The organism is Pseudarthrobacter sp. MM222 (assembly GCF_947090775.1).
Taxonomy (GTDB): Bacteria; Actinomycetota; Actinomycetes; order Actinomycetales; family Micrococcaceae; genus Arthrobacter.
This window is the reverse complement of record NZ_OX352321.1, coordinates 112009-1034754: the sequence shown is the minus strand read 5'-3', so window position 1 is coordinate 1034754 and position 922746 is coordinate 112009. Positions and strand designations below refer to the sequence as shown.

The 922746-nt window shown below is 66.4% G+C and carries 807 protein-coding genes, 14 tRNA genes, 3 rRNA genes, 1 other RNA gene, 8 pseudogenes and 7 riboswitches (1 of these 840 only partly in view); of the genes and pseudogenes, 391 read left to right on the top strand and 442 right to left on the bottom strand.

Translation table 11 applies throughout. The features are described from left to right. The first annotated feature begins 206 nt into the window (after positions 1-206). The 5 genes from OM977_RS04705 to drmB all read left to right on the top strand — a co-directional run bounded on the left by OM977_RS04705 (position 207) and on the right by drmB (position 13215). The gene (locus OM977_RS04705; RefSeq protein WP_264356382.1) at positions 207-1322 is read left to right on the top strand and encodes a DNA cytosine methyltransferase; all 1116 of its coding nucleotides are present in this window, start codon (positions 207-209) and stop codon (positions 1320-1322) included. Positions 1323-1562: 240 nt separating this feature from the next. Next, a complete protein-coding gene (locus OM977_RS04700; protein ID WP_264356381.1) occupies positions 1563-6113 on the top strand; it encodes a DEAD/DEAH box helicase in 4551 nt (1516 codons plus the stop codon). Continuing rightward, complete coding sequence (locus OM977_RS04695; RefSeq protein ID WP_264356380.1) at positions 6103-7926, top strand: ATP-dependent helicase; 1824 nt, start codon at positions 6103-6105, stop codon at positions 7924-7926. Before OM977_RS04700 ends, OM977_RS04695 begins: the two co-directional genes overlap by 11 nt. Before the next feature lie 8 nt (positions 7927-7934). Further along, positions 7935-11153, top strand: coding sequence for a helicase-related protein (locus tag OM977_RS04690; RefSeq protein ID WP_264356379.1), 3219 nt, complete (start codon positions 7935-7937; stop codon positions 11151-11153). After that, complete coding sequence (gene drmB / locus OM977_RS04685) at positions 11146-13215, top strand: DUF1998 domain-containing protein (protein WP_264356378.1); 2070 nt, start codon at positions 11146-11148, stop codon at positions 13213-13215. Before OM977_RS04690 ends, drmB begins: the two co-directional genes overlap by 8 nt. A gap of 67 nt (positions 13216-13282) precedes the next feature. Here the strand turns inward: drmB and OM977_RS04680 are convergent, their stop codons facing one another. Genes OM977_RS04680 through OM977_RS04660 form a run of 5 tightly spaced genes read right to left on the bottom strand, consistent with a single transcriptional unit; the run spans position 13283 to position 30506 of the window. After that, complete coding sequence (locus tag OM977_RS04680) at positions 13283-14278, bottom strand: DUF3883 domain-containing protein (RefSeq protein WP_264356377.1); 996 nt, start codon at positions 14276-14278, stop codon at positions 13283-13285. Between the two features lie 40 nt (positions 14279-14318). Continuing rightward, complete coding sequence (locus OM977_RS04675) at positions 14319-16541, bottom strand: 3'-5' exonuclease (protein WP_264356376.1); 2223 nt, start codon at positions 16539-16541, stop codon at positions 14319-14321. Next, a complete protein-coding gene (locus OM977_RS04670; RefSeq protein WP_264356375.1) occupies positions 16541-22957 on the bottom strand; it encodes a DEAD/DEAH box helicase in 6417 nt (2138 codons plus the stop codon). Before OM977_RS04670 ends, OM977_RS04675 begins: the two co-directional genes overlap by 1 nt. Then, entirely contained in the window at positions 22957-27606 is a 4650-nt protein-coding gene (locus tag OM977_RS04665; RefSeq protein WP_264356374.1) for a DNA methyltransferase, read from the bottom strand. Before OM977_RS04665 ends, OM977_RS04670 begins: the two co-directional genes overlap by 1 nt. A 2-nt stretch (positions 27607-27608) precedes the next feature. Further along, complete coding sequence (locus OM977_RS04660) at positions 27609-30506, bottom strand: DEAD/DEAH box helicase (RefSeq protein ID WP_264356373.1); 2898 nt, start codon at positions 30504-30506, stop codon at positions 27609-27611. Positions 30507-30701: 195 nt separating this feature from the next. Here OM977_RS04660 and OM977_RS04655 point away from each other — a divergent pair, with 195 nt between their 5' ends. From OM977_RS04655 to OM977_RS04635, 5 genes are all read left to right on the top strand, one after another. Then, on the top strand, positions 30702-32042 hold the full coding sequence (locus OM977_RS04655; RefSeq protein ID WP_264356372.1) for a hypothetical protein: 1341 nt from the start codon (positions 30702-30704) through the stop codon (positions 32040-32042). Between the two features lie 213 nt (positions 32043-32255). Beyond that, positions 32256-34058 carry a DUF262 domain-containing protein gene (locus OM977_RS04650; RefSeq protein ID WP_264356371.1) on the top strand — a complete coding sequence of 601 codons (1803 nt, stop codon included), beginning with the start codon at positions 32256-32258 and terminating at the stop codon, positions 34056-34058. Between the two features lie 126 nt (positions 34059-34184). Beyond that, positions 34185-35489 carry a hypothetical protein gene (locus tag OM977_RS04645; RefSeq protein WP_264356370.1) on the top strand — a complete coding sequence of 435 codons (1305 nt, stop codon included), beginning with the start codon at positions 34185-34187 and terminating at the stop codon, positions 35487-35489. A 320-nt stretch (positions 35490-35809) separates the two neighbouring features. Further along, a complete protein-coding gene (locus OM977_RS04640; protein WP_264356369.1) occupies positions 35810-37390 on the top strand; it encodes an SIR2 family NAD-dependent protein deacylase in 1581 nt (526 codons plus the stop codon). 85 nt (positions 37391-37475) lie between these two features. Further along, positions 37476-37661 carry a hypothetical protein gene (locus OM977_RS04635; protein ID WP_264356368.1) on the top strand — a complete coding sequence of 62 codons (186 nt, stop codon included), beginning with the start codon at positions 37476-37478 and terminating at the stop codon, positions 37659-37661. Positions 37662-37786: 125 nt separating this feature from the next. Here the strand turns inward: OM977_RS04635 and OM977_RS04630 are convergent, their stop codons facing one another. Beyond that, on the bottom strand, positions 37787-38455 hold the full coding sequence (locus tag OM977_RS04630) for an NUDIX hydrolase (protein WP_264356367.1): 669 nt from the start codon (positions 38453-38455) through the stop codon (positions 37787-37789). A 91-nt stretch (positions 38456-38546) separates the two neighbouring features. Here OM977_RS04630 and OM977_RS04625 point away from each other — a divergent pair, with 91 nt between their 5' ends. From OM977_RS04625 to OM977_RS04585, 9 genes are all read left to right on the top strand, one after another. After that, positions 38547-39506 carry an ARPP-1 family domain-containing protein gene (locus OM977_RS04625; RefSeq protein ID WP_264356366.1) on the top strand — a complete coding sequence of 320 codons (960 nt, stop codon included), beginning with the start codon at positions 38547-38549 and terminating at the stop codon, positions 39504-39506. Beyond that, positions 39503-41020, top strand: coding sequence for an ADP-ribosylglycohydrolase family protein (locus OM977_RS04620; protein WP_264356365.1), 1518 nt, complete (start codon positions 39503-39505; stop codon positions 41018-41020). Before OM977_RS04625 ends, OM977_RS04620 begins: the two co-directional genes overlap by 4 nt. A gap of 40 nt (positions 41021-41060) precedes the next feature. Then, the gene (locus tag OM977_RS04615) at positions 41061-43592 is read left to right on the top strand and encodes a sigma-70 family RNA polymerase sigma factor (protein WP_264356364.1); all 2532 of its coding nucleotides are present in this window, start codon (positions 41061-41063) and stop codon (positions 43590-43592) included. A 90-nt stretch (positions 43593-43682) separates the two neighbouring features. Continuing rightward, positions 43683-44792 (top strand): hypothetical protein, encoded by a 1110-nt coding sequence (locus tag OM977_RS04610; protein WP_264356363.1) that lies wholly within the window; start codon positions 43683-43685, stop codon positions 44790-44792. A 2-nt stretch (positions 44793-44794) separates the two neighbouring features. After that, on the top strand, positions 44795-46309 hold the full coding sequence (locus OM977_RS04605) for a TY-Chap domain-containing protein (RefSeq protein WP_264356361.1): 1515 nt from the start codon (positions 44795-44797) through the stop codon (positions 46307-46309). 148 nt (positions 46310-46457) lie between these two features. Next, positions 46458-48143, top strand: coding sequence for an NERD domain-containing protein (locus OM977_RS04600; RefSeq protein ID WP_264356359.1), 1686 nt, complete (start codon positions 46458-46460; stop codon positions 48141-48143). A 107-nt stretch (positions 48144-48250) separates the two neighbouring features. Then, positions 48251-49009, top strand: a complete 759-nt coding sequence (locus OM977_RS04595; RefSeq protein ID WP_264356357.1) for a DUF6308 family protein — start codon at positions 48251-48253, stop codon at positions 49007-49009. A 146-nt stretch (positions 49010-49155) separates the two neighbouring features. Continuing rightward, positions 49156-51795, top strand: a complete 2640-nt coding sequence (locus tag OM977_RS04590; RefSeq protein WP_264356356.1) for a PD-(D/E)XK nuclease family protein — start codon at positions 49156-49158, stop codon at positions 51793-51795. Beyond that, entirely contained in the window at positions 51792-54968 is a 3177-nt protein-coding gene (locus OM977_RS04585) for a UvrD-helicase domain-containing protein (protein WP_264356355.1), read from the top strand. Before OM977_RS04590 ends, OM977_RS04585 begins: the two co-directional genes overlap by 4 nt. Positions 54969-55651: 683 nt before the next feature. Here OM977_RS04585 and OM977_RS04580 read toward each other — a convergent pair. Both OM977_RS04580 and OM977_RS04575 read right to left on the bottom strand, forming a co-directional pair. Beyond that, positions 55652-57481 (bottom strand): lipase family protein, encoded by a 1830-nt coding sequence (locus OM977_RS04580; RefSeq protein ID WP_264356354.1) that lies wholly within the window; start codon positions 57479-57481, stop codon positions 55652-55654. Between the two features lie 689 nt (positions 57482-58170). Continuing rightward, the gene (locus tag OM977_RS04575; RefSeq protein ID WP_264356353.1) at positions 58171-58458 is read right to left on the bottom strand and encodes a hypothetical protein; all 288 of its coding nucleotides are present in this window, start codon (positions 58456-58458) and stop codon (positions 58171-58173) included. A gap of 277 nt (positions 58459-58735) precedes the next feature. Here OM977_RS04575 and OM977_RS04570 point away from each other — a divergent pair, with 277 nt between their 5' ends. The 6 genes from OM977_RS04570 to OM977_RS04545 all read left to right on the top strand — a co-directional run bounded on the left by OM977_RS04570 (position 58736) and on the right by OM977_RS04545 (position 66042). After that, positions 58736-59689, top strand: a complete 954-nt coding sequence (locus tag OM977_RS04570) for a lipid kinase (protein WP_264356352.1) — start codon at positions 58736-58738, stop codon at positions 59687-59689. A gap of 126 nt (positions 59690-59815) precedes the next feature. Further along, positions 59816-60853: a LacI family DNA-binding transcriptional regulator gene (locus OM977_RS04565; RefSeq protein WP_264356351.1), complete on the top strand. Its 1038-nt coding sequence runs from the start codon at positions 59816-59818 to the stop codon at positions 60851-60853. A 134-nt stretch (positions 60854-60987) separates the two neighbouring features. Continuing rightward, positions 60988-62307, top strand: a complete 1320-nt coding sequence (locus OM977_RS04560) for an ABC transporter substrate-binding protein (protein WP_264356350.1) — start codon at positions 60988-60990, stop codon at positions 62305-62307. A gap of 110 nt (positions 62308-62417) precedes the next feature. Continuing rightward, the gene (locus OM977_RS04555) at positions 62418-63467 is read left to right on the top strand and encodes a carbohydrate ABC transporter permease (protein ID WP_264356349.1); all 1050 of its coding nucleotides are present in this window, start codon (positions 62418-62420) and stop codon (positions 63465-63467) included. After that, the gene (locus tag OM977_RS04550; RefSeq protein WP_264356348.1) at positions 63464-64381 is read left to right on the top strand and encodes a carbohydrate ABC transporter permease; all 918 of its coding nucleotides are present in this window, start codon (positions 63464-63466) and stop codon (positions 64379-64381) included. The genes OM977_RS04555 and OM977_RS04550 overlap by 4 nt, the downstream gene beginning before the upstream one ends. Next, positions 64378-66042 carry an alpha-amylase family glycosyl hydrolase gene (locus OM977_RS04545; RefSeq protein ID WP_264356346.1) on the top strand — a complete coding sequence of 555 codons (1665 nt, stop codon included), beginning with the start codon at positions 64378-64380 and terminating at the stop codon, positions 66040-66042. Before OM977_RS04550 ends, OM977_RS04545 begins: the two co-directional genes overlap by 4 nt. 72 nt (positions 66043-66114) lie before the next feature. On the opposite strand, the gene OM977_RS04540 is transcribed toward OM977_RS04545, so the two are convergent. The 3 genes from OM977_RS04540 to hisC all read right to left on the bottom strand — a co-directional run bounded on the left by OM977_RS04540 (position 66115) and on the right by hisC (position 69017). Beyond that, complete coding sequence (locus tag OM977_RS04540; protein WP_264356345.1) at positions 66115-66303, bottom strand: hypothetical protein; 189 nt, start codon at positions 66301-66303, stop codon at positions 66115-66117. Between the two features lie 149 nt (positions 66304-66452). After that, positions 66453-67865 (bottom strand): amino acid permease, encoded by a 1413-nt coding sequence (locus OM977_RS04535; RefSeq protein ID WP_264356344.1) that lies wholly within the window; start codon positions 67863-67865, stop codon positions 66453-66455. 54 nt (positions 67866-67919) lie between these two features. Further along, a complete protein-coding gene (gene hisC, locus OM977_RS04530; RefSeq protein ID WP_264356343.1) occupies positions 67920-69017 on the bottom strand; it encodes a histidinol-phosphate transaminase in 1098 nt (365 codons plus the stop codon). A gap of 93 nt (positions 69018-69110) precedes the next feature. Here hisC and OM977_RS04525 point away from each other — a divergent pair, with 93 nt between their 5' ends. Both OM977_RS04525 and OM977_RS04520 read left to right on the top strand, forming a co-directional pair. Beyond that, positions 69111-69623, top strand: coding sequence for an Lrp/AsnC family transcriptional regulator (locus OM977_RS04525; RefSeq protein WP_264356342.1), 513 nt, complete (start codon positions 69111-69113; stop codon positions 69621-69623). Between the two features lie 110 nt (positions 69624-69733). After that, complete coding sequence (locus OM977_RS04520) at positions 69734-71407, top strand: thiamine pyrophosphate-binding protein (protein ID WP_264356341.1); 1674 nt, start codon at positions 69734-69736, stop codon at positions 71405-71407. 26 nt (positions 71408-71433) lie between these two features. Here the strand turns inward: OM977_RS04520 and OM977_RS04515 are convergent, their stop codons facing one another. After that, a complete protein-coding gene (locus OM977_RS04515) occupies positions 71434-72507 on the bottom strand; it encodes a class I SAM-dependent methyltransferase (RefSeq protein ID WP_264356340.1) in 1074 nt (357 codons plus the stop codon). A 633-nt stretch (positions 72508-73140) separates the two neighbouring features. Here OM977_RS04515 and OM977_RS19650 point away from each other — a divergent pair. Beyond that, positions 73141-73293 carry an excalibur calcium-binding domain-containing protein gene (locus OM977_RS19650; protein WP_333473999.1) on the top strand — a complete coding sequence of 51 codons (153 nt, stop codon included), beginning with the start codon at positions 73141-73143 and terminating at the stop codon, positions 73291-73293. 140 nt (positions 73294-73433) lie between these two features. Here the strand turns inward: OM977_RS19650 and OM977_RS04505 are convergent, their stop codons facing one another. Both OM977_RS04505 and OM977_RS04500 read right to left on the bottom strand, forming a co-directional pair. After that, positions 73434-73682, bottom strand: a complete 249-nt coding sequence (locus OM977_RS04505) for a hypothetical protein (RefSeq protein WP_264356339.1) — start codon at positions 73680-73682, stop codon at positions 73434-73436. A 42-nt stretch (positions 73683-73724) separates the two neighbouring features. Next, complete coding sequence (locus OM977_RS04500; RefSeq protein WP_264356338.1) at positions 73725-74462, bottom strand: aminotransferase class I/II-fold pyridoxal phosphate-dependent enzyme; 738 nt, start codon at positions 74460-74462, stop codon at positions 73725-73727. Between the two features lie 2 nt (positions 74463-74464). On the opposite strand from OM977_RS04500, the pseudogene OM977_RS04495 reads away from it, so the two are divergent. From OM977_RS04495 to OM977_RS04485, 3 genes and pseudogenes are all read left to right on the top strand, one after another. After that, positions 74465-74608 (top strand): annotated as a pseudogene (locus OM977_RS04495) (amino acid ABC transporter ATP-binding protein); the annotation flags it as partial. Between the two features lie 37 nt (positions 74609-74645). Then, entirely contained in the window at positions 74646-75896 is a 1251-nt protein-coding gene (locus OM977_RS04490) for a M20 metallopeptidase family protein (protein ID WP_264356337.1), read from the top strand. 127 nt (positions 75897-76023) lie between these two features. Next, positions 76024-77187, top strand: a complete 1164-nt coding sequence (locus tag OM977_RS04485; RefSeq protein WP_264356336.1) for an MFS transporter — start codon at positions 76024-76026, stop codon at positions 77185-77187. An 82-nt stretch (positions 77188-77269) separates the two neighbouring features. Here the strand turns inward: OM977_RS04485 and OM977_RS04480 are convergent, their stop codons facing one another. Continuing rightward, on the bottom strand, positions 77270-77962 hold the full coding sequence (locus OM977_RS04480) for an LmeA family phospholipid-binding protein (RefSeq protein ID WP_264356335.1): 693 nt from the start codon (positions 77960-77962) through the stop codon (positions 77270-77272). A 275-nt stretch (positions 77963-78237) separates the two neighbouring features. Here OM977_RS04480 and OM977_RS04475 point away from each other — a divergent pair, with 275 nt between their 5' ends. Both OM977_RS04475 and OM977_RS04470 read left to right on the top strand, forming a co-directional pair. Continuing rightward, on the top strand, positions 78238-78963 hold the full coding sequence (locus OM977_RS04475; protein WP_264356334.1) for a potassium channel family protein: 726 nt from the start codon (positions 78238-78240) through the stop codon (positions 78961-78963). A 65-nt stretch (positions 78964-79028) separates the two neighbouring features. Beyond that, positions 79029-79778 carry an ArsR/SmtB family transcription factor gene (locus OM977_RS04470; protein ID WP_264356333.1) on the top strand — a complete coding sequence of 250 codons (750 nt, stop codon included), beginning with the start codon at positions 79029-79031 and terminating at the stop codon, positions 79776-79778. 51 nt (positions 79779-79829) lie between these two features. On the opposite strand, the gene OM977_RS04465 is transcribed toward OM977_RS04470, so the two are convergent. Then, entirely contained in the window at positions 79830-80195 is a 366-nt protein-coding gene (locus OM977_RS04465) for a hypothetical protein (protein WP_264356332.1), read from the bottom strand. Positions 80196-80400: 205 nt separating this feature from the next. Here OM977_RS04465 and OM977_RS04460 point away from each other — a divergent pair, with 205 nt between their 5' ends. The 8 genes from OM977_RS04460 to OM977_RS04425 all read left to right on the top strand — a co-directional run bounded on the left by OM977_RS04460 (position 80401) and on the right by OM977_RS04425 (position 90859). After that, positions 80401-81258 (top strand): PhzF family phenazine biosynthesis protein, encoded by an 858-nt coding sequence (locus tag OM977_RS04460; protein WP_264356331.1) that lies wholly within the window; start codon positions 80401-80403, stop codon positions 81256-81258. 103 nt (positions 81259-81361) lie between these two features. Next, positions 81362-81829: an SRPBCC family protein gene (locus tag OM977_RS04455; RefSeq protein ID WP_264356330.1), complete on the top strand. Its 468-nt coding sequence runs from the start codon at positions 81362-81364 to the stop codon at positions 81827-81829. A 281-nt stretch (positions 81830-82110) separates the two neighbouring features. Continuing rightward, positions 82111-83160: a sigma-70 family RNA polymerase sigma factor gene (locus tag OM977_RS04450; protein WP_264356329.1), complete on the top strand. Its 1050-nt coding sequence runs from the start codon at positions 82111-82113 to the stop codon at positions 83158-83160. A gap of 157 nt (positions 83161-83317) precedes the next feature. Next, positions 83318-85213 carry a helix-turn-helix domain-containing protein gene (locus OM977_RS04445; protein ID WP_264356328.1) on the top strand — a complete coding sequence of 632 codons (1896 nt, stop codon included), beginning with the start codon at positions 83318-83320 and terminating at the stop codon, positions 85211-85213. Positions 85214-85377: 164 nt separating this feature from the next. Further along, positions 85378-86628 carry an iron-containing alcohol dehydrogenase gene (locus OM977_RS04440; RefSeq protein ID WP_264356327.1) on the top strand — a complete coding sequence of 417 codons (1251 nt, stop codon included), beginning with the start codon at positions 85378-85380 and terminating at the stop codon, positions 86626-86628. Between the two features lie 19 nt (positions 86629-86647). Then, a complete protein-coding gene (locus OM977_RS04435; protein WP_264356326.1) occupies positions 86648-88123 on the top strand; it encodes an NAD-dependent succinate-semialdehyde dehydrogenase in 1476 nt (491 codons plus the stop codon). A 38-nt stretch (positions 88124-88161) separates the two neighbouring features. Next, complete coding sequence (locus OM977_RS04430) at positions 88162-89535, top strand: MFS transporter (protein ID WP_264356325.1); 1374 nt, start codon at positions 88162-88164, stop codon at positions 89533-89535. 241 nt (positions 89536-89776) lie between these two features. Beyond that, positions 89777-90859 (top strand): glycerophosphodiester phosphodiesterase family protein, encoded by a 1083-nt coding sequence (locus OM977_RS04425; protein ID WP_264356324.1) that lies wholly within the window; start codon positions 89777-89779, stop codon positions 90857-90859. A 271-nt stretch (positions 90860-91130) separates the two neighbouring features. Here the strand turns inward: OM977_RS04425 and pdxA are convergent, their stop codons facing one another. After that, positions 91131-93533 (bottom strand): 4-hydroxythreonine-4-phosphate dehydrogenase PdxA, encoded by a 2403-nt coding sequence (gene pdxA / locus OM977_RS04420; RefSeq protein WP_264356323.1) that lies wholly within the window; start codon positions 93531-93533, stop codon positions 91131-91133. A 224-nt stretch (positions 93534-93757) separates the two neighbouring features. Between pdxA and OM977_RS04415 the strand changes: the two genes are divergently transcribed. The 11 genes from OM977_RS04415 (at position 93758) to OM977_RS04365 (ending at position 104574) form a co-directional block, all read left to right on the top strand. Continuing rightward, positions 93758-95332, top strand: a complete 1575-nt coding sequence (locus OM977_RS04415) for an ABC transporter substrate-binding protein (protein ID WP_264356322.1) — start codon at positions 93758-93760, stop codon at positions 95330-95332. Positions 95333-95335: 3 nt separating this feature from the next. Next, positions 95336-96271, top strand: coding sequence for an ABC transporter permease (locus OM977_RS04410; RefSeq protein ID WP_264356321.1), 936 nt, complete (start codon positions 95336-95338; stop codon positions 96269-96271). Further along, positions 96268-97206 (top strand): ABC transporter permease, encoded by a 939-nt coding sequence (locus OM977_RS04405; protein ID WP_264356320.1) that lies wholly within the window; start codon positions 96268-96270, stop codon positions 97204-97206. The genes OM977_RS04410 and OM977_RS04405 overlap by 4 nt, the downstream gene beginning before the upstream one ends. Before the next feature lies 1 nt (position 97207). Beyond that, positions 97208-98080, top strand: coding sequence for an ABC transporter ATP-binding protein (locus OM977_RS04400; protein WP_264356319.1), 873 nt, complete (start codon positions 97208-97210; stop codon positions 98078-98080). After that, on the top strand, positions 98073-98897 hold the full coding sequence (locus tag OM977_RS04395; protein WP_264356318.1) for an ATP-binding cassette domain-containing protein: 825 nt from the start codon (positions 98073-98075) through the stop codon (positions 98895-98897). The genes OM977_RS04400 and OM977_RS04395 overlap by 8 nt, the downstream gene beginning before the upstream one ends. 52 nt (positions 98898-98949) lie before the next feature. Then, a complete protein-coding gene (locus OM977_RS04390) occupies positions 98950-99939 on the top strand; it encodes an aldo/keto reductase (protein WP_264356317.1) in 990 nt (329 codons plus the stop codon). A 71-nt stretch (positions 99940-100010) separates the two neighbouring features. Further along, the gene (locus OM977_RS04385) at positions 100011-100787 is read left to right on the top strand and encodes an HpcH/HpaI aldolase family protein (RefSeq protein ID WP_264356316.1); all 777 of its coding nucleotides are present in this window, start codon (positions 100011-100013) and stop codon (positions 100785-100787) included. Positions 100788-100886: 99 nt separating this feature from the next. Beyond that, on the top strand, positions 100887-102218 hold the full coding sequence (locus tag OM977_RS04380; RefSeq protein WP_264357291.1) for a sialidase family protein: 1332 nt from the start codon (positions 100887-100889) through the stop codon (positions 102216-102218). Next, on the top strand, positions 102208-102888 hold the full coding sequence (locus tag OM977_RS04375) for an SDR family NAD(P)-dependent oxidoreductase (protein WP_264356315.1): 681 nt from the start codon (positions 102208-102210) through the stop codon (positions 102886-102888). Before OM977_RS04380 ends, OM977_RS04375 begins: the two co-directional genes overlap by 11 nt. 118 nt (positions 102889-103006) lie before the next feature. Further along, on the top strand, positions 103007-103798 hold the full coding sequence (locus tag OM977_RS04370) for a DeoR/GlpR family DNA-binding transcription regulator (protein ID WP_264356314.1): 792 nt from the start codon (positions 103007-103009) through the stop codon (positions 103796-103798). Between the two features lie 86 nt (positions 103799-103884). Continuing rightward, a complete protein-coding gene (locus tag OM977_RS04365; protein WP_264357290.1) occupies positions 103885-104574 on the top strand; it encodes a DNA alkylation repair protein in 690 nt (229 codons plus the stop codon). 32 nt (positions 104575-104606) lie between these two features. On the opposite strand, the gene OM977_RS04360 is transcribed toward OM977_RS04365, so the two are convergent. Further along, a complete protein-coding gene (locus OM977_RS04360; protein WP_264356313.1) occupies positions 104607-105020 on the bottom strand; it encodes an ester cyclase in 414 nt (137 codons plus the stop codon). Between the two features lie 161 nt (positions 105021-105181). On the opposite strand from OM977_RS04360, the gene OM977_RS04355 reads away from it, so the two are divergent. From OM977_RS04355 to OM977_RS19645, 5 genes are all read left to right on the top strand, one after another. Next, positions 105182-106159 carry a helix-turn-helix transcriptional regulator gene (locus tag OM977_RS04355; protein WP_264357289.1) on the top strand — a complete coding sequence of 326 codons (978 nt, stop codon included), beginning with the start codon at positions 105182-105184 and terminating at the stop codon, positions 106157-106159. Continuing rightward, positions 106152-107033: an SDR family oxidoreductase gene (locus OM977_RS04350; protein WP_264356312.1), complete on the top strand. Its 882-nt coding sequence runs from the start codon at positions 106152-106154 to the stop codon at positions 107031-107033. Before OM977_RS04355 ends, OM977_RS04350 begins: the two co-directional genes overlap by 8 nt. Positions 107034-107198: 165 nt before the next feature. Next, complete coding sequence (locus OM977_RS04345; protein ID WP_264356311.1) at positions 107199-108179, top strand: aldo/keto reductase; 981 nt, start codon at positions 107199-107201, stop codon at positions 108177-108179. Positions 108180-108286: 107 nt separating this feature from the next. After that, positions 108287-108814, top strand: coding sequence for a cyclophilin-like fold protein (locus tag OM977_RS04340; RefSeq protein ID WP_264356310.1), 528 nt, complete (start codon positions 108287-108289; stop codon positions 108812-108814). Positions 108815-109275: 461 nt separating this feature from the next. Further along, positions 109276-111156: a GmrSD restriction endonuclease domain-containing protein gene (locus tag OM977_RS19645; RefSeq protein ID WP_333473998.1), complete on the top strand. Its 1881-nt coding sequence runs from the start codon at positions 109276-109278 to the stop codon at positions 111154-111156. 21 nt (positions 111157-111177) lie between these two features. On the opposite strand, the gene OM977_RS04330 is transcribed toward OM977_RS19645, so the two are convergent. The 5 genes from OM977_RS04330 to OM977_RS04310 form a co-directional block, all read right to left on the bottom strand. Continuing rightward, on the bottom strand, positions 111178-112539 hold the full coding sequence (locus tag OM977_RS04330; RefSeq protein WP_264356309.1) for an MFS transporter: 1362 nt from the start codon (positions 112537-112539) through the stop codon (positions 111178-111180). Positions 112540-112864: 325 nt separating this feature from the next. After that, positions 112865-113632, bottom strand: coding sequence for an amino acid ABC transporter ATP-binding protein (locus OM977_RS04325; protein ID WP_270103157.1), 768 nt, complete (start codon positions 113630-113632; stop codon positions 112865-112867). Further along, a complete protein-coding gene (locus OM977_RS04320; protein ID WP_264356308.1) occupies positions 113629-114642 on the bottom strand; it encodes an amino acid ABC transporter permease in 1014 nt (337 codons plus the stop codon). Before OM977_RS04320 ends, OM977_RS04325 begins: the two co-directional genes overlap by 4 nt. Before the next feature lie 6 nt (positions 114643-114648). After that, positions 114649-115551 carry an ABC transporter substrate-binding protein gene (locus tag OM977_RS04315; RefSeq protein ID WP_264356307.1) on the bottom strand — a complete coding sequence of 301 codons (903 nt, stop codon included), beginning with the start codon at positions 115549-115551 and terminating at the stop codon, positions 114649-114651. A 79-nt stretch (positions 115552-115630) separates the two neighbouring features. Next, positions 115631-116896, bottom strand: coding sequence for an alpha-hydroxy acid oxidase (locus tag OM977_RS04310; RefSeq protein ID WP_264356306.1), 1266 nt, complete (start codon positions 116894-116896; stop codon positions 115631-115633). A 133-nt stretch (positions 116897-117029) separates the two neighbouring features. Here OM977_RS04310 and OM977_RS04305 point away from each other — a divergent pair, with 133 nt between their 5' ends. Next, on the top strand, positions 117030-118658 hold the full coding sequence (locus OM977_RS04305; protein ID WP_264356305.1) for a PucR family transcriptional regulator: 1629 nt from the start codon (positions 117030-117032) through the stop codon (positions 118656-118658). Between the two features lie 54 nt (positions 118659-118712). Here OM977_RS04305 and OM977_RS04300 read toward each other — a convergent pair whose 3' ends face one another. Continuing rightward, positions 118713-119048 (bottom strand): cupin domain-containing protein, encoded by a 336-nt coding sequence (locus OM977_RS04300; RefSeq protein WP_264356304.1) that lies wholly within the window; start codon positions 119046-119048, stop codon positions 118713-118715. Between the two features lie 151 nt (positions 119049-119199). Between OM977_RS04300 and OM977_RS04295 the strand changes: the two genes are divergently transcribed. Further along, positions 119200-120987: a RecQ family ATP-dependent DNA helicase gene (locus OM977_RS04295; protein WP_264356303.1), complete on the top strand. Its 1788-nt coding sequence runs from the start codon at positions 119200-119202 to the stop codon at positions 120985-120987. Positions 120988-121003: 16 nt separating this feature from the next. Here OM977_RS04295 and OM977_RS04290 read toward each other — a convergent pair whose 3' ends face one another. Further along, the gene (locus OM977_RS04290; RefSeq protein WP_264356302.1) at positions 121004-121309 is read right to left on the bottom strand and encodes an acylphosphatase; all 306 of its coding nucleotides are present in this window, start codon (positions 121307-121309) and stop codon (positions 121004-121006) included. 169 nt (positions 121310-121478) lie between these two features. Between OM977_RS04290 and OM977_RS04285 the strand changes: the two genes are divergently transcribed. From OM977_RS04285 to OM977_RS04275, 3 genes are all read left to right on the top strand, one after another. Further along, positions 121479-121742 carry a YegP family protein gene (locus tag OM977_RS04285; protein WP_264356301.1) on the top strand — a complete coding sequence of 88 codons (264 nt, stop codon included), beginning with the start codon at positions 121479-121481 and terminating at the stop codon, positions 121740-121742. Positions 121743-121833: 91 nt separating this feature from the next. Continuing rightward, complete coding sequence (locus OM977_RS04280) at positions 121834-122793, top strand: ABC transporter ATP-binding protein (protein ID WP_264356300.1); 960 nt, start codon at positions 121834-121836, stop codon at positions 122791-122793. Between the two features lie 4 nt (positions 122794-122797). Then, positions 122798-124060, top strand: a complete 1263-nt coding sequence (locus OM977_RS04275) for an ABC transporter permease (RefSeq protein WP_264356299.1) — start codon at positions 122798-122800, stop codon at positions 124058-124060. A gap of 64 nt (positions 124061-124124) precedes the next feature. On the opposite strand, the gene OM977_RS04270 is transcribed toward OM977_RS04275, so the two are convergent. Both OM977_RS04270 and OM977_RS04265 read right to left on the bottom strand, forming a co-directional pair. Next, positions 124125-125174 (bottom strand): alpha/beta fold hydrolase, encoded by a 1050-nt coding sequence (locus OM977_RS04270; protein ID WP_264356298.1) that lies wholly within the window; start codon positions 125172-125174, stop codon positions 124125-124127. Positions 125175-125191: 17 nt separating this feature from the next. Continuing rightward, the gene (locus OM977_RS04265; RefSeq protein WP_264356297.1) at positions 125192-125665 is read right to left on the bottom strand and encodes a hypothetical protein; all 474 of its coding nucleotides are present in this window, start codon (positions 125663-125665) and stop codon (positions 125192-125194) included. 123 nt (positions 125666-125788) lie between these two features. On the opposite strand from OM977_RS04265, the gene OM977_RS04260 reads away from it, so the two are divergent. After that, positions 125789-126370 (top strand): PadR family transcriptional regulator, encoded by a 582-nt coding sequence (locus OM977_RS04260; RefSeq protein ID WP_264356296.1) that lies wholly within the window; start codon positions 125789-125791, stop codon positions 126368-126370. On the opposite strand, the gene OM977_RS04255 is transcribed toward OM977_RS04260, so the two are convergent. After that, the gene (locus OM977_RS04255) at positions 126342-127064 is read right to left on the bottom strand and encodes a hypothetical protein (RefSeq protein ID WP_264356295.1); all 723 of its coding nucleotides are present in this window, start codon (positions 127062-127064) and stop codon (positions 126342-126344) included. The two genes, OM977_RS04260 and OM977_RS04255, sit on opposite strands and share 29 nt — an antisense overlap. Before the next feature lie 63 nt (positions 127065-127127). Continuing rightward, positions 127128-127634: a hypothetical protein gene (locus OM977_RS04250; RefSeq protein ID WP_264356294.1), complete on the bottom strand. Its 507-nt coding sequence runs from the start codon at positions 127632-127634 to the stop codon at positions 127128-127130. Between the two features lie 419 nt (positions 127635-128053). On the opposite strand from OM977_RS04250, the gene OM977_RS04245 reads away from it, so the two are divergent. Both OM977_RS04245 and OM977_RS04240 read left to right on the top strand, forming a co-directional pair. Then, on the top strand, positions 128054-129307 hold the full coding sequence (locus OM977_RS04245) for a mechanosensitive ion channel family protein (protein ID WP_264356293.1): 1254 nt from the start codon (positions 128054-128056) through the stop codon (positions 129305-129307). Between the two features lie 112 nt (positions 129308-129419). Beyond that, entirely contained in the window at positions 129420-131228 is a 1809-nt protein-coding gene (locus OM977_RS04240) for a glycoside hydrolase family 13 protein (RefSeq protein ID WP_264356292.1), read from the top strand. A gap of 393 nt (positions 131229-131621) precedes the next feature. On the opposite strand, the gene OM977_RS04235 is transcribed toward OM977_RS04240, so the two are convergent. After that, complete coding sequence (locus OM977_RS04235; RefSeq protein ID WP_264356291.1) at positions 131622-132545, bottom strand: pullulanase X25 domain-containing protein; 924 nt, start codon at positions 132543-132545, stop codon at positions 131622-131624. Between the two features lie 401 nt (positions 132546-132946). Here OM977_RS04235 and OM977_RS04230 point away from each other — a divergent pair, with 401 nt between their 5' ends. Beyond that, complete coding sequence (locus OM977_RS04230) at positions 132947-133921, top strand: aldo/keto reductase (RefSeq protein WP_264357286.1); 975 nt, start codon at positions 132947-132949, stop codon at positions 133919-133921. Positions 133922-134017: 96 nt separating this feature from the next. Here the strand turns inward: OM977_RS04230 and OM977_RS04225 are convergent, their stop codons facing one another. After that, complete coding sequence (locus OM977_RS04225) at positions 134018-135109, bottom strand: adenosine deaminase (protein ID WP_264356290.1); 1092 nt, start codon at positions 135107-135109, stop codon at positions 134018-134020. 48 nt (positions 135110-135157) lie between these two features. On the opposite strand from OM977_RS04225, the gene uvrA reads away from it, so the two are divergent. After that, positions 135158-137719: an excinuclease ABC subunit UvrA gene (gene uvrA / locus OM977_RS04220; RefSeq protein ID WP_264356289.1), complete on the top strand. Its 2562-nt coding sequence runs from the start codon at positions 135158-135160 to the stop codon at positions 137717-137719. Positions 137720-137964: 245 nt separating this feature from the next. After that, positions 137965-138669 carry a LysM peptidoglycan-binding domain-containing protein gene (locus OM977_RS04215; RefSeq protein WP_264356288.1) on the top strand — a complete coding sequence of 235 codons (705 nt, stop codon included), beginning with the start codon at positions 137965-137967 and terminating at the stop codon, positions 138667-138669. A 111-nt stretch (positions 138670-138780) separates the two neighbouring features. Here OM977_RS04215 and OM977_RS04210 read toward each other — a convergent pair whose 3' ends face one another. After that, positions 138781-139353, bottom strand: coding sequence for a hypothetical protein (locus OM977_RS04210; RefSeq protein WP_264356287.1), 573 nt, complete (start codon positions 139351-139353; stop codon positions 138781-138783). Between the two features lie 145 nt (positions 139354-139498). Between OM977_RS04210 and OM977_RS04205 the strand changes: the two genes are divergently transcribed. Continuing rightward, positions 139499-140398 (top strand): MSMEG_6728 family protein, encoded by a 900-nt coding sequence (locus tag OM977_RS04205; protein WP_264356286.1) that lies wholly within the window; start codon positions 139499-139501, stop codon positions 140396-140398. A 100-nt stretch (positions 140399-140498) separates the two neighbouring features. Here OM977_RS04205 and OM977_RS04200 read toward each other — a convergent pair whose 3' ends face one another. After that, complete coding sequence (locus tag OM977_RS04200; RefSeq protein ID WP_264356285.1) at positions 140499-141005, bottom strand: hypothetical protein; 507 nt, start codon at positions 141003-141005, stop codon at positions 140499-140501. 172 nt (positions 141006-141177) lie between these two features. Between OM977_RS04200 and OM977_RS04195 the strand changes: the two genes are divergently transcribed. Beyond that, a complete protein-coding gene (locus OM977_RS04195) occupies positions 141178-142134 on the top strand; it encodes a response regulator transcription factor (protein WP_264356284.1) in 957 nt (318 codons plus the stop codon). A 48-nt stretch (positions 142135-142182) separates the two neighbouring features. Beyond that, entirely contained in the window at positions 142183-143406 is a 1224-nt protein-coding gene (locus tag OM977_RS04190) for a GAF domain-containing sensor histidine kinase (protein WP_264356283.1), read from the top strand. On the opposite strand, the gene OM977_RS04185 is transcribed toward OM977_RS04190, so the two are convergent. From OM977_RS04185 to OM977_RS04175, 3 genes are all read right to left on the bottom strand, one after another. After that, positions 143354-143755 (bottom strand): Hpt domain-containing protein, encoded by a 402-nt coding sequence (locus tag OM977_RS04185; protein WP_264356282.1) that lies wholly within the window; start codon positions 143753-143755, stop codon positions 143354-143356. The genes OM977_RS04190 and OM977_RS04185 overlap by 53 nt on opposite strands. Next, a complete protein-coding gene (locus tag OM977_RS04180) occupies positions 143752-144423 on the bottom strand; it encodes a signal peptidase I (protein WP_264356281.1) in 672 nt (223 codons plus the stop codon). Before OM977_RS04180 ends, OM977_RS04185 begins: the two co-directional genes overlap by 4 nt. A 91-nt stretch (positions 144424-144514) precedes the next feature. Continuing rightward, a complete protein-coding gene (locus OM977_RS04175; RefSeq protein ID WP_264356280.1) occupies positions 144515-145126 on the bottom strand; it encodes a CalY family protein in 612 nt (203 codons plus the stop codon). A gap of 184 nt (positions 145127-145310) precedes the next feature. On the opposite strand from OM977_RS04175, the gene OM977_RS04170 reads away from it, so the two are divergent. The 4 genes from OM977_RS04170 (at position 145311) to OM977_RS04155 (ending at position 149532) form a co-directional block, all read left to right on the top strand. Beyond that, positions 145311-146192 carry an SDR family oxidoreductase gene (locus OM977_RS04170; RefSeq protein WP_264356279.1) on the top strand — a complete coding sequence of 294 codons (882 nt, stop codon included), beginning with the start codon at positions 145311-145313 and terminating at the stop codon, positions 146190-146192. A gap of 38 nt (positions 146193-146230) precedes the next feature. Further along, on the top strand, positions 146231-146620 hold the full coding sequence (locus OM977_RS04165) for a DUF1622 domain-containing protein (protein ID WP_264356278.1): 390 nt from the start codon (positions 146231-146233) through the stop codon (positions 146618-146620). A 5-nt stretch (positions 146621-146625) separates the two neighbouring features. After that, a complete protein-coding gene (locus tag OM977_RS04160) occupies positions 146626-147453 on the top strand; it encodes a YqjF family protein (RefSeq protein WP_264356277.1) in 828 nt (275 codons plus the stop codon). Positions 147454-147642: 189 nt separating this feature from the next. Next, the gene (locus OM977_RS04155) at positions 147643-149532 is read left to right on the top strand and encodes an HNH endonuclease signature motif containing protein (RefSeq protein ID WP_264356276.1); all 1890 of its coding nucleotides are present in this window, start codon (positions 147643-147645) and stop codon (positions 149530-149532) included. Between the two features lie 85 nt (positions 149533-149617). On the opposite strand, the gene OM977_RS04150 is transcribed toward OM977_RS04155, so the two are convergent. The 4 genes from OM977_RS04150 to OM977_RS04135 form a co-directional block, all read right to left on the bottom strand. Next, a complete protein-coding gene (locus tag OM977_RS04150) occupies positions 149618-151594 on the bottom strand; it encodes a serine/threonine-protein kinase (protein WP_264356275.1) in 1977 nt (658 codons plus the stop codon). A gap of 82 nt (positions 151595-151676) precedes the next feature. Next, the gene (locus OM977_RS04145) at positions 151677-155996 is read right to left on the bottom strand and encodes an FtsK/SpoIIIE domain-containing protein (RefSeq protein ID WP_264356274.1); all 4320 of its coding nucleotides are present in this window, start codon (positions 155994-155996) and stop codon (positions 151677-151679) included. Positions 155997-156060: 64 nt separating this feature from the next. Next, a complete protein-coding gene (locus OM977_RS04140) occupies positions 156061-157389 on the bottom strand; it encodes a hypothetical protein (RefSeq protein ID WP_264356273.1) in 1329 nt (442 codons plus the stop codon). A gap of 17 nt (positions 157390-157406) precedes the next feature. Further along, a complete protein-coding gene (locus tag OM977_RS04135; protein ID WP_264356272.1) occupies positions 157407-160250 on the bottom strand; it encodes a hypothetical protein in 2844 nt (947 codons plus the stop codon). 229 nt (positions 160251-160479) lie between these two features. Here OM977_RS04135 and OM977_RS04130 point away from each other — a divergent pair, with 229 nt between their 5' ends. The 6 genes from OM977_RS04130 to OM977_RS04105 all read left to right on the top strand — a co-directional run bounded on the left by OM977_RS04130 (position 160480) and on the right by OM977_RS04105 (position 170109). After that, complete coding sequence (locus OM977_RS04130; protein WP_028275663.1) at positions 160480-160761, top strand: hypothetical protein; 282 nt, start codon at positions 160480-160482, stop codon at positions 160759-160761. A 497-nt stretch (positions 160762-161258) separates the two neighbouring features. Continuing rightward, positions 161259-165782, top strand: coding sequence for a DUF6531 domain-containing protein (locus tag OM977_RS04125; protein ID WP_264356271.1), 4524 nt, complete (start codon positions 161259-161261; stop codon positions 165780-165782). 64 nt (positions 165783-165846) lie between these two features. Beyond that, positions 165847-166638 (top strand): hypothetical protein, encoded by a 792-nt coding sequence (locus tag OM977_RS04120; RefSeq protein ID WP_264356270.1) that lies wholly within the window; start codon positions 165847-165849, stop codon positions 166636-166638. Positions 166639-166668: 30 nt separating this feature from the next. After that, positions 166669-167436 (top strand): hypothetical protein, encoded by a 768-nt coding sequence (locus OM977_RS04115; RefSeq protein ID WP_264356269.1) that lies wholly within the window; start codon positions 166669-166671, stop codon positions 167434-167436. 425 nt (positions 167437-167861) lie between these two features. Beyond that, a complete protein-coding gene (locus tag OM977_RS04110) occupies positions 167862-168392 on the top strand; it encodes a PadR family transcriptional regulator (RefSeq protein WP_264356268.1) in 531 nt (176 codons plus the stop codon). A gap of 4 nt (positions 168393-168396) precedes the next feature. Next, positions 168397-170109 carry an ABC1 kinase family protein gene (locus OM977_RS04105; protein ID WP_264356267.1) on the top strand — a complete coding sequence of 571 codons (1713 nt, stop codon included), beginning with the start codon at positions 168397-168399 and terminating at the stop codon, positions 170107-170109. A 74-nt stretch (positions 170110-170183) separates the two neighbouring features. Here OM977_RS04105 and OM977_RS04100 read toward each other — a convergent pair whose 3' ends face one another. From OM977_RS04100 to OM977_RS04090, 3 genes are all read right to left on the bottom strand, one after another. Further along, positions 170184-170315 carry an MFS transporter small subunit gene (locus tag OM977_RS04100; protein ID WP_264356266.1) on the bottom strand — a complete coding sequence of 44 codons (132 nt, stop codon included), beginning with the start codon at positions 170313-170315 and terminating at the stop codon, positions 170184-170186. A gap of 1 nt (position 170316) precedes the next feature. After that, entirely contained in the window at positions 170317-171708 is a 1392-nt protein-coding gene (locus OM977_RS04095) for an OFA family MFS transporter (protein ID WP_264356265.1), read from the bottom strand. 177 nt (positions 171709-171885) lie between these two features. Next, on the bottom strand, positions 171886-174339 hold the full coding sequence (locus OM977_RS04090; protein ID WP_270103146.1) for a Tex family protein: 2454 nt from the start codon (positions 174337-174339) through the stop codon (positions 171886-171888). Between the two features lie 177 nt (positions 174340-174516). Here OM977_RS04090 and OM977_RS04085 point away from each other — a divergent pair, with 177 nt between their 5' ends. After that, the gene (locus tag OM977_RS04085) at positions 174517-178137 is read left to right on the top strand and encodes a TM0106 family RecB-like putative nuclease (protein WP_264356264.1); all 3621 of its coding nucleotides are present in this window, start codon (positions 174517-174519) and stop codon (positions 178135-178137) included. 365 nt (positions 178138-178502) lie between these two features. Here OM977_RS04085 and OM977_RS04080 read toward each other — a convergent pair whose 3' ends face one another. The 14 genes from OM977_RS04080 to OM977_RS19725 all read right to left on the bottom strand — a co-directional run bounded on the left by OM977_RS04080 (position 178503) and on the right by OM977_RS19725 (position 192461). Then, positions 178503-179366, bottom strand: a complete 864-nt coding sequence (locus tag OM977_RS04080; protein ID WP_264356263.1) for a triose-phosphate isomerase family protein — start codon at positions 179364-179366, stop codon at positions 178503-178505. 46 nt (positions 179367-179412) lie between these two features. Then, positions 179413-180762, bottom strand: coding sequence for an MFS transporter (locus OM977_RS04075; RefSeq protein ID WP_264356262.1), 1350 nt, complete (start codon positions 180760-180762; stop codon positions 179413-179415). A 66-nt stretch (positions 180763-180828) separates the two neighbouring features. Further along, positions 180829-180957 carry a hypothetical protein gene (locus OM977_RS04070; RefSeq protein WP_264356261.1) on the bottom strand — a complete coding sequence of 43 codons (129 nt, stop codon included), beginning with the start codon at positions 180955-180957 and terminating at the stop codon, positions 180829-180831. Between the two features lie 12 nt (positions 180958-180969). Next, positions 180970-181737, bottom strand: coding sequence for an SDR family NAD(P)-dependent oxidoreductase (locus tag OM977_RS04065; RefSeq protein WP_264356260.1), 768 nt, complete (start codon positions 181735-181737; stop codon positions 180970-180972). A gap of 40 nt (positions 181738-181777) precedes the next feature. Next, the gene (locus tag OM977_RS04060) at positions 181778-182764 is read right to left on the bottom strand and encodes a 3-hydroxyacyl-CoA dehydrogenase family protein (protein WP_264356259.1); all 987 of its coding nucleotides are present in this window, start codon (positions 182762-182764) and stop codon (positions 181778-181780) included. Positions 182765-182766: 2 nt separating this feature from the next. Further along, positions 182767-183249, bottom strand: coding sequence for a ribose-5-phosphate isomerase (locus OM977_RS04055; protein WP_264356258.1), 483 nt, complete (start codon positions 183247-183249; stop codon positions 182767-182769). Further along, on the bottom strand, positions 183246-184982 hold the full coding sequence (gene dhaL, locus OM977_RS04050) for a dihydroxyacetone kinase subunit DhaL (protein WP_264356257.1): 1737 nt from the start codon (positions 184980-184982) through the stop codon (positions 183246-183248). The genes OM977_RS04055 and dhaL (OM977_RS04050) overlap by 4 nt, the downstream gene beginning before the upstream one ends. Positions 184983-185094: 112 nt before the next feature. Further along, complete coding sequence (locus tag OM977_RS04045) at positions 185095-186099, bottom strand: sugar phosphate isomerase/epimerase family protein (protein WP_264356256.1); 1005 nt, start codon at positions 186097-186099, stop codon at positions 185095-185097. A gap of 77 nt (positions 186100-186176) precedes the next feature. Next, a complete protein-coding gene (locus OM977_RS04040) occupies positions 186177-187283 on the bottom strand; it encodes a 2-hydroxyacid dehydrogenase (protein ID WP_264356255.1) in 1107 nt (368 codons plus the stop codon). 8 nt (positions 187284-187291) lie between these two features. Continuing rightward, complete coding sequence (locus tag OM977_RS04035; protein ID WP_264356254.1) at positions 187292-188620, bottom strand: MFS transporter; 1329 nt, start codon at positions 188618-188620, stop codon at positions 187292-187294. A 141-nt stretch (positions 188621-188761) separates the two neighbouring features. Further along, complete coding sequence (locus OM977_RS04030) at positions 188762-189472, bottom strand: GntR family transcriptional regulator (RefSeq protein WP_264356253.1); 711 nt, start codon at positions 189470-189472, stop codon at positions 188762-188764. A 293-nt stretch (positions 189473-189765) separates the two neighbouring features. After that, positions 189766-190836 (bottom strand): alkene reductase, encoded by a 1071-nt coding sequence (locus OM977_RS04025; protein WP_264356252.1) that lies wholly within the window; start codon positions 190834-190836, stop codon positions 189766-189768. A 96-nt stretch (positions 190837-190932) separates the two neighbouring features. After that, entirely contained in the window at positions 190933-191910 is a 978-nt protein-coding gene (locus OM977_RS04020; protein ID WP_264356251.1) for a hypothetical protein, read from the bottom strand. After that, positions 191877-192461 carry a DUF6318 family protein gene (locus OM977_RS19725; protein WP_442960717.1) on the bottom strand — a complete coding sequence of 195 codons (585 nt, stop codon included), beginning with the start codon at positions 192459-192461 and terminating at the stop codon, positions 191877-191879. Before OM977_RS19725 ends, OM977_RS04020 begins: the two co-directional genes overlap by 34 nt. Positions 192462-192749: 288 nt before the next feature. Here OM977_RS19725 and OM977_RS04015 point away from each other — a divergent pair, with 288 nt between their 5' ends. Next, entirely contained in the window at positions 192750-193190 is a 441-nt protein-coding gene (locus tag OM977_RS04015) for a very short patch repair endonuclease (protein ID WP_264356250.1), read from the top strand. Positions 193191-193291: 101 nt separating this feature from the next. Here the strand turns inward: OM977_RS04015 and OM977_RS04010 are convergent, their stop codons facing one another. Further along, positions 193292-193921, bottom strand: a complete 630-nt coding sequence (locus tag OM977_RS04010; RefSeq protein WP_264356249.1) for a TetR/AcrR family transcriptional regulator — start codon at positions 193919-193921, stop codon at positions 193292-193294. A gap of 117 nt (positions 193922-194038) precedes the next feature. Here OM977_RS04010 and OM977_RS04005 point away from each other — a divergent pair, with 117 nt between their 5' ends. Beyond that, complete coding sequence (locus tag OM977_RS04005; RefSeq protein ID WP_264356248.1) at positions 194039-194338, top strand: hypothetical protein; 300 nt, start codon at positions 194039-194041, stop codon at positions 194336-194338. A gap of 31 nt (positions 194339-194369) precedes the next feature. Here OM977_RS04005 and OM977_RS04000 read toward each other — a convergent pair whose 3' ends face one another. The 12 genes from OM977_RS04000 to OM977_RS03945 form a co-directional block, all read right to left on the bottom strand. Beyond that, entirely contained in the window at positions 194370-195566 is a 1197-nt protein-coding gene (locus OM977_RS04000; RefSeq protein ID WP_442960716.1) for a 5-methylcytosine restriction system specificity protein McrC, read from the bottom strand. Between the two features lie 46 nt (positions 195567-195612). After that, positions 195613-197841 (bottom strand): McrB family protein, encoded by a 2229-nt coding sequence (locus OM977_RS03995; RefSeq protein WP_264356246.1) that lies wholly within the window; start codon positions 197839-197841, stop codon positions 195613-195615. A 109-nt stretch (positions 197842-197950) separates the two neighbouring features. After that, a complete protein-coding gene (locus OM977_RS03990) occupies positions 197951-198202 on the bottom strand; it encodes a hypothetical protein (RefSeq protein WP_264356245.1) in 252 nt (83 codons plus the stop codon). Positions 198203-198358: 156 nt separating this feature from the next. Next, the gene (locus OM977_RS03985) at positions 198359-198805 is read right to left on the bottom strand and encodes an acyl-CoA thioesterase (RefSeq protein WP_264356244.1); all 447 of its coding nucleotides are present in this window, start codon (positions 198803-198805) and stop codon (positions 198359-198361) included. Between the two features lie 65 nt (positions 198806-198870). Beyond that, a complete protein-coding gene (locus OM977_RS03980) occupies positions 198871-200913 on the bottom strand; it encodes an ABC transporter ATP-binding protein (protein ID WP_264356243.1) in 2043 nt (680 codons plus the stop codon). Further along, positions 200910-202643 carry an ABC transporter ATP-binding protein gene (locus OM977_RS03975; RefSeq protein ID WP_264356242.1) on the bottom strand — a complete coding sequence of 578 codons (1734 nt, stop codon included), beginning with the start codon at positions 202641-202643 and terminating at the stop codon, positions 200910-200912. The genes OM977_RS03980 and OM977_RS03975 overlap by 4 nt, the downstream gene beginning before the upstream one ends. A 259-nt stretch (positions 202644-202902) precedes the next feature. Continuing rightward, complete coding sequence (locus OM977_RS03970; protein WP_442960695.1) at positions 202903-205047, bottom strand: MFS transporter; 2145 nt, start codon at positions 205045-205047, stop codon at positions 202903-202905. A 4-nt stretch (positions 205048-205051) separates the two neighbouring features. Beyond that, positions 205052-205537, bottom strand: a complete 486-nt coding sequence (locus OM977_RS03965) for a MarR family winged helix-turn-helix transcriptional regulator (protein WP_264356241.1) — start codon at positions 205535-205537, stop codon at positions 205052-205054. A 156-nt stretch (positions 205538-205693) separates the two neighbouring features. After that, positions 205694-207358, bottom strand: coding sequence for a thiamine pyrophosphate-binding protein (locus OM977_RS03960; protein ID WP_264356240.1), 1665 nt, complete (start codon positions 207356-207358; stop codon positions 205694-205696). Continuing rightward, entirely contained in the window at positions 207355-208443 is a 1089-nt protein-coding gene (gene speB, locus OM977_RS03955; RefSeq protein WP_264356239.1) for an agmatinase, read from the bottom strand. Before speB ends, OM977_RS03960 begins: the two co-directional genes overlap by 4 nt. A gap of 146 nt (positions 208444-208589) precedes the next feature. Further along, positions 208590-209378 (bottom strand): hypothetical protein, encoded by a 789-nt coding sequence (locus tag OM977_RS03950; RefSeq protein ID WP_264356238.1) that lies wholly within the window; start codon positions 209376-209378, stop codon positions 208590-208592. A 38-nt stretch (positions 209379-209416) separates the two neighbouring features. Continuing rightward, positions 209417-209992, bottom strand: coding sequence for a helix-turn-helix domain-containing protein (locus OM977_RS03945; protein ID WP_264356237.1), 576 nt, complete (start codon positions 209990-209992; stop codon positions 209417-209419). Between the two features lie 302 nt (positions 209993-210294). Here OM977_RS03945 and OM977_RS03940 point away from each other — a divergent pair, with 302 nt between their 5' ends. Beyond that, complete coding sequence (locus OM977_RS03940; RefSeq protein ID WP_264356236.1) at positions 210295-211818, top strand: sodium:solute symporter; 1524 nt, start codon at positions 210295-210297, stop codon at positions 211816-211818. A 97-nt stretch (positions 211819-211915) separates the two neighbouring features. Here OM977_RS03940 and OM977_RS03935 read toward each other — a convergent pair whose 3' ends face one another. Further along, positions 211916-212149, bottom strand: coding sequence for a hypothetical protein (locus tag OM977_RS03935; protein WP_264356235.1), 234 nt, complete (start codon positions 212147-212149; stop codon positions 211916-211918). 260 nt (positions 212150-212409) lie between these two features. Between OM977_RS03935 and OM977_RS03930 the strand changes: the two genes are divergently transcribed. After that, positions 212410-213585, top strand: a complete 1176-nt coding sequence (locus tag OM977_RS03930) for a VIT1/CCC1 transporter family protein (protein WP_442960694.1) — start codon at positions 212410-212412, stop codon at positions 213583-213585. Further along, positions 213585-214523: a matrixin family metalloprotease gene (locus tag OM977_RS03925; RefSeq protein WP_264356234.1), complete on the top strand. Its 939-nt coding sequence runs from the start codon at positions 213585-213587 to the stop codon at positions 214521-214523. The genes OM977_RS03930 and OM977_RS03925 overlap by 1 nt, the downstream gene beginning before the upstream one ends. A 19-nt stretch (positions 214524-214542) precedes the next feature. On the opposite strand, the gene OM977_RS03920 is transcribed toward OM977_RS03925, so the two are convergent. From OM977_RS03920 to OM977_RS03900, 5 genes are all read right to left on the bottom strand, one after another. Beyond that, a complete protein-coding gene (locus OM977_RS03920) occupies positions 214543-215676 on the bottom strand; it encodes an LOG family protein (protein ID WP_264356233.1) in 1134 nt (377 codons plus the stop codon). Between the two features lie 144 nt (positions 215677-215820). Beyond that, positions 215821-216594, bottom strand: a complete 774-nt coding sequence (locus OM977_RS03915) for an SDR family NAD(P)-dependent oxidoreductase (RefSeq protein WP_264356232.1) — start codon at positions 216592-216594, stop codon at positions 215821-215823. A gap of 30 nt (positions 216595-216624) precedes the next feature. Next, positions 216625-218010: an MFS transporter gene (locus OM977_RS03910; RefSeq protein ID WP_264356231.1), complete on the bottom strand. Its 1386-nt coding sequence runs from the start codon at positions 218008-218010 to the stop codon at positions 216625-216627. A 197-nt stretch (positions 218011-218207) separates the two neighbouring features. Further along, positions 218208-218915: a FadR/GntR family transcriptional regulator gene (locus tag OM977_RS03905; protein WP_264356230.1), complete on the bottom strand. Its 708-nt coding sequence runs from the start codon at positions 218913-218915 to the stop codon at positions 218208-218210. A 163-nt stretch (positions 218916-219078) separates the two neighbouring features. Further along, positions 219079-219564, bottom strand: coding sequence for an SRPBCC family protein (locus tag OM977_RS03900; RefSeq protein ID WP_264356229.1), 486 nt, complete (start codon positions 219562-219564; stop codon positions 219079-219081). A gap of 53 nt (positions 219565-219617) precedes the next feature. Here OM977_RS03900 and OM977_RS03895 point away from each other — a divergent pair, with 53 nt between their 5' ends. The 3 genes from OM977_RS03895 to iolB all read left to right on the top strand — a co-directional run bounded on the left by OM977_RS03895 (position 219618) and on the right by iolB (position 222303). Further along, on the top strand, positions 219618-220397 hold the full coding sequence (locus tag OM977_RS03895; protein WP_264356228.1) for a gamma-glutamyl-gamma-aminobutyrate hydrolase family protein: 780 nt from the start codon (positions 219618-219620) through the stop codon (positions 220395-220397). A 139-nt stretch (positions 220398-220536) separates the two neighbouring features. Beyond that, on the top strand, positions 220537-221277 hold the full coding sequence (locus tag OM977_RS03890; RefSeq protein ID WP_264356227.1) for a GntR family transcriptional regulator: 741 nt from the start codon (positions 220537-220539) through the stop codon (positions 221275-221277). A 129-nt stretch (positions 221278-221406) separates the two neighbouring features. Next, positions 221407-222303, top strand: coding sequence for a 5-deoxy-glucuronate isomerase (gene iolB / locus OM977_RS03885; protein WP_264356226.1), 897 nt, complete (start codon positions 221407-221409; stop codon positions 222301-222303). 87 nt (positions 222304-222390) lie between these two features. Here iolB and OM977_RS03880 read toward each other — a convergent pair whose 3' ends face one another. The 7 genes from OM977_RS03880 to OM977_RS03850 form a co-directional block, all read right to left on the bottom strand. Beyond that, on the bottom strand, positions 222391-223425 hold the full coding sequence (locus tag OM977_RS03880; RefSeq protein ID WP_264356225.1) for a Gfo/Idh/MocA family oxidoreductase: 1035 nt from the start codon (positions 223423-223425) through the stop codon (positions 222391-222393). Further along, positions 223422-224216: a TIM barrel protein gene (locus tag OM977_RS03875; protein ID WP_264356224.1), complete on the bottom strand. Its 795-nt coding sequence runs from the start codon at positions 224214-224216 to the stop codon at positions 223422-223424. The genes OM977_RS03880 and OM977_RS03875 overlap by 4 nt, the downstream gene beginning before the upstream one ends. Further along, complete coding sequence (locus OM977_RS03870; protein WP_264356223.1) at positions 224216-225319, bottom strand: Gfo/Idh/MocA family oxidoreductase; 1104 nt, start codon at positions 225317-225319, stop codon at positions 224216-224218. Before OM977_RS03870 ends, OM977_RS03875 begins: the two co-directional genes overlap by 1 nt. Positions 225320-225350: 31 nt before the next feature. Beyond that, positions 225351-226268: an ATP-binding cassette domain-containing protein gene (locus tag OM977_RS03865; protein WP_264356222.1), complete on the bottom strand. Its 918-nt coding sequence runs from the start codon at positions 226266-226268 to the stop codon at positions 225351-225353. 13 nt (positions 226269-226281) lie between these two features. Continuing rightward, positions 226282-227340 carry an ABC transporter permease gene (locus OM977_RS03860; protein WP_264356221.1) on the bottom strand — a complete coding sequence of 353 codons (1059 nt, stop codon included), beginning with the start codon at positions 227338-227340 and terminating at the stop codon, positions 226282-226284. 52 nt (positions 227341-227392) lie between these two features. Beyond that, complete coding sequence (locus OM977_RS03855; protein WP_264356220.1) at positions 227393-228388, bottom strand: substrate-binding domain-containing protein; 996 nt, start codon at positions 228386-228388, stop codon at positions 227393-227395. Between the two features lie 267 nt (positions 228389-228655). Continuing rightward, positions 228656-229894 carry an MFS transporter gene (locus tag OM977_RS03850; RefSeq protein WP_264356219.1) on the bottom strand — a complete coding sequence of 413 codons (1239 nt, stop codon included), beginning with the start codon at positions 229892-229894 and terminating at the stop codon, positions 228656-228658. Between the two features lie 171 nt (positions 229895-230065). Between OM977_RS03850 and OM977_RS03845 the strand changes: the two genes are divergently transcribed. Continuing rightward, positions 230066-230515, top strand: a complete 450-nt coding sequence (locus tag OM977_RS03845) for a MarR family winged helix-turn-helix transcriptional regulator (RefSeq protein ID WP_264356218.1) — start codon at positions 230066-230068, stop codon at positions 230513-230515. Positions 230516-230577: 62 nt separating this feature from the next. On the opposite strand, the gene OM977_RS03840 is transcribed toward OM977_RS03845, so the two are convergent. The 9 genes from OM977_RS03840 to OM977_RS03800 all read right to left on the bottom strand — a co-directional run bounded on the left by OM977_RS03840 (position 230578) and on the right by OM977_RS03800 (position 241209). After that, on the bottom strand, positions 230578-232029 hold the full coding sequence (locus OM977_RS03840; protein ID WP_270103144.1) for a sugar porter family MFS transporter: 1452 nt from the start codon (positions 232027-232029) through the stop codon (positions 230578-230580). A 10-nt stretch (positions 232030-232039) separates the two neighbouring features. Next, positions 232040-232912: a sugar phosphate isomerase/epimerase family protein gene (locus OM977_RS03835; RefSeq protein ID WP_264356217.1), complete on the bottom strand. Its 873-nt coding sequence runs from the start codon at positions 232910-232912 to the stop codon at positions 232040-232042. A gap of 85 nt (positions 232913-232997) precedes the next feature. Further along, positions 232998-234011 (bottom strand): Gfo/Idh/MocA family protein, encoded by a 1014-nt coding sequence (locus tag OM977_RS03830; RefSeq protein ID WP_264356216.1) that lies wholly within the window; start codon positions 234009-234011, stop codon positions 232998-233000. A gap of 20 nt (positions 234012-234031) precedes the next feature. Then, the gene (locus OM977_RS03825) at positions 234032-234943 is read right to left on the bottom strand and encodes a sugar phosphate isomerase/epimerase family protein (protein ID WP_264356215.1); all 912 of its coding nucleotides are present in this window, start codon (positions 234941-234943) and stop codon (positions 234032-234034) included. A 94-nt stretch (positions 234944-235037) separates the two neighbouring features. Beyond that, on the bottom strand, positions 235038-236549 hold the full coding sequence (locus tag OM977_RS03820; protein ID WP_264356214.1) for a CoA-acylating methylmalonate-semialdehyde dehydrogenase: 1512 nt from the start codon (positions 236547-236549) through the stop codon (positions 235038-235040). 48 nt (positions 236550-236597) lie between these two features. Continuing rightward, positions 236598-238526: a 3D-(3,5/4)-trihydroxycyclohexane-1,2-dione acylhydrolase (decyclizing) gene (gene iolD, locus OM977_RS03815; RefSeq protein ID WP_264356213.1), complete on the bottom strand. Its 1929-nt coding sequence runs from the start codon at positions 238524-238526 to the stop codon at positions 236598-236600. Between the two features lie 39 nt (positions 238527-238565). Next, complete coding sequence (locus OM977_RS03810) at positions 238566-239528, bottom strand: Cgl0159 family (beta/alpha)8-fold protein (RefSeq protein ID WP_264356212.1); 963 nt, start codon at positions 239526-239528, stop codon at positions 238566-238568. Beyond that, on the bottom strand, positions 239525-240526 hold the full coding sequence (gene iolC, locus OM977_RS03805; protein WP_264357281.1) for a 5-dehydro-2-deoxygluconokinase: 1002 nt from the start codon (positions 240524-240526) through the stop codon (positions 239525-239527). Before iolC ends, OM977_RS03810 begins: the two co-directional genes overlap by 4 nt. A 278-nt stretch (positions 240527-240804) precedes the next feature. Next, the gene (locus OM977_RS03800) at positions 240805-241209 is read right to left on the bottom strand and encodes a tautomerase family protein (RefSeq protein WP_264356211.1); all 405 of its coding nucleotides are present in this window, start codon (positions 241207-241209) and stop codon (positions 240805-240807) included. 226 nt (positions 241210-241435) lie between these two features. Between OM977_RS03800 and OM977_RS03795 the strand changes: the two genes are divergently transcribed. From OM977_RS03795 to OM977_RS03785, 3 genes are read left to right on the top strand one after another with little or no spacing between them, the layout of a single operon-like run. Further along, complete coding sequence (locus OM977_RS03795; RefSeq protein ID WP_264357280.1) at positions 241436-241771, top strand: ArsR/SmtB family transcription factor; 336 nt, start codon at positions 241436-241438, stop codon at positions 241769-241771. A gap of 5 nt (positions 241772-241776) precedes the next feature. After that, the gene (locus tag OM977_RS03790; RefSeq protein ID WP_264356210.1) at positions 241777-242289 is read left to right on the top strand and encodes an SRPBCC family protein; all 513 of its coding nucleotides are present in this window, start codon (positions 241777-241779) and stop codon (positions 242287-242289) included. After that, positions 242286-242771, top strand: a complete 486-nt coding sequence (locus OM977_RS03785; RefSeq protein WP_264356209.1) for an SRPBCC family protein — start codon at positions 242286-242288, stop codon at positions 242769-242771. Before OM977_RS03790 ends, OM977_RS03785 begins: the two co-directional genes overlap by 4 nt. 102 nt (positions 242772-242873) lie before the next feature. Here OM977_RS03785 and sucD read toward each other — a convergent pair whose 3' ends face one another. From sucD to OM977_RS03765, 4 genes are all read right to left on the bottom strand, one after another. Next, positions 242874-243776: a succinate--CoA ligase subunit alpha gene (sucD, locus tag OM977_RS03780; protein ID WP_028275595.1), complete on the bottom strand. Its 903-nt coding sequence runs from the start codon at positions 243774-243776 to the stop codon at positions 242874-242876. A 12-nt stretch (positions 243777-243788) separates the two neighbouring features. Further along, entirely contained in the window at positions 243789-244958 is a 1170-nt protein-coding gene (gene sucC, locus OM977_RS03775) for an ADP-forming succinate--CoA ligase subunit beta (RefSeq protein WP_264356208.1), read from the bottom strand. A 387-nt stretch (positions 244959-245345) separates the two neighbouring features. Beyond that, entirely contained in the window at positions 245346-247859 is a 2514-nt protein-coding gene (gene pcrA / locus OM977_RS03770) for a DNA helicase PcrA (RefSeq protein WP_442960715.1), read from the bottom strand. A 412-nt stretch (positions 247860-248271) separates the two neighbouring features. Continuing rightward, positions 248272-249129, bottom strand: a complete 858-nt coding sequence (locus tag OM977_RS03765) for an inositol monophosphatase family protein (protein WP_264356206.1) — start codon at positions 249127-249129, stop codon at positions 248272-248274. Between the two features lie 79 nt (positions 249130-249208). Between OM977_RS03765 and OM977_RS03760 the strand changes: the two genes are divergently transcribed. Further along, positions 249209-249862 carry a hypothetical protein gene (locus OM977_RS03760; RefSeq protein WP_264356205.1) on the top strand — a complete coding sequence of 218 codons (654 nt, stop codon included), beginning with the start codon at positions 249209-249211 and terminating at the stop codon, positions 249860-249862. Between the two features lie 176 nt (positions 249863-250038). Here the strand turns inward: OM977_RS03760 and OM977_RS03755 are convergent, their stop codons facing one another. Then, positions 250039-251061, bottom strand: a complete 1023-nt coding sequence (locus tag OM977_RS03755) for a hypothetical protein (RefSeq protein WP_264356204.1) — start codon at positions 251059-251061, stop codon at positions 250039-250041. A 211-nt stretch (positions 251062-251272) separates the two neighbouring features. Here OM977_RS03755 and OM977_RS03750 point away from each other — a divergent pair, with 211 nt between their 5' ends. Beyond that, complete coding sequence (locus OM977_RS03750) at positions 251273-251533, top strand: hypothetical protein (protein ID WP_264356203.1); 261 nt, start codon at positions 251273-251275, stop codon at positions 251531-251533. Between the two features lie 69 nt (positions 251534-251602). On the opposite strand, the gene OM977_RS03745 is transcribed toward OM977_RS03750, so the two are convergent. The 3 genes from OM977_RS03745 to OM977_RS03735 all read right to left on the bottom strand — a co-directional run bounded on the left by OM977_RS03745 (position 251603) and on the right by OM977_RS03735 (position 254750). Next, positions 251603-253126, bottom strand: a complete 1524-nt coding sequence (locus tag OM977_RS03745; protein ID WP_264356202.1) for a putative bifunctional diguanylate cyclase/phosphodiesterase — start codon at positions 253124-253126, stop codon at positions 251603-251605. Beyond that, complete coding sequence (locus OM977_RS03740; protein WP_264356201.1) at positions 253116-253706, bottom strand: DUF7793 family protein; 591 nt, start codon at positions 253704-253706, stop codon at positions 253116-253118. Before OM977_RS03740 ends, OM977_RS03745 begins: the two co-directional genes overlap by 11 nt. Before the next feature lie 267 nt (positions 253707-253973). After that, entirely contained in the window at positions 253974-254750 is a 777-nt protein-coding gene (locus OM977_RS03735; protein WP_264356200.1) for a DUF998 domain-containing protein, read from the bottom strand. Between the two features lie 86 nt (positions 254751-254836). Here OM977_RS03735 and OM977_RS03730 point away from each other — a divergent pair. The 3 genes from OM977_RS03730 (at position 254837) to OM977_RS03720 (ending at position 255806) form a co-directional block, all read left to right on the top strand. After that, positions 254837-254909 (top strand) — tRNA-Arg (locus OM977_RS03730). A 1-nt stretch (position 254910) separates the two neighbouring features. Further along, positions 254911-255405, top strand: a complete 495-nt coding sequence (locus tag OM977_RS03725; RefSeq protein ID WP_264356199.1) for a DUF6314 family protein — start codon at positions 254911-254913, stop codon at positions 255403-255405. Further along, positions 255402-255806, top strand: a complete 405-nt coding sequence (locus OM977_RS03720) for an NUDIX hydrolase (RefSeq protein WP_264356198.1) — start codon at positions 255402-255404, stop codon at positions 255804-255806. The genes OM977_RS03725 and OM977_RS03720 overlap by 4 nt, the downstream gene beginning before the upstream one ends. A gap of 26 nt (positions 255807-255832) precedes the next feature. On the opposite strand, the gene OM977_RS03715 is transcribed toward OM977_RS03720, so the two are convergent. Continuing rightward, positions 255833-257746 carry an ABC transporter ATP-binding protein gene (locus OM977_RS03715; RefSeq protein WP_264356197.1) on the bottom strand — a complete coding sequence of 638 codons (1914 nt, stop codon included), beginning with the start codon at positions 257744-257746 and terminating at the stop codon, positions 255833-255835. Then, positions 257743-259443, bottom strand: a complete 1701-nt coding sequence (locus OM977_RS03710; RefSeq protein WP_264356196.1) for an ABC-F family ATP-binding cassette domain-containing protein — start codon at positions 259441-259443, stop codon at positions 257743-257745. The genes OM977_RS03715 and OM977_RS03710 overlap by 4 nt, the downstream gene beginning before the upstream one ends. 258 nt (positions 259444-259701) lie before the next feature. On the opposite strand from OM977_RS03710, the gene OM977_RS03705 reads away from it, so the two are divergent. From OM977_RS03705 to OM977_RS03695, 3 genes are read left to right on the top strand one after another with little or no spacing between them, the layout of a single operon-like run. Further along, on the top strand, positions 259702-260460 hold the full coding sequence (locus OM977_RS03705; RefSeq protein ID WP_264356195.1) for a hypothetical protein: 759 nt from the start codon (positions 259702-259704) through the stop codon (positions 260458-260460). Beyond that, entirely contained in the window at positions 260457-261188 is a 732-nt protein-coding gene (locus OM977_RS03700; RefSeq protein WP_264356194.1) for a hypothetical protein, read from the top strand. The genes OM977_RS03705 and OM977_RS03700 overlap by 4 nt, the downstream gene beginning before the upstream one ends. Positions 261189-261233: 45 nt before the next feature. Further along, positions 261234-261977, top strand: coding sequence for a hypothetical protein (locus OM977_RS03695; protein ID WP_264356193.1), 744 nt, complete (start codon positions 261234-261236; stop codon positions 261975-261977). A 251-nt stretch (positions 261978-262228) separates the two neighbouring features. On the opposite strand, the gene OM977_RS03690 is transcribed toward OM977_RS03695, so the two are convergent. The 9 genes from OM977_RS03690 to OM977_RS03650 all read right to left on the bottom strand — a co-directional run bounded on the left by OM977_RS03690 (position 262229) and on the right by OM977_RS03650 (position 272804). Further along, entirely contained in the window at positions 262229-265252 is a 3024-nt protein-coding gene (locus OM977_RS03690; RefSeq protein ID WP_264356192.1) for an alpha-mannosidase, read from the bottom strand. Positions 265253-265346: 94 nt separating this feature from the next. Further along, positions 265347-266216, bottom strand: coding sequence for a formate dehydrogenase accessory sulfurtransferase FdhD (gene fdhD / locus OM977_RS03685; RefSeq protein ID WP_264356191.1), 870 nt, complete (start codon positions 266214-266216; stop codon positions 265347-265349). Between the two features lie 90 nt (positions 266217-266306). Then, the gene (locus OM977_RS03680) at positions 266307-267764 is read right to left on the bottom strand and encodes a molybdopterin molybdotransferase MoeA (protein WP_264356190.1); all 1458 of its coding nucleotides are present in this window, start codon (positions 267762-267764) and stop codon (positions 266307-266309) included. Then, entirely contained in the window at positions 267761-268048 is a 288-nt protein-coding gene (locus OM977_RS03675) for a DUF6457 domain-containing protein (RefSeq protein ID WP_264356189.1), read from the bottom strand. The genes OM977_RS03680 and OM977_RS03675 overlap by 4 nt, the downstream gene beginning before the upstream one ends. Further along, positions 268032-268727, bottom strand: coding sequence for a molybdenum cofactor guanylyltransferase (gene mobA, locus OM977_RS03670; protein WP_264356188.1), 696 nt, complete (start codon positions 268725-268727; stop codon positions 268032-268034). Before mobA ends, OM977_RS03675 begins: the two co-directional genes overlap by 17 nt. A 73-nt stretch (positions 268728-268800) precedes the next feature. After that, a complete protein-coding gene (locus OM977_RS03665) occupies positions 268801-269301 on the bottom strand; it encodes an HNH endonuclease (RefSeq protein ID WP_264356187.1) in 501 nt (166 codons plus the stop codon). A gap of 247 nt (positions 269302-269548) precedes the next feature. Further along, a complete protein-coding gene (locus tag OM977_RS03660) occupies positions 269549-270301 on the bottom strand; it encodes an NlpC/P60 family protein (protein ID WP_264356186.1) in 753 nt (250 codons plus the stop codon). A 308-nt stretch (positions 270302-270609) separates the two neighbouring features. Continuing rightward, a riboswitch (cyclic di-AMP (ydaO/yuaA leader) is annotated at positions 270610-270778 on the bottom strand. 135 nt (positions 270779-270913) lie between these two features. Continuing rightward, positions 270914-271732, bottom strand: a complete 819-nt coding sequence (locus OM977_RS03655; RefSeq protein ID WP_264356185.1) for a M23 family metallopeptidase — start codon at positions 271730-271732, stop codon at positions 270914-270916. A 4-nt stretch (positions 271733-271736) separates the two neighbouring features. After that, positions 271737-271952, bottom strand: a riboswitch (cyclic di-AMP (ydaO/yuaA leader). A gap of 150 nt (positions 271953-272102) precedes the next feature. Then, positions 272103-272804, bottom strand: coding sequence for a metal-dependent transcriptional regulator (locus OM977_RS03650; protein ID WP_264356184.1), 702 nt, complete (start codon positions 272802-272804; stop codon positions 272103-272105). 312 nt (positions 272805-273116) lie between these two features. On the opposite strand from OM977_RS03650, the gene serC reads away from it, so the two are divergent. Continuing rightward, positions 273117-274247, top strand: a complete 1131-nt coding sequence (gene serC / locus OM977_RS03645) for a phosphoserine transaminase (protein WP_264356183.1) — start codon at positions 273117-273119, stop codon at positions 274245-274247. 27 nt (positions 274248-274274) lie between these two features. Here the strand turns inward: serC and OM977_RS03640 are convergent, their stop codons facing one another. The 3 genes from OM977_RS03640 to OM977_RS03630 are packed head-to-tail and all read right to left on the bottom strand — an operon-like array spanning position 274275 to position 276732. Next, positions 274275-275606, bottom strand: a complete 1332-nt coding sequence (locus OM977_RS03640) for an MFS transporter (protein ID WP_264356182.1) — start codon at positions 275604-275606, stop codon at positions 274275-274277. A gap of 41 nt (positions 275607-275647) precedes the next feature. After that, positions 275648-276340 carry a DUF3027 domain-containing protein gene (locus OM977_RS03635; RefSeq protein ID WP_264356181.1) on the bottom strand — a complete coding sequence of 231 codons (693 nt, stop codon included), beginning with the start codon at positions 276338-276340 and terminating at the stop codon, positions 275648-275650. 8 nt (positions 276341-276348) lie between these two features. Continuing rightward, complete coding sequence (locus OM977_RS03630) at positions 276349-276732, bottom strand: cold-shock protein (RefSeq protein WP_264356180.1); 384 nt, start codon at positions 276730-276732, stop codon at positions 276349-276351. A 174-nt stretch (positions 276733-276906) separates the two neighbouring features. Here OM977_RS03630 and OM977_RS03625 point away from each other — a divergent pair, with 174 nt between their 5' ends. From OM977_RS03625 to OM977_RS03600, 6 genes are all read left to right on the top strand, one after another. Beyond that, positions 276907-277137: a hypothetical protein gene (locus OM977_RS03625; protein ID WP_264356179.1), complete on the top strand. Its 231-nt coding sequence runs from the start codon at positions 276907-276909 to the stop codon at positions 277135-277137. A 10-nt stretch (positions 277138-277147) separates the two neighbouring features. After that, positions 277148-279637 carry a helicase-associated domain-containing protein gene (locus tag OM977_RS03620; protein ID WP_264356178.1) on the top strand — a complete coding sequence of 830 codons (2490 nt, stop codon included), beginning with the start codon at positions 277148-277150 and terminating at the stop codon, positions 279635-279637. After that, a complete protein-coding gene (locus OM977_RS03615) occupies positions 279634-281280 on the top strand; it encodes a DNA repair helicase XPB (protein ID WP_264356177.1) in 1647 nt (548 codons plus the stop codon). The genes OM977_RS03620 and OM977_RS03615 overlap by 4 nt, the downstream gene beginning before the upstream one ends. A gap of 66 nt (positions 281281-281346) precedes the next feature. Beyond that, positions 281347-282057, top strand: coding sequence for a response regulator transcription factor (locus OM977_RS03610; protein WP_264357279.1), 711 nt, complete (start codon positions 281347-281349; stop codon positions 282055-282057). Between the two features lie 2 nt (positions 282058-282059). Beyond that, positions 282060-283586 (top strand): sensor histidine kinase, encoded by a 1527-nt coding sequence (locus tag OM977_RS03605; RefSeq protein WP_264356176.1) that lies wholly within the window; start codon positions 282060-282062, stop codon positions 283584-283586. A gap of 225 nt (positions 283587-283811) precedes the next feature. Further along, positions 283812-284099, top strand: coding sequence for a WXG100 family type VII secretion target (locus OM977_RS03600; protein ID WP_264356175.1), 288 nt, complete (start codon positions 283812-283814; stop codon positions 284097-284099). A 28-nt stretch (positions 284100-284127) separates the two neighbouring features. On the opposite strand, the gene OM977_RS03595 is transcribed toward OM977_RS03600, so the two are convergent. The 6 genes from OM977_RS03595 to OM977_RS03570 all read right to left on the bottom strand — a co-directional run bounded on the left by OM977_RS03595 (position 284128) and on the right by OM977_RS03570 (position 290079). After that, positions 284128-285132 carry a ribonuclease HI family protein gene (locus tag OM977_RS03595; protein ID WP_264356174.1) on the bottom strand — a complete coding sequence of 335 codons (1005 nt, stop codon included), beginning with the start codon at positions 285130-285132 and terminating at the stop codon, positions 284128-284130. Between the two features lie 223 nt (positions 285133-285355). Then, entirely contained in the window at positions 285356-286993 is a 1638-nt protein-coding gene (groL, locus tag OM977_RS03590; protein ID WP_264356173.1) for a chaperonin GroEL, read from the bottom strand. Between the two features lie 319 nt (positions 286994-287312). Beyond that, positions 287313-288632: an ABC transporter substrate-binding protein gene (locus tag OM977_RS03585; RefSeq protein WP_442960693.1), complete on the bottom strand. Its 1320-nt coding sequence runs from the start codon at positions 288630-288632 to the stop codon at positions 287313-287315. Beyond that, complete coding sequence (locus tag OM977_RS03580) at positions 288632-288835, bottom strand: cold-shock protein (protein ID WP_264356172.1); 204 nt, start codon at positions 288833-288835, stop codon at positions 288632-288634. The genes OM977_RS03585 and OM977_RS03580 overlap by 1 nt, the downstream gene beginning before the upstream one ends. A gap of 208 nt (positions 288836-289043) precedes the next feature. Then, positions 289044-289679 carry a LytR C-terminal domain-containing protein gene (locus OM977_RS03575; protein ID WP_264356171.1) on the bottom strand — a complete coding sequence of 212 codons (636 nt, stop codon included), beginning with the start codon at positions 289677-289679 and terminating at the stop codon, positions 289044-289046. Positions 289680-289761: 82 nt separating this feature from the next. Then, positions 289762-290079 (bottom strand): DUF3263 domain-containing protein, encoded by a 318-nt coding sequence (locus tag OM977_RS03570; protein ID WP_264356170.1) that lies wholly within the window; start codon positions 290077-290079, stop codon positions 289762-289764. A 152-nt stretch (positions 290080-290231) separates the two neighbouring features. Here OM977_RS03570 and OM977_RS03565 point away from each other — a divergent pair, with 152 nt between their 5' ends. After that, entirely contained in the window at positions 290232-291002 is a 771-nt protein-coding gene (locus tag OM977_RS03565) for a uracil-DNA glycosylase (protein ID WP_264357277.1), read from the top strand. Between the two features lie 53 nt (positions 291003-291055). Beyond that, the gene (locus OM977_RS03560) at positions 291056-291895 is read left to right on the top strand and encodes a siderophore-interacting protein (RefSeq protein ID WP_264356169.1); all 840 of its coding nucleotides are present in this window, start codon (positions 291056-291058) and stop codon (positions 291893-291895) included. Positions 291896-291954: 59 nt separating this feature from the next. Here the strand turns inward: OM977_RS03560 and OM977_RS03555 are convergent, their stop codons facing one another. Continuing rightward, complete coding sequence (locus tag OM977_RS03555) at positions 291955-293451, bottom strand: threonine/serine ThrE exporter family protein (RefSeq protein ID WP_264356168.1); 1497 nt, start codon at positions 293449-293451, stop codon at positions 291955-291957. Between the two features lie 32 nt (positions 293452-293483). Then, positions 293484-294557, bottom strand: a complete 1074-nt coding sequence (locus OM977_RS03550) for a lipid II:glycine glycyltransferase FemX (protein WP_264356167.1) — start codon at positions 294555-294557, stop codon at positions 293484-293486. A gap of 207 nt (positions 294558-294764) precedes the next feature. Here OM977_RS03550 and OM977_RS03545 point away from each other — a divergent pair, with 207 nt between their 5' ends. Next, entirely contained in the window at positions 294765-295250 is a 486-nt protein-coding gene (locus OM977_RS03545) for a TspO/MBR family protein (protein WP_264356166.1), read from the top strand. A 4-nt stretch (positions 295251-295254) separates the two neighbouring features. Here OM977_RS03545 and OM977_RS03540 read toward each other — a convergent pair whose 3' ends face one another. The 6 genes from OM977_RS03540 to OM977_RS03515 all read right to left on the bottom strand — a co-directional run bounded on the left by OM977_RS03540 (position 295255) and on the right by OM977_RS03515 (position 304104). After that, the gene (locus OM977_RS03540; RefSeq protein ID WP_264356165.1) at positions 295255-296667 is read right to left on the bottom strand and encodes an L-serine ammonia-lyase; all 1413 of its coding nucleotides are present in this window, start codon (positions 296665-296667) and stop codon (positions 295255-295257) included. Between the two features lie 204 nt (positions 296668-296871). Next, positions 296872-298209, bottom strand: a complete 1338-nt coding sequence (gene glyA / locus OM977_RS03535) for a serine hydroxymethyltransferase (protein ID WP_270103142.1) — start codon at positions 298207-298209, stop codon at positions 296872-296874. Next, positions 298206-298589 carry a glycine cleavage system protein GcvH gene (gene gcvH / locus OM977_RS03530; RefSeq protein WP_264356164.1) on the bottom strand — a complete coding sequence of 128 codons (384 nt, stop codon included), beginning with the start codon at positions 298587-298589 and terminating at the stop codon, positions 298206-298208. Before gcvH ends, glyA begins: the two co-directional genes overlap by 4 nt. Before the next feature lie 477 nt (positions 298590-299066). Next, positions 299067-300215 (bottom strand): glycine cleavage system aminomethyltransferase GcvT, encoded by a 1149-nt coding sequence (gcvT, locus tag OM977_RS03525; protein ID WP_264356163.1) that lies wholly within the window; start codon positions 300213-300215, stop codon positions 299067-299069. 10 nt (positions 300216-300225) lie between these two features. Next, positions 300226-303093, bottom strand: coding sequence for an aminomethyl-transferring glycine dehydrogenase (gene gcvP, locus OM977_RS03520; RefSeq protein ID WP_442960692.1), 2868 nt, complete (start codon positions 303091-303093; stop codon positions 300226-300228). 39 nt (positions 303094-303132) lie between these two features. After that, positions 303133-303250: riboswitch (glycine riboswitch) on the bottom strand. Position 303251: 1 nt separating this feature from the next. After that, a riboswitch (glycine riboswitch) is annotated at positions 303252-303350 on the bottom strand. Between the two features lie 214 nt (positions 303351-303564). Continuing rightward, entirely contained in the window at positions 303565-304104 is a 540-nt protein-coding gene (locus OM977_RS03515) for a TetR/AcrR family transcriptional regulator (RefSeq protein WP_264356161.1), read from the bottom strand. 68 nt (positions 304105-304172) lie between these two features. Here OM977_RS03515 and OM977_RS03510 point away from each other — a divergent pair, with 68 nt between their 5' ends. Further along, positions 304173-305798 carry an MFS transporter gene (locus OM977_RS03510; protein ID WP_264356160.1) on the top strand — a complete coding sequence of 542 codons (1626 nt, stop codon included), beginning with the start codon at positions 304173-304175 and terminating at the stop codon, positions 305796-305798. Between the two features lie 96 nt (positions 305799-305894). Here OM977_RS03510 and OM977_RS03505 read toward each other — a convergent pair whose 3' ends face one another. Further along, positions 305895-306377, bottom strand: coding sequence for a Dps family protein (locus OM977_RS03505; protein ID WP_264356159.1), 483 nt, complete (start codon positions 306375-306377; stop codon positions 305895-305897). Between the two features lie 139 nt (positions 306378-306516). Continuing rightward, positions 306517-307335: a sigma-70 family RNA polymerase sigma factor gene (locus OM977_RS03500; RefSeq protein ID WP_264356158.1), complete on the bottom strand. Its 819-nt coding sequence runs from the start codon at positions 307333-307335 to the stop codon at positions 306517-306519. 224 nt (positions 307336-307559) lie between these two features. Here OM977_RS03500 and flgN point away from each other — a divergent pair, with 224 nt between their 5' ends. Then, a complete protein-coding gene (gene flgN / locus OM977_RS03495) occupies positions 307560-308111 on the top strand; it encodes a flagellar export chaperone FlgN (protein ID WP_264356157.1) in 552 nt (183 codons plus the stop codon). Positions 308112-308121: 10 nt separating this feature from the next. On the opposite strand, the gene OM977_RS03490 is transcribed toward flgN, so the two are convergent. From OM977_RS03490 to OM977_RS03415, 16 genes are all read right to left on the bottom strand, one after another. Further along, a complete protein-coding gene (locus tag OM977_RS03490; RefSeq protein ID WP_264356156.1) occupies positions 308122-308382 on the bottom strand; it encodes a carbon storage regulator in 261 nt (86 codons plus the stop codon). Between the two features lie 74 nt (positions 308383-308456). Next, positions 308457-309602 (bottom strand): hypothetical protein, encoded by a 1146-nt coding sequence (locus OM977_RS03485; RefSeq protein WP_264356155.1) that lies wholly within the window; start codon positions 309600-309602, stop codon positions 308457-308459. Then, entirely contained in the window at positions 309580-311628 is a 2049-nt protein-coding gene (locus OM977_RS03480; RefSeq protein WP_264356154.1) for a flagellar biosynthesis protein FlhA, read from the bottom strand. Before OM977_RS03480 ends, OM977_RS03485 begins: the two co-directional genes overlap by 23 nt. Before the next feature lie 49 nt (positions 311629-311677). After that, on the bottom strand, positions 311678-312775 hold the full coding sequence (locus OM977_RS03475) for an EscU/YscU/HrcU family type III secretion system export apparatus switch protein (protein WP_264356153.1): 1098 nt from the start codon (positions 312773-312775) through the stop codon (positions 311678-311680). Next, a complete protein-coding gene (locus OM977_RS03470) occupies positions 312775-313533 on the bottom strand; it encodes a flagellar biosynthetic protein FliR (protein ID WP_264356152.1) in 759 nt (252 codons plus the stop codon). Before OM977_RS03470 ends, OM977_RS03475 begins: the two co-directional genes overlap by 1 nt. A gap of 1 nt (position 313534) precedes the next feature. Then, positions 313535-313810: a flagellar biosynthesis protein FliQ gene (gene fliQ, locus OM977_RS03465; protein WP_264356151.1), complete on the bottom strand. Its 276-nt coding sequence runs from the start codon at positions 313808-313810 to the stop codon at positions 313535-313537. Continuing rightward, the gene (gene fliP / locus OM977_RS03460; RefSeq protein WP_442960714.1) at positions 313807-314604 is read right to left on the bottom strand and encodes a flagellar type III secretion system pore protein FliP; all 798 of its coding nucleotides are present in this window, start codon (positions 314602-314604) and stop codon (positions 313807-313809) included. Before fliP ends, fliQ begins: the two co-directional genes overlap by 4 nt. An 80-nt stretch (positions 314605-314684) precedes the next feature. Further along, the gene (gene fliO, locus OM977_RS03455; protein WP_264356150.1) at positions 314685-315233 is read right to left on the bottom strand and encodes a flagellar biosynthetic protein FliO; all 549 of its coding nucleotides are present in this window, start codon (positions 315231-315233) and stop codon (positions 314685-314687) included. After that, positions 315234-315953 carry a flagellar motor switch protein FliN gene (gene fliN, locus OM977_RS03450; RefSeq protein ID WP_264356149.1) on the bottom strand — a complete coding sequence of 240 codons (720 nt, stop codon included), beginning with the start codon at positions 315951-315953 and terminating at the stop codon, positions 315234-315236. Then, positions 315950-316846: a flagellar motor switch protein FliM gene (locus tag OM977_RS03445; protein ID WP_264356148.1), complete on the bottom strand. Its 897-nt coding sequence runs from the start codon at positions 316844-316846 to the stop codon at positions 315950-315952. The genes fliN and OM977_RS03445 overlap by 4 nt, the downstream gene beginning before the upstream one ends. A gap of 74 nt (positions 316847-316920) precedes the next feature. Next, positions 316921-317769 (bottom strand): OmpA/MotB family protein, encoded by an 849-nt coding sequence (locus OM977_RS03440; protein WP_264356147.1) that lies wholly within the window; start codon positions 317767-317769, stop codon positions 316921-316923. Beyond that, positions 317766-318581 carry a motility protein A gene (locus OM977_RS03435; RefSeq protein ID WP_264356146.1) on the bottom strand — a complete coding sequence of 272 codons (816 nt, stop codon included), beginning with the start codon at positions 318579-318581 and terminating at the stop codon, positions 317766-317768. The genes OM977_RS03440 and OM977_RS03435 overlap by 4 nt, the downstream gene beginning before the upstream one ends. Before the next feature lie 3 nt (positions 318582-318584). After that, positions 318585-318872 (bottom strand): flagellar FlbD family protein, encoded by a 288-nt coding sequence (locus tag OM977_RS03430; protein ID WP_264356145.1) that lies wholly within the window; start codon positions 318870-318872, stop codon positions 318585-318587. A 119-nt stretch (positions 318873-318991) separates the two neighbouring features. Beyond that, positions 318992-320158, bottom strand: a complete 1167-nt coding sequence (locus OM977_RS03425; protein WP_264356144.1) for a flagellar hook protein FlgE — start codon at positions 320156-320158, stop codon at positions 318992-318994. Between the two features lie 31 nt (positions 320159-320189). Further along, complete coding sequence (locus tag OM977_RS03420) at positions 320190-320624, bottom strand: flagellar hook assembly protein FlgD (RefSeq protein ID WP_264356143.1); 435 nt, start codon at positions 320622-320624, stop codon at positions 320190-320192. Between the two features lie 18 nt (positions 320625-320642). Further along, on the bottom strand, positions 320643-321749 hold the full coding sequence (locus OM977_RS03415; RefSeq protein WP_264356142.1) for a flagellar hook-length control protein FliK: 1107 nt from the start codon (positions 321747-321749) through the stop codon (positions 320643-320645). 415 nt (positions 321750-322164) lie between these two features. Here OM977_RS03415 and OM977_RS03410 point away from each other — a divergent pair, with 415 nt between their 5' ends. After that, complete coding sequence (locus tag OM977_RS03410) at positions 322165-322422, top strand: hypothetical protein (protein ID WP_264356141.1); 258 nt, start codon at positions 322165-322167, stop codon at positions 322420-322422. A gap of 712 nt (positions 322423-323134) precedes the next feature. Here the strand turns inward: OM977_RS03410 and OM977_RS03405 are convergent. The 13 genes from OM977_RS03405 to OM977_RS03345 form a co-directional block, all read right to left on the bottom strand. After that, positions 323135-323806: a C40 family peptidase gene (locus OM977_RS03405; protein ID WP_264356140.1), complete on the bottom strand. Its 672-nt coding sequence runs from the start codon at positions 323804-323806 to the stop codon at positions 323135-323137. Further along, the gene (locus OM977_RS03400; protein WP_264356139.1) at positions 323803-324237 is read right to left on the bottom strand and encodes a flagellar FliJ family protein; all 435 of its coding nucleotides are present in this window, start codon (positions 324235-324237) and stop codon (positions 323803-323805) included. The genes OM977_RS03405 and OM977_RS03400 overlap by 4 nt, the downstream gene beginning before the upstream one ends. Next, a complete protein-coding gene (locus OM977_RS03395) occupies positions 324234-325562 on the bottom strand; it encodes a FliI/YscN family ATPase (protein WP_264356138.1) in 1329 nt (442 codons plus the stop codon). Before OM977_RS03395 ends, OM977_RS03400 begins: the two co-directional genes overlap by 4 nt. Then, positions 325559-326197, bottom strand: coding sequence for a FliH/SctL family protein (locus tag OM977_RS03390; protein ID WP_264356137.1), 639 nt, complete (start codon positions 326195-326197; stop codon positions 325559-325561). Before OM977_RS03390 ends, OM977_RS03395 begins: the two co-directional genes overlap by 4 nt. After that, positions 326187-327203: a flagellar motor switch protein FliG gene (gene fliG, locus OM977_RS03385; RefSeq protein WP_264356136.1), complete on the bottom strand. Its 1017-nt coding sequence runs from the start codon at positions 327201-327203 to the stop codon at positions 326187-326189. Before fliG ends, OM977_RS03390 begins: the two co-directional genes overlap by 11 nt. Beyond that, entirely contained in the window at positions 327200-328810 is a 1611-nt protein-coding gene (fliF, locus tag OM977_RS03380) for a flagellar basal-body MS-ring/collar protein FliF (protein ID WP_264356135.1), read from the bottom strand. The genes fliG and fliF overlap by 4 nt, the downstream gene beginning before the upstream one ends. Further along, on the bottom strand, positions 328810-329115 hold the full coding sequence (gene fliE / locus OM977_RS03375; protein ID WP_264356134.1) for a flagellar hook-basal body complex protein FliE: 306 nt from the start codon (positions 329113-329115) through the stop codon (positions 328810-328812). The genes fliF and fliE overlap by 1 nt, the downstream gene beginning before the upstream one ends. Beyond that, positions 329115-329507: a flagellar basal body rod protein FlgC gene (locus tag OM977_RS03370; protein WP_264356133.1), complete on the bottom strand. Its 393-nt coding sequence runs from the start codon at positions 329505-329507 to the stop codon at positions 329115-329117. Before OM977_RS03370 ends, fliE begins: the two co-directional genes overlap by 1 nt. Next, positions 329507-329848 carry a flagellar basal body rod protein FlgB gene (locus tag OM977_RS03365; RefSeq protein WP_264356132.1) on the bottom strand — a complete coding sequence of 114 codons (342 nt, stop codon included), beginning with the start codon at positions 329846-329848 and terminating at the stop codon, positions 329507-329509. The genes OM977_RS03370 and OM977_RS03365 overlap by 1 nt, the downstream gene beginning before the upstream one ends. Positions 329849-329995: 147 nt before the next feature. Next, positions 329996-330421 (bottom strand): hypothetical protein, encoded by a 426-nt coding sequence (locus tag OM977_RS03360; protein ID WP_264356131.1) that lies wholly within the window; start codon positions 330419-330421, stop codon positions 329996-329998. After that, complete coding sequence (fliS, locus tag OM977_RS03355; RefSeq protein WP_264356130.1) at positions 330414-330917, bottom strand: flagellar export chaperone FliS; 504 nt, start codon at positions 330915-330917, stop codon at positions 330414-330416. The genes OM977_RS03360 and fliS overlap by 8 nt, the downstream gene beginning before the upstream one ends. After that, positions 330914-332224 carry a flagellar filament capping protein FliD gene (gene fliD, locus OM977_RS03350; protein WP_264356129.1) on the bottom strand — a complete coding sequence of 437 codons (1311 nt, stop codon included), beginning with the start codon at positions 332222-332224 and terminating at the stop codon, positions 330914-330916. The genes fliS and fliD overlap by 4 nt, the downstream gene beginning before the upstream one ends. Positions 332225-332365: 141 nt before the next feature. Next, positions 332366-333214 carry a flagellin N-terminal helical domain-containing protein gene (locus OM977_RS03345; protein ID WP_264356128.1) on the bottom strand — a complete coding sequence of 283 codons (849 nt, stop codon included), beginning with the start codon at positions 333212-333214 and terminating at the stop codon, positions 332366-332368. A 278-nt stretch (positions 333215-333492) separates the two neighbouring features. On the opposite strand from OM977_RS03345, the gene OM977_RS03340 reads away from it, so the two are divergent. From OM977_RS03340 to fliW, 4 genes are read left to right on the top strand one after another with little or no spacing between them, the layout of a single operon-like run. Further along, complete coding sequence (locus tag OM977_RS03340) at positions 333493-333981, top strand: flagellar protein FlgN (protein WP_264356127.1); 489 nt, start codon at positions 333493-333495, stop codon at positions 333979-333981. Between the two features lie 10 nt (positions 333982-333991). Next, positions 333992-335410 (top strand): flagellar hook-associated protein FlgK, encoded by a 1419-nt coding sequence (gene flgK, locus OM977_RS03335; RefSeq protein WP_264356126.1) that lies wholly within the window; start codon positions 333992-333994, stop codon positions 335408-335410. A gap of 29 nt (positions 335411-335439) precedes the next feature. Further along, on the top strand, positions 335440-336336 hold the full coding sequence (flgL, locus tag OM977_RS03330; RefSeq protein ID WP_264356125.1) for a flagellar hook-associated protein FlgL: 897 nt from the start codon (positions 335440-335442) through the stop codon (positions 336334-336336). After that, complete coding sequence (gene fliW / locus OM977_RS03325) at positions 336333-336722, top strand: flagellar assembly protein FliW (protein ID WP_264356124.1); 390 nt, start codon at positions 336333-336335, stop codon at positions 336720-336722. Before flgL ends, fliW begins: the two co-directional genes overlap by 4 nt. A gap of 45 nt (positions 336723-336767) precedes the next feature. Here fliW and OM977_RS03320 read toward each other — a convergent pair whose 3' ends face one another. Beyond that, positions 336768-337313: an AMIN-like domain-containing (lipo)protein gene (locus OM977_RS03320; RefSeq protein ID WP_264356123.1), complete on the bottom strand. Its 546-nt coding sequence runs from the start codon at positions 337311-337313 to the stop codon at positions 336768-336770. Between the two features lie 99 nt (positions 337314-337412). Next, positions 337413-337718: a DUF4193 domain-containing protein gene (locus OM977_RS03315; RefSeq protein ID WP_264356122.1), complete on the bottom strand. Its 306-nt coding sequence runs from the start codon at positions 337716-337718 to the stop codon at positions 337413-337415. A 231-nt stretch (positions 337719-337949) separates the two neighbouring features. Here OM977_RS03315 and OM977_RS03310 point away from each other — a divergent pair, with 231 nt between their 5' ends. Continuing rightward, positions 337950-338297 carry a hypothetical protein gene (locus tag OM977_RS03310; RefSeq protein WP_264356121.1) on the top strand — a complete coding sequence of 116 codons (348 nt, stop codon included), beginning with the start codon at positions 337950-337952 and terminating at the stop codon, positions 338295-338297. A 62-nt stretch (positions 338298-338359) separates the two neighbouring features. Here the strand turns inward: OM977_RS03310 and OM977_RS03305 are convergent, their stop codons facing one another. After that, the gene (locus OM977_RS03305; protein WP_264356120.1) at positions 338360-338848 is read right to left on the bottom strand and encodes a GyrI-like domain-containing protein; all 489 of its coding nucleotides are present in this window, start codon (positions 338846-338848) and stop codon (positions 338360-338362) included. A gap of 213 nt (positions 338849-339061) precedes the next feature. On the opposite strand from OM977_RS03305, the gene OM977_RS03300 reads away from it, so the two are divergent. From OM977_RS03300 to OM977_RS03285, 4 genes and pseudogenes are all read left to right on the top strand, one after another. Next, complete coding sequence (locus OM977_RS03300) at positions 339062-340096, top strand: nitrilase-related carbon-nitrogen hydrolase (RefSeq protein ID WP_264356119.1); 1035 nt, start codon at positions 339062-339064, stop codon at positions 340094-340096. Next, a pseudogene (locus tag OM977_RS03295) lies at positions 340093-341117 on the top strand (agmatine deiminase family protein). The gene OM977_RS03300 and the pseudogene OM977_RS03295 overlap by 4 nt, the downstream one beginning before the upstream one ends. A gap of 12 nt (positions 341118-341129) precedes the next feature. Beyond that, positions 341130-342692, top strand: coding sequence for an APC family permease (locus OM977_RS03290; RefSeq protein ID WP_264356118.1), 1563 nt, complete (start codon positions 341130-341132; stop codon positions 342690-342692). 207 nt (positions 342693-342899) lie between these two features. Beyond that, positions 342900-343931, top strand: a complete 1032-nt coding sequence (locus tag OM977_RS03285) for an NAD-dependent epimerase/dehydratase family protein (RefSeq protein ID WP_264356117.1) — start codon at positions 342900-342902, stop codon at positions 343929-343931. A 56-nt stretch (positions 343932-343987) separates the two neighbouring features. Here OM977_RS03285 and OM977_RS03280 read toward each other — a convergent pair whose 3' ends face one another. After that, positions 343988-345310: a hypothetical protein gene (locus tag OM977_RS03280; protein ID WP_264356116.1), complete on the bottom strand. Its 1323-nt coding sequence runs from the start codon at positions 345308-345310 to the stop codon at positions 343988-343990. A gap of 579 nt (positions 345311-345889) precedes the next feature. Here OM977_RS03280 and OM977_RS19640 point away from each other — a divergent pair. After that, positions 345890-347230, top strand: coding sequence for a hypothetical protein (locus OM977_RS19640; RefSeq protein WP_333473997.1), 1341 nt, complete (start codon positions 345890-345892; stop codon positions 347228-347230). 116 nt (positions 347231-347346) lie between these two features. Here the strand turns inward: OM977_RS19640 and OM977_RS03270 are convergent. Continuing rightward, positions 347347-347432 (bottom strand) — tRNA-Ser (locus OM977_RS03270). A gap of 724 nt (positions 347433-348156) precedes the next feature. Between OM977_RS03270 and OM977_RS03265 the strand changes: the two genes are divergently transcribed. After that, positions 348157-349494 carry a hypothetical protein gene (locus OM977_RS03265; protein ID WP_264356115.1) on the top strand — a complete coding sequence of 446 codons (1338 nt, stop codon included), beginning with the start codon at positions 348157-348159 and terminating at the stop codon, positions 349492-349494. 109 nt (positions 349495-349603) lie between these two features. Next, the gene (locus OM977_RS03260; RefSeq protein WP_264356114.1) at positions 349604-350359 is read left to right on the top strand and encodes an aminoglycoside phosphotransferase family protein; all 756 of its coding nucleotides are present in this window, start codon (positions 349604-349606) and stop codon (positions 350357-350359) included. 373 nt (positions 350360-350732) lie between these two features. Here OM977_RS03260 and OM977_RS03255 read toward each other — a convergent pair. The 3 genes and pseudogenes from OM977_RS03255 to OM977_RS03245 all read right to left on the bottom strand — a co-directional run. Further along, positions 350733-350960 (bottom strand): annotated as a pseudogene (locus tag OM977_RS03255) (transposase); the annotation flags it as partial. 136 nt (positions 350961-351096) lie between these two features. After that, a tRNA-Thr gene (locus OM977_RS03250) sits at positions 351097-351170 on the bottom strand. 218 nt (positions 351171-351388) lie between these two features. Further along, a complete protein-coding gene (locus OM977_RS03245) occupies positions 351389-352279 on the bottom strand; it encodes a DsbA family protein (RefSeq protein WP_264356113.1) in 891 nt (296 codons plus the stop codon). Between the two features lie 239 nt (positions 352280-352518). On the opposite strand from OM977_RS03245, the gene OM977_RS03240 reads away from it, so the two are divergent. The 4 genes from OM977_RS03240 (at position 352519) to OM977_RS03225 (ending at position 357686) form a co-directional block, all read left to right on the top strand. Beyond that, on the top strand, positions 352519-353985 hold the full coding sequence (locus OM977_RS03240) for an alpha,alpha-trehalose-phosphate synthase (UDP-forming) (RefSeq protein ID WP_264357274.1): 1467 nt from the start codon (positions 352519-352521) through the stop codon (positions 353983-353985). Further along, a complete protein-coding gene (otsB, locus tag OM977_RS03235; RefSeq protein ID WP_264356112.1) occupies positions 353975-354775 on the top strand; it encodes a trehalose-phosphatase in 801 nt (266 codons plus the stop codon). Before OM977_RS03240 ends, otsB begins: the two co-directional genes overlap by 11 nt. A gap of 239 nt (positions 354776-355014) precedes the next feature. Further along, positions 355015-356097, top strand: coding sequence for an ABC transporter ATP-binding protein (locus OM977_RS03230; RefSeq protein ID WP_264356111.1), 1083 nt, complete (start codon positions 355015-355017; stop codon positions 356095-356097). Positions 356098-356267: 170 nt separating this feature from the next. Continuing rightward, the gene (locus OM977_RS03225) at positions 356268-357686 is read left to right on the top strand and encodes a DUF4032 domain-containing protein (protein ID WP_264356110.1); all 1419 of its coding nucleotides are present in this window, start codon (positions 356268-356270) and stop codon (positions 357684-357686) included. 26 nt (positions 357687-357712) lie between these two features. Here OM977_RS03225 and OM977_RS03220 read toward each other — a convergent pair whose 3' ends face one another. Next, positions 357713-359080, bottom strand: coding sequence for an FAD-binding oxidoreductase (locus OM977_RS03220; RefSeq protein ID WP_264356109.1), 1368 nt, complete (start codon positions 359078-359080; stop codon positions 357713-357715). A gap of 232 nt (positions 359081-359312) precedes the next feature. Here OM977_RS03220 and OM977_RS03215 point away from each other — a divergent pair, with 232 nt between their 5' ends. Both OM977_RS03215 and OM977_RS03210 read left to right on the top strand, forming a co-directional pair. Continuing rightward, entirely contained in the window at positions 359313-361112 is a 1800-nt protein-coding gene (locus tag OM977_RS03215; protein ID WP_264356108.1) for a glycoside hydrolase family 13 protein, read from the top strand. 2 nt (positions 361113-361114) lie between these two features. After that, positions 361115-362149 (top strand): LacI family DNA-binding transcriptional regulator, encoded by a 1035-nt coding sequence (locus OM977_RS03210; RefSeq protein ID WP_264356107.1) that lies wholly within the window; start codon positions 361115-361117, stop codon positions 362147-362149. Positions 362150-362211: 62 nt separating this feature from the next. Here OM977_RS03210 and OM977_RS03205 read toward each other — a convergent pair whose 3' ends face one another. From OM977_RS03205 to OM977_RS03175, 7 genes are all read right to left on the bottom strand, one after another. Continuing rightward, positions 362212-362712 (bottom strand): SRPBCC domain-containing protein, encoded by a 501-nt coding sequence (locus OM977_RS03205; RefSeq protein ID WP_264356106.1) that lies wholly within the window; start codon positions 362710-362712, stop codon positions 362212-362214. Between the two features lie 101 nt (positions 362713-362813). Further along, positions 362814-362930: ribosomal RNA gene (gene rrf, locus OM977_RS03200) — 5S ribosomal RNA — on the bottom strand. A gap of 252 nt (positions 362931-363182) precedes the next feature. Beyond that, positions 363183-366308 (bottom strand): 23S ribosomal RNA (locus OM977_RS03195). A 538-nt stretch (positions 366309-366846) separates the two neighbouring features. After that, positions 366847-368370 (bottom strand): 16S ribosomal RNA (locus OM977_RS03190). The 16S, 23S and 5S rRNA genes sit together here, the layout of an rRNA operon. Before the next feature lie 460 nt (positions 368371-368830). Then, positions 368831-372565, bottom strand: coding sequence for a 1,4-alpha-glucan branching enzyme (locus tag OM977_RS03185; RefSeq protein WP_264356105.1), 3735 nt, complete (start codon positions 372563-372565; stop codon positions 368831-368833). Between the two features lies 1 nt (position 372566). After that, positions 372567-374363, bottom strand: coding sequence for a maltose alpha-D-glucosyltransferase (gene treS / locus OM977_RS03180; RefSeq protein WP_264356104.1), 1797 nt, complete (start codon positions 374361-374363; stop codon positions 372567-372569). Between the two features lie 5 nt (positions 374364-374368). Beyond that, complete coding sequence (locus OM977_RS03175) at positions 374369-376441, bottom strand: alpha-1,4-glucan--maltose-1-phosphate maltosyltransferase (RefSeq protein WP_270103101.1); 2073 nt, start codon at positions 376439-376441, stop codon at positions 374369-374371. 150 nt (positions 376442-376591) lie between these two features. On the opposite strand from OM977_RS03175, the gene glgP reads away from it, so the two are divergent. Beyond that, on the top strand, positions 376592-379210 hold the full coding sequence (gene glgP / locus OM977_RS03170; protein ID WP_264356103.1) for an alpha-glucan family phosphorylase: 2619 nt from the start codon (positions 376592-376594) through the stop codon (positions 379208-379210). Between the two features lie 37 nt (positions 379211-379247). Here the strand turns inward: glgP and OM977_RS03165 are convergent, their stop codons facing one another. Together OM977_RS03165 and glgX are read right to left on the bottom strand one after the other, a co-directional pair. After that, positions 379248-379604: a barstar family protein gene (locus OM977_RS03165; RefSeq protein ID WP_264356102.1), complete on the bottom strand. Its 357-nt coding sequence runs from the start codon at positions 379602-379604 to the stop codon at positions 379248-379250. Positions 379605-379658: 54 nt separating this feature from the next. Beyond that, positions 379659-381773, bottom strand: a complete 2115-nt coding sequence (glgX, locus tag OM977_RS03160; RefSeq protein WP_264356101.1) for a glycogen debranching protein GlgX — start codon at positions 381771-381773, stop codon at positions 379659-379661. Positions 381774-381889: 116 nt separating this feature from the next. Between glgX and OM977_RS03155 the strand changes: the two genes are divergently transcribed. Then, complete coding sequence (locus OM977_RS03155; RefSeq protein ID WP_264356100.1) at positions 381890-382699, top strand: carbon-nitrogen hydrolase family protein; 810 nt, start codon at positions 381890-381892, stop codon at positions 382697-382699. A gap of 362 nt (positions 382700-383061) precedes the next feature. Here OM977_RS03155 and rlmB read toward each other — a convergent pair whose 3' ends face one another. From rlmB to OM977_RS03125, 6 genes are all read right to left on the bottom strand, one after another. Beyond that, positions 383062-384048, bottom strand: coding sequence for a 23S rRNA (guanosine(2251)-2'-O)-methyltransferase RlmB (gene rlmB / locus OM977_RS03150; RefSeq protein ID WP_264356099.1), 987 nt, complete (start codon positions 384046-384048; stop codon positions 383062-383064). Positions 384049-384182: 134 nt separating this feature from the next. Then, positions 384183-385643 carry a cysteine--tRNA ligase gene (cysS, locus tag OM977_RS03145; protein ID WP_264356098.1) on the bottom strand — a complete coding sequence of 487 codons (1461 nt, stop codon included), beginning with the start codon at positions 385641-385643 and terminating at the stop codon, positions 384183-384185. Positions 385644-385722: 79 nt separating this feature from the next. Next, the gene (locus OM977_RS03140) at positions 385723-386070 is read right to left on the bottom strand and encodes a hypothetical protein (protein ID WP_264356097.1); all 348 of its coding nucleotides are present in this window, start codon (positions 386068-386070) and stop codon (positions 385723-385725) included. 40 nt (positions 386071-386110) lie between these two features. Beyond that, the gene (gene ispF, locus OM977_RS03135; protein WP_264356096.1) at positions 386111-386662 is read right to left on the bottom strand and encodes a 2-C-methyl-D-erythritol 2,4-cyclodiphosphate synthase; all 552 of its coding nucleotides are present in this window, start codon (positions 386660-386662) and stop codon (positions 386111-386113) included. A gap of 2 nt (positions 386663-386664) precedes the next feature. Beyond that, positions 386665-387447 carry a 2-C-methyl-D-erythritol 4-phosphate cytidylyltransferase gene (ispD, locus tag OM977_RS03130; RefSeq protein ID WP_264356095.1) on the bottom strand — a complete coding sequence of 261 codons (783 nt, stop codon included), beginning with the start codon at positions 387445-387447 and terminating at the stop codon, positions 386665-386667. A 172-nt stretch (positions 387448-387619) separates the two neighbouring features. Further along, on the bottom strand, positions 387620-388102 hold the full coding sequence (locus tag OM977_RS03125; RefSeq protein WP_026266570.1) for a CarD family transcriptional regulator: 483 nt from the start codon (positions 388100-388102) through the stop codon (positions 387620-387622). A gap of 361 nt (positions 388103-388463) precedes the next feature. Here OM977_RS03125 and OM977_RS03120 point away from each other — a divergent pair, with 361 nt between their 5' ends. Then, complete coding sequence (locus OM977_RS03120; protein WP_264357272.1) at positions 388464-389015, top strand: hypothetical protein; 552 nt, start codon at positions 388464-388466, stop codon at positions 389013-389015. Positions 389016-389116: 101 nt separating this feature from the next. Here the strand turns inward: OM977_RS03120 and OM977_RS03115 are convergent, their stop codons facing one another. Continuing rightward, entirely contained in the window at positions 389117-389797 is a 681-nt protein-coding gene (locus tag OM977_RS03115; RefSeq protein ID WP_264356094.1) for a response regulator transcription factor, read from the bottom strand. Then, positions 389794-391068, bottom strand: a complete 1275-nt coding sequence (locus OM977_RS03110; protein WP_264357271.1) for a sensor histidine kinase — start codon at positions 391066-391068, stop codon at positions 389794-389796. Before OM977_RS03110 ends, OM977_RS03115 begins: the two co-directional genes overlap by 4 nt. A gap of 207 nt (positions 391069-391275) precedes the next feature. Here OM977_RS03110 and phoU point away from each other — a divergent pair, with 207 nt between their 5' ends. Next, the gene (phoU, locus tag OM977_RS03105) at positions 391276-391938 is read left to right on the top strand and encodes a phosphate signaling complex protein PhoU (RefSeq protein WP_264356093.1); all 663 of its coding nucleotides are present in this window, start codon (positions 391276-391278) and stop codon (positions 391936-391938) included. Positions 391939-392044: 106 nt separating this feature from the next. On the opposite strand, the gene OM977_RS03100 is transcribed toward phoU, so the two are convergent. Beyond that, positions 392045-392791, bottom strand: coding sequence for a phosphoglyceromutase (locus OM977_RS03100; RefSeq protein ID WP_264356092.1), 747 nt, complete (start codon positions 392789-392791; stop codon positions 392045-392047). Positions 392792-392883: 92 nt separating this feature from the next. Here OM977_RS03100 and OM977_RS03095 point away from each other — a divergent pair, with 92 nt between their 5' ends. Next, entirely contained in the window at positions 392884-393756 is an 873-nt protein-coding gene (locus tag OM977_RS03095; RefSeq protein WP_264356091.1) for a class I SAM-dependent methyltransferase, read from the top strand. Here OM977_RS03095 and OM977_RS03090 read toward each other — a convergent pair. Together OM977_RS03090 and OM977_RS03085 are read right to left on the bottom strand one after the other, a co-directional pair. Continuing rightward, the gene (locus OM977_RS03090; protein WP_264356090.1) at positions 393741-394097 is read right to left on the bottom strand and encodes a DUF2516 family protein; all 357 of its coding nucleotides are present in this window, start codon (positions 394095-394097) and stop codon (positions 393741-393743) included. The genes OM977_RS03095 and OM977_RS03090 overlap by 16 nt on opposite strands. Before the next feature lie 10 nt (positions 394098-394107). Then, complete coding sequence (locus tag OM977_RS03085; RefSeq protein ID WP_264356089.1) at positions 394108-395301, bottom strand: trans-sulfuration enzyme family protein; 1194 nt, start codon at positions 395299-395301, stop codon at positions 394108-394110. Positions 395302-395390: 89 nt separating this feature from the next. On the opposite strand from OM977_RS03085, the gene tmk reads away from it, so the two are divergent. From tmk to OM977_RS03065, 4 genes are all read left to right on the top strand, one after another. Then, on the top strand, positions 395391-396047 hold the full coding sequence (gene tmk / locus OM977_RS03080; protein ID WP_264356088.1) for a dTMP kinase: 657 nt from the start codon (positions 395391-395393) through the stop codon (positions 396045-396047). Next, a complete protein-coding gene (locus OM977_RS03075; protein ID WP_264356087.1) occupies positions 396044-397186 on the top strand; it encodes a DNA polymerase III subunit delta' in 1143 nt (380 codons plus the stop codon). Before tmk ends, OM977_RS03075 begins: the two co-directional genes overlap by 4 nt. Positions 397187-397266: 80 nt before the next feature. Continuing rightward, positions 397267-398835: an alpha/beta hydrolase gene (locus tag OM977_RS03070; protein WP_264356086.1), complete on the top strand. Its 1569-nt coding sequence runs from the start codon at positions 397267-397269 to the stop codon at positions 398833-398835. Between the two features lie 136 nt (positions 398836-398971). Next, positions 398972-399044 (top strand) — tRNA-Thr (locus OM977_RS03065). 228 nt (positions 399045-399272) lie between these two features. Here OM977_RS03065 and OM977_RS03060 read toward each other — a convergent pair. The 4 genes from OM977_RS03060 to OM977_RS03045 form a co-directional block, all read right to left on the bottom strand. After that, on the bottom strand, positions 399273-400151 hold the full coding sequence (locus OM977_RS03060; RefSeq protein ID WP_264356085.1) for a hypothetical protein: 879 nt from the start codon (positions 400149-400151) through the stop codon (positions 399273-399275). Between the two features lie 87 nt (positions 400152-400238). Beyond that, a complete protein-coding gene (locus OM977_RS03055; RefSeq protein WP_264356084.1) occupies positions 400239-400895 on the bottom strand; it encodes a response regulator in 657 nt (218 codons plus the stop codon). Continuing rightward, a complete protein-coding gene (locus OM977_RS03050) occupies positions 400892-402151 on the bottom strand; it encodes a sensor histidine kinase (RefSeq protein ID WP_264356083.1) in 1260 nt (419 codons plus the stop codon). The genes OM977_RS03055 and OM977_RS03050 overlap by 4 nt, the downstream gene beginning before the upstream one ends. Before the next feature lie 131 nt (positions 402152-402282). Next, positions 402283-402906, bottom strand: a complete 624-nt coding sequence (locus tag OM977_RS03045) for a dihydrofolate reductase family protein (protein ID WP_264356082.1) — start codon at positions 402904-402906, stop codon at positions 402283-402285. Positions 402907-403219: 313 nt separating this feature from the next. On the opposite strand from OM977_RS03045, the gene OM977_RS03040 reads away from it, so the two are divergent. Then, positions 403220-404446 (top strand): LysM peptidoglycan-binding domain-containing protein, encoded by a 1227-nt coding sequence (locus OM977_RS03040; protein WP_264356081.1) that lies wholly within the window; start codon positions 403220-403222, stop codon positions 404444-404446. Between the two features lie 167 nt (positions 404447-404613). Beyond that, on the top strand, positions 404614-405801 hold the full coding sequence (locus OM977_RS03035) for a cytochrome P450 (RefSeq protein WP_264356080.1): 1188 nt from the start codon (positions 404614-404616) through the stop codon (positions 405799-405801). A 91-nt stretch (positions 405802-405892) separates the two neighbouring features. Here OM977_RS03035 and OM977_RS03030 read toward each other — a convergent pair whose 3' ends face one another. Beyond that, complete coding sequence (locus OM977_RS03030; protein WP_264356079.1) at positions 405893-406630, bottom strand: hypothetical protein; 738 nt, start codon at positions 406628-406630, stop codon at positions 405893-405895. Between the two features lie 245 nt (positions 406631-406875). Here OM977_RS03030 and OM977_RS03025 point away from each other — a divergent pair, with 245 nt between their 5' ends. Next, positions 406876-408138: an MFS transporter gene (locus OM977_RS03025; protein WP_264356078.1), complete on the top strand. Its 1263-nt coding sequence runs from the start codon at positions 406876-406878 to the stop codon at positions 408136-408138. A gap of 25 nt (positions 408139-408163) precedes the next feature. Here the strand turns inward: OM977_RS03025 and OM977_RS03020 are convergent, their stop codons facing one another. Then, entirely contained in the window at positions 408164-408877 is a 714-nt protein-coding gene (locus tag OM977_RS03020) for a TetR/AcrR family transcriptional regulator C-terminal domain-containing protein (RefSeq protein ID WP_264356077.1), read from the bottom strand. A gap of 233 nt (positions 408878-409110) precedes the next feature. On the opposite strand from OM977_RS03020, the gene OM977_RS03015 reads away from it, so the two are divergent. Continuing rightward, positions 409111-409368, top strand: a complete 258-nt coding sequence (locus tag OM977_RS03015; protein ID WP_264356076.1) for a hypothetical protein — start codon at positions 409111-409113, stop codon at positions 409366-409368. Positions 409369-409374: 6 nt separating this feature from the next. Further along, positions 409375-409653 (top strand): hypothetical protein, encoded by a 279-nt coding sequence (locus OM977_RS03010; protein ID WP_264356075.1) that lies wholly within the window; start codon positions 409375-409377, stop codon positions 409651-409653. A gap of 94 nt (positions 409654-409747) precedes the next feature. On the opposite strand, the gene OM977_RS03005 is transcribed toward OM977_RS03010, so the two are convergent. Continuing rightward, positions 409748-409903, bottom strand: a complete 156-nt coding sequence (locus tag OM977_RS03005; RefSeq protein ID WP_264356074.1) for a hypothetical protein — start codon at positions 409901-409903, stop codon at positions 409748-409750. A 2-nt stretch (positions 409904-409905) separates the two neighbouring features. Here OM977_RS03005 and OM977_RS03000 point away from each other — a divergent pair, with 2 nt between their 5' ends. Together OM977_RS03000 and OM977_RS02995 are read left to right on the top strand one after the other, a co-directional pair. After that, positions 409906-410961: a hypothetical protein gene (locus OM977_RS03000; protein WP_264356073.1), complete on the top strand. Its 1056-nt coding sequence runs from the start codon at positions 409906-409908 to the stop codon at positions 410959-410961. A gap of 39 nt (positions 410962-411000) precedes the next feature. Next, positions 411001-411180 carry a hypothetical protein gene (locus OM977_RS02995; RefSeq protein WP_264356072.1) on the top strand — a complete coding sequence of 60 codons (180 nt, stop codon included), beginning with the start codon at positions 411001-411003 and terminating at the stop codon, positions 411178-411180. Positions 411181-411298: 118 nt separating this feature from the next. Here the strand turns inward: OM977_RS02995 and OM977_RS02990 are convergent, their stop codons facing one another. From OM977_RS02990 to OM977_RS02960, 7 genes are all read right to left on the bottom strand, one after another. Then, positions 411299-412144, bottom strand: a complete 846-nt coding sequence (locus tag OM977_RS02990; RefSeq protein WP_264356071.1) for an aldo/keto reductase — start codon at positions 412142-412144, stop codon at positions 411299-411301. 103 nt (positions 412145-412247) lie between these two features. Further along, on the bottom strand, positions 412248-412703 hold the full coding sequence (locus OM977_RS02985; protein WP_264356070.1) for a hypothetical protein: 456 nt from the start codon (positions 412701-412703) through the stop codon (positions 412248-412250). 7 nt (positions 412704-412710) lie between these two features. Then, positions 412711-413412 carry a bacterial proteasome activator family protein gene (locus tag OM977_RS02980; protein ID WP_264356069.1) on the bottom strand — a complete coding sequence of 234 codons (702 nt, stop codon included), beginning with the start codon at positions 413410-413412 and terminating at the stop codon, positions 412711-412713. Positions 413413-413597: 185 nt separating this feature from the next. Continuing rightward, entirely contained in the window at positions 413598-413789 is a 192-nt protein-coding gene (locus OM977_RS02975; RefSeq protein ID WP_264356068.1) for a YbdD/YjiX family protein, read from the bottom strand. Positions 413790-413802: 13 nt separating this feature from the next. Next, on the bottom strand, positions 413803-416103 hold the full coding sequence (locus tag OM977_RS02970; protein ID WP_264356067.1) for a carbon starvation CstA family protein: 2301 nt from the start codon (positions 416101-416103) through the stop codon (positions 413803-413805). A 166-nt stretch (positions 416104-416269) separates the two neighbouring features. Further along, positions 416270-416806 carry a PadR family transcriptional regulator gene (locus OM977_RS02965; protein WP_264356066.1) on the bottom strand — a complete coding sequence of 179 codons (537 nt, stop codon included), beginning with the start codon at positions 416804-416806 and terminating at the stop codon, positions 416270-416272. Positions 416807-416947: 141 nt separating this feature from the next. Then, positions 416948-417931 (bottom strand): NAD(P)H-quinone oxidoreductase, encoded by a 984-nt coding sequence (locus OM977_RS02960; protein ID WP_264356065.1) that lies wholly within the window; start codon positions 417929-417931, stop codon positions 416948-416950. A 160-nt stretch (positions 417932-418091) separates the two neighbouring features. Here OM977_RS02960 and OM977_RS02955 point away from each other — a divergent pair. The 5 genes from OM977_RS02955 (at position 418092) to OM977_RS02935 (ending at position 426019) form a co-directional block, all read left to right on the top strand. Next, a tRNA-Ser gene (locus OM977_RS02955) sits at positions 418092-418179 on the top strand. Between the two features lie 224 nt (positions 418180-418403). Beyond that, entirely contained in the window at positions 418404-419207 is an 804-nt protein-coding gene (locus OM977_RS02950) for a VOC family protein (protein ID WP_264356064.1), read from the top strand. 370 nt (positions 419208-419577) lie between these two features. Beyond that, the gene (locus OM977_RS02945) at positions 419578-424146 is read left to right on the top strand and encodes an ExeM/NucH family extracellular endonuclease (protein WP_264356063.1); all 4569 of its coding nucleotides are present in this window, start codon (positions 419578-419580) and stop codon (positions 424144-424146) included. A gap of 236 nt (positions 424147-424382) precedes the next feature. Beyond that, complete coding sequence (locus OM977_RS02940) at positions 424383-425795, top strand: glycosyltransferase family 2 protein (protein WP_264356062.1); 1413 nt, start codon at positions 424383-424385, stop codon at positions 425793-425795. Further along, entirely contained in the window at positions 425792-426019 is a 228-nt protein-coding gene (locus OM977_RS02935; protein WP_264356061.1) for a hypothetical protein, read from the top strand. The genes OM977_RS02940 and OM977_RS02935 overlap by 4 nt, the downstream gene beginning before the upstream one ends. A gap of 218 nt (positions 426020-426237) precedes the next feature. Here OM977_RS02935 and OM977_RS02930 read toward each other — a convergent pair whose 3' ends face one another. Further along, a complete protein-coding gene (locus OM977_RS02930) occupies positions 426238-428379 on the bottom strand; it encodes an FAD/NAD(P)-binding protein (RefSeq protein WP_442960691.1) in 2142 nt (713 codons plus the stop codon). A 71-nt stretch (positions 428380-428450) separates the two neighbouring features. Between OM977_RS02930 and OM977_RS02925 the strand changes: the two genes are divergently transcribed. The 4 genes from OM977_RS02925 to OM977_RS02910 all read left to right on the top strand — a co-directional run bounded on the left by OM977_RS02925 (position 428451) and on the right by OM977_RS02910 (position 434287). Continuing rightward, on the top strand, positions 428451-430754 hold the full coding sequence (locus tag OM977_RS02925; RefSeq protein ID WP_264356060.1) for a prolyl oligopeptidase family serine peptidase: 2304 nt from the start codon (positions 428451-428453) through the stop codon (positions 430752-430754). 85 nt (positions 430755-430839) lie between these two features. Beyond that, a tRNA-Ser gene (locus OM977_RS02920) sits at positions 430840-430927 on the top strand. Between the two features lie 135 nt (positions 430928-431062). Further along, positions 431063-432757 (top strand): phytoene desaturase family protein, encoded by a 1695-nt coding sequence (locus OM977_RS02915; RefSeq protein ID WP_264356059.1) that lies wholly within the window; start codon positions 431063-431065, stop codon positions 432755-432757. Between the two features lie 30 nt (positions 432758-432787). Next, on the top strand, positions 432788-434287 hold the full coding sequence (locus OM977_RS02910) for an MFS transporter (RefSeq protein ID WP_264356058.1): 1500 nt from the start codon (positions 432788-432790) through the stop codon (positions 434285-434287). Here the strand turns inward: OM977_RS02910 and OM977_RS02905 are convergent. Beyond that, a complete protein-coding gene (locus OM977_RS02905) occupies positions 434232-436445 on the bottom strand; it encodes a RecQ family ATP-dependent DNA helicase (RefSeq protein ID WP_264356057.1) in 2214 nt (737 codons plus the stop codon). The genes OM977_RS02910 and OM977_RS02905 overlap by 56 nt on opposite strands. 127 nt (positions 436446-436572) lie before the next feature. Here OM977_RS02905 and OM977_RS02900 point away from each other — a divergent pair, with 127 nt between their 5' ends. From OM977_RS02900 to OM977_RS02885, 4 genes are all read left to right on the top strand, one after another. Beyond that, positions 436573-437991, top strand: a complete 1419-nt coding sequence (locus OM977_RS02900) for a phosphomannomutase/phosphoglucomutase (RefSeq protein ID WP_264356056.1) — start codon at positions 436573-436575, stop codon at positions 437989-437991. A gap of 6 nt (positions 437992-437997) precedes the next feature. Next, complete coding sequence (locus OM977_RS02895) at positions 437998-438525, top strand: hypothetical protein (RefSeq protein ID WP_264356055.1); 528 nt, start codon at positions 437998-438000, stop codon at positions 438523-438525. Positions 438526-438545: 20 nt separating this feature from the next. After that, a complete protein-coding gene (locus tag OM977_RS02890; protein WP_264356054.1) occupies positions 438546-438995 on the top strand; it encodes an RrF2 family transcriptional regulator in 450 nt (149 codons plus the stop codon). 155 nt (positions 438996-439150) lie between these two features. Beyond that, positions 439151-440311, top strand: coding sequence for a globin domain-containing protein (locus OM977_RS02885; protein WP_264356053.1), 1161 nt, complete (start codon positions 439151-439153; stop codon positions 440309-440311). An 81-nt stretch (positions 440312-440392) separates the two neighbouring features. Here the strand turns inward: OM977_RS02885 and OM977_RS02880 are convergent, their stop codons facing one another. Beyond that, entirely contained in the window at positions 440393-441778 is a 1386-nt protein-coding gene (locus OM977_RS02880; protein ID WP_264356052.1) for an FAD-binding oxidoreductase, read from the bottom strand. Positions 441779-442268: 490 nt separating this feature from the next. Beyond that, positions 442269-444101, bottom strand: a complete 1833-nt coding sequence (locus tag OM977_RS02875) for a phosphoenolpyruvate carboxykinase (GTP) (RefSeq protein WP_264356051.1) — start codon at positions 444099-444101, stop codon at positions 442269-442271. 277 nt (positions 444102-444378) lie between these two features. On the opposite strand from OM977_RS02875, the gene OM977_RS02870 reads away from it, so the two are divergent. Continuing rightward, a tRNA-Arg gene (locus tag OM977_RS02870) sits at positions 444379-444452 on the top strand. A gap of 61 nt (positions 444453-444513) precedes the next feature. Here the strand turns inward: OM977_RS02870 and OM977_RS02865 are convergent. Beyond that, a complete protein-coding gene (locus tag OM977_RS02865; protein WP_264357515.1) occupies positions 444514-444669 on the bottom strand; it encodes a hypothetical protein in 156 nt (51 codons plus the stop codon). Between the two features lie 296 nt (positions 444670-444965). Here OM977_RS02865 and OM977_RS02860 point away from each other — a divergent pair, with 296 nt between their 5' ends. The 4 genes from OM977_RS02860 (at position 444966) to OM977_RS02845 (ending at position 449934) form a co-directional block, all read left to right on the top strand. Further along, positions 444966-446420 (top strand): dihydrolipoyl dehydrogenase family protein, encoded by a 1455-nt coding sequence (locus tag OM977_RS02860; RefSeq protein WP_264356050.1) that lies wholly within the window; start codon positions 444966-444968, stop codon positions 446418-446420. A 111-nt stretch (positions 446421-446531) separates the two neighbouring features. Next, positions 446532-447173, top strand: a complete 642-nt coding sequence (locus OM977_RS02855) for an ABC transporter ATP-binding protein (protein WP_264356049.1) — start codon at positions 446532-446534, stop codon at positions 447171-447173. Then, positions 447170-449215 (top strand): YhgE/Pip family protein, encoded by a 2046-nt coding sequence (locus OM977_RS02850; protein WP_264356048.1) that lies wholly within the window; start codon positions 447170-447172, stop codon positions 449213-449215. Before OM977_RS02855 ends, OM977_RS02850 begins: the two co-directional genes overlap by 4 nt. Next, complete coding sequence (locus tag OM977_RS02845) at positions 449212-449934, top strand: TetR/AcrR family transcriptional regulator (RefSeq protein ID WP_264356047.1); 723 nt, start codon at positions 449212-449214, stop codon at positions 449932-449934. The genes OM977_RS02850 and OM977_RS02845 overlap by 4 nt, the downstream gene beginning before the upstream one ends. A 573-nt stretch (positions 449935-450507) precedes the next feature. On the opposite strand, the pseudogene OM977_RS02840 reads toward OM977_RS02845, so the two are convergent. The 3 genes and pseudogenes from OM977_RS02840 to OM977_RS02830 form a co-directional block, all read right to left on the bottom strand. Then, positions 450508-451485, bottom strand: a pseudogene (locus OM977_RS02840) (EamA family transporter); the annotation flags it as partial. Between the two features lie 98 nt (positions 451486-451583). After that, positions 451584-452081, bottom strand: coding sequence for a hypothetical protein (locus tag OM977_RS02835; RefSeq protein WP_264356046.1), 498 nt, complete (start codon positions 452079-452081; stop codon positions 451584-451586). 114 nt (positions 452082-452195) lie between these two features. Next, positions 452196-452723, bottom strand: coding sequence for a SixA phosphatase family protein (locus tag OM977_RS02830; protein ID WP_264356045.1), 528 nt, complete (start codon positions 452721-452723; stop codon positions 452196-452198). A gap of 171 nt (positions 452724-452894) precedes the next feature. On the opposite strand from OM977_RS02830, the gene OM977_RS02825 reads away from it, so the two are divergent. After that, a complete protein-coding gene (locus tag OM977_RS02825) occupies positions 452895-453425 on the top strand; it encodes a cupin domain-containing protein (RefSeq protein WP_264356044.1) in 531 nt (176 codons plus the stop codon). A 74-nt stretch (positions 453426-453499) separates the two neighbouring features. On the opposite strand, the gene OM977_RS02820 is transcribed toward OM977_RS02825, so the two are convergent. After that, the gene (locus OM977_RS02820; protein WP_264356043.1) at positions 453500-454366 is read right to left on the bottom strand and encodes a winged helix-turn-helix domain-containing protein; all 867 of its coding nucleotides are present in this window, start codon (positions 454364-454366) and stop codon (positions 453500-453502) included. Between the two features lie 715 nt (positions 454367-455081). Between OM977_RS02820 and OM977_RS02815 the strand changes: the two genes are divergently transcribed. The 4 genes from OM977_RS02815 (at position 455082) to OM977_RS02800 (ending at position 459623) form a co-directional block, all read left to right on the top strand. Next, positions 455082-455822 carry a response regulator transcription factor gene (locus tag OM977_RS02815; RefSeq protein ID WP_264356042.1) on the top strand — a complete coding sequence of 247 codons (741 nt, stop codon included), beginning with the start codon at positions 455082-455084 and terminating at the stop codon, positions 455820-455822. A 3-nt stretch (positions 455823-455825) separates the two neighbouring features. Beyond that, the gene (locus tag OM977_RS02810) at positions 455826-457397 is read left to right on the top strand and encodes a HAMP domain-containing sensor histidine kinase (protein ID WP_264356041.1); all 1572 of its coding nucleotides are present in this window, start codon (positions 455826-455828) and stop codon (positions 457395-457397) included. 173 nt (positions 457398-457570) lie between these two features. Then, positions 457571-457729: riboswitch (cyclic di-AMP (ydaO/yuaA leader) on the top strand. Next, positions 457728-458540, top strand: a complete 813-nt coding sequence (locus tag OM977_RS02805; RefSeq protein ID WP_264356040.1) for a hypothetical protein — start codon at positions 457728-457730, stop codon at positions 458538-458540. Its footprint overlaps the riboswitch before it by 2 nt. Positions 458541-458696: 156 nt before the next feature. Beyond that, positions 458697-459623: a glycosyltransferase gene (locus OM977_RS02800; RefSeq protein WP_264356039.1), complete on the top strand. Its 927-nt coding sequence runs from the start codon at positions 458697-458699 to the stop codon at positions 459621-459623. A gap of 11 nt (positions 459624-459634) precedes the next feature. Here the strand turns inward: OM977_RS02800 and OM977_RS02795 are convergent, their stop codons facing one another. From OM977_RS02795 to OM977_RS02785, 3 genes are all read right to left on the bottom strand, one after another. Further along, positions 459635-460012 carry a glyoxalase superfamily protein gene (locus tag OM977_RS02795; protein ID WP_264356038.1) on the bottom strand — a complete coding sequence of 126 codons (378 nt, stop codon included), beginning with the start codon at positions 460010-460012 and terminating at the stop codon, positions 459635-459637. Between the two features lie 82 nt (positions 460013-460094). Continuing rightward, a complete protein-coding gene (gene upp, locus OM977_RS02790; RefSeq protein WP_264356037.1) occupies positions 460095-460730 on the bottom strand; it encodes a uracil phosphoribosyltransferase in 636 nt (211 codons plus the stop codon). A gap of 12 nt (positions 460731-460742) precedes the next feature. After that, positions 460743-461603 carry a phosphatase PAP2 family protein gene (locus tag OM977_RS02785; protein ID WP_442960690.1) on the bottom strand — a complete coding sequence of 287 codons (861 nt, stop codon included), beginning with the start codon at positions 461601-461603 and terminating at the stop codon, positions 460743-460745. 61 nt (positions 461604-461664) lie between these two features. Here OM977_RS02785 and OM977_RS02780 point away from each other — a divergent pair, with 61 nt between their 5' ends. Next, positions 461665-462168: a nucleoside deaminase gene (locus tag OM977_RS02780; RefSeq protein WP_264356036.1), complete on the top strand. Its 504-nt coding sequence runs from the start codon at positions 461665-461667 to the stop codon at positions 462166-462168. A 37-nt stretch (positions 462169-462205) separates the two neighbouring features. Here the strand turns inward: OM977_RS02780 and OM977_RS02775 are convergent, their stop codons facing one another. The 4 genes from OM977_RS02775 to OM977_RS02760 are packed head-to-tail and all read right to left on the bottom strand — an operon-like array spanning position 462206 to position 466196. Beyond that, the gene (locus tag OM977_RS02775; protein ID WP_333473996.1) at positions 462206-463531 is read right to left on the bottom strand and encodes a DNA glycosylase AlkZ-like family protein; all 1326 of its coding nucleotides are present in this window, start codon (positions 463529-463531) and stop codon (positions 462206-462208) included. 41 nt (positions 463532-463572) lie between these two features. Then, positions 463573-464733, bottom strand: a complete 1161-nt coding sequence (locus OM977_RS02770) for a glycosyltransferase family 4 protein (protein WP_264356035.1) — start codon at positions 464731-464733, stop codon at positions 463573-463575. 8 nt (positions 464734-464741) lie between these two features. Then, positions 464742-465140, bottom strand: coding sequence for a 6-pyruvoyl trahydropterin synthase family protein (locus OM977_RS02765; protein ID WP_264356034.1), 399 nt, complete (start codon positions 465138-465140; stop codon positions 464742-464744). Positions 465141-465143: 3 nt separating this feature from the next. Beyond that, positions 465144-466196 (bottom strand): zinc-dependent alcohol dehydrogenase, encoded by a 1053-nt coding sequence (locus OM977_RS02760; RefSeq protein WP_264356033.1) that lies wholly within the window; start codon positions 466194-466196, stop codon positions 465144-465146. 138 nt (positions 466197-466334) lie between these two features. Between OM977_RS02760 and OM977_RS02755 the strand changes: the two genes are divergently transcribed. Continuing rightward, positions 466335-466424: transfer RNA gene (locus tag OM977_RS02755), tRNA-Ser, on the top strand. A 1240-nt stretch (positions 466425-467664) separates the two neighbouring features. On the opposite strand, the gene OM977_RS02750 is transcribed toward OM977_RS02755, so the two are convergent. The 3 genes from OM977_RS02750 to OM977_RS02740 form a co-directional block, all read right to left on the bottom strand. Beyond that, positions 467665-469245, bottom strand: a complete 1581-nt coding sequence (locus OM977_RS02750; RefSeq protein WP_264356032.1) for a hypothetical protein — start codon at positions 469243-469245, stop codon at positions 467665-467667. 1207 nt (positions 469246-470452) lie between these two features. After that, complete coding sequence (locus OM977_RS02745) at positions 470453-471412, bottom strand: endonuclease/exonuclease/phosphatase family protein (RefSeq protein ID WP_264356031.1); 960 nt, start codon at positions 471410-471412, stop codon at positions 470453-470455. A 200-nt stretch (positions 471413-471612) separates the two neighbouring features. Further along, positions 471613-471951, bottom strand: a complete 339-nt coding sequence (locus tag OM977_RS02740; protein ID WP_264356030.1) for a hypothetical protein — start codon at positions 471949-471951, stop codon at positions 471613-471615. 191 nt (positions 471952-472142) lie between these two features. Here OM977_RS02740 and OM977_RS02735 point away from each other — a divergent pair, with 191 nt between their 5' ends. The 9 genes from OM977_RS02735 (at position 472143) to OM977_RS02695 (ending at position 482591) form a co-directional block, all read left to right on the top strand. Then, positions 472143-472715: an SRPBCC family protein gene (locus tag OM977_RS02735; protein WP_264356029.1), complete on the top strand. Its 573-nt coding sequence runs from the start codon at positions 472143-472145 to the stop codon at positions 472713-472715. A gap of 95 nt (positions 472716-472810) precedes the next feature. Further along, entirely contained in the window at positions 472811-473056 is a 246-nt protein-coding gene (locus tag OM977_RS02730) for a hypothetical protein (RefSeq protein ID WP_264356028.1), read from the top strand. After that, positions 473043-473189: a hypothetical protein gene (locus OM977_RS02725; protein WP_264356027.1), complete on the top strand. Its 147-nt coding sequence runs from the start codon at positions 473043-473045 to the stop codon at positions 473187-473189. The genes OM977_RS02730 and OM977_RS02725 overlap by 14 nt, the downstream gene beginning before the upstream one ends. A 75-nt stretch (positions 473190-473264) precedes the next feature. Beyond that, a complete protein-coding gene (locus OM977_RS02720; protein ID WP_264356026.1) occupies positions 473265-473891 on the top strand; it encodes a hypothetical protein in 627 nt (208 codons plus the stop codon). 173 nt (positions 473892-474064) lie between these two features. After that, on the top strand, positions 474065-474856 hold the full coding sequence (locus OM977_RS02715) for a YcnI family copper-binding membrane protein (protein WP_442960689.1): 792 nt from the start codon (positions 474065-474067) through the stop codon (positions 474854-474856). Between the two features lie 98 nt (positions 474857-474954). Next, the gene (locus OM977_RS02710; protein WP_264356025.1) at positions 474955-475593 is read left to right on the top strand and encodes a DUF4232 domain-containing protein; all 639 of its coding nucleotides are present in this window, start codon (positions 474955-474957) and stop codon (positions 475591-475593) included. Between the two features lie 146 nt (positions 475594-475739). Continuing rightward, entirely contained in the window at positions 475740-476387 is a 648-nt protein-coding gene (locus OM977_RS02705; RefSeq protein WP_264356024.1) for a DUF4232 domain-containing protein, read from the top strand. 128 nt (positions 476388-476515) lie between these two features. Further along, positions 476516-481630, top strand: a complete 5115-nt coding sequence (locus OM977_RS02700; protein WP_264356023.1) for an Lhr family ATP-dependent helicase — start codon at positions 476516-476518, stop codon at positions 481628-481630. Further along, on the top strand, positions 481623-482591 hold the full coding sequence (locus OM977_RS02695; protein ID WP_264356022.1) for an Fpg/Nei family DNA glycosylase: 969 nt from the start codon (positions 481623-481625) through the stop codon (positions 482589-482591). The genes OM977_RS02700 and OM977_RS02695 overlap by 8 nt, the downstream gene beginning before the upstream one ends. Before the next feature lie 87 nt (positions 482592-482678). Here OM977_RS02695 and yczE read toward each other — a convergent pair whose 3' ends face one another. Then, on the bottom strand, positions 482679-483311 hold the full coding sequence (gene yczE / locus OM977_RS02690) for a membrane protein YczE (RefSeq protein ID WP_264356021.1): 633 nt from the start codon (positions 483309-483311) through the stop codon (positions 482679-482681). A gap of 60 nt (positions 483312-483371) precedes the next feature. Here yczE and yczR point away from each other — a divergent pair, with 60 nt between their 5' ends. Continuing rightward, complete coding sequence (yczR, locus tag OM977_RS02685; protein WP_264356020.1) at positions 483372-484856, top strand: MocR-like transcription factor YczR; 1485 nt, start codon at positions 483372-483374, stop codon at positions 484854-484856. A 154-nt stretch (positions 484857-485010) separates the two neighbouring features. Here yczR and OM977_RS02680 read toward each other — a convergent pair whose 3' ends face one another. Both OM977_RS02680 and OM977_RS02675 read right to left on the bottom strand, forming a co-directional pair. Beyond that, complete coding sequence (locus OM977_RS02680; protein ID WP_264356019.1) at positions 485011-485703, bottom strand: SRPBCC domain-containing protein; 693 nt, start codon at positions 485701-485703, stop codon at positions 485011-485013. Further along, complete coding sequence (locus OM977_RS02675; protein WP_264356018.1) at positions 485696-486364, bottom strand: winged helix-turn-helix domain-containing protein; 669 nt, start codon at positions 486362-486364, stop codon at positions 485696-485698. Before OM977_RS02675 ends, OM977_RS02680 begins: the two co-directional genes overlap by 8 nt. A gap of 205 nt (positions 486365-486569) precedes the next feature. Between OM977_RS02675 and OM977_RS02670 the strand changes: the two genes are divergently transcribed. Together OM977_RS02670 and OM977_RS02665 are read left to right on the top strand one after the other, a co-directional pair. Continuing rightward, the gene (locus tag OM977_RS02670; protein ID WP_264357267.1) at positions 486570-487532 is read left to right on the top strand and encodes an RluA family pseudouridine synthase; all 963 of its coding nucleotides are present in this window, start codon (positions 486570-486572) and stop codon (positions 487530-487532) included. Between the two features lie 91 nt (positions 487533-487623). Then, entirely contained in the window at positions 487624-488250 is a 627-nt protein-coding gene (locus tag OM977_RS02665) for a DedA family protein (RefSeq protein ID WP_264356017.1), read from the top strand. A gap of 15 nt (positions 488251-488265) precedes the next feature. Here the strand turns inward: OM977_RS02665 and OM977_RS02660 are convergent, their stop codons facing one another. Both OM977_RS02660 and OM977_RS02655 read right to left on the bottom strand, forming a co-directional pair. Continuing rightward, positions 488266-488571 (bottom strand): hypothetical protein, encoded by a 306-nt coding sequence (locus tag OM977_RS02660; RefSeq protein WP_264356016.1) that lies wholly within the window; start codon positions 488569-488571, stop codon positions 488266-488268. A gap of 42 nt (positions 488572-488613) precedes the next feature. Further along, positions 488614-489741 (bottom strand): HoxN/HupN/NixA family nickel/cobalt transporter, encoded by a 1128-nt coding sequence (locus tag OM977_RS02655; RefSeq protein WP_264356015.1) that lies wholly within the window; start codon positions 489739-489741, stop codon positions 488614-488616. A 136-nt stretch (positions 489742-489877) separates the two neighbouring features. On the opposite strand from OM977_RS02655, the gene OM977_RS02650 reads away from it, so the two are divergent. From OM977_RS02650 to OM977_RS02600, 12 genes are all read left to right on the top strand, one after another. Continuing rightward, a complete protein-coding gene (locus tag OM977_RS02650) occupies positions 489878-490207 on the top strand; it encodes a hydrogenase maturation nickel metallochaperone HypA/HybF (protein ID WP_264356014.1) in 330 nt (109 codons plus the stop codon). A 3-nt stretch (positions 490208-490210) separates the two neighbouring features. Continuing rightward, complete coding sequence (gene hypB / locus OM977_RS02645) at positions 490211-491137, top strand: hydrogenase nickel incorporation protein HypB (protein WP_264356013.1); 927 nt, start codon at positions 490211-490213, stop codon at positions 491135-491137. Between the two features lie 21 nt (positions 491138-491158). Beyond that, a complete protein-coding gene (locus OM977_RS02640) occupies positions 491159-492217 on the top strand; it encodes a hydrogenase expression protein HypE (RefSeq protein WP_264356012.1) in 1059 nt (352 codons plus the stop codon). 27 nt (positions 492218-492244) lie between these two features. Then, positions 492245-494038, top strand: a complete 1794-nt coding sequence (locus OM977_RS02635) for a nickel-dependent hydrogenase large subunit (RefSeq protein WP_264356011.1) — start codon at positions 492245-492247, stop codon at positions 494036-494038. Between the two features lie 5 nt (positions 494039-494043). Then, entirely contained in the window at positions 494044-495009 is a 966-nt protein-coding gene (locus OM977_RS02630; RefSeq protein WP_264356010.1) for a NifU family protein, read from the top strand. Between the two features lies 1 nt (position 495010). Then, positions 495011-495706 (top strand): DUF5947 family protein, encoded by a 696-nt coding sequence (locus OM977_RS02625; RefSeq protein WP_264356009.1) that lies wholly within the window; start codon positions 495011-495013, stop codon positions 495704-495706. Further along, positions 495703-496359 carry a DUF6084 family protein gene (locus OM977_RS02620; protein WP_264356008.1) on the top strand — a complete coding sequence of 219 codons (657 nt, stop codon included), beginning with the start codon at positions 495703-495705 and terminating at the stop codon, positions 496357-496359. The genes OM977_RS02625 and OM977_RS02620 overlap by 4 nt, the downstream gene beginning before the upstream one ends. Then, complete coding sequence (locus OM977_RS02615) at positions 496356-497717, top strand: hypothetical protein (RefSeq protein ID WP_264356007.1); 1362 nt, start codon at positions 496356-496358, stop codon at positions 497715-497717. The genes OM977_RS02620 and OM977_RS02615 overlap by 4 nt, the downstream gene beginning before the upstream one ends. Further along, on the top strand, positions 497714-497833 hold the full coding sequence (locus tag OM977_RS19720) for a DUF6893 family small protein (RefSeq protein ID WP_442960688.1): 120 nt from the start codon (positions 497714-497716) through the stop codon (positions 497831-497833). Before OM977_RS02615 ends, OM977_RS19720 begins: the two co-directional genes overlap by 4 nt. Next, positions 497830-498384: a hydrogenase maturation protease gene (locus tag OM977_RS02610; protein ID WP_264356006.1), complete on the top strand. Its 555-nt coding sequence runs from the start codon at positions 497830-497832 to the stop codon at positions 498382-498384. The genes OM977_RS19720 and OM977_RS02610 overlap by 4 nt, the downstream gene beginning before the upstream one ends. A gap of 77 nt (positions 498385-498461) precedes the next feature. Continuing rightward, on the top strand, positions 498462-498719 hold the full coding sequence (locus OM977_RS02605) for a HypC/HybG/HupF family hydrogenase formation chaperone (RefSeq protein ID WP_264356005.1): 258 nt from the start codon (positions 498462-498464) through the stop codon (positions 498717-498719). A 60-nt stretch (positions 498720-498779) separates the two neighbouring features. Next, positions 498780-499118 carry a hypothetical protein gene (locus tag OM977_RS02600; protein WP_264356004.1) on the top strand — a complete coding sequence of 113 codons (339 nt, stop codon included), beginning with the start codon at positions 498780-498782 and terminating at the stop codon, positions 499116-499118. A 13-nt stretch (positions 499119-499131) separates the two neighbouring features. Here the strand turns inward: OM977_RS02600 and OM977_RS02595 are convergent, their stop codons facing one another. Further along, positions 499132-499905, bottom strand: coding sequence for a DUF6390 family protein (locus OM977_RS02595; protein WP_264356003.1), 774 nt, complete (start codon positions 499903-499905; stop codon positions 499132-499134). 140 nt (positions 499906-500045) lie between these two features. On the opposite strand from OM977_RS02595, the gene OM977_RS02590 reads away from it, so the two are divergent. From OM977_RS02590 to OM977_RS02580, 3 genes are read left to right on the top strand one after another with little or no spacing between them, the layout of a single operon-like run. Beyond that, entirely contained in the window at positions 500046-501200 is a 1155-nt protein-coding gene (locus tag OM977_RS02590; protein ID WP_264356002.1) for an ABC transporter substrate-binding protein, read from the top strand. After that, a complete protein-coding gene (locus OM977_RS02585; RefSeq protein ID WP_264356001.1) occupies positions 501190-502299 on the top strand; it encodes a FecCD family ABC transporter permease in 1110 nt (369 codons plus the stop codon). Before OM977_RS02590 ends, OM977_RS02585 begins: the two co-directional genes overlap by 11 nt. Further along, positions 502292-503089: an ABC transporter ATP-binding protein gene (locus OM977_RS02580; RefSeq protein WP_264356000.1), complete on the top strand. Its 798-nt coding sequence runs from the start codon at positions 502292-502294 to the stop codon at positions 503087-503089. Before OM977_RS02585 ends, OM977_RS02580 begins: the two co-directional genes overlap by 8 nt. A gap of 23 nt (positions 503090-503112) precedes the next feature. Here the strand turns inward: OM977_RS02580 and ppc are convergent, their stop codons facing one another. Beyond that, complete coding sequence (gene ppc / locus OM977_RS02575) at positions 503113-505932, bottom strand: phosphoenolpyruvate carboxylase (RefSeq protein WP_264355999.1); 2820 nt, start codon at positions 505930-505932, stop codon at positions 503113-503115. A 233-nt stretch (positions 505933-506165) separates the two neighbouring features. Here ppc and OM977_RS02570 point away from each other — a divergent pair, with 233 nt between their 5' ends. Continuing rightward, positions 506166-506996 carry a DUF1684 domain-containing protein gene (locus OM977_RS02570; protein ID WP_264355998.1) on the top strand — a complete coding sequence of 277 codons (831 nt, stop codon included), beginning with the start codon at positions 506166-506168 and terminating at the stop codon, positions 506994-506996. Here OM977_RS02570 and OM977_RS02565 read toward each other — a convergent pair. Beyond that, the gene (locus tag OM977_RS02565) at positions 506993-508219 is read right to left on the bottom strand and encodes an acyl-CoA dehydrogenase family protein (RefSeq protein WP_264355997.1); all 1227 of its coding nucleotides are present in this window, start codon (positions 508217-508219) and stop codon (positions 506993-506995) included. The genes OM977_RS02570 and OM977_RS02565 overlap by 4 nt on opposite strands. After that, complete coding sequence (locus tag OM977_RS02560; protein WP_264355996.1) at positions 508219-509052, bottom strand: SDR family NAD(P)-dependent oxidoreductase; 834 nt, start codon at positions 509050-509052, stop codon at positions 508219-508221. The genes OM977_RS02565 and OM977_RS02560 overlap by 1 nt, the downstream gene beginning before the upstream one ends. Before the next feature lie 204 nt (positions 509053-509256). On the opposite strand from OM977_RS02560, the gene OM977_RS02555 reads away from it, so the two are divergent. The 5 genes from OM977_RS02555 (at position 509257) to OM977_RS02535 (ending at position 516448) form a co-directional block, all read left to right on the top strand. Then, a complete protein-coding gene (locus OM977_RS02555; protein WP_264355995.1) occupies positions 509257-510471 on the top strand; it encodes a glycoside hydrolase family 76 protein in 1215 nt (404 codons plus the stop codon). A gap of 144 nt (positions 510472-510615) precedes the next feature. Beyond that, complete coding sequence (locus OM977_RS02550) at positions 510616-511674, top strand: iron ABC transporter substrate-binding protein (RefSeq protein WP_264355994.1); 1059 nt, start codon at positions 510616-510618, stop codon at positions 511672-511674. A gap of 161 nt (positions 511675-511835) precedes the next feature. Further along, positions 511836-513272 carry an ABC transporter permease gene (locus OM977_RS02545; protein ID WP_442960687.1) on the top strand — a complete coding sequence of 479 codons (1437 nt, stop codon included), beginning with the start codon at positions 511836-511838 and terminating at the stop codon, positions 513270-513272. 50 nt (positions 513273-513322) lie between these two features. Beyond that, positions 513323-514459: an ABC transporter ATP-binding protein gene (locus OM977_RS02540; RefSeq protein ID WP_442960713.1), complete on the top strand. Its 1137-nt coding sequence runs from the start codon at positions 513323-513325 to the stop codon at positions 514457-514459. Between the two features lie 60 nt (positions 514460-514519). Next, the gene (locus OM977_RS02535) at positions 514520-516448 is read left to right on the top strand and encodes a glycogen debranching N-terminal domain-containing protein (RefSeq protein ID WP_264355991.1); all 1929 of its coding nucleotides are present in this window, start codon (positions 514520-514522) and stop codon (positions 516446-516448) included. A gap of 48 nt (positions 516449-516496) precedes the next feature. Here OM977_RS02535 and OM977_RS02530 read toward each other — a convergent pair whose 3' ends face one another. After that, positions 516497-517096, bottom strand: coding sequence for a YdeI/OmpD-associated family protein (locus tag OM977_RS02530; protein WP_264355990.1), 600 nt, complete (start codon positions 517094-517096; stop codon positions 516497-516499). Between the two features lie 89 nt (positions 517097-517185). Here OM977_RS02530 and OM977_RS02525 point away from each other — a divergent pair, with 89 nt between their 5' ends. Further along, a complete protein-coding gene (locus tag OM977_RS02525; RefSeq protein ID WP_264355989.1) occupies positions 517186-517944 on the top strand; it encodes a VOC family protein in 759 nt (252 codons plus the stop codon). Between the two features lie 19 nt (positions 517945-517963). Here the strand turns inward: OM977_RS02525 and OM977_RS02520 are convergent, their stop codons facing one another. The 5 genes from OM977_RS02520 to OM977_RS02500 all read right to left on the bottom strand — a co-directional run bounded on the left by OM977_RS02520 (position 517964) and on the right by OM977_RS02500 (position 525406). Then, positions 517964-519166: a M20 family metallo-hydrolase gene (locus tag OM977_RS02520; protein WP_442960712.1), complete on the bottom strand. Its 1203-nt coding sequence runs from the start codon at positions 519164-519166 to the stop codon at positions 517964-517966. Between the two features lie 69 nt (positions 519167-519235). Continuing rightward, the gene (locus OM977_RS02515) at positions 519236-520987 is read right to left on the bottom strand and encodes an amidohydrolase (protein WP_264355987.1); all 1752 of its coding nucleotides are present in this window, start codon (positions 520985-520987) and stop codon (positions 519236-519238) included. Between the two features lie 19 nt (positions 520988-521006). Then, positions 521007-522434 carry a gamma-aminobutyraldehyde dehydrogenase gene (locus tag OM977_RS02510; RefSeq protein ID WP_264355986.1) on the bottom strand — a complete coding sequence of 476 codons (1428 nt, stop codon included), beginning with the start codon at positions 522432-522434 and terminating at the stop codon, positions 521007-521009. A 12-nt stretch (positions 522435-522446) separates the two neighbouring features. Further along, positions 522447-524072 (bottom strand): thiamine pyrophosphate-dependent enzyme, encoded by a 1626-nt coding sequence (locus OM977_RS02505; RefSeq protein WP_264355985.1) that lies wholly within the window; start codon positions 524070-524072, stop codon positions 522447-522449. After that, positions 524069-525406, bottom strand: a complete 1338-nt coding sequence (locus tag OM977_RS02500) for an MFS transporter (RefSeq protein WP_264355984.1) — start codon at positions 525404-525406, stop codon at positions 524069-524071. The genes OM977_RS02505 and OM977_RS02500 overlap by 4 nt, the downstream gene beginning before the upstream one ends. A gap of 204 nt (positions 525407-525610) precedes the next feature. Between OM977_RS02500 and OM977_RS02495 the strand changes: the two genes are divergently transcribed. From OM977_RS02495 to tgt, 8 genes are all read left to right on the top strand, one after another. Beyond that, the gene (locus tag OM977_RS02495; RefSeq protein WP_264355983.1) at positions 525611-526792 is read left to right on the top strand and encodes a PucR family transcriptional regulator; all 1182 of its coding nucleotides are present in this window, start codon (positions 525611-525613) and stop codon (positions 526790-526792) included. A gap of 131 nt (positions 526793-526923) precedes the next feature. After that, complete coding sequence (locus OM977_RS02490; protein WP_264355982.1) at positions 526924-528288, top strand: MFS transporter; 1365 nt, start codon at positions 526924-526926, stop codon at positions 528286-528288. After that, positions 528285-528755: a RidA family protein gene (locus OM977_RS02485; RefSeq protein WP_264355981.1), complete on the top strand. Its 471-nt coding sequence runs from the start codon at positions 528285-528287 to the stop codon at positions 528753-528755. Before OM977_RS02490 ends, OM977_RS02485 begins: the two co-directional genes overlap by 4 nt. Beyond that, positions 528752-529384 (top strand): RraA family protein, encoded by a 633-nt coding sequence (locus OM977_RS02480; RefSeq protein ID WP_264355980.1) that lies wholly within the window; start codon positions 528752-528754, stop codon positions 529382-529384. Before OM977_RS02485 ends, OM977_RS02480 begins: the two co-directional genes overlap by 4 nt. A gap of 44 nt (positions 529385-529428) precedes the next feature. Then, a complete protein-coding gene (locus OM977_RS02475; RefSeq protein ID WP_264355979.1) occupies positions 529429-529968 on the top strand; it encodes an NUDIX hydrolase family protein in 540 nt (179 codons plus the stop codon). Between the two features lie 128 nt (positions 529969-530096). Continuing rightward, positions 530097-531266, top strand: a complete 1170-nt coding sequence (locus OM977_RS02470) for a DUF6707 family protein (RefSeq protein WP_264355978.1) — start codon at positions 530097-530099, stop codon at positions 531264-531266. Positions 531267-531315: 49 nt separating this feature from the next. Beyond that, positions 531316-532041, top strand: a complete 726-nt coding sequence (locus OM977_RS02465; RefSeq protein WP_264355977.1) for an SRPBCC domain-containing protein — start codon at positions 531316-531318, stop codon at positions 532039-532041. 33 nt (positions 532042-532074) lie between these two features. Next, positions 532075-533382 (top strand): tRNA guanosine(34) transglycosylase Tgt, encoded by a 1308-nt coding sequence (gene tgt / locus OM977_RS02460; RefSeq protein WP_264355976.1) that lies wholly within the window; start codon positions 532075-532077, stop codon positions 533380-533382. 207 nt (positions 533383-533589) lie between these two features. Here tgt and OM977_RS02455 read toward each other — a convergent pair whose 3' ends face one another. The 3 genes from OM977_RS02455 to OM977_RS02445 all read right to left on the bottom strand — a co-directional run bounded on the left by OM977_RS02455 (position 533590) and on the right by OM977_RS02445 (position 536985). Further along, complete coding sequence (locus OM977_RS02455) at positions 533590-534630, bottom strand: Gfo/Idh/MocA family protein (RefSeq protein ID WP_264355975.1); 1041 nt, start codon at positions 534628-534630, stop codon at positions 533590-533592. 160 nt (positions 534631-534790) lie between these two features. After that, entirely contained in the window at positions 534791-535810 is a 1020-nt protein-coding gene (locus OM977_RS02450) for a sugar phosphate isomerase/epimerase family protein (RefSeq protein WP_264355974.1), read from the bottom strand. Continuing rightward, complete coding sequence (locus tag OM977_RS02445; protein ID WP_264355973.1) at positions 535807-536985, bottom strand: Gfo/Idh/MocA family protein; 1179 nt, start codon at positions 536983-536985, stop codon at positions 535807-535809. Before OM977_RS02445 ends, OM977_RS02450 begins: the two co-directional genes overlap by 4 nt. A 154-nt stretch (positions 536986-537139) precedes the next feature. Between OM977_RS02445 and OM977_RS02440 the strand changes: the two genes are divergently transcribed. Then, positions 537140-538153, top strand: a complete 1014-nt coding sequence (locus OM977_RS02440) for a LacI family DNA-binding transcriptional regulator (RefSeq protein ID WP_264355972.1) — start codon at positions 537140-537142, stop codon at positions 538151-538153. A 140-nt stretch (positions 538154-538293) separates the two neighbouring features. Continuing rightward, the gene (locus OM977_RS02435) at positions 538294-539235 is read left to right on the top strand and encodes a type IV toxin-antitoxin system AbiEi family antitoxin domain-containing protein (RefSeq protein WP_264355971.1); all 942 of its coding nucleotides are present in this window, start codon (positions 538294-538296) and stop codon (positions 539233-539235) included. A 145-nt stretch (positions 539236-539380) separates the two neighbouring features. On the opposite strand, the gene OM977_RS02430 is transcribed toward OM977_RS02435, so the two are convergent. Both OM977_RS02430 and OM977_RS02425 read right to left on the bottom strand, forming a co-directional pair. Further along, positions 539381-540076, bottom strand: a complete 696-nt coding sequence (locus OM977_RS02430; RefSeq protein ID WP_264355970.1) for a queuosine precursor transporter — start codon at positions 540074-540076, stop codon at positions 539381-539383. 235 nt (positions 540077-540311) lie between these two features. Further along, positions 540312-541718 carry an MFS transporter gene (locus OM977_RS02425; RefSeq protein ID WP_264355969.1) on the bottom strand — a complete coding sequence of 469 codons (1407 nt, stop codon included), beginning with the start codon at positions 541716-541718 and terminating at the stop codon, positions 540312-540314. A 201-nt stretch (positions 541719-541919) separates the two neighbouring features. On the opposite strand from OM977_RS02425, the gene OM977_RS02420 reads away from it, so the two are divergent. Then, positions 541920-542723 (top strand): hydroxymethylpyrimidine/phosphomethylpyrimidine kinase, encoded by an 804-nt coding sequence (locus OM977_RS02420; protein WP_264357266.1) that lies wholly within the window; start codon positions 541920-541922, stop codon positions 542721-542723. A gap of 205 nt (positions 542724-542928) precedes the next feature. Here OM977_RS02420 and OM977_RS02415 read toward each other — a convergent pair whose 3' ends face one another. Continuing rightward, complete coding sequence (locus OM977_RS02415; RefSeq protein ID WP_264355968.1) at positions 542929-544440, bottom strand: helix-turn-helix transcriptional regulator; 1512 nt, start codon at positions 544438-544440, stop codon at positions 542929-542931. 142 nt (positions 544441-544582) lie between these two features. Between OM977_RS02415 and aceA the strand changes: the two genes are divergently transcribed. Further along, positions 544583-545914, top strand: a complete 1332-nt coding sequence (aceA, locus tag OM977_RS02410; protein WP_264355967.1) for an isocitrate lyase — start codon at positions 544583-544585, stop codon at positions 545912-545914. 206 nt (positions 545915-546120) lie between these two features. Beyond that, complete coding sequence (gene aceB / locus OM977_RS02405; RefSeq protein ID WP_264355966.1) at positions 546121-547785, top strand: malate synthase A; 1665 nt, start codon at positions 546121-546123, stop codon at positions 547783-547785. Between the two features lie 245 nt (positions 547786-548030). On the opposite strand, the gene OM977_RS02400 is transcribed toward aceB, so the two are convergent. Together OM977_RS02400 and OM977_RS02395 are read right to left on the bottom strand one after the other, a co-directional pair. Next, on the bottom strand, positions 548031-549218 hold the full coding sequence (locus OM977_RS02400) for an MFS transporter (RefSeq protein ID WP_264355965.1): 1188 nt from the start codon (positions 549216-549218) through the stop codon (positions 548031-548033). 104 nt (positions 549219-549322) lie between these two features. Next, positions 549323-550534: an ROK family transcriptional regulator gene (locus OM977_RS02395; RefSeq protein ID WP_264355964.1), complete on the bottom strand. Its 1212-nt coding sequence runs from the start codon at positions 550532-550534 to the stop codon at positions 549323-549325. A 178-nt stretch (positions 550535-550712) separates the two neighbouring features. Between OM977_RS02395 and OM977_RS02390 the strand changes: the two genes are divergently transcribed. The 17 genes from OM977_RS02390 (at position 550713) to OM977_RS02310 (ending at position 570265) form a co-directional block, all read left to right on the top strand. Continuing rightward, positions 550713-551453: a sugar phosphate isomerase/epimerase family protein gene (locus OM977_RS02390; RefSeq protein ID WP_264355963.1), complete on the top strand. Its 741-nt coding sequence runs from the start codon at positions 550713-550715 to the stop codon at positions 551451-551453. Beyond that, complete coding sequence (locus OM977_RS02385) at positions 551450-552586, top strand: Gfo/Idh/MocA family protein (protein ID WP_264355962.1); 1137 nt, start codon at positions 551450-551452, stop codon at positions 552584-552586. Before OM977_RS02390 ends, OM977_RS02385 begins: the two co-directional genes overlap by 4 nt. A gap of 10 nt (positions 552587-552596) precedes the next feature. Then, positions 552597-553811 (top strand): Gfo/Idh/MocA family protein, encoded by a 1215-nt coding sequence (locus tag OM977_RS02380; protein WP_264355961.1) that lies wholly within the window; start codon positions 552597-552599, stop codon positions 553809-553811. A 1-nt stretch (position 553812) separates the two neighbouring features. Beyond that, entirely contained in the window at positions 553813-554832 is a 1020-nt protein-coding gene (locus OM977_RS02375; protein ID WP_264355960.1) for a sugar phosphate isomerase/epimerase family protein, read from the top strand. Positions 554833-554901: 69 nt separating this feature from the next. Next, positions 554902-556521, top strand: a complete 1620-nt coding sequence (locus tag OM977_RS02370; protein WP_264355959.1) for a sugar ABC transporter ATP-binding protein — start codon at positions 554902-554904, stop codon at positions 556519-556521. Then, the gene (locus tag OM977_RS02365; protein WP_264355958.1) at positions 556518-557555 is read left to right on the top strand and encodes an ABC transporter permease; all 1038 of its coding nucleotides are present in this window, start codon (positions 556518-556520) and stop codon (positions 557553-557555) included. The genes OM977_RS02370 and OM977_RS02365 overlap by 4 nt, the downstream gene beginning before the upstream one ends. Beyond that, positions 557552-558664 (top strand): ABC transporter permease, encoded by a 1113-nt coding sequence (locus OM977_RS02360; RefSeq protein ID WP_264355957.1) that lies wholly within the window; start codon positions 557552-557554, stop codon positions 558662-558664. The genes OM977_RS02365 and OM977_RS02360 overlap by 4 nt, the downstream gene beginning before the upstream one ends. Beyond that, positions 558664-559887 (top strand): substrate-binding domain-containing protein, encoded by a 1224-nt coding sequence (locus OM977_RS02355; protein ID WP_264355956.1) that lies wholly within the window; start codon positions 558664-558666, stop codon positions 559885-559887. Before OM977_RS02360 ends, OM977_RS02355 begins: the two co-directional genes overlap by 1 nt. A gap of 21 nt (positions 559888-559908) precedes the next feature. Next, entirely contained in the window at positions 559909-560757 is an 849-nt protein-coding gene (locus tag OM977_RS02350) for a sugar phosphate isomerase/epimerase family protein (protein ID WP_264355955.1), read from the top strand. A gap of 110 nt (positions 560758-560867) precedes the next feature. Beyond that, the gene (locus OM977_RS02345; RefSeq protein ID WP_264355954.1) at positions 560868-561404 is read left to right on the top strand and encodes a GNAT family N-acetyltransferase; all 537 of its coding nucleotides are present in this window, start codon (positions 560868-560870) and stop codon (positions 561402-561404) included. An 89-nt stretch (positions 561405-561493) separates the two neighbouring features. Beyond that, positions 561494-562201 (top strand): DsbA family oxidoreductase, encoded by a 708-nt coding sequence (locus OM977_RS02340; RefSeq protein WP_264355953.1) that lies wholly within the window; start codon positions 561494-561496, stop codon positions 562199-562201. Positions 562202-562416: 215 nt separating this feature from the next. After that, complete coding sequence (locus tag OM977_RS02335; RefSeq protein ID WP_264355952.1) at positions 562417-563505, top strand: metallophosphoesterase; 1089 nt, start codon at positions 562417-562419, stop codon at positions 563503-563505. A 233-nt stretch (positions 563506-563738) separates the two neighbouring features. After that, complete coding sequence (locus tag OM977_RS02330; RefSeq protein ID WP_264355951.1) at positions 563739-564353, top strand: TetR/AcrR family transcriptional regulator; 615 nt, start codon at positions 563739-563741, stop codon at positions 564351-564353. Between the two features lie 105 nt (positions 564354-564458). Continuing rightward, the gene (locus tag OM977_RS02325) at positions 564459-565676 is read left to right on the top strand and encodes an MFS transporter (protein WP_264355950.1); all 1218 of its coding nucleotides are present in this window, start codon (positions 564459-564461) and stop codon (positions 565674-565676) included. Positions 565677-565708: 32 nt separating this feature from the next. Beyond that, positions 565709-567382, top strand: coding sequence for an amidohydrolase (locus OM977_RS02320; protein WP_264355949.1), 1674 nt, complete (start codon positions 565709-565711; stop codon positions 567380-567382). Between the two features lie 40 nt (positions 567383-567422). After that, a complete protein-coding gene (locus OM977_RS02315; protein WP_264355948.1) occupies positions 567423-568514 on the top strand; it encodes an agmatine deiminase family protein in 1092 nt (363 codons plus the stop codon). Then, complete coding sequence (locus OM977_RS02310; RefSeq protein WP_264355947.1) at positions 568511-570265, top strand: amidase; 1755 nt, start codon at positions 568511-568513, stop codon at positions 570263-570265. The genes OM977_RS02315 and OM977_RS02310 overlap by 4 nt, the downstream gene beginning before the upstream one ends. Before the next feature lie 83 nt (positions 570266-570348). On the opposite strand, the gene OM977_RS02305 is transcribed toward OM977_RS02310, so the two are convergent. The 5 genes from OM977_RS02305 to OM977_RS02285 form a co-directional block, all read right to left on the bottom strand. Next, positions 570349-571260, bottom strand: coding sequence for an NAD(P)-dependent oxidoreductase (locus OM977_RS02305; protein ID WP_264355946.1), 912 nt, complete (start codon positions 571258-571260; stop codon positions 570349-570351). Between the two features lie 124 nt (positions 571261-571384). Beyond that, entirely contained in the window at positions 571385-572662 is a 1278-nt protein-coding gene (locus OM977_RS02300) for a TRAP transporter large permease (RefSeq protein WP_264355945.1), read from the bottom strand. Beyond that, positions 572659-573123: a TRAP transporter small permease gene (locus OM977_RS02295; protein ID WP_264355944.1), complete on the bottom strand. Its 465-nt coding sequence runs from the start codon at positions 573121-573123 to the stop codon at positions 572659-572661. The genes OM977_RS02300 and OM977_RS02295 overlap by 4 nt, the downstream gene beginning before the upstream one ends. Positions 573124-573271: 148 nt before the next feature. Then, on the bottom strand, positions 573272-574300 hold the full coding sequence (locus tag OM977_RS02290) for a DctP family TRAP transporter solute-binding subunit (RefSeq protein WP_264355943.1): 1029 nt from the start codon (positions 574298-574300) through the stop codon (positions 573272-573274). A gap of 274 nt (positions 574301-574574) precedes the next feature. Continuing rightward, positions 574575-575603: a LacI family DNA-binding transcriptional regulator gene (locus OM977_RS02285; RefSeq protein WP_264355942.1), complete on the bottom strand. Its 1029-nt coding sequence runs from the start codon at positions 575601-575603 to the stop codon at positions 574575-574577. A 256-nt stretch (positions 575604-575859) separates the two neighbouring features. Here OM977_RS02285 and OM977_RS02280 point away from each other — a divergent pair, with 256 nt between their 5' ends. The 3 genes from OM977_RS02280 to OM977_RS02270 all read left to right on the top strand — a co-directional run bounded on the left by OM977_RS02280 (position 575860) and on the right by OM977_RS02270 (position 578262). Next, positions 575860-577212 (top strand): NAD(P)H-dependent oxidoreductase, encoded by a 1353-nt coding sequence (locus OM977_RS02280; RefSeq protein WP_264355941.1) that lies wholly within the window; start codon positions 575860-575862, stop codon positions 577210-577212. Between the two features lie 202 nt (positions 577213-577414). Then, the gene (locus OM977_RS02275; RefSeq protein WP_079598191.1) at positions 577415-577726 is read left to right on the top strand and encodes a putative quinol monooxygenase; all 312 of its coding nucleotides are present in this window, start codon (positions 577415-577417) and stop codon (positions 577724-577726) included. Continuing rightward, positions 577726-578262, top strand: a complete 537-nt coding sequence (locus tag OM977_RS02270; RefSeq protein WP_264355940.1) for a gluconokinase — start codon at positions 577726-577728, stop codon at positions 578260-578262. Before OM977_RS02275 ends, OM977_RS02270 begins: the two co-directional genes overlap by 1 nt. Here OM977_RS02270 and OM977_RS02265 read toward each other — a convergent pair. Then, complete coding sequence (locus OM977_RS02265) at positions 578247-578456, bottom strand: hypothetical protein (protein WP_264355939.1); 210 nt, start codon at positions 578454-578456, stop codon at positions 578247-578249. The genes OM977_RS02270 and OM977_RS02265 overlap by 16 nt on opposite strands. Before the next feature lie 75 nt (positions 578457-578531). Beyond that, on the bottom strand, positions 578532-579632 hold the full coding sequence (locus tag OM977_RS02260; protein ID WP_264355938.1) for an EAL domain-containing protein: 1101 nt from the start codon (positions 579630-579632) through the stop codon (positions 578532-578534). Between the two features lie 1365 nt (positions 579633-580997). Between OM977_RS02260 and OM977_RS02255 the strand changes: the two genes are divergently transcribed. The 7 genes from OM977_RS02255 to OM977_RS19715 all read left to right on the top strand — a co-directional run bounded on the left by OM977_RS02255 (position 580998) and on the right by OM977_RS19715 (position 588010). Further along, positions 580998-581999 (top strand): SIS domain-containing protein, encoded by a 1002-nt coding sequence (locus OM977_RS02255; RefSeq protein WP_264355937.1) that lies wholly within the window; start codon positions 580998-581000, stop codon positions 581997-581999. Between the two features lie 93 nt (positions 582000-582092). Next, complete coding sequence (locus tag OM977_RS02250; protein ID WP_264355936.1) at positions 582093-582971, top strand: PfkB family carbohydrate kinase; 879 nt, start codon at positions 582093-582095, stop codon at positions 582969-582971. A gap of 62 nt (positions 582972-583033) precedes the next feature. Next, a complete protein-coding gene (locus OM977_RS02245) occupies positions 583034-584140 on the top strand; it encodes a LacI family DNA-binding transcriptional regulator (RefSeq protein ID WP_264355935.1) in 1107 nt (368 codons plus the stop codon). A 206-nt stretch (positions 584141-584346) separates the two neighbouring features. Next, complete coding sequence (locus OM977_RS02240) at positions 584347-585648, top strand: ABC transporter substrate-binding protein (RefSeq protein WP_264355934.1); 1302 nt, start codon at positions 584347-584349, stop codon at positions 585646-585648. Between the two features lie 11 nt (positions 585649-585659). Beyond that, positions 585660-586631 (top strand): carbohydrate ABC transporter permease, encoded by a 972-nt coding sequence (locus OM977_RS02235; protein ID WP_264355933.1) that lies wholly within the window; start codon positions 585660-585662, stop codon positions 586629-586631. Further along, positions 586625-587461: a carbohydrate ABC transporter permease gene (locus tag OM977_RS02230; RefSeq protein ID WP_264355932.1), complete on the top strand. Its 837-nt coding sequence runs from the start codon at positions 586625-586627 to the stop codon at positions 587459-587461. The genes OM977_RS02235 and OM977_RS02230 overlap by 7 nt, the downstream gene beginning before the upstream one ends. 237 nt (positions 587462-587698) lie before the next feature. Next, on the top strand, positions 587699-588010 hold the full coding sequence (locus tag OM977_RS19715; RefSeq protein WP_442960686.1) for an ATP-dependent DNA ligase: 312 nt from the start codon (positions 587699-587701) through the stop codon (positions 588008-588010). A gap of 260 nt (positions 588011-588270) precedes the next feature. On the opposite strand, the gene OM977_RS02225 is transcribed toward OM977_RS19715, so the two are convergent. The 3 genes from OM977_RS02225 to OM977_RS02215 form a co-directional block, all read right to left on the bottom strand. Further along, positions 588271-589818: a glycoside hydrolase family 32 protein gene (locus OM977_RS02225; protein ID WP_264355931.1), complete on the bottom strand. Its 1548-nt coding sequence runs from the start codon at positions 589816-589818 to the stop codon at positions 588271-588273. 221 nt (positions 589819-590039) lie between these two features. Then, positions 590040-591107: a LacI family DNA-binding transcriptional regulator gene (locus tag OM977_RS02220; RefSeq protein WP_264355930.1), complete on the bottom strand. Its 1068-nt coding sequence runs from the start codon at positions 591105-591107 to the stop codon at positions 590040-590042. A gap of 11 nt (positions 591108-591118) precedes the next feature. Then, the gene (locus OM977_RS02215) at positions 591119-592351 is read right to left on the bottom strand and encodes a Gfo/Idh/MocA family protein (RefSeq protein ID WP_264355929.1); all 1233 of its coding nucleotides are present in this window, start codon (positions 592349-592351) and stop codon (positions 591119-591121) included. Between the two features lie 152 nt (positions 592352-592503). Here OM977_RS02215 and OM977_RS02210 point away from each other — a divergent pair, with 152 nt between their 5' ends. The 10 genes and pseudogenes from OM977_RS02210 (at position 592504) to OM977_RS02165 (ending at position 603391) form a co-directional block, all read left to right on the top strand. Continuing rightward, entirely contained in the window at positions 592504-593463 is a 960-nt protein-coding gene (locus OM977_RS02210; protein ID WP_264355928.1) for a carbohydrate ABC transporter permease, read from the top strand. A gap of 11 nt (positions 593464-593474) precedes the next feature. Then, on the top strand, positions 593475-594398 hold the full coding sequence (locus OM977_RS02205; protein ID WP_264355927.1) for a carbohydrate ABC transporter permease: 924 nt from the start codon (positions 593475-593477) through the stop codon (positions 594396-594398). 82 nt (positions 594399-594480) lie between these two features. Further along, a complete protein-coding gene (locus OM977_RS02200; protein ID WP_264355926.1) occupies positions 594481-595827 on the top strand; it encodes an ABC transporter substrate-binding protein in 1347 nt (448 codons plus the stop codon). Between the two features lie 82 nt (positions 595828-595909). Next, positions 595910-596131, top strand: coding sequence for a hypothetical protein (locus tag OM977_RS02195; protein WP_264355925.1), 222 nt, complete (start codon positions 595910-595912; stop codon positions 596129-596131). A 97-nt stretch (positions 596132-596228) separates the two neighbouring features. Beyond that, positions 596229-598019, top strand: coding sequence for a hypothetical protein (locus OM977_RS02190; protein ID WP_264355924.1), 1791 nt, complete (start codon positions 596229-596231; stop codon positions 598017-598019). 257 nt (positions 598020-598276) lie between these two features. Next, complete coding sequence (gene mgrA / locus OM977_RS02185) at positions 598277-599332, top strand: L-glyceraldehyde 3-phosphate reductase (protein ID WP_264355923.1); 1056 nt, start codon at positions 598277-598279, stop codon at positions 599330-599332. A 90-nt stretch (positions 599333-599422) separates the two neighbouring features. Then, the gene (locus OM977_RS02180; protein ID WP_264355922.1) at positions 599423-601633 is read left to right on the top strand and encodes an alpha-galactosidase; all 2211 of its coding nucleotides are present in this window, start codon (positions 599423-599425) and stop codon (positions 601631-601633) included. A 34-nt stretch (positions 601634-601667) separates the two neighbouring features. Then, a pseudogene (locus tag OM977_RS02175) lies at positions 601668-602204 on the top strand (galactose-1-phosphate uridylyltransferase); the annotation flags it as partial. 72 nt (positions 602205-602276) lie between these two features. Continuing rightward, a complete protein-coding gene (locus OM977_RS02170) occupies positions 602277-602474 on the top strand; it encodes a hypothetical protein (protein WP_264355921.1) in 198 nt (65 codons plus the stop codon). A gap of 266 nt (positions 602475-602740) precedes the next feature. Continuing rightward, positions 602741-603391 carry a TetR/AcrR family transcriptional regulator gene (locus tag OM977_RS02165; RefSeq protein ID WP_264355920.1) on the top strand — a complete coding sequence of 217 codons (651 nt, stop codon included), beginning with the start codon at positions 602741-602743 and terminating at the stop codon, positions 603389-603391. Here OM977_RS02165 and OM977_RS02160 read toward each other — a convergent pair. Further along, positions 603388-604065: a LytR C-terminal domain-containing protein gene (locus tag OM977_RS02160; protein WP_264355919.1), complete on the bottom strand. Its 678-nt coding sequence runs from the start codon at positions 604063-604065 to the stop codon at positions 603388-603390. The genes OM977_RS02165 and OM977_RS02160 overlap by 4 nt on opposite strands. Then, the gene (locus OM977_RS02155) at positions 604058-604357 is read right to left on the bottom strand and encodes a type II toxin-antitoxin system VapB family antitoxin (RefSeq protein WP_264355918.1); all 300 of its coding nucleotides are present in this window, start codon (positions 604355-604357) and stop codon (positions 604058-604060) included. Before OM977_RS02155 ends, OM977_RS02160 begins: the two co-directional genes overlap by 8 nt. Positions 604358-604537: 180 nt before the next feature. On the opposite strand from OM977_RS02155, the gene OM977_RS02150 reads away from it, so the two are divergent. Together OM977_RS02150 and OM977_RS02145 are read left to right on the top strand one after the other, a co-directional pair. Further along, on the top strand, positions 604538-605452 hold the full coding sequence (locus OM977_RS02150; RefSeq protein ID WP_264355917.1) for a hypothetical protein: 915 nt from the start codon (positions 604538-604540) through the stop codon (positions 605450-605452). Between the two features lie 127 nt (positions 605453-605579). Then, positions 605580-607214 (top strand): stealth family protein, encoded by a 1635-nt coding sequence (locus OM977_RS02145; protein ID WP_264355916.1) that lies wholly within the window; start codon positions 605580-605582, stop codon positions 607212-607214. 21 nt (positions 607215-607235) lie between these two features. Here OM977_RS02145 and OM977_RS02140 read toward each other — a convergent pair whose 3' ends face one another. From OM977_RS02140 to OM977_RS02125, 4 genes are all read right to left on the bottom strand, one after another. Next, positions 607236-608177, bottom strand: coding sequence for a phosphodiesterase (locus OM977_RS02140; RefSeq protein WP_264355915.1), 942 nt, complete (start codon positions 608175-608177; stop codon positions 607236-607238). A 258-nt stretch (positions 608178-608435) separates the two neighbouring features. Beyond that, the gene (gene fdhA, locus OM977_RS02135) at positions 608436-609647 is read right to left on the bottom strand and encodes a formaldehyde dehydrogenase, glutathione-independent (protein ID WP_264355914.1); all 1212 of its coding nucleotides are present in this window, start codon (positions 609645-609647) and stop codon (positions 608436-608438) included. Between the two features lie 256 nt (positions 609648-609903). After that, positions 609904-610389: a glutathione peroxidase gene (locus OM977_RS02130; RefSeq protein WP_264355913.1), complete on the bottom strand. Its 486-nt coding sequence runs from the start codon at positions 610387-610389 to the stop codon at positions 609904-609906. Between the two features lie 184 nt (positions 610390-610573). Beyond that, positions 610574-612253, bottom strand: coding sequence for a M23 family metallopeptidase (locus OM977_RS02125; RefSeq protein WP_264355912.1), 1680 nt, complete (start codon positions 612251-612253; stop codon positions 610574-610576). Positions 612254-612641: 388 nt separating this feature from the next. Here OM977_RS02125 and OM977_RS02120 point away from each other — a divergent pair, with 388 nt between their 5' ends. Beyond that, the gene (locus tag OM977_RS02120) at positions 612642-613553 is read left to right on the top strand and encodes an oxygenase MpaB family protein (RefSeq protein WP_264355911.1); all 912 of its coding nucleotides are present in this window, start codon (positions 612642-612644) and stop codon (positions 613551-613553) included. 102 nt (positions 613554-613655) lie between these two features. Here OM977_RS02120 and OM977_RS02115 read toward each other — a convergent pair. After that, positions 613656-613740 (bottom strand) — tRNA-Ser (locus tag OM977_RS02115). A 377-nt stretch (positions 613741-614117) separates the two neighbouring features. On the opposite strand from OM977_RS02115, the gene ffs reads away from it, so the two are divergent. From ffs to OM977_RS02095, 4 genes are all read left to right on the top strand, one after another. Continuing rightward, an RNA gene (gene ffs / locus OM977_RS02110) (signal recognition particle sRNA small type) lies at positions 614118-614214 on the top strand. A 27-nt stretch (positions 614215-614241) separates the two neighbouring features. Then, positions 614242-617373 (top strand): DNA polymerase III subunit gamma and tau, encoded by a 3132-nt coding sequence (locus OM977_RS02105; RefSeq protein ID WP_264355910.1) that lies wholly within the window; start codon positions 614242-614244, stop codon positions 617371-617373. 54 nt (positions 617374-617427) lie between these two features. Beyond that, positions 617428-618027, top strand: coding sequence for a recombination mediator RecR (gene recR, locus OM977_RS02100; protein ID WP_264355909.1), 600 nt, complete (start codon positions 617428-617430; stop codon positions 618025-618027). 467 nt (positions 618028-618494) lie between these two features. Then, on the top strand, positions 618495-619853 hold the full coding sequence (locus OM977_RS02095; protein WP_264355908.1) for an aspartate kinase: 1359 nt from the start codon (positions 618495-618497) through the stop codon (positions 619851-619853). Positions 619854-620015: 162 nt separating this feature from the next. On the opposite strand, the gene OM977_RS02090 is transcribed toward OM977_RS02095, so the two are convergent. After that, positions 620016-620225: a hypothetical protein gene (locus tag OM977_RS02090; RefSeq protein WP_264357265.1), complete on the bottom strand. Its 210-nt coding sequence runs from the start codon at positions 620223-620225 to the stop codon at positions 620016-620018. A 165-nt stretch (positions 620226-620390) separates the two neighbouring features. Beyond that, positions 620391-620615 carry a hypothetical protein gene (locus tag OM977_RS02085; RefSeq protein WP_264355907.1) on the bottom strand — a complete coding sequence of 75 codons (225 nt, stop codon included), beginning with the start codon at positions 620613-620615 and terminating at the stop codon, positions 620391-620393. An 88-nt stretch (positions 620616-620703) separates the two neighbouring features. On the opposite strand from OM977_RS02085, the gene OM977_RS02080 reads away from it, so the two are divergent. From OM977_RS02080 to OM977_RS02065, 4 genes are read left to right on the top strand one after another with little or no spacing between them, the layout of a single operon-like run. Then, positions 620704-621198 (top strand): MarR family winged helix-turn-helix transcriptional regulator, encoded by a 495-nt coding sequence (locus OM977_RS02080; protein WP_442960711.1) that lies wholly within the window; start codon positions 620704-620706, stop codon positions 621196-621198. A 27-nt stretch (positions 621199-621225) separates the two neighbouring features. Continuing rightward, positions 621226-621777, top strand: coding sequence for a subtilase-type protease inhibitor (locus tag OM977_RS02075; RefSeq protein WP_264355905.1), 552 nt, complete (start codon positions 621226-621228; stop codon positions 621775-621777). Then, positions 621674-622729, top strand: coding sequence for a 3-methyladenine DNA glycosylase (locus tag OM977_RS02070; RefSeq protein WP_264355904.1), 1056 nt, complete (start codon positions 621674-621676; stop codon positions 622727-622729). Before OM977_RS02075 ends, OM977_RS02070 begins: the two co-directional genes overlap by 104 nt. Further along, positions 622726-623106: a serine protease inhibitor gene (locus tag OM977_RS02065; protein WP_264355903.1), complete on the top strand. Its 381-nt coding sequence runs from the start codon at positions 622726-622728 to the stop codon at positions 623104-623106. The genes OM977_RS02070 and OM977_RS02065 overlap by 4 nt, the downstream gene beginning before the upstream one ends. Before the next feature lie 165 nt (positions 623107-623271). Here OM977_RS02065 and OM977_RS02060 read toward each other — a convergent pair whose 3' ends face one another. Together OM977_RS02060 and OM977_RS02055 are read right to left on the bottom strand one after the other, a co-directional pair. Next, the gene (locus tag OM977_RS02060; RefSeq protein WP_264355902.1) at positions 623272-626445 is read right to left on the bottom strand and encodes a S8 family serine peptidase; all 3174 of its coding nucleotides are present in this window, start codon (positions 626443-626445) and stop codon (positions 623272-623274) included. A gap of 537 nt (positions 626446-626982) precedes the next feature. Next, positions 626983-627168 carry a hypothetical protein gene (locus tag OM977_RS02055; RefSeq protein WP_264355901.1) on the bottom strand — a complete coding sequence of 62 codons (186 nt, stop codon included), beginning with the start codon at positions 627166-627168 and terminating at the stop codon, positions 626983-626985. Between the two features lie 314 nt (positions 627169-627482). Between OM977_RS02055 and purS the strand changes: the two genes are divergently transcribed. From purS to purL, 3 genes are read left to right on the top strand one after another with little or no spacing between them, the layout of a single operon-like run. Further along, the gene (gene purS, locus OM977_RS02050) at positions 627483-627734 is read left to right on the top strand and encodes a phosphoribosylformylglycinamidine synthase subunit PurS (protein WP_018776110.1); all 252 of its coding nucleotides are present in this window, start codon (positions 627483-627485) and stop codon (positions 627732-627734) included. A gap of 1 nt (position 627735) precedes the next feature. Then, positions 627736-628521 carry a phosphoribosylformylglycinamidine synthase subunit PurQ gene (gene purQ, locus OM977_RS02045; protein ID WP_264355900.1) on the top strand — a complete coding sequence of 262 codons (786 nt, stop codon included), beginning with the start codon at positions 627736-627738 and terminating at the stop codon, positions 628519-628521. Continuing rightward, complete coding sequence (gene purL, locus OM977_RS02040) at positions 628518-630827, top strand: phosphoribosylformylglycinamidine synthase subunit PurL (RefSeq protein WP_264355899.1); 2310 nt, start codon at positions 628518-628520, stop codon at positions 630825-630827. Before purQ ends, purL begins: the two co-directional genes overlap by 4 nt. A gap of 122 nt (positions 630828-630949) precedes the next feature. Here the strand turns inward: purL and OM977_RS02035 are convergent, their stop codons facing one another. The 7 genes from OM977_RS02035 to OM977_RS02005 all read right to left on the bottom strand — a co-directional run bounded on the left by OM977_RS02035 (position 630950) and on the right by OM977_RS02005 (position 634746). Next, positions 630950-631618 (bottom strand): endonuclease domain-containing protein, encoded by a 669-nt coding sequence (locus OM977_RS02035; RefSeq protein WP_264355898.1) that lies wholly within the window; start codon positions 631616-631618, stop codon positions 630950-630952. 390 nt (positions 631619-632008) lie between these two features. Next, positions 632009-632302: a DUF503 domain-containing protein gene (locus OM977_RS02030; RefSeq protein ID WP_264355897.1), complete on the bottom strand. Its 294-nt coding sequence runs from the start codon at positions 632300-632302 to the stop codon at positions 632009-632011. Between the two features lie 16 nt (positions 632303-632318). Beyond that, positions 632319-632639: a putative quinol monooxygenase gene (locus OM977_RS02025; protein WP_264355896.1), complete on the bottom strand. Its 321-nt coding sequence runs from the start codon at positions 632637-632639 to the stop codon at positions 632319-632321. A 47-nt stretch (positions 632640-632686) separates the two neighbouring features. Next, on the bottom strand, positions 632687-633289 hold the full coding sequence (locus OM977_RS02020) for a hypothetical protein (RefSeq protein ID WP_264355895.1): 603 nt from the start codon (positions 633287-633289) through the stop codon (positions 632687-632689). Positions 633290-633302: 13 nt separating this feature from the next. Then, complete coding sequence (locus OM977_RS02015) at positions 633303-633851, bottom strand: DUF1990 family protein (RefSeq protein ID WP_264355894.1); 549 nt, start codon at positions 633849-633851, stop codon at positions 633303-633305. Next, on the bottom strand, positions 633848-634270 hold the full coding sequence (locus OM977_RS02010) for an MmcQ/YjbR family DNA-binding protein (RefSeq protein WP_264355893.1): 423 nt from the start codon (positions 634268-634270) through the stop codon (positions 633848-633850). The genes OM977_RS02015 and OM977_RS02010 overlap by 4 nt, the downstream gene beginning before the upstream one ends. Positions 634271-634320: 50 nt before the next feature. Continuing rightward, positions 634321-634746, bottom strand: coding sequence for a CoA-binding protein (locus tag OM977_RS02005; protein ID WP_264355892.1), 426 nt, complete (start codon positions 634744-634746; stop codon positions 634321-634323). Between the two features lie 167 nt (positions 634747-634913). Next, a riboswitch (SAM riboswitch) is annotated at positions 634914-635023 on the top strand. Between the two features lie 161 nt (positions 635024-635184). Here OM977_RS02005 and acs point away from each other — a divergent pair. From acs to OM977_RS01985, 4 genes are read left to right on the top strand one after another with little or no spacing between them, the layout of a single operon-like run. Continuing rightward, positions 635185-637311, top strand: coding sequence for an acetate--CoA ligase (gene acs / locus OM977_RS02000; protein ID WP_442960685.1), 2127 nt, complete (start codon positions 635185-635187; stop codon positions 637309-637311). A 9-nt stretch (positions 637312-637320) separates the two neighbouring features. After that, on the top strand, positions 637321-638514 hold the full coding sequence (sfnG, locus tag OM977_RS01995; protein WP_264355890.1) for a dimethylsulfone monooxygenase SfnG: 1194 nt from the start codon (positions 637321-637323) through the stop codon (positions 638512-638514). Continuing rightward, the gene (locus tag OM977_RS01990) at positions 638514-639866 is read left to right on the top strand and encodes an O-acetylhomoserine aminocarboxypropyltransferase/cysteine synthase family protein (RefSeq protein ID WP_264355889.1); all 1353 of its coding nucleotides are present in this window, start codon (positions 638514-638516) and stop codon (positions 639864-639866) included. Before sfnG ends, OM977_RS01990 begins: the two co-directional genes overlap by 1 nt. Beyond that, positions 639863-640357 (top strand): CoA-binding protein, encoded by a 495-nt coding sequence (locus OM977_RS01985; RefSeq protein ID WP_264355888.1) that lies wholly within the window; start codon positions 639863-639865, stop codon positions 640355-640357. The genes OM977_RS01990 and OM977_RS01985 overlap by 4 nt, the downstream gene beginning before the upstream one ends. On the opposite strand, the gene OM977_RS01980 is transcribed toward OM977_RS01985, so the two are convergent. The 3 genes from OM977_RS01980 to OM977_RS01970 form a co-directional block, all read right to left on the bottom strand. Next, entirely contained in the window at positions 640354-641241 is an 888-nt protein-coding gene (locus OM977_RS01980) for a glycosyltransferase family 2 protein (RefSeq protein ID WP_264355887.1), read from the bottom strand. The two genes, OM977_RS01985 and OM977_RS01980, sit on opposite strands and share 4 nt — an antisense overlap. An 84-nt stretch (positions 641242-641325) precedes the next feature. Next, positions 641326-641511 carry a hypothetical protein gene (locus OM977_RS01975; protein ID WP_264355886.1) on the bottom strand — a complete coding sequence of 62 codons (186 nt, stop codon included), beginning with the start codon at positions 641509-641511 and terminating at the stop codon, positions 641326-641328. A 198-nt stretch (positions 641512-641709) separates the two neighbouring features. After that, positions 641710-642999 carry an adenylosuccinate synthase gene (locus tag OM977_RS01970; protein WP_264355885.1) on the bottom strand — a complete coding sequence of 430 codons (1290 nt, stop codon included), beginning with the start codon at positions 642997-642999 and terminating at the stop codon, positions 641710-641712. 263 nt (positions 643000-643262) lie between these two features. Here OM977_RS01970 and arfB point away from each other — a divergent pair, with 263 nt between their 5' ends. Next, a complete protein-coding gene (gene arfB / locus OM977_RS01965) occupies positions 643263-643685 on the top strand; it encodes an alternative ribosome rescue aminoacyl-tRNA hydrolase ArfB (protein WP_264355884.1) in 423 nt (140 codons plus the stop codon). A 216-nt stretch (positions 643686-643901) separates the two neighbouring features. Further along, positions 643902-644534 (top strand): uracil-DNA glycosylase, encoded by a 633-nt coding sequence (locus tag OM977_RS01960; RefSeq protein WP_264355883.1) that lies wholly within the window; start codon positions 643902-643904, stop codon positions 644532-644534. Between the two features lie 120 nt (positions 644535-644654). On the opposite strand, the gene OM977_RS01955 is transcribed toward OM977_RS01960, so the two are convergent. The 4 genes from OM977_RS01955 to OM977_RS01940 form a co-directional block, all read right to left on the bottom strand. Further along, positions 644655-645077 (bottom strand): DUF3151 domain-containing protein, encoded by a 423-nt coding sequence (locus OM977_RS01955; protein WP_264355882.1) that lies wholly within the window; start codon positions 645075-645077, stop codon positions 644655-644657. Then, positions 645077-646099: a class II fructose-bisphosphate aldolase gene (gene fbaA, locus OM977_RS01950; RefSeq protein WP_264355881.1), complete on the bottom strand. Its 1023-nt coding sequence runs from the start codon at positions 646097-646099 to the stop codon at positions 645077-645079. The genes OM977_RS01955 and fbaA overlap by 1 nt, the downstream gene beginning before the upstream one ends. A gap of 216 nt (positions 646100-646315) precedes the next feature. Next, positions 646316-647248: a hypothetical protein gene (locus OM977_RS01945; RefSeq protein WP_264355880.1), complete on the bottom strand. Its 933-nt coding sequence runs from the start codon at positions 647246-647248 to the stop codon at positions 646316-646318. Between the two features lie 185 nt (positions 647249-647433). Then, complete coding sequence (locus OM977_RS01940; RefSeq protein ID WP_442960684.1) at positions 647434-648114, bottom strand: TrmH family RNA methyltransferase; 681 nt, start codon at positions 648112-648114, stop codon at positions 647434-647436. Positions 648115-648168: 54 nt separating this feature from the next. On the opposite strand from OM977_RS01940, the gene OM977_RS01935 reads away from it, so the two are divergent. Then, on the top strand, positions 648169-649023 hold the full coding sequence (locus OM977_RS01935; protein ID WP_264355878.1) for an HAD-IIA family hydrolase: 855 nt from the start codon (positions 648169-648171) through the stop codon (positions 649021-649023). Between the two features lie 30 nt (positions 649024-649053). On the opposite strand, the gene OM977_RS01930 is transcribed toward OM977_RS01935, so the two are convergent. The 5 genes from OM977_RS01930 to OM977_RS01910 form a co-directional block, all read right to left on the bottom strand. Then, positions 649054-650094, bottom strand: a complete 1041-nt coding sequence (locus tag OM977_RS01930; protein WP_264355877.1) for a thioesterase domain-containing protein — start codon at positions 650092-650094, stop codon at positions 649054-649056. Between the two features lie 84 nt (positions 650095-650178). Continuing rightward, entirely contained in the window at positions 650179-650733 is a 555-nt protein-coding gene (locus tag OM977_RS01925; protein WP_264355876.1) for a hypothetical protein, read from the bottom strand. Between the two features lie 108 nt (positions 650734-650841). Continuing rightward, complete coding sequence (locus OM977_RS01920) at positions 650842-651639, bottom strand: GAF and ANTAR domain-containing protein (protein ID WP_264355875.1); 798 nt, start codon at positions 651637-651639, stop codon at positions 650842-650844. Between the two features lie 100 nt (positions 651640-651739). After that, entirely contained in the window at positions 651740-652324 is a 585-nt protein-coding gene (pyrE, locus tag OM977_RS01915; protein WP_264355874.1) for an orotate phosphoribosyltransferase, read from the bottom strand. 161 nt (positions 652325-652485) lie between these two features. Further along, a complete protein-coding gene (locus OM977_RS01910) occupies positions 652486-653727 on the bottom strand; it encodes an FAD-dependent oxidoreductase (RefSeq protein WP_264355873.1) in 1242 nt (413 codons plus the stop codon). A gap of 217 nt (positions 653728-653944) precedes the next feature. Between OM977_RS01910 and nadE the strand changes: the two genes are divergently transcribed. Continuing rightward, complete coding sequence (gene nadE / locus OM977_RS01905; protein ID WP_264355872.1) at positions 653945-654799, top strand: ammonia-dependent NAD(+) synthetase; 855 nt, start codon at positions 653945-653947, stop codon at positions 654797-654799. A gap of 132 nt (positions 654800-654931) precedes the next feature. Here the strand turns inward: nadE and OM977_RS01900 are convergent. Beyond that, a pseudogene (locus OM977_RS01900) lies at positions 654932-655707 on the bottom strand (IclR family transcriptional regulator). A 217-nt stretch (positions 655708-655924) separates the two neighbouring features. Here OM977_RS01900 and OM977_RS01895 point away from each other — a divergent pair. The 4 genes and pseudogenes from OM977_RS01895 to OM977_RS01880 all read left to right on the top strand — a co-directional run bounded on the left by OM977_RS01895 (position 655925) and on the right by OM977_RS01880 (position 658633). Then, positions 655925-656662, top strand: coding sequence for a CoA transferase subunit A (locus OM977_RS01895; protein ID WP_264355871.1), 738 nt, complete (start codon positions 655925-655927; stop codon positions 656660-656662). 63 nt (positions 656663-656725) lie between these two features. Then, positions 656726-657394 (top strand): annotated as a pseudogene (locus OM977_RS01890) (CoA transferase subunit B); the annotation flags it as partial. 24 nt (positions 657395-657418) lie between these two features. Next, entirely contained in the window at positions 657419-658129 is a 711-nt protein-coding gene (locus OM977_RS01885) for a beta-ketoacyl synthase N-terminal-like domain-containing protein (protein ID WP_264357514.1), read from the top strand. A 234-nt stretch (positions 658130-658363) separates the two neighbouring features. After that, the gene (locus tag OM977_RS01880; protein ID WP_264355870.1) at positions 658364-658633 is read left to right on the top strand and encodes a thiolase C-terminal domain-containing protein; all 270 of its coding nucleotides are present in this window, start codon (positions 658364-658366) and stop codon (positions 658631-658633) included. An 87-nt stretch (positions 658634-658720) separates the two neighbouring features. Here OM977_RS01880 and OM977_RS01875 read toward each other — a convergent pair whose 3' ends face one another. Further along, positions 658721-659401 carry an ankyrin repeat domain-containing protein gene (locus OM977_RS01875; protein ID WP_264355869.1) on the bottom strand — a complete coding sequence of 227 codons (681 nt, stop codon included), beginning with the start codon at positions 659399-659401 and terminating at the stop codon, positions 658721-658723. A gap of 164 nt (positions 659402-659565) precedes the next feature. Here OM977_RS01875 and OM977_RS01870 point away from each other — a divergent pair, with 164 nt between their 5' ends. The 5 genes from OM977_RS01870 to OM977_RS01850 all read left to right on the top strand — a co-directional run bounded on the left by OM977_RS01870 (position 659566) and on the right by OM977_RS01850 (position 664595). Next, entirely contained in the window at positions 659566-660621 is a 1056-nt protein-coding gene (locus OM977_RS01870) for a zinc-dependent alcohol dehydrogenase family protein (protein ID WP_264355868.1), read from the top strand. Positions 660622-660763: 142 nt separating this feature from the next. After that, on the top strand, positions 660764-660949 hold the full coding sequence (locus OM977_RS01865) for a hypothetical protein (RefSeq protein ID WP_264355867.1): 186 nt from the start codon (positions 660764-660766) through the stop codon (positions 660947-660949). A 174-nt stretch (positions 660950-661123) separates the two neighbouring features. Continuing rightward, positions 661124-661441, top strand: a complete 318-nt coding sequence (locus OM977_RS01860; RefSeq protein WP_264355866.1) for a hypothetical protein — start codon at positions 661124-661126, stop codon at positions 661439-661441. A 9-nt stretch (positions 661442-661450) separates the two neighbouring features. Further along, complete coding sequence (locus OM977_RS01855) at positions 661451-664210, top strand: PEP/pyruvate-binding domain-containing protein (RefSeq protein WP_264355865.1); 2760 nt, start codon at positions 661451-661453, stop codon at positions 664208-664210. 181 nt (positions 664211-664391) lie between these two features. Further along, on the top strand, positions 664392-664595 hold the full coding sequence (locus OM977_RS01850; protein ID WP_013599688.1) for a cold-shock protein: 204 nt from the start codon (positions 664392-664394) through the stop codon (positions 664593-664595). Between the two features lie 123 nt (positions 664596-664718). On the opposite strand, the gene OM977_RS01845 is transcribed toward OM977_RS01850, so the two are convergent. Beyond that, positions 664719-665852: an acyl-CoA dehydrogenase family protein gene (locus tag OM977_RS01845; protein ID WP_264357513.1), complete on the bottom strand. Its 1134-nt coding sequence runs from the start codon at positions 665850-665852 to the stop codon at positions 664719-664721. A gap of 293 nt (positions 665853-666145) precedes the next feature. Here OM977_RS01845 and OM977_RS01840 point away from each other — a divergent pair, with 293 nt between their 5' ends. The 3 genes from OM977_RS01840 to OM977_RS01830 are packed head-to-tail and all read left to right on the top strand — an operon-like array spanning position 666146 to position 668874. After that, positions 666146-667888, top strand: coding sequence for an AMP-binding protein (locus OM977_RS01840; protein ID WP_264355864.1), 1743 nt, complete (start codon positions 666146-666148; stop codon positions 667886-667888). A 41-nt stretch (positions 667889-667929) separates the two neighbouring features. Next, the gene (locus tag OM977_RS01835; protein WP_264355863.1) at positions 667930-668436 is read left to right on the top strand and encodes a MarR family winged helix-turn-helix transcriptional regulator; all 507 of its coding nucleotides are present in this window, start codon (positions 667930-667932) and stop codon (positions 668434-668436) included. 9 nt (positions 668437-668445) lie between these two features. Then, positions 668446-668874, top strand: coding sequence for a DUF1761 domain-containing protein (locus OM977_RS01830; protein ID WP_264355862.1), 429 nt, complete (start codon positions 668446-668448; stop codon positions 668872-668874). A gap of 12 nt (positions 668875-668886) precedes the next feature. On the opposite strand, the gene OM977_RS01825 is transcribed toward OM977_RS01830, so the two are convergent. The 4 genes from OM977_RS01825 to OM977_RS01810 form a co-directional block, all read right to left on the bottom strand. After that, positions 668887-669666 carry an enoyl-CoA hydratase gene (locus tag OM977_RS01825; RefSeq protein ID WP_264355861.1) on the bottom strand — a complete coding sequence of 260 codons (780 nt, stop codon included), beginning with the start codon at positions 669664-669666 and terminating at the stop codon, positions 668887-668889. Positions 669667-669714: 48 nt separating this feature from the next. Then, positions 669715-670587, bottom strand: coding sequence for a 3-hydroxyisobutyrate dehydrogenase (gene mmsB, locus OM977_RS01820; protein WP_264357512.1), 873 nt, complete (start codon positions 670585-670587; stop codon positions 669715-669717). 105 nt (positions 670588-670692) lie between these two features. Then, positions 670693-671787, bottom strand: coding sequence for an enoyl-CoA hydratase/isomerase family protein (locus tag OM977_RS01815; RefSeq protein ID WP_264355860.1), 1095 nt, complete (start codon positions 671785-671787; stop codon positions 670693-670695). Continuing rightward, positions 671787-673286: a CoA-acylating methylmalonate-semialdehyde dehydrogenase gene (locus OM977_RS01810; RefSeq protein WP_264355859.1), complete on the bottom strand. Its 1500-nt coding sequence runs from the start codon at positions 673284-673286 to the stop codon at positions 671787-671789. The genes OM977_RS01815 and OM977_RS01810 overlap by 1 nt, the downstream gene beginning before the upstream one ends. Positions 673287-673418: 132 nt before the next feature. On the opposite strand from OM977_RS01810, the gene OM977_RS01805 reads away from it, so the two are divergent. Together OM977_RS01805 and OM977_RS01800 are read left to right on the top strand one after the other, a co-directional pair. Then, complete coding sequence (locus OM977_RS01805) at positions 673419-674225, top strand: exodeoxyribonuclease III (protein ID WP_264355858.1); 807 nt, start codon at positions 673419-673421, stop codon at positions 674223-674225. A 31-nt stretch (positions 674226-674256) separates the two neighbouring features. Beyond that, positions 674257-675201: a hypothetical protein gene (locus OM977_RS01800; protein WP_264355857.1), complete on the top strand. Its 945-nt coding sequence runs from the start codon at positions 674257-674259 to the stop codon at positions 675199-675201. A gap of 59 nt (positions 675202-675260) precedes the next feature. Here OM977_RS01800 and OM977_RS01795 read toward each other — a convergent pair whose 3' ends face one another. The 15 genes from OM977_RS01795 to OM977_RS01725 all read right to left on the bottom strand — a co-directional run bounded on the left by OM977_RS01795 (position 675261) and on the right by OM977_RS01725 (position 684482). After that, a complete protein-coding gene (locus tag OM977_RS01795; RefSeq protein WP_264355856.1) occupies positions 675261-676319 on the bottom strand; it encodes a LacI family DNA-binding transcriptional regulator in 1059 nt (352 codons plus the stop codon). 93 nt (positions 676320-676412) lie between these two features. Continuing rightward, a complete protein-coding gene (locus OM977_RS01790; protein WP_264355855.1) occupies positions 676413-676667 on the bottom strand; it encodes a hypothetical protein in 255 nt (84 codons plus the stop codon). A 10-nt stretch (positions 676668-676677) separates the two neighbouring features. Then, positions 676678-677565: a carbohydrate ABC transporter permease gene (locus OM977_RS01785; protein ID WP_264355854.1), complete on the bottom strand. Its 888-nt coding sequence runs from the start codon at positions 677563-677565 to the stop codon at positions 676678-676680. Next, positions 677562-678599 (bottom strand): carbohydrate ABC transporter permease, encoded by a 1038-nt coding sequence (locus tag OM977_RS01780; protein WP_264355853.1) that lies wholly within the window; start codon positions 678597-678599, stop codon positions 677562-677564. Before OM977_RS01780 ends, OM977_RS01785 begins: the two co-directional genes overlap by 4 nt. A gap of 7 nt (positions 678600-678606) precedes the next feature. Further along, the gene (locus tag OM977_RS01775; protein WP_264355852.1) at positions 678607-679896 is read right to left on the bottom strand and encodes an ABC transporter substrate-binding protein; all 1290 of its coding nucleotides are present in this window, start codon (positions 679894-679896) and stop codon (positions 678607-678609) included. A 220-nt stretch (positions 679897-680116) separates the two neighbouring features. Further along, the gene (locus OM977_RS01770; protein ID WP_264355851.1) at positions 680117-680728 is read right to left on the bottom strand and encodes a hypothetical protein; all 612 of its coding nucleotides are present in this window, start codon (positions 680726-680728) and stop codon (positions 680117-680119) included. Beyond that, positions 680725-681363 carry a DUF6286 domain-containing protein gene (locus OM977_RS01765; RefSeq protein ID WP_442960683.1) on the bottom strand — a complete coding sequence of 213 codons (639 nt, stop codon included), beginning with the start codon at positions 681361-681363 and terminating at the stop codon, positions 680725-680727. Before OM977_RS01765 ends, OM977_RS01770 begins: the two co-directional genes overlap by 4 nt. Further along, complete coding sequence (locus OM977_RS01760) at positions 681360-681743, bottom strand: hypothetical protein (RefSeq protein WP_264355850.1); 384 nt, start codon at positions 681741-681743, stop codon at positions 681360-681362. The genes OM977_RS01765 and OM977_RS01760 overlap by 4 nt, the downstream gene beginning before the upstream one ends. Next, complete coding sequence (locus tag OM977_RS01755; RefSeq protein ID WP_264355849.1) at positions 681740-681931, bottom strand: hypothetical protein; 192 nt, start codon at positions 681929-681931, stop codon at positions 681740-681742. Before OM977_RS01755 ends, OM977_RS01760 begins: the two co-directional genes overlap by 4 nt. Beyond that, positions 681928-682389, bottom strand: coding sequence for an Asp23/Gls24 family envelope stress response protein (locus OM977_RS01750; protein ID WP_264355848.1), 462 nt, complete (start codon positions 682387-682389; stop codon positions 681928-681930). The genes OM977_RS01755 and OM977_RS01750 overlap by 4 nt, the downstream gene beginning before the upstream one ends. Positions 682390-682807: 418 nt before the next feature. Beyond that, positions 682808-683155 carry a hypothetical protein gene (locus OM977_RS01745; protein ID WP_264355847.1) on the bottom strand — a complete coding sequence of 116 codons (348 nt, stop codon included), beginning with the start codon at positions 683153-683155 and terminating at the stop codon, positions 682808-682810. Between the two features lie 174 nt (positions 683156-683329). Beyond that, positions 683330-683405, bottom strand: a tRNA-Phe gene (locus OM977_RS01740). 48 nt (positions 683406-683453) lie between these two features. After that, positions 683454-683527 (bottom strand) — tRNA-Asp (locus tag OM977_RS01735). A gap of 96 nt (positions 683528-683623) precedes the next feature. Beyond that, positions 683624-683696 (bottom strand) — tRNA-Glu (locus tag OM977_RS01730). 183 nt (positions 683697-683879) lie between these two features. Next, the gene (locus OM977_RS01725; protein WP_264355846.1) at positions 683880-684482 is read right to left on the bottom strand and encodes a LysE/ArgO family amino acid transporter; all 603 of its coding nucleotides are present in this window, start codon (positions 684480-684482) and stop codon (positions 683880-683882) included. 68 nt (positions 684483-684550) lie between these two features. Here OM977_RS01725 and OM977_RS01720 point away from each other — a divergent pair, with 68 nt between their 5' ends. From OM977_RS01720 to OM977_RS01700, 5 genes are all read left to right on the top strand, one after another. Next, positions 684551-685432 (top strand): ArgP/LysG family DNA-binding transcriptional regulator, encoded by an 882-nt coding sequence (locus tag OM977_RS01720; protein ID WP_264355845.1) that lies wholly within the window; start codon positions 684551-684553, stop codon positions 685430-685432. An 89-nt stretch (positions 685433-685521) separates the two neighbouring features. After that, entirely contained in the window at positions 685522-686538 is a 1017-nt protein-coding gene (locus OM977_RS01715; RefSeq protein WP_264355844.1) for a DMT family transporter, read from the top strand. Between the two features lie 35 nt (positions 686539-686573). Continuing rightward, a complete protein-coding gene (locus tag OM977_RS01710; RefSeq protein WP_264355843.1) occupies positions 686574-687047 on the top strand; it encodes a metallopeptidase family protein in 474 nt (157 codons plus the stop codon). A gap of 10 nt (positions 687048-687057) precedes the next feature. Then, positions 687058-687990: a cation diffusion facilitator family transporter gene (locus OM977_RS01705; RefSeq protein WP_264355842.1), complete on the top strand. Its 933-nt coding sequence runs from the start codon at positions 687058-687060 to the stop codon at positions 687988-687990. A gap of 34 nt (positions 687991-688024) precedes the next feature. Further along, positions 688025-688723, top strand: coding sequence for a haloacid dehalogenase type II (locus OM977_RS01700; protein ID WP_264355841.1), 699 nt, complete (start codon positions 688025-688027; stop codon positions 688721-688723). 83 nt (positions 688724-688806) lie between these two features. On the opposite strand, the gene OM977_RS01695 is transcribed toward OM977_RS01700, so the two are convergent. The 4 genes from OM977_RS01695 to OM977_RS01680 are packed head-to-tail and all read right to left on the bottom strand — an operon-like array spanning position 688807 to position 691047. Then, positions 688807-689568 (bottom strand): ABC transporter permease, encoded by a 762-nt coding sequence (locus OM977_RS01695; RefSeq protein ID WP_264355840.1) that lies wholly within the window; start codon positions 689566-689568, stop codon positions 688807-688809. Further along, positions 689565-690317: an ABC transporter ATP-binding protein gene (locus OM977_RS01690; RefSeq protein WP_264357510.1), complete on the bottom strand. Its 753-nt coding sequence runs from the start codon at positions 690315-690317 to the stop codon at positions 689565-689567. The genes OM977_RS01695 and OM977_RS01690 overlap by 4 nt, the downstream gene beginning before the upstream one ends. Positions 690318-690352: 35 nt before the next feature. Beyond that, on the bottom strand, positions 690353-690715 hold the full coding sequence (locus OM977_RS01685; RefSeq protein ID WP_442960682.1) for a DUF1048 domain-containing protein: 363 nt from the start codon (positions 690713-690715) through the stop codon (positions 690353-690355). Positions 690716-690717: 2 nt separating this feature from the next. After that, positions 690718-691047, bottom strand: a complete 330-nt coding sequence (locus tag OM977_RS01680; RefSeq protein WP_264355838.1) for a PadR family transcriptional regulator — start codon at positions 691045-691047, stop codon at positions 690718-690720. A gap of 237 nt (positions 691048-691284) precedes the next feature. Between OM977_RS01680 and OM977_RS01675 the strand changes: the two genes are divergently transcribed. Further along, the gene (locus OM977_RS01675; protein ID WP_264355837.1) at positions 691285-692778 is read left to right on the top strand and encodes a C40 family peptidase; all 1494 of its coding nucleotides are present in this window, start codon (positions 691285-691287) and stop codon (positions 692776-692778) included. A gap of 22 nt (positions 692779-692800) precedes the next feature. Here OM977_RS01675 and OM977_RS01670 read toward each other — a convergent pair whose 3' ends face one another. The 6 genes from OM977_RS01670 to OM977_RS01645 all read right to left on the bottom strand — a co-directional run bounded on the left by OM977_RS01670 (position 692801) and on the right by OM977_RS01645 (position 700597). Continuing rightward, positions 692801-693577 (bottom strand): ABC transporter permease, encoded by a 777-nt coding sequence (locus tag OM977_RS01670; RefSeq protein WP_264357509.1) that lies wholly within the window; start codon positions 693575-693577, stop codon positions 692801-692803. 103 nt (positions 693578-693680) lie between these two features. Beyond that, positions 693681-694706 carry an ABC transporter ATP-binding protein gene (locus OM977_RS01665; RefSeq protein ID WP_264355836.1) on the bottom strand — a complete coding sequence of 342 codons (1026 nt, stop codon included), beginning with the start codon at positions 694704-694706 and terminating at the stop codon, positions 693681-693683. A 42-nt stretch (positions 694707-694748) separates the two neighbouring features. Continuing rightward, positions 694749-695882, bottom strand: a complete 1134-nt coding sequence (locus OM977_RS01660) for a LolA family protein (RefSeq protein WP_264355835.1) — start codon at positions 695880-695882, stop codon at positions 694749-694751. A 107-nt stretch (positions 695883-695989) separates the two neighbouring features. Further along, a complete protein-coding gene (locus OM977_RS01655; protein ID WP_264355834.1) occupies positions 695990-696700 on the bottom strand; it encodes a hypothetical protein in 711 nt (236 codons plus the stop codon). Positions 696701-696764: 64 nt separating this feature from the next. Continuing rightward, entirely contained in the window at positions 696765-699425 is a 2661-nt protein-coding gene (locus tag OM977_RS01650; protein WP_264357508.1) for a PEP/pyruvate-binding domain-containing protein, read from the bottom strand. Between the two features lie 140 nt (positions 699426-699565). Beyond that, a complete protein-coding gene (locus OM977_RS01645; RefSeq protein WP_264355833.1) occupies positions 699566-700597 on the bottom strand; it encodes a universal stress protein in 1032 nt (343 codons plus the stop codon). 480 nt (positions 700598-701077) lie between these two features. Between OM977_RS01645 and OM977_RS01640 the strand changes: the two genes are divergently transcribed. Then, positions 701078-701707: an FAD-dependent monooxygenase gene (locus OM977_RS01640; RefSeq protein ID WP_264357507.1), complete on the top strand. Its 630-nt coding sequence runs from the start codon at positions 701078-701080 to the stop codon at positions 701705-701707. Between the two features lie 21 nt (positions 701708-701728). Here OM977_RS01640 and OM977_RS01635 read toward each other — a convergent pair whose 3' ends face one another. Then, a complete protein-coding gene (locus OM977_RS01635; RefSeq protein WP_264355832.1) occupies positions 701729-702325 on the bottom strand; it encodes a copper resistance CopC family protein in 597 nt (198 codons plus the stop codon). A 110-nt stretch (positions 702326-702435) separates the two neighbouring features. Here OM977_RS01635 and OM977_RS01630 point away from each other — a divergent pair, with 110 nt between their 5' ends. Both OM977_RS01630 and hutG read left to right on the top strand, forming a co-directional pair. Further along, complete coding sequence (locus OM977_RS01630) at positions 702436-703878, top strand: NCS2 family permease (RefSeq protein ID WP_264355831.1); 1443 nt, start codon at positions 702436-702438, stop codon at positions 703876-703878. Between the two features lie 229 nt (positions 703879-704107). Further along, positions 704108-705076: a formimidoylglutamase gene (gene hutG / locus OM977_RS01625; RefSeq protein WP_264355830.1), complete on the top strand. Its 969-nt coding sequence runs from the start codon at positions 704108-704110 to the stop codon at positions 705074-705076. A 90-nt stretch (positions 705077-705166) separates the two neighbouring features. On the opposite strand, the gene OM977_RS01620 is transcribed toward hutG, so the two are convergent. The 6 genes from OM977_RS01620 to OM977_RS01595 form a co-directional block, all read right to left on the bottom strand. Further along, on the bottom strand, positions 705167-706474 hold the full coding sequence (locus OM977_RS01620) for a cation:proton antiporter (protein ID WP_264355829.1): 1308 nt from the start codon (positions 706472-706474) through the stop codon (positions 705167-705169). Between the two features lie 114 nt (positions 706475-706588). Further along, the gene (locus OM977_RS01615; protein ID WP_264355828.1) at positions 706589-706825 is read right to left on the bottom strand and encodes a hypothetical protein; all 237 of its coding nucleotides are present in this window, start codon (positions 706823-706825) and stop codon (positions 706589-706591) included. A 150-nt stretch (positions 706826-706975) separates the two neighbouring features. Next, positions 706976-708568 (bottom strand): histidine ammonia-lyase, encoded by a 1593-nt coding sequence (gene hutH, locus OM977_RS01610; RefSeq protein WP_264355827.1) that lies wholly within the window; start codon positions 708566-708568, stop codon positions 706976-706978. A gap of 153 nt (positions 708569-708721) precedes the next feature. Then, positions 708722-710431, bottom strand: a complete 1710-nt coding sequence (locus OM977_RS01605; RefSeq protein ID WP_264355826.1) for a urocanate hydratase — start codon at positions 710429-710431, stop codon at positions 708722-708724. Positions 710432-710669: 238 nt separating this feature from the next. Beyond that, entirely contained in the window at positions 710670-711860 is a 1191-nt protein-coding gene (locus tag OM977_RS01600; RefSeq protein ID WP_442960681.1) for an IS30 family transposase, read from the bottom strand. A 102-nt stretch (positions 711861-711962) separates the two neighbouring features. After that, positions 711963-712874, bottom strand: coding sequence for an IclR family transcriptional regulator (locus tag OM977_RS01595; protein ID WP_264355824.1), 912 nt, complete (start codon positions 712872-712874; stop codon positions 711963-711965). Positions 712875-713095: 221 nt separating this feature from the next. Here OM977_RS01595 and OM977_RS01590 point away from each other — a divergent pair, with 221 nt between their 5' ends. After that, positions 713096-714013: an SDR family oxidoreductase gene (locus tag OM977_RS01590; RefSeq protein WP_264355823.1), complete on the top strand. Its 918-nt coding sequence runs from the start codon at positions 713096-713098 to the stop codon at positions 714011-714013. Positions 714014-714052: 39 nt separating this feature from the next. On the opposite strand, the gene OM977_RS01585 is transcribed toward OM977_RS01590, so the two are convergent. From OM977_RS01585 to OM977_RS01575, 3 genes are read right to left on the bottom strand one after another with little or no spacing between them, the layout of a single operon-like run. Further along, positions 714053-715024, bottom strand: coding sequence for an NAD(P)-dependent alcohol dehydrogenase (locus OM977_RS01585; RefSeq protein ID WP_264355822.1), 972 nt, complete (start codon positions 715022-715024; stop codon positions 714053-714055). Continuing rightward, positions 715021-715254 (bottom strand): helix-turn-helix transcriptional regulator, encoded by a 234-nt coding sequence (locus OM977_RS01580; RefSeq protein ID WP_264355821.1) that lies wholly within the window; start codon positions 715252-715254, stop codon positions 715021-715023. The genes OM977_RS01585 and OM977_RS01580 overlap by 4 nt, the downstream gene beginning before the upstream one ends. Next, positions 715248-715706: a hypothetical protein gene (locus OM977_RS01575; RefSeq protein WP_264355820.1), complete on the bottom strand. Its 459-nt coding sequence runs from the start codon at positions 715704-715706 to the stop codon at positions 715248-715250. The genes OM977_RS01580 and OM977_RS01575 overlap by 7 nt, the downstream gene beginning before the upstream one ends. A 176-nt stretch (positions 715707-715882) precedes the next feature. Between OM977_RS01575 and OM977_RS01570 the strand changes: the two genes are divergently transcribed. Then, positions 715883-717370, top strand: a complete 1488-nt coding sequence (locus OM977_RS01570) for an amino acid permease (protein WP_264355819.1) — start codon at positions 715883-715885, stop codon at positions 717368-717370. 8 nt (positions 717371-717378) lie between these two features. Continuing rightward, the gene (locus OM977_RS01565) at positions 717379-718032 is read left to right on the top strand and encodes a LysE family translocator (protein ID WP_264355818.1); all 654 of its coding nucleotides are present in this window, start codon (positions 717379-717381) and stop codon (positions 718030-718032) included. 73 nt (positions 718033-718105) lie between these two features. Here the strand turns inward: OM977_RS01565 and OM977_RS01560 are convergent, their stop codons facing one another. Then, positions 718106-718855, bottom strand: a complete 750-nt coding sequence (locus OM977_RS01560) for a 3-hydroxybutyrate dehydrogenase (protein WP_264355817.1) — start codon at positions 718853-718855, stop codon at positions 718106-718108. 141 nt (positions 718856-718996) lie between these two features. On the opposite strand from OM977_RS01560, the gene OM977_RS01555 reads away from it, so the two are divergent. After that, positions 718997-719914 (top strand): LysR family transcriptional regulator, encoded by a 918-nt coding sequence (locus OM977_RS01555; RefSeq protein ID WP_264355816.1) that lies wholly within the window; start codon positions 718997-718999, stop codon positions 719912-719914. A gap of 28 nt (positions 719915-719942) precedes the next feature. On the opposite strand, the gene OM977_RS01550 is transcribed toward OM977_RS01555, so the two are convergent. After that, positions 719943-720860 (bottom strand): spermidine synthase, encoded by a 918-nt coding sequence (locus OM977_RS01550; RefSeq protein WP_264355815.1) that lies wholly within the window; start codon positions 720858-720860, stop codon positions 719943-719945. Positions 720861-721107: 247 nt separating this feature from the next. Here OM977_RS01550 and OM977_RS01545 point away from each other — a divergent pair, with 247 nt between their 5' ends. The 6 genes from OM977_RS01545 to OM977_RS01520 all read left to right on the top strand — a co-directional run bounded on the left by OM977_RS01545 (position 721108) and on the right by OM977_RS01520 (position 726365). Beyond that, positions 721108-721953, top strand: a complete 846-nt coding sequence (locus OM977_RS01545; RefSeq protein WP_264355814.1) for a hypothetical protein — start codon at positions 721108-721110, stop codon at positions 721951-721953. Continuing rightward, positions 721950-722363 (top strand): phage holin family protein, encoded by a 414-nt coding sequence (locus OM977_RS01540; RefSeq protein WP_264355813.1) that lies wholly within the window; start codon positions 721950-721952, stop codon positions 722361-722363. Before OM977_RS01545 ends, OM977_RS01540 begins: the two co-directional genes overlap by 4 nt. Before the next feature lie 18 nt (positions 722364-722381). Further along, positions 722382-723011, top strand: coding sequence for a DUF3618 domain-containing protein (locus tag OM977_RS01535; protein ID WP_264355812.1), 630 nt, complete (start codon positions 722382-722384; stop codon positions 723009-723011). An 83-nt stretch (positions 723012-723094) separates the two neighbouring features. After that, positions 723095-724249 (top strand): YihY/virulence factor BrkB family protein, encoded by a 1155-nt coding sequence (locus tag OM977_RS01530; RefSeq protein WP_264355811.1) that lies wholly within the window; start codon positions 723095-723097, stop codon positions 724247-724249. A gap of 73 nt (positions 724250-724322) precedes the next feature. Next, positions 724323-725237, top strand: coding sequence for a universal stress protein (locus OM977_RS01525; protein ID WP_264355810.1), 915 nt, complete (start codon positions 724323-724325; stop codon positions 725235-725237). Positions 725238-725339: 102 nt separating this feature from the next. Further along, complete coding sequence (locus tag OM977_RS01520; RefSeq protein ID WP_264355809.1) at positions 725340-726365, top strand: zinc-dependent alcohol dehydrogenase family protein; 1026 nt, start codon at positions 725340-725342, stop codon at positions 726363-726365. Here OM977_RS01520 and OM977_RS01515 read toward each other — a convergent pair. The 7 genes from OM977_RS01515 to OM977_RS01485 all read right to left on the bottom strand — a co-directional run bounded on the left by OM977_RS01515 (position 726337) and on the right by OM977_RS01485 (position 733271). Next, positions 726337-727368, bottom strand: coding sequence for a polysaccharide deacetylase family protein (locus tag OM977_RS01515; protein WP_264355808.1), 1032 nt, complete (start codon positions 727366-727368; stop codon positions 726337-726339). The genes OM977_RS01520 and OM977_RS01515 overlap by 29 nt on opposite strands. A gap of 85 nt (positions 727369-727453) precedes the next feature. Further along, positions 727454-728563, bottom strand: coding sequence for an SDR family oxidoreductase (locus OM977_RS01510; RefSeq protein WP_333473994.1), 1110 nt, complete (start codon positions 728561-728563; stop codon positions 727454-727456). A 62-nt stretch (positions 728564-728625) separates the two neighbouring features. Continuing rightward, positions 728626-729435 carry a glycosyltransferase gene (locus OM977_RS01505; protein ID WP_264355806.1) on the bottom strand — a complete coding sequence of 270 codons (810 nt, stop codon included), beginning with the start codon at positions 729433-729435 and terminating at the stop codon, positions 728626-728628. A gap of 3 nt (positions 729436-729438) precedes the next feature. Then, positions 729439-730887, bottom strand: coding sequence for a bifunctional PIG-L family deacetylase/class I SAM-dependent methyltransferase (locus tag OM977_RS01500; protein WP_264355805.1), 1449 nt, complete (start codon positions 730885-730887; stop codon positions 729439-729441). Beyond that, on the bottom strand, positions 730881-731999 hold the full coding sequence (locus OM977_RS01495; protein WP_264355804.1) for a hypothetical protein: 1119 nt from the start codon (positions 731997-731999) through the stop codon (positions 730881-730883). The genes OM977_RS01500 and OM977_RS01495 overlap by 7 nt, the downstream gene beginning before the upstream one ends. 141 nt (positions 732000-732140) lie before the next feature. Then, positions 732141-732818, bottom strand: coding sequence for an O-methyltransferase (locus OM977_RS01490; RefSeq protein ID WP_264355803.1), 678 nt, complete (start codon positions 732816-732818; stop codon positions 732141-732143). An 81-nt stretch (positions 732819-732899) separates the two neighbouring features. Then, complete coding sequence (locus tag OM977_RS01485; protein WP_264355802.1) at positions 732900-733271, bottom strand: thiamine-binding protein; 372 nt, start codon at positions 733269-733271, stop codon at positions 732900-732902. A gap of 142 nt (positions 733272-733413) precedes the next feature. Here OM977_RS01485 and OM977_RS01480 point away from each other — a divergent pair, with 142 nt between their 5' ends. Together OM977_RS01480 and OM977_RS01475 are read left to right on the top strand one after the other, a co-directional pair. Beyond that, on the top strand, positions 733414-734046 hold the full coding sequence (locus tag OM977_RS01480; RefSeq protein WP_264355801.1) for a TetR/AcrR family transcriptional regulator: 633 nt from the start codon (positions 733414-733416) through the stop codon (positions 734044-734046). 5 nt (positions 734047-734051) lie between these two features. After that, positions 734052-734468: a YkvA family protein gene (locus tag OM977_RS01475; RefSeq protein WP_264355800.1), complete on the top strand. Its 417-nt coding sequence runs from the start codon at positions 734052-734054 to the stop codon at positions 734466-734468. Positions 734469-734477: 9 nt separating this feature from the next. Here the strand turns inward: OM977_RS01475 and OM977_RS01470 are convergent, their stop codons facing one another. The 6 genes from OM977_RS01470 to OM977_RS01445 all read right to left on the bottom strand — a co-directional run bounded on the left by OM977_RS01470 (position 734478) and on the right by OM977_RS01445 (position 738325). After that, positions 734478-734789, bottom strand: a complete 312-nt coding sequence (locus OM977_RS01470) for an AzlD domain-containing protein (protein ID WP_264355799.1) — start codon at positions 734787-734789, stop codon at positions 734478-734480. Further along, complete coding sequence (locus OM977_RS01465; protein ID WP_264355798.1) at positions 734786-735538, bottom strand: AzlC family ABC transporter permease; 753 nt, start codon at positions 735536-735538, stop codon at positions 734786-734788. Before OM977_RS01465 ends, OM977_RS01470 begins: the two co-directional genes overlap by 4 nt. Further along, the gene (locus tag OM977_RS01460) at positions 735535-735939 is read right to left on the bottom strand and encodes a hypothetical protein (protein WP_264355797.1); all 405 of its coding nucleotides are present in this window, start codon (positions 735937-735939) and stop codon (positions 735535-735537) included. Before OM977_RS01460 ends, OM977_RS01465 begins: the two co-directional genes overlap by 4 nt. 178 nt (positions 735940-736117) lie before the next feature. After that, positions 736118-736190 (bottom strand) — tRNA-Pro (locus OM977_RS01455). A gap of 99 nt (positions 736191-736289) precedes the next feature. Next, complete coding sequence (locus tag OM977_RS01450; RefSeq protein ID WP_264355796.1) at positions 736290-737489, bottom strand: MFS transporter; 1200 nt, start codon at positions 737487-737489, stop codon at positions 736290-736292. Then, positions 737486-738325 (bottom strand): MurR/RpiR family transcriptional regulator, encoded by an 840-nt coding sequence (locus tag OM977_RS01445; protein ID WP_264355795.1) that lies wholly within the window; start codon positions 738323-738325, stop codon positions 737486-737488. Before OM977_RS01445 ends, OM977_RS01450 begins: the two co-directional genes overlap by 4 nt. Positions 738326-738477: 152 nt before the next feature. Here OM977_RS01445 and OM977_RS01440 point away from each other — a divergent pair, with 152 nt between their 5' ends. Genes OM977_RS01440 through OM977_RS01425 form a run of 4 tightly spaced genes read left to right on the top strand, consistent with a single transcriptional unit; the run spans position 738478 to position 742260 of the window. After that, entirely contained in the window at positions 738478-739077 is a 600-nt protein-coding gene (locus OM977_RS01440) for a tripartite tricarboxylate transporter TctB family protein (protein WP_264355794.1), read from the top strand. A 3-nt stretch (positions 739078-739080) separates the two neighbouring features. Beyond that, entirely contained in the window at positions 739081-740604 is a 1524-nt protein-coding gene (locus OM977_RS01435; RefSeq protein WP_264355793.1) for a tripartite tricarboxylate transporter permease, read from the top strand. After that, positions 740601-741614, top strand: coding sequence for a tripartite tricarboxylate transporter substrate binding protein (locus OM977_RS01430; protein WP_264355792.1), 1014 nt, complete (start codon positions 740601-740603; stop codon positions 741612-741614). The genes OM977_RS01435 and OM977_RS01430 overlap by 4 nt, the downstream gene beginning before the upstream one ends. A gap of 28 nt (positions 741615-741642) precedes the next feature. Further along, complete coding sequence (locus tag OM977_RS01425; RefSeq protein WP_264355791.1) at positions 741643-742260, top strand: methyltransferase; 618 nt, start codon at positions 741643-741645, stop codon at positions 742258-742260. Positions 742261-742433: 173 nt separating this feature from the next. Here the strand turns inward: OM977_RS01425 and OM977_RS19710 are convergent, their stop codons facing one another. From OM977_RS19710 to OM977_RS01395, 7 genes are all read right to left on the bottom strand, one after another. Then, complete coding sequence (locus OM977_RS19710; protein ID WP_442960680.1) at positions 742434-742550, bottom strand: hypothetical protein; 117 nt, start codon at positions 742548-742550, stop codon at positions 742434-742436. Between the two features lie 236 nt (positions 742551-742786). Beyond that, positions 742787-743416, bottom strand: coding sequence for a bifunctional 4-hydroxy-2-oxoglutarate aldolase/2-dehydro-3-deoxy-phosphogluconate aldolase (gene eda / locus OM977_RS01420; RefSeq protein ID WP_264355790.1), 630 nt, complete (start codon positions 743414-743416; stop codon positions 742787-742789). Next, positions 743409-744794 (bottom strand): mannitol dehydrogenase family protein, encoded by a 1386-nt coding sequence (locus OM977_RS01415; protein ID WP_264355789.1) that lies wholly within the window; start codon positions 744792-744794, stop codon positions 743409-743411. The genes eda and OM977_RS01415 overlap by 8 nt, the downstream gene beginning before the upstream one ends. 71 nt (positions 744795-744865) lie before the next feature. Then, entirely contained in the window at positions 744866-745855 is a 990-nt protein-coding gene (locus OM977_RS01410; protein WP_264355788.1) for a PfkB family carbohydrate kinase, read from the bottom strand. A gap of 23 nt (positions 745856-745878) precedes the next feature. Next, entirely contained in the window at positions 745879-747090 is a 1212-nt protein-coding gene (gene manD / locus OM977_RS01405) for a D-mannonate dehydratase ManD (protein ID WP_264355787.1), read from the bottom strand. Positions 747091-747174: 84 nt separating this feature from the next. After that, positions 747175-748209 (bottom strand): L-idonate 5-dehydrogenase, encoded by a 1035-nt coding sequence (locus tag OM977_RS01400; RefSeq protein ID WP_264355786.1) that lies wholly within the window; start codon positions 748207-748209, stop codon positions 747175-747177. Then, a complete protein-coding gene (locus tag OM977_RS01395; protein WP_264355785.1) occupies positions 748206-749588 on the bottom strand; it encodes an MFS transporter in 1383 nt (460 codons plus the stop codon). The genes OM977_RS01400 and OM977_RS01395 overlap by 4 nt, the downstream gene beginning before the upstream one ends. Positions 749589-749737: 149 nt before the next feature. Here OM977_RS01395 and OM977_RS01390 point away from each other — a divergent pair, with 149 nt between their 5' ends. Then, positions 749738-750469 (top strand): GntR family transcriptional regulator, encoded by a 732-nt coding sequence (locus OM977_RS01390; protein WP_264355784.1) that lies wholly within the window; start codon positions 749738-749740, stop codon positions 750467-750469. A 57-nt stretch (positions 750470-750526) separates the two neighbouring features. Here the strand turns inward: OM977_RS01390 and OM977_RS01385 are convergent, their stop codons facing one another. Next, a complete protein-coding gene (locus OM977_RS01385; protein WP_264355783.1) occupies positions 750527-754714 on the bottom strand; it encodes an nSTAND1 domain-containing NTPase in 4188 nt (1395 codons plus the stop codon). A gap of 111 nt (positions 754715-754825) precedes the next feature. On the opposite strand from OM977_RS01385, the gene OM977_RS01380 reads away from it, so the two are divergent. Beyond that, positions 754826-756223 carry a LamG domain-containing protein gene (locus tag OM977_RS01380; protein ID WP_264355782.1) on the top strand — a complete coding sequence of 466 codons (1398 nt, stop codon included), beginning with the start codon at positions 754826-754828 and terminating at the stop codon, positions 756221-756223. A 286-nt stretch (positions 756224-756509) separates the two neighbouring features. Here the strand turns inward: OM977_RS01380 and OM977_RS01370 are convergent, their stop codons facing one another. Continuing rightward, a complete protein-coding gene (locus OM977_RS01370; protein ID WP_264355781.1) occupies positions 756510-757262 on the bottom strand; it encodes a lytic transglycosylase domain-containing protein in 753 nt (250 codons plus the stop codon). 275 nt (positions 757263-757537) lie between these two features. Continuing rightward, positions 757538-757626: riboswitch (SAM riboswitch) on the top strand. Between the two features lie 97 nt (positions 757627-757723). On the opposite strand from OM977_RS01370, the gene OM977_RS01365 reads away from it, so the two are divergent. The 6 genes from OM977_RS01365 (at position 757724) to OM977_RS01340 (ending at position 765676) form a co-directional block, all read left to right on the top strand. After that, on the top strand, positions 757724-759385 hold the full coding sequence (locus tag OM977_RS01365) for an ABC transporter substrate-binding protein (RefSeq protein ID WP_264355780.1): 1662 nt from the start codon (positions 757724-757726) through the stop codon (positions 759383-759385). A gap of 6 nt (positions 759386-759391) precedes the next feature. After that, positions 759392-760351, top strand: coding sequence for an ABC transporter permease (locus tag OM977_RS01360; RefSeq protein WP_264355779.1), 960 nt, complete (start codon positions 759392-759394; stop codon positions 760349-760351). Positions 760352-760465: 114 nt separating this feature from the next. Continuing rightward, on the top strand, positions 760466-761263 hold the full coding sequence (locus OM977_RS01355; RefSeq protein WP_442960740.1) for an ABC transporter permease: 798 nt from the start codon (positions 760466-760468) through the stop codon (positions 761261-761263). A gap of 13 nt (positions 761264-761276) precedes the next feature. Then, positions 761277-762944, top strand: a complete 1668-nt coding sequence (locus OM977_RS01350; protein ID WP_264355777.1) for a dipeptide ABC transporter ATP-binding protein — start codon at positions 761277-761279, stop codon at positions 762942-762944. A 45-nt stretch (positions 762945-762989) separates the two neighbouring features. After that, positions 762990-764249 carry an acyl-CoA dehydrogenase family protein gene (locus OM977_RS01345; protein WP_264355776.1) on the top strand — a complete coding sequence of 420 codons (1260 nt, stop codon included), beginning with the start codon at positions 762990-762992 and terminating at the stop codon, positions 764247-764249. Beyond that, positions 764249-765676 carry an LLM class flavin-dependent oxidoreductase gene (locus tag OM977_RS01340; protein WP_264355775.1) on the top strand — a complete coding sequence of 476 codons (1428 nt, stop codon included), beginning with the start codon at positions 764249-764251 and terminating at the stop codon, positions 765674-765676. Before OM977_RS01345 ends, OM977_RS01340 begins: the two co-directional genes overlap by 1 nt. A 62-nt stretch (positions 765677-765738) precedes the next feature. Here OM977_RS01340 and OM977_RS01335 read toward each other — a convergent pair whose 3' ends face one another. The 4 genes from OM977_RS01335 to OM977_RS01320 all read right to left on the bottom strand — a co-directional run bounded on the left by OM977_RS01335 (position 765739) and on the right by OM977_RS01320 (position 768482). Next, on the bottom strand, positions 765739-766059 hold the full coding sequence (locus OM977_RS01335; protein ID WP_264355774.1) for a hypothetical protein: 321 nt from the start codon (positions 766057-766059) through the stop codon (positions 765739-765741). Between the two features lie 94 nt (positions 766060-766153). Further along, complete coding sequence (locus OM977_RS01330) at positions 766154-766999, bottom strand: phosphatase PAP2 family protein (RefSeq protein ID WP_264355773.1); 846 nt, start codon at positions 766997-766999, stop codon at positions 766154-766156. After that, complete coding sequence (locus tag OM977_RS01325) at positions 766989-767546, bottom strand: MarR family winged helix-turn-helix transcriptional regulator (protein WP_264355772.1); 558 nt, start codon at positions 767544-767546, stop codon at positions 766989-766991. Before OM977_RS01325 ends, OM977_RS01330 begins: the two co-directional genes overlap by 11 nt. A gap of 96 nt (positions 767547-767642) precedes the next feature. Beyond that, the gene (locus OM977_RS01320; RefSeq protein ID WP_264355771.1) at positions 767643-768482 is read right to left on the bottom strand and encodes a PRC and DUF2382 domain-containing protein; all 840 of its coding nucleotides are present in this window, start codon (positions 768480-768482) and stop codon (positions 767643-767645) included. A 270-nt stretch (positions 768483-768752) separates the two neighbouring features. Between OM977_RS01320 and OM977_RS01315 the strand changes: the two genes are divergently transcribed. Genes OM977_RS01315 through OM977_RS01305 form a run of 3 tightly spaced genes read left to right on the top strand, consistent with a single transcriptional unit; the run spans position 768753 to position 770622 of the window. Then, positions 768753-769589, top strand: coding sequence for a hypothetical protein (locus OM977_RS01315; protein ID WP_264355770.1), 837 nt, complete (start codon positions 768753-768755; stop codon positions 769587-769589). Beyond that, positions 769586-770017: a phage holin family protein gene (locus OM977_RS01310; RefSeq protein ID WP_264355769.1), complete on the top strand. Its 432-nt coding sequence runs from the start codon at positions 769586-769588 to the stop codon at positions 770015-770017. The genes OM977_RS01315 and OM977_RS01310 overlap by 4 nt, the downstream gene beginning before the upstream one ends. Next, on the top strand, positions 770014-770622 hold the full coding sequence (locus OM977_RS01305) for a DUF3618 domain-containing protein (protein WP_264355768.1): 609 nt from the start codon (positions 770014-770016) through the stop codon (positions 770620-770622). Before OM977_RS01310 ends, OM977_RS01305 begins: the two co-directional genes overlap by 4 nt. A gap of 102 nt (positions 770623-770724) precedes the next feature. On the opposite strand, the gene OM977_RS01300 is transcribed toward OM977_RS01305, so the two are convergent. Next, a complete protein-coding gene (locus tag OM977_RS01300) occupies positions 770725-771624 on the bottom strand; it encodes a glycerophosphodiester phosphodiesterase (protein ID WP_264355767.1) in 900 nt (299 codons plus the stop codon). 51 nt (positions 771625-771675) lie between these two features. Between OM977_RS01300 and OM977_RS01295 the strand changes: the two genes are divergently transcribed. Further along, entirely contained in the window at positions 771676-772986 is a 1311-nt protein-coding gene (locus OM977_RS01295; RefSeq protein WP_264355766.1) for a DUF445 domain-containing protein, read from the top strand. A gap of 6 nt (positions 772987-772992) precedes the next feature. On the opposite strand, the gene OM977_RS01290 is transcribed toward OM977_RS01295, so the two are convergent. The 3 genes from OM977_RS01290 to OM977_RS01280 form a co-directional block, all read right to left on the bottom strand. Further along, positions 772993-773742 carry a LamB/YcsF family protein gene (locus OM977_RS01290; RefSeq protein WP_264355765.1) on the bottom strand — a complete coding sequence of 250 codons (750 nt, stop codon included), beginning with the start codon at positions 773740-773742 and terminating at the stop codon, positions 772993-772995. Then, the gene (locus OM977_RS01285; protein ID WP_264355764.1) at positions 773733-774608 is read right to left on the bottom strand and encodes a hypothetical protein; all 876 of its coding nucleotides are present in this window, start codon (positions 774606-774608) and stop codon (positions 773733-773735) included. The genes OM977_RS01290 and OM977_RS01285 overlap by 10 nt, the downstream gene beginning before the upstream one ends. Positions 774609-774699: 91 nt before the next feature. Continuing rightward, on the bottom strand, positions 774700-775290 hold the full coding sequence (locus OM977_RS01280; RefSeq protein ID WP_264355763.1) for a hypothetical protein: 591 nt from the start codon (positions 775288-775290) through the stop codon (positions 774700-774702). 181 nt (positions 775291-775471) lie between these two features. Here OM977_RS01280 and OM977_RS01275 point away from each other — a divergent pair, with 181 nt between their 5' ends. After that, the gene (locus OM977_RS01275; RefSeq protein WP_264355762.1) at positions 775472-776860 is read left to right on the top strand and encodes an MFS transporter; all 1389 of its coding nucleotides are present in this window, start codon (positions 775472-775474) and stop codon (positions 776858-776860) included. A gap of 75 nt (positions 776861-776935) precedes the next feature. Here OM977_RS01275 and OM977_RS01270 read toward each other — a convergent pair whose 3' ends face one another. The 5 genes from OM977_RS01270 to OM977_RS01250 form a co-directional block, all read right to left on the bottom strand. Beyond that, positions 776936-779266, bottom strand: coding sequence for a glycoside hydrolase family 65 protein (locus OM977_RS01270; protein ID WP_264355761.1), 2331 nt, complete (start codon positions 779264-779266; stop codon positions 776936-776938). Between the two features lie 198 nt (positions 779267-779464). Then, positions 779465-780208 carry an HAD family hydrolase gene (locus OM977_RS01265; protein ID WP_264355760.1) on the bottom strand — a complete coding sequence of 248 codons (744 nt, stop codon included), beginning with the start codon at positions 780206-780208 and terminating at the stop codon, positions 779465-779467. Positions 780209-780317: 109 nt separating this feature from the next. After that, positions 780318-781352 (bottom strand): LacI family DNA-binding transcriptional regulator, encoded by a 1035-nt coding sequence (locus tag OM977_RS01260; protein ID WP_264355759.1) that lies wholly within the window; start codon positions 781350-781352, stop codon positions 780318-780320. A 197-nt stretch (positions 781353-781549) separates the two neighbouring features. Beyond that, the gene (locus OM977_RS01255; RefSeq protein ID WP_264355758.1) at positions 781550-782188 is read right to left on the bottom strand and encodes an alpha/beta hydrolase; all 639 of its coding nucleotides are present in this window, start codon (positions 782186-782188) and stop codon (positions 781550-781552) included. Between the two features lie 9 nt (positions 782189-782197). Further along, positions 782198-783418, bottom strand: coding sequence for a beta-ketoacyl-[acyl-carrier-protein] synthase family protein (locus OM977_RS01250; RefSeq protein WP_264355757.1), 1221 nt, complete (start codon positions 783416-783418; stop codon positions 782198-782200). A 241-nt stretch (positions 783419-783659) separates the two neighbouring features. Here OM977_RS01250 and OM977_RS01245 point away from each other — a divergent pair, with 241 nt between their 5' ends. From OM977_RS01245 to OM977_RS01225, 5 genes are all read left to right on the top strand, one after another. Further along, complete coding sequence (locus tag OM977_RS01245) at positions 783660-783923, top strand: DUF6458 family protein (protein ID WP_264355756.1); 264 nt, start codon at positions 783660-783662, stop codon at positions 783921-783923. Between the two features lie 823 nt (positions 783924-784746). Beyond that, entirely contained in the window at positions 784747-785547 is an 801-nt protein-coding gene (locus OM977_RS01240; protein WP_264355755.1) for a DeoR/GlpR family DNA-binding transcription regulator, read from the top strand. After that, the gene (locus OM977_RS01235) at positions 785544-786530 is read left to right on the top strand and encodes a 1-phosphofructokinase family hexose kinase (protein ID WP_264355754.1); all 987 of its coding nucleotides are present in this window, start codon (positions 785544-785546) and stop codon (positions 786528-786530) included. Before OM977_RS01240 ends, OM977_RS01235 begins: the two co-directional genes overlap by 4 nt. A 2-nt stretch (positions 786531-786532) precedes the next feature. Continuing rightward, positions 786533-788569, top strand: a complete 2037-nt coding sequence (locus OM977_RS01230) for a PTS fructose transporter subunit IIABC (protein ID WP_264355753.1) — start codon at positions 786533-786535, stop codon at positions 788567-788569. Positions 788570-788643: 74 nt separating this feature from the next. Further along, a complete protein-coding gene (locus OM977_RS01225) occupies positions 788644-788922 on the top strand; it encodes an HPr family phosphocarrier protein (RefSeq protein ID WP_264355752.1) in 279 nt (92 codons plus the stop codon). Between the two features lie 123 nt (positions 788923-789045). On the opposite strand, the gene OM977_RS01220 is transcribed toward OM977_RS01225, so the two are convergent. Continuing rightward, entirely contained in the window at positions 789046-789492 is a 447-nt protein-coding gene (locus tag OM977_RS01220; protein WP_264355751.1) for an SRPBCC domain-containing protein, read from the bottom strand. Positions 789493-789718: 226 nt separating this feature from the next. Here OM977_RS01220 and OM977_RS01215 point away from each other — a divergent pair, with 226 nt between their 5' ends. Together OM977_RS01215 and OM977_RS01210 are read left to right on the top strand one after the other, a co-directional pair. Then, the gene (locus OM977_RS01215; protein ID WP_264355750.1) at positions 789719-790222 is read left to right on the top strand and encodes an SRPBCC family protein; all 504 of its coding nucleotides are present in this window, start codon (positions 789719-789721) and stop codon (positions 790220-790222) included. Positions 790223-790227: 5 nt separating this feature from the next. Further along, on the top strand, positions 790228-790515 hold the full coding sequence (locus OM977_RS01210; RefSeq protein WP_264355749.1) for a DUF7218 family protein: 288 nt from the start codon (positions 790228-790230) through the stop codon (positions 790513-790515). Positions 790516-790544: 29 nt separating this feature from the next. Here OM977_RS01210 and ku read toward each other — a convergent pair whose 3' ends face one another. Continuing rightward, complete coding sequence (gene ku, locus OM977_RS01205) at positions 790545-791573, bottom strand: non-homologous end joining protein Ku (protein WP_264355748.1); 1029 nt, start codon at positions 791571-791573, stop codon at positions 790545-790547. A 40-nt stretch (positions 791574-791613) separates the two neighbouring features. On the opposite strand from ku, the gene OM977_RS01200 reads away from it, so the two are divergent. Beyond that, positions 791614-794142: an ATP-dependent DNA ligase gene (locus OM977_RS01200; protein ID WP_264355747.1), complete on the top strand. Its 2529-nt coding sequence runs from the start codon at positions 791614-791616 to the stop codon at positions 794140-794142. A 101-nt stretch (positions 794143-794243) separates the two neighbouring features. Here OM977_RS01200 and OM977_RS01195 read toward each other — a convergent pair whose 3' ends face one another. Together OM977_RS01195 and OM977_RS01190 are read right to left on the bottom strand one after the other, a co-directional pair. Next, positions 794244-794501 (bottom strand): hypothetical protein, encoded by a 258-nt coding sequence (locus OM977_RS01195; protein ID WP_264355746.1) that lies wholly within the window; start codon positions 794499-794501, stop codon positions 794244-794246. An 89-nt stretch (positions 794502-794590) separates the two neighbouring features. Further along, a complete protein-coding gene (locus tag OM977_RS01190) occupies positions 794591-794830 on the bottom strand; it encodes a hypothetical protein (protein WP_264355745.1) in 240 nt (79 codons plus the stop codon). 410 nt (positions 794831-795240) lie between these two features. On the opposite strand from OM977_RS01190, the gene OM977_RS01185 reads away from it, so the two are divergent. Then, on the top strand, positions 795241-796839 hold the full coding sequence (locus OM977_RS01185; RefSeq protein WP_264355744.1) for an MFS transporter: 1599 nt from the start codon (positions 795241-795243) through the stop codon (positions 796837-796839). A gap of 211 nt (positions 796840-797050) precedes the next feature. Further along, positions 797051-798121 (top strand): FUSC family protein, encoded by a 1071-nt coding sequence (locus tag OM977_RS01180; protein ID WP_264355743.1) that lies wholly within the window; start codon positions 797051-797053, stop codon positions 798119-798121. 217 nt (positions 798122-798338) lie between these two features. On the opposite strand, the gene OM977_RS01175 is transcribed toward OM977_RS01180, so the two are convergent. The 8 genes from OM977_RS01175 to OM977_RS01140 all read right to left on the bottom strand — a co-directional run bounded on the left by OM977_RS01175 (position 798339) and on the right by OM977_RS01140 (position 806732). Beyond that, entirely contained in the window at positions 798339-799118 is a 780-nt protein-coding gene (locus tag OM977_RS01175; RefSeq protein ID WP_264355742.1) for an SDR family NAD(P)-dependent oxidoreductase, read from the bottom strand. Between the two features lie 30 nt (positions 799119-799148). Next, a complete protein-coding gene (locus tag OM977_RS01170) occupies positions 799149-799856 on the bottom strand; it encodes a hypothetical protein (protein WP_264355741.1) in 708 nt (235 codons plus the stop codon). 124 nt (positions 799857-799980) lie between these two features. Continuing rightward, on the bottom strand, positions 799981-800325 hold the full coding sequence (locus OM977_RS01165; RefSeq protein WP_264355740.1) for a GNAT family N-acetyltransferase: 345 nt from the start codon (positions 800323-800325) through the stop codon (positions 799981-799983). Further along, positions 800322-801566 carry an acyltransferase family protein gene (locus OM977_RS01160; RefSeq protein ID WP_264355739.1) on the bottom strand — a complete coding sequence of 415 codons (1245 nt, stop codon included), beginning with the start codon at positions 801564-801566 and terminating at the stop codon, positions 800322-800324. Before OM977_RS01160 ends, OM977_RS01165 begins: the two co-directional genes overlap by 4 nt. 250 nt (positions 801567-801816) lie before the next feature. Next, positions 801817-802683: a class II fructose-bisphosphate aldolase gene (locus OM977_RS01155; RefSeq protein WP_264355738.1), complete on the bottom strand. Its 867-nt coding sequence runs from the start codon at positions 802681-802683 to the stop codon at positions 801817-801819. Continuing rightward, on the bottom strand, positions 802683-804149 hold the full coding sequence (locus OM977_RS01150; protein WP_264355737.1) for a GntP family transporter: 1467 nt from the start codon (positions 804147-804149) through the stop codon (positions 802683-802685). Before OM977_RS01150 ends, OM977_RS01155 begins: the two co-directional genes overlap by 1 nt. Positions 804150-804264: 115 nt before the next feature. Next, positions 804265-805167, bottom strand: coding sequence for an NAD(P)-dependent oxidoreductase (locus tag OM977_RS01145; protein WP_264355736.1), 903 nt, complete (start codon positions 805165-805167; stop codon positions 804265-804267). Between the two features lie 44 nt (positions 805168-805211). Continuing rightward, positions 805212-806732: a four-carbon acid sugar kinase family protein gene (locus OM977_RS01140; RefSeq protein WP_264355735.1), complete on the bottom strand. Its 1521-nt coding sequence runs from the start codon at positions 806730-806732 to the stop codon at positions 805212-805214. A 171-nt stretch (positions 806733-806903) separates the two neighbouring features. Here OM977_RS01140 and OM977_RS01135 point away from each other — a divergent pair, with 171 nt between their 5' ends. The 6 genes and pseudogenes from OM977_RS01135 to OM977_RS01110 all read left to right on the top strand — a co-directional run bounded on the left by OM977_RS01135 (position 806904) and on the right by OM977_RS01110 (position 810274). Next, on the top strand, positions 806904-807614 hold the full coding sequence (locus OM977_RS01135; RefSeq protein ID WP_264355734.1) for a FadR/GntR family transcriptional regulator: 711 nt from the start codon (positions 806904-806906) through the stop codon (positions 807612-807614). 194 nt (positions 807615-807808) lie between these two features. Beyond that, on the top strand, positions 807809-808597 hold the full coding sequence (locus OM977_RS01130; protein ID WP_264355733.1) for an SGNH/GDSL hydrolase family protein: 789 nt from the start codon (positions 807809-807811) through the stop codon (positions 808595-808597). Positions 808598-808649: 52 nt separating this feature from the next. Then, the gene (locus OM977_RS01125) at positions 808650-808859 is read left to right on the top strand and encodes a dodecin (RefSeq protein WP_264355732.1); all 210 of its coding nucleotides are present in this window, start codon (positions 808650-808652) and stop codon (positions 808857-808859) included. An 80-nt stretch (positions 808860-808939) separates the two neighbouring features. Next, a pseudogene (locus OM977_RS19635) lies at positions 808940-809116 on the top strand (aldo/keto reductase); the annotation flags it as partial. Positions 809117-809407: 291 nt separating this feature from the next. Beyond that, positions 809408-809671 carry a GlsB/YeaQ/YmgE family stress response membrane protein gene (locus OM977_RS01115; RefSeq protein WP_264355730.1) on the top strand — a complete coding sequence of 88 codons (264 nt, stop codon included), beginning with the start codon at positions 809408-809410 and terminating at the stop codon, positions 809669-809671. Positions 809672-809779: 108 nt separating this feature from the next. Continuing rightward, the gene (locus OM977_RS01110; RefSeq protein WP_264355729.1) at positions 809780-810274 is read left to right on the top strand and encodes a hypothetical protein; all 495 of its coding nucleotides are present in this window, start codon (positions 809780-809782) and stop codon (positions 810272-810274) included. Here OM977_RS01110 and OM977_RS01105 read toward each other — a convergent pair. Further along, a complete protein-coding gene (locus OM977_RS01105; RefSeq protein WP_264355728.1) occupies positions 810271-811119 on the bottom strand; it encodes a putative protein N(5)-glutamine methyltransferase in 849 nt (282 codons plus the stop codon). The two genes, OM977_RS01110 and OM977_RS01105, sit on opposite strands and share 4 nt — an antisense overlap. A gap of 64 nt (positions 811120-811183) precedes the next feature. Between OM977_RS01105 and OM977_RS01100 the strand changes: the two genes are divergently transcribed. Beyond that, positions 811184-812266 (top strand): lactonase family protein, encoded by a 1083-nt coding sequence (locus OM977_RS01100; protein WP_264355727.1) that lies wholly within the window; start codon positions 811184-811186, stop codon positions 812264-812266. Positions 812267-812368: 102 nt separating this feature from the next. Here the strand turns inward: OM977_RS01100 and OM977_RS01095 are convergent, their stop codons facing one another. The 3 genes from OM977_RS01095 to OM977_RS01085 all read right to left on the bottom strand — a co-directional run bounded on the left by OM977_RS01095 (position 812369) and on the right by OM977_RS01085 (position 814859). Further along, a complete protein-coding gene (locus OM977_RS01095) occupies positions 812369-813175 on the bottom strand; it encodes an IS3 family transposase (protein ID WP_442960739.1) in 807 nt (268 codons plus the stop codon). 44 nt (positions 813176-813219) lie between these two features. Further along, positions 813220-813546, bottom strand: coding sequence for a helix-turn-helix domain-containing protein (locus OM977_RS01090; RefSeq protein WP_264355500.1), 327 nt, complete (start codon positions 813544-813546; stop codon positions 813220-813222). 290 nt (positions 813547-813836) lie between these two features. Further along, positions 813837-814859 (bottom strand): PHP domain-containing protein, encoded by a 1023-nt coding sequence (locus OM977_RS01085; protein WP_264355726.1) that lies wholly within the window; start codon positions 814857-814859, stop codon positions 813837-813839. A gap of 160 nt (positions 814860-815019) precedes the next feature. On the opposite strand from OM977_RS01085, the gene OM977_RS01080 reads away from it, so the two are divergent. Then, a complete protein-coding gene (locus OM977_RS01080) occupies positions 815020-816192 on the top strand; it encodes a GGDEF domain-containing protein (protein ID WP_264355725.1) in 1173 nt (390 codons plus the stop codon). Positions 816193-816216: 24 nt separating this feature from the next. On the opposite strand, the gene OM977_RS01075 is transcribed toward OM977_RS01080, so the two are convergent. From OM977_RS01075 to OM977_RS01060, 4 genes are all read right to left on the bottom strand, one after another. Then, positions 816217-816996 (bottom strand): serine/threonine-protein kinase, encoded by a 780-nt coding sequence (locus OM977_RS01075; RefSeq protein ID WP_264355724.1) that lies wholly within the window; start codon positions 816994-816996, stop codon positions 816217-816219. A 113-nt stretch (positions 816997-817109) separates the two neighbouring features. Continuing rightward, complete coding sequence (locus OM977_RS01070) at positions 817110-817262, bottom strand: hypothetical protein (protein WP_264355723.1); 153 nt, start codon at positions 817260-817262, stop codon at positions 817110-817112. Positions 817263-817418: 156 nt separating this feature from the next. After that, positions 817419-817922 (bottom strand): MarR family winged helix-turn-helix transcriptional regulator, encoded by a 504-nt coding sequence (locus OM977_RS01065; RefSeq protein WP_264355722.1) that lies wholly within the window; start codon positions 817920-817922, stop codon positions 817419-817421. A 123-nt stretch (positions 817923-818045) separates the two neighbouring features. Beyond that, positions 818046-818118, bottom strand: a tRNA-Lys gene (locus OM977_RS01060). A gap of 224 nt (positions 818119-818342) precedes the next feature. On the opposite strand from OM977_RS01060, the gene OM977_RS01055 reads away from it, so the two are divergent. The 3 genes from OM977_RS01055 (at position 818343) to OM977_RS01045 (ending at position 820965) form a co-directional block, all read left to right on the top strand. Further along, positions 818343-818999 carry a hypothetical protein gene (locus OM977_RS01055; RefSeq protein ID WP_264355721.1) on the top strand — a complete coding sequence of 219 codons (657 nt, stop codon included), beginning with the start codon at positions 818343-818345 and terminating at the stop codon, positions 818997-818999. Positions 819000-819329: 330 nt separating this feature from the next. Beyond that, the gene (locus OM977_RS01050) at positions 819330-819947 is read left to right on the top strand and encodes a DUF47 domain-containing protein (RefSeq protein WP_264355720.1); all 618 of its coding nucleotides are present in this window, start codon (positions 819330-819332) and stop codon (positions 819945-819947) included. A 1-nt stretch (position 819948) separates the two neighbouring features. Continuing rightward, entirely contained in the window at positions 819949-820965 is a 1017-nt protein-coding gene (locus OM977_RS01045; protein ID WP_264355719.1) for an inorganic phosphate transporter, read from the top strand. A gap of 82 nt (positions 820966-821047) precedes the next feature. Here the strand turns inward: OM977_RS01045 and pstB are convergent, their stop codons facing one another. The 4 genes from pstB to pstS all read right to left on the bottom strand — a co-directional run bounded on the left by pstB (position 821048) and on the right by pstS (position 825169). Next, a complete protein-coding gene (pstB, locus tag OM977_RS01040; RefSeq protein ID WP_264355718.1) occupies positions 821048-821827 on the bottom strand; it encodes a phosphate ABC transporter ATP-binding protein PstB in 780 nt (259 codons plus the stop codon). A gap of 39 nt (positions 821828-821866) precedes the next feature. After that, entirely contained in the window at positions 821867-822976 is a 1110-nt protein-coding gene (gene pstA, locus OM977_RS01035; protein WP_264355717.1) for a phosphate ABC transporter permease PstA, read from the bottom strand. Next, positions 822977-823909: a phosphate ABC transporter permease subunit PstC gene (gene pstC, locus OM977_RS01030; protein WP_264355716.1), complete on the bottom strand. Its 933-nt coding sequence runs from the start codon at positions 823907-823909 to the stop codon at positions 822977-822979. It lies immediately after the preceding gene. A gap of 141 nt (positions 823910-824050) precedes the next feature. Beyond that, the gene (pstS, locus tag OM977_RS01025) at positions 824051-825169 is read right to left on the bottom strand and encodes a phosphate ABC transporter substrate-binding protein PstS (RefSeq protein ID WP_264355715.1); all 1119 of its coding nucleotides are present in this window, start codon (positions 825167-825169) and stop codon (positions 824051-824053) included. Between the two features lie 252 nt (positions 825170-825421). Here pstS and OM977_RS01020 point away from each other — a divergent pair, with 252 nt between their 5' ends. Genes OM977_RS01020 through OM977_RS01010 form a run of 3 tightly spaced genes read left to right on the top strand, consistent with a single transcriptional unit; the run spans position 825422 to position 828654 of the window. Then, positions 825422-826549 (top strand): FUSC family protein, encoded by a 1128-nt coding sequence (locus OM977_RS01020; RefSeq protein WP_264355714.1) that lies wholly within the window; start codon positions 825422-825424, stop codon positions 826547-826549. 55 nt (positions 826550-826604) lie between these two features. Beyond that, positions 826605-827978 carry a DNA repair protein RadA gene (gene radA, locus OM977_RS01015; protein WP_264355713.1) on the top strand — a complete coding sequence of 458 codons (1374 nt, stop codon included), beginning with the start codon at positions 826605-826607 and terminating at the stop codon, positions 827976-827978. Positions 827979-828012: 34 nt separating this feature from the next. Continuing rightward, positions 828013-828654, top strand: a complete 642-nt coding sequence (locus OM977_RS01010) for a class I SAM-dependent methyltransferase (RefSeq protein WP_264355712.1) — start codon at positions 828013-828015, stop codon at positions 828652-828654. Positions 828655-828896: 242 nt separating this feature from the next. On the opposite strand, the gene OM977_RS01005 is transcribed toward OM977_RS01010, so the two are convergent. Together OM977_RS01005 and OM977_RS01000 are read right to left on the bottom strand one after the other, a co-directional pair. Next, the gene (locus OM977_RS01005; protein ID WP_264355711.1) at positions 828897-830099 is read right to left on the bottom strand and encodes a fatty acid desaturase family protein; all 1203 of its coding nucleotides are present in this window, start codon (positions 830097-830099) and stop codon (positions 828897-828899) included. Between the two features lie 13 nt (positions 830100-830112). Further along, positions 830113-831192, bottom strand: coding sequence for a ferredoxin reductase (locus OM977_RS01000; protein ID WP_264355710.1), 1080 nt, complete (start codon positions 831190-831192; stop codon positions 830113-830115). A gap of 99 nt (positions 831193-831291) precedes the next feature. Between OM977_RS01000 and OM977_RS00995 the strand changes: the two genes are divergently transcribed. Further along, a complete protein-coding gene (locus OM977_RS00995) occupies positions 831292-832491 on the top strand; it encodes a PucR family transcriptional regulator (protein ID WP_264355709.1) in 1200 nt (399 codons plus the stop codon). A 25-nt stretch (positions 832492-832516) separates the two neighbouring features. Here the strand turns inward: OM977_RS00995 and OM977_RS00990 are convergent, their stop codons facing one another. Both OM977_RS00990 and OM977_RS00985 read right to left on the bottom strand, forming a co-directional pair. Continuing rightward, positions 832517-833875, bottom strand: coding sequence for a GAF domain-containing serine/threonine-protein kinase (locus tag OM977_RS00990; RefSeq protein WP_264355708.1), 1359 nt, complete (start codon positions 833873-833875; stop codon positions 832517-832519). A gap of 238 nt (positions 833876-834113) precedes the next feature. Beyond that, positions 834114-835727: a peptide chain release factor 3 gene (locus tag OM977_RS00985; protein ID WP_264355707.1), complete on the bottom strand. Its 1614-nt coding sequence runs from the start codon at positions 835725-835727 to the stop codon at positions 834114-834116. 331 nt (positions 835728-836058) lie between these two features. Here OM977_RS00985 and disA point away from each other — a divergent pair, with 331 nt between their 5' ends. Next, positions 836059-837135 carry a DNA integrity scanning diadenylate cyclase DisA gene (disA, locus tag OM977_RS00980; RefSeq protein ID WP_264355706.1) on the top strand — a complete coding sequence of 359 codons (1077 nt, stop codon included), beginning with the start codon at positions 836059-836061 and terminating at the stop codon, positions 837133-837135. Positions 837136-837204: 69 nt separating this feature from the next. Here the strand turns inward: disA and OM977_RS00975 are convergent, their stop codons facing one another. Continuing rightward, positions 837205-837786, bottom strand: a complete 582-nt coding sequence (locus OM977_RS00975; RefSeq protein WP_333473993.1) for a hypothetical protein — start codon at positions 837784-837786, stop codon at positions 837205-837207. Between the two features lie 265 nt (positions 837787-838051). Here OM977_RS00975 and OM977_RS00970 point away from each other — a divergent pair, with 265 nt between their 5' ends. Together OM977_RS00970 and OM977_RS00965 are read left to right on the top strand one after the other, a co-directional pair. After that, positions 838052-839047: an A/G-specific adenine glycosylase gene (locus OM977_RS00970; RefSeq protein WP_442960738.1), complete on the top strand. Its 996-nt coding sequence runs from the start codon at positions 838052-838054 to the stop codon at positions 839045-839047. Between the two features lie 182 nt (positions 839048-839229). Continuing rightward, a complete protein-coding gene (locus OM977_RS00965) occupies positions 839230-839724 on the top strand; it encodes a hypothetical protein (protein WP_264355703.1) in 495 nt (164 codons plus the stop codon). Positions 839725-839795: 71 nt separating this feature from the next. Here the strand turns inward: OM977_RS00965 and mmuM are convergent, their stop codons facing one another. Further along, positions 839796-840815 (bottom strand): homocysteine S-methyltransferase, encoded by a 1020-nt coding sequence (mmuM, locus tag OM977_RS00960; protein WP_442960679.1) that lies wholly within the window; start codon positions 840813-840815, stop codon positions 839796-839798. An 81-nt stretch (positions 840816-840896) separates the two neighbouring features. Here mmuM and OM977_RS00955 point away from each other — a divergent pair, with 81 nt between their 5' ends. Genes OM977_RS00955 through OM977_RS00945 form a run of 3 tightly spaced genes read left to right on the top strand, consistent with a single transcriptional unit; the run spans position 840897 to position 842902 of the window. Further along, on the top strand, positions 840897-841346 hold the full coding sequence (locus OM977_RS00955; protein WP_264355702.1) for a hypothetical protein: 450 nt from the start codon (positions 840897-840899) through the stop codon (positions 841344-841346). Continuing rightward, a complete protein-coding gene (locus OM977_RS00950) occupies positions 841343-842095 on the top strand; it encodes a cyclase family protein (protein ID WP_264355701.1) in 753 nt (250 codons plus the stop codon). The genes OM977_RS00955 and OM977_RS00950 overlap by 4 nt, the downstream gene beginning before the upstream one ends. Positions 842096-842125: 30 nt before the next feature. Next, a complete protein-coding gene (locus tag OM977_RS00945; protein WP_264355700.1) occupies positions 842126-842902 on the top strand; it encodes an IclR family transcriptional regulator in 777 nt (258 codons plus the stop codon). Here the strand turns inward: OM977_RS00945 and OM977_RS00940 are convergent. Together OM977_RS00940 and OM977_RS00935 are read right to left on the bottom strand one after the other, a co-directional pair. Next, positions 842899-843699, bottom strand: a complete 801-nt coding sequence (locus OM977_RS00940; protein ID WP_264355699.1) for an IclR family transcriptional regulator — start codon at positions 843697-843699, stop codon at positions 842899-842901. The two genes, OM977_RS00945 and OM977_RS00940, sit on opposite strands and share 4 nt — an antisense overlap. Before the next feature lie 391 nt (positions 843700-844090). After that, on the bottom strand, positions 844091-845530 hold the full coding sequence (locus tag OM977_RS00935) for an amino acid permease (protein WP_264355698.1): 1440 nt from the start codon (positions 845528-845530) through the stop codon (positions 844091-844093). Positions 845531-845832: 302 nt separating this feature from the next. Between OM977_RS00935 and OM977_RS00930 the strand changes: the two genes are divergently transcribed. The 3 genes from OM977_RS00930 to OM977_RS00920 all read left to right on the top strand — a co-directional run bounded on the left by OM977_RS00930 (position 845833) and on the right by OM977_RS00920 (position 849796). Next, on the top strand, positions 845833-846885 hold the full coding sequence (locus tag OM977_RS00930) for a homoserine dehydrogenase (RefSeq protein WP_264355697.1): 1053 nt from the start codon (positions 845833-845835) through the stop codon (positions 846883-846885). Further along, on the top strand, positions 846878-848290 hold the full coding sequence (locus OM977_RS00925; protein ID WP_264355696.1) for an aldehyde dehydrogenase family protein: 1413 nt from the start codon (positions 846878-846880) through the stop codon (positions 848288-848290). The genes OM977_RS00930 and OM977_RS00925 overlap by 8 nt, the downstream gene beginning before the upstream one ends. A 102-nt stretch (positions 848291-848392) precedes the next feature. Further along, complete coding sequence (locus OM977_RS00920; RefSeq protein ID WP_264355695.1) at positions 848393-849796, top strand: aspartate ammonia-lyase; 1404 nt, start codon at positions 848393-848395, stop codon at positions 849794-849796. A gap of 5 nt (positions 849797-849801) precedes the next feature. Here OM977_RS00920 and OM977_RS00915 read toward each other — a convergent pair whose 3' ends face one another. Beyond that, positions 849802-850275: an Lrp/AsnC family transcriptional regulator gene (locus tag OM977_RS00915; protein WP_264355694.1), complete on the bottom strand. Its 474-nt coding sequence runs from the start codon at positions 850273-850275 to the stop codon at positions 849802-849804. Positions 850276-850349: 74 nt separating this feature from the next. Between OM977_RS00915 and OM977_RS00910 the strand changes: the two genes are divergently transcribed. Then, on the top strand, positions 850350-851090 hold the full coding sequence (locus tag OM977_RS00910) for an HAD hydrolase-like protein (RefSeq protein ID WP_264355693.1): 741 nt from the start codon (positions 850350-850352) through the stop codon (positions 851088-851090). On the opposite strand, the gene dhaM is transcribed toward OM977_RS00910, so the two are convergent. The 9 genes from dhaM to lysS form a co-directional block, all read right to left on the bottom strand. After that, the gene (dhaM, locus tag OM977_RS00905; RefSeq protein ID WP_264355692.1) at positions 851065-851736 is read right to left on the bottom strand and encodes a dihydroxyacetone kinase phosphoryl donor subunit DhaM; all 672 of its coding nucleotides are present in this window, start codon (positions 851734-851736) and stop codon (positions 851065-851067) included. The two genes, OM977_RS00910 and dhaM, sit on opposite strands and share 26 nt — an antisense overlap. Continuing rightward, positions 851733-852365 carry a dihydroxyacetone kinase subunit DhaL gene (gene dhaL / locus OM977_RS00900; protein WP_264355691.1) on the bottom strand — a complete coding sequence of 211 codons (633 nt, stop codon included), beginning with the start codon at positions 852363-852365 and terminating at the stop codon, positions 851733-851735. The genes dhaM and dhaL (OM977_RS00900) overlap by 4 nt, the downstream gene beginning before the upstream one ends. A gap of 2 nt (positions 852366-852367) precedes the next feature. Next, entirely contained in the window at positions 852368-853369 is a 1002-nt protein-coding gene (gene dhaK, locus OM977_RS00895) for a dihydroxyacetone kinase subunit DhaK (RefSeq protein WP_264355690.1), read from the bottom strand. Positions 853370-853806: 437 nt separating this feature from the next. Further along, positions 853807-854316: an amino-acid N-acetyltransferase gene (locus OM977_RS00890; protein WP_264355689.1), complete on the bottom strand. Its 510-nt coding sequence runs from the start codon at positions 854314-854316 to the stop codon at positions 853807-853809. 56 nt (positions 854317-854372) lie between these two features. Beyond that, entirely contained in the window at positions 854373-856529 is a 2157-nt protein-coding gene (locus OM977_RS00885; RefSeq protein WP_264355688.1) for a S9 family peptidase, read from the bottom strand. 587 nt (positions 856530-857116) lie between these two features. After that, positions 857117-859609, bottom strand: a complete 2493-nt coding sequence (locus tag OM977_RS00880) for an ATP-dependent Clp protease ATP-binding subunit (protein ID WP_264355687.1) — start codon at positions 859607-859609, stop codon at positions 857117-857119. Positions 859610-860179: 570 nt separating this feature from the next. After that, positions 860180-860506, bottom strand: a complete 327-nt coding sequence (locus tag OM977_RS00875) for a histone-like nucleoid-structuring protein Lsr2 (protein WP_264355686.1) — start codon at positions 860504-860506, stop codon at positions 860180-860182. Positions 860507-860636: 130 nt separating this feature from the next. Then, the gene (locus OM977_RS00870; RefSeq protein WP_264355685.1) at positions 860637-860828 is read right to left on the bottom strand and encodes a hypothetical protein; all 192 of its coding nucleotides are present in this window, start codon (positions 860826-860828) and stop codon (positions 860637-860639) included. Positions 860829-860830: 2 nt separating this feature from the next. Beyond that, positions 860831-862363, bottom strand: coding sequence for a lysine--tRNA ligase (gene lysS / locus OM977_RS00865; protein ID WP_264355684.1), 1533 nt, complete (start codon positions 862361-862363; stop codon positions 860831-860833). 135 nt (positions 862364-862498) lie between these two features. Between lysS and OM977_RS00860 the strand changes: the two genes are divergently transcribed. Together OM977_RS00860 and OM977_RS00855 are read left to right on the top strand one after the other, a co-directional pair. Beyond that, on the top strand, positions 862499-863125 hold the full coding sequence (locus OM977_RS00860; protein ID WP_264355683.1) for a thymidine kinase: 627 nt from the start codon (positions 862499-862501) through the stop codon (positions 863123-863125). Positions 863126-863185: 60 nt separating this feature from the next. Beyond that, positions 863186-864019, top strand: a complete 834-nt coding sequence (locus OM977_RS00855; protein ID WP_264355682.1) for an alpha/beta fold hydrolase — start codon at positions 863186-863188, stop codon at positions 864017-864019. A gap of 3 nt (positions 864020-864022) precedes the next feature. Here OM977_RS00855 and OM977_RS00850 read toward each other — a convergent pair whose 3' ends face one another. The 15 genes from OM977_RS00850 to dacB all read right to left on the bottom strand — a co-directional run bounded on the left by OM977_RS00850 (position 864023) and on the right by dacB (position 879318). Continuing rightward, complete coding sequence (locus OM977_RS00850; RefSeq protein ID WP_264355681.1) at positions 864023-865498, bottom strand: DHA2 family efflux MFS transporter permease subunit; 1476 nt, start codon at positions 865496-865498, stop codon at positions 864023-864025. 116 nt (positions 865499-865614) lie between these two features. Beyond that, positions 865615-866514, bottom strand: coding sequence for a pantoate--beta-alanine ligase (gene panC / locus OM977_RS00845; protein WP_264355680.1), 900 nt, complete (start codon positions 866512-866514; stop codon positions 865615-865617). Positions 866515-866528: 14 nt separating this feature from the next. Next, entirely contained in the window at positions 866529-867437 is a 909-nt protein-coding gene (locus OM977_RS00840) for a Rossmann-like and DUF2520 domain-containing protein (RefSeq protein WP_264355679.1), read from the bottom strand. Continuing rightward, the gene (locus OM977_RS00835; RefSeq protein WP_442960678.1) at positions 867430-869022 is read right to left on the bottom strand and encodes a PH domain-containing protein; all 1593 of its coding nucleotides are present in this window, start codon (positions 869020-869022) and stop codon (positions 867430-867432) included. The genes OM977_RS00840 and OM977_RS00835 overlap by 8 nt, the downstream gene beginning before the upstream one ends. A 10-nt stretch (positions 869023-869032) precedes the next feature. Further along, positions 869033-869545 (bottom strand): PH domain-containing protein, encoded by a 513-nt coding sequence (locus tag OM977_RS00830; RefSeq protein WP_264355678.1) that lies wholly within the window; start codon positions 869543-869545, stop codon positions 869033-869035. Next, entirely contained in the window at positions 869526-870050 is a 525-nt protein-coding gene (locus OM977_RS00825; RefSeq protein WP_264355677.1) for a DUF3180 domain-containing protein, read from the bottom strand. The genes OM977_RS00830 and OM977_RS00825 overlap by 20 nt, the downstream gene beginning before the upstream one ends. After that, on the bottom strand, positions 870047-870586 hold the full coding sequence (gene folK / locus OM977_RS00820; protein WP_264355676.1) for a 2-amino-4-hydroxy-6-hydroxymethyldihydropteridine diphosphokinase: 540 nt from the start codon (positions 870584-870586) through the stop codon (positions 870047-870049). Before folK ends, OM977_RS00825 begins: the two co-directional genes overlap by 4 nt. Then, complete coding sequence (gene folB, locus OM977_RS00815) at positions 870583-870942, bottom strand: dihydroneopterin aldolase (protein WP_264355675.1); 360 nt, start codon at positions 870940-870942, stop codon at positions 870583-870585. Before folB ends, folK begins: the two co-directional genes overlap by 4 nt. Before the next feature lie 14 nt (positions 870943-870956). Next, positions 870957-871880, bottom strand: a complete 924-nt coding sequence (gene folP, locus OM977_RS00810) for a dihydropteroate synthase (RefSeq protein WP_264355674.1) — start codon at positions 871878-871880, stop codon at positions 870957-870959. 9 nt (positions 871881-871889) lie between these two features. Next, on the bottom strand, positions 871890-872537 hold the full coding sequence (gene folE / locus OM977_RS00805) for a GTP cyclohydrolase I FolE (RefSeq protein WP_264355673.1): 648 nt from the start codon (positions 872535-872537) through the stop codon (positions 871890-871892). A gap of 9 nt (positions 872538-872546) precedes the next feature. Further along, the gene (gene ftsH, locus OM977_RS00800) at positions 872547-874616 is read right to left on the bottom strand and encodes an ATP-dependent zinc metalloprotease FtsH (RefSeq protein ID WP_264355672.1); all 2070 of its coding nucleotides are present in this window, start codon (positions 874614-874616) and stop codon (positions 872547-872549) included. 234 nt (positions 874617-874850) lie between these two features. Then, on the bottom strand, positions 874851-875402 hold the full coding sequence (gene hpt / locus OM977_RS00795) for a hypoxanthine phosphoribosyltransferase (protein ID WP_264355671.1): 552 nt from the start codon (positions 875400-875402) through the stop codon (positions 874851-874853). 29 nt (positions 875403-875431) lie between these two features. Further along, entirely contained in the window at positions 875432-876469 is a 1038-nt protein-coding gene (tilS, locus tag OM977_RS00790; protein WP_264357504.1) for a tRNA lysidine(34) synthetase TilS, read from the bottom strand. A gap of 128 nt (positions 876470-876597) precedes the next feature. Next, complete coding sequence (locus OM977_RS00785; protein ID WP_264357503.1) at positions 876598-877710, bottom strand: zinc-dependent metalloprotease; 1113 nt, start codon at positions 877708-877710, stop codon at positions 876598-876600. 117 nt (positions 877711-877827) lie between these two features. Continuing rightward, entirely contained in the window at positions 877828-879318 is a 1491-nt protein-coding gene (dacB, locus tag OM977_RS00780; protein ID WP_264355670.1) for a D-alanyl-D-alanine carboxypeptidase/D-alanyl-D-alanine endopeptidase, read from the bottom strand. A 142-nt stretch (positions 879319-879460) separates the two neighbouring features. On the opposite strand from dacB, the gene OM977_RS00775 reads away from it, so the two are divergent. From OM977_RS00775 to OM977_RS00765, 3 genes are all read left to right on the top strand, one after another. Beyond that, a complete protein-coding gene (locus tag OM977_RS00775) occupies positions 879461-879952 on the top strand; it encodes an inorganic diphosphatase (protein WP_264355669.1) in 492 nt (163 codons plus the stop codon). A 145-nt stretch (positions 879953-880097) separates the two neighbouring features. Continuing rightward, complete coding sequence (locus OM977_RS00770) at positions 880098-881423, top strand: carboxylesterase family protein (RefSeq protein WP_264355668.1); 1326 nt, start codon at positions 880098-880100, stop codon at positions 881421-881423. A 57-nt stretch (positions 881424-881480) separates the two neighbouring features. Beyond that, positions 881481-882236: a DUF429 domain-containing protein gene (locus OM977_RS00765; protein ID WP_264355667.1), complete on the top strand. Its 756-nt coding sequence runs from the start codon at positions 881481-881483 to the stop codon at positions 882234-882236. 12 nt (positions 882237-882248) lie between these two features. Here OM977_RS00765 and OM977_RS00760 read toward each other — a convergent pair whose 3' ends face one another. After that, complete coding sequence (locus tag OM977_RS00760) at positions 882249-884669, bottom strand: phosphoketolase family protein (RefSeq protein WP_264357502.1); 2421 nt, start codon at positions 884667-884669, stop codon at positions 882249-882251. A 230-nt stretch (positions 884670-884899) separates the two neighbouring features. On the opposite strand from OM977_RS00760, the gene OM977_RS00755 reads away from it, so the two are divergent. After that, the gene (locus tag OM977_RS00755; RefSeq protein ID WP_264355666.1) at positions 884900-885499 is read left to right on the top strand and encodes a hypothetical protein; all 600 of its coding nucleotides are present in this window, start codon (positions 884900-884902) and stop codon (positions 885497-885499) included. Positions 885500-885586: 87 nt separating this feature from the next. Here the strand turns inward: OM977_RS00755 and OM977_RS00750 are convergent, their stop codons facing one another. Together OM977_RS00750 and serS are read right to left on the bottom strand one after the other, a co-directional pair. Continuing rightward, positions 885587-886459, bottom strand: coding sequence for an HAD family hydrolase (locus OM977_RS00750; protein ID WP_264355665.1), 873 nt, complete (start codon positions 886457-886459; stop codon positions 885587-885589). Positions 886460-886562: 103 nt separating this feature from the next. Next, positions 886563-887843, bottom strand: a complete 1281-nt coding sequence (serS, locus tag OM977_RS00745) for a serine--tRNA ligase (protein ID WP_264355664.1) — start codon at positions 887841-887843, stop codon at positions 886563-886565. 77 nt (positions 887844-887920) lie between these two features. Between serS and OM977_RS00740 the strand changes: the two genes are divergently transcribed. Further along, complete coding sequence (locus OM977_RS00740; RefSeq protein WP_264355663.1) at positions 887921-888985, top strand: diacylglycerol/lipid kinase family protein; 1065 nt, start codon at positions 887921-887923, stop codon at positions 888983-888985. Here the strand turns inward: OM977_RS00740 and OM977_RS00735 are convergent. From OM977_RS00735 to OM977_RS00725, 3 genes are all read right to left on the bottom strand, one after another. Continuing rightward, positions 888982-889218: a hypothetical protein gene (locus OM977_RS00735; protein WP_264355662.1), complete on the bottom strand. Its 237-nt coding sequence runs from the start codon at positions 889216-889218 to the stop codon at positions 888982-888984. The two genes, OM977_RS00740 and OM977_RS00735, sit on opposite strands and share 4 nt — an antisense overlap. A gap of 95 nt (positions 889219-889313) precedes the next feature. Further along, a complete protein-coding gene (pheA, locus tag OM977_RS00730; protein ID WP_264355661.1) occupies positions 889314-890294 on the bottom strand; it encodes a prephenate dehydratase in 981 nt (326 codons plus the stop codon). Positions 890295-890312: 18 nt separating this feature from the next. Then, a complete protein-coding gene (locus tag OM977_RS00725) occupies positions 890313-890639 on the bottom strand; it encodes a rhodanese-like domain-containing protein (RefSeq protein ID WP_264355660.1) in 327 nt (108 codons plus the stop codon). 370 nt (positions 890640-891009) lie between these two features. On the opposite strand from OM977_RS00725, the gene OM977_RS00720 reads away from it, so the two are divergent. The 3 genes from OM977_RS00720 to OM977_RS00710 all read left to right on the top strand — a co-directional run bounded on the left by OM977_RS00720 (position 891010) and on the right by OM977_RS00710 (position 895373). After that, positions 891010-892449, top strand: coding sequence for an amidase (locus OM977_RS00720; RefSeq protein ID WP_264355659.1), 1440 nt, complete (start codon positions 891010-891012; stop codon positions 892447-892449). Between the two features lie 132 nt (positions 892450-892581). Continuing rightward, positions 892582-893694 (top strand): alcohol dehydrogenase catalytic domain-containing protein, encoded by a 1113-nt coding sequence (locus OM977_RS00715; RefSeq protein ID WP_264355658.1) that lies wholly within the window; start codon positions 892582-892584, stop codon positions 893692-893694. Positions 893695-893903: 209 nt separating this feature from the next. Beyond that, positions 893904-895373 carry a peptide MFS transporter gene (locus OM977_RS00710; RefSeq protein ID WP_264355657.1) on the top strand — a complete coding sequence of 490 codons (1470 nt, stop codon included), beginning with the start codon at positions 893904-893906 and terminating at the stop codon, positions 895371-895373. Positions 895374-895495: 122 nt separating this feature from the next. Here the strand turns inward: OM977_RS00710 and OM977_RS00705 are convergent, their stop codons facing one another. Continuing rightward, a complete protein-coding gene (locus tag OM977_RS00705) occupies positions 895496-896092 on the bottom strand; it encodes a DUF4190 domain-containing protein (RefSeq protein ID WP_264355656.1) in 597 nt (198 codons plus the stop codon). A 132-nt stretch (positions 896093-896224) separates the two neighbouring features. Here OM977_RS00705 and pgm point away from each other — a divergent pair, with 132 nt between their 5' ends. Next, on the top strand, positions 896225-897886 hold the full coding sequence (pgm, locus tag OM977_RS00700; RefSeq protein ID WP_264355655.1) for a phosphoglucomutase (alpha-D-glucose-1,6-bisphosphate-dependent): 1662 nt from the start codon (positions 896225-896227) through the stop codon (positions 897884-897886). 3 nt (positions 897887-897889) lie between these two features. On the opposite strand, the gene OM977_RS00695 is transcribed toward pgm, so the two are convergent. Both OM977_RS00695 and OM977_RS00690 read right to left on the bottom strand, forming a co-directional pair. Further along, a complete protein-coding gene (locus tag OM977_RS00695) occupies positions 897890-899056 on the bottom strand; it encodes a GGDEF domain-containing protein (protein WP_264355654.1) in 1167 nt (388 codons plus the stop codon). Positions 899057-899393: 337 nt separating this feature from the next. Next, positions 899394-899999 carry a malonic semialdehyde reductase gene (locus tag OM977_RS00690; RefSeq protein ID WP_264355653.1) on the bottom strand — a complete coding sequence of 202 codons (606 nt, stop codon included), beginning with the start codon at positions 899997-899999 and terminating at the stop codon, positions 899394-899396. A 212-nt stretch (positions 900000-900211) separates the two neighbouring features. Here OM977_RS00690 and OM977_RS00685 point away from each other — a divergent pair, with 212 nt between their 5' ends. Further along, a complete protein-coding gene (locus OM977_RS00685; RefSeq protein WP_264355652.1) occupies positions 900212-901567 on the top strand; it encodes a uracil-xanthine permease family protein in 1356 nt (451 codons plus the stop codon). Between the two features lie 92 nt (positions 901568-901659). Here OM977_RS00685 and OM977_RS00680 read toward each other — a convergent pair whose 3' ends face one another. Together OM977_RS00680 and OM977_RS00675 are read right to left on the bottom strand one after the other, a co-directional pair. Further along, complete coding sequence (locus tag OM977_RS00680) at positions 901660-902175, bottom strand: hypothetical protein (RefSeq protein WP_264355651.1); 516 nt, start codon at positions 902173-902175, stop codon at positions 901660-901662. Positions 902176-902256: 81 nt separating this feature from the next. Then, the gene (locus OM977_RS00675) at positions 902257-903156 is read right to left on the bottom strand and encodes an SDR family oxidoreductase (RefSeq protein ID WP_264355650.1); all 900 of its coding nucleotides are present in this window, start codon (positions 903154-903156) and stop codon (positions 902257-902259) included. Positions 903157-903371: 215 nt separating this feature from the next. Between OM977_RS00675 and OM977_RS00670 the strand changes: the two genes are divergently transcribed. Next, positions 903372-903866, top strand: coding sequence for a DUF6328 family protein (locus OM977_RS00670; RefSeq protein WP_442960677.1), 495 nt, complete (start codon positions 903372-903374; stop codon positions 903864-903866). Between the two features lies 1 nt (position 903867). Next, on the top strand, positions 903868-904578 hold the full coding sequence (locus OM977_RS00665; protein ID WP_333473991.1) for a DUF6766 family protein: 711 nt from the start codon (positions 903868-903870) through the stop codon (positions 904576-904578). Positions 904579-904582: 4 nt separating this feature from the next. On the opposite strand, the gene OM977_RS00660 is transcribed toward OM977_RS00665, so the two are convergent. Next, positions 904583-905707, bottom strand: a complete 1125-nt coding sequence (locus OM977_RS00660; RefSeq protein ID WP_264355649.1) for a glycerate kinase — start codon at positions 905705-905707, stop codon at positions 904583-904585. A gap of 186 nt (positions 905708-905893) precedes the next feature. Here OM977_RS00660 and OM977_RS00655 point away from each other — a divergent pair, with 186 nt between their 5' ends. From OM977_RS00655 to OM977_RS00645, 3 genes are all read left to right on the top strand, one after another. Beyond that, positions 905894-906673 carry a histidine phosphatase family protein gene (locus tag OM977_RS00655; protein ID WP_264355648.1) on the top strand — a complete coding sequence of 260 codons (780 nt, stop codon included), beginning with the start codon at positions 905894-905896 and terminating at the stop codon, positions 906671-906673. Beyond that, positions 906651-907568, top strand: coding sequence for an ADP-dependent NAD(P)H-hydrate dehydratase (locus tag OM977_RS00650; protein WP_442960676.1), 918 nt, complete (start codon positions 906651-906653; stop codon positions 907566-907568). The genes OM977_RS00655 and OM977_RS00650 overlap by 23 nt, the downstream gene beginning before the upstream one ends. 111 nt (positions 907569-907679) lie before the next feature. Further along, complete coding sequence (locus OM977_RS00645; protein WP_264355646.1) at positions 907680-908162, top strand: hypothetical protein; 483 nt, start codon at positions 907680-907682, stop codon at positions 908160-908162. 22 nt (positions 908163-908184) lie between these two features. On the opposite strand, the gene OM977_RS00640 is transcribed toward OM977_RS00645, so the two are convergent. From OM977_RS00640 to nhaA, 7 genes are all read right to left on the bottom strand, one after another. Then, complete coding sequence (locus tag OM977_RS00640) at positions 908185-908988, bottom strand: glycerophosphodiester phosphodiesterase (RefSeq protein ID WP_264355645.1); 804 nt, start codon at positions 908986-908988, stop codon at positions 908185-908187. A gap of 43 nt (positions 908989-909031) precedes the next feature. Continuing rightward, positions 909032-909280 (bottom strand): hypothetical protein, encoded by a 249-nt coding sequence (locus OM977_RS00635; RefSeq protein WP_264355644.1) that lies wholly within the window; start codon positions 909278-909280, stop codon positions 909032-909034. A 123-nt stretch (positions 909281-909403) separates the two neighbouring features. Further along, positions 909404-910222 (bottom strand): HAD family hydrolase, encoded by an 819-nt coding sequence (locus tag OM977_RS00630; protein WP_264355643.1) that lies wholly within the window; start codon positions 910220-910222, stop codon positions 909404-909406. A gap of 594 nt (positions 910223-910816) precedes the next feature. Beyond that, positions 910817-911329: a YbhB/YbcL family Raf kinase inhibitor-like protein gene (locus OM977_RS00625; protein ID WP_264355642.1), complete on the bottom strand. Its 513-nt coding sequence runs from the start codon at positions 911327-911329 to the stop codon at positions 910817-910819. 9 nt (positions 911330-911338) lie between these two features. Further along, entirely contained in the window at positions 911339-912343 is a 1005-nt protein-coding gene (locus tag OM977_RS00620; protein ID WP_264355641.1) for a carbohydrate kinase family protein, read from the bottom strand. 59 nt (positions 912344-912402) lie between these two features. Next, the gene (locus OM977_RS00615) at positions 912403-913767 is read right to left on the bottom strand and encodes an MBL fold metallo-hydrolase (RefSeq protein WP_264355640.1); all 1365 of its coding nucleotides are present in this window, start codon (positions 913765-913767) and stop codon (positions 912403-912405) included. A 114-nt stretch (positions 913768-913881) separates the two neighbouring features. Continuing rightward, entirely contained in the window at positions 913882-915243 is a 1362-nt protein-coding gene (gene nhaA / locus OM977_RS00610; protein ID WP_264355639.1) for a Na+/H+ antiporter NhaA, read from the bottom strand. Positions 915244-915506: 263 nt separating this feature from the next. Here nhaA and OM977_RS00605 point away from each other — a divergent pair, with 263 nt between their 5' ends. Both OM977_RS00605 and OM977_RS00600 read left to right on the top strand, forming a co-directional pair. Next, entirely contained in the window at positions 915507-915710 is a 204-nt protein-coding gene (locus OM977_RS00605) for a DUF2795 domain-containing protein (RefSeq protein WP_264355638.1), read from the top strand. Positions 915711-915732: 22 nt separating this feature from the next. After that, positions 915733-916149 (top strand): CBS domain-containing protein, encoded by a 417-nt coding sequence (locus tag OM977_RS00600; protein WP_264355637.1) that lies wholly within the window; start codon positions 915733-915735, stop codon positions 916147-916149. Between the two features lie 13 nt (positions 916150-916162). Here OM977_RS00600 and OM977_RS00595 read toward each other — a convergent pair whose 3' ends face one another. Continuing rightward, the gene (locus tag OM977_RS00595; protein ID WP_264355636.1) at positions 916163-916954 is read right to left on the bottom strand and encodes an alpha/beta hydrolase; all 792 of its coding nucleotides are present in this window, start codon (positions 916952-916954) and stop codon (positions 916163-916165) included. A 261-nt stretch (positions 916955-917215) separates the two neighbouring features. Here OM977_RS00595 and OM977_RS00590 point away from each other — a divergent pair, with 261 nt between their 5' ends. The 3 genes from OM977_RS00590 to OM977_RS00580 all read left to right on the top strand — a co-directional run bounded on the left by OM977_RS00590 (position 917216) and on the right by OM977_RS00580 (position 919135). Beyond that, positions 917216-918322 (top strand): GTP pyrophosphokinase, encoded by a 1107-nt coding sequence (locus OM977_RS00590; protein WP_264355635.1) that lies wholly within the window; start codon positions 917216-917218, stop codon positions 918320-918322. Positions 918323-918389: 67 nt separating this feature from the next. Then, positions 918390-918755 carry a hypothetical protein gene (locus OM977_RS00585; protein ID WP_264355634.1) on the top strand — a complete coding sequence of 122 codons (366 nt, stop codon included), beginning with the start codon at positions 918390-918392 and terminating at the stop codon, positions 918753-918755. 95 nt (positions 918756-918850) lie between these two features. Next, the gene (locus tag OM977_RS00580; protein ID WP_264355633.1) at positions 918851-919135 is read left to right on the top strand and encodes a DUF1540 domain-containing protein; all 285 of its coding nucleotides are present in this window, start codon (positions 918851-918853) and stop codon (positions 919133-919135) included. A 94-nt stretch (positions 919136-919229) separates the two neighbouring features. Here OM977_RS00580 and OM977_RS00575 read toward each other — a convergent pair whose 3' ends face one another. Then, positions 919230-919679 (bottom strand): protein-tyrosine phosphatase family protein, encoded by a 450-nt coding sequence (locus tag OM977_RS00575; RefSeq protein ID WP_264355632.1) that lies wholly within the window; start codon positions 919677-919679, stop codon positions 919230-919232. Between the two features lie 158 nt (positions 919680-919837). Here OM977_RS00575 and OM977_RS00570 point away from each other — a divergent pair, with 158 nt between their 5' ends. Further along, positions 919838-920131, top strand: coding sequence for a DUF4287 domain-containing protein (locus tag OM977_RS00570; protein ID WP_264355631.1), 294 nt, complete (start codon positions 919838-919840; stop codon positions 920129-920131). A gap of 15 nt (positions 920132-920146) precedes the next feature. On the opposite strand, the gene OM977_RS00565 is transcribed toward OM977_RS00570, so the two are convergent. After that, positions 920147-921661 (bottom strand): SulP family inorganic anion transporter, encoded by a 1515-nt coding sequence (locus OM977_RS00565; RefSeq protein WP_264355630.1) that lies wholly within the window; start codon positions 921659-921661, stop codon positions 920147-920149. Positions 921662-921903: 242 nt separating this feature from the next. Between OM977_RS00565 and OM977_RS00560 the strand changes: the two genes are divergently transcribed. Continuing rightward, positions 921904-922746, top strand: the 5' portion of a protein-coding gene (locus OM977_RS00560) for a bile acid:sodium symporter family protein (protein WP_264355629.1). It continues 165 nt past the right edge of the window; the window shows 843 of its 1008 coding nt (coding positions 1-843); its start codon is at positions 921904-921906; its stop codon lies off the right edge, out of view.

Genomic DNA, 922746 nt, shown 5'->3' with positions numbered 1-922746 from the left:
CGCTCCTGCGGCTAGTCGACTGCTTTTGGCGAGAGCTAGATAGTCAAGTCTCAACAGGACCTTGGCGGCTTAAGATTGTTATTCGAACAGCCAATCAGCCAGGTAACGCCACTTGAAGCCCGGCGACTTCCACTGGCGGGCTAACCTCGAACGCTGAGAAGCCGTTGGAGTTGCAGCTGAGGCAGAGCCGATATTCTTAGTCCACCATGAGTAAAGTTCTCGCCGCGCAGGCCGCTCCCTACAGTCGCATGAAGACCTCCAATTCCATCACGGTACTCGACCTGTTCGCGGGGGCCGGCGGGCTGACCCAGGGTTTCTACGCCGCTTCACCCCGATTCGTCACGGAGCGTGCTGTGGAGTTCGAACCAGCGGCTGCAGCGTCGTTCGCCGCAACATTTGGCGACAAGGTTTACCCCGGGCCGATTCAGGACTGGCTTGTCAAGGAGAATGTTCCCGAAGTGGACGTCGTCATTGGCGGCCCGCCGTGCCAGGGATTCTCGCAGCTGGGCAAGCAGGACCCGGAGGACATCCGGAATAGCCTGTGGCAGCCCTACGCGGAAGCGCTGGCGAGGGCCAAGCCGAAGTACTTCATCGTGGAAAACGTGCCTGCCTTCAGCAAGTCGCAACAGCTTCAAGATTTCAGGGACGCTACCGGCCCCGAGGGTCTCATTAGGGACTATGACTTTCAATGGCATGTCCTGAATTCGGCCGACTACGGTGCCCCCCAGGCTCGAAAGCGTGCCATCCTAATCGGCCATCACAGGGATCTTCCCTTCCCGGGCTTTCCCCTACCGACCCACATTGGCCGCCACCGTACCGTGCGGCAAGCTTTGCGGGGAATCGCTACTCGTGTGACCCAGACGACGCTTCCCGAGCGCTCAACAGACTACGCCGGCCGCACCTTCGCGGGGGCCTTCCGAACATCTGAACTGCACCTCGGACGCGATTACGCCAAGCAGTCGCTAGAGCGGTTTGCTGAGATCCCACTGGGTGGAAATCGTTTCGACCTACCCGAGAAGCTGCAGGCTCCGTGCTGGATAAAGCACAAAACTGGATCTGCTGACGTGATGGGACGAATGCACTGGGACAAGCCGTCCGTGACCGTGAGAACTGAATTCTTCAAGCCGGAAAAGGGCCGCTACCTCCATCCAATCGAGCCTCGAGCCATCACGCATCTTGAGGCCGCCAAGTTACAGGGCTTTCCCGATGATCGGTTGTGGATCGGTTCCAAGACCGCCATTGCCAAGCAGATCGGGAACGCCGTTCCGACTGCGCTGGGGCGGGCTATCGCCTCACGACTAGTGGCAAGCTTTCCGCGCTAGCCGACGCGCCACCGAATATGTGTAATGCCTGCCTCGGGCGTTCGCAGTTTTGTCCGTACAACCTGATACAAATGAGTCAGATGAAGCTCAATGATGAGCGGGTTCAGCGGGAACCCTACAAAATAGGTAAGGAAGATGGCCTTGGGGGAAGTTTGGGCGGGTCCGGAAGAAGCGCTTGGCGAGTTCGTCGCCAGTGAGTCGGCAGCATGTCTACGGTCGTACAAGGAGCGACCTGAGCTCGTGGGGCAGGACTCCAACATCGAGAAGACCACCGTGGAGGGCGGATATGGCCGAAAGCAGCTCAACGAGCTGGTACAAAACGCTGCTGACGCAATGGATGGCCTTGAAGGCCGGATATCGATAGTCCTCACGGAGGACTATCTGTACTGCGCCAATGAAGGTATGCCGCTCGGCGAGGAAGCCGTACGCACGCTGCTATTGTCACACTCGTCTGCTAAGCGGGATGACAAGATTGGCCGATTCGGTCTGGGTTTCAAGTCAGTCCTTCAAATTTCTGATACTCCCGAAATATTCAGCCGGACGGTCTCCCTCCGCTGGGATAAGGACTGGGCGAGGGAATCTATCTCTGCGGTTGTTCCTGACGCCGGAGACTACCCTGTCCTACGCATCGCAAGGCCCTTCGATCCTTCGCCGATTGCCCGAGTCGACGAAACGCTGTCTGCCCTCATGGAGTGGGCAACCACGGTTGTAAGACTGCCCCTCAAGTCAAACGTCAATTGGCTGGAGGAGGAGATGCAGGCGTTCCCGCCAGAGTTCCTGCTCTTCTCCGACCAAATCGGACGTCTAGATCTTGATAACCGGAGAGGGGCCGTCAATACGCAGTGGACTGCTTCCCGAGAAGGCAGCAGTGTTGTGCTCAGCGACGGCACTGCGAGCGACGAATGGCGCGTCTTCTCCGCAACACACTTGGTTAGCCCGCAGGCCGCCGCCGATGCCGGCTCGATCGTCGCGCGCCAACGGGTGGAAATAGTCTGGGCCGTCCCCATGACAGGCACGGCTCGCCGCAACCTCGGTAGCTTCTGGAATTACTTTCCCACCGACGCTCAGACCTCCCTTCGAGGAATAATCAATGCCGCGTTCAAGATGAACGAAGACCGGCACAACATGCTCACGAGCCTGTACAACAAAGAAATCCTCACGACTACCTTTCCTCGCATGGTTGCGGCGGCTCTCCCGGACCTCGTCGATCCAGAGGACCCGGGCAGCTTCTTGGATCTACTGCCTTCACGAGGCCGTGAGCCGCGCTCCTGGGCAGACGAAATTGTAAACCTGCCGGTAATGAAAGCAGTTGCGGCCACGGCGTGCATCCCAGATCGTTCCGGCATACTGCGTCGCGTTGACCAGATAAAGGTCCAGCCGCAGCTACTAGACGCCACTAGGATTGAAGAGTTGTGGGATCAATCCGTCGGACGCGACAGTCGCTGGGTGCACAAGTCGGCATTCCCCAGAGAACGCAACTCCCAGTTAAATCGCCTCCTCGAACTGAATCAGAAGAAGCGCGCAACACTCACTGAATGGCTTGAGGAAGTGGCAGCGCCGCGTACACTAGACGCCTACGAAATGGCTCTCCAGATAGCCACGGCCATCAATAAGAGCCACCCGGACCTTCAAGCGGACATGCGCCGAAGTCGCATTCTCCTCGCAGCCGACGGAACGGCTCAGGCCCCCGTGACGACGAAGCTCTTCATCCCACAGTCCGCAGAGGACGCAGAGGACGCCGATGCGAGGTTCATATCCCTCGATCTGGTGAAACACGGCCGAGTTTGGGAGTATCTTCGCGCCCTCGATTTTCAGGCGTTGGACGCGAGTGGTCAGGTTCTCCGTGTTGCCAAAGCTGTCGCCGAGGATTATGACGACCTCGACGCTACTGAGTCCTTGTGGCGCTTGTCTCGGTCGGTCCCGACGGCCGAGATGATCGCCTTGCTGTCCCAGCGCACCGAACCGTTTCGCATCAAGATCAAGTGCAAGGACGGCAAATGGCGAGCCATCAAGGTCGTTTGGCTGCCCGGCGCCATCATCTCGGCGGACTCAGTTGGCGATGAGTCAATCCTCATCGACGAGATGTTCCACCGGATGGACATCTCTCTCCTGCGCGCCCTGGGTGCGCGGTCCGCTCTCGGCGAGCGGAAGATGAAACGATCGGGCGCACTCTACGATGCGTGGAAAGAGACTGAAGCCAGCCGCCTAGCTCGAGAATCAGCGTCTGGGCCTGTCCCGGTCTCACCTCAGAACTTACAGTTCCCTCAGGCGCTGTGTACGGATGGTCTCGAATATCTAACAGAAGCTTCCATAAAGTCTCGCTCAAAAGTTACGACTGCTTTACTTCAGCAACAGCATTTTCGGGTGACGATCGAGTACTCGAATACTTACAAAAAACCGGAAAGCATCGACGGACCGGAACTATGGTGGATCAAGAATTTTGGCGTTCTCCCCACTCCGCTTGGCCTGGTTGACGCCAAGTATTGCGTGGGGGATATCAAGTCCATTCCTTCAGATTATTTGCCTTTTCCTGGCACAGCTGCTGCTGATGCCCTTTCTCTTCCGACCGACGTCATTTCGATTCAGTGGCCCTATGCTATTCACCTTGCCGAGCAGAATCTGCCATTGGTGCAGACGCATGAACTGTACGGGCTTCTTGCGCAGCTCGGAGTCAGACCCCCGAAAGACCTACTGGTTCTCACGAGGTCCGGACTGACCAGGTGCGAGCGCGAGTTTGTGAGACTGGCCGGGGATAGGCCCACATCCGACTTCCTCAGCCGATCAACCGACATCGCAGGCCTCCGCACTGAACATACAGAACTCGATGAGGCGCTTACCGAGAGCTGGAAACTGGAGAGACTGACGGTATCTTTCCGCAGAGAATTCATTCCCGAGCCGGTCGGCGATCAGCAAAATGTTGGCAAGCTTTATGTCGGAATCGCACGAGTGGCATCGGGTTTGGCTTCAATGCCTGCCCAGGCTTGCTCTTCTATCCGTTTGTTGCGGAGTAATGATTACGACACTTCCGAGTCTGTACAGGAACTTCCTGCTGCCATCGAAGACGGCGTTTTTTACTATCTAGAAGGCCTGACACCTAGGGAACGCCTGCAAGAGCTGTTCAGCGCCAAGGGCATGAATAAGAAGGCGGCAGATGTCCTATCCGAGCTGAAGGCAATCCAGAAAGCCAAAGAACTCGAAGACAGGAAGAAGAGGGCTCGCTCGAAACTCACCGAGGCCGGGAGGATCGCAGAACTCGTCGGTGTGGAGACGATTCGAGGCCTTATACCGGACCATATTTTCCGGATGATTGAAAGCCGCAGCGATGGCGAACTCGACATTGAAAGACTGTTTAGCATCGCAAGCAAACTCCATGGGGCCGATCTCATAAAAAAGCTTCAGCCAGCCTTGGAGGAACTAGGGATCGAAACACCCGCACAATTCCGTGGCAATAAAGAAGCTCTGGAATTCGTCAGAAGCCTGGGACTCTCCGAGGACTTCGCGGGGCAGTCGTTCAAGAAAAAACCAGAGCGGGAAGAAGTCATGGGACCAGTCCTGCTGTCGCCCATGCATGAATATCAGCACAATGTCAGCGTCAAAGTGAAGAATCTTCTGGCCGCGGACGCCTCAAAAAGGGGAATCCTCCAGCTTCCTACGGGCGCGGGTAAGACTCGCGTCGCCGTGGAATCTGTCGTCGACCATGTGGCCGGAACTCCCGGGCAGCATCTAGTCATTTGGATCGCTCAGACGGACGAACTCTGTGAACAAGCGGTTGACACATGGACTTACGTCTGGCAGGCAGCTGGCCCTAGCGGCGAACGCATGGCTCTCAGCCGGCTGTGGGGTGGGAACTCCGCCGAGCCAGAAGAAACAAAGCTGCACCTTGTCGTCGCGTCCATCCAGACACTTGCCAGCATTTTTGACACGCGCAGAGATTCCTACAAATGGCTACCCGCCACGGACCTTGTAATCATCGATGAAGCTCACGGAGCGACGAGCCCCTCATACACGAAGGTTCTTTCGTGGTTTCATCGCTCGCATACGGACCGGTCAAACCCCCTGCTGGGTCTGTCCGCGACGCCATACCGAGGAAACAACGAAGCGGAGACCAAGAGGCTCGTCAACCGTTTCGGGGCAAATCTACTAGTGCCAGACCAGTTTGATTCCGAAACAGCCCACGAATATCTTCAAAATCTGGGCGTTTTGGCTCGCGTCCGTCACGAGGTCCTCGAGGGCATGGAACTCACGCTGAAGGATCTCCGAAGTGCCTCGAATGCGGACGAGCAATCGTCCATGCTCGAAGCTCGCCTGGATCTTGACGAAGTAGCCAGGGACCAACGTCGCAACGACACAATTCTGAACCACATCCAGAGCCAGGACGTTGGAACTGCAATTGTGTTTGCGGCTTCGGTTGCGCATGCTGAGGCGTTGGCCGCCACTTTGACGGTTGAAGGCATCCCTGCGGCCGCGATCTCGTCAAAGACGGATCCCGCACACCGACGCCGTCTCATCGAGGAATTCCGGCGGGAGGAGATCAAAGTACTAACGAATTTTGACGTTTTGTCCCAGGGGTTTGATGCCCCCAAAGTTGGCGCGGTTTATGTCTGCCGCCCCACGTTCTCTCCCAACAAATACATCCAGATGGTGGGACGCGGTCTGCGCGGCCCGCTGAATGGAGGCAGCGAAGAAGTCCTCATCGTCAATGTCAAGGACAACCTCGACAAGTACGGACACCACCTTGCCTTCACTGAGTTTGACCACCTTTGGAAGGAGGAAAAGGTTAGTGCCGGCTGAGTTCAAGTTGGATGAAAGCCAGGAGGCAGTGACCTTCGCTCCGCTTGATTCTCGCCAATTCGTGCTCGCGGCCGCTGGTCAGGGCAAGACCGAAGTCCTGCTTTCGCGAATCCAGTACCTTATCGACGAGGGTTTGAACCCTGCAGACGAAATCCTTGTCCTGAGCTTCTCCCGTGCGGCCGTTGAGGCAGTGAGGAAGCGCGCCCGCAAGTTCGAAATCGAGAGCGTTCCTATTCGGACGTTCGACTCTCTGGCAGCGCAAATCCTCCTCGATAACGACGACGGTGACGGCGAGGCCCTTACCGGTTCGTTCGAGGGTCGAATCCGCCGGGCTACTCAGCTCATTTCAGGCGACCTGCCAGATCGTTTAGCTTCAGTCCGCCATCTTCTGATCGATGAAGCGCAGGACTTGGTCGGCGACCGTGCAGAAATGGTCAAAGCGATCATCTCGGAGGCGCCTGAGGATCTCGGCTTCACGGTGCTCGGCGACCCGCTGCAGGGTATCTACGACTTCCAGCTGCAGGATTCGGTTTCGCAGTTTTCGTCGCAAGAGTTCATTTCAGACCTTCAAGAACGCTACGGTGCAATCCAGCGACAGCTAAAGGGGAACTACCGAGCTTTGTCCGATCAGGCACTCGAACTGATAGAGATCGGCAAGACCATACGCACGATGGATCTTCTGGACGATGCGGAGGTGGCTGCCGCGCACCAGATGCTCGACGACTTCAGGACCAACGGGGGGACCACTCCATCGCTTCTTGACGAGTCCGGGGCTCTCGACCCCGCCGAGGGCGAAACCACCGCTCTTCTGTGTTCAACCAACTATGAAGTCCTTCTTGCCAGCGAGCTCTTATGGGAGCACGACAGGCCTCACGTTGTGCGTCGACGCGCCCAAGACATGAGCGTCGCCCCGTGGGTCTTCGCTGTCTTCAAGGACTTAGAAGGTCGCTCCTACCCAGAGGACGTGATCCTCGCGCGGATGGAGAGTGAGGGGCTAGATTCGCCGCAGGAGCGCTGGCTGGATCTCAAGACGGCAGAGGGCGACTACAGATCTTTCAGATCTCTTGACGTGGCACGGCTCGGGCAACGTCTGCGAAACCGGTCAGTCCCACTCGCGCTGACTGTATCCGACGCCAGCCCGGTGACCGTCTCAACGGTCCATCGGGCGAAGGGTCTGGAGTTCAACAATGTGCTTTACGTGCCCCCGATTACAGGGTGGCCGTCCGCAGAGCGTACGGCGGCGACGCTGCGAGACAAGTATGTTGCAGTCTCGCGCGCACGCGAGTTGGTAGTAACGACGCACATACCGAAGGACCGAGTCAAACCATCCAAGTCCGTCGGATCTGTCACGAGATGGACCGAGATTGGCTTTGGAAGATTCAAGAAGACCTACACAATTCGTATGGAGTTCCTCAACGGTGACATCGACGATGTTTTGCCGGCAGAGACTTCAGGGTGCTCACCCCAGGATGTCCAAGACCGGCTTCTCGCCGGAGACATAGTGGGGCAGTCTGTGCAGGGGACCCTTGAGGATTCGTCAGACGTATACGAAATGCCACGCTACGTCTTGAGGCTTGCCTCCGGTGAAGTCATCGGACGAACAAGCAACGGATTTGGCTATGCGCTGAAGGGCGCCTTCCAGACATATGGAAGACCATGGAACTGGCCGGAAGCCTTCACCGGTGCGCGGCTCGTTTCAGTCGAGTGTGCGACCGGAAATCCCTTAGATACGCAGTACGCCGGAATTGGCTACTCCGGAATGTGGCTAGTCCCGCGCGCAGCCGGCCTCATCAGACTCCAGTGGAAGAAATAGGTGTGCCCTTGTCATCGCTAGACTCAAAATACGCATTCCGGTCGGAAATGGTCGACAGGCTCGTGGAAGACCTGTTCGGCCCCACGTCTGACGAGGAATTGCTGACGGAACGGCCTCTTGAACGCTACGTCACAGGGGTTCTGTGGCCCGCCAGCGACGAGACACTGGACGCAGCACCAGATGAACCCGACTCAGCCGCTGCTGAGGCAGGAGACAGCGCCGTCGACAGCCCTGTGGCGAATTCCCGGCTGACATACCCAACGAGCCTCGGTGTGACGGTGTCCGTGGATACTGCCGTCACACATGCCATTCGAATCATCCCGTCGGGCGCGCAATACACACCCGTGGCCGCAACGGATACAGATTCACGACGGCGGCAGGGCGCCTACGACTGGCGTCGCTCCGCCATAGACTCCACGCCCATCGCCGTAGACGTCACCGCCGTCGGCCGGCACGCGCCCAAGCTCCTCGAAGACGGGGGTCTGGAACTGTACGTGTTGGTTCGCGAACCAGAGGGCGGGATAACGACAGTCACCGTCGCCCTCAGAAACAGGCGTACTAAGTCGACCGGCGAAGACCGGGATCGTGCGTGCTGGTTCCAAGTAGGCCTGGTTGTCGAGGCAGATGCCATGGCTCTCACTGACCGGTCAAAGCTCCGCTCAGACGTCTCTGCCGATCCCGACCTGGCATCGTCTGAACTCCTATACCGGAAATCCATGGTCTTCGGAGCCGGGCATGGTTGTGCTGTCGAATGGGCTGAAACTGATGTTGACGGTCCTGTTTGCCGAAAAGTCTCAACGACGTTCGTCCCGCGCCAAGACGTCCATCGATCAGTGGCGGGCGGCACTGACGCCGATTTGTCTCTTGATCTCCTGTCTACCGGGAACAGGGAAAGAGTTCTGTCCGAGCTGGAAACGCTTCATAGCGACTACTTGGGCTGGATATCCCGGACCGGCGAGATTGCGGCTGGCCGTGGACCCGACAGCGTGCCATCTCACCTTGAACGCGTTTCTCAGCGGCACTTAAAGTCGGCTAGTGAAGCGGCCGAACGCATACGGGCGGGTATTCAGGTACTCAGGGATGACAAGCAGGCATTCGAAGCTTTCCAACTCGCAAATCACGCTATGCACATGCAACGCTCGCGCCAAGACTGGATCCGTGCTGGCGGCACTGGTGACTTCATGCTTGGCAACCAGCAAAGCTGGCGCCCCTTTCAGATCGCGTTCATTCTGCTAAATCTTCCGTCAGTGACGGACCACAATCACCCTGAACGCGACTTCGCCGATTTGCTCTGGTTCCCGACCGGCGGCGGCAAGACTGAAGCTTATCTAGGTCTTATCGCATATCTAATTCTCCTGCGCCGGCTTCGTGATCCCGGGGCAAAGGGCGTAGCGGTGATCATGCGTTACACGCTTCGGCTCCTTACTATCCAGCAGTTCGAACGTGCGGCGATGCTAATCTGCTCACTCGAGTCTGTAAGAAAGAAAGATCCGGAGCGCCTCGGGCTGGATGCATTCAGCATCGGGCTTTGGGTCGGAAGCGCCGCAACACCTAATGACATTAAGGATGCACGCACCAATTTGGGGAAACTCCGGCGAGGCGACGAGGTCGTGGAAGGGAACCCCTGCCAGATCGAAGCCTGCCCATGGTGCGGCCGGAGGCTCAAGGCGGACGACTATCGCATAGACAAGATTCCCACTGAGCGTATGAGCGTCAGGTGTTCTAACGGCAGTTGCGACTACAAGGACGGTCTGCCAGTCCACATAGTTGATACAGACGTCTACAGGGAACGCCCGGAACTGGTAATTGGAACAGTCGACAAGTTTGCCAGAATGGCGTGGAAAGGCGAGGTAGCAAGCCTCTTTGGCCGCTGGTCTCCCGGCGACCATGGCCCAGATCTGATTATTCAGGACGAGCTCCACCTGATTTCAGGCCCTTTGGGCTCAACGGTGGGAATCTTCGAAACGGCAGTCGATCTAGCTTCGGGTGGGCTAGCGCGCGGCGCCGACAATCATTCCGAAGACGTACGCCGGCCGAAGATCATCGCGTCGACTGCGACTATCCGGCGGGCGGAAACTCAAATAAAGTCTGTCTTCAACCGCGAATCACGGCTCTTCCCGCCGCCCGGGATCGACCCCGACGACTCCTTCTTCGCGAAGAAAGCACCGGCGAATCAGCTCGGAACTCGTCAGTACGTCGGACTCATGGCTGCTGGGACGAGCCACGCGACTCTGATGGTTCGAACATATGCATCCCTGTTAAATTCAGCGGCAGTAGTCGATGCTAGTTCTCAAGACGACAGGGATCCTTACTGGACTCTGATTGGCTACTTCAACAGTCTCCGTGTGTTGGGCTCCGCGTATCTACAGGTGTACGACGACGTTCGTGCGCGCCTTAAGTTACTTTCCGCCAGAGAGGGAATTTCCGACGCCCGTCAAGTGGAGCTGTCTGAACTCACTAGTCGAGTGTCCAGTGACAAGATCCCTTACGCCCTAAAATCCCTGGAAAACGGACTCGGCGGGCAGCTAACGCCAAACGACGTAGTTCTAGCTACGAACATGATCTCCGTGGGACTGGACGTGGACCGACTCGGTCTCATGGCCGTGATGGGACAGCCTCAGTCCAGTGCCGAGTACATTCAGGCAACGAGCCGGGTTGGCCGACAACACCCCGGCTTGGTGGTCACGATCTTCAACGCAGCAAAATCAAGGGATCGCTCCCACTTCGAAGGATTCGTTCCGTTTCATCAAGCGCTATACAGGGCTGTCGAAGCCACAAGCGCCACGCCTTTCGCGGCCAGATCAAGAGACCGGGCCCTTCACGCTGTCATGATCTCTGCGCTTCGCATGATCGAGTCAACCGTCAGGTACGACGACCAGGCCAGAAATGTGACTGATGCTGGCGCATCCATCGAGCTGGTCCTTAGACACATCCGTGAACGCGTTGCAGCCATCGATGGGACCGAAGTCAAAGCCACCATCAACGAGCTCGAAATACTTCTTAAAGCCTGGCGACTGGAGGCACAAACTAACTCCAAGTTGCAATACTGGAAGATGCGTGACCCAGTTAATTCGCTGCTTATCGATTTCGCCAAGGCGCTCGAAGACCCAAACTTTGTGTACACAACCACAGCCACGCCGTGGCCAACACCATCGAGCATGCGCGACGTGGACGCTGAGACAACACTGCGTCCAATTCGGGTCAGGGAGGACGCCAACAATGGTTAGGAAAGTGTTCAAGGCGCGGCGGAGCCAGCTACTGTCGACTTTTGGAGTCGGGAGCTTATTCCCGGCTGAAAATAACAGCTTCATGATCACAAGCATTGATCAGTGGGACGAAAAACTCCTGACGGCGGCACCTGAGCCTCGCCTGGCCCGAAGCCTCGGAGTTGGACGACTTCTCCTCCCGCCAACCGGTTGGTCAAAGGTCCCCGTCATCCGCTTCCCTCAGGTCCTCAGCTGCCCCAAGTGCCATCGTCTCGGATCTATGTCCCAGCTCCAGGCAGGGTACGAGGACGTGCTTTGCGGACTCTGCAAGTCCAATGTGCCCTTAACTCCGTCCAGGTTCGTCGTCGCCTGCGAAGATGGCCACTTAGATGACTTTCCTTATACTTTTTGGGTTCATGGGCTCTATCCGGACAACTCCGCGCAGCACGAATTGAGCCTTGCGTCTGAGGGTCGAACGTCCTCGCTCGCCGACATGATCATTCGATGCAGCTGCGGAAGGTCGCGGTCCATGGCGGACGCTTTTTCCCCTGCCGCGTTGAGGGAGATGAAATGCACCGGGCGCCGTTTGTGGCTTGGCAAAGCATACCGGGATCGTACGTGCGGAAAGCCTCCACGCACAGTGCAGCGTGGCGCCTCAAACGTCTGGTTCCCAGCCGTTCGCTCCGCAATTTCGATACCCCCGTACTCGGAATTTTTGGCCAAAGTAGTGGGCCAGCGTGCGTCAGTTCTTAGCAAACCCGAGGCACTCACCCAGGGGGATTGGGTTCTCGAAGGGATCGTAGAAGAGTTCGGAAACCGCTTCACCATAGCTGAGCTTAAGAACGAGGTGAACCGGCAGTTCCACGGTGAACAAGGTGAAGACCTGACGGACGAGGTTCTCAGGCAGCAAGAGTTTCAAGCCCTCATCGCTGGCCGGGCGGATCAACCGGACACAGATTTTGTGGCTGAACGCATGGAGGTTCCGGAGAGATACCTGCATTGGATAAGAAGCATCCGAAAGGTGACTCGGCTGCGTGAAGTAAGGGCCCTCTACGGGTTCAGCAGGCTCACCCCGAAGACCGAGGACAACCCGGCTGTGAAACTTGCGGCGATTTTTCCCGAGGACAACCGACAAAGCTGGCTGCCGGCCATCGAGACGCTGGGAGAAGGACTGTTCATAGCGCTCGATCGAACGCAGCTCGAGGAATGGGCAGCCTCGGACTTCGCTACCGCGCGCAGGAACATTCTGCAGAGGAACGTCAATGCAGCGGCGAAGCAACGGAAGATCGACGCAATACAGGTAGATATTATTCGCGTTCTCCTACACACACTTGCCCACGTGCTCATTGATCAGTTATCCCTCGACGCGGGCTACCCGGCGTCGTCCATCAGAGAACGTCTTTATGCCGGCGAGGACAACGCAGGGATTCTTCTCTACACAGCTTCATCGGATTCAGCAGGCAGCCTGGGCGGCGTGGCTGCCCTTGCGCACCCCGAACGCCTGGCACCAGCCTTGGATGAAGGGCTCGTTCGGCTTTCATGGTGCTCGGCGGACCCCGTGTGCATCGAGTCGACAGGGGCAGGTGCTGACGCACGCAATCTCGCTGCTTGTCACTGCTGCGTTCTGATTCCTGAAACAAGCTGCGAGCTATTTAACTCGTTCCTTGACCGGGGCCTACTGTTCGGGACGCCAGCTTCCCAGGACGCAGGTTTTCTGCAATGGATAGAGTCCAACGCGGCGACATCTGCCGGTTCGAAATCCGACGTACCGGATGCTAACGCGGCACCACGCAAAGTACGCCAAAGCATGTGGTATGAAATCTATGAGGACTCCCTTGAGCTCCGGAGCCTCATCGAGGAACTAATCGAATCCGAAGTAACCCCAGACCAATGGGGTGCGGACATCGGGCCATCGAATGAATGGATCTTAGATCTTTCCTGGCCAAGCCATACCTTAGCCGTTGTTGCGCAAGGGGATGAGACCCGGGACGAGTGGCTTGCCGATCGCGGATGGACAGTGCTGAGCCTGGAGAATCTCGAATCACGGGACATAGCAGAGAAAGTTTCCGCCCAAGTCCTCTAGATGAACCAACACCGTGGGGTGGTGCCCAGCGATGTGGGGCACCATCCCTACTCCGCGGAAGCGCCGTCTAGTCCAGGAAGTACTCGTAACTCAGCGGCTTCAGGTTTTCTGGGGACGGCCGCCAGTCCGGATACACGCTCATGGCCCCCTTGCCGGTATTGATAGAACCGTCGAGATGACGCTCCCAATCTATATCGGCTACGACAACTAAATCTGTCCTGTCGAATTCGTTTGCGTGAGTTACCTCATTGCGTGTCAGGATGACCTTCCGCACGTACCCCTGCGAGCCCTTGACTTCTACGTGCCGAACTTCGCCACCGCGCACAACCTCGAGGTCGTACGACTCGAATGCGCCGACGTCCTTGACGCTGTATCCGGCTGCTTCGTAGTGGGCTATGGCCTGACGCACGGCCTGCATCTCGATGGCCTTCTTCAGTACAGGATCAGCGCAGTAGCCCGCGTAGCTCTGCTTCACGCCGTTCTGTCCTGCCACCGGGGGCGCCATTAGAGGGCGGTCAAACCCTCCCCAATCGCTGTCAGGCAGGAGGTCGGGGACCGCAGTGACCACCTCAGTGGGCAGCTTGAAGAGATAACCTTGGTTCGGTTTTAGGCCGGTCGTGGGGTGCTTCTGAAACGGGAAATACATCGTGTATCCCGCAGTTTCTGCATAATCTCGTTCAAGCGCGCCTTTGACCCCCAGAATGTCTTCCTGGTGGTCCGCCCGAAGATCTGTCAGCAGATAGGGGCGAGGAAGCGGCGCATACTTCGTCAGCGGAATCGTGTTCGCTGGTTTACCGAACCAGTCCCCTGCCCGGGGCTGCAGCCCTCCGGCCACGATCGAGGCGCCGTACATTCCCGATTTGAATCCCATCCGATTGTTCTTTCCCACCCAGTGGAGAACAACATCGCCGACCCGGACGTCGTGCATGAGATCGTAGCGAGGCGTGTCAGGGGCTATCAGTTCACTCCCCCAGGTGTCGACATTAACCAATTCCATCCAGTACCGCTGCGTGGAATCGCCGTCCCACCATCGGGACTTTCTTGTCGTCGCCGTAAGCGTCATTTCTCCCCCAAATGTTTGTGAATTGCCCTGAAGTATTGAACTACTTTGTACCAAGCAGCTCCGACGGTTTTCCGTTCCACGTCACCACAAGCTCGTCGCGGGCTCGGGTCGCTGCGACGTACAGCAGTGACCTCTCCCGAAGCAAAGCATCATCACGCTCGGCATCAGCTAGGCCCTGAATGGCATGCTTCTGCGGCAGGCTGGACTCGCTGACACCGAAGAGAATGACCTTAGCGAATTCCATACCTTTCGCCCGGTGCATTGTCATGACCACAGGCTCCTCGCCGTCGGCGGCAGCTGCGTCAATCGATCGAACTTCGATTCCACGCTCGTTCAGGCTGCTAACCACCTGGGACTGCTGGTGCTTGGCCCTCACGAGGATGCCGATGGATGCACCGTCGGTTCCCTCTTCCTGCCACCGCCGGATGTGGTCGGCTGCGAGGTCGAGCTCGCTGTTGAGCGACTCAAGGCCCTGGCGGATTGGCTCCGGACCGCTTCGCGCTGAGCGATAGTCGCTGGACTTCTCTTCGCCATCCTCGATGTCGTGGAACTCCGCCCCGGAGAGGAGTTTCACAGCGAAGGCGAGGTTCTGCGCCGTCGTGCGGTAGTTCAGCGTTAGTCGCCGGGAACGGCCAACAATGTGTATGCCAAAGCGGGACAGCGGCACCTTTTGGCCATACAGCCGCTGGTGGGAATCCTCTGCGATGAACAGGTCGTTGGTTCCTTCGACGACCAAGGCCCGCAGCAATAGCCAGTGCCCTGCGTGGAAATCCTGCGCCTCGTCCACAATGACGTGATCCGCCGGCCGCGGTCCCCCGACGGAGGCGCGGTGGTTCAGGGCAGCGGCAGCGAGGGCGGCGATCTCCGCGTAACTGGCCTTGTCCTCCATACGGTTGGAGCGTCGATAGGCCTCGATGATCCGCCACACGGCAATCCGCTTTGGCCGGTTCAGGGCGGTCCCGCGGCCGGCGCGCGAAACCTTCAGATACTCGTCCTTGGTGGTCACCCCGTTGGCTAGAACCACCGAGAGGTATTCCTGCTCCAGGAAAGTGCTGTTGGCCAGCGTGGGGTCCAGGCCGTGGTCTACAGATCCGGCGGCGTAGTCCCAGGCGTCCTTGTCAGTCCGCTTGGTCGTCTGCTGGTCTCCGTTGCCAAACACCAAGTTCAGCGCAGCGGATCGTTCGACGACAGATGCCGCCGACCAGATCTGAAAGGCCAACGAATCGATACCGGCTACACAAACCCCCGGCTTGCCAAGCTTCGTGGACATCGCCAAGGCAGGGTCAAGCTTGGCCATATTAGTGGCCAGCGATTCTGCCAAAGTGGTTGTGTACGTCGTCAGAATGACTCGCACTGGCGGCTTTGCGTCGGCGAGGACTTTGGCGCGGTGCAGAGCGACCACAGTCTTGCCCGTACCCGCTCCACCGGACAGGCGAAACGAGCCGTTGCGGCTCTTCTCTGCATACTGCCGCTGCTCCGGGTGCAGGAACGTGCGCCAGGCTTCGAAGTCACCAAACTCGATGATGTTCTTCAGTTCCTGCGGGTTCTCGCCGATAAACGCAAACTGGATCTTCGATGCCGGGTGTTCCAACGCCTCCCGGATCTTCTCATCGTCGGACTTCGTTTCATCGTCTTCGTACTTGCCGAGCCCGAGCTCTTCTTTGACGTCAGCCAGCGACTTTCCGGCTTCGAGATCGATCAGCGCAATTCCCTGCCACTCGGGCGCGTTGTCCACGACTGCCGAGAATTCCTTCAGTGAACGGGCAGCGATTGCGCGCCGAGCGACCTCCGCATCGATGCCCAGGTCCTCCACCAGATATTCCGGCGTGTAGCCGGCAGAAATCAGACCGTTTACGAACCCCGGCTCAGGATCTGGACTAACAGGCGGCGGAACCACGGTGGTGCCGCCGGGCTCACCGTCGCCGGTGCCCGGCTCCGAGCCCTTAATCAGTTCCACAACACCGTTCACCGGGTTGACCTGGAGCACGCTGGATCGGGCAATCTCTATAGCCTGGTCATGAGGCCACGCTCCGATATAGATGTAATGCGGTTCGCCCGCGGGGTTCAGTCGATAGAGGACGGCCCTGTAGTTCAGATCAACGCGCCCAGTCCGGACCCGTGGGTCCTTCGGCTTGTGCATCGGTTCGATGTGCAGGCCCGGTGCCGTGTCGTCTTCCTGCAGCTTCTCCAAGAAGTTGTAGATTTTCGATTTCAGAGATCCATCAAGCTTGGACTTGCTCTTCATCCACGTTACTAACGGCATTACTTACCTTCCATCACGCTAAGCGAATTGGCCACGTCTGCGGCATCTGGTCCTACGGCGGTCCATCCCGCGTCGATTAGACCCTGAAGGTCCTCGCCGTCCAGCAGGATCCCCATTTTCTGGTCTGGCCAAGCTATCGAGATGACGCTGCCATCCGGCAGTTCGAATCCGAGCTCCGGAACGGGTAGACCGTCGATTGCGGCCAGTTCAATCAGCAACGGCCTCTCATCGTCAGTTGCCATGTCCAGAAGTTCCTGCCATTCCGGGCTGACAGCCGCGGACGACTCTTCCGGCGGCAGCACAACGTCAACGGGGACGGACAGCATGTCGACGGAGCCGATCGTCAGCCCATACCTCTTGAAGGCCATGAGGTTAGACAGCCGGAGCCATTCGCGCCAGTAGAGGTGGTGGTCGTCATCCGCCACGGCTTCCGCGCGGTCGTCGAGGTATAGCCCGACGACAAAGCCTTTGGCGTCCAGAGACTTTGCACCAGCCGACATCACCATGGCCCCGAACCTGTACTGCCAACAATTGTCCTGACCAGCCTCATGAGTGGCGTTCTGACTGACCAGTGCCTCCAAGGCACGCTCTGCAGCGCTGTCGGCGGTGGACTTGAAGGGCTTCTCCATCAGCATGAGCGGAACGACCTCGGCGAAGCGCTCCCAATCCGGCTGTGCGGGATCCTGGATCCACGCCCAGAGCTGGCTCATGGCATCTACGCCAATGAGGTCCAGCAGCCCGGGCTTGAGGCTGAACTGGGCTTGGATCTTCTGAACGCGGTCTAGCTTATGCCAGGCCGGGAACGATGTGGCTCCCTTGCCGAAGGCGTCCACGTCTTCCCATGTGATACCCCACGGAATGATGCCGGCCTCGCGCAGTTTGGCTCGCTTGCCGGCGTCGTCGCCAATGCGGTTGTGGGTGCTGGACGCATGGAAATAGTGACCATCCGTGTAGATGGCGATCTTCGGAATGTTGGGGTCCTGGGCCATGAGGACGAAGTCCGGCCGGGTTCCCAAGATGTCTTCCTGGGGTTCCAGCCACCACTTGTGTTTGCCGCCGGGGAGGCGGAACTCCAGCCGGTCCCCGCGCAGCGCCGGTGTCACCTTGATATGGGCGCCCAGCGTCTGAAGGCGCTCCACGAGAGCCCTCCGGAATTTCAGTTCCAGATGGGACTCCGGGTTCAGGCCGGCTGCCGGCGGGACGGTGGTGGTCTTCCAGTCAGCGAACGACGGCGACTGCTCACCTTCCGCAGGTACCTTGCCGCTGAAGAGGATGTCAGCCAGCAGCCGTTGCGCCGTGATCCGCGAGACCTTGTCTACCAGCCAAGGAGGTGCGAATGGCAGGAGGCAGTTGTGGCAGGCAAGCCGTTCTTCGTTCTTGCAACTGCAGTTGCGCACCACATCCCACGCAGCGTAAAGCAGTTTCCAGACCTTCTCCGGTTCGGCGAACTCAGCCAGGTAACCCGTTCCACCGGGCACTTTGTCATGGAGCAGAAGCGAAATAGCGCTCTCGCCGCCGTCGAGCGGTTCATTGATCTTGACCACGTCGATATGGTCAGGGGCGCCGCCGAGCACGGTACGCAGGCCCAGCAGTAGGCCTGCCGTGAGGCTGGGCACCGCGAAGTCGTCGCCCATAACTGCCGCGGTGGGCAGGCGCAGCGAGACGCCCTGGGTCGTAAGCGTACGGGCGAGCGCCACGTCCTTGACGTTCTCCTCAGACGCTTTGCGGTACTTACACCAGAACCTGTGCTCATCGAAGCTGTTCGCCTTGGCGGACTGGTCCTGCTTACCGCAGTACGAGCACACCCGGAACAGCGGCGCCTTCACGTCTTCGCCGGCAAGAACCCGGGTGGCCGCATTGGAGGCCGTCCGGCCGAGATTCAGCCAGCGAAGCTCCGTGCGGTGAAGGTATTTTGCCCCGAAGTCGATGCCGTCCAGGAACCACTGGCTCGTTACATGCTCGGGGTCAATGTCCGCGGCCACGACCACGTTGAAGCTTTCCTTGACGCGGTTGTCGCTGCGGTCGCCGATGCCGGCCTCGTCCCTTCTGACCTCGGCGGAGACCTTCTTCATCACGACGACGTCGAACGTCTGGCTGACGTCCGCGATGGCGCCGGTTCCGCAACGGGCACAGGCGGTGACCGGCCCCTTGGCGTCTACCTCGGTGTTAGCCCAGCCGCAGGATGGACACATTTGCCATTTCTGGATGTGACTTTGTTGCGGACCTAGGTCCACGGCGTCGATCTTGACCTGAAGACCCTGGGCGTAGAAGGTCGCCCCGGGGGCCAGCTCCGTCAGGGCAATCGACGCGCCGCGCTGGTAGCTGATGCTGTCCGTCCGGAACTCGTTCGTATCCACATCGCGCCAGGTCAGTCCCACATCCAGGCTGACGGAGTCGTCCAGCAGGGTGTAATTGGGCAGCACGCCGTACTCTTCCAAGACCGAAATCCAGTAGTCACCGCGAAGCTCGTGCAGTTGGAACGAAATGAGCTTGAGCGTGGCATAGGCAGTCTTCGGCGCCTGCAAATCGTCGGCCGTTGCAGCATTTGACTTGGCACGTTCTTCAAGCTCGGGTAGCTGGCTGTCGATCTCTTTGCGCCGGGCCTCGAGCTCGGCCACGTCCTGTTCCCACAGGCGTGCGGCGCGGACCAGATGGCGGGCCATGGGGCTGGACTCCCCATCGCTCTGGGGTGTCGCCCAAGTCTTCAGGGACTCCACGGTCGAGTCGGCCAGAAGCTCCCCGTATTGTGCCAAGAACTCCGCCAGGTACTCCCCCGCACATTCGGACGCCTCATCAATGAGATCACCCAGGAAGGTGCCTTTATCGGCGCTGCCGAGCGCCGCCGTCGCCTTCTGCGGGTGTGGGCGGCCGGCATCGCGGGCAAAACGGTCGACGATGTGTGCGGTGTACTGACGCTGCAGGATTTCCTCGGCGTCCAGGAATGTGGCAGGCGGACGCACCTCGCCGTTGATGACGGACAGCGGGTCGTGAAGCTTGGGCAGGTGCTCTCCCCTGCCCCGGACATAGGCCAGCACCAGCGAGTTGCCGGTGAGGCGGCCCGCACGCCCGACACGCTGCAGGTAGGACGCCACGGACGACGGCAGTGAGGCCAGCATCACGCAGGAAAGGTCGCCGATGTCGATGCCCATTTCCAGGGTGGGCGTCGCCACCAGAACGTTTGGGGCCTGCGGGTCATCGGTAGCCGACTTGAATTTGGATTCGTAGTCCAGCCGGGTCTTGTCGTCCAGAAGTGAGGTGTGTTCGCGGGCCACCACGCGCTTCATGTCGCTTGAGCGGTAGAGCGAACGGTAGTAGTTGTCCTCGCCGGAAGCACGCTGGAGAGTACCCGGGCAGCGGATGAACATACACGGTGCACCGTCCAGCTGGCTGATGACTGTTTCCGTGCCGGGCGTTTGGACCTTGCAGGTATCGCAGCTGAGGAAATGCCGCTTGGCGGCCAGGTCCTCGCTGGAAGGGGCCTTCAAGACCAGGCGTTCCGGGGAAATCCAGAAAATCTCTGCCCCGCTCTCCGACTTGGTGGAACCCAGTACGCCGGCATCCAGCAGTTCTTTGAAGAGAGCCTTGGCCAAAAACGCCCCGTCCGCAGCGGCTGTCGAAAGGCAGCGGGAAGCCCACCGGGCATACCAGGAGGCGGTGGATGTGACCGGATCCAGGTTGTCCGAGTTCTTGACTGGCGGACCAATCCGGGGGAATGCAGGGGCCGCGCGGCCCGGCGGGAAGGCGGGCATGCCTTCAGACTTGCGGCGGCCGCCCCAGACCTGCCACCTGTGGCCGTCCTTCTTCAGGTACGGGTCTAGCCACTTGTGGTGGACGCCGCCGCGAATGCGCATGCGCTCGAGTACGCCACGAACCCAGAAGGTTAAATCCTCGGACGACGGGCTGTGTCCGTCAAACGCCGTCTGCTGTTGCACGGAGTCGATAGCTTTTTGGGCGAGGGCGACGATGCGCGCCTGCGAACCAGCGTCCGTCTCCGCCACGACGCTGCCGGTGAGTTCGAGGGTCCTACCGACGCGGGACTGCAGACCGAATTCCAACGATGCATCGAAAAGGAGTCGGGACTTAGCGTTGCTGGTGGCCTTGCGGCGCTCCGTGGCACTGGCGCCGGGCTTCCAGAAAGCGCGGAACTGCTCCCGGTCAACGTAGTCCGGCGCGATCAACTGGTATTTCGCCACAGGGGTCTCTGCATTGGATATTGCGGCATTGACCAAGTCGTCCAGGGTGGTCTCCCCGTCCAAAGCGTTGCGGAGTGCAGAGCGCAGAGACAAGGTGTGGGACCGTGCCTGGACAAAACCGGCCCGGTGCGCCGCGTCTTGAACACTGTCTGTGAAGACGAGTGCCTTCTTCTCATTGGAATTGAGACCCTGCGATCCGAACAGATTGGAGATCGTGACGGAAAGCATGGTGGCAATGGCGCTTCCTAGGAAACGTATGCCGTCCACGGTTTGGCAGGCCGGGCAGGTGTCCCGTTTGGAGTCGTCATCTGCCTCGAGCCCGGTGAGCATCAGCACCGGGAGGATGCGGCCCTCCAGCAGATCGATGTCCTCTCCGTTAGGGGCATCAGACAGGATTTGCCGGTTCTTCGAGTCAAACCATCGGAGGCCTTCGACCTTGGCCTCATCGGCTCCCTTGAAGAGAACTTTGTCCGCCTCGCCCGGTGCGTAAAGCAGAGCCCTAAACCGCCCGCTGCCGGTCATCTTGCCGACGCGGATCTTGGTGTCATCCAGGTCCAGGTCATTGCCGGTGGGGCCCAGCATGACACCCCAGCCGGAGCGTCCGCAGTGCCGGCAGTAGACAGCCGGCTGATACAGCTCGCCATCCTGCTGGACGCCGTCGTCGGACCATCGGAAGCTGCTGGTGGCGTCGACCGCCTTGTCGATCCGGGAGAGCTCCCGGATCCACATGTGGACCTCCACCGACAGCGCCGGACGGCCATAGTCTGCACGGATCTGACTCAGGAAGGAGATGAAGTGGCTAAGGAACTCCATTTGTTCCTCCAGGCGGGCGGCCTGCTCACGCGGACCACCGCTGGTGCTGAAGCCGCCGAAAACGTTCTCCGCTAGCTCGCGCAGCGAGACGGCGTCAGTGGCGTGCTGCAGGACGGCCACAGTAAGGGGCTGCGTCCTTACGGCGTCTAGCAGGTCGTCGGGTCGGTTCCCGAACAGTGCGTCGCCAATGACACGCACGACGGCGGCGTTCGGCTCACCGTCTGCTGCTGTCCGCAGGGCCTCGACTTTGTCGTTCAGTGCGTGCAGCTGGTTCGCGATTTCGTTGATGGACCTGGGTGAATGGTTGGCTGACCCCAATCCGGTCCATTCATCGGAGCTGAGCCGCGCTTCGGTGATCACGCTGTCTTGCGGGAAGGGTTCGCCAAAGACTGTCTGCGCGAACCGCAGCATTGCTTCAGGATCGCCCTTGCCGCCAAGCGTCGCTGAGGTGGCCACCGGCGTGGCACGGCCCAGTGGGCGCTGTCGGTCCTGTTCGGTGAGACCCGAAGGCGAATCAGCGAGATCCGCCGGCCAGTAGCTCTTTAGTGTTAGGCCCAACCGGCGGAGCAGCATTGCCACGTCCGTGCCCTGGGCGCCGTCGTAGGTGTGGAATTCATCGAGCACCACGTACTGCAGCGATGTTGCCGACTGCTCCCAGATGCTTGCATCCTGGTGGCGGAGCAGGAGCATATCCAGCATCTTGTAGTTGGTCAGCAGGATGTCTGGTGCTTCACTTCGGAAGACGTCGCGCTGGTTGATCAGGCCGGCGGCCGAGACTTTGGTCCGCGGCTCGTCGTTCTGGCCGGTGTAGATACCTGCGGTGATCCCGCTGAGTTCAGGGTGGCTGGAGAGCACCTCGGCCAGGCGCTTCGCTTGGTCGTTGGCCAGGGCGTTCATCGGGTAGAGGATCAGGGCCTTCATGCCCTTCACGCCGTTGCCCTTCGCCCGGAGGACGTGGTCAATGATGGGAATCAGGAAGGACTCTGTCTTTCCGGAGCCGGTTCCGGTCGTGACCATGGTCGGCAGCGGCCGTCGGGCCTCGGTGCCGCCAGTTGCGACGTCAGCCTCGGCCGTCGAGCCAAGTGGCACACCGGTGGTTGAGGCTGTCGAAACGGGGTCCGTCGAGGCCCGTTTAGACGACAATCTCTGGAAAGCAGCGGCCTGGTGCCCATACGGCTCGAACCCTTCCAAGTGCCAGTCCAGCGATTCCTCCCAGCTGTCCGCCGCGGGCTTGAAGGGAAGCCGTAACCGAACGTACGGACCCTTAAACAACCCGCTGTCTGCGTCAGAGAGGAACTGCTGGATGGCGCCCCGTGCCTCGTTATCCGTCAGGGCGAACGTGGTGGTGAGGTAGTCGGAAAGACCTTGGCGTAGGTCATCAGCCTGGAAAGCGGGCAGCAGTTCCGCCATTAGTTCATCTCTTCCATTAGCTTCGTGAAGTGGGCATGTGCTTGCCGCATATCGGCCTCACGGTCAAAACCCACAAACGGGAGCTCGTATACGTACGTATTCCCTGCTGAGTTAGTTGCCGTGCGCTCCTCCGAGCTCAACTTGCCGTCCTGCAGGCGGAACAGCCTGTTGATATCGTTCGGCACCTTGCGACCATGGGGATCGTATAGGTCGCTTCGCTCATATCCTTGCAAGACGGGAAACTGCGTACGGTAAATCGTGCACAATTCATCCGCCGTGACGCCTAACATCAGACTCGTCAAGGCATCGATGTCCACAAGAGCTTGGCGTCGTTCTTGCGCCCGCCGGAACGCAATATCTCTGGACCATGGCTTCCCCGTAAGGGTCTGCCAGATTTCAGCAAAATCACGTGTTAAACACGTCAGGCGCAATACGCGGTCGGAGACTAGATGACTCAGCGCGTGCCCCTGAATAAATGGCAGCTTGTCAATCAGATCAGGGTTAATTTTGGAGGCGCCGGCAACCTTTACAGCGAAGTCGGCAACCAAAGAGGCCATGAATCCCGAAAGGAGAACCACCTCAGAAATTCTTTCGACATCTGCCAGTCCGCCAGTGTGTACGTTATCGACGTGCATTGCATGCGGGAGCGTCAGCGCTGAATGCAGCGTTCTCGAGCCGGTAACGGCTGCCATTCGACGCCATGCCACTCGCACACACGACCGCGATGCCACTCGGGCGCCGTCCGCCCGAGTCCATGTAGAATCTCCCGAATCATAGACCGATTTCTCTACGGCCCGCTGGTAGCTTGTGCGAGGAATATATCGCTCCGGGAGTGACTCCAGGTCAATTTCAGACCAGTCAAGATTGTTCTTCATCGTGGGGTTTGGTTCTTTAGCAAATGGCGTTGCGACGGTAAAATGGGGTCCTTGCAGAATCACGTCGTTCCAGCTCTTCGGGACGGCGGAGCCGACATCAAAAAAACCCTTCTTACGGTCAGCGGTTTCGTGCCATCCCGAGGCGTACTCCAGTCCAAGTTGGCGGACTCTTGGTGCACGAGAAAGCTTCTCCAAAACGCGGGCGCTATCAACGTTAACCGGGTAGAGCATGCGGGCCTGCAGCGCTGGCGTTCCGGGTTCATCCAGCATGTCGGCCCATATTTTCAGCACCTCGCCATCAACATGGATGATCCGCTCTTTGTGTGGCCGCAGGTCCCAGTTCCCGTTAGGATCCTTGAGCCCAGGCACTGCGCCGAAGCCCTTGTGAACCAGTGAACGCTCTACAGTATCCGGATGGTAGAGGGATGACGCCATTTGAAACGCTGGGGTTTCATGCCGTTTGCCATATATGTGAACGCCGTAACTAACCAGATGATGGATCTCAAAGAGCGATAGCTCGTTGATGAACTGCCAATGTCGACGAAGTCTTCTGTAAGTCTCGGATCTTAAGCAAGCAGCTTTCTTCTCCGTGAAGTGAGATTCCGGATGAACTAGCCCAACCACTCCTGAGCTCTTGCTCGATTTCCAGGTGCGGTGCATAAAACATCTGTATAAGTCGGGCTGAAGTCCCATCAGTACTGGATAATCAATGGACCCAAAATACTCCTTCGAGGAGCACACTGCCGCGGCCCCATCTACCAGCAGGTCGGCTACGCCGGGTAACGCAAGTGTGGATTCTCGTCTACGATGCACTTCCATTTGAGATGGCTTGGAAGTGAGCTGCCACCACGGATCGCCTTCGGCCAGAAGCGGTGCCTCATCAAAGACCGGCCGAACCCAGGGCGGGTTTCCAACTTGCAGATCGAATCCCCCCCGGGCGAATACTGAAGCGAAATCGAGTTCCCAATGATGGAAGCCTTGGTCGGCCGCAACCGCCTCGCAAACGGACAGCCAAAGATTGGCCTCCTTGACGGAGGTTATGTCACCGGCTTTGGCGAAGGAAAGGTCCAGGTCTTCGGCCGTGTTCAGGTCATCCCAAGCGCCCGCGTCCAAGATACTCGTCTGATTTTTCCACAATTTCTTCTTTGTGGCTGCATTCGATTCCGGTGCTGGCGTTCCCAAAATAGCTTCAAGTCCACAGATCCATTCCTCTAAGGTCGGAGGCAACGCGCCGGAAGTCATCCTGTCGGTTAGAGGCCAGAACCAGAGCGCGTTCCAGGCATCCATGACACGTCGCAGGCGTTGGTACGCGCCATTCGGGTCGCTGAGCTTCTGCTCAATTTCGTGCCGAGAAACGGGCAGCTCGGAAGTATTGGTGTCGGAATTCTTGCCGAAGTAGTTGATATCGCGACGGGCTTCCGACTCCGCGACTTCAAGTCGTCGCAAGGTAAATTGCCAGAGCGTCTCCACACGGCGTCCCAGGTTCGCCAAACGGTCGACTTGGGTTTTAGACGGTTTCGTCTTGATCCGGTTGCGCCAAGCTTTAAGGTCCTTCTGCGCATCACCCGCGATTTCTTTCACTTCTTTAGCTTCGGCCGCCGCACCCCAGCCTGCCGCTGGCAGCAAGAAATGGTGAATTCTTCCGACAACGTTAGGATCGTCAGACTCGCTCGCTATGGCTTCGGCGAGACCTGAGAGGGGAGCATCCGCCGGGACGCTCGTCAACCATGACTTGTCGTTGACTGAGGCTCGCGAATAGGTGGCGCGGCGCGCGCCGATCAGTGAGTTTCCTCGACGAAGGTGCAGTCCAAACCACGGGGCCTGCAGCCCGGCGACCATCGTGTCCAACCAGAGAGACACTTCGGCCAGTTCCACGGCTGTTGAGTTAAGATCCACGCCATAGACTTGGTGCAGGGCAATCTGAGCCTTAACCTTCTGCAATTCGACCGCGTAGTTCTCGGCAGGAATTGTGCGTCCAAGCTCGGTCTGCTTCAGCTTCAGGTACGCATCTGCTAGCTGACGGACAGCCTCGATGGCGAATGCGCCTGAACCCAGTGCAGGTTCACAAACGGTCAGTTTCAGAATCTCGTCCGCTGGAGTTTCATCGAGTTTTTTACCAAGGAGCTCCTCCAACGCCTGAGACACAACAAACCTGGTTAGAACTTCCGGCGTGTAGTACGAGGCTGACTGCTGACGTTCACGGCCGGCGAGCCGGAAGACAAAGGTGCCCTTTTCGTGGAGAACAGGCTCCAGCTCCCCCGTGACCTCATTCGTGGTAGTCACGAAATGTTTGCGCTCTATCGATTCAGAACGCTCCACAGGTACGACCCAAGAACCTTTGGAGGAGTCTCCGTCCTTTGCGACCTCGTGTAGATCCGTCTCGGCAATAAATCCCGTGTACGACATGAGGCCCTCGTACACGGCACCTAGCTGGTTGACCCCCAGTTCGGCGTAGGAAATGAAGCCGCGGTCTTTTCCTTTGACTTCCTTGCTCAGGAGAAGGTGTCCCAAGACCTTTTGTAAGGCTGCATTACTCAGCCCTACAAGGTCGATATCCGCCATCGCATTGGGGTCGAAAAGGTCGGCCTTGAGGCTGTCGAAGTGCAGGCCCTGATCCCCTTCAGCCGGCGTTGAGGAGTCGGCCAACGGGTTCAACTCCGTACCTGGGTCAATCGACGGCTGATGGCCTTGATCGACTAGGCGGAAAAGGGTGCCGAGGGACTGGTAGATATGGGTTCCAGACCTCGCGCGCTGCGACTCGGGCACATTGAGAGCGAGCCCGCGCAGCCGATCCAACCCGTAGCCCTCGTTGTACTCACCGACGCCGACGGGCAGGACACCCATCTCCGGAGAGGCTTCGGCATACAGCAGGAACAGGATTCGATATAGGTAGCGCAGTGACTGGCGGGCAAGGATCTGACCGTCGATTTCGTCCAAGGGAAGGCCCACAGCCTGGCGTCGTTGCAGGACGTCATTGGCGATGATTTCTATGGAGAGACGAATGCCCTCCCGAAGATCCTTGGACACACCGATGGTGTGTTTGACGGAGCTTTCCAAGATCTGGTTCCACCAGATGGATTCACTGGCGTCCGGAAGCAACGATTCGCGCCCGAAGATGGCGAGGATGCGGTCGATTTCGCCGCCGCGCTTTGTGTCATTGCGTTCGCAGGCCAGCAACAGGTCTGCAGCCAGATAACGACCCTCCGCCCAACGTTCCCGCTCCGTCAGCAGCAGCCATCGACCCCCGAAAACCACAATGAACTGAGGCGGCTCGTCGGTCCGGTAGAGCTCGGAGACAAGTTTCGGCGCCGGCAGTTCTGTTTCCTTGTCATCGATGAAGGCAGGAGCCAGCATCCTAGAGCTGCCCTTGGCCGAATCCAGGAGGTTTTCTACGGACTCGACAGGGCGACTCTCAAGAAAGAGTACGTCGCCGTTCTCAGACTTCCACACGTTGGAAACCCGCACTGAGGTGCCGGCCCGGTCGGAAGTGAGCTCCGCCGTCGTTCCCTTAAACCCAAGCGCCTCACGCACCTTGTGATATACAAACGATGCCTTGCTTGGCTCTTCGAGAAGCTCCGCAAGTTCAACCTGGAATGTGCCGCGTTCGCCGAGAAAGCGCTTCAGCACGGACTCCTGGCCTTCCTTGGCCTGCTCGTCCCATTGCTTGCGGAGTTTGAGCACCTCAGATTGGAAGGACTCCTTCGTGGAGTCTGTGGTGAAGTAGTGCTCGCTGATCCAGTCTTCGCCAACGACGATGGAATCAAATGAGGGCATGGTTAGTGGGCCCCTTCAACTGCGGTAATTTCGGGCACGATGACCAGAAGCGGGCGGACGAGGCGCTGCGACGGCGCGAGGGAGGCAGCAATCCGCTGCTCCTCCTGGATGCGTTCGCGCTGTTTTTTGAGAGCGGACTTGCTCATGCCGGGGAGGTGCTGTTCCAGCGAGGATTCCTGCCAGTGATCCGCACGGTCCTGCCAGCCGGCAAGACGCTGTTCCGCTGCCTGCTGTGCCGCTGCGAAGGTGGCCTCGAGGGTTTCTGACGTGTTCTCAACCGCGACCGGGACGAGCTGCTGAAGCTGACCGACGTTGGCTATAGCGCCGGGATTGATCGCATTGGCCGTGAGTGCCGCGGCTTTCAGGTAGGCGCCCAGATCGTCGAGTGTGTCGACCAGACAAAATGACGGATTGTCCGGGTTAGGGAAGTCCGCGGTGAAGAACGCTTTGGAGACGACCTGGCCGCGCTCGTTCATGAGCGTGCCCATCAGGAGGACGGTGGCATTCTCGACATTTCCCCGGACCGCGAGGACTTCGCTCCGGGACAGGGAGGCCAGGGCCTTGTCGCTGGCCCATTCGAGCACCGGATGAAGCGGACCCAGGAAGTGGGCTTCCGGCCAAGTCGTGGTCTTCTCCCCTGCAGTGGGCTGCGCAGCACGGGCGCGTTCCAGTTCCAGCTTGCCGGAGATTGCAGTGGTGGCGAGCTTCATCTTCTTGGTCACGGCCCGGTCCGAGAGGTAGGACTGCGGGAGGTATGCGAGCCGGTGCTGAAGGTCGCGCGGGGGTTCCAGTTCGGCAACGGAGTGCTCTTTGTGAATGGTCCAGGCGACGCCGTTGTTGCTCAAGCTGGCTTCCGGTGTCACGAATGCTTCCCGGAGGGCCTCATCCAAGTAGTCGAGGTCCGTGGCGTAGAGACCGATCTGGGTTTCGGTCGGGACGTCATTCTTGGCGGGTACATCGGAGGCAAGGCTTTCGAAAAAGGCATCAAAATCGTCACCACTTGTGACGTCTTCAGGGCTGCGGAGGACTTCGTGGACCGATTTCTTCTTCATAAGCACATCTCGGATGGCTTCCTCTTCGCGGGCAACGCTGTGGGCGCCCATCAGTGAGGCCACATCCTGTAGCACCGTGTGTGCCTCGTGTTCACGTTCCATTACCCGGGTCAGGACCTTGAGGTCGCCGCGGAACTGGCTGTTGTCCGGCTCGAGAAGTAGCGTGGTGATTTGGGGAGGGAACTTCTGCCCGTAGCGGTCGATGCGGCCGTTGCGCTGTTCGACGCGGATCAGGCTCCACGGGATGTCGAAGTGGATCAGGTGGTGGCACTGGGCATGCAAATTGACACCTTCGGAGGCGACGTCGCCGGTGACGAGGACGCGGATGTCCGAGGACTCCCGTTTGAAGCCGTCAATGATCTCTAGTTGATCGACGTCACTCAGCCCCCCGTGGAGGATGGCGACGTTTGTTGCCTTGAGACCGAGGTCTGCCGGGAGCTTTTCCTGGAGCCACTTGAGGGTTGGAACCCGCTCAGCGAAGATCACCGCCCGCATGGGTGATTTTTTGCCGACGCCGATTTCTTGAAGGTAGTTCACCAAGGCTTCGTATTTGGCGGACTTTCCCGCAAGCGAGGCCTCCGTCAGTTCTTTCAGGCGCTTTAGCGCCTCGGCTTCCTTTGCCTCGCCAGCCAGGGCACCGCCGTCGAGCTTCTTCAGACGTTCCTGTACCGTCTCCAGCAGCGCCGCCGGGCTCGATAGGAAGGCTTTTGCCAAGGTCCACGGGAACAAGCCGCCGTTCTGTCCCGAATATGGAGAGGTGCCCGCTTGGGGGTACAGCCAGGTGTCAGCCAGCTCGTCTGCAACGTCGTTCTCTTCCGGTGACGCTGGGATCAGTTTGTTGTCTGGTTCGAGCCGCTCCGCCCAGTCAGCGCCGACTTCGCTGGCGACCTCGGGGCTGTGGCGGTGCCGGCGGATGATCAGATGCTCGATGTCCTTCTGCTCGAAGGTGCCATCCGGCCGGACGACGGTGGGGTCCAACAGCCGGAGCAGCTCAGCGAACGAATCGTTCTTGCCGTTATGCGGGGTGGCGGAGGCGAGAATCAGGGCCTCCGTATTGGGGGCCAGGACGCGCGCGAGCTCATTATTCTGGGTGCCCGAGTTGGTGAGGTTGTGGGACTCATCGATGACGACCGCGTCCCAGCGCAGCTTCTCCAGATGGGCGCGGTAGCGGGCGCTCTTCAGCGTGTCGATGGAGATGATAGCGCGCTTGAAATACGTGAACGGGTTCCGAGTGCCAGGGAGGATCTGGCGGACCTTCTGGATGCCGGCCGAGTCCAAGCGGACAAAGGGAAGCGCGAAGCGGCACCAAAGCTCGTGCTGCATCTGCTCCAGGACGTGCCTTGGTGTCACGATGAGGATGCGTTCCCCGCGGCCACGCTTGACCAGCTCGCTGAGAATCATCCCGATCTCGAGCGTCTTGCCCAGGCCAACGGCGTCTGCGATCAGGATGCGCGGGCGGACATTGCGACTGTCCAATGCTTTGGCTACCGCGATCCGTTGGTAGTTGAGGCTGTCGGCGAGCATGCGAGTGGAGACACCGAGCTTGGGGTCATTGAGGGGTGCCGGCGTCTTGCGCAGAGTGGATTCGAGCCAGAGGCGAGCCCGGCGGTAGTTCGGGCTGCTGTCTGCGACGACCTTGGAGTTCCGTGGGTCCACTACTTCGATCGTGTCCAGCGCGGAGTAGAACGCTGCCGTGGTATCACGGACGAGTTCACTCAGGCCTTGAACTCTTACGAGCGTCCCGTCGACGGATTTCTCGGCGCTGGTTACAAGCCACTCCTCGTCACGGATGTGCACCACCGAACCGGGCGCGACATTGAGTTCCCGGTTTACGGCTGTATGTGTCAAGTCCTGCTCCTGTGCTTAGTTCATCCCCATACCATCAGCTGCGCTCGCGTATGCCGCTCATAGGCTGGTGGTCAACCAAACATACTAGACCGGAGGCCGTAACTTCGGGGACGCCGCCTCAGACACGTGGCAGCCGCCGCGGCACGTCATTTCGTGCCAAACTTTGTTCAAATTTGACGATTGAGAGCAGGCAGCATGCACCCCGGAAACACTGGCTCGTGGCCCCATTCAACCGATTTCGAGGGCGAACTGCCCGAAGTGGTGTTGCGGTTTATTGAAACTCGTCACCTAGGAGCTGAACAAGGGTTGCTACTAGCCCGGTGTTCCCCTTTGGAAGGAGAGCCACAGCGCAGCACCGTCTCCTACCGGAGAAATGGTGCCTGGATCGAGCCCTCCCCCGACGAAGATAAGGACAAGTGGTTCTTCGAGGGCCCCGAATCTGCGAGTGCAACAGAGTATCCGCAGTTCTTTGATCTCCTCCCGCGTTTCGAGGGAACGGTGGCCGCGCACCTCCATGAAGCAGCCATCGAATGGTTTGACAGCCATGCTCGCGAAGTGAGTTGGGACATTCGGCCAGAGGTCTTCTGCTCGGAATCTCCCCGCCTTGAAGTTTGCTTCCTGCCGCAGTCGCGCTGCCGAATTGAGTTAGTGACGGAGCAAGCTATCTGGCACCGCACCCCGGATGCAGGCTGGAAGCTTGAGAAAAGTTTGACAATTCAGGACTTTCTCCAGAGGTCCGCCGTTAATGGCGTCGCAGACAGGCATCTTCAGGCAGCTTGGGATTTTCGGCCTGAAATCGAGGATGAACATGAGGGGCGTGGGCCAAGGCATGACGAGGCCCTCGGTGTCGCGATGGCGATTGGCGCATCATTCCCGATCATTCCAACTTTTGATTCCCACCTCCTGTTCTTGGAGGAAGAGTCTGCGCTCGACTGGCAGTCCGCACAGCACCTACTAGCAGCTTCCGCCAAGGCCGGATTCTTGTGCAATGAGGATGGCCAAGCAACAGAACTCGTCGTCCGACGAGGCACGAACGAATGGGTTCGCAAGCATTGCAGCTGGATGCGGACCCAGAATCAGGTGAGTTCTCAACGGCGCCTCGAGGAAATGGACTTGTCTCGTCTGCCAGATGCCGTCCGTTGGTGGGATACGGTTCCAGGGCCAGTTCCTCTATACGAGACACGTTGGTATTCGACTTCAGATTCCGTCTCATTCGTCACAGATGTGGACCCCTATGAATCACGAGACTTTCCCCTGATAGATCTCGTCCTCGGCGCGATTGACGATGGATCCGGCTTGCGGCGTCGCTCTGGTCATTGGGAAGAGGACCACATAGGCGCACTGGACATAGAAAACCACATGCCTGCAGATGAGGGCGACCTGCGTCCCTGGGGCGGTCAGTACCTGTACGTCCTCAGCCACTACGCAGCCGCTTTGGCACTCGAGTTCTGGGACTTCGGGCGTCGCGACTGCTCCAAATACGACTTCATGTGGTCCGATTTCGCGCAGTGGATGGCATGTCGTAGGAAAAACTGAGCTCGAGGTGGCCATGCGTTCTCGCTCCTGAGGCGCAGCTGATATCCGGCCAGTACCTATTCGTGCTAGCTACGCGGGCCCCAGCACGCCCCTCACCGGCTCTTGGACTACAGTCATCCTAGGATTCCCATCCACTAAGAATTTCAACCAGGGGGAACTTTGCAGGCCGATACCTACGCATTGAGATCAGTTCTTGGCTTTGAGCGGAGGTACGTGATCCCCACTTTTCAGCGGGACTACGAGTGGACACTTGAAGGACAATGGAAGCTGCTCCATGAGGATCTCTTGTCCGCTGCCGAACGGCTGCAGAAAGCCCGGAGTCAAGCCGATGCCCTGGGTGAGCCGAGGGCTCGTGCCGACAAGACCGTGACGCCCCATTTTTTGGGAGCGATAGTTTGTGAGCAACTGCCGTCGTCGACGGGCGGCGTGGACCAGCGCGCCGTTATCGATGGGCAGCAGCGCTTGACGACACTACAGCTTTTAGCCCGGGGCATTCTCGACGTCCTGCAGGAAAAGGCGTCCCCGCGAGCGTCGCAAATGCGGCGGTTGATCAAGAACCCAGCGGATGTGGCCACAGAACATCTAGACCAGTACAAGCTGTGGCCCAGGCGTAAAGACCGTGAGGTTTGGCCCGACGCCGTTTCAGATGAAATTCCTTCCAGCAACGGGCACCCCTATCTTTCCGCACGAAAGTTTTTTGCTGATCAGACACGCCTCGCGGTCGATGCGGATCCCGATGGTGAACTGCTGGATGCCGTCGTCGATACGTTATTGGGTCTGTTCAAACTTGTAGTCATAGACCTCGAAGACAATGACGACGCTCAGGTCATTTTCGAAGTGCTCAATGGACGTCAAACCCCGCTGTCGGCAGCTGACTTGGTAAAGAACCTGCTGTTTCTTCGCGGCGATCTGCGTGGCGAAGTGGAGCTCGACACACTGTACGACCGGTATTGGGCTCCCCTGGACGAAGCATGGTGGAAGACCACAGTTGGTACCGGCCACGCCGCCCGTGGACGTCGTGATGTTCTACTATCCGCTTGGCTGACTGCTGTCTCGGGGCAGGAAGCGGCCGTTGGTCACCTGTACGGGCAGGTTCGTGCGTACTTGGCTGCCAATAACAGAGCTACTGAGACTGTACTCAAGGAACTCAGCGAGTATGCGGAGGCGTACGTCACTGTCTACCATCCAGAACGAGCAGAGTCCGCTACCTTGGCACAGGCCTACGCCCGGCTCGACCGGATTCGTGTTTTGACCGCCGTGCCACTTCTCCTATGGCTTCGTACTCTTCCGGTCGACGTATTTCCGATCTCTGACCACGAGATCGCTGTGGGCGCGATCGAGTCCTGGGTGATGCGTCGTATGGTCACAGGGGCAAACACTAGGGGATATGGCACGTTCTTTGTGGATGTGCTGAAATCGGCCCAAGCTGCGCACGTTGAGGGGCGCAGTATTTCTGATGCCGTCACGGCTTACATGAGCTCTGCGTCCCAAGGGTTGGCTTGGCCAACCGATGATGAAATTACATCCTCCTTTGCCAATAACAAGTTCTATAACTCCTTCACACAGGAGAGGATCCGGCTCGTTCTGGGTGCAATCGACAAGCAGCTTCAGTTAGAGAACCCGCGCACAGAGCCAGCGAAGTTTGACTATGAGCAACTGCAGATTGAGCACATCCTGCCCTCGTCATGGCAATCTCACTGGCCCCTAAACATAGACGATCCGGCGCAACTCGAGCTAGCGTCGCAGCAGCGACATTCTGCCGCCCACCGCATCGGAAACCTCACCCTCGTAACGTCCAGGTTCAACCAAGGAGTTTCAAACTTCGGGTGGGACATCAAACGCCCCGAGTTCGCTTTGCAGTCCGGCCTCCAACTCAACAAGCCACTCGCTTCCTCAGCGTCTTGGGACGAAGCCTCGATCCAAACCCGGGCGCGTCAGCTCGCAGAAGTCGCTTGCCGGGTGTGGCCCCGGGTCACGCCCGTCGGAACCCCAGTCGAAACTGCGCCGCTCGACTGACGAGCGACGGGTATGCCTCTTGCACAACAGGACGGCTAGTAAAGACATGGAGGTAAAGGTAAAGGTCTGTGCTCTGGGTCATGATTGTGCAGCAATACTAAGCAGCACATGGGTTAGGGGACCGAAGTGACTTTTGAATGGGCTGTCGTATTGGGGGCGATTTCCGTCGTCTGTCTCTTTATCGTCTGGGTAATGCGCCGAAGCAAGGCCTTAGAAAAAAGCCACGTCACCTCGGACGCTCGCATGGCTGCACTTGCTCACCATCCAAGAACTGACGGTCCGTTCCAGGAAGGCCCAAGGCCCGCGCATCCCACGCAGCTCAAAGTTGCACCCGCCGTTCTGGTCGGACTGGCCGTGGACGGGGAGGGGCTCGCCGCAGTGGCGACTCCGGAAACGCAAGACCTTTTCACGGTGACTGCGAACAGGCCGACCGCAAAACAACCGACTGGTGGAGTGGGCACCTTGCCAACTCCTTCTGTCCCCGTGCCGCGGGCTCCGGCAGACCCCGATCAAACACGACCGTGGAGTGTCGAGGAAGGGCAGCGATTGTTGGCCGGCTACAGAAAAGGTGATTCAATCGCGGTTCTATCCCGGACGTGCGGTGTCACCGGCCGTGCGGTGGTCTACGAGCTCAGCCGCCAACTTCTAGAACCTATCGGTCGGATGGTCGATTCGACCGCTCCGAAGTTCCAGACCGCGTGGAGTACCGGAGAGCTAAAGATCCTAGATTACTACTACTCGAGCGCCGTGAGTTTGCCCAACATCGCTCGCAATATGCAGCGCGACCAGTTCGAGGTTGCGTTCCAGCTTTTCGCAAATCAAATCCCCCGGGTGCCCACGGGCCTCGTCCTGTCCCCGGAGACGAATGGTTTCCCCGGGGGCCATGCACCCGAATTGTCCATGACAACCTATAACGAATCACCCATCGAGAAAACACTCCAGACCGGCGGCAGCCCAGAGAGTTTCCGGTCTTACGAAGCGGACCCGCCGGTCTCAAGCCTATTTCGCCACGACGCGGACAGTACACCTGCTATGAGCGCTGTCATCGGCCGTGCCGATCCAAGCAATGACTCAGACGACAACCGAAACTGGTCGTCAACTGAGCTGACTCGATTGCTTCACCTCTACGCCGACAACGAAGACATGGAGATTGCGGACCTCGCTCGTCATTTTGGTACAACAAGTCGTTCAGTCGTAATCGCACTGACCAACCTCATCTTGGAGCCGCGGGGTCCACTTGAAGATGAAAACGTTCCAAAATGGCGGCGAGCTTGGACCCATCAGGACGTCGACGACGTACACGATTTGTTCCGGACGGGCGCCGCGCTTCAAACAATTGCCCAGGCGGTAGGTCGTGATCAGCTTTCTGTAGCCTTTCGGCTCCTAAGGGACCGACTCCCGGAGGTCCATTGCATTTCTGAGGACTTCTAGCCTGTGTCGCCTCGGCCTTCGGCCGAGCAGCAGTAGTGATTTCGGGGGCTCCAAGGAAGGCCGCCGCCGAAAACGCCATGGCCAGCGCGCGGATCAGACCTTCGAGATGCCGGTATCGATAGAGTTCAGGACCAAGTGGGTTCTCTCCCTGTAGGAAGGCGCTCTAGAGAGACCAACGACTTGGAGTCCACTGCGTGCCCATTGAACCACTGCCGCAGATCCACAACGTCAATTCAAGGACTGACGCAATGACGCGATAGCCCAGCACCTCGGCTGAAGAAGCCTGCTTAGGTGCTGCTGAAATCTGATAGACAGATCCAATGACGCAACCGCATGTCTTCGTAGCCATGGCCGACATCTTGAACCTCCGGTGCGACGCGTGGCTGCTCCCAACTGACTCCAAGGTCACAATTGAACAGCATTGGCTGAAGGCGCATCCAAACCTGCGAACCATGGCAGCGGCTTCAGTCTCGACGGGCTTCCGTGACGGTAGCGCCCTGGCTGAGCCGGTCCGCCCTTGGGATCCGGTTTTACCCTTCCCGATCATGACTGCGGTTCCCGACGACGGTGGTTGGAGCCCCGCCGTCGTCGCCGAACGTCTCGAGTCGTTCGTTCGCAGCGCATTATCAGCCATACCTGCGCCGCTGGATCACCGCCCCTACCGGCTTTTGGCCCTACCGTTCTTCGGCACCGCCGGGGGCGGCGCCGGAAACCACCTTGGTGCCGCGCTGCGTGCAATTCTTGGGGCATCCGCCGACCTTGCCGCCCGATACGACGTCGACATTGTGCTGGTCTTGAGGGACAAAGCAGCGTTCTCACTGGCCCAGAAGCTGAGGCGCGAGGCCGCTAGCGGCTTTTCCTGGCCCTCTCTCGGCGACCACCTGCGGGAGAAAGCAAGGTGCCTAGGCCAGATTGCACAAGCGGGACACCTAGTGCCTTTCCTCGGCGCCGGCGTGAGCGTCAGCGCCGGCGCCCCAAGCTGGAGTCAGCTGCTCGATACGTTGAGCGCCGGCATCGATCTCAAGGAAGCACAGGCAGGCGCGTTCCAAGGACTGAACCTGTTGGACCAGGCCGGAGTTCTCGAACAACTCTATGCCGACCAGAATGGGTCCCGGGCGGCTTTCGGCAAGGCAGTGGCTAAAGCAGTCGACCTGCCTCGGTACGGGTTGGCGCCGGCGCTTCTCGCCACCGTGCCGTCAACCGGGGCGATCACTCTCAACTATGACCGGCTTTTCGAATCGGCCTGTAGAGACGCCCAACGGCCGCGGACCGTAATGCCGGAGAACATTCCTGCAGTCGGTACTGACTGGCTCTTGAAACTCCATGGATCCGTTAGCCAGCCCGACAGTATCGTGCTGACCCGTGACGACTACCTTGGTTACAACAGCAATCGGGATGCGCTGTCCGCACTGGTCAAGGCGCACCTGCTGACCCATCACTTGCTGTTCGTTGGGTTCGGGCTAGCCGATGACCATTTCCATGAGATCGTCCACGACGTCAGGCGAGCGCTCCCGAATGATGCCTCGATGGACCACCAGATGGGCACGGTGTTGTCGCTCTTTGACGAACCGCTTCAGACGCTCGTGTGGACAGGCAAGCTGGAGATCCATTCCATGTCCAGTGCCCCGGTGCCAGACGCCGACCCAGCTGACGTCCGCATCGCACTAGCGACTGCCGGGCGGGAGCTCGAGATCTTCCTGGACATGATGGCCGCCTACGCGACCGACAACCACTCCTATTTGCTCGCTCCCGCCTACAACCAAGGGCTCGCCGACGACGAACTCGACCTGCGGCGGCAGCTCCTTGCCCTGGCGGGCCTGGAACGGTCAGCTGGTACAGCCGAAGTGTGGGGCGTGCTCGACAAGGCTCTCCGAGAACTGGGTTTGAAGGACCTGTCTTAGAAACGCCCCCGGGCTTTCGCCCACGGGCCCCTCCCGAGACCGAGTCCTTCGCCTAAATCGTCGGAGCCAGTCTAGGCTGCCGTCCATGGAGATCATGCCCCTCTTCACGAGCTTCCTCAGCGCGATCCAGACGCCCCTCGGCATCGCCATCGTCGCTACACTCGTGGTCTCTTCGTTCATTGCTTCCTTCGTTGCGTTGAGGCGCTACGTGAGGTCTATCCCCCATCGCTTTGAGCGTTGGCTGGACCGAAAGCAGGGGTGGTTGTTGTGACCGGCCAGCGCCGCTTGCACGGCCCGGTCCTAACTACTCCTTACCTGGAGCATGCTGGGGCTCGTCCCTGCCAGTAGTGCACCGATTGGGTGCCATGACAACGGAAACTACTTCCGCACGCGATCTCATGCCCCCCGCACCCACAACCGTGAAGGCCTCCCCCGAGTCCCGTCGGACATCCGCCCGGTCCCCACCAGCTTTGGCTCCATAAAGCGCCGGAACGTGTCGCGCATCAAAGGAGCGCCGGCCACCGCCTCGTGCAGGTCCCGCAGGTCCTTCAGCGTGAACGGCTCATCCAGCAACTCGCCAGGATCCGGGGCCTCCCCGTAGGCAGCCCGTAGCCACTCCACGGCCTTCGCCACAATGGCCTCGTGGCCATACGGCAGCGCCGCAATCAGTCCCGGCTCCCCGGTCACCGAAGCCAGCCGGACGGCGTCGGAATTCAACGCGTCTTCAAGAGCCGCCAGGGGCACCACGTCCACGTGGGCCACTGACAGCACCCAGCCTCGGTCGTCACGGCCCGGCTCGTCAAACACCCGCAGCTGGCGAGGCACTCGGCCGGAGATTCCCGCCTTCTCCCGCAGACAGCGAAGCGCCGCGTCCGCGAGGGTTTCGCGTTCACGGAGGAACGTGCCGGGCAGCGCCCACTTTCCGTGCTGGTGATCCTCTTCGCGCCGCACGAGCAGCACGCACACATCCCCACCAGCCACCGTCAGCACCGCCGTATCCACCGCCACCGAGGGGCGCGGATAGTCGAGCAGGGACACAGCAGGGCTGTTCTTGGAATCCTTCACAAGAATATTTATCGCAGTGTTGCGCTAAAGATGCAAGCCGTGCATACTGGAGTCAATTAGCGCAGATTTGATATAAATCACGGAGGTTCCCATGAAAGTCCCCCAGCTTCACGTCGGCGCCGGCAGCAGGCTCGGCCCGCTGAGCATCTTCCCCGTCTGGACCTCCGGCTCCGGCAACCTGGGCATTAGCACCGGCACCCACGCCGACGTCGCCGTGACCGAGCTCGCCAGCGGCCCCCAGGTCGCCCGGCTCACCGTCACCAACAACGGCCCGCACCCGGCCCTGCTGCTGGAAGGCGAGCTGCTCGAAGGCGGACAGCAGCACCGGACCTGCGCCCGCGACGTCGTCCTGGGCCCCGGCGAAACCCGCGACATCGACACCTTCTGCGTCGAGGCCGGCCGCTGGGAAGCCGGGGAGACCAGCCACCGCCGGCAGGCACGGCGAGCCCCGCTCAACGTCTGGTCCGAGCTCGCCAACGGCATCGACGGCCAGCGCGGGGGCAACCGGCAGGGCCGCATCTGGGAGCGGGTCAGCCGCTTCGATGCAGTCCGCGGCCGCTCGGTGACCAGCTCCCTGCTCGACCATATGGACCTGTTCAAGGACGACGCACACAACCGGTTCGATGCCGCGGATGCTCCCGATGCGCTGGAAGGACAGCGCGGCGTCGTCATCGGCCTGGGCCAGCAGCCGCTGCTCCTGGAGGTTTTCGGCACCAGCACGCTCTTCCGCCGCCACTACCGCCAGCTGATCGATTCCGCGCTGCTGGACCTGGAGCTCCTCTCACCCCAGGCGCTGGCGTCCGGTCCCATGCCGGGCCAGCGGGCGCGCGACTTCGCCGCCCAGGTCCAGGCGATGGACTTCGGCACGTTCGACGGCGGCGCGGAGGCTGGCGAGGTCCGGAGCCAAGGCTCCCTGCGGAGCCGCAATGTCACCCGCGCCGCCGGCACGGTGTCCGCCGCCGGCATCGCCGTCGAGCTTCCCACGCGCCGCCCCCAGCTGGCCCACCTGACCGGCTGGAACACCAAGCACCCCCTGATGGAGATGGCATGAAACTGACCCCCTTGCAGAATGACCGCGCGGCCGGAGTCCTCGTCGCCCTGGCCGCCGGCGACGCCCTCGGAGCAGGCTACGAATTCGGCGCGCCGTTGCCGGACGGCGCCGAAGTCACCATGAAGGGCGGCGGGCCGTTCGGGTTCGCGCCGGCCGAGTGGACCGACGATACCTCCATGGCCATCCCGATCGCCCAGGCCTTGCTGGAGGCAGGGTCCGACGCCGGATCCTCTTCCCCCGCGGCGTTCACCATGATCGTCCGCGCCTGGACGGCATGGGCCGCCGAGGCCAAGGACGTGGGCGCCCAGACCAGCTCCGTCATCGCGGCCGCCCGCCGGCTTGCCGCCGCTGCCGGCCGGAGCAAGGTCCACGCCGCCGACTTCAGCGCCGCGGCCGCGGACTTCCACGCCCGCACCGGACGCAGCGCCGGGAACGGGTCGCTGATGCGCGCCGCCCCGCTAGCGCTTGCCTACCTGGACCGGGATCCGGCCGAGCTCATGGCCCAGGCAAGGGTGCTCAGCGCCCTGACCCACGCCGACCCCGACGCGCAGGAAGCCTGCGGCCTCTGGTGCGTCGCCATCCGCGGCGCCGTTTTGACGGGGCGGCTCGATGTCCGGGCCGGGCTGACTCTCCTGCCGGCCGCCCGGGTTGCGGTGTGGCTCGACCGGATCGAGGTTGCCGAGCGCTCCCGGCCGCGGGACTTCACCCGCAACGGCTGGGTGGTCGAGGCCTTCCAGGGCGCCTGGAGCGCCATCCACTTTGCGGGCTTGTCCACGTCCGGCCCGGCGCACCTCCGGGTCGCACTAGAGGAAGCCGTGCGCGGTGGCCGGGACACGGACACCGTCGCCGCCATTGCGGGCGGCCTGCTGGGTGCGGCCTACGGCTACACCGCGGTGCCCTTCGAGTGGAGGCGCCGCCTGCACGGCTGGCCCGGGTTGCGGGCCCACGACCTGATGATTCTCGGCATGGAACTCGGCCGCGGCGAGGGCCGCCGGTTCACGTCCTGGCCCCGTGCTCAGCGCCACGACTACAGCATGTGGAGCCGCACCGACGCGCTGGTCCGGCACCCGCATGACGACGGCGTCTGGCTGGGCGGCGTCGGTTCGGTCGGGCGGGTGGCCGAGCTGGGCATCGACGCCGTGGTGTCACTGTGCCGGCTGGGGACCGAGGATGCACCCTCGGTCTTGCCGGAAGACCACGCCACTTTCTGGATCGTCGACTCCCCCGTCGACGACGACAACGCCCACGCCGCGTTCGTGCTGCAAGACGCGGCAGGCGCCGTCGAACACTTCCGCTCGGAGGGCAGGACGGTGCTGTTGCACTGCGTGCGGGCCGAGTCACGGACGCCGACAGTGGCTGCGCTGTATGGAGCGCAGGTTGCCGGGATTACGCCGCTGGAAGCACTGGAGGACGTGAAGCGCGTACTGCCCGGAGCGAACCCAAACCCGCTGTTTCTTCGGTCGCTCGGCGCGGTGCCGGCGAACGGAGTGAATAGTGTCACACCGGCCAAGTAGTCTGCGTTCAAGAGCTTGAACAGTCCAAATGGGGGATGAAATGACTGACCTGATCCAGGAGGTAATGAATGGGACGGACTCCGAGCCTGCCTCGGCCGCCTCTGTTCCAACTTCTTACGACTACGCATTCTTGTACTCGTGGCAACAGGAAGCGCTGAAGGCCTGGCACTCGAATGCTCGGCGTGGGGTGGTGGAGGCCGTCACCGGATCGGGCAAAACCCGCGTCGGGATCGCTGCTGCATTTGAAGCCGTCCGCCAGGGAATCAAGGTATTGATTCTCGTCCCCACCGCCGAGCTCCAGCGTCAATGGCTGTCCTCTATCCAGCGCGACCTCCCCCAGGCCCGCCGGGGCGCGCTCGGCGATGGTCGCACAGATTCACTTGACCAGGTGGACATCCTGGTGGCCATAGTCCACTCGGCGTCCAACCGCGAGACACTGCGGAGCCACAAGGCCGGGCTAATCATCGCGGACGAATGCCACCGCTACGCCGCTCCCATGTTCACAGGGGCTCTTCAAGAGGGATTCGCATGGCGGCTCGGACTGACCGCCACCTACGAGCGGTCGGACGGAGAGCACGAGACTGTCTTGTCGCCATATTTCGGCGGAGTCGTCTACAAGCTTTGGTACGACCGCGCGCTGAAAGACAATGTCATCGCACCGTTCGACATCGCCCTCGTCGGTGTTGAACTCACGCCGACGGAGAGAATCAACTACGACGATCTCTCGAACACAATGCTGGAAGCGGCGCGCAACCTGGAGACCTACGCCGGAATCCCCCGGCGTCCGTTCCACCGGTTCATTGCGGCAGTCGCCTCCCTCGCCGGGTCAGACTCCACCACTCGGGAATCGACGATTGCGCGAAAGTACATGCGGGCGATGGCGTCCAGGCTCACCTTGCTGGCAGAAGCCCGGACCAAATACCACGCTTTGGCAGCCCTCAAGGAGACAGTCGACCAGTCTCGCGGCACGCTGGTGTTCACCCAAACTCAAGAATCTGCGAGGCGTGCCCAGGAGCTGTACACGGCGATGGGTTCCAAGGCTTCTGCGATCTTCAGCGGGATGGCCAAGGATGAACGCCGGCAGGGCATGGAGGAATTCCGCAACGGTACTTCGCAGATCCTGGCCGCGCCGAGACTGCTCGATGAAGGCATCGACGTGCCGGAAGCTGACCTCGGCATCATCGTCGCGGCCAATCGCAGCCAGCGACAGATGGTCCAGCGTCTGGGACGCGTCATCCGCAAGAAGGCCGACGGTCGCGTCGGGCGTCTCGTTGTCCTGTACTCGAAAGACACGGTCGAGGACCCCAATGTCCAGGGCGAAGAGTTTCTGGGCCGGGTGCTTCCGTTCGCCCGCAAGGTCGAGTTCTTCGACATCAGGACCGACTTGGACCGGTTGCGGAGCTTTCTCCACCACGTCGTGGCCGAGCCCAAACCCGAGCTTCAGCCAATCGCTGAGGCAGATCCGATCGCTGTTGTGGAGCAAACCCAGGCGTTGCCCGAGCCGCCACTTGAAGAACCCGAAGATGATGCCAAGCCTGTAGGTTTCGACTTGGAAGACGATGAGTGGCCTGAACAGCTTGCCGGCAGCGAGAGTGTCACCGACGACGCCGTCGCGGACTACCTCCGGCGGCTTGGCCGCTACGAATTGCTGACGGCAGAGCAGGAAGTGGAGCTGGCGCAGGAGATCGAGGCCGGGGTTTTTGCGGAGCATCTCCTCGCCGATAAGGGTTCGACGCGCCCGCGACGGGAAATCCGTGAACTTGAGTTTCTCGTTCTGCTGGGAAAACGAGCGGCTGACACTCTGCTGAACTCAAACCTGCGACTGGTGGTTTCGATCGCCAAACACTACTCCAACAGGGGCCTTGCCTTCCTGGACTTGATCCAGGAAGGCAACTTGGGACTGCACAGGGCTGTCTGCAAATTCGATTTCACCAAAGGCTTCAAGTTCTCCACCTATGCGACGTGGTGGATCCGCCAAGCCATCACGAGGGCCTTGGCTGATCAGGCACGTCTTATCCGCTTGCCCGTCCACATGGTCGAGCAGCTCCAAAAGCTGCAGTCGGCGCAACGAACTGCTGCAATGAATGGGTCCTCGTGCACGAATGAAGATCTTGCCCAGCTCACGGACAGTTCAACCGAAAAGGTCGAATATCTTCTGACGTTGGACAAAGCGATCTACTCGCTGGATATGCAAGTGCCCGATGGCAGGGGAGGCTCCGAAGCGCTGGCCGAACAGCTGGCCGATCCGTTTGACCTGGATGTGACGGACTCGCTCTTTCAGCAACTTATGAAAGAGCAGGTGCATGCTGTTCTGGACACACTGGAGGAACGGGAGGCCGGCATCATCGCGATGCGCTTCGGAATGACCGATGGCCAGGAAAAGACCTTGGACGCAATCGGCCAGGTGTATGGCGTCACCCGGGAGCGCATCCGGCAGATCGAAGCAAAGACGATGAAGAAGCTCTGCCATCCATCTCGATCCGAGGTGTTGCGACAATTCATGTTTGACGGCTACGACTCGGTGCACTCGAAAACACCCGAGACGGCAGTGGCCACTGCAGAGAGCGACTAAGCGGTGTCTTCGGCTGTAATGCGCCGTGGCCGCGCGGCCAAACATCATCACTGCCGGGCAATGTCGGCTACTACTGGTAGGAATGTGACCATGACTACAGCTCCTGAACTCAGTCGGGAACAGCGTGACGCCGTCATGCGCAGTGAACCAGCGGACGACGCATATGCGGCCGGTGAACCTCTCCGCGCCATCGCCGCCGATTTGGGTTGCACGGTCGACGAACTCTGCAATTTCTTGGCCACGCAACCAGCCAGCCACCACGAGCTACAGCGCGCGAGATCCGTCAGACGCCGGAGCCTGGCCACGGACGAGGTTCTCTACAAGAACCGCGTCCTGTTGTACCGGCTGGCCGGCGCCGGGATTGCCTGGTCTGATACGCCGAAGGTCTTGAAAGCGCTGCAGACGGCCATCGACGTGGAGGTCGGCGTCGAGCTCGTGAACATTCCCGGAGTCGCTTCCGAGCGGACGGAGAGGGCCCTGCCTCCAAGAACCTTGGGCGACAAGCTCAGTCTCTTGTACGTGGCGGGCAAACACCACGGAATCGAACCGGACTATCAGCTGGCGCTCGGCACCATGCCGATCGAGGAATTGGCCGCGCTTCGGTCACTCATGCAGCCCAGCTTTCCGCCGCGGCGCCTGGCGGAGTTCGCCGCCGTGGCGGAAACTACGAAGCTCGCCATCCGCGCCAGGGCATTGCGGGCCATCTCCTATGCGGACTATACGAAGACGGCGGCGGCGGTTTCTTCGCGCCTGGGAAACACCAGAGTTGCCGCGGATGGCCAGTGGCCGGTGCCGGGATCCGTACTGCTACGCCGTTACGGTTATGGCTTCTGGGACGCCGCACTGCGGGCGGCCGGGCTGAGCCTGCCAGGTTCCGAGTCCAGATTTACCGACAACGACTTCTTTGATGCGCTCGACGGTTTCACGGAGGAATGCATGGGTTTTGAACATCCCATGAGCATTGCCACCTACGACCGGTGGGTCTTCTCCGAAGCGTCCATGAGGAACGACCGGCCTTCCGCGGTGGAAATCATCCGTCACTACGGCAGCTGGGCTTCCGCCATGCAGGTCATCCTTCCGGAGGAGGAGGACGAGGACGACGTGCTCGAAGAGGATACCGGACAAAGCGCGCTGGTGCTCGGCTTGCCACCCGCCGTCCGGCGCGCGATCCACCCGCCACAACAATCACTGGGGTTTTGAGCGTGAGCACACCATCCTCCGAGGCTGACGTTCCCCAGCGCGACGTGACTGGGCAGGTGACCAGATCCTTCCTGGCCGGGGATCCACTGCGGTGCATCGCGGACGCCGCGAAAATGAGCAGCTGGGAGATTCTGCGCATCCTCGGTAGTCGGGTCGCGGACCGGGGTGAGGAGCAGCGGTCCAGGGCACTCCGGGATCGATGCAATGCCACGTTGGCAGCCCTTTACCAGGAGCGCGAACGCTTCGAGCAGCTCGACCGAGCCGGAATCGATTTCGTGGATATACCCAGGGTCCTCGCCGCGCTCGGAGCACCGGTCGACGTCGACATTGCCGAGGAAATGCTCCGGACTACGCACATGTTCAAGGAACTCGTGCACCGCGCCGACCAACAACAAAGGGGTGAGGTGGAGTTTGCTCCACCCATCGATATGCTCAGCTTGCTCTATGTGGTAGGCCGCCACCGGGGATTTCAACCTGATTATGAAATGGCTCTGGGGATGACGCCGCTCTCATCGGTCGAAGAGATCCGGAGCTTCCTGGGTCCGAGCCGCCCCTACGGCCAGTTAGCCGAAATCCTGGCGGTCATTGAGACAACAGCGCAGGCCATCCGCGCCGGCGATGACGCCGGAATCTCGTACTCAGACTACGAGGAGATAGCGGAGGCAATTTCGGCGGACCTTGGAGACGAACGGCCCGGTCGCGGAGACCTTTGGCCGGTACCCGCAGGCACGGTGCGACGCCACTTGGGCCTAGGGTTCTGGGACACCGCGTTGGCTTCCGCCGGGCTCCAGCCGACGTTAGACCCAGTTAGCTTCAGCGCCTCTGAATTTGCTGAGGCGGCCCGCAGATTTAGAGATGAGTACCGCTACTTCGGCTCCCCAAAAGACGTGGCGAGCTACGACAGTTGGGTGACTGTCGAAATGGCCGCCGGACGCCATCGCCCGTCCGTGGTCGCCATTAGAAGGCACTTCGGCGCCTGGGAGTCGGTGATCGGCGCCGTAATGCCGTCGGAAATCGAGGATGAGTACGACGGCCTTGTCAACCACATCAGAGCCCAGAACGACGTCCAGGAAGGTTGGGCGAAAGCGGGCGAACTGATCAGCGAGGTTCTGGCAAACATGCCGTGGAACTCATTCCTGAGCATTCAGTACGATAACGACACTGAAGGACTGACGCCGTACGCCCAGGCCGTGCCCAGCGCCGATGGGGTCTGGTTCGAAATCGTGTCCGAGAAGTACCTACCCGCCGACACGTGGCCCCTAGATGCCGGCTACCTGACCGGGAATGGCTGGTCTGCTCCCAACAACGATTTTCCGAACTGGTACAAGGACGGAGTCCCGCACATCGAAGCGGGGCACCAGATACTCGACGGCTTGCGCTTTGGACGGGGCTGCGAGGACGCCAGCAAGCTTCAATGGCATACCGGCGAATTTCCAACCGGGCCCGGTCCGGATGGGGGCGTCACACTTGACGATGTGGTGAGCGGAGCAGTCCAAACGCTGCGGAATGCGAGCTGATCGTCAACAGGGCCTATGCGCTGACGGTCAACTGCGAAGAACACGACCGACGGACGAGCAGTCGTGTCGGATCGGCGAAGAAGTCGCCGGCTGACTAACGTTGGAGCAGCGAAAACCGGAGAGCCGGTTCTTCAGTATGGGGGCAACAATGAGGTGCATTCCGGCAGAACCGGAGTTCGGTGAGGGACAGCTGGCGGAAAAGGCCGTCTGGACGGCACTGAAGAGCAGCCTTCCCGATGACTGCGTCCTCGCCCACTCCGTCCATGTCCGCGACGGCCGGAACGAATACGAGATCGACCTGCTGGTCCTCTGGCCCGGCGTTGGCATGGCCGCGATCGAGGTCAAGGGTGGCCAGGTCAGCATCGCCGACGGGCAGTGGTACCAGTCGGACCGGAGCCAGAGGCGCAAGATCCAAAGCCCCGTGGCGCAGTCCCAAAGCTCACTTCATGCGCTCAAGAACTGGCTTGAAAACCAGCTCGGTTCCCGCCTGAGCAGCCGCTGCGTCTACATGGTCAGCTTGCCGTATACCGACGTGCCGGGTGACTGGACCATGGCCGGCTGCCCTCGGTCACTCATCCTTGACCAAACGGAAAGCAAGGCACCCGCCGAGCTCGTGCGCCAAGCGATCGAAAACGAAGGCGGCGGCGCCGCCCCTCTGGCCCCGGTTTTCCTGGAACGTATCGTCCGCAGGCTGAGCGGAGACCTGGACACCGCCGTCGTACCCTCCACCACAGCACAGGAGGATGAGGCCGCACAGGACCATCTCACCGAACGGCAGTCCGTGCTGCTTCAGGCAACCCGGTCGCTCCCCCGTATCCGCTTCACCGGCGGCGCCGGCAGCGGAAAGACCTGGCTCGCGGTCGAAAAGGCCAAACTGCTCAGCAAACAGGGCAAACGGGTCGGGCTCTTCTGCTACAACAAAGGCCTGGGACAGTACCTTCAGGACCAGGTTGCAACGTGGCGCCAAGCCAAGCCCGTATTCACCGGCGAGTTCCACGAGTACGTGCGCGGGCTCGGGGTCCCGGACGGTTCGGGTCAGGACTACTTCGACGTCGAGATGCCCCGCCTCTTGAGGGAACTAGCTGCCGGGATGGAGCCCCACGAACGCTTGGACGCCGTCATCGTCGACGAAGCGCAGGACTTCGCGCCACTGTGGTGGGAGGCGCTTCTCGCCTGCACTACTGATCCCGCCGCGGGCGAGGTGTACGCCTTCATGGATGACCGCCAGGACGTCTACCAACGTTGGGGAGGTGCGACGGCGGACCTCACCAATGGTCCGACGGCCACGTTCGTGCCCATCCACATCGACGAGAACCTCCGCAACACCCGCAAGATCGCTGAGACATTCAAGCCTTTCGCCGGCGAACATTTCACGCCCAGGGGCAGCACCGGCCTGCCTGTACGGTTCGTCGACTGCCCTGCGGAGGAGTCGCTCGACGTCGCTGAAGACTGTTTGAACGCCTTGATCGACGAGGGCTGGGCGAACAATCAAATCGCGCTCCTCACCACCAAGGACCGACACCCCATCCATCTGGACTACTTCGAGCGCGGCGCCACGGAGGAGTACTGGCGGGACTTCCATGCCAACGAGAGTGAGTTCTACGGCCACGTGCTGGGCTTCAAAGGCCTGGAACGGTCCGTCGTTGTTCTTTGCGTCAACGGGTTCAAGGACATGGGCCGGGCACCCGAACAGCTGTACGTCGGGTTGTCCCGTGCCCGGAGCCTGCTAGTGGTAGTTGGTGATTCCGAGTTACTGGAGGAAGCGGGCGGGCGGGAACTAAAGGCAGCATTGTCACGGTCCCAGGCATGGACGCCGATACTAACTGAAGATTAGCGAGCCCTGACCGAGCTCGGAAGCCATCCAGCCAGCCGTCAGTTGGATGCGACTTCGAAAGGAGGGTCCGTCAATTGACATTGAATCTAACCCTAGGAAAGAAGACGATGAGCACGCCCTTTCAGATGGATCTCTCCCCCGGCATGTCCGGAGGGATAGGTGTCCGACCAATCCAAGACATTGCGGCAAGAGTCGTCGGCTACTGCACCCATCCTCGGAGCGGCTGGCATACCTACGACTTGCTTGGATCGGTAGCTAGGCAAGGTGGCCACTTCAAGGAGATCGCTCCGTGGTCACTGTTGTGGGCAACCACGTTGGCTGGGCGATTGTCCGCGGCAGACATCGCACGCTTCACGCACGATGTTCGGTCGGAACTGGCGCAACGGCTCAACGCCCTGTCCGCTAAGGACCTCGCCCAAATGGACGATGAAGACGTGAAAGGCCTAACTCTTCTTTGCCGGTCCGGCTTCCACGGGGTGTGGGCACCCAAGGTCACCAAAATGCTTGCCCTTTACAGGCCGGACGCCGTACCTGTTCTCGACGGCCACGTGGCGATGGCCATGGGCTTCAAGAGAGACGGCTTCCGTTTCGGGGCGGAACCGCGGTGGGAGCGTATCGAGAAAACGCTTTTGACACTTCGGAGCATCCTCCGTCACCAACAATGCGAGCTTACCCGGATCGGTGACCAAGTGGCCCGTGAGGTACCCGATATTGGCAAAGCCACGGATCTCCGGCTGCTGGACATCATCATCTGGACTTCGCAAGATGACCGAATGTCTCGTGCCGGGAGCCCAGCCAACTATTGGCTAAATCGGCAACCGCGTGAGTATCAGCCAAGGCGCCTTGATCCCTTGTCTTTGCAGTGATCCGCGAGATCGAAGGGCATTCGATGGAATCGTACCAACACAACCGTCATTCCGCGCTCACGACCTTGTCCCAGACGACGGGACCGATTGTTTGACCCTGCCGTTAGCGTGATAGAAACGACCACCACTCAAAGCATGGGGGACAAATGAGAATTGAGTTCGGATGGCATCTGGACCGGGCACCTTGGAGCTACACGCGGCCTGGCCTCAATCAGATCCGGGTGGGCCGGAAAAACTTCACCGCCCTGCTGCAGACGCGCCTGGGCATCACCCGGCCGGAGACGGGGCATGCCGAACGCGTCAGCCAGTACTTGGGCCGTCTTCAGTCCATTTACTCCCCCGGCGCCTGGTTCCACGAGTCGTTCCAGGTTGACCCTTGGTCCACGGCCGAGGAGCTGCTTGCCGCCCGCGACGACGCCGTCGCAAATGGCTGGAACGGCGTGCTCCCCGTCCAGCGGTTGGATGCTGCTGCTCCGTCCCCTTTGCTTCAGACACTTGCCGCCGCGGAGATAGCGCCCGGACAGCTCGCGCCATCCTTGGCCGATGACATCGCGGAGCTTGCGGTAGCGCTTGACTCGCCGCTGCCGCTTGGCATCGACGAGCTCATACTCCAGCACCCGGAGCGCAGTTTTCCGCAGGTCTGGCAGGTTGTCATTGGAAAGCTCCGCAACCGGGGCGTCGACATCAGCGAAGCAATCCCAGCCGCAGCGCCTCCCAAGCTGACAATCCTGACAGCCGAAACCGAATGGGACGCCGCAGAAGTAACCGCCAGGTGGCTAGCGGCGGGCGACAACACCAGGACCGCCGTCGTCTGCTCCGACAGCAGCGGCCTCCTGGACAGCTACCTCTCCGACCATGGGCTGCCGGCAGTCGGCGTCGGAGCCCCATCCGTGTGGCGGCCGCAGGAGCAGTTAATTCCGTTGTTTTTCGAAGTGATCTGGTCACCGGTGAACGTGCAGCTCCTCGCCGAACTGCTCAGCCTCCCCGGTTCACCGGTCCGCCGGGGCGCCGCGCGATACTTGCTGGGCGCGCTCAGGGCGGAGCCGGGAATCGGAGGTGACGCCTGGAATGCGGCTATTGCAGAGATCGAAGGCGACGAGCACCTGGGTCCGGACATTGCCGGGGTTCTGGACGACGTTTTCAACGCCGGTCTGGTTGTGGAAGAACGGAATGTTAGCGGCCTCCAACTGGCTGAGCGGGCGGAATGGCTGGCGGCCCGGCTGCATGCCCGCGTAGCCATCGACGAGACCGCCAAGGGCACGGCGGCGCTGCTGCAACGGATTCTTGCACTCATCAATCCGCTCCCCCGAGTGTCTCGCCGGGACCTGCGCCGAATCATCGACTCAGTGATCACTCCCTCCTCCGGGTCCTTGGTCCCAGCGGAAGCCTCACCTTGGCTGCGCCTCAGCCACTTGGCGGAGCTCACCGACGACGTCGATCAGGTGCTGTGGTGGGGTTTCCAGGGCGCGGGCATGCAGCGCATCCGCCGGTGGGACGCCCATGACGTCGATGCCCTCGCACAAGTGGGTGCGCATCTTCCGACCCCCGAACAATTGAGCGCTCTCGAGGTAACCCAGACGCTTGCCGGGTCAACCCGGACTAGAAATCTGGTTCTCATCCAGATCCAACAGCGCGACGGCGAACGACAGGCAGGAAACCCGCTCTTGGAGGCGCTCGTGGCCGCCCAGCCGAGCGCGCTGGCAGAATCGGAGTCCCTGGCGAATCGCCTCGCCGCGTTGACTGTCACTCCCGCCGAACTGACCAAGACCAGCGGCCGCTGGTCTCTTGCGAGCCGGCAAGCACAGCTAATTCCCGTTCCTCAACACCGCCCCACGGCGCCACCTCCCGTCCACGAGGTAGCTCCGAACCCCGCGCTCATCCCCAAGCGCCTCTCCTACACCCAGCTGTCAACGTTGCTCGGCTGTTCCCTCGCCTGGGTGCTCAAACATAAGTCGCACCTTCGTGTACCCGCTGCCGCCGATGTGCCCGCCGGCAACCAGATGCTCGGAATCTTCGCCCATAAAATCGTCGAAGTGCTTCACGACCAACTGCGGCAGCAACATCGGGCGGTACCGGAACTCAGCGAGGTGAGTGCCGTCATTGACTCGCTCTTACCCCAGATGGCTTCCGAGCTGCTCCTGCCCGGCCAGCTGCACCGGCTTGCGGGTGTCCGGGCCACCATCGAGACCACCGTCATGACATTCTTCACACAGCTGCAGCACGGCGGCGTGGTTCTGCAGGACATGGAGAAGGGTTTCAGTAAAGACTTGACGTTCACCGTGGGCGGGTCTGAACTCACTGTTGCGGTCGAGGGCCGTGCCGACGCGGTGGGCATCGATGCTGACGGCCGGACGGCCGTCATAGACCTCAAATGGAGCAACACCGAGAAGTATCTCCGCGCGGACGTGCAGCGGGGGGAAGCTCTCCAGCTGGCGCTGTACCAGTGGGCTCTCAACAGTGGCGACGTGCCTCCCGATTCTCCGGCAGCGTATTTCCTGCTCAAACAGGGGACCTTCGCGTCCTCACACCCCGAATTTGGCGGTGCCTTGCAGTCCGCACAGGACACGCCAGAGCTCTGGCGCCGCGCCGTACGCTCGGTGGAATTCACGGTCGAGGAAGTACTGGCCGGACGGATCACTGCAGCGCAACCGGCCGAAGCCGCGTTGGCCGGAGGTGAGCCCGATGCCGCCGCGCTCGCCGCTGCGAATGAGCGGCTGCACCGGCAGCCTAATTGCCGTTACTGCCATTTTGGAACTCTATGCGGACTCAAAGGGGACTACTCGTGAACCTGCTGGACAATGTCACAATGGTCTCGGCGAGCGCCGGTACCGGGAAAACCTACACGCTGACGGGCAAGATCGTGGAGCAGATCGCAGCCGGCCTACCTTCCGGCGCCATCATGGCCACCACTTTCACCAAGAAGGCGGCAGATGAGCTCCGCGAGCGAATTGCCGCCAGGCTCCTGGAACAGGCGGAAACTGAGGACGGCGCCGATGCTGCCGCCGCGCTTCGGCTCGCCTCCCAGCAGCTTCCGGCCAGCCTTATCGGAACAGTGAACAGTGTCTGCGGTCAGTTGCTTCAGGAACACGCCATCGACGCAGGCCTGTCGCCTGCGTTGGAAGTCATCGGGGAGGAACAGCTCGCCAGTATCTTTAACCTCGCCGCCGACGAGGTTCTGGCTGAGCACGCCTCCGTTATCCTCCCCATCGCTCAGCGCATGGGCACCGACGGCAATGGTGCACGGGATGCCAAAACTTGGCAGGAGATGGTCAGGGCCATCGTGGATGCTGCCCGAACGAACCTGCTCGGAGCCGAAGAACTGGCAGCCTGCGCAGAGCGTTCCTGGACAGGTTTCCGCGAGCTCCTCGATAACCCAGGCACGGACGAGAGGGAGCTATGGCTGCGGGACCTTCGCGCCAGCGTGCCCGACCTTGAGGCAACGGCGAGGGACGGCAAAACGCCTGCCGGCAAAACTGTAACCGTCACTACGGCATCCTTTACGGAGCACGTGCCAAAAATCTTGCACAAGGTTGCCTCCATGGGGGAGATCGAAAACATTTCTTGGGAGGACTGGCGCGGAGTGGTGGGGTCCGCGGCTCCGGCCGCCGTCAAGAGTCTCTTCTCACCCGCGACTGACGCGATCAAGGCGGGGCTGCTCTCAAACCCCGCTTTCCACCACGACCTTGAGCAATACATCCGGTCTATCTTTACGTGCGCTGCCGAGTGCCTCACGGCCTACTCCGAATTCAAACGGCTCCATGGCCTCATGGATTTCGTGGACCAAGAGACCCTTGTCCTGGAACTGGCACGCAACAACGCTGCCTTCCGCCGCTCGTTTCCAGGTCGAGTGAGGTTTCTCGTCGTGGACGAGTTCCAAGACACCAGCCCACTGCAGCTTGAACTCTTCCTGCAGCTCACCCAGCTCGTGGACAAGGCCGTATGGGTGGGCGACCCCAAGCAGGCCATCTACGAGTTCCGCGGCACCGACCCCGAGCTCATGGAGGCCGTGGTTGCAAAGGTCAGCCACCGGGAACAGCTGTCCGAAACCTGGCGGTCCCACCAGGCCGTGGTGAACCTGAGCAACGCCGTATTTGAGCCGGTGTTCGAAGAACACGGCATGGCGCCCGAGACCGTCCATTTGACGCTTCCGGCTGCACACGCGGATTGGTCCGCAGGCACGCTCGAAGGCTGGATCCGGCCCCAGTCCAACGACGGCGACCGGCTTAAAGCCACTGCAGCAGGCATTGCGACCCTGCTGGGCCGTCGTCCTGACCTGCGAGCCGGCGACGTCGCCATCCTTGCCCGGTCAAACGCGGACGTGGAATCTCTCGCCGCCGCACTCGATGCACTGGGTATCCGGGCAAGCCGCAACCCTCGTAAGCTAGCCGCTGCCAGGGAGGTGCAGCTGGCACGGGCAGGCATGGCGTTCGTCGCTGACGGCTATGACACTGTTGCCCTCGCCGAGCTGGTGGCACTCCATCCCGGCCACTCCGCTCACTCCACCTGGCAACAGCAGCTGCTTGCTGCTCCAGATGCCGCCGCCGTGCTGGAGTCGTGGAATGCCGACCCGTTGGTCACTGCGCTTGACGGCCTTCGCAAACGTGCGGTCGGGGCTACTCCCACCGAAGTCTTCGACGCGGTGACCGGTGTCCTTGGCCTACCCCGACTGATCAGCAGCTGGTCTTCTCCTGCCACTCGGCTCAGGAACCTAGACGCCGTCCGCGGTGGAATCAACACATATTACGAGCGCTGCTTGGCGCTCCGCTCCCCGGCCACGTTGCGCGGCTTCCTGGCCTTTTTCGGCAGTGAGGAGCAACAATCAGCTGAAAATTCCGGGGACGACGTGGTCAACGTCCTCACCTACCACAAGGCCAAGGGGCTTGAATGGCCCGTGGTGGTGATGGAGGGGCTGGACAAGGACCTGCGGCTCGCAGCGTTCGGTGCCGCCGTTGAGCAGCAGGGCAGCTTCGATCTGTCACAGCCGCTTGCGGGCCGATGGATCCGGTTCTGGCCAAGCCCATTCCCGTACGGCGGATCCCCCCTGGATGCAAAGGGTAGGAATAGCGACGTGGCGGAACGGGCGCGGGAACGCGACCGCCGCAACATGTCACGCCTTATGTACGTCGGCATGACCCGGGCGGTCGAGACCACTGTCCTGACCGCCAAAAGCAGCAAACCGGATCTACTGAACAATCTGGGCATTCCATCCTTGGTGTCTTGGACAAAACAGGACGATCACAGCCCGGTGGGCGTTATCCAAGTAGCAGACAACGAGGGCTTTCCCGCATTCGTTGAGGAGCTAGCGCCTGTAGACGCCCTTCCCCCAGCGGCGACCTGGCAGCTGCGCTTTGCGGACACGCTTTCTGATCCCTTACCGACTGACACATTGCCAGCCCGCTTCGCCGCCTCATCCATGGACTCTTCAGGACTCGACGCCGATGTCACCGCTGTGGCCGAGCTGGGTTCACGGCTTGCCGATCATGGTTCCGATGACTGGGGCGCGGTCGGCAGCGCGGTGCATGCCTACTTGGGGACGCAGTTTTCCGCGCTCAACCCGCCCGAGCGGCGCGATCTGGCGGAGCGGATCGTAGGACGGTGGCAAGTCGGGGCCACGGTTGATGCTTCGCTGTTGATCACTTCCGGGGAACGTTTCGAGTCTTATCTTGAGTCAGAGTTTCCGCAGTGGATACGCCACCGGGAAGCTGCAATCGGTTGGCGACCGGACCACCAGGTGATGGAGGGCTGGATCGACCTGCTTTTGGAAGGCCCGGATGGCTTCGTCCTGGTAGACCACAAAACCTACCCGGGAAGCGATCCAGAAACCCACGTTCGCGAGAAGTATCTGGGCCAGATGGCGGCGTACCGCAATGCGGTTCTCGCCGCGACCGGAAAGCCGGTCCTGCGGACGCTAATTCATTTTCCGGCTCTAGGCCGGGTCTACGAGATCAGCGAGGTCTAGATCAGCCGGGTATTGCTACCACCAGCGGTGCCGGCACTCCGGGTTCTGGCACGCCCATCGAGGCACGCCGTTTCAACTTTGCCAATAGTGGCGTAGAGCCTGAGTTTCCCTCATAAATGACGCAGCCGGCGAATCCCGCTTTCGGATACCCTCCCGCGTGTGCCGAAGCGATTGAGTCCATCACCGGGCGGCCCGTCGTCGAGACGCTAATCCAGATGCTGGCGCTGGGGAAGATATACCGCATCAGCTGATACTCACCACCAACGGTGGCGGCACTCCGGGTTCTGGCATGCCCATTTGGGCGTGCCTCGCTCAATCTTGCCTGTGGCGGGGTAAACGCGCTCCGAGGACACGATCATGCAGCCTGCGAACTCGGTTTTCGGCATTGTCTGGCCGTCTGAGGGCATAATCTCACCGTACGCAATCCGCCACCCCTCGTGGCCACATATCGGGCAGCGCCGCGTGACAACGCGTTTCGTCGTCGGTTCGGGAAGCGCCTCATCGGGTGTCATGGAAGCACTCTAGGCCGGCACTCTGACAGTTAGAGGCATCTGAGGAGTTACCCAAACCCGTCGGGCTTGGCCTTTCGTGGCCTAGCCCAACGAGAGACAATCTTGGGTCTACGCCGGCGGCTGCTTGGCCTGACCCTTCATTACTGAGGGTCAGCGCCGTAGTCGGGACTCTCACCGAGGGGCGAGCGCTTTCCGGAAGGCGGATCGTGGAGCGGGACCGGTCTCGTCGGGATGGCTAGGCGGGACGCCTGGCTCGAGGCCATTCTCTCTCAGATACTTCAGCGCACGCTCGATGGCTTCGATCTTCCGCTTCAGCTCTTTGAGTGCCGGCGCAGATTCATCGGAGAACTCGTCCAGCCGCTCATGTTCACGCCGCACGACGATCTCGGTCTCAACCAAAATTCTCCAGACGGCCCCATCCTGCTCGAGATGTTGCAGTTGCCGCAGAATTGCCGCCGCCAGCGGGCGCGCAACAACCGCTTCCAGCGTTTCAGCTGTGGTTCCGGAGTTGGCAAGACCGATTGCGATGCCGTCGCCACGCGCAGTGACGAGGTTTCCCGCGGCCAGCAACCCACCTATCATACCGCCAGGGCCAAAACCCGCGAGAGCGCTTGTGATCACTGCGGCTCCGGCAAGACCGGCCAGGCCGCCGGTCGCCACCGCAATGGCCGCCGCGCCTGCACCTAGTGCGCCCCCCTTGATCCAGTTCACTCCGCGGCCGCCGCTCAATGCCTCCTGTGCTCGTTTGGCAGCGGCGAACACGTCGGCACCGTACTGGCTTCCCAGTCCCATTTCAGCGGTGAGCTCCTTCATGGCGTCCTGCCGCGCGTCCTTCGGGACGGAGATCTCAAATGGACGAATGACGTTTTCGGCTGCAAGGATCGTCAACAGGACCACGGCATCGTCCTTCGCGAGATGGCTGCTTGGGAGCGGCTCTGGCGCAGTGGCGTGTGGATCGGAGAGGTCAAATGCGAGGCGGCCGACCTCTGATGGCATCGCTCGGCCCTCGCGGTCATTCCGCCACCTGATACTGTCGACGGCTGTCGCTTGCACCTGTCTGAGCGCGCCACTGTAGCGATCTCGAAGGTCCCCCTCCAGCTTCATCTTGATCAGGTACCCGTACCTTAGCGCCAGAAGAGCGAGTCGTTCCGAGGAATCCAGGGGAATGTCGAGACCTTGGTCAATGACCGCGAGCTCCTTCGATCTGGACCCGAACAACGCGAAGCCGATGGCCTCGGCGACGGTCTCGTCCGTGAGATATTCCACCGCGTCGTGGACGCGGGGACTCATTTTCGTCTGAATACGGAAATCGATCATCCAAGGGAAGACGGATGACACGCCACGGTGGGCTGCCACAGGGTCATGGCCGTTCCAGAAATTTACCCACCATGCCAGGTTCGTCGGCGGCTCCGCCAGCGTCTCCCGGAGTTTGTCAACGTCGAACTGACCATTCGCCAGGGGGCTCCCAATAGTCACCATGCCGGCAACGTCGAGGCCGGGTGGCAGCCGGCGCACGAGGTCGGCGGCGATCACGGAGCCGAGGCTATGGCCGACGATCACGAGCCGTCCAGACTCGGGAAGCATTTTGAGGATTCGATTTAGAACTTGAGCGCGAATCTGAGGATTTTTCAGGTAGTTGCGCGCTTGTAGGAAGGGAGGCAGTCCGACGGCAAGATTGATGACGGCGTCACCACCCGGCCGACCGTTGCCCCGATCATGACGTCCCAGTCTGAACTCGACGGCTCCGATGCGACGCTCGAAGTCTCGGCGGTTCTTCTTGGAGGCCTCGCGGGGAGGCAGTTTGATCGTCAAGCTTGGCAGCGGATCCTTGTCGTCCGAGCCGACTAGTGAGTGTGCGTACTTGGGCGCGATCAAACGATTCTTGTCCAATTCCGGGTAGCCAACGCGGACCAGAGTCTCCGTTAGCCTGACCCGCCAGTTGTCATCTTGGTCGCCGTCACCAACGCCGTGCAAGAACAGCAAGATCGGTTCGCTCGCCAAGAAAACTCCATTCGTCGCCGCCCGTTGGGCCGCCAGGGCTGAATGCCCAAGGCTTCTCGGTAAGGATAGCTATTCAACTCCTAATTACTTGCCGCGGACGTCCGGCGTGCCGTCGAGTCGGCGCCGGCAACGAGGTTCCGCGTCCCGGGGCCGAAGACCTGTTCTATCGGGTCTTTAAAGATTCAGCTGCGAGACATAACAGGCCCCTCGCCGCCGCACCCCCTAACTTGGGCACTGATGCAAATATTCTGTTCCCCACTGATTTTCCCGGGAGGATTGTCCCGAAAACGTCCAGGTAGAACGAGAGGGATCACCAATACTCACGAGACACATCGGGTGGCCCACGACGAAACTGATCGGCTGCGCACGCGTTACTACGCGGCAGCAATCCAGAGACCGGCAACTTGCCGACCTTTTAGAGGTCGTGAGCGCTCACCGGCTACCTCCGGACCCTGCGCACCTACCGGGCCGCCGGCGTCATCCTCATCTCCGCGGTGATCACGCCGGAGACGAGGCAACTGCTCGGACCGAACGTCCCCATCATCTCCGTCGCCAGCAGCGACAAGTCGGGCTCCCCTAGCGTGCTGCCCGGCTGGCGCGAAAAAGGAGGCCGACGACGACACCCAGTGTCGCCGTCGGCCTCCTTTTATGCCCCCCGCGTTGGTGCTATCGCCGCAGGGCGCTGGACACTAGGCCGCCGTCGGAAGCGTTACGTAGCTGCCCTCGATGACGCCGGCGGCAACAACGGGAGTGCCGTCTACTGTGACAAAGCTGCCACGGGTGACGGGTGGCAGGTTTCGAGCGCCAGCGACCGTGACATAGCTGCCCTCGACGCCGGCGGGGACGCTGCCGGCGGGGAGGGTCACGTAGCTGCCGCCGCGCACTGCGGTGTCAGCGACACGGGCCCCGGTAGCGGCCTTGAGGGTGGCTTCGGTGGTGGATGAGGAGGTTGCGGGGCGTTCGGTCAGCAAAGTCATGGGTTCTCCGTGGGTGTCGGGATGAGGGACGTACAGGTTCTTGTGCCGCTAAAGCAGGAGAGCGGTTGCGCGTTGTGTCGCTTGCCCCGCTGGCCCGGGTGTCTTCGCCGGTGCGGTACTCAAGGGCTACGTCGGCCTGCATCTAACTTTATCGGCTTATCGTGAGCTACTCATAATAAGGTGGGAAGGCTCACGTCTTATGCAAGGCACCTACGGACTGCTCCGAATGGCGCCGGCGCCATAGGAACGCACAGGTCCGTCACCTAACATGGCCCAAATGAAGGCAGCCCGAGACGCCCGCTCTGCCGCCGTTGTGATCAACGCCGGATCACGCCGAGGGGCGGCAGACGAACTTGCGGTGGACATGATGCGAAAGGCAGGCGTGCCGATCTCCTCCGTGCACCCCGGGCTGTCCGGGGGCGAGCTGGCCGGGACGCTTGACCGGGTGCTTGCCGAGGGGCACGACCTGGTGGTTGTCGGCGGCGGCGACGGGACGGTGTCTTATGCCGCCGGCCGGGTTGCCGGCACCCACGTGGTGCTCGGCGTTCTTCCGCTGGGCACCGCCAACGACTTCGCCCGCACGCTGGAGATACCCAACAATCTTGCCGAGGCCTGCGCCACCATCGCCGAAGGGAAGGTGGTGGACATCGACCTCGGCCGGGCCAACGCTGAGCCATTCCTCAACGTCGCATCCGTGGGCCTCTCGGTGGCGGTTACCGAAGCGCTCAGCCCCCGCCTGAAGCGGTACATCGGGCCATTGGCGTACAGCATCGCCACGCTTCTGGCTTATACCCGGCACAAGCCGTTCCGGGCCCGCCTCGAGTTCCCGGACGGGGACCACGAGCCGCTGGAGCTCCAGGACCTGCTTCAGGTGGCGGTCGGCAACGGCCGGCACTACGGCGGCGGCAACACGGTCTCCCCTAATGCCGGGATCGACGACCACATCCTTGACATCTACGCCATCCTGGCCGGCCCGCTCCGGGAGCACGTGAGCATCGCACGGTTGCTCAAGGACGGAAGCTTCATCGAACACGACCGGGTGTACCACCTGACCAGCCGGCATGTGCGGCTGGTCACCGAGCCACCGCTGCCGGTGAACCTCGACGGCGAGATCGCGACCACCACGCCCACCGACTTCACCGTCCAGCGCAACGCCGTCCACGTGGTGGCACCCCAGAGCAGCACGAGCGCATCGTTCGACGGACCGGGCGCCGCGACCTCGCCGTCCTGAGGGCGTTGTTTCCTAAACAGTCACGCCTCCGGCACGCCTGCCCTTAGTGTTGGTGCAGCAGATCACGAAACCGATTACGTAAACCGTTTACGTAACACGGCCCGCCAGCACCAGGGAGGAGGAACAGTGGTCACCATCCGCGATGTCGCCAAGCACGCCGGCGTCTCCCCCGCCACCGTCTCCCGGGTTGTCAACGGGCTCGTCGGCTATTCCGACGAAACAAGAGAACGCGTCGAAACCGCGGTCAAGAGCCTCAGCTACGAAACGGACTACCTCGCCCGGGGCCTCAAGACCCGGCAGACGTCCGTGATCGGCCTGCTCGCCCCGATGGTCTCCGATGCCCTGGCCTCCCAGGTCATGCAGGGCGTGGAGGAGGAAGCCCAGGAACGCGGCTACGCCGTGATGCTCGGCCGCACCGGGGCCAAGTCCGCCTACATCGGCGGCTACCTCCGCACCCTGCGCACCTACCGGGCCGCCGGCGTCATCCTCATCTCCGCGGTGATCACACCGGAGACCAGGCAGCTGCTGGGGCCCAACGTCCCCATCATCTCCGTCGCCATCAGCGACAAGTCGGGATCCCCCAGCGTGGCCATCGACGACGAGCAGGCAGCCTACGACGCGACCCGTCACCTGCTGCGGCTCGGCCACCGGCGCATCGGCCTGCTGGCCGGTGATCCGGCGTCGGTCCACGTCGCCCAGCCCCGAAAACGTGGTTACCTCCGCGCCATGAGCGAAGCCAACTGCACTCCTGTGACGGCGACCGGCAGCTTCTTCTACGAAAGCGGCGCCGCCGGCGTCGACGATCTGCTGCAGCAGGAACCCGGCCTCACCGCGATCTTCGCGATGAGCGACGAGATGGGCGCCGCCGTCGTCAATGAACTGCAGCGGCGGGGCCTCCGGGTGCCGGAGGACGTCTCGGTCCTGGGGTTCGACAACACCTCCACCTCACTGCACGTGAACCCGCCGCTGAGCACCATGGCCCAGCCGCTCGAGGAAATGGGACGGATGGCCGTGAAAAAGCTGCTCCGTTCCCGCGACCTGGGCCCGAAGATCATGCCGCACCGGCTGATCGAGCGCGGCTCCACCGCCACGCCCAAGCCAGCAATGTCCAGTGCGGCACCGGCGACATCAGCTCAACCCCGAGACCACGTCCTAGTCAGCTAGCCCCACCAAAACCACCCACCAACGGCGACAGCCGGCACTCCCCCGTGCCACAAACCGGCCAGCCGCCGCAGTTCCGCATGCACCAAACCACTCGCACCACCGTATTCAAAAACACAGATAACAAGGAGCAACACATGAGGCAGCGCCGCCACACCTGGCAGACTCTTCTCACCACTACCGCAACCCTGACCGTCGCCGCCGTCGCCCTCACCGGCTGCGGCGGAAGCGCCACGGAAGCCAAGAGCACCCCGAAGGCCACCACCGCGTCCTTCGAGGGCAAGGGCCCCATCAACTACGTCTCCAACCGCGATGCCTCCGGCGCCGCGAACAAGAGCATCGAGGAATGGAACGCCGCGCACCCGGAGGAGAAGGTCACGTTCATTGAACTGCCGGACTCCGCGGACCAGCAGCGCCAGCAGCTCATCCAGAACGCGCAGATCAAGTCGGACACCTTCAACGTGCTGAACCTGGATGTCGTCTGGACCTCTGAGTTCGCCGCCAACAAGTGGATCCTGCCGCTGCCGGCAGACGCCGTCCCCACGGACAAGATGATCCCCGCCACGGTCAACGCCGCGACATACCGGGATTCCCTGGTGGGCGCCCCGTACTACACCGACGGTGCCCTGTTCTACTTCCGCTCGGACCTGCTCAAGGCCGCCGGCATCGCCGCCCCGCCGAAGACCTGGGACGAAATGAAGACCGCCTGCAAGTCCATCCTGGCCCTCCCGGAAGCCGTGGGCATGTCCTGCTACACCGGCCAGTTCGACAAGAACGAGGCCCTCACGGTCAACTTCTCCGAGGCCGTGGCCTCCGCGGGCGGCACCGTGGTGGACGCCGACGGCAAGCCCACCGTCAACACCGCCGAAGCCAAGAAGGGCCTGAACCTGCTGGTGGACGGCTTCAAGGAAGGGCTCTTCCCCTCCGACGCCATCACCTACCTCGAGGAGCAGGGCCGCCGCGCATTCCAGGACGGCAAGCTCGTCTTCATGCGCAACTGGCCCTTCCTGCACGCCTCCCTGAGCGCCACGGACGGCTCCAGCCAGGTGGCCGGCAAGTTCGACATCACCTCCATCCCCGGCACCGACGGCCCCGGCGTCTCCACCCTCGGCGGCCGCAGCCTCGCCATCTCCCCGTTCACCCCGAACAAGGCCACCGCGCTGGAGTTCGTCAAGTTCTTCACCAGCGAGGAGCAGGCCCAGAAGCGCCTCGCGCTCAGCTCCCGCGCCCCGGTGTACGCGTCGCTGTTCGCGGATCCCGCCGTCGTCGCCAAGCGCCCGTTCTTCCCCACGCTGCTGACCTCGCTGAACAACGCCCAGCCGCGCCCCAAGGTGGTTCAGTACGGCGCCACCACCAAGGCGATCCAGGAAGAGGCCTACGCGGCCATCACCGGCGCCAAGGACACGGACACCGCCCTGAACGACATGCAGGCCAAGCTCACCGAGCTGGCCAAGTAGTTCAGCAGACACAGTAATCCAGCAGTAACCCCAGCAGTTCAGACCACACGCCTGGCCGGCCGGTCCACCCGGCCGGCCAGGCACGCTGCAACTCCAGTTAGGTACCCAGCATGACGACGACGACCGCCTCGCCCGCCGGCGCGCAGACCGGCACGCCCCAAGCAGGCAGCCCGCGCAGACGCGGCAACCGCTCCCCCGGCGAAGGCCGCATGGCCGCGATGTTGCTCTCCCCCACCCTCCTGGTGCTGGCCCTGGTGATCGTGTACCCGCTGCTCTCCGCGGTGCACCAGTCGCTGTTCCGCGCGGAATCCGGTCTGGACGCGGACGGCTTCGTCTCGGATGTGGAATCCTTCGTGGGCCTGGCCAACTACGCCGACCTCTTCGTTGGCGAATCCGGCCGGCGCTTCCTGAACGCCTTCGCCAACACCACCTTCTTCACCATCACCACGGTGTTCCTCGAAACCGTCCTGGGCCTCTGCCTGGCCCTCGCCATGAACCGCGCCTTCCGCGGCCGGTCCTTCCTGCGCGCCAGCATTCTGGTCCCGTGGGCCGTGCCCACCGCCGTCTCCGGCCTGCTCTGGCGCTGGATCTTCCAGTCCGACGGCATCGCCAACACCCTGCTCGGTAGCGAAATCCTCTGGACTGCCGAGGGCAACGCCTCCAAGGTGGCCGTCATCATCGCCGAGGTCTGGAAGACCGCCCCGTTTATCGGCCTGCTGGTCCTCGCCGGCATGCAGATCATTCCCGGCGAAGTCTACGAAGCGGCCAAGATCGACGGCGCCGGCTGGTGGCGCCAGCTTGGCTCCATCACGCTTCCGCTGGTCAAGCCCACCCTGCTGGTGGCCGTGCTGTTCCGCATGCTCGACGCGCTGCGCATGTTCGACCTGCCGTTCGTGCTGGTGGGCCCCGGCAAGGAATCCGTGGAGACCCTCTCCATGCTGGCCTGGGACGAATCCAACCAGCTCCGCTACGGCTCCGCCTCCGCGTTTGCCGTGATGCTCTTCCTGTACGTCGCCGTCGTCGCGATCGTGTTCGTGAAGGTCCTCGGCGCCGACGTCACCGGCGCCAAGGAACTGAAGCTGCTCTCGAAGAAGTCCCGCACCAAGGCAACCCGCACCCAGGCGAACCCTGAACAGAAGAAGGCCGAGGCCACCCGATGACCATCTCCGACCTCCGCAACGCCGCAACCGATTCCGGCGCCCCCGGGGCGAGTGCCGCCGTCGTACCCGGCTCGTCAAAGACCAAACCCAAGCGCACCTGGCGCTCCTACTCCGTCTACGCCGGCCTGGCCCTGATCTTCGCCTACTGCCTGGCCCCCTTCTACTGGATGATCGTCTCCAGCCTCCGCCGCACCGCCGACATCTTCGACAACACCCTGCTGCCGGCGCCGTTCTCGCTGGAGAACTACGCCAAGGTGTTCGACGGCTCCACCATGTTCGGCCAGGCCCTGCTGAACTCCCTGATCGTCGCCGGCACCACCACGCTGTTCGCGCTGGTCCTCGGCGTCTTCGCCGCCTACGCCATCTCCCGGCTGAACTTCCGCTTCAAGTCCGTGATCCTGGGCGTCATCATCGCAACGTCGATGTTCCCGGGCATCTCCGTGGTGGTGCCGCTGCTGCGCCTCTTCACCGACATCGGCTGGATCAACACCTACCAGGCCATGATCGTGCCCAACCTGTCCTTCGCGATCCCGCTGGCGGTCTGGAACCTCACCACCTTCATGAAGGCCCTGCCGTTCGACCTCGAGGAAGCCGCCATGATCGACGGCTGCACCAAGTGGCAGGCCTTCCGCAAGGTCCTGCTCCCGCTCGCCGCGCCGGGCGTCTTCACCACCGCGATCCTGACCTTCATCCACAGCTGGAACGAATTCATCATCGCGCTGTCCATGATCAACGACCCCAAGATCCAGACCGCCACGGTCGCGATCTCCAAGTTCACCGGCGCCACCGAATTCCAGGCGCCCTTCGGCGAGCAGATGGCCGCCGGCGTGATCGTCACCGTACCGTTGGTCATTATGGTGCTCATCTTCCAGCGGCGGATCGTCGAAGGCCTCACCGCAGGCGCCAGCAAATGAGCGAACACCCGCCGGTCAGTCTGGTCGAGGAAACCCTTCTCACCTCCGCCGCGCAGTGGTGGCAGTCCGCTGTCATCTACGAGGTGTACCCGCGCTCCTTCGCCGACGGCGACGGCGACGGCGTGGGCGACCTCGCCGGGCTGATCGCGCGGCTGCCGTACATCGCCGCCCTCGGCGTCGACGGCATCTGGATGACCCCCTTCCAGCCCTCCCCGCAGCTGGACCAGGGCTACGACGTCACCGACTACTGCGGTGTGGACCCGCTGTTCGGCACGATGGAGCAGTTCGACACGTTGCTGGAGCTGGCCCACTCGCTGGGTCTTAAAATCCTGCTCGACGTCGTCCCCAACCACTGCTCCTCGGAACACCCACTGTTCCAGGCGGCCCTCGCGGCCAGCCCGGGGTCGCCCGAACGGGACATGTTCCACTTTGTCCCGGGTCGGGTTCTGGAGTCTGACGACGGCGGCAGCGGTTCCGCTATCGATGACGTCCCGCCGAACAACTGGCAGAGCGTGTTCGGCGGCCGCGCCTGGAGCCGCGCCAACCCGGAGTCCGAGAGGGACACGGCCTGGTACCTGCACCTCTTCTCCGCCGGGCAGCCGGACTGGAACTGGCGCAACCCCGCCGTCGGGGACTACTTCGACGGCGTGCTGCGCTTCTGGTTCGACAAGGGCGTGGACGGGCTCCGCATCGACGTCGCGCATGCCCTGTTCAAGGCCGAGGGCCTGCCCGACTCGCCTTCTACCGGCGGGGTGGTGGACGGGCTGCGGTCCAACCCGCAGGTCTCGGACCAGGAGGAAGTCCACGAGGTCTACCGCCGCTGGCGCAACCTCGCCGAGAAGTACCAGCCGCACCGCCTGCTGGTGGGCGAGGTCAACCTGGAGCCGGCCCGTGCCGCGCGCTACACCCGCGCGGACGAGATGCAGCAGGCCTTCGCGTTCGCGTTCGTGAAGCTCGGCTGGGATCCCGCAGCCTGGGCCGCCGTCGGGAACGACCTGGAAACCGCCCGTCAGCTGCACGGGGCCACGCCCACCTGGGCGCTGGAAAACCACGACATCGTCCGCTCCGCCACGCGCTTCGGCGGCGGCGAGCTTGGGAGCGCCCGGTCGCGGGCCGCACTTGTGGCGTTGCTCGGCCTGCCCGGTCCGGCGTACCTCTACCAGGGCCAGGAGCTCGGGCTGCCCGAGGTCGACGTCCCGGTCCAGGCACGGGTCGATCCCATGTGGGCCCGCGGCGGAGTCTGCCGCGACGGCGCCCGCGTCCCGCTACCTTGGACCGAGGATGCCGCGCTGAACCACGGCTTCTCTCTGTCCGAGCCCGCCGCCGAGCCGTGGCTTCCGCAGCCCGCGGGCTGGGGCGCGCACGCAATCGAACTGCAGCAGCGGGACCCGGAGTCCACGCTGGCGCTGGTGACCAAGGCGCTGGAGATGCGCCGGCTGCTGTGGAAGAACGAGGTCTTCGCCCCGAACGACGGCGGCACCTGGCGGGTTGAGCCGGGAAACCTGCTGATCTGCGCACGCAGTGCGGACTTCTTCGTCGCCGTGGCGATGGGCACCGAACCGGTCCAGCTGCCGGCCGGAACGGTGCTGCTCAGCGCAGAACCCCTGGCGGAGGCCGGCTGGCTGCAGCCAAACAACGCCGTGTGGGTGCTACGCGACTAGAGCTATCGATTTCGGGTGCCGTCCACCTTCCAGACGAACCACGTTGCGCAGCTGAACCCTTGCTGGACCGGGTTACTTCTCGACCGCTTCCACAGTGCCGGTCTCAGGCCCCTCCGCCGTCTGTTCGCCGCGCTTTTTCCGTTTGAACAGCCCGGCGACGTTTCCGACCGAGCCCGCCGTACCGGCAATGGCGCCACCGACGCCTTTGACCGCGGTAAGGGCCTGGGGCTCATCGGGGATCCCGTCCCCGTCGAGGTCCACGCTCCGGAACGCACGCTTTACCGTGTCGGCTGCGGTTGCAACCCCGGCGCCCAGCCCCCTTTGCGCAGTAGCGCGCAGGGGCGCGCCCGGACAAACCGGACGCGCCCTCCGCATGCACCGAACCCCCGAAGTGGCTTCAGGCACCTGGTTTAGTCGATGAGCACCGGCTGCTTGGCACCATCCGAAGATTCGACAACAGTCGGAACCTTGCCGTTCCGGTGGTGCAGCCAGTTCGCCACCGCCAGAAGCGCCACGAGTGCGAAAGTGCTCAGGAGCTGGGGACGGGAGTCCTCGCCGATGAAGCCCACCGTGAAGATCGCCGCGAGGATGAGCAGGCCAAAGCACGTGAGCCACGGGAAGCCGGGCATCCGCAGGGGAAGTTCCGTTCCCTCGCGGTCGGCACGGAGGCGCAGCGCGAGCTGGGCGAGGAGCGCGGACGTCCACACCAGCAGGCATGTCGAGCCCACAATGTTGAGCAGGACCGGAAGCACCATCTCGGGGAAAGCCAACTCCAGCACAACTGTGACAACACCGAAGGCAACGCTGGCCAGGACCGCGACAACCGGAACCCGGGCCTTGGACACGGAAGCGAGCAGACGTGGCGCTTCGCCGCGCTCGGCAAGGGAGAACGCCATCCGGGAGGCACCGTAAAGGTTGGCGTTGAGGGCGGAGAGCAGTGCCGCTACGGCCACCAGGGTGATGGCGGTGGCCGCGCCGGGCATGCCGGCGGCGTCCAGCACAGCTGCGAACGGGCTCTTCAGCCCCGCCGAGCCCACAGGAACCACCGCCGCGATCACGAAGATCGCACCGATGTAGAAGACCAGGATGCGCCACAGCACCGTCCGGACTGCCTTCTTCACACTGCGGGCCGGTTCCGCGGTTTCAGCTGCCGCCACGGAGACGATCTCGGTGCCGCCGAACGCGAATGCCACCACGAACAGGGCCGTGGCAATCCCGGCAAAACCGCTGGGTGCGAAGCCGGCTCCGGTGAAGTTGGACAGGCCCGGCGACTGGACGCCCGGCAGCCAGCCGAAGAGCAGGGCAGCGCCCACCAGGAGGAACCCGACGATTGCCGCCACCTTGAGCAGGGCGAACCAGAACTCGAATTCGCCGAAGTTCTTCACACTGGTGAGGTTCACGGCGGTGAGCACCACGATGAACACGAAGGCCATCAGCCACACCGGCAGGGCCGGGAAGATGGTGGCTAGCAGGCCTGCCGCACCCAGCGCTTCGGCCGCGATGACCACCACGAGCTGCAGCCACCACAGCCAGCCCACCGTGGCACCGGCCACCGGCCCGTAGGCCTTGGCGGTATAGACGGAGAAGGCGCCGCTGTCCGGATTGGCGGCGGCCATCTCGCCGAGGGCCCACATCACCAGGATGATGAGGGTGCCGGCCACGAGGTAGGAGATCAGCACGGCCGGGCCGGCAGCCTGGATGCCGGCGCCGGAGCCGATGAAGAGGCCCGCGCCGATGGCGCTTCCGAGCCCCATCATGGTGAGCTGGCGGGGTTTGAGTGCGGCGCCCAGTGCGCGGCCAGACGTCTTTGTCTGTTGTTCCATGGGGATTCCTCTGTTTGTGGGCGGAACGGGTTGGTAAATGGGGTCAGTGAGTGTTCAGGCCGTGTGGGCTGCCAGGAGCCCGAGCACGCGGTCGTTGGAGGCGGGATCGGCAACGGTGATCCGCACGCCGTCGCCCTGGTACGCGCGAACCAGGATGCCCGCGCGGTCAAACGCGTCCACCAGCCTCGCCTGGAGGCGCTCATCCGCGCGGATCCATAGGAAGTTGCCTTGGCTCGCCTGCACATTCCAGCCCTGGGCTTCCAGCTGCGCGGCCATCCGGGCGCGTTCCTTCCTGACGGCGGCGACGCGCGTTTCCATCTCCGCCCCGGCGTCCAGTGAGGCGATGGCCGCCTTCTGGGCCAGCGTGCTCACGGCGAAGGGAAGGGCGGTCCGGCGCAGTCCCTCGGCAATATCGGGCGCCGCCACGGCGTATCCCACGCGCAGCCCGGCGAGCCCGTAGGCCTTCGAGAAGGTGCGCAGGATGCAGACGTTCGGGTACTGGCGGTAGAGCGCCAGGGAATCGGGGCCGCTGCCCGCTTCGGCGTATTCCACGTAGGCCTCGTCGATCACCACAAGGATGTCGGAGCGAACGGCTTGCAGGAAGTCCTCGATGCGTTCGTGGCTGATAGGCACGCCGGTCGGATTGTTGGGGGTGCAGAGCAGGATCACCTTGGTGCGGGCAGTGACGGCCGCGGCCATGGCCTCCAGGTCGTGGCCCTCGGCGTCGTCCAGCGGGATGCGGACCGGCCGGGCGCCTGCCAGCTCAACCAGGATGGGGTAGGCCTCGAACGAGCGCCACGCGAAGATCACTTCATCCCCGGCGTCGCAGAGTCCGGTGATGATCTGCTGGAGGACGCCGACGCTACCGGGTCCCACCGCGACCTCTCCGGCCGTGACGCCGAGGTGGCGGGCAAGCCGTTCACGGAGTTCGACGGCGGCACTGTCCGGATAGCGGTTCATGGTGCCGGCCGCCGCGACCACCGCAGCGGCGGCAGCTGGAAGAGGTTCGTAGTGGCTTTCGTTGCTGGCGAGGGCTGCAATGTCCAGGCCGGCGCTGCGGCGGCCCGGGACGTAGGGCGGAAGTCCGGCCACTGCGCCACGAAGGGTGGGAAGCGCGGTGTCCAGTGCGGTCAGGAGCTGATCACGGGTCATGAGGAACGATCATGATTGTGACCCGCCCCACAATGCAAGATACCCTCTACCCATTGGGACTTCTGCTCAACTTCAATCGACTCTGGTGAAAATATGACCATCCCGATCCCCCGCACCCTGGATTCCCTCGACGGCAGGATCATCCTGGCCCTCGACAAGGATCCCGAAGCCAGCGCCCTGGCACTCTCGCGGACGCTCGGCGTCGCCCGGAACACAGTCCACGCCCGACTGGCACGGCTCGAGCGCAGCGGCGCGCTCCGCTCCTTCAGCCGGAGGCTGGATCCCGCCGCGCTGGGCTATGACCTGATGGCCTTCCTCTCACTGTCAATCAGCCAGACCCGGACAGGCGCGGTGGAAGACGGGCTCGCCGCGATCCCGGAGGTCATCGAAGTGCACGCCACCACCGGAGATGCGGACCTCATGGCCAAGGTGGTGGCACGCAGTACGGCCGACCTCTACCGCATCACCAACGAGATCCTGGAAATCGAGGGGATCCAACGGACCAGCACCGCCATTTCCGTACTCGAACTCATGCCGCCCCGCTACGACGGACTCCTGAGCCGGCTCTCCGAGCAGGAATCCGCCCCTCCGCCTAACTTGGGGTGATGCAGGCCACAAGTGGGCATATTTTCAGTCTGCACTCCCACTTTCTGCCAAGAATCCCAATCAAATCCGCCTCCCTTGCCTATCTGTGAGCCAACCCACAAGATTCCTGCATGACTACTCTTACCGTCTCAGGCCGCGTGGCACAGGTTCTCAGCAGCTATGTCAGCGATGTCTTCGGCGTCATGGGCAACGGCAACGTGTACTTCCTGGACGCCTCGGAAAAGCTGGGCCTCCGCTTCTCCCCCGTCCGCCATGAAGGCGCCGCCATCGCCGCGGCAGACGCCTACTACCGGACGTCAGGACGCCTCGCCGCGGGCACCACCACCTACGGCCCCGGCTACACCAACGCACTCACCGCCCTCGCCGAAGCAGTCCAGGCGCAAATCCCCGTGGTGCTGGTCACCGGCGACGCCCCGAGCAGCGGCGCCCGGCCCCAGGATGTGGACCAGGTGGCGATCGCCGCAGGCCTCGGCGCAGCCACCTTTACCGTCACCCGGGACGCCGCGGGCTCCATCACGCAGCAGGCGGTGGAGTACGCACTCACCAAGCGCACCGCCGTCGTAATTGCCATTCCCTACGACCTCGCGGCACTCGAGGCGGCGGACGAAGAGCTTCCCGCGCCGCTGGCACCCGCGGTGAGTGACGACGTCGACGGCGGCCTCGGGCAGGTAGCCCGCCTGCTCGCCGGGGCGAAGCGGCCGCTGATCCTCGCCGGCCGCGGTGCGCATCTCGCCGGCGCCGGCCAGGAGCTTCGGAAGCTCGCTGACCGTCTGGGCGCACTGACCGCCGGAACCGCCCTGGCGCTCAACCTCCTCGAAGGCGACGGATACCTCGGCGTCGCGGGCGGCTTCGGCACGGACACCGCGGCCGGACTCATGGGTGAAGCCGATGTGGTCCTCGTGGCAGGGGCAAGCCTGAGCCCCTTCACCATGCGGTTCGGGCACCTGCTCGGCCCGGACAGCACCGTCATCCAGATCGACGCCGCCCTGCAGCCGACGCACCCCCGGGTGGAAACGTTCGTCAGCGCGGACGTGAAGACTGCCGCGGCACGCATCCTGCGGATTCTGGACGACGACGCTTCAGCGGACGCCGGCCGCGCAGAAGCCTGGCGCGCGGAAGCCCGCAAGCGCCTGGCCGACGGACCGGCCCACCACCCAGGCTCCGACGAAACACCGGACGGCCGGCTGGACCCGCGCTCCCTTGCCACGGCACTGGATGCAGTGCTGCCGGAGCGCCGCACGGTGGTCCAGGACGGAGGGCACTTCGTCGGCTGGGCACCCATGTACTGGCACATCCCGCGGCCCCAGGACCTGGTCATGGTGGGGACCGCGTACCAGGCCATCGGGCTGGGCCTTGCCAGCGCCGTCGGGGCAGCCCGCGCGGTGGAGGACGGCCGCACCCTGGTGCTGGCGTCCGGCGACGGCGGTTTCCTGATGGGCCTGTCCGACCTCGAATCGCTCATTGGTGCGGCCAACAGCGCCGTCGTCGTGATCTACAACGATGCCGCCTACGGAGCCGAGATCCACCAGTACGGCTCCCAGGGCCTGACCAAAAAGCCCATGCTGATCCCCGAGGTGGACTTCAGCGGCATCGCCGGCGCGCTCGGTGCCGAGTCGGCGATCATCCGCTCACTGGCGGACCTTGAGGCGCTCAAGGACTGGATCGACGCCGGCGCGAAGGGAACCTTCGTGGCCGACTGCCGCATCACGTCGAGCGTCCGGGCCCCGTGGCTGGGCGAGTGGATGGCGGCCAAGCAGGAGGCGAAGGCGGCGGTGGCGGGCTAGGTCGGGCTACGCCCTATCGCACCGGACTATCGGCGAACAAGCCGCCACAGGGACGTAACCTCGGCCGCGCGCGCCTCGAACAGGGGATCGTCGCGGTCCGATGCCTTCGGATGCGTTGGCCTGGTGTCCAGGCGTTCCACCACCTTGAGCCCAGCCGCGGTGATGGCGTCCAGCAGGTCGTCTCGCGTCCGCAGGCCAAGGTGCTCGGCCAGGTCAGAGAGGACAAGCCAGCCCTCACCGCCCGGTTCCAGATGGTCAGGAAGTTCGTTCAGGAAGCGGAACAGCATCCTGCTTCCGGGGTCGTATACGGCGTTGTCCAGGCTGGAATGCGGCGTGGCCGGAATCCAGGGCGGGTTGCACACGATGAGGGGTGCCCGCCCGGGCGGGAACATGTCGGTCAGGACGGCCTCAGCACGGTCCTTGACACCGAGGTTCCGGAAATTCTCAGCGGCGCAGGCGATCGCACGCGGCTCATTGTCCGTCGCCACCACCCGGTGGACGCCACGGTGCGCGAGGACGGCAGCGAGCACACCGGTGCCGGTTCCGACGTCGAACGCCAGCGTGTCGGAGGGCAGCGCAGCGGCGGCCACGAGATCCACATACTCACTTCGGGTGGGGAAGAACGTGCCATAGTGCGGGTGGATGCGGCCCTGCAGGGCATCGACGTAGACGCCATTCCGCCGCCACTCGTGGGCGCCAATTGCCCCGACAAGCTCATGCAGGGACACAACGGAAGATTCGCCGATCTCACCGTATGCTTCGGCGGCGGCCTCTTGGATATCCGGTGCGCGGCGCAGCGGCACCACCGGGCCCGGCTCAAGAGATATCAGCAGCAGGCCGAGAATGCGTGCACGTTGCGAGCGCGACTGGCGGTGCCGGTAGAACTGATCGGCCGGAGTTCCTGCGATCTTCTTTCCGGCGCCTATCCGCCGGTCCAGGGCGTTGAGGATCTGCCGTGCGTTGTGGAAGTCACCGCGCCAGAGCATCGCGATCCCCTGTGACGCCATCCGGTTCGCATCATCGGCCGTGAGGGAGTCGTCGACCACTTCGACGCGCGTCGGCGCTGGTCTGCCGTTCGCCGAACGCCATCGCGCGGTCATACTGACACCAGCCTCGACCCAGGTCACAACGGCGGGGTTATTCACCGCAGCGGTGCGCGCTGGCTTGAGGACCGGCGTCGGGAGTCCCACGGGAGCTGGCGTGTCCGTAGTGATAGAGATCCATTCCAAGCGTCAGAGTAGCCGATCGGCGACTGACGATTGCGGCGGTGATTCCACGACGCGGAAGGCGACGGCCCAAGATTCCGGACCGTCATCCGGCCGCGAACCGAGCTTGGTTGATGGCCGCTGTAGCCATTCAACCTGCATTGTCAGGATACAGGTGTGCTCAGTCCTGGTTAGAGCCGCCGCTGCCGGAACATTGGGGACGCATCCCGCACCCCGGGTGTCAGGCCAAGGTCAGCTTCAACGACCCCCATCGGACGTCGCACGGCAGATATCCGTCGAGGCGACCTATCAGCGCTGGGTGACGCAGGCTGAGCATGATGCGATGGCCGGCGTCCTGGCGGACTGCGCCGACCAGCTGGTTCCAACGAGCAAGAAGGAAGTTGCTGTCGTCGCGTCAGTAGACGCTGAACAGGAGAGCGGCGCCGAAGCGGCTGTCGTTGTCCCGGTGCCCGTGGCACCTGCACCCAAGGCGAACGCTCCGGCGCCCCGCTATGTCGCTCCCGCACCGTGCATGTGGCGCCCGCGCCCGCGCCGCCGGCGGCGGCGTATTACGCCAACTGCTCAGCGGTGAGGGCGGCCGGGGCGGCCCCCATCCGGGCAGGACAGCCGGGCTACAGCCGCTCGCTCGACCGTGACGGGGACGGCGTGGCCTGCGAGTAGTCTCTCCGGCCCTGTCGATCTGGCTGAAACCGGCGAAGAGCCCGCCACATCCGGCTCAGTCATGTACACCTGAGGCCACCGTCGGCGCCCCACCCGGGCGCCGACGTCGTACTCCCCCGCTGGACCCGCGCGGGCGGGACTTACAGTGCCCGGGACGCCATGGCATACAGGTCGGCAACTTCGTCCGGCCGCTCGAGCTGCCTGCCTATGGCCAGGCGGATGCTGTGCGGATGGCTGCGGATCGCTCCGCCGGACGCGCCACCTGCCGCGACGCCATGCGATGCCAGCACCAGCAGCGCCTGCTGCTCATTCAGCACCGGAACCCAGAGCCCCAGCCCGTCGTCGTGGCTTTCCACTTTGACGCCGCGCTCGGCGAGAAGCGTCGCCATTTGAGTCCGGCGTTTGGCGTACTCCGTGCGCGCATGCTGCACCTACGCCTTCACGGCATCGCTGGTGAGCATCCAGGCCAGAGCATTCTGCAGCGTCCGGCTGGTCCACCCCGCCCCGAACTGCCTGTAGAGCCTGGCGCGTTCCAACGGCTCGGCGGGACCGCCGACAACAGCCAGCCGCAGGTCCGGCCCGTGGGATTTGGAGTAACTGCGGACCAGCACGGTCTGGGACGGAAGAAGCGCGCCCAGGCCCGCATACGGGCCGAGCGCGAGGTCCCCCAGGCCGTCGTCCTCGATGATGAGTACCCGTGTGTCCCGCAGTACTTCAGCAATCAGATCCCGACGCGCGGGCGTCATGTTCGTGCCCGACCGGGAGTTTGCGCACGGCTCGTAGATGAACGCGACGGGCTGCTTGGTCAGGGCCTGTTTCAGGGATTCCGGGACGGGCCCGTCCGCGTCCGTCGCCACAGGAACAACCACGACGCCGGCCAACTCCAGGATATCCAGGAGGCGGGGGGTGGACGGGTCCGCCACCGCGACGTGCTGCCCAGGCAGGATACTCGACTGCACGAGCAGCAGGATGCCTTCGTACCCACCGTTCACTGCGAGCCAGCTCGCGGGGTCCCAGCCCCAGGTGGGTTTCACGGCGTTCACCAGGGCCGGGGTGATGCCGGGCCGGCGGTAGGAATTCAGCTCCGGATCAGGGGCTGCGTTGGCAATCGCCGCGGATAGATCGGGCAGCAGCAGCGGATCGGGGGCGGCAAGCGTAAGGTCCAGCACGGCACGAGATCAGCTTTGCCCGCGAGGCAGCCGATCGCGTGGTGTTCATGGACGGCGGCGTGGTGGTTGAGCAAGGTACGCCCGAGCAGGTCATCGGCAACCCGCAGCACGAACGGACGCGCAACTTTCTGGCGCGCTTCCTCTAGATCGATGAGCGTCAACATCAGACCGGAGAAATTTCCCATGACCAGCACCATTGCTACACCCACGCCCACGGATGTCATCGGAGAAGCGCTGGGGAGACAGACATCGCTGGCCGGCGACCTGGTTGCGTTCCGGCGGGAGATGCACGCCGATCCCGAACTGGGACTGGACCTGCCACGCACCCAGGGCCGCGTGCTCGAGGCCCTGCGGGGCTTGGACCTGGAGATCACCCTCGGCAAGAACTCCACATCGGTGGTGGCCGTGCTGCGCGGCGGACTTCCGGCCGTGTCCGGCACCACCACGCCGTCAGTTCTCCTGCGGGGCGACATGGACGGACTTCCCATCACGGAGAAAACCGGAGTGTCCTTCGCCTCCGCCAACGGGGCCATGCACGCCTGCGGCCACGACCTCCACACCGCGGGACTCGTCGGGGCCGCAAGACTCCTGCACGCCGTCAGGGACGAACTCCCCGGCGATGTCATCTTCATGTTCCAGCCGGGCGAGGAAGGCCACGGCGGCGCCGAGGTCATGATCGCCGAAGGGGTCCTCGACGCGGCGGGGCCCCGTCCCAGCGCGGCCTACGGGGTCCACATGGCCTCCGACGCCCCGGCAGGGCTGTTCACCACGCGTCCGGGTTCATACATGGCGGCCATGGGCGAACTGCAGGTGGAAGTCCTGGGACGGGGAGGACACGGATCGCGTCCCTTCCAGACGCTCGACCCCGTGCAGGTTGCCGCCGAAATGGTGGGGGCACTGCAGACGTTCGTGACGCGCAGGTTCAACGTTTTCGACCCCGTAATCCTGACGGTAGGGAAGTTCCAGGGCGGAACGGCGGCCAACATCATTCCCGACACCGCGTCGTTCACCGCTGCAGTGCGCTCCTTCAGCCCCGCCGTCGGGAAGCGCCTACAGACGGAACTCCCGGATATGCTGCGCCGGCTTGCCGAGGCACACCAGCTCACCGCGGATGTTTCGTTCACGCCCAAGCTGCCGGCCACCATCAATAACGACGACGAAGCCGTGTTCTGGGAGCGAACGGTTACCTCGCTCTATGGTCAGGACCGTTTTGAACTCCTCGCCAACCCGAAGGCAGGCTCCGAGGACTTCTCCTGCGTCCTCTTGCAGGTCCCGGGGGCTTTCGGGCACTTGGGCGCAGGTTCACCCGACATGGACCCGAAAGACTGGGCACCGATCCATTCAGCGCGGGCCATTTTTGACGACAGTGTGCTGCCGGATCAGGCACGGTTCCTGGCAACCTTGGCCTTCAACAGGCTACGCGCCGCAGTGTGAGTGTGCACCGCAGTCGGAATGGGACGGAGGAGGGACTACCGGCCCGGACTCCTGAGGGCAGCGGACCTCCTTCGTCGGCTGTGTCCCGGTGACTCGCCTGCGAGGGTTGGCCCTGAATTCGCAGATCATGCTGACCCAGGCCTCGTCCGTGGGGGTCAGGCTCATGGTTAGTTACCGAGCCTTGGATGAGGGCACAGATCCGCTGTTCCTCGGAATGCTGGCTGCATCGTTTGCCGTTCCTGCTCTCTGCACTGCATTGCCGGCCGGGCGGCTTGCCGACCGCGTTGGCGGCTCGGCCGTTACCCTCGCTGGCCTCCTGACTGCCGCCCTGGGAATTGCTGCCATGCTGCTTCTACCCGGGAAGGGTCCGCTGCTTGCCTGCAGTGCGGCTGTGGGCCTCGGTCACTTGCTGGCGATGGTAGGGCAGCAGGCGTCAGTGGCCCACGCCAACGCGACAAAGGGCAGCGACAATGCCTTCGGCACTCTGGCTGCGGCGGCGTCGTTGGGCCAGCTCGTGGGGCCGCTCGTAGCAACGTGGGTCGCGTCGCTGACGCAGGCTGGCCGAGGCCCCAATCCCGACACGTCGGCGGGTTTGTTCCTGTGCTTCGGCTTATCCGTCCTGGCCATGCCGGTTTACCTCTGGATGCATCGCTCAGACCGGGTGCTGGCCAAGAACCGACTGCCCAACGGTCAGGTGTCGGCCGACATGCGCGTGTTGATGTCGAGCCGTGGCCTGTGGCGGCTGTTGACTGTAAGCGGTGCCGTTTTGGTGACCGTCGACCTGATGTACGCGTTTGTGCCGATGTGGGCGATCGAAGAAAATATCAGCGCTGCTACAGTCGGTGCCCTGCTGGCGTTGCGGGCCTTTGTGTCGGTGGTCAGCCGTGTAGGACTCGGACGATTGACCCGACGGTTCGGCAGGAAGCCCCTGCTTATTGTCTCCATCGCCGCAGCAGCCATCTCGCTGCTCGCGCTCCCCATACTGGGAATCTACGGCGCAGCGGTGGCGATGATAGGACTGGGGCTCGGGCTGGGCATCCCGCAGCCGCTCACCATGTCTTGGGTGGTCTCCCTAACCAAGCCATCCCTGCACGGTGCCGCCCTGGGATTGCGAATGACCGTCAATCAGCTGGCGCAGATCGGCCTGCCCCTCGGGGTCGGCGCCGTGGCTGCTCCGCTGGGTGTGGTCGGCATTTTCTGGGCCAACGCCGCGCTGCTGGCTGGGGCAATCGCGATTGTGGTTGGGTCGGAAACTGGGCAGGAACCTGAGGCTAGCGAATCGGGGCCATAAGGCCCTCCACCCCGTCGTCGTCGGAACGACACGGTGCACCCAACCCGCTGAAAGCGACGATAGGTGACAGCGCAACCGGACGCTACGGGTCAAGCTTGACGTCTTCACCCCGAAGGTTGGCGCGGAAGCCGTCGCCCTGAACGGCGACGTCCTGAAGCACGAGGCCATCGGGCAAGCCCTCGATGCTGTGCTCGATGGTCACGAACCGGCGCACGACGGCGGCGGTGGCGTCGGAGAGGAAGTCCGGCCCGCCTACGTCGATCGAGCGTGGTTCGACAACGAGCTTGCCGGCCTTGACCTCGACCGTGCCGGTGGCGGTGACGCGCACTTCTCGGCCCAAGATCGTGACAGTTCGAACCACCATGGCCTGGCCGCCGTCGGCAGAGCTGACCACCGTCCCGTCGCCGAGCTTGCTGGCGACCGCCTCGAACGGCACGGTCGCGTCCACGGTCAGCCGTCCCGCGACCAGCCCGTCCGGGCTGGTGATTACGTCCTGCCCGACGGCCCGGACGTCGCGGAGTGTCGAGGTCCCGGACACCAAGGTCCCAGCGTCCAGCGCAACGTCGGCGAGCCATACCTCGTCCTCCCGCAGGTCTGCGGGAGGCTGTGCCGACGGCGGGCTGCCGGCCCCCGCCGTCGGCGACGGCACAGGCCCTGCCTCTCCCCCGCCTGCCGGGGCGCTCACCGACCACCAGAGGATCACGGCCATCACCCCCAGGACGAGGAGCATCCCCGCAGCACCGATCAGCCAGTCCTTCACACGCGTCCGCTTCATTAGGACAGTCTGATGGCTTGCCCCCTGGGGCGCGAAACCCCGACTGCTCCTTCCCGTCCCGTAATGCCCATCGCCGCTGCGAAGCAGTGCCGCCCATAAGATGAGGCATGGACATCGAGGGTATGCTCTGGACGGTTTTGGGGGCCGGCCTGGTTCTGCTGATGTTCGTTGACGTCTTTCGTACGCTCCTTTACCAGCACGGTTCTGGTCCTGTAGGGCGGGCGATTATGCGCGGATTCTGGCTGGTATCCAGAAAACTGCGAGGCCGGGGCACCTTGATCGCAGCACCTTTGGCCATGGCCGCTGTCATTGGCGCCTGGGCAGGGCTGGCGGCCATAGGCTGGGCCCTGCTCTATCTGCCCCATCTGCCGGCGGGTTTTGTTCACGGAGCCGGGATTCCACAGCGGGGCGACTTTGCCGAAGCGCTCTACATCTCCCTTGTGACTCTTTCCACCGTGGGGTTCGGCGAAATCGTGCCCGCGCATCCGGTGCTCAGGCTAGTTGTAGCCCTCCAGGCCGTCACCGGTTTCGGGTTGCTGACGGCAACGGTCACTTGGATCCTTCAGACGTACCCGGCCCTGAACCGCCGCCGGGCCCTTGCCCACCAGCTGAACCTGTTCAGGGAAGCTGCCGGTCCCGCGGGTGTATTGTCGCTGGATCCCCGGCATGCTGCCGGACTGTTGGAATCAATGGCCGGGAACGTGGCTTTGGTGAGCATAGATCTCCTTGCGTTCCATGAAACTTATTACTTCCGTGAGGTCGAGCAGCGCGGCTCCTTGCCGGCCACGGTGGCCTACGCCCAGGAGTTGGCATCCCAGGCCCTGCGCAGTGAGAGCCCTGAACTCCAGTTCGCCGGACGGATGCTCCACGCGGCGCTGGACGCACTTGCGGACGTTCTTCGCGGCAAATTCGGCCACTCAGGAACCACGTCTTCCGATGTGTTCGACAGCTACGAGCTACACCACCGGCATCTGCGGCGCCGTAATCCGGCCACGGACTAGGGCGACTGCGCACCGGTGCCGTGAAGTCCTAGACATGTGACCAATCAGTCACCTATGCTGGATTTGTGGACGCCGTATTTAAGGCCTTGGCCGACGCCACCCGCCGCGATCTCCTGGATGAACTCTTCAGGAACGACGGGCAGACCCTCCACGCTCTGGAAGCCCGCTTCGAGATGACCCGCTACGGCGTGATGAAGCACCTCAGGGTCCTGGAGGAAGCCGGCCTGGTGGTGACCCGCCGTCGGGGACGGGAGAAACTCCACTTCCTGAATCCGGTGCCCATCCGGCTGGTCCACGACCGCTGGGTGAGCAAATATGCCGAACCATGGGCCGCTGGCCTCAGCGACCTCAAAACCAGATTGGAAAGTCCCATGGAAAAGATCTTCGAAATCTATATCAAGACCACCCCGGAGCGGCTTTGGGAGGCCATCACGGACGGCGAGATACGCAGCAAGTACCAGTTCGGGTCCGTGGTCACCTCGGACTGGACGCCGGGATCACGGTTCGGGATGGCAACCAAGGGCGGGGAACCCCTGGGCGAGGGCGAGAATCTGGAGGTGGACCCGCCCCGCCGGCTCGTCCAGAGCATGCGCGCACTCTGGGGCGAGGACGTCAAGGCCGAAGGCACGTCCCGGGTTACCTGGGAGATCGAACCGGTGGGCGATTCCTGCCGCCTGACCGTCACCCACGACCAGCTCCGCGAAGGCGCCAACGAACAGCTCTACGGCGGCTGGCCGATGATCCTCTCCGGCCTGAAGACCTGGCTGGAAACCGGCGAGCTCCTCACCACTCCCGGCTCGCTCATGTACACCTGAGGCGACGTCGGCGCCCAACCCGGGTGCCGCCGTCGTGGTGAATACTGTGACTTAGCGCCGCTTGTCCGTTTCGGTGACCGTGACGTTGAACGAGGCGTCCAGTTTCACGGTCGCAAAAGTCCCGTCGGCCTTCCGGATGTGTGCCTCGTAGGCTGCCCCCTCCGCATCGGTTTCGACGCGGACGACGGTCGCCCCGGGGTTGGCGGCTTTCGCTGCCGCTTCCACCCGGGCGGCGGTGTCGCCTGTCAGCAGCTGCTCGGTGATGCCGTTGGCTTGGTGGCTGCCCTTTTGATGTGAAACGGACTGAGTTGTGGAGGTCGCTGCGCCGTCTGGAGCGGCCATCGCGAGATACATGCCGCCGACGGCGAGAGCGCCAGTTAGCGCTGCGCCCGCCGCGACGTTTTGCACTGTCTTCATCACGTGCTCCTGATTTCTGCGATCAGGCCCATCGGTGCTTTTCTGACCGCTGCGTTGTTCCGGCCGTCGCGTCCCAGCAACGCCCAGCGCGGTTGGATCCAGTAGGAACATTGTGAATTCTACGCATTCGCGAGGGCGACAACTAGGACAAATTCAGACCTGGTTCATTCCGCCGCCATATGGGCCACTGTGCGACGATGTCGGAATGGAACAACCCACGGAAGTACTGCGCTACGCCGCCTTTACCACCACCCCGGATGGGGGAAATCCGGCGGGAGTAATCCTGGACGCAACCCGACTCGACGACGCCGGTATGCAGGCTATCGCGGCCGACATCGGATATGCGGAATCTGTCTTTGTCACTGAGGCGGCAGTTGACGGAGACTCCCGCCGAAACCGTGTGCGGTACTTTTCCCCAATTGCCGAGGTGCCGTTTTGCGGCCATGCCACGATTGCTTTGGCCGTCGTGCTGTCAGGGCGTGATGGTGCGGGGACTTTTGTTTTCGACACGGCGGTGGGGCCTGTCGTGATCGAGACTCAGGGCCGGGGCGCAGCGGCCACGGCATCCTTCACGAGCGTGGAGCCGCGAGTGGCCGAGTTCCCCGACGGTGTTCTGAGCACCCTGCTCGGGTTGCTCGGCGTGGGACGCGGCGAGCTGCACCCGGCGTACCCTCCGATGATCGCTTTCGCCGGGAACTGGCACCCCATTCTTGTATTCGCAGAACAAAGGACCTTTGACTCATTCGTTTTCGACCCGGATCCCATGCGCACGCTGATGGATGCCCAGAACTGGGCTGGCACCGTAACGACTCTTTGCGAGATGGGACCGGGCGAGTTCGACGCGCGCAACCTTTTCCCGGTGGGCACCATCACCGAAGATCCGGCGACCGGTTCGGCTGCCGCTGCTTTCGGCGGCTACCTCCGCTTGCTTTCTCTCGTGAACCTGCCAAGCCGTGTGGTGGTGCACCAGGGCAGCCATGTGGGCCGCCCGAGCGTGCTCACCGTCGACATTCCTACCTCCGGTGGGATTGTCGTGAGCGGTGGAGCCATCGAGATCACCTGAGCATGCAGCCCGGCCCGAGCCACTTCCGTCAGCGTCCAGCTTGCCGGCCGCTGCCCGGCAAGAGCCACTTCCGTCAGCGTCTGCAGGGTGCCAGAGTTGAACGATGAATGAGGCAAGCGGGAATGAGGAAACTGGCGGATTGGTCCTGAACCTCGACTGCACGCTCGATGCTCCGCCGGAAGAAGTCTTCAGGATGCTGACGGAATCGACCCAGCTGGTGAAGTGGTGGGGTCCGCACGGCTTCACCATCCCTGCAGCCGAGGTGAACCTCACGGAAGGCGGCCGCTACGGATTCCGCATGACGCCACCGGACGGCGAACCGTTCCACCTCTCGGGCGAGTTCCTGGAGATCGATCCCCCATGGCGCCTGGTGTACACCTTCCGCTGGGAGGAACCGACGCCGGACGACCGGGAAACCGTCGTCGACCTCGCACTCGGGAGCACCGGCGAAGCCACGCGCCTGGTGCTCTCGCACGGACCGTTCCTGACGGAAGAGCGGCTGGAACTGCACCGCAACGGATGGACCGAGTCGTTCGAGAAATTGCAGGCGGTTTTGGGTAGTCGCACCTGAACCGCGCGGCCTGCGCGCCGAGGCAGTTCGCGAGCCTACGCGGGCGAGCAAGTCTTCAGTGTCGGAAGTTGCCCTGTGCCCGCATGGGTTCCTAGAAATCGAGATGCCGGCCTCAGTACCCAGTCGCCCGGTATGACGGCATAGGGCGTCCAGGCAGGCGATGCCGGCCGGACAAATTGACCGCTATTGGTGCGTCTACCACCGCGGAGTATCGCCCGATAATTGTCGCACCCGCCACGTAGTCTGCCTTCACGAGCTTGAACAGTTCAACGGGGGATGAAATGGCCGACCCGATCCGCGAGGCAATCGACAGTAAGGCTTCCCTGCCTGCAGCAGCCGCCCCGATCCCTGAATCATCTGAGCCGGATGACGCCGAGTGGCGGGAGCAGCGCGCCGGCACCGAAGGCTTCACGGACAACGCCCTCGCGGACTACCTGCGCCTGCTGCGTCAATTCGACTTGCTCACTGCCGAGCAGGAAGTTGAGCTGGCGCAGGAGATCGAGGCAGGGCTCTTCGCGGAACAACTCCTGGGCAAGGAAATTTCGCGGCCTGAACGGGACAGAGGAGAACTCCGGACCATCGTCCTTCTGGGGCAGCGTGCCGCGGACGTGCTGCTCACCGCTAACCTCCGGCTAGTGGTGTCGATCGCCAAGCACTACACCCACGGGGGCCTGGAGCTCCTGGACTTGATTCAGGAAGGAAACTTGGGACTGCACGAGGCCGTCTACAAGTTTGATTTCGCCAAGGGTTTCAGATTCTCCACCTACGCTACGTTTTGCATCCGGCGAGCCATCACCCGGGCGCTGGCTAACCAAGCCCGTCTTATCCGGCTGCCGGTTAACGTCATCGAGCAGTTGCAGAAGGTCCGGTCAGCACAGCGGACAGCCGAGATCGCGGGGCCCGTCTGCAGCATAGAGGATCTTAGCCAGCTGACGGGTTATTCCGTCGACAAGATCAACTACCTGCTGACCTTGGACAAGCCGACATATTCGCTGAGCTTCCTAGTGCCCGACGGTAGGGGCGGCTCCGAAGCGCTGGCCGAACAGTTGTTGGATCCCTTTGAGTTCGACGCCACGGATCCACTCTTCCATCGACAGTTGAAGGAGCGGGTACATGCCGTACTCGACTCACTCGAAGAGCTGGAAGCAGGCGTTATAGCGATGCGTTTCGGCATGACGGGCGGTAAAGAGAACACCTTGGAGGCTGTCGGGAAGGCGTGCGGCATGCCGCGCGAACGCGTACGCCAGATCGAGGCCGCGGCGCTGAAGAAGCTCAGACACCCTTCCTGCTCGCATGTCCTGCGGCAGTATTACTTGCTCCTGCTCCGCTAGGAACGGCCCTCGCCTGGTCGCGGTGCCCGCCGTACGCCAGCCCGGCCCCCGGACTAGCATTAGGTTCATGCGTGCCAACGACAGTTCTGCCGTTCACAGCGGCGGTGTCCCGACAGCCGGAGGCCCGTCACGCCGTACGGGTGGTGCCGGCCGAATCATGGCAATGCTCGACCATGGTGTTTCCGCGGCTGATCTGGAAACGACACTGTCCGCCTGGCTGGAAGCCGGGGACATTGACCAGTCCACTGCGGCGGCGGCACGGCGGCTGAACGCCCAATTGTGGGAGGCGAGCCGCCGGGAGGGCCTGCTGCGGGTCCTCTACGATACGGCCACCGACCTGACCGGCATCCGCGACGTGGAGGCCGTGCTCAAGGCCATCGTCCGGCGCACCCGGTCATTGATCGGCAGCGACATCGCCTACCTGAGCCTGAACGACTACGACAGCGGTGAGTCCTACGTCCGGGTGACTGACGGCGCAACCACCGCTCTCTTCCGCAACATCCGCATGCCCCTCGGCGAAGGCGTGCTCGGCGCCGTAGCGACCGGCGAGGCGCCCGCCCAAAGCGCGGACTATTTGATGGACGAGTCCAAATCCCATCTGGAGTCCAGCGACACGGCTGTTGCGGCCGAAGGCGTCCGAGCCATCATGGGTGTCCCCCTTCGCGCAGAAGGGAAAGTCATCGGCGCGCTCCTGGTCGCCGACAGGCATGCGCACCTGTTCAGCAGTGATGACATTGCCTTGATGGAATCCATTGGCACGCACGCAGCCGTCGCACTGGAGAACGCCCGTTACTTCAGCGAAATGGCCAGCGCCCTTACCCGGCTAGACCAAGCACAGCAGCAGAACCTAGCCCACGTACGGGCCCTGGAGGAGCTCTCCACACTGGACCGGCGGCTCATGGAAACCCTGGCCGCAACCGGCAGCCTTCCCTATCTGCTCGACCTGCTGGCCGAGTCCCTTGGCACTCCCGTCTTCCTGGTCTCTCCCATGGGCGAGCCGCTGGCGGGGCTTGCCTCGGACGGAGACTTCGGTAGCTTCCCGGCCCTGAGCGCCGCCGAGGAGTCAGCGGCCAGGAGGGCGGCCGTACACTTCGAAATTAAGGACAAGAAGTACACCGTGATGTCCGCCGTAGCGGGCGACCAGCACCTCGCCTCCCTCATCGTCGCGGAGCAACTCAGCACGGCCCGGCTGGCGGTCCTGGAACGCAGCGCCCTGGTGCTCAGTGTGTCCCTGCTTTTGGAGCGCACCTTCCAGGACGCCCAGTACCGGTTGCAGCTGGAACTCATCGATGACCTGCTGAGTCCCCGCGCCGAACACTCGGCGGCGCTGGCCCGCCGGGCCGGGCAGTTCGGTCTGGCAAACCACCTCCAGCTTGTGGTGCGCGTGGTGGGGGTCGGCGACGACCAGCGCCAACGGGCACTCTCCGTACTGAGGCATCGATTCGAGGGGGCCCCGGGAATCATCGCCCTGCACGAATCACACTTGTGCATCATTGAACCCGTGGAGCGACAAGACAGCCGCCCGAATGAAGCCGGCGGTGCCGGGCGCACCGGCCAGTCCATCATTGACGAGCTGAAACGGCGCCGCATCACTGCCGCCGTCGGGTCATCAGAACCAATCACCGGCTTCGCCCGGCTGTCCGCGGCGCACACCGAAGCCCACGCCGTCCTCCGCGCACTGCAGGCCCTCTCACGCAACGGCGAGGCAGCGGACCGTGCGGCCCTCGGTACCGCAGGAATGCTGCTCGGAGCGATGGACAGCCCCTTCGCCGGACAGCTGCTGGCTGCCCAGCTTGGGCCGCTTCTGGCATACGACGAGCGGAGGGGAACGCAGCTGGTCCTCACCGCGTGGACATTCCACGAATACGGCGGTGCCACCCAGGAAACGGCCGACTCCCTCCACATCCACGCCAACACCTTGAGGCAGCGGCTGGACCGGATCGACGCCCTGATCGGTGCCTCGTGGCGCCGGGGAAGCCGTTCCCTCGACATCCAAGTGGCGCTGCGCTTATGGCGGATGAAGACAGCCGGCGTCAGCTCCAGCGGATCCTGACCTTCGGCCAAGCCCCGCCAATCCAGCGCACATGGTGCCCGTACACATGCGCAAGGTCTATATATGGCACGAAACCACATGGTGAGGGTCACTCCATTCTGGAATGCTGAGATCTGCGGCACCTTTCGGGCAGCCGCCCATCCCATCTCTAGGAGTTATTCACAATGTCGTGTGCGCATGCAGCGGGCATCCGTCCCGCAACTTTCGGCGTCCTCCGCCTGCCGCGGAGCGTCGTCGTCGGCGCCCAGCAGCGCTTCGCCGTCGCCAATATCGCAGCCGAATTCGGGACAAACGTCCTCGTCTGCACCGATCCGCGACTGGCCGCCTCAGAGGACCTTTCGGCCCTGGTCCGCAGCCTCGAGGACAAGAACCTGACCGTACGGGTCTACGGCGACACCCAGGCAGAGCTGCCGGTGTCCGGGATCGTGGCCTGCGTCGAGGAGCTCCAGGGCCAGGAAATCGATGTCATCATCGGCTTCGGCGGCGGCAGCTGCATGGACATGGCAAAGGTCGTCTCCGTGCTGCTCACCCACGGCGGCAAACCCAGCGACTACTACGGCGAATTCGCCGTTCCCGGCCCCACCAAGCCGGTCATCGCCCTGCCCACCACAGCGGGCACAGGTTCCGAAGCCACTGCAATCGCCGTCGTCTCCGACCCTGACCTCGGCATGAAGATGGGCATCTCGAGCCCGCACATCATTCCGTTCGCCGCGGTGTGCGATCCCGAGCTGACCTACTCCTGCCCGCCGTCCCTGACGGCGGCCACCGGTGCGGACACTTTCGTGCACCTGGTGGAGTCCTTTACCGCCATCACCCGGGAACCCACGTCCACCCTGGCAAGCGAACGGGTCTTCGTCGGCAAGAACATCCTGACCGACTCGATCGCCTTGAACGGCATCGGGCTCGTGGGCCGCAGCCTCGTCACGGCCTACAAGGACCCCGAAAACACTGAGGCCCGTGCCGGGATGATGCTCGCGGCACTCTACGGCGGCGTGGTCCTCAGCAACGCCGGAACCGCCGCGGCCCATGCCGTCCAGTACCCGGTGGGCGCCCTCACCCACACTCCTCACGGCGTGGGCGTCGGCCTCCTGCTGCCCTACGTCGTCCGCCACAACTTCCAGGCCATCCAGCCGCAGCTCGCGCAGATCGCCGAAGCCCTGGGACGGGATATCCGCGGGCTGGACACGCGCGCTGCCGCCGTCGCAGGCGTCGAGGCAATCGATGAGGTCATCGCCGCCATCGAGCTGCCCCCGACGCTGAAGGACCTTGGCGTGCAGGAAAGCGACCTCGCCCAGATCGCCAAGCTCTCACTGAATTCCAAGCGGCTCATCGACAACAACCCCGTGCCGCTTGACCTCGACGCCGTCACCTCCATCGTGAACGCCGCCTACGCCGGCGACCGCACCATCCGCTGACCAGCAATAAGGACCAAAGATGACCCTCCTTTCAACCACTGAACCGCTCGACGTCGACGGCCTGGCGGTGCCCCGCCAGCTGCTGATTGCCGGGACCTGGCAGGACGCCAGCAACGGTGACACCGTCGAGGTGATCAACCCTTCCGATGCTTCCGTCATCACGGACATCGCCGACGCCGACGTCGAGGACGGCCTTGCCGCCGTCGACGCCGCGGCAGCAGCCCTCCCGGAGTGGGCCGCGACGCCCCCGCGCCGCCGCGCCGAAATCCTGCGCCGCTGCTTCGACCTGATGACCGAGCGCAGCGAGCAGATCGCCCACCTCATCTCCCTCGAAAACGGCAAAGCCCTGGCCGACGCCCGCGGTGAAGTGGCCTACGCCGCCGAATTCTTCCGCTGGTATGCAGAAGAAGCAGTCCGGATCATCGGCGATGTATCCGTTTCGCCGTCGGGCTCCAACCGGATCCTGGTCCAGCACATGCCGATCGGCGTCTGCGTGCTGATCACCCCCTGGAACTTCCCGGCAGCCATGGCCACCCGGAAGCTGGCACCGGCGCTGGCAGCCGGCTGCACCGCGGTGCTAAAGCCCGCCACACTCACGCCGCTGACCACGTTGGCGATCGCCCAGCTGATGGTCGACGCCGGTGTCCCGGCCGGCGTGGTCAACATCATCACCACGAGCAAGACCAGCGACGTCATGACGCCCATCCTCGCTGACCCCCGGGTCCGCAAGCTGTCCTTCACCGGTTCCACCAGCGTCGGACGCCACCTGCTGCGCCAGGCGGCCGACAACGTGCTCAAGTGCTCCATGGAACTCGGCGGCAACGCCCCGTTCCTGGTCTTCGATGACGCGGACCTCGAGCTGGCACTCGACGGCGCAATGATCGCCAAGATGCGCAATGGCGGCCAGGCCTGCACCGCGGCGAACCGGATCTACGTCCAGCGCGGCATCCACGATGAGTTCGCCCGCCGGCTGGCCGAGCGGATGGGCGCCATGCGCGTAGGCCCGGGCACCGACCCCGGCACCGAGGTCGGTCCGCTCGTGGATGAGCCCAGCGTCCGCAAGGTCGACTCGCTGGTCCGCGACGCGGTCAGCCAGGGCGCCCGGCTCCTCGCCGGCGGCAAGGCCATCGACGGCGCCGGGTACTACTACCCGCCCACTGTTGTCACCAACGTGCCGCTGCAGGCCCGCATGGTCAGCGAGGAAATCTTCGGCCCGGTGGCCTCGGTCATCCCCTTCGACACCGAAGAGGAAGTCATCGCCGCCGCCAACGACTCCGAGTACGGCCTCGCGGCGTACGTGTTCACCGAGGACCTCCGCCGAGGGCTCAGGGTCTCCGAGCGCGTCGAAAGCGGCATGGTGGCCCTCAACCGGGGACTCGTTTCCGATCCCGCAGCACCTTTCGGCGGCGTCAAGCAGAGCGGCCTCGGCCGCGAAGGTGCCCACCAGGGCCTGCTGGACTTCACCGAAACCAAATACATTGCCCTCGACTGGTAGCTCCGGCTCCCTTCGTTTCCATCCGAAAGAAAAGACCAATGACGATCTCTAATTCCCACGCCAAGCCGAAGGCAGCGTGGCGGGTACCGCTCGCCAGCTTCGCGGGCACCACCATCGAGTGGTACGACTACTACATCTTCGGTCTGCTGGCCGCGACAGGCGTCTTCAGCCGGCTGTATTTCCCCGAACAGGACCCGGCGACCGGGCTCCTTCTGGCCTTCGTCACCTATGCCGTCGGCTTCGTCGCACGTCCGTTCGGCGGCATGTTCGCCGGCCACTTCGGCGACAAAATCGGCCGCAAGCCCATGCTGGTGCTCTCGCTGCTCATCATGGGTTTCGCCACGCTGGCCATGGGGCTGCTTCCCACCTACGCCCAGATTGGCGTCTGGGCTCCCATCCTCCTGACGGTGCTGCGCCTGCTGCAGGGCTTCGGCGCCGGAGCCGAATGGGCCGGCGCGGCCGTCATCTCCATCGAACATGCCCCTCCCGGCCGCAGCGGATTCTTCGGAAGCTTCACGCAGATGGGCGTCCCGGCAGGCATGCTGCTCGCCAACTCGAGCGTCCTGATCGTCAAGTCCTCCGTGCCCGCCGAAGTCTTCGACGCCTGGGCGTGGCGCGTGCCGTTCCTGCTCAGCGTGGTCCTGATCGTCATCGGCCTGGTTGTTCGCGCCAAGCTCGAGGACTCAGACGACTTCAAGGAACTTCTTGAAACGAAGCAGACCTCGAAGAAGCCGCTGGGCGAAGCCATGAAAAAGGAATCCAAGGGCATCTGGCTGGTGGTCGGCATGCGCCTGGCAGAGAACTCCGCGTTCTACCTGTACACCACGTTCTCGGTGGTCTACATCATGCGGACGTTTGGAGCCGAGCGCGCCAACCAGGGAACGTTGTCGGTCCTGATCGCCTCCGGCATCGGCGTCTTCGCCGTGCCGCTCTGGGCCATCCTCTCGGACAAGATCGGGCGCAAGCCGCTGTACCTGTTCGGCTCGATCGGCGGACTCCTGTTCTTCCCGCTCTACTTCGTCATGACGGATAGCGGCAGCGCGCTGCTGGCAACGCTCGCCATCATCATCGGGCTCGCCGTATTCCACAACTCGATGTACGGCCCCCAGGCCGCCTTCTTCTCCGAGCTGTTCTCCACCAAGCTGCGCTACAGCGGAGCGTCCATGGGCTACCAGTTCGGTTCGGTGCTCGCTGGCGGCATCGCACCGCTGGTCGCCGTGGCGCTCCTGAACGCCGGAAACGGCGAGCCCGGCTGGGTCATCCTCTACTTCAGCATCATCGGCGTCATCACGGTGGTGGCGACCATCCTCGCCCCGGAAACGCTGGAGAAGTTGGACCGGCGCGTCACCGCCGCCCAGGCGCTGGATGAGAAAAACGCAGGGATCGCACAGGATCGCGTCAGCGCGAACTGATAATTCCTGAACTGAGGCGGGCGTCGTCCGGGTCGAAGCTAGACCTGGACGGCGCCCTTCTTTCTGCGCCTGGGATGATCCGCCCGCACTTATTACCAGCGCCAGCGTTGCGCACCTCCGCAGCAATCTATGAGTTCACCCCGACGCCACCTCCCCGAACTCGTCAGGCCATCTGGCCTCCCTAGGTTGGTCGAGTCGCCGGTGCAGTGCCGGTCACCGTCATCCAGGAGGAACCATTCCCATGCGCACACCCCTGACTGCCGCGGCCACCGCCGCGCTCATCGCGTCGCTGGCGAGCCCCGCCGTCGCCGCGATGAGCCCGGAAGCTGGCTCCGCACCGTCGTCGAACGCTTCCGCCACGGCTTCCGCCTCAGCAACAGCCGGCATCAAAATCAACGAGAGCAACGGCTCCTTTGATCTACAGTCCCACCGCGGGGGCCGAGGAGAGTGGACCGAGGAGTCCCTGGCCGCGTTCGCCAACTCGCTGAAGCTGGGGGTGACCACCCTGGAGTTGGACACCCACCTGACCTCGGACGGCAAGGTCATCGTCTGGCACGACGACACCATCCAGGCAGACAAGTGCCGCGACACCGCGCCGGCTACGCCCGGGGACCCGCAATTCCCGTATGTCGGCGACCGGGTCGCGGAGCTGTCACTTGCCCAGATCAAGACCCTGGACTGCGGCTTCTCCCAGTTGAAGGGGTACCCGGAGCAGGACGTTATCGAGGGCAACCGGATCGCGGAGCTCAAGGACGTGTTCCAGCTGGTGCGCGACGCCGACGCCAAGAAGGTCCGCTTCAACATCGAGACCAAGGTGGAGGACGGCCGGTCCGGCGGCGAGGGCATGGTGGCGCTGACAAAGGCCGTGGTTACGGAGATTTATGCCGCCGGCATGGCCGAGCGCAGCACCGTGCAGTCGTTCGACTGGTCCTCGCTCAACCTGACCAAGACGCTCGCCCCGGAGCTCCCGCTCGCAGCCCTGTCCAGCGGCGAAGCCTGGCTCGAGGTCGGCAAGCCCGGCGCCAGCGCCAACCTCGGCGGCATCGACATCGACACCTACGGCGGGTCGCTCGCCAAGGCTGCGGCTGCCCAGGGCTACGACGTCATCTCCCCCACCTTCCGGTCCGTCACGCCCGGCATGATCACCGAAGCCCACGAGCTCGGCCTGCCGGTCATCCCGTGGACGGTCAACACGACGGCGGACATGGCGCGGCTGATGGACCTCGGCGTGGACGGCATCATCAGCGACTACCCCACCCGACTGCGCACGGTAATGGAAGAGCGCGGCCTGAAGCTCCCCAAGGCCTACTCGCCTCAGGCCTAGCAACACGACCACGGGGGCGGCCACTCAATGGCCGCCCCCGTGATCCGGACTAGCCCAGTTTTAGCCGGTGTCATCAGCATCCCGGTCTGCGCCGCCGTCCCGAGGGCGTCAAAGCTGGGCTACTCCGGCCAGCGCCGGTTCGTAGGCCTCCTGCGAGGCGGGTGACTTGGTCTGCGCGGTCGCGCTGGTCCTTTGGGCCAACTACGGAGGCGGCACCGAGTGGCCGCACCCGCGTTGGCATGGCCCTAGGGCCCGACGCGGTCTGGCAGTGTTACTTCAGCGCCGCCGGGCTAGGTGACATCTCGGCGGCTTGGCGCAGGGCCTCGATCATGCTGCGCACGTCCACGATGCCCTTGCCCGCGATGTCGAAAGCGGTGCCGTGGTCCACGGAGGTGCGGATCACCGGCAGGCCCACGGTGATGTTGACGCCGGCTTCGATGCCGAGGACCTTGACGGGGCCGTGGCCTTGGTCGTGGTACATCGCGACGATCAGGTCGTAGTCGCCGCGGCCAGCCAGGAAGAAGGCGGTGTCGGCCGGGAGCGGGCCTATGGCGTTGATCCCGTCGGCCTGCAGCTTCTCGATGGCCGGGGTGATCTTCTCCGCTTCCTCGCCGTAGCCGAAGAGGCCGTTCTCCCCCGCGTGGGGGTTGATGGCGCAGACGCCGATCTTCGGGTTGGCAATACCCGCGCGCTGCATGGCGCTGTGGCCGCGGCGGACGGTGCGCTCCACCAGGCCGGGCTCGATCTTGTTGACCGCATCGATCAGGCCAATGTGCGTGGTGACATGGATGACCTTGACCTTGGGCGTGGACAGCATCATGGACACTTCCTCGATCCCCATGAAGTGCGCCAGCAACTCGGTGTGGCCCGGGAAAATGTGCCCGGCCTTGTGCAGCGCGGCCTTGTTCAGCGGCGCGGTGCAGATCCCCTGCACCTTGCCCTTCATGCCGAGCTCGCAGGCGATCCGGATGTAGTGGTACGCGGCGTTGCCCGCCACCGCAGACTCCACACCCCAGGGCAGATCGTGCGGCAGCAGCTTCGGATCAATCACGTTGATGCGGCCCGGCTCGAACACGGCCTCGGCGATGTCCTGGATCTCCACGATGTTTGCCTCGATGCCGAGAGCCTTGGCACCGAGTTCCAGCCGGTACACGTCCCCGATGACCACCGGGCGGCAGTCCCGGTAGGCGTTCTCGGCCACCAGCGCGCCCACTGTCACTTCGGGGCCGACGCCGGCGCCGTCGCCCATGGTGACCGCAATGAAGGGTCGGGTGTCCTGTTCGGTCGCATTCAACGCTGAATTCATTGCTTCTCCAGAGGGATCGGAAGGGTCGAGTGGTTTTGATTTGCTCAGGCCGGCCGCGTTGGTTGTCCGGCGGCCGTGGATTGCGGAAAAGAGTTGCAGCAGGGCCAGGTCATCGCCGAAGCTCCCGGGTTTGGTGCCGACCAGCCTGCCGTCGTCTGCCAGGCTGACCACGGCCCCGTGTTGGACGGCTTCCAGCGGCTCCAAGGTGCGGATGCCGAGGATGTCTAATACCTCGCGGGCGGTCTCGCCGCCGGTGAGGATGAGGTGGGGAAGCGGGGCGCCGGCCACCCCGGTGTCGATGGCGGCGGACACAAAGCGTGCCAGGTTCCGGACGATCCCGCCGGCCTCCCGGGGATCCACGTGTTCGGCCATGACCGTCAGGACCACGGGTTCGCCGGACGCCAGTGCCTCGCGGACGGCGTTGAGTTTCGGGTCCGCTGTCCCCTGACGCAGCTCCTCCGGGGTCAGCCCGACAAGCCGAAGACCGCCGGCCTGGAGCTCCCGCAGTTGCCTCCGTGCAGCATCCGAGGCGGAGCCGACGACGGCGAGCACCGGCCTTGCGGCCCCGCTCAGAGTTTGCACCGGGGTGCTCGAGTCCGGCGCAACAACCTGCGCATCTTGCGCATTGTGCGCAGACCCAGCCCCCAACGCCCGTGCAAGGACGTCGGCGATGCCGCCCGTTCCCACCAGAACGATCCGCCGACCACCGGCTTCAAAGCCCAAGCGTTTGAGGGCCTCGACTACGGATTCCAGGTCTGCCTCAGTTTCGCCGTCCGCTATCACGGTCGTGGGGACGCCTTGGGAGAACACGCGACCAAGGCTGGCGGCCAGATCCGAGGAGCGGACCGCGGCGAGATCCAGCTTGCCCAACTCGCCAGCCGACGTGCCCAGGACCTCCGCCACGTGCGCCGGCGGCGTCGAAGCCTCCGCCTGCCAGAGTGTGGTTTCGGCCAGCGGAACTGCGTCAGCATAAGGACGTCCGTCCACCACGGTCCGGCGCAACTGGGGCAGGGCGCCCGCAACGAGCACGTGGAAGCCGAGGCCAGTCAAGGCGCCGACTTCGGCGCCAACGTTGCCGCGCCAGAGCGAGTCGATCTTCTTGAAGAGCACCCGTTCTCCAGCCACATCTTGCCCGGCGAACGCCCGGGCCACTGCGGCTGCGGCGTCCTCCGGGGAGGATGCCCGCGAGTGGGTATCAACGACCACCACGTCGGAAATCTCGGAATCCCCGGAAGTGTCGGAGGAGGTGCCGGCATCCGCGAAGGAAGGTTCCAGCAGGATCCGCGTTCCGAACCCGTACTGGGCAAAGCACTGTGCAACCTCGGCGGCGCCGGAGAAGTCGTCGGCCTGTATAAGGACTGCCGCCATGTTCCCTCCTCCCTGAAGTGCGTAGCTGAAAGCGCTGATGAATGAAAGAAATCCCGTACCCACCGAGCAAAGTATCTAGCGGGGCTGTGTTCCCATGATGGCACAATTGCGCGGATCGCGCTAGATGTATTGCGCAAATCGCGCAGTCGTGGCAAAGTGATGCATGTAACACGGCGCAAGGCCATCCGGCCGCCAGCCGTCCCTTTCTACCCGAGAGGTCAACGATGACCGTTCTTCCTCAAGGAAGTGAGATCTCCCGCCGCCGCCTCCTGCAGTTCGGCGCGCTGGGCGGGCTTCTCCTGGGCACAGGCACCATGGCCGGATGTGCCGGCCCCACCGGCCTGCCGGGCCCCAGCACCCTGACCCTGGCACTGAACCGATCCCTGGTCAGCCTGGACAACAAACTCAACCAGTTCGACGCCGCCGTCACCGTGCAGCGCGCCGTCCGCCAGGGCCTCACCGCGATCGGCCCCGAGACCAAGCCCATCCTGGTCCTGGCCGAGAGCTTCGAGATGACCACCCCCACGCAGTGGACCGTCAAGCTCCGCGAAGGCGTCAAGTACTCCGACGGCACGCCGCTTCAGATCGAGGACGTCGCCACCGCGCTCAAGATGTACCAGCAGGTCCAAGGCTCCTTCGTGGCCGGCTTCTTCCCCGAATTCCCCACCGTGGTCCCGGTTGATGACCGGACCTTCCGGATGGAATCCAAGAAACCCATCCCCATCCTGGACTCGCTCATGAGCATGATCCTGATCAGCCCGGCGGCCAAGAACAAGCCCGAGGAGCTGCAGGAAGGCGTGGGCACCGGCCCGTATGTCGTCACCAAGTTCAACCGCGGCGCCGGCACCTACAGCCTGCAGCGCAATGAGAACTACTGGGGCGAGGCTCCCAAGGTGGACAAGGTGGAGGTCCGGTTCCTCCCCGAGGAATCCAGCCGCGTCATCGCGCTGCGCAGCGGCGAGGTGGATGTCATTGACTCCATCACGCCCGACTCGCGCGAACAGCTGGCAGGACTTCCCGGCGTCGTACTTAAAGAAGCCTCCAGCCTCCGGCTGAACCAGATCTTCTACAACTTCCGCAAGCCGGCCGGGCACCCGCTGGCCGACCCTCGGGTCCGCGAGGCCCTCAGCTGGGCCGTCAACGGCGAGGCGCTGGTCCGGGACGTGCTGGTGGACTCGGTCAGCGCGGCCGAGGGCGTGGTGCCCTCCAGCTTGACCGGCTTCGCCAAGACCGGCACCTACAACTACGATCCCGAGAAGGCCAAGGCCACCCTGCAGAGCCTCGGCGCCGCCAACCTGAACCTCAAGATCATCTGGGAAACCGGCGAATTCGCGTCCGATACGTCCGTCATGGAGGCCCTCGCGGAGATGTTCGGCAACATCGGCGTCACCACCCAGCTTCAGCAGTTCGAACCCGGCGGCAACATCCTCGCCTGGCGCCAGGGCAAGGAAGGCGACTGGGACCTGCTGGGCAACGGCTTCAGCAGCCCCACCGGTCTGGCCATCACCATGATGCAGGGCATGTACGCCGGCACCGCGGAGAAGGAAAAGACCCGCGACACCTACCAGGGCTACGTGATTCCCGACGTGCAGGCGAAGGTCCAGGCGGCCTCCTCCGAAGTGGACCCCGTGCGCCGGCAGGAACTTCTCGCCGTGGCGCAGAAGGCCATCTGGGACACCTGGCCCTGCGCCTGGGCGTTCGTCCCCAAGTCCGTGCTGGCGCAGCGTGACCGGGTGGGCGGCCTGGAACTGGCACCCACCAACTCCTACCCGCTTGCCGACGTCCGGCTGGAGGCCTGAGTCATGACCAACTACATCCTCAAACGGCTGGGCCAAGGCCTGCTGACCGTGTTCCTCACCGTGTCCACCGTGTTCATCCTGATCCGGCTGGCCCCGGGCGACCCCGCCGTTTCCTACGCCGGGCCGCTGGCCACCACCGAACAGCTCGCCAAGGTCCGGGAGCAGTTCGGCCTGGACCGCCCCGTGCTGGAGCAGTACTGGATCTTCCTGCAACAACTGTTCAGCGGCAACCTCGGAACCTCGTACTCCTTCCAGGCACCCGCACTGCAGGTTGTCAGCGAACGCATGCCGTACACGCTCACCCTGGCCGCGGCGTCGATCCTCCTCACCGCCATCGTGGCCATCCCGCTGGGCGTGTGGATGTCCCGGCGCGCGGACACCCGGCGCGAATTCGGCGTCAACGTCCTGACCATCGCCGGGCAGTCCATGCCGGACTTCTGGACCGGCATCATGCTGCTCACCGGTTTCGCCGTGCTGATTCCGATCTTCCCGGCCTCCGGCTTCGCCACCTGGGGCGGCCTGGTCCTACCCACGCTCACCATCGCCATCCTGCAGATCGCCCTGATCTCCCGGATGGTGCGGCGCGAAATGACCACCAACTTCGCCGCACCCTACCTCACCGTGGCCCGCTCCCGGGGCGTCAAGAACTCAGTCCTGACCTGGCGCTACGCCATGGGCAACTCCGCCATCCCGGTGTTCACCGCCCTCGGCACCCGCTTCGCCGCCATGCTCAACGGCGTGGTGGTGGTGGAAGTGGTGTTCGCCTGGCCCGGCGTCGGCTCGCTGATTGTCCGCGCATTGGAAACCCGCGACTACCCCCTCATCCAGGCCACGGTCCTCCTCACGGCGCTGCTCGCCGTTGGGGTCCAGCTGCTGATCGACCTCGCCTACCCGCTGCTTGATCCCCGCGTTCGTCTTGGAAAGGCGGCAACATCATGAGCCTCGACACCGCAACCCCCACCGCCGACCTGCCCGAAGGCGGGGCGCCGCAGCGGACGCCCTCCCCCAGCGCCGTCACCAAGGCGCTGATCGCCAAAGCCGGGGCCACCCGGCGTCGTAATTCCGCCAAATGGAAGATGCGCATCGGCGCGCTCTGCACCCTGTTGGTCATCATCCCCATCCTGCTCGCGCAGCTGCTGCCGCTGCCGGACGCCAACTCCCAGGACCTCTCCGCCCGCCGGCTTCCGCCGCTGACGGACGGGCACCTGTTCGGCACCGACCAGCTGGGCCGCGACCTGCTCTCCCGGGTGCTGCACGGCGGCCAGGTCTCGCTGACCATCGGCGTCCTGGCCGTGGTGGTTTCCGGCGCCATCGGGATCATCCTCGGCGCGGCCGCCGGTTACTTCGGCGGCTGGGTGGACACCGTGGTCTCCCGCGTCCTCGAAGCCCAGATGTCCCTGCCGCTGCTGATGATGCTGCTGCTGGTGGTGGCCCTCTTCGGCCCCTCCATCCCCGTCATCACCTTCGTGATCGCCATCGCCCAATGGCCCGAAGTGGCCAGACTCACCCGGTCCATGGTGCTGGTGGAACGCGAAAAGCCGTACGTGGCCGCGGCCCGGATCCTGGGCCTGCACCGCATCCAGATCCTCATCCAGCACATCATCCCCAACGTCATCAAGCAGGCCACCCTGGTCGTCCTGCTCCTCCTGGCCCAGGCCGTGCTGCTGGAAAGCGCGCTCAGCTTCCTCGGCGCCGGCCCGCAGCGGCCGTTCGCCACCTGGGGCCGCATCATCTCCGACGGGCAGGACTACATCACCACCTCCTGGTGGATGGTAACGCTGCCCGGCCTGGTGATCGTCCTCATGGTGGTGGGCGTCAACCTGCTGGGCGACGGCCTCCGCGACCGTCCCCGCCGCAAGAAGAAGGGTGCCTGACATGAACGCAGCACATGCCGAACAGCCGCTCCTGGACGTCCGCGACTTCCAGGTGGAGCTGATCACCGACGGCGGCATCATCCGCGCCGTGGATTCGGTCAGCTTCAGCATCCACCGGGGGGAAACGGTCACCATCATCGGTGAGTCCGGTTCCGGCAAATCGACGACGGCGATGGGCCTCCTCCGGCTCCTGCCGGACGACCTCGCCGTGATCTCCGGAACCGTCCTGATCGACGGCGTCGACGTCACCAAGGACGCCAAGGCCATCGAAAAGGTCCGCGGCAGGACTGTGGCGCTGATTCCGCAGGACCCGATGACCGCGCTCAGCCCGGTCCACTCGATCGGCAACCAGCTGTCCGAGGCCATCCGCATCGCTGGGGCTGCCTCCTCCAAGGACAAGGACGCCGTACGCAAACGCGCCATCCGGCTGCTGGAACAGGTCCACATCCCCACCCCGGACGCCCAGCTCAAGAAGTACCCGCACCAGCTCTCCGGCGGCATGCTCCAGCGCGTCCTGATCGCCATCGCCCTCGCCAGCGAGCCGCAGCTGCTGGTCGCGGACGAGCCCACCTCCGCCCTGGACGTCACCGTGCAGGCCGGCATCCTGGACCTGCTGCTTGAACTGCAGGAACAACGCGGCATCGGCATCCTGATGATCACGCACGACCTCGGCGTGGCCCGGCTCATCTCGGACCGGATCCACGTCATGAAGGACGGCGCGTTCGTCGAATCCGGCGCGGTCCAGCAGATTGTGGAACACCCCGCCACCGAGTACACCCGCAGCCTGCTGGCCGCCGTGCCGGTCTTGGGCCCGTGGGACGAGACCCCGGCGGCAGACACCGCCCTGACCAGCACCGGAGCCAACCATGACTAAGCCGTTCCTGTCCGTCGAGAACCTCGTGGTGGACTACCACGTCCCCGGCGGGACCTTCCGGGCCGTGGACGACGTGTCCTTCTCGGTGGAGAAGGGCAAGACCGTCGCCGTCGTCGGGGAATCCGGCTGCGGCAAGTCCACCATCGCCAAGGCGCTGATGCGCCTGGTCAAGCCGACCAGCGGCCGGATCGATCTCGACGGCACCGACCTCGCGCCGATGAGCGAGGCCAAGCTGCGGCCGCTGCGCTCCAAGTTCCAGATGGTCTTCCAGGACCCGTACGGCTCGCTGGACCCGCACCTGACGGCCCAGGAAATCGTGGCCGAGCCGCTGAAGCTGCAGGGCGTCCGGTCCCGGGCCGAGCGGGAGAAGGCCGCGGCGAAGCTGATGGACCAGGTAGGACTGCCGCTCAATTCCCTGGACAAGCACCCGGCAGAGTTCTCCGGCGGCCAGCGGCAGCGCATCGGGATTGCCCGGGCGCTGGCGTCCAAGCCGGAACTGCTGGTCTGCGACGAGGCCACCAGCGCGCTGGACGTCTCGGTGCAGGCCCAGGTGCTCCGCCTGCTGAAGTCCATCCAGGACGAAACCGGCATCACCTACGTGTTCATCTCGCACAACCTTGGCGTGGTGCAGGAGATCAGCGATACCGTCATGGTGATGCGCAGCGGCAAGCTGGTGGAGGCCGGAACCACGGCCTCGGTCCTGACCACACCCAAGGAGGACTACACCCGCAAACTCCGCCGGGCAGCCCTGGATCCGGCCTCGATGCGCGGCCTAAAGCCGCGGCACCTGGTCTCGTCCCTGGCGCTGAAGTCCTGAACCTTCCTACTTTCAACTTGTATCCGAACCCCCAACCTCGAGGAATCAACGCATGAGCAAGCAGCCCGAAGGCACGCCAGTGGACGGCCTGAAGCTTCCCATCTCCCGGCTCGTCCTGGGCACCATGACGTTCGGCGACACCGCCGATGAGGCCACCGCCGGACGCATGGTGGACGAGGCGCTGGACGCCGGCATCACCACCATCGACACCGCCAACGCCTACGTCGGCGGCGCCACCGAGGAGATGCTGTCCCGCGTCCTCAAGGACCGCCGGGCCGACGTCGTCCTCGCTTCCAAGGCGGGCATGCCGCATCCGGACCACGGCCAGCACGCGCCGCTGTCCAAAGAGGGGCTGCGCAACAGCGTGGAGGGCAGCCTCCGCCGGCTGGGCACGGACAGCATCGACCTGTTCTACCTGCACCAGCCGGACCGGGCCACTCCCCTGCAGGAAACCCTCGGCACCGTGGCCGAACTCGCCGCCGAAGGGAAGATCGGCGCGCTGGGCGTGTCCAACTTCGCGGCCTGGCAGATCGCCGACGTGATCCATGTGGCCCGCGAGGTCGGCGCGCCGCGGCCGGTGGTGGCGCAGCAGCTCTACAACCTGGTGGCGCGACGGGTGGAGGAGGAATACCTCGAATTCGCCGCCACGCACCAGGTCCACACCATGGTCTACAACCCACTCGGCGGCGGCCTGCTGACCGGCAAGCACAGCTTCGAGGACAAGCCCTCCGAGGGCCGCTTCGGCGATTCCAAACTCGCCGCCATGTACACCCAGCGGTACTGGGACAAGCAGCTCTTCGAGGCCGTCACCGCCCTCGCCGAGATCGCCTCCGACGCCGGAATCACCCTCGCCGAGCTCTCGCTGCGCTGGCTCGCCTACCGCGACGGCGTCGGCTCCATGCTCCTCGGCGGCTCCAAGGTGGAGCAGCTGCAGGCCAACATCGCCGCCGTGGCCAAGGGACCGCTGCCCGCCGACGTCACCGCTGCGTGCGACGCCGTCGGCGCCGGACTCCGCGGCCCGATGCCCGCCTACAACCGCTGATCCCGCGCACCGCTCCCCCGAAGCTCTCCCCGAACCGAACTGAACCTCCCCGAACTGAAGGCAGACACGACATGACTTCCGAACTCGCTACCGAATTTGCCCGCAAGATCCGCGCCCGCGAACAGGCCGTCGGCTACTGGGCCGTCCTGGACGCCCCAGTCGCCACCGAGCGCATCAGCCGGCTGGGCTACGACTACGTGGCCCTGGACGCGCAGCACGGACTGCTCGGCTACTCGGGCGTGCTGAACGGTCTGATGGCCATCGACGCCGGGCACACCGCCGTCGGCATGGTCCGGGTGGAGGACAACAACCTCACCGCCATCGGCAAGGCGCTCGACGCCGGCGCCGTCGGCGTGATCGTGCCGCTGGTCAACACCGCCGCGGACGCCGCGGCCGCGGTTGCCGCCGCAAAGTACCCGCCGATGGGCGGCCGGTCCTACGGGCCGATGCGCTCGGCCCTGCGGATCGGCCCCGTACCGGCTGACGCCAACGCCGCCACCCTGGTGTTCGCCATGATCGAGACCTCGGACGGGCTGGCCAACGTCAAGGAAATCTGCGCGACGCCGGGACTGGACGGCATCTACGTGGGACCCTCCGACCTCGCCCTGGCCGTCGGCGCCGCCTTCCCCGGCGACCCCGCAATCGAGACCGAATTCAACGCCGCGTTGGAAGCCGTCGCGGAAGCGGCCGCCTCCGCCGGCATCGCCGCCGGCATCCACACCCCCGCCGGCGAGGTCGCGGCCCTCCGGCTGCGCCAGGGCTACACCTTCACCACCATCGCGTCCGACCTGACCCACCTGGAGCTGGTCGCCAAAGCCCACCTGGCCGCCGCAACCAAGAAGGACTGAACCGTGCCCGGAACCAACAGCACCGACTCCCTCAGCACCGCCTCCACTGCAGGTTCGGGCGCGGCGAGCGCCACGAGCGCAAGCTCGGGCGCCGCAAGTGTGGCGGGCGCCGGGTCGAGCGCCGGCTACAGCACCATCACGCCCGACGGTGCGGTCAAGGAAGCGGGCGGCGCCCTCTTCGCCTACCTGCCGGCGCCCACCGTGCAGAGCCACGCCGCCAACCTCCTGACCCTGCCGGACGGCCGGCTCGGCTGCGTCTGGTTCGGCGGCACCCAGGAAGGCGTGCCGGACATCTCCATCTGGTTCTCCACCCTGGAGCCCGGCAGCCGCCAGTGGTCGGCCCCCGATCAGCTCACCGACGACTCCACCCGCTCGGAACAGAACCCGATCCTCTTCACCACCCCCGGCAACGAGCTCTGGCTGCTGTACACCGCCCAGAGGGCAGGCAACCAGGACACCGCCGAGGTCCGCCGCCGCATCTCCCGGGACAGCGGCAAAACCTGGGGCCCGGTGGAAACCCTCTTCCCCGCGAACGAGACCGGCGGAGTGTTCGTCCGGCAGCTCCCCGTCGTGCTGCCGTCCGGCCGCTGGATCATCCCGATTTTCCGCTGCATCACCACACCCGGCGAGAAGTGGGTGGGCAGCAGCGACGACAGCGCCGTGATGATCTCGGACGACGCCGGCGCCAGCTGGACTGAGCATGTCCTCCCGGGCAGCGTGGGCTGCGTGCACATGAACATCCAGCCGGTGGCCGACGGCTCGCTGCTGGCCCTGTTCCGGAGCCGCTGGGCCGACTCCATCTACGAATCGCGGTCGTCCGACGGCGGCAGCACCTGGAGCGAACCCGTTCCCACCGAGCTGCCGAACAACAACTCCTCCATCCAGTTCACCGCGCTGGCCGACGGCCGGCTGGCCCTGGTCTACAACCACAGCCGCGCCGAAGCCACCACCGAGCGGCGGCTCTCCCTCTACGACGAGATCGACGACGACGGCCTCGCCGCCGAACAGGGCCAGCTTCCCGAGCCTGCGGCTGAGCCGGCGTCGGGCGGGTCCGCTGAGTCGGCGTCGAACGCGGCGTCTGCCAGCGCGACTGCCGGAGCGGGCGGGAACCGGAGCGCTTTCTGGGGCACACCGCGGTCCCCGATGACGCTGGCGATCTCCGAGGATTCGGGGCGCAGCTGGCCGATCCGGCGGAACCTCGACGTGGGAGACGGCTACTGCCTGTCCAACAACTCCCGCGACGGCCTGAACCGTGAGTACTCCTACCCGTCAATCCACCAGGGCCCGGACGGTGCGCTGAACATCGCGTACACCTACTTCCGCCAGGCCATCAAGTACGTCCGCGTGGATCCGCAGTGGGCGTACGAGGGCACCAGCACGCCAGGTGAGGCAACCGAGGCGGGAACGGACAGGGTGGACAGTGACCGCTGAACCGCATGCGCTTGTGACCGGCTGCAGCTCGGGAATCGGGCAGGCCATCACGGCGCGGCTGCTGGCCGACGGCTGGCGGGTGACCGGCCTCAGCCGCAGCGAGCCCTCCTTCGGGCCGGGCTTCCGGTGGCGGCACGCGGATCTCTCCGACCCCGCATCGCTGGCGTCCGGCGTCGAGGACCTGGCGCCGGTGAACGCCTTCGTCCACGCGGCCGGGTTCCAGCGGACCGCCGCGCTGGGCGAGCTGGATGCTGAGGCGCTGGACGGGATGTTCACCGTGCACGTGGCCGCGGCCAGCAGCCTGGCGAACGCTTTGGTTCCCCGGATGCCCGACGGCGGCCGGCTACTCCTGGTCGGCAGCCGTACGTCCACCGGCTCCCCCGGCAAGAGCCAGTACGCGGCGACCAAGGCGGCGTTGCTCGGGATGGGCCGCAGCTGGGCCCAGGAACTGGCACCGCGCGGCATTACCGTGAACGTGCTCTCGCCCGGGCCGACGGACACGCCGATGCTGGCCGATCCCGGCCGGGCCGCCACACCGCCGAAGCTGCCCGCCTTGGGCAAGCTGGTGGACCCGGAGGACGTCGCCGCTCTCGCCGGGTTCCTGCTGGGACCCCACGGGAAGTCCATCACCGGGCAGAACTACGTGATCTGCGGCGGCGCGTCGCTATGAGCCTGTGGAGCGGAGCCGCGCCTGTGAACCGGATCAGCCGCGGGCCGAATAGCATGAGGACAGCGACCAACCGATGGGCAGCGCCACGGATGCAGCAGCCGCCGAAGGAGAACCACCGATGACCACCGCCAAAGCCCGGCGCGAAGAGATCTACCACCTCGCCGTGACCACCGGTCTGGCGTCCGTGGAGGAACTCTCGCGGCACTTCCGGGTGACGGCGTCCACCATCCGCCGGGACCTCGCGCAGCTCAACGAACAGGGCAAGCTCGCCCGGACCTACGGCGGCGCGGTGGCCCTCGGCGCGCACCCGGAGCCGTCGCTGCGCCAGCGCACCGGCGAGGCCTTCGAACAGAAACAAGCCATCGCCGCCTGGGCGGCCTCCGAGGTCAAGGAAGGTGAGAACATCCTGCTCGACGGCGGATCGACGGTCGGTGCCATGGCGCACGCCCTGCGCGGCCGGGAGAACCTCTCCGTCACCACACCGGGCATCAACACGCTCCAGGAACTCGCAGACTCGCCCGGCATCCAGGTGGACTGCCTGGGCGGACGGCTCCGCGGCGTCAGCCAGACCTTCGTGGGTCCCCTCGCCGAGGCGGCCCTGGAGCGGATGAGTTTCGACCGGGTGTTTCTTGGCGCCGACGCGGTCACCGTGGAGGACGGTCTGTGCGAGGCGGACCAGGCCCAGACCCGGCTCAAAGAGCTGATGGCGCGGCGCGGCAACACGGTGTACGTCCTCGCGGATTCCACCAAACTCGGCAAGCGGCCGTTCCACGCCTGGGTGCAGCTTCCCGCCCCCTGGATCCTGGTCACCGATGACCAGGCCGATCCTGGCCAGGTGGAGCTGTTCCGGAACGCCGGCGTCACGGTGCAGCTCGTCGACGTCTCGTCCGCGCAGGCGGCTGCTTCCTGACTCTGCTGATTAGCCGGTTTGACGGGGCCTTCCCAGTAGGCTGAATCCCACAAGGAATGGACAGGGGGCCGACAGTGGCCGGAACGATGGTGGCCGGAACGACGGTAGCTGGAACGACAGTGGCCGAGGTGATGGCCGAGCTGGCCGCGCTCGAGGACCCCAAGGCCCGCGCGGTGAACGAGCGGCACGGTGACGATCACGGTGTGAACCTCGGCAAACTGCGCGCGCTCGCGAAGCGGCTGAAGACGCAGCAGGACCTCGCGCGCCAGCTCTGGGAGACGGAAGACACCGCGGCGAGGCTGCTGGCGCTGCTGATCTGCCGCCCGAAGGCGTTCGAGCGTTCCGAGTTGGACGTGATGCTGCGCGAGGCGCGCATCCCCAAGGTGCACGACTGGCTCGTGAACTACGTGGTGAAGAAGAACCCGCACGCCGAAGAGCTGCGCCTGGCGTGGTTCGCCGATCCGGATCCCGTGGTCGCGAGTGCCGGCTGGGCGCTGACCACCGAGCGCGTGGCGAAGAAGCCGGAGGGCCTCGACCTCGCAGGACTGCTCGACGTCGTCGAAACGGAGATGAAAGACGCCCCGGATCGCCTGCAGTGGGCGATGAACCACTGCCTGGCCCAAATCGGGATCGAGCACGCCGAGCACCGCGCCCGTGCACTCGACATCGGTGAGCGCCTGGAAGTGCTCAAGGACTACCCGACTCCGCCGGGCTGCACCTCTCCTTTTGCGCCCAGCTGGATCAACGAAATGGTGCGCCGACAGGGCGATAAGTAGGCGGGCTTTCCGGGTTACTCCGGTATGGCGCGTTACTCCGGAACGGCGCCAATCTGCTGCATAAGAGCCATGATGTCCGTGGCACCCCAGTGCTCGACCACTTTTCCGTCCTCGATGCGGATGATGTCGATACCGCTGAATTTAACACTGCGACCTGTGGCCGCGACTCCCATCAGTTCGCCCTGATGGGTTCCGGCCAACACCACGTACAGCGCCTCAAAATTTCTGTCCACGAGCGCCGGTTCCATGACGGTGGCTTTGAGATCCGGAAAGGCCGCCCGCATGGTGGTGACGAAGAAACCGACCCCATCCTTGCTGGGCGATTGTCCGGGCATGGGATCGTGATCGACAAAGTCATCACTCACCAGTTCATCGATGAGGGCCAGGTTTCCGCCCCCGACCACCTCCGTGTAAAACCGCTTGATCATTCCAGTCCCGTCAGGCATTTCCGACTCCTTATGAGGGTGAGACCGCAGCACAAGTTTCCCACCGCGGTCCTGGCACATCAACGGCTCACGCGTCCGCCGCCATAACAACTGGCCCGTGCTGGATGGGGGTGTCTGATAGACACTGCCACTGCACCCCCGGCCTGCGTAGCGTGGTGGACGTGGACAGAAAAGAAGAAATCCGTGACTTCCTGATCTCGCGACGAGCGAAGATCAGTCCGGAGCAGGCCGGCATCCCCAGCTATGGCGAGCTGCGCCGTGTACCGGGCCTGCGCCGGGAAGAAGTGGCACAGCTCGCCGGCGTGAGCACGGACTACTACACGCGGCTCGAACGGGGCAGCCTGCGCGGCGTTTCGGACGCGGTTCTTGAGGCTGTTGTCTCCGCCCTTCAACTTGACGAGGCCGAGCGGGCACACCTGATGGACCTGGCGAGGACGGCCAACGCGCCGTCGCGCCGGGCTCCCCGCCGGCCACCGCAGCAGCGGGTCCGTCCCGGGGTGCTGCGACTTTTGGACGGCATGACCGGCGTTGTCGCTCTGGTCCAGAACGGGCGTTCGGACGTGTTGGCCACCAACCTGTTGGGTCGCGCCCTGTATGCCGAGGTGTTCAAATCCGCCGTTCAGCCGGGGCCGGCCGCTCCGGGGCGGTTGCCGAATCAGGCCCGCTATCTCTTCCTGGATCCGGGGGCCGCCGACCTCTACCCCGATTGGCGCGCGATTGCGGCCACCACGGTGGCGATGCTTCGCTCGGAAGCGGGGCGGAACCCCCACGACCGGGCGCTGAACGAGCTGGTCGGGGAGTTGACCACGCGCAGCGGGCTGTTCGCCGCTTTGTGGGCGGGGCACGACGTGCGGATCCACACCACGGGGACCAAGCGCTTCCATCACCCGGTCGCGGGAGATTTGTCCCTGCAGTTCGAGACGCTGGCTCTTCCCGGTGACGAGGGCCAGACCCTGTTTACCTTCACCGCGGAGCGCGGCTCTGCTTCCGAAAATGCGCTGGCGTTCCTCGCCAGCTGGGCGGCGTCGCCGCCCGAAACTACCACCGCCGGCGGTCCTGCCGGTGGATCCACCGTCCCTGCGTTGCGCTCCCAACCTCGGCCGGGACAATCCCGAAAGACAGAACCAACACATGACTGAACAGAACACCACAACCGACCGGAACGAAAGCACCACCGGCAAGAAGGTCTGGTTCATCACCGGTGCCGGCCGCGGCATGGGAACCGACATTGCGAAGGCAGCCCTGGCCGCCGGCCACGCGGTAGTCGCCACCGGCCGCAACCCGGAGAAGGTCACCCAGGCGCTCGGCGGAAACGAGAACCTGCTGGCCGTGAAGCTCGACGTCACCGACCCCGCCGACGCGACCGCTGCCATCCAGGCCGCCGTGGACCGGTTCGGCCGGATCGACGTCGTGGTGAACAACGCCGGCAACTTCTACGCCGGGTTCTTCGAGGAAATTACCCCGGCGGACTTCCGGAACCAGATCGAAACCACCATGTTCGGGCCCATGAACGTCACCCGCGCGGCCCTGCCGGTGCTGCGGGCCCAGCGCTCGGGCCTGGTGGTCATCATCTCCTCGACCGCCGGCCTCGCGGGCGGAGAGTTCCTTACCGCTTACGCCGCCTCGAAGTTCGGCATTGAGGGCTGGGCGGAGTCCCTGGCCCCCGAAGTGGCCCCGTTTGGCATCCGCACCATGATCGTGGAACCGGGCTTCTTCCGCACTGAGCTGCTCACCCCGGAATCCACCAGCTACGCCGAATCCACTATCGAGGACTATGCCGAGCGCAACCGGCAGACGGTCACGGCTTGGCAGGGCATGGACGGACAGCAGGGCGGAGACCCGGCCAAGCTTGCCAAGGCCCTGATCGACCTGGCCGACATGGAGGAGCCGCCGCTGCGCTTCGCTGCCGGAGCCGACGCCGTCGGAGTGTTCGAGACCAAGGCCAAGCAACTCCAGGACCAGGCCGACGCCCACCGGAAACTCTCCAGCAATCTGGCACACGACGACGCCTAACGCCACTCATCGGCCCGGCCCGGGCCCCTGAACCAAAGGTGCGGCCGGCAGACCGGGCCCACCTCACTTCCACAACAGACCCGCGGGACGCTTATGGCTTTCGGCTGCCCAAATTCGGCCCCAGCCCACGTCCCGGGCCTGAAACCACACCGAAAGGAACACACCATGAAAAATGCACGCCTCGGAGGCCTGGAAGTCTCCCGCATCGGACTCGGCGCCATGACCATGGCCGGCACCTACACCAGCGAGGGCGGCCTGGATAACGCGGAATCGATCCGCACAATCCACCGTGCGCTTGAGCTCGGAGTCACCCATATCGACACCGCGGAGATTTACGGGCCGTTCCTCAGCGAGGAGATCGTCGGCCAGGCGATCAAGGGACGCCGCGACCAGGTCAAGATCGCCACCAAATTCGGCCTGGTCTCCCATTCCGGCGGCGGACCCGGCGTGATCGACAGCAGCCCGGCGAACGTGAAGGCCGCCGTCGAGGGCTCACTCAAACGCCTCGGCACCGACCACATCGACCTGTACTACCAGCACAGGATTGACCGGAACACCCCGATCGAGGAGACCGCCGGCGCGGTCGCGGACCTGATCGCCGAGGGCAAGGTGCTGCACTTCGGGCTGTCCGAGGCCTCCCCGGAGACCATCCGGCGGGCACACGCTGTGCAACCTGTCTCGGCACTGCAGACGGAGTACTCGCTGTGGACCCGCGACGTGGAGGCAGAGATCCTGCCGCTGCTGCGCGAACTCGGCATCGGCTTCGTCCCGTACTCACCGCTCGGTCACGGCCTGCTGACCGGCCAGATCCGCTCCGTCGACGACTTCGCCGACGACGACTGGCGCAAGACCAACCCGCGGTTCACAGGCGAGAACTTCCGCCGCAACCTTGCGATCGTCGACGAGGTGACGGCCATCGGCGCCGAGGTCGGCGCAACCCCTGCACAGACCGCCCTTGCGTGGCTGCTGACCCGAGGGAACGACATCGCCCCGATCCCCGGCACCCGCAGGGTCTCCCGGGTCGAGGAGAACACCGCGGCCGACGGCATCGAACTCACCGGCGACCAGCTGGACCGGCTGAACGCCCTCCGACCCGCCGTCGGGGAACGCCACGACGAGACCAACATGGCATCAATAGACCGCTAACCCTGAATGTGCTGAACCTAGGGCGCGGATGCCCGACCCGCGCCCCATCGCACAAGCCCCTGGCGCAGGAATCGTCCTGCCCCAGACACCCCCGAAAAGGACTGACCATGAAAAAAGCAATCACACTGATAATCGGAACTGCCACGGCTCTCGCCCTTGCCTCCTGCTCCTCCGAGTCGACGTCGACGCCGACCGCATCGCCGACGTCGACAGTCACGGCCACGACGCCCGCGGCGGCTGCATCCTCGCCGGCCCCCACCGAGGACGCAGCGCAGGTGGCCGCTGCCACGCCGATCACGATCACGATCGGGGGCACCACCATCGCCGCGACGCTCAACGACTCCGACGCCGCCCGCGACTTCATCGAATCGATGCCCGTCACGGTGCCCTCTATCCGGAACGCCGGCATCGAGTACTTCGGGGCAGTCGCCTCCCCGCTCACCGAAACCGGCCCCTTCTATGACGATGTCCGCCCCGGCGACATCGTGTACTACGCGCCCAAAGACGAGGTCGCGCTGATCTTCAAGCCCACCAGCTCTCCGGGACAGCTCACCAAGATCGGCGACATCACTTCCGACCTCAATATCTTCGACGGACTGCCCGAGGACGCAGACATCGTCTACGACCTCGGCTAGACAAGCACCGCGCGCAGAGGCTGGCACAGAACCGTGTGAACCCGCCAACCTCTGCGCGCGGACCCCGATCCTCAATCGCTGCTATTCGCACCCTATTCCAAGAGTTGAGGGCTCTCCTGACCGCTTAATTACGGGTCAAAATCCGAGTATTTCGACGTCGCTTCGCGCAATACCCGTAAACCCCAAATGGTCAGGTACTCTTACGGAAATCTTGCATACTGGGGGAAAGAACCAATTTGAAAAGCAACGCGCCGCGACGGCACCTGACTATTCTGGCGGCCGTGCTCGCCACCGCGGCGCAACTGCTTACGGCGCTACCGGCCACAGCGGCCGCGGCTAACGCTCTCCAAGTTTCTCCGCTGACGGTGGCAACCTCCGAGGTGGAAGGTGAGTCGCCCGCCGCCGGGTCACAGGTGCCGGTTAATCCATTCCGGGCGCTTGATACACGGCGCCGTGGTGCGGTGCCCAGTAACGGGACTACGTCTTTCCGCGTAAGCGATGTTCCGGGTATTCCCGAGAAAGTCTCCGCCGTCGTTTTCAACCTGACGGTCACCGAGGCGAAGTCCTTTGGGTTCGTCACCGCCTACGCGTCCGGTTCCGACCTGCCGGATGCCTCCAACCTGAACTTCGCCAAGGGCCAGACGGTCGCGAACCAGGTAACCGTCCGGGTCGGGGACGACGGCATGGTCAAGCTGCACAACCACTCCTCCGGCACCGCCCAGCTCATCGCCGACGTCTCCGGCTACTTCGTGGCCGGCAACGCCACCGCGCCGGGCACCTTCCAGCCCCTTGAGCCGTCCCGTTTCCTCGACACCCGCCGCACCGGGACCGTCCGCGGAGACTCGACGGTGTCATTCAAGGTCGGCGGCGAGAAAGGGATCCCCGCGGACGTCTCCGCTGTTGTCTTCAACCTGACAGTGACCGAGGCGAAATCCTTCGGCTTCATCACCGCGTACGCGTCGGGTTCCCAGCTCCCCGACGCGTCCAACCTCAATTTCGCCAAGGGGCAGACCGTGCCCAACCTGGTCACCGTCCCGGTCGGAGCAGACGGTCAAGTCACGCTTTACAACCGCTCCTCCGACACAACCCAGCTCATTGCCGACGTCTCGGGCTACTATCTCACCGGGTCGCCGTCCACCCCTGGCGCCTTCCAGTCCCTGGAACCGTCCCGCTTCCTCGATACTCGAGACACCGGAGTTGCGCGCGCCGATTCTTCGGTGTCATTCAAAGTGGGCGGCAGCGGCATCATCCCCGCCAACGTCGCCGCCGTCGTCTTCAATCTCACGGTCACCGAGGCGAAATCGTTCGGATTCATCACCGCCTATGCGTCCGGCTCCCAGCTCCCCACCGCCTCAAACCTCAACTTCGCCACCAGCCAGACCGTGCCCAACCTCGTCACCGTTCCGGTTGGAGCCGACGGCCGGGTCAACCTTCTCAACCGCTCCACCGGGAACGCCCACCTGATTGCCGACGTCGCCGGCTATTACCTGCCGGGCCTGTACACCGCGCCGAACTACCAGCCGCCGTTCGAAAGCCGCGCCCTTGACCAGCTGGCCACGCTCCCCATCAAGGGCCGCGCTCCCCAGACCGGCTACGACCGGGACCTGTTCGGCCAGGCGTGGTTGGACGTGGATAAGAACGGTTGCGACACCCGCAACGACATCCTCAGGCGCGACCTCGTCTCGATCACGTACACCAACAGCGTTCCCTGCAAGGTGGAGACCGGGACCCTGCACGACCCGTACACGGCCACCACCATCGCGTTCCAGCGCGGCACCACCACCAGCACCGCGGTGCAGATTGACCATGTAGTGGCGCTCAGCGACGCGTGGCAGAAGGGCGCCCAGCAGCTGACCCCGGGACAGCGGACCGCGTTCGCCAACGATCCCCTTAACCTGCTGGCTGCGGACGGTCCCGCCAACATGCAGAAGGGCGACGGCGACGCCGCCACCTGGCTGCCGCCGAACCGGAACTTCTGGTGCCCTTACGTCGCTCGTCAGATCGCGGTGAAGGCCACCTACAGCCTCTGGGTGACGCAGGCTGAACACGACCGGATGCAGATCATCCTGCAGGACTGCCCGGACGCGACCGTTCCCACGAACCAGCCCGCACCCCTGCCCCCAGCATCGGAACCGGAACCCACGCCGCCGCCCGCACCGGCTCCCGCCCCGGCTCCTGCCCCGGCACCGCCCGCTCCGGCGCCGCCCGCTCCGGCGCCCGCACCCGTCTACTACGCCAACTGCACCGCGGTGCGCAACGCCGGTGCTGCACCGATCCGTGCGGGCCAGCCTGGCTACAGCTTCGCTTTGGACCGTGACCGCGACGGGGTGGCCTGCGAGTAGCTAGCGATGGGAGCGGCGCGCCTAGGCGTGCCGCTCCCGCCACAACAGCGAGACCACGAAGACCACAGCGCCGAGTCCCAGCATCACGAACACCATCAGGCCCCAGTTCGCTTGGTTCACGCCGGTGCCGTAGAAGATGCCGATCAGCACCGTCGCGGCGATGGCGCCGAGGTAACGGCAGGTCTGGTAGATCCCGGCCGCCACGCCACGCTCCTCCGGCCGGGTGGAGAGGTACATGCCCTGGCTGGAGGCGAGGCCCACCACTCCGTAGGGCACGCCCAGCAAGGCCGTGAGCGCCAGCACCAGTGGAATGTTGAACGACGCCGTCAGCAGCCACATGGCCCCGGACGCCCCAACTAGCAGGACGACGCCGGCTATCAGCACCTGCTTCACGCCGAAACGGTCGATCGAGCGGACCGCGAGCGGCGTGATCACTACCGACATTGCGGCCAGCGGCAGCATCAGCAGCCCCACGACGCCGGGATCGTAGCCGCCGGCTTCCTGCAGCAGCTGCGGCAAGCCGAAGAACGCGAAGTAGTAGACAGCGCTGAAGATGGCGAATCCGAGGTATACCAGCAGCAGCGGCCGGTTCCGGCCGAGCAGCCGCAAGTCCAGGAACGGCGGGCTGAACCGTAGCTCCCGCCACGCAAACAGCACCCCCAGCAGGGTTCCGCTGCCCAGCAGCCACCAACGGTATCCCGGCAGCACGTCCAGCAGCGCCATCATCACCAGCACCATGGCCCCCAGGAACGCGAGGATGCCCGGGATGTCCGAATCGCGCAGCAACTCGGCGGCCCGGCCGCGTTCACGTTCCTCGTCATCGGGAGCATAGCGCCGGACCAGGAGGATGGCGGCCAGCGCCAGCGGGACGTTGATCAGAAAGAGTGCCTGCCAACCGATCAGGCTCACCAGCAGCCCGCCCACCACAGGCCCGACGGCTGCGGCGGACGTGTTGGCCATCTGGATCCGGCCCAAAGGCTGCGTGGACTTCACGTTTGCCTGCCGCGCCAACGCCCCGACCAGAACGACGGCGCTCGGGTAGGCTGTCGCGGTGCCGAGGGCCATGAAGGCACGTGCCACGCAGAGAAGAGCGAAGTTTGGCGTGAAGGGGGCGACCGCGCACGTCACCGTTACCAGGGCCATGCCGAACATGAACAGCCTGCGCGGGCCAAAGCGGTCCGCCAGCCTGCCCATGAGCGGCTGACCCGCCGCGGACGTGAGGTAGAACGCTGTGATCACCCAGGTGACCGTGGCGACGTCGAGCCCGAAATCGGCGCGCAGCACCACGAGGGCGACGGCGATCATGGAGGAGTTCAGCGGGTTCAGCGCCGTGCCGAGGCTAAGACCGGCAACGGCGAGGCCGGTTTGGGGAGAGTTGCTCACGGCAACAGTCTGTCCCATGACTGCAGCGGGGGCACAATGTCCGGTCGTGGCCGCGAAGAATGAGCATGTCCCTTCAAAGTGGCCGCAAAGAATGAGCATGCCCCGTGGACACCCCCGCGAAGAATGAGCATGTCCCGGGGCGGACGTGTGCGATGGACATAGTGGCATCATGTCCAGTCGTGGCGGCCAACTATGAGCATGTTTCCCCAACACGCCCGCGAAGAATGAGCATGTCCCCTCAGCGTGGCCGCGAAGAATGAGCATGTCCCCCGTTGCTGCCGATCAGAGCTCCGTGTCAGCCGCCGGAGCCACAGGCCCCTCGGAGTCACAGGACCTTGGAGAGGAACGCCTTGGTTCGGTCATGCTGCGGATCGCTGAGGACCTGCCGCGGTGGTCCGGCCTCCACCACTACGCCCTCATCCATGAAGACCAGCGTGTCCGCCACCTCCCGGGCGAACCCCATCTCGTGCGTCACCACGATCATGGTCATGCCGGTCCGGGCCAGCTCCTTCATGACGTCGAGGACCTCACCCACCAGTTCCGGGTCCAGCGCGCTCGTCGGTTCATCGAAGAGCATCAGCTTCGGGTCCATGGCGAGGGCGCGGGCAATCGCCACGCGCTGCTGCTGTCCGCCCGACAGATGCGCCGGGTAGTGGTCTCCCTTGTCGCCCAGGCCCACACGTTCCAGCAGTTCCCTGGCCCGGGCAGTGGCGGCGGCCTTGGACAGCCGCTTCACCCGCATCGGAGCCAGGATGATGTTCTCCACGGCCGTCAGGTGCGGGAACAGGTTGAAGCGCTGGAACACCATTCCGATTTCCTGGCGTTGCAGGGCCGCTTCCTTGAGCTTCAGTTCGTAGAGCTTGTCCCCCTTCTGGCGGTAGCCGACCAGCTGCCCGTCGACCGAGAGCCGCCCCGCATCCACCCGTTCCAGGTGGTTGATGCACCGCAGGAACGTGGATTTCCCCGAACCGCTGGGCCCCACGATGCAGAGCACTTCACCCGCGTTGACCTCCAGACTGATGCCGCGGAGCACCCTGTTGGCGCCGAAGTTCTTCGAAACCCGGTCTGCAAGGACCATTGGCATGTCCGTCATCCCTTTCCTCCAAAGTCTGTGCCAAGCGGCCCGCCCGGAACGGTGCCCGGAACCGCCGTCGGGGCCGGCTCCGGCGATGCCGGTTCTTTGCCGGTCTTGAGCCGTCCGGTTCCCCGGGAGAACCGCTTTTCAATGAAGTGCTGGCCCACCATCAGGGCGGACGTGAAGAGCAGGTACCAGAGGGACGCCACGATCAGCAGCGGTACCGGCGTGAACGTCACGGCGGAGATGCCCCGGGACACGCCATAGAGGTCAACGCTCAAGGGAATCGCCGCCACCAGGGAGGTGGTCTTGAGCATCGAGATCACCTCATTGCCGGTGGGGGGAATGATGATCTTCATGGCCTGCGGAACCACGACATACCGCATGGTCTGTCCCCAGGACATGGCCAGCGCCGTCGAGGCTTCCTCCTGGCCCTGGTCCACGGACAACAGCCCCGCGCGCACAATCTCGGACATGTAGGCGGCCTCATTAAGCGCCAGCCCGATCACTGCGGTGATGAACAGGTTGGTGAAGATCTCATTCGGGATGGTCACCCACGGCGTCATGAACGGGATGCCTAAGGTGAACACCGGGTAGATCAACGCCACGATGCCCCAGAAGACAAGCTGCACGTAAACCGGGGTCCCGCGGAACACCCAGATGTACAACCAGGCCACACTCCGCAGCACCGGGTTCGGCGAAAGCCGCATGATGGCCAGCAGCAGGCCCAGAACGATGGCACCCACCATGGCGTAGACCGTCAGCGACAGTGTCACCCAGGCTGCCTGGCTGATCCGGCGGTCGAAGATGTACTTCCCAACCTCGGGCCAGCCGTAGTCCGGACGTTGGGCGGCGTCCAGCACGAAGACCGCGAGCATCAGGACCAGGACCACGGCCACCAGGATCCGCCACGGGTGCCGCAGCGGGACGGCGACGATCGGCGTCGGTTCCTCGACTGTCCCGCCGCCCGCCCGGGACGAACGGCCGGGCCCGGCCCCGGTCATTCTGTCGGTTTTCGGCTCGCTCATGTCTGGTTACCCTTTGGCTGCCACGTTGAGTGTTGCCGTCTTGACCCCGCCGGACTCGACGCCCCACTTGGACAGGATCTTGTTGTAGGTGCCGTCGTCGATCAGCGCCTGGAGTGCCTTCTGGAGGACCGGAGTGAAGGCGCTGTCCTTGGCCACGGGCATCCCGTACGGCGCAACCTCGAAGGCGTCGCCGGCGGTCTGCAGCTTGTCCTTGGTCTTGGAGATCGCGTAAAGGGTCACCGGCGAGTCGGCGCTCATGGCGTCGACCTGCCCAACGGTGAGGGCGTTGGTCGCCTGGTCCTGTGCGTCGTACTTGAAGATTTCGATGGCCGGCTTTCCGGCGTCGGTGCAGGCCTTGGACTTCGCGGGCACCTCGTGCGTGTCCTGGTAGGTGGTGGCCTGGACGGCGACTTTGAGCCCGCAGGCGTTCTCGGGGTCAACGGTCTTACCCTTCGGGGCGGCCCACTGGATTCCGGCGGAGTAGTAGTTCACGAAATCCACCTGCTTTTCGCGTTCCAGGGTGTCGGTGAAGGAGGACACGCCCAGGTCGTCCTTTCCGGCCTTCACGGACGGGAGGATGTTGTCGAAAGTACCGATGTCGAAGTTGACCTTCAGGCCGAGCACGTCGCCCAGGGCCTTGGTCAGGTCCACGGCCCAGCCGGCAGGTGCACCGTTCTCGTCCTTGAACTCGTTGGGCGGGTAATTGTTGGCCATACCGACGTTAAGGACACCCGCGGACTTGATCTTCTCGGGAAGCGACGCCGCGATGGAGTCGTTCTTTTTCACGGTGACGGCGTCGGCCGTTCCGGACGCTGCCGCGGTGGAGGCCGGTTCGCTGTTGTTCACGCAGCCCGAAAGCGACATTGCCGTGACTACGGTGAGAACGGGAAGCAGGTAGCGAGTGCGCATGGTTTCCTTTAGCTGTTCGGGGATTTGTGGGGTCTCCCGCGACGCTGCGGGAAGGCACGGTGTGCTAATTCGAAAATAGTTATTGCAGGGAGACGGTCGTTTCAAGAATTTCCGGGGAATGACGGATGTCGCGAATAATTTCACCCCCACGCGCCTTCAATTCGGGAATACTGGAAACTCCTACTAGCGTCATCGTACGCCGGAGTTCATCCGCGAAAATCTCGATGACGCGCTCGACACCGGGCGCTCCGGCCGCCACCAAGCCATAGAGGTAGGCCCGTCCGATCGAGCAGGCGTCGGCTCCAAGCGCCAGGGCCTTGAGGATGTCGCTTCCCCGGCGGACGCCGGAGTCCACGTAGATCTCGACCGAATCACCCACCCGCTGCCGGGATTCCTGCAGGACATCCATCGGGCTCAGCATGTGATCCAGCTGGCGGCCGCCATGATTACTCAACTGGACGGCATCCACACCAATACCAGCAGCCTTCGCGACGTCGGCCGGGTTAACACAGCCCTTGAGCACGATCTTCCCGCTCCAGGCCTGGCGCAAGGCCTCCAGTTCCGGCCATCCACTGGTCGCATCCGAGTGGCCCAGGATGTGCTGCCACATGGACGGGGTGACCATGGAGGAGGCGGCGGCGCTGCGCGGATCCAGGTTGGGGAAACTGATGCCGTCCGAGGTCAGGAAATTTACCCACCAGTTTGGATGCCGGGCGATGTCCGCGATGGTGGAGAGCGTCAGCGCCGGCGGGGCGGTGAATCCATTGTGGAGGTCCCGTTCCCGCGAACCCAATGCCCGCGTATCGACGCCGACTATCAGCGTGTTGAACCCGGCCGCCTCGCAGCGCGCCAGCTTCGCCTTCAGCGCTTTCGCGTCCGAGGTGAGCCCAAAGTTGAACCAGCGGTCGAGGGACGGGTGGCGCTCCGCGACCGTCTCCATCAGCACCGTGCTCAGGCCGGCCAGACCATAGGGGATCCGGGCACGGTCCGCGGCAGCCGCGACAGCCAGCTCACCTTCGGGGTGGAACAGCCGGGTCGCGCCTGTCGGGGTCAGGGTGAGCGGGAGGGCGCTGTCTTTGCCAAGGAGGGTGGTAGCGGTATCCGGCCCGGACACAGGACCCCAGCTGGGCATGAGCGCCCAGGAGTCGAAGACCGCCCGGTTGCGGCGGAGCGTCACCTCGTCTTCGGATCCGCCGTCCAGATAGTCAAATATCCCCGCCGGCAATACCTTCCGCGCTGCTTGCCGGTACTCCTCCACGTTGAAAGCGTTGGCGAGCACGCGCCGTCGTCGGGAAAACACGGGGGCCTTGACCTGAATGAGCTGCCGGGCTTCGCTAATTTTCAAGGAGGGCCTTCCGTTTGCTGTCCTGCGTTATGGTTCAGCGTAGGAACTGAAACTCCGCGCCACTATGGAGATCGCGACAAATTGAGGGGCCAGTCATTAGTAGCAACTACCAAACGCAACGTGCCGTGAATCGATGACGGCCGCTCCGGCGGCGGGGCATGCCCTGCCCACCCTGGCGGACGTGGCCCGCTCGGCCGGTTCGGAAATTCTCAGCCTCATTGAAATGCCGGCCGACAGCCGGCAGCTTGTTGCTGGCTCGGTTCTCTACGACTCGACCGCCCCGCCCGCCAGGTTCCCGGGCGCCGTGGCCCTGGCCATCGGATTGTCGCTGTCCGGCAAGCGTCTGCGCGCGAAGATCCGGGAGCTCAGCGAGGCGGGTTACGTGGCTGTGGTCTACAAGACCAACGGCGCCTCCGATGAATCGCTCCGGGCGGCCGCCCGGGAAACGGGGATGGCCCTCTTCCGGGCGTCAGACTCTGTTCCGTGGCATCAGCTCGCGGAGATCATGGACGCCGCCGTCATCCCGCACCGCCAGTCGGGGCGCACGCTGGTGGACATCCGGCCCGGCGACCTGTTCGATCTGGCAAATACAGTTGCGGCCCAGGCCGGCGGTGCCATCGCGATCGCCGACCCCGAACAGACGATTCTGGCGTACTCAACACTCCCCGACCAGCCCATCGATGAGACCCGCCGGAGTTCCATCCTGCGGCTGCATGTGCCGCATTCCGTGGAAACGGACAGGGATTACCGACGTGTCCACGCCTCCAGTAACCCGTTGAACGTGGCGACGGAGGATCCGCTGCTTCGCCGGACCGCTATCGCCATCCGGGCCGGCGACGCCGTTCTGGGCTCGCTCTGGCTCCTTGAACTCGCGGAGCACTCCAACGAGGGTGCGGACCGGATCCTGCGGGAGGCCGCCAACGTTGCGGCGCTCCACATCCTGCATAAACGAACGACCTATGTCTCAAACCTGACCCGCCAGATAGATCTGGTCCAGCCGCTACTGTTCGAGCCGGAACGCGCCGAGCTTGCCGCCATCAGGCTGGGAATCTCGGCCGGGTCCGTCCGCGTTGCAGCCCTGGGGATCTGGCCCGCCGACGCGATAGCGGCCGAGACCCTGCAATCGCGCCTCCGGCTTTTCGACACCGTCCGGACCGCCTGCGCCATCCGGCTGCCGTCGGCGGTCTGCGGGCTCTCGGACAACATTGTTTATATTGTCCTGCCGCAGACCACCGAGTCCTCACGGCAATTCCAGCGAACCGCGCTCCTGAAAATAGTGCAGAACGCACGGCGGCTTCTCGCGCGCCCGGTCCTGGCGGCGCTCGGTACGGCAGCCCCGATCGACCGCTTGGCGCAGTCCCGAGTCAACGCGGAACTGGTTCTGTCCGAGCTGGTCCGCAACGTCACCGAAGGCCGTATCTCCGCGGATTCGGATGACGTGGTCGCGGACGACGACTCCCTCGGCTCCCGCCTGCAGTTGCGCCGGATGGTGTCCTCCTTGACGACGGCGGGCCAACTGCCCGGCGCCATCGCGCTCAGGATCGCGGAATACGACCAACAGCATAAAAAGGCTTTCGAGGAGACCATCCACGCCTACCTCAGCTGCGGCGGCAACGCGATCGAGGCCGCAAAGTCCCTGGACGTGCACGTCAACACGGTCCGGTACCGCTTGTCGCGGGTGGAATCCCTCTTCGGGATCGACCTGGACGACGCCGAAACGCGTCTGCTCGTATGGCTGCAGCTGTGGGCACGGCGCAATTAGGCGCCCGCATTTGAGCGTGGCCCGCCCACGCGCTGATCCCCGGGGCTGGTCGACCTAGCGGTCCGTCTTCCCCACCGTCATGAGGATCGCCGAGTCCTCCTCTGCTTCCAGGCTGTGAAGCCCGTCCGGCACAATCAGGAGGTCTCCGGCCTTTCCCTGCCAGGACTCGTTGCCTGCCTGCAGCCGCACGCAGCCACGGAGCACAAACACGGTGGCCTCACCGGGATTCAGGTGCTCGCTGAGCTGGGTTCCCGCCCGGAACGCCATGACGGTTTGCCGAAGCACTTTTTCGTGGCCGCCGAATACCGTGTCGGCGGCCCGCCCGCTCGGAGCCGCCACAGCTGCCGCGATCTGCTGTCGGGCCAGGGCGTCGATCGAAATCTTTTGCATGGGCCCACCGTACCTAGAATCGGCCGCCGTGCCGAGGATCCTTCGGCCCCAACATGCGCGCTCGTCCCGGACACGGCCGGGCAATCGGCGTTAGGCTAGTGGAACGGCTGAAGCCAACCGGCCACGGAACGTCCCTTACCGGAGCACCGCCATGACCAAGGCCATTGAAGACCCTGCCGTCGACTCCCCTTCGACCGCCACTCCTCCCCCACCCGCAGAGCAGAAATCCTCCGCCGAACTGCGCCGGTTTGCTGCCGAAACCTTTGACCTGCCGCACCTCCGCGAGGGACAGCTTGCCGGCATGGCCGCGCTCGCCGCGGGCCGTGACGTCCTGGCGGTCATGCCGACCGGCTACGGCAAGTCCGCCGTCTACCAGGTCGCGGCGTTGGCGATCCGCCAGCGGGAGGGCGGCACTGACCGGCCCGGCCTCGCCGTCGTGGTCTCCCCTTTGATCGCCCTGCAGGAAGACCAGCTCGACAGCCTCAACACCCGCCTTGGCCCGCAGACGGCGGTAGCCATCAACTCCCACCACAGCGCCGCCGAGCTGGAGGAAGCCTGGCAGGCCGCGGAGAGCGGCAGCGCCGCCTTCGTCTTCCTCGCCCCGGAACAGCTGGCCAAAGAAGCCACCGTGGACCGGCTCGCGGCCCTCAACATATCGTTGTTCGTCGTTGACGAGGCGCACTGTGTCTCCTCCTGGGGCCACGACTTCAGGCCTGACTACCTCGGGCTGGGCGCCGTCCACAGCAGGCTTGGCAATCCGCCGGTAGCGGCGCTCACCGCAACCGCGGCCCGGCCGGTGCGCGAGGAGATCCGGAAGCGGCTGCAGATGAAGGACCCGCTGGTGCTGGTCCATGGCTTCGACCGGCCCAACATCCGGCTCGAGGTCATCCGACACCAGGAGGACAAGGCCAAGCGCCGGGCCGTCGTCGAACAGGTTTCGGCTCTGGTGTCCGGCTCGATCCGCGGGCTCGTTGGACCCGGTCTTGTCTACGCGGCCAAACGCAAGGACACAGAGAAGTACGCGGAGAAACTGGTCAAACGCGGATTGCGCGCCGAGGCCTATCACGCGGGGCGAAGCAAAGAGGACCGCGAGCGCGTCTACGAGCTGTTCATGGACGACCAGCTGGACGTGGTGGTCGCGACGACGGCCTTCGGCATGGGCATCGACAAGCCCAACGTCCGGTTTGTGGTCCATGCTGACATCACCGAGTCGCTGGACAGCTACTACCAGGAAATCGGCCGCGCCGGCCGCGACGGCGAACCTGCCCTGGCTGTTTTGCATTACCGGTCCGAGGACCTCGGCCTGCGCCGGTTCTTCGGCACCCACAGCCCGGACGAAGACTCGCTGCTGACCGTCCTTTCCGCCCTCCACCGCTCCGACGGCCCGCTGAGCAAGGCCGCTCTGGCGGAGTCAACCGGATTCTCTCCCCGCAGGCTGACCGGCCTGCTCAACCAGCTCCAGGAGACGCGGGGAGTCAAGGTGGGAAAGCGCGGCGTCAAGCTCGACGCCGGCGCGAAGCTGCCTAAGGTGGTGGCCGCCGCCGTCGAACTCGCCGAAGCCCGGCAGCGGATGGACCACTCCCGGATCGAGATGGTGCGCGGCTACGCCGAGACCGACGGCTGCCGCCGCCAGTACCTGCTGGGCTACTTCGGCGAGGACCTTCCCGAGGGCTGTGGCAACTGCGACAGCTGCACCGACGCCGCCGCTTCGTCCGCCGGTACACAGGAGGGCGACGGCGACGGCGCAGCGGCCGAAGCGGACGACAGCTCCCAGCTGTTTCCGCTCCAGTCCGGCGTGGTCCACAAGGAGTGGGGCCCGGGCCTGGTGATGCGGCATGAGGACGATGTCATCACCGTGTTGTTCGAGCAGGAGGGGTACAAGACCCTGTCCCTGCCGGCGGTGGTGGAGCACGGGCTGCTCAGCCGGTCACGGGAGTGAGCCGTGGCTGACGGGCTCAATACGCGACGTCGAAGTCCTTGAACTCTCCGGTGGCCGGCGAGACCCGTTCCTCCACGTTGGTCACGCGTCCCGGCGCTGCCGGCGAGCGCAGCCATCGCCGGAACTCAAGTACCGCCGTCTGCGGTCCCTCCGCCACGATGCCAACCGAACCGTCGTCGTTGTTCCGGACGGTGCCGGTCAGCCCGAGCTCCGCCGCCTTACGCACGGTCCAGTACCGGAAGCCGACGGCCTGCACCCTGCCGTCCGCCCTCGCCGTCAGCCGAACTCGCTCCCCGGAATCGTCGTCCTGCAACTCAGCCATGCTCCAATGTATCGCCCCTCCTGGGCGGGACATCGGGACTTTCGCCCCTTACCCGGCCCTGGCCCTCGGGGCAGGCTTGTCAGGAGCACCGGGGGACCTGTCGAGAAAACGGCATCGGCACAGGGACGTGCCAGACCCGCCCGCGGTGGTTGCGCGAAGGGACAGAACAATGGCAGGACAATTCGAGATTTACACCGACGCCGAGTCGAACGTCCGGTTCCGCCTGCTCGGGGCGGACGGTACGGTTTTGGCCATTTCGAAGGCCTACGCAGACAAGCGCGCGGCCGCTGACGGCATCATGGCTGTGCGCGAGTGCGCCGGCACCGGCCTGATCAGGGAGACCCGCACCAACGCCTGGGGCGGGACAGGCAGGAACAGGCCCGGCGTCCCCACCCCCTCGCACCGGCGCCACCCGCACTTCCCCGCAGTGTAGGTCTAGGCAGGGCTGAGGCCCGGTTCAGGGCCTGGCCAGGCAGATTGAGTAACGGCCGGGCTGCGGTGGCCCGGCTCAGGCGGGAGCAGCCATGGACGAACCAAGGGTCCACATCAGCGGCTTCCGGATGGACTTCGGGAACACCACGGTGATCCGGGACCTGTCCTTCGACGTTTATGCCGGTGAGACCTTCGGTTTCCTGGGCAGCAACGGCTCCGGGAAGACGACGACGATCCGTGCCCTGCTGGGGATCTACGAGCCCACCGCGGGCATCCTGCACATCAACGGACGCGAATTCAAGCCCGAGCACGGGGACAGGCTGGGCTACCTCCCGGAGGAACGCGGCCTGTACAAGAAGGAAAAGGTCATCGACATCATGACCTACTTCGGCAGGCTCAAGGGCGTGGAGAAGCGCGCGGCCCGCCGGTGGTCCCTGCAGTACCTCGAGCGGGTGGCCCTGGCGGACAAGGCCGGTTCCCTGCTGGACAAGCTCTCCAGCGGCCAGCAGCAGAAGGTCCAGCTCGGTGTGACCATCATGAACCGCCCCGAACTGCTCATCCTGGACGAACCGACCAAGGGGTTCGACCCGGTCAACCGGCGCCTGCTGATCGAGATCATCGCCGAGCAAAAACAGGCCGGCGCAACTGTGGTGATGGTGACCCACCAGATGGAAGAGGTTGAGCGCCTCTGCGACCGCGTGATCCTGCTCAAGGACGGCACCGCCGAAGCCTACGGGACCATCGATGAGGTGCAAAACAAGTACGGCGGCAGGATTATCCGGGTCAAGTACAGCGGTGCCATCCCCCGCTCACGCCACTACGACGTCGTGCTCGAGGAAACCAACTACGCCGAGCTGAGCATCACCGACACCACCGATGAGGCGGCCATCCTCAAGGACCTGATCGACGCCGGCGTGCGGGTGCGCAGTTTCACCACCACCAAGGTCTCCCTCGAGGACATCTTCATCCGGGTCTACGGCGACCAGAACGCCCCCGGCTCCTCCCCCGCAGCCGCGCCGCCCGCCACGGCCCTGGTGGGGGACGAGGTGTAAGGCCGTGGCCCAGCACAATCTCGGAACCGTCATCGGCTTCGAGTTCGTCCGCACCGTGACCAAGCGGCGGTTCTGGATCGGAACCCTGTCCGTCCCGGTGGTCATGGCGGTGGTGTTCGGGCTGATCTTCCTGAGCAACACCACGACGGACACCGCGTCGCAGGCGCAGAGTTCCGCTGAGTTCACCCTCTCCTACACAGACGCCTCCGGCCTGATCACGCCCCAGGACGCCGCCCTCTTCGGCGCCCGCCCGGCCGAGTCCGCCGCGGCCGGCATCCAGGCCGTGCAGTCCGGGGCGCTGGAGGCCTACTTCGACTTTCCTGCCCGCCCGGACACTGAGGTGGTGCGGGTTTACGGGGCGGATAAGGGGATCTTTGAGAACGGGAAGTATGCCGCAGTCGCGCAGGCCATGCTGACCCGCGCCGTCGAACAGAAGATCAATTCAGCGGAGCTGTCCACCCTGGCCGCCGGCAAGGCCCAGATCGAAACCGTCACCTACGAGGGGACGCAGGAATCCGGCGGCATGGGCTCCGTTATTCCGCCGCTGGTTTTCCTCGTCATCTTCTACGGGCTGATCGTGCTCCTGGCCGGACAGATGCTCAATTCCACGCTGGAGGAGAAGGAAAATCGCGTGACGGAGATGATCCTGACCACGCTCAAACCGACCACCCTGATCGCTGGCAAGGTGATTGCGCTGTTCGCGATCGGGCTGGTCCAGATGATCGTGTTCCTCTCGCCCATCCTCATCGCACGGCTGCTCGTCCCCGACCAGCTGAGCCCCGCGGCCCTTGACCTGCCCCCGCTGATCTTCGATCCGCTCCGGATGACCATCGGCTTCCTGATCCTGATCGGCGGCTTCGCCCTGTTCACCACCACGCTGGTGGCCATCGGCGCAGTGATGCCGACCGCCAAGGAAGCGGGGAATGTCCTCGGCGTCATGATGGCGCTGATCTTCGTGCCGTTCTACGCCGTGGCTTTAGTGGTCTCCGACCCGCACTCCGTAATTGTGCAGATCTTCACCTACTTCCCCTTCTCCGCCCCGGTCACCGCGCTGCTGCGCAACGGCTTCGGATCGTTGAACCCGCTCGAAGCCGGAATCGTGATTCTGATCCTCTTTGTGGGAGCCACGTTGATGCTCCGTGTCGCCGTCCGGCTCTTCCAGTACGGCTCGATCTCCTACACCTCGAAGGTCAACATCCGGACGGCGCTCAGGGCCAGATCGCGGCGCGCCGCCTCGGATGCGGCCCCGACGATGCGGGGCCGCTGACGCGGGACGGTGCATTGCCGTCCGCTTTACTCGGCTGCGTTTGGCTCGACTCGGCTCAGCTCCGCTAGCGGCCGGCGAGGAAGGTCCGGATTGCCTCGGCCATCGGTTTGGCGTGGGTCCAGTGCAGGTAGTGGCCGCCGTCCAGCGGGACGATGTGGTGGCGTTTTACGTTGTTCAGCAGCTCCTCCAAAGCAGCCACTTTGGCCAGCGCCTCCGGTCCCCCGGCTCCGGACACGAAGGCCAGCACCGGCAGCCCGTCCGGATAACGGACTCCCCTGAGCGCGGCGGAATTGTTCCCGATCCGGGCGGTCTCGTCAGTGACGGCCTGGTTGCCCAGGTTCCAACTGGTCATCAGGCGCATGCGTTCCCGTTCGTCGGCCGTAAACGCGTTCCCGTCGGGGTCCACCAATCCCGGGGCCACGGCCACCACCGAGCGGGCCACCCCCGTGACCGAGAGCATCCGCAGCCAGCCGGCCGCTTGCAGAGGCAGCTCCCCCGGATCTTCCTTCGCCGTCGGCACCGTCGGGTCGATCCCGATCACGGCCGAAACGTCCGCGGGGTAGCGGTTGGCATAGTCCAGCAGGTAGAAACCGGCGATCGAGTGCCCACCCAGGACATACGGCCGTGCGATGTTGAGCTTAGTGAGGACCTCGTGCAGTTCGGTGCTGATGTTCTGGTTGCTCCGTTCGCTGGCGTTGAGGTCGCTGTAGCCGTAGCCGAATCCCTCGACGACGATCACGTTGAAGTCACCCAGTTCCCGGATCAACGGCGCGAAGTCCAGGGCCGGTGCAGGGGTGCCCAGCCCGCTAAGGAGGACCAGCGGCGGCCCGGTGGAACCGCTGCGGTACACATTGAGTGCGCCGCCGGCGATGTCGATGCGCTCGCCATACGGTGCAATGGTTGCCTGCTCGTGCCGCTCGAGCAGCAGATTGACCGCCGTCGAAACCAGCGTTAGCCCCAGCAGTGCCAGGACGGCGACAGCGATGCGGCGGAGAACTCGCCTCGACCGTTGCCGCCGCCGCGACTGCCCGGACCGGACCCCCAGTTGGCGGTCCGCGTCGTTCACAACGGGGTCCGCGGAGGACTTCTTGGGGCGGCGAGCAACAATGCCCATGGCGGGCCTTTCGATGTCTAGCGCTGCGGCGACTTCCTGGAACTTGAACGGTGCCAGAACGCCGGTTCCGACGCAATCACCTCGCCCTTCGCTGATCTCCAGAGCAGGACAACGAGTGCCGCCGTCACTGGCGTCCAGATCATCCGTTCAATCAGGGACGGGGACGCCAGGTTCATCAGGGTTCCCACCACCATAAGGCCGGCCGTCCCGTACAGTACCCGCCGGCGCAGGGCAGCCGGGACGAAGGAAGTTCCCGCCGCTGCCGCCAGCAACAGGTAGACCCCGCACGCCCCCGCGCTTGCGGTGCGGAGGGAATGCGGGAGGACTCCCGGATTCCCGCCGCCGTAGGCTGCCGAGCCCCACGGCGCCGCGAGCGCCAGTGCGGCCTGGAATCCGGCCACCCCTAGAAGAAGTGCTGCTGCCGCTTTCCCGGCCGGGTCGGCCACGCCGTCGCGTGCTGACTGAAAGGGTGCCTCCGTGTTTATGTCCATTCCAGATGCCTGTCTGTTGAGCGTTCCGATCGCGGTCCGCTAGATGTATCTTTGAGATATAAGCTATCTGGAAGATACACTTCGATGGACAACTTTGGCTAGCTCTCGCAGAAAGAAGTACCGATGGCGCGCTCAGACCAGACGCAGACTGCCGTTCTCGGGGCCCTTAGCATTCTGCCGATGTCCGGCTACGCGCTTCGGGAAGAAATCAAGAACACCCTGGGACATTTCTGGAGCGAGAGCTTCGGCCAGATCTATCCCGCCCTGGCGGAACTCCAGCGCGCCGGACTCGTCGACCGCCGGGACAATGCCGGAGGCCGCTCCTCGAACTACGACATCACCCCGGCCGGTACGGCGCGGCTCCGCGAACTTCTCGCCGAAGCGCCGCAGCCGAACAAGCCCCGGAACGGTGTGCTCCTGCGCCTCTTCTTCGGCCGGCAGCTCGGTCCGGAGGCCTGCCGCGGGCTTGTGCTCGAAGCGCAGGCCCAGGCCCAAGCCCAGCTTGCCGCCATGCAGGAGGCCCGGGCCGAGCTGGCGGGAGGCAAGCTGGGGGACAACAGTCCCTATGCACTGATCACGGTTGCGGCAGGCGAGCGCTCCGCCCAGGCCACGATCGCCTGGGCCAAGGACGCCCTGGCGATTCTCGACGCCGTCGACGTCCACGACAGGGGACCCGCTACTTCCCCGCCGGCCGCAGGGACGTGATCATCTTCCGGATGTCCTGATACTCGGGCGTCGACGCGTAAAGCCTCGCCTTCTCCAGGTACGGCAGGGACGGGTCGCCCGGCGTCGTGTTGTTCTCCGGGTTGTAGGCCGCCCCGAACAGGGCGCCGCTCGGCGGCCAGAGGAACAGGTGGAACATGGGGCAGGCCGTGCTGCCGGTCTCCTCCGGGACCATCGTGATTCCGTAACCGGCGATGGTGGGCAGCGCCGCCACCGGAGCCGTGCGATCTCCCCGCGCCTCGAACACGAAGCGGGGCACCGGCGTGTCGGCGGCACCGCCCTCGGCGAGGGCCTGCAGCGGCTCTGAGTCGAACACGATGAACGGGTACTTCTCCGTGCACTCCGCCCCGGTGACAATGTTGGTCCGCAGGCTTGCCATCGGCTTTCCGGCCTCGTTGACGACGTCCACGAACTCCCCTTCGAGGGGCATCTCCCCGGAGGGGTCCCGAACACTCCAGCGGGCGGGAAAATCAAAGGACAGCCCGCCGTCCGACGTCGTGAAAGTCTTCCAGCCCGACGACGGCGGCGTGGCCGCGGCGGCGTCGGAACCTGACGATGCGGAGGACGTCGTCGCGGTACCGGACGCTGCGGACGAAGCCGACGGCGGCGGGGTCGGTTGGGCCGGCGAACTGCAGGACCCCAGCATCAGCGCGAGCCCCAGGGCGGTGGATACCAAGGCCGCTGGCCTTCTTGCCCCCATCCTTGCGCCCGCCGTCCGGCCGCCGTTCCGCCGCTCGGCTTACTTCCCGGCCGGCCGGAGCGAGGTGATCATTTTCCGGATGTCCTTGTACTCACCCGTCTCGGTGTAGCCCTCCGGGGTGTCCACCTGAGGGGGGTTTCCGGGGGACGTGTCGAACGGATTGTAGGCGCCGCCGAACATCGCCCCGCTGGGAGGCCACGTAAAGAAGTGGAAGATGGGGCAGGCCGTCGGCCCGGAGGGTTCAGGCCCGGAGGTGATCCCGTAGGCAAGGGGATTCGCCGCCGCAGCATCGGTGGCGGTGGGATTGGCTCGGCCTTCGAAGACGAAGCGGGGCGTCTGGCCCGCCTGCGCCAGTGCCGGCAGTTCCTCGGAGTCGATAAGCGAGTACGGATACTTCTCGAGGCATTCGGATCCGGTGACCATGTTGGTCCGTAGGGTAGCGATCGACTTCCCGTTTTCCCGCAGGACCTCCACAAAGACGCCGCCCGGCGCGGCCTCTGCCGCCCGATCCTTGATAGTCCACTCCGCCGGGTAGTCGAACGTCAACTGGCCGTCCGGCGTCGTGAAGTTCTTCCAGTCTGACGAGGCAGGATCCGACGGCGACGCTGGCGCCGCGGTCCCGGAGGGGCCGGCGCGGCCGGCACAGAACTTGCTGTGGACGAGGGCGCGGACGGCGAAGTGGTAGCCGGGGCCGTGCCCTGAGGAGCGCAGGCCGCCAGCAGGACGGCGCAGACAGCTAGAGACACAGCCCGGCGGGGTGTTCCGATATGGCGCATGTGGCCCTCCCCCTGGGAATGCAAGTGGTCCGACAATTATCGTTTCCCCGAGCGCGAAGAACAGGGTCTTTCGACCCGTCGCTGGGGTCCTGCCGCACGCCCTGAAGCTGGGCCTGCGCGGCGTGACGCTTCCCACGTTGACAGGGCGCCGATTTCAGTTGGCCGCGGAAGCTTGCTAGAGCTTAAGCAATGCAAGAGTTCCTGACCCCCGCAATCCCGTTCCTGGCCATGGCGCTCGCCGTGATTGCCGGACTCCTCCTGTCCTGGCTGGTGCGACGCGTTGTGCTCCGGCTCAACCGCGGGAAGCCCGAGTTGCGGGAGACCTCCCGAGTGGCACGGCTGCCGTTGCGCTTTGTACTCTGCCTGATCGGCGTACGAATTGCCCTGGCCATGACCACCGAGGACGTCGAGTGGCGCCGGAATGTGGACCATTTGCTCGTCATTGCCATGATCGCCTCGGTGGCCTGGCTGGCCATCGCACTGCTGCTCATCATCGAGCTGATGGTGCTCACCCGCTACCGGGTGGATGTGGCTGATAACCGGCGCGCCCGCCGGCTCCGCACCCAGGTGATCCTGGCCCGGCGGATCGGGGTGGCGCTGATCGCCGTGGTGGCCCTGGGCAGCATGATGCTGACGTTCCCGGCGATCCAGGCCCTCGGCGCCGGACTGCTGGCCTCTGCGGGCGTCATCTCAATTGTGGCGGGCCTTGCCGCGCAAACCTCCCTGATCAACGTCTTTGCGGGCATCCAGCTCGCCTTCACGGATGCCATCCGGGTGGACGACGTGGTGGTGGTGCAGAAGGAATGGGGCCGCATCGAGGAGATCACCCTGACCTACGTGGTGGTCCATATCTGGGACGACCGTCGGCTGATCCTGCCCTCGACCTACTTCACCACCACACCGTTCGAGAACTGGACCCGGCGCCAGTCCGAGGTCATGGGCACCGTGGAGTTCGACCTCGACTGGCGTGCGCCCGTCGAGGCGATGCGCGCGGAGCTGAAGAAAGTCCTCGCCGGCACGGAGCTGTGGGACGAACGCGTCGGCATCCTGCAGATCACGGACGCCACGTCCGGCTTTGTCCGGGTCCGCATCCTGGTCAGCGCCGCGGACAGCGCCTCGCTCTTTGACCTGCGCTGCCTCATCCGGGAGGAACTGGTGCTGTTCCTGCAGCAGGACCACCCCACCGCACTCCCGCATGTACGCCTCGAATCGCTGCCCTCCCCCGCAGCGCAGGGCACGCCGGGAACCTTCGAAGCTCCCGCCGGGTCCAGGCGTCCGGGCAAGCTGTCCGCCGCCGACGAGCCCTCCCGGCACCCGGCCGACCCGCGCGACTCGCAGCTGTTCACCGGATCCATCGAGGCCGTCCAGCGTTCCCGGGCCTTCTCCGGCCCGGGCGGCGACGTGTTCGAGGACCGCGACAAAACCATCGTCGCCCAGAACTGACGCCGAACTAAGAAGGGTCTTCCCAGCCCGGGCCAACTGTTCGATAATCAGACGTTGGCGGAGCGGCCGCGGCGCTGCCCGCACCAGCCTGCCGATCCAGCTGAGGAGCACCATGACGGTCGACCAAGCACCTGCGGAGTTGCACGAGGAAGCTGGCCGCGACTGGTTCCAGAGCGCCGTCGTCTATCAGATCTATCCGCGCAGCTTTGCCGACTCCGACGGCGACGGGATCGGCGACCTGCGCGGCGTTATCAGCAAGCTGGACTACCTCCACCGGCTCGGCGTCGACGTCGTCTGGCTGTCGCCGATCTATACCTCCCCGCAGGACGACAACGGCTACGACATCAGTGACTACCGCAACGTGGACCCGCTCTTCGGGACCCTCGAGGACCTGCAGGAACTGACCGACGGCCTGCACGCGCGGGGCATGAAGCTGGTCATGGACCTCGTGGTCAACCACACCTCGGACGAACACCCCTGGTTCGTGGAATCACGTTCGTCGAAGGACAACCCGAAGCGGGACTGGTACTGGTGGCGGACACCGCGGGAAGGGTCGTCGCGGCGGGGCGAAGGCGCGGAGCCCAGCAACTGGGGCTCGGCGTTTTCCGGACCTGCCTGGGAATTCGACCAGGTCACCGGCGAGTATTACCTGCACATCTTTTCGAAGAAGCAGCCGGATCTGAACTGGGAAAACCCTGAGGTCCGGACCGCGGTGTACGACATGATGAACTGGTGGCTGGACCGCGGCATTGATGGGTTCCGGATGGACGTCATCAACTTCATTTCCAAGGACACCGCCCTCCCGGACGGGCCTGTAGCGGACGGCAAGCTTTACGGCGACGGCAGCCCGTTCTACATCAACGGCCCCCGCATCCACGAGTTCCTGCAGGAGATGCACCGCGAAGTTTTCACCGGCCGCACCGGTCAGGTGCTCACGGTCGGCGAGATGCCGGGCGTGACGGTGGAGGAAGCCGTCCTGTTCACCGATCCCGCGCGGGCCGAGGTGGACATGGTGTTCCAGTTCGAACACGTGGCCCTGGACCAGGAGAACGGCAACAAGTGGCGGCCCAAGAAGCTTAAACTCACCGAGCTGAAACGCACGCTGGGACGCTGGCAGGAAGGCCTCGCCGAGCGGGGCTGGAACAGCCTGTACTGGGGCAACCACGACCAGGCCCGCGCCGTATCGCGCTTCGGCGATGACGGCCGCTACCGCGAACTCTCCGCCAAGATGCTCGCGGGCATCCTGCACCTGCACCGGGGCACGCCCTACGTCTACCAGGGCGAGGAACTCGGGATGACCAACATGACCTTTGGCGCCATCAGCGACTACCGCGACATCGAGGTCCTCAACCACCACCGCGAAGCCACCACCCACCTTGGCCACACCGACGCCGAAGTGCTCGCCGCGCTGGCGCCGCTGAACCGGGACAACGCCCGGACCCCGGTGCAGTGGGATGCCTCGCGCCATGCCGGGTTCACCACCGGTGCGCCCTGGATTGCGGTCAACCCCAACGCGAACCACATCAATGCCGCCGCCCAGCTTGATGACCCCGATTCGGTCTACAGTTTCTACCGCACGGTCATTGAACTGCGGCATGCGCAGCGGGTGGTCTCGCACGGGGACTTTACCCTGCTGCTGCCCGACGACGAGCACATCTACGCGTTCACGCGCTCCCTCAAGGGGCCCTCAGGGGTTACGGAGCTGCTGGTGCTGGGCAACTTCTCCGGCGAGGATCACGCGGCGGAGCTCGACGACGAGAGTTGGGTACGCGCGGAACTGATCCTGGGGAACTACCCGCCCGACGGCGGCGCTTCCGATGCTGGCTCCGGCGGCGGCCCTGCCGCCGCCTCCGGGGGCGGCCGGCTGCGCCTGCGGCCCTGGGAACTCAGGGTCCTCCGGCGCCGAACTGAAGCGCAATGACAAACTCCGGATCAGCCCATGACCACCGACCTGGACCGTCAACTAAGAGGGAGCACGGCATGACTATTCCACCGCCGCACGAACCTGATCCGTTCCCGCCGGAACCCGGACCAATAACGCCGCCGCGGCCACAGCCCGGGGAGCCATTTCCGGAGCCTGGCCCGGCCACGCCACCGCCGCCGATTCCGGAGCCGGGCCCGTCACCGGCGCCGGGGCCGTTCCCTTCGCCCGGGCCGCTGCCGATTCCGGACCCCGGACCGGTGCCGCCCAGCCCCGATCCCACGAGGTTTTAACGTCCGCAGCCCGGACCCCGACGGGGCCCGGGCTGCGGAAACGGAATTCTGCCGGGACAGCTGCCTCCGCCGGGCGGGGGCAACTGTTCCCACCCAGCCCTTACGGCAGGATGATGTCGCGGGTCCGGTGATCGTAGTGGATGACCAGGAGGCCGCCGCCGTGGTGCACCTCGTGGTTGGGCCCGTCGAACTCGCCGTAAGCGCCGTAGTTCTCATCCCAGGAGCGGTTCAGCGCGATCTTGAAGCTGTAGGACCCGGCCGGAATTTCCGCCGCGATCTTCCAGAGCTGGTCCACCTGGTCCAGTTCCATCTGCGCTTCGTCGTACTGCGGGGCCCAGTTGGCGGGGGCACCCAGCAGGACGTTGAAGTCACCGGCAACCGCAACGGCGCTCGGCTGCTCGATGGTCTCGGTGGTGAGCGCGTCGATAGTCTCGGTGCTGAGCGCGGGCGCCTCCGGAGCGGCGGCCGGGGCAACGGACGGCGCCGGAATTTCCGCGGCGGCTGGCGTCTTCTCTGCTGTTGTCTTGCGCTTCCGCACGGCCTTCGCAACCGGGGCGACGGCGTCTTCGACCAGCTTGGCGGCCTTGCCGGCCACCTTGGCGGCCTTCGACTGCGGCTCTTCCGCGGTAGCTGCCTTCACGGCGGGCTTGCCGGCGGGAGCAGCCGGCAAGGGGGTCTCGGCCGGAACCGGAGTGCCGGCGTCGAGCGCTGCGGCAAAAGCAGTCGGCTCGGCGAAGGCGACCGTGGCCCGCTGGCCATCCTCGGTGATCGACCAGCCGGAGCGGCCCTTGACGAGCCAGCCGGCCTTGACCAGCTTCGCGGTGGCGGTGGTCAGCGTCTTGTGACCCCGGGGAATGCCGCCGCTGAGGAGTTCACGCTCGTGGTCATTGAGAGGCACCTGCTCGATCGCTTCGCCCAATACTGCTCCGGCGTTGAGTTTTTCACCTGTCCACACCCCCTCTGCCAGGACATCCAGCACGGCCTTGAGCCGAAGGTTGGTGTTTTCCGCGGTGTTCGCGCCCATGGGTCTCCTTTAGAAGCTATTGATCCACCTGCATTTTGCCAATAATGTGGGCGTTTTTGCGAGTGGAATCGATTAACTCTGTGTGTCGTGACCCACTATGACAGCCCGAACCGGTGTCTGCGATGGATCAACGCCCCCATACCCGCGAGTAGCTTTCCTGTAGGGTAGCGGAATTCCCGCCGCAGCCGCTGCCCGGACCACTGGATTGAGACGATGGGCGCGGGCACAATGGTCGCTATATGTCCCGTTCCTCGGGAGGCCGCATGCCTCGATTCAAGGTCTGGCTGCAACGACACCGCCTTCTGGCGTTCTTCGTCCTGGCAAGCGCCATTTCCTGGTCGTCCCGGCCGTCCCTGCTGCCGGACACTGCTCCCCCGCCCGTTCTCTTTGAGGAGATTCCCATGGAAACACGCACCCTTGGTTCACTCACCGTCTCCGCCCTGGGCTTGGGCTGCATGGGCATGAGCGAGTTCTACGGCCAAGGCGACGAATCCGAGTCCGTCGCCACCCTCCACGCCTTCCTCGACGCCGGCGGCACCCTGCTGGACACGGCCGACATGTATGGCCCGTTCACCAACGAGAAACTGCTGGGAAGGGCCATCGCCGGCAGGCGGGATGACGTCGTCCTGGCCACCAAGTTCGGGAATGAACGGCGGCCCGACGGCTCCTGGGTCGGCATCAACGGCTCCCCCGACTACGTCCACGCAGCCTGCGATGCGAGCCTGCAGCGGCTGGGCGTCGACCACATCGATCTGTATTATCAGCACCGGGTGGACCAGGGTGTCCCGATCGAGGACACGGTGGGAGCCATGGCCGAGCTTGTCCAGGCCGGCAAGGTGCGGCACCTCGGCCTCTCCGAGGCCGGCGACGACACCGTGCGCCGGGCTAATGCGGTGCACCCGATCACCGCCCTGCAGACAGAATACTCGCTGTGGGAGCGGGAGCCCGAGGCCAAGATCTTTCCGGTCCTTGCGGAACTCGGCATCGGCTTCGTCCCGTACAGCCCCCTGGGCCGCGGCTTCCTGACCGGCCAGCTACGCAGCCCCGACGACTTTTCGGAGGACGATTTCCGGCGCCACTCGCCGCGATTCCAGGGCGAGAACTTCACCCGGAACCTCGAACTCGTGGACCGGGTCAAGGAGCTGGCGGACCACAAAGGCTGCACGCCGGCCCAGCTGGCGCTCGCGTGGCTGCTGGCACAGGGTGAGCACATCGTGCCGATCCCGGGTACCAAGAAGCGTGAACGCCTGACAGAAAACCTAGGAGCTCTCGACGTCGAGCTGTCAGCCGAGGATCTCCGGCGCCTCGACGAACTGGCCCCCGCCGGCGCGGCAGCCGGAGCGCGCTACCCGGACATGGGCACCATCGACGGCTAAGGCGTTCAGCCCCTAGCCCCACCCTTCGCGTTGCCCTATCGGTTATGGTCCCTTTGCCCCCGTTTTAGCGACCATGACTGATAGGGCAACGGAAGCTCAGTGGCCGGACTCCGCAAGTTCCGCCAGCAGCTCGGCCTTGCGCTCCTCGCTGGCGAATGAAGAACGGATGGAGTTCGCCGCCAGACGTACGCAGTCGAACTCGGACAGGCCGATCACCGACTTCAGCTTGTCGAAGTTGTCGTCCACGTACCCGCCGAAATAGGCGGGATCGTCCGAGTTCACGCTGACGTTCAGCCCGGCCGCGAGCATCGCCGGCAGTGGATGGTCCGCCAGCATGTCCACGGCCCGGAGCCGGACGTTCGACAGCGGGCAGACGGTCAGCGGCATGAGGTCATTCACCAGCCGTTCCACCAGTTCGGGATCCTCCATGCAGCGGATGCCGTGGTCGATCCGTTCCACCTCCAGGATCTCCAGTGCCTCGATGATGTACGACGGCGGTCCCTCCTCGCCGGCGTGCGCAATCCGGTGCAGCCCGGCCTCCTTGGCGCGGGCAAAGAGCCGCTGGAACTTCGCCGGCGGGTTGCCCACCTCCGCGGAATCCAGGCCGATCCCGGCGATCGGGGCATTGAGCGCCAGCAGCTGCTCCAGTACGTCGAGGGCGGATTCTTCGGGGAGGTCGCGCAGGAAGGCCGCTATCAGCAAGGTGGAAATGCCGAATTCCTCCAGGGAGCCCTTCAGCACCGACGCCACGCCGTTGATGCAGGTCTCCAGCGAGACTCCGCGGGCCAGGTGGGCCTGCGGGTCCAGCATGATCTCGGCGTGCCGCACCCCGGCGAGCGCCGCCCGGGCCAGATACGCCCGGGTCATGTCGGCAAAGTCCTGCTCGGTCTGCAGCACCGCCATGTTGACGTAGTACAGGTCGAGGAATGACTGCAGGTCCGTGAACTCATAGCGTGAGCGGAGCTGCGCAATATCCGCATACGGCAGCCGGATTCCATTGCGTTCCGCGAGCGCGAAGATCAGCTCGGGTTCCAGCGTTCCCTCAATGTGCAGGTGCAGCTCAGCGACCGGCAGAGCACCATCAACTCCGCCGGGCGTTTCAGCCAGTTCGAGGACGGCGCCGCTGTCCGGATCGGTGGTTGCCGCGTCTGTGCCGGAGGCGTCAGCGCCGCCGTCGTAAGTGTTCATCCGGTAAGGATATGCCCGCCGCTGGTCAGGGCCGATAGAGTCGAACCAATGCAGAATGAAAAGCATGCTTCCGATCTCGCCACTTTGACCCTCGACCACACCGCAGATGGTTTTGTCCGGGTGCGCGGCGCGCGGGAGAACAATCTGCGCAACGTGGACGTGGACGTGCCCCGCGACGCGATCGTCGCGTTCACCGGGGTCTCCGGCTCCGGCAAGTCGTCCCTCGCCTTCGGCACCATCTACGCCGAAGCGCAGCGCCGCTATTTCGAATCCGTGGCGCCCTACGCCCGCCGGCTGATCCAGCAGGGCCACAACCCCAAGGTGGAGGCGATCACCGGGCTGCCGCCCGCCGTCGCGCTCCAACAGCGCCGCGGCACGCCGAGCTCGCGCTCCACGGTCGGAACGCTCACCACCCTGTCCAACTCGCTGCGCATGCTTTACTCGCGCGCCGGCAGCTACCCGGACGGGGCCAGCCCGCTGGACTCGGACGCGTTCTCGCCCAACACCGCCGCCGGGGCCTGCCCGGAGTGCCACGGCCTGGGCATCGCGCACACCGTCACCGAGTCCTCCCTGGTCCCGGACCCGTCGCTGAACATCCGCGACGGCGCCATCGCCGCCTGGCCCGGCGCCTGGCAGGGCAAGAACCTGCGCGACATTCTCACCCACCTGGGTTACGACGTCGACACCCCCTGGCGGAAGCTGCCCAAGAAAGACCGCGACTGGATCCTCTTCACGGAGGAACAGCCCGTGGTGGAAGTGACGCCCCAGCGCGACCGCGTCGCCAAGCCGTACAAGGGCCGCTTCTGGAGCGCCCGGAGCTACGTCCTCCACACCCTTGCCGACTCCAAGAGCACCACCATGCGCGACCGCGTGCTGCGCTTCATGGAAACCGGACCGTGCCCGCGCTGCGGCGGCAGCGGACTCCGGCCCGAGGCCCTCGCCGTGACGTTCGCCGGACGGTCCATCGCCGAGCTCAACGCCGTGCCGATGACGGAGCTCGCCGAGATCATTCAGCCGACGGCGGCACTCACCGAGGCCGGCACCGCCTCCCGGAAGCAATCCTCCGGGGAGGGCAACGAGGTGGCCGTCGCCATCACCCGCGATCTCCTGCAGCGTGTCACCGTCCTGCTGGAGCTCGGCCTCGGCTACCTCGCGCTGGGCCGCTCCACCCCCACCCTCTCCCCCGGCGAAATGCAGCGGCTCCGGATCGCCACCCAGCTCCGGTCCGGGCTGTTCGGCGTGATCTACGTGCTGGACGAGCCCTCCGCCGGCCTACACCCGGCCGACGCCGAGCCCTTGCTCGCGGTCCTGGACCAGCTCAAGTCCTCCGGCAATTCGGTCTTCGTGGTGGAGCACAACATGGACATCGTCCGGCGCGCCGACTGGCTCGTGGACGTGGGTCCCCGCGCCGGCGAAGGCGGCGGCGAAGTGCTCTACAGCGGCCCGGTGGCCGGCCTGGCCGAAGTGGACGAGTCCGTGACCCGGCCGTTCCTGTTCCCGGATGGTGCCGTGGTGTCCGCCGGCTTCGGGCCGGCCCACGGCGACCGGCGGGAGGCCGCGGGCTGGCTCGAGCTGCGCGGCATCACCCGCCACAACCTGCGCGAGCTCGAGGCGAACTTCCCGCTCGGCGTGCTGACGGCGGTCACCGGCGTTTCCGGCTCGGGCAAGTCCACCCTGGTCAGCCAGGTCCTCGCCGAGGTGGTCGGCGCGCGGCTGCATCCGGAGGCCGGTATCCCGACGGACGCTGCGGAATCCGACGCCGACGCCTTCCCTGCCGCGCCCGGCGAACCGCTGACCGTCGGTCCCGTGTCGGGGCTGGACCAACTGGACCGCCTCGTCAGGGTTGACCAGAGGCCGATTGGCCGCACCCCGCGCTCCAACCTCGCCACCTACACCGGGCTCTTCGACGCCGTCCGCAAGGCATTCGCGGCCACGGACGAGGCCAAGGCACGGGGCTTCGGCGCCGGCCGCTTCTCCTTCAACGTTGCCGGCGGCCGCTGTGAAACCTGCCAGGGCGAGGGCTTCGTGGCCGTTGAACTGCTGTTCCTGCCGGGCAGCTACGGTCCCTGCCCGGAATGCCACGGTTCGCGCTACAACCCGGAAACCCTGGAGGTGACGTACCGCGGCAAGACCGTGGCGGAGGTCCTCGGCATGACGGTCAACGCTGCCGCGGAGTTCCTCGACGACGTGCCGGCCGCCGCGCGGAGCCTGCAGACCTTGCGCGAGGTGGGCCTGGGTTACCTCCGCCTCGGCCAGCCGGCCACCGAACTCTCCGGCGGCGAGGCCCAGCGCATCAAGCTCGCCACAGAACTCCAGCGTGCCCAGCGCGGCCATTCCCTGTACCTGCTGGACGAGCCCACCACCGGTCTGCACCCGGCCGACGTCCAGCTTCTGATGGCGCAGCTGCACCGGCTCGTGGATGCGGGCAACACGGTCATTGTGGTGGAGCACGAAATGGATGTGGTGGCCGCGGCAGACTGGGTGATCGATCTGGGCCCTGCCGGTGGCGATGCCGGCGGCCAGATTGTCGCCGTCGGGACTCCTGCCGCCGTCGCGCGGTCCAAGAAGAGCCGGACGGCGCCGTACCTGGCCGCTCTGCTCGGCGGCTGAAAACGGGAGTCGCGGCTTAATTGTCGTGCAGTAAGCCGAAAAAATCACGTCTTGATAACGGCGAGACTCTCACTTAGCCTTGGGTCCATGCCCGCTTCCGGGTATTGAATGCCCGGTGCCGCCACCACCAGATACTGCCCGACCGGCGGACACCGTAATGACCTCTATTGTCATGGGGCGGGCAGTGGTGCGACAACGTCCGGGGACGGACCGAGCGCCGGTGGCCCTCAGGAGCATCTGTCACCATGAAGAAATCAACCTACAGCACTGTCGCGCGCCGCGGCATCACTTTCGCGGCGGTCTCGATCGCAGGTGTGGCGCTCTCCGCGACATCGGCCAATGCGGCGGTCCCTGGCTCTCCCGCTACTAACGTCTGGGACTCCCTTGCCCAATGCGAAAGCAGCGGCAACTGGGCCATCAACACGGGCAACGGCTACGCGGGCGGGCTGCAGTTCAGCCCCGGCACGTGGGCGGCCTATGGCGGGACTGGGTCTGCGGCGAACGCCAGCCGTGAGCAGCAGATCGCCGTCGCCGAAAGGGTGCAGGCGGGCCAGGGCTGGGGGGCATGGCCCGCCTGCGCCGCGAAACTTGGCTTATCCGGGGGCGCGGTGGCACCGCAAAGCGCGTCCGTCACACGGGCACCCGCGGCAGCCAAGGCGCCTGCCACCAAGACCCCTGCCACAGCTAAAGCTCCCGCGGCCAAGGCCCCCGCGGCCGCGGCGCCTGCCCGGAAAGTGGCCCCCAAGGCCGCCGCCCCGGCAGCCCGGCATGTTGCTGCAGTACCGGTGAGCGGCAAGACCTACACGGTCCGGAGCGGCGACACCTTGAGCAAGATTGCAGCCCAGCTCGGCGTCGCCGGCGGGTGGCAACAGCTAGCCGACGCGAACACCGCAACCATCAGCAACCCAAATCTGGTGTTCCCCGGCCAGGTGCTGCGGCTTCCCGCCTGAACCGCTCGCGGAAGTAGGTGTGAACCACGACGCCGGAGCGCTCCCCCTTTGGGGTGGCTCCGGCGTCGTGCTTATTCTTGAGCCGTGCAGGTTTTGGCAGCGCAGTCGGCGTCAGGCAGCGCGCGGTATCTCGCGGATAATTTGGACCTTCCACGCGGCGTCGTCGCTGGTGTCCAGCAGGGCAACGGTGCCCATGGCAAGGTGGAGGGCCACCCGCTTGGCGGCAAGAAGCTCAAGGTAGAGGTTTTCGTTCATCCGGCCCGGCGCGTCAATGACGTATTTCACGGCGTCGCGGACCTTGCGGTAGTTGGCACTCTGCTCCCGGTGCAGGTGCAGCTCCAGCAGTCGGCGCTGCTTGATCCGTGGTTCGTGGCGGTTCAGCCAGGACACTGCGGCGTGGACCGCCACCACCAGCGCCAGCGAGATGACGTAGATCTCCCAGCCGCTGGAGAGCAGGAACAACGGCAGGTTGGCGATGGCCACCACCGCGATGAACAGACGGAGCGCAAGAAGCCGACGCATCGTTAGCGCCACGGAGGCCATGGCTGCCCGGAAACCGTGTTGCTCCTTGCGGGCCGCCTCCGGGTCAATAGTGAATTCCTCCAGCACCAGGATGCCGTTCGCATCGGGGCTGAGCATTTGTCCGTACTTGGGCGCGAACGGCGCTGAAACTGCAGTGTTCATGGCGTGTCTTCCGGGGCGGCGGGAGTGGTTCATGCTATTTTATCCGCCCACCGCTACCCCTGTCTGCCCTGTTCCGAAATGTGAACACGCTCACCACGACGCTCCTGCAATTGGCGCATTTGGTCCGGGGCGTCAAACTGGAGAGATGCAGACTTTCCTCCCCTTCCCCGATTTCCAGCAGAGCGCCGCGGTTTTGGACCGTGCGCGGCTCGGCAAGCAGCGCGTTGAAGCCCTGCAGGTCCTACGTGCGCTGGTGATCCCGGAGTACGGCTGGCAGTCGCACCCGGCCGTCCGGATGTGGATGGGGTACGTTCCCGCGCTGACCCTCTACGGTCTGGCCATGGTGGATGACTGGACGGCCCGGGGCGGCGAGGACACCACACGCGAAAAGATCATGGAGTTCGCACCTCAGGCCGCACACCCTGACTATGCGGCCAAGATCCCGATGCCACCGTGGCTGGGCGACACCGACTTTCACTTGAGCCACCGCTCCAGGCTTATCGCCAAGGACCCGCGCTTCTACGCCCCGTTGTTCCCGGATACGGAAGGGGACCTGGAGTACGTCTGGCCGGAGCCCCGGCTCGAGCTGCTGCCCGAAGAACCCGCCGGTGAGCGCATGTGGGTCCTCCGGCTTCCGCTCGGCGACACCGCCCCGGAGCATCTGAAGACCGTCAGCCTGCCGCCCGTTGGAGGCACCAAGGCCGCGGCTGGGGACGATGACTACCAGTTCGTCTACGCGGATTCGGGCGCGCGCCGCCCGGCCAAGGTCCGCAAGCTGCCGCCGAAGCAGCTCGTCAAGAAGCCCACCCGGAAACGCCAGCATCAGGAAGAGGCGTTCACCACCCTTCCGGGCAACTCCGTAGTCGCCATCCCGGTCGACGGCGGGCGCTCCTTCGCAGTGGGCAAGGTCCTGGGCCGCCCGATCACCGTCGACGGCCAGTTCGCACGCAATTTCCAGGTGGACGAGATCGTGGACCGCTCGGACTTCGATTACCCGGCGCTGCTGCAGGATCCGCGGGCCTTCTTCCCGATTCCCGCACGGTAACCTGAGCCGTCCGACGGCGGCCCTCGGCTGCCAACGCGAGACGGCGGCGCTCGGCTGCCGACGGCGGCTGCAGCCCGTCGTCGTGCAGTCGCCGAAGGTTTCAGCAGTTGACAGTCTGCTCCAGTGGCAATCCAGTCCACGAGCCAACCCGTGCGGTCAGCCGGAAGGTGTATTTTCCCTTCGCGGTGCCGACGAACATAGTCACCTGCATCGTGCCTTCGCCGGAGAGCGGAACCACGGAGGGCGATCCGCTGGGCGGCGTTAGGGTTGCCGTATAGCCGGTGGCACGGTCAACTTCAGCAAAATCCGTAAAAGTGATAATTGCACCTTTTGCACCGTTCCCGGTCCTGCATTCCAGGGTGCCGCTGATGGAGGCCGGGGCTGGGACCTTGTACGTGCCAACACTGACCGCAGCGGTGGTTCGGGCCGTGAATGTGGCGTAGGCAAGACCGGGAGCCCCCAGCACCAGGGCTACCGCAACCGGAACCGCCAGCAGTCCCCGCAGCCGCGCCAACCAAGCGGGCGAGACCCGCGGGGCTGCCGGGGTGGCCTTGGCGTCGATCACGGGGTGCACTTTCTGTCTGGGCGTCCGAACTGGAGCTCCCACTCTTGCAGTCCAGCTTCAAAGCAAGGGCCGGTAAACCCTCAACATTTGCTCAAGAAATCCGTGTTAGCCTGTAGCCAATGTGACGCATGGGGTCTGCGTCACAGTCTGTGGCACATGTGAAGACTGTGGCACAGGGTCTCTCGTCTCAGAAGCTGGGGTTATGGTCAGTTCGGTGAGTCAACTCCGCGCTGTCGTCGTTGATGACGACTCCGACATCCGGCTGCTGGTTCGCAGAACGCTGGAGATGCAGGGTTTCGCCGTCTTCGAAGCTGCCTCCGGTGCGGAAGCACTCCTGAGCATCCAGGAAAACGGGCCGGACGTGGTGACGCTGGACCTCAACCTTCCCGATTTGGACGGCGTGGAAGTGTGCCGCCGACTGCGCAAATTCTCCGAGGCCTACGTCATCATGATCACGGCGCGCGTGGACGAGATCGACGAATTGATCGGCCTGGAAACCGGCGCCGACGACTTCATCAGCAAGCCCTTCAGCCCGCGCAGCGTCCAGGCGCGGGTGACAGCGGTCTTGCGCCGCCACCGTCCCACCCCGCAACGCCCCACCCCGCTTCGGCGGGCCACCGATTTTCTGCCCCGCCCGGCCACCAACACGGCAGACGACACGGCCGCACCGCGACGGCGAGCGGGCGACGTCGCGCCCATGGACGCCGCACGCAGAACTGACAGCGCCGCCGAGGCGAACGCGCCGCAGCGGCGCCGGGCGGGCGACGTCGCGTCCTTAATGCCTGGGGATTTCGCCGGGGATTCCCCTGCGGGTCCCGGCGTCGCGACGGGAAATGGCCGACCGCACGACGCCAACGGTGTCGTGCGGCACGGTCCGCTCGTCGTCGAGGTCGAGGGCCGGGCAGCCTCTTTGGACGGCGTCGAACTGGTATTGACGCGCACGGAATTTGACCTTCTGGAGGCCCTCGCCTGCGCGCCCCGGCGGGTGTGGACCCGGAAGGCCCTATTGACCAAGGTGTGGGGCAACGATTGGACGATGGACGAGCACCTGGTGGAGGTGCATATCGGCAACCTGCGTAAGAAGCTCGGAGACAAGGGCCGCGAACCTCGGTTCATCCGTACGGTACGCGGCGTTGGATACCGCATGGCACCGGCGGAAGTGGTGGTGTAACTGTCCGCGCCGCAGTCAGCCCGTCGCGGTGCGGACAATGAGTCCGTCATGGACCGGCAGTCAGTCCTCGCTGAGTATGGTCTGCCGGGCCTCGAACCGCTCCGGCCTGGCCCGGGGTCGCGGCTCCCGGATGCGCTAGGCCAACTCCGAAAGTTGCTGACCCTGGCCACCACAACCACCGGCATCCCGTTCGGCGTAGTCAACATCATGACGGCCGACGAGCAGCACCACATTGCGGCCGTGGGCATCGACCCGGGCGTCTGTTCCCGCGAAGTATCGATGTGCGGCCGGGTCTTCCTCAGCGGCGAAACGACCGTGGTGCCGGACGCATCGCAGGATCCTCTGTTCCAGGACCATCCGTTCGTCTCGGGGCAGCTTGCCTCCATCCGGTTTTATGCTTCGGTTCCGCTCACCACGGCCGACGGCTTTGTACTCGGATCGCTGTGCCTCTTTTCATCCGCTCCTGCCGAGCTCTCGCCGGACAAGAAGGCAGCGCTGGAGATCATCGCGTCGCAGGTAGTGGAAGTCCTTGAACTCCAGCACCACGCCCGGATGCTGGCCCGGAGCCTGGCCGAGGCACGGAACAGCAACGCGTTGCTGGAATCGTTCGCCGGACGCATCAGCCATGATCTGCGCAATCCGCTGACCAGCATCATCGGCTTCACCGAGCTCGGCGAACTGCAAAGCACCGCGGATGCGGCCGAGTTTCGCGCCATTGGCAGGACCTCGCGGCGGATGCTGGCCATGCTGGACGACATTTTGTCCTTTTCTCGCATCGGTGGGGCGCTCCGTCTCCGGAAGGTGTCCCTGGCCGCGTTGGTCGGCGAGGTGGAAGAGGATCTGGCCTCGCGGCTGCACGAGGCGGGGGCGGTCATTGAAGTCTCGGACTTTGTCCTGCAAGCCGACGCCGAGCAGCTGCGCACGCTCCTGCAAAACCTCATCCACAACGCCGTGAGCTACCGCCGCCCCGGGGTCCCGCCAAGGGTTCTGGTCAAGGCCGAAGCCGTCGACGACGGCGTTGAGGTACAGGTGACGGATAACGGCAAAGGCATTCCAGCGGACGAATGGGCCCACGTCACGGAGCCGTTGGTCCGGTTACACCGCGACGACGACCCGCCGGGTTCCGGCTTGGGGCTGGCCACCTGCGTCCGGATCGCCAACGCCCACGGCGGGCGGCTGGAGATCGGTTCGGGCCCCGACGGCGGAACCACCGTCTCCGTCAGACTCCCCGCGTCAGCTCCAGCTCCGGCTCCGGCGGTGCAGAAAAACTGAGGAGTGCGCCCACCTGCCGCGCGAAGTCAGCGGCGTTGGTGTCGAGGGCCCCTGCCGCATCCCTGGCGGCCGCCAGATCGCCGGCGCGAATGCTCATTTCGATCGACCGGCTGCGGCCTTCGAGCTGGATGGCTCCAGCCATTGCGGCTGACGTGGCCACACTGAGGATCGCGACTAAGGCACTTTCACTCCTGCCTTCGAGCAGGCTTCGCTGGATACGAGCCAGCCTCTCGGGCAAGTTTTCCAGGAAGCGGCCGACAAAGCCCTCGGCGTAGGACCGCGAATTTAACTCAACAGCGAGCCTGTCGATCTGTCCGGGATCCAGGACCAGGCCGACTCCGTTGTTCATAGCCTGTCCGATTCCGGGTCTGGTCCTGAGTTGTCCTCCGTGGCGGATGCCGCGGCGGCTGGCTCATTGGGCTTTCCCCAGATCGAGGTCAGCACTAGAACCACGAGCAGGGCGGACCCGCCGTACAGGAGGGCGGACTGCACGAACGGCTGGCGCAAGGCCCGAATAAGATCGCCAAGGTAGGGCAGGACTGCGGCCTCGGTGTAAACGTAGTCTTCGGACAGCACGGCAGTCCACGGGTCCGGCCCGGGGTTGGCGTCGCCCTTGGTGGTCACCGAAGTCTCGCCGGCGTCGTCGCGCTCGATGCTCATAATGCGGTGGGTTTCAACCCGGCGATCGTCAATCGGAATGCTGTAGGTGATGACGTCGCCGACCTTCAGCTCCGACACCGGAGTCTTCACGCTGACCACAACATCGCCCGGATTGATCCCCGGCGACATGCTCCCGGTCAGCATGGTGGAGGTCTGGTAGCCCAAAAAGCGGGGCCCGACGGCAAGGAAGAGGAACACCAGGGCCGCCAGCAACAGGATGACGGTGAAAACGGAACGTCCCGCCGCGGCGACAAACTTCGACGTCGGGGCTCCCTTGAGTTTCGACGCTCCTGCTGCCCGACGGCGCGCGCGGGACCGTTCGCCCGAGTCCCTGGTTGAGCTGGTGACAGTACTCACGGGATGGTTCCCCCTGCCGGTGCGGATAGTACGAATGAGGCGAGGAGCTCAGTCCGGCCGGGTCCGGGCCGGACTGAGCTCCCGAGGAGTGCTACTTGTTTCCTGCTGCGCGGATTGCGGCGTTGAAAGCGAACGTGACATTGCTGTTGAGGCCCTGGAAGTCGTTGCCCGCGGTTGTCGGAAGTGAAAGCGTGATGCGGAGGTTGTCAGTCAGTTTCGCGGTTGTCGAAGTCAAACCTGACAAAGACATGTTCTCCCCGATCACAGCGCGCTTGGCAAGGACCACGGCACCCTGGGCGGGCGTGCCCGCGGAGACACAGGTGTAGGGCCCGGCTCCGGATCCGGACCACGCAACCGGACAGCTGTCGATCTGCAACTGCAGACCGCTGACCGTATCGGAGGTCAGGAGGCTCGAGGGCGCCGAACTGGTCGTAAGCGTGATCGCGGTCAGGTCGAGCGTGCCCCCGTTGACCAACTTGATCGTGCGCTGCATCGTGTCACCCGGAATTACTCTTGCGGCCTGGATGCTGAGGTTGCTCTCGGCACCAGTCAGGTTAACCGTGGCCGCGTCCACCGCGGCGGAGGCCGACGTGCTGGCGGTGAAGGCACCGTACGTGCCCATGCCTGCGACGCCGGCAGCGGCGGCCAGGAGCGCGGCGGAGGCAAGGACCTTGCTGGACGTGGACTTGAGGTTGAGACCCATCAGATATCCGTTTCGTGGAGCCGGTCATCGGACCGGGCGAAGTAGTTGTATCCGCCAGCCTCTGGCCGACTGCTACAACAATGCCGGGCATCCTTCAAGGCAGTGCTCCAGTGCAGGACAAGATCACTTCAAGATTTACTCAAGCCCGTCCAGGGTGTCTCCTGAACACTGGCAGACTGGCACTATGACTGTTTTGTTGGCCGGTTGCGGCGATCTGGGCACCGAGGCTGGGCTGCGTTTTGCAGCGGCCGGCCACCGAGTGGTGGGCTGGCGGCGTTCGCCGGAGAAACTCCCGGCCGAGATCGAAGGGGCCGCGGCTGACCTGAGCTCCGGCGAACTGCCGCCCATCCCGGCGAACACCTCCGCCGTCGTCGTCGCCATTGCGGCCGACTCCCCAACGGAAGATGCCTACCGGGCCGCCTATGTCGACGGGCTCTCGAACGTGCTGGATGCCGTGCTGGCGTCCGACGTCGGCATCGGCCGCGTCCTCTTCATCTCCTCCACCGCCGTTTATGGGGACGCCGGCGGCGGCTGGATTGACGAAAGCACGACGCCGGACCCCGGCGGGTTCTCCGGCCGCATCATCCGCGAGGCAGAGGAGCTGCTCTTCGACCGGCTCCGGGGTACCGGCATTACCCCCGTGTGCCTGCGGCTGGGCGGCATCTACGGACCAGGCAGGACCCGGCTGATTGACCAGGTGCGTGGCGGAACAGCCGTTCTCCCGGCCGAACCGCGCTTCACCAACCGCATCCACCGCGACGACGCCGCTGCCGCCATCGTCCGGCTGTGCACTATGGAGGCGGTGCCTAACCCCGTATATATGGGAGTCGACAACGATCCCGCTGAGCTGGGCGAAGTGTTGAGCTTCCTTGCGGCCGAGCTGGGACTCCCCCGGCCGCCGTCGTCCGGTGGCACCGCTGCAACGGCTGGCAGCGAGCCCGCGCGGGGCGGCAATAAGCGCTGCAGCAATGCGCTGCTTAGGAGCACCGGTCTCGAGTTCCAGTATCCGAGTTTTCGAGAAGGCTACCGCGACATTCTTGCTGGCGTCGGCGTGCGTCATCCCTAGTCTGCTTTCACTTTCACTGCCCATTTGCGAAGGAACCCATGGATTTTCAGCACATTATTGAGACGGTCGGCCGCTATATGGACTTCGCTGGTGTGGCCGTTATGGTGATCGGCGCCGTCGTATCCATCCCGCTGGCATTGCGGGGATTCCAGCCGCGGCGTCTGCCGGCAGGAGCGGAACCGCTCTCCGCCTACCGTTCCTACCGCCAACTGCTGGGGCGATCCATCCTGCTCGGCCTGGAACTGTTGGTCGCCGCGGACATCATCCGGACCGTCGCCGTAACTCCCACTTACGATAGCGTCGGCGTGCTGGCCATCATCGTGCTCATCCGGACGTTCCTGAGCTTCTCACTCGAGCTGGAGATCACCGGGCGCTGGCCCTGGCAGAAGGAGCCCGAACGCTCTCCTACTGCGGCTGCTGCGAGCTGACGCGCATGGGCCCCGATCCCTGGCCGGATGCCCCGAAGCTGCCGGCGCCGATCATCATGGACCAACGATGGACAGACGCCGTCTTTCTGCATTGGCGCATCCCTGAGACGGTCGCCGCGGCGTTCATGCCTCCGGGAGTGGACCCGGACCTCTTCGACGGGTCCGCCTGGGTGGGCCTAATCGGGTTCCGGATGCAGGGTGCCGGTCTGGGGCGCGGGCCGGGCGTCCCATACTTCGGGAGTTTCAACGAGATCAACGTCCGCCTTTACTCCCGGGAGCCGAATGGCACACGCGGGGTGGTTTTCCTGAGCCTGGATGCTTCGCGATTGGCGGTCGTGCTGGCGGCGCGGGCGGCCGGGATTCCATATGTGTGGTCGCGTTCGCGTTTGCTCGGCCCGGGGTCTGCGGAGGCAGCGGAGGTTGCGGGGCCGTCGGGGTCTGCGGAGGCCGCGGAGGTTGCGGGGCCGTCGGGGTCTGCGGAGGCAGAGGGCGCTGCGATGCGCCGGTCCGCGGGGTATTCCGTCCGCCGGTTCCGGGGCGGCGGCCGGAGCGTCTTCGCGGTGACTCCCGAACTCGATGCCGACGCCAACGACCCTCTCTCGATCCACCTCACCGCCCGGTTCGGCCTCCATACGCGAGTCCGGGGCCGAACCCTGTATGTCCCCAACACCCATGTCACGTGGCCGCTGTATCGGGCGCAACTGACCCGGTTTGAAGACCAACTTGTCGCCGCCGCAGGCATCAGCGTGACGGGTCCGCCGGAATCCGTACTGTTCTCGCCCGGAGTCCGCACTCAGTTTGGCCTGCCGCGGGTTGTGGCGCGGGGGTTTTGAGCGACGGCGGAGGTTCATGCCACGGTGGGTATGGGACGATGGCTCACTGACGAGCGGCAGCGTGGCTGGCCGGCGGCTGGGCCTCAGGACGGGCGAGCTGGCGGGTGGTCGAACCGCACCAACAGCGGGGATGCTGACGCCAGTCAGCGGAAACGCTAAATTGTCCGGCCCCCCGGGCAGAATGTAGTCATGGAAGCCGTCAGGGATTTCCTCCCGTTCCAGGACACGGACCAGGCCGCAGGCCAGGTCCAGCATCCCGGCGTGGACGCCGGTGTTGCCGACGCCCTCGCGGCGCTCCAGGCGGCGAGTTCGACGGCGGTGGCCGACGCGGCGTTCTGGGGATTCCGGGCCGCGTCCGACTTCGCCGGCCGGGTGGAGGAACTCTCCCGGACCGTGGAGTATTTCCAGCTCGTCGCGGCCGCGGCCGTGGACCGTACCCGGCGGCAGGCCACGGCCGAAGCTGGAAACAGCCGGGGCGCCGGGACGCCGGGCTGGACCACCGGCTGGCAGGACACGTCCGCCCCTGGTGGTGACGCCGGAAGCCCGGGCGGTTTTGCCGCCTCGGATGGTTCCCAGGCCGGGAGTGACGCCGAGGCTGTGGATGACGGGTACCGGAACACTACGGAGTTCCTGCGGGCCCGGTTGCGGATCAGCGCCCCGGAGGCCCGGCGCCGGCTCACCCTCGCCGAGGACCTGCTGCCCCGGACCCGGTTCGGCGGCCGGGAACTGCTGCCGCCGGTCCGTGAGGAGCTCGCCGCGGCGGTCGCTTCCGCCGAGGTCGCGTCCCGGGCCGCGAGCATCATCACCGTCGCGCTGGACCGGGTCCGGCACATCTGCGACGTCGAGACCTCGGCGCGGATGGAACATGCCCTGACCCGGACCGCGGCCGAAAACGACCCCGACTTCCTCGTCCGCGTCGCCCGGAGCTGGACCGACGCAATCGACCAGGACGGCGCCGAACCCTCCGAGGAACTGCTCCGCCAGCTCCAGGGCGCCTTCATCCGCAAGCCCCGCCACGGCCTGCACCACCTGGAGATCTTCGCGACCAGCGAACAGTTCGAGCACCTCCTCGCGGTCATGAACACCGCCACCAACCCCCGAACACCCACCCCGGACACCGCCAACGGCCCCACGGCCGCTCACGCAACACCCGGCCACGCCGCGACCGACGGAACCGCCGCCGCGGACGGCTTCGTCCCCACACAGGACGGCCACGCCGGTGCCAGCATTCGGGCCGGGGGCGTCCCGGGCGCCGGGCCAGTCTTCGCTGCGGAAGCTGCCCCGCCGGGCGTCTCCAGCGCTGTGGAGGCGGCAGGAGCAGCCGGTGAAGCGGCCGCGCCCGGCACGGCCTTTGCCGGGTTCCCGGACGCCGATCCGCCCGCGGTCCTGGATCTCCGGACGCGGCCACAGAAACTCCTCGACGGACTCGTCGGCGCCGCCAAGGTCGCCCTCGCCGCCGGCACCCTCCCGGCCACCGGCGGACTCCGCCCGCAGGTCATGGTCACCATCGACTACCGCGACCTCCTGGCCCGGATCCGGCTTGAGGACAACACCCCGGACGAACCCGGCCCCACGGCGGGAACAGGCGCGGCCGGGAGCTCGGCGGCCTTCGGGCGGCCAGTCTTCGAGCGACAGGAACGCACCGGGACGCTGCTGTTCACCGGCCCCGTGACCGCCTCAACCGCCCGGAAGATTGCCTGCGACGCCGACATCATCCCGGTCCTGCTCGGCGGCGAGGGCAGGATCCTGGACATCGGCCGGAGCTCGAGAATCTTCCCGCCCCACATCCGCAAAGCCCTCACCGCGCGCGATCAGGGCTGCGCCTTCCCCGGCTGCACCATCCCGGCGCCCTGGTGCGAGGCCCACCACATCAGCTACTGGTCCCACGGCGGCAGCACCGGCACCGAGAACGGAACGCTGCTCTGTTCCCACCACCACCATCTGATCCACAAGGAACAATGGACCATCCAGCTGCGCACCGGGATCCCGTGGTTCATCCCGCCCCCGCATCTGGACCCACGCCAGCGACCCCGCCGCAACACCTACTTCCAGCCCGCCGGCCACCCCCTAAGAGCCTGACAATCCGGCTGCTGTCAGCCCGGCCGCCTGACTGCGACGCGGCTTTACCTGACGCCAGCAGCCGCGCGTTGCTTCGTCCTCCGTCCTACGAGTTCTCGCGGGACGTGATCCCGAAACTCGGGGACTGCAGCTCGGTGAAGTTCCCGACGCTGGCGCGTACGGTGCACTGGGGCGTGATCTGCAATGCCGTCACGGTGAGCCCCGCGCTGTCCACCGCCAGCGCCCCGCCGCAACCGTCGGAGAACCGGACCCCCTTCTCGCCGCCGCCCACCGCGGCGAGCATCTGCGAGGGCTTGCCCGACGCGGGACTGACGTAGAGCGGGTTCAGCTCGTCGGCGCCGCCGGCCCACACTGGCACCAGTGTGATCTTCAGCGGGCTGGGCGTCACGACTCTCGCCGGAGTTCGCACCTCCACGCCCTTTAGGCGCTGGACTGGATAGGCGGTGCCCTTGACGGCGGGGTCCTGCGTCGCGGCCGTCGTCGCCTCGGAACCGGCGCGCAGCCACGCGTCAATCGCCTGCTGGTCCGCGGTCTTGACCGACACCTTCGCGGTCACCTTGACGGACCCTCCCGCCGGGATCTCCAACCCCGAAAGCTTCCAGCCGCACTCGACGTCCACGCCGGTGATCGAGGCCTGATTCCGGCTAACCGTAGCCCCGTCCCACGTGACCGCCGGGCACGCTTCTCCCTCGGCCACGCCCGGGATCACCTCAAGGAATTCACCGGACAACGGCGCCTTTTGCGCCGCATAAGCAACAGTCAAGCGGATCTCACCGGAGGACGGCTCGTAGGAGGCATCCCGCGAGATCGTCAGGCCGGTCGGAAGGGCCGCGTCCTGCAGCTGCTTGGACACCTGGTCACCACCGGCCTTGGGCGCCTCTTGCTGGCCCGTAGGTGCGAGCACGACGAACCCGGTGACCATCGCGGCAAGGAGAAGGGCCGCGGAGCCGGCGAGGAGAAGCGCTTTACGAGTGCGCCAGAACGGGGCGGCATCCATTTCCTCGAGCCGGGCCTCCGCTTGGGGCCGCACCTCGCGGCGCGGGAGCGGACGGGCGATGGTTGCGCTGCCTGCCTCTCCGAGCTCGGGCGCCTCCCCGGCGTGGTCAGCCGACGAGGTTGACGCGAAAGCCGTGAGCAACTCGTCCGTGAAAGCGCCCCGGACAACCGTGGCGGAGCGTTCGGCGTCGTCGAAGTCCTCCGGGGCCCCGGCACGCGCGATCGGGGCGGCGCCGGCAAGGCGGGGCACCAGACGCCGGAGCATCGACGCGGCCTCACGCGCGGTCGGGCGCTGTGCGGGGTCTTTGGACAGCAGCCCGTCGAGTATGTCCCATACCGCGTCGTCCACGGGTATTCGTGGCGGGCGCGAGGAAACGTGGCGGTAAGCGACGCTGAAGTCGGTCCCGGGCCCGGCGAAAGGAGTGCGCCCGGCGAGGAGCTCGTAGAGCAGGACGCCCGTTGAGTACACATCGCCCGGCGGGCCGGACCGGCCCTGGCTGATGAGCTCGGGCGGCATGTACTGCGGGGTGCCGATGAGACCTGTCGTCTGGCGGATCCTCTCGCCCACGACGTCGGCGATGCCGAAGTCGGAGACCCGTACATCGCCGGCGCCGCACTCGGGCCAGGGGCGGGCGAGGAGCACATTGTCCGGCTTAATGTCGCGATGCGTCACACCCCGCGAGTGGGCGAAAGCCAGTGCGTCGAACACTTCGGCGGCGACGTTGACCGCGTCCACGGGACGCAGCGGGCCGACGCCCTTCACCGCGTCACGCAGTGAACCTCCCGCGACGTAGTCCATGACGATGGCCAACCGCGCACCTTCCACCACCATGTCGCGCACCGTGACGATGTGGGAGTACTGCAGCCCAAGCAGGACGGATCGCTCGCGGACAAAACGCTCCACGAGCGAGGGATCGTCGGCGTGCTCAGGGCGTAGGACCTTGGCGGCGAACGTACTGCCGTCGGTCGAAGTGACGGTCCAGACCTCGCCGACGGCGCCGGAGCCCACCCGTTCACCGAAGCGGTAGGACGCTCCCAGAGCCTCACCCGTCTGTGCCAATTTCATACCGTATTCTCCAACGCTGTCGATTTGATTCCCCAAGGCCGCCCATCGGCCACTCTTGCTTGGTGTCCGCTCGACGTCGGGCTCAGCCCCCGGCGCTCATCGACTGAATCAGCGCCAGCTGCCCGCCTACCCCGATGTATCCGCGCCCAGGAGTCAACGCCACAGGCGCCCTGCGCGGGAGTACGGCGCCCAGCAGCTCGCCGTCGTAATCTACGTCCGGTTGCAGCAGCACGCCCAGGCGGGATTTGCGGAGCGTCTTGGTCCAGTGACTGTACAGCCCGCGGAGATCCGCGGCCCGTCCGGCCGCAATGATACAAAGCCCCGGCTGCCCGGACGTCACGACCCCCGCGATGGACTGATCGGCGTCCTCGAATCGCTCCGCGTCGTCGATCAGGAGAAACACTGTGCCGCGCTCGAGCCGCAAGGAGGCCAGCAGGCCCGGCACCTCGTCCGTGCCCACGGCTACGCGATCCAGGCCGGCATGGGCCAAGGGCGAGCGGCGATCGCAGATGCCCCACACTTGCGCCGGCCCCCGGGAGCTGGCAACCCCCCGCAGGGCTGCGGCCAGGGCAAGCAGCAGCGTGGACTTACCCGAACGGGCGGGCCCGGCGATAAGCGCGTGCTCGCCCTCGTAGATCTCCAGGAACGCGGGGGCGAGGTCCGCCTCCCGTATTCCCACCGGGATGAGCCAAGGCTCGGCCTCCAGCCGGGGTTCCACGCCGAGCTCAAGCATCGTGACGTCGGTGGGCAGGCGCCTGATGGCCGCGGTCTTCGCGGGCGCATGCGCCCAGACCTGCCGCACACGTTCCACCGCAGCCTCGACCCCGATGCCGGGGGTGGCCACATGCATTTGGAGCGAGGTGCGGGGATCCACGCAGCGGCCAGGAAGCGCGGCAGGGATCTCCTTGCCCCGGACGCCGAGCGAGGAGTAGTCGTAGGCGTCCGCCAGCCGGAAGAGCCACTTCTGCAGGGTCACCTCGTTCATGGCCGAGGGCACCGCCTTGGCGCGTGTGGTGGAGACAGCGAAGGACAGACCCAGTGCCGGGCCGTCCGCGTAGGCCCGGTACAGCAGGGACAGCAGCTGCTGCCCTTCGAAATCCTGGAACTCATCCCGCAGCGAGGCCAAGCCGTCCAGCAGCACCACCGTGCGGCGGCGCCTGCCAGGATCCGCTCGGCGGTTCTCCAGCTCTGTGTGCAGGTGCCGCAGGAAGCGGGCCTGCTGCTCCTTGGCACCGGCACCGGTTCCCACATACGCCACGGTGTGCGGCAGGCCTTCGAGCGCCTCAAGCTCACGGGAGCCCAAGTCGAGGATCATCAGATCCAGCTCGGCCGGATCGGCGTCCTTCGCCAGTGTCAGCGCGATCGAGGCCAACGTGGTGCTCGTGCCGGAGCCGGCCACACCCATGAGCATCAGGTTCCCCATGGACATGTCCCATCCCCCCGCGGACTGGCGCTGCAGGTCCGGCTCGTCCACGATCGTCACCAGGACAGAGGAGCCTTGGACGGCGCCCACCACCGGCAGGAGCCGGGGTGCCGGGTCGGTGGAAGAGCCGGACAGTTCGGCAGGGAAACCGCCGTCCGGCTGAGGGAGAAAACCCTCCAGCTCCACGCGCTCGCCCAGGGCCTCGGGCCAGACCTGCCGTGGCCGGGCGTACCCTGCCTCGGCGTTGGCTTCGACAACCGCGTCGATGAGGAGGTCCAGGTCGTTCTCGTCCACGGCCGCAGCCCGCGGTGGCGCTGCGGCGGGCACGGGGACGCCAAACTGGCGTACCTCGCGCACGTCCACGGCGGAGCCGCCCCCGAGCTGCGCCCGTCCGGTCACGAGGGCTGTCTGTACGGGCGTGATGTCGTCCTGGCCCAGTTTCACAAATGCGCGGCCCATCTGGGCCCGGCCGATCGCCGAGGCGGCGGGCACACCGATGACGTTGTTGGAGTCGTCGCGGCTCTGCACGCGCAGGGCCACCCGAAGGTTCGTATTCGCGAGGATGTCCTCGCTGACGACGCCGGCCGGGCGCTGTGTCGCCAGGATCATGTGCACACCCAGGGTGCGGCCCACTGCACCCACGCTGACGAGCGCCTTGAGCACGTCCGGGAAGTCCTTGGCAAGCATAGCGAACTCGTCGATCACGAGCAGCAGCCGGGGCATCGGCTCGGCCGGCTTCGTGGCCAGATAGGCGGTCAGGTTGTCGATGCCCTCGCCGGCCTCTGCGAAGACCCTCTGGCGGCGCTCCATCTCGGCCTCCAGGGCCCGGAGGGCCCGGTCAGCGAGCTGCTCGTCCAGGTTGGAGATCGTGCCGATGGTATGCGGGAGGCGTTCGCATGCCTTGAACGCCGCCCCGCCTTTGAAGTCGACGAGGATGAAGTTCAGGCGGGTCGGATCGTTGCGTGCCGCGAGGCCTGCAACGAGAGAGCGGAGAAACTCAGACTTGCCGGAGCCGGTGGTGCCGCCGACCAGGCCGTGCGGGCCGTCCTTGACCAGGTCCAGGGTCAGGGTGCCGTTCTCCCCTGTGCCGATCGGCGTGGAAAATTCGGTCGGAGCCTGCCACAGGCGGCGGATCGTGGTCGAGTCCGGGCGGTCGTAGCCGAGGAGCCCGGGCAGCCGCACGAGCGGGGGCAGGGAGGCGCCGGGCACGCTCAGCTCCGGATCATCGAAGTGCGCCACGCGCATGGCGCAGCGCAGGGCCTCCTCCTGGTCCAGGCCCGCCAGGATGACGTCCTCCACGCGGGTCAGGTCCTCCGGCTGGTCCACAGTGGCCGCGGCGTCCTCCCCCACCCTGATGATCGTGGTGCAGGAGGCCGGCAACTGCTCCTCCGAGGACGCGATGACGATGCCCGCCACCCGGGGCGGGCGCTGCTGCGGGATTACGTGAACCCCTGGCATGGACCGGCCCGTGCCGAGCAGCGCGCGTGCCGGGGCGTCCCTGCCCTCCGTGAGCACCTCGGAGTCCAGGAGGACCAGCAAAGCGGGTGTGGGCAACTCCTGGACTGCATCCTTGAGTGTCCGGAGCATGGCGACGCTCGTCTCGCGGTGCGCGGACATCCACCGCTCCCCCGTGCTGCTCCCGGCCTGGCGCGTGTGCGGCAGCCAAGAGGCCCATTCCCATTCGTCGGCGCGCCCGGCGTCGCAGAAGACGCCGACGGTCAGGTCTGCTGGGCCCACGTGCACCGCGGCCTGGGCAAGGAGGGATCGCGCGAGGGCCAGGGCCCCCTCCCGCAGCCCCACGATGCCCACCACGCCGGCGTCGGTTAGGTCCACGAGCACGGGCGCGGCCTGCAGGCGCGCGGCCGCAAGGGACTCCTTCACCTTCTCGTCCAGCCGCCCGCCTGTCGCGCGGTCCACTTCGGGCTTCCAGGGGACGTCACCTGTGCCGGCGTGCAGGGCCAGGAAGTCGTCGGCGTCTGCGCGGCGCTGCCACAGTGACGTGGCGGGGAGTGCGGGGCGCCGGACTACGGTCGCGGGATCGGGGATCATCCGATGACGTCGTGCGGTCTCAACCGCTGCAGCCGCGCGGACCTGCTGCTCGAACTCCTGGATCGCCCCGGCGAAGCGCGCGTCCTCTTCCTTGAGGCCCCGGGCATGACGGCGCTTTTGTTCGAACCACATGCCCACGGCCATCACTGGGCTGAGCATGGCGAACATCGCGAAGCGCATGTCCCCCAGAAGCAAAACCATCGCCCCGGCCATCACGAGGGGCGCCAGCACCGTGATGTAGCTGAACTTGCTGGCTGGCGGCACTTCCTTGCGGCTCGGCGGGACCAGGGTGTCGCCCGGCCGGGCCTGCCCGGGGCGAGGCGGCCGGTTGAAGGGCGCGGTCGCCGCCGGCGTGAGGTTGTTCAAGCTGCCGGGCGCCGGGGCGGGCGTCTCGTCCAGGGACCGGCGCAGGAGGAGCACCGTGCCTCCCGCCGTGATCGTGGCGGTTTCGGTGACCAGGACCCCGTCCTCCCCGACGGGTTCGCCATTGACGAGGGTGCCGTTCGTGGACCCGCCATCCAGCACCCGTAAGCCGTCCTCTTCGCGGCGCAATCGGCAGTGGTCCCATGACGCGCTCCCGGTGGGAAGGCTCAAATCGGCGTGCGGGGACCGGCCGATGAGCATCTCGCGCCCCTGCGGAACGTCGGTCACACCGCCGGTGCGCTGCCCGCCGGCGAGCGTCACGCTCCAACCGCGCACGCGCTGCGGAGTCGGCCACGGCTCCCGCGAGATGCGGCTGCCCTCCAGGAAGATCAGCTCCGAGACGGGGGTGGAACCACGCACCTCGGCGTCGTCCACAAACACCGCCTCATCGGGTGCCAGCCGCGGGCCGCCGGCGGCCTCCACGAAGTCCGCCAGCGTGGTGGCCGGCGCGGCGTGAGCCACCTCGCACTCAAAGCGACGCTCGTCCAGGTCGATCAGCACACGCACCGGGGCGCTCCTTCCGTGGTGGAATGGTGACCCGACGGCTCAGGGGCGAGCCGGGGACAGGTTGTCAGGGTGTTGCCGGCGCCGGCGCCGGCACCCAGACGAGCCGCGGGGCGTTCTCGTCCGGCGGGCGCAGGCCCAGGTCCTGGGAGGATGCGTAGACCGGGACTGTCTCCGCGCTCAGCGCCCCGGAGCGCGAGAAATCCAGCGCCGGCCCGGCGAGGCCCTCACCGGGGCCGAACGACATAGTGCGCAACGCCGCGCCGACCTTGACCGGATCACCGCTGTCAGCCAACGCGGCCGCCCGCACGAGGGCGACGACGGCGTCGTGGCTGCATGAGTCCGCCGCCCATGCGTCCGCGGCGAACGTGGCGTCGGCCGTCAAATTCTTGATCTCCGGGTCGCCGGATGCCAGGCGCACGGCGGAGAGGAAAGCGGACATCCCGCGTCCGTGGGCGTCCTGCTGGAGCGCCGTCGCGTCGCCGCCGGCCGGGGCAACGCTGACCAGCTGCCCGGAGGCGGCGCCGTCGAGTTCGGCAAGCGTGGAGGCGAAGGCCGGGGCGGTAGCACCGGCCGGAATGATCAGGGGGACGGACACGTCGCGGGACTGCAGGGCCTGGACCAGCCGGGCCAGACGCTGCGGGGTGGCGGCCGAGACGACCACGGCGTCCGCGGGCTCGGCGACCCTCGTGGACTCCGCACCTGTGGGGGCGCCCTCGACAGGTGGGCGCAGCTGGTCGCCTGTTTGGATGGCGGCCTCCTGGGCCAGGTCCGTCACCTGTTCGAAGCCGTCGAGGCTCAGGGTCTGCGCAATCCCGGCCGTGGGCGGGATCTCACCGCCGTCCGCGACGAGCAGCACCCTGTTCTTGCCGTTTAGCGCGGTTCGAAGGGCGGCCTCGGCCGATTCGCCCGACGGCCCAGTGGTCCAGGTGGCCGGCGCGGGGTCCAACGGTTGGGCGTAAGGCAGGATCGCCGGGAGGCCGAGCTCCTCGGCGGTCTTAGCCGCGGCCCGGGCCTGCGGACCTGTGGTCGCCACGACGACACCCGACACTCCCTGCTCGCCGAGCGCGCGAACGGCGGCACGGGCGCCGTCCTCCGTGCCGCGGTCGTTCTGGGCCGAGAGTACGACGGCGGCGCCCCCCTGGGCGAAGCGCTGTGCGGCAACGATCGCGCCCTGAGCCGCCTGGTTGTACTCGGAGCCGGGCTCGCCGGACTGGCCCAGCGTGAGGACGACGCCGATGGAGAAGTTCTTCGGCAAGCCCTCGGCCCTCAGCTCAACGGGAACCGTCGCTGCTACCGGATCAGGCCGAGGCACATCCTTGGGGCGGTTCAGCGTGAAGGTCAGGGCGATCGTAGCCGCCACAACGACGGCGGCCGCCGCGACGATCAGCGTCATGATCCTGCTACGGGAGCTCACGCGGCGCCGCCGATCGTCAGCGTGTACAGGGTCTGCGACGTCGCGCCGTCCGGCACCTCGAGGTGGAACGGTGGCAATTCGTCGACGGCGGTGAGCGAGGCCTTGAACTGTGCCTGGCGCAGCAGCAGCCCCGCCACGTCCCGGGACCGGATGTTGGCGTACCCCTCAGCATTCTGGGATGCCAGTGCCAGCTGATAGTCAGCGGTGCCGGCTTTGGCGGCGCTTGTGGCCATGGAGCCGAGCAGGCCGGATCCGTTCACCGCTCGGTCGCCCAAGTCCAGCATCACCTTGTTCAGGCTTGAGGACAGCAGGGCGCGTGCGCCGTCGACGTCACGGGTCGAGCCGGAAGTGCCGGAAGCGATGCTCGCTAGCGAGGACTGCGTGCTCTTGGCCAGGGATGCGGCCAGGGCGTCGCTTTGTTCGAGCAGTTCGTCCCGCTGCTTGTTCACCGTGCCCTCGGCGTCGTTCACCACCTCGTCCGATGTGGACTTCAACCCGGCGATGGAGCGGTTGAAGGCCGTGATCACGGCTTCGGAGCTCGCGCCGCCGATCTCGGCAACCTGGCGCACTTGCACGTCCACGGTCTTGAAGACCTCGGCGGCGGTCTCGGCCGAGACTTCGCGGAGGGACTGCTTGATCTTCTCGCCAAGCCCGTCCTGCTGCTCCTTCAGCTTCGCCAGCGTCGTGCCGACCCGGCCGGAGGACTCGATCGCGTCGCCGAGCCCGTCGTTCAGGCCCTCAAGCTCGCGCCTCGTGCTCGTGACGTCGCCCGTGGCGGCGCGGTCGAGCGCCTTCGTGGCCTCGCTGATTTCGTGCAGCTTGGCGTCGATGTCATCGATGGACGTCTGCAACTCACCGAACGCCTGGTCCGGGGCGCTGGTGTCGGTGGCCGCGAGGACCGCGTCCCAGGCAGCTGTCTGGTCCTTTAGCCGTGCATCCAGCGGATCCTTGAACCCGTTCGGTGGGCGCAGCTCCCCCGCCGGCTTTTCGTTGTCATCCGTCTGCTCACACGGAGCGGCCGTCAAGTAGGAGCGCAACCGCTCCACATCTTCGGCGGACAGCTGCCCCTTCCGGGGTAAGGTGCCGTCGGCCATCTTGCATAGCTCGTCGGCGAGACGCTGGTTCTGCTGCAACATCGAGCCCTTCAAAAGCGAACCGTCACCCAACTCGCTCCTGGCGCCATTGGCCGTCTTTTCGACGTCGATCAGCTTCTCTCGCAGGCCGTCGATTCTGTCACGGACCGCCGCAACCGCCTCGCGGGTCGCGGCGGTGGAGGCCTGGGCGGATTTGATCGCTTTGTCCACGTTTGCGAGGGCCGTCTTGTAGTCCTCGGGGGTCTCTGCGCCGTCGAGGATCACGGCCACATCGGCACGCACCTGCTCCAGCGTGACGGTGGAGGCCTCCTGATCCTTGATCGCGCCCTCGACCACCTGCGGTTGCAGGTCCCCAACAAGCTCGTCGCCCTTCTTCACCAGGCCCAGCAGCGCCCCGGTGACGGTCACGGCGGAGCCGTAGAGGGAGCAGGTCATCGAGCCCTGCTCCGCGCACTCTTCTGCGGTGGGGTTCTCGGGACCCATGGTGTCCTTTATGGCACCCGCCACGATGTCCCGGCAGCCGGCGCTCACCTTCGCGTAGGCGTCGAGCTGGGAGGCCATGGTTTGGACGCTGGAGTAGACCGTGGCCGCTTTCTCCGACTTGGGCACGTCGGCTGCGCAGCCGTCGCCGTTGATTGGTGCCGTCGTGGGCACTGCCGAGGTATCGCCCAGCATTGCGTCCACGGCAGAGACGGTCAGTTTCAGCTGGGACGCAGTGGTGGACTGCGTTGTCTTCGTTGTGGACTCCAAGTCGGCGCCGAGATTCTTCAGCTGCTCCTTCAGGTCCACCATGGTCGCGGCCAGGGCCGTGGAGTTATCGCGCAACTCGCCCGCGGTCTTCGCACCCAGGGTCTGGGAGGTGACCTGCAGGTTTCGGCGAACATCGGTGATGGCGGATCCGGCCTTTGTCAGCACAGTGTTGACATCCGACACCAGCGCGATGGTGCGGCGCTGCAGAGCCATCTCGGAGCCCGTGCCAGAGGAGAACGCGCCGGCGAGGACGCCGTCCGCGCTGAGGTCGGTGTTGAGGCCCGGCTGGATCGCCACGTCGAAAGCAGGGACCTGGAAGTCCCTGACGTCGGCGACGAGGCGCAGCGTGGTGCTCGCGCCGGAACGCGGCGGGGCCAGCACGGTGGCCCACTGCACAACAGTGGCGCCGTCCTCGGTGCTGCTCAGAACGCCGTTGGTCCCCGTTCCGCCGTCTGGGGAACCCGCGGTGACGTCACCGGCCGGCACACCGGTGAGCCTCGTTGAGGCAGCGATAGTCAGCGGGGCGCCCACAAGGGCGGTTTCGGAGCGGGTCTGGCCCGCGGCATCGTATGCGATGACCCGCGGCTTGACCGTGAGGTTCTCCAGTGTCAGGTCGATCTCGACCGGCCCGGTGTGGCCTTGCAGCTCGGTGAGGTCGGAGCCGGACCTCTCCCCGGCCCGGTACTGCAGGCTCACCCGCACCGGCAGTTCACCCACCACCTGGGCGGCGTCGTAACTCGTGTCCGCCGCGGAGGAGTCGCCAGCCGCGGATACGGAGATGGTGGTGCCAGCTATCGTCTCAACTCCGGCCGCCGGGGACAGGCCCACGCGCACGCTCTGCAGGAGCTTGACCGGGTTGTCCACCGATTTCGGCTCCGGGGCCTGGCTGCACGACGTCGTCGCGATCAGGCCCAGGGCGACGAGGACGGCGCCCAGCGCCCGGCCCGGCCCAATGCTGCGCCCCGGGGTGTCGTGCGTAAAAGTCCGTCTGGGCATGATCGTCCCTCATTCTGTTCGCTGTGCCTCAAGCATGATACGGGGTTGCGCTCGCGAATGGACTAATTGCGGTCTCTCGGGGTGCGTGTGATCTGGGCAGCCATAGTTTTGCCGCAGGGGTTTCTCTTTTTGTTGGATTTATTGGCTGGAGTTGGTAGCGTCGGCTTCGTCTGGTCGCCGGCGGTTACGTGTCCGGCGGAGAAGCGGTTGTCTCTTGGGAGGAATTTCTATGTCTCGTGTGTTGTCTACTGAGCAAGCGAAGGCTGCGATTGGGCAGGTGCAGTCGATCATTAACGGCGGTTTCACGGATCAGATCTCGGCGCTGGATGCGCAGGGACGGGTATTGTCGGATCCGAATATCTGGGATGGTCCTTTGGCTGCGCAGTTCCGTGGTTCGACCTGGCCGGAAACGAAAGCCGCTTTGGACAAGGCCAAAGAAGAGCTGGAGCAATTGCGGGGGCAGTTGCAGAAGATCTCGCAGGACATCTTCTCCGCTGGCGGCGGCGCCTGAGCCTGTGCGTGAGGGTGTGAGGGCCGGGTAGTCGCGCCGCTCTGGGGAGCGGGCGGTTACCTGGCTATCGCACAGTTTTGGTCTTATCGGCCGGTTCCGGGTTTTCCTGGTCCGGTTTTTCGGGTTTTCCTGGCCCGGCCTGAGTCTCTTTCGGACCGTCCCTGCTCTGGTGGTTACTTCCCCGGCGGGTGCCGGTCCTGCTGCGTGTTGATGGTTGTTCGTCTTTTTCCAGATTTGTCCAGTGGGGGGCCTTGGTTGTGACCGAGTTCGTTGAGATGCCGATGTTGCCGGCTTCAGATGCTTCTGATGGTGGGCGGTTCAGTTACGCCGTGGCCGGGTCGGTGAGGTCGGCCTTCGAGTCGGCGGCCTCAAGGCTTGCGGAGCAGTCGGGCTCGCGCGCGACGTACGTCGCGTCGGCGAAGGAGGACTTCAACGGGCACTTCTCTGAGGTTTTTGAAGCCAACGCTGCGACAGCGAGGAACGACGCGAATGCGTTGGTGTCCGAGTTGCGGACGGTGGCCGGATACGTACGGCAGATGATTGACGCCGGGCATGAAGAGGACGCCCGGCGTGAGAGGAACAACGAATGGGTTCGGCGGCATAACGACCGGAATGTGTTCGAGCAAGCTGGTGATTGGATCTTCGGCGAGGAAGAGCGGCCAGGCGCGGAGCCGGGAAATGCTCCCAGGTTTGCCCCGGCAAGAGCCAATACCGGGTCCCGCGAAACACCGCCGCCCGGAGGCGGGTACGGGGGCGGCACTTCCTCCGCGCGGCCAGCCAATCTTCGGTCCTTCGCCGCCAACTCCCGCGGCCTGGATGAGGGCCTGTCCTCGGTCCCGGGCACGCTGGAAGATCAACTGTCCGCGTTCGCTTCCAGTTGCTACTGGGGCTCGATTGACGCTTCAGGGGTACTCTCGGCCTACCGGGCGTATCTGACGGCCAACGAGAACGACGCGAAGTGGGCGGTAACTGTCGCGGACGCGTTTGCAGCCGCGGGCGGTGAGGGAAACGTCTCGACGGTCTCGGACGCGGCCGTGAATGAGGCCCTGGCAGCGGCAGGCGTGAACGCGACCCGGTCAGCGCTGGTGGTCGATCCGCCGAAGGCGGCGGGCGCAATGCCCACCAGCGGGTACGCGAATGATCCCGTGAACACCGCGACGGGAAACTTCATTGAGCCGGAATCGGATCTGGGGTTCGCCGGCGTTGCCTCAAATGTGGTGCTTTCGCGGATGTACAACTCGCTGGCGTCGGGTTTGGAGGTGCCCGGGGTGTTTGGTCCGGGGTGGGCCTCGGTTCTGGATCAGTACCTCACGGTCTCGGATGACGGCTGTCGGTGGGTGATGGCCGACGGCCGGGCGGTGGACTTTCCCCGCGAGGGCGCCGGTTGGGGTCGCGGGGTGGGCGAGAATTACTGGCTGACCCGCGAGCCCGCAAAAGCGGCTGACCTGGCGGAGCTGGACTCCGTTCCGGAGGGCACGTCCGAGGTCCTGGTGGTCCGGGACAATCAAGGCGCCTGGTGGGCCTACAGCGCCGCCGGCGTGTGGCTCGGTACCGGGTCAGGGCCCGGCCGGACGGTGTCCGTTCTCCGGGAGAAGCCGGCCGACGGCGGCAGTGCCGGACCGGTGGCCCGGCTGGTGCATGCGCGGGGCCGTTTCCTCGACGTCGAGTACGTGGCTGGTCTGGTTGCCGTGGTGCGCGCCTCGGACGGGCGCCGCGTCGAGTACGGATACGACTCCGCTGGCAGGCTGACGCGTGTGGCAACCGAACTTGGGACGCGCACGTACCGGTGGAATGAGCAGGGCCTGATCGAGGCTGTGGTTTCGGCCGCGGGCGTTCTTGAGGCCGAGAACACCTACGACGAACACGGCAGGGTTGTGCTGCAGGTGACCCAGCATGGCCGCCGGACCAGGTTCGCGTATTTGCCGGGCAGGGTAACAGCCGTTTCGGATGAGGACGGTACCCGCTCCAACTCGTGGATCGCCGACGCGAAGGGCCGCCTGGTCGGTGTGCTCGATTCCCATGACCAGCGTCAGTCCATGGCGTATGACGGCCACGGAAACCTGGTGTCCTTCACGGAGCGCGACGGATCCGTCACGGTGAATGCCTACGACGGGCGGGGCCGGAAAATCCGGACCGTTACCCCGGAAGGTGCGGACCTCACCTACGGCTGGGATGAGCAGGACCGCATCACCACCCTGGTGACGGAGTCCGGGGCGGCCGTCTCGTATGAGTATGCCGATGACGTGTCGCGGGACCCCGCGGTCATCCTGGACCCGCTGGGCGGGCGCACCGAGCTGGAGTGGCGGAACGGGCAGCTGGTCCGGGTGGTAGACCCGGCAGGAGTGGCGATCGGGTTTGAGTACGACGGGTACGGGGACCTGGTCTCGACCCGGAACGCGGCCGGGGACGTCGCGAGGATCGTCCGTGACCAAGCAGGCCGCCCGGTTGCGGCGCTCAGCCCGTCCGGCGCTGAGACCCGTTTCGGCTACGACGGTGCGGGCCTACTGGTGCGGCGTGAGGACCCGGACGGCGCCGTCTGGGCATTCGAACACGATTCAGCGGGGCGGACGACGGCGTTCGTCGCCCCGGACGGCGGGCGGACCGAACTTGAATACGCCGTCAATGGTGAACTGGTCCGGACGATGGATCCGTTGGGCCGGGCCATTGAGCGGGTGTTCGACGAGCTCGGCAACGTCACGGGCGCGGTGCTGCCCGACGGCGCCCGCTGGGGCTTTGTCCACGACACGCTTTCGCGCTTGGTGGGGGTCACGGACCCCGCGGGCCATGACTGGGTGCGGGAGTACGACAAGGTCGGTGCCCAGACCGCCGTCGTGGACCCCACCGGGGTCCGCACGTACGCGACGACGGACCGCAGGGCCGGGACGGCCACCCTGAAGGACTCGTTCGCGTCCTCGACATACAGCTTTGACAAGTACGGGCGCCCCACACAGGTCCAGGGAGTGGACGGCTCCGCGGAGCTCATCTCTTATGACGCGGCGGGCAACCCGGTGGAGTTCGTCGACGGCGAAGGCGGCCTAACGGTCCTGGGCCGGGACGTGGCCGGGAAGATCACCTCGGTCACCTCTCCCTCGGGTGCCGTTACCCGCTATGAGTACGACGGGTGCGGGCGGCCCTGGAAGACCACGGACCCGCTCGGTGCGGTCACGGAATTGGCCTACGACGCCGACCAGCGGGTCACCGCCCGGACGCTGCCCACAGGCGAGGTCGAGACCTTCGAGTACGACCCGTGCGGACGGCTCCTGTCCCGCCGCAGCCCCGGCCGGGGCGTTTCCCGGTATGGCTACGACAAGGCCGGGCGGCTGAGCTTTTCCCAGGACTCCTGGTACGGCACCCGCCGGTTCAAATACAACACTGCCGGGGAACTGACCGAGACCGTCAACGGCGTCGGCGGACGGACCCTGTTCGAATACGACGTCCGCGGGCGCCTGGTCCGGATCACCGATCCCTTGGGCGGGGTGACCACCCACACCTACACGGCCACGGACCAGGTCGATTCCGTCACCGATCCACTCGGCCGGGTGAGCACCGCCAGCTACGATCCCGCCGGACGGCAGCTGTCCCAGACCGATGCTGACGGGCACACCACCACCTGGTCGTATGATTCGGCCGGCCGGGAAACCTCCACTTCGGTTGACGGGAAGCTGCTGGCCGCCGTCGAGCGCGACCTGATCCGCCGCCGCATGATCATCACCGATTACACGGGCGCGGACGGGTTGGCGGTGGAGCACGAGCTGGCGTTTGACCGGCGCGGGCAGCTGACCTCCCGCACCCGAGGCGGCCGGGGAATGTCGTGGGAGTACGGCGCCGACGGGAACCGCGCCGGATTCACCGACGTGCACGGAACCAACACCACGTATGTCCGGGATGCTGCGGGCCGGGTAACCGCCGTCAGCAACCCCCGGCTCGGAGAGGCCGTGTTCACTCACGACGCCTCGGGGCGTATCACCTCCGCCACCGCCGGGGATCTCGTCCAGGAATGGGTTTACCGCTACGGGAGCCTGTCCGAGCACAGCCGCACTGACCGCGCCCACCCGGACAAAGCCGATGCCACACTGATCGGCCGGGACGGGGACGGCCGGATCACGGCCCTGACCCGGGCCGGTGTCGTGACCCGTTACGGGTACGACGGCGCCGGGCAAATGACCACAGCCACCACTACCCGCAATGGGACTCCGGATACTTCGGCGCCGGTTTCGGTGCCGGCTTTGGTTTCGGAATGGGTGTACGACGCCGGCGGGCGCCTTCTCCGGGAATCCACGCCGTCCGGTTCCCGGGCCTATGAGTACGACGCCGCGGGGCAACTCCTGGCCGTCACCGGCTCGGACGGCACCCGGACGGAGTACGTCCACGACGGCCTGGGCCGCCGTACCCGGCTGATCCACCCGGACGGGTCTTGGACCGAGTATGCGTGGGGCCAGAGCGGCCAGCTGAAGATCGTTGCCGACCGCACGCCCGACGGCATGGAAACCTCCCGGCATGAGCTGTGGGTGGATGCCCTGGGCGAGCTGGCTGGTATTGATGGGTCCGAGTTGTGGTGGGATACCGCCAACCCGGTCCCCACTCTCACGGGCATTGGTGGCGGGCAGGTTCTGTCGTTGCGCGGTGGTGTTACCGGGATCGGAGACGCCTGGATCGCACCGGGCTGGCGCGCCGCCCGCCCCACCGACCAGACCGACCCCTGGGCCGTCATTGGCGCGCCGACAGTCCTTGACCCGGGTCCGGGTGGCACTGCCGGTGCTGGTGCCGCTGGTCTGGGTGCTGTGCCCGGGTTGGCGGGCGTGCTGCCCGCCGGGATCACCCTGACCGGCAATGGAGGCCTGGACATCGCGGGCCTGGAATGGCTCGGTGCCAGGGCGTACGACCCGGGCGCGCGAGGCTTCCTCTCCACCGACCCCTCCCCCCGTCCTCGGCGCGGGCTGGGACGGCAACCCCTACGCCTACGCAGGCAACAACCCGCTCAACACCACCGACCCCACCGGGCTGCGTCCGCTCACCGATGACGAGCTGAAGGCCTACGATAAATCGGCCGGGAGCCACTGGGAATACATTGCTGCGGGACTTGCCGTGACCGTCGGCGTCGCTGCGTTGTTCGTGCCGGGGCTAAACATCATCGCGGCAGGAGCTATCGCTGGGGCATTGACCTCAGGTGGCCTCTCGGTCTTTTCCCAGAAATCGCAAAAGGGTTCGGTCGACTGGTGGTCGGTCCTCGGCAACACTGCGGTAGGCGCGGCCACCGGCGCTGCAGGTGGCGGCGCGGCCATGTGGACCAAGAGCATTATTGCGGGTGCCCCGGCAGGCCAAGCCGCGGCCGCGATCGGAGTCAGTGCCGGCGCCAATGGCGTCGTAGGTGCGGGCGCAGGCGCCGCGAGCTACCTTTATCAGAACGGATGGCGCATCAATAACGGCTGGGACTTTGCAGGGAAGACCGCAGGTAGTGGCTTCGCCGGTGCCGTAGGCGGCCTGGCGGGGCCGGCCGGTGGCAGCCTCGCCAGAGGGATGTCATTGTCGTCGACCGGCATGGTTGCCAAGGCCGGAACGATGGCCATCAGTGGCGTGGGCGCGGGGACAGGTTCGATGCTGGAGAACGTCGTCGCAGGGAAGCCGATTGACCCCGTGAAGGCCGGCGCGACAGGCCTGTTTGGAGCGGGTGCTGCCGCGATACCGGTGGGGCGTATACCAGCGTTCAACCAGACCGGCGTGAGCACCCTAAGGCAGATGCCATACTTTGCTCCTCGGACTTTGAACGGCATGTTCAACTACAACCAGACGAATACCGTGGGACTGTGGGGAGGCGCCTTTGGAGGTGGCACTGTCGGCTTCGGTGGCGACCAACTGCAAAGCGCACTCGGATGGTGAGCAAAACAGGCCTAGAAAGGGTTGGTTGTTGTGGGAAGAAAAGCTGAGCATCCGGTGAGGAATGCTCTGATCCTCAGTGGCGTGTTGTTGAGCGCCACGGTCGCGGTGATCTTGGTAGGACCTCAGGACCACGTGTCACAGGAGGTCGTTGCATTACTCGCAGGTCTGGCCGTGGGTGCGTGGTTGCTGCGTTTCTCGCCGCCCTGGCGATGGCTTGCCATGTTGGTTTTGGTGCTATCCCTCGTTCTGTGTTTGGTGTTGGGCCCAGTCGGAATCGCGTGGTTCGGCGGGTTTATTGCGGGCACTCAGGCAGGACTGGCCTGGCAGCATGCGAGTAAGCGCCGTAAGCCCGCTAAGCAGACCCGGGAGACCGCAGAAAAGGCGGAGTGGCTTGTTGATGGCCGGGGTCTTAGCACCGTCGCGGAGGCCCGGGAAGCGGCTGGTGTTGCACTCCACGACTTGGACGGAAAGTCCCGTGGACGGCTGGCTGTTCAGTATCGGTCGGCACGTTTTGAAGTCGCCGGTGGTGTTGGGCTGGGGATGGTTTGTCATCGGAATGCTGATGCCACCAACGAGGGTTCATGGGCGGTGTTGGTGCGGTCTGCGGGTGTTGCGGATGAGTCGGTGGAGGTTCCAATGGGAGATGTGAAAGGCTTCATGCCTTCCCGGTTAGTCCATGATGTGGATTCGATTGAAGCGGCATTGGCTGATTTTTTCAGAAACCCAGAGGCATCGTCGTTCGGTCCGGAATGGGTGACTGGAAGCGAGGCTGAGGCAACACGCCTGACGACACATTAGCTAAGCAAGCAAGAATTGCGGGCGCCGTCGAGGGCGATAGTGCGAGTTCTGGCGCAGACAATGAGGATCCGCTAGGAGCACTTAGCGAGCAGGACCTGCTGTTGGGCAGAAGAACCGTCAAGATTAAAACGGTTTTTTGTATGGTTACTTTCGTAATCCTTGCGTCGGCGATCATCCTGGTGCATGGCGTTGGCCAGTGGCTTATTGGCTAGGCGATTCTGACAAACGGTGGATATTTCACTGAGTAGTGCGTCGGGTTAGCGTGAATTCCAAATATAGATTCCAGGCTGAGCCAGAACCCTGGATGGACAGCGCATCTTTGCCGGCCCTCAGTGTCACGCCGGGGCTCTTGGATTCGGGCCTGTTCGTCTGTATCGTTGGCTATCGTTAGATATATCGCCCGCGGTTGTCCAGAGGAGTGCACGATGCGCAGTTCATACCCGGTCGGCGGATTTCGCGGCAACAACGTCGACAGCATGTGGCAGGCCGTTGAAGAGTTGCGCTCGAGGTTCGAGAAGCGGGCAGGTACCCGTGCGGGTCGCGGCGAGGTGCGCTCGGCCGTGCTGGCTCTGCTCGCAGAGCGGCCGATGCACGGCTACCAGATCATTCGTGAAATCGAGGAGCGCAGCGGCGGGAGCTGGAAGCCCAGCGCAGGCTCCGTCTATCCCACGCTCCAGCTACTGGCCGATGAGGGCCTCATCAGTGCCGAGGAATCCAACGGCCGCAAAATCTACTCCCTGACCGACGCGGGCCGCGAGGAAGTAGTCGGCGCCGGCACATCCGCGCCCTGGGAGGCGTCGGGGACCGGGTTCGCGGCACTTCCGAAGGCGGGCGTCGAGCTCGCACAAGCCGCCGCGCAGGTGGGCCGCACCGGCACGCCTGAGCAGGTGCAGGAAGCTGTGGCGGTGCTCGACGACGCCCGCCGCCGGCTGTACGCGATCCTCGCCCAGGGCTGACGGGGTGTCGTCGGTTCACCCGGACCGCGCAGATCCGGTACCCGGCGCCGGGGAGCACCGGGCCCGTTACCGCCGCATCCTGCGCTTCGCCGCATGGCACCTCACGGTGACCTGGTGGTTTGAGCTGTTCCTCCCCCGCCTCGGGCTGGCTTGGATAGCCGAACGCACCAGGGCGAAACGGATGCGAAGGTTCGCGCAGCGCTTCCATGTGCTGGCTGTGGATCTTGGCGGGCTGATGATCAAGGTGGGTCAGTTCCTGTCCTCCAGGCTGGACGTGCTGCCGCCGGAGATCACCAGGGAACTTGAGGGGCTGCAGGATGAGGTGCCTCCGGTTGCCTTCTCTGCGATCCGCACCCTCGCCGAAGCTGAGCTGGGCGCGCCGCTGGAGCAGGTGTTCGCCTCGGTCGAGGAGACACCGATCGCAGCAGCGTCCCTTGGTCAGGCGCACCGGGCGAGGCTTCGTCCGGGCGACGCCGCCGACACCGGGCTGGACCGCGTGGTGCTGAAGGTGCAGCGGCCGGGCATCAACGCCATTGTCGACGTCGACCTGGCGGCACTGCGCAAAGTGGGCGGCTGGCTCAGCCACGTGCGCCTGGTGTCCGACCGTGCCGACATGCCCGCCCTGGTCGAGGAGTTTGCGCAGACCAGTCTCGAGGAGATCGACTACCTGAATGAGGCGGCGAATTCGGGGCGGTTCGCTGCTGATTTCGCCGACGATGGCCGGGTGCACGTGCCCGACGTCGTCTGGGAACGGACCACCCGCCGCGTACTCACCCTCGAAGACGTCACGGCGATCAAGATCACGGACTCGAAGGCACTGCTGGCGGCGGGCATTGACCCGGCCCAGGTCGCCCCGGTTTTTGCCGCGGTCATGTTCGACCAGATGTTCATGAACGGCTTTTTTCATGCGGATCCGCACCCGGGCAACATCTTTGTCACGCCGGATACTGATCCATCCACGGAGCGCGCCTGGAAGCTGACCTTCATCGACTTCGGCATGATGGGCGAGGTTACGGCCAGCACCCGCAGCGGGTTGCGGAAGCTGCTCATCGCGGCCGCCTCGCGTGACGGCAAGGGGTTGATGACCGCAATCAGCGATGTCGGAGTATTGGTACCCTCGGCCGACACAGTGGAGCTTGAGCGGGCGATGACGCACCTCTTTGCCCGTTTTGGCGGGATGGGTTTCGCCGAGCTTCGCGAGGTTGACCCGCGGGAGTTCCGTGATTTTGCAGTGGAGTTCGGTGACGTGGTCCGCTCATTGCCGTTCCAGATGCCGGAGAACTTCCTGCTCATAATCCGGGCGATGTCACTTACGTCGGGGGTGTGCAGTTCGCTGGACCCCCGGTTCAATCTGTGGGACTCGGTCGAACCCTACGCGGCGCAGCTGCTCCGCGACGAACGAGGCAACATCGCGCAGGACGTTGCCCGGCAGGCGCTCGATGCCGCCGGGATGGCACTGGGCTTGCCGAAACGTCTGGATGGGCTGCTAACCCGGCTCGAGGACGGTTCACTGTCGGTGGCAAATCCGCGCCTCGAGCGGCAGCTGGGACGGCTTGACCGCACGGCGCAAAGATCGGCGTCGGCGTTGATATTCGGCGCCCTGCTGGTCTCCGGTTCCGTAGTCCGCGCGGATGACACGGTGCTCGGCAATGTCCTGATGATCGCGTCGGTGCTTCCGCTGCTGCATGCGCTGTGGGTTGGGCGCAGCGGACTTTGATCGAACCGGTGACGCCGGTTTTCTGGCGCCCGCTCCGCGCGGGGGCGGGCGCCAGCGACTTCATTTACACCGAGTCAGCCGAACAGGGCCGCGACGCGGGTGAGAGTCTCGTACACGCCGTAGGCGAGCGGCACGCCGACAAGGGCCCACGCAATCGTCAGCTTTCCGGTCGATGGTTTTCCGGGTGAAACGTTTGCTGCACTCATCTCATGCCTCCATGGCGGGTTCTGCGGTGACGCGGTCAGGATGGGGTTCGTGGAATCGGGTGTCCACTGGCTTCACCAGCAGGTTGGCCACGAAGCCAATGACCAGCAGGCCCACCATGGTCAGCAGCGCGGGCTGGTATGACGCTGCGTTGAGCTGGCCGGGCTTGCCCTGGGCATCCAGAAAGGCGTTGACGATCAGCGGCCCGGCAATACCGGCAGCGGACCAAGCAGTGAGCAGCCGGCCGTGGATGGCCCCCACCTGGAAGGTGCCGAAGAGGTCCCGCAGGTAGGCCGGAACGGTCGCGAAGCCACCGCCGTAAAAGGAAATAATGACAAACGCGAGGGCCACGTAGAGGAACGTTGTGGTGGAGCCGGCCAGCGCCAGCACCGTGTACAGCACGGCTCCGACGCCGAGATAGACCATGTAGATGCGCTTGCGTCCGGTGATGTCCGAGGTGGCGGACCAGGCGAAGCGGCCGGACATGTTGCCGATCGAGAGGAGGCCCACAAACCCGGAGGCGACGGCGGCGCTGACCAGGGACACGCCGTCGGACTGGCGGAAGAAGTCCTGGATCATGGGGGCTGCCTGTTCCAGGATGCCGATGCCGGCTGTCACGTTGCAGAACAACGCGATCCAGACGAGCCAGAACTGCCTGGTCTTCACCGCATTTTTGGCGGAGACGTTCTCCGTGGTGACGAGCTTGGCGGCCTTGACCTTGGACTGGTCGAAGCCTTCGGGCTTCCAGCCCTCGGCTGGGACCTTGATGGTGAAGGCGCCGAACAGCATGTAGGCCAGATAGACGACGGCGAGGGTCAGGAACAGCTTGCCCACCGAGTCGCCGCTGGCCACCCAGCCCTTGGCGCCGGAGTTGGGGTCGTACATCTTGAGCAGGGCCGTGGATACCGGGCTGGCGATCAGGGCGCCGCCCCCGAAGCCCATGATGGCCATACCCGTGGCCAGTCCGGGACGGTCGGGGAACCACTTGATCAGGGTGGAGACCGGGGAGATGTAGCCGATGCCCAAACCAATTCCACCGATGAAACCGTAGCCGAGGTACACGAGCCAGAGCTGCCCGCTGAAGATCCCGAGCGAGCCGATCAGGAAGCCGCTGGCCCAGAAGACGGCTGACGTGAACATCGCCTTGCGCGGACCGTTCTTATCCACCCAGGTCCCCATGATGGCCGCCGACAGCCCAAGCATCACGATCGCGATGGAGAAAATAACGCCGATCTCCGTGAGGCTGGCGCCGAAGTGCTTCACCAGCGCCGTCTTGTAGACACTCGTCGCGTACGCCTGGCCGATGCACAGATGCACGGCGAGCGCTGCGGGAGGGACCAGCCAGCGGTTGAATCCCGGTGGAGCGATGGTTCGTTCTCTATCCAGCCAGCCCATGATTGTTCCCTTTGCTCGTCAACGACAGCGGTGCCAGGACATAGCAAGGGCTCAATCCGGGCCGTTGCCTCCGGCAATCATGGTGCAAATACTAAGTAAGCGTCCTATCTCTGCGCCGAACGGTGCCGTTGCCGCGACGAGCGGTAGCAATTCTCCGGCAGGTGGTCCCTCCGGGCGTTACTTGGCTAGGCCCGCCTGCCGCAGAGCTTCTGCCATCGCGGTGTTTGCGGGCGACGGCGTCGTCCGCGGCTGAGCGGGCGCCCGGTTGGGCTGGGGCTGCCTTCCCGCCGCCTTCTGGGCGTTCGGCTGCCGCGGCTGCCGCGGCTGCGACGGAGTGGCCTGCGGCGGCGCCTTCCGGGAGGTTTCCCCGGAAGTCCCGGGGTCGTCGTCGAGCCTCAGGGTCAACGAAATGCGTTTCCGGTCGGGATCCGCTTCCAGCACCTTGACCCGGACCACCTGCCCGGACTTCACCACCTCCCGGGGGTCCGAGACGAAGCGGTTGGCCAGCGCGGACACGTGCACCAGCCCGTCCTGGTGCACGCCGACGTCGACAAACGCGCCGAACGCCGCCACATTGGTCACCGTCCCCTCCAGCACCATCCCGGGCCTGAGGTCGGAGATCTTCTCGATGCCCTCGGAGAACGTCGCCGCTGCGAAGGCCGGACGGGGGTCCCTGCCGGGTTTCTCCAGCTCGGCGATGATGTCCTGCACCGTGGGCAGCCCGAAGGAGCCGTCCACGAAGTCCTGCGGGTTGAGCGCCGCGTAATTTCCGCCCGAGGGGCCGCTCCCGGCGGCTGCCCTGATCTTGCGGGCCACCGGGTAGGCCTCCGGGTGCACGCTGGACGCGTCCAACGGCTCCGCTCCCCCGGTGATCCGCAGGAAGCCGGCACATTGCTCGAACGCCTTGGCACCCAACCGCGGAACCTTTTTCAGTTCGCTGCGCTTGGCGAAGGGTCCGTGCTCGTTCCGGTACGCCACAATGTTCTCGCTCAGCAGCGGCCCGACGCCGGCCACCCGGCTCAGCAGCGCGGGCGAGGCAGTGTTGACGTCCACGCCCACCGCGTTCACGCAGTCCTCGACCACCGCGTCGAGGCTGCGGTCCAGCTTGGTGGCGGTGACATCGTGCTGATACTGCCCGACGCCGATCGACTTCGGCTCAATCTTCACCAGCTCGGCGAGGGGGTCCTGCAGCCGCCGCGCGATCGAGACCGCGCCGCGCAGGGAGACGTCCATGCCCGGCAATTCGGCAGCGGCGAGTGCCGACGCCGAGTAGACCGACGCGCCGGCCTCGGACACCACGATTTTCTGTGGTTTGCGCTCCGAAACTGCGGCGAGCTGCTTGAGCAGTTCGGCGGCGAGCTTGTCCGTTTCGCGTGAGGCCGTGCCGTTGCCGATCGCCACGAGTTCGACGCCGTGCTTCTTCGCCAGGCTCACAAGGGTCCGCAGCGCCTCGTCCCATTTCCGGGCCGGGGCGTGAGGGTAGATGGTGTCCGTCGCGACGACCTTCCCCGTGCCGTCCACGACGGCGACCTTCACGCCGGTCCGCAGCCCCGGGTCCAGGCCCAGGGTGGCGCGGTTTCCGGCCGGGGCTGCGAGCAGCACGTCCCGCAGGTTGGCAGCAAATACCCGCACGGCCTCGTCCTCGGCGGCGGCGAACATCCGGCTGCGCAAGTCGGCGGTCAGCCGGGCCAGCACGCGCGAGCGCCAGGCCTGCTGCGCGGTCTGCAGCAACCAGGCGTCGGCGGGCCGGCCGCGGTCGGCCACCCCAAGGAACCTGGCCACGGCGGCTTCGTACCGGCCGCGCGCGGCCGTGAGGGCGGCGTCGTCGTTCGGGTCCGCTTCGGCGAGATCCAACTCCAGCACGCCGTCCTTCTCGCCGCGCAACAGCGCCAGGACGCGGTGCGAGGGCATCCCGGACGGTTGCTGGGAGAACTCGAAGTAGTCCTTGAACTTCTGGCCCTCGGCTTCCTTGCCCTTCTTGACCCGCGAGACCATCCTTCCCTGGCTCCAGAGCCGCTCCCGCAGCGTCGCGGCCAGGTCTGCATCCTGCGCGACCCGTTCCACGAGGATGGCGCGGGCACCGGCGAGCGCCGCGGCCGCGTCCCCGATGGCGTGCTCCGCGTTGAGGTACTTGGCGCCTTCGCGCTCCGGATCCAGCTCCGGGCGCTTGAGCAGCGCATCCGCGAGCGGCTCCAGCCCGGCTTCCCGGGCGATCTGGGCCTTGGTGCGCCGCTTGGTCTTGAAGGGGAGGTAGATGTCCTCGAGCCGGGACTTGGTGTCGGCGCCGACGACGGCGGCCTGCAGTTCCGGGGTCAGCGCACCCTGCGCGGCTATCGCTTCCAGGATGGTCCGCCGGCGGTCTTCGAGTTCACGAAGGTACCGCAGCCGTTCCTCGAGTTCGCGGAGCTGGGTGTCGTCCAGGGTGCCGGTGGCTTCCTTGCGGTAGCGGGCGATGAACGGGACCGTGGATCCGGCGTCCAGCAAGTCCACGGCGGCCTTGACCTGCCAGGCCTGGACGCCGAGTTCGCCGGCGATCTGGGCGGCGATGCCGGACTCCTGGGTCTGTGGCGTGCCGGTCTTCGGCGACGGGCTGGCGGCGGGCGAGGCGGGGCGCTGCGGGAGTTGGGTCACCCTGCTATTTTGCCTCACGGGGCGGTGCCGTGACGGCCGGCAGGTTCGCGGGGCCAGATTGTCAGAGGGCTTTGATAGCTTGGCAGGAAGACATCAACGGCGATTATCAGCACTGGCGAGCGGGCCAGACCAGACAGAGCCGCAGCCAGCAGACAGAGCCACGACATCGGGGGCGCAGTGTTTTTTCTTGAACCGGAAGTGCCGGACTCCGGACCGGATCTGGTCTTCTCCGCGAGCGACCTGGTGATCGCGGCCGGCTGCGAGTACCAGCTGCTCCGGAAGCTCGACGAGCGGCTGGGCCGCTCTCCCAGGCCTGATTTCGGCGTCGATGAGATGCTGGAGCACGCCGCCAAGCTGGGCGACGTTCACGAGCGCAGGGTCCTGGACGGCTTCGTCGACGAGTTCGGGATGTGGGATCCCGGGACAGGCCGGGGCGTGTACGACGTCGTGCCGGCCGAAAGCATGGACCGCGCCACGTTGCTTGCCAAGCATTCCGAGTCCATTGAAGCGCTGCGCTCGGGAGCGGACGTGGTGTTCCAGGCCGCTTTCTTTGACGGCCAGTTCCATGGGCGCTCCGATTTCCTGGTCCGGCAGGCTGACGGCAGCTATGCCGTGTTCGACACCAAGCTGGCCCGCCATGCCAAGGTGACGGCGCTCCTCCAACTTGCTGCCTACGGAGACCAGCTCCTGAAGGCCGGGATCACGCCGGACCCGGCCGTAACGCTGGTCCTCGGCGCCACCGTTCCATTGCCGGGAGGCGGTTTCGAATATGTCCAGAGCCACCACAAACTCTCCGAACTCCTCCCGGTGTTCCGGGAACGCCGGGAGCGCTTCCTCGCCCTGACCTCCGGGCACGTCGCGCAGCCCGGCACCGTCAGGTGGGGTGCGGCGGGCGTCTCCGCCTGTGGCCGCTGCGACTACTGCCAGGAGATGGCCAAGGCCACCGACGATCTCCTCTTGGTGGCGAGGATGAACTCCGCGCAACGCAAGAAATTGCACGCCGACGGCATTCGGACGGTCACGGAGCTCGCGGAAGCCACTTTGGTCAGCCCCACCCCCTCGCTCCTGCGCCTACAGCAGCAGGCCAAGATGCAGAGCGGGACCGGCGGAGCCGACGGCGGCGTCCGGTACGTCAAGGACGGCGAGGAGCATTCCCTCCGCTACGCCGTGATCCCGGACAACACCCTGGCCGAGCTCCCGCCGCCCAGCAAGGGCGACATCTTCTTCGATTTCGAGGGCGACCCGCTCTGGCAGGAAAGCGCCACGGGCGTCTGGGGGCTGGAATATCTGTTCGGCGTCATCGAGGCACCAGTAGACGCCGGCACCCCGGGAGTGTTCAAGCCCTTCTGGGCCCATAGCCGGGAGGCGGAAAAGCAGGCCTTCCTGGATTTCCTCGCCTACGTGGAGAAGCGCCGGCAGGACTACCCGGACATGCACGTCTACCACTACGCCGCCTACGAGAAGACCGCCCTGCGCAAGCTCTCCGTCATGCACGTGGCAGGTGAGGACACCGTGGACCAGTGGCTCCGCGACGGGCTCCTGGTGGACCTGTACCAGACGGTCCGCAACAGCATCCGGATCTCCGAGAACTCCTACAGCATTAAGAAGCTCGAGCCGCTCTACATGGGCACGCACCTGCGCTCGGGAGACGTGAAAGACGCCGGCGCGTCCGTGGTTGCCTACGCCCATTACTGCGAAGCGCGCGACAACAATCGTTCTGCGGAGGCGGACACAATCCTCGCCGGGATCTCGGACTACAACGAGTACGATTGCCTGTCCACACTCCAGCTCCGGAACTGGCTCCTGGGCCTGGCGCAGGACCGCGGGATCACGCTGGGCGGTCAGGGCGGGAGCGGCCGGGCTGACGCCTTCCCAAGCGCCGGCACTCCGAGTGGGTCCGCCGACGCAGACCCGGAAACGGAGGATGCCCTGAGCCCAGCCGAACTCGCACTGAAGGAGTTCGCCGCGCCGGGGACCGGGCTTCCGGAAGACGACCGAAAGGCTTTATCAATGCTGGCGGCGGCCGTGAGCTATCACCGCCGCGAGCGCAAGGCCTTCTGGTGGGCGCACTTCGACCGGTGCGAACAGGGCCCGGACACCCACGTCCGGGACCGAAACGTCTTTCTCGTCGAGTCCGCCGAGATACTGGACGACTGGCAGCAGGAAGGCACTAAACTCCCCGAACGCCGGGTCAAACTGACTGGCACCGTGAGTCCCGGCTCCGATCTGCGCGAAGGCAGCAAATGGTTCCGGATGTATGACCGCCCTCTTCCTGCCGGGCTGGAGGGCACCGGCAAAGACGGAAGCGGACGGAACGGTTGGTTCGGGACGGAAGTCCTGGAGCTGGGACACGATGACGGTAGCGACACGGTCATCATCCGGGACCGGCTGCACCGGAAGGTGTCGCCCCACAATGATCTCCCCATCGCACTGACAGAGGACCAGCCGCTCGCGACCAAGAGCCTCGAGGAATCACTGGCTTCGCTGGCTGAGAAGGTCGCGGCCGGCCTGAGATCCTCGGCGATTCCCCGCCATCCTGCGCTGGATCTCGTCCGGCGTCTGCCGCCACGGCTGATTAGCGGACACTCTTTGCCGCAGCCCGGTGCGGGGCCGGACCGTTTCATCGATGTCATTACCGAGGCCGTTCTGCACCTGGATCACTCGTACCTGGCGGTGCAGGGACCTCCCGGCACCGGCAAGACCTATGTGGGTTCCCACGTCATCGCCCGGCTGGTGGCCCGCGGCTGGAAGGTCGGGGTGGTGGGCCAGTCCCATGCCGTCGTAGAAAACCTGCTCAAGACTGCCGTGACCGGCGCCGGAATTGATCCGTCCATCGTGGCCAAGGACGTGAAACACGCGGATCCCCTCCCTTGGGAGCAACGCACAGCCAAGGACGTTGCCCGGCTCCTCGGCTCCCCCGGCGGGGCGCTCGTTGGCGGCACCGCGTGGACCATGACGGGAGCCAATGTCCCTGCCGGATCGCTGGACCTGCTGGTGATCGACGAGGCCGGGCAGTTCTCCCTCGCCAATACTCTGGCGGTGGCGCAGGCCAGCAGCCGGCTGCTGTTGCTGGGCGATCCCCAGCAGTTGCCGCAGGTCAGCCAGGGCTCGCATCCCGAGCCCGTGGACGAGTCCGCCCTGGGCTGGATCTCCGCAGGACATGCCACGCTGCCGCCGGCATTGGGGTATTTCCTGGCCGACTCGTGGCGGATGACCTCGGAGCTGTGCCGGGCCGTGTCCGAACTGTCCTACGAGGGGCAGCTCCGGTCTGCACCTGCCGCCGATCTCCGGCGGCTTGACGGTGTTCCGGCCGGGATCGAAACCGTGTACGTCGAACACAGCGGCAACACCACGTCCTCGGCCGAGGAAGCTTTGGAGGTGGTCCGACAGGTGCGGCGACATCTCGGGCTGCAGTGGCACACCGAAACAGGCACCCGGCCCCTGGGTGCAGACGACGTCATGGTGGTTGCGGCCTACAACGCTCAGGTCAACGTTATCCGCGACGCGCTCGAGGTTGCCGACCTGTCAGGGGTGCGGGTCGGGACGGTGGACAAGTTCCAGGGGCAGGAAGCGGCGGTGGTGATCGTGTCGATGGCCTGTTCGGCCGTGGCCGAGGCTCCGCGCGGCATGGAGTTCCTGCTCTCGCGCAACCGGATCAACGTGGCGGTCTCGCGCGGGCAGTGGCGGGCCGTGCTGGTCCGCGCCACGGAACTAACCAACTACTTGCCCGCCCACCCGGAGGGCATGGAACAGCTGGGCGGCTTCATCGGCCTGTGCCAGCGCTCGGTGTCTTCCTGACGACTTAGCCGGGGGAACATGCCCACTGCTCATAACCAGGGTGGGGCGTGTCCATCGGTGGCCCATTACCGGCCCATTGCCAGGGGGGACATGCCCATTCTTAGATGCCTCCAGTGGGCATAGTGGTGTTCTGCCCATTGCTCATGACCAGGGCGGAGCATGTCCATCGGTGGCCCATTACCGGCCCATCTCCAGGGGGGACATGCCCATTCTTAGATGCCTCCAGTGGGCATAGTGGTGTTCTGCCCACTGCTCACGACCAGGGCGGAGCATGTCCACCAGCGGCCCATTACCGGCCCATCTCCAGAGGGGACATGCCCATTCTTAGATGCTTCCAGTGGGCATAGTGGTGTTCTGCCCATTGCTCATGACCAGGGCGGAGCATGTCCATCCATGGCGGTATCGGTGGCGGTGCCGGCCGCGGGGAAGCCCTCATCCAGCAAGAGTGCATTGTCCAGCCGGAATGCCTCATCCAGCACGGCGCCGAAGTTCGCGGGGTCGTGCGCAAAACGGCCCAGGAACAGACCGGAGACGCCGTCGAGGGTTGGCAGCAGTCCGGGCTTGGCCGAGCCGCCATAGATCACCGGCAACTCCCGCACGCCAGCCAGCGCGAGCTGCGTCCGGAGCCGTTGGACGACGTCAGACACATACGCGGCCGCGGCGGGCTCCGCCGTTCCAATGGCCCAGACCGGTTCGTACGCGATGGTGAGCCGGCCGGTGAGCTCCCAGTCGCCGTCGACGGCCGATTCGATCTGACGGTACACAAAGTCCGCAGCGCCCGCCGGCTGCCCGGAGTCGGGCTCGCCCACGCACAGCAGCGGCGTGAGCCCGGCGTCGTCCGCGGCCCGGACCTTGAGGGACACCATGGCCTCGTCTTCGTTGAAATGCCGCCGGCGTTCGGCATGGCCGATCTCCACGATCCGGACACCAAGTTCCGCGAGCATGGACGGGGCCACCTCCCCGGTCCAGGGTCCGTCCGCCCAGCCGCAGTTCTGCGCCCCGAGCAGCACCGGTGAACCCGCGAGGAGGCGGGCCGCCGCGGGCAGGACCGGGAAGGACGGAATGACAAACGGGACAACCCGCCCGGCCGCGAGGGCCGGACGGGTATCCACTTCATGCCGCAGCCGCTCCAGCCAGTCCAGGCTGTCCCTGTAGCCGAGGTACATCTTGGTGCTAACCCCCACGAGGATGCGGGTGCTGGCGGTTTGGCTGCCGGGGCGCTGCTGCATATGTTGGTGCTTTCTGCTGGATCCAGTTGATGGGCGCTGGAAGACCCTACTGCTCCAGCAGCTCGTCGGCCTTGTTCTTGAAGCGGCGGGTCGCGAACATCATGGCCGCGGCCAGGAACGGGAGCACGCCCAGGGCATAGACCCCCATGGTTCCCGTGTCTGAGGCGGTGATCTGGTTGACCGAGGTCCGCAGGATCGGGGCCACGAAGCCGCCAAGGTTACCGAGCGAGTTGATCAGCCCAATTCCCGCGGCTGCGGCCGTTCCGGTGAGGAACGCCGTCGGGTAGGACCAGGCGATGGGGCCGATCGAGAGGAAGCTGCACACGGCGAGGGTGATGAACATGATGCCGAGCGCCGGAATGTGATTCGCGCCGGCCCACGCGGAGCCGAAGATGCAAAGTCCGGTGGAAATGAACAGCCCGGTGCCCCAGACCCTGCGGCGGACCACGGTGTTGGCGGCCTTGCCGATGAAGTAGCAGGCGAAGATGCCGAAGAACCACGGGATGGCTGCCATCAGGCCGACGGCGATGCCCACCTTCTGGCCGGTCAGCTGCGCCACCTGCTGCGGCAGGTAGAACGTCACACCGTAGACGGCGATCTGCAGGCAGAAGTAGATGACGGTGAAGTACCAGACCTTGCCGTTCTTCATGGCGGCCAGGACGCCGCGCGGGCCGGACTCTTCCTTGACAGTGTCTTCCAGTGCCATGACTTCAAGGAGCGCGTTCTTCTCGTCCTTGGTCAGGAATTTGGCGTCCTGCGGGCTGTTGATCAGGAAGAAGTACGCGGCGATACCGGCGACCACCGCCAGCATGCCCTCGACGAAGAACATGACCTGCCAGCCCTGGACCCCGGGCACCTGGTCGCCGATGTTGATCAGCCAGCCGGACAACGGGGCGCCCATCATCTGGGAAAACGGCTGGGCCAGATAGAAGATGGCGAACATCTTGACGCGGACCTTGTTGGGGAACCACGCCGCCAGGAACATGATGACGCCCGGGAACAGCCCGGCCTCGGTGACACCCAGCAGGAACCGCAGGATGATGAATGACGTCTCACCCTGGACGAATGCGAAGCAGGCGGAGACGATGCCCCAGGTGATGGCAATGCGGGCCAGCCACACCTTCGCGCCGAACTTGGTCAGGAGCAGGTTGCTCGGGATCTCGAACAGGGCGTAGCCGATGAAGAAGATCCCGGCGCCCAGGGCGTAGGCGCCGGCTGTGATGCCCTTGTCCACGCCTAAGGCGGCCTCGGCGAAGCCCACGTTGGTGCGGTCCAGGAAGGCGACCACATAAAGGATCACCAGCATGGGCATCAGCCGGCGGGAGGCCTTGGAGATGGCCGATTTAAGGACCGGCGTCTCCAGTAGGTCCCGGGTGGACGTTGTTGTTACGGACATCAAAAACTCCTCGTCGAGCAATCAGTGGTGTAACTCGGTGCAGTGATTCAGTTGCGGGGGAAACGTCTAGCGCGAAAAAGCGATCATCATTACCCCGGCCAGGCAGGCCAGGATGCCGACGGCGAGGTAGATCTTCCGTCCCTTGCTCCAGGATGCGAATCGGGAGGCGGCGCGGGTCTGGCTGTGTTGTGCCACGATGCTTCCTCCTTAGTGCATGTAGAGTCCGCCATCCACATTCAGCGTCTGGCCGGAGATGTACCCGGCGTCCTCGCTGATGAGGAAGGCGATGGCTGCTGCGATGTCCCGGGTCGAGCCGACCCGGTTGACGACGAGGTCTTTGGTGAGTTCGTCCTTGCGTTCCTCGCTGAGGGTGCCGCCCATGATGTCGGTGTCGATGGGGCCAGGTGAGATGGCGTTGACGGTGATGTCGTACTCGCCCAGTTCGCGGGCCGTGGCGCGGGTCAGGCCGATCACGCCGGCCTTCGCCACCGAGTACGGCGTCTTGGAGAATGTGCCGCCGCCCCGCTGCGCGGAGACCGAGGAGATATTCACGATGCGCCCGATCCTGTTCTTCACCATGGATTCTGCGACGCGGCGGGTGGCGTAGTGGACGCCGTTGAGGTTGATGTTGAGCACGCGGTCCCATTCGGCTGCGTCGAGCTCCAGGTAGGGCACCGGTGAGCTGACGCCGGCCACGTTGGCGAGGGCCACGATCTGCGGCAGCTCCGCTTCGATGGCGTCGATCGCTGCACGGACCGAGCCTTCGTCGGAGACGTTGGCACCGGCGCCGAAGGCCTGAACGCCGTGCTCGGCGGCGATTTCCTTGGCGGCAGCCTTGCAGCGTGCGTCATCGAGATCGATGATGCCGATGTTCCAGCCCTCGGCCGCCAGGTAGTTGGCGGTGCCGCGGCCGATGCCTCGCTCGGACACGGCACCGGTGATAATCGCGGTGCGTTCTGCGGGGAATGTACTCATGGGTGCGCTCCTGAAGAAAGGTGGAAGTGAACGATGCAGTTCAGTTGATGGGGGCAGGGCCGAGCTCGTTGAGGAGCTTCTGCATGGCCACGTAGGCCTTGTTGCGGTAGGCGATGAGCTCGGGGGTGCGTTCGGCGGGGACGTTGAGGAAGCCGGCTCCCGTTTTGGTGCCCAGCTTGCCGGCCTCGACCAGGTCGCTGAGGATTTTCGGGGTGGCGAAGCGTTCCGGGAAGTCGGTCTGCAGGGACTTGTAGCAGAAGTTGTAGACGTCCAGGCCCGCCATGTCGGCGATCGCGAACGGGCCGAAGAACGGCAGCCGGAAGCCGAAGGTGGTGCGGACCAGGGTGTCGACGTCCTCCGCAGTCGCGATGTCCTGTTCCACCAGTTGGGCGGCCTCGTGGAAGAGGGCGTACTGGAGCCGGTTGAGTACGAATCCGGTGACGTCCTTGACGACGGCGGTCTGCTTGTTGGCCGCGTGCACGAGGTCGCGGACGGCGCCGACCGTGGCCGCCGAGGTGCCGGCGTGGGGGATGATCTCGACGCCGGGGATGAAGGGGGACGGGTTGGAGAAGTGCACGCCGAGGAACCGTTCCGGGTTGGTCACCGGCTCGGACAGGTCGGCGATGGAGATGGTGGAGGTGTTGGAGCCGATGATGGCGTCGGGGCGGGCGGCGGCGCTGATCCGGGCCAGTGTCTCGTGCTTGATGGCGATGACCTCGGGGACGGCTTCCTCGATGAAGTCGGCGTCCGCGACGGCTTCCTCGATGTTCTTGGCGGCCCAGAGGTTTTCCTTCAGGATGGCCGTGGAGCCTTCCGGGAACAGCCCGTCGGCGACGAACTGGTCGGATTCCGTGAGCAGACGCTCGTAGTTCTTCTGCGCTACTTCGGCGGACACGTCCGCCAGGGCAACCCGGGCCCCGCCGAGCGCCAGGACCTGGGCGATGCCGCCGCCCATGTAGCCGGAGCCGACGACGGCAATCTTACGGGCGGCGTTGATGGCGGCCGCGGTATCTGTTGATTCGGTCATGTTCAGACTGCCTTCGTGTATTCGGGCTCGTACGAGCAAATGGCGTCCACCTTGGCGGCGGAGGAGGAGTTTTCGTCGAAGCGGTGGCTGAGCCATTCGCCGACGAGCTTCTTGGCCAGTTCCAGGCCGATGACTCGCTGGCCCATGGTGAGGACCTGGGCGTTGTTGCTCAGGACCGAGCGTTCCACCGAGTAGCTGTCGTGCGCGGTGACGGCCCGGATGCCGGGGACCTTGTTGGCCGCGATGGCCACGCCGAGCCCGGTGCCGCAGATCAGCAGGGCCCGGTCGGCGTCGCCCTCGGCGATCTTGCGGGCCGCGTCGACGGCCACGTGCGGGTAGGCGGTGGAGTCGTTGGCGCCGACGCCGATGTCCTCTACGGAGGCGACGCGGGGGTCGGCTTCGAGCAGGGCCTTCAGGGCGTTCTTGTATTCGACGCCTGCCTCATCGTTGCCGACGACGACGCGCCAGCCTGTTGTTGTGCTCATGCTTTTGCTCCTGTGCTGGAAGTTTCGATGTGGGTAGAAATCCGTGTGGCGATGAGTGCGAAGGACACTGCGCCGGGGTCGGGGTGGCCGAGGCTCTTTTCCGCGAGCGGACGGGCGCGGCCCTTGAGCGGGCGGAGATCGGCCGTCCGGCTGGCGGCGGCGGTAGCGGCTTCCGCTGCTGCGGCGAGCGAGTCAGCCACTGAGGTTCCGGCGTCGAAGGCGTTGAGGAAGGTGTCCCGGAACGGCAGGAGGGCATCCACCATGGTCTTGTCGCCCAACTCGGCCTTGCCGAGCTCGGTGATCGCGTCGACGAACGCGGTGACGGCGGCGGCGGCGTCCCCGCCGGAGTAGCTGTCCCGGTTGCCCAGCGCGAGGCCGGCGGCGATGACCGCCGAGCCCCAGAGCGCGCCGGAGGTGCCGCCGGCGCGTTCGCTCCAGGCTTCCCCGGCTGCGGTCAGGACCCGCGACGGCGACGCGCCGCCTTCCTGTTCCAGCGCGTGCCGGGCGGCGGCGACGGCCGCGTCCACGCCGCGGCGCATCCCGATGCCGTGGTCCCCGTCCCCGGCGATCGCGTCCAGGTTGCCGAGTTCCTCCTCATGCTCGATGATCACGTGCTGCACCTGGCCGAGCAGGTCGGCCGCCAGCCGGCCGAGGGCTGCCGCCGCTGCGGTGGTGTGTTCAAGCTCCTCGGCGGCGGCCTCGTCGGGGCCGGTGAGTTCGCGGCGGGCCCGGGGGGCGAGGTTGCCCTTGCGGAACGCCGGGGTGTCAGCCGGGGCGGCCCAGTACTGTTCGAGTTCCGCATCGAGCCAGAGCAGGGTCAGGGAAAGCCCGGACATGTCCAGGCTGGTGACCAGCTCCCCGCATTCGGGCTCCACCACGGTCAGACCGGCGGAGGCGAGGAGCTTTTCGATCTTGCCGAAGAGCAGGAACAGCTCGTCGTACTTGACCGTGCCCAGGCCGTTCACGATGGCCACCACGCGGGTGCCGGCGTCCTCCGGCTTGTCCTCGAGCAGCCGGGACACCAGAAGGGCGGCGAGTTCGGAGGCGGTCGGCATCGGGTGTTCGGAGATGCCCGGTTCGCCGTGGATGCCCAGGCCCAGGGACATCTGCCCGGCCGGGACGGTGAACAGCGGGGCGTCCGCGCCCGGCAGGGTGCAGCCGCCGAACGCCACGCCCAGGGAGCGGGTGCGGTAATTGGTTTTGACGGCGAGCCGTTCGACGTCGTCCAGGCTGAGCCCGGCCTCGGCGGCGGCGCCGGCGATCTTGAAGACCGTCAGGTCCCCGGCGATCCCGCGGCGCTTCCCGATCTGCTCCAGCGGGGCGGAGGCGATGTCGTCGGTGACCAGCACCGTGCGGGTCTCGATGCCCTCGGCGTTCAGCCGCAGCTGGGCCTGGCCGAAGTGCAGCACGTCCCCGGCGTAGTTCCCGTAGCTCAGCAGCACCCCGCCGCCGGCGTTGGCGGCCTTCGCCACCCGGTAGACCTGCCCGGCCGCCGGCGAGGCGAACATGTTCCCGCACGCCGAGCCCGCGGCAAGGCCCGGCCCGACCAGGCCGGCGAAGGCCGGGTAATGCCCGGAGCCGCCGCCGACCACCAGGGCCACCTGCCCGGCCGGGACCTCGGTGGAGCGGACCACGCCGCCGTCCACCCGGGCCACATAGCCCCGGTTGGCCGCCACGAAGCCGTCCAAAGCCTCATCCGCGAAATCAGCGGGATTGTCGAAGATCTGGGTCATGGTTCCTCATTGAATCCGTGTTGGAGAACTAATGCTGTGGGCAGAGAACTGAGTTGGAGCTGGGGTGGTGCGGCCGCCCCCAAATAGCTTGACGGCCGCACCCATCGCCGAATCAGATGCTGGCGAGTGCCGTGGTTGCGGGCTGCTGCCGGCCCTGCGCAACTTTGCTCTGGCCGAGGGCGTAGCCGTCGGTCTTCGGCAGGACCTGGCGGCGGAGGTAGTCCTGGTTGCTGGCGGTGACGGACAGGCCGTCGCCGCCGTAGTGCTCAGTGCAGAGGATGCCCTGGAAGCCCACGGACAGGGCGACCTTGAATGCCTCGCGGTAGTTGATCAGACCGCTTTCCATCGGGGCCGGCATGGCCACGTAGGTGTCGCGAGCCACGTCCTCGTCGCGGATGTAGTTCTTCATGTGCCAGTAGTTGGAGTACGGGAGGGTCTTGGCGACCATTTCGCGCCAGTCCTCGATCGGTCGGTGCAGCCGGACCAGGTTGCCGATGTCCGGGTTGAGGCCGACGTTGGCCAGGCCGATGTCCTGGACCAGCTGGACGGACTGGTCCGCGGTGCCGAGGTAGGTGTCCTCGTACATTTCGAGCGAGAGCAGCACGCCGACCTCCGCCGCGTGCTGGCCGAGTTCGCGCAGGCGTGTGACGGCCTTGCCCCAGGTTTCCTTGTCCCCCACCGGGTCCTTGTAGCCCTCGACCGTCCAGAACCACAGCTGCTTCTGCTGCTCGGCGGTGATGGCCTGGTGCAGTCCGACCGAGACCACCTCGCAGCCCAGTTCGGCCGCGGCGTCGATGGTGCGGTGGCTGTAGGCCAGGTTGGCTTCCCAGTTCCCTTCCTCGATGACGCTGCGCCGGATCGCGGAGATGACGGGAATGCCGATGCCCACGTTGTCGGCGGTCTGCTTGAACTCGGCGAGCCGGGCGGCGCTCAGGTCGCCGGGGCGGACCCAGCTGTCCGTGAGGTCGGCGTCGGAAAAGCCTGCTTCCTTGACCTCGGTGAGGACCTCGGCCCAGGCGGAGGCCTCGGCGTCGTTGATGTGGTTGCCCTGGGCGTCGGTTCCCGGGAACTGCAGCAGAGCCGCGGTGATGGGCCAGTTTTCGGCTGTGTAAGCCATGGGGTCACTCCTTCGTGAGATCCTGTTTCCTATAGGATCTACCATTCGACTCAATGTTGTCAATGTCACATTCTGGGCTAGGGCTGCTTCGCAGCGAAGGCCGCGGTGGCGAAGACCTCCGGATTCAGGACGTTGGCGGGGCGCTCCCCTCCTGCCACCGCCAGGATCGACGAGATGGCGCCGGCCGCCACGTCCCGGGTGAAATCTTCGGTCCAGCACAGCGAATGCGGGGAAAGCACCACGTTGTCGAAGGTCAGGAGCTCGTCGTCCGGAAGCAGGGGTTCCGGCTCGAAGACATCCAGCCCGGCGCCGGCGATCCGGCCGTCCCGCAGGGCATCCCGGAGGGCATCCGTGTCCACGAGCTTTCCCCGGCCGATGTTGATCAGATAGGCACTTGGCCTCATCCGGGCCAAGGCCTCGGCGTTGATCAGCTTTTTGGTCGCCGGTGTGAGCGCGGCGCAGAGCACCACGTAGTCCGAGCGCTCCAGGAGCTCGTTCAGGCCCAGCAGCTCGACGCCGAGCTCCGCAGCCTCCGCATGGCGGCCGCTGCGGTTGTTGCCCACCACCTTCATTCCGAGCGGGGCCAGCAGGCGGGCGAGCTCGGCGCCCACGCTGCCGAAGCCCACGATGCCGACCGTCTGTCCAACCAGCGGCGCGCCCCGGTAGTGCTCGCGCTGCGCCCAGTCGGAGGTCCGCGTCAGCCGGTCCTTGGCCAGGAGCTTGTGCGAGAGAGCCAACAAAAGGGTCAGCCCGGCCACAGCCAGCGGGCGGCGAATGGCGTCCGGGGTGTTCGTAACGACGACGCCGGCGCGGGTGCAGGCGTCCAAGTCAATGGTTTCGTAGCCTGCACCGAACCGGGCGATCAGCCTCAGGTCCGGGGCGTGGTCCACAGTGCGCGAATCGAAGGCGATGTGCCCCAGCGACAGAACAGCGTGGACGCCGGCAAGATCGGCCAACGGAACCGGATCCGTGTAGCTGGGCAGGACGCCCCAGCTGATGCCTTTGTCGCTGAGTCGTTGCAGTCCGAGGTCTCCGTGGACGGAGCTGCCGTCAGGTCGGGCAGCGTCGGCCGTGACCGCCACGGTGAAGGGCGGGTGGGTGGCGCCCGCCGCCGGGGCGGCCGCCTCGCTGGCGGCCGCCTCGCTGGCGGCCGCCGTCGTCAATTCATTTGTTGCTGTGCTCATGCGTCGGTTCAGCTTTCTGTCTGCGTTGCTGCGGTCTTGTCCCGGATGGGCTCGCGGACCAGCACGGTGTAGGCCACGGCGGCCAGGGCCGCGATGACGCCGCCGATGACGAACGACGGCGCGTAGGACCCGGTTGCATCGGCGATCACGCCGGTCAGCAGCGGTGCGAAGGCACCGCCGAAGTAGCCGCCGAAGTTCTGGATGGCACCGACGGATGCCACCTGGGAGTTGTCCACGATATCGCCGGGCATGGCCCAGGCGGCTGCCTGCATGGTGGCGACGAAGCCCAGCGCCACGGTCATCACGGCGAGGGCGAGCGGGAGGGAATCTACAAACGGGATCAGGCAGATCAGGATGCCGGCGATCACGGCGGCGACGGACATCACGTGGCGCTTGGCCAGCAGCGGATCGCGGCCCGCCTTCTTGGCGTAGCGTGTCATGACCCAGCCGCCGGTGATGCCCAGGATAGCCGCACCCAAGTACGGGACAGCAGCCAGCCAGCCGGAGTTTGCGATGCTGACGCCGCGCTCTTCCTGCAGGTACAGCGGGAGGAAGACGATGAAGATGTTCCAGATCCAGATGACGCAGAAGAAGCCTGCCATCATTCCCCAGATCTGGCGGTGCTTGAAGAGACCCAACCAGGAGACCTTCTTGGCACTCAGGACCTGCGTGGCGCGCTGGCTTTCGATGTAGTCCAGTTCCTGCGCGCTGATGCGCTTGTGCTCTTCAGGAGCGCGGTAGTAGATGAAGAAGGCCAGTGCCAGCACAAGGCCCGCGACGCCGAGGAAGAGGAAGATGGCCTGCCAGCCGAAGGTGAGCATGATGGCGGTCAGAACGGGCGGGGCAATAGCGGGTCCCCACTTGGAGCCGCTGTCCCAGATGGCGGTGGCCTGTCCGCGCTCGGTGCGGGGGAACCAGTCGGCGGTGAGTTTTGCCGATGCCGGTCCGTTCGGGGCTTCGGTGACGCCGAGCAGGAAACGGAAGGTGATGAACTGCCACATCTTGCCGCCGATGGCCATCAGCGCGGTAGCGATGCTCCAGCCCGCGATGGCGAGGAAATACATCCGGCGGGCGCCGAGCTTGTCCACGAGCCAGCCGGCCGGCAGCTGGGCAAAAGCGTAGGTCCAGGAGAACACGGTGCCCAGGAGGCCAATGTCCGTCCGGGTCATGCCGAATTCTTTGATGAGCTGCGGAGCGGCGATGGAGATCGCGCTGCGGTCCATGTAGTTGATGATGCCTGCGGCCAGCGCCCAGCCTAGGATCCACCATCGCAGATTTTTGATGGTGCGGCGTGTTGCTGATTCCTTAGGGCCTGTGGCCAAAGTTTCTGTTTGCACTGTTCACTCCCTTGTGACTCACCCGGTGTCGGCATCGTAGCCGTCACAATCGAAGATCCTATAGGGTCTTTGATCCAGTTGTGAAGGGGGTCACAAAAAAGACGCGCTTTACGTTTGCTGCGCTGGCCTGCTGAAGGAGAACTAGTCTGCCGGCGCGTCGGCAATGGCGCGGCCGCGCACCTTCTGCACATGCTCTGCCATGGCAGCTGCGGCCTTCTCCGGATCGCCGGAGGAAAGCGCGTCCAGGACCGCCTGGTGCTCGGCGATCGCCTGTTCCGCGTCCGTGATGCCCACGCCCCCAAAGAGGCGGAAGCGCTGGACCTGCCCGCCGAGGGCGGCATAGGCGGCAACCATGAACTGGTTGCCGGTCTGCTCCGCGATCAGCCGGTGGAACCGTTCATCGGCCTCCAGATAGTCGCGGAATTCGGCAAACGACGGGCCCCGCGGAGCCTTCTTGAGGTCGGCCACAGCCGCGGACAGCTCGGCATGGTGCGCGGGTGTCAGCCTGGCGCACGCCAAGCGGGCGTTGACGGGCTCGATTGCAAGCCGCGCTTCCATGAGCTCGGCGAAGTCCTCCTGGGTGAACATCGGCGCAACCCGATAGCCCTTGAGCGCGACGCGGCGAACCATTCCGGTGTGTTCGAGCCGGGCAAGGGCCTCGCGGACCGGCGTCGGGGAAACATCGAGCTCCCTGGCGGTTCCGTCAATGCTCACCGCGGCCCCGGGTTCGAGCCGCCCGTCGATGAGCGAGGCAAGAAGCTCCTCATAGACGTGGTCGGCGAGGACCTGGCGGCTGACGGGTCGGCCCGTGTGGTGGCCCTCAGGGCGACTCCCGGAGGAAGCTGATTGCATGTTCAGATCCTATAGGAGAGGACATGCCCATTCGCCGGGCACGCGCCCTGCGTCCGAGGGACATGCCCCTTGCCCGGGCCCCGCCAAGGGACATGCTCATCCCCGGGCCCCGCCACCCCCCGGCCGAAGGACATGCCCATTCCCGGGTCCCAACGGGGAACATGTCCCTTCGCCGGTCCCCCGACCGAGCGACATGCTCATTCTTAAGAGCGGAGAGTGGGCAGAATGGCATTCTGCCCACTCTTCGTGGCTGCGACGGGGCATGTCCCCGCCGGGTGAGCTGCTGTCCGGGCCTAGTTCTGGTAGGCCGGGTAGTCCGTGTAGCCTTCGGCACCGTCAGTGTAGAACGTGGTCGGATCTGCCTCGTTGACCGGCAGGCCTTCACGCCAGCGGCGGACCAGGTCCGGGTTGGCGATGGCGGGGCGTCCGACAACGACGGCGTCAGCGTGGCCGTCCGCGACCAAGGCTTTGGCCTCCTCACCGGTGGTGACAACGCCGAAGCCGGTGTTGATCAGGAACGTACCCTTGAACCGTGCGCGCAGATCCTGGACCAGCTCGCTGGTGGGTTCCTTGTGCAGAATGCTGAGGTAGGCCAGTTCCAGCGGGGCCAGAGCGTCTACGAGGTGGGCATAGGTGGCCCGGACGTCTGCTGCATCAAGTTCAGTTGCGCCCTGAACGTTGTGCTCGGGCGAGATGCGGATGCCAACGCGGTCCGCCCCGATGGCGTCCACCACGGCCTGGGCTACTTCGATCACGAAGCGTGCGCGGTTCTCAGGCGAGCCGCCATAGACGTCGTCGCGCTGGTTGGCGGCTGGAGTGAGGAACTCGTGCAGCAGGTAGCCGTTCGCGGAGTGCAGCTCGACGCCGTCGAACCCTGCCTCTACTGCCTTGCGTGATGCCGTCACGAATTCCTGAAGGATGGCCGGCAGTTCCTCGGTCGTCAGGGCGCGGGGAACAGGGAACGGTTTCTTGCCCTTGTACGTGCGGGTCTCACCGTCGATGGCAATGGCACTGGGTGCGACTACCTCGTAGCCCCCCGTAGTGTCCTCATGGGTGACACGGCCAGCATGCATGACCTGGGCGAAAATGCGACCACCCTCAGCGTGGACCGCGGCGGTCACGTTGGCCCAGCCCTCCAGCTGTTCGTCGGTCACGAGCCCGGGCTGGCCAGGGAAGCCTCGGCCTGCCCGGCTGGGGTAGGTTCCCTCACTTACAATCAAGCCGAGCGACGCCCGCTGCCGGTAGTGCTCGACGACCAGCGGGCCGGGGACTCCTTCTTGGCCGGAGCGGACGCGGGTAAGCGGCGCCATCACAAGACGGTTGGGCAGTTCCAGCTCACCGAGGGTCATCGGGGAAAACAGCATGCGCAGTTCCTTTCACAAGGGATTGGGTTCGCATGGTGTAACTGCGCGGCGCTTGCAACTATTCCGCGTGCGACTCGGATCACTATCGTGAGACGCTCACGGTGCGGGAGGAGCGGCGGGGCATCCCTGACCCTGTGGGTTCTGGAGGCAATCGTCCGCGTAGTTCCTGGTGATCGAGCGCCACACACTGACAGGCTGTGGCGGGGAGCTGAAGGAGCCTTGCCCCGGAATGGGAAGCGGCGGGCCGCCATTGACGGAATATGTGCCCTTGAAATGGGTGGTCAGCACCACCGCGAAATCCCCCGTCTGGGCGTAGACGTGACTGGTGAGGGTTTTCTCGCCCCAGCGTTCTTGCGGAAGCGGACCGCCGGCCGCCGCCTGGGGACCGAGCACCGCGCCGTCGCCGTAGTTCCACGAGTACTCCACGGGCTTTGCTACCACATGCACGCGTTGGGCCAGGATGGTGATGTCGAATTGTTGTTCCGCTGCATTCCCGAAAAAGTTCGTTTCCGCGCCGCGCAGGGTATGCGGGCTCGGCTGGGCTGTAACGGTGCCGGCTGCGACTGGCAGCCGCTGGAACTCCGTCTGGATCATAGCCGCGATGCGGGGCAGCAAATCCTCAGGTCTGGGATCGAAAAGACAAGTCGGGCCGGAGTGATAGGTCCACGAGGGGTTCGGCACTCCGGCCGGCGCTTTCAGCCACAGGACCGGAATCCCCTCTTTACCGTCCGGTCCGTTCTTGCAGTCGACAAGAACTGCCAGGCAATCGGTGTCGAAGTCCCCGCCGCCGAGGTGACATTGCAGCTCGTACTTGTACTGGTAGGGATCCGCACTTGGGGCTCCGGGTTGGAGGGCAACGAATTTCCCCGTGGCGGGGTCGATCCTCCATCCCCCGACATTGACCCCTTGATTTCCAAATCCGGCGTCGACACCGTTCTCATCCGCGGATGCGACACAAGGAAGAAGGAGAGTGACCGCCACGATTAGAAATGCCGCGGCAATTCTGATGACGTGCTCCCGAAACCGTTTGCTTGATCGGCTCATCGGATGGGATGAAGCCCCGTGAGTCGCCACGCGCCGCTAGCGAACTCGGCGATCATGACGTTGCCAGTATCCGAGGGCGGCGTCGGCGTTCTGAACTCAGTTCCTCCGGGGCCAATGTACGAAATCATTGCCTGCTGCACTTGGACTACGACTTGGTATTGACCGTCAGGCTGCTCAGCATACGACGTACTAACGGAAGGCGTTTCAACACGTCCCCCTGCCAGCCACTTCCCGCTTTCGTAATTGGAGCTGATGGCTTGCGTTACGTTCAAGCAAAGTTCGCATCCAGGCGTAGTAATCGCGTCCAACGGCGTTGTATCGCCGGTCTCGTACCCGTAACTCAACAACTGGAACCAGTACCGCGCAAAGGCTTCAAGTCCCTCCTTCGTTTCCGATTTCGCGACCTCGGGCAGCACCGGTACGGGGACGTTCTGGGCCCTGCCTGAGGCGTCGGCCGGCTTATAGCTCGGAGCTGGGGTCGGGGTGGCACTCGGAGTCGACGCGGCAGAGGGGCTTTGCGATTCGGCCGTCGGGGATGCGCCGGGTTGCGTTCCTCCCCCGCTACAGGCGGCGGCAGACATCAGAAGCGCGGCAACCAGAGCAGCGGACCAGGAGCGCTTGATGGTGGAGCTCGAAGTGCGAGATGTCATGGTCAGCTACTCCCCGATAGAAAATCAAGACGCCTGAAGCCAAACAGTGGCTTAAGGGTAACCGACGTCACATCCGGGGCGTCAGAGTTTTCCACAGTCCTTCCGTTCGCCCTCAACCTCAAGGTGGACAGACGTGAAACTGCCTGGAGCGAAGAAAACCAGGCGGGTGGCACGGGAGCCCCGCGTCCCGCCATGTCACCCGCCGCCTAGACTTAAACCATGGCGGACAAGCTGACTCCGGAGCGGCGCAGCTGGAACATGTCTCGCATCAGGGGCAAGAACACCAAACCTGAACTGCTGGTGAGAAGGCTGCTCCATTCAAAGGGTTACCGCTACCGGCTTCACGGCACGGCGCGCGGAGGCAAGCTCCCGGGCAACCCCGACCTGGTCTTCGCCAGCCGCCACAAAGTCATCTTCGTCAACGGCTGTTTCTGGCACTTCCACGACTGCCGCGTGGGCCAGCACGCTCCCAAAGCCAATGCGGAATTTTGGGAAACCAAGCGGACGCGCACGCGGAACCGCGATGCCGAGCAGCTCCATCAGCTGGAAGCCTCAGGCTGGACAGTGCTGACGGTCTGGGAGTGCGAACTCAAGGACCCAGTAAGTTTGGAACAGCAACTGGACGCGTTCCTTAGCAGTACTCAGCAACCGCCGCGCTGAGCAGATCGCAGCACTAAGCAGCCACCGCACTAAGCAGCCGCCACACCGAGCAGATCGCGGAGCCGGCGCCCGCCGACAATCGCCGAGGCCTAACCCGCACCTCAACCGCGGTTGTGGGCGATCAGCCAGCCGGCCATCTCGCGGGAGCGGCCTGCGGCGGCGCGGTCGCCCTCAGCGGCGGAGACGATGGATCCCTTCATGAGGATGTGCCAGGACCGGGAGAAGTTCTCCGGATCGCGCAGCCCTGCCTCTTCGGCCAGTTGCTGAACATGGGTACGGATTTTCGCGAGGTAGTCGATACTCGCCTGGCCAAGGGGATGGTCCGGGCCCATTTCGAGCAGGATGTTCACGAACGAACAGGCCTCGAAATCATCGCGCGCGAACCAGTCGGCAAAGACGTCGAAGATGGCGAGCAATTGCTCCTCCGGGGTCGCGCCCCGGCGCCGGGCCTCTGAGACAATCTTGTCCACAGTCCACTGCTGGTCCCTGCGTTCGAGGAAAGCCAGCACTAGCTCGTCTTTAGAGGCGAAATGCCGGTAGAAGCTCGCCTTGGCTACTCCAGAGCGGCTGATCAGTTCGTTGACACCGACATCCCGGACTCCCCGCCGGGAGAAAAGCTCATAGGCGACGTCGAGAATCCGCTCCCGCACACCCGAGCCAGCGACAGACCCACCGCTAGGCACCACGAGCGGTGGTGACGATCTCCGGACGGGATTCGTTGAAAGCGACATCAAAGATATTCTAGCGCGTCGCGAGACAGAGTGGTCTGCCCGGAGTAGAGTTCGTATTTCGGGCCTGGGGACCCGCAGTCCGCTGTACTTGAACTACTACCCACCCCGGAGATCCAGATGTCGCAACAGACGTCAGAGGAGTCGCTGACTCCCGACGCGCCGCGCCCCAGCCCCACCTCGTCCTCTGTAGCCCGTCTGAACGACTACCGGCGGGCCAAAGCGGTTGACCCTGATCTTGAGCCCCTGCGCCGGCAAGTGTCTACGATCATTGATGCGATTCTCGCTGATAACGCCCCGGACGAGGCGGAGGTGCGCGAAAAACTTCGCCTGCATGTTGCCCGAAACCCCGGCCGGCCGGAAAAGGCGCTCCTGGGCCACTTGATCTCAATGTCCGACCGGCAGGACGAAGCAGGGTAGGTGGCAGCACCCACCGAACACAACGCCACGTTTACCGGCTGATGGTCGCTTGCCGCACCACTTCGCCCCAGGACTGTTGTGCAAGATCCGCCACGGAGGCCAGGATCTCGGCGGGCGACTTGGACAGATCCAGCGGAAATTCCACGATGTCGATGTCCGTATTCAGGATCCGGCGTAGCTTGATTTCCCCTGCGCCCGGGTAAATGAGCCAGGCTGTCGGGACGCGTAACGACGTGCAGTACGCCAGCATGCGGTAATGGTCGCCGGAAAGCGACGCCCCGACGTCGGACGCCGCCTGGTACTTGGCGTCGTAGACCATCACCGGCCGTCCGCCCAGCAGATGCACGGCACCCGGTTGCACAATGATGCGGTCCGAATCGCGGACAGCTTCGTTGAGCAGGGCGTTGTACCGCAGCCGCATCTCCCCCGGGAACGCTGTCATGGCCTCCCGCAGCGCGATCCCGACGAAGTCCTCGAAAACGCTGGACATGTCCACCACAAACGACGCCGACTGCTGCCTGCCGTCGCCGGCTTCCGCGGAGGCGTTGCGCAGGATCAGTTCCGCGAGGCGCAGGGCTGCGTGGTAGCGGGCATTCATCCGGCTGGCCCGCCACACCGGCAGCGGCGCACCGGACTGCAGCCGGGTTACGGCGGCGAGCTTCCCCTTCAACTGTCGCAGCCTGCTGAGGACTTCGGGGCGGACCCCCGGCACCTGGGACATCCGCTCGAGCGCGGCCCGAAGGATCCGGTTTTCGGCAATGTCTTCGGTGAATTCGTCATAGGACACCTCCAGCGGAACCAGCATGCCGGGCCGGCGGGAAATCTGATCCGAGATGCGGATCCTGCCCTTGACCGTCCGGAGGGATTCGTCCACGTTCAGGTAACCCTGCAGGACTCCGCGGCTGAGGGCGCGGTCCGCGAGTTGCGCCAGCGATTCGGCCAAGGCACTCCAGAGGTCACTTTCCTCGACGGCGGAGACGGAATCCTCACGGAAGCCCTGGTCCCCCGCGTAGCCCAGCAGGAACAGCAGCCGGCTCAGACCGAGCCGCTCCTTGGGCCGGACCTCCAGCTGCACCGTGGGGGTGCGAACGGACCCGACCTTCCCGACCGGCTCGATGCGGTACAGCCCCATGCCCATCGGCGATGCCTTCGCCAGCCCGCTTCCGTTGATGTACGCCGCGCTGGCCGGATCGAGGCGCTCCGCGACTCCGACGGAGAGCTCGTCCAGCACCACCCGACGCAGCGAAACAGCGCCCCCGGCGCGGGCGCCCCGGCTAGGACTCAAGGCGGGCGAGCAGTTGGTCCAGCCCGAACCGTTCCTCCAGCTGGGCCCGGTTGAGCTGGCCGTGATAGTGCTCCTCAAGCAGCGGCATCAGCTCGTACTTCCAGATCCGGCGCAGGCCCTTGGGGCTCTGGGCGGACTTCTTCATGAAGTAGGACGGCCCTATCATGAGGTCGCGGTCCCACTCATCGATCGCATCGTTGAGGGCGTCCATCAGCAACGCCGGCGTGGTGTCCAGCTCCCGGGCCTGCAGGAAGCGCAGCAGCGAGCCTTTCACCGGCTCGGTCTTGGGGTGCAGCTCGATGAAGTTGAAGCGTCGCCGGATGGCGGCATCCATCATCGCGATGGACCGGTCCGCAGTGTTCATGGTGCCGATGATGTACAGGTTGTCCGGCAGCGTGAAGGGCTCGTTGGGGCTGTACTGGAGGTAGATTCGGTCGTCGCGGTACTCGAGCAGGAAGTACAGCTCGCCGAAGACCTTCGCGAGGTTTGCCCGGTTCATCTCATCGATGATCAGGAAGTAGGGCTTGCTCTCGTTGCCGGGCTTGGCCGCCTCTTCGGCGATGCGGCGCAGCGGACCGGCCACCAGTTTGAAGGACACTTGTCCCTCGTCCGTTTTGTCCGGCCGGAAACCCTCGAAGAAGTCCTCGTAGGCGTACGAAGGGTGGAACTGCACCAGCTTCACCCGCTCGTCGGTGGTATCGCCGGCAAGTTGCGCCGCCAGGTGCTTGGCCAGATAGGTCTTGCCGGTACCGGGCGGGCCGTACAGCACCAGCTGCCGGTTCTCCTCGAGGAGTTCCGCGATCTCCTGCAACGGCTCCAGATCCATGTGCAGCGCTGCGGCGAATTCCGGTGTGAGCGGGCGGAAACCTTCACAAGCGGGTTCGACGACGGCGGCCGGTTCGGTGCCGTCGCCGGCCTCCGCTTCCGCTTCGGTGGGCAGGAGGGCCTCGAGCGCCTGGATCACGCGGGTGATGTCGACGACGATTCCTGAGGTCGCCAGCTGACGCTGCACGTGCCGGGGCAGCTCCGACATGCTGTGGGTCTCGTCGAACCAGCGGACCTTGCGGCGCAGCCGCCGATTGTCCTCGTGGTGTTCGGGTTCACCCAGGACAACGCCCACCCGGACGGTGCCCGAGCTCTGGTACAGGGCCAGGTCGCCGGGCTTCATCACGGTCAGGAAGGCAAAGACGGCGGTTTTGGTGTCCTCGCGTTCCACGTAGCCGAGGTGTTTATAGTCCTCATCCACGGCGTGCTGGACCAGCCCGGCAGTGACGCCGGGGTCCAGCAGGCGAAGGTGTTCGACGTCGAGCGTCACTCTTTCGTCAGTCTGCCAGGTACCGAGCAAGTCGGCGTTGTCCTGATGGGTGCGCAGCAGCCAAGCGCGGCGGCCGGGGTCTCCCACCTTGCGCCACTGGCTCACGAGCTGGCGGGAGTACCAGTCGATCCGCTGGCCGGCCTGTTCGTCCAGGTGCAGGCGGATGCGGTGGATGTCGGCCGAGATTTCCTCGTCGCTGTCCCCCTTGGCCCCGCCAACGAGGGAGGCAAAGGCGTCGCGGATTTCCTGGCGCTCGACGTCCGCCACAATTGGCTCGAAGTAGCTCGGCCAGACCAGGAATTCAATGCTGCGGCGGATCGCCGGCTGGTCATCCGGGGTGCCCGCCACCAGCAGGTGGAAGGCCAGCGGGTCCTTGACGGCCGCGGCGACGACACCCGCGGGCCCCTGGGCCACGTGCTTGACGAAGCGGCAGAGCCATTTCAGGTGATCCCAGATGGTCCAGTTGAACTCGGCGGTGCGGTCCCGGATGACGCCGTGGTCGGTCATTCCGGCATACAGCTCATCCGGAAGTTCCAACGACGGTTCCAGCCACGTCGCGGCTTCTGCCACCCGGGCGCGTTTGACCTTGAGGGATTTGACCTCATGGGCCAAGGGAAGGGACTGAAGAAACAGCAGTTCAACTGCCAGTTGCTTGGCTCCCCGGGAAGCATCCGCCAGGTTCTCCCGGAGGTTGGTCATCATGGGTGCCTTGGAGTCCGATACACCTCGCTCAAGGCGTTCCAGCAGCTCCGCCGCGGCCGGCACCGACCACGTTTTCGTGCGTCCGTCCAAGGCCGAAGCCTTGCCGTGCAACCCCGGCCCCAGGACAAACCACGCCGCGTCCTCAATCTCCTTGGAGATGCCGAGGGCGCGGTGCATGGCAGGCTTTTTGGCTGGGGTCATCCCTTCAATTTACAGGCTTAAACTGAACGCCCGCATCAAGGGTGCGTCAGGGCCCGGGGCAGGGAGCCCGCGGGCAGCGGACGGACCCGGCGGGAATGACCGGTTGCTGTCAGGACGCAGGGTGGCGCCGGACGCCGAAGGTGAAATAGCTGGCCGGCCCGATGAAGTTGAGCAGGGTGGCCACCCGCCACAGCGCCTTGCTGCCGCGGATCTGCTCGGCCGGACGGCGCGAGATGTCACGCTGCGCCGCGAACAGGAGTGAGAGCTGGACGCCGGCCGCCGTGATGGTGCCGAACTTCGCCAGCGGCGGGAGTTCGGCCCAGGACTTCTTCCGGGCATTCTTCGTGCTTCGCTTCGTCATTGGTCGTTACTCCTTGCTTCCGGCGGGAGTGGCTGCGTATGCGGGTGTTCATTCTAGAGGCGATCCGCGGCCCTAGGTAGAGTCCCGAGATAGTGGCCCGAGGTAGTGGCTCCGACGTGCAGGCCGAGGAAGAGCCCCACGTTGCCGCGGGCGAGTCTAGGGTGCAGCGCGGACCGCGTGCGGATGCGCGGGAGTGAACCGCGCCAGCGTCTCCTTCTGCTCCGGGGTAAGCCGCAGCACCCGCCCGGTGGCTTCTTCCACGAAGGCAAGGTGGCTCGTGGCGCGGACGCAGTCCTCCCGGGTGACCGGGTCCTGGACCAGGTAATGGATGTCGAAGCTTGCTCCCTTTACCGCGCCGATCCAGAGCTGCACCAGCGCGGGAACGTTGCGGTATTCGAGCGTGCGAACGTACCGGATCTTGTGCTCCACCACGAGGGCGAGGGTGCCCTCCGGGACCTCGTTGAACAGCGGCACCGGCGGCTCGACCCCGGGCAACCCGGCGCCGCGGGGTGGACCGAACGCCGCAATGCGGGCCTCCTCGAGGATGCGGACGACCTGCACGTTGTTAATGTGGCCGTACGCGTCCATGTCCCCCCACCGCATCGGCACCTGCACCTCGATGCGCTGGGGGTCGACGGCTGCTCCGGGAGCCGCCGGCCCGGCGGCACTCAGCTGTGCACCGCCGTCGCATCGTCGGCCGTGTTTTCCGAAAAGGCCGCCTCGGCGTCCTCGCCGGCGAACTGGGACATGTACAGGCGGTAGTAGGCGCCCTTCAGCTCCAGCAGTTCGGCGTGACGGCCTTGCTCGACGATCCGGCCGGCCTCCATCACCAGGATGGTGTCGGCGTCGCGGATGGTGGAGAGGCGGTGGGCGATCACGAAACTTGTCCGGTCCGTGCGCAACGCCGCCATGGCCTTCTGCACCAGCACCTCGGTGCGGGTATCCACCGAACTCGTCGCCTCGTCCAGGATCAACAGCGACGGGTTCGCGACGAAGGCCCGCGCGATGGTGATCAGCTGCTTCTCGCCGGCGCTGACGTTGTTGCCTTCCTCGTCGATGACGGTGTTGTAGCCGTCCGGTAGGGCCCGGACGAAGCGGTCGACGAAGGTGGCCTTGGCCGCCTCCATCACCTGATCCTCGGTGGCGTCCAGGTTGCCGTAGCGGATGTTCTCGTAGATGGTCCCGCCGAACAGCCAGGCGTCCTGCAACACCATGCCGACCTTGGAGCGCAGTTCCGCGCGGCTCAGCTGGGTGATGTCGACGCCGTCGAGAGTGATGCTGCCGCCCTGGAGTTCGTAGAAGCGCATCACCAGGTTCACCAAGGTGGTCTTGCCGGCCCCGGTGGGTCCAACGATCGCCACGGTGTGGCCGGGCTCGGCGGTGAAGGACAGATCCTCGATCAGCGGCTTGTCCGGGGTGTAGCTGAAGGTGACGCGCCGGAACCCGACATGGCCGTCAGTCTTCGCCGGAAGCTGCTCGGTGGCGGTTTCTGCGTCCTGCTCATCCGCGTCGAGGAATTCAAAGACCCGCTCCGCGGATGCGACGCCGGACTGCAGCATGTTGGCCATGCCGGCCATCTGGCCCAGCGGCTGGGTGAACTCGCGGGAGTACTGGATGAACGCGGTGGCATCTCCCAGGCTCATTCCGCCGGAAGCGACGCGCAGGCCGCCGACGACGGCGATGCCCACGTAGCTGAGGTACGACACAAACTGCATGACCGGCATGATCATGCCGGAGACGAACTGCGCGCCGAAGCTTGCCTTGTAGAGGGCTTCGTTGCGTTCGTCGAAGCGCGCCAGCATGTCGCCGTCGCGGCCGAAGACGCGGACCAGGTCGTGGCCGGAGAAGGATTCCTCGATCTGGCCGTTGAGTTCGCCGGTGTTCTTCCACTGCGATGCGAAGAGCTTCTGGCTCCGGGAGCCGATGATGCCGGCGGCGACGCCTGAGAGAGGCAGCGCAATGAGGGCGATCAGGGCCAGCTGCCAGGACACGATGAACATCATGATCACAATGCCGATGACGGTCAGCGCGGAGTTCACCAGCTGGGCGAAGGCCTGCTGGAGAGCCTGCTGGATGTTGTCCACATCGTTGGTGACGCGGGAGAGGATGTCACCGCGCTGCCGGGTGTCGAAGTAGTTCAGCGGCAGCCTGTTCAGCTTCTTCTCGGTGTCATCGCGCAGTTGGCGGACCACGCGCATGACGAGGACGTTCAGGACGTACCCCTGCAGCCAGAGGAAGATATTGGCCACGAAGTACATCACCAGCACCACGCTGATGAGGAAGCCGAGCTTCTGGAAGTCGATGCCTACGCCGGGGACCAGGTCCATCTTGGAGAGCATGTCCGCGAAGTTGTTCTCGCCCTGGGTCCGCAGGCCCTCGACGAACTCGTCCTTGGTGACCCCTGCGGGCAGTTGCTTGCCCACCACTCCGCCGAAAATCACGTCCATCGCCTGGCCGAGGATCCGGGGCGCGACCACGTTGAGCACCACTGCGACGGCGACCATGAAGAAGACCACGATGACGCCGGTCCGCTCGGGCTTCAGCAGGCCCAGCAGCCGCTTCGCGGAGGGCCAGAAGTGCTCGGCCTTCTTGGAGGCAACGGCACCGAACATGCCGCCGTCGGCCTCGCCCGGGGTGTACTCCTCCTCGTAGAAATCGTCGTCCGGTGCAGCGTCCGGGGTAGTGGGAGCGACTTTCTCGTTGGTGCTCATGCGACTGCCTCCGCGCTCAGCTGGGATTCGACGATTTCCTGGTAGGTGCTGGAGGTCTCCAGGAGTTCCTCGTGGGTGCCGCGGTCCACGATCCGGCCATTGTCCAGGACCAGGATCTGGTCGGCGTCGGCGATGGTGGAAACGCGCTGGCCGACGATGATCACTGTCGCGTCCGCGGTCTTTGCCTTCAGCGCACGGCGGAGCCTCGCGTCGGTGGCGACGTCGAGTGCCGAGAACGAGTCATCAAAGAGGAAGACCTTGGGTTCGGTGACGAGTGCCCGCGCGATGCAGAGCCGTTGCCGCTGGCCGCCGGAGACGTTGGTGCCGCCCTGCGCGATGCGTGCAGCGAGCCCGTTCTGCTTATCCCGCACGAAGTCCGCGGCCTGGGCTACGGTCAGCGCCTCCCACAGTTCCTCGTCCGTGGCCTCGGGCTTACCGAAGCGGAGGTTGTGCTCGATAGTCCCGGAGAACAGGTAGGGGCGTTGTGGCACCATGGCGACGCGCTGCGTGATGTCCGAGCGGTCGAGGTTGGTGACGGGGACGCCGTCGAGCAGTACCTCACCCGAGGCGGCGTCGTATAGGCGTGGCAGCAGGGCCAGCAGACTGGTCTTGCCCGCGCCGGTGGAGCCGATGATGGCCACGGTCTGGCCTGGCTCGGCGGTGAAGCTGATGTCACTCAGCACCGGCGCTTCGGCGCCGGGGTAGGCGAAGGACACGTTCCGGAACTCGACGCGGCCTGCCTTTTCTACCGGCGGAACCGGGGTGAGCGGCTCGTGGATGGAGGGCTCGACGTCGAGGACCTCGCCGATGCGGTCCGCGCAGACCGAGGCGCGTGGAATCATCATGGCCATGAAGGTGCCCATCATGACGGCCATCAGGATCTGCAGCAGGTACTGCAGGAAGGCCGTCAGCGATCCGACCTGCATGTCCCCGGCGTCCACCCGCTGTCCGCCGAACCACAGCACGGCGGCCGTGGAGACGTGCAGGATCATGCCGATGACAGGGAACATCAGCACGAACAAGGCACCGATCTTCAGCGAGACGTCGGTGAGCTCCTTGTTGGCCGCGCCGAAGCGTTCGGCTTCGTGCGGTTCGCGCACGAAGGCGCGGACCACGCGGATGCCGATTATCTGCTCGCGGAGGATGCCGTTGAGCCGGTCGATTTTCGTCTGCATGGATCGGAAGAGCGGCATCAGCCGGACCACGAGGTATCCCACGACCACTACCAGCACCGGCACCGAAACCCAGACCAGCCAGGACAGGTTCAGGTCCTCGCGGAGGGCCATGAAGATGCCGCCGATGCACATGATGGGCGTGGCCACCATGAAGTTGAGACCCATCAGCATGAGCATCTGGACCTGCTGGACATCGTTGGTGCCGCGGGTGATGAGCGTCGGCGCGCCGAAGACGTTGACGTCCTTGGCGGAGAAGCTGGTGACCTTGCGGAACACTCCCCGTCGGAGGTCGCGGCCGAACGCCATCGCGGCCTTGGAGCCGTAATAGACCCCGGCGATTGCCGTGGCGACCTGGATCAGGGCGACGCCGAGCATGACTCCGCCGGTCCGCCAGATGTAGTCGGTGTCGCCGCGGGAGACGCCCTCATCGATGATCTGCGCGTTGAGGCTGGGCAGGTAGAGGGCGGCGATGGTCGATGCCAGCTGGAAGATGATGACTGCCGCGATATACGGCAGATACGGCTTGGAATAGCGCCGTATGAGGGTGACAAGCATGCCCACGCGTCCTTTGGAATACCGAATAGATGAGGCTGGCGAGAAGACTGGAGAGGAACAATGAATCGTTGCTCCAAGTATTAGCAGAGGGGGCTGACAGCCTTAGCCCTCCCCCACTCTACGAAATCCCTCGCCGGGCGGGGAACACCGACACCAAAAATCATCCCCAGGGGGTACGGCCGCCGCGGGGACGGCCCGGCACCGCTGCTCTCCCTGCAGGGAGAGCCTCGGGGCCGGTCGCCGGTTACCGTGCGAGGCTCTATTGTCTGCGGTGCCGGCCGTGCGTTGCGATGTAATCCGCCGCCGCACGCTGCAGCTTCCGCTCCTTGGCGAGCCGGCGGCGCAGGGCGGTCAGCTCGGCGCTGACTCCTGCCTGCTCGGCGCTGACACGTCCCTGCTCGGCGGCAATGTCACGCTGGACCGCCGTCTGCTGCTGAACGGCCCGCAGGGCAGCAGACAGCTGGAGCTGTTGTTCGGCCAGCAGTTTCTGGGTCTGAAGCAGCACCGGGACGACGTCGGCTGCTTCCGCACCAGCCTCCGCCAGCATCGTGCGTGCCCGGGTCCGGGCACCGTCGCGGTCTGCCGTCCGGGTCTCGCCGGCACGCTGGCGGCTGAGGACCTCGATGAACTCCCGGTCCAGATCGACGATCCCGGTTCCCGGAACGTGGCTGCTTCCCGCCGGTGCCGCAGCACCGGCGGAGGTGTCCGACCCGGCACCCGTGTCCGGCCCGGCACCCGGGGCGGTGCCGGCGGCGGTGCCCGGCCCGGCACCCGAAACGGGGCCGGCACCGGTCATGGGCGACGCCGTTGCGGACTCCGGCTGGATGTCCACGGTGCGCCGCAGCGGCTGCTCCTTGATGAAGAGGATCGCGACGAGCGCCACGATCCCGATGACCGCCGAGATCAGGAAGATCTCCGCCGTCGCGTCACCGTACGCGGCCCGCATGATGTCCCGGACCGGGGCGGGCATGTCCTGGAGGTCCAGGCTGGCGCCGGCTGATCCGCCGGCGACGGGAATCCCGGCGGTGGCGAGGCCTGCTGTGGCAAGTTCCTTGACGCGGTTGCCGAGGATGGCGCCGAGCACCGAGACGCCGATGGCGCCGCCGACCGAGCGGAAGAAGGCAACGGAGGCGCTGGCGGTGCCGATGTCGGTCGCCCGGACGGTGTTCTGCACGGCCAGGACCAGGTTCTGCATCAGCAGCCCGAGGCCGAGACCGAGGATCCCGGTGTAGAGGCCGGTGAGCCAGAGTTCAGTGGTGTGGTCGATGGTCCCGGCCAGGCCGAGCCCACCGATCAGCAGGACCGCGCCGGCGACAAGGTAGCGCTTCCATTTTCCGGTGCGGCTGATGAGCTGCCCGGACAAGACCGAGCCGATGAGGTTGCCGGCGATCATCGGCAGGGTCAGCAGGCCGGCTTCGGTGGGGGAAGCGCCGCGGGCAACCTGGAAGTACTGGCCCAGGAACGTGGAAGAACCGAACATGCCGACGCCGACGGCGACCGAGGCCAGGATGGCCAGGGCGGTGGTCCGCTCCGAGATGATTTTCAGCGGAATGATGGGCTGCGCGACCCGCGATTCCACCACGACGAGCAGCGCGAGGAGCCCCACCCCGCCGCCGACCATGGCGGCGGTCTGCCAGGACCACCAGTCGTAGTACTCAGGGTTGCCGGCGAAGGAGACCCAGATCAGGAGCAGGCTCACGCCGGAGGTGAGCAGAACGGAACCGAGCCAGTCGATCTTCGCCGGGCGCTTGATGTGCGGAATCTTAAGAGTGATCTGCAGCAGGATCAGGGCGACGACGGCCAGCGGGACGCAGACGAAGAACGTCCAGCGCCAGCCGAGCGGGCTGTCCACGATGAAGCCGCCAAGCAGCGGGCCGCCAGCGGTACCCACGGCCATGACGCCGCCCATGTAGCCGGAGTATTTCCCGCGGTCCCGCGGCGGAATGATGGAACCGATGATGGCCTGGGCCAGGGCGGTCAGCCCGCCCATGGCGATGCCCTGGATGACGCGGGCGATGAGCAGCAGCGGAATGGTCTCGGACAGGCCCGCCATGACGGAGCCGGCCACAAAGATCACGATGCTCAGCTGGACGAGGACTTTCTTGTCGAACAGGTCCGCCAGCTTGCCCCAGATCGGCGTCGTCGCGGCGTTGGCCAGCAGCGCCGCCGTGATGACCCAGGCGAAGTCGGTCTGGGTGCCCCTGAGCTCGGACATGATGGTCGGCAGGGCGTTGGCCACAATGGTGCTGCTCAGGATCGCGGTGAAAAACGCGGCCAGCAGCCCGGTGAGGGCCTCCATGATCTGGCGGTGGGTCATCGGGGCAGCGGGGGCGGCCGGCGGGTGCGGGACGGGGGCCGGAGACGGGGCGGGTGAGGGCCCGGTGGCGGCAGCGTGGCTTGCCATGTGTTTACTCCTCAGCAACGGTGGTCGTGGTGGTGGATCCGGCCGTCTTTGCCCGGGCTGCAGTCCGGAGGGACTCAGCAAGCTTCCTCAGGGTGCGTGCCGTTTCTTCGGCGTCGTCCTCGGTCCAGCCCTGCAGGAGCCCCTGCAGGGTGGCGGTCCGCTGGTCCTCGATGGCGCGCAGCTTCTCGATTCCGGACGGGGAGAGTGCGACCAGCTGGGCCCGCCCGTCCAAGGGATCCGGGCGGCGGACCACGAAGCCGTGCTCCTCCAGTTCGGCGATGTGCCGGCTGAGGACCGGGGCGCTGACGCCGAGCCGATCCGCGAGCTGGGTGGCCCGGGACTCGCCTTCCCCGACGAACCGCAGGACTCCCTGCAGCGCCACTCCGGTGTCCTGGCCGCGCACGTTCATCGCGGCGACGCAGCGGACGGCGCGCTGGAGGTCGAAGATCCGGTACACGAGATCGGCCGCGGTGCCTGGCTGAACTGACATGATGCACCCCTTTGATTGCTTTAGGCAACTATAACTTAAAGTAGTTACTTTGGGAAACTAATATGCCAGCGAAGGCGGAGCCTGCGCTTAAACGCCAAGCGCGAACCGGCAGCGTGAGCTGCCGATTCGCGCTCGGGTGCGTTGCTTTGGAGGGGCTCAGTCGTCCACGTGGGTAGGGGCGAACATCTTCAGCAGGGTCTCGACGACGACGACGTTCGGGCCGTCGGCGGCGAAGCCCGCCTTGAGCGCCTCCCCCACGTTCTCCGGAGCCACCCGGACGGCGGGGACGCCGAAGGCCTCGGCCAGTTTGACGAAGTCGGGGCGGGCGAGCTCCGTGGCGGTTGCCTTGCCGAAGGCTCCCACCATGTATTCACGAAGGATGCCGTAGCCGCCGTCGTCCACGATCAGCCAGGTGACCGGGACGTTGTGCTGTTTGGCGGTGGCCAGCTCGGAGATGGAGTACATCGCGGAGCCGTCGCCGGAGACGGCCAGCACCCGGGCCGAACCGCCCGGCTTGCCCGTGGTCTCGAGACCGACAGCGCCGCCGATCGCCGCGGGGAAGCCGAAGCCCAGCCCGCCGGCGCCCTGCGCGGAGTGGAACTGGCCCTCGCGGGCATCCCAGCAGCTCCAGGCCCAGTAAGCGGAGATCGTCATGTCCCAGAACGTTTGCATGTCAGCGGGCACGGCCTCGCGGATGTCTGCCATGAACTTCAGTTCCTTGGCCAGATCCTGGGACTCCAGCCGGGCCGTTACCTTGGCCAGGGTCTCCTTGACCAGGGCCTCGGGCGCGGTGCCGTGCCAGTCGGCGCGTTCGCCGTGCGGTTCAACGAGCGCCTCATTGAGGGCGGCGAGCGCCTGTCCGGCGTCGGCCCGGATGCCCAGGCCGGGGCGGTTGGATTCGAGCACGCGGGGTTCGGCGTCGATCTGGATGATCCGGCCGCGCGGTTCGAAGGTGAAGTAGTTGGACGTGACTTCGCCGAGCGAGGAGCCGATGACGATCAGCACGTCGGCGTCCTCGAGCAGGTCCGTCATGTACTGGTCCTCGATCCAGGACTGGAGTGAGAGCTCGTGGTTCCAAGGGAACGCACCGTTGCCGCCCGGGGTGCAGATCACTGGCGCGCGGAGCTTCTCGGCGATCGCGAGCAGCGACTTCTCGGCCCGGCCGCGGCGGGCGCCGCCGCCGGCGATGATCACGGGACGTTCCGCCGTCGAGAGCCACTTGACTGCTTCGCGGACCAGCTCCACCCGGGGCGGGTTGTCCGCCGCTTCGGCGAGGGCGTCCTCCACCGGGGGCACCATGATGGGGTCCAGGAGTACGTTCTGCGGGATTTCGAGCCAAACCGGACCCTGCGGTGAGGAGATCGCCTCGGTCCAGGCATCCTGGATGGCAGAGGGAATGCCGGAGGCATGCTGGATAAGCCGCTGGCTCTTGGTGACGTTCGCGGCCGAGGCCTTCTGGTCGTCAAGCTGGTGAAGCATGCCCTTGCGGCGGGCCCCGAGCCCTTCGAGCGGAATTTGGCTGGCGACCACGACCATCGGCACGCCGGTGGCGTAGGCCTCCTGCAGGCCGGCCAGCGAGGTCAGGGCGCCCGGGCCGGTGGAGAGGAACAGGACGCCTACCTCGCCGGTGGCCCGGGAGTATCCGTCGGCGGCAAAGGCCGAGTTGTTTTCCACCCGGGAGGAGACGAAGTGCAGGTTCCCGCGTCCCATGGCGTCAAACAGTCCCAGCGCATGCTGGCCCGGGATGCCGAAGACGGTTTTCGCGCCGAGCGCCTCGAGGGTTTCGACGACGAGGTCGCCGCCGTTGCGGACGCCGGTCACTGGGAGACACCGCTTTCGACGCGCTGGGGAGCAGGCGCCGCGAAACCGGCCGGACGGCGGGATTCCTGGCCGAGGGCCTGCGCGGCGTAGCCGGTGGCTGCGCCGACCCTGTCCCCCGGCACGGCGCTGTCCGCCATCAAGGTGACGAGTTCATAGGCGACGTGGCTGGCAGCGACACCCGTGATGTCGGCGTGGTCGTAGGCGGGGGCGACCTCGACGACGTCGGCGCCCACCAGGTTCATGCCGCGGAAGCCGCGGATGATTTCCAGCAGTTCGCGGCTGGTGATGCCGCCGGCTTCCGGCGTTCCGGTACCCGGTGCGTGCGCCGGATCCAGGACGTCGATGTCCACCGAGATGTAGAGGGGGCGGTTGCCGATCCGGTCCCGGACCTTGGCAACAGTCTCCAGCACGCCCTGGTAGTAGACGTCGGCAGAGGTGACGATGCCGAAGCCGAAGCGGTGGTCGTCGTCGAGGTCCTTCTTGCCGTACAGCGGGCCGCGGGTACCGATGTGGCTGATCGCCTCGGTATCCAGGATGCCTTCCTCGACGGCGCGGCGGAAAGGCGTTCCGTGGGTGTATTCGGCGCCGAAGTAGGTGTCCCAGGTGTCCAGGTGCGCGTCGAAGTGGAGCATGGCCACGGGCTGGCCGGCGCGTTCCGCGGCGGCCCGCAGCAGCGGCAGCGCAATCGTATGGTCGCCGCCAAGGGTCAGCAGTTTGCTGCCGGAGGCTGTCAGGTCCAGCGCGTTCTGCTGGATGGTCTCGATGGCATCGTTGATGTTGAAGGGGTTGACCGCCATGTCACCGGCATCGGCAACCTGGATGTTCTCGAAGGGGCTGACGTCCCACGCCGGGTTGTACGGGCGCAGCAGTCGGCTGGCTTCGCGGATGTGGTTGGACCCGAAACGGGCACCGGGCCGGTAGGAGACGCCGGAGTCGAAAGGGACCCCGACCACCGTGACGTCGGCCTTGGCCACCTGGTCCAGCCGCGGCAGGCGGGCGTAGGTGGCAGCTCCGGCGTAGCGCGGGATACGGGATGAATCGATGGGGCCAAGGTTGCCATTGGCCTCGATGCGCAGCTCTTCCAAAAGAAAGCCTCTCCTTCGAGGATTGACCGACGGGTGTGACAGCCATCATACACTCGAAGTTTCGTATTGCGCACCCTTTGTTTACATAAGCCCTGTTGGGGCAGCGCTGGCCGGTGTCCCCGTTCGGACCTGCGCCCCACCCAGAATCACTGGTATTTAACGCTGAGCAGCAGCTGTTTCAGCTCGCCGTACTGCTTTGTCGCCATCCACGCCTTCGCCGCGTCGATCGAGGGGAAGGCCGGAGTGTCGAAGAGAACGTGGGTGTCCAGGAGCCCGTTGGCCAACGGCACGTGGGTGGATCCCGAGCTCTCCGGCGAGGGCTCGAATTCGCGGCTCTTCCGGATGCCCATGTGGAACTCCGGGTGGTCGGCGAAGGAGTCGAAAGCGAAGCCGAAGTCCAGCTGCTCGCCGGACGTGTCCTTGAGGCCGGGGACCGGGGCGTTATCGAGTACGGTGCGGAGCACGGGCCCCGACGCGCCGGGGCCGTAGGCATTGCTGGTGATGGCGAGCAGTTCATTGCCGGTCTCGTCGGCCACCACCGCCAGCACAGGATCGACCCCCGGGGGCTGGTTGGCCGACGGTGCGGCCTCCTCCACCCGGACGGTCCAGTTCTTGGGATAGGAAAAGGACACATGCCCGTCGGGGAAGGTAAACGATGTGAGGGCGGCCGAGGCGTCCGGACTCGGCGTCGCCGCGGGCTTCGCGTCGTCGGACGGAGTGGCCGAAGCCGAGGCTGAGCCCGTCGAGGGGGCCGCCTTAGTCGGGGAGGACGTGGGCGTCGCGGACGAGGACGGGTCCGACTGCCCTGTCGCGGCCGAGGATGGCGCGGTGGAGCCCTGACCGGTTTGCCCCGCCTGCCCGGCCGCACCGCACGAACTGAGGCCGACGCCCGCGGCGAGCGCGGCGGAGAGGAAGACGATCCTGGACTTGTTCATTTGACCCCCGGTGGACTGAAAAGCGGACTGAAGAAGAGCTAGCGGCTCGCGGCGGGGACCAGCACCCAGAGGACCTCGACGGCGTCGTCCGTGGGGTTCACCCAGGTGTGCGGCTCCCGGCCGGGGAACGTCACGGTGTCTCCGGCGTTAAGCTCGAACTCCTCATTAGTGAGGATCAGCCGAATGGTGCCCTTGATCACGTGCAACACATCGACGTCGCAGTCCACGGCGTACAGCTCCGATTCGCCGCGGCCCCGCGGCTCGATCACCGCCTGGATGATCTGGACCCGGCGCTCCGAGCGGGCAGTCAGCAGCCGCTCGACGATCCCCTCACCGCCCAGGGAGATCCGGGGACCTTCATTCTGCTTGGTCAGGTGCGTTTCGGGGGCAGCAAAAAGGTCACCGATCGAAATGGAGAGCACCTGGCACAGCGTCACGAGCGAGGCAACGGAAGGCGAGGTCAGGTCGCGCTCGACCCGGCTGAGGAAGCCCTTGGTCAAACCGGTGGCGTCGGCCACCTGCTCGATGGTCAGCCGCTGCGACTGCCGGGCGGCACGGATCCGGGAACCGATAGCAACGGGAACATTGCTTGGTTCTACTGGTAGAGCCTTCATTGTGGAACCTTTCACGGCCGGCCGCTCGGCCCCATCATTGGAGCCATACTAGCGGGGCGGATGCCCGCCGGCGCCGGAAGTGACACCGGCACGCAATGAGTCTTGACTGTTACCCGGATCACAGCATACTCTTTTGGCAACAAGTGTTGCCTATAAGGCAAATACCGGTTCCCAAGGCGATTCACCACTGAGAACCGCCCGGGAACCACCCCACAATCCGTTATGAAGCAGCGGAACCCCGTTCGCGCTGGTATGCAGCGAAGGTTCGGCACTGCTCCGAACAGCTCCGAGGAGCCCTTTTTATGGACGCAAATTTCGTCAACATCGCCATCGTGGTGGTGTACCTGGTCGCCATGCTGGCGTTCGGGTGGTGGGGTAAATCCCGCACCAAGAACAATAGCGACTTCCTCGTCGCCGGCCGCCGGCTCGGCCCGTTCCTCTACACCGGCACCATGGCCGCCGTCGTGCTCGGCGGCGCGTCAACGGTCGGCGGTGTGGGCCTGGGCTACAAGTTCGGCATCTCCGGCATGTGGCTCGTCGTCGCGATCGGCGCGGGCGTGCTGCTGCTGAGCCTGCTTTTCGCCAGCACCATCCAGAAACTGAAGATCTACACGGTCTCGCAGATGCTGAGCCTCCGTTACGGCAGCCACGCCACCCAGACCTCCGGCATCGTGATGCTGGCGTACACCCTGATGCTGTGTGCCACGTCCACCGGCGCGTACGCCACCATCTTCGTGGTGCTGTTCGGCTGGGACCGTGCCTTGGCCATCGCCATCGGCGGCGCCATCGTCCTGGTTTACTCGACCATCGGAGGCATGTGGTCCATCACCCTCGCCGACCAGGTCCAGTTCGTGATCAAGACGGTCGGAATCTTTTTCCTGATGCTGCCCTTCACGCTCAACGCCGCCGGCGGCCTGGACGGCATCCGCGCCCGGGTGGACGCCAGCTTCTTCCAGATTGACGGCATCGGCGTCCAGACGATCATCACCTATTTCGTGGTCTACACACTGGGCCTCTTGATCGGCCAGGACATCTGGCAGCGCGTCTTCACCGCCAAGACCCCCACAGTGGCCCGCTGGGGCGGCGCCACGGCCGGTGTCTACTGCATCCTCTACGGCGCCGCCGGCGCCCTGATCGGCCTCGGGGCCCGGGTCGCACTGCCGGACATCGACGTCGCCAGCCTCGGCAAGGACGTGGTCTACGCCGAGGTGGCCACCAACCTCCTGCCGATCGGCATTGGCGGCCTCGTGCTGGCCGCGGCCGTCGCCGCCATGATGTCCACGGCGTCCGGCGCCCTGATCGCCGCCGCCACGGTGGCCCGCGCCGACGTGCTCCCGTTCGTCGCCAGCTGGTTCGGCAAGGACATCAACACCGACGATTCGGACAACCCGGAACATGACGTCAAGGCCAACCGGATGTGGGTCCTGGGCCTGGGTGTCGTGGCCATCGTCATCGCCATCATCACCAAGGACGTCGTCGCGGCGCTCACCATCGCGTACGACATCCTCGTCGGCGGTCTCCTGGTCGCCATTCTCGGCGGGCTGGTCTGGAAGCGCGGCACCGGTGTGGCCGCCGCGGCCTCAATGGCCGTCGGTTCCGTGATCACCCTAGGCACCATGATCGTCCTCGAGATCAACGCCGCGGTTCCGCTCGACGGGATCTACGCCAACGAACCGATCTACTACGGCCTGGCCGCCTCAGCGGTTGTCTACGTCGCGGTGTCCCTGCTGACCAAGCCGACGGACCCTGCGGTTATGGCGAACTGGCGCCGGCGGGTGGCCGGCGGTGCCGTCACGGAAGAAGCGGTCCCGGTACCGTCCCGCTAAGGACGCGCGCCGCTTAGGCGCTGTGTCCGGTGGAAAGTTCGACGGCGGTGCCTCCCCAACCGGGGAGGCACCGCCGTCGTCGTTCCCGAGAATGTTCTCACTCCTCTTCGTCGGGTTCGAGGAATTCGTCACCGTCCAGCGGCACCACTGTCTGCTCATCGCCGAGGAAGTCGTCCTCGTCCAGCGGAACCCGGCGTTCAGCCTCGTCGAGCAGTTCCTCCTCTTCGGTCTCCGCAGCGTCCACGGGGGCGTCATCGGCATAGTCGTACGCGGGATCCGACTCGAGGGAATCCCTGGCCGGCTGGATTGGAAGTGATCCGGTGCTGTCCATGGTGAAACCTCCATGCTCGGGCTGACGGCAATGGTTCGGGTGAACCCGCCCTGGGTTTTCATTCGAACACCGGGAACCCCGGGGGTCAAGGGTCCCCGCAGCGGCGGGGTGAGCGCCTGCCGGAGGCGCCGTGAAAGTGCGAGCTTTGCGGTCCACCTAAACTTTCCGCTGAGGATTGCCAGCCGAAAATCCGCGGAAATCCGCGGTAGGCTGGGTGGGCAATGGGGCCGAACCATGCCCTATCAAGCCCAGGAGTTTCCGTGTCTCAGCACGCCAAATCTGACCCGCACAACCCGGACCACCACGTTTCCGAACCCGCCGCCGGCCTGCCCGGCCGCGCCGGGCAGTCGGACGCTTCGCCGAGCACCGCGGACATCAAGCGGTGGCGGCAGTACCTCGCGGACGAACGTGCCGAAGCCGCCGTCTACCGGGACCTGGCGCAGAACCGCACCGGCGAGGAACGGGCCATTCTGCTCGCCCTGGCCGAGGCCGAGGGCCGCCACGAGGCACACTGGCTCACGCTGCTGGGCGACCAGGCCGGCCGGCCCCGCCCCGCGTCGCTCCGCAGCCAGTTGCTCGGCTTCCTGGCACGCCATTTCGGTTCCGTCTTCGTTCTGGCCCTCGCCCAGCGCGCCGAAAGCCGCTCGCCGTACGCCACCGACCCGTCCGCCACCCCGGCCATGGTCGCAGACGAACAGATCCACGAGGAAGTTGTCCGGGGGCTCGCCACGCGCGGCCGCAACCGCCTCGCCGGCACGTTCCGCGCGGCCGTTTTCGGGGCCAACGACGGGCTGGTCAGCAACCTTTCCCTCGTGATGGGTATGGCCGCCTCGGGGGTGGGAAGCTCCGTGGTCCTCCTCAGCGGGGTGGCCGGGCTGCTGGCCGGAGCCCTGTCGATGGGCGCCGGGGAGTTCATCTCCGTCCGCTCCCAGCGGGAACTGCTCGCCGCGACGCGCCCCACCCAGATCACCCTGGCCGCCGCGCCGTCGCTGGACATCGAGCACAATGAGCTCCTGCTCGTCTACCTTGCCCGCGGCATGTCCCGGGAAGCGGCGGAGCACCGCGTTGCCGAGCGGATGGGCCTGCTGGACTGCGACTGCGACCCCAGCCTCTCACTGCATCCCGAGCTGCCCGAGAGCCAGGACCAGCACGAGGCCGTCGGCACCGCCTGGGGGGCGGCGGCGTCGAGCTTCTGCTTCTTCGCTTCCGGCGCCATCGTGCCGATCATCCCCTTCCTCCTCGGCATGACCGGCCTCGCCGCCCTGGTGGTCTCCGCCGTGCTGGTAGGTGTGGCGCTGCTGCTCACCGGCGGAATCGTCGGACTGCTGTCCGGCACCTCCCCGACCTCCCGCGGAGTCCGGCAGCTGGCCATCGGCATGGGCGCTGCGGGTGTGACCTACCTGCTGGGGATGGCGTTCGGCGCGGTGGTCGCTTAGTGGACGGTCCTGACTTCCGGGACCGGACGCCGCGGCACAGCCGCTCACGCACCGCCTGGCGGATCTTCCGCGACCTGGCGGCCGCCGCCGTGATCGCCGGTGCCGCCTTCCTGGCCGCCGGACTCATTTACGGGGACCCCCGCTTCGTGGGGCTTTTCGAGGTTAACCGCGGCGCCGGAGCGGACGCTCGGGTGGATCCGGACACCGCCCGGCCCGCCACCGGGCAGGCCGGCCAACAACCGGGGGTTCCGGCCACCGTCCCCGGAAACGGCGCGCCCCCACCCGGGTTCGAGGAACAAGCCCGGCCGATCGGCCAGCCCGAGACACCGGCCACCGCCAGCGATTCGTACAAATTCCTCGCCACGAATGACGACGGCACGCCAGTGGGCTACTCGCCATGCCGCCCGCTGCACTATGTGGTCAACTCCGAACTCGAGCCCGAAGGCGCGGAGCGCCTCGTGGAGGACGCCATCGACTCGATGTCCCGCGCTACCGGCATCAAATTCATCAACGACGGCGCCACCACCGAGGCGCCCACCCAGTCGCGCGCGCCGTATCAAAAGGACGTCTATGGCGAGCGGTGGGCCCCGCTGCTGATCGCGTGGACCACCCCGGACCAGGCCCCGCAGCTCCGGGGCCCCGTCATCGGGACCGGAGGGAGCACACACTTCAGCTTCGGCGACGGCCCCAAAAGCTTCGTCACCGGCAGTCTGGAGCTCGACGCCCCGCAAATCACCGAGGACCTCCGCCGGGCGGCCGGCGCCGAGTATGCCACCGCCGTGATCCTGCACGAACTCGGCCATGTCATGGGGCTGGAACATGTGGATGACCCGCTGCAGCTCATGTACCCGGAGATCGGCACCCCCGACGGCCTGGCCGACGGCGACCTGAACGGCCTGCACGAGCTGGGCCGCGCCCAGTGCCGCAAGGATTTGTAGCCTTGCCCGCGTCCAGTGGCTACGCGGGCAGGACGGCGAGCGCTTCCTCCACCGTATCGACCAAAAAGATCCGGTCCGCCATCGGCCGGCCTGAGGCCAGGCTCTGCAGGAGCGGCCACGCCGGGTAGCGTTTCAGCCAGTGATCCCGCCCTACCAGCACCATCGGGGTGATGGTTTCCGGGGCGCCGTAGTAGTTTTCGCAGGCGTCCTGGAAGATCTCCTGCACCGTCCCGCCCGAGCCGGGCAGGAAGACGATGCCGCCGTGGCACAGCTCCAGCAGGATGGCTTCGCGGACGGCGTTCGCGAAGTACTTCGCGATGTGGGTGGCGAAGAAGTTCGGCGGCTCGTGCCCATAGAACCAGGTGGGGATTCCCAGCGACGGTGTACCGTCCGGATGGCGCTCGACGACGCCGGCAGCGGCGCGCGCCCACGCCGACACGGAAGGCCGGAATCCCGGGACGGCGGCCAGCGCGGCCAGCGCCTGCCGGAACTGCCGGTCCGGCGCCTCGCTGAGGTAGGCTCCCAGGTTCGCGGCCTCCATCGCCCCCGGGCCGCCGCCGGTGGCGACCACCTTGCCACTCCGTGCCAGCAGCCGGCCCAGCAGCGCGGCCTCCGCGAAGACCGGCGAACCCCGGCCGGCCGCATGGCCGCCCATCACGCCGACCATGGCGCGTCCGGCCCACATCTGGGACCGGGTCAGGTCGTCGAGGGCGTTCCCGATCGCATGGTCATGGAGGGCAGAGGCCAGCGTGGCGTCAAGGCGGTGCCGCTGGCCGGGCAGGATGCTCCACTGGTACACCTGGGCGTCCGGCGTGTCCTCGTAGCTGGAACCGGCAATGCCCGCATAGAGCTCCTGCGGTGTGTACAACTGGCCGCGGTAAGGATTGAACGGCAGCGCCTCGAGCCTGGGGAAGATCAGCGCGCCGCGGCTGCGCAGAACATCCTCCACCCCGTCGTCGAACGTGCATCCGAGGAAGATCGCACCCTGGACGTCCAGGGCCGCGAGCGGCTCCGTTCGTCCGCGCAGGTCCAGCGATTGCGCATGCCAGGCGTGCATGGTTCGCGCCCCGGCAGCGACCAGCCGGTCGAAGCGCTCGAGGGTCTCTACCTCCAGCGTGCGCGGGCTGGGGTGCAGGCTTGGGGCGGCGTTCATAGTGCCAGCCTAGACTTCGGTCCGGGCTCCGCCGGGCATGTACCTGAGCCGGGATGTCCAGGAGCCCGGGAATCCGAGGGCCCGGCGTTAATTGGAGGTGCCCCCGCCGGAAAACCGGCGGGGGCACCTTCGTGCTGGTCCCGGTCAGGAGACCTGGAGGCCGCCGTTGATGTCATACGTCGCGGCGGTGATGTAGCCCGCGTCCTGGCCGAGCAGGAAGGCGATCAGGGCCGCCACTTCCTCGCGGGTGCCGACGCGGCCCATCATGATGCCCTCGGACAGCTGTTCCTTGCGCTCATCGGTGAGGGTGCCACCCATGATGTCGGTGTCGATCGGGCCGGGGGCAATCGCATTGACCGTGATCCCGAACTCGCCGACTTCGCGGGCCAGTGCGCGGGTGAATCCGAGGATCCCGGCCTTGGTGGCGCTGTAGGCAACCTTCGAGAACGTGCCGCCGCCGCGCTGGGCGGAAATGGACGAGATGCTGACGATGCGCCCGAGCTTGCGCTCGATCATGCCCTTGAGGACCCGCTGGGACACGATGAAGGTTCCGCGCATGTTGATGGCGAACACCTTGTCCCACTCCGCCACGGTGGTTTCCATGAATGTGGTGGGCGAGCTGATTCCGGCGAGGTTTGCGAGGGCAACGATCGGCGGGAGCGAGGCTTCGATCTCCGTGATCGCCCGGTCAACGGACGCCTCGTCGGACACGTCGGCTCCGACTCCGATGGCTTTGACGGCCCGGTTGGCGCCGATCTCCGCGGCGGCAGCCTTGGCGTCCTCCGCGTTGATGTCAAGGATGGCGATGGACCATCCTTCGCTGGCCATCCGGTCGGCGGCGGCGCGGCCGATGCCGCGGGCCGACGCGGCGCCGGTGAGGACAACGGTGCGTTCGGAGGGGAACGTGCTTGCAGTCATTTTTTGGTGTTTCCTTTGCAGATCTGGGTATCAGAAGGTTTTGGCGGGCGCCGTGGCGTCGGGGGTCCCTATGACCGTGGCGGCAACTGCGGGATCCAGGGCGGCATCGCCTTCGGGGCGCCTGCGGGCGTAGAGATAGGTTGCCACGGCGGTGATGCAGAGGCAGAGGGACAGGAACAGCAGGCCGCTCTGGTTGTTGCCCGTGGCGTCGTTCAGGAGTCCGACGGCGTACGGGGCCACGAAACCGCCCAGGTTGCCCAGGGAGTTGATCAGGGCCAGGCCGGATGCAGCGGCCGCCCCTGTCAGCGCTGCCGAGGGCATGGAAAGGAACGGGGCGATGGCGCCGTAGATACCCATGGCCGAGGCCGTGAGTCCGATCATGGCCAGAATCGGGTTGACGGGCAGCAGGTATCCTGCGGCCAGCAAGCCCATCCCCGCCAGCACCATGCTGACGGCGGTATGCCAGGCACGTTTGCCGGTCCGGTCCGCGCGCTTGCTCCAGAAGTACACGAATACTGCCGCAATTGTGTAGGGGATCAACACGATGAAGCCGATCTGGGCCGTGGAGAACTTGCCCAGGGCGGAGACGATGGTGGGCATCCACAGGCCAAGGCCATAGATGCCGCAGACCAGTCCGAAGTAGAGAGCCGAGTAGGTCAGGGTGCGCTTATCCTTGAGGCCGGCCAGGAAGTTGTGGTTGCCGGCGCCGGACTTGACGGCCAGTTCCTTGTCCATGGTGGTCGCGAGCCAGTCGCGCTCGTCCGGGTTGAGCCATTTGGCATCCCGCGGGCGGTCGGTCATGAGGATGGGGGTGAGCAGGCCCAGGAGGATGGCCGGGATGCCTTCGATGATGTACAGCCACTGCCAGCCCTGCAGGCCCAGAACGCCGTCCATCTGCAGGAGCAGGCCGGAGACCGGAGCGCCGAGGGCGTTAGAGACGGGCTGGGCGAGGATGAAGATGCCGAGCACCGTCACCCGCTGCGCGGCCGGGAACCAGAGCGTCAGGTAGAAGAGGATGGCGGGGAAGAACCCGGCCTCGGCCGCCCCCAGCAGGAATCGGATGACGTAATAGGTGGTTTCACCGTTCACCAGGCACATCGCCGTGGCGAAGATGCCCCAGGTAATGAGGATGCGGGCCAACCACTTGCGGGCGCCGAACCGGTACATTCCGGCGTTGCTTGGGACCTCGAGGAGCGCGTAGCCGAGGAAGAAAATTCCGGCGCCGAGTCCGTAAGCGGCGGCGTTAAGGCCGATGTCCTCGCTCATGGTGAGTTTGGCGAAGCCCACGTTATTGCGGTCAAGGTAGGCGACGAAGTAGAGCAGGACAATCAGCGGCATGACGCGGCGGCGGACCTTGCGGAGCGTACGCTCACCCAGTTCGCCGAGTCCTGCGGACTTTAAGGAGTGTGAAGTCATCTTCGACCTTCTGTCTAACGGAGGCCGGCACCTGTGATGGTGTCCGGAAATCCGTAGGGATATTTTGGGAGGCTCAGCCGGCTGGAACTGAATCCGTAGTTGAGTCAGATGTCTGACATCTGACGGCAAAGCATGAGAGAAAGCATAGAAGAGTGATGTGGATTACGTCAAGCCCCTGCTGCTGGGGGTTCGCGCCGTCAGGATGCTGCGTGGTGGACGTAACGCTCGTAGTCCCGGTACGTCTGGTCCATGTGTTCGTCCATGGCGCGGCGGGCCTGCTCGGCGTCGCCGCTGAGGATGCTGTCCATGACCTTTTGGTGGAATTCAATGGCGTGCAGTTGGATCTCCTCGACGGCTGACGTCTCGCGCCGCTTCGCGTAAAGAAGCTGACCCAGCTGCACGAACAACGCCCGGATAAAAGGATTGCCGGAGGCCTTCAGGACAGCGTCATGGAAGCCGATGTCCGCTGCCACGAAGGCATCCAGGTCGCCGGAATCATGGAAGCGCTTCATGTCCGCGATGCACTCCCGCATCAGCTGGGCATGCTCAGGGGTGTGGCGTTTGGCGGCCAGCGCGGCCGCCCCGGTTTCCACCATGCGGCGCATTTCGATGAGCCCCACGGCAACCTGCTCCGCTCCGCTGCCGTGCGAAGCGGCCTTGAAAATTGCGTCCAGCCCGGTCCAGTTGTCGGACGGATTCACGAAGGTTCCGCGGCCGGCTTTCACGTAGAGGATGTTCTGCGCCCGCAAGGCCTTCAACGCTTCGCGCACCGTGAGGCGGCTGACGTCGTACGCCTTGGCGATGTCTGCCTCGGGCGGAATGGCCTCGTGGGGCTGCAGTTTGCCGTCCAGGATGTCGGCGAGCAGGCCGTCGACGAGGTCGTCGACGAGTGTCCTGCGGCCCATCGCGGTTCCCACCTTCAATCTTGCTTGTTGCTCCCGTTGCCATCCACATTACAGAAGCAGCGGGAGGGACCGGCACCTTCTAGCGGCACGGCCCGGCGGCACGGCCTGGCGGTACCGCCCGGCGGCACGGCCCGGCGGCACGGCCCGGAGCAGCTCCCTGGCGTCAGGAAACCTGGGCGTTGTCGGAATCGCGGCCGGAGTCCGCAAGGTAGGCCTCCAGCTTGGCCAGGGTCTTTTCCAGGTTGGCAGGGTGCCGGCGCAGATAGCCCGCGAGCCGCAGCAGGAACTTGCCGCGGACCTGGCGGGCGTCCCACTGTTCGGTGACCATAGTGCCGGCCCTGCCGGCGTCGTCCGTGGCGGGCTCCAGGAGGTAGCGCCAGACGTGTCCGTAGAAGTGCCGCCAGGCGATGCGGCGGCCTTCCTCGAACTCGCAGACCGTGTTGAGGATCTTGTAGTCCACCCGCATGTTCATCTCCATGCCGAACTTCGCCCCGAGGGCCAGCCGCTCGGGGCCGCGGGGCTGGGCGCCCTTGACGGTGTCCGAGCCATCAATCGCGCTGTGCAGCGCCGGGGTGGCAAGCAGCTCGAAAATGGCTTCCGGAGCGGCCGCGATGAAGCGGCTGCGGGACACGAGGTATCTGTTGGTCATCCGGCAATCCTAGACCTGCGTCGTGATCCAGAAGTTGTGTTGCAGAATAAAGCATGCAGACTCCGCCCCTCCCCCGCAGCAGCCGGCCCCGCATCGGCATTCCCGTCCGCCTCAGCAGCTCCACGGACGCGGATCCGAGGGTTGCGGAGGCCAACGCCCTCTTCGACTACATCGTAGATCTGGTACGCGACGGCGGCGGTGAACCGGTAGTGCTCACCGCACCGGACGAGCCGCTCGAGGCGCTCGACGGCGTCGTCCTTCCGGGCGGCGGCGACCTGGACCCGCGGCTCTACGGCGAGGAGCCCGGCGGGGCGTGTTACGACGTCAGCCGCGCCCAGGACGAACTGGACCTGGCCGTGGCACGGTTGTCGATCGATGCCGGGCTGCCGGTGCTCGGCGTCTGCCGGGGTCACCAGTTGCTCAACGTCCTCTACGGCGGCACGCTGATCCAGGACATGGATCCGGGTACGGTGGCGCACCGGGAGCCCGAACCCGTGGACGGAGCCGGCCCGTGGGCCTGGCACGAGGTGGAGGTGCAGGGCGGCACCAAGGTTGCCGGACTGTACGGCGGCGGGGGCAACGGCGCCGCCGAGGTCACGGTCAAGATTGCCTCCGACCACCACCAGGCCGTGGCCAGGGTCGGCGAAGGACTCGTGGTGACGGCGGTCGCCGGGGACGGTACCATCGAGGCGCTGGAGGACCCGGAGCGCTGGGTGGCGTCCGTGCAGTGGCACCCCGAGGCCCGGGAACTCCCGGCCGAAGAACGGCTGGCCCCGTTCCGGGCCTTTGTCGAGATCTGCCGGAGCCATGGAATGGAGCGCATCTTCTCCTGACATCCCCAGCAGTCCCCTGCTACTATCAACTTAGGCAGTATGTCCTATCAAGCGAACATGCGCCGGACAAATGACTGATGGCCCCACCGGGCTCCGGTCCGGGGCACAAGGGAGCGCTTCAACAGTGGTTATTCAAAAAGTGGCTAATCCGCTAAATCTCAGCATCGACCGGTCCTCCCCCGTGCCGCTCTACCACCAGGTGGTCCAGGGCATCGAGGCCGCGATCCACGGTGGCGTACTGCCGCCCGGCAGCCGGCTCGACAACGAGATCGACCTTGCGGCCCAGCTGAACCTCTCCCGCCCCACCATGCGCAAGGCCATGGACGAACTGGTCCGCTCGGGCCTGCTGGTGCGCAAGCGCGGCGTCGGCACCCAGGTGGTCTCCAGCCAGGTGCGCCGCCCGCTCGAACTCTCCAGCCTCTTCGATGACCTCAGCAACAACGGCAGCAAGCCCACCACCGAGGTGCTGAGCTTCTCCCACGATGAGGCCGACGCCGCCACCCGGGCCGCACTCCAGCTCCCGGCCGGCGCCAAGGTTTACCACTTCACCCGGCTCCGGAAGGTTGGCGGAAAACCGCTGGCCCTGATGGAAAACTGGGTGCGCGATGACATCACCACCATCGACGAGGCGCTCCTGGGCTCACAAGGCCTCTACGGGATCCTCCGCAACGGCGGCGTGAACTTCCGGCTCGCCTCTCAGCGGATCGGCGCCATGATCGCCAACGACTACCAGGCCCCCCTGCTGGAAACCACCCCGGGCTCCGCCCTCGTCACCATGGAGCGCACCGCGGTCGACGACACCGGGCGCCAGGTGGAGACCGGCCACCACGTCTACCGCGCGGATTCCTACAGCTTCGAAATGACACTGGTCCAAAGATAAGAGTCCAGACTTCGGCGCCGGGCGACGGCGGTTGCCGTTGGGCGTTGCGCGCTCCGCCGTCGTGATCACCTCCACCCCCCCGTAACCACCCGCGCCTTCCTCCGGCGCGACAACGAAAGGGCAGAACTCATGGCCAACTGGGTCTATCCGCTCGGCACCGCCGCCCAAGGCGAATGGGACGTCTCCCTGGGCACGTCCGATTCCGCGCTGGAGGTGGAGGGCTGGGCCCACACCGGGTTGAAGGTCGCCACGCTGGGTGCCGCGGCCGCCGTCGATCTTCCCGCCGCGGACGAGGAACGCATTGTGGTTCCGCTCAACGGTTCTTTCACAGTGTCCGTCGACGGCGAGGACTACCGGCTGGCCGGCCGGGACAGCGTCTTCAACGGTCCCAGCGACGTCCTCTACACGGGGACCGGCAAGTCCGTGATCATCAGTTCGGTCGACGGCGGACGCGTCGCCGTGGCCACCGCCCCGGCCAAAGCCTCCTACCCGACCCGCCTCATCACGGCCTCGGAGACTCCGGTTGAACTTCGCGGTGCCGGCAACTGCTCCCGCCAGGTCCACAATTTCGGCACGCCCGCGGCGCTGGAAGCGGACCGGTTCATCGTCTGCGAGGTCCTCACGCCGGCGGGCAACTGGTCCTCCTATCCCCCGCACAAGCATGACGAGGAGACGGACGGCGAGACCAGCCTGGAAGAGATCTACTACTTCGAGACCCGGGTTGCCCCCGGCGCCCCGGCCCGGCCGGGAAGTGACGATGCGATCGGCTACCAGCGCGTCTACGCCTCGGATGAGCGGCCCATCGATGTCTCCGCGGAAGTGCGCACCGGCGACGTCGTACTGGTGCCCTACGGCTGGCACGGCCCGGCAATGGCTGCCCCCGGCTACGACATGTACTACCTCAACGTGATGGCGGGGCCCGGCCCGGTCCGGAACTGGCTCATCAGCGACGACCCGCACCACGGCTGGATCCGGCAGACCTGGACGGGCCAGGACATCGACCCGCGGCTGCCGTTCGGCGCCTGACGCGGCACGGTCGGACGCAGACGACAGAAACCCCCGGGGCCCTTGTGAACTGGTCCCCGGGGGTTTCTTGCGCTGCTAGGTACCCGCTTAGCGGGCGACGGTCTGGACCACCCGGACCGGCACGCCGGTCGCGAGGGATTCCTGGGCGGCGTCCGCCACCCGGGAGGCGGCCACGGCATCCTCCGGGGTGCAGGGGTTTTCCCGGCGGCCCAGGATCAACTCGATGAAGGCGGCCAGCTCCGAGCGGTAGGCCTGGTGGAACCGCTCGGCGAAGGTCCGGTGCGGTTCTCCGGCCGGGAACGGAATCCCGGCCTCCGCCGAGGCAAGCGCCGTCTTGTCGTCCAGCCCGACCATCAGCGAACGGCGGGACCCCTGGATTTCCAGTCTCACGTCGTGGCCCGCCCCGTTGTACCGCGTGGCCGAGACGGTTCCCACGGTGCCGTCGTCGAACGTCACGAGCGCGAGGGCCGTGTCCACATCGCCGGCTTCTTCGATGGCGGGGTCCCCGTTGTTGGAGCCCCTCGCGTACACCTCGACGATTTCGCGGCCCGTGAGCCAGCGCAGGATGTCGAAATCGTGGACCGAGCAGTCCCGGAACAGTCCGCCGGAGCTGGCCAGGAACTCGACCGGCGGCGGTGCCATGTCGCACGTGACGGCGCGGAGCGAGTGGATCCAGCCCAGTTCCCCGGCCTGGTAGGCGCGTCGGGCTTCCTGGTAGCCGGCGTCGAAGCGGCGCTGGTGGCCGATCTGGACGACGCCTTGGCGGTCACGGATGTAGTCGAGGACGGGCAGGGCGTCTGCCACATTCAGGGCCACGGGCTTCTCGCAGAAGACCGGGATTCCGGCGTCCACTCCGGCCTTGATCAGGTCCGGGTGGGTTCCGGTTCCCGTGGCGATGACGAGTCCGTCCAGCCCGGAAGCGAGCAGCGCCTCCACGGTGGGCAGGAATTCGGCGCCGAGCCCGGCGGCGATGGCCCGGGCATGGTCTTGGGCGACGTCGGTGAGCCGGAGCCGGACGTTGATGCCCTGCGGGTTCAGGACGTCGTTAAGCCCGGCGATGTTGTTGGCATGCATGACGCCGATCCGCCCCACCCCGACCAGTCCGAGGATTACGTCTTTCATGCTTCTACTCCCGCGCGTAGTGCGGGCACGGTGAATGCGGCCCGGAAAGCTTCCAGCGCGGCAAAGCTGTCGCCGCTGGCCCACGCTTCCATGCCCACAGTGCCGTCGTAGCCTGCCGCCGCGAGTGCCTTCGCGACCGCCGCGTAGTTGATTTCCCCGGTCCCGGGTTCGCAGCGTCCCGGAACGTCGGCCACCTGGATCTCGCCGAGGTGCGGCATGGCGGTCCGAACCAGTTCAATGAGGTTCCCCTCCCCCAACTGGGCGTGATACAGGTCCAGCATGAGTTTCACATTGGGATGGCCGGCAGCTGCCACGAGCGCCACGGTGTCCTTAGCCCGGGCAAGCGGGATGCCGGGGTGGTCGAGCACGGTGTTGAGGTTCTCCAGGCAAAAGGTCACCCCGTACTTCTCGCCGAGCCGGCCGAGCCGTTCGAGGGTCTGCGCCCCCGTGCTCCACATGTGTCCGTTGGACCGGTAGACGGGACGGGCCGCCTTTCCATCGATGAGTTCGGCCGGGTGCACCACCATCCGGCTCACGCCGAGCTCCAGGGCGGTGGGGATCAGGGACTCCGCCGTCCGCACCACCTCATCGGCCGTGTCCGGGTCCACCAGGCTGCCGGCGGTGTAGCCCGTCATGGAGGAAAACACCGCCCCGGTGGCCTTCAGGGCAGCGAGGTCCTTGGTCCGCGAGTCCCAGAGTTCGACGTCGAAGCCGGCCTCGTGGATCCGGCGCACGCGCTCAGTGAACGGGAGGTCGGTGAAAACCATCTCCGCGCATACGGCAAGGCGCATCAGAGGACAGCCGCCTCGTTGACGGCCACCGTGTTGACGGCCACTGGAGTCCCACGTTTGACCGATTCGATGCAGGCCAGCGCGACGGCCAGTGCACGCCGGGCATCCGCTGCCCCGGGCGTGAGTGTGTAGCCGGCCGACGGAGGCGTCAAGCCGCTCCGCCGCGCGCGCACGGCGTCGGTGAAGTCGACAAGTTCGTCCGTGTAGGCCTGCCGGAAGAGCTCGACATTGAGCCGTGGGGTGTGCGCCGACATCCCCTCGGCGGTGTACCGGCGGGCGGCGGTTTCGGTGGCGCGCCCGGCCTGCACCATGCCCTTGGAACCGAAAACCTCCCCGCGGATGTCGTAGCCGTAGAGGGCGCTGAAGCTTGCCTCGGCGACGGCGATGGCACCGTTGCTGTAGCGGACGGTCACGACGGCCGTGTCCAGGAAGCCCTGGTCCCGCAGCCCGGGCTCCACGAGCGCATCGGCGATGGCGTAGACCTCCACCGGCTCGGCCCCTTCGTTGAACCAGTTCAGGGTGTCGAAATCGTGGATCAGGGTTTCCAGGAAGACGGTCCACGCCGGAACCCGGGCGGCGTGCGGAATGCTGCCCGTGCCCGGATCCCGGGTCAGCGAGCGCAGCAGTTGCGGCGTCCCGACAGTTCCGGAGGCGAGGTCCTTCTTGGCAACCTGGAAGTCCTCCGCGTACCGGCGGTTGAAGCCCACCTGGAAGTGCACCCCGGCTGCCTCCACGGCGGCCAGGGCGGCGTCGAGCTCGTCGAGCCCGAGTCCGGCCGGCTTCTCGCAGAACACGTGCTTTCCGGCGCGGGCGGCCTGGCCAATCAGGGACGAGTGGAAGCGGGCAGGGCTCGCAATGATCACGGCGTCGATCTCCGGATCGGCGAGGATGTCGGCGGCGTCGGCCGTCACCTTGCCGGCGCCCAGGGCGGCTGCCAGCGCGGTGGCGGACTCAAGGTTGGGATCCGCGATGGCCGCGAGGTCGGCGCTTGGGACGCGGCGGGCGATGCTCTCGGCGTGGAAGGCGCCCATCCAGCCGGAGCCGATCAGTCCGATCCGTACGGGCAGGGCGGCGTCGGACGGGTTGCGGTTCAGGTAAGCCAAAGGCTTGTCCTTTCAAGAATCGGGTCGGCTGCTACTTGTAGGTTTTGCCGGTTGTCTGGGCCACGCCGGCGACTTCGCTCTGGACTTCCTTGACGATGTCTCCGTGGCCGCCGAGTTGTTCGAGTTCGTGCGCGAGTTCGGCGAGTTCAGCGCCGCCGGCCATTTGCGCGGTGAGCTCGTCGAGGGTGATGTCCTTCTTGTCGTAGTAACCGATCGATTTGCCGCGCTTGAGCAGCAGGAACCGGTCGCCCACGGGGAAGGCGTGGTGCGGATTGTGGGTGATGAAGATGACCCCGAGGCCGCGGTCGCGGGCCTGCAGGATGTAGCGGAGCACCACGCCGGACTGCTTGACGCCCAGGGCCGCGGTGGGCTCGTCCAGGATCAGGACCTTCGCGCCGAAGTACACGGCCCGGGCGATCGCGACGCACTGGCGTTCACCGCCGGAGAGCTGGCCGATGGGCTGCTCCACGTCGCGGAGGTCGATGCCCATCTCGGCGAGTTCCTTGAGTGTGATCTCCTTCATCTTCTCGACGTCCATGCTTTTGAACGGGCCGAAGCCGGAAGTGAGCTCCGAGCCGAGGAAGAAGTTCCGCCAGATCGGCATCAGGGGCACCACGGCGAGGTCCTGGTAGACGGTGGCGATGCCGGCGTCCAGGGCGTCGCGGGGCGAGGAGAATTTCCGTTCCTCGCCCATGATGTTCAGGATCCCGGCGTCGTGCTGGTGCAGGCCGGCGATGATCTTGATAAGGGTGGATTTGCCGGCGCCGTTGTCGCCCAGCACGCAGGTGACGCGGCCGTTGTCCACGGCCATGGTGACATCGGACAGGGCGATGATGTTGCCGTAGTGCTTGCCGACCCCTTCCAGGGAGAGCAGGTGAACCGGGGTGTGGGTAAGGGGATCTTTTTCGTGCTGGAGCAGCGTTTGCTGGTCGATCTCGTTGGCATTCATTTCTCTGGCCCCTTTACTTGAGTTCCGCGCGGCGCTTGACGATGAGGTTGACGATGGTGGCCAGCAGCAGCATCAGGCCCAGGAAGAACTTGAACCAGTCCGGGTTCCACTGCGCGTAGACGATGCCCTTGTTGGCCATGCCGAAGATGAACGCGCCGATCGCGCCGCCGATCGCGGAGCCGTAGCCGCCGGTCAGGAGGCAGCCGCCGATGACCGCGGCGATGATGTAAAGGAATTCGTTGCCCACACCCTCACCGGACTGCACTGCATCGAACGCGAAGAGGTTGTGCATGCCCAGGATCCAGCCGCAGAAACCCACGCCCATGAAGAGACCGATCTTGGTGGCCTTGACCGGCACGCCCACGGCGCGGGCCGCGTTCTCGTCGCCGCCGACGGCGAAGATCCAGTTCCCCACCTTGGTCCGCATCAGCACCCAGGTGGCCACCGCGACCAGCGCGAACCAGATGAACACCGTGATTTTGACGTCAACGCCGGCAATCCTCACCGAGGAGGCAAACACCGCCTGCGCGGACTTGAAACCGTCCATGTTCGAAATCGAGGGGGAGGACACCCCGCCGCCGATCAGCCGGGTCAGGCCCAGGTTCAGGCCGGTCAGCATCAGGAAGGTGGCCAGGGTGACGATGAAGCTGGGCAGCTTGGTCTTCATCAGGATCCAGCCGTTGATGTAGCCGATGCCCACCGACACCAGCAGCGCCAGGCCGACACCGACCCAGACGTTCGTGCTGAAGTACCAGCTGAACATGGACGCCGTCAGCGCCGAGGAGATCACGGCGACACCGGTGGAAAGGTCGAACTCCCCGCCAATCATCAGCAAGGACACCCCCACGGCCATGATCCCGATCGTGGAGGAACCGTACAGCACGGTCGCGAAGGCATTCGGCTGGGTAAACGTCGGGGAAACCAACGCGAAGAAGACGAACAGGACGATTGCGCCCACCAGGGCACCGATCTCAGGCCGGCCGAGGAGTTTCTGGAACGGACTGCGCCTGGCGACACGCTCATCGGCCGCAGCCGACCTTGTCTTTGTCTTTGTTGTCTGGGTGATGGTCATGATGATTCTCCTTGCTGCCGGGCCGGCGTTGGCCGGCCCGGCCAGCGGACTGTTAGCGGATGCCCTGCTGGGCGAAGGTCAGGACATCGGCTGCATTTGATTTGTCGACGAGGCTCGGGCCCGTGAGGACCGACTTGCCGCCGCCAATGCTGTAGCCGCCGCGCTTGTTCTGCCAGATAGCGTCGACTGACATGTAGCCCTGCAGCCACGGCTGCTGGTCCACGGTGAACAGAACTGCACCATCAACGATCTTCTGGGCGAGATCCGCGTTCAGGTCGAAACTTGCAACCTTGGCAGAGCTGCCGGCGTCCGTGACCGACTTGAGGAGAGTCAGGGTGATGGGGGCGCCGAGGCCGATGATGACGTCGGCGTCCTTAGAAGCCTGGAGCTTGGCCGTCGCGGTCGACTGGACGGAGGTCATGTCCTTGCCCTCGACGTAGAGAATCTCCGTTCCAGGCACCTTCGCCTTGACGCCGGCGCAACGTGCTTCGAGTCCGACGTGGCCCTGCTGCTGGATCACGCAGACCGGGTGCTTGAAGTTTTCCGCCGCGAGCCGGGTCCCGACTGCCTCACCGGCGAGCTGTTCGTTCGAGCCGAAGTGGGTAAACGCCCCCAGCTGCGCCGAGACACCCTCGCCGGCGTTGAGGCTCACAACCGGGATGCCGGCGTCGGTGGCTTTCTTTAGGACGTCTTTGAGGGCATCCGGTGTGGCGAGCGTAACGGCGATGCCGTTGACCTTCTGGTCAATCGCCTGCTGGACGAGCTGCGCCTGGCGCCCGGCTTCGGGGTCGGACGTGTAGAGGAGCTCAACGTTGTCCTTAGCCGATGCCTCCTCGGCACCCTTGCGGACGATGTCCCAGAAGGTGTCACCTGCTGCGGCGTGGGTGATCAGGGCAATCTTGATCCGCTCCGTGGAGGCGACTTGGCCGCCGCCTGCCGCATTGCCTGAGTCTGCGGGCTTGCCACCGGTGCTGGAACACGCGCTCAGGGCCAGCATGGGTACTACGGCCGCCACGAGGGCCGTCTTCCGCCACGAGAACTTGGTCACGATTAATCTCCTTTGATTCCGGGCCACGCCGACCGCTTCATCGCGTCAGTCCGTGAGCCATCTACAACTGATCATGGTGACTTAGCTCACTCATGTCAAGAGTTTGTCCTGACATTAGGATGTAATCACGTAATGAATACCCGTCGGTCTGTAAAGAAATACCGGTGGAAGGCTCGTCCGCGGCCGCCCAACTGCCGGAGAACGACGGCGACGGCGGCACTCAAGGTGCCGCCGTCGCCGTCGTTCTCCGCACTGCCGTCAGGGGCGCTAGGCCCCCTGCAGCTCCGCGCCCTCCCGTTCGCCGGCGGCGTTGGCGTCGTCAGCTTCGGCTTCGGAGGTGATGCCTGCGGCGTCGTGACGCTTCGCGGCGGCGGCCGCGAACACCATGACCGCCAGGCCCAGCAGGGTGATCCCGGCCCCCGCCCAGATGGGCGAGGTGTAGCCGAGGCCGGCGGTGATGGTCACGCCGCCCATCCACGCGCCGAGGGCGTTGCCCACATTGAAGGCACCGATGTTGGCGCCGGACGCCAGGGTGGGTGCGGTGGTGGCGTACTTCATAACCCGCATCTGCAGTCCGGGGACGGTGGCAAAGCCGAAGCCGCCCAGCAGCACCATGGAGGCGATAGTCATCGGCTGGTTGCCAGCGGTGAGGGCGAAGACCACAAGGACAACCACCAGCGCCGAGAGCGCCACCAGGAGCGTGCGGTCCACGTTCCGGTCAGCCGCCTTGCCGCCCACCGTGTTGCCAATAAAGAGGCCCACGCCGAACAGGATGAGCAGCCACGGCACGGTGGCGGCCGAGAATCCGGTGACTTCCGTGAGGGTGAAGGCGATGTAGGTGAAGGCGCCGAACATGCCGCCGTAGCCGAGGATAGTCACGAGGATGGAGAGCCAGACCTGGCCGGACCGGAAGGCACGGAGTTCCCCCCGCAAGCCGCCTGAGGCGGCGGTGTCGCCGGACCCCGTATTGGGGACCAGCGCCAGGATGCCTACGAGCGCAAGGACGCCGATGGCCGTGATGGCCCAGAAGGTGGACCGCCAGCCGGCCGCCTGGCCCAGCATGGTGCCGAACGGGACGCCGAGGACGTTGGCCGCCGTCAGGCCGGTGAACATGATGGCGATCGCGCCGGCTTTTTTGGTGGGTGCGACCATGCTGGCGGCAACCACGGCGCCGATGCCGAAGAAGGCGCCGTGCGCGAGCGCAGCGATGATGCGGCCGATCATCATCAGCAAATAGTCCGGCGCGATGGCGGAGACAAGGTTGCCCGCAATGAACAGGACCATCAGTACGGCCAGCACCGGCTTGCGCTCGAATCGGGTCACGGCTGCAGTCAGGAGCAGCGCGCCCACGACGACAGCGAGCGCATAGCCGGAGATGAGCCAGCCGGCGGTCGCCTCGCTGACCTGGAAGTCCGCGGCCACTTCGGGCAGCAGGCCCATGATGACGAACTCGGTGAGTCCGATCCCGAACCCGCCGAGGGCGAGTGCTATCAGGCCTATAGGCATGGAGGAGCTCCTTCAAACTGTACGGAAAGAAAAGCGAAGCGTAAGCTATTAGTTGCAGACGCGTTATTTATTGTTGCACAAGCAAGTATGCCGCGCAAGCAACTAAATTGTGGGCTGCCCGCGTTCCGGCGATTCCGGGATGCGGGCAGGCAGATCTGAAGGGAAGAACTGATGGGCATCAAGGACGACGCCGTCGAGGTCCGGGCGCAAGGCTGGCGGACCCTGGCGGCCCTGCACGGGCTGATCGAGGCGGAGCTGGAGCGCTCGCTGCAGGCCGTGGCACAGCTGTCCGTCGTGGAGTACACCGTGCTGGATGCGCTGAGCCGCCAGGACGGCTGGCACATGCGGATGCAGCAACTGGCCCGCGCCACCGCGTTGAGCGCCAGCGCCACCACCCGCCTGGTCAACCGCCTCGAGGACCGGGGCCTGCTCACTCGGATCCTGTGCGCTGACGACCGCCGCGGGATCTACACGGAGCTCACACCGAACGGGATCAAGCTGCTCGAAGAGGCCCGGCCGAGCCACGACGCCACGCTGGAGCGTGCGCTGGCCGAGGCCCAGGCGGTGCCGGAACTGGCGGCACTGGTCGACGCCCTCCCGAAGCTGCACGCCGCCGTCTAGCGCGGCAACGCGGAAACCCCGCCCCGCAAGGAGTGCCGGGGCGGGGCCTTCTGTTGGTACGGCTAAGCGGTGACGGGTTCTTTGGCGGCCAGGGTCTTAAAGTAGTGCTCCAGGTCTTCGAGGCTCTTGTCCTTGGTTTCCGGGACCACCCGTTTCACCCAGACAATCGCTGCCAGCTGCAGGGCGACGAAGATGAAGAACGTCGTGGAAACGCCGATCCAGGCGACCATCTGCGGGAAGAAGAAGCCGATCAGGAAGTTGATCATCCACAGCACGAACACGCAGATGCCCATGCCGATCCCGCGGACATGCAGCGGGAAGATTTCCGACATGGTCAGCCACGTGACCGTGCCGATGCAGGACTGCATGGACGCCAGGAAAGTAACCATGAACAACAGCACGAGGTAGCCCCGGAGCATGCTTTCCGGGATCAGCATCGAAATCAGGCCAATGGCCAGGAGCGAGGATGCCGTACCAACCAGACCGACGGTCAGCATGGCCTTCCGGCGCACCCTGGTCATGAGGGACATGCCGATGATGACGGCAACCACGGACGTGACGCCGTTGACGACGTTGGCGAGCAGGGCGCCCTGGTCCCCGAAGCCGGAGCTGGAGAGGATCGAGGTGCCGTAGTACATGATGGCGTTGACGCCGCTGATCTGGTTGATGACCGCCATGCCGAGTCCCACCACGAAGATCCTGCGGATCCACGGCACGGTGAGGTCTCGGAAGGTTCCGAGCCTGGATTGGTAGTCTTCCCGGGCCGCCTGCCGCACTTCATCGAATTCTGTCGAGACATCTGCCGCTGCGCGGGTCTTGCGCAGAACGTCGAGAACCTCGCCGAAGCGCCCGGCCGACGCCAGCCAGCGGGGGCTTTCGGGCAGGACCAGCATTCCGAACCAGAGCACCACAGCCGGAAGTGTCGCGATGACCAGCATCCAGCGCCACACATGTGAGGCCTCCGGGAAGGCGTTGCCCAGTACGGCGTTGAACGTGAACGCCAGGAACTGGCCCGTGACGATCATGAGCTCGTTCTGCGTGACGATCCGCCCGCGCTGTGCCGCCGGGGACATCTCCGCGAGGTACACGGGCACAATCACCGATGCCCCGCCCACCGCCAGGCCCAGGATGGTCCGGGCCGCCACCAGCAGCTCCGTGGTGGGGGCGAGGGAGCAGCCGATGGTGGAGACGGCGAAGACGAGGGCCAGCGCCATGATGGTCTTGCGGCGGCCGAAGCGGTCGGACAGCCGGCCGGCCGTGATGGCGCCGAAGGCCGCGCCGAACAGCAGAGTCGAGGTGACCAGGCCTTCAGTCAGCGGCGTCAGCCCCAGGTCCCGCTGCATGAACGGCAGGGCGCCGTTGATGACGCCGGTGTCATAGCCGAAGAGCAGGCCGCCGAACGTCGAGAACAGGGCCACGCGCCGCATGAACCCCTTGGGATTGGCGGGAGCACCGGCCGGGCGGACTGCGGACTGGGCGGAAGGACTGGTGAGCGTGTTGTCCGTTTGCTTCATAGGGCGGCCGCTACCGTGCTTTGGCGATGTAGTTGTTCATCGTGTCCAGCTGGTAGCGGGAGACCTCGGCGGCGTTGTCGTCTTCGGCGAAGACGCTGGACACCATCACGGTGTCCTCCCGGTCCAGGAAGCCGATTTCCTGCAGGCCGCCGAAGAACTCGTCCCAGTTGACGTCGCCGTCGCCGATTTTCAGGTGCTGGTGCACCCGGACCGGGTTGCCGGGCGGGTTTGTGATGTAGCGCAGGCCGTGCGAGGCGTGGTGGTCCATGGTGTCGGCAACGTGGACCAGGCGGAGCTTGTCCCCCGCCGCGCGCATGATGTCCAGCGGCGCGTTTTTCATGTGGAAGCTGTGCGAGGCCACGTAGACCAGGCCGACGTTCTTGGAGTTGAGGCCGCGGATCACCCGGATCGCGGCCAGGCCCTCTTCGACGAAGTCGTCCGGGTGCGGATCGATCAGCAGGTCGATGCCTTCGCGTTCGATGATGGGCAGCAGCTCTTCCATGGAGCGGTAGAAGGCACGCTCCGACTCCTCGGCCTTCTCCGGGCGGCCGCTGAATTCGGTGTTCATGGTGCTGACGCCCAGGTCCACGGTGATCTGGATGGCGCGCTTCCAGTAGCGGACGGCCGCTTCGCGGGCGTCCTCGTCCGGCCCGGACCAGCGGAGCACGGGCAGGACCGAGGCGATCTCGATCCCGGCGTCCTTGCAGGCCTTGTTGAGCTGGCCCACCAGCTCGTCGTCGGCCTTGGGGTGGTTGTAGAACGGGATGAGGTCGGCGTGCGGGGTCATCTGCATGTACTTGTAGCCGAGATCCGCCACCACGCGGGGAAATTCGAGCAGGCTGTGGGAATGGTGGAACGGCGTTGGATCAAGTGCGATTTTCACGTGGAACACTCCATTGTGGGTCAGTCAGGTTGTGCAGGGGACGGACAGAACGGGAAGGGGACTGGGGTCCCCCTTCCCGTGCTTCCTAGCGGTAGAGATCGGGCTTGGCGTGGAGCTTGACGGCGACCTTTTCGCCGTTCTTCTGCGCCTCGACGCCGGCCTCGCAGCAGGCGGCGGTGGCGTAGCCGTCCCAGGCCGTGGGCCCGCCGATTTCGTCGCGGAGGGCGGCGTCCACCCATGACTGGATTTCGACGTCGTAGGCGGCGCCGAAGCGCTCCTCGAAGCCCGGAGTGACGCTTCCGCCCCAGCGGCCGGCTGTGCGGGTATACGGGCCCTGGTCGCCGCCGATGCTGACGATGCCGTCCTCGAAGGAGGCCTGGGTGCCCACTTCGTAGCCGAACTTGGCGTTGACGTAGATCTCGACGTCGGCCAGGACCCCGGATTCCGTCTCGATCAGCACGTGCTGCGGGTCGTGCTGGCCGGCCGGGGCGTTCCTGGTGGCCTTGCCAAGCCGGACCTGGACGGACGTGATTTCCTCGCCGGTGAAGAAACGGATGGCGTCGAATTCGTGCACCACGGAGTCGTTGATCAGCATCTCGTTGGTGAAGCCGGCCGGGGTGGCCGGGTTGCGGTGCTGGTGGTGCAGCATCAGCAGTTCGCCGAGTTCGGAGTTCCGGATGATGTTGCCCAGGGCGGCGTATTCGGCGTCGAAGCGGCGCATGAAGCCGACCTGGATGCGCTGGTGGCCGAGCTGCTCCTCGGCCTGGACGATCTTCCAGGCGGAGGCCGCGTCCGGGGTGAGCGGCTTTTCGCAAAGGATCGGAATGTCCTTGGCGATCGCTTTCAGCAGGATGTCCTCGTGCAGGAAGCCTGGGGTGGCGATCAGCACGGCGTTGACGTCTCCGTTGTTGAGCGCCTCCTCGGCGTCGGCCAGGGCGACGGCGCCGGGGATCCCTTCGATGGCCGCCTGGGCGCGGGCGAGGTCGACGTCGACGACGGCGGCAACTTCGGCGCCGTGGATGCGGGTGTTGAGCCGCTGGATGTGGTCTGCGCCCATACGGCCGGCGCCGATGACAGCTACGCGGAGGGTCTTGGTCATGGTTTGTTGTCCTTTGGGTTCTAGTTGACGGCGGTGCGGGAGCCGCAGGAGAGCAGGTAGTTGCGGGTCCGCTTGGCAATCGGCATCGGGACGTCGAAAGCGACGGGGTACATGTCCTGTTCCACGATGCCAAAGATCGGCCGGTCCAGCGCCTCGACGGCTTCGATGACGGCGCGCAGGTCCGGCAGGCCGTTCGGCGGTTCGGTCATGACACCGGCCAGGTTGGCGGCGGCCCAGGTCATGTTTTCCGCGTTGACCTTTTTCAGGATCTCCGGGTTGATCTGTTTGAGGTGCAGGTAGCCGATCCGGTCCGGGTAGTTCTTGATCAGCTCCAGGCTGGACGCGCCGCAGTATTCGGCGTGGCCGGTGTCCAGGCAGAGGTTGAGGTACTTCGGGTCCGTGGCGGCGAGGAGGGTCTCGATGTCCTCCTGGGCGCCGACGTGGGAGTCGGCGTGCGAGTGGAACTGCTGCTTCAGGCCGAAGTCCTCCAGCAGGGTCTTGCCCAAGCGGTTGTGGCCGGCGAACAGGTCGCTCCAGGCCTTGTCGGTGAGCTCACCACTTTCCACGGCCTCGCCGGTGACGTCGTCGCGCCACATGGCCGGAATGACCACGATGTGCTCGCCGCCCATGGCCGCCGTGAGCTCCGCGACCTTGCGGGCCGGCTCCCAGGCGGTCTCCCACTGGTCGAGGCCGCGGTGGAACGCCGTGAAGACTGTTCCCGCGGTGACTTTCAGGTCGCGTGCCTTGAGCTCCTCGGCCAGCCGGGTGGGGTCGTTGGGCAGGTAGCCGTACGGGCCGAGTTCGATCCACTTGTAGCCGGATTCGGCCACTTCGTCGAGGAACCGTTCCCACGGGGTCTGCTTCGGGTCATCCGCGAACCAGACGCCCCAGGAGTCCGGCGCGGTGCCGATGATCAGCTTGTTCTGAGTCATTTCCATTCCTTCTCATCGATTGCTCCGCAAGTGCCCTTTTGGACGCTCAATACGGCGGTTACGGAGCAGTCGATCGTGGTTAGTGGGGCGGGGACTAGTTGGAGGGGAAGTTGTAGGAGGCGCCCGAGGCGTGGGTGGGTTCGGGCCAGCGGGAGGTGACCACCTTGCCGCGGGTGTAGAAGGAGACGCCTTCCGGCCCATAGATGTGCTTGTCGCCGAAGAGCGAGGCCTTCCAGCCGCCGAAGGAGTGGTGTGCCACCGGCACGGGCAGGGGCACGTTGATACCGATCATGCCGACGTCGACGGAGCGCTGGAACTTGCGGGCGTTGGCGCCGGAGGAGGTGAAGATGGCGGTGCCGTTGCCGTAGGGGTTGGAGTTGATCAGCGCGATGCCGGCGTCCAGGTCCTCGACCCGGACCACGACGAGGACGGGTCCGAAGATTTCCTCGCTGTAGGCGGTCATTTCGGTTTTGACGTGGTCGATGACGGTGGGGCCGACCCAGAACCCGTCCTCGTGGCCGGGGACGACGAGGTCGCGGCCGTCCACCACCATGGCCGCTCCGGCGGCTTCGGCTTCGGTGACGATCCGGACGATGCGCTCCTTGGAGGCCGGGGTGATGACCGGGCCCATTTCGGCGTCGGGCGCGGTGCCGTTGTTGACCTTTACGGCCAAGGCACGTTCTTCGACCTTCTTGACCAGCAGGTCCGCAGCGTCGCCGACGGCGACGGCAACCGAGATGGCCATGCAGCGTTCACCGGCGGAGCCGAAGGCGGCGGCGGCGAGGTGGTCCGCTGCGTTGTCGAGGTCGGCGTCGGGCAGGATGATGGCGTGGTTCTTGGCGCCGCCGAGGGCCTGGACCCGCTTGCCATGCTTCGTGGCGGTTTCGTGAACGTACTGGGCGATCGGGGTGGAACCCACGAAGGAGATGCCGTCCACGTCCGGGTGGGTCAGGAGGCCTTCGACGGTTTCCTTGTCGCCGTGCAGGACCTGGAAGACGCCGTCGGGCAGGCCCGCGTCCTTCCATAGCTTGGCCAGCAGCATCGAGGCGGAGGGATCGCGTTCGGAGGGCTTGAGGATGAAGGCGTTGCCGGTGGCGATCGCCATCGGCGCCATCCACAGCGGGACCATGACCGGGAAGTTGAACGGGGTGATGCCGGCGACGACGCCGAGCGGCTCGCGGAAGGAGAAGACGTCGATCCCGGTGGAGACCTGGTCCGAGTAGTCGCCCTTGAGCAGGGTCGGGACGCCGCAGGCGTACTCGATGACTTCGAGGCCGCGGCCGATTTCGCCCTTGGCGTCGGAGAGGACCTTGCCGTGCTCGGCGGTGATCAGCTCGGCGAGGTCGTCCACGTGGGCCGCGACGAGCTCACGGAACTTGAACAGCACGGCGGTGCGCTTGGCGAGGGAGAAGTCGCCCCAGGAATCGGCGGCCGCGCGGGCGGCGGCGACGGTGGCGTCCAGGTCCGCCCGGTTGGCCAGCCGCAGCTCTGCGGTGACAGCGCCGGTGGCGGGGTTGTAGACGGGCTGGGTGCGGTCACCAACGCCGGCGGTTTCGGCGCCGTTGATGAAGTGGTGGATGGTTTTGGTGGTGGTGAGGGTGCTCATCGGAATGTCCTTGGGGGTTGGAGTCTTGGCGGCCTTCGCTGGCCGGGGTCAGCCGAGCAGCTTGCGCTGGCGGCCCTTGTGGTCGGTGTAGGTCTGGAAGGCCTGTTTCGTGGAGTCGAGCTCGGAAACCTGGGAAACGGGAACGTCCCACCAGGACTCGGAGCTGGGCGCGTCTAGGAGCGGATCGGATTCAACGTGGATGACGATCGGGCCGCCGCGTTCGGGCGCGGCCTTGGCGTCCCGGATGGCCTGTTCGAGTTCGGCGATGACCTTCTCCCCCGGTTCGATCCGGATCACCTTCACGCCGAGGCTTTCGGCGTTGAGGGCCAGGTCCACGGGGAGCCGGTCGCCGTCGTCGAAGCTGTGGTGCTCCTCGTCGAGGGCCCGGTACTGGGTGCCGAAGCGCTGCGAGCCGAGGGACTCGGAGAGCGAGCCGATCGAGGCGTAGCCGTGGTTCTGGATCAGGACCACGATCAGCTTGATCCGTTCGGCGACGGCAGTGACCAGCTCGGTGTGCATCATCAGGTAGGAGCCGTCGCCCACCATGACGACGACGTCGCGCTGCGCCCCGCCCCTCGCGGCTTCGGCGAGGGCCGCGCGCTTGACGCCGAGGCCGCCGGGGATTTCGTAGCCCATGCAGGAGTAGGCGTATTCGACGTGATACCCGAACGGGTCCCGGACGCGCCACATCTTGTGCAGGTCACCTGGGAGGGAACCGGCGGCGCAGATGACGACGTCCTGGGCGTCCATGGCCCGGTTCGTGGCCCCGATGATCTCGTTCTGCGCCGGCAGCGGCGTAAAGCGGGTGTCGAAGGCCTCGTCCACCGTGCCGTTCCAGCGGGTCTTTTCGGTTGCGATCTGCTGTTCGAGGTCCGCGCCGATACGGTAGCCGCCGAGGGCCAGATTCAGCTTGACCAGGGCCTTACGGGCGTCGGCGACGATCGGCAGCGAGGTGCCGTGCTTGTACGCGTCGATGGGGGCTACGTTGATGTTGATGAACTTCACGTCCGGGTTCTGGAACGCCGTCCGGGACGCCGTGGTGAAGTCCTCGTAGCGGGTGCCGATCCCGATGATCAGGTCCGCTTCGGCGGCGATGGCGTTGGCCGCCGTCGTGCCGGTGGAGCCGATGGCGCCGAGCGAGAACTTGGAGTCCCAGGGCAGCACGCCGACGCCGGCCTGGGTGTTGCCGACCGGGATGCCCGTGAGTTCGGCGAACTTCGCGAGTTCCTCATTGGCGAAGGCGTAAAGTACGCCGCCGCCGGCGATGATGAGCGGGCGCTTCGCGGCACGGATGGCCTCGGCGGCACGGCGGATGTCCTCGTCGTCGGCGTTGGGGCGGCGGATCCGCCATTCGCGCTCGGCCAGGAACTCCTCGGGCACGTCGAAGGCCTCGGCCTGGACGTCCTGGGGCAGCGAGATGGTGACGGCGCCGGTCTCGGCCGGATCCGTCAGCACGCGCAGCCCGTGGTGGAACGCGGAGAACAGTTGCTCGGGCCGGGAGACGCGATCGAAGAACTTGGACAGCGGCCGGAACGCGTCGTTGACGGTGATGTCGTAGGCGTAGGGCTGCTCGAGTTGCTGCAGGACCGGATCGGCGGCGCGGGTCGCGAAGGTGTCGCTGGGCAGCAGCAGCACCGGCAGCCGGTTGGTGGTGGCCAGCGCCGCGCCGGTGAGCAGGTTCGAGGAGCCGGGCCCGATCGAGGTGCTGATCGCGAACGTCTGCCGGCGCCGGGTGTGGCGGGCGTAGCCCACGGCCTGGTGCGACTGGGCCTGCTCGTTGCGGCCCTGGTAATACGGCATGATCGTCGGGTCGAGCTGCTGGTACTGCTTGAGGGCCTGGCCGACGCCGGCGACGTTGCCGTGGCCGAAGATCCCGAAGGTGCCCGGGATGAGCCGTTCTCGGTAGTCCTGGCCACCGATCGAGTCAACGGTGTACTGCTTGGACAGGTATTCGACGACGGCCTGGGCGACCGTCATTCTGCGGCTTCCTGAGGCAGATCCAATTCCCATGGGACGTTACTCCGATACTTCTGCGGTGCGGGTGGGCAGGGTGCGCGGGGCGGACCGTTTCAGCAACGATGCTGCGGTCGCCACCGCGCCGGCGACGTCGCCGTCGTGCGGGTAGAGCAGGGTCCGGCCGACCGTGAGCCCCTGGACGCCGGGCAGCGCGAGGGCAGCCTCCCAGCTGGCAAAGACGTCGTCCTGGCTGCTGTCCGGATCCCCGCCGAGCAGCACCGTGGGCATGGTGGTGGCCGCCATAACGCGTTCCATCTCGGCGACGACGGGGAGCTTCATCCAGGTGTACGCACTGGTGGAGCCGAGTCCTTCGGCGATGGCAACCGACTTGATCACTGCATTCGTCGAGAGGTCGTTGCGGACCTTGCCTTGTTCCCAGACAGACAGGAAGGGCTCCACCATGGCGATCAGCTTGCGTTCGGCGAGGGAATCGATCGCCTTGGCCGTGGCTTCGAGGGTGGCCACGGTGTCCGGGTCGCCCAGGCAGATGCGCGTGAGCATCTTGCCCCCGTCGGCTCCCAGCGCTTCCAGGGCGGCTGCCGTGTGCCCGGTGAAACGGTCGTCGAGCTCGTTGACCAGGCCGGAGAGCCCGCCCCGGTTCATCGAGCCGAAGATGAGCTTGCCGTCGAGCGCCCCGAGCAGCAGCAGGTCATCCATGATGTCCGGAGATGCCAGGATGCCGTCCACGTCCGGGTTGGCGAGAGCGATCTGCAGACGGTCCAGGAGCTGGCGGCGGTCCGCCATCGCCACGGGGTGGTCACCGACCGCGAGGGCACCGCGGGCCGGGTGGTCGGCGGCGACAATGAAGTTCTGGGTTCCGGACTTCGGGCCGGGGTGGCGGCGGCGTGCCTTCGCGGCTCGGCCGATCGCGTCCGGGTCTTCGAGCCGGATAGTGCTCAGGTGCGCGTAGCGGCGGGGATCATCGTCCACTGAAGCCTTGGCGGAAGCGGGGTGGAGGCTCACAGGCTTGCTCCTTCGGTGGCGTAGGTGACCGGTACGGGGCGGCCGCGTTCAGCGAGGAGCGCGGTAACTTCGTCCGGCGTCGGCATGGCATCGGCACAGGACAGCCGGGAGGCGACGAGGGCTCCGGCGGCGTTGGCGAAGTCGAGGACCTGCGCGAGCGGCCAGCCGGAAAGCAGCCCGTGGCAGAAGGCCCCGCCGAAGGAGTCGCCGGCGCCGAGGCCGTTGAGGGTTTCGACCGGGACCGGAGCGGAGACAACACGTTCAGTGCGGGTTTTCGCCATCACGCCTTCGGGGCCGAGTTTCACGACGGCGATTTCGACGCCGGCTGCGAGCAGCCGGTCAGCCTGCTCGTCCGGGGTGCCCTCGCCGACGGCGACGGCGCACTCCTTGTCATTGCCGATCGCCACGGTGACGTGCGGGAGGATCCTGGCGACCTGCTCCCGGGCTTCGGCTTCAGAGGCCCAGAACATCGGCCGGTAGTCGAGGTCCAGGATGGTGTACTGGCCAGGCTTCAGCCCGGTGCGGGGGCGGGCCTCGTGGGCCGCGAGGTGCGCCGCGCGGCTCGGTTCCTGGCAGAGGCCGGTCACGGTGGACCAGAAGATGCCGGTGTTCCCGATGGCGGCGAGGTCGAGTTCCTCGGCCTTGATCTGTAGGTCCGGTGCCGTGGGGAACCGTCCGTAGAAGTAGAGCGGGAAGTCCTCCGGCGGCTTGATCGCGCAGAACGTGACCGCTGTGGGCCATTCCTTGACGGGGGTGACGAAGGAATCGTCCACCTTGAACTTGCGCAGCTCGCGGTGCAGATACGTGCCGAAGGCGTCGTCGCCGGTGCGGGTGATGACACCGGCGCGCCGGCCGTGGCGGGCCGCGGCCACGGCCACGTTGGACGGGGAACCGCCCAGGTACTTTCCGAAGGACGTGACGTCCTCCAGATCCACCCCGATGTCATTCGGGTAGATATCAACGCTGATGCGCCCGATCGTGAGCAGTTCGTGGGTCACGGTCATCGTGGACCTTTCTGGTGTGAACTCTGTACCTTTACACAGCGGCAGCATGTCAGAATGCGTGGTCCGGAGTGGCTTCCGGCAGCCCCGCAGTGAGCGGGGCCACATCGACTACTCTGCCCTAGAATCCATGTACTGTCAAAGGTTTGTACTGACATATTTACAACTTGACACGGCCCGCGCGTCGGGACAGTTCGCCACCCCCGGTCTACGCCGCTGCGCACGCCCCTGCGCACTCCTGCGCATGCCGGGGCGCACTCCTGGGCGCTCCCGGACTACCGCCCCGGCGTGGCGAGTTCACCGGTGACGTACTGGGCCCGGCCGAAACCGAAGGACCAGTCCCCCGCAGTGTTTTCGACGTAGCCGATGAATACGTCCTCGCCGGCAATCCCCGCGGTTGCCAGATTCTCGGCGATCGCGGCGAATAAGGACTGTTTGGCCTCCTGGCCGCGGCCGGCCTGCGTGAAGATCTGGATCATCACGACGTCGGGCGTCCGCTCGAACCCGAGCCCGGCATCCTGGGCGAAGATCTGGCCCTGCGGATGCTCGGTCAGAACGTGGAAATAGTCCCGCTCCGGAATGCCGTATTCGGCCAGGATGGCGTCATGGATGCTTCGACTTAGCTCCTGGAGCTGCTCGGGGCTCCGGCCCTGATTGACGTCTATTCGCACGAGAGGCACTGACTGCTCCTTCTATAGTTTGTCCTGACATACTAACAAATATGTTTCGGGCACCACAAGGACCTTTGGCAGAAAAGGGATTGTGCACACCGGAGTCGAGGCGTAGCCTTAGACAACCAAAAGGTTGATCAAAGAACCAGTTGATTACAAGACGACTCAGCTGATCAGATCGACGGCGAAGGATGGCGAGGAGGTGGGACACCAGGTGTCAGCCCGCGACGACGAAATGCTCGACTCGGCCTTCCTGGCCCTCGCCGACCCCGTCCGTCGCCGCATCATCGCCCGGCTCAGCCGGGGTCCGGCCACCGTGAACGAACTGGCGGAACCTTTCGCGATCACCAAGCAGGCGGTCTCGAAACACATCCAGGTCCTCGAGCAGGCGCAACTCGTCACGCGCAGCCGTGACGCCCAACGCCGGCCCGTCCACCTGAACCCCGCACGGCTGGAGGCGCTCACCGCATGGATCGACCAGTACCGGCTGATCCGCGAGGGGCAGTTCCGCAGCCTCGACGCCGTGCTCCAATCCAACGCCGCGGCACGCGGCACACCGGCAAAGGACTGATAATCATGACCAACGCCCTGAAAGTCACCGTCCCCGAGGGCCTGCCCTTCATCGATTACGAGCGGGAGTTCGACTTTCCCGTCGCCGACGTCTTCCGCGCCCACAAGGAGCCGGAGCTTATCGCTCAGTGGCTCGGCCCGCGTGGCCTCAAAATGGACATCGACCACTACGACTTCCGCAGCGGCGGCAGCTACAAGTACACCCACACGGCACCGGACGGCAACGCCTATGGTTTCAGCGGTGTCTTCCACACCGTGAGGGAAAACGAGTTTGCCATCCAGACCTTCGAGTTCGACGGCTACCCGGACGTTGTCAGCATCGAGTTCCTGACCCTGGAAGACCTCGGCGGCGGACGGACCCGGCTCACCGGCCACTCGGTCTATCCCACGATTGAAACCCGCGACGGCATGGCACAGTCCGGGATGGAAGGCGGCATGTCCGAAGGCTACGAGCGGCTCGAGGAACTCTTGGGCGGCACCGCCACCGGAACCCCACAGTCGGGGAAGGTAACCGCATGAGCAATGCGCTGAAGCTCGTGGCCCCGGAAAAGGTGCCGTTCGTGGACTCCGAACGGGAGTTTGATTTCCCGGCGGCAGCGGTCTTCCGTGCACACACCGATCCGGAGGTGTTTCGGCAGTGGATCGGACCGCGGGAGCTGGCCACGCGATTGGACGGATTCGACTGCCGGCCTGGCGGAACCTACCGCTTCGTGCAGGAGGGCAACGACGGTCGCCAGCACGCGTTCCGCGGGGTCTTCCACACAGTTCGCGAGAACGAGTTCGTGCTGCAGACCTTCGAGTACGAGGGCTACCCGGATATCGTCACGCTGGAATTCGCGACGTTCGAGGATTTGCCGGGCGGGCGTTCAAAACTCACCGGCAGGTCCGTCTACCCCAGCGTCGAGGCCCGCGCGAGGTACCTCGCCGACGGCATGGAGGCCGGTATAGCTTCCGGCTACAAACAACTGGACGAGCTTCTCGGCCGGCAGCACCGGCAGTAGCAACCGGACTGCCAAACAAGAAGAGTACGACGGCGGCAGGCCACCTCCCTGGGGATGGTGACCTGCCGCCGTCGTACTCTTTGGTGCTGTGGCTCTTCGGACCTAGAGGGTCGCGAAGACCTCGCGCAGGAGCTTGGCGGTCTCGGACGGCGTCTTGCCGACCTTGACGCCGGCAGCCTCGAGGGCTTCCTTCTTGGCCTGTGCGGTACCCGCGGAACCCGAGACGATGGCGCCTGCGTGGCCCATGGTCTTGCCTTCCGGAGCGGTGAAGCCTGCCACGTAGCCGACAACCGGCTTGGTGACGTGCGCCTTGATGTAGTCGGCGGCACGTTCCTCGGCGTCGCCGCCGATTTCGCCGATCATGACGATCGCCTTGGTCTCCGGGTCCGCTTCGAACGCCTCGAGGGCATCGATGTGGGTGGTGCCGATGACCGGGTCGCCGCCGATGCCGATAGCGGTGGAGAACCCAAGGTCGCGCAGTTCGTACATCATCTGGTAGGTCAAGGTGCCCGACTTGGAGACGAGGCCGATGGGGCCCTTGCCCGTGATGTTGGCCGGGGTGATGCCGACGAGGGCTTCACCTGGGGTGATGATGCCGGGGCAGTTCGGTCCGATGATGCGGGTGACCTGCTTGCCGTTGGCATCGACCTTGGACTGGGCAAGTGCCCAGAACTCGGCGGAATCCTGGACCGGGACGCCTTCGGTGATGACGACGACCAGGCCGATGCCGGCCTCGATGGCTTCGACGACGGCGTCCTTGGTGAAGGCCGGCGGGACGAAGACGATGGACACGTCAGCGCCGGTCTCGGCCATCGCTTCCTTGACCGTGCCGAAGACGGTGATCTCGGCGTCGCCGTGCAGGACGGTGGTGCCGGCCTTACGGGCGTTGACGCCGCCAACAACGTTGGTGCCGGCCTTCAGCATCAGGGCGGTGTGCTTGGTGCCTTCGCCGCCGGTGATGCCCTGGACGATGACCTTGGAGTCCTTGTTCAGATAAATAGACATAGTCGGGTCCCTTTACTTCGCTGCGTTGGCGAGCTCGGCAGCCTTGTCGGCGCCCTCGTCCATGGTGGCGGCCAGGGTAACCAGCGGGTGGTTGGCCTCGGCCAGGATGCGGCGGCCTTCCTCAACGTTGTTGCCGTCGAGGCGGACTACCAGCGGCTTGTTCGCGGAGGAGCCCAGCTCGGCCAGCGCACCGACGATGCCCTTGGCGACGGCGTCACAGGCGGTGATGCCGCCGAAGACGTTGACGAAGACGGACTTGACCTGCGGGTCGCCCAGGATGACGTCGAGGCCTGCAGCCATGACCTCGGCGGAAGCTCCACCGCCGATGTCCAGGAAGTTGGCGGGCTTGACGTTGCCGTGGTTCTCGCCGGCGTAAGCAACGACGTCGAGCGTGGACATGACCAGGCCGGCACCGTTACCGATGATGCCGACTTCGCCGTCCAGCTTGACGTAGTTGAGGTCCTGCGCCTTGGCCTTGGCCTCGAGCGGGTCAGCAGCGTCCTTGTCTTCAAGGTGCGCGTGCTTGGGGTGGCGGAAGTCGGCGTTCTCGTCGAGGGAGACCTTGCCGTCCAGCGCGACGACGTCGCCCGCGCCGGTCAGGACCAGCGGGTTGACCTCCACGAGGGTGGCGTCTTCCTTCTTGAAAACGTCCCAGAGCTTCAGGATGACGCCGGCGACCTTGCCGCGCAGTTCCTCGGCGAAGCCTGCAGCGGCGACGATTTCGTCAGCCTTGGCCTGGTCGATGCCGACGGCCGGGTCGATCGCGATCTTGGCAAGGGCTTCGGGCCGCTCAACGGCGAGCTGCTCGATTTCCATGCCGCCTTCAACCGAGCACATGGCCAGATAGTTGCGGTTTGCCCGGTCCAGCAGGACCGAGAAGTAGTATTCCTCGGCGATGTCCGCACCCTGGGCAATCATGACCCGGTGGACGGTGTGGCCCTTGATGTCCATGCCGAGGATGTTGGTGGAGTGTTCAAACGCCTCGTCGGCGGTCTTGGCGACCTTGACGCCGCCGGCTTTGCCGCGGCCTCCGGCCTTGACCTGCGCCTTTACGACAGTAACGCCGCCGATTTTCTCGGCAGCTGCCTTTGCTTCTTCAGGGGTGTGCGCCACGATGCCAGCAAGCACGGGTACACCGTGCGCCTCGAACATATCGCGCGCCTGATATTCAAACAGGTCCACGGGTTTGTGTCCTTCTACGTCGAAGTAGTTTCTGTACAGCCGGACCCCACGTTCTCGCGGTTACCGGGCTGCGGAATAAACGCACCCTGCGACAGGCTTGGAAACGAGCCACACGGCGCAATGCTCCTCTTTCGAACTTTAGCCCTTTCTTTCGAGGAGCCCGTTCCAGAGTACCGGTTATGTGAGTAAGGACACTATTCTATGGAACGTAGAAAAACCGCTAGATTACGGGGTTTTTGGGGCCTCTGAAGGCGTCTGCGGGCCGGTTTCAGGCGCCGCAGATTGGTTCGTAACGCTCGCGTCCGGACCGAGGACAGCGCCTGCCGGGACGTTTCCGCACGCGGCAGGGCCGTCAGCAGCCGCGCGGGGTGGCGGCGGGACGGGCGGCTACACGTCGATTTTGGTCAGCGGCGCGTAGCGCAGCAGCAGCCGCTTCTCGCCGATGTCGAACTTCACCTTGGCCACCGTCTTGTCGCCCGCACCTTCGACGGCCAGGACGGTCCCGTTGCCGAAGCTCGTGTGGTTGACCTTGTCCCCTACGCTGACGGCAACAATTTCCTTCTGCGGTTGCACCCGGTTCTTGGCGATCGCGGCCGGGACGTCGGCGTTGAAGCCCGCGGACGGGCTGGCCTCCGCGCCGCGGGCGGTGCCGGCGCCCCAGAACGATCCACCGTAACGGCTCGAACCGATGGAGGCGCCGTTCCCCCAGCCGCCGCTCTGCCGGGTGGAGCCTTCCCGCTTCCACTCCACGAGCTCGGCCGGGATCTCCTCAATGAACTGGCTGGCCGGGTTGTACTGGCTTTGGCCCCACATGCTGCGCACCTCGGAGCGGGTCAGGTACAGGCGCTTCCGGGCCCGGGTCAGGCCGACGTAGGCCAGCCGGCGCTCCTCCGCCAGTTCCTTCGGGTCGGTGGCGGAGCGCTGGTGCGGGAACAGCCCATGCTCCATACCGGTCAGGAACACCACCGGGAACTCCAGGCCCTTGGCTGTGTGCAAGGTCATCAGGGTGACGACGCCGAGCCGCTTGGCCTCGGCGACGGCGGCCGCCAGGTCTTCGGCGTCACCGCCAGGGGCGTCCGGGATCTGGTCAGCGTCGGCCACGAGGGAGACCTGCTCCAGGAACGCGCCCAACGATCCTTCCGGGTTGTCCCGTTCGTATTCACGGACGACGGCGACGAGCTCAGCGAGGTTCTCCACCCGCGACTCGTCCTGCGGGTCGGTGCTGGAGCGCAGCCCGGCGAGGTAGCCGGTCTGTTCCAGCACCGCTTCCAGCGCCGCAGCAGCCCCGGATCCGGTGGCCACCTCGGCAAGGTCGTCCAGCAGTTTCACGAAGCCGAGCACGGCGTTGACGGACCGGGTCGCCATCCCGGGCGCTTCCTCGGCGCGGCGGGCGGCGGCCATGAAGGAGATCCGGTCGCGCTGGGCGAGGGAGGCCACGGCGCCTTCGGCACGGTCTCCGATGCCGCGCTTGGGTTCGTTCAGGATCCGGCGCAGGTTGACGTCGTCGTCGGGGTTGACCAGCACCCGCAGGTAGGCGAGGGCGTCCTTGATTTCCTTGCGCTCATAGAAGCGCGTGCCGCCGACCACCTTGTAGGGCAGCCCCACGCGGACCAGGACGTCCTCGATCGAGCGGGACTGGGCGTTGGTGCGATAGAAGATCGCGACGTCGCCGGGGCGCAGATTGCCCTCGTCCTGCAACCGGTCGATTTCCTTGGCGATGAACTGGGCCTCATCGTGCTCGTTCTCGCCGACGTAACCGACGATCTTCTCGCCGTCGCCCTCCGCCGTCCAGAGCCTCTTCTCCGGGCGGTTCGGGTTGCGGGAGATCACCGAGTTCGCGGCGCTGAGGATGGTCTGGGTGGAGCGGTAGTTCTGTTCCAGCTTGATGGTCCGGGCGTCCGGATAGTCCTTTTCGAACTCCACGATGTTGCGGATGTCCGCACCCCGGAAGGCGTAGATGGACTGATCGGAATCGCCGACGACGGTCAGTTCGGCCGCGCCGGGGCCCTCGCCGACGATCTCGCGGACCAGGGCGTACTGGGCGTGGTTGGTGTCCTGGTATTCGTCGACCAGAACGTGCCGGAAGCGGCGCCGGTAGGAGTCGGCGAGCGCGGGGAAGGCCCGGAACATGTAGACGGTCTCGGCGATCAGGTCATCGAAGTCCATGGCGTTGGCCTGGCGAAGGCGCTGGGTGTAGCCCTTGAAGACCTCGGCGACGGCCTGTTCGAAGGGGTCGTTGTAGTTGGCGCTCGAAGCGTAGCTGTCGGCGTCGATGAGCTCGTTCTTGAGCGCGGAGATCTTGTGCTGGATGGCCTTGGGCGCGAACCGCTTGGGATCGAGGTCCAAGTTCTTGGCGACAAGCGTGATCAGCCGCAGCGAGTCCGCCGAGTCGTAGATGGAGAAGTTGGAGTTCAGGCCGACGTTCTTGGCCTCGCGCCGCAGGATCCGGACGCAGGATGAGTGGAAGGTGGAGATCCACATCGTCTTGGCACGGCCGCCGACCAGCAGTTCGATGCGCTCCCGCATTTCGGCGGCGGCCTTGTTGGTGAAGGTAATCGCGAGGATCTCGCCGTGGTGCGCGCGCCGGGTGGCGATGAGGTAGGCGATGCGGTTACTCAGGACGCGAGTCTTGCCCGAGCCCGCCCCGGCCACGATGAGCAGGGCCCCGCCGGCGTGCTTGACCGCTTCTTCCTGCTGCGGGTTCAGGCCTTCCAGGAGCTCGTCTGGGCCGGGGAGATGGGGCCGCTCCGGGTCCCCCGCGCTTCCGCTGCCGGAGCCGTTGGGCATCCAGCCGGCGCCGGAACCGACGGCTGCCGTGCCCGTTTCGGCGGAGGATTTAGTGGCCGTCGCCGTCCTGGAGGCAGCTTGGAAGGGTCCGTCGGCGAAAGGGTCAAACAACATATCCATGGTGTTAACAAGTCTAGGCGGTGCCACTGACAGCGGCGTCCGCCCCCTCGGGACATGCCCTCCGCTGGCCGCAGCCAGTGGACATGTGACCCCTATGTCCAGTCCTCGCAGCCAAGAATGAGCATGTCCCACGGGGGTAATGCCCAGGGCCCGCTGCAGGGCACATACCCCGCGGCGCGCCTTGCCACCCCTGGCCCGCTGCAGGGACCTGCCCCGCGGCGCGCCTGACCACGGATGAGCATGTTCCCCCCTGGCCCGCTGCACGGCACCTGCCCCGCGGCGCGCCTGGCCACGGATGAGCATGTTCCCCCCTGTGTGCAACCACTGGACATAGCGGCACTATGTCCATGCCCCGCTGCCAAAAATGGGCATGTCCCACGGGGCGGGGTGTGTTGAATGGCAGGTACTAGCCGACGGAGCCAGACTCGAGGGCGGCACGGAGCTCCCGCACCGCCGTCACCCCTCCCGCCATAAACCAGTCGAGCCCATTGACCCGGACGACGCCGGCCGCGCCGCCGGCCGCGAGGACGATCGCCTTCCCGGGAAGCCAGTCCCATTCCGGGCAGCTGTGCTGGAACCAGCAGCCCAGCTCTCCGTCGGCCACGCGGCTCAGGTCGCACGAGCCCGAGCCGAACATCCGCAGCGCCGCGGCGGATGTTGCAGCGGCGTGCCACGGCATGGCGCACATCGGATCCGCGAGCCAGCTGGGATGGATGTACGTGGCGGCTCCGAGTTCGGCGAGCGGAATGTCCGAGCGGCTGGGACCGTCGGCTCCACGGGGCCCGAAGCTGGTCAGTCGTTCGCCATTGAGCGTCGCGGCACGGGCGGTTCCGCCCAGCCAGAGCTTGTCCTCCTCCGGCTGGAAGACCGCGCCCAGCCGTACGCCGGTGGAGTCCTTCAACGCGATCGCCGAACACCAGTACGTCGACCCGTGCAGGAAGTTGTAGGTTCCGTCTACCGGATCGATAACCCAGGTGCGGCCGCTTGTGCCGGCCACGGAGGCGCCCTCCTCGCCGAGGATGCCGTCGTCCGGGCGGCAGCGTCGGAGCTGCTCCAACACGTAGGCCTCGGCGGCATGGTCTGCGGCAGTGACGACATCCGAAATTGACGTCTTCTGCCGGCTTTCCAGCCCGCCCTGCCGCATCAGCAGTGCCAGCTGCCCAGCTCCCCGCACGAGGGCTTCCGCCAGTTCATAGTCATCGAGTCCGGGGTCGAGATCCGCCGTACTGTGCCGGCCCAGCCGGTGTTTTCCTAGTTCGGTCACGCGTTCCAGCCTATCGGGCGGCCGGTGGCGGTGAACAGACAGCGCCGGCCTGGCCGCTGGGCCGGGCGATAATGGAGCCATGGCCAAGACTCCCGCACAGCGAATCAAGAAGCACGGCGCCAAAGCAGTCGTCCCACGGCATGAGCTGCCGCCGGTGATCAATCCCACCACCAGCCGGACGCCGCGGAAGGCGCAAAGCAACAGCAATCTGATCCTGATCGCCGGTGTCGTCGCCAGCCTGTTCCTGTTCTGGTACCTCCACCTGCTCACCCTGAACCAGCTCACCCAGCTCTCCGGCGGACTGGCCATGCCAGACTCCCTGATCGGAGGCTTCGACCGGGACTTCGCGGAGCAGTTGCGAACGGCAATGGATCAGGACGCCCGGGGGCAGCTCAACTACGTCCATAAGACTGCGGGCACGCTCTTCCCGCTGATCTTCGGCTTCAGCTGGCTGCTGCTGATCGGAACGAACGTAGCCCGAAAGCCCCTGCGTTGGGCGCTCTGGGCCATTCCGTTGCTCTTTGCCGCCGTGCGGCTCTGGGGCAATGCGGCCATCGACGCCATGATGTCCGCCGAGACGGTCGACGCCGGCCAAGTGGCTCTCGCGTCCGGGCTCACGGTGGCCGGTTGGGTGCTGCTGGTGCTCAGCCTCCTGGCCGGAGCCGCCGCGGTGTTTCTGGGCAGGAAATCCTCCTCGCCCGCAACCCGAACCGCGGGACACGCCGAGCCCTAATCCCAACCACCACGGGACATGCCCAGCCCTCGCCGTGACCAGTTCATCGCGACCACTGGACATGCGCAGCCCTCGTGGCCACCACGGGACATGCCCACTCCTGGTCGCAACCACGCGACATAATCCCATCATGTCCATCCGTAGCAGGACCCGGAGAGCATGTCCCTCGGGGAGGCTCAGGCGTCAGCTGCCAGGAACCCCCGGGCCAGTTCGGCACGCTGCTGGGCGCCTGCCCTGTCGAAGTGCTCCGCGGCCTCCAACAGGTGTCGCTCAGCTGCAGGAGCATCACCCAGGGCCTTGTACGCCCGACCCAGCAGGAGGCACGACTCCCCCATTGTCTGCGGTGGGAGGACGTCATCGTTGCTGCACAAGCCGTCCAGCAGCTCGATCGCCCCTGCCGGGTCTCCGGCCAGATAATTCCAGTGGCCGCGGTTCAGCTTGAGCAGCAGGATGTTTTCTTCGCTGCCGCCTATGACGTCGGTGGCCAGTTCGGCCCGTTCGATGCAGCGGAGCGTGGCTGCGTCGGCCACATCTGCGGCGAGCCTCATGGCCGCGGAAGCGTTGTTGAATTTTGCCCACACATCAAGGTTTCGTGCGGGAGAAAAAGTAGCTGCGGCAAGCTCGTGGTATTCGAGGCCGGCGTCGACTCTGCTGCTCAGGAACGCGGCGTTTCCGATGGCCCAATAGGCCTTACCCAGCAACTGATCATCGACTTCAACCGAGATAATCTCTGCGAGATGAAGGCTCTCGGTCCACGCCTCATCAAGCCGGCCGCTCTCGCCCAGGGCTGCGATCAAAGCCAGGCGGGCCGTGACACTGATTTCAATGTCGGCCTCTTCCGTCATTAGCTCCGCTGCCGCCCGTGCCTCGTCCGCGGCCCTTTCGAGAAGACCGGCCCCTTGCCACGCTTTGGACAGAAGAATGCGCACCCTGGCCTGCAGCTGCAACCCGGCGGGCAGCGGCTCGCGGATCAGCGCTTCGGCAACTTCCGCGCATGCCTCGAACTGTCCGGCCGCCAAAAGACTTTCGGCCCGGAAGAACGTCATATTCCACCACGACTCGGGGTCGCCGTCATTCCGGGCGATCTCCGCGGCGCTGCCAGCGCTGGCGGCGGCGTCGCCGAAATCGTGGCTTGCCCACAGATCGCGGGCGCGTAGTTCTGCGGCGACGTAGGCGGGCGAGACGGAGTCTTGTTGCATGATTCAATTATCCGTTGCCGCGGAAGTGGAAATGAACACAGCGCACAAGCAGTACCCGCGCAGGGTTGGCGCAGGATCGGCGCAGTTAAGCCCCGTTGGCACAGGCTTCTGAATTCGCGCGCCAACTCTTAACCGCTGGCGCACTTGAGCTTCTATACTGATCTCGCATCACATGGGTCACATCAGCCACGTACGTATCAGGAGCTATTATATGAAGAAATCTATCGCGATCCTCCTCGTCGCCGGCGCGGTGGCTGTCACAGGTGTTTCCGCCACGGCCGCCGTTTCGGCATCCGCCGGTAGCGCCGACAACACTTCAGTTGCTGCTCCGGGCTGGTGGCCGGACGCCAAGCTGCTGGCCGCTCCGGGCTGGTGGCCGGACGCCAAGCCGCAGGCCCGTCCGGGCTGGTGGCCGGACGCCAAGCCCCAGGCAGCTCCCGGTTGGTGGCCGGACGCCAAGCCGCGCGTCTAGTCTCGGGCATTGGCTTAGCGGTGGGTGTCGGAATCACTTCCGGCACCCACCGCTTTTTTGTGCCTTGCGCTAGTCCCCTTGGCCGATCATCTCGGCGAGTTTGGCGGCAGGCGCGGGCCGGCCAAAGTAGTAGCCCTGGCCGCTGGCACAGCCTAGCCGCACCAGCTCTGCGGCTTGTTCCGCCGTCTCGATGCCTTCGGCGACGGCCTTGAGGCCGCAGGCGTGGATAAGGTGCAGGACTGCTTCGACGAAGTTCCCCTGTTGCTCGTCGGCGCCCAGCCCTTCAATCAGACTGCGGTCGATCTTGACGACGTTGACGGGCAGCTTGCGGAGGTAGCTGATGGAGGAGTAGCCGGTGCCGAAGTCGTCGATTTCCAGCTGGACGCCGAGCCGGCGCAGCCCACTCAGGGAGTATTTGTCCACGTCGCCGCCGTTGACAGCCATCGACTCCGTCAGTTCGACGATGAGATTCGCCGCGTCAACGCCGGTTTCACGGAGGATGTCGCGGACGTGTTCGATCAGGTCGAGGTTTTGCAGTTCAGTGGTCGAGATGTTGACTCGGACGTTGAAACTGGGATCCAATTTCAACTCCCGCTGCCAGTCCCGCAGCTGACGCACGGCATTCCGAAGGACCCAGTGGCCAAGATCCACGATCATGCCGGTCTCTTCGGCCAGCGGAATGAACTGGTCGGGCATGAGCAGTCCCCGGCTCGGGTGGTTCCAGCGCACAAGCGCCTCTACACCTTCGATCCGGCCGCTGGCGAGCTCCACCACCGGCTGGTAATGCAGGGTGAGCTGGTCCTGGAGGATTGCTTCGCGCATCTCAGTGATCATGACGCTCTGGAGCCGGCGCGCGTACAGCAGGGCGGGTTCGAACACCTTGATGCTGCCGTTCGGCTGGGCCTTGGCCGCATACATGGCGGTATCGGCTTCCATGACCAGGTCATCGACCGACTGCCCGGGCTCCGCAACCCGCAGTCCGATGCTCGTGCCGCAGGTGATTCGCAAGTCCCCGACGTCGAGGCTCTCACTAAGGGCCTTGAGGATTCTGTTGGCCACCCGCCGCGCCCGCACGAGGGTCGATTTGGGCAGCATGACGGCGAACTCGTCGCCGCCAAGGCGCGCGACGGTATCCGTCTCGCGTACGGAGTCCTGCAGCCTCCGGGCGATCACCCGGAGGACGTCGTCGCCCGCGCTGTGTCCCAGCGTGTCGTTGATGCCCTTGAACGAGTCCAGGTCGAGGATCAGCAGCGCCGGGGGCATCTCGCCCCGCGAGGTCTCTGCCAGGGCATGGCTCAACACGGAGTTGAGGGCAGTGCGGTTGGCCAGCTGCGTCAACGGGTCCGTGAGTGCCATCCGCTCGAGCTCAACCTGGGCATCACGCAACATCGCCGTGCGGCTCTCAACGCGCTGTTCGAGCTCTTGGTAGATGGTCTGCAGGTCGTCCGCCATGAGGTTGATACCGGCAATGACGGCAGCCACGTCGTCCCGTGCACCGGAGTGCGGGATCCTGGTGCTCAGGTCACCGCTGGCAATCCGGACTATGCCCTCTACAAGGGCGTGCAGTCTGGGGTCCGGAGGATCAGTGTTCACTCGCGTATTGCCCTAACCACTCGACTGCTTCGGCCTCGGACGTGAAAAACTGCGCTGGAATCGTCTCGGTTCTCGAGCGCAGCAGATAGTGGGCGATGACGCGGTCCACCGGACTTTCACCGACCAGGGCAAAGGCGGAGGCGGCAATGGAAGAGACGTAGACCTGCCGTGCCTCGACGCTGACTCCGACGACTCCGGTAAGGACAAGCATCACCGGCACGCGCCTGCCGTTGGCAAGGGCACGAACGGCCGCCCCGGCAATCCTCGCTTCGGTGCCGGCGATTTCCTCGTTGGGGGGCAGCGTGACTTGTACGATTCCGCTTTGGAGGGCGCGCACCCCGATCGGGGCGGCCACACCGGCGGCTCCCGCCGCGGCGGCTCCGGCCACACCGGCGGCTCCCGCCACATCGGCGGCTCCGGCCACACCGGCGATCCCCGCGACGCCGGCCATCACCGCTCCGGCCACTGCGACGCCGGTGATTGCTTCGGGACCTGGAGCCGGGGAAGGCAGGGGTGCGGTGGCCGCCGGCAGATCTTCGGGGAGCCGTTCGTCGGGCGCGGTAAGGGCTTCAACTGTCATCGGACTGCAGTCCCACGGCGTCGGTCCCCGAAGGCAGTCGCTGCATATGGACGCGGCGAGGCTAGCTGATCAAACATTCGTCCCCATAGACTACGAAATCGGCAACCCGGCATGCGCTAGAGACTGCTCGCGCACGAGCCACCGGAACTTTCCGGTGAGTGCCCTCATGATAATGCAAGCCCACGCAGTTATGAGACATAAGACACCAAACTTTGCGCGCTGGGCTCCTTTGCGCGCGCTGGGCTCCGTTGCGCGCGCTGGGCCCCGCTACGCACCGGCGGCCCCGCTCCGCACGCGCTGCCGCGCAACGGCCGCGCTCCGGGCCCGCTGGGCGACCACCAGGCCGGCTGCAGCCATGCCGACGGTGATCGGGTATCCCATTAGCCGTTCGAGGGTGCCCGGCTCCGGTACGGCCATCGCGGTAACCCCCGCCGTGATGACCGCGCCCAGGGACACCACACCGCAGACCAGGATGAACCAGCCCAGCGCAGTTTGCCGGACCCAGAGCCAGCCCAGGACCAGCAGGGCCAGCGCTCCTGCCACGAAGTACATCACTGCCCCGGCGCCATGCCAGCCGGACCCGGCATCCTCCGGAACGAGGCCCACAATGACGGTGCCCGCCCCGGCGGTGAAACTGAGCAGGCGTGCGGCCAGCGCGGTGCCCGACGGCGAGCGCCGGCCCGGGCGCAACCGGATCCGGACGCCCTCCCGCGCCGCAACGCACAGCAGGGCCGAGCTCAACAGCCAGGACCCAACCATCATCCCGATCCCCTGCACCACGAACGAGGCGTTCATCAGCAGGTGGGCCGGGGAGCATACGTTCCGGCCATCGAACACGCCGCACCCTGCGGCGCCGAGGTCGCTGATGAAGCCCGTCCGGCGGCTGTAGGGTTCCGGCCCGGCCCACGCTCCGATGACTGCCGCCTCGGCCACGAAATACTGCAGCACGCTGAGCAGGGCAAGGGCTCCGATGTAGAACCGTGTGGATGCCACATCCGGAATGTAGAGAAGGCCTTCCGGGGCGGCCGAGGATGGGGCTGTCATGCCAAGAGCGTAGTACGGGCCCTCACCTTGTATGCTTATATCCGTGTCCGACCGGGCCGGCCAGCGGCCGGCCAGCGACGACGCCCGCCCTCGTAGCTCAGTGGATAGAGCACGGCTCTCCTAAAGCCGGTGTCGTTGGTTCGATTCCAATCGAGGGCACTTGAATTCGCCAGCATCGGGCACCGCTCCGGACTTCGACCTCCGCGCCTATCTGCAGGGCAGCTGGAACGTGGAACGCACCCTGCTGGACCGGTCCACCGGCGCCCGCGGAAGCTTCATCGGGGCTGTGCGCTTCACTCCCCTAACCGGACCGGACGACGACGGCGCCCTACGCTTCCGTGAGGAAGGCACCGTTGTCTGGATGGTCGCCGGCGGCACGCCGTTCACCGCACCGGCCAGCCGGGAATACCTGCTGCGCCCCGACGGGACCCGCGCCACGATGGACATGTTCTTTCCCGACGGCCGCCCCTTCCACCGCATGGGGTTCGGCACGGACAGCAGCCACGCGCAGCACTGGTGCGATCCGGACAGCTACCGGGTCAGCTACACGCTGGTCGGACCCGACGAATTCCACTACCGCTGGGATGTCACCGGCCCGGCCAAGGACCAATTGCTCGAATCCGTGCTGCGCCGCGCTCCAGGCCAGGACGCGTGAACCCGCTCATCGTGATCTCCGCCGTCTGCGTCTTCGACGATGCCGGGCGCCTCCTGACCGTCCGGAAACGCGGCACGGACAAGTTCATGCATCCCGGCGGCAAGCCCGAGGCCGGCGAGAGCCCCGCCCAGACGGCGTCCCGCGAGCTCGAGGAAGAGGTGGGGATTGTGCTGGCGCCGGAGGCATTGGCGCTGCTGGGCATCTGGCTTGCCGACGCCGCCAACGAGGCCGCCACCCAGATCGAGGCCACGGTCTTCACCGCGCCCGGTGTCTGGAGCGCCCGGCCCTCCGCCGAGATCGCCGAGATCCGGTGGCTGGACCTGGCCGCCGAACTGCCGGACGATCTGGCCCCGCTGCTCACCGACCACGTGCTGCCCGCCCTCGCCGCGGACAGGACCTAGGCTCCGGCCCTGTGCCGGAGCCCGGCCTAGTGCTCCGGCACGGCCTCTTCGGCCACAGCAGTCGCCTCGGCGAACTGGGTCCGGTACAGCTCCGCGTAACGCCCGTCCGCGGCGAGCAGCTCGGTGTGGGTTCCCCGCTCCACAATGGCCCCGTCCTCCACCACCAGGATGGCGTCGGCGGCGCGGATCGTGGAGAGCCGGTGCGCGATCACGACGGCGGTGCGGCCTTCCAGTGCGGCCCCGAGGGCCTCCTGCACCGCGGCTTCGTTGGTGGAGTCCAGCGCGGCCGTGGCCTCGTCCAGGATCACCACGCGCGGCTGCGCGATCAGCAGGCGGGCGATGGTCAGGCGCTGCCGTTCACCGCCGGAGAGCCGGTAGCCGCGCTCCCCCACCACGGTGTCCAGGCCATCCGGGAGGGAGCGGATCATGTATTCAAGCCGGGCGCGGCGCAGCACGTCCCACATCTGCTCCTCGGTGGCGTCCGGGCGGGCCAGGCGCAGGTTGGAGGCGATGCTTTCGTGGAACAGGTGCCCGTCCTGCGTGACCATGCCGAGAGTCTGGCGCATTGAATCGAAGGTGAGGTCGCGGACGTCGACGCCGGTGCCGGGCCCGGTGCCGCCGAAGCGGACGGCGCCGGAATCGACGTCGTACAGCCGCGAAAGCAGCTGCGCGATGGTCGACTTGCCGGCGCCCGAGGAGCCAACCAGGGCCACGGTCTGCCCGGGCTCAACCCGGAAGCTGATGCCGTGCAGCACCTCTTCACCGCCGCGGGTGTCCAGCGTGGACACGTCCTCCAGCGAGGCAAGCGACACCTTGTCCGCGGAGGGGTAGGCGAAGCGGACGTCGTCGAACTCGACCGAGAGCGGGCCGGCAGGCGAGGCTACCGCGTCCGGCTTCTGCTGGATGAGCGGTTTGAGGTCCAGGATCTCAAAGACCCGTTCGAAGCTGACCAGGGCACTCATGATTTCCACCCGGGCGTTGGAGAGCGCCGTGAGCGGAGCGTAGAGGCGCGTCAGCAGCAGTGCCAGCACGACGACGTCGCCGGCCGCCAGCTGCCCGCCCAGGGCAAGCCAGCCGCCGAGGCCGTAGACCAGTGCGAGCGCCAGGGCGGAGACAAGCGTCAGGGCGGTCACGAACGTGAATTGCAGCATGGCGGTGCGCACACCGATATCCCGGACGCGGCCGGCGCGGACGGCGAATTCGCGGGATTCCTCGTCCGGGCGGCCGAAGAGCTTGACCAGGGTGGCGCCGGGGGCGGAGAACCGCTCCGTCATTTGGGTGCCCATGGCGGCGTTGTGCTCCGCGGCTTCGCGCCGCAGGTCCGCCAGCTTGGACCCCATCCGGCGGGCCGGGATCAGGAAGATCGGCAGCAGGATCATCGCGAGCACGGTGACGAGCCAGGACTTGCCGAGCATCACCACCAGCGTCAGGGCGAGCGCCACCACGTTGCTGACGACGCCGGACAGGGTGCCGGCAAACGCCGACTGCGCACCGATGACGTCGTTGTTCAGCCGGCTGACCAGGGCTCCGGTGCGGGTGCGGGTGAAGAAAGCAATCGGCATCTTCTGGACGTGGTCGAAGACCTTGGTGCGCAGGTCCACGATCACGCCCTCGCCGATGGTGGAGGAGAGCCAGCGCGTCACCAGCCCCAGCCCGGCTTCCGCGACCGCCACGATCGCGATCAGTACCGCGAGCCAGACCACGGTTCCGGTGTCCGCGCGGGCGATGATCGCATCGACCACCTGGCCGGCGAGAACCGGGGTGGCCACGGCCAGGACGGCCATCACAATCGACAGCAGCACGAAGGCGATCAGCTTGGCCTTGTGCGGACGGGCAAAGCTGAACACACGCTTGAGCGTTTCCTTCGAGAACGGCTTGGAGCCACTCGAGGCGCGCGTGATGTTGTAAAGGGAGCTCCAGGCCACCCGGTCCATGCTCATGGGTTATTGCCTTTCCGGGCGGTAGCGCGTCCGCCAAGGAGTCCGGGCGCGGTGTGCCCCAGAAGCTCGGTGACGACGCCGTTGTCCACGTGCCAGCGCCCGTCAAGGCGCACGTTTTCCAGCAGCCGGCGGTCGTGGGTGACCAGCAGCAGCGCGCCGTCGTAGCTGTCGAGGGCGTCCTCGAGCTGTTCGATCGCGGGCAGGTCAAGGTGGTTGGTGGGTTCGTCGGGGACCAGCAGGTTCACGCCGCGCGCCTGCAGCAGCGCCAGGGCGGCACGGGTGCGTTCCCCCGGCGAGAGCGAGTCGACCGGGCGGGAGGTGTGGTCGGCCTTGAGTCCGAACTTGGCCAGCAGGGTGCGGACTTCGGCCGGCGTCAGGTCCGTCAGCACGGCTTCGACGGCACCGCCGAGTGTCAGCGCACCGGCCAGCAGCCCGCGGGCCTGGTCGATCTCGCCCACGGCCACCGAGGCGCCCATGGAGGCCTCCCCGGAATCGGGCCGCTGAACGCCGAGCAGGAGCCGGAGCAGGGTGGATTTGCCGGCCCCGTTGGGACCTGTGATGCCGATGCGTTCAGCCGCGTTCAGCTGCAGGTTCACCGGTCCCAGGGTGAAGTCGCCCTGCCGCGCGACGGCGTCGCGCAGCGTCGACACGACGGCGCTGGACCGCGGGGCCTGGCCGATGCTGAACTGCAGCTGCCACTCCTTGCGGGGCTCTTCGACTTCTTCGAGCCGGGCGATACGGGATTCCATCTGCCGGACCTTCTGGCCCTGCTTCTCCGAGGACTCGGTGCTGGCCGCACGCCGGATCTTGTCGTTGTCCGGGTTTTTCTTCATGGCGTTCCGGACGCCCTGGGAGCTCCATTCGCGCTGGGTCCGGGCCCGCGAGACGAGGTCCGCCTTGGTGTTTGCGTACTCCTCGAAGCGTTCCCGGGCGTGCCGGCGGGCGACGGCCCGTTCCTCCAGGTACGCCTCATACCCGCCGTCGTAGACCGCCACGGAGTTTTGGGCCAGGTCCAGCTCCACGATGGTGGTCACGCAGCGGGCAAGGAATTCGCGGTCGTGGGAGACCAGGACCACGCCGCCGCGCAGGCCCTGCACGAAGGCTTCGAGTTTGGCGAGGCCGTCCAGGTCCAGGTCGTTAGTGGGTTCGTCCAGGAGGACGATATCGAAGCGGCTCAGCAGCAGGGCAGCCAACGCCACCCGGGCGGCCTGGCCGCCCGAGAGCCCGGTCATCCCGGCGTCCGGTCCCACATCGAGGCCGAGGTCGGCGAGAACCGGCGGGATGCGGTCTTCAAGGTCGGCGGCGCCGGACGCCATCCAGCGGTCGAAGGCCAGGGAGTAGGCGTCGTCGGACCCCGGGGCGCCCGAGCCGAGGGCCTCCGCGGTGGACTCCATTTCCAGGGTGGCCTGGGCGCAGCCGGTACGGCGGGCAATGTACCCGCCCACAGTCTCGCCGGCGACTCGTTCGTGTTCCTGCGGCAGCCAGCCCACGAAGGCGTCCGCGGGGGCCAGGCTGACGGTGCCCTCCTGGGGCGCGTCGACGCCGGCCAGCAGCCGGAGCAGGGTTGATTTACCCGCCCCGTTGGCGCCCACGACGCCGACGACGTCGCCCGGCGCGACGGTGAGGGAAAGTTTTGAGAAGAGGGTGCGGTGGTCGTGACCACCGGAAAGGTCTTTGGCAACAAGGGTTGCAGTCATTAGTACATCCTCTCACCGCGGCCCAAACCGGGCTCTGCAGGGGACATCCCCTAACGGCAATAAACGCCGGCTCCCGCGGCTGAATTCCGCCAGGCATGAAAGAACCCGCTGGTCCGGACTTGGGGGGTGTACGGACCAGCGGGTTCGACCATTTAGCATAGTTGAATCAGGTCCTCCCGTAAAATCCGCTCCGCAAGATCCCCTGCGCCAGCGCACTACCTTTGCCCCCCATCCGACCGACTCCGCAGGAAGCCGTAGATGCCTTTACCAGCCAAAGCGTTTCAACTCTGGCTTCATGGTGTTGCGCCGTCGGCAAGCACCGCGGATATCTGCAGGATCTCCGGCATCAAGCGGACCACCCTTGCCCAGCAACTGGTGCGCGGCAAAGTGGCGGAAACTACCCTTGTGAGCATCAGCCGGGCCTTGCGGCTCAGTCCCTTGGCGGCGTTGGGCTCCTTTGCGAACTACGCGGAACTTGCGGGCGAACCGCAGCCTCCCACCGCCGCCGAGCTCGTCAGCCAGATTGCCACGATGGACCTGCTGCGCGCCGTCATCGAGCGCTCCTCCCCCGCGCACGGAGGTGCCGGGGAAGCAGGCGCCGCGGACGGACAAGCCACCCCGCCCGCCCTCAGCGCAGCCCCGCACGCAACCTCGGTCAGGAACTGGGTTGACGCGATCGACGACGGCGAGCTGCGGCACCGGGTGTCAGCCGCCACCGGTGTTGCACCCCAGAACTATTCTGCGCAGTTGACCGCGAACCGGCTCGCCCCGGAACTGGCCGTCGCCACTGCCCGCGCGGCAGGCGTAGGATTCACCGGCGGACTCGTCGCAACCGGCTTGATCACCGAGGAAGAAGCGGGTTGGACTCCCGGGGCGAAGCAGTCAGCGCTGGACGCGCTCACGGATGGCGAACTCACGGCGCTGGCTGGAGAACGCCTGCAAACGCTTGGAAAGACCCTCCGCCGCCAGGAGCAGGAGCACGCACAGACAGAAAAGATTTGGGAGAACCTCGGATGATTGCCTTACTGCAATGGGTCACACTGGCGGTCTGCGGCATCGTGGCGCTCGCCCGCATCCCCAGCGCACTGCGGGGTGAGAACAGATCGCTGTTCTTCATCTTCGCGTTCATGACAGTGGCGACCCTGCTGAGCATCGAAGCGCCGTACCTCGCCATCGACCAGGTCCTGGGCGGCACCAACGTGGCCAACCTCATCCTGCGTTTCATCATCTTCGGCGCCATTCTTGCCCTTGGGCTTCGGCTTGCGCGCGGCTTCGGTGCGGACGACGCCCTGCGGCTGATTACCGGACGGGCGGGAATCGCCGTGTTGGCGGCGGCCTCGGCGGCCGTGCTGGTGGTTTTCCTGATGATGGATACCCACGGATCCTCCGCCGGACTGGCCGCGGTCTCCATCAAGGACGACCGCCACCAAGCGCTGGTGGAATATTACGGGGCAGCCGGACGCCTCTACCCCGCGTACGTGATGCTGACGCTGCTGCCGGCCATGCTTCGGACGGCCGCCGGCAAGCTGCCGCTCCTGGTGCGGTTCAGTGCGGGTCTCCTTGCCGTGGGGTCGGTTGCCGTCACCCTGAGCCTGCTGTCCCCGTTGATCCCGCCGGCGCTGGGATTCATTCGCTTTGTGGTGAACTACTCCGCGATTCTCTGCTTCGCTGTCGGCCTTGCCCTGATCTGGGTGGGGAAGATAGTGGCCAAGCGGGCGCCGAAGAAGCAGACTAGCCTCACGTGATAGCTACCGTGAGCTGAGCAGGCGAACCAGGTGGAGGAGCCGGGGATGATGGCCGTCCTTGAATGGGGCACCTTCGTTGTGTGCTGCGCAGTTCTTCTGCTCCGGGTTCCGGACGCCGTGCGGGGACGAAACAGAACCGTTTTCGGCATCCTGCTGCTGGCAACCTTGTGCAGCCTGCTCGCCGTCTCCGGACCCTACGAAGCAATTGACCGCGCCCTCGGTGGCTGGAACATCACCCACCTGATATTGCGGTACCTGGTGTTCGCCGCGGTGTTGCTGGTAGGCCTCCGGATCACCAAGGGACTGGGAGCCACGCGGGGCTACCGTCTCATGGCCGGCAGACCGGGCCGCTGGGCCCTGGGGGTCAGCTGCCTGGCCGTTGCGGCGATCTTTATCCTGATGGACACGCAGGGCTCCTCTTCGGGCCTGCTGGACCTCCGCGACAGCGGCGGCCGGAACGCCGTGCTGGCGCCGTTCTACGCCGCAGCGGGCCGCACTTATCCGGCCTTTGTCTCGGTCATCCTGATGCCCCCGCTGCTGGACGCCATCCGAAGCCAGCTGCCGCCGCTGATTCGAGCCGGCGCAGTCGCCACCCTCCTCGGCGCCGTCGCCGTGGTGCTCAGCGTTCCGGCGTCTTTCGCCCCGCCAGCATGGGCGCTCGGACAACATCTGGCCAACTATTCGGCGGGCCTCGGCTACGTGCTGGGCCTCGCGCTGTTCTGGTTCGCCGGGCTGATTGCGCAGCCACGCGGGACCACTGGCGCAACAATTCGCAAGAAGTCCGAATAGGCATTCACAAAATCATTAGACCGTGAGAGAATCATGAATGTGTGAAAGCGACGATCGCCTCGTGTACGGAAGTCAGCCGTGCGGGGCGGAGCCAGTCGTCCGAGCGCCATTGGGGGGATGAGTGGTAGCGGTCCAATCGGACCGCTCCCACTCAGCCTGTTTAACGGCCCCTTTGGCGAGCGGAAGGCCGCCCGGCCGCCTCCCGGACGGGACGCAAACTTGCCATCCGGACGGCCGCTCAGCCGCAACCCTCAGCGCACAAAACGCAAGGTCACCAGCTGGAAGGGCCGGAGCACCAGCTCGGCTGAATCCCGTCCCGCGGTCACGCCGGGGGCGTCCACCGGCCGCTCCAGCAGGTCCACCGTGTGGACGCTCGTGACCTCGAAATTGGCTGTCAGGAGCCCGGTGGACCGCTCCCCCAGGGATTCGTACAGGCGCACGATCACGTCGCCCGAACCGTCCTCTGCGAGCTTGACCGCCTCGATGACGAGGCCCTGGTTGAACACCGTGAACAACGGTTCGACGCCGTGGCCACCCTTGACGATCCTTGGTGCAAGGTTAGTGCGGTAGCCCTCCTCGACGGCGTCGGCGATGCTGGCACCGGGCCTGATCGTCACCGCCAGTTCGTGCCGGCCGCGGTCCGCGCCGGGATCCGGGAACTTCGGCGCCCGCAGCAGCGACAGACGCACCGTAGTGGTGGTCCCGCCGTCGTCCGCCCGGACATCCCGGGTGACGTCGTGGCCGTAGGTGGCGGCGTTCGAAATCGCGACGCCGTAGCCGGGCTCGGCAACGTGGATCCAGCGGTGCGCGCAAATCTCAAACTTGGCCGCCTGCCACGAGGTGTTCAGGTGGGTGTCGCGGAATACATGCCCGAACTGGGTCTCGGCGGCCGACCGGTCGGCCCGGACGTCAAGGGCAAAGCCGAGCTTAAGCAGCTTCTCCCGTTCCTGCCAGTCCACCACGGTCGTAATCGACAGGGAATCGGCGCCAGCGCCCAGCGAAATCCGCTGCGTCACCGGGGAGGACCCGGCCACCCGCTCCACCACCACAACGGCGTCCCAGCCACCGCGTTCCAGGGTCACCGATCGGGCCGCGGTAAGTGCGACGGCGTTGCGGCGGTAGAAGGCATCGATGTCCCAGGCGTCCCATTCGTTGGGCGTATCCCGGTGGAGTTCCAGGAGGTTCCCGAACTGCCCCGGCGCGATGGCCTCCCGCCCGCTGGCGTAGTCCATCAGGGACGCCAGCAGCCCGTCGGGGTTGATCACGGCCCGGATCACGCCGTTGTCCAGGATGTAGCCGCCCTCGACTTCGGTCACATTTACGGGCTGCTCCGCGCGGACCGGTTCGGCTGCCGCCAGGGCAGGCACGCCGTGCCGCTCGTGCGGCGCCGCGTTGAGCAGGAAGTCCTGTCCGCCCGTGCCGAGCAGTGCCGTGGCCGCGCCGGCGATGATCGCCTCGAGCTGCTTTCCGACGGCGGCGTAGTTGCGTTCGGCGTCCTGATGGACCCAGGCAATGGCGCTGCCCGGAAGGATGTCATGGAATTGCTGCAGCAGGACCAGCCGCCAGAGGCGTTTGAGCTCCGCCGCCGGGTAGTTGTAGCCGCCGCGGACCGCGGCGGTAGCACACCAGAGTTCCGCCTCGCGCAGCAGGTGTTCGCTGCGCCGGTTGCCGAGTTTGGTGTTGGCCTGGCTCGTGTAGGTTCCGCGGTGAAGTTCCAGGTACATTTCCCCGACCCAGACGGGGAGGGACTCGTACTCGGTCTGGGCCCGGGCGAAGAAGCTGGCCGCCGAGCCGAGCTGCACCCTGGGGGATCCTTCCAGGTCCGCCGTGCGGCGCGCGGCCGCCAGCATCTCCCGCGTGGGTCCGCCGCCGCCGTCGCCGTAGCCGAACGGGACCAGTGACATGGTGCCGCGGCCGTGGTCGCGGTAGTTCCGTTCGGCGTGGGCCAGTTCGCGGCCACTGAGCTCGGAGCTGTAGCTGTCCACCGGCGGGAAGTGGGTGAACAGCCGGGTGCCGTCGATTCCCTCCCAGTTGAAGGTGTGGTGGGGCATCCGGTTGACCTGGTTCCAGGAGATCTTCTGGGTCAGGAACCATTTGCTGCCGGCGGCCTTGACGATCTGCGGGAGGGCTCCGGAGTAGCCGAAGGAGTCGGGAAGCCACGCTTCCTCGCATTCCACGCCGAACTCGTCCCGGAAGAAGCTCTTGCCTTCCAGGAATTGGCGGGCCATGGCCTCCCCGCCTGGCATGTTGGTGTCGGACTCAACCCACATACCGCCCACGGGAACGAACTGGCCGGACTTGACCTTCTCCCGGATGCGCCCCAACAGCTCCGGGTAGTATTCCTTGATCCAGGCCAGCTGCTGGGCCGAGGAGCAGGAAAATACGAACTCGGGATCCTCGTCCATGAGCGCGACCACGTTGGAGAACGTCCGGGCGCATTTGCGGATGGTCTCCCGCACCGGCCACAGCCAGGCGGAGTCGATGTGCGCATGTCCGGTGGCGAGCAGCCGGTGCGCCGAGGCGTAGGCCGGCTGGGCCAGGACGTCGGCCAGCGCGGCGCGTCCGGCCGCGGCGGTTCCCGGGACGTCGTCGGGATCCATCAGGTCCAGCATGCGCTCCAGCGCCCGCAGGATTTCGTGCCGGCGCGGCAGTTCCATCGGCAGTTCGTGCATGAGCCCGCCGAGGGTCCAGATGTCCTGCTGCAGCTCCCAGACTGTCTGGTTGAGTTCGGCAATGAAGATCTGACCCAGCCGGTATTTCGGCTCGTTGCCCGACGTCGCCTTGTCACCGTAGGGGGTGGCCGCGAAGGTCCAGCCCTGCGATAGGTCCGGGTTCGCCGCGGCCTCGACGTAGAAGTCAACGGACATTCCGCTGCCGAGGAGCTTCAGCGGGATGTACTGGTTCCGCGGGGAGATCGCCTTGATGATGGTCCCGTCGGGCCGCCAGGCGATGCCTTCGCACTGGAATCCCGGAAGGTCGGCGCTGAACCCCAGGTCCACGACGATTTCGACTGCGGTGTCCGGTTGGGTTCCCCACGAGACCGGCACTTCGCCCTGCAGCCGCAGCCAGGTGGTGCTCCAGGGCCGGCCCCAGGCCGCGCCGTGTTCCTGCGGGGCGAAGTCCTGCCGGAGGGCCTCCAGAACCGGGACAGGTTCATCGGGGACCTCCCAGCTGCTCAACGCGAGCGGAATACTGCGTGGGTAAACCGCGGGGACTATGCGTTCGCGCAGAAAGCGGTCCAGCCGGACTTCCGTGAGACGGCGGTCGTCGTGCAATGTGTTCCTCTTAGCGCCGGAATGAATATAGCCCGATTGAATCCAATCGATGGCTAAAACTTACTTCGCGCGCGGGCATTCAGCCAAGGCGGTCCTAAGCCACGGGCGCCGGCAGGGAGATCCGGTCGCGGCCGGCGTACACATTCAGGGTGGTGCCGCGGCTGAACCCGGCGAGCGTCATTCCGCTGGCCTCGGCAAGTTCGACGGCGAGGCTGGAGGGTGCGCTGACGGCCGCGAGGACGGGGATGCCGGCCAGCGACGCCTTCTGGACGAGTTCAAAGGAGGCCCTGCCGGAGACCTGGAGGACGGTTCCGCTGAGGGGCAGCAGCCCCTCCCGGAGCGCCCAGCCGACGACCTTGTCTACGGCGTTGTGCCGGCCCACGTCCTCGCGCAGGCACAGCAGCTCCGCGGAGCCGTCATCGGCAATCCGGAACAGCCCGGCGGCGTGGACGCCGCCGGTGACGTCGAACACGGCCTGGGCTTTACGGAGCGCGTCGGGCAGGGACGCGAGGACCCCCACCGGGACGGTGAGCGGGTCAGCCGCGGGGCTGAAGTGCGAGGACTTGTGCACGGCCTCGATGGAATCCGTGCCGCAGATGCCGCAGGAACTGGAGGTGTAGACGTTCCGTCCGGTGTCAGGCCGCGCCACGTCGGGCCGCAGCTGCGCCTCCACGACGTTGAAGGTCTGGATGCCGTTTTCATCCTCCCCGGCGCAGAACCGGAGGGAGACAAGCTGGTCGGGGCTCCAGATCACCCCCTCGGAGACCAGGAAGCCCGCAACCAGGTCGAAGTCGTTTCCGGGCGTCCGCATGGTGACGGAGTAGGAGAGCTGGCCGAGCCGGATCTCCAGAGGTTCCTCCACGGCGAGAACGTCCTCGCGGTGCCGGACCGGGAACTCAAGTGCCTGCGGTGAGCCGTCCAGAACAAACCTGTGCACCTTGCGGCGCTGCGTCACGCGACCCATCAGAAACTCCTTTGCAACATGCAATCATTTTCCCTTGCGCCCGCCGGGGTGGCCAGCGCAGGCCTACAGGCCGGTTCCATGCGCCGGACGTCAGTCAAACAGGGCGCTCCAGTCAACGGGGCCGCCGGTACCGGCCGGCTTCCGGACGGTGCGCTTCGGCGTTGTCTTGGCCTGCGCCGCGGTGGCGCCCGGTTCCGGGATCGGCGGGCCCCACGGCAGGGCGAAGGCGGGGACCAGCTCCCCCAGCTGGACGCCATGTGGCGGTACGACCAGCACGCCGTCGGCTGCTGCCAGCCCCCGCATCATGCCCGGTCCGGTGTGTTGGGCCGGCGATGCCATCCCGTAGAGGAGCCGAAAGGGCATCAACCTGGTCCGGCCCGGGTCAGGCTCGATGGTCGAACCGCACGGAACCTCCACCACGGGTGGCATTGTCCCGTGACCTAGGGCGGCCAGAAGCGGTCCCGCCAGGGTCGACAGCGCCATCATCGCCGCCAGCGGATTACCGGGCAGGCCGATGATGAAGCGGCCGTCGGGCAGTTCGGCCAGCACGGCGGGGTGGCCCGGCCGCATCGCGATGCCGTCGATCAGCAGCCGCCCGCCGAGTTCGGCCACGGCGCGCCGCAGGTGGTCGGTGCCGGAGCGGCCGGTGCCGCCGGTGGTGATGACGACGTCGGCCGGCAGGTTCTCGACTCCGGCGTCCTCTGCGGACAGGGCGTCCGGAACAGCCGGCTCCTGGTCCTCGAGGGCGGAGAGCCATTCGTCGTAGCTGTCGCCGATCTTGACCTCGCCGCTGCAGATCCCGCCGAGCATCTCAACCACACCGGCGAGCTGCGGCCCGAAGGTGTCACGGACCTCTCCCGGTTGCGGGATTCCTGCCGGAACAACCTCGGAGCCGGTAAGCACGAGCCGCACTACGGCCTTGCCCAGGACGGACAACGTGTCGTGGCCGGCCAGGGCCGCCAAGGCCAGATGGGCCGGGTTGAGCGCGGTGCCGGCCTTGACCAGCAGCTCGCCGGCGGAAGCCTCCTCGCCGGCTTTGCGGATGTGCTCGCCGTTCCGCGGTTCGCCGGGTTTGGCGGCACCGCTGGTCTTCAGCGCCGGCAGGCCGTCCTCATCCGGCGAGATGAGGCCGCTCTCGCTGCGGAGCACGGCCTTGGCCCCGGGCGGGATCAGGCCTCCGGTGACGATCGGGCTCGCCTGGTGCGGTGCCAGCCGCTGGCCGGGTTCGGCCAGGATCCACGGTCCGCTGCCGTTGACGGCCCAGCCGTCCATTGCCGACGACGCGTAGTGCGGGATGTCCTGGAGCGCTTCGACGTCGGCAGCGAGGATCCGCCGCAGGGCGTTCCTGAGCGGCACCGGCGCAGCGGGAATGGGTGCGGCGCAATCGAAGGCCAGCTGCCGGGCCTCCTGCCAGGTGTGGGCCAGGTGGGGGTGCGGCTCCCGCGACCCGCTGGCGCCCTCTTCCTCCCCTGCTGCCGCTTGGTTGCCACCGGGCGCGGAGTGCTCTCCGGCGGCGGCCGCACCGTCGGCAGGGGGCTCAGGCGTCATGCCCCGGAGGCTTCGGTGGACGCGTAGTCCTGGGCCAGTTTCCGGGCAACGCCGATTGCGGCCTGCATCGAGACGGCATCCGGAGCCTGCCCGGATCCCGAGGCCAGGCCGGCGGCGAAGCCGGCGATGAAAGTGGTCAGCGGGGCCGCGGGGCGGACTACGGAGTGTGCGGCCACTCCGGCTAGGGCCAGGACCTCGTTGACGTCGATTTCAACGTCCTCCAGTTCGAGGGCCTGGAGCAGGGCGCGGCACCAGTCTTCCAGCGTTTCATCCTGGCTCTTCACCGTTTTCCTCCAAAGTCGGGTTCAGTCGCGGAGCTGCGGGCCCTTCGTCCGGTTCCTGGCCCGGAGCGCGGCCGGACACTCCCAGCGCGGCGGCATCGTCCCAAGTGTCCACGTCATCCGTGGAACCGGGGGGAACGCGAAGTCCCCGCACGTCAAGACTAGCAAGAAGGGCGAACACGGAGGCGTTCGCCAGCGCGCCCCGCCGCGCAGCTTCCGCAACAGAGCGTTGTAGCGCGGCTGTGCCATAGAAACCGGCGAGGGGCTGCCGGCGCCCGTCCGCTGAGACGGCCAGAACGCCGTCGCCCTCCAGCCCAGCCGCCAGCGCCTCGCGCATGGCGCTGACCGCGGCCATGACCCGGGGCATGTCGCAGGCCAGCACGAGCGTCAACGCCGGCACCGGCAGCTCCGCGCCAGCCGCCATATGGTGGTCCGCCAGGGCGGCGAGTCCGGCGGCGATGGCTGCGGCCGGGCCCGCGAAGGGCGGTTCTTCCCGGCACGTCAGCACGCCCGCCGGGAGGGGGCCGGGGTCCGGTCCGACGACGACGATCGTGCCGGCCCCATGCGCGGCCAGCAGTGAGTGGTCAAGGAGGGTCCGTCCGCCGGACACCAAACGGGACTTGGGCGAGCCGCCCAAACGCGAGGACCGCCCGCCGGCCAGGATGACAGCATCGAATTCCACCGGCCCAGCCTAGCGCGGCACTGGACCGGTCCGGTCCAGTGCCGCAGGGTCGTCCCGGAAATTGGCGGTCTCCTCAGGCTGCGGACTCCGGCAGCAGGAACGGATCCCAGTCCGGCGCCGGCTTCTCCAGTTCCTTGATCTGCCAGACGGTGCCTTTAGGCGGTCCCGGCGTGAAGCCAAGCTTCCATCCCATCTCGGCGGGCGTGTGGTCGCCCTTGGCGTTGTTGCACCGCAGGCAGGCGGCCACCAGGTTCTCCCAAGAATCGGCGCCGCCCCTGGACTTGGGCTGGACATGGTCGATGGTGTGGGCTGCCTTGCCGCAGTACGCGCAGCGCTGCCCGTCCCGGCGAAGCACACCCCGCCGGCTGACCGCCGTGATGGTGTTATACCGGGGCCGGATGTAGCGGTGAAGCAGAATCACCGACGGCCGGCCCAATATGTCTTGTGGCCCGACGACCGGGTCGTCGCCTTCGGCCACCACACTGGCCTTTCCGGTAAGCACAAGGACGAGCGCCCGGCGGAAGGTGACTACCGCGAGCGGTTCATATCCAGCATTCAGAACGAGAGTGCGCATCCGCATACCTCTTCACGGCCGCACCCGCCAGGGGCACGAGGGCCGGCTGCCCTCTGCATGGTCGGGCTATGGATCGACACCACAAGAGTAAACACCCAAGGGCCGGATCACCGAATTTTTGTCCCGCGACGCCGTGCGTGTCTGCTGGGCGGCGGCGGCCGCAACAGCAAAGAGGACCCCCGCCACTAGGCGGAGGTCCTCTCTGAGTGCTGGAGACCGGTGGTGGCCGATTTCAGCCAATGGCGATTTAGCCGCCGACGCGGATGAAGACCGGGCCGGAACCGACGTTGGCGCTGTACAGTGCGGTGGTTCCGCCGTTCCAGCCGCCGTGGACAGCCATGCCGTTGCCGACGTAAACGGCGATGTGGGCCATGCCGACGCCACCGTTCTTGTAGTACGCGAGGTCGCCCGGGCGAGCCTCAGCGGCGCTCACGGTGCGGCCGAGGGACAGATAGCCGGCCGGCCAGCCGTGGAAGTTGATGCCTGCGGCGGCCAGGGCGTTTGAGGCCAGACGGGTGCAGTCCTGCGACACACCGATCTGGGCGTAGGCGGCGGCAGCGATCGCTGCGCCGCTGCCGCTGGCGACGGAGAGTCCCTGCGTGGTGGCCGAGGCGCCGGCGGCAGCCTCGGTGCCGGTGTTGCCGGCCTTTGAGTCCTGAACCTTGAGGACCGGCTTCGCAGCCTCGACGACCGGAGCCGGTGAGGTGGAAACGGCCGGCTTCTCGTAGGAGATCGCAATGGTGGAGGCGGCCGAAATCGTTGCCGGGGTGCCGGACTGGACTTCGAAGGCCGATGCGGAGGTGGATTCGCGCTGAACGTTGGTCTCGGCAGCGTTGGCTGCGATACCGCTGGTCAGTACGAGGCCTGAAGCGGCCGCGACGACCGCAGCCTGGCGGCCCATCGTGCCAGCGTTGTCGCCGACAGCCTTGGCAATGACAGCAAGCGAGTTGGTCTTGGTGACCTCGGCGCGGTGCCGTGCAGAGTTTGCACGAGTAGTCATTAAGTTCTCTCTTTCGTGATCCTTGGACCGCGCTTTTAGGCGCGGAGTAAGGACGCTCCGGCATCTTGGGGGTACGCCGGATCGCCCCGAAATGGGTTACTTAGCGAAGGGTGTACTGCGAAGACGCGCCAAAAGCGGAGACTGCGTGCAGGTGCGTGGCCTGCGGGCCGGACTCAGCAGAGCTCGAGTCGGCGAAGTGAAATCCATTCCGGGCGCCGGCAAGGGCAACCAGGGTCCTGGATTTCAGCGGGCTCGAAAGAGCCGCGCCAGCGCGGTGACGCGCAGCATTGTGGCGTGAAGACACGAAAGTAGCCTCTCCCAATGCCTACGAGGTGAGCTGTCGGATTCGGATGGGAGTCACCCGGCCGCGCTGCTTCTGGGAAGCTTTGCGACTTAACCCCAAGGTCTTCTTGCGAAGACCAAAATTGGTTCCCCCGCCCCTGCCAGACGATGTCATGCGATAGGACCTTGAGCGGTGGCAGAGTTAGGCAATCCACTCAAGAGCGCCAACTTCGGAGAAGTTGGCGTACCTCAAACGATACAGGACTTGGGACGCAATGTCACATTCAGATCACGGCGTGTCAAAAGAATGCGAGAGTCATCCATCGGCTATTAGAGCCAGCCGGTCGGGTCAACGACGTCGCCGTTAACCATCACTTCAAAGTGCAGGTGGCAGCCCGTGGATGCTCCGGTGGTGCCGCTCATCGCCACAACATCGCCGCGGGAGACCTGCTGGCCAACCTTCACGCTCGATGAAGACAAGTGGTTGTACGTGGTCTCCAGGCCGTTGCCGTGGTCAATTACTACGCGGTTGCCGCCGCCGAAGGGGTGCCAGCCGGTGAACGTGACGGTTCCGCTGGCAGCCGCGTGGACAGCCGTTCCGCATTGCGCGGCGTAATCCTGGCCCCGGTGGAACTCGCCGGAGCCGCCGGTGATGGGACTGACCCGGTAGCCGAACGGCGAAGCCGTCACCATCTTCTCCATGGGTGCGCCGAGGCTCCCGGAGGAGGCGGCGCGGGTGATGCTGCCCACTGACTGGGCGCTCAGCAGCTGCTTGAGTTTTCCGTCGGGGTCACCCTTGGTGGTCACGGCGGTGCGGCTGAAGTCGATCTTTGCGGCGGAAGCGGCCGTAACGTCTGGTTGCGAGGCGGCGGCGACGGTACCTGAGCCGGTGTCGGTGGCCATCACCGGGCCGGTAGCGGGAACTGTAACCGTCAAGACCAGGCCGGTCGCAGCAAGGGCGATGCCGGCACGCTGCCCCACACCACTGGCGGCGGCAAAGTCCGTTACCTGGCGGAACGGGCTCCGGCGGCCGCGGCGTTCGTCGCGGTGCGCATCACGCGGGCGGTCTGCCAGAACGGCGACTGCCGCACGCGGCTCCGGAGCGGGGCCGGTCGCACGACGACGGCCCCGGGTGGTCTGGGTGGTCAAGAACGGTTCCTCTCTGGAGAGCCTGCGAAGTTAGCTGTCGGATTCGGGTCAGAGAGATCAAAGACCCGGTCCGCCGTGAACAAGCATCCAGACACAGAGGAATTCAAGAAGAGTCCCTCGGTGGAGTGTGCTTGCCGCTGACGGACTTCACCCCAAGGCTGTTCGGAAAACAGCCGGAAGTGGTTCCCCCGCCCCTGCCAGAAGGTGACTCTGCGACTGATCCGCTGGCAGAGCTCGGCTTCGGATCAGATAACGCTTTGGTATCGGTACTGGTGATTAACTATAGGCGATTAAGCCGCCTGGTGATAATCCCGTTATCTCCGTTGTGCACAACTCATGGGTCGTCCCACCAACGGCGGGTGAAGGCTGGTTAACCGACGGTAACAAAGACGTGAGCTGCGACTTCGGGGGGCAGCTCGAGGGCGCCTTCGATGTCCGGCACGCGGACCGAAATGTACTCCCCGACGCGTTCCAGGGACACCAGGGCGCCGGGACGAATGCCGCCCTCGTCCAGCTGGACGAGCAGTTCCGGCTCCACCTGGATGGGCTCGGCCAGCCGGTTGACCGTGATCCGCGAATCGGCCCCGTAGCCTGTCATCGCCTCGAGCAGGTTTACGACGCTGGCGCCCAGTGCGTAAGGCTGGGTGGGCAGTCCCCCAAGCTCCGCGAGCCCGGGGATCGGATTTCCATAGGGCGAAACAGTCGGGTGGTTGAGCATCTCGAAGATCCGCCGTTCCACCCGCTCGCTCATCACGTGCTCCCAGCGGCAGGCTTCCTCGTGGACATAGGCCCAGTCGAGGCCGATGACGTCGGCCAGAAGCCGCTCCGCCAAGCGGTGCTTGCGCATGACCCCGATGGCGCGTTTCCGGCCGGTTTCCGTCAGTTCAAGGTGCCGATCGCCGGAAACAACCACCAGTCCGTCCCGTTCCATCCTGCCGACGGTCTGCGAGACGGTGGGTCCGGAGTGGCGCAGCCGTTCGGCGATGCGGGCGCGGAGGGCGACGATGTTCTCTTCTTCAAGTTCCAGAATGGTCCGCAGATACATCTCGGTTGTATCGATCAGATCCGTCATTCAGCTCAGCTCCTCGAGCGCCGTCCTTGCGTCATTCCCACCGTACCGCGTGCCGATGCGCGCGGCTGCCTTGGCGGGATCCGCCGTACGTTCGCAGCACAGCTTAGCCTATTTTGAATTACTCCGGATAATCGCTGGGAGGCCACGACGGCCCCCCGGTGGCTGCATCCGTCTCAATGACCGGACTATGACGAACTCTTTTCCCGCGCGCACGGGGCAGTCAGGCAGAATGAAAAGGAGGCTTCGCTGCAGCCACCCCTGCCGGGCCGCCCCCCAAGCCACGCTTTGTACCAGCCGAAAATTGGAGCCCCAGTGAGCGACACCAGCATCACGATTCCCGCAAATCTCCTCCCCAAGGATGGCCGGTTCGGCGCCGGACCATCCAAGGTCCGTCCGGAACAGATGGATGCCCTCGCGGCTGCCTCGGCGACGCTGCTCGGAACCTCGCACCGCCAGGCTCCCGTCAAGAACCTCGTGGGCTCGGTCCGGAACGGCCTCAGCGAGTTCTTCCGGGCCCCCGAGGGCTACGAGGTGGTCCTGGGCGTCGGCGGTTCCACCGCGTTCTGGGACATCGCCAGCTTCGGTCTGGTGGAGAACAAGGCCCAGCACCTTTCGTTCGGCGAGTTCGGCTCGAAGTTTGCCGCGGCCACCAATAAGGCGCCGTTCCTGGCGGACTCCTCCATCATCAAGTCCGAGCCCGGCACCCGTCCGGCGCCCCGGGCGGAGGCCGGCGTCGACGTGTATGCGTGGCCCCAGAACGAGACCTCCACCGGCGTAGCCGCCCCGGTCCAGCGCGTCGCCGGCGCCGATGACGGTGCGCTCGTGCTGGTGGACGCGACCTCCGCGGCCGGCGGGCTCGACGTCGACGTGGCCCAAGCGGACGTGTACTACTTCGCCCCGCAGAAGAACTTCGCCTCCGACGGCGGCCTGTGGCTTGGACTGTTCTCCCCCGCCGCCCTGGAGCGTGCGGCACGGATCAAGGCCAGCGACCGCTGGATCCCTGACTTCCTGGACCTCCAGACGGCGATTGACAACTCCCGCCTGAACCAGACTTACAACACCCCGGCACTGGCAACCCTGGTCACCCTGGACGCCCAGGTGCAGTGGCTCAACTCCAACGGCGGCCTGGACTTCGCCGCCGGCCGGACCGCTGACTCTGCCGGGCGGATCTACCGCTGGGCCGAAGCTTCGGACTACGCCACCCCCTTCGTGGCCCGGGCCGAGGAGCGGTCCAACGTGATCGCCACGATCGACTTTGACGACTCGATTGACGCCGCGGCCATCGCCAAGGTGCTGCGGGCCAACGGCATCGTGGACACCGAGCCCTACCGGAAGCTGGGTCGCAACCAGCTCCGCATCGCCACTTTCGTCGCGATCGAACCGGACGACGTTTCGGCGTTGCTCGAATGCATCGATTTCGTCGTCGCGGAGCTGAAGAAGTAACCCCTCGGTCAGCTCAGCGCTGACGATTCAGCGTTCGACGGCGTCGTCCGGGTTTGATTCCCGGGCGGCGCCGTCCGCGTGGATACGGACGCCGGCAATGCCGGATTCGAGGCGGAAATGGTGCAGGCCCCGGGCCCGGCGGTCGAACCGGATCCGCAGCCGGCGCGCCCGGATGATCCAGGCCAGGCCGATCACGGCGGCGAGGACGCCGGCTGCCGCCGCGACGCCCATCGACCAACGGGGACCGGCGACGTTCGCTACCCAGCCCACCAGCGGGGCGCCGATCGGTGTGCCGCCCATGAAAATCGCCATGTAAAGAGCCATCACCCGCCCGCGCATGACGGGATCGGTCGTCGTCTGGACGTAGCCGTTGGCGCTCGTCATCATGGTGATCGCGAAAAGCCCCACGGGCACCAGCGCCACCCCGAACCAGAAGTAGTTGGGGGCCAGGGCGGCGATGCCGGAGGTCACGCCGAACGCGCCGGCCGCGCCGAAAATGATCCGAAGCCTGGGCTTGCCCCGCCCGGCCGAGAGCAGCGCGCCGGCAACCGAGCCGATGGCCATGATCGAGTTCATCAACCCGAAGGCGCTGGCATCCAGACCGAACTCGGCGCCGACCATCGCCGCGATGAACAGCACGAAGTTCAGGCCCAGGGTCCCCACGATGAAGACCGCGACCAGCACCACGATGATGTCCGGGCGGAAGCGGACGTAGCGCAGGCCTTCGCGGATGCGGCCCTTGCCGGCCGCTGCCCGCGGCAGCCGGCGCAGGGAGGCGGCTGGAATCCTCCACAGGCTCAGCAGGAGCGCCACGAATGTGACGGTGTTGATCAGGAAGACCCAGCCCGGGCCGACGGCGACGGTCAGGATACCCGCCACTGCGGGTCCGATCATTCTGGCCACGTTGAAGGAGGCACTGTTGAGCGCCACCGCGTTCGGCAGGTAGTCGTCCCGGACCAGTTCCGAGACGAAGGTCTGGCGCACGGGGGCGTCCAGGGCGGACACCACGCCGAGCAGCAGGGCAAAGCCATAGACGTGCCACAGCTGCGCGGCGCCCGAGAGCACAAGGATCCCCAGGCCCGCGCTCAGTGCGGCCATGGCGGACTGCGTGAGCACCAGCAGCTGCCTGCGGTTGAAGCGGTCGGCCACCAGCCCGGCCACGGGCGCGAGGAAGAGTTGCGGGCCGAGCTGCAGGGCCATCGTGATGCCCATGGCTCCGGCGTCGTGCTCGGTCAGGTGGTCAAAGACCAGCCAGTCCTGGGCGGTGCGCTGCATCCAGGTCCCGATATTGGAGATCAGCGCCCCGATGAACCAGATCCGGTAGTTCAGGATGTGCAGCGACTTGAAGGTGGACGTCATGCCCGACCCTCACCCTGCATCATCCCGAAGCGCTCCAACCCCTAGTCAGCCTCTTCGGCCGGCCGGACCGGCAGGGCATTGCCGTTGGCGTCGTAATCATTGCCGTCGGCGTCGTCACCGTATTCTTCGTCGGCGGCGTCGCCGTATTCTTCGTCGTCGACCACAGCGGCGCCGCCGTCCTCTTCTTCGTTATCGACCACAGCGGCGTCGGCTTCGACGTAGTCCTCGTCTGAGGCGGCGGCGGCCTGCTCGGCTGCCGCGGCGGGCTCAGCGGACTCCTCGTCCTGGGCGTCTTCCGGGCGGACACGCTCGGCCCAGGGGACCCACTCGGGCGCCAGGATTGAATCTTCGGAGGGCAGCAGGCCCAGCTCGTCGACCGTAACCACCTTGGACCGCGAATTGCGCGTCAGCACGGCGTACCACTGCCAGCCGCCGTAGCCGGCGAGCTTCGACTCAAAAAGATGCGTGACCAGGCGGTCGCCCTCGGTGCGGGCACCCAGATGCCGGCCGATCTGCTCGGCAGGGGCAATGGATTCCACGGCGGCGCGGGCGGCGTCGACGGCGGCGGCGAGGACGGCGTCGGGCTTGCCCGTGCGCCAGACCGGAACGCCGGTGCGCGGCTTGGACGCGGCCGCGGATCCCGATCCTTTGGATCCGGCTGTGTTCAACCCGGCTGCATTCGACCCGGCTGTGCCGGCGACCTTCGGCGCGTTCTGCTCAGGTTCCACTGACATCAGGAGCCTTACGCGTCCAGCTCGTCGGCGACCTTACGGAGGGCCACCGCGATCGCCTTGGCCTTGTTGCCTTCCGGGTACTTGCCCGCGGAGAGCGTGCCGGAGAGGTTGTCCAGAACGGTGACCAGGTCCTGGACCAGCGGGGCGAGGTCCTTGGCGCTGGGGCGCTTGGCCTTGGCAATGGAGGGGGTCTTGTCCAGCACCCGCAGGCCAAGCGCCTGGGCACCCTTGCGTCCGTCGGCCACGCCGAATTCCACCCGGGTCCCGGCCTTGAGCTCCGTTACGCCCTCGGGCAACGCCGATTTCGGCAGGAAGACCTCCTGGCCGTCCTCCGCTGCGAGGAATCCGAAGCCCTTTTCCTTGTCATACCACTTGACCTTGCCGGTAGGCACGTAATCAACCTTCTTCGTTCTGCTGGTGACACGGCCGACCGCCACCGCATCCGCATTGATATGCGGGTTCAGGGTGTGACTGCCTGGACCGTGTTGGTCTGTTCCTTCAAGGTTATCCTGCCATGGGCACTATGACAGTGTGAGGCGCGGGGCGGGACTGTTAGCGTTGGCCTCATGACACCATTGCGCTTCCGACGGCCCCTGCAGATCATTGCGGCAGTGGTCGCCGTATTGTCACTGCTGGCGGTCGGAGCAGTGATGGCCCTGGCGTTCGGCAAACTCGTTGCTCCGGCCTGGGTCACCTCCACTGCGCTCTACGGGCTGCCCGCGGCGTTCCTGCTGATGCTGCTGCTGGTGGTCGACGGCGTCGCGGCCCGCCGCCGGACACGAGAGCCGGGAAGGTAACGTTGGACTGATGTCCCTCATTCGCGCGCTCAGCAAGGAACTGGAGGCACGCAGCGACGACTCGTTGCGGGCTTTGTTCTCCGCGCGGCCGGACCTCATCTCTCCCGGCGTTCCGGACTTCGCAGCCCTCGCCGCCCGTGCGAGCGGCCGCGTGAGCGTGCAACGCGCCTTGGAGCGGCTCAACCGCCCCGAAATGCAGGTGCTGGAGACGTTGCACCTGTGCACCAACACCGACACCGGGCACAGCGCCTCCTCGGCGATGCTGAAGAAGCTGATCAACGGCGCTTCGCTTACCTCGATTGACCGTTTGCTGCACTCCCTGCAGGAACTGGCGCTGGTGCACCGGGCCGAGCCACCGCACGGGGTCGCTCCGGCCCACGCGCGGCAGCGGTATTACCTGCCGGTGGGCAGCCTCAAGGACGTCATCGGCATCTACCCGGCCGGCCTGGGCCGCAGCTACACCGAGCTGGTCCGGCTCCAGCCCGCGTTCGCGCAACGCGTCGTCCAGCTCGTCGGGGAACTGCACCGCAGCGGCGCGGCCGTCTCCCCCGCCACGACGCCGATGGAGGCGGCCCTGTCGCTGCAGCACTGGACGGCCTCGCCCGAGTCGCTCCAGCAAATCCTCGCGGACGCCCCGGAACGCACCAGCGCGCTGCTCGCCCGGTTCGGGAACTGGGCCATGGGTGCCGTTCCCCAGGCGCAGCGCCGCGCTTCCGTGGTCCACGAAAGCTCCGACGTCGGGCCGGTGGACTGGCTGCTGGCCCGCGGCCTGCTGGTGCCGCTGGATGCGGCGCACGTCGAGCTTCCCCACAGCGTCGGCGTCTCACTGCGCGGTGGTTTCGTGATCGAGAACTTCGCGCTGACACCTCCGGTTCCCCGGCTGGGTTCCACCAGTGCAGCATTGCGCCGGAATGCCGCCCTGGGGGCGATCGCCGAGACGCTGCGGCTCGTCGGCGAGCTGCTCTACATCGTCCGTGAACAGCCGCTGGTCACGCTGCGCAGCGGCGGAGTGGGCGTCCGCGAGATGAAACGCCTGGCCGATTCGCTGCGGATCGATCTGCACGAGGCCGGCGTCCTCGCCGAGCTGTGTGCCCTCGCCGGTCTGCTGCGCCTCGACGTCGACAGCTCGGCCTGGGTCCAGCCCCCACAGCTGGAGTGGCTCACGCTGCCGCGCCAGGAGCAGTGGCTCTGGCTGGTCAACGCCTGGCTCGCCAGCGAGCGCGCCCCGTCGCTCGTGGGACAGCCTGTCAACGGCGGGGCGCCCGGGACGGCCGCGCACCGGGGGCCGGCAGGCACCACCATCAATGCGCTCTCGGCCGAGGCGCAGCGGCCGGACGCCCCCGTGGTCCGCAAACGGATCCTGGAAATCCTCAGTGAACTCACCCGGGAAGCCTCGGCCCTGGACGGGCAGGCTCCCGTGCTGGACGCAGCCGCCGTACTGGAACGGGCCGACTGGTCCCAGCCCAGGATGGCGCGCCGCTTCAGCTCGCTGATCCGTGGGGTCCTGGCAGAAGCGGACATGCTGGGGCTCATCGGGTCCGGGGCCCTGAGTCAGATTGGCGCCGCGATCGCAGCTCAGCAGCCCGACGAGGCACTTGGCATCCTGGGCGAGCACCTGCCGGCCGCGCTGAACCACGTCCTGCTGCAGGCCGACCTGACCGCCGTGGCGCCGGGCTACCTGGCCCCGGAGCTGAGCGAGCAGCTCCTGACCATGGCCGACGCCGAGGGCCAGGGACCGGCCACTATCTACCGTTTCTCCGTCTCGTCGGTCCGCCGGGCGCTCGACTCCGGACAGGACGCCCAGGCCATGCTGGACTTCCTGCGCCAGCATTCCGCCACCGCCATCCCGCAGCCGCTCAGTTACCTGATCGAAGACACGGCTGCCCGGCATGCCAGGCTCCGCGTCGGCGCCGCGGCCAGCTTCATCCAAAGCGACGACGAAACTGCGCTGCTGGAACTGCTCAACGCCTCCGCGGCGTCCGGTCTGGGCCTGGTCCGCATCGCCCCCACCGTGCTCATCTCCTCCTCCCCGCCCCGGGAAACCGCCCAGCTGCTCCGAAGCCTGGGCCTGTCCCCGGCCGTCGAGGAGGGCGAGTCAGCCGTGCTCCGGCTGCGCCGCAGCACCGCCATGCCCGGCAGCGTGCGCCCGGTGTACACCGCGCCGCGGACCGCCCCGCCGGAGGCCGACGTCGACGCGCAACTGGCGGTCCTGCGCGGCGGGCGCCCGGCAGCCGACGGCGCGGGCGGGCATCCCGCTGCGCAGGGCAGCGAAGAGGCCACCCAGCTGGGGCTGGAGACATTGCTCAAGGCGATCAGGCTCAAGCAGCGGGTGGTGATGAACGTCGTGGACAGCTTGGGGAATGCCGTCCGCGAGACAGTTGTTCCGGTAGCTGTGAACGGTGGCCGCGTGCGGGTCTTTGATCCGGAAAAGGACACCGAACGCGTCCTGTCCATCCACCGGATTATTGATGTAGAAGCCGCCGAGGAATTGCTCCAGTGAATGACGGACCCCTGATCGTCCAGAGTGACAAGACCATCCTGCTTGAAGTCGACCACGTACTGGCCACTGAAGCCCGGCACGCCATCGCCGCCTTTGCCGAACTGGAGCGCGCCCCGGAGCACGTGCATAGTTACCGGCTGACGCCGCTGGGTCTCTGGAATGCACGGGCCGCCGGCCTCGACGCCGAAAAGGTCCTCGACACGCTGCTGAAATACTCCCGCTTCCCGGTGCCGCATTCGCTGCTGATCGACGTGGAAGAGACGATGTCCCGCTACGGCCGGCTGCGGCTCGAAAAGGATCCCCAGCATGGCCTGGTGATGCGGACCTCCGACTACCCGGTGTTGGAGGAGGTCAGCCGCGCCAAAAAGATCGCTCCCTTGCTGGGTCCGCGGATCGACGGCGAGACCGTGGTGGTGCATTCGTCCCAGCGCGGGCAGCTCAAGCAGCTGCTGCTCAAGCTTGGTTGGCCCGCCGAGGACCTGGCTGGCTACGTCGACGGGACGCCGCACCCGATTCTGCTGGACGAGTCCGGCTGGAAGCTCCGCCCCTACCAGCGTTTGGCGATGGAGAATTTCTGGGCCGGCGGCAGCGGCGTCGTCGTGCTTCCCTGCGGAGCCGGCAAGACGCTGGTAGGCGCGGCGGCGATGGCCACGAGCTCCACCACCACCCTGATCCTGGTGACGAACACGGTGTCCGCGCGTCAGTGGAAGGACGAGCTGCTCAAGCGGACCTCGCTGACGGAAGAAGAGATCGGCGAGTATTCGGGCTCTGTCAAGGAGGTCCGTCCGGTCACCATCGCCACGTACCAGGTCCTGACCACCAAGCGCGGCGGGTTGTACCCCCATCTGGAGCTCGTGGACGGCAATGACTGGGGACTCATAATTTACGACGAGGTCCACCTGCTGCCCGCCCCGATTTTCCGGATGACGGCGGATCTGCAGGCGCGCCGCAGGCTGGGCCTCACCGCGACCCTCGTCCGCGAGGACGGGCGTGAAGGTGAGGTCTTCAGCCTGATCGGGCCCAAGCGCTATGACGCGCCGTGGAAGGATATCGAAGCCCAGGGGTACATTGCCCCGGCGGACTGCGTGGAGGTCCGGATCGACCTGCCGCGTGAAGAGCGCGTGGCCTACGCGATGGCCGAGGATGCGGACAAGTACCGGCTCTGTTCCACCTCCGAGTCCAAGACCCTAGTGGTGGAGCAGCTCGTCGCCGAGCATGCCGGGGAGCAGCTCCTTGTGATCGGGCAGTACATCGACCAGCTGGACGAGATCGGCGAGCGCCTGAAGGCCCCTGTCATCAAGGGCGAGACTACCGTGAAGGAGCGCCAGAGGCTTTTCAGCGCGTTCCGTGCCGGCGAAGTCCAGACCCTCGTGGTGTCCAAGGTTGCCAACTTCTCGATCGACCTGCCCGAGGCCTCGGTGGCGATCCAGGTCTCCGGGTCGTTCGGTTCCCGCCAAGAGGAAGCCCAGCGGCTCGGACGGCTGCTGCGGCCGAAGAAGGACGGCCGCGCCGCCCGCTTCTACTCACTCGTGGCCCGGGACACCCTGGACCAGGACTTCGCGGCAAAGCGCCAGCGGTTCCTCGCCGAGCAGGGCTACGCCTACCGGATCATGGACGCCAAGGACGTGGGGGCGGCCGGTTAGCCCCGCCCATCAAACGCACACCAACCATTCAGAAAACTCCCAGAGTCTGGGAGCATCATGGGAATTATGAAAAAGACCGGTCCTGAAGCCAAGCTCCTCGTCGTCGATGATGAACCGAACATCCGTGAGCTGCTCTCCACCTCCCTCCGCTTCGCCGGCTTCGAGGTAGTCTCGGCGGCTAACGGGCGGGACGCGCTGGCCGCGGCCGAGCTGCACTCCCCCGACCTGGCCGTGCTGGATGTCATGCTGCCGGACATGGACGGCTTCACCGTCACGCGCCGGTTGCGCGCTTCGGGCAAGCATTTCCCCGTGCTGTTCCTGACCGCCAAAGACGACACCGAGGACAAGGTGATGGGGCTGACGGTCGGCGGCGACGACTATGTCACCAAGCCTTTCAGCCTCGACGAAGTTGTGGCGCGCATCCGCGCCGTGCTGCGCCGCACCCAGCCCCTGCAGGATGATGACGCGGTGATCCGCGTGGACGATCTGGAGCTCGACGACGACGCCCACGAGGTACGGCGCGGCGGCACCGTGATCGAGCTCTCCCCCACCGAATTCAAGCTCCTGCGCTACCTCATGCTCAACCCCAACCGGGTCCTGTCCAAGGCCCAGATCCTGGACCACGTCTGGGAATACGACTTCAACGGGGACGCCTCGATCGTTGAGTCCTACATCTCCTACCTGCGGCGCAAGGTGGACATCGATCCGGATGCCCCGGCGCTAATCCAGACCAAGCGCGGCGTCGGATACGTGCTGCGGACGGCAGAGAAGCGCTGACCTTGCTGCAGCGTTGGAAATCGGCCCCGCTGAGGTCGCAGCTCGTCGCCATCATGACTGCGCTCATGCTGGTGGCGCTCACCGCTACCGGCGCCGGTACCATGACGCTGCTGCACAGTTACCTGCAGGGCCAGGTGGACGACAAGCTCAAGGCCGCCGTCGAGTCCGTGCGCCAGCAGCAGTCCTTCAGCCAGCTGCAGGAACAAAACCCGAACATCCCCACCGACTATTCGCTGATGCTCTTCAGCGCCGGGCTGCCGCCCTATCAGTTCGGCAGCGACAATGCAGCGCGCCCCGACATCAGCAACATCTCCGCCGCCGAGGCCCGGGTCCGCCACCAGGCGCCCTACCAGGTCAGCGGCACGGACGGGCACAACTGGCGGGTGGTGGCCCTCAGCGTGATCGATTCCAACGCGCGCACCGCCGTGTTGGTGATCGGGCTTCCGCTCGCGCCGGTGGATTCCGTAATGGAACACGCCATCCTGGTAGTGGTGGGCGTCGGGCTGCTGACCCTGGTGTTGGCCTTCCTGATCGCGACGTGGAGCATCTCCCGGTCCTTCCGGCCGCTGGTCCGGGTGGAGAAAACCGCGGCGGCCATCGCGGCCGGGGACCTGTCGAGACGGGTGGAAATCGAAAATCCCAACACCGAAGTCGGGAGGCTGGGCAGTTCCCTCAACGCCATGCTGGCCCACATTGAAACGGCCTTCGCGGCCCGGATGGCGTCCGAGGAGCGGATGCGCCGCTTCGCCGCCGATGCCTCCCATGAACTGCGGACCCCGCTCGTGACCATCCGCGGGTTCTCCGAACTGTACCGGCACGGCGCCCTGTCCACCCCGGAGGACGTCGCCACCGCGATGGGGCGGATCGAAAGCGAAGCCAAGCGGATGGGAACCATGGTCGAGGACCTGCTGCTGCTGGCCCGGATCGACGAGCAGCGCCCGCTGGCGCGCAAGCCCGTGGACCTGCTGCTGCTCGCCCACGACGCCGTAGTGGACACGCAGGCGAGCGACCGCAACCGCAGTATCTCCCTTACCGGGCTCGACGGCGGCCCTGCCACCGCCGGCCCCGTGTTGGGTGACGAGGCGAAACTGCGACAGGTGGTCGGCAACCTGGTAGGCAATGCCCTGCGCTACACACCGGAGGGGACGCCCATCGAACTCGCCGTCGGCGTCCGGACCTCGGAGGGCGGAATGCGGCACTCGGTGCTGGAGGTCCGCGACCATGGTCCGGGCGTCCCCGACGAGGAAGCCGCGCGGATCTTCGAGCGCTTCTACCGCGCCGACACCTCCCGGACGCGGGAAACCGGAGGCAGCGGGCTGGGGCTCGCGATCGTGGCGGCCATCGTCGGCTCCCATGCCGGCACGGTCCAGGTCGGGAAGACCGACGGCGGCGGCGCCACCTTGGTCGTGAGCCTTCCGTACCTGGACGAGGCCTTGACCGACGAGGCTATGGCGGACCATGCCTTGGCGGACGACGGCCGGCCAGACGACACCAAGGCTGGCGCCGGCCCCGGAGACGCAGCCGCCTAGCTTTCCTGCAGCACATTATTTTTTGGCGGCTGGCCGTCGCGGGCTGCCGCCAGCTCCCCCGCGCCGGCAGCCGGTTGTCCACATAGCCCAGCAGGCCGCGGCCCGCGCCGGCCTCCCCTGCCTAGGCTGGTGCTGTCCGGAAAGCCCGGACGAGCCAGCCCCGTCCGGCGTCGCCTGCGCGACGACGGACCGGGGCTGCTCCCAGCGATTCCGGGAGGCAAACCCATGAGCATCATCTCCGTCGACACCGAGCTGCTCCAGCTCAAGTCAGCGAATGTCAAGGCGACGGTCGAGCGGATCGGCGCCGACGTCCAGGCCATGAAGCTTGGCCTCGACGAGCTGCAGGCCAGCTGGCGCGGCGCGGCCGCCAGCAACTTCCAGGCCCTTGTTGCCGAGTGGACCCTGACCCAAGGCAGGGTCGAAGCCTCTCTGGCCGCCATCAATCTGGCGCTCACCGCGGCGGCGGCCAGCTATGACCAGGCGGAGCTGAACAACGCCCAACGCTTCGGGTAGCGACCCCACACCGGCCCCGTGCCGGCCCTCAGACCTCCGGGGTGCCCTGGTGGAAGCGGAGCCGCCATTGGGCGCCCTCACGGACCCACAGCGAGCTGCGCAGGGTCGTTCCGGTCCTGGTGTAGCTGCGGTAAGTCAACAGAACAGTGCTTTCGCCCAGCCGGTCGGCGCCCAGCAGCTCCAGCTCGATGGGCCCCTCCGGGCTCTCCTCCAGCTCCAACATCATGGCGTCCCGTGTCCAGATCCGGCCCGAGCTCCCGATCTCGGTGAAATCCGGATGCAGCAGCACGCCCGTGCGTCCGAGGTCTGCCCGGGTTTCCGGCCGGAGCAGCTCGCGTTCGAGTGCTTCGACGATGGCCTCCGGGCTGGCATCCGTGCCCGGGGCGGGCGTGGTCTCCTCCTCGAGCTCGCTGAAGAGATCCGGTTCCTCGAAGCCTCCAGCGTGACCGAAGAACTCCTGCTGGCCTGGCCGGGCGGGCGCTGGCGGCAGCGTTGCGGGCGCCATCACGGGCGTCACGGGCGCGGGCGCTGCTGAGGGGCGCTGTGCCTCGCCGGGCCTCTCAGCCGTCGTTCCGAAGCCGGGGCCCTGCCGGACCGCAACGCCCTGCTGGTAGGAAGTGGCTGCTGCCCTGGCACGCTCATCGGCGGCCTCGTTGAGGTCGTGCCCGGCATGGCCGCGGACCCACTCGAAAGTGTACTTGCGGCCACGCAGTTCCTGATCGATCTCCTTGAGCAGTTCCACGTTCAGGACGGGCTTGCCGTCCGACTTCCGCCAGCCCTTCCGCTTCCAGCCCGGCATCCACTTGGTTACGGAGTTGATGACGTACTGGCTGTCGCAGAGGATGTGCAGATCCTCGCCCGGGAGGTGCGCCGTGGACCGGAACAGGTCGAGGACGGCCATCAGCTCGCCCTGGTTGTTGGTGCCATGCGGCCATCCCCCGGCCCGCCAGCAGTCGTCATTCACGTACCAGGCCCATCCGGCCGGGCCGGGATTTCCTAAAGCCGAACCGTCGGCTGCTGCTGTAATCGTCACTGCACTATCCTGCCAGACCCCGCCAAAACCCACCGAGGCTCCCGCACATGCCGTCCTGAGCTGAGGAAGCCGTTATCAGTGCAACGTCTGCGGGAGCGTCGGCTGGATGAATGCGAGAACTGCGGGAGGGTGTTGGGTGGGAATGCGGTTAATCGGCGACGGCGGCCCCACCCGAAGGTGGGACCGCCGTCGTCGAACAGCCGGTGGTGGCTAGCGCTGGGGGTTAGAAACCGCCCATGCCGCCCATGCCGCCCATGTCGTCGCCGCCGCCCATGGCCGGAGCGTTCTTCTCCGGCTTGTCGGCCACAACAGCCTCGGTGGTGAGGAACAGGCCGGCAATGGAAGCCGCGTTCTGCAGGGCAGAGCGGGTGACCTTGACCGGGTCGTTGATGCCGGCAGCCAGCAGGTCGACGTACTCGCCGGTTGCTGCGTTCAGGCCGTGGCCTGCGGGCAGGCCGCGGACCTTGTCGACCACAACGCCCGGCTCAAGGCCGGCGTTGAAGGCGATCTGCTTCAGCGGGGCATCGATGGCAACGCGGACGATGTTCGCACCGGTTGCCTCGTCGCCGTCGAGCTGCAGGTTTGCGAAGGCCTTGGCACCGGCCTGGATCAGGGCAACGCCACCGCCGGCGACGATGCCCTCTTCAACAGCAGCCTTGGCGTTGCGGACTGCGTCCTCAATGCGGTGCTTGCGTTCCTTGAGCTCCACTTCGGTGGCGGCTCCGGCCTTGATGACTGCAACGCCGCCGGCCAGCTTGGCCAGGCGTTCCTGCAGCTTCTCGCGGTCGTAGTCGGAATCGGAGTTCTCGATCTCGGAGCGGATCTGGGAAACGCGGCCGGCGATCTGGTCGGCGTCGCCTGCACCCTCGACAATGGTGGTCTCGTCCTTGGTGACAACAACCTTGCGGGCGTGGCCCAGCAGTTCGAGGCCGGCGGTCTCAAGCTTGAGGCCGACTTCCTCGGAGATGACCTGGCCACCGGTGAGGATGGCGATGTCCGCGAGCTGCGCCTTGCGGCGGTCGCCGAAGCCCGGGGCCTTGACGGCGACGGACTTGAAGGTGCCACGGATCTTGTTCACGATCAGGGTGGCCAGGGCCTCGCCCTCGATGTCTTCGGCAATGATCAGCAGCGGCTTGTTGGACTGCATGACCTTTTCGAGGACAGCAACCAGTTCCTTGACGCTGGAGATCTTGGAGTTGACGATCAGGATGTACGGATCCTCAAGGACCGTTTCCTGGCGCTCAGCGTCGGTGACGAAGTAAGCGGAGATGTAGCCCTTGTCGAAGCGCATGCCTTCGGTGAGCTCGAGTTCCAGGCCGAAGGTGTTCGACTCCTCGACCGTGATGACGCCTTCCTTGCCGACCTTGTCCAGGGCTTCGGCAATCAGGGCGCCAATCTCGTTGTCGCCGGCAGAGATGGACGCGGTGGCGGCAATCTCTTCCTTGGTTTCGATTTCCTTGGCCGAAGCCAGGAGCTCGCGCGTGACGGCTTCGACAGCCTTCTCGATGCCGCGCTTGAGGGACAGGGGGTCGGCTCCGGCCGCTACGTTGCGCAGGCCTTCCTTGACCAGGGCCTGTGCCAGCACGGTTGCGGTGGTGGTTCCGTCGCCGGCGACGTCGTCCGTCTTCTTGGCAACTTCCTTGACCAGCTCGGCGCCGATCTTCTCGTAAGGGTCGTCCAGCTCGATCTCCTTGGCGATGGAAACACCATCGTTGGTGATCGTGGGGGCGCCCCACTTCTTTTCGAGGACAACGTTGCGTCCACGCGGGCCGAGGGTGACCTTGACGGCGTCGGCGAGGATGTTCAGGCCCCGCTCAAGACCGCGGCGTGCCTCTTCATCAAATGCAATGATCTTGGCCATAACGGCAGTAGTCCTTTCGGGACAGTCGTTAAGAATGGACCTTGCTGCGGTGCCCGCGACGGACGATCCTTTTCCGGGCGGCCTCTGTACGCCGCCAGGTCCGGGATCTCACCCAGCCAGGTATTTCTTTCGCTCCCTGTCCGTCTGCCTGGCTTCGCGACCGGTCGGACCGGAGGCGTCGTTTTAGCAGTCGATACGCGGGAGTGCTAAGTCAATAATTAGCACTCCCCCGGGGAGAGTGCAACCAGTGCACGTCCCGCTCCGGCCCGTATCGGTGCCCTGCCCGCCTTCTGTTGCGGCACAAATTCGCTACGGGCGATCACCGGCCGCTGCTGCGGGCCGTCTCGCTTCCGCTTCTGGTGGCCTGGTTATCCGCGCCATAGCGGAACACCATGTAGTTGGCTGAGGTCACGTCACCGTTGGAATCGAAGTTGATCACTCCGGATTGGCCGTCGTAGTCGGGTCGCTTGCCCGCCCGAAGGAGGTCGATGCAGGTCTGATAGGACGTGCATACCGCTGTTTCGCCGGCGGCCTGTGCCGCGCCTCCGGAGACGCCGATCAGCCGGGCCGCAATGGAGGTGCCTGCGTCATCCTCCGCAGCAGCGGCCGCGATGACGGCGAGGTTGACCGCGTCGTAGGTTTCCGCCGCAAAGGTCATGTCCAACAGGTCCGGATCCACGGACACCAGCTCGCCCTGGAAATGCGCCGACGGAAACACGCCCGGCAGGATGCCGCGTGCCCCATCGAGGGCTCCTGAGCCGAGACCGGAGCCGTACTCGTTGACGGCACCGTCGCTGAGGATGAGCTTTCGTCCTCCCAGCCCGGCGTTGTTCAGCTCCGCGATGGCGCCTTGCGCACCATTCCGGGCGACGAGGACCACGGCGTCCGGGGCTGCTGCCTTGGCGGCGGCGGCGGCCTGCTGCGCCTGACCCGGGGTGAATCCCGCGACGGCGACCGGCCCCAATCCGGCGGCTTTGGCCGCGGCGCCGACGGCGGCAGACACGTCTTTGCCGTAGCCGCCTTCCTCGTACACGATGGCCAGCGTCTTGGCGCCGCCGTCCTTGGCGAGCTTGACGAGGACGGCGGCCTGGGCGACGTCCGCTGCGGAGGTCCGGAAGTAGTACCCGCCGCTCCTGTAGGTGCTCAGTCCGCTGGCGGCGTTGGCGGGGGAAATCAGGGCGACTTTGGCGTTGGAAAGCACATCGATGGCGGCGGGGGCGCGGCTGGAGTCGGTCGGGCCGATGACGACGTCCGCCTTGGCGGCTGCGAGCTCCTTGGCTTGGCCTGCGGTGTCTTCGCTGATGATCTCGGGGAGCAGCTCGACCGGTTTGCCCTTGTGGCCGCCGGCGGCATTGATTTCGCTAACGGCCAATCTGGCTGCCGCGAGCTGGGAGGTGTTGAGGAAGCCCTGGCTGCCCGTGTTATCCAGGATCAGGCCGATCTTAAGCGTGCCGTCGCCGCTGGCTTCAGCACTCCGCACCCGGGCGCCGCCGGCCGGGGCCAGACAGCCGGTCATCACCAGCAGCGCAACCGCGCCCACGGCGGCCGAACGGCCCGCGCGCAGGGCGGCAGTCCGGCGTCGGACGATGTTGTCTCCGGCAGGATCATGCCCGGCGTGCGGTGCAGCGGGAAGCGCCACTAGGCCGGCCGGACACTCTCGGCCTGGGGGCCCTTCTCGCCCTCGCCCACTTCCAGTTCCACGCGCTGGCCCTCGTCGAGGGCGCGGTAACCCTCGCCCACGATGGCGGACCAGTGCACGAAGACGTCATCGCCGGAGTCGTCCACGGTGATGAAGCCGTAGCCCTTTTCGGCGTTGAACCACTTGACGGTTCCCAGTGCCATGGTGTCCACACTTTCAGCTAGCTTGCGGGCGCCGCACCACGATGTGCGCCGCGGAATGCGAAAACGAAGTCCGCAAATCACTGTACCCGCGGCGGCGCGCCTGTGCGCAGGGTGCAGGCCGCGCCGTCGGCCAATAGTTATTCACGCGTAACCGAACCGGGGCCGCTGGAAGAGCCGGGTGGCGGGCCGCTGGAAGCCGGGACGCGGGCTACTGGAAGCCGGGTCCGAGGACGACGACAAGCGGCATGTTGAACTCGGCGGAGTCGACGAGGGTCGGGATGTTGAGCAGGGAGGCCAGGGCCTCGGCGTTGACTCGCTGCTCCGCGCCGTCATAGAAAATCACTGAACTCGTTTGCCGCGCGCCGCCCCAGTTGCCCAGCGGGCCGAGGGTCCAGCCGTCGGAAGCGACCGTGGCGCCCACCCTGCTCGCCAGTCCGGGCGTGCCGGTGGCGTTATAGATCGCGACGGGCTGCGTCTTGTCCACTGCGGCGTCGTCCGCCGGCGTGGCCGTGGGCGACGGCGCTTCGGAGGGCGTCGCCGCGTCGGGTGTGGCTGCTGCCGACGGGGACTCACTCGCCGGGGCGGAGCTGCTGGCGCTGGGCGCCGCTGAAGCGGTGGGGGTGGCGGACTGTTCCGCGGTCACGGCCGAGGAGCTGCCGGCCGAGTTGAAGCCAAGTTTCGGCAGGAACAGGAAAGCCACCAGGCCGATGACCAGCGCCACGGCGCCGACAGCCAGGACAGGGGCAAGGCTGCGGCGACGGGATTCGGCGGCTGCCCGGTGGACACCCTGCCGGGTGGGGGTCTCCGGGACCCGGTCAAATTCATCCCGCGCGTATTTGGTCATGATAAAAACGACGTCCTTGCTGATTTCTTACGAGTTGCCAGGGCCTTATCGGCGCGGAAAATCCGCGCGTCCGGCCGGTGCTTTACGCGTCTGAACCCAAGCGGCGGGCAGTGCGGGCACGTTGGCGTGACGTACGTAGTCTACGCAATCTCTTCACCAGCATGGGATCGTGGGCCAGCGCATCCTCAGTATCGATGAGCGCGTTGAGGATCTGGTAGTAGTGCGTCGCGGAGAGGTCGAAGAGTTCGCGAATGGCCTGTTCCTTGGCCCCGGCGTACTTCCACCACTGCCGTTCGAGGGCCAGCATCTGCTGATCGCGGCTGCTCAGCGGCGACTCGCTGCGCGTGTCCGCGGGAAAAGATTCCGGCGTCGAAAGGTGCTCTTGCGCTGCTTCGGCCACGACACACTCCCTGGCTGGATCCGACTAAAGGTCAGTCCCATGTTACGGGCGAATAACACCGTTGTCATTTGGGGCCCTGCAAGAATGGAGCGGTGCCTTCCTCCAGCTCCCCTCGCGCCGACCCGCCTTCTGCCGACCTGCCTTCTGCCGACCTGCCTGGTGCGGATGCCCTCTTTGAGCTGGACGCGGCGCCCGGTGACCTTCTGGGGTTCGCGCAGCTGGCACGGCTGCCGCTGGCGGAGCTCGTGGCCCCCGACTGGGCGGAGGCGCTAACCCCCGTGGAGGGAAAGCTGCGCGAGGTGCTGGGGTTCCTCGCGGCGGAGGCCGCCGGCGGGCAGAACGTGCTTCCCCGGCCGACGAACGTACTGCGTGCCTTCCGGCAGCCGCTGGCCGGCGTCCGGGTCCTGGTTGTGGGCCAGGACCCCTACCCGACGCCGGGCCACGCCGTCGGCCTGTCCTTCGCGGTGGACGGCGGCACCCGCCCCATCCCCCGCAGTCTCGCCAACATCTACAAGGAACTCGACGCCGATCTGGGGCTCCCGCCGAGGACCCACGGTGACCTCGGCCGCTGGGCGGAGCAGGGTGTCCTGCTGCTGAACAGGGTGCTCAGCGTCCGGGCTGGGGCGGCAGGGTCACACCGCGGTAAGGGCTGGGAGGCCATTACGGCGGCCGCCATCCGCGCCGTGGCTAACCGCAGCGCGCCAGCCGGCGGACGTGCACCCCTGGTGGCGGTACTTTGGGGCAAGGACGCCGAATCCGCCCGACCGTTGCTGGGTCCCACGCCGGTGATCGCCAGCGCGCACCCCAGTCCGCTTTCGGCCTCACGGGGTTTCTTCGGCTCGCGTCCCTTCAGCCGCGCCAACGCCCTGCTGCAGGCTCAAGGAAACGGCACTGTGGACTGGGAGTTGCCCCCGCTTCCGTAACCCAGCGTTCCCCGCACGGAGAATTTACAGGCTGGTTGGCTAGGCTTGGGCCCATGACCACAGTTCCCGCCACCACCTCGGCCAGCCGAAAATCGCGACCGCAGATCAACCTCACCGTGCTGCGACGCGAACAGCTCTCTCCGCACATGGTCCGCATCGTCGCCGGCGGTCCGGGCTTTGGCGAGTACGTCAACAACGAGTTCGTAGACCGCTACGTCAAGATTGTGTTTCCGCAGCCCGGAATCGCGTACCCGGAACCGCTGGACCTCTGGACCGTCCGCGAGACCATGCCGCGCGAACAATGGCCGCACACCCGCACCTACACGGTCCGCTGGGTCAACGAGGCGGCCGGGGAACTGGCGATCGACTTCGTGATCCACGGCGACGAGGGCCTCGCTGGCCCCTGGGCGGCCACCGCACAGCCGGGCGACAGCCTCCTCTTCACCGGCCCCGGCGGCGGCCACAACCCCGACCCGGCGGCGGACTGGTACCTCTTCGCCGGCGACGAATCCGCCCTGCCGGCGATCGGCGCCGTGATCGAGGCCCTGCCGCAGCACGCCCGCGGCCTCGCCTTCCTGGAAGTGGACAGCGAGGCGGATATCCAGGCGATCGCCGCACCCGCCGGCATCGAACTGCGGTGGCTCTTCCGCGCAGGCGCTCCGGCCGGCGCCAGCGAGGTCTTGCTCCGCGCCGTACGGGACTCCGAATGGCCCGAGGGTCGGGTCCAGGTCTTTGCCCACGGCGAGCGTGGCTACATGAAGAGCCTGCGGGACGTCTTCTATGCCCAGCGCGGACTCGAACGCGGACAGGTTTCACTCTCCGGCTACTGGGCCAGCGGCCGCGTGGAGGACGACTTCCAGGCGGAGAAGAAACTACCCGTAGGGCAGATCTAGCAGGGGGTTCCGATCCGGACGGCGGAGGCGGCCCAAACGGGTTGCCGGGCTGCGCCGGGCTAGCGGCGCCGTGCCCGGCGTCGTTCGTTGCTGGCTAGGCTCTTCGTGAGGGGCCGGGCGAGGGTGTCGCCGAGCACGATGCCGGCTGCAACGCCCAGCACAATGGCACCGGCGTTCAGCATCCCGCCCGCCCCCATGACGATCTCGGACTCCTCGATCGTCAACACATACATCGACCGGAATATAGTGAGTCCGGGCAGCAGGATTAGTGCCGCCGGAACGGCCACCACCAGCTGCGGGGCGCCCATCCGCAGGGCAACCACGCGGGCCAGCAGGCCGATCACGACGGCAGCCAGTGCCGGCGAGAAACGCGGCCCGATCCCGAGGGCCTCGCCCCCGATGAGGACGAGGTAGCCAACGACGCCGATGGCTGCCGTCGGCAGCAGCAGCTGCCAGCTGGTCTGTTCAGTGATTCCGATCGCTACCACCGCGACGGCAACCATGATGCCCACCGCCCACCACGGATACGCGGGCGGGAATGTTTTGGTGACGTTGATGGGTTCCATCCCGGTCATGTCGCAGACCACGAAGCCGACGGCGATGCCGGCAACGAGCGCGCCGAAGGTCAGCATGGTGGACAGGAACCGTCCGGCTGCCGTGACCGGGAAGCCGTTGATCGCATCCTGCACCGAGGAGACGAGCCGTCCGGTCGGGAGCAGCAGCAGGATTCCGCCGACCACCACGATCTCGGGGGCAATCTGGATCCCCAACGGGCTGCCGAACCGCCATAGCAGCAGGGCGACGAAGGTGACCAGGAAGGAACAGGAGGCAGTGATGAAGAAGTCCGGCGTGCGCCAGCGGCCCAGCCGCCGGGCGAGCAGGCTGACCAGCAGGTTGGAGACGAAGGCGACGGCTGAGGCGCCCGGGCCGCCGCCGAGTACGCCGACGAAGACGGCGGAGAACACCGCGAACGCCACGGTGACCATCCACCGTGGGAAAGGCTTTGGACTGTGGGTGATCTCCTCGAGCCGGCGCACCGCTTCCTCGCGGCCAACGCCCCCCACCACAATGTCCGTCACCAGCTGATGCACCTTGGCCAGCCCGGCGTAGTTGTTGGTCCAGGACCGCACCACACGCAGCAGGGTGATGGGGGTCTGGTCCTTCGGGGCGTAGTTGATGGCCACCGACTGGTTGGTGATGTCCACCTCGATGTTCTTCAGGCCCAGGGCAGCGGTGATGGCGATGATGCTGGTTTCCACTTCGAGGGCTCCGGCGCCGTACCGGAACATGGACTCTGCCAGATGCAGGGCGAAGTCGATGGTCTTGCGCGCCGAGGTGTCAACGCCGCCGACCTGGATCATTGGATTGGCGTAGGGGCTGCCAGCCAGCCGGTCCACGATGCTCATGGGCGCTGTCGGCGGGTTCTCGCCCTGCACCAGCCTGCGCAGCATGCGCTTGGCGGCGGCGTTCTGGCGCACCTGCATGGGTGACATCGGCTCGGTCCGGGGCAGTCCGTCCGTGTACGGCCTGCGTCGGCCGTCGGATTCTTTAGTCATTTCCGGCCTCCTAGGTTTCGGTTTCAGCCGGTTCAGTAAAACTGCTGGCCCGTGCGGCGGGTGTGGATCTGGCGGGCCAGCCGCTCCCCGGCGGCCATCCAGGCCTTGTACTTCAGCGGGCTCAGCACCTGGTCGTAGCAGCCGACGAAATCGGTGACGGTCTTGCTGAAGCTGGTCTTGAACAGCCCCAGCCCGTGGAACGGGTTGGACGTGTCCTTGAGCTGGCTGCTCGGGGGCGTGCCGCAGAAATCGTATTCGGTGCAGCCCAGCTCCTTGAGCTGGTTGATGGCGGTCCACTGGACGAGGTGGGAATCGCCGTACTGGCTGCGTTTCTGCAGCGATCCGCCGTCCTTGTAGGTCGCCTTCCGGCCGTAGTTGATGACGAACGCGCCCACGGACGGGACGCCGTTCTCATAGACGAACAGCAGGCGGCCCTGGCCCCGGTTGAGGAAGTTGGTCCAGAACTGGCGGTAGTAGTCGAATTCGCGCACCCGGACCTGCGATTTGGCTTCCACCGTCGTGGTCATGAGGGCATACATGGCCTGGAAGTTCTCCTCGGTGGGCTCCACGTTGTGCACTTCAACGCCTTCGCGGATGGCCCGGCGGACGGCATTTCGCCCGCGGGAATGGAGGTTGCGCAGGAGCTGGTTCTCCTCTGGGGAGATGTCCAGCAGCGCCGTCGAATCGTTGGGTTGCAGGTTGTGGGTCTTGACCAGCCCTGCCCCTTCGATGACCGTCCGCGCTTCGTCAGACAGCACGATGTCCGGCTCGATCTTGATGGCGAAGACACCCAGCCTGGCGCGTTTGACGAAGTCCGCGTTGGCGGCGGCGATGCCGGGAATGTCCTCGACCGAGGCGACGTCGGGACCCTTGATCAGGTACCAGAGTTTGCCCAGAAGGGGGAAGGACTTCTCCAGCACGAGGTTGTAGCTGGTGTAGTCAGCCGTCTCGTAGACAAGGTGCAGGGGTTTCCAGCCGAAGTGCTGTTTGACCTCTGCAAAGGCCTCCGACTGGAGGAGATTGCCGCCATTGGGGTTCGCGGTGACGTGGGCATCCCAGTTGGCGACCTCTTCGGCGGAGGCAAAGCGGGCAGTGAATTCACGCAAGGGTGCGGCATCCAATCATTGCGGTACGAGCTTCGGCGGCATGCGGACATGCAGGCTCAAGTCTATCTGCCCGGCCCTGTGCTCCGGCCCGGAACGTAGCCTGAACGGACGCCGAACGCAGGGGGTTACGCTGGGATCATGCCAGCACACGATCCACCGCCCGCGCCTCGTTCGGGGGCACCCCTGCGGGGCCTCCGAAGGCTTGGAATGCGCTCCCAATTCCTCGGGCTGCTGGTGTTCCTGGCCGCCTCAGCCGTCGTGGCCGGGCTGGGCGGGCTGGCCACCGGCAGTAACGTCAACGGCTGGTACGCCACCGCGGACAAGGCCCCGTGGTCGCCGCCGAACTGGGTGTTCGGACCCGTGTGGGCGGTGCTTTACACCGCGATGGCGGTGGCGGCCTGGCTGGTCTGGCGCCGCCGCGCCGAAGGCTCCCGGGCGGCCCTGACGGCCTACGGCGTGCAGCTTGTCCTGAACCTGCTCTGGACGCCCGTGTTCTTCGGGCTCTACCCGGCGATGGGCACCCCGGCGCTCTGGATCGGCTTCCTCGTCATTGTCGCCCTGGCCGTGGCGGTGGCCGTCACGGTGCTGCGCTTCGGTCCCATCAGCCGCACCGCAGGACTGCTGATGCTGCCGTACCTGTCATGGATCGTGTTCGCCTCGTCGCTCAACGCGTGGGCAGCGCTGCACAACTAATGCTTCAGCATTCGACGACGTTGACGGCGAGGCCGCCCATGGCCGTTTCCTTGTATTTGGAGCTCATGTCCTTGCCGGTCTCGCGCATGGTCACGATGACCTCGTCCAGGGACACCCGGTGTGTTCCGTCGCCCCAGAGCGCCATCTTGGCGGCGTTGATCGCCTTCGCGGCGGCGATCGCGTTGCGTTCGATGCAGGGGATCTGCACGAGCCCGCCGATCGGGTCGCAGGTCAGTCCCAGGTTGTGCTCCATCGCAATTTCCGCGGCGTTCTCCACCTGCTGCGGGGTGCCGCCCAGAACTTCGGCCAGGCCGGCGGCGGCCATCGAGGACGCCGAGCCCACCTCGCCCTGGCAGCCGACCTCGGCTCCGGAGATCGAGGCCTGTTCCTTGTAGAGCACCCCGACGGCGGCCGCGGTCAGCAGGAACTTGATCACGACGTCGTCGCGGTCCGCCTGAGTGGCCTTGTCCATCCCGGGGGCGAAGTGCAAGGCGTAATACAGCACGGCGGGAATGATGCCGGCGGCACCGTTGGTGGGCGCGGTGACCACCCGGCCCCCGGAGGCGTTCTCCTCGTTCACGGCCAGGGCAATCAGGTTCACCCATTCCTGCCAGTACTTCGGGTCCCGGTAGTCGGGATCCTGATCGCGGGTCTCCTTCATCAGGCGCTCGTGCCAGTCGGGGGCCCGGCGCCGGACCTTCAGCCCGCCCGGGAGCAGGCCTTCGCGCTTGAGGCTGACCTGGACGCAGCCCTCCATGACGGAGTAGATGTGCAGCAGGCCCTCGCGGATCTCCTCCTCGGTCCGGGACGCACGCTCATTGACGAACATGATCTCGCCGATCGAGAGGCCCTTGGACTGGCAGCGGCCCAGCAGTTCCGCGGCGGTGCGGAACGGCAGGGGCAGTTCCTTCTTGGACTCGTCGAGTTCCTTGAGCGCGGCATCCTCCTCGCCCTCGCGGACGATGAAGCCGCCGCCTACGGAGAAGAACGTGGCACTGTGCAGGACTTCGCCGTCGGCGGCGAAGACGGTGAATGTCATGCCGTTGGTGTGCCGGGGCAGGATGGTGAGCGGGCGCAGCACCATGTCCTTCACGCCGTACGGCAGAGGGACGGCGCCGGCCAGCTGCAGGGTGCCGGTTTCGGCGATGGCGGCGAGCCGTGCCTCCACTTCCTCGGGCAGGATCAGCTCCGGGTGGAAGCCCTCCAGGCCCAGCAGGATCGCGGTCATAGTGCCGTGGCCGTGCCCGGTGGCGGCGAGGGAACCGTAGAGGTCCACGCGCAGCGACGCCACCCGGTCAAGGATTCCGGAGGCCTTGAGCTCTTCGGCGAAGACTGCGGCGGCCCGCATGGGGCCCACGGTGTGCGAACTCGACGGTCCTATTCCGATGGAAAAAAGGTCAAAGACTCCAACAGCCATTGTCGGTTCCTAACTAGGTCTAACTGTGGCCCGGCAGATGGTCCTGCCGGAAGGCTGTGCTGCCGCTGGTTGGCGGCAGCGCGGCCGGATACACGACGTCGGGCGGCAGCTTGTGGCGGCCGCCCGGGCATCGTGATCTGAACTGCATTTCTGTACTTCTCTACTTCTGTATTACTACTTCTGTCGTCTTCTGTCCTGCGGACCCTAGGAAAGGTTCGCGACTGAGGGGTAGAGCGGGTGGGCGGCGGCGAGGGCCTCCACCCGGGAGCGCAGGCCGGAGAGGTCCGCGCCGGCGTCGGCGGTCAGCGCCTCGGCGATGATCTCCGCAACCTCGGCAAACGCAGCCTCGCCGAAACCGCGGGTCGCCAGCGCCGGGGTGCCGATCCGCAGCCCCGAGGTGACCATCGGCGGGCGCGGATCGAACGGCACGGCGTTGCGGTTGACCGTGATGTCGATTTCCGCGAGCCGGTCCTCGGCCTGCTGGCCGTTGAGTTCGCACTCACGCAGGTCCACCAGGACCAGGTGCACGTCGGTGCCGCCGGAGATCACGTTGATCCCCTTCGCGGTCACGTCCGGCTGGACCAGCCGCTCGGCCAGGATCCGGGCTCCGGCCAGGACGCGTTCCTGCCGTTCCCTGAACTCCGGGGACGCGGCGATCTTGAACGCCACGGCCTTGCCGGCGATGACGTGCTCCAGCGGGCCGCCCTGCTGGCCGGGGAACACGGCCGAGTTGATCTTCTTGGCGATCTCGGCGTCGTTGCTCAGGATGATCCCGCCGCGCGGACCGGCAAGGGTCTTGTGCGTCGTGGACGTGGTCACGTGCGCGTGCGGGACCGGGCTCGGGTGCAGGCCGGCCGCGACCAGGCCGGCGAAGTGCGCCATGTCCACCATCAGGTAGGCGCCCACGGAATCAGCGATCCGGCGGAACTCGGCGAAGTCCAGCTGCCGGGCGTACGCGGACCAGCCGGCAACGATGAGCTGGGGCTTGTGCTCCTGGGCCAGGCGCTCCACCTCGGCCATGTCGATCCGGTGGTCATCCTCCCGGACCTGGTACGGGATCACGTTGTAGAGCCGGCCGGAGAAGTTGATCTTCATGCCGTGCGTGAGGTGCCCGCCGTGCGCCAGGTTCAGGCCCATGATCGTGTCCCCGGGCTTGATCAGCGCGTGCATCACCGAGGCGTTGGCCTGCGCGCCGGAGTGCGGCTGCACGTTCGCGTACCCGGCCCCGAACAGGGCCTTGACCCGGTCGATCGCGAGCTGCTCAATCACGTCGACGTGCTCGCAGCCGCCATAGTAGCGCTTGCCCGGGTAGCCCTCGGCGTACTTGTTGGTCAGCACCGAACCCTGCGCCTGCATCACGGCCCTGGCCGTGTGGTTCTCCGAGGCGATCATCTCCAGGCCGTCCCGCTGGCGGGTCAGCTCATCATCGATCTTCGCCGCGATCTCCGGATCCAGCGCCGACAGCTCCGCATCCAGGCTCGGCGAAAGAACCTGCTCAAAGGTGGCCGTTGCGACTGTTGTGCTGCCTGCGGCGGCGTTCACAGTTCGCCGCCGTTCTTGGACGCGTACTCCTGGGCCGAGAGCAGCGGTCCATCGGACTCGGCGGCGACCTTGAAGAGCCAGCCGGCCCCGTAAGGGTCGCTGTTGATCAGCGCCGGGTCGTCGACGACGGCCGGGTTGGTCTCCGTGACCTCGCCCGTGACCGGGGAGTACAGGTCCGAGACGGACTTGGTGGACTCCACCTCGCCGCAGGTCTCCCCCGCCGTCACCGCCGAGCCGACCTCTGGCAGATCAACGTAGACGATGTCGCCCAGGGCGTCCGTCGCCACCGCCGAAATGCCGATGGACACAACGTTCCCGGCCTCCCGTGCAACCCACTCATGCTCGTCGGAGTACTGCAGTTCAGGGGCAACTCTTGCCATGTGTTTTTTCCTAAGTCTCGGAGTGGTCTTGGTGCTAAATCTATTGTTGCTGGGTTACGGACTGACCTTGGCGGGTTACGCGGCCGGAAACCGAATTCCTCCGCGTGCTCGGTCGCGAAGGCGCCCGCTGGGCGGACGCGCCGCTCCCTTAGACGCACGCTTCCGGAATCCGCTCCCCTGCCGCTGAAATCCAGTTACGTTTCCGGGGCCCATTGTTCTCCGGGAAGAAACAGTGGCCGTTCGTATTCTTCCAGAGCCGACCCCCGGCAGGCGCTTCATCCCCAGCACCTTTGGCCTTCGAAATGCGCTTCCCAAGCTGCTTGGAACGGGAGGTGACGTGTTCTCGAGGGGCGGCTGGCCGCGGTTTTCGAAAGCGTGCGTCAAAGCGACGAAGGAGCAGCACGCGTGAAAACTGGGGCCAGCCGGCCCGGAGCCAGCCACAGCACCGACGGCACCCGAGAACCCGCTGGCGCTGGGCTACTTGTCGCGCTTGTAGAACGGCAGTGCCACGACTTCGAACGGCTCGGCCTTGCCGCGCAGGTCGATGTCTAGCGTCGTGCCCGGAGTTGTGTGCTCGACGTCGACGTAGGCCATCGCGACGGGGTAACCCAGCGTGGGGCTCGGCTGGCCGGAGGTCACTTCGCCGACGACGTTGCCGTCCTTGAGCACCGGGTAGTGGCCGCGGCCGGCCCGGCGCCCGAGGCCCTTGAGGCCGACCAGCTTCCGGCCGGTGGTGGCACCGGCGCCGGCTTCCTTCTTGGCGGCCAGGGCGGCCTTGCCGATGAAGTCGCCTTCCTTGGACAGCGCGACGACGGGACCCAGGCCGGCGGCGAACGGATCGCCTTCCAAAGAGAGCTCATTGCCGTACAGCGGCATCCCGGCCTCAAGCCGAAGCGAGTCGCGGGAGGCGAGCCCGGCGGGCGTCAGCTCGCCCTCCTCAGCCACGGCGATGAGGGCCTGCCACAGAGCCGCGGCGGCGTCGTTCGTCACGAAGATCTCGAAGCCATCTTCGCCGGTGTAGCCGGTGCGGGCCAGCAGGAGGTCCTGGCTGGCGCCGCCGGACAGAAAGGGGACCTCGACGGCGGCATAGTATTTCAGGCCGGTGACGAGCTCGTGCTGCGCGGCCGGGACGAGGCGGAGCAGGATCTCCTCGGCCTTCGGCCCCTGCACGGCGATCAGCGAGGTCTCGGCGGAGGCGTCATTGACGGTGACGTCGAATCCTGCAGCCCGCTCGGCCAGGGCCGCAGCCACGACCTTGGCGTTGCCGGCATTGGGGACCACAAGGAACTTGTCCGTGCCGTCGGCAGCAGCCGGGCGGCGGTAGGTGATGAGGTCGTCAATGATGCCGCCGTCCCCGTTGCAGATCAGCGAGTACTTGGCCTTGCCGACCGCCATCGCGGAGATTTTGCCGACGAGGGCGTAGTCCAGGAACGCCGCTGCGTCCGGGCCGGTGACCCAGACTTCGCCCATGTGGGAGAGATCGAACAGCCCGGCGGACTTGCGCACGGCGTGGTGCTCGGCAAGCTCGGAGCTGTACTTGAGCGGCATCTGCCAGCCGCCGAAGTCCGTGAAGGAGGCGCCGAGCTTCTTGTGCTCTTCGTAGAGGGCCGTGTATTTCTCAGTCATCTCGGGATCCTTAGTTTTCAAACTCGGAGAGGGGCGGGCAGGAGCAGATCAGGTTCCGGTCCCCTGCCGCGCCGTCAATCCGGCCGACCGGGGGGAAATACTTGTCCTGCCGGAGCGTGTGGACGGGGAACGCGGCCTGCTCACGCGGGTACTCGCGGGTCCAGTCGGTGCTGATGACTGCAGCAGCCGTGTGCGGGGCGTTGCGCAGCGGGCTGTGCTCCACGGTGAAGTCACCGTGGGCCACCTGGTCGATCTCGGCGCGGATGGCGACCATGGCCGTGATGAAGCGGTCGATCTCGCCGAGGTCCTCGGACTCGGTGGGCTCCACCATCAGGGTGCCGGCTACCGGGAAGGACAGCGTGGGGGCGTGGAAGCCGAAGTCGATCAGGCGCTTTGCCACGTCCTCGGCGGTGACGCCGGTTTTCGCCGTGAGCTCGCGCAGGTCCAGGATGCACTCGTGGGCAACGAGGCCGCCTTCGCCGGTGTACAGCACCGGGAAGTAGTCGTTGAGCCGGGCCGCAATGTAGTTGGCGGCAAGCAGAGCCGACCTTGTGGCCTCGGTCAGTCCCTGGCCGCCCATGAGCTTCACGTAGGCCCAGGAGATCGGCAGCACGCCGGCGGAACCGTAGCGGGACGCGGAGATCGGCGTGCCGTCGGCCCCGTTCGCGGGGTCCGCGGCGTTGCCCGGCATGAAGGGTGCCAGGTGGGCCTTGGCGGCGACCGGGCCGACGCCCGGTCCGCCGCCGCCGTGCGGGATGCAGAAGGTCTTGTGCAGGTTCAGGTGCGAGACGTCGCCGCCGAACTGGCCCGGCTGGGCCAGGCCCACGAGGGCATTGAGGTTGGCGCCGTCAATGTAGACCTGGCCCCCGGCGGCGTGGATCGCGTCGCAGACCTCGCGGACGTCGGCGTCGAACACGCCGTGCGTGGACGGGTAGGTGATCATGATGCAGGACAGGGCGTCCTTGTGGGCCTCGATCTTGGCGGTCAGGTCCGCGTGGTCGATGGTGCCGTCGGAGGCCGTGGCCACGACCACCACCTTCATGCCGGCCAGGACGGCCGAGGCCGCGTTGGTGCCGTGCGCGGAGGCCGGGATCAGGCAGACGTTGCGCTGATCGTCACCGCGGGAGAGGTGGTAGCCACGGATGGCCAGCAGGCCCGCAAGCTCGCCCTGCGAGCCGGCGTTCGGCTGGATGGAGACCTGGTCATAGCCCGTGATCTCGGTCAGCTGGGCTTCCAGGTCCTCGATCAGTTCGCGCCAGCCGGCGGTCTGGGATTCCGGGGCGAAGGGGTGGATGGAGGCGAACTCCGGCCAGGAGATGGCCTCCATCTCGGCCGTGGCGTTCAGCTTCATGGTGCACGATCCCAACGGGATCATGGTGCGGTCCAGCGCGAGGTCGCGGTCCGAGAGCCGGCGGATGTAGCGCAGCAACTGGGTCTCGGAGCGGTGCGTGTTGAACACCGGGTGCTGCAGGTAGTCCGAGGTGCGTTCGACGGCGGTGTCCAGGCCGAACCCGGCATCGGGGCCTGCGTCGATGACGCTCGCGCCAAACGCGGCCACGACCTCGGCGACGATGGCCGCCGTCGTGGCTTCATCCGCGGAGATGCCGACGGTGTCCGCGTCGATGCTGCGCAGGTTGATGCCCTTGGCCTCGGCGGCGGCGATGATCTGTGCCGCCTTGCCCGGGACCGAAACGGTGACGGTGTCGAAGAAGCTCGTGTGCAGCACGTCCAGACCGGCCGCCTTCAGCGACGCGGCAATGGTCCGGGCGTGGCCGTGCGTGGTCTCGGCGATCGCCTTCAGGCCGTCGGGGCCATGGTAGACGGCGTAGAACGAGGCGACGATGGCCAGCAGCGCCTGCGCGGTGCAGATGTTGGACGTGGCCTTCTCCCGGCGGATGTGCTGCTCACGGGTCTGCAGCGCCAGCCGGTAGGCCGGGACGCCGGCGTTGTCCTTGGACACGCCCACGAGACGGCCGGGCATGGACCGCTCGAGGCCCTTCTGCACGGCCATGTAGGCCGCGTGCGGGCCGCCGAAGAACAGCGGGACACCGAAGCGCTGGGCGGATCCAACGGCGATGTCAGCACCCTGCTCGCCCGGGGAGGTGATCAGCGTGAGGGACAGCAGGTCTGCGGCGACGGTGACGAGGGCGCCGCGTTCCTTGGCATCGGCGATCACAGCCGTGTGGTCAAACACGCGGCCGGAGACACCCGGCTGCTGCAGGACGACGCCGTTGATGACGCCGTCGGGCAGGCCCTTGGAGAGGTCGGCGACCTCGACCTCGAAGCCGAGGGCTTCGGCGCGGCCCCGAACGATCGCGATGGTCTGCGGCAGGCAGTCGGCGTCGAGGACGGTCTTGCCGTCGCGCGCTTCTTTGTTCTTGTTGGCCCTGCGCATCATCAGCACGGCCTCGGCGACGGCGGTGGCTTCGTCCAGCAGGGACGCGTTGGCGATCGGCAGGCCGACGAGGTCCTGGACCATGGTCTGGAAGTTCAGCAGCGCCTCGAGCCGGCCCTGGGAGATTTCGGGCTGGTAGGGCGTGTAGGCGGTGTACCAGGCGGGCGCCTCGAGGATGTTCCGGCGGATGACGGCCGGGGTGAGGGTGTCATAGTAGCCCTGGCCGATCATCTGGACCGCGGTCTTGTTTTTCGCGGCCAGCTGGCGCAGTTCGGCGAGGACCTCGACCTCGCTCAGGGCTTCGCCCAGCGCCAGCGGGGAGTCCTGCCGAATGTCCTTCGGCACGGCGGTGTCCACGAGGGCGTCGACGGTGTCGTAGCCGACAGCCTTCAGCATGGCGTCGACGTCGGACTGACGGCGCGCGCCGATGTGCCGGTCAACGAAGGACGTGGAGGCTGAGGTAACAGTCACAAGGAACTCCATAACTAAGGCGGCGCAGGGTACGCCACATTGATTCGGGTTCCTCCCCGCTCTGTATTGGACCTGAGAGTTTCCGCGGCGCCCGTGCTCTCGCATGGCTCCGCTTGCACCGTCGGTGAGCACAGCATGTCAGCGGACAGCCTGCTACTTTCCAGAGTTGCCTTGCCGCGGCGGTACATGTGCCTGAGAGATTCCTGGGGAGGATTTGCTCCTACGGCGCCTGCTTGTACCTACTTGCAGGACTCTCCCGCCGCAGATCAATGGCATATTCAATTGCTCGTGACCACAGTCACAGCCTCCATTGTCCTACGCCCGGCTCCGCTCCGCAAACCAATGACCCTGCTCCGGCGGGAGTTACGCGCCAGCACCGCCGTCGGACGCGAATTCGCCGGAGCGCTGCGAAGTCGCCGGAAAGTTCCGGCGACTCCGCGCGCTTCCGGCGACCTCGGCGGACGGGATTGCCCCGCGTCCAGCTCAGCCGCGCAGCCGTTCGACGGCGGCCAGGAGGCTTTCGACGTCGCCCTCCACTTCCGGGAGCGGTCCGCCGGGGCCGCGGGCCAGCATCGCGTTGAAATACAGTCCGTCCCCCATATAGAGCACGGCTTTGGCCATGCCGGGCCCGACGTCGGCCGCCAGCAGCTCCAGCCAGCCGGCCTGGGCGGCCGCGATCCGCTGCAGCGTTTCCTCGTGGGCCACCTCGGCCAGCCGGGTCGCGGCAACAAAGACGCGGTCCATCGGAGTGTCCGCCCAGACCGAGGATTTGATGAAGTAGGCGGCGGCCCCTTCCGGCGCAGCGGCCATCCTCCCGAGGTCCTCGCCAAGGAGCCGGTCGAGCCGCTCCAACAGCACGGAGACCATGGCTTCCTTGTTCGGGAAATGGTAGAGCAGGCCGCCCTTGGAGACGCCGGCCAGCCGGGCGACGGCGTCCAACGTTGCTGCCCGTTCACCCTCTTCGATCAGCAGGGATTCGAAGGCGTCAAGGACAGCTTCGCGGGCGACGGGTTTTCTGGGCATGGGTTCCATCATGCCCGTCTAAACGCGCATTTCTTAACTGTACCGTCTGGACGGTATAGTTATCGGTTATGAGGACTACATCGATTCCTGCAGCCACCGGCGCGAGGCCGGCATCCGCACCGCGGGCGCCGTGGCGTGACTGGCTGGCACTTTCCCTGCTGATGTTCCCGGTACTGCTGGTCGCGGTGGACAACACGGCGCTCACCTTCGCGCTGCCCGCCATCGCGCGCAGCCTCGACGCGTCCGGGGTCGAACTGCTGTGGATTGTGGATGCTTATCCCCTGGTGCTGGCCGGCCTTCTGGTAGCGATGGGGAGCCTCGGTGACCGGATCGGACGCCGCCGCCTGCTCTTCATCGGCAGCACCGGCTTCGCCGCCGTCTCGGCCGTCACGGCCTTCGCGCCCAGCGCCGAATGGCTGATCGCCGGGCGGGCGGGGCTCGGGTTCTTCGGCGCAATGCTGATGCCCTCCACACTGTCCCTGATCCGCAACATATTCCCTGAGCCGAACCGCCGCCGGCTGGCCGTGGCCATCTGGGCAGCGGGTTTCTCCGGCGGCGCCGCCCTGGGCCCGATTTTCGGGGGCTGGCTCGTGGAGCACTTCTGGTGGGGCGCGGTCCTGCTGGTAGCGGTGCCGATCATCCTGCCGCTGCTGGCGCTCGGAGTGTTCCTGATTCCGGAGTCGCGCGATCCGAATCCCGGCCGGGTGGACGTTCCCAGCATCGCCCTGTCCCTGCTGGTGATGGTGCCGGTGGTCTATGGCATCAAGGAACTGGCCACGCACGGCCTGTCCCTGGTGCCGCTGGCAGCGATCGGCTTCGGCCTGCTGATGGGGTACGTCTTCATCCGGCGGCAGCAGGCCTTGCTGCGGGACGGCCAGGAACTCCGCGGAACGGGGACGGCTGCCGCTCACACTGCTGCTCCGCGCCCGACCGCGCCGCTGTTGGATGTCAGCCTGTTCGGCAACCGTGTCTTCAGCACGGCCATCACGGCGAACGTATTGGCCCTGTTTTCCTTCAACGGCTTCATTCTCTTCCTCGCCCAGCACCTGCAGCTGCTGGAGGGCCAGTCCCCCTCGGAGTCCGGCGTCGCCATGGTCCCCGCCCTGATCGCCACCGTTGCGGCCGGCCTGCTGGTGGTGCCGCTGGTGCGGACCGTCCGGCCGGGCTTCGTCGTGGCCGGCGGACTGCTGCTGAGCGCCACGGGGTACGGCCTGGTGGCCTTCGGCGACCACGGCAACGGCCCGGCGCTCCTGCTGGCGGCCCTGTTGATCCTCTGCCTGGGCGTCGGCGCGGCGGAGACCATTTCCAATGACCTGATCCTCGGGGCGGCGCCCGCGGAGAAGTCCGGCGCGGCGGCGGCCATTTCCGAGACCGGCTACGAGGTGGGGTCCCTGCTGGGCACCGCCATCCTCGGCTCCATTCTGACTGCCTCCTACCAGGGCAACCTCCGGCTCCCGGACGGCGTCGCCGAGGCTGCACCGGCGGAGGGGGTTGCCCAAGCCCGGGAAACGCTGGCCGGTGCCGTGGACCTGGCGCAGGCCCTTCCCGGCCCGCTGGCGGAAGCCGTGACTGCGGCTGCCCGTGCCGCCTTCGATTCCGGCGTGCACGTGACGGCGGCTATCGCACTGGTGCTGATGGCGGGCGCCTCGGTGCTGGCCGCCGTCGTCCTGCGAAAGGTGCCGACCGCCAAATAGGCCGTTTGAGGCTGCCCTCCAGTCGGGCTTAAATGCCAAGCGCCCGACGCCGGGGAGTACCCGGCGCGGGCGCTTGGACTGCGCTGAGCGCTGAGGCTACTTCTTGCTCTCGGGGGTGGTGACGTTGGCGGTGGCGCGCATGGTCTCCGCATTGACCATCCAGGCGTACTGCTCGAACTTGGCGATGAACGCGTGCAGCAGGTCCGCCGTCGTCGGGTCTTCTTCGTCCACTTCGTCATGGACCTTGCGCATGGTGCCGACAGCGGCGTCAAGCGCGGCGACGATCTTGTCGATAGCGTCCTTGGTGTTAATCAGTCCGGCGGGGAACTCGGCCAGGGAGGTGGACTTGGAGACCGTGGAGCTGCGGCCGTCCGGCAGTGCGTGCAGGGCACGCATGCGCTCAGCCATCTCATCGGCAAAGGCGCGGGCTGCTTCGATGATTTCGTCCAGCTGCAGGTGCAGGTCCCGGAAGTTCGTTCCCACGATGTTCCAGTGCGCCTGCTTGCCCTGGACATGCAGCTCGATCAGGTCCACGAGCACTGCCTGACAGTTGGCGGTGAGGGTAGGTGAAGCTTTCATGCGTCCTCCTGAGTAGGTCCGAATACCGTTAGGTCCGATAGTTCCGACGCTACCCCAGAGCGATTCCGACGGCGACCGGCGCAGTAAAATTTCTCGGTCAGCTTACTAAGTCGGCTTACTACCCCGTTTTGGGCGGTACCTAGACCGCTTCGTTGAGCATGGATGCCGCGGGGAAGATGGCGCGGGTGATGCCGCCGGTGGTTGCCTCGGCCAGCTGGGACAAGTAGTCATTCCGGCGCCTGGGTGTGATCCGGGATTGCGGCTCGAAGCTCTGCCCGGGTTCGTCCGAGTAGTGTGCCGTGAGTCCGTCGCGCATCAGGCGGATGGCTTCGGAACGCTGCTGAGACACTGCCGCGTGGGTGGAGCCGAGTTCCGCGGCGAGTTCCTTTACGGTCCTGTCGCCGAAGTAGATCTCCTCCACCACGTAGCGCATCCGTTCCGGCAGCGATGTCACAGCCGCGCGGAGGTATTGCAGCCGTTCGTCCGCGAGTACGGAGTGTTCGGGGGTCAGTGTCTCCGCTGCCAGCGTGTCGACGACTGCTTCATCAAGGGGCGTCAAGGTGCGGGACGCGTCGGCCAGGGCGGCCTCGACGACGCTCTGCTGCACCCCGAGGGCCGAGGCGATCTCGTCAACAGTGGGAGTGCGTCCCAACGCGGCCGCCAGGGTTTCCTGCACGGACATGGTTTCCTTGATCCGGCGCCGCGCCGAGCGGGTGGCCCAGTCGCTGGCCCGCATTTCGTCCGCGAACGCGCCGAGGATGCGACGGCGGGCAAAGGCTCCGAACGGCACGCCGAGATCCGGGTCAAAGGAGTCGGCGGAGGTAATCAGGGCGATGGCGCCCGCTGACGCCAGGTCGTCGCGGGAAAGGTGTGACGCTTTCGAGCACAAATCTGAAACGAGGTAGCCCACCAGCGGAAGGTGCTGTGTGACCATCTCGTTGCGTTCCGCGCGATTCAATAGATTGTCCCCCCATGAGACCGGATAAGGAGCTTAAAAACACCGAGAGCCGCACCCGCAAACGGTCCCTCACTCCCCCCAAGGGAGGCGGTGTTCGATACCCGGGCGCAGCACCCATGAGGAAACTTATCACCATAACAGCAATGTCCGTGTACCCTCAGGAAAAAGCTTGGCCGAAACTGCGGTAACACTGTTTCGGCGGGGGCCGCAACAAGAAAGGGCGCATGGGTGCGAGTGATCTTTCGGCGGCTCTTTGGCAGGAGCGCCGCGAGCTGGAACTGCTCCTGTTCAGGCTCGAGACACAACGGTTGCACCTCCTGGCCGGGAACCTTCAATGGCTCAGCTTTACCGCCTCCGAAGTCGAAAACGTCCTGGACCGCCTGCGCTTTGAAGCCCTGGCCCGGAGCGTCGAGTCGGCGGCCGTGGCGGCGGAATGGGGACTTCCCGCCCAGGCCACGCTGGTCGAACTGATCGCGGGAGCACCGGCCGGCACCTGGGCGGAAATCCTGCGGGAGCATCGGGCCGGGCTCCGGAATTTGCTCGGCCAGCTCAGTGCCGCGGCGAGCACCGGCCAACAGCTCCTGCGGAACTTGAATCCGCCGGGATCATCAGGGGCGTCCCCAGTTGGGGTGGCCGGCCCGGGACCCGGCGCCGATACAGCGGAGACTCTCGACCAGCTCACCGTGGCTGCCAACATCGAGCGGGCCCGGAACATTCTGCGACGGACCTCGCAGCCAATGCTGGACCAGTATCTCGACGGCGAACTGGGCCAGTAACCGAAAATTGTCAGTCGGAGCTGCCGGCGGGGGCAGGGGGCAACAGTCCGCGCAGGGCGTCCTCGGCATCCGGGCCGGAGCCCGCTCCGGCCTCTGCCGCGGCAAGGTTGGCGGCGGCAATGGCCTCGATGACTTCCTTGCGCTGGATCGGAACGCCCCGGGGTGCCTCGATGCCTATCCGGACACCGTCGCCGCGGCCTTCCAGAACCGTGATGACGATGCCGTCGCCGATCATGATCTGTTCGCCCGGCTTGCGTGTGAGTACCAGCATCCTCTCAATCTACCCTTCGCGGGGTAGGGCTCAGGACGAATCCACGCCCGGGGATCGGCCGAGATCCGCGCAAGCTATATCCCACTGGCCGCCGCGTCGTCGGAGTCGACCCAACCGACCGGCAGCCCCAGCCCCCGGACGGTTTCCGGCGTGGCGGTTTCTTCCGCTCCGACGACGGCGACGGCAGTGACGTTGAGCTGCGAGGCGAGCACCTTGACCCAGCGCGCAGTGTCCTCCTGCTTGCGTCCGGCGTCCACCACCACCCAGAGCTGGTCGGCGGAGATCGCGGCGACAGACTGCAGCCGCGCGACCGTGTCGCGGGCTTTCCCCAGCCCGAAGGCGACGAGCACCGTCTGGTCCGTCAGCACTGCGTGGGCCCGGGCCGCCGTCGCGCTTTGACGACCGTCCACGTGCAGATGACCGTAGGCCGTCAACTTCCCCGCCGTGCGCACGTCTGCGCCGCCGGCCGCCATGGACATCGCCAGGGCCGCGTCGAGCGCGTCGTCCCCGAGGCCGATGAGAACCACCAGATCACCGACCCCGGACAACAGGACCGGAACGGTTTCGCGGGGCGGAGCAGGTGCGGGCCCGCGTCCATCAGGCACCGGAGACGCCGGAATCGGCGCGACCGGCGCGACCGGGACGTCCTCGCGGCCGGTGACGGGGGCGGCCCGCAGCCCGGCGCCGAGCTGTTCCAGCAGTTGCGCAAAGTCCGGCGACTCCGTCGACACGCCGGCGCTGCCGGGGCGGTGCAGGTTGAGTTCGGCCGCGTCGGCCTCTTCGAGCAGCGCCGCGATGGCGGCCCCCTGCAACTGGTGGGAGGGGGCGTCAGCCGGGACCGGAGCCTGGCCGGGGCGGGACGCCGCCGCGGGCGGGACGTTGCGGGAAGCGGCGGAGGCAGGGCGGGAAGCCGCTGGCTCCGGCATGCCGGTACCCGAGCCGCTCCCGGCCGCGGGCGGCTCAACATCCGCCGCCGCGTCTGTGCGAGGGTCCGACCCGGCGAGGACGTCCGGGTCGGGCACGACTTCGCCCGTGACCACCTCATGGCTGGGGAGCACTTCGACGATCGCCTCGTAGCGGTCGCCGGCGAAGAGGCCCGCGATTCCGGGGCTGATGACGCGCTCCGCCGAGACGATGCGGGCCGCGGGGCCGTGCTGCTGTTCCGCCTTGCGGCGGATCTCCTCGAGCGAGGCCCCCTTAAGCCGATAGCGGTTCGGCATGGCGCACGACTCCTACGGTTTCGATCCGGACGTTGGCTGAAGTAACTTCGCGGTAGGACAGCACCGGCACGGAGCCCGGCTGGCTCCCCACGAGGCGGCGGATCGCCGGCCGGAGTGCCGGCGCGCAGACCAGCACGGCCTGGCGGTTGGCGGCCGCAGCGGAATCGACGGCGGATGCAACGGAGCGGAGCACGGCGTCGAGCCGGTCCTGGCCCATGACGATCTGGCTGCCGCCCTCGGCCGGCCGCATGTCCTCGAGCATGGACTGCTCCAGGAGCGGGTCGATCATGATCACATTGAGCACGGGGCCGTCCATGAATTTGGCCGTCAGCGCGGGACCCAATGCCTGGCGGGCTGATTCCACCAGCGATTCGGGATCAGTGGAGACCTTGGCGCGGAGGGTGAGCGCTTCATAAATCCGGGCCAGATCGTTGATCGGCACCTGTTCATCCAGCAGGCCCTGCAGCACACGCTGCAGCTCGGCCAGGGAAAGCAACGACGGGGTGAGCTCGTCGACGGCGGAGGGGCTCTGCTTGCGCACGCCCTCGGTCAGCACCCGGACGTCCTCACGAGACAACAGCCGGGCGGCGTTGGCCGTGACGATCGAGGACAGATGCGTCACCAGGACAGAGACACGGTCGATCACGGTGGCACCGGTCATCTCCGCGTTGTGGCGCATTTCCGCCGGGATCCATTTGCCGGCCAGGCCGAACACCGGCTCGATCATCGCGACGCCGGGGAGCGAATCGAGGTTGTCGCCCAGGGCCAGCATCTGCCCGGACGGGGCAGTGCCGCGGCCAGCCTCCACCCCTGCGATCCGGATCGCATAGCTGGCCAGCGGCAAGTCCACGCTGTCCCGGGTGCGGACAGGCGGGATGACAAGGCCCAACTCCATGGCGATCTTGTGCCGCAGGGACCGGACGCGGGCCAGCAGGTCGTCCGAGGCGCCGGAGACCATGTCCACGAGATCCGGCGCGAGCAGGATTTCCACCGGATGGATGCGCATGTCCTCGAGCAGTTTTTCGTTCGGGTCCATCTCCGGAAAACTCAGCGCCGTCGCCTCGGCCTCCGCGGACTTCTCGTCCTGCCGTTGCTTGGCGGCGATCCGGCGGGACGCGAAGATCAGTCCGCCACCTACCAGGATGAACGGCAGGGGCGGCATGCCCGGGATCAGCGCCATGGCGATCGCGGCGACGCCGGCAATCATCAGCGCGTTGGGCGACTGCATCAGCTGGGTGGACGCCGTGCTGCCCATGTCCGATTCGGCGTTCGACCGGGTCACGATCATGCCGGTGGATACGGCCATCAGCAGTGCCGGGATCTGCGTGACCAGCCCGTCCCCCATCGTGAGGATGCCGTAGGTGCTCAGGGCGTCACCGATTTCCATGCCGCGCTGCAGCATGCCGATCGCGATGCCGCCGACGAAGTTGATGATGATGATGATGAGACCGGCGATCGCGTCGCCCTTGACGAATTTGGATGCACCGTCCATGGCGCCATAGAAGTCGGCCTCCGCCGAGACCTCGGCGCGCCGCTCCCGGGCCTGCGTGTCCGTGATGAGCCCGGCGTTGAGGTCGGCGTCGATCGCCATCTGCTTGCCGGGCATGGCGTCGAGGGTGAAGCGGGCGCCGACTTCCGCGACGCGCTCGGCGCCCTTGGTGACCACCACGAACTGGATGACCACGAGGATCAGGAACACCACCGCGCCGATGATCAAGGATCCGCCCACGGTGACATGGCCAAAGGCCTCGATCACCTGGCCGGCGTACCCCTCCCCCAGCACCAGCCGGGTGGAGGCCACGTTGAGGCCCAGCCGGAACAGGGTGGCGACCAGGAGCAACGAGGGGAATACCGAGAAGTCCAGCGGCTTCTTCACGAACATGCTGGTCAGCAGGACCAGGAGCGCCAGCAGGATGTTGCAGACAATGAGGAAGTCCAGCAGCAGCGCGGGCAACGGAACAACCAGCAGCATCACAATGCCCACAATGCCGACGGGCACACTCAGTCTGGCGAGCCTGTTGTTCATGGTGCGGTCCTTTCACAGACGCTGGTTTCAAAAGTGTTCAGCCCGCGCTTCATACCGGGCTCCCGACGGCGGCCGGCGTGCTCATCCGGTGCATTCCCGAGGCGGCGCCGCGGGCCTTGAGTGCCATGACGAAGGCGAGGACCCCGGCCACGGAGCGGTAAAAGTCCACCGGAATCTCGTGGCCGAGTTCGCAGGCCTCGTGGAGTGCCCGCGCCAACGGGATGTCCTGGACTATGGGCACGTTTTTCGCCTCTGCCTCTGCCCTGATCCTGGCCGCTACGTGGCCTGAGCCTTTGGCCACCACGCGCGGCGCGGACTTCCCCGGTTCGTACTTGAGGGCCACCGCCACGTGCGTGGGGTTGACCAGCACGACGTCGGCGTCCCCGATCGCGGAAATCATGCGGTTCCGGCTCATCGCCATCTGCCGTGCCCGGCGTTGGGACCGGATCAGCGGATCGCCTTCGCTGCTCTTGTTCTCGTCCTGGACTTCCTTCTTGGACATCCGGGTTTTCTTGCGGTTGCGCCGCATGACCACGAAGAAGTCCGCGGCCGCCAGCACGATTCCTGCGGCCACGGCGAACTGGACCAGTGCGGCCACCCCGCCGGCCGCCGCCTGCACCACGCCCGACACAGGCAATCCGCCGGCCGTCAGCAGGACGGGGATGAGTCCCTGCACGACGCTGTACAACACGAGCCCCACCACGGTGGCCTTCAGCAACGCCTTCACCCCGCCCCAGACCGCCTGGGCGCCGAAGCTCCGCTTCAGCCCGCTCAGCAGGTTGAAGTGTTCGAAGTCGAATTTGAACTTCTTGAAGTGCACGCCGCCCTGCACCGCGGAACCAGCCAGGACCACGATGAACACGACGATCAGCATCGGCCCGACGATCCCGGCGATGGCGGCGAGACCGTCCTCCAGGGCCTTGATGGCCTTGCCCGGATCCGGTTCGGCGATGATGCCCCGGACGCTGAAGAGCTGATCCGTGGCGGCGCTGGAGGCACGGTCCACCGTTGACGGGATCATGATCGCGGCCGCGCCCACGCCCACCCATGCGGTGAGGTCCTGGGACCTGGAAAGCTGGCCCTTGGAGCGGACCTCTTTCATCCGTTTGTCGGTGGCTTCCTCGGTTTTTTCCTGGGAATCCGCCATCAGCCCACCCCCAGCACTGTCTTCGCGGCCTGTCCGGCGAGGCTGGAGACGATCCTCGGCAGGGCCAGGAACATGAAGCCGGCCAGCGCCAGCGTCAGGAGGATTTTCAGCGGGAAACCAAGGGAGAACGCATTAAGTGCCGGCGCCACGCGGGTCAGCAGGCCGAGCCCGACGTCGGCGAGGAACAGCACCACGATCAGCGGTCCGGCGATCTGGACGGCGGCAAGGAACATGCCGGTGACCGCCGTCGTCATCGCCTCCACCGGCTGGCCGAGGTCGATTCCGCCGGCGAGGGGCAGGGCGGCGAAGCTGCCGGTCAGGCCGGTGATGACGAGTTGGTAGCCGTCGGAGGCGAACAGCAGTGCCAGGGCCGCCATCTGCAGGAGCCGGGTGAACTGTGCGCCGTTGACCATCATCTGGGGGTCGAAGGCCTGGGCCATCTGGAATCCGCTGAAGAGGTCGATCAGGCTGCCGGCGGACTGGATGGCGGCGAAGATGACCATAACGAGGAAGCCCAGGGCCAGGCCGGTGATGAGCTCCAGCACCACGCCGGTCAGGAAGCCGGCGGTGTCCCGCGGTGCGTAGCCTCCCGCGACGCGCTGCGACACGGCGAGGCCCAGACCGAGCCCGAGCATCGCCTTGATCCGGGCCGGGAACGCCTGGTGGGCGAAGGGAGGTGCCACGATCAGGAATGCCGTCATCCGGACGGTGGCCAGCAGGAGCACTTCCAGCCACGTCGGGTCGATCGGGATGCCCACCTCACAGGCCTCCGAGCAGGGACGGGATCTTGGCGAAGAGGTCATTGGTGAAGGCGACCATCTCGGAGATCATCCAGTGCCCGCAGATCACGAGGGCCACAGCGACGGCGGCGGCCTTCGGCACGAAGGACAGTGTGGCTTCCTGCAGCTGCGTGATGGACTGCAGCAGCGAGATGGCCAGGCCGACCACCAGCGCCGTGACCAGCACGGGGGCGGACAGTTTGGCGGCCACGATCATCGCCTGGAGGCAGATGTCCAGGACGGCGTTGGCGTTCATCCGGTGCCCGAATAACTTTGGATCAGCGAGGTGATGATCAGTCCCCAGCCGTCCACGAGGATGAACAGCAGGATCTTGAATGGCAGCGAGATCATTACCGGCGGGAGCATCATCATGCCCATCGACATCAGCGCCGCGGAGACCACGAGGTCGATCACGAGGAACGGGATGAAGATGACGAAGCCGATGATGAAGGCGGCACGCAGCTCGGAAATCATGAAGGCGGGGATGAGGGTCTGCAGCGGCACGGCCTCCGGCGTGGCCGGGTTCTCGGCTCCCGCGGCCCGGGACATGAGGGCGATATCCTCCTCCCGCGTGTGGGCCAGCATGAACTGCTGGAGGGGTCCGGAGGCGGCGCCGACGGCACCGTTGAAGTCCAGGGTGCCGTTGAGGTAGGGCTGGATCCCGAGGTTGTTCATCTCGTTGATGACGGGCCACATCACGAAGATCGAGAGGAACAGGGACAGGCCGGCAAGCACCTGGTTGGGCGGGATGGACGGCAGTGAGAGCGCATTGCGGGTCATGGCCAGCACCACGAAAATCTTGGTGAACGACGTCATCATCAGCAGCAGCGCCGGCGCGACGGAGAGAATCGTGATCCCGATCAGCGTCAGCACGGCCGTGGACGGTTTGCCGTCCATGCCGTTGATTTCGATGTTGACGCTGCCGTCGTCGGGGTTCGCCGGGTCCGTCGGGGCCACCGGCGGCGCGGGAAGGATGGGGGCGGCGTGGCCGGCGGAGGCGTTCAGCCACAGCAGCAGGACGGCGAGGAGGACGGCGGCGAGCCCCAACACGAATGCCCTGGCCGGCGGGAAGCGGTCAGGGGCTGCAGCTGCCGGGCATGCGGAAAGAGGACGGGCGGCGGGCGGACGGATCAATTGCGGCGTCCGCTCCTGAGAGCGGCGGCGGCCTGCTTCCACGTGGAGCCGGCAAGTATCGACCCGTGAATCGGGGGGTGTCCCGGGGCGCCAGTACGGCTGGCGTGGCCGCGGCCATGGGTGTCCCGGTGGAGGGTGCTGCGGCGGGACAGCGGGACGGCGTCCTCGGCTTCGCCGGAACGGACCGGTGCCTCGTCGCCGTCGGCACTGGAGAGGGGCCCGAAGCCCGAGAGGATCCGGGCGAAGTCCCCGGATCCGCGCGGGGTCACGGCGGCGGCCGGCTCTTCGGCTTCCGCCGGAATATCGCCGGTGTGCAGGACATTGACGGCGTGCTCGGTGACGCCGAGGAGGAATCGTTGGCCCGCGGCGTCGACCACGACGACGGAGGCCTTTTGGCCGACGCTCTGGCGGCTGACGATGGTCAGCGCGCGGTCAGCCCGCCGGCGGCCGGTGCCCTGGCCGAGCCGTCGTTGCAGAAACCACATGAGGCCCAGCACCGCGCCCAGGGCCACGAGTACCCGCAGCCCGAGGATCAGTGTGTCCATTCAGCTGAGCCCCTCGGCGACGTCGAGGATCCGGGTGATCCGGACGGCGTAGTCCTGGTCCAGGACGACGACTTCGCCGTGCGCAATCAGCCGCCCGTTGAGCAGGACGTCCGCGGGGGCGCCCGCGGACCGGTCCAGTTCGATGACCTTGCCCGGTTCCAGGGAGAGCACGTCGCGGACCGACATCCGGGTGCGTCCGATCTCCACGGTCAGGGCCATCTCGATGTTGTTGATCCGGCCCAGGCGCCCGGCCGCGACGTCCCCGCCGGCGAACAGCTCGCCGCGGTCGGGACCGGCGCTGTGCTCACGGAGGCGGACGGCGAACCAGGCCGCGGCGTTGGCGCCGTCGGAAAGTTCGAAGACGGCGGTGTCCGGGTCGGAGAGCAGTCCGGAGGCGTCGGATTCCCGCAGGTCGCTCAGGACCCCGGCACCGAAGACGGAGCTGGCGCTTTCCATTGCGGGGCGCAGCACATCGGTCACGGCGACGTGCCCGAGCTGGGATCCCGCCCCGGCCGCCTCGTCGAGGAAGGTGCGGTCGCTCAGCATCAGGGCGAGATCCGCGGTGACCGAACCGACGAAGGTTGCGGTGACTGCTTGGCGGGCGTACGTAGCCGCAGCCCGGGAAGGCACCAGGGCGACCACCTTGAGGGCCACTGGGCTGGGCAGCTCCTCGACAAGCCGCTCCGCCGACAGTTCGTGCTGGGTCAGGGTGATGCTCATCGGTGGTTCTCCTCGATTGTGACAATGACGGCAGCTGCCCGGGATCCGTTGCGGGCCGGGGCTGCGGTGGCCAGCCTGGTACCGTCCAGGGTGACGTCAAACGGCCGGTTTTCCAGGTGCGGCAAGGTCAGGACGTCCCCCACGGCGAGTCCGAGGACCTGGCTGGGGGTGACGAACGACGTCGAGAGCCGGACCGAGAGTTCGACCGGCACGCGCTCCAGCTGGGCGCTGACCCGCGCCGAGGCGTCCCCGCGGTTGTCCGTGGGGTTGACCTTCTTGAGCCGCCCCAGCAGGATGCTGGCCGGGACAGCCAGGGTGGCCGGGGCGCTGATGTTGCCGACGTTCATGCTGAACGCGGCCACGATCATCAGTTCGCTCGGCGCGGCGGCCTGGGCGAACTGGGAGTTGTACTGGATGGTATCGACCCGGACGGTCTCGCTCAGCAGCGGTCCGAGGGAGTAGCCGAGGTCTTCGAGGGCCTCGTCCATGAGCCCCTTGATCAGGGCCTGTTCGATCTGGGTGAACTTGCGGTCCGGCATCGGCGCGTCATTCGAGGCTCCGAGCATGCGGTTCACCCAGCCGAGCGCCGCGGGGGCGGGGAACTGCACCACAAGTTTGGAATCGTGGGCCTCGACGGCGCACAGCACCATGGCCGTGACGGCGGGCAGGGACGCGGCGTACTCGTCGTAGCTGACCATGCGCACGTCTTCGAGCCGGACCACGGATTTGACCCGGACTTTGGCGGTCAGTTGGGTGCCCCATTGGCGCGCGAAGGTTTCAAAGGCCAGTTCCAGGACCCTGCTGTGTTCTCGGGCGAGCGTCGCGGGACGCCGGAAGTCATAGACGCTAACGGTCCGCTCCCGTACCACTTCCCGCTCATCCAGAACACTCACGGTTGCCACTATCGGCCGGGGATCCGCCGCCGTAAGCAGTCCGCCTCAGGCAAACCGCCGGGGGCAGTGGACCGCTATTTCTGGTTGAGCTTCAGGACCTCGGGAATCAGGGCACGGACGACGTCGGGCTGGTCGGAGATGATCACAATGTCCACCCGGCGGTTGCGTTCCATCAACTCCGGGGTGGAATCGTCATTGACCTGCCGGGCGGACCCGAAGGCGACGGCGCCAATGGTTCCGGGGGCGATTCCGCCGCGGTCCACCATGTACCGCAGGACGTTGACGGACCGCGCCGAGGATAGCTCCCAGGTGGACGGGTACGCGGTGATGCCGTTCGCCGCGTGGCCCTCCACCATGATTTCCAGGGCGGCCGAGCCGAGGATCGGGGAAATGATCTGCAGGACCTCGGAGGCGCGTGCTGTCAGTTCCGGCCGGTCCGGGGCGAAGAAGGTTTGCGATCCGATCAGTTTGACGGTCAGCCCGCGCTGGTCGATCTGGAACTCCACGTTCTCGGTGAGTCCAGCGGCAGCCAGCCCAGCCTTCATCTGCGCCTCGAGGGCGCGCAGCCGGTCTACTTCCTTGATGGCTGCTTCCAGCGCCTCGGGTGGAGTCGTGGGGGCAGCGGGTTGCGCGGCGGGTTCGGCCGCCTGCTCGGCGGCGAAGGCCTCCAGGTCGGCGTCAGCGAGGTCCGCCGGCACCACGGTACCCTCGGCCGTGTCGACCGTCTGAGTGGACTCCGTCCCGAAGCCAGTAGCGAGGGAGTTCCGCAGCTTCTCGAACTTGTTCGCGTCCACCGTGGACATGGCGTACAGGACGATGAACAGGCACATGAGCACCGTGACCATGTCCATGTAGGAGGCCATCCAGCGTTCGTCGACGTGGTGCTCTTCCGGCTTTTTGCGTGGGCGCCGCCTGGAACTCACGCGGCCTGGTCCATCTTTTCTGCGTCTTTGTCTGCCGTCTTGCTGCCCTTACCGGGGCTCCTGAGCTGGTGCTCCGGGACCATGGCACGGAGCCGCTCGGCAAGCAGCAGCGGCTGGGCGCCGGCCTGCACGGCGAGCATGCCTTCCATGAGCAGCGTGCGGCGTTCAATGTCGAGTTCGGACAGCCGTGCTAGGCGTCCGCTGAAGGGAAGCCAGATGAAGTTGGCGGACAGCAGCCCCCAGAGGGTGGCAACGAAGGCGGCGGCGATCATGTGCCCCAGTTCGTCCGGCTTGGACAGATTTTCCAGGACGTGGGTCAGGGACACAACGGTTCCGACGATGCCCACGGTTGGGGCAAAGCCGCCGAGGCTCGCGAAGAATTTGGAGTTGGCGTGGTCGCTGCGCGCCTTCGTGTCGATTTCGTCCTCCATCTGCATCCGGAGGTCTTCGGCGTCCGTTCCGTCGGCGATGTTCTGCAGCGCACGGGCCAGGAAGGGGTCCTTGACGCTGACGGACTCTTCCTCGAGCGACAGCAGGCCCTCGCTGCGCGCCTTCTCGGCGAACCGGACCACCTGGTCGATGCTGTCCTGCGGCTTCGAGGTTTTCCCGATGAACATTCCCGGCACGGCTTTGAACGCCTGGATGACGTCCTTAATCGTGTTGCTGGCCAGTCCGATCGCCAGGGTGGCCCCGAAGACCAGGATCATGGGGGCGGGCAGCAGCAGTGAGCTGATGCTGCCGCCTTCCAGGAGCACCATGGCGATGAGGGAGCCAAAGGCGATGAGCAGCCCGATGACTGTTGCGGGATCCATGGCTTACTTTCTTGGTTTTTCAGGTGCGGGGCGGCTGGGATCGCCCGCGGGGTCCGACGCCGGGACCAGGCTCAGCGGGTAGCCCGTCACGGCGGGAAAGTCCCGCGCCTTGCTGAGGACGTAGGCCCGGTAGTCAGCGATAAGCTCGACGACTTCGGCGAGGCTCTCGAGGACCACGTAGGCGGCGCCGTCGAGCGTCACCAGGTGCGTGTCCGGGCTCTCGTGGATCCGTTCAATCAGGTCCGGATTGACCGCGAAGCGCGTTCCGTTAAGGCGTGTGACGACGATCATGGGCCGATTCTGCTCTGTTATTCGGCTCAGCGTTTCAGCTAAGCGGCGGGAAGGGGTGTTCTCCTCCCTTACTGTCGGCAGCCCCGGCACCTTCGTTAGGCGCCGGGGCTTCCTGCGGCTTAGCGCTTGAGGTTGCCGAGTTCCTGGAGCACCTCATCGGAGGTGGTGATGATGCGGGCGTTGGCCTGGAAGCCGCGCTGCGCCACAATCAGGTTGGTGAACTCCTGAGACAGGTCCACGTTGGACATCTCCAGGGTCCCGCCGGTCAGGGTCCCCATCCCGGGGTCACCGGCAGCACCCAGCTGCACGCCGCCGGAATTGCCGGTCGCTACATAGGACGATCCGCCGGACTTTTCGAGACCCGCCGGGTTGGTGAACTTGGCGAGCGCGATCTTGGCCAGGACCTCCTTGATGCCGTTGCTGAAGGATCCGATCAGGGAGCCGTCGTTGCCCAGAGTGTAGGACTCAAGCTTGCCGACGGCGGCGCCGTTCTGGCCGCTGACCGCCAGGGAGCTCATCGTCGCGTAGCCGGAGACCTTGGAAACGTCGATGGTGATGCCGTTGACGGTGAAGTTGCCGCCCGCAGTGCGCTGGCCGTCCGTGTAGGTCACCGAACCGTTGGAGGTGGTTCCATTGTCGGTCGCTGCCATGTTCCACGTGCTTCCGGCCTTGGTGAAGGTCACCGTGAGGCTGCGTTCCGCGCCGGCGGCGTCATAGACCTTGACGAGGCGATCGAGCTTGGTGTTATCGGGGGCGTCGCTGGGGAGGTTCCCGTCCAGTGTGACGGCGTTGGTTTCCTTGGCCACCATGGTGTTGGGGTTCAGGGTGATGTCGCCGACGGGACCGCCGGCATCGATGACGCCGTTGGTGGCCGGCCAGCCCTGCAGGATGCCGCCGTCGGGGCTGACCAGCTGGTTTGCCGCGTCCGGGCTGAATGAGCCGGCGCGGGTGAAGAGCTGGTTGCCGCCCTTGCTGGTGACGAAGAACCCGTCACCGGAAATCATCAGGTCGGTGGCGCGGCCGGTGCTCTGCGAGGAGCCCTGGCTGAAGTTGGTGCTGACACCGGCTACCCGGACACCCAGACCGACCTGGGCGGGGTTGGTGCCGCCGGTCTCGGCCTGCGGGCCCGTGGCGCCCTGCTGCACCTGCGAGAGGGTGTCCTGGAACTGGGTGGAGGACGCCTTGAAGCCGGCGGTGTTGACGTTGGCGATGTTGTTGCCGGTTACGTCCAGCATGGTCTGGTGGGCGCGAAGGCCGGAGATTCCGGAGTACAGCGAGCGGAGCATGGGAACTGCCTTTCTACGGTTGAAAAACTATTTAGGAAGCGGCCGGAGCAGTGAGCCCGGTGATGGAGTCGAGAGGGATGGACAGGTCGCCGACTTTCACGGTCGGGACCGTTCCGGCGTAGGACACCGAGCTGGCAGTGCCGGTTCCGGTGGTTCCGTCGTCGAGCGTGTAGCCGACGGATTGGCCAATCAGTTGGGCGGCGGCCGAGCGCATCTGGAGGGAGAACCCTTCCTTGCTGCTGGTGGTCAGCTCGGACATCTTTTCCATCATGGAGAGCTGGATGGTCTGGCTCATCATCTGGTTGGTGTCCATGGGGGCGCTCGGGTTCTGGTTCTTGAGCTGTGCCACCAGGAGGGACATGAAGACATCCGAGTCCATGGTCTGCACGGGTGCCCGCACGGCAGCTGCCGGGGAGGTCTCCCCCGCAGCCGCGATGGGCTGGGAGGCGATGGGCTGGATCGTCATGAGTCGCTTTCCTTAGGGTCAGACAAGAATGTCGAGAGTGGTTTGGGGGCCGTTCAGGGTTCTGGCGGTGCGCATTGCGGCTCCGTCCGCCAGCGCATCCCAGCGGTGACCGCTGCGCTGCTCGCCGGGGGCGTATCCGCCGCCCGGGCTGGAGCCGCCGCGGCTCCCACGGCCGTCCGGGCCCGCGTCCCGGCCTGCGCTGTCCCGGCCTGCGCCGTCCTGGCTGGAGCCGCCGGGGCCGCTGCGGTCGGAAACGTCGAGGCTGGCGCCGAAGCCGGCATCGGCCAGTTCCTTCCGAAGCTCGGGCAGGATGCCCCTGATCGCCTCGCGCCCCACATCTCCCGGAGCAAACAGCTCGATCCGGACGCCCGCCGCATCAATCTGGGCCCGGACCGTCAGCGGACCGAGGTCCTCGGGCGTCACCTGCAAGGTCATGATGTGCTGTCCCTGCGGGGCTCCTACCAAGGTGAAGAGCGGCTTGGCCAGCTGCGGCTGCAGGGTTGGGGCGGGGTACGCAGCAGCGGGCGCCGCCTGCTGCGGCGCGGCCGGGGCAGCCGGCACCGAAGGCGCGGGTGCCGCCGCCGGCTGCGCGGCGATGGAGCTCACTGCCGTCAGGGCGTCCGCGCCTGCGGCCGGTACCGCGGACGCGGCAGATCCTTGCGGTGTGCTGCCGCCAGAATCAACGGCGGCGGGCATCTGCGGAAGGTCGACGGCGGTGGGCGTCTGCTGGGTGACGGGGGCGTCGGCTTGGGGAGCAGCGCCGGCGGGGACCACCGATACCACGGTCGACGCCGCGGCTAGCGGCGCTGCTACAGGAGCAGAAGCGCTGATGGCCGGCAGCGTCCCCGGCATGGCGGCTGGAGTTGCGGTGCCTGACCGGCCGGCGGACGCCAGTTGAGTGGCGGCGGCCGCCTGCTGCGGCTGGGTGGGGGTGCCAGGGACGCCGGGAAGCTCGGGGGCGGCCGCCGGTTGGGGCTGGGTGGCAGTCGAACCAAAGGCGGAGGTCGGCATCTTCGGTCGTGCTGCGCCCGCGACTGAAGGGGTACCCGTCGAGGGCGCTGCGGGGTAGCTGCCCGGAACGGTGGATTCCGCCAAGGCGGTGGGCTGCACGGCGGAGGGTGCCACGGGGACTGCCGTCGAGGGCCCGGCGGGAGTGGGTTGAACGGCGGCAGGCACCGCGGGGACCGCCGACGGCGTCGCTGACGCCTGCGGCACGGCACGGGGCGCCGAAGGCACCGCCGTCGAAGGCTCGGCGGGAGTGCGCTGAATGGCGGCAGGCGCCGCGGGGACCGCCGACGGCGTCGCTGACGCCGGCGGCACGGCACGGGGCGCCGAAGGGACCGCCGTCGACGGCTGAGCGGCAGGTAGCTGCAAAGCAGTCGGCGCCACCGCGTCCGTCGCGGGCTGGACCGGGGCGGGCTGCACGACGGCTGACCGCCCTCCACCGGTCTGAACCGGGACCGCAGGCGCCGCTTGCGCCGCGTTTGCCGCAGGTACGGCAGGCCTCATCTCCGGGCCGGCGGCCTGGGCAGGCTGCGCGGTGGCCGGAGTTAAGGTCGCAGCCGTCGAGGCCGCCCCCACCGGGAGTTCGCCCGTGGTCGGAGAAGGCGTCATGGGCCGCGTAGCTACGGGCTGCACGGTCGTCGACGCAGTGGCTGCCAGGGCCGGGGCGCGCGCGGCCGGCACTGCCGGCACCTCGAAAGTGGGCGGCACCGCCGTGGACCCAGACGTCGGTTGCGCGCCAGCGGGCAGCACCGTCGGGACGGCCCCGGCTACTGTCGTCACTCCGGCGGGCTGAACCGTGGCGGGCTGAACCGTGGCGGGCTGAACCGTGGCGGCTTGGGCAAGCGGAGACGCTGCATCCACGGGCCGAGGGGTGCGGTTATGAGCGGTGCCGGTCTGGGCCAGCCGCGAATCCGGCAGGCCGGGTTCGCCCGCCACGAAGGTAGCCAGTCCGGGAACCGCTGGCGCCGGAGCCTCGGGGTCGGCCGACGACCCGGCGGGGGTGCCTGGCTTCCCGGCCGTCGGGACCGCGGCAGCAAAGGAATGCCCCTGCTGCAAGGAACCGGAACGGGAACCGGCAGACTGCGCGGAACGAGGGGCGTCCGGTCCTAGGGTCCGGACCGAGGTTTCAACGGTTGGGGCGGCCGGAATGGCTGCGGAGCCGGTCGGCATCGTCGGGGCGGCACCATCTGCAACAACCGGAAACGCCAAGGCGGTCACCGGCTGGGCAGGCGCAACCAGACCCGGTGCGGGCGCGGTATCGGCGGCAGCTGCGGCGTCGGCGGGTGTCTGAGGGGCGCCGCCCGGGGTGTCCTGTTCTTCCGGTGTTCCGGTCTCCGGGTCCGTGCCGCCTGCCGGCTGAAGGAAATCGCTGAGAACCGTCGCGAAGGAGCCCGTGTCCGCGAATCCGGAGGTCTCCTGCTGGCCGCCGCGGCCTGTGATTGCCGCGGCAGACGGTGCAGCGGCCGGGAGGAACGCCGGAGCAAGATCCGTTGACCCCAGGCCGTTCATGCTCCGGCCCCCGCCGGGACGATGCGCCGGATGGACGTCAGGTTCGAGTGCTGCTCCCAGGCGTCCCGGATCTGGATGGTCTTCCCGGGCACGGGCGCGTCGATGGCCTTGCCGTTGCCGAGGTAGATGGAGATGTGGTCCCCGCCGAAGCTGACCAGCAGGTCGCCGGGTTTGGCCTCGGCCAGGGACGCGACAGGGGTGCCCTGCCGCATCTGGTCACTGACGACGCGGGGAATCTCGATGCCCAGGTCCTTGAAGACGCGCTGGGTGAACCCGGAGCAGTCCATGCCCGTGGCGGGGTTGGTGCCGCCCCAGACGTAGGGCACGCCGATGTACTTCTTCGCCGTGGCGACGACGTCCGTGCCGGTGACGGCGCCGCCGGCGACGGCGCCCGGCGCGGTGAGTCCCCTCAGGGCTCCCACCGCCGTCGTGCCGTCGAGACCCAAACCGTTCGCCAGGGATGCGGCGTCGGTTCCGGCGGTTCCACCCAGCGCTGCCGTGAGCGCCTGGCTGAACGAAGCGGCGTCGCCGTTGCCGGTGGCGGTGGCGAGCGAGGACGCGGCCGCGGACTTCACTGCTGCGGCGTTGGTCTCCGTGGCCGGGCGTGTCAGCTCCGCGATCATGGACTGGATGCCCTGCATCCTGCCGATCGCTTCGGTCATGCTCATTGCTTCACCTGCTGCTCGTCGCGGTGCCACACGGTGGAGGCGATTTCGTCCAGTGCGGATTGTTCGGCCCGGAGGTCCTCGGTGGTGACCTCCGCGTGGTGGCGGGCCTGCAGCTTTTCCAGGCCGACGGACCGGGTGCGTGCGGCGATGAACTCGCTGCGCGCGTCGGCTTCCTCGGTCTCCGCAATCCGGCCGAGGCTTTGCAGGTCCGCGAGCATGCTGTGGGACGAGGACCGCGCGGCGGCGATGGCGCGCAGCGAGGCGGAACTGGAGATGGGATCGTCGGTGGCACCCAGGTCCCGGCGGGCCGCAGCTTCCCGGGCCCGGACGGAGCTGGAGCGCGAGCGGGCGCGCGCCAGCCCGGTGGCGGCCTGGTCCTGCTGGATCTGGCGGAGGCGCAGGAGGCCAGCCAGGGAGAATTCGCGGTTCATGCTGCGGCCTTCAGGATCGTGGTGAGGTGGTCGAGCCGCTGCCATGACTCGGGGTGGGCCGTGGATTCCTCCATCGGCTGCTGCAGGAAGCGGCTCACGTCCTGCTCGTGGTTCAGGGCCGCGTCCACCAGGGGGTTGGTTCCTGCCTGGTAGGCGCCGACGTCGATCAGGTCCTGCGCCGCCTTGCGGGCGGCGAGGACCCGGCGCAGCGTCGCGGCGGCCTCGAGGTGCGGCCGGGAGTTGACCTTGGTGGCGACACGGGAGACGGACCCGAGGACATCCACGGAGGGAAAATGCCCGGTGACCGCGAGTTTGCGATCCAGCACCACGTGCCCGTCGAGGATGGACCTTGCCGCGTCTGCGATCGGTTCGTTGTGGTCGTCGCCGTCGACGAGGACGGTGTAGATGCCGGTGACGGACCCGGTTTCCGCGGTGCCGGCGCGTTCCAGCAGCCGGGCCAGGATCGAAAAGGTCGACGGCGGGTAGCCGCGGGTTGCGGGCGGCTCGCCGGCGGACAGGCCGATCTCGCGTTGGGCCATGGCCACCCGGGTGAGGGAGTCCATCATCAGGACGACGTCCTGCCCCTTGTCGCGGAAGGATTCGGCGATGCGGGTCGCGGTGAAGGCGGCGCGCATGCGCATCAGTGCGGGTTCGTCCGACGTTGCCACGACGACGACGGAGCGCGCCAGGCCCGCGGCGCCCAGATCGTCCTCGAGGAATTCACGGACCTCACGGCCGCGCTCCCCCACGAGGGCGATGACGGAGACTTCGGCGTCGGTGCCGCGGGCGATCATCGAGAGCAGGGAGGACTTTCCGACGCCGGACCCGGCGAAGAGGCCCATGCGCTGGCCCTTGCCCAGCGTGGTCATCGTGTCCAGCACGCGGACGCCGGTCTGCAGCGGAGTGTCGATGCGGGCACGCTTCATCGCGTTCGGGGCTTCGTTGTCGATCGGTACGCGCGGGCCGCTGTTGAGCGGGCCCTTGCCGTCGATGGGCCGGCCCAGGCCGTCAATAACCCGACCGAAAAGGCCCGGACCGGTGGGGACGAGGACGGTGCCGCCCTTCGCCCGGACGTGGTCGCCGGCGGCCACGCCGGCGAGCCGGCCCAGCGGCATGCAGCGCACGGCGCCGTCGAGGGCCGCGACCACTTCGGCATCGAGGCCCGGGTTCTGCCCCACGGTCACCAGGTCGCCGAGCGCGCAGTCGAGTCCGGAAACTTCAAGGCCCAGCCCCATCACGGAGGTGACGACGCCGACCCGCTGGGGGGCGGCGGCCCGAAGGGCTGCGGCGTAATCGGCGCCCTTGGGGCGCCACTCGGCAATCATGCCTGGCCTCCGGAAAATCCGTCGCCCAACAGGGCGGCACGGGCACGGGTCAGGGCGCTGCCCAGGCTGGCGTCGAGCCAGCCCTGCTGGTATTCCACCTTGGCGTCACCGCGGCTGAGGGACTGGTCCGCGAGCAGCGGCAAGCCGGCGGGCAGGTCCAGGCCTTCCTTGGCGAGGACGTCGATGTCGGCCGGGTTGAGCCGGATCGCCAGCACGGTGGCGGCGTCGTCCCCGGAAAGGGCACGGTCCAAGGCGGCGCGAGCCGTGCGGGTGCCTTCGGCGAGTTCGTAGCCCAGGATGGCTTCGGCGAGTTCCAGCGCGGTGCGGGCCAGGACTTCCTCAGCGTCCTGCAGGGCCTGGACATTGCGGTGGGCGAAGTCGGTGCGCGCCACGGCCAGGGCGCGGACGGCGCGGTCGAGGTCCTGCTGGCCGGCGGCGAGGGAGGCGGCCTGTTCGGCGGCCATCCGGTCCCGCCAGCGGCGCTGTTCCTTCGCGGCGGCGCGGACGCCGGCCGCGTAGCCGGCGGCATGGCCCTCGGTGTAACCGACTTGATCGCTGGCCGGCCCGCTCGAACGAAGCGAGGGAAAGACAATGCGGGCCGGGGCGGTGCCGGCAGCGGCCCCGTCAGTAAACATAGTCTTCTTCGTCCCCGCGCTGGATGGTGATGGAACCTTCCGCGTCGAGTTCCCGCATGGACCTGACCACGGCTGCGCGGGCTTCTTCGATCTGGGAGGCGCGCAACGGACCCAGGGCGGCGATCTCGGATTCGAGGATTTCCAGGTTGCGGCCGGAGACGTTGGTGGTAATGGTTTCCAGGACCGGCTCGGAGGCGCCCTTCATGGCCACGGCCAGCACGGACGCGTCCAGGCCACGGAGCACCAGCTGGACGTCCTTGCGTTCCAGCTTCACGACGTCGTCGAACGTCACCATCTGGGCGCGGATCTCCACGGCGAGCTCCGGATCCAGCAGGTCCAGGCCGTCGAGCACGGAGCGTTCCGTGCCGGCATCGGTCCGGTTGATGATCTCCAGCAGGGGCTGGATACCGCCCACCACTTTGGAGGCCTGCTGTGAAACGGCTGCGCCGCCGCGCAGCTTCAGGGTGTCCGCGACGATTCCGATCGCCTCCGGTGCGCCGGAACCCATCGTCGCGATGCTGAGGGCGACGTCGGCCCGCAGCGAGCCGGGCAGTCCGGACATCACGGCGGAAGCTTTGCGGGGGCTGAGGTGGGCCAGGACCAGTGCGATAGTCTGCGGCAGTTCGCCGTCGATCAGTGCCAGAACCTGCACCGGCTCAAGGTCTTCGAGGAATTCGAAGGATTTCCCGGCCATGTTGACGGTCAGCCGGTTGATCAACCCGGCAGCCTTTTCGGACCCGAAGGAGGCCTCGAGCAGGCCTTCTGCGAGTTCGCGGCCGCCCCGCGCCTGCCGGGGGCTGGACAGCGCGGCGTGGTGAAAGTCCTTCATGATCTGCTCGGCCACGTCCGGATCGACCTTCCGGAGCCGGACGATCTCGGCGGCAATTTCTTCCGCCTCGGAATCGGTGAGCTGGGCCATGACTTTGGCAGCGTTGTCCGGGCTCATCTGCATGAGTACGACGGCGGCGCGCTGGGTGCCGGTGAGGACGGCGTCCGCTAGTTTCATACCGGCTGCCGATCATCCATGAGGCTGCGCAGGTAGTCGGCTGCCTTCTCCGGGTTGGCGGCAACCATGCTGTCGATCTCCACGCGGCGGCGCTCGGCCTCGAGCTGTTCCGGCGGCGGCCCCGGCAGCGGGGGAAGGGCGGTGAGCGGAATCGCCGACGTCGCAGGTGCAGGTGGGAGTGCCGTGACAATCGGCCGGACCGGCAGGACATCCAGGTCCAGCCGTTCGCCAAGGTCCACCGGTTCGCGCTTCTGGCGGCGACGAAGCACGATCGTGATGACCAGCGCGAGGATCAGCAGCCCCAGCAGGATGCTGCCGGCGGTGATGAGCGTCCCGAAGAACTCCGCCTGCTTCTGCGCTTCGGCGTCGGCCTTGGCGGCCTCGAGGGAGGCTGCTGCCTGGTCGGCGGCGGCGGTGCTGAAGGGGACCACCTCCACCGTAACCACGTCGCCCCGTTCGGCGTCGATGCCGGCGGCGGCCGTGACCAGTGCGGTCAGGGAGGCCAGGTTCAGTCCGCCGGCGGCGGCCTGGTTGACTGCCACGGAAATCGTCTGGCGCTTGACGGCGCCCGGCGGAATCACACGGTCCTCGGTGACCTTGTTGACGGCGTTGTTTTTGGTGGCGGTGGAGGAATCGAACGTGCCATCCCCAGCGGAACCGCCGGGGACCGCGATGTTATCCGGGCCCAGGACCCCCGCGGCTCCTCCCCCGCTTCCGGTGTACTTCTCGGTCTTGGAAGACTCGCTAAGGGGAAGGGCGCCTTCGGCGTTGGAGAACGTCTCGCTTTTCTGCTGGGCCGATTCGCCGGTCACGTCTGCGGCCACGGCCACGGTGGAGTTTCCGGGCCCGACCACGCGGTCCAGGACAGCCTTGACGGCGTCGGAGGTCCGCTGCTGGAAGTCCGTTGCCTGCTTGGCGGAGGATCCGGCGGCCCCGCCACCGACGGCGGAGAGCACGTTTCCGGCCGAGTCGACGACGGATACGTTGGTGGGCTTGAGGTTTTCGATCGCGGCAGAGGTCAGGTGCACGATGGCCTGCACCTTGTCGCCGGAGAGCGTGGAGCCGGGCGTGGTTTCGACGAACACCGAGGCGGTGGTGTCAGGGGCCGTGGACACGAAGACGGTCTTTTCCGGGATGGCCAGGCGGACGGCGGCGGTGTTCACGCCGTCCATGGCCGAGATGGTGCTGGCGAGCTCGCCCTCGAGGGCGCGCTTGTAGGTGACCGACTGCTGGAACTCCGAGGACGTGACGCCCATCTTGTCCAGCAGCGAGTAGCCGGTGGCGGCCGCGGTGGGGAGGCCGGCGGCGGCGGCCTTGAGGCGTTCGTCGTAGACCTTCTCCTGCGGCACCAGGATGGTGGAACCGCCGTCGCTCAGTTCGTACGGCACGTTGTCCTTGCGCAACAGCTCCACGATGCCGTTGGCGTCCGTGTCCTTGAGGCCGGAGAACAGCGGGGTCAGGGCGGGCTTGGTCAGCCACGCCGAAAGAGCGATGATGCCGACCACCAGCAGGGCGGCGCCGATGACGGCGATGGTCCGCTGGCCGGCGGTGAATCCTTTGAGGCCCGCGCCGAAGCGCTGGAAAAAGCCGGTAATCTGCGGAGGCATCAGGCCTGCATCCTCATGATCTCGTTGAAGGCGTCAACACCCTTGTTGCGCACGGTTGCCATGAGCTCAAGGGTGATCTGGGCGCGGCTGGAGGCCAGGGTCGCGTTGTGGATGTCGCTCAGGTCGCCGGTGACCGCCGAGACGGCCAGCTCCTTCGACGTCGACTGCAGTTGCTGGAGGTTGTCCACGGCGCCGGTGAGGGTGCTCGCGAAGCCGGACCCGTCGGTGCCGGAAACTGCACCGGCGCCGGAGGCGAAATTCGAGGGAAGCACGCCCTGGACGGGGGCGATCGGGGAAACAGGCATCAGGATCTTCCAATCTCAAGGGCAGCCATATACGTCTCGCGGGCGCGGTCCACGACCTGCGCGTTGGCCTGGTAGCCGCGCTGGGCGATGATGAGCGCGCCCATCTGCTCGGCCATGTCGATCTCCGGGTACCGGACATTGCCGTCAGCGTCGGCCAGCGGGTGGTCCGGCTGGTAGACGATCCGGCCCTCGGCGTCGCCGAGCTGGGTGCTTTTGACGTAAACGCCGGTGCCGTCGGAACCTTCGGCGGCTTCCACGTAGCGGGCCTGGAACGCGTTGCCGCTGGTGGGCGAGGCGTTGTTCATGTTGGCGAGGTTGTCCGAGACGGCGTCGAGCCACTTGCGGTGGACGGTCAGGGCTGACCCGGCGATGCCGATTGCGTCGAAGGTCATCAGTTGGTCCTCATCGCGGCACGCAGGGAATTGAATTCTCCGCCGGCGGCGCGGGCCGCGAACTGGAAGCGCAGCACGGTGTCGATGTTGGACAGGGTTTCCGTGTCCAGGTTGACGTTATTGCCGTTCAACCCGGTCGGTTCGAGGGACGCCGAGGTGGTTGCTCCGGCGTGGCCGTCGCCGGACTTCACGGAGGCCGCGAGGGCTGCCTCGAAACTGACGCGTTTCGCCTGGTAATTCGGCGTATTGACGTTCGCGATGTTGTTCGCGATGGTGCGCTGGCGCAGCGCAAGGCCGTCCATGGCGCTAGCCAAGGCCGCGGAAGTCACGGATTCGAGCACAGAGTCCTGCCTGGGATGGAAAGAAGAGGCCGATCCGTGGCCGGTAAACGAGCGATCCGTGCTCTAGCAGTTGTTATCGGCACTGGTCAGCCGCGCGTTAGCAGAAAATTCAAAGAGGTTTTTCGAACGGCCCACCGGCCGGTAGGTTTAGCCGTTGACATCCAGGTAGACGGCGCTCGAGGATTCGCCGACACCGGGCACCGACGTCACCGCCTGGAGCTGCCGGGCCACGTCCAGCCGGGCTTCTTCGAGCCGCCGGGCAACGCGTTCCTGGGCTGCCGACAGTGCGACGGCACGGCGCCGTGCCTCCGGCGGCAGCGGGCCCGGGAGTGTGGGTGGAGACCAGCGCTCCTGGGGCGAGAGCACCACGCCGTCCTGCGGTGCGGAGGACAGCGGACCGAGGGGGTCTTTCAGCGTGCGTTCCGCGGCTCCGACGGCCATCTCCAGCATGTCCAGGACGGCCGTCCACGCGGCCAGGGCCGTTTCGGTGGGACCGTTCTGGGTGAGGGTGGCTGTGGTGTGGCTCAGCCCCGCTCCGCCAAAGCCGGCCGCCAGGGGTGCCTGGTCAGCCAAAACCTAGGCTCCCGCCGCCTGATCCCGGCCGGGTATTCCATGCCGCCGCTGCCGGGAACCCGGCCGGGGCGGCTGCGGCGAAAGCTGTTGGTGCGGCCGTCGCCGGGGCAGGAATTGCGGCGGCGGCCTCGTGCCAGGCCTGGCGCAATGGTTCCAGCAGCTCGATGGCCTCCCGGGTCAGCAAGGCATTCCGCTGGATATTGGCGTTCACCAGGGCGGTGTAGGTGTAGTTGTAGAGACCCAGCAGGCCGTCCGCGCCGTCCCAGGTGCCGAGCTTGAGCGAGGATGAAAGCTCTGAGATTATGGCCTGCGCGTGCAGGAGATTCTCCGAGGCGACTGGCCAGTTCTCGGCCTGCTGCGCTGCCTCGGCCCGGCCCAGGTCCAACAGGAGACGGTCGTACAGCATCGTGAGCAGGCGCGCCGGTGGGGCCGACAGGACGGAATCCGCCAGGTACTGGTTCTTCTGGGCGGAGCTGCCGAAAGAGGTGGTGGTCATGCTGAGTTACTTCCTGAGGAGGAGAGGCCGGAGAGTTGGGCAGTGAGCCACGACTGTTGCGCCTGCATGCCGCTGAGCGCCACCTCGAGGGCGGAGTACGTGCGCTGAAGCGAGGTCTTGCGTAAGGCAAGCCGAACATCCCAGTCGGTAATCCGGTCCGCGAGATCGCGGACCTCAGACTCCTGGCCGCTTATCTTGGTGGTCAGCGTCCCGTCGTACTTGTCCGAGGCTTTCGTGGCGGCGGCAGCTATCCGGGTGGCAATTTCCTGAACCTTCGCTCCAACTCCCGCAGGGTCCGCGGCGAGTGCAGCAGAAAACTTCTTTTCGTCGAACTCCATGGTGCCAGTCTTGGTGATGCTGATACCGATTTCCGAGGGCGAACGCGGCGGGGTACCGACAGGCAACGATGCTGCTGAAAGAATGCTTTGGTTGACGGATCGCACGGTGCTGTCGCCAGTGAAGATGCCGCCCGTCGTGGAGGTGGCGGTGGAAGAGACGGCGGTCTTGCTTGCCACGAGGGAGAAGATGCCGTTTGCGCCGGTCACGAGGTCGGAGGCCAGTTTGGTGATTCCTGCGTCGTCACGGGCAACTGTCAGCGTCGCGAGCGCCGTGATTTCTTTTGCCGTGATCGAGACACCGGGCAGCACATCCGTAAAGGTGTTGGTCGATGACTTGACTGTCATGGCGGCCGGCGAGCCTGCCCACAACTGGAGCTCCGCGTCTTGGGCGTCCTTGGCATTCGTGAACGTCGTCCCAGGGTCGCTGATCGTGAAGGCACCGGCGCTGCCGGATTTGGTCGCGGCAAATTGGAGGCGGAACTCCCCGCCGCCGACGGCCACCTTGGTGGCGACAACGCCTGCACCGGCAGCGTTGACGGCCATGACGACGTCATCCAGAGAGCTGGTCAGCGGGGTGACTGTGATGGATTGACCACCGCTGGTAATGGTCATCGTGGTGTAGGGCCAGCCCACCACTTTGTTGGTCACGGTGACCTGGGTCTGGGCTAGCTTGTCCACCTGGAAATCGATTGAACCGGCCTTCGCAGCCGAGGTGGTGGTGGCAGCGATCTTGTCGCTGCTCGTCGTGGCGGAGTAAAGGTCCAGGGCACCGGGTTTAGCCACGGCGGCGGCCTGGGTCGCCAGGGCAGCGACCTTGCTGTTGAGCCCCTGAAGCGCGGAGACCATCGACTGGATGCCGGTCGACTTGCTCTTAAGCTGCGTTTGCGGAATCGCCTCGACCTGCATCAGGGCGCTGATCAACGAGGTTGTGTCCAGCCCGCTGGCCAGTCCGTCGAGCGAGATTCCCATGGCTGCTGCTCCTTACTGGCTAGAACTTCAAATGTGCGGACTGGAACCGGATCGTATTACAGGTAAAGGCCGGACGATGGATTGCTCCTACCGCCCGGCCCTCCCGGTCAAACAGTGCTACCGGATAGCGCCGGGAGCGGTTTAGCGCAGGAGCTGAAGAACGCCCTGGCCGGACTGGTTGGCCTGTGCCAGCATGGCAGTGCCAGCCTGGGACAGGATGCCGGCCTTGGTGTACTTGACCATTTCGGCTGCCATGTCGGTGTCCTGGATGCGGGACTGTGCCGCGGACAGGTTTTCCTTAGCGATGGCCACGGTCTTGGCGGCGGACTCGAGGCGGTTCTGCACGGCACCGAGGTCGGAGCGCGATGCGGAGACGTTCTCCAGGGCGAGGTCGATGCTATCGATCGTGCCCTGAGCGAGGACTGCGGTGGAGATGTCGAAGCCGCCAGCGACGTTGTTGTCCGCGCCGGACAACAAATCGAGGTCGGCGCCAGCCTGCGTGTCAGCCAGGTTGATCGTGATCTGATCGTCGGCGTTGCCGTTGGCGCCGACCTGGATGATCATGGAGCCACCCTTGAGCAGATCCTTGTCACCGAACTTGGTGTTGTCGGTAATGCGGGCAAGTTCCTGGCCGAGTGACTTGGCTTCGTTGCTGATAGCGTCCTGGGCGTCAACGCTGTTGGCACCGTTGTTGCCCTGGACAGCGAGGTCACGCATACGCTGCAGAATCGAAGTGACCTGGCCGAGGGCGCCGTCAGCGGTCTGGATGACCGAGATGCCGTCCTGGGTGTTGCGGCCGGCCTGGTCGAGGCCGGAGACCTGCGAGCCAAGGGCCGTTGCGATGGACATGCCGGCAGCGTCGTCGGCCGCGCGGTTGATACGGAGACCGCTGGACAGCTTTTCGAGCGACTTGGACAGGTCGTTTTGCGTGTTGTTCAGATTGCGGTAGGCGTTGTTGGCGCCGAGGTTGGTGTTGATCTGCATACCCATGGTGAATTCCTCCGTGATTAGGGTGTTGAGCGAGGGCCCATCCATGGGCCTTCAGGAGTAGTTATCGCCAGTTCTGATGCGCGGGTAAGCAGAAATCGAAAATTGTTTTCTTGTCATCTTTCCGCCCAGCCGCTCTAGCTATCAGGTCCATTCCTACTAACGGATTCGTCGAGCCTGCCGATAGTTTCTACGAACCCCGCTGAAGGCTGAATCGTCCGCACGATGATGTTGACGCCCCGGCACCACCGCACAAGCCACCCCGAGGAGCCGTCCGGACCATGGCCATCCACGAACTTTCAGCCCTGCTATGGCGGGAACGTGAACTTCTGGACGTTCTCACCTTCAAGCTGGAAGAAGAGCAGCTCCTGCTGACCGCCGGCAAGTCGCGCTGGCTGCCGCACGGCACCAAAGAGGTCGAGCAGGTGCTGGAGCACCTCTCCAAGGCGAGCCTGGCGCGCACCATCGAAGCCGCCGTCGTCGCGGAAACCTGGGGACTACCCACCAATGCCTCCCTTGGCGAACTTGCGGCCGCCGCGCCGGAAGGCGCCTGGTCCGAAATCCTCACGGCTCACCTGACCGCATTGACGCGGCAAACTGCCCTCATCAAGGAACTTCGCGACTCCAACGAACAGTATCTGCGCACCGCGGTCCGCTCCACCCAGGAAACACTGGCAGATCTGCGTCCCACCGCTGCGGCCGGAACCTACGACGCCCACGGCAAGACCGGGGAATCCGCCGGCTCCCGCATCTTCGACCAGCAATTCTAAGGAAGCGACCATGAGCACCTTCGGGGCCTTGAACACCGCCTACCGTGGTCTGACCGCAGCCCAGCAAGGCATGAACGTGGCGGGGCAGAACATCGCGAACGCGGCCACCGAAGGCTACACGCGACAGCGTGTGCAGCAGTCGTCCCTCGCCGCTCCCGCGCAGGGCCTCTTCGGATCGGGGCGGCCCGAGGCTGGTCAAGGCGTCTCCGTGGACGGCATCGCCCGGCTTGGCAGCAGCTTCCTGGATTCCAGCGCGCGTTCCGCGGGCGCCCAAGCGGGTTACGCCAGCGTCCGCTCCGGCGCGCTCCAGGGCATCGAGGAAATCCTTGGGGAACCGGGCGAAAACGGCATCTCCACCGCACTGCAAGGCTTCTGGTCAGCCTGGCAAGCCGCCGCGAACCAGCCCTCCGAGGACGGACCCAAGGGTCTGATTCTGAATGCGGCCAACTCCGTGACAGACAAGATCTCTTCCGCGTACCAAGCTCTCGACTCGCAGTGGAGCAGCGTTCGCGCCCAGGCCTCTGACAACGTCAACGCTGTCAACGCCGCCGCCAGCCAGGTTGCTGCCTACAACACGACCATCCGTTCCACCCTCGCTGCCGGCGGCTCTGCCAACGAACTGATAGACGCCCGCGCCAAGCTGACGGACAGCATCGCCAACCTGGTCGGTGGCACCGTCCGGGAACAGCCGGACGGCACCGTGGACGTCCTGCTCGGAGGCAATGCCCTCGTCACCGGCGGGTCCGTGCGAACGCTGGCGCTGACGGGCGCCACAACGATGAGTCAGGCCAGCGGAAATGCTCCGCGCGTGGACTGGGTGAATCCCGAGGGCGCCGTGGTCCTTGACGGCGGTAGCATTCTTGGTGCCCTCTCTGTCCTGGCCCCCGCCTCCGTCAACGGAGGATCCGGGGGCGTGATCGCCGAGGCAGCCGAGGCGTACAACAACATCGCTTCGGCCCTGGCTACGGCTGTGAATCCGATCCACAAGTCCGGAGTAACCGGAAATGGTGCCAACGCGGATTTCTTCACCATTAGCGGCGGCGGGCCGGCCGCGCTCAGCATCAAGGGCCCCGCTGCCACGGCCGACATCGCACTCAAGCTGGCGGGCAAGGGCGCCCTGGACACAAGCATCGCCGACCAAATTTCGCAGCTCGGCACCGGCCCGGGCTCACCGGACAAGATCTGGTCAGGCATCGTCACCAACATAGGCGTGCAGTCACGTGGGGCCCAACAGCACGAGACACTCACCGCGGCCGCCCAGGCCTCGGCCCAGACCAGCCGCGCCTCGCAGGCGTCGGTCAGCCTGGACGAGGAGAACGTCAGCCTGCTCACCAACCAACACGCCTATCAGGCCGCGGCGCGCGTGATGACCGCCGTCGACGAGGCGCTCGATGTACTGATCAACCGCACCGGACTGGTAGGAAGATAAACATGCTTAACCGGGTTACAAACCTGACCATGAGCGCGTTTGCCCAGAGGACATTGCAGACGCAGCAGGCCAAGCTTGCGCAGCTGCAGGATAAAGCCACCTCGCTGGACAAGATCACTCGCCCCTCCGACGATCCGGCCGCTACGGCCCAGGCCCTCGAGACCCGCGCCCTGCTGGCGGCCAATGCCCAGTACGGCCGGAACATCGACGACGGCGGCAGCTGGCTCACCGCGGCGGACTCCGCCCTCGAGCAGGCCACGAACGTGATCCAAAAGATCAGGGACCTCACCGTGCTGGCGGGCAACGGCAGCTTGCCTCAGTCCGGAAAGGACGCTATCGCCAGTGAGATGGAGGCTCTGAACAAGGACCTCGTCTCCATTGCCAACAGCAAACACCTGGGCCGAAACATTTTCGCCGGAAGTTCGGATGCCGATCAGGCTTTTACCCCGGGCACTCCGCGCGATCCCAGCAACCCGGCCGACGCCGGCCAGCCGCCGACCTTCAACGGAGCTGGCGTCAGCCCAGTCGAGCGGCGAGTGAGCGCCACTCAGACCGTCCGGGTCGACGCCGATGGCGGGGCGATCTTTGGCAGCGGCGGCGGTTCCGTGTTCGCCGTCGTCAGCAACATCGCTGCGAAGCTTCGGAGCGGCGAGGACTTGACCAACCGACTGGGAGCCCTCGACACAGCGTTCAACGCCGTCATCAACGGACGTGCTGAAATAGGAACGAGGCAGGCGCAACTGGAACGCGCCGGAGACGTCAACACCGAATTGGAGGCCAACTTGGATGCGCAGCGAATTGGCATTGAAAAGGCAGATCTTGGCAGTGTCATTTTGGATCTGAAGCTTCAGGAGACCAACTACCAGGTGGCGCTGGCCGCCACGGCGCGGGTGCTGCAGCCCACGCTGATGGACTTCCTCCGGTGAGCACCGCCGTGATGAACCCCTCCGTCTCCTTCACCGCCCCCATGCCGGGCCTGGAAAACGTCCACGACTTCACGCTACGGAGCGTCGAAGGTGCCGCCGGGCTGTACGCCCTGGAATCGGGCGCCACTCCGGTGCGGCTGTTCTTGGCCGACGCGGCCGTCTTCGTGCCTGGCTACGCCCCGCCGATTCCCGCCGCAACGCTGGAGGCCCTTGGACTTGGGCAGAGTGAGGCACCCCAGCTGCTGGTGGTACTCACGCACGCTCCCGGCTCCACCACGGTCAACCTGATGGCCCCGATCGTGCTCAACCCGGCCACCGGCCGCTGCACGCAACTCGTGCTTGATGGCCGCAACTACCCGCTGAGGGCGGACCTCAACTCGCTGTAGGCCGCCACTTACCAGGCTCCGGCGCGACCCCGCCGGAGCCATGCCTCACCAGAAGTGGGCGACGTCAACCACCAGCCGGGTTCCGGCGTCGGGCCCCTCCAGGACGAACACGCGGAATGGCAGGCGAGCGCGGACCCCGAGTCCGAGGTTCGTATAGCCCTCAAAACTGCCCGCCCAGGCCGCCTGCCGGAAGGTCTGGTAACCGGTCACGTTGCTGAGTTCGTTCCTGTCCGCCGGGTTGTAGGTGGAGTTTCCGTTGTCATCGTAGGCGGGAGAGTTCACGGTCAGCTGGAGGAATGCCTGGCCCCGCAGCGGTACCGCGAACCCCGAGCCGTCCTGGGTCACCTGCGGAACATAGCGGACGTTGTATCCCGCCACAGCACCGGTGAGATCGACCACCAGCCGGTCGAAGCAATAGTGCTGGCCGGTGCGCACGTTGGTCACCCTGGCCTGGCTCAGCGGCGGATCGGCCTTGGCCAGAGATCCCCATACCAGGCCGCAATACGGTTCGGCCGACGCCGGCACGGGCGCGACGAGGGCCATGCCGACGGCCAGCAACACTGCCGCCAGCCATACCTGGATCTTCTTCAATCCGGCCACCCCCTGAAGCGATGAGTTGCTTCAAGCGTAGAAGCGTGGACGCCGGGAATCGAGGGCCGGACGGACTTCGGCGCCGAACCGTGACTTCCCCTAGCCTTCGCAGTCGCGGCAGTACTTCAGGCCATTCTTTTCCCTGGCCACCTGGGATCGGTGCCGGACCAGGAAACAGGAGGAGCAGGTGAACTCGTCGGACTGCTCCGGAACAACGATGACGGTCAGCTCTTCGCCGGACAGATCAGCGCCGGGAAGGTCGATCCCTTCAGCCGTGTCGGTCTCCTCGACGTCAATCACAGCGGTCTGGGCGCCGCCGCTGCGGGACGCCTGAAGAGCATCCAATGATTCAGCTTGGGACTCTTCGTCTGTCTTGTTGCGGGGGGCGTCGTAATCGGTGGCCATAGCGGGGTTCACTTTCGTTGCTGCGCAGCGCCATTGCAGGCACCTCAGTGAAGCAGTTTAGGCCACTGTGCGCGGAGTTAAAGAATAGTGGATGCAATCCAACAAAGGCGTCCCGCAGCCCTTCCCGCTTTTAAGTCTTACGACTTCAGTGGCGGTATCGCCGCGCGGGTCCTAGCCTTGAGGGACCGTGTGCAGGACCGGTGCGGATGTGACCCAAAGGAGGCTCCTTCGATGGCTGGGAAACTCAATAAGAAGTCGCTGGAACATGCCAAGAAACTGATCAGCGAGGGGCACGTCAGCCGGGACGAGCGCGACGACTGGAGCGAACACGCGCCGTCGGCCGAACAGGAAAACAAGTTCATCGAAAAGCATGGCTTCGACGAATTCGCCAGCTGGCACTTAGGCCTGGACCGGGAGGCGTCCGAGGGAACGAAAGGCAGCGTGACCTTCCCCTTCGGAGACTTCAAGAAGGTGCACCGCTGCGCTGTCATCTCCCTGGAGAGCAGAGCCGCCCAGCATGGCCATGACGACATCGCCAAAGCGGCCAAGGAACTCCTCGAGCGGATCGACGCCGAATAGAGGGCGAGTAGAGGGCGCTGAATAAAGGGCGTCGGCGACTAGGCCGGGCCGTCGAGCACCGACTAAGCCACAGGCCAGACGACGAGTGTCTTCCACCGTGAGGGGTCCGGCTCCCTGCCCGGATCGCTGAGATAGTACTCCCACATTTCGTCTGCGGGTGCGACAGCCTCGGCCGCCATCCGCGCCATGAGCGCCCGGTAAGTGTTCTCGAGGTTCTCGTACGGTCCGATGTGCATGGCCTCGTACGCTTGCCCCGCAGGGAGCGATCCCGCCGTCACGCCGCCCTCGCCCGGTCCCGGGAAGGGCGCGGCCAGCGGAAATCCGGCTTCGACGTCGACGACATCGCTGGGTGTCCCCCGGTACAGCGCGAACGGCGGACCGGCCAGCTGGACGTGCTGCTGTTGCACCGCGCCCACAACTGCACCGTACGCGCGGCCGAAGAATTCCCGCAGGTCCGTCACCGGCACCGTTTCACGCACGACGGCGGTCGGTTGCTCGTGGAGTTGGGCGGACGTAATCTCCGGCGTCTTTTCCGGATTCTCCTCAGTCATATTTCCAGCCTCCGTCGGCCCATCTGACCGGGCTAGGGCCTAACGTCCCCCGATTCCTCGGTCCCGTGTCCGGTCACGTGCCGGGCATCTTCTACCGGCGGCTGCCGTCACAAAATGAACTTTATTCATTTAGGTCTTGCCCTGCCGGCCACGCCACCGGATACTAAATGAACGCTATTCATTTAGTGACGCCCATCTCACTGGAGTAAGTAAATGATCGAAATCACCTGCCTCAACGCACCCGTTTCGCTGGCGCGGACCAGTCCCTCGACGCGCCCGGCCCTTCGAATCGGGGTGGTCCAGCACCGCTGGCATTCCGACATCGCCGATCTTCGCGCCGAACTCGACGAGGGCATCGCACGCGCAGCCCGGTTGGGAGCCACCGTTGTCTTCCTTCCAGAACTCACCCTGTCCCGCTATCCCGCCGACACCCGTCCCGAAAACGACACCTCCCGGCCCGGGGCCGCGCGTGCACGCCCCTCCGACCTGGCGGAAGACCTGTTGACCGGCCCCACCTTCCGGTTCGCCGCCGACGCTGCCCGCCGGCACGGGATCTCCATCCATGCCTCGCTGTACCAGCGTGCGGACAACCCGGACGGCTCCGATGACGGGCTAGGGCTCAACAATGCAATTTTGGTGTCACCGGCGGGTGAACTGCTGGCCCGGACCCACAAGCTGCACATTCCGGTGACAGCCGGCTATTACGAGGACAAGTTCTTTCGGCCCGGCCCGGCCTCCGCGGACGCCTACGAGGTCCACGCCCCTGCGGAACTGGGCGGCGCTCGGCTTGGCATGCCCACCTGCTGGGACGAATGGTTCCCCGAAGTCGCCCGGCTCTATTCCCTCGGCGGAGCCGAACTTCTGGTCTACCCCACCGCCATCGGTTCCGAGCCGGACCACCCGGACTTCGACACCCAGCCGCTCTGGCAGCAGGTCATTGTCGGCAACGGCATCGCCAACGGCCTCTTCATGGTCGCGCCCAACCGCTGGGGAAATGAAGGGACGCTGAACTTCTACGGCTCGTCGTTCATCTCCGATCCGTATGGTCGCATCCTCGCGCAGGCTCCGCGGGACGAGTCCGCCGTCCTCGTCGCCGACCTGGACCTCGACCAGCGCCGGGACTGGCTGACGCTCTTCCCGTTCCTGGCCACGCGTCGACCTGACACCTACGCCCGGCTGAACGATCCCGTACGCCCAGAGTCGCCGCTTGGCGGCGAGGCGCCCCTGTATCTCGAGGTAACCGCATGAGCAACTGGCACATGCCCGCAGAGACGGCGCCGCAGGAGCGGATCTGGATGGCTTTCCCCACCGGCGGGTACACCCTCGGCGAGTCCGCCGAGGAAGCCCACGCCGCCCGGTCCGTCTGGGCCGCCGTAGCTAACGCCGTCGTCGACTTCGAGCCGGTCACCGTTATGGTCAGCCCCGACGACGTCGATACGGCCGGGCGCTACCTCCGGCCCGGCGTCGAGGTGCTAACCGCGGAGCTTAACGACGCCTGGATGCGCGACATCGGCCCCAGCTTTGTGCTGGATGGCAACGGAAACCTGGGTGCCGTGGACTGGGTCTTTAACGGCTGGGGCGCCCAGGAGTGGGCCTCGTGGGACAAGGACTCCCGGATCGCAGCCGAGGTGGCCGGCCGCTCGCGGGCCACGCATATTCCGTCTGCGCTGGTCAACGAGGGCGGCGGCATCCAGGTCGACGGAGAGGGCACCGTGCTGATCACCGAGTCGGTACAGCTGGACCCGGGGCGCAACCCGGGGCTGACTAAGGCGGACGTCGAAGCCGAGCTGGCCCGGACCATCGGCGCCACCCACGCCATCTGGCTCCCCCGGGCCTCACCCGCGACTCGGAAAAGTTCGGCACCCGCGGGCACGTGGACATCGTGGCCGCCATTCCGTCCCCGGGCACGCTGCTGGTCCATTCCCAGCAGAACCCGGAGCACCCGGACTTTCAGGTCAGCCGCGAGATCATCGCGTTCCTGTCCACAACGCGGGACGCCGCCGGCCGGGAGTGGAACATCATTGAGGTCCCCGCGCCGCAGACACTCTCGGATGAGGAGGGCTGGGTTGATTACAGCTACATCAACCACCTCGTGGTCAACGGCGGGGTTCTAGCCTGCACATTCTCGGACCCCAACGATGAGAAGGCCCTCCGCATCCTCGCGGACGCCTATCCCGGCCGCCGGGTCGTGGGCATCGATGCCCGCGAGCTGTTCGCCCGCGGGGGCGGCATCCACTGCATCACCCAACAGCAACCGGCAGTCTCGTAGAAAGGGTTGAACATGACGCAAACCATCCGCCAAAGCCCCGCACCGGATCCCGGGACGGGTGCCGGCGCAGCCGGCTCCGCCCACGGCATCACCGGGAAAGGCCTGAAAGGCGGACAGCTTGGCCTGCTCGCCGTCGTAGTCCTGGGGATCTCAACCATCGCTCCGGCCTACACCCTCACGAGCGCCCTCGGGCCGACCGTCAGTGAAGCCGGACTGCAGCTGCCGGTGATCTTCCTGATCGGATTCATCCCGATGATCCTGGTGTCGCTCGCCTACCGGGAACTCAACGCCGACTCCCCGGACAGCGGCACCACGTTCACCTGGGTTACGAAAGCATTCGGACCCTGGGTTGGCTGGATGGGCGGCTGGGGGCTGCTGGCGGCCAACATCATCGTGCTCTCCAACCTGGCCGGCGTGGCGGTGGATTTCTTCTACCTCTTTTTGGCGCAGCTGACGGGATCACCGGAGCTGGCCGATCTCGCGGCCAACAAACCGCTGAACGTCCTGACCTGCTTCGTGTTCGTCGCCCTGGCGGTCTGGATCAGTTACCGGGGCCTGCACACCACCAAGCTGGTCCAGTACGGGCTGGTCGGTTTCCAGCTGCTGGTCCTGGGACTGTTTGTCGTTCTGGCCTTCGCCAACTGGTCCAGCTCGGAAACGGCAATCCCGTTCAGCTGGGAATGGTTCGATGTCACCAAGATTCAGACTTTCGGCCAGGTGGCGGCCGGAATCTCGCTCTCGATCTTCGTGTACTGGGGCTGGGATGTATGCCTGACGGTCAATGAAGAGACCTCCAACGGCAAGAAGACCGCCGGCGTCGCCGGAACCCTCACCGCCGTCGTGGTTCTGGGCATCTATCTTCTGGTGACGATCGCAACCATGATGTTCGCCGGGATCGGCGACGTCGGGATCGGCCTGACCAATGCCGACAACCAGGCGAATGTCTTTACGGCGCTGGCATCCCCCATCATGGGTCCCTTCGCCATCCTGATGTCCCTGGCGGTGCTGTCGAGTTCCGCGGCGTCGCTGCAGTCCACGTTCACGTCACCCTCGCGCAGCCTTCTCGCCATGGCCCACTACGGCGCGCTGCCCGCTGCGTTCAACCACGTGAGCAAGCGCTTTTCCACCCCCGGCTTCGCCACGGTCGCGGCCGGGGTAGTTTCGGCGGGCTTCTACGCCGTGATGCACGTGATCAGCGAAAACGTCCTTAACGACACCATTCTGGCGCTGGGTCTGATGATCTGCTTCTACTACGGGCTAACGGCCTTCGCGTGCGCCTGGTACTTCCGCGGCAGTGCATTCAGCAGCGCCCGCCACTTCATCCTGCGCATGCTGTGCCCGTTGCTGGGCGGGGCGGGCCTGTCCGTCGTGTTCCTGCAGACCGCGGTGGACAGCTGGGCACCCGAGTTCGGCAGCGGATCGGAGTTCCTGGGCGTCGGACTGGTCTTTGTCCTGGGCATCGGCGTCCTGGCTCTCGGCGGCGTGTTCATGATCCTGATGGCGCGGTTCCGGCCGGGTTTCTTCCGCGGCGAAACCATCCGGCAGGATACCCCGGCGCTGGTGGCCCCGGAATAGCCGCGGCAGGCCCCAGCGCGGGAAGGACCCGCCGGACCGAGGAAACGCGGACCGGCGGGTCCTTGCCGCGTTGGGCGGGTCCTTCCCGTGTTGGGCGGGCCCGAATGGCAGGCCCGTGACAGCCGACCAACACGCGGCTACGGTCGAGGAGAGCAAAGGGACGGGACGCACCTCACGGGCGGGGTCCAACACGAGCAAGGGGAACACATGCGCATCGTCATTACCGGAGCCACCGGCAACGCGGGCACGGCCCTGCTTAGACGGCTGGCCGCGGCGAAGGCCGAAGGTGAAGACCTGCAGATCGTTGGGATATCGCGGCGAAGTCCGGAGTCCCTCATCCCGCCCTACCTGGGCGTCGAGTGGCACAACGTCGATATTGGCTCGCCCGACGCCGTTCCGCGCCTCGAAACCCGTCTGCAGGGGGCCGACGCCGTGGTCCACCTCGCCTGGCAGATCCAGCCCAACCATCGGCTGGACGAGCTCTTCCGGACCAATGTGACCGGCACCGCGAACGTGCTGACCGCCGCGGGCAGGGCTGGAGTGGGGCACTTTGTCTGTGCCTCATCCGTTGGCGCATACTCACGGGCGGCCAAGGACCGGCGGGTTGCCGAGGACTGGCCGGTTGACGGTATTCCGGGATCGCACTACAGCGAGCACAAGGCGCGGCAGGAAGCCCTGCTGAATGAGTTTGTTGCCGACTACCCGGCCATAACGGTCGCTAGGCTCCGCCCCGCTCTGATCTTCCAGGAGGACGCCGGCAGCGAGATCGGAAAGTACTTTCTGGGCCGGCTGATACCTCGGATCCTTCCGCCGAAACCCCGCATCCCGGTTCTGCCCGTTCCACCGGAGTTCGTGTTCCAGGCCGTGCATGCCGATGACGTCGCAGACGCCTACTGGCGGGTCCTGCACCGAAGGGCCTCAGGGGCGTTCAACGTAGCCGCCGAACCCGTGATCGACCCGAACGCCTTGGGCTGGCTGCTGGGTGCGCAGCGTACTCTGCCGCTGCCCCTCGCGCTGTTGCGGGTAGTCGTCGACCTCGCCTGGCGGGCGCGCCTGCAGCCGACGGATGCCGGCTGGGTGGATATGGCCGCCGGCGCACCGATTATGGACACGACGAGGGCGCGGGAAGAGCTTGGCTGGTCCCCCGGCCGCTCCTCGTTGCAGGCGATAGCGGAGGTCCTGGCCGGGCTGGGAAGGGGCGCCGGCGTTGCCGGCTCCCCTCCCCTGCAGGCGCGATAGTTCTCCGCTGTCGGTGCGCTCAGCCTCAGAACGCAGCCACAAACCGGGTCTGAGTGTCAGCAGGTGGGCGAGTCGTACTCGTAGACGCCCGAATCAGCAGCAGCCGTACCGGCGCAGTCCCCGTTCTGGGGCACTGCCTTTCCGTCCAGGTCGAGAGTGGAAAAGCCGGTTCCCGCGCGGTCGATGGCGGGGCTGCTGCCGGTGAGGTGGAGGTCGGTGGGCGCGTTGACGAAGGCCGCCGGCGCCGTGGTGGACGTGCTGTTGCGCGGGACATTGATCGGACCATTAAGGACGTTCTGCCGCTCGGTCCAGCCGGACCCGTTGATCCACAGCGAATTCTTGACGGCGACCAGGATGTTTGCCCGGATCACTGTCGACGAAGGGCAGGTCGCGTGGCACACGACGGCTTGGGACTGCGGACCGTTTAGATACACGGTATTGAATTCGAAGATCGTCCCATTCGTAGGTCCGAACGAAGTGCCTGTTCCCCGGGCAATCAGCCCGGTGGTCTCGGAGCAGTCAGCACCGCAGGTTGACCGGACGAGGTTGTAGCGGAAGATGTTGCCGTCCGCTGTGCCGGAGGACCTTCCGATCTCGGAGAAGTTGTTGTTGTCCAGGGCCACATTGTGGTGAACGTTGTTTCGGTTCCCGTTGTAAATTTCGACCGCACTGCCGTCGCGGTTGTAATCATAGGAAAACGCGTTGGACCCGCTCACCGTGTTTCCCGAGACCTCATTGTCGTTGCCGTTAATCAGCACACCGAAAGCGCCAGAGTCGTCGCTGCAGTTGACTGCCTGCGAACTACCGCAATTCGTGCCTTGCGTTTTCACGTTCATGATGTTGTTGTTCGTCAGCGTATTGCCGGTGTACTTCCCGAAGTCGGAACCGGTTCCTACCTTGAGGCCCACGGCGTTGTTGGCGGCGCTGGAGTTCCGGACAACATTGCGGTCGCCGGTGATGCTGATGCCGGCATAGCCGCAGGAGACTCCTTTAAGCCCGTCTACCGTGGTGTAGTTGCCGTTGATCCTGATGCAGTTGCCGGACTTGCCCCCGGTCACAGTCGGAGTGGTGCCGGTTCCGTAGCCGTTCAAGGTGATGGGGGCGGTAGAAGTCCCGCTCTGGACGGTCACTATGCCTCCCGTCCATGTATCGCCCCTGCGGAAGCTGACGGTATCGCCGGGAACGAGGACCACGGAATTTACCTTTGTCAGCGATTTCCACGGCGTGGTGCTTGAGGTTCCCGAACTGCTGTCGTTCCCTGCGGCACTGACGTAGTAGGTGGTACCCGCAGCCGAGGCCGGAGTCGGGGTACCTGCCAACAATCCGCTGGCCAGAAGAGCGGTCATGAATGCGGCTGCGGCGACGGATTTGATCTTCATGTTTGTCCCTGCGGTTTTGGAGTGGACGGAGTTGATCGCGTTCAATCCCGTGGATTCTTGAAAGCACAGCACCGAACTGCCTTGTGCCGCGGGGACTCAAGGGTGCAGGGACTCGGTGACTGCTGCTTTCGACTATCGAGGCGCGATTTGCGCCTGCACTGCTTGCGTCCGGTTATGTCGGCAGGTGGGCCTATATCCGGGGTACATCGCAGCAGTGTGCGGTTAAACGTAGGTAGAGCCTTGTTTGAAGTCAAAAATATACTGGCGAAAAACCGGCGGAATGGCCTGCCGTGCACCTCACCGAAATTGCCCAGCAGAACCCTGACCTGCGCACTTAGTTCTTCCAGGACCCGCCGGAACTCCGCAAAAGATTTTCCGGGAGCGGAACGTTCACACGGCACGGATAGACAAAACGTCCCGGCCGCCTCTGCGCGACCAAGACGTTCCGTTGCCTCGAAAACAGCTCCACGTGTTAGATTCTCGCTGTCTGCATTTTCTATGCACGGTAGCGCAGCCCTTCGGGCGCGGCCATCTGGGGGATTTTTTATGCTGTTATCCGATCGCATTCGGCCTCTATCGATGCGGTTGTTCCTCGCCGTGGTCCTGATGCTGGCACTGGCACCGCTTGCCCCTTCGTCGGCGCACGCTACGACGCCTGTACGCGAAGCGTCCGCAGCGCCGTTGCAGCCCGCTCCGGTGCCCAAGATCACCGGCATGGCCAAGATCGGTTACACGCTGACCGCCGTCCCCGGGACCTGGGGCCCGGCGCCAGTGACCTTGAAGTATCAGTGGAAGGCCAGCGGCGCTGTACTGATTGGCGCCACGGCCGCCACCTACAAACCGACGTCGGCCCAAAAGGGCATGACTCTCACCGTCACGGTCACGGGGACGAAAACCGGCTACACCAGCACCGCAAAGACCTCCGCCCCCACTGCCGCCGTCGCTGCCGGCACGCTGGGGCCGGCACCGGTGCCGACAATCACCGGCACCGCCAAGGTGGGTTACACGCTGACCGCTGTCCCGGGCACCTGGGGTCCGTCGCCTGTGACACTGAAGTACCAGTGGAAGGCCAACGGCGTTGTCCTCATCGGCGCGTCCGCGGCCACCTTCAGGCCGGCCGCGGCCCACGCGGGCAAGACCATTTCCGTTACGGTCACCGGATCCAAGACCGGGTACACCAGCAGCGTGAAGACCTCCTCCCCCACCGCCGCAGTCAGCGCCGCAGGACCCGGCGTCGACGTGTCCTGGCCGCAGTGCGGCATGCCTCTGCCCAAGGGCCAGAGCTTCGCGATCGTTGGCGTCAACAACGGCCTGGCGAACAACACCAATCCATGCCTGGCCACCCAGCTGTCCTGGGCCGCCACCTCCACCGGCGGGACCGGGCAGCCCCTCGTGGCGCTGTACGTCAATACCGGAAACCCCGGGACCGCCGGGTCCTGGTGGCCCACCAGCAACTCGTACGGCGGGAAGACCGTGGCCAACCCGTACGGTGCCTGCACCAAGGGATCGGTCGGCACCGCCTGCTCCTACATGTACGGCTATGCCAAGGCCTATGACGACGCTAACATCCGCGGGATCAAGAACCCGGCGTCCTACACGTGGTGGCTGGACGTCGAGACCGAAAACTCGTGGTCCACGAACAAAGCCGCCAACAGGGCCGACCTGGAAGGCATGGCTGCATACTTTGCCAGCATCGGAGCCAAGACGGGCCTCTACTCGACCGGCTACCAGTGGGGAGAGATCGTCGGCACAGTGCCCTCGACAAGCAATCTTTACGGGCAGCGGAGCTGGCTAGCGGGCGCCAGTTCGCTTAGCAGCGCCAGCAGCATGTGTTCGGCGGCGCCGCTGACAGGCGGCGGCAAAGTCACCATGACCCAATACATCTCGGGCGGGTTCGACTACAACAAGTCCTGCATCTAAGGCCGGGGCCGGGCTTCCGGGCCTCTCAGTCCCGCCCATTTGGCGGACGGCATCGGAGTGGAGAAAAACAACCGCGCCGCCGCCGGGAGAAATCCCGGTGGCGGCGCGGTTCTTCGTGGGGCCCCCTGTCGGATTCGAACCGACGACCCCCGCTTATCGCGGCGGGGTATCCCGGGTGTTCCCGGTGGTGCCCTGAATCGGCTCCTGACCAGCAATCTTGCAACTATTGGTGTCGAAATCGTACCTGTACGTTCCCGACAGTTCCCGTCCAAAGCGTGTCGTAAACGTGTCGCTGGGCAGATACGAAGGAATCTCAATGACGTTGTCAACGAAGACTCCCGTCCGGAGCGGAGCATCGCGTAGCTGTGCCCGACGGAGCCGCCACAACCCGAGGGCGAGCAGCGGATGGGTTGTGGGAGGAAATAAGCGAAGCGCCGACACTAGGCACAGCAAAAAACAGAAAAACGCTTCTACAGCCCGAGCGCAGCGAGGACCGATCATCTAACTCAAGCGTTGGATAGGGTGAGGCTGGGAAAGGCTGGCCGCCGTCACCCGTCGTTCAGGAGCACCTACAGGGTGCTCTTCGCGCGCGCCCTGGGCGACTCGGGCTCGTACTCGGCCAGGGCGGCAAGCATGTTCTGCATCCCCACAAGCAGAAGGACTGGACTGACCCTGCGCCTCGGTCTGGTGACGTCGCGGCTCATCACTCGGCCGCATCTGAGCCGGGGGTGAACATAGTGCTGATTCAATCCCCGGCTGTCCGATAGCCCACGACTGGTTGGAGCTTGTGCTGCCTCGGGTCCGGACCGAGTCAGTGGCTAGCGGGACGGTTCGACTTCGCAAATCGGGCGCCGAATGCCCGGCGAGGACCGTCCGGCATAGGATTGGGGGACTTAAACTGGACGTTTCAACGGAGGGTGCAAGCTATGGGGTCACAGAATCAATTCCAGATCGAAGTCCTCGGTCCCATAGCCTTCGATCTGCCGTTGGATAGTGAACTTGTCTACTTCGAGGGCTTCGACCGCCATCAAAGCCGGTTGCTAGCGGCGCTGAACGGTGTGAGCCGCGAACTGGCCGAAGAGGAGCCGCCGACGGGGGCTGTTCCTTGGACGGTCGCTGCGATTGAGGAACAAGATCTCCTTTATACGCCGCCCGGCGGCCGTAACCGTGACGTTCTCCCAATGGCTCTCGTGCGTTACGAAGATCCTCTCGTCTCGGCCCTCGTCGACGGAGACTTAAAGGCCGTCGCCGGTGAAAACTGGTCTCTTCGCGCGCTTTCGGTGAACTTTTTCACCTTCTCCGTGGCGTGCGTGCGTCTCTCGATGACCGTCACGCTACCGCCCTCCGTGGACTCGCACGCGTTCGCGATACTCACCGAGCAGATCACCACCCGACTAAGTACTCAGCTTTGGCGCAGGCTCGAGAGAGTGGTACAGGCTTTTGAGCAAGGCGCGAGGCTCGCAATTCCCCTTTCAGTAGACGACGGTTCCGGTTCCACCACATCGAAAGATGATGGACTCCTTTGGCTGCAACGGGTATTCATCACCGAATCCGACGACCCAGCTGCAGCTCGTGACCACTATCGGGGCATGCTTCCGAACTTTTACGAGGTGCTTGAGTTTCGTGACTCCGTGGTAGTGATTGGCGTGGACAACAGTGTTATTGCCTGCCACGCAGCGGCTGAAGAGCCTGATTGGATCATTCGGATCTTCGAGTTCGAGGCCGCAATGCTTGCGCGGGCCCTGGCCATAGATGGAGCGTTGTTTGACGAGCTAAACGCGCTCGTGGTGACGTCCCGGGGAGCTAACCGTCGCCAGTCCCTCAAACATGTCAGGTTCGCCACCCGCAGCTTCGAAGGGTCGGAGTTGTTCCGGTCGAAGGTGCAGAGCACCGTCGCCTTCCTGGGGAGTGCCTCTGTCGGTGTCTGGCAGTCGCGGACGCGCGTCTCGGGTTGGGGGCAGTTGGAGGCATCTACAGAACGAAAGCTCACGCTGCTTAGTCGTATGGCGCAGCAGCGATACAGCGAAGCCGAGGCGCATCGAACCGATCGTTTCAACCGGCTCGCCCTGATGTTCACGTTGTTCACTGTACTGAGCAGTGGCGCAGCCCTCGCAGACTTCGTGGTCGGCGGGGCCATACTCGGCGTCAACGAGACACGGTTAATGTTGCTCACGACCATGACGGCGGCCTTCTCGGTGTTGGTCCTCGCTACCTCCCTCACCGCTCGGCCCCTGCGCGTCTGGCGGCGGAAGCAAAGTGAGTGACGCGCTCGACTTAGGAGCGGCCCGGGCCGCAGCCGCCGGGATCTTCCCCGGGGCAGAACTAGCCTGGGTCGGAGAGGGCCACCATTCCGTCGTATTAGGTGTTAGCCCCGTGACGGGCGCACACGTCGAACCTTCGTCGGTCGTGCGCGTCCGGCGGCACCCGCCACGGCCATTCCCGTGTGACTTCTATAACTCGTTACTGGAAGGCGGGGTGCCGCTCGTTCGACTTCTTGGTCGTCCTCTCGAGCGGAGCGGCTACGAGGTTTCCACTGCTGAATACCTCCGGCCGGGGCTGGTTTCTCAGGAAAGCTACGTCAGCTTGTTGACTGCCCTGCATTCAGCCCCGGTCGAGCGGAGCGGTGCGCCGGAATGGGACTGGCTGGAGCGGACGGCCAACGATCTCAGAGAATCTCGTGGAGTGCACGTTGAGCCGCTTTCGGAGGTCTTCGACCGGGTGAAATGTCGACTCGGGCGAGTGGGGACCGGGCGGGTATCAGGGTTGCACGGCGACCCGCACCCGGACAACATCGGCTTCGCCTCTGACGGTCGCGCAAAGTGGTTCGATCTCGACGACATATGTGTCGGACCGGTTGCCTGGGATTGGTCGAGCGCGATCTTCATTGCGCGCCGGTTCGAAAACCATCGATGGGATCTCGACCATCTCGCATGCGCCGCCCAACAGGACTGTGGTGGCCCCGCCCCGGACGCAGTTCTGGATGAGATGGTGACACTCCGCGAACTCAATCTTCTCCTCGCTGGATTTCGCTTGCTCGATCAACGGCACCATACCGAGCTACTGCACCGGGTCCGCACGCTTCAGGACGGCGACCGAGAGGCACGATGGACTCTCATCGACGACTTGTAGGGCCGACTGGCCGGCCTTTTTAGTTGGAGTTTGGCTGTCCACGGCGCCTTCGGCATTTCCGCCGGAGGCAAGAAGACCACGTTTTGAGCCTGTTCAGGGACGATGGTTGTCGCCTTTGTAACATTAAGGGACCAGCGGAAAGGCCGCCTGAGCCTTCGTTCAGAACGAGGTTTCCGAAGACGTCCAAGGCTCTCCCTCCCGTGTTGGTTACCCGCGCAGTGACCTGGGTCTTGCCGTCGCTATCGCGGGCAGCGGTAAGGGAAGTGAGGCTGAACTCAGCAGGCTTTCCGTCACCCGGCCCTACAGTGTCAGCACCGGTCGAAAAGTGAGCCATTTCGGCCGGGCGGCGGATTTCAGCGGACGCTGCAACGGTTTATGGTCCTGTCGGTGGTGAAGCCAGTCTAGCCAGGTGCTCCATGGGGCTCTGCCACCCCAGGATTTCGCGAGGTCGCCGGTTGAGTTCCGCGGCGACCATGGCGAGGTGTTCTGGGCTGTGGACGCCCAGGTCTGTGCCTTTCGGGAAGTACTGGTTGATGTTCTCATTCGAGCCGCGCTGCCAGGGGCTGGCGGGGTCACAGAAGTACACCGGGATTTGCGCCGCTCCCGGATAGAGGAGCACGGATTGCGGGCTACCGGTGTTGTTCAGCAAGCACGCACGTAAGCGTGTCGTGCCCACTTTTTAGGCATGAAAAACCCCTCCGTTCGGGGCAAAATTGCCGGAACGGAGGGGTTCGTAGGGCCCCCTGTCGGATTCGAACCGACGACCCCCGCTTTACAAGAGCGGTGCTCTGGCCAACTGAGCTAAGGAGGCATTCCTTCGCGCCAAACGGACCGTCGCCCGGGAAGGGCGTGGCGCCACGGCGCTAGATAAGGTTAGCCCACTGACCCCCGGTGGTAAAAACCCGGTCGGGACGCGCGCAGGACCGCCGCCGAATGGCCTGACCAACCGCGTGCCCACGCCAAAACAGTCGGCCCGGCTCCGGACGAATCCGGGACCGGGCCGACTGCTGTTGCCTTGCGGTGGCGCTGTTACTGCTTGGCGTCGATTGCCGCCGTGAGGAACTGCTCAAACGGGGTCTGGGCGCTCTCGCCCTTGCCCCACTGCTTGCCTTCGACGAAGACGGTGGGCGTGCCCGTGACCCCAATGGCCGAGGCTTCCTGGGTGGTGTACTTCACGAACGGGCGGTAGGTCTTGTCATCCACGCACTTGTCGATGCTCTTGGCTCCGAGGTCGGTTGCCATCTTCTTCAACTCCGAGTCCGGCAGGCCGGCACCGCCTTCGGCAGGCTGCTTATCGAAGAGCGCGTTGACGAAGTCCGAGTACTTCTCCGGGGATTCGTTGACCACGCAGGCGGCGGCGTTGGCCGCGCGGGAGGAGTAGTTGGTGGTGGACCGGCTGTCCAGGAAGCCGAGCGGGCGGTACTCGACCGAGATTTTGCCTTCGTTGCGCAGGCTGGTCAGGGTTTCGTTGTACTGCGCTTCGAAGTTCTTGCATACGGGGCAGATGAAGTCGATATAGAGGACAACCTTGACCGGTTTGCCGGCCTCAGGCTCGGCGCCCGGGGCGGTGACCTCGGCCGGCGGCGTGGCCGGCGCTGCCGGAAGGTCGGCGAGCTTGACCGTCGCCGAGGGCAACTGGGCTACCTCGGAATTGGCGAGCAGCGTGACGCCGCCGTGGATGTTGCCGTTGGCCGGCGTGGGCCCTTCGTCGGCGATCGGGGCGTTGTTCCTGATGCTGGAGGTGACCACCAGAGCCACGATGGCGAGAATGGCCACGACGGCGGCAACGATGCCCCAGCCGATGAGCAGCTTGTTGCGCTTTTCTTTCTTCAGCTGCGCCTCGCGGATTTCACGGGCTTTCTCGCGGGCCGCGGCAGTGCGCTCTGCTTTGGACTGACGGGGGTCGTTTGCGGGGCTCATTAATTCCTCGTGTCGATCGGCCTGGAATGCTCCACTGGGTGGCAACTTCATCATTTTAGGGGAGAAACCCGAGAGCTTGCGCTTTCAAGTTTTGCCTTCACGCCTCCTAACGGACGAATGGCCCGGAAGATTCCGTCCGGCTAGGGTGGGCTGAGAGCCACAAGCGACCCCAGGGGGCAGCAATGCAAGCGACCGACCGCGCCGACCACGGCAATGAACAAACCTCCGAAGCGGACGAAATGCCCCAGGGCAAGGCATCCAAGGCCACTGCCGAGGCGGACTCACTATACGACTTCATGGTGGTCTCCAATCGCCTGCCCGTCGACCGCTGTTCCCCGGACGAGCCCGGCTGCGAGGACGGCTGGCGCCGCTCCCCCGGGGGCCTGGTGACCGCCCTCGCACCCATGATGACGAAGACGGACGGCGCCTGGGTGGGCTGGCACGGCGCTCCTGACGAAACCGTAAAACCCTTCAGCCACGGCGGCATTGACCTGGTCCCGGTCCAGCTCAGCACGGACGACATCGAGCTCTTCTATGAGGGCTTTTCGAACGCCACGCTCTGGCCGCTGTATCACGACGTGATCGCACCCCCGGAGTTCCACCGGACCTGGTGGGATTCCTACCGGCGGGTCAACCGGAGGTTCGCCGACGCCGTCATCGAGCACGCAAACCAGGGCGCCACGGTCTGGGTGCAGGACTACCAGCTGCAGCTCGTGCCCAAGATGCTCCGCGAGGCACGTCCGGACCTGAAGATCGGGTTCTTCAACCACATCCCCTTCCCGCCGCCGGAAATTTTCGCCCAGCTGCCGTGGCGCCGGGCCATCATCGACGGATTGCTCGGTGCCGACCTGGTCGGCTTCCAGCGCCCCAGCGACGCCGGTAACTTCATGCGCTCCGCCCGGCGCTTCCTCGGGGCCAGCGTCAAACAGCAACAGATCCATGTCCGGGGGTCCGACGGCGAGACCACCCATATCGCCCGTGCCCAGGCGTTCCCCATCTCGATCGACGTCCAGCAGATCAGCGAGCTGGCGCGGAGACCCGAAATCATCGAGCGTGCCAGCCAGATCCGCCGCGATCTCGGCAGTCCCAAGACGATCCTGCTCGGTGTCGACCGGCTTGACTACACCAAGGGCATCCGGCACCGGCTCAAGGCCTACGAGGAACTGCTGGCGGACGGCCTGGTCTCAGTGGAGGACGCCGCGCTGATCCAGGTTGCGAGCCCCAGCCGGGAACGCGTCGAGCAGTACCGGTTGCTGCGTGAGGAGGTCGAGGGCACCGTCGGCCATATCAACGGCACTTACGACACCATGCAGCACACTGCTGTGCGCTACCTGCACCACAGCTACCCGATTGAGGAAATGGTGGCGCTGTACCTGGCAGCGGACGTCATGCTGGTCACGGCCCTCCGGGACGGCATGAACCTCGTGGCCAAGGAATACGTCACGGCCCGCACGAACAACGACGGCGCGCTCGTGCTGAGCGAGTTCGCCGGCGCCGCGGACCAGCTCAAGCAGGCCCTGCTGATGAACCCGCACGACATCGACGGGCTCAAGGACACCATCATGAAGGCCGTCACCATGCAGCCCGCCGAGGCGGGGCGCCGGATGCGCTCGATGCGCAAACAGATCCTGGACCACGACGTCGACCTGTGGTCCTCCGACTTCCTCGCCGCCCTCAAAGAGAAGGTAATCCGCGATGACTCCTGAGACGGCTCCGCTGTCCCTCTCCCCGGAACTGCTCGAGGCTATCCGCCGGGTGGCCGCTACGGACCACCTGCTGGTCGCGATGGATTTCGATGGCACCATGGCACCCCTCGTGGACCATGCCTCGGATTCCCGTTCACTCCCCCGTTCGGCCGCGGCCTTCGCCGCGTTGGCCGAGCTGCCGCGGACGACGACGGCGCTCATCTCGGGACGCGCCCTGGAGAGCCTTCGGGCCGTCGCCTTCCCTCCGGATAAGACCCTGCTGATCGGCAGCCACGGGGCGGAAGCGTGGATGGGTCAGGGCTCCTCCCCGCTGGTCCTCGACGACGCGCAGCGTGAGCTGCTCGCCGGCATCCGCCGGGTTCTCGAGGAGATCGTGGAGGAGGCCCCGGGCACACTGCTGGAGGACAAGCCGGCCGGGGTGGTGCTGCACACGAGACTTGCCGCCGACGACGTCGCCGAAGACGCCGTGTCGGCGGCCCGCGCCGTGCTGCAGGACCGGCCAGGCGTCTTTCTGAAGACCGGCAACCGTGTCCTGGAAACCGCCGTGGTCCACGCCTCCAAAGGTGAGGGCGTGGACTTCCTGCGGCAGGCGACCGGCGCCTCCGCCGTGGTCTTCGCCGGGGACGACGTCACGGACGAGGACGCCCTGGGCAGGCTGCTCCCGGGGGACGTGGGCGTGAAAGTCGGCCTGGATTTCACCCAGGCCGAGTTCCGCGTCGAGGCGCCGGTACATGTCGCCGAACTGATGGAGGCCCTCCTCCGGGAACGCAGGCGGGCAGTCGGCGCCTGACGTCATGTAAGACGGATCACGTGTGACATTCGTAACTTTTTAGCCCTTTTGCTAAAAATCTGACATACTCTAGTTGTGATGTGGCGCACAAGAACCGTGCGGCGTCACTGGATACTCCTCGGCTTCGGCCGGGGAGTATGCGCGCGACCAGAGAACCACAGCTGAATTAACAACTGCATAAAAAGACCATTCACTACGGATCGTCCGGCACGTACCTGCCGGTGAAGGGATTGATAACTGTGGCTACAGTTACTTTTGACAACGCAACACGTCTGTACCCGGGCACTGACAAGCCCGCTGTTGACAAGCTCAACATTGAAATCGCCGATGGCGAATTCCTCGTCCTCGTTGGACCCTCCGGCTGTGGAAAGTCGACCTCCCTGCGCATGCTCGCCGGTCTTGAGGACGTAAACTCCGGCCGGATCCTCATCGGCGACCGCGACGTCACCGACGTTCCGCCAAAGGACCGTGACATCGCCATGGTCTTCCAGAACTACGCGCTGTACCCGCACATGACGGTTGCGGACAACATGGGTTTCGCGCTGAAGATTGCCGGCGTCAGCAAGGAAGAGCGCGCCGAGCGTGTCCGTGAAGCTGCCAAGCTCCTGGACCTCGAGCCGTACCTGGACCGCAAGCCGAAGGCACTCTCCGGTGGCCAGCGCCAGCGCGTTGCCATGGGCCGCGCCATCGTGCGTAACCCGCAGGTCTTCCTCATGGATGAGCCGCTGTCCAACCTTGACGCCAAGCTCCGCGTGCAGACCCGTACGCAGATCGCATCCCTGACCCGCCGCCTGGGCGTCACCACGGTCTACGTGACCCACGACCAGGTTGAGGCCATGACGATGGGTGACCGCGTCGCGGTGCTGAAGGACGGCCTGCTGATGCAGGTAGACACCCCGCGCAACCTTTACGACAAGCCGAAGAATGTCTTCGTAGCCGGCTTCATCGGCTCCCCCGCCATGAACCTCCTGGAACTTCCCGTCGTCGACGGCGGCGTCCAGTTCGGCGGCACCGTTTACCCGGTTCCCCGGGACGTCCTCGAGGAAGCCCACGGCCAGACCGTGACCGTCGGCTCCCGCCCGGAGGACCTGGAGAACGCACCCGAGGGTGAGGGCCTTCAGGTAGAGGTCGACGTCGTCGAGGAACTCGGCGCCGATGCCTACGTCTACGGCCACACCACGCTGGACGGCCAGAGCCACGACATCGTGGCCCGCGTAGACGGCCGCCGCCCTCCAATGAAGGGCGAGTCCATCTGGGTCCGTCCGCAGTCAGGCCACGTACACCTGTTCGACACCAAGACCGGCCTGCGCCTGGGCGACTAGTCCCCACCGGTTCCCTAACCTCGCTCCGCTTCGGCCAGGGAACCCTACCGGCGTGGGCCCACCCACCCACGGGCGCAACTGACGGCGGTCCTCCCCAACCGGAGGGCCGCCGTCTGGCGTTTTAACCGCCCGCTTAACGCGCGGCCCTGCAAATACGGAAGAATTGGCACATGACCGAGGAAAGCAACGCCCAGTGGCACGACGAACCCACCGACTACGGTCAGATCGGGAAGCTGCCCCGATTTGAGGCCGCCAGCGCCAACGACGCAAAGGGCGCGGTGGCGTCCAGCTCGCTGAGCATCACCGCGGCCGCCGCCGAACCGGAGCTGCTTGACCTGCCCTGGCATATCGCGCTCGAGGACTGGCCGGCGGAATACCTCGCCGCGCTCCCCCGCGGCATCTCCCGGCACATCGTGCGGTTCGCCCACCTCGGCGGCTCCGTCATCGCCATCAAGGAAACCTCCGAGCACGTCGCCCGCCACGAGTACCACATGCTGCGCAAGCTGGCCCGGCTGGATGTCCCCTGCGTGGAGCCGGTGGCCGTCATCACGGGGCGCACCACCCCGGACGGCCGCTCCCTCAATCCCGTCCTCGTCACGCGGCACCTGAAGTTCTCCATGCCCTACCGCGCCCTCTTCTCCCAGATGTTGCGCAAAGACACCCTCACCCGCCTCATCGATGCGCAGGCGCTCCTGATGGTCCGGCTGCACCTGATCGGGTTCTACTGGGGCGACGTCTCGCTCTCCAACACCCTGTTCCGCCGCGACGCAGGCGCCTTCGCGGCGTACCTGGTGGATGCAGAGACAGGCGAGCTGTACCCCGATCTCTCCACCGGGCAGCGCGAGTACGATCTCGAAATCGCGCGTGTCAACATTGCGGGTGAGCTGATGGACCTGCTCGACGGCGGGCTGATCGAGGAAAAGGTGGATCCCGTGGCCACCAGCGAGCTCATCATGGACAGCTACCGCCGGCTCTGGACGGAACTGACCGAGAAGGAATCCTTCGAGATCGGTGAGCGTTGGCGGGTGGCCGCCCGCATCCGGCGGCTCAACGAGCTCGGGTTCGACGTCGGGGAATATGCGATCAAGACCACCCAGAACGGCTCCACCATCCAGCTCCAGCCCAAGGTGGTAGACGCCGGGCACCACCAGCGCCGCCTGTTGCGCCTGACCGGACTGGACGCGCAGGAAAACCAGGCCCGCCGGCTCCTGAATGACATGGACTCCTTCCGGGCGGACAACAACCCGGACATGGACGAGGAATACAGCGCCCATCTCTGGGTCAGCCAGATCTTCGAGCCGATTGTCCGCTCCATCCCCCGGGACCTGTCCGGCAAGCTCGAACCGGCGGAAGCCGTGCACGAGATCCTCGAGCACCGCTGGTACATGTCCGAGAAGGAGAACCGCCACATTCCGCTGGCCGAAGCGGTGCAGTCCTACATCGACTCCGAACTGCGCCACCGCCGCGACGAGGCTGCCATCATGCTCAATCCGGACACGGAAATGCTGAAGATTTTGGAGGTCGAAAACGAGGAGTCCCGCTACGGCGCCGACGAATCCATCGAGGAATACCCCGACTCCGACGACTAGGATCCCACGGTCCTAGCGCGGCCGGGTTAAATCGCCTTGCCGGGGTTCAGGATGCCGGCCGGATCGAAAAGTTCCTTGATCCGGCGCTGCAGCTCGCGCACGGGCTCCTTCTGCTCGAGTCCCAGCCAGCGCAGCTTGTACTGGCCGATCCCGTGCTCCCCCGTGATGGTGCCGCCCATCGCCAGCGCCACGGTGATCGACTTATCCAGGGCCGCGCCGAGCCGTTCCATGGCGCCGGCGTCGACGGCGCTGTCCACCCGGTCCACCCAGAACGTGGGGTGCAGGTTCCCGTCCCCGGCATGCGCCACGACCTTCAGCTGGACTCCGTACGTCAGGGCCATGGCCTCAAGCTCGGCAACGTAATCCACCAGCCGGGAGCGGGGCACTGCGACGTCCTCGCCCACCCGGTATTCATCGTCCACCTCGACGCCGCGGCTGTTGCGGCGCAGCTCAACGAGCTGTTCGGCCTCCGTATTCGCCTCCATGGTCACCACGGCCCCGCCCGCCGCGAGCAGGGGCCGGATGGCCGCCGCCTCGGCCGCTGCGCCAAAGCCGTCAGTCTGGATGAGGAGCAGGGCGGCACCACGCGCTGCAAGGTCCGAGCCGTGGATATCATCGAGCTGGGCGAGTGAGCCGCCGTCGAGCAACTCCATGATGGCCGGCTGCACCCGGGCCTGTCCGACGGCGAGGACGCCAGCCGCGGCGCTGCGGAAGTCCGGATAGAACGCCGCGATCGTGTGCACCTCGCTCGGAAGGTACTTGAGCCGGACGGTGACGCCGACGACAATCCCCAGCGTCCCCTCGGAGCCCACGAAAAGCCCGGTCAGGTCATACCCGGCCACGCCTTTGAAGGTCTGGTGGCCGGTGTGGATGAGCGAGCCGTCGGCGAGTACGACGTCGAGGGCCAGGACCGAGTCCCGCGTCACGCCGTACTTCGCGCAACGCAGTCCACCGGCGTTTGTGGCCACATTCCCGCCGATGGTCGACATCCTGAAGCTAGCCGGGTCCGGGGCGAACATCAGCCCGTGGTCGGCGGCGGCGGCGTTGAGGTCCGCATTGATGACGCCGGGTTCGACGACGGCCGTCTCGTCGTCCGGGTTGAGGTCCAGGATCCGGTTCATGCGCTCCAGGCTCAGCACAACGCAGCCCTGGCTGGCGTGGGCGCCGCCCGAGACGCCAGTACCTGCTCCGCGGGCCACCACGGGCACTCCCCGGGCTGCGCAAGCGCGGACGGTCACCTGGACATCCTCCACGGATTCGGCGAACACCACCGCCTGGGGAAGCTGGAAGTCCAGCACCGGGGCCTGATCCACGGCGTACGCAGCCAGCGCCGCCGCGTCCAGCACAACTTTGGCCGGGCCCAGTGCTGAGGCGAGCTCGTCAATGATGCTCATGCGGTCTCCCGTTCTTCGAATCCGGTCTTCAGTGTAAGCCGGGAATCAGCACCCCGGATTCTGGTCGCTGCCTGGCATCATCGGTGATGCAGCTCACTAATGCAAACGCTTCCAGAATCATTACCCTCGTGGCGGGTGCCTAGAAATCTAAAGACGCTGGCGCAACTAAGGCTCGCCGTAAAATATCTGGAAGCGTTTCCATTTTGGCCGTTTGGGCCATACGCTTACCGGCATGTCCGTCGATTCCGTACTCGCCGCCCCCGCAGGTCTGGCCCGCCTGACCGGTCCGCTGACCGGCCCATTGACCCCGGTGCACGCTGCCGACCACACCCCCGGGTGGTGGCGCTCGGCCGTCATCTATCAGGTCTACCCCCGATCGTTCCGGGATCTGAACGGAGACGGCATCGGCGACCTGGCGGGCATCACCGCCGAGCTTCCCAAGCTCGCCGAACTGGATATCGACGCCGTCTGGCTCTCGCCTTTCTACCGCTCCCCGCAGCGCGACGCAGGCTACGACGTCAGCGACTACTGCGACGTCGATCCCCTGTTCGGCACCCTCGCCGACTTTGACGCCATGATCACCGAAGCCACCCGGCTGGGCCTGCGCATGATCGTGGACCTTGTTCCCAACCATTGCTCCGACCAGCACCAGGCGTTCCAGGCGGCCCTGGCTGCCCCCGCCGGAAGCCCGGCGCGGGACATGTTCATCTTCCGCGACGGACGGGGCGCCTTCGGGGAGGAGCCGCCGAACAACTGGCAGTCCCACTTTGGCGGCTCGGCCTGGACGCGCATCACGGAACCCGACGGCACGCCCGGCCAGTGGTACCTGCACCTGTTCGATACGTCCCAGCCGGACTTCAACTGGGACAACGACGCCGTGCACAGGGAGTTCGAACGCGTTCTGCGCTTCTGGCTGGACCGCGGGGTTTCCGGATTCCGCGTCGATGTGGCCCATGCCCTCGTCAAGGCGGCCGGACTGCCGGAATGGGGCGGGCGTGCCGACGGTGCCAGCAGTGACGGCTACCCGGGCCATGAGGCCCCCATGTTCGGCCAGCCTGCCCTGCATGACATCTACCGCAAATGGCGGCGGATCCTGGCCGAGTACGGCCCCGACCGCATCCTCTGCGCCGAGGCCAACGTGGACCCGCTCCCCCGCCTGGCCGACTGGGTCCGCCCGGACGAAATGCACCAGGCGTTCAACTTCCCGTTCCTGCACGCCGGCCTCGACGTGGGGCGGATGCGCCATGTCATTAACGAATCGCTGACGTCGCTGGATTCCGTCGGTGCTCCCAGCACCTGGGTGCTCTCCAATCACGACGTCGTCCGGCACGCCACCCGATTTGGCTACGACGGCCACGCACCGCGGGATGGCGACGGGATCGGACCCTTTGACCCGCAGCCCAACGAGGCCCTTGGCCGGTCCCGGGCGGCAGCCGCCACGATGTTCATGCTTGGCCTGCCCGGCGGTGCCTACCTGTATCAGGGTGAAGAGCTCGGCCTGCCGGACGGCATCGATATTCCGGACAACCAGCGGCAGGATCCGACGTTCGGCCGCACGGGCGGCCAGCGGCTGGGCCGTGACGGCTGCCGCGTCCCGCTGCCCTGGCGCAGCGGCGAGCTCCACGCCGGTTTCGGAACCGGAGCGAACCCGTGGCTTCCGCAGCCGGCGAGCTTCAGTGCACTGGCACGGGACACCCAGGCCGCGTCGCCGTCGTCGCACCTGAGCCTGTACCGGCGCATGCTGGCGCTGCGGCGCGAACTGCGGCTCGGAGCCGGATCGTTGTCCTGGCTCGAGGACTGGTGCACGGACACCTGCCTCGCCTACCTCAACGGGACCACCCTGGTGTTGATGAACGTGGGCCACGAGCCGGTGGAGCTCCCCGCCGGGACGGTCCTGCTGCGCAGCTCCGCCGCCTCTGCCCAGGCCAGCGAGGCAGAAAGCGAATGGGCGGAACTGGCCGAGGACCGGCACCGCCTCGGATCAGGTGAGACTGTCTGGCTGGAAATCTACCTCGGGGACACGGAGCGCTGACAATGCCGGGCATCAAGGACGTTGCGGAGCGGGCCGGCCTGTCCACGGCCACGGTTTCCCGGGCCCTGAGCGGCAAAGGCCATGTCTCGGCGCGCAGCAGGCAGCGTGCCCAGACCGCCGCCGCCGAGCTTGGCTTTGTCCTCTCCTATTCCGCCTCCAGCCTGGCCTCCGGGCGGAACCATAACGTTGGCGTCATGGTTCCGTCCGTCCACCGCTGGTTCTTCTCCTCCGTGGTGGACGGCGTCTCCGCGAGCCTCCTTGATGCGGGGTACGACCTCACCCTGTACAACGTCAGCGACAACGACGAGCGCCGGCACAACGTGCTGAACGACTTCCTGCGGCGCAAACGCGTGGACGCGGTCATTGCTGTGTCACTCGAACTGACGGAGGTGGAGATCCAGCAGCTACTCGCAACCCGCCGCCCGATCGTGGGAATCGGCGGCCCGCTGCCGGGAGCCTCGACCATCCGCATCGACGACTCGGGCATCGCCGAGGCTGCTGCCCGGCACCTGATCCAGCTTGGCCACACCAGAATTGCGCACATCACCGGCGACGCCGCGTACAACAAGGACTTCCGGCTCCCCGGTACACGCCAAGAGGGTTTCGAGAAGTCCATGCGGGACGCCGGCCTGGCTGTCCGCCCGGAGTGGCAGGTCTCCGCCGACTTCACCGTCCGGGGCGCGTACGCCAGCGCCAGGCGCCTGCTCGGGGGCTCCTCGGAACGCCCGACAGCCGTCTTTGCCGCTTCTGATGAGATGGCGATCGGCACTATCCTGGCCGCACGGGACTATGGGCTCCGGATACCCTACGACCTCTCCGTCATCGGCATCGATGGCCACGAGCTCGGTGAAGTATTCGGCTTGACCACGATCGACCAGGACGCCCGGGGCCAAGGCGCGCTGGCGGTGCGGCGTCTGCTGGCAGGGCTCGACGGCGGCCTGGACACCGCAGCCGAGGACACCGAGTACCCAACCCGCTTCATCATCCGCTCCAGCACGGCCGTGCCGCCGCTGGAGAGTGCGCCCCTCCGCGGCTAAGGTCCGGCGGGCAGCCCCGCCCCACGATGCCGGGCTCCCCGGCCCAAGCACACCCGGAGGCGTCAGTCTTCGGGACCGCCCATGAACCGCACGAACCGCTGCAGCACGACGGGCCAGCCCGCGGCGTACTCGGCCCGGGCTGCAGCGGGGTCCTCCGCCCCTTCCCAACCGCTGTGCACCAACCGGAGCTCGCTACCGCCCTCGACGGCGCGGAACGCCACGCGGAGCTCCGTGGACCACACCGCTGAGCTGCCGGGGTGCCAGCTCGCATGGAAAGACAGCGGCGGCTGCCAGTCGTCAATCGACCCCCACACCGCCGTCCTGCCGTCGTCCGCAGTCTCCAGGATGAGGTTCTCTTCGAACTCCACGTAGGACCCCGCCCCGAAGACGGCATGATCTTCCAGCGGCCACCAGAGATGGGTATGCTCCGTGAAGCCCACAAACGCCCTGGCGACGGCGCCCGGCACCACAACCGTATAGACGAGGGGCTCCAGACCATCGCCTGCCTCCGGTTCCGGGCTATCGGACGGGCCGGCAGAAGCGTGGCTGAAGAGGTTATCCATGGGCATTTACTCTACCCGCGACACGTGGGTTGTTTGGTGGTGGGGGGTTAAATGCGGGAGAGCCTCCAGAGTGTCTCTGGAGGCTCTCGACCGTAATTTATGTCCGGCGGTGACCTACTCTCCCACACCCTCCCGGGTGCAGTACCATCGGCGCTGTGGGTCTTAGCTTCCGGGTTCGGGATGGGACCGGGCGTTTCCCCCACGCTATGACCGCCGTAACCCTGTTACCCGTCCCCCGGGGCGCCTGGGCGTCGGGGGTGGGAAATCTTCGTGGTTACAACATGTGCTCCCGCCCGGTTGGGGGCGGGGGTGGTGTTGTTATTCAGTTGTGGTTTTCTTGTTCCCGTGGCAACAAAGCCGGCGGGACCGGGTTCGTTGGTTGGGAACCACATAGTGGACGCAAGCAGTCTTGTTTCTTTGTACCACCCCTTTGGTGCGAACCCCTTTTGAACGGGTTCGCGGGGTGGTGTGTGGTGTAAGTTATCGGCCTATTAGTACCGGTCAGCTTCACGAGTCGTTAGTCCTCGCTTCCACATCCGGCCTATCAACCCAGTGGTCTGGCTGGGGGCCTCTCACACACAAGGTGTATGGAAATCTCATCTCGAAGCGAGCTTCCCGCTTAGATGCTTTCAGCGGTTATCCCATCCGAACGTAGCTAATCAGCGGTGCACTTGGCAGTACAACTGACACACCAGAGGTTCGTCCGTCCCGGTCCTCTCGTACTAAGGACAGCCCTTCTCAAATTTCCTGCGCGCGCAGCGGATAGGGACCGAACTGTCTCACGACGTTCTAAACCCAGCTCGCGTACCGCTTTAATGGGCGAACAGCCCAACCCTTGGGACCTACTCCAGCCCCAGGATGCGACGAGCCGACATCGAGGTGCCAAACCATGCCGTCGATATGGACTCTTGGGCAAGATCAGCCTGTTATCCCCGAGGTACCTTTTATCCGTTGAGCGACGGCCATTCCACAATGTACCGCCGGATCACTAGTCCCGACTTTCGTCCCTGCTCGAGATGTCTCTCTCACAGTCAAGCTCCCTTGTGCACTTACACTCGACACCTGATTGCCAACCAGGCTGAGGGAACCTTTGGGCGCCTCCGTTACTTTTTAGGAGGCAACCGCCCCAGTTAAACTACCCATCAGGCACTGTCCCTGACCCGGATTACGGGCCGAAGTTAGATGTCCAAAGTGACCAGAGTGGTATTTCAACGATGACTCCACCCGAACTGGCGTCCGGGCTTCAACGTCTCCCACCTATCCTACACAAGCCACTCCGAACACCAATACCAAACTATAGTAAAGGTCTCGGGGTCTTTCCGTCCTGCTGCGCGTAACGAGCATCTTTACTCGTACTGCAATTTCGCCGAGTTTATGGTTGAGACAGCGGGGAAGTCGTTACTCCATTCGTGCAGGTCGGAACTTACCCGACAAGGAATTTCGCTACCTTAGGATGGTTATAGTTACCACCGCCGTTTACTGGGGCTTGAATTCTCAGCTTCGCCTTGCGGCTAACCGGTCCTCTTAACCTTCCAGCACCGGGCAGGAGTCAGTCCGTATACATCGTCTTGCGACTTCGCACGGACCTGTGTTTTTAGTAAACAGTCGCTTCCCCCTGGTCTCTGCGGCCCCTGCACGCTCCGGACAGCTAGTGTCCATCACGATGGGGGCCCCCCTTCTCCCGAAGTTACGGGGGCATTTTGCCGAGTTCCTTAACCATAATTCTCTCGATCGCCTTAGTATTCTCTACCTGATCACCTGTGTCGGTTTGGGGTACGGGCGGCTAAAACCTCGCGTCGATGCTTTTCTCGGCAGCATAGGATCACCAAATCCCCCCATACGGGGGTCCCATCGGGTCTCAGGCATCATGAACGGCGGATTTGCCTACCGTTCGCCCTACATCCTTAGACCGGGACAACCATCGCCCGGCTTGGCTACCTTCCTGCGTCACACCTGTTAATACGCTTGCCTCCCAGGATCAGGTCCCGCGCTCCACCAAAACCCTTCCACCACAAGGGCGGTCGGGCAGGTCTCGGGCGGTTAGTATCCCCTGTTCAGCATGGGCGGTTTTTCGCCGGTACGGGAATATCAACCCGTTGTCCATCGACTACGCCTGTCGGCCTCGCCTTAGGTCCCGACTTACCCAGGGCAGATTAGCTTGACCCTGGAACCCTTGATCATTCGGCGGACGGGTTTCTCACCCGTCTTTCGCTACTCATGCCTGCATTCTCACTCGTGTAGGCTCCACCGCTGGTTTACACCGCGACTTCACTGCCCACACGACGCTCCCCTACCACTCCAGACGCCTGAACCACGAAGGCTAGGCTAATGTCTGAAATCCACAACTTCGGCGGTGTACTTGAGCCCCGCTACATTGTCGGCGCGGAATCACTTGACCAGTGAGCTATTACGCACTCTTTTAAGGATGGCTGCTTCTAAGCCAACCTCCTGGTTGTCTTCGCAACTCCACATCCTTTCCCACTTAGCACACGCTTAGGGGCCTTAGTTGGTGGTCTGGGCTGTTTCCCTCTCGACTATGAAGCTTATCCCCCACAGTCTCACTGCTGCGCTCTCACTTACCGGCATTCGGAGTTTGGCTGACGTCAGTAACCTTGTAGGGCCCATTAGCCATCCAGTAGCTCTACCTCCGGTAAGAAACACGCAACGCTGCACCTAAATGCATTTCGGGGAGAACCAGCTATCACGAAGTTTGATTGGCCTTTCACCCCTACCCACAGCTCATCCCCTCCATTTTCAACTGAAGTGGGTTCGGTCCTCCACGACGTCTTACCGTCGCTTCAACCTGGCCATGGGTAGATCACTTCGCTTCGGGTCTAGATCACGCCACTGCAACGCCCTATTCAGACTCGCTTTCGCTACGGCTTCCCCACACGGGTTAACCTCGCGACGTAACACTAACTCGCAGGCTCATTCTTCAAAAGGCACGCCGTCACAACTACAAGGTTGCTCCGACGGATTGTAAGCACACGGTTTCAGGTACTGTTTCACTCCCCTCCCGGGGTACTTTTCACCTTTCCCTCACGGTACTGGTCCGCTATCGGTCATTAGGGAGTATTTAGGCTTATCAGGTGGTCCTGACAGATTCGCACGGGATTTCTCGGGCCCCGTGCTACTTGGGATACTTCACCAGGCGGTACACAACATTTCGGTTACGGGGCTCACACCCTCTCTGGCCGGCCTTTCAAGACCGTTCACCTATGCCTGTACTACTCACCCCACTGTCCCGGCAGAGACAGAATGGGAAGTCCCACAACCCCGACCATGCAACGCCCGCCGGCTATCACACATGGAACGGTTTAGCCTGATCCGCGTTCGCTCGCCACTACTGACGGAATCACTATTGTTTTCTCTTCCTGCGGGTACTGAGATGTTTCACTTCCCCGCGTTCCCTCCACGCACCCTATGTGTTCAGATGCGGGTCACCAGGCAGCTCGCGCCCCTGGCGGGGTTTCCCCATTCGGACACCCTGGGATCACAGTCCGGTTATCGACTCCCCCAGGCTTATCGCAGATTCCTACGTCCTTCTTCGGCTCCTAATGCCAAGGCATCCACCGTGTGCTCTTAAAAACTTGACCACAAAAGATCAAAAACGCTAATTCACGAGAGAACCACGAAAACCACCCGGACACCACCACCACAACCCAAAGGGCCACAGCACGCAGTACCCGGACAGATCCAGGTTCATATTCTTGGAAATTGCTTCTTATAAAAGATGCTCGCGTCCACTATGTAGTTCTCAAACAACAACCCCGTACCACACACCCCACACGAACCCCCACAAAAGGGGGGCCAAACCGTGCGCTCGGTGCAGCCAGGAAACCAGAAACAAACCAGCCCCGGAAGTTACCTCCCGGTCCTGTTGTCTCAGGACCCAACAGTGTGCCAAACACTACCCAGCGGAAACATTCCGGCCGCGTTCCAGGACCACCCCGCCATGATGACTCACAGTCAGGGGATCCGTACTAGCCGCCGGCATGTGCCGCCAGGCACCTATCTGCTGATATTCCACCCGTGAGCACCCGCCGCAGAACAAACGTCTGCGCAACGGGCGTACTCCTGACAACCCCACCACACGGGCATGCGCCCGGCAGGGTGGTTGTAGGTGCTCCTTAGAAAGGAGGTGATCCAGCCGCACCTTCCGGTACGGCTACCTTGTTACGACTTAGTCCCAATCGCCAGTCCCACCTTCGACAGCTCCCTCCCACAAGGGGTTAGGCCACCGGCTTCGGGTGTTACCAACTTTCGTGACTTGACGGGCGGTGTGTACAAGGCCCGGGAACGTATTCACCGCAGCGTTGCTGATCTGCGATTACTAGCGACTCCGACTTCATGGGGTCGAGTTGCAGACCCCAATCCGAACTGAGACCGGCTTTTTGGGATTAGCTCCACCTCACAGTATCGCAACCCTTTGTACCGGCCATTGTAGCATGCGTGAAGCCCAAGACATAAGGGGCATGATGATTTGACGTCGTCCCCACCTTCCTCCGAGTTGACCCCGGCAGTCTCCTATGAGTCCCCGCCATCACGCGCTGGCAACATAGAACGAGGGTTGCGCTCGTTGCGGGACTTAACCCAACATCTCACGACACGAGCTGACGACAACCATGCACCACCTGTAAACCGACCGCAAGCGGGGCACCTGTTTCCAGGCGTTTCCGGTTCATGTCAAGCCTTGGTAAGGTTCTTCGCGTTGCATCGAATTAATCCGCATGCTCCGCCGCTTGTGCGGGCCCCCGTCAATTCCTTTGAGTTTTAGCCTTGCGGCCGTACTCCCCAGGCGGGGCACTTAATGCGTTAGCTACGGCGCGGAAAACGTGGAATGTCCCCCACACCTAGTGCCCAACGTTTACGGCATGGACTACCAGGGTATCTAATCCTGTTCGCTCCCCATGCTTTCGCTCCTCAGCGTCAGTTAATGCCCAGAGACCTGCCTTCGCCATCGGTGTTCCTCCTGATATCTGCGCATTTCACCGCTACACCAGGAATTCCAGTCTCCCCTACATCACTCTAGTCTGCCCGTACCCACCGCAGATCCGGAGTTGAGCCCCGGACTTTCACGGCAGACGCGACAAACCGCCTACGAGCTCTTTACGCCCAATAATTCCGGATAACGCTTGCGCCCTACGTATTACCGCGGCTGCTGGCACGTAGTTAGCCGGCGCTTCTTCTGCAGGTACCGTCACTTTCGCTTCTTCCCTACTGAAAGAGGTTTACAACCCGAAGGCCGTCATCCCTCACGCGGCGTCGCTGCATCAGGCTTGCGCCCATTGTGCAATATTCCCCACTGCTGCCTCCCGTAGGAGTCTGGGCCGTGTCTCAGTCCCAGTGTGGCCGGTCACCCTCTCAGGCCGGCTACCCGTCGTCGCCTTGGTGAGCCATTACCTCACCAACAAGCTGATAGGCCGCGAGTCCATCCAAAACCACAATAAAGCTTTCCACCCCCCACCATGCGATGAGGAGTCATATCCGGTATTAGACCCAGTTTCCCAGGCTTATCCCAGAGTTAAGGGCAGGTTACTCACGTGTTACTCACCCGTTCGCCACTAATCCCCCCACAAGTGAGGTTCATCGTTCGACTTGCATGTGTTAAGCACGCCGCCAGCGTTCATCCTGAGCCAGGATCAAACTCTCCGTTGAAGTAAAACAAAAACAGACACAACCACCACCCCCGGGAAAACGGGAGAAAATGGCCGCACAAAATTTGAAACCAGCTGTAAAAACCAGACCACACCACGGGGTGGCATAATCCAGTCAATTCAACCAATTAATAATAAATTGGTATCAACAAACTTGGCACACTATTGAGTTCTCAAACAACAGACACACCCGGCACCACCACAACATCTCAGCCGTGGATCGCTCCGGAGCAACTTTTCAAACTTACCCGGCCGCTTCACCCTAGTCAAATCGGCCGTCCGACTCATTTTTGCCATAGGCATCTGGGTCGTGGTGGCCGATCAACTCCGGGGAGCAGCGCGGAAATAAACTCTACCACCACTTTGCCCCAGAGACAAAGGCCGCCGGAACGTCACCCGGCCTGGGTACCGAAAAGCCCGGAACCACAAGGATTCCGGGCTGTCGGGCCTTCGCTATGCGGCTAGGCCTTCGGCATGAAGAACGCGGCCCCCAGCGGGGGAAGCGTGACGGTAATGGAGGCCGGCTGGCCGTTCACTCCGGCTTTGGTCGCTGCCAGCGTTCCCTCGTTCTGCACACCCGAGCCGCCGTAGCGGGCGGCGTCAGTGTTCAGCACTTCCTCCCAGCTGCCTTCCGCCGGCACTCCGAGGAGGAAGTCCGCGTGCGGTGCGCCCGAGAAGTTGAACGCGCAGACCACCGGGTCACCCGCCTTGTCGCGTCGGATGAAGGTCAGCACGTTGCGGTTCGAGTCGCCTCCGTCGATCCACTGGAAACCTGCGGGATCGTTGTCGAGCTCGAACAGGGCCGGGGTGGAGGCGTAAAGCTCGTTGAGGTCCTTGGTCAGGAGCTGCACGCCATGGTGCGCGGGGATGTCAGCCAGGTACCAGTCCAGGCCGTGCTGTTCGGACCATTCCGCTTCCTGGCCGAACTCGGTACCCATGAAGATGAGCTGCTTCCCGGGATGCGCCCACTGGTAGCCCAGGAAAGCGCGCAGGTTCGCCAGCTGCTGCCAGCGGTCTCCCGGCATCTTGCGGAGCATGGAGCCCTTGCCGTGCACGACTTCGTCGTGGCTGATCGGCAGCAGGAAGTTTTCCGTGTACGCGTACACCATCGAGAAAGTGACGGTGCCGTGGTGCCACCTGCGGTTGTACGGGTCCTCGGCCATGTACTTGAGCGAGTCATGCATCCAGCCCATGTTCCATTTGATGCCGAAGCCCAGGCCGCCCTGGCTGGTGGGCGCAGTGACGCCCGGGAACGCCGTGGATTCCTCGGCAATCATGACGGCCCCGGGGTGCGTCTTGTAGACGGTGGCGTTGACCTCCTGCAGGAAAGAGATGGCCTCGAGGTTCTCGCGTCCGCCGAAACGGTTCGGCTGCCACTGGCCTTCCTCGCGGGAGTAGTCCAGGTAGAGCATGGAGGCGACGGCGTCCACGCGCAGGCCGTCGATGTGGAACTCCTCGAGCCAGTAGAGGGCGTTCGATACGAGGAAGTTGCGGACCTCCCGGCGGCCGAAGTCGAAGATCAGGGTGCCCCAGTCAGGGTGCTCGCCCAGGTTCGGGTCGGCGTGCTCGTAGAGGGCCTCGCCGTCAAAGCGGGCCAGCGCCCACTCGTCCTTGGGGAAGTGGGCCGGCACCCAGTCCAGCAGCACGCCGATGCCGGCCTGGTGCAGTTCGTCCACGAGGTGCCGGAACTCGTCCGGGTGCCCGAAGCGGGACGTCGGAGCGAAATAGGACGTCACCTGATAACCCCAGGACCCGCCGAAGGGGTGCTCCGCCACCGGCATGAATTCAACGTGCGAGAACCCGAGCTCTTTGACGTAGTCGACGAGTTCCTTGGCGAGTTCGCGGTAGGAAAGGCCGACCCGCCAGGAGCCGAGGTGGACCTCGTAAACGCTCATCGGAGAGTTGTGCGGATCCCGGGTGGACCGGGTCTCCATCCACTCGGCGTCCTTGAAGACGTAGGACGGTTCCACGACCCGGGATGCCGTCAGCGGCGGCACCTCGGTGCCGAACGCCAGGGGGTCCGCTTTCTCCACCCAGTAACCGTGCCGGGTCCGGATTTCGAACTTGTAGCACGCCCCTGCCAAAACGCCGGGGATGAAGAGTTCCCAGACGCCGGAAGAGCCGAGGGAGCGCATGGAGTGCTCACGTCCGTCCCACCCGTTGAAGTCGCCTTTGACGCGCACGGCCTGGGCGTTCGGTGCCCATACGGCGAAGGAAACCCCGTCGACGTCGCCGCGGACGGATTTGTAGTGCTGGACGTGCGCGCCGAGGACGTCCCAGAGGCGCTCGTGCCGGCCTTCGCCAATGAGGTGAAGGTCCACTTCCCCCACGGTGGGCAGGTAGCGGTACGGGTCGTCGACGGTCAGCGGCCCCTCGCCCTCGTAGGTCACGTCGAGGCGGTAGTCCGGCACATGGCCGGGCTCCAACGGGTCCAGCACGGCCACCCACACGCCGTTGGACTCGTGGTCCATGGGGACCGCGCCGGCCGCGGTGACGACGTTGACGGCCTCGGCCAGGTGCTTCACGGTGCGGATGGTGACGTGCCCGTGGTCATCGAAGTGTGCGCCGAGGACTGAGTGCGGGGCGTGGTGCTCGCCCGCCGCGACCCTCCCGAGGGTGTCCGCGTCCACGGGGAGCGGAGCTCCGGGCCGATCGATCCGTGCTGATCCTGTCATTGTGATACCTTCCGCTTCGGCTTCGGCCGGTTCGCCGGAGCCTGTACTGCCGAGGAGACGACGTGATGCGTTTACCGGGATGGAAAGCCAGTCCGGCCTGTTGCGTAATTCGTAGATTACTTCGTAAAGCGCCTTGTCGAGCCACAGGGCAACGAAGAGGGGCGAATCGCGGTCGATGCTTCCGGGCACGACCTCCGCGTAGCCCGCCAGGAAGGCCTCGGCGCAGGCGTCCACCCAGCCCGCAGGGACCGCCGCGTCGGCCGACTCCCGGACAGCGGCACCGGCCGCATAATCAAAGGACCGCAGCATGCCGACGACGTCCCGCAGCGGCACGTCGGGGAAGTTGCGTTCCGAAATGGGCCGCAGCGGCTCGCCCTCGAAGTCGAGGATGGCCCACCGCGGAGCCGCGCCGACCGCGCCGGGCACCTGGAGGATTTGGCCCAGGTGGAGGTCGCCGTGGATTCGCTGCAACGGCCCGGCACTGTAGCCGCGGAGACGCCGCAGGAGTTCCTCGAGGGCGGCGTCGTAGCCGCCCACTATGGTCCCCGCTTGAGCCCAGGACTGCCGGACGCGCTCGGCCACGCCGGGCGCTATGACACCGCCCGGAACAGCCTCGGTGGCCACGCCGAGGAACTCGGCCAGCCGCCGGTGCACGGTGGCCGTGGCTGCGCCGAGTGCGTGCGCCTCGGCGGTGAAGTCCCGTCCCTGGCTCGCCGCATCGACGGCCAGACGCCAGGCATCAAGCCCGCCGGCGAGGAACTCGTGGGCCACGGCGAGCTCGCCCTGCGCGGTCCGGGTCCCGTCCGTCGGGTCGCCCGTCGGGGTCTCCCATTCGCCCGTAACCCAGCCGAGCGTGGCCGGGACCTCCACCGTGCGACCGGCGGTCAGGGCTGCCCCGATTTCAACTTCCGGGTTCTGGCCCTCGGAGAGGACGCGGAAGAACTTCAGGATCGCCGCCGATTCGCCGTCGTGCACAATCACCGAACTGTTCGATTGCTCGCCGGACAGGACCTTGACCGTGCCGGTGGCGAACGGCAGGCGGAAGCCGGACGCCACGAGATGCCCGGCGGCGTTGCCCACCGGGGTTGTGCCGCCGCTGCGGATGAGGTCCAGCCACGCTGCGACAAAGCCTGGGTCGTGGACGCCGTCGTAAATCCAGCGCTGCCCGGCCACGGCACTCGGAGCACCGGCCCCCGCCGCAGCCGGCACTCCCGACGCGTCGCCGTGTGCGGCGCCGGCCAGGTCCGTCTCCCCCACCAGCGCGGACTCCGCACCGGGCAACGGAGTATGGCGGAAGCTGAGCGGCACGTGCACGACGTCGGTCCGGTTTCCGTCCGCCGTCGGGTAGGTGACCGCGAGCAGCCAGACCTCAAACTCGGCGTCGACGCGTCCTGGGGCCAGGCTCAGCGCGCCTACCGGTTCAAAGCTGAACTCAGCCGTCTTGACGGGAAACCAGCGCTGGCCCGGAAGCCAGCTGCCGAGCAGTCCGCTCAGGGCGGGGGGCAAGGTAGGTGGGGTCATTTCAGCCTTCGATGGACAGGATGGGCATCGCCTGGGTGAAGGGTGAGGCCGGATTGGAGGCAGCCGAGCGGATCCGCAGCCAGAAGAAATCGTGGCTGCCCAAGGTCAGGGTCAGAGTCCCGTCCTCGCCGATACCGGGGAAGGCCTGTCCGCCGAACACGTCCCGCAGCCCCCGCCCGGCGAACCTCGGCACCCGCAGGGTCGTCGCGACCGGGTGCTGGGAGAGGTTGAACGCACAGAGGATCGTTTCAGCGTCTTCACCGGCCGAATTGCCTGCCGGGAGCTCCCGCAAGTAGGCGAGGACGACGTCGTGGTCGGCTTCCACGTGCTCGAACCCGCCCAGCCCGAAGGCCGGGTGGTTTTTGCGGACGCTGAGGATCTGCCGCGTCCAGCGCAGCAGCGACCCCGAATGGGCGGCCTCAGCCTCGACGTTGGCCATGCTGTAGTTGTAGACCAGCGACTGGATCACCGGCAGGTACAGCTTGCCCGGATCCGCATGGGAGAACCCGGCGTTGCGGTCCGGGTTCCATTGCATCGGCGTGCGGACGGCGTCGCGGTCCTCGAGCCAGATGTTGTCCCCCATGCCGATCTCGTCCCCGTAGTACAGGAACGGGCTGCCTGGCAGGGACAGCAGCAGGGCATTGATGAGTTCGATTTCTGAGCGGGAGTTATCCAGCAGCGGGGCGAGCCGGCGCCGGATGCCGATGTTGGCGCGCATGCGCGGGTCCGGCGCGTACCAGCCGAGCATGGCGGCACGTTCGTCGGCGGTGACCATTTCCAGGGTCAGCTCGTCATGGTTGCGCAGGAAGGTGCCCCACTGCGCCCCCTCGGGAATGTTCGGGGTGTCCTTCATCGTCTCGATGATGGGCGCGGCCTTCTGGTCCCGCAGCGCGTAATAGAGCCGCGGCATGATGGGGAAGTGGAAGGCCATGTGGCATTCCGGTTCCTCTTCCGTGCCGAAGTACTCGACGACCTCGACGGGCGGCTGGTTGGCTTCGGCGATGATGACGCGGCCCGGGTAGCTTTCGTCGACCATCTTGCGCAGCTTGCGGAGGAACTCGTGGGTCTGCGGCAGGTTTTCGCAGTTGGTGCCCTCCTCCTCGAAGAGGTACGGGATGGCGTCGGCGCGGAAGCCGTCAATGCCCTGGTCCAGCCAGAACCGGACGACGTCGAAAAGCGCGTCGATGACCTTCGGGTTCTCGAAGTTGAGGTCCGGCTGGTGGCCGAAGAAGCGGTGCCAGAAGAACTGGCGGCGGATCGGGTCGAAGGTCCAGTTGGATTCCTCGGTGTCGACGAAGATGATGCGGGCGTCTTCGTATTTTTCGTCCGTGTCGCTCCAGACGTAGAAGTCGCCGAAGGGCCCGTCCGGGTCCTTGCGCGATTCCTGGAACCACGGGTGCTGGTCCGAGGTGTGGTTCAGCGGCAGGTCGATGATGACACGCACGCCGCGGGCGTGCGCCTCCGCCACGAGCCGTTTGAAGTCGCTGATGGTGCCGAACTCGTCAAGCACGGAGTTGTAGTCCGAGATGTCATAGCCGCCGTCGCGGAGCGGGGACTGGAAGAACGGCGGCAGCCAGAGGCAATCGACGCCCAGCCACTGCAGGTAGTCCAGTTTCTCGATCAGCCCATGGAAGTCGCCGGAGCCGTCACCGTTGCCGTCTGCAAAGCCCCGGACCAGCACCTCGTAGAACACCGCTTTGCGGTACCAGAGTGGATCGTGTTGGAGGCCGGGTGCGTTCAGTTCAAAAGACCCTTTCGGGCTGAAGTGCTGGTTGGGGTTGGTGGGGCTGAAACTCAATGCTGCTACCTCCGGATGCTAAGAATGTGGGCGGGTTCGACGTGGGCGTCCAGCCGGACGTAGTTGTACTCCCCCCATTCCCAGCTTTCGCCGGTCAAGAGATCTTCCACCATGAACCCGCCATTGTGCGTCAGGTCGTCGGGGTCCAGTTCCAGTGCGGCCAGGTCCAGTGACACGGTGCTCTCCCGGGTCCCGTGCGGGTCCACGTTGACCACGATGATCAGTGTGTCCTTGGTTCCGTCGGGGAGGGTCTTGTGCTTGGAGTACACCACTGTGGCGTCGTCCGTGCTGTGGTGGATCGTCAGGTTCTGCAGATCCCCCAGCGCGGGGTGGGTGTGCCGGATTTCGTTGAGCCGGGTCAGGTACGGGGCCAGTGTCCGGCCCGATGCGGCTGCCGCGTCCCAGTCACGGGCCTTGTACTCGAACTTCTCGTTGTCGATGTACTCTTCGGCGCCCGGCCGGGCCACATGTTCGTAGAGCTCGTAGCCGGCGTAGACACCCCAGATGGGGCTTGCCGTGGCGGCGAGGGCGGCACGGATCTTGAACGCCGCCGGCCCGCCGAACTGCAGGTACTCGGTAAGGATGTCCGGAGTGTTGACGAAGAAGTTCGGCCGGAAGTACGCGGGGGACTCGTGGCTGACCTCCTGGAAGTACTCCTCCAGTTCCTCCTTGGTGTTGCGCCAGGTGAAGTACGTGTAGGACTGCTGGAAGCCGGCGCGGCCGAGTGCGTGCATCATTGCCGGCCGGGTGAAGGCCTCCGCGAGGAAAACGACGTCGGGGTCCTTCTTGTTCACCTTGCCGATTAGCCATTCCCAGAACCACACGGGCTTGGTGTGCGGGTTGTCCACGCGGAAGATCTTCACTCCGTGGCTCACCCAGAGCAGGACGATCCGCAGGATCTCGTTGGACACGCCCGCGGGGTCGTTGTCGAAGTTGATCGGAAAGATGTCTTGGTACTTCTTCGGCGGGTTTTCGGCATAGGCGATGCTGCCGTCCACCCGGGTGGTGAACCACTCCGGATGGCTCTGCACCCAGGGGTGGTCCGGCGCGGCCTGCAGGGCCAGGTCCAAGGCAACTTCCAGCCCCAGCTCACCGGCCCGCGCCACGAAGGCATCGAAGTCTTCGAAGGTGCCGAGGTCCGGGTGGATGGCGTCGTGGCCGCCCTCCTTGGCGCCGATGGCCCAGGGCGAACCGGGATCGTGCGGTCCTGCCAGCAGGGTGTTGTTCGGGCCCTTGCGGTGCTGGACGCCGATGGGGTGGATCGGCGGCATGTAAATGATGTCGAAGCCCATGTCCGCAACGGCGTCGAGGCGCTTCGCGGCGGTGCGGAAGGTGCCGGAGGTCCATCCGCCGGTTTCGTGGTTGCGCACGGCGCCTTCGGAGCGCGGGAAGAATTCGTACCAGGCACCGCGGCCGGCGAGTTCGCGCTCCACGAGCAGCGGGTAGGGCTCGGAGACGGTCACGAGTTCGCGGATTGGCTGGCGTTCGACGATGTCCGTCACTTCCGCGGAGAAGCCGGCGGCGAGGCGTTCCTCGGGAGTGAGGGAAGTGTCGGACAGCACGACCACGGCCATCCGCAGCGTGTGCCGGTCGGCGGAGGGGCGGGAGGAGTCCTCGGACGCTTCGGCGAGCAGCGCGGCACCCTCGGCCAGCATCAGCTCGACGTCGATCCCGGCTTCCACTTTCACTTCGGCGTTGTGGTGCCAGGTGCCGTAGCGGTCGTGCCAGGCCTCGATCACGAAGGACCAGTTGCCGGTGCTGGACGGCGTCAGGAGCCCTTCCCAGCGGTCAGTACCCATGCCCCGCGGTCCCCGGGGCGTTTGGAGGCGGACGCGTTGGCGTTCCTTCCCGCGGGGATCGCGCAGCACGGCGCTGACGCCGAGCTGGTCATGGCCTTCCCGGAACGAGGTGGCACCAACCACCACGCTCTCGCCCACAACGGCTTTGGCGGGGAACTTCCCGTCTTCTACAGCAGGCTGCACGGCGGTGATCGGAAAGCGGCCAAATCGTAGGCCTTCCGTGATCAGGGCCTTCGGCTTTTGCTTGGACACGGCACTGGTTCGCGAGTTATTCGTCACAGGCTCGACGTTATCTAGAAATCCGGCAGATTGCTAAGCCTGCGAAGTTTTTTCCGGGGTTTCCGGATTTTTCCGGCGGTGATCCGTCATTTATAGGAAAGAAACCTAAACCGGTGACGTATCTCTCACCAGTCCGTTAGTGTTTCGCTCGTGAAGGCAATCCGCAGATTTACCGTCCGAACCGTTCTCCCGGAGCCCATCCGGCCGCTGGCCAGGCTCGCCACCAACCTGAGGTGGTCCTGGCACCGGCCCACCAGGGAGCTTTTCGAGGGGCTGAACCCCCGGATCTGGGCCGAGAGCGGCCACGATCCGGTGACGTTCCTTGGCCTCGTCAGCCGCGAAGAGTTGCAGCGCCTCGCGGCCGATGAGGACGTCGTGCGCCGCGTCCAGAGAGCGGCGGAGGACCTGGACCGGTACCTGCAACAACCCCGCTGGTACCAAAGCCTGGGCGATGACGCGCCGTCCTGCATCGCGTACTTCTCCCCCGAGTTCGGCATCACCGAGGTGCTGCCGCAGTACTCCGGTGGCCTCGGCATCCTCGCCGGCGACCACCTCAAGGCAGCCTCGGACCTGGGGGTTCCGCTGATCGGCGTCGGCCTCCTCTACCAGGCCGGCTACTTCAAACAGTCGCTGTCCCGCGACGCGTGGCAGCAGGAGACCTACCCGGTCCTGGACCCCGACGGCCTGCCGCTGACCCTGCTGCGCGAGGCCTCCGCGGACGGCACCGGCAAGCCGCTCCAGATCTCGCTGCCGCTCCCCCAGGGACGGCGCCTGCTGGCGCACGTGTGGCGGGCCGACGTCGGGCGCGTTCCCCTCCTGCTGCTGGATTCCAACGTTCCGGGCAACGACGACGCCGCCCGCGGCATCACCGACCGCCTGTACGGCGGCGGCGGTGACCACCGCCTCCAGCAGGAACTCCTGCTCGGCATGGGCGGCGTTAAGGCCCTGCGGGCATACCAGAAGCTCACCGGTAGCCCTGCCCCGGAAGTGTTCCACACCAACGAGGGCCACGCCGGTTTCCTCGGGATCGAACGAATCCAGGAAATGATGTCCGCCGCGGAGCCGATGAGCTGGGAAGAGGCCCTGGCCGCCGGCCGCGCTTCCACCGTGTTCACCACCCACACGCCGGTCCCGGCCGGCATCGACCGCTTTGAGACCTCGCAGATCCAGCACTTTTTCGAGGCCGGGCTGGCGCCGGACGTACCGGTGTCCAAGATCCTGGACCTCGGCCGGGAGGACTTCACCGACGGCAACCCCTTCGTTTTCAACATGGCGGTCATGGGCCTGCGCCTCGCCCAGCGCGCCAACGGCGTCGCTAAGTTGCACGGCGTGGTCTCCCGCGGCATGTTCTCCGCCCTGTGGCCGGGTTTCGACCACTCGGAAGTGCCGATCACCTCGGTCACGAACGGCGTGCACGTCCCCACCTGGGTGGATCCCCGCGTCTCCAAACTGGCACGCGACCAGTTTGGTTCCGAGGCGGAGGCCCTGGGCAGGTGGGACCTTGCCTACAATGTCAGCGACAAGGACGTCTGGGCCCTCCGCCGCGAGATGCGGGTATCGCTCGTTGACGATGTCCGCCGCCGCCTTCGGGCCGCGTGGAAGAAACGCGGCGCGGCCGACGCCGAGCTGGCCTGGACCGATTCCGTGTTGGACCCGGACATCCTGACCATCGGCTTTGCGCGGCGTGTGCCGACCTACAAGCGACTCACTCTCATGCTGCGCGAACCCGAACGCCTGAAGGCACTGCTGCTGCACAAGACCCACCCGATCCAGCTGGTGATCGCCGGGAAGTCACACCCGGCCGATGATGCCGGCAAGAAGATGATCCAGGATTTGGTCCGCTTCACCGATGATCCCGCGGTGCGCCACCGGATCGTTTTCCTGCCCAACTACGACATCGCCATGGCCCGGACGCTGTTCCCCGGCTGCGACGTGTGGCTCAACAACCCGTTGCGCCCGCTGGAGGCCTGCGGAACATCGGGCATGAAGGCGGCCATCAACGGTTCACTGAACCTGTCGGTCCTGGACGGCTGGTGGGACGAGATGTACGACGGCGAGAACGGCTGGGCGATTCCCACCGCCAACAACGACGCCTCCCCGGAAGAACGCGACGACATCGAAGCGGCGGCGCTCTACGAGCTGCTCGAGACGCAGGTGGCGCCGCGCTTCTACGGGCTGACGGTGTCCGACGGCGCCGGCGCCGCGGGGCCGTCGCAGCCCGGCCCGCAGAAGGTGCCCACGCACTGGGTCTCGATGATCAAGCACACGATGTCGCACCTGGGACCGCAGGTGTCCGCGGACCGGATGCTCAAGGACTACGTCAACATCCTGTACCGCCCGGCTGCCCTCGCCGGCCGGCGGGCCATGGCCGACAACTACGAACAGGCGAAGGCCCTCGCGGCCTGGATTTCCCGGGTCCGCGCGGCCTGGCCGCACATCCAGGTGGAACACGTCGACTCGATGGGTGTTTCCGAGGACCCGCAGATCGGGGATATCCTCCAGGTCAATGCGTACGTTGCCCTTCGCGAACTGAGTCCGGAGGACGTGTCCGTGGAGGTGGCCTACGGCAAGGCCGGGGACAGTGACGAACTCGCCGATATCACGGTGGCGGAACTGAAGCCGGCCGAGGACCTCGGGAAGGGCCGGCACCTGTTCAGCGGCACCATCCTGATCGACCGTTCCGGGTCTTTCGGCTACACCGTCCGGGTGCTGCCCACACACGAGGCGCTCGCGTCCAAGGCGGAACTGGGCCTGATCGTCAACGCCTGATCCTGGAGTCGCCGGCGGCGCCGGCTGCCTCGTTAGGTTAGAGGCAGACGGCGATGATGTCGAGGTGCTTCCCGGCGTAGCGTTCAGCGTCCTGCAGAACTTCGCAGATGATGCCGAAAGAGCGGTCCGCGCGGAACCCGGACGGCACCTGCCAGATGAACGTGGTGGGGGTCAGTCCGTCGTCGGAGACTGAATCCGCGAAGTCGTGCAGCGAGTCATTGAGGGCGTCGAGGTCCAGCCCGTCGTCGGCCTGGAAGTCGATGGTCTCCGCGAACGCCTCAAGGACCGTCTGCCTGGTGTCCGCTGCGGGAACCAGCAAGGCGCGGCGGCCGGCGTCGCCGACCAGTGCCTGCAGTTCCTCGATGGTCCAGGTGTCTGCCGAATAAATCTTCATGGTTCCCCTAAAGGGTGCTAGTCAGAGTGGGTCCCGGAGGCCGAGGCTGCCGGGCTACGTGCGATAGATGCTGATCGAGTTGGCCTGCACCACGTCGCGCTCCCCGGAGGACACCCGGACGCCCTGGCGCCGGTCGTGCAGTTCGGAGGTGGTCAGGCGCAGTTCGAAGAGCCTGCTGCCGGTGCCGTCCTCGTTGCTCAGCAGTGGCAGGGTGACCTTGACGTCCTGGGCGCTGCCGTTGACCACCACCAGCCCGTCCATGTGTCCGTCGTCGGAGCCGAGCAGGAGCTGGACCACGCGGTGCGCCGGATCCTGCCAGATCTCCCCGGACATCCGTTCCCCGTGCGCGTCGAACCAGTGGAAGTACGACTGCTTCTCGCGGGTCGGATAGTCGTGCGGCTGGCCGGCCAGGAATTCCTTTCGCATCCGGATGATGCGCTTGGTGGTGCGCAGCATCGCGTGTGACTCGGGCGTGCTGGTCCAGTCGATCCAAGTGATGGGGTTGTCCTGGCAGTAGGCGTTGTTGTTGCCTTGCTGGGTCCGGCCCAACTCGTCCCCCGCGGTGATCATGGGCACGCCCTGGGAGACCATCAGGGAGGCCATCAGATTGCGGCTGGTCTGGGCGCGCCGGGCCAGGATGTCCTCGTCCTCGGTGCGGCCCTCGAAGCCGTGGTTGTAGCTGCGGTTGTCCCCATGGCCGTCGCGGTTCTGCTCGCCGTTGGCCTCGTTGTGCTTGCGGTCATAGGACACCAGATCGGCCAGGGTGAAGCCGTCGTGGGCCGTGATCAGGTTGACCGAGGCCAGCCGGGACCGGCCCGAAGCCTCAAAGAGGCTGGCGGAGCCGGACAGCGCGTCGGCGAGGCGGGCCACCGAGCCGCCGTGGCCGCCGGCGTCGATCGCTGCGCGGTCGGCGAGCCAGAAGGTGCGGACGGCGTCACGGAAGTGATCGTTCCAGTCGACCCAGCCGGCCGGGAAGCGTCCGGTCTGCCAGCCGCCGTAGCCGATGTCCCAGGGCTCCGCGATCAGCTTGGAGGTGGAGAGAACGGGGTCGGCGGCGATCGCGACCAGGAACGGGTGGCGGGGATCGAACTCGTTGGCGGCGTTCCGGGCCAGGGTCACGGCCAGGTCAAACCGGAAGCCGTCGATGTGGAATTCGTTTACCCAGTAGCGCAGGGAGTCCAGGACCAGCTGGACGACGCGCGGTTCACCGAAGTCCAGGCTATTTCCACACCCGGTGGTGTCCACGTAGCGGCCGTGGCCGTCGTTGCGGTAATACTGCATTTCGCCCAGGCCACGGAAGCTCAGGGCACGCCCGTCGGTGCCGCCCTCGGCCGTGTGGTTGTAGACGACGTCGAGGATGACTTCCAGGCCGGCGGCATGGAGGAGCTTCACCATTCCCTTGAACTCATCCTGGACAGCCTGGGCCCCGGCGGCCTGTGCCGCCTCGGTGGCGTAGCCGGGGTGCGGGGCGAAGAACGCGGCCGTGTTGTAGCCCCAGTAGTTAGTGAGTCCGAGGCTCTGCAGATGCGGTTCGTCGACATGGAAATGGACCGGCAGCAGCTGGACCGAGGTGACGCCGAGGGCGATGAGGTGCTCGATCACGGCAGGGTGGGCCAACCCGGCGTAAGTTCCCTGGAGGTGTTCCGGCACGTCCGGGTGCAGCATGGTCTGGCCGCGGACATGGGCCTCGTAGATGATCGTGTTGCGCCATGGAATCCGCGGGCTGCTGTCCACGCCCCAGTCGAAGTCGCTGATCATGCGGACGTTCGTGATGAAATTCTCGCGCTGGTCCACCGCCCGCCCGTACGGGTCCAGCAGCAGCGGCTGGTCGCCTGCAGCGTCGAAGTCCACGGCCGGCATGGACAGCGGCAAGGCCTCGTGGTCCGGCGAGGGGCGGAGCCCGTAGCGGGAGCCGACAGGGAGGCCCTCCACGATGCCGTGGTGGACGCCGTTGGTCACATTGGGCAGCGTCTTGAGCTGCCAGGCGCCGCCCGGGGCCTGGTAGGCAATGTCCAGCGTGGTCACGGCAGGGGCGTAGACAGCCACGTTCGCGAAGGCACCCCGAGGGTCGTCCATGACCGGTGAACCCGTACTTGGAACGCTGAGGCCCAGCGGAAACGCGCGCGAGGCGTCTACGGTGGAGGCTGTATCTATGTAAGGCATGACCATTGCCTATAGCTTAGCGGGGTGGAACAAACCGCCCCTTTTCCTGTTTTCCTGACCATGTGCAGTGTACGGAAAAGACCGTTGCATACTGGAATGAAGCGCCGACATTGGAGGTAACCGTGCGGATTGCACTGGCTCAAATCATCACCGGACGCGATCTTGCCGCGAATCTGTCGCTCGTGGAGGACTACGCCCGGCGGGCCAAGGCCGGCGGCGCGGACCTCGTGGTCTTTCCCGAGGCGGCCATGCGCGCCTTCGGCAATTCGCTGCTGGACATCGCCGAACCCCTGGACGGCCCTTGGGCCACGCGCCTCCGCGCCATCGCTGCGGAGCATGACATCGCCATCATCGCCGGGATGTTCACCCCGGGAACGGCCGACGACGGCGCGCCCGGCAAAGTCCGCAATACCCTGCTGGTCACCGGCCGCGGCCTGGATACCAGCTACGACAAGATCCACCTCTTCGACGCCTTCGGTTTCGCCGAATCTGACACCGTGGAAGCCGGCAAGGACCCGGTCACCTTCCAGCTCGACGGCGTGACGTTCGGACTCGCCACCTGTTACGACGTCCGGTTCCCTGCGCTCTTTACCGAGAACGCGGACCGCGGAGCCGACGTGAACATCGTCTGCGCCTCCTGGGGATCCGGCCCCGGCAAGGCCGAGCAATGGAAGCTCCTGGCCCGCGCCCGCGCCCTGGACTCCACCACCGTGGTCCTTGCCTGCGGCCAGGGCGATCCCGCCAGCCAGGGAAGCGCGGTCAAGGGTACTGCCCCCACCGGCGTGGGGCACTCCGTCGCCGTGTCCCCCTTCGGCGACGTCCTCGAAGAGCTCGACGGCGGCCCGGGCCTGCTGTTCGTCGACCTGGACACCGCCATGGTCAAGGAAGCCCGAACCAAACTCCCAGTCCTCGCCAACCGCCACAAGTTCTGAGCCTTGCGGCCGGGTTCCTCGTGGTCGCCTCCGCGCGCGACGGAAGGTCCACTTTCGCTGGGCTACTTCATCAGGACAGTCGGACATGAGCGTCAAGCAAGAGTTAAGGCAACCGCTCCCTCACGAGAGGTGAGGGAGCGGTTTGAACACAGCGAATGGTGCGGGAGCCAACGGCGATAGGCAGCGTACGGTCATAGCCGGAAGCGGAGTTTTGCGAAGGAGCGCATCGCCGACCAGAGCGTAGCAAGGCCGCCAGCGGCCGCGCGGAGCGTCGGGAGGTGTCTAAGCGACGGCAAAACTCCGGTGACGGCGAAACCCAGCCACTACTAAGACGGCGGCCGAACCGCCGAAACCGGAATGGACTACTTGGCGGAGCGCTGCCGGGAGATCTCGTAGAGGGAGATGCCGACGGCCATGGAGGCGTTGAGCGACTCCATCGCGGAGTCGATCGGGATGGAGACGATCTGGTCGCAGTTTTCGCGGACCAGGCGGCTCAGGCCCTTGCCCTCGGAACCGACGACGATGCAGACCGGCTCAGTGGCCAGGGACAGGTCCGGCAGTGAGACGTCGCCGTCGCCGTCGAGCCCCAGAACGTAGATGCCCATGTTCTTGAACGCCTTGAGCGTGTTGTTCAGGTTGGCGGCGCGTGCGACGGGGACGCGCACGGCGGCTCCCGCGCTGGTCTTCCAGGCCGAAGCGGTAACGCCGACGGAGCGGCGTTCCGGGACAACGACGCCGTGGCCGCTGAAGGCAGAAACCGAGCGGATGATGGCGCCGAGGTTGCGCGGATCGGTGATGCCGTCCAGCGCGACGAAGAGCGGTGCGTTGGCGACGTGGCCCTTCTTCCAGCTCGCGAGGGTTTCCTCGGCGAGCTCGTACGCGTCCTGGTACTCGTACGGCGGGATCTGCAGCACGAGGCCCTGGTGGATGGCGTCGTCGGTCATCCGGTCCAGCTCCGGCTTGCCGGTTTCCAGGAGCGGGATACCGCGTTCGGCGGCCAGCTTGAGGGATTCCTTGACCCGGTCATCCATCTCGATGCGGATGGCAACGTGGAGCGCTTTGGCAGGAATGCCAGCGCGCAGTGCTTCGACCACGGAGTTACGTCCGGTGACGACTTCCTCGGTGGCGCGGCCCTTGGGGCCCGAGCGGGCGCCGGCGTTACGCGGGGCACCCGGCCGTTTGGCCGCAGAGCGTTCCGCGAGCTGCTTGTTCTTGTGGGCCTTGTGGTACGGGCGGTCCTCCGCCTTGGGCGTGGGGCCCTTGCCCTCAAGAGCCTTGCGGCCATGACCGCCGGTTCCGACGGTGGGGCCCTTCTTCAATTTGACCGACCGGCGACCGTTGTTGGCCATGATTTCCACCCTTTTAAATACGCGATTCGTTGACAAGTCTGAACTCCAGTCTACTGACTCGAGTTAAATCGTCGACCGGGGGCCGTGATGGTGGCGTTCCCGTTGCCCAGTTGGGGCCGCGGCGGGCCGGCTCCTCAGCTGCGCTTAAGGCTCCAGCTTGCGCCGTCGGCACCGTCCTCGACGACGACGCCGGCCGCCGCGAGGGTGTCGCGGATGGCGTCCGAGGCTGCCCAGTCCTTGCCGGCCCGGGCCTGCGCCCTCGCCGCGAGCTGCGCCTCGACGAGAACGCCGAGGGCGGTGTTGCTTTGTTCGTCCACTGCCGGGGCCGCGGTGTCGTTGAGACCAAGGACACGCAGCATGTCGGTCGCGCTGTGCAGCGCCCTGCGGGCGTCGTCGAGTTCGCCGGCGGTGAGTGCTGTGTTGCCGGCGCGGACGGTGTCGTGCAGCACCGCCAGTGCCTGCGGGACGTTGAGGTCATCATCCATGGCCGCCGCGAAAGCATCGGGGACGGTGCCGTCGTTGTCCGACGCCGGGCCTGCACCGTCCACTCCGGCAAGGGTCCGGCTCGCGCGGCTGAGGAAGCCATCAATCCGCTCCATGGCGGCGGCGGCCTCCTGCAAGGAGGTGGGCTGGTAGTCGAGGATCGAGCGGTACTGGGCCTGTCCCAGGTAGTAGCGGACCACCCGAGGCGACGCCACCGCCAGCATTTCGGACGGGCTGACCGTGTTGCCGATCGACTTGGACATTTTCTCCCCGGCGTAAGTGACCATGCCGTTGTGCATCCAGAAGTTGGCAAACGGGTGCCCGGCTGCCTGCGACTGCGCCATCTCGTTTTCATGGTGCGGAAAGCGCAGATCGAGGCCGCCGCCGTGGATGTCGAACTCCGTGCCGAGGTATTTGGTGACCATCGCCGAGCATTCCAGATGCCAGCCCGGCCGGCCGGCGCCCCAGGGCGACGCCCAACTCGCCGTCGTCGGCTCCCCGTCCTTGTGGCCCTTCCAGAGCGCGAAGTCGCGCGGATCCTTTTTACCGCGGGGGTCAGCGTCCGGGGCGCCCTGCATGTCGTCCACCTTCTGCCGCGTCAGCGAGCCGTACTTGCTCCAGGAGCGGACGTCGAAGTAGACGTCGCCGGAGCCGTCCGGCGCGGGGTAGGCGTGGCCCCGGTCGATCAGCTGTTGAATCAGGGCGTGCATCTCCGGGATGTGGCCGGTGGCGCGGGGTTCGTACGTGGGCCGGGAGACCCCGAGGGTGTCGTAGGCCTTGAGGAACTCCTGCTCATACCGGTAGGCCAACGCCCACCATTCCTCCTCCCGGACCGCACCGGGCTCGTCCTCGAACTCCGGACCGAAGGAGGCCATGGACTTGGCCAGGATCTTGTCGTCGATGTCGGTCACGTTGCGGACCACTGTCACGCGGAAGCCCCGGTACTGCAGCCAGCGGGTGAGCTGGTCGAAGGCGATGGCGGAGCGGATGTGCCCCACGTGCGGCATGCCCTGCACCGTGGCGCCGCAGTAGTAGAGGCTCACTTTGCCCGGAACCAGGGGGACGAAGTTCCGGACTTCGGCGGATGCAGTGTCGTAAAAGCGCAGGGTCACCGCTCCAGATTAGCCGATGGCCCCGTTTCGCCCGCCCGCCCTGTCGGCCCGCAGCGCGCCGCGGTCCTGGACACGCCGGTTACTTGCAGTACTCGCCGATCTTGTTGATCTGTTCCCTGAACTGATCCGTCTGCTCGGCGGTCTGGGTTCCATCGGGGGTGGCGGCCACATCTTTCATCACGTCCGCCATCTTCTGGATCGGGGCGGACACCTCGGGGGCCACCTTGTCCGCGACTTCCTGGTAGTGCTGGGCGATCTGGCCCGCCCGCTCCTTCTGGGTTCCGGTGGGCACGAAGTTGTCGCCGTTGAGGAAGGCGCAGCTCTCCTGCACACTCATTCTGGCGGGCGCCGGCGGCGTCCCCGATCCCGCGCAGCCGGTCAGCAGCGTTCCAGTGAGGAGTGCGACGGCGGCGGCCAGCTTTTTCACGGTGTCTCCTGTTGGCACGGGAACGGGATGTCCCTTAATCCTAGGCGACCGGGGCCGGTCCGGCCTGGCCGGAACGGTAGACGAGGGCGGTGGCGATGGCCGAAATCCCCTCACCTCGGCCCGTGAAGCCGAGCCCGTCGCTGGTGGTGGCCGTGACGCTCACCGGAGCCGCCGCCGCCGCACTGAGGACGCGCTGCGATTCCTCGCGCCGGGGACCGAATTTCGGCCGGTTGGCGACAAACTGCACGGCGATGTTGCCGATTTCGAACCCTTCGGCGCGAACGATCCGCGCCGCGGCTGCGAGAAGGGTCACTCCGGACGCACCGGCGTATTCGGGCCGGTCGGTGCCGAAGTGTGTACCCAGGTCCCCCACTCCGCAGGCGGAAAAGAGGGCGTCGGCCGCGGCGTGCGCCACCGGATCGCCGTCCGAATGGCCGGACAGGCCGCGTTCCCCTTCCCAGAAAAGGCCTCCGAGCCAGAGCGGTTGAGGGGCGTCTTCAGAGGCGTAAGCGTGGACATCGACGCCGATTCCGGTCCGCGGTATGACCGGGAGGGCCGCGTTCGGGGGCACGTGGTTCGGGGTCGCCGTCATGGTCAGCCTTCCACCCAGCGGGCGCCAAGGGGGCCTTCGAGGAGACCCTCGGCAATGATGAGGTCCAGGGGTGTCGTGATCTTCAGCGACTGGCTGGCGCCACGTACGGCGTGGACGGGAACGCCCAGAAGTTCGACGAGCATGGCGTCGTCCGTGACGGCGGCGGCCTGGTCGGCGTCGAATCCGGCAGCAGCCTCATGGGCGCGGCGGAGCGTGGCCAGGTCGAAGCCCTGCGGCGTCTGTACCGAGCGGAGCGTCTCCCGGGGTGCCGTGCCGGTCACGAGCTCCGGGGCGATGGCAATGCCGTCGCCGGCAGTCGGCTCCACCGTCTTGACGGTGTCCACCACCGGCATGACCGGAATGACCGCTTTCGCACCGGCCGCCAGCGCATCAACCACACGGTGGAAAACCGATTCGGGCGTCAGCGCGCGTGCAGCGTCGTGCACCAGGACAGCCTGGGTGCCACTCTCGAGCACGGCCATGGCGGCGCGGACCGATTCGGCCCGGCTGGCTCCGCCGTCCACGAGCGTGAGCAGTGGGCCGCCGTCGACCAGCTCCGTCCGAAAGTCATCGCACATCTCCCGGAGCGCCCTGTCGCCTTCGGGTAAAGCGACACAGACCTGTGCGGCTACTCCCGAGGCGACTATCCCCCGCAAGGCATGCATCAGAATGGGCTCGCCGCCAAGCGGAACGCGTGCCTTGGGCATGCCGTAGCCGAGGCGCTGCCCGGAGCCGGCCGCAACGACGATGACGGCGGTGGCAGGGGTCGTCGATCCAGTATCCATGCGCTCAAGACTACGTCCCCGCAGTGCCGCCCAAGTAGCTCGCAGCTGTTGTCGTTTTGGGCGCTTGAAAACGGCCCAACTGCGAGCTAGTTGGGGGACCCGCCGCGCGGAGCGGGAGAAATGGGCAAAAAGAAACCCCGGCGGCTTTCGCCACCGGGGTTCAATTCTTGTCTTAGGAAGCCAGGACTTCGTCGAGAACGCTTGCGGCCTTCTCTTCATCCGTCTTTTCGGCCAACGCCAGTTCTGAAATCAGAATCTGGCGGGCCTTGGCCAGCATGCGCTTCTCTCCTGCGGAGAGACCCCGGTCGTGATCGCGGCGCCACAGGTCGCGGACGACCTCTGCAACCTTGATGACGTCACCGGAAGCAAGCTTCTCCAGGTTTGCCTTGTACCGACGTGACCAGTTGGTGGGCTCCTCAGTGAACTCGGCGCGCAGCACATCAAACACGTGCTCCAAACCTTCTTTGCCCACTACGTCCCGGACCCCAACTAGGTCAACGTTTTCTGCTGGAACTTCAATGGTCAGATCACCCTGAGCCACCTTGAGCTTGAGATACATCTTCTCTTCGCCCTTGACAGTGCGCATCTTGATTTCTTCAATTTTGGCTGCACCGTGGTGAGGGTAAACTACTGTCTCGCCGACCTCAAAAACCATGTGGACATTCCCCTTTCCCGCAGACCAGTTTATCACGATTAAGGCATACGACTGCCATCGTTTGTGCCCTAGAACCGCATGAATCCGGGGAAAATGGCCCGAAACGGAGCCCTCAGACCCCTTGACGAAAGCGGATATTAGTGCATGCAACAGGCTTTGCCAAGGGTCTGCTGCTGCACGGCCCCGGAGCCCCTCCCTGCCCGGCGGACGCACCACCTGCACCGGATCCGGCGCACGTGGGGACGCAGCGCCCGCGCGTATGTGTACGGGCGGAATCCTCGTTTGCGGCCGATTGCAGATAGGCTATGGCTGAATACTGTTTCAAGACTCTCGAGGAGTGCGTGACGTGCGTTTCACTGCGATGAACCGGGGCCAGCGCGGCAAGCTGGCAATGGCAACGGCTGCACTTGGCATCGGCCTGCTGTCGGTAACCGGCTGCGGCTACATCAACCCCCAGCAGACCTCTGAGCAGTACTCCGCGTCGGACGGAACGCAAACCAACCTCGGCCCGCTGCAGCTCCGCAACATGATGATCATCTCGGAGGGCGAAGACAAGCCCGGCCGTGTGATCGGCGCGGTCTACAACAACTCGGCCCGTGACGTGAAGCTGACCATCAGCGGCGACGGCGGTGCCCAGGCCGAGATCTCGGTCAAGAAGAACTCCTACGCACTGCTGAACGAGGATTCTGCCGACGAGGCGCTCCTCAGCACCACCGGCGCCAAACCCGGCTCCCTGCTTGAGCTCAGCGTCCGCGAGGACGGCACCAACCAGAACGCCAAGTTCAAGGTCCCTGTCTTGGACGGCACGATCGTCGACTACAAGCAGTACCTGCCGAGCACCGCGCCGACCGGCGGCACCGATACGGCCTCGCCGACGTCGACGCCGACTCCGACGAGCAGCGCGAACCACTAAGCTTCCACGCAAATGGAGGGGCACCCGGTCTGAACAGTTCAGTCCGGGTGCCCCTCCTTTTTGCTGCCTGATGCCTTACGCCAGGCGCCGGCCCTTATGGCTCAGGGCTCGAACTTGTAGCCGAGCCCGCGGACGGTGATCAGGTACCGCGGCGCCGAAGGGTCGGGCTCGATCTTGCTGCGCAGCCGTTTGACGTGGACGTCCAGGGTCTTGGTGTCCCCCACATAGTCCGACCCCCAGACCCGGTCGATCAGCTGCCCGCGGGTCAGCACCCGGCCGGAGTTCCGCAGCAGCATCTCCAACAGCTCGAATTCCTTCAGCGGCAGCGAGACCTGCTCGCCTCCGACGCTGACCACGTGCCGTTCGACGTCCATCCGGACCGGACCGGCCTGCACGGTGCTGGAGATCAGTTCCTCGGGCTCACCCTGGCGGCGGAGCACGGCCCGGACGCGGGCGACGAGTTCGCGGGAGGAGTAGGGCTTGGTGACGTAGTCATCAGCGCCCAGCTCCAGTCCCACCACTTTGTCGATCTCCGCATCCTTGGCTGTCAGCATGATGACGGGAACGGAGGAGCGCTGCCGGAGCTGGCGGCAGACTTCGGTGCCGGACTGGCCGGGAAGCTGCAGGTCCAGGAGGACGAGGTCGGCGCCGTTGCGGTCAAACTCGGTGATGGCGTCAAGCCCGTTATCCACCACCTCCACCTCGAACCCTTCCTTGCCCAGCAGATATGACAACGGGTCGCTGAACGACTCCTCGTCCTCGACAATCAAAATCCTGCTCAAGCGCTGGCTCCTTGCTCATGGACGCCTGCGGCGTCGCGTCTTTGGGGTTGTCCGTGCGGGACGGCGGGTTGCCCGGCGGACGGGACGGCGGGCCGGCCGTCGGCGGCGGCCTGGGCCGCCGGTTTGCGCGCCCCGGGGGCGTCGACGTCGTCCTGGCCCTCCATCTCCGGAAGCCGGATGGTGAACGTGGACCCCTGGCCGGGCTGTGACCAGACGGTCACTTCGCCGCCGTGGTTTGAAATGACGTGCTTCACGATGCTCAGGCCCAGGCCCGTGCCGCCGGTGTGCCGGGACCGGGCAGAGTCCACCCGGTAGAAGCGTTCAAAAACGCGTTCCTGGTCGTCAGGGCTGAGCCCTTCACCCTGGTCCGTCACGGACACGGCAACTAGGCCGTCTTTGGCGCGGACGCCGACGCCCACCCGGGTGTTTTCCGGCGAATACCGGATGGCGTTGTCGATCAGGTTCCGGAGCGCGGTCACGAGCAGGTCCTGGTCGCCGTAGACCATCGCCTTCGCGCGCCCGCCGACAACCAGCTGGATGTTCTTGGTCTCGGCGGGCAGCTGTGACCGGTCGACAGCCTCCGACACCACAGTGTTGATATCCACCGGCCGCCCCTGTTGCGCGACGTTAGCGCCCTGCAGCCGTGACAGTTCGATGATGTCCTGGACCAGGGCGGCGAGCCTGGCGGATTCCTTTTGCATGCGCTTGGCGAAGCGCCGGACCGCTTCCGGGTCGTCCGCGGAGGACTCCAGCGCTTCGGCCAGGAGGGAGATGCCGCCCACGGGGGTCTTCAGCTCATGCGAGACGTTGGCGACGAAGTCGTTCCGGACTTCTTCCGTGCGGGTGAACTCGGTGCGGTCATCGGCCAGCAAAAGGATGTATTCCTCGCCGATCATGGCTGCCCGAACCTGGACGACGATGGTGCCCTGGCCCAGCGGGCCGCGGGGCAGCTCAAGCTGTTTCTCGAGGATGACGCCGTCGCGCCGGACCCGGGCTGTCATTTCCAGGACCTGGTCGTGCACCACGGTGTGGCCGCGTACCAGGCCGTAGGCGTAGGCCGCCGGACTGGCGCGCACCACGCCGTCGATCGCGTCCACCACAACGAAGGCGCGTCCGACGGCGGCCAGCACCTCCGCCGCACCGTCCGGGAGGGTGGGGTCGTCGAACTCCATGTCCGTGAGCTGGCGCTGCTGTTCGCTAACCCGGAACGCGAGGACACCGAAAATGCCAAGCGAGAGGCCGATCAGGCCGGCAATCACACCGATGAGCATTGGATCCACGGCTCCAGCTTATGCTCTGGCCCGCGGCCAAAACTGAAATCTCCTGCTAATCCGGCACTGGTTCAGCTAACGTTCACCTATTGGGACGTAACAGTTCACCGGGGACTGGAAGAGTTGACAGTTGAAGCGCCGAGAGGTGAACCGAAATAGGCCCGCCGCCATCATGGCCGGCAGTATTTCCAAGGAAAGGACGCACACGTGCGTAAGGTTTTTCAGGAAGAGCTCACCCAAGTGGGTGAACAGCTCGTCGAAATTTCCAAGCTGGTCAGCGAGGCCATCGAAAAGGCCGTAACGGCCTTCGAGGGCGCCGATATCGACCTGGCCGAGGACGTCATTGCGGCCGATGCCAGGATCGACTTCCTGCAGAACAGCCTCGACGAGCGCGCCATCGACATCCTGGCGCTGCAGGGCCCGGTGGCCAGCGACCTGCGCATGATCGTGGGCTCCCTCCGGATGAGCGCCTCACTGGAGCGCATGGGTGACCTCGCCCGCCACCTCGCGCAGCTAGCCCGGCTCCGCTACCCCGCGGCAGTGGTTCCCGCCCAGCTGCAGGAGACGTTCCGCAGCTTTGCGGAGCAGGACCTCTTGATCGCCAACAAGCTCACGGAGCTGCTGGAAACCCGCAACCTCGAGGTTGCCCGGGACATCATGAAGGCCAACAGCGCGGTCAACGATCTCCACCTGAGCGTGTTCAAGGCGATCGCGCGGAGTGACTGGCAGGAATCCCCCGCCACCACCGTCGACGTCGCGCTGGCCAGCCGATACTTCGAGCGCTTCGCCGACCACGGCGTCTCTGTCGCCCAAAAGGTGACGTACCTGGTCACCGGCGCCTGGCAGCCGAACAGCATCGAACACAGCTGACGCCCGCGCCGGCAGGACGGCGCAGCGTACGACGGCGGCCGGTCATCTTTGAGGTGACCGGCCGCTCGTCATTGCTTTATTGCCCTGTTGCGTGGTGGCGTGGACTCTACTTCTTGCCCTGGTTGGCGACTGCCTGGATCGCCTCGGCAGCGGCCTCCGGGTCGAGGTACGTGCCGCCCGGCTTAAGCGGTGCGAAGTTCTCGTCCAGTTCGTAGACCAGCGGGATGCCGGTGGGAATGTTCAGGCCGGCGATGTCCTCGTCGCTGATGCCGTCCAGGTGCTTGACCAGTGCGCGGAGCGAGTTGCCGTGGGCCGTGACCAGGACGGTCTTCCCTGCCTTCAGGTCCTCCTTGATGTCCGATTCCCAGTACGGCATGAGACGGATGAGGACGTCCTTGAGGCACTCGGTGCGCGGAAGGTCATCGCCCAAATCGGCGTACCGGGGATCGCCCGCCTGGGAGAACTCGGAGTCGTCGGCGAGGGGCGGCGGCGGGGTGTCGTAGGACCGGCGCCACAGCATGAACTGCTCTTCGCCGAATTCGGCGAGAGTCTGGGCCTTGTCCTTGCCCTGCAGGGCACCGTAGTGGCGTTCGTTGAGGCGCCAGTCCCGCTTGACGTCGATCCAGCCACGGTCGGCCGTCTCCAGGGTCAGGTTGGCCGTGTTGATGGCCCGCCTCAGCCGCGAGGTGTACAGGATGTCCGGGAGGATGTTGTTCTCCACGAGAAGCTCGCCGCCGCGAACCGCTTCAGCGCGGCCCTGGTCATTCAGGTCAACGTCCACCCAGCCGGTGAACAGGTTCTTGGCGTTCCATTCGCTGTGGCCGTGGCGCAGCAGAATCAGCTTGTAAGTCATGGTTTTCATCCTAGCGGAGCAGTCAGGGCCAGTGCCGAGCGTTACATTTGCCCCATACATGTCCGTGCGCGGGCTCGGGATAGGGTGGGCTGGTGGTGCATAAGGCTGAGCGCGTGGACTCCTCCGTGATCAGAGGCAGCGCCAAGAGCGCGGTCCGCAGCGGGCGCCCGGTGGGCAATGTTACCCGGGGGACCACCAACCCCAACCGGATGCGGCGGCTGGACCGCTGGTTAACGGGACCGCAGGCGTGGCGGCTCCGTGCGGCGTCCGACCCCCTCGTCGTCGACCTCGGCTACGGTGCTTCCCCGGCCACCGCCGTCGAACTTTTCGAGCGACTGTCCGTGATCCGTCCGGACGTCCGGGTGGTCGGCATCGAAATCGAGCCTGAGCGGGTCCGGCTGGCGCAAGAACTGGAACGGCCGGGCCTCAGCTTCCGGCTCGGTGGTTTCGAGCTTCCGGTGCAGGGCCGGCCGGTGCTGGTGCGCGCCTTCAACGTGCTGCGGCAGTATGAGGAGGCCGATGTTTCCGGTATTTGGCTGCTGGTGCAGGGCCGGCTCGCGCCCGGCGGCCTGTTTATCGACGGCACCTGCGACGAGATCGGCCGGCGCGTCACGTGGGTGGCCCTGGACGCCGAGGGACCGCTCAGCCTGACCCTGTCAGTGCGCTTCGGCAGTTTCGAGCTGCCATCCGACGTGGCCGAACGGTTGCCGAAGGCCCTCATCCACCGGAACGTGCCGGGCGAAAGGATCCATTCCTACCTCTCGGCGATGGACCAGGCCTGGCTGGAGGCGGCGCCGCTGGCCTCTTTCGGGAACAGGCAGCGCTGGTCCGCGATGTGCCGGGGGCTACTCGACGCCGGCTGGCCGGTCCACGACGGGCCGTCGCGATGGCGGCTGGGCGAACTGACCGTGGCCTGGGACGCCGTCGCGCCGGGTGCCCAGCCTGGCGGTCACCAGGGGCCGTAGGGTCCCTGGCTGCGGTTTCCGCCGCGGCCCGCGTCAGTGACGGCAGGGCGGACATCGGCGAGGTAGACGGAAGCTGCGGTTACGGCGGCGAGTCCGAACAGGCCCAACGGGCCGAGGAGTCCCCCGCCACCGCCGCCCAGCACTGAAAGCAGACCCACGGCCAGGGCGCCGCCGGTCAGGGCCAGCCAGAACGTCTTGGTCCGCTTGGACACGGCTTCAAAAGCCGGGGCTTTGTGGCGCAGGCAATCGAAAAACGCCCACACCTCGATGACCAGGGCTACCAAGGCCAGGAGGAGATAGATTCCTGTTTCGACATAGTAAATAAGCGCGCGTCCGTCCATAACCCCCAGCCTAGCCGTCCAGAGTAGCCAGGGCCTGCTCCAAATCGGCCCAAAGGTCCTCGACGTTCTCGATTCCGACGCTCAACCGGACCAAGTTCTCCGGAACACTCACCGGCTCCGCCACGTGCCGGCGACGCCGTTCGATCAGCGACTCCACCCCGCCGAGCGAGGTGGCCGGCAACCACAGCTGCAGCGCACGGATCATCCGGTCGGCCGCATCTGCCCCGCTCAGGCCCTGCGCTCCGCCTACCGGCGCGACTTCGATACAGAGGATGGAGCCGAAGCCCTTCATCTGGTCCTTTGCCCGCTCGTGGCCCGGATCCGAGGCGAGGCCCGGGAAACGGATACCGGCTATCCCCGGATGCGTGCTGAGCCGGTCCGCGAGGACAACCGCCGACGCCTGCGAACGCTCAATCCGCAGGGCAAGCGTGCGCAGTCCGCGCAGGGCCAGCCACGCCTCGAAGGGTCCGGCGATACCGCCATGGATGGTGCGGTGGTGCAGCAGCGTGGCGCGAAGCCCCGCGTCGGACGTCACGAGGGCGCCCAACACGACGTCGGAATGGCCGGACAGGTACTTCGTCACGGAATGCAGCACGACGTCGGACCCCAGCGACAGCGGCTGCTGCACCAAGGGGGTCGAGAACGTATTGTCCGTCACAACAATGGCGCCAGCGTCGTGGGCGGCCGCGGTCAGCGCCCGGATGTCGGCGACGCCGAGCATCGGGTTCGTCGGGCTCTCCAGCCAGAGCATGCTCGCTGCTGCTCCCTCCGCCGGCGTGAGCTGCTCCAGCACGGCGTCGGTATCCGTGATGTCCACAGTGCGCAGTTCCAGGAAGCCCTTCTCGGCCAGCTCCGTGGCCATCACCAGGGACCCCGCGTAGCTGTGGGACGGCATCACCAGCACTCCCCCGGCGGGTACCAGCGACAACGCGGAACTGACGGCGGCGAGCCCTGAGGCGTACAGCAGTCCGGGGAGCTCGGCGCCTTCGAGCTGGCCGAGGGCCTCCTCGAACGGGTCCCAGGTGGGGTTGGAATACCGCCCGTAACCGCGGTCGCCGTCGCCCAGGGGCCCGGTGCCGAAATAGGTCGAGGACAGCACAAGCGGCGGGTTGACTGGCTGGTCACGGGTGCGCGGCGGGCGGCCGGACGCCACCACCACAGTTTCGGCGGAAAGCGTGGCTGCCTGCTCTTCGGAAAGACTCATGGTGACAGGGTACTTCGGCGGCGCGCAGGGCAGCCAAGGCGTTACGCCGGCACACTCCGGCGCCCGGCGATTGTCGGTAGGCTAGAGCAGTGACTACCCAGAACCCCGGACTGTTTATCGCCTTCGAAGGCGGCGACGGCGCCGGCAAGTCCACGCAGACCGCAGAACTGGCCGGGGCGCTTGAGGCGCGCGGCTTCAAAGTCCTGCGGACCCGCGAGCCGGGTGGCACTCCGATCGGCGAAAAATTGCGTTCCCTCGTGCTGGATCACGGGCACGGCCACATCGACGCCCATACCGAAGCCCTGATCTTCGCCGCTTCCCGGGCCGCCCACGCCAGCCAGGTTATCCGGCCCGCCCTCGAACAGGGCCAGATCGTCCTCACCGACCGTTACATCGACTCCTCGGTGGCCTACCAGGGGGCAGGACGCGACCTCGGCACCGACGCCGTCCGGGAAATCAACGAATGGGCCACCTCCGGACTCCAGCCGGACCTCACGGTACTGCTCGACGTCGACCCCGCGGTTGGCCGGCGCCGCCGCACCGCGGGAGATGCCGCGGAGGACCGGCTGGAATCCGAGGCGGATGAATTCCATGCCCGGATCCGCGCCGCTTTCCTTGACCTTGCCGCGGCCCGGCCTGAGAAGTACCTGGTCCTGCCCGCGCACCTGCCGGTCGAGGCGATTTCCGCGCGGATCCTCGAACGTGTCGCGTCCTTGCTGGCCCTGTCCGGCAGCGTGCCGGCATGACCGTCTGGGACGACCTCCAGGGCCAGCCCGCCGTCGTCGCCCAATTGCGGCAGGCGGCCCAGGGCGAAGGACTCAACCATGCCTGGCTTTTCACCGGCCCGCCAGGGTCCGGCCGCTCCAACGCGGCGAAGGCATTTGCCGCGGCCCTGAACTGCGACCAGGAGGATCTCAGGTTGCGCGGCTGCGGGGAATGCGCCGCATGCCGGACCATCCTCGGGGAAACGCATTCGGACGTGGCGTTCGTCCGGACCGAGAAGGTCACCATCACCATCGACGAGGCCCGCGAACTGGTCGCCACCGCCGGAAACCGGCCGTCCTCGGCCAGGTGGCGCATCATCGTCGTGGAGGACGCGGACCGGATGGCCGAACGCACCACGAACGTGCTGCTCAAGGCTATCGAGGAACCCACACCGCGTACCGTTTGGATGCTCTGCGCGCCGTCCCCGGCGGATGTGCTGGTCACTATCCGCTCGCGCTGCCGGGCCGTGGCCCTGCGCCTGCCGCCCGCCGCCGACGTCGCGGCCCTGCTGGTCAAGCGCGACGGCGTGGACCTTGCCGTGGCGGAGCGTGCGGCCCGCGCGGCGCAGAGCCATGTCGGCATCGCCCGGCGGCTGGCCCGCGATCCGGACGCCCGGCAGCGCCGGCTCGAAACCGTCCGGTTCCCGCTGGGGCTCCGTGGCGTCACAGCCGCGGTTCTGATGGCGGAAAAGCTGGTGAAGATTGCCACCGAGGAAGCCAACAGCTCCAACGATGAACGCGATGCCGCCGAGAAGATCGCGCTCCTTGCCACGCTCGGCGCACCGGAAAGCGGAACCCTGCCCCCGGCCATGCGCGCCCAGGTCAAACAACTCGAGGACGACCAGAAACGCCGTGCCAAACGTTCCGTAACGGATTCCCTTGACCGAACGCTGACCGACCTGCTGTCCTTTTATCGGGATGTGCTCGTCATCCAGATGGGGAACGCTGTTGAACTCGTCAACGTTGAACTCAGGAGCGAACTCGTTGAGTTCGCCCGACTTTCCAGCGCGGAGACGACCCTTGCCCGGATGGACGCCATTAACAAGGCCCGGAAAAGGATCACAACAACCAACGTTGCTCCACTGCTGGCCATCGAGTCCATGGCCAGCAGCCTCATCTGACGTTGCCAGTGCCGCACCCGTCCGCCCGGTCTGATGCAGCCGGTAAAGTCGCCCCGTTCCAACCCTCTGAGGAGAACCGCATGAAGTCTGCACGACCCGTGCCCGCCAGATTCCGGTCCGTAGCGATCGGTATGCGGGCTGTCGGCGCCATGGCCCTGGCCCTGGTGCTTGCCTCGTGCAGCCTCTTCGGTGGGGACGGCGGGTCCAAGGACGCCAACCCGGGGCAGCCCGATCCGGCTATCGCTGCGGCGGCCCCGGCCGAGCTGCGCAGTTTCTACTCGCAGCAGGTCGACTGGACGCCGTGCGAGGCTGACTTCCAGTGCGCCAAAATCAAGGTCCCGCTGGATTACAGCAAGCCTGACGGGGAAAGCATCGAAATCGCCGCCATCAAACTTCCCACCAAGTCCGCAAAAATGGGCAGCCTGCTGGTCAACCCGGGGGGCCCCGGCGGCTCCGGGTACGACTTCGTCAGGGACGCCGGTGCCACGAACATCTCGGATAAGGTCCGCGCGAACTATGACATCGTCGGTTTCGACCCGCGGGGTGTGAAACGCTCCGCTCCCGTCACCTGCCTCACCGACCCGGAACGCGACGCCTACCGCGCCAAGATCTACGCCCTGGACACCGACGCCGGCCTGGCAGCAGCCCTCGCCGACAACAAGGCGATCGCAGACAAATGCGCGGAAAAGACCGGCGCGCTCCTGGGCCACGTCGACACCGTGAGCGCGGCCAAGGACCTCGACATCCTGCGCGCCGGGGTCAACGACAAGAAGCTGAACTACCTTGGCTATTCCTACGGGACATTCCTCGGCTCCACCTACGCCTCGCTGTTCCCGGACAACGTGGGCCGGATGGTCCTGGATGGAGCCCTCGATCCGTCGATCACCGCCGAGGAGCTCACGAGCGCACAGGCGAAGGCGTTCGAGAAGGCGCTCCGCGCCTACGTGGAGCGTTGCCAGCAGGGAAGCGGGTGCCCGCTGAGTGGCAGCGTCGACGACGGCCTCCAGCAGATCCGCGATGTGATTGCCGCAGTGGAAACGAACCCGATGAAGGCACGGGACGGCCGGATCGTCTCGGCGTCGAACGTGGTCACGGGGATCATCGTTCCGCTCTACAACGACGACAACTGGCCCATCCTCACCCAAGCCCTGGACCAGATCCTGAAGGGCGACCCGTCGCAGCTCCAGCGGCTGGCGGACTTCAACGCCGACCGTGAACCCAACGGGACCTACTCGTCGAACAGCACGTTCGCGTTCAACGCCATCAGCTGCCTGGACCACCCCATGGTGACGGACACGGCCGGCATGCGCGCCGACGAAGAGAAGCTCCGTCAGGACTCCCCGACCATGGGCTACTACTTCGCCTACAGCGGGAGCAACTGCAAGGACTGGCCCTACAAGAGCACCCGGACCCCGGCCCCCGTAGAGTACACCGGCTCAACCGATATCGTGGTGATCGGTACCACCGGGGACCCGGCCACTCCCGTGGAGTTGGCCAGCGCGCTGCGCAAGCAGCTCGGCAAGGCTTCCCTGCTGACCTGGAAGGGCGAGGGCCACACCGCCTACGGCCGTTCCAACGAGTGCATCGGCAACGCCGTGGACAGCTACCTGGTGGACGGCAAGACACCCGCGGACAACACCGTCTGCTGAACCCGATTCTGAGTTCTGGCGGCGCGGCCCGGGACACCAGCGGCAGGCCATGGCGGCTCATTTTGACCCGGGCGCCGAAACTCGATTACAGTTGTCTCTTGCATGATCCGCCCGGTTTTCCGGGTTTCATGCGGTTGCTTCCTTAGCTCAGTTGGTAGAGCGTCTCACTCGTAATGAGAAGGTCGCCAGTTCGATTCTGGCAGGAAGCTCGAGACGGACGGACCCCGTATTCCCGCTGAGGCAGCGGGAATACGGGGTTTTTCGGTTCATGCGATCGCAGCGGCGGCCAGCCTTGCCGCGTTGGCGGCGGCGGCCCCGGGGCTGGCCAGGCGCCCAGTCAGCCAGCCAAGCTGTTGCCGATGCCCAGGCCCTCAGAGCGGAAGCCGGCGGCATCCTGCCACCCCCAATTCATGACAGGACACCGCCGCCTTACCGGGCTATTTCGATTCGGCGGCGGCCAGCCTTGCCGCGTTGGCGGCGGCGGCCCGGCGGATTTCCTTGACCTGTTCGATCTGCGGGGCAAGTTCCTGCATGCGGGTTGTCAGGTACTTGTCCAGGACTTTGTCCAGCGCCGTGTGGAACCCGGTCTTGTCCCGGCAGACCGCGTCGGTCACGGCGATTCTGAACTCTTCCTGGCCGCCTGCGGCACTTCCCGCATCAGCGGCCTGCTGCGGGTTCGCGAACGAGGCGTAGGAGGTTTCTTTCATGCATGCTGTCCAGTCAGTGACGGCTTTGGTAATTCCTGAGTCGCCGGAGGCGGACAAGCTGGCGGGGAAAAACGAGTTGTAGGCGATGCCGGTGGCGAGCATGTAATGCTCCGCGTTGCCATAGATCTGTGTCATGGCTTCGCCACGGCATCCACCGGAGGAGGTTCCCATTCCGCCCACTGTGGCCTTTGGGGCGGTGTCGTCGGGCCCGGTGAGTGCGTCGGTGAAGGCCGGGTTGGCGAAAAGTTTGCCGTCTGCGGACTCGGCCGCCGGCTCGCGGGGTCCCTGCGGCCGGGTGCTGGCGTAACCGCTGGCTTTGGCGGCGTCGACCGTGAGCCGTTTGAATCCGATGGCTCCGTTGAGGTCCAGTGTCAGGTCGGAGATGGGCGGCGCATAGTCGAACCCTGCCTTGGCCATGCAGAGCCGGACAGCTTCCTGCATGCCCTTCTCTGCGATCGGATCGGCTGTGGCGTACGCCTCGGCCTGGCGGATGATCCCCGAGACGGGCTCCGGGGACGCTGTAACTGACGCCGCCGGTATGGCGGCCGCCGCCAGGGCGGCGCCGGTGCCGACGACCAGGACGGCAGCGCCGAAGATCTTCTTATGCATGGTGGCTCCTTGAGTTGTTTTGGGCAATGCGGTGGCTGGCCTTCGCTGCCGGGAAGGCCTCTTCAGGCGGGGCGGTATTGCCGGGGGCTAGTTGAGTACGTTGTTCTCGTAGGCGAAGGCGACGAGCTGAATCCGGTTCTTCAGCTTGAGCTTCGCCAGTATGCTGCCCACGTGGGACTTCACGGTGGCCTCGCTGAGCACCAGCGAATCGGCGATCTCGGCGTTTCCCAGTCCTTTGGCGGTCAGGAGAAACACGTCGCGTTCCCGGCCCGACAGGTCGGCCAGGGCTGCGTCGTTCCCGGTGGCGGGCGTGGTGTAGTCACGCAGCAGTTCGTTCGTGATGGCCGGGGCGATGACCGAGTGCCCCGAGTGGACCGTTCGGATGGCGGCCAGCAGGAAGTCGGGTGTGGTGTCCTTGGTCAGAAAACCTGCAGCGCCGGCCTGGATAGCCCGCACGACGGCTTCGTCATGCTGGATGGTGGTCAGAACGATAATTTTGGTAGCGGGTCGAATGGGCGCCGCCATGATCGTTTTCGTTGCCGTGATTCCGTCCATAACGGGCATCCTGATGTCCATTAGGAGCACATCAGGACATAACTCCTGCACGAGTTCAACGGCCGCCGCTCCATTGACCGCTTCCCCGACAAGGTCCATATCCGTCTGGCTGCGCAGGATCATTTTGAGTCCGGCGCTAAACAGCGGCTGGTCATCGGCCAGGGCAATCCGGATTGGTGCACGGGTCATGGCTGTGCTCCTTCCAAAGCAAGAAGGCGGGGCTGTTTCCGGGCTGCCGCTGCGTGCTGGTCAGGAGCCGCCGAAGGGAGGAACGCCAGCACTTCGAAGGTCTCTGCGCCGCGGACTGTTTCGACCCAGCCGCCGGCGGCTGCAGCGCGGGCTTTCATTCCTGCTATCCCGCGGCCCGATGGGGTGGTCTTCGGCTCGACGGCCGGGCGGGAGATCAGCGAAGAGCGGACACGGAGCTCAAGGGACGTTGCGGCCCAGGCGAGGTGCAGGTGCGTGCCCCGGTTCCGGTCCCCGTGCTTGAACGCGTTTGTAAGGCTCTCCTGCGCAAGCCGATAAACCGTTAGCTGCTGGACGGCGGTCATGTCCCACGGCTCGCCTGTAAGTTCCATCGTGACCGGCATACCGCTGGAGCTCAAACGTTCGGCAAGAATCGCAAGATCTTCAATCTTGTGAGTCGGCTGGTTGCTTAGCTTTGTGGAAAAGCCTTCAATCAGCCGACGAGTTTCGACCAGTGCGGTCCTCGCTGATTCGGCGATGACCCTCGACGCTTGGTCGACGGATTCCGGTTCTGTGCGGTGGATGAAGCGAATTCCGTCGGCCTGCGCCACGATCACCGTCAGCGAATGTGCCAGGACATCGTGCAGCTCTCCGGCGATCCTGTTGCGTTCCTGTTCGACGGCAAGTTCGGTCGCCGTTTCCCGGAGTCGGGTTTCCGCCACGAGCTGTGCCCTCCGGCTCCTTGAGACGCTGTTGACTGCCATACCAACGGCCCAGGCGGCGAGGTTCAGGGCGGCGAACGCCCCGAAGATCAGAAAAGCATACGTGAGGGTTCGCAGTAGTCCCCTGCCGTAGAGCTGGTTGCCGAAGATGAAGTTGATCCAGGTCTGGTCGGTGAACCAATTGACGGTGGTGATGCCGGCGAATACGACAGCAGAAACGGGGACGACCCACCTGTTCCGGTTTTTCCAGCCGATCATGGCGAAGAAGATGACCACCGGAACGGCAGCGTAGCTTAGCACGCCGGAGAGAAGCACCAGCGGGAGGACCTTGAGCCCCTGAAGGGCCAGGGCGACGAAAACCAGTCCGAGGGCCGTCGCCGGCAGCATTTCAGCCACAGCTACACCGGTCAGGAGCGCCAGCAACAGGGCGCTGTTCTGGTCGAAATGGCGCTGCTCCAGGATGAGAAGTATCCCCAGAATCAGCACGGCCGTGGCCGGTGCCGCAAGGAACCTCAGGGACTGAATCGTTTTGAACATGCCTTCACCCTAAGCGGGCTCTTCCAGCACAGAGACCCATTTCGGGAGAGTTCCAACCCGATGATGAGGAAGTTCCACCCCACGGATGACTGATCCGCCCGTGGTTCCGCCAGTCGGAGTCGGAAAACGCCCTAGCCCGCCTGGTCGACGGCCGACATGTCGCCGACGCCAGGCGTGCCATCGGCGAGCGCGTAGCGCTGCAGCACCGCGCCCTTCGGTGAGGCGACGACCGGCTCGATGAGTCTGAGGTTCGTTGGCACCACCCCGTCGGCGAAGACCTTCTTTCCACCGCCGAGGAGGATCGGATACACCCAGAGCGTGAGGCGATCGAAGAGCCGCTCGCCGAACAGGGTCTGCACGAAGTCAAGACTGCCGATGACGTGGACGTTCTCGTGCCTGTCGCGCAGTGCGCGCACTGCGGCGGGCACATCAGGACCGAGCAGCGTGGAGCCGGCCCACTCGAGGGCAGGCGCCTGGCGCGAGGCCACGTATTTCGGGAGGCGGTTGAACAGCCGTGCGATTTCCCCGCCCGCATGCGGCCAGTACCCGGCGAAGATGTCGTAGGTCCGGCGCCCAAGCAGCAGAGCGTCCATCCCCGCCATCCCGGCGTCGATCTGCTCGCCGACGACCGCGTCGATCAGGGGCGCCTGCCAGCCGCCAAAGGCGAACCCGCCCTCAGTGTCCTCGTCTGGCCCGCCGGGCGCCTGCGCGACGCCGTCGAGCGTGGTGAACAGGTCGATATGGATCAGTCCCATGCCGTGCTCCCTCTCTGCCGCCCGCCGTCGCCCCGGCGCCGGGCTCACTTCGAGGCTGACACACAATCCCCCCGCGAAGCAACGGGTACCAACGGCTCGACGTGAGCCCACTGAGCATCCGCGATGTTCTGCCCTGATTAAATCCGGTTACATCCGGCCCGGTTCAGCCGATAAAGATTAATAGGCCGCCCACTGCCGTTCCAGCAGTGCCGCTGAAGGACTCCCAAGGCTGGCGCCGAATTCGCCCGGCGGTGTACCACCGCTCTGGTTCCGCGAGGAGTAGTCGAGGAACCACCAGTTTTGAGGAAGTTCGATGAGCAACCCGATCAGGCGTCTCAGCGCCGCCGTCACCGCCGGAGCCATGTCGGCGGTTGTCCTGTCTACCATGTTCGGCGGAACCGCCAACGCGGCCAACCCCGCTGCCATGCAGGCGACCCTGCAGGCCGCCTCCACGGGGACCTACACCGTCCGCTCAGGCGACACTCTCAGCGGGATCGCCGCCAGGCATGGAGTGAGCCTCGCATCCATTTTCGCGGCCAACAACATGAGCGCGCGGACCATCATCTATCCGGGGCAGAAGATCAAGCTGCGTCCCGCCACCAAAGCCGCTGCACCCAAGCCAGCCGCCAAGCCGGCAGCCAAGCCCGCCACCAAGCCGGCAGCTAAGCCCGCACCCAAGCCGGCAGCTAAGCCGGCCACACCCGCCGCCGCCATACACACCGTCAAGCCCGGCGACACGCTCAGCGGGATCGCCGCGAAACACGGTGTCAGCCTGTCCGGCCTCCTGGCGGCAAACGGGATGAATCTGCGGACCATCATCTACCCGGGGCAGAAAATCCGCCTGACAGCCAAGGCCGCACCGGCGCCCGCAAAGCCCGCACCCAAGCCGGCCGCCAAACCAGCGCCGAAGCCAGCACCTAAACCAGTTGCAAAACCAGCCCCGAAGCCGGCTGCCGCGAAGTCCTACGTGGTTAAGGCCGGTGACACGCTGTCCCGCATTGCAGCCAACCACGGTGTCAGCCTGTCAAGCATCCTGGCCGCGAACGGCATGAATCTGCGGACGATCATCTACCCTGGGCAGAAGATCGCCATCGCCGGAAAGGCCACGGCCGCCCCGAACCCGAAGCCGGCGGCGCCGTCGTCTACACCGTCAGTAGCCCAGCTGAAGACCATGGTGGCCGCTACCGCCCGCCGCATGAAAGTGGATCCGTCCCTGGCGTTGGCATTCGCCATGCAGGAGTCCAGCTTCCGCCAGAACGTCACGTCGTCGGCAGGTGCGATCGGCACGATGCAGGTCATGCCGACCTCCGGCGAATGGGCGTCCCAGCTTGTTGGCCGGTCGCTTGATCTGCGCAAGGCCCAGGACAATGTCACTGCCGGGGTCGCCATTATCTCGGCTTTGATCAGCACCAGTCCGAGCAAGGAGATCGCGATTGCGAGCTATTACCAGGGCCAGTACTCGGTGATGAACAGGGGCATGTACGAGGACACGAAGGCGTACGTCGCTTCGGTTCTGCGGCATCAGAAATCTTTCCGGTAGGCGGCTGGACCGCGCGCGCGGCCAGCTTGCGACGGCTCGTTGTTGCTTGCTAGTGACGTGCGGGAGCTGTCTTGGATATGCTCAGGCTCTGACGGGCCCTTCGGCCCACCCGCCCCGACGCCTCGGCTAGGGCCGAATGATCGCCGGGCTGAGCAGAGAGGCCAGCCGTGGATTTCATACCGGACAATGAGCATCCGCTGGACCCCTTTCCGCACTACCGGAGCATGAGGGACCGCGTCCCCGTTTTCCACGATGAGCAATCCGGGAGTTGGCATGTCTTCCGGTATGACGACGTGCAGCGGGTGCTCACCGAACATGCGGTGTTCTCCTCCAGGATGGGCGGAGACGAGGCCTCGGAGACCGGGCAGCTGTTCGCGGCGAGTCTGATCAGCACTGATCCTCCCCGCCACCGGCAATTGCGCTCCTTGGTGACCCAGGCGTTCACCCCTAGGGCGGTGGAGGGGCTTGCTCCCCGGATCTCGGCGCTCACGGAGGAGTTGCTGGACGGGGTGGCAACCGTCGGAACAGCGGACCTGATCAAGGAGCTGGCTTACCCACTGCCGGTGATCGTGATCGCGGAGCTCATGGGCATACCCGCGGAGGACCGGAATCGCTTCAAGCAGTGGTCCGATGTGATCGTCAGCCAAACGCGAGGCGTAACCGAGGATGCCGACCACCACGCCACCAACCGGGAAATGACTGACTACTTCCTTGCCATGATCGACCAGCGAAGAAGCCGGCCGGGAAACGATCTGATCAGCAACCTGCTGGCCGCCGAGATTGACGGGCAGAAACTGAGTGTGGCCGAGCTGCTGGGCTTCTGCAGCCTGCTCCTCGTTGCGGGCAATGAAACCACGACCAACCTGATCGGCAATGCGGTGCTTTGCTTCACTGAAGCGCCGGACACATTCGAACGGCTCGTCGCCGATCCGTCGCTGCTGCCGCAGGCCGTCGAAGAAGTGCTGCGTTTTCGCTCGCCCGTCCAGTCCATGTACCGGGTGGCGGCCACGGACACCACCGTGGGCGACGTTCCTATTCCGGCCGGAGCGCCGCTGGTGGCCTGGATCGGCTCCGCGAACCGCGACGAGCGGCAATTCCAGCGGCCTGAACAGTTCGACATTGACCGCGGACCTGTCAGGCACCTTGCCTTCGGCCAGGGCATTCACTTCTGTCTCGGCGCCCCTCTTGCCCGGCTGGAAGCCAGGATCGCGCTGACAGCCGTACTCTCCCGGTTGCCCGGACTGACCCTCGCGGCCGGAGCGCATCTCGAACGGATGGAGAGCACGATCATTTTCGGGCTCAAGGAGCTTCCGGTCAGCTGGCAGGCCGCTGGCCGTTCTCCGGCGTCGAAGTGACACGCTGGGGTGCCGACGGTTGATCCAGACTCCCCCACGGAGGGGCGGCGGTGCCCGCCCCGCAGGGAAGGCCTGGACCAGTGGAGCGACCTCAGCCGTGGGCCAGGATGGTGTTGATCAGCTGCGTGAGCTCGGCTGAGGCCTGCTGAGTGACGGCGGGGCCCGCTTTCACAGCTGTCACCGCAAGGTTGCCCTTGATGCCGGTAACAGTCAGCGCCGTTTGTGTCTGGCCCGTGCCAAGGCTTTGCTTGGCCAGGGCCGCGAAGGACGCGTCCCCATCCGTGGCGGCATCAACGGGCGTGGTCTCAGTGGTGATTTTCTGGCCGGCAGCTTCCAGGGTGAAAGTCTGGCACTGTGCGGCAGCGGCCTCGGATGCATCCAGCTGATCGGTCATGGTTTGGGCGTCCTTGAGGGCGATGACCGTGACAACGGTTGTCGTCTTGTCAGTTGCCGAGACGCTGGTACCCGCCGCGTACGTGCTGCCGTCCGGGACCTGGGCGTTGCTGTCGGCAAAGGCCTTGCAGGCTTCCGGGGTGAAGACGGCGGTCTTCAGTACTTCCTTGGCTCTGATGATGCCCTGGTCGATCTGCGCTGCTGGAATCACAGTCAGCGGTTGGCCCTGCGCGTCCTTCAGCGTGGAGATGAGGCCGGTCAGGTCCGCATTGGTGTAGCTCTTCGCGGGAGTTGGAGTTGCCGTGGGGGTGGCCGTGGGAGCCGCCGCCGGCGTTGCGGGGGAGGTTGTGGTGCCGGTGCCGGTGCCGGCCCCGCAGCCGGTAATGGCCAAGAGAGCCGCCAGAATTATGGCTGGCCGTGTGATTCGTCGGTGCATGCGCTGTCCCCAATCGGTTTACCGGTCCGCCTCCCGGTCTTGGGTGGCACGCTCCGGCACCGACCAGCCGTTTGTCCCGTGAAGGACCCGGGCCGGTGCGGCCTGTAGCTACACGTCGGAAAGCGGCATGAGGGCGCTGGCTGACGCGATGGCGTCAGGCTACAGGACCGAGCCCGCGGCACAACAGAGAGAAAGCTACCTGTTTTTCCCTTGTCTTTCCGCGCGCCGTCCGGGAGCCTTGGTGCATGGAACGGCCAGGCCGGAAGTTGCCCGTCCGGACCCCGCGGCGATCCGCCGGAGCATCCGCGACGCGGGGGGATTCTGCCTGGGGCGCTGTGCTGGGTTTCGGCCTGGTAAGCCTGGCGGCCGACGTGGTTTCCGACGGCGCCCGGCCGCTGGCGGGGCCGTTGCTGGCCCAGCTCGGCGCCTCGGCACTGCTGGTGGGGCTCGTGACAGGAGGCGCCGAGGCCGCCGCCCAAGGACTGCGGCTCGTCTTCGGCCCGTGGGCGGACCGCACCCGCAGATACTGGACCTTCACGCTGGCCGGGTATGCCCTCACGGTGATCAGCGTCCCACTGCTTGCGCTGGCTCCAGTGACGGGAGCGGCCAGCCTTGTCCTGGCTTGTACGCTGATTCTCGGAGACCGGGTGGGCAAAGCCGTCCGCAGTCCGGCCAAGACTGTGCTGCTGGCCGCCGCGGCCAAGCCGATCGGACGCGGCCGCGGCTTCGCCGTCCACAAGTCGCTCGACCTCGCCGGGGCGCTACTCGGGCCGCTCCTGGTCTCAGCGGTGCTAGCGGTCACCGGGCTTCTCACGGCGGCTTTCGCCGTGCTGGCACTCCCGGCATCCGCAGCGATGTTCCTGCTGGTCCGGCTGCGCCGCCGGGTCCCGGACCCGGGCGCCCGCGTACAAGCGGAGCAGCCGACGTCGTCATCCCCACCGACGGCGGCCCAGCCGCCGCCGGTGATCACCGGAGCCTTCCTGCTGTTCGGCGTCGCCGCCTTCTTCTGGAGCGCCGGCTTGGTGGCATTCGGCGTCATCTCATTTCACCTGACGACGACGGCGGCCGTTCCGGTCGCCGTGATCCCGCTGCTCTACGCCGGGGCGATGGGCGCCGCGGCGCTCGGCGCCCTTGCCAGCGGCGTTGTTTACGACCGTGCCGGAGGGGCGGTCCTCCTCGCGTTGCCGCTCCTGATCGCCGCCGTGCCGGTACTGGCGCTGGCACCGGGTACCGGTTTTATCCTCGCCGGAGTCCTGGTCTGGGGAACCGCGACGGGCGTTCAAGATTCCACGGTCAAGGCCCTCATTGCCGACCTGGTGCCGGAACTTCGGCAAGGGACCGCATATGGAGTCTTCGCCGCTTTCGAGGGTGCCGGGGCCCTGGCGGGCGGTGCCCTGTACGGTGCGCTCTACGACGCCCGCCCGCTGCTCGTCGGGGCCGTGGCCGTGCTGCAGGTGGTCGCCGTCGTCGTGCTGCTCGCGGCGCTGCGCAAATCCCGCCGGACCTAATCCGGCCACGGTGCAAACCTTCCGGTCAGCGCGCCGGCTGGGCTCCCGGCAGCGGCAGTCGGGCAGCCAGTCCAGTCAGCAGGATCGAGATGCCTTCGTCCAGTTCAGCCGCCCCGTCGTAGTCGGCGAGGACGGGCGCAAGGGCGCGCAGGCGGGGAAAGTCCTTTGGCGGCAAGCGATGCAGGCCCAGACGGAGAAGGGCTTCGTTTTCGTCCGGGTCCACAATGAACTCCTGGAGTTCGTTGAGGATGTGGCCGTACAGGTACCCGTAGTAGGCGCGGTAGACGTGAAGGGCGTCGGCGGGAGTAAAGCCGGCGTCGATCAGCAGGGACAGAATCTGTTCCAGGGGCCGCAGCGTCCCGAGCGGGCGAAGGCCCAACGGGGTCGACAGGGGCCGGGTCACCAAGAGCGGCACAACGTTGGGGTGCCGGAGCGCCAAGTGGCGCAGATCGTGGGCGATGCGCCGGAGCTGGGCTTGCCAGTCCGGGTCATCGGGGAAAATCGCCAGTTCGTTCAAGACGAGCTCCGAGACGCCGTCCAGCAGTGCGGCGCGGTTTTCCGCGTAGCGATACAGGCTCATAGGATCCCGGCCGAGTTCCTGCCCGAGCCGGCGCATGGTGAGCGCATCGAGTCCTTCGGCGTCAACGAGAGCCAGGGCTGCGGACAGAACAAGCTCCCGGCTGAGCCGCTTCTTCGCGTCGGGGCCCGGACTGGGCACCTGATTCTCTGCGGGGGACATGGGTTTCCGTTCTGGAGTGGCGGACAAACCGACCTTCCAAGGCAGGTTGCATATTCGGTAGTCTACGCTTACAGTCTACAACGTAGGGACATGGTCCCAACTCGTCTTCACTTCCGCATCTGCTGAGCTCTAGCGATGCGGAAACCCGCTTCGACGCCCCGTGCAGGGCGCGGAGCGTTAGCCGCTGTAGCCACACGGCGGCACAAAATGCACCGCGAGGAAAAGAGCCAGTCATGGCAAATTCTCAGTTCGACCAATTCCTGCAGGAAGCCACCACCCGTGACCCTGCGTCCGACCGCTCTTTAGGCCGGAACCGTCTCTACGGCCTTTACACCAGCTGGTGTTTTCTGCGCCAGGCAGCGCCTGGTCCCGAGGACGACTTCTGGGCGGCGATGAAGGAGAACCAAATCAATCCGAATCGCGCCGGCCTCCGGATGAAGGGCCCAGCCGCAGCGGACTACATCCTGGCCAGCTACCCAGGACTGGTCTGACCGGGGGTGAGCGTCACCTCAAACACTTACCTGCCGCGGGATGCCCACCAGCCCCGAGGCCGTCGCCCCTGGTGCGCCACCTGCGATACTGACCGGCATCTCCTTGCCGACGCCGTCACCACGCTGAATCCGCAGCAGGACACCCTCGCCGTTGCAGTCAGCTGCGCACGCTGCGGCGGCTCCCGCGTCCTGGCCACGACGGCAGCTCTCCTCGCGGCCATCCGCACGCCGGCAGAGAACGACAGAGCGGCCAACCTGACCTGCCAGCCTGCCCCCAATAATTGAAGCGGGACACCTGATGACTCGCCGCAGCACCCCGCACGCCGGGTCCTGCGCAGCCTGCGGGGAAAGACACGCCTAAAAGCGCCCCACCCGATAGTCACACGGAGTCGCTGGCGGACTTCTGCTCGCCGAACCGGAACTCCTGCCGGACGTTCGCCTCGGCGCGGCCGCGGTCGCCTCCATGGACGCGCGCTTTCCGGCCCACGCCGCGGTGCTTGTGCGGCGCCGCCGGGTTCCGGCTTCTAGAATTCATGCATGGGAGAGCTGGAGCTGGCGGGCATTGCGGCACGGCTCTATGCCCTGCCGTTCGACGACTTCGTGGCCGCCCGGACAGCCGCGGCCAAGGAAGTCGCCGCCGCCGCGCCGGGCAAGGGTCCAGCCGCGAAGGAACACCGTTCGCTGGCTGCCGATGTCCGCTCGCTGCCCAAGCCGTCCGTGGCGGCATGGACCGTAAACATGCTCGCGGCACACCAACCCGAGACCCTCACCGAGCTCATCGCGTTGGGCCGGACAATGCGGGCCGCGCAGACCGCATTGGATGCGGCCGAGCTCCGCCGGCTGGCCCAGCAGCGGCGGCAGCTCCTGGCCAGCGCGGTCAGGGATGCCCAAACGGTGGCAGAACAGCGCGGCCGGAAGATCAGCGGTGCAATCGCCAGCGAAGTGGAAGAGACCCTCCGCGCCGCCACGGCAGACGAAGGCGCGGCGGCCGCCGCCCAGAGCGGCCGCCTGCTCCGGGGGCTGTCCGCGGACGGCGTCGACGTCGTGGAGCTCGCCGGGGCCGTGGCGCTTCCGTCCGCCGTCGTCCAGGCAGCGGCCGCTACCCCCATGAGCGGGACGCCGCGCTCGGCGGCGCTGGGCACGCAGACGTCCGCGAAACCCCCCGCGCAGGCTCCGGCGGCGACCAAGGTGGCGACCAAGCAGCAGGCGGCCAAGCAGGCGACCCGGGAGCCGACGCAGCCCCGGCTGCGGGCGGTGCGGGAGGCGCCCCGCGAGGCCCCGCCGTCGGTACTTGAACGCGCCCGCGCCGCATTCACCGAAGCCGAAGAGTTCGCACGCGACGCCACGGAAGCTGCGCTGCGGTACGAGCAGGAGCTGGAGGAGACGACGGCCCTGGCGTCGGAACTGGCGGACGCGGCACGGTCCCTTAGGAAGCAGCTGGAACAGACGGAGCAGGACCTCAAAGCCGCGCGCAAGCGGCAGGAACTGTTGACCGCCCAGACCCAGCAGGCGGCCCGGGCGGCGGACCGGGCAGGGCGGAAAGAGGACCTCGCCCGCGAACGGCTACTGCGGCTTGGCAACACGCCGGGTTAGCGAACGAATACTGTCAGAGGCCGGTTGCACACTTGATTCATGGAAACGAACCAGTACTTTGAAGTGACCTATCTGGACACCGACTGCGGCCGCATCCGCACGGAGACTTTTGACGACGCCGCCGCTGCCGAGCGCTTCGCGAGCCGACGTGTTGCCGATGAAGACGGCTGGGCCGTCATCGACGCCGTGCCCGATGTGGAGCGCCGGCAGGCCGCCTGAGCCCTCCCGACGGGTTATTTGCCCGGCAAAAGGGCCCCCACCCGGGACAGGTGGAGGCCCTGCTGCGGTCCCGGGTTCCGCCGCCGGACGTGTCCTGGCAGCTGAACCGGGGTCCTGCTTAGGCGAAGTCGGAAACCGCCGGGTCCGGACCGATGCGGCCGGCGCCCTCGGCGGAGTTGTCCAGGCCGTTGATGGCCTGTACATCCGTTTCGTCCAAAGTGACATCCAGTGCCGCGTAGTTCTCGCGGATCCGGGACTCGGTCACCGACTTGGGAATGACCACATTGCCGATGGCGAGGTGCCAGGCGATGACGACCTGCGCCGGCGTGGCGCCGTGCTTGGCCGCGATCTGGGCGATCACGGAGCTCTCCAGCAGCTCGCCGCCCTGGCCCAGCGGGGACCACGCCTGGGTCAGGATTCCCTTGGAGGCGTTGAATTCGCGTAGCTCAGCCTGGTTGAAGAAGGGGTGCAGTTCGATCTGGTTGATGGCCGGAACGACGCCGGTCTCGTCGATTAGACGCTGCAGGCCTTCCTTCGTGAAGTTGGAGACACCGATTGTCTTGACGCGGCCCTGCTTCTGAAGCTCGATGAGAGCCTTCCAGGTGTCGACATATTTGTCCTGCTTCGGCTGCTGCCAGTGGATCAGGTACAGGTCGAGCGTCTCGAGGCCAAGCCGTTCCAGGGAGGACTCAAACGCCGCCAGCGTTGACTCGTAACCCTGGTCCGCGTTCCACAGCTTGGTGGTGATGAAGATTTCCTCGGGCTTGAGGCCGGAGCGCTCGATGGCGCGCCCGACTCCAGCTTCGTTGCCGTAGATCTTGGCGGTGTCAATGTGGCGGAAGCCTGCTTCGAACGCCTGGACAACCACCTTCTCGGCTACGTCGTCTTCAACCTGCCACACCCCGTAGCCGAGCTGGGGAATGGTGTTGCCGTCATTAAAAGTAAGTACCGGAGAAGAAGTCATCCGACCATCCTGCCAACTTCGGTAGGGTCCGGCCAGAGCAGGGGCAAAGCTAAGCTACCCGCGTAACCGGGAATATTGTCCGGAGGCCGGCGCCGCCACGGTTTCAGCCCCCGGCAGCGGCTTCGCCAAGACGCCTTTCAGCGTCGCGCACATGGTCCAGTACCGACTCGGCCCGACGCCGCACCGATTCCGCGCCGGCGGGCACGGGTCCCACCGCCAGCCGGAGCATTGCCGCCGCCTCCGCCGTCGTCGCGAGGGAGTTCCCGGCGGTTGACAGCGAGCGGTGGACACCCGCCAGTGCGCCCGGAATGTCGAGTCCGTCGCTGGGTGAGCGCCTCTGGGCCTCGACGCAGATCAGCCGGACTCGTACTGCGAGTTCAGACAGTTCGTTGGCGATGTCGACGAGTTCGGCGTAAAGCGCGTCGTCCTCCACGCCGTCCAGGACCTGATGGTACCGGTCCAGTCCGCGGGTGAAGCGGTCATTAGCCCGCCGCCACAGTCCCTTGCCGAGCTCGGCGTCGTCTCTCTTTCCCTGCCGGGCGGTGGTGAAGAATCCCAAGGTTCCCCTAGAGGTACTGGCCGGGACCGTGGTCCGGATCGGCGGATTCTTGGGGCGAGACATGGTTGGCCCCGGGCCGGGGCGCGCCCGCCCGCTGGGGTTCACCGTCCTCGCCGATGATGACGCCGGGAGCGATCACGGTCCCGGGCGGCAACTGGCGAAGCTGACGCTGGGCGGCTGCGTGTTCACGGGCTGCGTGCTGGGCAGCGAGGGCGGTCTGGATGCCGTGGAAGAGGCCTTCGAGCCAGCCGACCAGCTGGGCCTGGGCGATCCGCAGTTCCGCATCCGAAGGCGTGGTGTCCTCGGAGAAGGGAAGATTGATCCGCTCGAGTTCCTCCACGAGCTCGGGCGCGAGGCCGTCCTCGAGCTCCTTGATCGACCGTTCATGGATTCCGGCAAGACGGGCACGAGCCGCGTCGTCCAGCGGCGCGGACTTAACCTCGTCCAGCAACTGCTTCATCATGGTGCCAATCCGCATGACCTTGGCGGGCTCATCCACGAGGTCCTGCAGCTGGCTGCCCTTGGGACGCGGCGCTCCCGGCGGCACGCCGTCGGGGTTGCCCGGCGATCCCGGCACCACGGCACGCACAGGCTGCCCGGCCGGTCCCGATTGCTGCCCTGCGGCGGGGGCCGGACCAATGGACTCGGCCAGGGTGGTGCCCTCAACGGGAACGTCTTCGGCAGGCTGAGTGGCGTTCGGATCGCTCATGGCTTCATACTCTCACGAGCCGGAGACGGGAACCGGCCCGCAACGTCCCCGAGTCCACGTGGTGCGCAGGAAACAGCGGCACCCCGCCAAACCTCAGTGTCAGGCGAAACAACGGAGGACGCCGTCGCGCTTCTAGTGCGCGACGGCGCCCTCCAGTTAGCGGCCGGCCGGTCAGCAGGACCGGGTCAGCAGCACCGGCCCTGCGGATTGCTGTCCTGGCGGTCCGTTTGGTCCCGCCAGAACTCGCGCTCCGTCAGCGGCGGGGCTTCGTGACCCGAGCTTGCGTGGTGTTCCAGGTACTTCGCGTACGCATCCGCGCCCAGAACCCCGCCCAGATAGCGGGCGAAGCCCCGGAAGCTCTCAACCACCGCGTTCATGACCGGTTCCGCATCAGTGGTGCGCGGCCTTTTCGAACCGCTTGTCCGCCGGGAGCTTGTTCCATTCGGCCAGGAGCTCACGCTCGGACGGAGTGGGTACCGGACCCGCCGGGGCGAAAACGCGGGACGGCAGGACAGGATCCTCGTGGTCCTGGTTGGCCACACCGGCCCTGGCGTTGCGGATCGCCTTGTAGGTGGCCAGCAGCGCCGTCGCGATGACGATGATGCTGAGCACCACGAAGATGACCGAGAGCCAGCCCTGGATCGCGGTATTGCGCACCACGGCCTCCATGGCCGGCACGGTCTTGGCCGTGCCGAAGGACGTCTTGCCCTCCGCCAACGCCTTGGAGAACGCGGCGTTATTGGCGAAGTAGCCGACAGCCGGGGTGGAGGAGAAGATCTTCTGGTAGCTGGCCGTGATGGTCACGACGGCGGCGAACGCCAGCGGGAGCGCCACAATCCAGAGGTACTTGAAGGAGCCCCGCTTCGCCGCGATGGCGAGGCAGACGGACAGGGCGATGGCGGCCAGCAGCTGGTTGGCGATGCCGAACAGCGGGAACAGCGTGTTGATGCCGCCCAGCGGGTCGGTGACGCCCATCAGCAGCACGGCACCCCAGGCGCCCACCATGACGGCGGTGGCGAACCAGGCGCCCGGACGCCAGGAGTGTTCCTTGAACTTCGGGATGAAGTTGCCGATCGAGTCCTGCAGCATGAAGCGCGCAACGCGCGTGCCGGCGTCGACGGCGGTCAGGATGAACAGTGCCTCGAACATGATGGCGAAGTGGTACCAGAAGCTCATCAGGGCGGTGCCGCCGATGAACTGTTGCATGATGTGGGCCAGGCCCACTGCCAAGGTGGGAGCGCCGCCGGTGCGGGAGATGATGCTTTCCTCGCCGACGTTGGCAGCCGTCTCGGTGAGCAGGTTGGGGCTGATGTTCACGCCGGACAGGCCGAGGCCGTTAACCCAGGCGGCGGCAGTTTCCGCGGTGCCACCGGTGAGGGCGGCCGGAGCGTTCATGGCAAAGTACAGTCCACGGTCAATCGAGATGGCCGCAACCAGGGCCATGATGGCCACGAAGGACTCCATCAGCATGCCGCCGTAACCGATGTAGCGGCTCTGGCGTTCCTTCTCGATGAGCTTCGGCGTCGTGCCGGAGGAGATCAGCGCGTGGAAGCCGGACAGGGCGCCGCAGGCAATGGTGACGAACAGGAACGGGAATAGGGCACCCGGGAAGACCGGACCGTTGTCCCGGCTGGCGAACTCGCTGAAGGCCGGGACGTTGATTTCGGGGCGGACCACAATGACGGCCAGCGCCAGCATCACAATGACGCCGATCTTCATGAAGGTGGAGAGGTAATCACGCGGGGCCAGCAGCAGCCAGACCGGCAGGATCGCGGCGATGAAGCCATAGACGATGATGGCCCAGGCGAGGGTGACCTTGTCCAGGGTGAAGAGGGCGGCACCCCAATCGGTGCTCGCGACGGCGCCGCCGCCGATGATGGCGGCCATCAGCAGCACGAAACCGATCAGGGACACTTCCATGATCTTCCCGGGCCGGAGGAAGCGCAGGTAGATGCCCATGAAAAGGGCGATCGGGATGGTCATGCCGACGGAGAAGACACCCCAGGGGCTCTCGGCCAGCGCGTTCACGACGACCAGGGCCAGGATGGCGACAATGATGACCATGATGAGGAGCGTGGCAATCAGGGCCGCGGTCCCGCCGACGACGCCGAGTTCCTCGCGGGCCATCTGGCCCAGCGAGCGTCCACCGCGGCGCATCGAGAAGAACATGACGAGGTAGTCCTGGACGGCACCAGCGAGAACGACGCCGATGATGATCCAGATTGTGCCCGGCAGGTAGCCCATCTGGGCGGCGATGATCGGGCCCACCAGCGGGCCGGCGCCGGCGATGGCGGCGAAGTGGTGGCCGAAGAGGACGTTGCGGTCCGTGCGGACGTAGTCCTTGCCGTCGGCCTTGTACTCGGCCGGGGTGGCGCGGCGGTCGTTCGGCTTGAGCAGGTAGCGCTCAATGAACTTGGAGTAGAAGCGGTAGCCGATCAGATAGGTGCAGACCGCTGCAAAGACGAACCAGATCGCGTTGACGGTTTCACCGCGGACAATGGCCAGCATGAACCAGGCAACGGCGCCCAGCAGGGAGATCGCCACCCAGATCGCGATCTTGGTCGGCGTCCATTTGCGCTCTTCGGCTTCGCGGACCGAAGCGTCCACTGCTGTGGGCGGCAGCGCCGGATCCGGCGTGATGCCGTCCACGACCTGTAAGTTTTTTGACGTGCCATCAGGCATTGTGCCCATGTCTCCTCCTTGAGAAACCCAGCCGGACAACATCCTCTCGACGGATCCGCCCCAAGGCACCCTATCAACCGGACAAGTCCATTAATACGCCTCCGCGGCTACCATGCGCCAGACGGTCTGGAGGCGGCGCTGAACGGCAGAAAAGGGGCGTCAAACGGCGGGTTAGCTAGCGCGGCGGATTGGCCAGCTGCATCAGCCGGGCCTCACAGAGATCGAGCCAGCGGACTTCGGCCTCCGTCTGGAAGATGAGCGAATCCAGGACCAGAAGCCGCGCCGTGTCGGCCGGTCGATGCTGGGCGGCGGTGTCGCGCCGCGCCTTGGTGTAGTCCTGCAGGGCCCGAAGGGATACCCCTCGCTGGGCCTGGATGATGGCTCCGACGTCGACGCCGGGAAGCGTCAGCCCCAGAGCCAGTTTGATGGCCAGCTCGTTCCGGGGAGGCGCGGCGCGGGAAACGGGAGAGGCGAACCAGCCGCTGACCTCCGCCTCGCCCTCCGGTGTGATGCGGTAGATCACGTGGCCTTCGCGGTCCGCACCCTCTTTCCGCACGAGGCTGTCACGTTCCAGCCGGTCCAGGGTGGTATACACCTGCCCGATGTTCAGCGGCCAGGAGGCTCCGGTCCGGTCCTCAAATTCATTTTTCAGCTGATAGCCGTAGCGGGGGCCATCGTGCAGCAGTGCGAGGAGACTGTGGCGGATCGACATGGTGCTCCCGGAGGTAGCGGGGACGACAGCATACACGCGCCCCAAGACGCGTGTATACCGCGTATAGACCCACCCTACCGTCGCCCAGCGTCCCGAAGCAAAAGGAGTATTCCAAAAGCGGCATACCTTCGCGCGGCGGCCCTACATCAGGAGGAGGACTTTGCCGACGTGGTCGCCCGAGTCGAAGTAGGTGTGCGCGGCCTGGACCTGGTCCAGCGGGAAGGTCTTGGCCACCAGCGGCCGGATTCGGCCGTCGGCCAGCAGCGGCCAGACCGCGTCCCGGACGGCGTTCATGATCACGGTCTTCTCCTCGACCGGCCGCGGTCGCAGCGCCGTCGCAATGATGGCGGCCCGCTTGCGCAGCAGCTGGCCCAGGTCCAGCTCTGCCTTGCTCCCCCCTTGCAACCCGATCACGACGAGCCGCCCGTAGTCTGCCAGCGCGTCGACGTTTCCGCTGAGGTACTTGGCCCCGACGACGTCGAGAATGACATCCGCTCCCTTGCCGCCGTTCTGTGCGCGCAGGCTCTCCGGAAAGTCCTCCTCGGCATAATTGATCGCGATATCTGCGCCCAGGAAGGCCTTCGCGGTGCCCACCTTCTCTGCTGTGCCCGCCGTCGTCGCAACCACGGCACCGAGGGCCTTCGCGAGCTGGATGGCCATGGTGCCGATGCCGCCCGTGGCTCCGTGGATCAGCACCGTCTCGCCCGCTTGCAGCTGGGCAGTCATCACCAGGTTGGAGTAGACCGTAGCCGCGACCTCCGGCAGGGAGGCGGCCGTGACCAGATCAACGCCCTCGGGAACCCTCAGGACCTGGCCGGCCGGAACGGCGACCTGCTGGGCATAGCCGCCGCCAGCCAGCAGTGCCACGACCTTGTCCCCTACCGAGAAGGGCTTCGTGACCCCGGGACCGAAGCCGGCGATCCGGCCGGACACCTCGAGGCCGGGGATCTCCGACGCGCCGGGCGGTGGCGGGTAGTGGCCCTCGCGCTGGTGGACGTCGGCGCGGTTGAGCCCGGCGGCGACGACATCGATCAGTACTTCTCCCGGGCCGGGCTCCGGGGCCGGGACCTCACGTATATCCAGGGCCTCGGGGCCGCCGGGCTCGGAGATGTAGACAGCCTTCATGGAGAACTCCCGATTCCTTGCTCACTTCGTACAGGACTGCACCTGCGCCAGATGCTTCCGGCTCCAACTTCATCCAGAGTAAGTGGGGGAAGCGTCCCTGTCCGCGAGCGCAGCGGCCTTTTTTGTGGCAGCCGACTGCCTATGAAACACTACTCGTTAGGGAAGGTTGTCCGAGCGGCCGATGGAGCTGGTCTTGAAAACCAGTGTGCGGTGACCCCGTACCAAGAGTTCGAATCTCTTACCTTCCGCGAATGATGCCCCTGGGCCCGCGCTTGCCGCGGAACCGGGGGCATTTTTGCGCGCCGCGCCGCGCCGAGCCGGGACACCGAGCACGCGACTGCGGGAGCGTCTCACCGCGAACCATTGAAACAGTCACTCCCCCGGCATAGTCTCTCTGATGTCTCGACCACCCACACGAACCCCCGCGTCCACGCAACGAGGCGTGCGCCGCCACACAGAGCAGGAGCCTGCTATGCCTACACCCGACCACAGCAACGGCGCACCGTGCTGGATCGACCTAATGACCTCGGACGCCGAGAACGCCAAGGCGTTCTACGGAAGGCTCTTCGGTTGGACCTTCCAGACCGGAGACGAGGAAAAATACGGCGGGTACATCACTGCGTCGAAGAACGGGAAAACCGTTGCCGGCATGATGCAGAAGGACGACTCCATGGCGGGCATGCCGGACATGTGGAGCACCTACCTGCGCTCGGAGGACGCGGCTGCGACTGTGCAGGCCGCAACCCAGAACGGCGGACAGGTTTACATGGGCCCCATGGACGTGCCGGAGCAAGGTCGCATGGCTATGATTGCCGATGCCACCGGGGCGTCCGTCGGCGTGTGGGAGCCGAGCGAGATGAAGGGCTACGAACTGGCGGCCGAGGCCGGCACCCCCGCCTGGCATGAACTCCACACCAAGGACTACGCCACCGCCGTCAAGTTCTACCAGGACGTGTTCGGCTGGGACACCGACGTTATGAGTGACACTCCCGAATTCCGCTACACCACGCTGGGAGCCGGGGACGCCGCCAAGGCAGGAATCATGGATGCCTCCGGCTACCTCCCCGCCGAGGTCCCGTCCAACTGGCAGATCTACTTCGCCGTTGAGGACGCGGACGCCACCATCGAGAAGGCCGTTTCCATGGGCTCCCGGGTGATCGACGGGCCCGACGATTCCCCGTTCGGCCGCCTTGCGACCCTTGCTGACCCCACCGGCGCCATGTTCAAGATCGTTGCCGACACCGGCCAGGGCGCTCAGGCCGCCACGGACGCCTAGCCGCAGGCGGGGTTCCGCAGCCCCCGCACTTGTTACACAAATTGTTGTAAGAAATACCGGCCAGACCCTTTCCCAAGGGCTACTGGCCGGTATTCTGCTGTGGAGCGTCCGGTGGAGGCACCCCGGACACCGCTCACCTGCACCACCAGTCACCATTGCCCGGGGTTTCGAGCCGCTCCGGGAAGGCTGCGGCCCGTCTCGCTGGGGGACGTCCCGCCGAATGCACATGCCATACACCCCGTGTTCATTCACCCCTGTTTTGATGTGCCGGAAACTGCTTGACCAGGAGCAGAGACCGGACTGTCCGCGGGCATCACCCGGACACATTCCAACCAGCCCTTACCCGGGCACCTAATGGAAGTTAGAGCGGATGAAACACATACCTTGGAAAACAGCGCTGGGCACAGCCCTGTCGGCGGCGCTCACCGCCGCCCCGCTGGCCGCTGTGCCGGCGTTCGCCGTGGAAGTCTCCCCGGCCGCTGGCAGCTCACCAGTCATCATCAACGAGGCATACCTCAGCGGAGGCAGCGCCGGAGCCGCCTTCAAGAATAAGTTCGTCGAGCTGTACAACACCTCAGACACCGCCGTCTCGCTGGAAGGCTGGTCGCTGCAGTACCGGTCGGCCGGTGGCACCGGCGCGCCCGGAAACGTCGTCCCCCTCACCGGCAGTATTGCCGCCAAGGGCTTCTACCTCATCAAGGCAGCCGGCAACTCCCCGACCTCGACGGCGGCAGACCTGCCTGCCGCAGACCTGGACGCCGGCACCAAATTTGCCCCGAGCGGAACCACCGGCACCATTCTGCTGGCCAAACAGGCCACTGCCGTCAACCCCCTGGCCGCAGGCTCCGTCATCGAGACCGGCACCGTCGCGGATCTTCTGGGCTACGGCGGCTCGAACACCTTTGAAACGCAGGTCTCCTCGGCGCCGTCCAGCAACACAGACGTCAGGAGCCTGAGCCGCAGCAACTTCGCCGACAGCAACAACAACTCCGCCGACTTCAGCCTCAACGCGGCCATCACCCCGAAGGCTCCCAACGGCGTCACCGATCCGGGCCCGGTCAATCCTCCGGTCGATCCCGGCCCCGCCACTCCGCCGGCGGCAAAGACTATCGCGGAAATCCAAGGCACCGGGACCGCCAGCCCGTTGGTTGGAACCGCCGTCACTACACGCGGCAAAGTCACCGCTACGTTCCCCACCGGCGGTTTCTCGGGCTATTACATCCAGACCCCGGGCACCGGCGGCGATCTCGCGCCGGCCAACCACTCGGCGTCGGACGGCCTCTTTGTCTTCTCGTCCGCCACGGCTGCTGCTGTCCAGCCCGGCGACTACGTTGAGGTGACCGGCGCCGTCGGCGAATACTTCGGCCTTACCCAGCTGACGGTTGCTGCCGCGACGGACCTGAAGAAACTTCCGGAGGCCGCTCCGGAGGTCAAGGCCACCGGCTTCGCCCTTCCGGCCGATGAGGCGCTCCGTGAATCGCTCGAAGGCATGCTGCTGTCCCCGCAGGGAAGCGTGAGCGTCGCGGACAACTTCTCGCTGAACCAGTACGGCGAGATCGGACTGGCCGGCGGCACCACGGCGCTCGAGCAGCCCACCGCCGTCGCCCCGTACGGTTCCGAGGAGTACAGCGCCACCGTCGCCGCCAATGCCGCCCGCGGCATCAAGCTGGACGACGGCGCCACCACGAACTTCCTCAGCAACTCCGGCACCAAGGCCATGGAGCTGCCCTACCTGACGGCGTCGGACCCCGTCCGCGTCGGAGCGCCGGTGAGCTTCCGGACCAACGTGGTGCTCAGCTACGCCAACAGCTCGTGGAAGTTCCAGCCGCTGACGCACCTGACCCGCGCAAATGCGGACGCGGTGCAGCCGGCCAGCTTCGGCGCCACCCGCACCGATGCCCCCGCGGCAGTGGGCGGAAACCTGAAGATTGCCTCTTTCAACGTGCTGAACTACTTCCCCACAACCGGCGACCAGATCGCGGGGTGCAGGTTCTACACCGACCGTGCCGGCAACCCCGTCACGGTGCGGGACGGCTGCAACGTCCGCGGAGCAGCCAACGCCGAGAACCTGCAGCGCCAGCAGGACAAGATCGTCGCGGCCATCTCGAAGTCCGGCGCCGACGTCGTGTCCCTCATGGAGGTCGAGAATTCGGCGCAGTTCGGCAAGACCCGTGACGACGCCCTGGCCAAGCTGGTGGACGCGCTGAACGTCGCCACACCGGGGATCTGGGGTTACGTCCGCACGCCCGCCAACGCGCCTCCGCTGGCCGATGAGGACATGATCAGGACGGCCTTCATTTTCAAGAGGGTCGCAGCGGAGCCCCTGGGTGCGTCCGTGATCCACAACGACACCGTCGCGTTCGCCAGCGCCCGCAAGCCGATGGCCCAGGTCTTCAAGCCCGTCGGCGCAACCGATGACAAGAAGTTCATCGCAATCGCCAACCACTTCAAGTCCAAGGGCTCCGCGGCCACGCCGGACGACACCGACAAGGGCCAGGGTGCCTCCAATGCAGCCCGCACCGCGCAGGCGAAGTCCCTGCTGGCGTTCTCCAACGAACTGCAGGCGTCCAAGGGCACCGACAAGGTCTTCCTGATCGGTGACTTCAACTCCTACGCCAAGGAAGACCCGATCAACGTCTTCACGGCCGCGGGCTACGTCAACCAGGATGAAAAGGCCAAGAACGCCGACGGTTCCGCCAAGCACTCCTACCTCTTCGCCGGCATGGTGGGTTCGCTGGACCACATCCTCGCCTCACCCGGCGCCGACGCCGTCGTCACCGGCGCGGACATCTGGAACATCAATTCCGTGGAATCCGTTGCGCTGGAGTACAGCCGCTACAACAACAACGTGACCGACTACTACGCCGCGGACCAGTTCCGGGCGAGCGACCACGATCCGGTGCTGGTGGGGCTGAACCTGCCCGTTCCGCCGGCCAGCGTGGAGCTGAACTTCCTCGGGATCAACGATTTCCACGGCCGCATCGATTCCAACACGGTGCTCTTCGCGGGGACCATTGAGAAACTGCGGGCCGCTGCGGCTCCCGGCGCCACGGCGTTCCTTTCCGCGGGCGATAACATCGGCGCGGGGCTGTTCGCCTCGGCCGTGGCCAAGGACCAGCCGACCATCGATGTCCTGAACGCCCTCGACTTGCGCACCTCGGCGGTGGGCAACCACGAGTTCGACGGCGGCTGGGCCGACCTGCGCGACCGCGTCATCGCGGGCGGCGGCAACGCCAAGTTCCCGTACCTGGGCGCCAACGTCTACAAGGCCGGCACCACCGAGCCGGTCCTGCCGGAGTACACGGTGCTCGACCTGAACGGCGTCAAGGTCGCCGTGATCGGCACCGTAACCCAGGAAGTGCCTTCGCTGGTCACCCCCGCCGGCGTCGAAGGCCTCGAGTTCGGCGACGCCGTCGAGGCCATCAACCGCGTGGCCGCGAAGATCAAGGCGGACAAGCTCGCCGACGTCATCATCGTGGAAAACCACGACGGCGCCGGGTCCGGTGCGCCGGAAGGGTCCAGCCTGGAGCAGGAGGTCGCAGCCGGCGGACCCTTCGCGAGGATGGTCACCGGGGTCACCCCTGATGTCGCCGCCATTTTCAACGGCCACACGCACAAGCAGTACTCCTGGGACGCTCCGGTCCCGGGTGTTGAGGGCAAGACCCGCCCGATTGTCCAGACCGGCAACTACGGCGAGTTCATCGGCCAGATCCAGCTGACCATCGACACCAAGACGATGTCCGTAACCGGCTACAAGGCGGGGAACGTCCAGCGCACCACGACCGCAGAGCAGCCGGCAGCGGACCTCGTGGCGAAGTACCCACGCGTCGCCGCGGTCAAGACCATCGTTGACAAGGCCTTGGCCGACGCCGCGGTGATCGGCAACCAGCCGGTCGGCACGGTGACGGCGGACATCACCCGGGCGTTCACCCCCGCCACACCGACGAGCCCCGCCGCGCAGGATGACCGTGCGAGCGAATCCACCCTGGGCAACCTCGTTGCGGATTCCCTCGTGGAATCCCTCAAGGCACCGGAACTCGGCGGCGCCGAAATCGGGGTCGTGAACCCGGGCGGACTGCGCAGCGAGCTGTACTATGCGCCGGACGGCACCATCTCCTACGCGGAGGCCAACGCGGTCCTGCCGTTCGTGAACAACCTGTGGACCACGTCCCTGACGGGAGCACAGTTCAAGACGCTCCTGGAGCAGCAGTGGCAGACCACCGCCGAAGGCACCGTTCCCAGCCGCCCGTACCTCCAACTGGGCCTTTCCAAGAACGTCAACTACACCTACGACGCCGCGCGCGTCGCCGGTGACCGGATTACCTCGATTCGGATCAACGGAACCGTGGTCGACCCGGCGAAGTCCTACCGGATCGGCACGTTCAGTTTCCTGGCAACCGGTGGCGACAACTTCCGCATTTTCAAGTCCGGCACGAACACCAAGGACTCCGGACTTGTGGACCGCGACGCGTGGATCAAGTACCTGCAGGCCCACAACCCGGTCTCGCCGGACTTCGCGCGCCGTTCCGTGGCGGTGGCCAACACCACCGCCGCAGAGGTCAAGGGCGGAGAGCCGATCACCCTGGCGGTCTCCAAGCTGGACCTCACCTCACTGGGCAGCCCGGCGAACACCTCGCTGCGCGCCGAATTCTCTGACGCCGCCGGCAAGGTCACGGCCCTGGGCACAATCCCGGTGACGTCCGGTGCTGCCACGGTGAATGTGGCGGTTCCGACGGGCGCGGCGACCGGCACGGGCACCCTGGTGCTCACCGCCGCCGAATCCGGCACAGTGGTGAAAGCGCTGGCGTCGGTGGCGGCCAGCGGTCCGGTCCCGCCGACGTGCACCGCGCCGGTTCCGCCGAAGAAGTGGTACGACGTTTTCGGGTGGATCAGGTACTCGATCGCGTGGCTCCAGTACCAGAAATGCCTCAAGGGCTAGCGCCATAGCCCTCCCGCAGTGAGCATGTCCTCCCCTGCGCTGCAGCACTGGACATTTTGCCAGTATGTCCAGTGCTCGGCCTGGCCGGAGGGCATGCTCATTTTTCGCGCGGCGGGCTCTCCGAACGGGACCCCTACGCCGTCCGCAGGTGGGGCCGGTGGTGTGCGTGTGACAGGCGGTGCACATGAGACTCTGCTACCATCACGCGAATGGGCAGGGGAAAATTTCATCGCGCGGTGGGCATCGTCATAGCGCTGGCAGCCGGCAGCGCGGCGGCGCTGTTGTGGTTTGCGGTTGCGGCCGGCGGCCCGCACCTTGAGGAGTCGCCGAGCAAAGGGCTGGTTCTGGGCGTCTGGAATGTGCTCTATAACACCGATGCTCCGGCTTGGCGCAACATTGTCGCCGCCGTTGCCCTCGCGCTTCTGCTTGCGGCGGGGATCGCGCTGCTGGAGCGCCGGATCACCAACCGGTCGCGTCGTTCCGCGAATCCCCAGCAGGCACCGCTGGCGCCCCGCATCGTCATGGCCGACACCCGCAAGGTCTTCGGCGGTCCCGTGACCGTGACGGTGCTGATTCCAGCGCACAACGAGGAAGCGTCGCTTCCCGCCACGATCGCCTCACTTCTGACGCAGTCCCACCGTCCCGAGCGCATCATCGTGGTCGCGGACAACTGCACGGACAACACGGTGGCCCTCGCCCGGCAGGCCGGCGTCGAGGTCATGGAGTCCGTCGGCAACACCAAAAAGAAGGCCGGCGCGCTGAACCAGGCACTCAAGCGGCTTCTTCCCGGCCAAGGCGACAACGACGTCGTGATGGTGATGGACGCCGATACCAGCCTTGACGACGGGTTCCTCGCCGCGGCAGTCGCCCGCTTCACCGACGACCGAGCCCTGATGGCCGTCGGCGGGCTGTTCTACGGGGAAGAGGGCCACGGCGTGCTGGGGCAGTTCCAGCGCAACGAATACATCCGCTACGGACGCGAGATCCGCCGGCGCCGGGGCCGCGTCTTCGTGCTCACCGGCACCGCATCAATGTTCCGGCCACGCGCGCTGCGCACCATCGCCGAGCAGCGCGGAGAGTCCCTTCCGGGTAACACGGGCGACGTGTACGACACCGTCGCCCTGACGGAAGACAACGAACTGACCATTGCCTTAAAGTCCTTGGGCGCCCTGATGATCTCGCCGGCCCAGTGCACGGTAGTCACAGAACTCATGCCCAGCTGGCGCACGCTCTGGTCCCAGCGCTTGCGTTGGCAACGCGGTGCCCTGGAGAACATCGGCGCCTACGGCGTGACCACGCAGACGGTCCGGTACTGGGCCCAGCAGCTCGGCATCGGCTACGGCGTCATTGCCCTGAGCGCCTACTTCCTGCTGATCCTGCTGATGGTGTTCTCGCTCGACGCCTGGATCTGGTTCCCGTTCTGGCTGGGCCTGGGAGCACTGTTCACGGCCGAACGTGTCGTCACGGTCTGGAAGGGCGGCTGGCGTGCCCGGCTGTTGGCCCTGACGCTGTTCCCGGAACTTTTCTTCGACATGTTCCTCAACATCATCTACGTCAAGGGAATCATCGACATCGCACTCGGACGCACCGCCAACTGGAAACACCTCACCCACGAGGCCGCCCCCAACAGTGTGAAGGCAGACGCATGATCCCGGCCGTCAACCACCTTGTCCCTGCGGGGATCCTGCTCCCGGAATCGATCGTGCACACCGAGTGGTTCGCCATCCTGGCGACCTTCGTGGCGATCAACACCGTCATGTATGGCGCTCTGGCGGCGGCGAAGATCCTGCCGAAGCTGCACCCCGGTTCCTGGCTTCCGCAGCGGCACGAACGGGCCGAGACCCGCAGCATTTACCCGGACGCACGGCGGTAAGCGCCCTCCACCGAGGGACATGCCCGCCCCTGAACGGCAGCGATGGACATATGGGCACCATGCCCATCCCCCGGCCCGAACGCGGAGCATGCTCATCGGGCGCACGGCGGTAAGCGCCCTCCACCGAGGGACATGCCCGCCCCTGAACGGCAGCGATGGACATATGGGCACCATGCCCATCCCCCGGCCCGAAGGTGGAGCATGCTCATCGGGCGAGGTCAGAGCCCCAAGACGTCGCGGGCAATCTCGTCGGCGTCGTGCAGGGTGCGCTGGCCGCTGCGATAGGCGGGGCCGTTCTTCTGCCGGGCCTCGGCCGCGATGGCTGTCCCCCATTGCGCGGCGGAGAGCTGCAGTCCGAGGACGTAGAGGCCCTCCGTCACGGACCCGTTGGAGCCCACCGGCCTGTACGGGTGCGGCGTGACGTCCAGGCCCGAGGTCTGTACCGGCACGCCCTCCACCGTCATCATCAGGCGGGGCCGTACCAGTCCTTCGCTGAGCAGTTGTTCCAGCAGCGGTGACTCGTTGATGGTGACCCGGTTGGCCGGGGCGAGCGCCTCAATCAGGGATCGGGCCACCACGGCCTCCCCCTGGGCGTCTCCGGAGCCGGTGCCGCCGGTGTCCGGGCCGGCGGCACCCCGTCCGCTTGGGCGGCCGCCCACCCACGGTGAGGCGGCGGTGAAGGTCCGCGCTTTGCGGTCCACGCCGAACTTCGGGTCCGGTCCCACGAACCGGACGACGCCGGCCCGCACCAGGGCTGCCAGCTGTTCGGCGCGCAGCGCGGGCGGCCCGCTTGCCAGCCCTTCGACGAAGGATTCGAACCAGCCGCGGAGCCCGGCCACCCACGACTCGTCCGTGATCCCGCCGTCCGCCACCGCCGTCTTGAGCACCGCGCGGCCGTGGTGCAGGGCGCCAATGGTCATCTTCACCGGGTCGTCCTCGCCGAGCGCGGATCGCCGGGCATCGTCGAGGAGGTACTCCACGACGGCGGCGTCCAGCTCCGCACGGGAGCCGAATGACCGCCCGGCCAGCGGCGCCGCCAGACCCAGCAAGTTCAGCCGGTGGGCCGGCCGGACATGCGCCTCAATCTCGGCGTCCACCGCGTCCTCCCACTTTGCAGCGCTGTGCGCATGGGGGCGCAGGGATTCCTCCAATGCCAGAAGGAACGAATCGGGATCGGTGCGGATGGCGCCCGGCTGCGAGCGCGCGAGCGTCGAGTAGTAGGCCCAGATGGCGTCGCGGTGCAGCAGGGGCCAGAGATCATGGTCGAAGGCGGGCTGGATCCCCGCCCCCGCGAACCGGGCCAGCGCGCTTTCGGTGCAGTACCGCAGCGTCACGGCCGTGGGGTAATACCCGGCGAGTGCGGCCTTGGCCCGGTACGGAGTGCCGCGGCGGGAGGCCGCGATGATGAGGGGTTCACGGCCGGAGGGCTGATAATTCAGGCCATTTTCCCCGGCCGCGAAGGTGCCCCCGCGGCCTTCGGTGAGCTGGCCCATGACGTCGAAGAAGTTCAGGCCCATGCCGCGCACCAGCACCGGTTCGGCCGCCGGCACCCGGGACCAGTCGACGTCCGCCGGCGCGGCCGGGGGCAGGTACAGCAGCCCCAGCTCCTCGGCGGCGGCCTTGAGCTCCCGCTGTTCCGGGTTGAGCCTGGACTCGAGGTGGCCCAGGGCCAGCACCACGGAGTCCACGGTCAGCACCCCACCGCCCTCGAGCCCGACGTCGAACCGTCCGCGCGCGTGCCCGCCGCCCCCGAGCCCCGTGCCAGCGCCGGACCCGGTGGCGGCCCCGGGTGCGGCCCCGGGTGCGGTGTCACCCTCGGGTTCGGCGCCGCTGGCGGGTCCAGCGCCCGCGGCCGCTTGCCGGACCGAGACCGCCGTCGTTTCGTGAAATTCCACCGAGACGCCGGCGGGCAGCCGGGAGAGCAGTTCGTCGAGCGTGGAACGCAGGTAGCGGCCGTACAGGGCACGGCTGGGGAAGTCCGCGGCGCCGAGCTCCGCGAGTTCGGCGCGTTCCGCGGCGGTGAGCGAAGGATGGGGCCGCCGGCGCTGCAGTTCGCGCCAGCGGTCGAAGGTGTCCCCGGCCAGCGGGGAGGCCAGCTCCGGGTCCTCGGGGATAAGCGTCGGGTAAAACGACTGCGTGTTCATCAGGTACAGGCGGGACTGGCCGGGCTGCCACACATGGCCCGGGCCCGCGGGGTAGGGATCGATCACATCGATCTGCAGGGTGGCGTCCGGGCCGGCCGGAGCCCAGTTCGCGAGCAGCCGCTCCAGCACACTTGTGCCCCGGGGACCGGCGCCTATCAGTGCCGTCCGGATGCTCTGCGATATGACCACGGCATCCAGCGTATCGGCAACCGGCATGCCGCTTTACCGACGGTCGCCGACGGACGCTTGACTTGCTAGCGGCGCGAAGATGTTGCTTGGATGGAAAAATGACCACCACCGAAGCTGCTCACCCGCCCGCGTCCGGCCACCCTTCCGGACCCGTCGGCGGTGGAGGCACCGCCCCTGAACCCATCGATGAGAACATCTGGCTCGAGGAGATTCACGGCGAGCAACAAATGGCCTGGGTCCGAGAACAGAACGCCCGGACCGAGGACCTGCTCGAGGACGCGCAGTACGCGGAACTCGAGGGCAGCATCCTGGAAGTGTTGGACTCGACCGACCGGATAGCGATGGTCGGCAAGCACGGCGACTGGTACTACAACTTCTGGAAAGACCGGGACAACCCTAAGGGCCTGTGGCGCCGGACCAGCTGGGAGAGCTACCGCGGCGGATCACCGGAGTGGGACATCCTCCTGGACGTGGACGCCCTGGCCGCGTCCGAGGGCGAGGAATGGGTTTTCCACGGCGCCAACTTCCTCCGGCCGGGAAGCGGCGAGCCGCACCGGCGGGCCCTGCTGGCCCTCTCCCCCGACGGCGGCGACGCCAACCGCTACCGCGAGTTCGACGTCGAGTCCCGCAGCTTCGTGGACCCCGCCGCCGGCGGCTTCGACCTGCCCACGGCCAAGGGCAATGCCTCCTGGCTCGACGCGGACACCCTGCTGGTGGCCACGACGGCCGAGGGGCTGCCCAGCACCACCTCCTCCTACGCCCGGACCGGGGTGAAACTGCACCGCGGCGGCTCCCTAGCTACCGCGGAGCGTGTGTTCGAGATACCCGAGGACCACATGATGGCGCTCGTCGCCCACGACTCCACGCCCGGCTTCGAGCGGACCTTCGCCGTGGACTGGATCAGCTTCTTCGAGCGGAACACCTCGGTGCTGCGGAACGGCAGCTGGGTGCGGCTCGATGTCCCGGCGGACGTGAACCTGAGCTCGCACCGCGAGTGGCTGCTGTTCCGGCCGCAGAAGGACTGGACTGTCGACGGGAAGGTGTTCCCGGCAGGGTCCCTGCTTGCGGCCGGATTCGAGGACTTCCTGGCCGGCAGCCGGGATCTTGCTGTGCTTTTCAGCCCCGACGCCCACACGTCGTTGCAGTCCTGGAGCTGGACGCGGGACTTCCTGTTGCTGAACCTGCTCCGTGACGTGTCCTCGGAGATCCGGGTGCTGGACCCGATGCGCCGGGGCACGGACGCCGCTTGGGCCTCGACCGTTCTGGATGCCTGCCCGCCGCTGCACGACGTCAACGCTTACGCCGTCGACGACGAAGACGAAACCGGCGACTCCGACGACGACGGCACGGACGGCGGTACCGGCAGCGCTCCGGTGGCGGAGGGCGAAGCCCCTGGCGCCGGGAACGACTTCTGGCTCGTGGCCACCGGGTTCACCACGCCCAGCACCCTCACCCGGGGGACGCTGAAGCGGGCGGGAACCGCCGAGGACGGCCCGGGTGTGGTCAGCTCGCACGAGGTGATCCGCTCCTCGCCGTCGTTCTTCAACGAGGAGGCCTATGAGGTTCAGCAGCACTTTGCCGTCTCCAAGGACGGCACCCGGGTGCCGTACTTCCAGGTGGCATCCAAGGACCTGGTGCTCGACGGCCAGAACCCGACCCAGCTTTCCGGCTACGGCGGCTTCGAGATTTCCCGGACCCCGGCCTACAGCGGCGCAGTCGGCCGCGCCTGGCTGGAACGGCGCACCGAGGAGTCCTTCGGCGCCGAGGGGGACGGGCCGCACACGCGCGGCGGCGTCTACGTCGTGGCCAACATCCGTGGCGGCGGGGAATACGGTCCGTCCTGGCACCGCGCCGCGCTGCAGGAGAACCGCCACCGGGCCTACGAGGACTTCGCCGCGGTGGCCCTGGACCTGATCTCCCGCGGCGTCACCTCCCGGGAGCGCCTCGGCTGCGTGGGGGGCTCCAACGGTGGTCTGCTGGTGGGCAATATGCTCACCCAGTACCCGGACCTGTTCGGAGCCGTGTCCTGCGGAGTGCCGCTGCTGGACATGCGCCGGTACACCAAACTCTCCGCCGGATACTCCTGGATCGCTGAATACGGCGACCCCGACGTGCCCGAACAGTGGGACTTCATCAAGACCTTCTCGCCGTACCACCTGCTCAAGGACGGCGTGGAGTACCCGGAAACGTTCATCTGGACCGCCACCTCGGACGACCGCGTCGGGCCCGTGCAGGCCCGGAAGATGGCCGCCCGGATGCAGGCCATGGGAATTCCCAATGTCTGGTTCCATGAAGCCCTGGAAGGCGGTCACGCGGGGGCCTCGGACAACCGGCAGGCGGCGGCGCTGCAGAGCCGCAGCCAGCATTTCCTGTGGCGGGCTCTGGCGGGCAGCGGAGCCTGAGCGCGGGGGCGATCGGCCCGGCCGGAGCCGTTTTGCACTGCATGCCCCCTTCTGCGTATCCTTGGTTGGCTAGTTACTAGCAATTGGAGACGTGCCAGAGCGGCCGAATGGGCTTCACTGCTAATGAAGTGTGGGGCACAACTCCACCGGGGGTTCAAATCCCCCCGTCTCCGCGTTCGGCCCCGGTCCCTGGACCGGGGCCTTTTGCGTACCCGGAGCGCTCCGGGACTCCGCCAGGACCCTCCGCCGTCCCGTCCGGGTGCCGGACACCTGAGGCCAACCCGCGGCCCGGATGGCAGGATGGGCCCATGTCGAGCAACAACGCGTTTGACGCGATCATCGTAGGCGGCGGCCACAACGGCCTGGCCGCGGCAGCGTACCTGGCCAAGGCCGGCCGGAACGTCCTGCTGCTGGAAAAGCTTGAGCATGCCGGCGGCGCCGCGGTGTCTGCCCAGGCGTTCGACGGCGTCGACGCCCGGCTCTCGCGCTACTCCTACCTCGTCAGCCTCCTGCCCCAGCAGGTCATCGACGAGCTTGGCCTGCGCATCGAACTGGCCCGGCGGCGGTATTCCTCCTACACCCCGGACCCGCACGACGCCGGCCGCGCGCTGCTGATCGACAACGAAGATGCCGCCGCGACTGCCGCGTCCTTTGCCGCCGCAGGCGCCCCGGCCGGGGAATTCGAGGCCTTCAACGACTTCTACGCCCGTTGCCGCACACTCACCGAAGCCCTCTGGCCGACCATGACCGCGCCCCTGCGGACCAGATCCGAGGCCCGCGCGCTGGCCGTCCAAGCCGGCGCGGAGGAAGCATGGGACGCCATGATCGAGCGGCCGATCGGGACCGTGATCGCCAAGGAGCTCCAGCACGACCTGGTCCGCGGCGTGGTGCTGACTGACGCCCTGATCGGAACCTTTGCCCGGGCCGGCGATGAGGATTTGCAGCAGAACATCTGCTTCCTTTACCACCTGATCGGCGGCGGAACTGGCGACTGGGACGTGCCCGTCGGCGGGATGGGCGCGGTCTCCGGGGAGCTGGAGCGCGCTGCCCGGGACGCCGGAGCAACGATCCTGACCGCGGCCGAAGTCACCGCTGTCCGTCCGGGCGGGTCGGTCAGCTACCGCCACGACGGCGTCGAGCATAACGCCACGGCCCGATGGGTCCTCGCCAACGTGGCCCCAGTGGTGCTGGACCGGCTCAGGGCGTCCGGCAGCACCGGCGCCGCCGCGGCGCCCGCTACCCGGAACCCGAACCATCTCCGTGAGGGCGCCCAGGTCAAGGTCAACCTGCTGCTCAGTCGACTCCCCCGGCTGCTGGACGGGAACGTCAGCCCGGAAGCGGCCTTCGGCGGAACGTTCCACATCAACGAGACCTGGCCACAGCTCGACGCCGCCTACCTCACCGCGGCTTCCGGGATGGTTCCGGACCCGCTGCCGTGCGAGATCTACTGCCATTCCCTCACCGACCCGAGCATCCTGTCCCCGGAGCTCCAGGCGGCCGGCGCACAGACCCTCACTGTGTTCGGCCTGCACGTCCCGGACCGGCTGATCACCGAAGAGAACAATGAGGAGCGGCGCGCTGAACTGCAGGCCGCCGTGTTGAAGTCGCTGAACTCTGTGCTGGCCGAACCGGTGGAGGAGCTGCTGCTGGCCGGCCCCGACGGACAGCCCTGCATCGAAACGAAGACCACCCTGGACATCGAACGCGCCGTCGGGATGCCGCGGGGCAACATCTTCCACGGCGGGCTTGACTGGCCCTTCGTGGAGGACGGACAACCCCTGGGCACCCCGGCGCAGCGCTGGGGCGTCGCGACGGACGATCCCCGGATCCTGCTCTGCGGGTCCGGCGCCCGGCGCGGCGGTGCGGTCTCCGCCATCGGCGGGCACAACGCGGCCATGGCGGTGCTGGAGTCCGGTGTGGCCGAGTCCGGTCCGGCCAAGTCCGCTTTGGCCGAGTCGGGTGTGGCCGAGTCCGAGCCGTCGGAATCCGGCCGTGCCTCCTAGGGCGGAGCCCGGCGCCACATCGGAGCCTGCATGAGCGAGTCCCCGCCGCCTTCCGGCCCACCCGCGGAGAGTCCAGCAGGCAATCCTGCGGACAAATGGAGTCCCCGCCTGGCCCTCCTGGTCGCAGCGACGTTTTTTATGGAGTTCCTGGACGGTACCGTCCTGACCACCGCGATCCCCAGCATCGCGGCTGACTTTTCGGTCCCGTCAGCGGACGTCAACATCACCATGACCGCCTACCTGATGACGGTGGCGATGGGCATCCCGCTCAGCAGCTGGCTGGCCGAGCACATCGGAGCGCGCCGTGTGTTCTGCCTTGCCATCGCCACGTTCACGGTGGCCTCGCTGATGTGCGCGCTGAGCCCGGACCTGATCATGCTGACCCTGAGCCGGGTGCTGCAGGGAGCCGGTGGGGCCATGATGGTCCCCGTGGGCACCCTCGTAGTGCTCCGCGGAACAGCCAAAAAAGATCTGCTCCGCGCGACGGCCTATCTGGTGTGGCCCGGGCTGCTGGCACCAGTCCTCGCCCCCTTGGTGGGAGGCGCCCTCACGACGTTCCTGTCCTGGCACTGGATCTTCCTGATCAACCTCCCGCTGGGCCTCGCGGCGTTCCTCGCGGCGCTGCGGCTGGTCCCGGCCGCCCCGGGTGACCGCACGCGGCGCCTGGACTGGCGCGGGCTGTCCCTCACGACCCTGGGCGTAGGGTGCCTCGTGGTGGGCCTGGAGCTGGCCGGCGGCCACGACTCAGGCACCTCGGCCGCCCTCAGCATCACCGCAGGGCTGCTGTTCCTTGGCGCTGCAGCCTGGTGGCTGCTGCGGGCACGCTCGCCCTTGTTCGACCTGGGGGTCTTTGCCACCCGGACGTTCCGCGCCACGGCAACCGGCGGCTTCATTTACCGGCTGACCATCAGCGCCGTGCCCTTCCTGCTGCCACTGATGTTCCAGAACGGCTTCGGCTGGGATCCGCTGCGCGCCGGAGTCCTCGTGGCGGCGGTGTTCATAGGCAACATCGGGATCAAACCGGCCACCACCCCGCTCATCCGTCGCTTCGGCTTCAAACCCGTGTTGGTCTTCGCGTCCCTGGCCTCGGCGGCAACCTTTGCGCTGTGCGCCCTGCTCGACGCCGGTACTCCGGAACCGCTGATCTTCGCACTGCTCGTGGCCAGCGGGGCCTTCCGGTCCATCGGGTTCTCGGCCTACGCCTCGGTGCAGTACGCCGACGTCGTCCCCGCCCAGCTGCCGTCCGCCAACGCCGTTTCCGCGACGCTTGTCCAGCTCGCTGCGGCAGCGGGAATCGCGATCGGGGCCCTGCTGATCCGCGTCTTCGAGGTCAGCGGCCCGCTGCTGGGCGGGGCCGTCGATGCAGGCGGGGATCCGGTGGCACCGTACCGGGCGGCGTTCCTGGCGATAGCGGCGATCATGCTCCTGAGCACGCTGGACAGCCTGACGCTGCCCCGCCACGCCGGAGCTGAGGTCAGCCGGCCTGGCCAAGCACCAACGGCAGCACCGCCCCGGCGCCCGCGAGCCTAAGGGCTCGTCCGGCGACAGTCACGGTCCAGCGGCTGTCCACGAGGTCGTCTATGAGCATTACGCTCTGGCCCTGCAGCCCGGTGAGGGCCGCTTCCAGTTCCGGCCCCACCACGAGCCGGTCCCAGACGCCGGCGAGCCGGTACGCGCTGTTGCCGCCGCGCCCGCCCGTGGGGCCGCCGTGTTCGAGCTGCAGCTGGCCGAGGTAGGGGATCCGGCCGATCTCGGAGATGCCGCGGGCCAGCGAATCCACCAGCGCCGGCTTGCCCCGGGACGGGACACTGATGATCGCGGCCGGCCGGCCGGCGCCGCTCCATCCCGGCGTGCGGGCGTCTCCGGCTCCCCACTCCCGCAGGACCTGGACGCAGGCCTGCAGCATGCCCGGATCCACCGTGCGGTCCGGCGCCCCCGCGGCGAAGGCCTCACGCAGCGCGCCGCCCCAGCCAAGGTCCGTGAGACGAGCCAGCGCCCGCCCGCCGGCCACGCTTTCCTCCGGCTTGATCTTGCCCTTCACGCTCACGCCAAGGCGGTCCATGCCGCTGGGCCACTGCAGCCTCGGTTCCAGCGGCACGCCGGCGCGGCTAAGCGTCTGGCCCGCGGCTTCCGTGGCGGAGGCGGCAATGTCTGCCGGGAACCACTGCCCGGCGCAGTTGTCGCAGCGTCCGCAGGAGTGCGCGGTCTCGTCGTCGAGGACCGAGGTGATGTATTCCATCCGGCAGCCTGCGGTGTCCTGGTAGATGACCATGGAATCCTGCTCGTCCACCCGGGCCTCGGCAATCCGGCTGTACCGCTCGGCGTCATAGGTCCAGGGCTGGCCGGTGGAGCGCCAGCCGCCGCCCACGCGTTCCACGGCCCCGTCCACTGCCAGCACCTTCAGCAGCAGCTCCAGCGGTGTCCGGCGCAGGTCCACGCGGGCCTCGAGCGCCACGGTGGACACGGCGGTTCCCGCGTCCGCGAGCGCTGTCAGGACGGCGGCGGCCTTTTCCTCCGAAGGCATCGATGCGGTGGCGAAGTACTGCCAGATGTCGCGGTCCTCGGAGCCGGGCAGCAGCAGCACATCGGCGTTCGCGGCGCCACGGCCGGCACGGCCCACCTGCTGGTAGTAGGCCACCGGCGACGAAGGGGCACCCAAATGCACGACAAAGCCGAGGTCCGGCTTATCGAAGCCCATCCCGAGGGCGGAGGTGGCCACGAGGGCCTTGACCTGGTTGTCCTTGAGGAGCTGTTCCGCGCGTTCCCGGTCTGCGGGGTCCGTACGCCCGGTGTAGGCGAGCACCTCGTGCCCGGCTTCGGCGAGGAGGCGTGCCGTGTCCTCCGCAGCGGACACGGTGAGCGTATAGATGATGCCGCTGCCGGGCAGGTCCGACAGGTGCGTCAGCAGCCAGCCCAGCCGGTCGCGGGAGTCCGGCAGGCTCAGCACCCCCAGCCGCAGCGACTCCCGGCCCAGGGCGCCGCGGATGGTGAGCACCCCGGAGCCCAGCTGCTCTTCGATGTCGTGGACCACCCGGGAGTTGGCGGTGGCGGTGGTGGCCAGCACCGGCACGGAATCCGGCAGCTGCGTGATCAGGTCCGCTATGCGGCGGTAGTCCGGCCGGAAGTCATGGCCCCAGTCCGAGATGCAGTGCGCCTCGTCAATGACCAGGAGCCCGGTGCGGCGGATCAGCTCCGGCAGCTGGTTCTCGCGGAAGGACGGGTTGGTGAGCCGTTCCGGTGACACCAGCAGGACGTCAACCTCGTCCGCAGCCAGCTGCTCGCGGACCGTGTCCCATTCCAGCTGGTTGGCGGAGTTGATGGCGACGGCGCGTACACCGGCCCGGGCCGCGGCGGCCACCTGGTCGCGCATCAGGGCCAGCAGCGGGGACACGATCAGGGTGGGCCCGGCACCACGGCGCCGGAGCAGCAGGGACGAGACAAAGTACACGGCCGACTTTCCCCAGCCGGTGCGCTGCACGACGAGGGCCCGCCGGCCGCCGTCGACGAGGGCCTCAACCGCCTCAAACTGGCCGTCATGGAACTCCGCGGCCGGGTGCCCGACCAGCTCGCGCAGCACTTCCTGGGCCTGCTCCCGGGTCCCGGATACCCCGGCCGAACCGGAGGTGGAAGCACCGGCAGGAGCGGAGTTGGGGGCGGGAAGGACTGCAGCGTTCTGGTTATTGGCCATTGCTTCAGTATCCCAGCCTCCTCCGACAGCCACGAAGCCGGGGTGCGGAAAGGTGGACAAACCCGGCTGCTTGGCGCTGTCACTGCTCCCCCACAGGGTCCGTGGGCTTCCACGTAAGATAAGACGCGTGACTACGGACAATACGAAGACTTTTGACCTCTCGGCCTCCTTCAAGGCCTACGACGTGCGCGGCATTGTGGGCGAATCCATTACCGCCGAAATCGTCGAGGCTGTGGGCGCGGCGTTCGTAGACGTCCTGGACCTTGCAGGGCAGACGGTACTGGTGGGCGGCGACATGCGCCCGTCCTCCCCCGAGTTCAGCAAGGCCTTCGCCAACGGTGCCGCCACCCGCGGCGCCAACGTGCAGCTGCTGGACCTGATCTCCACCGACGAGCTCTACTACGCCTGCGGCTCCCTGGACGCAGCCGGCGCCGTGTTCACCGCAAGCCACAACCCGGCGGCCTACAACGGCATCAAGATGGCCAAGGCCGGCGCCGTGCCCATCTCCTCCGAAACCGGGCTCAAGGAGATCCAGGCCCTCGCGGAGGAATACCTCAACGCGGGCGCCATCCCGCAGGCCGCAAGCCGCGGCCTGATCGGCGTGCAGGACGTCCTCCGAGGCTATGCCGAATACCTGCGCAGCCTCGTGGACCTCCGCGGGTCACGCCCGCTGAAGGTTGTCGTTGACGCCGGCAACGGCATGGCCGGCCTGACCACTCCGGCCGTGCTCGGTGATGCCATGCTGCCCGAGCTGCCGCTGGAAATCGTCCCGCTGTACTTCGAGCTCGACGGCTCCTTCCCGAACCACCCCGCCAACCCGCTGGAACCGGAAAACCTGCGTGACCTGCAGGCCGCCGTCGTCGAACACGGCGCGGACATCGGCCTGGCCTTCGACGGCGACGCGGACCGCTGCTTCGTCATCGACGAGCGCGGTGAGACCGTCTCGCCGTCGGCCATCACCGGCATGGTGGCCCGCCGGGAGATCGCCCGCGCCCAGGGGCTGGGCGAGGTCAATCCAATCGTCATCCACAACCTCCTGACCTCCCGGGCCGTTCCCGAACTGGTGGAACGCCACGGCGGCAAAGCGGTCCGCACCCGCGTGGGCCATTCCTTCATCAAGGCCGTCATGGCCGCGGAGGGCGCCATCTTCGGCGGCGAGCACTCGGCCCACTTTTACTTCCGTGACTTCTGGAACGCGGACACCGGCATGCTGGCCGCCATGCATGTCCTGGCAGCCCTGGGTGAGCAGGACAGCCCGCTGTCCGAGCTGGGCCGCGAGTACGAGCCGTACGTGTCCTCCGGCGAAATCAACTCCGAAATCGAGGACAAGGCCGGCGCCGTGGAACTGGTCCGGCAGGACTTCGGGTCCGAGGACGTCGAGGTGGACTACCTGGACGGCAGCACGTTCATCGCCACGGACGGCAGCTACTGGTTCAACCTGCGGCCCTCCAACACGGAGCCGTTCCTGCGCCTGAACGTCGAAGCCACGGACCGGGGCACCATGGAACTCATCCGTGACCGCGTCCTGTCGCTGGTCCGGGGCTAGACGGCGATGGAGACTCCCGAAAGCGGCGTGCGGATCAGGGAAAACCAGGCCGATGCCCTGCAGCCGGCCGATCCCGCGGAAGACTCCTGGCGCGGATCCGTGCCGGAGGCCAGCGCAATCGACCTGGAGAACCTGCTTGGCACCGGAGTCGGTGCGGCCCAGGAACAGCTGGAGCGGAACGGCGGCTTTCTTCCCTTCGCCCTGGTGGTGGAGAACGACGGCGAGGTGCGGCTGGTTGCCGTGACTCCTGCCGACGCCGCGGAGGGCACCGACGCTGATTTCGACGCGGATTCGATGATCAGCGACCTCACCGAGCTGCTCAGGCAGCACCGGGACGAGTTCCGCGCCGCCGCCGTGGTCTGCGACATCACCCTGGTGGAAGAAGACTCGGACGCCATCCATGTGGCCGCCGAGCACCGGGACGGTTCCCTGTTCGCCGCGGTCCTGCCCTACGCCGCGAACGCGGAATCGCACGAGCTGGAGTTCGGCCTGCTGTCCGCGGATACGAACGAGGCCGCCGTCTGGGTGGACTAGACCGCCCGTAAGCTAGTGCCATGAAGATCAACGCCTTCGCGGATGTCAGCCTGCGCGCCATGATGGTGCTCGGAGCCGCTCCCGACGGCGGACTCCTCACCACCCAGAGCATCGCCGACGCAGTTGGAACGCCGTACAACCACGTCAGCAAGGCGGTCGCGAAGCTCCGCGAGCTGGGCCTGATCGAGATCGAGCGGGGCCGCCGCGGCGGGTCGAGGCTCAGCGGCGCCGGCCGCACCGCCACCGTGGGACAACTCCTGCGCCAGCTCGACACCCGGACCGATCTGGCCGATTGCGTCGCCGCGAAAGCCACCTGCCCGTTGGTCAACGAATGCCGGCTCCGGGCCGCCTTGTCCCGGGCCCGCGAGGCGTTCTACAGCGAACTCGACGGCATCGTCGTCGCGTCCCTGCCCCACGCGCGGCAGATGAACCCCGTGTTCCAGGCCATCGGGCTGCGCCCCGGGCTCTGAGCCGCAAGCCGGGCCGGCCGCCACGCCCGGGAGTCCCAGCGATTTGGACATGTTTTCTACGCCGTGTAGAACTGAGCTATAGATACTCGCATTTCAAATGCAAGTATTCAGCCGGTCCGGTTGAAGACGCCCGGGCCACTATCTCAGGAGTCAACATGCTCTCGGACAAGTCCTTCCCCGTCATCGAGGCCACTCTTCCGCTGGTGGGTTCCCGGATCGGGGACATCACGCCCAAGTTCTACGCCCGCCTCTTCGCAGCCCACCCCGAGTTGCTGGACGGGCTCTTCAGCCGCTCCAACCAGCGCTCCGGCAACCAGCAGCAGGCCCTGGCCGGGAGCATCGCCGCTTTCGCCAGCCACCTGGTCAGCAACCCCGGAACCCTCCCCGAAACCGTACTCGCCCGCATCGCACACCGGCATGCCTCCCTCGGCATCACCGAGCCGCAGTACCAGGTGGTCTACGAGCACCTCTTCGCCGCCATCGCCGAGGATCTGGCCGACGTCATCACTCCTGAAATCGCCGAGGCTTGGACCGAGGTGTACTGGCTCATGGCGGACGCGCTGATCAAGCTGGAGAAGGGCCTCTACGCCGCGCAGGCCAACGGCAAGATGTGGAGCCCCTGGCGCGTCGCCGCGAAGACCGCCGCCGGCACCGGTGCCATGACCTTCACGCTCGAACCCGCCGACGACACCCCTATTACGCCCGCGCTGCCGGGCCAGTATGTCAGCGTCAAGGTTCAGCTCCCGGACGGACTCCGCCAGGTCCGCCAGTACTCGCTCTCCGGTGACGCCGGCACCAGCCGCACTTTCACCACCAAGAAGGACGACGGCGGCGAGGTCTCGCCTGTACTGCACAACACGGTCCGGGTGGGCGACGTCCTCGAAGTGTCGAACCCCTACGGCGAAATCACCCTCAAGGACAGCGACGGCCCGGTGGTCCTGGCCTCCGCCGGTATCGGCTGCACGCCGACCGCCTCCATCCTGCGTTCCCTGGCCGCGTCCGGCTCGGAGCGCCAGGTCCTGGTGCTGCATGCGGAGAGCACCCTGGACAGCTGGGCCTTGCGTTCCCAGATGACGGACGACGTCGAACGCCTCAACGGCGCGGATCTGCTGCTCTGGCTGGAACAGCCGGTCGCCGGAACCAGGGCAGGCTACATGACGCTGCGCGAGGTGGACCTGCCGGCCAACGCCTCGCTGTACCTCTGCGGGCCGCTTCCGTTCATGAAGAGCATCCGCAATGAGGCCATCAACGCCGGCATCCCGGCCACCCGTATCCACTACGAGGTCTTCGGTCCGGACATCTGGCTCGCCAGCTAAAGTACACATCGATTGCTCCGCAACGGCCCTTTTGAGGGGCCAAAACGGCCCCTGCGGAGCAATCGATGAAAAAACGCAAATTCAGCCGGCGGGCGGAACCCCGGTGATCGCGTGGCCGAAGCGCAGCAGGTTGCCTGGGTCGTAGCTGGACTTTGCGGCCCTCATCCGTTCATAGACCGCCGGGGACCATGCCCGGGCACGGTCAGCCTCATCGCCCGGCTCGCCGTGGAAGTTGACCAGCGTGTACCCGGTCGAATAGGGAGCCATCGCGGCGAGGATGGCACGGATGGATTCGGTGACGGCCGGCAGCACCGGCGGCAGCTTGAACCCGAGGAGGAACAGCAGGAACGCCGCGTCGCGTCCGGACACGGCGTCCGGCAGGACCCCGCCGCGGGACAGCGCCCCACCGAGGGGCCTGATCTCGATCAGGAGCAACGGGCAGTCCGTACCGTCCCCGGCTAGCCTGAGCAACTCCCCTGCGGCCTCCTCGCCAAATTCCTTCAAGAGCGCGCCGCCGTCCGTGAACGGGAGCGGATCCGCCGGGTCCATGTGGATCTGGTCGACGTCCAGGTAGCTCATGGGTCCGGCCGTGTCCATCAAAGGGGATGAGACCGTGCGCATCGGAGCAAGCAGCGCATCGCCGTCCTCGCGGTTCCCGAGGAAGGCAAAACGCAGGTGGACCACGAACTGGCCCCGTAGCGGCGCGGGAACGAAGTCCATATCCGGAAGCCGCAGCAGGGAGATCGACGGCGAGGCGGCCTCAGGGAGCGTTGGCAGCCACTCGCGGAACGCGGCCAGGATGGCGGCCGCATCCGCGCCGGGGTAAATGATTCCCCCGCCATAGAACTCGCCCAGCGGAAACAGGTTGAACTCGAGCGCGGTGACGATGCCGAAGTTGCCCTTTCCTCCGCACATCAGCGCGAAGAGCTCGGCCTCGGCTTCGGCATCGATCCGGCGCAGGACGCCGTCGGCGGTGACGACCTCCATGCTGCGGACATGGTCCGCCGCGAAGCCGTGGGCGCGGCCCAGCACGGGCAGTCCGCCGCCGACCGTATATCCGACCACACCGACGTCGGTGCTCGAGCCGTGCAGTCCGATCAGCCCATGCGGGACGCTCGCCTCCAGGAGATGCCGCCATTTGACGCCGGCTCCGACCCGGGCGGTCCGTTCGACCGGATCGATCTGCAGCTCCTGCAGCCGCCGCGTGTTGATGAGCAGCCCGCCGTCGACCGCCGATTCCGCACCGTGCCCGGTGGACTGGACGGACACCGGTATCCGTCGTTCCGCCGCCCACTTCACGCCGGCGGCGACGTCCTGCGCGTCTGCGGCACCAAGCACGACGTCGGGGCGGTGGACCGTGGCGGCGTTGAACGCAAACGTCTCCTCGGCGAATTCTGGACTGTCAGGCACCGCCACGATGCCACCGACTGCCGCGGACAAGGCATGGATGTCGTCGTTGACCAGCATGATGAAACTCCTGAGCTCTCGCTTCTGCGAGCGGGTCTGGGGCACGGCGGCGTGCGCCTGGAATGCCCCCAGCACTCGCTCCAGTCGGCGGGCGGCCCGGCTGATGAATGCGGACGAGCCTAGAGCGCATCCTCGGACTCCGTCTAGGGACCAACGTCCCGAGTGGACTACCTTTTGACACCAGTGCGGCCCGGGATGACAGAGTACCCTGCGGTTCCAGGTCCCGGACACTGGCCCTGACGGCGAACTCCGATCCGCTCCTGTCCGCAATCGTCGCCCGCGGCAACGGGGCGTTGGGGCCGTTGAAATTGCCCCTGAACGAGAACTCCTATTCCTGGCAGTTCCTCCCCATTCCCGGCATGACGTTTACGAACGTGGGAACAACCGGCTCCTTCTCCGGAACCGACACGTGCCAGTAACGACGGCGGCGCCGCACCTTTCGAAAAGGTGCGGCGCCGCCGTCGGTCGCTGCTGTTTGTGGTGCCGGCTGCTAGCGCACCGCCAGGCGGGACTTCAGTCCCACGAGTTCGGAGCGGAGCGCCTCGGGAAGAGATTCGCCGAAGTTGGCGAACCACTCTTCGATGGAGGCCAGCTCTGCGGCCCACTCCTCGGGGTCCACGCGGACTGCGTCTTCGACGTGGGCCTCGGTCAGGTCCATGCCCGTGAGGTCCAGGGATTCTCCGGTCGGCACGTAGCCAATCGGCGTGTCGACGGCGTCAGCCTTGCCTTCGAGGCGTTCGATGGCCCACTTCAACACACGCGCGTTGTCACCGAAACCGGGCCAGGCGAAGCCGCCGTCGGCCGTGCGCCGGAACCAGTTGACCAGGAAGATCTTGGGCAACCGTTCCTGGTTGGCCTTGGCGGACAGGTTCACCCAGTGGTTCAGGTAGTCCCCCGCGTCGTAGCCGATGAACGGCAGCATGGCCATCGGGTCGCGCCGCAGCACACCGACCTGGCCGGCCGCCGCCGCGGTGGTCTCGGAGGACAGCGTCGATCCCATGAAGACGCCGCTGGACCAGCTGCGGGCCTGCGTCACCAGGGGGATGGTGGTCTTGCGGCGTCCACCGAACAGGATCGCGGAGAGCTCGACGCCGTCCGGGTTGTAGTACTCCTCCGCCAGCATGTCGATCTGGGAGATCGGGGTGCAGAAGCGGGAGTTCGGGTGGGCTGCCGGCTTGTCCGAGTCCGGGGTCCAGGAGTTGCCCTGCCAGTCAGTCAGGTGCGCCGGAGTCTCCTCCGTCATTCCCTCCCACCACACACCACCGTCGTCGGTGAGGGCCACGTTGGTGAAGATGCTGTGGCCCTTGGCGATGGCCCGCATGGCGTTGGGGTTGGTGCCCCAGCCGGTGCCCGGTGCGACGCCGAACAGGCCGGCCTCCGGGTTGGTGGCGCGCAGTTCGCCCTCCTTGCCGATCCGGATCCAGGTGATGTCGTCACCGAGGGTTTCGACTTTCCACCCTTCGATCGTCGGGTCGAGCAGCGCGAGGTTGGTCTTGCCGCAGGCCGAGGGGAAGGCCGCGGAGATGTAGTACTTCTTCTGCTCCGGGGAGGTGAGTTTGAGGATCAGCATGTGCTCCGCGAGCCAGCCCTCGTCGTGGGCCATGACCGAGGCGATGCGCAGGGCGTAGCACTTCTTGCCCAGCAAAGCGTTGCCGCCATAGCCGGAGCCGTAGGACCAGATGGAGCGCTCTTCGGGGAAGTGCACAATCCATTTGTCCGGGTTGCACGGCCACGGCACGTCGGCCTGGCCGGGGGCCAGCGGGGCACCCAGGGAGTGGAGTGCGGGGACGAAGAAGGCGTTGGTGGCGGTGATCCGGTCCAGGACCTCGGTGCCGATCTGCGCCATGATGCGCATGGACGCGACAACGTAGGCGCTGTCCGTGATCTCCACGCCGAATTTAGGATCCTCGGCGTCAAGGTGGCCCATGACGAACGGAATGACGTACATCGTGCGTCCGCGCATGGAGCCGGCGAACAGGCCGTGGAGCTTCGCCTTCATTTCCGTCGGAGCCATCCAGTTATTGGTGAACCCTGCGTCGCGTTTGTTCTCGGAGCAGATGAACGTCTGCTCCTCGACGCGGGCCACGTCGGCCGGATCGGAGAACGCTGCGAAGGACTTGGGGAACAGCTCCTCATTCAGCCGGGTCAGCGTGCCCGCTGCCACCAGTTCGTCGGTGAGCCGGGTATTCTCCTGATCGGAGCCGTCAACCCAGTGGATCCGGTCCGGCTGGGTCAATTCAGCTACCTCTTCGACCCATGCCAGCAGGCCAGCATGTGTGGTGGGTGCTTTTTCAAGCAACGGCAGTCGCGCCAGATCGCCCATTACGGTTCCCTTCCTCGGGTTCAGTGGTGTGTCCTAAATGTAGGGCTAGATCACCCCGCAGAAACTGGCCCGAATGTGGGACGTCCGGATGGCCGGAAATGAAAAACCCCGGAAATTCAAGGAACTAACACTACGAACAACGGCCTATTTGTGATCAAGGTCACATAGACCGGTCTAGTCAGCCAGATTACACCTGTTTCGATTTGTAACTACGGCCCCTCCTCGCGTAAAGTAATTCGAGGTTCGGGGAGCGAGAAGTTCTCCAAGAGCCGAGAATGCGCCCATAGCTCAGCTGGATAGAGCGTCTGTCTACGGAACAGAAGGTCAGGGGTTCGAATCCCTTTGGGCGCACAGAAGAAAAAGATCCGCTCCGGCTCGCCGGAGCGGATTTTTTCGTTTAACCGGCGTCGGCTCACTCCGCCGCAATCGCCGCGGTGATCCGGCGTCGGATTCCATCGAAGCGCCTGCTGAGCAGCTCGGCCGCCACGGCCTTATCGCCAGTGGAGACGGCCTCAAAGATGCCACGGTGCAGCCCCGCCAGTGCGGCGAGCTCCGCGGTATCCGCCAAAAGTGTTCCCCGGAAACGGCCACCGCCTCAATCCGGTGCAAGGACTCCTCGAGCGCCCGGAGATCCCCGGAAGTCATGAGGTCCATGGCGGCACCGAAGTTGATAGGTGCCACGAACATTCCGAAGCCACGCCGGATCTCAATTACGGCCAGCGCCTGTAGCACCTTCAATGACTCCCGCAGGGTGTTCCGCCCGACGCCCAAGGCAGCGCAAAGTCCGCTTTCCGTGGGAAGGGGATCGCCGGCCCAAGGCTGCAACGACCCCGAGCCGGGAAGGACCCGGCGTAGGATTCTGCCATGACGGAACAGCTGGAGCGGGAATTCGATGTCATAGTGCTCGGCGCCGGCGCCGCGGGCGAGAACGTGGCGGACCGAGCGGTCCAGGGCGGGCTGTCCGCGGTCCTCATCGAGGCGGAACTGGTCGGCGGCGAGTGCTCATACTGGGCCTGCATGCCGTCCAAGGCGCTGCTCCGGCCCGGCACAGCCCTGCACGGGGCCCAGGCTGTCCCGGGCGCCGCGCAGGCCATCACCCGGACCCTCGATGCGGCCGCCGTACTGAAGCGTCGCGACTACTTCACGTCCAACTGGCAGGACGACAGCCAGGTCAAGTGGGTCGAGGACACGGGCATTGAGCTGATCCGCGGCCACGGCCGGCTCACCGCTCCGCGGAAGGTGGAGGTTTCCGGGCGGGACGGCAACAGCTACGCGCTCACGGCGCGGCACGCCGTCGTGCTGGCTACGGGGTCCACCCCCAGCCTGCCGCCGGTCGAAGGGCTGTCCGACGTCGAGTACTGGACCACCCGGGAGGCCACATCCGCCCGCGAGATTCCCGAACGGCTGGCCGTTCTCGGCGGCGGCGTCGCCGGCACCGAACTGGCCCAGGCATATGCGCGACTGGGATCGGCGGTGACCCTCGTGGCGCGCGGTGCCCTGCTGGGCATCTTCCCGGAGGAGGCGTCGACGCTGATCGCAGCAGGGCTGCGCGCCGACGGCGTACAACTGCGCCTGCACACCGGCACCGAAAGCATCCGCGGGAACGGTGACGGGTCCCTCACCCTGGCGCTCGAGGGGGGCATCACGGTCACGGCGGACAAACTGCTCGTCAGCACCGGCCGGCACCCGGCCCTCGAGGGGCTCGGCCTGGAAAGCGTGGGGCTTGCCGCCGCGGAAGGCAAACCGCTCCGGCTCGGCACCGACTCCACCGGCCTGGTCGCGGGCGCAACGGACGACGGCGGACCGTGGCTCTACGCCGTGGGCGATGCGGCCGGGAAGGTCATGCTGACGCACCAGGGCAAGTACGAGGCGCGGGCGAGCGGTGACGCCATCGCCGCCCGGGCCCGCGGTGAGCTCGCCGGTGAGCCCGAGCCGTGGAGCCGCTACGCCCAAACAGCGGACGACCACGCCGTACCCAATGTGGTGTTCACCGACCCTGAACTCGCGAACGTGGGCCGGTCCGTGCAGCGGGCGGAAAGGGACGGTTATCGCGTCAGGTCCGTGGAGCTGCCCATCCAGGTGGCGGGCTCCTCGCTGCATGCCGAGAAATATGAGGGATGGGCCCAGCTGGTCGTTGACGAGGACCGCAAGGTCCTGCTCGGCGCCACCTTCGCCGGGCCCGACGTCGCCGAGCTGCTGCACGCCGCCACCATCGCGATTGTCGGCGAGGTCCCGCTGGACCGCCTCTGGCACGCGGTGCCGTCCTACCCCACCATCAGCGAGGTCTGGCTCCGGCTGCTGGAAGCCTACGGGCTGTGAACTGCCCAGTGCCCGTGAGCGCGACCACCGCACCTCATGGTGATTTCTATTTGAACTGACCGGTCGGTTCGGTTAGCCTTAGAGCAGACATTCCTCTGCGAAAGGCACCACTTGCTCTCCGTGCAACAGCTTTCGGTGGACGGGCGGCGCGACAGCCTGCTTCCGGCCACCTCGCTCGAGGCCGCGCGTGGCGGACTCCTGCTCGTGACGGGCGCTCGGCAGGACCACCGCACGGCCCTCGCCCTCACCGTGAGCGGGCGTATGAAGCCCTCCGGCGGCACTGTCGAATGGGACGGCGGCGCGGGGATCAGGCAACTCCGCACGGCAAGCGCCGTAGTGGACTCCCCCGGCGTCAACGAGCCCGAACAGCACCTGAGCGTCCGGGACCTCGTCACGGAGGACCTTGCCCTGGTCCCCCGGCGCTACCGCGGCGCCCTGCTCAGCCAACCCTGGCTCAAGGTGAACCGCTTCGAGGACATCGCCGGGCTCTGGGTCGAGCAGCTCGACGCCGGCCGGCGCACCGAACTGCTCACCGCTCTGGCCCTGGCGAACCCGAACACAGACCTCCTTGTCCTCGACTCCCCGGACCGCCACGGCGGCGATCCCGCCGACTGGCTGCCGCGGCTTGAGCAACTGGCCCACGACGCCGGCCGGCCGCTCGCCGTCGTCGCCACCGTCAGCAGCCTCCCGGACGGCTGGGCCGGCGCCGCCGCCTCGATCGGAAACGCTGTGCCGGACGAGGAGGCAAAGTGACTGTGCTGCGGCTGGCCCGCTCCGAACTCAGGCGCATGACAGGCGGCCTGCTGCCAAGGCTGACCATCCTGGCCCTGGCCCTGGTCCCGCTGCTTTACGGTGCCGTGTACCTCTATGCCAATTGGGATCCCTACGGCAAGCTCAACCAGATCGACGCTGCGCTCGTGGTCGAGGACACCGGCGCCACCTCCGCCGACGGCGCCCGCCTCGAGGCCGGCAAGAAGGTCGCCGAAAGCCTGGTGGACGGACACGTCTTCAACTGGCAAACCGTTTCCGGAACGGCGGAAGCGGACCGGGGCGTGAGCACGGGCAAGTACGCCTTCGCCCTGAAAATCCCCGAGGACTTCTCCGCCAACCTGGTCTCCCCCGGCAGTTTCGACGCCGCCAACCAGGCCATGCTCAACGTCACCACGAACGACGCGAACAACTACCTGCTCAGCACCATCGTGGACAAGCTCACCACCGCGGTGCACAGCACCGTGGCCACCGAGGTGGGCGAGGAAACCGCCAACCAGCTCCTCACCGGCTTCGGCACCATCCATTCCCAGATGCTCAAGGCCGCCGACGGCGCCGGGCAGCTCGCCGGCGGCGTCGCCAGCCTGCACGACGGCACGGTGACGCTGCACCAGGGCACCGGCGAACTCAAGACCGGTGCCGCGGACCTCTACGCGGGCCAGCTCAAACTCCGGGACGGCGCGAACACGCTGAGCTCCGGCGCGGCGCAGCTGAGCGGCGGTCTTGCCCAGCTGCAGGCAAAGACGGCCACGCTGCCCGCCGACTCGCAGCAACTCGCGGCCGGCGCCGCGCAGGTGGCGGCCGGTAACGCCGCGCTCAACGCCCAGCTGCAGGGCATCGCCGGACAAGTCAGCGCCACGGAGCAGGCCGCGGCCCAAGCGCTGCGCGGCCGGGTGCTGGCATCGAACAGCAGGCTCGTCGCCGCCGGCGTTCTCACGCCGGACCAGGCGGACCGGATCCTGGCCGATTTTGATGCCACTCCGGCCCCGCCCGCGTCGGCGTCTGCCGGCAAGCTGAAGCAGGCCGTTGCCCAGGTCCAGCAACTCGCAGACGGTTCCGCTGCGGTCAGCACCGGGGCCGCGAAATTCGCCGATGCAACACCGGCCCTCACCGACGCCGTCGGCAAGGCCGCCTCCGGGGCCGGGCAGCTCGCCGGCGGCGCCTCCACCCTCGCCACCGGACAGCAGAGTGCGCTGGACGGCGCCGGGAAACTCTCCCAAGGGGCGCAGAAACTGGATGAGGGTGCGGCGCAGCTGGAAACCGGGGCTGCCACCGCCGCCGACGGCGCCGGAACCCTGGCGGGCGAGCTCGCCAGCGGCGCCGGGGAAGTCCCCAACCCCGACGACGGCCAGAAGGACAGCCTCGCCCGGGTAATGGCCGACCCGGTCGCCGTCAGCAACGTCTCCCAGGCCAAAGCCGGTTCCTACGGGGCGGGACTCGCGCCGTTCTTCCTCACCCTCGCCCTGTGGATTGGGGTCTTCATGCTCATTCAAGCGATGCGGCCGGTGACGCAGCGGGCCCTGGCGTCCAACGCCCCGGCGTGGAAGATCGCCGTCGGGGGCTGGCTTCCGTTCCTTGCCGTCGCGGCCATCCAGGCGAGCCTGCTGACCCTCGTCGTGGACGTGGGACTCGGACTCGACCCGGCCCACCCCGTGCTGATGTGGCTCCTGATGCTGGCCGCGGCGATGGCGTTCAGTGCGATCATCCAGGGCGTCGTGGCACTGCTCGGATCGCCGGGCAAGCTCGTGGTCCTCATCCTGCTGGTCCTCCAGCTGGTCTCCTCCGGCGGGACCTTCCCCTGGCAGACCACGCCCGAGCCGCTGCATGTGGTGCACCAGCTCCTGCCCATGGGTTATGTGGTCAGCGGCATGCGCCACCTCATCTACGGGGCCGACCTCGCGATCATCCTGCCCACCATGCTGGGACTCCTTGGCTACACTTTGCTGGGAACGGCCATGTCCATCATTGCCGTGCGCAAGCACAAGTACTGGACCCTCAAGACCCTGAAACCGGAGATCACCGTATGAGCAGCAGTTCGCCGGACAGCGGCTCGGAAACCTCCGACGGGACTTCGGCTGCGGGCGGGACGCCGGCTGCCGGCGACGCCGGCAAGAAGCTCCGGCCGGCGCGGACCAACGCCACCAGGCAGAAGCTGTTCGAGGCCTCCATGGAGCTGATCGGCGAGCGCGGCGCCGCGGGGGTGACGGTGGATGAGATTGCGGCGGCCGCGGGCGTGTCCAAGGGCACGGTCTACTACAACTTCGGCAGCAAGTCGGACCTGATCGCCCAGTTGCTCCGCCATGGCGTGGATATCCTGCTGGCGCGGCTGCTGAGCGTCAAGGACGCTTCCGCCGATCCCCTCAGCACCATGGACGAGATGATCGGCCAGGCCATGGATTTCATGGCGGAGTACCCTTCCTTCGCCCGGCTCTGGGTCAGCGAGAATTGGCGGACACCCAGTGAGTGGCAGGACACCTTCGCCGAACTGCGCGGACGCCTGCTTGCCGTGATCGGAGCCGCAATCGACGGCGTGGCAGCGGTCTACCCGGTCGATCCGGGTGTCTCCCGGGGCAGCCTGGAGACCGCCATTTTCGGTGCCTGCTTTGTGGTGGGCCTGGACCGGCAGACGTACAATCCGGAACGGACCCGGGAACAAAGTATCGCCGCAATCATGGCGTCCATGCGCGGCTACGTGGTCAACAAGCCCTTGCTCGGGGATGATTGGTCACATGCGTCACATGGGTAACAGCGGCAGGATAGCCATCGGGGCGTTTCTGGCGGCCGTCGCGTTGCTGGTCCTCACGGGCGTGACCTTGCACGAGGCGGTGTTCGTGTGGTTCATGGCCGCCTCCGCGGCCGCTTACGTGGCCTGCGTGGCCGAGGTAGTCATCCGCCGTCGGCACAAGACCCTCACGGCCAGCGGAATCGGCAGCATACTTTTCCTCGCGTTCGGCATAGCCTTCCTGCGGCAGTGGGGGCTGGCTTTCAATACGGATCCGGCGGCCCTGTCCGCCCCGGTGAACACCGCCCATCCGGACCTCTATTTCTACCTCGCAGCAGCATCAGGCGCGGCCACCCTGTTGCTGTTGTTCGCCGGGACCGTGCTGCCGGGCAGGCGTGGAACCGCCCGCGCCTACGCCTCCCGCCCTCCGGCGTCGGCCCCCCGCTCCGGCGCGAGGGGGCAGGCGTCGCGGGGCACATCTGTCCGCGGCTCGGCTGCCAGGAGCGCAACCGCTGGGACATCCCCGCGTCCGGCGCCGCGGGCCGCTGCCGCCACGACAGCTGTGTCCAGAACTTCAACGGCCCGGGCGACGCCCCGGCCCGCCGCCAGGGTGCCTGCCGCCAAGTCACCTCCGGCCAAGTCGGCCGCCCCGTCTCCGGCCCGTCCACCGGCGAGGACAACCACCCGCCGCTGAGTGTGCCAGGCCGGACGCCGGGGACGCAGCACCGCCGTCGCGACGCCGCCCAGCAGCAGCACTCCACCCAGCACTTCGGCCATGGACGGCACCTCACTGAGTATCAGCCACGCCGCCGTCATGCCGACGACGGGGACCAGCAACGTGAACGGGACGACGGCCGAGGACGGGTAAAGCCCGAGCAACCGGTTCCAGATCCCGTAACCCACCAGGGAACCGAACACGGCGGTGTACAGGGCGCTCACCCAGGTGACGGGCTGCAACTGCGCCACGGCGGCGGACAGCGCTGCCGGGCCGTCCAGCAGGAGTGAAAGCCCCAGCAACGGGAGCGGCACCAAGGCCCCGGACCAGACCACCAGTCCCAGCCCGGAGGCTGCCTTCGCCTTCCGGACGACGATGTTTCCCGCGGCCCAGGACAGGGCGGCGGCCAGCACGATCACGAGCGGCAGTACCGGGGCGGCCAGGCTTCGCCCGACGGCCACCACAGCCAGTCCTGCCACGCCCATGACGACGCCGGCAAGTTGCGCCCGGCTGGGCCGTTCTCCGAGAAGGCCGGCAGCCAGCAGCACGGTCAGGAGGACCTGTGCCTGTATCACCAAGGAGGCGAGTCCGGCCGGCATGCCGAGCGCCATGGCCAAGTAGAGGAGGCCGAACTGGCCGGCGCTCATGAAGAGTCCGACGCCGACGATCGCCTTCCAGCTCACGTCCGGCTTCCGGATAAAGAAGATGCACGGAATCACCACGAGCGTGAACCGCATCACGACGAACAGCAGCGGAGGCACCTCCGCACCGTCGGGGTGCAGGCCAAGGTCGATCGCGACGAAGTTCAGGCCCCACAGCACGGCGACGAGCAGGGCCAGGAGAGAATGACGAAGGTTCACAGTGCCACTATGCCTGTTTCAGGCGCCCCGCGCTCTCTGTGGCGGGTTGTTCGCGTCGCAGGTCAGGCCCGAGCAGCCGGGTTTTCGTGGAATGCCGGTCAGAGATTACGGGGCCTGTCGCCGCGGGTTTGATCATCCTCCGGCCGGTGGGGGCCGGGGCCGCCCTCGACATGGTTCCTCGCGCCGCGGTCCCGGCGCAGTTCCTCACCGGCAGCGCCTTCGCGGGGCACCTCGTTCTTGGACTGCCTCTCGCCGCCTTTGGTGGTTACCACGTCAGGATCCAGTTCGTCAGCCTTCCGCCGTTTTTGCTCGACGTCGGCGCGGACACTCTCGGCCTCTTGCTGCGTGCCGCGGGCCTCCTCGCGCAGGCGTTCGGATTCGACTTCCGCTTGTTTCGCGTCGGCTTCAGCGCGCAGTGCCTTCGCCTCACGCTCCTTGGCGCCCAGCTCGTCGGCCTTGGCTTGCTCACGCATCTCCACGGCCCGGTTCCGGTTTGCGTCCACCTTGCGCTTGCGGCTAAGGACGACTGCCACCGCGATGATCGCCAGCACGACGATGACGCCAATAATGATCCCTATGAGCTGCCCAGAATCCACGATGATCCACCTTTTCTCTCGAACCATTTAGCCGATGAGTAGACAGCATCAGTAAACCGCAGAAACGGTCCGCTGACCATGGATCGGGCGGCTACGGCGCCCCGCAGTTGAGGGCTATTTGGCGCGGGGAACCTTGAAGTGCGTCAGCCGGGCGTCCTGGCCGTCGAGTTCGGCCCAGGTCTTCTCCGTCTCCAGCACCGTCAGGCCGCTGGTGGGGAAGCGCGTGGCTGCGTCCATATAGGCATCATGGTTCGAGTCACGGGACGCAAGGTGCATTGCAAGGTCCTGCACACCGGGCATGTGCGCGATCACCATCAGTGTGGTGACGGTGTCCGGAACGTGGTTGATGACCGTCAGCATCCGCAACGCCGAGGCGGAGTAGAGACCGTCCTCGAGTTTCGGCGTCGGGGCCTTGTCGCCTAGTTCATTGCACACCCAGGTGCAGGTCTGCCGGGTCCGCAGCGCACTGGAGCAAAGAATGAAATCAGGGATCACATTGTGCTTGAGCAGCCATTTCCCGGCTATCGGAGCGTCCCGGTGTCCACGCTCTTCGAGGGGCCGCTCGTGGTCCGCAATGCCCCCGGGCCAGTCGGCCTTGGCATGGCGCATTAGGACCAGCCGTTTGATGTGATGGGCGCTCATGAGCCAATCCTAGTGGGGACGGGATTCGACGGACGCGCGCCACCGGAGCTCTGGAGCTTCGAGGCCGAGGCGTGGAGGCCGGCCGCACGGCCTGCCCCCCACTGCAGCGCGGCCCCCAACACGACGCGCCATCCCATTGCCCCGGAATCCAAGCGAGAGCACCATGGGTCCATGAGTGAACGAAAATTTGGGCCCGTCGGCGAAGATGCAGGTGTTCTTGTCCAGTTCGGCGATGCCATGACGGCCCGAACGATTCTCGATGCAGCGACAACAGGGGAGGGCTTCTCCGTCGTTGAGCACCTGCTCGCAGCGCGCGAACTCGCGGCACCACTTCACATGCACAGTCGCGAGGACGAGTTCACGGTGGTCACCCACGGACGAATCGGCTTCCTCCTCGGCGAGGAGGTCTTCGAGGCCGGACCTGGCGAGCTGGTCCGAAAGCCGAGAAATCAATGGCATACCTTCTGGAATGCCGGCGATGAGCAGGCCCGGGTGCTGGAGATCATTTCGCCGGCAGGGTTCGAGAAATACTTCGAGGAAATCGGCGCGTTCTTTCCTGATGGTGCCGCGCCAGACTTCGAGGGCATGGCTGACGCTTCCCAGCGCTATGGTCTCCAGATGGACTTCAATTCGCTGCCCCAACTCATCGAACGCTTCAGCTTGACGCGTCCCCTGGAAATGGACGCGGATCCGCCCGGATAGCCCGCCGGGGCGCCCGAGGAACGGAAAAGCGCCCGTCCCTGCAAGAGGGACGGACGCTCCACGTGAGACTAAGGCTAGATCGAGTATTCCGGAGCGGCCCAGACGACAACTTCGGGGTGCTCGTAGAAGCGGTAGCCCTGGCCACGCACCGTGCGCACAGTGTTGGCGAGACGGCCCAGCTTGGAGCGCAGGCGGCGGATGTGCACGTCGATGGTGCGCTCGTTGGGCACTTCTTCGGCGTTCCGCCACAGTCCTTCGAGCAACTCGTCGCGACCCACCGTGCGGGTGCCGTTCTCCACCAGGTAATTCAGGAGTTCGAACTCCTTGAACGTGAGGTTCAGGGACTCGCCGTCGAGGTGGACCTCTCGGCGGGCAAGGTCGATGAGGACGCCGGAGGGACGGGGATCCTGCGGCTGCTGCAGGCGCGCCGTCTCAGCACGCTGGCGGGCACCGACGGTCGGATCGCCGAACGTGGAACGGACGACGTCGAGAGCCGAACCCTGGGCGCTGGCCGGCGCGACGGCGACGGCGGCGTAGCTTTCCGCGCCGGAAACGAGCGACTGGGCGTAGGCCCGGATCTCCTGGGCGAGCTTGGCAATGGAGGTGCCGGCGGCTGCCGCCGTTTCCTCATCGATGCCCATGTAGAGCACGAAGCCGCGGGCCACGTTGTCGCTCGCGACGGGACGGACGGCGCTGCCGCCGCCCGGTGCGATCACGGGTGTGGGAGCCGTTGCCGGGGCAGCCGGAACGGCGCGAAGCTGGCCATAGGAATTGGGGTTGTAGCCCTCAGCCACATACCCCGGGGCCGGGAAGCTGTTGTTGGGGCCGGCAGGAGCGAAGGACGGCCGTCCGCCACCAAATCCCTGGCGGATTCCGGAGGGCTGACCGGCCTTGCTGGCGTTACGGACGGAGATGTGGACGTATCCGGATGCAACTGACATGAATGCTTACCTCAATGTGAATGGCCGTCATCGCGGCTCGAATGCTACTTTCCCCGCAATGAAATCTGGGGAGGGGCGCCCGACTCTGGGCTGGGGCGAATGCCTAAAAACTCTCGGGGGTGTAAAAGTTAGGCGTGCATTCGACAACAGCGCATCTCGAACACAGCGGGTGCGCTGATCCAGGAAGCTGCGGCTGCAGGTGCTGTTGAGTTCTTGTTCACAATTGAAGTGTGCAACGTAACAATGCGAACTTGCAAGTAACAAAGGACCGCCATGTCCGCATGATGAGACAAATCGGCTGATTGTAGTGGAGATCACAATTCTGCCAGAGCGGAGAAACCTAGCTAGTTTTTCTGACCAGCCATCCCCCTTGCGCCTTTCGCCGAAGAACATTCGTTGAGACCGGCCTATTCCGTAAGATCATGCAAAACCTGAGGCTTTGGCAAAACCCTCGCCTACTGACTATTGGATGTCCACTGTCCACAGGGTGGTCTTGGCGGCCGACCGGAAAATACCCCGGAGGCGGAGGGCGTTCGCCGGGAGCGCCCGCCGCTCAGCGCCTCTGCTACCCGCCGCTCAACTCGCCTGCCCGGTGCCGCTGGCGGCACCGCCGGCCGTCGTCCCGCAGCAGCGTCCAGCTCGCTAGGCTGGGATTCACAGGTGCCGCACAGGATCCCCAAAGCCCCGCCTAACCGGCAGAACGGAGAGTTGTCCCATGGCCACCTCGCACTCCATGACAAACAACCTTCCCCAACTTACCCACCCGGACGGCTCCCCCATCCGGGCGCTCGTGGTGGACGACGAACCGAGCCTGTCCGAGCTCATGAGCATGGGGCTGCGAATGGCTGGCTGGTCCGTGGCCGTCGCCGCAGACGGCCCCGAAGCCGTCAAGCTCGCCAAAGACTTCCGTCCGGACGTGCTGGTGCTGGACGTCATGCTTCCGGGGTTCGACGGCGTCGAGCTGCTCGGCCGGATCCGGGCCTTCGCACCGGGGGTCCCGGCCCTGTTCCTCACCGCCAAGGATGACGTCCGCGACAGGATCGTCGGCCTCGCCGCGGGCGGTGACGACTATGTCACCAAGCCATTCAGCATGGAGGAAGTCCTGTTGCGCCTGCACCGGCTGGTGCAGCGGTCCGGTGTGGCGGCCATGGACTCAGCGGAACTCGTGGTCGGCGACCTCGTGCTCAATGTCGACACCCGGGACGTCACCCGGGCAGGCGAGGAATTGCACCTCACGGCAACGCAGTTCGAACTGCTGCGCTATCTCATGGAGAACCCGAAACGCGTCATCAGCAAAGCGCAGATTCTGGACCGGGTTTGGGATTACGACTTCGGCGGACAGGCCAACATAGTCGAACTGTACATTTCCTATCTCCGCAAGAAGATCGACGTCAACCACCCGCCGATGATCCATACCGTGCGGGGCGCCGGCTACGTCCTGAAGCCGGCGGACTGACCCGTGTCCAACCTCTCCGGCAAGGTCCGCTCGCCCGGGCGCAATTGGCGGGACCCTGCAACGTGGCACCTGCGCACCCGGCTGGTCCTGGTGGCCATGGCGCTGCTGGTGGCCATCTGCGGTGCCATCGGGCTGTTCAGCTATGCCTCCATGGATTCGTTCCTGACCCGCCAACTCGACGGCCGCCTCGGCCAGGTTTCACGGATCACCAACGACGCGGGCCGTCCCCCGACCGGCAACCCTGCCGGCAGGCCGAATCCCCTGGAAGCCAGAGGCCAAGGGATCGGCACACTGACCGCCCGCATCGACGGCAGCACGGTCAGCAGTGCCGGCTTCCTCGCCGCAGACGCCACCCCGAACAGCCTCTCGCCCGACGACGAGCAAGCCCTCCTCGCGCTCACCCCCAACAGCGCGCCCGTTGACCGTACGCTTTCCTCCGGCGCGTACCGGCTCACCGCCGTGCAGGCTCCCTACGGGGACGTGATTGTCACCGGGCTCCCACTGGCGGAAAAGCAGAACACCCTGGCGTCGCTGATCTGGACCATGGTGGTGGTGTCCGCCGGCGGCCTGGTCGTGATCGGTCTGGCCGGCACGGCACTGATCCGCCGGACCATGAAGCCGCTCGAACAGCTGTCAGAGGTGGCTACCAAGGTCTCCCGCCTCCCGCTCGACGCCGGCGAGGTTGCCCTCGCGGTGCGCGTTCCGGCGTCGGCCGCGCACCCCGGCACCGAGGTGGGGGGCGTGGGGTACGCCCTCAACCAGATGCTGGACAACGTCTCGAGCGCGCTGGAGGCCCGGCAGACCAGCGAAATGAAGGTGCGCCAGTTTGTGGCGGACGCCTCGCACGAGCTGCGGACCCCGCTGACAGCCATCCGCGGTTACACCGAACTGATGCGGATGACCGAGCACTTCACGCCCGACGGTGCGAAGTCCCTGGCGCGGGTGCAAAGCCAGTCCGAGCGGATGACAGCCCTCGTGGAGGACCTCCTGCTGCTGGCCCGCCTGGACGAAGGACAGCCGCTCAAACTCAGCGACGTGGACCTGACCCAGCTCGCGATCGAAACGGTCAGCGACGAAAAGGTCATGGCGCCAGACCACGCCTGGCGGCTGGAGCTCCCGGAGGAACCGGTGGTGGTCCGCGGCGAGTCCGCTCAGCTCCACCAGATACTGGCGAACCTGCTGTCCAACGCACGCAAGCACACCGCTCCCGGGACGACGGTGGTCACGGGTGTGATGCGTTCGGCCGACGGCAGCGCGGTGGTCACGGTGACCGACGACGGCGAAGGGATCCCCGCCGAATTCCTGAACCAGGTCTTTTCACGCTTCGCCCGGGCGGATGCCGCCCGGAAAAACCCGGCGACGACGGCGGCTGACGGGTTCGTCGGGTCCGGGACGGCGGGCGGACCCGGGGCTCGAACCATGGCCGCGGCACCCACGGCCGAGGGGACCAGCGGGCTTGGCCTGTCGATTGTGCAGTCGATTGTAGAAGCGCACGGTGGCACCGTCGAAGTCACCTCCCGCCCTGGCCGTACCGAGTTTGCCGTGCGGCTCCCCGGAGGCCCGCGGGAATCCTAGCTCAGTACCGCCGTACGGCCCCGGCCCCAGCGACCACAAAAGCGCAAGACGACGCTCCGACGCCGCACCCTTCCGTTACCAAAATGTGACTTCAGCGTGAAACTCCTGTACGGTCGATAGAGTGCGGCCGGAACTGGAGCCGCATATCCGGACGGACGCCAAACTCTGCCGCGTCCCGGAATATGCTGGACCAGGCAGAGGCGGGGAACCCAGAGTTCCCGGGCAGCCAGCATCCAAGCACCCTTGGGGTTAAGCCGACACGTGAGTATCCGTGCGGCCGGATTTCTCATCCGCACCCGACAGCTAACTCCGTAGGCGTTGAGAGGCATCATGACTGAATTCAAGGTACAAACGCGCCCTGACGGCGCAGCAGGCAAACCCCGCCGCGCCCATTCGCGCCACCGCGCCGAGTCAGCCAAGCCCGTCTCGGTATGGTCCCGGTCTGCCAGGGGCGTCGGTCACACCGGGCGCCGCGCCGCCGTGGTCGCCACGGCCTGCGCGGTCCTCCTCGGAGTTGGCGCGGCCGGACAGGCCGCGGAGTCCAGCCACACCACTGCCGGCAACTCGGCCGCGTCCGGCATCGCGGCCAACCCGTTGGCTCTCCTCGACTTCGACCGGGTCCGCGCCGAGGCACCTACATCCGCACCCTCAGCTTCGGCAGCGCCGTCGCCGGCCAGCGTCGAAGCCCTGCCCGCGGAAGAGGAGCCGGCCGTAACGCCGGCGCCCGCTGCCGAAGCCGCGCCTGCCGCCGCTCCTGCGGCGGCCGCGGCACCAGCGCCCGCTCCTGCGCCTGCGCCGGCGCCGGCGCCGGAAGCGGCGAAGCCCGTTGCCGTCGACGACCCCGCCGGCGCGCAGGCCTACGCCGCAGCCCAGCTGGGCTCCTACGGTTGGGCCGCCGACCAGATGCAGTGCCTGGCGAAGCTCTGGACCAAGGAGTCCGACTGGAAGACCACCGCCACGAATGCCAGCAGCGGCGCCTATGGCGTGGTCCAGTCCCTGCCCGCCGAGAAGATGGCCAGTGCCGGCGCGGACTACCTGACGAATTACCGGACCCAGATCAATTGGGGGCTCAACTACGTCAAGCAGCGGTACGGCTCTCCCTGCGGAGCCCTGAACTTCCACTACGCGCACAACTGGTACTAAGCCGCCAGGCACTACCCCTACGCAGCAGCAACAGAACGCCCCGGATCCCCGCGATCCGGGGCGTTCCTGCGTAACGGGCCGGCACCGCTCCACTTGCACAGCACCAGCACAGCCCTGCGCTAAAGCCCTCATAAGGACCACCGCCACAGTTGAGCCATGACGTTCACCGACCAGGCCACAGAAACCCTGCCGCATGACATGACGACGGCGGCCGGCCTGGCTGCCATGGCCCTCGCTCCGGCTTCGGGTTCCCGGCGGGGGCCGGAGAGCGGGTTCGGCACACGGCGCGCCTCCATCCAGCCCGGCAACGCCGTGCCGCTGCTGGATGTGACCATCCCGGTCCACAACGGGGAGCGGGACCTTGAAGAATGCCTGCGTCGCCTGCATGCGCATCTGGGCGAGTCGTTTCCGCACAGCTTTCGGATCACCGTCGCTGACAACGCGAGCACTGACGGCACCCTTCGGGCCGCGGAACGCGTCGCGCGGGAGTTGCACGAAGTCACCGCGGTCCATCTGGCAGAGAAGGGCCGGGGAAATGCGTTGCGGACGGTCTGGCTGGGATCGCCGTCGCCGGTTCTGGCGTATATGGACGCGGACCTTTCCACCGACCTGTCGGCTCTGGCTCCCCTGCTCGCCCCGCTTATTTCGGGCCATTCGGACCTAGCCATCGGCACCCGGCTTAGCCGAAATTCGAGGGTCATCCGCGACGCCGGGCGCGAGTTCATCTCGCGTAGCTACAACGTCCTGCTGCGTTCCTTCCTGCGCGCCCACTTCAGCGACGCCCGTTGCAGTTTCAAGGCCATTCGCGCCGATGTGGCCCAGAGGATTCTCCCGCACACCCTGGACACCGCTTGGTTCTTCGACACGGAGTTGCTGGTGCTGGCGGAACGATGCGGGCTGCGGGTGCATGAAGTTCCGGTGGACTGGGCCGAAGATCCGGACTCCAGCGTTGACGTCTTCCAGACAGCGCTAAGCGACTTGCATGGCATGGCCCGACTGGGCCGGGACCTGGCGGCCGGCCGGATCCCGGTCCCCGAACTGCGTACGGCCCTTGCCCGCGGCCCGCTCCCGCAGGGCCGCTAGCCGTTGGGCCGCTAGCCGTTGGGGCGGTTGGGGATGTACTGCACGGCCCATTTGTTGCCGTCGGGGTCGGCGAAATAGACGAAATGCCCCCACTCCTGAACATCGACGTCGCTGACGTCCACGCCGTTGTCCTTGAGCTGTTTGTGTGCGGCCTGGATGTCGCTGACGACGAGCTGGAGGCTGGGGGCGGTGCCGGGCGGCGCGTCGTTGAGGCCCTCGCCGATGGCGATCGAGCAGCCGGAGCCCGGCGGGGTCAGCTGGACGAAGCGGATGCCATCCATGGGCCTCTCGTCGTAGTCGGCGTTGAAGCCGACCTTGTTGACGTAGAAGTCCTTGGCACGGTCCACATCGGACACGGGGACGAACACGAGTTCAAGTTTCCAGTCCATGGCCCACAGGCTAGCGCGGGCCATGGCATTCCGGAAGGGGACGGCAGGGTGTGGAGTGCCGGCGGTCCCTGTGCTCCGGAGGCTAGCCGGCGATGCCGTAGAGGCGGTCGCCGGCGTCGCCCAGGCCGGGCACGATGTACGACTTCTCGTTTAGCTTCTCGTCGATCGACGCGAGCACAATGGTCACGTTGGCGTCCGCGAGCTCTTCCTCCAGCTTCGCCAGCCCTTCAGGGGCGGCGAGCAGGCAGATGCAAGTGACGTCGGAGGCCCCGCGCTTGAAGAGGAACTTGATGGCCTCGCGCAGGGTTCCGCCGGTGGCCAGCATCGGGTCCAGGACGAAGATCTGGCGGTCCGTAAGGTCCTCGGGGAGCCGCTCGGCGTAGGTGATGATGTCCAGCGTTTTCTCGTCCCGGGCCATGCCCAGGAACCCGACCTCGGCGGTGGGGACCAGCTTGGTCATGCCCTCGAGCATGCCGAGTCCGGCGCGGAGGATGGGAACCACCAGCGGCGTGGGCTTGGTGAAGGCCGTGCCGATGGTGGTGCTGACCGGCGTCTCGATGGTGACGGGCTCGGTGCGCACCTCACGGGTTGCCTCATACGCCAACAGCGTGACGAGCTCTTCCGTGAGCTGGCGGAAGACCGGGGACGGGGTGTTCTTGTCCCGCAGAACGGTGAGCTTATGGGCGACCAGCGGGTGGTCGACAACGAGAGTGCGCATTGGTCAAAACTATCACCCGGCCGCCGGGGATCTGCCCGCGGGACCCGGCGAATCGGCGTCGTCCGTTTCGGGAGGACGGCTGCCGCTCGGGCTGTTACTGGCCGCCGTTTCGCCGTCGTGGAGGTGGGCTGGGTGGTCAAACGTGGGTGCCGGGCCGGTATGTTCCCGGTGCCGCAGGGCGTGGAAGAGCCGGTGGGCCAGGACTACGATCCCCACCCATGCCAGCCCCAGCACCCACCCCATGATGACGTCCGTCATCCAGTGATGGCCCAGGTAAACCCGGCTCATTCCCATCGCGCCGATGAAGATCGCACCCGCCGCGATCAGGCCCACGCGGGTGATTGTCTGTTTCACCTGCAGGCAGGCGAGGTACACCACCAGCCCGATCACCACCGTGGTGTTGAGGGTGTGCCCGCTGGGGAACGACGGCGAGCTTTCATAGGGGGGCACCGCGTCGGTGTGGTCCGGACGGTTCCGGCCGATCAGTCTTTTGCCCAGCGTGGTGGCTGTAGTGGACACCGCGGCGGCGCCTCCGATCAGGATCAGCGGCCGCCAGGTCCGGGAGGACCAGATCAGCCAGGCCGTGAGGATGCTGGCCAGGATGGGCATGCCGATGCCGCCGCCGATGTTGGTGAAGCCGGTGACAAAGGAGTCCAGTCCGGGGCTGCGCAGCTGTTCCATGAACGCCAGGGTGGGCTTGTCCAGGTTGGCCAGACCGGCATCGTCCACCACGTTGTCGTAGACCTCCGCGCTCCACAGGGCCAGGACCACCACCACCACGCCGCCGATGAGCATCGTGATCCAAAGGGCGGCGTACGGCACCACCCATTTTCCCCAGCGCTGCGTCAGCCAGGTCTCAGTTCGGGTGCTCACGGCTGCCTCTCCACTCTTTTGTGTTGCACAGCTTGCTAAGGGTCGAAACTATCATTGAGCCATGACTTCCCCGGAGCCGCGCCATGCCGAATGGATGGGCCTTGCCCTCGCCGAAGCACGCAGCGCTCTGGCCACCGACGATGTGCCGATCGGCGCCGTCGTGATCGGACCCGACGGCTCGGTCCTCGGTTCCGGCCGGAATGAACGGGAGGCGCTCGGGGACCCGACGGCGCACGCGGAGATGGTAGCTATTCGGGAGGCAGCGGCCCGGCTGCGCGAACGGCGCGCCCAGGACGGGCAACGCGATGACGGCTGGCGGCTGGAGGACTGCAGCCTGGTGGTGACGCTGGAGCCCTGCGCCATGTGCGCGGGGGCGGTGGTGCTGGCCAGGATCCCGCGGGTGGTGTTCGGCGCCTGGGACGAGAAGGCCGGGGCCGCCGGTTCGGTGTTCGACATTCTTCGCGAGCGCCGGCTCAACCACTGGGTGGAAGTGTATGCCGGGGTCCGGGAGCCCGAGTGCGCGGCGTTGCTCTGGGACTTCTTCGCCGGCCACCGCGGCAACTGATCCTCGGACCCGCACGGCTCTCCCCCTGTCTGCCGGTTTACTTACCCACGGCCGCGGACCGTGCGGCGGCCGACTCGGCCAGGGCGTCGATCCGTTTCTGCCGCGAGGCCGGTGAATCGAGGCTGAAGGCGCGGAAGTCGCCCAGATCCTCGCGGATCCAGGCCTCCACCTCGGCGATCCGCCGGATCACGGCCGGCGTCGGGCCGTGGAAGAGCCAGGGCACGATCCGCTCCTCCCCCGGTTCGTACTGCCACAGGCCGATAATCCGGCCCCGGTCAAGAATCGGGTGGTCCGGCAGGTCCGCCTGCAGCGCCAGCGAAGCCACGACCTGTCTGTCGATTTTCTCCCCTTCAGGGCCTTCCTCCGCCAGCAGTTCCGCAGCGTTTCGGCGCAGCAGCACCAGCGAATCGGTGCCGGCGAGCAGCTGGATCTGTTCCTCGGCCGGTTCTTCGAAAACGGCCAGGCGTCCGACGTCGTCGGGCAACATCCACAGCCCGCCGCCCCCGGCGTCAGTCAGCGCGGTGGGCACCTCGACGGCGCCAACAGCGGCCAGCGCCGCCTTGCTCTGCGCCACGGTGAAGGCCGTGAACCATTGCGACTGCTTGAGCGTGGCCCCGCCGGTCCAGCCCAGGTAGCGGCGGATCAGTTCGACGCGGACTTCATCGTCGGCCAGGGGGCTGGCCGGCAGGTTCCACAGCTCGTAGCCATAGCGCTGCTGGTCGAGGCGCCCATTGGTGGGGACCCGGCGGATCCGCCCCTGTGACTGCAGGATGCCGAGGGCGGTGGGAAGGGTGGTGGTGGCGCCCTTCTTTTTGCCTTCTTCACCGAGGTTGCGGACCGAGTCACCAAGCTCGTCCTTCAGCTGCCGGGGGTCCAGGGGAACACCGGCTTCGGTGAGGGTGTGCAGGACCTGTTCCTCCAGGAGCGTGATTTCGCCGCGGTCAACGCCGAGCCTGCCAAGCACCCGGATAGCCTCGGCGGCATCCTTGCCCAGCTTGAGGGCCCAGGCGAAGTCCTCGCGGCCCAGAACATAGGTACAGCCGCGCGCCGCCGGCAGTTCCAGGATCCGGCGGGCGAGGACATCGGCGTCCACTTGATCCCGGCGGATGCCCGCGCGGGCAAAGAGCGTCAGGTAGGGGTTTGCGCCGCCCACGGAACGCGCCCAGCCGGCCCGCGCGAAGACCTCTTCCGCGGTGCTGCCGGCGAGGGAACCGTCCAGGCCCTGCTTGTGCCAGGCCCAGGCGCGGAGCCGGTCGGGCGTGAGCGTCCGGGCCGGGGGAATGTTCGCGGTCGGAGTCTGCGCGGTCAACGGCTCTGGCGTCATGGGGTCATTGTCCACCAGCAGCTCCGGCAGGGGAATCATCTGCCGCCGCCAATTCCGCCGGGCTGGGCTGCGGGCAACCCCTAAGTGGCTCCCGGGCTACTCTCCGGGTTCTTCGCGGGCAGTCCTGCGCGCAGGGCTTGGAGCACGGTCCAGGCGGTGCTATCCCAGCCGGGCAAGCGGTCCCGCGCGCTTACGGCGGATGACCGCCAGCGGGCGCGGAGCGCCGGGTCGGTGAGCCAGCGGCGCAGGACGTCGGCGAGCACGGACGGGTCCGTGCCGAGTGCGACGGCGGTGCCCGGCAGGGTGCCCGACCCGGCTGCCGGTGCGCCCGGGAAGATGCCCGGCTTCTGGCGTTCCGGTGTCCCGGCCGCGAGCGCCTCCACGGCCCCGGTGCCGGCACGCACCACCACGGGGATGCCGCGGGCAAGCGATTCCGGAACGACCAGTCCGTAGGTCTCCGCTTTGGAGATGAGGAAGCTGAGGTCCGCGCTGGCCCATTGGGCCTCCAGTTCCCGGCCCCGCAGTTCGCCCGGAATGCTGACGCGGCCCTGCAGCCCCAGCCGGCCGACGGATGCCCGGAGCTGTGCGGCGTAGATGGGGTCGGCGGAGTCGGAGCCGATGAGGGCCGCCGTCCATGGCAGCCCGGTGAGCAGGGACAGAGCGTCGAGCAGCAAGGACTGGTCTTTGTTGGGCAGCAGGGCGGCCACGGCCAGGAGGTGAGGCGGTTTCGAACCGTTGGCAAGCGGGGCGGGCACAGTGCCCGGGAGTGCGACCGTGATGCCGTCGAGTCCGTGCCGGGCGTGGAGCCCGGCCGCCGCTGAACTGCTGGTGCAGATCACCCCGGCCGCTTCCCGGAGCGCCCGTCGTTCCAGTTCGGGATCCTCGAGCGGCATGTGCAGCAGGATCCAGGCCGGCCGGCCGGCGGCGGCCGCGGCCGCGAGTTCCTCCGGCGCCCCGCAGGCGAGCAGCCCGTCGACCAGCGTGATCCAGCGGCCGGCACCGGGGCTGCCGGCTGGGTGCGCGCCGTCGTCGTGCGTTCCGGCGGAGCGCAGGGCAGCGGCAAGCCGCCGTCGGTCCTCCCGGCTCCCGCCCGGCCAATCGCCGTCGAGCGGGAAGATCTCCACCTCAACACCCTGGGCGGCGAGCTCCCGGGCGAGGGCGGAGTTGTAGACATTCCCGCCGGAGTTATGCCGGACATTGCCGGGCACCACCAGCCGGAGGCGGAGGGCCGAGGCCTGCACCGAGGGTCCTAGCTGGCGTCGAAGTCGACCGAATAGCTGGCCCAGGCGTCGGGCGTTTCGCGGAGGGTGACGTCCAGCCCGGCCAGCTCGCGGCCGTCCTGGCCCGCGCGGATCTTCGCTGCCACTGCGTCGGCCACGTACTGGGCCAGGGCCTCTGTGGTGCTGAGCCTTCCTGCGAAGTCCGGGTGCTCGTCGAGGTTCTTGAAGTTGAGGCCCTCGAGGATGGAATCCAGCACCTCGCCGGCCTCGCCGATGTCCAGCACGATCGAATCCTCGTTCAGGGCGCGACGACGGAAGGTCACCTCCGTGACAAAGGTGGCCCCGTGCATGCCCTGGGCCGGGCCGAAGGCCGGGCGGGGAAGGCTGTGAGCGATCATGAAGTTGCGGCGGACGGTCAGGCTGAACACGGGTTACCTCGTGGCTTCTGTAGGAGTGGAATCGCTGGCACCGTGTCCAAGGGCAGGGTTGTCAACGGCCGGGTATTCAATGACGTGGCAGAGCGCGTCCAGGCTGCCGTCGGAAAGCCGCTGGACGACGTCGGGAAGCTCTCCGAAGGTGGAGGACCCGGTGAGGAACGCGTCGAAGACGGGGTCGCTCAGCAGGGAGGCGGCAAGCTGGAGCCGGTCCGCGTTGGTGCGGCGGTGGCGGCGCGCGCGGGCCACCACACCGACCTGGCTGGCACGGAGAGAGAGCCGCCGGGCGTGGAAGTCCTGCCCCAACGGCAGCGTGACATTCTGGTCGGCGTACCAGGACATCTCGATGATCTCGCCTTCGTCGCCCACCAGCTGGAGGCTCCGCTCCAGGCCTGCCTGGGACGCCGAGCAGTGGATCACGATGTCGCAGTCCGGCAGGGCGTCGTCGGGATGGCTGAACTCGACTCCGAGGGTCTCCGCGAAGGAACGCTTGTCCGGGTCGACGTCGATCAGCTGCAGCCGCCCCAGCGGGAAGTCGCTGAGGAGCTTGGCCACCATGCCACCGACGAGTCCGGCACCGATCACGGCGACGCGGTCACCCAGGCGGGGTCCGGCTTCCCATAGCCCGTTGACGGCCGTTTCCACGGTTCCGGTGAGCACCGCACGCCGGGCCGGGACGCCGTCGGGGACGACGGTGAGCGACTCTGCCGGGACCACGTAGCGGTCCTGGTGCGGGTACAGGCAGAAGACTGTCTTGCCCAGTAACTCGTCCGGGCCCTCCTCGACGACGCCGACGGAGAGGTAGCCGAATTTCACCGGGCCGGGAAAGGAGCCTTCCTGGTTGGGGGCCGCCATTTCCTCGGCCACGCATGGCGGCACGCGCGCGTGGTGGACGACCAGTTCCGTGCCCTTGCTGATGCCCGAACACAGGGTGCGGACGAGGGCTTCGCCCGGCCCGGGGGCGGGCAGGTCCTCGCGCCGGAGTTCACCTTTTTCGGGTCCGACGGTCCAATATGCGGTTGCTGTGGCCTGCTGTTCAGAAGTACTCATCCTGCTTATGAATCTAGCGCCCCCCGGCAGGGCGGGGGAAGTCCGGAGCTCCCTGGCGGGTCGCCACTCGGCAATTCGGCTCCCGCGGGGGCCGCCGTTTTGTGGATGAGCGCCTTGCTCCGGTACCCTATACAGGTTGGTGACGTGTCCGAGCGGCCGAAGGTGCAACACTCGAAATGTTGTTTGGTGTCAAAGCCAACGTGGGTTCAAATCCCACCGTCACCGCCAAGTAGCAAGGCCCCTGCTCCCTTTGTTTACAAGGGAGGCGGGGGCCTTTGCTTTTGCCGATTAGCCGCGCTCTGGCAACATTTTGACAACATCAGACCGTGAGACGGTGTTATCTAGGGCGTCCGCAAACGGAAACACGCAGTTTTGGTTCGCGTCCTCGGCTGGTCAATTGAACTCGGAAGTTCTCGCAGACCTACGGGAACGCGGTAAGAATCGCGCGTCGGAACATCTCGCCTACTTTGAATGGTCGGCTCCGGACACGGCAGCTAATGATGATCTAGGCGCTTGGCACGAGGCTAATGCTGGCCTCGGTGTTCCCATGAGCCTTGACCACGTAGGCAACGAGTTAGCGACGCTTGGAGACGAGGAGTTCCGCCGTGAACGCCTTGGAATTTGGGCAAAGCTCGGCGGTGAGTCGGTTGTCCCCGCTGCTGTGTGGTCCGCAGCTCGCGATGAGGACGCAAAACCAGGCGGCGTTGTTGCTTTTGCTGTTGACGTTCCACCCGGCCGGGAGTCTGCAACGATCTGCTCCGCGTCCTACCTGGATGACGGGAGGATCCATTTCGAAGTGGGGATCGCCGCGAGGGAACGTCCTGGGCGGCTACGCGAATTGCTGAACTTAAAGAACGTTGGAAGCCCGCTGCTGTTGTCATCGATGCCGGGTCCGCTGCGGGCGCTCTACTGCCCGACTTGCAGCGTGCCCGAACCGAACACAACAGATCAGTTTGAGGGACTATGCGCAGGCGGGCGGCGCGTTCTACGACTCTGTGATGCACGGTAAAGCCAGCCACGTCGGGGAGCCCGTGCTTGACGCAGCGGTAGACGCGGCACGGCAAAAGCATATCGGCGAGACGGCGTTTTACTGGACCCGCAAGAATGTCGTCTCCGACATCTCACCGCTCGTGGGATGCACTAACGCGGTGTTCGGCTTGCAGTCGAAGGCCAGACGGTCAGGCAATAGCGGTTCCGGCCGCGTCCTCGTGCTCTAGTGATGGCAGGACCTGCCCGCTTGCACCTTGCAAGGGCCCCGGAAAGAAACCCCTCCACAGACGCTGGAGGGGTTTCTTGGTCGCCAATGCTTACATACTGGGCAGGGTAGGACCATTCGCAGCCTGTCGGCACAAAAGTCTGCTTGTGCACGAGCACGCCAGTAGAGGTGGGAACGTCAACAACCAGCTTTCCCGTCACTTTCTCTCCGGTCCGGCCCCTACCCGCTCTATATCCGGGTCAACAGGTTGCTTTACTTGACCACGGCGGCTGTCGCGGCGGAGGTCTTCACCGCGGTGGTGTAGCCGATCTTGAACGCCGTGACCCTGACAGTCAAGGTCTTGCCAAAGTCGGCGCTGGTGGGTTTGTAGGCCACTGCGGTCGCGCCAATGACAGCCACGCCGGAGCGATACCACTGATAGCGGGGACTGATTGCGGACGGTGACCAGGTGCCGGGGTTGGCAGTGAGAGTCGACCCGACCTTTGCGGTACCCGTGATCTTCGGCGTCGGCCCGACCAACGAGCCCTTCACCACCGCCGCTGTCGCGGCGGAGGTCTTCACCGCGGTGGTGTAGCCGATCTTGTACGCCGTGACCCTGAACGTCAGGTTCCTGCCGACGTCGGCGCTGGTGGGTTTGTAAGATGCGGCGGTTGCGCCGATGATCGCCACGCCGGAGCGGTACCACTGATAGCGGGGACTAATCGTGGACGGTGACCAAATGCCGGTGTTGGCGGTGAGAGTCGCCCCGACCTTGGCGCTACCCGTTATCTGCGGGGTCGGGCCGACCAAGGAGCCCTTGACCACCACGGCTGTCGCTGCGGAGGTCTTGGTCAAGTTGGCGAAACCGGCCTTTGAACCTGTCACGGTCACGGTCAGGGCCTTGCCAACGTAGGCGCTGGTCGGTTTATAGGTGCTGCTGGTGGCTCCGAGGATGACGACGCCGCCGGCCTTCCACTGGTAGGCCAGATTCACCAAATCCGGACCCCAGGTTCCGGGGACGGCGGTAAGCGTCGAACCGACCTTCGCGGTACCGGTGATGGTGGGGACCGCCCCCGAAAGAGAACCCTTAAAGGCTGTCACCCATAAGGCCGGAGCACCCGGAGCCAAGACATAGTCATTCTTCGCCCGCGCGTTCACGATGACGACCCAGGTGCCGGGATAGGTACCCGCAGCCACGACCTCCCCGTCCATGAGGTACTCAACACCGGTGGTGGCGGGAACCGTGTAGGTGTCATCCTTCGTCCCGACCTTGTCCGTGAACGTCACCGCCGTGGGAGACACCAAATACGGAGTCGCCTTGAACGTCGTCGACCAGGTTGCCACGGCGCCAGGAGCCAAGATGTAATCGGGCTTCGCCCGTGCCGTTGCTCTCACCGTGCCGGTGGCCGGATACTTACCCGCAGCCACGACCTTGCCGCCGACGAGGTAATCGATGCCGGTCGTGGCTGGGACGAAGTAGGCATCTTCGTTCGTGCCGTCCTTGTCCGTGAAGGTGACGGGCGCGGGGGTAGACGGAAACGGGGTCGCCTTGAACGTCGTCGACCAGGTTGCCACGGCACCGGGAGCCAGGATGTAATCGGGTTTCGCCCGTGCGTATGCGAAGAACGTGCCGGTGGCCGGATATGTACCCGCAGCTACAACCTTCGCGAGACGGCCGCTCCCGACCAGGTAGTCGATGCCGGTCGTGGTCGGGATGGTATATGTATCGTTAGCAGTGCCGTCCCTGTCCGTCATCACGATGGGGGCCGGACTTACTTGGACCGGGGTGGCGACAATCGCTGTAGGCGTGCTGAAACTTTCGTAGGTGACGTAGCCTCGGGTGTACGCCCGCACACGTGCAACTATGCTGTGCCCGATGTCAGCGGCCGTAAGCCAATAAGTAGGACCACCGTAGCCAATTTGCTGTTCCAAAGAGTCCCGGTGAAACCATCCGTACTCGACTCTAGCCGGCTTCGGGTCTAAAGCCGCGAGTTCCATCTTCAACGTAAACCCCACGGAAGGCGGACCTTCCACCCTGAGCTCCGGTGAAGTGGAATACTCCCGGAGAGGTACGAGACTGAAATCAAGGCTTGCCCAATCAATCGCAACGGGGGCGGGATCCTTCATCTCCGACGGGAATTTCTCGACTCTCCCGTCACGCCAGTACACGACACGTTCATCATCGGACCACGACCTCACCTCGATATGAGAGAGCGAGACAGGACCCTGCGGCCATTCATTCAGATCACCAACTGCCACGTCGTCATACCCCAACCCGCACCAAAAGCAGACGTTGTGCGTGGCGCCCGCGCTGTCTCGATAGACGAGGTCGCCGTAACCGCTGGTTACCCCCAGCCTGACCTGGACATCGTCGTGCGTCGCGTACATGACCGCAGGCGAAAGCATTTTGATGTACGTCAGTGCTGGCGGTTCGTTGTTATCTTCGGCTACAGATGGTGCCGCGGAACCGAATATGAATGTGAGAACGGCTGCTAGGACAATTGCGGCTGAACGACGCCGTTTAGAAGCGCTTTTCATTAATGATTTCCCCCAAATGCGAATGCTTAGACCATACACGCTCCGGCGATGCAGATCGCCGACGCGGGTCCCGGCCACGTCCGTCGACGTACCGACTCGTGGTCGCAGGGAAGTAGCCCCGAAATGTTTAGGGTCGATCGACGGTTAGGTCCGCATTGTTTGGATTCCCGCAGGGAACCGTCCGCTGCGTCACGAACTCCGGATGGAATATCGAAGATTACCGGCGATGCCCCAAAAATTTTGCGCCACATCCGTTGGGATCGGAGACTTGCCCGCCCCCTGCCCGCTTGCGACTTACAGGGCGCCCATTGCCCACTCCATCGAATCGGGTGGGCGAAGGTAGCGGGAGCCATGCAGCCATGGCCGCCCGCTCCGGCGCGCGTCTCAGTCCTTCAGGCACGCTTCTGAGCCGGCGGCGCAACGCGCCGACGCACTTCCGTTGTTGGTCCGGCTGACCGCGGTGAGCGTCGTTGGCTTCCGGGTCGCCCCGGGCCTCTCCGGCTGCTCTGCGGCTACTGTCCGTCTACTGGATTGTGGCGACGGTGTAGATCAGGTCATGGTCCGACGGCGCGCGCCCACCGACCACCTGATCCCCATAGGGCATCCAGTTCTCCCAGTAGTGGACCGCGACGTTCCCGGCCGCAACGAACACCTGGTCAATGTGAGCATCACCGGCGGCCCCCAAGGTGTATCCATTGTAGGTCTTGAACTCCGGATGCATTCTTGCGGCAGTCCGACCGTAACTGTCCACGTAGCCGATGGCGTTGAGCTGGATTGTCTGCGGTGCGGAGCTGGTTGCAGAGGCGTTGAAGTCCCCCGTCACGAACGCCGGCAAGCCGCCGGGGTTAACCCGGGTGATCTCGGCTGCGAGCATTGCTGCTTCGGCATTGCGGGCTGCCTGCCCGTCAGCGCCGTTTTCGAAATGGGTGTTAAAGACGAAGAACTCGGTGGCTGTCGCCCTGGACCTCAGCTTCACCCACGTCATCGCTCGGCCATAGAGCGGATAGGGCTTGAACTCGAAAATCTTGTAGCCGGCCGCAGTCGCCTCGAACAGCCCCCCGCGCCACAGGATCGGGATCCGCGAAGACGTCGCATCGGCAGGCTGGTACATTGCGTAGCTGGTCATCCGCTGGATATCTGATGCCTGGGTGTAATACCGCGAACCGACCTGGATGTTCTGTGCTTCCTGGAGGCCAATCACATCGGGCCTAACAGTGTTGATGACATTCTTGACGCCGACAGCACGCGAATCCCAGCCGGGAATCTCCGGCTGGGAGACCTCGCGCCAGGCCGAGTCGACGTTGTAGGATGCCACTTTGACCGTTGTGGCCGTCGCAGCGTCTGACGGTGCAGCGTTAAACATCAACGCCCCAACGGCCAACAAGAGAACCGATGCCGTTCTGGCAGCCCTCGGCTTTTTCAATCTGCTGTGGTCAGGATTGGTGTGCTGGAAAGGTAGCAACGTATTTCCCCGTTCGCTCATCCTCAACCGTCCTGATGAGATCTCGATAACCGGGGGTTATGAGGGCTTTATTGTAGTCCCGCGGAGGCCGTCATAGACAGGGCCTCGGGTCGCTGACAGCCCGCCGTCGCCGTCAAAGAGCTAAGGCCCCCGCTGTCCCTTATTCGTGGCAAGGGAAGCAGGGGCCTTGGTTTGGCCGGGGAAGGTGTCGGCGCGGGGCCTTAGACGGTGTCCGTCCGCTGGTCGCCCTTATGGCCGCGCAGGTTGTCCTGCACCTTGCCGAACAGGTCCTTGATGGTTGTCTCTGTGTTGGTGAGCATGTCCGGCTGCACGTAGACCTGCTGGCCCGGGGGCAGGCTGTAGTGGGACGGCAGACCGCCTGTACCGTCCACTCCTTCCAGCGCGATCGTCACGCCGCCTTCCTTGCGCGCAATCGCGCCGATCCGGCCGAAGACAACAGTGAATTCGTCCGGCTGGAAGCTCACCGTCAGTCCAATATGTGCCCGGCTGAGATCACTTGCCGCAACTGCCTTCTCGTTCCCGGTCCCTGAATAGCTCATGTCTATCTCCCCGACGTTATTGGCGTTGTTGGTGTTGCAGGAGAAGTCTATGTCCGTACCGGGAGGCCGCCTAGGTATTTTTTGCTGCCCCGGGCAGGCCGCCGTTGACCGTGCCCGGCTGTCTGAGTACGGTCGTGCGCATCGGTTCCGGCCGGCCGGGACGGACTTGGATCCACCAGCAGGAGGTCCTTATGGGCAGCGCCGACTACGACTTCCGGACGGTGTGGCGCGTGGCCGGGCGGCCGGATGAGGTAGCGGACGTGCTCGGCGATGCCACAGCGTTCCCCCGCTGGTGGCCCTCGGTCTATCTCGGAGCCGACCCGGCAGCAGGAGCCCTGGACGCCACCGCACCGGGCCTCCCCAGGCCGGTCGCTCTACACACCAAAGGGTGGCTGCCCTATACGCTTCGCTGGACCCTGACCGTCACTGAACCGGTCACCGACCACGGGTTCGCACTCACCGCAGCCGGGGACCTGAACGGCACCGGCCGCTGGACCTTCGAGCAGGATGGACCCGAAACCGTCATCACCTACCGCTGGCGCGTCCGGGCGGCCAAGCCGCTTCTGCGGCGCTTGAGCTGGCTACTGAAACCCGCCTTCGCCGCAAACCATCACTGGGCGATGGCCCGCGGCGAGGAGAGCCTCGCCCTGGAGTTGCGACGCCGTCGGCACCACGACCACCCTGAGGCAGTCCCGCCGCCTCCGCCATCGACTTTCCGCCGGCTGGCTCGCCTACTGGAGACTGGACGCCTGCACAACGAATGACCGGCTCGGCCGTGAAGTGGTCCATTGAGCCGGAGCTCTCCCACCGGGTTAGCTAGGTCACAACAGCGTTTTCCCCTATGACCCCAGGAAGCATCGTGACCTTGCAGCAGAACCGGGCCACTCCCAGCCCAGCCCGTTGGGACGACGTCCAGATCGGTGACCGCGTCAATCTCCAGCGAAACGGCCACCTTGAGCACACCGGCCGGGTGGACAACCGGACACCCGACGGCGCCATCGTCTGGGTAACTCCCGAGGGCGGCAGCCGGAAGCTCTTCCACATCGCTGACGGCTACCAATTGACCGCCGTGGCTGCGGAAGGAACGCCCGATGAGGACAACTGACGTCTCTGTCCTGCGGGGTACCAGGGCCGAGGAAACCTCCCCTGGCCGGCAGGCCAAGGCAATGGCGCGGCAGATGGCTAGCGACTCGTGCCCGGACGACTGCCACTACTGCTGGGGGCCGGAGACTGACTAGCGGCAACCGCTCCCCGCATCGCCGGTAGAATTGGGAAACCGCCGCCACCGACGAGCAATGAGGAGGGAGGATTCCGTGCGCCCACCCACCGGCCGTTCCTCTTTCCATTCCGTCCGCTCGGCCATGCTAGCCGCGGCTGCATTGACGCTGGCAGCCGGCGCCCACGTTCTGGCCGGCGGCCAACTGCCGGCCCCTGGCATCCTGCTCGGCCTGTTCGCCCTAACCAGCCTGGCCGCCACGGCGGCCACCCGCTTCCGCCTCACCTCGGCAACCATGACTGCCCTGCTGGGCACCGGGCAGCTTGTGCTGCACGCGGCCTTTTCCACCTTCGGTTCAACGTTCGCCCTGGCCGGGTCCGGCGCGGCAACGGCGCCGTCGCACCACGCGAATGCCTTAACCGTCCCGCTGGCGGCGGAGCCGGCAGGACTCCACGTCCTGGATTCCCCGCTCACGGCGGCGATGCTCGCAGGGCATGCCCTGGCAACGCTCGCCTGCGCCCTGCTCCTTGCGAAGGGCGAGGACGCCCTATGGTCGCTCGCCGCATGGCTGCGCCCGCTGGTCCAGCTCCCCGCGCCGTTGACGCCCGACGCCGTCGCCTCACCGGCGGCGGCCCTCCGGCCGGCGGAGTCTGCATTCCTGCCCTGGCGGAACCTCCGGCGCGATTGCCGCCGCGGGCCACCGCCCGCCGCCGTCCACTCGTGACAGTCCACTCGTGACCCTCCACTCGTGACCGTCCCCTCCTGACCTTCCTCATCGTGACCGCGGCCGCACGTGCTCCCGGCCGGCTCCGGCCCGGGCGCTCGCCCCTGCCGCCGCGGCACCCCATTTTGTGCGCCTGCGACACACGCCGCACGCACCGCTGAAAGGCCCATTCCTTGAAGAAATCAACACGTTCGTTTGTCCTTCGCCGCACGCTTTCCGCCTCGGCCGTGGCCGGCGGCACGGCTGCTCTTATGCTCGCGGGGATCAGCGGCGCCTCGGCACACGTCGGCGTCACCCCGGACAAAACCGCCGCGAACTCCTACGCCCTGCTGACGTTCGGTGTTCCGCATGGCTGCGACGAGTCCGGCACCACGAAAATCACCATCACGCTACCCGCCGAGCTGGACGATGCCCAGCCCACCGTCAACCCGAACTGGACGGTCCAGAAGGTCGTCGAGCAGCTGCCCGAGCCAAAGAAAACGGCAGCCGGCGCCTCCATCACCAAGCGCACCAGCCAGATCATCTACACGGCCAAGGCACCGCTGGACCATGACCTGCGCGACGCACTGGTGCTCTCTGTCAAGCTGCCCGACGCCGCCGGGAAGACGCTGTACTTCCCGACCCTGCAGAACTGCGAGCAGGGCCAGACGGACTGGTCCGAGATCGCACCGGAAGGCCAGGACGCGCACGCGCTCAAGGCCCCGGCGCCCGCGGTGACCGTTACCGAAGCCGCCCCGGCGACCGCCGGGCACGACGACCACGCCGCCGCCTCGTCCGTCACCGCGGCTGGTACGGCGTCCGGCACGGCCGACGCCGGCGCGGTGGCTGACGACGGTGCGCAGGCGCGGAGCTGGGCCGCCTTGCGGCCGGTCTCGGCGGTCTGGTCCTCGGCAGCATCGCCCTCCTCCGGAGCCGCGGGCGCCAGCCCGCGCCGGTCCGTGTGCCTGCTCCCAAGAAGTAGCTGACCGCGTTTGATGCCCGGAAATTACGATCCGGGCATCAATCGCGCAGTGCCCACCGTCGCACCGTTGACTACGCCCGCGGGCGGGGCAACAGTGGTGCCATGACCGCTCAGCGAATCAAGAACGGACTGGCACTTACCGCCGCAGCGGCGGCCGCGCTGCTGTTCAGCGGCTGTGTGTCCAGCAATACGCCAACCCCGCCGCCGAGCGGGCCGGCGTCCGCCACGGCGAGCCCGCCGTCGTCGGAAAGCGCGGTTCCCTCCGGCACGGAGCCCCCCGCGCCGACGTCGACTTCCGCCCCCGTTCCCGTCCCGGCCGGGACCCCGCGGTGCACGGCCGCCAACCTGGCAGCGGCCACGGATTCCACGGGCGGCGGTGCGGCCGGCAACGTCAGCATGAAGCTGATCTTGACCAACAAAGGAGCCGGGCCCTGCCTGCTGACGGGCTTCGCCGGAGTCTCGCTGACCGCCGGCCCCGCCGGCGACCCCATCGGCGCCGCGGCGACTCCTGACTACTCCTCCCCCGTTCCGCAAGTGCTGCTCGCCCCCGGCCAGGCGGGCACCGCGACGCTGCAGTACAGCCAGGCCGGCAACTACCCGGACTGCACCCGGACTGCGGCCGCCGGCTTCCGGATCTACCTGCCCGAAGACACCGCATCCCTGTTCGTCGTCCAGCCCCGCGACGCCTGCGCCAATCCCAGCATTGCCCTGCTGACTGTCGACGCTTTCCAGGCCCAATAGCCCCACGGCCTCCGATGGCGGCATCATGCCGGCCCCAAGATGTGCCTGACCTCGGCTGATGCTCGGAAATCACAATCCGAGCATCAATCCGGCACTGCCGACGCGGCATCGTTGACTAAGCCAACAGCGGGCATAAGAGTGGTGCCATGACGGCTCAGCGAATCAAAAACGGACTGGCTCTGACAACGGTTGCTGCCGTAGCAACCCTCCTGCTCAGTGGCTGCGGCAATTCCCCAGCCCCGGCTGCCAGTGGACCGGCATCCCCCACGGCGAGCCCGCCGTCCTCGCAAGGCACAGCCGCACCCGCGACCGAAGGGACCCAGACACCGGAAGCGTCGGCGGCTTCCCCCCTGCCGCCGGCGCCCCAGGCCGGACCCGCGACGTGTAAGGCCGCCAACCTGACAGCCGCCATAGATTCCGCCGACGGCGGCGCGGCCGGCAGCGTCTACCTGCAGCTGATCCTGACAAACTCCGGCGCGGAACCCTGCCTGCTCAAGGGCTACGCCGGGGTCTCCCTGACCGCCGACGCCAACGGCGATCCGATCGGTGCCCCCGCCACCCGTGACGACTCCACCCCCGTCGCCGACGTCCTGCTCGCGCCCGGCAAGGCGGGCACCGCAACGCTGCGCTACACGCAGGCCTCCAACTACCCGAACTGCACCAGGACCCCGGCGGCCGGCTTCCGGATCTACCCGCCGGAAGACACCGCCTCCCTGTTTGTCGCCGAACCCCGGGATGCCTGCAGCAACACCGGCATCAACCTGCTGACTATCAGCGCTTTCCAGGGCGAGTAAGCTCTTCACGCCCGGTCAGGCCGGCACCCGTCAGCAGGCAGGGGCCTGTCCCGTTCACGCGAGGTGCCCCGGAACGGCCGGCGATGCGCCCACCGGTTACTGTCGGTGCCGTAGGGCATGATGGAGGAATGAAGGGGCAGCAGCTGGCCGGCAGCATACTTGCGGCCGACGCCATGGACCGGTTCAGCCGGCCGACCCGGGATTGGTTCCTGGGCGCTTTTTCCGCGCCTACCCCGGCCCAGAACGGCGCGTGGAACGCAATCTCCTCCGGTTCGCACGCCTTGGTGGTGGCACCCACGGGTTCCGGAAAAACGCTTGCGGCCTTCTTGTGGGCACTGGACCGGCTGCTCGTCTCGGCCCCCGCGGAGCCCCAGGAACTGCCGGGCGTCGACGCCGCGAAGGGCACCCGGCGCAAGGCGCCGAAGCGCAACACTCGGGTGCTGTATATTTCACCGCTGAAGGCGCTGGGCGTCGACGTCGAACGGAACCTGCGGGCGCCGCTCATCGGCATCACCCAAACCGCCAAACGGCTCGGCCTGCCCGCACCGATGATCACCGTGGGCGTCCGTTCCGGGGACACCCCGGCATCCGACCGGCGCGCACTGCTCAGCCACCCGCCGGACATTCTCATCACCACGCCCGAGTCGCTGTTCCTGATGCTCACTTCCAAGGCCCGGGAGACCCTCAGTGAGGTGGACACCATCATCGTGGACGAGGTGCACGCCGTTGCCGGCACTAAACGCGGGGCACACCTGGCCGTATCGCTGGAACGCCTCGACGCGCTGCTGCCCAAACCGGCCCAGCGGATCGGGCTCTCGGCCACGGTGGAGCCGAAGGAGCTGGTGGCGCAGTTCCTGGCCGGCTCCGCGCCGGTGGACATCGTTGCCCCGCCCTCGAAGAAGAACTGGGACCTGACGGTTTCCGTCCCGGTGGAGGACATGTCCGATCTTCAGGGCGCGGCGGGGGCATTTGATTCCGGTCCGGCGTCCGGGCTCCAGCCGCAGGCGTCGATCTGGCCGCATGTCGAGGAGAAGATCGTGGACCTGGTGCTGGCAAACCAGTCCACCATCGTGTTCGCGAACTCCCGCCGGCTCGCGGAACGCTTGACCGCCCGGCTCAACGAGATCTACGCCGAGCGGCAGCTGACGGCGGCCGGCGGCGGCTGGGACGAGTTTGGCGCCGCGACGCCGGACATCAAATGGCGCGGGCCGCAGAATCCGTCCGACGGAGATGGTCCATTGCCGGGGGCGACGGCCACGTCCACCGCGACGCCGGCCCACATGATGGCCCAGGCGGGCAGCACCGCCGGCGCCGACCCGGTACTGGCCCGGGCGCACCACGGCTCCGTCTCCAAGGACCAGCGTGCCCTGATCGAGGATGATCTGAAATCCGGGCGGCTGCGCTGCGTCGTGGCCACGTCCTCCCTTGAACTGGGCATCGACATGGGCGCCGTGGACCTCGTTGTCCAGGTGGAGTCCCCGCCGTCGGTGGCCAGCGGGCTGCAGCGGGTGGGCCGCGCCGGCCACCAGGTTGGCGAGGTCTCCCAGGGCGTGCTGTTCCCCAAGCACCGTGCGGACCTTGTCCACACGGCGGTCACGGTGGAACGGATGCTCGGCGGCAAGATCGAGCGGCTCAGCGTCCCGGCCAATCCGCTGGACATCCTGGCCCAGCAGACCGTCGCGGCCACCGCGCTCGGGTCCATCGATGTCGAGGAATGGTTCTCCACGGTCCGCCGCTCCGCACCGTTCGCTTCCCTGCCCCGTTCCGCCTTTGAAGCCACCCTGGACCTGTTGGCCGGACGCTACCCCTCCGATGAATTCGCTGAGTTGCGGCCCCGGATCGTTTGGGACCGGAACGCCGGCACCATCGAGGGCCGGCCCGGTGCCCAGCGGCTCGCCGTCACGTCCGGCGGGACCATTCCGGACCGCGGGCTGTTCGGCGTCTACATCATCGGCACCGAGGTGGAAGGCACTGGCTCCTCCGGCGGGGCCAGCGCCGACGGCCGGGCCGCCAGTCCCGCCGCAGCCGCGGCCAAGGGCGGCCGCCGGGTGGGTGAACTGGACGAGGAAATGGTCTACGAATCGCGGGTCGGGGACGTATTCGCCCTGGGCGCCACGAGCTGGAAGATCGAGGACATCACCCATGACCGGGTCTTGGTGTCCCCCGCCTTCGGCCAGCCCGGAAAGCTCCCCTTCTGGAAGGGTGACTCCCTCGGCCGGCCGGTGGACCTGGGCCGGGCACTCGGCGCGTTTGTGCGCGAACTGTCCGCGTCCGACGTCGGGCCCGCCACCGAACGCTGCAAAGCCAGCGGCCTGGACGACTTCGCCGCCAACAACCTGATCCAGTACCTCGCGGAGCAGAAGCTCGCCACCGAAGTGGTGCCCAGCGACACGACCCTCGTGGTGGAACGCTTCCACGACGAGCTCGGAGACTGGCGCGTCGTGCTGCACAGCCCCTTCGGCATGCCGGTGCACGCACCGTGGGCGCTGGCTGTGGGCCAGCGCCTGCACCAGCGCTACGGCATGGACGGCTCCGCCATGGCCGCCGACGACGGCATCGTGCTGCGGGTGCCCATGATGGAAGACGAACCTCCCGGAGCCGAACTGTTCCTCTTCGACCCGGAGGAACTCGAGCAGATCGTCACCGCGGAAGTCGGCGGGAGCGCCCTCTTCGCCTCCCGTTTCCGCGAGTGCGCAGCCCGCGCACTGCTGCTGCCCCGGCAGAACCCGGGCAAACGGCAGCCGCTGTGGCAGCAGCGTCAGCGTTCCGCCCAGCTGCTGGACGTCGCTCGGAAATACCCCACGTTCCCGATCGTGCTGGAGACAGTCCGCGAGTGCCTGCAGGATGTGTACGATCTGCCGGCGCTGAAGGACATCGCGGCGTCGGTGGAGCGGCGCGAACTCCGGATCGTGCAGACCACCACCCAGCAGCCTTCGCCGTTCGCCAAGTCGTTGCTGTTTGGCTACGTCGCACAGTTCCTCTACGAGGGGGACTCCCCGCTCGCCGAGCGCCGGGCGGCCGCACTGGCGCTCGATTCCACCCTGCTCAACGAGCTCCTCGGCCGGGTGGAGCTGCGCGAACTGCTCGACGCCAAGGTTATCGACGCCACCGAACGGGAGCTGCAGCGCCTCGCTCCGGACCGGAAGGTCCGCGGCCTGGAAGGGGTGGCGGACCTGCTCCGGCTGCTGGGCCCGCTTTCCCCGGAGGAAGTCGCGGTCCGCCTGGAACCGCCGGCTGAGCCGCTCCCCGGGGCTGATGCGCTGCCCGCGGCGGGGCCGTCTCCGGCGGCCGCGGCGGAGCCCTCTCCGGAGCTCGAACCTGTTGAGCCCGCTCCGGAAGCTCTGGGAATCCTGACTGTCAACGTCGCCGCGCATCTCGCCGCGCTCCAGCGCGCCAATCGCGCCATCAAGGTCAACGTCGGCGGCGTGGAACGCTTCGCCGCCGTGGAAGACGCGGCCCGCCTGCGTGACGCCCTCGGCGTCCCCTTGCCCATGGGCGTCCCGCTGGCCTTCATCGAACCCGTCGCGGATCCGCTGGGTGACCTTGTCTCGCGCTACGCCCGGACGCACGGCCCGTTCACCTCAGCCGAGGCAGCCGCTCGGCTGGGACTCGGGGTCGCCGTCGTCGGCACCGCGCTGAAAAGGCTGGCCGCGGACGGGCGCGTGGTGGAAGGCGAATTCCGCCCGCATGCCACGGCGCCGGAAACGGCCACCGTTCCGGAAACCGGCCCGGAGGCGGTCCATGACGCCGTCGGGGCCGAGACGCCACCAACCTTCCCTGCCGCACCATCCCTGGTCGGTGTCAGTGAGTGGTGCGACGCCGAGGTCCTGCGCAGGCTCCGCCGCCGTTCCCTCGCCGCGCTGCGGGCCGAGGTCGAGCCGGTGGACGCGGCCGCCTATGGCCGTTTCCTGCCCGCCTGGCAGAACGTCCGTACTCCCGGCCGGCGCGGCCAGTCCGCGCTGCGCGGGCTTGATGGCATCGTCACCACCGTCGACCAGCTTTCCGGCGTTCCCATTCCGGCGTCGGCATGGGAACCGCTGGTCCTGGCAAGCCGGGTGTCCGACTACCAGCCGGCCATGCTCGACGAACTCATGGCTGCCGGGGAAGTTCTCTGGTCCGGCGCCGGGGCACTTCCGGGCAATGACGGCTGGGTGAGTCTTCATCTTGCCGATTCGGCCGAGCTGACCCTGAACCCGGCCGTCGAGTTCGAGCCAGGCGACGCGCAGCTGCGGCTGCTGGACCACTTACGGAACAACGGCGGTGGATACTTTTTCCGGCAATTGACCGAAATCGCCGGCGGCATGGACTCGGTACTGAGCGACCAGGACGTCGTCTCAGCACTCTGGGACCTCGTCTGGGCCGGCAGGGTCACCGGCGACACCTTTGCTCCGGTGCGTGCCCTGATCGCGGGCGGCCACACCGCCCACCGGCAGGTGGCCCGGGCGCCGCGGGCCCGCGCGCCCCGGTTGAGCAGGCTGGGTCGCGCGCACGGCACCGGTTTGATGGGATCGCCCGGATTGACCGGCGGCCGCTACGGTTCGGTCACCGGTTCCGCACCGGCCCCGCCGCTGGCCGCGGGCCGCTGGTCGGCGCTGCCGGCCCCGGAGTTGGACCCCACCATCCACGCCAGGGCGACGGCTGAACTGCTGCTGGACCGGTACGGGGTGGTCACCCGGGGCTCCGTCATGGCGGAGAACATCCTGGGCGGCTTCGGGCTGATGTACAAGGTGTTGGCCCGGCTGGAAGAAGCCGGACGGTGCCGAAGGGGCTACTTCATCGAGCACCTTGGCGCGGCCCAGTTTGCGGTGCCGGCCACCGTGGACCGGCTCCGGTCCTACGCCGAGGACACTGAGCTGCACAAGCCCGACCCGACCGCCCTGGCGCTCGCAGCAACGGACCCGGCCAATCCCTACGGCGCCGCCCTGCCCTGGCCGGCCCTCAATGTCGAAGCGGGGACGGGCCACCGGCCGGGCAGGAAGGCGGGCGCGCTCGTGGTCCTGGTGGACGGTGCCTTGGTCCTGTACGTGGAACGCGGCGGCAAGACCCTGCTGGCCTTCAGCGAAGATACCGAAGTCCTGGCTGCGGCCGGCGCATCGCTGGCCGGAGTCGTGACTCGCGGGGCGGTCGACAAGCTGATCATGGAAAAAGTCAACGGCCACGGCATCCTGGACACGCCCGTCGCCGCCGCCCTCGCCCAGGCCGGCGCCTACTCCACCCCGAGGGGACTGAGAATCCGTGCCTGAGGGCGACTCCATTTTCCGCGCCGCCGCGCAGCTGCACGCCGCCCTGGCCGGCCAGCTCCTGCTCTCCTCCGACTTCCGGGTGCCCCGCTATGCCACGCTCCGGCTCGGTGGCTGGACCGTAACGGAGGTGGTGCCCCGCGGCAAGCACCTGCTCATGCGGCTACAGGGACCCTCCGCATCCGGGTCCGACGACGCAGCCGCGCCCCCGCCCGACGATGCCGCGGTAGTGGCGGACCAGAACGGACAATCCGCGCCCCGGAAGCCGGCCGCCGGCCGAGCCACCCAGGCGGACCGGAACCGGCTGACCATCCACTCGCACCTCAAAATGGAGGGAACCTGGCAGGTCTACCCGCCGGGAGGACGCTGGCGGAAGCCCGGTTTCACCGCGCGGTGCGTCTTGCGCACAGCCACGGCGGACGCCGTCGGCTTTTCGCTCGGGATCCTCGAAGTGGTCCGAACGTCAGACGAGGATTCGATCGTAGGGCATTTGGGGCCGGACCTCCTGGGCGCCGACTGGGATCCGGCGGAGGCAGAACGGCGGATCCGTGCTGCCCCCGACGTCCCAATCGGAGTGGCGCTGCTGGACCAGCGGAACCTTGCAGGAATCGGGAACATCTATCGCTGCGAGGCCTGCTTCCTTTCCGGCATCCATCCGGCGTCGCCCGTCTCCGCGGTGCCCGATCTGGCCGGCCTGATTACCGATGCGAAGGTCCTCCTGGAGGCCAATCTGGGGGCCGGCCGCCGGACCACGGTCCTCAACCCCCGCGGTGTCGCCGTGGGCCGGACCTCCGGATTGCCCGGCTATTGGGTCTACCGCCGCGAGCACCAGCCTTGCCTGAAATGCCGCACGCCGATCCGACGCGGGGTGCTCGGTCCGGCGGGAGGCACCGAGGAACGGGACATCTACTTCTGCCCCAAGTGCCAGCCGCCGCCGGTCGGCAGTGAGCCTGCGACGCGCTAAATACCTGCGGACGCCGGTATACACGTGTCGAGCGGGAATCTGCGCGTCGCCCGCAATCTTCCGCAGCGGCGTGATGGCCGGAGCTGCCTAGGGTGCGGCCACGGCCGGCTCGGCTGCCAACTCCCGGACCTTCCGCTCCTTCGGTTCCGGCACCGTGAACCGCGGCAGCAGGAGCTGCACGAGCGGACCGATCGCCAGGGCATAGAGCACCGTGCCGATGCCGACGGAGCCGCCCAGCAGCCAGCCGGCACCCAGCACCACGACTTCGATTCCGGTTCGGGAGGCCCGCACCGACCAGCCTGTGCGCCGGGCGAGTCCCGTCATCAGCCCGTCCCGGGCCCCGGGGCCCAGACGGGCGCCGATGTAGCAGGCCGAGGCAACACCGTTAAGCAGAATGGCCCCGGCAAGCATTCCGGCCTGCCCGCCGAGGTGTGCGAACGCCGGAATGAGGGCAAGACCGATGTCCGCAAAGACGCCCACCAATACGGCGTTGCACAGCGTACCGACGCCCGGCCATTGCCTGAGCGGGATCCAGAGGAGCAGCACCAAGAAGCTCACGATCACCACCACCGTGCCGATACTCAGGCCGGTCTTTACCGCGATGCCCTGATGGAAAACGTCCCACGGATCCAGTCCGAGACCCGCGCGGATGAACATCGCGAGCGAGACGCCGTACATGGCGAGGCCAATGAGAAGCTGCAGGAGCCGTCGTGTCATCATTGCACCATCCTCCCGGGTAACTGGCCTTGCAATCCATAGCCAGTTTGAAATACTGGCCCTATGTCCGGCTCACAGACTCCCGCCTCACTGGCCCGCCTTCTCGGTCACTGGAATCTCGGGGCTTCCCCTGCGTACCGCGAGCTGGCCGACGTCGTCCGCCTGCTGGTGCTCGACGGCCGCGTCCCGCTCGACGTCGCCTTGCCCAGCGAGCGGTCGCTGGCCGCCACGCTCGGCATCAGTCGCACCACCGTGACGGCTGCCTATGCGCTGCTGCGCGAGCAGGGCTTCCTGAGCAGCGGCCAGGGCAGCCGGGGCCGGACCTGCATCCCGCGCCGAGGAGCGCCCGGAACGACGCCGGAGGGCGGAGCCGAACTCAGCGGGGCCCCCGGGCTGGCCCTTCCGGACGGACTGCTCGACCTTGCCTACGCCTCCCTGCCTGCCAGCGGGGAGGTGGTGCACCGCGCGTTCGCCGCGGCGCTGACCGAACTGCCGGCACTGCTGCCGGGGTTCGGGTACGACGCGCTCGGTGTCGCGCCGCTGCGGGAAGCGATCGCCGCCCGGTATTCCGCGGCGGGCGTCCCCACTACCATGCACCAGATCCTGGTGACGTCCGGCGCCCAGCATGCCCTGAATATTATCCTTCGCACCCTGGGCGGACGTTCCGCCAAGGTGCTGGTGGAGCACCCCAGCTACCCCAACGCCCTGGACGCGATCCGCGCGGCGGGCTGCCGGCTCGTGCCGGTGCCGATGCCCCCACCTCCGGTTGGAAAAGCCGGCTGGGATATCGATGCTGTGGAGGCTGCCTTACGGCAGCAGCGGCCGGCGATGGCCTACGTGGTCCCCGACTTCCACAACCCCACCGGGCGGCTGATGCCGGATGCCCAGCGCAGGCGGCTCGTCCGGGCGGCAGCTGCTTCGGGTACCGTGCTCGTGGTCGATGAGACACTGCGGGAACTCAACCTCGACTGCGCCCCCTCCACCCCGCTGGCCGCTTTCAGCCCCGCCGTGGTCTCCATCGGCTCGCTCAGCAAGTCGCACTGGGCCGGACTGCGGACCGGATGGATCCGGGCAGGCGAGCCGCTCATCCAACGCTTCGCAGCCGCCCGCACCACCATGGACCTGGGCGGGCCCGTCGTGGAGCAGCTCGCGGCAGCCCACCTGGTCAACGCCCTCACAGAACCGCTCCCGGCCCGGCTCGCCTTCCTCCGCGATAACCGGGACACCGTGCTGGAGCTGATTGCCGGGGACCTGCCGACGTGGCAGACGGAGCGGCCCGACGGCGGGCTGTCCGTCTGGTGCCGGCTGCCGGCCCCGCTCAGCACGGCGCTGACGGTGATCGCCCCGGACTTCGGTATCCGCCTGGCAGCCGGACCCCGGTTCGGGATTGGCGGAGCCTTCGAACACTATCTGCGCGTGCCGTTCACCCTGCCTCCCGAGCAGCTCGAAACGGCCGTGCTGTCGCTGCGCTCCGCCCAGGACCGGCTGAACTCATCACCGCAGTTACGGCGGGAACTGAACCGCGCCCCCGCCGTCGCCATCGCCTGAGCCCGGCAGGGTTCCCGCGACGCGCAGCTTCCTGGCGACGCTCGGCCTTCCCCTCGACGCGCAAAATGCCTGGCGCTACGGGTATTCCCGCGTCGACAGGCATTGTGCGCAGCGCGAGGCGATTTGCGCGTCGCCATCGCCACCCGGCGGGCGACTAGGCGTACACCTTTTCCAGGAACCCGGCCCAGGCCTTGGCCGTGGCCTCGGAATCGCCGCGGCCGCTGAAATCGTGGACGGTCATTCCCACCGGGGCCCCGAACGCGTTGCGGCCAAAGAAACGGTACAGCGAGCCCGCCGTCCGCAGGCCCAGGAAGTGCTCGTTGGTGAAGTCCACCTCGCCCTTGAGGCTCCCCACGCCGTCGAGCTCCAGGTCCACCGTGCCGCCAGGGGCCGTGCCGGCGACATCCAGGGCCTTCTTGAGCCGCTCGAACCCGTCCGTGGTCTGCGAAGCAGCGGGTGCCTGGACATCCGTGAACACGACGGGCCCGCCGTCGAAGTACTGCAGGTACTGGCCCAGGGTGTGCAGGTAGAACTCCGTGTGCTTGCTGGCACCGTCGTACTGCTCGTCCCAGTTGTCCGCGAAGATACCGCTGTGGACGTAGTGCAGCCGGCTGCGGCCGCCGTCGAGCGGTTCCACCACGTGCTCGAGCTGGTTGAACCAGCCGCCGGGTCCTTCCATCCGGGACACCAGGTGGGTGGGGTACTCCTCGACGGGTCGGACGGCCGGCCACTGGTCCGTGGGAAACATCCAGGCCGGCGTGTCCTTGGTGACCGCCTCCCAGACCCGTTCCGGGGTGCCGGGGAGCTCAATGTCGTAGACGATTTCGAATTTGCGCTGGTCAGTCATTGTCCTGCTCCTTCACATGGGTGTTTTTGGGTGATGCCTTGGGTGGGTTTGGCTTGAGGGAGGGGTGGAGTGCGACGACGAGTCGGTGCTTGCGCCCGGGGCCCGACGGCGCACCACCCCCACCAGCACCGGTACGGGCGCCGCCGTCGTGGTACTTGTCCACGAGCCGGGTCACGGCGATCCCGAGCTCCTCCGCAAAGGCGGCCCGGTCCGCGGCGGTTCGGAAGGTGATCTCGCCGTCGATGGCAAAGGTGGCGAGTTCCTGCCGGGCCGCCGCGGCGCCGGCAATCAGCTGGCCCATTTCCTGAACCATGCGGCCCGCGAGCGCGAGCAGCCAGAACGCGGAGAAACGGTCCGAGAACCGGTGCGGGTCCGGCGCCACGGAGGCAAGTGCCGCCGGGGAGATCAGGTAGGCAGCCGCCGTGGCCCGCAGGATGCGCTCCGTGACGTTGCCCTTGCGGCGCTCCTCCACGAGTTCCACGAGCCCGTGCCGCTCCAGCGCCTTGAGGTGGTAGTTCACCTTCTGCCGCGGCAGCCCAACCCTGGCGGCCAGCTGCGTGGCCGAACCCGGCTGGGCCAGCTCCCGCAGGATCCGGGTGCGCATCGGGTCCAGCGAGGCTTCCGCGGCGGCCGGATCCTCGATCACTTCGATTTCCAACATGCTTCCAGTGTGGCCACCGACAGTTTTATTTGTCAAGAACTTTTTTACTGTCGGTTGCGCGGGTGCTTTCGCCGGGGTCGCCGGAACGCTGCGGGTTCGCCGGAATTTTTCGGCGAGCCCGCAGGCTTCCGGCGAACTCGCGGGAGGGGCAGCACAGGGAACCGCCGAAACGGCCGAGAACGGCGCCCAGTAGAATGGAGCGGTGATGCAATCCCCCCTGCCCGTGCGCGACGGCGTCAACGCGACCCGCCTCCGCCTCCCGGACGAGGGGCCTTGGGACACCGCGATGGACTACATGATGCACCGCTGGGGCCACATCGACCCGCAGGGCATCGAGGACCGGTTCGACGCCGGCGAAATCGTGGGCGAGGCAGGCGTCCGGCTGGACCGCACCACCCCACTGCAGAACCACACCTTCATCTGGTACTACCGCACGCTGCCGCCGGAGACCCGCATCCCGGTGGAACTGGACATCCTGCACCAGGACGAGCACCTCCTTGTCGTGGACAAGCCGCACTTCCTGCCGACGACGCCCGGCGGAACCTACATCCAGGAGTCCGCCCTGGTCCGGCTCCGGAACCAGCTCAAACTGCCGGACCTCATTCCGATGCACCGGCTGGACCGCATGACGGCAGGGATCCTGCTGCTCTCCACCAACCCGGAAACCCGCGGCAAGTACCAGGTGCTCTTCGAAAAGCGCCAGGTCCAGAAGGAATACGAGTGCGTCGCCGCGGCCGAACCCGCCGCCGGCCATCCCGCCGTCGACTTTCCCGTGGTGGTCCGCAACCGGATGACCAAATCCCGCAGCTACCTGCTCGCCGAGGTGATCGACGGCGAACCCAACGCCGAAACACGGATCGAGCGGCTCCGGACATTCGCCGCGGACCTTGGGACCGGGAGTGCCGGCGCGGCCGACGGCGGGACCAGGCGCCGTGCGCTCTATCGCCTCGAGCCGCACTCCGGGAAAACCCACCAGCTCCGGGTGCACATGGCATCGCTCGGACTGGGCATAGTCAACGACTCGTTCTATCCGGAACTTCTGGACAAAGCCGCGGACGACTACGCCAAACCCCTGCAGCTGCTGGCCCGCGGCATCCGGTTCCTGGATCCCATCAGCGGCAACCCTGTCGAATACCGCAGCCGGCTGGGACTCAGCGAAGCCCGCTAAGCCTGCCGGCACCGCCCGCCCCCGACAGGCCGCCGCGCGCGCATAGCGATCAGGAGACGAGGCGCACCCGGAAGTGCGGTACCTTGTGCCCATGGACTTGGGCAACGCGGACAGCTGGGGGGACATGATCTATTTCTGGATCGTCCCGATAGTCATGGGCGACGCCATCTTCCCGCCGGTCCCGTCCGAGATGGTCGTCATTACCGGCGGCGCCCTGTCCGCGGACGGGCGGGCGAACGTCGCCCTCGTGGTGCTCCTCGCCGCCCTCGCGTCCTGGCTTGGCGACATCCTCGTCTTCCAGCTCTTCAAGCGGCGGCTCAGCCACGTGCTGGACCGCTGGAAATGGGGCCGCACATTCCACCTGGCCGTGCACCGGGCCACGGCGCAGGCCGGCCGTTCCTCCACCTACGGAGCGATCATCGGGATCCGCTTCATCCCCGGCGGCCGCCTCGGGACAACGGCTGCCGCCGGGATAGCCAACGTCTCCACCCGCGGCTTCAGTCTCTGCGCCGCGCTGGGCGGACTGCTGTGGGCCATCTGGTCGGTAGGCCTGGGCTACTTCACCGGCGCCGCCACCAAGCTGCCCTTCTGGGCAAGCTCGCTGATCGGCGTCGGCCTCGGGCTGGCGATCGGCGCGGTCGTAGGCGTCCTTGTCACCCGCCGGCGCGGCACGCGCTCCCCCGTGGTGGACGGCCCCGAGGAGGAGCTGGACTTCTGAGGTTCCGGGCCTCCGCTAGACGGGGGCCCAACGGCCACGGTTGCGCCGGAGCACCATCATGGCACCGGTCACCGCAACGCGTTCGACGGCGTCGCGCATCATTGCCGCAGACTCGTGCGCCTGGCTGTTCTCACCGCTGTACGTGGTGGCGTCGACGAGGAACCGAAGATTCAGCTGCGGAACGCCTCCCGCCAGCTCCAGCTGGTTCGCTTCGACATGGTGCCGGGTCTCCAGCGCCTCCACAGCGGCCGCCATCACGGCTTCCGGCGGGTTGCCCGGTTTGAGCCCGGTGATTTTCAGTCTGGTCTGGAACGACGGCATGACCTCAAGCCTAGAGGGTCCGCCGATACCGACCATGCCCGCTCAGACACCGTTGCCGGCGTCCGTGTTCTTGACCGGCGCCGACCATCGTTCCTCAATATGACCGAACCGCCACACCCCTATGGCGAGCAGCCACGTGCAAACGAAGAGGGCGACGACCGTGTACCCAACCGAGTCGAGGTCAAGGCCGCCGATGGCGGACAGCGGACCCGTGCTGATGCCGGCCCGTTCAACGAGGATGGAGATCAGCTCGATGGAACCAATGCCCAGGGCGACGGCGACAGAAAGCGCGGTGATGACGATGTTGTAGTAGACCCGCCGGACAGGCCTGGACAACGCCCAGCCGTAGGCAAAGTTCATCAGGCAACCATCGAGCGAGTCCAGCAGACTCATCCCTGCGGCGAAGAGGACGGGCAGCGTGAGAATCGCATACCAAGGGAGTGTGGACGCCGCTGCACCGGCCGCCAGGATCAGGAGGCTGACCTCGGTTGCGGTGTCGAACCCGAGTCCGAACAGCAACCCCACACCGTACACCTGCCAGGGACGCGTGATGAAGCGGCCCGCCCGCCCGAACACCCTGTACAGAAACCCCGGCGCAGCCGCCTCCAGGCCTGCTCCGGCATGTTGGCCTTCCCGCATGCGAAAGACGGACTTGATGATGCCGCGCAACACCACCAGGTTCAGTACGCCGATGCACACCAGGAACACTCCCGAGACTGCGGTGCCCACCAGCCCCAGAAACGAATGGAGCTCGGCCGTGCCGTCCGCCGTCCGGTCCGCGAGGCTGCGGATTCCGGCTGCGAGCAAGGCGCACAGGCCGAACACGATGCTTGAATGACCCAGAGAGAACCAAAATCCCACGGACATGCTGCGCTTGCCGTCGGCACAGAGTTTGCGGGTGATGTTGTCGATGGCGGCGATGTGGTCGGCGTCAAAGGCGTGGCGCAGGCCCAGCGTGTAGGCAGCCACGCCCAGGCCCATGCCGAAGGCGCCGGTGGAAGCTGCGGGAATGTTTTCCGGGGCCATGACGATACCCAGCACCCCCCACCCCACCACGTGCAGGAGCATAACAAACACGGCCATCCCGCCGATCGAGGCCCACTCCCGGCCTGAGAGGGCCAGGCGCGCCGCGCGGATTCGGCCAAAACGCGTAACCTCCGGTTGCTTCATTGCTGAGCCTCGGGTTCCACAACTAGATCGACTGCCGGATGAACTGCCCGCTGTAGCGGAAGTATACGCCCGTGTCAAATCGAACGGTTGCGTTTTATTCGGTGCGAGCCTATCTTGAGCAGGAAGGGGTGCAACGATGCACGAACTGTCAATCACGCAGAGCCTTATCGACGCCGTTCTGGACCGTACCGGTGAACGGACAGTGGCTGCGGTCAACCTTCGAGTCGGTCCGCTGTCCGGGGTTCTGCCGGATGCCATGCGCTTCTGCTTCGACGTGGCCGCGGCCGGCACCCCGCTGGCCGGTGCCCAGCTCCTGATTGAAGAGCCCCCCGGCGTTGCGCACTGCCGAAGCTGCGACGACACCTTCACCTTGGCTGACCTCATCCTGCTGTGTCCCTGCGGCAGCGCAGACATCGAAGTCCTCACCGGCAACGAACTCATGCTGATATCGGTGGAGGTGGCTTGACGAATGTGCACTACGTGCGGGTGCGGCGACGAGACGAACACTAGGGTTTCCGGCCTCCTCGAACCGGCGGGCACCGTGCCGGATGGGCACGTAGACGGGCACGACCACCCGCACCCGCGCGACGGCGACGGGCACCCGCACCCGCGCGACGGCGACGGGCACGCGCACCCGCACGCGTCCGAGGACGACGGGCACGCACATAGCCACCCGCACAGCCACGACCACCCGCACCCGCACCGTGAGTCGATTTCGCTGGAGCAGAATCTGCTAGCCAAGAACGACCTTCTGGCCGCCCGGAACCGCGGCTGGCTGGCCGGGCGGGGTATCCGGGCCCTCAACGTGATGAGCTCCCCCGGGGCCGGCAAAACCACCCTGCTGGTGCGCACCCTCGCGGACTTCGGCGAGCGCCTGCGGGCCGGAGTGATCGAAGGGGACCAGGAGACCTCCCTGGACGCCGACCGCATCCGGGCGGTAGGCCGGCCCGTCGTCCAGATCAACACGGGAGCAGGCTGCCATCTCGACGCGGACATGCTCCGGCGCGGGCTGGACTCCCTGGACCCTGAGGCCGGGTCCACGTTGTTTATCGAGAATGTCGGCAACCTCGTCTGCCCGGCGCTTTTTGACCTGGGCGAGGCGGCCAAAATCGTGATCGTCTCCGTGACGGAAGGTGATGACAAACCACAGAAATACCCGCACATGTTCCGGGCAGCCGACCTGGTGATCATCAACAAATCGGACCTGCTCCCGTACGTGGAATTCGACGTCGGCGAGTTCCAGCGCCGCACGCGGCAAATCAACCCGCACACCGAATTCCTGGTCCTCTCAGCCACCACCGGCGACGGACTCGCCGGCTGGTACGACTGGCTCGAGGGAACCGCCTCCCGGTCAACGACCTTGACTGAAGCGCTGACAGACACACTGAGCCCGTAAGGGCCGCTGAAAGAGGCAATGATGCCTACCGAAACTGCTCTCAAGGCCGAGGAAACCCTCATCCACGTTCTGTGGATCAACGCGGGGCTCAGTTGCGACGGAGATTCCGTGGCCCTGACGGCGGCCACCCAGCCGAGCGTTGAGGAGATTGCCCTCGGCGCTTTGCCCGGCTTGCCCCGGATCGCCATGCATTGGCCCCTGATCGATTTCGAGTGCGGGCCGCAGGAAGGTGCCGACGACTTCCTGGAATGGTTCCGCAAGGCCGACCGCGGCGAACTGGAACCGTTTGTCCTGGTGGTCGAGGGCTCCATCCCGAATGAAAAACTCCACGATCCCGGCGGCTACTGGTGCGGGTTCGGGAACGACCTTGAGACCGGTCAGCCCATCACCACCAGCGAATGGCTGGACCGGCTGGCGCCGAAGGCAACCGCCATCATCGCTGCCGGCACCTGCGCCACGTACGGCGGCATCCACGCGATGGCAGGAAACCCGACAGGCGCCATGGGCGTCCCGGACTACCTCGGCTATGACTGGAAGTCCAAGGCCGGAATCCCGATCGTGTGCGTCCCCGGATGCCCCATCCAGCCGGACAACCTTTCCGAGACCATGACCTACCTGCTGTACCAGGCCACCGGCCAGGCCCCGATGATCCCGCTGGACGACGCCCTCCGGCCCACCTGGCTGTTCGGCAAAACGGTCCACGAGGGCTGCGACCGGGCCGGATACTACGAGCAGGGCGACTTTGCCACCGAGTACGGCTCCCCCAAGTGCATCGTCAAGCTCGGCTGCTGGGGACCCGTGGTCAAATGCAACGTGCCCAAGCGCGGCTGGATGAACGGTATCGGAGGCTGCCCCAACGTCGGCGGCATCTGCATCGGGTGCACCATGCCGGGCTTCCCGGACAAGTTCATGCCCTTCATGGATGAACCCCCCGGCGGCAAGCTTTCAACCGGCACCATCCGCCCCTACGGCTCCGCCATCAGGGCGTTGCGCGGAATCACCACCCACACGCTGGACCAGGAGCCCAAGTGGCGCCGGCCCGGACGTGAGCTCCTTACCGGCGCCAAGCGCACCTGGTAACCACCCACTTCCAGACAGGTGAAGCAGATGACCTCCACGATTCCAATGCCTTCCGGGAGCGGAACGAACAACAACAATCTGGTGGAGATGGCGTGGGACCCGATCACGAGGATCGTCGGCAGCCTCGGCATTTACACCAAGATCGACTTCGAGAACAACCAGGTGGTGGAGTGCAAGAGCACATCCTCGATCTTCCGCGGCTATTCCATTTTCATGAAGGGCAAAGACCCGCGGGACGCCCACTTCATCACCAGCCGCATTTGCGGGATCTGCGGCGACAACCACGCCACCTGCTCCTGCTACGCGCAGAACATGGCCTACGGGGTCCGGCCGCCGGCCCTGGGCGAATGGATTGTGAACCTGGGCGAAGCGGCCGAGTACATGTTCGACCACAACATTTTCCAGGAGAACCTCGTCGGCGTGGACTACTGCGAGAAGATGGTCTCCGAAACCAACCCCGGCGTGCTGGCCAAGGCGGAAAACACCCGCGCCCCGCATGAGGGGGACCACGGCTACCGGACCATCGCCGACATCATGCGCTCGCTCAACCCGTTCACCGGCGAGTTCTACCGGGAAGCACTTCAGGTCAGCCGGGCCACCCGCGAAATGTTCTGCCTCATGGAGGGCCGCCACGTGCACCCGTCCACGCTCTACCCGGGCGGGGTGGGAACGGTGGCCACCATCCAGCTGATGACGGACTACATCACCCGGCTCATGCGCTATATCGAGTTCATGAAAAAGGTCGTCCCGATGCACGACGACCTGTTCGACTTCTTCTACGAGGCCTTGCCCGGCTACGAGCAGGTGGGGCTGCGCCGCACGCTGCTGGGATGCTGGGGCTCGCTCCAGGACCCGGACTTCTGCAACTTCGAGTACAAGGACATGACCGAATGGGGCCGGAAGATGTTCGTCACCCCCGGCGTGGTGGTGGACGGAAAACTCGTCACCACGGACCTGGTGCGGATCAACCTGGGCATCCGGATCATGCTTGGCTCCTCCTACTATGAGGACTGGGAAGACCAGGAGATGTTTGTGACCCACGATCCGCTGGGCAATCCCGTGGACCGCCGCCATCCCTGGAACCAGCACACGAATCCGAAGCCGCAGAAGCGGGACCTTTCGGAGAAGTACAGCTGGGTCATGTCCCCGCGGTGGTTCGACGGCCAGGACAACCTGGCCCTGGATACCGGCGGCGGCCCGCTGGCCCGGCTCTGGGCAACTGCCCTGGCAGGCCTGGTGGATATCGGCTACATCAAGGCCACCGGCAGGAGCGTCCAGATCAACCTGCCCAAGACCGCGCTGAAAGGTCCGGTGTCCTTCGAGTGGAACATCCCGCAGTGGAGCAACACGCTGGAGCGCAACCGGGCCCGCACCTACTTCCAGGCCTACGCCGCGGCCGCGGCACTGCACTTCGCGGAAAAGGCCCTTGAGGAGATCCGCGCCGGACGCACCAAGACCTGGGAGACCTTCGAAGTTCCCGACCAGGCCATCAGCTGCGGCTTCACGGAGGCCGTACGCGGTGTCCTGTCCCACCACATGGTGATCCGGGACGGGAAAATCGCCAACTACCATCCTTATCCGCCAACACCCTGGAATGCCAGCCCCACGGATTCGGCCGGCGTCACCGGCCCCTACGAGGACGCCGTGCAGGGACAGCCCATCTTTGAGGAGAATGACCGGGAGCACTTCAAAGGCATCGACATCATGCGCACCGTCCGCAGTTTCGATCCCTGTCTGCCCTGCGGCGTCCACATGTACCTGGGCAAGGGCCAGACCCTGGAGAAGCTGCACTCCCCCACGCAGACCCTGACGGGCGAGTAACTGCCGTGCCTGGCGAGGACCGGCCGCGGCAGGCCGGTGACCGGATCGAAAGCCTGCTCGACGCGCTCGGAGCCGGCGGGGCAGTGGCCCGCGGCCGCGCGGAGGAACTGGTGCGCCAGGTGACGGAGCTGTACGGCTCCGGGCTGGCGCGGATCCTGGAAATCCTCGACGACCGCGGACAACTCGACGACGGCACCCTGGACGCGCTCACCGCGGACGAGCTGGTCTCCAGCCTGCTCGTCATCCACGGACTCCACCCCGTGGACCTGCAAACGCGCGTCGCCACCGCCCTGGACAGCGTCCGGCCCTACCTCGGCTCCCACGGCGGCAACGTGGAGCTCCTGGACATCAGCCCGGACGGCGTGGTCCGGCTGCGGCTGCTCGGCACCTGCCAGGGCTGTCCGTCGTCGTCCGTTACGCTCAAGTTCGCCGTCGAGGAGGCCATCGAGTCCGCGGCGCCGGAGGTCACCGCCATCGAGGTCGTCGAGGAGCAAACCTCTCCGGCCACGCCGGCGTTGATTCCGGTGGACGCCCTGCTGGTCCGGATGAACCACTCGGGCGGCCCGGACGGCAGCCGCCAGGACCAGGCCGGAAACGGGCGGCAGGAGTACACCGGCGGGTCGTGGGAGCCCGTGCCCGAGCTCGCCGAACTGCAGCCGGGCGACGTCGCCGGCTTCCTGGTAGGCGGCTACCCGGTGCTGGCCTGCCGGACCGGCCAGGATGTCTACGCCTACCGCGACTACTGCCCGCGCTGCACGGGGTCCCTCGCCGGGGCAACCCTGCAGCGCGCGCTCGCAGCCCCCGTGGGCGGCGGGCTGCTGCGCTGCCCCACGTGCCGCGGCCATTTCGACGTCCGGAAGGCAGGTTCGTGCCTCGAGGACCGGAACCTGCACCTTGACCCGTTGCCGCTGCTGGTCCGGGCCGGCGTGATGTCCGTGGCCGTGCCGGCCGCGGCCGGCCAGGACGCCTGAGATGGCGCCGGGGCGGAACACCAACACCGGGCCCGGCGGGCTGCCCGTGGCCCTGTTGCGCAGGATCGCCGCGACCCCGCCCGCGCCGCCCGCCGGTGAACGTTGCGAAATGTGCGGGGAACCGATCCCGGAGGCGCATCAGCACGTGGTGGACCTGGAGAGCCACGCCATGATGTGCGCCTGCCGGCCGTGCTATCTGCTGTTCACCGACAGCACCGCCCATCTCCGCTACCGTTCCGTGCCGGACAGGTACTTCTCGTTCCCGGATTTCGAGCTGGGCCCCGGGCAGTGGGACGAGCTGGAAATCCCGGTCGCACTCGCGTTCTTCTTCCGCAGTTCCAAGCTCAACCGCACCGTCGCTTTCTACCCCGGTCCGGCCGGGGCCACGGAGTCCGAGCTTCCGCTCGACGCGTGGAGTGCAGTGCTGGCAGCCAACCCTGCCCTGGCCGCGGCGGCCCCCGACACGGAAGCACTGCTGATCCGCGGACCCGGCCCGGACCGCCCCCTCGCCGACTGCCACCTCGTCCCGGTTGACGCCTGTTACGAACTGGTGGGGCAGTTGCGCCGCCTCTGGCGGGGGTTCGACGGCGGGCAGGAAGCCCGCGACCAACTGGGGGCGTTCTTCGAGAAAGTCGACAGCCGCAGCAGGCCCATACCAGCGGAAAACCGCGAGTCCGTGCCGGGGGGCCGGCAATGACGCAACTGACGTTCGCCGTCGTCGACATCCAGCCGGAGCCCTATGCCGCGGCGCCGCAGCTGACCGCCCGGTTGCGGATCACCGAGGCCTCCGGTGCCACGGTCCACGCCATCGCCTTGCGCTGCCAGGTACGCATCCTGCCACAGCGCCGCGGCTATGCCGACGACGAGGAACAGGGCGTCCTGGACCTCTTTGGCGAACGCGGACGCTGGCCCAGCACGCTGAAGTCCTTCCTGTGGATGCAATGCAGCACCATGGTGCAGGGCTTCACCGGCGGCACCGACGTGGACCTGCCGCTGCCGTGCACTTTCGACTTCGATGTTGCCGCCGCGAAGTACCTGAATGCCTTGCAAGACGGCGAGATCCCGCTGGAGCTCCTGTTCTCCGGCACGGTGTTCACGAGAGGTGAGACCGGATTCGGCGTGGAACAGGTGCCCTGGGACCTGGAGGCTTCCTACCGGCTCCCGGTCGCGGCATGGCAGCGGCTGATGGACCTTTACTTCCCAAATACGGGCTGGATCCGGCTGGACCGGGAGGTTCTGGCGGCCCTTTCCCAATACAAATCGGCGCGCGGCCTGACCTCGTGGGAGGCCGCCGTCGAGGCCCTGCTGGCTGCTGCAGCCACCGGCGTCGGCGGAGAGCGGCAGCCATGAACATGAGCCTGAGCCTCGCCAAGGCCGTTGCGGACGCCGTCCTCTATGAGGGCTACCTGCTGTACCCGTACCGCGCCTCCTCTCAGAAGAACCAGGCCCGTTGGCAGTTCGGCATTCTCGGGCCCCGCGGCGCCGCGGAAGACGGCGTCGGGGAAGAAGCGGAAATGTACGCGGACTGCCTGCTGAGCCCGGGGCCGGACGCTCGAGTGGAAGTAAACCTGCGGTTCCTGCAGCTGCAGTCCCGAACCGCCGAAAAAGCGGGCGACGGCGGCGGCTTCAGCCCGGTGGATGAGCTCACGGTCGGTGCCACCCGCTGGTTGAGCTGGGATGAGGCCGTGGAACAGGACTTCGCCCTGGGGCCGTTCCCGCTGACGCAACTGGGCGGCCCGGACGGCCGGACTGTTTTTCCGGTGATAGTGCCGGTGGAGGTTCCCGCCGGTGTGGACGTGGAGGACCTCCGCGGCCCCGCAGGCCAGGCGGCCGGACGGCTGGTCCGGCACCGCCACGCCCTGCACGGCGAAGTCAGGCTCGACGCAGCCCCTGCCGGCGACGGGCTGGTGCGGCTAAGGGTGTCCGTGGCCAATATCGCGTCTGGCACGGCTGCGGCGGAACCAGGAGACAGGCAGGACGCCATCGCCCGCTCCTTCATCGGAACGCACGCGATCCTGACGTTGCGGGACGGAGACTTCCAGTCCCTGCTCGACCCGCCGGAGTGGGCGTGGGACGCCGTGACGTCCTGCTCGCAGCACCGGTGCTGGCCCGTCCTGGCCGGTCCGGAAGGACAGACCGACGTGGTGCTGGTTTCGCCGATCATCCTCTACGACCACCCGTCCGTGGCGCCGGAAAGCTCGGTGGCCCTCTTTGACTCCACCGAAATCGACGAGATCCTGACCCTGCGCGTACTGACCCTGACCGAAGAGGAAAAGTCGGAGGCCCGCGCCACCGATCCCCGTGCCGCCGCGATCATCGACCGCTGCGAAGCCATGTCCCCCGAGGAGCTTCAGCAACTGCATGGCGCGTTGCGCAACCCCCACCTCGACCGGCCGTGGTGGGACCCGGAGGCCGAGGCAAGCGTCCGGCCCGAGTCCGACTCAGTCCTCATCCGGGGCATCCCGGTTGCCCGCGGAAGCCGGGTCCGGGTCCACCCGAACCGGCGCGCCGATGCCCAGGACCTTTTCTTCGCCGGGCAGACCGGCCGCGTCACCAACGTGCATTTCGACGTTGACGGCAGCACGCACGTGGGCCTGGTTCTCGACCAGGATCCCGCAGCTGACCTCCACGAAGGCTACGGGCGGTCCTTCTACTACGCGCCCGAAGAACTTGAACCGCTCGAGGATGGAAAGGAAAGCCCACTATGAGAGCTGTAGGAATCGCGACGGTCAGCGTGCTGGTGGCAGTGGCGCTCGGTGCCGTATTCGTGGGGATCCGGTCCGTCCCGGACATCCAGCGGTACCTGAAAGCGCGGCGGATGTGACGCCGGACCTGGCCGTTCGCGCAACGGGCAAGACGGCGGACCCCTTGGCTCGCATCCTCGTGGCAGGCGTGGGAAACATCTTCCTGCGCGACGACGGATTCGGCCCGGAGGTCGCCCGCCGGCTGGCCGCGGACGCAGGCCCGGACCCCCGGGGAATGCTGGCCGTGGACTATGGCATCCGCGGCATGCACTTGGCCTACGATCTGCTCGCCGGGGTGGACCTCCTGGTGCTCGTGGATACGGTGCCGCCGGACGACCCGGGGGCAGCTGTGCCGGGCAGCATCCGGGTGCTGCGGGTCCGCCCGGAAGACCTGGACGGCAACACGTCCCTCGATCCGCACGGGATGGATCCGGCCGCAGTCCTGGGCAGGCTTCGTTCGCTGGGGGGCGAGCTGCCGCTGACGTACGTCGTGGGTTGCGTGCCGGCGGACGTCTCGGATGGCATCGGTCTCAGCGCCCCGGTAGCGGCGGCCGTGCCCGGGGCGGTGGAGGCCGTCGTCGAACTGATCGCACAACACGACGCTTCGGTGCCCCGTCCGGTCCCGGGCTGAGCCACACCGGGGACGGTTGAAGTCCAGAGAAGGTCCTGTCCAGAGAACGCCCGTTCGGAGCGGAGGGAACGCCCACAATGTGCCTTGGAATACCGGGCCAGGTCATCGAATTGCTCGAGGGTTACGGCAACCAGCTGGCCCTCGTGGAGGTGGCCGGTGTGCGCCGGAAGATCAACATCGGCCTGTTGGACGAGGGTCCGCTGGAGCCGGGAAGCTGGGTCCTCATCCATATGGGATTCGCCCTGGAGCGCGTGGATCCCGACGGCGCGGAACAGGCCATGGGCGGACTGGAGCTGATGGGCCGGCCCCGGGAGAACGACGGCGACGGCCGCTAGCCCCGCTGGCAGAAGCCAGCCCCGCCGGCCAACAACCACAACCAGATCGAGGAGAACATCATGGCACCGACGAATCCGTCCGAGGACCGGGACCGAGTGGAGGGAACTGCCCCCGGCACGGCGCGCGCCTTCGGCAGCGAACCGCCGTTGAAGGAGCCCGCCCAGCCCGGGTCCGACGAGACGCCCGAAGACGCGGCGATGGCACCGGAAGGCGTCGGCGAGAGCACCACCCGGCGGGGTGAGGACGTGGTCAAGGAGGAAGGGCAGGAACCCGGGCGGGACGAGACGGGCGCCGACGCCACGCCCGCCGGCCGGCCGGCCGGCGAATCGTCTGCCCGCGACTCCACCGGCGTGAAGACGCCTCCGGACCCGGACACCGCCGCGCCGCAAGCGCCGTAGGTCCAGGGCGTTCCTAGCGTTCCAGCGCGATGGCGGCGCCGCGGTGTTCGACGCCGTTGTTCGCGATCCGGAGGTGCCGGGCCGTAAAGGACTTCAGCCGTTGCAGCTGGCGCGGGGACAGCCGGTCGCAGACCCAGTCCCAGTGCAGCGACACCACGTCCCCCACGGCCAGTCCCGCCACGAATCCGGTTCCGTTCACGGCGTGCTTTGCGGACTCCACCACCGGTGCGCCGACTTCGAGGGCCACTCCGTCCCACACCAGCGGCCGGGACCGGACCACGGCGTCGTCCCCGGTGATCGCCACCACCTCACCCCACCGGATCCGGCACCGGTCCAGCACGTTCAAGGCGGTGGCATGCCGCCGGTCATCGTGCAGCAGGCCGAGCCAGGGGTAGATCTCGAAGACGTGGAAACTGTGGTGCGGGACCCCGCCGGCCAGGACACCCTCCGCCAGGTGCGGGAACTGCCGCCCGGTGCGTGCCCGGAACCGCTCCTCCATGGAGTTGCCGATGTTGGTGATGCCAACCGAATCCAGCAGGCTGTTCCCCACCCAGTACGCCTCCACCACGCGGAAATCCAGCGGGTCCGGGATGCCGTTGGAGGCGGCAATGAGTTCCAGATATGGCCAGGCGCCGGCGAACCCTTTAGCCAGTTCGCGGAGGCCCTGATCCGTCACCCCGGACTGGCCGTAGTGCAGCAGCGCGTCACTGTCCGGCGGCCCGCAACTTCCCCTCGAATTCGGCGGGTAGGCGTAGCGGACAAACAACTGGGCACCGTCAACAACCATGATGTGGCCACCATCTGGAAAAGGTCCTCTGAACGTAACATCGGGCCCCCGCGCCGACAAGGGTGTCAGCGGCGGAAGCCGTTGACAGCCCTGTTCTTGGGGCGGATCCTGTGAAGAACCTACGTACAGGGGGTCTGGCCATGCGAGTCGACGATCTGAACCGACGTACGGCTCTTCAGGCGTTGCTGGCAGGCGGGTCGGCCGCATTTCTCGCCGGTTGCGGTGCGTCGGCTCCCCCGCCCGCCGCGTCCCCTTCCGGCAGTGGAAGCAGTTCCGCAAGCACCCAAGGCATCAGCATCACGGACCAGCGCGGAAAGACCCTTACCTTCGCCAAACCGGTCACCCGAGTGGTGACCATACCCATGCCGGCCGCGTCGCTGCTGGTCGCCGTCGACGGCGGTGCCGAGCACCTGAGTGGAATGCACAACGCGTCCTGGGTGGCGATGCGGGACGGCATCCTGGGCACCATGTTTCCCCGCGCGCTGGACCTGCCGCACGAAATTGCCACGCAGGACTTCACCCCGAACGTGGAAAGCGTGCGCGCGCTGAACCCCGACGTCGTGGTCCAGTGGTCGGACGCGCAACTGATCGAGCCGCTGGAGAATGCCGGGCTGACGGTCCTCGGCCTCACGAACACCGGCAAGCAGGAGGACGTGGACGCCTGGGTGGCCATGTTCGCGGCCATGCTGGGCAAACCCGGGCGCGCCACGGAAATCAAGGCACGCAGCGACCAGGAGCTCGCCGAGGTCAAGGCTCTCGCGGCCGGCCGCGGCTCACCGGCACCGAGCATTCTGTACTTCAACCGATTCACCGGCGGACTCAAAGCTGCTGCCGCCAACACCTACAACGACTTCTACATCAAGCTGGTAGGCGGAACGAACCCCGCCACCGGCGAGGACCCGCTGCCCGGCACCGGGATGGTCGGCCTGGACGTGGAACAGGTCCTCCGCTGGGACCCCGAGGTCATCCTCCTGGGCAACTTCGACGCGGCCATGCCCCAGGACATCTACTCGGACCCGGTGTGGCAGAACATTTCCGCTGTCCGCTCGCGCCGCGTCTACAAGGTCCCGCTCGGAGGCTACCGCTGGGACCCGCCGGGCCAGGAGTCACCGCTCATGTGGCACTGGCTCTCGGATGTTGCCTTTCCGCAGGCGCGGTCCGGCGTGCGGAACAAGGCCACGGACTACTTCCGGTTCCTGTACAACCACGTGCCCACCGCGGACGAGCTGGACAAGATTCTCTGGACCGCGGCCAACAACGAGTCAGCCGACTACCGCCAGTTCAATGCTGGATGAAGCCGGTTCAGCGCGACTGAACCGGCGGGGGGCGCCCCCTGGTCCCGGAGCGGGCCGGCCAGGACAACGTGAGCGGGAGGCCGGACCGTCCACCCTGGGGCCGATCGTCATCGCCGCCGCGGTGCTGGCAGCCGTCGGGCTGCTGGCGCTGGGGTTAGGCCGGTACAACGTGCCCCTTGGGCACGTTGTCCAGATCCTGGCCGCACAACTCGTACCCTTCCCCCTCGAGGCAAGCGGGACCGAGCAGAACGTGGTGCTGCTCGTGCGGATGCCCCGGGTCCTGCTCGCCCTGCTCGTGGGCGGCGGACTGGCCATCGGCGGCGCCGCCCTGCAGGCCATTTTCCGCAACCCGCTCGTCAGCCCCGAGATCATCGGCGTATCCGCCGGGGCGTCCTTCGGCGGGGCGCTCGCCTTGCTCCTCGGCCTCGGATCCTTCCTGCTGGTCGCGGGTTCCTTCGTCTTCGGCCTGGTGGCCCTCGGCACCCTCTTCCTGATCACCTCCGGCCGCGGGGGAACTCCGATGCTCATGATCGTGCTCGGCGGCGTGGTCACTGGTTCGTTCTTCTCGGCCCTGGTCGCCTTCGTCACGTACATCGCGGACCCGAACACCACGCTGCCGGCCATCGTCTTCTGGCTGCTCGGGAGCGTCGCCACGGCCACGTTCGCGAAAGTCGCGGTGGCGCTGGTGCCCGTGCTCGGCGGCGCCGCCGTCCTGGTGGCGCTGCGCTGGCGGATCAACGTGCTCTCCCTTGGCGATGAGGACGCCGCAGCGCTGGGCGTCAGGCCCCGCCCGCTGCGGTGGGTGGTGCTGGTGGCGGTGGCCCTCATTGTGGCCGGCGCGGTTGCGGTCAGCGGCGCGGTCAGCTGGGTGGGGCTGGTGGTCCCGCACCTGGCACGGATGTGGGTGGGCCCGGACCACCGCGTCCTGCTGCCGGTGTCCTTCCTCCTCGGCGGAGCCTACATCGTCCTGGTGGACACCGTCGCCCGCACCGCGACCGCCGGAGAGATCCCGCTGGGTGTCCTCACGGCCCTGATCGGCGCCCCCGTTTTCTTCCTGCTCCTGCGCCGCAACCGGGAAAGGATCTGGGAAAGTGCTTGAGCTGGACGGGGTGGGATTCGGCTACGCCCGGCAGGAGTGGGTGTTCCGGAACGTCAGCTTCCGGGTTACGCCCGGCTCGGCCACCGCGGTGCTGGGACCCAACGGCAGCGGCAAGACCACACTGATTCGCTGCGCCGCCGGACTGCTGGAGCCGACGGAAGGAACCGTGCGCCGGGCCGACGGCGCGGGCTACGTTCCACAGGCCCACGGCAGTGCATTCGGCTACAGCGCCCTGGACATGGTCCTGATGGGCAGGGCCCGGCAGGTGGGGATCTTCCGTACGCCGGGACCCACAGACCGGGCCGCGGCCCTCGAAGCGATGGAGCGGGTGGGAGTCGCCGGGCTGCGCACCCGCCGCTTCCCCACCCTGAGCGGCGGCGAACAGCAACTGGTCCTCATCGCCCGGGCCGTCGCTGCGGGCTGTCCCGTGCTGGTGCTGGACGAGCCTGCCACCGGCCTCGATCTGAAGAACCAGGTGCGCGTCCTGTCGCTGCTGCAGGAGCTGATGGTGGACGGCATGGCCCTGTTGCTGAGCACCCACCATCCCGACCACGCCCTCTACGTCGCGGACCAGGCGGTGCTGCTGGGGCGCGGCGGCGCACAGACAGGCGCGGCCACCGACCTGCTCACGGACTCCGCACTGTCAGCTCTTTACGGGGTTCCGGTTCGAACCCTCTCCTATTCCGACGGCGGCCACGACCGCCGTACCGTCGTCGTGCCATACGGCGACGGCACGGACCCGGCGCGGCGCCAGCTGAGGGAGCATCCGGCGAACGGCGGCAAAACCTGAGGGAGGATCCGGGGGGTACGGGTCTAGCCGGTGTTGCGGAGGCCTGCTGCGACTCCGTTGACGGTGATCAGCATGGCGCGCTGGAGCCGTTCGTCGATTTCGGCGCCGGACAGGCTCTCCCCCGCGGCCGCCTCGGACCGGATGCGGCGCAGCAGCTCCACCTGCAGGTAGCTGATCGGGTCAAGGTACTGGTCGCGGATCTCCAACGAACGCTTCAGGGTCGGCTGGGCATCCAGGAGCAGATCCTCGCCGGTGAGCCGCTGGATCTCGGCGACCGTGAGTTCGTATTCGGCCCGGATGGCGCGGAAAAGATGATGCAGCTCCTCCGGCACCAGGGTCGAAACGTAGTAGCCGGCGATGTCCATGTCCGTCTTGGCCAGGGTCATTTCCACGTTCGAGAGCACCGAGCGGAAGAAGTGCCAGCCGTCCATCATCTCCACCAGCTGGGCGGAGTGGCCGGCCTCGCGGGCTGCCTTGAGACCGGAGCCGACGCCGAACCAGCCGGGCACGATCTGCCGCGACTGAGTCCAGCCGAACACCCAGGGGATGGCGCGCAGGCCTTCCAGTCCCGCGCCGGAGTCGGGACGCTTGGACGGGCGTGAGCCGATGTTGAGGGAACCCAGCTGCTCCACCGGGGTGGACGCCATAAAGTAGGCGGGCAGGTCCGGGTCGTCGATCAGCGCCCGGTACCGTGCGAACGCGGCGTCGGAGATGGTCTCCATCACGTGGCCGTAACGCCCGCGCTGGTCCTCCGAGGTGCGCGGGGTGCGGTGCAGGGCCGAGCCCTGCAGCACGGCGGCCAGCGACAGTTCCAGGTTTTCGCGGGCCAGCTCGGGCAGCGAGTACTTGTCCGAGATGACCTCCCCCTGTTCGGTGAACTTGATTTCGCCCTCCAGCACGCCGTTGGGCTGAGCCATGATGGCGTCGTAAGTCGGCCCGCCGCCGCGGCCCACGGAACCGCCGCGGCCATGGAAAAGGCGCACCCGCACCCCGTGCTTTGCCGCGACGTCCCGGAGTTTGCGTTGGGTCTTGTGGATCTCCCACTGGCTTGTCATGACGCCGGATTCCTTGTTGGAGTCCGAGTAGCCGAGCATGACCTCCTGCACGTCGCCGCGCAGCCGGACCAGCTCCCGGTAGGACGAGTCAGAGAGCAGCTGGTCCACGATCTCGGCCGAGGCGCGCAGCTCCTCCACGGTTTCCAGCAGCGGCGCGAAGCCGATCCTGGCGTAGGACGCTTCGCCGAAGAGGTTCACGAGCCCGGCCTCGCGGGCCAGCACGGCGGCGGCCAGGACGTCGTCGGCGCCGCGGGTCATCGAGATGATGTACGTCTCGATCACGTCGGGACCGTAGGTCTTCAGGGCCCGGCGGATCTCCCGAAAGACGTCGTACGTGCCGTCAGCGACGCCGTCGAGCTTGATCGGGTGGCCGGAGAGCGGGCGGCGCGAGGCCAGCTCGGAGCCCAGCACCTCCAGCCGCTCGGCACGGCTCAGCTCCGCGTAACGGACACCGGGCCCGCCGAGCCGGTCCATCAGCTGCCCGACGGCGTCGTGGTGGTGATCGGCGTGTTCGCGGATGTCCAGGGTGGCCAGGTGAAGCCCGAAAGACGCAATGGCCCGGCGGACCCTGGCCAGCGCACCATCCGCGGCGAGTGCGGCGTGGTGGTTCCGCAGCGACCTCTCCAACAGGGCCAGCTCGGCGAGGAGCTCCGTGGTGGCGGTGTAGTCGCGTCCCGGCTGGTGCGGGGACCCCGAGGTGACCCGCCGCGTGGTGTTCAGCAGCTTGGCCTTGATGCAGGTCAGCTTGAGCCGGTAGGGCTCCTGGGCGTTCAGTTCGAGCACCCGGCGGTCCAGGCCCGGCAGGTTCCCCAGGTCCACGTCGATCGAGTCCAGCAGCTCCTGGTCCGCACCGGCGAGCGCCGTCGAGTTGGACAGGATCGAGATGAGCCCGTCGAGCAGGGCGATGCTGATCCGGACGGCATGCTGGTTCTGGATCTGCAGGATCTCGCGGGTGACTGCCGCGGTGACGTTCGGGTTTCCGTCGCGGTCCCCGCCGATCCAGGAGCCGAAGCGGATCGGCGCCTTCTCCACGGGCAGCGTTACGCCGTGCTCACCGAGCAGCTCCGAGAGGTCCGCGAGCATTTCCGGCATGGCGTCGCCGAGGATGCCGGTGAGGTAGTAGATGGCGTTCCGGGCCTCGTCCACCGGGGTGGGCCGGACCTGCCGGAGCTCATCGGTCTGCCACATCTGGTCAATCACTTCGGAAAGCTGGCGGTCCTGGCGGCGCCGCGCGGAAGTCCCCTCGTCGGTCGCCTCGGCGAGGATGTCGGAGAGCCGGCGGACCTTGTCGAGCACGGAGCGGCGGGACGCCTCGGTGGGATGTGCTGTAAAGATGGGGCGGACGTCGAGCTCGTTCACCACCTCCTGCAGCACGGAGGAGCCGGCCTGGTCCGCGATGTCGCTGACGGCCTTGGCGAGCCAGCCGTCCTTTTCCTGGCGGGTCCGCAGCCCGCGGACCCGATGGACCTGTTCGGCGGCATTGGCCAGATGGAAATAGAACGCGAAGGCACGGACCAGATCGGTGGCCTGCTCAAGGGGCAGGGAGCCGAGCAGTTCGCGGACCTGCGCGACGACGTCGTACGAGGACCAGGGACCGGTGGCGTCGGCGCCGCCCCGGGCGGCTTCCTTGGATTCTTTGGTCAGCAGTCGGACCTGCTCCACAAGATCAAGGAGTTCGGGGCCGTGCTGGCGGACCAGGGATTCACCCAGCAGGGTGGAGACCCGGCGCACATCGGCGCGCAGTTCGGCGGCGAGGTCGGTGGCGGAATTCATTGCAGTGTCAGCCATGGAAACTATCTTTCGAGGGTTCGACTTGGCTCGTACACTGCGCTGGATACTGTGAGCCCGGTTACTTCTTCCTAAGGGATGGTACCCGCCGCCGGCGCCTGCCGTGAATCTGTCTCAGATAGTAGCCGGCAGCTGTTGTCGTTTTGCGGCCTCAGAACGACACCACGTGCCAGCCGGTTGAGAGGGGCCTAGGGTTAGACCTGAGGCACCCGTCCACCGCTTGGGAGGAACCCGTGAGCACGACGCACCAAGATCCCGACGCCCAGCTCGCCCGCTGGCAGCGCTTCCGGAACAGCCGCAACACCGCACTCGCAAGCGAGCACGGCTGGCTCACGCTCACCTCATTCCAGTGGCTGGAGCGCGAGCCGTCCGCCGTCGACCTTGCACCCGGGCTGTGGTCCACGGACGGCACGACGGCGTTCCTCACCGCGGACGCCGCAGCGGGACTGGCGCTTGTGGCCGGCGGCGAGGCCGTTGACGGCACCATCACCGCACGCCTCTCCGATGAGGAGTCGCTGATGTGGGTCCAGTACGGCGGCGAGGACGGCCGGCAGGTGGTGGTGGAACTGGCCATGCGGGCCGGTAAGTACGCCCTCCGCACCCGGGACTCCCGGTCACCCGTGTTCACCGAGTTCGACGGCGTACCCACCTTCGATTACCGCCCGGACCTCGTGGTCGAGGCGACGTTCCTCCCTTATCCGGAACCCGTGGACGTCCCGATCGGAACCGTCAACCCGCTGGTGGACGGCGTGCACCGCTCGGTGGGGGAGCTGGTGTTCCGGCTGCCGGGCAAGGACCACGAGTGCCATCTGCAGGCCGAAGAGGAGAAGCTCGGCGCCCTCACCGTCACATTCCACGACGAGACCAACGGAGAAAGTACCGACGAATGGCGGAAAGTCTCCACCACCAGGCCCCGACCTGACGGGACAGTGATCCTGGACTTCAACCGTGCCATCAACTACCCCAGCGCCTTCACCCCGTACGGCACCTGCCCCATGCCGGTGAAGAACAACAGCCTCGATTACCGGATCGAGGCCGGGGAGAAGGAGCCCGGGCTCTTCTAGACGATCGCGGACACCCCGGTGACGGCACGGCCCACGATCAGGGTGTTGATCTCGAACGAGCCCTCGTAGGTGTAGATCGCCTCGGCGTCGGAGAAGATCTTGGCCATCCGGTAGTCGGTGACAATTCCGTTCCCGCCCAGCAGGGACCGGCCCAACGCCACGGTTTCGCGCATCCGGGCGCTGACATAGGACTTGGCCAGCGCCACCTGGGGCATGTCCGCGGCACCGAGGTCCTGGAGCTGGGCAATCCGGACCATCATGCCCATGCTTGCCACCGCATTCCCGAGCATCGTGACCAGCTGCTGCTGGACGAGCTGGAACTTCGCCAGCGGCCGCCCGAACTGCTGGCGTTCGACGGCGTACTGCCGGGCGACGTCGAACGCCGCCAGCTGCTGCCCGACGCCCTGCCAGGCGACCATGATCCGCGAGCCGCGCAACAGCTCGTTCGTGTCCTCGAAGCTGCTGATGCCCGCGAAACGGTCCGCCTCGGCCACCCGGACGTCCTCAAACACGATGTCGGCGTTCTGCACTGTGCGCAGGGCGATCTTGTTCTCAATCCTGCTCCGGCGCACCCCCGGCAGCGTCGCGTCCACGATGAACCCGCGGATGCCGCCGTCGGCCTCGTCACGGGCCCACACGAGCATGTAGTCGCAGAACGTCCCGTTGCCGATCCAGCGCTTGGCGCCGTTGAGCACCCAGCAGTCGCCGCCGTCGTCCGCTCCCCCGGGAACGCGCCTGGCCCTGGTTTCCATGCCCCCGGCGACATCCGAGCCGTGCTCCGGTTCGGTCAGCGCGAAGGCGCCCGTGGTCCGCAGGGTGGCGGCGTCCTCGAGCAGGCGGGCCTTCTGTTCCTCGGAGCCGAAGCCGTAGAGGGATTCCACGAAAAGGTCGTGGTGGACCAGGAAGAACGTCGCGAGCGAGGTATCCACCCGGGTCATCTCGGCGATAATTAGTCCCGCGAACAGATTGCTGTAGCCGCGCTGGGCCGGGGCGCTGAGTTCCAAGGCGGCCAGCTTTGGCAGGATGTGGGCAGGAAATTCGGCCTTGTTCCACCAGTCCGTGGCATACGGGGCCACTTCCTGGGCCAGGAACCCCCGCAGCTCCGCCAGCTTCGCCTGCTCCGTGTCGCTGAGCAGGGACTCGAAGTCAAAGAAGTCGGCGTCCGGCAGACCCTCCGTCGACGGCGGTCCGGCGGCGAGTCCGGGCGCGAGTTCAGACGGCATTACTTGGGCCCCATCCGGATGGCGCCGTCGAGGCGGATGGTCTCGCCGTTGAGCATGGCGTTGTCCACAATGTGCGCGACAAGGTTCGCGTACTCGGCCGGGCGCCCCAGCCGGGACGGGTGCGGCACCTGGTGGCCCAGGGAGTCCTGCGCTTCCTGCGGCAGTCCGGCCATCATCGGCGTCTCGAAGATGCCGGGGGCGATGGTGACGACGCGGACCAGCGAGCGCGCCAACTCCCGGGCGATCGGCAGCGTCATGGCGGCGACTGCCCCCTTGGAGGCGGCATAGGCGGGCTGGCCAATCTGGCCATCGAAGGCGGCGACCGAGGCGGTGTTGATAATGACGCCGCGCTCCGGGCCGCCGAGCCCGGTCATCGCAGGCTCAGTGGCCACCATGGCGGCGGCGGCCAGCCGGATGACGTTGAAGGTGCCCACGAGGTTGATCTGGATGACGCGGTTGAAGCCCTCCAGCGGCAGCACGCCATCGCGGCCCAGCACCTTGCCCGGGGTTGCGATCCCGGCGCAGTTCACCACGATCCGTAGCGGGCCCAGGGTGGCGGCGGCATCGACGGCGGCCTGCACCTGCTCCTCGTTGGTCACGTCCGCGGGAACAAAGACCGCCTGGTTGCCGGGTTCCGCGGGATCGGGAATGTCCGAAGAGCCGGGCTGCCGCGCGTTACGGGAATTCAGTTCGGCCGCGAACGCCGCTCCGGCCGAGCCCGGCAGGTCCAGCAGCACCACGGATGCGCCTGCGTCGAAGAGCCGGCGTGCGGTGGCCGCCCCCAGGCCCGAGGCCCCGCCGGTAACCAGCGCAACAGTACCTTTGATCTCCATGCATCCTCCTTGATGTGGAACCTGTTCCCGGCCGCGGGGCTGCGTCCGGCGTGCTTCGCGGACACGCCGGACAGCTGCCCCGCCGTCACCGGCTGCAATCACCATGCTACGGAACATTAGTTAGTTCAGGTTAACTGAAATGCGGACAGCCCGCACCTGCGGCCGGTCCCGCTCCGACGGCCTGGTCGCCGCTAGGCTGAATCCATGACCCCAGCAGATAGCTCCGCCGCTCCCAACTGGTCGTTCCGCGCCGACGAAGCGGCCCGCGCCGTGACCAGGCTCTTCGGGCAGCGGCTCTTCTTCCTGCCGGGGACCCACATTGCCGCGATCGTGCGGCCTTCCGGCCGGCTGAAGAACCTCGTCCGGCCCTGGCACTACTGGTGGCAGGCGCAGTATCTGGACTGCCTTGTGGACGCCGGCCGCCGGGAACTGGGCAGCGACAGCCAGCCCGCAGCCCGCTTCGACGGCGAGAACCGGGCCAGCGCGGGCCAGCTCGCCTCCCGGCTGGCAACCGGCATCCGGCTGCGCAACTTCCTCACCTTCGTCAATGACTATTTCGACGACATGGCCTGGCTGGCCCTGGCCACCCGGCGGCTGGAGGACCTGGCCGAGGAGACCCGCAACCCGGCCGGGCGGCGGCGTAACTCCAAGGCCCTGAAAAGCCTCAGCCTGCAGTTTGATTCCGCCTCCACCGACGACCTTGGCGGCGGCACGTTCTGGAGCAAGAAACGGGACTTCAAGAACACCCCCGCCACTGCCCCGGTGGCGCTGTACTACGCCCGCGACGGCAATCCGGCCAAGGCGCAGGCCCTGCTGGACTGGCTGGATGCGCGGCTGTACGACCCGGCCCAGGGCCTGTACCAGGACGGCCTTCGCATCTCCGGCGCGGGCGACGTGGTGCTGGAAAGCGCGATTTACACCTACAACCAGGGTCCCGTCCTCGGCGCCCTGCTGGAGCTCGGCGGCCCGGCCAACCTGGACCGCGCGTCCAGCCTCGTGGCATCGGTGGCCCGCAGCCTCACCCTGCCCGCCCCGCTGCTGGGGCGGAGCGCCACCGTCCTTCGCTGTGAAGGAAGCGGCGACGGCGGGCTCTTCACCGGCATCCTGGCGCGCTACCTTGCCCTGGCCGCCGTCGACGGCCGGCTCCCGGCCGAGACCCGCGCCACGGCCGCCGCGCTGGTGAACGACACCGCAGAGGCACTCTGGGAGGGCCGGCGCCTCCTTGCGGCCGAGGACCCACTCGCGCGCAGGGGCAGCCGGCTGATTTTCTCCGCGCAGCCGGAACTGCCGGCGCGCCGCAGCTATCCGCCCGGCACCGCCGTCGAGCTCTCCACCCAGCTCCAGGCCTGGATGGTGCTGGAGGCAGCGGCGGCCATTGTCCGGAAGCCGAGCGAATTAAGTCACGACATAGTTTCGTAATTCATGTGATCCTGATCACTTAATCGGCCTCCGGCTTGGTTGCTTAGGTTTGGCTAACCTACAGTTTTTCGTAGTGAGCATGCCCTAAGTTCCCCGCTCACGGGGACCCGGGCCCCCTGACGAACTCCTGTAGAAAGTAGCCCCATGAAGATCCGCTCCAACGCGCTGGCAGGCATTGCACTCGCCGCCACCGCCGCGCTCGGCCTGGCAGCCTGTGGCTCCGGCACGTCCTCCACCGCACCCAGCAGCAGCGGTGCCGCTGAAGGTAAAGCCTCCGGCGAAATCACGGTGTACAACGCCCAGCACGAATCGCTGACCAAGGAATGGGTGGACGCCTTCACCGCCGAGACCGGCGTCAAGGTCACGCTGCGGCAGGGCTCGGACACCGAAATGTCCAACCAGATCATCCAGGAAGGCGCAGCCTCCCCGGCCGACGTGTTCCTCACGGAAAACTCACCCGCAATGGCGCAGGTGGAGAACGCCGGACTGTTCGCCGATGTGGATAAGGCCACCGTCGACCAGGTCCCCGCCGAGTTCCGTCCCTCCACCAACAAGTGGACCGGCATCGCCGCCCGCTCCACCGTCCTGGTCTACGACAAGGCCAAGCTGACCGAAGACCAGCTGCCCAAGTCCATGCTGGACCTGGCCAAGCCGGAGTGGAAGGGCAAGTGGGCGGCGTCGCCCTCCGGCGCCGACTTCCAGGCAATCGTCTCCGCCCTGCTGGAACTCAAGGGTGAAGCCGCCGCCACGGAGTGGCTCACGGGCATGAAGGAAAACTACAAGGCCTACAAGGGCAACAGCACAGCCATGAAGGCCGTCAACGCCGGCGAAGTGGATGCCGCCCTGATCTACCACTACTACTACTACGGTGACCAGGCCAAGACCGGCGAGAACTCCAAGAACGTCACCCCGTACTACTTCAAGAACCAGGATCCGGGCGCCTTCGTCTCCGTTTCCGGCGGCGGAGTACTGAACTCCTCCAAGAACGCGGCGGACGCCCAGGCGTTCGTCAAGTTCATCACCGGCAAGAAGGGCCAGGAAATCCTGCAAAAGGGCACCTCGTTCGAGTACGCCATCGCCTCCGGTGTTCCCGCCAACGAGAAGCTTGTGCCGCTGACGGAACTGCAGGCCCCGGTCGTGGATCCGGCCAAGCTCAACTCCGCCAAGGTCACGGAACTGATGACCAAGGCAGGGCTGCTCTAACAACGGTGACAAGCAGGCTGGCGGTCCCCGGAAACCCTGGGGACACGACGACGGCGGGCAGGGGCAAACGTCCCCGCCCGCCTTTCGGCGTTTCTGTTGTAGCAATCCTTGCGGTCCTGATCGCGGCGTTCTCACTCGTTCCGCTCGGTTACGTTCTCGTGATGACCGCCGCCACCGGGTGGGACACCGCGGTCGCACTGATCTTCCGTGAACGCGTGGGCGAGCTGCTGCTGAACACAGTGCTGCTCATGGTGTTCACGGTGCCGCTGTGCCTTCTTTTCGGCGTCGGCGGCGCCTGGCTGGTGGAACGCACCCAGCTCAAGGGCCACAAATGGTGGGCGGTCTTGCTCGCGGCCCCGCTGGCCATCCCCGCCTTCGTCAACAGCTACGCCTGGGTCTCTGCCGTCCCTTCACTCGGCGGCCTGTGGTCCGGCGTCCTGATCGCCACGCTCTCATACTTCCCGCTGGTCTACATTCCGGCCGCCGCGACCCTCAGCCGGCTGGACCCGGCGATCGAGCAGTCCGCCGCCTCGCTGGGCCTCGGCGCGTGGCGGACCTTCTTCCGGGTGGTGCTGCCGCAGCTGCGGATCGCGATGACCGGCGGCGCGCTGCTTGTCTCACTGCACCTGCTGGCGGAATACGGCGCCTTCGCCATGATCCGCTTCGACACCTTCACCACCGCGATCATGGTGCAGTACCAGTCCACGTTCAACGGCACCGCGGGAAACATGCTGGCCAGCGTGCTGGTGTTCTTCTGCCTCATCCTGCTGGTGCTGGAGGTCCGCGGCCGGGGCAGCGCCCGGTACGCCCGGATTGGTTCCGGCGCCCAGGCCCGGGCACTGCGGCTGCCCCTGCACGCCTACCAGCTCCCGGCCCAACTGGCCTTGCTGGCCCTGACCGCGTTGGCGTTCGGGCTGCCGCTGACGTTCGTGCTCCGGTGGATCGTCGCGGGCGGTCCGGACATCTGGGCCGGGGAGGAATTCCTGCCGGCCCTGCTGCAGACGCTCGCCTACGGCCTCGCCGGCGCCCTGGCCACCACGGTGGTCGCCTTCCCCATGGCCTACCTCGCGGTGCGGCACCCCAGCTGGTTCAGCAAGGCCTTGGAACTGTCCAATTACGTGACCAGTTCGATGCCCGGGATCGTGGTGGGCCTGGCCTTCGTGACCGTCAGCATCCGGCTCGTGCCCGGCATGTACCAGACCGCGGGCGTCCTGATTGCCGCCTACGTGCTGCTCTTCCTGCCCCGCGCCCTGGTCAATATCCGCTCCGGGCTGTCCCAGGCGCCCAAGGAACTCGATGAGGCCGCGCAGGCGCTGGGCAAGCCGCCGCTGCTGTCCTTCCTGCGCGTGACGCTGCGCCTCACTGCCCCCGCCGCCGCCGGCGGCGCCGCCCTGGTGTTCCTGGCGATCGCCAATGAACTGACGGCAACGCTGCTGCTCTCGCCCAACGGCACCCGCACGCTTGCCACCGAGTTCTGGAGCAAGAGCAGCGAAATCGACTACGCCGGCGCGGCGCCATATGCCTTGCTGATGATCCTGATCTCGGCTCCGATGACCTACCTCCTTTTCCAGCAGTCCAAGAAAGTAGCGGGACAGTGACCGAAACTTCGCCCTTGCGCGATGCCCCCTCCCGGCTGCCGGAACCCCGGATCGCCGCGTCCGTGGCGACCAGCACCAACAGCCACCTGGAGATTGACTCGGCAACCAAGAACTTCGGGTCGCAGGCCGTCCTCCAAGGCGTCAACCTTTCGGTGGCCAAGGGCGGGACCACTGCGATTGTTGGGCCCTCTGGATCCGGCAAGACCACGCTGCTGCGGCTCATCGCCGGCTTCGAGCATCCCGATACGGGAACCATCTCGCTCAACGGCAGCAAGGTGGCCGGCGACGGCGTCTGGGTCCCCGCGCACAAGCGCCACGTCGGTTACGTGGCGCAGGACGGTGCCCTGTTTCCGCACCTGAGCGTCGGCCAGAACATCTCGTTCGGCCTGGACGCCGCCAAGCTCCCGGGCGGCCACCGCGGGGTCAAGACCCGGGTCGCCGAGCTGCTGGAGATGGTGTCCCTCGACGCGGCAATGGCCAAGCGCCGGCCGCACCAGCTCTCCGGCGGGCAGCAGCAGCGCGTCGCCCTGGCCCGGGCACTGGCCCGCGAACCCGAACTCATGCTGCTGGACGAGCCGTTCTCGGCCCTGGACGCCGGGCTCCGCGTGGCCACCCGCCGGGCGGTCGGCAAGGTCCTCCACGACGCCGGCGTGACCACGATCCTGGTGACGCACGACCAGGCCGAGGCGCTGTCCTTCGCCGACCAGGTGGCGGTGATGCGCGGCGGGCGGCTGGCGCAGATCGGCAACCCCTTCGTCGTCTACACCCGCCCCGCGGACCGCGCCACCGCGGAGTTCCTCGGCGACGCCGTCATTCTGGATGCCTGGATGGAAGGCTCGCTCGCCACGTGCTCGCTCGGCGGGATCCCCGTGCGCAGGCCCCCGGCGCAAGGCCGGGTCCAGCTCATGCTGCGCCCCGAGCAGATCCGGATCGCCGAGGACGGGCCGATCCGCGGCGTCGTGGTGGACACCGATTACTTCGGGCCGGAAACCACGGTGCGGCTCAAGCTCGCCGTCCCGCCCGTCCTGGCCGAGGGCGCCGTGGCAGACCACCGTTACCCCGGCGGCGGCGAGATCATCACCATCCGGCACTGGAACGCCTCGATCGCCCGTCCCGGCACCGAGTTATGCCTGCGGGTCGTGGGCGAGGCCGTCGCCTTCCCGATGGACGACGCGGCGCCGAAGTAGAAGCCGCCGCGCCCCGCGCGTTCCGTTGAGCCCGTCCCTACCCCGGCATAGGGTTGGCGCATGACTGTTCAGCCAGCGCTCCACCGCCAGCACTGCTCCATTGCCGCCCCCACCCAGCTGTGGCTCGACGCCGACGGCCGACTCGGGGGCACGGACAGCGCGGCGGCCACAGGAGTCGGTTCCGCCGACGCTGCCGCCGCGGGCGCGGGCTGGTTCACCGGGCTGCTGCACGGCGACACGCGCATGCTGTGCCGCGCCGAGGTCCGCGTCAACGGCATGGCGCCCGAACCGGCCTCGGTTGAGGCGGAGGCCGGCGGAGTGCTGCGGGTCCGCGGCCTGGTCCGCGGCATCCCCGGACCCACGGAGGATCCCGCCGTCGAACTCGTGCAGACGTGGACCGTCACACCCGGCGTGGTGCGCCACACCCTGCAGGTGAACACCTCGTTCGACGCCCTCGACGTCGAAATTGAAGTGCGGCTCGCCGCCGACTTCACCGACATGGCCGCCATCCGGCTCAGCCGGTTCCGCCAGCCGTTCGCGCCGTTCGCCGCGGACGACTCGGCCCTGCGCTGGCGGGACGGCGCCCGGACCCTCACGGTGGCCGCTTCGGGCAGCGTAGCCGCGGGAGAACGGCTGCTCTGGCGTGGCACCGCAGGGCGCGGGCGGCCCTTCGAAGCCGAATGGCAGGCCGTCCTGGCGGACACCGAGGACGCCGTCGTGGCCGCGCGGCCGCCCACCTCGCGGCGGCCCCGCGCGGAGCCGTCCGGTGCGCTGGGCCTGCTGCTGGACAACGCCCTCGATGAACTGGCCGGGCTCCGCCTGGCCTCCCGCCAACTGCCCGACGCCCCCTTTCTGGCCGCGGGAGCGCCCTGGTATTTCACCCTCTTTGGACGCGATTCGCTGTGGGCGGCACGCCTGCTGTTGCCGCTCGACGCCGGACTCGCCGGCGGGACGCTGCGCACCTTGGCCGCCTTCCAGGGCACCGGGAACGATCCGGCCGCCGCCGAGGAACCCGGGAAGATCCTGCACGAGCTCCGTTCCAAGGAGCTGGTGCTGGAAAGCCAGGGCCTGCGCCTGCCGCCGATCTACTACGGCGCCGTGGACTCCACCCCGCTGTGGCTGTGCCTGCTTGGCGAACTGGGCCGTGCCGGCACCGATGACAGCACTGTCCGGGCGCTGCTGCCGAACGCCGCACGGGCGGCGGAATGGTTGCTGGCCGCGGGAGACGCAGGCCATGCCGGCGCCAACGGCGGCTTCCTTAGCTACCAGGACACCACCGGGCACGGGCTCAGCAACCAGGGCTGGAAGGACTCAGGGGACGCCATGCAGTTCCGCAACGGCCGCCAGGCGGACGGCCCGATCGCGCTCTCCGAAGTGCAGGGCTACGCCTATCAGGCAGCAGTGGAAACCGCCGAGTTGTTCGATGCCTACGGCGAGCCCGGCGGACAGGCGCTGCGGGACTTCGCCGAAGCCTTGAAGCAGGCATTCCGCGAGCGCTTCTGGATGGAGGACGAAGGCGGGCTGTTCCCGGCCATGGCCCTCGACGGACACGGCGACCCGCTGGACGTGCCGGGCTCCAACATGGGACACCTGCTCGGAACCGGGATCCTCGACGCCTCGGAGTCGAGGCTGGTGGCGGACCGGCTGCTCAGCCCTGAGTTGTTCTCCGGCTTCGGGGTGCACACGATTTCGCGCCGGGCCGCCGGCTTCTGGCCCTTCAGCTACCACTGCGGCTCGGTCTGGAGCCACGATACGGCCATCGCTATCCGCGGGCTGCTCGCCGAAGGCTTCCTCGCCGAGGCCCGCATCCTGGCCGAAGGGCTGCTGCAGGCAGCCGCCTCGTTCGACCACCGGCTGCCGGAACTGTTTGCCGGTGTGCCCTCCGACGAATCCGGGCGCGCAGTCCCGTATCCGGCATCCTGCCATCCGCAGGCGTGGTCCTCGGCCTCCGCCGTGGTGATCGCGCAGGCCATGGGCGTGGGGTTCTGACCGGACCGGCTGAAATATTCCGGCGCGAGCTTGGTCCGGGCCCTGCCCTCAGGAGCCTGACGGACGCTTGACCTGCGGATACGGCGTCTCATTGCGGGCCAGCATCGCCACGAAGCCGGCGATCTTCCGCTCCCGCGTCGCTGCCTGCTTGACCGCATTCGTCCGGTAAATCAGCGCGTACCGGTTGACGGAGGTCAGGACGTCGAACATGGCTTGGGCCCGGGGTTCGGCCGCAATGGCCGCCGCGAGGTCCGCCGGCACCACCGCCGTCGCAGACCCGGAATAGGCGGCTTCCCAGCGGCCGTCCGCCTTAGCGCCCTCGACGGCGGCGCGCCCGGCGGGGGTCATCCGGCCGGCGGCCTCGAGGCGACCGATCCGGTCCACGTTCCGTTCCGACCACACACTCTTCGGCCCCCTCCGGGTCATCCGCTGGAACGAGCTCTCCTCGTCCCGGCGCCTGCCCTGGCCGTCGATCCAGCCGAAACAGAGCGCCTCCTGCAGCGCCGCCTCATAGTCCAGTTCCGTCACCGAGCCGCCCTTCTTGTGCAGCACCAGCCACACCCCAGGGCTGTCCGCGTGATGCCGCTCAAGCCAGGCGCGCCACTCGGCGGCGTCCTTCACCAGCAGTTCCTCAAGTTCAACGGCCATGGCACCATTGTGCTCCACCCTGACCACGAGCACGATTTGATGGCACGATATCCGTGAAAGCCGGATCTGTCCCAACCTAAGGAGCAACGATGCTGCGAGTTCGCCCGGTCCACTTCACCTCCCGCCTCGATGGGTGGGAGGGGCTGCTTACCTCCCTGGGCATGGTCAAGACTGTAGACGAACCCACCTGGCGGGAGTTCGACGCCGGTTCCGGTCGCCTCGCCCTCCACTTCGTCGAGCAGGGCGCCGGCGAGGACGGCACCACGTCCTTCGGTGTTGAGGTGGGCGACCTGCAGGAATTTGCCCGGCGTACCAAGGAGGCCGGAGAAGCCGACGGCGGCACCACCGCGGAAATCATTGACGCGGACCACGGCCCCTCCTGCCGCGTCACGGCCCCGGACGGGTTCAGTTTCCTGGCCGACCCGGCCACGCGCGCCGCCGACGGGAGTTGGGTCGGGTCCGCGGAAGCGGACCCGGGCCTCGCCGTCGTCGTCGTTTGGTTTTCCGAGGACGCCGTTGCGGCGGCCCGAACCCTGCGCGACGTCGGCGCCGTGGCCCGTCCGTACCCGGGCAGCAGCGACCCAGACAACGCGGAATCCGAAGCCTTTACGGCGAAGAACGGCGGGATTTTGATGGTCGGCGCCGTCACCGGTCCGGGCCGCGCCGGCATGGGCTTTGAATACGCCGGTGACCTGCACGCGCTCCGTGAACGCCTCAGCGAAGCGGGACATGAGGTGAGAGTGAGCGAGGAAGCCGGCATCCCCACCCTGCACGTGGCCAGCCCGGATGCGGCTGGCACCTCCGCCCGCCCGCCGCTCTGGATTTCAGCGGCACCCGCAACGGGCTGAACCGTTTCCGCCGCGGCGGTCAGTCCTCCAGCACTCCGTTGCAGAGCCGGTTGACCACCTCGGTGAGCATGGTCAGCCCGGCCACGATGTCCGCGTCCGTGGTGTACTCGTGCTCGTTGTGGGAGATCCCGTCCACGCTGGGCACGAAGAGCATGACCGTCGGGACTAGGTCCTTCATGTTGGTCGAGTCGTGGCCGGCCAGGGTCATCACCTGCTTGTTCGCCAGACCCAGGTCCGCCGCCACCTTGGCTGCAAGCTCAACGCCCTCGGGCTGGTACGGGGTCACGGGCCAGGAGTGGGCGTGGTGGCGCTCCACCGTGACGTTCGCCAGCCGCTCAATCTCCGGAATCCGCCGGTGCAGCAGGGCGTCGGCCTCGGCCAGGACGGCTTCATCGGCGCTGCGCAGGTCCAGCAGCAGGCTGACGCGGGAGGGCACCACCACGGGCGAGTTCGGGTAGACGGTCAGCTGCCCCACGGAGGTATGCAGGACGCCGGGGAAGGTGTCCGCGAGTTCGCGGGCGGCCACCACCATCATGGACGCGCCCAGCAGCGCGTCCTTCCGGTCCGCGATCACGGTGGAGCCGGTGTGTGCCTGCTCGCCGTGGACCACGAACTCGTATTTGTTGGCGGCCCAGTTGGAGTTCACCAGGCCGATCGTGATTCCTTCGCGCTCCATGCTCCGGCCCTGCTCAATGTGGATCTCGGCGCAGTATGCGGCTTCCGGTCCCTCGTAGTCGCCGCGGCAACCGATCGCGTCCAGGGCTTCGAGGACGGAGACTCCGGCTGCGTCCGTGGTGGCCAGCGCGGTCTCGAGCTCGAGTTTTCCCGTGTAGACGGAGGAGCCCATCATGGACGGCTTGAAGCGGGAGCCCTCCTCGTTGAACCAGTTGACTACCGCGATGTTGAACCGGGGCTGCCCGTCGGCTCCGGCGGTGGCCCACTGCTCCACGAGCCGGAACGCAGCGTGCGCTGCTGCCAGCACCCCGTACGCGCCGTCGTAGCGTCCCGCCGTCGGCTGGGAATCCATGTGGGAGCCCACCACCACGAACGGAGCGCCCGGCACGGCCTCGTACAGGCCCCACTGGTTGCCGGCGCGGTCGAACCGGACGGTGAAGCCGCGGGCCTCCAGCAGGCCGGTAAGCCATTGCCGCTGCTGGCCGTCCGGGGCGCTGGCGGCCTGCCGTTCCACGCCGCCGTTCTCGGTGGCGCCGAACTCGCTCATGATGTGGAAGTCCCGAACGAATGCGGCGTCGCGGGTGCTGAAAGTGCTCTGAGTGGTCACGGTGTTCCCCTATGAACGATTGGTAGCTGTGCTGAAGTATGGAGTGGTTGCGGCGGGTTCGTCCGATGGCCGGAGCTGCATGCCGGGGGTCCGGAACGTGAAGGTCCCCCCGACGGCGGTGGCGAGGACCTGGAGCTCCGCGATGCTGCCTGCAGAGAGCGGAGACCCGGACAGGATGGTGAAGTCGGCCAGCTTTCCTGCGGTCAGCGAGCCTTTGACGCCGGAGGTGCCGGTGGCTGCGGCGGCTCCGGTGGTGTAGGCCGCCAGGGCCTGGAGCGGGTTCAGCCGCTCGTCCTGGTTCCCGAAGACGGCTCCCGAGGCGGTGCGCCGGTCCACGAAGGCCTGCATTCCGCGGAGCACGTTTCCGTCTGCCACGGGGCGGTCGGAGCTGCCGGCGAGCGTCACCCCGGCTTTGAGGAACGACGCCGCACGGTACGCCCAGCCGAGCCGTTCCGGACCGAGCGAGGCGGTCATGCCGTCCCCGCCGTCGAAGAAGAAACTGGCCTGCGGCGTGACGGCGATACCGGCGGCGGCGAGCCGGGGAAGCTGTTCCGGCCTGGTCATCGAGGCGTGTTCGATTCTGTTGGGCACGGCCCGGGGCCCGTATTTCGCCGCGCAACCGGAGATGATGTCGATCGCGAGGTCAACGGCGCGGTCGCCGATGGCGTGCGCCGCGATCGACCAGCCCGCCGCGTACGCGGCCTCGATTTTGTCCCGAAGCGCCTCCGGCTCGGCCTGGAAGTAGCCGGTGTTGCCCGTATTGTCCGTCCCGCCGTGGCTGCAGTAGTCCTGGCTGACCGCGGCCGTTTCGCCGAGCAGCGAGCCGTCCAGGAACACCTTTGCCGGGCCCAGGGACAGGAAGTCGCCGCCGAATCCGCTGGCGATGCCCAGGTCCAGGCCGGCCGGTGCCGCGCCTGGCGGGTGCGGTCCGCCGAGCGGGTGCAGCACATCAAGGACCGGCATCAGCTGCGCCCGGGCGTGAAGCCTGCCCGCGGACGCCGCCCGCTGGTAGGCGGCCAGCTCCACCGGGCTGTGGCCGATCCAGCCGCCGCCGATCCCCGCCTCGGTGAAGCTCGTGATGCCTTCCGCGGCGTAGTAGCTGGTGGCCCGCTCCAGCGCGGCTTCGATGGCCTCGGACGAGTACGGCAGGATCAGCTGCTGGACCAACTGCTGCGCCGTTTCCTGGACCAGCCCGGTGGGGCGGCCGCCGTCGTCGCGGACAATCACGCCGCCGTCGGGGTCCGGAAACGACGCCGGTTCGGCGCCGGCCAGCCGGAGCGCTGCGGTGTTGACGACGGCCATGTGGCCGGAGTTGTGCCGCATGAACAGCGGCCGGTCCCCCGTGATCCGGTCCAGGACGGTGATGTCCGGAAACTCGCCGCCGTGCTGCTGCTGGCTGAAGCCGGTGGCCAGGAGCCAGTCCGGCGCCGGTCCGCTCCCCGCGGTTGCCGCGGCCTCCGCGGGACTGTCTGCCGCCATGCCCGCTTCGAGCAGGGCGTAGAGCTGGTTCAGTCCGCGTGCGGCGGAGACGTCGAGTTCGCCGAGGCCCAGCCCGAACCAGGTGGTGTGGCAGTGGGCGTCGATGAAGCCGGGGGTCACGGTGGCACCGCCGAGGTCCAGGACCTCGGCGGCTTCGAGCCCGTCGAGGTCATTGTCGAGCCCCACAATCCGGCCCTGCCAGACTCCCAGTGAGGTGGCATGCGGGCGGCGCTCGTCCATGGTGATGATGTCCGCGTTGCGCAGCAGCAGATCGAGTTTCATGGGTTACCTAGCGTGGTTCTCAGCGGTGGGAGGTGGTGACTGACTTGATGCGGGTGTAATCCTCCAGGCCAAAGACGGAGAGGTCCTTGCCGGTGCCGGAGTGCTTGAAGCCGCCGTGCGGAGCCTCGGCCGGGATCACCTGGTGGCAGTTGATCCAGACGGCGCCGAAGTCCAGCTCGTTGGACACCCGGGTAACGATGCCGTGGTTGTCGGACCAGACGCTGGAGGCCAGAGCGTACTTCGTGCCGTTGGCGAGCTCGATGGCCTCCTCCTCCGTGGCGAACGGCTGAACGGTAACCACGGGCCCAAAGATCTCCTCGCACACCACCTCGTCGGCCTGGAACACGCCGTCGATCACGGTCGGCTCGAAGTGGAAGCCGGCGCCGGTGCGCTTTCCGCCGGCGAGGACTTTTGCGTTCGCAGGCAGCCGGGCCATGAACCCCTCCACCCGGTCCAGCTGCGCTGCACTGTTCAGCGGCCCGAGATCCGCGGCGTCCCCGCCGACCTTCAGCGCTGCGGCCGCCGCGGCGAGCGCGGCGCCGAACTCGGCGTGGATCGATTCCGCCACGAGCACCCGGGTCACGGCGGTGCAGTCCTGCCCGGCGTTGAAAAACGCACCGAGCGCGATCTCGCGGGCCGCCAGGTCAATGTCGGTATCGGCGAAGACGATCGCCGGCGCCTTGCCGCCGAGTTCCAGGTGGACGTCCTTGAGGGTCTTCGACGCCGCGGACATCACCTGCGCCCCGGCCCGGGTGGAGCCGGTGATGGACACCATTTCCGGGATGTCGTGCTCCACCATGGCGGCACCGGTCCCGCGGCCGCCGCAGATGATGTTCAAGACGCCGGCCGGGTAGGCCTCCTGTGCCAGCTCACCCAGGACTAGCGTGGACCAGGGGGTGGTGTCCGCGGGCTTGAGCACCAAGGTGTTGCCGGCGGCGAGCGCCGGTCCGATCTTCCAGATGGCCATCATGAACGGGTAGTTCCACGGGGTGATCTGGGCGACGACGCCGAGCGGTTCCCGCCGGACGGTGGAGGAGAAGCCGCGGACGTATTCGGTCTGCGCGGTCCCGGACACCACCCGGCAGGCGCCGGCGAAGAAGCGCAGCTGGTCGGCGCCGCGGAGGATTTCGATCTCTCGGGTGACCTCGCGGGGCTTGCCGGTGCAGGCCACCTCGGCATCGAGGAGCCTGTCCACGTTGGCTTCGATGAGGTCGGCGAGTTTGAGCATCATGGCCTGGCGTTCGGCCGGGGTGGTCCGCTTGTAACTCTGGAAGGCGGTGTTGGCGGCCTGGAACGCGCGGTCCACTGTGGCGGCGTCGCTGTCCGGGGCGGTGCCGAGCTGGACTCCGGTGGCGGGGTCGAAGAACGGCAGGGTGGCCGCGGCCGAACCGTCAGCGGCACTGCCGTGGACGATCTCACCGTTGATGATGTTGTGCAGGGTGATCATGGCGGGCTCCGGTCAGTTGCTGGCAGTTTTGGGTGAGCGGGTGGTGGGATCCTGCGGGAGGTGCAGGACCGCGGGCAGCCCGGATGCAACGGCGCGGCGGAAGGCTGCGCCGAAGTCCTCGGCCTTCTCCACGCGTTCGCCGTAGCCGCCGTAAGACCGGGCCAGCGCGGCGAAGTCGGGGTTGGTCATGTGGGTTCCCGAGGGGCGGCCCGGGTAATGTCCCTCCTGGTGTTCCCGGATGGTGGCAAAGATGCCGTTGTCCACCACGAGGGCGATGAACTTCCCGCCGTGCCCCATGGCCGTCGCAATTTCCTGGCCGTTCATCAGAAAGCAGCCGTCACCGGCCACGGAGATCACCTGGCGGCCGGGGTAGGCCAGGGAGGCAGCCACCGCCGCCGGGATCCCCATGCCCATGGCACCGTTGCGGGGCGCGGCGAGTGAGTTCGCGGTGTTGTGCTTGAGGTAGCGGGCCGGCCACAGCGAGTGGTTCCCGGCCCCGTAGGTGATGACGGCGTCGTCGTCCATTTCCTGCTTGAGGATTTCCATCACGACGGCGAGGTCCACTCCGGTGCCACCGTCCGGCCGCGCGGCGGAGAACTTTTCGTAGTCCGCGCGGGCGCCGGCCAGCCAGCCGGCCGCCGGTTCCACTGCGGATTCCGTGGCGGCGAGCGCCCGGGCGAAGGGCGCGACGTGGGCGGGAATGTGCTGGTCCAGCCGGCCGAAGTGGCCCAGCAGGTCCGCGTCGGGGTTGACCACCACGGTGACGGCATCCAGGCCGCGCTTGTAGCCGTCAGAGAGCACATCGGCGCGGACGCAGCCGACGAACACCAGCAAGTCGGCCTCGTCGAGTCGGCGGGCGTTGGCGTCGCTGCGGGCGTAGCCGAGGTACCCGGCGTAGGAGTCGCTGGCGTGCGGGACGGCGTCGTAGGCGCGGAAGTCCGCGAGCACGGGGACGCCGTGGCGGGAGGCCCACCCGGCCAGGGCGTCGGAGGACTCCTGGTCCCAGCCTTCGCCGCCCACCACGATCAGGGGCTTCCGGGCCCCTGCCAGCTTCGCCTCGAGACCGGCGAGATCTGCCGCTGATGGTTCGGTCCGGGCGGCGGTGCGCGGCTCCACGGTGCCGGATTCAATGGCATGGACAAGGACGTCTTCGGGCAGGCCGATCACCACGGGACCCGGGCGGCCGCTGAGCGCCGTGAAGATGGCGTCGTCCACCACGCGGGCCGCGGAGGCGGCGTCGTCGAGCGTCACGACCTTCTTTGCCGTGCTGCCGAACCAGGCGTTGATGTCGAACTCCTGGAACGACTCCCGGCCGCGGTCCGCGACCGGGATGAGGCCGACGAACAGGATCATCGGGGTGGCGTCCTGGTGCGCGGTGTGGATGGCGATGAAGGCGTTGGCCGCGCCGGGACCCCGGGTCACCATGGCGACGCCCGGAAGCTCCGTAAGCCGGCCCTCGGCGAGGGCCATGAACCCGGCGCCGCCTTCGTGGCGGGTCACCACGGTTTCAATGGAGGATCCGTGCAGGCCGTCCAGCACGTCCAGGAAGCTCTCTCCGGGGACGCCGTAGACGCGCTGGATGCCGGCTCGTTCCAGCTGGGCAACAATCAGGTGCCCGGCGGTGGTTGTAGTGCTCAATGCTTCATTCCCTTTTCTTCAATGCTCAGTGCGGGGAGGAGGATGCCGGACAGTGCGGTCAGCACGGACACGACCAGCAGGATGATGGCACCCGGCCAGAACGAGTTGCCGTTCGCGGCCACGAGGGCGGTGGCGATCAGCGGCACGAAGCCGGAGATGACGCCGGCGCTGTTGGAGGTGATGGCAACGCCGGTGTAGCGGACCTTCGTGGCGAAAAGCGCGGTGAGGGCCGTTCCGGACACGGCGTACGGGACGGACAGGGTGCACACGCCGATGATCATGGCAAGGATTACCAGGGCGGGGATGGCGGTGTCGATGGCCAGGAACACCGGGACGGCCACGAGCGCGGACGCCACGCCGCCCCAGAGGATGACCTTGCTGGCGCCGTACTTTTCGCCCATGCGCCCGGCCCAGATCAGGACGAAGATCTCGAAGACCGCGGCGAGGAGCGAGCCCAGCAGCAGGGTTTCGTAGGGCATCTTGAGCACCTTGGTGCCGTAAAAGACCACGAAGCTGGTGATGAGGTAGAAACCGCCGATGCCCAGCAACGCGGAGCACATGCCCACCAGGATCTGGCGCCAGCTCTTCGTCAGCACGCCGCGGATGGGGGCATGCTCGGTCTCGCCGGACTCCATGAGCGCTTCGAATTCCGGGGACTCGCTGAGCTTGCTGCGGATCCACATGGAGACGGCCAGCAGCGGGAGCGCCGCGATGAACGGGATGCGCCAGCCCCACGCGTCGAAGTTGGTCTGGCCCACCAGGTACAGCATTCCGAAGAAGCCGCCCGAGGAAAGGATCGTGCCGATCGGGGACCCGATCTGCGGCAGGGCCGCGTAGCGGGCCCGCTTGGCAACGGGGGCGTTTTCGACGGCGATGATCACCGCGCCGCTCCATTCGCCGCCGACGGCGAGGCCCTGCAGGATCCGCAGCGCGACCAGAAGGACGGGAGCCGCCACGCCGATGGTCATGTAGTTGGGCAGGAGACCGATCAGGCCGGTCACGACGCCGATGCCCACGATGGTGACCATCAGGATCTTTTTGCGGCCGATCTTGTCGCCCAGGGAACCGAAGATGAAGCCGCCGATCGGGCGGGCCACGAACCCAACCGCCAGGGTGGCGAAGGAGCTCATCGCCGATACGAAGGGGTCCTGGGACACGAAGTACTGCGCGTTGAACACCAGTGCCGCGGCGGTGGTGAACAGGAAGAAGTCGTACCACTCCAGCGCCGTTCCGACGAGGGCCGCGAGGGCGACTTTCTTGGCCACGCTCTCATCGACTGGCCCTGGCGACTGCGGGCTGGGGATGGTGGTGGCGTTGCTTGCGCTGCTTGCCATGTTTACTCCAAAGAAATGTGACTGGTCTTTGCTGGTGCCGGTGCAGCCCCACCCCGTTCGGCGAAAATGCCGTCGGTGGTGCTCCAGGCGGAGGGTGCCGGGGGGTGTGATTGGGCTCACCCTTGTTCTTCGTTCAATTCTGCCAGTAGCTTTTTCCAAAAAAACTAGCAGTGCGCCCCGCATTCCGGGCCCTAGAATGTGAAAATGCACAATTTCCAATCGCCGGGCGCGGAGTTCCGCTGGAGTGAGCTGGTGGACCAGCTGGAAGGACGGCTGGACATCCTGGCCCAAGCATTCACCGCCCGGGTCCGGCAAATTCCGGAATACGGCGAAAGCCAGGTGACTGTCCTCGAAATCCGGGACACTGCACGGGAAACATTCCGCCGGCTCATCCACGGGCTGCGGGGCGGCCCGGAGGCCAGGGCACGGGACGGGCTGCTCGCCTTCGCCTCGGACCTCGGCTCCAAGCGGGCACGCGCCGGAATCCCGCCGGAGTCTTTGACGTCGGCCGTGCGGCTGGACTTCAGCATCCTGTGGGCCGATCTCCTGGAGATCGCCGCACCGGAGGATGCGGGCCTGCTCGCTTCCCGGGTGGATCTGGTCTGGCGGGTCGTCGACGAGTTCGCCACCCGGACCCACATGAGCTACCTGACGGAGCGGGTGCGCATGGCCCAGGAGGAGTCCAGCATCCAGCACGAATTCATCGCGCGGCTCTTCAATCAGAGCACGCCCTCGGCCGAAACGTCCTCGCAGGTCGGCTCCGCCCTGGGCATCGGGCCGGATTCGCGGTGCGGCCTCCTGGCCGCCAGCGGCGAAGCCGGGGCACGGCTGCGTGCGGCCGCCACCCAGTTCGGCTCCGGCCAGCGCCGCTACAAGCTGTTCCTGCACGAATCAGGCGGGAATACCTACCTGTTTTGGCCTCTGCTTCCTGGCCGGCCCAGGGAAACCCGGAGTGCGCCGCCGCTGCCGCCGCTCCTTGCCGACATTCCGTGCGGCTACGTCCCGGAGGTGCACGGGCTGCGCGGCCTTCCCGCCGCCGCCCGCACTGCAGAGAGCCTCGCGGCCCTGCTCCGCCCGGGCGACGCCGGTCCCCTGTCCGCCGATGCGGCGTGGACCCGCCTGGCCCAGCAGAACCTTCAGGACGCCGGCCTCGACCTCGCCGCCCAGCTGGAGGAGGACATGGCGGAATGCCGCGGCGGGGAACGCGAGCGCCTGATGGAAACCGTGCAGCACTACCTGTCCACCGGGAACATCACGGCCACGGCCGAGCAGCTCTTCTGCCACCGGAACACGATCCTGAACCGGCTCAACCGCTTCCAGGAACTGACCGGAATCGACTTGGCCGTTCCGGCCCAGGCCGCCCGGCTGGTGGTCGCTTGGGCCTAGCGGTTGTGTAAACACACACATTCGGCCCTTCTTTGGTGGGGTTTCCGCCATTGAGGTGTGATCACCAACACAGAATAGTGGCTACTACCTTGCACCGGACAATCGTCCCCGCACCCCATCTGGAGATATTGATGGCTCAATTGGTAGAAACCACATCCCACGCGGCTGCCCGGCTGGACCTGGCCAAAATGCGCAAAATTGCCCTCGCCAGCGTCATCGGCACCACCGTCGAATGGTACGACCTCTTTGTATTCGGCACAGCATCCGCGCTGGTGTTCAATAAGATCTTCTTCCCCAGCTTCGACCCCATCGTGGGCACCATGCTCGCCTTCGGCACCTTCGCTTCGGCCTACATCGCCCGCATGGTCGGCGCCATCATCTTCGGCCACTTCGGGGACCGGCTGGGCCGGAAGTCCATGCTGCTGATTTCGCTGCTGACCATGGGCGCAGCCACCTTCGCCATCGGTCTGCTGCCGGACTACAACAGCATCGGCATCATGGCGCCGCTGCTGCTGCTCTTCCTGCGCGTCATCCAGGGCCTGGCCCTGGGCGGCGAATGGGGCGGCGCCGTCCTGATGACGGTGGAGCATGCTCCCCCGTCCCGGCGCGGGTTCTACGGTTCCCTGGTCCAGGTGGGCGTCCCCGCCGGTACCCTGATTGCCAATGTCGCGTTCCTCATTGTCGCCTCGAGCGTCAGCACCGAAGCCCTCCTCAGCTGGGGCTGGCGCATCCCGTTCCTGGCCTCCGCACTGCTCGTGGCGGTGGGCATCTACATCCGGCTGCACATCGAGGAAACCCCGTCCTTCCAGGCGGTCAAGGACGCCGGCGCCAAAGCCAAACTGCCCTTCGCGGCGCTGATGGCCAGGTACTGGAAGCAGGTCATCCTCGGCGGTGTCGCCACGCTGTCCACCGGCAGCACGTTCACGCTGCTCGTCGCGTCCGGCGTGTCCTACGGCAAGAAGGAACTGGGCCACTCGGAGGCCCTCATGCTGTGGGTGGTGCTGGCCGCTTGCGCCCTGTGCTTCGTCCTGATCCCGTTCTTCGGCCAGCTCTCTGACAAGTACGGCCGCAAGCCGATCATCTACGCCGGCGTTGCCGCGGAGGCGGCCCTGGCCTTCCCGATGTTCTGGCTGATGGACACCAAGTCCGTGCCGCTGCTCTTCGTGGCCTACCTGGCCATGATGACGGCCTTCGCTGCCAACTACGGCCCGATCGCGACGTTCCTGGCCGAGCTCTTCGGGTCCAAGGTCCGCTACTCGGGCCTGTCCGTCGCCTACATGCTCTCCGGGCTCCTCGGCAGCGCGGCCACACCGTTCATCACCACCTGGCTGCTGGGCGTGACCCACCAGAGTTCCTCCATCGCCTGGTACATCATGGCCGCCTCCCTCGTGTCGCTGGGCGCCTTGTTTGTCCTGACGGAAACCCGGCACGGCAACATCGACGCCGTCGATATTGCCCCCGCAGAAGCCTCCACCGAAGCAGCGGCAGCCAAATGACGGTGCTTCCCGCCGATCGTGCCGCTGTCCTTCCCGTTGGGGGCCGTGTCCGCCGGATCGCGGAGATCCCCGGCGGCGCGGCCGCCGTCGGCCCTTTCTCGCAGGCGGTCGTCGCCAACGGCTTCGTGTTCACTGCCGGCCAGATTCCCGCGATCAGCGGGCTGGATGACCAGCCGGACACGTTCGAGGATCAGGTGCGGCAGACCATTGTCAACCTCCGGTCCGTGCTGGAGGCGGCAGGGTCCGGCCTTGAGCACGTGGTCAAGGTCAACGCCTATCTCACCGATCCCGGCCGGCTCGAGGACTACAACCGCGTCTACTCCGAATTCTTTGGAACGGCCAAGCCGGCGCGGACAACCGTTTGCGTGAGTCTCTGGGGCGTTTCGCTGGAAATCGACTGCGTCGCCGTGGTTGCCGGGGACGCGGTGCCGGGTACAGTTCCCGACGCCGCCGCGGAGGCGCTGTGAGCGCCCCGCTGGTCGAAGGGCTGGTCGACGGGCTCGCCGAGGGGCTCGCCGCCGTCAGTTACCCGACGATCGGGCATTTCCTGGAGGACGGATTTGTGGACCCGGCCATCCGATCGCTGCTCGACGGCGTCAAGGTGGCCGGCCCCGCCGTCACGGTCCGCATCGCGGACCATGACGCCTTCGCCATGAACCGCGCCCTGCTGGAGCTGTATCCCGGCGCCGTGCTGGTCGTGGATATGTCCGGTGACCACCGGCATGCGCCGGTAGGCGCTGTCACCGCGGCGGCGGCCACCGCGCAGGGCGCCGCCGGCGTCGTCGTCGACGGCGTAGCCACCGACATCCTGGAACTGCGCGCCACCGGCCTGCCGGTCTTCGCCCGCGGAACCTCGTGCCTGACCACCAAGCGCGTGCACAGCGGCGGCTCCGCCGTGAACGTCCCGGTGCAGTGCGGCGGCATCCAGGTCAATCCGGGCGACTGGGTGCTCGGGGACGACAACGGCGTGATCGTCCTGGCGCCGCAGGCGGCGGCCGATGTCCTGGCGCGGGCGCTGGCCTCCGACGCCGCCGAACCGGCGCTGCTGGCACGGATTGCGTCCGGCGAACCGCTGGACTCGGTGCTGGCGACCTGAGGGACGGCGCGGGGAACGGGTCAGGGATGCGGTAGAACTTAACCATGAACGTTCGCACTCCTGACCCGAATCCCGGCTGGCTCTCCGAAGACGACTTGTTCGAGGCGCGGGGGCGGCTGCCGATGGTCTACGTCGAGGCCGTCCCAGTTCGGCTGGATCCGCTCGGGTTTGTGAATGAAGTCGGCACGCTGCTGCAGGCCGACGAGGACGGCAACATGATCCGGTCCCTCGTGTCCGGCCGCGTGCTCTACCGCGAGACCATCCGCGCCGCGCTCCTGCGGCACATGGAGAAGGACCTCGGCCCGCTGGCGTTCCCGCAGCTGCCCATCAGCCCGGTCCCGTTCACCGTTGCCGAATACTTCCCCGCCCCGTCCCACACCGGATTCACGGACGACCGCCAGCACGCTGTCGCGCTGGCGTACATCATCCCGGTCACCGGTGAATGCACGCCGCGGCAGGACGCCCTCGAACTCACCTGGATGACCCCGCAGGAAGTGATGAGCTCGGATGTGCAGCTCGAATTCAGCGGCGGCCGCGGGGCGCTGATCCGTCAGGCACTGGCCTTCGCAGGCGTCGGCAACTGACGGCCGCCGGGCGGCCCAGGCCTGCCCGGCCGAGTCCCCGGGACGCTCGAGGCAACCCCGGCGTCCCCGACTTCACCACCTGCCTTTGTAGACTGTTGGGCGGACCATAAGAGAATTAAGGACCCCCGATGACCCACCCGCGAGCCTCCCGGAACTACAGCGCACAGCAGGCTGGATCTCTGCGGACCGGCGACCACCTGCTCCTTCCGGACGGCAAACGCTCCGCAGAGATCCAGCGTGTGGACGTCGAAACGGACGATTTCGGCACCCCCGCGTTGGTCCTCGCGACCCTGACCGGCGGCGGAATGCTGCGCATCGCTGCCGGTTCCGCCGTCACGGTCCTCGCTGCCCCCGAGGACGTAGCCGCGGCTTCCGAGGCGTCCGAGGCTTCCGCTCGCGGCGACCGTCCCGCCGCAGGCCAAAGTCCCGCCCAAGGGGACGGGCGCGCGGAGGCTCCGGGCCGCATCGCCGGCGGCAGCGGCACCGTCGACGACGGCACCGGCAGCGCTGGCAGCGTCAACGACGGCACCGGCAGCGCTGGCAGGGTGAAGGAAGACGCCGCAGAGGGCGCCCCCACTCCGGAATCCCCCGCTGTAGCCGCCGGCAATCCCCCGGCGGCGCCCGCCGTCGTCGTTCCTCCCCTGCCTGCTTCGCCGCCGGCAGCGAGCGGCCCAAGCGAGGAGGACCTGGCACTGATCCCGTCTACCGAAGGAACATCGGAGTCCGTGGTGGCAGCGGCGGCGGAGGCACACCCGGACGCCGTGGGCGTGCAGTTGCTCGCCGAGCGGCTGGCCAAGGGCATCAATCCCAAGTCCGGCAGCTGCCTCAAGGACCTCAGCGATCTGGCGCACGAGCTGTTCATCCTCCGCAAGGACGCCGAGAACGCCCTCGCCGTCGCCGACCTGCTCAACGTCCTGCCCTTCGACGGGAACCCCGGCCGGTGGGCATCGGTGGAGGCGGCCCTGGCCCTCTCCAGCTACATCTGCCGCAGCCTCGGGCAGGAGGAACGTGCCAGCGTCTACGAGAAGTTCCTCCGTACGCCGGACACCATGGAAACGGACCCGTTCAAGGCCCGGATCAACGCCAAGGTGCGGCAGCGCTCGCTCAACGAACCGAACCTGTACGACAAGGAAATCTTCCGCTCGATCGACAACTCGAACCCGGATGCGGAACGGGAATGGCGCCTGCTGCGGCTGGAGGCGCTGATGTTCCTGCGCGCGCACGGAGGCTCGGAGACGATCGGGGCTCCGGAGCTGGAGCGCCGGATCGGCAACGAACTCGAGTCTGTCCGCGCCTGACGCCCGCTTGGCCCTAGCCCCTTGCGGCCGGTCGTTGTAGATTCGCCCCATGACGAACAATCTGAGCGTTGTGATCAACTCCGACGCGCAGCAGGTCTGGACAATGCTGCGCGAACCGTCCAAGGTGGCACAGTGGCACGGCTGGCAAGCTGATGATCAGGCCGCCGAGATCAACGAGATCTACTTCAGCCCCAACGTGGTCGAAGGCGCGGACCACACCTCCCTCGTGGTCGACGGCGGCGACGTCTTCACGCTGAAACCCGTCTCCACCGGCACCGAGGTCAGCGTCACCCGCGCCGCGATCGACCACAACTCCGAGTGGGCCGCCTGGGATGAGGACATCACCCAGGGCTGGCTGACCTTCCTTCAGCAGCTCCGCTTTGCCTTGGAGCGGCATCCCCACGGAAAGCGCCGCACGTTCTTCTTCTCTGTTCCCGGCACCGAAGGCTCGGTCATCGAGAAGCTGGGCGTCGACGATGTGCCGGCGCCGGGCGAACCCTATTCTCTGACCCTGGCCACCGGCGAGGAAATCACCGGCAAGGTGTGGTTCCGGAGCAACCATCAGGTGGGTCTGACGGTTCACGACTACGCCGAGCACGGCGAAGGGCTCGTGATCGTGGCGGACCAGCCGTCCATCCCGGACATCCGGCCCGACGGCGGCTCCCTCGTGATCGTTTCGACCTACGATCTGGGCGCCCACCGGCTGGAGGACGTTCGGAAGCACTGGGACAAATGGCGGGCTGAGAACTACCCCACATCCGACCCGCTGCACTAAGGGTTGCCAGCTGTTAGCTGGCACACTTGAACGGTGCCAGCCATTCCTGAACCAGCCGCGCCGCCGCTCCAGCCTGCCCGGCAATCCGAGTTTTCCTTCCGCGTGGGCAAACGCCTGAGCGAGAGCTGCTCGCCGTCGTCCGCCCAGCTGGCCGAGAACGGCGGCCCGTTCCTGGGCCGCACGGGCACCATCAGCACGCCGCACGGCGAGATCCAGACCCCCGCCTTCATCGCGGTCGGCACCAAGGCCACGGTGAAATCGGTGTTGCCGGAATCCATTGCCGAGCTGGGGGCGCAGGCCGTGCTGGCCAACGCCTACCACCTGTATCTGCAGCCGGGCGCGGACATCCTGGACGAAGCCGGTGGGTTGGGCGCGTTCATGAACTGGCAGGGCCCCACCTTCACCGATTCCGGTGGATTCCAGGTGATGAGCCTCGGATCGGGCTTCAAGAAGGTCATCGACATGAAAACTGCGCCAGTTGCGGATACCGCGGTCCCCGACGACGCCGTGGCGCCCGGCAAGGAGCGGCTGGCGCACGTTGACGAGGAGGGCGTGTGGTTCAAGAGCCACCTCAACGGGGACCGGCACCGCTTCAGCCCGGAAATTTCCATGAGCGTCCAGCACCAGATCGGCGCCGACATCATGTTCGCCTTCGACGAGCTGACCACGCTGCAGAACTCCCGCGGCTACCAGGAGGAATCCCTCGAACGCACCCGGCGCTGGGCCGAGCGGTGCATCACGGAACACTTCCGGCTCACGTCGGAGCGCGGCGGCAAGCCGTATCAGGCATTGTTCGGCGTGATCCAGGGCGCCCAGTACGAGGACCTGCGCCGCAAGGCCTGCCGGGACCTCGGCGCCATGAACTTCGACGGCTTCGGCATCGGCGGGGCGTTGGAGAAGGAGAACCTCGGCACCATCGTGCGCTGGTGCAACGAGGAGCTGCCGGAGAACAAGCCGCGGCACCTGCTGGGCATTTCCGAACCGGACGACATTTTCACCGCGATCGAGAACGGCGCGGACACCTTCGACTGTGTCTCCCCCACGCGGGTGGCCCGCAACTCGGCGTTTTACCACCCCACCGGCCGCTACAACCTCTCCGGCGCCAAGTACAAGCGCGACTTCGGCCCGCTGCAGGACGGCTGCGACTGCTACGCCTGCCTGAACTACTCCCGGGCCTACATCCACCACCTGTTCAAGGCCAAGGAGATGGTCTCGGCCACCCTGATCTCGATCCACAACGAGCGCTTCGTAGTGAAAATGGTCGACGACGCCCGGCTCGCCATCGAGGCCGGCAACTTCTTCGAGTTCAAGGCCGAGACCCTGGCGCAGTACTACTCCTAGGGGCTCCCGGCGCCGCACCTGCCGACCGGCGACGCCGTGGGCGTCCCGGCCCCGGCGTCGCCAGCGTCCATGTCGCGGCGTCGAGGCGTCGAAGCGTCCAGGTCGCCGGAACCGTGCCAGATCGCCGGAAGGTTCCGGCGACCCCGCAGCCTTCCGGCGACCTCGTGTTTTCCACCGACTTCAAGTACCAGGTACGACGGCGGTCCGCTACTCCAGAGCCGGTCCGCCCAGCTCCACCGCCCTGTTCTCCCGGGCGCTGAGCCGGGCCGCGTCGAGGACCTCAAGGGTCTGCACGCCCTCCTCGGCCGGCACCGGTCCGGGCCCTCCGTCCCGGATGGCGCGGGCGAACTCGGTGTAGAACCCTGCGTAGTTGCCCTGCGCCGAGGCCACCTGGGCGCGGCCCCCGGCTACCGCGAGGGTCCCCCAGTTTTCCGGTACATCGATCCCCCACGTGGCCGGCTCCAGGCCCGGGCGGCGGCCCGCGGCCAGGGCCTCGGCCTGGACGTCGGCGCCCGAGGCAATGTAGCTGCCGGCGCTGCCGTAAGCGCGCAGTTCACGCGTGGTGGAGTGGTTGAGTTTGCTGGCGGAGACCGTGGAGACGGCTCCGGACGCGTGCGTCAGTGTCACGAAGAAGCCGCAGTCAGTGGTCTCGCCGAAGCGGTCTGTCCAGTCGAGGGCACCGTAGACGTGGGTTGCCGGGCCCAGCAGCCACAGCATCTGGTCCACGAGGTGGCTACCCAGATCGCGCAAGAGCCCGCCGGCGGTCCCGGTCTCGAGGGTGGCGGCGCCGTCCTGGTCCATGATCGAGTGGACCCGCCATACGTCCCCGAGTTCGCCCGCGGCGATGACGCCGGCCAGCGTGAGGATATCGGCGTCGCGGCGGCGGTTGTGATAAACGTTCAGGACCACGCCCGCGCGCCGGGCCGCATCGGCAAGCTCCCGGGCCGAGGCGGCGTCGGAGGCGAACGGTTTGTCCGCCACGACGTGTACGCCGGCCGCGATGGCCTCCAGCACCAGTTCCTGGCGTGTGTGCGGGAACGTTGTGATGGTGACGGCGTCCACGCCGGCGTCGAGCAGCTCCGTCAGGCTGGCATAGACGGGAAGGCCAGGGAAATCCGCGGCGACTTCCGCTCGTTTGTCCGGCGACCGTGCCACGACTCCGGCGAGTTCGACGCCGTCGGCCGCTTCGATGAAGGGGGCGTGGAAGTACCTGCCGCCGGCTCCATAACCGACAAGTCCGATGCGCATGTGCGATGGTCCTTTTGTCCGGGGGCTGTTCTCGGGCTGTTCGGGTGCCGGCGTCGACGTCGCCGGGACGCTGCCAGATCGCCGGAAGTTTCCGGCGACCCCGCAGCGTTCCGGCGACCCCGCGGGTTGCCAGCCGTCGGGCCGTCGGGCCGTCAGGCCGTCAGTTTGTTAGGTGCAGCGACGCCGAGAGGGCTGCGTCGGCGTCCCGCAGGACCTTGGCCGCCACCTGGAGGCCCTCGATCCGGCCGAGGGAGACGTCCTCGTGCTCGATATTGACGAGCATGTCGGGGTCCACCTCGTACAGCGCGCGAAGGAACTCGGCCCAGTAGGCGGTGTCGTGCCCGCGCCCGAGCGCCACGAAGTCCCACGCGGAGTCCTTGGGCCATTCGTTGGCCCACTCGTCGCCGCCGAGGTTGGTGCGGTTTTCGTCCGGAGAGAGCCGGCGGAAGCTGTTGTCGAGGACACCGTAGAGCGCGGCGTTCGCCGTGTTGACGCGGACGTCCTTTGCGGCTGCCTGGAAGACCAGCGGACCGAGCTCGCGGACCACGGCGACCGGGTCCATCTGCTGCCAGAACAAGTGCGAGGCGTCCAGTTCGACGCCGACATGGGTGGCGCCTGTGAGCTCGATGAGCTTGTGGACGTCGGCGGTATTGAACACGATATTCTGCGGATGCAGCTCGAGGGCCACCTTCACGCCGTGGTCGGCCGCGAGGCGGTCAGTTTCGTTCCAGAAGTCGGCCGCGACGCCCCACTGGTAGTCGAGCACGTCCAGGGCCGCGGAGTTCCAGGCGTTGACGACCCAGTTGACCGTGGTGGCCCCGGGTTCGCCGCCGGGCAGGCCGGACATGGTGACCACGCGGTCCTGTCCAAGCCGCTCCGCCAGCCGGATGGAACGGCGGATGTCCTCGGCGTGTTTCTCGCCGATCTCACGCTTGGGATGCAGGGGGTTGCCGTTGCAGTTCAGGCCGGCGATCGAGACTCCGGTGTCCTCGAAGATGGCGAGGTAGTCGTCGCGGGCCGCATCGCTTTCGAGGATCTGGTCCATGTTGGGGACGTGGACGGCCGGCAGGAATCCGCCCGTGTTGATTTCGATGCCGGTCAGCCCCAGGTTGGCAATGACTTTCAGGGCCTCGGGAAGGGGCCGGTCGTGCAGGATTGCGTTGTAGACACCGAGTTTCATAGCGTGATTTTCTTTCCGTTGTTGAGCGCGGATTCCGTGACGGCGCCGAGCAGTTCCATGTTGCGCACGCCCTCGTCGAAGGTGGCGCAGCGGGGCAGGGAGTCCGCCTCGCCGAGGCCGGCGACTTCCTCGAGGAAGGCCCGGGACTGGTAGGCGAAGGCGTCGTTTTGGCCGAATCCGACGCTGGGCGCGTCCATGGCCAGGCCGCCGGCGATGTAGGGGTGTCCGGGTCCGAGGATGACCTGGCGGTAGCCGTTCTCGTTGGCCGGGCCGTCGTTGAGGAACAGTTCGATCTCCGCGGGGCGTCGCTGGTCGAACCGGGCGGCGCCGTTTTCGCAGAAGACCTCGAAGATGAGGCTGTTGGCGTGGCCTGCCGCAACCCGAGAGACCTCGAAGCCGCCGGCGCCGTTCTCGAACTCGGCGGAGAACACAGCGTAGTCGTCGTTCTCGACCGGTTCGAAGGTGTCGCTGACCGCGGCGTGGTCGTGGCCCATGAGGGCCCCTAGCGGCAGCGGGCGCTTGTCGATGACGGTGCTGAGGCGGCCGCCTCTGATGGACTTGATGTCTCCGCAGAGGAATTCGGCGACGTACGTCAGGTGGCTTCCGACGTCGGCCAGCGCACCAGAGCCGGGGCCGCCCTTGTACCGCCAGCTCATGGGGGCCGACGGGCTGAAGCCGTAGTCGGTCCAGTAACGGCCGCTGAAGTGCAGGACATTGCCGAGGACGCCGGTGCGGATGAGGTCGCGGATGTACGCTATGCCGGGCGTGCGGCGGAAGGTGAACCCGATCCGCGCGATGGAGCTGGCGTTGCGGGCCGCGTCCGCCATAGCCCGGGCGTCCTCCAGGGAGTCGCTCAGCGGCTTCTCGCACAGCACGTGCTTGCCGGCCGCCAGCAGGCCCTCCACAACTTCCCGGTGGAGCGAGTTCGCGATCACGACGCTCACGACGTCGATGTCATCGGCCTCGGCGATGGCCTGCCACGAGGTGTCGTTGCGTTCATAGCCAAAGCGCTTCGCGGCCAGGGAGCCGAATTCGGCGTTCACGTCGCCGATGGAAACGAGCCGGATCGGAGGAAGGACCGGGCTGTACAGCGCAGAGGCCGTCCGGTAGGCGGCTGCGTGCGCCTTCCCTGCCATACCTGCGCCGATTACGGCGACTCCCAAACTGTCAGCCATCGATTTCTCCTTTGAAATTCGGCCAGGCCAGCGGCCCGATCCTAGAAAATTGGAGCGCTACAAAAACCTGCGCTGAACAAAAGCGTATATATGTGAGTATGTCCTGTCAATGGTTGACCGACTATTCTCGGATGAGACATGAAAGGTTCTGCAGATGACGCTGAACGGCCCCCGGACACGCCGCCCGACGATCTACGACGTCGCCAAGAGCGCCGGCGTCTCGCCGTCGCTGGTCTCCCTGGTGCTCCAGAACCCGGCGAGGGTCAGCGAGAAGCGCCGGGAGGCAGTCCGGACGGCCATGGCAGAGCTGGGATACCGCCCCAGCCGGGCAGCGACCACGCTTGCCAGCAGCCAGACGAAGAGCATCGGGCTGGTCATTGACGACTTTCGGAATCTCTGGTTCGTGGACCTGCTCCGCGGCATGGAATCCGCACTCTCCCCGCACGGCTACCAGGTCACCCTCGCGGATTCCCGCCCCGGCGAGAACCGCATCACCGAAGCCACGGACGGCCTGCTGTCCATGCATGTGGAGGGCCTTGTCATCGCCGCCGAGCCCAGTGAGTCCATGATGGCCGGGACCTGGGTTCCCGCTGTCGTCGCGGGCTGGCGCGACGGCGTCCCCGCCGGGGCCGGCCTCATCACGAACGACGACGACGCCGGCGGCGGTATGGCCGCGGACCATCTGCTGGGGCTCGGACACATCAGCATCGGCCACCTGTCCGGCTCCGGAGGTGCCGCCTCCCATCGGCGCGAAGGCTTCCGGAGCCGCCTCCTGGAGGCCGGCGTCGAAGCCCGGATCGCCGGCGAGTCCCAAGGGACCTCCGAAGAGGACGGTTACACGGCCGCCTGCTGGATCCTGGACCACCACCCCGATACAACAGCCCTCTTCGCGGCCAACGACGCAATGGCCCTGGGTGCCCTCGCTGCGGCCAAGGCGCGCGGCCTGTCCGTCCCGGCCGACCTCTCCGTGATCGGCTACGACAACTCCCAGCTGGCCAAGTCCCGGTATCTGGACCTCTCGTCAGTGGACAACCGCAGCGACATTGTCGGGGCCGATGTGGCAAACACCTTGCTGGCACGGATCCACGACCCCACCCTCGAGCCTCAGCGCAAGCTGATCGAGCCGGCCCTCATCGTCCGGGGCACCACGGCGCGCAGGTCCGGGTGAGTTCCGCCGTCGAATTCGCCGGTACCGTGCCAGATCGCCGGAAACTTACGGCGATCTGGCACGGATCCGGCGACTCCGCGGTTTCCACATAGCGACGGCGGAGCCTCCCGCACGCGCTCCCGGCGGCGGAAGCTGGGTGCATGCCACAAGACCGCCCGCCCGAGCTGCCGCCGAGAGGCAACCTCTGGCGCACTGAACAATTGATCGACCTCGGCTACGGTTCTCGGGCCATCCGCTCGCTCGTGGACTCCGGCGTCCTGATCCGGCTGCGCCACGGCTGCTACATCCGCGCCAGCCTCTGGGATGCCCAGTCCCCTGCCGCCCGGGGCAGGCAGCTCATCTTCGCGCATGCCCACGGAACGCGGACGACGTCGACGGGCGGCTTCCGCTACAGCCACACGTCCGCAGCGCGCCTCCGCCGCCTCCACCTGTGGGACGTGGATGACACCATCCATCTCCTGCAGAAGGTGCGCCCATCCAACGAGCGTCACGGCAGGGACGTCCGCTGCCACACGCGCCCCTTCGCCGAGCAGGATTTTGACGAAGTTAACGGGCTCCGGACGACTTCCCTGGAGCGCACCACTGCCGACTGCGCCATGATGCTACGTTACGGGCAGGCATTGATCCTCACAGACCATGCGCTTCGCCTCGGCGCGGACCCGGCATCCCTGCAGGCAATGGCAGATGCCCTGGATGGCCGCCGAGGGATCCGCACATTCCGCCGTGTCCTGGCCACTGCCGATCCGCGCTCTGAGTCTCCCGGCGAGACCCTGACCCGCGAACTGATCCTGCGGCTGCGGATCCCGCCCCCGGAGTTGCAGCTGGAAGTGATAAGCCGAGCCGGGCGCCATCGCCTGGACTTTGCGTGGAAGAAGGAGATGGTCGCCCTCGAGTTCGACGGCAAAATTAAGTACTTCGACTACAGGCCCACGGCCGAGGTGCTCTTCGAGGAACGGCGCCGGGAGAAGGCCCTCGTCGAAGACGGCTGGCGGTTCGTCCGGGTTGAGTGGAAGGACCTCTTCCGCGAGGAGGAATTCAAGAGCCGGCTGCTCCGCGTGTTAGCCGGCCGCCCCGTACTCTGAACCCCGAATTCGCCGGTAGGCGGCGGATTCGCCGTGGCGATACGGCGACCCCGCAGCGTACCGGCGAATTGGGCGGGGCGGCGGGGCCGGGGCCGGGGCCAGGCGGCGGGGCGCCGGGGCCGGGGCGGGCTAGACGCCGCCGGGCCTAGGCCCCGTAGCTCGGTTCGCGCCTCTTGATCCAGCCAATCACGGCCGTCGTGACCGGGACGAACAGGAACTCCACCAGCGTCTTGTACAGGAAGCCCACGAGGACGTAGTTCGCGAAGCTGCCGAAGTCGCTGATTCCGATCACAGACGCGGCGATGCTGCAGAAGATCAGGGTGTCGACGAATTCGCCGGCCACGGAGGAGCTCATGATGCGCGCCCACAGCGACTTCTCCCCCGTGCGGGACTTCATCTTCACCAGGATCCAGGAATTGATGGTCTGGCCTGCCAGGAACGCGAGCAGCGAGGCGAGCACAATCTGCGGGACCGGGCCGAGCGCCCCCTCGAGCGCCGCCTGCTTGGAGGCACCGAAGTCGTCGTCGAAGCCGGGCAGGGCGATGATGATCCAGTAGCAGAGGGACGCGAAAACGGAGAGCGCAAACGAGGCGAGAATGGCCTTGCGGGCCACCTTGAAGCCGTAGACCTCGCTGATGACATCGCCCAAGATGTAGGCCAGCGGGAAGAGGAAGAAGCCCCCGTCGGTGATGATGGGGCCGATTGCCACGCCCTTCGACGCTCCGATGTTGGACAGGATCAGCACGACGGCCATGAGGGCCAGCACGATGCTGAAGTAGGAGGAACCGATCGAGGCGAACTTAGGCGGCGCCGGAGCCGGGAAAGTCTGGGCGGAAGTCATGCGTGGTCCGTTCGTAGTGGTTCGCTCGGACGCCCCGGATCCGCGTGGACGAGGAAGGGCAACCGGCTGTATTAACACTGGAAGCGCCCGGCGGAACGACCGCCGGAACCGCCCTCCATTCTCTCACCCCCGAGGCGCCGGGAGAGCGTCAGGAGTTAACGACAACGGCGGGCGGCCAGCGCCGGAACCTAAGTCCCGCAGCCGGCCACCCGCCGTCGTACTTCCCGCCGGGGACCTATCGGCGCGAGGCGTCGACGAGGTCCTTGTCGTCGTCCGGGCTGCCGGCGATGCTCGCGTCGGCCGCGGACTCCCAGGCGCGGCCCTGCTCGTGGTCCAGGTGCGTGGCCTTCTTGTTCTTCAGCGCGAAGATGTACACCAGGAGCGAGACCGCGATGGCGACGGTGACGTAGGTGAAGAACAGGTCCACGCGCTCGGCCTTCTGGAACGCGGCGCCCAGCAGCGGGACCGTGCCGCCGAAGAGCGAGTTGGCGATGGCGTATCCCAAGCCCACGCCGAGGGCACGGATGGAGGCGGGGAACAGTTCGGCCTTCACGAGGGCGTTGATGGAGGTGTAGCCGCCGACGATCAGCAGGCCGCCCAGCATCAGCAGGAACGCGGTGAACGGATCCTTAGTGCCGGCCAGGGTGGACAGCAGCGGCCAGGTGAACAACACGCCCGTGATGCCGAACCAGAGCAACAGCGGCCTGCGCCCGACCTTGTCCGAGATGATCCCGTAGACCGGCTGGAGCAGCATGAAGATGAACAGCGCCCAGAAGTTGATCACGGAAGTGTCGGTCTTGGCGATCCCGGACGTATCGTTCATGAACTTCAGGATGAAGTTGGTGTACGTGTAGAACGCTACGGTGCCGCCGAGGGTGACGCCGATGCAGATCAGCAGCGGCTTCCAGTGCTGGGTGAACAGCAGCTTCATGGTGCCGGGCTGCGCAACGCCGGCCACGGCCGGAACCTTGGCGGCCTCGACCTGCTCGGCGGACACGGTCTCTTCCATCGAGCGCCGCAGCCACAGGACCACGAGCGCGGCCACGCCGCCGATCGCGAACGGGATACGCCAGCCCCACTCGGTGAGGGCGCCCTTGTCGATGGTGTTCTGCAGGATGACGAGAACCAGCAGGGCCAGCATCTGGCCGCCGATCAGGGTGACGTACTGGAAGCTGGAGAAGAATCCGCGTCGTTTGGACGTGGCGGCCTCGGACATGTACGTGGCGCTGGTGCCGTATTCGCCGCCCACGGAGAAGCCCTGGACCAGCCGCACAAGGATCAGCAGAACCAGCGCCCAGACACCGATCTGCTGCGTCGTCGGCAGGATGGCAATGGCGAAGGAACCGGCGGACATGATGGTCACGCTGAGCGTCAGGGCCGCCTTGCGCCCCTTGCGGTCCGCATAGCGGCCGAAGAACCAGGCCCCAACCGGGCGCATCAGGAACGACGTCGAGAACACGGCCATCGCCTCGAGTCCGGCCTGCAGATCGTCCTGGGAATTGAAGAAATGCGCCTGGAAATAGGCCGCGAAGACTGTGTAAACGTAGAGGTCGTACCACTCGACGAGGTTGCCGGCAGAGCCTTTAAGAATGTTGCTCACGGCTCTTCTCGTCTGAGCCGATTCGGACAGTTGGGTGCTCATCAATGAACCTTCCTGGATCCGGCGCCGCAAGAAAGCAACGCCGTCCGCCACCATATGTGCCGTGATCCGGAACACTCGGCTTTTGGTCATATTGGTCATCAGCACAATGCGGGCCCTCCCGGCCTGGTGGGAGGATGGATCCATGACTTCTGCCGCTGTTGAGACTTTTTCCCCCGTGCTGGGGCCGCCCCCGCTGTCGCCCTGACCATCGCCGGCTCCGAGGCCACCGGTGGTGCCGGCGCGCAGGCTGACCTGAAGACCTTCCAGGAGCTGGGCGTTTTCGGCATCGCCAATCTGACCTGCATCGTCTCCTTCGACCCCAAGGACAACTGGAACCACCGCTTCGTTCCGGTGGATCAGCAGGTCATCGAAGATCAGCTTGAGGCGACGACGGCGGCCTACGGTGCCGGGTCGGGTGCACCGTCGGTGCTGGACACCGTGAAGATCGGCATGCTGGGCAGCCCGGCGACGATTTCGACCGTGGCTTCGGCCTTGGCAGGCTCCGGGTTTGCCCACGTTGTGCTGGATCCGGTGCTGATCTGCAAGGGCCAGGAGCCGGGCCACGCCCTGGATACTGACCAGGCCCTCAAGGCGCAGATCCTGCCGCTAGCCACGTTCGTGACGCCGAACCACTTCGAGGCCGAGTCGCTGTCCGGCCTGGAAATCACCGACATCGAATCCCTCAAGGCCGCAGCTGTCCGCATCCATGAGCTCAGCGGTGCCGCGGTGCTCGCCAAGGGCGGCGTGCGCCTGAGTGGATCCGACGCCGTCGACGTCTACTACGACGGCGAGACGCTGGAGGTCTTGTCCGCCCCGAAAGTGGGTGAAGCCGCGGTCTCCGGTGCCGGCTGCTCGCTGGCAGCGGCCGTGACGGCCGAACTGGCCAAGGGTGCCACCCCGCTGGAGGCTGCCCGCACCGCGAAGTCGTTCGTAACCGCCGGGATCCGCAACCGCGTGGCTTCGGGCGCACCCTTTGATGCGCTCTGGCAGGGCGGCCCGCGCTAACTTGCCGGCCCCGGAGCTCGGCGGGATGATCAGCTACGGCATCCCCCACCATCACGCTCGCGCCCTCGGCTGAGTTCGCCGGAAACCCTCGAGGTCGCCGGAAGTTTCCGGCGAACTCGAGAGGTTCCGGCGATTTGGGCTGAGGGCGCCACGAGGGCCACGGTCCACCGACCGGAGAGATCCACCGGAGGTGCGGGAACCCTGCCTAGCTGCCGGAGTGCGCTTGGAGGAAGCTGTAGACCTCGGTCTCATCCACACCGGGGAAAGCCCCGGGCGGCATCGCGGCGAGCAGGTGGGAGTGGGCCCGCGCCGACGGCCAGGCGTTCCCCGCCCATTCCGCAGCCAGGGCTGCCGGCGGACGTTTGCAGCAGCTCTCGTCCGGGCACGTCGACTTGGACCGCTCGGTGGTGTCCCGGCCGCGGAACCACTTGACCTGCGCGTAGGGGACGCCCACGGAGAGCGAGAACTCGCCGTTCGCCGAGCGTTCCGTCCGGGCGGTGCACCAGTAGGTCCCGGCGGGGGTGTCGGTGTACTGGTTGTAGGCGCTGAACTTGTCCGGCACGTCGAACACCACCCGGGATGTCCAGTTCCGGCATGAGAACTGGCCCTCGATGGCGCCGGTGTGGTCCTGCGGGAACGTCACGCCGTCGTTCTCGTAAGCCTTGTAGATGATCCCGCTCTTGTGCGTCTTCTGGAAGTGCGTGCGGATGTCCAGATGCTGGGTGGCGAGATTCGTGAAACGGTGCGCGGCGGTCTCGTAGGACACGGCGAACGCGTCGCGGATGTCCTCGACCGCGATTTCCTTGGCCTGCTTGGCCTTTTGCAGGAACTCCACGGTTGCCTGCTCGGGCAGCAGTAGCGCCGCGGCGAAGTAGTTCGTGGCCACCCGCTGCATCAGGAAGTCGCCGTAGTTGTTGGGGGTCTGGTGGCCCAGGACGTAATGTCCCAGCGCCTGCAGCAGCACGGAACGGGGGTCGTGGTCGCTGCGCGAGTTCTGCGTGAGGTAAATTCGGCGGTTCTTAAGATCGGTCACGGAACGGGTCGAATGCGGCAGGTCACCCACGTGGTGGAGGCTGAAACCGAGGTGCCCGGCGATGTCTGCGATGACGTGATGGGACAGCGGACCGCTGGTGTGCCCCACCGACTCGAGGACCTTCTGCGCCTCGGCCTCGTACTCGGGAAAATAGTTGTTCCGCTCGCGCATCATCGCCCGCAGTTCACCGTTCGCACGGCGGGCCTCCTCCGGCGTCGCGACCTGTTCGTTCAGGCGGCGTTCAAGCTCATGCTGCAGCCCCACCATGGACTCCAGGACATCCATCGGAAGCCGTGAACTGATGCGGATCTTGGGCAGGTTCAGGGATCCGTAGAGCGGGCTGCGCTGGTACCGTTCCAGCTCGATCTCCAGGGCCGCGCGCCGGTTGGGCGGCTCCGCGCCGAGCAGCTCGTCGATGCTCACCCCGAGGGCCGCTGCGAGCTGCTGGAGTAGGCCAAGTTTGGGCTCGCGTTTCCCGTTTTCAATCAGGCTCAGCTGGCTTGGCGCTGTGCCGACGGCGGCGCTCAAGTCGTCGAGCGTGAGGCCTGCGGCCTTGCGCAGATGGCGGACGCGCCGGCCCATGCTGATGACGTCCACCTCCGCCGCTGCAGGCGCGGACGGCGAAAGAGCTTGGCGGTTCCAGCTGGTTGAGTGCATTTCTTGAGAATACGCTAAAAAGTGCATTTCTTTCCATGGTTTTGGTCTAGAAACCCCTTGGAAAGTGAAGAAAAGTAGAACTCACGGAAAGAATCACTATCCGGGAACAACCGGCCAGGATTTGCAGAGACGCAGACCGGCCGGCCCCGGACCCATCAAGGAGACAAAGATGACTGCAGCATTTGAGCCCACCCAGCAGACGCCCGAACAGCAGGCCGCCGCACTGGAGCTCGAGTGGGCCGCCAACCCGCGCTGGGAAGGTGTGACCCGTGACTACAAGGCAACGGACGTCATCCGCCTCCGCGGCCGCGTCTCCGAAGAACATACGCTGGCCCGGCGCGGCGCCGAGAAGCTGTGGAAGCAGCTCACCGAGGAGCACAGCACCGGTAAGTACACCAACGCCCTGGGCGCGCTGACCGGCAACCAGGCCGTACAGCAGGTCAAGGCCGGGCTCCGCGCCATCTACCTCTCCGGCTGGCAGGTCGCCGCGGACGCCAACAACTCCGGCCACACGTACCCGGACCAGTCGCTCTACCCCGCCAACTCGGTCCCCACCGTGGTCCGGCGCATCAACAACGCCCTGCTCCGCGCGGACCAGATCGAGTTCTCTGAAGGCATCCAGACCGTCGAGGACTGGATGGTCCCGATCATCGCCGACGCCGAGGCCGGCTTCGGCGGCCCGCTCAACGCCTACGAGCTGATGAAGTCCATGATCCAGGCCGGCGCGTCGGGTGTGCACTGGGAGGACCAGCTCGCGTCGGAGAAGAAGTGCGGCCACCTCGGCGGCAAGGTCCTGATTCCCACGCAGCAGCACGTCCGCACGCTGAACGCCGCCCGCCTGGCCGCCGACGTCGCGGGCACCCCGTCGGTCGTTATCGCCCGCACCGATGCCGAGGCAGCCACCCTGATCACGTCCGACGTCGACGAGCGGGACCAGGAATTCATCCTCCACGAGGGGGGACAGCCGGTCCGTACCCCGGAAGGCTTCTACAAGGTCCGCAACGGGATCGAACCCTGCATCGCCCGGGCCAAGGCCTACGCCCCGTACTCTGACCTGATCTGGATGGAGACGGGCACGCCGGACCTGGAGCTCGCCAAGAAGTTCGCCGAGGCCGTCAAGGCCGACTTCCCGGACCAGATGCTTTCCTACAACTGCTCCCCCTCCTTCAACTGGCGCAAGCACCTGGACGACGCCACCATCGCCAAGTTCCAGCGTGAACTGGGCGCCATGGGCTTCACGTTCCAGTTCATCACCCTGGCCGGCTTCCACGCCCTGAACTACTCGATGTTCGATCTTGCCCACGGCTACGCCCGGGAAGGCATGAGCGCCTACGTCGAGCTGCAGGAGAAGGAATTCGCCTCCGAGTCCCGCGGCTACACCGCGACCAAGCACCAGCGCGAAGTCGGCACCGGATACTTCGACGACATCGCTACCGCGCTCAACCCGAACGCATCCACCCTGGCCCTGGTGGGATCCACCGAAGAAGGCCAGTTCCACTAGCTTCCCGACGGCGGCGCTTGCGTCCGGCCTTCGGTCCGGCATTGCTCTGCCTGCTATTCCCCATGTCCGGGTCCGACCTCGCTGAGCGAGGACGGGCCCGGACACAGGGCCCCTTTTACGCAGGCTGCCGCAACACCGGCACCTTCGGCCTCGCGCGTACGTCACCACCCGCCGTCGAACTTTTGCTTCTCGAAGGAGAGATTGAAATGAACAGCTTCACTGACAACTTCACCATCAACGGGATCACGCTGACCGCGCAGCCGATTTGCCGGCAGAGCGAGGTTCTTACCCCGGACGCCTTGGCCTTTGTGGCGAAGCTGCACCGGGCCACGGCCGCCCGGCGCAGCGAGCTGCTGCAGGCACGGCAGGTACGCCGGCAGCAGATCAGCAAGGGCCAGGACCCGCGGTTTCTCCGCGAAACCGAATCGGTCCGAAACGACCCCAACTGGCGCGTCGCTCCCCCGGCCCCGGGGCTGGAAGACCGCCGTGTGGAAATGACCGGGCCGGTGGACAAGAAGATGACCATCAACGCCCTGAACTCCGGGGCCAAGGTGTGGCTCGCCGACATGGAAGACTCCTCCACGCCGTCGTGGCGCAACGTCATCCAGGGCCAGCTCAACCTCACGGACGCGCTGGAACGCCGGATCGATTTCACCTCCCCCGAAGGCAAGGAGTACAAGCTCCGCGCCGCCGAGGACCTGCCCACGATCGTGGTCCGTCCCCGCGGCTGGCACCTCCCGGAAAAGCACATGCTCATCAACGGGACGCCGGTTGCCGGCGGCATTGTCGACTTCGGCCTGTACTTCTTCCACAACGCCCGCCGCCTGATCGCCCAGGGCAAGGGGCCGTACTTCTACCTCCCGAAGATCGAGAACCACCTCGAGGCCCGGCTGTGGAATGACATCTTCGTCCTGGCACAGGACCTGCTCGGCATTCCGCAGGGCACCATCCGCGCCACTGTCCTGATCGAAACCATCACCGCCGCCTTCGAGATGGAGGAAATCCTCTACGAGCTGCGCGACCACGCGGCGGGGCTGAACGCCGGCCGCTGGGACTACATCTTCTCGCTGATCAAGAACTTCCGCACCCGCGGACCCCGCTTCGTGCTGCCGGACCGCAGCCAGGTCACCATGACGCAGCCGTTCATGCGGGCCTACACCGAACAGCTGGTCCGGGCCTGCCACAAGCGCGGGGCCATGGCGATCGGCGGCATGGCCGCGGCCGTCCCCAACCGCAAGGACGAGGCCGCCAATGCGATCGCCATCGAAAAGGTCCGTGCGGACAAGACCCGTGAGGCCGCGGACGGCTTCGACGGTTCCTGGGTGGCGCATCCGGACCTGGTTCCGGTGTGCCGGGAAGTGTTCGACGGTGTGCTCGGCGAGCGCCCGAACCAGCTGGACCGCCTCCGCGAGGACGTCACCCCGGATGACCGCGCACTGCTCGATATCGCCTCGACCACCGGCACCATCACCGAACAGGGCATCCGGAACAACATCGAGGTCGGCATCCGCTACATCGAGTCCTGGCTGCGCGGCAACGGCGCCGTCGCCATCCACAACCTGATGGAGGACGCCGCCACCGCGGAGATCTCCCGCTCGCAGCTGTGGCAGTGGATCTTCGCCCGCGCCATCACGGACACCGGCGACGTCATCACCCGCGAAGGCGTGGAGGACATGCTGGACGAGGAGTTCATCCGGCTGGAACGCTTCGAAGGGGACCGCTTCGCCGACGCCCGGGACATCTTTGAGGAAGTCACGCTCAGCACCTCGTTCCCGGCGTTCCTGACACTGCCGGCGTACGACCGCTTCCTGCACGAAGCGCGCGACGGTAGCGAAGCCCCCGCCGGGGATCCCGGTCTCGTGCCTGCCTAGGACGCCGCAGCAACACGTCCGGAGCACAGAGATTTCCGTCCGCTGGGCCGCCGGGCCCTTCGCAACAGGCACCCCGAGATCCGGGTGGCGGCCCAGCGACGGAAGACCCATCACCGACGACGGCGTCGAGATGACAGATAAGGCCCATGTTCCACGCGGACATGGGCCTTATCTGTAATCTCGGCGGGGCGAAGCGGGCCAGCGGCGGGCGCGAGGAGCCCCGGGGGTCCGAGGAGCCCCGCGACTCAGCGGACCTTGGGGACGTGGCGCAGGGACAACGCGGTGCCGATGATGAAGAACGCCACGGAGCCGAGCACCATCAGCAGCGGGCCGGTCCACGAGCCGGAGATGCCGTGCACGTAGCCCAGCAGGGTCGGCGCCACGGCACCGAAGCAGTAGCCGGCGCCCTGCACGACGGCGGACATCCGGCCTGCCGCGGCCTGGTCCCTGGCCAACCGGATGATGGCCAGGAAGATCAGCGTGATGCCCCCGCCTTGGGCCACACCGCCCAGGGAACACCACAGCCACCACAGCTCCGGAGCCAGCAGCAAGCCGACGGGGACCGTGAGCCACAGGAGCCCCAGGGTGAGGCCCACGGCTGTCGTACTGGCGAAACGGGCCGCCAGCGGCACACCCAGTCCGCCCACGATGGCGAGGATCTGGAACAGCGAGGACCCTGCACCCGCGGCCGACGGCGGCATGCCGAGTTCGTCGGCCAGCAGGCTCGGAAGCCACGCGGTCACGCCGTAGTAGGAGAACGCCTGGCCGGCGAACCCCAAGGTCAGGGCGGCCGTGATCCACCGCGACGCCAGCTTGCCGGCCGGGCGCCCCGGGTCCGCAGCGGGGATGGCAGCAGGAACGAACGCGTGCCGGCCGACTGATATCACCCAGACCGCTGCGGCAGACAGTGCGAAGAGACCGCTCGCAGCAATCGCCGGCCGCCAGCCCATGAACTCGGCCAGCGGCGCAGTCACCATAGAGGTGAGAAATGAGCCGATGTTGAGGGCCGCCGTGTAGGTGCCCATCGCCGCGCCCTGCCGGGCCGGGGTGAAGTCCCGTCGGATGATCAGCGGGACCACGATGTTGCCAATCGTGATCGCGACGCCGAGGATCACGGTGCCCAGCATGACGAGGGCACCCCCGCCGGAGGAGCGGACCACGACACCCAGGAGCACGCCGAGCAGCGTCAGCGTGATCGCGAACTCGGGACCGAGCTTGCGCCCGGTCAACGACGCCAGCGGGGCCGCCAGTGCAAAGCACAAGACCGGTATCCCCGTCAGGAATCCCAATTCCACCGGGGTGAATGCGAGGTCGTCCCGCATGTGCGCCACCACCGGGGCTACGGCCACCAAGGGGCCGCGCATGTTCAAGGCGATGAGGCCGATGGCGAGCATGAGGAGCCATCCGCGCGGCGCCCGGGCAAGGTGGCTCATTAGGCGGGCCGGCACCCGGAGGGCGGACAGAAATGTGGTTTCATCAGTCCCATTGCTATCACGCGCCTTTGGCGGACCCGGGGAATGTGACGTTTCTGGCCGCGTCAGCCCGTTGCCTGCAGGGTTGCCTCGATCACGGCGGGTGAGAGCACGTACTGCGTGACCATCTGGCTGGCGCCCAGGATCGCGGCCTGGTCTCCCGCCATGGACAGGCCAATCCGCAGATGCGTGGTGGCGAGCGGCAGCGAACGCCGGTACACCACCTCGCGGACGCCGGCCATGAGGTGTTCGCCGGCTTGGCCCAGGCTTCCGCCGATCACGATAGTGGAGGGGTTGAGCAGGTTCACCACGGACGCCAGCACGTCTCCCAAGTCGCGGCCCGCCTGGCGCAGGGCCTGGATCGCCTGCAGGTTCCCCTCGGCCACGAGACGCAGCACGTCGGCGCTGCTGTCCGCCGGCAGGCCCTGCAGGGTTAGCGTGTGCGCGACAGCGGGACCGGAAGCGAGCGCCTCCAGGCAGCCGTAGTTGCCGCAGCGGCACAGCACGTCGTCGCCACGCGGCACCCGGACGTGGCCGAGATCGCCGGCCGTGCCGTTGGCGCCGCGCTGAAGCTGGCCGCTGCTGATGATGCCGGCACCGATTCCGGTGGCGACCTTGATGAACAGGAGATTGTCCTCGTCCGGCCAATGAGCGGTCCGCTCACCCAGGGCCATGATGTTGACGTCGTTGTCCACGAGCACGGGGACCGGCAGCGAGCGCTGGACATGCCGGACGACGTCGAACCCGTCCCAGCCGGGCATGATCGGCGGCTTCACCGGCATTCCGGTGGCATGCTCCACCGGTCCGGGCAGGCCGATTCCGATGCCGGCGAGGTCGTCCCCGCCACGGCCGGCCTGGCTGAGCAGTTTGGTCCCTTCCAGCACCACCCGGTCCAGCACGGGCACCGGGCCGTCGGCAACGTCCCGGGCCAGCCGGCGCTCGGCCAGCACTGTTCCCCCGAGGTCGGTGACGGCGATGATTACGTGGGTGGCCCCGACATCCACCGCCAGCACCACCCGGGCGGCGGGGTTGAAGGCAAAGCGCGACGGCGGCCGGCCGCCGCTGGAACTGGCCTCCCCCGCCGGCCCGACCAGTCCGAAGTGCATCAGCGCATCGATCCGGGAGGCGACCGTGGAACGGGCGAGGCCGGTGGTGACGGCCAGTTCGGCGCGGGTCCGGGCTCTGCCGTCGCGCAGCAACTGGAACAGGTCCCCGGCTCGAGACAGACTGCCGGCAGCCTCGGCGGCGGCAGGCTTGGTGCCGGGGGGCGTCTTCATGAGTCAGTGATAGCACGCGGCAGTTCTGCGTGTCACCCTCCAGAATCTGGAAGCCGTCTTTCAACTTTTGCTTGACGGCCGGCACAAGTAGTCCTAGCTTATGGATGTGGGGTAGCTCACACAGGCCGGTATCCCGCGCACCCTTCGGCAGCTCGCACCCCGACGACGAGGAGAGACAGTGCCATACTCGATCCAGCTCTACACGGTCCGCGCCGCCCTGGAAGAGGATCTGGCCGGAACCATCCGCCGTCTGGCAGGCATCGGTTTTACGATGGTGGAGCCGTACCACTTCGTCGCGAACGCCGCTGCACTCAAGCAGGCCATGGCGGAGAACAACCTCACCGCCCCGTCAGGCCACGCTCCCCTGCTCAGCGCTGACCAGGACGCTATCTTTGCGGCCGCCCAGCAGTTGGGCATCGGCACGGTGATCGAACCCTGTGTGCCGAACGAGCGCTGGAACACGATCGAAGACATCAAGGAGACTGCTGCCCAGCTCAACGCCGCAGCCGCCAAGGCCGCCGGCTACGGCATCCGCGTGGGCTACCACAACCACTGGTGGGAAATTGAGTCAATGATCGACGGCAAGACCGCGCTGGAGCATCTTGCCGACCATCTGGACGCCGGGCTCGTCCTCGAATTGGACACCTACTGGGCTGCCGTCGGTGGCCAGAATCCCGCAGAACTCCTCGCCCGGCTGGGTGACCGGGTGAAATTCATCCATATTAAGGACGGCCCCGTCACTGCGGACCCGTCCAGCCAGGTCGCGGTGGGCGACGGCGGGATGCCCGTCTGGGATGTGCTCGAAGCCGCAGGTTCACTTGAGGTCGGCGTGATAGAACTCGACGACTTCAAGGGCGACATGTTCGAGGCCGTAACAGACAGCTACAACTACCTCAGCGCCGGGAAGGCCCCCGCATGAGCCACTCAGCAGACACGTTAGCCGGCCCGCGGGGCTCGGGACCGGTTGGCGTAGGAATCATCGGCGCCGGCAACATCAGCAAACAGTACCTGGACAACCTCACCAGCTTCCCGGACGTCAAGGTCCACGTAATCGCCGACCTTTTCGAGGACGCCGCCGCTGCGCGCGCGAAGGAGTACGGGATCGAAAACCACGGCGGAGTGGACGCTGCGCTGAACCATCCCGACGTCGAAATCATTGTCAACCTAACCATCCCCGCCGCGCATGTGGAGGTGGCGGCCGCCGCCGTTAACGCCGGCAAGCACGTGTGGACGGAAAAACCATTCTCACTGGACCGCGAGTCAGGGCTGGGACTCCTGAAGGCGGCCGACGCCGCCGGTATCCGGCTCGGCTGCGCGCCGGACACATTCCTGGGCGCCGGCCTGCAGACAGCCCGCCGGCTGATTGAGCGCGGCGATATCGGCACACCGCTGACCGCCATGACCACATTCCAGACCCCCGGCCCGGAGGCCTGGCACCCGAGCCCTGCGTTCCTGTTCCAGTACGGCGCCGGGCCCCTCTTTGACATGGGCCCGTACTACCTCACGGCGCTGGTCCAGACGTTCGGGTCGGTGCGGCGGGTGGCGGCGATCGGCTCCAAAGCCAAGGAATCCCGGGTGATCGGTTCCGGCCCCAGGCTGGGCGAGGAATTCGCGGTGGAGGTCCCCACCCATGTCAGTACCATGGCCCAGTTTGAAAGCGGCCAGTCCTCCCACAGCGTGTTCAGCTTCGAGTCCCCGCGGCAGCGGATGGGGTTCGTGGAGATCACTGGAACCGAAGCCACCATCTCCCTGCCGGACCCCAACTATTTTGTTGGCGACGTGCATCTTTGGCGGGCCGGCGACGAAGAGTGGACTGTCATCCCCGCTACGGGCGCGGGCCAGGGCCGCGGCATGGGCGTCGTGGACGTGGCCCGCTCCATCCGGACCGGCGTGCCACACCGCGCCACCGGAAACCTGGCCTATCACGTGCTGGACACCATGGTCTCGATCAGCGAGTCGATCGAATCCGAGACCTTCGTGGATGTGGAAAGCTCCGTCGCCAAGGTTCCTGCCCTGCCCGGGGACTGGGACCCTACGGTGTCGACTCTCTAGGACCCGGACGATGCATCAACCGGAAAGCACGCACGGCCAGCACCCTCTCGGGCAACGCCCCCTCGGTGTGGCCATGATCGGCTACGCCTTCATGGGCAAGGCCCACTCCCACGCGTGGCGGAATGTGGCCAGCTATTTTGATGTTCCGGCCTTCGAACAGAGGGCCCTGGCCGGCCGGGACCCGGACGGAGTCGCAGCAGCCGCCAAGAGGTACGGCTGGGCGGAGTCCTGCACGGACTGGCGGTCAATCATTGCCCGGGACGACATCGACATCGTGGATATCTGCGCACCGGGCTTTCTGCACGCCGAGATTGCCATCGCCGCCCTCGATGCGGGCAAGCACGTGCTCGTGGAAAAGCCCCTGGCCAACACTCTCGCGGAGGCCGAAGCCATGGCGGCGGCAGCCCACCGCGCGCAGTCCCGCGGCGTCCAGTCCATGATCGGCTTCAATTACCGCCGGGTCCCCGCCTTGGCCCTCGCCCGCGAACTGATCACCGAGGGCAGGCTGGGAACAATCCGGCACGTCCGCGCCGCGTATCTGCAGGACTGGCTGGTGGACCCGGAGACGCCGATGACCTGGCGGCTGAACAAGGACACCGCAGGCTCCGGGGCGCTCGGCGACATCGCTTCGCACGCCATCGACCAGGTGCTGTTCCTGCTCGCAGACCGGGTTACCGAAGCCTCCGGACGGCTGCACACGTTCACCTCGCACCGCCCCGGCGCCCGGGGCCTGGAAGAAGTGACGGTCGACGACGCCGCCTGGGCGATGCTGACGCTTGCGTCCGGGGCAATCGCCTCTATTGAAGCCTCCCGGGTGGCCACCGGACAGAAGAACTCGCTCAAACTCGAAATCTACGGCGACAAAGGATCCCTGCTGTTTGACCTCGAGAACCTGAACGAACTCGGCTTTTTGGACGCCACGCTTCCGGTCCGCGAGCAGGGCTTCCGCCGCATCCTGGTCAATGAGCCGGAGCACCCCTATATCGGCGCTTGGTGGCCCCCGGGCCATGTCATTGGCTGGGAGCACACGTTTACGCACGAAATCCGCGACTTCCTTGTGGCGGTCGACGCCGGAACCCAGCCTTCGCCGTCGTTCGAGGACGGACTGGCTGTCCAGCGCGTCCTGGCCGCAGTGGAGCAAAGCGCCGCGACCAAAAGCTTGGTGGTCCAGTTGGATGACTTCCACACAAGCGCCGCCACTGCCGACCTTTCCGAAGGAGCCTGACATGCCCCGCCCGTACACCCTGTTCACCGGCCAGTGGGCCGACCTGCCCTTCGAGGAAGTCGCCCGCCTGGCGTCCGGCTGGGGTTACGACGGCCTGGAGATCGCGGTCTCCGGCGACCACCTGGATGCATGGCGCTGGGACGAACCCGGCTACGTCGAGTCCAAGCTCGCCGTCCTGGAAAAGCACAACCTGAAGGTCTGGGCCATCTCCAACCACCTCAGGGGCCAGGCCGTCTGCGATGATCCGATCGACTTCCGCCACGAAGCCATCGTCGGGGCCAGGGTGTGGGGCGACGGCGACCCCGAAGGCGTCCGGACCCGCGCGGCCGAGGAAATGCAGCACACCGCCCGGCTCGCTCAGGCCCTCGGCGTGGACACGGTGGTCGGGTTTACCGGCTCCTCCATCTGGCAGTACGTCGCCATGTTCCCGCCCGTGCCGGCCTCAGTGATCGACGCCGGCTATCAGGACTTCGCCGACCGCTGGAACCCCATCCTGGACGTCTTCGACGAATGCGGGGTCCGCTTCGCGCACGAAGTCCACCCCTCCGAGATCGCCTACGACTACTGGACCACCGTGCGGGCTTTGGAAGCGATCGGCCACCGGCCGGCGTTCGGGCTTAACTGGGACCCGTCGCACTTCATGTGGCAGGGCATCGACCCCGTCTCGTTCATCTGGGACTTCAAGGACCGGATCTACCACGTCGACTGCAAGGACACCAAGCTCCGCCCCACCGGCCGGAACACCGCCCTCGGCTCGCACCTGCCCTGGGGCGACCCGCGCCGCGGCTGGGACTTCGTCTCCGCCGGCCGCGGCGACGTGCCCTGGGAATCATCTTTCCGCGCCCTGACCGCGATCGGCTACACCGGCCCCATCAGCATCGAATGGGAAGACGCCGGCATGGACCGCCTGCACGGCGCCCCCGAAGCCCTCAACACCCTCAAAAAATTTGACTTCCCCGCATCCACTGCCTCCTTCGACGCCGCATTCAGCGCCAGGGACCGGGCCGAAAGGGGGCAATAGTTAGCGCTCATTTATTCCTTGACGGATTCGAACCGGCCCTGTAACAGTTAGCTCGTGGAGGACGCATCAATGGAGAACCACAAAGAAACTGATGCTGTGTCTGCCTCCGAAGCGCTCCCTGTCGGCTCCCCTGCCCATGTCGGGTCCCCGGCGCCGCCGCCAATCCTGGAAGTCCGCGGCCTGACCAAGAGTTTCTTCGGCATCCCCGTGCTGGAAGACGCCCATCTAAGCCTTCACCGGGGCCAGGTGCACGGGCTCATGGGGGAAAACGGCGCCGGGAAGTCCACCCTGATGAAGGTGCTGGCCGGGGTGTACCAGCCTGACGCCGGAACCGTGCTCCTTGACGGCCAGGAGGTCAACTTCAGCCACCCCACTAAGGCCCACGAAGCCGGGCTGTCATCGGTGTTCCAGGAGTTCAACCTCCTGCCTGACCGGACGGTGGCCGAGAACATCTACCTTGGCCGGGAGCCGCGCCGGGGGCTGCTGGTGAACAAGGCACTGATGAATGCGAAAACGGCGGAGTTGCTCGAGTCGCTGGGGATCACCGCGATCCGGCCCACCATGCAGGTGCGGAGCCTGACGGTCGCCGAGCAGCAGGTCGTGGAAATTGCGAAGGCAGTCAGCTATGACGCCCGGATCATCTCCATGGACGAGCCCACCGCCGCCCTGGCTGGCGCCGAAGTTGAACTTCTCTACCAGATCGTGGCCCGCCTCCGGAAGCGTGGAACGGCCATCCTCTACGTCTCCCACCGGCTCCGCGAAGTGTTCGACCTCTGCGACGACATCACCGTCCTGAAAGACGGCAAGGTGGTCAGCACCCTACCCGCCGCCGAACTCGACGACGCCCAACTGGTCCGGCTGATGGTGGGCCGGCCCATTTCGGCCTTCTTCCCGGACAAACTACCCCGGGAGAACGGCGCTGACGGCGCTGACGATAAGCCGATCCTCGCCTTGCAGGGCGCCGGCAACGGACAGCTGGACGGGATAAGCCTCAGCATTCGGCCCGGTGAGATTGTCGGCCTGGCAGGGCTTCAAGGGTCCGGGCGCACGGAATTGCTGCACGCCATTTTCGGCGCCGCCCCCTTTACCCGCGGAACGATGACCATGGCCGGCGCGGAGCTAATGCCCAGGTCGCCCCGCCAAGGCGTGCGGGCACGGATGGCCCTGATTACGGAGGACCGCAAGGCCGAGGGCTTGAGCCTGAACCAGTCCATCCTGGACAACGCCCTCAGCGTGATCCGGTCGGTCTTTCCGCGCCGCACGGGAGCTGTCAGGACGGAAATCCCGGGCGTATTTTCCTCGCTCGAAGTCATAGCCCGTGACCTTGACCAGGAGGTGCAGTACCTGTCCGGCGGCAACCAGCAAAAAGTGGTCCTCGCCAAGTGGCTGGCCATCCGCCCCCGGCTCGTCCTGCTTGATGAACCCACGCGTGGAATCGACGTAGGGGCCAAGGTGGCGGTGTACCGGCTGATGCGCCAGCTCGCGGCGGAAGGCAAGGCCATCCTGATGGTCTCCAGTGAGCTGCCGGAAGTCATCGGCATGTCGGACCGGATCCTTGTGATGCGCGAGGGTCGGCTCGTCGGTGAATTGCCGGCCGGATCCTCGGAGGAAGCAGTCCTCCAGCTGGGAACCGGCGCCAGGACGGCGCCCGAAGGAGGCGCCCGGACGGCGCCCGAAGGAGCGGCATGAAACAGGGCGCCGGATTCTTCCAGAGACTCTCCTCTACCCAGATCGTCTACCTTGTGGCGCTGGTGACACTCATCCTGGGTGCGGTGCTGGTGAACTCCATCGGGCGGAGCTTCTTCAGCCCCGGCAATATCTCGAGCATACTGACCGGCACCAGCGTTCTGGGGTTCATCGCGATCGGCCAGACCTTGGTCATCCTGGCAGGGAGCCTGGATCTCTCAGTTCCCTACGTCACCAGCCTTGCCAGCCTCATCGCCGCCGGGGTGATGGCAAACAACCCCAACAACGTCCTGTCCGGAGTCCTGCTGACGCTGGGGGCGGCGGCCCTCGTCGGGCTCGCAAACGGGCTTATTGTCGCCCGCCTGAACGTGCACGGATTCATCGCCACGCTCGGTGTGGGCCTGATCATCAGCGGCTACCTCGCCACCAACTTCAAGGGCAGCTTCGGCCAGACACCCCTCGCGTTCCGCCTCGTCGGAGCCACCGGACTGGGCCCGGTTCCGATCTCCACCATCATCATGCTGGCCTGCGCGGCCCTGGCCATGCTGCTCCTGCACCGCACCCGGGTGGGGCACCATCTTTACGCCGTGGGCGGCGACCTTGCCGTGGCCCGTACGTCCGGAATCCGCGTTGACGTGCCGGTCATCACGGCGCATGTGATCTGCTCGGTCCTGGCCGGGATGGCAGGGCTGCTCCTGGCCAGCAGACTGGGGGTAGGAAGTCCTACTGTGGGTTCCCAAGGCGGCTACGATCTGCTCTCCATTGCGGCAGTTGTCCTCGGCGGCACGCTGCTTTCCGGTGGAAAGGGGACCATCACCGGTACCCTCGGCGGCGTCCTCATCTTCGCCATGATGGACAACATCATGTCCGTCATGCAGGTCAACCCCTTCCTGAAGGACGTGGTCAGGGGCGTAGTCATCGTCGTCGCCGTCGCCGTCTACGCCCGGCGCCGGATCGTCAGCAGGCCTGCACGGTTCGCCGCGAAGAAGTCCGCGGAAATGCCCGCGGCTCAGGCTGTCCATGCGGAGGGGCCATGAGTACGGCGCTGAACTCCGAGCGCAGCGCAATTCTCAAGCAGAACCGTGCCAGCCGTTCCGAACGGCTCCTGCGCGGCATGCGCACCCCGGGCGGCGCCGTCTTCATCCTGTTGATCGGCCTCCTGGCGGCCATCATCGTGTTGAATCCCTCCTTCGGGGAGCCGAGCTCCTTCATCCGTTTCATCGGCAGGACTGCCCCCATTGCCATCGCGGCAATCGGCCAGTACTTCGTCATTGTCGGCGGGGAATTCGACCTGTCGATGGGATCGGTCGTGACCATGCAGGTCATCATCGCCGGCAACTTGATCGGGCGGGACGACTCCAAGGTGATTCCGGTGCTGATCCTGATGCTTGCGCTTGGAGCCTTCATCGGACTGGTGAACGGACTGATCACCACGCTGCTGCAGGTCCCGAGTTTCATTGTCACGCTGGGCATGATGCTGGCGCTGCTGGGGCTGGTTCTCTACTGGACCGGCGGTGCCGCGCAGGGGAACCCTGCGGACAGTTTCCGCCAGATCGGACGCGGCGGCATCCAGGATGTTCCGGTCCTGGACATCATTCCCTACCCGGTCATTATCCTGACGGCGGTGGCGGTCGCGGCCTTCGCCCTGATGCGCCGGCCCTTCGGCCGCATGCTGATCGCGGTGGGCGACAATCCTGCGGCGGCCGCACTTGCCGGCTCGCCCGTCTGGTGGGTGCGGACGCGGGCCTTCATGTTGTCGTCATTGTCGGCAACCGTGGCCGGCATCCTGCTCGTGGGTTATGCGGGCGTGCATCCGTCGGTGGGGCGCGGTTACGAGTTCACGGCGATCACCGCCGTCGTTCTCGGGGGCGTCGTGCTGGGAGGTGGACGCGGCTGGGTCCTGTCCGCCGCGGCGGGGGCGTTCGCCCTCGAGTCCCTGTTCACCCTCCTGAACTTCATGGGGGTCCAGGCAACATGGCGGGACACGGTCCAGGGAGCAATCATCATCATCGCTGTGGCAGCAGCTTCCAGGTCATGGCAGCGCAAGCGCAAGGGAGCCAGTTTCGCTGCCCATGACGAACAGCATCAGCTGGCCGCAGCACCCACGCCCGCCGAGGGCACCGAACAAGGAGGAGAACGAGTCTGATGCGCAATAACTCTGTCCGCGTGATCGCCCTTGCCGCAGCATTGCCGCTGGTGGCCCTGACCGCGTGCACCACCACCGACCCATCCGTCACCCAAACCACGGGCGCCGGCACCGGCTCTCCGGCGGCAACCACTCCCGCCAGCAAAGACTGGTTTAGCCAGGCGCTCTACGACACACAGTTCCAGCAGCGCTCGGCAAGCTTTGAAGGGAGTGCGGAACAGCCCTACCTGCAGTACATCGCGGGCGATATGACGGACACGGCCAAGTTCGCGGCCCAGGGAGCGCAAAAGGTCTGCTTCGCCAACGCCTCGATCTCCAACCCCTGGCGGCAGACCGGCTGGATCACCATGAATCAGCAGCTGAAGGCACTCCAGAGCTCCGGGGTCATCTCCGAGATGGAAACCCGGGACGCCAAGGACAATGACAACACCCAAATCGCGGACATCGACTACTTCATCGCAGAGGGCAACTGCGGTGCGTTTGTCATCTCGCCCAACTCCACCGCAGCCCTGACCCAGGCGGTCGAACGTGCCTGCCAGACGGGCAAGCCCGTGGTGGTGTTTGACCGCGGCGTGGAGACTGACTGCGCCACCACGTTCATCCACCCGATCGGCGGGTTTGCCTGGGGCATCGACACCGCCACTTTCCTGAGCGAAAAGCTTCAGTCCGGCGACAAGGTGGTGGCCCTGCGCATCCTCCCGGGTGTGGACGTGCTGGAACACCGCTGGGCGGCGGCCAAGAAGATCTTCGAGGAAAAGGGCATTCAGGCCAAGGACTACTTCACCGGAGCAGACCCCACCGAGATCAAGAAGATCATCTCCGATGAACTGGCCACGGGCGACGTCAAAGGCGTCTGGATGGACGCCGGCGACGGTGCCGTAGCTGCCCTCGAGGCCTTCGAGGACGCCGGCAAGGACCTGCCCGTAATGACCGGCGAGGATGAGATGAGCTTCCTGACCAAGTGGAAGCAAACCGGGATCACCGCCATGGCCCCGGTCTACTCCAACTTCCAATGGCGGACCCCGCTGCTGGCGTTGGAAAAGATCTTCAAGGGCGAGCAGATCCCGGCCGAATGGGTCCTGCCCCAGAAGCCCATCCTCGCGGACGAACTCGACGAATGGCTCCAGCGCAACCAGGGCATGCCCGGCGGGCACTACGCCAAGTTCGGCGGCGAGGACCTGGCCGGCTACCCGCAGGTGTGGCAGCAACGGCAGATCCCCTGACGCGGCGGCAAAGGTGGCAGCGTGGAACGACTGATCGGGATCAGCACCTGGGTCTGGGAGTCACCCTTGACCGACTTCAACCTCCCGGGGTTGTTGGCGAAAATCGCCAGCCTGGGGTTTGACGCCGTCGAACTCCCGCTGGAAAACGACGGCGACTTCACCGCGGGAAAGGTGCTGGAATCCCTGGAGGGAAACGGGCTCAAGCCCTTTCTTGTCGGGGCCATGGCACCGGGGCGGGACCTGGTCGCTGCGGATCCGGCTTCCGTGGAAAGGACCCAGGCCTACCTGGCAGCCTGCATCGCCCTGGCCGGCAGCATCGGTTCGCCCACGGTCTGCGGACCCTTCTACGCTCAAACCGGCCGGGTCTGGCGGATGTCGCGGGAGCAGCGGAGCGACACCTACGCGGAGTTGCGCCGCAACCTTCAGCCGCTCGCCGCCCGGGCCCAGGAGGCGGGTGTGGTGTTGGGCATCGAGCCACTGAACAGGTATGAAACGTCGCTAATGAACACGGTGGAGCAAGCGCTTGAGGCGCTGGGTCCGCTGCTCGGGAACGGCGTCGGCCTCGCGCTGGACAGTTACCACCTCCACATCGAGGAGCGTTCCGTGGCCGCGGCGGTCCGGGCCGCCGGAGAACATCTGGTGCACGTGCAGGTCTGCGGGAACGACCGCGGCGCCCCCGGCGGGGACCAGACGGACTGGAAAGGCTTCCTGCAGGTCCTGACCGACGTGGGCTACCGGGGACCGCTGAACATTGAAAGTTTCACGGCCGAGAATGCTGCCATCGCCGTGGCGGCGTCGATCTGGCGGCCCCTCGCCCCGAGCCAGGACCAACTGGCTGAAAGGGGGCTCGCTTTCCTCCGCAGCCTCTGAGTGCGCTGCCGGGTTGGCAGGCCGCCGCCCACTAGAGTTTCGGGACAGCGATCGCCGCCTGGGACGCTGGACTATCATGGCAAAATCAGCACCGGCCGGGAGATTCAACCATGACGCATGTAATCAGGACGGCAACCACGGACGACGCCGGCCGGCTGGCCAAGCTGGCCGCCGTCACCTTCCCTCTCGCTTGCCCTCCCGGGTCCGCGCCCGAGGACATCGCGGCGCACGTGGCAAGCACCCTGGGCCCGGACAACTTCCGCGCCTACCTCGCCGACCCCGCGGTGACCGTGCTGGTGATCGACGAGGCCGGTGAACTCCGCGGCTACAGCCTGCTCGTGGCCCGTCCGGCGCAGGACCCCGAGGTGGCCGCGGTCCTGTCCGAACTCCCCTGCACCGAACTGAGCAAATGCTATGTCCACCCGGATCACCATGGCCTCGGCGCCGCGGCCGAACTGATGCACGCCAGCATCGCCGCGGCCGCCGCGGCGGGCGCCCGCGGGCTTTGGCTGGGCGTGAACAGCCAGAACGCCCGCGCCATCCGCTTCTATTCGAAATCAGGGTTCCACAGGGTCGGCACCAAGTCCTTCAAACTCGGCAGCACGGTGGAACACGACTTCGTGATGGAGCGGGCGATCCGGCCCTGACGGGCTCCGGCTTCCGGCCGCCTGACCGCCGTGACCAAGCCGACAACCCCTCCGGGAATGCCGCCGCTCCTTCCGGGGTTGTGGGCAGCATGAAGATTGAGATCTGGTCCGACGTGGCCTGCCCCTGGTGCTACATCGGCAAGCGCCGCTTTGAAACCGCCCTCGCGGCCTTCCCGCACCGCGAGTCCGTCGAGGTGATGTGGCGCAGCTACCAGCTGGATCCCACCCTCCCGGACCACTACGAGGGCACCGAACTGGACTACCTGAGCACGCGCAAGGGGATGGCACCGGACCAGGTCTCCGGAATGTTCGAGCACGTGGCCGCCCAGGCCAAAGCCGAGGGCCTCAACTACCGTTTCGACGACGTCGTGGTTGCCAACAGCTTCACCGCGCACCGCCTGATCCACCTCGCCGCTGCCCACGGCAAGCAGGACGCCGCGAAAGAACGGCTGCTCAGCGACCACTTCGAGCACGGCAAGGACATCGGCAACCAGGATTACCTCACGTCCCTGGGACTGGACCTCGGGATCGACGCCGGCGAAGTAGCGGAGCTGTTCAGCACCGACAAGTACGCCGCCGACGTCCGGCAGGACTTCGAGGAGGGCCGGGCCCTCGGTATCAACGGCGTACCGTTCTTCGTGATCGACCGGAAGTTCGGGCTGTCCGGCGCCCAGCCGGCAGAGACCTTCACCGCGGCCCTCGAACAGGCCTGGCAGGACAGCAACCCGCTGGTGCTGGTCAATGCCACCGGCGACGGCGCCGGAGAGGCCTGCGGCCCCGACGGCTGCTCCGCCTGACGGCTGCGGCTGATAGTGCACAGGTCGGTGGATGTTTTCGCGCTCAACCCAGGGAGGCCTGAAACCGAATCAAATATCCGTGGGGATCTGCCACCAGAAACGGTGTGACCTCCGGTCAGGGTCGACGCCGGCACCGTTCAGTGATTTCTCAGCACCGCCGGGCGACGCTAGTACCGTGGCGTTTGTCATGGATTTCGCATCCGGCAGGAGGCATTGTGAAGAACTCAGCACTGCGCGGAACGGGCACCATCCTCAGCGCGGCTCTGGCCAGTTTGGCTTTGATGCTGGCTGGGTGTGCACTGGACAGCCCCGCGCCATCGCCGCCGCCGGGATCCTCAGCCGCTCCGGGATCCTCGGAACCGACGCTGTCCGCTTCGTCGACCCCGGCGGCGGCGGTGCACTTCACCGCCCAGGCCGACATCGGCGTCCGGAAAGAATCCAGGCAGGTGCTGGACACCATCGCCGATCTCCGGCCCCAGTTCAACCTCGCCCTCGGCGACTTCTCCTACAGGGCCGGGATCGAGGACCGGTTCTGCGACATGGTCAAGGAGAAACTGGGCTCCGACTTCCCCTATGAGCTTCTCACCGGCAACCACGAAAGCGACCGCAGCGACGGTGACATCGCAAAATTCGTCCAGTGCCTGCCCAACAGGCTGCCCGGAATTCAGGGGGACTACGGAACGCAGTGGTACGTGGACGTCCCGCAGCAGGACCCCCTGGTGCGGTTTGTCATGGTATCTCCCGGCATCGACTTCCAGAACGAGCAACACCTGGACTTCTCAAGCGGGAGCGAACGCTGGAATTGGACCGCGAATGCCATCGACGGGGCCAGGACGGCGAACATCCCCTGGACTGTCGTCGGCATGCACGCCCCGTGCCTGAGCGTGGGCCAGTACGACTGCAAGGTCGGCCAGGACTTCGCAAGCATGCTGCTCGCGAAGAAGGTGGACCTGGTATTGACCGGGCATGACCACATTTACCAACGCACCCACCAGCTCGGGACCGGACCCGCCTGTCCCGCTCTGGTCCCCGACGCCGTGGTGCCCGGCTGCATCACAGACCCGGACGCCACCATGGTCAAGGGCGCCGGAACGGTCTTCACCACCGTGGGAGTAGGTGGGGAGAGCTTCTACGACGTCAACGACAACGACCCGGAGGCCGGATATTTCGCCACCTGGTCCGGCGGGAACAAGAATCCGGCCTTCGGCACCCTGGACGTGACGGTCACAGCCGACAAGCTTTCCGCCAGGTTCGTTCCGGCCAAGGACTACACCTTCACCGACGCGTTCACAATCGCCCGGTAGCGGCCTAGCCAGTTCCCCGGGGAGGCCACGCAGGCGCTGGGGACGATGCAAAGTGCGGTGGTCTCTATGTGCATGCGAAGCGCGCAAGTACAGACAGGCCGGCCTGGAACGACTCGCTCATGTCGACGAGATCACCCGGTCCAAATGATCGGTGACTGGAATCATCCTGATGGCATTCGCAAGTGGGAAAGGCCAGTTAGATTGAATGGACCCTATCCCCGTCAAGGAGTCCCATGCCGCGCCCACGATCGCCACTCCTGTCCGTCGATGCCATCGTCAGTACGGCATTGTCACTGGTGGATGCCTTCGGAGACTTCAGCTTTCCTAAGGTTGCGAAGGAGCTGGGGGTCAGCCAATCAGCCCTATATAACTACATCGAGAACCGTGAGCACATCATCGAGCTCATGCGCGGGCGCGTCTTTTCCAGTCGGCCTCTTCTCGATACGGAGAACCTCTCGTGGGAGGACGCACTTCGCACGTTGGCGCATGGTTACCGTACCTGCCTGCTGGAGCATCCCCGCCTGGTGCCGCTCTTGGTGACCCAGACAGTTCGGGATCTGGGCGTCATGGGGATTTACGAGGACATGGCCATCGTTTTGGGAAAGGCTGGCTTGGCAGCTTCCGCGGTTGTTCCCGCCATCACCACCGTGGACTACCTCGTTCTCGGTTCGGCCCTGGAGCTTACCGCTCCGGAAGTTGTCTGGTCTCCCCCATCAGGCCAGTTTCCGGCGCTTTCCGCGGCCATAGCCAACCTCGGCCCTCCGGCGAAGCGGTCCGAGGCGGCTTTCGCCTTTGCCGTGGAGATGCTCCTTGCCGGGCTGCGCCAAGGGGTGAAAATGGATTTCTGAAAGGCTTTCATAAAAACCCTTGTGCTGGGGAGCGGTCATCCTCATAATAAATGAAGGCCATTCATTTTGTGACGGCCTTCACTCCATCCCAGCAAGGAGCAGTCCATGTCCCAGGACCACCAAACAGGGCGCGTTCCCCTCACCGCTACACGGGCCATCTCGGTATTCGGTATCAGCGTCGTCGGCTTCATGACCGCCAACCTGGTGCCCGTCATGATCGTCGCTCTTACGGGAGAACCCGGCTTCTCAGATACCGAGGCGGGGACACTCATGACGGGTTCGCTCCTTGCGTGCGCGGTCACCTGCCTCCTGACGTCAAAGTGGGCGTCTCGAAACGGGAGGTACCTCATTGCCCGTGCCGGGCTGGTATTGGCCGCGGCGGGTTTCGGTGCTGCTGCCTTCATTCCGTCGGCGCCCTTCGTCATTGCCGGCGTCCTGGTGGGTGGTCTTGGAGCCGGAGGAGCGGTTTCGGCTGGCGGTGCCGCCCTGGGCGCTCTTCGCAATCCCGACCGCGCATCCGGCATCAGCGGATTCACGAACCGCGCGATCGTATCGGTTATCCTCTTCGTCATTCCTGTTCTGGGCGCGGGCATGGGCAGCGCATTTGGCCTGCTGGCGGGCCTGGCCCTGGCCGCATTGTTCACCACTGCCTGGCTGCCGGACCGCCCGTCGACCGAAGCCCTCCCGGCCGTGTCCCAGCCCAGGAAGGCCTCGAAGACAACAGCCCTGGCAGGCTTCGGGCTGCTCGCATGCTTCGCTTTGTGGGCGCTCAGCGAAGACTCGCTGTGGGCTGTCGCCGCGACCATGGGCGCGGATCAGGCGCAGCTGGACGAAACCGGTATGGGGCTGGTCCTGAGCCTGTCGACCTTAGGCGGCCTCATCGCCTCCGGACTTGTCGGACTGGCCGGGCGACGGCTTGGCCGGACAATACCGCTGGCGGTGGCCCTGCTGGCCGGCGCTGCCCTGAAGATGCTCTCGGGAATCGTCACTGATCCCGGCTGGTACATGGCCGTCATCATCGCCTGGAACACCCTCTACATGCTGGCATTTATCTACATCGTGGCCACAGCAGCTGCGCTGGACGCGGCCGGCCGCTGGTCCGCACCGGTACTCGGGGTCTATCTGGTCGGGTCCTCGTTCGCTCCGTTCTTCGGAACCTTCGTCTCAGCCGCCGCCGGTTACGACGTCCTCGGTTACATCCTGGCAGGCATGACACTGGTCCTGATGGTTCCGTTGCTCCTCATTTCAAGGATTTCAGTCCGCACCGAAAAGGCCGGCACCAGCGACCCATCCCTGGACCTCAACCAGGCGGCGATCGCCTGATGTCCCGCCCCTTCCCCACAGAAAGCACTGCCTTGCCTCGCACGCTGTACACCAATGCCACCGTCTTCACCGCCGACGACTCCCTCGCCGACGCCTTCGTGGTGGATGGTTCCCGCTTCATCCACGTAGGAAATGAGGCCGACGCACGTCACGCGGCAGGAGAGGGTGCTGCTGAAGTGGACCTCGGTGGCGGCTTTGTCCTTCCCGGATTCATCGACGCGCACACACACCTTTTGATGATGGGGCAGGCTTTGCAAAAGGTCCCGCTGCGCGAGGGTACCGACCTGGCTGATCTGCAGCGCCGCCTCCGAGAGGCAGCCGACGGCACCGACGCACGACGAATCCTGGGCGCCGGATGGCTCTACAGTTCACTGGCCGGGAAGCACCCCACCCGGGACTTGCTGGACGAAGCAGTACCGGAGCGTCCCGTTTACCTGGATGCCAACGACCTGCACTCGGTATGGGTCAACAGCGTCGCCCTGGCGGAACTGGGAATTGATGACAATACCCCCGACCCCATCGGCGGACGCATCGGCCGGAACCCGGAAACCGGGAAAGCCGACGGGATGCTGTACGAGACTGCGGCCCAGCAAATCGTCTGGCCCGCCCTCGCCGCCTACGCCACCGACGAAGACCGGGATGCCCAGCTGGAGGAGGCCTTCACCAACTATCTCGCCGTCGGGGTCACGGCAGCGGTGGACATGGCCGTGCAGGACGATGACCTTGCCGCCTTCCGGCGTGCCCTGGTTCGGCACAACAACACCCTCCCGATCAGGGTCAAAGGGCACGTCCTGGTGGCCCGCCGAGAAACCGAGGCCGGGAACGTGGCGCAAGTAGTAAAGGCCGTCCGCCTGGCCGCTGAGCTGAACGGTGACTGGCTGCAGATCTGCGGAATCAAGCTCGTTGTTGACGGCGTTATTGATAGTTGCACAGCAGCCATGAAGGAGCCGTACGCCGACGGCAGCTCCTGTGCGCCTATCTGGGACCGCGGTTCCCTGACCCCCGTCGTAACCGCGGCCGACGCAGCCGGACTCCAGATAGCACTGCACGCCATAGGTGATGAGGCATCCGACATAGCCCTGGACGCCCTGGAGGAGGCATACCGGCGTAACGGTCCCCGGGACCGCAGGCACCGCATCGAACACCTCGAAACGGTGACGGAGGATAACGTCAGGCGGCTTGCAGCGCTCGGCGTGGTGGCTTCGATGCAGCCCGTCCACGCCGACCCCGCCATTCAGGAAAACTGGCAAAGCGTGCTGGGAGACCACCGCACCGAGAGGGCATACCCCTGGACCGAATTCACCGACGCAGGCGCAACCCTGGCCCTCAGTACCGACGCACCGACCGCCCCGCATCAGCCCTTGCCCAACATGTATGTCGCATCCACCAGGCGCTCGGCCCTGGACCCCACCCTCGAAGCCAACCTGCCCGGATACGCCCTGGACCTCGCCGACGCACTCCGCCACGCGACCCGTGACGCCGCGTTCTCCTGCCGGACCGAGGACCGGCAGGGCCGCATCGCTGCCGGCTACCTCGCGGACTTCACCGTACTGGACAGCAACCCCCTCGCCGCCGAACCTTCCGGGCTACTGGCAAACCACGCCCGCATGACCGTCGTCGGGGGCAAGGTGGCCTTCGACGCCGACACCACCGCAGCTCCACACCGCACCCAACAAGGTGGGCACCCCCTCAGTCAGCCCGTTTGAAGCAACACCGCCAGCCACTCCAGAAGATTCAGGAAACCCAATGACATCTGCCCCGGCTTCGGCCTCCACCGCAATCGACGTTGTAGCCAAGGGCCATATGCCCGCCGAATGGGAGGAACATCACCGGACATGGATGGCCTTCCCGCCGCCCAATGACACGTTCGGTCCCGTGGGAAGCCCCACCCTGGACCGGGCCCGCGCGGCCTGGTCCAACGTCGCCCGCACCATCGCCCGGTATGAACCCGTCACGGTAGTGGCCGACCCTCGCGACGCCGCAGCGGCAAGGCAATGGCTCGGCGAGGGGATCACGGTGGTGGAAGTTCCCCTCGATGATGCCTGGCTGAGGGACAGCGGCCCCACCTTCACCCACCGGCTTGACGGTTCGATTGCCGCCGTCGACTGGATCTTCAATGGTTGGGGCGCCCAAAGCTGGGCCGCCTGGGACAAGGACCAAGCCGTGGCGCGGACCGTGGCCGCAGCGACAGGGGCGCCAATCCGGCCAAGTTCCCTTGTCAACGAGGGCGGCGGATTCCACGTGGACGGCGACGGGACCGTCCTGCTGACCGAAACGGTGCAACTGGACCCAAGCCGCAATCCCGGCGCCACCAGGGAGGCGGTGGAAGCCGAGATCCACGCGGCGCTGGGTACCAGCAAAGCCATTTGGCTGCCGCGTGGGCTCACCCGTGACTACGGCGAATTCGGGACCCGGGGGCACGTGGATATCGTGGCCTCCTTTGCAGGCCCCGGCACCGTTCTGCTGCACCGACAGAACAATCCCTTGCACCCGGACTATGAGGTCTACCAGGAACTCCACGCGGTGCTGGCCGGCGAAACTGACGCGCAGGGCCGGCCCCTGCGCATCGTTGACGTGCCGGCCCCTACCGTCCTGAATGACGACGAGGGGTATGTGGACTGGTCCTACATCAACCACTATGTGGCCAACAATGTGGTGGTGTTGTGCAGCTTTGATGACCCGAACGACGCCGTCGCGGCCGGAATCCTGGAACGTGCGTATCCCGGCCGGACGGTGGAACTGGTGGACGCCCGTGACATTTTTGCCTTCGGCGGAGGAATCCACTGCATCACTCAGCAGCAGCCGGCGGCAGCCGGCTCGAAGGGTCAGGCAGCGTGAGCGCGTTCAACGTCGTGGAAGCGACCATTCAGCAGCTGCGGGAGGCACTGGATGCCGGCGAGGTGACCAGCGAGGAACTCGTACGCCTGTACCTGGAGCGGATCGAGACGTTCGACACAGCCGGCCCCCGGCTCAATTCCATGGTGGTGATGAACCCGGAGGTCCTGGCGGACGCGAGGGCCTCCGATGAACGCCGCGTTCTGCGGGCCACCCTTGGCCCACTGGACGGGATCCCCTACACCGCAAAGGACAGCTACCAGGCGCGGGGGCTGACCGTGGCTGCAGGATCGCCGGCCTTCAGAAATCTGGTGGCCCAGAAGGACGCCTTCACCATCGAGCGGCTCCGCGCCGGCGGGGCCGTCCTGATAGGCCTTACCAACATGCCGCCGATGGCCAACGGAGGAATGCAGCGCGGCGTCTACGGTCGGGCGGAGAGCCCCTATAACGCCGACTACCTCACAGCAGCGTTCGCTTCCGGATCCTCCAACGGTTCCGGAACGGCGACGGCTTCCAGCTTCGCCGCCTTCGGCCTCGCAGAGGAAACCTGGTCCTCTGGCCGGGCGCCGGCGTCAAACAACGCACTGTGCGCCTACACCCCGTCCCGCGGGGTCATCTCCGTCCGGGGTAACTGGCCGCTGGTTCCCACCATGGACGTCGTGGTCCCGCACACCCGGACCATGGACGACCTCCTGGAAGTCCTGGACGTGGTGGTGACCGACGACGCAGAAACCCGCGGCGACTTCTGGCGGGTTCAACCCTGGGTGGAAATTCCCAAGGCGTCCGCCCTACGCCCTGCCTCCTATCTGGACCTGGCGGTCCCGGACACTACGGCTGCCGCCGGCATCCTGGCGGGGAAGCGTCTCGGGATCCCCCGCATGTACATTAACGCCGATCATGACGCCGGGACCGCTCCGGCCCCGGGGATCGGTGGGCCCACAGGACAGCGTATTGATACCAGGGCCTCCATCATCGAACTGTGGGACGCCGCACGACGGGATCTGGAGGCGGCCGGCGCCGAGATCATCGAGGTCGATTTTCCGGTGGTATCGAACTACGAGGGAGATCGCCCCGGCGCCCCCACCATCGCCACCCGCGGCTTGGTATCCGCCGAGTACCTTCCCCGCGAGATCGTGGACCTCTCGGTGTGGGCATGGAACGACTTCCTGGACGCCAACGGGGATCCGACCCTTCACCGGCTGGCCGACGTCGACGGCGATGCCATCTTCCCCGCCCCCGACGGCTCACTTCCGGACCGGTACGACGGCTTCGACGACGACATCAGCGACTACCCGGCATGGGTGCGAAAAAACGGAGTTCCGTCCTTATCCGAAATACCCCACATCGCCGACGGCCTCAAAGGGCTCGAAGAAACACGCCGCGCGGACCTCGAGCGGTGGATGGACCGTCTACGGCTCGACGCAGTGGTCTTCCCCGCTGTTGCAGACGTTGGACCGGCCGACGCCGACCGCAACACGCAATCAGCGGACCTGGCCTGGCGTAACGGCGTATGGGTGGCCAACGGAAACCTGGTCCCGCGGCATTTGGGCATCCCCACCGTCACGGTTCCCATGGGAACCGCCCCAGACATGGGCATGCCGGTCGGCCTAACGATCGCGGGCAAGGCCTACTCCGACACTAAACTGCTGCAACTCGCCGCAGCGTTCGAAGCCACCGGTAGTCGCCGAACCCCTCCACCCCGCACAACCTCCGAAACCAAAAATAGACGGGCAGCGTGCTCAGTGACCACATGAGTTAGCGCAATCCCAACGGCCCTTAGTCACCCTGGGGCAGAATGGCCGCAGAAGGGGTACTTTCGCGCCTTTCGTGAGGGTTTTCAGGTCTCAGTGAGAGCGCTTTTGCGCTGAGCAAGGGTCCGGAGGATTCCTGTGTGGTCAAGGGCGCCGTCGCCGCGCGCGACCATATCCCCGAAAAGATCCTGGATTACCGTGCTCAGGGGTAGCTCCAGGTGTGCTGTTCTAGCCGCCCCCAGCACGAAGTTGAGGTCCTTCAGCTGGTTTTGGGCGCTGCCGCCATCTGTGAAGTCGCCGTCGATCCATCTGTGCCCTTTTTGGCGCAGGACCTCGGAGTCGGCCAGCCCACCCCGAAGCAGTTCAAGCATCACCGATGGATCCAGTCCCCCACCGCGCGCGAGAAGCATGGCTTCGGAAACTGCCGTGACCGTGCCGGCGACCACGATCTGGTTGCAGGCTTTGGCGAGTGCGCCCGAACCTCCCGGGCCCATGTGCCGGATGGTGCTGCCCAAGAACTCGAACGCCGGGGTGACCGTGCTAAACGTGTCCTCGTCCCCGCCCACCATGATGCTCAGGGTGCCGTTTTGGGCGCCCACGGTGCCGCCACTGACGGGGGCGTCCAGGACTCGGACGCCATGTTCGCGAAGCATCCGTTCGCCGAAGGCTGCCACTGCCCCCGGCGAAACGGTCCCGTGCACGACGAGTATCGGCCGGGCAATGCCCCGGGCTGTCCATCCGGCTATCAGGCCCTCGTCTCCCGGAAGCAACGATTCGACGTGGCTTAGGTCCGGCAACACGGTGAGAACTATGTCGGCGGCCGCCTCAAATGGTGAGGTCGCGACGCGGGCGCCCAGGCCCACCAAGGCTTCGGCTTTCGAAGCAGTCCGGTTCCAGACAGTCAGCTGGCCGTAGCCCTTCAGCAGCCGGCGCGCCATGGGTTCCCCCATCGGCCCTAATCCCATCAGGGCAAGGGCTGGGTGGTCATGTTCAGGCATTGGGAATCCTTTAGCGATTAGGGCGTGCAGGACCGGCGATGTAGCTGCTGACGGTTTTCCGAATGGGGGAAGACATGGTTTTCCTGTTTCTGTGACTGTATGGATATCGAACTGAGGGCAGGCGTTACTGGTCAGTCAGGAGATCAGACGGCCACAGGATGAGTTGCGGGAAGACGGCCAGCATGACGATGGCAACCACCATGACCACGTAGAGCGGCACCGCGGCCTTCACGATCTTCTCCATCGGCAGCCCGCTGACATAGGACGCCGCGAACAGGCAGACGCCGACAGGCGGCGTGACCAGGCCAACGGCAAGGGCAGCAACGAGGAAGACGACGAAGTGGATGGGATCCACACCGGAAGACACGGCCGCGGGCATGAGCACCGGTGTGCAAAGCAGGATGGCTGCGACTTTGTCCATCACGGTTCCGATGATGATCAGGATCAGGCCGATCAGTAGCATGACGATGGTGGGGTCAGTGCTGACGCTCAGCAGCCAGCTGCTGACCTTTGCCGGCAGCCCGTCAATGGTGAAGATGTAAGAGGCAACGCCGGCGATCATGGCGATGAGCAGGATGGTACCGGTGGTGAGGCCGGCGTCCACGATCATCTTGGGCATCTGGCGCCACTTCATGTCCCGGTAGACGTAGATGCCGACCAGCAGGCTGTAGAAGACGGCGACGGCGGCCGCCTCCGTGGGCGTGACGAGCCCGCTGAACATGCCCACCAGGATAATCACCGGGCCGCCCATGGCCGGGATTCCCCCGAGGACGATCCTAAGGCCCTTCTTAAACGGCGTCCTTGAGACCTCGCCGTAACCGTGGCGTGCTGACAGGAAGAAATTCACAATCATCAGGACGATGATCAGGACAACGGAGGGTCCAAATCCTCCCGCGAGTGCCGCGCCTACCGAGACGTTCGCGGTCGAGGCAGCGATGATCATGAGGATGCTCGGCGGTATTAGTGAGGACAGGGTAGCGGTGACCATGGTCATCGCTGCCGCATAGGGCCGCGGGTACTTATGGTCAGTCATGGCCTTGATCTCGATCTTGCCAAGGCTGACAATGTCGGCAACCGAGGAACCGGAGATGCCGCCGAAGATCGCGCTCGATGCGATGTTCACTTGGCCAAGGCCGCCACGGAAGCGGCCGAAGATGACTTCAGCGCCACGGAAGATGCGGTCCGAAATACCCCCTCCGGCCATGAGGTTGCCGGCCAGGACGAACAAGGGGACAGCAACCAGCAGGAAGCTGTTCATGGAGCTCATCATGGACTGCGGCAACAGTTCGAGGGGGATGTCGAAGATCAGCAGCGTCGCGATGACGCCAATGCCGAGTGAGACTGAGAGCGGAACGCCCAGCAGCAGCAGGAGGAGGAAAATGCCCAGCAGGGTCAGGCTCATGCGATCATCTCTCCTTCGAGGATCCTCTTACGCATGTACGGGGAGAAGTAGACAGTCGTGATATGGGCGACGATGGCGAGTGCCGCGCTGATCACAAGGGGCAGGGTTACCAGGAACATCTTGAGTCCCAGGGCAGGACTGGACTCTCCGGCGGCGTACTGTTGCAGCATCAGTTCCCACGTCTTGTAGATCAGGACACTGAAGAACACGGTCCCGCAGATGGCGTAGAGATGCATGCTGACTTGCTTGAGCCAGGCTGGTCCCCACGCCACCGCGAAGCTCACCCGCGGGTGCACGGCGGCCCGGAAGCCTGCTGCCATCCCCAGGAAGGTGGTGTCCATGAACAGGAACCTGGTCAGTTCCTCGGTCCATGGCAGCGAGGCTCCCATCTGCCGGCTGACCATCTGGGCAGCAAGGCTGAGCAGCATCGCGGTGATTCCGACGAAGAGGAGAGCATCCACGGCCTTCCAGATCAGACCACGAGGTTCCGAGACTTCGCTTACCGGAACCACCTTGATGCTATGTTCGGCCGCCTGATGTTCAGCCCCCCGGGTTGGGGCGGTTCCATCATCATGCACTGAACTCGTCTCCTGCACTGGACCGGTCACCTTACCGTCCAAGGAATTCAAGGCTTGACTGGACGAATTCCTTGCCGACCTTGCCCTCAAGCTCGGGGTAGACCTTCTGCGCTGCCGCCTGGAACTTTTCCCTGGCTTCGGGCGTCAACTCGTTGATCTTCACGCCTTCGCCCTTCAGCTTGTCGAGGGTTTTGGTGGCTTCGTCGTTGTCGTACTTTGTCTTGAAGTCAGCGGTCCCGTCTGCAGCTTCCTGCAGGACCTTCCGGGTGTCCTCATCGAAGGAGTCCCACTTCTTCTTGCTGAACCCGAGGACGAAGGCGTCGGAGATGTGGCTCGTCAGGGAGAGGTAGTCCTGGACTTCGAAGAACTTGTTGTTGACTGGAACTTCCAGGGGGTTTTCCTGGCCGTCGATAGTGCCGAGCTGCAGGGCGGTGTAAACCTCTTTAAAGTCCATCGGCGTCGGGTTGGCGCCCAGTGAGCCAAAGAACTTAACCCAGAGGTCATTCTGCGGTACGCGGAGCTTCAGGTCCTTGAAGTCCTCGGGCTGGGTGATGGGACGCACCGAGTTGGTGGTGTGCCGCGGAGTGCGGGTCAGCATGGATACGCCCTTGATGCCCAGCTTGTCCAGTGAGCCCAGCAGTTCCTTGCCCGGCTCGCCTTCGAGGTACTTGGTGACCTCCTCCGTGTCCTTGAAGAGGTAGGGAAGGCTGATGGCATTCATTTTTGGTTCGAAGGATGCGTATACCGAGGTGGACATGATGGTCGAGTCCAGCGTGCCGTTTCCGAGCAGGTTGACGGCGGCGTTCTGGTCCCCGCCGAAGAGGGTGCCGTCGGGGAATGTCTCGACCTTGACCTTGCCGTCGCTCAGCTCGGCTACCTTGTCGGCGAAGTGCTTTGCGGTGACGCCCATGGAAGAGGTTGCGGGGTCACCGAGGCCGAGGCGGATGGTGGTGCTGGGCGCACCGGCGCCGGGCGCCGCGCCCCCGCCGCAACCGGTGAGGGCAGTAGTAACGGTGAGTGCAACGGCCACAGCTGCGGCGGCCAGGATGCGCTTTGGCATCTGATTCTCCTTTGAATACTTGCTGGTTCCTGGCCTGAACGGACAGGGGTACTGATGCTTTGATGGCGGTGGTTAAGGCGTCCTGGGCTGTGCCGATATGGTCGAGAAAGGCTGCTCTTGCTGCTTTCTCGTCCCGCTTGCCCAGTGCCTTGCAGACGCGGCGGTGCTCGCGCAGGGTGCCTTCCCGCCGTGAATCATCCCGAAGTGGAACCGGTACACTTTTTTACCACAGGGCGGGCGCGGCTGTAAACCGTTAGGAGCGGATGCCAGCTTGTTACTTCGAGAACTGCAGCCGGGCAACGCTGGACCGTTCGACCAATTCGGCGGCTACGCGTATGACGTGGGGTTTTCCCGACGTCTTGCCCTGCGTGTTGGATAAAGCGAGCTGCACGGAGTGCCGGGCGAGCAGATCTATGGGTTGCCTGACGATTGTCAGGGCCGGGGTCATGAGTTCTGTCCAGGGTGAATCGTCGAAGACGATGACGGACAGCGTCCCGGGGATGTCGATTCCGGCGTGGGAGAGGCGCCGCAGAACTTCGGTTACCTGGGCGGTATTTGCCACCACCAAGGCCGTGGGCGGCTCTTCGATGCTGAGCAGCGCTGACGCGGCATCTCCTCCCGCCGGCCCGCGGAACGCTGCGTGCCGGATGAGGAGCTCATCCTGCTCCAGACCGGCCGCTTCCAGGGCTTGCCGATAGCCGGCAATCCGGTCCGTTCCGGTGGTGGAGGCAGCTGGCCCGGAGATGATCCCGATGCGGCGGTGGCCGTGCGCCGCGAGCAACGCTGTAGCGGACCGGGCAGATTCAAAGTTGTCGATGCTCACAACGTCAACTTCGGGGAGCGAAGGTATTGACCTGTCGACAAAGACCACGTCAGTTCCCAGGTCCTGGAGCTGCTTCCAGATTGCCAGGTTGTTGCCGGTCGGGGTCGCGATAATCCCACTGACCCTGCGTTCGATCAGTGTCGCCAGGCGTTCTGACTCCAGCTGGTCATCCTCCTGCGTGGTCATCAGCAGCACCTGGATTCCGCGGGCGTGCGCTTCCTGCACCACCTGGTCGGCGAGTCGGGCGAAAAAAGGGTTGGAGACATCGGCGAGCAGCAGCCCCAGGGTAGTAGGCGGGCCGTACTTAAGCTCCCTGGCTGCCGTGCGGGGGTGGTAACCGAGGTTCTTCATCACGTCGTTTACTCTGCTGCGTGTAGCTGCGGCGACGGGACCTGAGCCCGGGTTCAGCACGCGCGAGACGACCGCAACGGACACCCCGGCCGCCTGGGCAACATCGCGGATGGTCGGTTGTTTCTGCACGCCTACTCCTTGACTGGCACTTCCTGGACATCTGGGAACCTTTTTCAGCCTAAGGCTTGACCTTAGGCCTTTCCCTGTGACATAAAAGTGTACCGGTTCCACTTATTTTACCTTAGTTCGGTCCCGCTTGTTCTGCAGCCTCACTACCGAGGGCGGCGAGCCGCAAGGTGAAAAGTAGAGCCCCAAAAGCTGCGGTTGATCCCAGACCAGCCCGCATCCCTTCCGGAACAGCGCCGTATCCCTTGAAAGGCAACCCATGAATCTGCACCATCTCCTGACCCAGCGCGAGGCCGACGGAAAGCCCATCCGGGTCGGCCTGATCGGCGCCGGACGCTACGGGACGATGTACCTGGCCCAGGCAAACAACATCCCGGGCATCCACGTTGTCGCCATCGCGGACATTAACGTCAAGCGCGCTGAAGGCGCTTTCGAACTCGTTGGATGGCCCAAAGACCAGATCGCCGCCGACATAGCAACCGCGTTGAGGGACCGCTCAACCGCGATCGTGGCCAACGCTGACGAGCTTTTCGACGTCGACATCGACATCATCGTGGAAGCCACCGGCAACCCCATTGTTGGCGTCAAGCACGCGCTGCGTGCCATCGAAACGAAAAAGCACATCATCATGGTCACGGTTGAAGCCGACGCGTTGGCAGGGCCCGCTCTTGCCAAGCGGGCAGAAGCAGCCGGTGTTGTCTACTCAATGGCGTATGGCGACCAGCCGGCCCTCATCATGGAACTTGTCGACTGGGCCCGCACCAGCGGATTCGACGTCGTCTGCGCCGGCAAGGGCGCCAAATTCCTTGAGCACTACCACGAGATGAACCCCGACAACGTCTGGGAAAACTGGGAATTCTCCAAGGAACTTACCGACTCCGGGCAGCTGAACCCGAACATGCACACCTCCTTCCGCGACGGCACCAAGGCCGCCATCGAAATGGCCGCCGTCGCCAACGGGGCAGGACTGGTCCCCTCTGACACCGGGCTGACGTTCACGCCGGGAGACGTTGAGGAAATCGCCTCAATCTGCCGCCCCGCCGACGTCGGAGGAGCCCTCGCACACGAAGGGACCGTCGACGTCATGTCCAGTGTCAACCGCGACGGCACCTGGATCCCCCACAACACCCAGGAAGGCGTCTTCGTCGTCGTGAAGGCAACGAACGCCTACGTCTCCGGCTGCTTCAACGAATACCCCTGGCACCCGGACCCCACCGGCCAGTACGCCGCCCTGTACCGCCCCTACCACTACGTCGGCCTGGAACTGAACGTGTCCATCGCCAACGCCGTCCTCCGCGGAATCCCCACGGGCTCACCCATCGGGTTCTTCGGCGACGTGGTCGCCACCGCCAAGAAAGACCTCAAAGCCGGTGAATTCCTCGACGGCGAAGGCGGATACACCGTCTGGGGCCAACTCGTTTCGGCCAAGCACTCCGTCAGTACCGGCGCCCTGCCGGTCGCGCTGGCCCACCACGTCGAACTGCGCAATGACGTAGCCAAGGGCGGGATCGTCCGCTGGGAAGACGTCATTATGGACGACTCGCTCGCCCAGGCCCTCGAACTGCGACGTGAAACCGAGGCCCTTGTCCTGGAATCGGTACCGGCACCATGATCGACCGGCGCTCATTCCTCGGGGCCGCCGGAGCCGCTGAAGGCCCGGCCCCTGGAAACCTCGCCGCTCTCAGCTGAGTCCAACCAAGGGAAACCTTGCGGATGTTTGCGCGGACCGACGGACTAGGACCGCCGGTCCGCGCCACGTCCCGCAAGGACTCTCCCAGCCCTCACGGCACCCTTAACACAAGGAGAACCTCACCATGACCATCGTCGTCACTGCAGCTTTCAGCCCCAAGGAAGGCGCCTTCGACCAGGTCGTCGCCGCCCTCTCCCCCGCAATCAGCGAAGTCCACCAGGAACCCGGCTGCTTGCTCTACGCCATCCATGAAGCCCCCAACAACCAGATCCTCATGATCGAGAAATGGGAATCAGCTGCGCTGCTGGACGCCCATGGCGAAGGTGAACCGGTCAAACGCCTGAACGCCTCCCTCGAAGGCCTGCTGGAAAAGCCTGTCGTAGTGACCCGGATGGTTCCGATCCCCGCAGGAACAGCACAACAGGGAGCGCTGTAGTGTATGGCCCCATAGTCGTCATGGGCGTGTCTGGTGCAGGCAAGACTGCAGTCGGTGCCGCGCTGGCAGCAAGGCTCGGAGCAGCCTTCAAGGACGCTGATGACCTGCACCCCGTACCGAACGTCGAAAAGATGAGGGCTGGCGTACCGCTCACCGATGAAGACAGATGGCCATGGCTTCGCCTGGTCGGCGAAGAACTCGCCGCCCAACACCCCCAAGGGATCGTGGTGGCCTGCTCAGCCCTCAAACGCGCCTACCGCGACGCCATCCGCGAAGCCGCTCCCTCCACCAGGTTCATCCTCCTAAAGGTCGACCCTTCGGTACTGAAGGAGCGGCTGGTCCAACGCCCAGGACACTTCATGCCTCCATCCCTCCTCACCTCACAGCTGGAGACACTCGAGACCTTGGAAACAGCCGAAGCCGGAATGACAGTCACATCCGAAGGCGGCGTCGAAGCACTCACCGATCAGATTCTCGCAAATCTGCGCCAAGTACATCTCGCAGTACCGGCCGGTATCGATCAGAACGAAAGATGAGTTTCTAATCCGACGCCCCCGGGCGCCTTGCGCTTCTGCGCGCACTCCGCGAGTAGCGCGTCAGTAAAGGACGGAGGGACCGCCATGTCGTCGCTCACCGCAGTGTCGGCATTGTGGTCCGCGATGAAGTTCCGGCCCTGGATGCCGGCTTCTTGATCCGCGATAAGGGCCTCAAGAAATTCGACAATGTTCATACCGAAAGTCTTCCTTTCGCTTTCGAACGCTTTGGCCGGTTCATGAGCCTCTCCATGCCAGCCCCATACTTTCGGTCAGAAAGGACCGGAGCCGTCAGCCCAAGCCAAGGGCCGGAATTCCCGGACCGGATCGTTCCATCCCGCCCAGTCCCGGGGCCGGACGCTGGGCCGGCCAAGGTAGTAGCCCTGACCGGCACTCACGCCGAGGCCAGCGACCGCCGCCAGTTCATCACGGGTCTCTATCCCTTCCGCGATGAGCACCGCTCCGAGATCTTTGGCAAACCCAGTCACGGCCTCGCCAAAGGCGTGCCGGAAAGCATCCGTATCGATTCCGGCGACGAGGTCGCGGTCGAGTTTAAGGATGTCGGGTCTGAGCTGCCTGATGTGGCGGATTGAACCGCAGTACGAGCCAACACGGCCAATCGCGAGACGCACTCCGCGACGGCGTAGCGGGGCCAATGCCGCGACCAGAGCGGCCGGCTGCTCCGGCGTCAGGGTCTCGGTCAGTTCGAGGACCACACGGTCCAGGGCAGGCATCAATTCCTCAAGCACTCCCGGCAGAAGCGGGTCCAGGCAGGTGGCAGGCGACAATTTCAGTGCCACGTACAGGTGCGCCGGCAGTTGCTGGGCGGAGGCCAGGGCACACTCCAGCGCCGCGAACTCAAGCTCACTTCCCAGCCGCGCCGCGGCAGCTGCGGCGAACCACTCCCCGGGGGTGTCGCCCCCGTCGCTGACGAACCGCGTGAACGCTTCGACCCCAACAACGGTCCCGGTGGAAAATTCACGGATCGGCTGGTAGGCGGTGACCAGCATACGGCCTTCCAGGACCTTCCCGATTCGCAAACGCATGCTTTCCCGGGATTCCGGGGCACGTGTGTGAGGCACTATCGTCGTGCTCTCAACTTCGTCGGGAACACCCGTGAGGAACCTGAGCGCCATCAGATGTTCCGCCAGCGCGATCTCCGGCTGTCCCGGATAGGCGGCCAGATGTTCAAGCAGCAATCTCTTGGCACCCGCCTGCTCGGGCGCCGCGTCGGCAAGCACCCGCTCTATGATCCAGGCGGCCTGCCGACGTATCCCCGACGGCTGACCGCCGCCACGCAGCAGGCCAGGGTCCTGGTCGGTTGTGTCTGTGCTCTGAGGGCGCCCGGGAGAGGACGACGGCTTCATCGACATTGGCTATTCCTTTGTTCCGGGTTCCGGCTGAGCCCGGAACCCGCATGCGGTCGCCCACTCCTCTGCCGAGTTCCCGGGCCAGGCGAGCGGAGGACCGTGATGACACAGTACAACGCGACGGGCCTGTCTGTCCCCGGAGGCGGAGAGTTTAATCTGGCCCCAACGGTTGCGCCCTGCCAGCGATGCCTCCCCTGACGGCACGACACCGCGCGCCCGGCACGTGGGTTCGCCGCTGATCCAACCTCTTATCGTTTCCGGGGACGGCGTCAGGCCGCGCCCGGAAGGACGGCGATGCCGAGCATCCACATGTCCTTTGTCAGCGCGGTTCCCTGCGGGCTGGGGCGGATGCCGTCCTCCAGCGTCATGCCCGGTTTCCTCAGGCCCCGTCAGCCATAGCTGCTGGCGGAGACTTCGTAGATGGCTAGTTAGCCATAGTCCGTGCACCTGCCCTTTTGCGCCTGGCAGAGTTCCACGCCTCCGTTTTGGGCGGCGGCCCGCTCCTTCCCCGATTCGTAGAGCGGGCCACCTACCGCAGCCGTAGAACATCGGGACCCAATTACGGCGGCGGTAGACGCAGGATACAGCCGCCTGCATGGGGGTGCAGTCCTTGGCCGCGACCTGGCGGAGAGCTGGTCCGATGGGAGCGCGACCCATAGTGGATGGCTCGTGCCGACGGTGGCCCTCATTTATACTCTTAGGTCCCACGCCGCGAACGCAAGGCACTGGCCCTTTCTTGGTCGATCCGCATCGCCCTGAACATACGGACGATCTCGTAGCCTTCCGCGTGCCCCATATCGGTAATAACTTCCAAGGCGTCGAAAGTCTTGCAGTTAGCGTCTCTCCCGTCGTTTTCTTCCCCAGAGCAAGGGCCTGTATCGAGTTGATGGGAAGACCAACGAATGTTCTGGGTTGGAGATTTCCAAGAATAGGAGTTGACGGCTGGTAAGCGCCACGATTCCCGCTCTGTCCCTCAGCCGGCCCGTGCCGACACAGCATGGACTGTTTCACTGATATGCAGCACGCCGCTCAGGTTACGGATTCGCCGTTTCGAGGAAGAGACGAAGTTGCGGGGCCATCACTCCCCCGGCACGCGGATAACAACGCAGCTGAAATGCTCCCGGCCCTACGGGGGGGCCAGCGGGTTTTTGAGCATTTGAACCTCATCGATGAAGTGGGACACGTCTCCGGCGGCTCCGCCTTGAGTAGGTGATCTGCCCCTGATGGGTGCTGGACGGATTTCACCATGCGCAGTTCAAATGAGGCACTATTGACGCCCTGCGCGTCACATGGCACGATAATGAGCAGCAGTGATACCGGTATCAGGTAGTTTCACTGCCGGCAGATCAAATGACGAAAGGACCGCTCGTGCTTGGCTTTAAAGAAGAGGAATTCCTCACCCAGACGCGCAGCGCACTCGCGCTGCAGGAGCAAATTGAACAGTTCGTAGACTCCATTCAGGAGCGAGGCTTCGAGAATCTCTTCCTGGTCGGTGCCGGTGGCACATACGCGGCGATGCTCCCGTACGAGCACTTCATCCGCTCGCAATCCACGTTGACCGTCCGCGCGGCCATCGGCAAGGAACTCATGCTGACGGCAGACCCCACTTTCGGGCCCGGTTCCATCGCCGTTTTCGCTTCCGTTTCCGGAACAACGGAGGACATCATCGAAGCCATCGACTTCGCCAAGGCCAAAGGCGCGTACACGGTCGGCTTCACGGGATTCGGGGACAGCCCCTTTGCCAAGGCACTGGACGTCGTCATGGTCACCGAGCCAAAGACCTGGCCATTCGACATCCCCCTGCTGCTCCTGAGCACCCGTCTGCTCGCCGCGCGCGGCGAGTTTGACGGCTATGAAGAGTTTGCCGCGGAGTTGCAGACCATCCCCGAAACCCTCGTTGACGTGGCCCGCCAGGCCGAGCCGGCAGCGGAAGCCTTCGCCGAAAGGAACAAGGACGTTGACTACCATTTCCTCGTCGGCGCCGGGAACCTGTGGGGCTTCACCTACCTCTATTCCATGTGCATCCTCGAAGAGATGCAGTGGCTTCGGACCACGCGCGTCCACGGCGCCGAATTTTTCCACGGCTCTCTGGAACTCATCGAGGAGGATACGAGTCTCATGCTTTTCCTCGGCGAGGACGAAAGCCGGCCGCTCATGGAACGCGTGGTCAAGTTTGCCGAGAACTACAACAAGAACACCACCCTGCTGGACACCAAGGATTACGAACTGGCCGGGATCAGCCCACGGTTCCGCGGCCTATTGGCACCGTTGGTCCTGGACACGGTGGTTGACCGGATCAGCAAGCACCTTGAGAGGGTCCGCAACCACTCGCTGGACCTGCGCCGCTACTACCGCGTCGTTGAATACTGACAGAGACCGCTTGCCGCACCCCGTCTTCGGGGCGTGGCACCCAGCACTGCGGGCCCGGCAGCTCCGGGCCCGCAGCGTCGAGACAGGGAGAGCATGAAAGTAATCGGATTCGGGGACAATATTGTGGACCGCTTTCTGGACCGTAAGGTGATGTATCCCGGCGGGAACTGCGTCAACGTGGCAGTCCTGGCGCGCCGCCTCGGCGTCGAGTCCGCCTATCTCGGCGTCTTCGGTTCCGATCCGCTGGGTGACTTTGTCCGGGCCGCCGTACAGGACGAGGGAGTAGACGTCAGCCGCTGTGTTATCCGTGAAGGCCCCAACGGCGTCACCGAAATCAAGGTGGTTGACGGCGACCGGATATTTCTAGGCTGGAATGACGGAGGCGTCACCATGAGTCATCCGTTCGTGCTGGAGCCGGAACACCTCGAGTACCTGGCGACGGCGGACCTCGTACATTCGAGCGTCTACTCCGCGTCCGAATCGCAGCTTCCGGCGGTCCGGACTGCCGGCACCCTGGTCAGCTTCGACTACTCCTCCGAACAGGAACGGCGTACCGACGCCTATTTGCAGCAAACGGCGCCCTTCATCGATCTGGCCTTGCTCTCCCTCGGGAGTCAGCCCCTGGATGCTGTGGAAAGGGACCTGCGGCGGTTAGTTGCAGCGGGGGCCTCCTTGGCCGTCGGGACCAGAGGGGCAGCCGGGGCCGTGCTCTTCGACGGCAGCGACTTCTTCATTCAGGGGGCCGTCGCAACAGACGCCGGGCGATTCGCCGACACGATGGGATGCGGTGACGCCTTCTTAAGCGGGCTCGTCGTGAGCCTGCTCAAAGCTGGCTGGACGCGGCGCTTCCGGCCGTCCGCCAGCTGCCTGCGGGAGGCACTGGCCTTCGCAGCCGTCGCTGCTGCAGAGCAGTGTTATGTGGAGGGCGCCTTCGGATACGGACGCCCCGTCGCTGCACCAACTAGGATCTGATGCAGGAACAAAGCTATGACCCGGAACCGCAGTCGCGGATTCCACGAAAAGAAGGGGCCTGGATGTCGTCGGACCACCAGCACCACGCGGCTGCTCCGACCATCACAGAAGTTGCCGCCGCTGCCGGAGTCGGCAGGGCCACGGTCGCCCGCACACTGGGAAACTACGGCTCAGTCAGTGATGCCACCCGCGCCAGGGTGATGCTTGCCGCGGAGCGATTGGGCTACCAGCCGAACACCTTGGCGCGGAGCATGACGACGGGCATTACTAAGACCCTCGGAATCGTCCTGGCGGACGTCGCCAACCCGTTCTTCTCCGGCGTTCTCAGAGGTATTTCGGAAACCGCCAAGCTGGGCGGCTACGATGCCATCATCCTGAGCACCGACGAGAAACTGGAGCTTGAGCGGGACGCCATCGGGGTCCTGCTGGCCAAACAGGTTGACGGCCTGGTGGTGGCTTCGGCCGCCGGTCGCAGCGATGACGTCTCGCACCTTTCCAACGCCATCGAGCGTGGTATTCCGGTAGTACTGATCGACCGCCTCGTAGACAGCCTCGACACCGATTCGGTGGTGATCGACAACCGCGAGGCGGCCCGATCCGCCGTCGGTTCGCTTATCCAGAACGGCCACCGGAGAATTGCCTTTGCCTGGGGACCGGTGACCCTCAGCCCTGCAACCGACCTGGAGCAGATGCACCGCATCCTCGATGAGGCCCTTTGGAGCGACGGTGAACGCCTGCGCGGCTACCTTGACGCCCTGGACGAAGCCGGGATACCTTTCGACACCGCGCTGGTGACCCACGTCCTGAAAAACGAACGACAAGCTACCCGTGCTGTCAGCGGCATGCTGGCACTCGCGGATCCGCCCACCGCGATCTTTACCACCGAGACGGAGGCCACCGTGGGCGCCCTGCATGCACTGCGGGCCCGAAACCTGCGGCTGCTGAAGGATGTCTCGCTCATCGGCTTCGATGACAGCCCGTGGGCTGCCGTCATGGAACCGCCGCTGACCATGATCCAACAGCCCATGCGGGAGCTGGGAGCGGTAGCTGCACAGCAGCTCATCTCCCGTATTGACGGAGACACCTCGGCCCCGACGAAGCATGTCCTGCCCTCGACCCTGATCGTACGCTCATCGGACGGGCCAGTGCCGGCGGCCCACGGCGAATAGAATTCCGCCGGCAATTCCTGTTTGAACCCTTCCCCATCAACGCAAACCATGATTCACTGTGGTACCGGTATCACTGATACCAACATCCAACAGCGGAGATTGGCGGCCTGTCCAACGGCGGGCGCGCGCGCCACTCCAATTCGTGAAGCCTCGGCTAATCGGCCACCGAGCGAAAGTAGGAAATGATGCGCAAAAGCACCCTATTGATGACGGCAATATTGGCTAGCGGCGCCCTGGCGCTGGCCGGCTGCGCGGACGGCGGGAGCCCCACCGCCGCTACCCTCGACTTCACCAAGGCCCCGGAATACTCGGGAACCCTGAGCATCCTGACCAAGTTTGGCGGCGATCCCCTCGAGCCGTACTTCGAGGATCTGGCCGCCGAATACAAGAAACTTCACCCGGACGTGTCCTTCGAGCTTATTCAGGAGACGGATCAGAGCATCAAGGACAAAACCAAGACCCTGACCGCATCGCAGGCCCTGCCGGACATCTACTTCACCTGGGCGGGCAACTGGGCCAACAACTTCATCGACGGCGGACTAGCTGCCGATCTCACCCCAGCCTTAGCGCCCGGCACGGAGTGGGGGGACAAATTCGGGGAATCGGCGCTGAAGGCCTTCGAAAAGGACGGTAAATACTTTGCCGTCCCGCTGTACAACAACGGCAAATTCATGGGTTACAACCAACGGATCTTCGAGGAACTGAAGCTCACACCGCCGTCGACCTTCGAGGATCTCATTTCCTCCTGCCCGGTCCTCAAGGCCGCCGGCTACGAGCCCATCGCGTTTGGAAACAAGGACGGCTGGCCAGCACTGCATTACCTGCAACAACTGTTCGCTTATCAAGTGCCGGCCGAGGTGCTGGAGGCGGACTTCAACCCGGGGACGGCGAAGCTGGAGAACGCGGGCTACCTCAGGGCGATGGAGCAATTCACCGCCCTGGTCAACGACTGCACGGGCAGCGGCAAGGATTCAAACGGTGTCCTGTACACCACCGCCCAGCAGGCCCTGGCTCAGGGCAAGGCCGGAATGTACTACCAAGAGATCCTCGAGTTCGACACCACGGCATCCGACGAATCCCCGTTGAAGAAGGACGGGCTCGGAATATTCAAACTCCCCGCTGCTTCCGACGCGAAGGGTGACACGAAAGCCATTGAAGGTTCTCCCGAGGGCTACATCGTAAACGCCAAGTCCAAGAATGCCGTCCTCGCCGCAGATTTCATGAAGTTCGCCACCAGCACCCTCAGCGCCGCCAAGCTTTCGGCCCCGCCCTACGGTCAGCCCAGCGCAGTCAAGGGCGCCGTCTCGGAACAGAACTCCTCAGGCCCCGTCATCGAGGGCATCAAACAGGTGAACGAGGCGTCGAACGCCATCATCTGGCTGGACTCGGTAACGGTTCCCGAGGTCGCAGATGCCTGGCTGGCCGGCGGAGAAGCCCTGATCGCCGGAACCCAAAGCCCCGAACAGGTTCTTGCCTCGGTTCGCGCCGCATCCAGCGCGGCCAAATAGCGGACAGCGCCATGACAGTTTCCAACACCGCACGGAGACCGGCAGCCCCGCCCTCCGTGCCTAAGTCCGCCGCCCGCCCGGCTGGACGCCCCGCGAAAAAGGCGTCGCCGCACCGTTGGCGCACCCTCGTCTGGGTGCTTCCCGCCGCTCTGCTGTTGTGCGTCTTCGCTTACCTGCCACTCGTGCAAAACCTCGGTTTCAGCATGCTCAAGTGGGACATCTACAGCGGACGGCAGACCTTTGTGGGTGCGGACAACTACATCAAGATGTTCAACGACCCCATTTTTTGGAGATCATTGCTCAACAACACCCTTTACGCCGGAATCTCCATCGTTTTCCAGGTGTTCGGAGCGCTCATTCTCGCTGCGATGATCGAAGGGCTGCGCAGCGAACGGTGGCGCGGAATCCTGCGGGCCATCTACTTCGTCCCTTCCGCGATCTCGCTCACCGTCGCGGGCCTGCTGTTCTACTTCATCTACGAGCCGCGGATGGGCATCCTGAATGCGGCACTCGAGTTCCTGGGCCTGGGCAATTTCACCCAGGCCTGGCTGGGGCAGGAAAACACTGCGATCTTCGGCATAATCGCCATGAGCCAATGGCAGGGTTTTGGCTACTGCACCCTGCTGTTTGCCGTCGCTCTGCAGCGGATCCCCACGGAATTGTACGAGGCAGCCTCGATCGACGGCGTCGGCTCTTTCCGCCGGTTCGTTTCCATTTCCCTTCCGCTGGTCAGGGAAATGAGCAGCCTCATGATGATCGTCACCGTGTCAGGGGCTTTCCAGGTGTTCAACGAGGTCATGGTGATGACGACGGGCGGTCCGAACAATTCCAGCCAGGTCCTGGGTACATGGCTCTACCGAAGCGGTTTTGTCCGCAACGACTTCGGTTACGCCGCCGCCATTGCAACCGCGGTTTTCATCATCACGCTGGTGCTCGCAGTGCTTCAGCTCCGGTTATCCAAGCGCAGGAGAGTCGAATGGTAACGCGTACGTCCATGCTCATCGTCCTTGGCCGGGTTTTCGTGCGGGCATTCCTGTTGGCCCTCGCCGTCGTGGTCATCTATCCGCTGTTGTGGATGCTGCTGAACGGGGTGAAGTCCAACGCGGAACTGTTCGCCAACCCGTTCGCACTCCCGGTCGCCTGGCGCTGGGAAAACTACGCCACGGCCTGGAACCGCGGAGTGGGGGACTATCTCACGACGAGCGTTCTGGTCACCGTTGCGTCCACCATCGCCACGGTGTTCATCAGTGCCTGGGCGGCCTACGGACTAACGAAGGTCACTATCCCCTTCAGCCGCACCGTGCTGATCCTTATCCTTGGCGGACTGATGCTGGCGCCCACCGTGGCCCTCATTCCGCTGGTGAAGATGTTCCAGGCGATGGGCCTCTACAACAGCTTTTGGGCGCTGCTGATTCTGTACACGGCGTTCCGGGTCCCGTTTACTACTTTCCTGATTCGGGCCTACATGTTGGACCTGCCCGCTGAAGTGGATGAGGCAGCGGCGGTGGACGGAGCCTCGAAATCGCGGGCGTTCTGGCAGATCATCCTGCCGATGTGCCGTCCGATCATTATCTCTACGGTCCTGTTGAACATACTCTTCACCTGGAACGAGTACCTTTTCGCGATGATCTTCACGAGTGGCGGTGCCCTGCAGACCCTGCCCGTGGGCCTGACCAACCTCATGTCCAAACACGGCACGGACTATCCGGTGGTCTTCGCCGGCATGGTGATCGCTGCACTTCCGGTCATCGTGCTCTTCTTCGCCGGCCAACGGTACTTCATCCGCGGCTTGGCCGACGGTGTCGGGAAGTAGCCGTGCACGCCATTACCCCAAACCAGGTTGCGGCTCGAATTTCGGCAGGAACCGGGCTGCCGGCGGGTCTTGCCCCGCCGGCAGAGGTAGCCCTGGCCCGGGCCCTCACGAAGATGCCGCGTGCCGGTGCCGCACCCGGAAAGCTGATCTACGAGCCCAAATGGGACGGCTACTTCACTGGACTTCGTCAAGCCGACTCTCCGTTTTCGGCCCGGGCGTGGCTGTTAAGGTGATGGTGTGCCGGACGTCAGTGCGGTAATTCCTTCGGGGCTTCGCCCGCCACTGGAAGTCGCGTTGGCGAAGGCTGTCAGGAATGTTGCGGCCGTGGGGTCGCTGCCCGCTCCGGTATGTTTCGAACCCAAATGGGACGGCTATCGCACTCAAATTTTCCGCGAAAAAGGCAGGACGAGCCTGTGGTCCAGGCAGGGCAAGGACCTGACCCGGTATTCTGTTCGGCTTAGCACGACCCGGGATGACTTTTCCCTAGTCAAAGGGCAGTTAGTAGTGCGCGACAGGTGTCGCCCACTTATTGCCCAGCTAGTCCATTAGTCAGCGCCACAAGTCGACGTCCATCCAGCCCCGAAGTCCCGGGGTTGCCAGGATAATCTCGTATCCCTAGCGTTTTGAGACAGATGGGTTTCGAGACACCTCTGACGTACGGTGAGAAATCTTCACCTGTCAGTTTCAGAAGTCGTCTGCACGGAATGTCAGAAGCCGTCTGCACTACTGCAATGACGTTTGGGGGTTGGCCGGCACCAACGAAGGCACACTCTGAGCCTTGGGAAGTCCTACTCCTTGGTCGTTAGGCGCTATCGACTCAGGACCAATGGCTCTGCGTTTCGCATTGCTGGTCCCGCGGGTCGCGTCACTTTCAGGCAGGGGGCCGTGGCGGTCCCGCCTTTGGCATAGAGGGACACGCGGGTGCTGTCCGGCCCGGGAAATATAAGGCCTGTCATGGTGACCTGGCCGTTTTGGGCGAAGACTTCCACTGAGCAGTGGTCGATGAAGAGGGTGAGAGTGTATGAGCCGTCGGAGGCCGGTTTCAGTGGTGCCGTATCGGTGGAAGCAAAGGCGTCATGAAATTCCGTGTTGCCGGAACTTGTCCGGTCCATGATGAGCCGGTTTTCGGAGGGGCGGATGCCGATGCTTGTGCCGTCGGTGCCGTTGCCTCGAATGATGAGTCCGAATTCGTCCGCGGATTCCGGGATGAAGGTCACCTCGATGATCTCTACCGGTGCTCCGGTGTGCAGGTGGCGCATTCCTTCATCTATTGCAAGATCAGACCAGGTGTTCACCGACAGTGCGTGGCCGGTTCGATATTCGTCGGCGACCCGTTGGGACAGTCGGGGCTGGCCTTGGTCTGTGACCAGGGACATTTCGCGAACGAGTGACATGGAACTGCGCCATGGCCAGGTCGGGATGGCGGCGCCGTATTGCCAGTTGTTCATCCAGCCGACCATGAGACGGCGCCCATCGGGTGCGTTGTTGAAAGACACGGCTGCGTAGTAGTCGCGTCCCCAATCGAGCCAGTGGTAGGCGTCGAGCTCGGCCGTTTGGCAGCTGCCGGCGGTGACGGTTGTTTCGGATGTGAAGGCCACGCCGTCGAAGTGGCCGACAAAGTATTGGCCCCCTGACCCGCCATTGGGTCCTCCGGGGTTGAGGTTCACGGTGAGAATCCACTTGGTCCGCTCTTCGTCGCCGTCCAGTGGCAAAGGGAAAAGGTCAGGGCACTCCCAGACGCCGCCGGTGGCGTTGGCGGGTCCGAAGCTGCTGAGATAGCGCCAGTCCCGAAGGTTATCGGAGCTATAGATGACGACTCTGTGCTCGTTGGCTTCAACGGCCACCATGACCCAATAGCTGCCCGGGGGCCCGTTGTAGCGGAATACCTTCGGATCGCGGAAGTCTGCGGAGTTCCTGTCGAGGACGGGGTTGCCCTGGTACTTCGTCCAGGTGTAGCCGCCGTCGGAGCTCCAGGCCAGGGACTGGGCCTGTGTGCCGCGGCGGGCTGAGCTGTCTTTGTAGGCGCTGGTGTAGATCGCCACCAGTGGGGCGTTGAGCCCGTTGCCGAGGCCGCTGGTGTTGTACTGGTCGACGACGATGCTGCCGGAGTAGATGTCCTCTTCGGCGTCGCAGAGGATGGCCACGGGCTGCTCGTCCCAGCTGATCAGGTCCACCGAGGTGGCGTGGCCCCAGGACATGTTGCCCCAGACGTTCCCGAAGGGGTTGTTCTGGTAATAGAGGTGGTAGATGCCCTCGTGGTAGACGAGTCCGTTCGGGTCGTTCAGCCAGGTGTTTTGGGCCGTGTAGTGGATGGCGGGCCTGAAGATGTCATCCTCTTGGGCGGGAATAGCAATCATGACGTTGGGTGCCTTAACGGGTAGTCGGTGGGTCGCCGGGGGTAGGTGGCAGCTGCGGCGGTTGTCGGGGTGACTTCCGGGCAGCAAGGAAACGCGGTCGCCGGTGGACGGTTGAGGACGGACGTCGGGCCCGGAGGAGCGGGTTCTCCCAGTATTGGGGGATGCCGGCCCTCCACCGGCAGGTGATCGCCTTTAGCGCAGCCGGAGAGGCTGTGTTTGTGTCAGCGGCAGCCGCAGGAAGCGCGCAGTACCAGCTCGGTGGGGAAGATTCTGGTCTGCGTTTCCCCTCCGGGGTTTGGAGCCAGGAGGGCTTCCACTGCGGTCTGCGCCAAGTCGTTTACAGGTTGGGCGACTGTGCTGAGCCGGGGCCAGGTGTATTCAGATTCGGGCGCGCCGTCGAAGGAGAACACGGCGAGGTCCTCCGGTAGCCGGAGGCCGGCCTCGTGGAGGGCGCAGAGGAGCCCCGCAGCCTGCTGGTCGGAGCTGACGAAGACGGCGGTGGGCCGCTCGCTGCGGGCCAGCAGCTCCTGTCCGGCACGGTACCCACCCTCGCGGGTGAACGGTGCCCTGACGATGGGGCCCTCCGTGAGGCCGGCATCCTGGATCCCCTGATGCCATCCGACCTCGCGTGCGTCAAGGTCACTGTCGGCATTGCCGCCCATGACCAGCCCGATGCGTTCGTGGCCGTGGCTGATGAGGTGCTCGACCGCCATGCGTGCCCCGTCCTGGAAGGCCACTCCGACGGAATTGGAACCGTGGCCTCCCGCGCCGTGTTTCACGACGGCGGGACTGCCTGCTGTGGCGAGGTCAGTGGCGTGGTTCAGGAGCACGGCGGGGATGTCTGCCTGTTCAAGATCCATCAGATCGGGTTCGAACAGCAGGCTGCAGAGGAACAGGCCGTCCACCCTCCGGGCGGCGAAGTTCTTGATGAGGCGGCGCTCTGTGCGGAGCGAGTCCTGGGAGTCCGCCAGCAGGAGGGTGTAGCCCCGCTCGGCCGCGGCGTTTTCAACGGCGCGGGCGAGCGAGGCGTAGAACGGATTTATCGCATCGGAGACGATCATGGCGAGCATCTCACTGGAACCCAGGGCAAGTGCCCGGGCTGCCGCGTTGGGCCGGTAGCCCAGCGCCCTGATTGCCTGCCGCACCTTGGCCTCGTTCGCCGGGGACACGGCCCTGGGCCCGCCGTTGACGACGTAGCTGACGACGGCGGGGCTGACCCCTGCCATCCGGGCGACGTCGTCGCGTGTGGTGGGCTTGGCTTGTGAGGTGTGGTGCGGCATGGCAACCATGCTAGCGGCGTTTACTTGGCGGATTCGCGGAGTGCCGGGCGGGGCAGCTCTGCGGGAGCGTCGCCGAAGTCGGGCACCGGCAGGCGTTCGCCGCCGCGCAGGGCGGACTGGTGGGCAGCGATGCCGGGAAGCGTGTAGCGGGCCGCTTCCCAGGCGTTGACCGGAGGCAGGGTGCCGGTGTTCATGGCGGTGACGAAGTCGTCCACGAGGAAGTGGTGGCTGCCCTCGTGCCCATTGGGCAGTCCGCGGAACTCCGCCGGCAGGCGTCCCGCGTCGTGCACGGAGGCCATGCCGGACATAAACGCATCGCGCAGTGCTGGAGCCACATCGGCCAACAAGGGGTCATCCGCGTCCATGGTGGCCTGGGTCTCGAGCTGGTCACTGATGTCGGTCACGGCGTGCTTGTCCTGCCAGACGCTGACCAGGGCGAGCTGTTCCATGCTTGCCTCGGTGCCGAAGTAGCGGAAGCGGCTCTCGCGCAGGTGGGAGGGGTAGCCCACCCTGCGGAACTCGTTGATGCGCATGGACCCGCCGCCGGCGAGTTCGAACAGGGCGCTGGCGTTGGAGAAGTCGTTGTCGAACATACTGACCTCGCGGTCGAAGACGCCGTCGCCGCGCTCATCCCGGACTCCGACGCAGCTGACGCTGACGGCATGACCGCCGGTTGCTCCGAGCACTCCGCCCACGGAGTGGGTGGGGTAGAGCATGGGCGGGTAGCTGGCGGTGCTCTTCCAGTTTTGTCCGCCGCTGTACTGGTAGGCGTTGTAGAAGCCGAGGTCCATGTCGTGGACGTAGTCGCCCTCCGCGTAGAAGATCCGGCCGAAGGCGCCCTCGGCATTCTTCTTGCGGGCCAGGACGGTTGCCGGGTTGTAGTAGCTGGTCTCACCCATCATGTAGGTCAGCCCGGTCTCCCGGACCGCTTCGATGATTTCTGCGATCTCCGCTTCGGAGATCGCCATCGGCACGGCGGAGTAGACGTGCTTGCCGGCGCGCAGCGCCTGCACCACCAGGGGTCCGTGGGTCCAGCGCTGGGTGAAGATCGCAACGGCGTCGACGTCGCTTTCAAGCATTGCCTCGAAGCTGTCGAACGTTCCTGCAGCCCCAACGTTGCTGGTTTGCGCCTCTGCACGCTCAGTGATGAGGTCGGTGAAGTAGATGTCTGAGATTCCGGGGTGGGCAGCGAAGAGCTTGGCGAATACGCCTGAGAACTGTCCTGCACCAACGATTCCAATTGAAGAAGTCATGGGAAAAACAATGGGCCAAAAATCTACGCGCGTCAAGGGGTTGTTTATTTTGCCCTCAACATCCGCTGAATTACGGGAAATAGCTTGCAATGATTTGCGCAACGCGCGTAGAGTAGCCGCCAAGTGTTACCTACCTCACAGGAGAGGGATCAATGATGACCACCACTGCCGCCAGCCGGGCCGCCAGAGCCGGCACAGCTCTTCATGAACCACCAGGACGGGCCGGGAAGCCCTTTTGGCGCCGGAACCACGGGGACCTGCGGATTGCCCTGTTCTTCATCGCCCCGGCCCTGCTCGGTTTTGTCACCTTCTATGTGGTCCCCGCGGTCCGGGGCACCTACCTGAGCTTCACCGAGTACAGCCTGTTGGGTGAACCGGAGTGGGTTGGCGGGGCGAACTACGCCGCGATCGCGAAAGACCCGCTGTTCTGGAATGCACTGGCGGTGACGGGCGAATACGTGCTGATCAACATGGTCCTCCAGACGACACTGGCCCTGGGCCTGGCGCTGCTGATGCACCGGGTCGCCAGGTCCACCCTGATCAGGGGGGCGCTGCTCCTGCCCTACCTGATGGCCAACGTGATCGCGGCACTGCTCTGGTTCTGGCTCCTCGATTACCAGATCGGCATCGTCAACCACTTCATCGAAGCCCTCGGTTGGCCGCGGGTGGCGTTCTTCGGCAGCGAGGCATGGGCCATCCCCACCCAGGCCCTAATCAACACCTGGCGCCACGTGGGCTACACCGCCTTGCTCCTCTTCGCAGGTCTCCAGGCCATTCCCCGGCAAATCTACGAGGTGGCCGAGCTCGACGGCGCCTCCCCTATCCAGACCCTGCGGCGCATCACCCTGCCGCTGCTGCGCCCGGTCATCGCGCTGGTGGTCATCGTCACCGCGATCGGATCGATCCAGATCTTTGACACCGTTGCCGTGACCACCCAGGGCGGCCCCGTCAACGCCAGCCGCGTCCTGCAGTTCTACATCTACCAAAAAGCCTTCACCGAGTCAGACTTCGGCTACGGTTCCGCCCTCGCCGTCATCCTCTTCGTCATCCTCGCCGTGGTGGCCTTCGTGCAGATGAAGTTCCTCCGCGGCAACGAGTCGGACCTGGACTAAGGAAACCAACCATGACCGCCACCAACCGCCCTTCCCGTCCCCGCTTTCAGCGCCTCCGCAAACCCATAACCGTGCGCCGGGCGATGTCCTGGGCCCTGATCATCCTGGCCGTGGCCGCCTCCGTGCTGCCGTTCTACTGGGTCATCAGGACCTCACTGTCCACCAACGGTTCGCTGGCCAGCAACGCCACGAACCTGCTGCCGGCGGACTTCAACCTCGGCGCCTTCAAGCGCGTGTTCGGACTCCAGTCGGCCGAAGAAGCAATGGCAGAGGGCGGCTCCGGGGCGCACATCGATTTCTGGCTGTACCTGCGCAACTCTGTCCTGTTCGCCTCCATCACCACGGCAGGTGCACTGTTCTTCAGCGCGATGGCCGCCTACGCCTTCGCCCGGCTGCGCTGGAAAGGCCGGAATGCAGTCTTCAGCCTCTTCCTCGCCACCATGATGGTCCCGGGAATCTTCACCGCACTGCCTAACTTCCTGCTTATCAAAAACCTCGGACTGCTCAACACCCTGCTCGGCCTGGTCCTGCCCTACCTGTTCATGAGCCCGTTCGCGATCTTCTTCCTGCGGCAGTTCTTCCTGAACATGTCCCGGGAAGTCGAGGAGGCAGCGATGCTCGACGGCGCCAAACACCTGCGGATCTTTTTTCAAATCGTCCTCCCCAACGCCGCAGCACCCCTGGCCACCCTCGCGCTGCTGACCTTCATCGGCCAATGGAACGAATACTTCTGGCCGCTCCTGGTCGCCAACCAAGACGACCTGAGGGTCCTCACCGTCGGACTCGGCGTCTTCAAGGCACAGGCCCCCCAAGGCGCTCCTGACTGGTCCGGCCTGATGGCCGCCACCCTCGTCTCGGCCCTGCCGATCCTCCTGCTGTTCGTCGCCTTCGGCAAGAAAATCGTCAACTCCATCGGCTTCTCCGGCATCAAATAACCCCGAAACCAGCTCCCAAACCCGCCACAAACCAGCGCCACCCCCTTCCGGTGCGCCCCACCCTGTCCTGAAAGGACCCACCATGAAAAAGAAAACAGCCGGCGCCATCGCCGTTGCGGCTGCCGCCGTCCTGGCCCTGTCCGCCTGCGGAAGCGGGGGAGGCCCCTCATCCGAAGAAGCAAAAGGCGAGCTCAGCTACTGGCTCTGGGACCCGAGCCAGCGCCCGGCCTACCAGCAGTGCGCCGACGACTTCCACAAGGCCAACCCGGACATCACCGTCAAGGTCACCCAGCGCGGATGGGACGACTACTGGGCCACCCTCACCAACGGCTTCGTCGCCGGAAACGCCCCGGACATCTTCACCAACCACCTCACCAAATACCCGGAACTGGTCAAAACCAAGCAGCTGCTGCCTCTCGATGAAGCCCTCAAGAAGGACTCAGTTGACCTCTCGATCTACAACGAAGGACTGGCCGACCTCTGGGTCGGCGAAGACGGCAAGCGCTACGGGCTGCCGAAAGACTGGGACACGGTCGCGATCTTCTACAACAAGACAATGACCGCCGACGCAGGCATCAGCGAGGACCAGATCAAAAACCTCACCTGGAACCCCCAGGACGGCGGCAGCTACGAGAAGACCATCGCCCACCTGACCGTGGACAAAAGCGGCAAACGCGGCGACGAACCCGGCTTCGACAAGAACAACGTCGCCGTCTACGGCCTGGGCCTCAACGGCGCAGGCGGCGGCCTGGGCCAGACCGAATGGAGCTACCTCACCGGCACCACCGGCTGGACCCACACCGACAAGAACCCCTGGGGCACCCACTTCAACTACGACGATCCCAAGTTCCAGCAGACCATCGCCTGGTACGCCGGCCTGATCGACAAGGGCTACATGCCCAAGCTGGAAACCACGGTCGGAGCCAGCACCGCTGACATCTTCGCCGCCGGCAAGTCAGCGATCAACGTCAACGGCTCCTGGACGATCGGCCAGTACACCAGCTACAAAGACATCAACCTCGGTATCGCACCCACCCCCACCGGGGTCAACGGCAAGCGGGCATCCATGCTGAACGGTCTGGGGGACACCATTTGGGCCGGCACGAAGAAGCCAGCCGCCGCGGCGAAGTTCGTCGAATACCTCGGATCCGCAGCCTGCCAGGACATCGTCGCGTCCAAGGCAGTCGTCTTCCCCGCAGTCAAGACCTCCTCCGAAAAGGCCGCAGCGGCTTTCCAGGCCAAGGGCGTCGACGTCACACCTTTCACCCGGCCCGTGAAGGACGGCGCCACGTTCCTCTTCCCCATCGCCGATAAGGCACCGAAGGTCGAAGGCATCATGAAATCCGCCGTTGACGCCGTCGTAGCAGGCAAAAACGCCGCCAGCTCGCTCACCCAGGCCAACGAACAAGTCAACGCCCTCTTCAAGTAACCATCCGACGCCAATGGAAGGGGCGGACCTTCTAGGTTCCGCCCCTTCCACCCGCGATAACCATCCACCCCCCAGGACCACCATGTACACCAATGCATCAAATGAAGACCTCTTCCACATTCGGGTCCAGAAACGCAGCCAATTAGAGGACAAACTGGACAAAGCCGTGGACATCCTCGCCGAACGGGCCCCGCTCTGCGGCGGCAAAGGGATACTCGTTGCCCGGCACTCCGCTCGGGACTTCACCGTCCAGCTCCACCCCGATATCCCGTACGGAACCATCCAGGAAAGGCAGGAATGGTAACCCGCCACGGGAACAGCCTCCCCTGGAAACCATGACCAGAAACATCCCACGGGATGAAACGCCGCCGGAAACCCCAACCCAACCCACGGAGAACCCCTTGACTTTGGACCTGCATGCGAACAGCACACGTCCCTTCCTGGCCGCCGGCATGGAGATCTCGATCGACCCTGCGCGTCAGGTCCTCACCCTGGCCACCCCCGGGGGCGCATCCCTGGCGCGCCTTCGCCTGCTTGCCAGCATCAATACGACCGCCGGCACTGACGAAATCCGTGTCACAGACGTCAACGTCAACGCCACCGACGGGAACCTCACCCAGGTGGGAATCACGGCAGCGAGCTCACTGTGGCAGCACCACCACACCCAGCTGAGCGCCGAAGGTGACGCCCTCGAACTGACCACCACCGTCCAGGGCACAGGCCGCATCACATCCATCCGCCAGCTCGGCGCCCACGTAGCCGGCTCCGGCCTGCTTCCCAGTGACCTGCTGCACAGCAGCGTTTTCTCCCCCAACCCGGACCGGCCCTGGCAGGTCCTCCGCCCTGCGGGTGAATCCGCCGCCCTGGGCGTAGTGGGAGACGGTGGTCAGCCCGGCGTCGGAAGATGGCTCTTCACCCCACCCCCACTGTGCCTGGCCCTCTCCCCCAACGACCCCGACGCCTCCACGGTATCGGGCGGGCCCTGCCTGATGATCGGTGTCGCAACAAAGCGGCGCCCCTTCACCCAACTCACCTACGACGCCCTCACCCCGGGCTTCTCCCTCCATTACGACTACGACGGACACACCTCAGTCGAGGGCCAATTCAGCACACCCACACTCCTGCTGTTCCTCGCCAATGACCCTTACGAAGGGCTCAAACGCTACCGCGAGCTGCTCGACGCACGAGGTCTGCTGCCCGCCCGCACCCAGGCCCCGCCCTCACCAGAATGGCTCGAACCGATGTTCTGCGGCTGGGGCGCCCAAAACGCCGACGCAATGGCCTCCATCGGCGGTCAGCGCCCGGCAGTCGACCGGGCACGACAGGCAGACTACGACGGCTATCTCAAGACGCTTGCCACGCACGGGATCGTGCCCGGAACCATCGTCATCGACGACAAATGGCAGCAGGACTATGCCACCTGCCGGCCCGACACCGAAAAATGGCCGGACATGGCCGGCTGGATCCGGGAACGGCATGACGCCGGCCAGCGGGTCCTGCTCTGGTACAAGGCTTGGGACACCGAGGGCGCACCACCGGAAGCCTGCGTCCGTGACCACACCGGTCAGCCGGTCGCCCTCGACCCCGAATCACCGGCCGGGCGCAAGCTGATCCAGCAAGCAGCACGGTCCATGATCGGCGAGCTCGGTGCCGACGGGATCAAAATAGACTTCACCGCCTCCACCCCCGCAGGCTCCGCCCTCACCCATGCCGGGCCGTCATGGGGAATCGACCTGCTCCACGAACTGCTCGCAGTCCTGTACCAGGCCATCAAGGACATCAACCCCGACGCCCTCGTGGTCACGCACACTCCAGACCCCGGCTTCCGCGACGTGACCGACATGCTCCGCCTCAACGACGTGCTCATGCTCGACCAGCCAGGCGGCCACACCGAACCACCCGACACCACCCCCGGCACCGGTGTCGTCGACACCTTGACCCACCGGGCCCGGGTCGCCCGGGCAGCCTGCCCGGAACTGTTGATCGACACCGACGGCTGGGCCCTGCCCAGCCAAGCCGCCTACCAGAGCTGGACCTTGGCACAAACACGTCTCGGGGTTCCCAGCCTCTACTACACCGACCGCCTCGACGTTCCCGACCCCGGCGAACAGCCCATCCCGCCCTCGTCCCTGCAAGCCACAGCGCAGCACTGGGCAGCCTACCGGGCCACGGTAATCGTCGACGCTGAATAAAGTACGAAAAAACGGGGTGTGCAGCCTCGGATGGCGGGAGGCTGCACACCCGCCGCGAAACACTGCAGGTTGGGCTTCGCTCGAAGCATCTCAGTACTGTCCGCACCAAGGAGTCAGGGCCACCCTGGCTTTGTTGCGGCCCTCACGTACCTGCTGACCTCCTGGGTTGACCCTTTCCGGCCGGTTCATTCCTGCCTTCAAACTTCCCTCACCCGTGCGCCGGCCCGCTTCTTCCAGCGGCAGGCAGAAAGGCACCGATGACGTATTCGGCTGCAACCATCCGCTATGAATCCATGCCGTACCGCCGCGTCGGACGCAGCGGCCTGAAACTTCCCGCCATCTCCCTGGGCCTGTGGCACAACTTCGGCGACGACAAGCGCTTCGATGAACAGCGCGCCATCCTTCGCCGCGCCTTCGACCTCGGCGTCAACCACTTTGACCTGGCCAACAACTACGGCCCGCCGGACGGCTCGGCCGAGACCAACTTCGGCCGCCACCTGCAGGACGACTTCAAGCCGTACCGGGATGAACTCGTCATCTCCACCAAGGCCGGCTACTACATGTGGCCGGGCCCGTACGGCGACTGGGGATCCCGCAAGTCCCTGCTCTCCAGCCTGGACCAGTCGCTGGGCCGGATGAGCCTGGACTACGTGGACATCTTCTACAGCCACCGGCCGGACCCCGCGACGCCGATGGAAGAGACCATGGGGGCGCTGGACTACGCCGTGCGCTCCGGCAAGGCGCTGTACGCGGGCATCTCCTCCTACACTCCGGAACAGACCATCGAGGCTGCCCGGATCCTGAAGGGCCTCGGCACCCCGCTGCTCATCCACCAGCCCAGCTATTCCATGCTGAACCGCTGGACCGAAAACGGAACGCCGAACCTTTACGAGGCGCTGGAAGAGGTGGGTGCCGGTTCCATCGCGTTCTCCCCGCTGGCGCAGGGCATGCTGACGGACCGCTACCTGGTCTGCATCCCGGCCGATTCGCGGGCGGCCAAACAACGGTTCCTGTCCAAATCTGCCCTGACCGAGGACAAACTGGACCGTGTCCGCGGGCTCAACAGGATCGCCGCCGGCCGCGGGCAATCACTGGCGCAGATGGCCATCGCCTGGATCCTCCGCGACCAGCCCAAGGGGTCACCCGTCACCTCCGCCCTGGTGGGTGCATCCAGCGTCCAGCAACTGGAAGACACGCTATGCGCCATAAACAACCTCGCATTTACCGGCGAGGAACTCGCGGCCATCGACGAATTCGCAGCCGAATCAGACATCACCCAAGCCAATGAACAGGTCAACGCCCTCTCCAAATAGCGACCCCAATACCTATTGCGCGCCGCGGGCGTCGTCTTCCCCCGGCGCGCAGCCCTACCCGTTCACTCCCACTCAGAAGGACAGCATTTTATGGAACCCCTCCACCTCCGTTCCGCCGGCACCAGCCTGGTGATCAGCTTCGACAGCGGGGAAGCCGAGGTCATCCACTGGGGCACGGACCTTGGCAGCACCCTGCCGGACCTCGCTATCCTCAAGGCAGCCATCCCACCGTCGTCCGCCGACGCCACCGTTCCCGCGGGCCTGCTGCCGCAGGCCTCATCCAGCTGGCGAGGCCGGCCCGCTCTGCGAGGTCACCGCATTGCCGACGGCGTTCCCGGCTACGACTTCTCCGTACGGCTCCGCGTGACTGAGGTGGTATCGGACGGCGCTGGCGCCGTCGTCATCATCCAGGCAGACGCCGACGCCGGGATCCGCATATCGTCCGTCCTGACCCTGCATGACGGCGGCCTGCTGGAACTACGCCACACCGTCACAAACACCGGAACCACGCCTTACCAGCTCGACGAGTTGGCCACTGTTCTCCCGGTGGCACCCGCCGCCGTCGAACTCCTTGACCTGACCGGACGCTGGTGCCGGGAACGCCACCCGCAGCGGCGCCCCATCCAGCAGGGCACCTGGGTCCGCACCGGCCGACACGGCCGGACCGGGCACGACTCCTCACTGCTCTTCGCAGCCGGGACCACCGGTTTCGGCAACCGCCACGGAAAGGTCTGGGCCACGCACCTCGCCTGGAGCGGTAACCACGAACAGTTCGCCGACAGCATCGGCGATGGCCGCACCATGATCGGCGGCTCCGAACTCCTCGGCCCGGCCGAAGTCATCCTCCAGCCGGGTGCCAGCTACACCAGCCCTGCGCTGTTCGCCGCCTACTCCGGCCGCGGCCTGGACGGCATCAGCGAGGCCTTCTACAGCTGGTTCCGCAACCGCCCGCACCACGTGCTGCCCGCTGCCGCTACCGGCCTGCCCGCCGGAAAGCCGCGCCCGGTGGTGCTGAACACATGGGAAGCTGTCTACTTCGACCACAACATAGACACGCTGATCGAACTGGCCGCGTCCGCCTCGGATCTTGGCGTCGAGCGTTTTGTGCTCGACGACGGCTGGTTCCGCGGCCGCCGCGACGACCACGCCGGCCTCGGCGACTGGTACGTCGACGAAACCCTCTGGCCCAACGGGCTCACACCGCTCATCGACGCCGTCACCTCCCGCGGGATGGAATTCGGGCTCTGGGTGGAACCCGAAATGGTCAACCTGGACTCCGACATTGTCCGCGCGCACCCCGACTGGATCGTTGGTCCTTCCGTCCAGAGCTACAAGGACGGCGGCCGCCTGCCGATCGAATGGCGGAACCAGCAGGTGATCGACCTCGTGAACCCGGACGCGTGGCAGTACATTTTCGACCGCGTCGACGCCCTGCTGCGCGAGAACAACATCAGCTACCTGAAGTGGGACCAGAACAGGGACCAGCTGGAGCACGGCCATGCCGGCCGCTCCTCGGTCCACGAACAAACCCTGGCCGCCTACCGGCTCTTTGACGAACTCAAGAAGGCCCATCCCGGCGTCGAGATTGAAAGCTGCTCCTCCGGCGGGGCCCGTGTGGACCTGGGCATCCTGGAACGCACGGACCGCATCTGGGCCTCGGACTGCAACGATGCCCTGGAACGGCAGACCATCCAGCGCTGGACCGGGCTGGTGGTCCCGCCCGAACTCGTGGGCGGGCACGTCGGCCCCACCACCTCGCACACCACGGCCCGCACGCACGATCTGTCGTTCCGTGCCATCACGGCTTTGTTTGGCCACTTCGGCATGGAATGGGATGTCCGCGGGGTCCAGGGCGCCGTGCGTGAGGAACTCAAACGCTTCATCGCCCTCTACAAGGAACACCGCGGCCTGATTCACTCCGGGCGCATGGTCCGCTCGGACGTGCCCGGCGATTCCCTGATGCTGCACGGCGTCGTGGCTCCCAGCGGCGCCTCCCAGGCCACCGTTTCCCCGGGCTCGACGGCGGCGCTGTTCGCCCTCGTCCGCACAGGCACCGCCCTCGCCGAACAACCGGGGCGGATCTCCATCCCCGGCTTGGAGCCGGACCGGGAGTACCGTGTGGAGCCTGTCTTCCCGGCTCCCGGTGACGCCGACTATTCGCATACGTTCACGCAGGTCAAGCCCCCGGCCTGGATGGCGGACGGCGCGGTTGCGGACGGCCGTTTCCTGGCGGAGGTGGGACTGCCCATGCCCGCCCTCAACCCCGAACACGCATTTCTGCTCAAATTCACCGCACTCTAGCAACGGGAAAGGTACAAATGTGAAAACGACATGCATCACCACGAACTCTCTGTCCGACGGCCGGGAGATCCTCTACTTTGACGACGCAGGGTCCGCCGAGCGGCCCACCGCCTCCCTGATGGACCACCGGGAACTTCCCGCCCGCCCCGAGCCCGGCCAGCTGCGCTTTGACGCGCTCAGCCGCGAGTGGGTGGCCGTCGCCGCGCACCGGCAGTCGCGGACCCACCTGCCGCCCGCGGACCAGTGCCCGATATGCCCAACGACGCCGGACAACCAGACCGAGATCCCGGCGCCGGACTACGACGTGGCCGTCTTTGAAAACCGCTTCCCCTCGCTCGGCCCCGATTCCCACGGGATTCCCGCCGCGCCGGGCTGGGGGACCACCGCGCCCGCCGTCGGCCGCTGCGAAGTGGTCGCCTTCACCCCGCGGCACACGGGCTCCTTCGCCGAACTGGGCTGGCGCCGCAGCCGCACGGTGATCGACGCCTGGGCCCACCGCACGGAAGCACTCAGCGCGCTGCCCGGCATCCAGCAGGTCTTTCCGTTCGAAAACCGGGGCGCCGACATCGGCGATCGTTAATGAGAAGGTCCCAGCGGTTCAGTGGGCGCTACGCCCGCGCACCTGCCGATGTTAGCGTGAGCCATGATTGCAACCGACTTCATAACCGCCGGCGTCTTCATATGTCTCGCCTTGGGCGTAGGCATTCTCATCTACGCAGTGAGCAAGGGTGTGAAGATCGACGACGGGAAGCATAAGGCTCTGCTGGTTGGGGTGTGGAGCGCAATGGTGATCCACTTGATTCTTGGAGGGCTTCACATCCGGTTTGTGAGCCAGAAGTAGAGCCGGTGGTTTGTGATCCAGAAGTAGAGCCGGTGGTTTGTGATCCAGAAGTAGAACCGGCTACTCCTGTCAGCGCAAGCGACCCCGGGCCGGCATGTGTTGCCCAACCTCAGCGTCGAATCGCCGCCCTCGCGCATCAACTAATTTGACAGGAAATCTCAACAAGTAATGGAAAATCTCATGTTGCGACGGAACTGTCAGGACGCATGAAGGACGCACAGCGCTGGGCCCGGCGTTTTGCTGACAGATCACGCTAAAGTGTCCGTATGCCCAGGATTTCGGCCGCGAGCAACGCCGCCCAACGTGCCGAGACCCAAAACCGCATCCTGACCGCCTTCGGGGAACTTCTCTTCACGCACGGGCTGCCCGGCCTGACCATGACGGACGTTGCCCGGCACGCGAGGATCGGCCGTACCGCCGTCTACAACTATTACGCGGACATCGAAGAGCTCCTGATCGCCTACGCCCTGGACGAGACCGAACGGTTTCTGGTGGACCTCCGGGAGTCGCTGGACTCCCTGGAAAACCCGGTGGAGCGGCTGGCCCTTTACGTGCGCGCGCAAGTGGAGGACCTTAGCCGCCGGCATCTTCCGCCTGGTCCGGCCATGGGCGCGGTGCTCTCGCCGGCGTCGTTCGCGAAGCTTGCCGTCCATGTGGGAGAGCTGAGCGTGTTGCTGCAGGGCATCCTGCGCGAGGGGATGGCCCAGGGTTACCTGCCGGACGCGGACATTGCCCAGCTGGCACAGCTCATTCATGGCACGCTCTCCTCCAGCGCGGCCCGGGGCGACGGCGCGGGCGACGGCACGGGGCAGGACTCTGCGGCCGAGGCCCGGATCAGGCGGACGGTCCTGTTCATCCAGCTCGGCGCCGGCGCCCGGTTCGACGACGCCGGCAGCCCCGTCCGGATCAGCGGCTAGCCCGTCGGCGGCAGCGCTGTCGGCATGACCGGCCAGGCGGAGTCGTCAACGATCCGCCGGTCCTCCCGCGGGCAGCTGAGTTTGCCCGGTGTCTGGTCCACCAGGTCCGGCTGGGTAAGTTCCCGAAAGTCCCCGGTGAGGATGAGGTCCACGCTCGGGTCGGAGCGTCCGTCCTGCAAGTAATCCGAGCCCGGCACGTTCCGCTGCACCGTGAACGCTGCGGACTGGCCGGCCGCACCAGAGACGACCAGCGCCACGCCCCGGTAGCCTGACGTGGTGTTGCTGACCCCGCCCACGACGAACTTGCGGGCGAGCAACTGGTCCGCCACGCTCCGCGCCAGCCCCGGCCGATTGGTGGAATTGAAGACATTGACGTTGATCTTCTCCGGCGGAACGTAGTCATACGTCGCCTCCGGGCACAGTGACGCGGCAGCACGGCTGCGCTCTGTCGTGGGCAGCGTGATCTGGCCGTTCATGATTGCCAGGGCGACAATGATCCCTGCGGAAATGAGGCCAACGAGAACCACAAGAACCACACCATGCAGAATGCGTCGGCGCTGCCGGACAGGATTGTCCGGCGTGTCGTCCTGTTCCACAAAGGTGGCCCGGAGTTCGGAACCCGTGACAACCCGGTGCCCATGGAGGACGGTGACGTCCTTCGGCTTTCTAGCCATCAATCACCAGGACGCGCGCGTGAATGGCCGTGCGCTGGTGAAGGGCGGTCCGCACGGCGCGGTGCAGTCCATCCTCCAGGTACAGCACGCCCTTAAACTCAACAACGTGCGGAAACAGATCGCCGAAGAACGTCGAGTCCTCGGCCAGCAGGGCTTCGAGGTCCAAGGTCCTTTTGGTGGTCACCAGCTCATCCAGCCGGACCGGGCGCGGGGGCAGGGCTGCCCAGTCTTTGGGCGTGTTGTAACCATGGTCGGGGTACGGGCGTCCCTCGCCCACAGCTTTGAATATCACCCTGCAAGACTAGGGAACTTGGGCGGTCAAAGGAATCCAAGACTGCCGGGGGCATGAGGTTGTGGCCAAACGGTAACCAACTGTTCCAGCGGCAGCTCCCAGCTGTCACAGGCCCGCACCCCGGCGTCGTCTGGGGCAACAGCACATGCCACCGGTCCCGGCGGCTGACAGAATGGGAGCATGACTGCACCTCAGATGCCCGCCGCCCCCTCGCCGTCGGCTCCCCCGCTGGCCCTCCTGCTCGACGTCGACGGGCCAGTCGCGAGCCCGGTGACCCGCGACGTGCAGCCGGGGATTATTACGGACATGCTGGCGCTGGCGGCGGCCGGTATTCCCGTCATCTTCAATACGGGACGCTCGGATACTTTCATCCGCGAGCAAGTGATGGAACCGATGATCGCCGCCGGCATGCCGGCGGGAACCCTCATCCACGCGATCTGCGAGAAGGGCGCCGTGTGGTTCAGCTACACCGCCGAAGGCCCCGGCCCCGTACACGTCGACAGGGACCTCGCGATGCCGTCGGCGTTTGGGGATGATGTGCGCCGTCTCGTGGCGGAGGACTATGCCGCCCACATGTTCTTCGACGAAACCAAGCGGGCCATGGTCTCGGTGGAGCAGCACGTGGCCGTCGCCAACTCGGATTACCGGGCCGAACAGGAACTCTTCGACGCCGACGCCATGGAGCTGATGGGGCGGCACGGTCTTGGGGTTGTGCGGCTTGACCACCACGCGCCCAACTCGGACGACCAGATCGACTACCGCGTGGATCCCACCATCATTTCCACGGACATCGAGTCCGTCCGGCTGGGCAAGGACCTGGGTGCAAGCCGCGCCGTGGAACTGCTTGCCGCCCAAGGCATCACGCCCCAGGCCTGGCGCACGGTGGGCGACTCCCGCACCGACTACGCCATGGCCGACTGGCTGCACCACAACGACCATCCGGTGAAGCATGTGGACGTCCGCCCGGCCGACGGCGTTCCGGTTAAACCGTATGACGTGCTGACCGCGACGGACCTGGGCCTGGGCGCCGAAGTCATCCACGACGACGCCGGGGCGGCCTTCCTGCGCAGCTGGCGGTCCGCGCTGGGCGGCTAAACCCGCATTACGGCGCCGGGCGGAACGGCGCCAGCAGTGGGCGGTAGCGGCGCAACGGCGCCGAAACAGGAGATGTTTCGCGTCGAAGCGACGGATATTTCGCGCCGATTTTGGGCCTCGCGTTATCATGCAAGTAGGTACACATTCACGCACAGAAGCCCGGAGAAACGACATTACAGAAGCACTGGTCCAGGATGAGATCTACTACGGCAGCCAGGCATCCGTGGACGCCCACGAGGAGGTCACTTCCGCCGCGGCCGTCGCCAGGTTCCGGACCCGCTCTGACGTAGTACGTCGGCGTGGCCGGTATGCGCTGATCAACGAAAACCGCACGCCCTACCAGGCCATGGTCGAAGACCTGCTCTTTGTCCGCTCCGTGCTCGCTGCCGCGGGCCTGGACTACCTTCTGGTCCGCGGCAACAACGACCGTCCGGTCATCGCCGTGGACTGGAAGAACCGCAAGGAACTCCGCGACGCGCTGGTGGACGCCTGCCGGGACGAGCCCTTCTACTCGATGAGCGTCGATGCCAAGAAGAAGTCCTCGGTACTCGTGGCCGACGGCGAACTCTCCCCCAACCGCCAGTCCCGGATCTTCCGGCTGTACCGTCCCCGGGTGGAGCCTGAGGGCGGCTTCGAGTTCGGCGCGTCGGCCGGCGTCCAGCTTGAGCTCTGGAGCTTCGAGGGTGACCAGCTGATCCTCCCGATCGAAAACTCGCTGACCCGCCGGACCCTGCTGGCACAGGACGCCGTCCGCGGCACCGTGGAGCGGTACGGCCACACCTGGCCGACCATCGAGAACATGTTCGCGGACCACGCCAGCGACATCAGCTTTGACATTGATTTGGTGTTCTCCTGGGTGGACGGCACCTCGCCCGAGTACATCGCGGCCCGTCGCGCCCGGATGGCGGGCGTCGTCGTGGGCGAAGGCGATGACCATGAGGCCCGGTTCCGCCAAATCGACGAGCTTAAGTACGCCCTTCGCTCGATCTATATGTTCGCGCCCTGGATCCGCCGGATCTTCATCGCCACGGACTCCCCGACGCCGTCCTGGCTGGCGGACCACCCGAGCGTCACGATCGTCCGCAGCGAAGAGTTCTTCGCCGACCCCTCCGTGCTGCCCACGCACAATTCACAGGCAGTTGAGTGTCAGCTCCACCACATCGAAGGTCTCTCCGAGCACTTCCTGTATTCCAACGACGACATGTTCTTCGGACGGGCCGTCTCGCCTGACTTGTTCTTCACTCCGGGCGGCATCACCAAGTTCATCGAGGCGGAAACCAGGATCGGCCTCGGTGACAACGACGCCGAGCGCAGCGGTTTCGAGAATGCCGCCCGGGTGAACCGCAAACTGCTCTGGGACCGGTTCGGCCGGATCACCACACGGCACCTCGAACACACGGCCGCTCCCCTGCGGCGCAGCGTGGTGGCCCAGATGGAACAGGAATTCCCGGCGGAGTTCGCCAAGACCGCCGCCAGCACGTTCCGCGCGGCGGACAACATCTCCGTGACCAACTCGTTCTATCACTACTACGCGCTGCTCACGGGACGCGCCGTGACCCAGACGGCGGCCAGGGTGCGGTATGTGGACACCACGGCGCGGGCGGGGCTGAACTACCTGCCCAAGCTGCTGGCCAAGCGGCACATGGATTTCTTCTGCCTGAACGACGGCAGCTTCCCCGAGGTGCCGGCGGCGGAACGGGCCGAGCTGGTGACGGACTTCCTGGAGAAGTACTACCCGATCAAGGCGCCCTGGGAGAAGTAGGGCGGCGAGAAGTAGGGCGGCCTAATTGCGGGTGGTCAGCCGCCGGTGGCCCGGTGTCCTGGCCGGGTCCTCGAGCTTGGCCTGCCGGGGGATCGTGATTCCGGCGGCGGAAAGCCGCCGCTGGGCTTCATCCGCGCTGACCAGCTCGCCAACTGTCGGAGAGTCGCCCAGCAGCACCACGGAGTGCACAATCGTGTGTTCATAGACATGCACCAGGTTGAAGGCCTGCCCGCCGTCGCGTCCGCGGGTCCCGCCCACGCGCACGTTCAGGTCCTGGGTGTAGCAGGTGGCAGAGGCCACGGACACGGGGATGCCCGCGAAGGTCGCCGTCGTCGAATAGTGCAGGTGGCCGCCAAGGATGGTCCGCACATCGGAGTTCCGCAGCACTCCGGCGAGAGCCGCTTGGCCGCGTAGTTCTACCAGCACGGCGAGATCCAGCACGGACGGCACCGGGGGATGGTGGAGGGCAAGGATGGTCCCGTCGGGTGCCGGGGTGTCCAGCTCCGCCGCGAGCCATTCCAGCTGCCCGGGGCTGAGTTCGCCGTGATGGAACCCCGGAACCGACGTGTCCAGGGTGATGATCCGCAGCCCGTTGATGAAATAGCTGCGGTCCACAGGGGCGTCGTCGGCCGGCTGGTCCAGGAGGCCCGTGCGGAAGTTGGCACGGTTGTCGTGGTTACCCATCGCCCAGATGACTTTCGCGCCCATAGCCCGGCACGCCGGTTCGACGATCGCGCGCAGCTTGGCGTAAGCCTCGGGCTCGCCGCGGTCCGCAAGGTCGCCGGTGAAGACGACGGCTTCGGGCCGCGCACCGGAAGCGCGGACTTCGTCGAAGAGCTGTTGGAGCATTGAGTCGCTGTCGACTACGCCGTGCAGGCGCTCCGGACCTCCCAACAGGTGGGGGTCGCTCAGGTGGAGTAGGAAATGACGTGGCCGGGGGTGTTCGGCCTCGATGAGCTCCATTGCTACCTTCTTGGTTGGGTGGAAGCGGTGCCTCCAGTGTCCCTCTCAGTAAGGTCTATCCAACCAGACATTAGGCAAACAGTGTGCAAACGTCGGCAGGCATGTTTGAAAAATCGGCGTTTTTTAGGGTTACTTACGCTCCTCCCTTTTCCGGTCCGGAATGCCGTAGACGGCGGGACGGGAATACGCCGAACGCCGGGCACCGCCCGGATCCCGTGCAGGCGGGGACCGGACGGCGCCACGGCAAGGCGGCGTGTTCTAGCCCAGGTAGCCGTTGGGATTCAGGACATACTTCGTGGCTGCTCCGGCGTCGAATTCGGCGTAGCCCGTCGGCGCGTCCTCCAGCGTGATGGCCTTGGCGTTGACGTTCTTGGCGATTTGAACCTTGTCATGCAGGATCGCCATCATCAGTTGGCGGTTGTACTTCATCACCGGACACTGGCCGGTGGTGAAGCTCAGCGATTTGGCCCAGCCAGTGCCGAGACTGAGGGAGAGTGATCCCTTCTTGGCCGATTCGTCCACACCGCCCGGGTCGCCCGTGACGTAGAGTCCCGGGATGCCCAGCGCGCCGCCAGCTGCTGTGATCTCCATGAGCGAGTTGAGCACAGTCGCCGGAGCTTCCTTCGCATCGTGGCCGTGCCCCCTGGCCTCGAATCCGACAGCGTCGACGCCGGAGTCGACTTCCGGGACGCCGAGGATCTGTTCGATCTGTTCGGCGGGCCCGCCCTCGGTCAAATCCACGGTTTCACAGCCGAAGCTGCGCGCCCGCGCCAGGCGGTCAGCGTTCAGATCCCCCACAATCACGACGGCGGCACCGAGCAATTGAGCGCTGGTGGCCGCTGCGAGTCCGACGGGACCGGCTCCTGCGATGTAGACCGTCGAGCCAACACCCACGCCGGCGGAGACGGCGCCGTGGAAACCAGTCGGGAAGATGTCCGAGAGCATTGCCAGGTCCATGATCTTCTCGAGGGCTTGGTCCTTGTCCGGGAACTTCAGCAGGTTCCAGTCCGCGTACGGCACCAGGACGTAGTTCGCCTGGCCGCCCACCCAGCCACCCATGTCGACGTAGCCGTAGGCGCTGCCCGGGCGATCCGGATTGACGTTGAGGCAGATGCCCGTCTTGCGTTCCTTGCAGTTGCGGCACCGTCCGCAGGCAATGTTGAACGGGACCGAACAGATGTCGCCGACTTTGATGAACTCGACGTCGGGCCCTACTTCCACTACTTCGCCGGTGATCTCGTGGCCGAGCACCAGATCCGAGGGGGCTGTCGTGCGGCCGCGGACCATGTGCTGGTCGGAGCCGCAAATGTTCGTGGCAACGGTTTTGAGGATTACGCCATGGCGCACAGAACGGCCAACGTTGGCGGGGTTGACGCCCGGACCGTCTTTGAGTTCGAAGCTGGGGTAGTCAATGTCGATGAGTTCGACTTTTCCTGGCCCCTTGTAGGCAACGGCTTTGTTCCCTGTCATCACTTTCCTCCTGATTTCACGGACCCCACGTTGAGTGTCCAGTTGTGATTCACGAAGCGGTATCTGATGCACCCTCGGCCGGAATACCTCGGCCACGTTGCCGACGAACAGGCACGACTGCACTATCGGTATGCCCGGGCTCTTGGATGATGCGGCCAGTCTAGGCCGTCAGGATGCGGAGGGATAGGGTCCGTTGTCCCCTGTCGGTGAGAGGAGAGTTAGGGCCGGCAAACAGCACGGACAGCCCGGCCTGAGCTCACGAAACGGCGGACTGGACCGCCTCGATCACGTCGGGCGAGTCTGGCTCCACGGTGGGCGCAAACCGGGCCACTACCTCGCCGTCGCGGTTCACCAGGAACTTCTCGAAGTTCCACTTCACCAACCCTGGAAGGACGCCGTTCTTGAATTTGGTCAGTTGGGCGTAGAGGGCATGCTGGTTCCTGCCGCGGACGTCGGCCTTCTTGGTGAGCGGGAACGTCACGCCGAAATTGCGTTGGCAGAACTCGGCGATTTCGGACTCGGCAGCCGGTTCCTGCCCGGCGAACTGGTTGCACGGGACACCGAGGACCTGGAAGCCCTGGTCCCGGAACTTGTCATGCAAGGCCTGGAGCCCGGCGTATTGCGGCGTGAACCCGCATTGGGAAGCCACATTAACCACCAGCACAACGTCCCCTTTGAAGCGGCCAAAGTCGGTTTCCGTACCGTCGATGAGGGTCAGGGGAATTGGGTGCAAAGTGGTCATGGGCGGTGTCCTCGCAGAACTGTTTGTCCGTAGCCTCGTGCCGGAACCGGTCACGGCTGTAGTTCGTTACAACGCGCCGACGACCGGGTTTGTGCCCGGCCTCGCTACGGCGGGCCGGAGACCGCATCCCCAGGCTGGGCCAGATGACCCGGCACGCCCCCCCCGGGGCACCGCCCCGTCCGGGTCAGCGCTTCGGCGTCTTGGTGGCAGTGGAAGTAGCGGCTGCCGACGGCGTCGCGGTTCCGGGCGCTGTGGTCCGGGTCGCCGTTGGCTTGGTCGGCGCCACCGGCGACTTCTTCGGCTGAGCCACGCTGCTGGTAGGAGCGACGGGGGTAGTCGGCGCGGCCGGCGGGACGGGGGTCTTGGGCGCCACAGGCGCACTCGGCGCAACGGGTGTACTCGGCGACACGGTGGCCGCCTTGCTGGTCGCCGGGGCCGGGGCGGGGGTCGTCGTGGGGGCCGGGGTGGAAGCGGTCGCTGGCGGCACCGGAGGCGTCGTGGGCGTCGTTGGCGTCGGCGTCGGCGTGCCCGCTGTCGGCGTTCCCGGCGTCGGCGTGCCCGGCGTCGGCGTGCCCGCTGTCGGCGTTCCCGGCGTCGGCGTTCCCGGCGTCGGCGTTCCCGGCGTCGGCGTTCCCGGCGTCGGCGTGCCCGGCGTCGGCGTGCCCGGCGTCGGCGTTCCCGGCGTCGGCGTTCCCGGCGTCGGCGTTCCCGGCGTCGGCGTTCCCGGCGTCGGCGTACCCGGCGTCGGCGTACCCGGCGTCGGCGTACCCGGCGTCGGCGTACCCGGCGTCGGCGTACCCGGCGTCGGCGTACCCGGCGTCGGCGTACCCGGCGTCGGCGTACCCGGCGTCGGCGTTCCCGGCGTCGGCGTTCCCGGTGTGAGGGTCAGGCCCGGCAGGCTGGGGATCAGCGGCGAGCCCGGAGGTGCGGCAGCAACGGGCGTTTCCTCGGCACCGCCGGCGACTTCATGGGCCCGGTCGTCCCGGACCGGGATGGCCCAACCGATGCTGGCGTTCGAAGATTTGTTGGCCTCCGGCTCGAAACTGATCATCTCGATGGTGCCAAGCGGGTCCACCTGCCTGGTGGGGAGCAGGTTCCAGCCGTGCGGGTCGGTGTGGGCTCCATTCAGGATGGTCTCGAAGTGCAGATGGCATCCGGTGGAGGAACCTGTGGTCCCGACCCTGGCAATAACCTCGCCCACCCGGACCGACTCGCCCTTCTTGACGGCTACGGCTTCGAGGTGGTTGTAGGTGGTGATGAGGCCGTTGCCATGGTCGATTTCCACCCGGTTTCCGCCGCCCCATGGATGCCAACCGACTGCCCGTACGACGCCGGCGTCGGCAGAGTAGACCCGAGTTCCACAGGCGGCAGCGTAGTCCTGGCCCCAGTGGAATTCACCGGAGTGCCCGGTAAGCGGGCTCGTGCGGAGCCCGTAGGGCGACGATTCCCGAAGCGACTCCAGCGGCGCCAAGAGCCAGCCCGGCGCGGGACGCTGCAGGCTGGCAGACGCGACGTTCAGCTCCCCCGGTCCGCCGAGCATCGAGCTCGTCTCAACCATGGAGCGGCTGAAGGCGACCAGCGCCGAGGCATCAGCGGTGAAGGCCCCGAGGGCTTCCCCCACGATGCTGGCTGCGGCAGGAGCGGCAGGCGTGGCAGGAATGACGGCGCCGAGCGGCGCAGGTCCAACGACGCCGGTGACCGGGGCAGCGTTCGGTGCAGGCTCGGCGACGCCGCCAGCCAACCCCTGCACCCCGAAGGTCAGGACGGCCAGGGACAGACAGAAACCCCCCGACAAGCAGCGCACGGCAATGGTCCGCGCCCTGATCGGCTTCTCACTCGATGGGTTTCCCCGGTGTTTCCCCACGATGTGACTCCTGCATCATGTCCGGTAGACCGCACTCTTCACGGACTCACCTTCCTATGTGACCACAGACGGGTAGGTCTGGGAACCGTAATAACCACTCAGATACGTCGCGAACCCGCTTCTCAGTGCACCCGCATCAAATCCTCAGTAATGAGTCAGTAGCACCCGAGTAGTGCCGGGTCCCCAAGCAGGTGGTGGAACAGGCGGTCCGGGTAGGAACGGAGTTGCCGAGAGGACCGGAGTCCCGGCGGGGACCCTTCCGCCGAACCTTCGTGCCGGACGGTTCGCCGGCCGACTCGGATGCGGCCTCCTACGGCATGCCGCAGCACTCCCTTGCCCGCGGGTCGCGCAGCGGGTATGTGGAACGTAATGTGCGCGAGAATTGAGCATGCGCAATGCCTTCAGGGATTTGCAGTCCGAGCTTAGACGGACTTTCACCGGCACACGTGACGCGGTTCCAGAGTGGGTGCCCCTGCTCGCCAGCGGCGATGACGCCGGCTACCACCTCCCCGGCTCTGCCGTCTGGGCCGTACACGGGGACATGCCCACCATCGTCGCGGGCATCCGCGCGCTGCTGATGCAGGCACTCCATCCAGGTGCGCTCGCGGGTGTCCATGACCACTCGCGATTCCACGATGACCCCTTGGGCCGGCTGGCCGGGACGATCCGGTGGATCTTCACCGTGACCTACGGTTCAACGGACGCCGCGCGTGGGGCATCCGCCTGGGTCCTTCGGCTGCACGAATCTGTTCGCGGAAGCTACGTGGACGGTCACGGGACCGCCCGGACCTACGCGGCGAACGACCCCGAGCTGCTCCGCTGGGTCCACATTGCCTTCACCGACGCGTTCCTTTCCGCCCACAAATTGTGGGGCCGGCCCATCCCCGGCGGCCCGGACGCGTATGTCCGCGAGTGGAGCCAGGCCGGTCGGTTGATGGGCGTGTCCGCCCCGCCGCTCAGCGAGGCGGAAATGCGCCAGCAGCTGGACCGCTGGTACGAAGACGGCGAACTCCGCAACGATGAAAGGGTCGCCGAGACGGTGGCGTTTATCCGCGATCCTCCCCTTCACCCGATCCTCCGGCCGGGGTATCGCGTACTGTTTGCTGCCGCCGTGGCCAGCCTCGAACCCAAGTACCGGGAGCTGCTCGGCCTCCGGACCCCGCGGCTGGGTCCCTTTCCGCTGCCGGTGGTGCTGGCCACGCGGTTGACGCTCGCCGTCGTCCGTCTTGCACTTGGCCAGGTGGGGCCGAGCGAACAGGCTGCCCGGGACCGGCTGCGGAGGCTGGGATACCAGGCCTGAGCCGGGGTGGCCGTCACAGACCAGGCGCGGAACTCGGGAGCGGGGATCCCGGCCACGGAAAGGGCGCAAAAAGGCCCCGGTCCAAAGGACCGGGGCCAACCGCGGAGAATGGGGGATTTGAACCCCCGAGGGCGTTAACCCAACACGCGTTCCAGGCGTGCGCCATAGGCCGCTAGGCGAATTCTCCAGTAGCTTCTGAATCAAAAGCAGATACTAGAATACCTGAACTTCCCCGCTTCGCCCAATTGGCCCTCCCAGCGGCCTCTGCGCGGGAAGTCCGCGGGACATGCTCCACCCTGGCACCCCGGGATGGACATGATCCCAAATATGCCCATCCCCGCCCGCCAAAAATGGGCATGTTCCACGGAGCCAGTCCGGGAACTCGGTTCGAGCCCCGCGGCAAGTCCGCGGCCGCCCCGCGGGACATGCTCAACCCTGGCACCCAGCGATGGACATGATCCCAATATGCCCATCCCCGCCCGCCAAAAATGGGCATGTTCCACCACGACTCGGCGCCTGATCCTGCCCGATTCGGGACAGGCCCAAACGTCGGGTAAACTTGCTGACGGCCCCTCATGTGGCGTCATCCTGTTGAACTCCCCCAGGACCGGAAGGTAGCAAGGGTAAATGGGCTCTGGCGGGTGCATGAGGGGTCTTTTATGTCTGTGCCGATTGGTAGGGTTTATCTGTGACTGTTACTACCGCCCTTTACCGTAGATACCGGCCCGATTCGTTCGCGGACGTTATCGGGCAGGAACACGTTACGGAGCCGCTGATGACGGCCCTGCGGAAGAACCGCGTCAACCACGCCTACCTCTTTTCCGGTCCGCGCGGCTGCGGAAAAACCACGTCCGCCCGCATTCTGGCCCGCTGCCTGAACTGCGCCGAGGGCCCCACCGACACCCCCTGCGGCAAGTGCCCCAGCTGCGTCGAGCTCGCCCGCGGCGGCTCGGGATCCCTGGACGTCATCGAGATCGACGCCGCCAGCCATGGAGGCGTCGACGACGCCCGCGACCTGCGTGAGCGGGCCACCTACGCGCCCGTCCGCGACCGCTACAAGATCTTCATCATTGACGAAGCCCACATGGTCACCTCCGCCGGGTTCAACGCCCTGCTCAAGATCGTGGAGGAGCCGCCGGAACACATCAAATTCATCTTCGCCACCACGGAGCCGGACAAGGTCATTGGCACCATCCGTTCCCGCACGCACCACTACCCGTTCCGGCTCGTGCCGCCGGAGCCCCTCATGGCGTACCTGGAGCTGCTCTGCGGGCAGGAAAACGTCCCGGTGGCCCCCGGCGTGCTCTCACTTGTCATCCGTGCCGGCGGTGGATCCGTCCGTGACTCGCTCTCGGTCCTGGACCAGCTCATGGCAGGCGCCGGACCGGCCGGACTCGACTACGAACTCGCTGTCGCGCTCCTCGGCTATACCCACGCGTCGCTGCTGGACGATGTGGTCGAGGCCGTGGCCGCGTCCGACTCCGCCACCGTCTTCCGTGCCGTGGACCGGGTCATCCAGACCGGTCACGACCCCCGCCGTTTTGTGGAGGACCTGCTCGAGCGCTTCCGGGACCTCATCATCGTCCAGGCCATGCCGGAAAGCGCCCAGTCCATCCTCCGCGGCATGCCCGCAGACCAGATCGCCCGGATGCAAAACCAGGCTCACAATCTGGGCGCGGCCGAGCTCTCCCGCGCTGCGGACGTCACGAATACCGCCCTGACCGAGATGACCGGGGCCACCTCGCCGCGGCTCCACCTTGAACTGCTGTGCGCCCGGATCCTGCTGCCCTCCTCGGAACAGAGCGAACGCGGCATTGCCGCCCGGATCGACCGGGTCGAGCGCCGCCTGAATTATGCCGGGAACGACGTCGGAGTTCCCGCCAATGCCCCTATGCCGGCCGCCGCGACCCCTGCCCCTGCCGCGGTCGCCGCCGTCCCTGCGGTCCCGGCCGTTCCTGTTGCTGCTGCCCCGGAGAATACGCCGCCGGCTCCGGTTCCAGTTCCGGCCGCGGCGAACGCGGAAGCCGCTGCGCCAACTCCGTCTACGACGGCACAGCGGGATGCCGCGCCTGCCCGGGAACAGTTCACCGCACCGCGGGTCAGTACCAGCGACTGGCCGGTCGAGGAAGCCGGCGCATTGACCCGGGCGGCAGCGAACCCTGCTCCATCGGTCGCGGCGCCCGTACAGTCAGCCCCATCCAGTCCGGCCCAGCCCGCCCCGGCGCAGCCTGTGGCCGTCCCGTCGCCCGCCGTGGCTCCTCCGTCCGTAGTCGCTCCAGCAACTGCCCCGCCGGCCGCCGGAACCGGAGCCGACGTCGAGGTCCTCCGCCGGGCCTGGCCCGAGATCCTGCAGACACTGACCAAAATCAAGCGCAGCACTTGGGCACTGGTGGAACCCAACGCCCAGGTCGGCCAGTTCGAGGGCCAGGTCCTGACGCTTGCGTTCACGACTTCCGGGCTGGCCGGCGCCTTCGGCCGTGCCGACCACGCCGACAACCTGCGCCAGGCAATCCACAAGACCATTGGGATCGACTGCCAGATTCACGCCATCGCGGCTGGCAGCAACAGCTCAGCGAGCTCTGAGCCAAACCCAAAAGCACCCGCTAGCCCCGACGTCCCCGCGACGTCCGCCGATGCCGCCTGGGGGCTGGCTCCGGACACCCGGCCGGCCGCACCCGAGCCGGCCCCGTCGGCGGAACCCAGCCCTGCAACCCCAGCGGGGGGCAGCACCGGTCCCGCGGAATCGCGCCCCGCGGCGCCCGGCCCCGGCGCCCCGAAGGCCCTCCCGGTCGTGGCCGCCCAATCACCCGTGGCGCGGCCATCGCCTGTTCAGCGACCTGATGCGGCAGCCGACGCAGCGCTGCAGGCCTCGCGCAAAACCGCCGCCACGCCCGCGCCCGAAGCCGAGCCCGAATCTCTAGCGACCGCTGGTCCCTCCGGCTCCTACGACTACCCCGACGATGACTGGGGCCCGCCCCGGGACGAGGACGCGCCGCCGCTCGACGAGGAACCGCCCATGGATTGGGACCCCTCGGCTTCCTCGACATCCCCAGCGGTACCGTCGGCAGTCTCATCGGCCCCGCGCCCGGCCCGCAGGAACGACGCTCCGGCAAATGCCCGCAACGCTGCTCCCGCGGCATCGGTGGACAATACCCCCACACCAGATGGCGGTGATGACCCATGGGCACGCGCCGTTGAACAGTCCCCCGGCGTCTGGACCGTGGGCGCGGAGTCCAATGTGGGCGGAAACGCCCCGTCTGCGGAGGTGGTGACGCCCCAACCCGCGCACGAACCGGAACCGCCCCGCTATGCACCCGCAGCAGCCCAGATCCCGGAGCATGCTGCAGCCGTGTCCGCCGCCCCCTCCGCCGTACCTGACAGCGCCGTAACTGGCAGGGCCGTTCCTGACCGCGCCGCGGATGATTGGGGGCTGCCCCAGTTGGTGCCTGTCGGCGCCGCTCCCGCCGACCGAGCCTCTCTCGCTGCGGCAGATATTGCCCCGATGACCGCACCGTCGACGCCCATGGCTTCGCTGACGGCACCCGTCGCCGACCCTGCACTGCCTGCAGCTCAAGACACCACCGGCCGGCAGAGCCTCTACCAGCGGCTGTCCAACAGCCCGGAAGCGGAGGCCGGACGTGCCAAGGCTCCGGCCCGCGCCGCGGCAGCCACCACCTATGTCCAGGACGTCCCGAGCGCGGACGACGAGACCATCGAGGAATCAGGCGTCTTCGGCCGCGCCGCCGTCGAGCGTATTCTGGGCGGGAAGCTGGTGGAGGAGCGATCCCTCGACGGCAGTCCACTCGCTCCGCGCATCTAGCCGCACCGCACGGCCCCGGGCCCGCTGACTACTCCCCTAACGAACGAGGACATTGTGTACGAAGGTGCAGTTCAAGAGCTGATCGACGAGCTCGGACGCCTTCCCGGGGTCGGCCCCAAGTCCGCGCAGCGGCTGGCTTTCCACATCCTGGAGGCCGACCCGCAGGACATGAAGCGGCTGGTCGACGCGATCACGATGGTCAAGGAGCGGGTCAAGTTCTGCACGGTCTGCGGAAACATCACGGAGCAGGAGCTCTGCAACATCTGCCGCGACCCGCGCCGCGACCCTTCGGTCATCTGCGTCGTCGAAGAATCCAAGGATGTGCTCGCGGTGGAGCGGACCCGGTCGTTCCGGGGGAGATATCATGTGCTCGGCGGCGCGATCAACCCCATTGCAGGCGTCGGCCCGGAACAGCTCCGGATCCGTGAACTCCTTACCCGGCTCAACGACGGCGCCATCCAAGAAATCATCATCGCGACCGACCCCAACCTTGAGGGTGAAGCCACGGCGACGTATCTGGCCCGGATGCTTAAGTCGATCGGCATCGCCGTAACGCGGCTCGCGTCGGGGCTTCCGGTCGGCGGGGACCTCGAATATGCCGATGAAGTCACTCTCGGCCGCGCTTTCGAAGGCCGCCGCAACGCGCTGAGCTGACCCCGCTACCGCGCGCGGATCCGTCCGGCGTCGCATCTTCCATGGGACATGCCCAGCGCCCGCCCCCACGGATGGACATAATGCCAGTATGCCCATCGTTCGCGGCCAACAAGGGGCATGTCCGGCTCCCGCCACCAGCGGAGGGCATGTCCGGCTCCCGCCGCCAGCGGAGGGCATGTCCGGCTCCCGCCACCAGCGGGGGGCATGTCCGGCTCCCGCCACCAGCGGAGGGCATGTCCGGAGGCCTGGCCTGGGCATATCCAGGCCCTGCGCCGAGCAATGGACATGCTGCGCATATGCCCATCCTTCCCGGCCGAGGGAGGGCATGTCCGGACGGGCTGACGTCTGGCATGCGGTCACAATTCAACGCCCGAGCGCTGCCAGCGATAAACTTGGCGTAGAAGTTACGCGGTCGCGCCATTTGGTTGCTTGGCCCAAAACCCCGATGATGCAGTGAGGGTGCGCGCATGAGTTTGCCCACTACCGAAGTCCAGCCCGGACCGCAGCCGCAGGAGCTGCCCGTCTCTGCCGCCGTCACCAAGCACCTTGTGGTGAAAAAGTTTGGCGGATCCTCGGTGGCGGATGCGGAAGGCATTAAGCGCGTCGCCAAGCGGGTCGTGGACGCCCACAATGCTGGCGATGAAGTCGTTGTGGTGGTCTCTGCCATGGGCGACACAACCGACGAACTCCTCGACCTCGCCGCCCAAGTCACCGACTCCGCGCCCGCCCGTGAAATGGACATGCTCCTCTCCGCCGGCGAACGCATCTCGATGGCCCTGCTGGCGATGGCTATCAACAAGTTTGGCGCCTCCGCCCAGTCCTTCACCGGATCGCAGGCCGGCATGATCACCGACGGCATCCACGGCAAGGCGCGGATTATCGACGTCGACCCGCACCGCATCCGCACCGCCCTCGATAAGGGCCACATCGCGATCGTCGCCGGATTCCAAGGCATGAGCCGCACCACCAACGAAATCACCACGCTGGGCCGCGGCGGATCGGACACGACGGCGGTGGCCCTCGCAGCCGCACTCGACGCCGACGTCTGTGAAATCTTCACCGACGTCGACGGCATCTACACCGCCGACCCGCGCGTGGTTCCGTCGGCCCGGAAGATCGACCGGATCTCCAGCGAGGAAATGCTGGAACTGGCGGCCTCCGGAGCCAAGATCCTCCACCTGCGCTGCGTCGAATACGCCCGCCGCTTCGGCGTACCGCTGCACGTCCGTTCCTCATTCAGCCAGAACGAAGGCACCTGGGTCCTGCCCAGCGCCGACGACAAGATCACGACCCAAGAGGGAGTTGCCTTGGAGCAGCCAATCATCTCCGGTGTTGCCCACGACCGTTCCGAAGCCAAGGTCACGGTCGTCGGAGTTCCGGATATCCCCGGCAAGGCCGCGGCGATCTTCCAGGTCATCGCCGACGCGCACTCGAACATCGACATGATCGTCCAGAACGTCTCGACGCATGGCACCGGCCGCACCGACATCTCCTTCACGTTGCCGATCATCGAGGGCGCCGACGCCCTCGCCGCCCTGCGCGCCGCCCAGGCCGAAATCGGCTTTGAGAGCATCGAGTACAACGAGAAGATCGGCAAGCTATCCCTGATCGGCGCCGGCATGCGCTCCCACCCGGGCGTTTCGGCGCGCTTCTTCGCGGCGCTCTCGTCGGCCGGGATCAACATCAACATGATCTCCACCTCGGAAATCCGCATCTCGGTGGTCACGCACGCCGATCTGCTGGACGACGCCGTACGCGCCATCCACAAGGCATTCGACCTGGACAGTGAGGACGAGGCGACCGTCTACGGCGGCACCGGCCGCTGAGCCCGGGCCTGAGCGGCCCCGCCGGACGAAGGCGGCCCCGCCGGACGAAGGCGGCCCGGCCGGACGAAGGCGGCCCGGCCGAACGAAGCAACGACAAAGGGAGCGGCACCTGCCGCTCCCTTTGTGCGTCACTGGGTCTCCGCCCCTTGTGCGGAGCACTTCTTAGACTTGCTCCTTCGGGAGGTCTTCCCGACGGACCGCATAGTGGTGTCCCTGGGCGTCAGTTTCAACTTCAAAACCGGCCAGGTCCATTTCAGAGGCCTGCTCGAAGTCGTCGTGCCTGTGAACGACCGGTGCGGTGTAATCTCCGCGTTGGGCCGGCCCAAAAAGGAAACGAGCCCACGACGACGGGTGCAGGTGCTGTCTCAGCACACCAAGCGCAATTGCCACAATTCCCACCCCCTCTCCACCGTTCGGATCAGGCAGATACGGCCCTGGCCGAAGCTGGTGCCGCTGAGGTTATTTTACGCCCCACTCGAGGGGAAAGGCACGACAAGCAGACGCCCAAACATCACCGGCACTGGCCGGCGTATCCGCCTACCGCAGTGACTGATCGTCCGGGTTCTTCGGCACGACGTACGTGCTGCCGTCAGGCCGGCGGAGGGTTTCCCATTGCTGGGTCTCGGCCTCGCGCTGGGCCAGCAGCTGCCGGTTCTGCTCCGTCATTTCGTGCTCGATAGAACTCCGGTTCGCCGGGCCAAAAATCGCCCGGAGTTTGCCGGTCCTACGCATGAACCTCTGGGCGGGGCTTTCCTTTTCCATACATCCACTCCTCAGAACGAAACTCTCATATCAGTGTACGCTAATAATTAGTGCACTAACTATCGACAGGAGACGCCCCATGACAGGTATGGCCAAGGTCTCGGACAGGAGCCCGGGCGGACACGATGCAGCCGACGAGGACCTCCTGCTGGAGCAACAGCTCTGCTTTGCCCTGACGGTGGCGTCGCGCAGTGTGGTGGGCGCCTACAAGCCCGTGCTCGACAAGCTCGGCCTGACGCATCCGCAGTACCTCGTCATGCTCAGCCTGTGGGAGTCCAGCCCGCGTTCCGTCCGGGATATCAGCGAGGCCCTGGCCCAGGAGCCCGCCACCATTTCACCGCTGCTGCGCCGCCTGGAGGCCGCGGGCTTCATCACCCGGGAGCGCCTGGCAGGGAATGAGCGGACCCTGGCGGTGGGACTGACGCCCCGCGGCGCCGAATTGCGGCAGCAGGCCACCAAGGTTCCCACCACGATGATGGCCCGGCTGGGCCTGACCCGGGAGCAGGTCGGCCAACTCCACGCGTCCATGATGGATCTGATTGCCGCCACGCGCGCCACAGCCGAAGACACGCCCCGGCGGTAGAATGTGCGTAACAGAGGAGGACTGCTGATGTTCAAGCAAATGGGCCGCGCCGTGCTCGTCCTTTTGGCGGTGACAGGGCTGGCCGCCTGCAATCCGGGATCCACGCCTTCTCCTTCCCCTTCCGCCCCGACGACGGCGGGCCCGTCCGCTTCCCCGGACGCCCCGTCCCCGGACACCGAGACGACGGCGCCCGCGCCTTCGCCGGCGGCAGCGCCACCGACGGCCGGCCCGGGACAGGGCAACGCTGAACTCGCCATCATGGTCAAACCCTCGGAAAACGGCGCCCCTGCCAACTTCACGCTCGTCTGCCAGGACGGGGTTCCCGCCGCCGAAAGCCAGCACCCCAGTGCCAGCACCGCCTGCACTGCCCTCAAGGGCAACGCAGCGATCCTGAGCCCCGCCCCCAAGGCCACGGACCAGGTCTGCACGCAACAGTACGGCGGTCCGCAGCAGGCAACAGTTTCCGGCGTCGTCGATGGCAAGCCTGTCGAAGCCAGCTTTAGCCTGCGCGACGGCTGCGAGATTTCCGCATGGAACGCCGCCAAGGACGTCCTGGGCTCAAACGCAGGGGCTGTCTAAGCTGTTGCATCTGCCCCGGGAAGACTGGTTGCCGCGCCAGGCAGCCCACCAGCAGCGTGTCCGGCGCTACTCCGACCCCTACCTGGCCCGGCGGTCCGCCGGCCGGAAGCACCCGGTCGAGGACTTCCTCTTTACCTACTACACACAAAAACCCGGCCAACTGCTGCGCTGGCATCCCGGCGCCGGGGTCGTCCTCTCGGGCCCCGAGGCGGCAGAGCGCACCGGCTGGAAGTATTACCGCGCTGCCGACGACGGCGACCTTGCCGCCGCCGGCATCCCGCCGGGCACCGCCGCCGTGACGGTCGACGTCGAATCCTTCCTCCGGGACCGCCGGGACGCGCTCGAGTTCGCGGCCATCATCCTGGCCGGCACGGTGGCGAGGCCTGCACAGTTCGGTTGCTTCGGGCTGCACGAATGGGCCATGGTCTACCGGCAGGACAAGTTCGAGCTGCGGCACGAATACCTGCAGCTGAGGCTCGGCTCAGAGCACACCGACCGGGTCGTGGAGCAGAACCGGATCCGCTGCAGTCACTTCGACGCCTTCCGCTTCTACACTCCGGACGCCGTGCCGCTGAACAGCCTCGAGCCGAGCCGCGAGAACCAGCGGGCCATGGAGCAACCTGGCTGCCTGCACGCGAACATGGATCTCTACAAATGGGCGTACAAACTCGCTCCCCTGCTTCCCAGCGAACTGGTCATGGACTGCTTCGAGCTGTCCTGGCGGATCCGGGCGATGGATATGCAGGCGTCGCCCTATGACTTGGGCGCGTGGGGTTATCCGGCCATTCGAATCGAAACACCCGACGGCAAGGCCGAATACGTGGACCAGCAGCGGTCCTTCGCCGGCGAATCGCAGGAGCTGCGGAAGCGGCTGCTTCAGGAGCTCGCCCCGACGCTCCAAGCACTGACTGCCACCAGCGCGCACCAGACCAGCCCGGAAGGACCGCAATGACCGATCCCCAAGAGGTAGCCGGCCCGCTCGACGTCGATCTGACCATCCGTCTCACCGAGTCACCGGGCGCGCCGCAGTACACCTTTCGGCTGGAGGCCCGCGGCGGCGCGCCTGGACCCGGATCCACCCTGCCGGATCCGTCCGCAGCCCTCGAGGCCGTGCAGCGGTTCGGCGAGGATATTTTCTTCCCCAAGCCGGGGCCGCCGAAAATGTGCACGCAGCAGTACGGCGGCCCCCAGGTGGCCGTGGTGACGGGGTGGTTTTTGAAACGCAAGGTGGACAGCAAATTCAGCCGCACGGATGGCTGCGAGATCGCCCGCTGGCGGGCCATGGCGCCGCTGCTCGGCGGTGTTGCCGGTTCCACCGGCGCGATTTAGTCCGCCGGATCCGCCGCCGCGATCCGGGCGCCGCCCCCGATCCGGGCGCCGGCACGATCCACGCCGGGCAGCCCCGCGCCGGCGGGGCCTGCTTGAACGACGAACGGCACTGGCCCGCGGTGGAGACCGCCGGCCAGTGCCGTTTGCTTAGGTGCTAAGCGCCGCTTAGATGGCGTTGTTGGGAGCGGGATTGCGATCCGGGTTCTGGATCTTCCCCTTCTCCTTCTTCACCTTCTTGCCCTTGTCCTTCTTGTCTTTCTTGTCCTTGCCGTCGTGTTGTCCGTCGTCCCCGCTGTCACCGGGACCGTCATTGCTGTCCTGGTCCTCGGAGGTGGGCGGAACCACCACTGTGCCCGCCGCGGTCACCAGCACGCTGACGAACGTCGGATCGCTTGCTCCTTCGAACGAGATACGGCCGATGTAGGAACCGACCTGCAGGCTCTTCCAGTTCAACGAAACCGAGCCGGAGTTCCCGTTTCCCAGCCGCAGCGGATTGGGAGCGAGCGTCGCGTTGCCCACGTTCGGAACCAGCACGGACGCATCCAAGGTTCCCTTGGTGGCCTGATTGTTCGGGCTGGCGTACAGGTTCGCATAGATTACGTATTCCCCGGAGGAGGGGTTCGGGATGGAAACAGACTCGCTGGCCGAGGACGTTGCAACCGTCAACGGGCCGTCCGGAGTCTCCACGTACATGTCGAAGTCCGCGTTCGGATCCGAGGAGTATACGGAGAACTTGGCCAGCGGGCTGCCGGCCGGGACCTGTACCGTTTTGACGAAGTACGAGTCATCCGTGTTGCCCGGGACGAGGTTGATCGGGGTGGAGTCGGCCTTGGACAGCCCGTCGAGGGTCATCTTGATGGGGCCGTTGGCGCCGGAGACCACCCTGATGGCGCCGGAACCGGTGCCGCCCTCGGACGTGAACGCGACATCCTTCGCCGCGACCACAGACTGCGGACGGACCGCGATCGGGGACGCGACGTTCTTGTTGGCGCCCTGCCAGCTCAGCGAGCCCATAGCGAACTTGCCGAGCGTCGCGTTCTGGTTCTCGAAGGAGACCTTGAAGGTCTTCTTTTCGCCCGCAGCGCTGAAGTTCAGCACACTGGGATTGACGGTGACCTTCACGCCGGGAAGGTCAACCTTGGCCCGGTAGGTGCCCGGGGTCAGGGCGGTCACCGTGCGGGTGACCTCGATCTTGCCGGTCAGGTTGCCCAGCGCGAAGGACGGAACGTTCATGTCGCGCGGCTTGGTGGTACCCACTCCCTGCATGCCCAGCTCTACCCCGGTGCCCTGGATGAAGGCCAGGTAGTCGTCCGAGTTGGCGTCATACACCAGGCCGGGTTCGAGCACGCGTGCCGGGTCCACCTGCCCGGCACCGGTAGCGAGAACGTCAGTATCTTTGGCGCCGTTGGCGAGTTTGACCTCGCTCGCGGTGGTCATCATCGCTGACTTCACGACGGCGGGCGACCACTTCGGGTTCTTGGCGAGGATCAGGGCGCCGAAACCGGTCACGTGCGGCGACGCCATGGACGTGCCGGACAGGAAGCCGAAGTTGTCGCCGCCTGTGCCGATCGGCGAAACACCGGCCAGTACCGCAACGCCGGGGGCTGCGACGTCGGGCTTGAGCAGGTCGGACCCGGTGGCCAGGAGCGGACCGCGGGAGGAGAAGCCGGCGATCTGCGGCTGCGCCTCGAGTGCCAGGCCTGTGGTGTCCCTGTTGATCAGGGACACGGTGAGGGCCGGGTTGGCGGCGACCTTGGCCTTGATGGCCTCGGTGGCCGGGGGGTTCACGTGGACCGTCGGGATGATGTGCTTGTCCGTGTCCAGCGAGGAGTTGCTGAGGTTCACCAGGATCATTCCGACGCCGCCACCGCGGGCGACCTCGGCGCTCTTGGCGACGCGGTCAAAGACACCGCGGTCACAGACCACAACCTTGCCAGCCACCTTGGCCGGATCCAGGGTGCCCGGTCCGCATAGGGCGGCGTTCGGGTCCCCCGCCGTGGCGGCCGCATTGGCAGAGAGGACGACGCCGGCGTTCACCACCTGGCGGTTCATGATGCTGGCGCCGCGGAACTTGCTGCCATCCGAGAATTCGACCGTGCCCTGCAGCTCCTGGGAGAAGCTGCTGGCGGCCACCGTGGTGACCCATGGGGCGCCGTGGTTGACGGTGCTCGCGGTCGGGCCGGAGTTACCCGCCGAGACGGCCACGAAGATGCCGGCCGAGGCGGCCGAGAGGAACGCCATGGACACCGGATCGGTGGTGGTGGTCGTGGAACCGGAGATCGAGTAGTTGATCACGTCAACGCCGTCGTAGATGGCCTGGTCGACGGCCGCCACCGCGGAGGAGCTGTAGCAACCGCCGCTGTTGGGATCGGTGTCCTCCCAGCAGACCTTGTAGATGGAGAGCTTGGCCGCAGGGGCCACCCCGCTTGTCAGGCCGAAGCTGCGGCCGTCAACAAAGGTCTCAACGTTGGCGTTGCCGGCAGCCGTGCTGGCCGTGTGGGTGCCGTGGCTGTCCACGTCCACCGGGGACAGCACTTCCTGCGGCGCACGACCCTGCGAGGGGACGTACTTCAGGAAGTCATCGGCAAAGTAATGGGCGCTGAGGACCTTTGAGTTGCAGGCAGAGCCGTCAAAGGCTGCGCCGGTTGCCACGCCCTTCTGGCATTCACCGATGAATGTGTCGCCGTCGGATTTGAGCATGGCGATCTTGCCGTCGTCAGTGCGGTAGGGCACGCCCACCACGGGGTCGCCGACAAGCGGCTGGACCTGTTCGCCTGTGAAGAAGGGGTTGGAAGGGGTGTAGCCGGTGTCGATGACGCCGACGACGACTCCCTTGCCGGCGGCATCCTGGCCGCCGAACTTGGTGTCCCAGGTGCCGCCGGAACCGCTGAGCTTCAGGAAGTCGGAGCTGGAGTAGTCGGGAGCGTTTTCCGTGTCCGGAGCAACCACCAGGACGCCGGGATCCTTGGCGAGCTTGATGGCCTGGTCAGCTGTCAGGGTCGCGCTGAAACCGTTGACCGCCGCGGTGAACTGACGCTGCATCTGGACTTTCTGCTGCGCGGCGACCTCTGCCTGCTTCTGTTCGAGGTGCTCCCCGTACTTCCTAACCTCGGCCTTATCGGCGTCGAGCTTCTTGCCTGGTTCCGGTTTGGTGGCCGGCAGGCCAGGCGTGCCGCCGTCGTAGGTAGCGGCCGGTTTCTCAGCAAGGACGACGATGTAGCGGCCGTCCCGGTAGCTGTTCGGGTCCAGGTTCTTCTGGACGACCCCGGTGGTGGACGCTCCCTGGAAGGGTGCCGCGGTGGCGGGCGCAATGGCGACTGATGTAAGGAGAACCGGCAAGCCCAGGGTCAAAGCCGCGGCCCTCCGGAGTCCCCCGCTTCGAAGGAAGCTCTTTCCTGGTGATTTCACGAGCGATTGGAACCTTTCGTAAGGAACGGTCCCGGCGTCCTTGCCGGGTACTGCAGACTGGCGGGAACTGCGGAAAAGTTCGCGCAGCCCTGGCGGATACCAGCCGAGACATACAGTACAGACTGAGAGCCAGTTATGACATAGTTCACAAACGACAAATCAAAATTTGTCACACACCTCGACACCGTGCGCGCAGAGCCCCCCGGTGGACAGGAAGGGCAAACCGGGGTGCCGTCTCAGCCCCGGCCACTCCCCGGGCAGCCGGGGCGGCGTGCGCGGCCGAAAAAGTGCTGTGGGCACGGCCAAGGGCCCGGGCCGGCGGTGCCGTTCCGTGGCGGGCGGTTAACGTGCGCAGTAAGTGCGCTCAGCAAGTGTGCGCGGTTAGTGTGCGCAGCCGCCGGGAGCCGGTTGCTGCCCCGGGGGTTGCGGTCGAGGGCCTGTTGCTGAGGGAGCGACGTGCCCCGGAAGTTACTGCCGCGGGGTGCGGACGACCTCGCTGATCCAGGCGCGCGTCTTTTCGTCGACGGGTCCGGCCACGTTGCTGGCCTTGGCCGCCCGGTCAGCCTTGATCTTCTGCAGGACCATCCGGCCCAGGCCGGCAAAGACAGCGGCGGCGACGACGGGCAACAGGACCGATTTTGATTTCTCTGACATGCGCACATCCTACTGACGGGGTCCGACCGAAACCATAGCCACGGCGCGCTGAACAGGCCCGTTGCCCCTCTCCCGTTCACAGTCAACCCCTGAATGCGGCCGGAGGCACCGTGGCCGGTAGAATAGGCATGCAAGCTCGCGGAGCGCCCGATCCCGTCAGTTGTTGACAGTGTTTTTGACGCCGTCAATTGACACCGTTTGATGGACCGTCGAAGTGGATAACCCCCTTGACGTTCACCACCTGACACCGACCGGCGTGAGACGGCATTACTCCGCTGCGCCCTTACCCAACGCTCACGCACAGGAGTTACCGGATGCCCCGGATCGTTGTCGACGTCATGCCCAAGCCCGAGATTCTGGACCCGCAGGGAAAGGCCATCGTGGGCGCACTGCCCCGGCTGGGTTTCACCGCTTTTAGCTCTGTCCGCCAGGGCAAGCGTTTTGAACTGACGGTCGACGGCGAGGTGACCGAGGAAATCCTGGCCCAGGCCCGCGACGCCGCGGAAACGCTGCTGTCCAACCCCGTCATCGAAGACGTCGTCAACGTCGAGGTCGTCGAGGCCTGACATGACTGAACTCCCCCTGATCGGTGAAACCCTCACCGACGCCCCCGCTGGCACCCTGGCGGGCGCTCGGATCGGCGTCGTCACCTTCCCCGGCACCCTTGATGACCGCGACGCCGCACGCGCTGTCCGGCTGGCAGGCGCCACGCCGGTTGCCCTCTGGCATGCCGACACGACGCTGGCTGACGTGGACGCCGTCGTGATCCCCGGCGGCTTCTCCTACGGCGACTACCTCCGCGCCGGTGCGATCGCGCGGTTCGCGCCGCTGATGGCCAAGGTCATCGACGCCGCCAACTCGGACGCCAGGCTGCCCGTCCTGGGAATCTGCAACGGCTTCCAGATCCTCACCGAGTCCCACCTGCTGCCCGGCTCGATGATCAAGAACGATCACCTGAAGTTCATGTGCCGCGACCAGACCCTCCGGGTGGAGAACAACACGACGGACTGGACCCGCGACTACGCCGCCGGCCAGGAAATCGTGGTACCGCTGAAGAACCAGGACGGCCAGTACATAGCGGACGAGAAAACCCTCGATGCGCTGGAGGCTGAGGGCCGCGTCGTGTTCCGCTACGTCGGTTTCAACCCGAACGGCTCCCGCCGCGACATCGCCGGCATCTCCAATGCCGCCGGCAACGTGGTGGGCCTTATGCCGCACCCGGAACACGCGGTCGAGACGGGCTTCGGGCCGGAAACAGTCGGGTCCGGCTCCGCCGGGATCGGCGGCTCCGACACGCAGGGCCTCGGTTTCTTCACCTCCGTACTGAACAAGATTGTGGGAGGCGCCAAATGAGCATCGACACCACCAAGAAATTCAACATCGACACCGTTGCAAATGCGGCCAAGACCCCGAACACCGAGCTGCCCTGGGCCGAACTGGGCCTGAAGCAGAATGAGTTCGAGGAGGTCGTGAAGGTCCTGGGCCGCCGCCCGACCGGCGCCGAGCTCGCCATGTACTCCGTCATGTGGAGTGAGCACTGCTCCTACAAGTCCTCCAAGAACCACCTGCGCCAGTTTGGCGAAAAGGTGACCGAGGAAATGAAAAAGGACATGCTCGTGGGGATCGGCGAAAACGCCGGTGTCACCAACCTGGGCGACGGCTGGGCCGTGACGTTCAAGATCGAGTCCCACAATTCGCCGTCGTTCGTGGAGCCCTACCAGGGTGCCGCCACCGGCATCGGCGGCATTGTCCGTGACATCATCTCCATGGGCGCCCGCCCGGTGGCCGTGATGGATCCGCTGCGTTTCGGCGCCATCGACCACCCGGACACCGCCCGCGTCATGCACGGCGCCGTGGCCGGCATCGGCGGATACGGAAACTCCCTGGGCCTGCCGAATATCGGCGGCGAGATGGTCTTCGACTCCGTGTACCAGGGCAACCCACTGGTCAATGCGCTGGCAGTCGGCGTGATGCGCCACGAGGACATCCGCCTTGCCAACGCCTCCGGCAAGGGCAACAAGGTGGTGCTGTTCGGCGCCCGCACCGGCGGCGACGGCATCGGCGGCGCGTCCGTGCTGGCCTCGGAGTCCTTCGACGACACCAAGCCGTCCAAGCGGCCCGCCGTGCAGGTGGGCGACCCCTTCGCCGAGAAGGTCCTGATCGAGTGCTGCCTTGAGTTGTTCAAGGGCTCGCTGGTTGAAGGCATCCAGGATCTGGGTGCCGCCGGCATCTCCTGCGCCACGTCCGAGCTTGCCTCCAACGGCGACGGCGGCATGGAAGTTGAATTGACGTCCGTGCTGCTGCGCGATCCCTCTCTGACCCCGGGCGAAATCCTGATGTCCGAGTCGCAGGAGCGCATGATGGCCGTGGTCACCCCCGAGAACGTTGCTGCCTTTGAGGCGGTCATGGACAAGTGGGCTGTGGAGTACTCCTGGTTGGGCGACGTGACGGACACGGGGCGCCTGATCATCACCTGGGACGGCGAGGTCATCGTCGACGTGGACCCGCGCACCGTGGCCCACGACGGCCCGGTCTACGACCGACCCTACGCCCGGCCCGAGTGGCAGGACGGCGTGCAGGCCGACGTGTTCACCGGCTCCGTCCAGGACGCCGGCCGGCCTTCCACCGCCGCGGAACTGGCCGCAGCAATCAGCGAGCTCATCGCCTCGCCGAACATGTGCGACAAGTCCTGGATCACCAACCAGTACGACCGCTACGTCGGCGGCAACACGGCGTTGGCCATGCCCGACGACGCCGGAGTGGTCCGGGTGGACGAGGAAACCGGCCTCGGCGTGGCCCTGGCCACCGACGCCAATGGCCGCTACACCTTCCTCGATCCGTACCACGGCGCGCAGTTGGCCCTGGCCGAGGCGTACCGCAACGTGGCCACCTCGGGCGCCGTGCCGATGGCCGTCAGCGACTGCCTGAACTTCGGCTCCCCCGAGGACCCCGACGTGATGTGGCAGCTGGCTGAGGCCATCCGTGGCCTCTCCGACGCCTGCATGGTGCTCGGCATCCCGGTCACCGGCGGCAACGTCTCGCTGTACAACCAGACCGGCACCACCCCGATCCACCCCTCCCCGGTGGTCGCGGTACTGGGCAAGTTCGACGACGTCGCCCGCCGCACGCCGTCGGGCTGGCGCGAGGACGGCCAGGCCATCTACCTGCTGGGCACGACCGCCGCAGAACTGGACGGTTCGGAATGGTCCAACCTGCGCGGACACCTCGGCGGGCTGCCGCCCAAGGTTGACCTCGCCGCCGAACGCGCGCTGGGCGAGATCCTGATCAACGCCTCCCGCGACGGCATGGTGGACTCCGCCCATGACCTCTCCGAAGGCGGCCTCGCAGCGGCCCTTGTGGAGTCGTCGCTGCGCTACGGCGTGGGTGCGCGGATCGCCCTCCAGGACGTTCTGGACCGCGACGGCGTGGACCTGTTCACGGCACTGTTCTCCGAGACCCAGGGCCGCGCAATCGTGGCGGTGCCCCGGTCCGAGGAAATCCGCTTCAAGGACATGTGCACCGCCCGCGGCTTCGCACACATCCGGATCGGCGTGGTGGACGCCGAGAGCGGCAAGCTGGAAATCAATGGCGTCGACACGATGGCCCTTGACGCGCTCCGCGAAGCCCACGAGGCGACGCTGCCGAAGTACTTCGGCTAGTCCCCACCGCCGCCCTAGCCTCGCGAGCTCGGCCAGGGAACCCTGGCGGCGTGGGCCCCCGTCGGTTGCTCCGTAACTGCCCTTTTGAACCCTCAAAACGGCAGTTACGGAGCAATCGTTCGTTAACGGCCGGGCCGCCAGCCCGCCTGCAGCAGCGCGGCGCGGATCTTGGCCACTGCGGCTTTGGCGTCATCGTGCATATGCCGTTTGGAAACGCGGACCTCCGTCCAGCCCAGGGCTGTGTACCGCTCGGACCGGGCGATGTCCCGGACGATCTGTAGCTCGTCCCCGTGATGTTCGCCCTCGTACTCGATGCCGATTTTGTACTTCCGGTAAGACAAATCGGGTTCGTGGTGCCGTGTTCCTCCATCGTCGGTGATCGGCACGTTCAGCTCCGGTTCGGGCAGACCTGCTCGCACGATCGCCAGACGGAGCAGCGTTTCTTGCGGCGAATCGGACCCCACCCGAATGAGGTTGAGGGCCTCCTTCGCTTTGCGGATGCCTCGCTTTCCCTTGTGCCTGTAGATCATCCGCTGGAGGTCGGAAATGTCGCAATGCGGTGTGCCCCTGCCCTCAAGGTCGGCCCTCGGCACGCGCACACAACTGTCCCCCATGGCCACGAGCTCGTCCACCGATAGCATTTCCGCCATATCCAACCAGATACGCTCCGGCGTGGTTACAGGGATCCCGTCAACTGTGGTGATCTCGTCCTCGTAGAGTTTCATCCGGTGGACGATCACGTGGGGCCGGTCGAGGTGTGCCTCGCCTGCGGGCCGGATGATGTGATGCATATCGGGGCTCTCCTTTCGCGGTCTCCGCGGCAATAGGAGCAGTTCCGCGGCAGTGAGGTGGGATGCGGCGCATCGCGTGTTGACCTCTATGAACGGCCGCACTCTGATACTCAAGGGGAGCTCCGACGTCCTGCCGTCCAAGCGGATGCCCTTACCGACCGCCGTCAGGGAACGGTGCCGCAGCCGCTTCGGAGACACACCAGCGAGGCGTGCTTCGGCAACGGTGAACGGACGGCCCTGGAGTTCACTCGGCAGCTGGCGTGCGGTCCTCATTGATCCATGGGACCAGAATCCTGCCGGCGGTGCAGAAGTTGTCCACAAGACCCATCGGTTGCTCCGCAACGGCCCTTTTGAGCCTTCAAAACGGCGGTTGCGGAGCAATCGATGCGGTTAGTCGTCGCTGCGGATTTCGCGCTGGCGGGCGCTGAGCAGCTCAAGTTCCGGGCGGGCCGCCATGAAACGTTCGACGGCGGCCAGCACCTCGATGAGGTGCGCCCGGTCCGCGGCGACCAGCCCGACGCCGATGACCGTGCGCCGGTACTGGTCCTGCAGTCCGGCCTCGGTGACGGAAACATCGAAGCGGCGCTTGACCTCGGCGAGCACCGGGCGCACCACCGAGCGCTTCTCCTTCAGGCTGTGGACGTCCCCCAGGAGAAGGTCGAATTCAGTCCAGCCGATCCACATGCCGGCGCCCCTTTCGCTACGCGATGGTCAGTTCGCCCATCCGGTCCCAGCCCTCGCCGTCGAACTGGCGGCTGACGATCCGGGGAGTCTCCGCCAGGGCCTGGGGCATGTCCGCCATGGCCTTCTTGAAGTGGGCGCTGTTGACGTGGTCCCCCGCGGCGTCGTCCTTGAAGGCCTCGACCAGGACAAATTCGTTGGGGTCCTCAACACTGCGGGACCAGTCGAACCAGAGGTTCCCGGGCTCCTGCCGGGTCGCCTGGGTGAAGTCCGCGACGACGTCGAGCCACCGCTCGGACCATTCGGGCTTGACCTTGAATTTGACGACGATGAAGATCACTGGCTGAGCCCTTTCGTTGCGTTTTCCAAAGGTTCCATTCTGGCAGCTCAGCAGGCTTTCATTGCCTCCCGGGCCAGCTCCTGCTGCTGGGGCGTTCCCACCCTGCCGGCCCACTGTTCGGCGAGTTGGAACTCCACCATCGCCTCGGTACACCGGCCGGCCTCGTGCAGGGTCCAGCCCAGGTTGCTGTGCAGTGCCACCAGCCATCGTTTGGTCCGTTCATCGTGCACCGTCGACGCGTACTCTAAGGCGCTGCGAGTCCAGGTCTCGGCGTGGGCGGTGTCCGCGACCGCCAGCATGTGCAGGGCGTCGACGGCCAGGAATTCCTCGCCCAGATGATCAGCCAGTTCGGCGGCCTGTTCGAGGAGCGGAACGGCCATCTCTGCGTGGCCGCTGGAGTTCAGCACCCGGCCGCGTTCCAGCAGCACACGGACGGCCACGGTGGGCTCCTCGCCGTCGATGGCGTCCAGCACTGCGTCCGCTTCTTCGAAACGGCCCTGCAGGCCGATCGCCCGGCCCAGCTGTGTTTTCAGCTCGGCCCGTTCGTCGGCGTCGTACCGGTCCTCGGTCATCGCGGTCCGGAAGCGCGTTTCCGAAATCTCCGGGTGCTCGAAGTCCCACAGGTGGTCAAGGGTCTGTTGGGTCAGCATTGCCTGCTCCTGATCAGCTTTCACCGGCGGCCAGTTGGTGTGCACTTTCAATGTAGCGGGAGGTGATGCGGCTCCGCGCCCACTTCGTCAGGACGCCGCCCGTGGCGTAGAACCAGTTGGCCGGCGCACCGAAAGCGGTAATGGCGATCGTTACCCGGCCAGTCCCGTCGATTTCGACCTCAAATGCTTCCTCGCCGCGAACGGGATGCCCCGGGAGGGTGCCATACCCGAATCCCGCGGACTGCGGGCCGGCCCCGGGCAACGGCTGGCGGACCCAGACAACCTCGCAGGGGGCGTTGATCCGGAACGGGCCGACTCCGAATCCGCTGACCACCCGCGTGCCGGGGACCACGGCCTCGGACTCCGCGCGAACGCGGAGCCCCGCGCCCTTCTGCAGGCGCCAGCTCAGAATTCCCTGAGCCACCCGCCGGTAGGCAGCAAAGCCCTCACCCACATAGGCCCGGGTGACAAGGCACTCCACGTCCGGGGGAGGCGGGCCGTGCTCGGTGGAGCCAATTCCCTCGTAGTTCAGTTCACCCGAGGCAATCCGCGGGCCGGTCACGGCCGTCCCCGCGGCCCGGAACCCTGCGCAAGCCGGGACCAGCCCAGTTGCTCCTGCTGGCGCCGGCTCAGCGTGGCAACCACCAGGTCGTAGGAGTCCTCGACCATGTCGCGGACCATCGAGTCCGGCAGCGCCCCGTCCAGCCGGACGCCGTTCCAGTGGGTCTTATTGAGGTGCCAGGCTCCGGTGATCTCAGGGTGGGCGGCGCGCAACTGCTCGGCCAGTGCGGGCTCGCACTTCAGGCTCACGGAAAAGTTCGCCTCGTCCAGAGAGGATAAGGCGAACATTTTGGCTTCGTGGCGGGTGCCGCCCGAGACCGCGGCGCGCACCTTGAAGACGGACGTCTCAGGTCCGAAGGGAAAATCCTCGAAGGCGCCGGGAAAGCCGAGACAGAGTTCCCGGAGCGCTGCTGCATCCATGCTCAGAGTCTATTTCTCCGGTCCGACTTTCGGCAGCGACGGTTCCGCCGCTAAAGTCCGAAGCGCCGGGCGTCCTGGGCCGGGCAGGCGTTCATGATGACATCAAGCCCGGCTGCCGTGGCGCGAGCGGCCGCGGCCTCGTCGATGACCCCCAGCTGCAGCCAGACGGCTTTGGCGCCGACGGCGATGGCCTGGTCCACAACGGCCCCCACCCGCTGCGAATTCACGAAACAGTCGACGACGTCGATGGGGTGCTTCTCGGCAGGGATGTCGGCCAGGCTGGCGTAGCCCGTTTCGTGGTGGACCGGATCGGCAGGAAGATTCACCGGGATTATTTCCATGCCCAGCCGGTCCCGGATGAACAGCGAGGTGTCGTAGGCCGCCCGCCACTGGTTGGTGGTCAGGCCGACGATGGCCCACCGCCCCTTGGTGCGCAGGAGCCTTTCGAGGACCGCGGGATCGTTGACATGAGGCATGAGCACAGCCTAGCGCCCGCCCCGACATTGGTTGCCCGCGACGACACGCGCGGAACGAATTTCCGAAGATCTGAACGACCAGCGGCCCCTCGGGCCGACGTGACCGAATATTACGCCGCGGGAGGCCGTAATTAGGGAAAACTGCCCGGCTCCGTTTTAGTTGAAAGTGACCATCCCGAGCGGCCGAGAGACCTGGATCGATGAAGCCGCAGCAACCCTGGTAGCCGGAAATCCAATGGCTCTTTCCGTAGGGTGCTACTGCCAGGACCGATGGAGTATTCCTATGTTTCCTGTTCTGTCCTAGTCCTCGCCTTCCTGCTGACGGATTCCCGGAACATCGGCCGCGCCGACCGTTGCTGCCGGCAATCGTGTTGCTCGCGGTGATCGTAAAACAACTGATGGCCTGCTGGGCCTTGCAGAGAAATGGGCGGTAAAACGATGGGCCTGAACACGACCGGATCCCCTCTGACCGGGGAGGGCGCCTTGACCGACACTTTCCCGGGCGCCGCCCCCGGCACTGAGGCGGAACGTATCGCGTTCTGGGAGGAAGCCGCGCTGCGCCTGGACTGGGAGCCCGCGCCCGGCCTCCAGTCCCCCGGGCAGGATAAGCCGTGGCACACCGCGCACCGCCTCGTCCCCGCCGACGTCGAGGCCGGCATTGGCCCGGCCATCACCTGGTTCGAAGGTGGGAAACTCAACGTCGCCTACAACTGCGTGGACCGCCACGTCGATGCCGGGCGCGGCGACAAGGTGGCCCTGCACTTCGAGGGCGAACCCGGCGACCGCCGCACCCTCACCTACGCCGACCTCCAGCGCGAAGTGTCCAAGGCCGCCAACGCGCTGCTGGGCCTCGGCATCACCAAGGGTGACAGGGTGGTCATCTACCTGCCCGTCATTCCGGAAACCGTGATCATCACCCTGGCCGTGGCCCGCATCGGAGCCATCCACTCGCTCGTCTTCGGCGGCTTCTCCGCCGAGGCGCTCAAGTTCCGGGTGGAGGACACCGGCGCCAAGCTGCTTGTCACCACCGACGGCCAGTTCCGTCGCGGCGCGGCCGTGCCCGTCAAGGACAACGCCGACGCCGCCGTCTCCGGCGACAACGCGGTGGAACACGTTCTGGTGGTCAACCGCACCACCGCACCGGAACTGCTTGATAGCGTGCCGATGACCGAAGGCCGCGATGTCTGGTGGCACGACGTCGTCGGGCCCGCCTCCGACGTCCACGCACCCGTTGCGTTCGACGCCGAGACTCCGTTGTTCATCATGTACACCTCCGGCACCACCGGGAAGCCCAAGGGCCTCGTCCACACCTCCGGCGGCTACCTCACCCAGGCGTCCTGGAGCTACGAGCATCTGTTCAGCAACCCGGACCCGGCGCTCCGCGACCAGGACGTCCACTGGTGCACCGCCGACCTCGCCTGGGTCACGGCCCACACCTACGAGCTGTACGGTCCCCTGTCCAACGGCGTCAGCCAGGTGATCTTCGAAGGCACGCCGAACACCCCGCACCCGGGCCGGCACTTCGAGATCATCGAACGCTACGGCGTGACGCAGTACTACACCGCGCCCACCCTGGTCCGCTCCCTGATGGGCTGGTTCCCCGACGGCGTCCCCGCCAGCTACGACCTCTCCTCCATCCGGCTTCTCGGCACCGTCGGTGAGGCGGTCAACCCCGAGGCATGGCGATGGTTCCGCGAGAACGTCGGCGCCGGGACCGCGCCCGTGGTGGACACCTGGTGGCAGTCCGAAACCGGCGCCACCATCCTCTCCCCCGCCCCCACCGACACGGAGTTCAAGCCCGGCTGCGCGGCCCGTCCGCTGCCCGGCGTCGGCACCCGCATCGTGGACGACGTCGGCAACACGGTTCCGCCGGGCGTCCACGGTTTCATCGTGGTAGACGCCCCCGGCCCCGCCATTGCCCGCACGGTCTGGGGCAACCCGCAGCGGTACTTCGATTCGTACTGGCGCCAGTACGCCGCACAGGGCTGGTTCCTTGCCGGCGACGGCGCAAAGTATGACGACGACGGCGACATCTGGATCCTCGGGCGGGTCGATGACACCCTCAACGTCTCGGGGCACCTGCTCTCCACCATCGAGATCGAATCGGCCCTCGTGTCCCACCCGGACGTCGTGGAAGCCGGCGTCTGCCCGGTGGCCGACCCGAAGACCGGCCACGCGGTGGTCGCCTTCGTGGTGCTCCCCAACCGCTCCCTCCCCTCGCAAGTCCCCACCGGCTCCCAGCCTTCGCAAGCTCAGGCAGGGTCCCTCGCCGGTGTGGCCCCACGGGCAGGGAACCCGGCGGTCGTGGCCCCCGACCCCATTATTGAGGAGCTCCGCAACCACGTGGCACAGGTGATCGGGCCGATCGCCAAGCCGCGCGACGTCGTCGTCGTCCCCGATGTGCCCAAGACGCGCAGCGGCAAGATCATGCGCCGGCTGCTCACCCAACTGTTCGAAGGCACCACGCTCGGGGACACCACCTCGCTCCAGAACGAACCGTCCATCGCGGCTATCCAGGACGTCCTGCGCGACCGCACCAACCACGCAGAAATACCCCGGAAGTAAGGAACACTCATGACTGAGATCAGCAACGTCGCCCGCCTTTCTGAACCGCTCAAATTCGCCTACTGGGTTCCGAACGTCTCCGGCGGCCTGGTGGTATCCACGATCGAACAGCGCACCAGCTGGGACTTCGACTACAACAAGAAGCTCGCGCGGATCGCTGAGAACTCCGGCTTCGAGTACGCGCTGTCCCAGACGCGCTACGCCGCCTCCTACGGCGCGGACAAGCAGCACGAGGCGACCTCCTTCAGCCTGGCGCTGCTGGCCGCAACCGAGCGGCTGAAGGTTATTGCCGCCGTCCACCCTGGCATGTGGCACCCCGGGGTGCTGGCGAAGTACATCATCACGGCGGACCACATCTCCAACGGCCGCGCAGCCGTGAACATCGTCTCCGGCTGGCTAAAGAACGAGTTCACCAACTTCGGCCTGGAGTGGCTGGAACACGACGAACGCTACGTCCGCACCGAGGAATTCATCAAGGTCCTCCGCGGGCTGTGGACCGAGCAGGACTACAGCCAGTCCGGCAAGTACTACAACATCACCGACTTCACCCTGAGCCCGGCACCGGTGGACGTCCCCGGCCGCGCGCACCCGGAAATCTTCTTCGGCGGAAACTCCACCGCGGCCCAGGCTACGGCCGGCCGCGTGGCGGACTGGTACTTCTCCAACGGCAAGGACCTGGACGGCTTCCGGGAGAACATCGCCGGCGTCGTCGCGTCCGCACGCGAGGCGGGGCGCGGGACCGCCTCCCCCCTGTCCGCCCCGAAGTTCGGCCTCAACGGCTTCGTCATCGCACGGGATTCCGAGAAGGAAGCCCGCGAGACCCTCCGCGAGATCGTGGCGAAGGCGCACAAACCCGCCGTCGAGGGCTTCCGCGACGCAGTCCAGGAAGCCGGAGCGTCCACCAAGGACGGCAAGGGCATGTGGTCGGACTCCTCCTTCGAGGACCTCATCCAATACAACGACGGCTTCAAGACCCAGCTGATCGGTACCCCGGAGCAGATTGCCGAACGGATCGTCGAGTACAAGAAGATCGGCGTGAACCTGATGCTGACCTGCTACCTGCACTTCCAGGAGGAGGTTGCCGCGTTCGGCCAGGACATCCTGCCGATCGTCCGCGAACTCGAGGCGGACCTGGCCCGCAAGCACGGCACTGAGCTGGACCTCACCGGCACCCCGGTTGCGAACACGGAGGTGGCAGCGTAATGGCCGACCGCAAGTTCGGGTTCCGCACCCGCGCCCTGCACGCCGGCGGCACGCCCGACGCCGAGCACGGCGCCCGCGCCGTGCCGATCTACCAGACCACGTCCTTCGTCTTCAAGGACACCCAGGATGCCGCGAACCTGTTCGCGCTGCAGAAGTACGGCAACATCTACTCCCGGATTGGCAACCCCACGGTGGCCGCGTTCGAGGAGCGCATCGCCTCCCTTGAGGGCGGCATCGGTGCGGTGGCCACGTCCTCGGGCATGGCTGCGGAGTTCATCACGTTCGCCGCACTGACCCAGGCCGGCGACCACATCGTGGCCGCGTCCCAGCTGTACGGCGGCACGGTGACCCAGCTGGACGTCACGCTGCGCCGCTTCGGCGTCGACACCACCTTCGTTCCCGGCACCGACCCGGCGGACTATGCGGCCGCGGTGCGCGAGAACACGAAGGCGATCTTCGTCGAGGTCGTGGCCAACCCGTCGTCCGAAGTGCAGGATCTTGAGGGTCTCGCCAAAGTCGCGCACGACGCCGGCATCCCCCTCGTCGTTGACGCCACCCTGAGCACGCCCTACCTCGTGCGGCCGATCGAACACGGCGCGGACATCGTGATCCACTCCGCCACCAAGTTCCTCGGTGGCCACGGCACCACCCTGGGCGGCGTGATTGTCGAAAGCGGCCGCTTCAACTGGGGCAACGGCAAGTTCCCCACCATGACCGAACCGGTAGCCTCCTACGGCAACGTTTCCTGGTGGGCGAACTTCGGCGAATACGGCTTCCTGACCAAACTCCGCTGCGAGCAGCTGCGCGACATCGGCCCTGCACTGTCCCCGACGTCTGCGTTCCAGCTGCTGCAGGGCGTTGAGACGCTCCCGCAGCGCCTGGACGAGCATTTGAAGAACGCGCAGGCCGTTGCGGAATGGCTTGAGGCTGATGAGCGTGTGGCCTATGTGAACTTCTCCGGGCTGCCCTCGCATCCCCACTTCGAGCGGGCCAGGAAATACCTGCCGCTGGGGCCGGGGTCCGTGTTCTCCTTTGGCGTGAAGGGCGGCCGTGCCGCGGGCCAGAAGTTCATCGAGTCCCTACAGCTGGCCTCGCACCTGGCAAATGTGGGCGACTCCCGGACTCTCGTCATCCACCCCGGTTCCACCACCCACCAGCAGCTGAGCCAGGAGCAGCTCGAGTCCGCCGGCGTCCCCGAGGTCCTGGTGCGGATCTCGATCGGGCTCGAAGACATCGAGGACATTCTCTGGGACCTGGACCAGGCCCTGGACGCCGCGTCCGAGGGAGCATCCGCGGAGTCCTCCGCGGCGGCACCCTCGGCGGACACATGCACGATCGGAGCACTGTCATGAGCACGGACGAACGAACCTGGACCGGACCCTCCGCACCGGAACGGCTGAACCTGCTGCGGCAGGCTAAGTCGATCGCGATTGTCGGCGCCTCGGACAAGCCCTCCCGGGCCAGCTACTTCGTGGCGACGTACCTGCAGTCCTCCACCCGCTACAAGGTCTACTTCGTGAACCCCGTGGTGAAAGAGATCCTCGGCGAGCAGACGTATGCTTCGCTGGCCGATCTGCCGGAAAGCCCGGACATCGTGGATGTGTTCCGCAAACACGACGATCTGCCGGGCGTCCTGGACGAGGCCATTGCTGCCGGCGCCAAGACGCTGTGGCTGCAGCTGGGCTCGTGGCATGAGGACGTTGCCAAGGAAGCGGAAGCCGCCGGACTCGACGTCGTAATGGACCGCTGCGTGAAAATTGAGCATGCTCGCTTCCACGGCGGGCTGCACCTGGCCGGCTTCGACACCGGCGTCATTTCCTCGAAGCGGCAGATCCTGGCCTAATACCCTGGTTCCCTGCCGGCGTCCTCCTGCAGGACCACCGTATAGGCCTCGACTCTGCGGTCCGTAACCGTCGTCGGTGACTCCAGGTGCACGGCTCCGGAAGGAAGGATGCCGGCACCGCCGAACTTCTCCATGACCCGCCACTCTGCCACGACGTCCTCCCCGCAATGCTCGGGGGGCAGGAGATGCCAGAAACTGAAGCCGCCGACGTCCTCCAGCTTCTGGCGGTCGTACAGAACACAGCCACCGAGCCACGCCACCCGGTAAGGAATCCACTCATCCGGCCGCAGTTCCAGGTCGGCGGCCAGGTGGCTGAGGTTGGCGGCGTTGTGCAGCTGCCACCGTTCGAAGCCCGCTGTCTCCGGTCGGATCCTCTCCGGCGTGACGGCGCCGTTCCACCGCTCGAAAGTCACCAATTCCTGCGGTCTCCGGTCCTGCAGGAACGACAGCCCCTGGGGTGCCATGCCCACAAAGCCGCATCCCAATTCCAGCAATGCCCGGTCCATGCGTTGCAGCGCGCCGGGCTCCAGCCAGATGTCATCGTCCAGAAACAGGCAGTGCCCCGTACGGGCCCGTTCCAACAGGAAGTCCCGGTGCTCTGCCAGGCCGCGCCGGGGTAGGTGGCGCAACGCCACTACTTCGCGGCCCTGTGCCTGCAATACCCGCATCATCGCTGCCGGCGCCGGGTGTTCCCACGCCGGCTGCCGCTCGGACTGGTCGCTGATCACCACCCGGAAGGGCGGTTCGCGCTGGGCCGCCAGGCCCGCCAGGGTGACAGCGAGTTCGGCCGGACGGTCGCAGGTGGTAATCAGGACATCCACACCGGCCGGTTCGGCCGGAACTTCAGGGGTCTTCGCCCACGAGTCCGATGCTCTCTGGCTCACAATGACCCATCCCCCGCCCGCACAGCCAATCCACCCACAACCCTGCCAGCCGTTCACCGCGGGCTGACGCGCACGTAAAAAGAACTAGCTGGCGTCGCGGCGTTCCCCGGCACCCGCTGGTGGCACGCGGCCCGGTCCGCTGTCCTCGGCATCCGGGCCTTCGGCAGGCTCCTGGGAATGGACCCGGATCTCCGATACGTCTGCGTTCGGATCTCCCTCAGCCGGCGCCTCACTGTGGCGGCGCTCGCCTGCCTCTGGCGTTTCACTCATGTCGGGTCCTTTCGTATTCCTTCCGCGGCGGCCGTTCCGCAGTCGGTCCCTGACACCGCCCCGGGAACGCACCGGCAGCGCCAGAACGGTGCTTCTTTTTCTCATGGTGGCTTGGACCTGATCCATGGTCAAGGTCTTGTTTAACGACGACGGCGGGCCACCCTTTCAGGTGACCCGCCGTCGTCGAGCTTCGTGACGTCAGTCGTTGATCAGGTCGTTGATCACGATCGTCTGGTCCCGGTCGGGGCCGACACCGATCGCCGAGAACCGCGTCCCGGAAAGCTTTTCCAGGGCGAGCACGTAGTTCCTGGCGTTCTCCGGAAGGTCGTCCAGGGTGCGGGCACCGGTGATGTCCTCGGTCCAGCCCTCGAAGAACTCGAAGATGGGCTTGGCGTGATGGAACTCGGTCTGGGTCATCGGCATTTCGTCATGCCGCACACCGTCAACGTCGTAGGCCACGCAGACCGGGATCTGCTCGATGCCGGTAAGCACGTCCAGCTTGGTGACGAAGTAGTCCGTGAAGCCGTTGACCCGGGAGGCATGGCGCGCCAGCACGGCGTCGTACCAGCCGCAGCGGCGGGGACGGCCGGTGTTGACGCCGAATTCGCCGCCGGTCTTCTGCAGGTACAGGCCCATCTCGTCGAACAGTTCCGTGGGGAACGGCCCCGCGCCGACCCGGGTGGTGTACGCCTTGATGATGCCGATGGAGCGCGAGATCCGGGTGGGGCCGATACCCGACCCCACCGAGGCGCCGCCGGCCGTCGGGTTCGAGGACGTCACGAACGGGTAGGTGCCGTGGTCAACGTCCAGGAACGTGGCCTGGCCGCCTTCCATGAGGACCACCTTGCCCTCGTCGAGGGCGGTGTTCAGGACGAAGGTGCTGTCGATCACCAGCGGGCGGAGGCGCTCGGCGAAGGACAGGAAGTACTCCACGATCTCATCCACCTCGATGTCGCGGCGGTTGTAGACCTTGACCAGCAGCTCGTTCTTCTGGCGGAGCGAGCCCTCGACCTTCTGGCGCAGGATAGAGGCGTCGAAGACGTCCTGCACGCGGATGCCCAGGCGGGCAACCTTGTCCATGTAGGCCGGACCGATACCGCGGCCGGTAGTGCCGATGGCCCGGCTGCCGAGGAAACGCTCGGTGACCTTGTCCAGGACCTGGTGGTAGGGCGCCACGAGGTGGGCATTGGCGGAGACGCGCAGCTTGGACGTGTCCGCGCCGCGGGCTTCCAGGCCGTCGATCTCCTGGAACAGGGCCTCAAGGTTCACCACGCAGCCGTTGCCGATAACCGGAACCGCGTTGGGGCTCAGAATGCCGGCCGGAAGGAGCTTGAGCTCATACTTCTCACCGCCTACGACAACGGTGTGCCCGGCGTTGTTGCCGCCGTTGGGCTTGACGACGTAGTCAACCCGGCCGCCAAGCAGGTCAGTGGCCTTACCTTTGCCTTCGTCGCCCCATTGGGCTCCGACGATCACGATTGCTGGCATGGGATCCTCCCCCATTCGTTCGGGCTGACTTCCGTTGAACCATCGAGGAGCAACACGTTAGTTGAGTTGTCCAAGGTGGCTCCGCCGAGATCAGCGCCGTTCATGAGAATGCCCCGCATCGACCGCTGTGCTCTTCCATCAACGCCAGAATCCGGGGCTCTTACCACCCAAGTTTAGCCGATCGGGGCCCCAGCAGGGTGTGGCGGGATTTGGCGCCTTCGGGCCGGTGTTTGATCGGGCCCGCAGCGTGCAACGCTAGTTGCATGGACCTTGAGGTGTCACCCGCGCTCACGATTCCCGCGTCGGAACTCGGCTGGCGGTTCTCGCGTTCGTCCGGGCCAGGCGGTCAGCACGTCAACACCTCGGACAGCCGCGTCGAACTCTCGTGGAACGTTGCCGACTCGGCGGTGCTTTCGGATGGCCAGCGGCTGGTTCTGCTCACGCGTCTGGGACGGCGCCTCATCGCCGGGGTGATCACCGTAACCGCCTCCGAGCGGCGCTCGCAGCTGCGAAATCGCGAGATCGCCCTGGCCAAGCTCTCCGAACTCGTGGCAGAAGGCCTGGCTCCCGAAGCTGCCCGCCGCCGGGCGACCAAACCCACCCGGGGCTCGAACCGTCGGCGCCTCGCCGCCAAGGAACAGCGGGCAGCGACGAAACAGCAACGCAGGCGGCCCTCCGCCGAATAGCGCCGTCCAGGCATTTCCAGCTGCCGGGCAGCGGGCTGTGCCCGCCGGCCCGGGAGCGGTTCAGCATTTCGCAGGGCTTGATAGACTGATAAGGATCGACTCGGAATCGGTCCACATCACATATTCAAACCACACCGCAGCTCGGCGTGCCCGCAATTTGGCGTGCCCGTGCATGGTCTGGCAGCTTGACCAATCCCGCAGGAGACTCAGCAATATATGACAGCCTTGGCCACTGAAAATTTTCGCGAACAGCTTCTGAGCCGCCGCTACGAACCTAGTGTCGCAGCGGTCAACGAACTGTGCGACACGCTGCAGTCCGCCAAAACCGGCACGAATGTCCCCTATGTGGACCCGATGCACGACGTCGACGAGTGCCGCATCATCAGCCTTTACTCCAACATCGGCACCGCTGACCCGTCCGGTTTCATCACCGCCGGTGACGACGAAGCGGCCACCCGCATGCTGGGCGTCCAGTGGAAGCTGGGCCTGCGGCCGGAGTTCGTTATGCCGTGGAACGTCCACCCTTGGCACATCGCCGACGAGCCCAACGGCAAGTTCACGCCGGACCAGATCTCTGCCGGCCTGAAGCCCCTGCTGAAGTTCCTGGCCCTCGTGCCGCGCGCTTCGGTGATCGTCGCCCACGGCACGGAGGCCAACCGCCTGGCCAACCTGCTGCTGAAGACCGAAGTGCCCATGATCTGGCGCCGCGGCCTGAAGACCTACAAGGTCCGCTCCCTCAGCGGCCGCGCCTTCGCCGGCACCCCCGCCCGCCAGGAGCAGTACCTCGAGGATATGCACACGGCCTACGCCGACGCCATGGCCCGCACCGGCCTGACCAAGCCGAGCTAGTCCCCACCCGCACCCTAGCCTCGCAAGCTCGGCCAGGGAACCCGGCGGGCGTGGGCCAGCAGCGTTAACGACGGCGGGCGTCCACCGAAAGGTGGACGCCCGCCGTCGTCGTTAATGCGGTTACTTCGCTTCGATCGCTGCCTTCGCCGTGGGATCGGAGTCCTTCAGGAACTTCTCGATCCGTTCCGGCTCCTCGGCTTCGCCAATCGCTGCGGAGGCCCGGCCCAGCGAGTACAGTGACCGCAGGAAGCCGCGGTTGGGCTCGTGCTCCCACGGGATCGGACCGACGCCGCGCCAGCCATGACGCCGCAGGGAATCGAGTCCGCGGTGGTAGCCGACGCGGGAGTACGCGTAGGAATCGATGGTCCGGCCCTCTTTCCACGCCTCCTCGGCCAGCACAGCCCACAGCAGCGAGGATGTCGGGTGCTTCTCCACCAGGTCCAGGGCTTCGTGGCCGGCGTCCAGGGCCGCGTAGATCTCGGTCTCAGCCGGCAGGAGCGTCGGCTCCGGACCCATCAGGTTCTTGCGGAACTCGTCGGACATTACTTGAGCGACTTGCCGGTCGAGCCGAGCTGCTGGGCGGCCTCCACGACGCGGGCAGCGAGGCCGGCTTCGGCGGACGCGCCCCAGACGCGGGGATCGTAGAGCTTCTTGTTGCCGACCTCGCCGTCAACCTTCAGCACGCCGTCGTAGTTGCGCAGCATGTGGTCAACCACGGGGCGCGTGAAGGCGTACTGGGTGTCGGTGTCGATGTTCATCTTGATGGTTCCGAACGAAACGGCGTCGGCGATCTCCTTGTCGGAGGAGCCGGAGCCACCGTGGAAGACGAGGTCGAAGGGGTTGGCCTTGCCGATTTTGGCGCCCACCTGCTCCTGGATGTCCTTGAGGATCTCCGGGCGGAGCTTGACGCCGCCGGGCTTGTAGACGCCGTGCACGTTGCCGAAGGTCAGCGCCGTGATGTAGCGGCCGTGTTCGCCGGAGCCGAGGGCGTCGATGGTGGCGAGGGCGTCTTCGACCGTGGTGTAGAGCTTGTCGTTGATGGCGTTCTCGACGCCGTCCTCCTCGCCGCCGACGGTGCCGATCTCGACCTCGAGGATCATCTTGGCGGCTGCGGTGCGCTCGAGGAGTTCACGGGCGATCCGCAGGTTTTCCTGCAGGGTCTCGGCGGAGCCGTCCCACATGTGGGAGTTGAACAGCGGGTCGCGGCCTGCCTTGACCTCGGCCTCGGAAGCGGCGAGCAGCGGGAGGACGAAGCCCTCCAGTTTGTCCTTCGGGCAGTGGTCCGTGTGCAGGGCGACGTTGACGCCGTACTTCTTGGCAACTTCGCGGGCAAACGCGGCGAAACCCAGCGACCCGGACACCATGTCCTTGACGGAGGCGCCGGACCAGTAGGCGGCGCCGCCTGTGGAGACCTGGACGATTCCGTCGGACTCGGCCTCGGCGAAGCCACGCAGGGCGGCGTTGAGGGTCTGGGAAGAGGTGACGTTGACGGCCGGGAACGCGAAGCCGTCCGCCTTGGCGCGGTCAATCATCTCGGAGTAGATCTCTGGGGTTGCAATGGGCATGCTGACTCCTAAAGTGAATTTCGTCTGCTGGTTGGGTTGACCCTGAAGTGAACCTCGTCGGCTAGGAACCATCCTAGCCATTCCTGCGCGCGGGCAGTGTTTCTCCTCACTCGACCCTGTAATACTGACGCTCCAGCGGTCTCCCGCACCCCTAGCGCGCCTCCCGCCGAGATGACATTTCCCGGCAGTCCGCGGGCCTGGCATTGCCGCTATCTGTTATCTCGCGCGCCTGCCCCGGCTCTCCAGCGCCGCCCTGACTTTACGGACAGCCGCGGGATGGTCCCCCGCTAGGTCCAGCCGGGACAACCTCACCTCAAGCCACCCGAAGCGCCCCGCGACGTCCGCCCGCCGGATATCGCGCTGGTACTGTTCCTCCCCATTGTGGTGCGCGCCCTCGTATTGGACCGCGATCTGCCATTGAGGGTAAGCAGCGTCCGGCCACAGCACGGGGATACCCGCGTCGCTCCACACGACGTGGTTCAGCTCCGGCTCGGGTAGGTCGGCACGGATGAGGGCCAAACGGAGCCGGGATTCTGGCGGCGAATCAGCACCCACTCGGATGAGTTCGACGGCGGCCCGGGCTTTGCGTACTCCGCGGTTTCCGGGGTGGCGGGCCACCATGGCCCGCAGCTCCTCGATGCTGCACAGGGCTTCGCGGGGCACCGGAAACTCCAGGCCGTGCTCGCACACCAGGGCATCGCCGGCGACGACAAGTTCATCCACATCCAGGACCGTTGCAAGATCCAGCCAGGTCCGGGCGGGCGAGGTGAGCCGTACGCCGTCGAGCTCTACAACTTCATCCGCGGCGAGCGTCAGCAGGTGCCCCACGACGTTGACCCGGCGGGGTGGGCTGAAGCCCCGGCGCCGGGAGATATGGATCCGCCAGTCCTCCTCAAGCCGGCCCGGGAGTGGCGCCGCCCAGAGACGTGCCGCCGACCCCACGGTGAGGACAGACTCGTCGTCGAGGTCGGTATAGGCGCGCAGGGCGGCAGCGCCGGACGCTGCCGAGGCCACCGGGACCCGGATTCCGCGCGACACAGTGAGGAGATCCTTAGCCTGCGTGCGGGTGCGGGTGACGCCAGCCTTGTCGGCAGCGCGCAGGGAGAAGGAGCCGGTGGTCAGATGGCTGGGAAGCGGTGCCCTGCGCATGGTCCATTGTGGCTGTTTCCGCCATGCCCGGTTGGGGATATCCACAGGCGGGGGTCTGGGACGGCATCGAGATGACAGCTCGCGGCAATGCCAAGCGAAAACATTGCCGCGAAATGTTATCTCGCGGGGAGCCAGGGGCCTCGGGAAGGTGCCGGCGCGCGCGGGAGCGAGAGGGTGCGGGGGACCTAGCCCGGGAGCTGGTTGAAGACGTGGCGGCGGATCCACGCGTGCATCGCGATAGCCGCGGCGGAGGCGGCGTTGATGGACCGCGTGGAGCCGAACTGCTCGATGGACAAGGTGTCCACAGCGGCCTCGTGGACCTCGGGGGTCAGCCCCGGACCCTCCTGGCCGAATACCAGCACGCAGTCCTTGGGCAGTTCGTACGTCTCCAGCGGCACGGAGTCCGGGAAGATGTCGATCCCGATTATCGCCAGCCCCTCCCCCTGCGCCCAGGCCACGAAGTCGTCCACGGTGGGGTGGTGGCGGACGTGCTGGTAGCGGTCGGTAACCATGGCCCCGCGTCGGTTCCACCGGCGGCGGCCGATGATGTGCACTTCCTTGGCCAGAAACGCGTTGGCGGTGCGGACCACGGTGCCGATGTTCATGTCGTGCTGCCAGTTTTCAATCGCGATGTGGAAGTTGTGCCGCTTGGCGTCGAGGTCCGCCACGATCGCCTCGTGCTTCCAGTAGCGGTATTGGTCCACGACATTCCGCCGGTCGCCGTCGGCCAGGAGGTCCGGATCCCAGTGCTCGCCGGCAGGCCGCTCGCCTTCCCAGGGCCCGACGCCGACCTCCGCCTTGCCCTCAGCCTCTTCCTCGACAGCAGGGTTGGCAGGGGGTCCGCTGGGGGTCTCCGGTTCAGTCACCACTCAACATTAGACTGGGACACAGTTAGCGGCACACTATCGGCGGAGGACACCATGGCGGACCAGCGGAGACACCAAAGAACAGATCCGGACCAAGTACGTTCCACTGCCTCGGTATACCGCAGCGGCCAGGAGATCGAGTGCTGGCTGACCGACATGGACGGCGTGCTGGTGCATGAGAACCAGCCCATCCCCGGCGCGGCGGAACTCATCCAGCGCTGGGTCGACACGTCCCGGCGCTTCCTCGTCCTGACCAATAACTCGATTTTCACGCCCCGGGACCTCGCCGCCCGGCTCAAGAGCTCCGGCCTGGAAATCCCGGAGGAGAACATCTGGACCTCGGCCCTGGCCACGGCCCAGTTCCTCAAGGACCAGGTGCGGGGCTCGGAATCCGGCAACCGTGCCTACACGATCGGCGAGGCAGGACTCACGACGGCGCTGCACGAGGCCGGCTTCATCCTCACCGACCAGGACCCGGACTTCGTGGTGCTCGGCGAAACCCGAACCTACTCGTTTGAGGCCATCACGATGGCGATCCGGCTGATCCTCGGGGGCGCACGCTTCATCGCCACCAACCCGGACGCCACCGGACCCTCGAAGGACGGTCCGATGCCGGCCACCGGGGCGATCGCGGCGCTCATCACCAAGGCGACCGGCCGCGAGCCCTACATCGTCGGCAAGCCCAACCCGATGATGTTCCGGTCCGCGATGAATCAGATCGACGCCCACTCCGAGACCACCGCGATGATCGGTGACCGCATGGACACCGACATCATCGCCGGCATGGAAGCGGGGCTGCATACGGTGCTGGTGCTCAGCGGCATCACGCACCGGGACGACATTGCCGCCTACCCGTTCCGGCCCAACCAGATCCTGAACTCCGTGGCGGACCTGAAAAACCAGATCTAGGCCGATCCCGGCAACCTCGCCCGCCCGGAACTAGAACACGGTTTTCTTGCCGCCGCCGGAGGGCAACGGGAAAAGTCCGTCCTGCAGCTTCTCGATGATCGGCCGGTAAACGAAAGGGCTCCAGCCCGGGCTGGCGTGCGCCGGCCGGGCACCGTCGGTGCGGGGCGTTTCCGCGACGATGTTGTCTTTGAAGGTCAGCGTCCAGGAATCCCGCGCAGTCTCGTAGTCCACGGTCCGGTCCCGGGGGTTGCCAACGAAGGCCATTCGGGTGGCGCCGAGTTTCCCGGCAAAGCGGCTGGCATCGAAGTGATAGATGTAGGCGGACTCGGACTGGATCAGCACACTGGACGGGGCAATCGGCGCGAGCTGCTCCAGCGTCTGATCCAGGATCTGGCCCCAGCTGCGCTCATCCTTGTGCAGCATCCGCTCACCGAGTTCGTAGCCGCCGCGCAGCACCGTGGGGAAGCGGAACCCGCTTTCATAGAGGAGGACGACGCCCTCGAACCAGCTTTGGTCCAGCACGTCGTATTTGCTGTACGGGCTGGAATCGAGCAGGATAAACGCCACTTCGAGGCCGTGCAGTTCACGGAGCCGGGCGGCAACCTGGGTGGCCACCATGCCGCCGAAGCTGTGGCCGTAGAAGTACAGCTGGTTCAGTTTGCGGGCCCGCGCATGCTCGACGACGGCGATCACGATCTGGTCGATGTCGAGGCCCATGTTGGAGTATCCGACGGCGGCGAGCTGGCCGCGCTTGTTAAGCGAACCGCGCAGGGCGTTCAGGATCCACAGGGCCTCCTCCCAGCTCGTTTTGTAGCCGGGGAAAAGGAACCAGCTCGCATTCGGGAAGTACTTCTCCGCCGTCTCGTCCGGGACAGTGAGGATCTTGTGGACGCGGCGCTCAGTCTGGACCCGCCGGGTGAACAGCATATCCGCCGCCAGCAGGGACGCGGAGCCCGTGCCGACCAGGAAATTCCGGCGCGAAAACCGCTTTAGTTCAGCGGCGTGCCGAAGTATGCGGGCCTCGGCGGAACCGGGACCCCGCAGATCATTTTCTTCCCTCTTCCGCGGCACACCCCTACCGTATCCACTGCCGAACCGGGATCCGAAGCCAGGGCCGATCACAGCTCAGCTACAGCTTTCGCGGCGGAACCCGATCTACGCGGGTTCCGGCTGCAGTCCGTCCTCGCGCCTGCTGATTTCGCGGCCGATCTCGTCGTAGGTGGCCAGGAGTTCCGAGCTTGCCATGTCAGCCGGGTTGTCGAGCATGCCGAACACGGTGTCGCTCGCGGCGAGCAACGCATCATCGCTGAGGACCGTCAGGGATCCAGTCCCCGAGGAGTCGATGGACGCCGTGACGTCGCCGGTGAGGTTGAGCGACCGGAGCACCGCGTTCGGGTCGTCGGTGTGCGGGTTCAGCTCGAGGGAGACTCCGGTCGGGTCCGGCAGCGCGCCGGCAACGTCCGGCAGGGCCGCCACACCAAGGTCAATCGCGTTGAGGTGGTCCCGGAGCCCGGCCAGGGCCGACGACTCGACGAATTCGGCGTGGCCGAGGCCAACGCGGATGTGGGAGCTGATGCCCATCTGGCGAACACGCTGGATGGTCTGCAAAAGGGAGGGGCGGGATGCCAGCGTAAGGCTACCCCGGACGTCAATCCGGACGACGTCCGAGGCGGTGTCGAGTTTGACGTGGGCATTGAGGCTCTGGTCCATAGGTACTCCAAAAAAGGGTGTCCATGGCCGGCGGCTCAACCGCAACAAGCCTAACGGGGCCTCGGGCGGGGTACAAATCACAGGCCGCTCACCATCAGCGGCCCGGTCTCAGACCGCCTCTTGCCGGCCGGCGGGCTCTTCGAAGTGGGTGCGCGTCGCGCTTCCCCCCACTGACTGCACGAGGGAAGCCGCGATGTCTCGAAGCTTCACGTTGCCGTTGCTGGACGCATCGGTGAGGATCCGGACGGCGGTCTCCTGGTTGCAGCGGTTTTGCGCCATGACGATCCCGATGGCCATGTCTATGACGGTGCGGGATTCCAGTGTTGCCCGGAGGTTCGTCGCGCTGTCGGTCTGCAGGGCGAAGCGGACCGCCAGTCGCAGCGCCTGCGAGATCTCCCTGGTGTAGCCGCGGGCGCGGGCGGCGAGATCACCGTCGAATTTGTGGGGCACGTCGGAGTACAGGTTGAGGGCCGCCTGGGCGTCACCCTGGAGGTGGAACGGCACTGACAGCACCGAGCGCAGCCCGTGCGAGGCCACCGCATCGGCGTAATCGGGGCCCCAGCGGTCCTCGTCGAAGAGGTCCGGGACGTAGACCTCGCGTTCCTCCTTCGCCGCAGTCAGGCAGGGGCCCTGGGACAGCGAGTACTGGATCTGATCCACCTCGCGGGCGGAGTCGCTGCTCCAGCCGATCGTCGCCGCCTTGCGGTCTCGCAGGAGCGTGATCCCGCAGAGGGCGTCCTCGCCGGAGCCCGCCATCTGATGTGCGGAAAACCGGGCCAGCTCATTCAGGAACGCCTCGAAGTCCGCGCTCTCCAGGATTAGATTCTGGATCTGCTCCGCGGTAGTTAGCGGCGTTTCGGCACGCGGAGATAGGCCCGTAAGTGGGGACTGTTCGAACGGGAGCATGGGCGCGTGTTCTCCAAGGGCGAGTACTGAGGGGTGATGAGGAAATGATAGGTCAGCCCCCTGCACCAGTCCACACGCTCCGGCCCGGAGCCGGACGGGGTCAGTCGAGGCCGAGCTCGTCTTTTCCGAAAGCGAACAGGTAGGGAACGCCTGCCTCGGCTTCGATTTTTTCCTTGGCGCCGGTATCGCGGTCCACGATCACGGCCACGGCCACCACGTTGCCGCCTGCCTTCCGGACACCCTCGACGGCGGTCAGCGCGGAGCCGCCGGTCGTAGAGGTGTCCTCCAGGACGAGCACCTTCCGGCCCTCAACAGAGGGGCCTTCCACCTGGCGGCCCATGCCGTAGGACTTCTGCGCCTTCCGGACCACGAAGGCGTCGACCGGACGGCCGGCGTCGACGGCGGCGTGCATCACGGCCGTGCCGACGGGATCTGCGCCCATGGTGAGGCCACCGGCGCACTCAAAGTCGACCCCGGCGTCGTCCAGGAGCGACAGCATGACCTGCCCGACCAACTTCGATGCCTCGTGGTGCAGGGTGATCCGGCGCAGGTCGATGTAGTAGTCGGCCTCCGCGCCGCTGGAAAGGATGACCTTGCCGCGCACGACGGCGAGTTCCTTGATCAGCTCAAGCAGGCGGGCGCGGGCAGAGGCAGCGTCAGCTGCAAAGTTACCGGTGGCAGTCATGGGTTCCAGTTTAGTGGGAGCACGGTGGCGGAAATCCAGCCGTGCGCCCAGAAGTCGGGCTTCCACGCCGGGGCCCACTCGGTGGGCGCCCCCGGTTAGGCACTGTCAGACGCGGTCGCGCGCAGACGCGTCCGCTCAGGTGGAGCGCCCTGAGCGGCGCTTCAGGAGGGTGACTGCACGCGCCGCGCGAAAGCGGGCGCATGTTCAGGCCGCGGACCAAACGCAATGAACCGGGGCAGGAAGCCTCCAATCGCCGGAAAGTGCCGCGCCAGGAACAGCAGGGCGGCCGGGGCGCCGGACCGCTTCCCGGTCATGATTGGCTCGAATACTGCGCGGTGCAGCACCCGCTGGACAGTCTGGACGATGACGGTGGGCGGGCGCCGCCGTCGTTCGACCCTGGCCAGCTCCGTTCGGCGTACGGGTCCGCGGAGGAGCGCCGGCGCCAGGATGTCCGCGGCCGCGACGGCGTCCTGGATGGCCAGATTGATCCCCACTCCTCCTGCCGGGGACATGGCGTGGGCCGCGTCGCCGATACAGAGGAGCCCGTTGATGTGCCATTCGCGCAGCCGGTCCAGCCGCACGTCCAGCCAGTGCAGATCCTCCAGCGATGCGATGGCGTCCACCCTGTCGGCCAGGTCTGGACGGAGCGCCGCGATCCGACGTCGGAATCCCTCGACGCCCTCGGCCCGGATCCGCGCATCCGTCCCCTTGGATGCCAGGTAGCCCATCTGGAAATAGTCGTCCCGGAACAGGGCCAGCAGGGCTTCACCCCGCCCGAAGGCAGGCACGATTCCCGCCACCGCGCCCCGCTCGGAGGGATGGCGCGGCAGCCGGAACCACCAGGCGTCGAAGGGCACAGGATATTCTTTCGGCACCAGCCCGGCCTGGCGGCGCAGGATTGAATGGCGGCCATCCGTAGCAACCACCAGGTCTGCCTGGATCTCGCCGTCGAGGCCGTCGGCGGTCCGGTAGCGGATGCCCGTGACGCGGCCGCCGTTGCGGACCAGCGCGGTGGCCTGATGGCCCATCCGCAGGCTGAAGGACGGCTCCTGGGCGGCGGCTTTGGCAAGGAAGTTCAGGAAGTCCCATTGCGGCATCATCGCGACGTAGTTGTACGGCGGTCGCAGCGAATCGAAGTTGCCCATGGTCACGGGCGGCCCGCCGGGCACCGGGAAGGCGACCCTGTTCAGTTTGCTTTGCGGCAGCCGGCGGAACTCATCGCCCAGGCCGAGCTCGTCGATCAGCCGGATGGTGGCCGCATGGACGGTGTCGCCGCGGAAGTCGCGGAAGAAGTCCCCGTGTTTTTCCAGCACCGTCACGGTCACCCCGGCCCGCGCCAGCAGCAGGCCCAGCATCATGCCGGCCGGCCCGCCGCCGGCCACAACGCATCCGGTCTTCTCCATGGCCCCCACGGTACGCCGCTGCGGCCCCGAGCGGCAGGAGTTTTCGCGGCGGATTCGGCCTCACGCTGCGCAAAGCGCCCTGCGCTACCGGTATCCACGTAGCGCAGGACGCATTCCGTAGCGCCATGCGTTCTGCGTAGCGCCGGGCACGCCCCCGGAGCGCAATTCGGCCGGACACAGTTGAGCGTCATTGACACTGCTGGCTAGGCTTTGAGTCATGCGCGAACTCCAGGTGAAGATCATTGAAGAAATGGGCGTGCAGCCCCGGATCGACCCCGCCGAGGAGGTGCGCAAACGCGTCACGTTCCTGAAGGAGTACCTCAAGGCGACCCATACCAAGGGTTTCGTGCTGGGAATCTCGGGCGGACTGGATTCCTCCCTGGCCGGGCGGCTGGCCCAGCTGGCGGTCAACGAGCTCGAAGCCGAAGGGGTGGAAGCGAACTTCGTGGCCGTCCGGCTTCCGTATGGCGTGCAGCACGACGAGCACGACGCGCAGGCCGCGCTGGACTTCATCGGCGCGGAGACGGAGTGGACCTTCAACATTGCGCCCGCCGTGGACGGCTTCGAGCAGGAGTTCGAAAAGACCACCAGCGAGCAGGTTTCGGATTTCACCAAGGGCAACATGAAGGCCCGCTCCCGGATGATCGCGCAGTACGCGCTGGCCGGTGAGCACAACTACCTCGTGATCGGCACGGACCACGGCGCCGAATCGGTCACCGGGTTCTTTACCAAGTTTGGCGACGGCGGCGCGGACGTGCTGCCCCTGTTCGGGCTCAACAAGCGCCAGAACCGAGCGCTGCTCGCCGAGCTCGGTGCGCCGGCGCGGATCTGGGACAAGGTGCCCACCGCCGACCTCCTCGATGGGAAACCCGGCCGGACCGACGAGGACGAACTCGGCCTGAAATATGACGAGATCGACGACTACCTTGAGGGCCGCGAAGTTCCAGACGACGTGGCCGAACGCATCGAGGAGAAGTACCTCCGGACCCGCCACAAGCGCACCGTTCCGGTCATCATCAGCGACACCTGGTGGAAGCACGAAGGCCCCGAGGAACCCCGGGTCGGACTTTAAGTTGAGCTGAACCACGACGCCGGGAGCCCCTACCCGGGGGCACTTTGACCCCGGGTAGGCGATTTCATTGTCCGCAGGCGGCGCGTCCGTGTCAACGTGCCCCGGGAAGGCGGCTAAACCTCGCCGCGGGCCCTATCCGGCGCCCTGCAGCAGGGTCGAGATCCGGTGGGCCTCGTCCATCAGCAGCCGGCCCAGCTGCGCCTGCCGCTCCTGCCGGAACCGCGGCTCGATACCGGTCAGGGACAAGGCCCACGCGGGGCGTCCGCGCTGATCGAACACCGCGGCGCCCATCCCCCAGCTTCCTTCCAGCACCAGTCCCGGGTTCACGGAGTAGCCGGCCTGCCGCGTCGCTTCCAGGTTCTGGCGGACCAGCGCCTCGGTGTGGGCCGCGGCGAAGCTGCCCGCGTGCGCGGCCCAGCCGGCCAGCAGCTCCTCCTGTTCCTCCGGGGGCAGGAACGCCATGATGGCGGTGCCAGCCGAAGCGACTCCCAGCGGGAAGCGCACCCCCTCATGCAGCACGAAGGAACGCACCGGGAAGCTCCCTTCCTCCCGCAACAGGCACACGGTTTCGGCGCCACGCCGGATGGAGAAAAGGCGCTTTCACCTGTCTCCTCGGCCAGCCGCCGGAGGCTGGGCCTGGCAATGTCCTCCAGCGGGAACCGCGCGGAAGCCACCGATCCCATCAGCAGGATCTCGGGGCCCAGCACCCAGTTGCCGCTGCCCGGCTCCTGGTCCAGCAGCCCCTCGGCCGCCAGGGAGCTGAGCAGCCGGTGCACTGTGGGACGGGTGAGGCCGGACTCCCGGACCAGTTGGCCCAGCGGCGAACCGCCGGGGTCGCGGCCGACAATCCGCAGCAGCGCCGCCACCCGGCTGACCACCTGTGCGCCCTGGACCGGCACTGCATTCATTTGGCCCCATCCATCGCTCGCCAAACCCTCCATAATGTGGACACTACTAAGCGTAGCGTCCACACTGTAAAAACGTCCGCAACCTCGGCAAAATCCTCCGTTGACAGCCGCCATTTCCAACCCGTACGCTCCAAAGTCAGAGGACGAGTCCACAAAGTGGAACGCGGGGTGAATCCTTCCCGGCCGTTCCCGAACCCAAGCTCAATGAGGAGATGCAATGTCAAAGGTGAAATCCGGAGCGGCTGAAGCACTTCAGGATGTCCTGCGGGACAGTATGACGCTCGCCGTCGGCGGCTTCGGCCTCAGCGGAATCCCGGCCGACCTGATCGAGGCCGTGCGCGACTCCGGCGTCAAGGACCTCACGGTGGTGTCCAACAACATGGGCGTGGACGGCAAGGGCCTGGGCGTGCTGATCGAGGCCGGCCAGGTCCGTAAAGTCATTGCCTCCTACGTGGGCGAAAACAAGCTCTTCGCCGAGCAATACCTCGCCGGAAAGCTCGAAGTGGAGTTCACCCCGCAGGGCACGCTGGCCGAGCGCCTCCGCGCCGGCGGTGCTGGCATCCCCGCTTTCTATACCAAGACCGGAGTCGGCACACTTGTTGCCGAAGGCAAGCCGCTGGCGGAGTTCGACGGCGAAACGTACGTGCAGGAGCGCGCCATCAAGGCCGACGTCGCACTGGTCCACGCGCACACCGCGGACACAGACGGCAACCTGATCTACCGCTACACCGCGCAGAACTTCAACCCCGTGGTGGCCACCGCTGGTGCCGTGACCGTCGCGGAAGCCGAGGTGATCGTCCAGCCCGGCGAGCTCGACCCGAACCACATTGTCACCCCCGAGGTCTTCATCCAGCGCCTCGTGCAGGCCAGCGGCCGCGAGAAGGACATCGAACAGCGCACGGTCCGCCCCCGCGCCGGGGCCGCCGGGGCCGCGCCGTCCAGCGTGCTGGCCTGAACCGCATCTTCCCGAACTGCGCCGGCCCGAACCGCCGCCCCCACATACCTGAGGAGAATCATCATGGCCTGGACCCGGAATGAAATGGCTGCCATCGCGGCCGAAGAACTGAACGACGGCGACTACGTCAACCTTGGCATCGGCATCCCCACGCTGGTTGCCAACAACCTGCGCGACGGCGTCCGCGTCGTCCTGCAGAGCGAAAACGGCCTGCTCGGCATGGGCCCGTTCCCCTACGAAGGCGAGGAAGATGCAGACCTGATCAACGCCGGCAAGCAGACCGTCACGGTACTGCCCGGCGGCAGCATCTTCGACTCCGCAACGTCGTTCGGCATGATCCGCGGCGGCCACGTCAAGGTCGCCATCCTGGGCGCCATGCAGGTTTCCGGCGCCGGTGACCTCGCCAACTGGACCATCCCCGGCAAGATGGTCAAGGGCATGGGCGGCGCCATGGACCTCGTAGCCGGCACGCCGCGCGTCGTGGCCCTCACCGAGCACAACGCCAAGGACGGCACGGCCAAGATCGTTAAGGAATGCACCCTGCCGCTGACCGGCCTGAGCTGCGTTGACCGCATCATCAGCGACCTTGCCGTGTTTGACCTGAACAAGGGACCAGGCGGCGACCGCCAGCTCACGCTCACTCGACTGGCCCCGGGCGTCACCGTGGAGGAGATCCGCGAGAAGACCGAGGCCGAGTTCGACGTCGCCCTCGAAGACACCCCGGACGCAGCGCCCGAGCTCGAGGGGAGCACCGGCATGAGCCTGCGCGAACAGTTCGGCAAGGATGTCCTGCTCACCGGCTGGGGACACAGCCGCTTCGGCAAGCTGACGGAAGAGACCCTGGAATCGCTGATCGTCCAGGTCGCCACCGAGGCGATCGGCAACGCCGGGATCGAGCCCGGGCAGATCGACGAGATCTACCTCGGCCAGTTCAACTCCGGCATGATGCCGCTGGCCTTCCCGTCCTCGCTGGCGCTGCAGGTCTCCGAGCAGCTGGCGCACGTCCCGTCCACCCGGGTCGAGAACGCCTGCGCCTCCGGATCGGCGGCCTTCCAGCAGGGCACCAAGTCCCTGCTGGCCGGCACCGCCAAGACCGTCCTCGTAATTGGTGCCGAGAAGATGACCCACGCAGGAGCCGACGTCGTTGGTGCGGCCCTGCTGGGAACCGACTACGACATGGCGGGCAAGGCCTCGACCACGGGCTTTACCGGGCTGTTCGCCGAGGTCGCCAAGCACTACGAGAAGCGTTACGGCGACGGTTCCGGACAATCAGGTTCAGGAAGCTTGGAGACGTCCTGGGCACCATCGCGGCGAAGAACCACCGCAACGGCGTGGACAACCCCTACGCCCAGCTCCGCAAGGACCCTCGGCGAGGAATTCTGCCGGACCGTCTCGGACAAGAACCCCATGTTGGCCGATCCGCTCCTTTGCACCGACTGCTCGCCTCCGACGGCGCCGCCGCCGTAGTGCTGAGCCTCGCCCCCACCGCCGGGGCCACCGCCCCGGTCCGGCTCGCCGGTTTCGGCCAGGCGAACGATTTCTTCCCGGCCGAACGCCACCCCGAGCCGGCAACCTCGCCGCGACGCGCGCGCGCGTCGGTGGCAGCGGGCGCTGGCGATGGCCGGCGTCGGGCTGGAGGACCTGGACTTCGCTGAGGTGCACGGGGGCTAGACCATCGCCGAACTGCTGATGTATGAGGCCATGGGGCTGACCGAACCCGGCCAGGGCGCCCGCGCCCTGCAGGAAGGCTGGGTCTTCAAGGACGGCAAGCTTCCGGTCAACGTCTCCGGCGGGCTCAAGGCCAAGGGCCACCCGGTCGGCGCCACCGGCGTCTCCCAGCATGTCATCGCGGCGATGCAGCTCAGCGGCACCGCCGGCGACATGCAGCTCGGCTCTGCCCGACGCGCCGCCGTCCAGAACATGGGCGGCGTGGGCATCGCCAACTACGTCAGCGTGCTCGAGGCCGTCTAGCTTCGGAGCTGGCGGAAATAGCCCAGCTTTGGTGCCCTGCACCGCCAGCTCCCGGACGGGCAGCGGTGAACATGGCCAAAAGCTGGGCTATTTCTGCGTAACGCCCCGGATCAGGGCCGCGATGGCGCTGAATCCCAGCCGCTCGGCATTCTGCAGTGCGGTGCGCCCCTGAGGGTCACGGATGTTCGGGTCGGCGCCGGCGGCGAGAAGTTGCCGGACCACTTCCTGCTGCCGGGGACCTCCGTTATTCAGGAGGATTGCCTCCTGCATCGCCGTCCAGCCGAGATTGTTGACGTGGTTCACCGGAACGCCGGCGGCGATGAGAATGCGGACTGTTTCCACGTGGCCGTGCTCGCTCGCCGGAATCAGGGCCGTGCCGCCGAACCGGTTGGTGCTGGCCACGTCGGCGCCGTTCGCGAGCGTCAGCAGCAGGATCTCGTTGAATCCCTCCGCCCCGGCATACAGGAACGCCGAATCCTGGATGGCATCTTTGGCGTTGACATCGGCTCCGGACCGGATCAGCTCTGCCGCGAGCGCCGGGTCGTTGGCCTTGACAGCCGCCACCAGGCGCTGGTCAAGCTCCCGCTGGACCTGCGGCGGAAGCGGGGCGAGGGCGGGGTTGCGGCCGACGGCGGCACCGGTTCCGGTACCGCGGACGGGAACGCCGGGGAAGCGCCGACGGGCTGCCCGGCGACACCTGGACTGCTGACGGCGACGTGACCGGCGCTGGGACGCCGTCGCCCCCGCTGCAGCCGGCGAGGACGGCAACCAGAGCGGCCCAGCCGACGGTCGAGGCCCACCTGGCGGTCGGCCATCGCACGCCCGGCCGAAGGCCCGGACCCGCGGGAGAATTCATACTCCGAGCCTACGTGGCCCCAAAACCCGGGGGCTAGACTCGGAGGAAATCCAGCCTCGCAACTCCAGGAGCCGCCATGCGCGCCACGATCATCCACGGCCCCGGTGACATCCGGGTCGAAGACCGGGACTACCCCACGATCCAGCTGCCCACCGACGTCATCGTCAAAGTGACCGCGTCCTGCGTCTGCGGCTCGGACCTGTGGCCGTACCGCGGCGTCAAGCCCATCCGGAGGCCCTCGGCTATCGGGCACGAGTTCATCGGCACCGTGGAATCCACCGGCGACGCGATTACCAGCCTGACGGTCGGTGACCTCGTGATCGCCCCGTTCGTCGTCAGTTGCGGCGCCTGCCCGCAGTGCCTCAACGGTGTCACCGTTGCGTGCGACTACCTGGCCGGTTGGGGCGGCAAGGACGCTTCCGGTCTCGCCATCGACGGCGGTCAGGGACAGGCGGTCCGCGTTCCGCTGGCCGACTCCACCCTGGTCAAAGTACCCGGCATCAGGGAGCCGGACGACGCGCTCCGGAATAGCCTGCTGACCCTGTCCGATGTGATGGCCACCGGCCACCATGCGGCCCTCGCCGCGAAGGTGGGGCCCGGCCGGACCGTCGTCGTGGTGGGGGACGGCGCCGTCGGACTGTGCGGCGTGCTGGCGGCCAAAAGGCTTGGGGCCGAACGTGTCATCGCCATGTCCCGGCACGCCGACCGCCAGGCCATTGCGCGGGAGTTCGGGGCCACCGACGTCGTGGCCGAGCGTGGCGAAGACGGTGTTGCCAGGGTGCGCGAGCTCCTCGGCGGAGTGCTGGCCGACTCCGTACTCGAGTGCGTCGGCACCAAGGAATCCATGGAGCAAGCCCTCCACAGCGTCCGCCCCGGCGGCGCCCTGGGCTTCGTCGGCGTCCCGACCGGTGGCGCCGAAGCCCCGCTCCGCTACCTCTTCGACACGAATATCTCGATAGCCGGCGGGATGGCTCCGGCCCGGACCTATATCCCGGAGCTTCTGGCGGATGTACTCGACGGCACCATCAATCCAGGTCGGGTCTTCGACGTCGTTATGCCGCTGGAGGAGGCACCCGAGGCTTACCGGGCGATGGACGAACGGCGGGCCATCAAAGTGCTGCTGACCCCTTAGCTGACGGAGTTCGACGGCGAAGGCTGACGGAGTTCGACGGCGGCTGCCGCCGCGCACCATGGCGCCAGGCCGCCCGGATGGGTACACTGATAAGTGACCTTACTAATTCTGGTTGGCTGATTGCTAAGTTAAGGAGTTTCAAATGAACTTGGGCAACATGATCAAGAATGCCGCTGGACGATACGCGGGCAGGACCAGGGGCACCGCCGGACGCGCACCGAGCGCAGGCCGCTACAACGCCCCCGCGGGACGCGCGCCGGGCACGGCCGGCGGCGGAATCGCCGACGGGATTACCCGCCGGATAATGGGGATGCTGAAGCGGCGCTAGCGCCCTCCCATTCCGCAGGGAACCCCGGCGTTGGCCGGAACAACGCAAGCAGCAGGCCCCGGATATTCCGGGGCCTGCTGCGTTGCCGGGCGGCTTCGGCTGGCTCTATTGCACTGCCCCGTGCGGAGGTCTAGCCTGATGCGCATCAGAATCCGCCGCCGTTAAGGAGCCGTCATGGCCAGGTTTGTGCAGATCATTGAATTCAAGACCTCGCGCATCGAGGAGATTGAGGAACTTGGCCGGCCGTCCCGGACTGAAGGAAGCACCGCCCCGACGTTCCGTCGCATCTGGGCCACCGCAGACCGGGACCAGCCCGGGACCTATCTGACAATCGTGGAGTTCGAGTCCTACGAGTCGGCCATGGAAAATTCCAACCGTCCGGAAACGTCCGAGTTCGCCGCCAGGATGGCTGCCCTCTGCGATGGTCCTCCCGTGTTCCGCAATCTGGACGTGATGTGGGAGGACACCGCCGAAGCGGCGGACAATTCGTAGGAGCGAAGCATGGTTGCTGCCGGCCGGACTCCCCCGGCCAGTTCCGCGGCGGAAGACGCGGCAGCTGCGCCCCTCGTGATCGACCTCAAAGAGGCCGGCTCGGCGGAGTTGCGGTTGGTGGGTGCTAAAGCGCTGAACCTCGGCAAGCTCCTGGCTGCCGGCTTCCGGGTGCCGTCCGGATTTTGCTTGACGACGGAGGCCTACGACCGGGTGGTTCCGGCCGGATTGGCGGACTTGGCGGCGCAGCTCGATGCGGCGGCCGCAGGCCCCGGACGCGGCGACCGCGCACAACCTGAGCCGCTACAGGACCAGCCGGTGCAAAACGAGGGGGCGCGGCGGGCGCGGGAACTGATCGGATCTTCTCCGGTCCCGCCCGACGTGGAGGCCGCCCTCCGCACGGCCTACGCCACACTGGGCGACCTCCCGGACGAGGAGCCGGCCGTCGCTGTACGGTCTTCAGCAACGGCCGAAGACCTGCCGTTCGCCAGTTTCGCCGGCCAGCAGGACACGTATCTGGGCGTTGAGGGCGCCGATGCAGTGATCGACGCCGTCAGGCTGTGCTGGGCGTCCCTCTGGAGCGAGCGGGCCGTCGCCTACCGGTCCGCCAACGGGGTCAGCCATCGCGACGTCGGCCTCGCCGTCGTCGTCCAACGGCAGATCGACGCCGCCACCGCGGGCGTGCTGTTCACGGCCAACCCGGTCACCGGCACACGGACCGAGACGGTCATCGACGCCAGCCCGGGCGCGGGGCAGGCCGTCGTCTCCGGAACGGTCAATCCGGACCATTTCGTGCTGGATACAGCCACGGCGTGGGTTCTGCACTGCACGCCCGGCGGACCGGAGCGCGGCAGTCCACCAAGCCTCAGCGGCGTCCAGCTGAGTGAGCTTACGTCCTTGGGTGACCGCGTCCAGCGCCTGTTCGGAAGCCCGCAGGATGCGGAGTGGGTAATTGATCCTGCCGGCCGGGTTTGGCTGACCCAGTCGCGGCCAATCACCACGCTGTACCCACTGGAGGACCCGTCAGCCGGCGAACGGGCGGGATTGGCTGCCGAGTCTGCCGGCGGGACCCGCGTGTACTTGTGCGGAAGCTTGCTCCAGGGGCTCACCCGCCCGCTCACGCCGATGGGGCTCGCGGTCCTGGGCCGCGTGGGAAACCGGAACGGGCCTTGGACATACTTCAGTCCGGGGCTGCGCATGTTCGTGGACCTGACGCCGGCTATGCGCAGCAAGCTCGGCCGCCGCTACCTTCGGCAAGTCCTGCCGCTCGCGGACGGCAGGTCCGCGGCTGTTATTCCCTCGCTGCTGGAAGACCCGAGATTCCGGGTGGTAAAGCCTGCCAGAAAGTTCGCGGCCAAAGGGGAACGGTCCGGCCGCCAGAAACTGTCCCGGAGCGCGGAGCGGTCCCGGAGTGCGGAGCCGACCGCCGCCGTCGGGCTGATCCTCAAACTGGGACCGGGGCTCGTGCGGGCCGCAGTCCGACCCGAGGCGGAGCTGCGCCGGGCGAAGGCCTACGGAAAGCGGCTCGAAGCCGGACTGGCAGCGCCCGAACCTGCCACCGCTTTCCAGCGGCTCGACCACGCCCAGCACCTGATGGACCGGGCGGTCAACGGGCTGATTCAGGCCACGCTTCCCGCTCCTGCCACCGGCTACATCATGCTGGCCTTGGCCCGGAGACTGCTGCGCGGCATAGCCCCGCCCCGGGAGCTGGAAGCGGTCCTGAGGGGACTGCCCCACAACGTAACCACTGAGATGGACTTGGAACTCTGGGACCTCGCGCGCGCCCTCAGCACTGATCCGGCCTCCCGCGAGGCGTTTCTCGGGCGGCGCCCCAACGAACTCGCGGCCAGCTTCCGCGCCGGCGCCCTGCCCCCGGCGGCACAGACCGGGGTGCGCCGTTTCCTGGCACGCTACGGCCACCGCGCCGTGGCGGAAATCGACCTCGGCATGCCGCGGTGGGCCGAGGAACCGGACCATATTCTGGGCATGATCTCGAACTACCTGCGGGTAGAAGACCCGGAACAGGCACCGGACCGGCAGTTCGCCCGGGCCGCAGAAGACGCCGAAGCCCGGATCCGCACCCTTGTTGAGCGGGCCGCCGCCCGCAGCCGCTGGCGGGCACGGCTCCTGGCGCTGGCCCTGCGCCGGGTCCGCGAGCTGTCGGGTCTGCGCGAGTTGCCCAAGTTCCACGTGGTGAAGGTGCTGGCCGAAATGCACCGGCAGCTCAGTCGGATTGGCGCTGAACTTGCACGGAACGGCAGCATCGCGGCGCCCGACGACGTATTCTTCCTGGATTTCGATGAAGTCCGGGTCGGCCTGCGCGGCGCCGACCTCTGGGGCATCGTTGCGGACCGCCGCCGGCTCTACGACCGGGAACTGCGTCGCCGTCACATCCCCCGGATCCTGCTGTCCGACGGAACAGACGTCGAGGTCGCCATAATGGCGAAGTCCCCGCCAGCCGACGGCCTCTCCGGAACCCCTGCCTCGGCTGGCACGGCCACCGGAAAGGTGAGGGTGATTCTGGATCCGGTGGGCGCACACTTGGAACCCGGCGAAATCCTGGTGGCGCCCTCCACCGATCCGGGATGGACCCCGCTGTTCCTGACGGCCGGCGCCTTGGTCATGGAAATGGGCGGGGTCATCTCGCACGGCTCAGTGGTGGCCCGCGAGTACGGCATCCCCGCCGTCGTGGGCGTCCCGGACGCCACCACGCGGCTGCGCACCGGGCAGATGGTCACCGTGGACGGCTCCGCCGGCACCGTCCACCAGTGACCGAGGGGCGTGAATTGAGGGCCCCGCGACCCGGCTAAAGGCTGCTCACGGAACTAAATGGCCCCGCATGCCTCTTGCACCCTAGCCCGGCGCCCCGTACGTTTGGGACAGCGGACGAATGTCTCCGCAGCCGTTGGCCTCAGGGCCGCCGGAGATCAGCAGCGTTTCAGAAGGATATGGCATGGCTACAGGCACAGTTAAATGGTTCAACGCCGAAAAGGGTTTTGGCTTCATTGCCCCGGATGACGGGTCGGCCGACGTTTTCGCCCACTACTCGGCAATCGCCAGCAGCGGCTACCGCTCGCTGGATGAGAACCAGAAGGTCGAGTTCGACGTCACCCAGGGCCCGAAGGGCCCGCAGGCTGAGAACATCCGCCCGCTCTAAGTACTTCGGATAGCAGCACCGGCCAGCCGGCCGCCATGCTTTCCCCAAGACCACAAACGCCCCTCCGGAGGATTCCTCCGAGGGGCGTTTGTCGTATCCGCGTCCGGCACTAGCCTGGGCGGCTTAGACGAAGGCCGATTTCCCGGTCACGGCCCGCGCCACGATCAGGGAGTTGATCTCGTAGCTGCCCTCGTAGGTGTAAAGGATTTCGGCATCGCCGAAGAGCTTGCCCATCTCGTAGTCGGTGCTGATACCGTTGCCGCCCAGGAGGGACCGGCCCATCGCCACGGACGCCCGGGCCAGCCGGGTAGTGGTGGACTTGGCCATCGCGGCCTGGACCATCTCCAGTTTGCCGTCCTCCTGGATCCGGGCCAGCTGCGCCATCAGCGCAAGCGAGGCTGTGGCGTTGCCCAAGATTTCCGCGAGCTGCTGCTGGATGAGCTGGAACCGCGCCAGCTCCCTGCCGAACTGTTTCCGCTCCAACGAATAGGACCGCGCGACGTCGAATGCGGCCAGCTGGATGCCGGCAGCCTGCCAGCCCACCCAGGCGCGGGAATCGCGAAGCAGCTCGTTGGCCCGGGAGAAGTCCGTGGCCCCGGGCAGCAGGTTGGACGCCGGGATCCGCACCTCGTCAAGCACGATGTCCGCATTCTGCATGATCCGGAGCCCGATTTTGTTGGAAATCTTCTTGGCGGTGTAGCCGGGGCGGTCAGTCTCCACGATGAAGCCCTTGATCTGCTGGTCGGCGACATCCCGGGCCCAGACCAGAGCAAAGTCCGCGATGGTGCCGGCGCCGATCCAGCGCTTCGCACCGTTGATCACCCACTCGCCGTCCTCCAGCCGTGCGGTGGTGGCCAGGCCGCCGGCGATGTCCGAGCCGTGGTCCGGCTCGGTGAGCGCGAAGGCGCCGAGCTGCGTGAAGGCGGTGAGCCCCGGCAGCCACCGCGCCTTCTGTTCTTCCGAGCCGAGCTGGTCGATCATTCCCACAATCAGCTCGTTGTGGATGCCCACCAGGGCCGAAAGCGAGACATCTGCCCGCGCCACCTCGACGTACATCAAGCCCTTGAACAGCTTGGAGGTGCCGTCCGTCTGCAGTCCGCCCAGACCGTACTTTCCCAGCTCGGCCAGCAAACCAAACGGGAACTCCTCACGGTTCCAGTAGTCGATCGAGGCCGCCCGGACCCGGGACTGCAGGAAGTCCCGCACCTCCTGGTACCGGAGGCGTTCCTCCGCGGGCAGGAGGTCCACGACATACATCAAGTCGGCGTCCGGGAATGGCGGTGACGCCACATCTTCTGGCTTCGCCCCCGGGGGCGCCGTCCCCTTCAGCGCTGTCCCCCCCGGGGGTGTCGCCTTTCCGCTGGCACGTCCTTGTGGCTGCACGGGCATAATCCCTTCGTGGTGGGCCGCTCCGCAGCAGCCACGGCTCTTCCAAACCCTTGGATGTCCTAGTATATTGCACAGTGACGGGGATCACTAGGAAACGGCGGTTCCCGGCAACGGCGCCGGGCCACGAACGGCTGCGCCAACAAGACGTCGAAAGGTGCACCATGACCGTCACTGAGGAATTCCGCGCCGCGCGGGACAGGCTGCTCGCCCTTCGGGAGGACTACTCGGCGGCGCACAGGGAATTCCAATGGCCGCGGTTCGAGGAATTCAACTTCGCCCTCGACTGGTTCGACCAGATCGCCGCGGATCCGGCCAAGGCCGGCCGGCCGGCCCTCGTGATCGTCGAACAGGACGGCACCGCGACCCGGCGCAGCTTCGCGGAGCTGTCCCGCAGTTCCGCCCAGGCGGCCAACTGGCTGCGCAGCCAGGGAGTACGCCGCGGTGACCGGATGATCATCATGCTCGGCAACCAGGTGGAGCTCTGGGAGCTCATGCTGGCCGGTATCAAGCTTGGCATTGTCCTGATCCCCACCACCACCCTGATGGGCCCCGCCGATCTGCAGGACCGGGTGGACCGCGGCGAGGCGGACTGGGCCGCCGTCGGGAGCGCCAACATCGGCAAGTTCGCCGAGGTCCCGGGCCGCTACACGCTGATTGAGGTCGGCACAGAGGGTAAGAAACCAGGGGCGAGGGAAGCGGCGGCGCCGGCCGCCCTGCAGTACGCGGACGCCTACCGCGCCCCGTCCGACTTCATTCCCGACGCGCCCACGCTCGCGGATGAGACCCTGCTGCTCTACTTCACTTCGGGCACAACCTCCAAGGCCAAGCTGGTTGAGCACACGCACACGTCCTACCCGGTGGGCCACTTGTCCACGATGTTCTGGATCGGGCTGGAACCAGGGGATGTGCACCTCAACGTGGCCTCGCCGGGGTGGGCGAAGCACGCATGGTCCAACGTGTTCACTCCCTGGATTGCCGAGGCCTGCGTGTTCATCTACAACTACGAGCGGTTCGACGCCGGGGCCCTCATGGAGCAGATGGACCGCGAGTCAGTGACGAGTTTCTGCGCCCCGCCCACCGTCTGGCGCATGCTGATCCAGGCCGACCTGACGCAACTGAAGAACCCCCCTTTGAAGGTGGTCTCCGCCGGCGAGCCGCTCAACGCCGAAGTGATCGACCAGGTCCACCGGGCCTGGGGCCAGACCATCCGCGACGGCTTCGGCCAGACCGAATCCACGGTGCAGGTCGCCAACACGCCGGGCCAGCCGATCAAAATTGGCGCCATGGGCAAGCCGCTGCCGGGCTACGACGTCGTGCTCGTGGACCCCGCCACTGGTGAAGAGGCCGACGACGGCGAGCTGTGCCTGCGCCTCGACCCCCGCCCCGTGGGGCTCATGAAGGCGTACTACGGCGATCCCGAAAAGACGGCGGAGGCGTTCCGCGGCGGCTACTACCACACGGGGGACATGGCCAGCCGGGATGAGCGGGGCATCATCACCTATGTGGGCCGGGGCGACGACGTCTTCAAGTCCTCCGATTACCGCCTCTCCCCCTTCGAACTCGAGAGTGTCCTGATCGAGCACCCTGCGGTGGCGGAGGCCGCCGTTGTCCCGTCGCCGGACCCGCTCAAGCTGTCGGTGCCCAAGGCCTTTGTGGTTCTGGCTCCCGGGCAGCAGGCCGGCCCCGAATTGGCCGAGGACATCCTGCGGTACTGCCGCGACCATCTGGCGCCGTTCAAGCGGATCCGCCGGCTCGAGTTCACGGAGCTGCCCAAGACGATCTCTGGCAAGATCCGGCGCGTGGAACTCCGGCACAGCGAGGAACTCCGGCACGGCGGCGGCGCGGTTCCGCCCGGATTGGGCATCGAGTACTCCGAATCCGATTTCCCGGGGCTGAAAGGCTAGGCTGAAGCTCATGCCGATCGGGACGACAACCAGGGGGAGCCGTGGGAACGCCGCTGCCGCGTGATCCGATCGCCGATGCCCGGCTGAACTGGGAACGGCACGGCTGGTCCGACGTCGCCGCCCCAATGGCTGCCATCACAGCCATCATGCGTACCCAGCAGATCCTGCTCGCCCGCATCGAGGGTGCCCTCAAGCCGTTCGGGCTGACGTTCGCCCGGTATGAACTGCTGGCCCTGCTGAGCTTCGCCCGTAGCGGCGCGCTGCCGATGAACAAGGCGAGCGCGCTTCTCCAGGTCCATCCCACCTCGGTGACCAACGCCGTCGACCGGCTTCAGGTGGCCGGGCTGGTGCTCCGCTCACCGCACCCCACCGACGGACGCACCACGTTGATCGAGCTCACGCCCGAAGGACGGACGCTGGCCAAAAGGGCGACGGCGGTGCTGAACTCGGAGGTCTTCGGCCGGTCCGGCTTCGCGGACCAGGACGTCGATGAGCTGATCCGGATTTTAGGAAATTTCCGCCGGAACGCCGGCGATTTTAGCGACTGAGGAGAACACATGATTCCGGAAATCAACATCTGGGGCGTCCTGCTGGCCAGTTTGTCCAGCATGGTGGTCGGGTCCGTCTGGTACACGCCGAAGGTGTTCGGCAACTACTGGATGCGCGTCGCCAAGGTCACGCCCAGCGGGGAAGCCAGGGATGCGGTGAAGCCCATCCTGATCACGCTGGTGGTCAGCTTCATCAGCGCCTGGGTCCTTGCCGGTTCCGCGGCCATCTCGCAGAACTTCTATGGCGGAAACTTCCTGGCCAACACGCTGATCACGGCCCTGATCCTCTGGGCCGGGTTCACCGCCGCCCGGTTCATCACCCATGACGCCTTCGAAGGCCGCCCGGCCGGCCTGACCATCCTCAACTGCGCCCATGAACTGGTGACCCTGCTGGTGATGGCGCTGATCATCGGCCTCTTCGGGATCAGCGCCGCGTAACCCCGCTCCTGCCTAGCGGTGGTTGAATTCCGGCTGGCGTTTCTCGCTGAAGGCCGCCATGCCTTCCTTCTGGTCCTCGGTGGCGAAGAGCGAGTGGAATACGCGCCGCTCGAACAGCACACCCTGGGCCAGCCCGGTCTCGAAGGCCGCGTTGACGGCTTCCTTGGCCACCATCGCCACCGGCTTGGACTTGGAGGCGATCACCTCGGCGGCCTTCACTGCCTCCTCGACCACGTCCGCGGCCGGGACCACACGGGACACCAGCCCGGAGCGCTCGGCTTCCTCCGCGTCCATGAAGCGGCCGGTCAGGATCATGTCCATCGCCTTGGACTTGCCCACGGCGCGGGTCAGGCGCTGCGATCCGCCCATGCCGGGCAGGACCCCAAGGTTGATTTCCGGCTGGCCGAACTTGGCGTTGTCCCCGGCGATGATGAAGTCGCACATCATCGCGAGCTCACAGCCCCCGCCCAGCGCGAAGCCGGACACCGCCGCCACGACGGGGATCCGGAGCCGCGTGAAGTCCTCCCAGCCGCGGAACCAGTCCGCCGCGTACATGTCCATGTAGCCCTTGGACTGCATCTCCTTGATGTCCGCCCCGGCGGCAAAGGCCTTTGCGGAGCCGGTCACCACCACCGCACCCACCCCGGGGTCCGTGTCCATGGACGTCACAGCGGCCACGAGTTCGTCCATCGTGGCCTTGTTGAGCGCGTTGAGGGCCTCGGGCCGGTTGAGCGTCACCAGGCCCACCCGGCCGCGGCGCTCCACCAGGATGTTTGCGTACTGTTCCGTCATGCTTGTCCCCTATGGTTGGTCTGGATTCGAAACCGGGGTGCCGGCCCGCTAGTGCGCGGACTTGTCCCGGATGTCGGTGATGATGCCGGAGAAGTCCCGTCCGGCACCTCCTTCTGCGGCAAAAGTATCGTAAATTTCGGAGGCAAGGGGTCCCACCCGGGCGGCAACGCCGGTGCTTTCGAGGGCATTAAGCGCCAGCTTGAGGTCCTTCGCCATCAGGGCGCCGGCAAATCCGGGCTGGTAGTCGCGGTTGGCCGGGCTCGTTGGCACCGGTCCCGGTACCGGGCAGTTGGTGGTCAGCGCCCAGCATTGTCCCGAGGCCGCAGAGGCGACGTCGAACAAAGCCTGATGCGTCAGCCCCAGTTTCTCGCCGAGCACGAACGCCTCGCTGACGGCGATCATGGACACGCCCAGGATCAGGTTGTTGCAGATCTTCGCAGCCTGTCCCGCACCGTGCTCCCCGCAGTGGACCACGCGCTTTCCCATCACCTCCAGCATCGGCTTGACCGCCTCGAAGTCCGCCGGCAACGCCCCGACCATGAACGTCAGCGTGCCCGCTTCGGCCCCCACGACGCCGCCGGAAACCGGCGCGTCCACCGCGCGGTGGCCTGCGGCGAGAGCCAGTGCGGCAGCCTCGCGTGCCTCGTCCACGTTGATCGTGGAACAGTCCAGGAACAGCGTGCCGGGGGCAGCCGTCTGCAGCAGCCCGGGCTGCCCGCCGGTGCCGCGGTAGGCGTCCAGGAGGTGTTGACCGCTGGGCAGCATGGTCAGCACGACGGCGGCTCCGGCGGCGGCATCTGCGGCGGTGTCCGCTGCTGGAATGCCATGCGCCCGGGCGGCGTCCAGTGCCGCGGGAACGACGTCGAACCCGGTCACCGTGTAGCCGGCCTTGACCAGGTTGACGGCCATCGGCCCGCCCATATGGCCGAGTCCGAGGAACGCGATGGATCCAGTGCCCGGCACGATCCCGGACTGCACCGACTCCGGCTGTATCGTCCCCGACCGGGGGGTCCGGGCTGAACTTTGTCAGACAATGTCCTTCTCCTTCGAAGAAAGCTGCAGTTCACGGTCGCCCAGCGGCGCGAAGTAGGCCTCGACGTCGTCGCGGCTGACCTCCGCGAGCGTGGCCGGCTGCCAGCGCGGAGCGCGGTCCTTGTCCACCACCTGGGCCCTGATGCCTTCGCGGAAGTCCGGTCCGGCCAGGAAGCGCAGCCCCACCCGGTACTCCTGCTCCAAAGCCTCCTCGAGGCTCAGCCCGCGGACGCGGCGCAGGGATTCCAGCGTGACTTTCACGGCGGTCGGCGACTTGGCCTCGATCGTGTCCGCCGCTTCGGCGGCCTCGGCTCCGGCATCGCCGCCGAAGGCGCGCAGCCGGCGCAGGATCTCCTCTGCGTCGTCACTGGAGTAGCAGGCGTCAATCCAGCCGCTCTGCGCCGCCAGCGCCGCGGGCGGAGCGTGCTCCGTGAAGCGCCCGACGGCGGCCTCCGGCGGCTCCGTCTCCAGCGCGGCCGCCAGTTCGGACAGGCGTCCGGAGGGCACAAAGTGGTCCGCCAGCCCCAGGAACAGCGCGTCGGAGCCGCTCAAATGCGCGCCGGTCAGCGCCGCGTGCGTGCCGGACTCCCCCGGCGAGCGGCACAGCAGCAGGGTGCCGCCGACGTCGGGCGCGAAGCCGATCGTGGTCTCGGGCATGCCCATCCGGGTGCGTTGCGTGACGATCCGGACCAAACCGTGCGCCGAGATCCCCACGCCGCCGCCGAGCACCAGTCCGTCCATGAACGCCACATACGGCTTCGGGTAGGCGGAGATGAGGGCGTTCAGCCGGTACTCCTCCGCCCAGAAGTCCGCCGTGGCTGACCCGCCGCCGAGCATGTCCCGGTAGATGGCCACGATGTCGCCGCCGGCGCAGAGACCCCGCTCACCGGCTCCGCGGACCAGCACCGCGGCGACGGCGTCGTCGTCGGCCCACCGCGTGAGCTGGTTCAGCATGGCCGAGGCCATCCCCGCGGTCAGCGCATTCACGGCCTTGGGCCGGTTCAGGGTGACGATGCCAAGGTGCCCGCGCCGGTCGAACAGGACCTCAGCGGCGGGCTCGGACTCCTCCGGGACGCCCTGCTCCGCCATCAGCTTCCTTCCGGCATGATGAAACTGCTGCCGGAACGGATGCCCGAGGGCCACCGGGTGGTGACGGTCTTGGTCTTCGTGTAGAACCGGAAGGCGTCGGCGCCGTGCTGGTTGAGGTCGCCGAAGCCGGATGCCTTCCAGCCGCCGAACGTGTAGTACGCAATCGGCACGGGAATCGGGACGTTGATCCCCACCATGCCCACCTGGACCCGGCTCGCGAAGTCCCGGGCGGCGTCGCCGTCACGGGTGAAGATGGCCACGCCGTTGCCGAATTCGTGCTCGCTGCACAGCCTCAGCGCCTCGTCGTAGTCTTCGGCGCGGAGCACGCTCAGCACCGGCCCGAAAATCTCTTCCCGGTAGATCTTCATGTCCTTCGTGACGTTATCAAAGAGCGTCGGGCCCACCCAGAAGCCGCCGTCATAGCCCTCGACCTTGAGCCCGCGGCCGTCGGTCACAAGGCTGGCGCCTTCCTCGACGCCGGAGGCGATGTACCCTTCGATCCGCTCCTTGGCGGAGGGCGCCACCACCGGGCCGAAGTCCGAGTCCGCGGCGAGGGACGGTCCGACCTTGAGGTCCGCAATCCGCTCCTGCAGCTTGGCAACCAGCGCGTCGGCGGTCTTCCGGCCGACGGGCACCGCCACGGAAATCGCCATGCACCGCTCGCCGGCGGAGCCGAAGCCCGCCCCGATGAGGGCATCCGCGGCCATGTCCAGGTCCGCGTCCGGCATGATCACCATGTGGTTCTTGGCGCCGCCGAAGCATTGGGCGCGTTTTCCGTTGGCGGCCGCCGTGGCGTAGATGTACTGGGCGATCGGGGTGGACCCGACGAAGCCGATCGCCTGCACCCGGGGATCCGCCAGCAGCGCATCCACGGCTTCCTTGTCCCCGTTGACCACGTTAAAGACGCCGTCGGGCAGGCCCGCCTCGGTGAACAGCTCGGCCAGGCGGAGCGGCACGGAAGGGTCTCGTTCGGAGGGCTTGAGGATGAAGGAGTTGCCGGCGGCGAGGGCCGGGCCGGACTTCCACAGCGGGATCATGGCCGGGAAGTTGAACGGCGTGATGCCCGCGACGACGCCGAGGGGCTGGCGCATCGAGTGCACATCGATGCCGGCGCCGGCGCTGTCCGAGAATTCGCCCTTGAGCAAGTGCGGGGCGCCGGCAGCAAACTCCACCACCTCGATGCCGCGCTGGATGTCGCCCTTCGCGTCGGGGAAGGTCTTGCCGTGCTCGGAGGACAGCAGCGTGGCGAGTTCGTCCATGTTCTCGTTGACAAGATCGACGAACTTCAGCAGGATCCGCCCCCGCCGTTGCGGGTTCATCGCGTCCCATTCGAGCTGGCCCTTCTCGGCGCTGGCAATCACGTTGCGCACTTCCTCGGCGCTGGCGAGCGGCAGCCGGGCCTGGACCTCGCCCGTACAGGGATCGTAGACGTCGCTGAAGCGCCCGGACGTGCCCTCCACGCGCTGGCCGTCAATGTAGTGGGATAGTTCGCGCACCATGGTGGAATGCTCCTTTGCATGTGATCCAGATCATCTCTGCTGCTGAATATACTCGGACTTCCTACTAATTTCCAGAGAGCCGTGAACCCTTCCCCGCTTCGCCAGGGAGCCAAGTTCGGTAAGTTAGGGACTGTGAAGATTGCTACCTGGAATGTGAACTCCCTCCGTGCCCGTGCCGACCGCGTGGAGGCTTGGCTTCAGCGCACCGACTGTGACGTCCTGGCCATCCAAGAAACCAAGTGCAAGGACGACAACTTCCCGTGGGAGCTCTTCGAGAGCATGGGCTATGAGGTGGCGCACTACGGCGTGAGCCAGTGGAACGGCGTCGCGATTGCTTCCCGGGTGGGCCTTGCCGACGTCGAACGGACCTTCATCGACCAGCCGGTCTTCGGCAAGAGCGGCAAGGACGCCGTTCAGGAGGCTCGGGCCATTGGTGCCACCTGCGGCGGCATCCGGGTTTGGAGCCTTTACGTGCCCAACGGCCGCGCCCTCGACGACGAGCACATGCCCTACAAACTGGACTGGCTGGACAAGCTGAGGATGCATGCCGAGGGCTTGGTCAAGAGCGACCCGGAATCGCAGATTGCTTTGATGGGCGACTGGAACATCGCCCCGCAGGACGACGACGTCTGGGACATCGACCTTTTCCGCACCGGGGGCTTCACGCACGTCAGCCCGCCCGAGCGGGCCGCCTTCCACGCCTTCGAAGACGCCGGGTTCCAGGACGTCGTGCGTCCGCACACTCCCGGCCCCGGCGTCTACACCTACTGGGACTACACGCAACTGCGGTTCCCGAAAAAGGAAGGCATGCGGATCGACTTCGTCCTGGCCTCCCCAGCCCTTGCCGCGCGCGTCACCGGCGCAGCGATTGACCGCGAGGAGCGCAAAGGCAAGGGCGCCTCGGATCACGCCCCGGTCATCGTCGAGCTGAGCGATTGATGACTTCCGACCACGGGAGCGCTGTGCGCCGATGACGGGAAGCCTCTACCGCGGCCAGGCCGGGCTGCCATTCACGTCCGCCCTGCGGATCTATGAGCCGCTGGAAGCCTTCCCGGCTGAGCAGCAGGATGCCCTCCGGACGTCCGGAGCCCGGAAGGATTCCCGCGCAGCGGTGGAAAACGCCGAGCTTCTTGCTTCCCTCGGACGGATCACCCGCGCCGGCGGAGACCCCTTCCCAACCGGACGGACAGATCTGGTTCGCATTGTCCCCGCGCCGCCCGCTAACGACGCGCACCACCCGGCAGCGCCGTCCGGAACCACCGCAGAGCCTGCCGGCACTGATCCCGCCGGCGCGGAGCCGATGGGCGCAGGCACGCCGGACCGGCTCTTGTATTGCCCCAGCCAGCTGGTGCTCCGCGCCGGGCTGGCGGCAAACGCCCTGATGGAAGGCATCCACGGTCCGTTGGCGCAGCTGCTGATCCCGGAGGAGCAGCGGGACAAGCACCAGGAACGCATCGACGAAGTGCGCTCGCATGCGGGGCTGGGCCGCGTGCACACCCGGGCCTCGACCTGGGGAATCCCGTTCAGCTGGTTCTGCCTGTTCCAGGAATCCGACTCCACGGACGTGGTTGAAGCCGAGGGGCACATCGTCACTGTGCGGATCCGCGCCACCATCGCCGAAGCGTTGGAACGGGTCCGGTATGCGGTGGCTCATCTGTCCGTAGCCGCACCGGACCTGGACATGCTCGAGGACCTGATCCAGCTCACCGAGTGGCTGGAGCTCTTCCACCCGGAGTCGGTGGTGGAACTCGACTACGGTGCGGTGGCGGACAAGGTCTACCCGGATGACTCGCCGCTTGATGTAAGGCTGGGCATCGAATGCCTCGCCGAGGGCGACATGACCGGCGCGGCCGCGGCGTACCGCCGGCTGGCTTCACGCTGGATCCCCATCCGCCAGCTGGCGCGCGCCTCCTGACAGGGTTCAGCCCCTGAACGCCTTACGGTAAGCCCTGGGGCGTCGTCCTCCCGGGCGGGCTAGGAACCGGACCGTGGCGGCGCCGTCGTCCGCCGGACAATCAGCCGGTGCGGCGCTACGGTGGAGCGGACCGCTCCGGCCGTCCCGTCAAGTTCGTCCAGCAGCATTTTCGTCCCCAGTTCGGCCTGTTCATCGGGGCGCTGCCCTACCGTCGTAAGTCCCATGGCTTCCGAGAAGTCGTGGTCGTCAATCCCGATCACGGACAAGTCCTCCGGGACCCGGACCCCGACGCGGTTCGCCTCGAAGATCACTCCCATGGCCATCTCGTCGGAAGCGCAGAAGATTGCTGTCGGCTTCGGGCCGGGGCGGTCCCAGAGCCGGTTAAACGCGTCCTGGCCGCTGCGGACGGTGAAGTCGCCCCACTCGTCCCACTCCGGACGCACAGCCAGCCGCGCTTCCGCCATCATTTCCTGGAATGCCTTGATCCGGACCCGCGGAACGTCGAAGTTCAGGTCGGTCTCGTCGTCGCCGTGCAGCAAGGCAATGTCCTTGTGCCCGAGACCAATGAGGTGGCGCACCGCCGTTGCGGCGGCCGCAAAGTCGTCAATGCCGATGTAGGGGCATTCCTCCACGTGGCCGCCCACCACAATGAGGGGGATGTCGATCTTCTGGAGGTGCTCAATCTCCTCATGCGACAGGGCCATACAAAGGACCAGCAGCGCATCGATCTGTTTGTACACCATGGTCTTGCTGAAGAGCCGCTCGCGGTTGCTTCCGTGGCCGCCGAGGTTGAACAGGGAGAGGTTGTACTGGCGCGCGTGCAGTTCCCGGTCCGCACCCTCGATTGCCTTGGAGAAGAACCAGCGGCTGACGAACGGCGCCAGCACACCGATGGTCCGGGTCCGTCCGGTGGCCAGTCCCGACGCGGACGACGACGCCACGTAGCCCAGGGATTCCGCGATGACCAGGATCTTTTCCCGGGTGGCCGGGGAAACCCTCGGCAAGCCCCGGACGGCCCGGGACACTGTGGCGGTGGAAACTCCGGCCGCGGCGGCGACGTCCTCGATACTGACGCCGGCATGGCCGCCGCGCTGCGCTCTGTCTGTTGTCCGTGCCACCGTGTTTCCCTTGTTCACTGTCTGCGCGGGCCTCGCGGCCCGCGCAGAGCTGCCTTCGCTAGCCTCTCCCCAACGGCAACTGTCGATCGCGCCTCAGCTGCGCCGGGTCGCGGTCCTCTGGGGCAGCCGACGGCGCAGCCGGATCATTCCGTACAGGGCGAGCACTGCCGCGAGCAGGCCGAGCGCCCAGCCAAGGGCTGGCTGGGCGGTCACCTCCATCCAGACGGTGACCGCCAGCAGTACCAGCGCCCAGAACCCGAGGAGTCCGATGATGATGTCGAAGTCCTCCCCCGAGCGCACCCGACGGTGCTCGCTGCGCACGAGGCCATGGTTCGGCTTTCCGCTCATTGCTCTGCCGTCACTTGACCGCGCCGGCGGTCAGACCCGCGACGATCTTGCGCTGGAAGACCAGCACCAGGATCACCAGCGGAATGGTGACGATGGTTCCTGCAGCCATGATGGCGGTGTACGGAATCTGCTGGGGCTGGGCCCCGGCAAAGTTGGCAATTGCCACCGTCACGGGCTGCGTTTGATCGTTGGAGAGCTGGCTGGCAATCAGGAACTCATTCCAGGACGAGATGAAGGCCAGGATTGCGGTGGTGAAGATGGCCGGTGCCGCGAGCGGCATGATGACCTTGCGGAAGGCCTGCCCCTGGGTGCAGCCGTCCACGCGGGCCGCTTCCTCCAGTTCCCACGGCATTTCCCGGAAGAACGAGGTCATGGTGTAGACCGTCAGCGGGAGCACGAAGGAAATGTTGGGAATGATCAGCGCCTGGTAGGTGCCGATCCAGCCGATGTTGGTGAACAGCTGGAACAGCGGGGTGATGAGGGCGACGCCGGGGAACATGGATGCTCCCAGAATGAAACCCAGCACCAGGTACTTGAAGCGGAAGTTCAACCGCGCCAAGGCGTAGGCCGCGAAGACGCCAATCACCAGTGAGATCACCGTGACTGTCACACCGATGAACACGCTGTTCAGCAGCGCCTGGCCGAACCTGTTGCCGAACGAGGTATCGAAGGCAGTGATGAAGTTGTCCAGCGTTACGTGCGTGGGCAGGATCGACGTGTCGTAGGTAAAGCCCACGTTGCGGAACGCGGTGACCACCATCCAGTACGCCGGTGCGAGGCACCAGATCAGGATGACGGCAGCACTGATGTAGGTGCGCCCCTGTGCCCACTTCTCGCGGTTTTGGGCTGCCTTCCGGCCTTGGTCCTGCCTGGCCCGGAGTTCGGTCGCGGCGGTCATTTCTTCCCCTTACCTGCGCCGGTCTGCTGCTCCACTACGTTCGCTCCAAGGAACCGGACGAAGATGAAAGCCACGACAAAGATGATGATGAACGTGATGGTGGACAAGGCGGCGGCTGCATTGAAGCCTTGCCTGATCTGGTTGATCACCAGGATGGAAAGCGTGGTGGTGTTGTTGGAACCTTCCGTCAAGATGTACGGAAGGTCGAACATGCGCAGTGCATCCAGGGTACGGAAGAGGACGGCGACCATGAGCGCGGGCTTGACCAGCGGCAGGGTAATCATCCGGAACCGCTGCCATGCAGAGGCGCCGTCCACCTTGGCCGCTTCGTAGACCTCGGCAGGAATCATCTGCAGGCCGGCAAGGATCAACAGCGCCATGAACGGCGTCGTCTTCCAGGTGTCGGCGATGATGACCGCCCACTTGGCCGGCCACTCGCTGCCAGTCCACAAGATGGTGGTGTTGAACAGTTTGTTGGCGATGCCCTCGAAAGCGAAGATGAACAGCCAGAGCTGGGCCGTGACGGCGGTGGGGATAGCCCAGGGAACCAGGACGGCGGCTCGGACAAGGCTACGGCCCTTGAAGGTCCGGGCCATGATGAGCGCCATCCAGAAACCGAGAATTGTCTCCAGCGTCACGGTGACAATGGTGAAGAAAAAGGTAGTTGCGGTCGCTGACCAGAACTGCGCGCCCAGTGTTCCGGGAGGGCAGGCGACAGTTCCGCCGCCGGGAGCGGCGCACTGCTGGGCGATCCAGTTAACGTAGTTCTGCACGCCTGCGGGTCCGCCGGCGGTGAACAGACCCGTGACAGGGTCAAGTCCGGCATCCTTCTGGAACGACATCACGATGGCGCTGATGATCGGGTAGACGATCACGATGGCGAGCGCGATGATCGTCGGCGCTAGGAGCCATGAGGCCCAGCGGCCCTGGCTCGCAATGCGGTTATCCTCCCCGACGCCCTTGGGCGCGTGGTGGATCGGGGTCCCGCCCGACGCCGGTTCCTTGACCGGCGTCGGGCCCAATTCGGTTGCCATGATGAAGCTACTGTCCCGCGCTAGCGGACTCGATGGACTTCTGCATGTCAGACAGGGCCGTATCTACGGTCTTCTCGCCCTTGATCGCTGAGTATGCATTTTCCTGGATGGCCTTGGTGACGGCCGGGTAGAACGGGGTAACGGGACGCGGGACGGCGTTCTCGATCGAGGTCTTCAGCACCGGGAGGTACGGCAGCTTCGAAACGAGTGTCTGGTCGTCATAGAGTGCGCCGAGAACCGGGGCGAGCGAGCCCTGGGTCGCGTAGAACTTCTGGGTTTCCTCGGAGGTGAGGAACGTCAGGAAGTCCTTGGCCGTGGCCTTGTTCTTCGAGTAAACGCTCATGCCGGCGCTGTGACCGCCGAGGGTCGATGCGCCGGGGCCGTCCACGCCCGGAAGGGCAGCCATGCCGAGGACGTCCTTGACCTTCGAGGAGCCTTCGGTCACCGCGAGGTTGTACACGTACGGCCAGTTGCGGTGGAACAGCAGCTTGCCGTCCTGGAAGGCCTGGCGGCCCTGCTCCTCCTGGAAGGTAATGCCTTCCTTCGGGATGTTGCCGTCAGCGTACGCCTTGGCCAGGTTTTCGAGGCCAGCCTTGGCCTCGGCGGTGTTCAGGTTCGGCTTGCCGTCCTTGTCCAGCACGGAACCGCCGGCCGAGTTGATGGCTTCCGAGGCGTTGACCGTGAGGCCCTCGTACTTTGCGTACTGGCCCGCGAAGCAGCCGATGTTGTTCGCCTGGGCGATGGAGCACATCTGCATCATCTCGTCCCACGTCTTGGGCGCCGTGGGTACGAGGTCCTTGCGGTAGTACAGGATGCCGCCGTCGGAGTTCTGCGGTGCGGCGTACAAGGTGCCCTTGTAGGAGGCGCTGTCAACGGTCGGCTTCAACATCTTCGAGGTGTCAAGCGCCATCTTGTCCTTGAGCGGCTGGAGCCAGCCCTTGGCCGCGAACTCGGCCGTCCATACAACGTCGACGCTGACGACGTCGTAGTTGGCGTTCTTGGCCTGGAAGTTCTGGACGAGGTCATCGTGCTGCTGGTCGGCCTGGTCGGTCTGCTCCTTGAACGTGACCTTCTCGTTCGGGTGCGCGGCATTCCACTTTTCGATCAGCGGGCGGACGACGTTGCTGTTGTCCTTGCCCTGAACGTAGGTGATGGGACCGCGGCCGTCGAGGCCTTGCTCCGCGTCGCCGCCGGCGGCGGGCGCGCTACCGCCACCGCCCCCACCGCCACAGGCGGAAAGGGTCAGGGCCAAAACGCCTGCTGTGGCTACGGGAAGTAGGAATTTGGGGGTTTTCATACTGGGGGGCTCTCCTCGCTGAGTACCGGTAAAAATGCGGTGCAGTTGATGTGGTGACCATCACAGTAGTAAACGCTCGGTTAGGAATGCAAGCGTTTACATGTCGCTTTATCAAAAGGATACGCCACCCGCGAGCCTTGAAAACCGCGCCATCACGGCGTTTTCGGCCCGCATTGGCCGGTCCGCCCCGGCCCGGAACGTTATCGGAACTTAACCAACCTCACCGAACGCGCTCTGCCCGGCCAAACCGGGACCGCGCTCCGGAGCTGATGTGGATGAGCACCGGGGTGCGTTTGCCGACTACAACATCGAGCGCTTCGACGAGGGCTGAGACCTCGGCCGCAAGCGTGTGCGGGGCCACGCCCTGGCGTGGCTGCACCCGGATCTTAAGGGCCGGTTCGCCGCGGAGCTCATAGGTGGCAACGGTGGCTCCGGCGAGGTCCGGCCGATCGGCCAGTGCCGCGCGCAGGGCCTGCTCCGCGACGCCGCCGCCGATCCGGACGATTCCCGGCACCTCGCCGGGATCTTCTTCGGCCACCAGCAGGCTGGCGCGGCCCTTGCCCTGCTGGGCCGCCCAGGCCACCATTGCACCCATCACGGCCAGAAGCAGCACGGCCAGGACCAGCCACAGCCAGCTCTCCTGCTGGCCGGGGACGCGGGTTCGGGCGAAGAGGTCCTGCCAGTTGCTCCAGGCGCCGGCCGACCACGTCCGCCACCAGGTGCCGACCGCCGGAACGGTGGCCAGCAGCACCAGCAGCGTGCCCAGGAAAATCAGAACCAGGCCGAGGATGCCGATCAGGACGCGGTTGAGGATTCTTGGAGTACTGTTCATGCGCCGATGACTCCCCCGGAGGCCACGTTGATGCGGACATCCGGCACCGGTGTTGGCCCCATTTCCCTTAGTTCCTCCTGCACCGCCGCCAGGACAGCCTCCGCATGCAGCGGGACTCCGGAGGTCGGGCGGACATTGACGAGTACATGGTTCCTCGAAACGATGACCATCACCTGCTCCTGCGTCACGTTGGCGGCGAGCCGAGCGCGGCGCGCCAGTGCGGATGCAATCACTTCGTCGTCGACGACGACGGCGGCACGGCGGTCCCACAGCAGGTGGCGCGCCCTTCGGCCCGGCAGCACGGCGTTGAAAAAGAAGTACAGGCCGACCATCACCAGCACCGCGCCAAGGGCGCCAAGCAGAAGTGGCGGGACCCCGGCCGGGAGCGCCACGATCTGTTCCGCCGCGGCCTCGGGGTCCACGAGCCACGGCGGCTGGCCAATAGCGCGCACTGCTGTCTCCAGGAGCGCATAGCCGCACAGCACGATCACGAGCACCGCGGCGATGACAGCGGCCACCGCGCGCGAGGACCGGGTCTCGCGCTTCAGGATCCGCTCCATCCCGGCGGCACCGTTCCCTGGGTCCGCGGACGCGACGTCGCTGCCCGGGTTCCGGCGCTCCGTGGCATGGCTCATCGGACCCGCCCTCCTTCGCTGACGCTGGCTCCGCTGATCAGAATGTCCACCCGGCTGAGGCGCGCGCCGCTGAGCTCGGTCACGCGGCCGAGGATGGCCGCCTTGGCGGCCACTGTCCGGTCCCAGATGGAGCCCCCGAAACCCGCCACCCGACCGGGGTCCCGGAGGACTGCCGCCAGCGAGGGCACCGTGATCGGGGTGACGAGGGACAAGGCCAGCAGGCCGTCGTCGTCGGACCATTCGGCCCGGACCTCGTGGGGCGCAACGCCGAGGGCCTCGGCTGCTGCGGCGCGCGCCAGACTGGTCAGGGCCTGAGTGTTGATTCGGTTGTGGCCGGCAAGTTCCCGGCCGTGGACTGCCACCCCGGCCGTGCTGCTCATGAGGAGGAACGCCGGCCTGTCAGGGCATCGAGCACGCCGCGCAGGTCCAGTTTCCCTTCCGCTGCGCGCCCCAGCAGGGCGCCGATGCCCATGAACAGCAGGGAACCCAGGAACCCCCAGGCGCCAAACTGGAAGGACATGAACGCCACGAAGGCGCCGACTGCGATCCCTACAACGGTCAGATTCACTGGATTGCCTCCCTGGTAGGCCTGGCCTCACCGGCGACGGGCGGCTTCACCGGACCGGGCACGTAGACGTCATGGATCTCGATGTTGACCTCAATAACCTGCAGCCCGACAAGTTCTTCAACGGCTGCGTAGACGGCAACCCGAATCTGGTCCGCCAGGGGATGAAGGGGTGTGCCGTAGACGGCCACGAGATCAATATCGACGGCCACTTGGGTTTCGCCGACTTCGGCCCGCACACCGGCGGCGTGGTCCGCACCGCCGACCGCATCGCGGATCGCACCGAGGGCGCGGGACGGTCCTGATCCAAGGGAGTAGACGCCGGGAACCGAGCGGGCAGCGATTCCGGCGACCTTTGCGACGGCCGCCTCGGAAATGACGGTCCGGCCTCCACCCGTTGGTGCGGTCATGGGCAGCTCGGGCACAGAGCCCGCTCTGGGCTGGGAATTCTGGTATTCCATGAGGCACTCCCCCCTTCTCTTTGACACCACCCTAGCCCCTGCCGGCGGCAACAGGGCTGCGTGCCGCCGATGGAAAAGCCGGGGATAACGCGATCCGGTCCCGGGCAACGACAAAACCCCGCAACTCCCCTGTAAACGCTGGGAACGGCGGGGTTGTAGGCGCTGGACAGAGGATCATTCGAAGACGCGGGCGGGTGTCAGGCGGCGATGGCCCAACGGTTCCCCAAGCTGGCTCCATCGTTTGAGACCATGGAGCCAGCCTGTGCGGGAATCGGCATTGCGAACATACCGCGTGGCCCTCCCCCGTTTTGATTGGTCGGGCCACTCCCACCGCTAGGATAACCGCAGGTCAGCGTGCAGGCAACGGTCCGCCGCAGGCCTCAGCCCCGAAGCGAGCCTGCGTCGTCGGGATGGCTCCTCACGCCACCGCTCGTTCAGTGATCGCTGCGGAAACCTCGCGGGCGTACACGGTCGCTTGCCCGTTCTTCTCGGCTTGTTCCACCAACCCGGCAACGGCGTCCAGTTTCGCGGACTGTTGCCTCACCAGGGCTAGGAGGTAGGTCCGGTCCCTGACTGACTGAGCGCCGTCGCCGGTTGCCGACTCATTCTGGTCCCCGGTCAGCCGCGCTTCAATCGCGGCGAGTTCCTCACGCGTGCTCATGGCTGCCCCGTTCAGGCCGTCGGCATGGTCGAGGTGGGAGTACTGGGGCCACGGGTCATCGGCGATCAGGTGCCGGCGGACAAACGTGCTAAGCCAGGCGATCATCGGTACTCCTCGAAGTGGACCGTAGCAACAGCCTAATGCCGCCACGTAGGACGGGCTGTGTCCTTGTTTGCACTGCTCCCGCGGCCCGTCTGCGTTCCTGCACATGGGCGCACAAGGGGCGCCGAAAAAACCCCGCCGTTCCCGTGTAAACACTGGGAACTGCGGGGTTCTAGCTGGTGGCTCCGACCGGCGTCGATCCGGTGACCTTTCGATTTTCAGTCGAACGCTCTACCAACTGAGCTACAGAGCCTAGGTGACTTGTCACCATGAGAGCCGGAATTTCTTCTGGCAATCAGAGCGACCCTGACGGGACTTGAACCCGCGACCTCCGCCGTGACAGGGCGGCGCGCTAACCAACTGCGCTACAGGGCCTTGCTATTTTCTTGCTTCTCTGCAGTATCGCTACTGCAATTTTTCAAGGCCTTTAGCCTACCAGACTTTCACACCCGGTTTGACCAGTTCCTTGCGTACCCCCAACGGGATTCGAACCCGTGCCGCCGCCGTGAAAGGGCGGTGTCCTAGGCCGCTAGACGATGGGGGCCAGAACTCCATCCGACTAAACACGCGATAAAACAAGGGCAAAAATGAAGGGCCAAAGCCTTCCGTTTTTGTCCTTTCGGGTTCCTCCGAACGGGACTATAAAACTATAAGGGCAGACCCCCGGATAATCCAAAATCGACGGTCGCGCCGACTTCAGGAGCGCACGGCGCGCGGAAGCGGCGGGTCAGGCCACGAGCAGGACGGCGAGGGTGATCATGACGGCGGCGATGCCGGCGTCCAGCACCCGCCACGCGTTCCGTCGCTCGAACAGCGGTGCAAGATACCGCGCGCCGGCCCCGAGCGCCGCGAACCAGGCGATGCTCCCCAGTCCCGCTCCGGCCGCGAACCACCACCGCCCCTCCGCCCCGTGCGTGCCGGCCAAGGAACCCAGCAGCAGGACGGTGTCCAGGTACACGTGCGGGTTCAGCCAGGTCAGGGACAGGCACGTGCCGAGGGCCGCCAGGCGTGTGCCGCCTTGCCGGACTCCCGGCTGGGCCAGCTGCGCGCCGCGGACGGCCCGCATCGCGGCGAGGCCTCCATAGCCCAAAAGGAAGGCTGCGCCCGCCCACCGCACGACGTCGAGGACCGCCGGAGCACGCTCGATCAGGACCCCGATGCCGGCTACCCCCAGCACAATCAACAGGAGGTCCGAGACGGCGCAAACGGCAACAACCAGGACGACGTGGGAGCGAAGGATGCCTTGGCGCAGGACAAAGGCATTCTGGGCACCGATGGCGACAATAAGGGACAGGCCACTGGCGAGGCCGGAAAACGCTGAGAGGATCACCCTTCCACGCTAGGCGCAGGTAAGCCATGAAACCACTTAAAGATTCTGCAGGGACGTAAGCTCAGCTAATGATCGATATCCACCCCGACCAGGCCCGGACGCTGGCCGCCATCATCGACCATGGAAGCTTCGAGGCAGCCGCAAGCCACCTGTTGGTCACCGCCTCGGCCGTCAGCCAGCGCGTCCGCGCCCTGGAAGTCGCAGTTGGCCGTCCGGTACTGCGGCGGACACGTCCGCTGGAGCTCACTTCCTCGGGTCAGGCCGTGGTGCGCTTTGCCCGCCAACTGGACATGCTCTCCGCCGACCTGGCCGAGGAACTTGAGCCCGGCACCGCCGAGTCCGGGCCCCGGCTCATCCTGGTAATCAACAGCGATTCGCTGCACACCTGGGCGCTGACGGGCCTGGCCGCGGTGGCCGGCTCGGTGCAGCTGGAAATCCTGCGCGAGGACCAGGACTATTCGCTGGAGCTTCTCCGCAGCGGGGCCGCCGCTGCGGCGATCACCACCACGGCCAAGCCCGCGCCCGGCTGTTCGTCCCGCCGGCTGGGCGTCATGCGCTACCTGCCGGTCTGCAGCCCGAACTTCGCCAGCCGCTGGTTCGACGCCGGCGTGACCGCAGAAACGCTCGGCGCAGCTCCCGTCCTGAGCTATGACCGCAAGGACGATCTCCAGGACCGCTACCTGCGCAAGATCAGCCGGAAGCCGCTGCACCCGCCACGCCACTACGTCCCCGCCGCCTCCGAATTCGGCGAAGCCATCCGGCTCGGAATGGGCTGGGGTCTGCTGCCGGAAATCGAAATCGCGGCCGACCTGGAGCATCGGCGGCTTACTGCGCTGGCCCCCTCAAGCCACGTCGATGTGCCGCTGCACTGGCAGCAGTGGCGCCACGGCTCGGCAGCCCTGGACGAGGTCGCCGCCGCGGTCCAGGACGCAGCGCACGTGCTCCGGTGAGGCCGCTGGTCCGGCGGATGGCAGGAACTCGACTAGAAGTGGCCGATTTCCGCCAGCCGCCCGGACGCGGCACGGACTAGATTGGCAGCATGGCCACAACCGCCGAGACAGGCTCCCCGAACCCGGAAGGCACCCACCGGGACACCACCCAGCACAAGCGCACCCACGAAGTGCCGCCGCCCGCTGCCCCTGGGAAATCCCCGACCCCGCCGCGCCAGCCCGGCCAGATCAGCCGGCTCGGCATCGCCGCATGTGTGGTCACCGTGGTGCTCTGGGCGTCCGCCTTCGTGGGGATCCGCGCAGTTGGTCCCCACTTCTCCCCCGGCCCGCTGACGCTGGGCCGGCTGGCGATTGCCGCCGTCGTGCTGGGACTCGTGGTGCTCCCACAGCTGAGGAGTAACAGCAAAAACACCCCGCTGCCCAGGGGCCGCGAGTGGTGGCCCATCCTGGCCTACGGCGTCATGTGGTTTGGCGGCTACAACGTCGCCCTGAACGCCGCGGAACACCTGCTCGACGCCGGCACCGCCGCCCTGCTGATCAACGTCAACCCCATCCTCGTGGCGGTCATGGCCGGTCTCATCCTCAAGGAAGGGTTCCCGCGCTGGCTGATCATCGGCAGCCTGGTGGCCTTCGCCGGGGTTGCGGTGATTGCCCTCGGTTCCGGGCAGCGGTCGACGGCGGATGTCGCCGGCGTGCTGCTGTGCCTGCTTGCCGCCGCCCTCGCCGCGGTCAGCGTGATCGTGCAGAAGCCCGTGCTGCGGAAAATCCCCGCAGCCCAAGCCACCTGGTTCGGCATTCTGGTCGGGGCCGTCTGCTGCCTGCCCTTCAGCGGCCAGCTGCTCGCCGAACTCCAGGCCGCCCCCTTGCCAGCCACGCTCGGTCTGGTGTACCTCGGCATCTTCCCGACCGCGATCGCCTTCACCACCTGGGCCTACGCCCTGTCCCTGCTCGACGCCGGACGGCTCGCCGCCACCACCTATCTGGTGCCCGGCACCACCATCCTGATCTCATGGCTGGTACTGGGCGAGATTCCCACGATCTGGGGCCTGGTGGGCGGCGTGATCTGCCTGGCGGGCGTGGCGCTGACCCGGCGGCGGTCCCGCTAGCGGCTCACGGCAGGGTTCGGCGCTAAAGTTCAGCTATGCCCGCTTCGCTGCCGCCCGGCCTCCCCATCGTGCCTTCCGACCCGGAGGACGCGGACCACAACGGGGACCTCGGCGGCCAGGTCAGCGGCGAGGATCCCCGGCCGTTCCCGATGTCGGAAGCCGAGTTCGAGGCCGCGGTGAGCGACGCCCTGGACCGGATCCCGCCAGAGCTGGCGAAGACCATGAACAATGTGGCAATTTTCATCGAGGATGACTACACGCCGCAGCGGGGAGAGGACCCCGACACGGTGCTGCTGGGCCTCTACGAGGGTGTGCCGCTGACAGAGCGGGATTCGTGGTGGGATGCCGGCTCCCTGCCGGACCGCATCACCATCTACCGCCAGCCCATCCTGGACATTTGCGCCTCCCGCGAGGACGTGATCGAGGAGGTCACGGTCACGGTGGTGCACGAGATTGCCCACCACTTCGGCATCAGCGACGACCGCCTGCATGAGCTCGGCTGGGGATAGCCTTATAACCATGGGACACGACCACAGCCACTCGCACGGCATCGCCGCCTCCGGCACTGGAACAGCGAAGCATCGGAAGCGTTTGGTCGCCGTCCTGTGCATCACTCTCGCCGTCGTCGTAATCCAGATCGCCGGCGCCCTGCTGTCGGGTTCGCTGGCACTGCTCGCCGACGCCGGCCACATGCTCTCGGACGCCGCGGGCGTCTCCATCGCCCTGGTGGCGGCGTGGATCGCCGAGCGTCCGGCGAGCGATCAGCGCACCTACGGCTACCAGCGCGCCGAAGTCCTGGCGGCGCTGGCCAATGCGCTGGTCCTGATCGTCATCGCGGTGGTCATTGTCACCGAGGCGATCCGCCGTCTCGGCTCAGCCCCGGAGGTCCAGACCGACGTCATGCTGGCCGCCGCCGTCCTCGGCGCCGTCGCAAATCTGATCTCGCTGCTGATCCTCCGCGGCGCCCAGAAGGAAAGCCTCAACGTCCGGGGCGCCTATCTCGAGGTGCTGGGCGACCTGCTCGGCTCCTTCGCCGTCATTGCCGCCGCGATTGTCATTCTGGTCACGGGCTACCAGGCGGCGGATACGGTCGCCTCGGTCCTCATTGCGCTCATGATCGTGCCGCGGGCCTGGCACCTGCTGCGCGACGTCGTGGACGTCCTTCTCGAAGCGTGCCCCAAGGGCGTGGACGTAAATCTCATCCGGGAGCACATTCTGGCCGTGGACGGGGTGGTGTCCGTCCACGACATCCATATCTGGACCATCACCTCCGGCGTGCCGGTATTTTCCGCCCATGTGGTGGTTGAGGACGCAGCCATGAGCGCCAGCGGGGCGGACCGTGTGCTGGACAAGCTGGTCAGCTGCCTGGGTTCGCACTTCGACACGGACCACTGCACGTTCCAGCTGGAACCCGTGAGCCACGCGGAGCATGAGGCCCACCAGCACGCCTGAGGGCTGCCGGCAACCAGATACCGGAAGGAAAATCGTGACCACCCACCCGAAAGGCGGCCGTGCGCGCATGAAACCCTCGACCATCCTTTTTGACGTAAACGAAACCCTGTCGGACATGTCCCCCATGGCAGAACGGTTCATCGAGGCGGGCGCACCGGCAGACCTGGCAAAACTGTGGTTCGCCACGCTGCTTCGCGACGGTTTCGCCCTCACAGCAGCCGGAGACAACGGTGCCTTCGCGGACATCGGCGCCGAAGCCCTGCGCGGCTTGTTCGCCGGGATGGAGCTGGCCAGGGGACGCGAGGCTGCCGTGGAGCACGTCATGGCAGGACTGGCCGGCCTGGGACTGCATGAGGACGTCCCTGACGGGGTCAAGGCTCTGAAAGCCGCCGGTTACCGGCTGACAACCTTGAGCAACGGGTCCACCCAGTTAGCAGAAAACCTGCTTTCGTCCGCCGGTCTCAGGGAGAGTTTTGAACGGCTGCTCTCCGTGGAGGACGCACAGTCCTGGAAGCCGGGAAAAGCTGCGTATGAGTACGCGGCGTCGGCGTGCGGCGCTGGGACGGATGAGTTGCTGCTGGTCGCCGTGCATCCCTGGGATATCCACGGCGCCGCCAGGGCCGGCTTGGGCACCGCTTGGATCAACCGGCCCGGCGGGCAGTACCCGGCGTATTTTCAGGCACCGGACTACACGGTGTCCGGGCTGGACGAGCTGGCTGCTGCCCTGGCCTGAGGCCAGGGCAGCGGGGCCGCTCATCGCCGTCGCCGTCGCGCAAGAATGCCGCGCACGGCAGCTGCAGGAGCGCTTTGGCGCCCCTAGGCGATCCTGCGCCGGTAGGCGGCCATGGCGAGCACATAGGCGAGAACGAGGATGCCAACGCACCATGCGAGGGCGATCCAAATGTCGTTGCCGACCGGTCGTTGTGCGAACAGATCCTGGATCGTGTTGACGATCGACGTGACCGGCTGGTTCTCGGCGAAGACGCGCACGGGACCCGGCATGGTCTCCGTGGGGACGAAAGCCGAACTGATGAACGGCAGGAAGATCAGCGGGTACGAAAATCCGCCGGCACCGTCCACGGACTTTGCCGATAGGCCGGCGATGATTGCGAGCCAGGTAAGTGCAAGTGTGAACAGCGCCAAGATTCCGGCAACAGCGAGCCATTCCAGGGGGCTTGCCGATGTGCGGAACCCCATGACGAGGGCTACCAGCACAATGACCACTAGCGAGAGCCCATTGGCAACCAACGAGGTCAGAACATGTGTCCAGAGCACGGACGACCGTGCGATCGGCATGGACTGGAATCGCTCAAAAATGCCGCTCTGCATGTCCGAGAACAACCGAACGGCGGTGTATGCGATGCCCGACGCTATCGCTATCAGCATGATTCCCGGCAACAGGTAATTGACGTAGTTACCGGTGCCTGTCTTGATTGCGCCGCCGAACACATAAACAAATAGCAGCATGAGGGCGATCGGCGTGATCGCCGTGGTGATGATGGTGTCCACGCTGCGGAAGATGTGACGCATGGAGCGGCCCAGCAACACGGCCGTGTCTCCGAAGAAGTGTGCGCTCATGACCTCTCCTTACTTGACTGGACCTTGCCGTCGTTCCCCACCAGTGCGAGGAAGATATCCTCCAGGGTGGGCTGCTTTTCGACGTACTCGACCTTTGCCGGCGGGAGGAGTTGCTTCAGCTCGGCGAGGGTGCCGTTAGCGATGATGCGCCCCTGATGAAGGATGGCGATCCGGTCTGCGAGTTGCTCAGCTTCATCGAGGTACTGGGTGGTGAGCAGAACGGTGGTCCCCTGCGTCGCTAGTCCCTTGACGATTTGCCACACGTCAATCCGGGCTTCGGGGTCGAGCCCTGTGGTGGGCTCGTCGAGGAAGATTACCTTCGGCTCCCCAATCAGGCTCATGGCGATATCCAGGCGTCGGCGCATGCCTCCGGAATACGTCGCCACCTTTCGCGAACCTGCATCGGCGAGGTTGAACTGTGCGAGAAGACCATCAGCCACCTGGCCGGGGTCGTCCAGGTGCCGCAGTCTGGCAATCAACACCAGGTTCTCCCGCCCGGAGAGGATCTCATCGACGGCAGCGAACTGTCCCGTCAGACTGATGGACTCTCGAACGTGGAGCGGGTCCGTCGTGACATCGGATCCATTCACCGTGGCTGTGCCGGCGTCTGCTGTCAGCAGCGTGGACAGGATCTTCACCATCGTGGTCTTTCCGGCTCCGTTCGAGCCGAGGAGGGCGAAGATGCTGCCAGGTGCCACCTCGAAGTCCACGCCGCGCAGGACGTGCAATTCCTTGTACGACTTCTCCATGCCCTGCACACGGATCGCGGGTTCACGGTGGCGGGTCACGAATCCATCCCCTTCCCGCCGTTGCCTGCTGCGGCGTCGATCGCCTTGGTCAGGCGCTCACGCTCCTTGTTGATCCACTGACCGCGCGTGTAGTTGCGCATGAACGTCTCAGCGAACTCCACCGGGTCGTCACTGACGATCTCGCGGATCGGCGTTTCGTCCGCGACGCTCTGCTCGAAGAGATCGGCGAGATCGCCGAGCATTGACAGCAGCACATCGCCCTTGGTGATGGACCCGAAGTACATCAGGTACCGCTCCAGCGCGGTCGCCGCGGTGCGATAGTCCGGGGGAAGCTGCTCCACACGTGCCTTGTACTGCCGCCACCGGCGCTTCTCGCCGATCATATTTGTGATGAACATGTTCATGCCTCTCCGTGTCGGAGCTGTTCAAGCCGTTCGGACAGAAAGCTCCATGTGTCCCAAAAATCGTCCAGTTCCTTCACGCCCTGAGCATTGAGCGTGTACACCTTGCGTGGAGGGCCTTTCTCGGACGGACGCTTCTCGACGTCGACCAGGCCTTTCTGCTCAATCCTGACGAGCAGCGCGTACACCGTGCCTTCAGCTATATCGGCGAAGCCCTGTGCCCGGAGCAACGTCGTGATTTCGTACCCGTACGCCGGCTTCCCCGTCAGGAGAGCAAGAACAATGCCCTCCAGTGTCCCTTTGAGCATCTCCGTCATCTGCTTGCCCATCGGGCACCTCTTCCAGCTACTCAGTGCTACTAGCTACTGGTACATAGTAGCGCTAAGTAGGGGGAGTGCAAGCCTCCTTTAGTGACACGTGTTATTCCTGTTCTCCATGTGACTGTTGTTGCCAAAGGGACAATCGCAACGTAGCCTCATCCCTGCTGGGTGATCCGCAGAGGGCCTTTTCGCGCGCCGGAACTAAAACTCGCTCACCTCAGCCCGACATCGCAGCGAGGATTACCCATGAGTTGGACCGGACCCGGCCGCAGTACCGCCGTGCTCTGCACTGCCGTCGCACTCCTGGGCGCACTGGCACAGCCGGCCCAGGCCGCTCCGGGGGCGCCCTCCCCCGCCCGCCTGTCACCGGCGTCCCTGACGCAGCTGCTCCGCGTCCCGGCGTCGCCGGAAGTACCGTCACCGGAAGAAATTGCGGCCGCCAAGTCCACTGAAAGCGCGACGGCGGAGCAGGTCACCAGGATCGACCGGCTCCTGGCCGAGGCCGCCGGGGCGCAGGAGACCAGCCTCGCCACGTCACTCGAGGCCAACAACGCCTACAGCGAGGCCCTGGTCGAGCTCCAGCTCCGCGACGAAGCCGCCGAGCTCGCCGCCGCCAAGGCTGCCGCGGCAGGTGCCGAGCAGCAGAAGACCCGGAAACAGATCGGCCAGCTCGCCGGCGACCTCTACCGCAACGGCGGGCTGAACCCCGCCCTCAGCACCTTTGTCAGCGGCGACGGCCGGGCGCTCCAACAGGCCGCCACGCTGGAAGCCGTCACGGCCGGCCGAACCCGCGCCTTCCAGGCAGCGGAGACCGCCGCGGTGGCCGCCGAATCGCTCACCGCCGCCGCGGCCGAGACTCAGGGCGCCGCCGACGAAGCGGCACGTACGGCGGAATCCCGCAAGGTTGAAGCCCAGCGTGCCAGCGATGCCCAGCGGAGGGCAGTCTCCGACGCCCAGGCCCAGCGCACCGTTCTGGTGGACCAGCTCGCAAACCTCAGGAACACGACGGTTGCCCTGGAATCGGCCCGGGTGGACGCCCTTGACCGACAGCGCCAGCAGGAGCGGCTTGCCGCCGTCACCGTTGCGGCGGCCGAAAGCCCGTCACCGCAGCCGAACCGGGTAGACGCAGCCCCGCCGGCGGCTGCCGCACCGGCGGCCGCCGATGCACAGCCCGCGCGGGACGTTGTGAGCGAGCGGCCGGCTCCGGCCACGCCAGCCGCGCCGCCGGCACCAGCGCCGGCACCCGCGTCCGCGCCCACGCCAGCTCCGGCACCAGCACCCGCTCCGGCTCCCGCTCCGGCCCCCGCTCCCGCCCCGGCGGCGGCGCCCGCTCCCGGCCCGGCGCCGGCGCCGGCACCCATTTCGGGCGGCTCCAACCAGACGGCGATCTCCGTAGCCCTGAGCAAGGTCGGCGCGCCCTATTTCTACCAGTACGGCGGGACCGGAGCCCGTGGCTTTGACTGCTCGGGACTGGTCCAGAACGCCTTCAGCGCCGCCGGCAAGGCCCTCCCGCGCACGGCCGCCCAGCAGTTTGCGCAGGCACCGGTCCACGTTCCGATCTCTCAGGCCCTGCCCGGGGACCTCCTCGTCTGGGGCTCGGCACCGGGTTTCTACCACGTGGCGATCTATCTGGGCGGCGGACGCGTGGTCCAGGCCCTGAGCCCGGAAGATGGCATCACCGTGACCGACCTTGCCTACATGTCGGGAATGCAGCTCCACCCCTACGCCGCCAGGTACTGAGCCCGGACGCCGTCGGGCTCCCTTAGGACAGCACGTCCTTGGTGATGAACCGGCCGTAGGCGAGCGCCCCGAAGAGCGCGATATAGCCGCCCTGCAGCAGGGCATTCGTGGCGAAGGAGTCCCAGGACACGGGTTGGCGAAGCAGATCCCCGAAGTCCAGCCAGTAGTGGCTGAACAGCCAGGGATGCAGCCATTCCAGTTGTGGCAGGGCGTCGAGCACCTGCGAGACAACCGAGAGCACCACGGTGGCAGCCATCGCTCCCACCGGCACATCAGTGAGCGTGGACATGAACAAGCCGATTGCCGAAAGCCCCAGCAACGAGACGGTGAGGTACGCGGCGATGAGCAGGAGCCGCACCAGCGCCTCCCCGGTCCCGACGGAGTCACCGGAGAGCAATATCACCGGTCCAACCGGGAAGAGCAGGGCGCCTATTCCCGCCCCCACGAGAGCCACCACCAGCGGTGCCGCGACGGCGAACACCACGGCGCCTGCGTACTTCACGAGCAGCAACCGGACCCGGCCGGCGGGCGCCGCGAGGAGGTAGCGGAGGGTCCCCAACCCGGCCTCGCCTGCCACGGTGTCCCCGGCAACCACGCCCACGGTCAGTGGGAGGAACAAGGGAACGGACACGAGCATGGCGGTGAGCCCGACGAACAACCCGTTCTGTGTAACCCGGTCCAGGAAGGCAGGTCCGCGGCCCGCCGGCACGGCGGACGAGAGCCGCACTGCCACGGCGATCAGGACCGGGATGGCGGCCAAGGCGCCGAGCATCGCCCAGGTCCTGCGGCGCCGGAACATCACACTGAGCTCGGACCCGAGCAGACCGCCGGCTCGGGAACGCCGCCGGGCCGCCTCGACTCCCCGGAAGGACTTGCCGGGCAAAATTTCCCCGTCTAACGATTCACTGGACAACGTCGAAGCCCTCCCCGGTCAATGCCACAAAACGCTCCTCGAGGCTGGCCTGTTCGGTCGCAAAGCCACGGACCCGGACGCCGGCCGCAACCAGGGCGGCCACCACCGTCTCGGGTTCCACCCCGTCGCCGGAATCCGCGCCGGGCAGGGGCGCGAACAGCACCTCGCCCTCGCGTGTGGCCCCGTTGCCCGGCAAGACTGAGCCCGCACGGGCACCGGCGAGGCCGCCGCCGCCGTTGACGGTCAAACCGAGGCCGGCCAGGACCTGGACCGCTGCCCCTGCGTCGGGGGTCACTACCCGGATCCGCGCCTGCCCTGCCTGTCGCAACTCCTCGAGCGTTCCTTGTGCCACCAGCCGGCCGGCACTCATGATGGCAGCGTGCGTGCAGATCTGTTCCACCTCCGCCAGCAGATGGCTGGAGACGAACACCGTGGCGCCGTCCGCCGCGAGCGAGCGCACCAGGCTCCGGACCTCGCGCGTTCCTTGCGGATCGAGGCCATTCGTGGGCTCGTCCAGGACCAGGAGTTCGCGGGGAGCCAGCAGGGCGTTGGCGATGCCTAGCCGTTGCTTCATGCCCAGGGAGTAGGCGCGGACCTTCTTGTCCGCGGCATGGCTCAGGCCCACCCGCTCCAGTTCTGTTTGGACCCGGGCTTTCCGCGTGCTGGCGGCCCCATAGGGGTCCGCGGCGTCGAAGCGGAGCAGATTGGCCTTGCCGGACAGGAACGGGTAGAACGCCGGCCCCTCAACCAGGGCACCCACGCGGGGGAGCACCTCATGCAGGTGCCGGGGCATCTCCTGGCCCAGCAGCCGCACCGAACCTCCGGTGGCTGCGGCGAGCCCCAGCATCAGGCGGATGGTGGTGGTTTTGCCCGACCCGTTGGGCCCCAGGAAACCAAAGACCGAGCCTCTTGGCACGGCGAGGTTGACGCCGTCGACAGCCAACTGGTGGCCGAACCGTTTGCTGAGGCCGCGGGTCTCTATGCTCAGTTCAGCATCCGGCACGACGGCGGTCACCGGGCCGCCGCACTGCCGTCACCACGCGCCGCCAACGCGCGATCAGCCTTTTGCGGCGGCGGACTGGAGCCGTTCCAAAGGCACGGAACCGGCAAAGACCCGACCGTCGTCGAGGATCAGGACGTTCACGAGCGCGGTGGACAGGAGCTTGCCGCCGGGCACCGGGACGGCCGCCTGCTCCAGCAGGGCACCCGCTCCGGAACCAGATCCGGTTGCCCCGGGAAGTTCACGGTCCGTCGACGGCGGGCCGGCCGGCGTCGAACCCGGCAGCCACGAACCGGACGGAAGTTCGATCACGGATTCCCAGCCCGTGCCGGTAACGGAGGGATGGCCGCCCTTCGGCTCCAGGCCCTTAGCCGACGGCGGCACGGAGCCTTCCACGTTGCGCTCGCGGACCGGGATTTCCTTGACAGTGGCCCCCGGCGGCGGCCTGAACTCGAAGACGGATGCGTCCGGGGCGTCGAGCGAAAGGTTGGTGAACGCGACGCTGAAGGCCGGTTCGGCTTGTCCACGCGCCTTCAGTTCGACGCCGAGCGGCAATCCGCTCTCGCCGTCAACCGAGATGGCGATGGAACCCATCAGAGTTGCGGTGGACCTGGGCGTGAGCACCAGGTTGTAGGCGGACCGCCCGGCGACCCGGACATCCGCTCCCAGCGTCACATCCGAAGTCTTCTCGAGTTTGGCCAGCAGAGTAGCGGCCAGTTCCTCCGGGGTCCGCACGCTCCCGGGACCGGTCCGCTCGCGTTCGGCGCCCGCTGGCAACTGGGCGTGGGCGGCGGTGTTGTCCCTGGAATTGTAGAACCACAGCTCCTTGCCATGCTTGACGGCATTCCGCTCCGCCATTCGGTCCATCACCTGAATACGGGCGTTCTCCGGCCCGTCGAGGTAAATGCGGGCCGTGTGCGGGCCGGACAGCAACTCCAGCCACGCGGTGTCCGGGGAACCAGCCTCCGGTCCGGCTTTGGGCAGCTGCGGCAGGCCCAGCTCAGACGTCTGCTCCAGCGTTCCGGAGAGGGACTTTTCCTGGTGCTGGGCGATCATCGCCAGCACTTCCTGCGCCGTCCTGGCCGGCAGGGGGTCAACGGCGCTCGCCGGCAGCGAGCCCACCAGCACACCTCCCGCGATCACGGCAGGGACGGCCACGGCGGGGATCCAGCGCAGCCAATTGCGGGTCATCAGGACCGCGCTCCTACGTTGCAGCTCATGATCCAACAGTACGCCCGGAATATGCCGTGGAGCACCCCGGGGCTGGGCGGTACATTGCGGCGGCCCTGCTACTGGAGCTACTGCAGCACTGAGATGGTCAGCTCAACTGCCCCCAGCAGGAGCGCCAGGACGGAGGTGCCGAGCCCGGCGACGAGCAGCAGTCCGGGATGGGCGAGCCCCAGCAGCACCCGCCTCAGCCGCGGCCTGCTGCGCAGGAACTTTTTCGGCACTCTGGCGCCCGCTGGGTCCTGCTTCCAGCCGCGGAGCCGGCGGAGGAACCAGGCACACCGGATGATGAAGGCCAGCCACAGCACGGAGACCACAAGGGGAATCGCCGCCAGGAGCAGGTTGAACCCCAAGGCGGTGACTTCCCGCTCCGAGGCGCCGACGAGGGACTGGATGGTCGTCGAGACGGAGGCGCTCATGACCACCGAAAGGCCCCAGACCAGGAATGCCGCGGTCAGGGCGAGGAAGCGGACAAAGAAGTGTCCCAGGACCGACTCCCTGCGAGGCTTCAGGAAGCGCCGCGGGGTGGCATGGAGCAGGGCGAGGCTTGCCAGCAGGGTGGGAAGTGCAGCCATGCCTACCAGGACGTACCAGGACCAGCCGGCCAGGTCCACGAATTCATCGGCGACGATCAACGCGCTCCAGAAGGCAGTCCAGACCCAGCCTGCCGTGAGCGGACGCCGAACCAGCCAATCGGGTAGCCACGCGTCGTCGACGTCCGGCGGCGGCAGCAGAACCGCCTCGGCCGCTGTCCGGCTGTCCGGGCCGCGCTCTTCAGTCATTGCCCCACTGTAGCGAGCGGAGGCGCCCGCAGGCTTCACGCGGGTTGGCGGCTGAACCGCCGGCTCAGGCCGGTGCCACGGTGCCCGCGGCGCCGTCGACGGTGATGCTTTGGCCGGTGAGGATCAGGGCGGTGGCGTCCGGGACGCCGACGACGGCGGGAATCCCGTACTCGCGGGCAACGACGGCCCCGTGGGAGTTGGGCCCGCCCATCTCCATGACCAGCCCGCCGGCGGTGAGGAACAGTGGAGTCCAGCCCGGATCCGTGGAGGGCGCTACGAGGATTTCCCCCGGTTCCAGGCGCGCGCCCTGTGGGTCCAGGATCACGCGGGCCCGGGCCGTGACGGTGCCCGCTGACGCCGGCGCGCCGGTCAGGGTTCCCTCGGCCACGCCGTCTCCTCCGGCGGCGCCGGCAGCTGCGGCGGCTCCGCGGGCCGGCTGCGCCTCGGGTTCGGTGCCGTCGGACAACAGCACCCGGGGAATGTGACGGCGGCCCAGTTCCTCGGCGTAGGCGCTGCGGCGCTGCTCCACGATGCCGTGCAAAGACCGGCCGCCCAGCCCTGCCCGGGCCTCGGCGAAATCCAGGTAGAAGACGTCATCGGCCGCTCCGATGCGCCCCAGTGAGGCCAGTTCCGCCCCGACCAGGGCGAGCTGCTTCCGCACCGCTGCCAGGGCCTCCACGATGTGGTACTTCGGCAGCTCACGCAGTCCGGCGAGCAGGCGGGTCCGTTTCAGCGCGGCGCGGACCAGCGCGCCACGCAGCCGGCTCCGTTCGCCGGCCACCGCGGCGAGCCTGGCCACATGCTCCTCCGCTTCCCGGGCCGCCCTGCTGAACTGCCGGTCCGGGGCCAGCGCGGGATCATCCAGCCGCAAATAGTTCGCCAGGACGCCGAGGATGTGGGACGGGTCATCGGACCATCGGGGCATCCCGACGTCTATTTCGGCCACCGCCCGGTGCCCGTAACGGCTTAGGAAGCCGGCCAGCCCGGACTGCACGACGGCGGGAAGCTCCCTGGCGCGGTAGCGGCGGGCCAGCTCTGGGACCGCGGTGCCGGTGAGCACAGTAACGGCTGCGGCGTCGGCCCGGATGGCGGCGGCGAGTCGCCAGAGGGCCAGATCCATCTCGGTGGTCACGTTGTTGGGCAGCCCCCGCAGGACGGCCTGCAGCTCCCCCGGTTCGGCGCGGCGGCCCAGCAGCTTGCCGGCGGCGGCCAACAGGGCGAACCCGAGGGCGGGAAGGGGCACGATGTTGGGCACCACCGGGAACAGTTCCCGGCCCAAAATTCGCTCGGCGTGGTCCAGCCGCTGCCCGGGCGTTGCCTCCGCCGGCACAACAAGTGCCGCCCTGAACCGTGCGCCAAACCGTTCGACGTGGCGCAGGGCCGCCTCCGGGGAGACCAGGGCGCGGAGCAGGGACTCCGGGACCCGGCCGCGGGCAGCCACCGGAAGGATGTGCTTCAGGACCGGCCAGGGGGACCTGACTGTGACCGAAAACCGGGGATCCTCGAAGAGCCGGCGCAGCACCGCTGCGGAGCGCGCCTCCATCACGTCGAACACGCGCGGAACCACCGCGCGGCCCGTGGAACTGCGGACCACGGGCGTCAGATCGAAAAAGATGCGTTGCCCCGCCTGGACATAGGGGGAAGGCCCGTTCAACGGCTCCGGGACGTCAAAACGCGCCGCCATCGCCAGGGCGGAAGCAATCCGGCGGAAGGCGGCCAGCCCCATCGGAGTCAGCGGGCGGGTGAGGCCCTGGGCCAGGCTGAAACACAGGTAGACCCGCGGCCCGTCCCCCGAAGGCGGCTTCTCCGGAAGCGGGTAGAGCGTGGTGATGGGCCGGGACTGGGTCAGCCAGGCTGTGCCTTCCTGGTCGATGGCCCATTCAAGGTCCTGCGGCGAGCCGAAATGGACCTCCGCGCGGCGGCCGAGCAGTTCCAGCGCGGCGAGCTGGCTGTCGGTCAGGCAGGGCGGACCGGACACTTCTGCGGCCTGTTCGATCCGTTCGGTTCCCCCGCCGGGCAAGGGGCGGATAGCCACGGCCTTGCTCCCGATCCGGCGCTCCAGAATTCGTCGGGTTGCGCCGTCCACGACGAAGTGGTCCGGGTTCACGGCCCCGGAAACGACCGCCTCACCGAGGCCCGGGCTGGCGTCGATGACCGCCTCATGCCGTTTTCCGGTGACCGGGTTCGCGGTGAACAGCACTCCGGCGACGCTGGCGTCAACCATCTGCTGGACCACTACTGCGAGCGCCACGGTCGAAGGGCTGATCCCATGGCTGGCGCGGTAGCTCACCGCCCGGTCCGTCCACAGCGAGGCCCAGCACTGGCGGACGGCCGCGAGCACGGCCTCAGCGCCGACCACGTTCAGGAAGGTGTCCTGCTGCCCGGCGAAACTGGCGAACGGAAGGTCCTCGGCAGTCGCGGAGGACCTGACGGCAACCGGGACGTGGGTCCCGAGGGCAGCGTAGGAGCCGGTGATCGCCTCGGCGATGCCCTCGGGGACGGCGGCGCCCAGGGCCAGGCCGCGGGCGGCTGCGGCCAGCCCGGCCAGCGCAGGGAAATCATCGGGGGCGGTCGCGGCGAGTCCGCGGTGGACCTGATCGAGTCCCGCGGGCGCCATCGCTTCCCGGTAAGCCTTCGTTGTCACGCAGAAGCCGGCCGGCACCGGCAGTCCGGCGCGCAGCAGCTCCCCGAGGTTCGCTGCTTTTCCACCGGCCTCGGCGAGCATCCCCTTGCCGAGGCCCTCCAGCCCGAGCACCAGCTCGCGCCGCGGCTCGGACCGGTCCGGAGGCTCACGCCGCGGCGAATCCGTGCTGCGGAGCTGCTCCACGGGCCGCCCTCCCTTCGGTGCCGAGGATTACGGGACGGTCAGTCGCCCAAAATCGGGCCGAAGGATGCCCGGTCCGCCAGACGCGGATCGTCCCTGTCCGGGACCACCAGGACGGGGCCTTTGGCGTGGTGCAGGATGCCGTCCGACGTCGACCCGAGCAGCATTCCCGCAAACCCGCCGCGGCCGCGGGTTCCGACCACCACGAGTTCGACGTGCCGGCTGGCCTCGACGAGGATGTCGACCGGGGAGCCGTCCACGAGCTGTGTCTCCACCGTCAGCCGGGGGTAGTGGCTCTTGAGCCAGGCTACGCCGGCGTCGAGCTGGACCTTGATGTCGGCGAAGAGCGCTTCCCGGTCCATCGGGGCGGGCACCCAGGCGAGCGATCCGTTGTACTGGGGTACGGCGCAGACGATCCGGAGCGGTGCCGAGAACCGTTCGGCCTGGGCCGCCGCCTCCAACACGGCAACCCGGGCCTGTTCAGAGCCGTCCACGCCCACGACGACCACGTTCTCCACCGGCTGGTGCCCGGACTTCGCCCGTTCGGCCAGGACGTGCTTGTCGGCGGTGGTTTCCCCGAGCCGGTCGGCGCAGATCAGCGGGACGGTGACCGTGGGGCATTTCGCATGGGCGGGCAGGGCGCTGCTGACGGAACCGAGCAGCCGGCCCACGAAACCGCCGCGCCCGCGGGTGCCGAAGACGAGGAGTTCGGCGGTCTCGGTCATTTCCAGGAGGACACCGGACGCATCACCGTTTTCGACCGAGGCGTCGACGTCGATGTTGTAGCCGGCGACCTTGTCCAGCGCCTGCTTCAGGATGGCTTCGGCGCCCTCGCGGATCACCGAATCGTCCACGGTGGCGTAACCGCCGTCGAGCCCGGACGCCGCGAAGATCGGGACGGAGTAGGCGGTAACAATGTGCAAAGGCCGCTGACGGCGTTCGGCCTCACGGGCGGCCCACACGAGGGCGCACTGGCTGTGGTCCGAACCGTCCACACCTACAACGATGCCCCGGGGAGCCGAAGGCCCCCGCGCCTCCCCTGCCGGATCCGGATGAACCTGTTCTCGGCCCATGGGGTCCGCCTCCTCGCGTTTCTTGCCTGATGTTGCCGCTATTCTGCCAGAGGTATCGGCGCGCATCGTCCGCACTCACCGATCGCCGGCGTCGAGGTCCAGATGCAGCAGGCAACAACCCCTGTTTTTCCCAACTATTCTCGGTTAAACACCAACTGGCAAGCATGCCGGCGGGCTCCCGCCCGGTGGAGTCCGGCAAAGGTTTTACCCAGTGTTAACACTCCGTCCGGCGTGGCCTGAAGCCCCGGTTTTCCGGTCTCCGCCGGGGCCGGAACCCCGGAAAACGTTGATCCGAGGAATGTTTGGCGGGCCCTATCCACGGCCCGGAATCTTAGGTAGTCTACGAGGCATCGCTGAACCGAGACACGAGTTTCAGAACGCGGCCCCGCCCGGGGCCGGCGTCCGGACCCGTCAACGAAATGCGTCGGCGTTTTGCCCTTCCACGGGCACCATTCGAGAAAGGACCCTGCAGTGTCGAGCATGCCTGTGCCTGGGGGTATCGAGCGGACCACCGCGGTAATCATCGGCACCGGCCTTTCCGGTCTGGCAGTCGCCAGTGAACTCCGGCGCCGCGGGGTGGACTGCATCATTGTTGACGGGCTGGACCTGCTGGGAGCGGGCCATCCGGCCAACACGTCCTCACTCCAGCGTTGCGATGCGGCTGATGCGGCCACGCTGCGGGAACGCAACGAAATCCTGCGGCACCTGAGGAACTACGCCACCAGCCACAAGCTGGATGTCCGCACCAACATCCGGGCCCTTCAGCTGGACCACCTGGACGTCGGCGACGCCGGGTCCCCCACGCAGCAATGGGCCGTCCGGACGCCCGGCGGTGTCCTCCTGGCGGACCACCTGGTCCTGACCCGGTGTGCCCACAGCCAGCTGCGCCGCATGCTCTCCGACCTCGGCGTGGCAGCGGGGCAGAACCTGATGGCCGCCATGCATGCTCTCGGGATGTATCTGGTGGGCGTGGGCGAGCTGATCACTCCCACACCGAAGGAAGTCCTGCGCCAGGCCAAGGTGGTGGGCAACGCAATCTCCGCCAAAGTCCACCCGGGTGGCTTCCCGGCCGCATTGTCCGGCGGGTTCGCCCTGGCGGCGCCCGCCTGAACAGGCTGCTTGCCGTCGCGGTCAGCGCTGGCCCTTGCCGTCCTCGCTGCCCGCCGTAAGGCGCCGTTTTGCCATCAGCGCCAGGGCGACCAGGATCCCCACGCCCGTCCCGACGAAAATGACCAGGCTCCAGGGGAACGGCTCGGCGGCGTTCGGCACCGGCGCCGGCGTTGCGGTGACGCCGGGCTGGGGGGTGCTCAGCGTGGGGACCGCAGGGGCCGGCGTCGCACCTGACGCGCCGGCCGTGGCGGTAAAGCTGAAGCTGCCCTCGATGGGGTGGGAGTCGGAGCTGACCACACGCCACGCCACGGTGAACGCACCGGCGGGGGCGCCCTGCTTGAGCTTCTGCGAGGCCACGTTGTCCACAATCTCCACGTCGCCGTCAGCCCAGCTGTTTCCCGCAGCGTCGGTCACCACAATCTGGGACCCCAGCCTCAGGGGGTTCTTGTTGAAGGTGATCGAGACCTTCTCCGGCGGCGTTGCCACGGTGGCGCCCGGGGCGGGGCTGGTCGATTCGGCGGCATCGTGGGCCGATGCCGGAACCGCGGACCCCACCACGGCGGAGACGAGGATCAGGGCACCGAGCAAGGCGCTCAGAAACTGTCGGATCAGGCGCATGGGCTGGCTACTCCTAGTGTTGGCTTGCTTACAGACTAGGCGAAATCGCCGGGTCGGCCAGTCTGCGCCCAATAGGATTCAGATAACCACCCACATCTCCCGGAGGACCAATGCTCAAGCAGGGCTCTGCACTCGACCGGTATTTCAAGATCTCCGAGCGGGGATCGAACTTCTCCCGAGAGATCCGCGGAGGCTTCGCTACGTTCTTTGCGATGAGCTACATCGTGGTGCTGAATCCGCTCATCCTCTCCGGTCCCGATTCCTCCGGCGCAACCCTCGGCTTTCCCGCAGTCGCGGCCGTCACCGCCTTCGTCGCCGGCATCCTCACCATTCTCATGGGGGCCTGGGCCAAGCACCCCTTCGCGATGGCAACCGGCCTCGGCGTCAACGCGTTCGTCGCCGTCACGGTGGCCACCAATCCGGGCCTGACGTGGCCGGACATGATGGGCCTCGTGATGCTCTCCGGCGTCACCATGCTGATCCTCGTCCTGACCGGCTTCCGGACCGCCGTGTTCAAGGCCGTCCCGGAAGGACTGAAGACCGCCATCGTGGTGGGCATCGGCCTCTTCATCGCCCTGATCGGGCTGGTCAACGCGGGCTTCGTGCGGCGCATCCCTGACGTCGCCGGCACCACCGTTCCGGTCGGCCTGGGCTTCGACGGCAAGCTTTTGGGCTGGCCCACCCTGGTGTTCGTCTTCGGGCTGGTCCTGACCATCGCCCTCGTGGTCCGCAAGGTCAAGGGTGCCATCCTGATCGGCATCGTCACCTCCACCGTCCTGTCCGTGATCCTGGAATTCACGCTGCACATCGGCCCCAGCTTCGACGGCAAGAACTTCAACCCGCAGGGCTGGTCCCTCGTGGCCCCCAAATTCTCGGAATGGGCTGCCCCGGACCTGTCCCTGATCGGCAAGGCCAACCCCTTCGGCGCCTTTGAGCACCTGGGCTTCGTCGCGGCGACGCTGCTGGCGTTCGTGATCCTGCTGAGCATCTTCTTCGACGCCATGGGCACCATGGTGGGCCTGGCCACCGAAGCCGGCACCATCGACAAGGACGGCACCATCCCCAACGTTGACCGCGTCCTGCAGGTGGACGCCCTCGGCGCCATCGTGGGCGGCGGCGCATCCGTCTCCTCGAACCAGATCTACGTCGAATCCGGCGCGGGCATCGGCGAGGGCGCCCGGACCGGGCTGGCCTCGATCGTCACAGGCCTGCTGTTCCTCGTGGCCATGTTCTTCACCCCGCTGATCAACCTCGTGCCGTTCGAGGCCGTGGCCCCGGCGCTGGTGATCGTCGGCTTCATGATGGTCGCCCAGGTCGGCAAGATCGACTGGCAGGACTGGGGCATCGCGATCCCGGCATTCCTGACCTTCACCCTGATGCCGTTCACCTACTCGATCGCCAACGGCCTCGGCGCGGGCTTCATCGCCTTCGTCCTCATCCGTTCCTTCCAGGGCCGAGCCCGCGAGGTGCACCCGCTGATGTGGGCCGTGGCCGCCGCGTTCCTGCTGTTCTTCGCCATCGGCCCGATCGAAGCCGCCCTCGGAATGCACTAAGCGCCGTTCCGGGTCCGCCCCACGCGCGCCCCGCACGCCGAGCGCCCGCATGCCCGCATGCCCGCACGCCGAGCGCCCGAGCGCCGAGATGACATTTCGCGGCAGTGTTTTTCAAAAACATTGCCGCGAGGTGGCATCTCGGCGGCGTTTAAGCGAGGTTTCCGGGATTCCGGACAGCCCGACGGCGGCGCTGCTGGTTTTCCGGCCCGGGCTGCGGTGAGCTAGGAACATGGTTTCCCCCGTACTCCCCGTGGATGTCCCGCCGCAGCCCTGGACCGGCCGGTTCGACGGCGATGGCGCCGAGCACCGCCGCTGGTGGCAGGCCGTGGCCCCGTACTCCCCCCGCACTCTCCCTAGCCCCGCCGCTGCCTCGCCGGGCGCGCGCCCCGCCGTGGTCCTTGGCTTCGGCAGCGACGCCGGGGTGCGCCGCAACCAGGGCCGCACCGGCGCGGCCGCCGCCCCGGATGCCATCCGCGCCGCCCTCGGCCCGCTCGCGTTCCACCTGCCCCGGGACGTGTACGACGCCGGAGACGTCACCGTCGCGGGGGACGCGCTGGAAGCCGGCCAGGCGCGGGCAGGACTCGCGATCTCCAGGTTGCTCGACGCCGGCAGGCTTCCCGTGATGCTGGGCGGCGGGCACGAAACCGCCTTCGCAAGCTACCTCGGCGTGGCCGGTTCCGCGGCGGTCCGGGAGGGCCTGCGGGTGGGCGTGCTGAACCTGGATGCGCACTTCGACCTCCGCGACGAGGAGCTGCCGAGCTCCGGCACCCCGTTCCTGCAGATGGCCCGCGCGGAAGCCGCCGCGGGCCGCGAACTCCAGTACGCCGTCGTCGGGATCTCCGAACCGAACAACACCCGGGCCCTGTTCCACACTGCCGCGGAGCTCGGCGTGGACTATCTGCTGGATGAGGACTGCTCGGCCGACGCCGCGCACACCTTCGTGGCCGCCTTCCTGGCGCAGGTGGACGCGCTGTACCTGACGATCGATCTTGACGTGCTGCCGGCGTCGGTGGCGCCGGGCGTGAGCGCGCCGGCCGCGTATGGCGTGCCGCTGCCGGTGATCAGCGCGGTTTGCCGGCAGGTCGCCGCGAGCGGGAAGCTCCTGCACCTGGATGTCGCGGAACTGAACCCGGAATTCGACATCGACGGCCGCACCGCAAAGGTTGCGGCGCGGCTGATCAACACGCTGCTGCGGTAGGCGCCGGCCCGGGGGCAGGCGGCCCGGCGCAGGCGCGGGAGCCCGGCCGGGCGCTACGGTAGGCGCCGGCCCGGGACAGGCGCGGGCCCGTCAGATCGGCGTCTTCGGTGCCTTGCCTACATCGCCGTGCTTCGCCTCGGCCTTCCGTTCGCGGAGCCGGTCCAGCCGGTTCATGACCGGAGCCGTCGTCGCCCCGTGCACCACAATCGAGGCCGCCACGACCAGGCCGATGATCGCCCACAACTGCTCGGCCTGGGCACTGAAATCGCCCTTGCTGAGGGCGTAGGAGAGGTAGTAGAGGGAGCCGATCCCGCGGATGCCGAAGAAGGAAATGGCGATCCGTTCCCGCGGGCCGGTCTTGCCCCGCGCCAGCGCCAGCCAGCCCGCGAGCGGCCGGACGAGCAGCAGGAACACGAGCGCCACCAGGATTTCCGGCCAGCCGACCCCGGCGAGCAGGCCCCGCGCGATCGCGCCGCCCAGCAGCACCAGGATGACCACCGTCATGAGCCGCTCAAGCTGCTCGACGTAGGAGTGCATGATCCGGTGGAAGCCGTGCGTCCGTTCCGCGGCGCGGATGGTCACCGCGCACACGAACACGGCGATGAACCCATAGCCTTCGACCATCTCCGTAACGCCGTAGGCCAGGAAGGTTGCCGCCAGCGCCACGAAGCCCTGGGAGTGGGCAGAGAGCCGGATGCTTTCATGTCGGGCGGAGAAGAAGATCCGGCCCAGCGCCTTACCTGCCAGCCAGCCGAGAAGCACCCCGACGGCGATCCGCCAGAGGACGTCCACGGCGAACCAGGATCCGAACCACTGGGACGGTGCCGTGCCAACCAGGCTGATCGCGATGGCAAGGTAGACGAAGGGAAACGCCAGTCCGTCGTTCAGGCCGGCCTCGGAAGTGAGGCTGAAGCGGATCTCGTCCTCGCCGCGCTCGGATTCGTCCTCGTCGTCCGCAGGCTCCCCCACTTGGACTTCGGAGGCAAGCACAGGATCGGTGGGCGCCAGCGCGGCGCCGACCAGCAGCGCAGCGCCGAGGCCGAGTCCGAGCACTCCGAGTCCCAGCAGGGTGAGCGCCACGATGCAGACGGGCATCGCCAGACCCAGCATCCGCCAGGTGGTGGACCATTGGCGCCGTCCGAGCGGGCGGTCCAGGGCTAGGCCGGCACCCATCAAGGAGATGATGACGCACACTTCCGTCAGGTGTGTGGTGAACTCCCCGTGTTGGAGGGGGTCAGGGTCGGGGAGGCCCGGGATGAAAGTGAAGGCCAGCATCCCCGCGGCCAGGAACACCATCGGCATGGACAGCGGCGCATTGCGCAGCAGTTTGGGCAGCACAGCCGCGGCGAAGACGGCCAGGCCTGCCGCCGTGAAGACGATGCTGGGTGCCTCAAACACGTGCTGTCCCTCCTGCCGGGCCCGGATGCCCCGGGATGAGTCGGGGCGCCGTCCCTACGGAACGGCGCCCCTCCCACCAAGATACTCGCGTGCGGCGTCTAAAACCGCGTACGGCTAGCTGCGCCGCACCTCAACTCCGTCGGACTTCAGGAACAGCTGCGTCTCGGACGGGTCCGCCGGGACCAGCCAAAGAACATTGCCGCTCAGTGAGACTTCTTCCACCTCACCGGCAGCCAGAACCTGAGCGTGCTTGAGGATTTCGACCCGGTCGCCGGCCCGGAGGCTCCTCCAGTCGGAAACCGTGGCGGCCGATACCTGGCGCCTGGACATAACCGTCCCGCGTGCTTTCATGAACTTCTACCCCTTTGTATACGTTCTTCGCCACAACATCGTTGGTGTGGACTTCCATTAGTACTACAGTCCCGGCGCCCCCGCCCGCCGTGTTGCCGAGTATTTCGGAGGCGCCGGGAATTATTCACCCAACCTGCATCTTGTTCTTGCTCAGGCGAGATTTCCGACGGCGGATTCGGCCGCCGCCCGCACCCTGCCGGAGGCGACGAGCGCGTCCGCCGCTTCCAGTTCCGGCGACAGGAACCTGTCCGTCCCGGGGCCGGCGACGACGTCCCGCAGTGCCGCGATCACGGCCGCGCCCGCGGGTCCCGGGGTGAGCTCGCCGCCGGAGAGGTGGGTGCGGATGTCCAGCGCCCGGGCCGAGGTCACCAGTTCGATCGCCAGCACGCGGCGCAGGTTCTCGACCGCACGGCGGAGCTTGCGGGCCGCGTGCCAGCCCATCGAGACGTGGTCCTCCTGCATCGCCGAGCTCGGGATCGAGTCCACCGACGCCGGGACGGCGAGACGTTTGTTATCCGAGACGAGCCCGGCCTGGGTGTACTGGGCGATCATGAGCCCGGAATCGACGCCGGGGTCCGCGGCCAGGAAGGCCGGCAGCCCGTGCGAGCGGGCCGGGTCCAGCATCCGGTCGGTCCGGCGCTCGGCAATGGAGCTGAGGTCCGCGACGGCGATCGCCAGGAAGTCGAGCATGTACCCCACCGGGGCGCCATGGAAGTTGCCGTTGGAGCTGACCCGGCCGTCCGGCAGGACCACCGGGTTGTCGATTGCGGCGGCCAGCTCGCGGGAGGCGACCAGGGCGGCGTGGTCCACGGTGTCGCGGACGGCGCCGGCGACCTGAGGTGCGCAGCGCAGCGAGTAGGCGTCCTGAACCTTGGTGTCGTTGATCCGGTGCGAGGCGACGATCGGAGAGTTGGAGAGCACCCGGAGCATGTTGTCAGCGGACGCCGCCTGCCCGGGGTGCGGGCGGAGAGCGGCATGCAGCTCGGGCAGGAACACCTGGTCCGTGCCGAGCAGCGCCTCGACGCTGAGCGCTGCGGTGATGTCCGCCGTCGTGAGCAGCTGGCGGATGTCCGCGATGGCCATCAGCAGCATGCCCAGCATGCCCTCGGTGCCGTTGACCAGCGCGAGTCCTTCCTTCTCGGCCAGGGTGACGGGTTCGATCCCGTGTGCGGCGAGGAGTTCGGCGACGGGGCGGCCGTCCCTGGTGCCGTACAGTTCCCCGTCCGGGCCAATGGCTTCGCCTTCGCCCATCAGGACCAGGGCGCAGTGTGAGAGCGGTGCGAGGTCGCCCGAGCAGCCGAGGGAGCCGAATTCGCGGACCACCGGGGTGATGCCGGCGTTGAGCACGTCCACCATGGTCTGCAGCACCACGGGGCGGACGCCGGTGCGGCCGGAGGCGAGGGTCTTGGCCCGCAGGAACATGATGCCGCGGACCACCTCGCGTTCCACTGCCGGGCCCATCCCGGCGGCGTGGCTGCGGATCAGGGACTTCTGCAGTTGGGTGCGCAGGTCGTTGGGGATGTGCCGGTTGGCCAGCGCGCCGAAGCCGGTGGAGATGCCGTAGGCCGGCACCTCGCTGTGGGCGAGGTCGTCGATGTGCGCGCGGACCTTCGCGACGGCGTCGAGGGCGTCCTGGGCGATGGTCACGTGGGCGTCGTGGCGGGCGACGGCGACGACGTCCTCGGGTGTGACGCCGCTGGAGCCGAGGGTGACGGTGAGCGCTGAGTGGGTGGTGAGTGTCATGGTATTCCTACTTCAAATTGGGGCCGCGAGCAGGGTTCCCTGGCGGGGACGTGCGCGGTTAGGGGGCTCGTGGGGATCGATTGCTCCGCAAGTGCCCTTTTGGTGGCTCATTACGGCAGTTACGGAGCAGTCGATGTGGGATTGGGCCCTTGGTCAGAGGGCTTCGGGCGCTGACTCTTGCATGGGGATGCGGACGCCGCGTTCCTTGGCGACCTCGACGGCGCGGTCGTAGCCGGCGTCGGCGTGGCGGATGACGCCCATGCCGGGGTCGTTGGTGAGGAGGCGTTCGAGTTTCTGCGCCGCGAGGTCGGTGCCGTCGGCGACGGAGACCTGGCCGGCGTGGATGGAGCGGCCGATGCCGACGCCGCCGCCGTGGTGCAGGGAGACCCAGGTGGCGCCGGAGGCGGTGTTGAGCAGGGCGTTGAGCAGCGGCCAGTCGGCGATCGCGTCGGAGCCGTCGGCCATTGCCTCGGTTTCGCGGTACGGGGAGGCTACGGAGCCGGAGTCGAGGTGGTCGCGGCCGATCACGATGGGCGCCTTGACTTTGCCTTCCTTGACGAGCTGGTTGAACAGCAGGCCGGCCTTGGCGCGTTCGCCGTAGCCCAGCCAGCAGATGCGGGCCGGCAGGCCCTCGAAATCGACGCGCTCGGCGGCGGCGTCGATCCAGCGGTGCAGGTGCTTGTTCTCGGGGAAGAGTTCCTTGATGGCCCGGTCCGTGACGGCAATGTCCTCGGGGTCGCCGGAGAGGGCAACCCAGCGGAACGGGCCCAGGCCCTCGCAGAAGAGCGGCCGGATGTAGGCCGGGACGAAGCCGGGGAATTCGAAGGCGCGGTTGTAGCCGCCCTTGCGGGCCTCGTCGCGGATGGAGTTGCCGTAGTCGAACACCTCGGCGCCGGCGTCCTGGAACTCGACCATGGCCTGGACGTGCTTGGCCATCGAGGCCTGGGCCTTCTTGGTGAAGCCCTCGGGATCGGCGGCGGCCTCGCGGTGCCATTCCTCGACCGTGATGCCCTCGGGGAGGTAGCTCAGGGGGTCGTGTGCGGAGGTCTGGTCCGTGACGATGTCGACGGTGAGCTCGCCGGCGTTGTGGCGGCGCAGGATCTCGGGGAAGACCTCGGCGGCGTTTCCGACGTAGCCCACGGACCAGCCGCGGCGCTCTTCCTTGGCTTTGAGGACCTTGGCGATCGCGGTGTCGAGGTCCGTTTCGACCTCGTCGAGGTAGCGTTTGCCGGCCCGGCGGCGCAGGTGGCTTTCGTCGACGTCGACGATCAGGCAGGCGCCGTCGTTCAGGGTGACGGCGAGCGGCTGGGCGCCGCCCATGCCGCCGCAGCCGCCGGTGAGGGTCAGGGTGCCGGCGAGGGTGCCGTTCTCGTCCCCGGTGAGCTTGCGGGCGATCGCGGCAAAGGTCTCGAAGGTGCCCTGCAGGATGCCCTGGGTGCCGATGTAGATCCAGGACCCGGCGGTCATCTGGCCGTACATCATCAGGCCCTCAGCCTCGAGCCGGCGGAACTCGGGCCAGTTCGCCCAGTCGCCGACGAGGTTGGAGTTGGCCAGGAGCACGCGAGGCGCCCACTCGTTGGTGCGGAAGACGCCGACCGGCTTGCCGGACTGGACCAGCAGGGTCTCGTCCTTTTCCATGGTTTCCAGGGTGCGGGTGATGGCGTCGAACGCGGCCCAAGACCGGACGGCGCGGCCGGTGCCGCCGTAGACCACCAGGTCATCGGGGCGTTCTGCGACCTCGGGGTCGAGGTTGTTCATGAGCATGCGCAGCGGGGCTTCCGTCTGCCAGCTCTTGGCGGTGAGCTCGGTGCCGCGGGCTGCTTTGACCGGGCGGGCACCGGTGGTGAAATCGGCGGGTGCCATGAGGGCTCCTTCGTGGCTGGATGTGTTGCTGGAGGGTGTCTGTGCTGGGTGTTGTCTATGTTGGGGCAAAATCGGGAGGAATGAGGTTCTGTATCAACTAAAGCCCCTTCGCAGCCCTGGAAACAGGCCCATCGCGGCGGTGCTGTCCGGGATTCCAGACCCTCCCCCGCCCCTGTTGCGCTATCACTTCCGGTGGCTAAACGGGGGCAAAGTCAACTAGTCGGAGCAACGCCGGGGTTTAAGCCGCCGCTTGCAGCAACTGGTTCAGCCGGTTGGCTGGGGTCTCCAGGTTGAGGGTGGGGCGGGGCCGGCGGTTGAGTTTCGCGGCGACTTGGCGGAGATCGTCCGGGGTGTGGACGGAGAGGTCGGAGCCTTTCTCAAACCAGAACCTGAGGAGTCGGTTGGTGTTCTCGTTGGACCCGCGCTGCCAGGGCGAGTGCGGGTCGCAGAAGTAGAGCGTGGTGTCCAGGGCCGTCTGGATCCGGGCATATCCGGCGAGTTCCGAGCCGCGGTCCCAGGTGATTGACAGTCGCAGGTGATCCGGGAGCTTGCCCATCTCCCGGATCATCGCGGCGGCGACGGTGTCGGCGGTGTGGTCCCCGGGGAGGTGGAGCAGGATCGTAAACCTCGTCGAGCGTTCCACCAGGGTGCCGATCGCGGTCCCGTCGGAGCCGATTATGAGGTCACCTTCCCAGTGCCCGGGAACCGCCCGGTCCGCGGCCTCGGCGGGGCGCTCACTGATCTTGAAGGCGTCCTTGTAGGGGCTGTTCTTCTGCCGATCTGCGGTGTGGGGAACGCGTTGCTTCCGCTTCAGGCTGAGCTTCTCGGCCAGATCCGCCCGCAGGCTTCCGCGGGTTTGAACGTAAAGCGCCTGGTAGATCGTCTCGTGGCTCACCTGCATAGTCTGATCATCGGCGAAGTGAAACGCCAACATGGCCGAGATCAGTTTCGGGCTCCACCCGTCATCCATCCACACCCCGATCAGCCGGCAGAGCGCCTCGTCCTCGACGAGCTTCAACGGTTTGGGCCGGCGCCTGGCCTGATGCGCCTGGGTATGCGCCACCGAGGCGTAATACACCCCGTCCGCGCTGGCGTTGCGGTTCACCTCCCGCCAGACCACAGACTTGTCCCGACCAATCGCCTCACCAATCGCGGCGTAACTCATGCCGCTGCGCCGGCCCATCTGGATCATCCCCCGTTCAGCCAGGTTCAACGCCCGGCCACCCGGACCTTCCGCCGTGGGAGCCGGATCCGAAAGACCCCCGACGGGGCCCATGTTCACAGTCAGCATGTGGCCAGACTGGGCCCACCAGATCCTCCCAGCCCCATGCGTGACCCCGACACGCCGGGCCGCAGCGAGAATCGACATCCCGCCACACACCAGATCAACGAACTCGGTGCGGGTATTCGGAGGAAACAACCTGGCCATGAAACGCTCCATCAATCAGAGCGTTGTTGCGACCATATGACTTTGCCGGGCGAATGGCGGCCCAAAGTGATAGCGCAACAGGAGTTGGGGTGTGGGCAGTGGTCAGGCGGAGGGGCGGCCGTGGAGGCGGACGGAGAGCTCGTCCGCGACCTTCTGAACCCGCGCCGCGAGGGCCGGCCATTGCTCGGCCGGGAGCTTGTCCTCGAGGAAGGTTACGGCGACGGCCGCTGTCGGCCAGCCCACATGGTCCGTGACGGCGGCGGCGATTGAACCGAAGCCCGGCGTCACTTCGCCGTGTTCAGTGGCGTAGCCGCGCTGCCGGACCTGGTCCAGGTGCGAGGACAGTGCCGAGTACTTTCTGATGGGCGATTCGGTGTCATGCCGGGCGCTGAAGGCGGCCGCGTTGGGATAGAGCGCCCGGACCTGGGATTTCGGCAAAGCCGCCAGTATGGCCCGCCCGCTGGCGGTCAGGTGGCTGGGGAGCCGGACGCCGACGTCGGTCACCAGCGAAGGCCGGTTCTTCGCCCGCTCCTCCACGATGTAGAGCACGTCGCGGCCGTGCAGCACGGCTAGGTGGGCGCTTTCGCCGACCGCGTCCACGAGCGAGGCGAGCAGCGGGCGGCCGAGCCTGGAGAGCGGCTCCTGCCGGGAATAGGCCGAGCTGAGTTCGAAGGCGCTGATGCCCAGGCCGTAGCGCTGCTCCTCGTGCAGGTGCAGGACGAAGCCGTTCGCTTCCATCACGCCAAGCAAGTGATAAACGCTGGAGCGGGGCAGGCCCAGGGCCGTGGCGATGTTCGACGCCGCCATCGGCCCGCGCTTGGAGGCCAGGAGTTTGAGGATGCGCAGGGTGTTCTCGGCGGCCGGCACCTTCGACGCCGGTTTGGCGGCCCTCGTGGCGCGCTTGACTGCGCCGCCTGGCGCCGCCCGCGCCCCGGGCTCGACGCCGGCGGCGGACGCCGCCGGCGCAGCGGCGTCCGCCGCGGTGCTGTTCAGGGTGGTGCTGCTGGCTGGCATGCGTCCTCTTCGAAATCGGCGGTGTCCGGTCATCTGTCGGCCTTGTCCGGTATCCCGTACTTAAGCATGCTCCCCAGGGCGGCCCATCCGTGCCCGGCCCCGGGCCCGCATGTCTGGTATCCCGGATATAGACGACGTCCGGGACTTCAGCCCCTAGGCCGCCGGCGCCACGCGTGGTGGGCTGGGCTGGGCTGGATGTCTTGACTGCGGGGAGGCGCGGGATGGAACCGACGCTGTCGGGCAAGGTGGCCCTGGTGGCCGGGGCCACGCGCGGCGCCGGCCGGGGGACGGCCGTGGCCCTCGGCGAGGCCGGAGCCACGGTGTACTGCACCGGCCGCTCGGCGCTGGGCCGGCGCTCCGACTACAACCGGCCGGAAACCGTGGAGGAAACGGCCCAACTGGTGTCCGCTGCCGGCGGCGTGGGGATCGCCGTCGCCGTAGACCACCGGGAAACAGACCAAGTGGAAGCCCTGGTGCAGAGTATCGACGCCGAGCAGGGCCGGCTCGATGTCCTGGTCAACGACATCTGGGGCGGGGAGAACCTGATCCAGTGGAACACGCCGCTGTGGTCCCACGATCTGGAGGCCGGGCTCCGGATGGTGCATCTGGCCCTCGACACGCACCTCATCACGAGCCATTGGGCATTGCCGCTGCTGGTCCGTCGGCCGGGCGGGCTGGTGGTGGAGATGACCGACGGGACCGGCGAGTACAACGCCGCCCACTACCGGGTCTCGGTGTTCTACGACCTCGTCAAGACCGCGGTGCTCCGGCTCGCCTTCAGCCAGGCGGAGGAGCTCAGGCCCTTCGGCTGCGCCGCGGTGGCCCTCACCCCGGGATGGATGCGCTCGGAGATGATGCTGGAGGCCTTCGGAGTAACCGAGGCAAACTGGCCGGAGGCGGCCGCCGTCCAGCCGCACTTCGCGGCGATTTCCGAAAGTCCGCGGTTTGTCGGGCGCGCGGCGGCGGCCCTTGCCGCTGACCCGGGGCTCATGCAGCGCAGCGGTGGCTCCTATTCCTCCGGCGGGCTGGCGCGCGAGTACGGCTTCACCGACGTCGACGGCTCGCAGCCCGACTGCTGGCGCTACCTGGTAGAAATCCAGGACGCCGGCCTGCCGGCGGATGCCTCCGGATACCGCTGAACTGCCTGGGCGAGAGCCCCGGCCACGATCCAACCCGGGTCAGATCGTGATGACCACCTTGCCGCGGGCCTTGCCCGCATGCAGGTACTCGATGGCCGCCGGCGCGTCGCCCAGCGCAAAGCTCCGGTCGATGACCGGCGTCACCTTGCCTGCTTCGATGAGTTCGGCCAGGGCTCGCAGGTCCTCGGCCCGCTCGACGGCCAGGAGACCCTTGAGCTGCTGGCCCACGAAGAGGGACAGCGCCGCCGCGCGCAGCGAGCGTTCAAAGCCACCCGTCAGCTTTCCGCCGCCCTCACCGCCGACGATCACCAGGGTGCCGTGCGGCTTCAGTGCCCGGCGGAGGACCGAAAGCCTGCGGTTACCGGCCGTATCGAGGATCAAATCCCACTGCTTCGCGCCGTCAGAGAAATCGTCATACCTATAGTCGATGACGTGGTCTGCGCCGATGGACCGGACCAGCTCCGTCTTGTCGGTGCTGCACACGCCCGTGACCCGTGCCCCGAAGGACCTGGCCAGCTGAACCGCGTAGGAACCGACGCCTCCACCGGCGCCGATAATCAGTACGTCCTGTCCGGGCTGCACCTGGCCGCTGTCGCGGAGCCCCTGGAGCGCCGTCGCGGCCGAGATCGGCACCGCTGCCGCCTGCTCAAAGCTGAGATTTCCCGGCTTGAGGGCGAGCTTGCCCTCCTTCGCGCACACGAATTCGGCGAAGGTTCCCTCAGCGGTGCCGAACACCTCGTCACCGGGCCGGAATCCGACGACGTTCCGCCCGACCGCTTCCACCGTCCCGGCGAGCTCCCTGCCGCGGATACCGACCTTGGGCGTCCGCAGGCCGAAACCGACGGCGCGGGTCAGGTACGGCTGCCCGGCCATCAGGTGCCAGACGCCCTGGTCGACGCCCGCGGCCCGCACCCTGATGAGAACCTCATCCTCGGCGGGGACCGGCTTGTCGACGTCACGCAACTCCAGTACCTGCGCAGGTCCATAGACATCCTGAACGATCGCTTTCACGGTGTTTCTCCTTCGCTGCCGGGATACTGGAACACATCGTCTAGGGGGACCCTGAGGACGTGGGCAATCTGGAACGCCAGCTCGAGCGAAGGCGAATAGCGGCCCTGTTCGATGGCGATGACGGTCTGCCGGGTGACGCCGATACGCTCGGCAAGCTCAGCCTGGGTCAGCTCGCCCCGCTCAAAGCGGAGGCGGCGGATGGAGTTTGTGACCCTGGTCGGCTTCACCATGGCTGGAAGCCCCGGCGGTAGGCCACAATCTTTGCGACGGAGCCCAGGATCGCCGAGAGGAAAAAGGCCAGGTAGATGGCGTTGGCGATCCAGAAGTGGTCAACCTCGGCCATCGCCATGACCAGGGCACCCACTCCACCGATAACGAGGAAGGACTGGCCGATGTATTCACCGAAGCGGTATATCTCCTTGTCGCGCTGATCCTTGATGCCCGCGTCCTTGGCGGAGAAGGTCCTGATCACGGTGTGCAGCACCAAGGAGGCGGCGATGGATCCCCCGACAGTCCACAGCAAGGGTGCCACGTACGGCACCTCCGCCAGCGGCACGCCGCCGGACAGAGACAGCACCACAGCAACGTACACGGTGTAGGCCGCGACCGCGAGCAGACCCATCACCCAGGCGCTCTTCTCTTCGAAGGACATTTCCGCTCCCATGTAAAACAAAGCTGACATCTCGAAAGTAAAGAAACTTTGACACTATGTCAATGGTTTTCGACATTAACGGGTATGGCGCATGGGTCACCCAGTCTGAAATCAAAGACACCTCTTACCAGTGAGGCTGATCACAGCTCCGCCGGACATGGTCTGCTGGATAGCGATCCCCCTCCCAATGACGAGAAGGTATTCGCATGCAACAAGCCCAGACCGCCGCCGAGGCAGCACCCCCTTCAGCCCGGGCAACCACCGGCAGAACCGTCGGCACCGCCGTCGAAACCGTCCTGAGCCGGGGGCTGAACGTCCGGCACATCCGCTTCATGGCCCTGGGATCGGCCATTGGGACGGGGCTTTTTTACGGCTCCGCCTCCGCGATCCAGAAGGCAGGCCCGGCCGTATTGTTCGCCTATATGATCGGCGGCGCTGCCGTCTTCATGGTGATGCGGGCCCTGGGCGAGATGGCGGTTCGGCACCCGGTGTCGGGATCGTTCGGACAGTACGCGAGCCGCTACCTCGGTCCGCTGGCCGGCTTCGTCACCGGCTGGACCTACGTGTTCGAGATGGCGATCGTAGCCATCGCGGACGTCACCGCCTTCAGCATCTACATGGGATTCTGGTTCCCCGAGGTGGAACGCTGGATCTGGGTCCTGGCCATCATCTTCTTCCTCGCAGCGCTGAACCTGCTCAGCGTGAAAGTCTTCGGCGAACTTGAATTCTGGTTCTCGCTGATCAAGGTGGTCGCCATCATCGCGATGATCGCCGGCGGGGCGGCCATTATCGCGTTCGGTTTCCAGGCCGGGGGCGCCACCGTCGCCCCGGGGCTGGGCAACCTCGTGGCGCACGGCGGGCTCTTTCCAAACGGCTTCGAAGGACTCCTGGCCTCGTTCGCCGTCGTGATGTTCGCCTTCGGCGGGATCGAGACCATCGGCGTCACGGCCGGCGAGGCAGCCGATCCGAAGTCGGTAATTCCGAAGGCCGTCAACACCGTTCCGGTCCGGGTGCTGCTGTTCTATGTGCTGACCCTTGGCGTGTTGATGAGCCTGTTCCCGTGGAACGAGATCGGCACCAACGGCAGCCCGTTCGTGCAGATCTTCAGCGGTCTGGGCATTCCGGCCGCACCCCACATCCTCAACGCCGTGGTGATCACTGCCGCGCTGTCGGCGATCAACAGCGACATCTTCGGCGCCGGCCGGATCCTCTTCGGCCTGGCCCGGCAGGGGCACGCCCCCGCCAGTTTCGGCAAGGTCTCCCGGCACGGCGTGCCGTGGCTGACCGTGGTGATGATGGCCGGCATCCTGCTTGTCGGGGTGGTGCTGAACGCAGTGATACCCGAGGACGTGTTCCTGCTGATCGCCTCGATCGCGACCTTCGCCACGGTCTGGGTCTGGGTCATGATCCTCGCCTCCCACGTCGCTATGAAACGCGAGATCGCCCGCAAAAACCTGCCGGATTCGGAGTTTCCCTCCCCCTGGTGGCCCGCCGCATCCGTACTGACCATCGTCTTCATGGGCCTCGTCATCGTGATCCTCGGCGCCTTTGAAGACACCCGCGTGGCGCTCTATGTGGGCGCTCTCTGGCTCGGGTTGCTGATGGTTGCCTACCGGCTCTGGGTCCGCGGCCACGGCCGTGTCCGGGCCGAACTCGTGGACGAAACCGTAGGCGGAACAGCACGCCGGAGTTAGGCTCAGGCATGATTCCGGCAAGCAACCTGCTCACCTTCGCGATCGCGGCATTCCTGCTCATTGCGGTGCCCGGGCCCAGCGTGCTGTTCGTGATCGGGCGGGCGCTGGCGCTCGGACGCAAGGGCGGGCTGCTCAGCGTGCTGGGAAACGCCCTCGGGGAACTCCTGCAGATCGCCGCGGTGGCGCTGGGCGTCGGCGTGGTGCTGGCCCAATCCATCGTGCTGTTCACCGTGGTGAAGTTCGCCGGCGCTGCCTACCTCATCTACCTCGGCATCCAGGCAATCCGGCACCGCGGAAGAGGCCCTGCGGCGGCAGACCCCTCCCGTTCGGCCTCCACCGTCCGGATGCTTCGGGAGGGTTTCATCGTCGGCGTCACGAACCCCAAGTCAATCGTGTTCTTCGTGGCGGTGCTGCCGCAGTTCGTGGATTATGAAGCCGGCGCGATCCCGCTGCAGCTGGGCACCCTGGGTGCTCTGTTCCTCGCGATCGCCCTGGTCTCGGACAGTGCATGGGCCCTCGCGGCCGGGACCGCCCGCCACTGGTTCGCCAGTTCACCGCGGCGGATCGCAGCCCTGAGCACCACGGGCGGCGTGATGATGATCGGCCTGGGCGGCACGCTGGCGCTGGTCGGGAACGCGCCGGAGCTCCAACAGGGCAAGTAGGCCGGTGCCACCACCCCAGTCAGGGCACTTCGCCCGTGCCCGGAGTGAACGGCGAGTCCGCGGCCCTGCCGGCTCAGCGGGCGGACCAGCCGCCGTCCATCGTGTAGCTGGCGCCGGTGACCATTCCGGCGTCGTCCGAGGCGAGCCAGGCCACAAGGGAGGCCACTTCCTCCGGCTCCACAAGGCGCTTGATGGCCGATTCAGTCAACATGATCTTGGCGAGCACCTCGGACTCCGGAATCCCGTGCACCTTGGCCTGGTCCGCGATCTGGGTCTCCACCAGCGGCGTCCGGACGTAGCCCGGGTTGATGCAGTTGGAGGTGACGCCATGGGCGCCGCCCTCGAGTGCGGTGGCCTTGCTCAGCCCTTCCAGGCCGTGCTTGGCGGAAACGTAGGCGCTCTTGAACGGCGAGGCGCGCAGGCCGTGCACGGAGGACAGGTTGATGACCCGGCCGAAACCGTTGGCGTACATGTGCGGCAGGGCGGCGCGGATCAGCAGGAACGGCGCCTCGAGCATGAGCGTGATGATGCGGCGGAAGTCAGCCGGATCGAAGTCCTCGATGGGACTGATCCGCTGGATGCCGGCATTGTTGACGAGGATGTCGCAGTCCAGGCTCAGGGTCTGGAGCGCCTCGGTGTCGAGCAGGTCGATCGCCCAGGCCGTGCCGCCCACCTCGTCGGCCAGCGCAGCAGCCGCCGCCTCGTCGACGTCGGCGATCGTCACCTTGGCGCCGCGCGCCGCCAGCGCACGGACGCTCGCGGCACCGATCCCGCCTGCTCCGCCCGTAACGAGGGCCTTGCGGCCGTTCAAGCTGCTCTCCATGTCTGCACTCCTCAGTTCCAGCGTCAATAGCGGCTCAGGCGAGGCAGGATGCACGGCACTGAGCAGCTTCACTGAGTATTGCCGCAGAAAGTGGGCGATTCAATGGTCAAACCGGCACCCCTTGTGTGCAGAATTGCAGATATGAAGGCTAACCCCGATGACCTGCTGGTGCTGCTGGCCGTGTCCCGTTCCGCAAAGTTCACGACGGCGGCCCAGACCTTGGGGCTGAACCACACCACTGTCTCCCGCAGGATCGCCGCGCTGGAGAAGGCGCTGGGGGGCCGCGTGCTGTCCCGCGCCGCAGGGGGCTGGGAGCTCACGGACCTCGGGGTTGAAGCCGTGCAGGTGGGAGAGCGGGTGGAGGAGGCCGTCCGGGCGCTCGAACAGACCGGCCGCACGCCGGACCCGATCACCGGCGTCGTTCGGATGACCGCAACCGACGGATTCAGCGCCTACATCGCGGCCCCCGCGGTCGCCCGGCTGCGCCGTGAACACCCCGGCCTGAGCGTCGAGATCATCACGGTGACCCGGCGGGCACTACAGCAGCGCTCCGGCTTGGATATCGAAGTGGTGGTGGGAGAGCCCCAGGTGCACCGGGCTGCGGCGGCGAGGCTCGGCGAATACATGCTCGGGATGTACGCTTCCCGCGACTACCTCGCGGAGTATGGCACCCCGGCGACGGTGGAGGAGCTGACGGCCCATGCCCTCGTGTATTTTGTCGACTCCATGCTCCAGGTGGACGATCTGGACGCGCCGCGCCGGCTCGTGCCGACCATGCGGGAAGGGCTAAGCTCCACCAACGTCTTTGTCCATGTGGAGGCAACGCGCGCCGGCGCCGGGATCGGGTTCCTGCCCTGTTTCGCGGCGGATCTGCACCCGGACCTTGTTCGGCTGCTGCCAGAGAAGTTTGCCGAGCTGCTGCCGTATTGGATGGTGTTGCGTCCCGATTCCATGCGCCGGCCGGCGGTGGCGGCGGTGGTGCAAGCGCTGCGGCAACAGACGGCCAACCACCGCGAGGCACTGATGGGCCGGGGCGGGAACCCATCGACTGCTCCGTAAACGCCGTTTAGAGGCCGCAAAAGGGCAGTTACGGAGCAATCGGCGGGAGCTCCGGGACTTTGGGGTCGCGCCGCACCGGGGAGCCGGCGGCGAAGGCCCGGACCCGGGCGTCGTTCCAGATGTGGGCCGGCATCGCACCGCCCAGCAGGCGGCGCGCCAGCCGGGGGTCGTCCTCGAACGGAAGATCGCTGCCGGCCATGACCATGTTGCCGTAGCGCCGGCCCTTGAGCATCGCCGGGTCCGCAATGATCACCGTGTGCTTGAAAGCGTCGGCGATGGTGGCCGCGTCCTCGCGGGCATTCCTCAAATCCGGGGCATCTCCGGAATTGACCACATAGATCCCGCCCGGCGCCAGGACCCGCTTGGCGTGCGCGGTGAATTCCCGGGTGGTCAGCGCCCGGGGTGTCACCGAGCCGGCAAAGACATCGCGGATGATGACGTCGCGGGTCTCCGGGGTGAGGCTTTCGGTGACCTCCCGCGCCTCCCCTACGCGCAGCCGCAACAGCGGGGCTTTGGGCAGATCAAACCAGCCGCGGACGTACTCGGCGAGCTTGCCGTCCAGCTCCACCACCACCTGGCGGGCCTCCGGATAGGCAGCATGGAAATATCGCGCCAAGGAGCATGCTCCGCCGCCGAGGTGCAGGGCGCGCAGCTTGGGCCTTGCGTCCGGGGTCCAGCGGGACTCCACCAGCGCGGCGATCCAGCGCATGTACTCGAAATCAAGAAACAGCGGATCGGCCAGATCGATATGGGAGCTCATTACGCCGTTGATGCGCAGCAACCAGCCGGTGGAATTGTCCTGGTCCGGAATCAGCTCACAGTCGCCCGTGTCGATGTAGTAAACGCCCTCGACCGGGCCGTCGGGCCGGCTTCCCTTCGGCACATCCACGACTCCCGGCGCCGCCGGCCCGGCATTCCGGTTGGCTGCCCTGCCCCGCTTCGCCATCAGCCGGCCGCCGTTTTACTCATCCTTTAACCCTAGTTCACCGTACTGCCCCGCCCATTCGGCCCCCGGACAGCAAACTCCCCATCAGTAGGGGGCACGTCACGCGGCACGTCAGGCGGCACGTCAGGCGGCACGAAAAAAATAACAGCAAGGGTACTTACTATTCGATAGTAACCATGCTTACTATTAGTACTCCAGTATTGCTGGTTTGCGATCAGCATCCGATCTTCTTGGAAAGAGAGCGAAGATGACAGAGAACCAATGGCCCCAGGACGGGAGCCTCGGCACCCCTTCGGCTACCCAGCAGACTCCCCTCCGGCCGGCATCGACATTCCCCGCCGGCACGAGCGCCGGAACACCGCTTGGCGCACCCGCAGGTGCAGACTCTAAGAAGGATGCAGCCAAGGAAGAGGCCGCGGAAGTAGCCCGCCAGGCCACCGACGCCGCCCAAAATGTTGCAGGTACGGCAAAGGCGGAAGCCGCCAACGTCGCGGCCGAGGTCAAGACAAACGCCAAGGACCTCCTGCACCAGGCCAAGACGGATCTCACCGACCAGGCCGGCACGCAGCAGCAGAAAGTCGCCGAGGGCCTGCGTTCCATCTCGACCGAGCTGCACTCCATGGCCTCCGCGCCGGATCAGCCCGGCGTCGCCAGTGACCTGGTGCGCCAAGCCGCCGAGCGGTCCTCCGCCGTCGCGGCCTGGCTTGACGGACGCGATCCGGGTTCCCTCCTGACAGAAGTGAAGTCGTTCGCTCGCCAGCGTCCGGGCACGTTCCTGCTGCTCGCGGCCGGTGCCGGCGTATTGGCCGGACGGCTCAGCCGCAGCCTCAGCGCCGGCGCCCCTGAATCGACGGGCACGGCATCGGTCTCGCGTGTTCCGGATACCGGGACGGCCGTTCCGCCGCCGCCCGTGCAGCTGCCGGCTCCGGCAACGACGACCGCAGGCTTGGCTGACACCTACCCGCCCAGCCCGCTGGACGCCGCCCCGGGCGTCGCCGGCCGGCAGGACCGGTGGGGCTCAGAGCCGGTAGTCACCGATCCGTTGCGGGCCGATCCGCTCCGCGATGACCCCTTCGACGGGGGCCGTCGATGAGCAGCGAAGTGCCTCCCACCCCCGCGCACGCCAAGGCCGAAACCTCGTCCCTGGGTGAGCTGCTTGGTGACGTGACACGGGACATGTCCACCCTGATGCGGCAGGAAGTCGAGCTGGCCAAGGTCGAGCTCAAACAGTCTGCCACGCGGGCCGGCAAAGGCAGCGGCATGCTCGCCGGCGCCGGCGTCGCGGGGCATTTCGTGCTGGTGTTCCTCTCACTCGCCCTTTGGTGGGCGCTCGGACAGTGGATGGGACTCGGCTGGTCCGGCGTCGTTGTAGCAATCATCTGGGGCATCGTTGCTGCCGTCCTGGCCTCGACCGGACGCAAGGAGCTGAAGGCGATCAAGGGCCTGCCCCAGACGGCTGAGACGCTGCAGGAAATTCCCCCCACGCTTAAGCCCAACTCTTAGATCCAGCGAGGAAACAGTATGAGTGAAAACCCGGATGTCATCCGAGCAGATATCGAAGCAACCCGCGCACGGCTCGGCACCAACGTCGACGCCGTGGCGGACAAGGTCACGCCGTCGCACATCGTCCAACGGCAGAGTGACAAGGTCAAAGAGTCCGTCAAGGACGCCGTCTTTGGAGTAAAGGAGAAAGTCATGGGAGCAGCCGACCACGCAGCGGATAACGTGCATTCCGCGACCGGCAGTGCCGGTTCGCACCTCGGCGACGCCGGCACCGCCCTTGGGAACGCCGGCTCCGCCATCGGGGACGCGCCGACCCAGGTCAAGGCCAAAACCCAGGGCAACCCGCTGGCAGCCGGGCTGATCGCATTCGGGGCAGGCCTGCTGGTTTCGTCCCTGATTCCTGCCAGCCAGAAGGAGCGCGAAGCGGCCGAGGCGCTGAAGACGGCTGCGGAACCGCTCACGACGGAACTCACGGACGCCGCCAAGAACATTGCCGAAGGGCTCAAGGAGCCCGCCCAGGCGGCCATGGAAAACGTCAAGGCAACGGCCGCGGACGCCACCGAGCACGTCAAGGCCGAAGGCCAGGGCGCCGTGGCCGATGTGAAGGATAAAGCTGCGGACGCCAAGGACAACGTCCAGCAGGCTTAAGCACGCCGGAACCCGGCTGGCCGCCCAAGCTGACGTGACGGGCGGCCGGCCGCTGCACTGAACCCCCTCAAAGGATGGTCCCCATGGCAAAGAACGACGCCGCCGAGCACGCCCCTACCAACGCGGAAACCGAGGAAAGCAGCACGGCGAAGGCCCGCAGGGCGCCTGCCCCGGACGACTCCCGCAAGCCGGACAGCCCCACGGATGTCACTAAACCCTCGTGGAAATACATCGCGAAGAAGACTCTGCGCGAATTTACCAACGACCAGTGTCCGGACCTCGCCGCTTCCCTGACCTACTACGCGGTCCTTTCGCTCTTCCCGGCGTTGCTGGCCCTGGTATCGCTGCTGGGCATCTTCGGCCAGGCCGACAAGACTACCGGCGCGCTCCTGGAGATCGTCCAGGGCTTCGCCCCGGCCGACACGGTAGAGGCCATCCGCGAGCCGATCCAGAAGCTCACCAGCTCCTCCGCGGCCGGCTTGACCCTGGTGATCGGCATCCTCACCGCCCTCTGGTCCGCGTCCGGCTATGTCGGGGCGTTTGCCCGGGCGATGAACCGGGTGTATGAAATCGACGAGGGCCGGCCGTTCATCAAGCTCCGGGGCACCGTGCTTGGCGTTACCGTCGTCAACCTGCTGATAGTCGTCGTGCTGGCCGCAATGCTGGTCCTCACCGGCCCGGTGGCTGAATCCGTCGGCGACGCGATCGGTGTGGGCGGCGCCTTCCTGACCGTCTGGAACATCCTCAAATGGCCGGTCATGGTGGCTCTTGTGGTGGTGGCGATCGCCATCCTCTACTACGCCACCCCGAACGTGAAACAGCCCAAGTTCCGCTGGATGAGCCTGGGGTCCTTCATAGCCCTGGTGATCTTCCTGCTGGCCTCACTCGGCTTCGCGTTGTACGTCGCCAACTTCAGCAGCTACAACGAGACGTACGGGACCATCGGCGGCGTCATCGTTTCACTGCTGTGGCTCTGGATCCTGAACATGTCCCTGCTGTTCGGTGCCGAGTTCGACGCCGAGATGGAACGTGGCCGCCAGCTCCAGGCCGGCATCGAGGCCGAGGAAACTATCCAGCTGCCGCCCCGTGACACCACGAAGAGCGACAAACTGCAGGAAAAGGAAGAGGAAGATATCCGTCACGGCCGCGAGCTGCGGGAACAGCACGGCAACGCGGACCAAGATGCAGGCCGAAGGGATGCCGCGAACCGTCGCGACTCGCGGGACCAAAGCCCCTAGCCGGGGCAGGCCACTTGCTGTCTACTGGGGCAAGATCCGGCGGTCCGCGCCGGGCTGACCCGGGAGGAAGCAGTTGGCACCCGCAGCAGGGCAGGGGCGCAACACCGTGGCGGTGGGCTACGACGGGTCCGAGGCAGCGCAGCAAGCGGTCCGGTGGGCGGCGGAGTACGCGGCCACCCTCCAGTCCCCGCTCCGTGTGGTGCATGCCTGGGTCTGGCCGATCTTCACCAAGAACCTCGGGCCGGTCAAGGGTGTGGAGGGCAGCGGGCTACGGCATTCCGCTGAGACAATCGTCGCCGAAGGCATCGAGCTGGCCCGTCAGGCCTACCGCCCGCTGTCAGGCGTCGTCCCGGGAACCGCGGCGGACGGCGGTGCCGCCGGCCCGGCCGACGCCAACGGGGACGCCGTCGACGGCGTCATGGAAGCCGGACTGCCGGCCCAGGTTCTCCGGAGCGCTTCCCGGGACGCACGCCTCCTGGTGATCGCCAGCCGCGGCGTCGGAAGCCTGCTGGGACAACTGGCGGGGTCCGTCTGCCTGGAGCTGGCCGGCTCCTCGCCGTGCCCGCTGATAGTAATCCGGCGTCCGCGCGGCCCCGATAGGCCCGTCCTCGTGGGCATTGACGGGACGTCACGGAGTTCAGCGGCCCTGGCCGGTGCCATCCATCTGGCGGCCACGCTCGGCACCTCGCTCCAGGTGATTCACATCGACCAGTCCCGCGGCGGGGACCATGACGAGCATGGCCGCCACACCCCGCTCCACGGCCAGGAAGTGCTGGACCACGCCTTGGCTGAGGCGCGGAAACTGGCGCCGGAGTTGGCGGTTTCGGGCACCCTGGTCCACGGCCGGGCCGCGTCCAAGGAGCTGCTGGCGGCAGCCGGCGACGCGGACGTCCTGGTGATCGGCACGCACAATCGGGAGGGCGGTCCCGGAAACACCGTCTCCGCCGTGCTGCACAAGGCGCGTTGCAACGTGCTGATCACGCGCTGACACCAGGCCCGAGCGCGTCCCTAAAGGCCCCGCTGCCAGGGAAGGAAGGCGCTAGAAGAGGAGGGCGCGGTGCGAGCTTGGCGGGTGGCCCGGCCGGGACCGATGAGGACCGGCCCCCTGGTCGCCGTGGAGTGCCCTGATCCCCGCCCCGGTCCCGGTGAAGTGCTCCTGAGGGTCCGGGTCTGCGGGGTCTGCCGTACCGATCTGCATCTGGCCGTGGGCGATCTTGCGCCGAAGCACGACGGGATCATTCCCGGGCACGAAGTCGTCGGCGAAGTCCTTCAGTGCGGCCCACGGGCCAAAAGGTTTAAACGGGGCGAGCGCGTCGGCGTGGCATGGCTGGGCGGGACGTGCGGTTCCTGCCGGTTTTGCCTGCGCGGCGGGGAAAACCTCTGTCTGAACCCGACCTTCACCGGGTGGGACCGGAACGGCGGGTATGCCGAACTGGTCACCGTGGCGGAGAACTTCGCCTACCGTATTCCGGACGTCTTCTCGGATCAGGAGGCCGCTCCCCTGCTCTGCGCCGGCATCATCGGGTACCGCGCGCTGGTCCGGGCGGAGCTGCCCATCGGAGGCCGGTTGGGGATCTATGGTTTCGGCGCGTCAGCTCATTTGGCCGCCCAGATCGCCCTCTACCAGGGCGCCCGCCTCTACGTTATGACACGGTCGGAGGACGCCCGCCGTTTTGCCCTGGAGCTGGGTGCTACGTTCGCCGGCGGCGCGGAGGCGGCCCCGCCGGACCCGCTGGACGCCGCCATCCTCTTCGCGCCCGCTGGCCGCTTGGTGCCGGTGGCGCTGCGTGCCCTGGACCGTGGCGGTATCCTCGCGGTCGCTGGCATTCACTTGAGCGACATCCCGCCGCTGAACTACGCCCGGGAACTGTTTCAGGAACGCCAACTCCGCAGCGTCACCGCCAACACCCGTGCCGACGGCGAGGAATTCTTCAGCATCGCCGCGGAGATTCCGCTGCGCCCCACCACCGTGACCTACCCGTTTTCCTCCGCGGACCAGGCTCTGCTGGATCTCGAGGAGGGCCGTATCACCGGTGCCGCCGTGCTGCAGGTGGCTGAGCCGGGCCAGTTGCTCGGCGATCGAACAGCTACCCGAGCAGGGCATCAAGGGCGGTAAAGCCGTAACCCGACTCCCGGATCCGGGTGATGATCTGGCCGAGGGCGTCGGCGTCGAGTGTGGTTCCGTCATTGGGGTTGGACCCGACGTGCATCAGGACAATCTCCCCCGGTCGCAGCTGCGCGAGGACCCGGTCCGCCACGACCTGCGCCGTGATCCCACCGCTGGCGCCCTTCCACCCCAGGGTGTCCACGGTCCAGCGGACCGGCAGGTAGCCAAGCCTGTTCACCGTGGCGATCGTCCGGGCATCGCGTTCGCCGAAGGGAAACCGGAACAACGGCCGCGGATCGCCGCCGGCTGCCTGGATGGCCTGCTGCGCCCTGGTCAGCTGGTCCCCGATTGCAGCATCAGGAAGTCCGGTGAAGCCCGGATGCGTCATCGAGTGGTTGCCCAGCCGGTGTCCGCCGGCCACAATCGCGGCGACTCCCGCAGGGTTGGAAGTGGCCCAGCTGCCGGTCAGGAAGAACGTGCCGCGGACGCCGGTGGACGCAAGAGTCTGCAGGATCCTGGGAAGTCCGGCGGAGTTGCCTCCGGCGTCGAACGTCAATGCCACCACCGGTCCGGCACCGGGAATGACTTCAAGGTCTCGGCCGGCGAGCGCCGCGGGAAACGGCGCCCCGGGGGCGGGAGGCACCGGAGCTGGAGGCTCCGGGGCGGTGGCTGGTGGGGCGGGTGGCTCCGGGGCGGGTGGCGCGGGAGGCAGTACCGGCGGAACGGGCACCGGCTCCGCCGAGACGGGTGGTGCCGAAGCCGGTGGTGCCGGCCCCGGTTCAAGGGGCGCGGATCCGCTCGGGTCCGGCACTCGAGTTTCCGACGGCGTCGCGCTGGCGGACGCACCCGAGGTCACCGAGCTGGCGTTGCCAGGGGTTGTGGCCGGCGCCCCCGGCCCCGCGGCAGGCGGACGTGCAGCAAAGATGAGCGCCAGGACCAGCCCCGCTGCCACCAGCGCAATGGCGGCCCCCACCGCCACGAGCCGGCGCTGGTCGGAGAAGTTCAACCGCATGGTTCACATTGGCACCACCTCCGCGGGAGGGCTAGGGCTGAAGGGCCCGCCGCCGGTGGCGGGGCGTCAGTCCGGAGGCCGGCGGTCAGTCACCCGGCTGGGAACCGGCGGCGGCCGGGATCAGTCGGTCGGCCCGGTACCGGTCGAACAGCTGTATGAAGGAGTCCTCCGTTCGACGGTAGCCGGTGAAGCCTGCCAGGCGGCTCTTGCTCATATCCGTGACCACTTCGAGGTTACGGCCCAGGTCGCCGTCTGTATGCCACCAGGAGGCGACGCGCGCGAGGTCTGGTTCGGCCAGCCCGTGGCGGGTGGCGATGTCCGCCCACACACTTTCCTTGCCACGCATCTGGTGCTCCAGCGGACGGGGTTCGTCGGCGTAGCCTACGGATTCGACGCCAAAGTAGGAGGCCAGCCGGGGCCACATCCGCCGCCACCGGAAGATGTCACCGTTGACGATGTTGTACGCCTCGTCGCCCGCCTCGTCCGCCGTGGCCGCCCAGATCATGTGGTCTGCCAGCAGTCCGCTGTCCGTCATGTCCGTCAGGCTGTTCCATTGCGTCTCGGACCCCGGGAAGATGAATGGCTGCCCCAGTTCCCTGCAGATGGATGCCTGGACCGCGAGGGTGAGTCCCATGTTCATGGCGTTCCCCACTGCATGACCTATCACCGTGTGCGCCCGGTGCACGGACCAGCTGAAGCCCTGCTGCTCCGCGGCTGCCCACAACTCGTCCTCCTGGGCGTAGTAGAAATTGGGCACCGGCAGCCTCGGCTCGCTCTCGCGGAAGGGAGTGTCCGGCATCTTCCCCGCCGCATACGCTTCGAACGGGCCCAGATAGTGCTTCAGCCCGGTCATCAGAGCTACGTGCTTTGCCGGATGGCCGCCGAGGCTGGCGAGCAGGTTCCGCAGCATGCCCGCGTTGGTTTCGATGTTTTCCTGTTCGGTGTTCATCCTCGCCCATGCCGTGTAGAAAACGTGGCTCGCCCGTTCATCGGCCAGTGCTTTCCGCAGGCTTTCCAGCGAATGCAGGTCCGCGCTGACATGCCGCACGTCGCTGCGCCGGATGCCACCGCGGGACATTGCCAGCACATCCCAGCCCTCATCCGCCAGCTTGTCGACCAGGGCCGATCCGGCGATCCCGCTGGCGCCAACCACCAGCGCAGTCTTGGTTCCATCTGTATTTGAACTGCTTCGCACGTCATTCCTCCTGGTATCGGATGGGCGGGCTCCCAACCGTGGTGTCACTGGTCCTGCTGCGGTCACTCCCCCGGCGGTTGGCCGGCAGCGGCGGGCGCGTGCCGGCCAAGAGCCCGGAGGTAGGCGCCGAAGCCGTGGGGTGCGCGGGCCTGGGTGCGGCCCGAGGTGAGCACCCGGATGCTGTCAGTCGCGGTGACGGTGAAGGCCCGGCTGCGCAGGCTCTGGACCAGGGTCTTGTCCTCATGGGATGCCAGCACGGGGAAGCCCCCGGCGGCGAGGTAGGCCGACGCCCGCACCCCGAAGTTCGCACCGTAGATATGCGGGTGGTCTTCCTCGAAGGGATGGCGCTGCAGCCACCGCCGGAGCACTTCCGGGTCCATTCCGGCGGGATCCGGTTCCACGGATCCCAGCACGGCGTCGGCGCCCGACTCGGCGAACTCCAGCTGGCGCACCAGCCAGTTCTCCGGCACCTGGGAGTCAGCGTCGGTGTTGGCGAGCCAGATCCGGCCCGCCCAGGGCGGCGTTGTGCGGCGTTTGCCCGGCCGTCTCCGGAGAGGCCCGCCGACACCTGCAGCCTTGATGCCCGCCGCGCGGCTGGCGCCGGCACTGCGAAAACTCACCTCTATGGCGCTGAACCGCCGGTCCGCCGCCGCGAATCCCGCAGTGAGGGCGGCGGAGCCGTCGGTGCAGCTATCCAGGACCACCGTCACCCCCACCGCTATCTCCGGCCGGCGCCGGCCCACCTCGTCGGCGGCGTGCTGTACGGCGTGCAGGGCGCGTCCCAGGTGCTCATCTTCGTTATGGGCGGGCAGAACGACCGCGATCTTGTCAATGCCATGACCGCGGGGCAGGGGCAGGTGCAGGGCAGCCACCGGTTAGCGGCCCGGATCCGCGGCGGCGTTCTCGCGCACGCCTTCCGCGACGGCGTTCCCGGCGGGGCTCGCCGGGGCGATAAGGACTTCCAGGAGAAAGTCGCGTTCCCGGTAGAGTCCGTGGTCGGCCCAGCGCAGCTGGCTGCGCGCCGCGGCGTGGACGCCATCGCCGTCGAGCTCCCAGCCGGAGATGGGGTGCCGCCAGTGGCACAGAACCAGGGTTCCACCGGGCAGCAGCGATCCCTCGACCTTGGCGAATAGCCCCGCCAGCTCATCCGACGCGAGGTAGTAGCCAATTTCCGAGACCACGATCAGGTCGAAGCTGCCTTCAGGCCAGTCCTGCGGAACGGTGAGCTGCCGGGTCAGGACAGCGGGCAGGTGCGCGAGCCGTTCCGCGGCGTGCGCCAGGGCAGCGGAGCTGGCATCGACGGCGAGGTATGCCCCGCACCGCTGCGCCAGCTCAACGCTCAGGGTCCCGATGGAGCAGCCGATTTCGAGCCCGGCTTCGTAGCGCAGCCGCGGGAGGGCCGCCAGGGTCAGTGAGCGTTTGCGCTGTTCATACCAGCTGGTGGTGTACTCCCAGGGGTCGTCACTGCGTTGATGGACGACGTCGAAAATGCCCTCCGCGTCCGCCGCCGCATGGGGGCCGCGGGGGGCGCCGGCAGGCGGGGCAGGTCGGTTCCAGGCGTAGGTCTCGAAGCTCCGCTCGAAGTGCTGCAGGAAGGACGGCGGGAGCAGCACCTCATCGCCGGGCTGCCCGGACAGGGCCTGGACCTGCGAGGCGTGGGAGCCCATGGCCGAGACTTTGGCGTCTCGCTCGGACCGGCTCAGGGGCAGGCGCCGCCAGGACTGCCACTCCGGTGCTGTCGGTTCGGCCCACAGCCAGTACCAGATGGGGTACTCGAGCAACCCGTGGCCGCCGGAGGCGGCAACCTCGGCGGCAACGGAGCCGAGCGAATCGTGGTCGGTGTGTCCGTCGTGCCGGTACGGCGCCACGAGGATGATCCGTTCGGCGGGCTGGCCGGATGCCGCAGCGGCGTCCGCCACGGCCTGCCGAACCGCGGCGCGGAGGGCGTCCCGGTGGCCCGCGAGCTTTCCGTCCGGCAGGCCCAGGTACTGCCAGCCAGCCTCCGGAACGAGGCGGGCGAGGGCGTCGCCGAATTCCCGCCGCCGCACGGCGGAGAGTTGTTCCGGCGTGGTGGTGGGCGAGCCGGGGTGCGAGGCTTCCCCTGCCGTGCACAGCAGCACCCGCATGTCCGCGCCGACGTCGTGCAGCCGGGCCATCAGCCCGCCCGCGCCGAGTGACTCGTCGTCGGGGTGCGCGGCGAGGATCACGAACGCCATCCCGGCGAGCTGCGCCTCATCCAGCGGCAGCACCGGGAGCACGGGCAGGCCGCTGCCCGCCCAGGCGTCCTCTGCGGTCCCCGGATCGTGGTGGGTGAAGCTCACCATTGGTGGTTTCCCTTCAGCGTCAGGGCCCCCAGCTGCGCGTCGTCGCGCATGGCATGGTGCTGGCGGATGTACAGCGAGAGGTCGGCCATGCGTTTTCCGTAGCCTTCATCGAATGCGAGCGGGCCGGGGCCCAGGTTCTGGCTCACCAGCGTCTGGATGCGTTCCACGGCGGCGGCGACCTGCCCGCGGACGCGCAGGGCCTCACTCCAGGCGCCGTTGCCTGAAAGGCCCCCGCCGTCGATCCTGGATGCGGTCCGCGCCAGGTAGCCGGTCAGGGAGGTGAGGGTGCGGTCGATCTCGCCGAGGTGCGCGAGGGCGATCTGGTCCGGCTCACGGCCGGCAGCGGCCGCCGTCCGCAGGGATTCCTTGAACCCGCGGGCGACGGCGACGGCGCCGCCCAGCCAGCAGGCCGCCACGCCCATGCCGCCCCAGGCAAAGCCGGGCCGCCGGTAATACCAGCCGGGACCGCCCAGCGGCACGGCCGATACGCCGTCGAAGTGCACGGTGCCGCTGGGAATTTCACGCAGGCCCCTGCTGGTCCATTCGGGATCCGCGAAGCTCACGCCGGCGGCGTGCAGGTCGATGGCGAACGCGGCCCGGCCGCCGTCCGCGTACGCGGTCAGTACGGCGTGGTCCAGCTGCGGGGCGAGCGAGCACCAGGGCTTCGAGCCGTAGAGGCGGACGCCGCCGTCGGTCTGCACCGCTTCGAGCCGAAGCCCGGACGCTTCGGCGGCAAACACGCCCCACGCTCCCCCGGAGTGGAGGCCTTCGACAGCCGAAGTCTCCGTGACTTCCCGGTCCGTGACGTCCCTGTCCGCCGGGCTGGCGGCCTGGGCGACGATGGCCGCGGCGTCAAGATGCGGTTCCAGGATCCGTCCGGCCGCGACGTCGACGGCGGTAACGGAGGCCAGGAGCTCCCAGAGGAAGGCCGTCCGCCCGTCGCCGGGCTTCGGGGCGGTCATTTCGGCGGTTTCGGCGAGCTTCAACAACGCCGGAACATCCCCCACTGCGGATCCGACCTCGGCCAGGAGCGGGCTCAGGAACGCCAGGTCCCGCGGCGAGGAACCGAGTCCCACGGCGAGATGCGGCTGGTCGCCGGGAGTTCCGTTCATTCGGTGGCCTGTTTTCCTTGCTGAAATCCGTAGGGTGCCGTTCGCGTGCGCGGCGGCCGGCCGGGGCGGCTCTCAGTAAATCTAAGCATACTGAGCACTTGGGCGGTCGGGCCGGTCAGCAGAGCAGGGCTGACGGACCAGTTAGCGGACCCGCGCCAATGCGAAGCCGTCCCAGCCCTTCGAGCCCACGGTCTGGATGACGGTCCCGTCCAGCCTCGGGTCCTCGCCCATCATGGTCAACGCGCTGATGATACCCGGCGCGTTGACGGGATCGAGGTCCGGGTCCAGCAGCGCGCCTTCCCAGACCACGTTGTCCATCACCACCGTGGTACCGGGCCGGCCGAGCCGGATGGCCCAGTCCAGATAATGCGCGTCGTTTTCCTTGTCCGCGTCGATGAAGACGAAGTCGAACGGTTCGGCACCTTCGCCCTCTAGCGCCTGCAGCGTGTCCAGCGCGGCACCAACCCGGATCTCCACCTTGGAGCCAAGCCCGGCATCGTCGACGTTTGCGCGGGCCACCTCGGCATGCCTGGGCAGGTATTCGCAGGTCACCAGCTGGCCGTCGTCGGGCAGCCCCTGGGCCATCCAGATGGTGCTGAACCCGGCGAGGGTGCCGATCTCCAGCACGCGCCTGGACCCCGAGAGCTGGACCAGCAGCTTGAGCAGCTTGCCCGCATTGGGCGCGACTTCGATAGGCGGCATGCCCGCTTGGAGGGCGCTCGTCACGGCGCGGTCGAGCGAGCTGTCCGGACGGACGACACGTTCGGTCAGGAAGTCCTCGACGGCGATCCAGTGTGCCGTGCTCTGATGCTCGATCATGCCCCAGTCTTACAGTTCGCCGCGCCGGGCGGAAGCGTCCGGGCGGTGCTAGCCGCGGGTCGCTTCGGGCCGGATTTGTGCCTAGTCCTGGTCGGTTGCCGCGGCTTCGCCGATGGCCGTTTCCAGCCGTTCCAGCTTGCCGGTCAGTTCCCCCGAGTAGCCAGGGCGGATATCCGCCTTGATCACCAGCGAGACACGGCTGCCGTAGCGGCCCACGGCCTCCGTGGCGCGCTTCACCACCGCGAAGACTTCGTCCCACTCCCCCTCGATGGTGGTGAACATCGAGTCAGTGTGGTTGGGCAGTCCGGACTCCCGGACGATCCGCACCGCCTCCGCGACCGCTTCGTGGACCGAGGCCTCGTCCGCACCGGCAGAGGGAATCGAGGGGACGGCCGGCGTGTCCGTCGTGGGTAGCGGTCGGCCGGAAGGGGCGACAGAGAATGCAAGCAACATGGCTCCAGTCTGCCATGCGGACCGGGGCCGTCCGGGGCCGTCGTGGGCCGTCATAGGACCGATTTGGGCGCGGAAACCGTCATGTTGGCTGTTACCGACGAGTATCAGCTTTACTCAACCCTCGCGTTGCTACCCTAGGCAAATGAACCGGGCAGTAGAAGGCAGGCCGCTCCGCGCTGACGCGGCGCGCAATGTGGACAAGATCATCACCGCGGCCCGGACTTGTTTCCGTGAGCATGGGCCGGAAGTCCCGCTCCAGACCATCGCAGTCACCGCCGGCGTCGGCCCGGCCACGCTGTTCCGCAACTTCGCGGACAAGGAAGAACTGGTGCTGGCGGCGCTCAACCGGCAGCTCCGGCGGCTCGTTGACCCCGTCATCGACGACGCCCTGGCCGGCCTTGACGCGGCGGACGGCCTTTTTCGCGTGATCAATGCGGTGATGGGCGTCGCCAGCGAGGAAGCCAACCTGCTCGGCGCCGTCGCGGGCCGGCGCGGACTGCTGACGGGCATCACCGGTGAACTGTTCGAATCCATAGCGGTGCTGCTGGGGCGGGGACAGGGCCAGGGATCCCTGCGCAGCGACATTTCCATGACGGACCTGATCCGTCTGCTCGCCATGTTGATCGGTGCCGTGGACACCATGGAGGCCGGATCGGATGCCTGGCGCCGCCCCGTCGCCCTGGTGGAGGACGCGATCCGCACGGAGCGACCCGACCGGCCCCTGCCGCCGCAGTCACCATTGCCGGGTACCGCCTTCGACGCCATTCTCGGCTAGGGCAGATGCCCTGGGAGACGATCGCCGCCGTCGTTGGTGGGCTACTGCTGGTCTACGCCGTCCTGCTGTTGCTCCTGTGGGCGTACGCGCGCAGACACCCTGAAACGGTCAGCATGAAGGACGCGCTGCGGCTCCTGCCGGATCTGCTGCGGCTACTGCGCCGGTTGCTCGCTGACCGTACGCTGGCGGTAGGACTGCGGATCCGGCTGGCGCTGCTGCTGGCGTACCTGCTGTCGCCCATCGATCTCGTACCGGATTTTGTGCCGGTGATCGGTTACGCCGACGACGTCATCATCGTGGCCCTGGTGCTCCGCTCCGTAATCGCGCGCGCCGGTGCGGACACGCTGCAAAGGCATTGGCCGGGTACGCCCGAAGGGTTGCTGCTCGTCCTGCGGCTGGCCGGGCTGGGCGACCCGCGGTAGGGGCGGCAGTCAGTTCCAGCCCAGCAGCCGCAGCCCGGCGGCGGCGCCCGCCCCCGCCAGCACCACCACGAGGAACGGCGCCCGGAAACACAAGGCGACGGCGGCCGCGGCCAGCGCCCCCAGGCGGGCATCCAGCGCCAACGCCTGACCCGACGCCACGGCGTTCACGGTGGTCAGCGACGCCAGCAGGCCGATGGTCATGGTGCCGGCAATCCGGGACATCCGCGGATCGCGGAGCAGGCTTGCAGGGACGAGGTAGCCCAGGAGCTTCCAGGCATAACCCAGCAGGCAGGCGAGAAGCAGCCAGAGCCACAGGTTCATGGGGTATCTCCGGAAGGCCGGGATGAGGGATGGGTTGCGTGATGCCCGGTGTAGGGGTCAACGTCTGGTTCCAGGCCTTCGTCGCTGCGGCCATGGCTCAGCCAGCCGATTCCGGCCGCCACGACGGCGGCCACCAAGATGGGCACCCCGGCGGGCACGAACGGAACGGCCAGCACCGTGGCCAGCGCACAGACGACGGCGATCGCCACCGGTTCGCGGCCTTTCAGCCGCGGCCAGAGCAGGCCCAGGAACGCCGCCACCGCGGCACCGTCGAGACCCCATTGTTTGGGGTCCCCCAAAGCGGCCCCTGCCAGCGCGCCGACGGCGGTGAACAGGTTCCAGAGGATGAAAATGCCGACGCCGGCCGTCCAGAAGCCGCGCTTCTGCTCCGCGGGATCCGTCTGTCCGGTGCTGGTGGCAGTGGACTCGTCGATGGTCACGTGGGCGGCGGCAAACCTGAGCCAGCCGCGCGGCCGGAGCAGTGCGTTGATCTGCATGCCGTAGATCCCGTTGCGCATGCCCAGCAACGTGGCGGCCCCCATCGCCGCGACACCGGAGCCGCCTCCGGCCACCACGCCGATGAAAGCGAACTGCGAGCCGCCGCTGAAAAGCAGCAGGCTCAGCGCCATGGTCTGCCAAAAGTCCAGCCCGGACGTGACCGACAGGGCCCCGAAGGACACCCCGTAAAGCCCGGTGGCTATGCTGATGGACAGCCCCACCCGGACCGCCGGGGACTGCAGGAGCTTCACCGCCGCCGTCCCGGAGCCGGCGTGGGCGCGTGGAGCAAGCGCTGGCGGGCGGTGCCGGCCGGTCGGGCGGACCTGCGCAGCGCGTCCGCGTGCCCGGCCACAAAGAGCGTGAACATGGCGGTGACGCAGCCGGCTGCCGCTCGCCGCGTGGCCGGGATCAGGAGTCCAACGGCGCAGCCGACTTCCAGCAGACCGCTCGCGGCAACCCACTCCTCCCGGGACAGCACGGCAACGGGGCCGTTGGGCCGCTCACCGGAATCTTCGCGGCACAGGAAGTCCGGCACCATCGGGCTGAAGAACTCCGGTTCCCGGAAGTGTCTTCCGGCGCTGGCCAGTAACAATGCGCTGAGGACAGCCGCGGAAAGTGTCTGGGTGGCCCGGCTGGACCAGCGGAATGGCATGGATCAACTCAATCACAGCCGCATGAGCTTGCTGAAACCAGCCGTGGAGTTATCGGTGCGCCGGCCGGGCCGGGAAAGTGCGGGCCACCTGGATCACTGGTATGACTCCGGGAAGCATGCGCCCAACACGGCCAGCGCACTGACCCAGGTTGTTCTCTGCCGTTTCCGGCCCGCACCGTCGGGATGGGAGGACTCGAACCTGTCGCCCCTGCCCCCAATCCAGGTGTGCAGCCAATCTGCACTACATCCCGTTAACCCGGCCGAGGCCGCCGCGCCGGTCTATCTATTATGCGGACCAGCCACCCGGCTTCGCAGCCCGTTGGCCGCAATAGTTACAACCCGGCGTCAGGTCACGCCTCTTCCTGCCGGGGCTGCGTGCCGGCATCGGATCCCGCCACCACAACCAGTGCGCCCATGAGCAACGCCGCGTTGGCCCAAAATATCCCCAGCACGCCCAGCGGTGCGGCGGCGGCGCCCATGGCAATGGGCAGCGAGATTTGCGCGAACCGGTTCACCGTCAGCCGCAGGCCCAGCGCGGCCCCGTGGTGGGCCGCGTGCGTCAGCGAGGTAACCCACGCCATGGTCAGCGGCTGGGGTATGCCCAGGCCCAGCCCGAGGCCCACCATCACGGCAAAGGCGCCGGCCAGTCCGGTCAGCGGCAGGGCAAGCAAGGCAGCTGCCGCCGCGGCGATGGAGACGATCAGCATTGCTTTGCGGCCGAACCGACGGATGAGACGCGTGAGGCCGAGCCGGCTCAGGACGGAGACGCCGGCGCGGACGGCCAGCAGGAGTCCGACGGCGGTGGCGCTGATGTTTTGCTCCGTGGCCCAGACCGGCACGAAGGCGTACATCAGGTCCACTGTGACCAGGACGGCGCCGCTGACCACCAGCGATCGCCACAGGCCCGGAGTCTTCAGGACTCCCCCAATGCCCGCAGGCTGGCTGTTCGCTGAGATCCGCTTCTTGCGGAGCCGGGCGTCGGCGCGCCGGAGGAAGAAGAAAGCGGGCGTGGCCAGCAGGCTGAAGGCGATGCACACGAGCAGGCCAAGATCGGTATCCGGTGCCGCGCCGCCGCGGCCGGCCCCCAGCGTCGCCACGAAGGTGACTGCCGGGGGGCCGATCAGTTGTCCGATGGAGGCGGCAGCCGTGAGTGTCCCGAAGGCACTGTCGCTGGAGCCTGTGACGCTGACGTGGGCAACGAAGGTCTGCTGGCCCACCATCACGAGCAAATGCCCCAGGCCAATGACGGCGCTGGCCACCAGAAGGAAGGCCAGCCCCGGCACGGCGAACAGTAATCCTGTCCCGGCCGCCGCCATGATCAGTCCGATAAAGACCATGGCAGTTCCGCCGCGGCGGTCAGCGATGCGTCCCGCGGGCAGGGCCGCGAGGAGCGCCGGAAGGGCGAAGGTGGAGGCAAGGACGCCCAGGAAGACGGGGTCGGCGCCGAGGGCGAGTGCGCGGTAGCCGAGCATGAGCCGGATACCCACCCAGGCTGCCTGGGCGAGGACAGCCTGGACGCTCAGGGCCCGCCGCCATGCCACAGCACTCACGGGCGGAGGGGGATTTCATCCGTTCCGCCGAAAAGTCTGGTCAGGTCATCAATGCTGTCCCGGGCCGCCTGGTAGCGGACCGGATCGAGGTGGAAGATCGCCAGCTGCAGTGCGTAGGCGAGTGCCATGGGAATCAGTTGGGTGCGGTACTCCGTGTCATCACCCCGCCGTGCGGCGATGAGATGGTCCGGGCTGGGGCGGAACCGGTAGCCCGGCACGTCGGAGATCACTATTGATTTCCCACCCCGGCGGGTGGCTTCGGCGGTCAGGGTCGCGAGCTGCCTCGGTGCTTCCCGCAGCGCCAGGGAAATCAGCGTGCTGTGCTCATCGAAGCTGACGAACCGTTCAGCGAGATCCTTGGGGATCCCGGCAAGCGTCACCGTCGTCAGCCCGAGGCGCCGGAGGCGGCGTGCCAGCAGGTCCAGGGTTGGCCGCTCGTCGTTGCTTGAAAACAGGTAAACGGTCCGTGTTTCGTGCAGCGTCCGGGCGGCGGCTTCCAGGTCCTCTTGCGGAACAAAGTGCGGGAGCCGCTTCAGTGCCCGGATTTCATCCGAGATGAAGGCCGAGAGGTCGTACCCGGATTCGGCGCGCATGACGGTCCCGCTGGCTTCCGTCGGCTCCTCGTCGCGGCGGAGATCCCCTCTGAGCTCGGGATAGCCACGGTAGCCAAGCTTCTTCGCCAGACGCACAACGGTCGATTCATGGGTCTTCGCGCGCTCAGCCACTTCCGCGGCCGTGATGCCGGACATCTCGTCGCCCATCAGCACATTCATGACGCGCTCTTCCGACGCGCTGAGCTGGACCGCGCTGCTGGCCACTACTGCTTTGAAGCTCAAGATGACTCCCCTTTGAGGTCCCTACCGGGAACACTGTGATGCTTGACACTCTCTCATGAACATGCAATCCTGTGCAAGATTGCAAGTGAGGTACTCGCCGGAACTTGCGCCCCTCATTTTTACACTTTGCCGCAGAGAGGCGGACAACCTAGATGCAAACACTCAACGCGCCTGTTGCGCTTGAATGGACGGTCGCGACGGCGGCCCTCGCCGGAGGTGCTGCCGTCGCCGTCGTGGGTGCCGGATACGGGCTGACAAACAGCTCCGGAGTCGGGGCCGGATTCTTTCCCGCCGCGGCCGGAATACTGATGGCGGTGGCTGGCATCCTGTGGATCGTCCAGCTGCTGGCCGCACGCACGGCAGGCCTGGCAACGGCGCCGGCCGCCGGCGACACGTTGGAAACGGTGCCGCCCCACCACGAGACGGAGTCGGCACTCGTGTCCCTCCTGGATGACGACAACAGCGAAGAACCGGACGCCGCGGATTTCCCGGACCGGCAGGGAGGGAAACGGGTCGGGATCATCGCCGGCTCCATCCTGCTCGCGGCGTTGCTGCTTCCGTTCCTCGGCTACACCGTGGTCATGACGCTGATGCTGGGCACCATCCTCCGCTTCGTCAGCGAACGGAAGTTGTGGATCGCGGTCCTGGTTGCCATCGGAGCCGCAGGTGCCTCCCGCCTGGTCTTCGAGGTGTGGCTGGGCACGGCTCTCCCCACGGCCAGCATCGAATTCCTTGCCGGACTGGGGCTGTAATCCATGGGATTTGATCAGCTCCTTGGCGGCCTCGCCACAGTCCTCACCCCGGAACACCTGCTGTTTGCCCTGCTAGGCTGCGTTCTGGGCATGCTGGTGGGCGTACTCCCCGGCTTCGGCCCTGCGGCGGCGGTTTCGCTGCTCATCCCCGTCACCTTCGGGCTGGACGCCACCTCGGCAATCATCATGCTCGCCGCAATCCTTTACGGTGCGGCTTACGGCGGAACCACGACGGCCGTACTGTTGCGTATTCCGGGTGAAGCCTCCTCGATCGCGACCACGCTGGACGGATACCAGATGGCCAAACAGGGCAGGGGCGGACCAGCACTCGTCATCGCGGCCTTGGCCTCCTTTGTCGGCGGACTCCTCGGGGTGATCGGGTTCGTCGTCGTGGCACCGTTCAGCCGGCTGGCCCTGGAGTTTGGCGCCCCCGAACTGTTCCTGGTCTCCCTGCTCGGGTTCGCCCTCATTACCAGCTTTGCGGGCTCCAACCCGGCGAAGGCGCTGCTCAGCGCCGCCGCCGGCCTGGCGATCGCCACCGTAGGCGTGGACTCCGGCGTCGGGATTGCACGCTTCACCTTTGACATGCCGGAACTGTTCGACGGCGTCGGGCTGGTGGCGGTGGTCATGGGCGTCTTCGGGTTGAGCGAAGTCCTGGGACAGGCGCAGAAGGGACCGCTCGGCGTGCCGAGTCCCCTCAGAGTGGCCAGGCTGCTGCCCACCCGAACCGATTTGCAGCGTTCGGCGCTGCCATCGCTGCGCGGCTCGGTCATCGGATTCTTCATGGGCCTGCTTCCCGGTTCGCCGGGAGCCGCGACCTCGCTGGCCTCCTACGCGGCGGAGAAGAAACTGTCCAGGCGGCGCTCGGAGTTCGGCAGGGGTGCTGTGGAAGGCATCGCCGGCCCGGAGGCGGCCAACAACGCCCTGGCCGTCTCCTCCATGATTCCGCTCTTCACCCTTGGCATCCCGACCTCGGCCACAGTGGCCATCATGGCCGGGGCGTTCACCATGAACGGACTGATTCCGGGACCCCTGCTGTTCCGTGACAACCCTGATGTGGCCTGGGCAATCATCGCCAGCCTGATCGTGGGCAACCTGATCCTGCTAATCCTCAACGTCCCACTCGCCCGGGTCTGGATTGCGGTTCTGAAGGTGCCGTTCCACTACCTGATGGCCGCGATCCTGGCCTTCATGTTCCTGGGCACGTACTCCATCAACGGCAGCCCCTTCGACATTCTGATCATGCTCGGAGCCGGCTTACTGGGCTACATCTTCCAGCTGGTCAAGGTCCCGCTCACCCCGCTGGTCCTCGGCCTCATTCTCGGACCGATGCTCGAGGAGAATTTTCAACGGTCCCTGGCCCTGTCCCGCGGCGACTACGGCGTCTTCCTGGAGGGCCCCATCAGCCTCACCCTGATCGGCGTCATTGTCATCGCCATCGTGTTCGGCGCAGTCCGACCCCTTATTGCTTCACGACTGAAGAACAGAAATACCGCCCCCATCGCACCAAAGGAGCCTGCGAAATGAAGAAACTGTCCGCGCTGACTACGGCAGCTGTTGCCGCCCTTGCCCTGACACTGACCGGATGCGGAGGAACTGCCAGCAGCAATTCCGGCAACACCGGGACGGCAGCACCCTTCCCCAAAGCGGGATCCACCATCGAGTGGGTGGTACCGTCCGCAGCCGGGGCCGGCAATGACATCCTGGCAAGGATCATGGCACCGGCCATGCAGGCAAACCTTGGCGCGAACATCAAGGTGGTCAACAAGGAAGGCGGCAGCCAGGTGGTCGGCCTGAACTACGTCGCCAACTCCAAGGCAGATGGCCATACGATCGGCTACACCAACATTCCGTCCATCCTTGGCCGGTACCTGGACCCCTCCAAGAAGGCCGGCTTTGACCGGAGCAGCTTCACCCCGATCGGTTCCTTCGCCTCGAACTCGGTGGTGATCGGGGTAAACAAGAACAGCCCGCACCAGGACATCAAGGCTCTCTTCGACGCCGTGAAGGCGGCGCCTGGAACCGTTAAGGTGGGCACTGATTCCCGCGCCGGGGACGACCACGTCAACCTCCGGCTGCTGGAGAACAAGCTGGGGCTGGACTTCAACATCGTCCACTACAACAGCGGTGCCGATAAGATCGCCGCCCTGGTGGCAGGGGAAGTCGACTTCGCGCTGGGCGGCGTGTCCAGCTTCTTTGGCCAGTACAAGTCGGGCGACATTCGCATCCTGACCGTCATCGAAGACAAGGCCAGCCCCTTCATCCCGGAGGTTCCGACGCTGAAGGGCGCCGGGTTCGAGGTCGAATCCATGAGCAACAACTTCGCCGTCTCCGTTCCCGACGGCACGCCCGCCGACGTCGTCAGCGCCCTGGAAGCGTCCCTGAAGAAGGCCTCGGAGGACCCCGCCGTCCAGGAAAAGCTCAAGGGCGCCGCAACCCAGTCCGTCTGGGTGTCCGGGGCCGACGTCGCAAAGCTCTGGGAAGACCGGGAGACGCTGATGAAGCCGGTCATCGACGAACTCCTGCAGCAAAAGTAAACCGTCGGACTCGAAGACAGGCCACATCATGCACTCAGAAACAGACCTCAGCCCGCTTGCCGGTTCATCAACGCTCGACGTCGTCCGGCGCCTGGGGGCCATCCCCGCGGCAAACATCGGGGACGCCCAGGAACGGATCGGCGTCGCCTCAGGCCTCTCCCCCGTCTGGGCCGGAGCCAAGCTCGCAGGCCCTGCCTACACGGTGTGGACCCGGCCCGGCGACAACCTCTACATCCACAAGGCCCTCGACGATGCCCAGCCGGGCGACGTCATCGTGATCAACGGTGGCGGCGATGTGTCCCGCGCCCTCATCGGGGACCTGATCGGAATCCGCGCCAAGAACCTGGGAATCGCCGGATTCGTCATTGACGGCGCAGTCCGCGACGCCGATGCGCTGGCAGAATGCGGCCTCCCGGTGTTTGCCCGTTCGGTGACCCCGGCCGGACCCTACAAATTCGGGCCCGGCCGCCTGCAGCTGCCGGTCGCGATCGCCGGCGTCGTGGTTTCCCCCGGGGACTTCGTCGTGGCCGACGCCGACGGCGTTGTCGTCATCCGCCGGGACGAAGCCGAAACGGTGCTCGTCGAAGCCGAACGCATTGAGGCCAACGAGATCGAGAAGCGCATTTCCTACGAAGCCGCGGGCTAACGATGGTCCTGCCCTGTGCCCACGGAACTTCCCGCGGGCACAGGGCAGAGCCTTGCCATCAATTCGGGGCAGACTTGAAAAATCTTTGCTTCCCGCGGCAGGAACCGGCCCCATCCAGGGCCTCTGTGGCTCCCAACGGCGGCGGGCGGACGGGCGATTCGAGGTGCTGGTGGTCAGGCCCGCTCTGTGCTTCCGCGCACGATTAGATCGCAGTTGAAGTTGATTCGATGAGGTGGAAGTTCAGGTGAGTGGATTCTTTCCAGCAGGAGTCGGGCCCCAGCCCGGGCCATCTCGCGGCTTGGCTGCGGGAACGGTCTCGGACTCGCGATCTACTTTCACCGTGGTGGCGAGGGAGTCCTTGACCTTCTGGCCGTGGGGGCCTGTTCATCCACGGGATGGTTTCGATCATGGAGGCCTGAGTGCCGGAGGCGGGCAGGACGGCCTGAAACCTTAGCAGCGCGGTCATGTCGGACCCAGGTAGGGGGACGCAGCCTTCCGGGCCATAGGCCAGGAAAGTCTGTCACTGCTAATTCCGGCCGAGCCCGGCGGCTTCCCGTGCGAGCTTGGTGATCTGCTCCCAGTCATTGTTTTCCATGGCTGCCTTCGGCGTGAGCCAGCTCCCGCCCACGCAGGAAACGTTCGGCAGCGCGAGGTAGTCCGGTGCCGAGTCCAGGCTGACGCCGCCGGTCGGGCAGAACTGCACCTGCGGGATGGGCGCCCCGATGGCGGCGAGGTATTTAGGGCCGCCGGCAGGTCCTGCCGGGAAGAACTTCATGGCATTCAGCCCGTGCTCGAGGACCATCATCACCTCACCGACCGTGGCAACGCCCGGGAGGACCGGAATTCCGAGTGCCAGCATGTGGGCCAGCAGGCCCGGCGTCACCCCGGGGCTGACCAGGAAGCCGGCTCCCGCTGCCACCGCGGCGTCAGCCTGGCCCGGAGTGAGGATGGTGCCCGCGCCGACGGAGATATCAGGCACCTCGTCTGCGATGAGTTTGAGCGACGTGAGGGCGCTCTCGGTCCGGAGGGTGAGTTCGATGATGCGGACACCCCCGTCCGCCAGCGCCCGGGCGACGGGCACGGCGTGCTGCGGGTCATCGATGGTCACCACCGGGATGACGGGTGAAACGTGCAGGATGCTCGTGGTATCAGCCATGGTTGATCTCATTTCTCAGGCCGTCCAGCCCGGAGGTGTCGATAGTGCGGTACCAGTGGAGGAGGAGGTCCGCGAACCCCTGGTGTGCCGCGAGTCCGCCGTCGAAGATGCTGCGGCAGCCAAGCAGCGCAGGAACCACCGTTGCCGCCGTGCGCGTAGCCGGCAGTGCCGCATGGAGCTCCGCCGCGAGCGGATCGTTCAGGTCCGGGGTCGCGGTGGAGGCCACGTGGTGCATCCAGGCGGCCACGGCCAGGGCCGCCCACCGGGGCTCGCGGCCGGCGTCCAGGCTGCCGCGGACCGTGGCCAGCAGCCGCAGCCCGATCTTCTGGGAGCCGTCGCTTCCCACCTTGGCGGTAGTGTGTCCCAGCGCGGGATTCGCGAACCTCCGGAGCACCTGGGCGCAATACTCGGCGCCGTCCAGTCCGGCCGGAAGCGTGATGCTGGGGAGGGCGTCCTCGGCCATCATGCGGCTGCAGGCTGTGCGGAAGGCCTCCTCCCCCACGGCGTCGCTGATGGTGGCCTTTCCCGTTGCCAGCCCCAGGTACGCCAGCATGGAGTGGCTGGCGTTGAGCAGGCGCAGCTTCGTAGCTTCCCACGCTGCGACGTCGGAGCTGAAAAGCGCGCCAGCGTCCTCCCAGCGCGGGCGGTGCGAAGCGAAGTTGTCCTCGATCACCCACTGCAGGAAAGGTTCTGCCACCACGGCGGCCTCGTCCCGGAGGCCCAGTTCACGCTCGACGGCGTCCAGGTCACCGGCCGTGGTGGCCGGCACCATCCGGTCCACCATGGTGTTGGGGAACGTGACATTCGCCTCCAGCCAGGCCAGAAGCGGCTCTGCCTCGCCCGTCGGCAGTTCGGCGGCGAAGGCGTGCACGAGGCTCCGGGTTAGCTCCCCGTTGCCGGGAAGGTTGTCACACGAGACCACGGTGAGGGGTCCGGAGTCGGCGCGGGCGCGCTGCTGAAGCCCGCGGGCGATCTGTCCGATGGCCGTCTGCGGAGGCTCCCCGGATAGGTCGGCCCGGACCTGTTCGTCGCCGGTGTTGAGGGTTCCGGTGCGGGGATCGATCCGGTAGCCCTTCTCGGTGATGGTGAGCGTGATGACCGACGTCGACGGATCGGCGATCCGGTCCACCACGGCTCCGGGATTGTCCCGGCCGGAGATGGCCTCCACGATGCTGGAGACCACGCGGAGCGGAGCGGCACCGCTCCCCCGCTCGGCCACGGTGAAGAGCCCGTCCTGCGGCGTCATTTGACGGGCCACAGTGTCCGAACGCTGGGTCACGCCGATGATTCCCCACCCGAAGTCGCCGGAGGCCAGCATCGCGTTCTCGGTGAATACCGCCGTGTGGGCGCGGGCGAAGGCGCCCAGGCCAAGGTGCACAATGCCGGGGCGCAGTTTTTCACGGGGCAGCAGTTCCTGGTGGCTTTCGCTGGCCGCCAGCGACGCGGAGCTTAGGCGTGCGATGACAGTTCTCCTTCGGGGGTCCGCAGGGCATGGGCGCTGGTCTGTTCAAAGGTGGGGATGAAGCCGGTCCCGCCCTTGCCGCCCACCACGAGCGATGCCGCGGCAGCGCCGAACCGGGCGGCCGCGGCGAGGTTGTCGCCCAGCACTATCCGGGCGGTCAGCGTGCCCACGAAGGCGTCGCCCGCTCCGGTCTGGTCCAGGACTGACGGCGCCGGAATCGCAGGAACCCAGGAGGACCCGTGGTCACGGTCCAGTAGTTCACCGTCCAGCTGGATGCCCTCCGCACCGCAGGTCACGGCCACGTTCGCAGCCCCGAGGGCGTGCAGCTTGCCGGCAGCCTCCTTTGGCGTGGCGCAGTCCAGCAGTGCGGTCGTTTCGCCCGGGAAGGAGGGAGTGACCAGGAAGGTCCGCGGCGCCAGTTCGGCGAGGACCGCCGTCGCCTCCTCCACCGAGGTGAGCCTGGGCCGGAAGTTGGGATCGAAAACGAAGCGCCGGCACAGTGCCGCGGCTTTAAGAACGGCAGCCCGCGAGGATGCGGAAATGGCGCAGGCGATGCCGCCGGCAATGACGGCCCCCGCCGCGGAGAAGACGCCCGGATCGACGTCGTCGGGGCACAGGGTGGACCCGACGCTGCCCGAGCGGGCGTAGGAGAACTCGCGCTGGCCTTCCGGGTCGGAGTGCACCAAGTAGACGCCCTGCTGGCCGGTCCGGAACTTCAGCAGCTCGTCGGAAATGCCGAGTTCGCGGATCCTGGCGGCGATGGCGTGGCCGAGGTCGTCGTCGGTCAGCACCGCCAGCAGCCCGGTGCGGGCTCCGGCCGCAGCGGCGGCCGCGGCGACGTTCAACGCGTCGCCGGAGATGCCCACCAGCGCAGGCACGCCATGGGCAAACGCGACGTCGGTTGCCACCTCCACGAGGATCTCACCGAGCACGACCACATCGAAGGGCCGGTAGGGGCGGTTCTCTTGTGCGGACACGCCTGATTCGTTTGTTGAGGCGCTCACCAGTCGTGCACCGACCCGTCGAGCCGGCGGTTGATGGGCAGGTATTTCGGGTCAAACGGGAAGGCCGCGGCCGCCTCCTCATTGAATTCGACGCCGATGCCCGGAGCGTCCCCGGGGTGCATGTAGCCGTCGGTGAAGGTGTAGGACGTCTTGAAGACCTCACCTGCGGGGTCCCGGTGGCCCATGTACTCCTGGACGCCGAAGTTCGGAATGCTCATGTCCACATGCAGGGCCGCGGCGAAGGAGACCGGCGAAAGATCCCCGGCGCCGTGCGAGCCGGACCGGACCCCGTACAGATCTGCGAGGGAGAAGATCCGGCGCAGGTGCGTGATGCCGCCGGCGTGCGAAACGGACGTGCGGATGTAGTCGATCAGGCGTTCGGTAATCAGCTGCTGGCAGTCCCAGATCGAGTTGAACACCTCGCCGACGGCGATGGGCGTGGTGGTGTGCTGGCGGATCAGGCGGAACGCCGACTGGTCCTCGGCCGGCGTCGGATCCTCGATCCAGAACGGACGGTACTGCTCCAGCGAGGCACCCAGGCGGCCGGCCTCGATCGGCGTCAGGCGGTGGTGCACGTCGTGCAGGACGTGCACGCCGTAGCCGAACTGCTCGCGGACGTGCGCCATCATCTTGGGTGCGAAGTCCAGGTAGGACGTGGTCTCCCACATGTCCTCCTGGGGAACGTTGCCGCTGGCCGGCTCGTAGGTCCTGCCGTCCACGGGTGCGATCCCGTAGGTCTTTTCCAGCCCCGGCACGGCAGCCTGGGCACGGATGGCTTTGTACCCGAGGTCCAGGTGGTGCTGGAAGTCGGCGCTGAGGTCCTCCAGCGTCGAGCCGCTGGCGTGCCCGTACACCATGACGCCCTCGCGGGCCGCCCCGCCCAGGAGTTCGTAGACCGGCATGCCGGCCACCTTGCCCTTGATGTCCCAGAGCGCGACGTCGATCGCGGCGATCGCAGTCATGGTCACCGGCCCGCGGCGCCAGTAGGCGCCCTTGTAGAAGTACTGCCACGCGTCCTCAATGCGGCGGGCGTCGCGGCCGATCAGCAGCGGGCACAGGTGCTCCGACAAGTAGGCCGCCACGGCCATTTCGCGGCCGTTCAGCGTGGCGTCGCCGACGCCGGTAACGCCGTCCTCGGTTTCAATAACGAGCGTGACGTAATTCCGTCCTGGCGACGAAACCACTACTCGTGCGTCGGTGATCTTCACTGGTTGGTCCTTCAGGTGGTGATGGGGGATCTTAAAGTAGGTCGCAGTAGAGGCCGTTCTGAGCCCTCAAAACGGCCTCTGCTGCTATTCAGTTGGGCTGAGCCGGAGCATGACTTTGCTGCTGCCGGAGGCGGGGTCTGCCGAGGTGCGCATGGCTTCCTCCGCCTGGTCGATGCCGAATTTGTGGGTGATGACGGGTGAGACGTCCAGGCCGTTGGCCATGGCGCGGAGTGCGTCGCCGATCTCGTCCACGAACCGGTAGGAACCGATCCAGGTGATCTCACGGGTCACCAGGTCACCGAGGGCAGCCGGCGCCGGGGCTCCGGGAAGGTTGCCCACCTGGACCAGGGTCCCGCCACGGGCGGTGGCCCGCAGCACACCTCCCAGTACTGCCGGGATTCCGGAAGCTTCGAATACCAGCTCCATGTCCTCGGGAAGGCTGCCGCCGCCGGCGACGTTCAGGACTTCGTCTGCTCCCATGGCTTTGGCGATCCGCAGCGAATCATCGTTGATGTCCGCGGCGATGACCGTCCTCGCGCCGGCGTACTTGGCCGCCGCGACCACGAGTGAGCCGATCGGCCCGGCGCCGTTGACCAGGACATCCCGGCCGGCGAGGGACCGTGCCCGGCCAACTGCGTGCATGGCGACGGCGAGCGGTTCGGCGAGGGCGCCGCGCAGGGTGTCCACGCCGTCGGGCAACGGACGGATCTGCGACGCCCTGGCGACCTTCCGCTCGCTGAACCCGCCGTCGGTGTGCGGGTCAAAGGCCGCCGAACCGAAGTACCTGATGCGTGGGTAGAGGTTGGTACGGCCCGCCAGGCGATCCGGCATGATTCCATCTCCCACAAGCTCCGCGGGATGCACGGTAACCGGCTGGCCAACCTCGAGATTGTGCACTCCGGCGCCCAGCTGGGCGATCCGGCCGGCCACTTCATGACCGAGGACGAGCGGCGACTTCAGGGCCGCGGTCCCGGAGGCGCCGTGCCGCCAGTACGAGAGGTCCGAGCCGCAGATCCCGCCCCATTCGACGTCGATGACTACCTCGCCGGGTCCGGCGACGGGCTCGGGGCGCTCGTCGATGCGGAGGTCGTTCGCTCCGTGGACTACGACCGCTTTCATACGGCATCTTCCAGGCGGACCATGTCGCGGCCACGGACTTCGGGTCCCACGAACGCGGAGATCAGGGTGATCAGGGAGTAGGCGATGAGCATCGCGGCGAGCGGCCACCAGTGGCCGGTGATGGCGGTGAGGGTGGCGGCCAGCAGCGGGCCGATGGCGGTGGCCAGGATGCCGCCGATTTCCTTGGCCAGTGCCAGTTGGGTGAAGCGGGTACGTGCTCCGAAGAACTCGGCCATGGTGACGCTTTCCATGGCGAAGAGGCTCAGGACGCCGAGGTTCAGGCCGACGACCATGGCCACGGTGATGAGGGTGGTGTTGCCGCTGGTGACCATCAGCATCATGGGGATGGCGAACAGTGCCGTGAGCGAGCTCAGCACCAGGTACAGCGGCCTCCGGCCGAAGCGGTCACCCAGCAGGCCCATCACCGGGATGGTGAGGAATCCGAGCAGGGAGCCGTACATGATGGCGCTGGTGCCGACGCTCTTGTCGACCAGGAGCACGGTGGCGAGGTAACCGACGAGGAAGGTCTGGACCAGCCCCGAGTTGCCGGCCTGCCCGAAGCGCAGGCCGAGGGCGATGAGGAAGGCCTTGCCCTTGCGCTGGTGCAGTGCAGCCTCGATGGTGCTGGTGTTGGCGAGTTCATCTGTCGCGGCGATTTCGCGCTTGGACAGTGCCACACCGTCTACGACGTCGGCGCGCTCCTCGAAGACGGGGCTTTCCTTCAGGGAGCGGCGGACCCAGACGGCGAAGATCATCAGGACGAAGCTGAGCAGGAACGGAATGCGCCAGCCCCAGCTCAGGAGCTGGTCTTCGGGCAGGGTGGAGACGAGGATTGCCCAGATGGCGGAGGCCGCGAGGGTTCCGGAGTTCGTGCCGAGGCAGACGAGGGAGGAGATGAGTCCGCGGCGGCGGGCGGGAGCGAACTCGGCCAGCATTACCGTGGCTCCGGCGATCTCGGCGCCGGCGCCGAAGCCCTGGGCAAGGCGAAGGGCAACCAGCAGGATGGGAGCCCAGATGCCGATCATTGCGTAGGTGGGGAGGACGCCGATGAGGGTGGTGGACGCACCCATCAGCGCGATGGTGATGAAGAGGACCTTTTTGCGGCCAATCCTGTCACCCATGCGGCCGAAGTAGACAGCGCCGGCAAGACGGGCGACGTAGCCGACGCCGTACGTCGCCATGGCGGCGATCAGGCCAATGATCGGGCTGACGTCGGGGAAGAAGAGCTTGTTGAAAACGATGGCTGCTGCCAGCGAGTACAGCTGGAAGTCCATGAATTCCATGGCGGTTCCCAACCACCCGGAAACGGCGACCTTTGCCAGTTCCTGAGTGGGTTTTGCTTCCGCTTTGGTGGTGGGCGGCGCGATGCTCTCAGTCATCTGATGCTCCTTTGCAGGCGATGAAAAACGAAGGGGAGAGTTGAACGGGAGAGAGGCCGGTGTGTTCTCAGCATGTGACCGGCGGCACCTCGTAACTACTACCATACAAGCACTACCATTCTAGTGTGTCAAGAGAATAGACTGGAGGCATGGCATCCGATAAACACAGCAAAGGGCAGCCGCTGCGGCTCTCCGTGCGCGACCAGACCTTGGAAACGCTGCGGCGCCGCATCATTTCCCTGCAGCTTCCTCCGGGTGAACCCCTGTCGGAGAACGAGCTCGCGCACGAATTGGGTGTCAGCCGCACACCGGTGCGGGAGAGCCTGATCCTGCTCAGGGAAGAAGGACTGGTTCAGGTCTACCCGCAGATCGGATCCTTCGTCTCACTCGTGGATCTGGGACGCGTTTCGGAAGCACAATTCGTCCGGGAGGCCATCGAGTGTGCCTCATTGCGCGACCTCTCGGTCGACGACGCAGGCATTGCGGGACTTCGGGCGATACTCCAGAGCCAAACGGAAGCTGATGCCAAAAGCGACGTGGAGGAGTTCTTCCGCCTGGACGAGGAATTCCATCGCGAACTCCTCCGGCTTGCCGGACACGAATCCGCTTGGGCTGCCGTCAACTCCGCAAAAGCGCACCTCGATCGCGCTCGGCGTTTGAGCCTGCTGGACACGAGGCCCATCGCAACGCTGATCCAGCAGCACACCGCAGTGGTGGACGCCCTGGAAGCCAACAACCCGGCCGACGCCGACAGCTCCCTCCGCCTGCACCTGCGAGGCGTTTTCGAGGATGTGCAACGGATCCAGCAAGCGACTCCGCAACTTTTCTCCGACGGCGCCGCTCCGCGGCCGACTCGCCGCAGTGTCGCCCGGCTGGGTTGAGGTCACGGCGCGGCCAGCATGACCACCCCGGAGACGGGCGGTCGACCGAAGGTCGCGTCAACCGAATTCGGGACAGGTGGCCCGCCACTCGCCGAGCGCGCCGAGGTAGCTTTCCCACTCGGTGCGGGTGAGATTGCGGCCGGCCAGCAGGCACGCCTGATCGACGTGGAGCCGCGGGTCGAGGTTCCAGATGATAATTCCTGCCTTGCCGTTGACAGCGACCGCCATTCCGTCGGGTCGCAGGACGCCGGGGCTGATGAAGGGGGCATCCGCCGGCAGGGGGGTTCCGAGCCGCGTGCCGGTGTCCGTGTCGTATACCGAGACAGTCTGGTCATTGGCACCGGCCATGAGCACGCGTCCGTCGTCGCTGACCTGCAGCAGGGATATCTCTCCGCGTGCTCCAGCGAGGGTTCGGAGGGCGCGCAACTGTGCGTCGTACTGGGTGATCTGGCCGCGGGCGTTCGAACCGAAAACAGTACCGTCGGGCGCAAGCACGCTGACGTCGCCGCCGGGCACCGCGTCGATGAGCGTCTCGCCCGTGAGCCCGTCCAGAAGAGTCATGACCGGTCCCTCCGGTGTGAGGGACGAAACCAGGACGCGCCCCGCCGCGTCGGTTGAGATGGCGCGCGGTTCGCCGTCGACGTGCAGTGTTGGCTCAATCCGCGTCATCGTCGCGTTCTCTACCGTCCAGATGGTGCCGTCAGTGAACAGAACATGGAGCCGATCGCCGGATGCCGCCGGCCAGAGATTGGAGGCGTCGAGGGGGACCGCATCGCCGTAGACGCGCTCACCGGTGACGGCATCCAAGTATCCGAGCGCCTCCTCCGCTGGAAAGTACGCAGCGAGCGCGTTCGGCGCCACCCAGCCGGCACCTTCGATCACCCCCATCCGCCGCACGCGCGCGTCGGCGTCGGCATCCCAGAGGGAGTAGTCGCTGAACTCGTCGGACCGCTTCGACCCCGGGCTCCGCGTCGCGGTGACGAGGCGTGAGCCAGAGATGTCGTAGCGGTCCAGATTCACCTGACCTTCCGCGATCAGGGTGGCCACCGGGCCGCTGCCATCCAACCGCCAGCGGGTGATCACGGGCTCGGACGCGCCCACGGCGACCAAAGTCCGTCCGTCCGCCGAGACCATCAACTCGCCCACATCGCCGCGCTGAGGGTCGAACCTTTTCCCGGTCAGGCCGCCGTCGATCATTGACCGCTCCTCGATCTTGCCGAAACGGTCTCCGCAATACGCCGCGCCGGAAGCCACTGAGGCAGCAAGCCACGGGCAAGGCTCCGGATGGGAACTGGTGAAACCCGTGCTCCAGACAACGCGGGATTCCTTGAGATCTACCGCGGCCAGGCCGTCGTTGCCGGCGCCGACCACCAGACCGCCGCCGGCGTCGACGAGCCGAACACCGACCATTCCAGGCGGTGCCTGAACTTCGGACGCGACGTTCCCTGTCGCCGGGTCGGCGATTCGGAGTAGGCCACCGCTCGATCCGATTACGAGCTTTCCCGAGGCCGAGAATGCGATGCTTACGTTCCGTGGAATGTCGGGGCCGGTTTGATTCTCGATGCGGCCGCTCAGCAGTCCGTTCGAAAGATCGAGAATGCTAACACTCCCAGTGCCGGCGTCGGCGAGCGCTGCGAATGCGCCAGTCGAGTCGACCACAAGATCGTCGACGGTTGCATTGACCGCAGTCGGTGGGAGGACTCTTGTTCCCTTGGGCAGGTCGAAGGCGCTGACCAGCGTGCAGGGAGTCGCCGAACCACACACCGCACCTTCTCCCGGCACGGCAGCAACGACACGTTGTCCGTCGGCACTCATCCCCAGGACGGTACCTTCGACGATGGACCGTTCGTAAGCCGGCGCCCCGATCGGCTCGCTCATGGCCGACGTCTCGAAGTCGTATCGCGCGATGTTCCCGTCGCCGAGAAGCACGGCCGCGCCGGTACCGCCCGGCAATGCTGCCGCGATCAGTCTGTCGACCCCTGATATCCGCTGATACCCGAGAAATCCTGGCTCCGTGCTAAAAACCCCGAGGAGCGCGGACTGCACGCGCGCGTCGTCCGGCCACCGGCGATACGCCTCCACGGCCAGGAGCGTCGCCAGGTCGCGGGCGGATGATCGCAGCGCACTCGACTGGCCGACCATTGCCTCGAGTTGAGCCTCCTGCTGAGCTCCACGGGATTCCTCGCTGCGGCGCGAAGCCTCGACTGCTCCGCTGACCGCGAGGACCCCCGTGATGACGGCGACACCCAGCACACCGGCGACGGTCCTGAGCAGCCGCCGGAGGCGGACGTTCTGCCGCGCATCGTTTATGGCCCGCTCGCGGCGCTCCCGTTCGCCGCGGTCGGCTCCCTCGATGGAGGCGCGGACGAAGCGGGACTCGGTCCGGGTCAGGCTCCCCGGGTTCTCGTCGATGAGCTCTCTCGCCGCGGCCAGGCGCGCACCGCGGTACAACTCGTCGTCGCTTTCGCCTGACTCCGCCCAGCCCACCGCTGCCCTGCTCAGATGCTCGAGCACGCGGTGCGCTTCTCGGTCAACCTCGAGCCAATCGTGCAGGCGGGGCCACGCACGGCTGATCGCCTCGTGGCTCAGGCTCACCATGTCCGCCTCTACCGTCAGTAGCCGCGCAGCTGCGAGACGGCCGACGATACCCTCAAGTCCCCTGTCTCCGGTGAGCGCACGTAAAGGCAGGGGCCGATGGACGATCGAATCACCGTGGGTGATCGAGACGAGCCGGAGCAGCAGGAGCCTGCAGCCCTGGCGGTCGGGTTCCGTCAGCGAAAGATACAGCCGTTCGGCCGTTCGGCTGATCGATCCGCTGAGCCCGCCGGTTCCCCGGTAGGCCTCGAGAGTAAGCGTCGAGCCCTCACGTCGGGCCCAGGTCTCGGCGAGGGCGTGGGCGAGTAGAGGCAGGCCGCCCGGGTGAGCCTCGGTCTCGCTCACCATGAGATCGACCAGCCCGGCTTCGAAAGTCAGCCCCGCCTGCCGGGCAGGCTCCTTTATCGCGGCTGTCAACGCGGCGGCGGCCGGGGCCGTCAGCACCTGAAGGCCTGTCGCCAGGAGCGGAGCGATCCCGGGCTGTGAGGCGCAAGCATCGAGGAGATCCGAACGGACGACGATCGCCACCCGGTGTCCCTCGTCGAGCTGTCGCGCGACGCCGGCACAGTATTCCGCGGCCGCAACGGGCGCTGCGGCGGCGAAGGCCTCCTCGAACTGGTCGATGACGAGTAGATGCCGCGAGCCGTCGCCGACGCTGAGCGCAGGTAGGGATCGGGCCGGGGTGGTGATGGTGACCTCGTCGCCGCGGCCCAGGAACATCGGTGCCACCCCAGCCCGCAGTAGCGAGGACTTGCCACACCCGGATGGCCCGGAGACGACGCAGAATCCGTCGCGAGTGAGCCGCTCTGCGGTCGCCGCGATGTCGGTGTCCCGGCCGAAGAAGCGCTCCGCATCATCGATACCGAATGGGGCGAGGCCGGGATAGGGGCACAGGTCGTCCCCATCCTGCGTGGCTGGTACATCAAGGAGCCCAGGATCCTGCTGAAGAATCGCTTTCTCGAGCGTCTGAAGTTCGGATCCCGGGTCGGCGCCGAGCTCATCCGCGAGCAGCGCGCGCACGCGGCGCAGGGTCGCCAGCGCCTCCCCCTGCCGCCCCGAGCGGTACTGCGCGAGGGCCAACGCCCACCAGCGGGCTTCACGCAAGGGTTCGGCCGCGACTGCGCGCGCCGCGTCAGCCGCGACCGTGGGATGGTCACCGGTGGCGAGCCGAGCGCGGAGCAGATCGTCCTCGACGCCGTGCCGCAACTCGAGGATCCTCGCGATGTCATCGGTGGCTCCCCGCCAGCCGCGGAGTGCAGGGAAAGGGTCCGTCGGCGCGATCGCCAGGGAGCGCCGCAGTTCCGCGACAGCGCGCCCCGGCTGCCCGCCGTCCAGGTGCATCCGTCCGCGCCCGATCTGATTCTCGAACCGCGAGATGTCCAGGTCGCCGTCCTCGAGCTGAAGCCGGTATCCGTTCGCTGAAGTTTCGATACGTTCGCTGCCGACCGCCCGCCGGACCACCCCGACGGATGCCTGAAGCTGCTTGCGCCACGTGCCCGGGAGAACATCGCCCCAGATGGCGTCGGCGAGTGTGCCGGTCGAGGTGACCTCGCCGTTTCGCAGCGCGAGCACGCTGAGCACGATTTGTTCGCGCGGAGCGAGTCGAGGCGCGCCATCAACCTGAACGGCGCCGAGCACGGATACACCCATGAGGCATTGTTGAGGTGCCTGGAGAGCAGTGTCAACGGACGGAGGCTTCCCGCATACCGGATGGATACCGTTCCGGCCGGTGCGGATACCGGCGGGTGCGACGATGCCGGCATGAATACAACCCTAAAACTGTCTTCTCCTCCCCGCCGGGCGCGAACCGTCGCGGTAATCCTCGCCAGCGTTCTGATGGGAACGCTCGGCGCGTGCACCTCCGTTGACAACCTGGGCGCCGCGAATGTCTGGTCCCTCACGCGTCCCGAAGCTTCGGTCGGTGGCGTGGCTCTTTCGGTCGAAAACGGCGCCCGCTGGACAGGCGACGGATTGCAGATAAACGGCGCGGGCTACGCCACCACCTCGGCGCCTGGCCCCATCGCCACCGACTCGAGCTTCACAGTGAGCGCCTGGGTACGCCCGACGGGTCAGCCCAAGGACTACGCCGCGGTCCTCAGCCAGTCCGGGGATGTCGCTGGTGCATTTTTTCTGGGCGTCGCCGAGGGGTTCTGGTCGTTCTCGGTCAAACCGAAAGATGGCAACGGGGACAACTTCGTGACCAACCGCGACCGGGCCTCAGGAGTCGGGGTAAAACCGGACGCCTGGGTACATCTCGCGGGAGTTTACGATTCCGCTGGTGGACGGGCCCGCTTTTTTCTCAACGGCTACCCGGCCAGCGTCGAGGGTGTCGCCACGGACCCCTTGTTCGCAGCGCAAGGTTCGCTGCTATTCGGTCGCGGCCAAGCGCACGGAGAACTGGCTGACTCATTCGAAGGCACAGTTGCCGACGTGCGAACCTGGTCGCGTGCCCTCGACCCTCAGGAGGTGAAGGCCGCCGCGCTGATCGCGGCACCGGACGGGGTCACACTCGAACGGTCAGGGCAGCCGGCAGCGTTGGTCTGCCCGAATCCGCATGGTGGTGTCTGCCTGGGCCCCCTGGATGCGGGTACCTACTCGACCACGTCCTTTGAACCGACATTGTCGTACACCGTCCCGGAAGGCTGGGCCAACGGTGAGGATTTGCCGGGCAATGTACTGCTAAGCCGGATCGACGATCCAGAGGAGGGCATCTGGGGCGGGAGCTACATCGGCGTTTACCAGAATGTCAGTGCTCCGGCGTCCTGCGGCGAAGAAGCGCAGCCGGGGGTCGGCACGAGCGCCGCGGAACTCGCTGCGTGGTACCGCACGGTGCCGGGCCTCGAGATCGTGGACGACGCTCCCGTATCGGTGGGCGGTTTGTCCGGTATCGCGCTCGACTTCCGGGTGAGTGAAGGGTGGAGGAGCCCTTGCCCGCTCGACGGCGTCATCCACGCGATTCCCGTCATCATCGGCGGCGGCGTTTCTGAGCTGCATCACGTGATCGGCGCCCCGCTGGAAATGCGCCTCTTCCTCCTCGACTGGAAGGAAGGAAACGTCGCGATCGAGGTCACTGCCGTGCTCGGGCAGCACAGCCTGCTTGACTACCACGGCGGGGCCGGAGCCGGCGCAGTCGTCGACTCCTTCAAATTCCGGTCGTGACGGGACGGACGCTGATCCTACGGAGCGTGTGGGAGGGTGGGCTGCCGGTGCTTGCTTGCCTGCGTCGACGTCCACCCCCGCTGGTGAAGCCGTTCGAAGCCGTCCAAAGGAGCAGGTCGAGCGCGAATTCAAACTCAAACTGGTCGTCACAGCCGGTCCCGACTACCGAGCCTTCATCGCGGCGGGCGGCCGGGGCTATCTGCAGGATATTCGGATAGCGTCTCGCCATTGCCCGGCCCAGGAGCCGCACCGTGAGCGTCGCAAACTAGCGACGGCGCGGATCCCGTTACCCGGCGGGGCCCGCCAGTGCGGCGTATGCCTTGGCCTGGTCGCGTACCTCGTGGATGTAAGTATCAGACTGGTTGTAGGAGTAGACGGCGTCTGTCCAGCCCGCTGCTGTGGTGAGGTCACGGCCTTGGGCGCACAGGTACGAGGCGGCACTTAGCGCGGCGTCATCGATGTTGAAGGGGTCGGCTTCGCCGTCGTGGTTCCCGTCCCTACCTGCGTACCGCCAGGTGGAGGGAATGAACTGCATTGGCCCGACGGCGCGGTCCCAGTGGGCGTCGCCGTCGAGGGCGCCGTCGTCCGTGTCCGCGATGGCGGCGAAACCGTCGCCGTCGAGGCTGGGGCCGATAATCGGCCCGCTCGCCTGCCCTGCGCTCGTCAGGTGTCCGCCGCCGTAGGTTCCGTGGGCGGATTCGATGAAGCCGATGGCCGCCACCGTGTTCCAGCCGATGCCGCAGGCCGGAGTGGAATCGCTGGCCGCACCGGCGGCAGCCACGTAGGCCCGCAGCGCGCGGGCGGGTATGCCGGTCTGCGCCGCCGCGCGGAGGAGCCACTGGGCGTCCGCACTCCGCGTTACGTTCACGGCGGGGGTGCTGCCTGCTGACAGCACTTCGAATTTCGCCTCCGCGCGGGGCGGCGGGGGCAGGGCCCCGCGCGCCTGCGCACCGGACAGCGGGAGCGCCCAGAACAAGAATCCGGTGACAACGCAGAACACGAACACGCTGAACACTGCAAGGCGCTTCAGGCGGAGCACGGACTACCCAGGCACTCCGTGGACGCCGGGGGCCGGGCGCCGTCGTGATCGCTTGCCACTGAGTGACTCTCATTCCTGTGCTTTTTTGAACCGGTTGCCAACGTACATTATGGCCGCGCGCAGAAGTGCCGGTCACTTTCCGGGCCGCGGCTTGGGTGCTCGATTGTTGCAGAACGTGTCGCGATTGTTGGGAAATCGAAGATTCTGCAACAAAGTGGATGTTGTCCCGGTCTGAAACGTTCGGGGCGAACGAAAAACTGCCACAGAACGAATTAACACCATCCAGATCGGCTGAGAGACCTGGCTCGATGACGCCGTAGCAACCACCCTTCGGGCACGGTGCTAATGCCAGGACCGATGGCGATTGCCGAGATCCCAAGTTCCACCGAGCAAAGCGAGAGTTGAGCCGGGCACACTTGCAGGGTCTTGGAGTCCCTCGGTCACGACCGAGAGGATCCACGATGGATACCAACGAATACCGCAAGGCCCATTTGCGAGCGAAGACCAAACGCCGCCCGTTGACCCTGCTGGCCCTCATGGGTGCAGCCGCCCTGGCCCTGAGCGCCTGCGGCGGCGGCGCCAGCGGAACGTCGGCCGCGCAGGCCCAGGACAGCACTCCGGTGCAGGGCGGGACCTTCGTCTTCGCGGAAGTCACGCCGATCAACAACTTCCAGACCCAGGCGGCACGCTTCTACGAGAAGGCCAACGTCCTGAACAGCGTGCTCGACCGGCTGACGTATTTCGACGCCGAGAAGGGTGAACTTGTTCCGTGGATCGCCAGCAAATTCACGGCGAGCGAGGATCAGACCAAGTTCACCTTCACGATCCGCCCCGGCGTGACGTTCAGCGATGGAACGCCCCTTGACGCCGCAGCGGTCCAGGCGAACTTTGACGCGTTGGGAAAGGGCATCGAGAGTGCCAAGATCCAGCCGAACGTCGACTTCTCCGCCTACAAGTCCTCCCAGGTCATCGGCAGCGACCAGGTGGAAGTGACGCTGTCCACCCCCGACGCCAACTTCCTGCGGGCCACCTCCTCCGTCACGGCCGGACTCGTCTCACCGAAGACCCTCGCCCTGGACAACGCCGGCCAGTCAGCCATCGCGAAGATATCTGGCTCTGGTCCCTTCGCCTTCGAATCAGAGAAGGCAGATGAGGAAATCGTCCTGGCCAAGCGTGCAGACTACGCCTGGGCCCCGGAAGGAGCCCCGAACCAGGGGGCCGCCTACCTGGACAGGGTCGTTGTGAAGTACCTGCCGGAGGTGGCACACCGCGCCGGTGCCGTGCAGACCGGCCAGGTTGACCTGGTCCGCGGCCTGCAGCCTGCCGATGAAACCACCCTTGCCGGCAGCGGCAACCAGGTCCTTCCGGCCAAGGGCATCGACCTGACGTCAAACATGGCGGCGGTACGCATCGGCAGCGGCAAGCTCGCCGACGCGAAGGTCCGCCAGGCACTGCAGTCCGGAATCGACCGGCAGACGATTAAGGACACCGTCCTCTCCGACAGCTACGAACTCGCCGGCTCCATCCTCAACCGTGAGGCACCGGACTTCGTTGACCTCTCCGCGGAACTGGCCTACAACCCGGAGAAGTCCAAGACCCTGCTCGAGGAGGCTGGGTGGGCGGTTGGCGCCGACGGCATCCGCGCCAAGGACGGCCAGAAGCTCGAAGTCACGGTCACCTCCTCAAACAACTCCGTCGTCATCAAGCCGGCCTTCGAACTTATCGAGCAGCAGTGGCGCGAGATCGGCGTGAAGTTGGTCAACCGCGCCGCAGACAACACTTTCCTGGCGACCGCCATGAAAGATGCGAACGTGGAGTTCTTCGGAACCCGGCAGTTCGTGTACGGCGGCCTTGGCCCGGTCTTCGGCCCGGTGACGAACACGCAGACACTGAATGCCGACCAGCAGCTCAATGCGCTCTTCGCCAGTGAACGCGGCGCGACCAACGGTGCCAAGCACAAGGAGCTCGTCGCCGCGGAACAGCGGGCACTGGTTGCCGACCAGGCGCTGGCCCTCGTTCTCTGGGACGAGGTCCAGGTTTACGGCGCCAACTCCACGGCGCATGTGGAATTCACCTCCGGCACGGCCCCGATCTTCCAGGGTGCCTGGAAGACCAGCAAGTAGCTGATCATGGGCCTTTACTTTGCACGCCGCCTCGGGCAGGCACTGGTTGTCATCTGGCTGGCGTACACCCTCGTGTTCCTGGCAGTGCAGCTGCTGCCCAGCGACCCGGTCACAATCTTCCTCTCGGCGGACGCGGCGGCCGACCAGGCAACGATCGACGCCATCAAGGCCCAATACGGCTACGACCAGCCCCTGCTGGTGCAGTACATCAGCCAGCTGGGGCAGCTGCTCCGGGGCGACGTGGGATATTCCCTGGCCTCGGGGCAGTCCGTGGCGGCGCGCATCGGAGGAGTCGCCGGATCCACCCTGGCGCTGGCGTCCAGCGCATTCGTGGTGGCCGTCGTCCTTGCCGTCGCCCTCGTGGCCTCGGCAACGCTGAGCCGTTCCACCCTGCTGCAGCGATTCATCACCAACCTGCCGCCGTTGTTCGCGGCGGTCCCGGTGTTCTGGCTCGGGCTGGTGCTGCTGCAGCTTCTGTCGATCCAGCTCGGCGTGATGTCCTTGTTCCCGGACGGGTCCTTTGCCTCATTGGCGGTGCCCGTCCTGGTCCTGGCCCTTCACGTTTCCGCCCCGATCGCGCAGGTGCTGCTCAAGAGCATCACGCACGTTTACGAGCAGCCGTTCATCGACGTCCTGCGCGCCAAAGGCGCCTCGCCCGCGTGGATCTTCTGCCGCCATGCGCTGAAGAACGCGGCGGGGCCCGCCATGACAATCGCCGGCATCACCGTAGGAACCCTGCTGGCCGGTTCCGTCATCACCGAGACGGTCTTCGCCCGGTCCGGCCTCGGGTCGGTGGTACTCCAGGCCGTCACGGTCCAGGATGTGCCCCTCGTCCAGGGTCTGGTGCTGCTGACGGCGACGGCGTTCGTCGCGGTGAACCTGATCGTCGACCTGCTGTATCCGCTGCTGGATCCCCGCGTCCTGAAGAGCAGCGCCCAGGGCTCGCCACGAGCACTGACCGCCTAAGCCCGAACGGAGAATTTTGTGAGCGTCGAGCTACTGGGAACAGATCCCGGAAATGAGGCGGCCTTGCCGCAGACCGACGGCGTCGGGACCGTGCCGGCCAAACGCCGGGGAACCGTGCTGCGCTCGGTTAGCCTGTGGCTGACCGTCCTGCCGTTGCTGATTCTGCTGGGCTGGGCCGTTCTGCCGGGCCTGTTCACCGGCTTCGACCCCATCAGCGGCATTCCAAAGGAGAAATTCCAGGCTCCCGGCCTGGACCACTGGTTCGGCACCGACCACCTCGGCCGGGACATCTACGCGCGGGTGGTGTACGGCACCTCACAGACCCTGCTCACCGCCGGGCTCGCCGTCCTGATCGGCTTCGTCGTCGGAACGGCCCTGGGACTGCTGGCCGCCACGGCCGGCCGGGCCGCCGATGCCACCACCATGCGCCTGGTTGACGTGCTGCTGGCCGTGCCGGGCTTCCTGATCTCACTGATCATCGTGACAGCCTTTGCGCCGGGGCCCGTATCCCTGGGCGTCGGCGTCGGCATCGCCTCGATCGCCGCGTTCGCCCGCGTGGTGCGCTCCGAGGTCCTGCGCGTGCGCAACCTGGACTACGTCGAGGCCGCGTTCCTTAACGGCGGTTCCTACTGGTCCGTCATCTGGAAGCACATCCTGCCGAACTCCTGCGGCCCGGTCCTGGCACTCCTGGCGGTGGACCTTGGCGCGGCCATCCTCGCAATTTCCGGCCTCGGCTTCCTCGGCTTCGGAGCCCCGCCCCCGACGCCGGAATGGGGGCTGCTGATCTCAGAAGGCCGGCAGTACCTCGCCCGCGCGTGGTGGATGACCAGCCTGCCGGGCCTCGTCATCGTGATCACGGTGATGCTGCTGGCCGGTCTCGGACGCCAACTTCTCAAGTTCTTCCGGTTCTAGTCAGGAGCCCTCAATGACCACCACCCCAGTGAACCCCAGCGGCGACGCCGCACCGTTGCTTGAAGTGCGGGGATTGCACATCGAATACGGCCGCGGCCCTGAGGCTGTAACGGCCGCGGAATCCCTTGACCTCGCCCTGTTGCCCGGCGAGATCGTAGCCCTCGTCGGCGAATCGGGGTCCGGCAAAAGCACGCTCGCTAAATCCATCATCGGGCTCCTCCCCCAGTCGGCCAATGTCTCCGCCGGCACCATCCGGTTCGATGGGACCGAGCTGACCGGCCTGACGGAACGCGCCCTGGAGAAGATCCGTGGCCGCCACATCGGCATGGTCCCGCAGGACCCGGGCGGCTCACTGGATCCGGTCAAGACGGTGGGATCCCAGGTGGCCGAAGTGTTCCGGCTGCACCCGGAGGAAGGCAAGCGTTCCAAGAGCGAGATCCGGGCGGAAGTCCTCCGGCTCTTCGAGCTGGTGGGCATCGACCGTCCCGCCGAGCGGCTGAAACAGTACCCCCACGAACTCTCCGGCGGACTCAAGCAGCGGGTCCTGATCGCCATTGCCTTCAGCCTGGGACCGAAGCTGCTGATCGCCGACGAGCCGACGTCGGCACTGGATGTGACGGTCCAGCGCCGCGTACTCGAGGTCTTCAGCAGGCTTGCCCGGGACCGCGGGACCGCCGTCATCTTCGTGACCCACGACCTCGCCGTCGCAACCGATCTGGCCGACCGGATCGTCGTGATGCAGCACGGAAAGATCCGCGAGGACCGGTCCGTCACCGAGATCCTGACCCGCCCGGAGGACGACTACACGATCAGGCTCCTCGACGAGGCCACTCCCGCCGTTCCGAAGGAAGCCCCCGCCGGGGCTCAGTCCACCGGCGAAACGCCCGTCGCGGCGATCGAAGTCCGCGGACTCACGAAGGTCTTCGGCCGGGCCAGCACTGAGCACCGTGCCGTCGATGACATCAATTTCGCCGTACGCCAGGGAACCACCTTCGCGCTGGTCGGCGAATCCGGGTCCGGTAAGTCCACCACGGCCCGCATGATCATGCGGCTGCTGGACCCCACCGCCGGAAGCGTGCAGGTGCACGGGAAGGACGTCACGGCCCTCGCCGGGAAAGGCAAACGGGAGCTGTGGCGCACGCTCCAGCTGGTCTACCAGAATCCGGATTCGGCCCTTGACCCGAGGCTGACGGTGGGTGACATCATCGCCGAGCCGCTGGTCAACTATCGCATCGGTTCCCGCCCGGAACGCCGTGCCAGGGTTGCCGAACTCCTCGACCAGGTGAACCTGCCCGCACGCGTCGCGGGCAGCAGGACCAAGGAGCTCTCCGGCGGCCAGCGCCAGCGGGTGGCCATCGCCCGGGCCCTCGCACTGGGCGCCCGCACCCTGGTGCTGGACGAGGCCCTCTCCGCCCTGGATGTGCTGACCCAGGCCCAGATCCTGGACCTGCTCGAACGACTGCAGCGTGACTTGGGACTGTCCTACCTGTTCATTTCCCACGACCTGCACGTGGTGGAGCGCGTCGCCCACGACGTGGGCGTGATGAGCCGGGGACAGCTGATGGAAACCGGCCCGACGGCACAGGTCTTCCGCAATCCACAAAGCGAATACACGCGCCTGCTGCTCGACTCCAATCCCGGCCACCGCCTGCGCGAACTCGTCGCGGCAACCGGCCGCTAAGGGCCACACTCCGAACTTCGAACCACTTCCAACGTTAGGAACAGCATGACAACCTCGGCAGCAGTACGGGAACTCAGCGGGGAAGCCCGCTACGCGGCGCTTTCCGCCAGGTTCCGGCCGGTCTTCGCACGCATCGCAGAGGGCGCACTGGAACGCGAGTCCAACCACGTCCTGCCCTTCGAACCGGTCGCCTGGCTGAAGGAAAGCGGATTCACGACGCTCCGCGTTCCGGCCGGTCATGGTGGGGACCCGGTCAGCTATGAGCACCTGAGCCGGCTGCTGATCGAACTGGCCGCCGCGGACTCCAACGTCTCGCATCTCCTGCGTTCGCATTTCTCCTTCGTGGAAACGATCGCCCTGCAGCCCACCGACTTCCGCAACCGCTGGTTCCCCCGGGTGCTCGCCGGCGAAATTTTCGGCAACGCCGCCACGGAACGTTCCGGCAACGCCCTTGGCACAACCCAGACCAAGCTCCGCCAGGAGGACGGCCGCTGGCTGCTCAAGGGCGAGAAGTACTACACGACCGGCAGCATCTTCGCCGACTGGGTGGTAGTCATGGCCAGCACGGAAGGACTGGAGGGGCGGCAGTATGCACTGGTCCCCGCCAGCGATCCCAACGTCACCATCCTCGATGACTGGGACGGCTTCGGCCAGCCGCTGACCGGCACCGGAACGGCCATCTTCGATGACGTCGTGGTCGACGCCGACGACATCATCCAGCGCAAGGTCACCAGCACGCTGGAGCCGGCTTTCTTCCAGCTCGTGCTGCTCACGGTCCTCGTCGGAATCGGCCACGCAGCGCTGCGCGATGCCAGCAAGCTCGTCGCAGAACGCAGCCGCACGTTCAATACCGGTTCCGGCTCCCTGTTCCGCGACGACCCCCTGATCCAGGAACGCGTCGGCCAGATCGCCGCCGGCATCTATGCAGCGGAGTCGGTCGTGACCGCGGCGGCACGCGATCTGGATGCCGCCGTCGACCCGTCCCTGGGGCTCGACGCCGAGGCTGCTTTCCTCCGCGGCGAGCTGGGCGTCCAGAAGGCCCATGTGACGGTACCCGGCCTGGTTCTGGCCGCGGCCAATGAGCTTTTCGATGTTACCGGCGCTTCATCCACGGGCCGCGGCAAGGGGCTGGACCGCCACTGGCGCAATGCCCGTACGGTCGCCACCCACAACCCGGCGGTGTTCAAGGCCCGGTCCGTCGGCGATTACCACATCAACGGAACAATCCCCGTAGGCCTCAACAGCATCGGGGACGCGGTCCCCGGAACCAGCGCAACCCAGACCACCGAAAAGAGCGATTCCTGATGGGTACCTTTGACGAACGCCCCCGCCTGCTCCTGAGCGCTTTCGTGATGAACACGACCAACCACATCCTGGGCGGTCAGTGGCGGCATCCGGAGGCGCAGCAGCACCGCTTCAATGAGCTGCAGCTGTGGGTCGACCTGGCCCGCGAGCTGGAGGAGGCGAAGTTCGATGCGATGTTTTTCGCCGATGTCGTCGGGCTTTACGGTGACCACGAGGGCGGGTGGGCCTCCCTGGTTGAAAGGGGGCTGCAGGTGCCCTCCAATGATCCGCTGGTGCTCTGCTCCGCGCTGGCGGCGGTCACCAAGGACATCGGGCTTGCCATGACGAGCTCCGTCATCCAGTCCGATCCCTTCCAACTGGCCCGTCAGATGTCGACGCTGGACCATATTTCCAACGGCCGTGTGGCTTGGAACATCGTCACCAGCGTGCTGGAGAACTCGCACCGGAACTTTGGAAACAGCGGACTCACTCCGCATGACGACCGGTACGACTGGGCCGAGGAATACACCGATGCCGTCTACAAGCTCTGGGAGGGTTCCTGGGAAGACGATGCCCTGCTCGGCGATAAGGTCCGCGGCATCCACGCGGATCCGGCCAAGGTCAATAAGATCAACCACCGCGGCGCCCGCTACTCCATCGACGGGCCCCACCTCGTCGCACCGAGCCCGCAGCGCACCCCGTTCCTGTTCCAGGCGGGCAGTTCCGCCCGCGGCAAGAAGTTCGCCGCGGAAAATGCCGAGGCCACGTTCCTCTTCGCACCCAACGTTGAATATGTTGCGAAGCAAACCGCTTCCATCCGCGCGCTGGAAGCCGCTGGCGGCCGCGCTCCCGGCGACGTGAAGATCTTCGGCGGGCTGTCCTTCGTGATCGGCAGCACCGAGGACGAAGTGGCCCGCAAGCAGGCGGAGTACGACGAGTATCTTGACCTCGATACGATCATCGCGCATATCGGCGGCGGAATCGGCGTCGATCTGGGCGGCCTCCCGCTGGACACGCCGCTGGGTGACATCCAGACCGAAGGCGCGCAGGGCGTACTGCAGGCTGCCATCGCTTCCGTTCCCGGCGGCAAGCCCACCGTCGGGGACCTGGCCCGCTACCGGGCCAAGGCCCAGCAGATCGCCGGAACGCCGGAGCAGATCGTGGACGAGCTCGAACGCTGGCAGGACGCCGGCATCGACGGCGTAAACATCATCAACCAGATCATCCCCGGTTCCTACACGGACTTCATCCAGGGCGTGCTGCCGGAACTGCACCGCCGCGGACTGGCCCAGACGGAGTATGCGCCGGGCACCCTGCGTGAGAAGGTCTTCGGCCGCGGCCCGAGGCTGGAGCCGACGCACCCGGCCGCCCGGTACCGTGGTGCCTTCAGCGATCTCTCGGCCGCGGCGACGGTGAAGCCGACCAGCCTGGCCCCCGTGCGGGCGTAGCCACTCGAATTGCGGGCTTTTCGGTCACAGCTCTCCAGCAGCAGCTGGCAGGGCTGTGACCGTCAGCTTCTGAGGCCCACGCCGTAGGTCAGCACCCTATAACCGGCGGGGCACCACACCCATGCCGTCTCCTGGCTCCCGGCAGGCTTCCAGTCACTTTCGACGAACGCCGCGTTGTAGGGCCAGAAATTCTGCAGGCATGTGGCCCAGACCTGGTAGGCGCCCGTTCCACCGGAACAGTGAGCGGTGGCGTAGGGGAACCAGACGCCATCATTTGTCCAGCAGTCTGTCGGTGCCGCCGCCGCCGGCCCGGCACCTACGGGCAGGAGCAGGACGCCCAGCAGGGTGGCCGTCAGCGCGATCCGCTTGGACCGTTTCTTCATGGCGGCGCCCCCTCCTACATGCAGGACCCGCCCTCGCGTCCTGCCCCGAGTAGACCCATCGTAGGAGCCTGCCCGGCCGCATGCAAGAGGCCGGCTAGCTGCTGGAGTCAGCGCTGACAGGGGCGGGCGCCCGGCGCTTCCTGATGGTCAGGTAGAGCCGGTGGGCGGTGATGACAAGCACCAGCCAGGCCAGGCCGAGAGCCCAGGCGGCGAGGACGTCGGTGAGCCAATGGTGCCCGAGGTAGACCCTGCTCAGACCCATGGTCACGGCGAAGGCGGCAGCCAGGGCGGCCGTCCAGATCCTGCCGCGGCGCGACTTGCGGCGGAGGATTACCAGGTACGCCACCACGCCGGCGATGACGACCGAATTGAGTGAGTGTCCACTCGGAAAGGATGCGGAGTATTCGTAGGGAGGAACCGCATCTGCCAGGAGAGGCCGGGTCCGGCCGACAAGCTGCTTGCCCGCGATGGTCATCAGCAGTGATCCGGCCGCAGCGATGACGATGAGGATCGCCGGGGTCCAGGAGCGCCGCCGCAGGGCGAGGACCACGGTGGTTATCAAGGCGAGGACGGGCATACCCACGGTGCCGCCGATGTCGGTATAACCGGTGATGATGAGGTCCAAAGCCGGGGAACGAGCGCCCTTGGCCGCGTCGAGGACGGGATGGTCAAGACCGGCGACGCCGTCGGCATCCACTACCGATTCATACACCTCGGAAAACAGCGCCGTGAGGGCGGCGGCAATTACCGCGCCGACCGCCAGGGTCAGGATAAGAGTTGCGTGCGGGCCCAGCACGCTGCTGATTTTCCGGGCGGCCCGGGCGAGGGCTTGTCCGCCTGGGCTGGCCCAGCGGGTGAGGTCCTGGCCGCCGACGAACCGGTCCTGGTGCAACTCCCCCTGGACGCCGGTTGCGGGAGGGTCCTGGTGTTCAGTAACCATCAGTGATTTCCAATCCCGTGGAGTCCTGCCCCGGGGTGAAATGCCGGTGCCGGCTGGCATCCAGGGTGCGCTCCGGCGTCTTGCCGTCCGGTGGTCCCGGGCCGCCCGTTGAGTCCGGAGAGGGACCCTGGAGGGACTCTACAAATCTGGCCAATTGCTGCTGGAGGATTCCCCAGCCCTCGACATCCATGGCGGCCGGAAAGGCGTTGTTCTCCGCCTCGCGCGCCGCATTCAGGACCGTCTTTCCGGCATCGGTCAGTACGACCTGGAGTTGGCGCCGGTCCGTCTCGCTCCGGGTCCGGGTGACGAGCCCCTGGGACTCCAGCCGGGCCAGGACCCTGCCGAGGGTTTGACTTTGGACATGCACTTTCGCGGCAAGCTGCTCTTGGTTTAGCGGCCGGGGTGCCACAGCCTCCAGCGCGATGACGGCAGCGCGCGTCAGGCCCAAGGGTGCCAGCGCTTCGTCTTGGCGGCGCTGGACCAAACGGGCCGCCGTAGCCAGCAGCCGATAGCTGCCCCGGAGGTTCGGTTCAGGGTCGCGGCTCATCCGGAATGCCCTTCCTGGGTCGGGGACGTGCAGAGCACAAGAGAGGGTGGATGTCGGGGCCGGGGCGTGGCCCCGGCCCCGACATCCGCGTGTCTGCTAGCGCCGAATGCCGTCGTCGCCGTCGGTTTCGATGCGTTCCTTCCGGACTTCCTCGTCAACCGTCACTTCATCGGTCACGGTTTCCTTGTCCAGCCGGACGCGTTCGACCGGAACCGTTTCCTTCTCCACAACCGGGCGTTCCTCATGGAGGACCACTTCGTGTTCTTCCTCGCTGATGTCCGGGCCGGCCAGCGCGTCGCTTCGGTTGGCGTCCGTGATGGGCTCCCGTTCAATTCGGACCTCTTCACGCTGCACCGGAACGGTCTGGGTCACGTTTTCGGTGGTGACATATTTGCGCAGGCGGGCGCGTCCGGTGGCCTGGCGCTCGGTGCCGACGTTCAGCCGCTCCTCGGAGCGCGTCATGGCGTCATCGGTCGTGGGCCCGGAGGTGTCATGTCCTACAGTTCGGCCTGCATCCGCCGTGTCATAGCGGCCGGCTGCGGCGACACCGGAGTCGCGGCTGGTGCCGTCAAAGTCGGTATCCCGGCCGCTGGCCGCCTCGGTGTAGGTCTGGGCCCCCCCGCTGAGACCGTAGTGGGCGTAGAGCCGGTCCTCCTCGGTAGGCTCAAGGTGCCCGTCGGTGTCCACCCGGGGGGCGTCCTTGACCTGGTCCTTGGTGTACGGGACGACAATGTCGCCGCCTTCGGAGCGGGCGCCTTCCAGCGGAACGAAGGACTCGGAAGTGCCGAACAGGCCGGTCTTAACCGTGACCCAGGTGGGCTGGCCGTTGTCGTCGTCCGCGTAGACCTGGCCGATGGATCCGATCTTGTCTCCGTCGGTGGCAACAACGTTTCCGTTGCTCCGGAGCAGTTCGTCGATATGTTCCTTGGCGAGCATGATGTCTCCTTGGATCTGGGATGCGGTTTGGGTTTGCAACACCTCCAGGTGGAAGTTTGCATGACTCCACCATAAGCATGCTTAGTAAGTGTTTGGCAAGCATGCTTACTAATATTTTTGGAAATCAATGGAAGTTTCATAAATTCGCGCCCTCTGCGTCTTGCGGCAGATAGCAAGTGTGCTTACGATCTAGTTAGTAACCATGCTTACTGTTCGATCCAGCACCGCTGGTTCCTAATCGCCAGCTAACCTTCCGAAAAGAGAGCAACGATGACAGAGAACCAATGGCCGCAGGCTGCAGAGCCTGCCTCCACGAACCAGTACCCGGGCGCCGGAACATCGGTTCCCTCCACCGCCGCTCCCGTGGGCTCCGAGTCCAAAAAGGACGTCGCCAAGGACGAAGCGGCGAATGTTGCCGGGCAGGCCGCCGGCGCCGCCCAGAACGTCGCGGAAACCGCGAAGACCGAGGCCGCCAACGTGGCTTCCGAGGTGAAGACCAACGCCAAGGACCTGCTTCAGCAGGCGAAGTCGGATCTGACCAGCCAAGCCGGCACCCAGCAGCAGAAGGCCGCCGAAGGAATCCGCACCATCTCCTCGCAGCTTCGCACCATGGCGGAAGCGCCGGACCAGCAGGGCGTCGCCTCGGACCTGATCCGTCAGGCCGCCGATCGTTCCGCCTCCGTGGCCTCGTGGCTCGAGAACCGGGATCCGGGATCCCTGCTGGATGAGGCGAAGTCCTTCGCCCGCCAGCGCCCCGGCACATTCCTGCTCCTGGCCGCCGGCGCCGGGTTGCTCGCGGGCAGGCTGGGCCGCAGCCTCCAGGCCGGGGCGCCCACCTCAACTTCCGCCGCGGGCACGGCAGTCCCGCCGCAGCCGTTGCAGTCCCCGGCTACCGAAGCCAGCATTACGGCAGGTGTCGGGGAGCCGTTCTACGACGAGACCACGACCGGCCTGCCGCCCTATACGGAGACCGTGTACGGCGAGCCGCCACTGCCCGGCGCAACCCGGCCCGGGCCTGCGCAGACCCTTCCGGGCAGCTCCAACGCCGGGGTTCCGTTGCGTGACGTAAATGATCCGTATACCGAGGGCGAGGGACGACACCTGTGAGCAGCCAGATACCGGAACCCCCTCCCTCCGCCGCGCACGCCAAGGCGGATTCGGCCTCCCTGGGAGATCTTCTGGGTGACGTCACCCGGGATCTTTCCACCCTGATGCGGCAGGAAATCGAACTTGCCAAGGCCGAACTGAAGCAGTCGGGCACCAGGGCAGGCAAGGGCGGCGGCATGCTCGCGGGGGCCGGCGTGGCCGGCCACTTCGTGCTGCTGTTCCTATCCATCGCCCTCTGGTACGCCCTCGGAACGCTCATGGGCCTTGGCTGGTCCGCCGTCGTCGTAGCCATCATCTGGGGCATCATCGCCGCGGTACTCGCCTCCATGGGCCGCAAGGAACTCAAGAAAGTCCAAGGCATGCCGCAGACCGTCGAAACCATCCAGGAAATTCCACCCACCCTGAAACCCAATGGAGACAACCGATGAGTGAAAACCCGGACGCCATCCGCGCCGACATTGAAGCCACCCGTGCCCGCCTCGGAACCAATGTGGACGCGGTCGCTGACAAAGTGACCCCGTCCAACATCGTCCACCGGCAGACCGACAAGGTCAAAGACGCCGTTTTCGGGGTGAAGGAGAAGGTCATGGGCGCCGCGGACACCGCCACCAGCAATGTCCATTCCGTCACCGGCAGCGCCGGATCAGGTATCGGCTCCTCGATCGGCGACGCCGGATCGGCCATCGCGGACGCACCGCACCGGGCCGCCGTGAAGACCCAGGGCAACCCCCTTGCCGCCGGGCTCATCGCCTTCGGCGCGGGGCTGCTCGTCTCCTCCCTGATCCCGCCGAGCCAGAAGGAACGTGAAGCCGCCGAGGCCTTGAAGAACGCCGCGGAGCCTGTCACTACCCAGCTGACGGACGCCGCCAAGGACATGGCTGAGGGCCTCAAGGAGCCAGCCCAGGAGGCGATGGAGAACGTCAAGGCCACCGCCACCGACGCCGTCCAGACGGTCAAGGACGAAGGCCAGGGCAGCGTCTCGGACGTCAAGGCCAGTGCCGTCGACGCGAAGGACCGCGTCCAGAACACCTGAGCCTGTGTCCCGCGTGCCGACGGGCCGCTTCCCCACTTGGGGAGGCGGCCCGTCCGCTTCCGGGCTGATCCGGCGGGCGCCGGATGGTCCGGCCTGCGGCGCTCAGCGCTGCGGCCGGCTCCCGTTGTGGAGCTGGGCGAGGACCTGTGCCGGCCGGTTCGTGGTGATCTCGTGGACGCCCAAATCCTGGCAGAGTGCGACGTCGTCCTCCGCGTCCACCGTCCAGACCCGGAACCGCCGTCCGGAATCGAGCCAGCGCCGGACCATCCGGGGGTGCCCGCGCAGGTAGTCGACGCCGGGTCCGGCCATGCCGACCTCGCAGTCGTTCAGGATCCGCACCCCTTCCGTGTGGGCAGCCTTCAGGACGTTGGCCAGCGCATTCCCGGTGAACGCCCCGAGGCCGAGCCCTTCCCGGATGTCCCCGACGTTGACGTCGTCGACCAGTTGGCAGACCGCCTCCGCCGGAACGGACTGGAGCAGGTGCTTCACCGCCTCCGGGCTGAAGCTCATGAAGGACACTGTGATGTTTCCCAACTTCGACGTGGCGGGCTCCCACCCTTCCGCCCGCAGGATGCCGAGGACCCGGTCTTCGAGCCTGAGCTGGTAGGGGCTGGGGTGTTTAAGCTCGATTGCCAGCCCGATTTCACGGCCCGCCTCCCGCAGGATGTCCAGGAGCTCCACAAGGGTCAGGAACTGCGTTGAAATGCCGCCGTATTCGGCCGGAATCCGGGCGCCCCGCCAGGAGGAGAAATCGAGCCGTCGGAGCTCCCTCAGGGTCCGGTCGGCGACCGGACCGGTGCCGTCGGAGGTCCGGTCCAGATTGGCGTCGTGCAACAGCACGGCGTGCTGGTCACGGGTCAGGTGGACGTCGCACTCGACACCGTCCGCGCCGTCGGCGATGGCCTGCAGGTAGGCGGCCCGCGTGTGTTCCGCGAAGGTCCCGCTGGAGCCGCGGTGAGCGTAGACAAGCGGACGGGCGTCCCGGGGCTCCTCGGTTGTCATAGAGCCACGTTAGCGGATCGGGCCGGCCGGGAGTCGGACTAGGCTGGGCACATGCAGGTGAAAACTGATCGATCTTCCCCGCCCGAGTCCGCGACCGCCGCCGTCGAACATCGGTACAGCGCGGCGGACGCCGAGAAAGCCGCGGCACTGCGGAAAATGAAGCTGCTCGCGGTGTCGTTGCTGATCGCGATGGCCGTCATCTTCCTGATCGCCTTCGGACTGCAGAAGCAGTATCCGTGGCTCGAGTACGTCCGTGCCGCCGCCGAGGGCGGCATGGTGGGTGCGCTTGCCGACTGGTTCGCCGTCACGGCCCTGTTCAAGTACCCGATGGGCCTCAAGATTCCGCACACCGCCATCATCCCGAACCGGAAGGACCAGATCGGCGCCTCGCTGGGCGACTTCGTCGAGACCAACTTCCTCTCCGAGCAGGTGGTCCACGAGAAGCTCGCCTCGATGGACATCGCGCGCAAGGTCGGCACGTGGCTGTCCGGACCCGGTGGCCCCGAACGCGTCGCCAAGGAAGGCGCCGCCATCATCCGTGGCGCCTTCACGGTTTTGAACGACGACGACGTCCAGGCCGTGATCGAGAGCATGGTCCGCAAACATCTGCTCACCCCGCCGTGGGGACCGCCGGTGGGCCGCCTCGCCCAGAGGATCTTCGACGACGGCCACCACCACGCGCTCGTGGACCTGCTGGTCGACCGCACGGTGGACTGGGTCCGGGACAACCATGAGACCGTCAGCAGGCTGGTCACCGACCGCTCCCCCACCTGGGTGCCGACGTTCGTGGACGGGCTCGTGGGTGACAAGGTCTATGTGGAGATCCTGAAGTTCACCAAGGCGGTGCAGGCCGATCCGCAGCACCAGGTCCGGTTGTCTATCGACAAATACCTCCAGGAGCTCGCGCAGGACCTGCAGCATGACCCGGTCATGATCGCCCGCGCCGAGGGCATCAAAGCCCAGGTCCTCGGCGATCCCGAGGTCCGGGAACTCGCTTCCCGCACCTGGGGCACCATCAAGACCGCCCTGCTTACCGCCGTCGACGATCCGCACAGCGAGCTGACGGTGAAGTTCAAGGCCGCCGTGCACGATTTCGGCACCCGGCTGGTGGTCGATCCGGAACTCGCCGGGAAGGTGAACAAGTGGGTCGGCGACGCCGCGGGCTATCTCGTCAAGACTTACCGCTCGGATATCGCCGCCGTGATCACCGATACCGTGGCGCGCTGGGATGGCGAGGAAACCTCACAAAAGATCGAGCTCCAGGTGGGCAAGGACCTGCAGTTCATCCGGATCAACGGCACCGTGGTGGGCGCCCTCGCCGGGCTCGTCATCTTCACCCTGGCCCACCTGCTATTCGGGTAGCCCCTTCTAGGCGAAGCTTTCCAGCTCGACGCCGGCCTGCTCCAGGGCCGCGCGGACCGCGCCCGCCGTGACGACGGACCCGGGGGGACCCCCATTCAGGCACAGCGAGTGCGGTTCGATCCGGAGCACCGTGCCGTCGACCGCCTCGACTTCGCCCTTGGTGGCGAGGCGCACCGCCCGTTCGGCGATTTGACCGGCGTCGTGGAGCAGGGCGCCCTCCTGCGAGCGCGGCACAAGGGTGCCGTCCGGGAGGTAGCTGCGGTCGGCGAAGGCTTCGGCGAAGACCGGGTGGCCGGATTCCGCTGCCATCGCGAGCAGGGCGGAGCCGGGGAAGCCGAGGACCGGCAGTCCGGGGTCGTAGGCCTGGACGGCGGCAATCACGGCCGACGCCTGCTCGGCGTCGCGCATCGTCCGGTCGTAGAGGCCGCCGTGCACCTTGACGTAGTCCACCGAGGCGCCGACCGCATGGGCCACCCCGTCCAGCGCGCCGAGCTGGTACAGCACCGACCCGAACAGATCGTCGAAGGACATGTCCAGTGCCCGGAGGCCAAACCCGGCGAGGTCCGGGTAGCCGATGTGGGCACCCACCCGGACGTCGAGGTCGTACGCGGCGCGGCAGGTGTCCAGCATCGTCACGGGGTCCCCGGCGTGCACCCCGCACGCCACGCTGGCGCTCGTGACAAGCGGGAACATGGCGGCGTCGTCGCCCATGGTCCAGCTCCCGAAGGACTCCCCGAGGCCGGCGTTCAGATCCAAGTCTTGCCGCCTTCCGGGGCAGAGTCGTTACCGGAGCCGGCATCGGAGGGTGTGCCCGTGCCGGTGTCCGGACCGGTGTTGCGGAGGGCCTCCGGGCCCGTGGTGTCCGCGATGGCCCGCAGCTCGCCCGGAATCGTGTCCGGCATGGGTCCGAAGGCTTCCTTGGCGTTGGCGATGACGGCGAGTCCCATCATGCGGTTCCCGACGCCGCCCACTACGGCTCCGATGCCGAACGGCAGCGCCCGGCCCAGCAGCGCAGTTCCCTGGCGTCTCAGCAGGTTCCGGAGGAACATCGTCTGGATCCGTTCGCGCACCGAGCCGAAGCCGGCCATCGGAACCCGGCGGGCGAACAAGGAGCCCCACGCCTGCGTGGGTCCCTGGCCTTTCCCCGCGGACTGCGCGCCCAGCGAGCCCAGCAAGGCGGTGCCCTCCTCACCGAGCATGATGGCCATGACCAGCGTGCTCGCCCTCTCCGGGTCGACCATCCTCACGCCGTGCAGCTCGGCCAGCGAGGTGGCGAACACAGCGGTCGCCTCAAGGAATCCCACGGTTGCGGCGGCCGAAAGCCCCAGGGCGGCCACGGTACCGACGCCGGGAATCACCGCCGTTCCGCCCACAAGTGCCCCGCCGCCGGTGACGGCGAGCAGATAGTCGCGTTCCAGCTTTGCGGCCAGCTGCGCCGCCGTGGCCCGCGGATGCCTCTTCTGCAGGCGCCGGAGGTTTGCCAAGACCAGGGGGCGCTGGATTTCGACGGCCCGCAGGAGCACGTTATGGACGCCTGGTTTGGGGTTGCCCTCGGCGTCGAACATCACGTTGTGTGCGGTCTTCTGTGCCATCTTCATTGCCGGGTTGCTGCGCTTGGCCATCGTCGCCTCTCGTCAAAACCGGAACTGTCGGTAGGTGCTGGCAGCCGGCGGCTGCCTGCACGCTTAACACTAGGCCAATCCCCCGGCCGGGTCAGAGCGCCCAGGATTCCGCCACGGCCAGGAAGGCGGACGACGCCGGCCCGCGCGGGCCGGGATAGACGGCCGCGGCCCCCGGCCACTCGACGCCGAACTCCATGAGAGTGCCCGTGCTGCACGGCAGGTAGACGTTGCTCAGGGAGGCGCTGGTATTTCCGAGCTGAAACTCGGGGGCCGCGAACTGCCGCCGGTCCAGGACTCCGCTGATGGCAAGTGCGGCCTTGCGTCCGGTGGCGCGGAGCCCGCTCCCGGCGTCCAGTTCGACGTCGAACTCGTCCTGGGTGTGGCTGATCCCGGTCAGCGGGAAGCGTGCCGCTTCCGGAAAGTGGCGGGTCAGCTCGGCGGCCAGGGACGCGGCGAAATACTCGTTCGCGCCATAACTCCGCCAGCCCTTGAGCGTGGCGACCAGCAATGCGTTCCCTTGCCCCCAACGGGACCAGTCGGCCATCCAGAACGAGGCGAAGCAGTTCGCGGGCTCCCCCGGGATTTGGACGCCGCCGGCATCCACGGGGTGCAGCGCGAGCCCGGCGTTGGCCCCGATAAACGCTATGCTGCGCTGCAGCGTGTCGGTGGCCGGAATGCTCATGACAGGAGCCTAACCGGGCACGGCCCTCCCCACTGGAAGCGCATCTGTGTCCCGGCAAAGTTCCGTCCGGAACTCCGGACAGATGCCCGGACAGGTACTGGACGGTGGACGGGCACACTCGCGCGTCCCAGGGCGCGGTATTTTTCCGGCAGAGTCCGCGGCGGGCCCCTAGACTGGGCACATGCGTGCCCCGCGAGCCCTCCGCCCTTTCGCGCACCGGGAGTACCGCGTGCTGATCGCGGCGCTGGCCATCTCCATCTTCGGTTCCGGAATGTGGGCCGTCGCGATGGTCTATGAGGTGATCCACCTTGGCGGCGGTCCGCTGGAGCTCTCGCTCGTGGCCACGGCCGGCAGTGTGGGGCTCGTGGCGTTCGTGCTGGCCGGGGGCATCGCGGCGGACCGCGTTCCGCAGCGGCTTCTGATCATCGGCGTCGAGGGCGCGAACCTGGCGGTCATTGCCAGCATCAGCGGGCTTGCCCTGCTCGGCTGGCTGCAGCTCTGGCATCTGGCGCTGGGGGCGTTCGTGCTGGGCGTCGGTGCAGCGTTCTTCTTCCCCGCCTACTCCGCCATCCTGCCCCGGATCCTCCCGCCCGAGGACCTGCTCGCGGCCAACGGCATGGAAGGCACGATGCGGCCGATCCTGCAGCAGGCCGCCGGTCCTGCAGTGGCCGGCATTCTGGTGGCCGCACTTTCCCCCTCGCACGCGGTGACCGGCGTGGCGGCCTGCCATCTGCTGGCATTCGGAGTCCTGAACTTCCTCAGGCCACAGCCCCCGATCCCAGGCCAGAAGCCAGCGGACGCCGCCGCGCCGGACCGCGTGCGCGCGGGCTCGCTGCTGCACGACCTCCGCGAAGGCGTGGGCTACACGCTCCGGACACCCTGGCTGTTGTGGACCCTGCTCTGGGCCTGCATTTCGGTGCTGTTCCTGATCGGCCCCATCGAGGTGCTGCTGCCGTTCGTGGTCCGGGACCAGCTCGGCGGCGACTCGCGGATGTTCGGGTTCCTGCTCGCCATCATGGGCGTCGGCAGCGCTGTGGCCGCGCTGGCAACGGCGTCCTTCCCCCTGCCCCGCCGCTACCTCACCGTGATGATGGTTTCCTGGGGACTGGGCACTTTGCCCATCGCCGCCGTGGGTGTCATGGACAGTTTCTGGGCCGTGGCCGCGGCCATGTTTGTCTTCGGCGCCACCGGCAGCGTGGGCATGGTCATCTGGGGCACGTTGCTGCAGCGCCGGGTTCCGCCGTACCTGCTCGGCCGCGTCTCCAGCCTGGATTTTTTCGTGTCGTTGGCCCTCATGCCCGTCTCCATGGCCCTGGCCGGTCCCGCCGCCGAGGTGCTCCCGGTATGGCTCATATTCCTCGTGGCGGGGGGCGTGTGCCCGCTCATGGCCGTCGTGGCGATGATCGTCGCGCGGATGCCGCACGACGAGCTGGCCCATCCCCTGGACCGGGGTGCGGAGAGCGACGCGGACGGCGACGCCGACGGCGGAACGGACCTGGCCGCGGAGATCGGAACGGACGGCGGGCGGGACCGCGGGACCGACGCCGGAACGGACCTGGTGGGCAGTTAGGGGCGGATCGGCGTCGCATATCCGCCCTGATCAGCCCGTCCGGGACCTCGGCTCGCGGGTCCCGGGTGGGGCGACCTAGACGGCGGCGCGGACTACCGGGATCGACGCCGTCGGAAGTCCGCTGGGGAAGATCGTGGGCTCAGGCGCGGCCACGGGCGCCAGCGGAACGCGGACGGGGTCGCCGTCCACGGTCAGCAGTTCCCCGCGGACGTCGACGTCCAGCGGTGCACCCTCCCGGACGGTCAGGGTGATGGATCCCTGCTCCAGGCCGACGTGCAGCAGACTGCCCTGGACCTTCAGGTGGAAGGACAGCCCGTCCCATTCCGCCGGCAGCCTCGGGTCAAAGTAGGGCACGGTGCCCTGGTCCCGCAGGCCGGCGAAGCCGCTGACCAGCGAGCTCCATACGCCGCCGGTGGACGCGATGTGGACGCCGTCGATGGTGTTGCCGTGGGTGTCGTCCAGGTCAATGAACAGCGCGTGCGTGAAGTGCTCCAGCGCGGCCTTGCCGTAGCCCACCTCGGCCGCCATGATGCCCTGGACGCAGGCGGAGAGGGTGGAGTCGCCGGTGGTGATCGGATCGTAAAAATCGAAGGCGCGGCGCTTTTCTTCGGCACTGAAATCCTGCCACTGCAGGAACATGGCCAGCACGGTGTCCGCCTGCTTCAGGACCTGGTGCCGGTAGATCACCAGCGGGTGGAAGTTCAGCAGCAGCGGGTACTTGGACCGCGGGGTACTCCAGTCCCAGGGCTCCAGGGTCATGAAGTCGTTGTCCTGCGAGTGCACCTGGAGGTCCTCGTCGTAGGGCAATTGCATGCGGTTGGCGGCCTGCTCCCAGAGCTGGCGTTCGGCGTCGTCGATTTCCGGGTGGTCCAGCGCCGCCGCGGCACGCAGGTTAAAGCGCGCCATGACATTGGTATACAGGTTGTCGTTGACGACGGCGGTGTACTCGTCCGGGCCGGTGACGCCGTGGATGTGGAAGAGGCCGTCCTTGCCGAAGAAGCCCAGCGAGACCCACATCCGGGCGGTCTCGATCAGCAGCTCGGCGCCGAGGGATTTCCGGAACTCGGTGTCGCCGCTGGCCCAGATGTAGCGGTTGGTTGCGAAGGCGATCGCCGCGGCGATATGGAACTGGGCGGTGCCGGCGGCGTAGTAGGCGCTGGCCTCGAGCCCGTTGATGGTCCGCCAGGGGAACAGGGCCCCGTCCACGCTGAGCTCCTTGGCGCGGATCTTGGCCTCCGGCAGCATGTCGTGGCGGAACTCAAGGACCTGGCGCGCGTTCCCCGGGTTGGTGTAGGTCAGGTAGGGCAGCAGGTACACCTCCTGGTCCCAGAAGTAGTGGCCCTCGTAGCCGGAGCCGCTGACGCCCTTCGCCGGGATGCCCGCAACATCGGCGCAGGCCGTGGCCTGGGCCAGCTGGAAGAGGTTCCAGCGAACCGCCTGCTGCAGCTCGGTCTGTCCGGGCAGGTCGATGTCGCTCGTCGTCCAGTAGTCGCGGTAGTGCGCCACGCTCTGGGCAAAGATCTCGCTGAGGGGTATGAGGCCGGCTTCTGCGGCGTCGGCGAGGTCCTCGACAGACTGCCCGACGGCGTAGCTGACGCTCTTCTCCAGCACGAACGGCTCGTCCGCGCCGACGGCCAGGACATAGCGGACACTGCTGTCATCCTCGTGCACCTGGGTGTCGAAGGGTTGCACGCCCGCGGACGTCCAGTGGTCCACGGCCAAGCCGATCCGCTGCTTCGATTCCGCGGTTTCCCACGACAGGCGCAGCGAACCATCGCCGCCGTCGAGCCGCACCGGCAGGAGTACCCGCCCGGCGTGCCGGCCGGCCCGGCGCGGGTCGTGCGCCGAGTGGTCCTCGACCGGCTGGTCCTGGCGGTTGATCACGGAAGAGGTGACGTCCGCGGAGATGTCCCGGTCAGCGGCGAGTTCCAGGGAGATGCCGAGGGCGCCACGGGCCTCGTAGCCGACGGCGCGGCGTTCCGTGGTGGTGACGGTGGCGCCGGAGCGGCACTGCCAGACGATCCGGCACTCATAGATGCCCGTGGCGAAGTCCATGCTGCGCCGGTAGTCCAGGACGGTGGACTCCTCCAGGCTCAGGGTTTCGCCGTCGATGACCACCGTGAAGTTGTTGGCGTCCGGGATGTAGAGGATGCGCTGGCCGGTGCGGGCGAAACCGTAGGCGTTTTCCGCATGCTTGATGTCCCACGTCTCATGGAAACCGTTAATGAAGCTGCCCGGCAGGTCGGCGTCCGCGGCCGCCCAGTGGGCACCGCGAATGCCCAGGTGGCCGTTGCCGAGGCTGAACAGGGTCTCCAGCGTGCCGGCGTTGCCGGGGAGGTGAACGGTCTCCACGAGCTGCCACGGGTCGTTGGGGAACCGGGCGCGGTCCGAGGTGATGAGGGCCATGATGGTCAGTTTCCTTTTTGGGCGGGTCAAGCATTGCGGTGAAAAGTGGAGCGGTCGGAAGATATCGCGGCGCCGAAGCCCGGGTTGGGGCGGGCTAGGGCTGCGGCCGGCTCGGCGCGGCGCGGGCTAGAGCCAGCGTCGCGCACGGGTCCTGGCCGGGTGCGAGTCCTGGCCAGGCCGCGCTAGAGCCGCGTCTGGCTAGAGGAGATCGTCGAGGTCGTTGACCACCAGGGTGGCGCCCGCGGCCAGCAGGGTCTCCCGGCCCGCTCCCCGGTCCACGCCGATCACAGAGTGGAAGTTCCCCGCGCTTCCGGCCTGGACGCCGGAGACGGCGTCCTCCACGACGACGCATTCCTCGCTTGGCAGGCCCAGCAGCCGGGCGGCGTATTGGTAGGTGGCAGGGCTGGGCTTGCCGGGAAGTCCTTCAGCCACTGCGACGACGCCGTCCACCACCACCGGGAAGTGCTCGGAAAGTCCCGCGGCCTTGAGCACTGCGGGTGCGTTGCGGGACGAGGACACGACGGCGAGCTTCAGGCCGCGGGCCTGCGCGGCCGCGATGAAACGCACGGAGCCTTCATACGGCTCGACGCCGCCCGCGGCCACGATGTCGTTGAAGACCTTGTTTTTTCGGTTGCCCAGTCCATGCACGGTGTCATTTGCGGGATCGTCATCCAGCGGGCCTTCCGGCAGGACGATGTCCCGGGAGGCCAGGAAGTCCCGGACGCCGTCGAAGCGGGGCTTGCCGTCGATGTGGTCGAAGTAGTCGCTTTCGCGGTAGGCAGGCACCTCCGGGGTGGCCTTCAGGAAACCGTCGAAGAGATCCTGCCACGCGTGCTCGTGCACGATCGCCGTCGGCGTCAGCACGCCGTCGAGGTCAAAGAGGATGGCGGTGGCGCCGTCGATCGCGTCGGCACTTGCGGTGCCGTTGGAAAACTCAGTCATTAGTCGATGTCCTTTCAGACCTTGCGGGAAGTCGGGGCCGATTGCGCGTAGGGGGCACGCGGGTACGGAATCTCTCTGGAAAACTGGCCGGACGTCGGCCTTGCCGGCATCAACGTCGGCGGCGGGTGCTCTTGCGCTCAACCAATTTGGTCTCCAGCACGTGGCTGGACGGGGGATTCGGAAGCCCCGGGCGGTGAAGTCTTTCAACGAGCAGGTTGGCGGCGAACGCGCCCTGGTCTGCTACTGGCTGGGCAATCGTGGTCAGTCCCATGAACCAGCTCATCTGATGATCGTCTATTCCTATGATGGACACGTTTTTCGGTGCTGACAAACCGAGGTCCCGCAAAGCCATCACCGCGCCGAAGGCCGTTTCGTCACAACCGGCGAAGATCGCTGTGGGCATCCTGCGGTTTTCGATCAGCTCCGTCATGGCCCGCCGGCCGCCCTCGATACTGGAGCCGGCGTCCAGCACCAGGTCCGGATCCACGGTTAGTTCATGCTCGGAGAGGGCCCGTTCAAAGCCCTTGAGCCGCTCGTTGGCGGTGACCAGGGAGGCTTCGCCGGCTTCGCTGCCGGCCAGCATGGCCACATCCCAGTGGCCAAGTCGGAGCAGATGGTCGGTGGCGGTAAAGGCCGCTTCCTCGTTGTCGATGCCGACGTTGTCCCAGGGGACGCCGTGCATGCCCACACTGGCAACGGCCAGGCCCGAGGCGGCGAGGGCTGCCATTTCCGTTTCGCTAAGGGCGATGTTCAGCAGCAGCACGCCGTCGACCCGCTGGGCGAGCCCTTCGAGGTCGCCGAACAGCTTGCGCTGCACACTGGGGCTGTTCCGCAGGCTGATCAGGACGGTGTCGTAGCCGCTGTCCGCAAAGACTTCCTCGGCGGCCTCTACTGCGCGGGCGAAGAACCACGCCGTGGCAGTGGGAGCGATGATGGCGACGGCGCCGGTGCTGCCGCCGGCGAGCCGCGAGGCAGCGGACGAGGCCTTGTAGCCGAGCTTGGCGGCGGCGTCGGCGACCTTGACCTGGGCGCTTTCGGAAACATTGGGCAGCCTGCGCAGCGCCCTCGAAACGGTGCAGATGGAGAGCCCGGACAGGGCAGCGACGTCCTGGATGGTGACGCGCGGGGTCTTTGCCTGCAGCACGGGCTCGGCCCTTTCTTCCCCCGGATCAAGTGGCCGTCATCATGGCCGTACTCGAGTGTAAGCGCTTACAAATTCAGCGCGCAAATGGATAAAAACGCCTCGGGCCCCTCGCGGGGCTGTGCGGGGGCGGTGCCGCTTCTGGCACCTAGCCGAGCTGGCGCCCCTTTTGGTGCTGCCGCAGTTGGCCCGTGGCGTCCCTAGCCTTGCGAGGCGGTCACCGGGCGGAGCACGTAGTGGCGGAGGAAGGCGCTGACGTCCACGAGCTCCTCTTTGGAGATGCTGTGGCCGATGCCTGGGTATGTCCGGGCCGTGAGCTGCGTGTGTTCGTGCAGCCATTCCTCGGTGTGCTCCGTGGCGGCGTCGTTGATGACCATGTCATCCTTGTCCCGGCCCCAGAAGAACGGCGGGCGCGTCTCGAAGGACTCGCTCATAGCCAGGAGCTCGTTCTGCAGCACGAAGCCGGAAAGCCCCACCGTGGCCCGGAACTGAGTCGGCCGCAGGCGCAGCAGGGTGCTCGCCATGGCCATTCCCTGCGAATATCCAAGCAGGCTGACGCTGCTGTGCCGGTCCTTGACGGACTCGATCCAGTTAAAAACGGCGTTGGTCGAGGAGATGACGTCCGCGAAGTCGTGGGTCAGGAAGTAGTCCAGCAGGAACCAGCCGTGGTGGTCCCCGATCACTTTCGGACCGCGAAGCGCGGCGCAGCTGAACGCGGACGGCAGGCCGTCAAAGAGTTTCATCATCCGGGATTCGTCGGTTCCGTACCCGTGCATCATGACCAGCAGCGGCGTTCCATCGCGTTCGTGTTCCGGCTTGGACCAGACGACTGTCTCCATGGGGCCAGCCTAGCTTTCGGTGATCACCAGCGCGGCACTGTGGCCGCCGAAGCCGAAAGCGTTGGTGATGCCCGCCGTCGCGGACAAGCCCGAGACCGTTTCCGGGATGATGTTGAGGTCCACCCCGTCACCGGGCGCCTGAAGGTTGCGGGTGCCCGGCAACGCTCCCGAGCGCAACGCCTGCACCATCACGACGGCGCCGAGCGCGCCCGCGCCGCCGAGAAGGTGTCCGGTAAGGGACTTGGTTGAGGTAACCGGAACCTGATTGCCGAGGACGGCCTTGATGGCGTCTGCCTCCAGGCGGTCCCCCACCGGCGTGGAAGTCGCGTGGGCGTGGACAAGCCCGATGTCCTGGGGACTCAGTTCCGCGGCCGCGAGGGCCTTCTCCATGACGCGGCGTTGCATGGCCGGATCGGCGGCGACGATGTCGACGGCGTCGGACGTCACTGCGGTCCCCGCCACCACGCCCAGGATTGCCGCGCCACGGGCGCGCGCGTGGTCTTCGCGTTCCAGCACGAGAATCCCGGCGCCTTCAGCCAGCACGAAGCCATCCCGGTCACGGTCGAACGGCCGGGATGCGGACTGCGGGTCCTCATTGCGGGTGGACAGGGCCCGAATTTGGGCAAAGCCGCTGATGATCAGGCCGTTGATGCAGGAGTCCACGCCACCGGCAATCACGACGTCCGCGGCACCGGCCCGGATCATGTCCGCACCCTGGGAGATCGCCTCGGCGCCCGAGGCGCAAGCGCTCACCGGGGTCCTCGCGCCGCCCTTGGCGCCGACTTCCATGGACACCCAGGCCGAAGGGGCGTTTGTCATGATGCGCGTGAGCGTATGGGGGGACACACGCCGGGGACCGCTGGCATCGAGCGTCCGGGCCTGTTCCAGGGTGGTGTCCAGGCCGCCGTAGCCGGAGCCAATAACCACCGCCAGCCTCTCGGGGTCCGCGTCCGGGCGGCCGGCCTGGGCCCATGCCTCCCTCGACGCAATCAACGCGAGTTGGCCGCAGCGGTCCATCCTTTTGTATTCGGGAGTGGAGAGCAATGCTGCCACGTCCAAGGTGACCCGCCCGGCCAGACGGACGGGGAGCGCCTGGGCCCAGTCGTCGGCGAGGGCCGCGATTCCGGAGCGGCCGGCCAACAGGGCATCCCAGGATTCGGCAGCAGTGCCGCCGACGGGGGTCACCGCGCCCAGCCCGGTAATGACGACTCGGGGGGAAACTTCAGACATTTGCGAACCGGGTTTCTGTGAGGCCCGCCGATAGACCCGCTGGGAGTGCGAGGGCGGGCGTGCTTCGAGAGCTGACGCCAAGCACCCCTTAAGCGTACGTGCCGCCGACGGGTGCCCGTCCGGAAACGGCGCGGCATTTGCCTCGGCCGGTTCGTTGAAACGACAGGTACCGGGATGTAGCGTGTCGATTGACAGCAGACTTAGCAATACCTATCCGTCCACGGACAACAAGGAGCAAGTCATGAGAATCGGTTCCTCCATCTTCCTCATCGCCCTCGGCGCCATCCTCGCCTGGGCCGTCGCTCCCGGCCTGATCCCGAATGTCGACCAGGCCATGGTCGGCTACATCCTGATGGTGGTCGGCGTCATCGGACTCATCGCTTCCCTGGTCCTCGCCTCCCCCGGCCGTGGACGCAGCCGCCGGGTCAGCGAGACGCGCTCGGTCGTCGACCCCAACACCGGCGAGACGATCACTCGCAATGAAAGCCGTGACGGCGGCATCTAAGTCGTCCCTTGCTGCGCCGCACTGGGCAAGCAACCTGCGCGCCGGTCCCGACCCTGGTGGTTTGGACCGGCCCTGGCCCGTTGGGCTTTCCCAGCCGTGTGACCGGCCGGGCCCGCACCCGGGCCCGGCCACTGGACATGCTCCTCGGTCGCGCCGACCAATGGACATGTCCCGCGCTCGCCCCGGCGGCCACTGGACATGTTCCGTGCCCGCGCCGACCCGTGGACAGACACCCAATCCGCCCATTCGTCGGCGCGAACAATGAGCATGTCCCCGCGCTGGCGCGGCAAGAGTGGGCATGCCCCGCGGTGCCCAGCACGACCAATGGACATGCCCCACGCTGCCCGGCCCGGCCACTGGACATGTCCCGTGCCGGCGCCGGCCACTGCACATATAGCGAATCTGGCCATTCCTCGGCGCGAAAAATGAGCATGTTCCGCACCGCCGTGGCGAACAATGAGCATGCCCCGCGGTGCCCAGCACGACCAATGGACATGTCCCGCGCTGCCCCGCCCGGCCACTGGACATGTTCCGTGCCCGCGTCGGCCACTGGACATATACCCCACCTGCCCATTCCTCGGCGCGAAAAATGAGCATGTCCCGCGCTGCCGGGCGTAAGAATGAGCATGTCCCGAGCGGCCGGGGCCTAAAAATGGGCATGTCCCCCCGCACCAGGCACCGCGCTTCTGTGTTCATGTTGGTTTCCATTGACAAAGCAACACGATCAAAGATAAAGTCAACCAATTCCACTTCGTGTGACAGCTGTCACGGAAGCGGCCAGGGACCCACCGTGGGGTTCCGGTACTGACGCAAGGGAGGGCCAGTGTTCGCCGAAGAACGCCAACAGCTGATTGTTGGGCTCATCACCGCCCGTGGGCGGGCCAGCGTCACGGACCTTGCCGAACGCTTCAGCATCACCACCGAGACGATCCGCCGCGACCTGGCTGCCCTCGAAACGGCCGGCAGCGTACGCCGCGTCCATGGCGGCGCGGTGTCCCCGGACCGCTTCAGCACCACGGAGGAAAGCATCCTTGAGCGGACCGTCCTCCGCCAGCCGGAAAAGACCCGCATCGCCGAGGCCGCCCTCGCTCTCATCCCCAAGGACCATTCCGGCAGCGTCCTCATCGACGCAGGCTCCAGCACCGAGGCCCTCGCGGAACTCCTGGCCGCGCGGACGGCCGGCGGCAGTGCACCCGGTTCCGGAAACGAACTCGTCGTCATCACCCACGCGCTGCCCATCGCGGTCAAGCTGTCCGGTGAACCCGGCATCGCCCTCCACCTGCTCGGCGGGAAGGTCCGCGGACTCACGCAGGCCGCCGTCGGCCAGTCAACGGTGGAAGCGGCCCGCCGGATCCGCCCGGACATCGCCTTCATCGGCACCAACGGCATCCATGCAGCCTTCGGGCTGAGCACCCCCGACCCTGAAGAAGCCGCTGTCAAGGCTGCCTTCGTCCAATCAGCGCGCCGCATCGTGGTGCTGGCTGATTCCTCCAAGCTGGACGCGGAGACCCTCGTCCAGTTCGCCTCGTTGAAAGATCTGGACACCTTGATCACTGACACGAAACCAAGCCAGGCACTCGCCGACGCCCTTGCCGAGGCCGGCGTCGAGGTGGTGGTCGCATGATTGTCACCCTGACCGCCAACCCCAGCCTGGACCGCACCGTCGCCCTGCCAGGACCCTTGCTCCGCGGCGAGGTCCAGCGGGCCGTCTCCGTCCGGCAGGAGTCCGGGGGCAAGGGAGTCAACGTCTCCCGAGCCCTGGTCGCCTCCGGGCTGAAGACCATCGCGGTGCTGCCCGGGGCCGAGGCCGATCCGGTCCTCGCCGGGCTGCGGGACGGCGACGTCCCGTTCGCCGCTCTTCCCATTGGCGAGCCGCTGCGCAGCAACGTGGCACTCACGGAGCCCGGCGGCGTCACGACCAAAATCAACGAACCCGGCCCGGTGCTGAGTGAGGACCAGCAGGAGGCCCTGATCGGGCTGCTCCTGGACCACTCCCGCGGCGCCAGCTGGGTTGTCCTGGCCGGTTCGCTCCCACCAGGAGTTCCGGCCGACTTCTACGCCACCGTCACCCGGCGGCTACGGTCCATCCACGGCGGGACCGATGCCCCACGCATCGCCGTCGACTCCTCAGGGGAACCGCTCGCCGCCGCCGTTTCGGGCGACGCCGCCGGGAAACCTGATCTGTTGAAACCCAATGCCGAGGAACTGGTGGAACTGGCTGCCGCAGCCGGATTCGCCACCAACAAGACCGCCGAGGAGCTCGAAGCGGACCCGGAGGCTGCCGCGGCCGCCGCTGGCGCCGTCGTGCGTTCCGGAGTGGGCGCCGTCCTGGCAACCCTCGGCTCCAAGGGTGCGGTGCTTGTGACGGCCGACGGCGCGTGGCTCGCCACGCATCCGCCGGTCACCGCGGTCAGCACTGTCGGAGCCGGCGACTCGTCGCTGGCCGGCTACCTGCTCGCCTCCAGCCAGGGCGATGCCCCGGTCGATTGTCTGCGTCAGGCTGTGGCCCATGGTGCCGCCGCCGCTTCCCTGCCGGGCTCCACCGTCCCGGCAGTCCACCAAACCACCCCTGATGCCGTAACCATCACGGCCCTCCGGAAGGATTGACAGTGACTCAGCTCATTACAACCGAACTGGTCGAGCTCGACCAGAACCTGGGCAGCTCGCCCGAGGACGTGATCCGGCATCTGGCAGGCAGAGTTGCGGCCACCGGACGCGCCACCGAGGCCGAAGGCCTCTTCGCCGACGCCTTTGCCCGGGAATCCAAGACTGCCACGGGCGTCCCCGGCGGTATCGCGATCCCGCATTGCCGGTCGACGGCGGTCATCGAACCGACGCTGGCGATGGCACGGCTGTCCCAGCCGGTTGATTTCGGCGCCAAGGACGGCCCCGCGGATCTGATCTTCTTCATCGCGGCCCCCGAAGGCGCGGACCAGGAGCACCTCAAGCTCCTGTCCAAGCTCGCCCGGTCCCTGATCAAGAAGGACTTCACCGCCTCCCTGCGCGCAGCCAACTCGGAAGCCGAGATTGTCGAACTCGTCGAGGGCGCGCTGGCAGACAAGCCCGCTGCCCACGCCGCAGCGGCTCCGGCCGCCGCTGCCGTTGCCGCGGCGCCTGCCGCCGGGGACTCAGGCTCCGCCCGTGGCCCCAAGCGCCTCGTGGCCGTCACAGCCTGCCCCACCGGCATCGCCCACACCTACATGGCCGCCGATTCGCTCGTGGCCGCGGCCAAGGAAGCCGGAGTCGACCTGCAGGTCGAGACCCAGGGATCTTCGGGCGCCAAGCCGCTGGACCCGGCCGTCATCGCCGCCGCCGACGCCGTGATCTTCGCCGTGGATGTCGACGTCCGCGGCAAGGAGCGCTTCGCCGGCAAGCCCGTCATCAACGCCCCCGTCAAGCGCGGCATCGACGAGCCGGACAAGATGGTCCAGGAGGCCCTCGCCGCCGCGGACAACCCGCACGCCCGCCGCGTTCCGCACTTCGGCGCCGAGGAACAGGCGGACCAGCAGGCCCAGGAAAAGGGCGAGCACATCGGCCAGAAGCTGAAGAAGGCACTGCTCACCGGTGTCAGCTATATGATCCCGTTCGTCGCCGGCGGCGGCCTGCTGATTGCCCTGGGCTTCCTCCTGGGCGGCTACGACATCGCGATTGGAACCAAAGCCAACGACATCCTGGCTGCCAATACGCTGTTCAATCTCCCTGAAGGCGGCCTCGCGCTCTACCTCGGCGCTGTGCTCTTCAAAATCGGTGCCCTCTCGATGGGCTTCCTTGTTCCAGCGCTGGCCGGCTACATTGCCTACGCCATCGCCGACCGGCCCGGTATCGCGCCGGGCTTCGTCGCCGGTGCGGTGGCTGGATTCATGGACGCTGGCTTCCTCGGCGGCATCATCGGCGGCCTGCTCGCCGGCTACATGGCACACCTGATCGGAACCTGGCAGGTACCGCGCTGGCTCCGCGGCCTGATGCCTGTGGTGATCATCCCGTTGCTTGCGTCCATCTTCGCCTCCGGCCTGATGATCCTGGTCCTCGGCGGGCCGATCGCGGGCCTCACCAAAGCCCTCAACGGCTGGCTCTCGGGAATGACCGGCGCGTCCGCCGTCATCCTGGGCATCATCCTGGGCCTCATGATGTGCTTCGACCTTGGCGGCCCGGTCAACAAGGTTGCCTATGCCTTCGCCGTGGCCGGCCTGAGCGCCGGCAGCGCCACCAACCAGGCGCCATGGCAGATCATGGCCACCGTGATGGCCGCAGGCATGGTGCCCCCGCTGGCAATGGCCCTGGCCACTGTCCTCGATAAGAAGCTGTTCACCCTGAACGAGCGCGAAAACGGCAAGGCCGCCTGGCTGCTGGGCGCGTCCTTCATCTCCGAAGGTGCCATCCCGTTCGCCGCGGCGGACCCGCTGCGCGTCATCCCGGCCAGCATGCTGGGCGGCGCCCTCACCGGGGCACTCTGCATGGCCACCGGCGTCACCTCGCAGGCACCGCACGGCGGCATCTTCGTATTCTTCGCCATCGGCAACCTGGTGATGTTCATCGTCGCCATCCTCGCCGGAACCGTGGTCAGCGCCCTTGCCGTGATCGCCCTTAAGCGCTGGGCAGCCAAGAAGACCGTTGATACGGTTGAACCGGTTCCCGTAACCGTCTAAGCCGGTCCCGGAAATCCCTTCCGAGCCGACCTTCCCGGGCCTACATTCCTTTTTTTGATATACAAGGAGCAGAAATGACCGAACGTAACGCCACCATCGCCAGCCGTGTAGGGCTGCACGCCCGCCCGGCTGCCATCTTTGCCGAGGCTGCAGGCGAGTTCGATCTCGAAATCACCATCGCCCGTCTGGGCGAACCCGAGGACGAGGCCATGGACGCCGCCAGCATCCTGTCCCTGATGAGCCTGGGCGCATCGCACGGCGAGGTGGTGGTGTTGCGTGCCGAGGGAGAGGGCGCCGACGCCGCCCTCGAGCGCCTCGTCCAGATCCTCGAGACGGATCACGACGCCGTCTAGCAGCGCTGCCTTCCGGCCGCCGTCCCGCCCTCCCCCGACTGACGGGGCAGTGGCGGGACGGCGGCCGGAAGCCTTTAAGGGGGCATCCGGCGGAGTTCCGTGCCGTGCCTGACGGCGGGCGCCCTACGCTTGTTCCGCGATTTTCTGTTCCGCGATTTTCTTGACGTCGGCCACTAGCCTGTCCCACATCTCCTGTGAATGCTGGGCAGCCTCAGCGCTGTCGTTGTTGTCTTGGGAGAGCGTGAGCCGCGTCTTTCCGGCGTCGTCCTCGAGAGTCCAGGTCAAAGTATGGTAATTTTCCGGCGCGTCCGCCTGGCCGCCAAGGGGGCTGAAGTGCGTGTGGACGAGGCGCTGGTCCGGTTCAAACTCGAGAATCTCCCCCTTGTCCTCGTAGGCCCTGCCCTCCCACTCGCCGCGCCATACAATGGGCGCGCCCACGGACCAGTCCGTGAGTAACTCGGTCCCGAACATGAATTCCTTGACAGCCGCGGGGTCCGTGATCACTGTCCAGACCCGGGGCGGCGGAGCGTCAATGGTGACGGTCGACGTCGCCACATAGTTGCCTGCCATGGCTTCCCTTCCATGCTGGTCGGACGGGCGGGCCGCCCGGCACCGAGACTACTCCGAGCGCAGGCCCGCGAACAGGCGGGAGCAGACAGCCGGTGCCCCGTTCCGCTGCCGCAAGCAGCCTTAGCAAGCGCTTGTCACGGCGCGGCGGCGCCGATAGTTTGGAATCCGCGGCTCATCCGGCATGGGCCGCGGCAGGAATGCGTCCCCGGCCAAAGGAGATCAGCCCGTGGCAAGCGTGCTGGAAAGCATTGAAGTCGACGTTCCCGTGTCCACCGCGTACAACCAGTGGACGCAGTTCGAGACCTTCCCGGAGTTCATGAAGGGGGTCGAATCGGTGGAACAGATCGATGAGACCTCGCTCCGGTTCCAGGTCGAGGTCGCGGGGGTCAGGCGCGAATACTTTGCCCAGATCACCGAGCAGACCCCCGACCGCAAAATTGCCTGGGTCAGCACGGACAAGCCCCGCAACGCCGGAACCGTGACCTTCGAACCCCTGGACGCGGAGCGCACCCGCGTCAGTGTGGAACTGGAGTGGGATCCCGAAGGCTTCGTGGAGAACGTGGGTTCCGCGCTCGGGGCGGACAACCGTCAGGTCACGGCGGACCTCGGGCGCTTCAAGGAGTTCATTGAATCCCGCGGCATTGAAACCGGCGAGTGGCGCTCCTCCGTCGCGCAGGGGGAAGTGGACGACGACACCCCCGGCGGCGCCGGAACCCAGCGGCCGAGGTAACAGCCGTGCCCACGAAGAAGGACACCCCGCGCGGTGCCGAGAACCCCAGCATCAAGGATCCGGAACTCTACGAGAAACTGGTGGAGGACGGCGCCTCCAAGCAGAAGGCCGCCCGCATCTCCAATGCCGCCGCCGCTAAGGGCCGCTCGGCCGTGGGCCGGAAGGGCGGCCAGTCCGGTGACTATGAGGACTGGACGGTCCCCCAGCTGAAGAAGCGCGCCAAGGAGATCGGACTCAAGGGCTACTCGGCCAAAAAGAAAAGCGAGCTCATCTCCGCGCTCAGGAACTCCTGATTCCGATGGCCGCGGGCCACCTGCCGGACTCAGGCCTCCTTGCGCGCGGTCTTCTCGGTAGCCTTGGCGTCGGTCTTCGCGGCCCCCGTCTTTGCCGCGGCCCGGGGAGTCCTGGCGGCAGTTTTCGTCGCTGCCTTAGGCGCCGCCTTGGTGGCCGACTTGGCGGCGGTCTTGGTCGCCGTCTTGGCTTGCGCCGGCTTGGCGGCGGCCTTCGAGGGCGACTTCGCGGCGGGTTTGTCCTCGGTGTCCCCGGCTGTGCCCGCCGCGTTGCCGCCGCGCTTCTTCTCGAGGCTCCGTTTGAGCGCTTCCATCAGGTCGATCACATCGCCGCTGCCCGCTTCAGCGGCGGGGGCTCCGAAGGTCTCCTCGGTGTCCAGGGACTCGCCCTTTTCCAGCTTCGCGTCAATGAGCTGGCGCAGCTGGAGCTGGTACTCGTCGGTGAACTGCGCCGGATCGAAATCTGCGGCCATGGAGTCCACCAGCGCGGCGGACATCTCCCGCTCCTGGGCGGAGATCCTGACGGACGTCTCCAGCGCCGGGAAGGCCGCCTCGCGCACTTCGTCCGCCCAGAGGAGGGCCTGCAGCATCAGCACGTCGCCGCGGATCCGCAGTGCACCCAGGCGGGTCTTGTCGCGCAGCGCAAACTGCACAATTGCCACCCGGTCCGTGTCCTCCAGGGCGCGGCGCAGCAGCACGTAGGCCTTGGGCGACTTGGCATCCGGTTCAAGGTAGTAGCTCTTCTCGAACATGATGGGGTCCAGCTGTTCGGCCGGGACGAACTGCACGACGTCGATCTCGTGACTGTTTTCGGCAGGGATCGATTTGAGTTCGTCGCGGCTGAGTACCACCGTCCGGCCGTCGTCCTCGTAGGCCTTGTCGATGTCCTCGTAGTCCACGATCTTGCTGCAGATCTCGCAGCGGCGCTGGTAGCGGATCCGGCCGCCGTCGGCGTTGTGGACCTGATGCAGGCTGATGTCGTGATCCTCGGTCGCGGTGTAGACCTTAACCGGCACGTTGACCAGCCCGAACGCTATCGCGCCTTTCCAGATGGCTCTCATGGATCAAGTGAACATCACAGTTGCACGGAGGAGAAGCCTTATGCCTGAACGGACACCCGCTAACAGCCGGGAAAGGGTGCGCGTTGACGGCCGGGAGCTGGTGGTGACGAACCTGGACAAGGTGATGTATCCGGAGACCGGCACCACCAAGGCCGACGTCCTCGCCTACTACGCCGCCGTGGCGCCCGTGCTGATCCCGGCCGCCGTGAACCGGCCGGCGACCCGGAAGCGCTGGGTCCACGGCGTCGGAACGGCCGAGGCCCCGGGTGAGATGTTCTTCCAGAAGAACCTGGACCACTCGACGCCGGGCTGGATACCGCGCGCTTCCATCACGCATAAGGAACGCGCCATCCAATACCCGCTGGTCAATGATCCCGCCACCCTGACCTGGCTGGCCCAGATCGGCTCCCTCGAGATCCACGTGCCGCAGTGGCGCGTGGACTCCCATGGCAACGCCATGGCGCCGGACCGGCTGGTGCTGGACCTCGACCCGGGCGAGGGCGCCGGGCTGCCGGAGTGCGTGGAAGTCGCGATGCTGGCCCGGACCATCTTGCAGGATGTCGGCCTGGACCCCGTCCCGGTCACCAGCGGCAGCAAGGGAATCCACCTCTACGCTTCCCTCGACGGGACGCAGAGTTCCGACCAGATCTCGGAGTTCGCCCATGAACTGGCGCGTTCGCTGGAGGCGGACCATCCCGGGCTAGCCGTGAGCGATATGAAGAAGGCCCTCCGCACCGGCAAGGTCCTGGTGGACTGGAGCCAGAATAATGCCGCGAAGACCACCATCGTGCCGTACTCGCTCCGCGGGCGGCTTCGTCCGACCGTGGCGGCGCCCCGGACCTGGCGTGAACTCAGCGCCGCATCCCTGCACCAGCTGGACTACCAGGAGGTCCTGAAACGCGTGAAAGCGGGCAAGGATCCCTTCGCGGCCATTTCGGGAGGCAAAGGATCCGGCACCGAGCCGAAACGGCAGGGACACGTTCCCACCGACAGCCCGGGCGACGGCGGCCACACCGACCCCCGGCTGGAGACGTACCGCATCAAGCGGGACGCGGCGGCCACCCCCGAGCCGTTCACGGCCGAGCGGCACCGCGCGGAGGCCGACGCCGGCGCCCGCCGGGAGGCGTTTGTCATCCAGGAACACCATGCCAGCAGGCTGCACTTCGATTTGCGGCTGGAGCGCGACGGCGTCCTGGTGTCCTGGGCGCTGCCCAAAGGCGTCCCCGTCTCCAAGGCCAAGAACCACCTCGCGGTTCAGACCGAGGACCATCCCATGGACTACCTGGACTTCGAAGGCACCATCCCCAAAGGCCAGTACGGTGCCGGGACCATGAGCATCTGGGACCGCGGGCACTACGAAGTGGAGAAGTGGATCGCGGGCAAGGAGGTCATCGCCACCCTGACGGGCCAGGACGGCGGAGGCCTTGGCGGCACGCGCAGGTTCGCCCTGATCCACACCGGCCAGGGCAACGACCAATGGCTGATCCACCTGATGGACCCCCTCGGCTCGAAGAAGGAAAATCCCGCGCCGCCGTCGAAGGACCGCCCCGAAACCCGACCGGCCCAGAAGTCCCCCGCGGACACCGGGAAGACGCCCGCCGCACCCGACTTCACGCACGACTTCACGCCGATGCTGGCCAGCCCGGGGACTCCTGCGGATCTTCCGGACATGGACTGGCAGTTCGAACTCAAGTGGGACGGCGTGCGGGCCCTGGTCGTCGCGGACGCAGACAGAATCCGGCTGTTCAGCCGCAACGGCAACGATGTGACAGCCACGTACCCGGAGCTGACCGACCGCTCCTGCTGGCCGGACCAGGACTTCATCGCCGACGGCGAGATCGTCGCCGTCGGGCCTTCCGGGCGGCCCGATTTCGGGCTGCTGCAGGGTCGGATGAAGCTGACCAGGCCCTCGGACGTGGCGAAGGCCCAACCCTCCATCCCTGTGCGGCTGATGTTGTTCGACCTGCTGTCCGAGGGCGGGCAGGACCTCCGGCGGCTGCCGCTGGCCAAACGCCGCGGCCGGCTGGAGAAGTTCTTCCAGCCCTCCGCCTGCCCGGTGGAACTTTCCGCCGTGATCGACGGCGACGTCACCCACATCCTGGAAAGCGCCCAGGAACTCGGGCTCGAGGGGGTGATGGCGAAGCGCACCGACGGCCGGTACGTCGGCCAGCGCAGCCGGTCCTGGCTCAAACTCAAGTTTGAACGCACCCAGGAAGTAGTGGTCGGCGGCTGGCGGCCGGGAAAGGGCGGGCGAAGCCAGTCCGTGGGCTCGCTGCTGCTGGGCATCCCGGACGGTTCAAAGCTGCGGTACGTGGGGCGGGTAGGCAGCGGTTTCAGCACTCGTGAGCTTGAGGAGCTGCGGCAGCAGCTCGATGCCCTTCCGCGGAAGACGTCCCCTTTCAATGAGGTCCCGGCCGCCGATGCCTCAGACGCCCGCTGGGTGAGCGTCCGGCTCGTCGGCGAGGTCACTTATGGGGAATGGACCGGCAGCGGGAAACTGCGGCACCCCGTCTGGCGGGGCTGGCGGCTGGACAAGGACCCGGCGGACGTGGTGCTCGAGCAGGGCTGAGCGGCGGAGACCCCCGGAAGCGCCGGACAGCGAAAAGCCCGGGACACCCGATGCTTGTGTCCCGGGCTGGTTAGGTCGGGGTGAAATCCCAGGTCCTGGCCCTAGGAGGAGTGCGGGACGTCCGGCCGCGCGGTCCGGTGGACGGCGGTGACCGCCGCTTCGTGGCCCATCCGGCCGTGCGCGGTGTCGTTGTCCTTGGGGTGGCGCCGCTTGCCGCTACCGTCCGGCCACTGTTTGCCTTCGGCGGCCGTGGGCGGTGCGGGGCGCTTGACCTCCGGTCCGGGAGCGTCGCCCATGGACCCCATCAGATGACTGGCTACCCCTGGTTCGATCTCGTCTCCGAAGCGATGTTCTGCCATTTCTCTTCCTTTCCGCTGCGGCGTTGCTGCCGTGAAGAATTGTTGCCGTGAAATGAAATGCTCATCGTGCTTTGCCGCCGTCGGTGGCCCTACCAGCGGACCTTCTTCTCGGCCGGACCCTGTTTCCCGCTCGCGTGGGTGGGCTTGTGGTTGTGCCCGACGCTCTGCGTCGAGGTCCCGCCGCGGGACTTACTGGCCAGCATTTCCTTTTGGGCGTCCGTCAGGCGTGATTTGATGCCTTTCGCCTCTTCACCGGCGGCCTCTGCCTGCCCGTTGCCGGGGGCCTTCTCCGCCTTGGAATCGGTCTTTTCGGTGTCTTTGCCGGTCATGGACTGCTCTCCTTGAGTGGTCTCTGTGGGTGGGCTGTCGTCAGCACTAAAGATAACTTCACCCTAAGCGCTTTTTGGAGTCCTTGGGTACCCCCTTTTCAGAGCTCCCGGAGCATCCCGTTCTGGCCCGCGAACCGGCGGGTGAAAGCGTGATCCGCGGCGAAACCTGCACCCGCAGGCCGGTTCAGGAAAAAGTTTGGACACCGCACCGCGGACTAGACCGGTTCCCAGCAACGGCGCGGCGAGATCACGGAAAACCGATCCGCCATTTCGACCCGATCGGGGCCCGAAACAGGTGATCATACGCCACCCGGATCGGAAACTCCATGGTTTTCGCGTAAAATTGAAAGCCTGCCCAGAGCGGGGCAGCTACAAGTCGCAAGCAAATGACCTCCCTAGGAGCGGCCCAAATGCCCACAGACCGAAGCACGACCGACTCTTCAGCAGGCGTTCTGAACGCCAGCGGAACCAACCAAGTTGCATCCAAGGGTGCGAGAAAACCAAAGCTACTGCGCCGTCGACTCAAAGAGTCGGATGTCAACGTCGTAGACCAGCCGATGCTCAAGAAAGCACTCGGCGGCACCATCGTCGGAAACACCATGGAATGGTACGACGTCGGAGTGTTCGGCTACCTGATCACTACCATGGGACCGGTGTTCCTGCCTGAAGCGGACAAGTCCGTGCAGACCCTGTTCCTGCTGGGAACCTTCGCCGCCACCTTCATTGCCCGCCCCCTCGGCGGCGTCGTGTTCGGCTGGCTCGGCGACAAGATTGGCCGCCAGAAGGTCCTTGCGGCCACATTAATGATCATGGCCGCCAGCACCTTCGCAGTGGGGCTCCTGCCCGGCTACGCGCAGATCGGCATCTGGGCGGCAGCGCTCCTGGTTGTCCTGAAACTCGTCCAGGGCTTCTCCACCGGCGGCGAATACGCCGGCGCCACTACGTTCGTCAGCGAGTACGCCCCGGACAAACGCCGCGGCTTCTTCGCCAGCTTCCTGGATATGGGCAGCTACCTCGGCTTCGCCATGGGCGCAGCCCTCGTCTCCGTGCTGCAACTGACCCTCGGGCAGAGCGCAATGGAAGAGTGGGGCTGGAGAATCCCGTTCCTGATTGCCGGCCCTCTGGGCCTGATCGCCATCTACTTCCGTAACAAGATTGAAGAATCCCCGCAGTTCCAGGCAACTCTGGACGCGCAGGAAGACAATGCCAAGGATGCCAGCGCCGGCGATGCCGTCGCGTCCAAGGGCCCGGTGGGAATCGTGAAGGCCTACTGGCGTTCGCTGATCGTCGCCATGATTCTGGTGGCGGCCGCAAACACCGCCGGCTACGCCCTGACGTCCTACATGCCGACGTACCTCACGGAGTCCAAGGGCTACGATCCCGTTCACGGCACCCTGCTGACAATTCCCGTGCTGGTCATCATGAGCCTCTGCATCCCGCTGACCGGCAAGCTGTCCGACCGGATCGGCCGCCGTCCCGTGCTGTGGATCGGCGCCATCAGCACCGTGGTGCTGGCAACGCCGGCGTTCCTGCTGATCGGGATCGGCGACGTATGGTCAACGCTGGCCGGACTTTCCCTCATCGCTTTCCCGGTGACGTTCTACGTGGCCAACCTGGCCTCGGCCCTGCCGGCCCAGTTCCCGACGGCAAGCCGTTACGGCGCCATGGGCATCGCGTACAACTTCGCAGTGGCCATCTTCGGCGGCACCACACCTTTCATCGTTGCCGCCCTCATCGAAGGCACGGGCGATGACATGATGCCGGCCTACTACCTGATGGCCACCTCGGCAATCGGGGCGGTCGCGATCTACTTCCTCAAGGAATCAGCCCAGCGCCCCCTGCCCGGGTCCATGCCCAGCGTGGACACCCAGGCCGAGGCCCGCGAGCTGGTTGCCACCCAGGACGAGAACCCGCTGATCGACCTGGAGCACATGGACATGCCGTTCACCACCGTGGCGGCTGATTCGACCGCTCCCCGCGAAACCGAAAAGGTTCCGGCCGGGGCCTGAGCGTGCCCTCTGGCAGCCCGGTCCGGATCATCCTGATCCGGCCCAGCTAGTTCAGACTCTGTAGTTGAGCCCCGCCCTTTGAGGCCTGCCTTGCGTGTTTTCCCTGTTCGGGGAAGCGCCCAAGGCAGGCCTTAGGCGTGTCCGGGCCTAAGCTACGTCCCAGCTGCCCTGGCCGCCGACAGAGCCCCGAGATTGGAGATAGAAGAGTTCCATGAAGTTCCTCCGAGGGCACCTGCGCACCCTGCACAGCCTGGCGCCACCCAACAAGGACCATGTTTCTGCCCTGCGTGTCGCGGTCAGCGTCGCGGTGCCCTCATTCGTGCTGCTGGCGGCGGGACGCCCCGACCTCATGATCTACGCCGTCTTTGGCGCCCTGACCGGAATGTACGGCCGGACCGAACCCCATCAGCTGCGGCTTAGGCACCAGAGCCAGGCCTCCCTGCTGCTGGTGGGAGGCATCGCCGTCGGCGTCTTCCTCTCGGTGCATCAGCTCCAGTCCTGGACGTTGGTCCTCATCGAGGCCCTGCTGGCCGCTGCAGGATCCCTCTTCGCGGACAAGGTAGGCCTGTTGCCCAACGGCCCGTTCTTCGGCATTCTGGCCCTGGGCGCCTGCGCCTCCGTTCCGACAACCGTCCCCTGGCACACCGCTGTCCTGATCGGTGCACTGTCCGCAGCTTTTTCCATGGTGGTCGGCTTCGGCGGCTGGGTCCGCGGCCGCGCCTGGGATCCCGGGGCGGCACGCGATGTTGCGCCGCTCCGGGGGGACCGCCGTCGGGCCGCCACGATCCACGCGGTCCGCTATCTGGCAGCGGTCGGCATCGCGGGGGCCTTCGGGGTCCTCAGCGGAAGCGGGCACCCGCACTGGTCCATGGCTGCCGCGGCGGTCCCTTTGGCGGGTGCGGACATGCCCAGCAGCGTCTACCGCGGCCTGCACCGGATCGTCGGCACCCTGCTGGGCCTCGTGGTGGTTGCGGCGGTGCTGTTTCCGTGGGCCTTCTCGCCGCTGCGTGCCTTCCCGGGGCATGAGTCCGCCGTCCTGGCGGTCCTCGTGATGGTCCTGCAGTTCTCCACGGAGCTTTTCATGACCCGGCACTACGGGCTGGCGATGGTGTCCTTCACGCCGGTGATCCTGCTGATGACCCAGCTCGCCGCGCCAGCCGACCCGTACGTCCTGGTGTCCGAGCGGGCCGTCGAGACCCTGGTGGGCGCCTGCACGGGTATTGCGGTGGTGATCCTGGTCCGGCGCCGGACGATCCCCGGCGCCGCAGCGTTTGGACGTTAGGGCAACGCGGCCGGAGCGCTGAATGAGCATGTCCCGTCTGCCCGGGCTTCGGGAAAGAGCATGTCCATCGCGCGGCAACGTCAGCACAGGGCATGCCCTTCCTTCCGTAGGTCCCGTGGACATAGTGGCATTATGTCCGGTCCACCGCTCCACAAATGAGCATGTCCCCTGCGCCCGGGCCCTACAAATGAGCATGTCCGGCGGCCGGGACGAGAGGCTATTTGGCCCGCCGGGGCGGCCCGGCCACAAGCCGGGAGGGCAGTACGCGGGCCGCTGCCGTCAGCAGTTTGTACCGCTTGGCCGGAATCGAGACGGCCTTGCCCCGCTGGTTGCCTGCCAGACCCTCGCGGACCACGCGCTCAGGCTGAAGCCACAGCCAGCGCGGGGCCACCGCCTTGTCCATCCCCATCCGGTCGTGGAACTCGGTGTGGGTGAACCCGGGGCATACCGCCGTGACCCTGACCCCGCGCTTGGCATAGGCAAGGTTGGCCCACCGGGAGAAGCTCACGATCCACGCTTTGGCCGCGGAGTACGTCTCCCGGGGCAGGAACGCCGCCACGCTCGCCACGTTGATGATCCGGCCTGACTGGCGCAGAAGCATTCCCTGCAGCGCGGCGTGCGTAAGCTCCATGGCGGATTCAACGTGCAGCTTGAGATGCCTTTTCTCGTCGGCAATGTCGTTCTCGGCGAAGGAGCCCAGCAGACCCATCCCGGCGTTGTTGACCAGGATCCCCACCGGCCGTGCCGGGTCCGAGAGCCGCGCGACGACGGCGGCCACGCCGGCGTCGTCCGCTAGATCGGCGGCCAGCACCTCGGCGCGGACGCTGAAGCGCCGTTCCAGTTCCTCGGCCTTGGCCTGCAACCGGGCGGTGTCCCGGGCCACCAGGACCACGTCGTGTCCCTGCTCGGCGAGCTGGCGGGCGAACTCCGCACCGATGCCCGCGGTTGCGCCCGTGATCAGGGCGGTGTCAGGGTGCCTCGCGGCGGCAGGGCTCATAGCGGCAGCCTACGCGAAGGGGATGCCCGGTCAGGCGAGGGTCTGGCCTGCGGCAAGTTCATCTTCCGCCGGTCCGTCCGCATCCGCCAGATGCCGGTTCTGCAGCTCTTCGGCGGCGAGCTCATACCAGGTGTGGGCGCCGAAGGAGGGGCTGCTGGTATCCAGGTGGCGGTACAAAGCATCGGCCAGTTGTCCGAGGGCGGCATCGGAGAGCGCGCGGACCGTGGCCGCAGGGTCCAGCGTTCCTTCGAAGTAGTCCGCAAGTTCCAGCCCGTTGATGAGGCTGAGCTCGGACGGAAACGTGCCGGGGCTTTCATCGAGCCCGGAGCTCAGCGGCCCGCCCCGGAAGCCCTCCAGAACCCCCTCGCTCCCGAAATCCAGCGGAACGGTGGCAAGCTCCCCGTCAAGGTCTGCGAGGACTTCGCTCTCGGAGCCGACGTGGAGCAGGCAGATCGGCAACTCGGCGGGCTCATCGAGCGTGAGCCGGAACTGTTCGGCGCCTGTCTGCCCCTCGCTGGCGGCCGCGATGCTACGCAACTGCAGCAGTAACTCGGGGTCCAGGTGCGACGCACCGTGGAGGTCTACCCTGACTTCCGATCCGGGTTGCAGCCGGCCGGTCCGGCGCAAAATGTGCAGCAATGCCGGGAAATCCGCCTGGGTCAGGCAGCCGGTGACTTCGAGAGTCACATGTCCGGGGTTGATATCCACACGGACGAGCACACGCAGTTTATGGTTCACGGGGTTCTCCAAAAGACACGGCCAAGAGCCAACTGCATAACTCTGCTCAAACCTTACGAGTTTGTCGTCCGGCTCACAACCCGGGCGCGGGCGGCGCCGGTCCGGAGATGCCTGGGACCCGCCGTCACGCATCGGGCGGGGGCTGTTCCGGCCAGTCGACGCCCTGATTGTAGGAGTCGTGTTTGCGGAGGTAGCGGTACATGAACGGGCAGTTTGGATTGATCCGCTTCCCCGACGCCACCACATCATCCAGAGCGAAGTGGGCCAGCACTTTCGCAAGCCCGTGTCCCCGGAACTGTTCCGCCGTGTCGGTGTGGACGAATTCCACGTGCCCGGGTTTATCGATGAACCGAATCTCTACTGCCAGCTTGCCGCCGACGTGCAACTCGTAACGGTGCTGGGCATCGTTACGGGTGGTGGAGACGTCTGGGCTGAACGTGTCTTCAGTGGCTGCCGAGTTCTCCGTCATGGTTCGACATTGGCACTTAATGGCGGGCGTGGCAATGGTCCGCCCGGTCCGGCGCCGCGCGCCGGCACGCCTGTCCGGGCCGGGCCCCTGCCCAGCAGCAGGACCGCCAGAGCGAAGCAGGCCGCTCCCCCGCCCAGGAGCCCCAGGGTAAGCCCGTTCAGGGCTGCGTCGGCGACCGGGACGAAGACGACGGCGGCGGCGGTGAGCACCGCGGCCGCCGGGCGGGAGCGCGAAGCGGCCGCCGGCGTCGGACGGTCTTCCAGCCTGCCGAAGAGGACCAGCACCGGCAGGAGCAGAATCACGACCACCATCAGCACGAGCGGCCTGCTCCACCACCACGCGGGGGTTCCCCCCGCTGGCTGGGGGAAGTCAGTGAGCAGCAGCAGGCCCGACATGGCCGCGAGCAGGGGCAGGTGCCAGAGGTAGACGGTCATCGACCGCCGGCCGACGACGGCCATCATCCGGCGCAGCCGGATCGCGGACGCCACCCGCAGGAGCGCCGGCCGGAAAAGCTGCAGCGCGGCGGCCTGCGCAATGGCCAGGAGGAGTAGCGTCAGGTTGGGTGGGTTGAGGTTCACCAGCATGTTTCCGGAGTACAGGCCCAGTGCGACGAGCAGCCCCAGCACAAGGTTGCTGCCCACGAGCAGGCCCGCCAAGGCCGGACGCGTGAGGCCCAGCAGCCTGCCGTCCGCCAGGAAAAAGCCGAGCTGCTGCACTGCGCACCAGAGGAAGACCATGTTGAGGTAGGCCAGCAGGGGAAGTGCCCCGCGCAGGCAATCGACCGTGATGACCAGGCACGCGAGCCCGGCGAGGGTGAGCCGGGGTGCCCGGGCATGCAGCGCGGCGAACATCGGCAGGTTCAGCTGGGCCGCCAGGTAGGCGGCCAGGAACCACAGCGGCATCCCGGCGCCTGTGGCCAGCAGTTGGATGACCTGCACGTCGACCCCGGCCAACCGAGCCCCCCAAAGGCCGGCGAACATGACGGCCAGCAGGACGCTGGCCGGACGGATGAGGCGCAACATCCGTCCCTGGATGAAGTCGACGGCGTTGCCGCCGCGGGCGCGGAGCCTGCGCCAGGACTGCAACCCCGTGATCCCGCCTGCCACGAAGAACAGCGGCATGATCTGGAGGATCCAGACGACGGGCTCGAACCAGCGCTGGTTGCCGAGGGTATTCTCCGTCGTCACCGTGCCGTCAGGATGCAGCTCCGGGCTCACCATCAGGGAGTGGGAGGTGACCACGAGAGCAAGGCAAAAGAACCTGGCGAGGTCGATCACCAGGTCGCGGTCCGGCGTCGCATCCGGGCCGCTGGCTGCTTCCTGCTCTGGAATTTCTCAGCGCTCCACTCCACCCCGTCCGGGGATGGCCCGTTGCCCTGCCTCTATTGTCGGACTTGTCCGGGTGAACTGCCAGCGGCGGCCAAAAGAGGGGCCAGGATCATGGTCTGATCCAGGCCCCTCTCCGGGCGGTCCTGCGTCTGTGCGGGCGCGGTCAGCGGGCCAGCGTGCGCAGGGCGTCCGCGGCGAAGTTGCGGGCGGCGTCGCCCCACTGGCCCAGCAGGGCCTGGAGATTCTCGCCGTCGGCCCGGTGGGCGGAGACCCGCTCCTCGAGCACGGCCAGCACGCCGGTGCGGAGCTCGGTGTTGAAGTTCACCTTGCCGACGTTCATGGCGGCAGCCTTCACCAGTTCCTCCGCCGGAATCCCGGAGGCGCCGTGCAGCACCAGCGGAATGCGGGTCCGCACGGCGATGTCCTGCAGCACGTCCCAGCGGAGCCGGGGTTCGCCCTGGTACTTCCCGTGGACGTTGCCGACGGCCACCGCCAGCAGCTGCGCGCCGGTCCGCGACACGAAGTCCTCCACCTGCCCGGAATCGGTGAGCCCCGCTGCCGGCGCGCTGCCGGCGGCGTCGGCTCCGAAGGCACGGTCTTCGTCACCGGCGAGGCCACCGAGTTCGGCTTCGATCACGACGTCGGCGTTCCCCCGCCCGTCCAGATCCGCACGGACGCTGCGGACCAGTGCGATGTTGTCCTCGTACGGCAACGACGATCCGTCCACGAGCACGGAATCCGCCCCGGCCGCGACGGCGGCCAGGATCAACTCCGGATCGGCGGCGTGGTCGAGCTGGACGGCGATCGGCACGCCGGCGCCGTCGGCGAGGCCGCGGAGGGCTGCGATCAGCCGCGGGCCGTTCGGCGAAGCCGCCGTCTTGGGCGCCACCAGCAGGATGGCGCCGCGGCCGGCCTCCTCGGCCGCGCTGACGACCGCCAGGGCGGTGGTGAAGTCGTAGCAGGTGAAGGCCGGTACCGCGGAGCCCTGCTGCAGGGCGGAGGACACAAGGTGGTCGAGTCGGGCACGCATCAGGCGCTCAGTCCTCCCACTAGGATCCAGGCCACGAAGGTGAGGATGAACCCGGCGAGTCCGAGGATAGTCGTCAGGACCGTCCAGGTCCGCAGGCCGTCGGAGACGGTCAGGCCGTAGTAACGCACGACAGTCCAGAATCCGGCGTCGGTCACGTGGGACAGGCCCAGGGCGCCGAAGCCGATGGCGATCACAATCACGGCGATCTGGGCGGGTGAGTAGCCGCCGCCGGCGACGGCGGACGTCAGCAGGCCGGTGGTGGTGACGATGGCGACCGTGGCCGAACCCTGCGCGGCGCGAAGGGCCAGGGAAATGATGAAGCCAAGGACGATGACGGGCAGGCCTAGGTGGTCCAGTGTCTGGGACAGGGCGGCGCCGATGCCGGAGGTCCGCAGGACCTCACCGAATACACCGCCGGCGGCAACCACCATGAGGATGGACGCGATTGGAGGCAGCGCGCCCTCGAAAATCTCGCCGGTTTCCTTGAGCGACCAGTTGCGGCGGACGGCCAGGAGGAAGAAGGACAGGGCAACGGCCACCAGGAGGGCGAAGAACGGGTTGCCGATGAAGGCCGCCAGGCCGTACCAGCCGTTGTCCTTGGGAATGGTGAGGGTGCCCAGGGTGCCGACCAGGATCTGCACGATCGGAGCGGCGATCAGGAAGATGATCAGGGCCGGACGCGGCGGAGCAATGGCGAGGGCGCCTGGACCGTCATGGCCGACGCGCACCAGGGAGTCTGAACCATATTCGTCCACCTGTGCTTTGACGCCCGGGAGGAGTTCGTAGTCTCTGCGGTTCATAATGCTGGCCACCCAGTAGGACAGGAAGCCGAGCGGGATGCAGATGAGCAGCGAGATGAGGGTGATGAGGCCGATGTCGGCGCCGAACACGCCCGCGCCGGCCACAATGCCGGGGTGCGGCGGAACGGCGACGTGGATGGACAGCATGATGCCGGCCATGGGGAGGCCGAATTTGACCGGGTGCACGTTGGCGATCTTCGCGAAGGCGTAAACGATCGGCACGAGCACGATGATGCCCACCTCGAAGAACACCGGGATTGCCACGAGGAAGCCGACGGCCGTGAGGGCAACCGCCACCCGCCGGGCGCCAAGCTTCGCGGTGAAGTGGGCGGCGAGTGACTGGACGCCGCCGGAGACCTCGATCATCCGGCCAAGAACCGCGCCCAGCGCGATCAGCAGGGCCACCTTGCCCATGGTTCCGCCCACGCCGTTGGCCACCACGGTGAACACGTCCTTAAGCGGGATCTGGGAGGCCACGGCCACCAGGATGCTGACGGTAAGCAGGGCCACGAAAGCCTGGATCTTGAAGCGGATGATCATCACCAGCAGGAGGGCGATGCCTATGGCTGCGATGGTGAGCAGCAGCGGGGTGCCCAGCTCCACGGCGGGTTTGATGACGGGCGCGTCTGCGGCGCGCACCGCCAGGGAGTTAATCAGGGGGTGCATCAGGGAGTGTCTCCTTTGACAGGAAAGTCGTCCGACGAGTCAGTCGTCGGGATCAGGGCGGGCAGGGTCCGGCGACGGCGGAGGGGGGACCGCCGTCGTCGGAGGCATCAGGGGTCTACTGGGCGGTGCGCTTGGTGGGGGCGATGACTTTGATGACGGCGGAGTCGTCGGCGGCGGCGAGCCCCTGGGCCTGGCCGAGGAGGTAGAGCTGTTCGGCGGCGGCGGCCACGGGGGCGGCGAGCCCTGCGGCGCGGGTGGCCTTGCCGACGATGCCCATGTCCTTGACGAAGATGTCCAGGCGGCTGAGGACCTCGGCGCCGTCTTCGGTGTAGGCCTCCAGGATCCGCGGGCCCCGGTTGGAGAGCATGAAGGAGCCTGCGGCACCGGCTTCGAGGGCGGCGAGGGTTTTGGCCTGGTCAAGGCCGAGGGCATCGGCGAGGGCCATGGCCTCGGCCGCGGCGGCGATGTGGATCCCGCAGAGGAGCTGGTTGACGGTCTTGAGGGCCTGGCCGTCGCCGGGCCTGTCGCCGACGACGGTGAGGGTGGAGGCGAGCAGCTCCAGGACCGGGCGGGCAGTTTCCAGGGCGGCAGGCTCGGCGCCGACGACGATCAGCAGGTCCCCTTCACCGGCGCGCTTGGGTCCGCCGGAGAGCGGCGCGTCCACCAGGGCCACGTCGAATTCCGCGAGGCGGGCGACAGTTGCCGGGATGGCTTCCGTGCCCACGGTGCTGCCAAGGACCACGACGGCGCCCGGCTTCAGCACGGAGGCGACGCCGTTCTCGCCGAAGAGGACGTCGTCGAGCTGTTCGCCGTTGCGCACCGCGAGCAGCAGGGCGTCGGCGCCCTCGGCGGCTTCCCGGGCCGAGGTGAAGGTCCGGATGCCGGCCTCTTCAGCCAGCTTCAGGCGCGGCTCGGCGATGTCGAAGCCGTGGACGGTCAGCTGGGTGGCAAGGCGGGTGGCCATCGGCAGGCCCATGGCGCCGAGGCCGAGGACGGTGACTGTGTACTGTGCGGTCATGGTTTTTCTCCGTTGAAGGCGTATCTGTCGGGAAGGCGTCGGGATCAGAAGGTGTTGCTGAGTTTGCGGGTGACCTGGGCCAGGGACTCGTCGTCGCCGACGTTTCCGGCGAAGACGATGTACGGGATGCCCTTTGCGGGCCCGTCCACCGGTTCCCAGAGGCTCACGATGCCCGGCAGCATGGGTCCGCGGACGATCCCGTGCCGGATCTCCAGGCCGTGGGCGGCGACGTCCGAGGAGGTGATGCCGCCCTTGGCGATGACGAACCGCGGCGGGAAGGTTTTGAGCGTGCGGTTGACGACGGCGACGACGGCGGCCGAGACGGTGCGTGCGATCCGCAGGCTCTCTGCGGCGTCGTCGGTCTTGATGAGCAGGCGGCTGGTGTGGACGATGACGTCGCCGCCGTGCAGGGCAGCGACGACCGTGTCCACGGTCTGGTCCAGGTGGTCCGCGGCGTTGGCGCCGAGCAGCTTCTCGACGTCGATTTCCACGATCCGGGCGGCGCCGTGCTGCTCGGTGAGGACCTTGAGCTGGCGGGTCGTGACGCCGACGTGGGAGCCAACGACGATCAGGCCGCCGGCCTCGGACGGGGTGTTGCCGGCGTAGGCTTCCGCACCGCTGAGCTCGGAACGGATCTCCTGCCCGATCCGGGCGCGGACGAACGGCGGGCCGACGCGGTAGAGGAGCTTCTTGCCGCGGCGCTCGGCTTCCTCCAGGCCCAGGGCAAGGGCGCGGAGGTCGTTTTCGGTGACGATGTCCGCGACGATCGGGGTGGATTCCGTGGCCGCGCCGATGGCATCTGCTATCGCCTTGGCGGAGCGCTGCGGGTCCGCGGAGGTGCCGTCCGTCGCGGCACCGGCGCGGATGATGTTCAAATCCAGCACGATCACGGAGTCCGCAGCGAAGCGGCCCTGGGACTTTTCCTCCACATATTTGGCCATCTCGGAGTTGGCGAACCCGAAGCTGGCGTCCTTGGCGAATTCGGTCTCGGCAACGGGGGTGAGCTTGCCGGCGTCGACGCCGGTGCCGCGCATGTAGTGAACGCCGCCGATGGTGACGCGGCCGGCGTCGGGGAACGCGGGGACGATCACGACGCCGTCTGTTGCTTCGCCGCTGACTGCAGCGACCGTGGCGGCAATGACGTCGGGTTCCAGCGGGTAGTGCCCGCGCAGGGTGGAGTCGCTACGGCTGACGAAGCTCAGGCGAAGCCCGGAACCGGGATTGTCAGCTGCCGCGGCGGCTGCCGTCAGGGCGTTCCGGACGACTTCCTCGTTGCGGGCTGCCGCCTCGGCCGGGTCCAGGCTGCGGGTATTCGTGAGCACATAGACCGCCCGGGGGCGCTGGCCCTCGATCTCATGGGCGAACGCCCAGGCGAAGTCAGCCGGCTCCCAGCGGGTCAACACGGGCAGGTTCGCGACGGACTGCGTGCCGGTGGGGTCGTCATCAAGGACCACCAGGATCCGGGGAACGTCCTGGGATGAGGCGGCCACGCTGTCGGCCACCAGGCGGGCGGGGATTTGTACCTCGGCCGGGAAGGCGGCGAGCACATCTGCTTCAAGGGGCACTTTGCACTCCATTGTGTGTGTTGATCTGCGGCAGGTCCGCAGTCGAGCTATTTGTAAGATGTCTGACATCTTATGTCCGAGTGATAGTGTGTCATAAGGCACAAAGGCGCGCAAGTAGACTGTGCTCCGAGCGGGAACATCACGCAAGACCAAGTCGCTGGACGGGGAATATTGGCTAGGAAATCGTTGGTCGGAGTGGTGGCGGACGAACTGCTGGACCGGATCATTGCCGGGGAGTTTCCGCCGGGAACAAGCGTCCCCGGCGAACTCGAGCTAAGCGCGCGGCACGAGGTCAGCCGGATGACCGTGCGGGAGGCCATGAAAACGCTGGAGGCCCAGCGCATCCTCAGCGTGGAGCGGGGCCGGGGAACGTTCGTGAACCCGCTGAACCGTTGGGCATCCCTGGAGGCCGTCCTGCGGGCAGCCTCGGAGGGGAAGAACGATGCCTCTGCGGCCGTCCAGCTGATCGAACTCCGCCGGATGCTGGAAAGCGGCGCCTGCGAACTGGCCGCGGCCCGGATCGGCGACGCCGACCTCGCGAGTCTCTACGGGCACTTGGAGGCCATGCGCGCCGCCCACGGCAGCAACGACCTCGCGGTTTTCGTGGAGGCGGACCTGGCGTTCCACGACCTCATCCTCAAAGCCTCCGAAAACGTCTTTGCCGCAGTGCTGTTCGAACCCCTGCACCGGATCCTGGAGAAGCGCCGCACCGAGACCTCGAAGGTGCCGGATATCCAGGAGCATGCCATCTGGCACCATCAGCAGATCGCGGACGCCCTGGCCTCACGGGATCCGCACCGCGCCCGCGACGCCATGGACGCCCACATGCAGCAGACGCTCGACGACCTCAAGAGCTACGTCCTCAAGGTGCGTTCCGCCTAGGCGGCACTCCGAGCCTGCGGCGGTGTTTATAGGTCCTTAGGACCTACCGAACCCCGGAATACCGGCGTATTGCTAATAATGTGAATGCGGCCCGTTTCTTCGATTCCGGCGCCGGCCATCCCGTCGCCCCAGACCGCATCAGGGGCCACCCCCCGGGTGCAGGGAGCGCAGGGCCTTGGGGCCGGTACGTTGCGATGGGCGACTCATTCACCGCGGGTATTGGGGACCCCGAGCCGCGCAGCCCCGGGGGCATCAGGGGCTGGGCGGACCGTATTGCCGAAGAGCTGAGTGCCGGACGGAGGGACTTCGCCTACGCCAATCTCGCCGTCAGCGGCCTGGTGATGCGGCAGATCCTGGACCAGCAGCTGGGGCCGGCCGTCGCGTTGAAGCCTGACCTCGTCACCCTGTCCGCCGGTGGCAATGACCTGGTTTTTCACCGCAGCGACCCGGACCGGCTGGCCGCAATGCTGGACGCCGGCGTGGGCATGCTCAGCGCCACGGGAGCGACCATCGTCCTGTTCACCGGCCCGGACTGGGGCGACACTCCGTTGTTCAGCCATATCCGGGGCAAAGTGGCGGTGTTTAACGAAAACATCCGGACAATCGCGGCGCGCCACAACGGTGTGATCGCTGACCTCTGGACGCTGCGCCAACTCTCGGATCCGCAAATGTGGGATCCGGACCGCCTGCATTTCTCACCGTTGGGCCACCACACCATCGCCGCAATGGTCCTGGACACCTTGGATGTAACGCACAGCCTGCTGCCGCTGCAACCCAAACCGCTCCCGGTCGGCAGCTGGCGGGACAACAGGGCAGGTGACGTCGTCTGGTTCGCCAACTATCTGCTGCCCTGGCTGGTGCGCCGCGTCCGCCCCGGGGGCGACGGCGTGCCGCTGGCCGCGAAGCGCCCGCAGCCGGGCCCGGTTGTCCCGTCCGCAGGCCCCCTCCCCGCACCCCTAGTCCAGCCGCGCTCTGTCGGCTAATCTGCAGGAACGGCCCGCAGCCGGGCATCGAGGACGATCACGAGGAGCGAAGTTGCCTAATCACACTTACAGCATTTCTGAAATTGTCGGAACCTCGAATGAGGGCGTTGATGCGGCCGTCCGCAACGGCATCTCCGAGGCGGCAAAGACACTGCGCAACCTCGACTGGTTTGAAGTGAAGGAAATCCGCGGTCATCTCGAAAACGGCGAAGTGGCCGACTGGCAGGTGACCATCAAGCTCGGGTTCCGCCTGGAGCGCTGAGGTCCGCGGCCGGGGCGCGGCTGGGGCGCTGCCGGGGAGCGCGCCGCAACCTGGTGGCCGGCCCACCGAAGGACGACGCCATGCAATACACGCAGCTGGGCCGCTCCGGCCTGAAAGTCTCCCGGCTCTGCCTTGGCACCGTGAACTTCGGGCCGCAGACCGGCGAACCAGCCGCGCACTCCATGATGAACGCGGCCCTGGATTCCGGCATCAGCTTCTTCGACACCGCCAACGTCTACGGCGGCAGCGGCCGCCGTGCGCCCGGCGTGCCGCTCGACGCCGATGCTCTCAAGCGGCTGGACGAAATCTTCCCGGGTCACCGGAGCGCACCGGAGGACTACACGTGGTGAACTCCGCAGCGGGGACCCGGAGACGGGGCCGTCCAGCCTGTTTTCGGCCGGAAATACACATTGCCGGCTGGTGCGGCAAGATATTCCGCGATGCTCAAGTGGCAATTTTTTAGTAAGCATGATTAGTATTGAGGCAGAAGGATGAAGCGCACCCGGCAACCCGGGTGTCTCCTCAATGAAAGAAGAAGGAACAATAAAATGGGTTTTCTCGGATTTCTGCTTCTGGGTCTTATCGCTGGTGCGATTGCTAAGGCAATCCTCCCGGGCCGTCAGGGCGGTGGCATCATCATCACGCTGATCCTCGGCGTTGTTGGCGCACTCCTTGGTGGTTTTATTGGCAGCGCGCTCTTCGGTGTGGGTCTCAACGAGTTCTTCTCGCTGTCCACCTGGCTGCTGGCCATCGGCGGTGCGATCATCGTCCTGCTGGTTTACGGCATGATCACCAAGCGTTCAGCCCGCTAAAGCTGAACGCGACCGGAAACCGGTCCCGGGATTTTTTCCTGGGGCCGGTTTTTTGGCACACGGCATGACTTCCTATTCACTGACACCACCAAAGAGCAGGAGTACAGCATGAAAGGCAAATTTCTTTTCGGCACCGGAATAGCCGCGGGCTACGTTCTCGGATCACGGTCCGGACGTGCAGCCTACGAAAAGCTGAAATCCCGGGCGGCGGCCCTGTGGGAAAGCAAGCCGGTCCAGGACAAGATCACCGCCGCTTCGGAGGCTGTGAAGGAAAAGGCGCCCGAGGTGTCGGAGCAGCTGACCGAGGCCGCCCGGCGGGCCGGCACCGTAATCGGCTCGGCCGTCCGTCGGGAGGACTCCCGCAGCGGGGCGGCCAAAACTCCCGGTGACGGATCCACCACGGCTGCCGCCGATGGCGGGACCATTCCGGCGCACAGCACGCATCCGGAAACGGTGAACCTGGGAACCACGTCATCCGCAACTGCCCGTGACGTCGAGTCGGATCCTGCCCTGAACGACCGGACCGGCCAGGACTGGTCGGACGAGGGCGGCGCGACGCCCGGCGGGGCCGCGGCGAACGTCAACCCGGACAAGACAGCCTAGAATCTGCCGATGACCACCGTGGCGTCCAGTTCCTCGGAGCTGGCCACCCGTGCGGTCAACCCGTTAGCCAGGAACAGGTCCACGGTCAGCGGCGCCTGCCGCCGGCTCGTTTCAACCAGCAGGTGGCCGCCCGGCGCCAGCCATTGCGGCGCCGCGGCGGCCACCCGTCGTTGCACGTCCAGCCCGTCAGCACCACCGTCCAGGGAGATCAGCGGCTCGTGCAGGCGGGCTTCCTGCGGCATGCTCGGGATCCCCGCGGACGGCACGTAGGGCGCATTTACCGCCAGCACTTCGACGCGTCCGCGCAGCCGGGCCGGCAGCGGACCATACAGATCGCCCTCGTAGACCTCCCCTCCGTGCGGGAGCAGGTTCCGGCGGGCGCAGCGGACCGCGGCCGCATCGATGTCCGAGGCGTGCAGCTCCACCGGACCTGCCCGCACCGCGAGCGCCGCGCCGACTGCCCCCGAACCGCAGCACAGGTCGACGACGACAGGCGGACGGGCGCCGCCGGATGGGGAAAACGGTGGCCGGGATGCCCGCAGCAGCAGGGCTGCCTGCTCTACCAGGTACTCGGTGCGCCGGCGCGGGACGAAGACGCCGGTATCCACGCCGATCCGCAGCCCGCAGAACTCCGCCCAACCCAAAAGGTGCTCAAGCGGCACCCCGTTGCCCCGCCGTTCCACGAGGGCATCAAGCTGCCCGGTGGACGTCGCGGAGGCGGTCAGTAACCGGGCTTCTTCCTCGGCGAAGACGCAGCCGGCAGCGCGGAGCCTCGCAGCGAGCGAGGCGATGAGGGCCGGGTCCCTGCGGGAAGGGGGAAATTGGGACACCGTTGATCCCGTCATGGCAATGCCCCTTTCCGCTCCTGGTGCTCGGGACCCCATGCTATCGAAGTGGCAGGATGGCACCATGGCATTCGAATCTGTGGCTTCCGCCCCGAGCACTCCCGAACGGACTTCCCCCGAAGCGGCGGAGGACCTCATCTGGACCGGCAGTTACACCGCGGACAAAGGCGGCCAGGCCGAGGGCATCGGAGCCGTCCGGGCCGCGCGTGACGGTACGCTGCGCTGGCTGGGCCTCGCGGCCAAGGCGGATTCACCGTCCTTCCTTGCGGCGCACCCCTCGCTTCCTGTGGTCTACGCGGTGGGCGAGCAGGCCCGGACCCTCCGCGCGTACCGCCGGGCCGGCGCGTTCGGCCTCGATCCGGCTGGCCCCGCCTGGCCGACGGGGGAAGCCCCGTGCCACGTCGCCGTCGACCCGCAGGGACGCTACCTCACCGTGACCTGCTGGGGAGATGGGCGGGTGCTGCTTTTTGAACTGGACGACGACGGCGGCATTGCGGCAGTGTTCGGCGCTGCCGCCTCAACCGAGCCGGACCGGCCCAGCCGGGCTCACTCGAGCCTGACGCTGGCGGACGGGCGCGTGATGACGACGGATCTGGGGCATGATCTGCTGCGGGTCTGGAATTACGTTCCCGGCGCGGGCCTGGCCCTGGACCATGAAGTCGCCCTGCCGCACGGCTGCGGCCCCCGCCATCTGGCCCAGCACGCCAGCGGCAGCGTCTTCGTGGTGACCGAGTACTCGGTCGAAGTGGCCGTCGTACAGCGGTCGGCGGCCACCGGGACCTTCCGGCTGGCCGGCGTCGGACCGGCCACCCAAGCCGGCGCCCTGCCCGGGGACTCAGCCGCCGAGATTGCCTTGGCCTCGGACGGCAGGCACGCCTACGTGGGCGTGCGCGGCTCCAACCGGATGAGCGTCCTGCAGGTCGGGGCGGACGGCACTTCCTTGCAGCCGCTGGCGGATTTCCCCAGCGGGGGCGACTGGCCCCGCCATCACCTGGTCCGGGAGGGCTGGCTGCATGTGGCCCACGAACGTTCCCACGACCTAGTGACGTTCCCGCTCGACCCGGACAGCGGCCTCCCCGGTGAGCCTACCCATCGGCTGGCGCTGGCCTCGCCGACGGCCCTGGTGCCCGCCGCCCGCAACCCCTAGCGGAGGACATGCCCATCCCTCGCATCCAGGAATGGGCACAACGGCAGTATGCCCAACCGTGGCGGTGAACTGGTCCCCGAAAGTTGGACTGGTTGGTAGAGCCTAGGCTGCGAGGGCTTGAGAACGGTATTGCGCCGGGCTCAGGCCCTTGAGCTTTGTTGAGATTCTTTCGGTGTTGTACCAGTGGATGTACGTGTGCAACGCCGCTGCCAAGGCGTCGGTGCTGATGAACCGGACGTGGTGGAAGAGCTCTTCCTTGAGGTGGCCGAAGAAGTTCTCCATCACCGCGTTGTCGTAGCAGTTGCCCTTGCGGGACATCGATTGGACCGCGCCGGCACCCTCCAGAAGAACGCGCCAGGACACGTGCTGGTATTGGAAACCCTGGTCCGAATGCACGAGCGGTTTCTGCCCATCCTCGAGCGTGTTCAGGGCCCGGCGCAGCGAGGTGTTGGTCAGTTCCAGGGTCGGGGACGAGCTGATCGAATGGGAGATGATCTGCCGGTCGAAGAGGTCCATGACCGGTGAGAGGTAGAGCTTCCGGTCCCCGACGCTGAACTCGGTCACATCCGTCACCCACTTCTGGTTGGGTTCATCGGCCTCGAACCGGCGGTTCAGGACGTTCGGGGCAATCCTGCCCTGCTCGCCCTGGTAGGAGTTGTAGCGTTTCTTCCTTCGGACCTTGCAGACCAGCCGGAGCACACGCATGAGTTTCAGCACGGTCTTCTTCGCGACCGTCCACCCTTGCCTGGCCAGTTCAGTGTGGATGCGGCGATGCCCGTAGCGGCCATGGTTCTTCTCGAAGATCTCTGTGACCGCGGCTTTGATCGCCGCTTGCGGATCGGGGGCCTGGAGGCGGGCCTGGTGGTAGAAGAACGTGGACCGGGCCAGGCCGGCGGCCTGCAGCAGCACCGCAAGGGGGAAGTCCGCCTTGAGGGCGATGAGGGTCTGAACCTTCACCGTCGTTCCTGCGCCCTCAAGGCCCGCAATTTTCCCAGGTAGGCCACCTCCGCCCGGAGCCGTTCGTTCTCCCGGCGCAGCCGTTCCAGCTCGGGCAGCTCCGCCGACGGCGGGGAATCGGGTTCCCTGGGCCTGCTTTTAGGCTTCGGCCGCAAGGCGTCCGGGCCCTCGCGACGATAGGCAGCCGCCCAGTTTTTGAGTAACCCGGACGAGGACAGGCCAGCCTCCGCCGCGAGATCCTGGGCGGTCTCGCCCGCGATGAACCGTTCGACTAATGCGAGCTTGAGTTCGAACGAATACACCTGTTTCGTCGGCTTGGCCACCAGCGCTCCTCGACCATGGATCCTCCACCGCAGATAGAGAAGCTGGACCGGCGAGTGCGACACACCCAACAGCCGCGCAGCCGCTTTATCCGCGATGCCCTTCTCAAACCACGCTACAGCGGCCTCGCGCTGAACTTCGGATAACGGACTACGTACATGCATAAAACTGCTCCCCGGGAGTCGGAACTGAATTTCTCAGTCCAACTTCCGGGGAGCAGTTCACGGCGGGCGGAGGGCATGTCCCCCGGCGCCACCCTCGAAACGCCCGCACCCATAGCCCCGCGGCAAGCTCAGGCCCCGGACGTGGTCCACGCCAGCAGGCGTTCCAGCGGCCAGGTGGTGATGATCCGGTCCGCGGGGACACCGTTGGCTGCGGCCCGCTCCGCCCCGTACTGGAGGAAATCGAGCTGGCCCGGGGCATGGGCGTCGCTGTCAATGCTGAACAGACATCCGGCGTCGAGGGCCAACTGGATCAGCCGGTCCGGCGGGTCCTGTCGTTCCGGCCTCGAATTGATCTCCACTGCCACGTTGTTTTCCGCGCAGGCGGCAAATACGGTCTCCGCGTCGAACTCGGACTCGGGGCGGGTCCCCCTCGACCCCTGGAGCAGCCGGCCGGTGCAGTGTCCCAGCACATTGGTGTGCGGGTCGGTGATGCCCCCGAGCATGCGCCGGGTCATGGTGCGCTTGTCGGAGCGGAGCTTCGAATGGACGCTCGCCACCACAACGTCCAGCGCTGAGAGCATCTCCGCCGTCTGGTCCAGGCTGCCGTCCTCCAGGATGTCGACCTCGATGCCCCTGAGGAGCCGGAACTCCCCCGCACCGCCGTCGTTGATCCCCGCAACGACGGTTAGCTGCTCGGTCAGTCGCTCGGAACTTAGGCCGTTCGCGATCTTGAGGTTCGGCGAATGGTCCGTCAGGGCCAGGTACTCGCGGCCCAGCAGCTGCGCGGCATCCACCATGAGCTCGATCGGCGATCCTCCGTCGGACCAGTCGCTGTGGCTGTGCAGATCCCCCCGAAGCAAGCCCAGCAGCTCGCCGCCGCCTTCCGCCAGTGGTTGGGAGCCCCGGCTGCGCAGTCCGGCCAGATACTCGGGCACTTCACCGTCGAGGGATTCCTGAATGACCTGAAAGGTCCGGTCACCGATCCCCTTCATCCGCTTGAGCCGGCCGTCCCGCGCCCGCGTCGCGAGCTCCTCCGGCTCGACCGCGGCAATAATTGCGGCCGCCTTCCGGAACGCCTGCACCTTGAAGGTGGGGGCAAGCTCGCGTTCGAGCCAGAATGCAATCTCATTGAGGGCGTCAACGGGGTTCATGGCACCATCTTGCACTACGGACCCCGGCCGGGTCTGTGTCGCAGCTTGGGCGGTGGCCGAGCGTCTGCAAGACTTGACCGGGCCGGGGCCTGATCCGGCAGTTGAACTACGTCGCGGGTCTGCTGGGGGCCACCTACGGCAGCTTGGGAATCGGTCAAATATGGTCCTACTCGACAGGTCAACGCTCATGGTGGTCTTCGCCGTCATGACGCTGACCATGCTCGCGCTCTTCTACTTCGACACCTATCGGAGAAACCGGGCCCCGTTTGCCGGCTGGTGGTGCGTCGCCGTCGGCTCATTCTTCTGCGCCGCCGCCTTTTACTACCTGGGTGAATCCGGGGCCATGGCTTGGGCAACGAGCGTTGGAAACGGGGTCATGGTGCTCGGTTCCGGCTGTGTCTGGGCCGGCGCCCGGTCCCTCTCCGGACGGCGCGTCCGGCCCTGGCTGCTGGCTCTCCCGTCCGCGGCGGCATGGGCGGTGGCCTTCGCGGCCCGCCTAGCGGGCGACACCAGGATCGGCAGCATCGTACTTCTGGCGATGATGGGCGCGGCTATCGGGCTGGCCTCTTTCGAGTTGCGGCGCGAACGGGCGACCTCCTGGCACCTGGTCCGTTCGCTCGCCATCGCCACAGCCGTGTGCGCCGCCTACTACCTCAGCCGGATGGCCGGACTGGCCATTCTGGGACCGGAAAGCGCACTGTTCCAGCTGCTTTTCGGAACCGGCGTCACCCTCCTGATGGCAATGGTTCTGCTGGTGGTGGTCTCCTCCAGCATCACGGCCCTGAACAATGCCCGCCGGACCGAGGACCTGAAGGAACTGGCCTCCCGCGACGCCCTCACCGGCCTCCTGAACCGCCGCGGATTCCTGCAGCAGGCGCAACAACAGCTCCGCTACAACCTCGACGCCGGCATCGACTCGACGGTTGTCATGGCGGACCTGGACCGCTTCAAGGCGATCAACGACAGTTTCGGCCACGATGCGGGCGACGGCGTCATCCGCGCCTTCAGCGACGCCTGCCGGACCGCGATGCGGACAGCCGACCTGGTGGGACGCTACGGCGGCGAAGAATTTGCCCTGCTGCTCACCGGAGTGGACGCCCAGGAGGCGGTCCGCATCGCAGACCGGATCAACCGGTCCCTCGCCGAACACAGCTCCCTGCCTGAGGGCGCACCGCAACCCACTGCGAGTTTCGGGATCGTTGACACCCGGACCCGGAGCACCGGACTCCAGCGGCTGATCCGGGAAGCGGACAGTGCGCTGTACGAGGCGAAGGCCGCGGGCCGCAACCGCGCCGTCGTCGGCCTCACCCTGACAGGCAACGACGTCCACTGAGCCGCCACCGGCGCCCGGGAGGACTCAACGGCGGGGCAGCAGCCTCAGGGCCTGCGCCTCGGCGTCGGTGGCCGAGGGCCGCGCGCCGGGGTCCCTCGCAGTCATCGCGCGCAATAAGGAGACCCAGGGCTTGCCCAGCCGTGCGGGAACCTCGGGGTCGCGCAGGGTCCGCGCGACCAGCGATTCGACCGGAGTGCCGGCGAACGCCTTGGCCCCGGTGAGGCACTCCAGCAGGACGAGGCCCAGCGAGTAGATGTCGCCGGACGTTCCGGGATGCCGGCCGGCGGCCTGCTCCGGGCTCATGTAGTGGACGGTGCCGGAGGAATCGCCCGGCTCCAGGGCAGTCCCTGCCGGGGTGGCGATGCCGAAGTCCGCGATCCGGACCGCGCACCGGCGGAGCTCGCTCAGCAGGATGTTGGCCGGCTTGATGTCCCGGTGGACCAGGCCGCGCGCATGGACGTGGGCCAGCCCGGAGAGGGCGGCGGCGCCCCACCGTGCCACCTCCACGGGATCGGCTGCACCGCCGCGGATCCGCTCGGCGAGGCTCCCGCCGTACACCAATTCCTCGGCTAGGAACGGACGGCCCGCCCAGCTGTCGCCGTCGGGCACGATGCCCTGGCCGATGAACCGAACGATCGCCGGGTGGTCGAGTGTGGCGAGGACCCGTGCTTCGGCGTGGATCCGTTCAGCCTGCGGCGACTTGGGCCCCTCGGCGATCTTGAGGGCCACGGGCCGGCCGTCTGACAAGTCAGTCCCCCGGAATACGGTAGCCGTGGCACCCCGGCCCAGCTGCTCGTGAACCATAAAACGCCCCTCGGGCGCGCCCGGGAAAGGCAGCACCTTGGAGCTAAGCCCCGGCCCTAAACCGGCCGCGGGCCGCTCAGCCAGAGCCAACGGCGCTGCAGCCTGCGCTGGACTCAACGGCTTAGCTCGGCCACGGCCGCCGGGGGGTGCGCGACGCCGTCCAGCTGGAAGCCGCAGCTGCAGCGCCAGACCGGAGGCAGTTCCTCGGCTCCGGTGTCGAAGGAATAGACAGACATGGCCACCGGGTCCGGAGTTTTCCACTCCATTGCAACACCGCAATGCAGTGGAGCACCCTGACTCTGCAAGGTGGTTTCGAGGCCAGGAGCCAGTTCAGCGACGGCCGCCCCGCACAAACGAATATCAGACATAACTAGTAAGCATACATATAACTAGGTGATCTAACTAGGTGGCGGGCGCGCTGGCTACTGGGCAGCGCCTGGTCCGGAGACGGCCTCCCCCATCCGGCGCAGGAACGAGATGACGATGCGCGCCTCGTCCGCGCTGAGCTCCTCGGCAACGGCAAGCATCTTGGAGTTTTGGGCCCCCAGGGCTGTCCGGACTTCCGAGTCCACGGCCACAGTGGGGACCACCACGAGGGATCGCCGGTCCGTCGGGTGGGGATCCCGGCGGACGTGCCCACTGCCCACCAGCCTGTCGATCAGCGTGGTTGTCGAGGCGGTGGTGATCTGCAAAACACGGCTGAGATCCTTTGGGCCCACCTGTTCGCCTGCCGCCTGCGCACGCAGGAGGTAGCGCAGGGCGATCAGGTCCGTCTCCCCCATCCCGGTGGAGTCCCGGGTGGAGCGTCGCGTTGCCACTTCGGCCTCGCGGTAGTCGCGCAGCGCTTTTAGGACCGCCGCGGGCCCGTCGGGCTGCTCGTCAGGGGCGTAAGAGTTCCCGGAACCGGAGCCGCTGCGCGTGTTCATCCGGCAATCCTAGCCGAACTGGTAACTAGGCCGTCTTGGAATCCGGACGGCTGCGGAAACAGCAAAACCCCCGGCACCCTGTTTTCAGGATGCCGGGGGTTTTCCACTCTTTCCGAGAAAGAGTGGGCCCTGTGGGGATCGAACCCACGACCCACGGATTAAAAGTCCGATGCTCTACCAACTGAGCTAAAGGCCCCAGCCAACAGCCCCGATCAGAGGAAAAATCCTCATCCCGGAGGCCGATCAGCCCAGTCCATTTCTGAACGTTTAATACTGTACCCCAGACCGGAGCCGGAATTGGCGCACGGAGCCGGGGCGACGCCGTCGTGCCGGCCGCCGCCCCCGCGGCCGGTCCCCAGTCCCGGTTCCGGGCCCGTTCCCATGCTCGATTCCCGTACAGCACAGGAGTAGCGTGGGGGCATGAGCGAGCAAGCAGGAGCAAGCAGCCCAGGACCGCACCGGCATCACAAGCCGAAGGCCTTCGCGCCGATGGATTTTGAGCCCTTCGCGGGCGGAGCCGATCCCGCCCGCATTTCCGAGGCCGCCCATCTGGCGGCCCAGGCTCTGGTCCGGCGGGGACGCGACAGCGACGATCCCACGGTGACCAAGCGGCTGGTGAAGCTCGCCGATGAACAGGGCCTGGAAGCCATCGCCGAGATGTGGGCGGAAAGCCCGGCGCGCTCGCTCCCTGGCGCCTTGTGGCGCCTGTACGCCCTGCGCGCCGCAACCATCCAGGACCCCGAGCGCATTTCGGTCTACTTCAAGGCCGGCAAGGACACGGCGCAGGTTTCCCATGTGGTTGCCGGCGCCGCCGAGCCGCCCGGGGCCGATGAGATGAAGCGGATGGCAGACGCCATTCTCTCCGGAGCGTTCGACGGCGAGTTCGACGTCGCGCTGGAGCGCTCGGCGGCGTTCTGCCGGGTCGTCGCGCTGGGCCAGGCAACGCTGGCCGACGGCGCCGAGCACAGCAATGCGAGCCACGCGAGCAAGCTCACGCGCAATTCGCACCTCCTGGTCAAAACCGCCGAGGACCTGGAACACGCCGCCAACGCGTGGCGTCTGGGCGAACTGGACTGAAATTCGCCCACCTGTAAACACGCCGGCGCCCGGCTGTCAACGTTGACTTGAGGGAACTGTCGTAGAACACTAAAAGCGGTGCCGAACCGCGAAACCCCCGGGCTTCAACATCTAGCCGCCTAGAGCGGCCTACCGCCGAGAGGCGTATCCGGTTCGGCACCATTTTCTTGCCCTCTGACCGGCGGCTTCACATTTTATCGCCGCCTTTTGACGGTTTCCCGGGGCCCTCAACGCGGACGGTAAAGTAATCCTCATGCGCGGGTCATCGTCAAGTCACACGGCCGGCAGCCAGTACCCCCGCACCTCCCCTTCGAAGACCGGTGACCCGACGTGAAGCTGCGCCTTTTTCCCCAGGAGCCCGCCGGGCTGAACCTACTTTCCCTGCTGGCACGCCAGATCGTGCTGGCCACCGGCACCCTCTCGGAAATTCTCGGCGCGCCGGCGAGCGAACACGGCCGGCTCGTGGAGGACATGCACAACCACGAGGCCAAATCCGCGGAACTGCATTTTGCCCTGCTGACCCACATGCGGACCAGCTTCGTGAACCCGCTCCCCCGCGAGGACATGTATGCGCTCTCCCGGTACCTCAATGAGGCGATGGAAAAACTCGACGCCGCCGCCGAGCTGGTATCCCTGTACAAGCTGGACCGCCTGCCCAAAAGGGCCGCGGACCAGCTGGAGATCATCAGCCGGCAGGCCGAGCTCACCGTCGAGGCGATGCGCAAGCTCAACAACCTGGATGACCTCGAGGACTACTGGATCGAGATCCTCCGGCTGGCCAAGCGCGCGGAGCGGACCCACCGGGTCTGGGTGGCGGACATGCTCAATGACATGAAGTCGGCCCAGTACGCCCGCAACCGGGACATTGCCAACCAGCTCGTGGAAGTCACCAAGGACATGCGGCGGATCGCCACCCAGGTGGGCAGCATCATCGTCAAGGAATCCTGACGTGACGGTGTTCTTCTTTGCCTTGGTGGTGGTTTTCGCCGGGGCATTTGCCTTCCTGAACGGCTTCCGCGACGCCTCGACGTCGGTGGCGCTGCCGGTACGGACCCGCGCCCTGACGCCCACCGTGGCGGTGCTCTTCGCGGCCCTGTTCAACTTCATCGGGGCCGCCCTCAGCGCCACCCTCGTGCTGGAGGTCAGCAGGACCTGGATCCAGCTGCCGGCCGGGCAGAACGGCCTGACGATTCTGGCGGCAGGCCTCCTCAGCGCCGTCGTCTGGGGCATCTACACATGGTGGCGCGGGATCCCCTCCTCCTCCACCCATGCGCTGGTGGGCGGACTGGCCGGGGCTGGCGTGGCAAGCGTCGCGGTGGGCGGGCATTCGGTCTCGGGAGTGGATAATTCCCTGCTGTTCCAGGTGGTGCTTCCGCTGCTGCTATCGCCTGCCATTGCCTTCGCCGGCGCCTATCTGCTGGTCTGGCCCGCGACCTGGGCTGCGCGCTACACGCCCCCGAACGTTGTCAACAGCCGGTCCCGCCGGGCCCAGACCATCGCCGCCGGCGCCGTCGCGTTCGCCCACGGCCTGCAGGACGGACAGCGGAGCGGGGCGGTGCTGGTCCTAGCCCTGATCGCGTCCGGGCTGTCAGACGGCGGCTCGATGCCGGTCTGGGTGGCTCTGCTCACGGCGTCCTTGCTGACGGCGGGGACCCTGGCCGGGGGTTGGCGGATCTCCTACACGGTGGGTTACCGGCTGATCCGGATGGATCCCCTCCGCGGATTCGTGGCCCAGCTCTACAGCTCGGTGATGCTGCTGGTCGGGGCGATCGGGCTGCACTGGCCCATTTCCACGACCCATACGGTGACCACAGCCGTGCTGGGGGCGGGAGCCAACCAGGGCTTCCCTGCCACCAACAGGCGGGTCGTGATGGAGGTGCTGGCCTTCTGGGTGCTCACCCCGGCCGTCACCGCGGCGGTCGCTTTCGTCCTGGAACTCTCGCTCTCGCCGCTGGCGGGGCTCTAGCCAGCCATCGGTTGCTCCGCAGGCGCCGTTATGAGGGCTCAAAAGGGCACCTGCGGAGCACTCGATGGGCAGGCGGTGGTCTCTACCCGAAGCGGCCGGAAACGTAGTCTTCCGTGGCCTTCTGCGTCGGGTTGCTGAACATGGTGTGGGTGTCCCCGACCTCGATCAGCTTCCCGGGCTTTCCGGTGCCGGCGATGTTGAAGAAGGCCGTCCGGTCCGAAACGCGCGCTGCCTGCTGCATATTGTGGGTCACGATCACCACGGTGTACTGGTCCTTGAGATCGTTGATGAGGTCCTCAATGGCCAGCGTGGAGATCGGGTCCAGCGCGGAGCAGGGCTCGTCCATCAGGATGACCTGCGGTTCCACGGCAATGGCCCGGGCGATGCAGAGCCGCTGCTGCTGCCCGCCGGACAGGCCCGAGCCCGGCTTGCCCAGCCGGTCCTTGACCTCGTTCCACAGATTCGCACCGCGCAGCGAGCGCTCCACCAGGGCATCGGCCTCGCCCTTGGAGATCTTCTGGTTGTTCAGCTTCACGCCGGCCAGCACGTTGTCCCGGATGGACATCGTCGGGAACGGGTTGGGGCGCTGGAAGACCATGCCGATCTGTGAGCGGACGGTCACCGGGTCCACGCCGGGACCGTAGAGGTTGTCGCCGTCGAGCAGCACTTCGCCTTCGACGCGGGCGCCGGGAATGACCTCGTGCATGCGGTTCAGGGTGCGCAGGAAGGTGGACTTGCCGCAGCCCGAGGGGCCGATGAAAGCCGTGACCGACTTGGCTTCGATGTTGATGTTGACGTCTTCGACGGCCAGGAATTTGCTGTAGTAGACGTTCAGGTCTTTGACGTCGATGCGCTTAGACATGAGGTTCCTTAACTTGCTGGAGGGTAGAGGGGCGCTGGCCTAGCGGCCGGCCTTGGGGGCGAAGACGCGGGCAACCAGGCGGGCGCCGAGGTTGAGCAGCATCACCAGGATGATGAGGACCAGAGCCGCTCCCCAGGCCCGCTGGGAGGACGGGTCCGGGTTCGACGGCGAGGTGGGGTTGAGGATCTGCGTGTAGATGAAGGTCGGCAGCGAGGCCATCCAGCCGGAGAACACGTTGGTGTTGATCGACGTGGCGAAGCCTGCCGTGACCAGGATCGGCGCGGTCTCGCCGATCACGCGGGCGATCGCGAGGGTGACGCCCGAGGCGATGCCGGAGATCGCCGTCGGGATGACCACCTTGAGGATGGTCCGCCACTTGCGCACGCCGAGGGCGTAGGCGGCTTCCCGGAGCTCGTTCGGGACGATCTTGAGCATCTCCTCGCTGGAGCGCACCACCACGGGGATCATCAGCACGGACAGCGCGACGGCGGCAACCGCACCGGTCTTGGTGCCGGGCCCGACGACGGCGAAGAAGAAGGCCGCGGCGAACAGGCCTGCCACGATCGAGGGGATGCCGGTCATGACGTCGACGAAGAAAGTGATCGCGCGGGCCAGCGGGCGGTCGTTGCCGTACTCCACGAGGTACACCGCGGTCAGCAGGCCGACCGGCACGGAGATGACGGTCGCCAGCAGCGTGATCTGAACTGTGCCCAGCAGGGCATGGTAGATGCCGCCAACTACCGGGGCGCTTTCCTCGACGCTCTTGTTGTCGAAAGCGCCGGTGACGCCGTTCATCGAGGTGGTGAGGAACCCGGGGTCCGTGAGGCCGGGCAGGCCGTTCACGAGCACGGTCCAGATCACGGAGACCAGCGGGAGGAGAGCAACCAGGAAGGCGCCGACCACCAGGCAGGTGGCAAGCCTATCCGTGGCCCTGCGGGAGCCCTCCACGATGGCGCTCCAGCCGACGAGGCCGGCGGCGAAGAGGATGGCCGAGACGATCCCCCAGCCGAAGGCGTTGAAGCCGATCAGGGCAAGGACGGCGGCTCCGAGAATCAGGGCGATTCCCAGGACCAGGTAGGGGGACCACTTTGGCAGCTGGCCCTTGGTGAGGGCCGAGCGCTTCTGCACGGGGGTCAGGGTGGAGGTCATTTAGTTGGCTCCCGAGAATTCTTTGTGCCGGGTGATGATCCAGCGGGCAATCATGTTCACGCCGAGGGTGATGAGGAACAGGATCAGGCCGGCGGCGATCAGCGTGCTGACCTGAAGTCCGCTGGCCTCCGGGAAGTTCAGCGCGATTTCGGCGGCGATGGTCTGGTTGCCGGACTGGACCAGGCTGGCAGTCAGGGCGCCGGAGGACAGCACGAGCGCCACCGCCATGGTCTCGCCGAGCGCGCGGCCCAGTCCCAGCATCACGGCGCTGACAATGCCGGGGCGGGCGAAGGGCAGCACAGCCATCCGGATCATTTCCCAGCGGGTGGCGCCGAGCGCCAGGGCAGCTTCTTCGTGCAGCTTGGGGGTCTGCAGGAAGATTTCGCGGCTCAGCGAGGTGATGATGGGAAGCACCATGACGGACAGGACGATTCCCGCGGTCAGGATGGTCTTGCCGGTTGCCGAGGCCGGACCCTGGAAGATCGGCAGCCAGCCCATGTTGTTAGCCAGCCAGTTGTAGGCCGGCGAGATCTCCTTGGCCAGGAACGCCGCGCCCCAGGCGCCGTAGACGACGGAGGGGATGGCGGCCAGCAGGTCGATCAGGTACCCGAGGCCGGAGGCAAGCCGCCGCGGGGCGAAATGCGAGATGAACAGGGCGACGCCGATCGCGACCGGGGTAGCGATGACGAGGGCGATCGCGGCGGCAATCAGCGTGCCGACCACGATCGGCCAGATGTAGGCGAAGAAGCCTTCGCCGCCCTGGATCTGGTCCGGGGAGGCCGTGAGGGCCGGAATTGCCTGGACGACGAGGAAGAGCGCCACTCCGAAGAGCACAGCCAGGATCAGGCACCCCGCGGCCAGGGTGGCTGCGGAGAAGACTTTGTCTCCGGTGCGGCCTGCGCCCCGGGACGAGGTCAGGGAGGTGGTGGTCACTTCATGATCCTTCAGATCTTGGGGTACTTCGGACAAACACGGCGGTTCCCCGCCCCGGCCGGCCGTCTACGACAGCCGAACCGGGACAGGGAACCTGAATCAGGCTGGTGTTTCCACTATGCCCGTCAGCGCTAGGTATCCCTAGGACTTGACCTTGATCGATTCGATCGACTTCAGGGCCTTCTCCTGCAGGGACTTGGACAGCGGGGCGGACTTGGCGGCGTCGGCCGCGGCCTGCTGACCGGCGTCGGAGACGACGTAGCTGTCGAAGGCCTTCACGAGGTCGACGGTCTCCTGCTTGTCGTAGGTGGAGCACACAACGTGGAAGGAAACCAGCACGATCGGGTACGCTCCCTCGATGGTGGTGGTGCGGTCCAGCTTGAGGGAGAGATCGTTGGCGCCGCGGCCTGCAACCGGCTTGGCCGCGTCGACTGCCTTGGCAGCGGCATCCGCGGAGATCTTGGTGAACGTTTCGCCGACCTTGATCTGCGCGATGCCGAGCTTGCCGCTGACGGCGGAGTCATCGGCGTAGGTGACGGCGCCCGGGGTGTCGGTCACGGTCTTGACCACGCCGGAGGTGCCCTTGGCGTTCTCACCCGAGAGGGATGCCGGCCAGATGCCCGCGGCCTTGTCGGTCCAGACCTCCGGGGCGGCGGCAGCCAGGTAGTCGGTGAAGTTGGAGGTGGTACCGGAATCATCCGAGCGGCTTACCGGCGTGACCTTGAGGTCCGGCAGCGTGGCGTCAGGGTTCAGGGCCGCGATGGCGGGGTCGTTCCACGTGGCGATCTGGCCGCGGAAGATCTTGGCGACGGTCGCGGCGTCGAGCTTCAGTTCCTTGATGTCGGGCAGGTTGAAGGCCACGGCGATCGGGGAAATGTACACCGGGATGTTGAGGGCGCCGTCGGGGCCGCACTTGGCCATCGAAGTGGCGTACTCATCGTCCTTGAGGTAAGCGTCCGAGCCGGCGAACTGGGCGGAGCCGTCCAGGATGGCCTTGCGTCCGGCGCCCGAGCCGTCCGGGGAGTACTGCACGGTGGCACCCTGGTTTGCCGAGGCAAAGTTGGTCTTCCAGACGTCCATGGCTGCACCCTGCGCAGAGGAGCCGATGCCGGTCAGCGTGCCGGTGACCTTCGGTCCCGTCGCAGTCGGGTTAGCGGCCGGGGCGTTCGTGGCGTTATCAGAACCACAAGCGGTGAGCGCGAGTGCGCCGGCTGCGATGACAGCGATAGCCGCGTGGCGGCCGAAGCGGAGTGCCTTCACTAGATGTACCCCTTCCAGGGATTTTCTATGCGTGCCGGCCGGAGAAGGCCAGGCAGGGGATGCGTACGGTTTGTACCTTTATTGAAGTTAGGTGTCCCAGATGAAGAGAATTGCCGTGAAAGGTGAACGGAGGGTTAACGACGCCGGGACATTGGCTTACATCTGCCGGGTCCCCATTGCGCCGGCCGCGCCGCATCCGTAGGGGCCGGGGCCAGGACACTGCCGCCCGGACGAACAAATAGACTGGAAGGCATGGCCCCGTCTACTGGACTTTCCACAAGCGCACGATTCCTGCGGGGCCGGGTCCGCACGGGCTTTGTCCGGAGCCGGAACTCGCTCATGCCGGCAATCCAGATGACCGGTTGCGCGGTGGGGGCGTACGCGTTCGCCGAGTACGTCCTGGGCCACAGCGGCCCGCTGTTCGCGGCAACGTCCTCCCTGATTGCCCTCGGTTTCTCCCGAGACCCCAGACTGCGCCGGGTCATGGAGGTCGGTCTCGGCTGCACCATCGGGATCGTGGTCGGAGACCTGCTGCTCCACTGGCTGGGCGCGGGAATCTGGCAGGCCGCCGTCGTACTGCTCTTCTCCATCCTGCTGGCGCGCTTCCTGGACAGCGGCAATATTTTCACCACGCAACTGGGGCTGCAGTCCTTGCTGGTGGTGCTCCTGCCGGCGCCGGCGGGAGGCCCGTTCACGCGCAGCATAGACGCAGTGGTGGGCGGCATCTTCGCGCTGCTGGTGACCATCCTGATTCCCAAGGACCCGCGTCGGGAACCCCGCAAGGACGTGAAGAAGCTCCTGCACGAGCTCGCCGAGGTGCTGCGGGAGTGTGCCTCCGCGCTGAGCTACAGCGATTCCACCCAGGCCTGGCATGCGCTGATCCGGGGCCGCAACTGCCAGCCACTGGTCGATGTGATGCGCCAGTCGCTCCGGTCCTCCGGCGAGGTGGCCACCCTGGCGCCGGCCTACCGGCGGCACCGGGAGGAGCTGGACCAGATGGAGCAGTCGCTGGACTACATCGACCTCGCGCTGCGCAACAGCCGGGTCTTTGCCCGCCGCCTGACCAGCGCCATCAACCACGCGGCGCTCTCCGATGAGGCGACCCAGAACCTCGCCGAAGTCCTCCAGGAGACTGCCGCGGCAGTCGACGAGCTCTCCCTGGGCCTGGCGGAGGTGCATGACGGCGCCCGCCGCGCGCATTTGCGGACGGCCCGGGCCGATCTGCGGGAGATTGCCGACCGCCTGCACCCCAGGCTGCTGGGAGTGGAGCGGCTGGAGGGCGAAACGGTGGTCATGCTGTTCCGCCCGCTGATGGTGGACCTGCTGGAAGCCGCCGGGGTTGACGCCCAGGAAGCCCGGGACATCCTGCCGCCGCTCTAGCCCTGCCCGTCGGCGGGTCCCCTGCGATGTCGGCGGTCGCGGATAGGGTGGAACGATGGCTACCAAGACTTCCCGCACCTCCAAGGCGCCCGGCTACAAGTGCGCCGAATGCGGCTGGACCACGGCAAAATGGGTGGGCCGCTGCGGCGAATGCCAGGCCTGGGGCACTGTGGAGGAGACCGGCGCCGCCGTGGCCCGGACGACGGCGGCCACCACCGTCCTGGAGCCGGCCCGCAGGATCGCCGAAGTTGATGCGACCACCGCGGCCTTCCTGCCCACCGGCGTCGACGAACTGGACCGCGTGCTCGGCGGCGGGCTGGTCCCGGGCGCCGTCATCCTGCTGGCCGGCGAACCCGGCGTGGGCAAGTCCACTCTGCTGCTCGACGTCGCGGCCAAGTTTGCCCGCACCGCCCAGGACGTCCTCTACATCACCGGTGAGGAGTCCGCCGCGCAGGTGAAGCTTCGCGCAGACCGGATCGACGCCGTCGCCGAATCGCTCTACCTGTCCGCCGAAACGGACCTCGGCCAGGCCCTGGGCCAGGTGGAGAGGCTGGAACCCCGCCTGCTGGTGGTGGACTCCGTCCAGACGCTCAGCAGCGCCGACGTCGAAGGCAGCGCCGGCGGCGTCTCCCAGGTTCGGGAGGTGGCCGCTTCCCTCATTGCCGCGGCAAAGCGCCGCAACATGACCACTCTGCTGGTGGGGCACGTGACGAAGGACGGCTCCATCGCCGGCCCCCGGCTGCTCGAGCACCTCGTTGATGTCGTCTGCCAGTTCGAAGGCGAGCGGCACTCCCGGCTCCGGCTGCTCCGGGCCGTCAAGAACCGCTACGGGCCCACGGACGACGTCGGCTGCTTTGACCTGAACGAGGACGGGATTGTGGGCCTGGCCGATCCGAGCGGGCTTTTTGTCTCCCGGACCAAGGAACCGGTCTCCGGCACCTGCATCACCGTCACCCTCGAGGGGCGCCGTCCGCTGCTGGCCGAGGTGCAATCCCTGCTGGCCGAAAGCGCCAGTTCGCAGCCCCGCCGGGCCACAAGTGGGCTGGATAGCTCCCGGGTGGCGATGCTGCTCGCGGTCTTGCAGCAACGGGCCGGTTGCCTGCTGAACAAGGACGATTCGTACGTCGCCACCGTGGGCGGCGTGAAGCTGAGCGAGCCGGCTACGGACCTCGCCGTGGCTCTGGCCGTGGCCTCCGCGAAGGCCAAGAAACCGCTGCCGCAGCGGCTCATCGCGTTCGGCGAGGTGGGCCTGGCCGGCGAGGTCCGTCCCGTGCCGGGCATCAACCAGCGCATCCAGGAGGCCCACCGGCTGGGGTTCACCCATGCGGTGGTTCCCGCCAGCCCGAACGGGCCCGGGCCTGTCCCGGCCGGGTTCTCGGTGCGGGAGGTCGGGCACCTCGCCGAGGCTTTGGGCTTGCTGATCAGCTGACCGGGACGCATACTCCGAACGGAAGGACTCCGCCATGCCAGACGCCACCCCCCGCACTCCGTCGTTCGGGCGGCGTTTCGCCCGCGTGGGTCCGCGCATGGACGCCCGCGGAGCGGCGGACCACCGCCGGCGCCTCGTGGCAGCCGCGCACGGCGCCGTCATCGAGATCGGGGCAGGCTACGGGGCAACCTTTCCACACTACCCGGCCGCGGTGACGGCCGTGCTGGCGCTGGAACCAGACCCGACGCTCCGGGCTTTGGCGCTGGCCGCCGCCACAAGGGCGCCGGTGCCCGTCACGGTGCAGGATGGCAGGGCCGAGGCGCTGCCGGCGGCGGACGCCTCGATCGACGTCGTTGTCTCCAGCTTGGTGCTGTGCAGCGTGGCGGAGCAGTCCGCCGCCCTGGCGGAGGCTGTCCGGGTCCTCCGGCCGGGTGGCCTACTGCTGTTCTATGAACACGTCCGCTCGGCAAATCGTGTGCTGGGGGCGGCCGAGGACCTCCTTACGCCGCTGTGGAGCCGTATCGCGGGCGGATGCCACCCGAACCGCGACACCGCCGCCGCGATCGCCCGGGTAGGCCTCACCGTGCAGGACCTGGAGCGCTTCGGCTTTTCCGCATTGCCCGGCAACCCGCGGGTGGCCCACATCCTCGGCGTGGCGGTCAAAGCCGGGGCATAAAGCTGCCTGGCATCAGAGAGTATCTGCGAGCAGGCGCAGAGCTGTGGCGGCACCGACACGCTGGCGCCGTTTTCGGAGTTGGACCCGGCACCGCTCCCGCGCCAATAAAGCAGTTTGAGCGGACAGTGTCTGCGCTGCCGCCAAGGCGCACGTCGCGCGCAAAGAGGGGTGCCTGCCGGTGTGTACTGGCAGGCGCCCCTCATTCATCTGTAGCTGTGTTGCCGGGACGCAGTCCCGGGACGTTACGCCTTTTTCGGCGGCAGGGCCAGCTTGAAGACCTTGGCCCAGGTGGAACCGACCTGCTTCAGCAGCGGCCCAGTGGTGTACGGCAGGCCGTAGCGCTTGCAGATCTCCTGCACCTTCGGGGCCACCTCGGCGTAGCGGTTGGACGGCAGGTCCGGGAAGAGGTGGTGCTCGATCTGGTGCGAGAGGTTACCGCTCATCAGGTGCATGAACTTGGAGCCGGAGATGTTGGCCGATCCGATCATCTGCCGGACATACCAGTCGCCGCGGGTCTCGCCGTCGACCATCTCTTCGGTGAAGGTGTCGGTGCCGTCCGGGAAGTGCCCGCAGAAGATGATCGCGTGCGCCCACACGTTCCGGACCGCGTTGGCGGTCAGGGTTCCGTACAGCGCCTGCTTGCCGGAGCCGGTCAGCATAGCAACCGCCGGTGTGGCGGCGTAGTCCTTGGTGAACTGCTTCAGGGCTTTGAGCCCCAGGGCCTTGAGGTCCCGGGTCATGGCCTCCTTGCTCTTCTTGCCCTCCTGGTAGTCGGGCAGCTCGAGGTCGTAGAGGGCGATGCCCCATTCGAACACCGGTGCCAGGATGGCGTTGTACAGCGGGTTGCCCAGGTTGAAGGGCTTCCATTCCTGGGAGGGATCCATGCGCAGCAGGTTGTACCCGATGTCGTTGTCCTTGCCCACCACGTTTGTCCAGCGGTGGTGCAGGTCGTTGTGGGTGTGCTGCCAGGAGCGGGTGGGGGTGACGAAGTCCCAGTCCCAGGTGGTGGAGTGGATGTCCGGGTCCCGCATCCAGTCCCACTGGCCGTGCAGGATGTTGTGGCCCAGTTCCATGTTTTCCAGGATCTTGGCGAAGCTGAGCATCGCGGTGCCGGCCACCCAGGCGGCTTTGTGCTTGCTCATGAGCAGCGTGGCACGGCCGGTGATTTCCAGCCCGCGCTGGACCTTGATCACCCGGCGGATGTACGCCGCGTCGCTGGCGCCGCGCTTTGCGAGGATTTCGTCTTTGATGGCGTCGAGTTCGCGGCCCAGCTCGGCGACCTGCTCGTCGGAGAGGTGCGCCGCCGCGGCCGGGCGGACCAGCGGGCTGCCGGTTTCGGCGAGGGCGCCGGGCCGCCGCTTGGGGGCGGGGGTCACCGTGGCCGTTGCCGTGTCACCGTTGTCAGCGTCCCCGGAAACGTCCGGCTTGTCGGAAACAATCGTCATGCGGTGGTACTCCTTAGAGGTCGAGGTTAACGGGTCCGGCGGCAGCCGAAACGCACGTCTGGATTAGTTGGCCGGGCTCGCCGTGGACTTCGTCCGTGCGCAGGTCACGGACCTGGCCGGCCCGGAGGGGGATGAGGCAGCTGTGGCAGATGCCCATCCGGCAGCCGCTGGGCATCAGGACGCCGGCGTCCTCACCGACGTCGAGCAGCGGGGTGTCGCCGTCGGCTTCGACCTCGCGGTCCGACGCCTCGAAAGTGACCAGGCCGCCGTCGTGCCCCTCACCGCCGGCCAGCTTGGTGCTGAAACGTTCGATCGTGAGGGTGGCGGACTGTGCGGCCTCCGCGGACGTCCCGGCGGTCTCGGCTTCCCAAAGGGCTTCGGCGTCGTCGAGGAAGCCCTCGGGGCCGCAGGCGTAGGCCGCCCGCTGGCGCCAGTCGGGGCAGAGCCCCTCAAGCTCGTCGGCGGAGGTGAAGTCCAGCCGTCCGCGTTCCCCGGTGAACCAGTGGATGACGCGGAAGTTGGGGAACTGGTCCGCGAGTTCGGCAAGTTCCTCGCGGAAAATGGCGTCCGCCGGCGTCCGGGCGGTGTGGATGAGGACGACGTCGGCGTCGGGCCGGTGCGGAACGAGCGTACGGATCATCGACATGACCGGAGTGATGCCGCTGCCGGCGGTGAGCATGAGCAGCGGACGCGGGTGTTCCGGCAGGACGAAGTCGCCCTGCGGCGATGCCAGGAAGAGCACGTCGCCGGGCTTGGTGCTGCGCACCAGGGTCCCTGAGACAGCGCCCATATCGGTGACGGTGATGGCCGGGTCCTGGCCGGCCGGGGCGCTGAGCGAGTACGACCGCCAGTGGCGGACGCCGTCGAGTTCAACGCCGATGCGGGCCCACTGGCCGGCAAGGTGTGCTTGCCAGCCGCGGCCGGGACGGAAGAAAATGGTGGCGGAATCGGCCGTTTCTGGAACCACCCGGGTGACGACCCCGCGCAACTGGCGGGCAGAATACACGGGATTGAAAAGCGCCAGGATGTCTTCTGGAGCTAGCGGGGTGGTCAGTAGAGATGCGGCGCGCGCCAGCTTACGGAGCCGGATCATTTACTAAGCTTATGTCAGTTTGCGTCATAGTTCTTCACCCAAGGCATACGATCGAATCAAAGAAACTGTCTGTCTGAAACAACTTTACGGATCCTAGCCATGAACTCACCATCCGGACGCGCTGCGGCCCCCAGTTACGACCCGCCTTGGCTGGCGTTGCCGCGGGAGGTCAGCGATATGCTCCGGCCCATGATGCCGGGCATAGTGGAGGCCATCATCGACGCGGTGCCGCAGCTGGTACCCGCCTACGCCCGGCCGATTGAGGGCCGCTTCGGCCGCGGCCTCCGCCGCGGGGTGGCCGCGGCGCTGGACCGCTTCCTGCAGTTGCCCGGGACCAGGCTTCCGGCGTTGTCGGAGGAGAGCCGGCAGCTGGTGGCTGGGCTGGGAAGCGGCGAGTTCCGGCAGGGCAGGAGCATGGACGCGCTGCTGAGCGCCTACCGCATGGGCGCCCGGGTGACGTTCCGGGAGATGTCCCGCGTTTCCGTCGAGCACCATTTGGGGCAGAGCGTCGTGGTGGACCTGGGCGAATCGATTTTGGCCTACATCGACGAACTGTCCGCCGTCAGCGCCGAGGCCTACGCTTTTGAGCAGTCCGAGCGGGCCGGCGCGGTGGACCGGCGCCGCACCGAACTGCTGGATCTGTTGCTGCTGGGTCAGGCGGATGAGGCAGCCCTCCGTCAAAAGGCAGCCCTGGCTGACTGGTCCCTGCCGCCGCGAATGGTGGTGGTGACGCTGCCGCTGGAGCGGGCAGCCGGGCTGCGGCTGCGGCTGGGCGCGGGAACGCTTGTGATCGAACGGGAGACCGACGTCGTCGCCCTGGTTCCGGTGCAGAAGTCCAGTACCGCGCGGGCGCACCTCGAAACGGCGCTGCAGGGCCGCAGCGCCTCCGTGGGTCCGGCCGGCGGCTGGGAGAAAGTCCCCGACTCGCTGCGGCTCGCCGTGCTGGCGGCGTCCGTGTTGGAGCCGCGGGACGGTCCGGAAGACCCGCCGATCTGGGCGGACGACCACCTGGCCCAGGTGATCCTCGGCGCGGAACCGTCCGCCATTACTGAGCTGGCCAACCGCCGTCTGGCACCGCTGGAGGGGCTGCGCCCGGCCCAGCGCGAACGGCTGGCGGAAACACTGCTCTCCTGGCTGCGGCACTGGGGCCAGCGTGCTCCCGTGGCGGCCGAACTCGGCATCCACCCGCAGACCGTCGGCTACCGCGCGGCGCAGCTGCGGGAACTGTTCGGCGACACCCTGGAAGACCCGCGGGCGCGGTTTGAGCTGGAACTGGCGTTACTCGCGGGACGACGCTAGGCCCCCGCGGCCCCGCCCTGCATCCCTAGCGGGCGATCGCTTCCCGGCTCTGCAGCCGCATCTCGAGGTCGTTCATCACGATCGCGGCGAGGTCCTCCAGCATCCGGGTGTCCTCAGCGGTGAACTCCCGCGCCTTCGTGTCCAGGATGCAAAAGGTCCCCAGGTTGTAGCCGTCCGGAGTGCGCAGCGGCACCCCGGCGTAAAACTCGAGCCCGAATTCGCCGGCCACGAGCGGATTGGCGAGCGTGCGGGGGTCCAGGGTGGCGTTCTCGACCACCCAGGCCTCATCCTGCAGGATCGCCGAGGCACACAGCCCGGGGTCCCGGCCGATTTCCGTCACGTCGGTGCCGTGATGGGCCTTGAACCAGATCCGGTCGTGGTCCACCACGCTGACGATCGCGACGGGCACCGAGAACAGGCGGGCCGCCAGGCCCGCGACCCGGTCGAAGACGCCGTCAGCGGGTGTGTCCAGGATCCGGTACCGCTCCACCGCCCGCATGCGCCCTTCCTCGTCTGTGGAAGTCGGGGTCTCATCGAGCCGGTGCCGGCCGGCTCCGTTGATCACTTCCTGCCGCAGTGCCAGGGACACCTCGCGGGCGGCCGGCCGCTCGGAGGGATCACGGGCGAGCATGGAGGACAGCAGCGCTACCCACATCGGGGCGAGTTCTTCCGGGATGTGCGGATCCTGGAGCAACCGCGCGACGGCAGACTGGATCGGAGCCCCCGGGTAAGCCATCTTTCCGGTGAGCCCTTCGAGCAGCACCAAGCCCAGCGAGTAGATGTCGCTGGGCGGGCTGGCGGGTTCGCCCGCGGCCTGTTCAGGACTGAGGTACGCGGGGGTTCCCGACGTTCCGCCCTCGTCGGCGACATGGCCCGCCCCCTGGAGGACCGCTACGCCGAAGTCGCTGAGCTTGGCCCGGGGACGCCGGTCGTCATTGCTGTAGTCGACCAGCAGGATGTTGGCCGGCTTGATGTCCCGATGGACGATGCCGTGGTGGTGCATATAGGAGAGGCCGTCGGCCAGGTCGTGGCCGATGAGAGCCATATGCGCCGCCGAGAGCGGCCCCTGGGCCGCGCGGTGCCGCAGATCCGGACCGCGCACGAGTTCCATCACGAGGTACCTGAGCCTCGCGTCCGGGTCGCTGAGGTCGGCGCCGGCGTCGAACAGTGTCACGAGGGCGTGGTGGCTCATCCCGGCGAGGATGCGGACTTCCTGGCCCTGCTGGCGGGTGCGCTCGACGTCGTCCGCGCCATTGCGAAAGACCTTGACGGCGACCTGACGCTGCAGAAGTTCGTCATGGGCACGGTAGACGGTGGACTGGCTTCCGCGGCCGATGAGTTCTTCAACACGGTACCGGCCGCTCAGCAGGAATCCGGGTTCCATGCTCCGTATGGCTGTGGCCGGCTTCGAAGCCGCCGGCTGGAAAGTCGTGTCAGTCAAGAAGTGTTCGTTGTCCCTTAGTGCGGGTCCCGCCGATGAAGTCGGGCGGGTCAGTCCAAATCGCCGGCAGGATCGCCGGCTCCCGCAGTGTTAGCAAGGTTACTTATGATAACCCGGAAACCGCCCCTGGGAAGCCGTGCAGCACATTTTCCTGAACGTTTCCCGGGACCAGCGGCGACCGCTATTTTGCGGGATTGTGGGTGCCGATCGGCAGCAGCGTCAGGTCCGGATGGTTCTTCTCGATCCTGCGCAGCGCCCAGACGTCGTTGAACAAAGCCAGGTACTCGCCGTCGGAGCGCAGCAGCACCTCGGCACCGGGGACGTTGGCCAGCACCGCCATGGCGTCCGCCGTCGAGATCCGGGCAATCGAATACGGCAACCGCTCCAGCCGCATGGGCGCACTGAAGTCGTGGGCCATGCGGTCTTCGACCACTTCGAACTGCATAGGTCCGACGGCGGCCAGCACCGGGGCCTGGTCACCGCGGATGTCGGAACGGAGGACCTGGATGACGCCTTCGTGCTCCAGCTGCTCGATGCCGCGGCGGAACTGCTTGAAGCGGCTGGGGTCCTTGGACCGGGCCACCTGGAAGTGCTCCGGGGCGAACAAGGGGATGGCGGGGAACTCCACCGGCTGATCCAGGAACAGGCTGTCGCCGACCCGCAGCGACGAGGCATTCACCAGGCCAACGACGTCGCCGGGGAACGCCTCGTCAATGACCTCGCGTTCGCGGCCGAACACCTGCTGGGCATACTTGGTGGCGAAGGACTTCCCGGTCCGGGTCTGGGTGACCACCATGCCGCGCTCGAACATCCCGGAGCAGACCCGGATGAAGGCGACGTGGTCGCGGTGGGCCTTGTTCATGCCGGCCTGGACCTTGAAAACGAACCCGGCAAACGGGGCGTCGACCGGGCGGGGCTCACCTTCGACGTCGGGCCGCGGGGCAGCGGGCGGGGCGAAGTCGACGAGGGCGTCCAGGATCTCCTTCACGCCGAAGTTCAGCGCGGCCGAGCTGAAGAGGATCGGCGTCGCCTTGCCGGCGTGGAAGGCCTCGACGTCGAACGCCAGGTTGGATTCGATGACCAGCCCGGCCTCGTCCACGGCGTTGGACCAGTCATCGCCCTGGCTGGCCGCGGCCTCGTCAGGGGTGAAGTACTCGGTGAGGGCGATGTTGGCGCCGGAGTTGTTGCGCTTGAACTGCGCGAAGCGGTCATTGCGCAGGTCCCAGACGCCGCGGAAGTCGCCGGAGATGCCCACGGCCCAGGTCAGCGGCATGGGCTGCAGCCCGGTGCGCTCGGTGATTTCGTCCATGAGGGCGAGGGCGTCCAGGCCGGGCCGGTCCCACTTGTTGATGACCGTGATGATGGGCAGGTTGCGCTGCTTGCAGACCTCGAAGAGCTTCATGGTCTGGGTTTCCAGGCCCTTCGCGGCGTCGACCAGCATGACGGCGCAGTCCACCGCCGCGAGCACGCGGTAGGTGTCCTCGGAAAAGTCCGCATGGCCCGGGGTGTCCAGGAGGTTGATGACGGTGTCCCGGTAGCCGAACTGGAGCGCGGCGGAGCTGATGGAGATGCCGCGGTCCTTTTCCATCTGCATCCAGTCCGAGACCGTTTCCTTGCGGTTGGCCTTGCCGCTGGAGGCGCCGGCAGTGCCGATCACCTTGGCGTGCAGTGCGAGGGCCTCCGTCAGGGTGGATTTGCCGGCGTCGGGGTGCGAGATCACCGCAAAAGTCCGACGCCGGGCCGCCTGCTTGTGAATCTCCTGGACTCGGGCGGGGCTAAGGACGTCTTGGGACACGGTGCTACTTTCGCTGCGGCGGTGGGGAGGGGAATCGCGCGGAGAGCCCGCGGTCCATCCACGGCTTCCAGTTTATCGCAGGCCGCCGAACTGACGCGAAGCGGGTCCCGGACACCGCCAAAGTGCGGTTTCGGGCGGCGCGCTCCGGGGCCATTCCGGGGCCCCGCGCGCAGGTCTCGAATGGGCCACTTTAAGGCTTGCCTGTGCGGTTGCGGCCCTCCGTTACCTCTATCATGGTGAGAGCGGGGAACCGAGTACTTTTGATCCTGCCGGGAAACACTGGAAACCGGCGTACCTGCGGGCGCTGGCCTGCACCTTTGAAGGGAAATTGATGGCTCGGAGCCCTGAAGATTCACTTAAGGCGACTCTGGGCAGGGTGGCACCGGGCACCGCCCTTCGCGACGGCCTGGAACGCATCCTCCGCGGACGGACCGGTGCGCTGATCGTGCTCGGCATCGACCGGACCATCGAGTCCATCTGTTCCGGCGGCTTCGACATCGGCATCGACTTTTCCCCCACGCGGCTCCGGGAACTGGCCAAGATGGACGGCGCCATCATTTGCGACAAGGACGCCAGCAATATCCTCCGCGCCGCCGTGCAGCTGGTGCCGGACTCCAGCATCGAAACCCAGGAATCAGGAACACGTCACCGCACCGCCGAACGCGTGGCCATCCAGACCGGCGTGCCGGTCATCTCAGTAAGCCAGTCCATGCAGATTATCGCGCTCTACGTGAACGGGCTGCGGCACGTGCTGGAAGGCTCGGAGAAGGTCCTGGCCCGCGCCAACCAGGCCTTGGCCACCCTGGAGCGGTACCGTTCGCGACTGGACCAGGTGACCAGCTCGCTGTCAGCGCTCGAGATCGAGGCGATGGTGACCGTTCGCGACGTTGCGGTCACCCTTCAGCGCCAGGAAATGGTGCGCCGCATCTCCGAGGAGATCTCGCAGTACGTGCTGGAACTTGGTGAGGACGGGCGCCTGCTATCGCTGCAGCTGGACGAACTGACGGTGGGCCGGGGTCCCGGCAGCGATGTCATCATCCGGGACTACTCCGGCGCGGACACCTCCCCCGAAGACATCGACAAAGCCGTCAAGGCCTTGGTCAGCCTCGGCCCCACGGAGCTGATCGACCTTAGCAAGATCGCGGGCATCGTCGGCTTTGCCGGCGGGGAGGCCAACCTCGATGCTGTCGTCCAGCCGCGCGGCTACCGCCTGCTGTCCGGGCTCAAGGCCGTGCCGAAGGCCGTCGCCGACCGCTTGGTGGACCACTTCGGCGGGCTGCAGTTCCTGATGGCGGCCACAATCGATGACCTCATGACCGTGGACGGCATTGGCGACCAGCGTGCCCGCACCGTCCGCGAGGGACTGAGCCGCATGGCTGAAGCCAGTCTGCTGGACAGGTTCCTCTAAACCCCGTCGATTGCTCCGCAACTGCCCTTTTGGGGCCCCAAAAGGGCGTTTACGGAGCAGCGGATGAAATCAGTTGAGCTGGAACACGGCCTTCGGGCTCGTCTTGCTCGCCAGGCGCGCTGTGAAGACGTAGTACGCCCCGCCCGCGCCCGGCTTCGCTTCGATGGGGTCACAGCCCTGGACGGTACGGTTGCGCTGCCACGGGAAGTTGGCCGTCTCGCTCTTGCCCGGCGCGATGGTCTTCATCAGGTCCGTGCTGTCTGCTTGGCAGTCCTGCGAGGAGAAGATCCGGTCCGAGCCGCTGGTGATCAGGAACTCCATCTGCGAGGTTCCGATATTGACCTCGCACGGCATCTTGTTGTTGTTCGTGACCTTGAGACTGAGCAGCGGCTTCTCACCGGCGCCGTAGCTCGGTTTGTCGGTGGAAGCCGTGACGACGATGAGGTTCTGCTGGCAGCCGCTGGCCTCCGTCGACGTGGCGGAGGGCGTGGCGGAGGACGTTGCAGCGGACTGGCTCGGACCAGTTGTCTGGGCACCGGTGGATGTTGCGGCCCCATCCGGAACGGATTGCCCGTCGCCGTTGATGATGCTGGCGACGGCAATGAAGCCGCCCACGACGACGGCGATCACCGCGAGAAGGGCAGCGCCCACCAACAGCCGTCGGCGGCGGAAGACCGGGCTGGCCGGTTTCCGCGCCGGTTTCCGCGCGGGCTTCCTGGCGGGCTTGCGCGCGGCCTGTCCGCTGCCGGAACCCTTCGGTCGTGAACCGCTTGTTCCTGAGTTGCCTTGCCTGCCCATCCTTCTAGGCTAGAGACCCCCGCAGACTATGGGGTCCCACCACGCCGCTGGAGCGGCCACCGCCCGCATCTATTACGCTGATTGGATCAAAGCTTTAGCCGATCCCCCCGCCCTGCCCATGGCCGCGCCACCCGAAAAACCGTCGGGCCCGACGCCCGGCGTCCCGCCCTCGGACGCCGGCGCCTCGCTGGCCGGCCTTCATGCTGCCCTGGACACCTGGTTCGAGTCCCACGCCCGCGATCTCCCGTGGCGGGATGCCGGCTGTTCTGCCTGGGGCGTGCTGGTCAGCGAGATCATGCTGCAGCAGACCCCGGTGGTGCGTGTCCTTCCGGTCTGGGAGGAATGGCTGCGGCGCTGGCCGGAGCCGGCCGACCTGGCCAGGGAGTCCGCAGGTGAAGCCGTCCGTTCGTGGGGCCGGCTCGGCTATCCGCGGCGGGCGCTGCGCCTGCATGCGGCGGCCGTCGCCATCGGGGACAGCCACGGCGGGATGGTCCCTGCCACCTACGCGGAGCTGTTGGGGCTTCCCGGCGTGGGCAGCTACACCGCGGCGGCCGTCGCCGCTTTCGCCTACGGACGCCGCGAAACGGTGGTGGACACCAACATCCGCCGGGTCCATGCACGGTTGTTTGCCGGCACCGCCCTGCCTTCGCAGGCGCTGACCGCCACGGAGATGCGGCTGGCGGGGCAGCTGCTGCCGGACGACGTCGGGGCCTCCGTGCGCTGGAATGCCTCCGTCATGGAGCTCGGCGCCCTGGTTTGCACGGCTCGGGCGCCGAAGTGCGGCGCATGCCCCGTGCGCAGTTCCTGCGCCTGGCTCGCTGCCGGCGAACCGCCGCCGACCTATACGCCGAAAGGCCAGTCCTGGCACGGGACGGACCGCCAGGTCCGCGGCGCCGTGCTGGCCGTCCTCCGCGTGGCCGATGCCCCGGTGCCGCCGGAACTGCTCCAGCGCGCCCCGGCGGACCTTGGCTTCGAGCCGGCCGGGGTCGGCATTCCGTTGGCGGCCCTGCACCGGCTCAATTCCGCACCCGAACAGCTTGAACGTGCGCTGGCCGGCCTGCTGGCCGACGGTCTCGCCGAACTGCACCTTGGCGGTCTCCGGCTACCGGCCTGACCGGGCGTGGGTGCCGCATGGCGGCACGGATGGCGCGGAGGCGCCGCTGTGCAACGGCGGGTGCGGGGCCCGGTGCGCCCGGCACGAACGGGGTGCGGCGGCGGTATGGCGCCCGGCGCCTGGCGCCAGTGCAGGAATCCGGACGGCCTAGCTGGACCGGCCTTCCGGATCTACCCTGAGGCATGCGCAAGTTTGCGGCGGTTCTCGCCCTGGCTGTTGCAGCACTTCCGGCGGCCGGTTGCCAGCCCGAGACGGCTTGCCCGGCGATTGCTCCGGCGCCGGTGGTTGCGTTGACGGTTGCGCGGGACTACGCCGCTACGGTGAAGACCATCCGGCTCCGGGCATGCCAGGAGGGCCGCTGCGTTGAGTCGGAGTTGGAGCTGTTTCCGGGGAGCACCACCGTGGACCAGGGCTGCGAACCGGGCCCGGGTAGCGATAGGGCCTGTTCGGCCACCTCCTCCCCCGATGGGACCCTCACCGGGATGCTGATGTTCGACCGGCTGACTGAGTCCCGGATTGACGCGACGTCCAGCGGTATTGACGTCAGTGGCCTGCCCCTGCCCGTCCGGACGGTGACCTTCACGCCCCGGGTGGCCTACCCGTACGGCCAGCAATGCGGCCGGTTCATCTCTGCGGGACTCATTCTGGATGCGGCCGGGCTCCGGCAGGCGGATTAGCGGCATCCCGCGGGGCGGTGCGCTGCGATCAACCGTAAACCGGACCTACTCCGCCCCCTGGCAGCTTCCGGTCAGGGCCGCACTGACAGTCTGGCCATTGCGGCGATGTCCTGCGGGGTGGTCCGGCAGCATCCGCCGATCAGCCGGGCACCAAGTTCACGCCAGAGGGGCGCCCCCTCCGCAAGGCCTGCAGGCTGTTTACTGCCGGGACCCGATGGGCGGTCCCCGGCCACGGCCGGCCCCCACGTTTTGGTGACTGCGTCATAGCTTTCACCCGAATTCGGATACGCGATCAGCGGCTTCTCGGTGGCGTTGGCCAAGGCCTCCAGGGCTGGAGCGACCAGCTCCAGCGGCACACAGTTCACGCCGATCGCCACGGCGAGCGGCTGCTCCCCGCAAAGCTTTGCCACCTGAGCCAGCGGCGTACCGTCGGCGATGTGGCCGCCGTCCCGCAGCGTGAAGGAGAGCCAGGCTTCGACCTCAAATTCCTTCAGGAGCGCCAAAAGGGCCTCGGCCTCCGGCAATGAAGGCAGCGTCTCGCAGGCAAGAAAGTCAGCTCCCGCCTCCACCAGCGCTGCGATCCGGGGCCGGTGGAACTCCAGGAACTCGTTGTGGCTGAGGAAGTAGTCGCCCCGGTATTCCGACCCGTCGGCGAGGTACGCGCCGTACGGCCCGACCGATCCTGCAACCAGCAGGGTGCCCGTCTCCGGGTTTTCTGCCCGGTGCTCGCGGCGCGCCTCGTCGGCCAGCCGCACACTCAATGCCACCCGTTCCAACGCGTCCTCCTCACCGATGCCGCGCCGCGCAAATCCCAGCGGTGTTGCCTGGTAGCTGGCCGTGATGGCCACCGAGGCACCGGCGCGGAAGTAGTCGCCGTGTACGCGCTTGACGAGCTCCGGCTGTTCCAGAAGGACCTTAGCCGACCACAGCGGGTCTTCCAGATCACAGCCGAGCGCTTCAAGCTCGGTGGCGAGTGCCCCGTCCACAGTCAGGTTCGCTCCAGCATCGAGCATGCGCGACAGCTTGGTGTTTCTGGGCGGATGGATGTGCTGATTCAACATCGACGGCTCCCACATGTGCGTAATGAGCATTTTTCAATGCTTGTAATGACCATCACTCTATGCCAACATGCATTCAGACATCTATTGTGAACCGCTCAGAAAGAGGATTCCTTGAAGATTGAAATGAAATCAGTACGCAAGATGCGGGTGCATTGGCCCATAGTCGCGGAATCCTTCTCGCGGCTCGCCAAGGGCGACGTAGAAGCATTCAGAGAGGAAGCCGGCATCGCGGCCCTGCTTCAGGCTTTGTCGGATTCCCCTGACTTGGGGGATTTTGGCAACTACAGGCATGTCTTCGAATCCGGCCTCGGTTTCGAGGGGTTCACCTGCACCGAAGGCGCAAACCCGACGCTGGGGCAGGTGGGCCAGCGCACAATTTCACCCACTTTTGTCTTTACAACCTATTTCGATGCCGCGCTCGAAGACGCTGCGGTCGAACGCTTCCTGCAGCACATCGTTGATATCCACCCCTGGGAAGTGCCGGTCATCGAACTGACCGGACCCATCAGCGTCTCCAGCACGGCACTTCCGGCCATCCAAGTGAGCGGGGCTGCGTCATGATGGAAGCCACCAGGACCGGGCTGTGGGACGGACTGCGGCCGCTGCTTGCCGGCAGGTCTTTCACCGACCTGACTCACGCCTTCCACCCTGGCCAGCCGCATTTCCCGGCATTCCCCGATGAGATCAGGGAGGCGTTGTTCGACCTGGAGGACGGCGACGGTTTCACCGCTCACCGCTATTCGATCATCGGCCAATGGGGCACGCACGTTGATCCCCCATCGCATTTCATCCGCGGGGGACGGACCCTGGACCAGATTCCGGTCGAGGACATGGTCCTTCCGCTGGTCATCCTCGACATCACCGCCCGGGTCACCGCCGATCCGGACGCGACGCCCACGCTGGAGGACGTCCAGGCATGGGAGCGCCGCAACGGCGCCATCCCAGCCGGGGCCTTTGTGGCCTTGCGGACCGGGTGGAGTCACCGTTGGCCCGACGTTAGCGCCATGGCAAACAGGGATGAGGAGGGTGTCAGCCACACACCAGGCTGGTCGCGCGAAGCCCTTTCCTTCCTCCTTGAGGAGCGGTCAGTTACTGCCGTCGGTCATGAGCAGACGGACACGGACCCGGGGATGGCAACGTCCCGCCAGGATTTCAGCTTGGAAACGTATGTCCTGTCACAGAACCGGTGGCAGATCGAGCTCATGGCGAACTTGCAAGGACTTCCGGAAGCCGGCGCCGCCATCATTGCGAGCTGGCCTAAGCCCCTGAGCGGCAGCGGTTTTCCTGCCCGGGTCTTCGCCATCCACTGACACGCGGGTCAAGTGACTAGAATCGGATCCATGTCTAAGACATCCAGCATGGGCCGGGGAATCATGGCTGTCCTGGCGGTCGGCTCCCGCAACGCAGGAGGCCTTCCTGGCGGAACGGTCGCTGATATAGCAGCCGATCTGGGCAAGGACCGCAGCCAGGTTTCGCGCAGCCTGCGGACCGCCGAGCAGGAGGGGTTCCTGGCACGCGGAGACCACCGGTCCTACTCCCTGAACTGGTCGCTCCTGACCGACGCGCAGCTGTTGACGGAACAACGGTTGCAGACCGACGGCGTGACGGCTTTGGAAGGTTTGGCTGGCGAAACCGATGAAGGTTGCTTCCTTGGAATCCTGAGCGGGGACAGTACCGTCACCATCGGTGAATGTGTCCCGGCAAGCAGCAACATGGTGGGTTCGTGGCTGGGCCGGCCCTATCCGGCATTCTGCAGTGATGCCGGCCAGGCCCTGCTGTGGGAAGCGTCGGACGCCGAGGTCCGGACAATTTTCACCGACGTTGCCTTCGTCCGGCATGGCCCCAATACACCGCTGGATGTCGAGGACTTCCTCTCCCGGCTGCGGGCGGCGCGGGCACGGGGGTATTCCATTGTCGATGAGGAAGCCGAGCCGGGTCTGTATTCCCTGGCCGTTCCGGTCCGGGACTTCAAGGGCGATGTAGTGGCAGCGCTACAGGTCGTAGGAGCCAAAACACGATTGGAGCCCCGCCGGGAGTTTTGCGCCACGGCTCTTGTGTCCTGGGGTAAATGGCTTGAATCGGCGCTGGGTTACCCCTTGCCGCAGAACCTGCTCTAGCCGGCAAGGCCCTTCCGGGCCGTGTCGCCCCGGGTATGGGCCTCCCAGGAGCCCAACCGTTCGGCTGCCGCCATGAGGGCGTTTGCAATGTCATTGGCGCCGGAGTTGATCCCGGCCCCGCTGCCCAGGACGCTGAGCGAGGCCAGAATTGAACCGTCAGCGCTGCGGACGGGAACGGCCAATTCGTACACTCCGTGCTCGAATTCCTCCTCCGCGACAATAAAGCCCCGCGCCCGGTCCCGCTCCATCAGCTGGATCACTTCTTCTGGCGAATGGGCCGCGCCCGGGCCACCAACGCCGATGAAATTGACGTCCTTGAGGAGGGCTTGAACGTCAGGCTGCCGGTCATCCCACAGCAGCGCCCGTCCGGATCCGGTACACCATACGGGTGTCACCATGCCGGGTTTGACGAAGCTCCCGGGAACCGCGTCATTACTGGACGCCCGCAGGAGAATCACGCGGAAGCCATCACGGACGGAGACTCTGGACCTGAGGCCGAAAGAAGCCACGAGGGCCTCGAGTTCCGTTCTTGATTCGCGGACCCAGCCGGCATTCAATGCCGCGGCGAGGCTGAAAAAACGTGGGCCGGTTCGGAACGGGCCCCGCTCGACGCGTTCCAGCAATCCCAGCTCACACAATTCCTGCGTCAACCGGGAGACACGGCTTTGCTCCATGTCCAGCTCGGATGCGAGCTGGGAAACGCCGAGCAGACGTCTGCCCCACTTCTCCCGGTCCGCGACCAGCCGAACTATCCGAAGCCCCTGGGCCATGGACGACGCTTCCGCGGAAGAGTCCATTCTCCATGCTCCTTCCGCCCCGATGACTACGCCTATTCTCACACGCCTTTATTGTTGATCGGGACGCGGTTTCCTTGCGCCCACACGGCGTAGAGCTCCGCTGCGCCCGTGACATCGACAATCGCAACGCGACGGGTGCGGACAAGCACGGCGCCCTGGCTGGCCAGCGCGCGCCGGTGGCCATTTCCGTAACTGCGGACCAACTTTTCCGGCCTCGGCAGCGATCTTGCGCATCTCCCAGGCGCTCGGCGGCGGCAACGAGTTCTTCGATGTCGTGCCGCAGGCCCGTGCGGCTGCTCTTGTGAATTCATGGGATGCCGAAGGACAGCGAGGCGGCCGGGGACGTGGGTCCGCGGCCGCCGCGCTGAGTTGGCGCTGACTGATGATGGAGTTAGGAAGGCTGGTCGGTCCGCGCCTTACGCCCGTATTTGAAGTAGAAGAAGGCGTAACAGGCAGCAACGAAAGAGACTCCGAAATAGAGGGCTGCTACCTGGTTCGGGTCAAAGGCGATGCCGATGAGCGAGATGAGACAGAGAGAGAAGGCCAGGATCGGCACCAGCGGGAACAGCGGGGCCTTGTAGGGAAGGGCGGCGACATCGCCGCCCTTCCTGACGAAGGACCTTCTGTGGAAAAAGCGCGACGCGGTGATGGACATCCAGACCCCGACGACGGCGAAACCGGCGACCGAAACGAGAGCCAGGTAGACCGTTTCGGGTGCAACGACACTGCTGATGAGTGATGCCAGGCCCCCGAGCATGCTGACCGACAGCGCGGTCATGGGGATGCCCCGCCGGGTCAGCTTCTTCAGCGCCCGGGGGGCGTGCCCCTCGTCGGCAAGGGAGTAGAGCATCCGTGCGCAGGAGAAGAGGCCGCTGTTCCCGGCGGAGAGGAGGGCGGTGATGATGACGAAGTTCATGATGTCGGCAGCAAACGGAATGCCGATGGACGAGAAGACCGTCACGAACGGGCTTTCATCCAGCCCGACCTGCTCGAACGGGATGGTAGCTGCAATGACGGCGATCGCCCCGACGAAGAAGATCAGCAGACGGATGACAGTGCTGCGCATGGCTTTGGGGATGCTGGTGGCAGGGTCAGCGGTTTCACCCGCTGCCACGCCGATGAGTTCCGAGCCGGAGAACGCATAAAAGACAGCAAGTGCTGTGACGAGAACACCCGTAAAGCCGTTGGGGAAAAGCCCGCTGGAGGTGTTGAAGTTTTCAAACATGAACGCGTGGCCGGTGCCCTCGCTGAGCGGGTGGAGGCCGAACAGCGCCGCGCCGCCGAGAACGATGAGCACAACGATCGCGCCGACCTTGACGATGGCAAACCAGAACTCGGATTCACCAAAGAACTTGGAAGAAACTGCGTTGAGGCCGAAGAGGATCGCGGCGAAGATGACGCACCAGACCCAGACGTCAACACCGGGGAACCAGCGCTGCATAAGTAGACCGGAGGCTGTGAACTCTGATCCGATGGCCACGGCCCAGCACAGCCAGTAGAGCCAGGCCGTGGTGAAACCGGTGGCCGGCCCGATCGACCTCGCCGCGTAGATATGGAAGGCGCCGGAGACCGGATAGGCGATGGCTAGTTCGCCAAGACATGCCATGACCAGGTACACCACGAAGGCGCCGATCAGATACGCGATGACCGCCCCGAGCGGCCCGGCCTGGGAAATGGTGTAGCCCGAGCTCAGGAACAGCCCGGAGCCGATCACCCCGCCCATGGCGATCATGACCAGGTGCCGCGCCCCCATGGAACGCCGGAGCCCGGAATCGGTGGTCGGGGGAATCGGGGGTTGCAGGGCTAGCTGGACTGGTGCTGAGGGTTCCATGGTTTCTCCCAGGTAAGCGGACGGGTCTGATGCGAAGACTTCGCACATTGCCACCGGCGCTTCGGACAAGGCTGGCTCGGGCTGTGCAATGGCGGTAGTGACGAAAGTAACACGAAAACCCCATTTTGGTCATTAAAAACATTTCAACATGTCTATGTTGAGCGAAGGTTACATTTGGTGTCGATGTCGAACCGGCAGGCGAATGGTCGATTAGACCTGTCATTGAGTCACATCCACATGTACTGACGGACATGGAATGCGGCCAGCATTGGATGACCGATGTACCTGACTGAAGGAGCACCATGACCACCTACGACATTGCGCTGATCGGCTTCGGCGGCGTCAACAGGACCCTCGCCGAACTGATCGCAACACGCGGCGACGCATTCCGATCCGAGCTGGGCTTCGGCCTGCGGGTAGTGGCCATCACTGACCTGCGCCTCGGCTCACTGATCCAGCCCGAGGGCATCGACCTCGCGTCCGCCCTTAACCTGGACGGGGCCAGCGAAACGTTCGCCGCGTTCGGCGGATCCGCGGACACCAACAACGAATCAGTAATCCGCACCTGCACCGCCGACATTATCTGCGAGGCCACCTTCACCAACCCTGAAGACGGCGAACCAGCTGTTTCCCACGTGCGATGGGCACTGGAATCCGGCAAGAGCGTCTGCACCACCAACAAGGGCCCGGTGGCCCTCCGCGGTGCCGAGCTGACCGCCCTGGCCGAACAGCACGGCGTGCACTTCGAGTTCGAAGGCGCCGTCATGAGCGGCACTCCCGTCATCCGCCTGGCCAAGAAGATGTTCGCGGGGCTGAAGCTGAACGGCTTCGAAGGCATCCTCAACGGCACCAGCAACTATGTGCTCGGGCGCATGGAAGCCGGACTGGACTTTGAAGCGGCAATCGCCGAGGCACAGGAGCTTGGCTACGCCGAGGCAAACCCCGCAGCAGACATCGAGGGTTACGACGTTCAGCTCAAGGTTCTTATCCTCGCCAACGAACTGCTCGATGCCGGCATCGAGCTCAAGGACGTTCAGCGCCAGGGAATGTCGACCGTGACGCCGGAGAACATTCAGAAGGCAGCCCGCGAGGGACGCCGCTGGAAGCTCGTCGGTGCAGCGCGGCGGAACCCGGACGGATCAGTGACCGCAGGCGTATCCCCCGTAGCGCTCCCCCTCGGCCATGGGCTGGCCGGGGTTTCCGGCGCAACCAATGCCGTGTCTTTCGACACCGACCTTTTGGGGGCAGTAACAGTCTCAGGACCAGGAGCCGGCCGGGTGGAGACCGCCTACGCCCTACTCTCCGACATCATCGCCATGCACGCAGCCAAGACGGGAGTGGCCGCAAATGTCTGAATCCGCGCTGTGTTCGACGGAAACAATGCTGCCGCAGTTCCGTGATGTGACCAGCCCCTACGACGGCAGAGTTGTCGGCGCGGTTTCGCTGACCGAAGCCAACGCCGGCAATGCCCTCATCGAAATAGCCCGCGTCGGCGCCCGGAAGGCAAGGGCCCTGTCCCGCAACGCACGTGGCAAGATACTGGACGGCGCCGCAACGGAGATCGAGCAGCGGACCGAAGAGTTCGCGCAGACGATTGTGGCCGAGGCCGGGAAAACGATCCGCCAGGCGCGCAAGGAAGTGCTCCGTGCGGTCAACACGCTCCGCCTCTCTGCCGCCGAAGCGCGCCGGAATGCTGGCGAAGTCATCCCCTTTGACTCGTATGAGGGCTCTGAGGACCGCACCGGATGGTACTCACGCGAGCCATTGGGCATCATTGCCGCGATCACTCCCTTCAACGACCCCCTCAACCTGGTGGCACACAAAATCGGTCCGGCACTCGCCGGAGGAAACGCCGTGATCCTCAAGCCCTCTGCGCTGACTCCCCTGTCGGCCCAGCTGCTCACGGACGCCCTCATGGGCGCCGGACTCCCGCCCGAGGCCCTGATAATTGTTCATGGCGACCGGGAATTGGCCGAATCAATCATCAGATCCCGGGACGTACGAATGGTGTCCTTCACGGGCGGTTTCTCCACAGGTGAGAGCATCGCCCGCACCGCAGGCCTGAAGAAGCTCAGCATGGATCTCGGCGGCAACGCGCCCGTGATTGTCCTGGATGACGCCCCCATCCAGAATGCAGTGGACTCCTGCGTCTCCGGGGCGTTTTGGGCCGCCGGCCAGAACTGTGTGGGAGTGCAGCGGATCCTCGTAGCCGCGCCGGTGTACGGCGAATTCCGCCGGCGCTTCCTGGAAGCAACGGCGCATTTGGTAAGCGGAGACCCATCGGACGAACGCACGGATGTGGGGCCCATGATCAGCCGCACTGCACTGCAGGAGCTTCAGACCAAGCTGGATGCAGCCCTCGACGCCGGCGCTCTCCTGCTCGCAGGCAACATCGCGGAGGGTAACGTGCTTGAGCCGACCGTCCTGGAGGCAGTCCCGTCGGACAGCAGCCTGTGGAGGAACGAGGTCTTCGGGCCTGTGGTCATGCTCCGTAAGTTTGACACTTTTGAAGAAGCCATCGACGTCGCCAATGCCATCGAATTCAGCCTTCACGCGGGCATCTTCACCGACTCCCTGGCCAGGGCCATGGACGCGGCCCGGCAGCTGGAAGCAGGGGGCGTCATGATCAACGATTCCTCTGATTACCGGTTCGACGGCATGCCGTTCGGCGGCGCCAAGTACGGGAGCATGGGCCGGGAGGGCGTCCATTTCGCGTATGAGGAAATGACCCAGCCAAAAGTGATCTGCATCAAAAGCTGACCTAACTGGAGGGGCGCGGGCCGGGTCTGGCGCCCCTCCGGTTCCGAGCTCGCGGCAAGCAACCAGGGCGCCACTCAAACTTCTCCCAGAGGATGAAAAACCATGACCACCCGCATCGAAACGGATTCACTCGGAAACGTTCCTGTACCTGCCGCAGCCTATTGGGGAGCACACACCGCCCGGGCCTTGGAGAACTTCACCATCAGTGGGATTCCAGTCTCCCGGCATCCGCAGCTGGTGCGAGCCCTGGCAATGATCAAGAACGCTGCGGCGCAGGCCAACTGCGAACTTGGCATCCTCAACCCGCGGCAAGCGGCAGCGATCCGCGAAGCCTGCCAGGAGATCCAGGACGGACGCCACCACGAACAGTTCTGTGTAGACGTGATTCAGGGCGGTGCCGGCACGAGCACAAACATGAATGCCAACGAGGTGATAGCGAACCTGGCACTGGAAAAACTGGGCCACCGGCGCGGCGACTACGAGCATCTGCATCCGATTGATCACGTCAACCGGTGCCAATCCACCAACGACACCTACCCGACGGCGATCAAACTGGCACTGATTTTCGCTACCGCGGAACTCAACCACGAGCTGGGCAAACTTGCCGAATCCGCCCGCAGCAAGGGCACCGAATTTGCCGCCGTCGTAAAGATGGGCAGAACACAGCTTCAGGACGCCGTTCCAATGACTCTTGGACAGGAGTTCAATGCCTTCGCCGCGACGCTGGAAGAAGACCGATCCAGACTTGTGGAATCCACAGCGCTGATGCGCGAATGCAGTCTTGGCGCCACCGCCATCGGGACCGGCATCACAGCCCCAGCCGGGTATCAGCAACTCGTACTTCGGGCGCTGACCGAGGTCTCCGGCGTCCCGTTGGTTCCCGCCGCTGACCTCATCGAAGCGACGTCCGACGTCGGCGTTTTCATGCACCTGTCGGGCATGCTGAAACGCACGGCCATAAAGCTCTCCAAAATCAGCAGCGACCTTCGGCTGCTGTCGAGCGGCCCGCAGAACGGTTTCGGGGAGATTATTCTGCCGCCGCGCCAGGCCGGGTCATCAATCATGCCGGGAAAGGTCAACCCCGTCATCCCGGAGGCCATGAATCAGATTGCCTTCGTGGTCGCCGGAGCTGACACAACGGTGACCATGGCTGCAGACAACGGGCAACTCCAGCTCAATGCCTTCGAACCTGTCATTGCTCATGCCCTTCTTCAAAGCGTTTCCTGGCTCGAACAGGGGGCCCGCATTCTTCGTTGTTACTGCATGGAGGGCATTGAGGCGAACACCGGACGGCTCGCCCGCCAGACGGCAGCCTCGGCCGGCCTGGCAACGGCCCTAATACCGGCCATCGGCTATGCAGCAGCAGCAGCGGTGGCTAAGGAAGCCCTCCGGGATGGATCGACCATCCTGGACGTCGTCGCCGGCAGGAATCTTTTGGACAGGCACGCAGCCCAGTTACTGCTCGAATCCGCCGTGCTGCCTGTCAGAAGCGCGGAAATGGTCTGACTTGATCAATTGCCCTCAGTGGCCCGGGCGTCTCCGGCGCCCCGCCTGATGTAACTGGAAAGCGTCATGGCCGTCACCGTATCCGCTACGCCTGGTATGGCCGCGATCTGCTCCCAGATCTCCTGAACCCTTTCCAGCGAGCGTGCCTCAACCCTCACGAGCAGATCAAAGTCACCGCTTACAACATCACACAGCACCACTTCAGGAATCGATCGCAACACGGTGACGACTTCCGCCCCCCGCACCCGGTCCTTCCTGTAGACCATCAGGAAAGCCGAGACCGGGCCCTGGCCCGGCGGGCCGGCAACAATCGTGTACCCCTGGATATATCCCTGCCGCTCCATCCGTTCGATCCGCTGGCGCACAGCATTTCTGGAAAGGAGGACCTTGCCCGCCAGCTCCGCATGGCTTATGCGGGCGTTCTTCGTGAGCTCCGCAAGAATCCTCTGATCTATCTGATCAAGACTCACCCGATCCATGCCTACCCTTCACAGCGATAATCCGCCGGGGCAACCGGAACGGAACCAACTTCAAGACCGAAAGCCCTCGAAAAATGACACTTCTGAACCCGACCGGGCACTCACTCACTGGCATCAGCTGCATCTTGTTCGACATGGACGGAACCCTCCTGGATTCAGCACCCGGGGTTACAGCAAGCGCCGCCCGAGCTCTGGCAGCTGTAGGCGCGCCCGTCCCCGCTTTGGACCAGTTGCGCCGATTCGTCGGCCCGCCGATGATCGAGTCCTTCCGGACCGTCTCACAACTCGACGAGAAAACCGCCCAAAAGGCCCTCCAACATTACCGCAAATCGTACGCCGATCATGGCGCGGAGCAGTCCGGCCCCTGCGACGGGATCCTGGACCTGCTTGAACAGCTGCACTCGGCCGGCGCCCCAATGGCTGTAGCCACTTCGAAGGTGGAAGACCAGGCAATAAGACTCGCACGAAGGTTCGGAATGGAAGGCCATTTCATCAACGTCTGCGGAGCATCGGACGCCGAGGGAAGATCGAGCAAGGCGGACGTCATCGCCGAATTGCTGCTCCGGCTCCAGTCCGACGGCGTGGACACCTCCAGTCCCGTGATGGTCGGAGACCGAAGCTACGACGTCGCGGGGGCAGCCACGCACGGCATCCCTACGATATTCGCGCTCTGGGGATACGGGGACGCCGCGGAAGCGTCGCACGCGGCCGCCGTTGCTCCCTCCCCTGCGGCGGTGCTGCCGCTGATCCTGAACAATGCGGAGTTCCTTGCGCGGTCAGAATTAGCGGTTACGGCTCTCCGAAGCCGGATGTGATCAACCCGCCCAGATAGTCCACGGCCTTGGCGGCATCCGGGCCGCTGGCTTCGACGTGCAGCACGGTCCCCCGCCCCGCCCCGAGCATCATCAGCTCCGTCATCGACGAACCGTCGGCGCCGTTCACGGTCACCTCGGCGTCCAGGCCGGACAGCCCACCTGCGATCTTGGCCGCCGGACGGGCATGCATCCCGGCTTGGTTCACCAGCTCAAAGTCGGCGGCGGCTTCCGGCGGCTGCCGGTGCTCGTGCATGTGCTCAGGCGCGGCCGGAGGCCGGCAGACAGCTTCCGCCGCTTCCTTGACCGCAGCGGCGTCGCCACCCACCTGGGCGGCAACGGCAGCAGCCACAAGCCCCTCCACCAGGGGCGCGTCAGCCAGCAACACGGAGGCGGGGTCTGCGGCGAATTCCACGGCGGATTCCGCGGTCATGACGGCGGAACCGAGATCGGTCAGGACCACGACGCCGTCGCCCCCGGCCGCCTGCTCCAGCGCCGCCATCACGCGTTCCAGGCTTGTGCCGATCCGGCCGTCGTCGGTGCCTCCGGCTGGGATGATCAAAACGTCGGGCGCCATCTGGGCGGCAAGTTCCACGGCGCCGTCGGCGATCTTCCCGCTGTGGGAGACGACGACGAGCCCGACCGTCACGCGGTGGCTCCGACGGCGGCGCGCAGGATCAGGGCGGTGGAGACTGCGCCCGGGTCCCGGTGCCCGATGCTGCGCTCGCCCAGGTAGCTGGCGCGCCCTTTGCGGGCCTCCATCGGGTCGGTGGACACTGCTCCTGCCTCCGCCGCTTCCGCTGCGGCGTCCAGCACCTTGCGGACGTCGCCGTCGGATGCGGCGGCGGCTGCCGTGGCGGCGTCGACGGCCGGCGTCCAGGCGTCCACCATCGTCTTGTCACCGGGCTCGGCCTTTCCGCGGGCGACGATGCCGTCCCGGGCGGCCTGCAGTGCCGCCACCAAGGTCGCGGCGTCGATCTCGGCGTGGTCGCCCAGCGCCGTGGCGGCCCGCAGGAACGCGGTGCCGTAGAGCGGACCGGCGGCTCCCCCGACTTTGGACATCAGTGTCATGGCCGTCAGCTTCAGAGCGGCCCCCGGGGTTTCCGGAGGCGTCTCGGCAAGTTTCGCGGTCACCGCTTTGAAGCCGCGGTCCATGTTCTCGCCATGGTCCGAATCGCCGATCGGCCGGTCCAGTTCGATCAATTCCTCGCGGTGGTCAGCCATCGCCTGCGCGGAGAGGGCCAGCCACTGCAGGGCCCAGTTGAGGTCCAGGCCCACGGTCAGGCACCCCAGCGGAGTGCCGGAGTGTGGACGGGCGCGTCCCAAAGGGCTGTCATTTCGTCGTCGAGGCGCAGGACCGTGATGGAGCAGCCCTGCATCTCCAGGGACGTGATGTAGTTGCCCACGAGCGAACGCGCCACCGTGACGCCCTTCTCGGCCAGCTGCTGCGCGGCCCGGCGGTAGACGATGTACAGCTCGCTTTGCGGGGTGCCTCCCATGCCGTTCACGAAGAGGAGCACGTTGTCCCCGGAGGCCAGCCCGAGGTCGCTGACGACGGGCTCCAACAGCCGGTCAGTGATGCCGTCAGCGTTTTCCATCGGGATGCGGTGCCGGCCCGGCTCGCCGTGGATGCCGATTCCGATTTCAATTTCGTTTTCCTCGAGGACGAAGCTGGGTGCCCCGGCGTGCGGGACGGTGCAGGCCGTCAGCGCCACGCCCATGCTGCGGACGTTCTGGTTCACCCGGTCACCGATGGCGGCGACGGCGTCGAGGTTGTCCCCTCGCTCGGCGGCCGCGCCGGCGATTTTCTCCACCAGCACCGTGCCGCCCACGCCCCGCCTGCCGGCGGTGTACAGCGAGTCCTGCACGGCGACGTCGTCGTTGACCAGCACGGTGCGGACCTCCACTCCCTCCGCCTGCGCAAGTTCCGCTGCCGTCTCGAAGTTGAGGACGTCCCCGGTGTAATTCTTCACGATATGGACGACGCCGGCGCCGGAGTTGACGGCCAGCGTAGCGGGAAGGATCTGGTCCGGGGCAGGCGAGGTGAAGACGGCGCCGGGCACAGCGGCGTCGAGCATTCCCTTCCCCACGTAACCGCCATGCAGGGGCTCGTGGCCGCTGCCGCCGCCGGAGACCAGCCCCACCTTCCCGGCCACCGGGGCGTCCTTGCGAACGATGTATTTCGGGTCCGCAAAGACGGTCACCAGGTCGGCATGGGCAAGCCCGAACCCTTCCACTGACTCGTCAACCACGGCCCGGGGATCATTGATGAGCTTCTTCATGGCTGTGCTCCCTGGCTGGTGTCCTGGCTGCTTGGTTAGACCCTACTACCGGGGTCTTGTCCGCGAAAGGCTCCGGGCGCGCCCGCGAATCACGGCGCCGTGTCTGCCCGGGCCGAAAAATTGGGCCACGCGTCGCCGCCCAGCCAGGAGAACGGAGGCGCGGTCTCAAATGCTGCCGGAGGCGTTACGGCGGCGGCATCGCCGTCCGGTGCCCTAGTAATTGGACGTGGCAGTGAAGGTACGGCGGCAACCGTCATTTGGAATGCGGAGAAATCGGGAAAAGTCACGCGACTGTGCAATTTATGCCTCCGGAAGCTGAGTGGCCCACCCCCTGGGCCGGGATCAGTTTATCCATCAACTTTATAGAGGGGAAGAGGGCACGCCCTCGGAATCCGCCGCCGCCCCTGCGGTAGGCCCGAAACGCCTAGGACGTACAACTAGAGGGTCTTGATCATCCTCGTGTTGCCCAGGGTGTTGGGCTTTACCCGGGCCAGATCGAGGAACTCGGCGACGCCTTCGTCGTGCGAGCGCAGGAGTTCCGAATAGACCACGGGGTCGACGGCGGTCTGGTCCGCCATGACTTCGAAGCCGTGTTTCTTGAAGAAGTCCACCTCGAAAGTCAGGCAAAAGACCCGGGACACTCCGAGCGCCCGGGCGTCCTCCAGCAGGCGCTCGACGAGGACGTGGCCGACGCCCTTCCCGCGCCACGCGTCAGAAGCGGCAAGCGTACGGACCTCTGCCAGGTCCTCCCACATAACGTGCAGTGCCCCGCAACCGATCACTTCGCCGTCAGCCGCTTCGGCGATCCGGAACTCCTGCAGGCTTTCGTAGTAGGCCACGGTCTCCTTGGCCATGAGGATCCGCTCGTCGGCCAGCGGCGCCACCAGCGCCTTAATGGCCGCGACGTCGCTGGTTCGGGCAGGGCGGATGCGGATCGGTTCAGTCACAGCCCAATCCTACGGCGCAGCCCTGTTGCGCTTCCGTCCTGGCGGGCGGCAGGGACTTAAAGGCCCAGCTCGGCTGGTACCGGAAGATCCTTAGCCAGGAGCGTCCGCGCGAGGAAGTGCTCGACGACGCCGTACCAGACCTTGGTGTGCTGCGGCTGCAGGATCCAGTGGTTTTCGTCCGGGAAGTAGAGGAAACGGTGATCGGTCTCCCCATTCTCATCCGCGGCGAGCTGCGACTTGGAGAGCAGCTCGTACCAGAGGCGCAGGCCCTCGCCGATCGGCACGCGGTAGTCCTTGTCGCCGTGGATGACGAGCATCGGGGTGCTGATGTTTCCCACGTGCCTGTGTGGGGAGTTCTCCAGCGCCATCTGGGCGGTCATCTCCTTGAGCCAGTACTGGGCGGAGTCGGTAGTGGGACCGAACTGGTCCAGGGCCCAGAGGCTGGCGTGCGTGACGATGGCCTTGAACCGGTCCGTCTGCCCCGCCACCCAGTTGGCCATGTAGCCGCCGAAGGAGCCGCCCATGGCAGCGGTGCGGGTCTCGTCGATGTCCGGCCGCTGCACCACGGCGTCGGTGATGGCCATCAGGTCGGTGAAAGGAGCCTTGCCCCATTCGCCCCAGCCGCGCTGGATATGGTGCTGGCCATAGCCGGTGGACAGCGCCGGGTCCGGCAGCAGCACGGCGTAGCCGCGCGCCACCAGCAGCCACGGATTCCAGCGCCAGGTCCACGCGTTCCACGAGCCCAGCGGTCCGCCGTGGATCCACAGCAGCAACGGAGCAGGATTCCCCGCGGAGGCGCCTTCGGGGAGCGCCAGGTACGCCGGAACCCGCGAGCCGTCTGCCGCCGTCGTCTCCACGCGTTCCAGCCCGCCCTGGTAGTGCGGGCGCTCGGCCGGGGCCGGGAGCCGGACGACGCCGCCGCCGGCGAGGTCGATCCGCACGGCTTCGGCCGGAAACTCGTAGGAGCTGCGCAGCGCGTAGGCGCTCCGACCATCCGGGGAGACCACGACGTCGGTATAGGCGGCGGCATCGGACGTCAGGCGGGTGACCTGGCCGGTGCCGCCGGACTGACCGGACGCACCCGGCTCACCGGCGACGCTGATCCGGAAGACCGGAGAGGCGCCGTCCTCATCCGCCGTCGCCAGGATGGCGGACCCGTCGGGCAGCCACGCCTCGGGGCGGGGCCAGCGGTCCCAGCCGTGGACGAGCGGCGTCATTGCGGCATCCGATGACTCGCCGGCCGCAGGCGGGGCGTCCCCGACGGCGAGGAGGTGCAGCTTGACCTGCGGCGCCGCGGCGGGGGTGGTGTCGCTTTCGCTGAGCACGACGAGGGTGCGGTTGTCCGGACTGACCGGCCCCGGAAAGTAGCTCATGCCTTCAGTGTCCAGCAACACCGCGCGGGTCCCGCTGGCGACGTCGACGGCGACCAGCACCGAGCGGGAATCGGCGCCAGCGAGCGGTTTGGTGAAGCTGCTGTAGATGGTCTTACCGTCGGGGCTGACCACGGAGGTGGCATCGCGGAGCCCATTGCCGGCGTCGGGGGTGAGGTTGCGCAGCTTCCGGGGCGCGGCGGCGTCAACGGTGGACGGCTTGCCCGGGTCCTTCTCCTCGCCCGGATCGACGGCGAAGAGCCGCGGCTGGTCCGGACCCAGGTCGGCGTCCCAGAACCGCACGGGATACCCGCTGTGCAGGATGGCGGCGACCTTGTTGTCCTTGCGTGCCTTGCGGCGCTCCTCATCACTGTCCTCATCCGCGGAACCGGTCAGCACCGAGGCCGCCACGAACAGGGCGTCGGCGCTCTTTGCGGCCAGCACCGCGCTCACTCCCCCGGCACGGGAATGCACCACCCGGGCCTCCCCGCCGGTGGACGGCAGCATCCACAGCGCGCTGATGGGATCATCGTCCGGGCTTTCCGGGTCGGGCCGGGCGGAGGTGAAGTAAAGATCGCCGTTGGCTGCGAAGACCGCTCCGGCCTCCCCCTTGGCGCTGCGGGTGATCCGGCGCGCCTGCTGTTGGCCGGCAGGATCCAGCTCCCACAGCGCGGTGCAGTACTCGGTGCCCTTGGAATTGAGCGTGGCCACGGTGGTGACCAGCCGCCCGCCGTCGGGGCTCAATGCCAGGCCGCTCACCCGCGGAATCGCCAGGTAATGGTCCAGGTCATGGAAGGGTGTCTCCGGTTTTTCGTTCAGGATCACTGAATCAAAGGAAGCCATGCCCCGATTCAACACCCCCCGTGGCGCGGATCACACCAAGTTCACTAAGAGTGAAACACTACTTTCAGACCTCCGCCGGCGGCTTTCGTCCCGGCCGCGGTTCGACGACATCCGCGGTTCTGCGGGTCTCGCACCCTTCGCCGGTGGCACCCCCGGCCGCGGCACGATTCGCCCGGCGGCGCTGACGGCTGCACCTTCACCATTTGCCGCATATGGCCGCTAAGCGCGGCTATTTTCCGGCCGTTTGTGGCCAATAACCGAGCGAGCGGGCGCGAACTCGGCAGGCAGGCGCCGGGCTGCACGCGCCTCAGGTATTTGTGTGTCTTGAATCTGGGGAGGGCCCCAGCGCGGCTTGCGCCCGCATTGACACGACGGCGGAGCCGGATGCACCTTCACCATTTGCCGCATATGGCCGCTAAACGCGGCTATTTTCCGGCCGTTTGTGGCCAATAGCCGAGCTGGCAGCGCCGATCTCAACCCCGGGCGAGCGAGCGGCAAATGGCGCCGGTGTCGAGCTGTAGGCGAGGGACAACGCGAAAGGCCCCGCCGCTCCCTTTCGGGAACGGCGAGGCCTTTGGGGTTAGCGCCTATACGCTGGGAGCGATCTCCGGGATGCGCGGCTTGGCGTTGCCGGCAAAGGTGAACTTCGCGTCGTCGCCTTCGCCATCCACATCCACCACCACGATGTCGCCGCCGTGCAGTTCGCCGAAGAGGATCTTCTCGGAGAGCTGGTCCTCGATCTCGCGCTGGATGGTGCGGCGCAGCGGCCGGGCACCCATGGCGGGATCGTAGCCGCGGGTGGCCAGGAGCACCTTGGCGGCGGGCGTGAGCTCGATGCCCATGTCCTTGTCCTTGAGGCGCTTCTCCAAACGGCCGACGAACATGTCCACGATCTCGATGATCTCGTCCTGGGTCAGCTGCGGGAAGACCACAACGTCGTCAACACGGTTCAGGAACTCGGGGCGGAAGTGCTGCTTGAGCTCCTCCGTAACGCGGGCGCGCATCCGGTTGTAGCCGGTCTGCGTGTCCGTGCCGGACTGGAAGCCGGTGGCAACGCTCTTGGAGATGTCCCGGGTACCGAGGTTGGTGGTCATGATGATCACGGTGTTCTTGAAGTCCACCACGCGGCCCTGGGAATCGGTCAGGCGGCCGTCTTCCAGGATCTGCAGCAGCGAGTTGAAGAGATCGGCGTGCGCCTTCTCCACTTCGTCGAACAGGACCACGGAGAACGGACGACGGCGGACCTTCTCGGTCAGCTGACCGCCCTCCTCGTAGCCCACGTAGCCCGGAGGGGCACCGAAGAGACGCGAGACGGTGTGCTTCTCCGAGTACTCGGACATGTCCAGCGTGATCAGGGCGTCTTCTTCGCCGAACAGGAACTCGGCGAGGGCCTTGGCCAGCTCGGTCTTGCCGACGCCGGTGGGGCCGGCGAAGATGAACGAACCGCCCGGGCGCTTCGGATCCTTCAGGCCTGCGCGGGTGCGGCGGATCGCCTGGGACAGGGACCTGATGGCCTCGTCCTGGCCGACGACGCGCTTGTGCAGCTCGTCTTCCATCTTCAGCAGACGCGAGGATTCTTCCTCGGTGAGCTTGAAGACCGGGATGCCGGTGGAGTTCGCCAGCACCTCAGCGATGAGGTCCTCATCAACTTCGGAAATGTCGTCCATGCCGCCGGTCTTCCACTGGCGTTCCTTCTCGGCGCGCTCGGCAATGAGCTTCTGCTCCTTGTCGCGCAGCGAGGCGGCGCCTTCGAAGTCCTGCGCGTCAATCGCGGATTCCTTCTCCAGCTTCATGGCGGCAATGCGCTCGTCCATCACCTTGAGCTCCGGCGGGGCGGTCATCCGGCGGATGCGCAGCCGGGCACCGGCCTCATCGATCAGGTCGATCGCCTTGTCCGGGAGGAACCGGTCAGAGATGTACCGCTCGGACAGGCTCGCCGCGGAGGCGAGGGCGCCGTCGGTGATGGTGACGCGGTGGTGTGCCTCGTACCGGTCCCGCAGGCCCTTGAGGATCTCGATCGCGTGCGCGACGGAGGGTTCCTTGACCTGGATGGGCTGGAAACGGCGTTCCAGCGCGGCATCCTTCTCGATGTGCTTGCGGTACTCGTCCAGCGTGGTGGCACCGATGGTCTGGAGCTCACCGCGGGCCAGCATGGGCTTCAGGATCGACGCCGCATCGATGGCACCCTCGGCAGCACCGGCACCCACCAGGGTGTGGATCTCATCGATGAACAGGATGATGTCGCCGCGGGTGCGGATCTCCTTGAGGACCTTCTTCAGGCGCTCTTCGAAGTCGCCGCGGTAGCGGGAGCCGGCCACGAGGGACCCGAGGTCCAGGGTGTACAGCTGCTTGTCCTTGATGGTCTCCGGCACGTCGCCGCGGACGATCGCCTGGGCAAGGCCTTCGACGACGGCGGTCTTGCCGACGCCGGGCTCGCCGATCAGCACCGGGTTGTTCTTGGTGCGGCGGGAAAGGACCTGCATGACGCGTTCCATTTCCGACTCGCGCCCGATGACCGGGTCAAGCTTGTTCTCGCGAGCAGCCTGCGTGAGGTTGCGGCCGAACTGGTCCAGGACTACGGAACCGGCGGGGGTGCCTTCGGCCTGGCCTGGGCCCACGCCAGCTCCGGTGGTTTCCTTGCCCTGGTAACCCGACAGCAGCTGAATGACCTGCTGGCGGACCCGGTTCAGGTCTGCACCCAGCTTGACCAGCACCTGCGCGGCCACACCTTCACCCTCGCGGATGAGACCGAGCAGTATGTGCTCGGTGCCGATGTAGTTGTGTCCCAGCTGCAAGGCCTCGCGCAGCGAGAGCTCCAGCACTTTCTTGGCCCGGGGCGTGAAGGGGATGTGTCCGGACGGGGCCTGCTGGCCCTGGCCGATGATCTCCTGCACCTGTTCCCGGACTCCGTCGAGCGAAATGCTCAAGGACTCGAGGGCTTTGGCAGCAACACCTTCACCCTCATGGATCAGACCCAAGAGGATGTGTTCGGTACCAATGTAATTGTGGTTCAGCATGCGTGCCTCTTCTTGGGCAAGCACAACTACGCGACGGGCACGGTCCGTAAATCGCTCAAACATTTCGCCACACTCCTAGCTACGACGTACTTTGATGCTACGTGGCCGGGTTGCGGATTTGTGGCTTGTTCGCCACAGGGGAAACCGTGGGGAGTGATTGACGGTCTGCGGGCTGTTCAATCGCGTCCAGCGCGGCACCGCCGCGGCGGACGACGGCGAGCCCTGCGCCAGGATGCCGAGCCCCCGGGCGCCGCCCGCAACACGAGCACGGCCAGCAGCGCAGAAAGCCTGGAGCCGCGTTTCCGGTGGCCGGAAAGAATTGCCGGTGGTCCGGCACGCTCCGCAAGGGTCCCGTTCGGGTTCTGAATTTCAGACATTGGAATCTCCCGCCATGAATCGATTCGTGCGGGGAAATCGAACGGGCGTCCCAATCCGGTGCTCAAGCCCCGCCGCCGCGTCGTATAACGACGCGGCGGCGGGGTGGGTTTAAGGTACGCCGCATCGGGCGGTCGGCAAGGTTTCAAAAGCAGGGCAGGGGAATCGCCGGCGGCACGTGGTCCTAAATGTCAATGAAAAAGCCCCACCCGCGCCTTATGGCGGAGTGGGGCTTCTAGAGCGGAAGCGGCTGAAGTTCTAGGAATTTGCCTTCTGGTAGGCTTCCTGAATTTCCGCCTGGATACGGCCGCGGCTGTTTACCGCGTAGCCGTTGTCCCTTGCCCACTGGCGGATCTGCGCAGAGTCCTGGTTGCGGCCGGTCGAAATACGCGTCCGTGTAGCGCGGCCGCTGGAAGTCTTCCGTGCGTGCGAAACAAAGCGCTCCACCGCAGAGCGGAGTTCCGCGGCATTACCCGACGACAGATCGATTTCATAACTCACGCCGTCGAGTCCAAAGCGGACGGTCTCATCCGCGGATCCCCCGTCCAGATCATCAACGAGGATGATTTTTACTTTCTGTGCCATAAAGACTCACTTTCCAAAAGGACGGGGACTGCAAAAGCAGGAGGTACTGAAATAAGTATCCTCCGCTTTGCGGCGGCACGTCAAAGTGGAAAGGCTTCTGCCAAGGAAAATCGACGGAAGTGAAAAGGACCTATTTGGCGATTCCGGGGGAATGGCCGTCCGCGGAACCCGGATCCGCCGGCCGGGCCTTTTCCTGGGCTTCGGCCTGGGCCCGCGCCTCTGCCTGGCGCTCGGATTTGTCTGCGTTGAAGATCGATTTCATGGCGTACCAGAAAAGCAGGCCGACCACGACGGAGGGCAGCAGGACGGCAATGTACTCCATGGTCAGTGTCCTTCCGGCTTCAGCAGCGGGAACAGGATGGTTTCGCGGATGCCGGCGCCGGTGAAGAGCATCACCAGCCGGTCGATGCCCAGGCCGATCCCGCCCATCGGCGGCGCACCGTACTCCAGGGCCCGCAGGAAGTCCTCGTCCAGCTGCATGGCCTCCGCGTCGCCGGCGGCGGAACGGCGGGACTGCTCGGTGAGCCGTTCACGCTGGATGACGGGGTCAATCAGTTCGGAGAAGGCAGTGCCGCGCTCCATGCCGCCGATGATCAGGTCCCAGGCTTCGATGAGCCGGCCATCTTCGCGGTGCTGGCGGGCCAGCGGCTGCGCGGACGGCGGGTAATCGTAGACAAAGGTGGGGTTCATCAGGGTCGGCTCCACGATCTCGCCGAAGAGCTCCACCACGAGCTTTTCGGCCTCCCAGTTCGCGTCGACCTTGACGTCGTGCTTCGCGGCGAGGGCGAGCAGCTCTGGGGCAGCGGTGTCGGGGGTGATTTCCTGCCCGACGGCTTCGGAAAGCCCCGGGTACACGGCAAGCCAGGCCCAGTCGCCGTCGAGGTTGATCTCGCCGGCTTCGGTCTGCAGCACGCGGCCCACGCCGGCGGCGTCGGCGGCGTCGAGGATGATTTCCTTGATCCGGTCCGCCATGACGAACTGGTCGGCCCAGGCCTCGTAGCTCTCCAGGGTGGTGAACTCGGGGCTGTGGGTGGAGTCGACGCCCTCGTTGCGGAACACGCGGCCCATGTCGTAGACGCGGTCGATGCCGCCGACGACGGTGCGCTTCAGGTAAAGCTCGGTGGCGATGCGCAGGGTCATCTTCTGGTCGAAGGCGTTCATGTGCGTCTCGAACGGGCGGGCCGTGGCGCCGCCGTGGACCAGCTGCAGCATCGGGGTTTCCACCTCGACGTAGCCCTGGCGGTGCAGGGTCTCGCGGATGGAACGCGTGACGGCGGCGCGGGTGTACACCATTTCGCGGGCCTCGTCGCGGACGATGAGGTCCACGTAACGCTGGCGGACGCGGGTTTCTTCGTTCAGTTCGGCGTGCAGCACCGGCAGCGGGCGCAGCGCCTTGGACGCCATGGACCAGGAATCGGCCATGACGGAGAGCTCGCCGCGGCGTGAGGAGATGACCTCACCCTTGATGAAGACGTGATCGCCCAAGTCCACGAGGGACTTCCAGTCCGCGAGCGCCTCCTCGCCGATGTTGGCCAGGCTCAGCATGATCTGGAGGCGGACGGCCTTGCCGTCGGCGCCGCCTTCCTGCAGGGTGGCGAAGCAGAGCTTGCCGGTGTTCCGGATGAAGACAATCCGGCCCGTCACGCCGACGGTGTCGCCGGTAGTTTCGTCCGCCTCCAGGTGAGCGTACTTTTCGCGGATTTCGGTCAGTGAATGCGTGCGCTCAACACCCACCGGATACGCCTCGATGCCGCGCTCGATCAGCTTGGCGCGCTTCTCCATCCGGATGCGCGTCTGCTCGCTGGCGTCGTGGAGCTCGGCGGCGGTGTTCGGGGCGGGGGTGTTTTGGGAAGTCACAATCCCCAAGTTTACCGGGGTTTCCGCCCGTCCGGGTCCCGGCGGATCGGCACCGGCCGCGGAGGGGCGCGGGAATAGATCCGGCTGAAGGACAGGCCTTTAGAATCGGGGGGCGACCCTTTTGAAAGGACCCCCTTGGCCAAGCTCTACTTCCGCTACGGCGCCATGAACTCCGGCAAGTCAACGGGCCTGCTCCAGGCCGCCTTCAACTATGAGGAACGGGGACAGCGGGTGCTGCTCGCCAAACCCGACGTCGACACCAAGGGCGACTCCGACGTCGTGTCCCGCCTGGGCATGACCCGCCCGGTGGACTTCGTGATCCCCGCCGGCGCTTCGGTCCGGGAGCTGTTCACCGCCCACGCGCACGGGGACGATCCAGATGCCCTGCTGGAGCATGTCGATACCCAGCCGGTGGCGTGCCTGCTCGTGGACGAGGCGCAGTTCCTGGAACCGGCCCAGGTGGACGACCTTTTCCGCATCGCCGTCCTGGACCAGGTCCCCGTGCTCGCCTACGGTATCCGCACCGATTTCCGGACCCGCGCGTTCCCCGGGTCGCTCCGGCTCCTGGAGATCGCACACACTGTCGAGGAACTCAAGACGATTTGCCGCTGCGGCCGCAAGGCCATCTTCAACACCCGCCGGGTCGGCAACCAGGTGGTGTTCGACGGCGACCAGGTCGCCATCGACGGCCAGGACGTCTGGTACGAATCGCTCTGCGGTTCCTGCTACCTCGAGGTCTCCGGCGGGCAGCTGGGCAGCTGAGAGTCCCGGGTGCCCGGGCGCCTACTACGCCGTAGCTGCAGCCTCGGCTAGGCTCGGAGCATGACCCGCGAGAACATCAGAACCCCCGACGGCGGAACGATCGAGCTTTTCAGCACGGGCGCGGAGCTGGCCTCGGCGGGTTCCGGCGTCGTCGTCGTGCCGGCCTCGATGGTGACCGCAGTCGACTACACCCGATTCGCGCAGAAGCTCAGCGTTTCGCTGGGCCGGCCGGTCCACACCTTCAACCGTCGGGGCCGCGGCTCCTCCTCGCCCCAGCCGGAGGATTACACCCTGGACGTGGACATCCGCGATCTCGATGCGGTCATGAAGCACACCTCCAGCACGGATGTCTTTGGCCACAGCTTCGGCGGGGCTGTGGCCCTGCACGCTGCCCGCACCCTGCCGGTGGAACGCCTCGCCGTCTTTGACCCGGCCGTGTCCGTCAATCACAGCGTCACGGCGGACTGGACCACCGAATACGAGCGGGCCACGGCGGCCGGTGACGACGACAGGGCTCTCGCCGTCCTGCTCAGGGGGCTCGAGACCGGCAGCGCCCTGTCCCGGATGCCGCTGTCCATGCTGACCCTGGCCAACAAGCTCGCGGCCGGCACCCCGATCGGCAAGCAGATGCGCGAGCTCATGCAGACCGGCGTCCGCGAGATCAAGGCCATCATCGCCGCCGACATGCCGGCCGAACCGTTCCTGGAACTCCCACTTGAGACGCTGATCATCGTGGGCGAGAAGAGCCCCGCGTACTTCGGCGTGGCCTGCGCCCAGATCCACGACGTTCTCTCCGGCTCGAGTTACACAATCCTGCCGGGCATGGGGCACGACGGCGTCAACAAGGCACCGGACAAGCTCATCACCGAACTGAGCGAATTCTTCGCCGGCTAAGCCTTAGTGGACCGGGGCCGGGTGCTCCGCTGCTGCGGTCTTGCGCATCAGCGTGGACAGCACGACGGCGGCCAGGGCGATTGCGGCTGCGGTCAGGAACGCGGCGTGCATCCCGGCGACCATTCCCGCGCTTGCGGCGACAACAGCGTAGATGGACACCAGCAGGGCGGTCCCGGCGGCACCGGCCACCTGCTGCAGGGTGCTCAGGATGGCGGAACCGTGCGAGTAGAGGTGCGGAGGCAGCGGGTTGAGTCCGGTGGTGAAGGCAGGCGTGAAGATCAGGGCCAGCCCCAGGCTCAGGCCCACGTGCAGGGCAATGATCCAGGCCACCGACGTATTTGCGTCCAGCAGGGAGAACTGGAACAGGGACAGCACCAGCAGGGCCGAGCCCGTGACGGTCAGGGGCAGCGGTCCCACCTTGTCGAAGATGCGGCCGATGAACGGGCCCAGCAGGCCCATGGCCAGTCCGCCCGGGAGCAGCACCAGGCCCGTCTCCAGCGACTTGAGTCCACGGATTTCCTGAAGGTACAGCGGCAGTAGGATCACGGCGCCGAACAGGGCGATCATGGCGACGACGAGCAGCAGGACCGAGACGGTAAACATGCGGAAGTCGAAGGCGCGCAGGTCCAGCAGGGGTGCCGAGGACTTCTGCAGGCGCAGCTGCCGGAAAACGAAGGCGACCATAGCTGCCGCCCCAATGACCAGTGCGATTACGGCCGGTGAGCCGGGCCCGCTCTGGCCCCCGCCAATCTGGCTGAGTCCGTACACCAGGCCACCGAAGGCGGGTACCGTCAGCACGACCGACAGGGCGTCCAGCCGGGTCTTCTTCGTTTCGCCGATGTTGGTCAGGTACCGGGCACCGATGGCGAGGGCGGCAAGGGCGATCGGTAGGACGAAGACGAACATGAAACGCCAGGAGAAGTGCTCGAGGATCGCGCCGGAGACCGTGGGGCCCATGGCCGGCGCCACCGAGATGGCGATGCTGACATTGCCCATCACGGCGCCTCGGCGGGCCACCGGAACCAGCGTGAGGATGGTGGTCATCAGCAGTGGCAGCATGATGGCCGTGCCGCCGGCCTGGACGATCCGGGCGAGGAGCAGGATTTCAAAGCCGGGGGCCACTGCGGCGAGCAGCGTGCCGCCGGAGAACAGGCCCATGGCCAGCATGAAGACGGCCCTGGTGGACAGCCGCTGCAGGATGAATCCGGTGGTCGGAATCACCACAGCCATGGTGAGCATGAAGCCGGTGGAGAGCCACTGCACGGTGGGGGCATCGACCCGCAGGTCCACCATCAGCCGCTGCAGTGCGACGTTCATGATGGTTTCGTTCAGGATGACCACGAACGTGGCCACCAGCAGGGTGACGATGATGGTGACCGATTCCCGGGACATCTTGCGTGACGGCCCCGCCCCGCCAGCCGGTGTCTGGGCGACCTGTGCTGGTTCGCGTGGCGATTTTGAAGAGACGTCTGTTGGCATGGGGGTTCCCTTAGGAAGATTCGATGGGTCCGGCGGGCGCTGCCGATGCTGATGTTGCTAACCGGCGTTTCAGGGAAGTAATTCCCGCCGGGACAAACTTTTCCGTTCCGGCCGGATCACGAGTCCAGCGGGACGTTGTCGATCAGCCGGACCGGGCCCACTTTTGCCGCGATAAGGACCAGTCCCTGGCCGCGGAAGGGCGTGTCCCTGCAGTTCTCCGCCAGCGGCTCGAGGGTGAGCGGATCCACCACCTCGAAATAGTCCAGCTGCACGAGCGGTTGCGACTCCACCAGCGCCTGCGCGGAGTCCAGGTCCAGCGGTTCGTGGGCGTTAGCGCGGTCCTCCACCAGCCGGAGCGCCCGGGACAGCACCAGGGCGGCCTCGCGCTCCTCGGCCGAGAGGAAGCGGTTGCGGCTGGACAGCGCCAGCCCGTCCGCGGACCGAACGATCGGAACCGGAACTATCTCCACGGGGAAGTTCAGGTCTGCCACCATGCGTCGGACCAGGGCCAGCTGCTGGGCGTCCTTCTGCCCGAAATACGCCCGGTAGGCCGGCAGGGCCTCGCCCGTACATGCGCCCGGCATTCCGTAGTGCAGCAGCTTGGCCACGACGGTGAGGGCGCCGTCGAAGTGTCCGGGCCGCGAGGCCCCCTCCCATTTCCCGGCCAGCGGGCCCGCGGTGACCCGCACCATCGGCTCCCCGTAGGGGTAGACCTCCTCGACCCCCGGCGCGAAGACAAGGTCCACACCCTCGGCGTCAAGGAGGGCAAGGTCGGCTTCCAGCGTCCGTGGGTACCGTTCCAGGTCGACCGCTTCGCCGAACTGCAGAGGGTTGACGAAGATGCTGGCCACCACCACATCGTTCTGCGCGACGGCGGTGCGCGCCAGCTGCGCATGCCCCGCGTGCAGGGCACCCATGGTCGGGACAAGGCCCTGCGAGTTGCCGTTTTTCCGGGCAAGCAGGCGGGCGCTTTCGGTCCGGAGCTGCGCGGCCGTCGTCACCAGTTGGATCACCAAATCAGGGTCCTTCCTTAGGCTTGCGGGTCATTTTTGTCCGGGCCCTCGAGGGCCCGGCCGATGCCCTCGAGCTGGTCCGGTTTCAGCATGCCCCGGTTCCCGGCCCGCCGGGCCGTGGCCCGGGCCATGGCCAGGTACGCCTCCAGAATATCGCCGCGCGAACCGGAGTCCTGCTCCCGGAGGGCTTCGGCGTGGGCCGCCACGGTGCCCACATCGCCGCGGGCCACCGGACCGGTCAGCGCCGATTCGCCGGAGGCGAGGGCGTTCTCCAGCGTCGCGCGCAGCAGCGGGCCCAGCATGCGCTCCGGGGCTTCGACGCCGACTTCCCGGAGGAGCTGGGAGGCCTGAGCCACGAGCGTCACGAGATGGTTGGAACCGTGCGCGAGGGCTGCGTGGTAGAGCGTGCGGTCGGCTTCGGCGATGGCGACCGGCTCGGCGCCCATCTCGACGACGAGGGCCTGGGCGATGGGCAGCATGGCGGCGTCGGCGGTGACCCCGAAAGTACAGTCCAGGAGCCTCGTGAGGTCAAGGCTCATGCCGGTGAAGGTCATCGCGGGATGCAGCGCCAGCGGCACGGCTCCGGCAGCGCGGACCGGGTGCAGGATGCCGACGCCGAAACGGCCCGAAGTGTGCGCCACGAGCTGTCCGGGCTGCCAGGCACCGAGCTTCGCCAGGCCGGCCACCAGGGGGCCGAGCGCGTCGTCGGGGACCGCCAGCAGCACAAGCTCGGCACGCTCGACGATGTCCTGGATCTCCAGCACCGGGACGCCGGGGAGCAGGGTTTCCGCGCGTTCCCGGCTGTCGTCTGAGACTGCGGACACGCCGATGACGGCGTGCTCTGCGCCGCGCAGCGCGGCACCCAGGACGGCGCCGACCTTGCCGGCGCCAATGATTCCGACGCCGAGGCGTCCTGGCTTAGCCATGCTGCTGGCCTTCCTTGTGGCTGGGTTCTTCGGTGCGGGCGGTTTCGGCTGGCCCGGCCGTCGGACCGGGGCCCAGCACGAGCGGTGTCACCTGGTCCAGCCAGTGCTCGCTGGTCTGGCGTTTGCGTGCGGCCCGGGCGCGGGCGGCCTGCGCGTCGAGGAGCGCCTTCCCTTCCGCCAGCCCCGCCTGGATCACTTTCGGGGCCACGGGACCGGCCGTGGTGTGCAGGACGAGGTCCACCACACCGAACCGCCGGGCCAGCGGACCCTGCTGCAGCGCCATCGACTGCGTGCGCTGGTGCGGAACCACGACGAACTGGCGCCACCACCGCCCGGAGCGGATCAGCAGCGCCGTGTCCGTGGCGGTGAAGCCGTTGCACCGCCAGCCCAGCGGCGCCAGCAGCCGGGCGCGGCGCGGGGTGGTGAGGAAGCCGCCGTCGTCCGCCGTTCCCGGCTCCCCGCCGGCCCCGGAGGCTGCGGCGAGGCCGTGAAGACCGGCCGCAAAGACGCGGACGGGTTCAGGGGTGCCGGGGTCAGGCAGCACCAAGGAGAGCATCGTGATCACGTCACCAAAGGTGCCGACGGGCAGCAGCGTGGTCCGGGACGAACCCTCGCCGTCGCCGGCCGCGGCACCGTAGCCGGCAACGTTGACCTGGATCCGGTACCAGCCGTAGATCCGCCAGAGCGGGGGCTGGCTCACCCTCAGGGCCTGGATCCGGCCCGGCGGCAGGGTCTGCGCCTGGGTGTCCAGCAGGCCGTAGCGCAGCCGGATGCCGTCCGGGGAGATGGCGGCGGTGAAGTTGTAGCCCTTGCTGAACGAACTCCAGTACGCGGCCACAAACCCCAACGCTGCCGGGATCAGGTAGAAGTAGAAGCTGCGGTTGTCCGTCACGGCCGAAAGCACCACGGACGCCGCGGCGCCCAGCACAATGAAGACGCTTTGCTCGCTCAGCAGCAGCGAACCGACGAGCCGCGGCGGCGGTACGGTCAGCACCCTATGTTCGGGAGCCTCTGCCGCGGCCGCTTCGGGGCGCTCCGGATCAGGCGCTAAACCGGCGGCGCGCGCCAGGATCGTTGCCCTGAGCTGCCGTGCCTCGTCCATCCGCAGATACGCGAGCTTCACCGCGGACTCCCCCGCGTCGGCCACCTCGAACTTGAGTTCGGCCAGGCCGAAGATCCGGGCCAGCAGCGGCTGCACGATGTCGATCGCCTGGACCCGGTCAAGCCTGGCCTGCCGCTGCTGTTTGAAGAGGAACCCGGTGTTGACCCGGACATAACCCTCGGCCACCTGGTAGCGCGTGAAGTACCAGCTCAGGATGTAGCCGGCCACGGTCAGCAGCAGGACCGTGCCGCCGCCGAGCAGCAGCCACGGCGCCCGGCCCGCGACCTGCTCGTCGATCAGCGGACCGCCCTGCAGCATCCGTTCGAAGGTGTCCCGGCCGAAGAAAAACCCGATGGCGGCCAGCGCCACCCAGCCGCGGACAAAGGGCGAGGCCGGGTGCACGCGATGCCAGCCGCCGTCCGTGCCGGCCGGCGCGGGACCCGTGGCCGCTTCGGGGGCCGTGCCGGTACCGTCCCGGTTCACGGAGTTTCCGTCACAGCCCGGCCAGCCGGGCTTCACCGCGGGCAGAAAGCTGCTCCCGGAGCCGGGCCCCCTCGGCGGCCGGCAGGCCGGGGATATCGGCACTGGTTCCGGCGGAGGCGGTGTGCAGCTTCAAGGTGCACAAACCGAGGCCGCGTTCCACCGGCCCGGCCCCGATGTCCACATACTGCATTCGCCCGTAGGGCACCACGAGGACGCGCTGGAAGAAGATGCCGCGGCGGATCAGCAAATCGTCCTCACGTTCGGCGTAGCCAATCGCGCGGACCTGCCGCGGAATGAGCAGCAGCCGCCAAAGCGCCAGGAGCCCCACTCCGGCTGGCACGGCGGCGGCAAGCCACAGCGGGAAACCCCTCCACCAGCCGCCGAGAACCAGTGCCAGCGGCAGGGACAGCACCGCGATGACGAGCAGGTTTCCGAGGGCCCAGCCCGCAATCCGGACCGTAATGTACTTGGGCGAAACCCGGAGCCAGGTGACGCCGGGAGGGTCAATCGCCTCGGTAGGCATATTCGCCCTCCGCCTCAGGTTTGCCGCGCTTTTCCCGCACACCCTGGCTGCCCTCGGCGTCCCCGTCCTCCGGCGGGATCCGGCAGAAGCGCTCCACCACCAGGCCCACCACCACCATGATCAGGCCGCCGCCGGCCATGGCCAGGGCCTGCCAGGTGACGCCCTGGGCGCTGCGCAGGTTCCAGAGCCGCAGCTGGTCCAGGAAGATCCCGGCATGCCAGCCCAGCAGGACGCTGCCGGTGTACGCGCAGGCCTGGGCGAGGACCAGGGTCCAGGCGGCCAGGATCGGGTTGAGCATCTTCTTCTTCTTGCCGTTGCGCCAGCGCAGCACGCGGACCCCCAGCACGAGGGTCAGGACCACGATCACGCCCATGGTCACGAGCCCGGTCAGCGGCAGCACCGGTGTGGAGAACCCGTAACGGGTGGTCAACAAGGTGGCGAAATAGCCGGCAAGGGCGACACCGACGCCGATGACGAGGAGGAGCCAGGGGTTGATCGGCTTCACGGCCGCTCCACCGCTCCGGCGACACCGTGCACGTCTTCGAAACCATCAAAGGGGGTCAGGTCGGCGAAGTCCGGTGCCTTCGCCGCCAGCTCGCCTACCCGTTCGCCGTTCAACTCCGCGGCCGGGTCGATCAGCGACCACGGGTAGAGCACGAACGCCCGCTCCGCCGCCCGCGGATGGGGCAGCGTCAGGTCGGGATCGGAGCTGACCAGGTCGCCGTAAGTGATGATGTCCGCGTCGAGGGTCCGCGGGCCCCAGCGCACGTCCCGCACCCGCAGGTGCTTCTGTTCAACCGCGTGGCAATGCCGGAGCAGTTCCAGCGGCGGCAAAGTCGTCTCCACGGCGATCACCATGTTGAGGAAGTCCGGCTGGCCTGGCGGGCCGCCCACGGGCTTCGTCTGGACGATCGGCGAAATAGCCAGAAGGCGGACCTCCGGCGGGTCGACCAGATCGGCGACGGCGGCCGAAAGGGTGTCATTGCGCTCACCGAGGTTGCTGCCCAGCGCAATCACCGCACGCGTGTACAGCTGGCTCATGGCCGCTCCCGGTGCACGCTGACCGACACGTCGCCGAAGTCCACCTCGATGGGGGCCTTCGGTTTGTGCACGGTGATGTCCACGGCGGCGACGTCGAACCTCCGCAGCACATCGTCGGCGATCCGCACGGCCAGGGCCTCGATCAGGTTCAGCGGGTCTCCGGTGATCCAGTTCCGGATGCAGTCCGCGACCTCCCCGTAATGGGCGGTGTCCAGGACGTCGTCGGAGGCGGCTGCCTTGCTGAAGTCGAGGTGCAGCACGGCATCGACGACGAACGGCTGGCCGTCCCGGCGCTCGAAATCAAACACCCCGTGGTGGCCGACGGCGGTGACGCCGCTCAGCGTGATCTGGTCCATGGTCACTGGCCGGATCAGTGGATGCCGGCCGGGGCCGGCTTCATGCGGGCCGCGACCTTGACGGCGTCGAGGCTGGGGCCGACGTCGTGCACGCGGACCGCCCAGACGCCGCGGGCGGCGCTGATCGCTGTCACGGCTGCGGTCGCGGCGTCCCGCTCGACCGGCGGCGCGGCCTTTCCGGCGACCGTCAGCAGGCTGCCGAGGAAACGCTTGCGGGAGGCTGCCACGAGGACCTTGTGGCCCATGCCCTGGAGGACGTCGAGGTTGCGGAGCAGTTCCCAGTTGTGCTCCTCATTCTTCGAGAAGCCCAGGCCCGGGTCCAGAATGATCTGCTCCGGGGCGACGCCCGCTGCGTAGAGCTTGTCCCGCAGGCCGGCCAGTTCGGCGGCCACCTCTTCCGCAACGTTCCCGTACTCAGCCAGGGAGTCCATGGTGTTGGCGGTGCCGCGGCGGTGGGTCAGGACGTAAGGCGCCTTGCTCCGGGCCACGAGTTCGGCCATCTCGGGTTCGAGGGTCAGCCCGGAGACGTCGTTGATGATCGTGGCGCCGGCGTCCAGCGCCGCAGCCGCGGTGGCCGCGTGGGTCGTGTCGATGCTGACAAGGGCGCCGGCCTTGACCAGGGCCGCGATAACGGGGAGCACGCGCTTGAGTTCTTCCTCAACGCTTACCTCGACGGCGCCTGGCCGCGTGGATTCGCCGCCGACGTCGATGATGTCCGCGCCGGCATAGAACATCCGGAGCCCCGCGGCGACGGCGGTGTCCGTTGACGCGTGCTGGCCCCCGTCGCTGAAAGAGTCCGGGGTGACGTTCAGGATCCCCATCACGAGAGTCCGGTCCGAGGGCAGGTCCTTGAAGGCCGCTGCCGGGCGCGGTTTGCGCAGCACGGGCAGGGGCGAGGTTGCCGGGCCGGTGCCGGGGGCTGCGGCGAGGGAGTCCATAGTGTGTTCTTACCTTCCGAGGATGAGGCTCATGGCTTCGGCACGGGTGGCCGGGTCATGCAGTTGCCCGCGTACCGCGCTGGTGACGGTCTTGGCGCCGGGCTTGCGGATGCCGCGCATGGACATGCAGAGGTGTTCGCATTCGACGACGACGATCGCGCCGCGCGGTTTGAGGTGGGTGACGAGGGCTTCGACGATCTGGGTGGTCAGCCGCTCCTGCACCTGGGGGCGCTTGGCGAACATGTCCACCAGCCGGGCCAGCTTGCTCAGGCCGGTGATCTTGCCGTCGTGCGACGGAATGTAGCCGACGTGTGCCACCCCGTGGAAGGGCACCAGGTGGTGTTCGCAGGTCGAGTAGAAGGGGATGTCCTTGACCAGGACGAGTTCCTCATGGTCCAGGTCGAAGGTGGTGGCGAGGATCTCCGCCGGATCGTGGTGGAGCCCCGCAAACATCTCGTTGTACGCCTTGGCTACCCGCTTCGGGGTGTCGAGGAGGCCGCTACGGTCCGGGTCTTCACCGATGGCCAGCAGGATTTCCCGCACGGCCGCCTCGATCCGGGGGCGGTCCACCTTGTTGCCGGCATGTTTGGCGGACGCTCCCGCCGCCGAATCGGTGGTGGCGGGAGCGTCGTCGTCGTCGTCTTTGAAGAAAGTCACAGAAGAAGCCTAGCCGGGACGGCCATCGGACCCGAGATCCGTACCACCGCCCTGGAAGGGCTCCTGCCCGCCGACGACACCTTGGGCGTGCGGGGGCAGGGCATCGAGCGGTTCCTCGAGCCGGGCCTCCTTGGCTTCCTCCTGAGCTTCACGCTCGGCTTTTTCGCGGCGTGACTCCACCGGGCCCGTCGCCTGGATCGGGCGGGTCTCCTTGGACAGCCAGACCTCGCGGAAGTCGCTCCGGCGGATGTTGGTGAAGACCTGGGCGATTTCGGCCTGGTTCAGGGTTTCCCGTTCCAGCAGCTCCAGGGCCAGCTCGTCCAGCACGTCGCGGTTTTCGGTGAGGATGGCGTAGGCCTCGTCGTGCGCCCCATCGATCAGGCGGCGGACTTCCTCGTCGACGATGTAGGCGATCTGGTCCGAGTAGTTGCGCTCGTGGCCGGCGTCGCGGCCCAGGAAGGGCTCGCCGCCGCCCTGGCCGAGGCGCACAGCACCGACGCGTTCGCTCATGCCGAACTCGGTGACCATCTTGCGGGCAATGCCGGTGGCCTTTTCGATGTCGTTGGAGGCACCGGTGGACGGGTCGTGGAAGACGAGTTCTTCCGCGACGCGGCCGCCCATGGCGTAGGCCATCTGGTCCAGCAGTTCGTTGCGCGTCACGGAGTACTTGTCGTTCTCCGGCACCACCATTGTGTAGCCGAGGGCGCGGCCGCGGGGCAGGATGGTGATCTTGGTGACCGGAGCCGAGTTGCGCAGGGCCGCTGCCACCAGGGCGTGGCCGCCCTCGTGGTACGCGGTGACCTTGCGTTCATGTTCCTTCATCACCCGGCTGCGCTTCTGCGGGCCGGCCATGACGCGGTCGATAGCCTCGTCCAGGGCGCGGTCGTCCACCAGGTTGGCGTTGGAGCGGGCGGTGAGCAGCGCGGCTTCGTTGAGCACATTTGCCAGGTCCGCACCGGTGTAGCCGGGCGTCTTCTTGGCCACGGCCTTCAGGTCGACGCCGTTAGCCATTGGCTTGCCCTTGGCGTGGACCCGCAGGATCTGCTCGCGGCCGATCAGGTCGGGAGCCTCGACGCCGATCTGGCGGTCGAAGCGGCCGGGGCGCAGCAGGGCGGGGTCCAGCACGTCGGGGCGGTTGGTGGCGGCGATCAGGATGACGTTTGTCTTGACGTCGAAGCCGTCCATTTCCACCAGCAGCTGGTTGAGGGTCTGCTCGCGCTCGTCGTTGCCGCCGCCGATGCCGGCACCGCGGTGACGTCCGACGGCGTCGATCTCGTCCACGAAGATGATGGCCGGCGCGTTGGCTTTGGCCTGTTCGAACAGGTCGCGGACACGGGAGGCGCCGACGCCGACGAACATTTCAACGAAGTCCGAGCCGGAGATGGAGAAGAACGGGACGCCTGCCTCGCCGGCGACGGCGCGGGCCAGCAGGGTTTTGCCGGTACCGGGCGGGCCGTAGAGAAGCACGCCCTTGGGGATCTTGGCGCCGACGGCCTGGAACTTGGCCGGCTCCGCGAGGAATTCCTTGATCTCTTCGAGTTCCTCGACGGCCTCGTCGGCGCCGGCAACGTCACTGAAGGTGACCTGGGGCATGTCCTTGTTAACCAGCTTGGCCTTGGACTTGCCGAACTGCATGACCTTGGAACCGCCGCCCTGCATCCGCGAGAGCAGGAACCAGAAGAGGACGCCGAGCAGCAGCACCGGGATCAGGAGGGAGAACAGCCCGGAGAACCAGTTGTTTTCGAGCGGCTGGTCGGTGAAGCCGCTCGGCGGCTTGGCATCGGTGACGGCCTTGACGACGTCTACCGCACGGGCGTTGACGTAGTAGAACTGGACGTTTTTACCCTTGTCCTGGCCGTCGACCTGCAGGTTCTCCTTCAGGACCAGGTCCACACGGTTCTCCGCGTCGAAGATCTTGGCCTGTTCGATGTTGCCACCGTCGCTCAGCAGCGCCAGGCCCCGGTCCGTGTCGATCCGGGCGGAGCCGCCGGGGGCGAGGGTGGCAAAGGCCAGCAGAAGCATGCCGACAACAACGACAATCCAGATGCCGGGGCCCTTGAAGAAACTCTTAGCTTTCATCTGTTCGGGGCTGGCCCCGTCCCTCCTGGTAGTGCTGCACGGCGACCGATCTGCGCGCGTGTGGTGCTGCATCAGCTTCTAGCTATACACCGTCCCCGTTGCTCACGCACGGTGGAGACCAAAAGTTCCCTGTGGGCGTAGCGGACGCGCGCCGGAGCGCGTCACGGCCCGGCGCAGGAAGGGCTCAGCGAAAGGCCAGCGGAGGGCTCGGCGCCGGGCAGCCGCGGGAGGTTCCTACTCGTAGACGTGCGGCGCGAGGGTGCCGACGAAGTCCAGGTTGCGGTACTTTTCGGCGTAGTCCAGGCCGTAGCCGACCACGAACTCGTTGGGGATGTCGTAGCCGACGTACTTTACGTCGATCTTGACCTTGGCCGCCGTCGGCTTACGGAACGCGGTGCAGATTTGCACCGAGGCAGTGCCGCGTGATTCCAGGTTGGTCTTAAGCCAGGACAGCGTGAGGCCCGAGTCGATGATGTCCTCGACGATCAGGACGTCCTTGCCCATCAGGTCGGTGTCGAGGTCTTTGAGGATGCGCACGACACCGGAGGACTGGGTCCCGGAACCGTAGGAGGAGACGGCCATCCAGTCCATTGAGACGTGGCTGTGGAGGGCGCGGGCCAGGTCGGCCATGACCATGACGGCACCCTTGAGCACACCGACGATCAGCAGATCGCGGCCCTCGTAGTCCTTGTCGATCTGGGCAGCGAGTTCGGTGATCCGGGACTGGATCTGCTCCTTGGAGTACAGAACGTGCTTGAGGTCTGCCTGGACGTCGTTAGAATCCACCAATAACTCCTGTGTAGATGCGGGGTCGACTAAATTTCGGGCGGTTTTTGAGGCCGGAATACAAGCTTCCCACAGCGGGCGGCTTCCCGGGGCACATCGGAGGCGGCGGACTTGCCTTCGGCGAGCAGCTCGGCGAGGGAGAGGCGGTAGACGCTGACCCCGCCCGGCAACTCCACCGGACCTGCCGAGCCCTGCCGGCGCAGCAGTGCTTCCGCTGCCAGCAGTCGCTGGTAGCTCGGCTGCTGGCCCCCGACGGCGGCGGCGGCCTTGGCAATGACCCGGAATCTTATGGCCGGGGCCAGTTCGCGCAGCGCCGTCTCCGGGAGGCTGATTTCTGCGCCGGACAGTTCCTGCAGCCGGGCGAAGGTGTCGTTTGCCACGTCCTCAAGATAGTCAGCATCGAGCTGCAGGATGGCCGCGGTCCGCGCCAGCGATTCCGCGACGCCGGGGCCCAGCTTCTCCTCGAGCAGGGGCAGCACTTCAACGCGGGTCCGGGACCTGGCGAAGGCGGGATCTTCATTGCTCGGATCGTGCCAGGGGTCCAGATCCTCGACGGAGCAGATCTCCAAAGTGTCCGCGCGCCGGAGGCCCAGGAAAGGGCGGAGCAGGCGCCCGCGCCCGGGCCGCATCCCGGCGAGGGAGCGGGTGCCGGAGCCGCGCGCGAGTCCCAGCAGGACCTGCTCGGCCTGGTCATCGAGGGTGTGGCCCAGCAGGATCACGCCCGCGCCGAGCTCGTCTGCTGCGGCTTCGAGCGCCGTGTGCCGGGCTTCCCGGGCGGCGGCTTCCGGGCCCATGCCGGTGGCAGCGACGTCAACGGTCCGGATCTGGACCGGTCCGATTCCCAGCCCGCCCAGGGTGGCGGCCGTGGCGGCGGCGATCCCGGCGGAACCCGGCTGCAGCTGGTGGTCGACGACGACCGCGCCGACGGACACCGGGTGGCCGTCGACGTGCCCGCGGCGGGCGAAATACGCGGCGACGGCGGCGAGGGCCAGCGAGTCGGGCCCGCCGCTGCAGGCAACGAGGACGCGTTCCGGGTAGCCGGCGCCGGCCAGGGCGTCCTGCAGCATTTTCCGCGCGGTGCCGACGACGGGCGCCAGCCTCCCGGGCCGGCGCCGTCCGCTGGGTGCTGCGATGGTTGGCTTTGCTGCGGCTTTGGCTGGCGCTGCCGGGGAAGGATCGCTGGCGGGCACGTTAACTAGAGCCCCATCCGTTCCAGCCAGAGTTTCGAGTCGTGGATTTCCGGCTCGGTGGGCAGCTGCTCGGCGGAGTCCCAGACCCTGTTGAAGCCTTCCATTCCGGCCACGGCCACGACTTCCCGGACGAACTTCGCGCCGTCGCTGTACTGGCGCATCTTGGCATCGAGGCCAAGGAAGCTGCGGATGAATTTCTCGATGACGCCGCGGTCCTTGTCTCGGGCGTTGAAGCGCTGCCGGATGGTCTTCACGGACGGGACAATGCTGGCGTCCACGGCGTCCATCACGACGTTCGCGTGGCCCTCGAGCAGGCTCATCAGCGCCGTCAGCCGGGAAAGTGCGGCCTTTTCCTCCGGGTTCTGCAGCAGGTCCAGGATTGCGCCGCGGCTGGGGGTGGTGCCGGCCGCGGAACGGTCCTTCAGCGATTTCGCGGCGGCCGAGGCACGCTCCATCAGGGAATCGACGTTGCCCAGCAGCTGCCCGCTGAGGTCTTCGATTTCGTCCAGCATGTGGTGGCGCAGCCACGGCGCCGCGGCGAACTGCACCCGGTGAGTCTGTTCGTGGAGGCAGACCCAGAGCCGGAAGTCCTCGGGGCTGACATTGAGTTCGCGTTCCACCGAGATGATGTTCGGCGCCACGAGCAGGAGCCTGCCCGCGGGCGGGGCGGCGGAGTTTTCGGCGAGGGCAGAAAACGGGTCGTACTGGCCAAGGACCTTGCTGGAGAGGAACGCAAGGATGGCCCCGAGCTGGCTGCCGGTGATGGCGCCGCTGACAGCGGCCGCCCCGGGGTTCAGCGAGCCGCGGCGGCCCTCGAGCAGTTTTTCCATCGCGGGCTGGAGCATCACGGCGAAGCTCTGGGTGTTGGCCTTGGCCCACGAGGCGCGGTCCACGACGAGGACCGCGGAATCCCGCAGGTCCCGGGCCGCTTCGAGGCCGGTGATGTCATGGACGTGCGGGACCGAAATATCGGCCGCCAGGCGCAAGCTGTCCACCGCGGCGCCGATTTCGGCCGTACGCAGCGTCGGACCCGGGGGCGTGAGCCGCGCCGCGGTGGAAGCGGCAAGCTCCCAGTTAATCAGGGCTTGGGCAGATGTCTCGCGCGCTGAGGACTCCATAAGGTCCATCAGATCACAAGCACCTGACTCTCCGCCTTAAATTCGTCGGGCGGCGAAACGGGTGTGCGTCGGGGTATCTGTGCGGTGGGCGCGCACCCGCCGGAACGGCGCTCCGTGTCAGCGGCACCCGCACGCTGCGAGCACGGAGGCGCTGCGGTCCAGTGCCGTCTTGTTCGCGGCTCCCGGGGTGAGCCCGTTGCCGAGGAATGAGAACACGAGGAGCCTCCCGTCGGCGTCGACCACGTAGCCGCTGAGGGAGACCACCGTGTTCAGCGTGCCGGTCTTGGCCCGGACCAGCCCTGCGCCCCGCGCCGTCGAGGGGTCCAGATAACGGTCCCCGAGCGTTCCGGTGAGTCCCGCGACGGGGAACCCAGCCAGCGCGGCCCGGAGCCGGGTGTCGGTTCCGGACGTGATTGCACGGACGACTTCCGCCAGCTGGTGGGCGGAGACCTGGTTGGCGAGCGCCAGGCCGGACACGTCGGCCGCGCGGAGCGTGGCTGTGGCGACGCCCATTTCCTCAAGCTGCTGGAGCACGGCTGCGACGGCGCCGTCGTTGCTGCCGGGTTTGCCGCCGGCGAGGGCAGTCATCCGGCCGATTACCTCGGTGAGGTAGTTGTCCGAGGTCCGCAACAGCAGGTCCACCTGCTGGCCGACAGTGGCCGACTGGACCTCGGCCAGGACCCTGGGCTCCGGCGCAGCTCCGTCCGCTGCACCGGGGCGCCGGGCCACGCCGGGCGTCACTGTGAGCCCGGCCGGTGCTCCCGCCACCGCGAGTTGCGCGGAGAATGCCTCGGCCGCGTGCATGGCGGCGTCCTGGGGGCGTGGCCCGGTGGACTTGGCGGGGTCGAACCGGGCCGAGTTCAGGGCCAGCGGGAACAGCGGCGCCATTTCGCCCGCGGCGACGTCCTGCAGGCTCCACGCAGGGTTGAGCGAGGCGCCGCTGAAGAGGGAATCGTCCAGCAGTATGGTCACCGTTCCGGAGACGCCGTCCTGCTTGAGTGCCCGGACGGTCGACTGCGCGAGCGTGGCGAGCCCGGCGTGGCCGAGGATGGCGGCCGGGGCGGATTCGCCCGCGCCGAGTAGGACGTCTCCCCCGCCGGCGAGAACCACCGTCCCGGGCGCGGAACCGGCGAGGACCCGGGTGCTGAACCTGCGGTCCGGGCCGAGGGTCCGGAGCGCTGCGGCGGCTGTCAGCAGCTTCATGTTGGAAGCCGGAACCCTTGGCTCATCCGCGGCGCGGTCAAAGAGCAGCTTTCCGGTCGCGGCGTCCAGCACCACCCCGGTGAAGGTCCCGGCGCCGTCGGCCTTCAGGGTGTCGTTCAGCAGCGCCGCGAGGGCAGCGGGTTCGGGGACGGGTGCGGCGTCACTGAGCGGTTGGATCCCGGCAGCGTTGCCGCTTCCGGCGGCCAGCGTTGCGGGCAGCTGCTGCCACGGCGGGACGGTCGGGGCGGCGGCGGAGCCGTTCGTGCCGATGAAGGCGGGGGCGATGGCCATGCCTACGGGAACGGCGAGCGCCAGCAGCAGAAGGGTCAGGAACAGCATTGGGAGAACGCCCCGCAACCTGCCCGGCACGTGCTCGGTGCCTGCGCTGCTAGTTCCGCGTTTCATGCTGCTGTGGGTCCTTCGGTCCTGAAATGTCCCTAATAGTTCCTGAAACCAGGGCCTCTCGCTATATCCTCAATAGTAGTCGGCGGCACCGTCAGCTCTTTCTGTGTGCCGCGCACCCCCTGAATTCGTCGAGGAGCATTCCATGAAGCATGACGTGACCATCGAGATCCCCAAGGGATCACGCGTGAAGTACGAAGTCGACCACGAGACCGGCCGTGTCCGCCTGGACCGGGTCCTCTTCACCTCCATGCAGTACCCCACCCACTACGGCTACTTCGAGGACACCCTCGGCGAAGACGGCGACCCGCTGGACGCGCTGGTGCTCCTGCAGGACTTCGACCTCTACCCCGGCGTGATCGTCGAGTCCCGCCCCATCGGCGTGTTCAACATGACCGACGACGGCGGCGGAGACGCCAAGGTCCTGTGCGTCCCCACCGACGCCCGCTTCGACCACATCAAAGAGATCAGCGATGTCAGCGAGTTCCTGATCAAGGAAATCGAGCACTTCTTCACCCGTTACAAGGACCTGGAGCCGGGCAAGTGGGTCAAGGCCGAGGGCTGGGGCGACCGCGCCGCCGCCGAAGCCGAACTCGAGGCTTCCATCAAGCGCTACGTTCCCTCAGCAGGACACTAGTCCCCACCCACCGCCTCCCTCACCTCGCTTCGCTCGGTCAGGGAACCCAAGGCTGACCGACGGCGGGTGCCGGGTTCGGAAGAACCCCGCACCCGCCGTCGTCGTCTGTCAGCGGAGCCTCAAGAATCTGTGAAATCGTTGGCCTATGAACGCCCAGCCTGACTTCAATCCGCCCTGCGGTCCGATCACCGGATGGAGGGACGGCGACGTATTGCGCGCCACTGGAATCCCCTACGCCACCGCGGCACGTTTCCGGCCCCCGGTGAGTGCCCCCGACCGGACCGAGGTACTCAACGCCACCTCGTTGTCCCTCGCCTGTCCGCAGGCGCCGGTGCCGTTCCTGGACGACATCCTGGGCACGCGTTACGGCGAGCTTCCCGGCAGTGAGGACTGCCAGCGCCTCTCCATCACCTTGCCGGCGGACCTGGAGGACAACGAACGCGTGCCGGTCATGGTGTGGCTCCATGGCGGGTCCTACACCTCCGGCTCCGGGGACTTGGCGATCTTCGATGCCAAGGCCCTCGTTGCCGAAAACCGGGTCATCGTGGTTTCCGTGACGTACCGGCTGGGGCTTTTCGGATACCTGGCGGCCGGTACGGGCAGGCCGGCCAACCTCGGCCTGCTGGACCAGCTCGAAGCGTTCCGCTGGGTCCAGCGCAATATCAGCGCCTTCGGTGGCGACCCGGGAAACGTCACGGCGTTCGGACAGTCGGCAGGCGGCGACGCCGTCGCGCACCTGATGGCGACGCCGGAGGCCCCCGCCCTCTTTCAGCGCGCCATCATTCAAAGCGCACCCCTGGGCATCGCCCGGGGCAGGGAAAAGATGAACACCGCCATGGGCATCGCGGCGGAAACCGTCACCGAGGACACGCCTGCCCTGGACGTCGTCGCCATTGAGGACACCGTGGCGCAGGTGGCGCGCAAGTTCGGGCTGATGGCGGCCATGCCGTTCGGCACGCAATACGGGCACGCCCCCCTGCCGGCAGAAGAGGGGATCGACGCCGCCTGGAACGCCACGGCCCCGGAGATCGAGGTCCTGATCGGGCACACGTCCGACGAAGCCCGGCTGTTCCTGCCGCGCGGTCCCCGGGTCAGGCGTCTGTCCAAGGTCCCCGTTCTCGGCGGCGCCGTCGTCAAAGCCATCAACTGGGCCGTGACGGAAGCGGTATACGGCAAATCAGCTCGACAGTTTGCCCGTCGGCACGTCCGGGCCGGGGGCAAGGCGTACAGCTACGTGCTGACCTGGGGCGCCCCGGGAAATTTCTACGGGGCCGCGCATACCGTGGATCTGCCGCTGCTGTTCGGCGACCGGCAGACCTGGGAGGGGGCAGGGTTGCTTACGGGTGCCACGTGGGAGGAAATTAACGCCCAGGGCCGGGCCCTTCGTGCCGTTTGGGCCCGGTTTGCCTCCGGGAAGGGCCTGGACAGCCAGGGCGGGATTCCAGGCGCCCTTACGTACCGCTCGGTCTGAGCCGGGCGGACGGTAGATTGCTGCCATGCCTATGACCATCATCCCGGGCGCTTACAGGTGAGAACACTGGGCGTCGATCTTGCCGCGTCCACTAAGAAAACTGCGGTGGCGGTCCTGGCCTGGGCCGGCGGGGCCGCCACCTTGGAACATCTTGCGCTGGACGTGAGCGATGAGGAGATCGTCCGGCTCTTCGGCGACAGCAGCATCATGGGCGTCGACTGCCCGGTGGGCTGGCCGGACGCTTTGCTCCCCTTCCTCGCCGGGCATCTGAACTTCGACCCGCACCCCGTGCTGGACCATGACGGGATCGCCGGCCGCCGGCTGCTGGCCTACCGGGATACGGACCGGTTCGTCACCGGCCGGACCGGTCTGATTCCGCTGAGCGTCTCCGCCGACCGGCTGGCCCACCCCGCCATGCGCTGCGCCGTGATCCAGGCCAAGATCGCCCGGGACGTGGGTCCGCAGCCCAGGGACGGCAGCGGCCGACTCGCCGAAGTTTACCCCGCGGCCTCCCTGAAGTTGTGGGGCCTGCTGGCCCGCGGCTACAAGGGGCGCGGCACAACGGAAACGGAGCGTCTGGCCCTGATCCTCGACGCCCTAACGTCGGCAGCACCCTGGCTGGACCTTGCCGGCTCCGCTAACCAGTTGGCCGCGTCCGATGACCTTTTCGACGCCCTCATCGCCTCGCTTACTGCGCGGGCAGTTGCCCTGGGCAGGACCCTCCTACCCGATGACGGCCACGCCCAGGCTGCCCGGACCGAGGGCTGGATCCACCTGCCCGCCGGCGGGCTGTCCGAGCTCGGCGGCCCGTAGGCAACGCGCCCGCTACCCGCGCCCCAGCGACCAGTCCCGGATCTCCGCCGGGTCCTCGCCGTGCTCCCGGGTGTGGTCCCGGGCCCTCATCCGGCTGTCCTGCAGCGACTGGCGCAGCAGCGAATGCCTCTCGGCCAGCCCCGGAACCCGGTCGATCGCGTCGACGGCGAGCTGGAAGCGGTCGATCCCGTTGAGCATGGCCATGTCGAAGGGGGTGGTGGTGGTGCCTTCCTCCTTGTAGCCGCGCACGTGCAGGCCTCCCTGGTTGGTCCGGCGGTAGGTGAGGCGGTGGATCAGTGCGGGATAGCCGTGGTAGGCGAAAATCACCGGCTTATCCGCCGTGAAGATGCCGTCGAAATCCCGTGAATTCAGGCCGTGCGGGTGCTCGCTGGCATCCTGGAGCCGCATCAGGTCCACGACGTTGACCACTCGGACCTTCAGACCGGGGGCACCCCGCTTCAACAGTTCCGCGGCGGCGACCGTTTCGATGGTCGGCACGTCGCCCGCACAGGCGAGGACGACGTCGGGCTCCTCTCCGGGGATCTCCGAGCCGGCGAACTGCCAGATGCCCAGGCCGCGGCGGCAGTGGTGCGAGGCCTCCGCCGGGCCCAGCCAGGTCGGCGAGGGCTGCTTGCCGCTGACCACTATGTTGACCAGGTCCCGTGACTCGAGGCAGTGCTCCATTACGGCGAGCAGCGTATTGGCGTCCGGCGGCAGGTAGACCCGGATGACCTCGGCCTTCTTGTTCACGGCGTGGTCGATGAAACCGGGGTCCTGGTGCGAGAAGCCGTTATGGTCCTGCTGCCAGACGTGGGAGGACAGCAGGTAGTTCAGTGAGGCCACCGGGCGGCGCCATGGCAGCTGACGGGAGACCTTGAGCCATTTCGCGTGCTGGTTGAACATCGAATCCACGATGTGGATGAACGCCTCGTAGCAGTTGAAGACGCCGTGCCGTCCGGTCAGCAGGTAGCCCTCCAGCCAGCCCTGGCAAAGGTGTTCGCTGAGCACCTCCATCACCCGGCCCGCCCGGGCGATGTGCTCATCGAGTCCGTCGATCCGGTACTGCCAGACCTTGTCCGTGACCTCGTAGACGTCCTGCAGGCGGTTGGAGGCGGTCTCGTCCGGGCCGAACAGCCGGAACGTCTCCGGGTTCAGGCTGATCACGTCGCGCAGCCAGGAGCCGAGGGTGATCATCGGGCTGATGCGCTCGACGCCGGGCTCGGGGACGTCGACGGCGTGCCGGGCGTAGCCGGGGAGCTTGAGCGGGCGCAGCAGCAGCCCGCCGTTGGCATGCGGCGTCGCACTCATCCGGAGCTCGCCGTGCGGGGCGTTTTTGGCGATCTCCGGGTTCAGGCGGCCCCCTTCATCGAATAGCTCCTCCGGTCCGTAGGACTTAAGCCACTGCTCGAGCTGGGCCAGGTGTTCCGGATTCGTGCGGACCTCGTTCAGCGGAACCTGGTGGCTGCGCCACGTGCCCTCCACTTGCAGTCCGTCCACTATTTTCGGTCCGGTCCAGCCTTTGGGGGAACGCAGCACGATCATGGGCCAGCGCGGGGCTTCGGCGTCTCCGCTGGCCTCGCCGCTGGGGTCACTGCCGCTCGCCTCGCCGCTGGCGTCACTGCGCCGCGATGACTGGATCGCCCCGATTTCGGCCAAGCACTGGTCCAGGGCTTCGGCGAAGGCCCGGTGCGCGGCCGCGGTGTCGTCCGGGTCCCCCACTGTCACGAAGTGCGGTTCGTGGCCGTAGCCGCGCAGCAGCTGCTCCAGCTGAGCTTCGGGCATGCGCGCCAGAATGGTGGGGTTCGCGATCTTGTAGCCGTTCAGGTGCAGGATGGGCAACACCGCGCCGTCCGCCACCGGGTCCAGAAAGTTGTGGGAGTGCCAACTCGCGGCCAGCGGACCCGTCTCCGCTTCGCCGTCGCCGATCACAACCGCGGCCACCAGTTCGGGGTTGTCGAAGGCGGCACCGTAGGCGTGTGCCAGCGAATATCCGAGTTCCCCGCCCTCGTTGATGGAGCCCGGCGTCTCCGGCGCGGCATGGCTTGGGATCCCGCCGGGGTAGGAGAACTGCCGGAACAGCTCCGCCATACCTTGTTCGTCGTCGCCCACGGCGCCGTAGACCTCCGAGTAGGTTCCCTCAAGCCACGCGTTGGCTACCACCGCGGGCCCGCCGTGGCCCGGCCCGGCGATAAAGAGCATCTCCTGCCGGTCCCGGCGGATGGCGCGGTTCAGGTGGGCGTAGATGAAATTGAGTCCCGGCGTCGTGCCCCAGTGGCCGAGCAGCCGCGACTTGGTGTCGGCTGCGCGGAGGGGTTCGCGCAGAAGGGGGTTGGAGCGGAGATAGATCTGCCCGACGGAGAGATAGTTGGCGGCCCGCCACCAGCGGTCAACAAGGTCCAGTGCAGCGTCGTCGAGCGTGCCCCGGGAGGCCACTCCCGGCCGCGCTCCCCCGGCGTCGGCAGGACCGGATCGGGCGTCCCTGCCCAGGTCCTCTTTCGCGTCATTGGTCACGTCGCTGGTCAAAGCAGTCCTCGCTTCACTGGGGCCCCCGGCGGTGGCGCGTCCTCCATCGCAACACGTCCCCCGGACATGACACAAGCCCGACGTCGGCTTCCCTGGCCTCGCTTGCCTCCGGATTACCACCGGGTAGTGTTTGATCCAGAATGTTCACGCTGACCATCAATCAAACCGACAGCCGGCGCGACGGCGACCGCGTGCCGCAGCTCCTCAAGGACCTGCGGCACATTCCGGCGCGCCTCGATTTCGACCGCTCAGTGGAGGACGAGGTCCAGGGCATTGTGGACTCGGCGCATCAGGCCGTGGAGGCGGCGATGATTGCCCTGCGCAGCGGCAGCTGGTACGTCGGGATCGGAGTGGGTCCGGTGAACGAACCGCTGCCGAACCAGATCAAGGATGCCTCCGGCCACGGGCTGATCTACGCGCGGCGCGCTGTGGACCGGCTGCGTAACGGCAAGGAACGGATTCCGGTCGCTGTCGAAGGACCGCTGGCTGACGTGGCGGCGGAATCCGAGGCCGTACTGCGGCTGCTGGGCCATATTGTCCACGACCGGAGCCAGGCCGAGTGGCGGGTCCTGGACCTGTTGACGCCGGGCGTCCGAGGGCAGCAGAAAGCTGTCGCGGAGGAGCTGGGCATCACCACCCAGGCGGTCAGCAAAGCCGTCGCACGGGCCCAGTGGAACGAGGAGTACGCGGCACGGCCCGCGGCGGCCCGCCTGTTGAGCCTTATCCTCGAGGTCCGCTAGCCTTCTGGCGCCCCCGGCAGGACGCGCCCGCCGCGGCAGTAGCCACGGCGCCGGCAGCACCCGGCCGCGGTACGACAGCAGCGGCAACTACGGCAGCAGGCTCCGCAGCACTGCGGCGGCGCCGTCGTCGTACACGGAATGAGTGACTTCGTTTGCGGCGGCGATGACTTCTTCCGGCGCCTGCCCCATCGCCACGCCGCGGGCGGCCCAGGTGAGCATCTCGATGTCATTGCGGCCGTCCCCGACGGCGACGGTGCGGTGCGCCTCGATGTCCAGCCGGCCGCGAAGGTTCTCCAGGGCGGTGGCCTTGGTGACACCGGCGGCGGCGATATCCAGCCAGGCGGTCCAGCCGACCGAGTACGTCACGCCGGCCAGTCCGATGTGGCGGATGGCCGTGTTGAAATCCTCGGGCGTGTTCTCCGCGCTGAAAACCACAACACGGACGGCGGTGGCCTCCAACATGGTCTGGAAGTCGACGCCGATGGCCTCCACGCCGAAACTGGCGTCCTGGAAACGTTCGGTGGAGAGGAAGTTGCCTTCTTCGTCCTCCAGGGCATACTTGGCCGTTGGCAGCCGCTTCCGCAGCGCGCGGAGCACCGGACCCGGGTCGAAGGTTGCCTTGTGGATGACTTCGTAGCCTTCGGCCAGACCGGAATCGAGCCGAAGGGTGACGCCGCCGTTTGAGCAGACGGCATAGCCGTTCTCGATGCCGATGTGCTCGATGATGGGCAGCGTGGCGTTCAGCGAGCGGCCCGTGGCGATGGTGACGTGGTGGCCGGCCGCCACGACATCCTGGGCGGCTTCCCGGACCGGAACCGACATGTGGCCGTCGTGGTCCACGAGCGTGCCGTCGACGTCGAGCGCGACCATCAGCTTGTGGCCGTTGTGGGTCGAGTTGTCCTGGTTGTGATCTCGCCGGTCATCGTTGCCGGCGACTGAGGTTTCAGTCAATGTTGTCATCTCCCTAGTAGAGCAGACGCCCCCGGGGGCCGCTAGGATCCACGCCACAGGGCGCGGTGAATCCGAAGTGAACACTTTGTGGCGGCAGGGGTCGGGGAATTGGCTAGAGGACGGGGAAGACCGTCATCCCGCCGAGGTACTTCTGCAGTGCGGCGGGGACGTTGACCGAGCCGTCCGGGTTCTGGTGATGCTCCAGGATGGCCACGATCCAGCGGGTGGTAGCGAGCGTCCCGTTCAGCGTGGCGACGGCGCGGGTGCCCTTGGAGACGCCCTCCTCATTCACGGCGCGTTCGCGGATGTTGAGCCGGCGGGCCTGGAAGGTGGTGCAGTTGGACGTCGACGTCAGCTCGCGGTAGGCGCCCTGGGTGGGGACCCAGGCCTCGCAGTCGAACTTCCGGGCGGCGGAATTGCCAAGATCACCGGCCGCAGTGTCGATCACGCGGTAGGGCAGCTCGCACTTGGCCAGCATTTCCTCTTCCCAGGCCAGCAGGCGGGCGTGCTCAGCGGCGGCCTCTTCCACTGTGGTGTAGACGAACATCTCCACCTTGTTGAACTGGTGGACCCGGATGATGCCCCGGGTGTCCTTGCCGTGCGAGCCAGCCTCCCGGCGGTAGCAGGAGCTCTGCCCGGCAAAACGGATCGGGCCTGCTGAGAGGTCCAGGATCTCGTCCGCATGGTAGCCGGCCAGCGGCACCTCAGAGGTGCCCACCAAGTAAAGGTCGTCCTCGGCGAGACGGTAGATCTCGGCGTCGTGCTTGACATCGAAACCGGTGCCCTGCATCGTTTCCGGGCGCACCAGCGTGGGCGTGATCATCGGAACGAACCCGGCGTCGATGGCCTGTTCCATGGCCATCTGCAGCAGTGCCATCTCCAGCCGGGCGCCCACGCCGCGGAGGAAGTAAAAACGCGAACCGGAAACCTTGGCACCGCGCTCCATGTCGATGGCGCCGATCAGCTCCCCGATTTCGAGGTGGTCCCTGGGCTCAAAGTCGGTGAATTCGCGCGGCACACCGACCGTCTTGAGGACGATGTAGTCATCCTCGCCACCTTCCGGGACGCCGTCCTCGATGAGGTTCGGAATCGCCCGGAGGAGCTCCTCCTGGGCGGCCTGCGCGACGTCGGCCTCGGCGGAGGCTGCTTTGACCGCGACCGCGAGCGCCTTGACCTCTGTCAGCAGGGCCTGCTTCTCCTCGCCCTTGGCCTGGGCCACCTTCTTGCCGTAGGCGTTCTGCTCTGCCCTCAGGTTCTCGAAGTGGATCAGTGCTGCGCGCCGGGACGAGTCCGCGGCGATGATCGCGTCCACCACGGATTCGTCGGCGCCACGGGCGCGCTGGCTGGCACGGAACTTGTCCGGATTTTCACTGAGGTCTTTTACGTCGATCACCAGACAAGACTAACCAATCCGGTACACATTACTTGGCAATCGGCCGCACGGCACCGGCGGGATAGTGTTGGAGCACAATGAGCGACTGGCTGCTGTACCTCATCATCGCTGGAGTCCTGGCGTTCGCCATCTCCAGCTGGTGGGGGGTGCGCAGGCTCAAGGCCAAGCACACCCGAAGCGCCGTCTGGGAGCAGACGCACAGTCCCGGCCTGGGCGATCAAAAGGTGGCCGTGGTGATGAACCCCATCAAGGCCAAATCCGGCGAGGCACGTCTCCTGATCGAGAATGCCTGCGCCTCGGCCGGCTGGGAGGCGCCGCGCTTCTTTGAGACCACCGCCGAGGACCCGGGGTTCTCGCAGGTCCGGGATGCCGCGAAGTACGGTGCCGACGTCGTCCTGGTGGGCGGGGGCGACGGAACGGTACGCGTCGCCGCCGAGTACCTGGCCGGAACGGACATCGCCATGGGATTGATTCCGCTCGGCACCGGCAACCTGCTGGCCCGCAACATCCACCTGGACGTGAACGACCTGTCCGGCAACGTGCAGACCGCCCTCTTCGGCCACCAGCGGTTCATCGATACCGCGCGGATGCAGGTCGCCAACTCCCGGACCGGCGAGTCCGCGGAACACACTTTCCTCGTGATCGCGGGCATCGGCATGGACGCCGAGATCGTGGGTGACACCAGCGACGGCCTGAAGAAGGCGGTGGGGTGGCTTGCCTACACCGAGGCCGGGGTCCGGCACCTTCCGGGGCGCCGCAAGAAAGTCTCCGTCGCCCTCGATGACCAACCGGAGCAGAGCCGGAAGATCCGCAGCGTGCTGTTCGCCAACTGCGGCCTGATCCCCGGCGGAATCGACTTCATCCCGCAGGCCATGATCGACGACGGCATGCTGGATGTGGTGGTCATGAGCCCGCGCAGCGCCATCGGCTGGCTGGCGATGTATACGAAAATCGTGCTCAAGCACAAGCGGAATCTGCCGGTGATGACTTACTACCGCTCCGGGAAGGTGACCATCCGGAGCGCGGAACCCATGGCCACCCAGGTCGACGGCGATCCCTCCGGCGAGGCAACGACCGTGACGGTGCAGGTGGCACCCGGTTCCTTGCTGGTACGCGTCAAGGACGGTACCGAGGAAGACTAGGCGCTGGCTTTCTTCTTCGTTGCAGCGACTTCCGCATCGGCGGACTTCTTGGCCTCCGCGGCCGCCCTCGCGGCGCGGGCTTCGGACTGCTCGCGGATCATGGCCTGCTCCTCTTCGAAGCGCAGCCGGTCGGCACGGTCGGCGTCGTCACCGTCCCAGTCCTGGTTGTCAGCCCTCGGCTTAGGGTTCACAATCATTCCCTGGCCGTCGTTTTCGGTGCTGGTACCTGACATGACCTGCTCCCTCCGTTAGGGGACTTCCCCCAATATGGATCAGGCAAGCATACGCAGAGTTTGGTAGGCGTGGAAGTGCCGGGAGCGGCATTTGGCTACGCTCTTGGCGAAGCCTCCGCCGTATATTCCGGAACCACAGATGCTCCGCCCAGAATGTCTTTCACCCACGCATGTGCGGCGCGGAATGCCTGATCGGACGTGTGCGGTGCGACGACCGTCCGCTGGGCGTCGGCACGGCCATAGGAACCGAGGAAACGGGTCGCCGGGCTAATCCGGTGCAGCCCGGCGAGGGCGTCCGCGACGCGCGCATCGGCGACGTGGCCGTCCGCGTCGATGCTGAAGAAGTAGTGTCCCAGGTACTGGCCCGTGGGCCGTGATTCGATTCGGCTGAGATTGACCCCGCGTGTGGCGAACTGGTCCAAGATCTCCATCAGCGCGCCCGGCCGGTCCTCCGGCAGCGGAACCACCACCGTGGTCTTGTCGGCGCCGGTTGGTTCCGGCAGAAATCCCGGGCGGCCCACCAGCACAAAGCGGGTCACCGCGCCGGGATTGTCGCCGATGTTGTCGGCCAGGACGGCGAGTCCGGGCTGCTCGGTGGCCACGATCGGCGCGCAGATCGCGGCGTCGTAGTGCGCGTCGTCCTCGAGGAGCCCCATGGCGGCCGCTGCCGTAGAGGAGCCGGGAACGTATTCCGCGTTCGGAATATTAGCGTCGACCCAGAGCCGGCACTGCGCCCAGGCATGGCCGTGGGTGGAGATTCGGCGGATGTCCTCGACCCGGACGCCGGGACGGGCCACCAGGACGAAACTGATCGGAACCAGAGCTTCACGAAGGATGCGAAGCTCCTGGCCCGTGGCGATCGCGTCGAGGGTTGCCGTGACGCCGCCTTCGACGGAGTTTTCGATCGGCACCATGGCCGCGTCAGCCGAACCGTTCCGCACCTTGTCGAGCGCCGAATTCACGTTGGACGCCGGGATGCGGATGGCCTCCGCCGCGCCCGGCACCTGCATCAGCGCAGCCTCGGTGAAAGTGCCCTCGGGCCCGAGGAAGGTGTAGGTAACGGGTGATGCGGGCATCGGTTCTTCTTTCTTCGCTTACAGAATCACTGGCTTGAGCCCGTTGTCGGACACCAGCGGCTTGCCGGTTTCCAGCCATTGGTCCATCCCGCCGGCCACGTTCAGGGCGGAATACCCCTGGCCCACGAGCCATTGCGCGGCGCGGAAGGAACGTCCGCCCGTGCGGCAGATCAGGTAGAGGTCCTGGTCCGGGTCCAGTTCCTCGAGCCGGGCCGGGAGCTGGTCCAGCGGAATGTGCAGGGCTCCGTCCGCGTGGCCGGCCACCCACTCGTAGTCCTCGCGGACATCGAGGATTTTGGCCCCCTCGGGGATCTCGGACACGGTGACGGTGTCGAAGTCGCTCATGGTCGTCCTTTCCGCAGAAATCGGGGTCTGCCTCCAGCGTATCGCCAGCCGCCGGGGGCGCACCGCTGCAGGCAGCACGTTACGCTTCTGGAAGAGCGCGAAGGAGGCACCATGGCAGCTGACCGGCCCAGAATCCGGGCCAGAATCCGGGCAACCCGAGGGGCGTCCCCCGCCCCTGGACGGTTCCCGGGGCTGACCCCTGCCCCGGGGCGGACATGCCCTCCCCTTGCCGCGAACACTGGGCACATTGCCACTATGTCCATGCGCCAAGGCGAAGACTGGACATGTCCTCCCGGATCCGAACCCACGCCTGCGCACATGCTTGCGCCCACCCCGGCGCCCGCTAGCGAACAGCTGGGGCCGCGTCTCCTTGGCTGAACTCCACGACCTCTCCGCCGTCCAGCTGCGCAACGCCCTCCGCGCCGGAACCGTCTCAGCCCGGGAAGCAGCCCGGCATTTCCTGGACCGGATCGGGACCGAGAACGCGCACCTCGGCGCGTTCATCACCGTTACGGCGGAGCAGGCCTTGAAGGACGCGGCCGCCGCGGACCAGCTCCATGCCCGCGCGGCGAGGGACAGAACCGACCTGCCGCTATTGCACGGGATGCCCGTGGCGTTCAAGGATCTGACGGACGTGGCCGGTGTGGTCACAACCCACGGCAGTGCCGCCCTGGACCACAAACCAGCCCTGACCGACGCGGCAATCACCTCCGTGTTGAAAAGCGCCGGCATCATCTCCCTGGGCAAGACCCAGGTCCCGGAGTTCGGGCTGACGGCTTACAGCGAAAACCGGATCGCACCGCCGTCGCGCAATCCACACGCGCTGAGCCGCAGTTCGGGCGGGTCCTCGGGCGGCAGCGCCGCGGCAGTGGCCGCCGGGCTGTTGCCCTTCGCCCCGGGGTCCGACGGCGGCGGTTCAGTCCGCATCCCGGCGGCTGCATGTGGGCTGGTGGGGCTCAAGCCCGGCCGCGGGCTGGTCCCCGCCGGGGAGAGCTCCGGGGATCCCGCGCGGCTGGTGGTCACCGGACCGCTAGCACGCACGGCTGCGGACGCGGCGCTGATGCTCGATGCGCTCGTCGCGGCGGAATCCCGCCATCCCGCCGCCCCCGCGCCCAGCTACCTCGCCCTCACCGGCCGGGAACCCCGCAAGCTGAGCATCGGCGTGAGCCTGGACAGCCCCTGGCAGTCAATCTTTCCGTTCACTCCGGACCAAGAGGCCCTGGACGCCCTGGCGGCCGGCGTCAAGTTGCTGGAGGCCGCAGGCCACGAAACCGCAGAGGCCGCGGTCCGCTACGACAACCGGTACCCCGGCGCGTTCACCACCGCATGGACGGCCGCCGTCGGAAGCGCCCGGATCTCACCCCAACGCGAGGCGCTCCTGACACCTCTAACCCGCACCTTCCGGCGCCGGGCCCAGCAGCGAAGCGCGGCCAAGCTCAATGAGTCGCTCGGCTTCCTGCGGGTCTTCCAACGGGACACGATTGCCCAATACTCCGCCTGGGACCTCATGCTGATGCCCGCTCTGGCGCAGACGCCCCGACCGGTGGGCTGGTTCACCGGGTCGGCCCACGGCGACGGCTACTGGCCCGTGTCCGAGTGGGCAGGCGACGCCGACGGCGACTACCGCAAACAGTGCGAGTTCGCGCCGTGGTCCTCGATGGTGAATGTCTGCGGCCTGCCCGCCATCAGCATCCCGGTGCACTGGACGGGCGGACAGAGGGGTGCCGGGCTGCCGATGGGCATCCAACTGATCGGGCCGATGGGGTCCGAGGCGCTGCTGCTGCAGCTCGCGGCGCAGCTGGGGTTCTAGGGCCAGCGGACCAGGACGGCGGCGAGGCATTGGGGGGACCAGGCATTGCGGGCACCATCCAAATGGACGCTGGGTCGGCGGGACGGCTATCGTTCAGACCAACCACCACCAAGCGGGCGATGAGAGGGATCGATGAAGATCACTGGTGCAGTACTTGAGGAAATCGGCCGGCCGCGCCCGTTCGCAGATTCCAAGCCGATCAGCATCTCGGAGCTGGAGCTGAATGGCCCCGGACCCACCGAGATCCTGGTCCGGCTTGAAGCCGCCGGCATCTGCCATTCCGACTTGAGCGTTGTCGATGGCAACCGGGTGCGCCCGGTGCCAATGCTGTTGGGCCACGAGGCCGCGGGCCGCGTCGTGGAAGTCGGTTCCGAGGTCACCGATCTCGAACCCGGCCAGCGCGTGGTCATGTCCTTCCTGCCCCGCTGCGAAAAGTGCGAGAACTGCGCCGCGGACGGCCGGCTGCCCTGCACCGCCGGATCGAAAAGCAACAATGACGGGACGCTGCTGCACGGTTCCATGCACCTGAGCCGCGACGGCGAAAAGGTCCACCACCACCTGGGCGTCTCCGGGTTCGCCACCCACGCGGTTGTGGACCGGGCCTCCGCCGTTCCGGTCGGCGACGACATCCCCGCAGACGTCGCCGCCGTCCTGGGCTGCGCCGTGCTCACCGGCGGCGGCGCCGTCCTCAACGCGGCCCGCCCGGAGCCCAAGGACAGCATCATGATCGTGGGCCTAGGCGGCGTCGGCATGGCCGCCCTGATCACGGCCATCTCCCAGGGCGTCTCCCGCATCATTGCCGTGGACACCTTCGAGGAGAAACTCGAGCACGCCCGCCGGCTGGGCGCCCACGAGGCGTACACCCCGCAGCAGGTCCTCGAGGACGGCATCAAGGCCCGGTATGTGATCGAATGCGCCGGCAATCCCCGCGCGTTCGAGACGGCCTTCGCCGCCACCGCCGTCGGCGGAACCACGATCACCGCAGGCCTTCCCTCCCCGGAAGCCCGGGCCGCGATCTCGCCGCTGACCATCACCGCGGAGGCACGGACGATCGTGGGCAGCTACCTCGGCTCGGCCGTGCCGTCCCGGGACATCCCCAAGTACGCCCAGCTGTGGCGAGAGGGGAAGCTGCCGGTCGAGGAACTGATTTCCAAGCGGATCGGCCTGGCCGACATCAACGAGGCCATGGACCAGCTCGCCGACGGCAAGGCCGTCCGCCAGGTCATCATGTTCGACGCCGGGTAGCCGCCCAAGCCGTCCGCCGGTGAAATCGCCGGAACGCGGCGGGGTCGCCGTAAGTTTCGGGCGACCCCGCAGGTCTCCGGCGAACTCGGCACGGGGTCGCCGGATGAGTCGCGCCGGGGATCAAGAACAGCACGACGCGCTGCCCCAAGTCCTTGCCCCGGGCGCCCGCGAATGTGACAATCACGCGTCACAATGTGAGCATTAAGTAAATGAGCACTACTCATTTACCCGATGCCCCCGCCACAACGCCGGGCGATACGTCCTTTTTCGGCCACCCAAAGATGCTGGCCAGCCTCTTCTCCGTAGAAATGTGGGAGCGCTTCTCCTTCTACGGGATGCAGGGAATCCTGCTCTACTACATGTACTTCACGGCGGCCGAAGGCGGCCTCGAGATCGAGCAGGGCCTCGCCGCCGGCCTGGTCGGCGCCTACGGCGGCGGCGTCTACCTCTCCACCATCCTCGGCGCGTGGCTCGCGGACCGGCTCTTTGGGTCCGAGCGTGTGCTGTTCGGCTCGGCCGTCCTGATCATGGCCGGCCACATCGCGCTGGCCCTGGTCCCCGGCATCCCCGGGCTGATCGCGGGCCTGGTGCTGGTGGGGGTGGGTTCCGGCGGCCTCAAAGCCAATGCCACGGCCCTCGTCGGGAGCCTCTACGGCGAAAAGGATGAACGCCGCGACGCCGGCTTCTCCATCTTCTACATGGGCATCAACGCCGGCGCCCTGATCGGCCCGCTGGTGACCGGCTGGCTGCAGGAAAGCCACGGCTTCCACTGGGGCTTCGGCGCCGCGGCTGTCGGCATGGCCCTGGGCCTCGGGATCTACGCTGCGGGCCGCAAGAAGCTCCCCGAGGAAGCGCACCGCGTCCCCAACCCGCTGCCCGCCGCCGAGCGGACGCGCTACGGTCTGGTCTTCGCCGGAATCGCCGCTGCCATTGCCGTCCTGCTCGCCACCGGCACCGTGAACGCCGGGAATCTGGCCACGTCCATGGCCTACGCCGCCATCGGCGCGTCCGTGGTGTATTTCGCCCTGATCTTCAGCAGCAAGAAGGTCGACGGCACCGAGCGCCGCCGCGTCGCCGCGTTCATTCCCCTGTACATCGCATCGGCCGCCTTCTGGGCCCTGTTCCAGCAGCAGTTCACCTTTATCGCCGTGTACTCGGAGGAAAAGCTGGACCGCAACCTGTTCGGCTGGGAGATGCCGGCGGCCTGGGTGCAGTCCATCAATCCGGTCTTCATCATCATCTTCGCCGGCGTGATGGCTGCACTGTGGACCCGGCTGGGACGCCGGCAGCCCGGCTCGGCGCTGAAGTTCTCGATCGGCCTCTTCGTGATGGGACTGGCCTTCCTGGCCTTTATCCCCCTCGCCGGGGAAGGAAAGACCCCACTGCTCGCGCTGGTGGGGATCCTGTTCCTGTTCACCCTCGCCGAGCTTTTCCTCTCCCCGATCGGCCTGTCCGTGACCACCAAGCTGGCCCCGAAAGCCTTCCACACGCAGATGGTGGCGCTGTTCTTCCTTTCGGTCTCGCTCGGCACCACCCTGGCGGGCATCCTGTCCGGGCTGTACAACCCGGAGGACGAGCTGCCGTACTTCATCGGCATCGGCGGCACGGCCATGCTGCTGGCCGTCGGCTTGGCTGCTGCCTCACCCGCAATCAAGAAGATTATGGGCGGCGTGCGCTAACCCCGCGGGCTCGGGGAAGTGCGCTAACCCGGCGGGCTCGGGGAAGTGCGCGGGCTAGGGGACGTGCGCGGTTGAATTGCGCTGCCACGTCCCCAGTGAGGCGTACGCCGTCGTGCGGGAACTTAGATCCCGTAACCGGTGTAGCGGGCGCTGCTGATCACTATCCCGAAGATCACGATGACCAGGATCGTGAGCGCCACCCCCACGTAACCGAGCACCAGGCCCGCTATTGCCATGCCCCGGCCGGCCGGTTCCCTCGTGAGTGCCATGTGCCCCAGTATTACGGCGGCGATCTGGGGCAGGAGGAAGAACCCGAAGCCCACGAGCGCGGCGATCCCGCAGCAGAGGCTGGCGATGCTCAGTGCTTTGGGCTCGGCCGGTACTCCGTAGTACGCCGGCTGCCCGTAGGCGTTGTAGCCGGGCTGGCCGGGCGCCGCATATTGCTGGCCCGGCTGGCCGTATGCCGGGCCGTAGGGGCTTGCGGGCTGGCCGAACTCCGGGGATCCGTGGCCGTAAGGCTGGCCGTGCCTTGTTCCGTGCAGGTGGCTGTCCTGGCTGTACGGCTGGTTCTGCCACTGGTCCTGTCCTTGGCCGTAGCCCGGTTCGGAACTGGAGCCGGAAGCCGGGGCTGTGCGCTCGGTTCCGTACGGTGGAGTGTCCAGCGGCGGCTGCTCGCCGTGCGGCGTGTCGTCCTTGCCGGAGGTCGGCTGGTCAGTCATGGAAGTCCCCTTTTTAGTCCCTGAATCCAGCCTACCGCCGCGCCGTTGCGATGATCAGGAAATTCTGCGTCACAGGGACCTGATTCCGCGCAAATCATGTTGTGCTCCCGTCTCGTCTGGCATGCTAAAGCCATGGCTAGCCGCGCGGGCACTGTTGCCCAACCCCAAGACCTTGTTGACCTCACTGCGCTTCTGGATGCGTACTACGACGTTTCGCCGGATTTAGGTGACCCCGGACAACGTGTAGCTTTCGGCACCTCCGGGCACCGCGGATCCAGCCTGAAGGCCTCCTTTAATGAGCCGCACATCCTGGCCATCACCCAGGCCATCGTGGAATACCGGGCGGGCCAGGGCATTACCGGTCCCCTGTATCTCGCCAAGGACACCCACGCGCTGAGCGAGCCCGCGCAGAACTCCGCGCTGGAAGTGCTCGCCGCGAACGGGGTCAACGTCCTGATCGACGCCCGCCACGGCTACACGCCCACTCCGGCCCTGAGCCACGCCATCCTCAGCCACAACAACAACTCCCCGGCCGGGGCACCGCAGGCCGACGGCATCGTGGTGACGCCCAGCCACAACCCGCCCGGCGACGGCGGCTTCAAGTACAACCCCCCGCACGGCGGGCCCGCGGACTCCGATGCCACCGGCTGGATCGCCAACCGCGCCAACGAACTGCTGGAGAACGGGTTGCGCGGCGTCAAGCGGATCCCCATCGCCGACGCCCTCAGCGCCGGCACCACGGGCAAGTTCGACTTCCTCAGCAGCTACGTGGACGACCTGCCCTCGGTGCTGGACCTCAACGCGATCCGAGAGGCCGGCGTCCGGATCGGCGCGGACCCGATGGGCGGGGCGTCCGTGGATTACTGGGGCGAGATCGGCGAGCGCCACCACCTGAACCTGACCGTGGTCAACCCGACGGTCGATCCGCAGTGGGCCTTCATGACGCTCGACTGGGACGAGAAGATCCGGATGGATTGCTCGTCGCCGTCGGCGATGGCGTCGCTGATCAACCGGATGTCCGAGGGCGCCAAGTTCGACGTCGCCACCGGTAACGACGCCGACGCCGACCGGCACGGCATCGTGACCCCGCTTGTTGATGGAAGGGGCGGCCTGATGAACCCCAACCACTACCTCGCCGTTGCCATTGACTACCTTTACCGCCACCGTACCGGCTGGAACCCGCAGTCCGTGATCGGCAAGACGCTGGTTTCCTCCTCCATCATCGACCGGGTGGCCGACAGCTTGGGCCGCAAGCTCGTTGAGGTCCCGGTGGGCTTCAAGTGGTTCGTCCCGGGCCTGCTGTCGGGCGAGGGAGCCTTCGGCGGCGAGGAATCGGCGGGCGCGTCCTTTAACAAGTTGGACGGCAGCGTGTGGACCACGGACAAGGACGGCATCCTGCTGGCGCTGCTGGCCTCGGAGATCACCGCCGTGACCGGCAAGTCGCCGTCGCAGCTCTACAAGGGCCTCACCGACCAGTTTGGCGACCCTGTCTACGCGCGGATCGACGCGGCGGCCAGCCGGGAGCAGAAGGCAGCGCTCGGCAAGTTGTCCCCCTCGGATGTCACGGCTACGGAACTGGCCGGGGAGACCATCACCGCGAAGCTCACCGAAGCGCCCGGCAACGGCGCGTCGATCGGCGGCCTCAAGGTGGTCACCGACAACGCCTGGTTCGCGGCGCGGCCCTCCGGCACCGAGGACGTCTACAAGATCTACGCCGAGTCCTTCAAGGGCGCCGAGCACCTCAAGCAGGTCCAGGCCGAGGCCAAGGCTCTCGTCGACGGCGTCATTTCCTAGCAGTCAGGCGGACTTTTCCTCAAGGTGGCTGGCCAGCACGGAGCGGTCCCTGCCAAGCGATTTCGCTTGGTAGAGGGCCGCGTCGGCCGCGGCCACCATCATCGGTAGTTCCGCCCGCCCGTGGTGGCTGGTGGCCGCGATGCCGTAGCTGACCGTGGGGAGGCGCGGGATCGTGCTGGACTTCCGTGCCTCCAGGCGGCGGCTGATCTCCGCGGCGATGTCGCTGGCCACCTCCGGCGTGACCCCGGGGAGCAGCAGGATGAATTCCTCGCCCCCGTAACGGCCCACGAGGTCTGTGGCACGGACCGTGGCCCTGCAGGCGTCCGCGAAAGCCTGGAGTGCCGTGTCGCCGGCCGAATGGCCGAACTCGTCGTTGATGGCCTTGAAGTGGTCCAGGTCCGCGAGGACCAGGGAACCGGTGGTGCGGACCCGGTTGAGGCGGCGCAGCTCGTGCTCGGCGAGCTCCAGGAACGCGGCCCGGTTCAGCAGACCGGTCAGGCCATCGAATGTAGCCCTCGCCCGCAGATCCTGATTCAGCTGCTCGTTGCTGAGCTCCGCCATGGTGAAGGACGCGACCACCAGAATCACGGCCGAAAACAGGGTTGTCGTGACCGATCCGAACACCGAGAGAAACACCGGCCCCTCGGGTCCATCCGCTAGGAAGGCGACCAGCCGGCCCAGGTAGAAGACCGAAAGGATGCCGGACCCGACGGCGAGGGTCCGGTGCACGCGGGAATAGTTGTGGTCGAGCAGAAAGAGCTCCCGGCAGGCAAGGCCGATCAGGACGCTCATCGATGCCAGATAGAACGGGCCGCCGGCCCAGATGTTGGTGGCCGGCTGGTCCAGCGCCGAGCCCACGGCGGTGACGGCGGGGGCCACCGCGAGAAGCCATGGCTGGGGCACTGTGGTCCGCAGCGAACGGGCCCCGGCCCAGATACTCGCCGCGCCTGACACCAGGAGGACGTTTCCGAAGGGGTTGGCCCAGATCTGATGGATGGTGCCGTCAAGGAGGTACGCAGCATTGCCGGACAGGAACAGGAGCAGGGCCATGCACCACCAGCCGCTGTAGGCGGAACGGGTCCGGCGGAACGTGATGAAGTAAAAAAGCAGAAGCAGCGTTAAGTCGACCACCGCCAAAGCGACCCGCAAGGTTGCGGTGTCTAGCATCATGTTGTGGCCCCCAGTCCGCACCTATAGCCCGAAATTTGTGGACGCAGCTTCGCGTGACCCCAGTATCGCACCCCCGGGAAGAATTCCCGGGGGAAGGTTCACGTTATGACTCGCCGGCACCCACGGCCTCGCCTCACTGGCGGCACGCGCGGCCCTGTGCCGCGGAGGCGCCGGCGGACTAAACTGTAAGTGGCCCCGGATGCGGCCTTGCGCTCAGGCGCAGAATTGCGTCCCGAGTGCCTCCGGCCTGTCCCCCATGGTGCCGGAGGCACCTCCGCGACCGGCTGGTGCCGGAGACACCCCCGCGACCGGCAGCGCGGCGGCGGTGCCTGGGGCGTCAGACCGTGCGGACGACCTCGTCGTAGGCGAATTTCGGCTTCGCAGCACCCCACGCGTCAGCCGCGGGCTGGCCGATGTTCACCACCAGGAAGCTCTTCTGGCTGCCGTCGGGGAAGAAAGCGGCGTCGACGGCGGCGAAGTCCGCACCGGTCATGGGCCCGGCTGAGAACCCAAGGGAGCGCACGGCGAGGATGAAGTAACCGGCTTGCAGGTGTGCGTTGTTGTTGCCGGTGGCTGCGGCCAGCTCCGGGGCGGCGTCGTACATGGCTTTAGGGGCGTTGTAGCCGGGAAGGAAGGTGTCCCACTGCTCCTGCCAGGACGTGTCGTAACTGAGGATCGCCACGAGCGGCGCCGATTCCGTCTTGGCGCGGTTCCCGGTGGACAGGGCGCCGACGAGGGTGGCGCGGGCCTCGGCGGAGCGGACGTAGGTCACGCGCAGCGGCTGCGAGTTAAAGGCGGTCGGCCCGAACTTGGTGAGTTCATAGATGGCGCGTGCCTGTTCATCGGTGACTTTGCCGGTGAAGGCGTTGGCCGTGCGGGCCTCCGCAAAAATAGCGTCCACCGCGGCCGCGTCGATTACTGCTTCGTCATGGGCGATCGTCATTCGCATCCCTTTCGCTTTCCGGCCCGAGGGGGCCCGGACGTTTGTGCTGTCCATGGTTGCAACTTCCACTGGCACTGTCTGCTTCCCGTGGCGCCCCGTGACGTCCCGCACAGCGGCGCCGCAGCCGAAGCCTGCCGGTAACACCGGCGCGGTAAAGTTGCTCCGGAGGAATTCTTCCCGCCCCGCCACACATTCTTTGAAAGGCTCAGGCAATGAGCATGCTCGGTACCAAATGGAAGCTCCACGGCAACGGCAGGTCCATCCGCCCGGGCGAGGTGGTCAAGCCCGATGAGCGGCTCGCCTGGCCCCTGACCATCGGCGTCGGCATGCAGCACGTCGTTGCCATGTTTGGTGCCACGTTCCTGGTTCCCATCATCACGGGCATGCCGCCGGCCACCACGCTCTTCTTCTCCGGCATCGGCACCTTGCTGTTCCTCGTGATCACGAAGGGACAGGTGCCCAGCTACCTCGGCTCGAGCTTTGCGTTCATCGCCCCGATCATGGCCTCACAGCAGCAGTACGGCGTCGCGGGAGCACTCGGCGGAGTGGTCCTGGCCGGCGTCGGGCTGGCCATCATCGGCGCCGTCGTGCAGAAGTTCGGGGCAGGCTGGATTAACCGCCTGATGCCGCCGATCGTTACCGGTGCCATCGTCGCGCTGATCGGTCTCAACCTGGCGCCCGCGGCGAAGAACAACTTCGATGCCGCCCCGATCACCGCCCTAATCACGCTGGCGACCATCATTCTGGTCAGTGTCGTGTTCCGCGGGATCCTGGGCCGGCTCAGCATCCTGGTTGGCGTCGTGGTGGGCTACCTTGTGGCGATGATCCGCGGCGAGGTGGACTACTCCAAGATGGACGGTGCCGCCTGGATCGGACTGCCGCCATTCCAGACGCCCGAGTTCCACCTCGGCGTCGTCGGCCTGTTCGTGCCGGTGGTACTGGTGCTGGTCGCCGAGAACATCGGCCACGTGAAGTCCGTTTCGGCCATGACCGGCCAGAACCTCGACGGCGTCTCCGGTCGGGCGCTGATGGCCGACGGCGCGGCGACAGTTCTTGCCGGTGTGGGCGGGGGCTCGGGCACGACCACCTACGCGGAGAACATCGGCGTCATGGCGGCGACGAAGGTCTACTCGACTGCGGCCTACTGGGTGGCCGGCATCTTCGCCGTGCTGCTGAGCTTCTCACCGAAGTTCGGCGAGCTGATCGCTACCGTCCCGCCGGGCGTGCTGGGCGGTGCGGCCACCATGCTCTACGGCATGATCGGCGTCCTCGGCGTGAAGATCTGGGTCCAGAACAAGGTGAACTTCTCCAACCCGGTGAACCTGACCACCGCCGCAGTCGCGCTCATTGTCGGCATTGCGGATTACACGTGGACCATCGGCGACCTGAAGTTCACCGGCATTGCCCTGGGGTCTGCGGCGGCCCTGGTGATCTACCACGGAATGAAGGCCATCGCGAAGGCCCGTGGCACGGTGGCGGAGCCGGAAACCGAAGAGCTGGCCGCTGTAGCGGCCGGAAAGGCCGCGGCCAACGCCGCCGCCAGGCGCGCACCGAAGAAACGCCGCTAACTGCCCGCAGCTCTCAAACGAAGGCCGGTGTCCGGCCACCGCGAGGTGGCAGGACACCGGCTTTTCGTCATTTACGGCGGGGCGGACGGCGGTTAGCCGGCGTCGAACGGTTCCTCGTCGTCGCCGCTGTCCGGCGACTTGCTCTCCGGCAGGTCCGTCCCGGAACCGTCGGGCAGACCTGCGGCATCCTGGCCGGGCTCCGAGGAGAACGGCCTCCCGGCGTCGGGCTCCTCGGTGTTGGCATCATCCATCTCGGCCTCCGAGGAAGGCACTGCCGCCTCCGAATCCTCGGGTGCGTCCGCGTCGTATCCCGGCCCTGAACTGGCGTTTTCCGAACTCATTTGTTCCTCCGTTCCTCCGAAGCGTCCGGCTCCGGGTTCTCCTGCACTGTCTTGGTCTTCTGCGCCGAACTGGCTGAGGTCCGGCGCTCCGGCCGGGAAGGTCTCGCCGTCCGGAGTGTCCTGGCTGAGGCCTGCGGCGTCGAACGCCTCTTCCTCCCGGGGCTGGGCAAACTTCTTTGCGTCCCCCGGGGGCATTTCCTGCTCGGCCGTCGGGGTCCCGTAGCCACCGGCTTCTTCGATCGGGTCCTGCTGGTTGTCCTGAGTCATGTCATTCCTCCTGCTGTTGGAATCGTGGTGAAACCTGACTTCTATGGGTGCCCGGGTGAGCGGGCACGTGCGGGGGGTGCCTCAGAGGCCCTTTCCACCGGTGACGGGAAGCACGGCGCCGGAAATGTAGGAGCCGTGGTCGGAGGCGAGCAGCACGTAGGCCGGCGCCAATTCGGCGGGCTGGCCGGCGCGTTGCAGCGGGGTGTCCTGGCCGAAGGTCGGGAGCTTGTCCGGCCACTCCGTCGCCGGGATCAGGGGCGTCCAGATGGGACCCGGCGCCACGGCGTTCACGCGGATCCCCTTGGGTCCGAGTTCCTGCGCCAGGGCCTTGGTGAAGGCGACCTGCGCCGCCTTGGTCATCGCGTAGTCGATAAGTTCCGGAGAAGGGTTGAATGCCTGAATGGATGCCGTGGTGATGATCGAGGCCCCGGCCTTCAGTTGCGGGACCGCCGCTCGGGCCGTCCAGATCAGCGAGTACAGGTTGGTCCGGAAAACGCGGTCAAACTCTTCAGTGGGCAGGGACTCGAAGCTGTCGCGGTTTTTCTGGTACGCCGCGTTCAGGACCAGGACATCCAGGCGGCCGAACTCGGCAACGGTGTCCGCCACTATTTTGCTGGCAAAATCCTCACTTCTGCCGTCGCCGGGGATCAGCAGCGCCCTCCGGCCCGCCTTGCGGATCCACTCGGCGGTGTCCTGGGCGTCCTCTTCCTCTTCGGGCAGGTAGGAGATGGCGACGTCGGCGCCCTCCCTGGCGAAGGCAATGGCGACGGCCTTGCCGATTCCCGAGTCACCGCCGGTGATGAGGGCGGCCTTGCCCTTGAGCGCTTCACTACCGCGGTAGCTCTCCTCGCCGTGATCCGGCGCGGGGTCCATGGGCGCGGTCAAACCCGGCTGTTCCTGGACCTGCTCAGGGAAGGAACCCGAGTAGTAGCCGCTGCGGGGGTCCCGCGGCTGGTCCTGCTGTTTGCTTGGATCACTCATGGTCCACCTAACAACGTGTCGGTTTCCAGGGACGTTTCCGCGGCTGCCGGGCTAATCCGGCTCCTCGAAACTATCCCAGCGGATGTAAACAGTTCCACCCTACCTGCAAAATAATCAGCAGACTTAGTACCAACTTGAAATTAGCAAGTCTCAAGCCTAGGTTGAGTGTTAACCGCCATCCGCGGCCCGATCCGCATCTATCGGAGGTTCTGTCAGTGTCCGAACCAGAAAAGTCCACCAGTGACGGGAGGAACGAATCCGTCGACGAAAAAATGGACCGTAACTGGATGGAACTTTTGCAGGAACTGCGGGTATTGCAGACGGGCGTGCAGATCCTTGCCGGTTTCCTCCTGACCCTGCCGTTCCAGTCGAGGTTTGAAACGCTGGACGATTTCCAGGTCAACCTTTACCTGGCCAATGTGGCGCTGGCCGCGCTCACCACGGCACTGATCCTGCTGCCCGTGAGCGTGCACCGCCGCCTGTTCCGGCTGCGCCTCAAAGCCACGCTCGTCGCCAGCGCGGACCGGATCGCAAAAGTGGCCCTGGCCGGCGTCGGGCTCCTCAGCGTCGGTACCTCGGCGATGGTCTTCGATGTCACGGCAGGACGGACGGCCGGCCTCACCGCGGGGGCGGTGCTGCTGGCGGCACTGCTGATCCTCTTGGTCTACGTGCCCAACAGGCTCAGACGAGGGGCAAGCAAAGGAAAGTGACATGACAGGCACGGCACACCAACAACGCAGCGCACCTTCGGGAGGAACCATGGGCAAGTGGGTGAAGGAACACGGACTCCTGTTGGCCAACATCGGGCTCTTCGTGGTCTTCTTCGGCGGGATGATCTTCAGCGGCGCCGCCGACTACAGCGAGGACCAGGTGACCCATGGCGGCTCAGCCGTCAGCGTCCTGCAGTACCTCGGCACCGGGGCGTTCCTTGAGGCGACCTTTGAGAACTGGGAGTCCGAGTTCCTGCAGATGGGCATGTACGTCATCCTGACCGTCTTCCTCTTCCAGAAGGGATCATCAGAGTCGAAGCCAATGGGCAAGGAATCCCCTCAGGACCAGGACCCGCGGGACGCGCCCCTCAAGGCCAACACGCCGTGGCCGGTGCGGCGGGGCGGCTGGGTGCTCAACCTCTACCAGCACTCCTTGTCCATCATGTTCCTGCTGCTGTTCCTGATGTCCGTTGCCCTCCATGCCATCGGCGGCAGTGAAGCGTATAGCGAGGAACAGCAAAGCCACGGCCAGCCACCGGTAACCTTGTTCGAGTACCTCGCAACGAGCCGGTTCTGGTTCGAATCTTTCCAGAACTGGCAGAGCGAATTCCTGGCCGTGGCCGTGCTGGTGGGCGCCTCGGTTTACCTCCGCGAGAAAGGCTCCCCGGAATCCAAGCCGGTAGCCGAACCGCACTATGAAACCGGAACCTGAGGCCTCAGGCGCCTTCGAGGACCTGACTGGTGGCCCAGGCGAGGTACTTTGCGGCGTTCGCGACGGCGTCGGCAGGGCTTCCTGCGACGTCCAGCAGCTGGGCGGCGGCCACCACGCCGTGCCCGGCGAGGTCCTCCGGGGTGACCAGGATGCGTCCGGCCACCACGATCACGGGGATCCCGAGGTCCCGGGCGGCATCGGCGAGTGCAATCGGGGCCTTCCCGGTGAGCGACTGCGAATCCAGCGACCCCTCCCCGGTGATAACGAGGTCCGCCCCGGCGAGTTTTCCGGCGAGACCGGTAAGCCCGGCCACGAGCTCAAAGCCGCCTTCAAGGACGGCGTTGCTGAACGCCAGGAACGACGCCGGGAACCCGCCGGCCGCGCCCGCGCCGGCTACGTTCACGTCCCGGCCGGTGGCCTGGCGCAGCACCGAGGCCCAGTTTCGGAGGCCCGCGTCGAGCAGCTCCACGGCGTCCCCGTCGGCGCCCTTCTGCGGGCCGAAGACGTGCGCCGCCCCGTCCTCCCCGAACAGCGGATTCTGCACGTCTACGGCGATCCGGAAGGTCACCGCAGTCAGCCGGGGATCGAGTCCGCTGACATCCAGGGAGGCCACCTCGGCCAGCGACCCGCCGCCCAGCGGCACCACGTTGCCGGCGGCATCCAGCGGCTTCAGCCCCAGGGCCCGGAGCGCTCCGCTGCCGGCGTCGCTCATTGCGGAGCCGCCCACGCCGAGGACGATCTCGGTGGCGCCCGCGTCCAGGGCAGCGGCAATCAGCTGCCCGCAGCCATAGCTGTGGGCGCGCAGGGAATTGGCCGGGGTCGGCTCCATGTCCGCCAGGCCGGACGCCTGCGCTGTTTCGATGATGGCGGTCGCGCCGCCGAAGGCGTCCTTGCGGATCGCCCAGGCGGCACCAACCGGCGCCAGGATGGGCCCGACGACGGCGTTGAGCCGCTCCTCATACCCGGCGGCGACGGCGGCCTCCAAGGTTCCTTCGCCGCCGTCGGCGATCGGAAACTGCACGGTCTCGGCGTCGGGATAAACCCGCAAGGCACCTTCGGCCATGGCGGCGGCGGCTTCGACGGCCGTGAGCGAACCTTTGAATTTGTCAGGGGCGATGAGGATGCGCATGCTCCTATCCTGCCAGTCCCGCTGGTGCTCGGGCGCGGGCGGCGGGTTCCGGGCGCGGGCGGAGGGTTCCGGGACGGGAGGAGGGTTCCGGGCGCGGGCGGAGGGTTCCGGGACGGGAGCGACAACGCGGAGCGGCGGCAGTAACGTGACAGCGAGGCAGAATCGGACCGGACCCAGGGGGCAGAAGTGAACGCAAACGGACAGACCGCCGGCCCGGGCCGCGGCTCACCCGGCCTGACGCAGCTGTTGCTGGTCCGCCACGGCGAAAGCCAAGGAAACCTCGCCGCGACGCTGGCGCATCAGGCCGGCGCGCACGTGATCCAGGTGCCCGCCCGTGACGCCGACGTCGAACTGTCCGACACCGGACGGGAGCAGGCGCTGGCCCTGGGCCGGCTGCTGGCAGGCTTCCCGGAGGAAAGCCGCGCCGTCGTCTGGTCCTCGCCCTACATCCGGGCGCGGCAGACCGCGGAACTCGCCGTCACCACCGGCGGCTGGCAGACACCGGTCTTGATTGATGAACGGCTCCGCGACCGCGAACTCGGCATCCTCGACATGCTCACCTCCCTCGGAGTGGAAGCGCGGCTACCCGAGGAGGCCGAACGCAGGCGGTGGCTGGGCAAGTTCTACTACCGCCCGCCCGGCGGCGAGTCCTGGGCCGACGTCGTACTGCGCGTGCGCTCCCTGCTCTGGGATCTGGACCTCCGGCACCCCGGGCAAAAAGTCATGCTCGTCTGCCACGACGCCGTGATCCTGCTGATCCGGTACGTCCTGGAAGGCCTGACGGAGAGTGAACTCCTGGACATCGCCGCCACCTCCACAATCCTCAATGCCTCGGTCAGCCGCTTCGTCCGACCGGAGGGCACCGGCCCTTGGCAGCTGGAAAGTTTCAACATGGCCGACCACCTGATGAGCGAAGGCGTTCCGGTGACCCAACACTCAGGAGATGCCAATGTCCATCCCCGCTGAACTCGTCACGCCGACCCTGCTGAGGGGCTGGCCGTTGCCCGGCGGCGGGTCGGGAAAGGATGACCGCGGCTCGGTCCTGGTGATTGGCGGGGCCAGGATGACGCCCGGGGCGGCACTTCTTTCCGGGGTCGCGGCGCTCCGGTCCGGTGCCGGCCGGCTCACCCTGGCCGTGGCCGAGTCCGTTGCGGTGCAGCTGGCGATCGCGCTCCCCGAGGCCGGCGTGCTGGGCTTGCCGGAAACCCCGGCGGGATCCGTCGCCGGTTCGTGCGCCACCACCCTCGCCGACGAGCTGGAGTCCGCGGACGCCGTCCTGGTGGGACCTGGCCTGGACGACAAGGACGAGGCGACGGCGCTGCTCCGCGGGATGCTCGCGATGCCGGCGGACGGCACGCCGCCGGCCATCATCCTGGACGCCTTCGCCCTGGGCAGCCTGCCGGAGCTGGAGGGCGAGCTTGGCCCGTGGGCGGACCGGCTGATCCTGACCCCCAATGTCACCGAGGCCGGCATCCTGCTCGGCCGCGACGTGGACGACCTGCACCGGGACGTGCCTGACCTAGCCGACAAATACCAGGCCGTGGTGAGCTGCCAGGGGGTCATTGCGGCCCCGCGCCGCGGTGGGAAGGCGGGCGGCGGCGCTGACCAGAACGGGTCGGGCCACTGGGAAATCACCACCGGGCACAGCGGGCTGGGCACTTCGGGTAGCGGGGACGTGCTCTCCGGGATCATTGCCGGTCTCCGGGCCCGCGGAACAACCAACTCCCAGGCCGCCTGCTGGGGCACGCACCTGCATGCCGCCGCCGGCGATCGGCTTGCCAGCCGGCTGGGAGGACTGGGCTATCTTGCCCGCGAACTCACCGAAGAGCTCCCGCCGCTGATGATGGAACTCTCCAGCTGACCGGGCGGCTTCACGCCGGCGAAGGCTCTGGACGACTGGTAAGCATGCTGATTAGGCTGGAAGAGCAGGGCCGGCAGCCCCGGCCGCACGGTGTCGACAAAGGAGACGGCGATGGGTATCGGCGATAGCATCAGCAAAGCGGCAGAAAACGCGATGGAAGATCTAGGCGGCACCGCGGAAAAGTCCGACGACGGCCACGCCCCTGATCCCGGCAACCCACGGGACGACGTCCAGGTGCATTCCTCGATCAGCGAAGGCTCCAACGCCCTCGACGACGAGACCGGCACTACCGGTACCGCTACCGGTACCGCTACCGGTTCCGGTACTGCTGCCGGTTCGGCCGGCTCCGTTCCTCGTTCCGACAGCGAACCTGGCACGGACCCGTCGCGCGAGGCCCCGGGCGACCCCGGCGGGTCTCCGCTGGACGCCCCGCCTCCGGCCCCGACCGAGGAACCGGGAGGAACTCCCCCGCTGAATGATCCCCATGACGTCCCGGGCCCGGGCGGCTTGCCGGATCCGAATCCCGAGGACCTCCGCGCGGATCCTTCGGAGGGTGCCGAGGACCCGGGCGCCGGAAGCATGGGCCGCGGCTAGGGCGGCTAGGTTCCCGCGGAGTTCAGTTCCGCCATGCGCCGCGCTGCTGGAGCACGACCTTGAGAAGGTCGGCGCGGTCCGTGACAATCCCGTCAACGCCCAGGTCCAGCAGCCGGTGCATCTCCGCCGGCTCGTTGATGGTCCAGACGTGCACCTGCAGGCCGAGCCGGTGGGCGCGCTTCACGAAGCCCAGCGTCACCACCGTCACGGCCCCGTAGCGGACGGGTACCTGCAGCGCCTGGACTCCGCGGAGCGCCCTGCGCGTCACCAGCCGAAGCAGCGCGGCGGGCAACACCGGCCCCAGCAGGACCAAGAGGCCGTTGGAGACGATTCCGGCGGAGCCGGCGGCCGGGCGGCTGAGCTGCTTCTGCACGGCACGGCGCCGGCGATCCGAAAAGCTGGCCACCAGCACGCGGTCATGCAAATCGTAACGCTCGATTGCCGCCACCAGGGTGGCCACCGAGTTCCAGTCCTTGACGTCGAGGTTCAGCCGGACGTCCGGGTACTTGGTGATGAGTTCGGCTAGCAGCGGGATCGGTTCCGTTCCGCCGATCCGGGCGCGCGCCACAGTCGACGCAGACAGCTCCGAGATTCGTCCGTTGCCATCCGTGATCCGATCCAGGACCTCGTCGTGGAACAGCAGCAGCGCGCCGTCGGCCGTGGTGTGCACGTCCGTCTCAAGATGCCGGAAGCCGAGATCCACGGCGGCGCCGAACGCGGCCATGGAGTTTTCCAGGCCCTCCCGGGAGAAGCCGCGGTGAGCCAAGGCGAGGGGTGCTTCGGCGGCTCCGCCGGCGGAGAAGTACGGGAGGAGCGGCGTGTTCATGCCTGAAGCGTACCGGAGCCCGCGGGCACCGGCAGCCGAAGGGTCAGCAGATGGACGGAAGGATCTCGACGCCGTCACTGATGTGCAGCAGGGTGCGCCCCCTGCCGCCGTCGAGGTCTATCCAGACCACGGTGTGGTCGTCCGTGACGGCATCGACGAGGCCACCGGTTTCGTAGCCGGGATGCGTCCGGACGGAGACCCGGTCCCCGCGCCGCAGGCTCTTCCAGCGGGGATCGGGTTCGACCCGGTGCGGTGATGGTTCGTCGGTGCGTTGAATGCGGTGCCTGGCCATGATGTCCCCAGCTGTCGGTTGAACGGTCCGTCGTGAGATTTCAGCCTAGGAGGCGAAGGTGAACGCCAGTTGACCGGAAGCTGGGAATCCGGTGATCACGCACCGGCGGGCCGGGGCCCGCGGTCAGGGAAGGCGGACGCCCAGGGCTGCGAGCTTGGCCTCGAGGATCTGCGCGACGCCGTCATCGTCGAAGTGGGGGGCCTGTTGGCCGGCCGCGCGGATGGCTTCCGGGTGGCCGCTGGCCATCGCGTACCCATCCCCGGCCCAGCGCAGCATTTCGATGTCGTTGGGCATGTCCCCGAACGCCACCACGTCGCCGGCCTCGATACCCAGGGACGCTGCGTACTCGGCGAGCGTGACGGCCTTGTTGACGCCCGGGAGGGACAGTTCGAGCAGGGCGATGTTTGGCGCCGAATGCGTCGCCGCGGCCAGATGCGCGACGGCGGGCGTCACTTCGGCGAGGAACTCGTCCGCGGTGCCCTCTCTCACGACGGCGAGGAACTTCACCACGGAATCGTTCACAGTGAGCGTGCTGTGCAGCGGCGCCGGGGTAAATTCGGCGAGCAGCTCGCTGGAACCGTTCTCGATAAAGCCCGGCTCCAGGTGGAATCCGGTCAGGGTTTCAGCGGCGAACAGTGCCGAGGGCCGGATCCGCTGGATGATGCGGCGCGTCTCGAACACGGCGTCGAGGTCCAGGCCCTGGGCCGAAACCACCCGGTCAGCTTCGAGGTCCCAGACCACGGCGCCGTTGGAGCAGATGACTGTCCCGGTGTGCCCCAGCTGGTCCTCCAGCGGGTGTAGCCAGCGCGGCGGGCGTCCCGTGACGAAGACCAGTTCCACCCCGGCTTCGCGGCAGGCATGGAAGGCGCGGACCGTGCGGTCGCTGATTTTGCCGTCGTGGCCGAGGATCGTTCCGTCAATGTCACTTGCTACCAGCCGCATACTGCCAGTCTACGTGGGCGCGCTGGAGCGGGGACCCGGTGGGGTACCTCGCGGGACGAGCACTGGTGCCGTTCGGTGCCGCTGGCCGACGCTGGACGGCCGTGCGGTCGCGGGCGTCGGGCCCGGGCCGACGTCGGGCGGCCGGGCGGGGGTGCGGGCACTGGCGGCCGGGCGGGGGGGTGCAGGCACTGGCGGCGCGGCCCGACGTCGAACTCGCCGGAACCGCGCGAAGTCGCCGCAAGGTTACGGCGAACTCGCAGGCTTCCGGCGAATTGGTGGGCGGACGGGGCATTCGTGGGCGGGCGTGGGCGGTTGCAGGCGGCGTGGGCGGTCGCGGGCGGGGGGGTGCGGGCACTGGCGGCCGGGCGGGGGGTGCGGGCACTGGCGGCGCGGGCCGACGCCGAACTCGCCGGAACCGCGCGAAGTCGCCGCAAGGTTACGGCGAACTCGCAGGCTTCCGGCGAATTCGTGGGCGGGCGCGGGCGGTTGCAGGCGGCGCGGGCGGTTGCAGGCGGCGTGGGCGGTTGCAGGCGGGCGTGGGCGGTCGCGGGCGGGCGTGGGCGGTCGCGGGCGGGCTGCGTTTAGTGCCGGCGCCTAATGCCGTTCGTAGATCCCTGTCAGGGTGGCCCGGGCCAGGGTGTGGCGGGAGAGCTTGGCTTCGAGGCTTGCCGGGGAGGTGCGGTTGTCCAGTCCGGACTGCTCGACGTCGAGGGCGTGGACCGTGACGACGTAGCGGTGCGGACCATGGCCAGGCGGCGGCGCTGCCCCCAGGTAGCCGTGGAAGCCGGCGTCGTTCTTCAGCTGCAGGGCGCCCGGCGGGAGCTCGCGCCCGCCCTCTGCGCCCGCCCCGGCCGGCAGCGACGTAACATCGGCCGGGAGGTCCAGGACCGCCCAGTGCCAAAACCCGCCGCGGCCGGGGGCATCCGGATCGAACACGGTCACGGCGTAGCTCCGGGTTCCGGCCGGTGCGCCGCTCCAGCTCAGCTGCGGGGACTCGTCCTGGCCGCCGGCCCGCATCTTGCCGCTGCGCTGCGGCGCCGGAAGGGTTTGGCCGTCCTGGAACGACCCGCTGCTGACGTGGAAAGTCGGGGCGTCGTGGCTTGTCATGGCTGCCTTTCAGATGATGGGGAGATCGGCACTTTCAGGGTCGGTGGTCCCCGAATCCGCAGGCAGGGACGCCTGAGCTTCGAGCTCCATCCGGTTCAGTTCTGCGCGGGTTGGCGGGTTGGCGCCGGCGCGCGACACCGTCACAGCAGCTGCCCACGCCGCGCGCGCCAGGAGGTCGCGGAGGTTGTCGGCGGACAGTTCGCGAAGGCCCTTGCGGTTCTGGGCCCCGTCGAGTCCGAGATCCACGACCCCGGACAGCAGCGCTGCCATGAAGGAATCGCCGGCGCCCACGGTGTCCGCCACATTGACTGAAGGAGCAGCGAACTGGGCTTCGCCGGAGGCGTTGACACCCCAGGGCCCCTCCGCGCCGCGCGTCACCACCACCAGGGCCGGGCCCTCCGAGCCGCCCAGGGACAGCCAGCGGCGGGCCGAATCCAGCGGGCCCTCCCCGGGGTAGAGCCAGGCCAGGTCCTCGTCCGAGGCCTTGACAACGTCGGCAAGAGAGACGAACTTTTCGGTTTGCCGGCGCGCGTAGTCCACGTCCATGATGATGCTGGGGCGGCAGTTCGGATCGAAGCTGATGGTCACGGAGGGATGGGCATGCTCGACGGCGGCCAGCACGTCCGCGGCGCCGGGGGCGAGCATCGTGGCGATCGACCCTGTGTGCAGCAGGGTGGTGCCCTGCAGCATGAACGGCAGCCGGTCCGCGAGGCCGGGCAGCTCCCAGGCGAGGTCGAAGGTGTAGCTGGCGGCGCCGTCGTCGTCGATCAGTGCGGTGGCTACGCTGGTGGGAAGCTCGTCCGGTCCCACCGGGAGCAGCACCGAACTGGATCGCAGATGCGCCGCCACCGCTTCGCCGTAGGCATCCCTTCCGTAGCGGCCGATGAACTGCACCGGGTGGTCCAGCCTCGCCAGCCCTACCGCAACATTGAGGGGGCTTCCGCCCACATGGGCCTGAATACCGGAGGAGCGCTGGACGACGTCGACGAGGCCCTCGCCAATTACTGTGAGCATGGTCATACTCTGCCAGAGAACGCGGCCCGACGCTCCAGTGTTTCGCCTCTGCGGTCGGCTCAGCCGGGGGCAGCGCGGACCTGGTCGAGGCGGATCCCGGCGGATCCCGCATCGCGGAACCTGGCGTCGATGTGCCTCACGTCCCGGCCCGCACGGCTCAGCAGGCTGGCTGCAATGCCGGCCCGGTAGCCGGTGGCGCAGTGCACCCACAGCTTCCCGGCGGGCACATCCGCCAGGCGCGGCAGCAGATCATGGAGCGGGATGTTCACGGCGCCGGCCACCCGTGACCTCGCGTATTCGTCGGCGCGGCGCACATCGAGGACGGTGTCCGCCGGCGAACGGCCGGCCAGCACGCCGTCCCAGCCCACCCGGGGATAGGAGTCCAGGACGGCCTGGGGTGCCAGCGCGTGCGGGTCCGTTCCGACGGCCGCGTCCGGGGCGTCGATGCCGATCCGTGAGAGGTCGCGGACTGCATTCTCCACATCGGCAAGGGAACCGACCAGGGTCAACGGCTCCTGCAACGGCAGGAGCCAGCCCAGATAGGTGCTGAAACTGTTGCCGTATTCGAAGCTCACACTGCCGTGCAGGTGCTGGTGGGCGAACGCAACGCGCTGCCGCAGGTCCACCACCCATTCGCCGGCCGCGAGGCGCCGGGCGAGCTCCGCGGTGTCCAGCGATTCCGGCACGGCCAGCTCCGCCGGGCCCGGTCCCCGGGCGTTGGCCACGGCCATGTGGGCGTAGTAGGAGGGGTAGGCGGTGAGGTTGGCGACGAGTTCGCGGACGAAGTGGTCCTCGTCCGCGTCTGTGAGTGCGTGGTTGGCGGTCATCTGCTCGGCGATAGTCGAGGATCCCGCGCCACTGGCCGGTCCCGAGGAGCAGAACGAGCCGAAGCCGTGCGTCGGGAAGAGGGCCGCGCCGGCGGCGGCCTCCGCGACCAGGCGACGCACCGAGGAGTACTGGTCGTGGGTGAGACCGACCGTGTCGGCCGCGGCAACGAGGTCCGTGCGGCCGACCGAGCCGTAGAGCAGGCTGCCGCCGGAGAAAACGGCTTGCGTCGCGCCGTCGTCCACGATGAAGGACAGGTGCGTGTGGGTGTGACCTGGGGTGGCGATGGCCTTGACGTTCAGCGCGCCGACCCGGACAGTCTGGCCGTCCGTGATCGGCTGGCGTTCGAACTCCACGGGCTCCGCAGCGTTCACAAGGTAGCTCGCGCCGTGCGCCCGCGCCAGGGCAAAGCCCCCGGTGAGGTAGTCGTTGTGCAGGTGGGTTTCCGCCACGTGCGTGATCCGGACCCCGGCGTCCCGGGCAGCGGCTTCCACCCGGTCGATGTCCCGCTGCGGGTCAATGACCAGCGCCACCTCACCGTCATGGACGAGGTAGCTGCGGTCCCCCAGTTGTGGGGTCTCGATCACAATGACGTCCATGATCCCCTCTTGCGGGCTGCCCGGCCGAGCGCCGGAAAGCCGGCCGGCGCCTACCCACTAATGATATCGGGAGGGCATGGGCACAAGGGGCGGAAAGGCAACTGACGGCCCCGCCTACCCGCCGCTGTCCTGCTGGTAGACGTCCGGGATGCCATCGTGGTCCGAGTCGATTTTCTCGTCCTCCTCGGCCTCACGGTAATGCCGGTTCCGGGTCCGCAACACCACAGTGGCCAGCAGTGCGGCCAGCAGGGAGGCTGCCAAAATCCCAACCTTGGCATGATCGTCGTGGACACTGCCATGACCGAAGCTCAGCTCGGCAACCAGCAGCGAAACCGTGAAGCCGATGCCGGCCAGGATTGCCACACCCAGGATGTCGATCCACTTGAACGACTCATCCAGGCGGGCCTTGGTGGCCTTGGTCAGCAACCAGGTGGTGCCGAGGATGCCGAGCGGCTTACCCAGAACGAGGGCAAGGATGATGCCCACGGCCACCGGGCTGCCGAGGGCCGAGCCGAGTCCCTCCCAGCCGCCCACCGCAACACCGGCCGAGAAAAAGGCAAAGACCGGCACCGCGATGCCGGCGGAGAGAGGACGGAAACGGTGTTCGAAGACCTCCGCCAGCCCGGGCCCGGCCGCCGGGCCGCCGCTGGCCTGGGAGCGGAGGACCGGGACGGCAAAGCCCAGCAGGACGCCAGCCACAGTGGCGTGGATGCCGGAGGCATGGACCAGCGCCCAGACCATCACGCCTAGCGGCAGCAGGATCAGCCAGGCGGCACCGGCCTTGACGCCGAAGAAGCGGCGGTACTTTTGCGCCAGGAAGGTGTAGAGGCCCAGCGGAATCAGGGCCAGCAGGAGCGGCACCGGCTGGAGGTCGCTGGTGTAGAAGACCGCGATGATGGTGATGGCCAGCAGATCGTCCACCACGGCGAGGGTCAACAGGAAAATGCGCAGGGCGCTCGGGAGATGCGATCCGATGATGGCCAGCACCGCGACTGCGAAGGCGATGTCGGTGGCGGTGGGGATGGCCCAGCCTCGCAGGGTCCCGGGACTGCCGAAATTGACCAGGGCGTAGATGAGGGCCGGAAGGACAACGCCCCCGACGGCGGCGGCCACCGGAACGACCGACTTGCTGGGCTGGCGCAGGTCCCCGGCGATGAATTCCCGTTTGAGCTCGAGCCCGACCAGGAAGAAGAAGATGGCGAGCAGCCCGTCGGCGGCCCAGGCCCCCAGGCTTAGGTCCAGGTGCCACGGCTCGTAGCCGATGGTGAAGTCCCGGAGGGCAAAGTAGCCGCCGGACGCCGGCGAGTTGGCCCAGATGAGGGCAATCACGGCCGCCGCCACCAGCAGGGCACCGCCCACCGTTTCTTTCCGGAGGATTTGCCCGATCCGCAACACTTCGGCATAGCTGTTCCGGCTGAAGACAGTGCGGGACGGCGCGGAGGACGGCGGCGGGACGGGAGAAGACGGGTGGCTCATGTGGGGTCCTAAAACTTGGCTCGACAGAACTGTTGCCGACCAGACTTCCCGGCGCACCTCGATCCAGTCTAGGCATCTACCGGGTCTCCCGCCAGCGGCCCGCGGCCCGCGTCGGCACCCGGACCTTGGGGCCGAATCAGGCGCCTGGATTTGGCGGAAAGGCCTACCACACATCGGCAATGATAAGTAGGCTTGGTATGTGGCTTGGCTGGTGGACCCAGTCGGACCACGTCCGAGGAAGCACTGACCGAGAGAGGACCGAAGTGAGCGATAAACCAAACCCCATCGAGATCCAGAAGTTCCTGGCCGGGGTCAATTACCCAGCCGACCGCTCCACTCTCATTTCGACGGCCGAGAAGGAGGGCGCAGACGGCGACGCGCTGAATGCACTCAAAAACATTCCGGACAAGGAATACGACGGCCCCACGGCTGTGAGCTCTGCCGTCTCGAATACCGACAAAAAGTAGCGATCAAACCAAGGAGTGCGAAATGTCCACTGTTGCCAGAGACATCATGACCGGCGGTGTTGAGTGCGTCGGTGAGAAGGAGACACTGGAGCAGGCAGCCCGGAAACTGAAGGAGCTCGACGTCGGGTCCTTGCCGATCTGCGGGGAGGACAACCGGCTCAAAGGGATGCTGACGGACCGCGACATCGTGGTCAAGTGCCTCGCCGAAGGCGGCGACCCGCGCTCGGTGACGGCCGGCGAACTCGGCGAGGGGAAACCCGTAACCATCGGCGCCGACGACAGCATCGAACAGGCCATTCGGACCATGCAGGAACACAAGGTCCGCCGACTCCCGGTGATAGACGGCCATGAACTGGTCGGCATACTGAGTCAGGCCGATATCGCGCGCAATTATCCGGAGGAGCGCGTCGGGGAGCTCGTCGAATTCATTTCCTACTGAGACCGCCCGACGCTCAGGCCAGCAGCGACTGCACCAGCTCGCGGCACTTCCGGTACGCGGCGGCCTTGGGGTCGATGAGCGCGAAATGGTCGCCAGGAATTCTGAGGAGCTGGACCGGCGCTCCCGCTGCTTTGGCTGCTGCCACGTAGGTCTCCGACTGGCTCACAGGGACCGTGTCATCTTCGGTTCCGTGGACCGCGTAGACGGGGATGTTCAACGGGACCGCGCTCATCGGATCCGCATATTTATGCCGTTTGGGGTATTTCTCGGAGGATCCGCCCAGCAGGTTGCTGACCGCCCCGTTACTCAGGTTCAGCCTCTCGGCGGCGGCAAGGTTCAATACGCCCGACTGGCTTACGACGCCGGTGAGACGCACCGCGCCGTCGTCTTTCCGGAGCAGCTGGCGGTCCGCATCCGGCGCACCGATCTGGCCGAGCCGGTCACGACCGGCGGCCCAGACGGCAAGGTGTCCACCGGCCGAATGGCCCAAGGCGACGACGCGATCCAGCCCCAGCCCGTGCTCGCCCGCAACGTCCCGCAGCTTGTCGATCCCGGCGAGCACGTCGGAGAAAGTGTTAGGCCAACCGCCGCCGTTGCCTGCGCGGCGATATTCGATGTTCCACGCTGCCATGCCGTGGGCCGCGAGGTCCTTGGCCAGCGGTTCACCGAGTTCCGCGCCGTACTGGGAACGCCAGTACCCGCCATGAATGACGACCACAATGCCCTTGGGTGCTGCCACGTCCGGCAGGAAAAGCTCTCCCCACTGGCTCGGGGAGTCGCCATAGCTGTACTTGTGCCGCTTCACAGTGTCCTCCTTAGGGCCTGGTGAACACGCAGCGGAGTTTGCCCCCAATGTCACCAACGCTGCGGCCGCGCTCAGAGTACGACGCCGTACAGCAGCCTTGTGCAGAGCCTACCTTGGTCATCATGCGACTCGGCGTAAGCCGCCCAGCAGGGCGCCTGCAGCGGTCCGCGCGCGGTCGTCCAAAGCGCTGCGGGCGGACGTCCGAATGCGCGGCAGGGGTGTCAGCCTCCCGCCGTCGTACCTCCGCCGTAAGCTGGTCACATGGCGAGCAACTGGGAACGGCTGGACCCGAGCCTGCGCGAATCCGTGCAGGAAAACGTGGAACTCTACGAGCGGCTCCGCCCTGCCCTGAAGCTAGTCACCCGGGAGGTCCTGCTCGCCCTGCGCACAATGCTCAAGGGCACCGAGGTGACGCCGCTGTTCGTTACCGGCCGCACCAAGACCGTGGAGTCCTTCCGGGAGAAGATCTCCCGGATCGAGGAACCCCTTGAGCCGGGCGGCCCGCCGGTGCTGAAGTTCCCGGACCCGTTCCGGACGCTGAACGACATGGTGGGCGTGCGCGTCATCACCAAGCTGCCCGCCGAAAACGCCGCGGTGGCCAACCTGATCAAGCGCCAGCGCCAGCTCTTCGACTGCCGCGGCGACCGTGAAAAGGACATCGGTTCGATCGAATCCGGCACCTACGGCTACTCCAGCCGGCACCTGATCCTGCGGACCATCCAGAACGAGGCCGTCAAGGCCTACCAGCAGCTCTTCAACCCGGACGTCCCGCCGAACGGCAGCTACTTCTTTGAGTGCCAGATCCGCACCGTGTTCGCGCACGCCTGGAGCGAGATCGAGCATGACATCCGCTTCAAGGCCGAGGACCCCCGCGCTTGGACGCCGCATTTCGACCGGCAGTTCACGGCCACGGCGGCGATGCTGGAGACCGTGGAGGGCGCCTTTTCCGACCTTCACGACCGCTACGAGGAGGTCCGTAGCTACTGGGACATGGACGGTGAAGGTGCCGCCCAGCTCACCCCGAACCGGATCCGGGACGTCTGGCGGACCCTGCTGCCGCATGTGGACCGGAAGGTCGACGACGACTGGGGCTGGGCCGCCGAACTGATGGCCGCGCACGGTCTCAACCAGACCGTTCAGCTCGCCGGGCTGCTGAGCGCCAACCGGATCACCGAGGTCCGTAAGGCCCTCGACCACCGCTACTCCCCCGGCCCGGACCGGCTCCTCGACGACCTGCTGCTTTGGCAGTACGGCACCCAGCACATCGACCTCACCGCAGAAGCCGCCGACGTCGTCCCTCACCCCCGCCGGGACAGCCTGCTCCGGCGGCTCAAGCAACTCGAACGGTACCGGCTGACCCAGGCGTAGCGTGGCCCGAACCCGCGGGCTTTGAGGGGGCTATTGACGCCCGGACGCGGGTTCGTATCGTGGAGTCATGGGCAACATCCAGGAAACGGTCGACGCGTTTTTCGACCGTTACGCCCGCGCCCTGCTCGATCACGATGCGAGGGCGCTTGCCGGACTGTACGCTGTTCCGTCGCTGATTATCTTCCCGGGACGGTCCATCCCGGTCAGTGAGGCCCGGCAGACGGAGGAGTTTTTTGCGTCCGCGTGGGGCCAATACGAGGGGATCTCCGAACTCGAGAAGCAGCTCGCCATTCTGGGCGAGGCGCCGGGAAGCGTCTGGGTCGACGTCACCTGGTCCTATGGCGGCCGTCTCCGGGAGCGCTTCTGCTACCAGCTTGTCAACGGACCCGCGGGCTACCAGATTGCCGTGCTCACACTGATGGCCGCGGATTAGGTCATACTATTGGGTCTTTTTGCGCGGCCCCGGCACGCCTACCTTAGGAGGAGTAGCGGCCCGCCCCGGGCCGCCGGACCACGGAGGACCTTCCCATGACAACGCACGTCGCAGACTGCAGTGTTTCCAACTGTTCCTTCAACGACCACTCGCATTGCAACGCCGCAGCCATCACGGTCGGCGGCACCGAAGACCATGCATCCTGCGCCACCTTCATCGACACCGGCACCCACGGCGGCCTGCCCAAGGTTCTCGCCGACGTCGGGGCGTGCCAGCGCGCCGAATGCACCCACAACGACCACCTGATGTGCAAGGCTCCGGAGGTACACGTCGGCCCGGGCGCGGATAACGCCGACTGCCTCACCTACGCACACCGCTAGTCCGAACCGCCGGCTCCGGCCGCTTTCCCCGCCGGGTTCCGGGTCACCCCCTGCCCGCCGGGTCCCGGGTCACCCCTGCCCGCCGGGACCCGGGTCACCCCTGCCCGCCGGGGAAGCCGGGGAAGCGGCTGACGTAGGCCCGTTGCCACGGCGTTTCCACGGCTCCGCGGCGGTAGTGCTGCCGCACGTAGTCGACAGCCTCCGCCGGGGGAACGCCATCGAGGACGGCGATGCAGGCGAGGGCGGTGCCGGTCCGGCCGCGGCCGCCCCAACAGGCAACCTCTACCCGCTCCGATTCGGCGCGGCGCCAGGCTTCCTCGAGAGCATCCCGGGCATCCGCATTATCCGCAGGCAGACGCAGATCGGGCCAGCGGACCCAGCGGAACTCCCAGTCCACCGGACGCGGCCGCCGGCCCAGCAGGTACAGCCCGAACTCGGGCCGCGGGCCGCCCGGAAAAGGCGCCAACAGCCCCCGGCCGCGGATGAGCCGTCCGGAGGGAAGACTGAGCACGCCGGCCTGGCCCGGCTCCCACATCTGCGTCATGAATCCGAGCGTAGTCGTTCCATCGCGCGCGTTCAGCCGGCCAGGTCCCGGCGCAGTACCGCCTTGCGCCGCAACTTTCCGTCCGAAAGTATGGCGGCGGCCTGCCCGGACTCCCTAGAGTGGCCAAGGAAGTCCCGCCCGCCGAAAGGAATCCACGGATGTCATTCCAGGCCTACCTCAACGCGATCGAGGATAAGACCGGGCTCACGCCTCGCGCGCTCCTCGAGATTGCACAGCAAAAGGGCTACGACGCTCCGTCCGTGGAAGCGGGCGAGATCCTCGACTGGCTGAAGGACGAATACGGGCTGGGCCGCGGCCATGGCATGGCGCTGGTCCACGTCATCAAGAAAGGACCCGACATCGGCACCAAGCATGTCGGTACCACGGGCGCGCACAGCGACGAGTCGGAGACGCTGTGGCTCGACGGCAGAGCCACGAAGCCTCTGCTGTAACCGCGGGCCGCTGGGCTAGGAACCGAGCTTGCCGGCGAGGCGTTCGCGCATCTGGACGCTCGCGTCGTTGAGCCCGACGATCCTGACCTCTTTGCCGTGGTTCCGGTACTTCTCCGTGATGGCATCCAGCGCGGCAATGGTCGAGGCATCCCAGAGATGCGAGGCATGTAGGTCGATGACCACCCGCTGCGGGTCCAGGGCGTAGTCGAACCGGGTGTACAGCTCGTTCGAGGAGGCGAAGAAGAGCTCGCCGTTCACGCGGTACGTGGCGAGCCGGACGCCGTCGACCTCGGTCACGGTGCGCTCCACGGTGACGAAGTGGGCGACGCGCCGGGCGAACAGCACCATCGCCACCAGCACTCCGACGCCGACGCCGATCGCCAGGTTGTGCGTGGTCACGACGCCGGTCACGGTGGCGACCATGACCAGGGTTTCGCTCTTGGGCAGGGCCTTCAGCGTGGCGGGACGGATGCTGTGCCAGTTGAAGGTGGCGACCGAGACGAAGATCATCACAGCCACGAGCGCGGCCATCGGGATCAGCGACACGATATCGCCAAGGACCACCACGAGGATGAGGAGGAAGACGCCGGCCAGGAACGTGGAGATCCGGGTCCGGGCGCCGGAGGCTTTGACGTTGATCATGGTCTGGCCGATCATCGCGCAGCCGCCCATCCCGCCGAAGCAGCCGGTCACGACGTTCGCCACGCCCTGGCCCCAAGCCTCCCGCGTCTTGGAGGAGCGGGTGTCCGTGACGTCGTCCACGAGTTTGGCTGTCATGAGCGATTCGAGCAGGCCGACGCAGGCCGTGGCCAGGGCGAATGGAAAGATGACCTGCAGCGTCTCCAGGGTGAACGGAACGTTGGGCACGAACAGGACCGGCAGGGACTCCGGCAGCGCCCCTTTGTCCCCCACCGTAGGGACGGCGAGGGCGGCCAGCACCGTGATGAGCGTCAGGACCACGATGGCAACGAGTGGCGCGGGGACTGCCGTGGTGAGCCGCGGCAGCCCGAAGACGATCAGCAGGCCCAGTGCGGTGAGCGGATAAACCAGCCAGGGGACGCCGATCAGCTCGGGGACCTGGGAGAGGAAGACGAGGATGGCCAGGGCGTTGACGAACCCGACCATGACCGACCGCGGGATGAAGCGCATGAGCCTCGCCACCCCGGCGAGGCCCAGGAGAATCTGCAGGATGCCGGCCAGGATCACCGCGGCCACGAGGTAGTCCAGCCCGTGCGATCTCACCAGCGGCGCGATCACCAGCGCGACGGCGCCGGTGGCGGCAGAGATCATCGCCGGACGCCCGCCGACGAAGGCGATGGTGACGGCCATCGTGAAGGAGGCGAAGAGCCCGATCCGGGGGTCGACGCCGGCGATGATCGAGAAGGCGATTGCCTCCGGGATCAAGGCCAGCGCGACGACGAGCCCGCCGAGGACCTCGGTCTTCAGCCGGCGCGGGGACTGGAGGGCGCCGCGGACCGACTGCAGCTGTTCGGGGGTGGGGGCGGGGACGACGGCGGGTTTGGCGGCCATTGCTGGCTCCGTTCAGGCTCGGTTGAGACGCAGCACCGCGCCAGAAGGGTTCATCCGGAATCAGGGGCACCGGCCGTGGTGGCCGCAGCTCGCCTGCGTCTCAACTCTACCGCGGGGGGTGGCGCACGACCCCGGGCCCGTCGCGCGGAGCCTTTCGACGGCACGGGCCAAAAATCTGACATATTTCGGCAGCGATCGGTCATGAACTGGCTCCGTTGCGGCCGCAATGCCACCATGCTTGGATGCTTGAGGCAACCAAAACCCCACAGTCCACCCCGAAGACCCGTGCCGACGCGGCCCCGGTCAATCCCGCCCACGCCGCCGAGGCCAAAATCGCCAGGATCGCCGTTACGGTTTTCCCGCTGCTGGTTGTCGTGGCCGGAGTCGCGGGCTACCTGCTGCCGGACGCCTTCAAGCCGCTGGGCCCCGGCGTGCCGTACCTGCTGGGCATCATCATGTTCTGCATGGGCCTGACCCTGACGCCGCCGGACTTCGCCTCCGTGGCCAAACGCCCCTGGGCCGTGGTCCTCGGCATCGTGGCGCACTACGTCATCATGCCCGGGGCCGGCTGGCTGATCGCCGTCGCCCTGAACCTGTCACCTGAACTGGCCGTCGGCCTGATCCTGGTCGGCTGCGCCCCCTCGGGCACTGCCTCCAACGTGATGGCCTTCCTGGCCAAGGGCGACGTCGCCCTCTCCGTTGCCGTCGCTTCGGTGTCCACCCTGATCGCCCCGGTGGTGACGCCGCTGCTGGTGCTTTTCCTGGCCGGGTCCTACCTGCAGATCGACGCCGGGGGAATGGTCCTGGACATCGTCAAGACGGTCCTGCTGCCGGTAATCGTCGGCCTGTTGGCCCGCCTGTTCCTCAAGAAGTTCGTCGCCAAGGTGCTGCCGGTCCTGCCCTGGGCCTCCGCCGTCGTGATCTCGCTGATCGTGGCGATCGTGGTGGCCGGCAGCGCTAGCAAGATCGTTGCCGCCGGCGGAATCGTGTTCCTCGCGGTGGTGCTGCACAACGGCTTCGGCCTGGGCCTTGGGTACCTGGCCGGCAAGCTGGGCCGCCTGGACGACAAGGCCCGCCGGGCGCTG

Excerpts from the sequence above, each read along its gene's own strand:
- OM977_RS04705 (WP_264356382.1), top strand. The coding sequence starts at position 207 with ATGAGTAAAGTTCTCGCCGCGCAGGCCGCTCCCTACAGTCGCATGAAG.
- drmB (WP_264356378.1), top strand. The coding sequence starts at position 11,146 with ATGGTTAGGAAAGTGTTCAAGGCGCGGCGGAGCCAGCTACTGTCGACT.
- OM977_RS04680 (WP_264356377.1), bottom strand. The coding sequence starts at position 14,278 with ATGACGCTTACGGCGACGACAAGAAAGTCCCGATGGTGGGACGGCGAT.
- OM977_RS04675 (WP_264356376.1), bottom strand. The coding sequence starts at position 16,541 with ATGCCGTTAGTAACGTGGATGAAGAGCAAGTCCAAGCTTGATGGATCT.
- OM977_RS04670 (WP_264356375.1), bottom strand. The coding sequence starts at position 22,957 with ATGGCGGAACTGCTGCCCGCTTTCCAGGCTGATGACCTACGCCAAGGT.
- OM977_RS04665 (WP_264356374.1), bottom strand. The coding sequence starts at position 27,606 with ATGCCCTCATTTGATTCCATCGTCGTTGGCGAAGACTGGATCAGCGAG.
- OM977_RS04655 (WP_264356372.1), top strand. The coding sequence starts at position 30,702 with ATGCACCCCGGAAACACTGGCTCGTGGCCCCATTCAACCGATTTCGAG.
- OM977_RS04640 (WP_264356369.1), top strand. The coding sequence starts at position 35,810 with ATGACGCAACCGCATGTCTTCGTAGCCATGGCCGACATCTTGAACCTC.
- OM977_RS04635 (WP_264356368.1), top strand. The coding sequence starts at position 37,476 with ATGGAGATCATGCCCCTCTTCACGAGCTTCCTCAGCGCGATCCAGACG.
- OM977_RS04625 (WP_264356366.1), top strand. The coding sequence starts at position 38,547 with ATGAAAGTCCCCCAGCTTCACGTCGGCGCCGGCAGCAGGCTCGGCCCG.
- OM977_RS04620 (WP_264356365.1), top strand. The coding sequence starts at position 39,503 with ATGAAACTGACCCCCTTGCAGAATGACCGCGCGGCCGGAGTCCTCGTC.
- OM977_RS04615 (WP_264356364.1), top strand. The coding sequence starts at position 41,061 with ATGACTGACCTGATCCAGGAGGTAATGAATGGGACGGACTCCGAGCCT.
- OM977_RS04610 (WP_264356363.1), top strand. The coding sequence starts at position 43,683 with ATGACTACAGCTCCTGAACTCAGTCGGGAACAGCGTGACGCCGTCATG.
- OM977_RS04600 (WP_264356359.1), top strand. The coding sequence starts at position 46,458 with ATGAGGTGCATTCCGGCAGAACCGGAGTTCGGTGAGGGACAGCTGGCG.
- OM977_RS04595 (WP_264356357.1), top strand. The coding sequence starts at position 48,251 with ATGAGCACGCCCTTTCAGATGGATCTCTCCCCCGGCATGTCCGGAGGG.
- OM977_RS04590 (WP_264356356.1), top strand. The coding sequence starts at position 49,156 with ATGAGAATTGAGTTCGGATGGCATCTGGACCGGGCACCTTGGAGCTAC.
- OM977_RS04575 (WP_264356353.1), bottom strand. The coding sequence starts at position 58,458 with ATGACTTTGCTGACCGAACGCCCCGCAACCTCCTCATCCACCACCGAA.
- OM977_RS04570 (WP_264356352.1), top strand. The coding sequence starts at position 58,736 with ATGAAGGCAGCCCGAGACGCCCGCTCTGCCGCCGTTGTGATCAACGCC.
- OM977_RS04560 (WP_264356350.1), top strand. The coding sequence starts at position 60,988 with ATGAGGCAGCGCCGCCACACCTGGCAGACTCTTCTCACCACTACCGCA.
- OM977_RS04555 (WP_264356349.1), top strand. The coding sequence starts at position 62,418 with ATGACGACGACGACCGCCTCGCCCGCCGGCGCGCAGACCGGCACGCCC.
- OM977_RS04550 (WP_264356348.1), top strand. The coding sequence starts at position 63,464 with ATGACCATCTCCGACCTCCGCAACGCCGCAACCGATTCCGGCGCCCCC.
- OM977_RS04545 (WP_264356346.1), top strand. The coding sequence starts at position 64,378 with ATGAGCGAACACCCGCCGGTCAGTCTGGTCGAGGAAACCCTTCTCACC.
- OM977_RS04535 (WP_264356344.1), bottom strand. The coding sequence starts at position 67,865 with ATGGAACAACAGACAAAGACGTCTGGCCGCGCACTGGGCGCCGCACTC.
- hisC (WP_264356343.1), bottom strand. The coding sequence starts at position 69,017 with ATGACCCGTGATCAGCTCCTGACCGCACTGGACACCGCGCTTCCCACC.
- OM977_RS04525 (WP_264356342.1), top strand. The coding sequence starts at position 69,111 with ATGACCATCCCGATCCCCCGCACCCTGGATTCCCTCGACGGCAGGATC.
- OM977_RS04520 (WP_264356341.1), top strand. The coding sequence starts at position 69,734 with ATGACTACTCTTACCGTCTCAGGCCGCGTGGCACAGGTTCTCAGCAGC.
- OM977_RS04515 (WP_264356340.1), bottom strand. The coding sequence starts at position 72,507 with ATGACCGCGCGATGGCGTTCGGCGAACGGCAGACCAGCGCCGACGCGC.
- OM977_RS04505 (WP_264356339.1), bottom strand. The coding sequence starts at position 73,682 with ATGGCGACGCTTCTCGCCGAGCGCGGCGTCAAAGTGGAAAGCCACGAC.
- OM977_RS04490 (WP_264356337.1), top strand. The coding sequence starts at position 74,646 with ATGACCAGCACCATTGCTACACCCACGCCCACGGATGTCATCGGAGAA.
- OM977_RS04485 (WP_264356336.1), top strand. The coding sequence starts at position 76,024 with ATGCTGACCCAGGCCTCGTCCGTGGGGGTCAGGCTCATGGTTAGTTAC.
- OM977_RS04480 (WP_264356335.1), bottom strand. The coding sequence starts at position 77,962 with ATGAAGCGGACGCGTGTGAAGGACTGGCTGATCGGTGCTGCGGGGATG.
- OM977_RS04465 (WP_264356332.1), bottom strand. The coding sequence starts at position 80,195 with ATGAAGACAGTGCAAAACGTCGCGGCGGGCGCAGCGCTAACTGGCGCT.
- OM977_RS04460 (WP_264356331.1), top strand. The coding sequence starts at position 80,401 with ATGGAACAACCCACGGAAGTACTGCGCTACGCCGCCTTTACCACCACC.
- OM977_RS04455 (WP_264356330.1), top strand. The coding sequence starts at position 81,362 with ATGAATGAGGCAAGCGGGAATGAGGAAACTGGCGGATTGGTCCTGAAC.
- OM977_RS04450 (WP_264356329.1), top strand. The coding sequence starts at position 82,111 with ATGGCCGACCCGATCCGCGAGGCAATCGACAGTAAGGCTTCCCTGCCT.
- OM977_RS04445 (WP_264356328.1), top strand. The coding sequence starts at position 83,318 with ATGGCAATGCTCGACCATGGTGTTTCCGCGGCTGATCTGGAAACGACA.
- OM977_RS04440 (WP_264356327.1), top strand. The coding sequence starts at position 85,378 with ATGTCGTGTGCGCATGCAGCGGGCATCCGTCCCGCAACTTTCGGCGTC.
- OM977_RS04435 (WP_264356326.1), top strand. The coding sequence starts at position 86,648 with ATGACCCTCCTTTCAACCACTGAACCGCTCGACGTCGACGGCCTGGCG.
- OM977_RS04430 (WP_264356325.1), top strand. The coding sequence starts at position 88,162 with ATGACGATCTCTAATTCCCACGCCAAGCCGAAGGCAGCGTGGCGGGTA.
- OM977_RS04425 (WP_264356324.1), top strand. The coding sequence starts at position 89,777 with ATGCGCACACCCCTGACTGCCGCGGCCACCGCCGCGCTCATCGCGTCG.
- pdxA (WP_264356323.1), bottom strand. The coding sequence starts at position 93,533 with ATGGCGGCAGTCCTTATACAGGCCGACGACTTCTCCGGCGCCGCCGAG.
- OM977_RS04415 (WP_264356322.1), top strand. The coding sequence starts at position 93,758 with ATGACCGTTCTTCCTCAAGGAAGTGAGATCTCCCGCCGCCGCCTCCTG.
- OM977_RS04410 (WP_264356321.1), top strand. The coding sequence starts at position 95,336 with ATGACCAACTACATCCTCAAACGGCTGGGCCAAGGCCTGCTGACCGTG.
- OM977_RS04405 (WP_264356320.1), top strand. The coding sequence starts at position 96,268 with ATGAGCCTCGACACCGCAACCCCCACCGCCGACCTGCCCGAAGGCGGG.
- OM977_RS04400 (WP_264356319.1), top strand. The coding sequence starts at position 97,208 with ATGAACGCAGCACATGCCGAACAGCCGCTCCTGGACGTCCGCGACTTC.
- OM977_RS04395 (WP_264356318.1), top strand. The coding sequence starts at position 98,073 with ATGACTAAGCCGTTCCTGTCCGTCGAGAACCTCGTGGTGGACTACCAC.
- OM977_RS04390 (WP_264356317.1), top strand. The coding sequence starts at position 98,950 with ATGAGCAAGCAGCCCGAAGGCACGCCAGTGGACGGCCTGAAGCTTCCC.
- OM977_RS04385 (WP_264356316.1), top strand. The coding sequence starts at position 100,011 with ATGACTTCCGAACTCGCTACCGAATTTGCCCGCAAGATCCGCGCCCGC.
- OM977_RS04370 (WP_264356314.1), top strand. The coding sequence starts at position 103,007 with ATGACCACCGCCAAAGCCCGGCGCGAAGAGATCTACCACCTCGCCGTG.
- OM977_RS04365 (WP_264357290.1), top strand. The coding sequence starts at position 103,885 with ATGGTGGCCGGAACGACGGTAGCTGGAACGACAGTGGCCGAGGTGATG.
- OM977_RS04360 (WP_264356313.1), bottom strand. The coding sequence starts at position 105,020 with ATGCCTGACGGGACTGGAATGATCAAGCGGTTTTACACGGAGGTGGTC.
- OM977_RS04350 (WP_264356312.1), top strand. The coding sequence starts at position 106,152 with ATGACTGAACAGAACACCACAACCGACCGGAACGAAAGCACCACCGGC.
- OM977_RS04345 (WP_264356311.1), top strand. The coding sequence starts at position 107,199 with ATGAAAAATGCACGCCTCGGAGGCCTGGAAGTCTCCCGCATCGGACTC.
- OM977_RS04340 (WP_264356310.1), top strand. The coding sequence starts at position 108,287 with ATGAAAAAAGCAATCACACTGATAATCGGAACTGCCACGGCTCTCGCC.
- OM977_RS04325 (WP_270103157.1), bottom strand. The coding sequence starts at position 113,632 with ATGACGGACATGCCAATGGTCCTTGCAGACCGGGTTTCGAAGAACTTC.
- OM977_RS04320 (WP_264356308.1), bottom strand. The coding sequence starts at position 114,642 with ATGAGCGAGCCGAAAACCGACAGAATGACCGGGGCCGGGCCCGGCCGT.
- OM977_RS04315 (WP_264356307.1), bottom strand. The coding sequence starts at position 115,551 with ATGCGCACTCGCTACCTGCTTCCCGTTCTCACCGTAGTCACGGCAATG.
- OM977_RS04305 (WP_264356305.1), top strand. The coding sequence starts at position 117,030 with ATGACGGCCGCTCCGGCGGCGGGGCATGCCCTGCCCACCCTGGCGGAC.
- OM977_RS04300 (WP_264356304.1), bottom strand. The coding sequence starts at position 119,048 with ATGCAAAAGATTTCGATCGACGCCCTGGCCCGACAGCAGATCGCGGCA.
- OM977_RS04295 (WP_264356303.1), top strand. The coding sequence starts at position 119,200 with ATGACCAAGGCCATTGAAGACCCTGCCGTCGACTCCCCTTCGACCGCC.
- OM977_RS04290 (WP_264356302.1), bottom strand. The coding sequence starts at position 121,309 with ATGGCTGAGTTGCAGGACGACGATTCCGGGGAGCGAGTTCGGCTGACG.
- OM977_RS04285 (WP_264356301.1), top strand. The coding sequence starts at position 121,479 with ATGGCAGGACAATTCGAGATTTACACCGACGCCGAGTCGAACGTCCGG.
- OM977_RS04280 (WP_264356300.1), top strand. The coding sequence starts at position 121,834 with ATGGACGAACCAAGGGTCCACATCAGCGGCTTCCGGATGGACTTCGGG.
- OM977_RS04270 (WP_264356298.1), bottom strand. The coding sequence starts at position 125,174 with ATGGGCATTGTTGCTCGCCGCCCCAAGAAGTCCTCCGCGGACCCCGTT.
- OM977_RS04265 (WP_264356297.1), bottom strand. The coding sequence starts at position 125,665 with ATGGACATAAACACGGAGGCACCCTTTCAGTCAGCACGCGACGGCGTG.
- OM977_RS04260 (WP_264356296.1), top strand. The coding sequence starts at position 125,789 with ATGGCGCGCTCAGACCAGACGCAGACTGCCGTTCTCGGGGCCCTTAGC.
- OM977_RS04245 (WP_264356293.1), top strand. The coding sequence starts at position 128,054 with ATGCAAGAGTTCCTGACCCCCGCAATCCCGTTCCTGGCCATGGCGCTC.
- OM977_RS04240 (WP_264356292.1), top strand. The coding sequence starts at position 129,420 with ATGACGGTCGACCAAGCACCTGCGGAGTTGCACGAGGAAGCTGGCCGC.
- OM977_RS04235 (WP_264356291.1), bottom strand. The coding sequence starts at position 132,545 with ATGGGCGCGAACACCGCGGAAAACACCAACCTTCGGCTCAAGGCCGTG.
- OM977_RS04230 (WP_264357286.1), top strand. The coding sequence starts at position 132,947 with ATGGAAACACGCACCCTTGGTTCACTCACCGTCTCCGCCCTGGGCTTG.
- OM977_RS04225 (WP_264356290.1), bottom strand. The coding sequence starts at position 135,109 with ATGAACACTTACGACGGCGGCGCTGACGCCTCCGGCACAGACGCGGCA.
- uvrA (WP_264356289.1), top strand. The coding sequence starts at position 135,158 with ATGCAGAATGAAAAGCATGCTTCCGATCTCGCCACTTTGACCCTCGAC.
- OM977_RS04215 (WP_264356288.1), top strand. The coding sequence starts at position 137,965 with ATGAAGAAATCAACCTACAGCACTGTCGCGCGCCGCGGCATCACTTTC.
- OM977_RS04210 (WP_264356287.1), bottom strand. The coding sequence starts at position 139,353 with ATGAACACTGCAGTTTCAGCGCCGTTCGCGCCCAAGTACGGACAAATG.
- OM977_RS04205 (WP_264356286.1), top strand. The coding sequence starts at position 139,499 with ATGCAGACTTTCCTCCCCTTCCCCGATTTCCAGCAGAGCGCCGCGGTT.
- OM977_RS04190 (WP_264356283.1), top strand. The coding sequence starts at position 142,183 with ATGGACCGGCAGTCAGTCCTCGCTGAGTATGGTCTGCCGGGCCTCGAA.
- OM977_RS04185 (WP_264356282.1), bottom strand. The coding sequence starts at position 143,755 with ATGAACAACGGAGTCGGCCTGGTCCTGGATCCCGGACAGATCGACAGG.
- OM977_RS04175 (WP_264356280.1), bottom strand. The coding sequence starts at position 145,126 with ATGGGTCTCAACCTCAAGTCCACGTCCAGCAAGGTCCTTGCCTCCGCC.
- OM977_RS04170 (WP_264356279.1), top strand. The coding sequence starts at position 145,311 with ATGACTGTTTTGTTGGCCGGTTGCGGCGATCTGGGCACCGAGGCTGGG.
- OM977_RS04165 (WP_264356278.1), top strand. The coding sequence starts at position 146,231 with ATGGATTTTCAGCACATTATTGAGACGGTCGGCCGCTATATGGACTTC.
- OM977_RS04160 (WP_264356277.1), top strand. The coding sequence starts at position 146,626 with ATGGGCCCCGATCCCTGGCCGGATGCCCCGAAGCTGCCGGCGCCGATC.
- OM977_RS04155 (WP_264356276.1), top strand. The coding sequence starts at position 147,643 with ATGGAAGCCGTCAGGGATTTCCTCCCGTTCCAGGACACGGACCAGGCC.
- OM977_RS04150 (WP_264356275.1), bottom strand. The coding sequence starts at position 151,594 with ATGAAATTGGCACAGACGGGTGAGGCTCTGGGAGCGTCCTACCGCTTC.
- OM977_RS04140 (WP_264356273.1), bottom strand. The coding sequence starts at position 157,389 with ATGACGCTGATCGTCGCGGCGGCCGCCGTCGTTGTGGCGGCTACGATC.
- OM977_RS04135 (WP_264356272.1), bottom strand. The coding sequence starts at position 160,250 with ATGCCCAGACGGACTTTTACGCACGACACCCCGGGGCGCAGCATTGGG.
- OM977_RS04130 (WP_028275663.1), top strand. The coding sequence starts at position 160,480 with ATGTCTCGTGTGTTGTCTACTGAGCAAGCGAAGGCTGCGATTGGGCAG.
- OM977_RS04110 (WP_264356268.1), top strand. The coding sequence starts at position 167,862 with ATGCGCAGTTCATACCCGGTCGGCGGATTTCGCGGCAACAACGTCGAC.
- OM977_RS04100 (WP_264356266.1), bottom strand. The coding sequence starts at position 170,315 with ATGAGTGCAGCAAACGTTTCACCCGGAAAACCATCGACCGGAAAGCTG.
- OM977_RS04095 (WP_264356265.1), bottom strand. The coding sequence starts at position 171,708 with ATGGGCTGGCTGGATAGAGAACGAACCATCGCTCCACCGGGATTCAAC.
- OM977_RS04080 (WP_264356263.1), bottom strand. The coding sequence starts at position 179,366 with ATGCAGCAGCGCCCCGGCAGCCAAACCGCCAGCACCCGCATCCTCGTG.
- OM977_RS04075 (WP_264356262.1), bottom strand. The coding sequence starts at position 180,762 with ATGTCCGTAACAACAACGTCCACCCGGGACCTACTGGAGACGCCGGTC.
- OM977_RS04065 (WP_264356260.1), bottom strand. The coding sequence starts at position 181,737 with ATGAGTACATTCCCCGCAGAACGCACCGCGATTATCACCGGTGCCGTG.
- OM977_RS04060 (WP_264356259.1), bottom strand. The coding sequence starts at position 182,764 with ATGACCGAATCAACAGATACCGCGGCCGCCATCAACGCCGCCCGTAAG.
- OM977_RS04055 (WP_264356258.1), bottom strand. The coding sequence starts at position 183,249 with ATGAGCACAACAACAGGCTGGCGCGTCGTCGTCGGCAACGATGAGGCA.
- dhaL (WP_264356257.1), bottom strand. The coding sequence starts at position 184,982 with ATGACCCAGATCTTCGACAATCCCGCTGATTTCGCGGATGAGGCTTTG.
- OM977_RS04045 (WP_264356256.1), bottom strand. The coding sequence starts at position 186,099 with ATGGCTTACACAGCCGAAAACTGGCCCATCACCGCGGCTCTGCTGCAG.
- OM977_RS04040 (WP_264356255.1), bottom strand. The coding sequence starts at position 187,283 with ATGAGCACAGCAACAAATGAATTGACGACGGCGGCCGCCAGCGAGGCG.
- OM977_RS04030 (WP_264356253.1), bottom strand. The coding sequence starts at position 189,472 with ATGCAATCAGCTTCCTCCGGGAGTCGCCCTGAGGGCCACCACACGGGC.
- OM977_RS04025 (WP_264356252.1), bottom strand. The coding sequence starts at position 190,836 with ATGCTGTTTTCCCCGATGACCCTCGGTGAGCTGGAACTGCCCAACCGT.
- OM977_RS19725 (WP_442960717.1), bottom strand. The coding sequence starts at position 192,461 with ATGTCTGCCGCCGCCTGTAGCGGGGGAGGAACGCAACCCGGCGCATCC.
- OM977_RS04015 (WP_264356250.1), top strand. The coding sequence starts at position 192,750 with ATGGCGGACAAGCTGACTCCGGAGCGGCGCAGCTGGAACATGTCTCGC.
- OM977_RS04010 (WP_264356249.1), bottom strand. The coding sequence starts at position 193,921 with ATGTCGCTTTCAACGAATCCCGTCCGGAGATCGTCACCACCGCTCGTG.
- OM977_RS04005 (WP_264356248.1), top strand. The coding sequence starts at position 194,039 with ATGTCGCAACAGACGTCAGAGGAGTCGCTGACTCCCGACGCGCCGCGC.
- OM977_RS03995 (WP_264356246.1), bottom strand. The coding sequence starts at position 197,841 with ATGACCCCAGCCAAAAAGCCTGCCATGCACCGCGCCCTCGGCATCTCC.
- OM977_RS03990 (WP_264356245.1), bottom strand. The coding sequence starts at position 198,202 with ATGACGAAGCGAAGCACGAAGAATGCCCGGAAGAAGTCCTGGGCCGAA.
- OM977_RS03985 (WP_264356244.1), bottom strand. The coding sequence starts at position 198,805 with ATGCGGTGGGGGGACATGGACGCGTACGGCCACATTAACAACGTGCAG.
- OM977_RS03980 (WP_264356243.1), bottom strand. The coding sequence starts at position 200,913 with ATGAGCACCAACGAGAAAGTCGCTCCCACTACCCCGGACGCTGCACCG.
- OM977_RS03975 (WP_264356242.1), bottom strand. The coding sequence starts at position 202,643 with ATGCTTGTCACCCTCATACGGCGCTATTCCAAGCCGTATCTGCCGTAT.
- OM977_RS03970 (WP_442960695.1), bottom strand. The coding sequence starts at position 205,047 with ATGGCAAGCCACGCTGCCGCCACCGGGCCCTCACCCGCCCCGTCTCCG.
- OM977_RS03965 (WP_264356241.1), bottom strand. The coding sequence starts at position 205,537 with ATGTCAGTTCAGCCAGGCACCGCGGCCGATCTCGTGTACCGGATCTTC.
- OM977_RS03950 (WP_264356238.1), bottom strand. The coding sequence starts at position 209,378 with ATGAACAAGTCCAGGATCGTCTTCCTCTCCGCCGCGCTCGCCGCGGGC.
- OM977_RS03945 (WP_264356237.1), bottom strand. The coding sequence starts at position 209,992 with ATGAAGGCTCTACCAGTAGAACCAAGCAATGTTCCCGTTGCTATCGGT.
- OM977_RS03940 (WP_264356236.1), top strand. The coding sequence starts at position 210,295 with ATGGACGCAAATTTCGTCAACATCGCCATCGTGGTGGTGTACCTGGTC.
- OM977_RS03935 (WP_264356235.1), bottom strand. The coding sequence starts at position 212,149 with ATGGACAGCACCGGATCACTTCCAATCCAGCCGGCCAGGGATTCCCTC.
- OM977_RS03920 (WP_264356233.1), bottom strand. The coding sequence starts at position 215,676 with ATGAACGCCGCCCCAAGCCTGCACCCCAGCCCGCGCACGCTGGAGGTA.
- OM977_RS03915 (WP_264356232.1), bottom strand. The coding sequence starts at position 216,594 with ATGACTGCAAGCACGTTCCCCTCCGAACGCACCGTTGTCCTCACCGGC.
- OM977_RS03910 (WP_264356231.1), bottom strand. The coding sequence starts at position 218,010 with ATGACTTCACACTCCTTAAAGTCCGCAGGACTCGGCGAACTGGGTGAG.
- OM977_RS03905 (WP_264356230.1), bottom strand. The coding sequence starts at position 218,915 with ATGGGCCGCAGGACACTCGTCGACGACCTCGTCGACGGCCTGCTCGCC.
- OM977_RS03900 (WP_264356229.1), bottom strand. The coding sequence starts at position 219,564 with ATGACCAACAGATACCTCGTGTCCCGCAGCCGCTTCATCGCGGCCGCT.
- OM977_RS03895 (WP_264356228.1), top strand. The coding sequence starts at position 219,618 with ATGCAGACTCCGCCCCTCCCCCGCAGCAGCCGGCCCCGCATCGGCATT.
- iolB (WP_264356226.1), top strand. The coding sequence starts at position 221,407 with ATGGCCAACTGGGTCTATCCGCTCGGCACCGCCGCCCAAGGCGAATGG.
- OM977_RS03880 (WP_264356225.1), bottom strand. The coding sequence starts at position 223,425 with ATGAAAGACGTAATCCTCGGACTGGTCGGGGTGGGGCGGATCGGCGTC.
- OM977_RS03875 (WP_264356224.1), bottom strand. The coding sequence starts at position 224,216 with ATGCGCCTTGCCGTATGCGCGGAGATGGTTTTCACCGACCTCCCGTTC.
- OM977_RS03865 (WP_264356222.1), bottom strand. The coding sequence starts at position 226,268 with ATGAATGCCAACGAGATCGACCAGCAAACGCTGCTCCAGCACGAAAAA.
- OM977_RS03860 (WP_264356221.1), bottom strand. The coding sequence starts at position 227,340 with ATGACCATCACCCAGACAACAAAGACAAAGACAAGGTCGGCTGCGGCC.
- OM977_RS03850 (WP_264356219.1), bottom strand. The coding sequence starts at position 229,894 with ATGCCTATAGGCCTGATAGCACTCGCCCTCGGCGGGTTCGGGATCGGA.
- OM977_RS03845 (WP_264356218.1), top strand. The coding sequence starts at position 230,066 with ATGGGCATCAAGGACGACGCCGTCGAGGTCCGGGCGCAAGGCTGGCGG.
- OM977_RS03840 (WP_270103144.1), bottom strand. The coding sequence starts at position 232,029 with ATGAAGCAAACGGACAACACGCTCACCAGTCCTTCCGCCCAGTCCGCA.
- OM977_RS03830 (WP_264356216.1), bottom strand. The coding sequence starts at position 234,011 with ATGACCAAGACCCTCCGCGTAGCTGTCATCGGCGCCGGCCGTATGGGC.
- OM977_RS03825 (WP_264356215.1), bottom strand. The coding sequence starts at position 234,943 with ATGACTCAGAACAAGCTGATCATCGGCACCGCGCCGGACTCCTGGGGC.
- OM977_RS03820 (WP_264356214.1), bottom strand. The coding sequence starts at position 236,549 with ATGAGCACCCTCACCACCACCAAAACCATCCACCACTTCATCAACGGC.
- iolD (WP_264356213.1), bottom strand. The coding sequence starts at position 238,526 with ATGACGGTCGCCCAGGCCGTCGTCGAATACCTGTCCAAGCAGTACACC.
- OM977_RS03795 (WP_264357280.1), top strand. The coding sequence starts at position 241,436 with ATGCTCGACTCGGCCTTCCTGGCCCTCGCCGACCCCGTCCGTCGCCGC.
- OM977_RS03790 (WP_264356210.1), top strand. The coding sequence starts at position 241,777 with ATGACCAACGCCCTGAAAGTCACCGTCCCCGAGGGCCTGCCCTTCATC.
- OM977_RS03785 (WP_264356209.1), top strand. The coding sequence starts at position 242,286 with ATGAGCAATGCGCTGAAGCTCGTGGCCCCGGAAAAGGTGCCGTTCGTG.
- sucD (WP_028275595.1), bottom strand. The coding sequence starts at position 243,776 with ATGTCTATTTATCTGAACAAGGACTCCAAGGTCATCGTCCAGGGCATC.
- pcrA (WP_442960715.1), bottom strand. The coding sequence starts at position 247,859 with ATGTTGTTTGACCCTTTCGCCGACGGACCCTTCCAAGCTGCCTCCAGG.
- OM977_RS03760 (WP_264356205.1), top strand. The coding sequence starts at position 249,209 with ATGGCCAAGACTCCCGCACAGCGAATCAAGAAGCACGGCGCCAAAGCA.
- OM977_RS03755 (WP_264356204.1), bottom strand. The coding sequence starts at position 251,061 with ATGCAACAAGACTCCGTCTCGCCCGCCTACGTCGCCGCAGAACTACGC.
- OM977_RS03750 (WP_264356203.1), top strand. The coding sequence starts at position 251,273 with ATGAAGAAATCTATCGCGATCCTCCTCGTCGCCGGCGCGGTGGCTGTC.
- OM977_RS03740 (WP_264356201.1), bottom strand. The coding sequence starts at position 253,706 with ATGACAGTTGAAGCCCTTACCGCGCCCGACGAACGGCTCCCCGAAGAT.
- OM977_RS03735 (WP_264356200.1), bottom strand. The coding sequence starts at position 254,750 with ATGACAGCCCCATCCTCGGCCGCCCCGGAAGGCCTTCTCTACATTCCG.
- OM977_RS03715 (WP_264356197.1), bottom strand. The coding sequence starts at position 257,746 with ATGAGCATGGACCGGGTGGCCTGGAGCTCCCTTTACAACATCACGCGC.
- OM977_RS03710 (WP_264356196.1), bottom strand. The coding sequence starts at position 259,443 with ATGACTGCAACCCTTGTTGCCAAAGACCTTTCCGGTGGTCACGACCAC.
- OM977_RS03705 (WP_264356195.1), top strand. The coding sequence starts at position 259,702 with ATGCCTTTACCAGCCAAAGCGTTTCAACTCTGGCTTCATGGTGTTGCG.
- OM977_RS03700 (WP_264356194.1), top strand. The coding sequence starts at position 260,457 with ATGATTGCCTTACTGCAATGGGTCACACTGGCGGTCTGCGGCATCGTG.
- OM977_RS03695 (WP_264356193.1), top strand. The coding sequence starts at position 261,234 with ATGATGGCCGTCCTTGAATGGGGCACCTTCGTTGTGTGCTGCGCAGTT.
- fdhD (WP_264356191.1), bottom strand. The coding sequence starts at position 266,216 with ATGGGTCGCGTGACGCAGCGCCGCAAGGTGCACAGGTTTGTTCTGGAC.
- OM977_RS03680 (WP_264356190.1), bottom strand. The coding sequence starts at position 267,764 with ATGACGCCTGAGCCCCCTGCCGACGGTGCGGCCGCCGCCGGAGAGCAC.
- OM977_RS03665 (WP_264356187.1), bottom strand. The coding sequence starts at position 269,301 with ATGCGCACTCTCGTTCTGAATGCTGGATATGAACCGCTCGCGGTAGTC.
- OM977_RS03660 (WP_264356186.1), bottom strand. The coding sequence starts at position 270,301 with ATGACTACTCGTGCAAACTCTGCACGGCACCGCGCCGAGGTCACCAAG.
- OM977_RS03650 (WP_264356184.1), bottom strand. The coding sequence starts at position 272,804 with ATGACGGATCTGATCGATACAACCGAGATGTATCTGCGGACCATTCTG.
- OM977_RS03640 (WP_264356182.1), bottom strand. The coding sequence starts at position 275,606 with ATGACGTCCACCTTCAAGTCGCTGCACATCCTGAACTACCGGATCTGG.
- OM977_RS03635 (WP_264356181.1), bottom strand. The coding sequence starts at position 276,340 with ATGTCAGTGGAACCTGAGCAGAACGCGCCGAAGGTCGCCGGCACAGCC.
- OM977_RS03625 (WP_264356179.1), top strand. The coding sequence starts at position 276,907 with ATGACACCATTGCGCTTCCGACGGCCCCTGCAGATCATTGCGGCAGTG.
- OM977_RS03620 (WP_264356178.1), top strand. The coding sequence starts at position 277,148 with ATGTCCCTCATTCGCGCGCTCAGCAAGGAACTGGAGGCACGCAGCGAC.
- OM977_RS03610 (WP_264357279.1), top strand. The coding sequence starts at position 281,347 with ATGAAAAAGACCGGTCCTGAAGCCAAGCTCCTCGTCGTCGATGATGAA.
- OM977_RS03600 (WP_264356175.1), top strand. The coding sequence starts at position 283,812 with ATGAGCATCATCTCCGTCGACACCGAGCTGCTCCAGCTCAAGTCAGCG.
- groL (WP_264356173.1), bottom strand. The coding sequence starts at position 286,993 with ATGGCCAAGATCATTGCATTTGATGAAGAGGCACGCCGCGGTCTTGAG.
- OM977_RS03580 (WP_264356172.1), bottom strand. The coding sequence starts at position 288,835 with ATGGCACTGGGAACCGTCAAGTGGTTCAACGCCGAAAAGGGCTACGGC.
- OM977_RS03575 (WP_264356171.1), bottom strand. The coding sequence starts at position 289,679 with ATGACCAAATACGCGCGGGATGAATTTGACCGGGTCCCGGAGACCCCC.
- OM977_RS03560 (WP_264356169.1), top strand. The coding sequence starts at position 291,056 with ATGACCACAGTTCCCGCCACCACCTCGGCCAGCCGAAAATCGCGACCG.
- OM977_RS03555 (WP_264356168.1), bottom strand. The coding sequence starts at position 293,451 with ATGACTAAAGAATCCGACGGCCGACGCAGGCCGTACACGGACGGACTG.
- OM977_RS03545 (WP_264356166.1), top strand. The coding sequence starts at position 294,765 with ATGCGCTCCCAATTCCTCGGGCTGCTGGTGTTCCTGGCCGCCTCAGCC.
- OM977_RS03540 (WP_264356165.1), bottom strand. The coding sequence starts at position 296,667 with ATGGCTGTTGGAGTCTTTGACCTTTTTTCCATCGGAATAGGACCGTCG.
- gcvH (WP_264356164.1), bottom strand. The coding sequence starts at position 298,589 with ATGGCAAGAGTTGCCCCTGAACTGCAGTACTCCGACGAGCATGAGTGG.
- gcvT (WP_264356163.1), bottom strand. The coding sequence starts at position 300,215 with ATGACTGAGAAATACACGGCCCTCTACGAAGAGCACAAGAAGCTCGGC.
- gcvP (WP_442960692.1), bottom strand. The coding sequence starts at position 303,093 with ATGGAGTTCCTTGTGACTGTTACCTCAGCCTCCACGTCCTTCGTTGAC.
- OM977_RS03515 (WP_264356161.1), bottom strand. The coding sequence starts at position 304,104 with ATGCCCAGAAAACCCGTCGCCCGCGAAGCTGTCCTTGACGCCTTCGAA.
- OM977_RS03510 (WP_264356160.1), top strand. The coding sequence starts at position 304,173 with ATGAGGACTACATCGATTCCTGCAGCCACCGGCGCGAGGCCGGCATCC.
- OM977_RS03505 (WP_264356159.1), bottom strand. The coding sequence starts at position 306,377 with ATGAAAGCTTCACCTACCCTCACCGCCAACTGTCAGGCAGTGCTCGTG.
- flgN (WP_264356157.1), top strand. The coding sequence starts at position 307,560 with ATGGGTGCGAGTGATCTTTCGGCGGCTCTTTGGCAGGAGCGCCGCGAG.
- OM977_RS03490 (WP_264356156.1), bottom strand. The coding sequence starts at position 308,382 with ATGCTGGTACTCACACGCAAGCCGGGCGAACAGATCATGATCGGCGAC.
- OM977_RS03485 (WP_264356155.1), bottom strand. The coding sequence starts at position 309,602 with ATGCCGAACCGCTATCGGCTTAAGGGGGCCTCGCTCGAGGAGATCCGC.
- OM977_RS03480 (WP_264356154.1), bottom strand. The coding sequence starts at position 311,628 with ATGAACAACAGGCTCGCCAGACTGAGTGTGCCCGTCGGCATTGTGGGC.
- OM977_RS03475 (WP_264356153.1), bottom strand. The coding sequence starts at position 312,775 with ATGGCGGATTCCCAGGAAAAAACCGAGGAAGCCACCGACAAACGGATG.
- fliQ (WP_264356151.1), bottom strand. The coding sequence starts at position 313,810 with ATGAACGCCAACGCCGTCCTGGACATCTGCCTCCAGGCGATGATCGTG.
- fliO (WP_264356150.1), bottom strand. The coding sequence starts at position 315,233 with ATGGACACACTGATCCTCGGGCTGCGGGTACTCGTGGCCCTGGGCGCG.
- fliN (WP_264356149.1), bottom strand. The coding sequence starts at position 315,953 with ATGAGCATCACCCTGACCCAGCACGAACTGTCGGCGGAGCGGCTTGTC.
- OM977_RS03435 (WP_264356146.1), bottom strand. The coding sequence starts at position 318,581 with ATGGATCCCGCAACAGTCATCGGGCTGCTCATCGCCTTTGGCTCCCTC.
- OM977_RS03430 (WP_264356145.1), bottom strand. The coding sequence starts at position 318,872 with ATGATCGTCGTCACACGCCTTAACGGAACGCGCTTCGCGGTCAATCCG.
- OM977_RS03425 (WP_264356144.1), bottom strand. The coding sequence starts at position 320,158 with ATGCTCCGCTCGCTGTACTCCGGAATCTCCGGCCTTCGCGCCCACCAG.
- OM977_RS03420 (WP_264356143.1), bottom strand. The coding sequence starts at position 320,624 with ATGACGATCCAGCCCATCGCCTCCCAGCCCATCGCGGCTGCGGGGGAG.
- OM977_RS03405 (WP_264356140.1), bottom strand. The coding sequence starts at position 323,806 with ATGAGCATGACCGAAGCGATCGGCAGGATGCAGGGCATCCAGTCCATG.
- OM977_RS03400 (WP_264356139.1), bottom strand. The coding sequence starts at position 324,237 with ATGAACCGCGAATTCTCCCTGGCTGGCCTCCTGCGCCTCCGCCAGATC.
- OM977_RS03395 (WP_264356138.1), bottom strand. The coding sequence starts at position 325,562 with ATGATTGCCGAGTGGCGCCCCAAGGGCGCCGATTACGCCGCAGCCCTT.
- OM977_RS03390 (WP_264356137.1), bottom strand. The coding sequence starts at position 326,197 with ATGTTTACTGACGGGGCCGCTGCCGGCACCGCCCCGGCCCGCATTGTC.
- fliG (WP_264356136.1), bottom strand. The coding sequence starts at position 327,203 with ATGAAACTAGCGGACGCCGTCCTCACCGGCACCCAGCGCGCCGCCGTC.
- fliF (WP_264356135.1), bottom strand. The coding sequence starts at position 328,810 with ATGCCTCCGCAGATTACCGGCTTTTTCCAGCGCTTCGGCGCGGGCCTC.
- fliE (WP_264356134.1), bottom strand. The coding sequence starts at position 329,115 with ATGCCTGTTTCCCCGATCGCCCCCGTCCAGGGCGTGCTTCCCTCGAAT.
- OM977_RS03370 (WP_264356133.1), bottom strand. The coding sequence starts at position 329,507 with ATGACCTTCGACGCAATCGGCATCGCCGGGTCAGCCCTGACCGTCCAC.
- fliS (WP_264356130.1), bottom strand. The coding sequence starts at position 330,917 with ATGACCACCACCTCTTTCGGCAGCTCCGCCCAGAAGAACCAGTACCTG.
- fliD (WP_264356129.1), bottom strand. The coding sequence starts at position 332,224 with ATGGGAATCTCGCTCGACGGACTGGCCAGCGGGCTGGACACAACCTCG.
- OM977_RS03345 (WP_264356128.1), bottom strand. The coding sequence starts at position 333,214 with ATGGGTATGCAGATCAACACCAACCTCGGCGCCAACAACGCCTACCGC.
- OM977_RS03340 (WP_264356127.1), top strand. The coding sequence starts at position 333,493 with ATGGCCATCCACGAACTTTCAGCCCTGCTATGGCGGGAACGTGAACTT.
- flgK (WP_264356126.1), top strand. The coding sequence starts at position 333,992 with ATGAGCACCTTCGGGGCCTTGAACACCGCCTACCGTGGTCTGACCGCA.
- flgL (WP_264356125.1), top strand. The coding sequence starts at position 335,440 with ATGAGCGCGTTTGCCCAGAGGACATTGCAGACGCAGCAGGCCAAGCTT.
- OM977_RS03315 (WP_264356122.1), bottom strand. The coding sequence starts at position 337,718 with ATGGCCACCGATTACGACGCCCCCCGCAACAAGACAGACGAAGAGTCC.
- OM977_RS03310 (WP_264356121.1), top strand. The coding sequence starts at position 337,950 with ATGGCTGGGAAACTCAATAAGAAGTCGCTGGAACATGCCAAGAAACTG.
- OM977_RS03305 (WP_264356120.1), bottom strand. The coding sequence starts at position 338,848 with ATGACTGAGGAGAATCCGGAAAAGACGCCGGAGATTACGTCCGCCCAA.
- OM977_RS03300 (WP_264356119.1), top strand. The coding sequence starts at position 339,062 with ATGATCGAAATCACCTGCCTCAACGCACCCGTTTCGCTGGCGCGGACC.
- OM977_RS03290 (WP_264356118.1), top strand. The coding sequence starts at position 341,130 with ATGACGCAAACCATCCGCCAAAGCCCCGCACCGGATCCCGGGACGGGT.
- OM977_RS03285 (WP_264356117.1), top strand. The coding sequence starts at position 342,900 with ATGCGCATCGTCATTACCGGAGCCACCGGCAACGCGGGCACGGCCCTG.
- OM977_RS03280 (WP_264356116.1), bottom strand. The coding sequence starts at position 345,310 with ATGAAGATCAAATCCGTCGCCGCAGCCGCATTCATGACCGCTCTTCTG.
- OM977_RS19640 (WP_333473997.1), top strand. The coding sequence starts at position 345,890 with ATGCGGTTGTTCCTCGCCGTGGTCCTGATGCTGGCACTGGCACCGCTT.
- OM977_RS03265 (WP_264356115.1), top strand. The coding sequence starts at position 348,157 with ATGGGGTCACAGAATCAATTCCAGATCGAAGTCCTCGGTCCCATAGCC.
- OM977_RS03245 (WP_264356113.1), bottom strand. The coding sequence starts at position 352,279 with ATGAGCCCCGCAAACGACCCCCGTCAGTCCAAAGCAGAGCGCACTGCC.
- OM977_RS03240 (WP_264357274.1), top strand. The coding sequence starts at position 352,519 with ATGCCCCAGGGCAAGGCATCCAAGGCCACTGCCGAGGCGGACTCACTA.
- otsB (WP_264356112.1), top strand. The coding sequence starts at position 353,975 with ATGACTCCTGAGACGGCTCCGCTGTCCCTCTCCCCGGAACTGCTCGAG.
- OM977_RS03225 (WP_264356110.1), top strand. The coding sequence starts at position 356,268 with ATGACCGAGGAAAGCAACGCCCAGTGGCACGACGAACCCACCGACTAC.
- OM977_RS03220 (WP_264356109.1), bottom strand. The coding sequence starts at position 359,080 with ATGAGCATCATTGACGAGCTCGCCTCAGCACTGGGCCCGGCCAAAGTT.
- OM977_RS03215 (WP_264356108.1), top strand. The coding sequence starts at position 359,313 with ATGTCCGTCGATTCCGTACTCGCCGCCCCCGCAGGTCTGGCCCGCCTG.
- OM977_RS03210 (WP_264356107.1), top strand. The coding sequence starts at position 361,115 with ATGCCGGGCATCAAGGACGTTGCGGAGCGGGCCGGCCTGTCCACGGCC.
- OM977_RS03205 (WP_264356106.1), bottom strand. The coding sequence starts at position 362,712 with ATGGATAACCTCTTCAGCCACGCTTCTGCCGGCCCGTCCGATAGCCCG.
- OM977_RS03185 (WP_264356105.1), bottom strand. The coding sequence starts at position 372,565 with ATGACCCCACCTACCTTGCCCCCCGCCCTGAGCGGACTGCTCGGCAGC.
- OM977_RS03165 (WP_264356102.1), bottom strand. The coding sequence starts at position 379,604 with ATGAAGATTTATTCGGCAGACACCTGGACCATCGAGGAACTGCAGGCA.
- glgX (WP_264356101.1), bottom strand. The coding sequence starts at position 381,773 with ATGGTCATGCCTTACATAGATACAGCCTCCACCGTAGACGCCTCGCGC.
- rlmB (WP_264356099.1), bottom strand. The coding sequence starts at position 384,048 with ATGGCCAACAACGGTCGCCGGTCGGTCAAATTGAAGAAGGGCCCCACC.
- ispF (WP_264356096.1), bottom strand. The coding sequence starts at position 386,662 with ATGACGGCGACCCCGAACCACGTGCCCCCGAACGCGGCCCTCCCGGTC.
- ispD (WP_264356095.1), bottom strand. The coding sequence starts at position 387,447 with ATGGATACTGGATCGACGACCCCTGCCACCGCCGTCATCGTCGTTGCG.
- OM977_RS03125 (WP_026266570.1), bottom strand. The coding sequence starts at position 388,102 with ATGGTTTTTGAGGTCGGCGAGACAGTAGTTTACCCTCACCACGGTGCA.
- OM977_RS03120 (WP_264357272.1), top strand. The coding sequence starts at position 388,464 with ATGAACCGGGGCCAGCGCGGCAAGCTGGCAATGGCAACGGCTGCACTT.
- OM977_RS03110 (WP_264357271.1), bottom strand. The coding sequence starts at position 391,068 with ATGCTCATCGGTGTGATTGCCGGCCTGATCGGCCTCTCGCTTGGCATT.
- OM977_RS03100 (WP_264356092.1), bottom strand. The coding sequence starts at position 392,791 with ATGACTTACAAGCTGATTCTGCTGCGCCACGGCCACAGCGAATGGAAC.
- OM977_RS03090 (WP_264356090.1), bottom strand. The coding sequence starts at position 394,097 with ATGGACGGACGCGCGCTTATTTACTATGTCGAAACAGGAATCTATCTC.
- OM977_RS03085 (WP_264356089.1), bottom strand. The coding sequence starts at position 395,301 with ATGAGTCTTTCCGAAGAGCAGGCAGCCACGCTTTCCGCCGAAACTGTG.
- OM977_RS03075 (WP_264356087.1), top strand. The coding sequence starts at position 396,044 with ATGACCGTCTGGGACGACCTCCAGGGCCAGCCCGCCGTCGTCGCCCAA.
- OM977_RS03070 (WP_264356086.1), top strand. The coding sequence starts at position 397,267 with ATGAAGTCTGCACGACCCGTGCCCGCCAGATTCCGGTCCGTAGCGATC.
- OM977_RS03060 (WP_264356085.1), bottom strand. The coding sequence starts at position 400,151 with ATGCATAAGAAGATCTTCGGCGCTGCCGTCCTGGTCGTCGGCACCGGC.
- OM977_RS03055 (WP_264356084.1), bottom strand. The coding sequence starts at position 400,895 with ATGACCCGTGCACCAATCCGGATTGCCCTGGCCGATGACCAGCCGCTG.
- OM977_RS03050 (WP_264356083.1), bottom strand. The coding sequence starts at position 402,151 with ATGTTCAAAACGATTCAGTCCCTGAGGTTCCTTGCGGCACCGGCCACG.
- OM977_RS03045 (WP_264356082.1), bottom strand. The coding sequence starts at position 402,906 with ATGGGACTGATCCATATCGACCTGTTCACCACGCTCGACGGCGTCGCG.
- OM977_RS03040 (WP_264356081.1), top strand. The coding sequence starts at position 403,220 with ATGAGCAACCCGATCAGGCGTCTCAGCGCCGCCGTCACCGCCGGAGCC.
- OM977_RS03030 (WP_264356079.1), bottom strand. The coding sequence starts at position 406,630 with ATGCACCGACGAATCACACGGCCAGCCATAATTCTGGCGGCTCTCTTG.
- OM977_RS03025 (WP_264356078.1), top strand. The coding sequence starts at position 406,876 with ATGGAACGGCCAGGCCGGAAGTTGCCCGTCCGGACCCCGCGGCGATCC.
- OM977_RS03020 (WP_264356077.1), bottom strand. The coding sequence starts at position 408,877 with ATGTCCCCCGCAGAGAATCAGGTGCCCAGTCCGGGCCCCGACGCGAAG.
- OM977_RS03015 (WP_264356076.1), top strand. The coding sequence starts at position 409,111 with ATGGCAAATTCTCAGTTCGACCAATTCCTGCAGGAAGCCACCACCCGT.
- OM977_RS03005 (WP_264356074.1), bottom strand. The coding sequence starts at position 409,903 with ATGAATTCTAGAAGCCGGAACCCGGCGGCGCCGCACAAGCACCGCGGC.
- OM977_RS03000 (WP_264356073.1), top strand. The coding sequence starts at position 409,906 with ATGGGAGAGCTGGAGCTGGCGGGCATTGCGGCACGGCTCTATGCCCTG.
- OM977_RS02995 (WP_264356072.1), top strand. The coding sequence starts at position 411,001 with ATGGAAACGAACCAGTACTTTGAAGTGACCTATCTGGACACCGACTGC.
- OM977_RS02990 (WP_264356071.1), bottom strand. The coding sequence starts at position 412,144 with ATGACTTCTTCTCCGGTACTTACTTTTAATGACGGCAACACCATTCCC.
- OM977_RS02980 (WP_264356069.1), bottom strand. The coding sequence starts at position 413,412 with ATGAGCGATCCGAACGCCACTCAGCCTGCCGAAGACGTTCCCGTTGAG.
- OM977_RS02975 (WP_264356068.1), bottom strand. The coding sequence starts at position 413,789 with ATGAACGCGGTGGTTGAGAGCTTCCGGGGCTTCGCCCGCTATCTGGGC.
- OM977_RS02970 (WP_264356067.1), bottom strand. The coding sequence starts at position 416,103 with ATGGGCACAATGCCTGATGGCACGTCAAAAAACTTACAGGTCGTGGAC.
- OM977_RS02965 (WP_264356066.1), bottom strand. The coding sequence starts at position 416,806 with ATGTCGATCCGCCACAGTCTCCTCGCACTGCTGCACGATGGCCCCCGC.
- OM977_RS02960 (WP_264356065.1), bottom strand. The coding sequence starts at position 417,931 with ATGAAGGCTGTCTACATCTCCGAGCCCGGCGGCCCCGAGGCCCTGGAT.
- OM977_RS02950 (WP_264356064.1), top strand. The coding sequence starts at position 418,404 with ATGCCTACACCCGACCACAGCAACGGCGCACCGTGCTGGATCGACCTA.
- OM977_RS02945 (WP_264356063.1), top strand. The coding sequence starts at position 419,578 with ATGAAACACATACCTTGGAAAACAGCGCTGGGCACAGCCCTGTCGGCG.
- OM977_RS02935 (WP_264356061.1), top strand. The coding sequence starts at position 425,792 with ATGATCCCGGCCGTCAACCACCTTGTCCCTGCGGGGATCCTGCTCCCG.
- OM977_RS02930 (WP_442960691.1), bottom strand. The coding sequence starts at position 428,379 with ATGCCGGTTGCCGATACGCTGGATGCCGTGGTCATATCGCAGAGCATC.
- OM977_RS02925 (WP_264356060.1), top strand. The coding sequence starts at position 428,451 with ATGACCACCACCGAAGCTGCTCACCCGCCCGCGTCCGGCCACCCTTCC.
- OM977_RS02915 (WP_264356059.1), top strand. The coding sequence starts at position 431,063 with ATGTCGAGCAACAACGCGTTTGACGCGATCATCGTAGGCGGCGGCCAC.
- OM977_RS02910 (WP_264356058.1), top strand. The coding sequence starts at position 432,788 with ATGAGCGAGTCCCCGCCGCCTTCCGGCCCACCCGCGGAGAGTCCAGCA.
- OM977_RS02905 (WP_264356057.1), bottom strand. The coding sequence starts at position 436,445 with ATGGCCAATAACCAGAACGCTGCAGTCCTTCCCGCCCCCAACTCCGCT.
- OM977_RS02895 (WP_264356055.1), top strand. The coding sequence starts at position 437,998 with ATGGAGACTCCCGAAAGCGGCGTGCGGATCAGGGAAAACCAGGCCGAT.
- OM977_RS02890 (WP_264356054.1), top strand. The coding sequence starts at position 438,546 with ATGAAGATCAACGCCTTCGCGGATGTCAGCCTGCGCGCCATGATGGTG.
- OM977_RS02885 (WP_264356053.1), top strand. The coding sequence starts at position 439,151 with ATGCTCTCGGACAAGTCCTTCCCCGTCATCGAGGCCACTCTTCCGCTG.
- OM977_RS02880 (WP_264356052.1), bottom strand. The coding sequence starts at position 441,778 with ATGCTGGTCAACGACGACATCCATGCCTTGTCCGCGGCAGTCGGTGGC.
- OM977_RS02875 (WP_264356051.1), bottom strand. The coding sequence starts at position 444,101 with ATGGGCGATCTGGCGCGACTGCCGTTGCTTGAAAAAGCACCCACCACA.
- OM977_RS02860 (WP_264356050.1), top strand. The coding sequence starts at position 444,966 with ATGACGGAACAGCTGGAGCGGGAATTCGATGTCATAGTGCTCGGCGCC.
- OM977_RS02845 (WP_264356047.1), top strand. The coding sequence starts at position 449,212 with ATGAGCAGCAGTTCGCCGGACAGCGGCTCGGAAACCTCCGACGGGACT.
- OM977_RS02830 (WP_264356045.1), bottom strand. The coding sequence starts at position 452,723 with ATGAGCGCCCATCACATCAAACGGCTGGTCCTAATGCGCCATGCCAAG.
- OM977_RS02825 (WP_264356044.1), top strand. The coding sequence starts at position 452,895 with ATGAGTGAACGAAAATTTGGGCCCGTCGGCGAAGATGCAGGTGTTCTT.
- OM977_RS02820 (WP_264356043.1), bottom strand. The coding sequence starts at position 454,366 with ATGTCAGTTGCATCCGGATACGTCCACATCTCCGTCCGTAACGCCAGC.
- OM977_RS02815 (WP_264356042.1), top strand. The coding sequence starts at position 455,082 with ATGGCCACCTCGCACTCCATGACAAACAACCTTCCCCAACTTACCCAC.
- OM977_RS02805 (WP_264356040.1), top strand. The coding sequence starts at position 457,728 with ATGACTGAATTCAAGGTACAAACGCGCCCTGACGGCGCAGCAGGCAAA.
- OM977_RS02800 (WP_264356039.1), top strand. The coding sequence starts at position 458,697 with ATGACGTTCACCGACCAGGCCACAGAAACCCTGCCGCATGACATGACG.
- OM977_RS02795 (WP_264356038.1), bottom strand. The coding sequence starts at position 460,012 with ATGGACTGGAAACTTGAACTCGTGTTCGTCCCCGTGTCCGATGTGGAC.
- upp (WP_264356037.1), bottom strand. The coding sequence starts at position 460,730 with ATGCGCACTCTCGTTGTCGACCACCCGCTGGTCGCCCATAAGCTCACC.
- OM977_RS02780 (WP_264356036.1), top strand. The coding sequence starts at position 461,665 with ATGACTTCCCCGGAGCCGCGCCATGCCGAATGGATGGGCCTTGCCCTC.
- OM977_RS02775 (WP_333473996.1), bottom strand. The coding sequence starts at position 463,531 with ATGATTCCCCTGCCGGAGCTGCTGGTGGACAATGACCCCATGACGCCA.
- OM977_RS02760 (WP_264356033.1), bottom strand. The coding sequence starts at position 466,196 with ATGAGTACTTCTGAACAGCAGGCCACAGCAACCGCATATTGGACCGTC.
- OM977_RS02745 (WP_264356031.1), bottom strand. The coding sequence starts at position 471,412 with ATGAGCGAACGGGGAAATACGTTGCTACCTTTCCAGCACACCAATCCT.
- OM977_RS02740 (WP_264356030.1), bottom strand. The coding sequence starts at position 471,951 with ATGAGCTATTCAGGGACCGGGAACGAGAAGGCAGTTGCGGCAAGTGAT.
- OM977_RS02735 (WP_264356029.1), top strand. The coding sequence starts at position 472,143 with ATGGGCAGCGCCGACTACGACTTCCGGACGGTGTGGCGCGTGGCCGGG.
- OM977_RS02725 (WP_264356027.1), top strand. The coding sequence starts at position 473,043 with ATGAGGACAACTGACGTCTCTGTCCTGCGGGGTACCAGGGCCGAGGAA.
- OM977_RS02710 (WP_264356025.1), top strand. The coding sequence starts at position 474,955 with ATGACCGCTCAGCGAATCAAGAACGGACTGGCACTTACCGCCGCAGCG.
- OM977_RS02705 (WP_264356024.1), top strand. The coding sequence starts at position 475,740 with ATGACGGCTCAGCGAATCAAAAACGGACTGGCTCTGACAACGGTTGCT.
- OM977_RS02700 (WP_264356023.1), top strand. The coding sequence starts at position 476,516 with ATGAAGGGGCAGCAGCTGGCCGGCAGCATACTTGCGGCCGACGCCATG.
- yczE (WP_264356021.1), bottom strand. The coding sequence starts at position 483,311 with ATGATGACACGACGGCTCCTGCAGCTTCTCATTGGCCTCGCCATGTAC.
- yczR (WP_264356020.1), top strand. The coding sequence starts at position 483,372 with ATGTCCGGCTCACAGACTCCCGCCTCACTGGCCCGCCTTCTCGGTCAC.
- OM977_RS02680 (WP_264356019.1), bottom strand. The coding sequence starts at position 485,703 with ATGACTGACCAGCGCAAATTCGAAATCGTCTACGACATTGAGCTCCCC.
- OM977_RS02675 (WP_264356018.1), bottom strand. The coding sequence starts at position 486,364 with ATGTTGGAAATCGAAGTGATCGAGGATCCGGCCGCCGCGGAAGCCTCG.
- OM977_RS02670 (WP_264357267.1), top strand. The coding sequence starts at position 486,570 with ATGCAATCCCCCCTGCCCGTGCGCGACGGCGTCAACGCGACCCGCCTC.
- OM977_RS02665 (WP_264356017.1), top strand. The coding sequence starts at position 487,624 with ATGGACTTGGGCAACGCGGACAGCTGGGGGGACATGATCTATTTCTGG.
- OM977_RS02660 (WP_264356016.1), bottom strand. The coding sequence starts at position 488,571 with ATGCCGTCGTTCCAGACCAGACTGAAAATCACCGGGCTCAAACCGGGC.
- OM977_RS02655 (WP_264356015.1), bottom strand. The coding sequence starts at position 489,741 with ATGAAGCAACCGGAGGTTACGCGTTTTGGCCGAATCCGCGCGGCGCGC.
- OM977_RS02650 (WP_264356014.1), top strand. The coding sequence starts at position 489,878 with ATGCACGAACTGTCAATCACGCAGAGCCTTATCGACGCCGTTCTGGAC.
- hypB (WP_264356013.1), top strand. The coding sequence starts at position 490,211 with ATGTGCACTACGTGCGGGTGCGGCGACGAGACGAACACTAGGGTTTCC.
- OM977_RS02640 (WP_264356012.1), top strand. The coding sequence starts at position 491,159 with ATGCCTACCGAAACTGCTCTCAAGGCCGAGGAAACCCTCATCCACGTT.
- OM977_RS02635 (WP_264356011.1), top strand. The coding sequence starts at position 492,245 with ATGACCTCCACGATTCCAATGCCTTCCGGGAGCGGAACGAACAACAAC.
- OM977_RS02625 (WP_264356009.1), top strand. The coding sequence starts at position 495,011 with ATGGCGCCGGGGCGGAACACCAACACCGGGCCCGGCGGGCTGCCCGTG.
- OM977_RS02620 (WP_264356008.1), top strand. The coding sequence starts at position 495,703 with ATGACGCAACTGACGTTCGCCGTCGTCGACATCCAGCCGGAGCCCTAT.
- OM977_RS02615 (WP_264356007.1), top strand. The coding sequence starts at position 496,356 with ATGAACATGAGCCTGAGCCTCGCCAAGGCCGTTGCGGACGCCGTCCTC.
- OM977_RS19720 (WP_442960688.1), top strand. The coding sequence starts at position 497,714 with ATGAGAGCTGTAGGAATCGCGACGGTCAGCGTGCTGGTGGCAGTGGCG.
- OM977_RS02605 (WP_264356005.1), top strand. The coding sequence starts at position 498,462 with ATGTGCCTTGGAATACCGGGCCAGGTCATCGAATTGCTCGAGGGTTAC.
- OM977_RS02600 (WP_264356004.1), top strand. The coding sequence starts at position 498,780 with ATGGCACCGACGAATCCGTCCGAGGACCGGGACCGAGTGGAGGGAACT.
- OM977_RS02595 (WP_264356003.1), bottom strand. The coding sequence starts at position 499,905 with ATGGTTGTTGACGGTGCCCAGTTGTTTGTCCGCTACGCCTACCCGCCG.
- OM977_RS02590 (WP_264356002.1), top strand. The coding sequence starts at position 500,046 with ATGCGAGTCGACGATCTGAACCGACGTACGGCTCTTCAGGCGTTGCTG.
- OM977_RS02585 (WP_264356001.1), top strand. The coding sequence starts at position 501,190 with ATGCTGGATGAAGCCGGTTCAGCGCGACTGAACCGGCGGGGGGCGCCC.
- ppc (WP_264355999.1), bottom strand. The coding sequence starts at position 505,932 with ATGGCTGACACTGCAATGAATTCCGCCACCGACCTCGCCGCCGAACTG.
- OM977_RS02565 (WP_264355997.1), bottom strand. The coding sequence starts at position 508,219 with ATGCCGTCTGAACTCGCGCCCGGACTCGCCGCCGGACCGCCGTCGACG.
- OM977_RS02560 (WP_264355996.1), bottom strand. The coding sequence starts at position 509,052 with ATGGAGATCAAAGGTACTGTTGCGCTGGTTACCGGCGGGGCCTCGGGC.
- OM977_RS02555 (WP_264355995.1), top strand. The coding sequence starts at position 509,257 with ATGACCCCAGCAGATAGCTCCGCCGCTCCCAACTGGTCGTTCCGCGCC.
- OM977_RS02550 (WP_264355994.1), top strand. The coding sequence starts at position 510,616 with ATGAAGATCCGCTCCAACGCGCTGGCAGGCATTGCACTCGCCGCCACC.
- OM977_RS02545 (WP_442960687.1), top strand. The coding sequence starts at position 511,836 with ATGACCGCCGCCACCGGGTGGGACACCGCGGTCGCACTGATCTTCCGT.
- OM977_RS02535 (WP_264355991.1), top strand. The coding sequence starts at position 514,520 with ATGACTGTTCAGCCAGCGCTCCACCGCCAGCACTGCTCCATTGCCGCC.
- OM977_RS02530 (WP_264355990.1), bottom strand. The coding sequence starts at position 517,096 with ATGGCCGTTGAACTTGAGGAACTGCTGGTGAAGGACGCCGCCGAGTGG.
- OM977_RS02525 (WP_264355989.1), top strand. The coding sequence starts at position 517,186 with ATGCTGCGAGTTCGCCCGGTCCACTTCACCTCCCGCCTCGATGGGTGG.
- OM977_RS02520 (WP_442960712.1), bottom strand. The coding sequence starts at position 519,166 with ATGAGCGAGTTCGGCGCCACCGAGAACGGCGGCGTGGAACGGCAGGCC.
- OM977_RS02515 (WP_264355987.1), bottom strand. The coding sequence starts at position 520,987 with ATGAAACTCGATCTGCTGCTGCGCAACGCGGACATCATCACCATGGAC.
- OM977_RS02510 (WP_264355986.1), bottom strand. The coding sequence starts at position 522,434 with ATGATCACCCTGCACAACATCATCAACGGTGAGATCGTCCACGGCAGT.
- OM977_RS02500 (WP_264355984.1), bottom strand. The coding sequence starts at position 525,406 with ATGGCAAGCAGCGCAAGCAACGCCACCACCATCCCCAGCCCGCAGTCG.
- OM977_RS02495 (WP_264355983.1), top strand. The coding sequence starts at position 525,611 with ATGCACAATTTCCAATCGCCGGGCGCGGAGTTCCGCTGGAGTGAGCTG.
- OM977_RS02490 (WP_264355982.1), top strand. The coding sequence starts at position 526,924 with ATGGCTCAATTGGTAGAAACCACATCCCACGCGGCTGCCCGGCTGGAC.
- OM977_RS02485 (WP_264355981.1), top strand. The coding sequence starts at position 528,285 with ATGACGGTGCTTCCCGCCGATCGTGCCGCTGTCCTTCCCGTTGGGGGC.
- OM977_RS02475 (WP_264355979.1), top strand. The coding sequence starts at position 529,429 with ATGAACGTTCGCACTCCTGACCCGAATCCCGGCTGGCTCTCCGAAGAC.
- OM977_RS02470 (WP_264355978.1), top strand. The coding sequence starts at position 530,097 with ATGACCCACCCGCGAGCCTCCCGGAACTACAGCGCACAGCAGGCTGGA.
- OM977_RS02465 (WP_264355977.1), top strand. The coding sequence starts at position 531,316 with ATGACGAACAATCTGAGCGTTGTGATCAACTCCGACGCGCAGCAGGTC.
- OM977_RS02455 (WP_264355975.1), bottom strand. The coding sequence starts at position 534,630 with ATGCGCATCGGACTTGTCGGTTATGGAGCCGGCGGCAGGTACTTCCAC.
- OM977_RS02450 (WP_264355974.1), bottom strand. The coding sequence starts at position 535,810 with ATGAAACTCGGTGTCTACAACGCAATCCTGCACGACCGGCCCCTTCCC.
- OM977_RS02445 (WP_264355973.1), bottom strand. The coding sequence starts at position 536,985 with ATGGCTGACAGTTTGGGAGTCGCCGTAATCGGCGCAGGTATGGCAGGG.
- OM977_RS02440 (WP_264355972.1), top strand. The coding sequence starts at position 537,140 with ATGACGCTGAACGGCCCCCGGACACGCCGCCCGACGATCTACGACGTC.
- OM977_RS02435 (WP_264355971.1), top strand. The coding sequence starts at position 538,294 with ATGCCACAAGACCGCCCGCCCGAGCTGCCGCCGAGAGGCAACCTCTGG.
- OM977_RS02430 (WP_264355970.1), bottom strand. The coding sequence starts at position 540,076 with ATGACTTCCGCCCAGACTTTCCCGGCTCCGGCGCCGCCTAAGTTCGCC.
- OM977_RS02425 (WP_264355969.1), bottom strand. The coding sequence starts at position 541,718 with ATGAGCACCCAACTGTCCGAATCGGCTCAGACGAGAAGAGCCGTGAGC.
- OM977_RS02415 (WP_264355968.1), bottom strand. The coding sequence starts at position 544,440 with ATGCACTTTTTAGCGTATTCTCAAGAAATGCACTCAACCAGCTGGAAC.
- aceA (WP_264355967.1), top strand. The coding sequence starts at position 544,583 with ATGACTGCAGCATTTGAGCCCACCCAGCAGACGCCCGAACAGCAGGCC.
- aceB (WP_264355966.1), top strand. The coding sequence starts at position 546,121 with ATGAACAGCTTCACTGACAACTTCACCATCAACGGGATCACGCTGACC.
- OM977_RS02400 (WP_264355965.1), bottom strand. The coding sequence starts at position 549,218 with ATGAGCCACCTTGCCCGGGCGCCGCGCGGATGGCTCCTCATGCTCGCC.
- OM977_RS02395 (WP_264355964.1), bottom strand. The coding sequence starts at position 550,534 with ATGAAGACGCCCCCCGGCACCAAGCCTGCCGCCGCCGAGGCTGCCGGC.
- OM977_RS02385 (WP_264355962.1), top strand. The coding sequence starts at position 551,450 with ATGAGCCACTCAGCAGACACGTTAGCCGGCCCGCGGGGCTCGGGACCG.
- OM977_RS02380 (WP_264355961.1), top strand. The coding sequence starts at position 552,597 with ATGCATCAACCGGAAAGCACGCACGGCCAGCACCCTCTCGGGCAACGC.
- OM977_RS02375 (WP_264355960.1), top strand. The coding sequence starts at position 553,813 with ATGCCCCGCCCGTACACCCTGTTCACCGGCCAGTGGGCCGACCTGCCC.
- OM977_RS02370 (WP_264355959.1), top strand. The coding sequence starts at position 554,902 with ATGGAGAACCACAAAGAAACTGATGCTGTGTCTGCCTCCGAAGCGCTC.
- OM977_RS02365 (WP_264355958.1), top strand. The coding sequence starts at position 556,518 with ATGAAACAGGGCGCCGGATTCTTCCAGAGACTCTCCTCTACCCAGATC.
- OM977_RS02360 (WP_264355957.1), top strand. The coding sequence starts at position 557,552 with ATGAGTACGGCGCTGAACTCCGAGCGCAGCGCAATTCTCAAGCAGAAC.
- OM977_RS02355 (WP_264355956.1), top strand. The coding sequence starts at position 558,664 with ATGCGCAATAACTCTGTCCGCGTGATCGCCCTTGCCGCAGCATTGCCG.
- OM977_RS02345 (WP_264355954.1), top strand. The coding sequence starts at position 560,868 with ATGACGCATGTAATCAGGACGGCAACCACGGACGACGCCGGCCGGCTG.
- OM977_RS02340 (WP_264355953.1), top strand. The coding sequence starts at position 561,494 with ATGAAGATTGAGATCTGGTCCGACGTGGCCTGCCCCTGGTGCTACATC.
- OM977_RS02330 (WP_264355951.1), top strand. The coding sequence starts at position 563,739 with ATGCCGCGCCCACGATCGCCACTCCTGTCCGTCGATGCCATCGTCAGT.
- OM977_RS02325 (WP_264355950.1), top strand. The coding sequence starts at position 564,459 with ATGTCCCAGGACCACCAAACAGGGCGCGTTCCCCTCACCGCTACACGG.
- OM977_RS02315 (WP_264355948.1), top strand. The coding sequence starts at position 567,423 with ATGACATCTGCCCCGGCTTCGGCCTCCACCGCAATCGACGTTGTAGCC.
- OM977_RS02305 (WP_264355946.1), bottom strand. The coding sequence starts at position 571,260 with ATGCCTGAACATGACCACCCAGCCCTTGCCCTGATGGGATTAGGGCCG.
- OM977_RS02300 (WP_264355945.1), bottom strand. The coding sequence starts at position 572,662 with ATGAGCCTGACCCTGCTGGGCATTTTCCTCCTCCTGCTGCTGCTGGGC.
- OM977_RS02290 (WP_264355943.1), bottom strand. The coding sequence starts at position 574,300 with ATGCCAAAGCGCATCCTGGCCGCCGCAGCTGTGGCCGTTGCACTCACC.
- OM977_RS02280 (WP_264355941.1), top strand. The coding sequence starts at position 575,860 with ATGAATCTGCACCATCTCCTGACCCAGCGCGAGGCCGACGGAAAGCCC.
- OM977_RS02275 (WP_079598191.1), top strand. The coding sequence starts at position 577,415 with ATGACCATCGTCGTCACTGCAGCTTTCAGCCCCAAGGAAGGCGCCTTC.
- OM977_RS02265 (WP_264355939.1), bottom strand. The coding sequence starts at position 578,456 with ATGAACATTGTCGAATTTCTTGAGGCCCTTATCGCGGATCAAGAAGCC.
- OM977_RS02260 (WP_264355938.1), bottom strand. The coding sequence starts at position 579,632 with ATGTCGATGAAGCCGTCGTCCTCTCCCGGGCGCCCTCAGAGCACAGAC.
- OM977_RS02250 (WP_264355936.1), top strand. The coding sequence starts at position 582,093 with ATGAAAGTAATCGGATTCGGGGACAATATTGTGGACCGCTTTCTGGAC.
- OM977_RS02245 (WP_264355935.1), top strand. The coding sequence starts at position 583,034 with ATGTCGTCGGACCACCAGCACCACGCGGCTGCTCCGACCATCACAGAA.
- OM977_RS02240 (WP_264355934.1), top strand. The coding sequence starts at position 584,347 with ATGACGGCAATATTGGCTAGCGGCGCCCTGGCGCTGGCCGGCTGCGCG.
- OM977_RS02235 (WP_264355933.1), top strand. The coding sequence starts at position 585,660 with ATGACAGTTTCCAACACCGCACGGAGACCGGCAGCCCCGCCCTCCGTG.
- OM977_RS02230 (WP_264355932.1), top strand. The coding sequence starts at position 586,625 with ATGGTAACGCGTACGTCCATGCTCATCGTCCTTGGCCGGGTTTTCGTG.
- OM977_RS02225 (WP_264355931.1), bottom strand. The coding sequence starts at position 589,818 with ATGATTGCTATTCCCGCCCAAGAGGATGACATCTTCAGGCCCGCCATC.
- OM977_RS02220 (WP_264355930.1), bottom strand. The coding sequence starts at position 591,107 with ATGGTTGCCATGCCGCACCACACCTCACAAGCCAAGCCCACCACACGC.
- OM977_RS02215 (WP_264355929.1), bottom strand. The coding sequence starts at position 592,351 with ATGACTTCTTCAATTGGAATCGTTGGTGCAGGACAGTTCTCAGGCGTA.
- OM977_RS02210 (WP_264355928.1), top strand. The coding sequence starts at position 592,504 with ATGATGACCACCACTGCCGCCAGCCGGGCCGCCAGAGCCGGCACAGCT.
- OM977_RS02205 (WP_264355927.1), top strand. The coding sequence starts at position 593,475 with ATGACCGCCACCAACCGCCCTTCCCGTCCCCGCTTTCAGCGCCTCCGC.
- OM977_RS02200 (WP_264355926.1), top strand. The coding sequence starts at position 594,481 with ATGAAAAAGAAAACAGCCGGCGCCATCGCCGTTGCGGCTGCCGCCGTC.
- OM977_RS02195 (WP_264355925.1), top strand. The coding sequence starts at position 595,910 with ATGTACACCAATGCATCAAATGAAGACCTCTTCCACATTCGGGTCCAG.
- mgrA (WP_264355923.1), top strand. The coding sequence starts at position 598,277 with ATGACGTATTCGGCTGCAACCATCCGCTATGAATCCATGCCGTACCGC.
- OM977_RS02180 (WP_264355922.1), top strand. The coding sequence starts at position 599,423 with ATGGAACCCCTCCACCTCCGTTCCGCCGGCACCAGCCTGGTGATCAGC.
- OM977_RS02170 (WP_264355921.1), top strand. The coding sequence starts at position 602,277 with ATGATTGCAACCGACTTCATAACCGCCGGCGTCTTCATATGTCTCGCC.
- OM977_RS02165 (WP_264355920.1), top strand. The coding sequence starts at position 602,741 with ATGCCCAGGATTTCGGCCGCGAGCAACGCCGCCCAACGTGCCGAGACC.
- OM977_RS02160 (WP_264355919.1), bottom strand. The coding sequence starts at position 604,065 with ATGGCTAGAAAGCCGAAGGACGTCACCGTCCTCCATGGGCACCGGGTT.
- OM977_RS02150 (WP_264355917.1), top strand. The coding sequence starts at position 604,538 with ATGACTGCACCTCAGATGCCCGCCGCCCCCTCGCCGTCGGCTCCCCCG.
- OM977_RS02145 (WP_264355916.1), top strand. The coding sequence starts at position 605,580 with ATGCAAGTAGGTACACATTCACGCACAGAAGCCCGGAGAAACGACATT.
- OM977_RS02140 (WP_264355915.1), bottom strand. The coding sequence starts at position 608,177 with ATGGAGCTCATCGAGGCCGAACACCCCCGGCCACGTCATTTCCTACTC.
- fdhA (WP_264355914.1), bottom strand. The coding sequence starts at position 609,647 with ATGACAGGGAACAAAGCCGTTGCCTACAAGGGGCCAGGAAAAGTCGAA.
- OM977_RS02130 (WP_264355913.1), bottom strand. The coding sequence starts at position 610,389 with ATGACCACTTTGCACCCAATTCCCCTGACCCTCATCGACGGTACGGAA.
- OM977_RS02120 (WP_264355911.1), top strand. The coding sequence starts at position 612,642 with ATGCGCAATGCCTTCAGGGATTTGCAGTCCGAGCTTAGACGGACTTTC.
- OM977_RS02095 (WP_264355908.1), top strand. The coding sequence starts at position 618,495 with ATGAGTTTGCCCACTACCGAAGTCCAGCCCGGACCGCAGCCGCAGGAG.
- OM977_RS02085 (WP_264355907.1), bottom strand. The coding sequence starts at position 620,615 with ATGGAAAAGGAAAGCCCCGCCCAGAGGTTCATGCGTAGGACCGGCAAA.
- OM977_RS02080 (WP_442960711.1), top strand. The coding sequence starts at position 620,704 with ATGGCCAAGGTCTCGGACAGGAGCCCGGGCGGACACGATGCAGCCGAC.
- OM977_RS02075 (WP_264355905.1), top strand. The coding sequence starts at position 621,226 with ATGTTCAAGCAAATGGGCCGCGCCGTGCTCGTCCTTTTGGCGGTGACA.
- OM977_RS02070 (WP_264355904.1), top strand. The coding sequence starts at position 621,674 with ATGGCAAGCCTGTCGAAGCCAGCTTTAGCCTGCGCGACGGCTGCGAGA.
- OM977_RS02065 (WP_264355903.1), top strand. The coding sequence starts at position 622,726 with ATGACCGATCCCCAAGAGGTAGCCGGCCCGCTCGACGTCGATCTGACC.
- OM977_RS02055 (WP_264355901.1), bottom strand. The coding sequence starts at position 627,168 with ATGTCAGAGAAATCAAAATCGGTCCTGTTGCCCGTCGTCGCCGCCGCT.
- purS (WP_018776110.1), top strand. The coding sequence starts at position 627,483 with ATGCCCCGGATCGTTGTCGACGTCATGCCCAAGCCCGAGATTCTGGAC.
- purQ (WP_264355900.1), top strand. The coding sequence starts at position 627,736 with ATGACTGAACTCCCCCTGATCGGTGAAACCCTCACCGACGCCCCCGCT.
- purL (WP_264355899.1), top strand. The coding sequence starts at position 628,518 with ATGAGCATCGACACCACCAAGAAATTCAACATCGACACCGTTGCAAAT.
- OM977_RS02035 (WP_264355898.1), bottom strand. The coding sequence starts at position 631,618 with ATGCATCACATCATCCGGCCCGCAGGCGAGGCACACCTCGACCGGCCC.
- OM977_RS02030 (WP_264355897.1), bottom strand. The coding sequence starts at position 632,302 with ATGTGGATCGGCTGGACTGAATTCGACCTTCTCCTGGGGGACGTCCAC.
- OM977_RS02020 (WP_264355895.1), bottom strand. The coding sequence starts at position 633,289 with ATGCTGACCCAACAGACCCTTGACCACCTGTGGGACTTCGAGCACCCG.
- OM977_RS02010 (WP_264355893.1), bottom strand. The coding sequence starts at position 634,270 with ATGGATGCAGCAGCGCTCCGGGAACTCTGTCTCGGCTTTCCCGGCGCC.
- OM977_RS02005 (WP_264355892.1), bottom strand. The coding sequence starts at position 634,746 with ATGCCTCATGTCAACGATCCCGCGGTCCTCGAAAGGCTCCTGCGCACC.
- acs (WP_442960685.1), top strand. The coding sequence starts at position 635,185 with ATGGGCCTGAACACGACCGGATCCCCTCTGACCGGGGAGGGCGCCTTG.
- sfnG (WP_264355890.1), top strand. The coding sequence starts at position 637,321 with ATGACTGAGATCAGCAACGTCGCCCGCCTTTCTGAACCGCTCAAATTC.
- OM977_RS01990 (WP_264355889.1), top strand. The coding sequence starts at position 638,514 with ATGGCCGACCGCAAGTTCGGGTTCCGCACCCGCGCCCTGCACGCCGGC.
- OM977_RS01985 (WP_264355888.1), top strand. The coding sequence starts at position 639,863 with ATGAGCACGGACGAACGAACCTGGACCGGACCCTCCGCACCGGAACGG.
- OM977_RS01975 (WP_264355886.1), bottom strand. The coding sequence starts at position 641,511 with ATGAGTGAAACGCCAGAGGCAGGCGAGCGCCGCCACAGTGAGGCGCCG.
- OM977_RS01970 (WP_264355885.1), bottom strand. The coding sequence starts at position 642,999 with ATGCCAGCAATCGTGATCGTCGGAGCCCAATGGGGCGACGAAGGCAAA.
- arfB (WP_264355884.1), top strand. The coding sequence starts at position 643,263 with ATGGACCTTGAGGTGTCACCCGCGCTCACGATTCCCGCGTCGGAACTC.
- OM977_RS01960 (WP_264355883.1), top strand. The coding sequence starts at position 643,902 with ATGACAGCCTTGGCCACTGAAAATTTTCGCGAACAGCTTCTGAGCCGC.
- OM977_RS01955 (WP_264355882.1), bottom strand. The coding sequence starts at position 645,077 with ATGTCCGACGAGTTCCGCAAGAACCTGATGGGTCCGGAGCCGACGCTC.
- fbaA (WP_264355881.1), bottom strand. The coding sequence starts at position 646,099 with ATGCCCATTGCAACCCCAGAGATCTACTCCGAGATGATTGACCGCGCC.
- OM977_RS01945 (WP_264355880.1), bottom strand. The coding sequence starts at position 647,248 with ATGCGCAGGGCACCGCTTCCCAGCCATCTGACCACCGGCTCCTTCTCC.
- OM977_RS01935 (WP_264355878.1), top strand. The coding sequence starts at position 648,169 with ATGGCGGACCAGCGGAGACACCAAAGAACAGATCCGGACCAAGTACGT.
- OM977_RS01925 (WP_264355876.1), bottom strand. The coding sequence starts at position 650,733 with ATGGACCAGAGCCTCAATGCCCACGTCAAACTCGACACCGCCTCGGAC.
- OM977_RS01920 (WP_264355875.1), bottom strand. The coding sequence starts at position 651,639 with ATGCTCCCGTTCGAACAGTCCCCACTTACGGGCCTATCTCCGCGTGCC.
- pyrE (WP_264355874.1), bottom strand. The coding sequence starts at position 652,324 with ATGACTGCCACCGGTAACTTTGCAGCTGACGCTGCCTCTGCCCGCGCC.
- OM977_RS01910 (WP_264355873.1), bottom strand. The coding sequence starts at position 653,727 with ATGGAGAAGACCGGATGCGTTGTGGCCGGCGGCGGGCCGGCCGGCATG.
- nadE (WP_264355872.1), top strand. The coding sequence starts at position 653,945 with ATGCGCGAACTCCAGGTGAAGATCATTGAAGAAATGGGCGTGCAGCCC.
- OM977_RS01895 (WP_264355871.1), top strand. The coding sequence starts at position 655,925 with ATGTCAAAGGTGAAATCCGGAGCGGCTGAAGCACTTCAGGATGTCCTG.
- OM977_RS01885 (WP_264357514.1), top strand. The coding sequence starts at position 657,419 with ATGAGCCTGCGCGAACAGTTCGGCAAGGATGTCCTGCTCACCGGCTGG.
- OM977_RS01880 (WP_264355870.1), top strand. The coding sequence starts at position 658,364 with ATGGGGCTGACCGAACCCGGCCAGGGCGCCCGCGCCCTGCAGGAAGGC.
- OM977_RS01870 (WP_264355868.1), top strand. The coding sequence starts at position 659,566 with ATGCGCGCCACGATCATCCACGGCCCCGGTGACATCCGGGTCGAAGAC.
- OM977_RS01865 (WP_264355867.1), top strand. The coding sequence starts at position 660,764 with ATGAACTTGGGCAACATGATCAAGAATGCCGCTGGACGATACGCGGGC.
- OM977_RS01860 (WP_264355866.1), top strand. The coding sequence starts at position 661,124 with ATGGCCAGGTTTGTGCAGATCATTGAATTCAAGACCTCGCGCATCGAG.
- OM977_RS01855 (WP_264355865.1), top strand. The coding sequence starts at position 661,451 with ATGGTTGCTGCCGGCCGGACTCCCCCGGCCAGTTCCGCGGCGGAAGAC.
- OM977_RS01850 (WP_013599688.1), top strand. The coding sequence starts at position 664,392 with ATGGCTACAGGCACAGTTAAATGGTTCAACGCCGAAAAGGGTTTTGGC.
- OM977_RS01845 (WP_264357513.1), bottom strand. The coding sequence starts at position 665,852 with ATGTATGTCGTGGACCTCCTGCCCGCGGAGGAACGCCTCCGGTACCAG.
- OM977_RS01840 (WP_264355864.1), top strand. The coding sequence starts at position 666,146 with ATGACCGTCACTGAGGAATTCCGCGCCGCGCGGGACAGGCTGCTCGCC.
- OM977_RS01830 (WP_264355862.1), top strand. The coding sequence starts at position 668,446 with ATGATTCCGGAAATCAACATCTGGGGCGTCCTGCTGGCCAGTTTGTCC.
- OM977_RS01825 (WP_264355861.1), bottom strand. The coding sequence starts at position 669,666 with ATGACGGAACAGTACGCAAACATCCTGGTGGAGCGCCGCGGCCGGGTG.
- mmsB (WP_264357512.1), bottom strand. The coding sequence starts at position 670,587 with ATGGGCGGGCCGATGGCCGTCAACCTGGTCAAGGCCGGCTACACGGTG.
- OM977_RS01815 (WP_264355860.1), bottom strand. The coding sequence starts at position 671,787 with ATGGCGGAGCAGGGCGTCCCGGAGGAGTCCGAGCCCGCCGCTGAGGTC.
- OM977_RS01810 (WP_264355859.1), bottom strand. The coding sequence starts at position 673,286 with ATGGTGCGCGAACTATCCCACTACATTGACGGCCAGCGCGTGGAGGGC.
- OM977_RS01800 (WP_264355857.1), top strand. The coding sequence starts at position 674,257 with ATGACGGGAAGCCTCTACCGCGGCCAGGCCGGGCTGCCATTCACGTCC.
- OM977_RS01790 (WP_264355855.1), bottom strand. The coding sequence starts at position 676,667 with ATGAGCGGAAAGCCGAACCATGGCCTCGTGCGCAGCGAGCACCGTCGG.
- OM977_RS01785 (WP_264355854.1), bottom strand. The coding sequence starts at position 677,565 with ATGACCGCCGCGACCGAACTCCGGGCCAGGCAGGACCAAGGCCGGAAG.
- OM977_RS01780 (WP_264355853.1), bottom strand. The coding sequence starts at position 678,599 with ATGGCAACCGAATTGGGCCCGACGCCGGTCAAGGAACCGGCGTCGGGC.
- OM977_RS01775 (WP_264355852.1), bottom strand. The coding sequence starts at position 679,896 with ATGAAAACCCCCAAATTCCTACTTCCCGTAGCCACAGCAGGCGTTTTG.
- OM977_RS01770 (WP_264355851.1), bottom strand. The coding sequence starts at position 680,728 with ATGAACAGTACTCCAAGAATCCTCAACCGCGTCCTGATCGGCATCCTC.
- OM977_RS01765 (WP_442960683.1), bottom strand. The coding sequence starts at position 681,363 with ATGAGCCATGCCACGGAGCGCCGGAACCCGGGCAGCGACGTCGCGTCC.
- OM977_RS01760 (WP_264355850.1), bottom strand. The coding sequence starts at position 681,743 with ATGAGCAGCACGGCCGGGGTGGCAGTCCACGGCCGGGAACTTGCCGGC.
- OM977_RS01750 (WP_264355848.1), bottom strand. The coding sequence starts at position 682,389 with ATGGAATACCAGAATTCCCAGCCCAGAGCGGGCTCTGTGCCCGAGCTG.
- OM977_RS01745 (WP_264355847.1), bottom strand. The coding sequence starts at position 683,155 with ATGATCGCCTGGCTTAGCACGTTTGTCCGCCGGCACCTGATCGCCGAT.
- OM977_RS01720 (WP_264355845.1), top strand. The coding sequence starts at position 684,551 with ATGATCGATATCCACCCCGACCAGGCCCGGACGCTGGCCGCCATCATC.
- OM977_RS01715 (WP_264355844.1), top strand. The coding sequence starts at position 685,522 with ATGGCCACAACCGCCGAGACAGGCTCCCCGAACCCGGAAGGCACCCAC.
- OM977_RS01710 (WP_264355843.1), top strand. The coding sequence starts at position 686,574 with ATGCCCGCTTCGCTGCCGCCCGGCCTCCCCATCGTGCCTTCCGACCCG.
- OM977_RS01705 (WP_264355842.1), top strand. The coding sequence starts at position 687,058 with ATGGGACACGACCACAGCCACTCGCACGGCATCGCCGCCTCCGGCACT.
- OM977_RS01695 (WP_264355840.1), bottom strand. The coding sequence starts at position 689,568 with ATGAGCGCACACTTCTTCGGAGACACGGCCGTGTTGCTGGGCCGCTCC.
- OM977_RS01690 (WP_264357510.1), bottom strand. The coding sequence starts at position 690,317 with ATGGAGAAGTCGTACAAGGAATTGCACGTCCTGCGCGGCGTGGACTTC.
- OM977_RS01685 (WP_442960682.1), bottom strand. The coding sequence starts at position 690,715 with ATGTTCATCACAAATATGATCGGCGAGAAGCGCCGGTGGCGGCAGTAC.
- OM977_RS01680 (WP_264355838.1), bottom strand. The coding sequence starts at position 691,047 with ATGGGCAAGCAGATGACGGAGATGCTCAAAGGGACACTGGAGGGCATT.
- OM977_RS01675 (WP_264355837.1), top strand. The coding sequence starts at position 691,285 with ATGAGTTGGACCGGACCCGGCCGCAGTACCGCCGTGCTCTGCACTGCC.
- OM977_RS01670 (WP_264357509.1), bottom strand. The coding sequence starts at position 693,577 with ATGTTCCGGCGCCGCAGGACCTGGGCGATGCTCGGCGCCTTGGCCGCC.
- OM977_RS01660 (WP_264355835.1), bottom strand. The coding sequence starts at position 695,882 with ATGACCCGCAATTGGCTGCGCTGGATCCCCGCCGTGGCCGTCCCTGCC.
- OM977_RS01655 (WP_264355834.1), bottom strand. The coding sequence starts at position 696,700 with ATGACTGAAGAGCGCGGCCCGGACAGCCGGACAGCGGCCGAGGCGGTT.
- OM977_RS01650 (WP_264357508.1), bottom strand. The coding sequence starts at position 699,425 with ATGCTCGCCGAGGCCGGTGGAAAAGCAGCGAACCTCGGGGAGCTGCTG.
- OM977_RS01645 (WP_264355833.1), bottom strand. The coding sequence starts at position 700,597 with ATGGGCCGAGAACAGGTTCATCCGGATCCGGCAGGGGAGGCGCGGGGG.
- OM977_RS01640 (WP_264357507.1), top strand. The coding sequence starts at position 701,078 with ATGCCTGTGCCTGGGGGTATCGAGCGGACCACCGCGGTAATCATCGGC.
- OM977_RS01635 (WP_264355832.1), bottom strand. The coding sequence starts at position 702,325 with ATGCGCCTGATCCGACAGTTTCTGAGCGCCTTGCTCGGTGCCCTGATC.
- OM977_RS01630 (WP_264355831.1), top strand. The coding sequence starts at position 702,436 with ATGCTCAAGCAGGGCTCTGCACTCGACCGGTATTTCAAGATCTCCGAG.
- hutG (WP_264355830.1), top strand. The coding sequence starts at position 704,108 with ATGGTTTCCCCCGTACTCCCCGTGGATGTCCCGCCGCAGCCCTGGACC.
- OM977_RS01615 (WP_264355828.1), bottom strand. The coding sequence starts at position 706,825 with ATGAAAGCACGCGGGACGGTTATGTCCAGGCGCCAGGTATCGGCCGCC.
- hutH (WP_264355827.1), bottom strand. The coding sequence starts at position 708,568 with ATGACACTCACCACCCACTCAGCGCTCACCGTCACCCTCGGCTCCAGC.
- OM977_RS01605 (WP_264355826.1), bottom strand. The coding sequence starts at position 710,431 with ATGGCACCCGCCGATTTCACCACCGGTGCCCGCCCGGTCAAAGCAGCC.
- OM977_RS01600 (WP_442960681.1), bottom strand. The coding sequence starts at position 711,860 with ATGGCCAGGTTGTTTCCTCCGAATACCCGCACCGAGTTCGTTGATCTG.
- OM977_RS01595 (WP_264355824.1), bottom strand. The coding sequence starts at position 712,874 with ATGCCAGCCAGCAGCACCACCCTGAACAGCACCGCGGCGGACGCCGCT.
- OM977_RS01590 (WP_264355823.1), top strand. The coding sequence starts at position 713,096 with ATGGAACCGACGCTGTCGGGCAAGGTGGCCCTGGTGGCCGGGGCCACG.
- OM977_RS01580 (WP_264355821.1), bottom strand. The coding sequence starts at position 715,254 with ATGGTGAAGCCGACCAGGGTCACAAACTCCATCCGCCGCCTCCGCTTT.
- OM977_RS01575 (WP_264355820.1), bottom strand. The coding sequence starts at position 715,706 with ATGTCAGCTTTGTTTTACATGGGAGCGGAAATGTCCTTCGAAGAGAAG.
- OM977_RS01570 (WP_264355819.1), top strand. The coding sequence starts at position 715,883 with ATGCAACAAGCCCAGACCGCCGCCGAGGCAGCACCCCCTTCAGCCCGG.
- OM977_RS01565 (WP_264355818.1), top strand. The coding sequence starts at position 717,379 with ATGATTCCGGCAAGCAACCTGCTCACCTTCGCGATCGCGGCATTCCTG.
- OM977_RS01560 (WP_264355817.1), bottom strand. The coding sequence starts at position 718,855 with ATGGAGAGCAGCTTGAACGGCCGCAAGGCCCTCGTTACGGGCGGAGCA.
- OM977_RS01555 (WP_264355816.1), top strand. The coding sequence starts at position 718,997 with ATGAAGGCTAACCCCGATGACCTGCTGGTGCTGCTGGCCGTGTCCCGT.
- OM977_RS01550 (WP_264355815.1), bottom strand. The coding sequence starts at position 720,860 with ATGGCGAAGCGGGGCAGGGCAGCCAACCGGAATGCCGGGCCGGCGGCG.
- OM977_RS01545 (WP_264355814.1), top strand. The coding sequence starts at position 721,108 with ATGACAGAGAACCAATGGCCCCAGGACGGGAGCCTCGGCACCCCTTCG.
- OM977_RS01540 (WP_264355813.1), top strand. The coding sequence starts at position 721,950 with ATGAGCAGCGAAGTGCCTCCCACCCCCGCGCACGCCAAGGCCGAAACC.
- OM977_RS01535 (WP_264355812.1), top strand. The coding sequence starts at position 722,382 with ATGAGTGAAAACCCGGATGTCATCCGAGCAGATATCGAAGCAACCCGC.
- OM977_RS01530 (WP_264355811.1), top strand. The coding sequence starts at position 723,095 with ATGGCAAAGAACGACGCCGCCGAGCACGCCCCTACCAACGCGGAAACC.
- OM977_RS01520 (WP_264355809.1), top strand. The coding sequence starts at position 725,340 with ATGAGGACCGGCCCCCTGGTCGCCGTGGAGTGCCCTGATCCCCGCCCC.
- OM977_RS01515 (WP_264355808.1), bottom strand. The coding sequence starts at position 727,368 with ATGCGGTTGAACTTCTCCGACCAGCGCCGGCTCGTGGCGGTGGGGGCC.
- OM977_RS01500 (WP_264355805.1), bottom strand. The coding sequence starts at position 730,887 with ATGGTGAGCTTCACCCACCACGATCCGGGGACCGCAGAGGACGCCTGG.
- OM977_RS01495 (WP_264355804.1), bottom strand. The coding sequence starts at position 731,999 with ATGAACGGAACTCCCGGCGACCAGCCGCATCTCGCCGTGGGACTCGGT.
- OM977_RS01490 (WP_264355803.1), bottom strand. The coding sequence starts at position 732,818 with ATGATCGAGCATCAGAGCACGGCACACTGGATCGCCGTCGAGGACTTC.
- OM977_RS01485 (WP_264355802.1), bottom strand. The coding sequence starts at position 733,271 with ATGTTGCTTGCATTCTCTGTCGCCCCTTCCGGCCGACCGCTACCCACG.
- OM977_RS01480 (WP_264355801.1), top strand. The coding sequence starts at position 733,414 with ATGAACCGGGCAGTAGAAGGCAGGCCGCTCCGCGCTGACGCGGCGCGC.
- OM977_RS01475 (WP_264355800.1), top strand. The coding sequence starts at position 734,052 with ATGCCCTGGGAGACGATCGCCGCCGTCGTTGGTGGGCTACTGCTGGTC.
- OM977_RS01470 (WP_264355799.1), bottom strand. The coding sequence starts at position 734,789 with ATGAACCTGTGGCTCTGGCTGCTTCTCGCCTGCCTGCTGGGTTATGCC.
- OM977_RS01460 (WP_264355797.1), bottom strand. The coding sequence starts at position 735,939 with ATGCCATTCCGCTGGTCCAGCCGGGCCACCCAGACACTTTCCGCGGCT.
- OM977_RS01440 (WP_264355794.1), top strand. The coding sequence starts at position 738,478 with ATGCAAACACTCAACGCGCCTGTTGCGCTTGAATGGACGGTCGCGACG.
- OM977_RS01435 (WP_264355793.1), top strand. The coding sequence starts at position 739,081 with ATGGGATTTGATCAGCTCCTTGGCGGCCTCGCCACAGTCCTCACCCCG.
- OM977_RS01430 (WP_264355792.1), top strand. The coding sequence starts at position 740,601 with ATGAAGAAACTGTCCGCGCTGACTACGGCAGCTGTTGCCGCCCTTGCC.
- OM977_RS01425 (WP_264355791.1), top strand. The coding sequence starts at position 741,643 with ATGCACTCAGAAACAGACCTCAGCCCGCTTGCCGGTTCATCAACGCTC.
- OM977_RS19710 (WP_442960680.1), bottom strand. The coding sequence starts at position 742,550 with ATGGCCCGGGCTGGGGCCCGACTCCTGCTGGAAAGAATCCACTCACCT.
- eda (WP_264355790.1), bottom strand. The coding sequence starts at position 743,416 with ATGGCTGATACCACGAGCATCCTGCACGTTTCACCCGTCATCCCGGTG.
- OM977_RS01400 (WP_264355786.1), bottom strand. The coding sequence starts at position 748,209 with ATGAAAGCGGTCGTAGTCCACGGAGCGAACGACCTCCGCATCGACGAG.
- OM977_RS01395 (WP_264355785.1), bottom strand. The coding sequence starts at position 749,588 with ATGACTGAGAGCATCGCGCCGCCCACCACCAAAGCGGAAGCAAAACCC.
- OM977_RS01390 (WP_264355784.1), top strand. The coding sequence starts at position 749,738 with ATGGCATCCGATAAACACAGCAAAGGGCAGCCGCTGCGGCTCTCCGTG.
- OM977_RS01385 (WP_264355783.1), bottom strand. The coding sequence starts at position 754,714 with ATGGGTGTATCCGTGCTCGGCGCCGTTCAGGTTGATGGCGCGCCTCGA.
- OM977_RS01380 (WP_264355782.1), top strand. The coding sequence starts at position 754,826 with ATGAATACAACCCTAAAACTGTCTTCTCCTCCCCGCCGGGCGCGAACC.
- OM977_RS01365 (WP_264355780.1), top strand. The coding sequence starts at position 757,724 with ATGGATACCAACGAATACCGCAAGGCCCATTTGCGAGCGAAGACCAAA.
- OM977_RS01360 (WP_264355779.1), top strand. The coding sequence starts at position 759,392 with ATGGGCCTTTACTTTGCACGCCGCCTCGGGCAGGCACTGGTTGTCATC.
- OM977_RS01350 (WP_264355777.1), top strand. The coding sequence starts at position 761,277 with ATGACCACCACCCCAGTGAACCCCAGCGGCGACGCCGCACCGTTGCTT.
- OM977_RS01345 (WP_264355776.1), top strand. The coding sequence starts at position 762,990 with ATGACAACCTCGGCAGCAGTACGGGAACTCAGCGGGGAAGCCCGCTAC.
- OM977_RS01340 (WP_264355775.1), top strand. The coding sequence starts at position 764,249 with ATGGGTACCTTTGACGAACGCCCCCGCCTGCTCCTGAGCGCTTTCGTG.
- OM977_RS01335 (WP_264355774.1), bottom strand. The coding sequence starts at position 766,059 with ATGAAGAAACGGTCCAAGCGGATCGCGCTGACGGCCACCCTGCTGGGC.
- OM977_RS01330 (WP_264355773.1), bottom strand. The coding sequence starts at position 766,999 with ATGGTTACTGAACACCAGGACCCTCCCGCAACCGGCGTCCAGGGGGAG.
- OM977_RS01325 (WP_264355772.1), bottom strand. The coding sequence starts at position 767,546 with ATGAGCCGCGACCCTGAACCGAACCTCCGGGGCAGCTATCGGCTGCTG.
- OM977_RS01320 (WP_264355771.1), bottom strand. The coding sequence starts at position 768,482 with ATGCTCGCCAAGGAACATATCGACGAACTGCTCCGGAGCAACGGAAAC.
- OM977_RS01315 (WP_264355770.1), top strand. The coding sequence starts at position 768,753 with ATGACAGAGAACCAATGGCCGCAGGCTGCAGAGCCTGCCTCCACGAAC.
- OM977_RS01305 (WP_264355768.1), top strand. The coding sequence starts at position 770,014 with ATGAGTGAAAACCCGGACGCCATCCGCGCCGACATTGAAGCCACCCGT.
- OM977_RS01300 (WP_264355767.1), bottom strand. The coding sequence starts at position 771,624 with ATGACAACCGAGGAGCCCCGGGACGCCCGTCCGCTTGTCTACGCTCAC.
- OM977_RS01295 (WP_264355766.1), top strand. The coding sequence starts at position 771,676 with ATGCAGGTGAAAACTGATCGATCTTCCCCGCCCGAGTCCGCGACCGCC.
- OM977_RS01285 (WP_264355764.1), bottom strand. The coding sequence starts at position 774,608 with ATGGCCAAGCGCAGCAACCCGGCAATGAAGATGGCACAGAAGACCGCA.
- OM977_RS01280 (WP_264355763.1), bottom strand. The coding sequence starts at position 775,290 with ATGAGCATTCCGGCCACCGACACGCTGCAGCGCAGCATAGCGTTTATC.
- OM977_RS01275 (WP_264355762.1), top strand. The coding sequence starts at position 775,472 with ATGCGTGCCCCGCGAGCCCTCCGCCCTTTCGCGCACCGGGAGTACCGC.
- OM977_RS01270 (WP_264355761.1), bottom strand. The coding sequence starts at position 779,266 with ATGGCCCTCATCACCTCGGACCGCGCCCGGTTCCCCAACGACCCGTGG.
- OM977_RS01265 (WP_264355760.1), bottom strand. The coding sequence starts at position 780,208 with ATGACTGAGTTTTCCAACGGCACCGCAAGTGCCGACGCGATCGACGGC.
- OM977_RS01255 (WP_264355758.1), bottom strand. The coding sequence starts at position 782,188 with ATGGAGACAGTCGTCTGGTCCAAGCCGGAACACGAACGCGATGGAACG.
- OM977_RS01250 (WP_264355757.1), bottom strand. The coding sequence starts at position 783,418 with ATGTCTGAAGTTTCCCCCCGAGTCGTCATTACCGGGCTGGGCGCGGTG.
- OM977_RS01245 (WP_264355756.1), top strand. The coding sequence starts at position 783,660 with ATGAGAATCGGTTCCTCCATCTTCCTCATCGCCCTCGGCGCCATCCTC.
- OM977_RS01235 (WP_264355754.1), top strand. The coding sequence starts at position 785,544 with ATGATTGTCACCCTGACCGCCAACCCCAGCCTGGACCGCACCGTCGCC.
- OM977_RS01225 (WP_264355752.1), top strand. The coding sequence starts at position 788,644 with ATGACCGAACGTAACGCCACCATCGCCAGCCGTGTAGGGCTGCACGCC.
- OM977_RS01220 (WP_264355751.1), bottom strand. The coding sequence starts at position 789,492 with ATGGCAGGCAACTATGTGGCGACGTCGACCGTCACCATTGACGCTCCG.
- ku (WP_264355748.1), bottom strand. The coding sequence starts at position 791,573 with ATGAGAGCCATCTGGAAAGGCGCGATAGCGTTCGGGCTGGTCAACGTG.
- OM977_RS01200 (WP_264355747.1), top strand. The coding sequence starts at position 791,614 with ATGCCTGAACGGACACCCGCTAACAGCCGGGAAAGGGTGCGCGTTGAC.
- OM977_RS01195 (WP_264355746.1), bottom strand. The coding sequence starts at position 794,501 with ATGGCAGAACATCGCTTCGGAGACGAGATCGAACCAGGGGTAGCCAGT.
- OM977_RS01190 (WP_264355745.1), bottom strand. The coding sequence starts at position 794,830 with ATGACCGGCAAAGACACCGAAAAGACCGATTCCAAGGCGGAGAAGGCC.
- OM977_RS01185 (WP_264355744.1), top strand. The coding sequence starts at position 795,241 with ATGCCCACAGACCGAAGCACGACCGACTCTTCAGCAGGCGTTCTGAAC.
- OM977_RS01180 (WP_264355743.1), top strand. The coding sequence starts at position 797,051 with ATGAAGTTCCTCCGAGGGCACCTGCGCACCCTGCACAGCCTGGCGCCA.
- OM977_RS01175 (WP_264355742.1), bottom strand. The coding sequence starts at position 799,118 with ATGAGCCCTGCCGCCGCGAGGCACCCTGACACCGCCCTGATCACGGGC.
- OM977_RS01165 (WP_264355740.1), bottom strand. The coding sequence starts at position 800,325 with ATGACGGAGAACTCGGCAGCCACTGAAGACACGTTCAGCCCAGACGTC.
- OM977_RS01155 (WP_264355738.1), bottom strand. The coding sequence starts at position 802,683 with ATGCGTGCCCGACTCGACCACCTTGTGTCCTCCGCCCTGCAGCAGGGC.
- OM977_RS01150 (WP_264355737.1), bottom strand. The coding sequence starts at position 804,149 with ATGCACCCCCTGATTAACTCCCTGGCGGTGCGCGCCGCAGACGCGCCC.
- OM977_RS01145 (WP_264355736.1), bottom strand. The coding sequence starts at position 805,167 with ATGACCGCACAGTACACAGTCACCGTCCTCGGCCTCGGCGCCATGGGC.
- OM977_RS01130 (WP_264355733.1), top strand. The coding sequence starts at position 807,809 with ATGGGCGACTCATTCACCGCGGGTATTGGGGACCCCGAGCCGCGCAGC.
- OM977_RS01115 (WP_264355730.1), top strand. The coding sequence starts at position 809,408 with ATGGGTTTTCTCGGATTTCTGCTTCTGGGTCTTATCGCTGGTGCGATT.
- OM977_RS01110 (WP_264355729.1), top strand. The coding sequence starts at position 809,780 with ATGAAAGGCAAATTTCTTTTCGGCACCGGAATAGCCGCGGGCTACGTT.
- OM977_RS01105 (WP_264355728.1), bottom strand. The coding sequence starts at position 811,119 with ATGACGGGATCAACGGTGTCCCAATTTCCCCCTTCCCGCAGGGACCCG.
- OM977_RS01100 (WP_264355727.1), top strand. The coding sequence starts at position 811,184 with ATGGCATTCGAATCTGTGGCTTCCGCCCCGAGCACTCCCGAACGGACT.
- OM977_RS01085 (WP_264355726.1), bottom strand. The coding sequence starts at position 814,859 with ATGAACCCCGTTGACGCCCTCAATGAGATTGCATTCTGGCTCGAACGC.
- OM977_RS01080 (WP_264355725.1), top strand. The coding sequence starts at position 815,020 with ATGGTCCTACTCGACAGGTCAACGCTCATGGTGGTCTTCGCCGTCATG.
- OM977_RS01075 (WP_264355724.1), bottom strand. The coding sequence starts at position 816,996 with ATGGTTCACGAGCAGCTGGGCCGGGGTGCCACGGCTACCGTATTCCGG.
- OM977_RS01070 (WP_264355723.1), bottom strand. The coding sequence starts at position 817,262 with ATGGAGTGGAAAACTCCGGACCCGGTGGCCATGTCTGTCTATTCCTTC.
- OM977_RS01065 (WP_264355722.1), bottom strand. The coding sequence starts at position 817,922 with ATGAACACGCGCAGCGGCTCCGGTTCCGGGAACTCTTACGCCCCTGAC.
- OM977_RS01055 (WP_264355721.1), top strand. The coding sequence starts at position 818,343 with ATGAGCGAGCAAGCAGGAGCAAGCAGCCCAGGACCGCACCGGCATCAC.
- pstB (WP_264355718.1), bottom strand. The coding sequence starts at position 821,827 with ATGTCTAAGCGCATCGACGTCAAAGACCTGAACGTCTACTACAGCAAA.
- pstA (WP_264355717.1), bottom strand. The coding sequence starts at position 822,976 with ATGACCTCCACCCTGACCCCCGTGCAGAAGCGCTCGGCCCTCACCAAG.
- OM977_RS01020 (WP_264355714.1), top strand. The coding sequence starts at position 825,422 with ATGGCCCCGTCTACTGGACTTTCCACAAGCGCACGATTCCTGCGGGGC.
- radA (WP_264355713.1), top strand. The coding sequence starts at position 826,605 with ATGGCTACCAAGACTTCCCGCACCTCCAAGGCGCCCGGCTACAAGTGC.
- OM977_RS01010 (WP_264355712.1), top strand. The coding sequence starts at position 828,013 with ATGCCAGACGCCACCCCCCGCACTCCGTCGTTCGGGCGGCGTTTCGCC.
- OM977_RS01005 (WP_264355711.1), bottom strand. The coding sequence starts at position 830,099 with ATGACGATTGTTTCCGACAAGCCGGACGTTTCCGGGGACGCTGACAAC.
- OM977_RS01000 (WP_264355710.1), bottom strand. The coding sequence starts at position 831,192 with ATGATCCGGCTCCGTAAGCTGGCGCGCGCCGCATCTCTACTGACCACC.
- OM977_RS00995 (WP_264355709.1), top strand. The coding sequence starts at position 831,292 with ATGAACTCACCATCCGGACGCGCTGCGGCCCCCAGTTACGACCCGCCT.
- OM977_RS00990 (WP_264355708.1), bottom strand. The coding sequence starts at position 833,875 with ATGGAACCCGGATTCCTGCTGAGCGGCCGGTACCGTGTTGAAGAACTC.
- disA (WP_264355706.1), top strand. The coding sequence starts at position 836,059 with ATGGCTCGGAGCCCTGAAGATTCACTTAAGGCGACTCTGGGCAGGGTG.
- OM977_RS00970 (WP_442960738.1), top strand. The coding sequence starts at position 838,052 with ATGGCCGCGCCACCCGAAAAACCGTCGGGCCCGACGCCCGGCGTCCCG.
- OM977_RS00965 (WP_264355703.1), top strand. The coding sequence starts at position 839,230 with ATGCGCAAGTTTGCGGCGGTTCTCGCCCTGGCTGTTGCAGCACTTCCG.
- mmuM (WP_442960679.1), bottom strand. The coding sequence starts at position 840,815 with ATGCTCATTACGCACATGTGGGAGCCGTCGATGTTGAATCAGCACATC.
- OM977_RS00950 (WP_264355701.1), top strand. The coding sequence starts at position 841,343 with ATGATGGAAGCCACCAGGACCGGGCTGTGGGACGGACTGCGGCCGCTG.
- OM977_RS00945 (WP_264355700.1), top strand. The coding sequence starts at position 842,126 with ATGTCTAAGACATCCAGCATGGGCCGGGGAATCATGGCTGTCCTGGCG.
- OM977_RS00940 (WP_264355699.1), bottom strand. The coding sequence starts at position 843,699 with ATGGACTCTTCCGCGGAAGCGTCGTCCATGGCCCAGGGGCTTCGGATA.
- OM977_RS00935 (WP_264355698.1), bottom strand. The coding sequence starts at position 845,530 with ATGGAACCCTCAGCACCAGTCCAGCTAGCCCTGCAACCCCCGATTCCC.
- OM977_RS00930 (WP_264355697.1), top strand. The coding sequence starts at position 845,833 with ATGACCACCTACGACATTGCGCTGATCGGCTTCGGCGGCGTCAACAGG.
- OM977_RS00925 (WP_264355696.1), top strand. The coding sequence starts at position 846,878 with ATGTCTGAATCCGCGCTGTGTTCGACGGAAACAATGCTGCCGCAGTTC.
- OM977_RS00920 (WP_264355695.1), top strand. The coding sequence starts at position 848,393 with ATGACCACCCGCATCGAAACGGATTCACTCGGAAACGTTCCTGTACCT.
- OM977_RS00915 (WP_264355694.1), bottom strand. The coding sequence starts at position 850,275 with ATGGATCGGGTGAGTCTTGATCAGATAGATCAGAGGATTCTTGCGGAG.
- OM977_RS00910 (WP_264355693.1), top strand. The coding sequence starts at position 850,350 with ATGACACTTCTGAACCCGACCGGGCACTCACTCACTGGCATCAGCTGC.
- dhaK (WP_264355690.1), bottom strand. The coding sequence starts at position 853,369 with ATGAAGAAGCTCATCAATGATCCCCGGGCCGTGGTTGACGAGTCAGTG.
- OM977_RS00885 (WP_264355688.1), bottom strand. The coding sequence starts at position 856,529 with ATGGCTTCCTTTGATTCAGTGATCCTGAACGAAAAACCGGAGACACCC.
- OM977_RS00880 (WP_264355687.1), bottom strand. The coding sequence starts at position 859,609 with ATGTTTGAGCGATTTACGGACCGTGCCCGTCGCGTAGTTGTGCTTGCC.
- OM977_RS00875 (WP_264355686.1), bottom strand. The coding sequence starts at position 860,506 with ATGGCACAGAAAGTAAAAATCATCCTCGTTGATGATCTGGACGGGGGA.
- OM977_RS00870 (WP_264355685.1), bottom strand. The coding sequence starts at position 860,828 with ATGGAGTACATTGCCGTCCTGCTGCCCTCCGTCGTGGTCGGCCTGCTT.
- OM977_RS00855 (WP_264355682.1), top strand. The coding sequence starts at position 863,186 with ATGACCCGCGAGAACATCAGAACCCCCGACGGCGGAACGATCGAGCTT.
- OM977_RS00850 (WP_264355681.1), bottom strand. The coding sequence starts at position 865,498 with ATGCCAACAGACGTCTCTTCAAAATCGCCACGCGAACCAGCACAGGTC.
- OM977_RS00840 (WP_264355679.1), bottom strand. The coding sequence starts at position 867,437 with ATGGCTAAGCCAGGACGCCTCGGCGTCGGAATCATTGGCGCCGGCAAG.
- OM977_RS00830 (WP_264355678.1), bottom strand. The coding sequence starts at position 869,545 with ATGCCTACCGAGGCGATTGACCCTCCCGGCGTCACCTGGCTCCGGGTT.
- folK (WP_264355676.1), bottom strand. The coding sequence starts at position 870,586 with ATGAGCCAGCTGTACACGCGTGCGGTGATTGCGCTGGGCAGCAACCTC.
- folB (WP_264355675.1), bottom strand. The coding sequence starts at position 870,942 with ATGGACCAGATCACGCTGAGCGGCGTCACCGCCGTCGGCCACCACGGG.
- folP (WP_264355674.1), bottom strand. The coding sequence starts at position 871,880 with ATGGACTCCCTCGCCGCAGCCCCCGGCACCGGCCCGGCAACCTCGCCC.
- ftsH (WP_264355672.1), bottom strand. The coding sequence starts at position 874,616 with ATGAAAGCTAAGAGTTTCTTCAAGGGCCCCGGCATCTGGATTGTCGTT.
- tilS (WP_264357504.1), bottom strand. The coding sequence starts at position 876,469 with ATGCTGCAGGACGCCCTGGCCGGCGCCGGCTACCCGGAACGCGTCCTC.
- OM977_RS00785 (WP_264357503.1), bottom strand. The coding sequence starts at position 877,710 with ATGGAGTCCTCAGCGCGCGAGACATCTGCCCAAGCCCTGATTAACTGG.
- dacB (WP_264355670.1), bottom strand. The coding sequence starts at position 879,318 with ATGAAACGCGGAACTAGCAGCGCAGGCACCGAGCACGTGCCGGGCAGG.
- OM977_RS00775 (WP_264355669.1), top strand. The coding sequence starts at position 879,461 with ATGAAGCATGACGTGACCATCGAGATCCCCAAGGGATCACGCGTGAAG.
- OM977_RS00770 (WP_264355668.1), top strand. The coding sequence starts at position 880,098 with ATGAACGCCCAGCCTGACTTCAATCCGCCCTGCGGTCCGATCACCGGA.
- OM977_RS00755 (WP_264355666.1), top strand. The coding sequence starts at position 884,900 with ATGTTCACGCTGACCATCAATCAAACCGACAGCCGGCGCGACGGCGAC.
- OM977_RS00750 (WP_264355665.1), bottom strand. The coding sequence starts at position 886,459 with ATGACAACATTGACTGAAACCTCAGTCGCCGGCAACGATGACCGGCGA.
- OM977_RS00740 (WP_264355663.1), top strand. The coding sequence starts at position 887,921 with ATGAGCGACTGGCTGCTGTACCTCATCATCGCTGGAGTCCTGGCGTTC.
- OM977_RS00735 (WP_264355662.1), bottom strand. The coding sequence starts at position 889,218 with ATGTCAGGTACCAGCACCGAAAACGACGGCCAGGGAATGATTGTGAAC.
- pheA (WP_264355661.1), bottom strand. The coding sequence starts at position 890,294 with ATGCCCGCATCACCCGTTACCTACACCTTCCTCGGGCCCGAGGGCACT.
- OM977_RS00725 (WP_264355660.1), bottom strand. The coding sequence starts at position 890,639 with ATGAGCGACTTCGACACCGTCACCGTGTCCGAGATCCCCGAGGGGGCC.
- OM977_RS00715 (WP_264355658.1), top strand. The coding sequence starts at position 892,582 with ATGAAGATCACTGGTGCAGTACTTGAGGAAATCGGCCGGCCGCGCCCG.
- OM977_RS00710 (WP_264355657.1), top strand. The coding sequence starts at position 893,904 with ATGAGCACTACTCATTTACCCGATGCCCCCGCCACAACGCCGGGCGAT.
- OM977_RS00705 (WP_264355656.1), bottom strand. The coding sequence starts at position 896,092 with ATGACTGACCAGCCGACCTCCGGCAAGGACGACACGCCGCACGGCGAG.
- pgm (WP_264355655.1), top strand. The coding sequence starts at position 896,225 with ATGGCTAGCCGCGCGGGCACTGTTGCCCAACCCCAAGACCTTGTTGAC.
- OM977_RS00695 (WP_264355654.1), bottom strand. The coding sequence starts at position 899,056 with ATGATGCTAGACACCGCAACCTTGCGGGTCGCTTTGGCGGTGGTCGAC.
- OM977_RS00690 (WP_264355653.1), bottom strand. The coding sequence starts at position 899,999 with ATGACGATCGCCCATGACGAAGCAGTAATCGACGCGGCCGCGGTGGAC.
- OM977_RS00685 (WP_264355652.1), top strand. The coding sequence starts at position 900,212 with ATGAGCATGCTCGGTACCAAATGGAAGCTCCACGGCAACGGCAGGTCC.
- OM977_RS00680 (WP_264355651.1), bottom strand. The coding sequence starts at position 902,175 with ATGACTCAGGACAACCAGCAGGACCCGATCGAAGAAGCCGGTGGCTAC.
- OM977_RS00675 (WP_264355650.1), bottom strand. The coding sequence starts at position 903,156 with ATGAGTGATCCAAGCAAACAGCAGGACCAGCCGCGGGACCCCCGCAGC.
- OM977_RS00665 (WP_333473991.1), top strand. The coding sequence starts at position 903,868 with ATGACAGGCACGGCACACCAACAACGCAGCGCACCTTCGGGAGGAACC.
- OM977_RS00660 (WP_264355649.1), bottom strand. The coding sequence starts at position 905,707 with ATGCGCATCCTCATCGCCCCTGACAAATTCAAAGGTTCGCTCACGGCC.
- OM977_RS00650 (WP_442960676.1), top strand. The coding sequence starts at position 906,651 with ATGCCAATGTCCATCCCCGCTGAACTCGTCACGCCGACCCTGCTGAGG.
- OM977_RS00645 (WP_264355646.1), top strand. The coding sequence starts at position 907,680 with ATGGGTATCGGCGATAGCATCAGCAAAGCGGCAGAAAACGCGATGGAA.
- OM977_RS00640 (WP_264355645.1), bottom strand. The coding sequence starts at position 908,988 with ATGAACACGCCGCTCCTCCCGTACTTCTCCGCCGGCGGAGCCGCCGAA.
- OM977_RS00635 (WP_264355644.1), bottom strand. The coding sequence starts at position 909,280 with ATGGCCAGGCACCGCATTCAACGCACCGACGAACCATCACCGCACCGG.
- OM977_RS00630 (WP_264355643.1), bottom strand. The coding sequence starts at position 910,222 with ATGCGGCTGGTAGCAAGTGACATTGACGGAACGATCCTCGGCCACGAC.
- OM977_RS00625 (WP_264355642.1), bottom strand. The coding sequence starts at position 911,329 with ATGACAAGCCACGACGCCCCGACTTTCCACGTCAGCAGCGGGTCGTTC.
- OM977_RS00620 (WP_264355641.1), bottom strand. The coding sequence starts at position 912,343 with ATGCTCACAGTAATTGGCGAGGGCCTCGTCGACGTCGTCCAGCGCTCC.
- OM977_RS00615 (WP_264355640.1), bottom strand. The coding sequence starts at position 913,767 with ATGGACGTCATTGTGATCGAGACCCCACAACTGGGGGACCGCAGCTAC.
- nhaA (WP_264355639.1), bottom strand. The coding sequence starts at position 915,243 with ATGAGCCACCCGTCTTCTCCCGTCCCGCCGCCGTCCTCCGCGCCGTCC.
- OM977_RS00600 (WP_264355637.1), top strand. The coding sequence starts at position 915,733 with ATGTCCACTGTTGCCAGAGACATCATGACCGGCGGTGTTGAGTGCGTC.
- OM977_RS00590 (WP_264355635.1), top strand. The coding sequence starts at position 917,216 with ATGGCGAGCAACTGGGAACGGCTGGACCCGAGCCTGCGCGAATCCGTG.
- OM977_RS00585 (WP_264355634.1), top strand. The coding sequence starts at position 918,390 with ATGGGCAACATCCAGGAAACGGTCGACGCGTTTTTCGACCGTTACGCC.
- OM977_RS00580 (WP_264355633.1), top strand. The coding sequence starts at position 918,851 with ATGACAACGCACGTCGCAGACTGCAGTGTTTCCAACTGTTCCTTCAAC.
- OM977_RS00575 (WP_264355632.1), bottom strand. The coding sequence starts at position 919,679 with ATGACGCAGATGTGGGAGCCGGGCCAGGCCGGCGTGCTCAGTCTTCCC.
- OM977_RS00570 (WP_264355631.1), top strand. The coding sequence starts at position 919,838 with ATGTCATTCCAGGCCTACCTCAACGCGATCGAGGATAAGACCGGGCTC.
- OM977_RS00565 (WP_264355630.1), bottom strand. The coding sequence starts at position 921,661 with ATGGCCGCCAAACCCGCCGTCGTCCCCGCCCCCACCCCCGAACAGCTG.